The organism is Streptomyces huasconensis (assembly GCF_021028635.1).
Taxonomy (GTDB): domain Bacteria; phylum Actinomycetota; class Actinomycetes; order Streptomycetales; family Streptomycetaceae; genus Streptomyces; species Streptomyces huasconensis.
On record NZ_CP086119.1, the window covers coordinates 6,983,817 to 7,906,562 of the forward strand.

At 72.4% G+C, this 922,746-nt stretch carries 763 protein-coding genes, 3 tRNA genes and 27 pseudogenes (1 of these 793 cut by a window edge); 445 read left to right on the forward strand and 348 right to left on the reverse strand.

Translation table 11 applies throughout. The features are described from left to right. The 3 genes from J2N69_RS31190 to J2N69_RS31200 form a co-directional block, all read left to right on the forward strand. Nucleotides 1-450, forward strand: the 3' portion of a protein-coding gene (locus tag J2N69_RS31190) for an O-acetyl-ADP-ribose deacetylase (RefSeq protein ID WP_230903691.1). It extends 99 nt beyond the left edge of the window; only the last 450 of its 549 coding nucleotides appear in the window; its start codon lies off the left edge, out of view; it ends in the stop codon at nt 448-450. Between the two features lie 78 nt (nt 451-528). After that, nucleotides 529-2,016 (forward strand): AlkA N-terminal domain-containing protein, encoded by a 1,488-nt coding sequence (locus tag J2N69_RS31195; RefSeq protein WP_230904947.1) that lies wholly within the window; start codon nt 529-531, stop codon nt 2,014-2,016. 12 nt (nt 2,017-2,028) lie between these two features. Then, on the forward strand, nt 2,029-2,538 hold the full coding sequence (locus J2N69_RS31200; RefSeq protein ID WP_230903692.1) for a methylated-DNA--[protein]-cysteine S-methyltransferase: 510 nt from the start codon (nt 2,029-2,031) through the stop codon (nt 2,536-2,538). A gap of 46 nt (nt 2,539-2,584) precedes the next feature. On the opposite strand, the gene J2N69_RS31205 is transcribed toward J2N69_RS31200, so the two are convergent. Then, nucleotides 2,585-3,085, reverse strand: a complete 501-nt coding sequence (locus J2N69_RS31205) for an NUDIX domain-containing protein (RefSeq protein WP_230903693.1) — start codon at nt 3,083-3,085, stop codon at nt 2,585-2,587. Nucleotides 3,086-3,364: 279 nt separating this feature from the next. Here J2N69_RS31205 and J2N69_RS31210 point away from each other — a divergent pair, with 279 nt between their 5' ends. After that, nucleotides 3,365-4,486, forward strand: a complete 1,122-nt coding sequence (locus J2N69_RS31210) for a glycerate kinase (RefSeq protein WP_230904948.1) — start codon at nt 3,365-3,367, stop codon at nt 4,484-4,486. A gap of 208 nt (nt 4,487-4,694) precedes the next feature. Here the strand turns inward: J2N69_RS31210 and J2N69_RS31215 are convergent, their stop codons facing one another. Continuing rightward, nucleotides 4,695-5,906 carry an RsbRD N-terminal domain-containing protein gene (locus J2N69_RS31215; RefSeq protein WP_230903694.1) on the reverse strand — a complete coding sequence of 404 codons (1,212 nt, stop codon included), beginning with the start codon at nt 5,904-5,906 and terminating at the stop codon, nt 4,695-4,697. Nucleotides 5,907-6,167: 261 nt separating this feature from the next. Here J2N69_RS31215 and J2N69_RS31220 point away from each other — a divergent pair, with 261 nt between their 5' ends. The 6 genes and pseudogenes from J2N69_RS31220 (at nt 6,168) to J2N69_RS31240 (ending at nt 10,983) form a co-directional block, all read left to right on the forward strand. Continuing rightward, nucleotides 6,168-6,989, forward strand: coding sequence for an ABC transporter ATP-binding protein (locus J2N69_RS31220; protein ID WP_230903695.1), 822 nt, complete (start codon nt 6,168-6,170; stop codon nt 6,987-6,989). A 26-nt stretch (nt 6,990-7,015) separates the two neighbouring features. Further along, nucleotides 7,016-7,480: pseudogene (locus tag J2N69_RS36855) on the forward strand (ABC transporter ATP-binding protein); the annotation flags it as partial. Between the two features lie 165 nt (nt 7,481-7,645). Beyond that, nucleotides 7,646-7,774, forward strand: a complete 129-nt coding sequence (locus J2N69_RS36860; RefSeq protein WP_443049330.1) for an ABC transporter ATP-binding protein C-terminal domain-containing protein — start codon at nt 7,646-7,648, stop codon at nt 7,772-7,774. Beyond that, entirely contained in the window at nt 7,771-8,661 is an 891-nt protein-coding gene (locus J2N69_RS31230) for a branched-chain amino acid ABC transporter permease (protein ID WP_230903697.1), read from the forward strand. The genes J2N69_RS36860 and J2N69_RS31230 overlap by 4 nt, the downstream gene beginning before the upstream one ends. Next, on the forward strand, nt 8,654-9,724 hold the full coding sequence (locus J2N69_RS31235) for a branched-chain amino acid ABC transporter permease (protein WP_230903698.1): 1,071 nt from the start codon (nt 8,654-8,656) through the stop codon (nt 9,722-9,724). The genes J2N69_RS31230 and J2N69_RS31235 overlap by 8 nt, the downstream gene beginning before the upstream one ends. After that, nucleotides 9,721-10,983, forward strand: coding sequence for an ABC transporter substrate-binding protein (locus tag J2N69_RS31240; RefSeq protein WP_230903699.1), 1,263 nt, complete (start codon nt 9,721-9,723; stop codon nt 10,981-10,983). Before J2N69_RS31235 ends, J2N69_RS31240 begins: the two co-directional genes overlap by 4 nt. 58 nt (nt 10,984-11,041) lie before the next feature. On the opposite strand, the gene pssA is transcribed toward J2N69_RS31240, so the two are convergent. The 9 genes from pssA to J2N69_RS31285 all read right to left on the reverse strand — a co-directional run bounded on the left by pssA (nt 11,042) and on the right by J2N69_RS31285 (nt 21,923). After that, a complete protein-coding gene (gene pssA / locus J2N69_RS31245; RefSeq protein ID WP_127911760.1) occupies nt 11,042-11,896 on the reverse strand; it encodes a CDP-diacylglycerol--serine O-phosphatidyltransferase in 855 nt (284 codons plus the stop codon). Next, on the reverse strand, nt 11,883-12,539 hold the full coding sequence (locus tag J2N69_RS31250) for a phosphatidylserine decarboxylase (RefSeq protein ID WP_078593758.1): 657 nt from the start codon (nt 12,537-12,539) through the stop codon (nt 11,883-11,885). The genes pssA and J2N69_RS31250 overlap by 14 nt, the downstream gene beginning before the upstream one ends. 171 nt (nt 12,540-12,710) lie before the next feature. Then, nucleotides 12,711-13,916, reverse strand: a complete 1,206-nt coding sequence (locus J2N69_RS31255; protein ID WP_230903700.1) for an acyl-CoA dehydrogenase family protein — start codon at nt 13,914-13,916, stop codon at nt 12,711-12,713. Between the two features lie 2 nt (nt 13,917-13,918). Further along, nucleotides 13,919-14,452: a MaoC family dehydratase gene (locus tag J2N69_RS31260; RefSeq protein ID WP_125516132.1), complete on the reverse strand. Its 534-nt coding sequence runs from the start codon at nt 14,450-14,452 to the stop codon at nt 13,919-13,921. A gap of 6 nt (nt 14,453-14,458) precedes the next feature. After that, entirely contained in the window at nt 14,459-15,424 is a 966-nt protein-coding gene (locus tag J2N69_RS31265) for an HpcH/HpaI aldolase/citrate lyase family protein (protein ID WP_230903701.1), read from the reverse strand. Then, nucleotides 15,421-17,448 (reverse strand): protein meaA, encoded by a 2,028-nt coding sequence (locus tag J2N69_RS31270; protein WP_230903702.1) that lies wholly within the window; start codon nt 17,446-17,448, stop codon nt 15,421-15,423. The genes J2N69_RS31265 and J2N69_RS31270 overlap by 4 nt, the downstream gene beginning before the upstream one ends. 22 nt (nt 17,449-17,470) lie before the next feature. After that, complete coding sequence (gene ccrA, locus J2N69_RS31275) at nt 17,471-18,808, reverse strand: crotonyl-CoA carboxylase/reductase (protein WP_127911756.1); 1,338 nt, start codon at nt 18,806-18,808, stop codon at nt 17,471-17,473. Between the two features lie 393 nt (nt 18,809-19,201). Further along, entirely contained in the window at nt 19,202-20,014 is an 813-nt protein-coding gene (locus J2N69_RS31280) for a TetR family transcriptional regulator (RefSeq protein ID WP_230903703.1), read from the reverse strand. A 112-nt stretch (nt 20,015-20,126) separates the two neighbouring features. After that, on the reverse strand, nt 20,127-21,923 hold the full coding sequence (locus J2N69_RS31285; RefSeq protein WP_230903704.1) for a 3-hydroxyacyl-CoA dehydrogenase family protein: 1,797 nt from the start codon (nt 21,921-21,923) through the stop codon (nt 20,127-20,129). Between the two features lie 392 nt (nt 21,924-22,315). Between J2N69_RS31285 and J2N69_RS31290 the strand changes: the two genes are divergently transcribed. The 4 genes and pseudogenes from J2N69_RS31290 to J2N69_RS31305 all read left to right on the forward strand — a co-directional run. Continuing rightward, nucleotides 22,316-22,885, forward strand: coding sequence for an adenylosuccinate lyase (locus J2N69_RS31290; protein ID WP_230903705.1), 570 nt, complete (start codon nt 22,316-22,318; stop codon nt 22,883-22,885). A gap of 148 nt (nt 22,886-23,033) precedes the next feature. After that, nucleotides 23,034-23,859 (forward strand): annotated as a pseudogene (locus J2N69_RS31295) (helix-turn-helix domain-containing protein). Between the two features lie 82 nt (nt 23,860-23,941). Further along, nucleotides 23,942-24,412 carry a cupin domain-containing protein gene (locus J2N69_RS31300; protein WP_230903706.1) on the forward strand — a complete coding sequence of 157 codons (471 nt, stop codon included), beginning with the start codon at nt 23,942-23,944 and terminating at the stop codon, nt 24,410-24,412. A 94-nt stretch (nt 24,413-24,506) separates the two neighbouring features. After that, nucleotides 24,507-24,608: pseudogene (locus tag J2N69_RS31305) on the forward strand (SGNH/GDSL hydrolase family protein); the annotation flags it as partial. Between the two features lie 82 nt (nt 24,609-24,690). Here J2N69_RS31305 and J2N69_RS31310 read toward each other — a convergent pair. The 3 genes from J2N69_RS31310 to J2N69_RS31320 form a co-directional block, all read right to left on the reverse strand. Then, a complete protein-coding gene (locus tag J2N69_RS31310) occupies nt 24,691-25,089 on the reverse strand; it encodes a RidA family protein (RefSeq protein ID WP_230903707.1) in 399 nt (132 codons plus the stop codon). Next, complete coding sequence (locus tag J2N69_RS31315; RefSeq protein WP_230903708.1) at nt 25,086-26,678, reverse strand: alpha/beta hydrolase; 1,593 nt, start codon at nt 26,676-26,678, stop codon at nt 25,086-25,088. The genes J2N69_RS31310 and J2N69_RS31315 overlap by 4 nt, the downstream gene beginning before the upstream one ends. Before the next feature lie 143 nt (nt 26,679-26,821). Then, complete coding sequence (locus J2N69_RS31320) at nt 26,822-27,856, reverse strand: Rv2578c family radical SAM protein (protein WP_230903709.1); 1,035 nt, start codon at nt 27,854-27,856, stop codon at nt 26,822-26,824. A gap of 254 nt (nt 27,857-28,110) precedes the next feature. Between J2N69_RS31320 and J2N69_RS31325 the strand changes: the two genes are divergently transcribed. The 5 genes from J2N69_RS31325 (at nt 28,111) to J2N69_RS31345 (ending at nt 34,117) form a co-directional block, all read left to right on the forward strand. Next, nucleotides 28,111-28,641, forward strand: a complete 531-nt coding sequence (locus J2N69_RS31325) for a GNAT family N-acetyltransferase (RefSeq protein WP_230903710.1) — start codon at nt 28,111-28,113, stop codon at nt 28,639-28,641. A gap of 44 nt (nt 28,642-28,685) precedes the next feature. Further along, entirely contained in the window at nt 28,686-29,945 is a 1,260-nt protein-coding gene (locus J2N69_RS31330) for an SLC13 family permease (protein WP_230903711.1), read from the forward strand. A 96-nt stretch (nt 29,946-30,041) separates the two neighbouring features. Next, on the forward strand, nt 30,042-30,485 hold the full coding sequence (locus tag J2N69_RS31335) for an SRPBCC family protein (protein ID WP_230903712.1): 444 nt from the start codon (nt 30,042-30,044) through the stop codon (nt 30,483-30,485). A gap of 245 nt (nt 30,486-30,730) precedes the next feature. Further along, nucleotides 30,731-33,148: an MFS transporter gene (locus tag J2N69_RS31340; protein ID WP_230903713.1), complete on the forward strand. Its 2,418-nt coding sequence runs from the start codon at nt 30,731-30,733 to the stop codon at nt 33,146-33,148. A 243-nt stretch (nt 33,149-33,391) separates the two neighbouring features. Beyond that, complete coding sequence (locus J2N69_RS31345; RefSeq protein ID WP_230903714.1) at nt 33,392-34,117, forward strand: class I SAM-dependent methyltransferase; 726 nt, start codon at nt 33,392-33,394, stop codon at nt 34,115-34,117. Between the two features lie 126 nt (nt 34,118-34,243). On the opposite strand, the gene J2N69_RS31350 is transcribed toward J2N69_RS31345, so the two are convergent. Further along, a complete protein-coding gene (locus J2N69_RS31350; protein WP_230904949.1) occupies nt 34,244-34,540 on the reverse strand; it encodes a winged helix-turn-helix transcriptional regulator in 297 nt (98 codons plus the stop codon). 184 nt (nt 34,541-34,724) lie between these two features. Between J2N69_RS31350 and J2N69_RS31355 the strand changes: the two genes are divergently transcribed. The 14 genes and pseudogenes from J2N69_RS31355 to J2N69_RS31420 all read left to right on the forward strand — a co-directional run bounded on the left by J2N69_RS31355 (nt 34,725) and on the right by J2N69_RS31420 (nt 49,516). Continuing rightward, nucleotides 34,725-35,036, forward strand: a complete 312-nt coding sequence (locus J2N69_RS31355; protein WP_230903715.1) for an EthD family reductase — start codon at nt 34,725-34,727, stop codon at nt 35,034-35,036. Between the two features lie 56 nt (nt 35,037-35,092). Beyond that, the gene (locus J2N69_RS31360) at nt 35,093-36,007 is read left to right on the forward strand and encodes a PhzF family phenazine biosynthesis isomerase (protein ID WP_230903716.1); all 915 of its coding nucleotides are present in this window, start codon (nt 35,093-35,095) and stop codon (nt 36,005-36,007) included. A gap of 109 nt (nt 36,008-36,116) precedes the next feature. Next, on the forward strand, nt 36,117-38,336 hold the full coding sequence (gene helR, locus J2N69_RS31365) for an RNA polymerase recycling motor ATPase HelR (protein ID WP_230904950.1): 2,220 nt from the start codon (nt 36,117-36,119) through the stop codon (nt 38,334-38,336). 69 nt (nt 38,337-38,405) lie between these two features. After that, nucleotides 38,406-38,588 carry a hypothetical protein gene (locus tag J2N69_RS31370; RefSeq protein ID WP_230903717.1) on the forward strand — a complete coding sequence of 61 codons (183 nt, stop codon included), beginning with the start codon at nt 38,406-38,408 and terminating at the stop codon, nt 38,586-38,588. Nucleotides 38,589-38,697: 109 nt separating this feature from the next. Further along, nucleotides 38,698-39,375: a GntR family transcriptional regulator gene (locus J2N69_RS31375; protein WP_230903718.1), complete on the forward strand. Its 678-nt coding sequence runs from the start codon at nt 38,698-38,700 to the stop codon at nt 39,373-39,375. Continuing rightward, nucleotides 39,372-40,274 carry a dihydrodipicolinate synthase family protein gene (locus J2N69_RS31380; protein WP_230903719.1) on the forward strand — a complete coding sequence of 301 codons (903 nt, stop codon included), beginning with the start codon at nt 39,372-39,374 and terminating at the stop codon, nt 40,272-40,274. Before J2N69_RS31375 ends, J2N69_RS31380 begins: the two co-directional genes overlap by 4 nt. A gap of 122 nt (nt 40,275-40,396) precedes the next feature. After that, entirely contained in the window at nt 40,397-42,148 is a 1,752-nt protein-coding gene (araD, locus tag J2N69_RS31385; protein ID WP_230903720.1) for an L-arabinonate dehydratase, read from the forward strand. Nucleotides 42,149-42,257: 109 nt separating this feature from the next. Beyond that, nucleotides 42,258-43,220 carry a carbohydrate ABC transporter permease gene (locus tag J2N69_RS31390; RefSeq protein WP_230903721.1) on the forward strand — a complete coding sequence of 321 codons (963 nt, stop codon included), beginning with the start codon at nt 42,258-42,260 and terminating at the stop codon, nt 43,218-43,220. Continuing rightward, nucleotides 43,217-44,062, forward strand: coding sequence for a carbohydrate ABC transporter permease (locus J2N69_RS31395; RefSeq protein WP_230903722.1), 846 nt, complete (start codon nt 43,217-43,219; stop codon nt 44,060-44,062). Before J2N69_RS31390 ends, J2N69_RS31395 begins: the two co-directional genes overlap by 4 nt. After that, nucleotides 44,059-45,291, forward strand: coding sequence for a Gfo/Idh/MocA family protein (locus J2N69_RS31400; RefSeq protein WP_230903723.1), 1,233 nt, complete (start codon nt 44,059-44,061; stop codon nt 45,289-45,291). The genes J2N69_RS31395 and J2N69_RS31400 overlap by 4 nt, the downstream gene beginning before the upstream one ends. Next, a complete protein-coding gene (locus tag J2N69_RS31405; RefSeq protein WP_230903724.1) occupies nt 45,288-46,157 on the forward strand; it encodes a DUF6807 domain-containing protein in 870 nt (289 codons plus the stop codon). Before J2N69_RS31400 ends, J2N69_RS31405 begins: the two co-directional genes overlap by 4 nt. After that, nucleotides 46,154-47,729 (forward strand): annotated as a pseudogene (locus J2N69_RS31410) (family 43 glycosylhydrolase). Before J2N69_RS31405 ends, J2N69_RS31410 begins: the two are co-directional and overlap by 4 nt. After that, nucleotides 47,726-49,072 (forward strand): ABC transporter substrate-binding protein, encoded by a 1,347-nt coding sequence (locus J2N69_RS31415; protein ID WP_230903725.1) that lies wholly within the window; start codon nt 47,726-47,728, stop codon nt 49,070-49,072. The pseudogene J2N69_RS31410 and the gene J2N69_RS31415 overlap by 4 nt, the downstream one beginning before the upstream one ends. 150 nt (nt 49,073-49,222) lie before the next feature. Further along, nucleotides 49,223-49,516, forward strand: a complete 294-nt coding sequence (locus tag J2N69_RS31420; protein ID WP_230903726.1) for a hypothetical protein — start codon at nt 49,223-49,225, stop codon at nt 49,514-49,516. A gap of 36 nt (nt 49,517-49,552) precedes the next feature. Here the strand turns inward: J2N69_RS31420 and J2N69_RS31425 are convergent, their stop codons facing one another. Then, entirely contained in the window at nt 49,553-50,713 is a 1,161-nt protein-coding gene (locus tag J2N69_RS31425) for a serine hydrolase domain-containing protein (RefSeq protein WP_230903727.1), read from the reverse strand. 146 nt (nt 50,714-50,859) lie between these two features. Continuing rightward, nucleotides 50,860-53,214: a beta propeller repeat protein gene (locus J2N69_RS31430; RefSeq protein ID WP_272595856.1), complete on the reverse strand. Its 2,355-nt coding sequence runs from the start codon at nt 53,212-53,214 to the stop codon at nt 50,860-50,862. A 341-nt stretch (nt 53,215-53,555) separates the two neighbouring features. On the opposite strand from J2N69_RS31430, the gene J2N69_RS31435 reads away from it, so the two are divergent. The 4 genes from J2N69_RS31435 to J2N69_RS31450 all read left to right on the forward strand — a co-directional run bounded on the left by J2N69_RS31435 (nt 53,556) and on the right by J2N69_RS31450 (nt 58,554). Then, the gene (locus J2N69_RS31435) at nt 53,556-54,674 is read left to right on the forward strand and encodes a glycoside hydrolase family 5 protein (RefSeq protein WP_230903728.1); all 1,119 of its coding nucleotides are present in this window, start codon (nt 53,556-53,558) and stop codon (nt 54,672-54,674) included. 17 nt (nt 54,675-54,691) lie between these two features. Then, on the forward strand, nt 54,692-56,074 hold the full coding sequence (locus tag J2N69_RS31440) for a glycoside hydrolase family 6 protein (protein WP_230903729.1): 1,383 nt from the start codon (nt 54,692-54,694) through the stop codon (nt 56,072-56,074). 128 nt (nt 56,075-56,202) lie between these two features. After that, entirely contained in the window at nt 56,203-57,210 is a 1,008-nt protein-coding gene (locus J2N69_RS31445) for a LacI family DNA-binding transcriptional regulator (RefSeq protein WP_230903730.1), read from the forward strand. A 153-nt stretch (nt 57,211-57,363) separates the two neighbouring features. Beyond that, nucleotides 57,364-58,554 carry a S8 family peptidase gene (locus J2N69_RS31450; protein WP_230903731.1) on the forward strand — a complete coding sequence of 397 codons (1,191 nt, stop codon included), beginning with the start codon at nt 57,364-57,366 and terminating at the stop codon, nt 58,552-58,554. Between the two features lie 76 nt (nt 58,555-58,630). On the opposite strand, the gene J2N69_RS31455 is transcribed toward J2N69_RS31450, so the two are convergent. The 3 genes from J2N69_RS31455 to J2N69_RS31465 are packed head-to-tail and all read right to left on the reverse strand — an operon-like array spanning nt 58,631 to nt 62,263. Continuing rightward, complete coding sequence (locus tag J2N69_RS31455) at nt 58,631-59,557, reverse strand: carbohydrate ABC transporter permease (RefSeq protein WP_230903732.1); 927 nt, start codon at nt 59,555-59,557, stop codon at nt 58,631-58,633. Continuing rightward, on the reverse strand, nt 59,554-60,564 hold the full coding sequence (locus J2N69_RS31460) for an ABC transporter permease (protein ID WP_230903733.1): 1,011 nt from the start codon (nt 60,562-60,564) through the stop codon (nt 59,554-59,556). Before J2N69_RS31460 ends, J2N69_RS31455 begins: the two co-directional genes overlap by 4 nt. Before the next feature lies 1 nt (nt 60,565). Continuing rightward, nucleotides 60,566-62,263, reverse strand: a complete 1,698-nt coding sequence (locus J2N69_RS31465; protein WP_230903734.1) for an extracellular solute-binding protein — start codon at nt 62,261-62,263, stop codon at nt 60,566-60,568. A 286-nt stretch (nt 62,264-62,549) separates the two neighbouring features. Here J2N69_RS31465 and J2N69_RS31470 point away from each other — a divergent pair, with 286 nt between their 5' ends. The 8 genes and pseudogenes from J2N69_RS31470 to J2N69_RS31505 all read left to right on the forward strand — a co-directional run bounded on the left by J2N69_RS31470 (nt 62,550) and on the right by J2N69_RS31505 (nt 75,648). Further along, a complete protein-coding gene (locus J2N69_RS31470) occupies nt 62,550-65,498 on the forward strand; it encodes a glycoside hydrolase family 3 C-terminal domain-containing protein (protein ID WP_230903735.1) in 2,949 nt (982 codons plus the stop codon). Next, the gene (yicI, locus tag J2N69_RS31475) at nt 65,495-67,822 is read left to right on the forward strand and encodes an alpha-xylosidase (RefSeq protein ID WP_230903736.1); all 2,328 of its coding nucleotides are present in this window, start codon (nt 65,495-65,497) and stop codon (nt 67,820-67,822) included. Before J2N69_RS31470 ends, yicI begins: the two co-directional genes overlap by 4 nt. A gap of 28 nt (nt 67,823-67,850) precedes the next feature. After that, on the forward strand, nt 67,851-68,402 hold the full coding sequence (locus tag J2N69_RS31480; protein WP_230903737.1) for a SigE family RNA polymerase sigma factor: 552 nt from the start codon (nt 67,851-67,853) through the stop codon (nt 68,400-68,402). Next, nucleotides 68,399-69,235: a hypothetical protein gene (locus J2N69_RS31485; protein ID WP_230903738.1), complete on the forward strand. Its 837-nt coding sequence runs from the start codon at nt 68,399-68,401 to the stop codon at nt 69,233-69,235. Before J2N69_RS31480 ends, J2N69_RS31485 begins: the two co-directional genes overlap by 4 nt. 85 nt (nt 69,236-69,320) lie before the next feature. After that, nucleotides 69,321-70,151, forward strand: coding sequence for a pectate lyase (locus J2N69_RS31490; protein ID WP_230903739.1), 831 nt, complete (start codon nt 69,321-69,323; stop codon nt 70,149-70,151). Nucleotides 70,152-70,432: 281 nt separating this feature from the next. After that, nucleotides 70,433-72,916: an alpha-L-arabinofuranosidase C-terminal domain-containing protein gene (locus J2N69_RS31495; protein ID WP_230903740.1), complete on the forward strand. Its 2,484-nt coding sequence runs from the start codon at nt 70,433-70,435 to the stop codon at nt 72,914-72,916. 43 nt (nt 72,917-72,959) lie between these two features. After that, nucleotides 72,960-74,475 (forward strand): annotated as a pseudogene (gene arfA, locus J2N69_RS31500) (arabinosylfuranosidase ArfA). A 72-nt stretch (nt 74,476-74,547) separates the two neighbouring features. Next, the gene (locus J2N69_RS31505) at nt 74,548-75,648 is read left to right on the forward strand and encodes a glycoside hydrolase family 43 protein (protein WP_230903741.1); all 1,101 of its coding nucleotides are present in this window, start codon (nt 74,548-74,550) and stop codon (nt 75,646-75,648) included. A gap of 13 nt (nt 75,649-75,661) precedes the next feature. On the opposite strand, the gene J2N69_RS31510 is transcribed toward J2N69_RS31505, so the two are convergent. The 7 genes from J2N69_RS31510 to J2N69_RS31540 all read right to left on the reverse strand — a co-directional run bounded on the left by J2N69_RS31510 (nt 75,662) and on the right by J2N69_RS31540 (nt 84,274). After that, a complete protein-coding gene (locus J2N69_RS31510) occupies nt 75,662-76,831 on the reverse strand; it encodes an aldose epimerase family protein (protein WP_230903742.1) in 1,170 nt (389 codons plus the stop codon). 35 nt (nt 76,832-76,866) lie between these two features. Continuing rightward, the gene (mmsB, locus tag J2N69_RS31515; protein WP_272595857.1) at nt 76,867-78,099 is read right to left on the reverse strand and encodes a multiple monosaccharide ABC transporter permease; all 1,233 of its coding nucleotides are present in this window, start codon (nt 78,097-78,099) and stop codon (nt 76,867-76,869) included. Nucleotides 78,100-78,106: 7 nt separating this feature from the next. Next, nucleotides 78,107-79,669, reverse strand: a complete 1,563-nt coding sequence (gene mmsA, locus J2N69_RS31520; protein ID WP_272595890.1) for a multiple monosaccharide ABC transporter ATP-binding protein — start codon at nt 79,667-79,669, stop codon at nt 78,107-78,109. Between the two features lie 17 nt (nt 79,670-79,686). Beyond that, nucleotides 79,687-80,796 carry a multiple monosaccharide ABC transporter substrate-binding protein gene (gene chvE / locus J2N69_RS31525; protein ID WP_230903744.1) on the reverse strand — a complete coding sequence of 370 codons (1,110 nt, stop codon included), beginning with the start codon at nt 80,794-80,796 and terminating at the stop codon, nt 79,687-79,689. Between the two features lie 3 nt (nt 80,797-80,799). Then, nucleotides 80,800-81,768: a hypothetical protein gene (locus J2N69_RS31530; RefSeq protein WP_230903745.1), complete on the reverse strand. Its 969-nt coding sequence runs from the start codon at nt 81,766-81,768 to the stop codon at nt 80,800-80,802. A 116-nt stretch (nt 81,769-81,884) separates the two neighbouring features. Then, a complete protein-coding gene (locus J2N69_RS31535) occupies nt 81,885-83,111 on the reverse strand; it encodes a zinc-dependent alcohol dehydrogenase (protein ID WP_230903746.1) in 1,227 nt (408 codons plus the stop codon). Further along, nucleotides 83,108-84,274: a mandelate racemase/muconate lactonizing enzyme family protein gene (locus J2N69_RS31540; RefSeq protein ID WP_230903747.1), complete on the reverse strand. Its 1,167-nt coding sequence runs from the start codon at nt 84,272-84,274 to the stop codon at nt 83,108-83,110. Before J2N69_RS31540 ends, J2N69_RS31535 begins: the two co-directional genes overlap by 4 nt. Nucleotides 84,275-84,560: 286 nt before the next feature. On the opposite strand from J2N69_RS31540, the gene J2N69_RS31545 reads away from it, so the two are divergent. Together J2N69_RS31545 and J2N69_RS31550 are read left to right on the forward strand one after the other, a co-directional pair. Next, complete coding sequence (locus J2N69_RS31545; RefSeq protein WP_230903748.1) at nt 84,561-85,328, forward strand: IclR family transcriptional regulator; 768 nt, start codon at nt 84,561-84,563, stop codon at nt 85,326-85,328. After that, entirely contained in the window at nt 85,328-86,203 is an 876-nt protein-coding gene (locus J2N69_RS31550) for an SMP-30/gluconolactonase/LRE family protein (RefSeq protein ID WP_230903749.1), read from the forward strand. The genes J2N69_RS31545 and J2N69_RS31550 overlap by 1 nt, the downstream gene beginning before the upstream one ends. A gap of 20 nt (nt 86,204-86,223) precedes the next feature. Here J2N69_RS31550 and J2N69_RS31555 read toward each other — a convergent pair whose 3' ends face one another. The 6 genes from J2N69_RS31555 to J2N69_RS31580 form a co-directional block, all read right to left on the reverse strand. Beyond that, a complete protein-coding gene (locus tag J2N69_RS31555; protein ID WP_230903750.1) occupies nt 86,224-87,219 on the reverse strand; it encodes an ABC transporter substrate-binding protein in 996 nt (331 codons plus the stop codon). A 62-nt stretch (nt 87,220-87,281) separates the two neighbouring features. After that, complete coding sequence (locus tag J2N69_RS31560; protein ID WP_230903751.1) at nt 87,282-88,055, reverse strand: ABC transporter ATP-binding protein; 774 nt, start codon at nt 88,053-88,055, stop codon at nt 87,282-87,284. A 1-nt stretch (nt 88,056) separates the two neighbouring features. Next, complete coding sequence (locus J2N69_RS31565) at nt 88,057-89,154, reverse strand: FecCD family ABC transporter permease (RefSeq protein WP_230903752.1); 1,098 nt, start codon at nt 89,152-89,154, stop codon at nt 88,057-88,059. Continuing rightward, a complete protein-coding gene (locus J2N69_RS31570; protein WP_230903753.1) occupies nt 89,151-90,443 on the reverse strand; it encodes an MFS transporter in 1,293 nt (430 codons plus the stop codon). Before J2N69_RS31570 ends, J2N69_RS31565 begins: the two co-directional genes overlap by 4 nt. Beyond that, complete coding sequence (locus J2N69_RS31575; RefSeq protein ID WP_230903754.1) at nt 90,440-91,285, reverse strand: Rossmann-like domain-containing protein; 846 nt, start codon at nt 91,283-91,285, stop codon at nt 90,440-90,442. The genes J2N69_RS31570 and J2N69_RS31575 overlap by 4 nt, the downstream gene beginning before the upstream one ends. Before the next feature lie 63 nt (nt 91,286-91,348). Then, nucleotides 91,349-92,338: a pyridoxal-phosphate dependent enzyme gene (locus tag J2N69_RS31580; protein ID WP_230903755.1), complete on the reverse strand. Its 990-nt coding sequence runs from the start codon at nt 92,336-92,338 to the stop codon at nt 91,349-91,351. A gap of 185 nt (nt 92,339-92,523) precedes the next feature. On the opposite strand from J2N69_RS31580, the gene J2N69_RS31585 reads away from it, so the two are divergent. Then, the gene (locus tag J2N69_RS31585; RefSeq protein ID WP_230904952.1) at nt 92,524-93,498 is read left to right on the forward strand and encodes a GHMP family kinase ATP-binding protein; all 975 of its coding nucleotides are present in this window, start codon (nt 92,524-92,526) and stop codon (nt 93,496-93,498) included. A 74-nt stretch (nt 93,499-93,572) separates the two neighbouring features. Then, nucleotides 93,573-94,001 carry a Fur family transcriptional regulator gene (locus J2N69_RS31590; RefSeq protein WP_230903756.1) on the forward strand — a complete coding sequence of 143 codons (429 nt, stop codon included), beginning with the start codon at nt 93,573-93,575 and terminating at the stop codon, nt 93,999-94,001. 37 nt (nt 94,002-94,038) lie between these two features. Here the strand turns inward: J2N69_RS31590 and J2N69_RS31595 are convergent, their stop codons facing one another. Next, a complete protein-coding gene (locus tag J2N69_RS31595; protein ID WP_230903757.1) occupies nt 94,039-96,042 on the reverse strand; it encodes a heavy metal translocating P-type ATPase in 2,004 nt (667 codons plus the stop codon). Nucleotides 96,043-96,144: 102 nt separating this feature from the next. On the opposite strand from J2N69_RS31595, the gene J2N69_RS31600 reads away from it, so the two are divergent. Continuing rightward, the gene (locus J2N69_RS31600) at nt 96,145-96,513 is read left to right on the forward strand and encodes an ArsR/SmtB family transcription factor (RefSeq protein WP_230903758.1); all 369 of its coding nucleotides are present in this window, start codon (nt 96,145-96,147) and stop codon (nt 96,511-96,513) included. Between the two features lie 37 nt (nt 96,514-96,550). Here the strand turns inward: J2N69_RS31600 and J2N69_RS31605 are convergent, their stop codons facing one another. Further along, on the reverse strand, nt 96,551-97,312 hold the full coding sequence (locus J2N69_RS31605) for an NAD(P)H-dependent oxidoreductase (protein ID WP_230903759.1): 762 nt from the start codon (nt 97,310-97,312) through the stop codon (nt 96,551-96,553). A 193-nt stretch (nt 97,313-97,505) separates the two neighbouring features. On the opposite strand from J2N69_RS31605, the gene J2N69_RS31610 reads away from it, so the two are divergent. From J2N69_RS31610 to J2N69_RS31635, 6 genes are all read left to right on the forward strand, one after another. Further along, complete coding sequence (locus tag J2N69_RS31610) at nt 97,506-98,339, forward strand: M55 family metallopeptidase (RefSeq protein ID WP_230903760.1); 834 nt, start codon at nt 97,506-97,508, stop codon at nt 98,337-98,339. Continuing rightward, a complete protein-coding gene (locus tag J2N69_RS31615; RefSeq protein ID WP_230903761.1) occupies nt 98,332-99,702 on the forward strand; it encodes a M20/M25/M40 family metallo-hydrolase in 1,371 nt (456 codons plus the stop codon). Before J2N69_RS31610 ends, J2N69_RS31615 begins: the two co-directional genes overlap by 8 nt. A 26-nt stretch (nt 99,703-99,728) precedes the next feature. Further along, nucleotides 99,729-101,714, forward strand: a complete 1,986-nt coding sequence (locus tag J2N69_RS31620; RefSeq protein WP_230904953.1) for a S9 family peptidase — start codon at nt 99,729-99,731, stop codon at nt 101,712-101,714. After that, nucleotides 101,711-102,640, forward strand: coding sequence for a S66 peptidase family protein (locus tag J2N69_RS31625; RefSeq protein ID WP_230903762.1), 930 nt, complete (start codon nt 101,711-101,713; stop codon nt 102,638-102,640). Before J2N69_RS31620 ends, J2N69_RS31625 begins: the two co-directional genes overlap by 4 nt. Before the next feature lie 186 nt (nt 102,641-102,826). Then, entirely contained in the window at nt 102,827-104,608 is a 1,782-nt protein-coding gene (locus J2N69_RS31630) for a CocE/NonD family hydrolase (RefSeq protein ID WP_230903763.1), read from the forward strand. A gap of 24 nt (nt 104,609-104,632) precedes the next feature. Further along, nucleotides 104,633-105,190: a GNAT family N-acetyltransferase gene (locus J2N69_RS31635; RefSeq protein WP_230903764.1), complete on the forward strand. Its 558-nt coding sequence runs from the start codon at nt 104,633-104,635 to the stop codon at nt 105,188-105,190. On the opposite strand, the gene J2N69_RS31640 is transcribed toward J2N69_RS31635, so the two are convergent. Both J2N69_RS31640 and J2N69_RS36760 read right to left on the reverse strand, forming a co-directional pair. Next, a complete protein-coding gene (locus J2N69_RS31640) occupies nt 105,180-105,536 on the reverse strand; it encodes a VOC family protein (protein WP_127910478.1) in 357 nt (118 codons plus the stop codon). The two genes, J2N69_RS31635 and J2N69_RS31640, sit on opposite strands and share 11 nt — an antisense overlap. Before the next feature lie 175 nt (nt 105,537-105,711). Continuing rightward, a complete protein-coding gene (locus J2N69_RS36760; protein WP_372486533.1) occupies nt 105,712-105,789 on the reverse strand; it encodes a 50S ribosomal protein bL37 in 78 nt (25 codons plus the stop codon). A 164-nt stretch (nt 105,790-105,953) separates the two neighbouring features. Between J2N69_RS36760 and J2N69_RS31645 the strand changes: the two genes are divergently transcribed. Beyond that, a complete protein-coding gene (locus J2N69_RS31645) occupies nt 105,954-106,499 on the forward strand; it encodes a phage holin family protein (protein WP_230903765.1) in 546 nt (181 codons plus the stop codon). Between the two features lie 65 nt (nt 106,500-106,564). On the opposite strand, the gene J2N69_RS31650 is transcribed toward J2N69_RS31645, so the two are convergent. Then, nucleotides 106,565-107,098 carry a nucleoside/nucleotide kinase family protein gene (locus J2N69_RS31650; RefSeq protein WP_230903766.1) on the reverse strand — a complete coding sequence of 178 codons (534 nt, stop codon included), beginning with the start codon at nt 107,096-107,098 and terminating at the stop codon, nt 106,565-106,567. Nucleotides 107,099-107,143: 45 nt separating this feature from the next. Next, nucleotides 107,144-108,241: an enolase C-terminal domain-like protein gene (locus tag J2N69_RS31655; protein WP_230903767.1), complete on the reverse strand. Its 1,098-nt coding sequence runs from the start codon at nt 108,239-108,241 to the stop codon at nt 107,144-107,146. Nucleotides 108,242-108,636: 395 nt separating this feature from the next. On the opposite strand from J2N69_RS31655, the gene J2N69_RS31660 reads away from it, so the two are divergent. Further along, nucleotides 108,637-110,583: a transketolase gene (locus J2N69_RS31660; protein ID WP_408056925.1), complete on the forward strand. Its 1,947-nt coding sequence runs from the start codon at nt 108,637-108,639 to the stop codon at nt 110,581-110,583. A gap of 13 nt (nt 110,584-110,596) precedes the next feature. Here J2N69_RS31660 and J2N69_RS31665 read toward each other — a convergent pair whose 3' ends face one another. Then, complete coding sequence (locus J2N69_RS31665; protein WP_230903769.1) at nt 110,597-111,163, reverse strand: hypothetical protein; 567 nt, start codon at nt 111,161-111,163, stop codon at nt 110,597-110,599. 257 nt (nt 111,164-111,420) lie between these two features. Between J2N69_RS31665 and J2N69_RS31670 the strand changes: the two genes are divergently transcribed. From J2N69_RS31670 to J2N69_RS31715, 10 genes are all read left to right on the forward strand, one after another. Beyond that, a complete protein-coding gene (locus tag J2N69_RS31670; RefSeq protein ID WP_127910490.1) occupies nt 111,421-111,762 on the forward strand; it encodes a gas vesicle protein GvpO in 342 nt (113 codons plus the stop codon). 89 nt (nt 111,763-111,851) lie between these two features. Next, nucleotides 111,852-112,283, forward strand: a complete 432-nt coding sequence (locus J2N69_RS31675; protein ID WP_030789826.1) for a gas vesicle structural protein GvpA — start codon at nt 111,852-111,854, stop codon at nt 112,281-112,283. Further along, entirely contained in the window at nt 112,280-113,020 is a 741-nt protein-coding gene (locus tag J2N69_RS31680; protein WP_230903770.1) for a GvpL/GvpF family gas vesicle protein, read from the forward strand. The genes J2N69_RS31675 and J2N69_RS31680 overlap by 4 nt, the downstream gene beginning before the upstream one ends. Nucleotides 113,021-113,033: 13 nt before the next feature. Continuing rightward, nucleotides 113,034-113,279: a gas vesicle protein GvpG gene (locus J2N69_RS31685; RefSeq protein WP_230903771.1), complete on the forward strand. Its 246-nt coding sequence runs from the start codon at nt 113,034-113,036 to the stop codon at nt 113,277-113,279. Beyond that, the gene (locus tag J2N69_RS31690) at nt 113,276-113,983 is read left to right on the forward strand and encodes a DNA primase (RefSeq protein WP_230903772.1); all 708 of its coding nucleotides are present in this window, start codon (nt 113,276-113,278) and stop codon (nt 113,981-113,983) included. The genes J2N69_RS31685 and J2N69_RS31690 overlap by 4 nt, the downstream gene beginning before the upstream one ends. Next, the gene (locus tag J2N69_RS31695) at nt 113,976-115,181 is read left to right on the forward strand and encodes an SRPBCC family protein (RefSeq protein ID WP_230903773.1); all 1,206 of its coding nucleotides are present in this window, start codon (nt 113,976-113,978) and stop codon (nt 115,179-115,181) included. The genes J2N69_RS31690 and J2N69_RS31695 overlap by 8 nt, the downstream gene beginning before the upstream one ends. Next, nucleotides 115,178-115,540: a gas vesicle protein gene (locus J2N69_RS31700; RefSeq protein ID WP_230903774.1), complete on the forward strand. Its 363-nt coding sequence runs from the start codon at nt 115,178-115,180 to the stop codon at nt 115,538-115,540. Before J2N69_RS31695 ends, J2N69_RS31700 begins: the two co-directional genes overlap by 4 nt. Next, the gene (locus J2N69_RS31705) at nt 115,536-116,348 is read left to right on the forward strand and encodes a GvpL/GvpF family gas vesicle protein (protein WP_230904954.1); all 813 of its coding nucleotides are present in this window, start codon (nt 115,536-115,538) and stop codon (nt 116,346-116,348) included. The genes J2N69_RS31700 and J2N69_RS31705 overlap by 5 nt, the downstream gene beginning before the upstream one ends. Beyond that, the gene (locus tag J2N69_RS31710) at nt 116,345-116,533 is read left to right on the forward strand and encodes a gas vesicle protein (RefSeq protein WP_127910491.1); all 189 of its coding nucleotides are present in this window, start codon (nt 116,345-116,347) and stop codon (nt 116,531-116,533) included. The genes J2N69_RS31705 and J2N69_RS31710 overlap by 4 nt, the downstream gene beginning before the upstream one ends. A gap of 78 nt (nt 116,534-116,611) precedes the next feature. Further along, the gene (locus J2N69_RS31715; RefSeq protein WP_230904955.1) at nt 116,612-116,875 is read left to right on the forward strand and encodes a gas vesicle protein K; all 264 of its coding nucleotides are present in this window, start codon (nt 116,612-116,614) and stop codon (nt 116,873-116,875) included. Between the two features lie 19 nt (nt 116,876-116,894). On the opposite strand, the gene J2N69_RS31720 is transcribed toward J2N69_RS31715, so the two are convergent. Further along, nucleotides 116,895-117,704 carry a class I SAM-dependent methyltransferase gene (locus J2N69_RS31720; protein ID WP_230903775.1) on the reverse strand — a complete coding sequence of 270 codons (810 nt, stop codon included), beginning with the start codon at nt 117,702-117,704 and terminating at the stop codon, nt 116,895-116,897. A 94-nt stretch (nt 117,705-117,798) separates the two neighbouring features. Next, a complete protein-coding gene (locus J2N69_RS31725) occupies nt 117,799-119,307 on the reverse strand; it encodes a bifunctional phosphatase PAP2/diacylglycerol kinase family protein (RefSeq protein ID WP_230903776.1) in 1,509 nt (502 codons plus the stop codon). Nucleotides 119,308-119,395: 88 nt separating this feature from the next. Between J2N69_RS31725 and J2N69_RS31730 the strand changes: the two genes are divergently transcribed. From J2N69_RS31730 to J2N69_RS31745, 4 genes are all read left to right on the forward strand, one after another. Beyond that, complete coding sequence (locus J2N69_RS31730) at nt 119,396-121,024, forward strand: ABC-F family ATP-binding cassette domain-containing protein (protein WP_230903777.1); 1,629 nt, start codon at nt 119,396-119,398, stop codon at nt 121,022-121,024. Nucleotides 121,025-121,129: 105 nt separating this feature from the next. Beyond that, nucleotides 121,130-121,366, forward strand: coding sequence for a DUF6158 family protein (locus J2N69_RS31735; RefSeq protein WP_127910486.1), 237 nt, complete (start codon nt 121,130-121,132; stop codon nt 121,364-121,366). Beyond that, nucleotides 121,363-121,944 carry a TIGR03086 family metal-binding protein gene (locus tag J2N69_RS31740; RefSeq protein ID WP_230903778.1) on the forward strand — a complete coding sequence of 194 codons (582 nt, stop codon included), beginning with the start codon at nt 121,363-121,365 and terminating at the stop codon, nt 121,942-121,944. The genes J2N69_RS31735 and J2N69_RS31740 overlap by 4 nt, the downstream gene beginning before the upstream one ends. A gap of 115 nt (nt 121,945-122,059) precedes the next feature. Then, complete coding sequence (locus tag J2N69_RS31745) at nt 122,060-123,070, forward strand: Ppx/GppA family phosphatase (protein ID WP_230903779.1); 1,011 nt, start codon at nt 122,060-122,062, stop codon at nt 123,068-123,070. Nucleotides 123,071-123,128: 58 nt separating this feature from the next. Here J2N69_RS31745 and J2N69_RS31750 read toward each other — a convergent pair whose 3' ends face one another. Both J2N69_RS31750 and J2N69_RS31755 read right to left on the reverse strand, forming a co-directional pair. Then, the gene (locus tag J2N69_RS31750) at nt 123,129-123,569 is read right to left on the reverse strand and encodes a CBS domain-containing protein (RefSeq protein ID WP_127910488.1); all 441 of its coding nucleotides are present in this window, start codon (nt 123,567-123,569) and stop codon (nt 123,129-123,131) included. Between the two features lie 125 nt (nt 123,570-123,694). Continuing rightward, nucleotides 123,695-125,515 carry a thiamine pyrophosphate-requiring protein gene (locus J2N69_RS31755; protein ID WP_230903780.1) on the reverse strand — a complete coding sequence of 607 codons (1,821 nt, stop codon included), beginning with the start codon at nt 125,513-125,515 and terminating at the stop codon, nt 123,695-123,697. A 265-nt stretch (nt 125,516-125,780) separates the two neighbouring features. Between J2N69_RS31755 and J2N69_RS31760 the strand changes: the two genes are divergently transcribed. Continuing rightward, nucleotides 125,781-126,593, forward strand: coding sequence for an RNA polymerase sigma factor SigF (locus J2N69_RS31760; protein WP_230903781.1), 813 nt, complete (start codon nt 125,781-125,783; stop codon nt 126,591-126,593). On the opposite strand, the gene J2N69_RS31765 is transcribed toward J2N69_RS31760, so the two are convergent. After that, complete coding sequence (locus tag J2N69_RS31765) at nt 126,590-127,735, reverse strand: PAS domain-containing protein (RefSeq protein WP_230903782.1); 1,146 nt, start codon at nt 127,733-127,735, stop codon at nt 126,590-126,592. The two genes, J2N69_RS31760 and J2N69_RS31765, sit on opposite strands and share 4 nt — an antisense overlap. Before the next feature lie 73 nt (nt 127,736-127,808). Here J2N69_RS31765 and J2N69_RS31770 point away from each other — a divergent pair, with 73 nt between their 5' ends. The 3 genes from J2N69_RS31770 (at nt 127,809) to J2N69_RS31790 (ending at nt 131,772) form a co-directional block, all read left to right on the forward strand. After that, nucleotides 127,809-128,516: an ANTAR domain-containing response regulator gene (locus J2N69_RS31770; protein ID WP_230903783.1), complete on the forward strand. Its 708-nt coding sequence runs from the start codon at nt 127,809-127,811 to the stop codon at nt 128,514-128,516. Nucleotides 128,517-129,493: 977 nt separating this feature from the next. Then, nucleotides 129,494-130,741, forward strand: a complete 1,248-nt coding sequence (locus J2N69_RS31785) for an aminotransferase class I/II-fold pyridoxal phosphate-dependent enzyme (RefSeq protein ID WP_230903784.1) — start codon at nt 129,494-129,496, stop codon at nt 130,739-130,741. Next, nucleotides 130,738-131,772 (forward strand): MBL fold metallo-hydrolase, encoded by a 1,035-nt coding sequence (locus J2N69_RS31790; RefSeq protein ID WP_408056838.1) that lies wholly within the window; start codon nt 130,738-130,740, stop codon nt 131,770-131,772. The genes J2N69_RS31785 and J2N69_RS31790 overlap by 4 nt, the downstream gene beginning before the upstream one ends. A gap of 41 nt (nt 131,773-131,813) precedes the next feature. On the opposite strand, the gene J2N69_RS31795 is transcribed toward J2N69_RS31790, so the two are convergent. Then, entirely contained in the window at nt 131,814-132,434 is a 621-nt protein-coding gene (locus J2N69_RS31795; protein ID WP_127909282.1) for a DedA family protein, read from the reverse strand. Beyond that, nucleotides 132,431-133,207 (reverse strand): MBL fold metallo-hydrolase, encoded by a 777-nt coding sequence (locus tag J2N69_RS31800; protein ID WP_230903785.1) that lies wholly within the window; start codon nt 133,205-133,207, stop codon nt 132,431-132,433. Before J2N69_RS31800 ends, J2N69_RS31795 begins: the two co-directional genes overlap by 4 nt. Nucleotides 133,208-133,319: 112 nt before the next feature. On the opposite strand from J2N69_RS31800, the gene J2N69_RS31805 reads away from it, so the two are divergent. The 3 genes from J2N69_RS31805 (at nt 133,320) to J2N69_RS31815 (ending at nt 137,506) form a co-directional block, all read left to right on the forward strand. Further along, nucleotides 133,320-133,730, forward strand: a complete 411-nt coding sequence (locus tag J2N69_RS31805) for a hypothetical protein (protein ID WP_127909286.1) — start codon at nt 133,320-133,322, stop codon at nt 133,728-133,730. A 75-nt stretch (nt 133,731-133,805) separates the two neighbouring features. After that, nucleotides 133,806-136,004: a phage holin family protein gene (locus tag J2N69_RS31810; protein ID WP_230903786.1), complete on the forward strand. Its 2,199-nt coding sequence runs from the start codon at nt 133,806-133,808 to the stop codon at nt 136,002-136,004. Between the two features lie 83 nt (nt 136,005-136,087). After that, on the forward strand, nt 136,088-137,506 hold the full coding sequence (locus tag J2N69_RS31815) for an amino acid permease (RefSeq protein ID WP_230903787.1): 1,419 nt from the start codon (nt 136,088-136,090) through the stop codon (nt 137,504-137,506). A 26-nt stretch (nt 137,507-137,532) separates the two neighbouring features. Here the strand turns inward: J2N69_RS31815 and J2N69_RS31820 are convergent, their stop codons facing one another. Continuing rightward, nucleotides 137,533-140,937, reverse strand: coding sequence for an AfsR/SARP family transcriptional regulator (locus tag J2N69_RS31820; RefSeq protein WP_230903788.1), 3,405 nt, complete (start codon nt 140,935-140,937; stop codon nt 137,533-137,535). A gap of 152 nt (nt 140,938-141,089) precedes the next feature. Here J2N69_RS31820 and J2N69_RS31825 point away from each other — a divergent pair, with 152 nt between their 5' ends. Both J2N69_RS31825 and J2N69_RS31830 read left to right on the forward strand, forming a co-directional pair. Continuing rightward, nucleotides 141,090-142,109: an NADP-dependent oxidoreductase gene (locus tag J2N69_RS31825; RefSeq protein WP_230903789.1), complete on the forward strand. Its 1,020-nt coding sequence runs from the start codon at nt 141,090-141,092 to the stop codon at nt 142,107-142,109. Between the two features lie 48 nt (nt 142,110-142,157). Continuing rightward, a pseudogene (locus tag J2N69_RS31830) lies at nt 142,158-142,348 on the forward strand (peroxiredoxin); the annotation flags it as partial. A gap of 116 nt (nt 142,349-142,464) precedes the next feature. Here the strand turns inward: J2N69_RS31830 and J2N69_RS31835 are convergent. Beyond that, complete coding sequence (locus tag J2N69_RS31835; RefSeq protein WP_127909280.1) at nt 142,465-142,743, reverse strand: DUF4190 domain-containing protein; 279 nt, start codon at nt 142,741-142,743, stop codon at nt 142,465-142,467. A gap of 213 nt (nt 142,744-142,956) precedes the next feature. Here J2N69_RS31835 and J2N69_RS31840 point away from each other — a divergent pair, with 213 nt between their 5' ends. After that, nucleotides 142,957-143,382: an OsmC family protein gene (locus J2N69_RS31840; protein ID WP_230903790.1), complete on the forward strand. Its 426-nt coding sequence runs from the start codon at nt 142,957-142,959 to the stop codon at nt 143,380-143,382. Nucleotides 143,383-143,627: 245 nt separating this feature from the next. Further along, nucleotides 143,628-145,496 carry a molecular chaperone DnaK gene (gene dnaK / locus J2N69_RS31845; RefSeq protein WP_230903791.1) on the forward strand — a complete coding sequence of 623 codons (1,869 nt, stop codon included), beginning with the start codon at nt 143,628-143,630 and terminating at the stop codon, nt 145,494-145,496. On the opposite strand, the gene narI is transcribed toward dnaK, so the two are convergent. The 4 genes from narI to J2N69_RS31865 are packed head-to-tail and all read right to left on the reverse strand — an operon-like array spanning nt 145,493 to nt 152,133. Further along, nucleotides 145,493-146,215, reverse strand: coding sequence for a respiratory nitrate reductase subunit gamma (gene narI / locus J2N69_RS31850; RefSeq protein WP_230903792.1), 723 nt, complete (start codon nt 146,213-146,215; stop codon nt 145,493-145,495). The two genes, dnaK and narI, sit on opposite strands and share 4 nt — an antisense overlap. Further along, entirely contained in the window at nt 146,215-146,796 is a 582-nt protein-coding gene (narJ, locus tag J2N69_RS31855; RefSeq protein ID WP_230903793.1) for a nitrate reductase molybdenum cofactor assembly chaperone, read from the reverse strand. The genes narI and narJ overlap by 1 nt, the downstream gene beginning before the upstream one ends. Further along, on the reverse strand, nt 146,789-148,450 hold the full coding sequence (gene narH / locus J2N69_RS31860) for a nitrate reductase subunit beta (RefSeq protein ID WP_230903794.1): 1,662 nt from the start codon (nt 148,448-148,450) through the stop codon (nt 146,789-146,791). The genes narJ and narH overlap by 8 nt, the downstream gene beginning before the upstream one ends. Next, nucleotides 148,450-152,133: a nitrate reductase subunit alpha gene (locus J2N69_RS31865; RefSeq protein ID WP_230903795.1), complete on the reverse strand. Its 3,684-nt coding sequence runs from the start codon at nt 152,131-152,133 to the stop codon at nt 148,450-148,452. Before J2N69_RS31865 ends, narH begins: the two co-directional genes overlap by 1 nt. A gap of 251 nt (nt 152,134-152,384) precedes the next feature. Between J2N69_RS31865 and J2N69_RS31870 the strand changes: the two genes are divergently transcribed. Next, nucleotides 152,385-152,807: a hypothetical protein gene (locus J2N69_RS31870; protein WP_230903796.1), complete on the forward strand. Its 423-nt coding sequence runs from the start codon at nt 152,385-152,387 to the stop codon at nt 152,805-152,807. A gap of 91 nt (nt 152,808-152,898) precedes the next feature. On the opposite strand, the gene J2N69_RS31875 is transcribed toward J2N69_RS31870, so the two are convergent. Then, nucleotides 152,899-153,750, reverse strand: coding sequence for a helix-turn-helix domain-containing protein (locus tag J2N69_RS31875; protein ID WP_230903797.1), 852 nt, complete (start codon nt 153,748-153,750; stop codon nt 152,899-152,901). Nucleotides 153,751-153,831: 81 nt separating this feature from the next. Between J2N69_RS31875 and J2N69_RS31880 the strand changes: the two genes are divergently transcribed. The 3 genes from J2N69_RS31880 (at nt 153,832) to J2N69_RS31890 (ending at nt 156,018) form a co-directional block, all read left to right on the forward strand. Then, complete coding sequence (locus J2N69_RS31880; protein ID WP_230903798.1) at nt 153,832-154,137, forward strand: 4a-hydroxytetrahydrobiopterin dehydratase; 306 nt, start codon at nt 153,832-153,834, stop codon at nt 154,135-154,137. 8 nt (nt 154,138-154,145) lie between these two features. Further along, nucleotides 154,146-154,886 (forward strand): class I SAM-dependent methyltransferase, encoded by a 741-nt coding sequence (locus J2N69_RS31885; RefSeq protein WP_230903799.1) that lies wholly within the window; start codon nt 154,146-154,148, stop codon nt 154,884-154,886. Between the two features lie 142 nt (nt 154,887-155,028). After that, the gene (locus tag J2N69_RS31890; RefSeq protein ID WP_230903800.1) at nt 155,029-156,018 is read left to right on the forward strand and encodes a class I SAM-dependent methyltransferase; all 990 of its coding nucleotides are present in this window, start codon (nt 155,029-155,031) and stop codon (nt 156,016-156,018) included. Nucleotides 156,019-156,087: 69 nt separating this feature from the next. Here the strand turns inward: J2N69_RS31890 and J2N69_RS31895 are convergent, their stop codons facing one another. Next, nucleotides 156,088-157,425: a glycosyltransferase family 39 protein gene (locus J2N69_RS31895; RefSeq protein WP_230903801.1), complete on the reverse strand. Its 1,338-nt coding sequence runs from the start codon at nt 157,423-157,425 to the stop codon at nt 156,088-156,090. Nucleotides 157,426-157,820: 395 nt separating this feature from the next. Here J2N69_RS31895 and J2N69_RS31900 point away from each other — a divergent pair, with 395 nt between their 5' ends. Both J2N69_RS31900 and J2N69_RS31905 read left to right on the forward strand, forming a co-directional pair. Further along, on the forward strand, nt 157,821-161,549 hold the full coding sequence (locus J2N69_RS31900) for a WD40 repeat domain-containing protein (RefSeq protein ID WP_230903802.1): 3,729 nt from the start codon (nt 157,821-157,823) through the stop codon (nt 161,547-161,549). Between the two features lie 49 nt (nt 161,550-161,598). Continuing rightward, complete coding sequence (locus J2N69_RS31905; RefSeq protein WP_230903803.1) at nt 161,599-162,069, forward strand: CU044_2847 family protein; 471 nt, start codon at nt 161,599-161,601, stop codon at nt 162,067-162,069. Between the two features lie 164 nt (nt 162,070-162,233). On the opposite strand, the gene J2N69_RS31910 is transcribed toward J2N69_RS31905, so the two are convergent. Together J2N69_RS31910 and J2N69_RS31915 are read right to left on the reverse strand one after the other, a co-directional pair. After that, complete coding sequence (locus J2N69_RS31910; protein ID WP_230904957.1) at nt 162,234-163,025, reverse strand: aldo/keto reductase; 792 nt, start codon at nt 163,023-163,025, stop codon at nt 162,234-162,236. Nucleotides 163,026-163,266: 241 nt separating this feature from the next. After that, nucleotides 163,267-163,473 carry a hypothetical protein gene (locus J2N69_RS31915; RefSeq protein WP_230903804.1) on the reverse strand — a complete coding sequence of 69 codons (207 nt, stop codon included), beginning with the start codon at nt 163,471-163,473 and terminating at the stop codon, nt 163,267-163,269. A gap of 122 nt (nt 163,474-163,595) precedes the next feature. Between J2N69_RS31915 and pqqB the strand changes: the two genes are divergently transcribed. Genes pqqB through pqqE form a run of 4 tightly spaced genes read left to right on the forward strand, consistent with a single transcriptional unit; the run spans nt 163,596 to nt 166,691 of the window. Beyond that, on the forward strand, nt 163,596-164,558 hold the full coding sequence (gene pqqB / locus J2N69_RS31920) for a pyrroloquinoline quinone biosynthesis protein PqqB (RefSeq protein ID WP_230903805.1): 963 nt from the start codon (nt 163,596-163,598) through the stop codon (nt 164,556-164,558). Then, on the forward strand, nt 164,555-165,298 hold the full coding sequence (gene pqqC, locus J2N69_RS31925) for a pyrroloquinoline-quinone synthase PqqC (protein WP_269075647.1): 744 nt from the start codon (nt 164,555-164,557) through the stop codon (nt 165,296-165,298). Before pqqB ends, pqqC begins: the two co-directional genes overlap by 4 nt. Beyond that, complete coding sequence (gene pqqD, locus J2N69_RS31930; protein WP_230903806.1) at nt 165,295-165,585, forward strand: pyrroloquinoline quinone biosynthesis peptide chaperone PqqD; 291 nt, start codon at nt 165,295-165,297, stop codon at nt 165,583-165,585. Before pqqC ends, pqqD begins: the two co-directional genes overlap by 4 nt. Next, nucleotides 165,582-166,691 carry a pyrroloquinoline quinone biosynthesis protein PqqE gene (gene pqqE / locus J2N69_RS31935; RefSeq protein WP_443049322.1) on the forward strand — a complete coding sequence of 370 codons (1,110 nt, stop codon included), beginning with the start codon at nt 165,582-165,584 and terminating at the stop codon, nt 166,689-166,691. Before pqqD ends, pqqE begins: the two co-directional genes overlap by 4 nt. 174 nt (nt 166,692-166,865) lie before the next feature. On the opposite strand, the gene J2N69_RS31940 is transcribed toward pqqE, so the two are convergent. The 3 genes from J2N69_RS31940 to J2N69_RS31950 all read right to left on the reverse strand — a co-directional run bounded on the left by J2N69_RS31940 (nt 166,866) and on the right by J2N69_RS31950 (nt 171,600). Further along, nucleotides 166,866-167,699 (reverse strand): TrmH family RNA methyltransferase, encoded by an 834-nt coding sequence (locus J2N69_RS31940; protein WP_230903807.1) that lies wholly within the window; start codon nt 167,697-167,699, stop codon nt 166,866-166,868. Nucleotides 167,700-167,913: 214 nt separating this feature from the next. Beyond that, nucleotides 167,914-169,713, reverse strand: a complete 1,800-nt coding sequence (locus J2N69_RS31945; RefSeq protein WP_230904960.1) for an AMP-dependent synthetase/ligase — start codon at nt 169,711-169,713, stop codon at nt 167,914-167,916. 360 nt (nt 169,714-170,073) lie between these two features. Then, a complete protein-coding gene (locus J2N69_RS31950; protein ID WP_230903808.1) occupies nt 170,074-171,600 on the reverse strand; it encodes an MFS transporter in 1,527 nt (508 codons plus the stop codon). Nucleotides 171,601-171,756: 156 nt separating this feature from the next. Here J2N69_RS31950 and J2N69_RS31955 point away from each other — a divergent pair, with 156 nt between their 5' ends. Then, a complete protein-coding gene (locus J2N69_RS31955) occupies nt 171,757-172,740 on the forward strand; it encodes an Lrp/AsnC family transcriptional regulator (RefSeq protein WP_230903809.1) in 984 nt (327 codons plus the stop codon). On the opposite strand, the gene J2N69_RS31960 is transcribed toward J2N69_RS31955, so the two are convergent. Beyond that, entirely contained in the window at nt 172,715-173,611 is an 897-nt protein-coding gene (locus J2N69_RS31960) for a LysR substrate-binding domain-containing protein (RefSeq protein ID WP_230903810.1), read from the reverse strand. The two genes, J2N69_RS31955 and J2N69_RS31960, sit on opposite strands and share 26 nt — an antisense overlap. A gap of 194 nt (nt 173,612-173,805) precedes the next feature. Here J2N69_RS31960 and J2N69_RS31965 point away from each other — a divergent pair, with 194 nt between their 5' ends. Beyond that, complete coding sequence (locus J2N69_RS31965) at nt 173,806-174,834, forward strand: bile acid:sodium symporter family protein (RefSeq protein ID WP_230904961.1); 1,029 nt, start codon at nt 173,806-173,808, stop codon at nt 174,832-174,834. Here the strand turns inward: J2N69_RS31965 and J2N69_RS31970 are convergent. The 3 genes from J2N69_RS31970 to J2N69_RS31980 all read right to left on the reverse strand — a co-directional run bounded on the left by J2N69_RS31970 (nt 174,770) and on the right by J2N69_RS31980 (nt 179,038). Further along, the gene (locus J2N69_RS31970; RefSeq protein ID WP_230903811.1) at nt 174,770-176,029 is read right to left on the reverse strand and encodes a DUF4185 domain-containing protein; all 1,260 of its coding nucleotides are present in this window, start codon (nt 176,027-176,029) and stop codon (nt 174,770-174,772) included. The genes J2N69_RS31965 and J2N69_RS31970 overlap by 65 nt on opposite strands. A 10-nt stretch (nt 176,030-176,039) precedes the next feature. Further along, the gene (locus J2N69_RS31975) at nt 176,040-177,977 is read right to left on the reverse strand and encodes an exo-alpha-sialidase (RefSeq protein WP_230903812.1); all 1,938 of its coding nucleotides are present in this window, start codon (nt 177,975-177,977) and stop codon (nt 176,040-176,042) included. 137 nt (nt 177,978-178,114) lie between these two features. After that, nucleotides 178,115-179,038 carry a quinone oxidoreductase family protein gene (locus J2N69_RS31980; protein WP_230904962.1) on the reverse strand — a complete coding sequence of 308 codons (924 nt, stop codon included), beginning with the start codon at nt 179,036-179,038 and terminating at the stop codon, nt 178,115-178,117. A 97-nt stretch (nt 179,039-179,135) separates the two neighbouring features. Here J2N69_RS31980 and J2N69_RS31985 point away from each other — a divergent pair, with 97 nt between their 5' ends. Then, nucleotides 179,136-179,600 carry a MarR family winged helix-turn-helix transcriptional regulator gene (locus J2N69_RS31985; RefSeq protein WP_230903813.1) on the forward strand — a complete coding sequence of 155 codons (465 nt, stop codon included), beginning with the start codon at nt 179,136-179,138 and terminating at the stop codon, nt 179,598-179,600. Between the two features lie 105 nt (nt 179,601-179,705). Here the strand turns inward: J2N69_RS31985 and fdhD are convergent, their stop codons facing one another. After that, complete coding sequence (gene fdhD, locus J2N69_RS31990; protein WP_230903814.1) at nt 179,706-180,554, reverse strand: formate dehydrogenase accessory sulfurtransferase FdhD; 849 nt, start codon at nt 180,552-180,554, stop codon at nt 179,706-179,708. Between the two features lie 203 nt (nt 180,555-180,757). Here fdhD and J2N69_RS31995 point away from each other — a divergent pair, with 203 nt between their 5' ends. The 3 genes from J2N69_RS31995 to J2N69_RS32000 all read left to right on the forward strand — a co-directional run bounded on the left by J2N69_RS31995 (nt 180,758) and on the right by J2N69_RS32000 (nt 183,277). Then, on the forward strand, nt 180,758-182,092 hold the full coding sequence (locus J2N69_RS31995) for an OFA family MFS transporter (protein ID WP_230903815.1): 1,335 nt from the start codon (nt 180,758-180,760) through the stop codon (nt 182,090-182,092). Further along, nucleotides 182,061-182,195: an MFS transporter small subunit gene (locus tag J2N69_RS36865; protein WP_443049323.1), complete on the forward strand. Its 135-nt coding sequence runs from the start codon at nt 182,061-182,063 to the stop codon at nt 182,193-182,195. The genes J2N69_RS31995 and J2N69_RS36865 overlap by 32 nt, the downstream gene beginning before the upstream one ends. Before the next feature lie 134 nt (nt 182,196-182,329). Then, the gene (locus J2N69_RS32000; protein WP_230903816.1) at nt 182,330-183,277 is read left to right on the forward strand and encodes a beta-ketoacyl-ACP synthase III; all 948 of its coding nucleotides are present in this window, start codon (nt 182,330-182,332) and stop codon (nt 183,275-183,277) included. A 37-nt stretch (nt 183,278-183,314) separates the two neighbouring features. Here the strand turns inward: J2N69_RS32000 and J2N69_RS32005 are convergent, their stop codons facing one another. Further along, nucleotides 183,315-183,740 carry a PaaI family thioesterase gene (locus J2N69_RS32005; RefSeq protein WP_230903817.1) on the reverse strand — a complete coding sequence of 142 codons (426 nt, stop codon included), beginning with the start codon at nt 183,738-183,740 and terminating at the stop codon, nt 183,315-183,317. Between the two features lie 137 nt (nt 183,741-183,877). On the opposite strand from J2N69_RS32005, the gene J2N69_RS32010 reads away from it, so the two are divergent. From J2N69_RS32010 to J2N69_RS32095, 18 genes are all read left to right on the forward strand, one after another. Next, the gene (locus J2N69_RS32010; protein WP_230903818.1) at nt 183,878-184,471 is read left to right on the forward strand and encodes a GNAT family N-acetyltransferase; all 594 of its coding nucleotides are present in this window, start codon (nt 183,878-183,880) and stop codon (nt 184,469-184,471) included. 162 nt (nt 184,472-184,633) lie between these two features. Further along, complete coding sequence (locus J2N69_RS32015) at nt 184,634-185,815, forward strand: ROK family transcriptional regulator (RefSeq protein WP_230903819.1); 1,182 nt, start codon at nt 184,634-184,636, stop codon at nt 185,813-185,815. A 169-nt stretch (nt 185,816-185,984) separates the two neighbouring features. Next, nucleotides 185,985-187,505: a sugar ABC transporter ATP-binding protein gene (locus J2N69_RS32020; protein WP_230903820.1), complete on the forward strand. Its 1,521-nt coding sequence runs from the start codon at nt 185,985-185,987 to the stop codon at nt 187,503-187,505. Next, on the forward strand, nt 187,502-188,524 hold the full coding sequence (locus J2N69_RS32025) for an ABC transporter permease (protein ID WP_330166842.1): 1,023 nt from the start codon (nt 187,502-187,504) through the stop codon (nt 188,522-188,524). Before J2N69_RS32020 ends, J2N69_RS32025 begins: the two co-directional genes overlap by 4 nt. A gap of 16 nt (nt 188,525-188,540) precedes the next feature. Beyond that, on the forward strand, nt 188,541-189,581 hold the full coding sequence (locus tag J2N69_RS32030; RefSeq protein WP_230903821.1) for a substrate-binding domain-containing protein: 1,041 nt from the start codon (nt 188,541-188,543) through the stop codon (nt 189,579-189,581). A 51-nt stretch (nt 189,582-189,632) separates the two neighbouring features. Then, complete coding sequence (locus J2N69_RS32035; protein WP_230903822.1) at nt 189,633-190,853, forward strand: Gfo/Idh/MocA family protein; 1,221 nt, start codon at nt 189,633-189,635, stop codon at nt 190,851-190,853. Nucleotides 190,854-190,915: 62 nt separating this feature from the next. After that, nucleotides 190,916-191,920 carry a sugar phosphate isomerase/epimerase family protein gene (locus tag J2N69_RS32040; RefSeq protein WP_230903823.1) on the forward strand — a complete coding sequence of 335 codons (1,005 nt, stop codon included), beginning with the start codon at nt 190,916-190,918 and terminating at the stop codon, nt 191,918-191,920. A gap of 217 nt (nt 191,921-192,137) precedes the next feature. Continuing rightward, the gene (locus J2N69_RS32045; protein WP_230903824.1) at nt 192,138-194,627 is read left to right on the forward strand and encodes a PQQ-dependent sugar dehydrogenase; all 2,490 of its coding nucleotides are present in this window, start codon (nt 192,138-192,140) and stop codon (nt 194,625-194,627) included. A 14-nt stretch (nt 194,628-194,641) separates the two neighbouring features. Further along, on the forward strand, nt 194,642-196,081 hold the full coding sequence (locus tag J2N69_RS32050; RefSeq protein WP_230904963.1) for a ThuA domain-containing protein: 1,440 nt from the start codon (nt 194,642-194,644) through the stop codon (nt 196,079-196,081). A 189-nt stretch (nt 196,082-196,270) separates the two neighbouring features. Continuing rightward, nucleotides 196,271-197,455 carry an inositol-3-phosphate synthase gene (locus tag J2N69_RS32055; protein WP_230904964.1) on the forward strand — a complete coding sequence of 395 codons (1,185 nt, stop codon included), beginning with the start codon at nt 196,271-196,273 and terminating at the stop codon, nt 197,453-197,455. Further along, a complete protein-coding gene (locus J2N69_RS32060; RefSeq protein ID WP_230903825.1) occupies nt 197,452-198,651 on the forward strand; it encodes an SCO3242 family prenyltransferase in 1,200 nt (399 codons plus the stop codon). Before J2N69_RS32055 ends, J2N69_RS32060 begins: the two co-directional genes overlap by 4 nt. Then, the gene (locus J2N69_RS32065) at nt 198,648-199,724 is read left to right on the forward strand and encodes a sugar phosphate isomerase/epimerase family protein (protein WP_230903826.1); all 1,077 of its coding nucleotides are present in this window, start codon (nt 198,648-198,650) and stop codon (nt 199,722-199,724) included. The genes J2N69_RS32060 and J2N69_RS32065 overlap by 4 nt, the downstream gene beginning before the upstream one ends. After that, a complete protein-coding gene (locus tag J2N69_RS32070) occupies nt 199,721-200,404 on the forward strand; it encodes an EboA domain-containing protein (protein WP_230903827.1) in 684 nt (227 codons plus the stop codon). Before J2N69_RS32065 ends, J2N69_RS32070 begins: the two co-directional genes overlap by 4 nt. 8 nt (nt 200,405-200,412) lie before the next feature. Continuing rightward, the gene (locus tag J2N69_RS32075; protein ID WP_127913152.1) at nt 200,413-201,261 is read left to right on the forward strand and encodes a TatD family hydrolase; all 849 of its coding nucleotides are present in this window, start codon (nt 200,413-200,415) and stop codon (nt 201,259-201,261) included. A gap of 3 nt (nt 201,262-201,264) precedes the next feature. Next, nucleotides 201,265-202,434: a metabolite traffic protein EboE gene (gene eboE / locus J2N69_RS32080; protein WP_230903828.1), complete on the forward strand. Its 1,170-nt coding sequence runs from the start codon at nt 201,265-201,267 to the stop codon at nt 202,432-202,434. Beyond that, nucleotides 202,431-203,840, forward strand: coding sequence for an alkaline phosphatase family protein (locus tag J2N69_RS32085; protein WP_230903829.1), 1,410 nt, complete (start codon nt 202,431-202,433; stop codon nt 203,838-203,840). Before eboE ends, J2N69_RS32085 begins: the two co-directional genes overlap by 4 nt. A gap of 164 nt (nt 203,841-204,004) precedes the next feature. Beyond that, entirely contained in the window at nt 204,005-205,105 is a 1,101-nt protein-coding gene (locus J2N69_RS32090; RefSeq protein ID WP_230903830.1) for a sugar phosphate isomerase/epimerase family protein, read from the forward strand. Nucleotides 205,106-205,326: 221 nt separating this feature from the next. After that, nucleotides 205,327-205,411 (forward strand) — tRNA-Leu (locus tag J2N69_RS32095). Between the two features lie 118 nt (nt 205,412-205,529). Here J2N69_RS32095 and J2N69_RS32100 read toward each other — a convergent pair. The 7 genes from J2N69_RS32100 to J2N69_RS32130 form a co-directional block, all read right to left on the reverse strand. Then, nucleotides 205,530-206,210 carry a GntR family transcriptional regulator gene (locus tag J2N69_RS32100; RefSeq protein WP_230903831.1) on the reverse strand — a complete coding sequence of 227 codons (681 nt, stop codon included), beginning with the start codon at nt 206,208-206,210 and terminating at the stop codon, nt 205,530-205,532. Nucleotides 206,211-206,344: 134 nt separating this feature from the next. Then, nucleotides 206,345-207,349 carry a proline racemase family protein gene (locus J2N69_RS32105; protein WP_230903832.1) on the reverse strand — a complete coding sequence of 335 codons (1,005 nt, stop codon included), beginning with the start codon at nt 207,347-207,349 and terminating at the stop codon, nt 206,345-206,347. A gap of 28 nt (nt 207,350-207,377) precedes the next feature. Then, nucleotides 207,378-208,307 (reverse strand): dihydrodipicolinate synthase family protein, encoded by a 930-nt coding sequence (locus tag J2N69_RS32110; RefSeq protein ID WP_230903833.1) that lies wholly within the window; start codon nt 208,305-208,307, stop codon nt 207,378-207,380. Nucleotides 208,308-208,345: 38 nt separating this feature from the next. Next, the gene (locus J2N69_RS32115) at nt 208,346-210,007 is read right to left on the reverse strand and encodes an NAD(P)/FAD-dependent oxidoreductase (RefSeq protein ID WP_230903834.1); all 1,662 of its coding nucleotides are present in this window, start codon (nt 210,005-210,007) and stop codon (nt 208,346-208,348) included. Then, nucleotides 209,988-210,314 carry a (2Fe-2S)-binding protein gene (locus J2N69_RS32120; protein ID WP_230903835.1) on the reverse strand — a complete coding sequence of 109 codons (327 nt, stop codon included), beginning with the start codon at nt 210,312-210,314 and terminating at the stop codon, nt 209,988-209,990. The genes J2N69_RS32115 and J2N69_RS32120 overlap by 20 nt, the downstream gene beginning before the upstream one ends. Before the next feature lie 98 nt (nt 210,315-210,412). Then, complete coding sequence (locus J2N69_RS32125; protein ID WP_230903836.1) at nt 210,413-211,648, reverse strand: NAD(P)/FAD-dependent oxidoreductase; 1,236 nt, start codon at nt 211,646-211,648, stop codon at nt 210,413-210,415. A gap of 77 nt (nt 211,649-211,725) precedes the next feature. Beyond that, nucleotides 211,726-212,472 (reverse strand): helix-turn-helix transcriptional regulator, encoded by a 747-nt coding sequence (locus tag J2N69_RS32130; protein ID WP_230903837.1) that lies wholly within the window; start codon nt 212,470-212,472, stop codon nt 211,726-211,728. A gap of 177 nt (nt 212,473-212,649) precedes the next feature. On the opposite strand from J2N69_RS32130, the gene J2N69_RS32140 reads away from it, so the two are divergent. After that, nucleotides 212,650-213,789: an MFS transporter gene (locus tag J2N69_RS32140; RefSeq protein ID WP_230904965.1), complete on the forward strand. Its 1,140-nt coding sequence runs from the start codon at nt 212,650-212,652 to the stop codon at nt 213,787-213,789. Nucleotides 213,790-214,008: 219 nt separating this feature from the next. After that, nucleotides 214,009-216,303: a collagenase gene (locus J2N69_RS32145; RefSeq protein WP_230904966.1), complete on the forward strand. Its 2,295-nt coding sequence runs from the start codon at nt 214,009-214,011 to the stop codon at nt 216,301-216,303. A gap of 50 nt (nt 216,304-216,353) precedes the next feature. Here the strand turns inward: J2N69_RS32145 and J2N69_RS32150 are convergent, their stop codons facing one another. Beyond that, nucleotides 216,354-217,991, reverse strand: a complete 1,638-nt coding sequence (locus tag J2N69_RS32150; protein ID WP_230903838.1) for a glycoside hydrolase family 3 protein — start codon at nt 217,989-217,991, stop codon at nt 216,354-216,356. Nucleotides 217,992-218,214: 223 nt separating this feature from the next. On the opposite strand from J2N69_RS32150, the gene J2N69_RS32155 reads away from it, so the two are divergent. Then, nucleotides 218,215-219,216 (forward strand): zinc-dependent alcohol dehydrogenase, encoded by a 1,002-nt coding sequence (locus J2N69_RS32155; RefSeq protein ID WP_230903839.1) that lies wholly within the window; start codon nt 218,215-218,217, stop codon nt 219,214-219,216. A gap of 25 nt (nt 219,217-219,241) precedes the next feature. Continuing rightward, the gene (locus tag J2N69_RS32160) at nt 219,242-220,192 is read left to right on the forward strand and encodes a Gfo/Idh/MocA family protein (RefSeq protein WP_230903840.1); all 951 of its coding nucleotides are present in this window, start codon (nt 219,242-219,244) and stop codon (nt 220,190-220,192) included. 20 nt (nt 220,193-220,212) lie between these two features. On the opposite strand, the gene J2N69_RS32165 is transcribed toward J2N69_RS32160, so the two are convergent. The 6 genes from J2N69_RS32165 to J2N69_RS32190 all read right to left on the reverse strand — a co-directional run bounded on the left by J2N69_RS32165 (nt 220,213) and on the right by J2N69_RS32190 (nt 227,662). Next, nucleotides 220,213-221,073 carry a phytanoyl-CoA dioxygenase family protein gene (locus tag J2N69_RS32165; RefSeq protein ID WP_230903841.1) on the reverse strand — a complete coding sequence of 287 codons (861 nt, stop codon included), beginning with the start codon at nt 221,071-221,073 and terminating at the stop codon, nt 220,213-220,215. 32 nt (nt 221,074-221,105) lie between these two features. Beyond that, nucleotides 221,106-222,230, reverse strand: coding sequence for a phenylacetate--CoA ligase family protein (locus J2N69_RS32170; RefSeq protein ID WP_230903842.1), 1,125 nt, complete (start codon nt 222,228-222,230; stop codon nt 221,106-221,108). Next, a complete protein-coding gene (locus tag J2N69_RS32175) occupies nt 222,227-223,408 on the reverse strand; it encodes a hypothetical protein (RefSeq protein ID WP_230903843.1) in 1,182 nt (393 codons plus the stop codon). The genes J2N69_RS32170 and J2N69_RS32175 overlap by 4 nt, the downstream gene beginning before the upstream one ends. After that, the gene (locus tag J2N69_RS32180) at nt 223,405-225,570 is read right to left on the reverse strand and encodes a DegT/DnrJ/EryC1/StrS family aminotransferase (RefSeq protein WP_230903844.1); all 2,166 of its coding nucleotides are present in this window, start codon (nt 225,568-225,570) and stop codon (nt 223,405-223,407) included. The genes J2N69_RS32175 and J2N69_RS32180 overlap by 4 nt, the downstream gene beginning before the upstream one ends. 7 nt (nt 225,571-225,577) lie before the next feature. Next, the gene (locus tag J2N69_RS32185) at nt 225,578-226,783 is read right to left on the reverse strand and encodes a radical SAM protein (RefSeq protein ID WP_230903845.1); all 1,206 of its coding nucleotides are present in this window, start codon (nt 226,781-226,783) and stop codon (nt 225,578-225,580) included. A 138-nt stretch (nt 226,784-226,921) separates the two neighbouring features. Beyond that, nucleotides 226,922-227,662, reverse strand: coding sequence for a Clp protease N-terminal domain-containing protein (locus J2N69_RS32190; protein WP_230903846.1), 741 nt, complete (start codon nt 227,660-227,662; stop codon nt 226,922-226,924). Nucleotides 227,663-227,796: 134 nt separating this feature from the next. Here J2N69_RS32190 and J2N69_RS32195 point away from each other — a divergent pair, with 134 nt between their 5' ends. Both J2N69_RS32195 and J2N69_RS32200 read left to right on the forward strand, forming a co-directional pair. Beyond that, nucleotides 227,797-228,618, forward strand: coding sequence for a DUF1963 domain-containing protein (locus tag J2N69_RS32195; protein ID WP_230903847.1), 822 nt, complete (start codon nt 227,797-227,799; stop codon nt 228,616-228,618). 342 nt (nt 228,619-228,960) lie between these two features. Then, the gene (locus tag J2N69_RS32200) at nt 228,961-230,799 is read left to right on the forward strand and encodes a helix-turn-helix domain-containing protein (protein WP_230904967.1); all 1,839 of its coding nucleotides are present in this window, start codon (nt 228,961-228,963) and stop codon (nt 230,797-230,799) included. Nucleotides 230,800-230,959: 160 nt separating this feature from the next. On the opposite strand, the gene J2N69_RS32205 is transcribed toward J2N69_RS32200, so the two are convergent. Further along, nucleotides 230,960-231,868 carry a LysR family transcriptional regulator gene (locus J2N69_RS32205; protein ID WP_230903848.1) on the reverse strand — a complete coding sequence of 303 codons (909 nt, stop codon included), beginning with the start codon at nt 231,866-231,868 and terminating at the stop codon, nt 230,960-230,962. A gap of 70 nt (nt 231,869-231,938) precedes the next feature. Here J2N69_RS32205 and J2N69_RS32210 point away from each other — a divergent pair, with 70 nt between their 5' ends. The 3 genes from J2N69_RS32210 to J2N69_RS32220 all read left to right on the forward strand — a co-directional run bounded on the left by J2N69_RS32210 (nt 231,939) and on the right by J2N69_RS32220 (nt 235,275). Next, nucleotides 231,939-232,583: a maleylpyruvate isomerase family mycothiol-dependent enzyme gene (locus J2N69_RS32210; protein WP_230903849.1), complete on the forward strand. Its 645-nt coding sequence runs from the start codon at nt 231,939-231,941 to the stop codon at nt 232,581-232,583. Between the two features lie 155 nt (nt 232,584-232,738). Next, a complete protein-coding gene (gene qcrB, locus J2N69_RS32215; protein WP_127913208.1) occupies nt 232,739-234,394 on the forward strand; it encodes a cytochrome bc1 complex cytochrome b subunit in 1,656 nt (551 codons plus the stop codon). Nucleotides 234,395-234,423: 29 nt separating this feature from the next. Beyond that, a complete protein-coding gene (locus J2N69_RS32220) occupies nt 234,424-235,275 on the forward strand; it encodes a metallophosphoesterase family protein (RefSeq protein WP_230903850.1) in 852 nt (283 codons plus the stop codon). Between the two features lie 18 nt (nt 235,276-235,293). Here J2N69_RS32220 and J2N69_RS32225 read toward each other — a convergent pair whose 3' ends face one another. The 3 genes from J2N69_RS32225 to J2N69_RS32235 form a co-directional block, all read right to left on the reverse strand. Beyond that, nucleotides 235,294-237,159 carry a potassium channel family protein gene (locus tag J2N69_RS32225; RefSeq protein ID WP_230904968.1) on the reverse strand — a complete coding sequence of 622 codons (1,866 nt, stop codon included), beginning with the start codon at nt 237,157-237,159 and terminating at the stop codon, nt 235,294-235,296. A 215-nt stretch (nt 237,160-237,374) separates the two neighbouring features. Next, entirely contained in the window at nt 237,375-238,673 is a 1,299-nt protein-coding gene (locus J2N69_RS32230) for an MFS transporter (protein ID WP_230903851.1), read from the reverse strand. Nucleotides 238,674-238,749: 76 nt separating this feature from the next. Continuing rightward, a complete protein-coding gene (locus tag J2N69_RS32235; protein WP_408056839.1) occupies nt 238,750-239,619 on the reverse strand; it encodes a hypothetical protein in 870 nt (289 codons plus the stop codon). Nucleotides 239,620-239,715: 96 nt separating this feature from the next. Between J2N69_RS32235 and J2N69_RS32240 the strand changes: the two genes are divergently transcribed. Then, entirely contained in the window at nt 239,716-241,062 is a 1,347-nt protein-coding gene (locus tag J2N69_RS32240; RefSeq protein WP_230903852.1) for a 6-phospho-beta-glucosidase, read from the forward strand. An 89-nt stretch (nt 241,063-241,151) separates the two neighbouring features. Then, nucleotides 241,152-241,541, forward strand: a complete 390-nt coding sequence (locus tag J2N69_RS32245) for a (2Fe-2S) ferredoxin domain-containing protein (RefSeq protein ID WP_230903853.1) — start codon at nt 241,152-241,154, stop codon at nt 241,539-241,541. A 29-nt stretch (nt 241,542-241,570) separates the two neighbouring features. On the opposite strand, the gene J2N69_RS32250 is transcribed toward J2N69_RS32245, so the two are convergent. From J2N69_RS32250 to J2N69_RS32260, 3 genes are all read right to left on the reverse strand, one after another. After that, nucleotides 241,571-242,071 carry an FBP domain-containing protein gene (locus tag J2N69_RS32250; protein ID WP_230903854.1) on the reverse strand — a complete coding sequence of 167 codons (501 nt, stop codon included), beginning with the start codon at nt 242,069-242,071 and terminating at the stop codon, nt 241,571-241,573. Between the two features lie 55 nt (nt 242,072-242,126). Then, complete coding sequence (locus tag J2N69_RS32255) at nt 242,127-243,047, reverse strand: NADP-dependent oxidoreductase (protein WP_230903855.1); 921 nt, start codon at nt 243,045-243,047, stop codon at nt 242,127-242,129. 211 nt (nt 243,048-243,258) lie between these two features. Then, complete coding sequence (locus tag J2N69_RS32260) at nt 243,259-244,446, reverse strand: serine hydrolase domain-containing protein (protein WP_230903856.1); 1,188 nt, start codon at nt 244,444-244,446, stop codon at nt 243,259-243,261. Between the two features lie 283 nt (nt 244,447-244,729). Between J2N69_RS32260 and J2N69_RS32265 the strand changes: the two genes are divergently transcribed. Both J2N69_RS32265 and J2N69_RS32270 read left to right on the forward strand, forming a co-directional pair. Further along, nucleotides 244,730-246,787: a phosphocholine-specific phospholipase C gene (locus tag J2N69_RS32265; protein WP_230903857.1), complete on the forward strand. Its 2,058-nt coding sequence runs from the start codon at nt 244,730-244,732 to the stop codon at nt 246,785-246,787. Nucleotides 246,788-246,846: 59 nt separating this feature from the next. Beyond that, nucleotides 246,847-247,758: an LURP-one-related family protein gene (locus tag J2N69_RS32270; protein WP_230903858.1), complete on the forward strand. Its 912-nt coding sequence runs from the start codon at nt 246,847-246,849 to the stop codon at nt 247,756-247,758. Between the two features lie 118 nt (nt 247,759-247,876). Here the strand turns inward: J2N69_RS32270 and J2N69_RS32275 are convergent, their stop codons facing one another. Together J2N69_RS32275 and J2N69_RS32280 are read right to left on the reverse strand one after the other, a co-directional pair. Continuing rightward, a complete protein-coding gene (locus J2N69_RS32275; protein ID WP_230903859.1) occupies nt 247,877-248,788 on the reverse strand; it encodes a DMT family transporter in 912 nt (303 codons plus the stop codon). Next, nucleotides 248,785-249,660 carry a phosphatase PAP2 family protein gene (locus J2N69_RS32280; RefSeq protein ID WP_230903860.1) on the reverse strand — a complete coding sequence of 292 codons (876 nt, stop codon included), beginning with the start codon at nt 249,658-249,660 and terminating at the stop codon, nt 248,785-248,787. The genes J2N69_RS32275 and J2N69_RS32280 overlap by 4 nt, the downstream gene beginning before the upstream one ends. 182 nt (nt 249,661-249,842) lie before the next feature. On the opposite strand from J2N69_RS32280, the gene J2N69_RS32285 reads away from it, so the two are divergent. After that, a complete protein-coding gene (locus J2N69_RS32285; RefSeq protein ID WP_230903861.1) occupies nt 249,843-250,427 on the forward strand; it encodes a TetR/AcrR family transcriptional regulator in 585 nt (194 codons plus the stop codon). Nucleotides 250,428-250,605: 178 nt separating this feature from the next. Here the strand turns inward: J2N69_RS32285 and J2N69_RS32290 are convergent, their stop codons facing one another. The 4 genes from J2N69_RS32290 to J2N69_RS32305 all read right to left on the reverse strand — a co-directional run bounded on the left by J2N69_RS32290 (nt 250,606) and on the right by J2N69_RS32305 (nt 255,636). Beyond that, a complete protein-coding gene (locus J2N69_RS32290; protein WP_230903862.1) occupies nt 250,606-251,574 on the reverse strand; it encodes a DUF2510 domain-containing protein in 969 nt (322 codons plus the stop codon). A gap of 162 nt (nt 251,575-251,736) precedes the next feature. After that, nucleotides 251,737-252,918 carry an anhydro-N-acetylmuramic acid kinase gene (locus J2N69_RS32295; RefSeq protein WP_230903863.1) on the reverse strand — a complete coding sequence of 394 codons (1,182 nt, stop codon included), beginning with the start codon at nt 252,916-252,918 and terminating at the stop codon, nt 251,737-251,739. A 436-nt stretch (nt 252,919-253,354) separates the two neighbouring features. Continuing rightward, the gene (locus J2N69_RS32300; RefSeq protein ID WP_230903864.1) at nt 253,355-254,341 is read right to left on the reverse strand and encodes an acyl-CoA dehydrogenase family protein; all 987 of its coding nucleotides are present in this window, start codon (nt 254,339-254,341) and stop codon (nt 253,355-253,357) included. After that, nucleotides 254,341-255,636, reverse strand: a complete 1,296-nt coding sequence (locus J2N69_RS32305; protein ID WP_230903865.1) for an acyl-CoA dehydrogenase family protein — start codon at nt 255,634-255,636, stop codon at nt 254,341-254,343. Before J2N69_RS32305 ends, J2N69_RS32300 begins: the two co-directional genes overlap by 1 nt. Before the next feature lie 163 nt (nt 255,637-255,799). On the opposite strand from J2N69_RS32305, the gene J2N69_RS32310 reads away from it, so the two are divergent. The 4 genes from J2N69_RS32310 (at nt 255,800) to J2N69_RS32325 (ending at nt 261,345) form a co-directional block, all read left to right on the forward strand. Beyond that, nucleotides 255,800-256,624, forward strand: a complete 825-nt coding sequence (locus J2N69_RS32310; RefSeq protein WP_230903866.1) for an SDR family oxidoreductase — start codon at nt 255,800-255,802, stop codon at nt 256,622-256,624. 126 nt (nt 256,625-256,750) lie between these two features. Further along, complete coding sequence (locus J2N69_RS32315) at nt 256,751-257,338, forward strand: TetR/AcrR family transcriptional regulator (RefSeq protein ID WP_230904970.1); 588 nt, start codon at nt 256,751-256,753, stop codon at nt 257,336-257,338. 46 nt (nt 257,339-257,384) lie between these two features. After that, nucleotides 257,385-258,542, forward strand: a complete 1,158-nt coding sequence (locus tag J2N69_RS32320) for an acetyl-CoA C-acetyltransferase (protein WP_230903867.1) — start codon at nt 257,385-257,387, stop codon at nt 258,540-258,542. A gap of 151 nt (nt 258,543-258,693) precedes the next feature. Then, entirely contained in the window at nt 258,694-261,345 is a 2,652-nt protein-coding gene (locus J2N69_RS32325) for an ATP-binding protein (RefSeq protein ID WP_230903868.1), read from the forward strand. 162 nt (nt 261,346-261,507) lie between these two features. On the opposite strand, the gene J2N69_RS32330 is transcribed toward J2N69_RS32325, so the two are convergent. The 4 genes from J2N69_RS32330 to J2N69_RS32345 are packed head-to-tail and all read right to left on the reverse strand — an operon-like array spanning nt 261,508 to nt 265,014. After that, on the reverse strand, nt 261,508-262,593 hold the full coding sequence (locus J2N69_RS32330) for an NAD(P)H-dependent flavin oxidoreductase (RefSeq protein ID WP_230903869.1): 1,086 nt from the start codon (nt 262,591-262,593) through the stop codon (nt 261,508-261,510). Then, on the reverse strand, nt 262,590-263,366 hold the full coding sequence (locus tag J2N69_RS32335) for a CoA-transferase subunit beta (protein WP_230903870.1): 777 nt from the start codon (nt 263,364-263,366) through the stop codon (nt 262,590-262,592). Before J2N69_RS32335 ends, J2N69_RS32330 begins: the two co-directional genes overlap by 4 nt. Further along, the gene (locus J2N69_RS32340) at nt 263,363-264,253 is read right to left on the reverse strand and encodes a CoA transferase subunit A (RefSeq protein WP_230903871.1); all 891 of its coding nucleotides are present in this window, start codon (nt 264,251-264,253) and stop codon (nt 263,363-263,365) included. Before J2N69_RS32340 ends, J2N69_RS32335 begins: the two co-directional genes overlap by 4 nt. Further along, nucleotides 264,250-265,014 carry an enoyl-CoA hydratase family protein gene (locus J2N69_RS32345; protein ID WP_230903872.1) on the reverse strand — a complete coding sequence of 255 codons (765 nt, stop codon included), beginning with the start codon at nt 265,012-265,014 and terminating at the stop codon, nt 264,250-264,252. The genes J2N69_RS32340 and J2N69_RS32345 overlap by 4 nt, the downstream gene beginning before the upstream one ends. 67 nt (nt 265,015-265,081) lie before the next feature. Here J2N69_RS32345 and J2N69_RS32350 point away from each other — a divergent pair, with 67 nt between their 5' ends. Together J2N69_RS32350 and J2N69_RS32355 are read left to right on the forward strand one after the other, a co-directional pair. Continuing rightward, nucleotides 265,082-265,846: an SDR family oxidoreductase gene (locus J2N69_RS32350; protein ID WP_230903873.1), complete on the forward strand. Its 765-nt coding sequence runs from the start codon at nt 265,082-265,084 to the stop codon at nt 265,844-265,846. Nucleotides 265,847-265,868: 22 nt separating this feature from the next. After that, the gene (locus J2N69_RS32355; RefSeq protein ID WP_230903874.1) at nt 265,869-266,813 is read left to right on the forward strand and encodes an SDR family oxidoreductase; all 945 of its coding nucleotides are present in this window, start codon (nt 265,869-265,871) and stop codon (nt 266,811-266,813) included. Nucleotides 266,814-266,820: 7 nt separating this feature from the next. Here the strand turns inward: J2N69_RS32355 and pcaDC are convergent, their stop codons facing one another. From pcaDC to J2N69_RS32385, 6 genes are read right to left on the reverse strand one after another with little or no spacing between them, the layout of a single operon-like run. Then, nucleotides 266,821-267,996, reverse strand: coding sequence for a bifunctional 3-oxoadipate enol-lactonase/4-carboxymuconolactone decarboxylase PcaDC (pcaDC, locus tag J2N69_RS32360; protein WP_230903875.1), 1,176 nt, complete (start codon nt 267,994-267,996; stop codon nt 266,821-266,823). Beyond that, entirely contained in the window at nt 267,993-269,447 is a 1,455-nt protein-coding gene (gene pcaB / locus J2N69_RS32365) for a 3-carboxy-cis,cis-muconate cycloisomerase (RefSeq protein WP_230903876.1), read from the reverse strand. Before pcaB ends, pcaDC begins: the two co-directional genes overlap by 4 nt. Then, nucleotides 269,444-270,013 (reverse strand): protocatechuate 3,4-dioxygenase subunit alpha, encoded by a 570-nt coding sequence (gene pcaG, locus J2N69_RS32370; RefSeq protein ID WP_230903877.1) that lies wholly within the window; start codon nt 270,011-270,013, stop codon nt 269,444-269,446. Before pcaG ends, pcaB begins: the two co-directional genes overlap by 4 nt. After that, nucleotides 270,013-270,846, reverse strand: a complete 834-nt coding sequence (gene pcaH, locus J2N69_RS32375) for a protocatechuate 3,4-dioxygenase subunit beta (protein ID WP_230903878.1) — start codon at nt 270,844-270,846, stop codon at nt 270,013-270,015. The genes pcaG and pcaH overlap by 1 nt, the downstream gene beginning before the upstream one ends. 41 nt (nt 270,847-270,887) lie before the next feature. Further along, complete coding sequence (locus J2N69_RS32380) at nt 270,888-271,535, reverse strand: CoA transferase subunit B (RefSeq protein WP_230903879.1); 648 nt, start codon at nt 271,533-271,535, stop codon at nt 270,888-270,890. After that, nucleotides 271,535-272,290: a CoA transferase subunit A gene (locus tag J2N69_RS32385; RefSeq protein ID WP_230903880.1), complete on the reverse strand. Its 756-nt coding sequence runs from the start codon at nt 272,288-272,290 to the stop codon at nt 271,535-271,537. The genes J2N69_RS32380 and J2N69_RS32385 overlap by 1 nt, the downstream gene beginning before the upstream one ends. Nucleotides 272,291-272,488: 198 nt before the next feature. Here J2N69_RS32385 and J2N69_RS32390 point away from each other — a divergent pair, with 198 nt between their 5' ends. After that, nucleotides 272,489-272,956 carry a MarR family winged helix-turn-helix transcriptional regulator gene (locus J2N69_RS32390; RefSeq protein ID WP_230903881.1) on the forward strand — a complete coding sequence of 156 codons (468 nt, stop codon included), beginning with the start codon at nt 272,489-272,491 and terminating at the stop codon, nt 272,954-272,956. 7 nt (nt 272,957-272,963) lie between these two features. Here J2N69_RS32390 and J2N69_RS32395 read toward each other — a convergent pair whose 3' ends face one another. The 6 genes from J2N69_RS32395 to J2N69_RS32420 form a co-directional block, all read right to left on the reverse strand. After that, nucleotides 272,964-273,932, reverse strand: a complete 969-nt coding sequence (locus tag J2N69_RS32395; RefSeq protein WP_230903882.1) for a DUF3048 domain-containing protein — start codon at nt 273,930-273,932, stop codon at nt 272,964-272,966. 30 nt (nt 273,933-273,962) lie between these two features. Then, the gene (locus tag J2N69_RS32400; protein WP_230903883.1) at nt 273,963-275,753 is read right to left on the reverse strand and encodes a hydroxysqualene dehydroxylase; all 1,791 of its coding nucleotides are present in this window, start codon (nt 275,751-275,753) and stop codon (nt 273,963-273,965) included. Between the two features lie 148 nt (nt 275,754-275,901). After that, nucleotides 275,902-276,255: a hypothetical protein gene (locus J2N69_RS32405; RefSeq protein ID WP_230903884.1), complete on the reverse strand. Its 354-nt coding sequence runs from the start codon at nt 276,253-276,255 to the stop codon at nt 275,902-275,904. 32 nt (nt 276,256-276,287) lie between these two features. Then, on the reverse strand, nt 276,288-276,518 hold the full coding sequence (locus J2N69_RS32410) for a hypothetical protein (protein WP_230903885.1): 231 nt from the start codon (nt 276,516-276,518) through the stop codon (nt 276,288-276,290). A gap of 66 nt (nt 276,519-276,584) precedes the next feature. Next, nucleotides 276,585-277,526 (reverse strand): TerC family protein, encoded by a 942-nt coding sequence (locus J2N69_RS32415; protein WP_230903886.1) that lies wholly within the window; start codon nt 277,524-277,526, stop codon nt 276,585-276,587. 99 nt (nt 277,527-277,625) lie between these two features. Further along, the gene (locus J2N69_RS32420) at nt 277,626-278,699 is read right to left on the reverse strand and encodes an ATP-dependent DNA ligase (protein ID WP_230903887.1); all 1,074 of its coding nucleotides are present in this window, start codon (nt 278,697-278,699) and stop codon (nt 277,626-277,628) included. A gap of 73 nt (nt 278,700-278,772) precedes the next feature. Between J2N69_RS32420 and ligD the strand changes: the two genes are divergently transcribed. Continuing rightward, the gene (ligD, locus tag J2N69_RS32425; protein ID WP_230903888.1) at nt 278,773-279,804 is read left to right on the forward strand and encodes a non-homologous end-joining DNA ligase; all 1,032 of its coding nucleotides are present in this window, start codon (nt 278,773-278,775) and stop codon (nt 279,802-279,804) included. Between the two features lie 127 nt (nt 279,805-279,931). Here ligD and J2N69_RS32430 read toward each other — a convergent pair whose 3' ends face one another. Beyond that, nucleotides 279,932-282,163: an OmpL47-type beta-barrel domain-containing protein gene (locus J2N69_RS32430; protein ID WP_230903889.1), complete on the reverse strand. Its 2,232-nt coding sequence runs from the start codon at nt 282,161-282,163 to the stop codon at nt 279,932-279,934. Then, nucleotides 282,160-284,685 (reverse strand): ThuA domain-containing protein, encoded by a 2,526-nt coding sequence (locus J2N69_RS32435; RefSeq protein WP_408056840.1) that lies wholly within the window; start codon nt 284,683-284,685, stop codon nt 282,160-282,162. The genes J2N69_RS32430 and J2N69_RS32435 overlap by 4 nt, the downstream gene beginning before the upstream one ends. Nucleotides 284,686-284,882: 197 nt before the next feature. Between J2N69_RS32435 and J2N69_RS32440 the strand changes: the two genes are divergently transcribed. Then, on the forward strand, nt 284,883-285,962 hold the full coding sequence (locus tag J2N69_RS32440; RefSeq protein ID WP_230903891.1) for a multicopper oxidase domain-containing protein: 1,080 nt from the start codon (nt 284,883-284,885) through the stop codon (nt 285,960-285,962). Nucleotides 285,963-286,069: 107 nt separating this feature from the next. On the opposite strand, the gene J2N69_RS32445 is transcribed toward J2N69_RS32440, so the two are convergent. Both J2N69_RS32445 and J2N69_RS32450 read right to left on the reverse strand, forming a co-directional pair. Continuing rightward, on the reverse strand, nt 286,070-286,546 hold the full coding sequence (locus J2N69_RS32445) for an alpha/beta hydrolase (RefSeq protein ID WP_230903892.1): 477 nt from the start codon (nt 286,544-286,546) through the stop codon (nt 286,070-286,072). Between the two features lie 107 nt (nt 286,547-286,653). Then, nucleotides 286,654-286,911: an alpha/beta hydrolase family protein gene (locus J2N69_RS32450; protein ID WP_230903893.1), complete on the reverse strand. Its 258-nt coding sequence runs from the start codon at nt 286,909-286,911 to the stop codon at nt 286,654-286,656. Between the two features lie 141 nt (nt 286,912-287,052). Here J2N69_RS32450 and J2N69_RS32455 point away from each other — a divergent pair, with 141 nt between their 5' ends. Further along, nucleotides 287,053-287,472: a hypothetical protein gene (locus J2N69_RS32455; protein WP_230903894.1), complete on the forward strand. Its 420-nt coding sequence runs from the start codon at nt 287,053-287,055 to the stop codon at nt 287,470-287,472. A 95-nt stretch (nt 287,473-287,567) separates the two neighbouring features. On the opposite strand, the pseudogene J2N69_RS36870 reads toward J2N69_RS32455, so the two are convergent. Next, nucleotides 287,568-287,746, reverse strand: a pseudogene (locus J2N69_RS36870) (IS701 family transposase); the annotation flags it as partial. 162 nt (nt 287,747-287,908) lie between these two features. On the opposite strand from J2N69_RS36870, the pseudogene J2N69_RS36875 reads away from it, so the two are divergent. Then, nucleotides 287,909-288,057: pseudogene (locus tag J2N69_RS36875) on the forward strand (IS701 family transposase); the annotation flags it as partial. Here J2N69_RS36875 and J2N69_RS32460 read toward each other — a convergent pair. After that, nucleotides 288,015-288,992: an acyl-ACP desaturase gene (locus J2N69_RS32460; protein ID WP_230903895.1), complete on the reverse strand. Its 978-nt coding sequence runs from the start codon at nt 288,990-288,992 to the stop codon at nt 288,015-288,017. The pseudogene J2N69_RS36875 and the gene J2N69_RS32460 overlap by 43 nt on opposite strands. A 218-nt stretch (nt 288,993-289,210) precedes the next feature. Here J2N69_RS32460 and J2N69_RS32465 point away from each other — a divergent pair, with 218 nt between their 5' ends. Both J2N69_RS32465 and J2N69_RS32470 read left to right on the forward strand, forming a co-directional pair. Then, on the forward strand, nt 289,211-289,474 hold the full coding sequence (locus J2N69_RS32465) for an acyl carrier protein (protein ID WP_230903896.1): 264 nt from the start codon (nt 289,211-289,213) through the stop codon (nt 289,472-289,474). A 135-nt stretch (nt 289,475-289,609) separates the two neighbouring features. Next, entirely contained in the window at nt 289,610-290,836 is a 1,227-nt protein-coding gene (locus tag J2N69_RS32470) for a beta-ketoacyl-[acyl-carrier-protein] synthase family protein (protein ID WP_230903897.1), read from the forward strand. 158 nt (nt 290,837-290,994) lie between these two features. Here J2N69_RS32470 and J2N69_RS32475 read toward each other — a convergent pair whose 3' ends face one another. The 8 genes from J2N69_RS32475 to J2N69_RS32510 all read right to left on the reverse strand — a co-directional run bounded on the left by J2N69_RS32475 (nt 290,995) and on the right by J2N69_RS32510 (nt 300,128). Further along, a complete protein-coding gene (locus J2N69_RS32475) occupies nt 290,995-292,209 on the reverse strand; it encodes a beta-ketoacyl-[acyl-carrier-protein] synthase family protein (RefSeq protein WP_230903898.1) in 1,215 nt (404 codons plus the stop codon). Beyond that, nucleotides 292,206-292,469, reverse strand: coding sequence for an acyl carrier protein (locus J2N69_RS32480; RefSeq protein WP_230903899.1), 264 nt, complete (start codon nt 292,467-292,469; stop codon nt 292,206-292,208). The genes J2N69_RS32475 and J2N69_RS32480 overlap by 4 nt, the downstream gene beginning before the upstream one ends. Next, nucleotides 292,466-294,085: an MFS transporter gene (locus J2N69_RS32485; protein WP_230903900.1), complete on the reverse strand. Its 1,620-nt coding sequence runs from the start codon at nt 294,083-294,085 to the stop codon at nt 292,466-292,468. Before J2N69_RS32485 ends, J2N69_RS32480 begins: the two co-directional genes overlap by 4 nt. Beyond that, nucleotides 294,082-294,855, reverse strand: a complete 774-nt coding sequence (locus tag J2N69_RS32490) for a thioesterase II family protein (RefSeq protein ID WP_230903901.1) — start codon at nt 294,853-294,855, stop codon at nt 294,082-294,084. The genes J2N69_RS32485 and J2N69_RS32490 overlap by 4 nt, the downstream gene beginning before the upstream one ends. Before the next feature lie 209 nt (nt 294,856-295,064). Next, nucleotides 295,065-296,228 carry a lanthionine synthetase LanC family protein gene (locus J2N69_RS32495; protein ID WP_230903902.1) on the reverse strand — a complete coding sequence of 388 codons (1,164 nt, stop codon included), beginning with the start codon at nt 296,226-296,228 and terminating at the stop codon, nt 295,065-295,067. A gap of 95 nt (nt 296,229-296,323) precedes the next feature. Beyond that, nucleotides 296,324-296,482, reverse strand: a complete 159-nt coding sequence (locus J2N69_RS32500; protein WP_230903903.1) for a hypothetical protein — start codon at nt 296,480-296,482, stop codon at nt 296,324-296,326. A gap of 18 nt (nt 296,483-296,500) precedes the next feature. Further along, nucleotides 296,501-299,113: a lantibiotic dehydratase gene (locus J2N69_RS32505; protein ID WP_230903904.1), complete on the reverse strand. Its 2,613-nt coding sequence runs from the start codon at nt 299,111-299,113 to the stop codon at nt 296,501-296,503. A gap of 1 nt (nt 299,114) precedes the next feature. Then, on the reverse strand, nt 299,115-300,128 hold the full coding sequence (locus tag J2N69_RS32510) for a thiopeptide-type bacteriocin biosynthesis protein (RefSeq protein ID WP_230903905.1): 1,014 nt from the start codon (nt 300,126-300,128) through the stop codon (nt 299,115-299,117). A gap of 156 nt (nt 300,129-300,284) precedes the next feature. On the opposite strand from J2N69_RS32510, the gene J2N69_RS32515 reads away from it, so the two are divergent. Further along, nucleotides 300,285-300,428 (forward strand): hypothetical protein, encoded by a 144-nt coding sequence (locus J2N69_RS32515; RefSeq protein WP_230903906.1) that lies wholly within the window; start codon nt 300,285-300,287, stop codon nt 300,426-300,428. Nucleotides 300,429-300,680: 252 nt separating this feature from the next. On the opposite strand, the pseudogene J2N69_RS32520 reads toward J2N69_RS32515, so the two are convergent. Next, nucleotides 300,681-300,896 (reverse strand): annotated as a pseudogene (locus tag J2N69_RS32520) (histidinol phosphatase); the annotation flags it as partial. Between the two features lie 218 nt (nt 300,897-301,114). Between J2N69_RS32520 and J2N69_RS32525 the strand changes: the two are divergent. Continuing rightward, a complete protein-coding gene (locus J2N69_RS32525; protein WP_230903907.1) occupies nt 301,115-302,146 on the forward strand; it encodes a LacI family DNA-binding transcriptional regulator in 1,032 nt (343 codons plus the stop codon). 28 nt (nt 302,147-302,174) lie between these two features. On the opposite strand, the gene J2N69_RS32530 is transcribed toward J2N69_RS32525, so the two are convergent. Continuing rightward, a complete protein-coding gene (locus tag J2N69_RS32530) occupies nt 302,175-303,413 on the reverse strand; it encodes a glycoside hydrolase family 64 protein (protein ID WP_230903908.1) in 1,239 nt (412 codons plus the stop codon). A 222-nt stretch (nt 303,414-303,635) separates the two neighbouring features. Between J2N69_RS32530 and J2N69_RS32535 the strand changes: the two genes are divergently transcribed. Together J2N69_RS32535 and J2N69_RS32540 are read left to right on the forward strand one after the other, a co-directional pair. After that, nucleotides 303,636-304,439, forward strand: a complete 804-nt coding sequence (locus J2N69_RS32535; protein WP_230903909.1) for a VOC family protein — start codon at nt 303,636-303,638, stop codon at nt 304,437-304,439. Between the two features lie 212 nt (nt 304,440-304,651). Further along, the gene (locus J2N69_RS32540) at nt 304,652-304,900 is read left to right on the forward strand and encodes a WhiB family transcriptional regulator (RefSeq protein ID WP_127909663.1); all 249 of its coding nucleotides are present in this window, start codon (nt 304,652-304,654) and stop codon (nt 304,898-304,900) included. 858 nt (nt 304,901-305,758) lie between these two features. On the opposite strand, the gene J2N69_RS32545 is transcribed toward J2N69_RS32540, so the two are convergent. The 6 genes and pseudogenes from J2N69_RS32545 to J2N69_RS32570 all read right to left on the reverse strand — a co-directional run bounded on the left by J2N69_RS32545 (nt 305,759) and on the right by J2N69_RS32570 (nt 312,767). Next, nucleotides 305,759-306,037, reverse strand: coding sequence for a hypothetical protein (locus tag J2N69_RS32545; protein WP_230903910.1), 279 nt, complete (start codon nt 306,035-306,037; stop codon nt 305,759-305,761). Between the two features lie 30 nt (nt 306,038-306,067). Further along, nucleotides 306,068-307,042 carry an acyl-ACP desaturase gene (locus J2N69_RS32550; protein ID WP_230903911.1) on the reverse strand — a complete coding sequence of 325 codons (975 nt, stop codon included), beginning with the start codon at nt 307,040-307,042 and terminating at the stop codon, nt 306,068-306,070. A gap of 155 nt (nt 307,043-307,197) precedes the next feature. Further along, nucleotides 307,198-307,986, reverse strand: a complete 789-nt coding sequence (gene ddaH / locus J2N69_RS32555; protein ID WP_230903912.1) for a dimethylargininase — start codon at nt 307,984-307,986, stop codon at nt 307,198-307,200. A 36-nt stretch (nt 307,987-308,022) separates the two neighbouring features. Then, nucleotides 308,023-310,374, reverse strand: a pseudogene (locus tag J2N69_RS32560) (ATP-binding cassette domain-containing protein). A 10-nt stretch (nt 310,375-310,384) separates the two neighbouring features. Beyond that, nucleotides 310,385-312,028 (reverse strand): ABC-F family ATP-binding cassette domain-containing protein, encoded by a 1,644-nt coding sequence (locus J2N69_RS32565; RefSeq protein WP_230903913.1) that lies wholly within the window; start codon nt 312,026-312,028, stop codon nt 310,385-310,387. A gap of 268 nt (nt 312,029-312,296) precedes the next feature. Then, nucleotides 312,297-312,767 carry an Lrp/AsnC family transcriptional regulator gene (locus J2N69_RS32570; protein ID WP_230904971.1) on the reverse strand — a complete coding sequence of 157 codons (471 nt, stop codon included), beginning with the start codon at nt 312,765-312,767 and terminating at the stop codon, nt 312,297-312,299. Nucleotides 312,768-312,921: 154 nt separating this feature from the next. Between J2N69_RS32570 and J2N69_RS32575 the strand changes: the two genes are divergently transcribed. Continuing rightward, nucleotides 312,922-313,854 (forward strand): SMP-30/gluconolactonase/LRE family protein, encoded by a 933-nt coding sequence (locus J2N69_RS32575; protein WP_230903914.1) that lies wholly within the window; start codon nt 312,922-312,924, stop codon nt 313,852-313,854. 54 nt (nt 313,855-313,908) lie between these two features. Continuing rightward, entirely contained in the window at nt 313,909-314,739 is an 831-nt protein-coding gene (gene nadE / locus J2N69_RS32580; RefSeq protein WP_127910848.1) for an ammonia-dependent NAD(+) synthetase, read from the forward strand. Nucleotides 314,740-314,787: 48 nt separating this feature from the next. Here nadE and ssgD read toward each other — a convergent pair whose 3' ends face one another. Beyond that, entirely contained in the window at nt 314,788-315,204 is a 417-nt protein-coding gene (gene ssgD, locus J2N69_RS32585) for a spore wall synthesis regulator SsgD (protein WP_127910849.1), read from the reverse strand. 213 nt (nt 315,205-315,417) lie between these two features. Here ssgD and J2N69_RS32590 point away from each other — a divergent pair, with 213 nt between their 5' ends. Further along, nucleotides 315,418-316,536, forward strand: a complete 1,119-nt coding sequence (locus J2N69_RS32590; protein WP_230903915.1) for a WD40/YVTN/BNR-like repeat-containing protein — start codon at nt 315,418-315,420, stop codon at nt 316,534-316,536. Nucleotides 316,537-316,576: 40 nt separating this feature from the next. Here J2N69_RS32590 and J2N69_RS32595 read toward each other — a convergent pair whose 3' ends face one another. From J2N69_RS32595 to J2N69_RS32605, 3 genes are all read right to left on the reverse strand, one after another. After that, nucleotides 316,577-316,876 carry a YciI family protein gene (locus J2N69_RS32595; RefSeq protein ID WP_230903916.1) on the reverse strand — a complete coding sequence of 100 codons (300 nt, stop codon included), beginning with the start codon at nt 316,874-316,876 and terminating at the stop codon, nt 316,577-316,579. Nucleotides 316,877-317,054: 178 nt separating this feature from the next. Further along, entirely contained in the window at nt 317,055-318,491 is a 1,437-nt protein-coding gene (locus J2N69_RS32600) for a flotillin family protein (RefSeq protein ID WP_230903917.1), read from the reverse strand. A gap of 78 nt (nt 318,492-318,569) precedes the next feature. Beyond that, nucleotides 318,570-319,085: a hypothetical protein gene (locus J2N69_RS32605; RefSeq protein WP_230903918.1), complete on the reverse strand. Its 516-nt coding sequence runs from the start codon at nt 319,083-319,085 to the stop codon at nt 318,570-318,572. Nucleotides 319,086-319,440: 355 nt separating this feature from the next. Between J2N69_RS32605 and J2N69_RS32610 the strand changes: the two genes are divergently transcribed. Together J2N69_RS32610 and J2N69_RS32615 are read left to right on the forward strand one after the other, a co-directional pair. Next, nucleotides 319,441-320,130, forward strand: coding sequence for an endonuclease V (locus J2N69_RS32610; RefSeq protein ID WP_230903919.1), 690 nt, complete (start codon nt 319,441-319,443; stop codon nt 320,128-320,130). 73 nt (nt 320,131-320,203) lie between these two features. Beyond that, entirely contained in the window at nt 320,204-321,658 is a 1,455-nt protein-coding gene (locus J2N69_RS32615; RefSeq protein WP_230903920.1) for a glyceraldehyde-3-phosphate dehydrogenase, read from the forward strand. 63 nt (nt 321,659-321,721) lie between these two features. Here J2N69_RS32615 and J2N69_RS32620 read toward each other — a convergent pair whose 3' ends face one another. Continuing rightward, nucleotides 321,722-322,957, reverse strand: a complete 1,236-nt coding sequence (locus tag J2N69_RS32620) for a saccharopine dehydrogenase family protein (RefSeq protein WP_230903921.1) — start codon at nt 322,955-322,957, stop codon at nt 321,722-321,724. A 147-nt stretch (nt 322,958-323,104) separates the two neighbouring features. Here J2N69_RS32620 and J2N69_RS32625 point away from each other — a divergent pair, with 147 nt between their 5' ends. The 4 genes from J2N69_RS32625 to J2N69_RS32640 all read left to right on the forward strand — a co-directional run bounded on the left by J2N69_RS32625 (nt 323,105) and on the right by J2N69_RS32640 (nt 329,118). Beyond that, nucleotides 323,105-324,244 (forward strand): CaiB/BaiF CoA transferase family protein, encoded by a 1,140-nt coding sequence (locus J2N69_RS32625; protein ID WP_230903922.1) that lies wholly within the window; start codon nt 323,105-323,107, stop codon nt 324,242-324,244. A gap of 55 nt (nt 324,245-324,299) precedes the next feature. Next, the gene (locus J2N69_RS32630; protein ID WP_230903923.1) at nt 324,300-325,442 is read left to right on the forward strand and encodes an acyl-CoA dehydrogenase family protein; all 1,143 of its coding nucleotides are present in this window, start codon (nt 324,300-324,302) and stop codon (nt 325,440-325,442) included. Between the two features lie 47 nt (nt 325,443-325,489). Beyond that, on the forward strand, nt 325,490-326,704 hold the full coding sequence (locus tag J2N69_RS32635; RefSeq protein WP_230903924.1) for an acetyl-CoA C-acetyltransferase: 1,215 nt from the start codon (nt 325,490-325,492) through the stop codon (nt 326,702-326,704). Between the two features lie 242 nt (nt 326,705-326,946). Then, nucleotides 326,947-329,118 carry a 3-hydroxyacyl-CoA dehydrogenase NAD-binding domain-containing protein gene (locus J2N69_RS32640; RefSeq protein ID WP_230903925.1) on the forward strand — a complete coding sequence of 724 codons (2,172 nt, stop codon included), beginning with the start codon at nt 326,947-326,949 and terminating at the stop codon, nt 329,116-329,118. Nucleotides 329,119-329,169: 51 nt separating this feature from the next. On the opposite strand, the gene J2N69_RS32645 is transcribed toward J2N69_RS32640, so the two are convergent. Next, nucleotides 329,170-329,940: a MerR family transcriptional regulator gene (locus J2N69_RS32645; protein ID WP_230903926.1), complete on the reverse strand. Its 771-nt coding sequence runs from the start codon at nt 329,938-329,940 to the stop codon at nt 329,170-329,172. A gap of 202 nt (nt 329,941-330,142) precedes the next feature. On the opposite strand from J2N69_RS32645, the gene J2N69_RS32650 reads away from it, so the two are divergent. The 4 genes from J2N69_RS32650 (at nt 330,143) to J2N69_RS32665 (ending at nt 335,832) form a co-directional block, all read left to right on the forward strand. Then, complete coding sequence (locus J2N69_RS32650; RefSeq protein ID WP_230903927.1) at nt 330,143-331,957, forward strand: AMP-dependent synthetase/ligase; 1,815 nt, start codon at nt 330,143-330,145, stop codon at nt 331,955-331,957. Between the two features lie 160 nt (nt 331,958-332,117). Continuing rightward, nucleotides 332,118-333,599 carry an amino acid permease gene (locus J2N69_RS32655; RefSeq protein WP_230903928.1) on the forward strand — a complete coding sequence of 494 codons (1,482 nt, stop codon included), beginning with the start codon at nt 332,118-332,120 and terminating at the stop codon, nt 333,597-333,599. A 295-nt stretch (nt 333,600-333,894) separates the two neighbouring features. Then, nucleotides 333,895-334,692 carry an alpha/beta fold hydrolase gene (locus J2N69_RS32660; RefSeq protein ID WP_230903929.1) on the forward strand — a complete coding sequence of 266 codons (798 nt, stop codon included), beginning with the start codon at nt 333,895-333,897 and terminating at the stop codon, nt 334,690-334,692. Nucleotides 334,693-334,908: 216 nt separating this feature from the next. Next, nucleotides 334,909-335,832 carry an oxygenase MpaB family protein gene (locus J2N69_RS32665; protein ID WP_230903930.1) on the forward strand — a complete coding sequence of 308 codons (924 nt, stop codon included), beginning with the start codon at nt 334,909-334,911 and terminating at the stop codon, nt 335,830-335,832. Nucleotides 335,833-335,911: 79 nt separating this feature from the next. On the opposite strand, the gene J2N69_RS32670 is transcribed toward J2N69_RS32665, so the two are convergent. Beyond that, nucleotides 335,912-337,459 (reverse strand): M1 family metallopeptidase, encoded by a 1,548-nt coding sequence (locus J2N69_RS32670; RefSeq protein WP_230903931.1) that lies wholly within the window; start codon nt 337,457-337,459, stop codon nt 335,912-335,914. A 201-nt stretch (nt 337,460-337,660) separates the two neighbouring features. Between J2N69_RS32670 and J2N69_RS32675 the strand changes: the two genes are divergently transcribed. From J2N69_RS32675 to J2N69_RS32695, 5 genes are all read left to right on the forward strand, one after another. After that, a complete protein-coding gene (locus J2N69_RS32675; protein ID WP_230903932.1) occupies nt 337,661-339,640 on the forward strand; it encodes a Xaa-Pro dipeptidyl-peptidase in 1,980 nt (659 codons plus the stop codon). Continuing rightward, nucleotides 339,637-340,917 (forward strand): M14 family metallopeptidase, encoded by a 1,281-nt coding sequence (locus J2N69_RS32680; protein WP_230903933.1) that lies wholly within the window; start codon nt 339,637-339,639, stop codon nt 340,915-340,917. Before J2N69_RS32675 ends, J2N69_RS32680 begins: the two co-directional genes overlap by 4 nt. 137 nt (nt 340,918-341,054) lie before the next feature. Further along, nucleotides 341,055-342,728, forward strand: a complete 1,674-nt coding sequence (locus J2N69_RS32685) for a BCCT family transporter (protein WP_230903934.1) — start codon at nt 341,055-341,057, stop codon at nt 342,726-342,728. Nucleotides 342,729-342,828: 100 nt separating this feature from the next. Next, a complete protein-coding gene (locus tag J2N69_RS32690; protein ID WP_230903935.1) occupies nt 342,829-343,857 on the forward strand; it encodes an oxidoreductase in 1,029 nt (342 codons plus the stop codon). A 302-nt stretch (nt 343,858-344,159) separates the two neighbouring features. After that, entirely contained in the window at nt 344,160-345,818 is a 1,659-nt protein-coding gene (locus J2N69_RS32695) for an ABC-F family ATP-binding cassette domain-containing protein (RefSeq protein ID WP_230903936.1), read from the forward strand. Nucleotides 345,819-345,838: 20 nt separating this feature from the next. Here J2N69_RS32695 and J2N69_RS32700 read toward each other — a convergent pair whose 3' ends face one another. From J2N69_RS32700 to J2N69_RS32710, 3 genes and pseudogenes are all read right to left on the reverse strand, one after another. Further along, the gene (locus tag J2N69_RS32700; RefSeq protein WP_230903937.1) at nt 345,839-348,307 is read right to left on the reverse strand and encodes a Tex family protein; all 2,469 of its coding nucleotides are present in this window, start codon (nt 348,305-348,307) and stop codon (nt 345,839-345,841) included. A gap of 114 nt (nt 348,308-348,421) precedes the next feature. Further along, nucleotides 348,422-348,550: pseudogene (locus J2N69_RS32705) on the reverse strand (LPFR motif small protein); the annotation flags it as partial. A gap of 104 nt (nt 348,551-348,654) precedes the next feature. After that, complete coding sequence (locus J2N69_RS32710) at nt 348,655-349,545, reverse strand: SCO6745 family protein (RefSeq protein WP_230903938.1); 891 nt, start codon at nt 349,543-349,545, stop codon at nt 348,655-348,657. Nucleotides 349,546-349,656: 111 nt separating this feature from the next. On the opposite strand from J2N69_RS32710, the gene J2N69_RS32715 reads away from it, so the two are divergent. The 3 genes from J2N69_RS32715 to J2N69_RS32725 all read left to right on the forward strand — a co-directional run bounded on the left by J2N69_RS32715 (nt 349,657) and on the right by J2N69_RS32725 (nt 352,837). Further along, the gene (locus J2N69_RS32715) at nt 349,657-350,673 is read left to right on the forward strand and encodes a GlxA family transcriptional regulator (RefSeq protein WP_230903939.1); all 1,017 of its coding nucleotides are present in this window, start codon (nt 349,657-349,659) and stop codon (nt 350,671-350,673) included. Between the two features lie 10 nt (nt 350,674-350,683). Beyond that, on the forward strand, nt 350,684-351,316 hold the full coding sequence (locus J2N69_RS32720) for a DJ-1/PfpI family protein (RefSeq protein WP_230903940.1): 633 nt from the start codon (nt 350,684-350,686) through the stop codon (nt 351,314-351,316). 237 nt (nt 351,317-351,553) lie between these two features. After that, nucleotides 351,554-352,837, forward strand: a complete 1,284-nt coding sequence (locus J2N69_RS32725) for an MFS transporter (RefSeq protein WP_230903941.1) — start codon at nt 351,554-351,556, stop codon at nt 352,835-352,837. Here J2N69_RS32725 and J2N69_RS32730 read toward each other — a convergent pair. Further along, nucleotides 352,825-353,577 carry an enoyl-CoA hydratase/isomerase family protein gene (locus J2N69_RS32730; protein ID WP_230903942.1) on the reverse strand — a complete coding sequence of 251 codons (753 nt, stop codon included), beginning with the start codon at nt 353,575-353,577 and terminating at the stop codon, nt 352,825-352,827. The genes J2N69_RS32725 and J2N69_RS32730 overlap by 13 nt on opposite strands. 124 nt (nt 353,578-353,701) lie before the next feature. Between J2N69_RS32730 and J2N69_RS32735 the strand changes: the two genes are divergently transcribed. Further along, nucleotides 353,702-354,328 carry an HdeD family acid-resistance protein gene (locus J2N69_RS32735; protein ID WP_230904972.1) on the forward strand — a complete coding sequence of 209 codons (627 nt, stop codon included), beginning with the start codon at nt 353,702-353,704 and terminating at the stop codon, nt 354,326-354,328. Between the two features lie 129 nt (nt 354,329-354,457). After that, entirely contained in the window at nt 354,458-354,931 is a 474-nt protein-coding gene (locus J2N69_RS32740; protein WP_127909549.1) for an ATP-binding protein, read from the forward strand. A 9-nt stretch (nt 354,932-354,940) separates the two neighbouring features. Here the strand turns inward: J2N69_RS32740 and idi are convergent, their stop codons facing one another. The 3 genes from idi to J2N69_RS32755 all read right to left on the reverse strand — a co-directional run bounded on the left by idi (nt 354,941) and on the right by J2N69_RS32755 (nt 358,068). After that, nucleotides 354,941-355,534 carry an isopentenyl-diphosphate Delta-isomerase gene (gene idi, locus J2N69_RS32745; RefSeq protein WP_230903943.1) on the reverse strand — a complete coding sequence of 198 codons (594 nt, stop codon included), beginning with the start codon at nt 355,532-355,534 and terminating at the stop codon, nt 354,941-354,943. A 143-nt stretch (nt 355,535-355,677) separates the two neighbouring features. Further along, complete coding sequence (locus J2N69_RS32750; RefSeq protein ID WP_230903944.1) at nt 355,678-356,940, reverse strand: bifunctional class I SAM-dependent methyltransferase/N-acetyltransferase; 1,263 nt, start codon at nt 356,938-356,940, stop codon at nt 355,678-355,680. 189 nt (nt 356,941-357,129) lie between these two features. Then, complete coding sequence (locus J2N69_RS32755; RefSeq protein WP_230903945.1) at nt 357,130-358,068, reverse strand: cation diffusion facilitator family transporter; 939 nt, start codon at nt 358,066-358,068, stop codon at nt 357,130-357,132. A 478-nt stretch (nt 358,069-358,546) separates the two neighbouring features. Here J2N69_RS32755 and J2N69_RS32760 point away from each other — a divergent pair, with 478 nt between their 5' ends. The 18 genes from J2N69_RS32760 (at nt 358,547) to J2N69_RS32845 (ending at nt 378,549) form a co-directional block, all read left to right on the forward strand. Further along, on the forward strand, nt 358,547-360,334 hold the full coding sequence (locus J2N69_RS32760) for a DUF5941 domain-containing protein (RefSeq protein WP_230904973.1): 1,788 nt from the start codon (nt 358,547-358,549) through the stop codon (nt 360,332-360,334). Beyond that, nucleotides 360,331-361,068: a phosphocholine cytidylyltransferase family protein gene (locus J2N69_RS32765; RefSeq protein ID WP_230903946.1), complete on the forward strand. Its 738-nt coding sequence runs from the start codon at nt 360,331-360,333 to the stop codon at nt 361,066-361,068. The genes J2N69_RS32760 and J2N69_RS32765 overlap by 4 nt, the downstream gene beginning before the upstream one ends. Beyond that, entirely contained in the window at nt 361,056-362,120 is a 1,065-nt protein-coding gene (locus J2N69_RS32770) for an iron-containing alcohol dehydrogenase family protein (protein WP_230903947.1), read from the forward strand. The genes J2N69_RS32765 and J2N69_RS32770 overlap by 13 nt, the downstream gene beginning before the upstream one ends. Next, the gene (locus J2N69_RS32775) at nt 362,098-362,877 is read left to right on the forward strand and encodes a CDP-alcohol phosphatidyltransferase family protein (protein ID WP_230903948.1); all 780 of its coding nucleotides are present in this window, start codon (nt 362,098-362,100) and stop codon (nt 362,875-362,877) included. Before J2N69_RS32770 ends, J2N69_RS32775 begins: the two co-directional genes overlap by 23 nt. A gap of 71 nt (nt 362,878-362,948) precedes the next feature. Further along, complete coding sequence (locus tag J2N69_RS32780; protein ID WP_230904974.1) at nt 362,949-363,794, forward strand: glycosyltransferase family 2 protein; 846 nt, start codon at nt 362,949-362,951, stop codon at nt 363,792-363,794. A 95-nt stretch (nt 363,795-363,889) separates the two neighbouring features. After that, nucleotides 363,890-364,834 (forward strand): ABC transporter permease, encoded by a 945-nt coding sequence (locus J2N69_RS32785; RefSeq protein ID WP_230903949.1) that lies wholly within the window; start codon nt 363,890-363,892, stop codon nt 364,832-364,834. Further along, entirely contained in the window at nt 364,827-365,633 is an 807-nt protein-coding gene (locus J2N69_RS32790) for an ABC transporter ATP-binding protein (RefSeq protein ID WP_175613564.1), read from the forward strand. Before J2N69_RS32785 ends, J2N69_RS32790 begins: the two co-directional genes overlap by 8 nt. Before the next feature lie 369 nt (nt 365,634-366,002). Continuing rightward, nucleotides 366,003-366,902, forward strand: a complete 900-nt coding sequence (gene hpnC, locus J2N69_RS32795) for a squalene synthase HpnC (RefSeq protein ID WP_230903950.1) — start codon at nt 366,003-366,005, stop codon at nt 366,900-366,902. Continuing rightward, nucleotides 366,899-367,849, forward strand: a complete 951-nt coding sequence (hpnD, locus tag J2N69_RS32800) for a presqualene diphosphate synthase HpnD (RefSeq protein ID WP_230903951.1) — start codon at nt 366,899-366,901, stop codon at nt 367,847-367,849. Before hpnC ends, hpnD begins: the two co-directional genes overlap by 4 nt. Nucleotides 367,850-367,946: 97 nt before the next feature. After that, a complete protein-coding gene (gene hpnE, locus J2N69_RS32805; protein ID WP_408056841.1) occupies nt 367,947-369,368 on the forward strand; it encodes a hydroxysqualene dehydroxylase HpnE in 1,422 nt (473 codons plus the stop codon). Continuing rightward, the gene (locus tag J2N69_RS32810) at nt 369,365-370,504 is read left to right on the forward strand and encodes a polyprenyl synthetase family protein (RefSeq protein WP_392720411.1); all 1,140 of its coding nucleotides are present in this window, start codon (nt 369,365-369,367) and stop codon (nt 370,502-370,504) included. The genes hpnE and J2N69_RS32810 overlap by 4 nt, the downstream gene beginning before the upstream one ends. Nucleotides 370,505-370,605: 101 nt before the next feature. Continuing rightward, a complete protein-coding gene (shc, locus tag J2N69_RS32815) occupies nt 370,606-372,618 on the forward strand; it encodes a squalene--hopene cyclase (RefSeq protein ID WP_230903952.1) in 2,013 nt (670 codons plus the stop codon). After that, nucleotides 372,618-373,271, forward strand: a complete 654-nt coding sequence (locus tag J2N69_RS32820; protein WP_230903953.1) for a phosphorylase family protein — start codon at nt 372,618-372,620, stop codon at nt 373,269-373,271. The genes shc and J2N69_RS32820 overlap by 1 nt, the downstream gene beginning before the upstream one ends. A 5-nt stretch (nt 373,272-373,276) precedes the next feature. Continuing rightward, nucleotides 373,277-374,299, forward strand: coding sequence for an adenosyl-hopene transferase HpnH (gene hpnH / locus J2N69_RS32825; protein WP_230903954.1), 1,023 nt, complete (start codon nt 373,277-373,279; stop codon nt 374,297-374,299). A 48-nt stretch (nt 374,300-374,347) separates the two neighbouring features. Further along, nucleotides 374,348-376,267, forward strand: coding sequence for a 1-deoxy-D-xylulose-5-phosphate synthase (gene dxs / locus J2N69_RS32830; protein ID WP_230903955.1), 1,920 nt, complete (start codon nt 374,348-374,350; stop codon nt 376,265-376,267). After that, nucleotides 376,264-377,667 carry an aspartate aminotransferase family protein gene (locus tag J2N69_RS32835; protein ID WP_408056842.1) on the forward strand — a complete coding sequence of 468 codons (1,404 nt, stop codon included), beginning with the start codon at nt 376,264-376,266 and terminating at the stop codon, nt 377,665-377,667. Before dxs ends, J2N69_RS32835 begins: the two co-directional genes overlap by 4 nt. An 85-nt stretch (nt 377,668-377,752) precedes the next feature. Continuing rightward, nucleotides 377,753-378,379, forward strand: coding sequence for a helix-turn-helix domain-containing protein (locus J2N69_RS32840; RefSeq protein WP_230903956.1), 627 nt, complete (start codon nt 377,753-377,755; stop codon nt 378,377-378,379). 53 nt (nt 378,380-378,432) lie between these two features. Further along, entirely contained in the window at nt 378,433-378,549 is a 117-nt protein-coding gene (locus J2N69_RS32845; RefSeq protein WP_125518172.1) for a DUF6126 family protein, read from the forward strand. A gap of 36 nt (nt 378,550-378,585) precedes the next feature. Here J2N69_RS32845 and J2N69_RS32850 read toward each other — a convergent pair whose 3' ends face one another. Then, nucleotides 378,586-379,410 carry a tyrosine-protein phosphatase gene (locus J2N69_RS32850; RefSeq protein WP_230903957.1) on the reverse strand — a complete coding sequence of 275 codons (825 nt, stop codon included), beginning with the start codon at nt 379,408-379,410 and terminating at the stop codon, nt 378,586-378,588. A gap of 180 nt (nt 379,411-379,590) precedes the next feature. On the opposite strand from J2N69_RS32850, the gene J2N69_RS32855 reads away from it, so the two are divergent. After that, nucleotides 379,591-381,678, forward strand: a complete 2,088-nt coding sequence (locus J2N69_RS32855; protein ID WP_230903958.1) for an alpha-galactosidase — start codon at nt 379,591-379,593, stop codon at nt 381,676-381,678. Between the two features lie 169 nt (nt 381,679-381,847). Next, nucleotides 381,848-382,654, forward strand: coding sequence for an SGNH/GDSL hydrolase family protein (locus J2N69_RS32860; protein WP_230903959.1), 807 nt, complete (start codon nt 381,848-381,850; stop codon nt 382,652-382,654). A gap of 204 nt (nt 382,655-382,858) precedes the next feature. Here the strand turns inward: J2N69_RS32860 and J2N69_RS32865 are convergent, their stop codons facing one another. Together J2N69_RS32865 and J2N69_RS32870 are read right to left on the reverse strand one after the other, a co-directional pair. Further along, nucleotides 382,859-383,473, reverse strand: a complete 615-nt coding sequence (locus J2N69_RS32865; RefSeq protein WP_272595859.1) for a TetR/AcrR family transcriptional regulator — start codon at nt 383,471-383,473, stop codon at nt 382,859-382,861. Between the two features lie 48 nt (nt 383,474-383,521). Beyond that, nucleotides 383,522-384,100, reverse strand: coding sequence for a carboxymuconolactone decarboxylase family protein (locus J2N69_RS32870; protein ID WP_230903960.1), 579 nt, complete (start codon nt 384,098-384,100; stop codon nt 383,522-383,524). Between the two features lie 195 nt (nt 384,101-384,295). Here J2N69_RS32870 and J2N69_RS32875 point away from each other — a divergent pair, with 195 nt between their 5' ends. The 6 genes from J2N69_RS32875 (at nt 384,296) to J2N69_RS32900 (ending at nt 389,736) form a co-directional block, all read left to right on the forward strand. Then, the gene (locus J2N69_RS32875) at nt 384,296-385,498 is read left to right on the forward strand and encodes an MBL fold metallo-hydrolase (protein ID WP_230903961.1); all 1,203 of its coding nucleotides are present in this window, start codon (nt 384,296-384,298) and stop codon (nt 385,496-385,498) included. A 400-nt stretch (nt 385,499-385,898) separates the two neighbouring features. Then, nucleotides 385,899-387,755 carry an ATP-binding protein gene (locus J2N69_RS32880; protein WP_230903962.1) on the forward strand — a complete coding sequence of 619 codons (1,857 nt, stop codon included), beginning with the start codon at nt 385,899-385,901 and terminating at the stop codon, nt 387,753-387,755. A gap of 83 nt (nt 387,756-387,838) precedes the next feature. After that, complete coding sequence (locus J2N69_RS32885) at nt 387,839-388,273, forward strand: roadblock/LC7 domain-containing protein (protein WP_127909528.1); 435 nt, start codon at nt 387,839-387,841, stop codon at nt 388,271-388,273. Between the two features lie 2 nt (nt 388,274-388,275). Beyond that, nucleotides 388,276-388,647 (forward strand): DUF742 domain-containing protein, encoded by a 372-nt coding sequence (locus tag J2N69_RS32890; protein WP_230904979.1) that lies wholly within the window; start codon nt 388,276-388,278, stop codon nt 388,645-388,647. Beyond that, nucleotides 388,625-389,218, forward strand: a complete 594-nt coding sequence (locus tag J2N69_RS32895; RefSeq protein ID WP_127909527.1) for a GTP-binding protein — start codon at nt 388,625-388,627, stop codon at nt 389,216-389,218. The genes J2N69_RS32890 and J2N69_RS32895 overlap by 23 nt, the downstream gene beginning before the upstream one ends. After that, nucleotides 389,215-389,736, forward strand: coding sequence for a GAF domain-containing protein (locus tag J2N69_RS32900; protein WP_230903963.1), 522 nt, complete (start codon nt 389,215-389,217; stop codon nt 389,734-389,736). Before J2N69_RS32895 ends, J2N69_RS32900 begins: the two co-directional genes overlap by 4 nt. 12 nt (nt 389,737-389,748) lie before the next feature. Here the strand turns inward: J2N69_RS32900 and J2N69_RS32905 are convergent, their stop codons facing one another. After that, nucleotides 389,749-391,632 (reverse strand): DUF2264 domain-containing protein, encoded by a 1,884-nt coding sequence (locus tag J2N69_RS32905; RefSeq protein WP_230903964.1) that lies wholly within the window; start codon nt 391,630-391,632, stop codon nt 389,749-389,751. A 194-nt stretch (nt 391,633-391,826) separates the two neighbouring features. Between J2N69_RS32905 and J2N69_RS32910 the strand changes: the two genes are divergently transcribed. Together J2N69_RS32910 and J2N69_RS32915 are read left to right on the forward strand one after the other, a co-directional pair. Continuing rightward, entirely contained in the window at nt 391,827-392,366 is a 540-nt protein-coding gene (locus J2N69_RS32910) for a winged helix-turn-helix domain-containing protein (protein ID WP_230903965.1), read from the forward strand. After that, the gene (locus tag J2N69_RS32915; RefSeq protein WP_230903966.1) at nt 392,363-393,661 is read left to right on the forward strand and encodes an MFS transporter; all 1,299 of its coding nucleotides are present in this window, start codon (nt 392,363-392,365) and stop codon (nt 393,659-393,661) included. The genes J2N69_RS32910 and J2N69_RS32915 overlap by 4 nt, the downstream gene beginning before the upstream one ends. 60 nt (nt 393,662-393,721) lie before the next feature. Here J2N69_RS32915 and J2N69_RS32920 read toward each other — a convergent pair whose 3' ends face one another. Then, entirely contained in the window at nt 393,722-396,187 is a 2,466-nt protein-coding gene (locus J2N69_RS32920) for a polysaccharide lyase 8 family protein (protein WP_230903967.1), read from the reverse strand. 384 nt (nt 396,188-396,571) lie between these two features. Between J2N69_RS32920 and tdh the strand changes: the two genes are divergently transcribed. Both tdh and J2N69_RS32930 read left to right on the forward strand, forming a co-directional pair. After that, on the forward strand, nt 396,572-397,600 hold the full coding sequence (gene tdh / locus J2N69_RS32925) for an L-threonine 3-dehydrogenase (RefSeq protein WP_230904980.1): 1,029 nt from the start codon (nt 396,572-396,574) through the stop codon (nt 397,598-397,600). A 132-nt stretch (nt 397,601-397,732) separates the two neighbouring features. Further along, on the forward strand, nt 397,733-398,938 hold the full coding sequence (locus tag J2N69_RS32930) for a glycine C-acetyltransferase (RefSeq protein ID WP_230903968.1): 1,206 nt from the start codon (nt 397,733-397,735) through the stop codon (nt 398,936-398,938). A gap of 276 nt (nt 398,939-399,214) precedes the next feature. Here J2N69_RS32930 and J2N69_RS32935 read toward each other — a convergent pair whose 3' ends face one another. Then, nucleotides 399,215-400,147 (reverse strand): aminoglycoside phosphotransferase family protein, encoded by a 933-nt coding sequence (locus J2N69_RS32935; protein ID WP_230903969.1) that lies wholly within the window; start codon nt 400,145-400,147, stop codon nt 399,215-399,217. A 192-nt stretch (nt 400,148-400,339) separates the two neighbouring features. On the opposite strand from J2N69_RS32935, the gene J2N69_RS32940 reads away from it, so the two are divergent. The 5 genes from J2N69_RS32940 to J2N69_RS32960 all read left to right on the forward strand — a co-directional run bounded on the left by J2N69_RS32940 (nt 400,340) and on the right by J2N69_RS32960 (nt 404,150). After that, a complete protein-coding gene (locus J2N69_RS32940) occupies nt 400,340-401,242 on the forward strand; it encodes a LysR family transcriptional regulator (RefSeq protein WP_223778136.1) in 903 nt (300 codons plus the stop codon). Between the two features lie 192 nt (nt 401,243-401,434). Then, complete coding sequence (locus tag J2N69_RS32945) at nt 401,435-401,998, forward strand: helix-turn-helix domain-containing protein (RefSeq protein WP_359640809.1); 564 nt, start codon at nt 401,435-401,437, stop codon at nt 401,996-401,998. A 50-nt stretch (nt 401,999-402,048) separates the two neighbouring features. Beyond that, a complete protein-coding gene (locus J2N69_RS32950) occupies nt 402,049-402,549 on the forward strand; it encodes a GNAT family N-acetyltransferase (RefSeq protein ID WP_408056926.1) in 501 nt (166 codons plus the stop codon). 176 nt (nt 402,550-402,725) lie between these two features. Beyond that, nucleotides 402,726-403,718: an alpha/beta fold hydrolase gene (locus tag J2N69_RS32955; protein WP_230903972.1), complete on the forward strand. Its 993-nt coding sequence runs from the start codon at nt 402,726-402,728 to the stop codon at nt 403,716-403,718. Nucleotides 403,719-403,769: 51 nt separating this feature from the next. Beyond that, nucleotides 403,770-404,150, forward strand: a complete 381-nt coding sequence (locus J2N69_RS32960; protein ID WP_230903973.1) for an MmcQ/YjbR family DNA-binding protein — start codon at nt 403,770-403,772, stop codon at nt 404,148-404,150. Between the two features lie 39 nt (nt 404,151-404,189). Here J2N69_RS32960 and J2N69_RS32965 read toward each other — a convergent pair whose 3' ends face one another. Both J2N69_RS32965 and J2N69_RS32970 read right to left on the reverse strand, forming a co-directional pair. Beyond that, nucleotides 404,190-405,113 (reverse strand): transketolase family protein, encoded by a 924-nt coding sequence (locus J2N69_RS32965; protein WP_230903974.1) that lies wholly within the window; start codon nt 405,111-405,113, stop codon nt 404,190-404,192. A gap of 54 nt (nt 405,114-405,167) precedes the next feature. Next, complete coding sequence (locus J2N69_RS32970) at nt 405,168-405,890, reverse strand: thiamine pyrophosphate-dependent enzyme (RefSeq protein WP_230903975.1); 723 nt, start codon at nt 405,888-405,890, stop codon at nt 405,168-405,170. A 139-nt stretch (nt 405,891-406,029) separates the two neighbouring features. On the opposite strand from J2N69_RS32970, the gene J2N69_RS32975 reads away from it, so the two are divergent. Both J2N69_RS32975 and J2N69_RS32980 read left to right on the forward strand, forming a co-directional pair. Further along, a tRNA-Pro gene (locus J2N69_RS32975) sits at nt 406,030-406,103 on the forward strand. A gap of 1,763 nt (nt 406,104-407,866) precedes the next feature. Next, the gene (locus J2N69_RS32980) at nt 407,867-408,328 is read left to right on the forward strand and encodes a hypothetical protein (protein WP_230903976.1); all 462 of its coding nucleotides are present in this window, start codon (nt 407,867-407,869) and stop codon (nt 408,326-408,328) included. 84 nt (nt 408,329-408,412) lie between these two features. Here the strand turns inward: J2N69_RS32980 and J2N69_RS32985 are convergent, their stop codons facing one another. Continuing rightward, nucleotides 408,413-409,390, reverse strand: a complete 978-nt coding sequence (locus tag J2N69_RS32985) for a hypothetical protein (protein ID WP_230903977.1) — start codon at nt 409,388-409,390, stop codon at nt 408,413-408,415. A gap of 1,119 nt (nt 409,391-410,509) precedes the next feature. Between J2N69_RS32985 and J2N69_RS32990 the strand changes: the two genes are divergently transcribed. The 5 genes from J2N69_RS32990 to J2N69_RS33010 are packed head-to-tail and all read left to right on the forward strand — an operon-like array spanning nt 410,510 to nt 419,042. Continuing rightward, on the forward strand, nt 410,510-412,327 hold the full coding sequence (locus tag J2N69_RS32990; protein ID WP_230903978.1) for a glycoside hydrolase family 15 protein: 1,818 nt from the start codon (nt 410,510-410,512) through the stop codon (nt 412,325-412,327). Continuing rightward, nucleotides 412,324-414,036: a pyranose oxidase gene (locus tag J2N69_RS32995; protein WP_230903979.1), complete on the forward strand. Its 1,713-nt coding sequence runs from the start codon at nt 412,324-412,326 to the stop codon at nt 414,034-414,036. Before J2N69_RS32990 ends, J2N69_RS32995 begins: the two co-directional genes overlap by 4 nt. A 27-nt stretch (nt 414,037-414,063) precedes the next feature. After that, nucleotides 414,064-415,005, forward strand: coding sequence for a myo-inosose-2 dehydratase (gene iolE / locus J2N69_RS33000; protein WP_230903980.1), 942 nt, complete (start codon nt 414,064-414,066; stop codon nt 415,003-415,005). A gap of 33 nt (nt 415,006-415,038) precedes the next feature. Then, entirely contained in the window at nt 415,039-416,295 is a 1,257-nt protein-coding gene (locus tag J2N69_RS33005) for an FG-GAP repeat domain-containing protein (RefSeq protein WP_230903981.1), read from the forward strand. Next, nucleotides 416,292-419,042: an NACHT domain-containing protein gene (locus tag J2N69_RS33010; RefSeq protein WP_230903982.1), complete on the forward strand. Its 2,751-nt coding sequence runs from the start codon at nt 416,292-416,294 to the stop codon at nt 419,040-419,042. Before J2N69_RS33005 ends, J2N69_RS33010 begins: the two co-directional genes overlap by 4 nt. A gap of 69 nt (nt 419,043-419,111) precedes the next feature. Here the strand turns inward: J2N69_RS33010 and J2N69_RS33015 are convergent, their stop codons facing one another. Continuing rightward, nucleotides 419,112-420,974 (reverse strand): SIR2 family protein, encoded by a 1,863-nt coding sequence (locus tag J2N69_RS33015; RefSeq protein ID WP_230903983.1) that lies wholly within the window; start codon nt 420,972-420,974, stop codon nt 419,112-419,114. A gap of 151 nt (nt 420,975-421,125) precedes the next feature. On the opposite strand from J2N69_RS33015, the gene J2N69_RS33020 reads away from it, so the two are divergent. The 3 genes and pseudogenes from J2N69_RS33020 to J2N69_RS33030 all read left to right on the forward strand — a co-directional run. Further along, a complete protein-coding gene (locus J2N69_RS33020; RefSeq protein ID WP_230903984.1) occupies nt 421,126-422,337 on the forward strand; it encodes an MFS transporter in 1,212 nt (403 codons plus the stop codon). A 98-nt stretch (nt 422,338-422,435) separates the two neighbouring features. Beyond that, complete coding sequence (locus tag J2N69_RS33025) at nt 422,436-423,176, forward strand: class I SAM-dependent DNA methyltransferase (RefSeq protein WP_230903985.1); 741 nt, start codon at nt 422,436-422,438, stop codon at nt 423,174-423,176. 135 nt (nt 423,177-423,311) lie between these two features. Further along, nucleotides 423,312-423,404: pseudogene (locus J2N69_RS33030) on the forward strand (NAD-dependent epimerase); the annotation flags it as partial. 1,606 nt (nt 423,405-425,010) lie between these two features. Here the strand turns inward: J2N69_RS33030 and J2N69_RS33035 are convergent. Continuing rightward, entirely contained in the window at nt 425,011-425,187 is a 177-nt protein-coding gene (locus J2N69_RS33035; protein WP_230905035.1) for a hypothetical protein, read from the reverse strand. On the opposite strand from J2N69_RS33035, the gene J2N69_RS33040 reads away from it, so the two are divergent. Next, nucleotides 425,180-425,866, forward strand: coding sequence for a hemerythrin domain-containing protein (locus J2N69_RS33040; RefSeq protein ID WP_230903986.1), 687 nt, complete (start codon nt 425,180-425,182; stop codon nt 425,864-425,866). The genes J2N69_RS33035 and J2N69_RS33040 overlap by 8 nt on opposite strands. A 113-nt stretch (nt 425,867-425,979) precedes the next feature. Further along, nucleotides 425,980-426,429, forward strand: a complete 450-nt coding sequence (locus tag J2N69_RS33045; protein ID WP_230903987.1) for a DUF4383 domain-containing protein — start codon at nt 425,980-425,982, stop codon at nt 426,427-426,429. Nucleotides 426,430-426,558: 129 nt separating this feature from the next. Here the strand turns inward: J2N69_RS33045 and J2N69_RS33050 are convergent, their stop codons facing one another. Next, on the reverse strand, nt 426,559-427,233 hold the full coding sequence (locus J2N69_RS33050) for a methyltransferase (protein ID WP_330166843.1): 675 nt from the start codon (nt 427,231-427,233) through the stop codon (nt 426,559-426,561). A 328-nt stretch (nt 427,234-427,561) separates the two neighbouring features. On the opposite strand from J2N69_RS33050, the gene J2N69_RS33055 reads away from it, so the two are divergent. The 4 genes from J2N69_RS33055 to J2N69_RS33070 all read left to right on the forward strand — a co-directional run bounded on the left by J2N69_RS33055 (nt 427,562) and on the right by J2N69_RS33070 (nt 430,843). Beyond that, on the forward strand, nt 427,562-428,194 hold the full coding sequence (locus J2N69_RS33055; RefSeq protein ID WP_230903988.1) for a RodZ family helix-turn-helix domain-containing protein: 633 nt from the start codon (nt 427,562-427,564) through the stop codon (nt 428,192-428,194). Nucleotides 428,195-428,890: 696 nt separating this feature from the next. Next, complete coding sequence (locus J2N69_RS33060) at nt 428,891-429,322, forward strand: NfeD family protein (protein ID WP_230903989.1); 432 nt, start codon at nt 428,891-428,893, stop codon at nt 429,320-429,322. A 3-nt stretch (nt 429,323-429,325) separates the two neighbouring features. Beyond that, complete coding sequence (locus J2N69_RS33065) at nt 429,326-430,360, forward strand: SPFH domain-containing protein (protein WP_230903990.1); 1,035 nt, start codon at nt 429,326-429,328, stop codon at nt 430,358-430,360. A 108-nt stretch (nt 430,361-430,468) separates the two neighbouring features. Then, the gene (locus tag J2N69_RS33070; protein WP_230904982.1) at nt 430,469-430,843 is read left to right on the forward strand and encodes a VOC family protein; all 375 of its coding nucleotides are present in this window, start codon (nt 430,469-430,471) and stop codon (nt 430,841-430,843) included. A 30-nt stretch (nt 430,844-430,873) separates the two neighbouring features. Here J2N69_RS33070 and J2N69_RS33075 read toward each other — a convergent pair whose 3' ends face one another. Further along, nucleotides 430,874-431,575, reverse strand: coding sequence for a hypothetical protein (locus J2N69_RS33075; protein WP_230903991.1), 702 nt, complete (start codon nt 431,573-431,575; stop codon nt 430,874-430,876). Between the two features lie 193 nt (nt 431,576-431,768). Between J2N69_RS33075 and J2N69_RS33080 the strand changes: the two genes are divergently transcribed. Together J2N69_RS33080 and J2N69_RS33085 are read left to right on the forward strand one after the other, a co-directional pair. Beyond that, entirely contained in the window at nt 431,769-432,077 is a 309-nt protein-coding gene (locus J2N69_RS33080; RefSeq protein ID WP_230903992.1) for a DUF6191 domain-containing protein, read from the forward strand. 128 nt (nt 432,078-432,205) lie between these two features. After that, on the forward strand, nt 432,206-435,565 hold the full coding sequence (locus J2N69_RS33085) for a S8 family peptidase (RefSeq protein WP_230903993.1): 3,360 nt from the start codon (nt 432,206-432,208) through the stop codon (nt 435,563-435,565). A gap of 99 nt (nt 435,566-435,664) precedes the next feature. Here the strand turns inward: J2N69_RS33085 and J2N69_RS33090 are convergent, their stop codons facing one another. The 3 genes from J2N69_RS33090 to J2N69_RS33100 all read right to left on the reverse strand — a co-directional run bounded on the left by J2N69_RS33090 (nt 435,665) and on the right by J2N69_RS33100 (nt 438,647). Then, nucleotides 435,665-436,318 (reverse strand): YceI family protein, encoded by a 654-nt coding sequence (locus J2N69_RS33090; RefSeq protein WP_230903994.1) that lies wholly within the window; start codon nt 436,316-436,318, stop codon nt 435,665-435,667. 199 nt (nt 436,319-436,517) lie between these two features. Beyond that, nucleotides 436,518-437,444: a cation diffusion facilitator family transporter gene (locus J2N69_RS33095; protein WP_230903995.1), complete on the reverse strand. Its 927-nt coding sequence runs from the start codon at nt 437,442-437,444 to the stop codon at nt 436,518-436,520. 111 nt (nt 437,445-437,555) lie between these two features. After that, nucleotides 437,556-438,647: a mechanosensitive ion channel family protein gene (locus J2N69_RS33100; RefSeq protein WP_230903996.1), complete on the reverse strand. Its 1,092-nt coding sequence runs from the start codon at nt 438,645-438,647 to the stop codon at nt 437,556-437,558. Nucleotides 438,648-439,046: 399 nt separating this feature from the next. Here J2N69_RS33100 and J2N69_RS33105 point away from each other — a divergent pair, with 399 nt between their 5' ends. The 9 genes from J2N69_RS33105 to J2N69_RS33145 all read left to right on the forward strand — a co-directional run bounded on the left by J2N69_RS33105 (nt 439,047) and on the right by J2N69_RS33145 (nt 448,472). Next, nucleotides 439,047-440,180, forward strand: coding sequence for an amidinotransferase (locus J2N69_RS33105; RefSeq protein ID WP_230903997.1), 1,134 nt, complete (start codon nt 439,047-439,049; stop codon nt 440,178-440,180). A 202-nt stretch (nt 440,181-440,382) separates the two neighbouring features. Further along, a complete protein-coding gene (locus J2N69_RS33110; RefSeq protein ID WP_230903998.1) occupies nt 440,383-441,189 on the forward strand; it encodes a hypothetical protein in 807 nt (268 codons plus the stop codon). A gap of 73 nt (nt 441,190-441,262) precedes the next feature. Further along, a complete protein-coding gene (locus J2N69_RS33115; protein WP_230903999.1) occupies nt 441,263-442,519 on the forward strand; it encodes an ABC transporter substrate-binding protein in 1,257 nt (418 codons plus the stop codon). Next, nucleotides 442,516-443,454: a carbohydrate ABC transporter permease gene (locus tag J2N69_RS33120; RefSeq protein ID WP_230904000.1), complete on the forward strand. Its 939-nt coding sequence runs from the start codon at nt 442,516-442,518 to the stop codon at nt 443,452-443,454. Before J2N69_RS33115 ends, J2N69_RS33120 begins: the two co-directional genes overlap by 4 nt. Beyond that, nucleotides 443,447-444,286 (forward strand): carbohydrate ABC transporter permease, encoded by an 840-nt coding sequence (locus J2N69_RS33125; RefSeq protein ID WP_230904001.1) that lies wholly within the window; start codon nt 443,447-443,449, stop codon nt 444,284-444,286. Before J2N69_RS33120 ends, J2N69_RS33125 begins: the two co-directional genes overlap by 8 nt. A gap of 140 nt (nt 444,287-444,426) precedes the next feature. Then, nucleotides 444,427-445,476 carry an aldo/keto reductase gene (locus tag J2N69_RS33130; RefSeq protein WP_230904002.1) on the forward strand — a complete coding sequence of 350 codons (1,050 nt, stop codon included), beginning with the start codon at nt 444,427-444,429 and terminating at the stop codon, nt 445,474-445,476. Between the two features lie 159 nt (nt 445,477-445,635). After that, nucleotides 445,636-447,003, forward strand: a complete 1,368-nt coding sequence (locus J2N69_RS33135; RefSeq protein WP_230904003.1) for a radical SAM protein — start codon at nt 445,636-445,638, stop codon at nt 447,001-447,003. 142 nt (nt 447,004-447,145) lie between these two features. Then, entirely contained in the window at nt 447,146-447,880 is a 735-nt protein-coding gene (locus J2N69_RS33140) for an SDR family NAD(P)-dependent oxidoreductase (protein WP_230904004.1), read from the forward strand. Nucleotides 447,881-447,914: 34 nt separating this feature from the next. Continuing rightward, nucleotides 447,915-448,472 (forward strand): GNAT family N-acetyltransferase, encoded by a 558-nt coding sequence (locus J2N69_RS33145; protein ID WP_230904005.1) that lies wholly within the window; start codon nt 447,915-447,917, stop codon nt 448,470-448,472. Nucleotides 448,473-448,488: 16 nt separating this feature from the next. Here the strand turns inward: J2N69_RS33145 and J2N69_RS33150 are convergent, their stop codons facing one another. Beyond that, nucleotides 448,489-450,012, reverse strand: a complete 1,524-nt coding sequence (locus tag J2N69_RS33150; protein ID WP_230904006.1) for an amino acid permease — start codon at nt 450,010-450,012, stop codon at nt 448,489-448,491. A 69-nt stretch (nt 450,013-450,081) separates the two neighbouring features. Further along, nucleotides 450,082-451,074, reverse strand: a complete 993-nt coding sequence (locus J2N69_RS33155) for a hypothetical protein (RefSeq protein WP_230904007.1) — start codon at nt 451,072-451,074, stop codon at nt 450,082-450,084. Nucleotides 451,075-451,329: 255 nt separating this feature from the next. On the opposite strand from J2N69_RS33155, the gene J2N69_RS33160 reads away from it, so the two are divergent. The 4 genes from J2N69_RS33160 to J2N69_RS33175 all read left to right on the forward strand — a co-directional run bounded on the left by J2N69_RS33160 (nt 451,330) and on the right by J2N69_RS33175 (nt 456,076). After that, nucleotides 451,330-452,793 (forward strand): FGGY family carbohydrate kinase, encoded by a 1,464-nt coding sequence (locus J2N69_RS33160; protein WP_230904008.1) that lies wholly within the window; start codon nt 451,330-451,332, stop codon nt 452,791-452,793. Further along, nucleotides 452,790-454,283 (forward strand): FAD-dependent oxidoreductase, encoded by a 1,494-nt coding sequence (locus J2N69_RS33165; RefSeq protein ID WP_230904009.1) that lies wholly within the window; start codon nt 452,790-452,792, stop codon nt 454,281-454,283. Before J2N69_RS33160 ends, J2N69_RS33165 begins: the two co-directional genes overlap by 4 nt. Beyond that, nucleotides 454,280-455,521, forward strand: a complete 1,242-nt coding sequence (locus J2N69_RS33170) for an NAD(P)/FAD-dependent oxidoreductase (RefSeq protein ID WP_230904010.1) — start codon at nt 454,280-454,282, stop codon at nt 455,519-455,521. The genes J2N69_RS33165 and J2N69_RS33170 overlap by 4 nt, the downstream gene beginning before the upstream one ends. Nucleotides 455,522-455,668: 147 nt before the next feature. Then, nucleotides 455,669-456,076, forward strand: a complete 408-nt coding sequence (locus tag J2N69_RS33175) for a peptidase inhibitor family I36 protein (RefSeq protein ID WP_230904011.1) — start codon at nt 455,669-455,671, stop codon at nt 456,074-456,076. Nucleotides 456,077-456,089: 13 nt separating this feature from the next. Here J2N69_RS33175 and J2N69_RS33180 read toward each other — a convergent pair whose 3' ends face one another. Then, complete coding sequence (locus J2N69_RS33180; protein ID WP_230904012.1) at nt 456,090-457,205, reverse strand: hypothetical protein; 1,116 nt, start codon at nt 457,203-457,205, stop codon at nt 456,090-456,092. Nucleotides 457,206-457,238: 33 nt separating this feature from the next. Next, on the reverse strand, nt 457,239-458,309 hold the full coding sequence (locus J2N69_RS33185; RefSeq protein ID WP_230904013.1) for a hypothetical protein: 1,071 nt from the start codon (nt 458,307-458,309) through the stop codon (nt 457,239-457,241). Between the two features lie 144 nt (nt 458,310-458,453). Here J2N69_RS33185 and J2N69_RS33190 point away from each other — a divergent pair, with 144 nt between their 5' ends. The 5 genes from J2N69_RS33190 to J2N69_RS33210 all read left to right on the forward strand — a co-directional run bounded on the left by J2N69_RS33190 (nt 458,454) and on the right by J2N69_RS33210 (nt 463,461). After that, nucleotides 458,454-459,005 (forward strand): MarR family winged helix-turn-helix transcriptional regulator, encoded by a 552-nt coding sequence (locus J2N69_RS33190; RefSeq protein ID WP_230904014.1) that lies wholly within the window; start codon nt 458,454-458,456, stop codon nt 459,003-459,005. Between the two features lie 150 nt (nt 459,006-459,155). Next, on the forward strand, nt 459,156-460,343 hold the full coding sequence (locus tag J2N69_RS33195; protein WP_230904015.1) for a thiolase family protein: 1,188 nt from the start codon (nt 459,156-459,158) through the stop codon (nt 460,341-460,343). A gap of 93 nt (nt 460,344-460,436) precedes the next feature. After that, nucleotides 460,437-461,951 carry a long-chain-fatty-acid--CoA ligase gene (locus J2N69_RS33200; RefSeq protein WP_230904016.1) on the forward strand — a complete coding sequence of 505 codons (1,515 nt, stop codon included), beginning with the start codon at nt 460,437-460,439 and terminating at the stop codon, nt 461,949-461,951. Between the two features lie 12 nt (nt 461,952-461,963). Further along, nucleotides 461,964-462,509, forward strand: coding sequence for a TetR/AcrR family transcriptional regulator (locus tag J2N69_RS33205; protein ID WP_269075684.1), 546 nt, complete (start codon nt 461,964-461,966; stop codon nt 462,507-462,509). Nucleotides 462,510-462,585: 76 nt separating this feature from the next. After that, nucleotides 462,586-463,461 (forward strand): alpha/beta fold hydrolase, encoded by an 876-nt coding sequence (locus J2N69_RS33210; RefSeq protein ID WP_230904018.1) that lies wholly within the window; start codon nt 462,586-462,588, stop codon nt 463,459-463,461. Nucleotides 463,462-463,597: 136 nt separating this feature from the next. Here J2N69_RS33210 and J2N69_RS33215 read toward each other — a convergent pair whose 3' ends face one another. Beyond that, nucleotides 463,598-465,667: an MDR family MFS transporter gene (locus J2N69_RS33215; protein ID WP_230904019.1), complete on the reverse strand. Its 2,070-nt coding sequence runs from the start codon at nt 465,665-465,667 to the stop codon at nt 463,598-463,600. A 703-nt stretch (nt 465,668-466,370) separates the two neighbouring features. Next, entirely contained in the window at nt 466,371-466,904 is a 534-nt protein-coding gene (locus tag J2N69_RS33220) for a DUF309 domain-containing protein (RefSeq protein WP_230904020.1), read from the reverse strand. A 107-nt stretch (nt 466,905-467,011) separates the two neighbouring features. Between J2N69_RS33220 and J2N69_RS33225 the strand changes: the two genes are divergently transcribed. Further along, a tRNA-Pro gene (locus J2N69_RS33225) sits at nt 467,012-467,085 on the forward strand. A 98-nt stretch (nt 467,086-467,183) separates the two neighbouring features. Here the strand turns inward: J2N69_RS33225 and J2N69_RS33230 are convergent. Continuing rightward, the gene (locus J2N69_RS33230) at nt 467,184-469,997 is read right to left on the reverse strand and encodes a hypothetical protein (protein WP_230904021.1); all 2,814 of its coding nucleotides are present in this window, start codon (nt 469,995-469,997) and stop codon (nt 467,184-467,186) included. Between the two features lie 134 nt (nt 469,998-470,131). Here J2N69_RS33230 and J2N69_RS33235 point away from each other — a divergent pair, with 134 nt between their 5' ends. Beyond that, complete coding sequence (locus J2N69_RS33235) at nt 470,132-470,635, forward strand: hypothetical protein (RefSeq protein ID WP_230904022.1); 504 nt, start codon at nt 470,132-470,134, stop codon at nt 470,633-470,635. Between the two features lie 16 nt (nt 470,636-470,651). Here the strand turns inward: J2N69_RS33235 and J2N69_RS33240 are convergent, their stop codons facing one another. From J2N69_RS33240 to J2N69_RS33255, 4 genes are all read right to left on the reverse strand, one after another. Beyond that, nucleotides 470,652-471,530, reverse strand: coding sequence for a DUF2637 domain-containing protein (locus tag J2N69_RS33240; RefSeq protein WP_230904023.1), 879 nt, complete (start codon nt 471,528-471,530; stop codon nt 470,652-470,654). 407 nt (nt 471,531-471,937) lie between these two features. Next, a complete protein-coding gene (locus tag J2N69_RS33245) occupies nt 471,938-473,044 on the reverse strand; it encodes a LacI family DNA-binding transcriptional regulator (protein ID WP_230904024.1) in 1,107 nt (368 codons plus the stop codon). 13 nt (nt 473,045-473,057) lie between these two features. Beyond that, nucleotides 473,058-473,969: a PfkB family carbohydrate kinase gene (locus J2N69_RS33250; RefSeq protein WP_230904025.1), complete on the reverse strand. Its 912-nt coding sequence runs from the start codon at nt 473,967-473,969 to the stop codon at nt 473,058-473,060. A gap of 159 nt (nt 473,970-474,128) precedes the next feature. Further along, the gene (locus tag J2N69_RS33255) at nt 474,129-475,130 is read right to left on the reverse strand and encodes an SIS domain-containing protein (RefSeq protein ID WP_230904026.1); all 1,002 of its coding nucleotides are present in this window, start codon (nt 475,128-475,130) and stop codon (nt 474,129-474,131) included. 358 nt (nt 475,131-475,488) lie between these two features. On the opposite strand from J2N69_RS33255, the gene J2N69_RS33260 reads away from it, so the two are divergent. The 9 genes from J2N69_RS33260 to J2N69_RS33300 all read left to right on the forward strand — a co-directional run bounded on the left by J2N69_RS33260 (nt 475,489) and on the right by J2N69_RS33300 (nt 484,383). Continuing rightward, nucleotides 475,489-476,808 (forward strand): ABC transporter substrate-binding protein, encoded by a 1,320-nt coding sequence (locus J2N69_RS33260; protein ID WP_230904027.1) that lies wholly within the window; start codon nt 475,489-475,491, stop codon nt 476,806-476,808. Then, nucleotides 476,805-477,722, forward strand: coding sequence for a carbohydrate ABC transporter permease (locus J2N69_RS33265; RefSeq protein WP_230904028.1), 918 nt, complete (start codon nt 476,805-476,807; stop codon nt 477,720-477,722). Before J2N69_RS33260 ends, J2N69_RS33265 begins: the two co-directional genes overlap by 4 nt. After that, nucleotides 477,716-478,552 carry a carbohydrate ABC transporter permease gene (locus tag J2N69_RS33270; RefSeq protein WP_230904029.1) on the forward strand — a complete coding sequence of 279 codons (837 nt, stop codon included), beginning with the start codon at nt 477,716-477,718 and terminating at the stop codon, nt 478,550-478,552. Before J2N69_RS33265 ends, J2N69_RS33270 begins: the two co-directional genes overlap by 7 nt. Before the next feature lie 35 nt (nt 478,553-478,587). Next, complete coding sequence (locus J2N69_RS33275; protein WP_230904030.1) at nt 478,588-479,415, forward strand: sugar phosphate isomerase/epimerase family protein; 828 nt, start codon at nt 478,588-478,590, stop codon at nt 479,413-479,415. 364 nt (nt 479,416-479,779) lie between these two features. Further along, on the forward strand, nt 479,780-479,890 hold the full coding sequence (locus J2N69_RS33280; protein ID WP_230904031.1) for a keywimysin-related RiPP: 111 nt from the start codon (nt 479,780-479,782) through the stop codon (nt 479,888-479,890). Nucleotides 479,891-479,916: 26 nt separating this feature from the next. Further along, nucleotides 479,917-481,773, forward strand: coding sequence for a lasso peptide isopeptide bond-forming cyclase (locus J2N69_RS33285; RefSeq protein ID WP_230904032.1), 1,857 nt, complete (start codon nt 479,917-479,919; stop codon nt 481,771-481,773). Nucleotides 481,774-481,853: 80 nt separating this feature from the next. Next, on the forward strand, nt 481,854-482,108 hold the full coding sequence (locus J2N69_RS33290; protein ID WP_127910096.1) for a lasso peptide biosynthesis PqqD family chaperone: 255 nt from the start codon (nt 481,854-481,856) through the stop codon (nt 482,106-482,108). Then, nucleotides 482,105-482,539: a lasso peptide biosynthesis B2 protein gene (locus tag J2N69_RS33295; RefSeq protein WP_230904033.1), complete on the forward strand. Its 435-nt coding sequence runs from the start codon at nt 482,105-482,107 to the stop codon at nt 482,537-482,539. The genes J2N69_RS33290 and J2N69_RS33295 overlap by 4 nt, the downstream gene beginning before the upstream one ends. Further along, the gene (locus J2N69_RS33300; RefSeq protein ID WP_408056843.1) at nt 482,536-484,383 is read left to right on the forward strand and encodes an ABC transporter ATP-binding protein; all 1,848 of its coding nucleotides are present in this window, start codon (nt 482,536-482,538) and stop codon (nt 484,381-484,383) included. The genes J2N69_RS33295 and J2N69_RS33300 overlap by 4 nt, the downstream gene beginning before the upstream one ends. Before the next feature lie 6 nt (nt 484,384-484,389). On the opposite strand, the gene J2N69_RS33305 is transcribed toward J2N69_RS33300, so the two are convergent. After that, nucleotides 484,390-485,778 carry a M1 family metallopeptidase gene (locus J2N69_RS33305; protein ID WP_230904034.1) on the reverse strand — a complete coding sequence of 463 codons (1,389 nt, stop codon included), beginning with the start codon at nt 485,776-485,778 and terminating at the stop codon, nt 484,390-484,392. 224 nt (nt 485,779-486,002) lie between these two features. Continuing rightward, nucleotides 486,003-487,619, reverse strand: coding sequence for an MFS transporter (locus tag J2N69_RS33310; RefSeq protein ID WP_408056927.1), 1,617 nt, complete (start codon nt 487,617-487,619; stop codon nt 486,003-486,005). Nucleotides 487,620-487,742: 123 nt separating this feature from the next. Here J2N69_RS33310 and J2N69_RS33315 point away from each other — a divergent pair, with 123 nt between their 5' ends. Further along, the gene (locus J2N69_RS33315; RefSeq protein WP_230904036.1) at nt 487,743-488,213 is read left to right on the forward strand and encodes a MarR family winged helix-turn-helix transcriptional regulator; all 471 of its coding nucleotides are present in this window, start codon (nt 487,743-487,745) and stop codon (nt 488,211-488,213) included. Between the two features lie 107 nt (nt 488,214-488,320). Next, on the forward strand, nt 488,321-488,728 hold the full coding sequence (locus J2N69_RS33320) for a RidA family protein (RefSeq protein WP_230904037.1): 408 nt from the start codon (nt 488,321-488,323) through the stop codon (nt 488,726-488,728). A 28-nt stretch (nt 488,729-488,756) separates the two neighbouring features. Here J2N69_RS33320 and J2N69_RS33325 read toward each other — a convergent pair whose 3' ends face one another. From J2N69_RS33325 to J2N69_RS33335, 3 genes are all read right to left on the reverse strand, one after another. Next, the gene (locus tag J2N69_RS33325; protein WP_230904038.1) at nt 488,757-489,005 is read right to left on the reverse strand and encodes a helix-turn-helix domain-containing protein; all 249 of its coding nucleotides are present in this window, start codon (nt 489,003-489,005) and stop codon (nt 488,757-488,759) included. Beyond that, the gene (locus tag J2N69_RS33330) at nt 489,005-489,502 is read right to left on the reverse strand and encodes a DUF2975 domain-containing protein (protein WP_230904039.1); all 498 of its coding nucleotides are present in this window, start codon (nt 489,500-489,502) and stop codon (nt 489,005-489,007) included. Before J2N69_RS33330 ends, J2N69_RS33325 begins: the two co-directional genes overlap by 1 nt. 78 nt (nt 489,503-489,580) lie before the next feature. Next, nucleotides 489,581-490,720, reverse strand: a complete 1,140-nt coding sequence (locus J2N69_RS33335) for a glutamate--cysteine ligase 2 (RefSeq protein ID WP_230904040.1) — start codon at nt 490,718-490,720, stop codon at nt 489,581-489,583. A gap of 170 nt (nt 490,721-490,890) precedes the next feature. Between J2N69_RS33335 and J2N69_RS33340 the strand changes: the two genes are divergently transcribed. The 4 genes from J2N69_RS33340 (at nt 490,891) to J2N69_RS33355 (ending at nt 493,759) form a co-directional block, all read left to right on the forward strand. Then, nucleotides 490,891-491,856, forward strand: coding sequence for an LLM class F420-dependent oxidoreductase (locus J2N69_RS33340; RefSeq protein WP_230904041.1), 966 nt, complete (start codon nt 490,891-490,893; stop codon nt 491,854-491,856). A gap of 75 nt (nt 491,857-491,931) precedes the next feature. Further along, the gene (locus J2N69_RS33345; RefSeq protein ID WP_230904042.1) at nt 491,932-492,348 is read left to right on the forward strand and encodes a hypothetical protein; all 417 of its coding nucleotides are present in this window, start codon (nt 491,932-491,934) and stop codon (nt 492,346-492,348) included. A 227-nt stretch (nt 492,349-492,575) separates the two neighbouring features. Then, nucleotides 492,576-492,980: a hypothetical protein gene (locus J2N69_RS33350; protein WP_230904043.1), complete on the forward strand. Its 405-nt coding sequence runs from the start codon at nt 492,576-492,578 to the stop codon at nt 492,978-492,980. A gap of 83 nt (nt 492,981-493,063) precedes the next feature. Beyond that, nucleotides 493,064-493,759 (forward strand): DUF6766 family protein, encoded by a 696-nt coding sequence (locus J2N69_RS33355; RefSeq protein ID WP_230904044.1) that lies wholly within the window; start codon nt 493,064-493,066, stop codon nt 493,757-493,759. Between the two features lie 17 nt (nt 493,760-493,776). On the opposite strand, the gene J2N69_RS33360 is transcribed toward J2N69_RS33355, so the two are convergent. The 4 genes from J2N69_RS33360 to J2N69_RS33375 all read right to left on the reverse strand — a co-directional run bounded on the left by J2N69_RS33360 (nt 493,777) and on the right by J2N69_RS33375 (nt 496,467). Beyond that, complete coding sequence (locus J2N69_RS33360; RefSeq protein WP_230904045.1) at nt 493,777-494,823, reverse strand: iron-containing redox enzyme family protein; 1,047 nt, start codon at nt 494,821-494,823, stop codon at nt 493,777-493,779. Then, nucleotides 494,820-495,071, reverse strand: a complete 252-nt coding sequence (locus J2N69_RS33365; RefSeq protein WP_127910088.1) for a CDGSH iron-sulfur domain-containing protein — start codon at nt 495,069-495,071, stop codon at nt 494,820-494,822. The genes J2N69_RS33360 and J2N69_RS33365 overlap by 4 nt, the downstream gene beginning before the upstream one ends. Next, a complete protein-coding gene (locus tag J2N69_RS33370; protein ID WP_230904046.1) occupies nt 495,055-495,747 on the reverse strand; it encodes a HemK2/MTQ2 family protein methyltransferase in 693 nt (230 codons plus the stop codon). The genes J2N69_RS33365 and J2N69_RS33370 overlap by 17 nt, the downstream gene beginning before the upstream one ends. Before the next feature lie 198 nt (nt 495,748-495,945). Further along, nucleotides 495,946-496,467: a DUF6328 family protein gene (locus J2N69_RS33375; protein ID WP_230904047.1), complete on the reverse strand. Its 522-nt coding sequence runs from the start codon at nt 496,465-496,467 to the stop codon at nt 495,946-495,948. A gap of 131 nt (nt 496,468-496,598) precedes the next feature. On the opposite strand from J2N69_RS33375, the gene J2N69_RS33380 reads away from it, so the two are divergent. Continuing rightward, nucleotides 496,599-496,832, forward strand: a complete 234-nt coding sequence (locus tag J2N69_RS33380; RefSeq protein WP_127910085.1) for a DUF5133 domain-containing protein — start codon at nt 496,599-496,601, stop codon at nt 496,830-496,832. A 50-nt stretch (nt 496,833-496,882) separates the two neighbouring features. Here J2N69_RS33380 and J2N69_RS33385 read toward each other — a convergent pair whose 3' ends face one another. From J2N69_RS33385 to J2N69_RS33395, 3 genes are all read right to left on the reverse strand, one after another. Continuing rightward, entirely contained in the window at nt 496,883-498,280 is a 1,398-nt protein-coding gene (locus J2N69_RS33385) for an NADP-dependent succinic semialdehyde dehydrogenase (protein WP_230904048.1), read from the reverse strand. 175 nt (nt 498,281-498,455) lie between these two features. Further along, entirely contained in the window at nt 498,456-498,872 is a 417-nt protein-coding gene (locus J2N69_RS33390) for a CBS domain-containing protein (protein WP_230904049.1), read from the reverse strand. A gap of 134 nt (nt 498,873-499,006) precedes the next feature. Beyond that, nucleotides 499,007-499,483, reverse strand: a complete 477-nt coding sequence (locus tag J2N69_RS33395; RefSeq protein ID WP_230904050.1) for a nuclear transport factor 2 family protein — start codon at nt 499,481-499,483, stop codon at nt 499,007-499,009. 172 nt (nt 499,484-499,655) lie between these two features. Between J2N69_RS33395 and J2N69_RS33400 the strand changes: the two genes are divergently transcribed. Next, complete coding sequence (locus tag J2N69_RS33400; protein ID WP_230904051.1) at nt 499,656-500,207, forward strand: TetR/AcrR family transcriptional regulator; 552 nt, start codon at nt 499,656-499,658, stop codon at nt 500,205-500,207. 29 nt (nt 500,208-500,236) lie between these two features. After that, entirely contained in the window at nt 500,237-500,674 is a 438-nt protein-coding gene (locus J2N69_RS33405) for a nitroreductase family deazaflavin-dependent oxidoreductase (protein ID WP_127909014.1), read from the forward strand. A gap of 102 nt (nt 500,675-500,776) precedes the next feature. On the opposite strand, the gene J2N69_RS33410 is transcribed toward J2N69_RS33405, so the two are convergent. Continuing rightward, entirely contained in the window at nt 500,777-501,667 is an 891-nt protein-coding gene (locus tag J2N69_RS33410) for a glycoside hydrolase family 19 protein (protein ID WP_230904052.1), read from the reverse strand. Nucleotides 501,668-501,903: 236 nt separating this feature from the next. On the opposite strand from J2N69_RS33410, the gene J2N69_RS33415 reads away from it, so the two are divergent. The 3 genes from J2N69_RS33415 (at nt 501,904) to J2N69_RS33425 (ending at nt 504,161) form a co-directional block, all read left to right on the forward strand. After that, on the forward strand, nt 501,904-502,644 hold the full coding sequence (locus tag J2N69_RS33415) for a FadR/GntR family transcriptional regulator (RefSeq protein WP_230904053.1): 741 nt from the start codon (nt 501,904-501,906) through the stop codon (nt 502,642-502,644). Next, nucleotides 502,637-503,896, forward strand: a complete 1,260-nt coding sequence (locus J2N69_RS33420; protein WP_230904054.1) for a CynX/NimT family MFS transporter — start codon at nt 502,637-502,639, stop codon at nt 503,894-503,896. The genes J2N69_RS33415 and J2N69_RS33420 overlap by 8 nt, the downstream gene beginning before the upstream one ends. A 97-nt stretch (nt 503,897-503,993) precedes the next feature. Then, on the forward strand, nt 503,994-504,161 hold the full coding sequence (locus J2N69_RS33425) for a hypothetical protein (RefSeq protein ID WP_408056844.1): 168 nt from the start codon (nt 503,994-503,996) through the stop codon (nt 504,159-504,161). An 85-nt stretch (nt 504,162-504,246) separates the two neighbouring features. On the opposite strand, the gene J2N69_RS33430 is transcribed toward J2N69_RS33425, so the two are convergent. Next, on the reverse strand, nt 504,247-504,435 hold the full coding sequence (locus J2N69_RS33430; protein ID WP_230904055.1) for an antitoxin: 189 nt from the start codon (nt 504,433-504,435) through the stop codon (nt 504,247-504,249). A gap of 92 nt (nt 504,436-504,527) precedes the next feature. After that, a complete protein-coding gene (bglX, locus tag J2N69_RS33435) occupies nt 504,528-506,879 on the reverse strand; it encodes a beta-glucosidase BglX (RefSeq protein WP_230904056.1) in 2,352 nt (783 codons plus the stop codon). A 184-nt stretch (nt 506,880-507,063) separates the two neighbouring features. Here bglX and J2N69_RS33440 point away from each other — a divergent pair, with 184 nt between their 5' ends. Further along, nucleotides 507,064-508,965 carry an ABC transporter ATP-binding protein gene (locus tag J2N69_RS33440; RefSeq protein ID WP_230904984.1) on the forward strand — a complete coding sequence of 634 codons (1,902 nt, stop codon included), beginning with the start codon at nt 507,064-507,066 and terminating at the stop codon, nt 508,963-508,965. Between the two features lie 81 nt (nt 508,966-509,046). Next, the gene (locus J2N69_RS33445) at nt 509,047-510,243 is read left to right on the forward strand and encodes a metallophosphoesterase (protein ID WP_230904057.1); all 1,197 of its coding nucleotides are present in this window, start codon (nt 509,047-509,049) and stop codon (nt 510,241-510,243) included. Here J2N69_RS33445 and J2N69_RS33450 read toward each other — a convergent pair. Beyond that, entirely contained in the window at nt 510,236-511,285 is a 1,050-nt protein-coding gene (locus J2N69_RS33450; RefSeq protein ID WP_230904058.1) for a glucose 1-dehydrogenase, read from the reverse strand. The genes J2N69_RS33445 and J2N69_RS33450 overlap by 8 nt on opposite strands. A 166-nt stretch (nt 511,286-511,451) precedes the next feature. Between J2N69_RS33450 and J2N69_RS33455 the strand changes: the two genes are divergently transcribed. Then, entirely contained in the window at nt 511,452-512,357 is a 906-nt protein-coding gene (locus J2N69_RS33455) for a hypothetical protein (RefSeq protein ID WP_230904059.1), read from the forward strand. Continuing rightward, nucleotides 512,357-513,313 carry a non-homologous end joining protein Ku gene (ku, locus tag J2N69_RS33460; RefSeq protein WP_230904060.1) on the forward strand — a complete coding sequence of 319 codons (957 nt, stop codon included), beginning with the start codon at nt 512,357-512,359 and terminating at the stop codon, nt 513,311-513,313. Before J2N69_RS33455 ends, ku begins: the two co-directional genes overlap by 1 nt. An 85-nt stretch (nt 513,314-513,398) precedes the next feature. Here the strand turns inward: ku and J2N69_RS33465 are convergent, their stop codons facing one another. The 4 genes from J2N69_RS33465 to J2N69_RS33480 form a co-directional block, all read right to left on the reverse strand. Further along, nucleotides 513,399-513,725: a plasmid stabilization protein gene (locus J2N69_RS33465; RefSeq protein WP_230904061.1), complete on the reverse strand. Its 327-nt coding sequence runs from the start codon at nt 513,723-513,725 to the stop codon at nt 513,399-513,401. Between the two features lie 107 nt (nt 513,726-513,832). Further along, nucleotides 513,833-514,873: an SDR family NAD(P)-dependent oxidoreductase gene (locus J2N69_RS33470; protein ID WP_230904062.1), complete on the reverse strand. Its 1,041-nt coding sequence runs from the start codon at nt 514,871-514,873 to the stop codon at nt 513,833-513,835. 73 nt (nt 514,874-514,946) lie between these two features. Continuing rightward, nucleotides 514,947-516,131: an alcohol dehydrogenase catalytic domain-containing protein gene (locus J2N69_RS33475; RefSeq protein ID WP_230904063.1), complete on the reverse strand. Its 1,185-nt coding sequence runs from the start codon at nt 516,129-516,131 to the stop codon at nt 514,947-514,949. Nucleotides 516,132-516,374: 243 nt separating this feature from the next. Continuing rightward, the gene (locus tag J2N69_RS33480) at nt 516,375-517,055 is read right to left on the reverse strand and encodes a GntR family transcriptional regulator (RefSeq protein WP_408056845.1); all 681 of its coding nucleotides are present in this window, start codon (nt 517,053-517,055) and stop codon (nt 516,375-516,377) included. A 155-nt stretch (nt 517,056-517,210) separates the two neighbouring features. Here J2N69_RS33480 and J2N69_RS33485 point away from each other — a divergent pair, with 155 nt between their 5' ends. The 4 genes from J2N69_RS33485 to J2N69_RS33500 are packed head-to-tail and all read left to right on the forward strand — an operon-like array spanning nt 517,211 to nt 522,261. Further along, nucleotides 517,211-518,464 (forward strand): sarcosine oxidase subunit beta family protein, encoded by a 1,254-nt coding sequence (locus J2N69_RS33485; protein ID WP_230904064.1) that lies wholly within the window; start codon nt 517,211-517,213, stop codon nt 518,462-518,464. A gap of 38 nt (nt 518,465-518,502) precedes the next feature. Next, a complete protein-coding gene (locus J2N69_RS33490) occupies nt 518,503-518,790 on the forward strand; it encodes a sarcosine oxidase subunit delta (protein ID WP_230904065.1) in 288 nt (95 codons plus the stop codon). Next, nucleotides 518,787-521,648, forward strand: coding sequence for a 2Fe-2S iron-sulfur cluster-binding protein (locus J2N69_RS33495; RefSeq protein ID WP_230904066.1), 2,862 nt, complete (start codon nt 518,787-518,789; stop codon nt 521,646-521,648). Before J2N69_RS33490 ends, J2N69_RS33495 begins: the two co-directional genes overlap by 4 nt. After that, entirely contained in the window at nt 521,638-522,261 is a 624-nt protein-coding gene (locus J2N69_RS33500) for a sarcosine oxidase subunit gamma (protein WP_230904067.1), read from the forward strand. Before J2N69_RS33495 ends, J2N69_RS33500 begins: the two co-directional genes overlap by 11 nt. Before the next feature lie 22 nt (nt 522,262-522,283). Here J2N69_RS33500 and J2N69_RS33505 read toward each other — a convergent pair whose 3' ends face one another. Together J2N69_RS33505 and J2N69_RS33510 are read right to left on the reverse strand one after the other, a co-directional pair. Continuing rightward, nucleotides 522,284-523,684 carry an MFS transporter gene (locus tag J2N69_RS33505; protein WP_230904068.1) on the reverse strand — a complete coding sequence of 467 codons (1,401 nt, stop codon included), beginning with the start codon at nt 523,682-523,684 and terminating at the stop codon, nt 522,284-522,286. 95 nt (nt 523,685-523,779) lie between these two features. After that, a complete protein-coding gene (locus J2N69_RS33510; protein WP_408056846.1) occupies nt 523,780-524,592 on the reverse strand; it encodes a 3-hydroxybutyrate dehydrogenase in 813 nt (270 codons plus the stop codon). Between the two features lie 393 nt (nt 524,593-524,985). Here J2N69_RS33510 and J2N69_RS33515 point away from each other — a divergent pair, with 393 nt between their 5' ends. Then, nucleotides 524,986-526,212, forward strand: a complete 1,227-nt coding sequence (locus J2N69_RS33515) for an extracellular catalytic domain type 1 short-chain-length polyhydroxyalkanoate depolymerase (RefSeq protein WP_230904069.1) — start codon at nt 524,986-524,988, stop codon at nt 526,210-526,212. 26 nt (nt 526,213-526,238) lie between these two features. Here the strand turns inward: J2N69_RS33515 and J2N69_RS33520 are convergent, their stop codons facing one another. After that, the gene (locus tag J2N69_RS33520) at nt 526,239-526,937 is read right to left on the reverse strand and encodes a FadR/GntR family transcriptional regulator (protein ID WP_230904070.1); all 699 of its coding nucleotides are present in this window, start codon (nt 526,935-526,937) and stop codon (nt 526,239-526,241) included. Between the two features lie 281 nt (nt 526,938-527,218). On the opposite strand from J2N69_RS33520, the gene J2N69_RS33525 reads away from it, so the two are divergent. Further along, the gene (locus tag J2N69_RS33525) at nt 527,219-528,556 is read left to right on the forward strand and encodes an enolase C-terminal domain-like protein (protein ID WP_230904071.1); all 1,338 of its coding nucleotides are present in this window, start codon (nt 527,219-527,221) and stop codon (nt 528,554-528,556) included. Between the two features lie 240 nt (nt 528,557-528,796). Continuing rightward, on the forward strand, nt 528,797-529,822 hold the full coding sequence (locus J2N69_RS33530; protein WP_230904072.1) for an HAD-IIA family hydrolase: 1,026 nt from the start codon (nt 528,797-528,799) through the stop codon (nt 529,820-529,822). Between the two features lie 27 nt (nt 529,823-529,849). Here J2N69_RS33530 and J2N69_RS33535 read toward each other — a convergent pair whose 3' ends face one another. Further along, nucleotides 529,850-530,794, reverse strand: coding sequence for a polysaccharide deacetylase family protein (locus J2N69_RS33535; protein WP_230904073.1), 945 nt, complete (start codon nt 530,792-530,794; stop codon nt 529,850-529,852). Nucleotides 530,795-531,066: 272 nt separating this feature from the next. On the opposite strand from J2N69_RS33535, the gene J2N69_RS33540 reads away from it, so the two are divergent. Together J2N69_RS33540 and J2N69_RS33545 are read left to right on the forward strand one after the other, a co-directional pair. Next, a complete protein-coding gene (locus J2N69_RS33540; protein WP_230904074.1) occupies nt 531,067-532,272 on the forward strand; it encodes a M20 metallopeptidase family protein in 1,206 nt (401 codons plus the stop codon). After that, nucleotides 532,269-532,790 carry a GNAT family N-acetyltransferase gene (locus J2N69_RS33545; RefSeq protein WP_230904075.1) on the forward strand — a complete coding sequence of 174 codons (522 nt, stop codon included), beginning with the start codon at nt 532,269-532,271 and terminating at the stop codon, nt 532,788-532,790. The genes J2N69_RS33540 and J2N69_RS33545 overlap by 4 nt, the downstream gene beginning before the upstream one ends. 219 nt (nt 532,791-533,009) lie before the next feature. Here J2N69_RS33545 and J2N69_RS33550 read toward each other — a convergent pair whose 3' ends face one another. Continuing rightward, a complete protein-coding gene (locus J2N69_RS33550; RefSeq protein WP_230904076.1) occupies nt 533,010-534,071 on the reverse strand; it encodes an NHL domain-containing protein in 1,062 nt (353 codons plus the stop codon). Between the two features lie 385 nt (nt 534,072-534,456). On the opposite strand from J2N69_RS33550, the gene J2N69_RS33555 reads away from it, so the two are divergent. From J2N69_RS33555 to J2N69_RS33580, 6 genes are all read left to right on the forward strand, one after another. Next, nucleotides 534,457-535,905 carry an MFS transporter gene (locus tag J2N69_RS33555; protein WP_230904077.1) on the forward strand — a complete coding sequence of 483 codons (1,449 nt, stop codon included), beginning with the start codon at nt 534,457-534,459 and terminating at the stop codon, nt 535,903-535,905. Between the two features lie 163 nt (nt 535,906-536,068). After that, on the forward strand, nt 536,069-537,292 hold the full coding sequence (locus J2N69_RS33560) for a pyridoxal-phosphate dependent enzyme (protein ID WP_230904078.1): 1,224 nt from the start codon (nt 536,069-536,071) through the stop codon (nt 537,290-537,292). Beyond that, nucleotides 537,289-538,209 (forward strand): diiron oxygenase, encoded by a 921-nt coding sequence (locus J2N69_RS33565; protein ID WP_230904079.1) that lies wholly within the window; start codon nt 537,289-537,291, stop codon nt 538,207-538,209. Before J2N69_RS33560 ends, J2N69_RS33565 begins: the two co-directional genes overlap by 4 nt. Before the next feature lie 238 nt (nt 538,210-538,447). Then, nucleotides 538,448-539,446 carry an ornithine carbamoyltransferase gene (locus J2N69_RS33570; protein ID WP_230904080.1) on the forward strand — a complete coding sequence of 333 codons (999 nt, stop codon included), beginning with the start codon at nt 538,448-538,450 and terminating at the stop codon, nt 539,444-539,446. Between the two features lie 140 nt (nt 539,447-539,586). Continuing rightward, on the forward strand, nt 539,587-540,510 hold the full coding sequence (locus J2N69_RS33575; RefSeq protein WP_230904081.1) for a methyltransferase domain-containing protein: 924 nt from the start codon (nt 539,587-539,589) through the stop codon (nt 540,508-540,510). A gap of 82 nt (nt 540,511-540,592) precedes the next feature. Continuing rightward, nucleotides 540,593-541,780, forward strand: coding sequence for a hypothetical protein (locus tag J2N69_RS33580; protein WP_230904082.1), 1,188 nt, complete (start codon nt 540,593-540,595; stop codon nt 541,778-541,780). Here the strand turns inward: J2N69_RS33580 and thpD are convergent. The 5 genes from thpD to J2N69_RS33605 all read right to left on the reverse strand — a co-directional run bounded on the left by thpD (nt 541,740) and on the right by J2N69_RS33605 (nt 545,805). After that, the gene (thpD, locus tag J2N69_RS33585) at nt 541,740-542,555 is read right to left on the reverse strand and encodes an ectoine hydroxylase (RefSeq protein ID WP_230904083.1); all 816 of its coding nucleotides are present in this window, start codon (nt 542,553-542,555) and stop codon (nt 541,740-541,742) included. The genes J2N69_RS33580 and thpD overlap by 41 nt on opposite strands. A 149-nt stretch (nt 542,556-542,704) precedes the next feature. Beyond that, on the reverse strand, nt 542,705-543,568 hold the full coding sequence (locus tag J2N69_RS33590) for an amino acid ABC transporter permease (RefSeq protein WP_230904084.1): 864 nt from the start codon (nt 543,566-543,568) through the stop codon (nt 542,705-542,707). A gap of 65 nt (nt 543,569-543,633) precedes the next feature. Next, nucleotides 543,634-544,281, reverse strand: coding sequence for an amino acid ABC transporter permease (locus J2N69_RS33595; RefSeq protein ID WP_230904085.1), 648 nt, complete (start codon nt 544,279-544,281; stop codon nt 543,634-543,636). A gap of 73 nt (nt 544,282-544,354) precedes the next feature. Further along, a complete protein-coding gene (locus tag J2N69_RS33600; RefSeq protein ID WP_230904086.1) occupies nt 544,355-545,248 on the reverse strand; it encodes a glutamate ABC transporter substrate-binding protein in 894 nt (297 codons plus the stop codon). Nucleotides 545,249-545,502: 254 nt separating this feature from the next. Then, on the reverse strand, nt 545,503-545,805 hold the full coding sequence (locus J2N69_RS33605; RefSeq protein ID WP_230904087.1) for a hypothetical protein: 303 nt from the start codon (nt 545,803-545,805) through the stop codon (nt 545,503-545,505). 197 nt (nt 545,806-546,002) lie between these two features. Between J2N69_RS33605 and panD the strand changes: the two genes are divergently transcribed. From panD to J2N69_RS33630, 5 genes are all read left to right on the forward strand, one after another. Beyond that, nucleotides 546,003-546,419, forward strand: a complete 417-nt coding sequence (panD, locus tag J2N69_RS33610; protein WP_230904088.1) for an aspartate 1-decarboxylase — start codon at nt 546,003-546,005, stop codon at nt 546,417-546,419. An 84-nt stretch (nt 546,420-546,503) separates the two neighbouring features. After that, nucleotides 546,504-546,881 carry a GNAT family N-acetyltransferase gene (locus tag J2N69_RS33615; RefSeq protein WP_230904089.1) on the forward strand — a complete coding sequence of 126 codons (378 nt, stop codon included), beginning with the start codon at nt 546,504-546,506 and terminating at the stop codon, nt 546,879-546,881. Beyond that, entirely contained in the window at nt 546,878-547,525 is a 648-nt protein-coding gene (locus J2N69_RS33620; protein ID WP_230904987.1) for an aspartate/glutamate racemase family protein, read from the forward strand. The genes J2N69_RS33615 and J2N69_RS33620 overlap by 4 nt, the downstream gene beginning before the upstream one ends. A gap of 530 nt (nt 547,526-548,055) precedes the next feature. Beyond that, the gene (locus tag J2N69_RS33625; RefSeq protein ID WP_230904090.1) at nt 548,056-549,030 is read left to right on the forward strand and encodes an acetylxylan esterase; all 975 of its coding nucleotides are present in this window, start codon (nt 548,056-548,058) and stop codon (nt 549,028-549,030) included. A 121-nt stretch (nt 549,031-549,151) separates the two neighbouring features. Then, nucleotides 549,152-550,369 carry a transglycosylase family protein gene (locus J2N69_RS33630; protein ID WP_230904091.1) on the forward strand — a complete coding sequence of 406 codons (1,218 nt, stop codon included), beginning with the start codon at nt 549,152-549,154 and terminating at the stop codon, nt 550,367-550,369. A 37-nt stretch (nt 550,370-550,406) separates the two neighbouring features. Here the strand turns inward: J2N69_RS33630 and J2N69_RS33635 are convergent, their stop codons facing one another. After that, a complete protein-coding gene (locus J2N69_RS33635; protein ID WP_230904092.1) occupies nt 550,407-551,477 on the reverse strand; it encodes a DMT family transporter in 1,071 nt (356 codons plus the stop codon). A 258-nt stretch (nt 551,478-551,735) separates the two neighbouring features. Here J2N69_RS33635 and J2N69_RS33640 point away from each other — a divergent pair, with 258 nt between their 5' ends. From J2N69_RS33640 to J2N69_RS33660, 5 genes are all read left to right on the forward strand, one after another. Continuing rightward, nucleotides 551,736-552,464 (forward strand): (2Fe-2S)-binding protein, encoded by a 729-nt coding sequence (locus J2N69_RS33640; RefSeq protein WP_230904093.1) that lies wholly within the window; start codon nt 551,736-551,738, stop codon nt 552,462-552,464. A 47-nt stretch (nt 552,465-552,511) separates the two neighbouring features. Continuing rightward, on the forward strand, nt 552,512-553,678 hold the full coding sequence (glgA, locus tag J2N69_RS33645; RefSeq protein WP_230904094.1) for a glycogen synthase: 1,167 nt from the start codon (nt 552,512-552,514) through the stop codon (nt 553,676-553,678). Nucleotides 553,679-553,706: 28 nt separating this feature from the next. Next, nucleotides 553,707-554,924 carry a glucose-1-phosphate adenylyltransferase gene (gene glgC / locus J2N69_RS33650; RefSeq protein ID WP_230904095.1) on the forward strand — a complete coding sequence of 406 codons (1,218 nt, stop codon included), beginning with the start codon at nt 553,707-553,709 and terminating at the stop codon, nt 554,922-554,924. Nucleotides 554,925-555,098: 174 nt separating this feature from the next. After that, nucleotides 555,099-556,577 (forward strand): SDR family NAD(P)-dependent oxidoreductase, encoded by a 1,479-nt coding sequence (locus J2N69_RS33655; RefSeq protein WP_230904096.1) that lies wholly within the window; start codon nt 555,099-555,101, stop codon nt 556,575-556,577. A 308-nt stretch (nt 556,578-556,885) separates the two neighbouring features. After that, a complete protein-coding gene (locus J2N69_RS33660; RefSeq protein ID WP_167515794.1) occupies nt 556,886-557,059 on the forward strand; it encodes a hypothetical protein in 174 nt (57 codons plus the stop codon). A gap of 168 nt (nt 557,060-557,227) precedes the next feature. On the opposite strand, the gene J2N69_RS33665 is transcribed toward J2N69_RS33660, so the two are convergent. Further along, complete coding sequence (locus J2N69_RS33665) at nt 557,228-557,599, reverse strand: MerR family transcriptional regulator (RefSeq protein ID WP_230904097.1); 372 nt, start codon at nt 557,597-557,599, stop codon at nt 557,228-557,230. Nucleotides 557,600-557,663: 64 nt separating this feature from the next. Between J2N69_RS33665 and J2N69_RS33670 the strand changes: the two genes are divergently transcribed. Next, on the forward strand, nt 557,664-558,050 hold the full coding sequence (locus tag J2N69_RS33670) for a putative quinol monooxygenase (protein WP_230904098.1): 387 nt from the start codon (nt 557,664-557,666) through the stop codon (nt 558,048-558,050). 158 nt (nt 558,051-558,208) lie between these two features. Continuing rightward, nucleotides 558,209-558,736, forward strand: a complete 528-nt coding sequence (locus tag J2N69_RS33675; protein WP_230904099.1) for a DUF1062 domain-containing protein — start codon at nt 558,209-558,211, stop codon at nt 558,734-558,736. Nucleotides 558,737-558,814: 78 nt separating this feature from the next. Here J2N69_RS33675 and J2N69_RS33680 read toward each other — a convergent pair whose 3' ends face one another. After that, nucleotides 558,815-559,636 carry an alpha/beta fold hydrolase gene (locus J2N69_RS33680; RefSeq protein WP_230904100.1) on the reverse strand — a complete coding sequence of 274 codons (822 nt, stop codon included), beginning with the start codon at nt 559,634-559,636 and terminating at the stop codon, nt 558,815-558,817. Nucleotides 559,637-560,061: 425 nt separating this feature from the next. Here J2N69_RS33680 and J2N69_RS33685 point away from each other — a divergent pair, with 425 nt between their 5' ends. Continuing rightward, nucleotides 560,062-560,994, forward strand: a complete 933-nt coding sequence (locus J2N69_RS33685) for a nitroreductase/quinone reductase family protein (RefSeq protein ID WP_230904101.1) — start codon at nt 560,062-560,064, stop codon at nt 560,992-560,994. On the opposite strand, the gene J2N69_RS33690 is transcribed toward J2N69_RS33685, so the two are convergent. Both J2N69_RS33690 and J2N69_RS33695 read right to left on the reverse strand, forming a co-directional pair. Next, nucleotides 560,987-562,150, reverse strand: coding sequence for a carboxylate-amine ligase (locus J2N69_RS33690; protein ID WP_230904102.1), 1,164 nt, complete (start codon nt 562,148-562,150; stop codon nt 560,987-560,989). The two genes, J2N69_RS33685 and J2N69_RS33690, sit on opposite strands and share 8 nt — an antisense overlap. A gap of 150 nt (nt 562,151-562,300) precedes the next feature. Beyond that, complete coding sequence (locus J2N69_RS33695; RefSeq protein WP_230904103.1) at nt 562,301-563,317, reverse strand: LacI family DNA-binding transcriptional regulator; 1,017 nt, start codon at nt 563,315-563,317, stop codon at nt 562,301-562,303. 327 nt (nt 563,318-563,644) lie between these two features. Here J2N69_RS33695 and J2N69_RS33700 point away from each other — a divergent pair, with 327 nt between their 5' ends. The 5 genes from J2N69_RS33700 to J2N69_RS33720 all read left to right on the forward strand — a co-directional run bounded on the left by J2N69_RS33700 (nt 563,645) and on the right by J2N69_RS33720 (nt 571,317). Beyond that, nucleotides 563,645-564,943 (forward strand): extracellular solute-binding protein, encoded by a 1,299-nt coding sequence (locus J2N69_RS33700; RefSeq protein WP_230904104.1) that lies wholly within the window; start codon nt 563,645-563,647, stop codon nt 564,941-564,943. A 67-nt stretch (nt 564,944-565,010) separates the two neighbouring features. Beyond that, a complete protein-coding gene (locus J2N69_RS33705) occupies nt 565,011-565,973 on the forward strand; it encodes a carbohydrate ABC transporter permease (protein WP_230904105.1) in 963 nt (320 codons plus the stop codon). Next, nucleotides 565,970-566,860 carry a carbohydrate ABC transporter permease gene (locus tag J2N69_RS33710; protein WP_127909046.1) on the forward strand — a complete coding sequence of 297 codons (891 nt, stop codon included), beginning with the start codon at nt 565,970-565,972 and terminating at the stop codon, nt 566,858-566,860. The genes J2N69_RS33705 and J2N69_RS33710 overlap by 4 nt, the downstream gene beginning before the upstream one ends. Before the next feature lie 65 nt (nt 566,861-566,925). After that, the gene (locus J2N69_RS33715; RefSeq protein ID WP_230904106.1) at nt 566,926-568,218 is read left to right on the forward strand and encodes a glycoside hydrolase 5 family protein; all 1,293 of its coding nucleotides are present in this window, start codon (nt 566,926-566,928) and stop codon (nt 568,216-568,218) included. Between the two features lie 84 nt (nt 568,219-568,302). Beyond that, nucleotides 568,303-571,317 carry an alpha-mannosidase gene (locus J2N69_RS33720; protein WP_230904107.1) on the forward strand — a complete coding sequence of 1,005 codons (3,015 nt, stop codon included), beginning with the start codon at nt 568,303-568,305 and terminating at the stop codon, nt 571,315-571,317. A 71-nt stretch (nt 571,318-571,388) separates the two neighbouring features. On the opposite strand, the gene J2N69_RS33725 is transcribed toward J2N69_RS33720, so the two are convergent. Beyond that, nucleotides 571,389-572,144 carry an FG-GAP repeat domain-containing protein gene (locus tag J2N69_RS33725; protein WP_230904108.1) on the reverse strand — a complete coding sequence of 252 codons (756 nt, stop codon included), beginning with the start codon at nt 572,142-572,144 and terminating at the stop codon, nt 571,389-571,391. 436 nt (nt 572,145-572,580) lie between these two features. Between J2N69_RS33725 and J2N69_RS33730 the strand changes: the two genes are divergently transcribed. Genes J2N69_RS33730 through J2N69_RS33740 form a run of 3 tightly spaced genes read left to right on the forward strand, consistent with a single transcriptional unit; the run spans nt 572,581 to nt 575,272 of the window. After that, a complete protein-coding gene (locus J2N69_RS33730; protein ID WP_230904109.1) occupies nt 572,581-573,336 on the forward strand; it encodes an SDR family NAD(P)-dependent oxidoreductase in 756 nt (251 codons plus the stop codon). Further along, the gene (locus J2N69_RS33735) at nt 573,333-574,397 is read left to right on the forward strand and encodes an aldo/keto reductase (protein WP_408056847.1); all 1,065 of its coding nucleotides are present in this window, start codon (nt 573,333-573,335) and stop codon (nt 574,395-574,397) included. Before J2N69_RS33730 ends, J2N69_RS33735 begins: the two co-directional genes overlap by 4 nt. Next, nucleotides 574,394-575,272: an amidohydrolase family protein gene (locus tag J2N69_RS33740; protein ID WP_230904111.1), complete on the forward strand. Its 879-nt coding sequence runs from the start codon at nt 574,394-574,396 to the stop codon at nt 575,270-575,272. The genes J2N69_RS33735 and J2N69_RS33740 overlap by 4 nt, the downstream gene beginning before the upstream one ends. Here J2N69_RS33740 and J2N69_RS33745 read toward each other — a convergent pair. Beyond that, nucleotides 575,260-576,687 carry a lipase maturation factor family protein gene (locus tag J2N69_RS33745; RefSeq protein WP_230904112.1) on the reverse strand — a complete coding sequence of 476 codons (1,428 nt, stop codon included), beginning with the start codon at nt 576,685-576,687 and terminating at the stop codon, nt 575,260-575,262. The genes J2N69_RS33740 and J2N69_RS33745 overlap by 13 nt on opposite strands. Before the next feature lie 132 nt (nt 576,688-576,819). On the opposite strand from J2N69_RS33745, the gene J2N69_RS33750 reads away from it, so the two are divergent. The 3 genes from J2N69_RS33750 (at nt 576,820) to J2N69_RS33760 (ending at nt 581,074) form a co-directional block, all read left to right on the forward strand. Then, a complete protein-coding gene (locus J2N69_RS33750) occupies nt 576,820-577,941 on the forward strand; it encodes a DUF6777 domain-containing protein (protein WP_230904113.1) in 1,122 nt (373 codons plus the stop codon). 154 nt (nt 577,942-578,095) lie between these two features. Next, nucleotides 578,096-580,129: a SpoIIE family protein phosphatase gene (locus J2N69_RS33755; protein WP_230904988.1), complete on the forward strand. Its 2,034-nt coding sequence runs from the start codon at nt 578,096-578,098 to the stop codon at nt 580,127-580,129. Nucleotides 580,130-580,213: 84 nt separating this feature from the next. After that, nucleotides 580,214-581,074, forward strand: coding sequence for an Fpg/Nei family DNA glycosylase (locus J2N69_RS33760; RefSeq protein ID WP_230904114.1), 861 nt, complete (start codon nt 580,214-580,216; stop codon nt 581,072-581,074). A 97-nt stretch (nt 581,075-581,171) separates the two neighbouring features. On the opposite strand, the gene J2N69_RS33765 is transcribed toward J2N69_RS33760, so the two are convergent. Further along, nucleotides 581,172-581,684: a hypothetical protein gene (locus J2N69_RS33765; RefSeq protein WP_230904115.1), complete on the reverse strand. Its 513-nt coding sequence runs from the start codon at nt 581,682-581,684 to the stop codon at nt 581,172-581,174. 419 nt (nt 581,685-582,103) lie between these two features. On the opposite strand from J2N69_RS33765, the gene J2N69_RS33770 reads away from it, so the two are divergent. Then, nucleotides 582,104-583,303, forward strand: coding sequence for a CapA family protein (locus J2N69_RS33770; protein WP_230904116.1), 1,200 nt, complete (start codon nt 582,104-582,106; stop codon nt 583,301-583,303). A gap of 9 nt (nt 583,304-583,312) precedes the next feature. Here J2N69_RS33770 and J2N69_RS33775 read toward each other — a convergent pair whose 3' ends face one another. Both J2N69_RS33775 and J2N69_RS33780 read right to left on the reverse strand, forming a co-directional pair. After that, the gene (locus J2N69_RS33775) at nt 583,313-584,737 is read right to left on the reverse strand and encodes an amino acid permease (protein WP_230904117.1); all 1,425 of its coding nucleotides are present in this window, start codon (nt 584,735-584,737) and stop codon (nt 583,313-583,315) included. Between the two features lie 187 nt (nt 584,738-584,924). Beyond that, on the reverse strand, nt 584,925-585,386 hold the full coding sequence (locus J2N69_RS33780; RefSeq protein WP_230904118.1) for a universal stress protein: 462 nt from the start codon (nt 585,384-585,386) through the stop codon (nt 584,925-584,927). Between the two features lie 135 nt (nt 585,387-585,521). Between J2N69_RS33780 and lysX the strand changes: the two genes are divergently transcribed. Together lysX and J2N69_RS33790 are read left to right on the forward strand one after the other, a co-directional pair. Next, nucleotides 585,522-588,818 (forward strand): bifunctional lysylphosphatidylglycerol synthetase/lysine--tRNA ligase LysX, encoded by a 3,297-nt coding sequence (gene lysX / locus J2N69_RS33785; RefSeq protein ID WP_230904119.1) that lies wholly within the window; start codon nt 585,522-585,524, stop codon nt 588,816-588,818. A gap of 109 nt (nt 588,819-588,927) precedes the next feature. Next, nucleotides 588,928-589,773, forward strand: a complete 846-nt coding sequence (locus J2N69_RS33790; RefSeq protein WP_230904120.1) for a polysaccharide deacetylase family protein — start codon at nt 588,928-588,930, stop codon at nt 589,771-589,773. A gap of 18 nt (nt 589,774-589,791) precedes the next feature. Here the strand turns inward: J2N69_RS33790 and J2N69_RS33795 are convergent, their stop codons facing one another. Further along, a complete protein-coding gene (locus J2N69_RS33795; protein WP_127913198.1) occupies nt 589,792-590,472 on the reverse strand; it encodes a class F sortase in 681 nt (226 codons plus the stop codon). Between the two features lie 349 nt (nt 590,473-590,821). Between J2N69_RS33795 and J2N69_RS33800 the strand changes: the two genes are divergently transcribed. Next, nucleotides 590,822-591,313, forward strand: coding sequence for a hypothetical protein (locus tag J2N69_RS33800; protein ID WP_230904989.1), 492 nt, complete (start codon nt 590,822-590,824; stop codon nt 591,311-591,313). A 209-nt stretch (nt 591,314-591,522) separates the two neighbouring features. Here J2N69_RS33800 and J2N69_RS33805 read toward each other — a convergent pair whose 3' ends face one another. The 5 genes from J2N69_RS33805 to J2N69_RS33825 all read right to left on the reverse strand — a co-directional run bounded on the left by J2N69_RS33805 (nt 591,523) and on the right by J2N69_RS33825 (nt 595,134). After that, complete coding sequence (locus J2N69_RS33805) at nt 591,523-592,071, reverse strand: hypothetical protein (protein WP_127913196.1); 549 nt, start codon at nt 592,069-592,071, stop codon at nt 591,523-591,525. A gap of 208 nt (nt 592,072-592,279) precedes the next feature. Continuing rightward, nucleotides 592,280-592,486, reverse strand: coding sequence for a hypothetical protein (locus tag J2N69_RS33810; protein WP_230904121.1), 207 nt, complete (start codon nt 592,484-592,486; stop codon nt 592,280-592,282). 127 nt (nt 592,487-592,613) lie between these two features. Beyond that, entirely contained in the window at nt 592,614-593,570 is a 957-nt protein-coding gene (locus J2N69_RS33815) for a LysR family transcriptional regulator (RefSeq protein ID WP_230904122.1), read from the reverse strand. A 160-nt stretch (nt 593,571-593,730) separates the two neighbouring features. Beyond that, nucleotides 593,731-594,495 (reverse strand): bestrophin-like domain, encoded by a 765-nt coding sequence (locus J2N69_RS33820; protein WP_230904123.1) that lies wholly within the window; start codon nt 594,493-594,495, stop codon nt 593,731-593,733. An 18-nt stretch (nt 594,496-594,513) separates the two neighbouring features. Beyond that, nucleotides 594,514-595,134, reverse strand: coding sequence for a hypothetical protein (locus J2N69_RS33825; RefSeq protein ID WP_230904124.1), 621 nt, complete (start codon nt 595,132-595,134; stop codon nt 594,514-594,516). Nucleotides 595,135-595,364: 230 nt separating this feature from the next. On the opposite strand from J2N69_RS33825, the gene J2N69_RS33830 reads away from it, so the two are divergent. The 3 genes from J2N69_RS33830 (at nt 595,365) to J2N69_RS33840 (ending at nt 599,617) form a co-directional block, all read left to right on the forward strand. Beyond that, nucleotides 595,365-596,390 (forward strand): SCO0930 family lipoprotein, encoded by a 1,026-nt coding sequence (locus J2N69_RS33830; RefSeq protein ID WP_230904125.1) that lies wholly within the window; start codon nt 595,365-595,367, stop codon nt 596,388-596,390. Nucleotides 596,391-596,663: 273 nt separating this feature from the next. Next, nucleotides 596,664-597,476, forward strand: a complete 813-nt coding sequence (locus J2N69_RS33835) for an SAM-dependent methyltransferase (RefSeq protein WP_230904126.1) — start codon at nt 596,664-596,666, stop codon at nt 597,474-597,476. Next, complete coding sequence (locus J2N69_RS33840) at nt 597,473-599,617, forward strand: putative bifunctional diguanylate cyclase/phosphodiesterase (RefSeq protein ID WP_230904127.1); 2,145 nt, start codon at nt 597,473-597,475, stop codon at nt 599,615-599,617. Before J2N69_RS33835 ends, J2N69_RS33840 begins: the two co-directional genes overlap by 4 nt. Before the next feature lie 193 nt (nt 599,618-599,810). Here the strand turns inward: J2N69_RS33840 and J2N69_RS33845 are convergent, their stop codons facing one another. Then, the gene (locus tag J2N69_RS33845) at nt 599,811-600,692 is read right to left on the reverse strand and encodes a LysR family transcriptional regulator (RefSeq protein ID WP_230904128.1); all 882 of its coding nucleotides are present in this window, start codon (nt 600,690-600,692) and stop codon (nt 599,811-599,813) included. A 94-nt stretch (nt 600,693-600,786) separates the two neighbouring features. Here J2N69_RS33845 and J2N69_RS33850 point away from each other — a divergent pair, with 94 nt between their 5' ends. The 3 genes from J2N69_RS33850 to J2N69_RS33860 are packed head-to-tail and all read left to right on the forward strand — an operon-like array spanning nt 600,787 to nt 604,199. Beyond that, a complete protein-coding gene (locus J2N69_RS33850) occupies nt 600,787-601,494 on the forward strand; it encodes a succinate dehydrogenase (protein WP_230904129.1) in 708 nt (235 codons plus the stop codon). Nucleotides 601,495-601,497: 3 nt separating this feature from the next. Continuing rightward, nucleotides 601,498-603,456, forward strand: coding sequence for a fumarate reductase/succinate dehydrogenase flavoprotein subunit (locus J2N69_RS33855; RefSeq protein ID WP_230904130.1), 1,959 nt, complete (start codon nt 601,498-601,500; stop codon nt 603,454-603,456). Next, on the forward strand, nt 603,453-604,199 hold the full coding sequence (locus J2N69_RS33860; protein WP_230904131.1) for a succinate dehydrogenase/fumarate reductase iron-sulfur subunit: 747 nt from the start codon (nt 603,453-603,455) through the stop codon (nt 604,197-604,199). The genes J2N69_RS33855 and J2N69_RS33860 overlap by 4 nt, the downstream gene beginning before the upstream one ends. Here J2N69_RS33860 and J2N69_RS33865 read toward each other — a convergent pair. Continuing rightward, entirely contained in the window at nt 604,189-605,631 is a 1,443-nt protein-coding gene (locus J2N69_RS33865; protein ID WP_230904132.1) for an endo-1,4-beta-xylanase, read from the reverse strand. The genes J2N69_RS33860 and J2N69_RS33865 overlap by 11 nt on opposite strands. Before the next feature lie 499 nt (nt 605,632-606,130). Here J2N69_RS33865 and J2N69_RS33870 point away from each other — a divergent pair, with 499 nt between their 5' ends. Next, nucleotides 606,131-607,096, forward strand: coding sequence for a glycoside hydrolase family 6 protein (locus tag J2N69_RS33870; RefSeq protein ID WP_230904133.1), 966 nt, complete (start codon nt 606,131-606,133; stop codon nt 607,094-607,096). Nucleotides 607,097-607,129: 33 nt separating this feature from the next. On the opposite strand, the gene J2N69_RS33875 is transcribed toward J2N69_RS33870, so the two are convergent. The 7 genes from J2N69_RS33875 to J2N69_RS33900 all read right to left on the reverse strand — a co-directional run bounded on the left by J2N69_RS33875 (nt 607,130) and on the right by J2N69_RS33900 (nt 616,785). Beyond that, entirely contained in the window at nt 607,130-609,439 is a 2,310-nt protein-coding gene (locus J2N69_RS33875) for a beta-glucosidase (protein WP_230904134.1), read from the reverse strand. Between the two features lie 53 nt (nt 609,440-609,492). Continuing rightward, nucleotides 609,493-610,329, reverse strand: coding sequence for a carbohydrate ABC transporter permease (locus tag J2N69_RS33880; protein ID WP_230904135.1), 837 nt, complete (start codon nt 610,327-610,329; stop codon nt 609,493-609,495). Then, nucleotides 610,326-611,315: a carbohydrate ABC transporter permease gene (locus J2N69_RS33885; RefSeq protein ID WP_408056928.1), complete on the reverse strand. Its 990-nt coding sequence runs from the start codon at nt 611,313-611,315 to the stop codon at nt 610,326-610,328. The genes J2N69_RS33880 and J2N69_RS33885 overlap by 4 nt, the downstream gene beginning before the upstream one ends. Nucleotides 611,316-611,321: 6 nt before the next feature. Further along, entirely contained in the window at nt 611,322-612,662 is a 1,341-nt protein-coding gene (locus tag J2N69_RS33890) for an extracellular solute-binding protein (RefSeq protein WP_230904137.1), read from the reverse strand. A 128-nt stretch (nt 612,663-612,790) separates the two neighbouring features. Continuing rightward, nucleotides 612,791-613,879, reverse strand: coding sequence for a LacI family DNA-binding transcriptional regulator (locus tag J2N69_RS33895; RefSeq protein ID WP_230904138.1), 1,089 nt, complete (start codon nt 613,877-613,879; stop codon nt 612,791-612,793). Beyond that, entirely contained in the window at nt 613,816-614,346 is a 531-nt protein-coding gene (locus tag J2N69_RS36765; RefSeq protein ID WP_408056848.1) for a hypothetical protein, read from the reverse strand. The genes J2N69_RS33895 and J2N69_RS36765 overlap by 64 nt, the downstream gene beginning before the upstream one ends. A 78-nt stretch (nt 614,347-614,424) precedes the next feature. Then, complete coding sequence (locus tag J2N69_RS33900; RefSeq protein ID WP_230904139.1) at nt 614,425-616,785, reverse strand: ATP-binding cassette domain-containing protein; 2,361 nt, start codon at nt 616,783-616,785, stop codon at nt 614,425-614,427. Nucleotides 616,786-616,974: 189 nt separating this feature from the next. Between J2N69_RS33900 and J2N69_RS33905 the strand changes: the two genes are divergently transcribed. Beyond that, nucleotides 616,975-617,436, forward strand: a complete 462-nt coding sequence (locus tag J2N69_RS33905) for a cold shock domain-containing protein (protein WP_269075648.1) — start codon at nt 616,975-616,977, stop codon at nt 617,434-617,436. Between the two features lie 30 nt (nt 617,437-617,466). Here J2N69_RS33905 and J2N69_RS33910 read toward each other — a convergent pair whose 3' ends face one another. Further along, the gene (locus tag J2N69_RS33910) at nt 617,467-618,471 is read right to left on the reverse strand and encodes an LLM class flavin-dependent oxidoreductase (RefSeq protein ID WP_230904141.1); all 1,005 of its coding nucleotides are present in this window, start codon (nt 618,469-618,471) and stop codon (nt 617,467-617,469) included. Nucleotides 618,472-618,540: 69 nt separating this feature from the next. Here J2N69_RS33910 and J2N69_RS33915 point away from each other — a divergent pair, with 69 nt between their 5' ends. Further along, on the forward strand, nt 618,541-619,029 hold the full coding sequence (locus tag J2N69_RS33915; protein WP_230904142.1) for a phosphatase domain-containing protein: 489 nt from the start codon (nt 618,541-618,543) through the stop codon (nt 619,027-619,029). 251 nt (nt 619,030-619,280) lie between these two features. Here J2N69_RS33915 and J2N69_RS33920 read toward each other — a convergent pair whose 3' ends face one another. Then, on the reverse strand, nt 619,281-619,505 hold the full coding sequence (locus tag J2N69_RS33920) for a dodecin (RefSeq protein WP_127913032.1): 225 nt from the start codon (nt 619,503-619,505) through the stop codon (nt 619,281-619,283). Between the two features lie 204 nt (nt 619,506-619,709). On the opposite strand from J2N69_RS33920, the gene J2N69_RS33925 reads away from it, so the two are divergent. After that, nucleotides 619,710-621,002, forward strand: coding sequence for an extracellular solute-binding protein (locus J2N69_RS33925; protein ID WP_408056849.1), 1,293 nt, complete (start codon nt 619,710-619,712; stop codon nt 621,000-621,002). A 61-nt stretch (nt 621,003-621,063) separates the two neighbouring features. Here the strand turns inward: J2N69_RS33925 and egtD are convergent, their stop codons facing one another. From egtD to egtA, 4 genes are read right to left on the reverse strand one after another with little or no spacing between them, the layout of a single operon-like run. Further along, nucleotides 621,064-622,026 carry an L-histidine N(alpha)-methyltransferase gene (gene egtD / locus J2N69_RS33930; RefSeq protein ID WP_230904144.1) on the reverse strand — a complete coding sequence of 321 codons (963 nt, stop codon included), beginning with the start codon at nt 622,024-622,026 and terminating at the stop codon, nt 621,064-621,066. After that, a complete protein-coding gene (gene egtC, locus J2N69_RS33935) occupies nt 622,023-622,778 on the reverse strand; it encodes an ergothioneine biosynthesis protein EgtC (RefSeq protein WP_230904145.1) in 756 nt (251 codons plus the stop codon). Before egtC ends, egtD begins: the two co-directional genes overlap by 4 nt. Then, complete coding sequence (egtB, locus tag J2N69_RS33940; RefSeq protein ID WP_230904146.1) at nt 622,778-624,121, reverse strand: ergothioneine biosynthesis protein EgtB; 1,344 nt, start codon at nt 624,119-624,121, stop codon at nt 622,778-622,780. The genes egtC and egtB overlap by 1 nt, the downstream gene beginning before the upstream one ends. Then, nucleotides 624,118-625,458 (reverse strand): ergothioneine biosynthesis glutamate--cysteine ligase EgtA, encoded by a 1,341-nt coding sequence (gene egtA / locus J2N69_RS33945; RefSeq protein ID WP_230904147.1) that lies wholly within the window; start codon nt 625,456-625,458, stop codon nt 624,118-624,120. The genes egtB and egtA overlap by 4 nt, the downstream gene beginning before the upstream one ends. Nucleotides 625,459-625,616: 158 nt before the next feature. On the opposite strand from egtA, the pseudogene J2N69_RS33950 reads away from it, so the two are divergent. Further along, nucleotides 625,617-626,488 (forward strand): annotated as a pseudogene (locus tag J2N69_RS33950) (TIGR02452 family protein). Here the strand turns inward: J2N69_RS33950 and J2N69_RS33955 are convergent. After that, entirely contained in the window at nt 626,463-626,921 is a 459-nt protein-coding gene (locus tag J2N69_RS33955; RefSeq protein ID WP_230904148.1) for a type II toxin-antitoxin system PemK/MazF family toxin, read from the reverse strand. The pseudogene J2N69_RS33950 and the gene J2N69_RS33955 sit on opposite strands and share 26 nt — an antisense overlap. Nucleotides 626,922-626,992: 71 nt before the next feature. Between J2N69_RS33955 and J2N69_RS33960 the strand changes: the two genes are divergently transcribed. Next, entirely contained in the window at nt 626,993-628,069 is a 1,077-nt protein-coding gene (locus J2N69_RS33960; protein WP_230904149.1) for a glycosyl hydrolase family 18 protein, read from the forward strand. 10 nt (nt 628,070-628,079) lie between these two features. Here the strand turns inward: J2N69_RS33960 and J2N69_RS33965 are convergent, their stop codons facing one another. After that, nucleotides 628,080-629,516, reverse strand: coding sequence for an amidase (locus tag J2N69_RS33965; RefSeq protein WP_230904150.1), 1,437 nt, complete (start codon nt 629,514-629,516; stop codon nt 628,080-628,082). Nucleotides 629,517-629,697: 181 nt separating this feature from the next. Here J2N69_RS33965 and J2N69_RS33970 point away from each other — a divergent pair, with 181 nt between their 5' ends. After that, nucleotides 629,698-630,732, forward strand: a complete 1,035-nt coding sequence (locus J2N69_RS33970) for a LacI family DNA-binding transcriptional regulator (protein ID WP_230904151.1) — start codon at nt 629,698-629,700, stop codon at nt 630,730-630,732. Between the two features lie 37 nt (nt 630,733-630,769). Here J2N69_RS33970 and trxA read toward each other — a convergent pair whose 3' ends face one another. After that, nucleotides 630,770-631,159 carry a thioredoxin gene (gene trxA, locus J2N69_RS33975; RefSeq protein ID WP_230904152.1) on the reverse strand — a complete coding sequence of 130 codons (390 nt, stop codon included), beginning with the start codon at nt 631,157-631,159 and terminating at the stop codon, nt 630,770-630,772. A gap of 164 nt (nt 631,160-631,323) precedes the next feature. Here trxA and J2N69_RS33980 point away from each other — a divergent pair, with 164 nt between their 5' ends. Next, nucleotides 631,324-632,757, forward strand: a complete 1,434-nt coding sequence (locus J2N69_RS33980) for a dihydrolipoyl dehydrogenase family protein (protein ID WP_230904153.1) — start codon at nt 631,324-631,326, stop codon at nt 632,755-632,757. A gap of 72 nt (nt 632,758-632,829) precedes the next feature. On the opposite strand, the gene J2N69_RS33985 is transcribed toward J2N69_RS33980, so the two are convergent. After that, on the reverse strand, nt 632,830-633,696 hold the full coding sequence (locus J2N69_RS33985; RefSeq protein WP_408056929.1) for a serine hydrolase: 867 nt from the start codon (nt 633,694-633,696) through the stop codon (nt 632,830-632,832). 44 nt (nt 633,697-633,740) lie between these two features. Continuing rightward, complete coding sequence (locus tag J2N69_RS33990) at nt 633,741-634,613, reverse strand: LysR family transcriptional regulator (protein ID WP_230904155.1); 873 nt, start codon at nt 634,611-634,613, stop codon at nt 633,741-633,743. Nucleotides 634,614-634,879: 266 nt separating this feature from the next. Between J2N69_RS33990 and J2N69_RS33995 the strand changes: the two genes are divergently transcribed. From J2N69_RS33995 to J2N69_RS34020, 6 genes are all read left to right on the forward strand, one after another. Continuing rightward, a complete protein-coding gene (locus tag J2N69_RS33995; RefSeq protein WP_408056930.1) occupies nt 634,880-636,478 on the forward strand; it encodes a penicillin-binding transpeptidase domain-containing protein in 1,599 nt (532 codons plus the stop codon). Nucleotides 636,479-636,600: 122 nt separating this feature from the next. After that, on the forward strand, nt 636,601-637,074 hold the full coding sequence (locus J2N69_RS34000; protein WP_230904157.1) for a carboxymuconolactone decarboxylase family protein: 474 nt from the start codon (nt 636,601-636,603) through the stop codon (nt 637,072-637,074). Between the two features lie 56 nt (nt 637,075-637,130). Continuing rightward, entirely contained in the window at nt 637,131-638,054 is a 924-nt protein-coding gene (locus J2N69_RS34005) for an RNA polymerase sigma-70 factor (RefSeq protein ID WP_230904158.1), read from the forward strand. Nucleotides 638,055-638,255: 201 nt separating this feature from the next. Beyond that, nucleotides 638,256-638,981 carry an alpha/beta fold hydrolase gene (locus J2N69_RS34010; RefSeq protein ID WP_230904159.1) on the forward strand — a complete coding sequence of 242 codons (726 nt, stop codon included), beginning with the start codon at nt 638,256-638,258 and terminating at the stop codon, nt 638,979-638,981. Between the two features lie 43 nt (nt 638,982-639,024). Further along, entirely contained in the window at nt 639,025-639,864 is an 840-nt protein-coding gene (locus J2N69_RS34015; protein ID WP_230904160.1) for an alpha/beta hydrolase, read from the forward strand. A 65-nt stretch (nt 639,865-639,929) separates the two neighbouring features. Continuing rightward, the gene (locus tag J2N69_RS34020) at nt 639,930-640,916 is read left to right on the forward strand and encodes a hypothetical protein (protein WP_230904161.1); all 987 of its coding nucleotides are present in this window, start codon (nt 639,930-639,932) and stop codon (nt 640,914-640,916) included. Here the strand turns inward: J2N69_RS34020 and J2N69_RS34025 are convergent. After that, nucleotides 640,900-644,193, reverse strand: coding sequence for a bifunctional cytochrome P450/NADPH--P450 reductase (locus J2N69_RS34025; RefSeq protein WP_230904162.1), 3,294 nt, complete (start codon nt 644,191-644,193; stop codon nt 640,900-640,902). The genes J2N69_RS34020 and J2N69_RS34025 overlap by 17 nt on opposite strands. A gap of 190 nt (nt 644,194-644,383) precedes the next feature. Here J2N69_RS34025 and J2N69_RS34030 point away from each other — a divergent pair, with 190 nt between their 5' ends. From J2N69_RS34030 to crcB (J2N69_RS34040), 3 genes are all read left to right on the forward strand, one after another. Next, the gene (locus J2N69_RS34030; RefSeq protein ID WP_230904163.1) at nt 644,384-645,175 is read left to right on the forward strand and encodes a PAS domain-containing protein; all 792 of its coding nucleotides are present in this window, start codon (nt 644,384-644,386) and stop codon (nt 645,173-645,175) included. A 384-nt stretch (nt 645,176-645,559) separates the two neighbouring features. Beyond that, nucleotides 645,560-646,051 carry a fluoride efflux transporter CrcB gene (gene crcB, locus J2N69_RS34035; protein ID WP_230904164.1) on the forward strand — a complete coding sequence of 164 codons (492 nt, stop codon included), beginning with the start codon at nt 645,560-645,562 and terminating at the stop codon, nt 646,049-646,051. Nucleotides 646,052-646,126: 75 nt separating this feature from the next. Continuing rightward, nucleotides 646,127-646,501, forward strand: coding sequence for a fluoride efflux transporter CrcB (gene crcB, locus J2N69_RS34040; protein ID WP_230904165.1), 375 nt, complete (start codon nt 646,127-646,129; stop codon nt 646,499-646,501). Nucleotides 646,502-646,552: 51 nt separating this feature from the next. Here crcB (J2N69_RS34040) and J2N69_RS34045 read toward each other — a convergent pair whose 3' ends face one another. The 3 genes from J2N69_RS34045 to J2N69_RS34055 all read right to left on the reverse strand — a co-directional run bounded on the left by J2N69_RS34045 (nt 646,553) and on the right by J2N69_RS34055 (nt 648,715). Then, a complete protein-coding gene (locus J2N69_RS34045; protein WP_230904166.1) occupies nt 646,553-647,488 on the reverse strand; it encodes a glycoside hydrolase family 18 protein in 936 nt (311 codons plus the stop codon). A gap of 135 nt (nt 647,489-647,623) precedes the next feature. Next, nucleotides 647,624-648,205 (reverse strand): dihydrofolate reductase family protein, encoded by a 582-nt coding sequence (locus J2N69_RS34050; RefSeq protein ID WP_230904167.1) that lies wholly within the window; start codon nt 648,203-648,205, stop codon nt 647,624-647,626. Nucleotides 648,206-648,364: 159 nt separating this feature from the next. Then, nucleotides 648,365-648,715 (reverse strand): tetratricopeptide repeat protein, encoded by a 351-nt coding sequence (locus tag J2N69_RS34055; protein WP_230904168.1) that lies wholly within the window; start codon nt 648,713-648,715, stop codon nt 648,365-648,367. A gap of 144 nt (nt 648,716-648,859) precedes the next feature. Here J2N69_RS34055 and J2N69_RS34060 point away from each other — a divergent pair, with 144 nt between their 5' ends. Beyond that, entirely contained in the window at nt 648,860-649,825 is a 966-nt protein-coding gene (locus tag J2N69_RS34060; RefSeq protein WP_230904169.1) for a pirin family protein, read from the forward strand. Between the two features lie 536 nt (nt 649,826-650,361). On the opposite strand, the gene J2N69_RS34065 is transcribed toward J2N69_RS34060, so the two are convergent. Further along, nucleotides 650,362-651,093 carry a S1 family peptidase gene (locus tag J2N69_RS34065; RefSeq protein ID WP_408056850.1) on the reverse strand — a complete coding sequence of 244 codons (732 nt, stop codon included), beginning with the start codon at nt 651,091-651,093 and terminating at the stop codon, nt 650,362-650,364. A gap of 219 nt (nt 651,094-651,312) precedes the next feature. Between J2N69_RS34065 and J2N69_RS34070 the strand changes: the two are divergent. Further along, nucleotides 651,313-651,462: pseudogene (locus J2N69_RS34070) on the forward strand (SAM-dependent methyltransferase); the annotation flags it as partial. A gap of 292 nt (nt 651,463-651,754) precedes the next feature. Here J2N69_RS34070 and J2N69_RS34075 read toward each other — a convergent pair. Then, complete coding sequence (locus J2N69_RS34075; protein ID WP_330166863.1) at nt 651,755-652,939, reverse strand: universal stress protein; 1,185 nt, start codon at nt 652,937-652,939, stop codon at nt 651,755-651,757. Here J2N69_RS34075 and J2N69_RS34080 point away from each other — a divergent pair. After that, nucleotides 652,926-653,797 (forward strand): annotated as a pseudogene (locus J2N69_RS34080) (universal stress protein). The gene J2N69_RS34075 and the pseudogene J2N69_RS34080 overlap by 14 nt on opposite strands. A 545-nt stretch (nt 653,798-654,342) precedes the next feature. On the opposite strand, the pseudogene J2N69_RS34085 reads toward J2N69_RS34080, so the two are convergent. Continuing rightward, nucleotides 654,343-655,069, reverse strand: a pseudogene (locus tag J2N69_RS34085) (response regulator). Between the two features lie 228 nt (nt 655,070-655,297). Between J2N69_RS34085 and J2N69_RS36590 the strand changes: the two are divergent. Together J2N69_RS36590 and J2N69_RS34095 are read left to right on the forward strand one after the other, a co-directional pair. Continuing rightward, nucleotides 655,298-655,720, forward strand: coding sequence for an STAS domain-containing protein (locus J2N69_RS36590; protein ID WP_330166844.1), 423 nt, complete (start codon nt 655,298-655,300; stop codon nt 655,718-655,720). Between the two features lie 221 nt (nt 655,721-655,941). Next, nucleotides 655,942-656,342: pseudogene (locus tag J2N69_RS34095) on the forward strand (pyridoxamine 5'-phosphate oxidase family protein). A gap of 556 nt (nt 656,343-656,898) precedes the next feature. Here the strand turns inward: J2N69_RS34095 and J2N69_RS34100 are convergent. Continuing rightward, nucleotides 656,899-657,480, reverse strand: coding sequence for a snapalysin family zinc-dependent metalloprotease (locus J2N69_RS34100; RefSeq protein ID WP_272595860.1), 582 nt, complete (start codon nt 657,478-657,480; stop codon nt 656,899-656,901). 108 nt (nt 657,481-657,588) lie between these two features. Beyond that, nucleotides 657,589-658,083: a trypsin-like serine protease gene (locus J2N69_RS34105; RefSeq protein ID WP_230904173.1), complete on the reverse strand. Its 495-nt coding sequence runs from the start codon at nt 658,081-658,083 to the stop codon at nt 657,589-657,591. A 161-nt stretch (nt 658,084-658,244) separates the two neighbouring features. Between J2N69_RS34105 and J2N69_RS34110 the strand changes: the two genes are divergently transcribed. Genes J2N69_RS34110 through J2N69_RS34120 form a run of 3 tightly spaced genes read left to right on the forward strand, consistent with a single transcriptional unit; the run spans nt 658,245 to nt 662,499 of the window. Further along, complete coding sequence (locus tag J2N69_RS34110; RefSeq protein ID WP_230904174.1) at nt 658,245-660,611, forward strand: ABC transporter ATP-binding protein/permease; 2,367 nt, start codon at nt 658,245-658,247, stop codon at nt 660,609-660,611. Nucleotides 660,612-660,622: 11 nt separating this feature from the next. After that, nucleotides 660,623-661,483, forward strand: coding sequence for a hypothetical protein (locus J2N69_RS34115; RefSeq protein WP_230904175.1), 861 nt, complete (start codon nt 660,623-660,625; stop codon nt 661,481-661,483). Next, nucleotides 661,483-662,499, forward strand: coding sequence for a serine/threonine-protein kinase (locus tag J2N69_RS34120; protein WP_230904176.1), 1,017 nt, complete (start codon nt 661,483-661,485; stop codon nt 662,497-662,499). Before J2N69_RS34115 ends, J2N69_RS34120 begins: the two co-directional genes overlap by 1 nt. A gap of 63 nt (nt 662,500-662,562) precedes the next feature. On the opposite strand, the gene J2N69_RS34125 is transcribed toward J2N69_RS34120, so the two are convergent. Continuing rightward, nucleotides 662,563-663,861 (reverse strand): streptophobe family protein, encoded by a 1,299-nt coding sequence (locus J2N69_RS34125; protein ID WP_269075649.1) that lies wholly within the window; start codon nt 663,859-663,861, stop codon nt 662,563-662,565. A 507-nt stretch (nt 663,862-664,368) separates the two neighbouring features. Between J2N69_RS34125 and J2N69_RS34130 the strand changes: the two genes are divergently transcribed. Continuing rightward, entirely contained in the window at nt 664,369-665,292 is a 924-nt protein-coding gene (locus J2N69_RS34130; protein ID WP_408056851.1) for a DUF6777 domain-containing protein, read from the forward strand. Between the two features lie 49 nt (nt 665,293-665,341). Further along, entirely contained in the window at nt 665,342-665,521 is a 180-nt protein-coding gene (locus tag J2N69_RS34135) for a hypothetical protein (protein ID WP_408056852.1), read from the forward strand. 166 nt (nt 665,522-665,687) lie between these two features. Here the strand turns inward: J2N69_RS34135 and J2N69_RS34140 are convergent, their stop codons facing one another. Continuing rightward, nucleotides 665,688-666,074 carry an STAS domain-containing protein gene (locus J2N69_RS34140; RefSeq protein ID WP_230904178.1) on the reverse strand — a complete coding sequence of 129 codons (387 nt, stop codon included), beginning with the start codon at nt 666,072-666,074 and terminating at the stop codon, nt 665,688-665,690. Continuing rightward, complete coding sequence (locus J2N69_RS34145; RefSeq protein ID WP_230904179.1) at nt 666,074-667,558, reverse strand: PP2C family protein-serine/threonine phosphatase; 1,485 nt, start codon at nt 667,556-667,558, stop codon at nt 666,074-666,076. Before J2N69_RS34145 ends, J2N69_RS34140 begins: the two co-directional genes overlap by 1 nt. A 153-nt stretch (nt 667,559-667,711) precedes the next feature. Here J2N69_RS34145 and J2N69_RS34150 point away from each other — a divergent pair, with 153 nt between their 5' ends. Together J2N69_RS34150 and J2N69_RS34155 are read left to right on the forward strand one after the other, a co-directional pair. Then, on the forward strand, nt 667,712-668,302 hold the full coding sequence (locus tag J2N69_RS34150) for a 3-dehydroquinate synthase family protein (RefSeq protein WP_230904180.1): 591 nt from the start codon (nt 667,712-667,714) through the stop codon (nt 668,300-668,302). Nucleotides 668,303-668,340: 38 nt separating this feature from the next. Continuing rightward, a complete protein-coding gene (locus J2N69_RS34155; protein WP_230904181.1) occupies nt 668,341-669,198 on the forward strand; it encodes a glycoside hydrolase family 16 protein in 858 nt (285 codons plus the stop codon). Between the two features lie 47 nt (nt 669,199-669,245). On the opposite strand, the gene J2N69_RS34160 is transcribed toward J2N69_RS34155, so the two are convergent. Beyond that, the gene (locus J2N69_RS34160) at nt 669,246-669,941 is read right to left on the reverse strand and encodes a hypothetical protein (protein WP_230904182.1); all 696 of its coding nucleotides are present in this window, start codon (nt 669,939-669,941) and stop codon (nt 669,246-669,248) included. A 415-nt stretch (nt 669,942-670,356) separates the two neighbouring features. Here J2N69_RS34160 and J2N69_RS34165 point away from each other — a divergent pair, with 415 nt between their 5' ends. Next, the gene (locus tag J2N69_RS34165; protein WP_230904183.1) at nt 670,357-670,761 is read left to right on the forward strand and encodes a hypothetical protein; all 405 of its coding nucleotides are present in this window, start codon (nt 670,357-670,359) and stop codon (nt 670,759-670,761) included. A 63-nt stretch (nt 670,762-670,824) separates the two neighbouring features. Here the strand turns inward: J2N69_RS34165 and J2N69_RS34170 are convergent, their stop codons facing one another. Continuing rightward, nucleotides 670,825-670,977 carry a hypothetical protein gene (locus J2N69_RS34170; protein ID WP_230904184.1) on the reverse strand — a complete coding sequence of 51 codons (153 nt, stop codon included), beginning with the start codon at nt 670,975-670,977 and terminating at the stop codon, nt 670,825-670,827. 57 nt (nt 670,978-671,034) lie between these two features. Between J2N69_RS34170 and htpG the strand changes: the two genes are divergently transcribed. The 9 genes from htpG to J2N69_RS34215 all read left to right on the forward strand — a co-directional run bounded on the left by htpG (nt 671,035) and on the right by J2N69_RS34215 (nt 719,362). Then, nucleotides 671,035-672,900 (forward strand): molecular chaperone HtpG, encoded by a 1,866-nt coding sequence (gene htpG / locus J2N69_RS34175; RefSeq protein ID WP_230904185.1) that lies wholly within the window; start codon nt 671,035-671,037, stop codon nt 672,898-672,900. A gap of 1,152 nt (nt 672,901-674,052) precedes the next feature. Further along, the gene (locus J2N69_RS34180; protein ID WP_230904186.1) at nt 674,053-675,261 is read left to right on the forward strand and encodes a cytochrome P450; all 1,209 of its coding nucleotides are present in this window, start codon (nt 674,053-674,055) and stop codon (nt 675,259-675,261) included. 100 nt (nt 675,262-675,361) lie between these two features. Continuing rightward, nucleotides 675,362-676,729, forward strand: coding sequence for a serine hydrolase domain-containing protein (locus tag J2N69_RS34185; protein WP_230904187.1), 1,368 nt, complete (start codon nt 675,362-675,364; stop codon nt 676,727-676,729). A gap of 451 nt (nt 676,730-677,180) precedes the next feature. Beyond that, nucleotides 677,181-696,170 (forward strand): non-ribosomal peptide synthetase, encoded by an 18,990-nt coding sequence (locus tag J2N69_RS34190; RefSeq protein WP_230904188.1) that lies wholly within the window; start codon nt 677,181-677,183, stop codon nt 696,168-696,170. Between the two features lie 13 nt (nt 696,171-696,183). Beyond that, nucleotides 696,184-716,163, forward strand: a complete 19,980-nt coding sequence (locus J2N69_RS34195) for a non-ribosomal peptide synthase/polyketide synthase (RefSeq protein WP_269075650.1) — start codon at nt 696,184-696,186, stop codon at nt 716,161-716,163. Between the two features lie 131 nt (nt 716,164-716,294). Continuing rightward, nucleotides 716,295-716,498, forward strand: coding sequence for an MbtH family protein (locus tag J2N69_RS34200; protein WP_067045059.1), 204 nt, complete (start codon nt 716,295-716,297; stop codon nt 716,496-716,498). A 147-nt stretch (nt 716,499-716,645) separates the two neighbouring features. Next, nucleotides 716,646-717,197 (forward strand): GNAT family N-acetyltransferase, encoded by a 552-nt coding sequence (locus J2N69_RS34205; RefSeq protein ID WP_230904189.1) that lies wholly within the window; start codon nt 716,646-716,648, stop codon nt 717,195-717,197. After that, nucleotides 717,194-718,444, forward strand: a complete 1,251-nt coding sequence (locus tag J2N69_RS34210) for an MFS transporter (RefSeq protein WP_230904190.1) — start codon at nt 717,194-717,196, stop codon at nt 718,442-718,444. The genes J2N69_RS34205 and J2N69_RS34210 overlap by 4 nt, the downstream gene beginning before the upstream one ends. Before the next feature lie 102 nt (nt 718,445-718,546). Further along, nucleotides 718,547-719,362 carry an SAM-dependent methyltransferase gene (locus J2N69_RS34215; protein WP_230904191.1) on the forward strand — a complete coding sequence of 272 codons (816 nt, stop codon included), beginning with the start codon at nt 718,547-718,549 and terminating at the stop codon, nt 719,360-719,362. Between the two features lie 55 nt (nt 719,363-719,417). Here the strand turns inward: J2N69_RS34215 and J2N69_RS34220 are convergent, their stop codons facing one another. Both J2N69_RS34220 and J2N69_RS34225 read right to left on the reverse strand, forming a co-directional pair. Continuing rightward, on the reverse strand, nt 719,418-720,332 hold the full coding sequence (locus J2N69_RS34220; RefSeq protein WP_230904192.1) for a helix-turn-helix domain-containing protein: 915 nt from the start codon (nt 720,330-720,332) through the stop codon (nt 719,418-719,420). Between the two features lie 90 nt (nt 720,333-720,422). After that, complete coding sequence (locus tag J2N69_RS34225) at nt 720,423-720,665, reverse strand: DUF397 domain-containing protein (RefSeq protein WP_230904193.1); 243 nt, start codon at nt 720,663-720,665, stop codon at nt 720,423-720,425. 192 nt (nt 720,666-720,857) lie between these two features. On the opposite strand from J2N69_RS34225, the gene J2N69_RS34230 reads away from it, so the two are divergent. After that, complete coding sequence (locus J2N69_RS34230; protein WP_230904194.1) at nt 720,858-721,277, forward strand: DUF6415 family natural product biosynthesis protein; 420 nt, start codon at nt 720,858-720,860, stop codon at nt 721,275-721,277. A 28-nt stretch (nt 721,278-721,305) separates the two neighbouring features. Here J2N69_RS34230 and J2N69_RS34235 read toward each other — a convergent pair whose 3' ends face one another. Beyond that, nucleotides 721,306-721,755: an SRPBCC family protein gene (locus J2N69_RS34235; RefSeq protein WP_230904195.1), complete on the reverse strand. Its 450-nt coding sequence runs from the start codon at nt 721,753-721,755 to the stop codon at nt 721,306-721,308. Nucleotides 721,756-721,899: 144 nt separating this feature from the next. Then, nucleotides 721,900-722,577, reverse strand: coding sequence for a response regulator (locus tag J2N69_RS34240; protein ID WP_272595861.1), 678 nt, complete (start codon nt 722,575-722,577; stop codon nt 721,900-721,902). A 216-nt stretch (nt 722,578-722,793) separates the two neighbouring features. Between J2N69_RS34240 and J2N69_RS34245 the strand changes: the two genes are divergently transcribed. From J2N69_RS34245 to J2N69_RS34260, 4 genes are all read left to right on the forward strand, one after another. Continuing rightward, nucleotides 722,794-723,798, forward strand: coding sequence for an ATP-binding cassette domain-containing protein (locus J2N69_RS34245; RefSeq protein ID WP_230904196.1), 1,005 nt, complete (start codon nt 722,794-722,796; stop codon nt 723,796-723,798). Further along, the gene (locus J2N69_RS34250; protein WP_230904197.1) at nt 723,795-724,619 is read left to right on the forward strand and encodes an ABC transporter permease; all 825 of its coding nucleotides are present in this window, start codon (nt 723,795-723,797) and stop codon (nt 724,617-724,619) included. The genes J2N69_RS34245 and J2N69_RS34250 overlap by 4 nt, the downstream gene beginning before the upstream one ends. Before the next feature lie 147 nt (nt 724,620-724,766). Then, a complete protein-coding gene (locus J2N69_RS34255; RefSeq protein WP_230904198.1) occupies nt 724,767-726,434 on the forward strand; it encodes a sensor histidine kinase in 1,668 nt (555 codons plus the stop codon). 117 nt (nt 726,435-726,551) lie between these two features. Next, nucleotides 726,552-726,854, forward strand: coding sequence for a hypothetical protein (locus J2N69_RS34260; RefSeq protein WP_230904199.1), 303 nt, complete (start codon nt 726,552-726,554; stop codon nt 726,852-726,854). Nucleotides 726,855-726,930: 76 nt separating this feature from the next. On the opposite strand, the gene J2N69_RS34265 is transcribed toward J2N69_RS34260, so the two are convergent. From J2N69_RS34265 to J2N69_RS34280, 4 genes are all read right to left on the reverse strand, one after another. Beyond that, entirely contained in the window at nt 726,931-727,464 is a 534-nt protein-coding gene (locus J2N69_RS34265; protein WP_230904200.1) for a hypothetical protein, read from the reverse strand. Nucleotides 727,465-727,541: 77 nt separating this feature from the next. Then, on the reverse strand, nt 727,542-729,011 hold the full coding sequence (locus J2N69_RS34270) for an APC family permease (RefSeq protein ID WP_230904201.1): 1,470 nt from the start codon (nt 729,009-729,011) through the stop codon (nt 727,542-727,544). Next, nucleotides 729,008-730,582 (reverse strand): GMC family oxidoreductase, encoded by a 1,575-nt coding sequence (locus J2N69_RS34275; RefSeq protein WP_230904202.1) that lies wholly within the window; start codon nt 730,580-730,582, stop codon nt 729,008-729,010. Before J2N69_RS34275 ends, J2N69_RS34270 begins: the two co-directional genes overlap by 4 nt. A gap of 27 nt (nt 730,583-730,609) precedes the next feature. Then, nucleotides 730,610-732,076: an aldehyde dehydrogenase family protein gene (locus J2N69_RS34280; RefSeq protein ID WP_230904203.1), complete on the reverse strand. Its 1,467-nt coding sequence runs from the start codon at nt 732,074-732,076 to the stop codon at nt 730,610-730,612. A 321-nt stretch (nt 732,077-732,397) separates the two neighbouring features. On the opposite strand from J2N69_RS34280, the gene J2N69_RS34285 reads away from it, so the two are divergent. The 3 genes from J2N69_RS34285 to J2N69_RS34295 all read left to right on the forward strand — a co-directional run bounded on the left by J2N69_RS34285 (nt 732,398) and on the right by J2N69_RS34295 (nt 735,281). Then, nucleotides 732,398-732,634, forward strand: coding sequence for a DUF6480 family protein (locus J2N69_RS34285; RefSeq protein WP_230904204.1), 237 nt, complete (start codon nt 732,398-732,400; stop codon nt 732,632-732,634). A gap of 152 nt (nt 732,635-732,786) precedes the next feature. Next, nucleotides 732,787-734,499: an aa3-type cytochrome oxidase subunit I gene (gene ctaD / locus J2N69_RS34290; protein ID WP_230904205.1), complete on the forward strand. Its 1,713-nt coding sequence runs from the start codon at nt 732,787-732,789 to the stop codon at nt 734,497-734,499. A 77-nt stretch (nt 734,500-734,576) separates the two neighbouring features. After that, the gene (locus J2N69_RS34295) at nt 734,577-735,281 is read left to right on the forward strand and encodes a PepSY domain-containing protein (RefSeq protein WP_230904206.1); all 705 of its coding nucleotides are present in this window, start codon (nt 734,577-734,579) and stop codon (nt 735,279-735,281) included. Nucleotides 735,282-735,414: 133 nt separating this feature from the next. Here J2N69_RS34295 and J2N69_RS34300 read toward each other — a convergent pair whose 3' ends face one another. The 3 genes from J2N69_RS34300 to J2N69_RS34310 are packed head-to-tail and all read right to left on the reverse strand — an operon-like array spanning nt 735,415 to nt 736,857. Next, nucleotides 735,415-736,455 carry a sulfotransferase family protein gene (locus J2N69_RS34300; RefSeq protein WP_230904207.1) on the reverse strand — a complete coding sequence of 347 codons (1,041 nt, stop codon included), beginning with the start codon at nt 736,453-736,455 and terminating at the stop codon, nt 735,415-735,417. Nucleotides 736,456-736,469: 14 nt separating this feature from the next. Beyond that, entirely contained in the window at nt 736,470-736,649 is a 180-nt protein-coding gene (locus J2N69_RS34305) for a hypothetical protein (RefSeq protein WP_230904208.1), read from the reverse strand. A gap of 1 nt (nt 736,650) precedes the next feature. Continuing rightward, nucleotides 736,651-736,857: a hypothetical protein gene (locus tag J2N69_RS34310; protein ID WP_230904209.1), complete on the reverse strand. Its 207-nt coding sequence runs from the start codon at nt 736,855-736,857 to the stop codon at nt 736,651-736,653. Between the two features lie 114 nt (nt 736,858-736,971). On the opposite strand from J2N69_RS34310, the pseudogene J2N69_RS34315 reads away from it, so the two are divergent. Then, nucleotides 736,972-737,592 (forward strand): annotated as a pseudogene (locus J2N69_RS34315) (HEAT repeat domain-containing protein); the annotation flags it as partial. Nucleotides 737,593-737,620: 28 nt separating this feature from the next. On the opposite strand, the gene J2N69_RS34320 reads toward J2N69_RS34315, so the two are convergent. From J2N69_RS34320 to J2N69_RS34330, 3 genes are all read right to left on the reverse strand, one after another. After that, nucleotides 737,621-738,751 carry an FAD-dependent monooxygenase gene (locus J2N69_RS34320; protein ID WP_230904210.1) on the reverse strand — a complete coding sequence of 377 codons (1,131 nt, stop codon included), beginning with the start codon at nt 738,749-738,751 and terminating at the stop codon, nt 737,621-737,623. Between the two features lie 131 nt (nt 738,752-738,882). After that, on the reverse strand, nt 738,883-739,650 hold the full coding sequence (locus J2N69_RS34325; RefSeq protein WP_230904211.1) for an NPP1 family protein: 768 nt from the start codon (nt 739,648-739,650) through the stop codon (nt 738,883-738,885). A 120-nt stretch (nt 739,651-739,770) separates the two neighbouring features. Beyond that, entirely contained in the window at nt 739,771-740,718 is a 948-nt protein-coding gene (locus J2N69_RS34330) for a methionyl-tRNA formyltransferase (RefSeq protein WP_230904212.1), read from the reverse strand. Between the two features lie 248 nt (nt 740,719-740,966). On the opposite strand from J2N69_RS34330, the gene J2N69_RS34335 reads away from it, so the two are divergent. The 4 genes from J2N69_RS34335 (at nt 740,967) to J2N69_RS34350 (ending at nt 758,220) form a co-directional block, all read left to right on the forward strand. Next, a complete protein-coding gene (locus J2N69_RS34335) occupies nt 740,967-742,337 on the forward strand; it encodes a lysine N(6)-hydroxylase/L-ornithine N(5)-oxygenase family protein (protein ID WP_230904213.1) in 1,371 nt (456 codons plus the stop codon). A gap of 140 nt (nt 742,338-742,477) precedes the next feature. Continuing rightward, complete coding sequence (locus J2N69_RS34340; protein ID WP_230904214.1) at nt 742,478-743,521, forward strand: iron-siderophore ABC transporter substrate-binding protein; 1,044 nt, start codon at nt 742,478-742,480, stop codon at nt 743,519-743,521. 183 nt (nt 743,522-743,704) lie between these two features. Then, nucleotides 743,705-758,014, forward strand: a complete 14,310-nt coding sequence (locus J2N69_RS34345; RefSeq protein WP_230904215.1) for a non-ribosomal peptide synthetase — start codon at nt 743,705-743,707, stop codon at nt 758,012-758,014. Beyond that, on the forward strand, nt 758,011-758,220 hold the full coding sequence (locus J2N69_RS34350) for an MbtH family protein (RefSeq protein ID WP_127913135.1): 210 nt from the start codon (nt 758,011-758,013) through the stop codon (nt 758,218-758,220). Before J2N69_RS34345 ends, J2N69_RS34350 begins: the two co-directional genes overlap by 4 nt. Nucleotides 758,221-758,491: 271 nt before the next feature. On the opposite strand, the gene J2N69_RS34355 is transcribed toward J2N69_RS34350, so the two are convergent. Further along, nucleotides 758,492-760,276: an ABC transporter ATP-binding protein gene (locus tag J2N69_RS34355; protein ID WP_230904216.1), complete on the reverse strand. Its 1,785-nt coding sequence runs from the start codon at nt 760,274-760,276 to the stop codon at nt 758,492-758,494. Nucleotides 760,277-760,353: 77 nt separating this feature from the next. Then, nucleotides 760,354-762,057: an ABC transporter ATP-binding protein gene (locus tag J2N69_RS34360; RefSeq protein ID WP_230904217.1), complete on the reverse strand. Its 1,704-nt coding sequence runs from the start codon at nt 762,055-762,057 to the stop codon at nt 760,354-760,356. A gap of 260 nt (nt 762,058-762,317) precedes the next feature. Between J2N69_RS34360 and J2N69_RS34365 the strand changes: the two genes are divergently transcribed. The 5 genes from J2N69_RS34365 (at nt 762,318) to J2N69_RS34385 (ending at nt 767,635) form a co-directional block, all read left to right on the forward strand. After that, nucleotides 762,318-763,385 carry a FecCD family ABC transporter permease gene (locus J2N69_RS34365; RefSeq protein ID WP_230904218.1) on the forward strand — a complete coding sequence of 356 codons (1,068 nt, stop codon included), beginning with the start codon at nt 762,318-762,320 and terminating at the stop codon, nt 763,383-763,385. Beyond that, nucleotides 763,382-764,485: a FecCD family ABC transporter permease gene (locus J2N69_RS34370; RefSeq protein ID WP_230904219.1), complete on the forward strand. Its 1,104-nt coding sequence runs from the start codon at nt 763,382-763,384 to the stop codon at nt 764,483-764,485. Before J2N69_RS34365 ends, J2N69_RS34370 begins: the two co-directional genes overlap by 4 nt. Beyond that, entirely contained in the window at nt 764,482-765,369 is an 888-nt protein-coding gene (locus J2N69_RS34375; RefSeq protein WP_408056853.1) for an ABC transporter ATP-binding protein, read from the forward strand. Before J2N69_RS34370 ends, J2N69_RS34375 begins: the two co-directional genes overlap by 4 nt. A gap of 15 nt (nt 765,370-765,384) precedes the next feature. Next, a complete protein-coding gene (locus J2N69_RS34380; protein ID WP_230904220.1) occupies nt 765,385-766,953 on the forward strand; it encodes an amidohydrolase in 1,569 nt (522 codons plus the stop codon). A gap of 157 nt (nt 766,954-767,110) precedes the next feature. Further along, complete coding sequence (locus J2N69_RS34385) at nt 767,111-767,635, forward strand: GNAT family N-acetyltransferase (RefSeq protein ID WP_408056854.1); 525 nt, start codon at nt 767,111-767,113, stop codon at nt 767,633-767,635. Between the two features lie 105 nt (nt 767,636-767,740). On the opposite strand, the gene argB is transcribed toward J2N69_RS34385, so the two are convergent. Both argB and J2N69_RS34395 read right to left on the reverse strand, forming a co-directional pair. Beyond that, on the reverse strand, nt 767,741-768,604 hold the full coding sequence (gene argB / locus J2N69_RS34390) for an acetylglutamate kinase (RefSeq protein ID WP_230904995.1): 864 nt from the start codon (nt 768,602-768,604) through the stop codon (nt 767,741-767,743). Nucleotides 768,605-768,873: 269 nt separating this feature from the next. Continuing rightward, nucleotides 768,874-770,082, reverse strand: coding sequence for an erythromycin esterase family protein (locus tag J2N69_RS34395; protein ID WP_230904221.1), 1,209 nt, complete (start codon nt 770,080-770,082; stop codon nt 768,874-768,876). A gap of 68 nt (nt 770,083-770,150) precedes the next feature. On the opposite strand from J2N69_RS34395, the gene J2N69_RS34400 reads away from it, so the two are divergent. Beyond that, nucleotides 770,151-770,897, forward strand: coding sequence for a TioE family transcriptional regulator (locus J2N69_RS34400; protein WP_230904222.1), 747 nt, complete (start codon nt 770,151-770,153; stop codon nt 770,895-770,897). A 144-nt stretch (nt 770,898-771,041) separates the two neighbouring features. Here the strand turns inward: J2N69_RS34400 and J2N69_RS34405 are convergent, their stop codons facing one another. Together J2N69_RS34405 and J2N69_RS34410 are read right to left on the reverse strand one after the other, a co-directional pair. After that, nucleotides 771,042-771,725: a class I SAM-dependent methyltransferase gene (locus tag J2N69_RS34405; protein ID WP_230904223.1), complete on the reverse strand. Its 684-nt coding sequence runs from the start codon at nt 771,723-771,725 to the stop codon at nt 771,042-771,044. A gap of 116 nt (nt 771,726-771,841) precedes the next feature. Further along, nucleotides 771,842-773,266 carry a DEAD/DEAH box helicase gene (locus J2N69_RS34410; RefSeq protein WP_230904224.1) on the reverse strand — a complete coding sequence of 475 codons (1,425 nt, stop codon included), beginning with the start codon at nt 773,264-773,266 and terminating at the stop codon, nt 771,842-771,844. A gap of 173 nt (nt 773,267-773,439) precedes the next feature. Between J2N69_RS34410 and J2N69_RS34415 the strand changes: the two genes are divergently transcribed. Next, nucleotides 773,440-774,039 carry a GNAT family N-acetyltransferase gene (locus J2N69_RS34415; protein ID WP_230904225.1) on the forward strand — a complete coding sequence of 200 codons (600 nt, stop codon included), beginning with the start codon at nt 773,440-773,442 and terminating at the stop codon, nt 774,037-774,039. 33 nt (nt 774,040-774,072) lie between these two features. On the opposite strand, the gene J2N69_RS34420 is transcribed toward J2N69_RS34415, so the two are convergent. From J2N69_RS34420 to J2N69_RS34430, 3 genes are all read right to left on the reverse strand, one after another. After that, nucleotides 774,073-774,498 (reverse strand): peptidoglycan-binding domain-containing protein, encoded by a 426-nt coding sequence (locus tag J2N69_RS34420; protein ID WP_230904226.1) that lies wholly within the window; start codon nt 774,496-774,498, stop codon nt 774,073-774,075. Nucleotides 774,499-774,614: 116 nt separating this feature from the next. Continuing rightward, nucleotides 774,615-775,073 carry a hypothetical protein gene (locus J2N69_RS34425; protein WP_230904227.1) on the reverse strand — a complete coding sequence of 153 codons (459 nt, stop codon included), beginning with the start codon at nt 775,071-775,073 and terminating at the stop codon, nt 774,615-774,617. A gap of 93 nt (nt 775,074-775,166) precedes the next feature. Beyond that, a complete protein-coding gene (locus tag J2N69_RS34430) occupies nt 775,167-775,616 on the reverse strand; it encodes a hypothetical protein (protein ID WP_230904228.1) in 450 nt (149 codons plus the stop codon). Nucleotides 775,617-775,839: 223 nt separating this feature from the next. Between J2N69_RS34430 and J2N69_RS34435 the strand changes: the two genes are divergently transcribed. Both J2N69_RS34435 and J2N69_RS34440 read left to right on the forward strand, forming a co-directional pair. Then, nucleotides 775,840-776,835, forward strand: coding sequence for an RICIN domain-containing protein (locus J2N69_RS34435; protein ID WP_230904229.1), 996 nt, complete (start codon nt 775,840-775,842; stop codon nt 776,833-776,835). A gap of 4 nt (nt 776,836-776,839) precedes the next feature. Then, a complete protein-coding gene (locus J2N69_RS34440; protein WP_230904230.1) occupies nt 776,840-777,451 on the forward strand; it encodes a DinB family protein in 612 nt (203 codons plus the stop codon). On the opposite strand, the gene J2N69_RS34445 is transcribed toward J2N69_RS34440, so the two are convergent. Beyond that, on the reverse strand, nt 777,445-777,714 hold the full coding sequence (locus J2N69_RS34445; RefSeq protein ID WP_230904231.1) for a hypothetical protein: 270 nt from the start codon (nt 777,712-777,714) through the stop codon (nt 777,445-777,447). The genes J2N69_RS34440 and J2N69_RS34445 overlap by 7 nt on opposite strands. A gap of 604 nt (nt 777,715-778,318) precedes the next feature. On the opposite strand from J2N69_RS34445, the gene J2N69_RS34450 reads away from it, so the two are divergent. The 5 genes from J2N69_RS34450 (at nt 778,319) to J2N69_RS34470 (ending at nt 782,079) form a co-directional block, all read left to right on the forward strand. Continuing rightward, nucleotides 778,319-778,561 (forward strand): chaplin, encoded by a 243-nt coding sequence (locus tag J2N69_RS34450; RefSeq protein ID WP_127911613.1) that lies wholly within the window; start codon nt 778,319-778,321, stop codon nt 778,559-778,561. A 174-nt stretch (nt 778,562-778,735) separates the two neighbouring features. Then, the gene (locus J2N69_RS34455) at nt 778,736-779,383 is read left to right on the forward strand and encodes an acyl-CoA-like ligand-binding transcription factor (RefSeq protein ID WP_230904232.1); all 648 of its coding nucleotides are present in this window, start codon (nt 778,736-778,738) and stop codon (nt 779,381-779,383) included. Between the two features lie 14 nt (nt 779,384-779,397). Continuing rightward, nucleotides 779,398-780,213, forward strand: a complete 816-nt coding sequence (locus J2N69_RS34460; protein WP_230904233.1) for an SDR family NAD(P)-dependent oxidoreductase — start codon at nt 779,398-779,400, stop codon at nt 780,211-780,213. A 94-nt stretch (nt 780,214-780,307) separates the two neighbouring features. Further along, nucleotides 780,308-781,348, forward strand: coding sequence for an NAD(P)-dependent alcohol dehydrogenase (locus tag J2N69_RS34465; protein WP_230904234.1), 1,041 nt, complete (start codon nt 780,308-780,310; stop codon nt 781,346-781,348). A 122-nt stretch (nt 781,349-781,470) separates the two neighbouring features. Further along, nucleotides 781,471-782,079: a GNAT family N-acetyltransferase gene (locus J2N69_RS34470; protein ID WP_230904235.1), complete on the forward strand. Its 609-nt coding sequence runs from the start codon at nt 781,471-781,473 to the stop codon at nt 782,077-782,079. Nucleotides 782,080-782,094: 15 nt separating this feature from the next. Here J2N69_RS34470 and J2N69_RS34475 read toward each other — a convergent pair whose 3' ends face one another. From J2N69_RS34475 to J2N69_RS34500, 6 genes are read right to left on the reverse strand one after another with little or no spacing between them, the layout of a single operon-like run. Beyond that, entirely contained in the window at nt 782,095-783,459 is a 1,365-nt protein-coding gene (locus J2N69_RS34475; protein ID WP_230904236.1) for an alpha/beta hydrolase family protein, read from the reverse strand. After that, the gene (locus tag J2N69_RS34480) at nt 783,456-784,796 is read right to left on the reverse strand and encodes an MFS transporter (protein WP_230904237.1); all 1,341 of its coding nucleotides are present in this window, start codon (nt 784,794-784,796) and stop codon (nt 783,456-783,458) included. Before J2N69_RS34480 ends, J2N69_RS34475 begins: the two co-directional genes overlap by 4 nt. Before the next feature lie 10 nt (nt 784,797-784,806). Next, nucleotides 784,807-785,262: a MaoC family dehydratase gene (locus J2N69_RS34485; RefSeq protein WP_230904238.1), complete on the reverse strand. Its 456-nt coding sequence runs from the start codon at nt 785,260-785,262 to the stop codon at nt 784,807-784,809. After that, the gene (locus tag J2N69_RS34490; RefSeq protein WP_230904239.1) at nt 785,259-786,794 is read right to left on the reverse strand and encodes an acyl-CoA synthetase; all 1,536 of its coding nucleotides are present in this window, start codon (nt 786,792-786,794) and stop codon (nt 785,259-785,261) included. The genes J2N69_RS34485 and J2N69_RS34490 overlap by 4 nt, the downstream gene beginning before the upstream one ends. A 10-nt stretch (nt 786,795-786,804) precedes the next feature. Then, on the reverse strand, nt 786,805-787,677 hold the full coding sequence (locus tag J2N69_RS34495) for an amidohydrolase family protein (protein WP_230904996.1): 873 nt from the start codon (nt 787,675-787,677) through the stop codon (nt 786,805-786,807). 5 nt (nt 787,678-787,682) lie between these two features. Next, nucleotides 787,683-788,609, reverse strand: coding sequence for an SDR family NAD(P)-dependent oxidoreductase (locus tag J2N69_RS34500; RefSeq protein WP_230904240.1), 927 nt, complete (start codon nt 788,607-788,609; stop codon nt 787,683-787,685). Between the two features lie 195 nt (nt 788,610-788,804). Here J2N69_RS34500 and J2N69_RS34505 point away from each other — a divergent pair, with 195 nt between their 5' ends. After that, nucleotides 788,805-789,296, forward strand: coding sequence for a MarR family winged helix-turn-helix transcriptional regulator (locus J2N69_RS34505; RefSeq protein ID WP_230904241.1), 492 nt, complete (start codon nt 788,805-788,807; stop codon nt 789,294-789,296). Between the two features lie 85 nt (nt 789,297-789,381). Here J2N69_RS34505 and J2N69_RS34510 read toward each other — a convergent pair whose 3' ends face one another. From J2N69_RS34510 to J2N69_RS34550, 9 genes and pseudogenes are all read right to left on the reverse strand, one after another. Further along, the gene (locus tag J2N69_RS34510; RefSeq protein WP_230904242.1) at nt 789,382-790,626 is read right to left on the reverse strand and encodes a GDSL-type esterase/lipase family protein; all 1,245 of its coding nucleotides are present in this window, start codon (nt 790,624-790,626) and stop codon (nt 789,382-789,384) included. Nucleotides 790,627-790,694: 68 nt separating this feature from the next. After that, nucleotides 790,695-791,795: an o-succinylbenzoate synthase gene (gene menC / locus J2N69_RS34515; protein WP_230904243.1), complete on the reverse strand. Its 1,101-nt coding sequence runs from the start codon at nt 791,793-791,795 to the stop codon at nt 790,695-790,697. Between the two features lie 123 nt (nt 791,796-791,918). Next, nucleotides 791,919-792,707 carry a GNAT family N-acetyltransferase gene (locus J2N69_RS34520; protein ID WP_230904244.1) on the reverse strand — a complete coding sequence of 263 codons (789 nt, stop codon included), beginning with the start codon at nt 792,705-792,707 and terminating at the stop codon, nt 791,919-791,921. After that, on the reverse strand, nt 792,704-792,916 hold the full coding sequence (locus J2N69_RS34525; RefSeq protein ID WP_330166845.1) for a hypothetical protein: 213 nt from the start codon (nt 792,914-792,916) through the stop codon (nt 792,704-792,706). Before J2N69_RS34525 ends, J2N69_RS34520 begins: the two co-directional genes overlap by 4 nt. After that, nucleotides 792,913-793,074, reverse strand: a pseudogene (locus J2N69_RS34530) (M20 family peptidase); the annotation flags it as partial. The pseudogene J2N69_RS34530 and the gene J2N69_RS34525, both read right to left, overlap by 4 nt. Before the next feature lie 47 nt (nt 793,075-793,121). Beyond that, complete coding sequence (locus J2N69_RS34535) at nt 793,122-793,343, reverse strand: hypothetical protein (RefSeq protein WP_330166846.1); 222 nt, start codon at nt 793,341-793,343, stop codon at nt 793,122-793,124. Beyond that, nucleotides 793,340-794,431, reverse strand: a complete 1,092-nt coding sequence (locus tag J2N69_RS34540) for a M20 family metallopeptidase (RefSeq protein WP_230904997.1) — start codon at nt 794,429-794,431, stop codon at nt 793,340-793,342. Before J2N69_RS34540 ends, J2N69_RS34535 begins: the two co-directional genes overlap by 4 nt. Before the next feature lie 120 nt (nt 794,432-794,551). Further along, complete coding sequence (locus J2N69_RS34545) at nt 794,552-795,229, reverse strand: HAD family hydrolase (protein ID WP_230904245.1); 678 nt, start codon at nt 795,227-795,229, stop codon at nt 794,552-794,554. Between the two features lie 109 nt (nt 795,230-795,338). Further along, the gene (locus J2N69_RS34550) at nt 795,339-795,875 is read right to left on the reverse strand and encodes a GNAT family N-acetyltransferase (RefSeq protein ID WP_230904246.1); all 537 of its coding nucleotides are present in this window, start codon (nt 795,873-795,875) and stop codon (nt 795,339-795,341) included. 404 nt (nt 795,876-796,279) lie between these two features. Between J2N69_RS34550 and J2N69_RS36445 the strand changes: the two are divergent. The 4 genes and pseudogenes from J2N69_RS36445 to J2N69_RS34570 all read left to right on the forward strand — a co-directional run. Beyond that, nucleotides 796,280-796,399 (forward strand): annotated as a pseudogene (locus tag J2N69_RS36445) (CGNR zinc finger domain-containing protein); the annotation flags it as partial. A 261-nt stretch (nt 796,400-796,660) separates the two neighbouring features. Beyond that, nucleotides 796,661-798,040, forward strand: a pseudogene (locus tag J2N69_RS34560) (alpha-amylase); the annotation flags it as partial. A 79-nt stretch (nt 798,041-798,119) separates the two neighbouring features. Next, entirely contained in the window at nt 798,120-798,995 is an 876-nt protein-coding gene (locus J2N69_RS34565; RefSeq protein ID WP_230904247.1) for an LLM class flavin-dependent oxidoreductase, read from the forward strand. Nucleotides 798,996-799,048: 53 nt separating this feature from the next. Further along, nucleotides 799,049-799,999 carry a LysR family transcriptional regulator gene (locus tag J2N69_RS34570; protein ID WP_230904248.1) on the forward strand — a complete coding sequence of 317 codons (951 nt, stop codon included), beginning with the start codon at nt 799,049-799,051 and terminating at the stop codon, nt 799,997-799,999. On the opposite strand, the gene J2N69_RS34575 is transcribed toward J2N69_RS34570, so the two are convergent. Beyond that, nucleotides 799,996-800,670, reverse strand: coding sequence for a TetR/AcrR family transcriptional regulator (locus J2N69_RS34575; protein WP_230904249.1), 675 nt, complete (start codon nt 800,668-800,670; stop codon nt 799,996-799,998). The genes J2N69_RS34570 and J2N69_RS34575 overlap by 4 nt on opposite strands. A gap of 90 nt (nt 800,671-800,760) precedes the next feature. After that, on the reverse strand, nt 800,761-801,702 hold the full coding sequence (locus tag J2N69_RS34580; protein ID WP_230904250.1) for an alpha/beta fold hydrolase: 942 nt from the start codon (nt 801,700-801,702) through the stop codon (nt 800,761-800,763). A 297-nt stretch (nt 801,703-801,999) separates the two neighbouring features. Between J2N69_RS34580 and J2N69_RS34585 the strand changes: the two genes are divergently transcribed. Together J2N69_RS34585 and J2N69_RS34590 are read left to right on the forward strand one after the other, a co-directional pair. After that, complete coding sequence (locus J2N69_RS34585) at nt 802,000-803,166, forward strand: acyl-CoA dehydrogenase family protein (protein WP_230904998.1); 1,167 nt, start codon at nt 802,000-802,002, stop codon at nt 803,164-803,166. Next, nucleotides 803,163-803,915: an SDR family oxidoreductase gene (locus J2N69_RS34590; RefSeq protein ID WP_230904251.1), complete on the forward strand. Its 753-nt coding sequence runs from the start codon at nt 803,163-803,165 to the stop codon at nt 803,913-803,915. Before J2N69_RS34585 ends, J2N69_RS34590 begins: the two co-directional genes overlap by 4 nt. 22 nt (nt 803,916-803,937) lie before the next feature. Here J2N69_RS34590 and argG read toward each other — a convergent pair whose 3' ends face one another. Both argG and J2N69_RS34600 read right to left on the reverse strand, forming a co-directional pair. Further along, entirely contained in the window at nt 803,938-805,386 is a 1,449-nt protein-coding gene (argG, locus tag J2N69_RS34595; RefSeq protein ID WP_230904252.1) for an argininosuccinate synthase, read from the reverse strand. Nucleotides 805,387-805,625: 239 nt separating this feature from the next. Continuing rightward, nucleotides 805,626-806,612, reverse strand: a complete 987-nt coding sequence (locus J2N69_RS34600; RefSeq protein WP_230904253.1) for an AraC family transcriptional regulator — start codon at nt 806,610-806,612, stop codon at nt 805,626-805,628. A 225-nt stretch (nt 806,613-806,837) separates the two neighbouring features. On the opposite strand from J2N69_RS34600, the gene J2N69_RS34605 reads away from it, so the two are divergent. Then, nucleotides 806,838-807,011, forward strand: coding sequence for a CsbD family protein (locus tag J2N69_RS34605; protein ID WP_230904254.1), 174 nt, complete (start codon nt 806,838-806,840; stop codon nt 807,009-807,011). A gap of 291 nt (nt 807,012-807,302) precedes the next feature. Then, entirely contained in the window at nt 807,303-808,382 is a 1,080-nt protein-coding gene (pstS, locus tag J2N69_RS34610) for a phosphate ABC transporter substrate-binding protein PstS (protein WP_230904255.1), read from the forward strand. A gap of 72 nt (nt 808,383-808,454) precedes the next feature. Here pstS and J2N69_RS34615 read toward each other — a convergent pair whose 3' ends face one another. Both J2N69_RS34615 and J2N69_RS34620 read right to left on the reverse strand, forming a co-directional pair. Beyond that, nucleotides 808,455-808,658 carry a ferredoxin gene (locus tag J2N69_RS34615; RefSeq protein WP_230904256.1) on the reverse strand — a complete coding sequence of 68 codons (204 nt, stop codon included), beginning with the start codon at nt 808,656-808,658 and terminating at the stop codon, nt 808,455-808,457. 5 nt (nt 808,659-808,663) lie between these two features. Continuing rightward, nucleotides 808,664-809,872, reverse strand: a complete 1,209-nt coding sequence (locus tag J2N69_RS34620) for a cytochrome P450 (protein WP_230904257.1) — start codon at nt 809,870-809,872, stop codon at nt 808,664-808,666. A gap of 237 nt (nt 809,873-810,109) precedes the next feature. Here J2N69_RS34620 and J2N69_RS34625 point away from each other — a divergent pair, with 237 nt between their 5' ends. Together J2N69_RS34625 and J2N69_RS34630 are read left to right on the forward strand one after the other, a co-directional pair. After that, nucleotides 810,110-811,606, forward strand: coding sequence for a PepSY-associated TM helix domain-containing protein (locus J2N69_RS34625; RefSeq protein ID WP_230904258.1), 1,497 nt, complete (start codon nt 810,110-810,112; stop codon nt 811,604-811,606). Nucleotides 811,607-812,025: 419 nt separating this feature from the next. After that, nucleotides 812,026-813,213: an acyl-CoA dehydrogenase family protein gene (locus J2N69_RS34630; RefSeq protein WP_230904259.1), complete on the forward strand. Its 1,188-nt coding sequence runs from the start codon at nt 812,026-812,028 to the stop codon at nt 813,211-813,213. A gap of 36 nt (nt 813,214-813,249) precedes the next feature. Here the strand turns inward: J2N69_RS34630 and rph are convergent, their stop codons facing one another. Next, nucleotides 813,250-815,856, reverse strand: a complete 2,607-nt coding sequence (gene rph, locus J2N69_RS34635) for a rifamycin-inactivating phosphotransferase (RefSeq protein WP_230904260.1) — start codon at nt 815,854-815,856, stop codon at nt 813,250-813,252. Between the two features lie 381 nt (nt 815,857-816,237). On the opposite strand from rph, the gene J2N69_RS34640 reads away from it, so the two are divergent. Continuing rightward, complete coding sequence (locus tag J2N69_RS34640) at nt 816,238-817,254, forward strand: metallophosphoesterase family protein (protein ID WP_230904261.1); 1,017 nt, start codon at nt 816,238-816,240, stop codon at nt 817,252-817,254. On the opposite strand, the gene J2N69_RS34645 is transcribed toward J2N69_RS34640, so the two are convergent. Continuing rightward, a complete protein-coding gene (locus tag J2N69_RS34645) occupies nt 817,232-817,657 on the reverse strand; it encodes a CbrC family protein (protein ID WP_330166847.1) in 426 nt (141 codons plus the stop codon). The genes J2N69_RS34640 and J2N69_RS34645 overlap by 23 nt on opposite strands. Here J2N69_RS34645 and J2N69_RS34650 point away from each other — a divergent pair. The 4 genes from J2N69_RS34650 to J2N69_RS34665 all read left to right on the forward strand — a co-directional run bounded on the left by J2N69_RS34650 (nt 817,560) and on the right by J2N69_RS34665 (nt 823,010). After that, nucleotides 817,560-818,498, forward strand: a complete 939-nt coding sequence (locus tag J2N69_RS34650; RefSeq protein WP_230904263.1) for an oxygenase MpaB family protein — start codon at nt 817,560-817,562, stop codon at nt 818,496-818,498. The genes J2N69_RS34645 and J2N69_RS34650 overlap by 98 nt on opposite strands. Continuing rightward, a complete protein-coding gene (locus J2N69_RS34655) occupies nt 818,480-820,717 on the forward strand; it encodes a serine/threonine-protein kinase (RefSeq protein ID WP_230904264.1) in 2,238 nt (745 codons plus the stop codon). The genes J2N69_RS34650 and J2N69_RS34655 overlap by 19 nt, the downstream gene beginning before the upstream one ends. A 64-nt stretch (nt 820,718-820,781) precedes the next feature. Next, nucleotides 820,782-822,335 (forward strand): phytoene desaturase family protein, encoded by a 1,554-nt coding sequence (locus J2N69_RS34660; RefSeq protein WP_230904265.1) that lies wholly within the window; start codon nt 820,782-820,784, stop codon nt 822,333-822,335. Nucleotides 822,336-822,392: 57 nt separating this feature from the next. Continuing rightward, on the forward strand, nt 822,393-823,010 hold the full coding sequence (locus J2N69_RS34665) for a TetR/AcrR family transcriptional regulator (RefSeq protein WP_230904266.1): 618 nt from the start codon (nt 822,393-822,395) through the stop codon (nt 823,008-823,010). A gap of 5 nt (nt 823,011-823,015) precedes the next feature. Here the strand turns inward: J2N69_RS34665 and J2N69_RS34670 are convergent, their stop codons facing one another. Further along, nucleotides 823,016-824,074, reverse strand: coding sequence for an alpha/beta hydrolase family protein (locus tag J2N69_RS34670; protein WP_230904267.1), 1,059 nt, complete (start codon nt 824,072-824,074; stop codon nt 823,016-823,018). 149 nt (nt 824,075-824,223) lie between these two features. Here J2N69_RS34670 and J2N69_RS34675 point away from each other — a divergent pair, with 149 nt between their 5' ends. Beyond that, on the forward strand, nt 824,224-824,886 hold the full coding sequence (locus J2N69_RS34675; RefSeq protein WP_230904268.1) for a GNAT family N-acetyltransferase: 663 nt from the start codon (nt 824,224-824,226) through the stop codon (nt 824,884-824,886). 62 nt (nt 824,887-824,948) lie between these two features. Next, a complete protein-coding gene (locus J2N69_RS34680; RefSeq protein ID WP_230904999.1) occupies nt 824,949-825,797 on the forward strand; it encodes a PaaX family transcriptional regulator C-terminal domain-containing protein in 849 nt (282 codons plus the stop codon). On the opposite strand, the gene J2N69_RS34685 is transcribed toward J2N69_RS34680, so the two are convergent. After that, entirely contained in the window at nt 825,787-827,025 is a 1,239-nt protein-coding gene (locus J2N69_RS34685) for an FAD-dependent oxidoreductase (protein WP_230904269.1), read from the reverse strand. The genes J2N69_RS34680 and J2N69_RS34685 overlap by 11 nt on opposite strands. 150 nt (nt 827,026-827,175) lie before the next feature. Between J2N69_RS34685 and J2N69_RS34690 the strand changes: the two genes are divergently transcribed. Then, a complete protein-coding gene (locus tag J2N69_RS34690; RefSeq protein ID WP_230904270.1) occupies nt 827,176-828,288 on the forward strand; it encodes an NAD(P)H-dependent flavin oxidoreductase in 1,113 nt (370 codons plus the stop codon). Continuing rightward, nucleotides 828,285-829,847: an acyl-CoA synthetase gene (locus J2N69_RS34695; protein ID WP_230904271.1), complete on the forward strand. Its 1,563-nt coding sequence runs from the start codon at nt 828,285-828,287 to the stop codon at nt 829,845-829,847. The genes J2N69_RS34690 and J2N69_RS34695 overlap by 4 nt, the downstream gene beginning before the upstream one ends. 43 nt (nt 829,848-829,890) lie before the next feature. Here J2N69_RS34695 and J2N69_RS34700 read toward each other — a convergent pair whose 3' ends face one another. Next, on the reverse strand, nt 829,891-832,302 hold the full coding sequence (locus J2N69_RS34700; RefSeq protein WP_230904272.1) for a penicillin acylase family protein: 2,412 nt from the start codon (nt 832,300-832,302) through the stop codon (nt 829,891-829,893). 107 nt (nt 832,303-832,409) lie between these two features. Between J2N69_RS34700 and J2N69_RS34705 the strand changes: the two are divergent. Beyond that, nucleotides 832,410-833,911 (forward strand): annotated as a pseudogene (locus J2N69_RS34705) (acyl-CoA synthetase). Nucleotides 833,912-833,926: 15 nt separating this feature from the next. On the opposite strand, the gene paaK reads toward J2N69_RS34705, so the two are convergent. Next, nucleotides 833,927-835,213 carry a phenylacetate--CoA ligase PaaK gene (gene paaK, locus J2N69_RS34710; RefSeq protein WP_230905000.1) on the reverse strand — a complete coding sequence of 429 codons (1,287 nt, stop codon included), beginning with the start codon at nt 835,211-835,213 and terminating at the stop codon, nt 833,927-833,929. Nucleotides 835,214-835,409: 196 nt separating this feature from the next. On the opposite strand from paaK, the gene J2N69_RS34715 reads away from it, so the two are divergent. The 3 genes from J2N69_RS34715 (at nt 835,410) to J2N69_RS34725 (ending at nt 838,258) form a co-directional block, all read left to right on the forward strand. Further along, nucleotides 835,410-836,255: an alpha/beta fold hydrolase gene (locus J2N69_RS34715; protein ID WP_230904273.1), complete on the forward strand. Its 846-nt coding sequence runs from the start codon at nt 835,410-835,412 to the stop codon at nt 836,253-836,255. 176 nt (nt 836,256-836,431) lie between these two features. After that, nucleotides 836,432-837,406: a TIGR01777 family oxidoreductase gene (locus tag J2N69_RS34720; protein WP_230904274.1), complete on the forward strand. Its 975-nt coding sequence runs from the start codon at nt 836,432-836,434 to the stop codon at nt 837,404-837,406. Between the two features lie 66 nt (nt 837,407-837,472). Next, on the forward strand, nt 837,473-838,258 hold the full coding sequence (locus tag J2N69_RS34725) for a phosphotransferase enzyme family protein (RefSeq protein ID WP_230904275.1): 786 nt from the start codon (nt 837,473-837,475) through the stop codon (nt 838,256-838,258). 31 nt (nt 838,259-838,289) lie between these two features. On the opposite strand, the gene J2N69_RS34730 is transcribed toward J2N69_RS34725, so the two are convergent. Further along, the gene (locus J2N69_RS34730; protein WP_230904276.1) at nt 838,290-838,850 is read right to left on the reverse strand and encodes a VOC family protein; all 561 of its coding nucleotides are present in this window, start codon (nt 838,848-838,850) and stop codon (nt 838,290-838,292) included. A 55-nt stretch (nt 838,851-838,905) separates the two neighbouring features. Between J2N69_RS34730 and J2N69_RS34735 the strand changes: the two genes are divergently transcribed. Then, complete coding sequence (locus J2N69_RS34735) at nt 838,906-839,523, forward strand: chorismate mutase (RefSeq protein ID WP_230904277.1); 618 nt, start codon at nt 838,906-838,908, stop codon at nt 839,521-839,523. Here the strand turns inward: J2N69_RS34735 and yczE are convergent. Next, nucleotides 839,497-840,138 (reverse strand): annotated as a pseudogene (gene yczE, locus J2N69_RS36770) (membrane protein YczE); the annotation flags it as partial. The gene J2N69_RS34735 and the pseudogene yczE overlap by 27 nt on opposite strands. A gap of 129 nt (nt 840,139-840,267) precedes the next feature. On the opposite strand from yczE, the gene yczR reads away from it, so the two are divergent. Then, nucleotides 840,268-841,710, forward strand: a complete 1,443-nt coding sequence (gene yczR, locus J2N69_RS34745) for a MocR-like transcription factor YczR (protein ID WP_230904278.1) — start codon at nt 840,268-840,270, stop codon at nt 841,708-841,710. A 34-nt stretch (nt 841,711-841,744) separates the two neighbouring features. On the opposite strand, the gene J2N69_RS34750 is transcribed toward yczR, so the two are convergent. Beyond that, nucleotides 841,745-843,358, reverse strand: coding sequence for an acyl-CoA synthetase (locus J2N69_RS34750; protein WP_230904279.1), 1,614 nt, complete (start codon nt 843,356-843,358; stop codon nt 841,745-841,747). A 220-nt stretch (nt 843,359-843,578) separates the two neighbouring features. Here J2N69_RS34750 and J2N69_RS34755 point away from each other — a divergent pair, with 220 nt between their 5' ends. The 6 genes from J2N69_RS34755 to J2N69_RS34780 all read left to right on the forward strand — a co-directional run bounded on the left by J2N69_RS34755 (nt 843,579) and on the right by J2N69_RS34780 (nt 848,632). Further along, nucleotides 843,579-844,388, forward strand: coding sequence for a crotonase/enoyl-CoA hydratase family protein (locus tag J2N69_RS34755; protein ID WP_230904280.1), 810 nt, complete (start codon nt 843,579-843,581; stop codon nt 844,386-844,388). 177 nt (nt 844,389-844,565) lie between these two features. Further along, nucleotides 844,566-845,540, forward strand: a complete 975-nt coding sequence (locus tag J2N69_RS34760) for a Zn-ribbon domain-containing OB-fold protein (protein ID WP_230904281.1) — start codon at nt 844,566-844,568, stop codon at nt 845,538-845,540. A gap of 84 nt (nt 845,541-845,624) precedes the next feature. Beyond that, nucleotides 845,625-846,680, forward strand: a complete 1,056-nt coding sequence (locus J2N69_RS34765) for a thiolase domain-containing protein (RefSeq protein WP_230905001.1) — start codon at nt 845,625-845,627, stop codon at nt 846,678-846,680. Further along, complete coding sequence (locus J2N69_RS34770; protein ID WP_230904282.1) at nt 846,677-847,867, forward strand: thiolase domain-containing protein; 1,191 nt, start codon at nt 846,677-846,679, stop codon at nt 847,865-847,867. The genes J2N69_RS34765 and J2N69_RS34770 overlap by 4 nt, the downstream gene beginning before the upstream one ends. An 81-nt stretch (nt 847,868-847,948) precedes the next feature. Continuing rightward, entirely contained in the window at nt 847,949-848,191 is a 243-nt protein-coding gene (locus J2N69_RS34775) for a DUF397 domain-containing protein (RefSeq protein WP_127913244.1), read from the forward strand. A gap of 45 nt (nt 848,192-848,236) precedes the next feature. Next, on the forward strand, nt 848,237-848,632 hold the full coding sequence (locus J2N69_RS34780; RefSeq protein WP_230904283.1) for a GNAT family N-acetyltransferase: 396 nt from the start codon (nt 848,237-848,239) through the stop codon (nt 848,630-848,632). A gap of 24 nt (nt 848,633-848,656) precedes the next feature. Here J2N69_RS34780 and J2N69_RS34785 read toward each other — a convergent pair whose 3' ends face one another. Then, nucleotides 848,657-849,334 (reverse strand): leucine-rich repeat domain-containing protein, encoded by a 678-nt coding sequence (locus J2N69_RS34785; protein ID WP_230905002.1) that lies wholly within the window; start codon nt 849,332-849,334, stop codon nt 848,657-848,659. 415 nt (nt 849,335-849,749) lie between these two features. On the opposite strand from J2N69_RS34785, the gene J2N69_RS34790 reads away from it, so the two are divergent. After that, the gene (locus J2N69_RS34790) at nt 849,750-850,250 is read left to right on the forward strand and encodes a hypothetical protein (protein WP_230904284.1); all 501 of its coding nucleotides are present in this window, start codon (nt 849,750-849,752) and stop codon (nt 850,248-850,250) included. Between the two features lie 145 nt (nt 850,251-850,395). Here the strand turns inward: J2N69_RS34790 and J2N69_RS34795 are convergent, their stop codons facing one another. Both J2N69_RS34795 and J2N69_RS34800 read right to left on the reverse strand, forming a co-directional pair. Then, nucleotides 850,396-852,393 carry an N-acetylmuramoyl-L-alanine amidase gene (locus tag J2N69_RS34795; RefSeq protein ID WP_230904285.1) on the reverse strand — a complete coding sequence of 666 codons (1,998 nt, stop codon included), beginning with the start codon at nt 852,391-852,393 and terminating at the stop codon, nt 850,396-850,398. 366 nt (nt 852,394-852,759) lie between these two features. After that, a complete protein-coding gene (locus tag J2N69_RS34800) occupies nt 852,760-853,947 on the reverse strand; it encodes an aminoglycoside phosphotransferase family protein (RefSeq protein ID WP_230904286.1) in 1,188 nt (395 codons plus the stop codon). 234 nt (nt 853,948-854,181) lie between these two features. On the opposite strand from J2N69_RS34800, the gene J2N69_RS34805 reads away from it, so the two are divergent. Next, a complete protein-coding gene (locus J2N69_RS34805) occupies nt 854,182-855,675 on the forward strand; it encodes a DNA-binding protein NsdB (protein ID WP_230904287.1) in 1,494 nt (497 codons plus the stop codon). A 39-nt stretch (nt 855,676-855,714) separates the two neighbouring features. Here the strand turns inward: J2N69_RS34805 and J2N69_RS34810 are convergent, their stop codons facing one another. From J2N69_RS34810 to hemC, 5 genes and pseudogenes are all read right to left on the reverse strand, one after another. After that, nucleotides 855,715-857,199 (reverse strand): SpoIIE family protein phosphatase, encoded by a 1,485-nt coding sequence (locus tag J2N69_RS34810; RefSeq protein WP_230904288.1) that lies wholly within the window; start codon nt 857,197-857,199, stop codon nt 855,715-855,717. Nucleotides 857,200-857,492: 293 nt separating this feature from the next. Continuing rightward, nucleotides 857,493-857,990: pseudogene (locus J2N69_RS34815) on the reverse strand (response regulator transcription factor); the annotation flags it as partial. 59 nt (nt 857,991-858,049) lie between these two features. After that, nucleotides 858,050-858,310 (reverse strand): annotated as a pseudogene (locus tag J2N69_RS34820) (sensor histidine kinase); the annotation flags it as partial. Nucleotides 858,311-858,326: 16 nt separating this feature from the next. Beyond that, a complete protein-coding gene (locus J2N69_RS36450) occupies nt 858,327-858,458 on the reverse strand; it encodes a hypothetical protein (protein ID WP_269075652.1) in 132 nt (43 codons plus the stop codon). Between the two features lie 114 nt (nt 858,459-858,572). Beyond that, nucleotides 858,573-859,508, reverse strand: a complete 936-nt coding sequence (gene hemC, locus J2N69_RS34825; protein ID WP_230904289.1) for a hydroxymethylbilane synthase — start codon at nt 859,506-859,508, stop codon at nt 858,573-858,575. Between the two features lie 280 nt (nt 859,509-859,788). Here hemC and J2N69_RS34830 point away from each other — a divergent pair, with 280 nt between their 5' ends. Both J2N69_RS34830 and J2N69_RS36775 read left to right on the forward strand, forming a co-directional pair. After that, nucleotides 859,789-860,106, forward strand: a complete 318-nt coding sequence (locus J2N69_RS34830) for a hypothetical protein (protein ID WP_230904290.1) — start codon at nt 859,789-859,791, stop codon at nt 860,104-860,106. Further along, the gene (locus J2N69_RS36775; protein WP_408056855.1) at nt 860,046-860,258 is read left to right on the forward strand and encodes a GNAT family N-acetyltransferase; all 213 of its coding nucleotides are present in this window, start codon (nt 860,046-860,048) and stop codon (nt 860,256-860,258) included. The genes J2N69_RS34830 and J2N69_RS36775 overlap by 61 nt, the downstream gene beginning before the upstream one ends. 106 nt (nt 860,259-860,364) lie before the next feature. Here J2N69_RS36775 and J2N69_RS34835 read toward each other — a convergent pair whose 3' ends face one another. Further along, complete coding sequence (locus J2N69_RS34835) at nt 860,365-860,964, reverse strand: sigma-70 family RNA polymerase sigma factor (protein WP_230904291.1); 600 nt, start codon at nt 860,962-860,964, stop codon at nt 860,365-860,367. Nucleotides 860,965-861,048: 84 nt separating this feature from the next. Further along, nucleotides 861,049-861,786, reverse strand: coding sequence for a hypothetical protein (locus J2N69_RS34840; RefSeq protein WP_230904292.1), 738 nt, complete (start codon nt 861,784-861,786; stop codon nt 861,049-861,051). A gap of 290 nt (nt 861,787-862,076) precedes the next feature. On the opposite strand from J2N69_RS34840, the gene J2N69_RS34845 reads away from it, so the two are divergent. Next, nucleotides 862,077-862,931 (forward strand): alpha/beta fold hydrolase, encoded by an 855-nt coding sequence (locus J2N69_RS34845; protein WP_230904293.1) that lies wholly within the window; start codon nt 862,077-862,079, stop codon nt 862,929-862,931. 283 nt (nt 862,932-863,214) lie between these two features. On the opposite strand, the gene J2N69_RS34850 is transcribed toward J2N69_RS34845, so the two are convergent. The 3 genes from J2N69_RS34850 to J2N69_RS34860 all read right to left on the reverse strand — a co-directional run bounded on the left by J2N69_RS34850 (nt 863,215) and on the right by J2N69_RS34860 (nt 866,653). Continuing rightward, a complete protein-coding gene (locus tag J2N69_RS34850; protein ID WP_230904294.1) occupies nt 863,215-864,474 on the reverse strand; it encodes a cation:proton antiporter in 1,260 nt (419 codons plus the stop codon). 4 nt (nt 864,475-864,478) lie between these two features. Continuing rightward, nucleotides 864,479-864,964 carry a cation:proton antiporter regulatory subunit gene (locus J2N69_RS34855; protein ID WP_230904295.1) on the reverse strand — a complete coding sequence of 162 codons (486 nt, stop codon included), beginning with the start codon at nt 864,962-864,964 and terminating at the stop codon, nt 864,479-864,481. 141 nt (nt 864,965-865,105) lie between these two features. Then, nucleotides 865,106-866,653 (reverse strand): ATP-dependent DNA ligase, encoded by a 1,548-nt coding sequence (locus J2N69_RS34860; protein WP_230904296.1) that lies wholly within the window; start codon nt 866,651-866,653, stop codon nt 865,106-865,108. 460 nt (nt 866,654-867,113) lie between these two features. Between J2N69_RS34860 and J2N69_RS34865 the strand changes: the two genes are divergently transcribed. Together J2N69_RS34865 and J2N69_RS34870 are read left to right on the forward strand one after the other, a co-directional pair. Next, complete coding sequence (locus tag J2N69_RS34865) at nt 867,114-867,527, forward strand: SsgA family sporulation/cell division regulator (protein WP_127909177.1); 414 nt, start codon at nt 867,114-867,116, stop codon at nt 867,525-867,527. Nucleotides 867,528-867,620: 93 nt separating this feature from the next. Then, nucleotides 867,621-868,346, forward strand: a complete 726-nt coding sequence (locus J2N69_RS34870) for a siderophore-interacting protein (protein WP_230904297.1) — start codon at nt 867,621-867,623, stop codon at nt 868,344-868,346. 13 nt (nt 868,347-868,359) lie between these two features. Here J2N69_RS34870 and J2N69_RS34875 read toward each other — a convergent pair whose 3' ends face one another. The 4 genes from J2N69_RS34875 to J2N69_RS34890 form a co-directional block, all read right to left on the reverse strand. Beyond that, the gene (locus J2N69_RS34875) at nt 868,360-869,388 is read right to left on the reverse strand and encodes a Gfo/Idh/MocA family oxidoreductase (RefSeq protein WP_230904298.1); all 1,029 of its coding nucleotides are present in this window, start codon (nt 869,386-869,388) and stop codon (nt 868,360-868,362) included. Then, complete coding sequence (locus tag J2N69_RS34880) at nt 869,381-870,634, reverse strand: D-alanyl-D-alanine carboxypeptidase family protein (protein WP_230904299.1); 1,254 nt, start codon at nt 870,632-870,634, stop codon at nt 869,381-869,383. Before J2N69_RS34880 ends, J2N69_RS34875 begins: the two co-directional genes overlap by 8 nt. A 132-nt stretch (nt 870,635-870,766) precedes the next feature. After that, entirely contained in the window at nt 870,767-871,255 is a 489-nt protein-coding gene (locus J2N69_RS34885) for a glutathione peroxidase (RefSeq protein WP_230904300.1), read from the reverse strand. A gap of 10 nt (nt 871,256-871,265) precedes the next feature. Beyond that, entirely contained in the window at nt 871,266-872,075 is an 810-nt protein-coding gene (locus tag J2N69_RS34890; RefSeq protein WP_230904301.1) for an ABC transporter permease, read from the reverse strand. Between the two features lie 125 nt (nt 872,076-872,200). Here J2N69_RS34890 and J2N69_RS34895 point away from each other — a divergent pair, with 125 nt between their 5' ends. From J2N69_RS34895 to J2N69_RS34920, 6 genes are all read left to right on the forward strand, one after another. Beyond that, nucleotides 872,201-873,286, forward strand: a complete 1,086-nt coding sequence (locus tag J2N69_RS34895) for an S-(hydroxymethyl)mycothiol dehydrogenase (protein WP_230904302.1) — start codon at nt 872,201-872,203, stop codon at nt 873,284-873,286. Beyond that, entirely contained in the window at nt 873,286-873,942 is a 657-nt protein-coding gene (locus J2N69_RS34900; protein WP_230904303.1) for an MBL fold metallo-hydrolase, read from the forward strand. Before J2N69_RS34895 ends, J2N69_RS34900 begins: the two co-directional genes overlap by 1 nt. A gap of 155 nt (nt 873,943-874,097) precedes the next feature. Continuing rightward, a complete protein-coding gene (locus J2N69_RS34905) occupies nt 874,098-875,252 on the forward strand; it encodes a N(5)-(carboxyethyl)ornithine synthase (protein ID WP_230904304.1) in 1,155 nt (384 codons plus the stop codon). 143 nt (nt 875,253-875,395) lie between these two features. Next, the gene (locus J2N69_RS36455) at nt 875,396-876,022 is read left to right on the forward strand and encodes a hypothetical protein (RefSeq protein WP_269075653.1); all 627 of its coding nucleotides are present in this window, start codon (nt 875,396-875,398) and stop codon (nt 876,020-876,022) included. Between the two features lie 550 nt (nt 876,023-876,572). After that, nucleotides 876,573-877,619, forward strand: coding sequence for a fatty acid desaturase family protein (locus J2N69_RS34915; protein ID WP_230904305.1), 1,047 nt, complete (start codon nt 876,573-876,575; stop codon nt 877,617-877,619). Nucleotides 877,620-877,727: 108 nt separating this feature from the next. Further along, nucleotides 877,728-878,444 (forward strand): DUF2470 domain-containing protein, encoded by a 717-nt coding sequence (locus J2N69_RS34920; RefSeq protein WP_230904306.1) that lies wholly within the window; start codon nt 877,728-877,730, stop codon nt 878,442-878,444. Here the strand turns inward: J2N69_RS34920 and J2N69_RS34925 are convergent. Then, nucleotides 878,409-878,696: a DUF1232 domain-containing protein gene (locus tag J2N69_RS34925; RefSeq protein WP_127909173.1), complete on the reverse strand. Its 288-nt coding sequence runs from the start codon at nt 878,694-878,696 to the stop codon at nt 878,409-878,411. The two genes, J2N69_RS34920 and J2N69_RS34925, sit on opposite strands and share 36 nt — an antisense overlap. Before the next feature lie 105 nt (nt 878,697-878,801). On the opposite strand from J2N69_RS34925, the gene J2N69_RS34930 reads away from it, so the two are divergent. Beyond that, the gene (locus tag J2N69_RS34930) at nt 878,802-879,425 is read left to right on the forward strand and encodes a cysteine hydrolase family protein (RefSeq protein WP_408056856.1); all 624 of its coding nucleotides are present in this window, start codon (nt 878,802-878,804) and stop codon (nt 879,423-879,425) included. On the opposite strand, the gene J2N69_RS34935 is transcribed toward J2N69_RS34930, so the two are convergent. Then, nucleotides 879,412-880,665 carry a lactonase family protein gene (locus J2N69_RS34935; RefSeq protein WP_230904307.1) on the reverse strand — a complete coding sequence of 418 codons (1,254 nt, stop codon included), beginning with the start codon at nt 880,663-880,665 and terminating at the stop codon, nt 879,412-879,414. The two genes, J2N69_RS34930 and J2N69_RS34935, sit on opposite strands and share 14 nt — an antisense overlap. Nucleotides 880,666-880,921: 256 nt before the next feature. Here J2N69_RS34935 and J2N69_RS34940 point away from each other — a divergent pair, with 256 nt between their 5' ends. Beyond that, on the forward strand, nt 880,922-882,016 hold the full coding sequence (locus tag J2N69_RS34940) for a hypothetical protein (protein WP_230904308.1): 1,095 nt from the start codon (nt 880,922-880,924) through the stop codon (nt 882,014-882,016). 48 nt (nt 882,017-882,064) lie between these two features. Here the strand turns inward: J2N69_RS34940 and J2N69_RS34945 are convergent, their stop codons facing one another. The 3 genes from J2N69_RS34945 to J2N69_RS34955 form a co-directional block, all read right to left on the reverse strand. Further along, a complete protein-coding gene (locus J2N69_RS34945; RefSeq protein ID WP_230904309.1) occupies nt 882,065-883,273 on the reverse strand; it encodes a GTP-binding protein in 1,209 nt (402 codons plus the stop codon). Nucleotides 883,274-883,285: 12 nt separating this feature from the next. After that, nucleotides 883,286-883,456 carry a 50S ribosomal protein L32 gene (gene rpmF, locus J2N69_RS34950; protein ID WP_127909172.1) on the reverse strand — a complete coding sequence of 57 codons (171 nt, stop codon included), beginning with the start codon at nt 883,454-883,456 and terminating at the stop codon, nt 883,286-883,288. 139 nt (nt 883,457-883,595) lie between these two features. Continuing rightward, nucleotides 883,596-884,837 (reverse strand): MFS transporter, encoded by a 1,242-nt coding sequence (locus J2N69_RS34955; RefSeq protein ID WP_230905004.1) that lies wholly within the window; start codon nt 884,835-884,837, stop codon nt 883,596-883,598. Nucleotides 884,838-885,407: 570 nt separating this feature from the next. Here J2N69_RS34955 and J2N69_RS34960 point away from each other — a divergent pair. Next, nucleotides 885,408-885,638, forward strand: coding sequence for a hypothetical protein (locus J2N69_RS34960; protein ID WP_230904310.1), 231 nt, complete (start codon nt 885,408-885,410; stop codon nt 885,636-885,638). A 38-nt stretch (nt 885,639-885,676) separates the two neighbouring features. Here the strand turns inward: J2N69_RS34960 and J2N69_RS34965 are convergent, their stop codons facing one another. The 3 genes from J2N69_RS34965 to J2N69_RS34975 all read right to left on the reverse strand — a co-directional run bounded on the left by J2N69_RS34965 (nt 885,677) and on the right by J2N69_RS34975 (nt 888,599). After that, complete coding sequence (locus tag J2N69_RS34965; RefSeq protein WP_230904311.1) at nt 885,677-886,708, reverse strand: glutathione S-transferase family protein; 1,032 nt, start codon at nt 886,706-886,708, stop codon at nt 885,677-885,679. Next, nucleotides 886,705-887,010 carry a hypothetical protein gene (locus J2N69_RS34970; RefSeq protein ID WP_230904312.1) on the reverse strand — a complete coding sequence of 102 codons (306 nt, stop codon included), beginning with the start codon at nt 887,008-887,010 and terminating at the stop codon, nt 886,705-886,707. The genes J2N69_RS34965 and J2N69_RS34970 overlap by 4 nt, the downstream gene beginning before the upstream one ends. An 89-nt stretch (nt 887,011-887,099) precedes the next feature. After that, complete coding sequence (locus J2N69_RS34975; protein WP_230904313.1) at nt 887,100-888,599, reverse strand: cytochrome P450; 1,500 nt, start codon at nt 888,597-888,599, stop codon at nt 887,100-887,102. 139 nt (nt 888,600-888,738) lie between these two features. On the opposite strand from J2N69_RS34975, the gene J2N69_RS34980 reads away from it, so the two are divergent. Next, nucleotides 888,739-889,347: a TetR/AcrR family transcriptional regulator gene (locus J2N69_RS34980; RefSeq protein ID WP_230904314.1), complete on the forward strand. Its 609-nt coding sequence runs from the start codon at nt 888,739-888,741 to the stop codon at nt 889,345-889,347. On the opposite strand, the gene J2N69_RS36595 is transcribed toward J2N69_RS34980, so the two are convergent. Continuing rightward, nucleotides 889,337-889,873, reverse strand: coding sequence for an HAD-IA family hydrolase (locus tag J2N69_RS36595; RefSeq protein ID WP_330166848.1), 537 nt, complete (start codon nt 889,871-889,873; stop codon nt 889,337-889,339). The genes J2N69_RS34980 and J2N69_RS36595 overlap by 11 nt on opposite strands. Nucleotides 889,874-889,929: 56 nt before the next feature. Then, complete coding sequence (locus J2N69_RS34990) at nt 889,930-892,227, reverse strand: ATP-binding protein (RefSeq protein WP_230904316.1); 2,298 nt, start codon at nt 892,225-892,227, stop codon at nt 889,930-889,932. A 302-nt stretch (nt 892,228-892,529) separates the two neighbouring features. On the opposite strand from J2N69_RS34990, the gene J2N69_RS34995 reads away from it, so the two are divergent. The 4 genes from J2N69_RS34995 to J2N69_RS35010 all read left to right on the forward strand — a co-directional run bounded on the left by J2N69_RS34995 (nt 892,530) and on the right by J2N69_RS35010 (nt 896,870). Beyond that, nucleotides 892,530-894,434 (forward strand): ABC transporter ATP-binding protein, encoded by a 1,905-nt coding sequence (locus J2N69_RS34995; protein ID WP_408056857.1) that lies wholly within the window; start codon nt 892,530-892,532, stop codon nt 894,432-894,434. Continuing rightward, on the forward strand, nt 894,431-895,366 hold the full coding sequence (locus J2N69_RS35000) for a maleylpyruvate isomerase family mycothiol-dependent enzyme (protein WP_230904317.1): 936 nt from the start codon (nt 894,431-894,433) through the stop codon (nt 895,364-895,366). Before J2N69_RS34995 ends, J2N69_RS35000 begins: the two co-directional genes overlap by 4 nt. A 47-nt stretch (nt 895,367-895,413) precedes the next feature. Beyond that, a complete protein-coding gene (locus J2N69_RS35005) occupies nt 895,414-895,767 on the forward strand; it encodes a hypothetical protein (protein ID WP_230904318.1) in 354 nt (117 codons plus the stop codon). A gap of 239 nt (nt 895,768-896,006) precedes the next feature. Next, on the forward strand, nt 896,007-896,870 hold the full coding sequence (locus J2N69_RS35010) for a substrate-binding domain-containing protein (RefSeq protein WP_230904319.1): 864 nt from the start codon (nt 896,007-896,009) through the stop codon (nt 896,868-896,870). Nucleotides 896,871-896,905: 35 nt separating this feature from the next. On the opposite strand, the gene J2N69_RS35015 is transcribed toward J2N69_RS35010, so the two are convergent. Continuing rightward, nucleotides 896,906-897,574, reverse strand: coding sequence for an HD domain-containing protein (locus tag J2N69_RS35015; RefSeq protein ID WP_230904320.1), 669 nt, complete (start codon nt 897,572-897,574; stop codon nt 896,906-896,908). A gap of 127 nt (nt 897,575-897,701) precedes the next feature. On the opposite strand from J2N69_RS35015, the gene J2N69_RS35020 reads away from it, so the two are divergent. Then, nucleotides 897,702-898,739 carry a GlxA family transcriptional regulator gene (locus tag J2N69_RS35020; RefSeq protein ID WP_230904321.1) on the forward strand — a complete coding sequence of 346 codons (1,038 nt, stop codon included), beginning with the start codon at nt 897,702-897,704 and terminating at the stop codon, nt 898,737-898,739. Nucleotides 898,740-898,785: 46 nt separating this feature from the next. After that, nucleotides 898,786-899,072, forward strand: a pseudogene (locus J2N69_RS35025) (M15 family metallopeptidase); the annotation flags it as partial. Here the strand turns inward: J2N69_RS35025 and J2N69_RS35030 are convergent. Together J2N69_RS35030 and J2N69_RS35035 are read right to left on the reverse strand one after the other, a co-directional pair. After that, nucleotides 899,054-899,878, reverse strand: coding sequence for a MerR family transcriptional regulator (locus J2N69_RS35030; protein WP_230904322.1), 825 nt, complete (start codon nt 899,876-899,878; stop codon nt 899,054-899,056). The pseudogene J2N69_RS35025 and the gene J2N69_RS35030 sit on opposite strands and share 19 nt — an antisense overlap. Before the next feature lie 219 nt (nt 899,879-900,097). Continuing rightward, the gene (locus J2N69_RS35035; protein WP_230904323.1) at nt 900,098-900,700 is read right to left on the reverse strand and encodes a CGNR zinc finger domain-containing protein; all 603 of its coding nucleotides are present in this window, start codon (nt 900,698-900,700) and stop codon (nt 900,098-900,100) included. Between the two features lie 53 nt (nt 900,701-900,753). On the opposite strand from J2N69_RS35035, the gene J2N69_RS35040 reads away from it, so the two are divergent. After that, the gene (locus J2N69_RS35040; protein ID WP_230904324.1) at nt 900,754-901,149 is read left to right on the forward strand and encodes a PPOX class F420-dependent oxidoreductase; all 396 of its coding nucleotides are present in this window, start codon (nt 900,754-900,756) and stop codon (nt 901,147-901,149) included. 63 nt (nt 901,150-901,212) lie between these two features. Here the strand turns inward: J2N69_RS35040 and J2N69_RS35045 are convergent, their stop codons facing one another. Next, complete coding sequence (locus tag J2N69_RS35045; RefSeq protein WP_230904325.1) at nt 901,213-902,349, reverse strand: hypothetical protein; 1,137 nt, start codon at nt 902,347-902,349, stop codon at nt 901,213-901,215. Nucleotides 902,350-902,509: 160 nt separating this feature from the next. On the opposite strand from J2N69_RS35045, the gene J2N69_RS35050 reads away from it, so the two are divergent. Continuing rightward, the gene (locus J2N69_RS35050; protein ID WP_230904326.1) at nt 902,510-904,468 is read left to right on the forward strand and encodes a M13 family metallopeptidase; all 1,959 of its coding nucleotides are present in this window, start codon (nt 902,510-902,512) and stop codon (nt 904,466-904,468) included. Nucleotides 904,469-904,932: 464 nt separating this feature from the next. Here the strand turns inward: J2N69_RS35050 and J2N69_RS35060 are convergent, their stop codons facing one another. Then, nucleotides 904,933-907,203 carry an FUSC family protein gene (locus J2N69_RS35060; RefSeq protein ID WP_230904327.1) on the reverse strand — a complete coding sequence of 757 codons (2,271 nt, stop codon included), beginning with the start codon at nt 907,201-907,203 and terminating at the stop codon, nt 904,933-904,935. 250 nt (nt 907,204-907,453) lie between these two features. On the opposite strand from J2N69_RS35060, the gene J2N69_RS35065 reads away from it, so the two are divergent. Next, nucleotides 907,454-907,930 (forward strand): peroxiredoxin, encoded by a 477-nt coding sequence (locus J2N69_RS35065; RefSeq protein WP_272595863.1) that lies wholly within the window; start codon nt 907,454-907,456, stop codon nt 907,928-907,930. A 247-nt stretch (nt 907,931-908,177) separates the two neighbouring features. Here the strand turns inward: J2N69_RS35065 and J2N69_RS35070 are convergent, their stop codons facing one another. The 3 genes from J2N69_RS35070 to J2N69_RS35080 all read right to left on the reverse strand — a co-directional run bounded on the left by J2N69_RS35070 (nt 908,178) and on the right by J2N69_RS35080 (nt 912,111). Next, nucleotides 908,178-909,284, reverse strand: a complete 1,107-nt coding sequence (locus J2N69_RS35070; RefSeq protein ID WP_230904328.1) for an NAD(P)/FAD-dependent oxidoreductase — start codon at nt 909,282-909,284, stop codon at nt 908,178-908,180. Beyond that, complete coding sequence (locus J2N69_RS35075; RefSeq protein ID WP_230904329.1) at nt 909,238-910,479, reverse strand: CPBP family glutamic-type intramembrane protease; 1,242 nt, start codon at nt 910,477-910,479, stop codon at nt 909,238-909,240. The genes J2N69_RS35070 and J2N69_RS35075 overlap by 47 nt, the downstream gene beginning before the upstream one ends. A gap of 204 nt (nt 910,480-910,683) precedes the next feature. Further along, the gene (locus J2N69_RS35080) at nt 910,684-912,111 is read right to left on the reverse strand and encodes a helix-turn-helix domain-containing protein (RefSeq protein ID WP_230904330.1); all 1,428 of its coding nucleotides are present in this window, start codon (nt 912,109-912,111) and stop codon (nt 910,684-910,686) included. 132 nt (nt 912,112-912,243) lie between these two features. Here J2N69_RS35080 and J2N69_RS35085 point away from each other — a divergent pair, with 132 nt between their 5' ends. After that, entirely contained in the window at nt 912,244-913,617 is a 1,374-nt protein-coding gene (locus tag J2N69_RS35085) for a M64 family metallopeptidase (RefSeq protein ID WP_408056858.1), read from the forward strand. A 117-nt stretch (nt 913,618-913,734) separates the two neighbouring features. Here J2N69_RS35085 and J2N69_RS35090 read toward each other — a convergent pair whose 3' ends face one another. Beyond that, nucleotides 913,735-914,784, reverse strand: coding sequence for a LacI family DNA-binding transcriptional regulator (locus tag J2N69_RS35090; protein ID WP_230904332.1), 1,050 nt, complete (start codon nt 914,782-914,784; stop codon nt 913,735-913,737). 300 nt (nt 914,785-915,084) lie between these two features. Here J2N69_RS35090 and uriH point away from each other — a divergent pair, with 300 nt between their 5' ends. Then, nucleotides 915,085-916,047, forward strand: a complete 963-nt coding sequence (gene uriH, locus J2N69_RS35095) for a uridine-preferring nucleoside hydrolase UriH (RefSeq protein ID WP_230904333.1) — start codon at nt 915,085-915,087, stop codon at nt 916,045-916,047. Continuing rightward, entirely contained in the window at nt 916,044-917,498 is a 1,455-nt protein-coding gene (gene uriT / locus J2N69_RS35100) for a uridine transporter UriT (protein WP_230904334.1), read from the forward strand. The genes uriH and uriT overlap by 4 nt, the downstream gene beginning before the upstream one ends. Nucleotides 917,499-917,580: 82 nt before the next feature. Here the strand turns inward: uriT and J2N69_RS35105 are convergent, their stop codons facing one another. The 6 genes and pseudogenes from J2N69_RS35105 to J2N69_RS36780 form a co-directional block, all read right to left on the reverse strand. Beyond that, on the reverse strand, nt 917,581-917,850 hold the full coding sequence (locus J2N69_RS35105; RefSeq protein WP_230904335.1) for a hypothetical protein: 270 nt from the start codon (nt 917,848-917,850) through the stop codon (nt 917,581-917,583). A 79-nt stretch (nt 917,851-917,929) separates the two neighbouring features. Then, nucleotides 917,930-918,847: an MBL fold metallo-hydrolase gene (locus J2N69_RS35110; protein WP_230904336.1), complete on the reverse strand. Its 918-nt coding sequence runs from the start codon at nt 918,845-918,847 to the stop codon at nt 917,930-917,932. 219 nt (nt 918,848-919,066) lie between these two features. Next, on the reverse strand, nt 919,067-920,863 hold the full coding sequence (locus J2N69_RS35115; protein WP_230904337.1) for an eCIS core domain-containing protein: 1,797 nt from the start codon (nt 920,861-920,863) through the stop codon (nt 919,067-919,069). A gap of 152 nt (nt 920,864-921,015) precedes the next feature. Continuing rightward, nucleotides 921,016-921,231 (reverse strand): DUF4236 domain-containing protein, encoded by a 216-nt coding sequence (locus J2N69_RS35120; RefSeq protein WP_230904338.1) that lies wholly within the window; start codon nt 921,229-921,231, stop codon nt 921,016-921,018. 118 nt (nt 921,232-921,349) lie between these two features. After that, nucleotides 921,350-922,498 carry a carboxylesterase/lipase family protein gene (locus tag J2N69_RS36460; protein WP_269075654.1) on the reverse strand — a complete coding sequence of 383 codons (1,149 nt, stop codon included), beginning with the start codon at nt 922,496-922,498 and terminating at the stop codon, nt 921,350-921,352. 44 nt (nt 922,499-922,542) lie between these two features. Beyond that, a pseudogene (locus tag J2N69_RS36780) lies at nt 922,543-922,698 on the reverse strand (hypothetical protein); the annotation flags it as partial. Nucleotides 922,699-922,746 lie beyond the last annotated feature (48 nt).

Consider the following 922,746-nt stretch of genomic DNA (forward strand, 5'->3'; position numbering starts at 1 on the left):
CTCCTCGGCGGTGGCGGGGTCGACGGCGCCATCCACCGGCGCGGCGGCCCCGAGATCCTCGCCGACTGCCGGCGCCTGCGCGCCTCGCACCACGGCAAGGGCCTGCCCACGGGCCAGGCCGTCGCCACCACCGCCGGCCGCCTCCACGCCGCGCACGTCATCCACACCGTGGGCCCCGTGTGGTCCGCCACCGAGGACCGCTCAGAGCTGCTCGCCTCCTGCCACCGCGAGGCCCTGCGCGTCGCGGCCGAGGTGGGCGCGCGCACCGTCGCCTTCCCGGCGATCTCCACCGGGGTCTACGGCTGGCCGCTCGACGACGCGGCCCGCATCGCCGTGCGCACGGTCCGGGAGGCCGCCGACCCCGCGCTCTTCGACGAGGTGCGGTTCGTCCTCTTCGACCAGGCCGCCTACGACGCGTTCGCCGCGGCGGCGGCCGCGCACGGTTGTTAGCGGGACGGCCCCGGCCGCGCGAGGTTGATGTCGGATTCTCGCCAGTGCCGCCCGGGGAGATCCGCGATGCTTGAGCGCATGCACACCGACACCGAGCGCTGTGTACGTGCCGTTCAGTCGAAGGACGCCCGCTTCGACGGCTGGTTCTTCACGGCCGTCGTCACCACCCGCATCTACTGCCGTCCCAGCTGTCCGGTCGTGCCGCCCAAGGCCGAGAACATGACCTTCTACCCGAGCGCCGCCGCCTGCCAGCAGGCCGGCTTCCGGGCCTGCAAGCGGTGCCGCCCGGACAGCACACCGGGCTCGCCCGAGTGGAACCAGCGGGCCGACCTGGTCGCCCGCGCCATGCGTCTCATCGGCGACGGCGTCGTGGACCGCGAAGGCGTCCCCGGCCTCGCCACCCGCCTCGGCTACAGCGCCCGTCAGGTGGAGCGCCAGCTCCTCGCCGAGCTGGGCGCGGGACCACTGGCGCTCGCCCGCGCCCAGCGGGCCCAGACCGCGCGGCTGCTCATCGAGACGACCGCCCTGCCCATGGCGGAGATCGCCTTCGCCGCGGGGTTCTCCTCGATCCGCACCTTCAACGACACCGTCCGTGAGGTCTTCGCGCTCGCCCCCGGGGAGCTGCGCGCCCGCGCACCCAAGCAGGCCGCGGGGGAGCCCACCGCGACGTCCGGGGCCCTCTCCCTGCGGCTGCCGTTCCGCGCCCCGCTCAACCCCGACAACCTCTTCGGCCACCTCATCGCGACCGGCGTCCCGGGTGTCGAGGAGTGGCGCGACGGCGCGTACCGCAGGACCCTGAGCCTGCCCTACGGCCACGGCGTCGTCGCCCTCACCCCGCACCCCACCCACATCGGCTGCCGGCTGAGCCTCACCGACCTGCGCGACCTGACCATCGCCATCAGCCGCTGCCGCCGCATGCTCGACCTGGACGCCGACCCGGCCGCCGTGGACGGGCGGCTGCGTGACGACCCGCTGCTCGCGCCGCTCGTCGACAAGGCCCCGGGGCGGCGGGTGCCCCGTACCGTCGACGAGGCCGAGTTCGCCGTGCGCGCCGTCCTCGGCCAGCAGGTCTCCACGGCCGCCGCCCGCACCCACGCCGCGCGCCTCGTCACCGCGCACGGCACCCCCATCGAGGACCCGGAGCCCGAGGGGGGCCTCACCCACCTCTTCCCGAGCCCGGCGGCCCTCGCCGCGCTCGACCCCGAGGCGCTCGCCCTGCCCCGCAGCCGCCGCACCACCCTGACCACGCTCGTACGCCACCTCGCCGACGGCAGCCTCCGGCTCGGCGCGGAGAGCGGCTGGGACGAGGCCCGCGCCCGGCTCGCCGAACTCCCCGGCTTCGGCCCCTGGACGGTCGAGATCATCGCCATGCGCGCGCTCGGCGACCCCGACGCCTTCCTCCCCTCCGACCTCGGCATCCGGCGCACCGCCCGGCGGCTGGGCCTGCCGCACACCCCCGCCGCGCTCACCGCGCGCGCCGCCGCCTGGCGGCCCTGGCGGGCGTACGCCGTGCAGTACCTGTGGGCCACCGACGACCACCCGATCAACCACCTCCCCGCCGCGTAAAGGGACATCACCATGGAACGACTGCACACCGTCCTCGACAGCCCCTACGGGCCGCTCACGCTCGTCGCCACCGACGGCGTCCTCAGCGGCCTGTACATGTCCGACCAGCGCCACCGGCCGGCGCAGGAGACGTTCGGCGAGCGCGACCCGGCGCCCTTCGGCGAGGCGATCAGCCAGCTCGAAGCCTATTTCGCGGGGGAGTTGAAGGAATTCGACCTGCCGCTGCGCCTGGACGGCACGCCGTTCCAGCGCCTGGTCTGGGACGAGCTGCTGCGCATCCCCTACGGGGAGATCCGTACGTACGGCGAACTCGCCGAACTCCTCGGCAAGCCCGGCGCCTCCCGCGCTGTCGGCCTCGCCAACGGCAAGAACCCGATCAGCGTCATCGTCCCCTGCCACCGCGTCGTCGGCGCCAACGGCAACCTCACCGGATACGGCGGCGGACTCGACCGCAAGAAGCAACTGCTGGCCTTCGAGGGCGGCGGCGTGGGCGTGGGCGGCGGCGCGGACGCCCTCTTCTGAAGCCGGGCTTCTGGGCCGGGGCCGCCGGGCGGCCGGGCGCCGGGCGTCAGCCGACCCGGTGCCCGTCCTCCAGCTCGGCCGGGCCGTCACCGCGCGCCAGCGCGTCGAGCGCGGCCTCGACCCGGCGGGCCGTCGCGCCCAGCAGCAGCCCCGCGACGTCCTCACGGGCCACCAGCCGCCAGGAGAGCAACTCCTCCTCCTGGAGCCTGATCGACTTCAGCTGCTCCGCGTCGAGCACCCCGCCGTCGTACAGGTACGCCACCAGCGGCGGACGCGGATGCAGCGGGCCGGGCGGCACCCAGTCCACGGCGAGCAGCCGCCCGAGCGGCACGTCGAGGCCGATCTCCTCCAGCGTCTCCCTGCGCGCCCCCTGGCGCGGCGTCTCCCCGCTGTCCGACTCGACCGTCCCGCCGGGCAGCGCCCAGCCCTCGCGGTAGTTGGGCTCGACGAGCAGGACCCGGCCCTCCGCGTCCCGGAAGAGCGCGGCGGCCCCGGTCAGGACGCGGGGGAGGCCCGCTATGTACGTGGCGTAGTCCTGAGTGGTCATCGGGGAAGGGTAACGCCGGACCGTTCGCCCGACCGGGACTGATCGATCATTTCTGCGGGTCGGAGACCGGGTAAATGATGAAATAGGGAGGTTTTCCGGCGGGGTGTGGCGTCCCGCTCCGCAGGCGGCCATGGGCAGGGGGCCCCTCCTGCGGTTATGGTCGCAGCGGCGCGACTGCCTTGCCGCGAGCAAGGCCGGAAGCAAGGGGAATGCAAGGTGGCGGACGCTGCAGGGACGGCGGGACGCGGGCAGCAGGTGCGGCGCGAGCAGGCGCGGCACGTGCTCATCGCCGCGGACAAGTTCAAGGGTTCGCTCACGGCCGTGCAGGTCGCTGAGCGGGTGACGGCCGGGCTGCGCGCCGTCGCCCCCGAGGTGCCGGTCGAGGCGCTGCCGGTCGCCGACGGCGGGGACGGCACGGTCGCCGCGGCCGTCGCGGGCGGCTTCGAGCGCCGGGACGTCACCGTCACCGGACCGCTCGGCGACCAGGTGACGGCGGCGTACGCCCTCAAGGACGGCACCGCCGTGGTGGAGATGGCGGAGGCCTCGGGCCTCCAGCTGCTCCCGGAGGGCGTCTTCGCGCCGCTCACCGCCACGACGTACGGCTCCGGCGAGCTGATCCGCGCCGCGCTCGACGCGGGGGCCCGCACCATCGTCTTCGGCGTCGGCGGCAGCGCCACGACCGACGGCGGCGCGGGCATGCTGGCCGCGCTCGGCGCCCGCTTCCTCGACGCGGACGGCGCGCCCGTCGCGCCGGGCGGCGGTCCGCTGAAGGAACTGGCCACCGCCGACCTGTCGGGCCTCGACCCGCGCCTGAAGGACGTCGAGATCGTCCTCGCCAGCGACGTCGACAACCCGCTGACCGGGCCGAAGGGCGCCCCGGCCGTGTACGGGCCGCAGAAGGGCGCGACCCCCGAGGACGTCGCCGCGCTGGACGAGGCGCTCGCCCACTTCGCCGCGGTCCTGGAGAAGTCCATCGGCCCCAAGGCCGCGGAGTACGCGCAGTCGCCGGGCGCGGGCGCCGCGGGCGGCATCGGGTACGGCGCGCTCGTCGGCCTCGGGGCGGGCTTCCGGCCCGGCATCGAGGTCATGCTCGACGTGCTCGGCTTCGCGCCCGCGCTGGAGCGGGCCACCCTCGTGATCACCGGTGAGGGCTCGCTCGACGAACAGACCCTGCACGGCAAGGCGCCCGCCGGGGTGGCCGCGGCGGCCCGCGCCGCGGGCGTCGAGGTCGTCGCGGTCTGCGGGCGCCTCGCGCTGCCGGCTCAGGCCCTCGGCAAGGCGGGGATTCGGCGTGCGTACGCGTTGACCGACATTGAGCCGGATGTGGCGCGGTGCATCGCCGAGGCCGGGCCGATTCTGGAGGAGCTGGCGGCGAGGCTGGGGCGGGACTACTTGGCGTAGGGCCTGGGCGGGTTCCGGGAGGCGTTTGCCGGTCCGGGGGCCGTTGCGGGGTGCGGGTGTGGGGTTGGTTGCTCGCGCAGTTCCTCGCGCCCCTAATGGGGCGTCTGTGTGCGGGGCGTCTGAAGGCCGGGTGCGGGTGTGTTTGGGTTGCTCGCGCAGTTCCCCGCGCCCCTTGCGGGGCGCCCCCGCCAGGTCTCCCGCGCCCCCCTCACCCCGGTGACAGCCTGTGCGCCTCCACCGCCAACGCCACCTCCACCAGGTCCCTCGGTCTCGCCAGCGACCTCGACGTCAGCTGTTCCAGGCGGCGCAGGCGGTTGAAGACCGTGTTGCGGTGGCAGTAGAGGCGGCCGGCCGCCCGTCCCGCCGAGCCCTCGCACGCCAGCCACGCGTCGAGGGTCTCCAGCAGGACCGCGCGGTCCGCCGGCTCCAGCGCGAGGACCTCCCCGAGCACCTCCGTGACCAGCCGCCCGGCCAGCTCCGGCTGGCTCACCACCAGGGCCGTCGGCATCCGCTGGTCCAGGCGTACGATGCCGGTCGCGTCCGGGGGACACGTGCGCAGCGCCAGTTCCGCCAGGCGCCGCGCGTGGCCGAGGTCGGCGAGGCCGTCCACCACGGGGCTGATGCCACCGGGGCCCGGACACCGCCCGTCGAGCAGCCGGGCGAGGCCGTCGAGCCCCTCATCGGCGCCGAGCGCGACCACGCCCACCTCGCAGTCCGTCCGCATCCGCCAGACGAAGCGGAACCCCGGCCGCTGGATCTGCCGGTGGAAGGCCTCACGGCCGTCGCGCCGCTCCGCGCGCAGCACCACCACCGCGTACGGGCCGTGCTCGGGCAGGTCGAGCCCGGCCGCCGCGCGCGCCGCGAGGCCCGGCGCCTGCCGCCCCTCCAGGAGCGCGTCCAGCAGCGCCTGCAACTGCTCGTCGGTGCGCCGCCGCAACTCCAGCTCGGTGGCCCGGTACGCGTCGGACGCGACCGCCGCCTGCGCGTCCACCGCCGACCACACCATCGTCGCCGAACGCATCAGGACCGCCAGCTTCTCCGGGTCCTTGCCCGCCACCCCCTCCAGCAGCGAATCCCACACCAGGTAGCCCGCGTTGCGGTACGAGTGCACCAACAGGTCCAGCGGCAGACCCTGTTGCGCGCGCCGCCGCCCCGACTCCTCCGCGTACTCCAGGTCGAGGCGCGGTGAGGCCCGGGGCGCCGAGATCGCCTCGATGCCGATTCGCATGGCTTCCTCGGCCTCGCGCCAGTGCACGTCGTACGGCAGGACGCGTCCGAACACCGGGGAAAACTCGGACAGTTGCCGCAGGTGCTCGTCGACCAGCTCGGGAACCCGTGGCAGCAGGGCCGTGCACGCCTCCTTGAGGAGCCGCCAGTCGTGGCCGGTGCGCGGCCGTCGGCCGTTCGTGGACCCGCTCACGGAACCCCCATCATCGCGCTCCAGGACGTCGATGGTGCGGAGGATGCCACGGGCCGCCCCCCTCCCGCAGGCCCCTGACACGCGGTCTTGTGCGCGTGCACAACGGCGGACCGCCGCCGCTGGTCCCCCGCAGCGTTTCGCCCGCTGCCCGTGGACGGGCCCGTCCCCGCGGTGCTGGGGTGAGCGCCACGCGACGGCGGACGGGCCGTGCGGGACCTGGAGGGCTGGTACGTGGGTGGTTCCGACATACGAGGTTCCGGAATGCGATATTCCGGCGGCTCCGGACTCGTCGTACGGGAGGTGTCGGTCGGTTACGGCCCCGTACGCGCCCTGCGCCGGGTCTCGCTCGACGTGCCGGACGGCACCGTCGTCGCCGTGCTCGGCGGCAACGGCGCGGGCAAGTCGACGCTGCTGCGCGCCGTCTCCCGCACCCTCGCCTTCCAGGGCGGGGCGCTCACCTCGGGCGGCATCCACTTCGGCGGCACCCGCCTGGACGGCCTCGCGCCGGACCGGGTCGTCGCCGCCGGGGTCTCGCACGTTCCGGAAGGCAGACAGGTGTTCGCCCGCATGACCGTCGCCGACAACCTGCGCGCCGGGGCGCTCGGCTCGACCGGGTCGCGCGCCGCCAAGGCCGACGCCCTGCGCCGCGTCCACGAACTCTTCCCGGTCCTCGCCGAGCGTGGCGCCCAGCGCGCCGGACTGCTCTCCGGCGGTGAACAGCAGATGCTCGCCGTGGGCAGGGCGCTCATGGCCGCCCCGCGCCTGCTGCTCCTCGACGAACCCTCCCTCGGCCTCGCGCCGCTGATGGCCGCCCGCATCGCCGACACCATCCGGGAGATCAACGCCCAGGGCACCTCCGTACTGCTCGTCGAGCAGAACGCCGCGCTCGCCCTGCGGCTCGCCTCCCACGCGTACGTCCTCGACGTCGGCGAGGTCGCCCTGTCCGGCCCCGCCGACGAACTGGCCGCCTCCGACGAGGTACGCCGCCGCTACCTCGGCGTGGTCGACCAGGACGCGGCGGCCGACGCCGGCCAAGGCCTCGGCGCGCTGCCGGCCCTGCCGCGCTGGGAGGCCGGACGGTGACCGCGGAGACCGTACCCCCGCTGGAAGTGCGCGAGCTGACCGTCCGCTTCGCGGGGCTCACCGCTCTGGACGCCGTCAGCTTCACCGTCCGCCCCGGCACCGTGCACGCCGTCATCGGACCCAACGGCGCGGGCAAGTCCACCTGCTTCAACGTCCTGTCCGGCGTCTACCGCGCCTCCAGCGGCAGCGTCCGCTTCGGGGAGCACGAGCTGACCGCCCTGCGCCCGCACGACATCGCCGGACTCGGCGTCGCCCGCATCTTCCAGAACCTCGCCCTGCCGCCGCGCGCCACGGTCGCCGACAGCCTGCTGCTCGGCCGCCACCGCCTGACCCGCACCGGCTTCCTCGCCGCCGGGCTCCGGCTCCCCTCGGCGGCCCGCGAGGAGCGCCTGCACCGTGAACGCGTCCGCGAGATCGCCGCGTTCGTCGGCCTGGAACGCCACCTCGACCAGCCCGCGGGCTCCTTGCCCTACGGACAGCAGAAACTCGCCGAACTGGCCCGCGCCCTGTGCATGGAGCCACGCCTGCTGCTCCTCGACGAACCCGTCGCCGGCATGACCGGCGACGAGCGGCGCCGCACGGCCGCCGTCATCGCGGGCGTCCGCGACAGCCTCGGCATCTCGATCGTCCTGGTCGAACACGACATGGGGGTGGTGATGCGGCTCGCCGACGCCGTGACCGTACTCGACTTCGGGCGCCGCATCGCCGACGGCGCCCCCGCCGACGTACAGAACGACCCGGCCGTCATCCGCGCCTACCTGGGGGAGGGGGACACCCGCCCATGACCACCTTCACCGAGCTTCTCCTCAACGGACTCTCCATGGGCTCCGTCTACGCGCTCATCGCGCTCGGCTTCGTCGTCATCTTCCGCGCCACCGAGGTGGTCAACTTCGCCCACGCCTCGCTGCTCCTCGCGGGCGGCTACATCACCGCCTCCCTCCACGACGACCTCGGCTTCTGGCCGGCGCTGCTCGTCGGCGTCGCGGGCGCGGCCGTCGTCGGGGCCGCCGTGGAGTTCCTCGTCATGCGGCGCTACCGGGGCGCCGACCACAGCGTCCTCGCCATCGTCACCATCGGCGTCGACATCCTGCTCACCACCGAGCTGACCCGGCGCCTCGGCACCGACGTCCTGCCGCTCGGCGACCCCTGGGGCGACGACGTGCTGACCCTCGGCCCGATCTCCCTCGCCCACACCCGCATCGCCGCGTTCGTCGCGGCCGCCCTGCTCATCACCGTCTTCCTGCTGGCCTTCCGCTACACCTCCTGGGGCGTGGCCATGCGCGCCGCCGCCGAGAGCCCGGAGACCGCCGCGCTGATGGGCGTACGGCTCGGCCGCGTCTCCCTGGGCGCCTGGGCGGTGGCCGGGGCGCTCGCCGCCGTCGCCGCGCTGTTCCTGACCGTCTTCCCGACACCGGGCCTGGAGCGCGCCACCTCGCTGGCCGCCCTGAAGGCGTTCCCCGCCGCGATCCTCGGCGGCCTGGACTCCACCACGGGCGCCCTGGTCGGCGGCCTCGTCGTCGGCGTCACCGAGTCCCTCGCCACCGGCTACCAGAGCGAACTGACGTTCCTCGGACGCGGCCTCGGGGACCTCGCGCCCTACCTCGTCATGACCGTGATCCTGCTGATCCGGCCCGCCGGGCTCTTCGGCACGAAGGAGCTCGCCCGTGTCTGACATCCGCCGCACATGCGTCTGGGCGGCCGCGGCCGTGGTGCTGCTCGCCCTCCCCTTCTACCTCGACCGCTTCTGGCTCCAGGCGGGCCTCTTCGCCATGGCCGCCGCGATCGGCGCCATCGGCATCAACCTCCTCACCGGCGCCACCGGCCAGCTCTCCATGGGCCACGCCTTCTTCCTCGCCGTCGGCGCGTACGGCTACTGCGTCCTCGCGGGGGACGGCGGCGACGGCCTGACCGGGCTCGGGCTGCCGACGTGGCTCGCCGCCGCGCTCGCGGTGGCCCTCGCCGGGCTCGCGGGCGGCGTCTTCAGCCCCATCGCCGGACGGCTGCGCGGCGCCTACCTCGGTATCGCCACCCTCGCCCTGATCTTCATCGGACAGCACGTGCTGTTCAACGCCCACGACCTGACCGGCGGCTCCAACGGGCGCGACGTGCCGCCCCTGAGCCTCTTCGGCCTCACCTTCGACGAGCGCGAGGCCGTCGTCGCCGCCGTGCCCTTCGGCTCCGCGGAGAAGCTCTGGTACGCCGGTCTCGTGCTGCTCCTGGCCTGCGGGCTCTTCGCCCGGGGCGTGCTGCGCGGCCGTCCGGGGCGCGCCATGAACGCCATCCGCGACCACCGCGTCGCCGCCGGTGTCATCGGCGTGCCGGTGGCCCGCTACCGCGCCGGGGTCTTCGTCCTGTCGTCGATGTACGCGGGCCTCGCCGGGGTGCTGCTGGCCCTGGTCTTCCAGCGCACGGTGCCGGACTACTTCGGGATGACGCTCTCCCTGGAGTACCTCGCCATGATCGTCATCGGCGGCCTCGGCTCGGTCTCCGGGGCCGTCGCGGGCGCGGCCCTCGTCTCCCTCCTGCCGCAGCTGCTGACCCGCTACAGCGACGCGCTGCCGCTCGTCTCGGCACCGGGCGCGGGCGGGATCTCACCGGGCGAGGCGTCCCGGTACCTGTACGGCGCCGCCGTCGTCGCGGTGGTGCTCTTCCTGCCCGGCGGCCTGGTGAGGATCACCGCCCGGCGCAGCAAACCCACTCCAGGCACCGCACGTACTCCAGGGGAGACAGCATGAACGCAACCACCAGGGCCACGGCGGCCGCCACCGCTCTCGCCGCGCTGCTCGCGCTCACCGCGTGCAGCTCCAAGGCGACCGACGGCGACACGGGCGGCGAGAAGAACGCGGGAGGCGTGAAGACCGGCGAGGGCGTCTCCGGCAAGACCATCGACCTCGGCGTGCTCACCGACATGACCGGCGTCTACGCCACCCTCGGCAAGAGCGTCACCCAGGCCCAGCAGCTCTACGTCGACCAGACCAACGCCGACGGCGGCATCTGCGGCCACCGGCTCAAGCTGACCGTCCGCGACCACGGCTACGACCCGCAGAAGGCCGTCGCCGCCTACACCGAGCTGGAGCCGAAGGTCCTCGGCTTCGCCCAGTTCATCGGCTCGCCCTTCGTGGCCGCCGTCAAGCAGCGCGTCGACGGCGACAAGGGCCTCGTCCTGCCCCAGGCCTGGTCGGCGAACCTGCTCGGCAGCCCGTACGTACGGGTGATCGGCTCGACGTACGACCTGGAGACGATCAACGCGATCGACTTCCTGATGAAGGAGAAGGGCCTCAAGAAGGGGGACAAGCTCGGGCACGTCTACTTCGAGGGCGACTACGGCGAGAGCGCCCTGAAGGGCTCGCGGCACATGGCGGCGAAGGCGGGCCTCACGGTCGTCGAGCAGAAGATCAAGCCGACGGACAACGACATGACCGCGCAGGTCTCCGCCCTGAAGAAGGCCGGGGTCAAGGGCGTCGTGATCAGCGCGGGCCCCCGCCAGGCGGCCTCCCTGGTCGGTGTCGCCGCGGCCGGCCGCTTCGACGTCCCGGTCATCGGCAACAACTCGGCGTTCGCCCCGCAGCTCCTCGCCACCCAGGCGGGCCCGGCCCTGGAGAAGAACTACTACGTGGCCTCACCGACGCTGCCGATCGGCGCGGACACGGCGGCGGCCAAGAAGCTCGTATCCGACTACAAGAAGGCCCACCCGAAGGACTCGCTGGACAACGGCGTGGTGGCGGGCTGGACGGCGGCCTCCGTCTTCGGCGAGGCCCTGAAGAAGGCGTGCGAGGACAAGGACCTCACGCGGGACGGCGTCGGCAAGGCCCTGCTGACCCTCGACGCCTTCGACTCCGGCTTCGGCGTCCGCCAGGACTTCACCGACCCGAAGGCGCCCTCCAGCAGGGAGAGCGTGATCCTCCGGCCGGACAAGGGCGCGACGGGCGGCATGAAGGTGGTCCGGGGGCCGGGCGCGGCCCCGGCGGCGCGCGGCTACACGCCCGGCGGCTGACGGCATGCGAAAGGGGCCCGAACCGAATGGTTCGGGCCCCTGAAGCCGGGTACAGCCGCTACGGCAGCTGCGCGGCGCGGGCCTCGCGGCGGTTGCCCCGGAAGTTGTTCACCCGTCGGGCGGTGGCGAACAGGGGGATCACCGCGCCGAGGACCGCCTGAAGGGCACAGCCGGTCTGGAGGAGCAGCTGGCCGCCCGGCGCGTCGAACGCCCAGGCCGCCAGGAGCCCCATGGCCGCCACGATCCACGCGAGCATGGCCACCGCGAGGGGGCCGCGCGGCTTCGGGTACTCGACGCGGCTGACCATGAGCCAGGCCGTGCCGAGGATCGCCAGGAGCGTCGCCACGAACGGCAGCTCCAGAAGCACGATCGAGACGACCGTGAGCGCCCCGAAGGGCGAGGGCATGCCCTGGAAGGTGCCGTCCTTCACCGTCACGCAACTGAACCGCGCGAGCCGCAGCACCACCGCCAGCAGTACGACGATCGCGCCCAAGGCCGCCACCCGCTGGTGCGCGTCGTCCGCGACCATGCCGTAGACGAGGACGAAGTACGCCGGCGCCAGGCCGAAGCTGATCAGGTCCGAGAGGTTGTCCAGCTCGGCGCCCATCGGCGAGGACCGCAGCTTGCGCGCCACGAGCCCGTCGAAGAGGTCGAAGACGGCCGCGCAGAGCATCAGGATCACGGCGGTCGCCGCGGAGTGCCGCGCCATGCCGCTCTCGGTGCTGCCCTGGAGGTACGGCGTGAGGATGCCGGTGGTGGTGAAGTACACCGCCATGAACCCGCACGTGGCGTTACCGAGAGTGAGGGTGTCCGCTATTGAGAGGCGCAACGAGAGAGGCATCTCCTCGTCGGCCTCGTCCTCCAGGGCTTCCGGCACCCAGCCCGCCTGTGTCTCAGGATCAACCACGGTCAATGCGAGTCACCCCAGCCACGGTCTTCTGACCGACCTCGACGTCCACCTCGACACCCTCGGGGAGGTAGATGTCGACACGGGAACCGAAGCGGATCAGGCCGATCCGCTCGCCCTGCTCCACCTTCGTGCCCTGCGGCACGTACGGCACGATGCGCCGTGCGACCGCGCCCGCGATCTGGATCATCTCGATGTCGCCCAGCTCGGTGTCGAAGTGCCAGACAACGCGTTCGTTGTTCTCGCTCTCCTTGTTGAACGCCGGGACGAACCCGCCGGGGATGTGCTCCACGGACGTCACCGTGCCCGCGAGGGGCGCGCGGTTGACGTGGACATTCAACGGGCTCATGAAGATGGCGACGCGGGTCCGCCCGTCCTTCCACGGCATGATGCTCTGCACCACGCCGTCGGCGGGGGAGATGACCCGGCCCTGAGCGATCTCACGCTCGGGGTCGCGGAAGAACCACAGCATCCCCGCCGCCAGCGCGGTGGCGGGAACGGCGACGGCGGCGGCACCCTTGGAACGGCGCGCGCGGGCGAGGCTGAGTGCCGCGGTGGCGACGGTCGGCAGGAGCCACGGCGATGCTCCGCGAGCAAGGCGTCCCTGGAGAATGCCGTCGCGAGGTGCAGAGGTTTGGCTGTGGGGCATGGATGACCTTCGTAGCGGATGATGCCGCGCGGTGATACGGGGGACGGCGGCTTTCTCCGGATGCTATCGGTTGCGGGCCACAACTGGGCAAGCCAGGAAGCCGAGTCGGCGGCCGAAGAGTGTTGACAGGGTGTGATCTTCTTCGCGAAGAAAACACCCCAAACCGGGCATCTAGCCCTGGAACCGATACTCTTCGAGCAGTCGACGACCAATGATCATTTTCTGGATCTCGGCGGTACCTTCACCGATCAGCAGCATCGGAGCCTCCCTGTAGAGGCGCTCGATCTCGTACTCCTTCGAGAAGCCGTAACCGCCGTGAATCCTGAACGCGTCCTCGACGACTTCCTTGCAGTATTCGGAGGCGAGGTACTTCGCCATCCCTGCTTCGAGGTCGTTTCGCTCCCCGGAGTCCTTTTTGCGTGCTGCGTTGACCATCATCGCATGGGCGGCCTCGACCTTGGTAGCCATCTCGGCCAACTTGAACTGGATCGCCTGGTGCTGGGCGATCGGCTTGCCGAAAGTGTGGCGTTGCTGGGCATACGAGACGCCCAGTTCGAACGCACGCTGCGCGACACCGCAGCCACGCGCCGCGACGTTCACACGGCCCACTTCGACACCGTCCATCATTTGGTAAAACCCTCGGCCGGTGACCCCGCCGAGCACACGATTGGCCGGAATTCGCAGGTCGTCCATGATGAGCTCGGTGGTGTCGACCCCCTTGTAGCCCATCTTGTCGATCTTGCCGGGGATGGTCAGGCCGGGGCGGACCTCGCCGAAGCCCGGCTCCTTCTCCACGAGGAACGTCGTCATCGACTTGTGGGGGGCGGTGCCCTGAGGGTGTCCTTCGTCACTTCGGCACAGAACGGCCACCAAAGTGGACGTACCGCCGTTCGTGAGCCACATCTTCTGGCCGTTCAGGACGTACTCGTCGCCGTCCTTGACACCCTTCGACGTGATCGCCGACACATCGGAGCCGAGCCCCGGCTCCGACATCGAGAACGCGCCGCGCACCTCGCCGGCCGCCATCCGCGGCAGGAAGGTCTCCTTCTGCTCCTGCGTGCCGTGCTGCTTGAGCATGTAGGCGACGATGAAGTGGGTGTTGATGATGCCGGAGACCGACATCCAGCCACGCGCTATCTCCTCGACGCACAGCGCGTACGTGAGCAGCGACTCGCCCAGGCCGCCGTACTCCTCCGGGATCATCAGGCCGAACAGGCCCAACTCCGTGAGACCGTCGACGATCTGCTGCGGGTACTCGTCGCGGTGTTCGAGTCCGGTGGCGACAGGGATGATCTCCTTGTCCACGAAGTCGCGGACGGTGGAGAGGATCTCCTGCTGGACGTCGGTGAGACCGGCGGTCTGCGCGAGTCGGCTCATGGCTACTTCTCCGTGCTCTCGGCGCTCTTGGAAGGGGTGTTCAGCTCCGGGCGGCCGGGCTGCTCGCCGCCGCGCTCCTTGATGTACGTCTCGGTGGGCACCATCACCTTGCGGCGGAACACGCAGACCAGGGTGCCGTCCTGCTTGTAGCCCTTGGTCTCCACGTACACGATCCCGCGGTCCGACTTGGACTTCGACGGCGTCTTGTCGAGGACCGTCGTCTCGCCGTAGATCGTGTCGCCGTGGAAGGTCGGCGCCACGTGCTTGAGCGACTCGACCTCCAGGTTGGCGATCGCCTTGCCGGAGACGTCCGGCACCGACATGCCGAGGAGCAGCGAGTAGATGTAGTTGCCCACGACGACGTTCTTCCCGAAGTCCGTCGTCTTCTCCGCATAGTTGCTGTCCATGTGGAGGGGGTGGTGGTTCATGGTGAGCAGGCAGAAGAGGTGGTCGTCGTACTCGGTGACCGTCTTCCCGGGCCAGTGCTTGTACACGGCGCCGACTTCGAACTCTTCGTAGGTGCGGCCGAACTGCATGGTGTCTTACGCCTCCGGGGCCTCGAACGTGGACGTGCGGGTCATCCCGGCCGCACGGCCCTTCCCGGAGATGACCAGCGCCATCTTCCGGCTCGCCTCGTCGATCATCTCGTCGCCGAGCATCGCCGAGCCCTTCTTGCCGCCCGCCTCGGACGTGTAGTACTCGTACGCGTCCAGGATCAGCTCGGCGTGGTCGAAGTCCTCCTGGGAGGGCGAGAAGACCTCGTTGGCGGCCTCCACCTGGCCGGGGTGCAGGACCCACTTGCCGTCGAAGCCGAGCGCGGCGGCGCGGTTCGCGACCTCGCGGTAGCCGTCGACGTTCTTGATCTGGAGGTAGGGGCCGTCGATCGCCTGGAGGTTGTTGGCGCGGGCCGCCATCAGGATCTTCATCAGGATGAAGTGGTACGCGTCCGCCGGGTAGCCGGGCGGCTGCTCGCCGACGACCAGGGACTTCATGTTGATGGAGGCCATGAAGTCGGCCGGGCCGAAGATGATGGTCTCCACGCGCGGGGAGGCCTCGGCGATGGCGTTGACGTTGTTGAGGCCGCGCGCGTTCTCGATCTGCGCCTCGATGCCGATCTTGCCGACCTCGAAGCCCATGGTCTTCTCGATCTGGGTGAGGAGGAGGTCGAGCGCCACCACCTGATCGGCCGTCTGCACCTTCGGCAGCATGATGCAGTCGAGGTTCTGGCCCGCGCCCTCGACGACGGTCACCACGTCGCGGTACGTCCACTCGGTCGTCCAGTCGTTGACGCGCACGACCCGCGTCTTGCCCGTCCAGTCGCCCTCGTTGAGGAACTTGACGATGGTGTGCCGGGCCTCCGGCTTCGCGAGCGGCGCGCAGGCGTCCTCCAGGTCCAGGAAGACCTGGTCGGCGGGGAGCCCCTGGGCCTTCTCCAGGAAGCGCGGGTTCGAGCCGGGGACCGCCAGACACGAGCGGCGGGGGCGGAGCCGGTTCACGGGCTGGGTCATGCGGGGACCTCCAGAGGGTCGAGCTTGTTCGCTTTCCGGATCTCGTCGACGATACGACCGATGATCTCCGTGATGCCGAAGTCCTTCGGGGTGAAGACGGCGGCCACACCCGCCGCCCGCAGGTCCTCGGCGTCGCTGTTGGGGATGATGCCGCCCGCGATGACGGGAATGTCGTGGGCGCCGGCCCGGCGCAGGCGCTTCAGCACGTCCGGCACCAGCTCGGCGTGCGAGCCGGAGAGGATCGACAGGCCCACCGCGTGCACGTCCTCGGCGAGCGCCGCGTCGACGATCTGTTCGGGCGTGAGCCGAATGCCCTGGTAGACGACCTCCAAGCCGGCGTCACGCGCGCGCACCGCGATCTGCTCGGCGCCGTTGGAGTGGCCGTCGAGGCCGGGCTTGCCGACCAGGAAGCGGAGCTTGCCGGTGCCGAGGTCGGCGGCCGTCTTCGCGACCTTGTCGCGGACCAGGGCGAGCGGCGTGCCCTCCTCCGCGGTGACGGCCACGGGGGCGCTGGAGACGCCCGTGGGCGCCCGGAACTCCCCGAAGACCTCCCGCAGGGCACCCGCCCACTCCCCGGTCGTCACACCGGCGCGTGCGCACTCCAGGGTGGCCTCCATGAGGTTGCCCGTGCCCGCGGCGACTTCCTTGAGCCGCTCCAGGGCCTTGCAGGGGCGGGGGTGGTTGAACGGCGGCTGGTAGCGGTTGTCCCGCCAGTCCTTCAGGGCGTTCACCACGCGCGCCTCGACCGCCGGGTCGACCGTCATGATCGCCGCGTCCAGGTCCGCGGTGAGCGGGCTCGACTCGGTCGACTCGTACGAATTCACGCCGACGATCTTCTCGTCGCCGGACTCGATGCGCGCCCGGCGCTCGGCGTGCGAGGAGACGAGCTGCGACTTCAGATAGCCGGACTCGACGGCGGCCATCGCGCCGCCCATCTGTTCGATCCGGTCCATCTCCGCCAGGGACTCCTCGACCAGGGAGGCGACCTTGGCCTCGATGACGTGCGAGCCGTCGAAGATGTCCTCGTACTCCAGGAGGTCGCTCTCGTGGGCGAGGACCTGCTGGATGCGCAGGGACCACTGCTGGTCCCACGGGCGCGGCAGGCCCAGCGCCTCGTTCCAGGCCGGAAGCTGCACGGCACGCGCGCGTGCGTCCTTGGAGAGCGTGACGGCCAGCATTTCGAGCACGATCCGCTGGACGTTGTTCTCCGGCTGCGCCTCCGTCAGCCCCAGCGAGTTGACCTGCACGCCGTAGCGGAAGCGGCGCTGCTTGGGGTCCTCGATGCCGTACCGCTCGCGCGTGACCTGATCCCAGATCCGCCCGAACGCCCGCATCTTGCACATCTCCTCGATGAAGCGGACACCCGCGTTCACGAAGAAGGAGATGCGGGCCACGACGTCCCCGAACTTCTCCTCGGGGACCTGCCCTGAGTCGCGTACGGCATCGAGGACCGCGATGGCGGTGGACATCGCGTACGCGATCTCCTGGACCGGTGTGGCCCCCGCCTCCTGGAGGTGGTAGCTGCAGATGTTGATGGGGTTCCACTTGGGGATGTGGGCCACCGTGTACGTGATCATGTCCGTGGTCAGCCGCAGGGACGGACCCGGCGGGAACACGTGTGTCCCGCGCGACAGGTACTCCTTGACGATGTCGTTCTGCGTCGTCCCCTGGAGCTTGGTGATGTCCGCGCCCTGCTCCTCCGCGACCACTTGATAGAGCGCCAGAAGCCACATGGCGGTGGCGTTGATCGTCATCGAGGTGTTCATCTGCTCCAGGGGGATGTCCTGGAACAGGCGTCGCATGTCGCCGAGATGCGAGACCGGGACGCCGACCCGGCCGACCTCACCGCGGGCGAGGATGTGGTCGGGGTCGTAGCCGGTCTGCGTGGGCAGGTCGAACGCGACCGAGAGGCCCGTCTGACCCTTGGCGAGGTTGCGCCGGTACAGCTCGTTGGACGCCTCCGCCGTGGAATGACCGGCGTACGTCCGCATGAGCCACGGCCGGTCCTTCTGGCGCTCTGTCATGTCCCGCTGCTCCTTAGGGCGTTCAGACGTTGCGGAAGCGGTTGATGGCGTCGATGTGCTGGGCCCGCTTCTCCGGGTCGCGCACGCCGAGGCCCTCCTGAGGTGCCAGCGCGAGGACGCCGACCTTGCCCTGGTGGAGGTTGCGGTGGACGTCGTAGGCGGCCTGGCCGGTGTCCTCCAGGGCGTACACCTTGGAGAGCGTGGGGTGGATCTTGCCCTTGGCGATCAGGCGGTTGGCCTCCCAGGCCTCGCGGTAGTTGGCGAAGTGGGAGCCGATGATGCGCTTCAGCGACATCCACAGGTAGCGGTTGTCGTACTCGTGCATGTAGCCCGAGGTCGAGGCGCAGGTGGTGATGGTGCCGCCCTTGCGGGTGACGTAGACGCTCGCGCCGAAGGTCTCGCGGCCGGGGTGCTCGAAGACGATGTCGATGTCCTCGCCGCCGGTCAGCTCGCGGATGCGCTTGCCGAAGCGCTTCCACTCCTTGGGGTCCTGCGTGCGCTCGTCCTTCCAGAACTTGTAGCCCTCGGCGTTGCGGTCGATGATCGCCTCGGCGCCCATGGCGCGGCATATCTCGGCCTTCTGGGGGCTGGAGACGACGCAGATGGGGTTGGCGCCGCCGGCGAGCGCGAACTGCGTGGCGTAGCTGCCGAGTCCGCCGCTCGCGCCCCAGATCAGGACGTTGTCGCCCTGCTTCATGGCGGCGCCGTTGCGGGAGACCAGCTGGCGGTACGCGGTGGAGTTCACCAGGCCGGGGGAGGCGGCCTCCTCCCAGCTCAGGTGGTCCGGCTTCGGCATGAGCTGGTTGGACTTGACGAGCGCGATCTCGGCGAGGCCGCCGAAGTTGGTCTCGAAGCCCCAGATGCGCTGCTCGGGGTCGAGCATCGTGTCGTTGTGGCCGTCGGAGGACTCCAGTTCGACGCTCAGGCAGTGCGCGACGACCTCGTCGCCGGGCTTCCAGGAGTTCACGCCGGGCCCGGTGCGCAGCACGACGCCGGCGAGGTCGGAGCCGATGATGTGGTACGGCAGGTCGTGGCGCTTGGTGAGCTCGCTGAGCCGGCCGTAGCGCTCCAGGAAGCTGAAGGTGGAGACCGGCTCGAAGATAGAGGTCCACACGGAGTTGTAGTTCACCGAGGAGGCCATGACGGCCACCAGGGCCTCGCCGGGGCCGAGTTCGGGCACCGGCACGTCGTCGAGGTGGATCGACTTGCGCGGGTCCTTGTCGCGTGTTTCCAGGCCCGCGAACATCTCCGTCTCGTCCTTGTGCACGGTGATCGCGCGGTACGAGTCGGGGAGGGGGAGAGCGGCGAAGTCGGCGGACTGCGCGTCCTGCGACTGAATCGCGTCCAGGATTTCCTTCACGGTGTTGCCTCCGGCTAAGAAGCGGTCTGGGGAGAACGCTGCTCGACGTTTCGTGGGGTGCTGGCGGGGCTTTTGGAGGTGTGCCGTCGGTTCGGCCAAGGGGTGGAGCTCGGCAACGCCTTGGTGGGGCGTGAGAGGTGCCTGTGACGCAGGCGTCCGGACGCGCAAGCCGTGGCTTGAGGGGACAGCCGGCGTGCGGATGATCTCTGCACGCCGGCCGCCCGGACAACATCAACGTATGGCACCGCGTGCCAGTCGGCAAGACACTGGGTGCCAGTATTTTTTGACCGATGATCGATCAGTGCAGGTCAGAGGGGGTGGCGGCACGTTTGAGGGGCCGCTACCGACCAGTAGCGACCCCTCAAAAGCCAAGGACGAAATGGGTGAAACGGGTCAAGAAGCCCGCTCCCTGAGCGCCTTCTCGATGGTCCGCATGACCTCGTCGAGCGGTGCGTCCGTTCGAGCCACCGTGACCAGAACCTCTCCCTGCGCGGACACCGTCGCCGGGGCCGCCGCGGGCAGGGTGTCGCGGCCCGCGCCGATGCCCGTGCCGAACGTGCGCCGCACGATCGCGAAGGCGTGGTCCAGCTGCGTCTCCACGTCGCCCTGGCCGCCGGCCCGCAGCCAGCGCCGCAGCACGTGGTTGTGGGCGGTGACCACGGCGGAGGCGGCGACCTCGGCGAGGAGCGGGTCGTCATTGCCGTCGTGGTGCGCGTGCTCGTCGAAGTGGCCCAGGAGATAGCGGGTGAAGAGCCGCTCGTAACGGGCCACCGAGGCGATCTCGCGCTCCCGGAGCGTCGGCACCTCGCGGGTGAGGCGGTAGCGCTCCACGGAGACCGCGGGGGAGGCCGCGTACATCTTCATGACTTCCTTGATGCCGCGGCACACCGTGTCCAGCGGGTGCTCGTGCGGGGGAGCGGCGTTGAGCACCGCCTCCGCGCGGATCAGGGTGTCGTCGTGGTCCGGGAAGATCGCCTCTTCCTTGGAGCGGAAGTGCCGGAAGAAGGTCCGGCGGGCGACGCCCGCGGCGGCGGCGATCTCGTCGACCGTCGTCGCCTCGTACCCCTTGGTCGCGAAGAGCTCCATGGCCGCCGCCGCCAGCTCCCTGCGCATCTTGAGCCGCTGGGCGGCGGCACGGCTGCCCGCTGCGCTCTCCGGGGCGTCGGGCGTGGCGGGCGTACGTGAGGACTTGGCGGCCTTGGACATGCCATGAACGTACTGCATATGCGCGGCGCGGTGCTGATGAGGGACGGGGCTGCCCGGGGGCCCGAGCAGCCCGCCCCAGTCCGCCGGCGCCCCCCACGGCTCCCGGGCCGGCTCAGCGCCGGGCATGTTCGCGGAAGCCGCGGCCCGTCTTGCGGCCGAGGCAGCCCGCGGCCACCAGATGTTCGAGCAGCGGCGCCGGAGCCAGGCCCGGGTCGCGGAACTCCCGGTGCAGGACCTTCTCGATGGCCAGCGAGACGTCCAGGCCGACGACGTCCAGGAGCTCGAAGGGGCCCATGGGGTAGCCGCCGCCGAGCTTCATCGCGGCGTCGATGTCGTCGAGCGTCGCGTAGTGCTCCTGGACCATCTTGATCGCGTTGTTGAGGTAGGGGAACAGCAGCGCGTTCACGATGAATCCGGCGCGGTCGCCGCAGTCCACCGGGTGCTTGCGGATGGTCGCGCAGACCTCGCGGACCGTGGCGTGCACGTCGTCGGCGGTCAGCACGGTGCGGACCACCTCGACGAGCTTCATCGCCGGGGCCGGGTTGAAGAAGTGCATGCCGATCACCTCGCGCGGGCGCGTGGTGGCACGGGCGCACGCCACCACCGGCAGCGACGAGGTGGTGGTCGCCAGGATCGCGCCCGGCTTGCAGACCTTGTCGAGCGTCGCGAAGAGCTGCTGCTTGATCTCCAGGTCCTCGGCGACGGCCTCCAGGGCGAGATCGACGTCGGCGAACGCCTCGTAGGAACCGGCCGGTGTGATCCGCTCCAGCGCCTGGGCCGCCGTCTCGGCCGTCATCCGGCCCTTGTCGACGGAGCGCGCGAGCGACTTCCCGATCCGGGCCTTGGCGGCCTCGGCCTTCTCCTCGGTGCGGGCGGCGAGGACCACGTCGTAACCGGCCTTGGCGAAGACCTCCGCGATGCCGGACGCCATCGTCCCCGAGCCCGCGACGCCCACGGAGCGGACGGTACGTCCCTGCGCGCGCCGCTCGCCTTCCAGCGGGGTCAGCGCGTCGGGCACCACGTCCGCGCTGCCCGGCGCGGCGTACGTGTAGAAGCCGCGGCCCGACTTGCGGCCGGTCAGGCCCGCCTCGCCGAGCTGCTTGAGGATCGGCGCGGGCGCGTGCAGCCGGTCGTGCGACTCGGCGTACATGGCGTCCAGGACCGTGCGCGCGGTGTCCACGCCGATCAGGTCGAGCAGCGCGAGCGGGCCCATCGGCAGGCCGCAGCCCAGCTTCATCGCGGCGTCGATGTCCTCGCGGGAGGCGTACTTCGCCTCGTACATCGCGGCGGCCTGGTTGAGGTAGCCGAAGAGCAGCCCGTCGGCGACGAAGCCGGGGCGGTCGCCGACCGCGATGGGCTCCTTGCCGAGGGAGTGCGCCAGCTCGGTGACGGTGGCGACGGCGGCGGGCGAGGTCAGCACGGACGAGACGACCTCGACGAGCTTCATGGCGGGCGCCGGGTTGAAGAAGTGCAGGCCCAACACCCGCTCGGGGTGCGCCGATTCGGCGGCGAGACGGGTCACGGACAGCGCGTTGGTGCCGGTCGCGATGATCGCGTCGGGGCGCACGACGCCGTCGAGTTCCCGGATGATCTGCTGCTTGATCTCGTACGACTCCGGGGCGACCTCGATCACCAGGTCGGCGTCGGCGGCGGCCCGCAGGTCGGTGAAGGTGCGGAAGCGGGCGAGGACGTCGCGCCGCTCCCCGTCGGTGAGCCGCTCACGGCTCACCGCGCGGGCGGTGGCGGCCTCCAGGGAGGCGACCGCCTGCGTGGCCGCCGCCTGGCTGATGTCGATGCCGATGACCTCGCGGCCCGCGCGGGCCAGGACCTCGGCGATTCCGGTGCCCATCGTGCCCAGACCGATGACGGCGACCGTGTGCAGGGAGGTGTCGTTCAAGGGAGCGTCCATGCGTGGACTCCAGGAAGAGAGTGACGACTGAGGGGCGCACGCGGACACGTTGACTGTCGCAAGGCGTGCGGGGGTTGAGAGGTCCTGTCCGGGCGGCGCAGAGTCCACGCCCGGTGAGAGGCCGGCCGGCCCTGTCCCGGGGCCGTGCCGCACTGGATACCGGAGGTTCCTCCGGGCACCTGGGGTGCCCGCGAAACCGGCGGCACCTGAGGTACCGAACCGACTGACACCCACGGCGGCTGCGTCACCAGGCCGTCGTGAGGACGTGCTCACGGGGAGTGTGCCCCGCTCAGATGAGATTAACCGCCGGGTAACGAGCGCGCCAGCCCTCTCTCCTTCCGGTTCCCTGTGATCTACGTCGCGACCGCTGGGTAAGGCTTAGGCTCGCGTCCATGGATGAGGAGTTGCGGACGGTGACCGAGCGTTTACGGGCCGAGGCGGGGGCCTCGCGGGAGTACGAGGAGCTGGTCGCCGCCGATGATCTCGATGAGCTGGCCGAGGTGCTCGTCTCTCCGGGCCGCCCGCTGTGGGCCCGGGAGTTGGCGGCGGTCCGGCTCGGTGTCGCCGGCGACCGCAGGGCCTTCGAATCGCTCGTCCTCCTCCTCAACCACCGCGATCCACCGCGGTGCGCGGCGGCGGCGTACGCGCTGGCGCGGCTCGGCGACCCCCGCACGGCCCGCGCGGCGGCGGCCCTCGCGACGAACGAACTCCGCGTCGCCTACGCCCTGCATCCCGTGCGGCTGCTGACGGAACTGCGCGCCCCGGAGTCGGCGCCCGCCCTGATCACCACTCTGCGCCGCAGGCTCGCCCCCCATGACCCCTACGGGAAGATAGCCCTCGCCTGCGTGGAGGGCCTCGGAGCACTGGGCGACGCGCGCGCCCGCCCGGTACTGACCGAGGCGTGCGGCCACCCTCGCCTCGCGGCGGCAGCGGCGGCGGCGTTGGCGCGGCTGCCGGGGTGAGGTGGGGGCCGTGCGGGTTGTGGGTCGGGCTGCGGGTGTGTGGGGGCTGGGCGCGCAGTTCCCCGCGCTCCTGAGGGGGAGGGCGCTGGGGGCCGAAAGTTGCGCCAGAGGGCAGAGGGATGGCTGAGCGGTTCGTACACTGACGAAAATGGGGGATCACACGGCCACCGGGATCGGTGCACGTCCGGCGCCCGTCTTGCGGGAGTACGTCGACTCGTACGTCGGCTTCGACCTCCGCGGGGCACCGACGGGGGTACACCGCGGCCCGCCGGGCCGCGCGCTCACCGCGGTGATCAGCCTGTCAGATCCTCTGGAGGTGGCGGCGGGCGTTGACGACGGATCACCGGTCACCCGGTTCACCGGCGTGGCCGGCGGACTGATGCGCAGGTCCGTCGCGTTTCACCACGACGGACGCCAGCAAGGGGTCAAGGTAGCGCTGACACCGCTCGGGGCCCGGGCCGTGTACGGCATGCCGTCCGCCGAACTCGCCCACCAACTGGTCCCCCTGGACGAGCTTCTCGGAGCGCTGGCCGTCGAGTTGGCCGACCGGCTCCGCTCGGCCACGACATGGGCGGCGCGGTTCACCGCGCTGGACGAACTGCTCCTCCGAGCCGTCGGCCGTGGCGCCTGCGGCGACCGTGCGCGTCAGGTGCGCCCCGAGGTGGTTGAGGCGTGGCGCCGCCTCGTCGCCGCGCGGGGCCGCGTCCAGGTCGGTGCGCTCGCCGCGGAACTCGGCTGGAGCCGTCGGTACCTCACCGAGCGGTTTCGCGGCGAGGTGGGCCTGTCCCCGAAGACCGCCGCCCGAGTCCTGCGCTTCGAGCACGCGCACGAACGGGCGGCGGTGCGGGACCCGCTCCCGTGGGGCGATGTGGCAACGGTCACCGGCTATGCCGACCAGGCGGGACTGGCGCGAGTTCACGGGCCGCACGCCGACGGCCTGGCGTCGCGGCGAAGTCCTCCTAGGAGCCGGGTGACCGCCGACCGCCCGCCCTTCGCGCCGGTTTCTCTTCCCTTTTCTTCAAGACCGCCCGATCGCTGTCGTGGACGATCCTCGGCATGAGACTCCTCAACCACGAACGCGCTGCCATGGGCCTGCGGACCACCCCCGTGCACCTCGGACTGGGATCGCGAGCGAAACCCATCGAGGGATTCACCTGGGACCCGGAGGTGCTCCAGGCCTACAGCGCCGCCGTCGCGGCAGACGGCGCCGAGGGCCGGATAGTGGCGATCTTCGACGGCGACGGGCCCGGCGACCACTGGGAGAGCCACCCTGCGGGCGACGAACTGGTCGTCTGCCTCAGCGGGTCCGTGACGGTCACCCGCGACATCGACGGGGTGCCCGACCACGTTCGGCTCGGGCCGGGCGAGGCCACCATCAACCCGGCCGGGGTATGGCATGCGGTCGACATGGAGGGGCCGGCGTCCATCCTGGCCATCACCGCGTCCCTCGGCACCGACCACCGTCCTCGGACCGACCCCCGCCCGACCGAACGCGTCGGCACGCCCGGCCCGGAGGAAGCGCCGTGAGAACACGCAGCGGGTGCCTCGGCGACAGCCGTCACCCGCGCGTGGTTCGGCGCCCACTACCTGGGCTTCCCGGACGACGCCCGCCACCCTCCCGGTGACACCCGCAGCGGTCGTGGGCGTCCTCGTCCGGCACGCAGTGCTGCGCCGCCGTCTCGACACGGTCTCGCGGCGGCAAGGTCTCGTGCTCACGACCGACCCAGGTGGCACGGCTGCGGGCCCCTTCACCGGCAGCCCGGCACCACCCAGCTGCCGCCCCGCCTCATCGCTCGCCGCACCCCCTACTCACCCACCACCGCGAACGCCTCGATCTCCATGAGGAATTCGGGGCCGACCAGTGAGGCGACCTGTACCGCCGAGGACGCGGGGAGCCGGTCGGGGGCGAGGAAGGCGTCGCGGGCCGCGCGGATGGCCGGCATGTGTGCCATGTCCGTGACGAAGTACGTCAGCTTCACCACGTCGTCGAAGGTGGCGCCCGCCGCCGCGAGGCAGCGCCGCAGGTTCTCGAACACCTGCCGGGCCTGCGCCGCCGCGTCACCCTCGCCGACCAGCTCGCCGTCCTCGTCCAGCGCCAACTGGCCGGAGACCGCTATGAAGCGGCCCGTGCCCATGACGACGTGCGTGTACGCGGTGGCGGGGGCGACGCCCTCGGGGGCGCTGATGCGGATCAGTCGGCTCATGTCCCCATGGTGGACCACGGCACTGACAACGCCCCGCGCGCGGGGGTGCCTTGACGGGCGCGCGACGGCTGCGGGTCGGGCAGCGCCGCGCACTCCGCGTCCACCTCACCACCGCCGCTGCCGGGCACCTCACCGGTCGCGAGGTACGCCGCCAAGTGCCGGTCCAGGCAGGCGTTCCCGCGCAGCGTGACGCCGTGGTTGCCGCCTCCCCGCTCGACCACCAGGCGCGAGTCGCCCAGCTTGCGGTGCAGGGCGACGGCGCCCTCGTACGGAGTGGCCGGGTCGTCGGTCGCCTGGAAGAGCAGGACCGGCCCCAGCGCGGAGGTGGAGACGTCCGGCGGGCTCAGGTGGCGCGTCGGCCAGAACGCGCACGGAGCGTTGTACCAGGTGTTGTTCCAGGTGGAGAACGGTGCCTTCGCGTGCACCCGCGCGCTGTCCTCGCGCCAGGTGCGCCAGTCACGCGGCCACCGCGCGTCCCGGCACTGCACGGCCGTGTACACGCTGTAGCTGTTCTCACCCGCCGGGCCGCTCGCGCCGAAGGTCTCGTACGCCTTCAGGAGCGGGCCGGTGTCCTTGTCGTTCACGTACGCCGCGAAGGCCTCCGCCAGGTGTGGCCAGTAGCGGTTGGTGTAGCCGCCGGGGATGAACGTGTCCTCCAGTTCGGCGGCGCCCACCTTGCCGCCGGCGGGCCGCTCGGCCAGCGCTCGCCGCATCGCGTACCACTGGGCCTCGACCTTCGCCGGGTCCCTGCCCAGCCCGTACGCCGAGTCGTGCCGGGCGATCCAGGCCAGCAGGGTCTGGTGACGGGCGTCGAAGGCGAGGTTCTGCCGGAGGTTGGCGGCGTACCAGACGCCCGTCGGATTGACCACGGAGTCGAGTGCCATGCGGCGCACGCGGTGCGGGTGGAGCTTGGCGTACACGGCGCCCAGGTACGTGCCGTACGAGTAGCCGAGGTAGCTCAGGCGCGGCGCGCCGAGGGCCGCGCGGATGGCGTCCAGGTCCCGGGCCGCGCTCACGGTGTCGATGAACGGCAGGACGGCCGCGTACTTCGAGGCGCACGCCCGGGCGAAGGCCCGCGCCCGGTCGAGGTTGGCCCGCTCCAGGGCGGGTGTGACCGGGACGCTGGCCGGCCGCACCGGGGCGGAGTGCCCTGAACGGCAGTTGAGGGCGGGCTCGCTCTTCCCGACGCCGCGCGGGTCGAAGCCGATGACGTCGTACTGCGCGGCCACCTCCTTGGGGAGGGCCTTCGCCACGGTCCCGGCCATGGTCAGCCCGCTGCCGCCCGGGCCGCCGGGGTTCACCAGCAGCGGCCCCTGGAACGTCTTCGCGGTGTGCGGGACGCGCGACAGGGCGAGGGTGAGCTGTTCGCCCGCGGGCGACCGGTGGTCGAGCGGGACCTTCAACGACGCGCACTGCAGCGCCGGGTGGGCTTTGGTGGCGCACTGCTTCCACGCGAGCGGGGCCGTTGGGGCGGTCTGCGCGGTGCGCGGGGCGGGCACCGCGCTCACCGCGGGCGCGAGCCCGGCGGCCGGTACGGCCGCTCCGGTCAGCACGGCGAGGGAGGAGAGGGCGACGACGCGTTTCTTCATCGGGCTTCCCGGGGCGGAGGGTGCGGAGCCGCGTACGCCACGGCCTCGGGCGCATCGTCCCGGAAACCGCCGCCCCGAAGCGGCTGTTCTGTCGCCGCGTTACCTGAAAGGAGCAGGGCGCGGTCCGCCAAAGGGGGAGGGCCCTACAGGAGCGTGAGCTGGGTGGGGCCGGTGGCCGGCTCCGGTTCCTCGGGGGCCCGGATGCGACGCGCGGCACCCGCGCGCGTGGGGCCGATGCCGAACTCCTCGGCCAGCTCGTGCACGTGCCGGGTGATGCGGCGCTGGTACCACTTCGGGGCGTAGGCCCCTTCCGCGTACAGCCGCTCGTACCGCCGCACCAGATGCGGATGGTGCTGCCCCACCCACGCCATGAACCACTCGCGCGCGCCGGGCCGCAGGTGCAGCACGAGCGGCGTCACGGAGGTCGCGCCGGACGCGGCGATGGCCCGCACCGTCGCCCGCAGCTGGTCGGGGTGGTCGCCGAGGAACGGGATCACGGGCGCCATCAGGACCCCGCAGCCGATGCCGTGCCCGGTCAGGGTGCGGACGACATCGAGGCGCCGCTCGGGGGCGGGGGTGCCCGGTTCGACGGTGCGCCACAGCTCGTGGTCGGTGAAGCCCACGGAGACGGAGATGCCGACGTCGGTCACGGCCGCCGCCTGCCGCAGCAGATCCAGGTCGCGCAGGATCAGCGTGCCCTTGGTGAGGATCGAGAAGGGGTTGCCGCGGTCGCGCAGTGCCTCGATGATGCCCGGCATCAGGCGGTAGCGGCCCTCCGCGCGCTGGTAGCAGTCGACGTTCGTGCCCATGGCGATGTGGTCGCCGTGCCAGCGCGGCGAGGCCAGCTGGCGCCGCAGCAGTTCGGCGGCGTTGACCTTGACGACGATCTGGCTGTCGAACCCGATGCCGGTGTCCAGGTCCAGATAACTGTGGGTCTTGCGCGCGAAACAGTAGACGCACGCGTGCGTGCAGCCCCGGTAGGGGTTGACCGTCCATTCGAACGGCATGCGGGACGCCCCCGGCACGCGGTTCAGGATCGAGCGGGCCCGGATCTCGTGGAAGGTGATCCCCGCGAACTCGGGGGTGTCGAAGGTCCGTGTCGTGACCGCGTCCGCGCCGAACAGCGGGGCATCAGCGGTGCCCTGACGCGGTCCGTCGGAGAGGTTCTCCCAGCGCATGACGCCTCCTCGGTAGCACTGACCTCAGAATAGAACACATGTTCCCTTGATCGTGCGACCCGAAGTCTCCCCGTCGGCGTTTGATAGCGTCCCGTCAAGCGCGGCCCGCGCGCTGGCTCTGCCGGGACAAGGAGGTCGATGAATATGGTCCGCCGGACGCTTCGTCGCCATGCCCTTGTCCGGGCCGCGCGAGCCTGAAGAAGCAGGGCTCCCCACGAGCGGCCCGGTCGTCCCGAAACGACCTGGAGTGTCGCGTGTCTTCCTTTCCCCTCCCCTTCCCGTCGGCAGAACTGACCACCGAGCGCCTGCGGCTGCGGAACTGGTCCCCGGCCGACGTCACGGACGTGCTCGCCGACCGCCGGTCGGCGCGCTGGGCCGAGGACTTCCCCGCCGAGGGCGACCGTGTGATCGCGGGCGTCATCGCCCGGCAGGTCGCCGAGGGCCCGGGTGACCCCGGCGCGCACGGCCACCGGCTGATCGTCGAACAGGAGAGCGATCTGGTGGTCGGCTCCATCAGCCTGCTCTGGCCGCCGAGCGAGGGCTCCGTGGAGTTCGGCTACGGCGTCGTCGCCTCGCGCCGCGGCCGCGGCTACGCCCCGGAGGCCGCCCGCGCCCTCGTGGCGTACGCCCTGACCCTGCCGGAGGTCACCACCGTGTACGCCGACGTCGAGCGCGCCAACCCCGCCTCCCTCCGCGTCCTGGAGAAGGCCGGGCTGCACCGCTGGAGCGACGACGGGACCACGGCCCGGTTCCGCGCCACGGCACAGGAGACGTCCGGCCGCTAGCGGAACCACAGGGTCCGGTGACGGACGGGACACACGCACGTTGCATGATCGGAGGCATGCTCGCCGAGTCCCTGTCCGTCGCCGCCCTGGCCGTGGTGCTGATCTGCGCCGTCGTCCGCCCCTTCGGCCGCCCGGAAGCCGTCTTCGCCGTACCGGCCGCGGGTGTGGTGATCGCGGCCGGGGCGATCCCGCTCGACGACGTGCGGGACGAGGCCGCGCGGCTCGGGCCCGTCATCGGCTTCCTGGCGGCCGTCCTGGTGCTCGCCAAGCTCTGCGCCGACGAAGGGCTCTTCCACGCCTGCGGCACGTGGATGGCACGCAGGGCCGCCGGACGCCCGCGCCGCCTGCTCGCCGCCGTCTTCGGGCTCGCCTCGGTCATCACCGCGGCCCTCAGCCTGGACGCCACCGTGGTCCTGCTCACCCCCGTGGTCTTCGCGACCGCCGCCCGCATGGGCGTCCGGCCCCGGCCGCACGTCTACGCGAGCGCCCACCTCTCGAACACCGCCTCGCTCCTGCTGCCCGTCTCGAACCTCACGAACCTCCTGGCGTTCGCCGCGACCGGCTTGAGCTTCACCCGCTTCGCCCTGCTGATGACGCTGCCGTGGCTGGTCGCCATCGCGGTCGAGTACGCCGTCTTCCGGCGGTTCTTCGCCGCCGACCTCGACGCCCCGGCGGACGGGGGCCACGCCGCGGAGCCACCCCGGATGCCGCTCTTCGCCCTGGTCACCGTGGCGCTCACGCTCGCCGGGTTCGCGGTCGCCTCCACCGTCGGCGTCGACCCGGCCTGGGCCGCGGCGGCCGGGGCGTCCGTGCTCGCCGTGCGCGCCCTTGTGCGCGGGCGCACCACCACGCCGACGCTCGTGCGCGCGGCCTCGCTGCCGTTCCTCGCCTTCGTCCTCGCCCTCGGCGTCGTCGTCCGGGCCGTCGTCGACAACGGCCTCGGCGACGCGCTCGGGCACGTCCTGCCGGACGGCGCGAGCCTGCCCGCCCTGCTCGGCACCGCCGCCGTCGCCGCGCTCCTGGCCAACCTCATCAACAACCTGCCCGCCGTCCTCGCCCTGGTCCCGCTGGCCGCGCCGTCCGGCCCCGGAGCCGTCCTCGCCGCCCTCATCGGCGTGAACGTCGGGCCGAACCTCACCTACGCCGGCTCCCTCGCCACCCTGCTCTGGCGCCGCATCGCCCACCAGCACGAACACCACGTCCGCCTGCGGGAGTTCACCCGCCTCGGCCTGCTCACCACACCCGCGGCCCTCGTCCTCGCGACCGTCGCGCTCTGGGTCTCGCTGCGGCTGCTGCCCGCCTGAGCGGGCCCTTGCGGCGGCCCCGATTTGGGGGGCCGGTGCGCCGGGTGGTTGGCTCTCCCTGCAATCCCCGATAAACCGAGTGCTGGAGGAAGTGCAATGGCGCAGGTCGAGGCGACCACGGAGCGGATCATCGCGGCACAGCCGGACGACGTCTTCGACGCACTGGCCGACTACAGCGGCACGCGCGGAAAGATCCTGCCCGAGCACTTCAGCGAGTACGAGGTACGCGAAGGCGGCGACGGCGAGGGCACCCTCGTCCACTGGAAGCTCCAGGCCACCAGCAAGCGGGTCCGGGACTGCCTCCTGGAGGTCACCGAGCCCACCGACGGCGAACTGGTCGAGAAGGACCGCAACTCCTCCATGGTCACCACCTGGACCGTCACCCCGGCCGGCGAGGGCAGGTCCCGCGTGGTCGTCACCAGCGTGTGGAACGGCGCGGGCGGCATCGGCGGCTTCTTCGAGAAGACCTTCGCGCCCAAGGGCCTCGGGCGGATCTACGACGTCGTCCTCGGCAACCTCGCCACCGAGCTGGAGAAGTAGCCGACGGAGCCGCCGGAGAAGCAGCGGTGGAGTAGCCGGAGAAGTAGCGCTCGCGCAACCCCTCAAGGCTGATCGCACGCTCACCGTTTCGAGTGGTTCTCAGCACGGCTCCGTTGTGCGCCGTAGGCCTTCGACCGGCGCATTCGTCCTTGAGGTCCCACTGAAGAGCGACTCGTCGCGCTTGCCCCCAGTTGTCGCGCAATGCGAGAAAGCTGGCGGCGCAGGCGCGACGAGGGGAGCAGTACGTGGGTGGGACGACGCTGGCGAAGGCCTCCGGGCAGGGCGGCGAGGCGGCCGCACCGCCGGACGGCCGAGGGGCGGGACAGCCCCCGCGGGGCGCCGGCGCGACGGAGGGGGAACTCAGCCCCCGCCGCGTCCGCATGGTCTTCTTCGGGCTGATGCTCGCCCTGCTGCTCGCCGCCCTGGAGCAGATGATCGTCGCCACCGCGCTCCCCAAGATCGTCGGGGAGCTGCACGGCCTGGACAAGATGTCCTGGGCGATCACCGCCTATCTGCTCACCTCCACCATCGGACTGCCCATCTACGGCAAGCTCGGTGACCTCTACGGGCGCAAGGGCGTCTTCCAGTTCGCGATCCTCGTCTTCATCGTCGGCTCCGCCCTCGCCGGCTGGTCGCGCACGATGGATCAGCTCATCGCCTTCCGCGCCCTCCAGGGCGTCGGCGCGGGCGGCCTCCTGATCGGCGTACAGGCGATCATCGCGGACATCGTGCCGCCCCGGCAGCGCGGCCGCTACATGGGGCTGATCGGCGCCTCCTTCGGCCTCGCCTCGGTCGCGGGCCCCCTGCTCGGCGGCTTCTTCACCGACCACGCCTCCTGGCGCTGGTGCTTCTACTTCAACGTACCCTTCGGCCTGGTCACGCTGCTCGTCGTCACCGTCGCCCTCAAGCTGCCGAAACCCACCGCCAAGGCCCGCCTCGACGTGCTCGGCGCGCTGCTGCTCGCCGCCGCCTCCACCTGCCTGGTCCTGGTGACCAGCTGGGGCGGTACCCGCTATGCCTGGGACGACCGGCTGATCCTCGGGCTCGGGGCGGGCGCCGTGGTGGCGAGCCTGCTCTTCCTCCTCGTCGAGAGGTTCGCCGCAGAACCGATCATCCCGCTGCGCCTCTTCCGCGACCCGGTCTTCAACCTCACCTCCCTGGTGGGCATGGTCGTCGGGGTCGCCCTCTTCGGTGCGGCCAGCTATCTGCCGACCTTCCTGCAGATGGTCGACGGCGCGAGCGCCACCGAGTCCGGCCTCCTGATGCTGCCGATGATGGGCGGCATCGTCGGCGCGTCGATCATCTCCGGACAGCTCATCAGCCACACCGGGCGCTACAAGATCTATCCGGTGCTCGGCGGCGCCCTGTCCGTCGTCGGCATGTGGTTCCTCTCGCACCTCGAAGTCGGTACGACCCGCCTTGAGTACAGCGTGTGGATGGCGCTCCTCGGCGCGGGCATCGGCCTGGTCATGCCGGTCCTGATCCTCGCCGTGCAGACCGCCGTACGCCCCGGCGACCTCGGCACGGCCACCAGCGCGCACAACTACTTCCGGCAGATCGGCGGCAGCGTGGGTGCCGCGATCTTCGGCACGCTCTTCGCCGACCGCCTCGCCCGCGCCCTCGTGGACCGGCTCCCCGCCGACTTGGACCAAGGCCTGCCCGACCCCGAGTCCCTCACCCCGCAGCTGGTCCACGCGATGCCCGCGCCGCTGCGCGAGGGCTACGTCCAGGCGTACGCCGACGCGATGCCGCGCATCTTCCTCTACCTGGTGCCGGTGCTCGTCCTCGGCATGCTGCTCGCCTTCTTCCTCAAGGAGACCCCCCTCGTGTCCAGCGCCACCTCCCCCAACGCGCCCGCCGCCGCGCCGGTGACCGTCCCGCACGCCCGTACGACGACGTACGCGGCCGGGGTCCCCGTCTGCGGTACCGTGCAGCACCCCGACGGCACCGTCGTACCCCGTGCGGCCCTCACCCTCATCGATGTGACCGGGCAGCAGATCGGGCGGGGCGCGAGCGGGGAGGACGGGCGGTACGCCCTCTCGACGCCGGGCTCGGGGTCGTTCGTGCTGATCGCGGCCGCCGGCGGGCACCAGCCGCAGGCCGTCACCGTCACCGTCGGCGAGCGGCCCGTCGAGCTGGACGTGGTCCTCGGCGGCGCGGGCCGCCTCGCGGGCTCCGTGACGACCGCCGACGGGACGCCCGTCAGGGACGCCGCCGTCACCCTCACCGACGTCCGCGGCGAGGTCGTCGCCACCACGCGCAGCGGCCGCGAGGGCGGTTACGTCATGACCGAGCTGGTGGCCGGCGAGTACACCCTGGCGGCCAGCGCCCCCGCCTTCCGTCCCGCCGCGCTGCCGGTCACCGTGCAGGCCTCGCGCGAGACCCGCCAGGACGTGGAGCTGGCGGGCGGCGCGGTGCTGCGCGGCACCGTGCGCGCGGGCGGCGGACGGCCCGTCGAGGACGCGCGCGTGACGCTGCTCGACGCCGCGGGCAACGTCGTCGACACCCTGACCACCGGGGCCGACGGCACCTTCCGCTTCGTCGACCTGTCGTCGGGCGAGTACACGGTCATCGCGGCGGGCTACCCGCCGGTCGCCACGGTCCTCCAGGTCGCGGGCGGCGGACGCACCGAGCGGGACCTTCAGCTGGGCCACGAGGACTGAGGTAGGGGACTGATGTAGTGGACTTACGTCGGGGACTGACGTAGGGGGGGCGGGCGTCCGTCGAACTCGGCCTGCCGCGCGCGTAGTTCGCGCCTCGGCCGAAGCCGCGTGCACCGGCCGGGCGGGGTCCTGCCGGACGTCCCGTGCAGGGCCGCGTCGGTGCCTTGCCCGCGGGGGCGGGGGCGCGGTAGACCGATCCCGCCGCCAGCTTCGGCGGCTCTCGTCTCACCCTGGGAGCTGGGCATGAGCGTCACGAGTCGGTACCGGGAGGCCTGGGAGGGCTTCTGGCGGGAGGCCCCGGACGTACCGGGCGCCGTCATCTGGGACGCCGAGCCCGCCCTGACCGCCGCGGTCCATCTCGCCCTGTTCGTACCGCACTTGGTCGCTTCCGACCTGCCCGTGGTCGACCTGGGGTGCGGCAACGGCACCCAGACCCGTTTCCTCGCCGACCGCTTCCCGCGCGTCCTCGGCGTCGATCTGTCCGCCGCGGCCCTCGCCCGCGCCCGGCACGCGGACCCCGCGGACCAGGCGGAATTCCGCCAACTCGACGCCGCCGACAAGGGCGCGGCGGAGCAACTGCACGCGGAACTCGGCGACGTGAACGTCTACATGCGCGGGGTCCTCCACCAGTGCGAGCCCGACGACCGCCAGGCGCTCGTCGACAGCATCGCGACGCTGACCGGCGAGCGCGGCAGGGCGTTCCTCGTCGAACTGTCCGAGGCGGCCAAGCCCCTCCTGATGGACCTCGCGCGGCGCCCGGGAGGCCCGCCACCGAAGCTCGCCCCCGTCTTCGCGCACGGCATCGCCCCCGCCGAGGTGGTCGACGAGGCCGTACCGCGGTACGTGGCCGAGGCCGGGCTCGGTGTCGTCGCGAGCGGCGAACTGCCTCTGGCGACCACGGAGTTCACTGAGGACGGCACGCGCATGGAGCTGCCCTCGACGTGGCTGGTGGTGGGCAGGGCGGGCTGATGCCGAGCGTGCCCGGGCTGCCGTACGTCCTGATCTGCGGCCCGCGGCCCGCCGCGCGGCTCGACGGGACGGGCGCCCCGAGTCGGCGGCTCGCAGATCAACGCTCCACCTGTCCGGGCACGGCCTTCACGTCTCCGTGGGCTGCTGATCGTCGTGTTCTTGCTCCTGCGCCCAGGTGATCGCCCATTCGTCGAGCGGACGGAGGGCGTCCCTGAGTGCTGTCCCGAGGGGGGTGAGTTCGTAGCCATCGGCCGAGGGGGCGACGATCCCGCTCGATGTGAGTTCGCGGAGCCGCTGGTAGAGGACGCTGGACGACAGCCCTTCGCACCGTGCCAGCAGCGCGCGGGCGCCGAGCGGACCCTCGCGCAGTTCCCAGAGAATGCGCAGCGCCCACCGGCGGCCGAACAGGTCCATCGCGGCCATGAGGGGGCGGCCGGTCGTCGAGCCACGAACCGGTGTTCCTGGGCGCGGTGTCGGCATACCGAATCCTCGTCCTTGCGTTTCGTTTTTCGAAACATTAGCATCCACTCGGCGTTTCTGATTCCGAAACGAGCTCGACGGGGGCGCGCCGTCAGCTTCTGATATCTGATATCTGATGGAGGCCGTCATGCATAAGTTGGTCGTCCTGTATCCCGAGCCCGCCGACCCTGACCACTTCCGCGACTATTACGTGACCAACCACCTTCCGCTGGTCGCGAGTTGGCCCGGCCCGCTTGCGTGGCGCTACAGCTTCGACGTGGCGGTGACCGAGGGTGAAGCGCCGTACTTCGCGGTCTTCGAAGCCGACTTCGCCGACGCCGCCGCCATGGAGGAGGCGCGGACGTCACCGCACGGCGAGCGGCTCTCCGCCGACGTCGCCAACTACGCCACCGGCGGCGTGGTCATCCTCCACTACCCGGTGCTGGACGGCACCGGCTGAGGCGGGCCGGTCTGCCTCGGGGCGCGTTCGGCCGGACGGTGGTGGTGGACGCGTGCGTGCGGCGCGACGGCCGGGGCGGCAGTCCCACGGCCGTCACCGACGACGACCCGGCGGCGACGGACGCTGACCGGCGTGCGGTCGCCGCCGCGGCCGGCACCTCGCACGCGGCGTTCCTCGGCCCGGGGCGGACGCCGGACGGTGGCCTGCCGGTGCGGTTCTTCACCGCCACCGCCGAACTGTCCGGCTGCGGCCACGGCACCGTCGCCGCGCAGGCCGTCCGGTTGGCCCGCACCGCGCTGGGCGAGCTGACCGGCCGTCAACACAGCGGCGGGCGCACGTTCGACACCCTCGCGATCCGTCGGCCCGCAGGGATCGAGGTGTGGTTCGACCAGGGCCTCGTCGTGCTGCGTCACCCGGCACCGAGCGAGCGCGCCGCGATCGGCGCCGCGCTCGGGCTCACCGCCGACGACCCGCATCCGGCCGACGCGCCATGCGTCGCCGCGCCCGGCGCACCCCGCATGCTGGTCCCGGTCCGCGACCGGTCGGCGCTGTTCCGCGTCCGCCCGCACTTCGGCAGGCTGACAGCGGCGTGCAGGCGGTACGGGCTTCTCGGCTGCTTCGTGTACGTACCGCCGGTCGGCGACCGACCAGGCGCGGCGCGGATGTTCGCGCCGGCGATCGGTGTCGACGAGGACGTCGCCAACGCCAACAGCACCGGCTGCCTGGCCGCCCACCTGCTCGACACGACAGGGGCGCAGACGATCGCGATCGGCGCAGACGATCGCGATCGAAGTGGAGCAGGGCGACGGCCTCGGCCGACCATCCGGCGTGCTCGCGTCGGCCCGGCGCGGGCCGACGGGCATCGCGACCCGGGTCGGCGGGTTGGCTGTGGTCCGCGACTCTCACGGAGAGCGGGAGGACTGCGTCGGCAACAGGAGGCGTACACACTCCTTGCCACTTTCAACTTATAGCGCACAGGGGGTCTTGCGGCAAGGCCCCCATGATGGGGGAGTATCCCGGTCCTGACCCAAGGACCTGCGGAAACGGGAGAACCACCTAGTGCGCTTGCCGGCCGATGCCATGACCTCCGTGCCCCCTACGACGTCCGGGAACTCTGTGGGTACCAGCGCGTTCGACCTCCCCGACCACCTCGCCCCGAAGACGGAGCCCACGCTGATCGCCGCCGACGAGCGGCACTTCGCCGCCATCGCGGCGAGCCTCAAGGAGACCATCGCCGAACTGTCCGACCGCCTCGAAGCCGCCCGCAGGGCGCCCGGCGGCATCGGCCGCGGGGCCATGGACCGCGACCTGGAGATCCACCGGCTCACCGGCCGCCTGCGCACCCTGCGCCGCTTCGGCCTGGACCTGTGCCTCGGGCGGGTCGTCGGCACCGACGGCGCCGAGCCCGTGTACATCGGACGGCTCGGCCTCACCGACAGCGAAGGCCGGCGCCTGCTGGTCGACTGGCGTTCCCCTGCGGCCGAGCCGTTCTTCGCGGCCACGCACGCCCGCCCGATGGGCCTCGCGAGCCGCCGCCGGTACCGCTGGGCCGACGGCCGGATCAGCGACTACTGGGACGAGGTGTTCACCGCCGACGGGCTCGAAGGGCACGCGGCGCTCGACGACCAGTCCGCGTTCGTCGCGAGCCTCGGCGGCCACCGGTCGGACCGGATGCGGGACGTGCTCTCCACCATCCAGGCCGACCAGGACGCCATCATCCGGGCGGGCTCGCGTGGCGCCCTCGTCGTCGACGGCGGTCCCGGCACCGGCAAGACCGTCGTCGCCCTGCACCGCGCGGCCCACCTCCTCTACTCCGACCCCCGCCTCGGACACCGCCGCGGCGGAGTGCTGTTCGTCGGCCCGAGCCGGCCCTACCTCGCCTACGTCGCCGACGTCCTGCCCAGCCTCGGCGAGGAGGGCGTGCAGACCTGCGTCCTGCGCGACCTGGTCACCGAAGGCGCCACGGCGGCCGCCGGGAGCGACCCGCACGTGGCGCGGCTCAAAGCCTCCGCGGACATGGTGCGGGCGATCGAACCGGCCGTCGCCCTCTACGAGGAGCCGCCCACGCAGGGCATGACGGTGTCCAGCCACTGGTCCGACCTCTGGCTGAGCGCCGACGACTGGGCGGCGGCCTTCGACGCGGTCGAAGCGGGCACCCCGCACAACGAGGCACGCGACCAGATCCGGGAGGAACTGCTCACAATCCTCATGGACAAGGACGACAGCGACGCCCCGCCCCACCTCCTGCGCAGGTCGCTGCTCCAGGACCGCGAACTGATCGGCACCCTCAACCGCGCGTGGCCGATGCTGGAGGCGAGCGATCTCGTCGGCGACCTGTGGTCCGTACCGGCCTACCTGCGCAAGTGCGCCCCCTGGCTCAGCGTCGACGACGTCCGCAGGCTCCAGCGCGCGGACGCCCAGGCCTGGACCGTCTCCGACCTGCCACTCCTGGACGCCGCACGGCAGCGGCTCGGCGACCCGGAGGCGTCCGCGCGCAAGGAGCGGCAGGAGGCCGCCGTCGCCGCGGAGCGGGCGCGCCGGGCCGACGTCATGGACAGCCTGCTCCAGAACGTCGAGATCGACGAGAGCGAAGGCGCGCTCGGCATGCTGCGCGGGCGGGACCTCCAGGACAGCCTGATCGACGAAAGCGCGCTGCCCGCCGCCGAACCGGACCTGCTCGCCGGGCCGTTCGCGCACGTCATCGTGGACGAGGCGCAGGAACTGACCGACGCCGAGTGGCAGATGCTGCTGCAGCGCTGCCCGTCCCGGAGCTTCACCGTGGTCGGCGACCGCGCGCAGGCCAGGCACGGCTTCCCGGAGCCGTGGCGGGAACGGCTGGAGCGGATCGGGCTCGACCAGATCGAGGTGACCTCGCTGAGCATCAACTACCGGACCCCGGCGGAAGTCATGGCCGAGGCCGAGCCGGCGATCCGGGCCGCGCTCCCGGACGCGAACGTGCCGACCTCCGTCCGCAGCGCCGGCGTCCCCGTCGTCCACGGGTCCGCCGCCGACCTGGAGGAGATCCTCGGCGCGTGGCTCGCCGCGCACGACGACGGCGTGGCCTGCGTCATCGGCGCCCCCGCCTTCCGGGCCACGCCCCGCGTGCGGTCCCTGACCCCGGAGCTGTCCAAGGGGCTGGAATTCGACCTGGTCGTCCTCGTCGACCCCGAGGCGTTCGGGGCGGGGATCGAAGGGGCGGTCGACCGCTATGTGGCGATGACCAGGGCGACCCAGCAACTCGTGGTCCTCACGAGCCGCTGCCCCCGCGTCGGCCGCGCTGACGCGACCGTCCGCCCGTGAGCTAAGGTTGCGGTTTCGGGTTTGGCAAAACGAGGTTGCCGTCAGGGGCGCCTGATGCGGGGAGTCGTCATGAAATCTCTTGTGCTGCAGATAGTTGCGATTCTCGCGGTCTTCTGGGGCCTGCTCGTCGCTCTCGGGTCCGGGATGGGGTCGCTTGAACTGGGCATCTGGGCGATCGCTCAGGGCGCTCTGATCGCGTTCGCGATCGTGCGGTACCGACGTGCTTCCGGCGAGACGAATACACGTATCTGACCGAGCGTCTGTCAGAACCATTGACGAAGCCCGGGCACCCTCTTAGCTTCTACGCGTCGTACGTCGTACTTCATATATGAGACGCGATACGCGAGATCTGAGGGTGCCCATGACGTCCGCCCCGACCCCGACCCCGGCCTCGGTGCCGCCCCCGGCCCCGATCCCGTCGCGCACACAGTTCGTGCTCGACTCGATCAAACACCGCATTCTCGGCGGCGAGTTGAGCCCGGGGCAGCCCCTGATCGAGACGGAACTCGCCCGCGCGTACGGAGTCTCCAAGACGCCCGTGCGCGAGGCCCTGAAGACCCTCGCCGGCACCGGACTCGTCGAGATGAGCCAGTACAAGGGCGCCACCGTCCGCACCGTGGACGCCGCCATGGCGCGCGAGGTATACGACGTACGGCTGCTCCTGGAGCCCGAGGCGCTGCGCCGCACCGTGCTGCGCGGCGCACCGCTCGACGCCGCGCGCGAGGCCCTGGTGCGGGCCGAGGCCGCCGAGGACGCCGCCGAACGCTCCCTGGCCAACCGGGAGTTCCACCGTGCCCTGTACGTCGACTGCGGCAACCCGCTCCTCGGGCGGCTGCTGGACGGGGTGCGGGACCAGGCCGCGCTCGTCTCCGCCGTGGCCTGGGCCGCCGACCCCTCGTGGGTGCGGGAGGCCACCGAGCACGAGCACATCCTGCGGCTCGCCCTCGCCGGGGACCAGGACGGGGCGGCGCGCGCCCTGCACGAGCACATCGCGTCGTTCGTGCGCCGGGCCTTTCCCGGGGGAGGGGAACTCCAGTGACGTTCGAGACGCAGCGCACCGCACTCGCCGACGTGGTGGCGATCCCGGTGACACCCTTCACCCGGGAGGGCGCCATCGACCGCGCCGCGCACGCGACGATCCTGCGCCGCCTGCTCGACGGCGGGGTGCGCACCGTGACCCCGAACGGCAACACCGGCGAGTTCTACGCCCTGACTCCCCAAGAGCGGCGCGATGTGGTCGAGTTGACGCTCGCCGAGGCCGCCGGGCAGGCCGTGGTGCTGGCAGGGGTGGGCCATGACGTGCCGACCGCCGTCGCCGCCGCCCGGCACGCCGGGGAGCGTGGCGCGGGCATGGTGATGGTGCATCGGCCGGTGCATCCCTACGTCTCCGACGCGGGCTGGGTCGCCTACCACCGGGCGATCGCCGAGGCCGTGCCGGACCTGGGGGTCGTGCCCTATCTGCGGGACGGCGGCCTGCCGGGCGCCCGCCTCGCCGAACTCGCCGACGCCTGCCCCAATGTGATCGGCGTGAAGTACGCCGTGCCGGACGCGGCGCGGTTCGCGGGGTTCGCGCGCGACGCGGGGCTCGACCGCTTCGTGTGGATCGCGGGGCTTGCCGAGCCGTACGCCCCCTCGTACTTCTCGGCGGGCGCCACCGGCTTCACCTCGGGCCTCGTGAACGTCGCCCCGGGCCTTTCGCTGCGCATGATCGAAGCGCTTCGATCAGGTGATCACGGCGAGGCCATGAAGGTGTGGGAGCGGATCCGCCGCTTCGAGGAACTGCGCGCCGCCGACGGCTCCGCGCACAACGTCACGGTCGTCAAGGAGGCCCTCGCCGTCCTCGGCCTGTGCCGCCGCGACGTGCGCTCCCCGAGCAGCCTCCTGCCGGAGGCCGAGCGCGCCGAGGTGGCCGCGATCGTCGAAGGGTGGTCCCTGTGAGCGACCGTCGAGGGGTGGTCCCTGTGCACAGCGCGTCCGGAGGGCAAGTGGCCTCTGTGTGTGGCGCGCCCGGAGGGGGAGTGGCCTCTGTGAGTGGCGCGCCCGGAGGGGGAGTGGCCTCTGTGAGTGGCGCGCCCGCAGAGCGTGCGTCGCGGCGGGAGCTGCGCAGCCGCCAATGGTACGGCGAGAGCGTCTCCTCCGGCCTGCGCTCCTTCAGCCACCGCGCCCGCACCCGCCAGCTCGGCTACCTCCCCGAGGAGCACCTGGGCAAGCCCGTCATCGCGGTGCTCAACACCTGGTCGGACATCAACCCCTGCCACTCCCACCTGCGCGACCGCGCCCAGGCCGTCAAGCGCGGGGTGTGGCAGGCGGGCGGCTTCCCCCTGGAGTTCCCGGTCGCCACGCTCAGCGAGACCTTCCAGAAGCCGACGCCCATGCTCTACCGCAACCTCCTCGCCATGGAGACCGAAGAGCTGCTGCGCTCCTACCCGGTGGACGGCGCCGTGCTGCTCGGCGGCTGCGACAAGACGACGCCCGCGCTGCTCATGGGCGCCGCCAGCGTCGACCTGCCCGCCGTCTTCGTGCCGGCCGGACCCATGCTGCCGGGCCACTGGCGGGGCGAGACCCTCGGTTCCGGCACCGACATGTGGAAGTACTGGGACGATCACCGCGCCGGGCTCATCGGCGACTGCGAGCTGACCGAACTGGAGAGCGGCCTCGCCCGCTCGCCCGGCCACTGCATGACCATGGGCACCGCTGCCACGCTCACCGCGGCGGCGGAGGCGCTCGGTGTCACCGTGTCCGGCGCCTCGTCCATCCCCGCGGTCGACTCCGGGCACGACCGGATGGCGGCGGCGTCGGGCCTGCGGATCGTCGGCCTCGTACGCGAGGACCGCAGGCTGTCGCGGATTCTCACCCCGGACGCCTTCGCCGACGCCGTCACCACGGTCCTCGGGCTCGGCGGCTCCACCAACGCCGTCATCCACCTCATCGCGATGGCCGGACGCGCCGGGGTGCGGCTCACGCTGGACGACTTCGACCGGATCGCCCGCACCGTGCCGGTGCTCGCCGACGTCCGGCCGGGCGGCGAGCGATACCTGATGGAGGACTTCCACTTCGCCGGCGGCCTTCCGGGCTTCCTGTCGCGGATCACCGACCTGCTGCACCTGGACCGGCCCACGGTCTGCCACGACACCCTGCGCGAACAGCTCGCGGGAGCACGCGTGTACGACGCGGACGTGATCCGCACCCGCGACGACCCGGTCGCCGAGGAGGGCGGCGTCGCCGTCCTGCGCGGCAACCTCTGCCCCGACGGCGCCGTCATCAAGCACATCGCCGCCGAGCCGCACCTGCTGCGGCACACCGGCCCCGCCGTCGTCTTCGACGACTACCGCACCATGCAGCGCACCATCCATGACCCGGCCCTCGGCATCACCCCCGACCACGTCCTGGTCCTGCGCGGATCTGGCCCCAAGGGCGGGCCCGGCATGCCCGAGTACGGGATGCTGCCCCTCCCCGACCACCTGCTGAAACGAGGGGTGCGCGACATGGTGCGGATCTCCGACGCGCGGATGAGCGGTACGTCGTACGGCACCTGTGTGCTGCACGTCGCACCGGAGTCGTACGTCGGCGGGCCCCTCGCACTCGTGCGCACGGGCGATCTGATCACCCTCGATGTCCCGGCGCGCAGTCTGCGTCTCGAGGTGTCCGACGAGGAGCTGGCGCGCCGGCGCGCCGCGTGGACGCCGCCGCCCGCCCGTTACGAGCGGGGGTACGGGGCGCTCTACAGCGAGCAGATCACGCAGGCCGACACGGGCTGCGACTTCGCGTTCCTCGCGCGGCCGGGCACGGTGCCCGATCCGTACGCGGGCTGAGCGCCCCCCTTTTTTCTTGCCCGACATTTCGAACGCCGTGCGGGAAGCGCTTCACCTCGGGCCGCCCCGGACCCCCGCACCCCCGCACCTCCACGATCGGAGAAGTGTCATGGCCCAGGCCGCAGCCGTGGCGAAGCCACCGCCGAGCACCGCGCAGCCGCCGCCCGACCAGGGACAGCGGCGACGGCGGGCCGGGTCGACCCCGCGCCGCCTCCCGTACCTGCTGATCGCCCCCGCCGCCCTGCTGATGCTCGGCTTCATCGCCTATCCGGTCATCAGCGTCTTCTACTACAGCCTGCGCCACTACAACCCCACCAAGCCGTGGCGCGACGGCTTCGCGGGCCTCGACAACTTCGTCATCGCCTTCACCGACGACCCCGAGTTCTGGCACACGCTCGGCTTCAGCCTCCAGTGGGTGGCCGTCGAGGTCGTCCTGCAACTGCTGCTCGGCCTCGCGCTCGCGCTGCTCGTCAACCAGACCTTCGTGGGCCGCGCCCTGGCCCGCGCCCTGGTCTTCTCGCCGTGGGCCGTCTCCGGCGTCCTCACGTCGACCATCTGGCTGCTGATCTTCAACTCCCAGACGGGCATCTCGCGTTACCTCGCCGACGTCGGGATCGGCTCGTACGGCACGTCCTGGCTCTCCGACACCGGCACGGTCTTCCCCGCCGTCGTCGTCGCCGAACTCTGGCGCGGGGTCCCCTTCTTCGCCATCCTCATCCTCGCCGACCTCCAGTCCGTCTCCAAGGACCTCTACGAGGCCGCCGAGGTCGACGGCGCGAGCCGGTGGCGGCAGTTCTTCCACATCACGCTGCCGCACCTAAAGGACGCGATCATTCTCGCCACGCTGCTGCGCGCGGTCTGGGAGTTCAACAACGTCGACCTGCTCTACACCCTCACCGGCGGCGGCCCGGCCGGCGAGACGACGACTCTGCCGCTGCGCATCGCGTCCATCGCCGTGGACTCGCACGACTTCGGCTACGCCTCCGCGCTCACCGCCATCGCCTTCGTGATCCTTCTCTTCTGCTCGCTGCTGTATCTGCGGCTCAGCAAGTTCGGGGGCCAGTCCACATGACCACCACCACGACCCGGGCGGGGGCCACCACCATCGGACGCACACCCCGTCGGCAGATCTACCTCCCCCTCGGCCTGTACCTCCTGTTCACCCTCATCCCCTTCTACTGGATACTGCTCTTCGCCCTGCGCCCCACCGGCTCCACCTCGCTCGTGCCGTGGCCGGTCACCTTCGCGCACTTCGACAAGGTGTGGACCGAGCGCAGCTTCGCGACCTTCTTCCAGAACAGCCTGCTCGTCGGCGCCGTCTCCATGGTGATGACCACCCTCGTCGCCCTCACCGGCGGCTACGCCCTGGCCCGCTTCGACTTCACGGCCAAGCGTGCCTTCATGCTGGCGCTGCTGTGCTCGCAGTTCATCCCGGGCGCGCTGATGCTCGTACCGCTCTTCGAGATCTTCGCCGAACTGCGGATGATCAACTCGCTGGGCAGCGTCATCATCGCCGAGACCGTCTTCCAGCTGCCCCTGTCGATGATCCTCATCAGCGGGTTCATCAAGAACGTGCCCCACGTCCTGGAAGAGGCGGCCTGGGTCGACGGCTGCGGGCGCTTCCGCGCCTTCTGCGCGGTCGTCCTGCCGATGCTGCGGCCCGGGCTCGTCGCGGTCGGTTCCTTCGCCTTCGTGCACAGCTGGAACCACTTCTTGTTCGCCCTGATGTTCCTCAGCGACCAGGGCAAGCAGACCATCCCCGTCGGCCTGGCCACGCTCATGGGTGCCGACAGCGTCGACCTCGGCGCGCTCGCCGCGGGCGGGGTCGTCGCCGCCGTACCCGTCGTGATCGTCTTCGCCTTCATCCAGAAGTGGCTGGTCACCGGGTTCAGTGCCGGGGCGGTGAAGGGATGAGCGCCACGGCACGGGGGCTGCGGCTGCCGCTGCCCGTCGTCCTCGCGGGGGCCCACGGCCACGGCCGCTGGCACCTGGAGAACATCCGCCGCCTCCAACTCGCCGGTCTGGTGCGGCTGGTGGGCGTCTGCGAGCTGAAGCCGCTGGTCGGCGAGGAACTCGTCGGCTTCGGCGCGGTCGAGCAGTCCGACGACTTCGGGGCGCTCCTCGACACGACCGGCGCCGCCGTCGCCGTCGTCAGCACACCCATACCGACCCACACCGAACTGGCGCTCGCCGCCGCGCGACGCGGCGTCCACCTCCTCCTGGAGAAGCCGCCCGCCCCTTCATACGAGGAGTTCCGGCGGATGGCGGACGGCACGGCCGCGGCCGGGACCGCCGTCCAGATCGGCTTCCAGTCGCTCGGCTCGCACGCGGTCCCGGCCATCCGCCGGCTCGTCGCCGACGGGGTGATCGGCGAGGTCACCGGGGTGGGCGGGGCCGGTGCGTGGGTGCGCGACGCGGCGTACTTCCGGCGGGCGCCGTGGGCCGGACGGCGCCGCGTGCACGGCGCGGACGTGGTCGACGGCGTCCTGACGAACCCCCTCGCGCACGCCGTCGCCACCGCCCTCGCGCTGGCGGGCGGCACCGCCGCCGAGGACGTCACGGGCGTGGAGACGGAACTCTTCCGCGCCCACGCCATCGAGTCCGACGACACCTCCTGCGTACGGGTCTCCACGGCGGGCGGCGGCCGGATCACCGTCGCGGCGACGCTCTGCGCGGAGACCTCCGAGGAGCCGTACGTGGTGGTGCACGGCAGCGAGGGGCGCATCACCTTCTGGTACAAGCAGGACCGCGTGCAGGTGCGGCGCGGCGGCACCGAGAGCGCGGGCTCACCCGCCCTGTACGGCAGGACCGACCTGCTGGAGAACCTGGTCGAGCACCTCATGGGGCGCGCCCCGCTGCTGGTGCCGCCCGCCACCACCGGCGCCTTCATGCGGGTCGTCGAGGCGGTCAGGCTCGCGCCCGACCCCGTCGCGCTGCCCGCCGACGCGTGGCGCGCCGTCCTCGGCGAGCGCGCCGAGCGGCGCGTCGTCGAAGGCATCGACGGGCTGGTCGCGGTCGCCGCCGACACGCTCTGCCTCTACTCCGAACTCGGCGTCTCCTGGGCCCGGCCGCCCGGCAGCGACGCCCTCGGCCTGCACGGTGCCTCTCCTGGTGACCTTCACGACGAGGTGAACACGTCATGACCGCTTCCCCGCAGCACCGCCCACCCGGCGGCTCCCTCCTCCTGCGCTGCACCGGGCGGCCGGTGGCGCGCTACGTCATCCGACCCGACCACCTGGACCGCGCCCTGGCGCCCCGCCCCTACCTCCACCCCGTCACCACCCTCACCGGGACGCCCGTCACCGAGCTGGCCCCCGACGACCACCCGCACCACCTCGGGGCCGGGGTCGCCGTGCCCGATGTGGCGGGACGCAACTTCTGGGGCGGGCGGACCTTCGTACGCGACCGGGGGCCGACGGAGCTGGACAACCACGGGGAGCAGCACCACCGGGGGTTCAAGCTGCGTGACCCGGACGGTTTCGTCGAGGACATCGACTGGACGGCGGACGGCGAGGTCCTGTTGCGCGAGCGGCGCACCGTGGCCGCCGCCGAACTCACCAACAACGCCTGGGCGTTGGACTTCACCTTCTCGCTCACCAACGCGACCGGCGGTGAGCTGTCCCTCGGCAGCCCGGCCACCAACGGCCGCCCGGGCGCCGCGTACGGCGGCTTCTTCTGGCGCGCCCCCAAGGCGGACGCGCCCCCGCGGGTCTTCACGCCGGAGGCGGAGGGCGAGGAGGCCGCGCACGCCGCCCCCGCCGACTGGCTGGCGCTGGCCGGGGACGGCTGGACGCTGGTGTTCGCCGGGGCCACCGCGCGGACCCGCCGTGACCCGTGGTTCGTACGCGCCGCCGCGTACCCGGGCATCGGCTCCTCGCTCGCCGCCCGGGACCGCGTCCCGATCGCCCCGCGTGACACGCTCGTACGCCGCGTCGTCACCGTCGTCGCCGACGGCACCCTGGACCGGGCCGAGGCGGCGACCCTGGTCCGCAGGGCGGTGACGGCGTGAGGGCGGACGCGGCGGGTGCTTGTGACCTCGGCGACCTCGGCGGCGGTACCTACCGCAATCCCGTCCTCGCCGCCGACTGGTCGGACCCCGACGTGCTGCGGGTCGGGGACGACTTCTACCTCACCGCGTCCAGCTTCGGCCGGTCGCCCGGGCTGCCGCTGCTGCACTCCCGGGACCTGGTCAACTGGACGCTCACCGGCCACGCCCTGGACCGCCTCGAACCGGCCGAGGCCTTCGCCGTCCCCCGGCACGACCGCGGGGTGTGGGCGCCGTCCCTGCGCCATCACGACGGGCGCTACTGGATCTTCTGGGGCGACCCCGACCACGGTGTGTACCAGATCAACGCCCTACGCATACGCGGGCCTTGGACCCGGCCGCACCTCCTCAAGCCCGGCAAGGGCCTCATCGACCCCTGCCCACTGTGGGACGAGGAGAGCGGCGCGGCCTACCTCGTGCACGCCTGGGCCAAGTCGCGGTCCGGCGTGAAGAACCTGATCACCGGCCACCGCATGACCCCCGACGGGAGTGAACTGCTGGACGAGGGGCGCGTGTTGATCGACGGCGACCGGCTCCCCGGCTGGTTCACCATCGAAGGGCCGAAGCTCCACCGGCACGACGGCTGGTTCTGGATCTTCGCCCCGGCCGGCGGCGTGGTGACCGGCTGGCAGGGCGCCTTCCGGTCCCGCGCCTTCCACGGCCCCTACGAGGAGCGCGTCGTCCTCCAGCAGGGCGGCACCGACATCAACGGACCGCACCAGGGCGGCTGGGTGCGCACCGCGGCCGGTGAGGACTGGTTCCTGCACTTCCAGCAGCGCGGCGCGTACGGCCGTGTCGTCCACCTGCAGCCGATGCGGTGGGGCGCCGACGGCTGGCCGGTGCTCGGGGACGACGGCGCCCCCGTCGACGTACACCGCAAACCGAACCTGCCCCCGCAGCCGCCCTCCGCCCCCGCCACGAACGACGACTTCCCCGGCGGACGGCACGGCCCCCAGTGGCAGTGGGCCGCCAACCCCCGCGCCGACTGGGCCACTTCGCACGCCGGGGACGGCCTGCGCCTGACCTGCGTACGCACCGCGCGCGCCGACGACCTGCGCGCCCTGCCGCACACGCTCACCCAGCGGCTGCCCCTGCGGCCGTGTTCCGCCGACGTCGAGCTGCGTCTGGACGCCGAAGTGCCGCTCGCACGAGCCGGGTTGGCGGTGCTCGGCGACGCGTACGCATGGGTGGGTCTGGAGCGGGACGAGGGCGGGGCGGTCCGCCTGGTGCACCGGTTCGCCGAAGCGGGCGCGGGGGCCGAGAGGGACGCCGCGCCCGGCACCGCACGGCACGGCCCGGCTGCGCGTCGAGATCACCGAGGGCGCCCGCTGCCGCTTCCACGCCGACACGGGCGACGGCTACCGGCCCACCGGAGCACCGGAGTTCACCGCGACCCCCTGGCGCTGGGTCGGCGCTCTGCTCGGCCTGTTCGCGGCGGCTCCCGCAGGCGAGGAACCCACGGGTACGGGCCTGTTCACCCACTTCCGGATCATCCACCGCACGCTCACCACACCCCGAGAAGAGAGCCGACGATGACCACGACCCCGCACACGCGCACCCGGCGCCGCCTCACCGCCACGCTCGCCCTGGCCACCGCCCTCGCGCTGACCGCCACCGCCTGCGGTGACGACGGCAGCGGCGCGGCCGGGGACAAGGGCGGCGAGGGCAGCGGGAAGGGGGAGGTCGTCTTCTGGGACAACAACACGGCCGTCCGCCAGGACATCTGGCAGGAGATCATCAACGACTTCGAGACGGCGAACCCCGGCATCGACGTCAAGTACGTCGGGGTGCCCGCCGAGAACGTCCAGTCCAAGTACGACACCGCCATCCAGGGCGGCGGCCTCCCCGACGTCGGTGGCGTCGGCGCCGCGATGCTCGCCGGGATCGCCGCCCAGGGCGCCCTGGAGCCGCTCGACGACCGCGTCGAGAAGAGCGCGCTGCGCGGCAAGCTGAACCCGGCGATGGTGGACGGCGTCCGCGCGGCCGGCGGCGGCGTCGACCTCTTCACCGTCCCGACGTCCGCGAGCAACGGCGTCCTGTACTACCGCACCGACCTCTTCAAGGCCGAGGGCCTCGCGGCGCCCACCACCTGGCCGAAGTTCTACGAGGCCGCCGAGAAGCTCACCGACCGGGAGAACAACCGCTTCGGGTACACCATCCGCGGCGGCGAGGGCTCCATCGCGCAGGCCCTCGACGCGATGTACGGGCAGTCCGGCATCGGCGACTTCTGGGACGGCGACAAGACGACCATCAACGACCCCAAGAACGTGACCGCGTTGCGGAAGTACGTGGCCCTCTACAAGAAGGCCACGCCCTCCGCCGACCTCAACAACGACTTCACCAAGATGGTCGCCCAGTGGGACAGCGGCCAGATCGGCATGCTCAGCCACAACCTCGGCTCCTACCAGGACCATGTGAAGGCGCTCGGCGAGGACAAGTTCCGCGGTCTGCCCAACCCGACGACCGGCGCGGGCGTACGCGTCCAGGTGTCCAACCCCGTCGACGGGCTCGGCCTGTTCAAGTCGAGCAGGAACAAGAAGGCCGCCTGGAAGTTCATCGAGTTCGCCGCCTCGCACGCGTCCAACAGCAAGTGGAACGAGTCGGCGGGCGCCATCCCCGCCCACACCGACGCCGCCAAGGACCCGTGGGTGAAGAAGTCCGAGCCGACCAGGCTCGCGGCCGAGGCCCTGAACGACGGCTCCCTGAAGATCGTGCAGCTGCCGTACCACCTGCCCGACTGGAACACCATCAGCAAGGCGGAGAACGAGCCCGCGTTCCAGAAGGTGCTCCTCGGCACGATGTCCGCGAAGGACTTCCTGGACTCGCTCGCCGAGCAGCTCAACGAGGCGCAGGCGGAGTGGAAGAAGGAACACCAGTGACCGCCGGCCGCCAACTTCCGCTGATCCGGGCCGCGGAGCCGGGCTGAACCCTGGACTTACCCGTGCGCGCCCTGAGACCGTCGACGTGCCGCGCACTTGCGAGAGGCGCCCACCCGCGAGGGTGGGATACGGGGGAGGACGGTGAGGTCCATGGGGGGAGTCTGGGTCGTGGGGCTCGTGGCGGTGGCGCTTCTGGTGGCCGTGATCGCCGTCGTCGAGAAGGCCGGGAACAGGCCCGCACGACAACCCGGCAAGAGCGCGCCGAGCGCATCACGACGGGGCGAGGACGGGAGCTGGGTCACGGGCGGCGCGGTGGCGGGCTGCGGCGGGGGGACGCTCGGCCCGAGCGCGCCACCGGACAAGGACTCGTCGTGCGACGGCAGCTCGTCCTCGTGCGGTGACGGTGACGGGGGTGGCTGCGGCGGGTGCGGGTGCGGAGGCTGAACCCGGGCACCCCGGGCGTCCCGGGCACGGCTCGGTTCAGCGGCACAGGGCCGTGTCCACGACGCTCTCCAGCCGCTTCCCGGTCGCCTCGGCGGTCGGCTGCATGGTCACCGCGATGTTCGCCGCGCGGCCGTCCTCGGTGACGCCGCCCCGCGTCTCGTACCCGGGGAAGCTGCCGCCGTGGCCCCAGGAACGCCCGCCGCACGACAGGGGCCTGCTGACGATACCCAGACCGTAGCGGGCGCCGTCGCCGAAGTAGGGGGCCCGGACAGTGGTCCGCATCTCGGCGAGCTGGGCCGCCGGGAGGAGGCGGCCGCCGAGGAGTGCGGCGAAGAACCGGTTGAGATCGGAGTTGGTGGAGATCAGCTGACCCGCCGACCAGGCCCAGGAGGGGTCGATCTCCGTGATGTCGGTCGGCGAAGAGCCTGGTGCGTCCTGGTAGTAGCCCTTGGGGTGCGGTTCGCGGATGGTCGCGTCGCGAGGGGCGGGGAAGTAGGTGTGCCGCAGACCGAGGCGTCGGATGACGCGCCGGTCGATCTCCTCAGCGATGGTGCGGCGGGTGACCTTCTCGATGATCAGGCCGGCCAGTACGTAGTTCGTGTTGCTGTACTCCCACTTCTTCCCCGGCGCGAAATGTCCCTTGTGGCGCAGCGTGATGTCGAGAAGTTCGTGAGGGTCGTAGTACCGGGGCTGGATGTCGTACTCGGTGTAGTTGGGCAGCCCGCTGGTCTGCTGGAGGAGATGGCGGACGGTGATGCGCCGGCCGTCGATCCTCTCCCCGCGCACCAGGCCCGGCAGATACGTGTCGACCGGGGCGTCCAGGGCGACCTTCCCCTCGGCGACCAGTTGCAGCATCACCACCGCGGTGAACGTCTTGGTGTTGCTGCCGATCCGGACCTGGCCGTCCCGTGGCACCGGCGCGCCGGTCGCGAGGTCACCGACCCCGGCGGTGTACGTACGGTCGCGCCCCGCGCGGTCCGTGACGCTCGCCAGTGCGCCGGGCATGCCGTCCGCGCGCACCAGCGCGTCCAGGCCCTGCTGGACCGTGTCGGGCCGGGAAGCCGCGGATGCCACGGGCGCCTGAAGCGTCCCCGCCGTCATGACGCCCACGGCCACCGCGACCGCCGCCGCCACACTCCTGCGCCGACCGCTCCGCCGACCGGACGAACGAACCTTCTGCGATGCCTGCTCACGCACGAGCCAACTCCTGTGAATGCCGGGGGCCCGGCGGTGTCTGCCGCCGGGCCCTCAGCATGTTCTGCCGCCCCCGCCCGCGGCGATCCTGCCACCCACCGCTCAGGGAGGGGGTTAACCCCCCAGGGGCGAAGCAGGTCCACCGGCCCTCACGGGTGCCGCGGCTGCTCGGCCGCGCTGTCGCCGTACACGACGCCGCGCCCGTTCGTCGCCACGTACACCCGGCCGAAGATCTTCGGGTCACCGGTGATGGCGGCGCCCGTCCAACCCCACTGATGTCGCGCGTCGTTGATCCGCGCCCAGCTCGCGCCCGCGTCCGTGGAGCGGAAGATGCCGCGCACCCCGCCGATCCTCGCGCTGGTGTAGAGCGTCTGGTACGAGGCGCCGGGCGCCGCCTTGCCGAAGCCGATGGTGTCGGCCTCCTGGACGCCGCCGGTTCTCGTGAAGCTCGCACCGCCGTCCGTGGAGTGCCACAGACCGTACGTGCCACCGGCCTTGCCGCCCGCCAGCCAGATGTCGCCCTTCCTGCCGGGCACGGCCTGGAACTTCACGGGCCCCTCGGCCGGCAGGCTGGCCGCCGCCGTCGCGGTGAAGGTCGCGCCGCCGTCCGAACTCACGTAGAAGCGGCCGGAGACGAAGCCGTAGAACCTCTTCGGGTCGACCCGGTCCGCCTCGACCACCGCGCCCCGCGGGATGCCCCTGGCGGCCGTCCACGAAGCGCCCGGCCCGGTCGCGGTGTGCACCCCCGCGCCCTCCGGGCTCCACACGAAGCGGTTCCCGTCGGCCGCGGCGGCCACCGCCCCGCCGCCCGTGACGCCCGAAGGCTCCTGGCCGCCCGACCACGTGGCGCCGTTGTCCGTGGAGAAGGCCACGCGGGGCGCCGCGTCGGCGTTGCCGGACCGGATCACGACGTCCGGTCTGGCCGCCGCGTAGTCGAGGCTCGTCGTCGAGGTGAAGTTCGGCGAGGTGTACATCAGCGGCGGCACTTTGGTGACGTCCGTGTGCCGGAAGCCGCCGATGTCCCCGAGCGCGCTCAGCAGCGGCGCCCCGGACGGGGGAGCCACGAGGTCGTTGACGGCGGTCTCCTCCAGCCCCCGCACCATGGGCGTGACGGTGAACCGGCCGCCCGGGTCGTCCCAGTCGGTGAGGTCCCGTGTGCCGTACACCGTGGCGCCCGTCCCGTACATCATGCGGTCGGAGTCGAACGGATCGATCTCCAGTGACTCCGTCATCCACCCGAGCTTCGGGGACTGCTCGGGCGGCGCGGGCCGCGCGCCCCAGGAGAGCCAGGGGACGGACGAGATGTCCATGGTGTAGCGGTTCTCCCGCGTCGGGTACGGCGCATAACCCCACGCCGCCGTCCAGTTGGCGCCGCTGTCCGTGGTCCGGAAGATCTGCGTGTCGGGCCACCAGGAGCTGTACCCGGTGGCCATGACCGTGCCCGGGTCCTGCCGGTCGACGCTCAGGCCGCTGAAGCCGTAGTGGGTGTCGGCCTCCGCGACGGGGCTGATGTTCTTCCACTCGCCGGTCCGTGTCGCGTACCGCCAGACCTGGCCCTTGCCGCCGTCGTAGGGCCCGGCCCGGTCGCTGTAGGCGAGGTAGAGGTAGCCGTTCTCCGCGTCGAGGACGCCCTTGTGGGCGAGGAGCCCGGTCGGCTGGCCGCCGACCCGCGACCAACTGCTACCGCCGTCCGTGGACCTGTAGACGGAGTTGGCCTTGTCGGCGACGCCCACGTACACCGTCTGCGTCTTCCGGGGATGCCTGCCGCCCGAGCCCGTCGACTCGTCGAACGTGACCCAGACGATGCCCTGGTTGTCGGAGTTGTAGCCGCTCGTGTCGCCCGGGTCCTGCTGGAAGTTGCCGGGGTTCGGGAAGTTCGTCACCTGTTTCCAGGTGGCGCCCGCGTCCGTGGAGCGCCACAGGCCCTTGCCGCTCGGTGCCCCGAGGTAGAGCACGTCGTTGTCGTGCGGGTCGACGGCCAGCCGCTCGCCCATGCCGCGCCCCGGCATGTTGCCGCCCAGCTTGAACGGCAGATCCGCCTTGCGCCAGGTCTCGCCCCGGTCGGCCGAGCGCAGGACGGCGCCGTTGCCGGGGTCCCAGTCGTTGGTGTACGTGCCGACGGCCGCGTACACCCGGTCGGGGTCGACGGAGTCGGACGCCAGGCTCACCACGCCGGTGTGCCCCCAGTCGTCCCAGCCCACCGAGTCGAGCAGCGGCTTCCAGGACGCGGACGACTCCTGCCAGCGGTAGGCGCCGCCGATGTCGGTGCGGGCGTAGGCCAGGTCGCGCTCGGAGCGGTTGAAGACGATGCCGGGGACGAAGCCGCCCCCGTCGACGCGGACGTTCTGCCAGCGGTACGAGGCGGCGGGGGAAACCGTGGCCGCCCCGGCGGCGGGGCCGTGGTCGTCGGCGGTCGCCACCGGGCCGCCGAGGAGCAGCCCGCCGAGCAGGCCGGTCAGAGCGGGGAGGACGCGCGCTCTGTGCGCGCGGGGCGCAGGGGGCATGGGGGGTCCCTTCGCACATCAGGTGGGGAGTGGGCGCTCAGCACTCCAGGAGTTCCGTGTACGCGGCCGGGTTCGCCGCGGTGTGGAAACTGTTCGTCGGCCGGTCCGCGCGCGTGGGGAGCATGAACGGCCGCGACCCGCGCGCGCTCCGATGAGTGTGGGAGCGCTCCCAAAGTCCTTGTGTCACCTGGGGTTGTCAAGGGTGCTCGCGTGCATTGAGTCGTCGAATCCATTCGACCGCCGAACGCGCCGGAATTTCCCGGGAACCCGGCAACCTTCTCTTCCCCCGGCGGTGACTGCACGTCAGAGGTCCGTGTTTACCGACCGACAAGGAGTCGCCCATGCGGCATCCCCAACGGCTGTTGCGCACCCTCGCCGTGCTGGCCGTCCTTCTCGTCGCAGGTGGTCTCACCGCACCCGCGTCCGCGCGCCCCGCCGCGGCCGGACCGCCACCCGTCCTGCACGCCGAGGGCAACCGCCTCGTCGGCGCGGACGGCACCCCCCACCGCCTCCTCGGCGTCAACCGCTCCGGAGGAGAGTTCGCCTGCGTCCAGGGGTGGGGCATCTTCGACGGCCCCGTCGACGACGCCTCCGTCAAGGCCATCGCGGACTGGCACGCCAACACCGTACGCATCCCCCTCAACGAGGAGTGCTGGCTCGGCACCGCCAACATCGACCCCCGCTACCGGGGCGCCGCCTACCGCTCCGCCGTCGACGGCCTGGTCCAGCGCGTCCAGGCGCACGGCATGACCCCGATCCTCGAACTCCACTGGACCCACGGCCGCTACACCGGCAACTCCGCCGGCTGCCACGACGTCCACGCCAGCTGCCAGAAGCCGATGCCGGGCGCCGCGCACACCCCCGCGTTCTGGACCTCGGTGGCGCACACCTACAAGAACGACCCCGAGGTCGTCTTCGACCTCTTCAACGAGCCCTACCCGGACCGCGCGACCTTCACCACCGCCCAGGCCTGGGCCTGCTGGCGCGACGGCGGCACCTGCCCCGGCATCGACTACGAGGTCGCCGGGATGCAGGACCTGCTGGACGCCGTACGGGGCACGGGCGCCCGCAACCTCGTCCTGGCCGCCGGCATCGCCTACGCCAACGACCTGAGCGGCTGGCTCCGGCACGCGCCCCACGACCCGGCGGGCAATCTCGCCGCGGCCTGGCACGTCTACAACTTCAACGCCTGCGCCGACGAGGACTGCTGGAACCGCACCCTCGCCCCCGTCGCCGCCCGCGTCCCGCTCGTCGCGGGCGAGATCGGCGAGAACACCTGCTCCCACGGCTTCATCGACCGCGTCATGACGTGGTTCGACGACCGCGCGCTCTCCTACCTCGGCTGGACCTGGAACGCCTGGGACTGCTCCTCGGGCCCGGCCCTGATCCGCTCCTACGACGGCACACCCACCCCGTTCGGCATCGGGCTGCGCGACCACCTGCGCGCCCTCGACACCTGAGAGGCACCGGAGACGACATGAGCCGCACACGTATACCCACCCACCGCAGAACCCGCACCCTCCTGCTCGCCCTGTCCACCGTGCTCGCGGTCAGCGGCGGCACCGCCGTCGCCCTCGCCGGCCAGCCCGCTGAGCCCGCCGGGGCCACCGCGGCCGCCGCCCGCGTCGACAACCCGTACGCGGGCGCCAAGGTCTACGTGAACCCCGAGTGGTCGAAGAAGGCCGCCGCCGAGCCGGGCGGCACCGCCGTCTCGAACCAGCCCACCGGCGTCTGGCTCGACCGGATCGCCGCGATCGCGGGCGGCAACGGCAAGATGGGCCTGCGCCAGCACCTCGACGCGGCACTCCAACAGCGTGCGAACGTCGTGCAGTTGGTCATCTACAACCTGCCCGGCCGGGACTGCGCGGCCCTCGCCTCCAACGGCGAACTCGGCCCCACCGAGATCGACCGCTACAAGCGGGACTACATCGACCCGATCGCGAAGGTCCTCGGCGAGGCGAAGTACGCGAACCTGCGCATCGTCACGACCGTCGAGATCGACTCGCTGCCCAACCTCGTCACCAACACCGGCGGCCGGCCCACCGCCACCCCCGCCTGCGATGTGATGAAGGCCAACGGCAACTACGTGAAGGGCGTCGGCTACGCCCTCAAGCAGCTGGGCGCCGTGCCCAACGTCTACAACTACGTGGACGCCGGCCACCACGGCTGGATCGGCTGGGACGACAACTTCGCCGCCTCCGCTCAGGTCTTCCACCAGGCCGCCACCGCCGAGGGCAGCACCGTCGACAACGTCCACGGCTTCATCACCAACACCGCCAACTACAGCGCCCTGAAGGAGGAGAACTTCCGCATCGGCGACACGGTCGGCGGCCGCTCGGTCCGCGAGTCGAAGTGGGTCGACTGGAACCGCTACACCGACGAGCTGTCCTTCGCCCAGGCCTTCCGCGACCAGCTGGTGGCCACCGGCTTCCGGCCCGGCATCGGCATGCTCATCGACACCTCCCGCAACGGCTGGGGCGGCACGGCACGGCCCACCCGCCCCGGCCCGACGACGGACGTCGACTCCTACGTCAACGGCGGCCGCTACGACCGCCGCATCCACGTCGGCAACTGGTGCAACCAGTCGGGCGCGGGCCTCGGCGAACGCCCCACGGCCGCACCCGCGGCCGGCATCGACGCCTACGTCTGGATGAAGCCGCCGGGCGAGTCCGACGGCTCCAGCAAGGAGATCCCGAACGACGAGGGCAAGGGCTTCGACCGGATGTGCGACCCCACCTATGAGGGCAACGCGCGCAACAACTACAACCGGTCCGGCGCCCTGCCGGACGCGCCGGTCTCGGGCCACTGGTTCTCCGCCCAGTTCCAGCAGCTCCTGAAGAACGCCCACCCGGCGCTCTGACGGCACCACGGGGCGCCCCGCCCCCTGTGCCCGCCGTGTCGAAGCGCTTCGACACGGCGTATGGACAGGCCAGGGGCGCCCCCTTAGGGTCGATCGCGTCGCCCCGTCGTCCAGTTCAGGAGAGCCGCATGGTCACCCTCGCCGAGGTCGCCAGGCACGCCGGAGTCTCGGCCAGCACGGTGAGCTACGTCCTCAGCGGCAAGCGGTCGATCTCGACCGGCACCCGGGAACGCGTCGAACGCAGCATCCAGCAGCTCGGCTACCACCCCAACGCGGGCGCCCGAGCCCTCGCCAGCAGCAGGTCCAACGTCATCGCTCTGATGATGCCGCTGCGCACCGACATGTACGTACCGGTGATGATGGAGATCGCCCTCGCCGTCACCACCACGGCCCGAGCCCACGGCTACGACGTCCTGCTCCTCACCGGCGACGAGGGCGCCCGGACCGTGCGCCGCGTCACCGGCAGCGGACTCGCCGACGCCATGATCCTCATGGACGTCGAACTGGAGGACGAGCGGCTCCCGCTGCTGCGCGAGAGCCCGCGGCCCGCCGTCCTCATCGGACTGCCCGCCGACACGGCCGGACTCACCTGCGTCGACCTCGACTTCGTGGCGACGGGCGCGCTGTGCGTGGCGCACCTGGCCGGACTCGGCCACCGCGACATCGCGGTCATCGGCGAGGCCCCCGCCGTCTACGAACGCCACACCGGCTTCGCCGAGCGCACCCTCGACGGGCTGCGCGGCAAGGCGCGCGAGCTGGGCGTACGGCTCCTGCACCGGCCCTGCGAGGCGGGGTACGGCCCGACGGCGGCCACCCTCGCCCGGATCTTCGACGAGCGGCCCGGCACCACGGGCTTCGTGGTGCAGAACGAGTCGGCCGTGGAGCCGCTGCTCGGAATTCTGCGCCAGCAGGGCCGCGCGGTGCCCGAGGACGTGTCGGTGATCGCCGTCTGCCCCGACCAGGTCGCCCTCCAGGCCTCGGTACGGCTCACCTCGGTCTCCATCCCCGCCGAGGAGATGGGGCGCAGGGCCGTGGAGCGCGTCGTCGCCAAACTCGCGGGGCACGGCGAGGACGACGTCACCCTCCTCGCCCCGGAACTGACGGTGCGGGCCAGCACGGGGAGCGCACCGGTCTGACATGGGGGGCGCACGTGCGGCGTTCGCCACGGTGAGCGGTCACGTCACTCCTGAGGGTGATATTCCGGTACGGGGCAGGACTGCTTCTCTACAGGGGTCCCTCTGTTCCCGCACAGGGACCTCTGTGGCAGACACTCCCGAACGGAGTACTGAATGAGGCTGTCCGCCCGCTGCGCCTGCGCGGCGCTGCTCCTGCTGCTCCCTCTCACCGCCCTCCCCGCATCGGCCGCCGAGCCGAGCCCGAAGGAGCCCGCGCGCTCCGCCCCCGCACCGCTGCGCACCACGTCGGCGCCCATCCCGGACCAGTACATCGTCACCCTGAAGCCCGACACCCCCTCGACTGCCGCGCAGATCACCCAGCAGGTCGGCGCCACCGCGCTCCACGAATACCAGCGGGTGCTGCACGGCTTCGCGGCCAAGCTCGACGCCGGCCAGCTCGCGGCCGTGCGCAGGCTTCCGGAGGTGGCGGCCGTCGAGCAGGACGCGACGGTCACCGCCACCCCGCTGCGCGCCCCCCGCGTACCGGCCGCCAGCTGGGGGCTGGACCGCATCGACCAGCCCTACCTCCCGCTCAACGGGCAGTTCAACGTCAACAGCACCGGTGCCGGTGCCTCGGCCTACATCTTGGACACCGGCATCGACTACGGCCACGCGGAGTTCGGCGGCCGTGCGGTGCCCGGCTTCGACGCGATGCGCGACGGCAGGAACGGCCAGGACTGCAACGGCCACGGCACGCACGTCGCCGGCACCGTCGGCGGGGCGAACTACGGCGTCGCCCGGCAGGCGAGGCTGGTCAGCGTCCGCGTCCTCGGCTGCGACGGCAGTGGTTCGTACGCCGGCGTCATCGCCGGCTTCGACTGGGTGGCGGGCAACGCCCGGCAGCCCGCGGTGCTCAACGGCTCCCTCGGCGGCCCGCGGAGCGACGCCGTCAACCGGGCCGCGACGGCTCTGTCGGACCGCGGTGTCCTGCCGGTCGTCGCGGCGGGCAACGACGCGACGGACGCGTGCAATGTCTCGCCGGCGAGCGCCCAGCGGGTCCTCACCGTCGGAGCCACCGACCACCAGGACCAGGAGGCGAGCTTCTCCAACCACGGCCCTTGCCTGGACATGTACGCTCCCGGCACCGCCATCGTCTCGGCCAGGCTCGGCGGCGGAAGCGTCGCGCTCAGTGGTACGTCCATGGCCAGCCCCCACGTCGCCGGTGTCGCCACCCTCCTGAAGGGGCGCGCCCCGTCGGCGACCTCCGCCGAGGTGTACAACTGGATCGTCGACAAGTCGGTGAAGGGCATCCTCACGGTGACCAGGTCCTCCCCCAACCGCCTGGTGCAGACCGACGGCCTGTGAAGCAGTGCGCGAACGCCCCCTCCGGCAGGTGAGCCGGTGGGGGCGCCCTCATCAGGGTCGGCCCTTCATGTCGGGGTCAGCCCTTCACGGCGCCGGTGAGCATGCCCTGCTTGAAATGCCGCTGCACGAACGGGGAGAGGACGGCGACCGGCAGCAGCGCCAGGACCATCACGGCCATCTGGATGGCGAGCGGCGACAGATGACCGGTGTTGATCGCCTGGCCGAGGCCGGTGGGCCGCTGCTGTTTGATGACGAGCTGCTGCATGACGTTCTGGAGCGGCATCATGTCCGGGTCGCTGAGGTAGATCGAGGCGTTGAACCACGCGCTCCAGTACCCCACCGCGTAGAAGAGCGTGATCACCGCGAGCACCGCACGGGACAGCGGCATGACGATCCGCCACAGGATGCGCAGGTCCCCGGCGCCGTCGATGCGGGCGCTCTCGATCAGCTCCTGGGCCGTGCCCATGAAGAACGCCCGCAGCACGAGGATGTTGAAGACGTTCAGCGCGCTCGGCAGGATCAGCGACAGATAGGTGTCCGTGAGCCCGAGGCCCTGCACCACCAGATACGTCGGGATCAGCCCGGCCCCGAAGAACATCGTGGCGACGATGACCAGCAGGATCGGGCGGTGCAGCACGGACCCCGGGCGGGAGAGGCCGTACGCGCACAGGACGGACACCACCATGCTGAAGAGCGTGCCGACGACCGTGACGCCCACACTGACCAGCGTGGCCCGCGAGACCTGGCCGCCGCCGAGCAGCTCCTGGTAGTGGATGAAGGTGACGCCGCGGGGGATCACCACCAGGCCGCCCGTCTCGGTGATCGTCTTCACCGAGGAGAGGCTGGTGACGACCACGACCCAGACCGGGAAGAGGACGGCCAGACAGACCAGGGCCAGCGTCACGCCCTTGGTGGCGAGCCCGGCCCTGGTCGGCGGCTCCTCCCACACCGGGCGCAGCCCGGACCTGCTGCCCGGCTCGATGCCGAAGTTCAGCACGTTCACCGCTTGTACACCCCCTGTTCGCCCATGAGGTGGGCGGCCTTGTTGGCGCCGAGCACCATCAGCAGGCCGAAGACGCCCTTGACGATGCCGATCGCGGCGCCGTAGCCGAAGTTGCCGTTGTCGAGGCCGGTGTTCCACACGTACGTGTCCAGGACCTCCGAGGCCGTCGGCCCCACCGCCGTGCGCTGGAGCAGGATCTGTTCGAAGCCGACCGTGAGGGCGTTGCCGACCTGGAGGACGAGCAGCAGGGCCACCACCGGGCGCAGGGCGGGCAGTTGGATGTGCCAGATGCGCCGCCAGCGGCCCGCGCCGTCCATCGCGGCGGCCTCGTACAGATCGGGGTTCACCGCGGCGAGTGCGGCGAGGAAGACGATGACGCCCCAGCCCGCGTCCTTCCAGATCAGCTCGAAGGTGATCAGGAACTTGAACAGGCCGGGGTCGGTCATCAGGTCGAAGCCCTCGTGGTCGTGGTCGCGCAGCACCTGTGCGACGAGGCCGGCCCCGCCGAACATCTGCTGGAAGACCGTGATGACGAGCACCCAGGAGAAGAAGTGCGGGAGGTAGAGGACCGCCTGGGCGACGGCCCGCACCCGGGGGCGCGCGAAGCTGTGGATGAACAGCGCGAGCAGCACCGGTACGGGGAAGAAGAGCGCCAGCTGGATGGCGAAGATGGCGAGGGTGTTGCGGACCGCCTGCCAGAACAGCCGGTCCTCGGCCATGTGCCGGAAGTGTTCGAAGCCGATCCAGGGGCTCCGCGACATCGCCTGGAACGCGTTGTCCGCGATGTAGGGGTCGTAGTCCTGGAAGGCGACGACGTTGCCGATCAGCGGTACGTAGTGGAAGACGAGCAGGAGCAGCAGCGCCGGCAGCACCATCAGGAGCAGGACGCGGTCGCGGCGCAGCCGGTGGCGGAGCGGGACGCGGGACGAGGCCCTGGGCGGGGCCGCGGCTTCGGCGGGCGCCACGTCCCGGCGGGCGGCGGGCGGGCGAACCGTGCTCTGCGCCATGTCAGGACGCCGAGTCGCCGGTCTCGTCCAGCAGCTTCCGGTACCAGTCGCGCAGCTTGTCGCCACCGCCCGACTTCCAGTCCGAGGCGGCCCGCCGCACGTCGGTGACCTTCCTGCGGCCCCGCACGACGTCCTTCTCCAGGTCCTCGAACTCGGCGTTCAGTTCGGTATACCGCGTCGGCTCGACGATCATCATGCCGTGGAAGAGGGGCTTTCGCGTGTGCGCGCCCTGGCGCTGCTGCCAGCCGACCATGCCCCGCGTGACGTCCGGCAGATCGGCGTAGGCGATGAAGGGCGCGGGCGAGGCCAGGTACTCGTACGTCGAGAAGACCTCGTTGTTGCCCTTGCCGTTCTTGGTGAGGACGCCGTCCTCCAGGGTGTGGTGGACGCCCTCGACGCCGTACATCCGCAGCCTCTGCTCCTTCGAACCGTAGGGCGCGGCCGTGAAGTTGGCGAGGGCGAGGATGTCGCGGACGGTCTTCTCATCGGCCTTCTCGCTGATGAACGTCCAGATGTCGGCGGGCGGGCGCGCGTACAGCGTGGGGGCTCCGCCGTCGGGCGCGAAGTAGTCGAAGGCCTCCATGCGGAACGTCTTGTCGTCCACGCGCTGCACGGCGGCCTTGCCGTACCAGTCGGAGAGGTCGTGGCAGTACATCCAGACCTTGCCCGCCGCGCAGAGGTCGCCGATGTTGCCGGTCTCCGCCTTGGCGTCGGGGTGGACGAAGCCGGCCGAGTAGAGCTTGCGCGACCACTCCAGGGCTTCGAGGTACTCGTCGGTCTCGTAGCGGTTGACCAGCTTGTCGTCGACGAGCTTCCAGTAGTAAGGCTTCTCCGGCAGCACCCCGAAGATGTTCCAGGCGGCCCAGGTCATGTCGCCGCACGCCCACAACTTGCTCCTGGGGGCGTTGAGCTGCTTGCACAGGTCGTGGAACTCCCGTGCGCTGGCGGGCGCCTGGAGGCCTTCCTTCTCGAAGAGGTCCGTGCGGTGGAAGGGCGCGATGTTCGGGGTGGTGGCGGAGGGCATCGGCAGGCCGCGCAGCTTGCCGCCGAAGACCGAGCGCTGCCAGGCCCCGGTCGGGATCGCGGCGAGGTTCGGGTACTTCTTGACCTCGTCGCCGCTCAGGTAGGGCCCGAGGTCGGCGAACTTGTGGGCGATGGCGCTCGGGATCTTGCCGGTCAGCTCCCAGCCGGGCACGACCACCGCGTCCGGCACACCGCTGGAGGCGAGGACCGCGCCGAGTTTCTGGCCGTACGTGTCACCCTGCTGGTTCTGCCAGGTGACGCGGACGCCCGCGGCCTCGTCCATCGCGGTCCAGTAGGGGTTGCCCCGCGGGGGCACGTTCCCCCAGATCGGCGACATGACGGTGAACGCGCCGCCCTTGCCGAGCCGTTCGGGCACCGACGTCTTGAGCCGGGCCGTGGGCAGGGCCTTGGTGAAACCCGCGGCCGAGCCGTTCTCGGCCGGGATGTCCGGGGTGACGAGGTCCGGGGCGACGTACGCCGGGAGCAGGTCCCTGAGCTTCTTCCCCGTCGTGGCGCCCTCGTTCTTCGACCCGCCGCCTCCGCAGGCCGTGAGCAGTGGAGCCCCGCCGATCGCGGCGAGCACCGCGAGCCCGGAGGAGGCGAGGAAGGTTCTCCGGTTCGGCTCGGAGCCGTTGGGGCGCGGACCGGAGCCGGTGGAGGGGGAGTTCGGCGTCATTGCGTCAACCCTTCGTGGCGCGTGCCCGGACACACGGCGGTACCGCCGCCGGTCGGCTTTCGAAGCGCTTCAATTCCGGGGAGGAGATTAAGGGAACGCCGGGACCGTCACAAGGGTCGGGACAGAAGTCACGCGCGGCGGGCGCGAGTTGGCGCAGGCCCCAAGAACAGGCAGAACAGGGACTGTTCTGGATCCCGTATCTTGACATGGACATCGGGTAACGCAGAGCATCGAAGCGCTTCGAGAGGAACACCTCCGATCGACCGTCCGCCGAGGGGACCCGCACGTGACCGAGAGCCCGCCGCCGTTCCGTGATCCGGGACGTGAGCCGGACCAGCGCGTGGACGACCTGCTGTCCCGGCTGACCGCCGACGAACGCCTCGCGCTCCTGCACCAGTTCGCGCCCGCCGTCGACCGGCTCGGCATCGGGGCGTTCCGCACCGGCCAGGAAGCCCTGCACGGCGTCGCCTGGATGGGGCCCGCGACGGTCTTCCCGCAGGCCGTCGGGCTCGGCGCGACCTGGAACGACGACCTGCTGCGCAGGATCGGCGAGGCCGTCTCCGTCGAGGCGCGGGCGATGCGCTCCCGCGACGAGCGCGTCGGCCTCAACGTCTGGGCCCCCACCGTGAACCTCCTGCGCCACCCGCTGTGGGGCAGGAACGAGGAGGGCTACGCGGAGGACCCGCACCTGACCTCCGCCCTCGCCGCCGCCTACACCCGGGGCCTGCGCGGGGACCACCCGACGCACTGGCGCACCGCGCCCGTCCTCAAGCACTGGCTGGCCCACAACAACGAGACCGACCGGGACACCTCCAACGCCTCCGTAAGACCCCGCGTCCTGCACGAGTACGACCTGCGCGCCTTCCGCCACGCCGTCGAGGCGGGCGCGGTCGCCGGTGTGATGCCCGCCTACAACCTCGTCAACGGCCGCCCCAATCACGTATCGCCTTATCTGCGCGAGCAGTTGAGGCGCTGGACCGACGACGAGCTGCTCGTCTGCTCCGACGCGGGCGCGCCCAGCAACCTCGTCGACAGCCAGCACTACTTCGCCACCCACGAGGAAGCCGTCGCCGCCGCCCTCGTCGCGGGTGTGGACAGCTTCACCGACCACGGCACCGACCCGACGGTCGTCCTCGGCCGCCTGCGGCGCGCCCTCGCGGCGGGACTGCTGAGCGGCTCCGACGTCGACGCGGCCGTCCGCAGGCACCTCACCGTCCGTCTGCGGCTCGGCGAGTTCGACCCGGACGGCGGCCCGTACGGGTCGGCGGACGCGAGCGACGTCGACACGGCCGCCCACCGGGAGCTGGCCCGCGAGGCCGCCGAACAGGCCGTCGTCCTGCTCAAGAACGACGGCCTGCTGCCCCTCGCGCCCCCGTCCGGCAACGCCCGTGTCGCGGTCGTCGGCCTCCTCGCGGACGAGTGCAAGACCGACTGGTACAGCGGCACCCTGATCCGCCGCAGCACCGTCCTCGACGGGCTGCGCGAGCGCTTCGGCGCCGAGCGGGTGGTCTGCGCCGAGGGCGTGGACCGGGTGCGCCTGAAGTGCGCGGGCGGCTGGCTGAGGGTCCCGGCGTCCGCCGCCGCCGCGCACGCAAGGGTGGCCGCGGGCACGTTCGACCCGGCGCTCCTCGCGGGCCGCACCGACCTGCCGCCGGTCGGCACCTGCGCGGCCGCGGCGGACGCCACCGAGTTCGCCCTCGTCGACTGGGGCGAGGGGGCCTGGACGCTGCGGGCACCCGACGGGCGCCACCTCTCCGTCGCCGCCGACGGCTTCGTGCGGGCGTCGGCCGACCAGCCGGGCGGCTGGGTCGTACAGGAGACGTTCGCACTGGTCAGCGCGGCGAACGGAGACGGGGACGGAGAGGGAGGCCGGGACGGAGATGGGAGCGGGGACGGGCACGCGGGCGGGCACCTCCTCAGGCACACGGGGACGGGCGGGTACGTCTGTGTCGCCGCCGACGGCGTGAAGGTTGCCGCGGACGGCGAGGTTCTTCCGGCCGAGCGCGCCACGCCGTTCACGGTCGAGGTCCTGGAGCGCGGCGAGGACGCCGTTGCCCGCGCCGCCGCGGCCGCGGACACCGTGATCGTCGTCGCCGGGAACGACCCCCACATCAACGGCCGCGAGACCCAGGACCGCACGACCCTCGCCCTGCCGCCCCACCAGGACCGGCTGTGGCGCGCCGCCCGCGCCGCCAACCCCCGCACCGCGCTCGTCCTCGTCAGCGCCTACCCGTACGCGGTCACGGACGCCGACGCCGAGCTGCCCGCCCTGCTGTGGACCGCGCACGGCGGCCAGGCCGCGGGCACCGCGCTCGCCCGCGTCATCGCCGGCGACGTCTCCCCGGCCGGCCGGCTGCCGCAGACCTGGTACGCCGCCGACACCGATCTGCCGGACCTCCTCGACTACGACATCATCGGCTCCCGGCAGACCTACCAGTACTTCGACGGCACGCCCCTCTACCCCTTCGGCCACGGCCTCGGCTACTCCTCCTTCCGGTACGAGGACCTGACCGCCGAGCGCGACGGCGACGCCCTGCGCGTGGCGGTCACCCTCACCAACACCGGGGCCGTCACCGCGGACGAGGTGGTGCAGCTCTACACCCGCGCGCCCCGCGGGCCCGTCGCCCTGCCGCACCGGCGCCTCGCCGCGCACCGCAGGGTCCGTCTCGCCCACGGGGCGTGGCGCCGCCTCGCGTTCCGGCTGCCCCTGACCGACCTGGGGTTCTGGGACGTGCGCCAGGACCGCTGGGCCCTGCCGCCCGGTACGTACGAACTGCTGGCCGGGGCCTCCAGCCGCGACATCCGGCTGATGACACCGGTCGAGCTGACCGGCGAGCCGCTCGCCGCCAGGCCGGTACTGGGGGCCGGCCTGGCGGCGAACGGCTACGACACGCAGCGCGGCACCGAACTCGTCGACCGGACGAAGACCTCGGGCGACGCCGTGCACGCCAGGGACGACGGCACGGGCGAACTCCTTTACCAGGAGTGCGACTTCGGGGACGGCGTCGCCGCCGTGACGGTCGAGGCCGCGGGCGAGGGCGCCGTCGACCTCATCGCGGGGACCACCGCCGCCACCGTCACCGTCACACCGACCGGCGGCCCGTACCACTACGCGTCGCACACCTCGGGCTTCGCCGTCTCGGGCGTGCGCGATCTGCGCGTACGGCTGCGCGGCCCCGTCCGGCTCGCCCGGATCGCCTTCACCGCCACCGGCCCGCGAAAGGACGCCGCATGAAGTTCACCGACGGCTTCTGGCTGATGCGGGACGGGGTGCGCGCCTCGTACGCCACCGAGGTGCGCGACGTGCGCGAGGGCGAGGACGGCGGAAGCTTCACCGCCTACGCCGCCGTGCGGCGGGTGCGCGAGCGCGGTGACACCCTCAACTCGCCCCTCCTCACCGTCACCTGCTTCTCGCCCGCCGAGGGGGTGATCGGCGTACGGGCCACCCACCACGCGGGAAAGGTCGCGCGCGGACCGGAGTTCACGGTGCACACCACCGGGAACGCGGGACACGTCGTACGCGAAGGCGCCGTCACCGAACTCGTCAGCGGGCCCCTCACCCTGCGCCTGGACGCCGCCAGGCCCTGGGGTCCCGAGTTCCTCGACGAGGAGGGCCGTCGGCTGACCGCCGTGGAGCGCAGGGGCACCGCCTTCGCGACGACACCCGAGGGCACCCACCACATGGTGGCTCAACTGGCGCTCGGGGTAGGCGAGTTAATCTACGGCCTCGGCGAGCGCTTCACCCCGTACGTCAAGAACGGGCAGAGCGTCGACATCTGGCAGGCCGACGGCGGCACCAGCAGCGAGCAGGCCTACAAGAACATCCCCTTCCACCTCTCCTCGCGCGGCTACGGCGTCTTCGTCAACCACCCCGGCAAGGTGTCCTACGAGATCGGCTCCGAGGCCGTCGGCCAGGTCCAGTTCAGCGTCGAGGACCAGAGCCTGGAGTACTACGTCATCGCGGGGCCCACACCCAAGGACGTCCTGCGCCGCTACACCGCGCTCACCGGACGGCCCGCGCTGCCGCCCGCCTGGTCGTTCGGCCTGTGGCTCACCACCTCGTTCTGCACGCCCTACGACGAGGAGACCGTCACCTCGTTCGTGGACGGCATGGTCGAGCGCGACATCCCGCTGTCCGTCTTCCACTTCGACTGCTTCTGGATGCGCGAGCACCAGTGGACGGATTTCCGGTGGGACCCCGACGTCTTCCCCGACCCGGACGGCATGCTGCGCCGCCTGCGCGAGCGCGGGCTCAGGGTCAGCGTGTGGATCAACCCGTACATCGCGCAGAAGTCCGCGCTCTTCGAGGAGGCCCGCGCGGCCGGGTACCTGGTCCGGCGGCCGGGCGGCGACATCTGGCAGTGGGACCTGTGGCAGCCCGGCATGGCCCTCGTGGACTTCACGGACCCGGCCGCCCGCGAGTGGTACGCCGATAAGCTGCGCCCCCTCCTCGACCAGGGCGTCGACTGCTTCAAGACCGACTTCGGCGAACGTGTCCCCACCGACGTCGTCTGGCACGACGGCGCCGACCCCGAGCGCATGCACAACTACTACACGCAGCTCTACAACCGCACCGTCTTCGAGGTTCTGGAGAAGGAGCGCGGAGCGGGCGAGGCCGTGCTGTTCGCGCGCTCCGCCACGGCCGGCGGCCAGCGGTTCCCCGTGCACTGGGGCGGCGACTGCTTCGCCTCGCTCGGTGCCATGGCCGAGTCCCTGCGCGGGGGACTCTCGCTCTCCCTGAGCGGCTTCGGCTTCTGGAGCCACGACATCGGCGGCTTCGAGGGCACCCCCGACCCGGCGGTCTTCAAGCGCTGGCTCGCCTTCGGACTGCTGTCCTCCCACAGCCGCCTGCACGGCAACGTCTCCTACCGCGTGCCGTGGGCGTTCGGCGACGAAGCCGTGGCCGTGGCCCGGAAGTTCACCAAGCTCAAGCACCGCCTCATGCCCTACCTGTACGGCGCGGCCTGCGAGGCCCACCGCACCGGCGTGCCCGTGATGCGGCCGATGATCCTGGAGTTCCCCGAGGACCCGGCCTGCCGCACCCTGGACCGGCAGTACATGCTCGGCCCCGACCTGCTCGTCGCCCCCGTCTTCACCGCGGAGGGCGAGGTGGAGTTCTACCTCCCCGAGGGCACCTGGACGCACCTCCTCACCGGGGAGAGCGCGCGGGGCCCCGGCTGGCGCCGCGAGATCCACGGCTTCGACAGCCTCCCTCTCTACGTCCGGCCCGGCGCGCTGCTGCCCCTCGGCGCCGACGAACGACGCCCGGACGGCGACTGGCTCGACGGCCTGACCCTCCTGGCCGCCCCCGACACCGCATCCGACACGGCGTACGAGACCGCGCACGACACGGCGTACGACACCGAAGTGACCGTCCCCGACCTCGAAGGGCGCCCCGCGGCGGTCTTCCGCGCGATACGGGACGGCGACGGCCTCACGGTCCTCGCCCTCGGCTCCCGCAGGCCCTTCCACGTGCGCACGGTGGACGGGCGCGCGGCCGCCCACGGCGTGAGGGAGGTGACCCTGCCCGATGTCTTCGCGCACCGAACGACCGGCTAGGGTGCCCGCTTCCGGAAAGGAGGCGCCCGTGCCCGTGGCCGCCGACGACGCGGCCGCCGAGTTCCACGCCTTCTTCGAACGGCACTACGCCGAACTCGCCCGCCTGGCCCACCTGTTGACCGGTGAGAGCGATGGCGCGGACGACCTGGCGGCCGACGCGCTGCTCGCGCTCTGGCACCGCTGGGACCGGGTGCGCGCCGCCGACCACCCGGCCGCGTACGCCCGCGGGGTCGTCGCGAACATGGCGCGCAGCCGCATCCGCAGCGCCGTGCGCGAACGCCGCCGCGTCACCCTCTTCTGGTCGGGCCGCGGCGAGGACGTGTCGGACCCCGACGTACCGGCCGTGGTCGACGTGCGCGACGCCTTGCGCGCGCTGCCCTTCCGCAAGCGGGCCTGCGTGGTCCTGCGGCACGCCTTCGACCTGTCGGAGAAGGACACCGCGCAGGCCCTCGGCGTCTCGGTGGGTACGGTGAAGAGCCAGACGTCGAAGGGAATGGCCGAGCTGCAACGACGCCTCGGTCCGCACACCACCTGGGAACGGGTGCGCGCGGTCACGGCGGACACGGGGGGAAGCACATGAGGGACGACGACGAGGAAGTGCGCGGCAGGCTGCGCGGCGCCGCCCGGGCCCACCGCCCGGACCGGGAGCGGATGCTCGCCCGCGTCGAACAGGGCATGGCCCGCCGCGAGCGCCCGCGCGAACACCGCCCGAAGCCGCCCCCGCGGGCGGCCGCGTCCTGGCTGCGCGTGGTGACCGCGACCGCCGCCGTCGCCGGTGTCTGCGCGGTGGCCGGGTACGGCGTGGCCGCCGCGCTGCGCGGTGAGGACCCCGCCCCGCAGTCCGTCGCCACCAGCTCCACCCCGACGCCGGACCCGCCGCCCGCCGCCACGGCACCCGGCCGCACCGCCGCGCCACCACCGCCGAGGCGCCCGAGCGGCACCCCGGCCAAACCCCCCGCCTCCCGGGGGCCGGAGTCCGGCAGGCCGCCGAAGTCCGCCGGGCCGCCGCGCGGCCCGAGGTCCGTGCCCGCGGCCGACCTGCTGTGGGCGGACGGCTCGATCGACCCCGGCTCCAGCACGTACTGGTCCCAGAGCGACATCACCCTCAAGGCGCGCAAGCCGCTGACCTCCCTCACCGTCGAACTGCGCGTGGCTCTCGGCGGCAAGGTCGCCGACACCGGCAACTGGCGCTCGCTGCCCGTGGAGGACTTCGACGTGTCGGTGGGGGAGCGCGACGGGTTCCTCGTCTACCGGTGGACGCTCAAGGCGGGGCGGACCGTGCCGGCCGGCGAGCACGTCTTCGCCGGGCAGTACGACCACGGCGAGGGGAAGCGGGACGCGGGCGGCGACCGGTATGCCATCCGGGCGGCCACCTCGGAGGAACGCACCGCGTGGCGGGGTGATTTCTTCTGAGGAACGGTTGATTCCGAGGGGCAACCTTTCGCCGGGCGGTGGCGACCAGAAGACGCACACTTCTGTCCACCGAAGGAAACCGGACATGACTTCAACCGCTGACGGGCGCGTACGCCACCGTCGCAACCGCACCCGCCGCCGCGCCGTCATCGGCGGCGCCGCCGCGCTCGGCCTGACCGGCGCCGCCCTCGTCACCACCTCCCTCATGTCGTCCGCGGGGGCGGCCACCGCCTGGCCCGAGGCCAAGGGACAGCAGGCGGTGCCCAAGACCATCGAGGTCTCCGGCACCCGTGACGGCGGCCTCAAGCGCTACTACGGCAGCGGCGAACTCGGCGGCGACGGCCAGGACGAGGGCCAGGACCCGATCTTCAAGCTGAAGGACGGGGCCACCCTGAAGAACGTCATCATCGGCTCGCCCGCCGCCGACGGCATCCACTGCATGGGCAGCTGCACGCTGCAGAACGTGTGGTGGGAGGATGTCGGCGAGGACGCGGCCACCTTCAAGGGGACCTCGGCCGGTGCGACGTACGCCGTCCAGGGCGGCGGCGCGCGCAAGGCCGACGACAAGGTCTTCCAGTTCAACGGCGCCGGCAAGTTGGTCGTGAACAAGTTCCAGGTCTCCGACTTCGGCAAGCTGGTGCGCACCTGCGGCAACTGCTCCAAGCAGTACCAGCGCCACGTCACCATCAACGACACCGACATCACCGCCCCCGGCAAGTCGATCGTCGGCATCAACACCAACTACGGCGACACCGCCGCGCTGCGGAACATCCGCATCCATGGTGACGGCAACAAGAAGATCAAGACGTGCGCGCGCTTCACCGGCAACAACACCGGTGCCGAGCCCGTCGAGACCGGCAGCGGCCCCGACGGCACGTACTGCAAGTTCACGGCGTCGGACGTCACCTACCGGTAGGTCCGGCGCGCATGAGGGAGGAGGCCCCCGCCGGCTGGACCGGCGGGGGCGCCCTGCGCGGGAGCCCCGCCATCAGGCACCCCGCCATCAGCTGCGCCCACGGGAGCGTACGAAATAACGGATGCTGCTCGCCACTTCGAACGGACCGTAGAGCCGAACTCCTCGCGCGTCAACGCTTTGCGCAGGGTTGGTCCCAGGCGTTGACGCGAGATCCCTCCGCTTCCTAAGTTTCCGTTCGGAGTGCTGACCAACGTCCGACATTTCGAACACTTGGGGATGACATGGCACGCAGACGAGGGAGCCTCGCGCTCACCGTCACCGCCCTGCTGGCCGGCACGCTCGCCGTCGGCCCGAGCGCCGCGGCCGAGCCAACCGACTACACGATCGACGTCGACACCGCCGCGACCGGCGCGAAGATCGACGACACGATGTACGGCGTCTTCTACGAGGACATCAACCGCGCCGCGGACGGCGGGCTCTACGCCGAGCTGGTCCAGAACAGGTCCTTCGAGTACGAGCCCGCGGACAACCGGAACTACACGCCGCTGACCTCGTGGGACACCAAGGGCACCGCGAAGGTCGTCAACGACGGCGGCCGCCTCGACGAACGCAACCGCAACTACCTCTCCGTCACGGCCGGTTCGTCCGTCACGAACTCCGGTTACAACACGGGCATCGCGGTCGAGAAGGGCAAGCGCTATGACTTCTCCGTCTGGGCCCGCACCGACCACGCCGGCGGAGCACCGCTGACGGCCACCCTGCACGACGCCTCGGGCGAACTGGCCGCCGCCCGCCGCGTCACCGCCCGCGGCGGCTGGGCCCAGTACAAGGCGGCCTTCACCGCCACGCGGACCTCCGCCGCCGGGCGGCTGACGGTCACCTCCGGGGCGGACGCCGCGCTCGACATGATCTCCCTCTTCCCCCGCGACACCTACAAGGGGCGCGCGAACGGCCTGCGCAAGGACCTCGCCGAGAAGATCGCCGCCCTGAAACCCGGCTTCCTGCGCTTCCCCGGCGGCTGCCTGGTCAACACAGGGAGCCACGAGGCGTACGACGAGAAATCCGGCTGGCAGCGCACGCGCTCCTACCAGTGGAAGGACACCATAGGCCCGATCGAGAAGCGCGCCACCAACGCCAACTTCTGGGGCTACAACCAGAGTTACGGTCTCGGCTACTACGAGTACTTCCAGTTCGCCGAGGACACCGGCGCCATGCCGCTGCCCGTCGTCCCCGCCCTGGTGACCGGCTGCGGCCAGAACAAGGCCACCGACGACCCGGCCCTTCTCAAGCGCCACATCCAGGACACCCTCGACCTCATCGAGTTCGCCAACGGCCCGGTGAGCAGCGAATGGGGCAAGAAGCGCGCCCGCATGGGCCACCCCAAGCCCTTCGGCCTCACCCACCTGGAGGTCGGCAACGAGGAGAACCTCCCCGAGGAGTTCTTCGCCCGCTTCAAGGAGTTCCGGGTCGCCATCGAGGCCGAGCACCCGGAGATCACCGTCATCTCCAACTCCGGCCCCGACGACAGCGGTCCGGTCTTCGACAAGGCCTGGCAGCTCAACCGCGACGCACGCGTGGCGATGGTCGACGAGCACTACTACAACAGCCCGCAGTGGTTCCTGGAGAACAACGACCGCTACGACGCCTACGACCGGAGCGGCCCCGAGGTCTTCCTCGGTGAGTACGCCTCGCAGGGCAACACCTTCGGCAACGCCCTCTCCGAAGCCGCGTTCATGACCGGCCTGGAGCGCAACGCGGACGTCGTGAAGCTCGCCTCGTACGCGCCGCTGCTCGCCAACGAGGACTACGTCCAGTGGCAGCCGAACATGATCTGGTACGACAACGACCAGTCGTGGGGCTCGGCCAACTACGAGACGCAGAAGCTCTTCATGCGCAACGTCGGCGACGAGGTCGTGCCGTCGAAGGCCACCGGTACGCCCGCCACGTCGGGCCCGATCACCGGCGCCGTCGGCCTCTCCACCTGGGCCACCAGCGCCGCCTACGACGACGTCTCGGTGACCGGCGCCGACGGCAGGCCCCTGTTCTCCGACGACTTCTCGGCCGGCGACGGCAAGTGGACCAGGGCGGCCGGCAAGGGCGCGTGGGCCGTCAAGGACGGAGCGTACGTCCAGTCCGACGAGAGCGCCGAGAACACGCTGGTCACCGCCGGTGACCCGGGCTGGCAGAACTACGACCTGAAGGTGAGGGCCACCAAGAAGTCCGGCAAGGAGGGCTTCATGGTCGCCTTCGGCGTCAAGGACAGCGGCAACCACTACTGGTGGAACCTCGGCGGCTGGAACAACACCCGGTCCGCCGTCGAGAAGACCGTCGGCGGCGCCAAGCAGACGATGGTCGAGGACGGCACGAAGATCGAGCCGGGCCGCGGCTATGACCTGCGTGTCGAGGTCCGCGGCCGCCAGGTGACGCTCTACCTCGACGGCGAGAAGTGGGGCTCCTTCACCGACGACAAGCCCGCCGAGCCGTTCCGCCAGGTCGTCACGCGCGACAAGGCGACCGGTGACCTCATCGTGAAGGTCGTCAACGCCCAAGCGGTGCCGGCCCGGACGAAGGTCGACCTCGACGGGGGCGCGAAGGTCGCGCCGAAGGCGCGGGTGACCACGCTGGCCGCGGGCCCGGCCGCCGCGAACACGAAGGACAAGACGCCGGTCAAGCCCGTCGACTCGGTCTTCACCGGGGTCGACGACTCCTTCTCGTACACCTTCCCCGCCCACTCCGTGACGTTCATGCGGATCAAGACGGCCTGACGCACTCCGAACCGTCAATCCTGGCCGACCTGTTGAGGAACCCATGACGCGCTCCGCCCGCCCCGCCCGCTTCACCCTCCACCCGGACTTCACCGTCGGCGACGTCGACCCGCGGCTCTTCGGCTCCTTCGTCGAGCACCTCGGCCGCTGCGTCTACACGGGCATCCACGAACCGGGCCACCCCACGGCGGACGGGGCGGGCCTGCGCGGCGACGTCCTCGACCTCATCCGCGAACTGGGCGTCACCGCCATCCGCTACCCCGGCGGCAACTTCGTCTCGGGCCACAAGTGGGAGGACTCCGTCGGCCCCGTCGACGAACGGCCGCGCCGGCTCGACCTCGCCTGGCGCTCCACGGAGACCCACCGCTTCGGCCTCTCCGAGTTCATCCGCTTCGTCCGCGCGGTCGGCCCGCAGGCGGAGCCGATGATGGCCGTCAACCTCGGCACCAGGGGAGTGGCCGAGGCCATCGAACTCCAGGAGTACGCCAACCACCCCTCGGGCACGGGCCTTTCGGACCTGCGCGCCGCCCATGGCGACAAGGACCCCTACGGCATCCGGCTCTGGTGCCTCGGCAACGAGATGGACGGGCCCTGGCAGACCGGGCACAAGACCGCCGAGGAGTACGGCCGCCTCGCCGCCGAGACGGCCCGCGCCATGCGGCACGACCGACCCGGCCCTGGAACTCGTCGCCTGCGGCTCCTCCGGCCGGTCCATGGGGACCTTCGCGGCCTGGGAGGCGACCGTCCTCGCCGAGACGTACGACCTCGTCGACCACATCTCGCTGCACGCCTACTACGAGGAGACCGACGGGGACCGCGACTCCTTCCTCGCCTCGGCCGTCGACATGGAGTCCTTCATCGAGGCCGCCGTCGCGACCTGCGACCACGTCGGCGCGCGCCTCAAGTCCGAGAAGCGGATCAACCTCTCCTTCGACGAGTGGAACGTCTGGTACCAGCGGCGCACCGCGCTCCAACCGGAGGAGGACTGGCAGGAGGCCCCACGCCTCCTGGAGGACAACTACACCGTCACCGACGCCGTCGTCCTCGGCTCGCTGCTGATCGCCCTGCTGCGCCACGCCGACCGGGTGACGATCGCCTGCCTCGCCCAGCTCGTCAACGTCATCGCGCCGATCCTCACCGAACCCGGCGGCCCGGCCTGGCGCCAGACGACGTTCCACCCCTTCGCGCAGGCCTCCCGGCACGGCCGCGGCCGGGTCCTCGACGTGCGCGTGGACGCTCCGACGTACGACACGGCGAAGTTCGGCGCGGTGCCTCTGCTGCACGCCACGGCGGTACGGGCTGACGACGGCACCGTCACCGTCTTCGCCGTCAACCGCGGCCAGACCGAGCCTCTGCCCCTCGAAGTCCACCTGCTGGGTATGGAGTTGACCACGGTCGTCGAGCACACCGCCGTGGCCGACGCGGACCCCGAGGCCCGCAACACCCTGGACGACCCGGAGCGCGTCACCCCGCACGACGTGGCGGGCACGCGGCTCGGCGACGGCGTCCTGACCGCGGCCCTGGAGCCCCTGTCCTGGAACGTGATCAGGCTGGGCTGAGCCGCTGTTCCAACCGACCGGCACCTTCACGTCACCCCCCGATCAGCCCCACCACCCCCGAAAGGCAGTCACATGAGCCACCACGACCACGCACTCCCGCCCCGCAGAACACTGTTGAAAGGCTCCCTGGCGGCGACGGCCGGCGCGGTCGGTGTCCTCGCCACCGCTCAGGGCGCCGCCCGCGCCGCCGTGCCGGAAGCCGTCAAGGCCGCCCGGCCCGTCAACCCCCTCGTCCCGAACCGCGCCGACCCCCACATCCACCGCCACCACGACGGCCGCTACTACTTCACCGCCACCGCCCCCGAGTACGACCGCGTCATCCTGCGCCGCTCCCGCACCCTGCACGGCATCGCCACCGCCGAGGAGGCCGTCATATGGCGGCGCCACACCAGCGGTGACATGGCGGCGCACATCTGGGCGCCGGAGATCCACCACATCGACGGCAAGTGGTACGTCTACTTCGCCGCCGCGCCCGCCCACGACGTGTGGAAGATCCGCATGTGGGTCCTGGAGAACTCCCACCGCGACCCGTTCAAGGGCACCTGGGTGGAGAAGGGGCGGATCGCCACGGCCTGGGACACCTTCTCGCTCGACGCCACCACCTTCACCTACCAAGGATCTCGCTACCTGTCGTGGGCGCAGCACGAGCCCGGCACGGACAGCAACACGGGCGTCTTCCTCTCCCGGATGGCAAACCCCTGGACACTGACGGGCCCTCAAGTGCGGCTCACCACGCCCGAGTACGACTGGGAGTGCGTCGGCTTCAAGGTGAACGAGGGCGCCTCGTTCCTCCAGCGCAACGGCCGCGTCTTCATGACGTACTCGGCGAGTGCCACCGACGCCCACTACTGCATGGGCCTGCTCACCGCCGAGGCCGGCAGCGACCTGATGGACCCGAGGTCCTGGACCAAGTCGCCGCGGCCGGTCTTCACCAGTGACGACAGGACCAAGCAGTACGGCCCCGGCCACAACTCCTTCACCGTCGCCGAGGACGGCCGCACCGACGTCCTCGTCTACCACGCCCGCCCGTACAAGGACATCGTCGGCGACCCGCTGAACGACCCGAACCGGCACACCCGCGTCCAGCGCCTGAACTGGAACGCGGACGGCACCCCCGACTTCGGGGTTCCCGTGCCGGACGGGCCGGTGCCGGACCTGGGGCGGCAGAGGTAGCCGCCCCGCCCGCTCAGCGCGCCGAGAAGCTGTGCACCGTGCTCGACCGGTAGGTGGCGCCGGGGCGCAGCACCGTCGAGGGGAACGACGGCTGGTTCGGGGAGTCCGGGAAGTGCTGGGTCTCCAGGCACAGGCCGTCGCCCTGGCGGTAGGTGCGGCCCGAGGGGCCGGTCAGGGTGCCGTCCAGGAAGTTGCCGGAGTAGAACTGCACACCCGGCTCCGTCGTGGCGATCTTCATCGTGCGGCCCGACTCCGGGTCCCGCAGCGTCGCGAAGTGCTCCGGGCGGTCCGTGATCCCCTTGTCCAGGACCCAGTTGTGGTCGTACCCCTTGGCGGTCACCAGCTGCGGGTGCGCGGCACGGATGTCCTCGCCGACCGTCTTCGCCCGCCGGAAGTCGAACGGCGTGCCCGCCACCTTCGCCAGCTCTCCCGTCGGGATCAGGCCGGAGTCGGTCGGCGTGAACCGGCCCGCCTTGAGCGACAGTTCATGCCCGTAGATGTCACCGCTGCCCTCGCCCGCGAGGTTGTAGTACGTGTGGTTGGTGAGGTTCACTACGGTGGCCTTGTCGGTCCGCGCCGCGTAGTCGATCCGCCAGTCGCCGCGCGCGGTGAGGGTGTACGTCACCTTCACCCGCAGTGTCCCCGGGTAGCCCATCTCGCCGTCGGCGCTCACGTACCGCAGCACCAGGCCGACCCCGGAGGCGTCCGTGAACGGCTCCACCTCCCACACCCGGGTGTCGAACCCCTTGGCGCCGCCGTGCAGGCTGTTCTCCCCGTCGTTCACGGAGAGCTGGTGTGTCCTGCCGTCCAGGGTGAAGCGGCCGCGGGCGATGCGGTTGCCGTAGCGGCCGATCAGCGCGCCGAAGAACGTCGTGCCCGCCGCGTACGCCTCGATCGTGTCGTACCCGAGGGAGACGTTGCGGTAGCGGCCGTGCCGGTCGGGCAGTTCGAGGGACTGCACGATGCCGCCGTAGGAGAGGACCTTCAGCCGCGTGCCGCCGTTCGCCAGCGACCAGCGGTGGACCTTCGTGCCGTCGGCGAGCGTGCCGAACAGCTCCTTGGTGGGCTTCGCGAACCGCGCGGACCCGCCGCCCTCCGACGAGGCGTACGAGGTGCCGGCGACGGCGGCGGTGAGGCCGGCCGCGGCGGCGGTGGCCAGGACGGTGCGTCTGCTCGTATCCATGTACAGCTCCTGTTCCGGAAGGTGGAAAGAGGGGGTTACCGGCCGACCTTGCGCTTGTTCCATACGTCGAAGCCGACTGCGGCGAGCAGCACGAGACCCTTGATGACCTGCTGGTAGTCCGTGCCGATGCCGACCAGCGACATGCCGTTGTTGAGCACGCCGAGCACCAGGCCGCCGATGACCGCGCCCATCACCGTGCCGACGCCGCCGCTCATCGAGGCGCCGCCGATGAACGAGGCCGCGATCGCCTCCAGTTCGAAGTTCAGGCCGGCCTGCGGGGTGCCCGCGTTGAGGCGGGCCGCGTACACACAGCCCGCGAGGGCCGCGAGGACGCCCATGTTGACGAAGACCAGGAAGGTGACGCGCTTGTCCTTGACGCCGGAGAGCTTGGCTGCGGCCTTGTTGCCGCCGAGCGCGTACACGTGCCGGCCCACGACGGCGTTGCGCATCACATGGCCGAGCACGAGGAGCAGCGCGCACATGATGAGCATGACGACCGGCACGCCGTGGAAGCTGGCGAGGGTCAGCGTGAACGCCACGACGGCCGCCGTCATCGCCACGCACTTGGCCGCCCACAGCCCGGTGGGCAGGACGTCCAGCTCGAACGCCAGCTGCCGCTTGCGGTCCCGCCACTCACGCAGGAGCAGGAAGACGATGGTGGCGAGGCCGAGGAGCAGCGTCGGGTTGTGGTACTGCGTGTACGGGCCCATCTCAGGGATGAAGCCCTTGGCGATGTTCTGGAAGCCGTCGGGGAAGGGGGCCAGCGACTGCCCCTCCAGGACGATCTGGGTGAGACCGCGGAAGAGCAGCATGCCGGCCAGCGTCACGATGAACGACGGGATGCCGACGTAGGCGATGAAGAAGCCCTGCCAGGCGCCCGCGACCGCGCCGATCAGCAGCGAGAGGACGAGGGCGAGCACCCACGGCATGTCGTGTTTGACCATCATCACCGCCGACATGGCGCCGACGAAGGCGACCAGCGAGCCGACGGACAGGTCGATGTGGCCCGCGATGATGACGATCATCATGCCGATGGCCAGGATGAGGATGTAGCCGTTCTGCTGGATCAGGTTGGAGACGTTGTTCGGCAGCAGCAGCGTGCCGTCGGTCCAGATCTGGAACAGGACGACGATGAAGGCCAGGGCGATGAGCATGCCGTACTGGCGCATGTTGGAGCGCATGCTGTCCAGCAGCAGCGTGCCGGCCGACCGCACGGCGGGCGGTGGCGCGGAGGACGGGTCCCGCGGCGGAGTGGTCGTGGTGGTCATGGCGGCCTCAGCTCTTGCTTCCGGTGCTTCTGGTCTGGGTCATATGGCGCATCAGGACTTCCTGGGTGGCCTCCGCGCGCGTGACCTCGCCGGTCAGGCGGCCCTCGGCCATCGTGTAGATCCGGTCGCACATGCCGAGCAGCTCCGGCAGCTCCGAGGAGATGAACAGGACCGCCTTGCCCTGCGCCGCGAGCCGGTCGATGACGGTGTAGATCTCGTACTTGGCGCCCACGTCGATGCCGCGCGTCGGCTCGTCGAGGATCAGCACCTCGGGGTCGGCGTGAATCCACTTGCTCAGGACGACCTTCTGCTGATTGCCGCCGGAGAGCCGGCCCACCTGCTCGAAGACGGTGGGGGTCTTGATGTTCATCGACGCGCGGTAGCGTTCGGAGACCTGCCGCTCGTGGTGTTCGTCAACGAAGCCGCCGAGGCCGCCGCGCCGCCGCATCCCCGGCAGTGAGGCCAGCGAGACGTTGCGGTTGATGTTGTCGATGAGGTTCAGGCCGTAGCGCTTGCGGTCCTCGGTGACGTACGCGATGCCGGCGTCGACCGCGGCCGGGACCGTCTTGGTGACCACCGGGCGGCCGTTCACCGCCACGGTCCCGGCGACGTACTGCCCGTAGGAGCGTCCGAAGACGGACATGGCGAGTTCGGTGCGGCCCGCGCCCATCAGGCCCGCGATGCCGACGATCTCACCGCGCCGCACCGTCAGCGACACGTCGTCGACGACCGTGCGCTGGTGGTCGACGGGGTGCCGCACCGTCCAGCCCTCCACGGCCAGGGCGAGTGCGCCCGCGTCCGCGCCCTCGTACGGCGTGCGCGCGGGGAAGCGGTGGTCGAGGTCGCGGCCGACCATGCCCCGGATGATCCGGTCCTCCGACAACTCCGGCTCGTGCGAGGGGGTCTGGCGTACGCTCAGCGACTCGATGGTGCGGCCGTCGCGCAGGATGGTCACGGTGTCGGTGATCTGCCGGATCTCGTTCAGCTTGTGCGAGATGACGATGCTGGAGATGCCCTGCTCGCGCAGTTCCACGATCAGGTCGAGCAGCTTCGCGCTGTCCTCGTCGTTGAGCGCGGCCGTTGGCTCGTCGAGGATGAGCAGCTTCACCTCCTTCGACAGGGCCTTGGCGATCTCCACGAGCTGCTGCTTTCCCACGCCGATGTCGGAGACCGGTGTCTGCGGGTTCTCGCGCAGCCCGACCCGCTGGAGCAGGGCCTTCGCCCGGCGCAGGGTGTCGTTCCAGTCGATGAAGCCGCGCCGGGTCTGTTCGTTGCCGAGGAAGATGTTCTCGGCGATCGACAGGTAGGGGACCAGCGCCAGTTCCTGGTGGATGATCACGACGCCGTGACGCTCGCCGTCCCGGATGTCCTTGAACGCCGCCGGCTCGCCCTCGAAGAGAATCTCGCCGTCGTAACTGCCGTGCGGGTACACGCCGCTGAGGACCTTCATCAGCGTCGACTTGCCGGCGCCGTTCTCGCCGCAGATCGCGTGGATCTCCCCGGCCCGCACCGTCAGGTCCACACCGGAGAGCGCCTTGACGCCGGGGAACGTCTTGGTGATCCCGCGCATCTCCAGGATGGGCGCGCTCACTTCAGCTGTCCTGCCGTGAAGTACCCCTCGTCCACGAGGAGCCGGGTGTTGGACTTGTCGACGCTGACCGGCTCCAGGAGGAAGGCCGGCACGGTCTTCTCGCCGTTGTGGTAGTCCTTGGTGTTGTTGACCTGGACCTTCTTGCCGGTGAGGACCGCGTCGCCCATCTTCACCGTCTGCGCGGCGAGCTTGCGCGTGTCCTTGAACACGGTCTGCGTCTGCTCGCCCCGCATGATCGACTTCACCGACGCCAGCTCGGCGTCCTGCCCGGTGATGACCGGCAGCGGCTCGCTCTTGCTGCCGTACCCCGCGCTCTTGAGCGCCGAGATGATGCCGATGGAGATCCCGTCGTAGGGGGAGAGGACCGCGTCGACGCGCTGGTCGCCGTAGCTCCTGCTGATCAGGTCGTCCATGCGCTTCTGCGCCGTGCCGCCGTCCCACTTCAGCGTCGTGGCCTGGGTCAGCCGCGTCTGCTTGCTGCGCACCACGAGCTGACCGGTCGCGAAGTACGGCTTCAGCACCTTCATGGCGCCGTTCCAGAAGTACTTGGTGTTGTTGTCGTCCGGGTCGCCCGCGAACAGCTCGATGGACCGCGTGTCGTCGGCGTTCTTGTCGGGCTTGCCGAGCTTCAGCTTGTCGACGAGGTACTGGCCCTGGAGCCGCCCCACGCGTTCGTTGTCGAACGACGCGTAGTAGTTCACGTTCTTCGTGCCCAGGATGAGGCGGTCGTACGAGATCACGGGGATGCCCGCGTCGTGCGCCCGCTTCAGTACGTCGGTGAGTGCCGAGCCGTTGATCGCGGCGACCACCAGCAGCCGGTGCCCCTTCGTGATCATGTTTTCGATCTGGGCGACCTGGTTCTCCACCTTGTCGTCGCCGTACTGGAGGTCGGTGTCGTAACCGGCCTTCTTGAACTGCGCCGCCATGTTCTTGCCGTCGGCTATCCACCGCTCGGAGGACTTGGTGGGCATGGCGAGGCCGATGGTGCCGCCCTTGCCGTCGGCCGGCTTGTAGCGGCTGCCGCCCTTGGCCTCCTGGCCGCAGGCCGTCAGCGAGACGGCGAGCAGCGCGGTGGTGACGGCGATGCCGAGTGTGCGGGTGCGCATGGGTCAGTCCCCTTCCGGGACGGGGAAACGGCACAGCTCGCCCGGCAGCCGCGAGCCGAGCGGCGACATGCCGCCGTCCGCGCCGTGCCGGGCCAGCAGATCCAGGGCGAGACGGCCGCGCCTGACCCGCTCCCGGGCCGTGGCGAGGGCGTGCTCGCGCAGGTGGGCGCCGTACGGGTAGATGCCGGTGGCCTTGGCGAGGCCGAACTTCACGTACAGCGGGGCGCCGCGCTGGATCAGCTCGGCGACCTCGTACATCCGGACATAGCCGCCGAGGTCGTCGGGGGCCTCCACGTACATGTCCATCGGCGCCCGGCTGACCCGGCGGATCTCGGTGAGATGGGCGGGGGTCAGATCGGACGGCACGTTCAGGGAGTCGGCGCCGAGCCGCTCGTACACCGCGTACGAGGCGGGGTTGACGGGGCCGGTCAGCGCGGACAGCTTGAACGTGGTGCCGGCGGGGAGCACCCCGGCGGCGCGGAGCCGGTGCAGCGTCCACAGCACGCCCTCGTCGGCGACGAGCAGGCACGTGACGCCCAGTTCGGTGGCGCGCACGGCGTCCTCGACGCAGCCCGCGAGCGCGTCGTGGCCACGGGCGCGCAGGCCTCCGCCGCCGGAGTCGGTGCGGGTCGAGCCGCCGATGTCCCAGGTGCCGCGCGGCCCCGTGAACAGGCACAGCTCGATGTCGCGCTCGGCGCAGGACTCCACCATCTCGGTGATCTCCTCGTCGCGGAGCATCCAGACGCCGCTGCCCTGGCTGATCCGGTGGACGGGCACGTCCAGGCGCGCGCTCTCCTTGAGGACGACGGCGAGCGCCTCGGGCCCCTCGACGGAGGGGATCTCGGTGCGCCACGTGCCGCCGTCGGGAAACGCGTGGGGCGAGGCGTCGGCGGAGTGCGCGGGCGGCACGGGATGGCCGATACGGGCGAGGGCGTCGGCGCCGGGGCGCCGGGGGGCTGACGGGGCGGACACGGGACTCCAATGATCGGTGACCGGAGAGGGATCGGCTGTCGGGGTACGAGGGGGGGCGCCCCCGAAGGGGCGCGGGGAACTGCGCGGCCAGCCACATCCGGCCCCGCAGCCGGGACTCAAGGAATCAGCAGCACCTTCCCGACCTTCGGATCGCCCCCGCCGACCAGCGCGACGGCCTCCCCGAACCGCTCCAGCGGGAACTCGTGCGTGATCAGCGGGGCCGGGTCCAGCAGCCCGAGCCCGAACGCCCGCACCGCCTCCGACCACGCCGACGACGGCGCCCCGAACACGGACCGCACCTCCAGCTGACTCAGCGACAGATGCACCGGGTCGATGCCGACCGCGCCCGGCGTGAACATGCCGGTGAGCACGGTCCGGCCGCCCCGGCGGGCGAGCAGGCAGGACGAGGCGGCGGTGGTCGGCGCGCCCGCCGTCTCCACGACCAGGTCGAAGCGGCCGTGCGCCGACCTGGCCTCGTCGGGGGAGAGGGCCGCGGTGGCCCCGAAGTCCCGCGCCTGCTCGCCGCGGGCCGCCCGCGGGTCCACGACGGCCAGCTCGGCGGGGCTCGACGCGGCGAGCAGCTGTACGGCGAGGAGGCCGAGGGTGCCCGCGCCGACCACCGCGACGCGCTCACCGGGCGTCGGGCGGCCCGCCCGCACCGCGGCGGCGATCACCGCGGACGGCTCCAGGAGGGCCGCCGCGCGCAGGTCGGCGTCGTCGCGCAGCGGGTGCAGGAGCCGGGCGGGCACGGTGAGGTGGTCGGCGAAGGCGCCCGGCTCGGTGAACCCGGTCTCGGCGTAGCCGCCGGTGCACAGGCTGGTCTCCCCGCACCGGCAGCGCTCACAGACACCGCAGGCCCGGAACCCCTCCGCGACGGTCTTGCGCCCGACGAGGCCGGGGTCGACGCCCGCGCCCACCGCCGCCACGGTCCCGGACCACTCGTGGCCCGGCGTCACGGGGTAGCGCACGTACGCGGCGTCGCGACGGCCGTCGTACACCTCGCGGTCGCTCATGCACACCCCGGCGGCGGCCACCCGCACAAGAACCTCACCGGGGCCGGGCTCCGGGACGTCGCCGCTGACCAGCCGGTGCTCGCCCGGCCGGTCGACGACGACGGCGCGGCTGCGAGCGGCTGCGCGCGGCCGATCACTGATGGCTGCGCGGCCGGCCGCTTCCTCGTCCCGCCGGTCGGGGGCGATGGTGGTGCGGTGGCGCATCTCGTCACCGGGCCGGTTGGCGCGGCTCGTGCGGTTGTTCTTTTCCTCTTCGGGCCGGTTGGCACGGGTCGTGCGGCTATTGACTTCCTCGCCCGGCCCGTCGCCGCGGGCCACCCGGATGCTCACTTCCCCGCCCCGCCAGGAGACCGCTTCTCCCAGCCCTCGGCCCACAGGTCGAACCGGGCCTGCTGCTGCGGGAACTCGGCGGCCGCGTCGGTGTCGAGTTCGACGCCGAGGCCGGGGGCGTGGGACAGCTCGAAGCAGCCCGTCTCCGGGTCGACCTGGGGCGCGCCCATGACGACCTTCTTGATGTCGGCGTCCGCGAAGTCGTTGAAGTGCTCCAGGACCTTGAAGTTCGGTGCGGTGAAGCCGACTTGGAGCGAGGCGGCGGTCAGGACGGGCCCGCCCACGTTGTGCGGGGCGACCAGCATGTAGTGCGTCTCGGCGGTGGCCGCCAGCTTGCGGGTCTCCCAGATGCCGCCGATGTGGCCGACGTCCGGCTGGATGATGTCCACGGCCTGGCTCTCGAACAGCTCCCGGAACTCGATCCGGTCGTGGATGCGCTCCCCGGTGGCCACCGGCATGTCCACCTTCGCGGCGACCTTCTCCAGGGCCTTGAGGTTCTCCGGCGGCACCGGCTCCTCCAGCCAGGCCGGGCGGAACGGCGCGAGATCGCGGGCCAGGCGGACCGCCGTGGCGGGCGAGAAGCGGCCGTGCATCTCCAGCATCAGCTCGGCGTCAGGCCCGATCGCGTCCCGCACGGCCTCGATCAACGACACGGCGTACAGGCTCTGTTGGTGGTCCAGTTCGTAGTGGCCGGTGCCGAAGGGGTCGATCTTCAGCGCGCGGTAGCCGCGCTCCATGACTCCCTGGGCCGCCTTGTGGTACGCCTCCGGGGTGCGCTCGGTGGTGTACCAGCCGTTCGCGTACGCCTTGACGCGGTCGGTGACCTTGCCGCCGAGCAGCTGCCAGACGGGGACGCCCAGCGCCTTGCCCTTGATGTCCCAGCAGGCCATCTCGATGACCGCGATGCCCGACATCACGATCTCGCCGGCCCGGCCGTAGTCGCCGTACTTCATCCGGCGCACGAGGTCCTCGACCGCGAACGGGTCCGACCCCTTGATGTGGTTGGCCTCCGCCTCGCGGAGGTAGCCGATGAGCGCGTCGGTGTGGCCGAGCATCCGCGTCTCGCCGACGCCCGTCAGGCCTTCGTCGGTGTGGACCTGGACGTAGGTGAGATTACGCCAGGGCGTTCCGACCACATGCGTGCTGATTCCCGTGATGCGCAAGGCAGTTGTCCCTTGACTTGTTCGGTATTTCGTCACACGTTCGAAATGCTGGCGTGACGTTATTTGTGGTGGCCGGAAGGTGTCAATGGCTCGCGCGGAATGGTCTTGAGGCGGCCCCGGCGGCGACTTGGTGCCACCCGCCCGGCCGCCGAGCCCGACGCCGCCGCTCTGCCGGGCCCCGGCGGCCATTGCGCCGCGAACGGCGCCATGCCTAACCTGTGTTCGTCATACCGATCAGCGGCCGAGGTTTCGGACGCACGGGTTCACGCTCAGGGTGGGAGGCCTCATGGGACGACTGGTTCCCGCGGTGACCAGGTCGCTGGACATACTCGAACTCTTCCTGGAAGGGGACGGGACGCTCTCCGCACCCGAGGTCACCCGCAAGCTGCAGCTGCCGCGCACCACCGTGCACGAACTGCTCACCACCCTGGCGGCCCGCTCCTACCTCACGCAGATCCCCGACCAGCCGGGCCGCTACCGCCTCGGTGTACGCACCTACCAGCTCGGCAGCCGCTACGCCGAACAGCTCGACCTCGCGGCCGAGGGACAGCAGGTGGCCCGCGAGGTCGCCGAGACCTGCGACGAGACCGTCCATGTCGCCATCCTGGAGGACACCGACGTCATCTACATCGCCAAGGTCGACTCCACCCACGCCGTGCGCATGGTCTCCGCGGCGGGCCGCCGCCTCCCGGCGCACTGCACCTCGGTCGGCAAGATGCTGCTCGCCTCGCTGCCGCAACCGGAACTCGAAGCGCGCCTACAGGGGCGGGAGTTCACGGCGATGACCCCCGCCAGCATCACCGACCCCGACGAGCTGGCCGCCGCGCTCGCGGAGATCCGGGAGCGGGGCATCGCGGTCGAGCACCGGGAGTCCAACCCCGACGTCAGCTGCGTGGCCGCGCCGGTGCGCGACAGCGCGGGCCGGGTCGTCGCCGCCCTGTCCATCTCCGTGCCGATGATCCGCTGGAGCGAGGAGCGCGAGCGGGAACTGGCCGACCTCGCCGCCAAGGGAGCCGGAGACCTCTCCGTCCGCCTCGGCCACCGGGGCGCATGATGACGGCCTCGCCCAAGAGGTCCGTGTACGAGGTGGCCGTGCGCGAACACGCCCTGCTCGGCGAGGGTCCCACCTGGGACCCGGCGGGCGAGCGCCTCATCTGGGTCGACATCCTCGGCTCCCGCGTCCATACGTACGCCCCCGGCGACGGCCGCCGCACGGTCATGGCCACCGAACAGCACGTCGGCGCCGCCAAACCCCGCGCGGGCGGTGGCCTGGTGGTCAACCTCCGCGACGGGATCGGCCTGTACGGACCGGGCGGCGCGTCCTTCACCTGGCTGGTGCGCGACCCCGTACCGGGCCGCCGCGGCAATGACGCCGCCGTCTCACCCGACGGCGCGCTCTGGGCGGGCACCATGCGCTATGACGAGGCGCCGGGCGGCGGCGGCCTCACCCGCGTCGCCCCCGACGGCACCGCCACCGAACAGTCCGGACCGCTCGGCGACGTCGCCGTCAGCAACGGCACCGGCTGGAGCCCCGACGGACGGCTCATGTACTACGCCGACAGCCCCACGCGCCGCGTCGACGTCCTCGACTTCGACGGACGGCACGCGCGGAACCGCCGCCCGTTCGCGGTGATCGAGGACGGCACGGGCGACCCCGACGGACTCACCGTCGACGCCGACGGCTGCGTCTGGATCGCCCTGTGGAACGGCGGAGCCGTCCGCCGCTACACCCCCGAGGGACGGCTCGACCGCGTCATCGCCCTCCCGGTGCCCCGGCCCACCGCCTGCGCCTTCGGCGGCCCCGGCCTGCGCGACCTCTACATCACCACGGCCCGCGCCGGCCAGGAGCGCCCACACCCGCTGGCGGGGTCGGTGCTCGTGGTGCCGGACGCGGGCCAGGGACTGCCGGGCACGCCCTTCGCGGGCTGAACCGGCCGACCGCGAGAGGGTCAGCGCTTCAGCTCGCGCAGGTACTTCCCGAACTTCTCCAGGCCGTCGATGTTGCGGGGGCCGCTGATGCCCTCGTTGTAGTCGAGGACGAAGAAGTTGTTCTTCTTGACGGCGGGCAGCTCCTTGGTGTGCGGGGACTTCTTCAGGAACTCGATCTTCTTCTTCGCGGGCTGGTCGCCGTAGTCGAAGATGATGACGACCTCGGGCTCGGCCTCGGTGACGGCCTCCCAGTTGACCTGCGTCCAGCGCTCGTCGAGCCCGTCGAAGATGTTCCGGCCGCCCGCCGTCTTGATGATGTCGTTCGGCGGGACCTGGCTGCCGGCGGTGAAGGGCTGGTCGGTCCCGGAGTCGTAGAGGAAGACCGGCACCCGATCGCCCTTGGGGGCCTTCTTCTTGACGGCGGCCACGCGCTTCTTCAGGTCCCCGACGACCTGATCGGCCTTCTTCTCGACCTTGAAGATCTTCCCGAGCCGCTCCAGGTCGCTGTACAGGGCGTTGAACGGCGTGACCTTCTGCGGATATCCGGGGTAGTTGAAGCAGCTCTCCGTGTGCATGAAGCTCTGGATGCCGAGCTTGTCCAGGATCTTCGGGGTGATGCCGCGCTGGTCGCTGAAGCCGGAGTTCCAGCCCGCGACGACGAAGTCGGACTTGGCCTCGACGACGATCTCCTTGTTCAGCAGGTCGTCGCTGAGCATCTTCACCTTGGCGTACTCCGACGCCCACGGCGACTCGGTCACCGGCGGGTTGGCGGGCGGCATCACGTACCCGTGGACGTGCTTCGTCAGGCCGAGGCTGAACAACTTGTCGGCGCTGCCGCCCTCGTAGGCCACGGCGCGCTCGGGCACCTTGTAGGAGACGGGCTCACCGCATCTCTTGACGGTGGTCTTCTCGGACGCCTTGGCGTCGCCGTCCGCCTCGACCTCGGCGCCGCAGCCGCTCAGCAGCAGCGCGGCCGCGAGCGCGGACCCGAGGGCGATGGACCGGGTGTGTGACATGGGGATGTGGTGCCTTTCAGAGGTGGCCCCGCGGGGTGCGGGGCATGGGGTGCGAGGCCGGGTCAGAGGGAGGGGTGCAGCGCGTACAGCAGTTGCGGATCACCGGTCAGCGGATGCGGCACGACCGTCGCCTTCACGCCGAACACATCGGCGACCAGGCTCTCGGTGAGTACGTCGGCGGGGGGCCCCGAAGCCACCAGGCGCCCCTGGGACAGGACCCCGATCCGGTCGCAGGCGGCGGCCGCGAGGTTGAGGTCGTGCAGCACGACCAGGACGGTCAGCCCGGCGCCGCGCAGATGCGAGAGCATCTCGATCTGGTGGCGCACGTCGAGGTGGTTGGTCGGCTCGTCGAGCACCAGGACGCGGGGCTCCTGGACGAGGGCGCGGGCCAGCAGCACGCGCTGGCGCTCCCCGCCGGAGAGGGTCAGGACGCCCCGCTTGGCCAGGTGGACGATGTCGAGCCGTTCCATCGCCCGCGCGCACAGCTCCCGTTCACGCCCGCTGAGCGCCTGGTTGCCCCGCTGGTGCGGGGCCCGGCCGAGCGCGACGACCTCCTCGACGGTGAAGTCCAGGTCGACGGCGCCGTCCTGCGTCATCGCGGCGACGAGCTGCGCGCTGCGGCGCATCGACAGGCCCGCGATGTCGTCGCCGCCGACCCGCACCGTCCCGGTGGCCGGGCGCAGCGCGCGGTAGACGCAGCGCAGCGCGGTCGACTTGCCGCTGCCGTTCGGGCCGACGAGGCCGACGACCTCGCCGCTGCCCGCGTCGAGCGAGAGGTCCCGCACCAGGCTCTTGCCGTCGATGACGACGCCGAGCCCCTCGATTCGCAACTCCATCTCAACGGCCCCCGAACACATAGCCCTTGCGGCGCATCAGCGCGATGAACACCGGCACTCCGACGAGCGCGGTGATGACGCCCAGCGGCAGTTCGCGCGGCGCGACCACCGTCCGGGACAGCAGGTCGACCCAGACCATGAAGAGGGCGCCGACCAGCGGGGCGACGGCGAGGACCCGGGCGTGTCCGGCGCCGACCACCATGCGCACCAGGTGCGGCATGACGAGCCCCACGAAGCTGATGGCGCCGCTCACCGCCACCATCACGCCGGTGACCAGCGAGACCAGCACCAGCAGCGACCTGCGGTGCCGGTCGGGGCTCAGGCCGAGGCTCGCCGCGGTCTCGTCGCCGAGCGCCAGCACGTCCAGGGCGCGGCCGTGGCGGTACAGCACGGCGAGGCCGAGCAGGACGGCCGCGGCGACGACGGGCAGCGCGGCCCAACTGGCGGCGCCGAAGCTGCCCATGGTCCAGTACAGGACCATGCCGGTCGCCTCGCTGTCCGGCGCGAAGTAGATGATGACGCTCATCACGGCCTGGAAGCCCAGGGACATGGCGACGCCGGTCAGGACGAGCCGCAGCGGCGAGAGGACACCGCCGCTGGACGAGGCGACGTACACGAGGAACGACGCGACGAGCGCCCCGAGGAACGCCCCGGCCGACACGGCGTACACCCCGAGCGCGGCCAGGCCCCCGGTGACCGTCACCGCGACGGCGCCGACCGACGCCCCGGAGGAGACGCCGAGGACGAAGGGGTCGGCGAGGGCGTTGCGCACCATCGCCTGGATGGCGACGCCGACCGCGCTGAGCCCGGCCCCCACCAGCGCGGCGAGCAGCACGCGCGGGGTGCGGATCTGCCAGATGATCTGGTACGTCGTCGTCTCGTCGGCGCCGATGCGCCCGCCCGTGAGCGCCGCCCACAGATAGCGGGCCGTCTCGGCGGGCGTCACGAAGGCGGCGCCCAGACCGATGGCCACGACGACGGACGCGACCAGGACGAGGAAGAGCGCGACGCAGGTCAGGGCCAGGGCCCCCGGCGAGGCGAGCCGGTCGCGGACGGCGGCCCGAGGGCGCGCGGGCACCGCCTCCGTGAGGGTGCTCATGCTGATCCGGCCTCCTTTTCGGCGTCGGCGGCGTCGGCTTCGTCGTCACCGTGGGACGCGCGCCGCACCAGGACCGTCGCGCCGAGCGCGGCGACGACCAGGGTGCCGAAGACGGCGGCGGTGCCGGGGTAGCCGGCGAGGCCGAGGCCCGCGCCGCCGAGCGCCGCGCCGACGAACACGCCGAGGCTCTGGCCCGCCGCGTTGAGACTCAGCGCCGAGCCGCGCAGCGAGGTGCCGCAGCGCCGCACGATGAGGCTGACCACGCACGCGGCGACGACCGCGTGGCTCGCCGCGTGCAGCGCGGTCATGGCGAGGGCGAGCGGCAGCCAGTGCGTGAAGTAGAAGCCGACGACGGAGACGAGGGCGGCGGTCAGACCGATGCCGAGCATGCGTTCGGTGGTGACGCGCGGCGCGGCGGAGTTGGTGACGCGGCCGGTGAGGAGGTTGCTGACGAAGAACGACGCGCCGCTGAGCGTCCACACGAAGGCGAACAGCCCGGCGTCGAGGTCGAACCGCTCCTCGTAGAAGGCCGCGAGGTACGACAGGTAGCCCATGAACACGGCGGTGCGCAGGAAGCCGATGAGCAGCAGCGGCACCACCCCGCGCACGGCGGCCAGCGCCTTGAACGAGGCGAGGTAGCCAAGACGTCGCGCGTCGGGGGCGTCCTGCGGGGAGGTGTCCTTCTTGCGGCGGGCCACGAAGACCGCCGCGAGCAGCAGCGCCACCACCGTGACGGCGAACAGGTCGCCCTGCCAGCCCCAGAACAGCGCGGGCAGCGCGATGACGGGCGCCGCGAGCATGGCGGTCATCGACTGCGTGGCGGTGACGAGGGTCGCGGCGCGCCCGGCGGCCTTGCCGGTGCCGAAGCGGTCGGCGGCGGCGGCCGTCAGCGCCGGGTTCAGGACGGCCGTACTCGCGCCGACGAGCAGGCAGAACACGGCGAGCAGGAGGAAGTCGCCGCTGGCGCCGAGCGCGGCGGAGGCCCCGAGGGCGACGAGCGCGCCCGCCGCCGCCCGCTCCTTCGGCACCCGGTCGATCAGCGGGGCCAGGGCCGTGCCCACCAGCAGCGCGGCGAGACCGCCGAGCCCGCGCAGGCCGCCCATCGCGGCGACGCCGCTCCCCGCCTCGTCGGCGATCGGCACGAGGTAGGTGCTGAAGACGGTGAACGGCAGGAGGCCCACCGCCGAGGCGAGCAGCACCGGCCACAGGGTGCGGGCCATGCGCAGATCACCCGGGACCGGCTCCTCCGCCTTGTCCGTCGCGGGGCCCTTCACGGCGTCGACGCTCACGCACCCGCTCCGTTCGCGAGGGCGGCGCGGTAGCGGTACATCGGCGTGGCGTCGGCGCTGAACTGGGAGAACGTGAACGGCTCGGCGTTGAGTCCGGTGACGCCCGCGCCGAGGAAGGCGCGGGCGACGGCGCTGCCGCTCTGGGCGTAGACGGTCAGCGGGACGCGGTGCTCGACGCAGTGCCGCAGGATCAGGTCGAAGGTGCCGTTGCTGAGCGTCATGCCGGTGGCGACCACCGCGTCGGCCTGCGCGAGGACCTCGGTCATGTCGTCGGTCACGGGGTCGCCCCACGCGGTCGTCCGCAGGTTCAGGTCGCAGGGCAGGCAGACGCCGCCGCGCTCCCGGATCGCCGCGACCAGCGGGTTGACGACGCCGATCAGGGCGACCTTGGCGCCGGGCTCGATGTCGAGCAGCCCCGCCACGGCGGCGTCGCGCGCCTGGGCGCGGACCTCCGGCGTGCCGGTGGGCAGCGTGACGCGCTCGGCGTCGTCGGCGTCGCGGTGCGGGCGCACCCGGGAGAGATAGGCGTCGAGGGCGGCGGTCCGTACCGGCGCGGACTCGTCGCGCAGCAGCTTTTCGAGGGAGTGGCCCGAGGCGTTCTCGCAGAACTCCGGGGCGAGTTCGCCCGCCTCGAAGGAGCACGCGCCGAAGGAGTCGCCGACGCGCAGCAGCAGGTAGTGGTTGTGGTAGGTGACGTCGCCGCCGGCCAGCCGGGTGGTGTGGTAGAGCCAGAACGCGCTGGTGACGGTGAGACCGGCCGGATCGGGGCCGTGCTCGCCCGCGAGGACGGCCTCCGTCAGCTCCGCGACGGTGGTGGGGGGCGGGGGTATGGGACGCGACATGGTGTTCTCTCTTGATCTGCGGGGGTGTTGAGGGGGCCGAAGCGGTCGGCGGTCGAAAAGGGGTCAGGAGGTGACGGGCCAGGCCGTGGTGGACCAGGGGTGGCGCAGCCGGTCGAGCGAGGTGATCTCGTGCGGCTTCAACGTGTCGATGTCCAGGGCCTGTTCGTGCCGGGCGTAGGCGCTGTCGACGTAGCGGTGGCCCGTGTCGGCGGCGATGAAGACGTACGTGCGCGAGCCGTCCCCGCGCCGCTCCCACAGGGCGCTCAGGTACGCGGCGCCCGCGGAGAGTCCGGCGAAGATGCCGCTGGTGCGCAGCAGGGCGACCGCTCCGGAGACGGCGCAGTCGAAGTTGACCCAGTGCACGCGGTCGTACAGGTCGTGCCGGACGTTCTGGAACTCGATGGCGCTGCCGATCCCGGCGATGATCATGTCCGGGTCGGCGACGTGCTCGGAGCCGAAGGTGACGCTGCCGAAGGGCTGTACGCCGACGAGCTTCACGTCCCGCCCGGCCTCGCGCAGATACGTGGCGATGGCCCCCGTGGAGGCGCCCGACCCCACGCCGCCGACGAGCGCGAGGGGGCCCGTCGGAATGCCGGCGTCGATCGACGCGGCGACCTCGCGGTAGCCGTAGTAGTGGATGGCGTCGTGGTACTGCCGCATCCAGTGGTACGAGGGGTTGGCGGCCAGGATCTCGGCGATGCGCCGCACCCTCAACTCCTGGTCCAGGCGGAGGTTCTTGGAGGGCGCGACCTGTTCCAGGGTGGCGCCGAGTATCTCCAGCTGGACGCGGGTCGAGCGGTCCACGGTGGTGGAGCCGACGATGTGGCACTTCATGCCGTAGCGGTGGCAGGCCAGTGCCAGGGCCTGGGCGTAGATGCCGCTGGAGCTGTCGATCAGGGTGTCGCCGGGTTGGACGGCGCCCGTGTCGAGGAGGTGGCGGACGGCTCCGAGAGCCGAGTAGATCTTCATGGTCTCGAACCGGAGGCAGGCCAGGTCGGGTTCGAGGGATATGAGGTCGGGCTTCTTCACCGCTTCGGCGATGTGTGGATGCATGGCGTGGGTCCCCCCGTTGGGACGTCGGAGCGGAAGACGCCGAGAGCATCACACTAGATGAAAATGATTGTCAAGACCGGGTAGAGTCGGCACACTGTCCGGGAGGGGCGGGGCGCCGAGTCGCGGCCCGCCGTGTCGAGAGGAGTCGCGTGAAGCTGTCCCAGGAGGCCGGAGCCAGGGCTCGTCTGCCGCGCCAGGGGCCGCCGAGAGGGGCCGGGCCAGGGGCGGCGACCGGTGTCGGCACCGCCTTCGGCACCTTCGGGGAGCTGCTCCAAGGCGTGCTGCCCGAGGAGGACGGGGACTTCCTCGTGACGCTGCCCGTCGCCCGCTGGAGCATGGCCACCTACCGCCAGGAGTCCGCATCGGGCGAGCTGGAGGTCTGGCCGCCCCGCAAGACGAAGGCGCTGCGGCTGGCCCGCATGATCGCCGACCTGGCGCCGCGCGGCGCGCGGTCCGCGCGCGGCGGGACCCTCACCGTCAGCAGCGTCATCCCCGAGGGCAAGGGGCTCGCCAGCTCCTCCGCCGATCTGGTCGCCACCGCACGGGCCGTCGGCCGGGCCCTCGGCGTCCCCATGCCCCCCGCCCGCATCGAACGGCTCCTGTCCCGCATCGAACCCACCGACGGCGTGCTCTACCCCGCGATCGTCGCCTTCCACCACCGCAGCGTGCGGCTGCGCGCGGTCCTCGGGTCACTGCCCGCCATGGCCGTGGTCGGCGTCGACGAGGGCGGCTCGGTCGACACCGTGGACTTCAACCGCATCCCCAAGCCGTTCACCGCCGCGGACCGCGGGACGTACGCCGCCCTGCTCGCTCGGCTCACCGACGCGGTGCGCGCGCGGGACCTCGCGGAGGTCGGCCGCGTCGCCACCCGCAGCGCCCTGATGAACCAACGCCTGCGCCACAAGAGGCTGTTGGAGCCGATGCGGGCCATCTGCCGCGAGGTCGGCGGCCTCGGCGTGGCGGTCGGGCACAGCGGCACGACTCTCGGCGTCCTGCTCGACGCCACCGACCCCGCGTACACCCGCCGGGTGACGGCGGCCTCGCAGGCGTGCGCAGAGCTGGCGGGCGGCGTCTCGGTCTACCGGACGCTCAGCTTTCGGGGCGCCGGCCCGGGGGGCGCCTCGCGCGCGACGGTGACGGCGGGGGAGGGGGTGCCGTGAGCGCGGGGGCCACCGAGCCGCAGGGAGCGCGAGGAGGCCGCCCCCGGGCGGCAGGCGGGCGAGCGGTGACCGGCGTGCGCAGGACCCCGCAGCGCGCCGCGGTGCTCGAAACGCTGGGCCGGTGCCGGGAGTTCGTCTCCGCCCAGGAACTGCACGCCCTGCTCGCCGGGCTCGGCAGCGGGGTCGGGCTCACCACCGTCTACCGCGCGCTGCGGGAACTCGACCGCGCCGGACTCGTCGACGTCGTACGGGACGAATCCGGCGAGCGGCTCTACCTGCGGCGCCCCACCGACGAGCACCGCCACTACCTCATCTGCCGCCGCTGCGGCCGCAGCCGGCCGGTCGACGCGCACGACGTCGAGGCGTGGGCCGCGCGCCTCGCCGAGAGCACCGGCTACGCGGAACTGGAGCACACCCTCGAACTCAGCGGAGTCTGCGGGCGGTGCCGCCGCCCCGCCGACGCCACGCCGGACGGCGGAGCCCACCCGGAGGGCCGGACGTGACGGGGGGCGGCGCGCCCCGCCCGTCGGCTCCGGGGAGTCAGCCGCGTCGCCCGGCCGCGGCACCACCCTGCCGCCAGGCCGAACCCCGCAGCAGCCGCAAGCCGTTGAGGCCCACCAGCACCGTGGACCCCTCATGCCCCGCCACCCCCAGCGGCAGCGGCAAATGGCCCGCCAGGTCCCAGATCACCAGCGCGCCGATGCACACGGAGGCGATGACGAGGTTCTGCACCACCACGCGCCGGGCGCGCCGGGAGAGTGCCACGACGGCGGGCACCGCCGCGAGTTCGTCCCGCACCACCACCGCGTCGGCGGTCTCCAGAGCCAGGTCGGAGCCCGTCCCGCCCATCGCGACACCGGTGTGCGCGGCGGCGAGCGCGGGCGCGTCGTTCACGCCGTCCCCGACGACCAGGACCCGCTCGCCCCGCTTCTCCCACTCCCGCACGGCCGCCACCTTGTCCTGGGGCAGCAGCCCCGCCCGGACGTCCTCGATGCCCGTCTCCCGCGCGAGGCGCGCCGCGGCGTCGGCGGTGTCGCCGGTCAGCAGCACCGGGGAGGAGCCGGTCAGTTCACGCAGGCCCGCGACCGCCTCGGCGGCCCCCGTGCGCGGCAGGTCGGCGAGGCGCAGCAGGGCCGCGGGGACGCCGTCGACCACCACCAGGACGGCCGTGCGGGCGTCGTGGTCCGCCGCGGCCCGCGTCATCGCCTCCACCGCCATGACCGACGTACGAGAAGCCTCGTCGGCGGCGAGGAGCCGGTCCGGGCTGCCGACCCGGACGGTGCGGCCCGCGACGACCGCGCGGACGCCGTGCCCCGGGGCGGCGGCGAAGTCCCCCGCGTCCGCCAGGGCGAGACCGCGCTCGCGGGCGGCGCCGACCACGGCGCGCGCCAACGGGTGTTCGCTCGGGTGCTCGGCGGCCGCGGCCAGCGCCAGCACCTCGTCCTCGGTGAGGTCCGAACCCGGCAGCGTCCGGATGCCGGTGAGGCGGGGCGCGCCCTCGGTGAGCGTGCCCGTCTTGTCCAGGGCGACCTTGGTCACCGCGCCCAGCCGCTCCATCACCACCGCCGACTTCACGAGCACGCCGTGCCGCCCCGCGTTGGCGATCGCCGAGAGCAGCGGCGGCATCGTCGCGAGCACCACCGCGCACGGCGAGGCCACGATCATGAAGGTCATGGCCCTCAGCAGCGTCTCGGTCAACGCGGCGCCGAAGGCGAGCGGCACCGTGAAGAGCGCGAGGGTGGCCACCACCACGCCCACCGAGTACCGCTGCTCGACCTTCTCGATGAACAGCTGCGTGGGCGCCTTGGTCCCGCTCGCCTCCTCCACCATCGCCACGATGCGGGCGATGACGGAGTCCGCGGGGTCCCGGCCGACGCGTACGCGCAGCGCGCCCGTGCCGTTGAGGGTGCCCGCGAACACCTCGTCGCCCGCCTCCTTCGCCACCGGCAGGGGCTCCCCGGTGATGGTGGCCTGGTCGACCTCGCCGCTGCCGTCGAGCACGGTGCCGTCGGCGGGCAGCCGCTCGCCGGGCCGTACGAGCACGGTGTCGCCGATCCGCAGCGCGGCCGCCGCCACCCGCTCCTCGCCGCCGTCCGCGTCGATCCGCAGCGCCATCGCGGGCGCGAGATCCAGCAGGCCGCGCACGGAGTCCGCCGTGCGCCGCGTCGCGAGCGCCTCCAACGCGCCGGACACCGCGAAGATGACGATGAGCAGGCCGCCGTCGAGGAACTGCCCGATGGCCGCCGCGCCCAGCGCCGCCACCACCATCAGCAGGTCGACGTCAAGGCTCCGCTCCCGCAGCGCCCGCAGCCCCGCCACGCCCGGCTCCCAGCCGCCGGCCGCGTAACACAGGGCGTAGAGGGGGCCCCACGTCCAGGCGGGCGCCCCGGCGAGGTCCAGCGGGAACCCGAGCAGGAAGGCGGCCGTGGCGAGCGCGGCCCAGCGGACCTCGGGCAGGGTGGTCAGCCGCGTGCGGCGCGCCGGTGCGGGAGCGGCGGTTGCGGAGCCCGGGCTCGGCCGGTCGCCCACCAGGGCGGAGGACATGGAGGGCACACCTCGTGTTCGGGGACGCTTCGGGGGACGGTCCGTCCACCATAGCCGAATACATGAAGACCTCTTCAAATATACGACGAGTAGGATTGCCGCATGGGACACGGAGTCGACAGCGAGATCACCCCTGCCGCGCACCTGGACGCGGACTCCGCCGCCACGATCGCCGCCACCCTGCAAGCGCTCGCCACGCCGTCCCGGCTGATGATCCTCACCAAGCTGCGCCAGGGACCGTGCGGCGTCGGCGCCCTCGCCGAGGCCGTCGGCATGGAACAGTCCGCGGTCTCCCACCAGTTGCGCCTGCTGCGCGCCCTCGGCCTCGTCACCGGCTCCCGGCAGGGCCGCCGCATCGTCTACAGCCTCTACGACAACCACGTGGCCCAGCTCCTGGACGAGGCCGTCTACCACATCGAGCACCTGCGCCTCGGCGCGCGGGACCTCCCGCAGCGGGACGCCCTGGAGTAGCCGTCCCGGCGGCACCCGCGGGCCTGCGACGCCGTCCTCAACGGTGGACGCCGACCCCCGACCGCCCCGGCGCGAACCCGGGCCGCAGCACCAGATCCTCGTCGTACGCACCGCCGTGCTCGTGGCGGTAGGGCAGCGGCCGCGCGGTGGGCAGCGTCCGCAGGCGCTCGCGCAGGCCCTCCGTGGCGCGGGCGTGGCCCGCCGCCGTCAGCCGGTCCGCGCCGTAGACCGCGAACGGCGGCAGGGCGGCCATGCCGGTGTACCAGAACGTCCCGTGCAGCAGCGGGAACAGCACCTCCTCCAGGTGCCCGTGGATGCCGCGCGGCCCGAAGCCGGACTCCCGGGCGCCGACCGACGTGACGATCAGCGCGCGCTTCCCGGCCAGGCCGCCGTCGCCGTACCGCGGCGTGCGGCCGTCGGGCCCCGCCAGACCGAAGCCGAAGCCCTGGACCAGGACGCGGTCGAACCAGCCCTTGAGGATCGCCGGCGGGCCGAACCACCAGAGCGGGAAGTGGAAGACGAGCGCGTCCGCCCAGGCGGTCTTCTCCTGCTCCCCGACGATGTCCGCGCGCAACGCCCCCGAGGCGTGGGCGCGTTCCTGTGCCGCCCCCACGAAGAGACGCCCGCGCGAGGAGCCCCCGAAGTCGTCGGCGTCCACGGTGGCCTTCCAGCCCATGGCGTACAGGTCGGAGACGCGGTGCTCGTGCCCGAGCGCGTCCAGGGTGCGCAGGCCCTCGGCCATCAGGGAGCCGTTCAGGGAGCGCTGTTCCGGGTGGGCGAAAATCCAGAGAACCTTCATGCCCCGATCCTGCGGGGCCGCCCCCGGCGGCAACGAGTGGCCGGATGGCCAGGGCCTGAAAGGATCTGGCCACGGAAACGCACGGCCGGCGACTGCCTTCGCGTCTGTGCCGCGGGCCCGCGGGAGGCCCTGGTTAGGGTTGGTGTTCGACCGGCAGCTTCCACCTCCCGGGCCGGGAAGAAGAGAGGGACTGTTGAAGATCCTCATCAGCGCCGACATGGAGGGCGCGACCGGAGTGACCTGGCCGGCCGACGTGCTGCCGGGCACCGCGCAATGGGAGCGGTGCCGGGCGATGTTCACCTCGGACGTGAACGCCGCCGTGCTCGGCTTCTTCGACGGCGGCGCCGACGAGGTGCTCGTCAACGAAGCGCACTGGACCATGCGCAACCTCCTCCTGGAGCAGCTCGACGAGCGGGCCCAGATGCTCACCGGGCGGCACAAGGCGCTCTCCATGGTCGAGGGCGTGCAGCACGGCGACGTGGACGGCGTCGCCTTCCTCGGCTACCACGCGGGCGCCGGCATGGAAGGCGTCCTCGCGCACACCTACCTCGCCAACCAGATCACCGGCGTCTGGCTCGACGGCGTACGCGCCAGCGAAGGCCTGCTCAACGCACACGTCGTCGCCGAGTACGGCGTCCCCGTGGTGCTCGTCACCGGCGACGACCTGGCCTGCGAGGACGCCCTCGGCTACGCCCCCGGCGCCCTGAAGGTCGCCGTCAAGGACCACGTGTCGCGCTACGCCGCCGTCTGCCGCACCCCCGCCCGCACCGCCGCCGACATCCGGGCCGCCGCGAAGGACGCCGCCGCGCTCGCCGTGCGGCACGAACCGGTGACCGGCGGGCCGTTCACCGTGGAGGTCGAGTTCGACGCCGAGCACCTGGCGATGGCCTCGACCGTCGTCCCCGGGGTGCGCCGTACGGGGGAGCGCAAGGTCGCGTACGACAGCGGGACGATGTACCAGGGGATTCGTACCTTCAAGGCGGTTACGACGATCGCCTCCGCCGCCGTGGAGGAGCAGTATGGCTGACCAGCAGCAGGAGCCCGGGGAACCCACCGACCACACCGACCACGACCAGGTGGACGCGCGGGCGCTCGACGAGGTCGTGGCCTTCACCTCCGAGCTGATCCGCATCGACACCACCAACCGCGGCGGCGGCGACTGCCGGGAGCGGCCCGCCGCCGAGTACGCCGCCGAACGCCTCGCCGACGCCGGCCTCACCCCCACCCTCCTGGAACGCGCCCCGGGCCGCACCAACGTCGTCGCCCGCGTCGAGGGCACCGACCCCGGCGCCGACGCGCTGCTGGTCCACGGCCACCTCGACGTCGTGCCCGCCGAGGCGGCCGACTGGAGCGTGGACCCGTTCTCCGGGGAGATCCGCGACGGCGTCGTCTGGGGCCGCGGCGCGATCGACATGAAGAACATGGACGCCATGATCCTGGCGGTCGTCCGCGGGTGGGCGCGGGCCGGGGTGCGGCCCCGGCGGGACATCGTCATCGCCTTCACCGCCGACGAGGAGGCCAGCGCCGCCGACGGCTCCGGGTTCCTCGCCGACCGGCACGCCCCGCTCTTCGAGGGCTGCACGGAAGGCGTCAGCGAGTCGGGCGCCTTCACCTTCCACGACGGGCGCGGCAACCAGCTGTACCCGATCGCGGCGGGCGAGCGCGGCACCGGCTGGCTCAAGCTGACCGCGCGCGGCAAGGCGGGCCACGGCTCCAAGGTGAACCGCGCCAACGCCGTGAGCAGACTGGCCGCCGCCGTCGCCCGCATCGGCGAGCACCGCTGGCCGGTCCGGCTCACCCCCACCGTGCGCGCCTCGCTCGTCGAACTGGCCGCGCTCTACGGCCTGGAGAGCGACCCCGAGGCACCCGGCTTCGACGTCGACGCCTTCCTGGAGAAGCTCGGCGCGACCGCCGCGCTCGTCGAGCCGACCGTCCGCAACAGCGCCAACCCGACGATGCTCCAGTCGGGTTACAAGGTCAATGTGGTCCCCGGGGAAGCCGTGGCCTACGTGGACGGCCGCTTTCTGCCCGGCGGCGAGGAAGAGTTCCGCCACACGCTTGACCTGCTCACCGGCCCTGACGTGGACTGGGAGTTCCACCACCGCGAGGTGGCGCTCCAGGCGCCGGTCGACTCGCCGACGTACGCGAAGATGCGGGCGGCCGTCGAGGAGTTCGCGCCCGAGGGGCACGTCGTGCCCTACTGCATGTCGGGCGGGACGGACGCGAAGCAGTTCTCGCGGCTCGGCATCACCGGCTACGGCTTCTCGCCGCTGAGAACTCCGGAGGGCTTCGACTACCAGGCGCTCTTCCACGGAGTCGACGAACGCGTCCCCGTCGACGCGCTGCACTTCGGCGTCCGTGTCCTCGACCGCTTTCTGCGCACGGCCTGAGAAAAATGGGGGAAGTAAAGGACATGATGCAGACCCGGGCGTACGGATCATGGCCGTCGCCGATCGACGCCGAGCTGGCCGCCGCCCACGACGGCGCGCCGGGGCACGTGGGCTTCGTCGGCGGCGAGGCGTGGTGGACCGAACCGCGCCCCACCGAGGGCGGCCGCCGCGCCCTGGTGCGCCGCCTCCCCGACGGCGAGGAGCGCTCGGTGCTGCCCCCGCCGTGGAACGTGCGCAGCCGCGTCGTCGAGTACGGCGGCCGCCCCTGGGCCGGGGCGGACCGCCCCGAGGGACCGCTGCTCGTCTTCGCGAACTTCGCCGACCAGCGCCTGTACGCGTACGAGCCCGACGCCCCGGACGCCGCCGCGCCCCGCCCGCTGACGCCGGCCGGTGAGATCGGCGGCGGCCTGCGCTGGGCCGAACCGCTGCTCCGCCCCGACCGGGGCGAAGTGTGGTGCGTCCTGGAGGAGTTCACCGGACCCGAGCCCACCGACGTGCGCCGCGTCATCGCCGCGGTGCCGCTCGACGGCTCGGCGGCCGAGGACCGCGGCGCGGTGCGCGAACTGTCCGACGGCGCCCACCGGTTCGTCACCGGACCGCGCCTGTCGCCGGACGGCGCCCGCGCCGCCTGGATCGGCTGGGACCACCCCCGCATGCCGTGGGACGGCACGGACCTGGTCCTCGCCGACGTGCGGGACGACGGCACCTTCGGCGCGGCCCGCGTCTTCGCCGGCGGCCCCGAGGAGTCCATCGCACAGGTCGAGTGGGCGCCGGACGGGCGCCTGCTGTTCTCCAGTGACCGCACCGGCTGGTGGAACCTCTACCGCGCGAGCGCCGACGACCCGTGCGGCGTGCGCGCGCTCTGCCCCCGCGAGGAGGAGTTCGCCGGACCCCTGTGGCAGACCGGCCTCACCTGGTTCGCGCCGCTGGACAGCGGGCTCATCGCCGTCGTGCACGGCACGGGCGCCACCGCGCTCGGCATACTCGACCCCGAGACCGGTGAAGTCGTCGACGCGGCGGGCCCCTGGACGGAGTGGGCCTCCACCGTCGCCGCGCACGGCCCCCGCGTGCTCGGCGTCGCCGCCAGCCCGCGCAGCGCGCCCGAGGTCGTGGAACTGGACACCGGCACCGGCCACGCCCGCGTCGTCGGCGCCGCCCACGGCGACCCGGTGGACCCCACGTACTACCCCGAACCTCAGATCCGCGCCTTCGCCGGCCCCGCGGGACGCACCGTCCACGCCCACATCTACCCGCCGCACCACCCCGGCCACGTCGCACCCGATGACGAACTGCCGCCCTACGTGGTGTGGGCGCACGGCGGCCCCACCGGCCGCGCACCCCTCGTCCTGGACCTGGCCATCGCCTACTTCACCTCGCGCGGCATCGGCGTCGCCGAGGTCAACTACGGCGGCTCCACCGGGTACGGACGCGCCTACCGCGAACGGCTGCGCGAGCAGTGGGGCATCGTGGACGTCGAGGACTGCGCCGCCGTCGCCCTGGCCCTGGCCGACGAGGGCACCGCCGACCGCGACCGCCTCGCGATCCGCGGCGGCAGCGCGGGCGGCTGGACCGCGGCCGTGTCGCTGGCCACCACCGACGTCTACGCCTGCGGGACCCTCATCTATCCGGTGCTCGACCCCACGGCGTTCGCGGGCGAGACCCACGACCTGGAATCGCGGTACCTGGAATCCCTCCTCGGGCCGTGCGACGAGGTGCCGGGGCGGTACGCGGAGCGGTCGCCGCTGCGGCACGCCGAGCGCGTCACCGCGCCCTTCCTGCTCCTCCAGGGGCTCGACGACGTCATCTGTCCGCCCGCCCAGTCCGAACGGTTCCTCGCCGAGATGGCCGGGCGCGGCATCCCGCACGCCTACATCGCCTTCGAGGGGGAGGGGCACGGCTTCCGCCGCGCCGACACGATGGTCCGCGCCCTGGAGGCCGAACTCTCCCTCTACGCGCAGGTGTTCCGCCTCGACCTCGCCGGGCCCCCGCCGACCCTGGAGCTCGGCAAGTGAAACCCCTCGCACGGCCCGCGCGCCTGACCCCCGGCGCGCGCGTCGCCGTCGTCGCGCCGAGCGGTCCCGTCCCGGAGGAACGTCTGGCGGCGGGCCTCGACATCCTGCGCGGCTGGGACCTCGACCCGCTCGTCATGCCCCATGTACGGGACCGCCACCGGGAGTTCGACTACCTCGCGGGAACGGACGCCGACCGCGCCCGCGACCTGGAGCGGGCCTGGTGCGACCCGTCCGTGGCCGCCGTGTTCTGCGCCCGCGGCGGGTACGGCGCCCAGCGCATGGCGGACCTCCTCGACTGGGCGGCCATGCGGGCGGCCGGGCCCAAGGTGTTCCTCGGCTACAGCGACATCACCGCGCTGCACGAGGCGTTCGCCACGCGGCTCGGCCTCGCCACGCTGCACGGCCCCATGACCGCCGCGGCCGACTTCCTCAAGAACGCGGACGCCCAGAACCACCTGCGGGCCACCCTGTTCACCCCGGAGGAGGTACGGGTGATCACCGCGCCCCCGCGCGCCACGCCCCTGGTGGGCGGCCGGGCTCGCGGCGTCACGCTCGGCGGCTGCGTGTCGCTGCTCGCCGCCGGACTCGGCACACCGGAAGCGCGGCCCGGCGCGCGCGGCGGGCTGCTGCTCCTGGAGGACATCGGCGAGGAGGCCTACCGCCTGGACCGCATCCTCACCCAGCTGCTGCGCGTCGGCTGGCTGGACGGGGTCGCGGGGATCGCCCTCGGCTCCTGGGAGCAGTGCACGCCGTACGACATGGTGCGCCGCCTCTTCGCCGACCGGCTCGGCGGCCTCGGGGTGCCCGTGGTCGAGGAGTTCGGGTTCGGGCACTGCGACGGGGCGCTGACGGTGCCGTTCGGCGTGGCGGGCGAACTGGACGCGGACGCGGGGACCTTGACGCTGGACGTCCCGGCGCTGGCCTGACGCGTGTGCTCCGCGGGGACGCTCCGCAAGAAACGTCCGTCACGGTCGTTGACCTCGCTCTGACACGTGTCACAACATGAGCGGGGCCGGTAGTACCGGTCAGTAGACGTCAGGCCGGTACCAGCTGCCCAGGCGCCGCCGGGCTCTGGCCGTCAGCTGCCGGAAGTCCTCAGCGTGGAGGTCCCCTTGTCCCGTCGCCGTGCCCTGACCCTCGCCGCAGCGGCGGCGCTCGCCGCGCCGCTCGCCGTCGCCGCGCCCGCCCCGGCCGGCGCGGCGGGGCAGTACACCGTCACCGAGCTGAAGTTCACCGTCCCGGCGGGCGGCAGGAACTGCACCGTCGACGCCGACCTGTACCGGCCCGCCGGGGTGGACGCCGCGCACCCCGCCCCCGCGGTGCTCTCCACCAACGGCTTCGGCGGCAGCAAGTCCGACGGCTCGACCGCCGCGGTCGGCAAGGCGTTCGCCGAGCGCGGTTACGTCGCTCTGGTCTACTCCGGCCTCGGCTTCGGCAGGTCCGGCTGTCTGATCTCCCTCGACGAGCCGGGCATCGACGGCAAGGCCGCCTCCGGGCTGGTCGACTTCCTCGCCGGTGAGCGCGCCGCCGACGACGGCACCAAGGCGGACTACGTCACCGCCGACGGCGCGGGCGACCCGCGGGTCGGCATGATCGGCGGCTCGTACGGCGGCGCCGTCCAGCTCGCGACCGCCGCCGTGGACCACCGGGTCGACGCCCTCGTCCCGATGATCACCTGGCACGACCTGGCCTACTCCCTCGATCCGAACAACGCCGCCGACCGCTCCGTCCCCGGCGCCGCCAAGTGGCAGTGGATGAACGGCTTCTACCTCATCGGCGAGGGCCAGCCGCTGCTCGTCCCGAACCTCGATCCGTCCCGCGTCAACCGTCTCGGCTGCCTGCACTTCGTCACCAAGGTTTGCGAGACGATCCGCACGCTCAACTCCGGCCGTTACCCGGCGGACAGGACGAAGGCCCTCCAGGAGTACGCGCGCGGCGTCTCCCCGGTCTCGTACCTGCACAAGGTGAAGGCGCCCACGCTCCTCGTGCAGGGCCAGGCCGACACCCTCTTCAACCTCAACGAGGCCGAGGCGACGTACCGCACGCTCACGGCGCAGGGCACCCCGGCGAAGATGATCTGGCAGTCCTGGGGCCACAGCGGCGGCGTGCGGGACGCCGCGTCGGGCGAACTGAACCTGGACGAGGGGAACTTGGAGACCTCCTACGTCGGCAGGCGCATCCTCGCCTGGTTCGACCGCTACCTCCACAAGAAGCAGGGCGTCACCACCGGCCCCGCCTTCGCCTACCACCGCGACTGGATCGGCGACCCGGACCGCACCTACGCCACCGCCTCCCAGGTGCCCCCGCGCAACCGCACCCTGTATCTGTCCGGCGACGGCAAGCTCGTCGACAGCCGCGCCGAGGTGGCGCGCGGCAGCCGCGAGTACCGCAATCGGCTGGTGCCGACGAGCCATTCGGAGTCCTCCCTCGCCGGGCTGATCGGGCTGCCCGACCCCGCCCCGTACGACACCAAGGGCACCTACCTGGACTGGACGACCGAGCCCCTCACCGAGGCGATGGACGTCGTCGGCGCCCCCAGGGCCACGCTGAAGGTGTTCTCACCGCGGACCGAGCGGGTGCAGCACTCGGGTGACGCCGCCGACAAGCTGGTCCTCTTCGCCAAGCTCTACGACGTGGCGCCCGACGGCAAGAAGACCCTCGTCCACCGGCTCGTCTCGCCCGTGCGGGTGCCCGACGTGACGAAGCCGTTCACCGTGTCGCTGCCGGGCATCGTGCACCGCTACGACAAAGGCCACCGGCTGCGGTTCGTGGTGGCGGCGAGCGACGGCGCGTACCTCGGCAACAAGGGCGTCAAGCCGGTCACGGTGACCAGCGCCCCCCAGGACACCGGCGTCCTCGACCTGCCCGTGGTCCGCCACGGACGTCACCGGTGACGACGGTGGCGATAACGTGGCCCGATGCCCGATCCGCACACCTGTGACCACACCCGCCGCCATCTTGCCGAAGGCCCCCGCGTAGGCATACGCCACTTCAGCCTCGCGGACGGGGCCGAGTTCACCGCCCGCGCCCGCGAGAGCCAGGAACTGCACCGCCCCTGGCTCTTCCCGCCGACCACGGACGACGCGTACCGGACCTATGCCGCGTCGCTTCTTGAGGACCCCGCCAAGGCCGGTTTCCTCGTCTGTGAGCGGGACAGCGGTGCCCTCGCGGGATTCATCAACATCAACAACATCGTCCACGGCGCCTTCCGCTGCGGGGCGCTCGGTTACGGGGCCTTCGCCCACGCGGCGGGCCGCGGACTGCTGAGCGAGGGGCTCGGCCTCGTCATGGGGTACGCCTTCGGGGAACTGCGGCTGCACCGCCTGGAGGCGAACATCCAGCCGGGCAACGCCGCCTCCATCGCCCTGGTGCGCCGCCACGGGTTCCGGCTGGAGGGTTTCTCCCCGGACTTCCTCCACATCGACGGTGCCTGGCGCGACCATGAACGCTGGGCGATCACCGCCGTCACTCCGTGACGGCGCGGCGGTCCACGTACTCGAAGACGGAGCCGTCCGGGTGCATCGCGATGAGATTGCGCCCGGCGGGCGTCGGGACGGGGCCCGCGATGACCCGGGCACCGGAGGCGTTGAGCACGGCGTACGCCTCGTCGACGTCCCGCACCGCGATGGTCGCCGTGACCTTGCGGAGCACTTCCAGTTCCTCTTCCGGGCCGCTCATCAGCAGGAAGCAGCCGACCGCGGCCACGGACACGCCACCGCGTTCGAAGCGCATCGCCTTGCCGCCCGCGAGGCGCTCGTAGAACGCGACCGAGGACTCCAGGTCCTCGACGCACACGCGCAGCGTGGTTCCCAGGATCTCCATGATTGGCAACGCCCTCACCTCTGTGACCGGCCAACGGCTCCGCAACGATTTCATGATTGCCCGCCCCCTCGCCACCGCCTCCGACGAGGAGGTCGCCCCAACTCGGCGGTGCGGCAAGCGTGGTGGAGGGCGGCACCGTGCGGTGCCGCCCTCCGGCCGTTCGCGCGCCCGCCGTTCAGGACTGGGGACGGCGGCCGTGGTTCGCGCCGTTCTTGCGGCGGGCCTTCTTCTTGCGGCGTCGCTTCGAGGACATGGATACCTCCGTGTATCTGGTGGTGCTTCCCGGGCGCGAACCCGGGCGATCACGCGCCGCCTACCCAAGTGGCGAACTCGCCAAGGTGTGTGCTGTGTCACAAAGCCCCGCCCTCGCGGCGGCCGGGCCCGTTACCGGCCGGTGCCCTCGGGTACCCGGCCGCCATGACTGGTCCCGAGAAACCTGTGACCGGCCTCGACAAGCAGCCGTTCGACAAGGCCCTGACCGACGAGCTGGTCCGCGCGATCCGTGCCGAACTGCGCGAGGAGTTCCGCGAGCAGACCAAGAAGCAGCGGCGCAAGGCCACGCTCTACGCCGCGTTGGGCGCCACCGCGCTCTACGCGGGCGCCGCCGTCGCGCTGGCCGCCGGACTGGCCCTCGACCTCGTCCTGCCGGACTGGGCGGCGGCCCTGATCGTGGCCGCGCTGCTCGGCACCGCGGCGTTGCTGCTGCGCAACGCGGCCCGTCCGCGGGCGGGGCGTTCCGGCGCCGCCGACCGGTACACGGCCCCTGCGGCCCCTGCGGCCCCTGCGGCCCCTGCGGCCCCTGCGGCCCCTGCGGCCGACGTGCCGCCTGCCCCCGCGGCCCCGCCGATGCCGCCCACGGCGCCTGCCGCGCCCACCGCCCCTGCCGCCCCGCCTGCGGCTGCCCCTCGCGTGCCCGCCCCTCGCGGGGGTGAGGGGGAGCGCGGGGAGCACCGGGAACACTGACGCAGGCGAGGAGGAGCGGGCGCGGCCTGATGGCCCCTCACCTGGTCAGGCGGCCAGTCGGGCAGTTAGTCAGGCAACCAGCCGGTCGTCGCCACCACCTCCGCCGCGATGGCCGCGACGTCCCGGCCGTCGGTGGCGACACGGTGGGTGGCGGGGGCCGCGTGGGTGTCCAGGTGGCGGGCCATGAACGCGCTGCGGCGCAGCTGCCGGGCGAGTTCGGAGCCGCGTTCGCGTCCGCGCAGCCGCTGCTCGGCCGTGGCGTCCGTCGCGGTCAGGAGGACGCGGATGAGGCGCGGCCCGTGCAGCGCGCGCGTGAACAGCGACTCCTCGTCGGCGAGCACGCTCGCGGTGTTCGTGTAGACCAGTCGGCGGCAGCCGAGTTCCGCGTACGTGGTCCAGAGCGCCGCGAGGTTGCGCCGCGTGATCGACGAGCGGTGCGGGTCGTCCGGCGGCGCGGGGTGCACCGCGTCCAGGAGGTCGCCCTCGATCAGGGCGTGGCCGACGTCCGCCGCCCGAAGCCGAGCGGCGACCTCCAGGCCGACCGATGACTTGCCGGCTCCGGACCGGCCCCCGATGAGCAGTGCTTCCACGGTCTCCATGCAGGGAGCCTGCCAGCGCGTACGGCTCCCGCGCGAGGGTAATTCTCACACCACACGGAACTCCTCCACCTCGTCCGTGCGCAGCTCCAGGCCGAGCCCGACACCTCCCTCGGGGCGGACCACACCACCGGTCGGGTCCAGCGCCCCGTCGAAGAACATCGACTCGATCCGCACATGGTCGTGGAACCACTCGATGTGCCGCAGATTGGGCACGCACGCGGCGACCGCGGCGTGCGCGTGCGGCGCGCAGTGCGCCGAGACCTCCAGGCCGTGCGCCTGGGCGAGGGCCGCCGCGCGCAACCACTCCGTGAGGCCGCCGCAGCGCGTCGCGTCGACCTGGAGGCAGTCCACAGAGGGGATCATGCGCGCGAAGTAGGGCAGGTCATAGCCGTACGCGCCCGCCGTCACGTCGCACACCAGCGCGTCCCTGACCTGCGCGAGCCCCCGCAGGTCGTCCGAGGAGACCGGCTCCTGGAACCAGCCCACGCCGTGCTCGGCGAGCACTCTGCCCACCCGGACCGCCTGCTTGCGCGTGTAGCCGCCGTTCGCGTCGACGTACAACTCGGCCTGGGGGCCGATGACTTCGCGTGCGGTACGGACCCGCGACACGTCACGCGCCGCCGCCCGGCCCCACCGCTCCCCGATCTTGATCTTGACGCGCGGAATGCGCTGACCGTGCACCCAGCCGTTGAGCTGTGCCGCCAGATGCGTGTCGTGATACGTCGTGAAGCCGCCGCTGCCGTAGACGGGCACCTCGTCGCGGGCCGCCCCGAGGAGGCGTACGAGAGGGAGTTCGAGGAGGCGGGCCTTCAGATCCCACAGGGCGATGTCGACCGCCGAGATGGCGCAGCCGGCGGCGCCGGAGCGGCCGGTGTTGCGGACCGCCTTCGTCATCGCCTCGTGCGCGGCGGGCACGTCGAGGGCGTCGCGCCCCATGATGACCGGGGTCAGCAACTCGTCGACCAGGGCGGCGACGGAGGCGGGCGCGTAGGTCCAGCCGGTGCCCGTCGCGCCGCCCGCGGTGATCTCGGCGATGACGACCGTCGTCGTGTCCCAGGCGAAGGTGCCGTCCGCCTCGGGGGCGTCCGCGGGCACCGTGTACGCGGAGACGGCGGGGCGTTCGATGGAGACTGCGTCCTTCATCTGGACTTCCTCGGTTCGCGGTTCGCGGTGACGGGTCCACGGTCATCGTTGACGGCGCGCAGGGCGCGGCTGCCGAGGGCACGGGAAGGTGCCTCCGGTGCGACGGGGAGTAGCTGGTCGGATACAGCTTCGGGTAACCCCGAGGGGTGGTGACAAACGGCGTCCGGAGGGTGCCGGGCCTCGGATTTCGGGGCCCCCGCGCGTGGGCCCGTACGCCCGTCACCCCGTGCCCCGGGCGCCCCGCGCCCCCGCGCCCCGGAGTTTGGTGCCCGCCGGGCCGGGCACGCGGGAGGTTCCGGCCTTGGCCACCCCGTCGGCGGAGCCGTCACCCGGCCCGAGGCCACCACCTGGGCGGCACGCCGGGCGAGCGTGTGAGCGCCCCCGCAGACTGGCTCCTGGACGCCGTACCTCCGCGCCCAGGAGGCCGCCGCACACCAAGGAGACCCCCCATGACCAGCAGCGCACCGAACAACAGCGCACAGGGCAGCAGCGCACGGGACAGCCACGAACTCGCCGCCCTCGGCCAACAGCTGCGCGTCGACTCGGTCCGCGCGGCGGCGGCCGTCGGCTCCGGGCACCCCACCTCCTCGATGTCCGCGGCCGACCTGATGGCGGTGCTGCTCGGCGGTCACCTCCGCTACGACTTCGACCGCCCCGACCACCCGGGCAACGACCGCTTCATCCTCTCCAAGGGCCACGCCTCACCGCTGCTCTACGCGGCGTACAAGGCGGCCGGCGCCCTCACCGACGACGAACTGCTGACCTTCCGCAAGGAGGGCAGCCGCCTCCAGGGACACCCGACGCCCCGCGCCCTGCCCTGGGTCGAGGTCGCCACGGGTTCGCTCGGGCAGGGCCTGCCCGTCGCCGTCGGCATGGCCCTCTCCGGCAAACGGCTCGAACAGATCCCCTACCGCGTCTGGGTGATGTGCGGCGACAGCGAGCTGGCCGAGGGCTCCATCTGGGAGGCGGCCGAACACGCCGGGTACGAGCGCCTCGACAACCTGACCGCCGTCGTCGACGTCAACCGCCTCGGCCAGCGCGGCCCGACCCGCCACGGGTGGAACCTCAAGGCCTACGCGGACCGCTTCAAGGCCTTCGACTGGCACGTCATCGAGATCGACGGCCACGACGTCGACGCCATCGACCACGCCTACCAAGAGGCGGCCTCCACCGCCGGGCAGCCGACCGTGATCCTCGCCCGCACCCGCAAGGGCAAGGGTGTGGCCGCCGTCGAGGACCAGGAGGGCAAGCACGGCAAACCGCTGCCGGACGCCGACGAGGCCATCGAGGAGCTGGGCGGCGTACGCGACGTGCGCGTGCAGGTGCGCAAGCCGGCCGCCGCGCGGATCATGCACACGACCCGCAGCGGCCACCTCGAACTGCCCCGTCACGACGTGGGCGAGGAGATCGCCACCCGCGACGCCTACGGTCAGGCCCTCACCGCGCTGGGCAGCGCGCGCGGCGACGTGGTGGCCGTCGACGGCGAGGTCGGCGACTCGACGCGCACGGAGTACTTCGCCGAGGAACACCCCGAGCGGTACTTCGAGTGCTACATCGCCGAACAGCAGCTCGTCGCCACCGCGGTCGGCCTCGCGGCGCGCGGCTGGGTGCCGTACGCGACGACGTTCGCGGCGTTCCTCACCCGCGCCCACGACTTCGTGCGGATGGCGGCGATCAGCGGCTCGGGCATCAATCTCGTCGGCTCGCACGCGGGCGTCGCCATCGGTGAGGACGGCCCCTCCCAGATGGGCCTGGAGGACCTGGCCCTCTTCCGCGCGGTGCACGGCTCCACGGTCCTGTACCCCTGCGACGCCCATCAGACCGGGCGGCTCATCGCCCAGATGGCCGAGCTCGACGGCGTGCGCTACCTGCGTACGACGCGCGGAGCCACGCCCGTCGTCTACGGCCCGGGGGAGGAGTTCCCCATCGGCGGCTCCAAGGTGCTGCGCTCCAGTGACGCGGACCGGCTGACGCTCGTCGCCGCCGGGGTGACCCTCCACGAGGCGCTGTCCGCCGCCGAACTGCTGGAGGGCGAGGGCATCCCGGTGCGCGTCATCGACCTGTACTCGGTCAAGCCCGTCGACCGCCGCACCCTGCGCGAGGCGGCCGAACAGACCGGCTGCCTGGTCACCGTCGAGGACCACCGCGAGGAGGGCGGCCTCGGCGACGCGGTCCTCGACGCGTTCACCGACGGCGCCCCCGTACCGCGCCTGGTGCGGCTCGCGGTACGGACGATGCCGGGCTCGGCGTCGCCCGAGGAGCAGTTGCGCGCGGCGGGCATCGACGCCCAGTCGATCGCCGCGGCGGCGCGGCTCCTGGTCGAGGAGGCGGTGGTGCGCTGACCCGGCGGCGTGGTCAGCGGGTGCGCCGGGCGGCCCTGAACCACGCGTTCGCCGAGGGGCGGAACATCAGGGCCACCGCCGCGAGCACGGCCGCCACGTGCAGGGCCCGGCTCGCGCCGAACATCACGTCCACGGCCCCCAGGCCGCGGAAGGCGGCGCCGAGCGAATGCCCGTCCGCGAGCCACTGGACGGGCTCGATGAGCAGGGACAGCGTGCCGAGGACGCCGAGTACGCCCGCCAGGGCCAGGCGCGCGCCGTTCCCGCCGCGCCGCATCCGCACCGCGACCAGCACCACCGCCGAGTAGACGGCCACGCGCAGCGCGAGGCCGCCCGAGAGGTCACCGAGGGACGCGTCGCCGTCGGCCGCCGCCCCGATGAGCGCGAGCACCGTCTCGAAGACACCGGCGGCGACCGCGGTGAGCCAGAGCGCGAAGGCCGCCCTGACGGACGCGGGGGCCGGCGGCTCGTCGGTCCCCGGGAGCATCGGGGGCAGCGTCCGCGGCTCCTGGGCGCGCGGGCGGGGGCGGGAGGGGCGCGGCAGGTCGGCGTGGCGGGGGCGCGACTCGGAGATGTGTGTCATGGCAGGCCTCACTGCGAGGTCGCTGAGGGGTGCGGCGGTTGCCGGACCGGGACGCGACGACTGTGCTGGGTACACGGGAACGGGAACGGGAACGGACGACTGTCTCTTCGCTCGCCGTCGATCCTTCCGGACCCGCGGGCGCGGGGCACGCCCGCCATCCCCCGGCTTCCGGGTGGTGCCAGCCACCCTCCCGACGCCCCTGAATACCCAACGGGTTTGGCCAAGGGTCGTCGGGACACACGTATCGGGAGGTGGACATGGCCAATACGTCACGTAAGACAACAGACAACGAGAACGACCAGAAAGACCAGCAAGAGAAGGAAGAGCAGGACGAACTGCCGGGCCCCATGGCGGTTCTGCGGGCCGCCCAGACGCAGCTCGCCGAACTCACCGGCATGACAGCCGAATCGGTGTCGTCCTTCGAACGCACCGAAGAAGGCTGGCTGTTGGAGATCGAGGTCCTCGAACTCGCCCGTGTCCCCGACACGATGAGTCTGCTCGCGAGTTACGAGGTGCGGCTCGACCCGCACGGTGAACTCACCGGCTACCGCCGCGTCCGCCGCTACGAGCGCGGACGTTCGGACCCGCACAACAGGTGACCCGAACAACAGGTGACCCGCACAACAAGTAGGGAAAGCAAGCCAGACCAGCCCGAGCAAGCCCAGACAAGCAAGGAGGCACAGTCGGCATGACCGTAGTCCCGGCACAACAGTCCGGCGGCGGAGGCGGCTCCAGTGGCCTGTACGACGTCGTGGAGCTCATCCTCGACCGAGGACTCGTCATCGACGCCTTCGTACGCGTCTCACTCGTCGGCATCGAGATCCTGAAGGTCGACGTCCGTGTCGTCGTCGCGAGCGTCGACACCTACCTGCGCTTCGCCGAGGCGTGCAACCGCCTCGACCTGGAATCCGGGCCGAAGAAGGACCCCGGCCTGCCCGACCTGGTCGGCGAGATCACGGAGTCCGGCGCCAAGGGCAAGTCCAAGGGGGCGCTCTCCGGGGCGGCCGAGACCATATCGGACGCCTTCAAGCAGTCCCGTGAGGAAGGCCAGCGCCAGACCGAGGAGCGCCCGCGTGCCCGGCGTTCCACGACCTCTCGCCGGAAGGAGGAGAAGGAGTGACGACCTACGTCTACGGCATCGCCGCCGGCACCCACCCGGGCCTGCCGGACGGCATGGAAGGCATCGGGAAGCCGGCGTGCACCGTGCGCATCCTGAAGCAGGGTGACCTCGCCGCCATCGTCAGCGACGCCCCCGAGGACCTCAAGCCGAAGCGGCGTGACCTGCTCGCGCACCAGAACGTGCTGTCGGAGGCGGGCGCCGCGGGCTCCGTGCTCCCCATGCGCTTCGGCAGCCTCGCACCGGATGACGAGACCGTCATCAGCGTGCTCGGGGAGCGGGCCGACCACTACACGGAGCGGCTGAGCGCACTCGACGGCAGGGTCGAATACAACGTGAAGGCCTCGCACAACGAACAGGCCGTGCTGCACCAGGTCCTCGCGGAGAACCCGGAGCTGCGCGCCATGGTGGAGGCCAACCAGCGCCAGGGCGGCGGCAGCCACGAGCAGAAGCTGAAGCTCGGCGAGGCGGTCACCTCGGCGGTGCGTGCCCGGGAGACGAGTGACGCCGTCGAGGTGCGGCGCGCGCTGGAACCGGCGGCCGAAGCGGTCGCCGAGGGCCCCGAGGGCACCGGCTGGCTCGCCAACGTCTCGTTCCTGGTGAGCCGCAAGGCGGCCGACGGCTTCGTCGCCGCGGTCGAGGAACTCAAGTCCACGCAGCCGCACTTGGACCTCAAGGTGCACGGACCGCTGCCGCCCTACAGCTTCGTCGACCCGGGGCCCGCCGCCCCCCCGGAGTAACGGGAGTGACGGCATGGGACTGCTCGGAGAACTGCTCATGCTGCCCCTGGCCCCGGCCCGCGGCTCCCTCTGGGTGCTGAGGCAGGTGGTCGACGAGGCGGAGCGGCAGTACTACGACCCCTCGGCCATCCGTCGCGAACTCGCCCGGCTCGAGGAGCGCCTTGAGTCGGGCGAGATCGACGAGGACGAGTTCGAGCGGGCCGAGGACGACCTCCTCGACCGGCTGCAACACAGCACAGGACAGGACTTCAGACAATGAACCGAATGGCAATGGGCCTTGCCGTGGGCGCGGGATATGTCCTCGGCCGCACGAAGAAGGCGAAGTTCGCGTTCGCCGTGGGCACGATGGTCGCCGGCAAGAAGCTGAACCTGAGCCCGAAGGCGCTGGGGTCGCTGGTGACGCAACAGCTGGAGAACAACCCGCAGTTCAAGGAGATCGGCGACCAGCTGCGGCAGGACCTGCGCGGCGTGGGCAAGGCGGCCACCGGCTCGCTCCTCAACCGGCAGCTGGAAGGCCTCGCCGACCGGCTGCACGACCGCACGCTCGACGTCCAGGACCGCATCGCAGGCGTGGTGCCGGACAAGGCCAAGGGCGCGGCCAAGGACGAGGACGAGGACGACGACCCGGACGCCGAGGTGGACGAGGACGACGACCCGGACGCGGAGCTGGACGAGGACGACGACGACCCGGACGCGGAGGCGGAGGCGGACGCGGAGTCCGAGCCGTCCGGCCGGCGCGGGAGGGCCGCGGCCAAGACGGGCACGCGGACCGCCGCGAAGAAGACGGCCGCGAGGAAGACGGCGGCGAAGAAGACCGCCGCCAAGAAGGCCCCCGCGAAGAAGACGGCCCGCAAGACCGCCGAGAAGACGGCTCAGAAGCCCGCACGGAAGGCCGCCCAGAAGAAGACCTCGTCGGCCGCCCGCACGGGCGGCAGGGCGAAGGGAGGCCGCGACCATGGCTGAGTCACCGTTGGGCAACATCACGCACAGCCCCGCCGCCGACCGCCTGAAGGAAGAGGCGCAGGCCTACCTCATGGCCCAGGTCGAGCGCATGCTCGTCGGCGTCGGCCACCGGCTCGGCGACGCCACCGTCAAGCTGAACGACATCGCGGACGGCAAGAGCCCCGGCTTCGCCAAGCTGGCCTCGCAGGCGGGCAAGAAGCTCGCCGAGGGCAAGGGCCCGGTGCGCGGCGCGCTCGAAATGGGCGGCAGCCACCTCAAGGACAAGGTCACCGACGCCGTCAAGGGCCTCGGCGGCGGCAAGCGCAAGAAGGGCGGCGCGGGCCAGAAGCCCACGGTCATCCTGGAACACGTCGACGTGGGCGTCCCGGTCCGCGAGGCGTACGACCAGTGGACCCAGTTCCAGGAGTTCTCCACCTTCGCCAAGGGCGTCAAGAGCGTCACCCTGGCGAACGACACGGAGTCCGACTGGAAGGCCAAGGTCTTCTGGTCCAGCCGCAGCTGGAAGGCGCATATCACCGAGCAGGTGCCGGACCAGCGGATCACCTGGACGTCCGAGGGCGCCAAGGGCACGACCAAGGGCGTCGTGACCTTCCATCCGCTCGGCGAGAACCTCACCCGCGTCCTGCTGGTCATCGAGTACTACCCGAAGGGGCTCTTCGAGAAGACCGGCAACATCTGGCGTGCCCAGGGCCGCAGGGCACGCCTGGACCTCAAGCACTTCGCCCGGCACATCTCGCTGCGCGGCGAGGCGAGCGACGGCTGGCGCGGCGAGATCCGCGACGGCGAGGTCGTCCGCAGCCACGAGGACGCGGAGGCCGAGGAGGAGACCGAGGGCCGGGACGAACACGACTCCGACGCCGAGTACGAGGCGGAGGACGACCGGCCCGAGGACGAGGAGTACGAGGACGAGCCCGAGGGCGAGTACGCGGACGAGGCCGGCGACGAGGCCGAGGACGCGTACGAGGACGACCCCGAGGCCGACGAGGAGGCCGACGAGCCGGACGCCGACGCTGAAACCGACGCGGACGCCGACGCCGAGTACGACGACGAGTACGCGTACGAGGATGAGGACGACGCCGAGGCCGCCGAGGCCCCCGACGCCGAGGCCGATGACGCCGAGGCCGACGACGACAGCGGCGAGGAGACGACCCGCGAGTACGCCGATGCGGCCGGTGCCGCCGGACGGGGGCGTCGATGAGCTCGCCCGCAGGCGGGCTCCCCGGCCCCTACGGCGGCGGTGGCAGCGGGGCCAACCTCGCCGACATCCTCGAACGCGTCCTGGACAAGGGCGTCGTCATCGCCGGCGACATCAAGATCAACCTGCTCGACATAGAACTGCTCACCATCAAGCTGCGCCTCATCGTCGCCTCCGTCGACAAGGCCAAGGAGATGGGCATCGACTGGTGGGAGCAGGACCCGGCGCTCTCCTCCGGGGCGCGCCACAAGGAGCTCTCCCAGGAGAACGCCGAGTTGAGGCGGCGGCTGGAGGAACTGGAGTCCCAGGCGGCCCTGGACCCCGCCACCGCCGAGAAGGAGACACGTGAGCCTCGCAATTGAGGAACTGCGCTACGTCTACGCGGTCTGCCGCCCGCTGGACGCGCCGCTCGCCGCCGATCTCACCGGGATCGGCGGCGAGCCGCCCCGGCAGCTCGCCCACGAGGGCCTCGTCGCCGTCGTGGGCCCGGTGCCGGAGCGGGACTTCGCGGAGGAGCCGCTGCGCAGGCACCTGGAAGACCTGGACTGGCTCTCCGACACGGCCCGCGCCCACCAGCGGGTGATCGCCGCGCTCACCAGCGTCACCTGCCCGCTGCCGCTGCGGCTCGGAACCGTGTTCCGGGACGACAGCGGTGTACGCGCCATGCTCCAGGAGGGCGCGGAGCGTTTCCGGCGGGTGCTGGGGCGCATCGACGGGTGCGTGGAGTGGGGCGTCAAGGTCCATCTGGAGAGCGAGGAGCCGGCGCGGGACCGGTCCACCGGGACGCCGGCGCAGGACAAGCCGCTCTCGGGACGCGACTATCTGCGTCAGCGGCGCAGCCGGCGGACGGCGCAGGAGGAGGGCCGGCAGCGGGCCGAGGCCTTCGCCCAGAGCCTGCACGAGAAGCTGTCCGAGCGCGCCGACGACTCCCGGCTGCACGCCCCGCAGGACTCGGCCCTCTCCAAGGCGCCGGGGGTGAACATCCTGAACGCCGCCTATCTGGTGTCCCGCGCGCACTCCGAGGAGTTCGTCGAACTCGTGGACCACACGAAGGACGAGGAGCACGATTCGCCGGGCCTGCGGGTCGAGCTGACGGGCCCCTGGGCGGCCTACTCCTTCACCGCCGACGACCCCGAGCCGGGCGCCCAGGGAACGGAGCGCTCGCGATGACGGTCGTCGAGCGCCGGGAGATAGCCCTGGTCGACCTGCTCGACCGCCTCCTCTCGGGCGGCGTCGTCATCACGGGCGACATCACGCTGCGGATCGCGGACGTGGACCTCGTACGCATCGATTTGAACGCCCTGATCAGCTCGGTGAACGAGCAAGTGCCCTCACCGTGGCCGGAATTGGAGTGACCCATGGAGTCCACTGAGCCCGAGCCCGGGCCGGAGCCCGGTGCCCTCGCGGACGCGGGCGGCGGCGGCCGCACCCGCATGGACCTCGACCCGGACACCGTGGAGCGGGACCTGGTGAAGCTGGTCCTGACCGTCATCGAGCTGCTGCGGCAGCTCATGGAGCGTCAGGCCGTGCGCCGCTTCGACACCGGCGACCTGACCGAGGACCAGGAGGAGCGGATCGGGCTGACCCTGATGCTCCTGGAGGACCGGATGGCGGAGCTGCGCGACCGGTACGGGCTGCGGGCCGAGGACCTGAACCTGGACCTCGGCCCGCTGGGCCCGCTGCTGCCCAGGGAGTAGCGGCCGGGGCCCCGGCGTGTCATGCCCGGCACAGGATCTCGCCGTGCAGCACGACGAACCACCCGTCCTGCTCGCCGCCCCACGCCCGCCACGCCGCCGCGATGTCCCGCAGCCGCCGCATGTCCGCGTGGCCGCCCGAGACCGCGCGTTCGGCGTACGAGGAGGCGACGGTGCGGTCCGCCCACAGCTCGCTCCACCAGGCGCGCTCCTCGTCGGAGGAGTAGCACCACGTGCCGGCGCTCGCGGTCACGTCCGTCAGACCGGCCTTCAGCGCCCAGGACTTGAGGCGCCGCCCGGCGTCGGGCTCACCGCCGTTGGCGCGGGCCACCCGCAGATAGAGGTCCAGCCAGTCGTCCAGGGCGGGCGGGTTCGGATACCAGGTCAGCGCCGAGTAGTCCGCGTCGCGGACCGCGATGAGGCCGCCCGGCCTGCAGACCCGCCGCATCTCCCTCAGCGCCCGCACCGGGTCGCCGACGTGCTGGAGCACCTGGTGGGCGTGGACGACGCAGAAGGTGTCGTCGGGGAAGTCGAGGTCATGTACGTCGGCGACGGCGAACTCCACGTTGTCCAGGCCGCGTTCGGCGGCCGTCGCGCGCGCCGTGCCGAGGATGCCCGGGGCGTGGTCCACGCCCGTGACATGGCCGTCCGGGACCAGCTCCGCCAGGTCGGCGGTGATGGTGCCGGGGCCGCAGCCGATGTCCAGGACCTTCATGTGCGGCTCCAGCGAACCGATGAGGTACGCGGCCGAGTTGGCGGCGGTGCGCCAGGTGTGGGAACGCAGGACGGACTCGTGGTGCCCGTGCGTGTAGACGGCGGTCTCCTTCGGCATGGCGGAACTCCTCCAGGTGCGCTGTGAGCCTGCTGCGGTACGCCGCACCGTACGCCGCCATGCCGAAGGGTGAGACACGCATATCAGTATGTGGTCAGTCGGTGGCGGGAAGCGGACGGTAGACCGTCAGCGCCTCCGGCAGCTTGTCGAGCACCAGCGCGCCCCCCACCTCGGTGACTTCACCGTCGTACGTCACGACCGTGCCGGGGGCGATGCAGTCCACCCGCAGGCCGCGCAACCGCACCGACGTCTGGGCGGGGGAGTGGACCGCCGGGCCGGTGAGCGCGGCGGTGAGCAGCCGCGCGCGGGGCCGGTGACCGCCGTGCACGAGCCGCAGGTCGAGCAGTCCGTCCGCCAGGTCGAGCCGGCGTCCCGGGCCGAGCCCGTGGCGGCGGTGGGTGCCGTTGCCCGCGACGAGCAGCCACAGCGGCCGCCTGCGCCCCCGGAACTCGGCGCTCATCGGCTCCCGCGCGGACCGCCGTACCCGGAGAGCGGCCAGGACGGCGGCCGGCCGGTCGCCGAGGCGCTGGGCCCAGCGTTCAGGGGTGTGCACGAGTTCCGGGTGGGCGGCGATGCCGAAGGTGTTGAGGAAGATCCCTTCTGCCCCGCCGCCGGTGGCACCCGCGTCGTCCGGCGACGCGAAGCGCCCCACGTCGACCGCCACCGCACCGCCCTCCTCCACGGCGCGGATCAGATCACGCGGCTCCGCCACGCCGATGTCGTACGCGAAGTGGTTCACGTCGCCGCCCGGCAGCACCGCGAGCGGCAGCCCGTGCCGCAGGGCGACCCCGGCCGCGGCGTTGACGCAGCCGTCGCCGCCGCACACCCCGAGCGCCCGCGCGCCGGCCGCCGCCTTCTCCAGTTCGGCGGCCATCGTGTCCCGCTCGCAGGTGATGACCTCCGCCAGCGGCAGAGCCTCGCGCAGGGCCTTCGTACGCTCGTCCGCGCGGTCCCCGGCCTCGGCGACCAGGACCAGGCCCTCGCCGCCCGGCAGCGCGGGGGCGTCGGCGCGCGGCCTGCCCGGTGCGGGCAGCCGGGTGCGGGCCGGGGCGAGGCCGCGCACCGCGAAGGCGGCGCCCACGCCGAGGGCCGCGCCCGCGAGGACGTCGCTCGGGAAGTGCACGCCGGTGTAGACACGGGAGAGCGCCACCGCGCCCGCGACGGGCACGACCCCCGCGCCCCAGCCCCGCGACTCCAGCGCGACCCCGGTCGCGAAGGCGGCGGCGGAGGCGGAGTGCCCCGAGGGGAACGACGTGGTGATGGGCTGCCGCTTCAGCTGCCGCATCAGCGGCACCGAGTCGAGCAGCGGCCGCGCGCGGCGCACCGAGCGCTTGCCGACCGTGTTGATGGTCACGGAGGCCAGCGCGAGCGAGGTGACCCCGCGCACGGCGGCGCGGCGGGCCCGCGGCGAGCCGGTCGCCGCGATCGCCCCGGCCGCGGCGAACCACAGCACCCCGTGGTTGGCGCTGCGGCTGAGCCGGGGCAGGAAGCGGTCCGCGCCCGGCCAGTGCCGGGAGGCGACGGCTTCGAAGGCGCGGCAGTCGAGCGCGAGCAGCCTGGCCCGCAGACTGTCCTGACGTGGGGCAACGACATCAGTGGTCATACGGTGCGGGTACCCCGGGGCGGGCTCCGCCACTACCGCGGGGAAACCGGTTTGCCGTGGCGGGGGCCCGGCACGGACAATCCGGCCCATGGGACATCTGGAAGCCGCGCACCTCGAGTACTACTTGCCGGACGGGCGGGCGCTGCTCGGTGATGTCTCCTTCCGGGTCGGCGAGGGCGCGGTCGTCGCCCTCGTCGGGGCGAACGGCGCGGGCAAGACCACCCTGCTGCGGCTGATCTCCGGCGAACTCCAGCCGCACGGCGGCAGCGTCACCGTGAGCGGCGGACTCGGCGTGATGCCGCAGTTCGTGGGCTCCGTGCGCGACGAGAGCACCGTGCGCGACCTGCTGGTCTCCGTATCCCACCCGCGGATACGCGAGGCGGCGAAGGCGGTGGACGTCGCCGAGCACGCGATCATGACGGTCGACGACGAGGCCGCCCAGATGAGCTACGCCCAGGCCCTGTCCGACTGGGCGGAGGCACAGGGGTACGAGGCGGAGACGTTGTGGGACATCTGCACCACGGCCGCCCTCGGCGTCCCCTACGACAAGGCCCAGTTCCGCGAGGTCCGCACCCTCTCCGGCGGCGAACAGAAACGCCTCGTCCTGGAGGCCCTGCTGCGCGGCTCCGACGAGGTCCTGCTCCTGGACGAGCCGGACAACTACCTCGACGTGCCCGGCAAGCGCTGGCTGGAGGAGCGGCTGCGGGAGACCCGCAAGACCGTGCTCTTCGTCTCCCACGACCGGGAGCTGCTCGCCCGCGCCGCCCAGAAGATCATCAGCGTGGAGCCGAGCCCCGAGGGCGCCGACGCGTGGGTGCACGGCGGCGGCTTCGAGACGTTCCACGAGGCCCGCAAGCAGCGCTTCGCCCGCTTCGAGGAGCTGCGCCGCCGCTGGGACGAGAAGCACGAGCAACTGAAGAAGCTGGTGCGCACGCTGCGCCAGGCCGCCGACGTCAGCCACGAGATGGCCTCCCGCTACCACGCGGCGCAGACCAGGCTCCGCAAGTTCGAGGAGGCCGGACCGCCGCCCGAGCCGCCGCGCGAGCAGGACATCACCATGCGCCTCCAGGGCGGCCGTACCGGCGTACGCGCCGTGACCTGCGAGAACCTTGAGCTGACCGGCCTGATGAAACCCTTCGACCTGGAGGTCTTCTACGGCGAGCGGGTCGCCGTCCTCGGCTCGAACGGCTCGGGCAAGTCGCACTTCCTGCGCCTGCTCGCGGGCGACAGCGAGAACCCCGTGGCGCACACCGGCACCTGGAAGCTGGGCGCGCGGGTCGTGCCGGGCCACTTCGCGCAGACCCACGCCCATCCGGAGCTGGCCGGCCGCACCCTCCTGGACATCCTGTGGCGCGAGCACGCGCAGGCCCGGGGCGCCGCCATGTCCCGGCTGCGGCGCTACGAACTCACCGGTCAGGCCGAGCAGAAGTTCGAGCGGCTCTCCGGGGGCCAGCAGGCCCGCTTCCAGATCCTCCTCCTGGAGCTGGAGGGCTGCACCGCGCTGCTTCTCGACGAGCCGACGGACAACCTCGACCTGGAGTCCGCCGAAGCCCTCCAGGAGGGCCTCGAAGCGTTCCAGGGCACGGTCCTCGCCGTCACCCATGACCGCTGGTTCGCCCGCTCCTTCGACCGCTATCTGGTCTTCGGCAGCGACGGCCGGGTCCGGGAGACGCCCGAGCCGGTCTGGGACGAGCGCCGCGTGGAGCGGGCCCGCTAGGCGCCCGGCGCGCCGCGCGCCCGGGACAGGCGCGGTGCATCCTGGGGTGGGACGCGCCGAGAGGGTACCCGGGGGGCACCGGAGCGACGCGACAAGGAGCGATCCATGAGCAACGGAGTCGACCCGGGTCAGCTGGACGACCAGCAGCTCGCCAAGGAGCTGGAGGCGATCCACCGGACTCGGCACACCACCTTCCTGCACGGCTCGGACGACGCCCTGCAGACCCACGACGAACGGATGGCCGAACTGGAGGCCGAGTACCTGCGCCGCCACCCGCGCAGGTCCATCGCCCCCGGACGGACCCGCTCAGGGGCGCGGGAGAGGGGAGGGACGGAGTCGTGACCGCCGACCGGCCACCCGTACTGGCCCGGCACGGCGAGGCGCTCGACCTCTTCACCCGGCGGGTGCACGCCGTGCGCGCCGACCAGTGGGACGCGCCCACCCCGTGCACCGACTGGACCGTGCGCGACCTGGTCAACCACCTCACGGCCGAGCAGCTGTGGGTGCCGCCGCTGCTCCGCGACGGCGCGACCGTCGACTCGGTCGGCGACGCCTTCGACGGCGACATGCTCGGCCCCGACCCGGTCGCCTCCTGGGACACCGCGGCGGCCGCGTCCCGCGCCGCGTTCCGCGAACCGGGCGCCCTGGACCGCGCCGTCCACCTCTCCTTCGGCGAGACCCCCGCCCCCTTCTACTGCGGCCAGATGACGACGGACCTGGTGGTGCACGCCTGGGACCTGTCCCGGGCGATCGGCGCCGACGAGACGCTGCCCGAGGCCCTGGTCGAGTTCTCCCTGGGCGAGATCTCGCCGTACGCGGAAGAACTGGAGAAGAGCGGCCTCTTCGCCCCGCCGATTCCACCCCCGCCGGGCGCCGACGCCCAGACGGAACTGCTGTGCCTGGTCGGGCGCAGGGTGTGACGCGCCCCGACCCCTCGGCCCGCGACGGCCGCTGCTCACCCTGTTCGAACGGCGCCCCCGGCGCGGCGGACCGGCGGCTGATTCCTTTCGCGCCCAGCCGGGTACCCCACCCTTCATGAGAGTGGGCGTGGTGGACGTGGGGTCGAACACGGTGCGGCTCGTGGTCGCTGATGCCGACGGGCAGGTGCCGCTGCCGGTCCACACGGTGAAGCGGCGGCTGCGGCTCGCCCAGGACGTGGACCGCGACGGGCGGCTCGGGGAGGAGCCGGTCCACCGGCTCACCGAGGCGGTGCGCGACGTACAGGAGGAGGCGCACCGCTGGGGAGTGACGGAGCCGTTCGCCTTCGCCACGTCCATCGTGCGCGACGCGCCGAACCGGGCCGAGGTGCTCGACGCCGTGGAGAGCGGGACGGGGCTGCGGCTGCGCACGCTCTCCGGTGAGGCCGAGGCGGAGCTGACGTTCCTCGCCGCCCGCCGCTGGATGGGGTGGCGGGCGGGGCCGCTGGTGCTCTTCGACATCGGCGGCGGCACCTTCGAGGTGGCCTTCGGCCGCAGCAGGCTGCCCGACTACGCGGCCTCGCTGCCGCTGGGCGCCGGCCGGCTGACCCGGGAGTTCTTCGACGTCCAGGACCCGCCGCGCCCCCGGGACATCAAGGCCGTACGCCGCCAGGTGCGCCATCAGCTGCGGGACGTCGCCGCGCGCATCCGGTGGGAGATGCCGCACACGGCCGTCGCCACCTCGCGTACGTTCCAGCAGCTGGCCCGCCTGTGCGGTGCCGCGCCGGGGCGCCACGGCCCCTTCGTCCAGCGGGAGCTGGGCCGCCGCGAACTGGGCGTCGCGCTCCAGGAACTCGCACGCCTGCCCGCCGAGCACCGGGCGCAGCTGCCGGGGATCTCGGCCGCGCGGGCCGGACAGTGCCTGGCGGGCGCGGTCGTCGCCCATACGGCGATGAAGCTGACCGGCCTCGAAGTGCTGACCGTCTGCCCCTGGGCCCTGCGTGAGGGCATCCTGCTGCGCTACATCGAGGACGGCGACGCCGCCTGGTGGGACCGGGAGGGCGACAGCGGGGCCTTTGCCGGCGGAACACGCGGCGGCACACCCCTGCGCCTGGCCGGCTCGCCCTGACCCGGGACGGACCCGGCCGGGCCCGACCCGTGACGCGCCCGGCCCCTGACGCGGACGGTCAGGCCTGGTGGATGCCCGGCCAGCTGTCCGGGTCGGCCCGGCTGATGTCGGCCAGCGCGGACGACGGGTCCTGGGAGAGCGCCAGGTCGCCCAGGCTGACCATCCCCACTGGGTGACCGTCCTCCACGACGGGCAGCCTGCGCACCGCGTGGTCCCGCATCAGCCCCACCGCCTCCGACACCGGGTCATCGGGGGCGACCACCACCGGATTGGGCGTGCAGACGGCCTCCGCGCTCACCGTCAGCGGATCGGCCCCGTCGGCCACGGCACGCAACGCGATGTCCCGGTCGGTGAGCACGCCGACGACCTGCCCGTCGGCGGCGACCAGCACATCCCCGATGTCCTGGGCGCGCATGAGCTGCGCCGCTTCGACGAGCGAGGCGTCGGGGCGCACCGCCACGACTCCCGGGGTCATGACGTCCCTTACGAAATCGGCCATGGCAGAGCCTTTCCTGGATGGGTGCTGCGTGCGTTCGCCTGAGGTTCGTCCGTCGGTGGAGGTCCGTCGTCCTCCGGGGTGACTGCACCCGCAGTACCCCGGTGGGGCGGGGCCATACCTTGCCGCTAGTCGCCGTCGCGCCTGCGCCGCTCACCCACTCCCGGCAGGAACTCCTGCACCTTCGCCTTCAGCCCCTGCTTCATCACCGAGGCCCGGTCCGCGTCGCCCTTGAGGATCGACTCCGCCGTCGACTCCATCTGCTCCCACGTGGCGTGCGGCGGGATCGGCGGCACCGCCGGGTCGGTGCGGAAGTCCAGGACCGCGGGGCCCTCCGCCGCCAGGGCGGCCCGCCACGCGCCCTCCACGTCCTCGGGCCGTTCCACCCGGATGCCGGTCAGCCCGATGGAGCGCGCGAAGTCGGCGTACGGCACATCGGGCAGCGACTGCGACGGCAGGAAGGACGGGGCGCCGCCCATGGCCCGCAGCTCCCACGTGACCTGGTTCAGGTCCCCGTTGTTCCACACGGCGACGATCAGCCGCGGGTCGTCCCAGCGGTGGCGGTACTTGGCGGCCGTGATCAGCTCCGCCATGCCGTTCATCTGCATCGCGCCGTCCCCGACCAGGGCGATGACGGGCCGGTTGGGGTGCGCGAACTTCGCGCCGATGGCGTACGGCACCCCGCACCCCATGGTGGCCAGCGTCCCCGAGAGCGAGGCGCGCATGTCGCCGCGCATCGTCAGATGACGCGCGAACCAGTTCGCCACCGAGCCGGAGTCGGAGGTGATGAGGGCATTGTCGGGCAGCAGCGGGTCCAGGGCGCGCGCCACGTACTCCGGGTTGACCGGGTCCGCGGACTGCTGGGCCCGGCGCTCCATCACCTCGTGCCAGCGCCTGACGTTGGCGCAGATCTCCGCCTGCCACTCGCGGCTGACCGACCGGCGGTCCTTGTCGATCAGCGGGATCAGCTCGCGCAGCGTCGCCCGCGCGTCGCCGACGAGATTCACCTCGTACGGATAGCGCATGCCGACCATGTGCGGGTCGATGTCGATCTGCACGCCCCGCGCCGAGCCGAACTCCGGCAGGAACTGCGCGTAGGGGAAGCTCGACCCGATCGTCAGGAGGGTGTCGCAGTCGCGCATCAGCTCGTACGAGGGCCGGGTGCCCAGCAGGCCGATGGAGCCGGTGACGTAGGGCAGTTCGTCGCTCAGCGCGTCCTTGCCGAGCAGAGCCTTCGCGACGCCCGCGCCCAGGATCTCCGCGATCTCCTCGACCTCGGCGCGCGCGCCCGCGGCGCCCTGGCCGATCAGGATCGCCGCCTTGTCGCCGGCGTTGAGGACCTCCGCCGCCCTCTCCAGGGCCGTCGGCGAGGGCAGCGCCGTCCAGCCGCTGCGGTCCAGGCTGGAGGGGACCATCTTGAACGCGTGCGGCGGCGGGCTGTACTCCAGCTCCTGCACGTCACCGGGGATGATCACGGCGGTCGGGCAGCGGCGCGCGTACGCCGTGCGGATCGCCCGGTCGAGGACGTTCGGCAGCTGCTCGGGCACCGTCACCGTCTCCACGAAGTCGGACGCCACGTCCTTGAACAGCGTGTGCAGATCTACCTCTTGCTGGTACGAGCCGCCCATCGCGCTGCGGTGCGTCTGCCCGACGATGGCGAGCACCGGCACATGGTCCAGCTTCGCGTCGTACAGGCCGTTGAGCAGATGAACGGCGCCCGGCCCCGACGTCGCCACGCACACCCCGAGACGCTTGCCGAACTTGGCGTACCCCACCGCCTCGAACGCCGACATCTCCTCGTGCCGGGACTGCACGAACCGGGGCTGGTCCTCCGCCCTGCCCCACGCGGCGAGGAGGCCGTTGATGCCGTCCCCCGGATAGCCGAAGACCTGCTCGACGCCCCAGGCGCGCAGCCTCTCCAGGATGTGGTCGGCGACCTTGACGCTCATGACGTGGCCTTCCGGGTGCTCTCGGGTACGACGGGTACTCCCCGGGTGTCCGGCGGGACCCGGGGGAAACCTACGGCGGGACCGGGGGCGTTTGGCCCAGCACACGCGGGGCAGGCGGAGAAACAGTGCTTCGGACCGGAGGCACGTCCGTGGGAGCGGCCGCACCGCTCGCCCCGGGTGTGCTCCGTTGTGCTTCGAACTTCAGTGCGCACTCCCACGGTGACCGTTCATCCCCCGGCACCCCCATAGGGAGTTGCGAGGCACCATGCGATCCCACCCGAACACCGCGGTACCCACCCAGAGCAAACGTCACACACACGACGACGCCCCGGACACCACCGCCGCCTTCGAGCGTCTGGTCGAGCTGGCGGAGGGCCCCGAGCGGGACGCCCTGCGCCAGGAGATCGTCAAGGCCTGGCTGCCCATGGCCCACCGCCTCGCGGGCCGCTTCCGCAATCGGGGCGAGTCCCTCGACGACCTGCGCCAGGTCGCCGCCCTCGGCCTCGTCAAGGCCGTCGACCGCTACGACCCGCGGCGCGGCACCGCCTTCGAGAGCTACGCCGTACCGACCGTCACCGGCGAGATCAAGCGGCACTTCCGCGACCACATGTGGACCCTGCACGTGCCGCGCCGCGTCCAGGACCTGCGCAACCGTGTGCGGTTCGCCCGCCAGGACCTCTCCCAGACGGTCTCCGGGCGCGCCCCCACCACCGCCGAGATCGCCGAGCACGCGCAGATGAGCGAGGAAGAGGCCAAGGCCGGCCTGGAAGCGCTCGACAGCTTCACCGCGCTCTCCCTCGACGCGGAACTCCCGGGCAGCGAGGACGGCTACTCCCTCAGCGACGCCCTCGGCGGCCCCGATCCCGCGCTCGACATCATCGTCGACCGCGAGGCCGTCAAGCCCCGCCTCGCGCAACTGCCCGAGCGCGAACGGACCATCCTCTATATGCGCTTCTTCGGCGACATGACGCAGAGCCGCATCGCCGACGAGATGGGCATCTCCCAGATGCACGTCTCACGGCTCATCAGCCGCTGCTGCGACCGGCTGCGCGACCAGGTGATGCGGGACGCCGCCTAACGCCCGGCGGCCCGGCCGGCGCCGCCCTCGCGCCGCATGGCCAGCGCCATGTGCCGGGAGAGCACGTCGACCGCCCGCGCCTCGGCCAGCGAGAAGGCCAGCCGCGCACCGCACCGGAACAGCGTCAGGACCCCCTCCACGGGAGCGTCCGCCCGGGCGGCCAACGGCACGCACAACAACGATGTGACCTCGGCGCGCACCAGGACGTGCGCGCCGCTCGCGTCCCGCCCGAAGGCGTCCGGGTCCTCCGGACGCACCTGCAGCGACGCGGCCCCGCCGCGTGCCGCCTCAACGACGAGGGGGCACGCGGCGGGGTCCTGCGCGTGGACATCGGCGACCGGCGCGTGCGGCGGCCCCAGCACCGTTCTTCGCCGCGGCCGCGCCGCGCCCTCGTCGACTATCACCCAGTCCGCGAACCGCCCGTGCAGCACCGCCGCCGCCCGCTCCAGCACGGCCGCGCGGTCCCCCGCGGGCGCCGTGAGCAGCGCCGTCGTCATCGCGTCCGCCAGGTCCAGCTGGGCCGCGTGCCGTGTCGCCTCGCCGAGGTCGGGCGCGGGGCGCGGCACCCTCGGCGGCTGCTGCGTGCGGCCCACCGACGGCTGGAGCACGACGAGGACCGCCGTGCGCGGCTCGGCACCGGGCCGCAGCGCCGTGAGCGTCGCGCGGACCGGCGTGCCCGGGCTCTGCTGGAGATGGACCACGAGGCTGCGGTCGCCCTCCCCGCGGGCGACGGCGGCGGTCTGCGAACGGAACGCGACCCGGTCCGCGTGCACCAGGAACCCGGTCAGCGGCCGCCCCGCGGCGAAGCCCGCGCGGACCCCGGTGAGCGCCGTCCCCGCGAAGTTCATCCGCCGCACCACCGTCTCCCGGTCGAGCAGCGCCACCGGCAGCGGCATCCGCTGGAAGATCGCCCGCAGCAACCGCTGCTCGTCCCGGTCGGGAGCGCCGCCGCCCGGCTGCCCGTCGGCGCTCAGCCGCTCGTACGTGGGCCACAACTGCTCGGCCACATGGTCCAGTTCGAAGAGGGCCGCGTCGAGCACCGTGGCGAGGTCGTCCGGCGGTAGGGACCGCGCCGACTTCAACTCCGCGACGCGGCGCACGAAATCCGCGAGGTCTTCACCGAACTCCTCCGTCTGGGACATGCGTCGAACCTAGCCGCTGCGACCGTTTTCCGGAGGACCAGGGGGGAAGCCGGGAAGAGAGGAGGAACCCCCCATGGCGCCCTTGCCGGACCCGGACCTGCTCCGCCCGGAGACCGCACTGCCCGGACGCAGGCTCTCCGAACTCTCCGAACAAGCCGTGCGCTGCACCCCCGGGTGCTGCGGCGCGAGCACCACCGTCACCGACGGCGGCGACGAGCACCCCACCGCCGTCACCCACCCCGACCTGGCCGGGCTCGTCGCCGTGCAGTTGCGCACGGGCGACGGCCCCATCCCCGCCGCCGAGGAGCGGGGCACGCCGGTCGACTCCGGGGACCTGCTGCGCGAGGAGCGGTGGCCCGAGTACCGCGCGCTGGCGCTCGACTCGGGCGTACGCTCCAGCGTCACGCTGCCCTTCCAGCGTGCGGGGCTCACGGTCACCCTGACCCTGTTCGGCTTCCGCCCCGGCACCCTCGACGACGCCCGGCACGGCCCCGCCCAGGCCCTCGGCGACCTCGCCACGGCGAGCCTGGTGCGCGACCGGCACTACCGCGCCGCCCTGACCGAGCTGGACCAGATGGGCACGGCCCTGCGCACCCGGCCCGTCGTGGACCAGGCCTGCGGGATCGTCATGCACGTCCTGTGCTGCGAGGCCGACGCCGCGTTCGCCGTGCTGCGGCGGATCTCCCAGACGACGAACCGGAAACTGGCGGACGTCGCGGCGGCCCTGGTCGAGACGAAGGGCCGCGGCCTGGAACGCGAACTGGCCTCCCTGGCCCGCTGAGACCCGCGGAGAGGGGCCCTGACCGGTAGGCATCGACCGGTCAGGGCCCCTCGCGCACGCCAGGACCGCCCCCGCCGTCGCGCTCACCCGGGCGGGGGCCAGAGCGGGCGCGAGGCGGGGGAGGGCGCTGTGATGGGGACGTCCGGGTAGACCCCGCCCCACGGGGGCAGGAGACCCCCACACGAGTGCATGGAGGTGCGCATGAGGCGGGCGGACGCCGAGGGCTGTGGCCTTGTGCGGTATGGCCTGCCCCTGCCTGAGCAGGGCCTCCCGGTCCTGCCCGGGCTGGCTTCGGCCGCTGCCCGCCCGCATGGCGAACCTTTCGGCGGTGCTCCCGTCGTCCTGGATGCCGCGAGCGCCTGCTGGGGCTGCCGTATGAGTGCACGGAGGTGCGCATGAGGCGGGCGGACGCCGAGGGTCGCGGCCCTGTCCGGTACGGCCCGCCTTCGCCGGAGCAGGGTCTCCCGGTCCTGCCAGGGCTGGCTTCGGCCGCTGCCCGCCCGTACGGCGAGCTTTTCGGCGGTGCTCCCGTCGTCCTGGATGCCGCGAGCGCCTGCTGGGGCTGCCGTATGAGTGCACGGAGGTGCGCATGAGGCGGGCGGACGCCGAGGGTCGCGGCCCTGTCCGGTACGGCCCGCCTTCGCCGGAGCAGGGTCTCCCGGTCCTGCCAGGGCTGGCTTCGGCCGCTGCCCGCCCGTACGGCGAGCTTTTCGGCGTTGGTCCCGTTTTCCTGGACGCGGCGAGCGTCTATTGGGGCTGCTGTACAAGTGCACGGAGGTGCGCATGAGGTGGACGGATGCCGGGGGTCGTGGCCTTGTGCGGTTCGGCGCGCCCCTGCCGGGGCAGGGCCTTCCCGTTCTGCCCGGGCTGGCTTCGGCCGCTGCCCGCCCGCATGGCGAACCTTTCGGCGGTGCTCCCGTCGTCCTGGATGCCGTGAGCGCCTGCTGGGGCTGCCGTATGAGTGCACGGAGGTGCGCATGAGGCGGGCGGACGCCGAGGGTCGCGGCCCTGTCCGGTACGGCCCGCCTTCGCCGGAGCAGGGTCTCCCCGTCCTGCCCGGGCTGGCCTCCGCCGCCACCTCGGCCGCTGCCCGTCCGCACGGTGAGCCTTTCGGCGGCGGGCCCGTCCTGCTGGATGCCGCGAGTGTCTACTGGGGCCGGCGTGGGCTGGCCGTCGAGCGTGACCACGTCGTCGCCGCCCCCGGCGCCCCGCCGCTGCTGCTCGCCCTCACCGCGGCACTCGGCGGTGACGTCCTGCTGCCGCGCCCCTGTCCCGCCTGGTGGGCGCCGCAGGCGCGGCTCCTCGGCCACGGCGTCTACCACGTGCCGACGCCCGCCGAGTGCGGCGGCGTGCCGGACCCGTACGCCCTCCTGGAGACCGTCCGCCGCGTACGCGCCGAAGGGGGCAGGCCCCGGCTGCTCGTCCTCAGCGTCGCCGACGACCCCACCGCCACCGTGCCGCCCCCCGAAGTGCTGCACGAGGCCGTCGAGGCCGCCGCCGGCGAGGGTCTGCACGTCGTCAGCGACGAGACCTGGCGCGACACCCTGCACCGACCCCACGACACCGTCCTGGTCGGCCCCGCCGAGATGGACCACGAGCGCGTCACCGTCGTCTGCGACCTCGCCGGGCCCTTCCTGCCGCCGGCGCTGCCCGCCGCCGTCGCCCGTTTCCCCGACACCCCGCTGGGCGCCGCCCTGCGCGCCCGCACCCTCGACGTGCTCACCGCGCTCGGCGCGAGCCTCGCCGCCCCGGCCGCCGCCGCGGCGGCGTACGCACTCGGCGAACCGGACGAGATCACCGGGCGCCTGACCGCCGCCGTGCGCCTGCACGCGCGCGTGGCCGAGGCCGCGCAGCACGCCGTGGTCGCCGCGGGCGCCCTGGCTCGGCCCCCGCGGGCGGGCCGCCACCTCTACGCCGACCTCGGCCCCCTGCGGCCCGCGCTCGCCGCGCGCGGCGTCGGCGACGCGCAGGACCTGGAGGACTTCCTCGGCGCACGGCTCGGCATGCCCGCACCCGGCGGCCACCGCTTCGGCGACGACATCGCCGCCCTGCGGGTGCGCCTCTCCACGGGTCCGCTCCTCGGCACGACCCCCGAGGAGCGCCTGGCGTCCCTCGAAGCACCCGAGCCCTTGGCATCGCCGTACGTCGTACGGGCGTTGGACCTGCTCGGATCGGTCTTCGCCGATCTGCGCGCGGAAGCACGGCGAATGGAGCCTCCTCGGTGACCCAGCAGGCGGAGCAGCAGACCAAGACGCACGAGTGGGCCCCCTCGGTGCGAGGGGCCGAACCGCGGCGGCCGCACCTCCCTCCCGGTGCCGTGCGCCCGTGGCCGAGGTCGTTCGCCGACCGGCTGACCGCTCCGCTGCCCGGACTGCGCGCCTTCGCCCGGTTCGCCCGCGAGGGCGCCCTGCGGCCGCGCCCCGAAGGCCTCGCCGACATCGGGCGGCTGCCGTACGCACCAGGCACGCTGCCCCTCGTCGACCACCGCACCGTCGCCGTCACCTGGGCGGGACACGCCAGTTGGGTCGTCCGCATCGGCGGCCTCACCGTCCTCACGGACCCCGTCTGGTCCCGCAAGATCCTCGGCACACCGGCGCGCGTCACCCCGGTGGGCGTCGCCTGGAGCGCGCTGCCCCGCGTCGACGCGGTCGTCATCAGCCACAACCACTACGACCACCTGGACGCCCCCACGCTGCGAAGGCTCCCGAGGGACACGCCCGTCCTCGTCCCCGCCGGGCTCGGCCGCTGGTTCACCCGCCGCCGCTTCCGCCGCGTCACCGAGCTGGACTGGTGGGAAGGGGCCGAAGTGGGCGGCGTGCGCTTCGACTTCGTGCCCGCCCACCACTGGTCCAAGCGGAGCCTGTTCGACACCTGCCGCACCCTCTGGGGCGGCTGGGTCATGACCGACGCCGACGGTCAGCGCGTCTACTTCGCGGGCGACACCGGCTACGGCCACTGGTTCGAGCGGATCGGCGACCGCTATCCCGGCATCGACCTCGCCCTGCTGCCGATCGGGGCGTACGACCCGCGCTGGTGGCTCAGCGACGTCCACTGCGACCCCGAGGAGGCCGTCCGGGCGGCCGACGACCTGGGCGCGCGGCGGATGGCCCCCATGCACTGGGGCACGTTCCTGCTCTCCGCGGAGCCGGTCCTCGAACCGCTGGCCCGGGCGCGGGCCGCCTGGGAGAAGGCGGGGCGGCCCCGCGAGGATCTGTGGGACCTGCCGGTGGGGGCCTCGCGGGTACTGGCCCGATAGCCTGCCCGGACAGCCCGACAGCCGCCCGACAGCCGGACAGGTCAGGCCGGGGCGCCCCGCACCTTCCGCCACACCGTCGGCGCCGCGCTGATCAGCACCGTCAGCGCGACGGCCAGCGCGACACCCTCCCACGGCTCCTTGAACAGCGAACCGCCGAGGATGCCGATCAGCTGGTACGTCACCGCCCAGGCGAGGCACGCCGGCACGTCGCCGCGCGCGAACTGCCGCAGCGGCATCTTCGCCATCAGACACGCCAGCATCACCGGGATGCGCCCGGCGGGCACCAGCCGGGAGAGCACCAGGACCATGACCCCGTGGTCGTCCAGCTTGGCCTGGGCCTGCGCGAGCCGCTCCTCGGGTGCCCGGTCACGTATCGCCGCCAGCCAGCGCGAACCGTTCTTCGACCGCATGCCGCGCCGCCCGAGCCAGTACAGGGTGATGTCGCCGAGGAACGCCGCGAGCGCCGCCACGCCGAAGACGACGAGCAGCGAGAGCGACGGCGTCGCCTGGTGCAGGGCCACCACCGCCGCCGAACTGACCAGCGCGCCCGTCGGCACCACCGGCACCAGCGCGCCGATCACCACCAGCAGGAACAGCGAGGGGTAGGCGACCGCCTGCTGCGTGCTGTTCGGCGCCACCTGGACGGCCGCGGCGAGGTTCACCGGATCACCTTCGGCTGCACGCTCTCGCCGTGCAGGAGCCGGTGCACGGCCACCGCGGGCGCGAGGCGGGCCGCATGGCGCACGAACTCCTGACCGGGCGCGTGGAATTCGTGCGGGCGCACCGCGTCCATGCCGATCGGCCAGTACGTGCCGTAGTGCACCGGGATCGCGCTGCGCGGCGCGATGCGCGCGAGTGCTTCGGCCGCCCGGCCCGCGTCCAGATGGCCATGGCCGAGGTACGGACCCCAGCCGCCGACCGGCAGCAGCGCCACGTCCACGTCCCCGACCTCCGCCGCCATCGCGTCGAACAGCCCGGTGTCTCCCGCGAAGTACGTACGCGCCTCGCCGCTCACCACATAGCCGAGGGCGGGGGAGAGCCGCGGGCCCACCGGGAGCCGCCGCCCGTCGTGCAATGCGGGCACCGCGCGCACGACGAGGTCGCCGACCGGTATCTCGTCGCCCGGCGCGACCTCCAAGAAGCGCAGGTGGGGCAGTCTGCGGGCGAGGCCCGGCACCGCGCGCGCCGTGCCGCGCGGGACCAGCGCGCGGGTGCCGGGGGCGAGCCGGGCGAGCGAGGGGACGTGCAGGTGGTCGGCGTGCAGATGCGAGACGAGCACGACGTCGGCGACCGCGGCGCCGGGCGGCGGCAACGCGCCTCTGCGGCGCCGCAGATGCGCCAGGCGGCGGGCGAAGAGCGGGTCGGTCAGCACGCGGACACCCGAGTCCTCGACCGTGCAAGTGGCGTGACCCCACCATGTGACCTCGACGGGCACCCGGTTCCTCCTTATGGCGACTGTCTCCGAGCCTACGGCCAGGAGTAGGGTCGGCGGCCGGGACCGAGGTGAGGGGGACGCCGTGGGAGAGGTCGTGGACATGGACACCGTCATGGACACCGCCGTGGTGCGAGTGGCGTCGATCGCCAGCCTGACACCCCTGGAGGAGCTGGACGCCGACCCCTTCCTGGTCGACTCGCGCAGCCAGCACGCCATGTGCGCGCGGTGGGCGGCCGCGCAAGGGTACGTCGTCACGCGCGAACTCCTCGCCCGGGGACTGCGCGCCGACCACGCGGTGCTGTGGGGCGACGTCGAGGCGGGCCTCGTGGACCTCTTCGTCGTACCGAGCCGCCGCGTCCTGGAGCGGGCGCTGCGGTGCCCGGAGGAGTTCACCGCGGAGTGCGCGCGGCGCGGGGTGCGGGTGGAGACCGCCGGGCTCGCGGAGCCCGCGTACGACTCACGGATGAAGGCGCGGGTGCACCGCCGCCTCTCCATGCCGACCGCGGGCTACGACGGCCGCTGAGGGCGCACAGGCCCGCGACCGGAGGCCTGTGACAGGCTGGTGTCCGGTTCCGGGTGGTAGGTGAAGGGGTGCGGCGTGGGGAGAGGGCGATGGCGCAGGGCGGGCAGCGCTCTGTGGCGGGTGGTCGCCGTATGGGCCGTCAGCACGCTGACGATGCTCGTGCTCGCCGGCATCCTGCCGGACTTCAAACTCCAGTCCGAGGACGGTGACAGCGCCACCCGGATCGCGGTCACCGCCGCCTTCGGCGCGGGCGCCTTCGGTCTGCTCTCCGCGCTGGTGTGGCCCCTGCTCGTCCGCGCACTGCTGCTCGTACCCGCGCTGGTGCTCGGTCTGCTCGCCTTCTTCCTCAACGGTTCGCTGCTGCTGCTCGCCCTGAGCCTCATCCCCGAGAACCGCGGCGAAGCCGGCGCGGAGACCGCCGTGGTCGTCGCCGCGGTCATGTCGGCCGTCGCCTCGGCCGCCGGCGGCGCCCTCGCCGTCCGGGACGACGACGCCTACCGGCGCCGCCTCTACCGCCTCGCCGACCGCCGCAGACGACGCGGCACCCCCGGGCAGCCGGGCCCGATCGCCCCCGGCACGGTCTTCATCCAGCTCGACGGCGTCGGCCACGACATCCTCACCGCCGCCGTCACCAAGGGCCTCATGCCCACCGTCGCCCGCTGGCTCGGGCAGAGCCCCCCGGGCAGCGTCCCCACCCACCGGCTCACCCCGTGGCGCACCGACTGGTCCAGCCAGACCGGCGCCAGCCAGCTCGGCATCCTGCACGGCTCCACCTTCGACGTGCCCGCCTTCCGGTGGTACGAGAAGGACACCGGCGAGGTCATGGTCAGCAACCGCCCCGCCTCCGCCGTCGAGCTCCAGCGCCGGGCCGTGCGGCGCACCGGCGACGGCGGCCTCCTCACCGTCGACGGTGCCAGCCGCGGCAACCTCTTCAGCGGCGGCGCGGAACAGCTCGCCCTCGTCCTCTCCGTGGCCGCCCGGCGGGGCAAGGGGAACCGGTCGCGCGCCGGATACTTCGCCTACTTCTCCGACCCCGCCAACGCCGTGCGCACCGCCCTGTCCTTCGTGGCGGAGGTCTTCCGCGAGATCGGCGAGTCCACCCGCGCCCGCGTCGAGCGGCGCCGCCCGCGCGTCGGCCGCGGCGGGCTCTACCCGTTCATCCGCGCCTTCGCGACCGTCGTCGAGCGGGACGTGGTGGTCGCCGCCGTCATCGGGGACATGCTCGCCGGACGCAGCGCCGTCTACGCCGACCTCGTCGCGTACGACGAAGTGGCACACCACTCGGGCCCGACCGGCCGCGACGTGGAGAAGGTCCTCCGCCGCCTGGACCGCTCGCTCGCCCTGCTCTCCCAGGTCGCCGAGCACGCGCCGCGCGCCTACCGCATCGTGCTCCTCTCCGACCACGGCCAGAGCCCCGGCGAGACCTTCCGCGCCCGCTACGGCCTGACCCTCGCCGACCTCGTCCGGGCCGGCTGCGGGCTGCCCGTGCCGCGCAGGGCGCAGCGCACCCACAGCGGCGCCGAGGCCCGCGCCGCGGTCCGCGCCGCGCTGCGCCGCCCGGTCGAGGAGGGCACCGGCGAGCGCCGCCCGGCCCGGCGCGCGGAGCCGATCGTGCTCGCCTCCGGCAACCTCGGGCTCGTGTCCTTCCCGGACGTGGGGCACCGCATGACCCGCGAGGAGATCGACCGCCGCCACCCGGCGCTGCTGCCGACCCTCGCCAACCACCCGGGCATCGGCTTCCTCCTCGTACGCAGCGCCGGGCGCGGCCCGCTGGTGCTGGGGGCGCGCGGGGCCGAGGTGTACCTGGACGAGGACCCGGTCGATCTCGGGCCGCTCGCCGACTTCGGGCCGGGCGCCCTGGAGGCCGTGCGGCGCACCGACGGCTTCCCGCACGCCGCCGACATCATGGTCAACTCCTGGTACGACCCGCAGGACGGCGAGGTCCTCGCCTTCGAGGAGCAGATCGGCTCGCACGGCGGGCTCGGCGGCGCGCAGTCCCGCCCCTTCCTCCTGTCGCCGCTCGTCCTCTCCGCCCCGGTGGCGGACGGCGAGGAGCTGGTCGGCGCCGAAGCGGTCCACCACGTCCTGCGGCGCTGGCTGGGCGAGGCCGTGGGGCCGCAGGTCCCGGTCACCGACGCTGCCCCCATCCCGGCGGAGGATTCCGTTCCGCTCTCGGCGGAGGCTTCCGTTCCGGTGAATGATTCGCCGTCCGGCGCCCCAACAGGCACAGCTTTTGCGGTCGTCGACCATGCCCCGCAGGACAAAACACGCTGATTTTGAGCGGCGTCCGCCGTGCCCGACCATGGCTTCCGCCCGGCGATCCCGGGCCCCATGGCACGACGAGAGGCGCACGACCCATGCACGACACCGGAACCGCACCGCAGCCGGCTCCGGCCTCCGGGCACGACCGGGCTCCCGCACAGGACCCGGGCTCCGCGCAGGAAGGGCAGGGCAAGCACGCGCGCAGCTTCGGGCTCCCCATCGCCAGCTGCCTCGTTCTGGGCAACATCATCGGCGGCGGCATCTTCCTGCTCCCGGCCTCCGTCGCGCCGTACGGCACGATCAGCCTCGTCGCCTTCGGTGTCCTGACCCTGGGGGCGATAGCCCTGGCGCTCGTCTTCGGGCGCCTCGCCGAGCGCGACCCCCGGACCGGCGGCCCCTACGTCTACGCGCGCGGGGCCTTCGGCGACTTCGCCGGGTTCCTGGCCGCCTGGTCGTACTGGATCACCTCGTGGGTCTCCAACGCGGCCCTCGCCGTCGCCGCCGTGGGCTACCTCGACGTGCTCGTCCCCGTCAACGAACACAAGTGGACCGCCTGCCTGGCCGCGCTCGTCCTGCAACTCCTGCCCGCCCTCGCGAACTTCGCGGGCACGCGGTACGTCGGCGCGGTCCAGCTCGTCGCCACCGTACTGAAGTTCCTGCCGCTGCTGCTCGTCGCGGTCGGCGGGCTCTTCTTCTTCGACAGCGCCAACCTCGGCCCCTTCCAGGCGAGCGACGACAGCCCGGTCGGCGCCGTCTCGGCGTCCGCCGCGATCCTCCTCTTCTCCTACCTCGGCGTGGAGTCCGCCGCCGTCAGCGCCGGTGAGGTGCGCGATCCGCGCCGCAACGTCGGCCGCGCCACCATCCTCGGCACGCTCGGCGCCGCCCTCGTCTACCTGCTCGGCACCCTCGCCGTCTTCGGCACCGTCGCGCACGACAAGCTGGTGGGCTCCACCGCGCCCTTCTCCGACGCCGTCAACGTCATGTTCGGCGGCTCCTGGGGCGGTACCGCGGTCGCGCTCGCCGCGCTGGTCTCGATCCTCGGCGCCCTCAACGGCTGGACGCTGCTGAGCGCCCAGACGCCGTACGCCGCCGCGCAGGACGGCCTGTTTCCGAGCGCGTTCGGCCGCAAGAAGCGGGGCGTGCCGACTGTCGGCGTCCTCGTCACCGTCGTCCTCGCCTCGCTCCTGACCGTCTACAACTACGCGGCGGGCTCCGGCGGCGTCTTCGAGTCCCTGGTCCTTATCACCACGTTCACGGCGACCGTGCCCTACCTCCTGGCCACCGTCGCCCAGATCTACTTCCTGGTGTCCGGGCAGCGCGAGCGCGTCCACCGCGGGCGCCTGGTGCGCGACGCGGTCCTCGCGGGCGCCGCCTTCGGATTCTCCATGTGGCTGGTCGCCGGGTCCGGATACGCGGCGGTCTACCAGGGCGTGCTCTTCCTCTTCGTCGGCGTGCTGGTGTACGCGGTGATGGCGGCCCGCAAGCAGCGGACCGCCACGGTCTCGAACGGCTGAGGTCAACGGGCCACGGGCCCACCGGGCTACCGGGCCGGCCCCGCGCCGGCCGCGTACGACGCGTCGAAGGCGGCGTCGAAGGCCGCGTCGCCGAGGGCGGCGCGGCCGCGGGCCGCGGCGCGGTCGGTGTCGGCGCGTTCGGCCGGGGGCAGCGGGGCGCCCTCGGCGGCGCGGAGGGCGGCGGCGCGGCCGAGGAGTGCGGCGGCCTCGGTGAGGGCGGCGGGGTCGGCCGTGAGGGAGCGGGCACCGGCGAGGCCTTCGAGGGCGAGGGCGACGGCCCGGTTGTCGCCGCCGGCCCGGGCGGCGGCGAGGCTCTCGCGGTGCAGCCGCTCGGCGCGGGCGGCGTCGCCGCGCTGCTCGGCGACGTAACCGAGCTGGGCGAGGACCAGCGCGGTGCCGGAGACGATGCCGAAACGGCGGTTGAAGTCCAGCCAGGGGGTGAGCAGGCGTTCCGCGGCGTCGAGGTCGCCGCGGCGGCGGGCGCCGAGGGCGAGGCCAATCTCGGCGAACTGCTGGGCGGGCCGGTGGGACTGCCGGACGGCGAGGCGGGCGGCGCGTTCGTGGCAGTCGGTGGCACGGGCGTCGTCGCCGGTGAGCAGCGCGAGGCGGCCGAGCCGGGAGAGGCGGAAGGAGACCTCGGTCCACAGTCCCAGCTCTTCGGCGCCGCGCATGCCCTCGTGCTGCAGCCGGGCGGCGGTGTCGTAGTCGGCGGCGATCTCGGCGAGGACGCCGAGCTGCTCGGAGGAGTGCATCTGGCCCCAGCGGTCGCCGAGCCCGGCGAACAGGGCGGCTGCGTGCTCGGCGTCGCGGCGCAGGGCCGCCAGGTCGCCGCGGTACAGGGCGCGGCTGGCGCGGGTGCTGAGCGCGGCGGCCTCGCCCCAGCGGTCTCCCGCGGCCCGGAACTCGGCGAGCAGGCCGTCGACCCGCCGGTCCTCCTCGGGTGAGCGGTCGAAGCCGCAGCGGGCGAAGGAGAGCAGCCAGCGGGCGCGGGCGTCGGCGCCGTCGGGGCTCGGCGCGCAGCCGGCGTCGTAGGCGCAGCTGTCCTCGCCGACGAGCAGTCCGAAGGCGCCGCGGGCGGCGGCAGCGGCGCCGCGCGCCGGGTCATGGGGCGGCGCGTCCAGGCCGAGGGCCAGATCCAGCGAGCGGACGGCTTCGGTGAGGCGGCCGCGCAGGTACCAGTACCAGGTCTGGGCGGTGACCAGGCGCAGGGCGAGGACGCTGTCGGCGTCCGCGACGGCGTGGTCCAGGGCGGTGCGCAGATTCACTGTCTCGGTGTCGAGGCGGCGCAGCCAGAGCCGCTGGTGGGGCCCGTGGAGGGCGGGGGCGGCGCGTTCGGCGAAGTCGGCGTAGTGGCGGGCGTACTGGCGGCGGACCTCGCCCATCTCGCCCGCCTCGGCGAGACGTTCGAGGCCGTACGCGGCGACGGATTCCAGCATGCGGTGGCGGACGAGGCCGTCGCCGTCGCCCGGGGCCGGGCGCGCGGGGGTGAGGAGGGAGCGGTCGAGGAGGCGGGCGACGAGGTCGAGGACGTCTTCGCCGTCATCCCCGGTGTCCTCCCCGACGAGGACGGCTTCTCCCGTGCTCTCCCCGTCGGAGGCGGTTCCCCTCGTGCCAGCTTCCCCGTCCGGCACGTCCCGCACGTCCGGCGTGTGCGTCAGCACGGCTTCCGCGCTCTCCAAGGTGAAGCCGCCGCGGAAGACGGCGAGGCGGCGCAGGGCGCGGCGTTCGGGCGGGGTCAGGAGTTCCCAGCTCCAGTCGATCATCGCGCGCAGGGTGCGCTGGCGGGCCGGGGCGTCGCGGCGTACCTGGGTGAGGAGGCGGAAGCGGTCGTGGAGGCGGTCGGCGAGGGCGTGTACCCCGAGAGCGCGGACGCGGGTGGCGGCGAGTTCGACGGCGAGGGGGATGCCGTCGAGACGGCGGCAGATGAGGGCGGCCGCCTCGCGGTTGTCGTCGGTCAGGGCGAACCCGGGAGCGGCGGCCCGGGCCCGTTCGGCGAACAGGCGTACCGCCTCGTCCTCGCCGAGGGGCGCCACGGCTTCCAGGATCTCGCCGCCGAGGGCGAGAGGTTCCTGGCTGGTGGTCAGGACGCTCAGGCGCGGTGCGCGGCGCAGGAGGTGGGCGGTCAGCTCCGCGGCGGCGTCGAGGACATGCTCGCAGTTGTCGAGGATGAGGAGGAGGGTGCGGGGGGCGAGGGCCCGGGTGAGGGAGCGCACCGCAGTGTCCGCCCCTGCCCGGGGCCGCGGCGATGCCGCCCCCTGGGGTCCGGTGTCGTCGCCCCCGCGCGGCTCGTCCTCGTACGCCGGAGTGGCCGGGTCGTCCTCGCGGACGCCCAGCTCGGCGGCGACCGCCTCGGGCACGCCGTGCGCTGTCGTACCGGCCAGCTCCACCAGCCAGACCCCGTCCGGGAAGTGGTCCGCCAGGCCCGCCGCCGCTTCCAGGGCGAGGCGGGTCTTGCCCACGCCGCCGGGGCCCGTCAGGGTCACCAGGCGTTCGCGCCGCACGAGTTCGCGGACGCGGGCCACGGCGTCGTCGCGGCCGATGAGGCCGGTGGTGGGCGCGGGGAGGTTGGTGCGCGGGGGAGCGGTGTCCTCAGCGGTGTCCTCCGGCGAGAGCGGTGGCGTGCCCGCGGGCACGCCACCGGGCGGGGGCGTCGGCAGGGCTTTCGCAGGGGTCCGCGACAGGGCCTTGGGGCCGGTGAGGGACGCGTCCTGGCGCAGTATCGCCTCGTGGAGGGCGGTGAGTTCGGGGCCGGGGTCGGTGCCGAGTTCGTCGGCCAGCCGGGTACGCAGGGCGTGGTACGAGGCCAGGGCCTCGGCGGGGCGGCCCGCGCCGTAGAGGGCCCGCAGGTGCGCCGCGCGCAGCCGCTCGCGCAGGGGTTCGCGGGCCACGAGAGCGGCCAGTTCGTCCGCGAGCGGGGCGTGTTCGCCGAGGTCGAGGCGGGCTTCGGCCAACGCCTCCTGAGCGGTGAGCCGTTGCTCCTCCAGCTGCGCGGCGGCGGCCCGGGCGAAGCCCGCGTCGCGGACGTCGGCGTAGGCGGGACCGCGCCACAGGGCCAGGGCGTCGGTCAGGAGGGACGCCCGGGTGCGGGGATCGGCCGTGGTCGCGTACGCCGTGGTCGTCAGGGCCGTGAAGCGGGCCGCGTCCGTCGCGTCCTCGGCCAGGCGCAGGCGGTAGCCCGCCGGGCCGTACGTCACCTCGTCCCGCCCGAGGGCGCGGCGCAGCTGGGAGACCTTCGTCTGCAGGGAGTTGGCGGGATCGGCGGGGAGGCGGCCGTCTCCCCAGAGGGCTTCGATCAGGGCGTCGGCGGGGACAGGGGCGCCGGCGCGTATGAGGAGGGCGGCGAGGAGGGTGCGGACCTTCGGCTCGGGGACCGGGGTGGCCGTGCCGTCGGTCGTGCGGACGGTCAGGGGGCCGAGGACCTCGTATCGCATGGGGTCACCGTACGTGGGCCCTCGCGGGGGGCGTCGCGAGGGCGCCCTTCCCCACGTCAGGGATCCGTGCGTGGGGCGTCAGGGGTTCGTGCGCGGCCCCGGGCACGGTGGTCCCGTCACCCCGACAAGCACCACCTCTAGAGGAGACGGCCATGCCCCGGTCCCGTGAAATCCGTCTCGCCGCCCGCCCGGTCGGCGCCCCCGCCCGCACCGACTTCGCCCTCGCCACCACCACCCTCCCCGACACCCCGCCCGCGGGCACGCTGCTCGTCCGCAACCTGTGGATGTCCGTGGATCCGTACATGCGGGGCCGCATGGACGACGCGCCCTCCTACATGCCGCCCTTCGAGCTGGGCGCCCCACTGGAGGGCGGAGCCGTGGGCGAGGTCGTGGCATCCGCCGTGCCCCAGGTGCCGGTCGGGGCGACGGTCGTGCACTTCGCGGGGTGGCGCGAGTACGCCCTGGTCGACGCGGACGCGGCCACGGTCGTGGACACCGCCCTCGCCCCGGCCTCCACCTACCTCGGCCCGCTGGGCACGACGGGCCTCACCGCATACGCGGCGCTGACGCGCACCGCGCCCGTGCGGGAGGGCGACGTGGTGTTCGTGTCGGCCGCCGCGGGGGCGGTCGGCAGCGTCGCGGGGCAGGTGGCCCGTGCGCTGGGCGCATCGAAGGTGATCGGTTCGGCGGGCGGGCCGGAGAAGACGAAGAAGCTGCTGGACACGTTCGGCTTCGACGCGGCTCTCGACTACCGGCAGGGCGGCCTGGCGGAGCAGCTCGCGCAGGCGGCGCCCGACGGCATCGACGTGTACGTCGACAACGTGGGCGGCGACCACCTCCAGGCGGCGATCGGCGCCATCCGCCGCGAGGGCCGTATCGCGCTGGTCGGCGCGATCAGTACGTACAACGACACGACCCCGGCACCCGGCCCCGACAACCTCTTCCAGGCGGCGAAGCAGGAGGCGTCCCTGCGCGGGATGCTGGTGACCAGCCACCTCGACCTGTTCCCGGAGTGGATAGGGAAGGCGGCCGGGATGCTCGCGGACGGTTCGCTGCGCACGGAACGGACCGTCGTCGAGGGCATCGAGCGCGCGCCGGAGGCCTTTCTCGGCGTACTGAGCGGCGCCAACACCGGCAAGATGCTGGTCCGCCTCGCCGAAGGGGCCGAGTGAGGGCCACCGCGCTCCCTTCGTCCCGGCACCGCCTCATCGGTCGGCTGCGGGCCCGGCACCCCGCCGAGCCGCCTCACCACCTCGGCCGACGTGACCTTCCAGCCGGGCACGGGCGTCACCGCCATCCACCTCACGGTCGCGGGCACGGCCCTCGGCATCGACGAGGACGCCAAGGCCGACTCCCGGTGAGCCGGGCGCCGACGGGTACGACCATCACCCTCACGGCCAAGCTGGGCTGACGCGGGACCCGGAGACGGTCGGACGGGAGCGGCGAGGCGCAAGGAGCAAGGGCAGGGTGGAGGACCCGGGTCGGCATCGCCCGAGGCCGCCGGCCGGGACGGCTCCCGGCCGGCGGTCAGCCGCCGACGTACCAGCTGAACTCGCCCGACGCGGCCAGCGCCATCAGGACGACGAACAGGACCACGTCGACGATGCCCAGAATGATGGCCGCCTTCGCCATCCCTCCGCCGCCCGCCCGCTGCCGCAGGGCGAGGGCGCCGAAGACGATCGCGAGCGGTCCCAGGATGACGCTGAGGAAGAACAGCCCGACGATGCCGCAGACGAGCCCGGCCACCGCGAAGCTGTTCGTGCGGGAACCGGGAGATGCCGCTGACCGACTGCCGTAAGCCGACATGGCCACACTCCTTCGAGTCGCGTTCCAGTCTTGCGTGACGTGACGGCGGGTGCCCCAAAACGCGCCGGGTAGTCCGCGCGGCGGCGACCGCGCGCTCCGCCGGAGCCGCCCCGCGGCCCATTCGCGCCCCGAGTGTGATCGGATGGTGGCCACGGATCTCCGATCACGGAACCGCACTCCGATTCACGGAACCGCACTGAAGGGAACTGCATCGTGGCAACCACGCGCTCCGCGCACACGGTCTGGGAAGGCTCTCTGACGGAGGGCTCGGGCACCGTCACCTTCGACTCCTCCGGCATCGGGGAGCAGGCGGTGTCCTGGCCCGCCCGCGCCGAGCAGGCGAACGGCAGGACCAGCCCGGAGGAGCTGATCGCCGCCGCCCACTCCAGCTGCTTCTCCATGGCGCTGTCGCACGGCCTGACCGGCGCCGGCACCCCGCCGAGCCGCCTCACCACCTCGGCCGACGTGACCTTCCAGCCGGGCACGGGCATCACCGGCATCCACCTCACGGTCGAGGGCACCGTCCCCGGCATCGACGAGGACGCCTTCGTCGCCGCGGCCGAGGACGCCAAGGCCAACTGCCCGGTGAGCCAGGCGCTGACGGGTACGACCATCACCCTCACGGCCAAGCTGGGCTGACGCGGGACCCGGAGACGGTCGGACGATGCCGTCCCCCCCTCGCCGGGGGTGGCGGCATCGTCGTACGCGGCCCCCGACCCCTGGCACGTCCCTTGCCCCCGGCCCCCCTTGCCCTCCAGCCCCCTTGCCTCCCGCCCCCTCGCCCCCTGACCCTTGACAATGACTCGCTCAAGTTTTGTGATGGGAGAGGAGTGGAGTAGGCCTGGACACGGGGGACATGAGCTCGCGGCGGAAGGGACTGGACCATGGCACGAGCGGTCGGGATCGATCTCGGGACGACGAACTCGGTGGTGGCCGTACTGGAGGGCGGTGAGCCCACCGTCGTCGCCAACGCGGAGGGCGCGCGCACCACTCCCTCGGTCGTCGCCTTCGCGAAGAACGGCGACGTCCTGGTGGGCGAGGTCGCCAAACGGCAGGCGGTCACGAACGTGGAGCGCACCGCACGCTCCGTCAAACGCCACATGGGCGACGGCGGCTGGCGCTTCCCGGAGAGCGGCTCCGTGGACGGCACCCGCTACACCGCGCAGGAACTCTCCGCGCGCGTCCTGCAGAAGCTCAAGCGGGACGCCGAGTCCTACCTCGGCGAGGACGTCACCGACGCGGTGGTCACCGTCCCCGCCTACTTCGACGACACCCAGCGCCAGGCCACCAAGGAGGCCGGCGAGATCGCGGGCCTCAACGTCCTGCGCATCGTCAACGAACCGACGGCGGCGGCCCTCGCGTACGGCCTGGACAAGGGCGAGGACCAGACCGTCCTCGTCTTCGACCTGGGCGGCGGCACCTTCGACGTCTCGCTCCTGGAGATGGGCGAGGGCGTCATCGAGGTGAAGGCCACCAACGGCGACACCCGGCTCGGCGGCGACGACTGGGACCAGCGGATCGTCGAACACCTGGTACGGCAGTTCAAGAACGCGCACGGCGTGGACCTCGGCAAGGACAAGATGGCGCTCCAGCGGCTGCGCGAGGGCGCCGAGAAGGCGAAGATCGAGCTGTCCTCGTCGACCGAGACGGACATCAACCTCCCCTACATCACCGCTTCCGCCGAAGGCCCCCTGCACCTGGCCGAGAAGCTGACGCGCGCCCAGTTCCAGGAGCTGACGTCCGACCTGCTCGACCGCTGCAAGGAGCCCTTCCACCAGGCCGTGAAGGACGCGGGCGTCAAGCTCTCCGCCATCGACCACGTGATCCTGGTGGGCGGCTCGACCCGGATGCCCGCGGTGACCGAGCTGGTCAGGGAACTCACCGGCAAGGACCCCCACAAGGGCGTCAACCCGGACGAGGTGGTCGCGCTCGGCGCGGCTCTCCAGGCCGGTGTCATCCGCGGCGACGTCAAGGACGTCCTGCTGCTCGACGTGACGCCGCTCTCCCTCGGCATCGAGACCAAGGGCGGCATCATGACCAAGCTCATCGAGCGCAACACCACGATCCCCACCCGGCGTTCGGAGACGTTCTCCACCGCCGAGGACAACCAGCCCTCGGTCGGCATCCAGGTCTTCCAGGGCGAGCGGGAGATTGCCGCGTACAACAAGAAACTCGGTGTCTTCGACCTGACCGGGCTGCCGCCCGCCCCGCGCGGCGTCCCCAAGATCGAGGTCACCTTCGACATCGACGCCAACGGCATCATGCACGTCTCGGCGAAGGACGAGGCGACCGGGCGCGAGCAGCGCATGACGGTCACCGGCGGCTCCGCGCTGCCCAAGGACGACATCGACCGCATGGTCCGCGAGGCCGAGCAGCACGCGGAGGAGGACCGCAGGCGACGCGAGGCGGCCGAGACCCGCAACCAGGCCGAACAGCTCGTGTACCAGACGGAGCGGTTCCTGACGGACGGCGGCGACAAGGTGCCCGGCGACGTCAAGGACGAAGTGGCAGCCGCGGCGGCCGAGTTGAAGGGGCTCCTCAAGGACCGGCCCGACGACACGGCCGCCCTGCGCACCGGCACCGAGAAGCTGGCGGCCGTCAGCCAGAAGATGGGCCAGGCGATGTACGCGGCCTCCGGCGGCGGCGCGGAGGAGCAGCCCACGGCCACGGAGTCACCCGCCGAGGAAGGCGTGGTGGACGCCGAGATCGTGGACGACGACCACGGCAAGGAGGGGCAGGGCAAGGCGCCCTAAGGCCCGGTGCGTTCCCAGCCGCGCCGCTCCGGCCGCGCCCCGATCCGCTCCGGGTCCCGGGAGCGGTAGACCACGTAGGGCCGGAAGAGGTACTGGAGCGGCGCGCTGAACATGTGGATCAGGCGGGTGAACGGCACCAGGGCGAAGAGCACCATGCCGACCACGGCGTGGATCTCGTACATCAGGGGCACGCCCGTCATCGCGTCGATGTCGGGCTGGAGCGTGAAGAGGCTGCGGGCCCACGGGGCAATGGAGGCGCGGTAGTTGTAACCGTCGCCGGAGGTGTGCAGCAGCTTGGCCACCATGCCGAGCACGATCGCCGCGAACAGCACCAGGTACATGAGCTTGTCGTTCGCGGTCGTCGCCCGGAACACCGGCGTGTTGGTGCGCCGCCGGTAGAGCAGCAGCAGGATGCCGAGGACGAGCAGGACACCGGCCGCGGTGCCGCCGTACAGCGAGAACAGGTGATACGTGTGCTCGCTGACGCCCGCCTTGTCCGTCCACGACTCGGGGAGGAACAGACCCACCAGGTGGCCGACGAGCACGAAGAGGATGCCGTAGTGGAACATCGGCGAGGCGATGTTCAGCAGCTTGGACTCGTAGACCTGCGAGGAGCGGGTCGTCCAGCCGAACTTGTCGTAGCGGTAGCGCCAGACGGTGCCCGCGACGAGCAGGACGAAGGCGATGTAGGGAAGGGCGCCCCACAGCAGCGTTTCCATCAGTGCTCCCCGATGAGTGCGAAGGGTGCGAACGGCTGGAGGCCGACCTCCTCGCGCGGCGGGCCCGACCGGGCCAGCGCGAGCGCCTCGGCGCGGTCCTTGGGGCTCGGGCCCGGCAGGCTCGCGCACACCGCCTCCAGCACCCCCGCGTACGGCGTGCCGTGCTCACGCAGCGCGAGCCGCAGCAGCTCCAGCCCACTGCGGTGCTCCAGCAAAAGCTCGGGCCCCGCCAGCGCGGAGAACTCCAGGACCGCGGGGAGGAAGTCCGGCAGCTCCTCGCCGGTGAACTCCAGGCCGTGCGCGCGGTAGACCTCCTTGAAGCGGACCAGGGCCATGCCGCGCCGCCGGGTGTCGCCGTCGCGCCACCAGCTCAGGTACAGGCTGTGCCGGTTCTTGAAGTCGAAGACCTGCACGTAGTGCGCGGCCAGCTCCCGCGGGTCGGTGGTGGTCGCGTACGTGAGGAACTCGCCGAGCTGTGGGGGAGCGGCGGCCCGCAGCAGGGGCAGCCGCTCGTGGAACGCGTCGTCCGGGTAGCCGAGGCAGAGGGCCGCGGCCTGGTGGAGCACGGCGTGTTCAGTCACTGTCGTCCTCCTTGGCCGCGTTGGCCTTCTCGGCCGCGCTCGGCTGCTCGTCGGCGGTCTGGCGGGCCCGCAGCGCGTGGAAGTTCTCCAGCGTGACCAGCGGCAGGTTCCGGCGGCTGCCGGAGTCCTGGCCGAACGGGCCGTCGCCGCCCATTCCCGGACCGCCCTGGTGATCGAGGCTGCACGTGTCGGGGACCGCCGACTCCTCCAGGCGCCGCGCGTCGCCGACCGCGGCGGTCGGAATGACGTACCGGTCCTCGTACTTGGCGATGGCCAGCAGGCGGTACATCTCTTCGATCTGCGGGCCCGTCATGCCCACCGACTCCGCCACCGAACTGTCGGGCGGGTCACCGAGGTTGACGGCCCGCATGTGTGCCCGCATGGCGGCCAGCTTCTCCAGGCTGGAGCGCACCGGGCCCACGTCCCCGGCGGTGAAGATCTCCGCGAGGTATTCGAGGGGGATGCGCAGGGTGTCGATGGCGCCGAAGAGGTTGGCCGCGTCCTCGCCGTCGTGGCCGGTCTCCGTCAGCGCGTCCACCACCGGCGACAACGGCGGGATGTACCAGACCATCGGCATCGTGCGGTACTCCGGGTGCAGCGGGAGCGCCACCTTGTACGTGCTGATCAGGGCGTGCACGGGGGAGCGGCGTGCCGCCTCGATCCAGTCGCGGGAGATCCCGGCCCGCTCGGCCGCGCGGCGCACCTCGGGGTCGGCGGGGTCGAGGAAGACGTCCAACTGCCTCTGATAAAGCCGGTGTTCGTCGGGCTCGGAGGCCGCCGCCGTCACCTTGTCGGCGTCGTACAGGATCACCCCGAGGTAGCGCAGGCGGCCCACGCACGTCTCCGAGCAGACGGTGGGCAGGCCCACCTCGACGCGCGGGTAGCACAGCGTGCACTTCTCGGCCTTGCCGGTGCGGTGGTTGAAGTAGACCTTCTTGTACGGGCAGCCGGTCACGCACTTGCGCCAGCCCCGACAGTGGTCCTGGTCGACGAGGACGATGCCGTCCTCCGTGCGCTTGTACATCGCCCCGGACGGGCAGGACGCCACGCACGACGGGTTCAGGCAGTGCTCGCAGATGCGCGGCAGATAGAACATGAAGGTCTGCTCGAAGGCGAACTTCACCTTGTCGGACGCCTGTTGGCGGGTCTTGGCGACCATCGGGTCCAGGTGGCCGTGCTCGGTGGCGCCGCCGAGGTTGTCGTCCCAGTTCGACGACCACTCGATCTTCATCGGCTTGCCGGAGATCAGGGAGCGGGGTTCGGCGACCGGGTAGTCGTCGCCGAGCGGGGCGTCGGTGAGGTTGCGGTACTCGTACGTCCAGGGCTCGTAGTAGTCCTTGATCTCGGGCAGCTTGGGGTTGGAGAAGATCTCAAGGAGCGACTTGATCCGGCCGCCGTTCTTGAGCTTCAGGGCGCCGCGCCTGTTCAGCTCCCAGCCGCCGCGCCACTTCTCCTGGTCCTCGTAGCGGCGCGGATAGCCCTGGCCGGGGCGGGTCTCGACGTTGTTGAACCAGACGTACTCCATGCCGTCGCGGTTGGTCCACGCCTGCTTGCACGTGACCGAACACGTGTGACAGCCGATGCACTTGTCGAGGTTCATCACCATCGCGATCTGTGCCATACAGCGTCCGATGGTGCCTGCGTCACGGGGCATCAGTACTCCACCTTCTGCGACCTGCGGCGGATGACGGTGACCTCGTCGCGCTGGTTGCCCGTCGGACCCAGGTAGTTGAACGCCCACGACAACTGCGCATAGCCGCCGATGAGATGGGACGGCTTGAGGATGAGGCGGGTCAGGGAGTTGTGGATGCCGCCGCGCCTGCCGGTGGTCTCCGTCTTCGGCACGTTCACCGTGCGTTCCTGCGCGTGGTGCATGTAGACCGTGCCGGCCGGCATGCGGTGCGAGACGATCGCGCGCGCCACCACGACGCCGTTGCGGTTGACCGCCTCGATCCAGTCGTTGTCCCGTACGCCGATCGCGTCCGCGTCCTGCGGCGCCATCCAGATGGACTGCCCGCCGCGCGAGAGCGACAGCATGAACAGGTTGTCCTGGTACTCGGAGTGGATCGACCACTTGTTGTGCGGCGTGAGGTAACGGACCGTCACCTCCCGCTCACCGTCGGGGCCGAGCCGTGGTTCCCCGAAGAGGCGGTGCATGTCCAGGGGCGGCCGGTAGACGGGCAGCGCCTCGCCCAGCTCGTGCATCCAGTCGTGGTCGAGGAAGAAGTGCTGGCGCCCGGTGAGGGTGTGCCACGGCTTCAGGTGCTCCGTGTTGAGCGTGAACGCGGTGTAGCGGCGCCCGCCCGACTCGCTGCCGCTCCACTCCGGTGAGGTGATCACCGGCACGGGCGCGGCCTGTGTGTCGGCATACGTGATGCGCTTGCCCTCGTGCTCGGCGGCCAGGTGCGCCATCTCCTGGCCGGTGCGCTCCTCCAGGGTGTGGAAGCCCTGCGTGGCCAGGCGCCCGTTCGTCGTGCCGGACAGCGCGAGGATGGCGTTGGCCGCCTTCACGGCGGTGTTCAGGGCCGGACGGCCGTCGGCGGGCCCGCCGAGCACCACGCCGTTGCGCTCCCGCAGCTCCTCGACCTCCCGGTCGGGGTGCAGGGCGATGCCCTTGGCGGGCAGCCCCAGCCGCTCCACCAGCGGTCCGAGCGCGGCGAACTTCGCGCCGATCGCCGTGTAGTCGCGCTCCACGACCGCGAGGTTCGGCAGCGTCCGCCCCGGGACCGGTTCGCACTCGCCCGTGCGCCAGTCCAGGACGACCCCGCCGGGCTGCGCCGTCTCGCCCGGCGTGTCGTGCTGGAGCGCGGTGGCGACGAGGTCCCTGCGGACGCCGAGGTGGTCCACGGCCAGCTCACTCAGCCGCTCGGCGATCTCCCGGAACGTGTCGAAGTCGGTCCGCGCCTGCCAGGGCGGGTCGACCGCCGGGGTGAAGGAGTGCACGTAGGGGTGCATGTCGGTGGTGGACAGGTCGTGCTTCTCGTACCACGTTGCGGCGGGCAGCACGACGTCGGAGAGCAGCGTGGAGGACGTCTGCCGGAAGTCGAGCGAGACGAGCAGGTCGAGCTTGCCCTCGGGTGCCTCGTCGCGCCACGTGACCGTGGAGGGGCGCTCGTGCGGTGCCGCTTCCTCGGCGCGCAGCGACGCATGCGTGCCCAGCAGGTGCTTCGTGAAGTACTCGGCGCCCTTGGCGGACGAACCGAGGAGGTTGGCGCGCCACAGTGTCAGCACACGCGGCCAGTTCTCGGGCGCGTCCGGGTCCTCGCAGGCGAACTTGAGGCTGCCCGCCTTGAGTTCCGCGACGGCGTTGGCCACCGGGTCGTCGGTCGTCTCCGCGAGGTCGAGGGGGTTGCGGTCGAACGTGGGGTACGACGGCATCCACCCGGAACGCGCCGACAGCGCCAGGCAGTCGGCGCCCGTCATCCCCGCGAAGCGGCCCTCGCCGAGCGGTGAGGCGAGCACGTCGGCGGCGAACCTGTCGTAACGCCACTGGTCGGTGTTGAGGAACCAGTAGGCGGTGCCGATCATCTGCCGCGGCGGCCTGCTCCAGTCGATGCCGCCCGCCAGCGTCGCCCAGCCGGTCACCGGGCGGCACTTCTCCTGCCCGACGTAGTGCGCCCAGCCGCCGCCGTTGCGCCCCTGGCAGCCCGTCAGCTGGAGCAGGGCGAGGAAGGCCCGGTAGATCGTCTCGGAGTGGAACCAGTGGTTGGTGCCCGCGCCCATCAGGATCATGCAGCGCCCGCGGGACTTCTCCGCCGTCGCGGCGAACTCCCGGGCGATCTTGACGCACTTGGCGGCCGGTACGGAGGTGTGCACCTCCTGCCAGGCGGGCGTACCGGGCGTCTTCGCGTCGTCGTACGACGAGGGCCACGTGCCCGGCAGCCCGTCGCGCCCGACGCCGTACTGCGCGAGGAGCAGGTCGAAGACGGTGGTGACCAGCGGCCCGTCCTGCCCCCCGAGCCGCGTCGCGGGCACCCCGCGCCGCATCACCTCACCGCGCCCCTGACCGTGCGCGCCGCCCTCGGTGTCGAAGCGGGGCAGCAGCACCTCGACGCCCGCCGCGACCGGCGAGCCGTGCAGCGACAGGAGCGGCTTGATGCCGCCGAGGTCGAGGTTCCACTTGCCCTTGCCGGACTCGGTCCAGCGGAAGCCGAGTGAGCCGCCCGGCACGGCGGGCCGCCCGGTGTTCTCGTCGAGCACCACGGTCTTCCAGTCGCCGCCCTCGCCCTCCTCGCCGAGGTCGGTGGCGCGCAGGAACTTCGCGGGCACGAGGGAGCCGTCGCGCTCGGTCAGCGTCACCAGGAAGGGCAGGTCGGTGTAGGTGCGGACGTACTCGGTGAAGAAGTCCGTCGGCCGGTCGACGAAGAACTCCTTCAGGACGACGTGCCCCATGGCGATGGCGAGCGCGCCGTCCGTGCCGGGGTGCGGGTGCAGCCACTCGTCGGCGAACTTGGCGTTGTCGGCGTAGTCGGGCGCGACCACCACGACCTTCTGCCCGCGATAGCGGGCCTCGGCCATCCAGTGCGCGTCGGGCGTCCGCGTCACCGGCACGTTGGAGCCCCACATCATCAGATACGCGGCGTCCCACCAGTCACCCGACTCCGGTACGTCGGTCTGGTCGCCGAACACCTGCGGCGAGGCCACGGGAAGATCCGCGTACCAGTCGTAGAAGGAGAGCATCGGCGCGCCGATCAGCCCCATGAAACGGGCCCCTGCGGCATGCGACACCATCGACATCGCGGGGATGGGCGAGAAGCCGGCGACGCGGTCCGGGCCGTGCGTCTTGATCGTGTGCACATGTGCGGCGGCGATGATCTCGACCGCCTCGTCCCAGCCCGCCCGGACCAACCCGCCTTTGCCGCGCGCCTGTTGGTATTGGCGGCGGCGCTCCGGATCGCCCTGGATGTCCGCCCAGGCCAGCACCGGGTCCTTCAGGCGCGCCTTCGCCTCCCGGTACATCTCCAGCAGGACGCCGCGCAGGTAGGGGTAGCGGACGCGCGTGGGGGAGTACGTGTACCAGGAGAACGCCGCGCCCCGGGGGCAGCCGCGCGGCTCGTACTCGGGGCGGTCGGGGCCGACGCTCGGGTAGTCCGTCGCCTGCGACTCCCACGTGATGATGCCGTCCTTGACATACACCTTCCAGCGGCACGAGCCGGTGCAGTTCACGCCGTGCGTGGAGTTCACGACCTTGTCGTGGCTCCAGCGGTCCCGGTAGAAGGCGTCCGCGTCCCGGCCCCCGGTGAGCGCGACGCTGTGCAGGTCGGGGGCGGTGGTGCCGCGCCGGAAGAACTTCCCCGCCCGCAGCAGGGCGGCGGCGGGCTCGGTCGTCTCTGTCACCGTGGAGCTCCCTAGGTCTGCCTTTGAACGAACCTAGGGGCGAGGGCCACGGGGCACCCTTCGGCCGCCGCCGTATGGGTTGCGGAGCGAAAGACGGGCACCGCCCGGGACCGCGGGCGGCATTACCTGGGACGTAATCGACCGGGGGGGCGCGAGGACGACACAGTGGTGTCAACGGAACGGGCCGCGCACCGCGGCCCCTGATCCGCCCACCGAAGCCCGCCCGTCCCCGCAGCCTGGAGGCAGCCGCCATGTCCGTCTCGACGTACCCCCTCACCACCCTGGCCCGCACCACCGACCCGACCACCATGCTGCGCCGCTTCCTCGGCCTCGACGCCGTCGTGACCGCCGGCAACGGTCTCGCGTACGTCGCCGCCTCAGGGCCCCTCGGGCGTTTCCTCGGCGTCGACTCCGGGCTGCTCCTCGGGCTCGGCGTCTTCCTCACCCTCTACGGCGCGGGCGTCGGTTACCTCGCCTCCCGCAAGAGCCCGCCGACGCTCGGCGTGCGCGCGGTCATCGAGGGCAACGCCGCCTGGGCGGTGCTCAGCGTCGTCGCCCTCGTCGCCTGGCTCTCGCCGAGCACGGCCGGCGCGGTCTGGATCCCGCTCCAGGCCGTCACCGTCGGCGGCTTCGCCGCGCTGCAGTACGGGGCACTGCGAGCGCTGCGGGCGTGAAGCGCGCGGCGGGTGTGAACCGCGCGGCGGCGTGAACCGCCCGGCGGCGTGAACCGCCCGGCGGCCGGGACGCCCGCGAGGCTTCCGGCCGCTAGGTCATGCGGGTCCGGAGGTACTTGGCGGTCGCCGGGTCGGCCGGGAGCAGCGTCTCGATGGCCAGCTCGGCGACCGTCACGTCCATCGGCGTGTTGAACGTCGAGATCGACGAGATGAAGGACAGCACATGCCCGTCGTGCTCGATCCGCAGAGGCAGCGCGAAGTACGGCACCTCCGTCCCGGCGTCGAAGGCGTCCACCCCCGGGTCCGCCACCGGGTACGCGGCCACCTCCTCGTACACCGCCCGCAGACCGTCCGAGCGCTGCAACGCGATCTGCCGCTCCATCTGGTGCAGCAGGTGGCCGCGCCACTCCCGCAGGTTGCGGACCTTCGGGGCGAGGCCCTCGGGGTGAAGGGTGAGCCGCATCGCGTTCAGCGGCGGCGTCAGCACGTGCTCCGGGATGCCTTCGAGGAACATCGCGATGCCGCGGTTGGCCGCGATCACGTCGTACGTCGCGTCGACGACCAGCGCCGGATAGGGCTCGTAACCGGTCAGCAGCTGTTCGAGGTTCGCGCGCAGGGTGCCCATCGAGGGGTCGGCCAGCGGGGTCTCGCGAAAGCGCGGAGCGTAACCAGCCGCCAGGAGAAGGGAGTTGCGGTCCCGCACCGGCACGTCGAGGTGGTCGGCGAGGCGCAGCACGAGTTCCTCGCTCGGGCGCGAGCGGCCCGTCTCGATGAAGCTGATGTGCCGGGCGGAGGAGTCCGCGCGCAGGGCCAGCTCCAGCTGGCTGACCCGGCGCCGCTCGCGCCAGCCGCGCAGCAGCGGGCCCACGCCCGTGGCGTTCCCCTTGGTGGTGTCCCTGGCCTTGCCTGTGGTGCTCCCCTTGGCGGGCGCGGCGGTTGTCATCCCTCGACGGTAGTCATCCTTGGACGGTAATCGAAACAGGTTGTGGCAAGGTGAGGTGATTCCGTGGAAGGAGCCCTGACCATGACCTCCGAACCGCTCTCGCAGAAGGAGATCGAGGACCGCCTCGCCGAACTGCCCGGCTGGTCCCTCGACGGCGGCAAGCTCACCCGGTCGTACCGGCTCGGTTCGCACTTCGCGGCGGCCGGTCTGGTCGTGCACATCGCACGGACGCAGGACGAGCTGGACCACCACTCCGACCTGACGCTCGGCTACCACACCGTGACGCTGGCCGTGCACACGCACAGCGCGGGCGGCGCGCTCACCGAACTCGACTTCGAACTCGCGCGCCGGGTCGAGGAGTTGGCGCCCGCGCACGGCGTCCAGTGAGCACCGGCATGCTGGACTACAGCAAGGAAGCGGACCGTTACGACGCCTCGCGCGGCGGTGAGCCCCGCGCCGCGGCCGCCGCGGCCGCCGTCCTCGGCCTCATCCCCTCCGAGGCCCGCACCCTGCTCGACGTCGCCTGCGGCACCGGGCTCGTCACCCGGCGCCTGGCCGCACGCGAGGGCCTGTGGGTGACGGGCGTGGACGCGACGCCCCGCATGGTCCGGATGGCGGCGGGCCGGGTGCCGGGCGCCGTCGTACTCGGTGACAGCCGACGACTGCCGTTCCCGGACGGGGCGTTCGACGCCGTCAGCTCCGTATGGCTGCTGCATCTGCTGTCCGGCCCCGAGGAGGCGTCGACGGTCGTCGGCGAGTGCGCGCGGGTGCTGCGGCCCGGCGGGGTCTACGTCACCACCGTCGACAAGGCCGCCTCGCACGACGTGGGCAGCGACATCGACGCCGTGCTCGCCCCGCGCCCTGTACGCCCCGCCGTCGACCGCGGCCCGGCCGTCGAGGTGTACGCCGCCGAGCACGGCATGGCGCCCGCGGGCCGCGCCGGGTTCACCGGCCACGGCCAGGGCCGCTCGCCCCGCTCCACGGTCGACGACCTGCACCGCGGCTGGTTCACGCAGATCCCGCCGGACGGCCCTCTGGCGGCACGCCTGGCCGCCGGGCTCGCGGCGCTCCCGGACCAGGACGTGCCGCGCCCGGACCCCCGATTCAGCCTGCGGGCGTTCCGGAAGCGGGGTTGAGGGCGGGGGGGGGCGACGGGCGCCGCAAGCCGCGCCTGCCGGCGGAATTTGCGGGAACGGCAACGCGGCTGGTCGAAAACCGGGAAACGGGAGCAGGCTGGTCCCTGTCACGACGACGGCAGAACCGGAAGGCGGCACAGTGATGGGGCACGACCAGGGGCACCACCAGGGGCAGGACCAGGACCAGGACCAGGGCCAGCGGAAGGACCAAGGGCAGGGACAGAGCGCGAGCCACGGGCACGGGCACAGCACCGGCCACAGCCACAGCCACAGCCACGGTCACGGCGAGGACCGCGACATGGACTGGGCCGCCATGGGCGCCATGCTGGAGCGGTACGCGCGCGTCGCCGCGCCCCTGTACGGCGACGCGGCGGCCTGGCTGCGCCGGTGGGCCCCGGACCCCGGCGTCGTCGTCGACGTCGGCAGCGGCCCCGGGGCCGTCTCCTTCCTGCTGGCCGAGGCCTTCCCCAAGGCACGGATCGTCGCGGCGGACCCCGAGGAGCCCCTCCTGGAACAGGCCCGCGACCGCGCGGCCCGCGAGGGTCTGGGCGACCGCTTCGCCACGGTGCGCGCGGCGCTCCCGGACGCCATCGACGACGTACCGACCGCCGACCTCCTGTGGCTGTGCAAGTCCCTCCACCACGTCGGCGACCAGGGCGCCGCGCTCGCCGCCCTCGCCGACCGCCTCGCACCGGGCGGCGCGCTCGCCCTCCTGGAGGGCGGCCTGAGTGCCCGCTACCTCCCCCGGGACATCGGCTTCGGCCGCCCCGGTCTCCTCGCCCGCCTGGAGGCCTCCGACGAGGAGTGGTTCGCCGGCATGCGCGCCGGCCTGCCCGGCTCGAAGGACGCGGCGGAGGACTGGCCGGCGCTCCTGGCCGACGCGGGCCTGCGCCACACGGCCACGCGCACCTTCCTCCTGGACCTCCCGGCCCCGCTCTCCGAGGACGCCCGCGCCCACATCGTGGAGGAGTTCACGCGTCGCCGGGACACGCGCGAGGACCGCCTCGCCCCCGACGACCTGGCGACCCTCGACCGCCTCCTGGACAAGGACGACCCGCAGAGCCTGCACCACCGCCCGGACCTGTTCCTGCTGACGGCGCAGACGGTGCATGTGGCGGTCAAGGACGCCTAGGACACCGAGGACGCCGGCCGCCGAGGACGCCGAGGACGCCGAGGGCGGGGCCAGGGCATAGGGCCGGGCTCAGCAGTGGCCGGGCAGCGCGTAGACGATGACGCGCGCTCCGCGGCCGCGCCACGCCCGGCACGTCTCGAAGCGGCGCTCGGCGACGAGGGCGCGCTTCACCTTCTCCCGTGCGTCCTCCTCGTCCCTCCCGCCCGACGGGTCCGTGACGAGCACGATCCGCGGCTCGGCGCGCATACGGCGGGCGATGACACCGGCGGGCACCTCCGTGCCGTACAGCGTGGCGGAGGCGACCGGGCTCCGGGCGAGGGCGATGTCGCGCAGCTGGTCGGCGGCGCCGGGCACCGCCAGCGACCACACCCTGCGGCGCAGCGGCAGGTACACCACGGCGTCACCCTCCCGGCCCGCGGCCCGGATGGCGTGCGCGGCGGAGGTGGCGTCGTCGAGGCGGCCGGCCGGGGTGCGCATGTGCAGCGTCATGGGCAGCACGGCGGCCACGGCCGCACCGGCGGCCACCACGGCCACGGAGGCGCGCCTCCGGCCGCCCCGCGGGGCCCGGTCGAGCACGGCACCGAGGAGGAGGGCGAGGCCGGCCATGCCGTACAGGACATAGCGGTCCACGAAGAGCGGCTTGACCGGCGCGCAGAGCAGCAGCAGCGTGGTGGGGACGACCAGGAGGGGCAGCGCGAGCCGCACGAGAACGCCCGCCGGAGCGCCCCCGACGCCCCGTCCCCGAAGTGACGCCGCGCAGCCCGCTCCGAGCAGGCACACCGCGACCGCCCCCGCGTACGTCCAGGGGTTGGCGTAGAGCCAGTCCACCTGGGCCTTCTGCCGTTCGCTCACCACGGCCAACGGGGCGACGACCACGACGACGGCCCCCGACGCCACGGCCCACCGCCGCCGTGCCGCCCGGGGCACCCACACGGCGTGCGCCGCGAGGGCGAGCACGGCGAACTCGTGCAGCAGGCACGCCACCAACGACAGCGCGCCGTACAGCCACCACGCGCGCCGCGCGCGACCCCCCTCGGTGGCGACCGTGCTCGTCAACGCGTACGTGGCCCAGACGACCAGCGCGCACACCATCGCGTACGAACGTCCCTCCTGCGCGAAGCGCTGGACCGGGGGCAGCACGGCGAAGACGAGGCCGGCGAGCGTACCCGCGCGCGGCCCCGCGAGCCGCTCCCCGATGAGCGCCACACCGGCCGCGGCGGCGCCCATCGCGAGCATGGAGGGGACGCGCAGCACCAGGAGCGGGTCGATGTCACCCGACCATCGGAAGAGGCCGTGCATCACCAGGTAGTACAAGCCGTGCACGGCGTCCGCGTCGCCGAGCGTCCGCCAGAGGACGGTGAGGTCCCGGCGCGAGACGTCGTACGTGACCACCTCGTCCCGCCACATGCTGCCCTGGCGGCGTATGCCCCAGAGGCCGAGGGCGAGCGTCAGGAGCAGGGGTGGCAGCGCGGCGGCACGCTTCGACGGACGGGGTGGTCCGGGCGTGGCCGGATCAGGACCTCGCGTACGCGCTCGCGTGAGGGCGGATGACAGGGTTCGGGTGACAGTGGTGATGGCGGGCTCCCCGAGGGTGCGCTGCGACGGCTGTACCGGCCCAAGGGCGGGCCGGGACAGCCGAGTCCAGCCGCGCGAGGATTGATGGGCAGCCCCCTTCCGCCGCGCCGATCAATGGCCGGAGCGGCCCGGGGTGGCCGTGGCGTGACCGGGGCGGGCTCGACGGGGGGCCCGGAGCGCGGCCTGGAGTGGACAGCGGAATTGGGAAGAGGGAGCGGGGAGTCGGAGTGGGGCGTCGCGAGAAACCTGTGGAGCCGACGGCGGGGCCGGTCCCGCGCCTCGCGCACGATCTCCGCAAGCTCCGCGTGAACGCGGGCAGCCCCACGTACCGCACGATGGCGGAGCAGGCCCCGTACTCGGCGCCCACCCTCTCCGCGGCGGCCTCGGGGGAGCGGCTGCCGACGCTGCCCGTGCTGCTCGCCTACGTGGCGGCGTGCGGCGGGGACCCGCGGGAGTGGGAGCGGCGCTGGTACGAGACGGTCGCCGAGGACGCCGGACGTGGCACGGACGAGGGCGACGCGCCCTACCCGGGCCTCGCCCGGTTCGGCACCGACGACCGGGAACGCTTCCACGGCAGGGACGACCTCGTGGACGAACTGGCACGGCTCACGGCACGCCGCCGGGTGACGGCGCTGATCGGGGCGTCGGGCAGCGGAAAGTCGTCCCTGCTCAGAGCCGGCCTGATCCCCTCCCTGCGGGAGCCCGGCGGACCCTGGCGCCCCGCCTCCGTCCGCATCCTCACCCCCGGCGAACGCCCGGCCCGCACCCACCGGCGCCTCTTCATACCCGCCGGCGGTGACGGCGACACACTGCTCGTCGTCGACCAGTTCGAGGAACTCTTCTCCCTCTGCCACGACCCCGCCGAACGGGACGCGTTCCTCACCCTGCTGCTCACCGCCCGCGACGCCGCGTCCCGCCTGCGGGTGCTCCTCGCCGTGCGCGCCGACTTCTACGGCCGCTGCGCCGAGCACGGGCCGCTGGCCGAGGCGCTCGGTGATGCCAACCTGCTCGTCGGGCCCATGCCCCCGGCACGGCTGCGCGAGGCGATCGTGCGGCCGGCCGCCGCCGAACGCCTTGTGGTGGAGCGGTCCTTGACCGCTCGGCTCGTCGCCGATGTCGCGGACGAGCCGGGCGGCCTGCCGCTCATGGCACACGCGTTGCGCGAGGTGTGGCGGCGGCGCAGCGGGAGAACGCTGACCGAAGCGGCGTACGAGGCGATCGGAGGGGTGCGCGGCGCGGTCGCGCACACCGCCGAGGAGGTCTACGGCCGGCTGAGCGAGACGGAGACCGAAACCGCGCGCACGCTGCTGCTGCGGATGGTGGCGCCCGGTGCCGGCACGCAGGACACCCGGCGCCCCGTCGACCGCGCCGAGCTGCCGCCCGGCTGTGCACCCGTCCTGGAACAGCTGGTCGCGGCACGGCTGTTGACGGTCGACGAGGGCGTGGTCGACCTCGCGCACGAGGCGCTGATCACGGCCTGGCCGCGGTTGCGCGGATGGATCGAGGAGGACCGTGAACGGCTGCGGCTGCACCGCGCGCTCACCGAAGCGGCCTACACTTGGGCGGAGTTGGGGCGCGATCCCGGGGCGTTGTACCGAGGGGCACGGCTCACGGCGGCCGCAGAGACGTTCGTAGCGAATCAGCGCAACGGCGAACTCGCTCCTGGCGAGGCAGAGTTCCTCATGGCCGGCATCGACGCCCACGCGCAAGGAGTACGGACGGCAACCCGCGCCGCACGCCGTACCCGCGCCCTCCTCTCGGGACTGGTGGCACTCCTCTGCCTCGCCATGGTGGCGGGAACCGTCGCCTGGCAGCAGAACGAGAACGCCGACCGGCGGAGCACCGAGGCACAGGCCAGGCGGATCGCCGGCGTCGCGCGGACGCTGCGCCTGTCGGACCCGGTCACCGCGACACGGCTGAGCGTGGCCGCCTGGCGGCTCGCGGACCTGCCGGAGACCCGCGAGGCGGTACGAGGGGTTGCCGCGCAGCGCGAGCGGGACATGTTCGCCGGCGGTGACCAGAGTGAGCGGGCGGCGCACTTCCTCAGCGGTGACGGCCGGGTCCTGACCAGCTCCACCGGCCGCCGGGTGACACGGTGGGGGGTGCCGGAGCGGCGGCGGCTCGGTACGTACGACCGGCCCGGCCCGTCCGGCCCGGCCGACTTCGCCATGGATGTCAGCGCCGACGGGCGGTTCGTCGCCCGGGCCACCGAGCGGGGCGTCCAGGTCTGGGACCTGCTGCGCGAGCGTCCGGTGGGGCGGCCCCTACGAGAAGGCCGTTCGGCGGGCATGGACGCCAGGTTCGCGCCCAGTGGGCGGCTGCTCGTCCTGCAGCGGGAGACGCCGGGCGAGGTCCAGGTCTGGGACGTGCGACGGCACCGGCTCGTGACGACGGTCCGGAACGCGGCGACGAGCAGCAGCCCCTACTCCGCCATGAGCCCCGACGACCGTCTCCTCGCGGCCTGTTCCGGGGACGACGGTCCGCTGGTTCTGCGTGACATCTCCACGGGACGCGATCTCCCGAGGCGGTGGCCGCGCGCGCTCGACCAGGCGTTCTGCACGGCGCAGACGGCGACATTCACTCCCGACGGGCGGGCCCTGGCCGTGCCCGTGGAGGGCGGCATCCGGACCTGGGACATGCGGACCGGCGAGGAACGGCCCGAGGTCGACCTCCCCGGAGCCCCTGAACCGAGCCTGGACTTCAGCGACGACGGGACCACGGCGGTCGCGCTCGGCAAGCAGGAAGTGGTCCTGTGGCGCGTCGCCGACCCCGGCACTCCACTGCTGCGCCACCCCATCGGGGAGGGCACGGCACGCGAAGTGCGGCTGGACACGGAGGCGGGGGTGATCCGTGTGCGGACGAGCACCAGGGTGGTACGGACCCTGGGCATCGCCGACGTCCTGTCCGGCCGTCACCGCCAACGCCCGTCGGTCGGCGCACGGTTCAGCCCCGACGGCCGCTCGCTCGCCACCGCCGAACGCCGGGGCGGCACTGCGGTGGTACGGCTCCGTGACGCCCACGACGGGACCCTGCTGCGCTCGCTGCCGGGCCGGTCGTGCGAGGGCTGCCCGGACCCCGCCCTCACGTTCTCCCCGGACGGCAGGACTCTCGCCCACACCACCGGTACGGAGCGGGGAACGACCGTCCGCCAGTGGAGCGTCCGCCACGGCCGGGCGAAGGCCCGCCACACGGTGGCGTCCTGGGTCGAGGACCTCGTCCTGCCCGAGGGCGGCGGGCCGCCCGTCATCGCGGGCATGAAGCCCGGCAAGCAGGAGAACGACAACCGAAAGGTCGAGGTCCGGCGCATCGATGGCCGCACCGACGGCCACCTCGACGGGCGCACTGACGGCCGGACCGACGGCGGCACCGACAAGCGGCTGCTGAGCCGCAGGTCCCTCGGTTCACCGGTCTTGGCGCCCGACGGCCGCGCGCTCTTGACCCTGGACGGCCGGATGACCGACCTCAGGACAGGCCGTTCGACGCCCGCGTTGCGCGGCGAGGACAGCTTGATCACCGGCGCGTTCAGCCCCGACCACCGTTTCCTCGCCGTGTGCGACGACAACGGGCGGCTCACCCTGTGGAACGGCCCGGGAACCCGCCTCCTCGCCGTCCTCTCAGCAGGCGGCCCGGGTGAACACCGGCCGGCCTCGGCGCTGTCCTTCTCCGCCGACGGGCGCCACCTCGCCGCGAGCACCCCCGACGGTTCCGTCCGCGTGTGGGAGACGGGGACCCCCGGCCTCCCCGGCGCCGAGTACCCCGGAGCGGACGGCGCCGTCCTCGCCCTGGGCTTCGCCGGGGACGAACTGCTGATCGCGACCGCGCACGGGGCGGTCCGCGGGGTTCCCTTCTCCGGGGAGCGGGCGGCGGGCATCGCGTGTCGGCGGGCCGGTGGTGGCCTGACGCGTGGACAGTGGCGTACGTATCTGTCGAACGCCCCCTATCGGCCGACCTGTTGACGTTACCTTTTCAGGCAAGGGCTGTCGGGGCGTGGAGCGGAGTCGGTCAGTGAGCGAGCTGGTGCGGTGGGAGTCCGACGCGGGGCCCGTCGTGGTCGAGGTCGACTCCCGGGACCCGGGGTTCAGGTCGGTGTCGCGGCGCGGTGACAGCGAGGAGATCCATGACGTCGAGGGGCGGTTCGAGTCGGCCCTCGGGCACGTGCGCGGCGCCGCGCTCTCCGCGCTGCGGACCTTCCGGGAGCGGGCGCTCGACCCCGACGCGATCGAGCTGGAGTTCGGCGTCAAGCTCACCGCGGCGGCGGGCGCCGTCATCGCCAAGACGTCGGCCGAGGGGCATCTGACAGTCCGTCTCACCTGGTCACGCGAGCGGCAGGAGACGCGGGCCGCCGACCTGCCCACCCAACCCGGCGGCAGCCAGGACGGGCAGCAAGAGGCGGGGCGGGACGTATGGCAGGACCCGGGGCGGGACGTACCACAGGACGCGGGACGAGACGTACGACGGGACGCGCAAGGCAGGTAAGGGCGGGCACGCACTGGCATGCCCGCGACACCCTTGCCGCTCGGCTCGGCTCGGCTGCTCGGTGGCCGGGCGATCGCTGTGCACGGCCTGGAGACGCGGCCGGCCCGCCCGCGCCGACCCCGAGGGGCCGACGCGAGCGGGCCACCGCTTGCACGACCGGGTGCCTACACCACGTCGAACGTCGCCGGGTCCGGGCCGAGGCGGCGGTCCTCGTTCAGGGCGGAGATGGCCGCCATGTCCTCGGGGTCGAGCTCGAAGCCGAAGACGTCGATGTTCTCCTTGATCCGGGACGGGGTCACGGACTTGGGGATCACGACGTTGCCCAGCTGGATGTGCCAGCGCAGGACGATCTGCGCGGGCGTGCGCCCGTGCTTCCGCGCGATCGCGACGATCGCCGGGACCTCCAGGAGCCCCTTGCCCTGGCCGAGCGGCGACCACGCCTCCGTGGCGATCCCCTGCTCCGCGTGGTACTCGCGGGCGGCGCGCTGCTGGAGGTGCGGGTGCAGCTCGATCTGGTTGACGGCGGGGACGACCGACGTCTCGGCGATCAGCCGGTCCAGGTGCTCGGGCAGGAAGTTCGAGACGCCGATGGACTTGGCGCGGCCATCGGCCTGGATCTTCTCGAACGCCTTGTAGGTGTCGACGTAGCTGTCCTTGGAGGGCAGCGGCCAGTGGATGAGGTAGAGATCCACATAGTCGAGGCCGAGCTTCTTCAGCGAGGCGTCGAAGGCGCGGAGCGTCGAGTCATGGCCCTGGTCGGCGTTCCAGAGCTTCGTGGTGACGAACAGCTCCTCGCGGGGCACACCGGAGGCGGCGATGGCCTTGCCCGTGCCCTCTTCGTTGCCGTAGATCGCGGCGGTGTCGATACTGCGGTACCCGGCCTCCAAGGCCGTCGTGACCGCCGTCTGAGCCTCGTCGTCCGGCACCTGCCAGACACCGAAACCGAGCTGGGGCATCTCGACGCCGTTGTTCAGGATGATCGGGGGGACCTTGCTCACGAGCTCTCGATCCTTAAGTCGTCGGGTGGTACTCCCATGGTCAACGATCAGGGTCGCCGCCGCATTCCTGAACCGGGCGACGTGATCCTGACCGCTGATTGGCCGGATCTCGAAGAGACACGGAGGTCAAGTCGGTCCGGACCATTGACGGTGTCCCATCATGCCGAGACGCTATGACGCGACACTGAACGCGGGACACTCATGTGAACGCTACAAGCATGTCCCCGCCCCGCGGCCCGTGGCTCGTCCTGAACCCCCACCTCTTCAGGAAAGGCGGCGTCATGCCGATGTCTATGTCCATGCCTACGCCTACGACGTCCATGCCTACGCCTACGACCTCCATGCCTACGCCTACGAGGTCCATGCCCGCGCCCGAGCAGTCGATGCCTACCTCCGCGACGTCCATGCCTACGCGACCCGTGGCCGCGGTTCCCGCGCCCGGCGACTGGCAGAGCCCCGCGTACGCCGTCGTCGACACCGCGCTCGAAGTCACCGCCTACCGTCTCGCCGACCGGTAGACCCGCCGCCATGCTGCTGCAGGTGCTCGGCACCGCGGCGGGCGGCGGGCTGCCCCAGTGGAACTGCGCGTGTCCCGGCTGTGCCGGGGCCCGAGCCCACCCGGAACGCCGCCGCCGGCACGCCGCGCTCGCCGTCCACGCGGGCGAGAACCACCGGCCGGGCGGGGACCACCGGCCCGGTGATGGCCACCGGCCCGGCGAAGGCCGCTGGTACCTCGTCAACGCCACCCCCGACCTCGCCGACCAGATCGAGGCCACCCCGGCCCTGCACCCCGGCACCGGCTCCGACACGCGGCGCACGCCCGTCGCCGGGGTCGTCCTCACCGACGCCGAACTCGACCACACCCTCGGCCTCGCCCGCCTCCGCGAGGCCCGCGACGGCGTCGACGTCATCGCCACCGCGCCCGTGCGCGAGGCGGTGCGCGACGGGCTGCGGCTCGACGCGCTCCTGACGCCCTACACGTCCGTACGGTGGCGGGAGCTGACCGCAGACCCCGGGCTGCCGCTGGACGACAGCGGCGCGATCCGTGTCGCCGCCGTACCGGTTTCGGCCAAGCGGCCGCGGTACGCCGCCGGAACCGGCCCCGACGCCGACACCTGGTCGGTCGCGCTGCGCCTGACCGAGACCACCACCGGCCGCACCGCCCTCTACGCCCCCGCCCTCGCCGTCTGGAGCGAGGCCTTCGAGAAGGCTGCCCAGGACGCCGACTGCGTCATCGTCGACGGCACCTTCTGGGACGACGACGAACCGGTGCGCGCCGGTTTCACCGACCGGACCGCCACCGCGATGGGACACCTCCCCGTCGCCGGCCCCGGCGGAACGGCACACCGCTTGGCCCGGCTGCCCGGCCGCTGCCTCTACACCCACCTCAACAACACCAACCCCCTCGGCGACCCGGACGCCGAACAGCACGCGATCCTCGCGCACTGGGGGCTGGAAGTCGCCGCCGACGGGATGGTGATCGAGCTGTGACGACCACGGCCCCCCGGACAGCCGCGGACGCGGACACGGCCCCCTGGACCCCGGACGAACTCACCGAGCGGCTGCGCGCCGTCTCCGCCGCGCGCTACCACGACCGGCACCCCTTCAACGTACGCATGCACGAGGGCACCCTCACCCGCGAGGAACTGCGCCGCTGGATCACCAACCGGTTCCACTACCAGCGGCACATTCCCGTCAAGGACGCCCTGATCCTCGCCAAGTTCGACGATCCCGCGCTCCGCCGCGGCTGGCTGCGCAGAATCCAGGACCACGACGGGGAGCGGGACGGCGCGGGCGGCATCGAACGCTGGCTGCGGCTCGGCGAGGCGGCCGGTCTCGACAGACGCCAACTCCTGGACAGTTCACAGGTGTTGCCCGGCGTGCGGCTCGCCGTCGACGGCTACGTCAACTTCTGCCGCCTGCGCCCCGCCCTCGACGCCGTCGCCGCCTCCCTCACCGAACTCTCCGCGCCCGACCTGATGCGGACCAGGATCGCCGCCTTCGAACGGCACTACCCGTGGATCGACGCGGCCGGTCTCGCCTACTTCCGCACACGCGTCGGACAGGGCGGCCGCGACGGGCGGGAGGCGCTCGGCCTCGTCCTGGCGTGGGCGCGCACCCGCGAGGAACAGGAACGGGCCGTCGCCGCCCTCACCTTCAAGTGCGACGTCCTCTGGTCGCTGCTCGACGCCGTCGCTGCCGTCGACAACGGCGCGGGAGGTGCCCGATGAGTGCTTCCGGGGCCGTACGCGAAGGTGTACGCCGGGCGTGGCGCCCCGCGCTGGTCCGCTCCGTCCTGCTCCGGCACGACCGGGTGCGCGGCGTCGACCTCCTGGTGCTGCCCGAACGCGTCGTCGTGCTGCGGGGCGCCGCGGGCGGCATCGTGGCCCTGTGCGACGGCGAGCGCGACGTCGCGGACATCGTCGCGGAGCTGGTGCGCCGCCACCCCGACGCACCCGTGGCAGAGGAAGTCCCGCCGTTCCTCGCCCGGTTGCGGGCCGAAGGCTGGCTGCGGTGAGCGCCCCCGACCCCGATCCGCCGTGGGCCCTCCTCGCCGAGCTCACCCACGGCTGCCCCCTGCGCTGCGCCTACTGCTCCAACCCCACGGAACTCGTCGGTAGATCAGCGGAGTTGACGGCCGTGGAGTGGGCGGACGTGTTCCGTCAGGCGGCCGACCTCGGCGTCGTGCAGAGCCATCTGTCCGGCGGGGAACCGCTCCTGCGGCGCGACCTCGCGGAGATCGTCGCCGCCGCCGACGCCGCGGGCATCCACACGCAGCTCGTCACCAGCGGCGTCGGCCTGCACCGCGAGCGGCTCGGTCACCTCCGTGACGTCGGGCTGCGCAGCGTCCAGCTCTCCGTGCAGCACGCCGACCCGCGGGCCGCGGCGCGCATCGCGGGCGCCCGGGCGTTCACCGCGAAGGAACGCGCGGCGCGCCTGGTGCGGGCCGCCGGGCTGCCGCTCGGCCTCAACGCCGTGCTGCACCGCGCCAACCTCGACGCGCTGGACGCCCTCGTGGAACTCGCCCTGACCTGGGGCGCCGACCGCGTCGAACTGGCCAACACCCAGTTCTACGGCTGGGCCCTGCGCAACCGCGAGGCCCTCCTGCCCTCCCGCGCGCAGGTCGCCCGCGCCCGCGAGCGCGTCGAACGGTGGCGCGAGCGGCTCGCGGGCCGCATGGAACTGGTGTGGGTGGCACCCGACTACGTCGACGGCGTCGCGAAACCCTGCATGGGCGGCTGGGGTGCCGTCTCGCTGACCGTCGCCCCCGACGGCACCGTCCTGCCCTGCCCGGCCGCCGCGGACCTCCTCGGCCGGGACGCGCCGAACGTCCGTGACCACCGGCTCGGCTGGATCTGGCGGGACTCGGACGCCTTCGGCCGCTACCGGGGCCAGGCGTGGATGGGCGATCCCTGCCGCGGCTGCGAGCTGCGCACGGTCGACTTCGGGGGATGCCGCTGCCAGGCGTACGCCCTGACCGGCGACGCCACCCGCACGGACCCCGCCTGCCACCGCTCGCCCGACCACGGCGTGGTCCAGGCCTTGGTGGACGCGGCGACCTCCCGCGCCTCCGCCTCCGATGGCGAACCGCTCAACTACGCCTATCGCACCAACGCGCCGTAGTCGGGGCGGGCCGGGGCCGGGGGTGGAGCCGGGGCGGCCGCCTGCGCTTTGTCACCGCCGTGCCGGGCGCCGACGAACTGTGGCTGTCGACCACGGACGCCGACGCCCACGGCGGGCAGCCCGACAGCTCGGACAAGATCCTCCGCGTGCCGATCGGCCAGCCCTGCCCGGACGTCACACCCGCCGCGCGGCGGCCAGGCGCTGCCGATGGGCCTCGTACAGTACGGCGGTCGCGGCGTTGGCGGCGTTCAGGGAGCTCGCGGACCCGGTCATGGGGATGCTGACCGTGTGGTCGCACAGGTCTCGCCAGGCGTTGCTCAGCCCGGACGTCTCGTTGCCGACCAGCAGCAGCACCGGCTGGGTGAAGTCGAAGTCGAAGACCTCGCACTCGCCCTTCTCGTCGGTGCCGACCAGCACGAGCGGCGTCCCGGCGGCCCGCCGCGCGGCGAGCCAGGCCATCACGGTGGCGGGGGAGGGGACGCGTACCGCAGGCACGGCGAACAGGGAACCCGTGCTGGCCCGCACCGACTTGGGGTCGTAGATGTCCGCGGCGTGTCCCGACACGATGAAGCCGTCCGCCCCGAAGGCGTCCGCGGACCGGATGACGCTGCCGATGTTCCCCGGGCTCGTCGGCCGGTCGAAGCAGACGCCGAGAAAACCGCTCCCGCCCCGCAGCCGGTCCAGGTCGTCGGCGGGCATCTCCACGACGGCGACGATCTCCGGCGCGCCGCCGTCCTTCTCGCCCAGGTCGGACAGCAGGTCGGGTGCCATGGCCACCTGCTCGGCGGGGACCGTGCGCAGCAGCTCCCGGGCCCACTGCGACAGTTCCCTGCTGTCGTCGTACAGCAGTGCCTTGACGGGCCAGCCGTACCGCACCGCGAGCGAGATCGGACGTACCCCCTGGACCAGGAACTCCCGCGACCGGGTGCGCTTGTTCCGGTTGCTCAGCAACGCCTCCCACTGCTGGAATCGGGCGTTGCGTGCGGTGATCCGCGGGCGGGCGGGCATCGGTCCTCCAAGGGGGCCGTCATCGTGACGGAACGGCGTGACGGAACAGGCTCTCATCCGAGGCAGGCGTCCCGCACTCTCGGGTCGGCGCGCCCCTCGGCGGCCGTGCCGACACGCGGCCGGGGCCGAGCACGACGACGCGGGCGCACCGGCGCACCACTCCTGACGGGCCATGGTCCGGGGGGGCGACACGAGCGCCGTGCCACGACCTCCGCTAGCTGCGATACAGCGCCTCGATCTCCGCCGAGTACACCGTCTCGATCGCCTTCCGCTTCAGCTTCAGCGACGGGGTGAGCAGGCCGTGTTCCTCGCTGAACTGATGCGCCAGTATCCGGAACGTACGGATCGACTCGGCCTGCGAGACCAGGGTGTTCGCGGCGACCACGGCCCTGCGCACCTCCGTCTCCAGATCCGGGTCGCGCACCAGCTCACCGGGGGGCAGCAGGGGCTTGCGGCGCATCGTCAGCCAGTGCTCCACGGCCTCCGCGTCCAGCGTGACCAGCGCGGCGATGTAGGGCCGGTCGTTGCCGACGACGATGCACTGCGCGACCAGCGGGTGGTCGCGCACCCGCTCCTCCAGTCGGGCCGGCGAGACGCTCTTGCCGCCGGAGGTCACGAGGATCTCCTTCTTGCGGCCGGTGATCGTCAGGTAGCCGTCCTCGTCGAGCGAGCCCAGGTCGCCGGTGGCCAGCCAGCCGTCGCGCAGCGTCGCCTCGGTGGCCGCCGGGTCGTTGAGATACCCCTGGAAGACGTTGCCGCCGCGCAGCCAGACCTCGCCGTCCTCCGCGATGTGCACGGAGGTGCCGGGGATGGCCTGGCCGACCGTGCCGTAGCGGGTGCGCTCGGGCGGGTTGGCGGTCGCGGCGGCCGTCGACTCCGTCAGCCCGTACCCCTCGTAGACCGTCACGCCCGCGCCCGCGAAGAACAGGCCGAGCCGCCGGTCCATGCCCGAGCCGCCCGACATCGCGTGCCGCACCCGGCCGCCCATCGCCTCGCGCACCTTGGAGTAGACGAGCTTCTCGAAGAGCTGGTGCTGCACGCGCAGCCCCGCCGACGGCCCGGGCCCCGACCCGAGCGCCTTGGCCTCCATCGCGTCCGCGTACCGCACCGCGCACTCGACGGCCTTGTCGAACGCGCCCGCCCGGCCGTCCTTCTCCGCCGTGCGCCGCGCCGCGTTGAAGACCTTCTCGAAGATGTACGGCACGGCCAGGATGAACGAGGGCCGGAACGCGGCCAGGTCGGGCAGCAGCGCCGCCGCGTTGAGGTTCGGCTGGTGGCCCATCTTGACCCGGCCGCGCACCGCCGCGACCTGCACCATGCGGCCGAAGACGTGCGCCAGCGGCAGGAAGAGCAGCGTGGTGGCCTCGTCGCCGCGCTTGGAGCGGAAGACCGGCTCCCAGCGGCCTACCATCACGTCCGCCTCGAACATGAAGTTGGCGTGCGAGATCAGACAGCCCTTGGGGCGGCCCGTGGTCCCCGACGTGTAGATGATCGTGGCGATCGATTCGGGGGTGACCGCGCGGCGGTGGCGGTGCACCACCTCGTCGTCGATGTCCCGGCCCGCGCCGGTCAGCTCACCGACCGCGTCGGCGTCCAGCTGCCACAGCCGGCGCAGCTGCGGCAGCCGGTCGACGACCGAGCCGATCGTCATCGCGTGGTCCTCGTGCTCGACCATCGCGGCGGACACCTGGGCGTCGTGCAGCATCCACAGGACCTGCTCGGCCGAGGAGGTCGGGTACACCGGCACGACCTGGGCGCCGATGCTCCACAGGGCGAAGTCGAAGAGCGTCCACTCGTAACGGGTGCGGGACATGATGGCCACGCGATCGCCGAACCGTACGCCCTGCGCGATGAGCCCCCTCGCCAGCGCCAGCACCTCGTCGCGGAACGCGGCCGCGGTGACGTCGTGCCACTGTCCGTCGATCTTGCGGCCGAGGGCGATACGCGCCGGGTCGTCGAGGGCATGGTCGAAAACAGCGTCGGCAAGGCCTCCCACCGGCGGCCCCGACGCCATCGGGGGGTTCGTGAACTCGCGCAATGATGCTCCTCGTGGCGCTCCGCACAGCGCCGTGACCGTACCCCACGGCGCCGCCCTCCGGGAGAGGGACGAGACGCGGTGGTACGGACCATCGGCACTGGTCAGGCGGTGGAAATGCGGCCACAAAGGGAAGGGCCGGACAGATCAACTTACGCTGGAGTAAGTTTCGGTGGCGTAATCTCCACGGAATCTGTACGCGTCCACGGAATCCGCACGACCTCGAACTCGCCGGCTTCCAGGATCGCCTTGCCGGCGGTCAGGCAGCGGGAGGCGATCACCGGGCCCACCGACCGGCGCCTGTGCATCCGGGAGGTCACCCCGCCCACCGGCTGACGCCTACGGCTGCCGCAGGGCGGCGGGTTCCGGGCTGCCGTCCCGGAGCGCGCCGCCCGGCACTCCTGAGGGCTTCGCGTCGGACGCCGTCTGCGGCCGCCGCCCCGGCGTACGCACCAGGACGAGCACCAGCACCCCGGCGACCAGCCCCGCGACGCCCGCCGCGAGGGACGCCCCGTTGAGGCCGTCCGCGAACGCCGCCCGTATCGCCTGCTCGGAGAGCGTGCCGCGCAGGGCTGGAGCGCCGCCGCCCGCGACGGCGTGCGCCGCGTCGTGGCCGAGCGAGTCCGCCATGCGCGAGGTCAGCACCGTACCGAACAGGGCGACCCCGACCGCGTAGCCGAGTTGGCGGAAGGTGTTGACCGCGCCGCCCGCCATCCCGGCGTTCGCGGGCGGCACCGCGGCGAGCGCCGCCCCGGCGAGACCCGGCGCGAGCAGCCCCGTGCCGATCCCCGCGAGGGTCAGCCCCGGCGCGATGGCCGTCCAGGACGACCCGGCGTCCAGCACCGCCATGCAGAGCCCGCCCGCGCCGATCAGCAGCAGCCCGACACCGATGGTCAGGCGCGGCGCCACGCCGTGCAGGAGCCGTCCGCTGACCAGCGCCACCACGAACGACGTCGCCGCCAACGGCAGCAGCACCAGGCTGCCGCGCACCGGGCTCATGCCGAGCACCGTCTGGAGCCACAGGGAGAGGTACGGGATGACGCCGAACGCCGCCGCGTTGTAGCCGATCGCGCCGATCAGCACCCCGGTGAACGCGGGCTTGCGCAGCAGCCGCAGATCGAGCAGCGGATGGGCGGCGCGCCGCTCGACCAGCACGAAGCAGAGCAGCGCGAGCGCCGAGAGGGCGAAGGCTGTGGCGGTGACCGTCGACGTCCAGCCGTCGGTGCCGCCGCGCAGCACGCCGTACGTCCCCGCGCCCGCGAACGCCGCGAAGGCGGCCGTGCCCGCCCAGTCGACCCGCCGCCCGGCAGCGCCCTTCGACTCCGGCACCACGCGCAGCGTCAGCCAGATCGACACCACGCTCACCGGCAGGTTCACGAAGAAGATCCACCGCCAGCCGGGCCCCTCGGTGAGCACCCCGCCCACGATCGGGCCGAGCGCGGCCGACGCCCCGCTCACCGCGCCCCACACGCCGAGCGCCGCGGACCGGTCGCGGCCCTGGTAGGCGGCGCCGAGCAGCGGCAGCGTCGTCGCGAACATCGCGGCGGCGCCCACCCCTTGCAGCGCGCGGGCCGCCACCAGCAGCGCCGCGTCCGACGCCAGGCCGCAGCCCAGCGAGGCCACGGCGAAGAGCGCCGTCCCCGCCACGTTCAGGCGCCGCCGCCCCAGCACGTCGGCGGCGGCGCCGACCCCGAGCAGCAGCGCGGCCAGCGCCAGCGCGTAACCGTCGATGACCCACTGGAGGTCGGTGAGCGAGGCGTCCAGCGCCCGCGCCATGTCCGGCAGCGCCACCACCACGATCGTCACGTCCAGCAACAGCATGAACGTCCCCAAAGACACCGCCGTGAGCGGCCCCCATCTACGCATCGCCTTGTTCTCCCTGCCTCTTGTCGCTGCCGTACGACGCCTCAGGTCACGCCGCGTACGACGGATGTGCGTGCCCTCGTACGATGGGACGCGGGTGGACGATCCCGGTGCCCGCGAGCGCGCAAGCGCCGGATCTCGACATGAACAGGCAGTCACGTGGCGGAAACCGAAGTCTTCGACGAGCTGGACCTCAAGCTGCTGCACGCCCTGGAGATCGACGGCAGGGCGCCCTTCAGCCGTATCGCCGCCGTCCTCGGTGTCTCCGACCAGACCGTCGCGCGCCGCTTCCGCCGTCTGCGCGCGGAGGCGGGCCTGCGCGTCCTCGGCGTGCGGGACAGCGCGCGGCTCGGCAGGGACCAGTGGATGCTGCGCCTGCGCTGCACGCCCGACGGCGCGGAGGCCATCGCGGCCGCCCTCGCCCGCCGCCCCGACACGGCCTGGGTCCACCTCACGTCGGCCGGCACCGAAGTGGTCTGCATGACGCACCCCCGCAGCCCGGGCGACTACGACGACCTGCTCTTCGGCAAGCTCCTGCGCACCCGCAAACTCATCGAGATCACCGCCCACCAGCTCCTCCACCGCTTCTACGGCGGACGCACCGGCTGGATCGGCAAGCACCGCCCGCTGACCGACGAGCAGGCCGCCGCCCTGCGCGCGGCCGCCCCGCCCGCCGCGCCGCCGGGCCCCACCCGCATCGCCCCCGACGACGAACCGCTGGTCGCCGCCCTGAAAGCCGACGGCCGCGTCACCTACCCCGAACTCCAGCGGCTCACGGGCCGCTCGGAGTCCTCCGTCAAGCGCCGCGTCGCCGCGCTGCTCGGCTCCGGCGCGGTGTACCTCGACACCGAGTACGACACCGCGCGCTTCGGCTTCACCACCGCCGCGATGCTCTGGATCACCGTCGCCCCCGGGGCACTCGACGCGGTGGGGCGGGCGATGGCCGCGCACCCCGAGGTCGCCCACGTCTCCGCGATCACCGGGTCCGCCCACCTGATGGCGAGCGTCCTGACCCGCGACACCGCGGAGCTGTACGGCTACCTGAGCGGCAGCCTCGGCGCGCTCGACGGCGTGCGGCACATCGAGTCGGCGCCGTACCTGCGCCGTCTGAAGGACCTCACCTACCCGAGGCCGCTGCGTTAGCGTCCCGCCGCAGCCGGTCCCCGCCCGCCAGGATCGCCGCAGCCAGCGCGTCCGCGGCGCCCGGCGCGCCCCGCTCGGCGGCGCGCCGCTCGCCGTGCAGCAGCACGAAGTCGACCGGCCCCAGCTCCGGCAGGCCCGCCCGGTCGGGGACGCGGACCAGGCCCGGCGGGATCAGGCCGCGTGAGTGCGCCATCACGCCGAGGCCCGCGCGGGCCGCCGCCACCAGGCCGTTGAGGCTGCCGCTGGTGCACGCCACCCGCCAGGCACGGCCGCGCCGCTCCAGCGCCTCGAAGGCCAGGGCGCGGGTGATGCCCGGCGGCGGGTAGACGATCAGCGGCACGGGGCGTTCGGGGTCCAGGCGCAGCCGCTCGGCACCGATCCACACCAGCTCGTCGTGGTGGACCAGTTCGCCGCGCGGGTCCTCGGGGCGCCGCTTGGCGAGCACCAGGTCGAGCTTGCCCGCGTCCAGCTGTTCGTGGAGCGTGCCGGAGAGTTCGACGGTCAGCTCCAGGTCGACGTCCGGGTGGTCGCGCCGGAAGGACTCCAGGATGTCGGTGAGCCGGGTCAGGACGAAGTCCTCCGACGCCCCGAACCGCAGCCGCCCGCCGAGCCGCGTCCGGGTGAAGAACGCCGCCGCCTGCTCGTGCACCGCGAGGATGCGCCGCGCGAAGCCGAGCATGGCCTCGCCGTCCTCGGTCAGCTCGACGGTGTGCGTGTCGCGGGTGAACAGCGGCCGCCCCGTGGCGTCCTCCAGGCGGCGCACGTGCTGGCTCACCGTCGACTGGCGCAGGCCGAGGCGGCGCGCGGCCCGCGTGAAGCTCAGCGTCTGGGCGACCGCGAGGAAGGTGCGCAGCTGCGAAGGGTCGTACACACCCACCAGCGTAGTACCGCTCATCGTGCACCGTGATGACAGTGAGAGCGGTGTACGGCGTTCCCGATGACGCCGGACAGGAGGATCATGGAGGAGGCACGTTCCGGCCGCGGGCCGGATACCGCCCCCGAGAGCGCCGGATACCGCCCCCGAGAGCATGGAGCACCGTGAAACGCCTGACGTGGCCGTCCTGGATGCCGGTCGACCCCTACATCGTGGCGTTGCTCGCGACCGTGGGGATCGCGGCGCTCATACCCGCCCGCGGCACCGCCGCGGACGTCACCTCAGGGGCCTCCATCGCCGCCGTCTCGTTCCTCTTCTTCCTCTACGGGGCCCGGCTGTCCACCCGGGAAGCGCTCGACGGGCTCAAGCACTGGCGGCTGCACGTCACGGTCCTCGCCTGTACGTTCCTCGTCTTCCCGCTGCTCGGGCTCGCGGCGAAGGGGCTCGTGCCCCACGTCCTGACCCCCGCGCTCTACAGCGGCTTCCTCTTCCTCACGCTGGTGCCCTCCACCATCCAGTCGTCCATCGCCTTCACCTCCATGGCCCGCGGCAACGTCCCCGCCGCCATCTGCGCGGGCTCCTTCTCCTCCCTCGCCGGCATCCTGCTCACCCCGCTGCTCGCCGCCGCCCTGCTCGGCAGCAGGGGCGTCGGCTTCTCGGCGGACTCCGTCGTCGGAATCGTGCTGCAACTGCTCGTGCCGTTCGTCGCCGGGCAGCTGCTGCGCCGCTGGGTCGGCGGCTTCGTCACGCGCCACAAGAAGGTCCTCGGGTACGTGGACCGCGCATCGATCCTGCTCGTCGTCTACACCGCCTTCAGCCAGGGCATGGTGCAGGGCATCTGGAGCCAGGTCACTCCGTGGCGGCTGCTCGCGCTGCTCGGCGTCGAGGCGGTGCTGCTCACCGTGATGCTGACGCTGACCTGGTACGGCGCCAAGCGGCTCGGCTTCGGCCGCGGCGACCGCGTCGCGATCCAGTTCGCCGGGTCGAAGAAGTCCCTGGCCGCCGGGCTGCCCATGGCCAGCGTCCTCTTCGGGGCGCACGCCTCCCTCGCCGTCCTGCCGCTGATGCTCTTCCACCAGATGCAGCTGATGGTCTGCGCGGTCATCGCCAAACGCCGCTCGCGCGATCCGCGCGACTTCGACGGCGAGGAGTCGCTCAGCGCGGCGCACCCAGCCGCAGCGTCACGAACCGCGGCCGGTACAGCGCCACGTTCCGGTTGACGTTCGCCTGCGCGCCCGCGGGCACCGGGTCCAGCCAGTTGACGTCGTAGCTCAGCACCACTCGCCCGTCCCCGCCGAGCGCCGGATGGGCCTGCGGGTTGTAGGCCGCCGTCTCCTGGCGCACCGCCGCGTCCTTCGGCAGCGGCGCCTCGAACGCCTTGGCGGGGCCGTGCCAGGGCCCGGTGGGGGAGCAGGACCAGTACGACGTGACGGTGGTCAGCCCTTCGGCGCCCGCGGCCATGGTGAACAGCACATAGGTGCCCTTGTCCCGAACGACCGTGAACGCGCTGCCCACCCCCTTGCGCTTCCCGTCCCCGAGGACCGGCCGCGAGGTGGCCGCACGCCCCCACTCCTCGCCGTCCCAGTACTCCCACGCGGCGGCCTCGGCGAGCCTGCCGTGCCGGACGCGCGCGACATGGGCGTGCGAGGAGGGACGCGAGGTGGCCTGGGCGTCGGTGCCGCCGAAGACGTACGTCCAGCCGTCGTCGTCGACCGTCGCCGCGCCGTACAGCACCCGCTTCTCCGGGTCCTCGACGCCCTGCTGGTCGGAGACCTTCACGATGCCCTCGACGCGCAGGTCCGGCAGGGAGAGCGTGGCGACCTCCGTGGCGAGGGGAACGCCGTAGATCCAGGGGCCCTGGCTCGCCATGCGGTTCCACAGCAGGACGCGGACGACCTGCTCGTCCGCGCCCGGCGTGCGGGGTTCGACGCGCGCCGCCACCGGCCAGCGCCACTGCTGGGGCGCCGGGTCGGGGAAGAGCGGGGCGGGGAGGGTGCGGCGCAGGGTGCCCGAACGGGACATCACGACGGCCGAGTTGCGCACCATGGGCGCGCTGGTGTCGCGCCAGGTGTGCGGCTGGCCCACCGGGTTGGGCGGGGCGTGGACCTGGCCGAGGAAGGTGTCGGAGAACAGCCACAGGACGCGCCCGTCCGGCAGCCGCACCGAGTGGGTGCCGTCCCCGCCCGTCCAGTCGTCGGTCCGCGTCCCGTCGTCGCCGTAGCGCGCGAACTCTCCCGTCGCCTTGTCGTCGGCGGACCAGGACGCCACGGTGCGGGGGCGGCACGCCGCGTCGGGCGCGCCCTCCCGGTCGTCTTCCGGCAGGGCGATCAGCAGGACGGCCGCGCAGGCGGCGGCGAGCAGCAGGACCAGCCAGATCCTGCCGCCCCCGCCACCGCGACGTTCTCGGTCGGACACGCCGGGGACGTTAGTTGCTGCCGCGCACGCGGTCCATGGGGAGCCGGGCGACGGTGTCCCGTGTCACAGGAGCCTCACCCGTACGCAGGGCTGCCACCTCCGCGTCGCTCAGGGCCCTGTCGTACACCGCCGCGTCGTCGACCGACCCCGTGAAGTGGGCGCGGCTGTCCATGCGCTGCCCGATGTGCACGCCGAAGGCGGAGTTGCGGCTGACCGAGCCCGGCACGTCCGGGGCGGTGACGCGCTCCTCGTCGAGGAAGAGCGTGAGCAGGCCCTCGCTCCGGCGCAGCGCGACGTGGTGCCACTCGCCGTCGTTGTACGCGTCCGTGGTGCGCACGGCGGCGGACCTCGGCGGCGTGCCGCCGTCGCGCGTGGTGATCAGCCCGGTGACGCGGTCGCTCGCGGGCTCGCCGCGCAGCCACACCTGCGGCTGGTTGGTGCCGATGCCCCCCATCCACAGCAGCGGCTGTTCACCGGTGGCCGCTGAGTAGCGGAACCACAACGAGGCCGTGAAGTCCTTTCTCCCGAGCGGCAGTTGGCGGCGGAAGGGCAGGCGTACGGCGTCGTCCGCGCCGTCCAGGGCGAGCGCGCCGCCGAAGCGTCCCGGGGTCTCGCGCGCCCCGCCGAGCACGGCCGCGGCGCGGGCGCCCGGGGCGTGGTCGCGGGTCGTCGGGTCGGGGCCGCGGCGCGGCTTCAGCCACTCCTCGGTGAAGCGGGCGAAGCGGATCTCGTCGCGCGCGTCGACCGCCCCGGCCTCGTACAGCAGCCCGATGTGCGCGCCGTCGGCCCGCACCAGGTCGGAGTAGCCGGACCAGTCCGTGGTGACCGTCGTGCCCCGGTCGACGCTGTCCCAGGTGCGGCCGCCGTCGTAGGAGGAGCGGATCTGCATCGTGCGGCGGCGGTCGGGGTCGCCGGGGCAGGCGAGCAGCATCCGCTTGCCCGACTGGAGGGTGGAGCACTGCACTTGGGGCGCGTAGAGGTCGGGGACCGCCCGGAAGGGGGCGGTGAAGGAGTTGCCGCCGTCCCGGCTGACCGCCTGGGTGCGGTGGCCGAGGTCGGTGCCGTCCTGCTCGCGCCCGCTGACGTGGAGCGCACCGTCGGGCCGCTCGGTGACGGTCATCTCGGACGGCTTCTGGCGGAACGTGCCGTCGGCGGCGACCGGGTAGGAGTCCGTGGCGCCGATCCGCCAGTGGTCGCCGCCGTCGTCGCTGACGGCCAGCGCCGCGTGGTTGGCGCTTATCCGGCTCCCGTCCCACGTCTCGGCGTTGACGGCGAAGACGAGCCGCCCCGTGTGCCGGCCGCGGGTCAGCTGCACGCCGTGCACGGGCCCGGTCGCGTACCAGGAGTTCCAGTGGTCCGGCAGGATCTCCTCGCTCAGGTCGCGCGGCTGCGACCAGGTGCGGCCGTCGTCGTCGCTGTACTGGAGGTGGGGGGTGCGGTCACAGGGGATGTCGCAGTTCTTGCCGTCCGTGCGGCCGGTGTTGAAGGTCTCCGCGAGCAGCACACGGCCGGTCGTCCGGTCCACGACGGGCGCCGGGTTGCCGTGGGTGTCGCCCCCGCCCTCGTTGATGACCTGGAGCGGACCCCAGGTGCGGCCCCCGTCGTGCGACCGCTTGAGCACCAGGTCTATGTCGCCCGCGTCGCCGCAGTTGTCGACCCGGCCCTCGGCGAAGGCGAGCAGGGTCCCCTTGGTGGTCCTCACCACGGCCGGGATGCGGAAGCAGGCGTACCCCGGGTCCTGCGCGGCCTTGAACAGCACCTGCTCCTCGAACGCCGCCGTCCGCTCCGGCGCCGCCTGCGCCCCGGGGGCGAGCAGCAGCGCGCCGACGGCCACGGCGGTCAGGGCGGCGGTGGCGGTGCGCAGCGATCTGAGGCGTACGCGAAGGCCGGATCGCGACGGGCTCGATGGGCGCGGTGGACTCGATGGGCTCGGTGACAGCGACGACATGGTGCGGCCCGCCTTTCATGGCGACGGCGACAGCGACTGGACATCCTGACATCCCACGTCCTACGTGCGAGCCATAGACGGTACTGAGGGCCACCCCGCCTCACAAGAACCGTGCGCCGGCGTCACCGCGCGTCGGGTCACGGCACGAGGACCACCTTCCCGAGGTTGCTCCGCCCCTCGATCGCCGCGTGGGCGAGGGCCGCGTCCTCCAGCGCGAACCGCGCGTGCACGGCGGGCCGCAGCTCACCCGCCTCGTACAGGCGCCACACCTCCCGCCGCCACGCCTCGTACAGCTCGGGCCTGCCGCGCGCGATCAGCCCCATCTGGAAGCCGATGACCGACTTCGCGCCGACGAGCAGGTCGTACGCCGCCACCGTGCCGCCGCCCGAGCTGTAGGCCACCAGCCGGCCGTGCGGGGCGAGAGCCTTGACGGCGGAGGGGAGCAGGTCGCCGCCGACCGCGTCCAGGACGTAGTCGACCGGCTCTCCCCAGTCCTGACGGTCGTACGTGATGACGTCGTCGGCGCCGAGCCCGCGCACGAAGGCGGCCTTGCCGGGGTCGGACACGGCGCCCACGACGCGCCCGGCCCCCCGCGCCTTCGCCAGCTGTACGGCGAGATGGCCGACCCCGCTCGCCGCCGCCGTGACGAGCGCGGCCTCACCGGGCGCGGGACGCGCGGCCTCCAGCGCGCCGAACGCGACGAGCCCGGAGCGGACCAGCGCGACGGTGTCGACCGCGCTCGCCCCGTCAGGAACGGTGGAGGCCATGGCGGTGTGCAGCAGGGCGTAGTCGGCGTACCCGTGCCCAAAGACGAGCCCCGTGACCCGGTCACCCGGCGCGTGGCCGCGGGCGCCCTCGCCGAGCGCGACGACCTCCCCGGCGATCTCGCCGCCGAGCGCGATCGGTTCGCGCTGCTCACGGACCTTGCGGACGACGGGCAGCGTGACACCGGCGGCCTCGACGCGCACGAGCAGCTCGCCCGGTCCCGGCTCGGGGACGGGGGCCTCCTCCAGGAACAGGACCTCGGGGCCGCCGCTGCGTTCATACCGGACGCGACGCATCCGCACCACCTCCAGGTGCATGAGGAAATCATTGGGACGCCCAACGGTAAACCGCTCATCGTTGGGAAGTCCAATGATTCTTCGCTAGGCTCCGCCCATGCCGACGACACCACCCGCCCCCAGCACCATCCGCACCCTCCCCAGCTGGCTGCTCGGCCGCGCGGCCGCCCGGGGCCGGGGCCTGGTCGCCGAAGCGCTAGCGCGGGAGGGCCTGAAGATGTGGCACCACGTGGTGCTCGCGGCCGTCGCGGACCTCGGCCCCCTCGCCCAGGCGGAGCTGGGCCGCAGCGTCCTGCTCGACCCGAAGGACATGGTCGGGGTGGTCAACGACCTCCAGGCCGACGGCTTCGTCGACCGCGCGCCCGACCCCAAGGACCGCCGCAAGAACGCGATCACGATCACCGCCGAGGGAAAGCGGCTCCTGGCCCGCTGCACCCGCGCCGCCGAGCGGGCCAACGGCGAGCTCCTCGCGCCCCTCTCCGCCGACGAGCGGGCACGGTTCGTGGAGATGCTGACCCGGATCTCCGGGGTGACGGAGGAGGGCGCGCCCGGGGGCAGGTGACCCGACCGGCGCCCCCGCAGCGGCTCCGGGACGGCCCGGGTCAGCTCTGGGTCGGCTCAGAGGAAGCCCCGGCCAGCCCTGGGCCGGCTCCGGGACCGCCCCGGGTCAGCCCTGGGCGGCCGCGGCCCGCAGGGCGACGCGGTGCTCGCCCGCGTACACGTTCATGGAGGAGCCGCGCAGGAAGCCGACCAGCGTCAGACCGGTCTCGGCGGCCAGGTCGACCGCCAGCGAGGACGGCGCGGAGACCGCGGCGAGCACCGGGATGCCCGCCATCACCGCCTTCTGGGCGAGCTCGAAGGAGGCACGGCCCGACACGAGCAGGACCGCGCGCGACAGCGGGAGGCGGCCGTCCTGAAGGGCCCGGCCGACGAGCTTGTCGACGGCGTTGTGCCGCCCCACGTCCTCCCGTATGTCGAGCAGTTCGCCCTCCTCGGAGAAGAGCGCCGCGGCGTGCAGCCCACCGGTCCGGTCGAAGACCCGCTGCGCCGCGCGCAGCCGGTCGGGCAGCACCGACAGCAGCTCCACGTCGAGCCGGACCGGGGGAGTGTCGGCGATCGGGAAACGGGCCGTGGTGCGGACCGCGTCCAGGCTCGCCTTGCCGCACAGGCCGCAGGACGAGGTGGTGTAGACGTTGCGCTCCAGCGTGATGTCGGGGATCACGACACCCGGGGCGGTCCTCACGTCGACGACGTTGTACGTGTTGACACCCTCGGCGGTCGCCCCGGCGCAGTACACGATCGACTGGAGGTCGTCCGCCGCGCCGAGCACGCCCTCGCTCACCAGGAACCCCGCCGCGAGCGCGAAGTCGTCACCCGGCGTGCGCATGGTGATGGCGAGCGGCCTGCCGTTCAGCCGGATCTCCAGGGGCTCCTCGGCGACCAGGGTGTCGGGCCGCTCGGAGACGTGCCCCTCCCGGATGCGGATGACCTTGCGTCGCTCCGTGACTCGTCCCATGTCCTGATCAGTCCCGGTTCTGTACGTCTGGCAGCCGAATGGTCCTTGTCATTGTCCTGCACGTGCGGCGTGAGGTCCCGGCCGACTCCGCCCCGACGACAGGAAGGACGTCGGCGCCGATCGCACCGGCATCGCACCGGCGCCGAGGGGTGCGGGTTGCGCCCCCTTCCCAACTCCCCGCCCGATTCCTAGCCTTCGGGATCATGAGGCCCCCCGTCGCACCCCCCGGCTGGAGCCGCTGGCTCGTGCCCCCGGCCGCCCTGTCGGTGCATCTCTCCATAGGCCAGGCCTATGCCTGGAGCGTCTTCAAACCGCCCCTCGAATCCGCGCTGCACCTCAGCGGCACCCAGAGCGCGCTGCCCTTCCAGCTCGGCATCGTCATGCTGGGCCTGTCCGCCGCCTTCGGCGGCACCTTCGTCGAGCGCAACGGCCCACGCTGGGCGATGACCGTGGCCCTCGTCTGCTTCTCCTCGGGCTTTTTGATCGCGGCGCTCGGTGCCGCGACCGGCCAGTACTGGCTGATCGTCCTTGGCTACGGCTTCGTCGGCGGGATCGGCCTCGGCATCGGCTACATCTCACCCGTCTCCACCCTCATCAAGTGGTTCCCCGACCGCCCGGGCATGGCCACCGGCATCGCGATCATGGGCTTCGGCGGCGGCGCGCTCATCGCCTCGCCGTGGTCGGCGCGGATGCTGGACGCCTTCGGCACCGACACGGACGGCATCGCGCTCGCATTCCTCGTGCACGGCCTCGCCTACGCCGTCTTCATGGCGCTCGGGGTCCTCCTGGTGCGCGTACCGCGTACGGAGGGCGCGCGCCGGCCCGGCGTGCCCGGCGCGCTGGACGGACCGCAGGTGTCGGCGCGACAGGCCGTCCGCACCCCGCAGTTCTGGTGCCTGTGGGTCGTGCTGTGCATGAACGTGACCGCGGGCATCGGCATCCTGGAGAAGGCCGCCCCCATGATCACGGACTTCTTCGCGGACACCGCGACCCCCGTCTTGGTCTCCGCCGCGGCCGGCTTCGTCGCCCTGCTCTCCGCCGCCAACATGGCGGGACGCATCGGCTGGTCCTCGGCCTCCGACCTGATCGGCCGCAAGAACGTCTACCGCGTCTACCTCGGCGTCGGCGCGCTCATGTACCTGCTCATCGCACGCTTCGGCGACACCTCGAAACCGCTGTTCATCTGCTGCGCGCTGGTGATCCTCTCCTTCTACGGAGGCGGCTTCGCGACCGTCCCCGCCTATCTGAAGGACCTGTTCGGCACCTACCAGGTCGGCGCCATCCACGGCCGGCTGCTCACCGCCTGGTCCACGGCCGGCGTGCTCGGCCCGCTGATCGTGAACCGGGTGGCCGACCACCAAGAGGCGGCGGGCCGGCACGGCTCGGCGCTCTACGGCCTCTCCTTCGCCATCATGATCGGACTGCTGCTCGTCGGTTTCGTGGCCAACGAACTGGTGCGCCCCGTCCACCCCCGCCACCACATCCCCGCCCCGAGGGAGGCCGACGATGACCAGCCCGCCGAGCACACCGCCCCGTGACCGCCGCCCGCTCACCGTCTTCGCCTGGCTCTGGGTGGGGCTACCGCTCGGCTACGGACTGTATGAACTCGTACACAACGTCACACAACTCTTCAGAGGGTGACCGCAGGGGTGACCGGCTCATGAGAAGCATCCAAAGGGGGCGCCGCTTTCCTGTCGCTTTACCTGCCCGGTTACCGGTGAGTCGCTGAGCACACTGGAGGGTCCCGCATCTCCGGCAACAAGGGGGACCCGTACATGCACGGCTCGCGCATCGCCGCCGTCGGCCACTACCAGCCCGCCCAGATCCTCACCAACGAGGACCTGGCGGGCACGGTGGACACGAGCGACGAGTGGATTCGCTCCCGGGTGGGCATCCGCACCCGGCACATCGCGGGTCCGGAGGAGCCGGTCGACGAGCTGGCCGCCCACGCCGGCGGCAAGGCCCTCGCCGCCGCGGGCCTGACCCCCGACGCGATCGACCTGGTCCTGGTCGCCACCTCCACGGCCATCGACCGCTCGCCGAACATGGCCGCCCGCGTGGCGGCCCGGCTCGGCATCCCCTCGCTGGCCGCGATGGACATCAACGTCGTGTGCGCGGGCTTCACGCACGCCCTCGCCACCGCCGACCACACCCTGCGGGCGGGGGCCGCCACCCGCGCCCTGGTCATCGGCGCGGACAAGATGTCCGAGGTCACCGACTGGACCGACCGCACCACGTGCGTGCTGACCGGTGACGGCGCGGGCGCCGCCGTCGTCGAGGCGTGCGGGCCCGGCCAGGAGCGGGGCATCGCCCCGGTGCTGTGGGGCTCGGTGCCCGAGATGGGCAACGCCGTCCGCATCGAGGGCACCCCGCCGCGTTTCGCCCAAGAGGGGCAGAGCGTCTACCGCTGGGCGACGACCCAGCTGCCGCCGCTGGCCCGCGCGGCCTGCGAACGCGCCGGACTCACCCCGGCCGACCTCGCCGGGGTCGTCCTGCACCAGGCCAACCTGCGCATCATCGAACCGCTCGCGGAGCGCATCGGCGCCGTCAACGCCGTCGTCGCGCGGGACGTCGTCGACTCCGGGAACACCTCGGCGGGCAGCATCCCGATGGCCCTGTCCAAGCTGGTGGAGCGCGGGGAGCTGCGCTCCGGCGACCCGGTCCTGCTGTTCGGCTTCGGCGGGAACCTCTCGTACGCGGGCCAGGTCGTGCGCTGCCCGTGAGCCGCCCGCGGCGGTGACCGGCTGCTTCCGGCGACGCTCACTTGCTCCTGGGCGCCAGCACCGCCTGCGTCTGCGTGGTCTGTCCCGCCAGCCGCCCCTGATCGTCGTACACCTCGGTCTGTACGACGATGAAGGAGCCGCCGACGTGCAGCGGGCGGGCCACGGCGCGGGCCGTCCCGGAGCGCACGGCCCGCAGGAAGTTGGTCTTGGACTCGATCGTCGACGTGGCCTCGCCCTCGGGCAGGTTGAGGTACGCGCACACCGCGCCGACCGTGTCCGCGAGCGCCATCAGCGCCCCGCCGTGCAGGACGCCGCCCGCCGTGCACAGCTCCGGGGACCACGGAAGTGTGCCCTCGACGCGCTCGGGCCCCGCCTCCTGGAAGGCGATGCCGAGATGGGCGGCGAAGGGGACGGCGGAAAGCAGTTGGGCCCGGAGATCGTTCTCGGGCAAGGTGTCCGACATGGGGTGACCTTCCACTGGGGGGCGTGGCGACCACCATCGTGCGGCACGGCCCCCCAAGGCGTCGATTACCCCGGAGGTAAGTCACCGCGGCGCGGCCCCAGCACCGCCGCGGCCCGACAGCGACACCGGGAGAGCACATGAGCACCGAGCACCGCGTACGCCCCGCGACCGAGGAGGACGTGTCGACGGCCGTGGACACCCTGGCCCGCGCCTTCGCCGACTACCCCTTCACGCGGTACGTCGTCGCGGCCGACGGCCACGAGGAGCGGGTGCGCCGCTTCCAGGAACTCTTCCTCACCAAGATCGGCATGGTCCACGGACGTGTGTGGGTCGCCGACGCCGGACGCGCCGTCGCCGTGTGGACCACCCCGGACCAGGACCCCGGCCCCGGCTTCGCCGAGGTCGGTCCGCGGATCGGTGAACTCGCCGGCGACCGCGCTCCCTGGTTCGAGTCGGCGGAGCGCGTACTGGAGCCCCACCGGCCCCGACGCCCGGCGTGGTTCCTCGCCACGGTCGGGGTCGACCCGGCGGCGCAGGGCCAAGGGCTCGGCAGCGCGGTGCTCCGGCCGGGCCTGGAGGCCGCCGAGCGCGCGGGGTGCCCGGCGTTCCTGGAGACGTCGGCCGAGCGCAACGTCGCGTTCTACGAGCGGCTCGGCTTCGCCGTCACGGCGGAGGTCGCACTGCCGGACGACGGCCCGCGGACGTGGTGCATGCTCCGGGAGCCCGCGTAGCGGCGCACGTGCCCGGACTGATGGCGAGCCCCCTTTGTCCTGTCGCAGGAGAAAGTCGGGGGCGTTTTCCGCGCAACTTCTTCCCACCCCCGGCACGCACTGCTACGTTCCCCTCCAAAGCTCGAAGGAGCCCGATGAGGCGGGGAGGGGCGCGTGAGACGTATGACGGCTCGACCCGCCAACGCGCACCAGGCTCGGCTGCTGCGGCTGTTGCGTGACGGCGGACCCAACTCCCGCGCGCAGCTCGGCGACTTGGTCGACCTCTCGCGGTCCAAACTGGCCGTCGAGGTCGACCGGCTCCTGGAGACCGGCCTCGTCGTCGCCGACGGACTCGCCGCCTCGCGCGGCGGGCGCCGCTCCCACAACATCCGGCTGGCCCCGGCACTCCGCTTCCTCGGCGTGGACATCGGCGCGACCTCGGTCGACGTCGCGGTGACCAACGCCGAGCTGGAGGTCCTCGGCCACATCAACCAGCCCATGGACGTCCGCGAGGGCCCGGTCGCGGTCTTCGAGCAAGTCCTCGCCATGGCAGCCAAGTTGAAGGCCTCCGGGCTCGCGGAGGGGTTCGACGGCGCCGGCATCGGCGTCCCCGGCCCTGTCCGCTTCCCCGAAGGCATCCCGGTCGCCCCGCCGATCATGCCGGGGTGGGACGGCTTCCCCGTCCGGGAGGCCCTCAGCCAGGAGCTGGGCTGCCCGGTCATGGTCGACAACGACGTGAACCTCATGGCGATGGGCGAGCAGCACGCGGGCGTCGCACGCTCCGTCGGCGACTTCCTCTGCGTCAAGATCGGCACCGGCATCGGCTGCGGCATCGTCGTCGGCGGCGAGGTCCACCGCGGTACGACGGGCAGCGCCGGCGACATCGGACACATCCAGGCCGAGCCGGACGGGCGGCCCTGCGCCTGCGGCAACAGGGGCTGCCTGGAGGCCTACTTCAGCGGCGCGGCGCTCGCCCGCGACGCCGAGGAGGCGGCCACCCAGGGCCGTTCGGCCGAACTGGCGGCGCGGCTCGACGAGGCGGGGCGGCTCACCGCCGTCGACGTCGCGGCGGCCGCCGCCGCGGGCGACGCCACCGCGCTCGACCTCATCCGCGCGGGCGGCAACCGCACCGGCCAGGTCATCGCCGCCCTCGTCAGCTTCTTCAACCCCGGCCTCGTGGTGATCGGAGGTGGCGTGACCGGGCTCGGCCACACCCTGCTCGCCGCGATCCGCACCCAGGTCTACCGCCAGTCCCTGCCGCTGGCGACCGGCAACCTCCCCATCGTCCTCGGCGAGTTGGGGCCCACCGCCGGTGTCATCGGCGGCGCCCGGCTCATCAGCGACCACCTGTTCTCACCGGCCTGACCGGCACACACGCCCCCCACATACACGCCACGCACACGCACGGCACGCACGTCACGCCCCACCCCGCACACCTCACACTTCACCCCGCACACCTCACCCCGCACAGCGCCCTGCTCTGCCCTGCCCTGCCCTGAGACCGGCACGTACGCATCCGCCTGGGGGAACCGCCATGGCACCAGAACCACCGCTGCTCACCATGTCCGGCATCACCAAGTCGTTCCCCGGCGTCCGTGCCCTCGACGGCGTCGACCTCCAGGTCCAGGCCGGGGAGGTGCACTGCCTCCTTGGCCAGAACGGCGCCGGGAAGTCCACTCTCATCAAGGTCCTCGCGGGCGCCCACCAGCCCGACGGCGGCGAGATCCGCTGGCGCGGCGAGCGCACCGCCCTCCGCTCGCCCATCGCGGCCATGCGGCTCGGCATCGCCACCATCTACCAGGAACTCGACCTGGTGGAGGGGTTGTCCGTCGCCGAGAACGTCCACCTCGGGCACGAGCCGACGGCCGCCGGGTTCGTGGTGCGCGGCCGGGCGGCCAAGGCGTCGACCGCCGCGCTGCTCAAGCGGCTCGGGCACGCCGAGATCGACCCGGGGCGGCCCGTCGGCGACCTCTCCGCCGCGCAGCAGCAGATCGTCTCGATGGCCCGCGCCCTCTCCCACGAGGTGCGCCTCATCGTCATGGACGAGCCCTCGGCGGCCCTCGACCCGGACGAGGTCGACAACCTGTTCCGCATCGTCGGCGATCTCACCGCCGAGGGCGTCGCCGTCGTCTACATCTCCCACCGCCTGGAAGAGATCCGCCGCATCGGCGACCGCGTCACCGTCCTCAAGGACGGGCGCGCCGTCGCGGGCGGCCTGCCCGCGAAGACGACGCCGACCAGGGACATCGTGGCGCTCATGACCGGCCGCAATGTCGAGTACGTCTTCCCGGACCGCCCCACGCGACAACAAGGCCACGCACAGCCGGTGTTGGCCGTACGGGGCCTCACCCGCCACGGCGAGTTCGCACCCCTCGACCTCGACCTGCGCCCCGGAGAGATCGTCGGGCTCGCCGGGCTCGTCGGCTCGGGCCGCTCCGAGATCCTGGAGACGATCTACGGCGCCCGCAGACCGGCCGCCGGGCAAGTGACCGTCCAGGGCAGGGTATTGCGGCCCGGCAGTGTGCGCGCCGCCGTCCGCGCGGGCCTCGGCCTCGCCCCCGAGGAGCGCAAGGCACAGGCCCTGCTCATGCTGGAGTCCGTCACCCGCAACGTCTCGGTCTCCTCCATGTCCCGCTTCTCGCGCGGCGGTTGGCTCGACCGGGGTGCCGAACGGGAGGCCGCCCGCGCCGCCACCCGCGAGCTGTCGCTCCACCCCGACCAGCCGTCCGCCCCCGTGCGCACCCTCTCCGGCGGCAACCAGCAGAAGGCGGTCCTCGCCCGCTGGCTGCTGCGCGGCTGCCGCGTCCTGCTGCTCGACGAGCCGACGCGCGGCGTCGACGTCGGCGCCCGCGCCGAGCTGTACGCGGTGATCCGCCGCCTCGCCGACGAAGGCCTCGCCGTGCTCCTCGTCTCCAGCGAGGTGCCCGAGGTGCTCGGCCTCGCCGACCGTGTCCTCGTGCTCCGCGAAGGCCGTGTCGTGCACACCGCGCCCGCCCGTGACCTCGACGAACACCGCGTACTCGACCTCGTCCTCGAAGGGAGCCCGGCGTCATGACCCAGCCCGCCCCGGCGGCCGGGGCCGCCGCCCGCAAGCCCGTACCCGCCGATGACGGCGGCAGCCCGTGGCGCGCCTCTCTGGCCCGGGCCGACGTGCGCACGCTGTCGCTGCTCGGTGTGCTCGCCGCGCTGATCGTGATCGGCGGCATCACCCAGCCCGACGCGTTCCTGGACACCGACAACGTCCAGCTGATCCTCACCCAGGCCTCCGTCATCGGTGTCGTCACCGTCGGCATGACGTTCGTGATCATCTCCGGCGGCATCGATCTGTCGGTCGGCGCGATCGTCGCGCTGGCCTCGGTGTGGGCGACGACGGTGGCCACCCAGGAGTACGGCTTCGCGGGCATCCTCTTCACCGCCGTCGTCGTCGGCACGGGGTGCGGCCTGGTCAACGGCCTGCTCATCGCGTACGGCGGCCTGGTGCCGTTCATCGCCACCCTCGCCATGCTGGCGGCGGGCCGCGGCCTCGCCCTCCAGATCACCGACGGCAAGACGCAGATGGTCACCGTCGACGGCGTGCTGAGGCTCGGCGAGCGCGACTCCTACGTCCTCGGTCTCCCGCCGCTCGTCCTGGTCTTCGCCGCCGTCACCGTCGTCGGCTGGCTGCTGCTCAACCGCACCACCTTCGGCCGCCGCTCCGTCGCGGTCGGCGGCAACGCGGAAGCGGCGCGCCTCGCCGGCATCGACGTACGCAGGCAGCGGCTGTATCTGTACCTGCTCTCGGGCCTGTGCTGCGGCATCGCGGCGTTCCTGCTGATCATCCTGTCCGGTTCGGGACAGAACACCAACGGCAACCTCTACGAGCTGGACGCGATCGCCGCGGCGATCATCGGCGGCACCCTGCTCAGCGGCGGCCGGGGCACCATCACCGGCTCGGTGCTCGGCGTGCTGATCTTCACCACGATCACCAACATCTTCGCGCTCAACAACCTGGAGACCGCCACCCAGCAGATCGCCAAGGGGGCGATCATCGTCGCCGCGGTCCTCGTGCAACGACGTACGGCCCACACTTCCTGAGCTGAGGGGTTCACCCATGCCATCCCACACGAGCCGCAGAGGCCTCCTGTTCGGAGCCGCCGCGCTCTCCTCCGGGGCCCTGCTGACGGGCTGCACCAGCAACGACCCCGACGAGGGCGACTCCGACGACAAGAGCCGGCAGGTCGCCGACGACAAGCCGGGCAAGAAGGTCACCATCGGCTTCGCCGGCCCGCAGGCCGACCACGGCTGGCTCAACGCCATCAACGACAACGCCAAGGAGCGGGCGGAGAAGTACTCCGACGTCACGCTGGAGGCCACGGAGGGCTCCAACGACACCGCCGCCCAGATCGGCCAGGTCGAGACGCTCATCAACAAGAAGGTCGACGTCCTGGTGATCCTGCCCGCCGACGGCAAGGCGCTCACCCAGGTCGGCCTGAAGGCGATGAAGGCGAACATCCCCGTCGTCAACCTCGACCGGGTCTTCGCCTCGCCGCAGGCCTACCGCTGCTGGATCGGCGGCGACAACTACGGCATGGGCCTGAGCGCCGGTCACTACATCGGCGAGAAGCTCAAGGGCAAGAAGGACGCGCGCGTGGTGGAGCTGGCCGGGCTCGACAACCTCGAACTCACCAAGCAGCGCACGAAGGGCTTCGATGACGCCCTGAAGAACTACCCGAGCATCAAGAAGGTCGCCCGCCAGGCCGCGGAGTTCACGGTCGAGTCGGGGCAGTCGAAGATGTCCCAGCTCCTCCAGGCGCAGAAGAACTTCGACGCGCTGTGGAACCACGACGACGACCAGGGCGTGGGCGCCCTGCGCGCCATCAAGCAGGCGGGCCGCGACGACTTCCTGATGGTCGGCGGCGCGGGCGCGCTCTCCGCCTTCCAGGCCATCGAGGCGGACAACAGCGTCCTGAAGGCCACCGTCCTCTACCCGCCCACCATGGCCGCCTCGGCGATCGACCTGGCGCGCGCCCTCGGGCAGGGCAAGGGCGTCAGCGGCATGGCCGAGTACGAGATCCCGGCCTTCATCACGCTGTACTCGGCGGTGGTCGACAAGGGGAACGTCGGTCAGTACATGTCCACCGGCTTCAAGTGATGCGCGCGCCCGCACCCCCCACCGAGCGTCGACGACGAGGAGGAGTACCGCATGCGTGAGACGGAAGCGTCCGGCCCCGGGGCCGATTCCGAGACGGCGGGGAAGCGGCCGCTGGGCGTGGGCATGGTCGGTTACGCCTTCATGGGCGCCGCCCACTCCCAGGGCTGGCGCACCGTGGGGCGCGTCTTCGACCTGCCGGTCGAGCCGGTGCTCGCGGCCGTCTGCGGCCGTGACGGGGGCGCCGTGCGCGCCGCCGCCGACCGGCTCGGCTGGGCCGCCGCCGAGACCGACTGGCGGGCCCTGATCGCCCGGGACGATGTCGACCTCGTCGACATCTGCACCCCCGGCGACAGCCATGCGGAGATCGCCGTCGCCGCCCTGGAGGCGGGCAAACACGTGCTGTGCGAGAAGCCGCTCGCCAACACCGTGGAGGAGGCGGAGGCCATGGCCGACGCCGCCGAACGGGTCCACGCCCGAGGGCAGGTGGCCATGGTCGGCTTCAACTACCGCAGGGTTCCGGCGCTCACCCTCGCCCGGCGCATGGTGGCGCAGGGACGGCTCGGGGCGCTGCGCCACGTGCGGGTGACGTACCTTCAGGACTGGCTGGTGGACGCCGAGTTCCCGCTCACCTGGCGGCTGATCAAGGAGCATGCCGGCTCCGGTGCGCTCGGGGACCTGGGGGCGCACATCGTCGACCTGGCGCAGTACCTGGTGGGTGAGCAGGTGGCGGGGGTCTCCGCGCTCACCGAGACGTTCGTCAGGGAACGGCCGCTCCTGGAGGGCGCGTCCAGCGGGCTCACCGCGGCGGGCGGCACGCGGCGCGGCGCGGTCACGGTGGACGACGCGGCCGTCTTCACCGGCCGCTTCCCGTCCGGGGCGCTCGCCTCCTTCGAGGCGACGCGCTTCGCGGCGGGCCGCAAGAACGCGCTGCGGCTCGAACTCAACGGCTCAGACGGCTCGTTGTCCTTCGACCTGGAGCGCCTGAACGAACTCTCCTTCCACGACCACACCGAGCCCGCCGCCTCGTCCGGCTTCCGCAGGATTCTCGTGACCGAACCGGAGCACCCGTACCTGGACGCCTGGTGGCCGCCGGGCCACGGGCTCGGCTACGAGCACACCTTCGTACACCAGGCCCGCGACCTGCTGCACGCCATCGCCACCGGGACGCGGCCCGAACCCTCCTTCGCCGACGGGCTCTGCGTGCAGCGGGTGCTCGCGGCGGTGGAGGAGAGCGCGGCGAAGAACTCCGTGTACACGCCCGTCCCCGCGTAGGCACCGCGCCGATCTGCGCCCGCGCACCCACGCCCTCGCCCTCACCCGAGGAGGCCCCGGACATGCCCCGTAGGTTCACGCTCTTCACCGGCCAGTGGGCCGATCTGCCGCTCGAAGAGGTCTGCCGGCTCGCCCGCGACTTCGGCTACGACGGCCTGGAACTCGCCTGCTGGGGCGACCACTTCGAGGTCGACAAGGCGCTCGCCGACCCGGCCTATCTGGACGGGCGGCACGCCCTGCTCGACAAGTACGGCCTGAAGTGCTGGGCCATCTCCAACCACCTGGTCGGCCAGGCCGTCTGCGACGCGATCATCGACGAACGGCACCGCGCGATCCTGCCCCCCCGGATCTGGGGCGACGGCGAGGCGGAGGGCGTGCGGCAGCGGGCCGCCGCCGAGATCAAGGACACCGCGCGGGCCGCCGCCGCCTTCGGCGTCGACACCGTCGTCGGCTTCACCGGCTCGGCGATCTGGCACCTGGTCGCGATGTTCCCGCCGGTCCCCGACTCCATGATCGAGCGCGGGTACGAGGACTTCGCCGAGCGCTGGAACCCGATCCTGGACGTCTTCGACGAGCACGGCGTGCGGTTCGCCCACGAGGTGCACCCGTCCGAGATCGCGTACGACTACTGGACGACCCACAAGGCGTTGGAGGCCGTCGGCCACCGGCCGGCCTTCGGCCTCAACTTCGACCCGTCGCACTTCGTCTGGCAGGACCTCGACCCGGTCGGCTTCCTCTACGACTTCCGGGACCGCGTCTACCACGTCGACTGCAAGGAGGCCCGGCGGCGCCTGGACGGCCGCAACGGCCGCCTGGGGTCCCACCTGCCGTGGGGCGACCCCCGCCGCGGCTGGGACTTCGTGTCGGCGGGCCACGGCGACGTCCCCTGGGAGGACGTCTTCCGCATGCTGCGCTCCATCGCGTACGACGGCCCGATCTCGGTGGAGTGGGAGGACGCCGGCATGGACCGGCTCCAGGGCGCCCCGGAGGCCCTCGCGCGCTTGAAGGCGTACGACTTCGAGGCGCCGACCGCCTCGTTCGATGCCGCGTTCGGCGGCAACGACTGACAAGCGCGGCCCGCTGTTTGTCCAGTGACGGGAAAAAGCTGAACTTCAGTGCCGCGTAAAGGCTATCCGCCCGGGACAAACGTGGTTACCGTCCCTGATGTGCCTGATGTGTACAGGACATGAAGCAGGATCGCTCGACTTGAGGTCCGGGGTGACGGCGCACCCCGGCGCACGGCGCACACACCCGCGTACGACCGTCCCCCTCCGGAGGAACCCCGTGCACAGGAAACGCCCAAGACTTCGCCACCAGGCCCTCGCCCTGCTCACCGGCGCGCTGCTCACCGGTGCCTCGCTGACCCTCGCCGCGCCGACGGCGGGGGCCGCCCCCGCCGACCCGCCCGCGTCGTCGCCCGCGCCCACCGCCGCGGACTTCCAGCAGGTCACCCTCGCCAAGGGCGAGCCGGAGGTCGGCGAGCCCATGACGCTCTCCGTCCTCCCCGACCGCTCGGTCCTGCACACCTCCCGCGACGGCACGCTGCGCCTGACCGACGCGGCGGGCAACACCAAGATCGCGGGGAAGATACCGGTCTACACGCACGACGAGGAAGGCCTCCAAGGCGTCGCCATCGACCCGCGGTTCAGCGAGAACCGCGCGATCTTCCTCTACTACGCGCCCCCGCTCGACACCCCGGCCGGTGACGCCCCGGAGAACGGCACGGCCGAGGACTTCAAGAAGTTCGACGGCGTCAACCGCCTCTCCCGCTTCGTCCTGAAGGCCGACGGCACCCTGGACACCGCCAGCGAGAAGAAGGTCCTCGACGTCCCCGCCACCCGCGGCGTCTGCTGCCACGTCGGCGGCGACATCGACTTCGACAAGGACGGCAACCTCTACCTCTCGACCGGCGACGACTCCAACCCCTTCGCCTCGGACGGCTTCACCCCCATCGACGAGCGCCCGGGCCGCAACCCCGCCTACGACGCCCGGCGCGGCGCCGGCAACACCAACGACCTGCGCGGCAAGATCCTGCGCATCAAGGTCGCCGACGACGGCTCCTACACGGTCCCGGACGGCAACCTCTTCCCCAAGGGCACCGAGAAGACCCGCCCCGAGATCTACGCCATGGGGTTCCGCAACCCCTTCCGGATGAGCGTCGACAAGCCGACCGGCATCGTCTACGTCGGTGACTATGGGCCCGACGCGGGCGCGGCCGACCCCAAACGCGGCCCCGCGGGGCAGGTCGAGTTCGCCCGCGTGACCAAGCCCGGCAACTTCGGCTGGCCGTTCTGCACCGGCAAGAACGACGCCTACGTCGACTACGACTTCGCCACCGGCACCTCGGGCGCGGCCTTCGACTGCGCCAAGCCGAAGAACGACTCGCCGTACAACACCGGCCTCACCGAACTGTCGCCCGCCCAGGAAGCCTGGATTCCCTACGACGGCGGTTCGGTCCCCGAGTTCGGCTCCGGCTCCGAGTCCCCGATGGCCGGGCCCGTCTACCGCTACGACGCGCAGAACTCCTCGCCGGTGAAGTTCCCCGAGGCGTACGACGGCGACTTCTTCGCCGGTGAGTTCGGCAGGCGCTGGATCAAGCGCATCGAACAGGGCACGGACGGCGCCGTCTCGAAGATCAACCCGTTCCCCTGGACGGGCACCCAGGTCATGGACATGGAGTTCGGCCCCGACGGCGCGCTCTACGTCCTGGACTACGGAACCGCCTGGTTCGGCGGCGACGAGAACTCCGGCCTCTTCCGCATCGAGAACGCCACCACAGGGCACTCGCCGGTCGTCGAGGCGAGCGCGTCGGTGACCAGCGGCCAGGCGCCGTTGCGGACCAAGTTCACCGCGAAGGCCACGGACGCCGACGGCGGCACGCTCACCTACGCCTGGGACTTCGGCGACGGCGGCAAGTCCACCCAGCAGAACCCCACGTACACGTACAAGAAGAACGGCGTCTACACCGCCACCGTGACCGTCAAGGACTCCACCGGCCGCACCGGCTCGGCCAGCGCGCACATCACCGTCGGCAACACCGCGCCCAAGGTCACTCTGCAACTCCCCGGCGACGGCCAGCTGTTCACCTTCGGCGACAAGGTGCCCTTCAAGGTGAAGGTGACGGACCCGGAAGACGGGCCCATCGACTGCGCCAAGGTCAAGGTCACCCACATCCTCGGCCACGACAGCCACGGCCACCCGGTCACCTCGGCCAACGGCTGCTCCGGCACCATCCAGACCTCGGCGGACGGCGAGCACGACCCCAACGCCAACATCTTCGGGGTCTTCGACGCCGAGTACACCGACAAGGGCGCGAACGGCCAGCCCGCGCTGACCACCCACGACCAGAACGTCGTCCAGCCCAAGCACCGCCAGGCCGAGCACTACGGCGACGCCAAGGGCGTCTCCGTCGTCAACCACACCCCGGCGCACGGCGGAAAGACCGTCGGAGACATCCACCACGGCGACTGGATCTCCTTCAAGCCGTACATCCTCGGCAACGCGACCAAGCTGACCGCGCGGGTCGCCTCGGCCGGGAGCGGCGGCACCCTGGAGATCCGCAGCGGGTCGGTGCGCGGCAGGCTGCTCGGCAGCGCGAAGGTTGAGCCGACCGGTTCGTGGGAGACGTACAAGGACGTCAGCACGGCCATCACCAAGGCGCCGACGAGGACCACGACGCTCTACCTGGTCTTCAAGGGCACGGGCAGCGGCGCGCTCTACGACGTGGACGACTTCACGTTCACGACCAGGGCGACGACCGGTGGGAAGAGGTGAGCGCGGTGAGCACCATGCGTGCGAGGCACGGACGAGCACGGCTGCTCACCGTGACGGCGGCGGCCGCCCTGCTCATCGGGTCCGTGTCGGGCCCGGCGGCCTCCGAGCCGGGCCCGAGCCCGGGGGCGGGAGCGGCGGGTAAGGGGGGCGAACGCGTCCTGGTGTTCTCCAAGACGGCCGGCTTCCGGCACGATTCGATCCCCGCCGGGGTGGCGGCCGTCAGGGAACTCGGCGCCGAGGGCGGTTTCGCCGTCGACGCCACCGAGGACGCGGCCGCCTTCACGGCCGAGAACCTGCGCCGGTACGACGCCGTCGTCTGGCTCTCGACCACCGGGGACGTCCTCGACACCGCCCAGCAGCGGGCCTTCGAGGGTTACATCCGCGGCGGCGGCGCCTACGTCGGGGTGCACGCCGCCGCCGACACCGAGTACGACTGGCCCTTCTACGCAGGTCTCGCCGGGGCGTACTTCCAGTCGCACCCCGCGATCCAGCGGGCGAAGGTCCACGCGGAGGACCACGCGCACCCGGCCACGTCCCACCTGGGCACCGGGGCCTGGGAGCGCACCGACGAGTGGTACAACTACCGCTCCAACCCGCGTGCGCGGGCGCGGGTCCTCGCCTCGCTCGACGAGTCGTCGTACGCGGGCGGCACGATGTCGGGCGACCATCCCATCGCCTGGTGCCAGAGCGACTACCAGGGCGGCCGCTCCTTCTACACGGGCGGTGGCCACACCAAGGAGTCGTACGCCGAACCGGCCTTCCGCCGGCACCTCCTCGGCGGACTTCGCTGGGCGGTCGGCGCCGTCCAGGCCGACTGCCGCCCGGAGAAGGGCTACACGTCGGTCTTCGACGGCACGGCGGCGTCCCTGTCGGGCTGGAAACAGGCCGGCCCGGGCTCCTTCGCCCTGGACGAGAACCACGGGACGCTCACCACCGTCGGCGGCATGGGCATGCTCTGGTACGAGCGTCGCCAACTCGGCACGTACTCGCTCAAGCTCGACTGGCGGATGCGCGGCGACGACAACTCGGGGATCTTCGTCGGCTTCCCGGCATCCGACGACCCCTGGTCGGCCGTGAACAACGGCTACGAGATCCAGATCGACGCCACGGACGTCCCCGAGAGGACCACGGGTTCTGTCTACGGCTTCAAGTCCGCCGACCTGAAGAAGCGGGACAGGGCGCTGAACCCGCCGGGTTCGCCGGATTCACCGGATTCACCGGGTTCTCCGGGGTCGCCGGGGGAGTGGAACACCTACGAGATTCGCGTCGAGGGTGAGCGTCTGCGCGTCTACCTCAACGGCGTGAAGATCAACGACTTCACCAACACCGATCCGGCGCGGAGCCTGCGCCAAGGGCACATCGGCATCCAGAACCACGGCGACGCCGACGAGGTCTCCTTCCGGAACATCCGGGTGAAGGACCTGCCCGCGGCACGACCGGGCGCCGGTCACTAGACGGCGGCGGGCGGAGGACGCCGGACCTCCGCCCGCCGTCTCGCACCGCACAGCCACGTTTCGTGAGCTCGTGAGCGCGTGAGCTCTTGAGTCTTGCAGGAGGCAGCCGTGTCCGAGTCCCCCGAGTCCGCCGTTCAGCGTGTCGAGCCTGCCGCTCCTCCGTCCGTCGCTGCGTCCGTCGGGGTCTGGCTGATCGGCGCACGGGGGTCGGTCGCGACCACGGCCGTCGCGGGGTGTGCCGCCGTGGCAGCCGGCCTGCACCCGCCGATCGGCATGGTGACCGAGACGCCGCCCTTCACGGACTGCGGCCTGCCCCCGCTGTCGTCGCTCGTCTTCGGCGGCCACGACACCGCGAACTGCCCCCTGCCCAAGCGGGCCGAGGAACTCGCCGCCGGCGGCGTACTGCCGTACGGCCTCCCCTCGGCCGTGCGTACCGAACTCGCCGCCGCAAACGCCGAGATACGTCCCCGTGGCCCCCTGCCGGGCGACTCCCGCACCGATGAGGAACTGATCGACGCCTTCGCCGCCGACCTGCGCGACTTCATACGCCGCCGGGAACTGGCCCGCGCGATCGTCATCAACGTCGCCTCCACGGAACCGGTCGTCGAGGGCGGGGACGGGAGTGGGGGCGGGCACCGGCGCGGGGGCGGGGGTCAAGGCGGCGGTGAGGGGCGGGGAGGTGAGGCTTCGCGTGAGGTGGCTGCCGGGGGCGGGGCGCGGTTGCCCGCCAGCTCGCTCTACGCCGCGGCGGCGCTGCGGGCCGGCTGCCCCTACGTGAACTTCACCCCCTCCACAGGCCTGCACCACCCCCGCCTCGCCGAAGCCGCGCGCGCCTCCGGGCTGCCCTACGCGGGCCGCGACGGCAAGACCGGGCAGACCCTCCTGCGTTCCGTGCTGGGCCCGATGTTCGCGCAGCGGGCGCTTGCCGTCCGCGCCTGGTCCGGCACGAACCTGCTGGGCGGCGGCGACGGCGCGGCCCTCGCCGACCCCGCCGCCGCGGCGGCCAAGAACGCCGGCAAGGAACGCGTCCTCGCCGAAACCCTCGGCACCGTCCCCGAGGGAGAGGTCCACATCGACGACGTCCCTTCCCTCGGCGACTGGAAGACCGCCTGGGACCACATCGCGTTCGACGGTTTCCTCGGCACCCGCATGGTCCTCCAGACCACCTGGCAGGGCTGCGACTCCTCTCTCGCGGCGCCCCTGATCCTCGACCTGGCACGCCTGACCTCCCGGGCCCACGAGCAAGGCCTCGCGGGCCCCCTGCCAGAACTCGCCTTCTATTTCAAGGACCCGGACCCCGGCGCGACCGCCGCGCTCGGCGAGCAGTACGCGGCCCTGCTCGCCCTCACCGACCGCCTGCGGGCCGACCGATGAGCCGGGCCGGGGGGCCGGGGACGAGGGCGGGGGCGAGGACGGAGGCAAGGGTGGAGGCGAGGACGGAGGCAAGAGCGGGGACGAGGGGGGAGGCAAGGACGGAGGCGAGGGCGGAGGCGAGGGCGGGGCACGAGTCGGCCGCGGGGGCGGCTGCGGACGCGGTAGTCGGTTCCGTCGCGCGCTCCACCGCGCGGGACTGGGCGGAACTGCTGCGACTCCCCGCGTTGTTCACCGTCCCCGGCGACGCGCTCGCCGGGGCCGCCGCGGCCGGCGTGCGCCCCAACCGCCGCACTCTCCTCGCTCTCACCTCCTCTCTCTGCCTGTACGAAGCGGGCATGGCCCTCAACGACTGGGCGGACCGAGTCGACGACGCCGTCGAACGCCCCGAGCGGCCCCTGCCGTCAGGCCGCATCCCCCCGCCCGCTGCCCTCGCGGCGGCCGCCGCCCTCACCGCGACGGGCCTGGCCCTCGCCTCCCGCGCCGGTCGCCCCGCCCTGGCGGTGGCGGGCACCCTGGCCGGCACCGTGTGGGCTTACGACCTGGGCCTGAAGCACACCCCCGCGGGACCCGCGGCCATGGCCGCCGCACGAGGTCTCGACCTGCTCCTCGGCGCGACCGCCACGGCGGGCCCGGGCGACAGTGCGCGCGCCCGGCACGCCCTGCCCTCCGCCGGTGCCCTCGCCGCCCACACCCTGGCCGTCACGGTGGTCTCCCGTCGTGAAGCCGAGGGCGGCTCCTCGGCGGCCCCCTTGGCCGCGCTGGCGGTGACGACGGCCCTGGGGCGGATCGTCGGCGGGTGGCCGGGCAGCGGCAGCCGCCCAACCGGTGGGGGCGCCGGGGTCGCCGATGAGGCCCGTGCCGGGACCAGCGCCGGGACCCGTGCCGGGATCAGTGCCGACGCACGGACCAGCATCGATGCCGCCCCCGGAACGCGCACCCCCTCCCACGCCCCCCGCCAAGCCCTGCGAGCCGCCCTCGCTCTCGCCTACGTCGGAACCGCGGCCAAGCCCCTCTTCCACGCCGTCCTCAACCCTTCGCCTCCCCTCACCCAACGAGCCGTCGGCGGCGGAATCCGCGCCATGATCCCGCTCCAGGCCGCTCTCGCCGCCCGGGCGGGCGCCATGGGCACCGCCCTGTTCACCGCCGCCCTCGCCCCGGCCGCCCGGAAGTTCGCACGGAAGGTGAGCGTCACATGAGCGGCACCACCCCCAGGGACCACCCGCACCCGCCCCCGGGCCCACCCGAGGAGAACGCGACCGACAGCCCACCCGGGAGCCCCCCGGCCGACGGCCCACCCGGCCGCCTCCCAGCCGACGACCCGACCGGCCCCCCGGCCGCCCCCCTCCGCTTCGGCTACGGCACCAACGGCCTCACCGACCTCCGTCTCGACGATGCCCTCAATCTCCTCGCCGACCTCGGCTATGCCGGCGTCGGCCTGACCCTCGACCACATGCACCTCGACCCCCTCGCCCCGGATCTCGCCTCCCGCACGCGCCAGGTGGCCCGCACGCTCGACCGCCTCGGCCTGACCGTCACCATCGAGACGGGCGCCCGCTACGTCCTCGACCCGCGCCACAAACATGGCCCCTCCCTCCTCGATCCCGACCCGCGACGCCGGGCCGACCGCGTTCGTCTCCTGGTCCGCGCCGTGCACGTCGCCGCCGACCTGGGCGCCCACGCCGTGCACTGCTTCAGCGGTATCCGCCCGGACGACACCCCTGACGACGTCGCGTGGAAGCGGTTCGCCGACGCGCTCGGCCCTGTTCTCGACACCGCGTCCGACGCCGGTGTCCCGCTCGCCGTCGAACCCGAACCCGGCCACCTCCTCTCCTCGATCACCGACTTCCACCACCTCCGCCAGGAACTGGGCGACCCCGCGCCGGAAGTGCTCGGCCTGACCCTCGACATCGGCCACTGCCAGTGCCTCGAACCGCTCCCGCCCGCCGACTGCGTCCGCGCCGTCGCCCCCTGGCTGCGGCACGTCCAGATCGAGGACATGCGGCGCGGCGTCCATGAACACCTGCCCTTCGGGGACGGGGAGATCGACTTCCCGCCCGTGCTCGCGGCGCTGGGCGCCAGCGGCTACCAGGGGCTCACCGTCGTCGAACTGCCCCGCCACTCCCACGCAGGCCCCCGGCTCGCCGCGGACTCCCTCGACTTCCTTCGCCGAGCTGCCGCGACAGCCGCGAAGCAGGCGGCGGCACCTCCGCCCGCCGCGACCCATCCCCTGCCCCCCACTGCCGTCGCCGCCGAGGGAGGAACCCCGTGACCGACACCGCCGGAATCGCCGCCCTCCGTACCCGTCTCGAAGCCGAGCTCGGCGGAGCCGCCCGCGCCTGGCTCGACCAGGCCACCGCCGAGGCCGCGGCCCACGCCGCGCGGTCCGAGCCGCCGGCACGAGGTCCCCTCCCCACGTGGGAGCTGCGGATCGCCGAGGCGGGGCGGCGCTGCGGGCCCGAGCACGCCGACGCCGCCCGTGTCCTGCTGCTCCACGCGGCGTCCCCGGACCCGGCCACCCTCGCCCGGGTGTACGCCCAGGGCACCGCCCCCGAACGCCGCGCCGTCCTGCACGCCCTGCCGCACCTGGTGCCGGGGCCCGAAGCCCTGCCGCTGGTCCAGGACGCCCTGCGCACCAACGACACCCGGCTCGTCGCCGCGGCCGTCGGGCCGTACGCCGCCGCGCACCTGGCACCGCACGACTGGCGCCACGCCGTCCTCAAGTGCCTGTTCACCGGCGTGCCCGTGGACGCCGTCGCCGACCTCCCGAGGCGTGCCCGAGACGACGGGGAACTCGCCCGCATGCTCGGCGACTTCGCGAGCGAACGCACGGCCGCGGGCCGCCCCGTCCCCGGTGACCTGCACCGCGTCCTGGCCCTGACCGCCCCGGGGGCGGTCTCGCCTCCCACGGCTCCCGCAGGCCCCGTGGCCCCTTCGACCGGCGAGGAGTAGGAGTCCCGATGCGCATCTTCGATCCCCACATCCACATGACCTCCCGCACCACCGACGACTACCAGGCGATGTACGCGGCGGGCGTCCGCGCGGTCGTGGAGCCGGCCTTCTGGCTCGGCCAGCCGCGCACCGCGCCCGCCTCCTTCTACGACTACTTCGACTCCCTCCTCGGGTGGGAACCCTTCCGTGCCGCCCAGTACGGCATCGCCCACCACTGCACGCTCGCCCTCAATCCGAAGGAGGCGAACGACCCCCGCTGCACGCCCGTCCTCGACGAACTGCCCCGCTACCTCGTCAAGGACAACGTCGTCGCCGTCGGCGAGATCGGCTACGACTCCATGACGCCCGCCGAGGACACCGCACTCACCACCCAGCTCCAACTGGCCGCCGACCACGAACTGCCCGCCCTCGTGCACACCCCGCACCGCGACAAACTCGCCGGCCTGCGCCGCACGATCGACGTCGTCCGTGAGTCCGCGCTGCCCCTGGACCGCGTACTGATCGACCACCTCAACGAGACCACCGTCAAGGAAGCCAAGGACAGCGGCTGCTGGCTCGGGTTCTCCGTCTATCCCGACACCAAGATGGACGAGGCGAGGATGGTCGAGATCCTGCGGGAATTCGGCCCCGAACGGGTCCTGGTCAACTCCGCGGCGGACTGGGGCAACAGCGATCCGCTCAAGACCCGCAAGGTCGCCGACGCCATGCTCGCGACCGGGTACGACGAGGACGACGTCGACCTGGTCCTGTGGCGCAACCCGGTCGCCTTCTACGGGCTCAGCGGCCGCCTCGCCCTGGACGTCACCGGCACGGACGCCACCCACGAGGGCAACTCCATCCTGCGCGGCGGGGCGTGAGCCATGCGCTTCAGACACCCCGACGGCTCCACCGTCCACCTCGCCTACTGCACGAACGTCCACCCCGCCGAAACCCTCGAAGGCGTCCTCGCCCAGCTCCGCGACCACTGCGAACCCGTACGCAAAAGGCTCGGCAGGGACCGCATCGGCATCGGCCTCTGGCTCGCCAAGGACGCCGCCCGCGCCCTCGTCACCGACCCGGCGGCCCTGCGCGGCCTGCGCACCGAACTCGACCGGCGCGGCCTCGAAGTCGTCACGCTCAACGGCTTCCCCTATGAGGGCTTCGGCGCCGAAGAGGTCAAGTACCGCGTGTACAAGCCGGACTGGACCGACCCGGAGCGTCTCTCCCACACCACCGACCTCGCCCGGCTGCTCGCCGCCCTGCTCCCCGACGACGTCACCGAAGGCACGATCTCCACCCTGCCCCTGGCCTGGCGCACCCCCTTCGACACCGTCCGCGCCGAGACCGCCCGCACCGCTCTCACCACGCTCGCCCAGCGGCTGGACGCCCTCGACGAGCTGACCGGCCGCTCCATCCGTGTCGGCCTGGAACCGGAACCGGGCTGCACCGTCGAGACCACCGCCGATGCCATCGCCCCTCTCACCGCGGTCGACCACGACCGGATCGGCATCTGCGTCGACACCTGCCATCTCGCCACCTCCTTCGAGGACCCCCAAACCGCCTTCGACGCCCTCACCGAAGCGGGCATCCCCGTCGTCAAATCCCAGCTGTCCGCCGCTCTGCACGCCGAACACCCCCATCTTCCCGATGTACGCGAGGCCCTCGCCGCCTTCGACGAGCCCCGCTTCCTCCACCAGACCCGCGCCCTGACCAGCAGTGGACTGCGCGCCGCCGACGACCTCGGCGAAGCCCTCACCGGCGACGCCCTGCCCGACACGTCCCCCTGGCGCGCCCACTTCCACGTGCCCCTCCACGCGGAGCCCGCCGCGCCGCTCACCTCCACCCTCCCCGTGCTCCAGGACACCCTGACCCGACTCGTCGGCGGCACCACCCCCCTCACCCGTCATCTGGAGGTCGAGACCTACACCTGGCAGGCACTGCCCCCCGCGCTGCGCCCCCGCGGCCGCTCCCAGCTCGCCGAGGGCATCGCCGCGGAACTCGCCCTCGCCCGCGACCTCCTGACGGACCTCGGCCTGAAGGAACTCCCATGAGCCGGACCCGGACCCCGAGCGACCCGCACCACGACCCCACCCCTCTCCTCGTCCTGGACGTCGTCGGACTCACCCCCCGCCTCCTCGACCACATGCCCCGCCTCAAGGCCCTCGGCCAGTCCGGATCCCGGGCCCCGCTCGGCACCGTGCTACCCGCCGTGACCTGCGCCGCCCAGTCCACCTTCTTCACCGGCACCACCCCCGCCGAGCACGGCATCGTCGGCAACGGCTGGTACTTCCGCGAACTCGGCGACGTACTCCTGTGGCGCCAGCACAACGGCCTCGTCGCCGGCGACAAGCTCTGGGACGCCGCCCGCCGCGCGCACCCCGGATACACCGTCGCCAACATCTGCTGGTGGTACGCCATGGGCGCCGACACCGACTACACCGTCACCCCCCGCCCCGTCTACTACTCCGACGGCCGTAAGGAACCGGACTGCTATACCCGCCCCCCGGACCTGCACGACGAACTCACCGAAAGACTCGGCACCTTCCCCCTCTTCCACTTCTGGGGCCCGGGCGCCGACATCCGCTCCAGCCGCTGGATCGTGGACGCCACCCGGCACATCATCGACACCCGCCGTCCCGACCTCGCCCTGTGCTACCTCCCTCACCTCGACTACGACCTCCAGCGCTTCGGCCCCGACGACCCGCGCTCCCACCGCGCCGCCGCCGACCTGGACGCGACCCTCGCCCCGCTCCTCGACGACGCCCGAGCCGAGGGCCGCACCGTCGTCGCGCTCTCCGAGTACGGCATCACCCGCGTGCGCCGGCCCGTCGACATCAACCGCGTGCTGCGCCGCGCGGGCCTGCTCGAAGTGCACACGCAGGACGGCATGGAGTACCTCGACCCGATGGCCTCGCGCGCCTTCGCCGTCGCCGACCACCAGATCGCCCACGTGTACGTGCGCCGACCGGAGGACCTCGACACCACCCAGGCCGCCCTCCAAGACGTCCCCGGCATCGAGCAACTCCTCGACGACGCGGGCAAGAAGGCGCACCAGCTGGATCACCCGCGCTCGGGCGAACTCGTCGCCGTCGCCGCACCGGATGCCTGGTTCACGTACTACTACTGGCTCGACGACGACCGCGCGCCCGACTTCGCGCGGCTCGTCGAGATCCACCGCAAACCCGGCTACGACCCCGTCGAGCTCTTCATGGACCCCGACGACCCCTACGTCCGCGTCAGAGCCGCCGGCGCACTGGCCCGCAAGAAGCTCGGCATGCGCTACCGCATGGCCGTCGTGCCCCTGGACCCCTCACCTATTCGAGGCAGCCACGGCCGCCTCCCCGCGAGCGACGACGAAGGTCCGCTCATCCTGTGCTCCACCCCCCAGGCCCTCACCGACCGCGTCGCGGCCACCGACGTGAAAACGCTCCTGCTGCGCCTCGCGGGCCTGCACTGAACTCGGCCCGCCCCGCCCCGCAACTGCTCGATCTCCCTTGCTCTCTCGATCTCCACTGAACCAGACGGCCCGGCCCCTGCCATCGGGGTCCGACCCCCAGCCAACCCTGAACCGCACGTCGAACCGATCCCTGACACGACCCTGATCCAGCCGAGGAGAACCACATGACCCGCAAGCCGGCCCAGGCCGACCCCGAACTCGCCCAGAGACTCAGCCGACGCGGCATGCTCGGCGTCGCCGCGGGAGCCACCGCCGCGGCTCTCCTCGGCACCGCGCCCCCGGCTGCGGCAGCCGACCACTCCGCGGCCGGAGGGGTCGCAGGAGCCAGAGCAGCCGGTGGGGCCGGTGGGGCCGGTGGGAAGGGCCGAGGCCGCCCCGTCCTGCCCCCCGGGCGCCTCGGCATCCAGCTCTACAGCCTCCGCGACAAGGTCTCCACCCTCGGGTTCGCCGCGGTCTTCGCCGAGCTGGAGAAGTACGGCTACGACGAGATCGAGTTCGCCGGATACAGCCAGGGCTCGGCGGGCGCCATCACCCTCGCCCAGCTGAAGGCACTCGCCCATGACCACGGACTGAACCCCATCGGGTCCCACGTCGGCTATTACGACAACAACAACCCGAACGCGTACACCTTCGCGCAGAACCTCACCAAGGTCCTCGACGACGCCGAGGCCCTCGGCCTCAAGCACATCGGAACCGCCTCGGCACCCTTCCGCCACGGCTCGACCGTCGACGCCTGGAAGCGCGCGGCGGACGACTTCAACACGTACGGTGAGGCGGCCCGCAAACGCGGCATGAAGTTCTACCAGCACAACCACGCGGAGGAGTTCTCCTTCGCCACCGACAAGCCGGGCGTCCGCCTCTACGACGTACTGCTCGCCGAGACCGATCCCGACCACGTGTTCCTGGAAATGGACATCTACTGGGCCTACTGCGCCCAGTTCCGGTTCGGCAAGCGCCCTGACGGCACGCCCGCCCCCTTCGACCCGGTCGACTACGTACTGAAGCAGCCCCATCGCTATCCGCTGTTCCACGTCAAGGACGGCGTGCGGGACGAGACGGCCCGCGACGGCTACCGCATGTCGGACGTCGGGGACGGCGACATCGACTACAAGAAGTTCCTCTCGAAAGTGACCGCGCGCACCCACCAGGGACGGCGCTATCACCACTGGCAGACCGAGCACGACAACCCGGTCGAGTCCTACGCCTTCGCCCGCAAGTCGAGCGAGCACCTGCACTCCCTGCGTACCGGGCGCTGCGGGGACTGACCCCTGTATCGACGCCTGACACGGCATGGGCGCGGCGGGGAGCTGCCGCCGGGAACTTCCGGTGACCGATCCATCACTCCTGGTGAGAGCGGGTGCGAGGCGGGGCGGCTCGCCGCGCATCCGCCGGTCGGCGGGCAGATATGCAGGTGAAAGGCACTCCGAAACCTTGGTATTGTTGTCCATGTCGCCGCGGGGAACACCCCGCACGGCGGCAGCACCTGGTCCGGGTGGCGGAATGGCAGACGCGCTAGCTTGAGGTGCTAGTGCCCTTTATCGGGCGTGGGGGTTCAAGTCCCCCCTCGGACACAAAGTAGTGACGCGCTACGCGTCGTGATCCCCGCGGTCTCTTGGAGGCCGCGGGGATTTTTCGTGTACGCGATGGGCCCGCGCCGCCAGCCCCCCCGCCTCCGGAGCGGGCGCGGGGCTACCGGGACGCCGCCGACGCGCCCTCCGCCCACAGTGACCGCACGTGGCCGAGGTGCCGTGCCATGCACCGTTCCGCCGCCTCCGCGTCGCCCGACAGCATCAGGTCGAGGAGTTCGAGGTGCTCCTCGGCCGACGGGGTCAGCTGGTCGTTCTCGTCCAGGGCCGTCAGGCCGTAGAGGCGGGAGCGTTTGCGCAGGTCGCCGACTGTCTCGACCAGGCGGTCGTTGCCCGACAGGGCGAGCAGCGACAGGTGGAAGCGGCGGTCGGCCTCCAGGTAGGCAATGAGGTCGTGGCCCCGGGCGGCGCGCACGATCTCCTCGGCGATGGGGCGCAGCACCTCCAGGTCCTCGCGGGCGGCGGTACGGGTGATGCGGCCGATCATGGGGACCTCGATCAGGGCACGGATCTCCGTGTACTGGTCGAGGTCGCGCTCATTGACCTCCGTGACGCGAAAGCCCTTGTTGCGGACCGGCTCGACGAGGCCCTCCCGGGCCAGGTCGAGCATCGCCTCGCGCACCGGCGTCGCCGAGATGCCGAAGTCCTCGGCGAGGCCGGGCGCGGAGTAGATCTCGCCGGGCCGCAGCTCGCCGGAGATCAGGGCGGCCCGCAGGGCGTGGGCGACCTGATCGCGCAACCGCTCCGTGGTGGTGATCAGGTTCTTGTGCTTCAGGTGCCCCATGGCGCTCCCCTCCGGTGGTACCCGCGCCCGCGCGGAGCACCAAAGTACAATGTCACGTTGTCAGTTGAGGGGGCGGGCGGGGGGAGTGGGCTACTTGGGGCTCGGGCTTGGGGTTCGGGGCTTGGGGCCTACGGTCAGAGGGTGAAGCCTGCCGGGAACGGGTCGTCGAGGTCCAGGAAGTACTGCGCTGTGCCGGTGATCCAGGCCCGTCCGGTGATCCGGGGGACGACCGCGGGCCGGCCCGCCACCTCTGTCCGCGCGACCAGTCGGCCGGTGAACTCCGTACCGATGAAGGACTCGTTGACGAAGTCGCGGTTCAAGGGGAGTTCGCCGCGGGCGTGCAGCTGCGCCATCCGCGCGGAGGTGCCCGTCCCGCACGGGGAGCGGTCGAACCAGCCGGGGTGGATCGCCATCGCGTGCCGGGAGCGGTACGCGTCCGAGCCCGGTGCCGCGAGGTAGACGTGCTTGACGCCGGCGATGTCCGGCTGCTCGGGGTGGACCGGGCGGCCCGGCGAGGCGTTGATCGCGTCCATGATGGCGAGGGCCGCCGCGAGCAGGTCGTCCTTGCGGGCGCGGTCGAACGGCAGGCCCAGCGCCTCCAGGGGCACGAACGCGTAGAAGTTCCCGCCGAAGGCCAGGTCGTACGTGACCGTGCCGCGCCCCGGTACGTCGACCTCGCGGTCCAAGGCGACGCAGAACGCGGGGACGTTGGTGAGCGTCACCGATGTCGCCGCGCCGTCGCTCACGCGCACGTCCACGGAGACCAGGCCCGCCGGGGTGTCCAGGCGGACCGTCGTGACGGGCTCGGTGACCGGCACCATGCCCGTCTCGACGAGGACGGTGGCGACGCCGATGGTGCCGTGCCCGCACATGGGCAGCACTCCGGAGACCTCGATGTAGAGGACGCCGTAGTCGGCGTCGGGCCTGGTCGGCGGCTGGAGGATCGCGCCGCTCATCGCGGAGTGCCCGCGCGGCTCGTACATCAGGAGCGTACGGAGATGGTCCAGGTGTTCGATGAAGTGGAGTCGGCGCTCGGCCATGGTGGCGCCGGGGATCACCCTTACGCCGCCGGTGATCACACGTGTGGGCATGCCCTCGGTGTGCGAGTCGACGGCGTGGAAGACGTGTCGGGTGCGCATGTGTCTCCTCTGCGGGGTGGGGAGGTCTCTAGCGGTGGCCTGCCGCCAGCGCCTTCTCGGTCGCCGCCCGCACCAGCGCCTCCGTGGCGCCGGTCAGGGCGGCGCGCGGCGGCCGGGTCGGGCCGCCGCGGCGGCCCACGAGGTCCATCGAGAGTTTGATGGACTGCACGAATTCGGTCTTGGAGTCCTGGCGCAGGAGCGGGTGCAGCGAGCGGTAGAGCGGCAGCGCCGTGTCCAGGTCCCGCGCGCAAGCGGCGTGGTACAGCTCCGCGCAGGCGGCGGGGAAGGCGTTCGGGTATCCGGCGATCCAGCCCACCGCGCCCGCGACGGCCAGCTCGACCAGGACGTCGTCCGCGCCGATCAACAGGTCGAGGTCCGGGGCGAGTTCGGCGATCTCGTACGCCCTGCGCACGTCGCCGCTGAACTCCTTCACCGCCACGATGACGGCGTCGCCGTGCAGCCGGGCGAGCAGCTCGGGCGTCAGGTCGACCCGCGTGTCGTGGGGGTTGTTGTACGCGACCACGGGCACGCCGGCCTTGGCGACCTCGGCGTAGTGGGCGCGTACGGACTGTTCGTCGGCGCGGTAGGCGTTCGGCGGCAGGAGCAGTACCGAGCCGCAGCCCGCCTGTGCCGCCTGTTCGGCCCAGCGGCGGGACTCGGCGCTGCCGTACGCGGCGACGCCGGGCATCACGCGGGCTCCGTCGCCCGCGGCTTCGACGGCGGTGCGGACGACGCGGGCGCGTTCGTCGTCGGTGAGGGTCTGGTACTCGCCGAGGGAGCCGTTGGGCACGACGCCGTCGCAGCCGTTCGCGAGGAGGTGGCGGACGTGTGCGGCGTAGGCGTCGTAGTCGATGGAGAGGTCGTCGTGGAGGGGGAGCGCGGTGGCGACCATGATGCCACGCCAGGGGTGCTCGGGGGTCCAGGTCGGGGCAGTCGGGGCGGAGGGGGTGGTGGTCATGACGGCTGTCCTTCCGTCGGGGGGAGAGGGGCCGGGGGTCAGGGCGAGAGTGGGGGCGTGGTGCGGTTGTCTGGGATGCCCGGAGTCGGTGCCGGGTGGGTGGTGTCGGTGGGGTCGACCCGGTGGGTGGCGTGGTCGGGATGTCCGTCGGGTTCCGTCGCGGTGGTCGCGAGACGGGCGAGTGTGCCGAGGGGGACGGGGGTGGCGAGCAGGCGGCGGTCAGGGGGTGCGGGCGCGGGGGCGGTGGTGGCCGACGCGGCGAGGCAGGTCACGGCCGTGCCGCACACGCGGCCCTGGCACCAGCCCATGCCCGCCCGGGTGAGGAGCTTGGCGGTGCGGGCGTCGCGGGCGCCGTAGTCGGCCACGGCCTCGCGGACGCGGCCCGCCGTCACCTCTTCGCAGCGGCATACGTCCGTGTCGTCGGTGAGCCACCGGGTCCAGCCGGGGCCTGGCGCGTGCGCGGCGGCCATCGTCTCGGCGAAGGCACGCATCCGGTCGAGGCGGCGGCGCAGGGCGCGCAGCCGGGGGAGGGGGGCCGGGCGTTCACCGGTCAGGCGGGCGGCGATCGCATACGCCGCCAACTCGCCCTCGGTGCGCGCCAATTGCGCTCCGCCGATGCCTGACGTCTCGCCCGCCGCCCACAAGCCCCGGAGCGATGTCTCCTGGAGCGGGCTCACGGCGAGGGCGTGGGTGCCATCGGCGGTGCGGCGGGTGGCGCAGCCCAGCGTCGTCGCCAGGTCGATCTGTGGGATGAGGCCGTGTCCGACGGCCAGCGCGTCGCAGGTGACGCGGCGGCCCGTGCCCGGTACCGGACGCCAGTTCCTGTCCAGCCGGGAGACCGTCACCGCCTCCACCCGGTCGGCGCCGTGCGCCGCGGTCACCGCGCTGCGGGTGCGCAGGCGTGTTCGGTGGCGCAGCAGGGTTGTGCCGTGGAGTGCCGCTTCCGCGAGTTTGTGCGGGTTGGTGGCGAGCGCGGTCGGGTGGCGGGCGTAGCCGAGGTAGCCCGACGCCTCGACCACCTCCGGGACCGCGGCGCCGGCCGTGGCGAGCGAGGTGGCGACGGCGAGCAGCAGCGGTCCGCTGCCCGCGACGACGACACGCCTGCCGGGCAGGGCGAGGCCGGACTTGAGCGTGGCCTGGGCACCGCCTGCGCTCACGACACCCGGCAGGGTCCAGCCGGGGAAGGGGAGGTGGCGTTCGTACGAGCCGGTCGCGAGGAGGAGCGTGTGGGCCCGGAGGGTCACCGGCCGTTGTGCGGGTCTGGAGTCATGACCATGCTCGTGGTCGTGGTCGTGGTCGTGGTCGTGGCCGTCGCCTTGGCCGTGGTCGTCCCCGTATCTGTTCACTCGCGTGTCGTCTTCTCCGCCCTCCTCGCCGGTGAGCGCGTGGATGGTCCACCCGTCCCCGGTCGCCTCGCGCGTCACCGTCCAGACGTGGTGGCCGAGGCGTTGGGCGACGTCGCTCGCCGCCAGGCGGTCGCGCAGGTCGGTGTAGGCGGCCCAGTCGTGGTGGAGGGCCTCGGGGCGGGTGGCGCCCATGGCGGGGGCGGGGTGCCGGTAGAACTGGCCGCCCGGCCGGTCCGACGCGTCCAACAGTACGACGGAGAGGCCGAGTTCCGCCGCCGTCACGGCACCGGCGAGGCCTGCGGGGCCCGCGCCCAGGACCGCGAGGTCGTACGTCTCAGGTATCGAGCCCGGCATGACCGTGTCCCTCCTGTGTGGTCACCGCGTCACCGGGCCGGGCGGTGACCAGGCATGCCCGCCGGTTCGGGCGGCCGTTGACGGTGGCGAGACAGTCGTAGCACTGGCCGATCCCGCAGAACGCCCCGCGCGGGCGGCCGCCGACGCGGGTGCTCCGCCAGGCGAGTATCCCGGCGGACCAGAGCGCGGCGGCGATGGACTGCCCTGGCAGGACCGGGAGTTCGCGCCCGTCGAAGGTGATCGTGAAGGTGGCGGTTTCGGGGGAGGCGTCTACGACTCCCGCGGGCGTGCGGTCGTCACGTGTCAAGGGGGGCTCCTCTCGGGTGTGGGTACGGATGTGAGGTGCGTCGGCCGGAGCGGGTATGGGATGCGGGGGCGATGTGGAAGCGTGACCGCACGCACGCCTCACCCCGTGGCCGCCCTTTCCGCGAAGCGTTCGGGTGCGAACGGTGCGACGGACACAGGGGGTTGGCCACCCGTCAGCATCGCGGCGATGAGCATGCCCGTGGCCGGGGCGAGGCCGATGCCCGCGCCCTCGTGACCGCACGCGTGCAGCAGGCCGGGGGCGCGCGGGTCGGGGCCGATCGCGGGGAGGTGGTCGGGGAGGTACGGGCGGAACCCCGCGTACGTGCGGATCGCCCGGACTTCGGCAAGGGCGGGGAAGAGCCGTGTGGCCTGTGCCGCGAGGCGCCGGAGGGCCTCCAAGGAGAGGGCGCGGTCGAAGCCCACCCGCTCCCGGCTCGCACCGATGAGCACCGGGCCCGCCGGGGTGCCCTCCACCACGGCGGAGGTCTGGAGCCCGGCAGAGCCGCTGGTGACGTCGGCGACGTAGTCGGCGGAGTACACCTTGTGCCGCACCACCCGTGGCAGCGGTTCGGTCACGAGGACGAAGCCCCGACGGGGGAGTACGGGCAGTTCCACCCCTGCCAGGCGGGCGAGTTGGCCGCCCCACGCGCCCGCGGCGTTCACTACGTGCGGAGCCTTCGCGTCACCCTTCGGGGTCCGAACGCCGCGCACCTCGCCGCCGGGGCCGGTGAGGACCGCGGTGACCTCCTCGCCGAGGCGCAATGTCAGGTGTCCCATGTCGGCAGCCGCCTTGAGCAGGTGGGCGGCCGCCAGAGCGGGCTGCACCTGCGCGTCCTGGGGGTAGTGGAAACCGCCCGCGAGGTCGGGGGCCAGGTGTGGTTCGAGGGTGGCGAGACCGTCGGCGGGGATCTCGATCGCCTCGACGCCCGCCCGTTTCTGGCCCGCCGCGAACTTCCGCAGCGCGGTCATTTCCGCCTCGGTGGAGGCGACCACCAGGCCGCCTTTTCTCTCGTACTCGAAGCGGGACTCGAGGCGTGACTCGAGGCGTGACACGGTGCGTGCCTCGTTGCGCGCGGGAGGACCGGCCGCCAGCTCTCGCCACAACCGGGCCGATAGCAAGGCAAGTTCGAGTTCTGGACCCGGCTCCTTGTCGGATACGAGGAGGTTGCCCTCGCCCGCTCCCGTCGTGCCGCCCGCGACGGGTCCGCGGTCGATGACGGTGACTCGGAGGCCGGAAAGGGAGGCGTAATAGGCGCAGGCCGCGCCGATCACACCTGCTCCCACGACGATCACGTCCGAGTGTTCCGGACGTCCGGAGGGATGTCTCGTGAGCACGTCAGTAATATTTCACATGGCACTGGGGCTGCCAAGGGGGCAGACAGAGGCGGGAGTTGAACCCTGCGGGGGCGAGGTCAGTCGCGGCGGTGGTGGGCTCCCGGCGTGTAGCCGAAGGCGCGGCGGAACACGTCGATGAAGGCGCTGGTGGACGACCACCCGCAGCGGTGCGCGACCGAGGTGACCGGCGTGCCGTCGGCCAGCATGCGCAGCGCGTGGTAGAGGCGCAGCTGGGTGCGCCACTGCGGGAAGGTCATGCCCAGCTCGCGGCGGAAGAGGCGGCTGAGGGTGCGTTCGCCCGCCCCGGCCGTGGCGGCCAGTTCGGCCAGGCCGCGCGCGTCCGCGGGGTCGTCGTGCAGCAGGTCGCAGACCGCGGCGAGGCGTGGGTCCGAGGGGGCGGGCAACTGGACGGGTTGCTGTGGCGACGCGCGCAGTTGGTCGAGGAGCACCGCGCGCAGGCGCCGGCGCTCGGGGGTGTCCTCGTACGGGCTGCGGGTCCAGGCGAGGATCAGTTCGCGCAGCAGTGGGCTGACGGCGAGGACGGTCGGGGCGTCGAGGCCGAGCGGGTTCGTGTCGGCGGGCAGGCCGAGGAGGTGCAGGGCGAGGTGGCCGTGGGCGCGGTGCGCGTGGACGCAGCCGGCGGGGACCCAGATGGCGCGGGTGCCGGGGGCGAACCAGGTGCCGGCGTCGGTGGTGACGGCCACGACGCCGGAACCCGCGTAGATGATCTGGTGGTCGTCGTGGCGGTGCGCGTCGATGCGTTCGCCGGGGGCCAGTTCCTGGATGCGGGTGGGTGCCTCGGGCGTGTGGCGGATCTCCGGCATAGGTTGGCATTTTATCGGAAGCGCGCCATGGCGGAGGGTGGCGACGATGAGGCGGTGCCAGCGAACCAGCCTTTCCTTCCAGCGGGTCAGCCTTGGCGTCCGGTGAGCCCGCCGCCGCCCCCACCAACCCCCCAGGCCCCCGGACGCCCCAGCCACCCCCACCGCCCAAACCGCCCCATCCTCCTCCTCGCCCTTGGCCACGCCTGTGTCGACGTCTATCAAGGGGCCGTCGCCGCGCTCGTCCCCTTCTTTGTCGCCGAACGTGCCTACACCTACGCCGCCGCGTCCGGCATCGTGCTCGCCGCGTCGCTGTTGTCCTCCGTGGTGCAGCCGCTGTTCGGCGCGCTCACCGACAAGTGGGCCATGCCATGGCTGCTGCCGGTCAGCACGCTGGTGGGCGGGACCGGCGTCGCGCTCGCCGGGGTCGGCGGGGACTATGCCCTCACCCTGCTCGCCGTCGCCGTGTCCGGCATCGGCGTCGCCGCCTACCACCCCGAGGCCGCGCGGGTGGCGCGGCGGGCGAGCCGCGGCAGCCATACCGCCATGAGCTGGTTCTCCCTCGGCGGCAACCTCGGCTTCGCGACCGCCCCTCTGCTGACCGCCGCCGTCGTCACCACGGGCGGCCTGGGCGCCTCGCCGCTCCTCGTGGTCCCCGCCCTCGCGGGCGCCGCCCTGTGCGTGGCCGCGTTGCGCGGCATCCGGGTCGCGGAGACCGCCGCACCGCAGAGCGCGGCGCCCGCCCAGCCGCCGCCCGCCGACGACTGGCCCTCCTTCCTCAGGCTGTCCGGTGCCATCGTCTGCCGCTCGATCGTCTTCACCGGCTTGAGTACGTTCGTCTCGCTGTACGCGCGCCAGCGCACCGGCGGCGGTGAAGTCGGCGGAACCGCCGCGCTGTTCGTGCTCTACCTCGGCGGTGCCGTCGGCACGGTCGCGGGCGGGAGGCTCGCCGCCCGCCACGGCCGCCTGCCGGTGGTGCGCTGGTCGTACGCGCTGACGGTCCTCGCGGTGGCGGGGGTCGTGCTGGTGCCGGGGCCCGCGCTCTTCCTCTTCGTGGTCCTCGCCTCGGCCGGCCTCTACGTGCCGTTCTCCCTGCACATCACCCTCGGCCAGGACTACCTGCCCCGGCGGATCGGCACCGCGAGCGGGGTCACGCTCGGCCTGACGGTCAGCATCGGAGGTCTCGCGAGCCCACTCGTCGGCGCGCTCGCCGACGCCACCTCCCTGGGGCTCGCGCTCACCCCGCTGATCGCCCTGCCCGCCGTCGGCTGGCTCCTCCTGCGGGCCCTGCGCGAGCCGGGGGGAGCAGGCCCGGGCTGAACAACCCCTGGTTCCTGGCGGAACAACTCCTCGTTCCTGAGGGGTTGTCAGTGCAATTTCACATTATTACGTTACGCATCACATGGTTCATGGTGGCAGCCGCCAACTGCCGGTGCCACGTCATGAGTTGAGCATCGCCTCAGTCCCCCACCTCCCCGTCAGGAGCCCACGGTGTCCCAGCCACGCCCACGAACCCTGCGCAGATCCGTGCTCGCCGTCATGTCAGCGGCGAGTCTCTGCCTCACGGCCACCCCCCTCGTACAAGCCGCCGAGCCCACCCCCGTCCCCGCTCCCGCGCCCACTGCCGAGCGCCGCACCACCGAGCCGAACCCCTTGGACGTGGTCGACCGCAGGGCGCGCGCTCCCAAGCCGGGCGCCTACGAGATCCCGGCCCCCGGCGGGCTCACCGCGGGCCGCGTCCCGGGCGCTCGTACCCCCAAGCCGAAGCCCGCGGCAAAGGCACGAGAGGCGGCCGGAGCGTCGCGCGCCGTGCCCTGCACCCTCGACGGCGTCACCGGTCTGTCCCCCGAGCGGTTCGCGGACTTCCTCGGGGACCCGGCCGTCACCGCCGACGGCTGCCTGCGCACGCTCGTCTGGACCTGGGACAAGCGGCTCGCCCCCGTGATGTCGGACGCCCACGTCCAGGCCGTCTCCGCGCGCGTCACCCGGCTGGCCGCCGCCCATGACGGCAAGAACGGCAGCAACCTCCTGGAGATGCTCACGTATCTCCACGCCGTCGCCTACCAGGACTTCTCGCACGACGAGATCGACGTCACCGACGGCCCGACCGTCGACGCCATGCGCCGCGCCGTCGACGCCTTCGGCAAGGCGCCACGTACGTTCGACGTGACCCGGACCAACGCCGAGTCCCTGCGCGAGTCGCTGTACGCCGCAGGCGCGCCAGGGCTGCGACAGCACCAACTCCCGCTCGTCAAAAGCGTCCTGGCCACGATGGACGCCGACCACCCCGCGACGGCCAAGGACGCCACCTGGGCCGGCTCCGCGCTCGCCGCCCTCTCCCTCAACTACCTCGGCGTCCACCCGGGCAACAAGGACACCGCCTTCCACGCGGCGGTCAAGGCCGACGCCTCCTACCGCGCCGCCTTCAAGGCCTTCGCCGGGCACACTCACCTGAAGGGCACGGCCAACGCCTGGGTGGTGCGCGACGCGCTGAGCGAGTACGGCAGGTTCGGCCAGATATCCGGGCTCCGCGACGAGATCGTCCCGGGACTCGGCGGCCTCGTGACCGTCACGGCCCGCAACTTCGGTGAGGGCAGCGCTCCTTGGGTCAAGGTCGCCATCTGGCTGAACGAGTACGACGCCTGCGCGCCGTACCAGGTCTGCAAGGCCGACATCGAGCGTCGCCTCTTCCCGAGCACCTACACGTACGACAAGGGCGGGATGAAGGTCCGCACCGCACTCGACCGGAAGACCGTCGACCAGCTCTACTACGCGGGCAAGCAGGTCAAGGCGCAGTTCCACCGTGTCCTCGGCACCCAGGAACCGCTCGCCGGTGACCCCAACACCGGGCTGACAGCGGTGCTTTACTCCTCACGCGCCGACTACGAGAACTACCACCCGCTGCTCACGGGGATGGGCACGGACAACGGCGGCGTCTACATCGAGCGCGGTGCGACCTTCTACACCTACCAGCGACGCGTCCCGCAGGACTCGACGCTGTCGCTGGAGGAACTCTTCCGCCACGAGTACACGCACTACCTCAACGGCCGCTGGGCCGTGCCCGGCTTCTTCGGCGAGGGCCCCTGGTACGAGGGCGACCGCACCACCGCCATGGACGAGGGCACCGCCGAGTTCTTCGACGGCGCCACCCGCGACGACGGCATCAAGGTCCGCAAGTCCCTGGTGCGGGGCGTCATCGACGACACGGCCGACGGCGGCCCGCGGATGAGCGTCGACCAGATCCTGCACGCCACGTACGAAGGGGACGGCTTCCGCTTCTACGACTACGCCGGCACGCTCTTCGAGTTCCTGTGGGCCGAACGCCCGGCGCTCATCCAGGAGATGTACCGTCACCTGCGCGCCGACGACCCCGCCGCCTTCGACGCCTGGCGCGACCGGCTCGGGAAGGACCGCGGGCTGCAGAGCGCGTACGACGCCTTCCTCGACCAGCAGATCGCGCATGTCGACGACCTGTTCGTGCCCGACACCACGTACGTACCGGTCGACCGGCTGCGGGACACCACCGCCACTCAGGTCCGTGACTCCTTCAGGACCACCACCGGCGTCACGCCCCAGTGCCGCTCGAACGGCGCGCCGGAGCGCCCGCGTTACACCTGCACGGGCCGGATCACGGCCCGCTTGAGCGTGGCCGACGACCCCGACGCCGTCTTCCGGGACATGTCGGAGACGGTGGACCACTTCCTGCTGGAGAGGGCCGCGGCGGGGCACAACAACCTGGCCGACATGAACTGCTCGTTCGGTGGGGTGGAGGTCTGGACCGACGGCAGCGCGGGCAGCGCGGACTTCAGCTGCGAGGGCCCGCTCCGGGGCTGAGCGCCGCCCGGTACCGGTACCGGGCGGGGTCCTCGCCCGGCCGGGAGACGTCAGCCGGTGGCGCCCACCAGCAGCTCGGCCGCCGCGATCCCCGACACGCGGGTCGCGCCGTGCGTGATCAGATGCGCGGCGCCGAGCGCGTCGCCCGACGGGACGCCCATCTCGACGACCAGGGCATCGGGGCGGCTGCGCAGGAGGCGCGTCAACGTGTCGGTCATCCAGCGGTGGCGTGCCGCGTCGCGGACCACGACCACCAGGGCGCGGCCCGTCGCCGGGGCCAGCGCCTCGCGCTCCAACAGGCCGGTGGAGTAGGCGAGTTCCGGCTCCGTGAGACGGACGGACGTGGTGCCGGGGCGCAGGTCCCGCAGGGGCTGGGCGACGCCCCAGGGAGTACGGCCGTCGACCGCGAGGTTCATCGTCGGCGACAGTTCCACGACGTGCGGCGACCCGACGAGGGGCAGCGCGGCCGTGCCGACGCCGTGCCGCACGTGGACCGCGCGTCGGGCCGCGACCAGACCGATGTCCGTGACCCGGCTGGTGTCCTTAACCTGGCCGGTGCCGGTGCCGGTGCTGCGGGCGGTGCCCGCCGCCTGTCCGGCACCCATGCTCCGGCTGATGTCCACCCCCGGCTCGGCGCCGAAGTCGCCCCCAGCGGCCGTCACGGCCCGGGACCTCTCGCCCGACCAGGCCGCGAAGTCCCGCACGCGGGCGCTCGCCTCCGCCAGGCGTTCCTCGGGGAGCGTGCCGTCGAGGACGGCCTTCACCAGGGCCGTGGCGAGCAGGTCCACCGTCTCCTCACCGGCGCTCTCGCCGCCCACGCACACCGCGTCGACGCCGCCCGCGACCGCCCTGACGGTCGCACCGTCGATGCCGTACCGGTCGGTGACGGCGCCCATCTCGATGCCGTCCGTGACCAGGAGCCCGTCGAAGCCCAGTTCCCCGCGCAGCAGGTCCACCAGGATGCGGGGGCTGAGGGTCGCGGGCAGGTCGGGGTCGTAGGCGGGGGCCAGCAGATGGGCGGTCATCACCGCGCGGACACCCGCCTCCGTCGCCGCGATGAACGGCGGCAGCGCGGTGAGCGCGATCTCCTCGGCCGAGCCCTGGATCTGCGGCAGGCCGTAGTGCGAGTCGACGACGGTGTCGCCGTGGCCGGGGAAGTGCTTGGCGCAGGCGGCGACACCGGCGCTCTGGAGGCCGCGAATCCAGGCGGCCGTGTGCCGGGAGACGAGGTCGGTGCGGGAGCCGAAGGAGCGTACGCCGATCACCGGGTTGAGCGGGTTGGAGTTCACGTCGGCGCTGGGCGCGAAGTTGAGCGAGACGCCCGCGGCGTGCAGGTCGCGCCCGATGTCGTGCGCCACGCGCTCGGTCAGGTCGATGTCGTCGACCGCGCCGAGGGCGAGGTTGCCGGGCCGGGACGAGCCCGTCCACGCCTCCAGGCGGGTCACGTCGCCCGCCTCCTCGTCGATGGCCACGATCAGGTCGGGGTTCTCCGCCCGCAGGGAGGCGGTGAGCCGCGCGACCTGCTCGATGCTCTCGATGTTCCGTGAGAACAGCACGACGGAGCCCAGGCTCTCGGAGACCCTCCGGCGCACCCAGTCGGGGGCCTTGGTGCCCTCGAAGCCGGGTTGCAGCACGGAGTGGGCCAGGTGCTCCAGAGTCGGGTCACTGCTCGATGCGCTCGGTGCCATGGCGCGACCTCCGAAGTTGCGGCTACGTGGCTCGTGTGACGTGGTGCGAGGCGCGGGGCTCCTGCTGATTGGTCCAGGCCAATCGGATAGTGGATATTGGCTCGTATCGATCGAGGCTGTCAAGGAGTCCGAACCGGCCGGGACCGGCGAATCCGGCGCCCTGAGGACGGAGTTAGGCGATCCTGGTGACTTCCGCTGATCGCACCCGGTGAGGAAGTGGGCCATGCGCAGGTACGAACTTGTCGGCAGGCGCGACATCAGGCTGGTCACCGACGCGGCGGTGCCGGACCCCGGACCGCTGGAAGTCCTCGTCCGCGTCCGCGCCTGCACGGTCTGCAACCGCAGCGACCTCGCCTACTTCCACTACCACGGCCTGCGCGACCACTGCTCCCAGGGCTGTTTCGGTCACGAGATCGCCGGGGTCGTCGAGGCGACCGGCGCGGGCGTGCGCCGGGTCGTGCCCGGTCAGCGGGTCTTCGTGCGGACGCCGCTCACCACCGGGTACGCCGACTTCGCGCTGGCCCGCGAGATCTCCGTGGGCGCGCTGCCCGACCCCGTCCCCTTCGAGCAGGGCGCCCTCCTGCAACTGCTGCCGCTGGCCGTGCACGCCACCCGCGGCATCCGGCTCGGCGACCGCGTCGTGATCGTCGGCCAGGGGCCCGTCGGGCAGATGGCGCTGCGCGTGGCGGTGGCGCGCGGCGCCGCCGAGACGGTCGCCGTCGACCTCGACGACTGGCGCCTGGCGCACTCCACGGCCGCCGGGGCCGACGCGGTACGCCGCGTGGACGGCGGCCGGGAGCAACTGCTCGCCGTCGGCGCGGACTTCGACGTCGCCGTGGACGCCGTCGGCACCCCCACCACCCTCAACGCCTGCGTGGAACTCGTACGACAGAACGGCCTCGTCGTCCTCCTCGGCACCCACCACATCGACACCCACGTCAGCGTCGACCTGGTCACCTGGGAGCGCAAAGGGCTGCGGGTGCACAGCTCCGCCGAACCGCTGGACACCGCCCGAGCCGAGGCCCTCGCCGTCGCCGAGCGACTCGCCCACCGGCGCACCGACGCCCTGCGCCTCGCCGACCTCCACACGCACACCTACCCCCTCGACGAACTCCCGAAGGCCATGGAGCAGCTCTCCGCGAGCCGCGTGCTCCACCCCGACGCCGAGCACGCCCCCTACGACGGGCCGCCGCGCGAGACCCTGAAGGTGGCGATCGTCCCATGAGCCCGGGGCGGCGGCCGGGCCCGGCGTGAGGTGGGGCATCGCCGGCTACGGCGACATCGTGACGCGGCGCGCGCTGCCCGCCCTGCGCGCGCTCGGCGAGGAACCGGCCGTCCTCTGGGGCCGCGACCCGCACCGCGCGTCGCGCGTCGCCGAGCGGTACGCCGTCCCCAGGTCCGGCGCCGACCCGCGGGTCCTCCTCACGGACGTCGACGCCGTGTACGTCGCCACGCCCGTCGCCGCCCATGTGCCGCTCGCCCGCGCCGCGCTGGACGCCGGCCTCCCGGTCCTCGTCGAGAAGCCGCTCGCCGGAGGGCTCGCGACCGGCGCCGCGCTGGACACCGCAGGGCCGTGCGCGGGCGTCGCGTACTACCGCAGACTCGCCCCCGCCGTACGCCGGCTCCGCGCCGAGCTGGCCGACTGGACACCCGAGCGGGTCGAGGTGCGCTTCCGGTGCGCCTTCGCACCGGGCCCCGGCGACCCGATGCGCTGGCGCACCGACCCGGCCGTGTCGGGCGGCGGCGTGCTCGCCGACGCCGGCAGCCACCGGATCGACCTGCTGCTCCACCTCTTCGGCCGCCCGTACGAGATGACGGCCCGGCTCGGCGGCCGCTTCCCCCGGGGCGCGGAGCGGCGGGCCGACCTCACCCTGCGCTGGCCGTTCGGACCGCGGGCCCACTGCCTCGTGGAGTGGAGCGAGGGCCCGCCGATCGACCGCCTCGAACTCACCGGCGCCGGGCGCGCCGTGACCCTCGACCCGCTCGACGCGGGGCGGCTCACGGGCCTGGCCGAGACGCCGCTCCTCCTGCCCCCGGCGGCCAATCCGCACCAGCCGCTGTTCGCCGACTTCGCGCAGGCCGTGGCGAGGGGCGGGGCACCGGTGTGCCCGGTGGCCGAGGCCCGGCTCGTCGACGAGGTGATCGTGGCGGCGGAGCGCTCGGAGGCGGCGGGCGGCTCCCCGGTCCACCTGGGAGCCTGAACACCCCGCATACCGGGATCTCATGCCCCGTCATCCGCCGACCACGGCGTCAGCCAGCGCGGGTCGGGCGTGTCGGCGGCGCGTACGAAACGCACGTCGGCGGAGAGCCGCATCGCGTCCGTGGTGGTGTCCAGGGACGCGTGGATGACGCGCGGCACGTGCACCATCACGTCACCCGCCGCGAAGTCGGCCCACAGCCAGCGGCGGCCGAGCGTGCGGGCCGTCAGCTCCAGGTCGTGGCAGATCTGGCGGCGGTCCGTCGGCCGGTCGGTGATGTCGCGCAGCGGCGCGTACTCCTCGGGCGGCAGCCGGTGCGAGCCCTCCAGGTACACGAGCGCGCCGGTGCGCGGCGGACAGTCGCCCACGGGAACCCACAGGGTGACGACGGCGGGCGAACCCCGGTCCATGTAGTCGAAGTCGACATGGGCGCGCGAGGCCCGGCGCGTGCCCCGGTGGAAGTGGCGCAGGATGCGGCGCGGCAGCATCCGCGCCGCATCGCCGAGGAGGAGGGCGGCGAGCGAGGCGAGGGCCGGGTCGCTCACGAACCGGTCGAAGGCCGCCGAGCGCACGAACGTGTGCGCGGGGTGCCCCGCGACCCCGTACTCCGGCAGTCCGTCGGGCACCCGGCCGGAGAAGATCCCGTCCTCGGGGGTGGTGCCCGCCGCGAGCAGGCCCGGCGGGAAGAGCGAGAAGTACCGGCCGCGCAGCCGCAGGACCTCCGAGCGGTCGAGCAGCCCCGGCAGGTACAGATAGCCGTCGGCGTGCAGGCGCGCGCGGAGCGCGGCCGGGTCTCTCGGCGGCAGCAGGTCCGCGCTGGGGCGCAGCGGGCCGAAGAGTTCCGGCGTGCAGGGTATCGGTACGCCGTTCGACGACAGGTTCACGGTGTGTGTCCCTCGATCCATCGGGCCTTCGGTCAGTAGACGCCTTCCACTGCCTCGGCACTGGCCTCGCCGTCCTCCTGGAAGGGCCGCACGGCCGCGACCCCGTCCCAGGGGAACCACGGGTGCGGCCCGGTCCGGACCGCGCTGTCCCGCTCCAGAAGGTTGGGCAGGAAGAGGTCTTCGAGGAGGGTCGTGGCGCGCACCCGGCCCCGCTCACCGACGGCGACCTCGCGCCACGGGTCCCCGGGGTCGACGACCTTCAACACCGCGAAGGGCGGCGGCAGATGGTAGGAGTGTCCGGCCCCGGCGGGCACGCCGTCCGCCGCGCCGTCGTCCGTCACGTCGGCCTGGAGGGCGTGCCCGACGAGCGTGTTGCCGTAGGTGTCGATCCACTGCACGCCCCGCAGATGCTCCTGGCGCAGGAACGCGGCCTCGGCGGCGGTGCACGACGTACCGCCTGTGCACACGGCCCGGATGCCGTACGAGTGCAGCGGGCGCGGCAGCCGCATCGCCAGCTCCAGGAGCAGCCGCGCGGTGGTGAAGAGCAGCGAGGGGCGCTCGGCGGCCAGCAGGGCCAGGGTCTGGTCGATCAGGTGCGCGGTGTACGCGTCCGCCTCGCCGCCCGCCCGCAGCGCGGCCTTCACCCAGCGCGGGTCGAAGTCGATGGCGTGCACCGCGCCGCGCCAGCTGTCCGCGAGGCCCTCCACGAAGTGCCCGTACGCGTGCGGCCCGCCCGGTGTCATGGCGAGCACGTCGCCGCCGGCCACGCCGCGTGCCTCAAGGACCGTGCGGTAGATCTCCACGTCGTACGCGAGGCGCGTGACGTTGACGATGCGGCAGGGCGCGCCCGTGGTGCCGCCGGTCTCGAAGACGCGGAAGGGGCGGTCGCGGTAGCCGCGGGGGAGGAGGTCGCGGGCGTGCGCGGCGCGCAGCTCGGCCTTGTCGAAGAGGCCGAAGAGCTCCAGCGCGGCGAAGCCGTCGACGTCCTTGAGGGGGTCGAAGCCGAGCGTCGCGCGCCTGGCCGCCCAGAACGGGCTCGCGGTGTCCGGGGCGAAGTGCCAGCGCATCATCCGCCGCGTCCAGGTGTCGAGGTCCACGCCCAGCTCCGGCACGCGGGAGCGCAGGGTGCCGGTCAGCGTGTCGAAGGCGGTCGTCATGCGGGGCCCCACTTCGCTGGGCGGTGCACGAACAGGGACTCGGCGGTGATGGCCCGTACCGTTCCGGGCGCCGCGGCGAGGACGGCGGCGAAGGGGAAGGGGACTTCGTGGCCGACCAGGGGGTGGCCTTCGGGCGCCTGGAGCCGTACGAGGCGGGGCAGCACGCACGGCGCGCCGTCGACCTCCACGATCGGCTCACGGCGGGTGAGCATGCGGTCGCCCGGGCGCATGCGTTCGTGGACGGAGCGCAGCGCACGGTGGGCCTCGGCGGGTTCGCGGAATACGGTGAGCGGCCGGTCACGGGAAGCCGGGTCCGGCGGGATGGTGTCGAGTGCGGCGCCGAGGGAGGACGCCAGGGCGTGGCTCTGGGAGGGGTCGGTGCAGACGACGGTGCGTACGTTGCTGCAGAACCGCCCGGCGTCGGCCGCGACCAGGGGCAGCAGCCAGTCCACGGCCGCCTCGACGGGCATGCCGGGTGGCACCAGGGCGCAGCCCCGGCCGGGACCGTGCAGCGTGAGCGACTCCGCGTCACGGACCGACGCGGCGAGGCCCGCGCCCCCGTAGACGACCCGTCGGTCCGCGAGCTTCAACAGGCCGTGCAGGGTGCGGTGTTCGGCGGGGTAGAGGCCGATGCGGGCGGGGGGCCAGCCGACGGCGAGCAGGGCGGCGACGAGCCGGGCCGCGGAGAGCGGCTCGCGCCGGCTCGGCCGCACCCAGACGGCGCCCGAGCGCTCCGCCTGGTCGAGCACCGAGTCCAGGCACGTGAACGTGTTGCCCGGCAGCGCGACGAGGCTCAGCCGGTCGTCGGGCACCGGCTCACCGCCCCGCTTCAGCAGCGCCTCGCGCAGCATCGCGCACCAGCGGTCCACCAGCGGCCCCGGCAGCCCGGCCGTGCCCCACAGCGCCGCACGGAAGCCGACGGCGTCCTGCGCGCCGACGCCGCCGACCGTGACGGTGCCCCGGCCGAACAACCCCACTGCTTCGAGCAGCAGTTCGCGGCGTCCGGCGAGCGGCGGCAGGGTGGCACGCGTGGTGTCCCACCACCGCCGGTCGGCGTGGGCGACGATCTCCGGGACCAGCGCGAGACCGTACGAGGCGCCTCCCGTGCCCGGCAGCGCGGCGGTGTCCAGCGACGTCCGCCACTCGCCTCTGCGGAAGGTGCGGACCACCGCCGTCACGACAGCTCGCTGCGGAGCGCGGTGACCACCCGGATCTGCTCGGCCTCCGTGAGGGACGGGTACAGCGGCAGGGCGACATGGTGACGGGCGAACCGGCGCGCCCGCTCGAACGGCCCGTCACTGCGCGCGGGTTGGGTGCCGTCGGCGAAGTACGGGTGATCGCAGAGCAGGTGGTCGTAGACCTCGCCGGCCAGGGACACGCCGTGCCGCTCCCGCAGCCGCTTCTTCAACAGCGTGCGGTCGAGCGGCCCGTCAGGATCGAGGTGGGCCAGGTACTTGTAGAAGTTGCTGTCCGATCCGTCGGGCACGGCGTGCGGCCGGAGCCCCGGCACGTCAGCAAGCAACACGTCGTAGCGGGCCGCCAGTTCACGGCGCGCCGCCAAGGTGCGCGCGAAACGCTCCAGGTCGACCGTGCCGACGGCGGCGTGCAGTTCGCTCAGGCGCCAGTTGCCGCCCGGGCGGTCGTGGAGCGTGGAGCCCTGGGCACTCTTGCCGTGGTCGCGCCAGCGCCGTGCCTGTTCCGCGTCGTCCGGCAGCGCGGCGGACAACAGACCGCCCTCGCCGCTCACGGCGACCTTGGTGGGGAAGAACGAGAAGGCGCCGAACCGGCCGAAACTCCCCGCCGGGCGGCCGCCGAGCGTGGCACCGAAGGCGTGCGCGGCGTCCTCCACCACAGGGATGCCGCGCTCCCGGCAGTACGTGAGCACCGCGTCCAACGCGGGCGACACGATGCCGCCGATGTGCACCGGCAGGACGGCGGCCGTGTCGGGAAACCGGTCGACAGCCGCGCGCAGGGCGTCCGGGTCCATGCCGAGGCCGTCCGGCTCGATGTCGACGAAGCGGACGGACGCGCCCGCGCGCACCGCCGACGCGGCCGTGGCGAAGAACGTGTTGACCGGCACGAGGACGGTGCGGCCCGCCACCCCGACGATCCGCAGCGCGATTTCCAGGGCTGCCGAGCCGGACGCCACGGCCACCGTCTCGGCGCCGCCGGTCCAGGCGCGTGACAGCTCCTCGAAGCGCGCGACCTGCGGGCCCTGGGTGAGCACGCCCGAGGCGAGCGCGGCGTCGACGCGGTCGAGCACGGCGCGCCGCTCGGACACCTCGAAGCGGATGCGCTGGGCGGGCACATCAAGGCCTGTGCGCTCGGCGGGCACGGCGTCGCATGCTGTGACGGCGTGCCCGGCGCCACCGGACAGGTAACGCGTGAAGAAGTCCGCCGCGTGGCCGACGTGCGTGCCGTGGCCCATGGGCAGTTCATGGATCTCCGCGGAGGCGCCCGCCACCGCGAACGCGGCCCGGACCCTGTCCGCCGCCGCGCGCGCGTCGGCCGGTTCCAGATAGGTGTCGGCGGTGCCGTACTGGAGCTGGAGGGGCGCCGGGGCGAGCGCGGCGTACAGGTCCGCGAGGTCGGCGTACTCCAGGATTCCGGGGAGCGTCGCGCCTTCGTGGCCGGTCAACAGCCGTGCGTACAGGGCCTGGTAGCTGCCGAGGTGGCTCGCCGCGCAGAGCGGGAGGCCTTGGCGGGGTGCCAGCAGCGCGGTGTGCAGGGCGACCGCCGCGCCGAGGCTGTGGCCGAACAGGCCGAGCCGGTCCGGGTCGGCGCGCGGGTGCGCCGCCAGTACGTCGAGCGCGCCCAGGGCGTCACCGACGAGCGCGCCGAGCAGGGAGCGGCCGGTCAGCGTGAACGCGTGGGCCAGCAGCGTCCCTTCGTCCCGGCCGGCTCTGCGCTCCTCGTCGAGGCCGCCGCCGATGCCGTGGTCGAAGGAGAGCGTGACGAAGCCCGCCCGCGCCAGGTGCTCGGCGACATTGCGGTCGGGGTGGTCCGGCGGCACGTCTCCGGTGAGCTGGTCGAGGCGGGCGTTGCGGCCGCCGAGGACCAGGACGGCCGGGCCGCGCGGGACGCCGTGGGGCGCGAGGAGGGTGCCGTGGAAGGTGCCGCGTACGGGCGAGTCGAGGACCAGTCGCTCACGGCGCAGGCCGTCGCGCACCGAGACGTGGGTGTCGGTGACGGTGAGGGGCGCCCGCTCGACTCGGGCCAACCGCTCGACCAGCGCACGGAGTTGGCGGCAGGCAGCCGTGCGGTCCTCGGTGGCGTCACCGGCGGCCGGGCGCGGCGACGGCACGGCGGCGAGGAGCCTGCGGAGGTGACGGAGCTGCATCCGCGGCTCAGACGAAGTCGCCGTGCAGGGTGCTGGGCACTTCCAGCGCGTACGCGTCCAGCGCCTCGTCCAGTTTGATCTGGCCGCGTTTGAGGAGTTCCAGGAGTTCGTTCTGCGGGCGGTAGAAACACGATTTGCACAGGTCGGTCCTGCGCGGGTTGGAGGCCTCCCATTCGGCGCGCGGACCGCCTTCGAGTACCTCCGCATATCCCTGCTCGATGACATTGCCGATGAGATAACGGCTGTTGAGGTGGACCTGTGGGCACGGATAGAGATTTCCGTCGGCGCCGACCGCCGTGACGAAACGGCTGTAGTGGCAGCGCTCGAAGTCGCCCTCGACCTCCTCGACCTGGTCCATCGGGCCGCGGTCCAGCTTGGGCACCGAGACCTCGAAGGCGTCGGTGGAGAGAGCCGCGGCCGCGGTGAGCGACTCGGCGATCTGCGGCATCACGGATTCGATGGTCTCGTGGCCGAGCGCGCTGTAGAACTCCGGCTCGAAGCGCACGTAATGCGCGCCGGATTCCCGGGCGATATGGGTCGCCGGGAGAATCTCGCGGTAATTCTGGAGCGTGATCACGTAGTTGAAGCCGATGCGAAAGTCCGGGTCGACGGCGCTCTCCCTGAGCCTGCCGACGGCTCCGACGAACCCCGAGAAGGTCTGCTCCCGGTCCCGGGTGATGGCGTCGAAGGTGGCCTCCGTGCCCGCGTTCAGGCCGATGCGGACCCAGGTGTGGGTCTCGGCGACACAGTCGGCGACCTTCGGCCGACCGAGGCGTGAGCCGTTGGTGATCAGCCCGATCCGCAGCCCGGCCGCGTGCCCGGCCCGGCAGATGTCGGTGTAGCCCGGGTGGATGGTGCACTCGCCGCTGCCGCAGAAGGTCACCGCGCGCCCGTCGTTCTCGGCGAACTCCCGCAGCAGCGTGACCGCCTTGTCGGTGGCGATGGAGTCCTTGAACGAGAACAGGTCGTAGAACTGCTCCTCGTTCGGTGAGTGGAAGTTGCAGAAATTGCAGCGCATATTGCAGGCGCCCATGATGCCGATCCGCATATGGACCGGCTTGATCTCCTGGCCCGCGACGAACCGTCGGAGCAATGCGCCGTGGGCCAGGACCTTCTGCGGTGAGTGCGCCTGATCGAGACTGACGAGGGGCAGTCCTTCACGGTTTTGGGGGGCTGCCATGTCGATGTCGCCGGCACCAGGTGTGCTGTTCACGAACCCCCCACGCAAGATGGATGTGCGTTGACGCTGTTCGAGACGGTCCTTGCGACAGTAGGGAGCCCCACCACACCTGTCAACGGGCCCGGAAATACGGCTGGTTGACGGCGATTGGCGATCTGGCGTGACGGGTGGTCAGGCGGTGGCCGGGCCGAGGTCGCGGAGGAAGTCGACGACCGAGGCCGTGATCTCCTCCTTGCCGAGGCCGAGGCCGGTGAGCGGCCCTTCGCCGTCCTCGAATTCGATGAGGGCGAGCAGGATGTGTTCGGTGCCGATGTAGTTGTGGCCGAGGCGCAGCGCTTCCCGGAAGGTCAGTTCGAGCACCTTGCGGGCCCCCGCGTCGTACGGCACGAGTTCGGGCACCTCGACGGCGGTCGCGGGCAGTGCGTCCAGGGCGGCCCGGCGTACGTCGTCCAGGGGGACGCCCTGCGCGGTGATCGCCTTGGCGGCGAGGGCCTCCGGCTCGCTCAGCAGGCCGAGGACCAGGTGCTCGGTGCGGATCTCGTCGTGCTGGGCCGCCTTGGCCTCGTGGTGCGCGGCCATCAGGACGCTCTTGGCCCGGGGTGTGAAGCGGCTGAAGCCCTGGCTGGGGTCGAGGTCGTTCGTCTCGCCCGGCTTCTTGGGCACGAACCGCTTCTGGGCGGCCTGCCGGGTGACGCCCATGCTCTTGCCGATGTCGGTCCAGGACGCGCCGGAGCGGCGCGCCTGGTCCACGAAGTGGCCGATGAGGTGGTCGGCGACGTCGCCGAGGTGGTCGGCGGCGATGACCGCGTCGGAGAGCTGGTCGAGGGCGTCGGTGTGGACCTTCTTGATGGCTTCGATGAGGTCGTCGAGGCGGACCGTGGGCGGCTGAGGAGTGCTGTCGGATCGCGTCATGTGACAACCGTAGGTTGACAGTTCGCGGGCGTCAACCATCAGTTGACGCGAGGTGGGTGCGAGTGCAACTTCCTTTCCGCTGCCATCCGTTGGGCCCTGTCACCGCCCGCTCATGGCCCCGTTAGGGTGGCCCGGTGACCGACGAGATCGTGGACGGACTGCGCGCCTTCCGAGTCGAGGCGATATCCCGAGGCCTGGCGTCGGAGGAGGTGGAGGAGTGGATACGTGGTGTCCTGCCGGCGGTGTACCTGGCCGAGGGCGGTGACGGCCCCCTCGTGGCCCGGATCGGCGGCGACCCCCTGCTGCCGCCCGGCGCGCCGAAGCCATCCGACCCCTTCGTGGCCTCCGTCGACCTCGCGGCCCTCCCGCCGGGGGCGACCCGCCTTCCTCTGCCCGCCGACGGCCGTCTGCTCTTCTTCTCCGGCTCCGATGTGCAGGGTACTGACGGGCAGGTGCCCGATGCGGTGCTGTACGTCCCCGCCGGGACCCCTACCACCCCGACCTCCCTCGCTCACAGCCGGCGCGAGCCGTACCGGCCGCGCGAACTCCGCACCGTATGGCACCAGCCGAGTGCGCAGATGCCGGAGAGCTACGCCCTCGACAGATGGGGCGACTTTCCCGAGGAAGAGCAGTTCGAACTCGCCGACGAACTCAGCGACGCCTGGGCACGCGTGGGTGGCTACCGCCCTCCCTGGGCCCTGCAGATCGGCGGCCATCCGGTCTCGCCCCAGAACGACCCCGTCCACTACGCCCGTACGCCCGAGGAGGCCGGCCCCTGCGAGCCGGGCGGCGCGGCCCACGGAGAGGACGCCGACGACTGGGCTCTCCTGGCCACCTGGAGGTGCGGTGACGACGTCACGGAACTGGACTCCGGCGTGGCCCACTGGGTGATCCGCCACCGGGACCTGATGGCCCGGCGCTTCGACCGGGTCCACCGCTACGTCGAAATGGCCTGACCGCGCGGGGCGGGGACCGCCCGCTCCCTCTCCCGCAGCCGCAGCCGCAGCAAGTAAGGCAGGCCCACGCGCTGCCTCGTCCCCGCGGCGCGTCCTCGGCGGGGGAGTCCACCGGATGGTGAACGGTCCCCACCCGCCGCCGATGTGCCCGGCCCATCGACCGCACCCACCCTGCCGGGAGACGATCGGCCCATGCCTCCCACCACGAAGGGCGCGGGTCACGCCGAACGCCGGGCGGGTCACGCCGAACCCCAGGCAGGCCATGCCGAACCCCCGGCGGGCGATGCCGAACACCGGACAGGCCATGCCGAACCCCAGGCGGGCCTGCGTAGCCTGCTCGACATGCTCGACCGGGGCGCACCCGCCGAGGACTTCGCGCGCCCCGCCGCCCGCGCCCGCGAGGCCGGCGCCGCGGCCGAGGACCTCGCGGCGCTCGACGAGGCCACCGATGTGGCGCTGCGCGTCCACCGCACCCTCGGCGCGCACCGCCGCCGCGAGGCCGAACTCACCGCGCTGTTCGACACCGCGAGCGACCTGGCCGCGCTGCGCGACCCCGACGCGGTGCTACGGGCCATCGTGCGCCGCGCCAAGCTGCTCCTGGGCACGGACGTCACGTACCTCTCGCTCAACGACGAAGCCGCCGGCGACACCTACATGCGGGTGACCGACGGGAGCGTCGCCGCGGCCTTCCAGCAGCTGCGGCTCGGCATGGGCGAGGGCCTCGGCGGCCTCGTCGCCCAGACCGCCCGCCCCTACGTCACCGGCGACTACCAGCACGACCCCCGCTTCCACCACACCGACGCCATCGACAGCGCCGTCCGCCAGGAAGGGCTGCGGGCCATCCTCGGCGTCCCCTTGCGGCTCGGCTCCCGCGTCATCGGCGTGCTGTACGCCGCCGACCGCGCCGCCCGCGAGTTCGCGAGGGAGGAGATCGTGCTGCTCTCCTCCCTCGCCGACCACGCCGCCATCGCCATCGACGGGGCGCGCCTCCTCGAGGAGACCCGGGCCGCGCTCGTCGACCTGAACGCCGCCACGGAGACCATCCGGGCCCACAGCCAGGCCATGCGCCGGGCGGAACAGGCCCACGACCAGCTCACCGACCTCGTCCTGCGCGGCGGCGACACGGGCGACGTGGCCGACGGCATCGCCGCCCTCCTCGACGGCGGCGTCCTCATCCACGACGTGGACGGCGTCGAACTGGCCCGCACCGCCGCCGCGCCGCTGCCCCCGCCCGCCCAGGCCGTCGCCGCGTCACGCGCCAGCGGACGCGCGGTCCCGCAGGACGGCACCTGGGTCTGCGCGGTCCTCGCCGGACCCGAACTCCTCGGCAGCATCGCCCTGACCGGACGCCCCGAACTCGCCGACGCCGACCGACGGCTGTTCGAACGCGCGAGCGTCGTCACCGCCCTGCTCCTGCTGCTGCGCCGGTCCGTCGCCGAGACCGAGGACCGGGTGCGCGGCGAACTCCTGAACGACCTGCTGTCCCCCACCGGCGACCCGGTCAGCCTGACGGGCCGGGCCCGCCGCCTCGGCGTCCGGCTCGACAGCGGGCACGCGGTGTTCGTCACCCACAGCGAGAGCGCCTCCCGGCAGCGGCTGCTCGCCGCCGCCCACCGCGTCGCCCGCGCGCGCAGCGGCCTGGCCGGACTCCACCACGACGGTGTGGTGCTCGTGACCCCCACCGGCGCTCCGGGCGACGACGCCCGTACGCTCGCCGCCGAGCTGGGCCAGGCCGTCGGCGCCGCGGTCACGGTCGGCGCCGCCGGGCCCGCGCAGGATTCCGCCGGGCTGCCAGGTGCCCACGCGGAGGCGTCACGCTGCCTCTCCGCACTGCGGGCGCTCGGCCACGCCGGTCATGGCGCCGCCCTCGCCGACCTCGGCTTCGTCGGGATGCTCATCGGTGAACAGGCCGACCTCGGCGGCTATGTCCGGGCCACGCTCGGTCCTCTCCTCGACTACGACGCCGAGCGCGGCACGGAGCTGGTCCGCACCCTGGAGGCGTATTTCGGGGAGGACCGCAGTCTTACGCGGGCCAAGGCCGCGTTGCATGTGCATGTGAACACGGTGGTGCAGCGGTTGGAGAGGGTGGGGCGGTTGCTGGGGGGTGACTGGAACAGTCCTGCGCGGAGTCTGGAGGTGCAGCTTGCGTTGCGGCTGCACCGGTTGACTCCGTCGGTTTGACGGGGCTGTTGCGTGGGGGGTGGTTGCGTGGGGGTGGTGGCTTTGGTGCGCGGTCGCGGCTGCCGGGGGTGGTTTGTTGGCGGGTGCGGGTTGGGTGTGGTTGGGCGCGCAGTTCCCCGCGCCCCTTTGGGGGCGCAGGCCCCTTGCGGGGCGCCGCCCCTTACCGGGGCGGTAGTTCTGCTCGTAGGCGGGTGAGGAGTGTTTGGGCCGCGGGGGTTGGTGGGCCGTCCGTGCGCCAGGTCAGGGCTATGCGGCCGCGCAGGGGCGGATCGGTGATCGGCAGGGTGTGCAGGCCCAGGACCGCGGTCGCCTCCTCGGGCAGTGCGGGCAGTACCGCCACCCCGAGGCCGCGCGCGGCGAGCCGGATCAGGACGTCGGGGGTGGCCGCCTCGAAGGCGATGCGCGGCCGGAAGCCCGCCTCGGCGCACGCCCCGTCGAGGACCCCGCGCAGGCCGGTGCCGCGCGGCAGGCTGATCAGCGGGCGGTCCGCGAGGTCGGCCAGCAGCACCTCCCCGCGGCCCCCGGCGCGCAGCAGCGGATCGCCCGGAGCCACCACGGCGACCAGCGGCTCGTCGACCACCATGGCCAGCGAGACACCAGGCGGCGGCTCGCCCGCCGCGAGGCCTAGCAGCGCGATGTCCAGCTCACCCTGGCGCAGCGCGGTGAGCATCCGGTCGGAGGAGTCCTCCCTGAGGGAGATCTCGACCTCGGGGTGCGCGTCATGGAAGTCGGCGACCACGGACACCACGTCGAACTCATGGGTGGCGGCGCCCGACACGAGGCCCAGCGTGACCTGGCCGCGCAGCAGCCCCGCGAACTCGTCGGCCGTGGCGCGGGCACCGTCGACGGCGGCGAGCGCGGCCCGCGCGTAGGGCAGCACGGCCCGGCCCACCTCCGTCAGCGTCACCGCCCCACCCGAGCGGTCCAGCAGGCGGTGGCCCAACTCCCGTTCCAGACGGCGGATCTGCGCGCTCACGCCGGGCTGCGCCAGATGCAGCCGGGCCGCTGCACGCGTGAAGTTCGCCTCCTCGACCACGGCGACGAAGTACTGAAGCTGCCGGAGTTCCATAACCGATGATGCTAGCGGCGAGAACAAGTGGCTCTTGGACTTATGGCCGAGCCTTGATCACCCTGGAGACATGGGGAAGACCACAGAGAACGTGCACCACATCCGTGCCGAGATCGCCGCCGAGCGCCAGGAACTCGCCCGTACTTTCGCGGAGTTGCGCCCTGAGCAGTGGAACTCCCCCTCCCTCTGCGCGGGCTGGCGCGTACGCGAGGTCGTCGCCCACATGTCCCTCGGCTTCCGCCACACGCTGCCGAGGACGCTCCTCGAACTCCTCAAGGCGCGCGGCAGCCTGCACCGCGTGACGGACCGCTGCGCCCGGGCGGACGCCGTCCGCTACTCGCCCGCCGAACTCGTCGCGCACATCAGGGAGAACGCCCACCACCCCTGGACACCCCCGGTCGGCGGCTACACCTCCGCGCTGGGCCACGACGTGGTGCACGGCCTCGACGTCACGGTCGCCCTCAACATGTCCCGAGAGGTCCCGTCCGAGCGCGTCCGCGTCCTGCTGGAGACCGTCGACGCCAAGAGCCTCAAGTTTTTCGGCGCCGACCTCACGGGCGTCGAGCTGCGCGCCGACGACCTCGACTGGCGGCACGGCAGCGGCACCCCCGTGCACGGCGCCGCCCAAGACCTCCTGCTCGTCGCGTTCGGCCGCAAGGTGCCGCCGGGCCGGCTCCGCGGCGAGGGGTGCGAGCGTTTCCTCCTGAGTGAATAACACTCCTGCCGTGAATGGCTTCTGCCGTGAGTGACTCCTGAGGCGGATGACTCTCGCGGTGAACCCGAGGTTTCTGGCCGCCAGTTGTCACACACCGGCCTGTTGGATACGTCATACATGCGACCTACTCTGGTAGCCGCCTGAAAGGGAGTCGCATGAGCGGAAGCATCGAGCGCACCGGGGCACGCGGGCGACCGGGCCGGTCCGGGCGGCCGGGCAGGGGTGAGCGCGTCGCGGACTGGGCGGACGGGCGCCTCGGGATCAACACCCTGGCCAAGAGCCAGATGCGCAAGATCTTTCCCGATCACTGGTCGTTCATGTTCGGCGAGATCTGCCTCTACAGCTTCCTGATCCTGATCCTCACCGGCACGTATCTGACCCTCTTCTTCGAGCCGAGCATGGCCGAGGTCACGTATGACGGCCCGTACGTGCCGCTCAAGGGCCTCCAGGTGTCACGGGCGTTCGAGTCCACGCTGGAGATCAGCCTGGAGGTGCGCGGCGGTCTGCTGATCCGGCAGATCCACCACTGGGCGGCGCTCGTCTTCATCGCGGGCATGTTCGTGCACATGATGCGGGTGTTCTTCACCGGCGCCTACCGCAAGCCGCGCGAGCTGAACTGGCTCTTCGGCTGGACCCTGTTGATGCTCGCCATCATCACCGGTCTGACCGGGTACTCGCTCCCGGACGACATGCTCTCCGGCACCGGCGTCCGCTTCGCGCACGGCGCGATCCTCTCGATCCCGGTGGTCGGCACGTACCTCGCCTTCTTCCTGTTCGGCGGCGAGTTCCCGGGCGAGGACATCGTGGCGCGGTTCTACCCGATCCACATCCTGCTGCTGCCGGGCATCATGCTCGGGCTGGTCGTGGCCCATCTGATCCTGGTCTTCTACCACAAGCACACCCAGTTCGCGGGGCCGGGAAAGACCGAGAAGAACGTGGTCGGCGCGCCGTTCCTGCCCGTCTACGTCGCCAAGGCGGGCGGCTTCTTCTTCCTCGTCTTCGGCGTGCTCGCGATCATGGGCGCGGTCGCCTCCATCAACCCGGTCTGGGCGATCGGCCCCTACCGCCCCGACATGGTCTCCACCGGCGCCCAGCCCGACTGGTACCTCGGCTTCTCCGAGGGGCTGATCCGCGTGATGCCCGCCTGGGAGATCAACATCTGGGGGCACACGCTCGTCCTGGGCGTCTTCATCCCCTTCATGCTCTTCCCGCTGATCATGACGGCGATCGCGGTCTATCCGTTCATCGAGGCCTGGATCACGGGCGACAAGCGGGAACACCACATCGCGGACCGGCCCCGCAACGTACCCGTGCGCACCGGGCTCGGCGTCGCCTGGCTGACGCTGTACTTCGTCCTGCTCATCGGCGGCGGCAACGACATCGTCGCCACCCACCTGCACCTGTCCATCAACACCATCACGTGGTTCGTGCGCATCTCCTTCTTCGCGGCGCCCGTCATCGCCTACCTCGTCACGTACCGGATCTGCCTCGGCCTCCAGCACAGGGACCGGGACAAGGCGCTGCACGGCCGGGAGAGCGGCACCATCAAACGCCTGCCGCACGGTGAGTACGTGGAGATCCACGAGCCGCTGCCGCAGGGGGAGCTGTACCGTCTGACCGCCCACGAACAGCCGCAGCCCTACGAGATCGGCCCCCTGGTCGACGCCAACGGCGTGGCCCGCAAGGTGCCCCGCTCCGAACGCCTGCGCTCCCGCCTCTCCCGCGCCATGTACGGGCCCAAGGCGCAGGTGCCCAAGGCGACCCCGGAGGAGTACCTCGCGATCCAGCGGGGCGAAGTCGATCACCACTGACGGAACAACTCGGTTAGCCTCGCACGGTGATGGCATCCGAGAGCACCCCGAAGCTGTTGGCGATCAGCGACCTGCACGTCGCGTACGCGGAGAACAGGCAGTACGTCGAGACCATCCGGCCACAGACGGACGGGGACTGGCTGATCGTGGCCGGCGACGTCGCCGAGCGCATGGCCGACGTCGAGTGGGCGCTGCGCACGCTCGCCGGGCGCTTCGCCAAGGTGGTGTGGTCGCCGGGCAACCACGAGCTGTGGACGCCCAAGGACGATCCGGTCCAGCTGCGCGGCGAGGAGCGCTACCAGCACCTCGTCGCGCTCTGCCGCGAGCTCGGGATCTCCACCCCCGAGGACCCCTACCCGGTCTGGCGCGGCGCGGGCGGCCCCGTCACCGTCGCCCCGCTCTTCCTCCTCTACGACTACAGCTTCCGCCCCGAGGGGACCCACACCAAGGAGGAGGCGCTCGCCGTCGCGCACGAGGCGGGCGTGGTCTGCACCGACGAGTACTTCCTGCACCCCGACCCCTACGCGACCCGCGACGACTGGTGCCGCGCCCGGATCGCGCTGACCGAGGAACGCCTCACCGAGCGGCCCGACGGCCTGCCCACCGTCCTCATCAACCACTGGCCGCTGCTGCGCGAACCCACCCGCATCCTGCGCTACCCCGAGTTCGCCCTGTGGTGCGGCACCGAGCTGAGCGCGGACTGGCACGTGAAGTACAACGCGGCGGCCGTCGTCTACGGCCATCTGCACATCCCGCGCACCACCTGGCACGACGGCGTACGTCACGTGGAGGCGTCGGTCGGCTACCCCCGCGAGTGGCGCAGGGACTTCCACCCCGACCCGCACCTGCGCCAGATCCTGCCGGTGCCGGACGAGGGCTGAGCCCGGACCGAAGCTCTCCTACGGGCGCGCCGGCAGCGGTCTGCGGGCGAGGAGTTCGGCCAGGCCCTGCCGGGTGGCCGCCAGGACGACGCGGTCCTGCGGCCGCAGCACGTACTGCGGGTCCATGTCCCACTCCAGGCCCGACTCCGCGCCGGACGAGCGCTCCAGGGCGACCACGCGCCACGCCCCGGGCCGGAACACCTCGGCCACGGTGCGGCCGGTCAGCTGCGGCTGGAGCGAGACGTCGAGCGCCGCGAAGAGCAGCACGGAGCGCTCGACGGGCAGCGCGCCCAGGATCTGGCGGCCCATCATCGCCCCGGCGAAGGCGGGCGCGGCCAGCGTCGACACGCTGCGGCTGCGCGTGAGGGCGCCGGGGTGCGCGGCCCGCAGGGTGCGGTAGACGGCAGTGGCGAACGCGTCGTCGTACAGCCGCAGCGACACCCGCAGATCGGGCCGCACCGACCGTGCGTACAGGGCCGCTTCGAGGTTGATGGTGTCCGCGCTGGTCACGGCGAGCAGGGCGTGCGCGCGGTGGATCTTGGCGGCCTCCAGGACGCCCTCCTCGGTGACGTCGCCGATCACCGTGGGCACGCGCAGCCGCCGGGCCAGGGAGATGCCGCGCGCCTCCGGGTCCGCCTCCACGCACACCACCGGGATGTCCAGTTCCCGCAGCCGGGCCAGGACCCGGGTGCCGATCTTGCCGAGGCCGAGCAGGACCACGTGCCCGGAGAGGCCGCGTGGCGGACGGCGCAGCGAGGACGCGGTGCGGAAGGTGCCGAGGGCCTCCAGGACGGCCGCGAACAGGATCGGCAGCAGCAGCAACCCGATCAGCCCGGCCAGGAGCTGGAGGATCTGGCGGCTCATCGGCCCCTCGGTCGCGGGGTCATTGATCGAGAAGAGGTCGAGGAGGGTGAGGTACGTGGCGTGCAGCGGGGAGCCGCCCGCCGTCACGATCGAGGCGATCGCGAGCCCCAGGACAGCGGCGGCGAACCCGGCCACCGACCAGCGCAGCCGCCGCGAGAACAGCTGGCGCAGCGGTACCCCGCGCCCCGCCAGGAACCCGGGCGGCGGCGCGGACCCGGAGTACGACACGGCCTCCAGGACCAGCGCGCCCCGGCCCGGCGCGGCGGCCACGGCGTCGTCGTCGGGCAGCAGCCGCGGGCCCGCGCCGCCGCCCGCCTCGTCCGAACCCTCCGCGCCCGCCGGGTCGTTGGCGGTGGCCGAGAGCAGCGCCAGCGTGGCGAGACCGCGCGGCGCCACGTCGCCCGGCTCGGGCGGCGTACGCTCCACGGCGCGCAGCAGCAGCCCGTCCGCGTGGACGACCTTGCTGGTCCCCGCGACGGCGGTGGCGGCGAGCGCCGGGGCGGCGGTGTCGGCGTCGGACAGCACGGTGACGGTGGCGTCGGTGGTGTCCAGGCCGGCCACGGCGGCCGCCTGGTCGAGCAGCTCCTCCAGGTGCTGCCCCAGCTTGCGGTTGTAGAGCCGGATCACCAGCCGCAGCCGGGGGTTGAGGCGCCGGGCGGCCAGAGCGGCGCGGATGTTGGTCTCGTCGTCGTCATGGACGAGAGCGAGGGCGCCGGCCCGCGGAACGCCCGCGTCGATGAGTGCGTCGTCACCGATCTCGGCGGCTTCGACCGTCCGCGGGACCGGCCCCTCGGCCTCGCCGCCTCCGCTGCCACCTCCGTTGCCGTTCCCCGCGGTACGGGAGACCACGGCGGTGATCCGTCCGAGCAGCGCCGTGGTCCGGGCCCGTCCCGTCGGCGACGGGGACCGCTCCCCGCCGCCCGCGGGCGGCACGACGAGGACGACCTGCTCGCCGTAGACGTCACGGAGTTCGGCGGCGAGCCGGTGCGCCAGGGCCTCGCCACCGCCGCAGACGACCATGTGGCCGGTGGCGGGGAACGGCGGGCGCTGCGGGGGAAGCGAAGATGCGTACGACACAGGGAGAAGAGTGCCTCAACGGGGACCATAACGCGGGCCGCGCCACCCCCCCCGGACGAGATCCGCGAGCGCTTGACCGGCCTCACGGAAGCGCCCCCCGAGTGGGCGGGCCGCTCGATCACGGCCGTGCCGAAGGGCGCCCAACGCTCCCGCTTCTCCTAGCGCTCCAACTCCTTGTGCGCCGTCTCCGGAAGACGCAGATACACCACCGACGACGCCAGGCAGATCACGGCCACGTACCAGGGGAAAAGGCCGGGCCTGTCGATCTCCTTGAACAGGGTGCCCATGTACGGGGCCGTGCCGCCGAACAGCGCGACGGTGAGGGAGTACGGGAAACCGATCCCGGCGGCCCGCACCCGCGCGGGGAACACCTCCGCGTTCACGGCCGCCGAGATCGACGTGAAGCCGGTGAGCAGCACCATGCCCGCGCAGCTCACCAGCAGCAGCGAACCGAACGACCCGCTGAGCGACTTGAGCAGCGGCACGCTCAGGACCGCGAAGCCGACACCGAAGAAGAGCAGCAGCGGCCTGCGGCCCACCCGGTCGGAGAGCAGCCCGCCGACCGGCTGGAGCAGCGTGAAGAACGCGAGGGAGAGGGTGCCCGCGAGCAGCGCCTGGCTCTTGTTGATGTCGGTGTTCAGCTCGGCGTACGTCGGCAGGTACGACGTCCACGTGTAGTACGCGATGGTGCCGCCCGCCGTGATGCCGCAGATCAGCAGCGACTGGCGCGGGTGGTGGCGCAGCGCGTCGAACAGGCCGGGCCGGGCGTCCGGTTCGGCGGGCGCGCGGTGCGTCTCGTGGGCGCCCTGCCTGATCCAGAAGCCGACCAGGCTGAGCACCGCGCCGAGGAGGAAGGGCAGCCGCCAGCCCCAGCCGTCCATCTGCCCGTCGGAGAGCGTGGCGACCAGCAGGGCCGCGATGCCGGAGGCGGCCAGCTGGCCCGCGCTCGTGGAGACGTACTGGAAACTGGAGAACAGACCCCGTCGCCGCGGCCCCGCCGACTCCACGAGGAAGGTCGTCGACGCCGCGAACTCGCCGCCCACGGAGAGCCCCTGGAGGAGCCGCGCCGCGACGAGCACCGCCGGAGCGAGCACGCCCACGGACGCGTACGTCGGGGTCAGGCCGACGAGCAGACTGCTGCCGCCCATCAGCAGGATGGTGACGGTCAGCGCGGCCCGCCTGCCACGCCGGTCGGCGACGGCGCCCATGAGCAGCCCGCCCACGGGCCGCATGAAGAAGCCGACGGCGAAGACGGCGAACGTGGAGAGCAGTGGAACCAGGGAGTTGTCGGCGCTCTTGGGGAAGACCTGGTCGGCGATGTAGGTGGCGAGGAAGGTGTACGCGTACCAGTCGTACCACTCCACGGCGTTGCCGACCGACGCGGCGAGCAACTGCCGTATCGGGCGCCGCTCGTGGGCGGGGGAGGCGTCGGTCACCTGCTGGTCGTGCTGTGTCATGATCACGACTTTCCCCTGCGGGGCGGCGCCCCACACGTCCTGTCCGCCAGACGGACACCGGGCCGCCCCGTGAGACTCAGCCCGTCGTCGGCTTGTACGTGTACACCGCCGTCGTCACCAGACAGGGCGCGGGCGGCACCACCTCGACCCGCAGCGTGCGCCGCGCGGAGTCGTAGTCCACGCCCTCCGTCTCGAAGGAACCCGAGCAGACACTGCGCTGCGGCACCGCGAAGAGGGACGAGACACGGCCGGTCACCGGCCGGCCGTCGAGCGCCCGCTCCAAGTCGACCTGGAGGACCGGCCGGTCCTCGGGGAACAGTTCTCTGGACGCGTCGTTGGACGCGCACACCAGCCGGGTCGCGGAGGCGAAGTCGCAGCCCTGGATGTCGCGCACCGGCTTGTTGAGCGTGATCTGCCCGGCCTGGGGCAGCGCGCCGCCGCCCGGCGGAGTCGAGGGGTTGAGCAGCGGGGCGGGGAAGACCTGGAGCCGTCTCTGGTCGCCCCACTCGCCGGAGACCAGCCACCGCGCGTCGGGCGAGACGGCGGCGAAGGAGTTGTTGAGCTTCTCGTCCGCGTCGAGCCGGTGCTCGTAGAGGTGCCGCTTGCCGTCCGGGGCGGTGACCGCGAACATCTTCGACGACGCGCCGTCACCGCCCTGATAGGCGTCGAAGGTGTGGCCGTTCGCGATGTCCGGGTCGCCTATGTGCCCCCAGCCCTTGACCCGCAGCCCCAGCGGTATCGAACCGAGGCCCCGATAGAGGAGGGAGCCGTCCGCGCGGCTCGCCAGACCCTGGCTGCCGGTGAGGGAGTTGACGTACGAGGTGCCGGACGCCTGCCAGCCGCCGGGCGAGGCGGGGGAGCCGGGTGCGGCCGACGCGCCGCCGCCCGTCATCACCGCCAGAGTGACGGCACCGAACAGGGCGGTTGATGCCTTCCAAAGGGTCATCGGGGCGCTACCTCCGTGGGGGGTCGGAACGCTGCCGCGCCATCGTACGTAACGTGAGCCCCGGCGATAACAGTCCGACAGAAGGCGGTTGAAGACGTGAAGCTGGCAATTCTCGGCGGTGGCGGGTTCCGCGTGCCGCTCGTGTACGGGGCCCTCCTCGGCGACCGTGCCGAGGGCCGCGTCACCGACGTCGTCCTGCACGACCTGGACGCGGACCGGCTCGGAGCCATCGCCCGCGTCCTCGCGGAGCAGGCGGCGGGCGTCCCGGACGCACCGACCGTCACGGCCACCACCGACCTCGACGAGGCCCTGCGCGGCGCCGACTTCGTGTTCTCCGCGATCCGCGTCGGCGGCCTGGAGGGACGCGCCGCCGACGAACGCGTCGCCCTCGCGGAAGGCGTCCTCGGGCAGGAGACGGTCGGCGCGGGCGGCATCGCGTACGGGCTGCGGACCGTGCCCGTCGCCGTCGACATCGCGCGCCGCGTCGCCCGGCTCGCCCCCGACGCCTGGGTCATCAACTTCACCAACCCCGCGGGCCTGGTGACCGAGGCCATGTCCCGCCACCTCGGCGACCGCGTCATCGGCATCTGCGACTCACCCGTGGGCCTCGGCCGCAGGGTCGCGCAGGTGCTCGGCGGCGACCCCGACGAGGCGTTCATCGACTACGTCGGGCTCAACCACCTCGGCTGGCTGCGCGGGCTGCACATCAGGGGCCGCGACGAACTGCCGCGGCTGCTCGCCGACCACGGCCTCCTCGCCTCCTTCGAGCAGGGCAGGCTCTTCGGCGCCGACTGGCTCCAGTCGCTCGGCGCCATCCCCAACGAATACCTGCACTACTACTACTTCAACCGCGACACCGTCCGCGCCTACCAGCAGGCCGAGCGGACCCGAGGCGCCTTCCTCCACGACCAGCAGGCCCGCTTCTACGCCGAAATGCGGCACCCCGGCACCCCCGCTCTCCAGGCCTGGCGCGACACCCTCGCCGAGCGCGAGGCGGCGTACATGGCCGAGAACCGGGAAGCGGCCGGCGTGGGGGAGCGGGCCGAGGAGGACCTGGAGTCCGGCGGGTACGAGAAGGTCGCCCTCGCGCTGATGCGAGCCATCGCGCGCGACGAACGGGCGACACTGATCCTCAACGTCCGCAACGGCACCACCCTCGCCGCGCTCGACGCCGACGCCGTCATCGAGGTGCCGTGCTCCGTCGACGCCAACGGCGCCCACCCCCTGTCGGTGGCCCCGCTGCCGGGGCACGCCACCGGGCTGGTGTGCGCGGTCAAGGCCGTGGAACGCGAGGTGCTCGCCGCGGCGGACAGCGGGTCGCTCGCCACCGCCGTCAAGGCGTTCGCGCTGCACCCGCTCGTCGACTCCGTGACGGTGGCCCGGCGCCTGGTGGAGGGGTACCGGGAGGTGCATCCCGGGCTCGCGTACCTCGGCCGCCGGTAGCGGGGCGGCCGCCTCGCGGGGCCGGTAGCCGGGGGGACAACACGGCACCTGCACCGCGGGGCGTCGAGCGGGCCTGAGATGATCACGGGATGAGTCCCGTCGTCTCCATCGGTGCCGCCGCCCGCCGCCCCTGCACGCTCGTCGTGTGCCGGGGCTGCTGCTGCGGCGACGCCCGCAAGAACCCCGGCATCGACCACGCCTGGCAGCTGGAGCGGCTGCGCTCGGCGGCGGCCGCCTCGCGGGGCCGGTTCGCGGTGCGCACGAGCGACTGCCTCGGGCCGTGCGGCCAGGCCAACATCGTCGTCGTCCAGCCCTCGTACGAGGGTCGCAGGCGCGGCGGCCGGGCGGCCTGGGTGGGCTTCGTCACCGACGACGAGTCGCTCGACGGGATACTCGCCTGGGCCGAGGCGGGCGGGCCGGGGCTCGCCGAGCCCTCGGCCACGCTCGCCCTCCAGCTGGTGGACCCGCGCACGGTCTGAACCGCCCGCCGCGCGGCCCCCGCCCCTGGTCAGCCGGCGAGCACCTGGTCCAGGAAGCCGTGGAGGTTCCGCAGCGTCCTGGCGTTCTGCTCCTCGGGCGAGAGGCTCTCCTCCATACGGCGGGCGAGCACCGTCGTCTTCTTCCCGCGGACGTAGAGGGAGCAGGCCAGGTCCGCGCAGATGTAGAGGCCGACCGAGTTGCCCTGGCGGCCCGCCGCCCCGGCCTTCGGGGCCACGAGCAGGGTGATGCCGGAGCCGGCCTGCGGGGTCACGCAGACCGAGCAGATGCTGGACTTGAGCAGGCTCTTGCGCGGCCCGGTCGAGGCGCGCAGCGCGATGCCCACGGCCTCGCCGTCCCGCCACGTCACCACATAGCCGCGCTCGGGGGCCTTGGGGTCACGCCAGCCCAGAAAGTCCAGGTCGTCCCAGGGAGTGTCGGCGAAGCCCGTCGGCAGCGTGAGCCTGTTCGCCTCGCCCTTCGAACAGTTCACGAAGGAGGCGCGGATCTCTTTTTCACTGACGGGTTCCATGATCCGGAACATATCAACGGATAAACGGAACCGTCCTCCTATTTTCCCCGGCGGCTCACCCGACCTCGATCACGATCTTCCCCCGGGCATGGCCGCCCTCCACCGCGCGCAGGGCCTCGCCCGCGCGGGCCAGGGGATAGGTGGCCGTGACGTACGGGCGCAGGACGCCCGCCGCGGCGAGCCGGGCCAGCTCCGCCAGGACCGCGGCGGTCCTGGCCCGCGCCACCGGGGCGCCGCCCAGCTCCCCGACCGTCTCCTTGGCGGCCGCCGTGATCAGCTTCGTACGGTCGCTCAGCAGGCCCGCGACCTCGGGCAGATCCGCGCCGCCGACCAGGTCGAAGACCGCGTCGACGCGACCGCCGGGCGCCGACTCCCGCACCCGCTCGGCCAGCCGGGGACCGCGCGCCACATGGACCGCCCCGAGCGACTCCACGAACTCCTTCTTGGCCGCGCCCGCCGTGCCGACCACGCGCAGCCCGAAGTGGCGGGCGAGCTGCGTCGCCGCGACGCCGACACCGCCCCCGGCACCGGTGATCAGCAGCGTCGCCCCGGCGGTCAGGCCGAGCTGCCGCAGTCCGTCGTACGCGGTGGCGGCCGCGACCGGCAGCACCGCCGCGTCCGTGAAGGAGACGTCCTGCGGCTTGTGCGCGGCGATGCCGGCCGGGACCAGCGTGAACCGCGCGTAGCCGCCGGTGACCGGGTTGCCGAACACCGCGTCCCCGACCGCGAACCCGGACACGCCGGGCCCGACCCGCTCCACGACGCCCGCGACCTCACTGCCCAGCACCTCGGGCCCCACCAACGGCCCCTGCCCGGGGCGGCGCTTGCCCGCGCGCAGTTTCCAGTCGACCGGGTTCACGCCGGCCGCGCGCACCGCGACGAGCAACTGCCCCGGTCCGGGTTCCGGAACGGGCAGGTCGGCAAAGGCCTCCACCTCGGGACCGCCGTGTTCGGTGAATACGTAGGCCGTGGGCATCCGGCTCCCTCGCTCAGTTCGTGCCGCTCGTACCGCGTGCTCAGTTTCCTCAGCGGATGACACCATGATCGCCGAACTCCCGGCCGCGGGGTGGCGTTCGAGGGCGACGTCACAACCGCTGAGTGCCCGTGCGCGTGATCGAGGAGTACGCGCGCCACGGCGGCCGCCGAGCAGCGTGCGCGCACCGCCGGTGGTGGAGGTGCCGTCCCCCCTACGACCCCATCGCCCCCAGCGCCTTGTAGAGCGCCCCGACCAGGTGCACGCTGCGCAGGTCCTCCCCGGAGGTACCGGCCCCCATGCGGTTCATCGTGTACGCGTACGAGACACGGTTCTCCGGGTCGGCGAAGGCGTACGACCCGCCCGCCCCGCCGTGCCCGAACGCGCGCGGGTTGGTCCCCGCCTGCCCGAACTGGTTGGGCATGAAGCCGAGCCCCCACGACCAGGCGTCGGCGAGCGGTGTGGCCGCGCGCAGCACCAGGTCCGGTTCGCCGGGGCCGCCCTGCGGTGTGCGCAGCCGCTCCACCGTGTCGGCCGCGAGCAGCCGCCCGCACGCCAACTCGCGGTACACGGTGGCGAGTCCGCGCGCGGTGGCGTGGCCGTTGGCGGCGGGGATCTCCGCGCTCCGGTACGCCGCGCCGTTCACGTCACCCAGTGGCAGATAGCCGAAGGCCAGCGTGATCGGCGCCATCGGGTGGTCGTCGAGACCGCGCACCGGGGGTTCGGCCAACGGGGCAAGGGTGCTGCTCCCCGAGCCGCCCCGCGCCGACATCATGTCCGCGCACCGCCCGTGCTCGCTCGACGGCGTCCCGACGAAGACGTCGGCGCCCAGCGGCCCGGTCACCTCCGCGCGCAGGAAGGTGCCGAGCGAGACCCCGGTCACGCGCCGCACCACCTCGCCGACCAGAAAGCCGAACGTCACCGCGTGATAGCCCTGCGCGGTGCCCGGCGGCCACCACGGCGCGGTGGCCGCCAGCGCCTCGGTGACCTTCTCCCAGTCGTACACCGCGCCGGGCCCGAGCGGTTCACTCGGTGCGATCAGCCCGCTGCGGTGACTCAGCAGCCACCGCACGGGGATCTCCGCCTTGCCCGCCTGCGCGAACCGCGGCCAGTACCGCGCGACCGGCGCGTCGAGGTCCAACTCGCCCCGGTCCACCAGCAGATGGGCGCAGAGCGCCGTCAGCCCCTTGGTCGTGGAGTAGACGTTCACCAGTGTGTCGCGCTGCCAGGGACGCGTGCCGGCGCGGTCGGCGTCACCGGCCCACAGGTCCACGACGAACGCGCCGTCGACCGTGGCCGCGACCGCCGCCCCCACATCGTCGCGCTCGGTGAAGTTGCGGACGAACTCCTCGCGTACGCAGTCGAATCCGGGCGCACAGGTGCCGTGGACGCGCACAGTCATGGACTCTCCCGGGGCGGTGAGACGGGTCGGGGCCACATCGTCCCGCATGGTTGCCCCTGGCACCTACCCCTGTGACGTGTCCGGTCGGCCGCCGCTTCCGACACGCCCGGGACCACCGCCGCCGCGGAATCGGCCGGGGCCTTGTGCCGAGCCCGCCGAAGGTTGGACTTCTCTTCACCCGCCGGCCACCGCCCCTTCCGTATCGCTTGCTCCCCTTGACACACTGCACCCGCTCGCGTCCCCCACGGACCACCCCCACGAAATCACGAGGTCGGAAAGACACATGCCTGAACTCAATCGGCGCCGCTTCATGCAGCTGGCCGGCGGCACCGCGGCCTACGCCGCGCTCACCCAGAGCATCGCCCGCGCCGCCTCGCTGCCCGCCCGCCGCGCCACCGGCACCATCCAGGACGTCGAGCACGTCGTGGTGCTGATGCAGGAGAACCGTTCCTTCGACCACTATTTCGGGACGATGAGGGGCGTACGGGGCTTCGGCGACCCGCGCCCGGTGACGCTGCCCAACGGCAAGCCGGTCTGGCACCAGCCGAGCGGCGGCAAGGAGGTCCTGCCGTTCCACCCGGACGCCGAGAACCTCGGGATGCAGTTCATCGCGGGCCTCGACCACGACTGGGCCGGCGGCCACAAGGCGTTCAACAACGGCAAGTACGACCAGTGGATTCCCGCGAAGTCCGAGCGCACGATGGCGTACCTCGAACGGAACGACATACCGTTCCACTACGCGCTCGCCGACGCGTTCACGATCTGCGACAGCTACCACTGCTCGTTCATCGGGGCCACCGACCCCAACCGCTACTACATGCTCACCGGCCACGTCGGCAACGACGGCAAGGGCGGCGGCCCGGTCCTCGGCAACCAGGAGCTGGGCTACGACTGGACGACGTACGCCGAGCGCCTGGAGCGGGCGGGCATCTCCTGGAAGGTGTACCAGGACATAGGTGACGGCCTGAACGCCGCGGGCCACTGGGGCTGGATCGACGACGCCTACCGCGGCAACTACGGCGACAACTCGCTCCTCTACTTCAACAAGTACCGCAACGCCAAGCCGGGCGACCCGCTGTACGACAAGGCCCGCACCGGCACCAACGTCAAGGCGGGCGAGGGCTACTTCGACATCCTCAAGGCCGACGTGGCGGCGGACCGCCTCCCGCAGGTCTCCTACATCGCCTGCCCCGAGGCCTTCACCGAGCACCCCAACTGGCCGGTCAACTACGGCGCCTGGTACATCGCGCAGGTCCTGGACGCGCTCACCGCCAACCCCGAGGTGTGGGCGAAGACGGCGCTGTTCCTCACGTACGACGAGAACGACGGCTACTTCGACCACATCGTCCCGCCGTACGTCCCCAAGGACGCCGCCCAGGGCAAGTCCACCGTCGACACGACGCTCGACTACTTCCCCGGCAACGCCTCCTACGCGGCCGGGCACTACGGCCTCGGGCAGCGCGTGCCGATGATCGTCGTCTCGCCGTGGAGCACGGGCGGTTTCGTGGACTCCGAGGTCTTCGACCATACGTCGATCATCCGGTTCATGGAGCGGCGCTTCGGCGTCAAGGAGCCGAACATCTCGCCGTGGCGCCGCGCGGTCTGCGGCGACCTCACCTCCGCCTTCGACTTCAGCGGCAAGGACACCGGCCCGGCGAGGCTCCCGGACACCGCCGCGTACGAACCGCCGGACAACAAGCGCCACCCCGACTACGTGCCCAAGGCGCCCTCCGGGGCGAAGCTGCCCAAGCAGGAGGCCGGCTCCCGGCCCGCCCGCGCCCTGCCGTACGCCCCGCTGGTGGACGGCGGCGCGGACGTGGCCGCCGGGAAGTTCACGCTGACCTTCGGCGGCGGCGACAAGGCGGGCGTCTGCTTCCACGTCCGCTCCGCCAACCGCACCGACGGCCCGTGGACGTACACCACGGAGGCGGGCAAGACCCTCTCCGACACGTGGAACTCCGCCTACTCCGGGGGCACGCACGACCTGTCGGTGTTCGGCCCCAACGGCTTCCTGCGCATCTTCAAGGGCCCCGCGAAGAAGGCCGGCCCGGAGGTCACCGCCCGGCATGACGCGACCACCGGCAACCTCAAGCTGACCCTGCGGAACGCGGGCGGCGCCGACGTGAACCTCACGCTGACCAACGCCTACGGCGGCACGCCCCAGACCTTCAAGGTCAAGGCGGGCGCCACCGTGCAGCACACCGTCGACCTGCGGGCCACCAAGCGCTGGTACGACATCACCGTGAGGTCCGACGCCGACGCGGGCTTCCTGCGGCGGCTCGCGGGCCATGTGGAGACCGGCGCGGCGGGTGTGAGCGACCCGGCGATCATTACCGGCTGAGGTCACGACCCCGCAATGGACTGGCGAACCGCCCGGACCCGGAAGGTAGGGTCACCCGGGTGACAACGCATTCGAACACACCTGCAGGCTGGCACCCGGACCCGCACGGGGCGCCCCAACTCCTCCGCTGGTGGGACGGCTCCCAATGGACGGAGCACACCAGCCCGGCCCCGCAGGGCCAGGCCCAGCCGGCGCAGGGTCAGCCGGCGCACCAGGCCCCGGCCCAGCAGGTCCCGCAGCAGCCGCAGGCGCCCCAGGGGCAGTTCGGTCAGCCGCAGGCCGCGCCGGTCGCGCCGCCCGCCGCCGACCCGGCGAAGGTGCAGCGCCAGGTCCAGCGGCAGGCAGGCGTCACGCCGACGGCGCAGGGCGGCGGCACGCTGTTCACCGAGCCCGTCCTGGTCGTGAACCAGAAGGCGAAGCTCATCGAGCTGACGAACGAGTACAGCGTGATGGACCAGGCGGGCAACACGCTCGGCTCGGTCGTGCAGGTCGGCCAGAGCACGCTGAAGAAGGTCGCGCGCTTCGTCGCCAGCATCGACCAGTTCATGACGCACAAGCTGGAGATCCGCGACGCGTACGGCCAGCCGCAGATGCTGCTGACCCGCCCGCGGAAGTTCATGAAGTCGCGGGTGATCGTCGAGCGCGCCGACGGGCAGCCGGTCGGCGAGATCGTCCAGCAGAACATGATCGGCAAGATCAACTTCGCGATGATGGTGAACGGCCAACAGGTCGGCGCGATCAAGGCGGAGAACTGGCGCGCATGGAACTTCTCGATCGTCGACCACGCGGACAACGAGGTCGCCCGGATCACGAAGACCTGGGAAGGCCTCGCCAAGACCATGTTCACCACCGCGGACAACTACGTCCTGCAGATCCACTACCAGCTGCCCGAGCCGCTCCTGAGCCTCGTCGTGGCGACGGCGCTGACGGTCGACACGGCCCTCAAGCAGGACGCCCGCGGCTTCGGGTGACCGGGCCCCGCCCATAGGCGTACGCACGAGAACGGCGTCGGCCGCTCTTCCCCGCGGGGAAGAGCGGCCGACGCCGTTCCGCATCTCGCGCCTACGTTCAGGTGGGTGTACGCCGTGGTCAGGGCCGTGACAGGCGCAGGGCCGCAGGTTCGGCGGAGGGGCCGGGGATCGACGGCAGGTACTCCCGCGCCGGTTCGGCCGCCGGGGCCCGGGGCGAGCGGGTGAGCACCACGACTCCGTACGCCGCCACCATCGCGCCCGCCACCGCGACGAGGATGCCGCCGGCACCGCCGCGCAGCCGCTCGCCGAGCAGGGCCACGCCGATGACCGAGGCCGCCATCGGGTTGGACAGGGTCACCACGGCGAGCGGTGCGCCGAGGCCGCCGCGGTAGGCGGTCTGCGAGAGCAGCAGGCCACCGGCGGCGAACGCCGCGACGAGCAGCGCCACGGTCACGACCTGCGGACTCAGCAGCGGCCCCGAGCGGTCGGTCACCGCCACCGTTACGGTCTGCGTGAGCGCCGAGGCGACCCCGGAGGCGAAGCCGGACGCCGTCGCGTGCCGCAGCCCCGGCCGCGTACCCGGCCGCGAGAGCGCCCCGATGACCGCCATCGTCGCGGCGGCCACCACCAGCGCCTCGGGCACGGTGAGCGTGTCGTCCGGCGCCGGTCCCGAAGCGGTCAGGAGCAGCGCCCCGAGGCCGATGAGGGTGAGCCCGGTGCCGCGCCACTCCAGCCGGGTGACCCGGCGCCCCGCGAGCCGCGCGCCGAGCGGTACGGCGGCCACGAGCGTGAGCGCCCCCAGCGGCTGCACCAGCGTGAGCGGCCCGTACTTCAGGGCGGCCACGTGCAGCAGCGCGGCGGCGGCGTTGAGCCCGACCGAGGACCACCAGACCCCGCTGGCGAGCATCCGCAGGGCCCCGCTCTCGCCCTCGGTGACCCGCGAGGCGAGCCGCTCCTGGGCGACCGCGGCGGCGGCGTACGCCCCCGCCGAGACGAGGGAGAGCGCGACGGCGAGAAGAGTGGCGTTCACTGTCCGGCCCCCGAGGGGATCAGTCCGGGGGAGGCGGCGGACGGGGTCACGGACAGTGAGGCGGGTGCGGCGGGTGCGGAGCCGCGTACGACCAGCGACGGGGCGGGACGCGGCAGCCGGACGACCGCGAGGGCGACGCCGAGCAGCGCGGTCGCCACGAGCGCGTCGAGCCAGTAGTGGTTCGCGGTGCCGACGATCACCAGCAGCGTCGCCAGCGGGTGCAGCAGCCACAGCCAGCGCCACCGCGTCGAGGTCGCGACGATCATGCCGATGGCCAGCATGAGCGCCCAGCCGAAGTGCAGCGAGGGCATGGCCGCGAACTGGTTGGCCATGGTGTCGGTCGCGGGCTTGGCGGCGTACACCGAGGGCCCGTACACCTGTGCCGTGTCCACGAGGTGGGCGGCGTCCAGCATCCGCGGCGGCGCGAGCGGGAAGCCGAGGTGCAGCACGAGCGCGGCGGCGGTCAGCGCGGCGAGGACCCGCCGCGTCCAGACGTAGTGCCGGGGCCGGCGCAGGTACAGCCAGACCAGGAAGAGCAGCGTCGCCGGGAAGTGCACGCTCGCGTAGTAGGTGTTCGCGAAGTGGATCAGCGTGTCGCTGCTCAGCAGGGCGTGCTGAACGGCGCCCTCGCCGGGCAGGCGCAGCGTCCGCTCGGCGTCCCACACGCGGTGCGCGTTGCGGAACGCCTCGCCGGTGTGGCCGTTGGCGAGCTGCCTGCCGAATTTGTAGACGAGGAAAAGTCCTACGACGAGGAGGAGCTCGCGGACGAGGGGCGGTCGGGCAGATGTGTCCGGCTTCCGGACGGCGGTTGCCTCCGGCTTCCGGACCGTGATGTCCGGCTCCCGTTCGACAGGCTCGGTTCGGGATTCCATCCCCCGGCCCCTTTGCGTGATGACTGGGTAGTGCGGTGCGGAGCGAGGGATCGCCCCACTCATCGATACGCCAGTGTACCGATACGGAGTCGTACCGGTACACTGGCGTATCGATGAGGGTCGGTCGAGCTGTGATCAGCTGGGATCGAGCCGATCCGGCCGCCGTACCGAGGGGAAGAGCCATGACGTCGACGTCGAGCCGCTCGAAGATCACGCCCGAGCGTGAGCAGGAGTTCTACGACGCCGTCCTCGACCAGCTCCGCGAGTGCGGCTATGAGGCGCTGACCATGGAGGGCGTGGCCGCCCGCACCCGGTGCAGCAAGTCCACGCTCTACCGGCAGTGGAAGTCCAAGCCCCAGTTCGTGGCCGCGGCCCTGCGGGCCAACCGCTGCGTACGCTTCCAGGGCATCGACACCGGCAGCCTCGCCGGGGACCTGAGGGCGGCGGCCCGGGCCGCGGGCGAGCAGTCGGGGCGTGACACGATGCTGGTCCAGGCGCTCAGCCACGCGGTCCTGCAGGACGTGGACCTGCAGCGGGTGCTGCGCGAGACCCTGGTCGAGCCGGAGCTCCAGGCCATGGACGCGATCATCCGGCGCGGCGTGGAGCGCGGCGAGATCGCCGAGGGGCATCCGGCGGTGGAGTTCGTCACGGTGCAGCTGTTCGGCGTGCTGCGGGCGCGGCCCGTCATCGAGGGCGCCCACGCCGACGAGGAGTATCTGACCCGTTTCGTCGAGGCCTGCGTGCTGCCCGCGCTCGGCCTCACCTGATCGTGGGCCCGAGTCCATTGGATGGGGGACTCGGGCCTGCCCGCGCCGCACCGTGGGGACGGGGGCGGCGCGCACCCCCGGGCCGGACGGGGTTCCTCCTGAGCGGCGAGGAACCCCGCCCGGCCCTTTGGCCCGCCGGGCCCCCTGATCCGACCGGCCCCTTGGTGCGTGCGGGTTTCTACACGTCCTGCCCGGCTTCGTCGCCCTCTCCGACGGGTCCTGCCGTGATGCCCTTCGCGATCCGGTCCATGGTGGACGGCGAAGGAGCCTTCGGGTGGTCGTCGATGCCCATGCGGACGATGATGATCTTCGACTTCTCGGCGGGGGAGAAGAAGGCGAGCGACTCGACGTAGCCGTCGTCGCTCTTCTCCGTGACCGCCTTCCAGCGGACGTGGTAGCCCTTCTGGCCCGCGACGGTGATCGGCTCGGAGGCCAGCACCTTGTGCGAGGTGATCTTGCCGTAGGTCTTGCCGCCGTAGCCCTCCTTCGCGTTCTTCGCGATGTCGGCCTTGGCGGCCGCCTCGGGCGTCTTCGCGTCGATGCCCAGCTTCTTGGCGGACTGGGAGAACGCGCTGCCCCGGGTGCACCGGTCCTCGGGGTTGCCCGGGCAGGGGATCGGCTCCGTCTGCACCCCGGCCCCCACCTGGGTCGGCCCGCCCAGCCAGCCGTCCGGCACGGGGATCTTGATGCCGTTCACCGGGTCGCTCGCGAAGCCGGACGCCTGGCCCGGCGCCCGGGGCGTGTCCGGGCCGCCCGGCGACCGGGGCGTCTCGGGGGTGCCGGGCTCCCGCGGGGCCCCGGGCTCCCGCGGGGCCCCGGGCTCCCGCGGGGCTCCGGACGACGGCTCCTTGGCCGCGGAGCCCCCCTCGCCGTCGTCGTCGGCGGTCAGCGCATACACCCCGCCGCCGATTCCGGCGAGGACGGCGAGCACCACGCCCGCGGCTATGGCGACGCGCAGGCGCCGCCGTGGTGCGGGGGCCTGCCCCGGGTACGCGGGGAAGGCCGGCTGCGTCGGGTGGGCGTGCGTGCCCTGGGCGGCGCGCACCTGATCCGTCCACACGTTCCCGTTCCACCAGCGCTCGGTGGGGGGACCGCCGGCGGCCTGGCCGGGATCGGGGTACCAGCCTGGAGGAGTCATCTGCGTCATGGGCGCCAGCGTATGAGCCCAGCCGGAAAGTGGCATGAGAGGGGCCTGGAAAGGGGGCTCCCATGCTCCAGGCAGGCTCCCATGCTCTCGGGAGGCTCCCACGCTCCGGGGGAGGCTCCCCATGCTCCCGCTCAGGCTCAGGGGCCTTCGCCGCCCCGCGGACTACCGCGCCCGGCTGCCATGGCCGTTGACGACCAGCCGGGCCGGGGCCTCCTTCTCGGGGAGCGTCTCGGGCCACGGCGTGCCGCGCCGCCCCGGAGTGATCGAACCCAGCACGCTCGCGTGGCGTGCCCCCGTGCTCGTCGGGACCGTCCCCGGCAGCCCGTGCAGGGTCAGGAAACCGAGGACCGCGAAGGCGTACGCCTCCTTCGCCGCGGCCGGCAGCCCCAGCTCGTCGGAGGTGCGCAGGGGCATGCCGCCCAACTCCGCCCGCAGGAAGGCCATCAGCACGGGGTTGCGCGTGCCGCCGCCGGAGACGATGACCTCCGAGGCCTTCACCGAGCGGACCGCGTCGGCGGCCGTGCGGGCGGCGAGCCGGGTGAGCGTGGCGACGACGTCCTCGGTGGGCAGCGCCTCGAACCCCTTCAACGCCGTACGCAGATACGGCAGATGGAAGAGTTCCTTGCCCGTCGTCTTCGGTGCCGGGAGCGCGTAGTACGGCTCGGCGAGGAGGCGGTCGAGGAGGCCTTGGTGGACCGTGCCGCGGGCGGCCAGCTCACCGTCCAGGTCATAGGCGAGACGGCCGCCCGTGGCCTCGCTCACCGCGGCGTCGATCAGGGCGTTGGCGGGGCCCGTGTCGAAGGCCGTGCCGTCGGCGGCGGTGATGTTGGCGATGCCTCCCAGGTTCAGCGCGGCGGGGGCGCCGGGGCGGCCGCGCAGCCACATCCGGTCCACCAGGCTCACCAGGGGCGCGCCTTGGCCGCCCGCCGCGATGTCGCGCGGGCGGAAGTCGGCGACCACCGGCAGCCCCGTCGCCTCGGCGATCCACGCGGGCTGCCCGATCTGGAGGGTGCCGTGCACCTGCCCGTCCGCCACCCAGTGGTAGACCGTCTGACCGTGCGAGGCGACCAACTCGGCCTGCCCGTCGCACAGTTCGCGGTCCGCCTCGACGGCCGCGGCGGCGAAGGCGCGGCCGATCGCGGTGTCCAGACGGCAGACGTCGGCGAGCGTGGTCGTCGCGGGCGGCAGCGCGGCGGCGAGTTCGGCGCGAAGGCGTTTGTCATAGCCGCGGGTGATCAGCCCGAGGGGGGTGAGCGTCAGCCGGTCCCCGTCGAGGGTCAGATCGGCCGCGGCGGCGTCGATCGCGTCGTACGAGGTCCCTGACATGAGCCCGATCACGCGCACGTGGGGCCTCCTTCTCGGTCGGCTCGCAATGCTTTTGATCATCGCATCCCGTCGGCCGGGGGTCGACGCGTCTTCCCGGAACGCGGCACGGGGCGCGGCGGCATCGGTGGCATCCGGCCACGCGGAGACCCGGCGGAGCCCGCGCCACATGGGTCGTGAAGCGCGGCACATGGCCTTGGAGTGTGTTCCAGCGTCGCACGGAACGGGGCCGCGAGGACGGACGAGGCGCGGAGAGAGTCCCCCGCGCGGGGGCCCGGACGAGCGCCGGGCTTCTGCGCCGTCTGTCCGCCGTGCGCTCGGCGCAGGGGCGCGCGGTGGGGTGTATTCGGGCGGGCGTCCGCGCCGGGCGGGGGCGGCGTGCGGCCGACCTGTGGAGCTGTGGAGCCGTGGTTGATGGGACCTCAGTGGTCCTACGCGGGCCGGCGGCGTCCTCGGCTCACGCTTCCTCGGTGAGCACCTTGCCCCGCCACACCCCAGGGTCCCCCCACGCACTCCGTAGCGCCCGCGCCTTCGTCAGCCACAGGGAGAGGTCGAACTCCGCGGTGTACCCGATCGCCCCGTGCAGTTGCAGCGCGGCGCGGGCCGCTCCGTACGCCGCCTCGCCCGCCGTCACCTTGGCGGCGGCGATGTCCCGCGGCGCCATGGTCAGCGCGGCGCCGAGCACCAGCGGCCGGGCGAACTCCAGCCGCACCAGGACATCCGCGAGCCGGTGTTTCACGGCCTGGAACGCCCCGATCCGCGTCCCGAACTGGGTGCGCTGCTTCACGTACGCCACGGTCCTGTCGAGCAGTGCGCACCCGACGCCGAGCGCCTGCGCGGCCGTGGCGAGCGCCGCCCAGTCCGTCGCGTGCCGCGCGGCGGTGGCCACGGCCGGGCCCGCGGCGAGCAGTTCACCGCCGGGCAGCGGGGCGGCGAGGCGGCGCGCGGGGTCGAGGGAGCGACGCACGCGCGCGTGGCCGGGCGCGAGCCGCAGCTCCCCGTCGGCCACGGCGAGGACCAGCTCCGCCGCATCGGCGTCCAGTGCGTACGGCCCCCCGCCCGGCAGCGTCAGCGTCGCGCTCACGGCGCCGGACGCGAGCGCGGGGAGGAACCGCTTGGCCGGGCACGCGTCGCCCAGCTCGGCGAGGCGAGCCAGCAGCGCGGCCGCGGCCACCGTCTCGACGGCCGGGCCGGGCACCGCGTACCGCCCCAACTCCACGAAGGCGACGACCGTTTCGACGGGCAGGGGGCCCACACCGTCGTACTCCTGCGGAACCGGCAGCGCGAAGACCCCCGCCTCCGCGAGCCGCGCCCGGACCGCGCGGCCCGGAGCGTGGTCGCCGGTGCTCCACGCGCGCGTGGCCGTCACCGTGTCGGCGGCCGTCAGCATCGCGCCCAGTGACCGGGCGAACTCCCGCTGCTCGGCGTCGAGGAGGAACCTCATCAGCGGCGTCCCTTCGGCAGACCGAGCAGCCGTTCGGCGATGATGTCGCGCTGGATCTCGTTGGTGCCGGCGTAGATCGGCCCGGCGAGCGAGAAGACGTAACCCTCCATCCAGTCACCGCCGTCCAGCCGGCTGACCTGTCCCGCCTGTGAGGCATCGGCTTCCGCGAGGTCCGCCTCCGTCGCCGCGCCGCCGATCAGTTCACCGTCCGCGCCCAACAAGTCCAGCGCCGTCTCGTGCAGCGCGATGTCGTACTCCGACCAGAAGACCTTGTTCAGGCTGGATTCGGCGCCGATCCGCTCCCCGGCCGCGAACCGCGAGGCGTTGGCCCACGTGAACAACGCGTAGGCGCGCGCCCCGATGACGGCGTCCGCCACGCGGTCGCGCAGCGCGGTGTCCGACGGGTCGCCGTGCGCCCGCCAGCGCCGGGCGAGACGCTCCGCCGAGGCGAGGAAGCGGCCGGGGGAGCGCAGCATCAGACCGCGTTCGTTGCCCGTGGTGGACATGGCGATGCGCCAGCCCTGCCCCGGTTCGCCGATCACGTCCTCGTCGGGCACGAAGACGTCGTCGAGGAACAGCTCGGCGAAGGCGGGCTTGCCGTCCAGACGCCCGACGGGCCGGACCGTCACGCCGTCCGCGTCGAGCGGGAACATCAGATACGTGAGGCCTTGATGCGGCTTGCGCACGGTCCCCGAGCCGCTTCCCGAGCCGCTTCCCGCGCCGGTCCCGGAGTCGGCCTCCGAGCCGGTCCGCAAGCTGGTCTCACGTGGCTCGCTGCGGAAGAGCCCGAACGCCCGATCGGCGAAGGCGGCCCGTGACGACCACGTCTTCTGCCCGCTGAGCAGCCAACCCCCGTCCGTGCGGCGGGCGGTGGACCGCAGTGACGCGAGGTCGGAGCCCGACTCCGGCTCCGACCAGGCCTGCGCCCAGATCACCTCGCCGGTCGCCATGGAGGGCAGTACCCGTGCGCGCTGCTCGGCGGTGCCGAAGTCGAAGAGAGTCGGGGCGAGCAGGCTGATGCCGTTCTGCGAGACCCTGGCCGGAGCCCCCGCCGCGTAGTACTCCTCCTCGAACACCAGCCACTTGACGATGTCCACGCCCTGACCGCCGTACTCCTCGGGCCAGGCGACCACCGACCAGCGGTCGGCGGCGAGCCGGCGCTCCCACTCCCGATGGGCCGCGAAGCCCTCCTCGGTCTCCAGCGAGGGCAGGGGCGTGACCGGCACATGCGCGACGAGCCAGTCGCGCGCCCGCTGCCTGAACTCGTCGTCCTCGGCGGTGAAGTCGAGGTCCATCGGCGCCCCACCTTCCAGTGGCCCGTTCTTTATGTCTTCCCTAACAAGTGTTTGGTAGATTACCGTGAAAGCGGCGAAGGAGTCGAGAGTCAGACACCCACCCCCGCCGCCGCACCCGCAGTGGAAGCCGAAGCCGAAGCCAGAACCGAGCCGGAGGGCCGCCATGGACGCACCTGCTTGCCCCCCGGGGCACGACCTGCTCGCGGGCCGCACCGCCGTGATCACGGCGGCCGCCGGCGCGGGCATCGGCGGCGCCACCGCGCGCCGCTTCCTGGAGGAGGGCGCGCGCCTGGTCATCGGGGACGCCCACGCGCGCCGCACGAAGGAGACGGTCGCGGCGCTCGCCGAGGAGTTCGGCGCCGACCGGATCGACGGCATCCCGTGCGACGTCACCGATGAGGCGCAGGTCCAAAGCCTGTTCGACCTCGCGGAGGGACGGCACGGCAGCCTGGACATCGTGGTGAACAACGCGGGACTGGGCGGCACGGCCGAGCTGACCGAGATGACCGACGAGCAGTGGGACAAGGTCATCGACGTGACGCTGAACGGCACGTTCCGCTGCACCCGCACCGCCCTGCGCCGCATGCGGGCGAGCGGCCGGGCCGACGGCCCGCCCGGCACCCTGCCCGGCGGCGAGCAGAGCCGAGGAGTGATTGTGAACAACGCCTCCGTACTGGGCTGGCGCGCCCAAGCCGGCCAGGCCCACTACGCCGCGGCGAAGGCCGGCGTCATGGCCCTCACCCGCTGCGCCGCGATCGAAGCCGCCCCCCACGGCATCCGGGTCAACGCCGTAGCGCCCAGCCTCGCCCTGCACCCCCACCTCGCGAAGGTCACCTCCCCCGAGCTCCTCGAGGAGCTGACCGCCCGCGAGGCCTTCGGGCGGTTCGCGCAGCCCTGGGAGATAGCCAACGTCATCGTCTTCCTGGCCAGCGGCTACTCCTCGTACATGACGGGCGAGACCGTCTCGGTCAGCAGCCAGCACGCCTAGGCGGAGAATGACCGTGTGTCGAAACCGAACCAGACCATCAAGAACCAGACCAGCAAGAACCCGGCCACCCAGAACCCAGCCGCCAAAAACCAAGCCGCCAAGAACACGAGCAAGAAGAAGCCCCAAGTGAGCCCCTCTCCCGAGCGGCGCCGTGAGCTCCTCGGCATCGCCGCGGAGGTCTTCGCCGAACAGGGGTACAACGCCACCACGGTCCGCAAGATCGCCGACTCCGCGGGCATGCTCGCCGGCAGTCTCTACTACCACTTCGACTCCAAGGAGTCGATGCTCGAAGAGATCCTCCGCACCTTCCTGACCGAGCTGTGGGACGGGTACGACACCGTGCTCCAGGCAGGGCTGGGCCCCCGCGAGACGCTCGAAGCGCTCGTCACCGAGTCCTTCCGGGAGATCGACCGGCACCGCCCCGCCGTCGCGATCTACCAGAAGGAGTCCAAGCACCTGGTCGCACAGGAGCGCTTCCAGTACCTGTCCGACTCGCAGCAGCGCTTCGAGGAGGCGTGGCTGACGACGCTGGAGCGCGGCGTCGCGGACGGCGTCTTCCGCGGCGACCTGGACATCCGGCTCGCCTACCGCTTCGTGCGCGACACCGTCTGGGTCGCCGCGTCCTGGTACCGCCCCGGCGGCGGCCACAGCCCCGAGGAGATCGCCCGGCAGTACCTGTCGATGGTCCTGGACGGCATCTCCGTCCGCACGTAAGGGACGCGCCGACGCACGGCGCGCCACGACCGAGGAGTACGCAGCCATGGCCGAGGCCTACATCGTCGAAGCGGTCCGCACCCCCGTCGGCCGGCGCAAGGGAGGCCTCTGCGGGGTCCACCCGGCCGACCTGGGCGCCCATGTCCTGAAAGCGGTGGTCGAGCGCACCGGCATCGACCCCGCCGCCGTGGAGGACGTCGTCTTCGGCTGCCTGGACACGGTCGGCCCGCAGGCCGGGGACATCGCCCGCACCAGCTGGCTCGCGGCCGGGCTCCCCGAGGACGTACCCGGCGTGACGATCGACCGGCAGTGCGGATCGTCCCAGCAGGCCGTGCACTTCGCGGCGCAAGGCGTCCTGTCCGGCACCCAGGACCTCGTCGTCGCGGGCGGCACACAGAACATGTCGATGATCCCCATCGCCTTCGCGTCCCGGCAGGCCGCCGAACCGCTCGGCCTCACCGAAGGCCCGTACGCGGGCAGCGAAGGCTGGCGCGTCCGCTACGGCGACCAGCCCGTGAACCAGTTCCACGGCGCCGAGTTGATCGCCGCCAAGTGGAACATCTCCCGCCGGGACATGGAGGAGTTCGCGCTCCGCTCCCACCGACGGGCCGCGCGCGCCATCGACGAGGGCCGCTTCGACCGCGAAGTCGTCGCGTACGGCGACGTGACCACCGACGAAGGCCCACGGCGCGACACGACCCTGGAGAAAATGGCGGGCCTGAAGCCCGTCCTGGAGGGCGGCACGATCACCGCCGCCTGCTCCTCCCAGGTGTCGGACGGCGCCGCCGCCCTGCTCATCGCGAGCGAACGGGCCGTGCGAGAACACGGTCTGACCCCTCGCGCACGGGTCCACCACCTCTCCGTGCGCGGCGAGGACCCCATCCGGATGCTCTCCGCACCGATCCCCGCCACCGCGTACGCGCTCAAGAAGACCGGCATGCGGATCGGCGACATCGATCTCGTCGAGGTCAACGAAGCGTTCGCCCCGGTCGTCCTCGCCTGGCTGAAGGAGACCGAAGCGGACCCCGAGAAGGTCAATGTCAACGGCGGCGCCATCGCCCTCGGTCACCCCCTCGGCGCGACCGGCGTGAAACTGATGACGACACTCCTGCACGAACTGGAGCGCACCGGCGGCCGGTTCGGCCTCCAGACGATGTGCGAGGGCGGCGGCCAGGCGAACGTGACGATCATCGAACGCCTCTGAGCCGTCACCCTCTGAAACCCCCTCCGCGTCCACGAAACGGACCCTTCCTCACCCTTGCGGGAGGACCTGCGCCGACAGCGCTCCACAGCGGCGCCGACCCGGCTAGTCTCGACTCCTGTACGTCGATTGAGCGACCCCGGGAGGTAGCGCGATGACGCAGGGACGGCCCGGAGGAGCCGCCTGGGCCCCGCTGTGGGAGCGCGACGCCGAACTCGCCGCGGCGACCCAGGCCGTCGACGCGCTCTGCGCGGACGCCATGAGCGTGGGCGGCCTGCTCGTTTTCAGCGGCGAGGCCGGCATCGGCAAGACCGCGCTCCTCGCCGAAGTGCGCCGCATCGCGGAGGCACGCGGCGCCACGGTCTGGTACGCACGGGGCGGCGAGGCCGTCACCTCCGTCCCCTTCAACGTCGTACGCCAACTCCTGCAGCCCGCACTCATCGCGTTCACCCCCGAGGAGGAACGCGAATACCTCGGCGACTGGTACGACATCGCGGGCCCGGCCCTCGGCATAGTCGCGCCCGGCGGCCGGCAGGCCGACCCGCAGGGCGTCTGCGACGGCCTCGTCGAAGTCGTCTTCCGGCTGGCACAGCTCAAATGGCCGCTCGTCCTGCTCATCGACGACGCGCACTGGGCCGACCAGGAGACGCTGCACTGGCTGGCCGCCTTCGCCCGCCGCCTGGCCGAGCTGTCCGTGCTCGTCGTGATCGCCCACCGGCCGAGCGACGCCGAGGGGGACAGCGCACGTCACCTGGCATCGGTCGCCGCGTCGGCCCGCTCCTTCACCACGCTGCACGCGCTCACCCCGGACGCCGCCGCGGGCCTGACCCGCGCCACACTCGGCGAGCACGCCGACGCTCCGTTCTGCCGCGAGGTGTGGGCGGTCACCGGCGGCAACCCCTACGAAACGGTCGAACTGCTCGCCAAGGTGCAGGACAGCGACCTCGAACCGGTGGAGAGCTCGGCGGACGCCCTGCGCGCCCTCAACCGCACGGCCAAGGGCCGCGGCCTCATCGCCCGTCTCGAAGACCTCGGCACCGACGCCACCCGCTTCGCCTGGGCCGCCGCCATCCTCGGCACCGCCATCTCCCTGGACATGGCCGCCCGGCTCGCCGTGATGCCCCGCGCCGCCGCCGAACGCTGCGCGGAACAGCTCTGCACCGCGCGCATCCTGCTCCGCGGCGAGGACGGCCTGGAGTTCGTCCACCCGCAGATCGAGAGCACGGTCTACCGCTCGATCCCGTCGGCCACCCGCACCGCCATGCACGGCGTGGCCGCCGCGGTCCTCACGCAGGAGGGCCGGAGCGCCGCGGACGCCTCCCGGCACCTCCTGGAGGTGCACCCCGAGGACGACCCCGACATGGTCGAGCAACTGCGCCAGGCCGCGGCCGAACACCTCGCGGTCGGCGCGCCCGACGCGGCCCGCCGCTGTCTGGAGCGGGCCCTGAAGGAGCCGCCGCTGCCCGAGATCCACGCCCGCGTGCTCTACGAACTGGGCTGCGCCACGCTGCTCACCTCGCCCTCCACCACCATCCGTCACCTCCGCGAGGCGCTCTCCATGCGGGGCCTCGACCGGGAGCTGCGCGTCGACGCGGTCTGCCGGCTCTCCCAGGCCCTCGTCCACAACGACCAGCTGGGGGAGGGCCTGCGGGCCATCGCCGAGGAGGCGGCACGGCTCGAGCCGGGACCCGCGCTGCTGCGCCTCCAGGCCGTGCACTACATGTGGGAGGGCATCCACGCGGGCGAGGAGGACTCACCGGCCCGATCACGGCGTCTGGCCGACCTCGCCGGCCCGCTGACCGGCCGGGACAACTCCGAGCGCGCCCTGCTGATCCTGCGCGCCTTCGACGCCATGACCCGCGGTGAGAACGCCGAACTGGTCGTCGAACTCTGCGACCGCGCCCTCGTCAACGGCCGCCTCGCGCCAGGGCTCGGCTGGACCGACACGGAGTGGAGCTTCGAGCTGCGCCTGATGCTCGGCGGTTCCTACGCCTTCTCGGACCGGCTCGACCGCGCGGAGAGCCTGTTCACCGAGGCCGTGCGCGTGTACGAGACGGCGGGCTGGAGCGGCGGTCACCTCGCTCTCGCACACGCCTTCCTCGGTTACGTCTACCGCAGGCGCGGACGGCTGATCGACGCCGAGCACTCCTTGCGCGAGAGCCTGCGCCTGGCCGACCGCGTCGGCAAGGGCCTGCCCATGCACTGGGAGGCGGCCAGCATGCTCATCGACACGCTCCTGGCGCGCGGGCACATCGGCGAGGCGGGCGCCATCGCCGACCGCTACGGCTTCGCACCACCCTCCGCCTCCACGATCTACGTCCCCGACGCCATGTCCGTACGCGGCAGACTGCTGCTCGCGCTCGGCCGCACGGAGGAGGGGCTGAACGAACTGGAGGCGACAGCGAAGGCGTTGACCGCGCGCGGTCAGTACAACACGGTGCTCGCACCGTGGGCGTACGACCTCGCCCGCGCCTTGGCCCACGACAACCCGAAACGGGCCGCTGACCTCGTCGCCGACGCCCGCATGCAGGCCGAGCGGTTCGGCACGGACACGGCGATCGGCGAGGCCCTGCGGTGCGAGGCCGCCCTGGCCACGGGCCCACGCTCCATCGCCCTCTACCGCCAGGCGGCCACGTACCTGGAGGCGTCACCCTGCGCGTACGAACACGCGGTGGCCCGCGTGGAGTACGGCATCGCGGCACATGCCGTACCGGAACTGGAACGCGGCCTGACCCTGGCAAGAACCTGCGGAGCCGACGGCCTCGCGGAACGAGCACTCGCACACCTACCACTGGTACGGGGCTAGCGACGCCCTCTGCTGCGGGGGGCCTGCGGGCGTGACGCCGCCGGGTAGGGGACTGCCTGGGCGGTGACTCTGCTGCGGGGGCTCTGCGGAACCCTCAACGCCGCTGCTGAGCCCCCCGGCTCACCCGCCCCGTTCGCCCGCCCGGGCTGCGCTCCCCCCGGCTCACCCCCTCCGCCCATCACCCCCACCCCCCAACCGCCCCATCACCTCCCCCGCTTCCACCATCACCCGCTCCACCAGCTCCGCGCACGACGGCAAGTCCTCTATCACCCCGGCTATCTGGCCCGATGCCATCACCCCCGCGTCGGGGTGGCCGTCTACCATCGCCGACTTGAGCAGCATCGGGGTGTTCGCCGCGAGCAGGACCTGGCTCCATGTCAGGTCCCTGCCGCGCCTCATCGCCAGGCCGTCACGCGCCAGCCGGCTCCAGCTCAGCCCGGACAGCTCGCGGAACGCCGCCGCGTGCCGGACCGCCCGGGCCAGGGAGGTGAGGCGGCCCGACTTCTCCAGGCCGGCCACCAGCTCCGTGCGCAGCATCCGGTGCGGGAGGCCGTCCACGCGCGTGGTGACCATGACGTCCTTGACGGAGGCCGACAGATAGCGCGCCTTGACCGCGTCCGGCACCGTCGAGTCCGAGGTGAGCAGGAAACGCGTGCCCATGGCCACGCCCGCCGCGCCATAGGCCAGCGCGGCGACCAGACCGCGGCCGTCATAGAACCCGCCCGCCGCGACCACCGGGATGTCCACCGCGTCGACGACCTGCGGCAGCAGGACCGTCGTGGCCACCTCACCCGTGTGACCGCCGCCCTCGCCGCCCTGCACGACGACCGCGTCCGCGCCCCACGCCGCGACCTTCTCGGCATGCCGGCGCGCGCCGATCGAGGGCATCACCACCACCCCCGCGTCCTTGAGTTCGGCGATCAAGTCCCTGGACGGTGCCAGCGCGAAGGACGCCACCCGGACGCCCTCCTCGACGATGACGGCGACCCGCTCCCGCGCATCACCCGCGTCCGCCCGCAGATTGACCCCGAACGGCGCGTCCGTACGGGACTTCACCTCGCGCACCGCCGACCGCAACCGCTCGACCGTCATGGTCGCGGAGGCCAGGATGCCGAGCGCCCCGGCGTTCGCGGTCGCCGAGACCAGACGGGGGCCCGCCACCCAGCCCATGCCGGTCTGCACGATCGGGTGCCGCACCCCGACCAGCTTCGTCAGCGGTGTCTCGAGGACCAGCGGCGCCGCCGTCACGCGCGCACCTCGCGCTCGCGCAGGCCCCGCGGGTCGACCACCTCGCGGATCAGCCGCAATTCCTCGTCCGTGGGCTCGCGGGTGTACGGCAGACCGCCGTCCGGTACGGCGGCGAGCGTGAAACCCGTGGCCTCCCGCACCTGCGCAAGCGTCACCCCCGGATGCAGGGACACCGCCCGCATCGCGTGATCGGGCGTCGCGAAGTCGAAGACGCCGAGGTCGGAGACGACGCGGCGCAGATCGTGGAAGCGGGTCGCGGAGGGCCCCGCGGCGGCCGCGCTGTCGTACCCGACGCCGCTGATCATGTCGACCTTCTCGACGAAGACGCGCGTCGAATGCCTCGGGATCCAGTAACTCACCGGGTTGTTGATGGTGTTGGCCGGGGCGCCGCGCACGCCGAGCAGCTGACGCCGGGGCCGCGCCCAGTCGCCGATGCACGAGATGTTCTGGTTCCCGAACCGGTCGATCTGGCTCGCGCCCATCATCACGTGCCGCCGCCCGCCCAGGACCATCGTCAGATGCTTGCGGTACGGCAGCCAGCCCTCGGTCACGCCCGACGCGGCGCCGAGCGCGGGCACGTCACCGATGAGCAGCGCCTCACCGTCCGTCAGCAGCAGGTCGGGGGAGAAGGTCAGCTTGGCGAGGCGCGCGCCGATGGACGGGATCCTGCCCATGGGGGACGCGAGGATCTCGCCGTTGTCCCGCCACGCCTCGGCGCAGGCGACGACGCAGTACTCGGCGCGGGTGGCGGTCCGCTCGGCGGCCCGGGTCATCGCTGCTCCTTGTGCCAGGCCTGGACGGCCAGGTGGTAGTCCCGCTCGCTGCCGGCGAGGAAGCGGGCGCGGAAGGCGGCCCAGGACTCCGGGTCCGCGGCGGCGTCGGCGTACGCCTTCTGGAAGGGCTCGTCGCGGCCGTAGTCGGGCACGCAGGACGTGAAGTGCGCGCCCTTGGGCGTCTCGGCCACGCCCGTCACCGTGTGCCGGGAGATCAGCAGGGACTGCGGCGCCGCGTGCTCGGCCGGCCGCCCGGCGTCGACGACCTGCTCGCAGGAGACGTACGCCGTGTCGGAGGCCTCGCAGAACAGGTCGTCGAAGTAGGGGTCGGGGCCCAGATAGCGGGCGTTGCCGAACCGGTCGGCGCGGTTCAGGTGCACCAGCGCCGCGTCCATCCGCAGGGCGGGCACCGCGACCAGCTCCTCCCTGTCGTCGTACGGCGAAGTGACCGTACGCAGCAGCGGGTTGACCCGCAGGACGTCGGAGCCCAGGCCCGCGCGGATCGGCAGGAACGGCAGGCGCTGGGCGGCCGCGGTGAGGCCCTGCATGAACATCGCCTCGTCCAGCTCGACGAGCTCGAAGGCGCCCCGCTCGCGCGCCGCGCGGAAGTGCGGCTCCAGCGGAATCGAGTCGAGCGTCGTGAACGCCGTGACCAGCTTGCGGATGCGGCCGGCGGCGGCAAGCAGACCGACGTCCGGGCCGCCGTAGGAGACGACGGTCAGGTCCGTGACGCCGGACCGCAGCAGCGCGCGCACCAGGGCCATCGGCTTGCGGCGCGAGCCCCAGCCGCCGATGCCGAGCGTCATTCCGCTCTCCAGGCGCCCCACGATCTCGTCGGGCGTCATGATCTTTCCGGCCCTGTGGTCCGGACCCCGCCGGTCGCTCATGTCCCGCCTTCCTCTCGCCTCGTCCCGAAGCCTTCACGGATGCGGTCGGCCAGGCCGCTGAGATTCGCCTCGAAGGTGAAGCCCTGCTCGAAGCGGTAGCTGCGGTGCACGTCGACCGGGTCGATGCCGTTGATGGACGCCTTCGCGAAGCGCAGCAGGGTGCCGTCCTTGCGGGCGATCTCCCGCGCCAACTCCAGGGCCGCTTCGCGCAGTTCCGCCCGCGGCACGACCTGCCACACGGAGCCGTGGGCGTGCAGCTCGGCGGCCGTCACCGTGCGCGAGGTGTAGTACAGCGCGCGCATGAGGTGCTGCGGCACCAGGCGGGCCAGGTGGGTGGCGGCCCCCAGCGCGCCCCGGTCCAGCTCGGGCAGGCCGAACGTGGCGTCCTCGCTCGCCACGATCGCGTCCGCGTTCCCCACCAGGCCTATCCCGCCCCCCAGGCAGAAGCCCTGCACGGCGGCGACGACCGGCACCTCGCAGTCGTACACCGCGGAGAACGCCGCATGGCAGCCGCGGTTGGCGCCGATCAGCGCGGTGTGTCCCCTGTCGCGCCGCATCTCCTTGATGTCCACGCCGGCGTTGAACCCCCGGCCCTCGGCGGTCAGCACCACGCAGCGCGTGGCGGGATCGCGTCCGGCGGTGCGCACGGCGTCCGCCAGGTCGTACCACCCGCGCACAGGAAGGGCGTTGACAGGGGGGTAGTCGACGGTGACGACGGCCACGCCCTGCGCGGACTCCGGGACGGAGGTGGAGACAGACATCAGAGGATCGGCTACCTTTCGACCACACGCCCTCAACCAAACATTTGTTAGTTGGAAGGTAGCAGCGATGACTGACACCCGACAGGTGGCCGTCGTCACCGGCGGCACCCGCGGCGTCGGCGCGGGCATCGCCCGCGGGTTCCTCGCGGCAGGGGCCCGCGTCGTCATCTGTGCCCGCAGGCCGCCCGAGGTGCCCATCGAAGCGGCGGGCGCCACGGCGCAGTTCCGGCCGCTCGACCTGCGCGACGCCCAGGCCACGCACGCCTTCTTCCGCCAAGTCGCCGCCGACCACGGCTCGGTGGACGCCCTGGTGAACAACGCGGGCGGCACCCCCTTCGGTCTTCTCGCCGAGACCGCGCCCGCCCGCCAGGCCAAGATCATCGAACTGAACCTCCTCGCTCCCCTCCACGCCTCGCTCGCCGCGTACGACGTGATGCGCGCCCAGCGGTCGGGCGGCAGTATCACGATGATCGGCAGCGTCAGCGGAACCCGGCCCTCACCCGGCAGCGGGGCGTACGGAGCGGCCAAGGCCGGCCTGGAGAACCTCGCGCGGACCATGGCCGTCGAATGGGCGCCGGCCGTCCGCGTCAACACGGTCGTCCTCGGCCTCGCCCGCACCGAGAGCGCCCACCTCCACTACGGCGACGACGAGGGCGTCGCGCGGGTCGCCGCCACCGTGCCGCTCGGCCGCCTCGCCGACCCCGCGGACGTCGGCGACGCCTGCGTCTTCCTCGCCTCCGACCGCGCCCGCTACATCAGCGGCGCCGCCCTCCACCTGCACGGCGGCGGCGAACGCCCCACCTTCCTCGAAGCCGCCCCGGTCAACCACTGAACGACCCACAGGGAGCTGCCGCATGACCTCAGCCGCCGCATCCGGAATCTGCGCGGGCCGCGTCGTGATCGTCACGGGCGCGGGCCGGGGGCTCGGCCGCGCCCACGCGCGCGCGTACGCCGCCGAGGGCGCCTCCGTCGTCGTCAACGACCTCGGCGTGGCACCGGACGGCTCCGACGAGCCAGGGGGACCCGGAGGGGCCGACGGTCCGGCGTGTGCCGTCGTCGAGGAGATCCGCGCGGCAGGCGGTGACGCCGTCGCGCACGGCGGTGACATCGCGACGCCCGAGGGCGCCGCCTCGCTGGTGCGGACCGCCCTCGACACGTACGGACGCCTCGACACCCTCGTCAACAACGCGGGCTTCCTGCGCGACCGCATGCTGGTCAACCTCGACGAGGACGACTGGGACGCGGTGCTGCGGGTCCACCTCAAGGGGCACTTCCTCCCCCTGAAGCACGCGGCGGCGCACTGGCGGGCCGAGGCCAAGGCCGGGCGCGTGCCGCACGCGTGCGTGGTCAACACCAGCTCGGGAGCGGGTCTCCTCGGCAGCGTCGGCCAGGGCAACTACAGCGCCGCCAAAGCCGGCATCCTCGGCCTCACCATGGTCGCCTCCGCCGAACTGGCCGCCTACGGAGTACGTGTGAACGCCATCGCGCCCGCCGCCCGCACCCGCATGACCGAGCAGACGTTCGCCGACACCATGGCCGCCCCGGCGGACGGGGCCTTCGACGCGATGGCCCCGGAGAACGTGTCACCGCTCGTCGTCTGGCTCGGCTCCGCCGCCTCGGCCGGGGTCACCGGCCGCGTCTTCGAGGCGGAGGCCGGCCGCATCACCGTCATGGAGGGCTGGCGCCCGGGACCGACCGCGGACAAGGGGGCCCGCTGGACCCCGGCCGAAGCGGGCGAGACGGCCCGCAAGCTCCTCACCGACGCCCAGCCGCCCGGACCTGTCCACGGGGCACGCTGACCGGGCCTCAGTCCCGTGCTTCGGGTCCCGTCGCCGTCTCCTCCTCCGCCAGCACCCGCTGAGCCACCCCGAACGCCGCGTTGGCCGCCGGTACACCGCAGTAGACCGCCGTCTGGAGCAGGACCGCGCCGATCTCCTCGGGCGTGAGGCCGTTGCGGCGGGCGGCGCGGACATGCGGGGCCAGCTCCGCGAGATGACCGTGGGCCACCAGCGCGGTCAGCGTGATCATGCTGCGTTCGCGGTGCGAGAGCGTGGGGTCGGTCCAGATCTCCCCCCACGCATAGCGGGAGATGAAGTCCTGGAAGCGGGCGGTGAACGGCGTGGTGGCGGCCTGCGCGCGGTCGACGTGCGCGTCACCGAGCACCGCGCGGCGCACGGCCGCCCCACCGCCGTCCACCGGGCCCGGAGACCCGGTCGAGCCGGCGAAGTGGGCGCGCAGCGCGGCGCTCACGGCGGTGGGGCGCTCCGCGGGTGCCAGATGCGAGGCGCCCGCGAGTTCCACCAGGGACGCGCCCGGCACCGCGTCGGCGATCTCCCGCGCGTGGGCGGGCGGCGTCGCCGGGTCCTCGCGCCCGGCGAGCACCAGCGTGGGCGCGGCGACCGACGCCACGCCGTCCCGCAGGTCGTACGCGGCCAGGGCGTCGCAGCACGCCGCGTACGCGCCCGGATCGGCGTACGCGTGGTCGGCCACCAGGGCGGGAACCGTGAACCCGGGCGTGAACCAGCGCCGCGGCGCCGACTCCGCGAGCGCCGCCAGGCCCTCGCGGCGCACGGTCGCGGCCCGCTCGCGCCACTGCTCTTCGCCGCCGAAGTGCAGCGACGTGCAGACGGCGGCGAGGCTCGTCATGCGCTCCGGGTGGTGGGCCGCGAGATGCAGTCCGACGGCACCGCCGAGCGAGACACCCGCGTACGCGAAGCGGTCGATGCCGAGGGTGTCGGCGAGTGCGAGGACGAGTCCGGCGAGATCGGCGACCGTGGCGCCGGGCCCGATCAGCCCTGCGGGGGACCGGCCGTGACCGGGCAGATCCCAGCGCACGACCCGGTGGGCGGTGGCCAGTTCCGGCGCGACGGCGTCCCACAGGGCGGTCGACGTGCCGAGGGACGGGCCGAGGAGGAGCGCAGGAGCGCTGTCCGGCCCCTCGGTGGTGTGGTGCGGCAGCCTGCCGTTCGGGAGGGTCGTCAACGTCGCTCCAGGGCGCGGTCGGTGAGGGTGCCGGCGGAGCCGGTGTAGCGGGTGGGGTCGGTGAGTTCGGAGAGGCGGACGGGATCACGGAGGGCGGCGAGGGCGGCGAGATCGACCCCCTCCGGGGCGGACTCCTCCGGGGCGGACTCCTCCGGGGCAGCCTCCCCCGGGGCGGACTCGTCGGGCAGGCTCTCCCCGAAGTCGGCCAGGATCTCCCCGAGGACCTCCGCGAGCGTGCGCCCCTCGACGCGCGTACGCCGTGCCGCCTCACCCAGCAGCCGCTTCGCGCGGGCCCGGCCGAGCAGCGGGGTGAACACGGCGACGAGCCGTTCGGACACGGTCAACCCGCCCGCCAGGTCGAGGTGTTCGCGCATCACGTCGGGGTGGACGCGCAGCCCTTCGGTCATCTCGGCCGCGTCACGGGCGGCGCCACCGGCCAGGCGGAGCAGGTCGCGCAGCGGTTCCCACTCGGCGTGCCAGGCGCCCGCGGGCCGTTCGTCCTCGGCGGCGAGGGAACCGAGGAGGGTGGCCGCGAGGGCGGGCGCGCGGCGCGCAGCGGCGGTGATGAGCGTGGCGCGCACCGGGTTCGCCTTGTGGGGCATGGCGGACGAACCCCCGCCGGAGCCCTCGGAGAGCTCGCCGATCTCCGTCCGGGAGAGCGTCGTCACGTCCACCGCGGCCTTGCCGAGGGCCCCGGCCGTGAAGGCGAGGGCGGCCGCGAGGTCGGCGACGGGCGTACGCAGGGTGTGCCAGGGCAACAGCGGCTCGACGAGCGCCAGCTCCCGCGCGAAGGCCGCCACGAGCCCTTGCCCGCCTCGCTCGCCGGGCACGCCCGGTTCCCCGCCCCCGTACGCCTGGAATGCCGCCAGTGTCCCGGCCGCCCCGCCCAGTTGCACGGGCAGCGCCGCCCGCGCCCCCGCGACCCGGTCCCGCGCGTCGAGCACCAGCGAGCGCCACCCCGCGGCCTTCAGCCCGAACGTCGTCGGCACCGCGTGCTGTGTCAGCGTGCGGCCCGGCAGCACTGTGTCCCGGTGCTGCGACGCGAGGCGGGCCAGGGTGCGTTCGGTGCGGGACAGGTCCGTGAGGAGCGGGTCCAGCGTGCGCGCGGCGACCAGCATCAGCGCGGTGTCGAGGATGTCCTGGCTCGTCGCACCCCGGTGGACGTAGGGCGCCGCGTCGGCGGGCACCGCCGCCGTGAGGTCGGCCACCAGGGGGATCACCGGGTTGCCGCCCTCCCGCGCGCGGAGGGCGATGCCGCGCGCGTCGAAGCGGGTCGCGTCCGAGGCCGCCCGCGTGACCGCCGCGGCGGCTTCCGAGGGGGCGAGGCCCACGGCGGCCTGGGCGCGGGTCAGCGCCGCCTCGGCGTCCAGCAGGGCCTGGAGGAAGGCGAGGTCACCGGTCGCCTCCTCGGCGGCGGAACCCGCCCATCCGGGAGAGAACAGGCCGCTCACGCGAACTCCAGGAAGACCGTCTCGTCCGCCCCTTGGAGCCGGATGTCGAAGCGGTACGTGCGCGGGGCCTCGCTCCGGGCGATCAGCGTGGCGCGCCGGTCGGTGTCCAGCGAGCCGAGCAGCGCGTCCCCGGGCTCCTCCACCAGGTACGCGCGCGTGTAGAGGTGGTGCAGCAGCCCGCGCGCGAAGACGGCGAGCGAGATGTACGAGACGCCGCCCGGCGGCAGCGTCCGCACCGCCCAGTGGCCGTCCGCGTCGGTCGGGACCCGGCCGAAGCCGGTGAACGCGACACCGTCGCGCCCGACGGTCCGTCCCGTCACGGGGTCGTGCCGCAGCGATCCGGGGGCGCCCGCGCGCGAGCAGTCAGGAGCGGGCTGCCAGGTCTCGACCAGGGCGTCGGGGACGGGCTGCCCCGCGCCGTCGTACACGTATCCGTGCAGCGTGATGGTGTCCGGGTGGCCCACGGGCGCGACCTCACCGCCGCGCGGGAAGGGCAGCGCGTAGCCGTAGAAGGGCCCGACGGTCTGGGAGGGCGTGGGGAGCGGGTTGGCGGCGGACGCGGACATCAGCTGGGGTCGCCTTCTTCGAAGAGGGTCGCGGACGGGCCGTCCAGGACGATGTCCCAGCGGTAGCCGAGCGACCACTCGGGGACGGACAGGGCGTGGTCGTAGGCGCAGACGAGGCGCCGCCGCGCGGACTCGTCGGTCACCGAGCGCAGCACGGGGTCGTACGGGAAGAGGGGGTCCCCGGGGAAGTACATCTGGGTGACCAGGCGCTGGGTGAAGGCCGTGCCGAAGAGCGAGAAGTGGAGGTGCGCCGGACGCCAGGCGTTGACGTGGTTGCGCCACGGATAGGCGCCCGGCTTGATGGTCGTGAAGGAGTACGTTCCCTCGTCGTCGGTCAGGCAGCGGCCGAAGCCCGTGAAGTTCGGGTCCAGGGGTGCCGGGTGCTGGTCCAGCTGATGGGCGTACCGCCCGGATGCGTTGGCCTGCCACAGCTCGACCAGCTGGCCGCGCACGGGCCGCCCCCGGCGGTCCAGGACGCGCCCGGTGACGGTGATGCGCTCGCCGAGCGGCTCGCCCTGGTGCCGGCGCGTCAGATCCCGGTCCAGGGCCGTGACGTCGGTGACGCCGAACACGGGGCCGGTCAGCTCCACCGCCTCGGGGTCGCGCAGCGGGACCAGCGGTTGCTTCGGGTGGCGGAAGTGGCTGCTGCGGTAGGGCGGGTAGTCGCGCGGCGGGTGGTGCCCGCCGCCCGGCGCCGCCGCCTGCGCCTTCGCGATTTCGGCGTCCACCGCGTCCTGGCTGAGGCCGTCGGGCAGCGGCGCGGCGGGCTGCGAGGGGGAGGAGGCGGCCGAGGGGGAGGAGGGCGTGGAAGGGGAGGAGGTGGTCGTGGTCATGGTGTCCTGCGTCTCCGGAGTCGAGGTCGGCGTTCCCGTGGTCATGACGTGAAGCCCGCCGATGGGCGGATCTCGGCGGAGGTCCGCGCGACGACCTCCTCCACCGTGCCCCCCGGCGCCAACTCGGCCAGCTCCAGGCCGCGTTCCGTGACATCGAGGACGCAGAGGTCGGTGATGACCCGGTCGACGCATCCCTTGCCCGTCAGCGGCAGACCGCACTCCTCGACGATCTTCGCGGTGCCGTCCTTGGCGGTGTGCGTCATGACGACGATGACGGTACGGGCGCCGTGCACCAGGTCCATCGCCCCGCCGATGCCGGTGATCATCTTGCCGGGGACCGCCCAGTTGGCGAGGTCCCCGCGCGCGGAGACCTGCATCGCGCCGAGCACGGCCACATCGATGTGGCCGCCGCGGATCATCCCGAAGGAGAGCGCCGAGTCGAAGAAGGAGGCGCCCGGCAGCACGGTCACGGTCTCCTTGCCCGCGTTGATCAGGTCGGGGTCGACCTCGTCCTCCTCGGGGTAGGGGCCCACCCCGAGGATGCCGTTCTCGGACTCCAGGACCACTTCGACGCCGGGCGGGAGGTGGTTCGGGATCAGCGTGGGCAGGCCGATGCCCAGGTTCACGTACTGCCCGTCGCGCAGTTCGCGCGCGGCGCGGGCCGCCATCTGCTCGCGGGTCCAGGGCATCAGCCGCTCACCGTCCGCTTCTCGATCCGCTTGTCCGCCGCCTGGTCCGGGGTGAGCGCGACCACGCGCTGCACGAAGACGCCGGGCAGGTGCACCGCGTCCGGGTCGATCTCGCCGGGTTCCACCAGCTCCTCCACCTCCGCGACGGTGACGCGCCCCGCCATCGCCGCGAGCGGGTTGAAGTTCCGGGAGGACCTGCGGAAGACGAGGTTGCCGTGCCGGTCGCCCCTGGCCGCCCGCACCAGCGCGAAGTCGGTGCGGATGCCGTGCTCCAGGACGTAGGGGATGCCGTCGAACTCGCGCACCTCCTTGGGCGGCGAGGCGAGCGCGACGCCGCCCTCCCCGTCGTAGCGCAACGGCAGCCCGCCCTCGGCGACCTGCGTGCCGACCCCGGCCGGGGTGTAGAAGGCCGGGATGCCGGCCCCGCCCGCCCGCAGCCGCTCGGCCAGCGTGCCCTGCGGGATCATCTCGACCTCCAGCTCGCCGCCCAGGTACTGCCGGGCGAACTCCTTGTTGGCGCCGATGTATGAGCCGGTCACGCGGGCGATGCGCCCGGCCGACAGGAGCACCGCGAGGCCGGAGTCCATCGCGCCGCAGTTGTTGGACACCACGCGCAGGTCCGAGGCCCCGGACGCGTGCAGCGCCCGTATCAGCTCGTTCGGCACGCCGCTCAGGCCGAAGCCGCCGACCGCGAGCGACGCCCCGTCCCGGACGTCGGCCACCGCCTCGGCGGCCGTGGCCACCACCTTGTCCATCCGTCCCCCCTCCCTTGCCGGCCCGGATCAACGCACAGCAGTTAATCAGGGCACTGAGTATTTCTGCGAGGGTAGGGGTCGCCCCAACTGCCTGGCAAGAGCAGGCAGTACAGGGAATCGGGAGCGGGTATCGTTCAGTGCACCGACGAAAAGCGCCGGGAAGTCCGGCGCCGGCGCACCGGAGAAGCGGAGGAACCCATGGCCGCGGTGGACCTCGCCACCCATCCCGGGCACCTGGCCCGGCGGCTCCAGCAGGCGCACCACCTGCTGTGGAACACGATGGTCTCCGAGGAGATCACCTCACCGCAGTTCGCGGTCCTCAACGCCCTCGTCGCCGAGCCCGGCCTCGACCAGCGCACCGTGGGGGAGCGGGTGGGCCTCGACCGGTCCACCGTCGCCGAGGTCATCGGCCGGCTGATCCGCCGCGAGCTGCTCGACAAGGTCCGCGACCCGCAGGACGGCCGCCGCTACCTGCTGCGCCTCACCGACGAGGGCAGGACCACGCACCGCAGGCTGACCGTGCGCACCGCCCGGATGAACCAGGTGTTCCTCGCCCCGCTCACCACCGACGAACAGAGCCTCTTCCTCGACCTGACCCAGCGGGTCGCGGACGCCGCGGAGAGCCTGCGCGACCCCGGTCAGCCGCCGGCGGCGCCCCGGTCCTGAGCGCCCGTCACGGCTGCGCGTACACCACCCACACCTGCCCCTTGGCGAACGGCAGCGGCCTGCCGTCGGGCGTCGTGAAGCGGGTGCCGTCCTCGGCCGACGCGCGCTTCCACCGCGCCTCATAGGCATGCCCGTCCCGCAGGACGCGCGCACCGCCCTCGCCGACGGTCTCGGTGAACGGAGAGACGTTGCCCGAACGGTCGTGGAACTGGGACGGCCGCACCTTCGTGTACTGCACGACGACCGTGGACGCGGCCAGCTCCTTGCCCGCGGAGGTCCGCGCCCGCTCGCCGTCCATGGTGATGCGCCAGCGGCCCTCGTACTCCACCCAGTCGAACGCGAAGCGGGCCGACGGGAAGCGGATCGTCCGGTGCGTCTCCGGTGTGCCGCCGGCCGGCCGCGGGCCGAACCGGAACCCGGTGCTCTCCAGGGCGCTCGCCTGCGGGACCACCTTCAGGGCGCCGGGGCGTACGAAGAGATCGTGCGGCGCCGCCCTGGCGTCGTCCCGGTAGTAGGCGTCCTCAGCCGCCTTCTCCGGCGGCACGGCCCGCAGGGGCGCGCCCGCGATCAGCGGCAGCAGCTTCGACTGCGCCCCGGAGAACGCGAGCACGGGTGTGTCGAACTGGCGCAGGAGTTCGAGATCCGTCTCGCGCGCGCTGCGGACCGGCCCGACCGCGGCCGGCAGCCGGGACGCGTACACGCCCATCAGGCGGCTCAGCCCCGCCTCCACCTGTTCGACGTACACGACGTCGGCGGTGTCCAGGCCCGTCTGCGGACGCGCCTGTGGGACGTTGTCGATCTTCACGGCGAGCGCGACACCGCCCCCGGGACTCCTCCCGGGGCCGCCGCCGGGGGCGCCTGCGGGGCCGCTCGCAGGCGGCTCCTTCTTGTCGGTCTCCACCGTGCAGCCGACCGCCAGGGCGGCCAGCATCACCGCCCCCAGTCCCGCACGCGTCCGCGTCCACCGTCTTCTCATGCATACGTCATACCTCGTACACCCCCGCGATCAGCCCACATCGAGCGCGTTGCGCAGGCCGAGTCGGTAGCGGGTGCGGTCGTGGCGCTTGGCGAGTTCCACGGCCGGGGCGCGGTACAGCGGCCGCACCGTGCACGGCTTCTGGTCCGAACCCACCCGCGCCAGCAGCGCGTTGACCGCCTGGCGGGCCGAGGCGTTGGCGCCCTCCATGGTCGCGAGGTCGATGTCCACGGAGACGTAGTCGCCGGAGAGGAAGAGATTGGGGATCTTCGTCGCGGCCGAGGGGCGGTTGTGGAGTGTGCCGACCGGGTGAATGAGGAGTTCGTCGTCGTTCGTCGGGTTGGGTGTACCGAGGCCGTCGACGCCAGGGTCAAGGAACCACGAGTGCAGTTTGCCGTCCTTCAGCACTGTCTTGCCGGTGTCGTTCAGCGCCGCCTTGAGCTGCGCCCACACCTCCTTGGCGACCTCGTCGCGGGTGCACTGCTTGGCCGTCTTGCCGTACAGGATGCCCGGCTTGTCCCACTCGGAGATGTCCACCGACAGGCACTCGACCGCCACCCCGTCGCCGTAGTCGGCCGGGAAGTCGCGCTCCGGCCAGTGGCCCGCCTGTGCGATGCCGGTCAGCGACCAGGGCGAGTCGATGCAGTTGAAGTGGCCCTTCACGAGGGGCGGACGCTCGGTCAGATAGAACTGGATGCCCGTCATCCAGTCCGTCTGCAGCTTGTCGCAGCGCGCCAGCTGCGGGTCGGCCGCCTTCATCGCGGCGCTCCACGTCCTGCGCGCGTGCTCCACCGGCATGGCCTGCACGTAGTGGTCGGCGGTGATGTCACGCCGTACACCGTCCGGGTCCTCGACGACGGTCTTGGTGACACGCCCGCCGCCGTACGCCAGCTCGCGCACCGTCCAGCCGACGCGGAACTCGACGCCGAGCGACTTCAGATGACTCACCCAGGGATCGATCCACGCCTCGTTCGTGGGGGCGTTCAAAAGCCGGTCCGGCGGGCCGTCCGCGCCCTGGCCGAGCGCGTTGAAGACGAAGGCCTCGCCGAGGGTGCCGACCGTGCGGGTGCTCGCCTCCTCGGCCTTCGTCGCCACGATGTTGCGGGTGACGCCGATCGCGAGGATGCGCTGGTAGTCCTTGGACATCTTCTCGGCGCGCACGAAGTCCCACCACGGCGTCGCCTCCCACTCGTCGTCGCGGCGCTCGTCGCAGCTGGTGAGGAAGACCAGGGCGCGGTTCACGAAGTACGCGACCTCGTGCGCCGGCAGGTTGAAGGCCGTGTCGAGCAGCGCGGTCAGCGCGCGGGCGATGTCGTCGAGGCTCAGCCGCTCCGGCTGATTGCCCGGCCACGGGATCGGCATCCGCAGGTCCTCGCGGCCGGTGCGCGCGAACGACATCTCGCGCGGCGCGACGAGGTTGTCCCACACCCCGTTGGCGTTCCCGGGGAAGGGGATGCGGCGCATGGTGTCCGGGAGGTTGTGGTAGATCCCCGGGATGAAGCGGAAGCCGTGCTCTCCGGGCAGCGGTCTGCGGTTGCCCTTGGCGCTGTCCGGCACGTCCATGCTGCGGGCCTTGCCGCCGAGCGCCCGGCGTTCGTAGACCGTGACGGCGAAGCCGCGCTCGGCCAGTTCATGGGCGGCCGTCAGCCCCGCGACGCCACCGCCGAGCACGGCCACCGACTGTTTCGCCCGCGGTGCTCCCGGTGCGGCGGCGGCGGGCCGCGCGGCCACTCCCACTCCCAGCGCGGCCGCCCCGCCGACCGCGGCGGCCCCCGAGACGAACCCCCGCCGCGTGCTTCCCTCGGCACGACTGTGCCCCATGCCCCTGCCCCCTTACCGTCGGTAACTGACGTGTCAGGCGCAGGAGCATACGGTCACGGGCGGTGGGGCGGAAGGTACGGGGGAGCGGCTTCACACAATGGCGTGATTGCGGTGGCGGGCGGTGTGTCGACTGCTGCTGCCGTGGTGGTCAGCGCCGGAGGGACCTCATCAGCCGCTGGAAGGGGCCGCGGGGCGGGGACGGGGCCCGGCCCGGGGGAGACGTGGGTGCGACGCGGGGCACGAGGGTGCGGCCGTCCTCCGTCTCCAGGTGGCAGACGGGACCGCCGTCGGCCGCGGCGGCCCACTCGACCCGGAGAGTGCACGGTCGTGGCGCGTCGCCCGGCAGCTCGGCCGTCAGCGCCGTGACGCCGCGGCGGCGCTTCTGGCAGGTGGCCACGACCTTGCCGTCGACCAGTACCTCGACCGGGTCCCGTGCGCGACCGACACACACCGTGATCGAATGCCCGTCACGGTCGAGGTGAAAGCGGGAGTCATGCGACACGGGCCACCTCCCCGTCCCTGCCGTCGGCGGCGTCAGTGCCGCACCCGGCCGGACTTCCTCTCCCAGCCGCTGCGGGTCCAGGCGATGTACGCGCCCTCCGGGACGTACTCCGCGCAGTCCGGGTTGCGGCATGGCCCCGCCGTCCAGACGGGGACATAGACACCGAGGCTCTTGTGGCGCTCCACCACGGTGTCGACAGGTCGCTTGCACGCGCCGCAGACATGCCCCGACGCGCTCGTCCGGTGTTTCCGCTCGCCGTTCATAGCACCACTTTACTATTGCTTGGTGTTTTTTAACACTATTTTGCGGTTCATTTCCGGCATATCGCGCTACGGGGGCGGCTGAGGCCGCAGCAGGCTGAGGGCCACGGACACGGCCAGCACGACGCAGATGACGGCCAGGCTGATCAGCGAGGGAATCTCGGGGACGGCGCTGCTGATCGTCTTGTGCGAGGCCTGGAGGACGAGCTTGACGCCGATGAAGGCCAGGATGAGGGCCAGGCCCTTGCTGAGGTAGTGGAAGCGGTCGAGCAGCCCGGCGAGCATGAAGAAGAGGGCCCGCAGGCCGAGGATGGCGAACGCGTTGCTGGTGTAGACGATGAAGGCGTCGCTGCTGACGGCCAGCACCGCGGGCACGCTGTCCACGGCGAAGACGAGGTCGGCGGCCTCGATCGCGGCGACGACGGCCAGGAGCGGGGTGGCGACGCGTTTCCCGGCCTCTTTCACGAAGAAGTGCGTGCCGGCGTATTCGTCGCGGACGGGCACCACTTTGCGCAGCAGGCGTACGGCGATGCTCTTGCCCGGGTCGAAACTGTCCTCCTCCTCTTTGAGGATCTTGTAGGTGCTGTAGAAGAGGATGAGCGCGAAGACGAACAGCACGGCCGTGAAGCGGCTGACCACGGCCACGCCCGCGGCCAGGAAGATGCCGCGGAAGACCAGGGCGCCGAGCACGCCGAAGAACAGCACCCGGTGCTGATAGGCGCGCGGCACCCGGAAGTAGCCGAAGATCAGCGCGAAGACGAAGAGGTTGTCGACCGACAGGCTCTTCTCCAGCAGCCACGCGGTGGTGTACTCCACTCCGGCGGTCGTCCCGACCACGAGGAAGACGAGGGCGCCGAAGGCGATGGCCAGTCCGACCCAGACCGCGCTCCAGGCGGCGGCTTCCCGGAACCCGATGACGTGGGCATGCCGGTGCGCGAGCAGGTCGACCGCCAAGGACACCAGTACGGTGACGACGAAGACCATCCATAGCCAGAGCGGCACACTGTGCACGGCCTCGACCCCCTGGGTGCGGCGAACCGGTCATCACTTCCGAGTGTGCGGCGCGTGGCCGCGGCTGTCCTCCCGGCAGCGCCGCACCGCGAGCGGCGCTCAGCCCGGCGGCGGCCCCAGAACGTCCGAGAGCGAGTACCGCACCGGCTCCTCCAACTGGGCATACGTGCAGCTCCACGGGTCCCGGTCGGGCCGCCACGTGCGGAACCGCGCCGTGTGGCGGAAGCGCCGCCCGTTCTCCATGTGGTCGTACGCCACTTCGCAGACCCACTCCGGGCGCACCGGCACCCACGACAGGTCCTTCTTGCCGGACCAGCGGCTCGGCGCGCCCGGCAGCCGCGCCGTCTCGTGCGCCGCCTCGTCCGCCCAGGCGGCCCACGGATGCCCCTCCGCGGACGCCATCAGCAGCGGCTCCAGCTCCTCGATCAGCTCCGCCCGCCGCTTCATGGAGAAGGCCGCGGCGACGCCGACGTGCTGGAGGGCGCCCCCGGCGTCGTACAGGCCGAGGAGGAGGGAGCCGACGATCGGGCCGCTCTTGTGGAAGCGGTAGCCCGCGACCACGCAGTCCGCGGTGCGCTCGTGCTTGACCTTGAACATGACACGCTCGTCCTGGCGGTAGAGCAGATCCAGCGGCTTCGCGATGACGCCGTCCAGGCCCGCGCCCTCGAACTGCTCGAACCAGCGTCGCGCCACCTCCGTGTCGGTCGTCGCCGGAGCGACATGGACGGGCGGAGTCACCCCGGACAGTGCCGTCACCAGCCGCTCGCGGCGTTCCGTCATGCGCGTCGCGGTGAGCGGCTCGTCCCCGAGGGCGAGCAGGTCGAAGGCGACGAACGAGGCGGGCGTGCGCTCGGCGAGCGTCGCGACGCGCGAGGCCGCCGGATGGATGCGCTCCGTGAGGGCGTCGAAGTCCAGCCGCCCGTCCCTGGCGATCACGATCTCGCCGTCCATCACGCAGCGCGCCGGCAGCCGCTCCCGCAGCGCCGTCGCCAGCTCGGGGAAGTAGCGGGTGAGGGGCTTGCCCGTACGGCTGCCGATCTCGACCTCGTCGCCGTCGCGGAAGACGATCGCACGGAAGCCGTCCCACTTGGCCTCGTACTGCATGCCCGGCGGGATCTTCGCCACGGGCTTGGCGAGCATGGGCTTCACGGGCGGCATCACCGGCAGATCCATACTCCGATTCTGCGGTGATTCACGGCATACCGCCCGGTGTGCGCCGTGTGTCCGGCCCGCTTAGCGTGGCTCCATGGGTGAAACCAAGGGCAAGAGCGCGGCCGTGGAGATCGACACGGGGGAGCGGACGGTCCGCCTGTCCAGCCCCGACCGGGTCGTCTTTCCCGAGCGCGGCTACACCAAGCTGGACCTCGCCCAGTACTTCCTGGCCGTCGGCCCCGGCATCCTGCGCGCGCTCCGGAACCGCCCCACCACCTTGCAGCGGTATCCGGACGGCGCGGCCGGGGAGTTCTTCTACCAGAAGCGGGCGCCGAAGAACCACCCCGACTGGATTCCCACCGCCACCATCACCTTCCCCAGCGGCCGCACCGCCGACGAGATGTGCCCCACGGAGGTGGCCGCCGTCATCTGGGCGGCCCAGTACAACACGCTCACCTTCCACCCCTGGCCGGTACGCCGCGACGACATCGACCACCCCGACGAACTCCGCATCGACCTCGACCCGCAGCCCGGCACGGACTACACGGACGCGGTGCGGGCCGCCCACGAACTCCGGGCCGTGCTCGACGAGTTCGGCGGCCTGGTCGGCTGGCCCAAGACCTCCGGCGGGCGCGGCCTGCACGTCTTCGTGCCCATCGAACCGCGCTGGACCTTCACGCAGGTGCGGCGGGCCGCGATCGCCTGCGGGCGCGAGCTGGAGCGGCGCATGCCGGACCAGGTCACCACGGCGTGGTGGAAGGAGGAGCGCGGCGAACGGATCTTCGTCGACTACAACCAGACCGCCCGCGACCGCACCATCGCCTCCGCCTACTCGGTACGGGCCCGCCCGCACGCACCCGTCTCGGCTCCCCTGCGGTGGGACGAGGTCGAGGACGCCCGCCCCGAGGACTTCGACCTCGCCACCATGCCGGGCCGCTTCGCCGAGGTCGGAGACCTCCACGCGGGCATGGAGGAGCGGGCCCACTCCCTCGAAGCCCTCCTCGAACTCGCCACCAAGGACGAGCACGACCACGGCCTCGGCGACCTGCCCTACCCCCCGGAGTACCCGAAGATGCCGGGCGAGCCGAAACGCGTCCAGCCGAGCCGCGCGAAGCACGAGGAGTGACCCCGCGTGTCGGTGCTGGCGGCCACGGACACCGACGACTAGGCCCCTCACCGGCACCCACCGCGCGCGACGGCGCCCCCGCCCCGTGCGGGGGCGAGGGCGCCGACGCGGAACGGCAAGGGCTCGGCTACAGCTCCTTGATCCGGATGTCGCGGTACGACACCACGTCCGTCACGCCGTGGACCTGGAGCCCGAGGTAGCCGGACGCGTAACGGCGCCCGTCCGTGCCCGGGTCGTCGGCGCGCGGCGGCGTGAACTCCTGGCCGCCGGTGTTGTCGAACTCGTTGATCAGGACGCCGTTGCGGTAGACCGCGTAGTGCTGGTCCACCATGCGGATCTCGTAGTCGTTCCAGGTGCCCTTCGGAGTGACCCCGGCACCGGCCAGGCCCACCCGGTCGAAGCCGTAGATCGACCCCGTCTTGTACATGTCGCCGTCGGGCCGGTCGTGGACCTGCACCTCATGCCCGTACTTGATGGCGACCCACTCCGGACGAGACTCCTCCGGATGGTCGTGGACCTGCGGGAAGCGCACGAAGACACCGGAGTTGGTGTGGCTGTTGCCCGGCGCGTCGTCCCGCCACTGGAGCTTCAGCGAGAAGTCGCCGTACTTCCGCTCCGGGAACCAGAGCATGCCCATGCCCTGGACCGTGGTGGAGCTGGTGAGGGTGCCGTCGGCGTTGAGCCCGAACCTGCCGCCGCCCACCTGCTCCCATCGGGCGAAGGACTCCCTCGTGCCGTCGAAGATCTTCCGGTAGCCGTCCGTCTCGCCCGGCTTGCCGATGCCGGACTGCTTGGCGGCGCGATTGATCTTGTTGTACTCGCGCTGGTCGATCTCGCCCGCCCGCAGGAGCTTGTCCGCCACGCTCTTGACGTGCTTCAGGAAGAGCGCGTGCGAGGTCCACTCCTTCTCGTCCTCGATCAGCTCGCCGATGCGGCAGCGGTTGTTCGTGACACGGTTGGGGACGCCCGTGTCGACCGTGCCCACGATCACCGTCACCCGCTCGTCGAACTCCGGGCAGTTGGGCGCCGGGACACCGCCACCCTCGGAGACGGTGAAGGAGACCGTCTTGGCCTCCGCCGTGTTGCCCGCCTTGTCGCTCGCCCGGTACGTCACGCTGTGCCGCCCCACGCGATCGACGACGACCGGCGCCTCGTACGCCAGATACGGGCCGCCGTCCAAGGAGTACTCGGTCCTCGCCACCCCCGAACCGGCGTCGCTCGCGGTGACCGTCACCTTCGCCCTGCCGAGGTAGGCGCCGTCCGAGTCCTTCTCGCCCTCGACCTTCGCCGACGTCTCCGGAGGCGTCCTGTCCTCGGCCGGAGGCGCGACCACGGTGAACTCCACGGACTTCTCGGCCGCCTGGTTCCCCGCCTTGTCGGCGGCGCGGTAGCGGACCTTGTGGGTGCCCGTCTCGTGGACCATGACCGGGGCGGTGTACGCCTTCCAGGCGCCGCCGTCACCGATCGCGTACTCGATGCTGTTGACGCCGGAGCCGGTGTCGGACGCCGTCACCGTGACCGTGGCCATCGCGACGTACTGCCCCTGGTCGTTCTTCTCGCCGGACACCGTGGCCGACGTCTCCGGAGGCGTCTTGTCGTCGGTGGACGGCGCGACGACCGTGAAGTCGACCGCCTTCTCCGCCGCCACGTTGCCCGCCTTGTCGAAGGCCCGGTAGCGGATCTTGTGGGTGCCGACCTGGTTCACGACCACGGGCGCGGTGTACGGCTGCCAGGCGCCCGACGCACCGACCGCGTACTCGATCCGGTCGACGCCCGAACCCTCGTCGGTCGCGCTCACCGCCACCGAGGCCGAACCGACGTACGCGCCGTCGGCGTTGGTCTGCCCCTCCACCTTCGCCGACGTCTGCGGAGCCGTGGTGTCCTCGCCGCCGCCCTCGGTCACCACCAGGATGCCCTGCATCGCGCCGTGGCCCGGGATCGTGCAGTAGTAGCGGTAGCGGCCGGGGGTGAGCGTGACCTCGGCGGTGTGCCTGCCGCCCTGGTCGTCGTTGGGGTTGGCCAGGATGTTCAACGGGACGTCGTTGTTGTACTCCGGGTCGGAGACGTCGAACGTCAGCGTGTGCGGCATGCCCGTCGTGTTGCCGGTCGCCTCACTGTTCTCGAAGACGATCGTCGTCGGTCCCGCCACCGCCGTGGTCGGCGCCGACCTGTACTTGTTGATGTCGTTGTCGGCCGTCCAGGTCAGGGTCTGGGCCGCCGCGATCCCGGTGTCGTCGCCGCGTGCCGTGGCCGCCGTCGACGTCAGGCCGAGCACCATGAGCAGCGACGCGAGCAGCGCTGTGCACAGTCTTCGCTTCCGTACGGTCCGTCCGGTCCGTGCCGTCGGGGAACGCCTCATCCCGCCCTCCTCGCCAGATCACCGGCGGCCGGGGTCGGCCCGCCGCCCTTGTAGGTCACGCGCCACAGCGCGGACTTGGAGTCCGAGGTGAAGAAGCCGCGGCCGTAGTCCAGGACGTACAGGGAGCCGTCCGGCGCGAACTTCCAGTCCATGAGGTTCCTGATGCCGTCGTTGCCGACCGGGATGATCTTCTTCAGCGATTCGGCGTGCACCGGCAGACCGCCGTCGCCGACCGTCTTCGGGTCGGTGAGCACCGCGTGCCGCGGCTGGTCGCCGTCGTAGAAGTCGCCGACGAACCACTTGCCGTCCCAGTACGAAGGCCACGCGTCGGCGCTCGCGCTCGCCGCGTCATGGCGGTACACCGGACCGTTCATCGTGGCCTGGCCGCCGCCCTTGAGCCAGGGCAGAAGCTGCTTCTGCTCCTCCGTCCGGTAGCTCGGCACGCCGTTCGCGTCGCGCGGGTAGTCGATGCCGCCGCCCTGCGGCGAGTACCAGATGTTGTTCGGCTCGGCCGGGGGGATGTTCACCAGGCCGTCGTTGTTGGGCGACTCGTTCTTCAGGTTGGCGCAGTCGTACCAGCCGAGCGGCTTCGACGGGTCCGGCAGGTTGCGGTCCCGGTAGGGCTGGTTGTTGCCCATGCAGTACGGCCAGCCGCGGTTGGAGGCGTGCGTGATCGCGGCGAACGTGTCGTACTTCGCCGGGCCCCACGTCGTCGACGGCCCGGACGCGTCCGGGCCGACCCATCCCGCGTACAGCGTGTCGGTCTTCTTGTCGATGGAGATGCGCGCCGGGTTCCTGACGCCCATCACATAGATCTCGCCGCGCGTCTTGCCGCCGCCCTCGTCCTGCTCCTTGCCGGTGAAGAGGTTCCCTGCGGGGAGGGTGTACGTCCCGTCGGGTTCCGGGTGGATGCGCAGGATCTTGCCGTTGAGGTTGTTGGTGTTGCCGGCCGTGCGGCGCGCGTCGGCGAAGGAGACGCCCTTGAAGTCCGGCTCGGGGTTGTTGCCCGAGTAACCGTCCGTGAACCGCGAGGAGTTGTTGTCACCGGTCGCGATGTACAGGTTGCCCTTGGAGTCCCAGGCCATCCCGCCGCCCGAGTGGCAGCAGCTGTGGATCTGCACCGGCCACTTGAGCAACACCTTCTCGCTGCCCCTGTCCAGCTTGTTCGTGGCCCGGTCGAGCGTGAAGCGGGAGACGTACCGCTCGGCCATGTGCGTCTCGCGGTTGATCCTCGCGTGGGGTGTGTAGTGCAGGTACACCCACCCGTTCTGCTCGAACTGCGGATCGATCTCGATGCCGAGCAGGCCCTCCTCCACCTTGATCAGCTCGTCGCCGCCGCCCTTGTTGCCGAAGACCGACAGGGCGCCCGCGAGCGTCACCTTCTTGGTCCTCGGGTCGTAGACGTGGATCTCGCCCTTGCCCTTGCCGATGTCCGGGTCGTTCCAGTCGGTGACCACCGGCTGGGAGGAGTCGGCGCCGCCGCGGCCGATGTAGAGGACCCGCCCGTCGGGGGCGGTGACCAGGCCGTGCGGCTCGCCGATCTGGTCGTTGCGGCCCGGCTGGTTGGCCTGCGTGAGGCGCTCCGCCTTGTAGTTGGCGTCGATCGTCGCCTTGCAGTCGGCGCGCGCGATGCGGGTCGTCCACAGCAGGGCGCCGCGCAGATGACCGCGGAAGTCCACTTCGTCGTACGAGGAGACCGTGCCGCCCATGCCGGTGTAGAAGGAGCGTCCGCCGTCGTAGTCGCGGCACCACGACACCGGGTGGTCCCAGCCGTTCTTGCCGGCGCCCGGCTGGTACGTCGACTCCCGCACGCGAGCGACCGTGTGCACGTCGCCCGAGGGGTTCTTCGTCCAGTTCGGCCACCGGTCGGACCGCTTCCACTGGAGCGGCAGACTCTTGGTCGCCGGGTGCCCGCGGTCGCCGACCTCGACGGTCGCCCGCTGGACGTTCGCCGGGCTCGCGTCGGCCGGACGGGCGCCGATCAGGCCGGTGAACCAGGTCGAGTACGGCTCGGCGCGGGCCGCGTCATGGATGCCGAGGAAGCCGCCGCCGGCCTCCATGTACGCCTCCAGGCCCGCTTCCTGCTCGGGGTCGAGGACGTCGCCGCCGCCGGTCAGGAAGGCGACCGCGTTGAACGTGCCGAGCTTGCGCTCGTTCGTGAAGACGGCCGGGTCGTCCGTCGCCACGATCTTGAACCTCTGGGCGGCCGGGCCCGACTGGCCGATCTCCTCGATCGCCTCGATGCCGGCGTTGACCACCGGGGACTCGTCGCCGCCCGCCGCCGAGCCGTGGAAGACGAGGACCTTGACGTTGGCGCCGCCGGGCGGCGAGGGAAGGGACATCGTTGTCAACGGTGGTTCCGGGTACGGCCGCGCGGAGGCGGCCTGGGCCGAGAGCGCCCCGGTGACCAGGGCTCCGGAGAGCAGCGCGGCTGTCCAGGCCCGGCGTGAGCGGTTCGGTCTGCGTCGTGCTCTGCTCAACCCTCGTACGGTCAAGGGCCCTTGATGCGGTGTGCGCCGCATGAGTACACCCACCCCTCGTCGGTCACAGGAACAGCGCCGACGAAGCTAGACCTCTTTCCGCAACTCGCCAATAGGTATCACCGTGATAGCCCGAACTTTGTCCTGCGTGTGGATAAACGCATACCCGGCCGATACCGTGTGGCCGTCCGGGGCATCCCGCGCCCCGTCAGTCTCCGTACGGCAGTGGGGAGTTCGGCATGGACAGACGGAGCTTCAACCGGAGGGTGCTCGCGGGCGGCGCGGCGGCGGCAGCGGGCGTGACATCGTTGTCGGTCACGAACGCGCCGGACGCCGTGCCCGCCGAGGCGCCGCCGAGGACCGCGCCGGCGGGCGGTGAGGTGAAGCGCATCAAGATGTACGCCGAGAAGCTCCCCGACGGGCAGATGGGCTACGGCCTGGAGAAGGGCAAGGCGACCATCCCGGGCCCGCTCATCGAGCTGAACGAAGGCGACACCCTGCACATCGAGTTCGAGAACACCATGGACGTGGCCGCCAGCCTGCACGTCCACGGCATGGACTACGAGATATCCAGCGACGGCACCAAGCACACCAGGAGCGACGTCGAGCCGGGCGGCAGACGCACCTACACCTGGCGCACCCATGCGCCGGGGCGCCGCAAGGACGGCACGTGGCGGCCCGGCACGGCGGGCTACTGGCACTACCACGACCACGTGGTGGGTACGGACCACGGCACGGGTGGTGTGCGGAAGGGGCTCTACGGTCCGCTGATCGTGCGCCGCAAGGGCGATCTGCTGCCGGACAAGACCTTCACGATCGTCTTCAACGACATGACGATCAACAACAGATCCGGCCACGACAGCCCCAACTTCGAGGCCACGGTGGGCGATCGCGTCGAGTTCGTGTCGATCACGCACGGCGAGTACTACCACACGTTCCACGTGCACGGTCACCGCTGGGCGGACAACCGCACGGGCATGCTGACCGGCCCCGACGACCCGAGCCAGATCCTGGACGACAAGATCACGGGCCCGGGAGACTCCTTCGGCTTCCAGGTGGTGGCGGGGGAGGGCGTGGGCGCCGGGGCCTGGATGTACCACTGCCATGTGCAGAGCCATTCGGACATGGGCATGGCGGGGCTGTTCCTGGTGAAGAAGGCGGACGGGACGATTCCGGACTATGAGCCGCATCATCGCGCGGGCGGTGCGGCGAAGTCTTCTGGGGAGCCGTCGAAGGCTGAGGCGCCGGGGAAGCCGGAGGCGGCGACGGAGTCCGGGGCGGCGTCGCGGGATGGCGCCGGGGGGCACGCGCACCACTAGACAGTCACTCCCGGACCGGGCCCCCAAGAGGGGCGGCCGGCGGCAGGAGCGTGGCGAGGTGATCGTCACCGGCACCGGCCGGGGCGGCTACGCCGGAGTCGAGCGGGTCACAGGCTGCAACGGGCGCCGGTGGGCGGGGTTTTGCGGTCGAGGAGGTATGCGTTGACCGCGTCGTCGACGCACTTGCTGCCGCCGAGGAGGTAGGCGCCGTGCTGCCTGCCGTCGACTGAGAGCAGACTTCCGCCGAGAGCTTCCGCCATCGTGATGCCGCCTTTGTGCGGCGTCACAGGATCGCCGGTGACCGATACGACGAGCGTCTCGGGGATGCCTTCGACATCGGAGAGCCAGGGCTCATCGCGTGTCGGCGGCGCCGGCCACGCCTCGCATTCGCTGTGGTGAGTGCCTGTAATGAGCACGCTGATGTCGAACATCGGGGCGGCCTCCCCGATCTTGCGTGCGGGCGCGGTCTGCTGTTCTGGCGTCCGGGGTGAGTCCATGCGGCGCACAGCGATGTTCGTGTCGAAGTCGTGGCCGTAGGCGCCGTCCGCTGTGCGGGCGTAGAAGGCGTCGCGCAGGGCGAGCATCAGGTCGGTGTCGCCCGCTTGGAGCGCGGTCAGGGCGGAGATGACATCGGGCCATTTCGCCTCGGAGTACAGTCCACCGCTGATGCCGAGGTAGACGTCCCAGACGCTCAGGTCCCGGCCGCCGGTGGTCGGTGCCGGCGTCTCGACGAGCGGCTGGACGATCTCGTGCAGGCGGTCGTGCGCAGCCGCGGGGTCGGGCCGAGGACACAGTCGGGCGATTTCGCGCAGAGTGCGGCGAAGTCGCCGAACCGTGCCTGCAGTCCGGTGAAGGAAGAGAGGCGGAACTCGCTCGCCGTCAGATCCGGCGAGACGGCTCCGTCCAGCACGATCGCGCGGACCTTGTCGGGGTGGGCCGCGGCGTACATGGCTCGGAGCCGTAGCTGTAGCCGAGATAGGTCATCGTTGGTCCGGGTGCTCCATCGACTGCTGTGTAGTGGGCCCGAATTGAGCCCTGACTCCCGGTCCGGACGTCGAAGCGGGGTGGCCGCCGACGGGACCATCACGGGGTGATCGAAGCCATCGCCCAAAAGTTCCAGACCGGCACGCAGTGGGTCCGCCCGCCGGAGAGGTACGGCAACTGGCGGGGCGTCTGCACCCGGCTGCGGTGTGGGCTGTCAACGGCGCCGCTGACCACGAAGACCCCCCTCGCGGCCGATGCCCGCTGCCGGCCTCTGGCGTGCATTCTCACCGAGGCCAGGTGGGTGGATGACGCACCCGCCTTCGTCGACGTCATGGCCCGCCTGCGCGCTCCTCGTCGGCGAGACGGCCTCGCGCGCAAGTGCCCGCGGATCGCGCGGGAGGAGCGCGCCTTGTCGGCCAGGACCAGGTCCGGCCTGGTACCTGCTCAGGTACTGGACCGGCGCCTGCACCACCTGCGGCCGCCCCCTCACCAAGAGCAGACCCAGAACCTCACGAAGTACCACTAGTACTCCAGTCCAGAAATCGTTGCCTGAGCTGGTTCTTCTTCGGTAGTGGCAGCGGCGGGCTGTGGCTTGGTGTCGTCTGCGCCAAAGGCACCGTTTCAGGACATGTGCAACAGGTTGGAGGCGGGGTGTCGGGCGGGGCAGCAGAGCGTCCATGAGTCGGCGGACTTCTGCCACGGTGAAGTGGATGATGCTGCTGGAGTCGTTTCTACGGCCCCCCCCTTTCAGTGGTTTGCGCTGCGACAGCGGCCAGGAACGCGTGGGTGAGCATGGCCAGGGGCATACGCGGCGAAGACCCCGATCTGGCAGTTCTCGGTGCGGCCGGCCGTGTCCGAGTGGCTGCAGAGCGCCCCGGACCGCGTCAGCGTCCCAGGAGGCACCGTTCAGCGGATTCCAGTCAGAAATCGTTGCCTGAGCTGGTCGACTCGTTGTTCCAGGCATGGTGGAGGTAGGCGAAGCTGACCTGCGGGCCGGCGAGTTGGAGTCGGTTTTCGCCTGTGTGGCGGGCCGGTTCTCGCGGGTGGATCTCGGTGGCGGATGCGGGACTACACGCGTGGTCCGCTGGCTGGTACTACGCCCATCCGCCGGTCCCTCGCCGCACCCGGTTCCGCGGCTTCCCGATGGGCGAAGCGGTGGGCTCGCCGGGCGGAGTCCCGCATCAGGCCGGAGAGCCGTTCGAGGGCCTGTTCGCCCTCCGTGTTCAGCCCGGTCCGGTCGAACACGCGGAGGCGGCGCAGAAGGGGGCGTAGGACCTCTTGGTGGTGGACGGTCGGTGAGTAGATGCCGGCGCCTGCCATGACGCGGGCCATGCGGGCGTACCCGGGCGCGCTGTGTCCCGGGACCCGGAAGGTTTCGATGACGTGGGCGAGGGCGGCGAGGAAGCGGTCCGGGACGATGTGGGAGGCGGCGTCGAGGACGGTGCGGTAGAAGATCATGTGCCGGTTCTCGTCCTGGGAGATGCGCCGCAGGAGGGCTTCACATCCGGGTTCACCGCACATGACCCGCATGTTGCGGTAGGAGACGCGGGTCGCGAGTTCCTGAAGGGTGACGTAGATGAGGGAGGCGAGGACGTCGTCGCGGTAGTCGATGTCGTACCCGCTCTGGACGTGGGCCGAGCGTGCGTCTTCCAGTGCGACGGGGTCGGTGGCGCGGGTGACGATCAGATAGTCCCGCAGGGCCATGCCGTGTCGGCCTTCTTCGACGGTCCAGCGGTTCACCCAGGTGCCCCAGGCGCCGTCACGGCTGAACAGGTCGGCGATGACGCGGTGGTAGCTGGGGAGGTTGTCCTCGCTGAGCAGGTTGTGGATCAGGCCGGCCTGTACGGCGGGGGCGAGTTGTCGCTGGCCGTCGTGCCACGGCTCACCGGCGTAGACCCCTTCGAAGTTCCGGCCCTGCCCGAAGGGGACGTACTGGTGCGGGTACCAGTCGTCCGCGGCCTCCAGATGCGCGTCGAGCGCTGAGGCGACGGTGGGCTCCAGATCCGAGAGGAGGCGGACGTCCCGGTCGGGGACAGGTGGCTTCATGGATTTCTCCGACGGGGGGGAACAGGCGGCGTAGACCCTTCTAGCGCATGCGGGCCAAGACGCGCGCAAGGGCTGCCGGGCGTGTTCGGCGCGCCGCTGCGGCCTCCGCGAGCGCGGCGCGGCGCCGTCGTCCGTCTGGCCCAGTAACCAGCGGACAGGTGCTGGTGTTGGTCACGGGGACTGCGCGAGATGAGCATGCCGAAGCCCTGGAGACGAGCATGAGCGAGGAAACCGACCGGCTGCATCCGATCGACACGGACGGGCTGGTGGTCCTGTTGCAGGAGTACTTCGCTCTCCCGGCGGGGAAAGCGCAGCCGACGAGCACTCTGGAGACCCTGGGACTGGACTCGCTGGCTCTCATGGAGCTGGCGGTGGTCCTGGAGGAACGCACCGGGGCGGGCCTGGACGACCAGCTGGCCGGGCTCACCCCCGCCCACACCGTGGCCCAGGTCGCCGACGCCCTCCGAAGCGCCCCCGCGTGACGGCTCCCGCCTCGGACCGCCGCGGCAGCGCGTGGGCGCGTGGACCGGCGACCGGAGAGACGGGACCCTCCGACGCGCTGCGCGGCCACGCAGACACAGTGCCGATCGACGACGACACGCACACCGGAGGAACTCATGCCACAGCGCGACGCAGTGGCCGTCACCGGTCTCGGGCTGATCACACCGGCCGGCAACGACCCGGGGACCTTCTGGAAGTCGATTGCCGCCGGGCGGTCCATGGCCCGCACCGACCCGGAACTCGCCGGTCTGCCGGTCGACATGGCCTGCCGCGTCGAGGACTTCGACCCGGTGGTGGAACTGGGGAACCGGCTTGCCCGCCGCCTGGACCGCTTCGCCCACCTCGGCATCGTCGCCGCCCGGCGTGCGGCCGCCGACGCGGGACTGCGCCACGACCGCTGGGACCCGGAGCGTACGGGGGTGGTCCTCGGGGTCGGCTCCAACAGCCTGCGCACCTACACGCAGGAGTTCACCCGGCTCGACCAGGGCCGGCCACGGCGGGTGTCCCCGCTCGCCCTGCCCCGCAGCGTGCCGAGCACGGCGGCCGGAGAAGTCGCTCTCGACCTGGGCGCCCAAGGCCCCAACTTCACCGTCTCCAGCGCCTGCGCCTCGGGCAGCACCGCCCTGGGAACCGCCCGTGACCTGCTCCTCAGCGGCGCCTGCGACGTCGTCCTGGCCGGCGGCTGCGAGGCCGGCTCCGCCATGACCGCCACCTGCTTCGCACAGATGCGCGCCCTGTCCACCCGCGTCGACCGGCCCGCACACGCGTGCCGCCCCTTCGACCGCGACCGGGACGGCTTCGTCCTCGGCGAGGGAGCGGCCGTCCTTGTCCTGGAGCGCGCCGAACACGCACGCGCCCGCGGCGCCTCGCCCCGCGCCTGGCTGCGTGGATACGGGGCTTCGGCCGATGCCCACCATGCCACCGCACCGCATCCCGAGGGGGCCGGCGCGGAGCGGGCCGTCCGCCGGGCTCTGGCCGACGCCGGATGCGCGCCCGGCGACATCGGGCACGTCAACGCCCATGGGACCGCGACACGACTCGGGGACACGGCCGAGGCCCTGATGTTGCTGCGCGTCTTCCGGGGCGCTCCGCCCGCGGTGACGGCGATCAAGAGCATCATCGGTCACGCGCTGGGCGCGGCCGGGGCGATCGAGGCGGTGTGCACGGTCCTGGCCCTGCAACATCAGCGGGTGCCGCCCACCGCCAACCTCACGCTTCAGGACCCGGGCCGGGAACTCGACGTGGTCACCGCGCGGCCGCGCGACGTCGACGCCGCCCCGGCCCTGTCCACCTCGTTCGGCTTCGGCGGACAGAACGCCGCTCTGGTCTTCGCCCCGGCCTGAACCGGCTGTGGCCACGGGGCGATGTGCTCGCCCGGCGGGAGGGCGGCGCGTGTGCCGCACGCGGAGAGCAGACCCGGGAGTAGGCGGCGGGCCCGCCGCGGGAGACCGTACGGTCGAGGAGGTCCGCGCGGCCGCCCGGGCCCGCAGTGGCGTACCGCTCAGCAGCCGGTGAGGACCAGCACCGCGTTCTGCCCGCCGAAGCCGTACGACGCGCTGACCGCTGCCCCGACGGAGACGGCGCGGGGCGTCTTGGCGACGACGTCCAGGTCGATGTCGATGTCGGTGTCCTCGTGGTTTGCGGTGGGCGGGATCAGGCCGCGCTGCACGGTCATGACAGTGATGGCCGCCTCGATGGCACCGGCTCCTCCCATGGCATGGCCGATCGCCCCCTTCAGCGATGTGACCGGCGGCGGCGTACGGAAGACCGTGCGCAGCGCGCGGGCCTCGGCGAGGTCGTTGAGGCGGGTGGCGGTGCCGTGCGCGTTGACGTGCGCGATGTCGCCGGGGGTCAGGCCGGCGTCGGTGATGGCCGCGCCCAGCGCGGCGGCAGCGCCCTTGCCGTGCGGATCCGGGGCGGCGTAGTGCACGGCATCGCATGACGCGGCATAGCCGTCCAGGTAGGCGCGGGGCCGAACCCCCCGCGCTCGGGCGTGTTCGGCGCGTTCGAGCACGAGGACGGCCGCGCCTTCCGACAGGACGAACCCGTCACGGGCGGAGTCGAAGGGGCGGCCGGCGCGAGCAGGGTCATCGGTGCGCCTGGAGAGGGCGCCCATGCGATGAAAGGCGGCAGCGGACGCCGGGAACCGCGCGCTTTCGGCGCCGCCGGTCACGACGATGTCGCACGTCCCGGAGCGCAGCAGGTCCCGCGCTACACCGATCGCCGTGCCACCGGACGCGCATGCTGTGGACACCGAGAAATTGGGTCCGGTGGCACCGACATCGAGGGCGATCTCCGCGGCCGACATGTTCGGCACGCTACGGGGGATGGTCAGCGGGGAGACGTCCAAGGGGCTGGACTCGTAGAGTTTACGGAGCTCGGGCACCACGCGTTCCAGACTGGTGGCCCCCGTGCCGATCACGACGCCCACCCGAGCCGGCTCCCACTCCCGGTGATCCAACGCGGCGTCGGCCAGAGCCTGCCGAGCCGCCACGACCGCCATCGCGGAGAAACGGTCCAACCGCCACCCGGAGGCCCGCACCAGCTTGCGGGGATCGAAGTCGGGCACCTTGCAGGAGATGTCCACCGGCATCCCGGCCAGTTCTTCGTCCCGGGAGGAGGTGGAGACGCCCCGCAGCAGTGTCTGCCAGGTGCTCTCAAGATCAAGACCCGCGGGACTGACGACGCCCAGGCCGGTCACGGCCGTCCGCGTCACGCCTTGTCCGCCGCGGTCAGAACGGCGCCGTTCGCCCGCGCGGCATCCAGCATGGTGACCAACTCGCCCACGGTCCTGGGCATCTCCGTCTCATTGAGGGTGATGCCGGTTTGCTCCTGCAGAACCAGAGCCATCTCCACCAGGGCCAAGGAGTCCATGCCCAGATCCTCGAAGGGCTTCTCCGGAGTGATGTCCGCGGCGTCGATCGGGAAGACCTCGGTCAGGGACTTGGTGATCAGGCCGAGGGTAGTGGTCGTCATGATGTCTCCAGAGTCGATGCGGTTGATGTTCGGACAGGAAGGGCGAGATTCGTCTCCGCCGGCCGGCCCGGGCTGTCCGTCGGTGCCGCCTGGGGCCGGGCTCGCGAGCGGAGCCGGCGTGCCGCCGCCGCGGCGGCCACCAGTACGACCGCGGCCGCGGTCAGCGACGTCACGGTCATGGCCTCGATGAACGCCTGCCGGGCGGCGGACAGCACCGCGAGGCGCTGCTGAAAAGGCAGCCCGGCGGCCTCGCCGGGGACGGCGAGCAGACTGTGACGGGCCGCCTGAGCCGTCCTCGGCCCGGCGGCCTCGACAGCCGGCGCCCGCACGAAGCGCGTGGTGAAGGCGGCGGACAGCAGCGATCCTTGCACCGCGACGCCAAGGGCGGAGCCGACCTGGCGGGTGGCGTCGTTGATCGCCGAGCCAAGTCCGGCCCGGTCGGACGGCACCGAATCCATCACGCATTCCGTGCCCGCCGCGGCCACCAGCCCCACACCCACTCCCGCGAGCAGCTGGAACAGCGCGCAGTGCCCGTAACCGGACTGCTCCGTGGTGGTGGCCCAGAACGCGAAGGCCGTCGCGACGATCAGCAGTCCCGTCACCACCGTGACCCTGATGCCGCACCGACGCTGGAGCACCACCGCCACCCCGGCCCCCGCGGCCAGTCCCGCCGGCAGCGGAAGGGTGCGCACCCCCGCTTCCACCGGGCTGTAGCCGAAGACGCCCTGCAAATACAGCGTGAGCACGAAGAAGCCGCCGAACAGCGCGAACGAGGCGAGCGCCAGCACCGCCGCGGCAACCCCCACGCCGGGCTGTGCCACGAGTCGCAGCGGCAGCATCGGCGTCGGCGTGCGCCGTTCCCACAGAACGAACCCCGCCAGCATCCCCGCCGCGAGCACGAAACCGGCCACTACGGGACCGCTGCCCCAGCCTCGGTGCGGCCCCTCGATGATCGACCACACCAGTGCCAACAGACCCACCGCGGACAGAGCCGCACCCACCGTGTCGAAGACAGACGTCCGCCTCGCACGGGATTCGGGGACCACCACGCACGCCGCGGCGACGATCAGCACCGCCAAGGGCAGATTGATCCAGAACGCCGCCCGCCACGAGGCATGCTCGACCAGCCAGCCCCCGACGACCGGACCGCTCAAACCGCCGAGTCCGCCCACCGCCGTCCAGGCCGCGATGGCCCGGCGCCTCAACTCCCGCTCGGGAAACAGGTGATGCAGCACACCCAGAGTCGCCGGCATCAGCAGCGCCGCTCCCGCGCCCATCCCGCAGCGCGCCACGATCACCTGCCACGCCTGCTCCGCCAGTGCCCCGCCCACCGAGGCGGCCCCGCACAAGGCCACCCCGGCCACAAAAGAACGCCGGCGACCCCACCGGTCGGTGAGAGCGCCCACGGCCAGGACGGTCCCTCCCAGGACCAGGGCGTATCCGTCGACGATCCACTGCACCTGTTCCGTGCTCGTGTCCAGCGCGTCGTGGAGCTGCGGCGCCGCCACGTTCAGCACGGTCAGGTCCATGCCGAGCATGAACAGACCCAGGCACACCACCGCCGCCGCCCAGAACCGTCCCGCCTCGGCCCCGCGTCCGTCGCGGCCCGCGCTCATACAGCGGCCACCACAGCGCCGGCCACCGCTTCGATATCGGTGATCACCTGCCGTGTCAGTGCTCTGGCCTGTCCCCGCGGGTACATGTGATTGCCCGGGAACACCCGGGGCTCCGCAGGCGCGGCGAACAGCTCGTTCCAGGCCCGCAGTTGCTCGACACTGGCGGTCGGGTCGTCCGCGGCGCCGTACAAGGACCATGGAACGTCCAGCACGGCTTCGCTGCGCAAGCGGTGGTGCAACAGCAACAGGCAGTCGGCCAGCAGTGCCGTGTACGCGGCAGCCGCCACGACCGGGTTCCGCACGAACCGCTCGGGCACCGCCCCGCCCACGAGCTGAGCCACACCATCGAAACCGCCGGTCACCAGCGGCAGGAGCCCCTTCGCGTAGGCACTGTCCTGAGGCCCGCGCAAGGAGGAGAGTCCCAGCCACAGGGGGCGGTGACCGCCGGTGGCCCGCAAGTGGCGCACCGCCTCGAAGGCGATCAGCGCGCCCACGCTGTGCCCGAACACCGCGAAGGGCCGCGTGTCCTCACCATCGTCCAGAACACCGGCGACCAACGCGGAGACTTCGGCCGGGTCCGTCAACGACGGCTCCCGCACGCGACGGCCCCTCCCGGGCAGGGAGATCGAACACACCTCCACCCAGGACGGCGCCGCCCCCACCCACGGCAGATAGAAGCCCGATCCGGAACCGGCAGGCGGCACGCAGTACAACCGCACAGCCGCCTCCGGGCGTTCCTTCAACACGACCCGCTCGACCTGGCCTGTCACCAACGCCCACCCATCTCGCTCGCCCGGCCCGGAAGCCGCGGAACTCGGTGTGCCGCGGCCGGACTTCGCAGCCCGCTCGTCATGGTTTCGCGCACCACCGGCCGCGCGGGACCAGCACGCCGCGAGCCGCACAAATTCACCGGAACGAGCAGCTGCCGAGGGCGACCCCCAGACGTCGTCTTCAAATACGGGCTTCGACGTCAGGGTGGTCAGCGCAGGCCGAGGCAGGGCAGCCAGTCCCGGGGGCCGCCCCGGGCCGTGAGCAGGGCGCTCAGCGCGCCCGGGGCGCCGGTCAGCAGTGCGGGGGACCAGGGGGTGGCGAGCGCGTCGGGGAGCCTGGTGCGGAGGTGGGCGGCAAGGCGGGCGCTCAGCGCGGCCGCTACGGGCAGGCGCGCATGCCGGTCGAAGGCGTCGGCCACGGCCAGGACGCCCGCCGCGCCGTGACAGAGCCCGAGGATGTCGGCCGGTCCGTCGCCGAAGAGGTGGAACTGCTCGTCGTACCGCTGGGTGAGCGTCATGAATGCCTCCAGCGCTCGATCGGCGGCCTCGTGGTCGCCGAGCGCGTCGGCCGCGTCCCACAGCGCCCAGGCGATGCCGGGTGTTCCGTAGCACCATGCCTGGCGGGGGTTCGCGCCGCTCGGGGGCGTCCCGTCACCGGCGCCCGGCCAGGTGCGGATACCGCGTTCGTCGACGTATGAGCGGGTGATGAGCCAGCGGACGGCCCGGCGCAGCGCTGCCGCGGTCGCCGGGTCGCCGGTGCGGCGCAGAGCGGCGGTGAGCGCCGTGAGGACTCCGGCGACGCCGTGGCCCATTCCGGTGTTGACACGTCCGTGCGTCCAGGACAGGTGCGGGTGGTCCGCGTACTGGCCGGTGCGCAGCCGGGGCAGGTCGTCGTGGTCGCACAGGGCCTGTAGATGGCTGGTCGCGGTGGCGGGCGTCGGGGAGTCCGTGCCCGCGCACAGGGCGAGCAGGATGCCGGCGGGGCCGGTGATGAGGTCGTAGTCGGAAAAGCCGACGTCCTTCGTCCGCCAGACCGCGGCGACGGAGGCGCCGGTCAGGTGGTCGCGCAGCCGGTCGGCCGCGCCGTACAGCACCGGGTGGAGCCGGGCGCCGAGCCGCAGTCCGACGAGGGTCCCGGCCAGGCCGCTGTCGTACAGGCCGGGGTGGCCGGGACCGCGCCCGGCCGTCCGGGCCCAGACGGCGACGGCGCGGGACGCGGTGGCTTCGGCGTCCGGCCCGCCGGTCGCGGCCACCTGGTGGGCGAGTACGGGGATGCCGGCGTCCGAGGGTTCGGCCGTTCGCGCGGGCTGCGCTGTCCACTTCTCCAGGTAGGTGATGGAGAGAGCGAGGACCGGGTCGTGCGGGTCGTCCATCTGACTCCTCGTCGGACGGGGCCGGGGTGGACGGAGCCGCCCGGACCTGCCGGGCGGCTCCTGGGTGCGGGCACGCGCTGCGGCGCGTCCACGGATCAGGCGCAGATGACGACCGTGTTGCAGACGACGATCGTGCACAGACCGCTGCAGCCTGTGGTGGAAGCCTGCGTCTGGACGAGTTCCGTGTCAGTGATGCGCTCGTCGAGGTCGTCGATGAGGGCGTCGAGGTCGCTGAGTTCGATGGTTTCGGGCATGGTGGGTTCCCTTCTCCGCTAGTGGGTGATGGCCGCCCCGTCGGTCGGTCCGTCTGATGCGGACAGACCGTCGGGGACGTTGTGGGGGGCGTCGTCCAGCAGGGCGTCGGCGGCGGCGCCGGTGTCGCAGGGAAGTCTGAGCAGTACCTGGGCGGCGACGGCGCCGCCACCGTGCAGGGGATCGCGCAGTGGCATGTCACCGGGAGCCGGGAGCATCTCCTCGAAGAGCAGTTCGCTCCCCGGCTGCTGGGCGCACAGCCGGTCGATGACCTGTAGGGCCGTCAGTGCCTCAAGGTCCACGGGTACGGGTTTCGCGCCCGCGGCGGTGCGGAGGAAACCGTGGCGGGGCATTGCGTGCGTGTGCCGCAGGAGCGCGAGGACGCGGGCCTTGCGCAGGGCGTCGTCGCCGGGTCGCCACAGCCGCCTCCGGTCCAGCCGCCAGACGGCCGGGGCGAGGACCAGCTCGCCGGCGGCGGTCAGCCGTGGCAGCCGGGTGCGTCCGGGCAGGGCACTGTCCAGGCCGTCCAGGCGCAGGAGGCGGGATGCGGCCGGGTGACCGGCGGCGAGCAGCACGCGCAGCAGCAGGTGGTAGGGCGGCGCGGGGGTGCGGGTGGCGTGGTGGAGAGGGACGAGACGCCGGCCGTCGGCCTCGGCGACGATCCTTCGGCCGCTGCGACGCACGGTGATCCGGTCCAGGGGGAGGTGGCGGGCGTCGCCACCGCGGGACCCGTAGTACGGCGTCGGGTCGGGGTCACCCGTCCACCAGCCGGTGGTGACCGGGCGGCGCACGGCATTGGCGGCGCGCTCGCCGAGCGGCGGTACGAGCAGCTCCACGAACCGTACGCCGGTGCGGCGTTCGGTTTCCGCGAGGAAGGCGCGGTGGGCGTCGGCGCTGTGGTGGCCGCCGTACAGGGCGTGCAGACCGTCCGTGAACCGGGCGTCGAGCACGCCGGCCGCGGACGCGGTCTCCAGCACGGCCACCGGTCCGTCGCTCCCGGGGGACGTCAGGGGCCGCAGCAGGCAGTCCAGGGGCCAGGGCGGCAGTGCGTCGTCGGCAGGCGGGGCGCCGAGGGTGTCCAGCAGCGCGTCGTCCACGTCGACGGGGTCCGGGCCGGTGTGGGCTCCGAGGTGGGTCAGGAGCCGGGCGTAGCCGGACCCGGTCTCGGTGGGCACGGGCCATCCCTGATACCGGCGCGCAACGGCGGAGGCCGGGCGCGGGTCGCCGTCGTCGAGGGGCAGCAGCGCCGCGAGGATCTCGCTGAGGGGGCGCGGCTGTTCGGTGATCGGGGAGAGTTCCGGTGCCTCTTGCGCGGGGGCGGTGTCCGCGTCGCGCAGGGCGGCGATGCGTGCCGCGACGCGCAGCCCGCGCCGTACCCGCTCGACGGCCGCGGCGGGAACCGGGGCGGTCGGGGCGCGGTAGGAGTCCACGAACCAGCCTCCACCGGTGGGGGCGAGGGGTTGGGGAAGAGTGCCGTGGGCCGTGACGTCCTCGGGCGGGGTCCAGGCACTGTGCCGGACCCGCGGGGCCGCGCAGACCTGGAGGACGCCCGTGAGGTGCAGGTGCTGGAGGAAGCCGCGCACGACAGCCGGGTCCGCGGTCTTGGCGCCGACTGCCCTGGCCAGCAGGATCTCCAGTTCACCCAGCGGGCGCGGTCCGTCAGCGAGCAGGTGCAGCACGGATTCCAGGACGCGGGTGCGGCGCAGGACGACGTGGCGCAGCCGGCCGGGTTCGCGCGGATCGACGACATAGGCCCGTACCGAGCACGGCGGCTCGGTGAAGTGCAGGGGCGCGGGCGCCAGCAGGGTGCCGCCATCAGCGGTGCGCAGGTCGGGCCGACCGGACGGACCGGAGCGGACGAGGTGGACGTTCTCCGTCGCGGTGGTGGCGAGAGCGCCGAGCGCGGTGCCGGGGGCGATCAGCAGATCACCGGGAGCCCGGGTGAGGAGCGGGGTGGTGGCGAGCTGGCCGGCCCAGCCCCTGGGGGTCGTCTTGGCCGCTGCGCGGCCGAGGACCCGCCAGACGCAGGCCGTACGTTTGCGCAGGCTCCTGCCCGTCCAGGACTCGCCGTGCGCCAAGCGCTTTTCGACGTCCGCGAGGAGGCCGGGTGCCGCGCTGTCCACGAGGTTCGTCAGCACGGGGTGGGTGTGGGTCAGCTCCCAGGCCAGCGCCGCCACTCGTCGTTGCCCGTCGGCCACGGCCCGCTCCAGCTGCGACTGTTCGGTGTGGGCCCGCCCGGCCTCGCTCGCCAGTGCCCCGGCCTCGTCCGCCAGCGCGGTCGGGACGGCGTGGCCCGGCAGCCCGGACAGCACTTCCAGGTCATCGGCGCCGGGCGCGTGCCCGGCGTGCAGGCGCCTGCGCAGCGCCAGGACCGCTCGGCGGTCGGTGCCGGCCAGCTTCGGGTGCGGCACGACGTCCGTGCCGAGCCGTGCGGCGAGCTCTCGGGCGCGGTGGGCCCGCTGTTCCTCTGCGCGGGCGTGCCGTGCGATCCGGCCGAAGAGGGCGGGGTCACCGGCGGAGGCCCAGGCTGCGAGCGGCATGCCCGCGATCCGCAGCAGCACTGTCGCACCGTCGCCTCCACCCGGGGCGCTGCCCGTGCCTGCCCCAGGGATGCGGGTCCGCTGCTCATTCATGTCAGCAGGCCTCACGGTCGCGGGCACGGGGCGCGTCCGGTGTGTCGTCGGGGTCCGGGGCGTCGGCGAACAGCGCTTCGACCAGCAGGCTCTGTCGGGCGAGTGAGAACCGGCCCCGGTTCCAGTGGAAGATGGCGTGGTGGGCGGCAGCCCTGCGGGGGCCGACGGTCGCGTCACCAGCCTCGAAGTAGTCGGTGCGCCAGCGCGAGGCGGCTTGCCGCGCGGCGTCCTGGTGGTCGCGCACGATGGTCCGCCAGGTGTCCGGGAGGACACCGAGCTGGTCCTCGCGGGAGAGGTTCCAGTACGCGCGAATCCCCGCGGCGGCCCCTTGCCTGGACGCGTCGCGCAGGCCGCCGACCAGGCGGCGCCCCGTCTCCTCCCGTGCGACCTGCCAGACCCCCCGGTGCTCCCAGCCCACCACGCCCAGGCCGTCCAGGGTCGCGCGCAGCAGTGTGAGGGACACACGCCAGTCCGCGCCGGCCTGCGGCCCTCCTTCGGCCCGGGAGGCGAGGTGGTCCAGCCATGCCAGGGAGTCCGCGGTGAACAGGGCGTGCACCAGGGGCATGGCGCGCGGGCCGCCGAACAGGTAGGTCTCCGGCTCGTACACACCGTCCGTCGGGCTCGTCCGTGCACCGCAGCGGCGGTCGAAGCGGCGGAGGAGTTCAGCGCGCAGAGCGGGGACGTCCGCCGGTCGGCCGGTATGGAAGCGGATACGCAGGCCGGGGGGCTTGTGCATGAAGAAGAAGTCGTTCGCCCAGCCGCTTCCCAGAAGTTCCCGGGCGGCCTCGGCGAGCCGTCGGTAGAGCGCGGGCCAGGCATCCGGCGCCGGTGCCAGGCCGAGCTGCACCCATCCGGTCTCCGGCAGATCGTCACGCAGCGCCCGCAGCCCGGCAGCGAGGAAGGTGCGGCGGGCCTCGGCGTACGCGGCGCCCTCGGGTGCGAGCGGCAGTACGCCGAGAGACGCGGCACGCGCGTCCCGCAGACAGTCGGCCAGCAGCCGCTCCACGTCCACCATGCGGTCCCCTTCAGAGGCGTCATCCTTCCTCTCAGCAGATGTCCGGACCACGTCGTCCGAAAGCACGACAACAGTTAGTCATATGAGCAACTGAGGCACGCCGGAGCGGCGTTGGCCCCGCTGTGCCCACCGGCGCGCACGCCAGCCGGTCACCGCGTGCCCGGCGGGCGCGAAAGCTTCGGGACGCCGTCAGGCGCGGCGTGGTGGAACTTCGTGGGCCGGGCCCAAGAGGACAAGGAACAGGGCCGCGCCGACTGGACGACGGGCACCCGCTTCGGCGAGGTGAAGGGTTACGAGTGACGACGGCCCCGCGCACTTCGCCCCGGAACGGCCGCCGGAGGTGCTGAAGTCCCGATGCGACGGTTTCCCTCGGGTGAGTGCAGACAGTGCGCTCCTGTGCGCGAGGCTCCTGCGAGGCCGTCTCGTGCGGGACTCGGCCGTCGCCTACAGGGGGACGAGTCGCTCCCTCGCCGCCTGGGGCCCGGCACCGGCCGGGGTGACCGCCGGCCACCTGGGTCGGCACGGGTCACGGCGCGTGAGACCTCTTGCCGTTCACCCATGCGCCTCGGCCGGGGCGCATGGATGGGGCTCTTCGGGCAGGAAGGTGACCTGGGGCGCGCCCGTGCGCGGAAGGGTGGTGACCTCGCTCGCCACGCCATAGGCATCGGCCAGCAGTTCGGGTATGAGGACATCGACGGGCGGACCCGAGGCGGTGACCTCGCCATCGCGTAGTACGTAAAGGCGGTCGCAGTAGTACGTGGCCAGATTGGGCCGGCCTACACGGCCACGCGGTGCTGATCGTCTGACGTGCCCTCACGGTAGGCCCCGGGAAGTGCAGATGGCACAGGTGGCCCCCACGTCACGGTGGCCGGTCCTCAGCGCACCCCACCCCATTCCAGCCCACTCCGCCCCACCCCTCGCCGAGCCGGTGGCTGAGCCGATACGGGAGGATGCCCCCTGACACCGTCAGGGAGGAGTGAGCGAAGGTGACCGAGGAACCGCGTCCGACCCTGGAGGCCGTGGCCGCCCGCGCCGGGGTTTCCAGGGCCACCGTCTCCCGTGTCGTCAACGGCGACCCCGGGGTGCGCGAGGTGCTCGCCGCGAGGGTGCGGCACGCGGTCGACGAACTCGGCTACGTCCCCAACCGCGCCGCCCGCAGCCTGGTCACCCGGCGCCACGACGCGGTCGCCGTGGTGATCGCCGAGCCCGAGACCCGGGTCTTCGCCGACCCGTTCTTCGCCCTGCAACTACGCGGAATCAGCGCGGAGTTGACCGCGCGGGACGTGCAGCTCGTGCTGCTGCTCACCGAGGGGCGGGACGACCACGAGCGGGTCGGCCGCTATCTCGCGGGCGGTCACGTGGACGGCGCCCTCGTCTTCTCCCTGCACCTCGACGATCCGCTGCCCGCCATCATCCGGCGCGCCGGGGTGCCGACCGTGTTCGGCGGCCGCCCCGGCTGGTTGGACGCCGCCGCGGGCGAGCGGGGCGCGCCGTACGTCGACTGCGACAACCGCGGTGGCGCGCGCGAGGCGGTGCGTCATCTGGTGGGGCTCGGTCGCGGCCGCGTGGCGCACATCACCGGTCCGCTCGACCAGATCTCCGCGGTCGACCGGCTCGACGGCTACCGTGACGCCCTGGCCGACGTGGACCCTCGGCTGATCGCCGAGGGTGACTTCACGCCTGCGGGCGGGGAGCGTGCGATGCGGGAACTGCTCGACCGAGTACCGGAGTTGGACGCGGTCTTCGCGGCCAACGACCTGTCGGCGTCCGGTGCCCTTCGGGTGCTGCGGGAGCGGGGCAGGAGCGTGCCGGACGACGTGGCCGTGGTCGGCTTCGACGACATGCTGCCGGTCGCCGAGCAGACCGATCCCCCGTTGACGACGGTCCGTCAGGACATCGAGGGAATGGGTCGGTTGATGGCCGACATGCTTCTGCGCGGCAGGGGAGGCGAGGGTCTCGCCTCCGGGCCGGAGAGCGTGGTGCTGCCGACCGCCCTGGTGCGCCGGGCCTCGGCGTGACGCGCCGGACGCCTTGAGAGCTACGGGGTCACGAGCCCACGCTCACCGTGAACCGCCGCGGGTTGCCGTCGTGCGCCGCTCCCGAGACGTCCGGCTGCCCGTCGGGACGGACGTCGTCGTACGGGAACGCGTACCCGATGGGGGAGTTGGCGTGCACGACACGTGACCAGTGGTTGGTCACCTCACCCCGGTAGTAGTCGGCGCTGGTCGCGCCATTGGGCTGTTGCGGGTGCGTGAGCATGAGGCTGCGGTTGAACCCGGCGGCGAGCCGCGCGAGGAGGCCCTTCTTGTCGTCGGGGTCGCCGGGGTTGTTGGCGAAGGGGCCGTGGTTGCAGGTGAAGATGTCCTTCGACGTCGGTTTGGTGAAGGAGTGTCCGCCGTTGAACGTCAGTACGTCGCCGTTGACGCGCCCGGTGAACACGCTCCGGCCACCCTGGAGATCGATCCTGAGGTCGGTGGAGCGGTACTTGTCCCACACCTGGTCGATGTAGCGGTTCCAGACGTCGCGGAAGGGCATCTGGTCGGGCCGGTCGAAGTAGGGCGCCATGAGGTTCTGCGGCGAGATGACGCGCAGTACGCCTCCGCCGTTGCCCTTGATGACCAGGTCGTCCCACGGCTGGCCGTCCCTCGCCGCCTGCGCGACGAGATCGGAGGCGATCCTGTCCACGGCGCCGTCGGGGAGCGGGGCCACGGTGTGCGTGGCATCGCCCTCCAGGGTCAGCCCGATGGGCAGGGCGGTGACGAGGTCGACGTAGCTGATGTTGGCGTAGAGCTGCTGGGGGTTGAAGGTGAACTCGCAGAACGACCAGGTGCGGCCGTAGTTGGGGTCCGCCCGGGTCGCGAAGGCGGGCTCGACCAGCGCGGGGCCGGGATTGAGGAAGAAGTCCAGCTTGTCGTCGCGTACGAAGTAGACCCGGGCGCCGTACATCTGCGGCAGCGTCAGGACTCTGGGGGCCGAGCCCGCCGCGCCGAGCGGTATGGCGCAGTCGACGGGCAGCGGGGTCTGCGGCGCCGAGGGGGAGTCGGGGCGGTAGACGCCGCCGTCGGGCTTGAGCAGCACCCAGCGGCCGGTGCCCTGTTCGTGACCGGTGACATAGGCGTGGACGCGGCCGGGGAGCGACTTGTTCTTCAGGGCGAGTTCACAGGTGGCGGGCGCCGCCTTGCCGCCGGCCCGGGCGCTGGGGCTGAGGGCGCTTCCCCACAGGGGATAGGTGAGGGCGCCCGTGGCACCGGCGGTGGTGGTCAGGAACTTTCGACGCGATATCACGGAAGGTCTCCTGCGCGGTTGTGGGGGTGGTGCACCACTGTCGTGGTGGGTGGTTGCGGCGTCAAGAGATGTGACTGAGAGCGCTCTCAGAATTCTTGTCCGTTCATGAAGTGGCGGCAGGCGGATTGTCAGTGGTGGGTGCCAGACTCGAAGGAGCGGGACGGAGATACGTCGGCGGCGGTGACGTCGGTCGACGGCAGACATGCGACAAAGGAGTCGATCATGCTTAGCACTCGTTTTGCTCTAGGAGCCCCGGTCTGGGCCGACATGTGCGCCCCCGACCTCGACACGGTCAGCGATTTCTACCGCGAGTTGTTCGGCTGGGAGCTGCTGCGGGGCGGCCCCGAGGTGGGCGGCTACAGCCAGTTCCAGCTCTCCGGCCGGACGGCGGCGGGAGCCATGGCCATCGCGGCGGACGAGGCGCCGCCCGCCTGGACGCTCTACTTCCGCGCGGCGGACGTGGACGCCACGGTCAGGTCGGTCGAGCAGGCCGGGGGGCGGGGGATCTTCGAGCCCACGGACGTCCTGGACCTCGGCCACATGGCGGGCTTCGCCGACGTGGCCGGTGTGCCCTTCTCCGTCTGGCAGCAGGGCAGCCTCAAGGGGCTCGATGTCCTGAACGAACCGGGTGGCCTGGTCTGGACCGAGCTGTACACCCCGGACGTCGCCGCGGCCACCGCGTTCTACGGCTCGGTGTTCGGCTGGCAGACCACCGAGATGGCCTTCCCGGGCGGCACGTACACCATGGTGCATCCCGCCGACGGCACCGCGGACGACATGTTCGGCGGCATGGTGCCGCTCGACAGCGACCCCTCCGAGGCCGGGGCCTATTGGCTGCCGTACTTCCAGGTGGAGGACTGCGACGCCACGGTCGCCAAGGCCGAGCGGGCCGGCGGCTCGGTGCGGATGGCGCCGGTGGAGATGGCGGGCGTGGGGCACTTCGCGAAGCTGGCGGACCCGGCGGGGGCGCGGTTCGCGGTGCTTCAGCCGTCGCCCCCCGGTGAGCAGATGGAGTCGCAGTCGTAGTGGTTGCTGCCGGGGGCGGGTGGCCCGGTGGCGTGGGGTGGGGTGAGGGTTTCGGGGTGGTGTCCGACGGGCAGCGCTTGTCGGGGCGCGGCTTGATCGGGGGCGTGCGCCGCGGTGGGGCTCCGCCGGGGCCGGGGTGGAAAACGCCGCCCCGGGTGGTCGTTGATTGTTCGTTGATCGTCTGTTTCGCGCGCCCGGGCAGTATCGACGGCATGCAGATCGACATGACGGCCCAGCCCGAACTCGCCTGGCAGGAGCAGGCGCTGTGCGCACAGACCGGAGCGGACTTCTTCTTCCCCGAGCCCGGTAGCTCGGTGCGCGAGGCGAAGGACATCTGCCGGATGTGCGCGATGCGCCCGGCCTGCCTGGAGTACGCACTCGCCAACGACGAGAGGTTCGGCGTCTGGGGCGGCCTCTCCGAGAAGGAGCGCTACGCCCTCAGACGCGTGCCTCGCGGTTGAGGGGGGTGTGGTGGGGGCGGTCGCGTGTGCCTCGCCCTCATGGGGGTGGGGGCGAGGCGCGTGCCTCGCCTTTGCGGGGGAGTGGTACGGGTGGGCGTGTGCCTCGCGCCGGTAGGGGACCAGTGGGGGCGAGGCGTGTGCTTCGCGCCCGTAGGGGACCACTGGGCGGCGGGGCCGTATGCCTCGCCCTCGTTGGGGGGGCAACTAAGGGCTCGGCGCGTACCTCGCCCGCGACGGGGCAGCTTGGGCTCAGCGGCGCGGGGGCGGACGCCCTGACCCGGGCCTCGGGCTCGACAGTGAGCATGACGCCAGACCGCCCCTCCGCGCCGCCGTTGGCGAGCACCGCCCACCTCGCAACCCGTGACGCGTCGCCGCCGCGGTGACCCGAATACGGCAACCCTTGCAGCCACACCGCACCGCCCCGGTGACGCGAAGCCCTGCACCTTCCGAGCCGCGCCGCGCCCGTGACGCGGCCCCGCGACCTGCGCAGCCGCACCGCACCAGCGACGCGCGGCCCTTCCCCAACTTCGTAGCGGACGCCGCGCCATTGACGCGGCCTTCGCATTCCCAGGCTGCGGCCCCGCACTGATGACGCGCGGCGCCCGCAGCCCGGTCAGCCTCGCCACACCGGTGACGCGCAGTCCCACAACCGCGCCACACCGGTGACGCGCCGCCTCTGCAACCCCCACAGCCCCACCGCACCTGTGAGGCCCCCGCAACGACACAGGCCGCACTGGCTGCGCGAGGCCTCAGCAACCCCGCACCGGCGACACGCCCCCCGCATGCCCCGCTACGGCACCGCCCCGCAGTACCGCGCCGCACGCTCCGCGCCGCCCGCCGGAGGCATACCCCCGCGGCTCAGCCGGCGCGGCCGTGCGGCTGGCCGGTGAGCCAGCCGAACGGCCGACCAGCCAGCCAGCCGGTGAGCCAGCCGACCAGCGCCGGCCGGTGAGCCAGCCAGCCGGTGAGCCAGCCAGCCGGTGAGCCAGCCGAACGGCCGACCAGCCAGCCGGTGAGCCAGCCGACCAGCCAGCCCGCCGACCGGTAAGCCAGCCAGCCAGCCAGCTCGTCGGCCGGTAAGCCCGCCAGCCGGGCGACCAGCCAGCCGCTAAGCCAGCCACCCGGTAAGCCACCCAACCGACCAACCAACCAACCGTTTACGTCCGGTCAGGCCTTCCGCGCCGCCATTCGGGCCTTGCGGGCCGCCAGCCTCTCGTCGAACTTCGATGCCTCCGCGTCCAGGCCGCCCATGTAGAAGCCCAGCTCCTCCTGGGCCTGGAGGCCCTCGGGGCCGAGACCGTCGATCTCCAGGACCTTCAGGAAGCGCAGCACGGGCTGGAGGACGTCGTCGTGGTGGATGCGCAGGTTGTAGACCTCGCCGATGGCCATCTGCGCGGCGGCCCGCTCGAAGCCCGGCATGCCGTGGCCCGGCATGCGGAAGTTGACCACCACGTCCCGCACGGCCTGCATCGTCAGGTCCGGGGCCAGCTCGAAGGCGGCCTTGAGCAGGTTCCGGTAGAAGACCATGTGGAGGTTCTCGTCGGTGGCGATGCGCGCCAGCATGCGGTCGCAGACCGGGTCGCCGGACTGGTGTCCGGTGTTGCGGTGCGAGATGCGGGTCGCCAGCTCCTGGAAGGCCACGTACGCGACCGAGTGCAGCATCGAGTGGCGGTTGTCCGACTCGAAGCCCTCGCTCATGTGGATCATCCGGAAGCGTTCCAGCTCGTCCGGGTCGACGGCGCGCGAGGCGAGGAGGTAGTCGCGCATCACGATGCCGTGGCGCCCCTCCTCGGCGGTCCAGCGGTGCACCCAGGTGCCCCAGGCGCCGTCGCGGCCGAAGAGGGAGGCGATCTCGTGGTGGTAGCTGGGGAGGTTGTCCTCGGTGAGCAGGTTCACCACCAGGGCGATGCGCCCGATGTCGGTGACCGGGGACTGGCCCTTCTCCCACGCCTCGCCGTCCTCGAAGAGGCCGGGGAAGTTGCGCGCGTCCGAGAACGGGACGTACTCGTGGGGCATCCAGTCCTTCGCCACCTTGAGGTGGCGGTTCAGTTCCTGCTCGACCACTTCCTCCAGCGCGTAGAGCAGCCGGGCGTCGGTCCAGCTGTCCGAGCTGCTGCCGAGGTGGGGAGAGGTGATCGTCACGTGGGCTCCATACGGGGACGGGGGTGCTTACGGGCAGCGCGAGCGGTGCGCTACCTACGGTCTCGTAGGTTACGTTGCCGTAGGTTAAACCCTCCGTAAAGGGCCTGTGAGACCGCACCCCGCCGGGTTCCCCGCCACGAAGGCCTCATCACTGGTCAGACGTACAGTTCACGGAGCCGGACTGAGAGGCACGTCACACATCCTTCGAGCTTCTCGAACTCGCTGATGTCCACCCGAACAGGGTCATAACCGAGGTCGGCGAACAGCTCCGCGCTCTTCGGCGCGCTCGCCGCCATCAGCAGCTTCCCGCCGCCGAGCAGGACCACGTGCGCGCCTGGCTCCTCCGGTACGGGCAGAAAGCGCGGGAAGAGAGAGGGGCGCCCCATCGGCGGCTCCCGGCCGATCACGGTCCCGTCGGGCAGCGCCGTCACCGCGGACTTCAGATGCAGGGCCCGGGCGAAGGGTCCGGTGAGAGGTACGGCCACCACCCGTGCCCCGAGCGGTTCGAAGGCGGCCCGCAGCTGCCGCACTCCCTCCGCGTCGGTCCGCCCGCCCCGGCCGACGTAGAGCGTGTCGCCGATTCTGAGGACGTCGCCGCCGTCCAGCGTGCCGGGCTCCCGGACCCGGTTCACCGAGCAGCCGAGCCGGGCCACGGCCTCCTCGACGCCCGCCGTCTCGCCCCGCCGCGGCCCGGCACCCGGCCGGGCGATCAGCGCCACGTTCCGGAAGACGACCACCGCGTCCTCGACGAACACCGAGTCCGGGCAGTCGTCCGCCGGCTCCACCTCCAGGGTCTCCCAGCCGTGGGCGTCGAGCGCGCCCACGTACGCCTCCCACTGGCGCAGCGCGAGCCGCACATCGACCGGGGTACGTTTCAGGTGGGTGACGAGGCCTTCGGCGAGGCGCGGGCCGGGGCGGCGGACCAGGGCCTTCTTGCTGGGCACGGCAGGCTCCTCACGGGGGCGGGGCGGTGCCGCACATCATGCGGCGTGCGCCCGCCCCGTGCCCAGAGCGCCTCGGAGGTGCTCCGCGGTGAACGACCCTTCGGCCTCCACGAGTTGGGCCGGGGTGCCCTCGAAGACGATCCGCCCGCCGTGCTTGCCGCCGTCGGGGCCGAGGTCGATGACTCAGTCCGCGTGCTTGACGACGTCGAGGTTGTGTTCGACGGCGAGCACCGTGTTCCCGGCGTCGACCAGCCGGTCGAGGAGCGCGAGCAGCCCGTCGACGTCCGCCAGGTGCAGGCCGGTGGTCGGTTCGTCCAGGACGTACGTGGTGCCGGTGCGGTGCAACTGCGTGGCCAGCTTGATGCGTTGGCGCTCGCCGCCGGACAGGGTGCTCAGCGGCCGGCCGAGCGTCAGGTAGGTGAGGCCCACATCCCGCAGGGCGCCCAGGCGCCTGCGTACCGCCGTGTCGTCGAAGCGCTCGAAGAAGTCCAGCGCGCGCTCGGCGGTCATCTCCAGCACGTCGACGACGGACCGGCCGTCGACGGTCAGGCGCAGCACCTCGTCCTTGAAGCGCCGCCCCGCGCACGCCTCGCACGTCGTGGTCACCGGGTCCATGAACGCCAGGTCGCTGTAGATGATCCCGCGCCCCTGACAACGCTCGCACGCCCCATGGGTGTTGAAGCTGAACAGGCTCGCCTCGGCACCGGTCTCCCGCGCGAAGAGCTTGCGTACGGTGTCCATGATCCCGAGGTACGTCGCGGGGGTCGAGCGGCCCGAGATGCCGATGGACGACTGGTCGACGACCACGGCGTCCGGGTGCGCCGCGGTGAACGCCTTCGACACCAGCGTGCTCTTGCCCGACCCGGCGACGCCGGTGACCGCGGTGAGCACCCCGGCCGGCACCCGCACGCTGACGTTCTTGAGGTTGTGCAGATCGGCGTCCTTGATCCAGAGTTCGCCGGTCGCCCTGCGCGGGTTCTCCTTGACGCGCCGGACGCGGCGCAGGTGGCGGCCGGTGAGGGTGTCCGCCCGCCGCAGCTCGTCCGGGGTGCCCTCGAAGACGACCAGGCCGCCGCCGGAACCGGCCGCGGGGCCCATGTCGACGACGTGGTCGGCGATCGCGATGACGTCCGGGTCGTGCTCGACGACCAGGACGGTGTTGCCCTTGTCGCGCAGCCGCAGCAGCAGGTCGCCGAGGCGCCCCACGTCGCGCGGGTGCAGGCCGACGCTCGGTTCGTCGAAGATGTACGTCATGCCGGTGAGGCTGGAGCCGAGGTGGCGCACCATCTTCAGCCGCTGCCCCTCGCCGCCGGAGAGCGTGGACGTCTCGCGGTCCAGGCTGAGATAGCCGAGGCCGATCGCCTCGATCCGCTCCAGCGCCGCGACGGCCGCCGCGGCGATCGGGCCCGCCACGGGATCGTCGATGCGCCCCAACTCCTCGATGAGATCGGTGACTTCCATCCTGGTGCAGTCGGCGATCCCCAGGCCGTTGATCCGGGTGGCGAGCGCCGCCGGGTTGAGGCGGGCGCCCCGGCACGCCGGGCACGGGCCCTCGCGGAGGAAGGCTTGGGCGACGTCGCGGGTCTTCTGGGAGAGGGTGGAGAGGTCGCGTTTGAGATAGAGCCGCTCGAAGCGGTCCGCGAGGCCCTCGTAGTCGGTGTCGCGGGCGCCGCCAGTGTTGCGGACGGGCACCTTCTTGCCGCTCGGCTTCCCGCGGGAGTCGCGGCCGCCCCGCATCAGGAACTCCCGCTCGGCGTCGGTGAACCGCCCGACCGGCTTGTGCGGGTCGAGGTCGGGCGTGTTGGTGTAGGTCTGGCCGTGCCAGGTCCCCACGGCGAACGGCGGGAAGAGGATCGCGCCGTCCGCCAGGGACCTGGTGGGGTCGAGGATGCGGTCGTAGTCGGGCCGCACGGTGCGGCCGAGGCCGTCGCACTCGGGACACATGCCCGACGGGTCGTTGAAGGAGTACGCGGTCGCCGGGCCCGCGCTGGGCGTCCCGTGCCGGGAGAAGAGCACCCTGATCACGGAGTAGATGTCCGTCATCGTGCCCACGGTGGAACGGGAGTGGCCGCCGATCGGCTTCTGGTCGACGACGATCGCGGGCGAGAGATCCTCGATGACGTCCGCGTGCGGCCGCTCGTACTTCGGCAGCCGGTTGCGCACGAACCAGGTGAAGGTCTCGTTCAGCTGGCGCTGGGACTCGACCGCGATCGTGTCGAAGACGACCGACGACTTCCCGGAGCCAGAGACCCCGGTGAAGACCGTGAGGAGGCCTTTCGGGATGCGCAGATCCACCTCCCTGAGGTTGTTCTCCCGGGCTCCGGCGATGGTGATGTGCTGATGTGTGTCGTGTCGGATGGCTCGCTGCGTGCGTGTGTCGGGCTCCATACGCGCGAAGCTAGCCGCAATATCCGACAGCTTCTGTCTTCTTTTCCCGGGTGATCTCCTTCAGTTCCCCGTCCAGCAGCAGCCATCGTGTGATGCCGATGGACTCCAGGAACGGCAGGTCGTGGCTGGCCACGATCAGCGCGCCCTCGTACGACTCCAGGGCCGTCGAGAGCTGCTTGACGCTCGCCATGTCGAGGTTGTTCGTCGGCTCGTCGAGCATGAGCAGCTGCGGCGCCGGCTCGGCGAGGAGCAGCGCCGCGAGCGCCGCCCGGAACCGCTCGCCGCCCGACAGCGTCGCCGCCTGCTGATCGGCCTTGGCGCCCTTGAACAGGAAGCGCGCCAGGCGGGCCCGTACGCGGTTGTTGGTCGCGTCCGGGGCGTACGCCGCCACGTTCTCGGCCACCGTACGGTCGTCGTCGAGCACGTCCAGCCGCTGAGGCAGGAAGCGCAGCGGCACGTGGGCCGGCGCCTCGCCCGAGACCGGTTCCAGCTCCCCGGCGATGGTCCGCAGCAGCGTCGTCTTGCCCGAGCCGTTGCGCCCGGTCAGCGCGATCCGCTCGGGGCCGCGCAGCTCGAACCGGCCCCGCACACGGGCTCCGTAGCAGAGTTCGAGACCGTTGAGGGTGAGGACGGTACGGCCCGGGTGCACCAGGGTCTGCGGCAGGTCGACGCGGATCTCGTCGTCGTCCCGCACCGCCTCCACGGCGTCGTCGAGGCGCTCCTTGGCCTCGGCGAGTTTCTCCTCGTGCATGATGCGGTGCTTGCCCGCGGATTCCTGGGCGGCCCGCTTGCGCGCACCCATCACGATCTTCGGTTCGCGCTTCTGGTCCCACATCTTCTGGCCGTACCGCTTGCGGCGGGCCAACTTGACGTGGGCGTCCGCCAGTTCGCGCTTCTGCTTGCGCAGGTCGGACTCCGCGACGCGCACCATGCGCTCCGCGGCCTCCTGCTCGGCGGCGAGGGTCTCTTCGTACGCGCTGAAGTTGCCCCCGTACCACGTGACCTCGCCGTCGCGCAGATCGGCGATCTGGTCGACCAGGTCCAGGAGTTCGCGGTCGTGGCTGACCACGATGAGGACCCCTGGCCAGGCCTCGACGGCCGCGTACAGCCGCCGACGGGCGTACAGGTCAAGGTTGTTGGTGGGTTCGTCGAGCAGCAGGACGTCCGGTCGGCGCAGGAGCAGCGCGGCCAGGCGCAGCAGCACCGACTCGCCGCCCGAGACCTCGCCCGTGGTGCGGTCGAGACCGATGTGGCCGAGCCCGAGCTGGTCGAGGGTGGCGAGGGCGCGCTCCTCGACGTCCCAGTCGTCGCCGACGGCGGTGAAGTGCTCCTCGCGCACGTCGCCCGCCTCGATGGCGTGCAGCGCGGCGCGCGGCGCGGCGATGCCGAGGACCTCGTCGACGCGCAGCCCGGTGTCGAGCGTGACGTTCTGCGGCAGGTAACCGACCTCACCGGCGACCTTGACCGCACCGTCGGTGGGCGTCAGCTCACCGGCGATCAGCTTCAACAGGGTCGACTTTCCTGAGCCGTTGACGCCGATGAGTCCGGTGCGGCCGGGCCCGAAGGACATCTGGAGCCCGTCGAAGACGCCGGTGCCGTCCGGCCAGGCGAAGGTGAGGGAGGTGCAGGTGATGGAGGTGGGGGAGGGAGACATACGGGCCTCGCGTCTGCGTGGTGTGGAGCGCGGTCAGGGGCAACGCGTTCGAGACACCGCGGCGGTGGTGAGGCCTGGAGCGGAGAGCATGAAAAAAGGCCTGTGCCGGGGCGGGACGGCTCGTGAGCCGAGGTCGCACGCGACGTGCACGGCAGCGGAAGCTGCGTGACGCGGTGTCTCATGACCTCAGACGAGCAACGTCCTTCTCCTATCGGCGGCAACAGAACCGAGAACACCGTAGGAAGAGCCGCCCGGCGCTGTCAACGAATTATCCGGGTGCCGCCTTCCGGGCCGCCGTCGGGGAGAGGGGCTGGACCGGTCGTTCGAAGAAGGTCTCCAGGGCCACCGTCGCCTGCGTGCCACTCACGCCCTCGATGGCGTACAGCCTGCGCAGCACGTCCTGGAGCTGTTCCGTCGTCGCGGCCCGCACCTTCACCAGGACCGAGGCGCTGCCCGCGATGACGTGCGCCTCCTGGATCTCCGGGATCGCCGCGAAGGCGTCGGCCGAATCCCCCATCCACGCGGTCGATTCCACCATCACGAAGGCCAGGACGCCCCGGCCGAGCGACGCCGGGTCCACCTCGATGGTGGTGCGCCGGATCACGCCCCGTTCGCGGAGCTTGCGCACCCGTTCATGAGCGGCACCCGCCGAGAGGCCGACCTCCTTGCCGAGCGCCGCGTACGCGGTGGTCGCGTCGCGCTGGAGGGCCGCGATCAGCTTCCGGTCGACCTCGTCCATGCCGTACACCCCGCCCATGCCGCTCACCGCCCCCATGCCGTTGCGTCCCCCCGCTCCCATGTCGTTCACCGTCCCCATGGCAAAACCATATGGCGTTCTGGCATAGTCCACTAGGGCCATACACCGTTCGGTCTCAGCTCGCTTAGGGGTAATCATGCCTGGTTCCGGTGACACGATGCTGTACGAGATCCTGGACGACCGGTTCCGCACCGGACGCTGCGCCAACGGCGACGACCGCCTCGAAAAGCTGTACGGCGACTGCCGCTGGGCCGAAGGCCCCGTCTACCTCCCCGCCTGGCGCCAGCTGATCTGGAGCGACATCCCCAACGACCGGATGCTGCGCTGGGACGAGGAGACCGGGGCCGTCTCGGTCTTCCGCCGCCAGGCCGGACACAGCAACGGCAACACACTGGACCGCGAGGGCCGCCTGATCAGCTGCGAGCAGGGCAACCGCCGGGTCACCCGCACCGAGCCCGACGGCACGGTGACCGTCCTCGCCGACCGCTATGACGGCAAGCGGCTCAACAGCCCGAACGACGCGGTCGTACGCTCCGACGGCTCGGTCTGGTTCTCCGACCCCGACTTCGGCATCACCAGCGACTACGAGGGCTTCCGCGCCGAGCCCGAACTCGACGGCCTGAACGTCTACCGGATCGACCCCGGGACGGGTGAGGTGCGCCTGGTCGCCGACTGCTTCGGCGCGCCGAACGGGCTCGTCTTCTCACCCGACGAGCGGCAGCTGTACGTCTCCGACACCCGCGCCCGGGTCATCCGCGTCTTCGACGTCCGCGACGACGGCACACTCTCCGACGGCGAGGTCTTCGCCCGGGCCGCGGACGGCACCGGCAGCTTCGACAACCTCCGCTTCGACGACGGCGGCCGGCTGTGGGCCGCGGCCATGGAGGGCGGCGTGCACTGCTACGACCCGGACGGGACGCTCATCGGCCGCCTGAACATTCCCGAGCCGGTCTCCAACATCGCCTTCGGCGGCCCCAAGAACAACCGCCTCTTCATCACCGCGACGACCTCGTTGTACTCGGTGGTGATGGGGGTAACCGGACTGCCGAGGGTGGCGCGCCGGGCCTGACCCCACGTCTGCCCCGACCTCCGCCGCATACAACCGTTCGACACAGGAGCAACCATGACCGACCGCACGACGCTCTCTCCCCAGCAGGAGATCGCCCGGACGCTCCGCGTGAGCGCGGACTTCGACGCGACGACGGAGACCGAGCGCCGCGTGGCCTTCCTCGCCGACCAGCTGACCACCACGGGCCTGCACGCGCTGGTGCTCGGCATCAGCGGCGGTGTGGACTCCACGACCGCGGGCCGGCTGTGCCAGCTCGCGGTCGAACGGGTCCGCGCCACCGGGCGGGACGCGACGTTCTACGCGATGCGGCTGCCGTACGGCGTCCAGGCCGACGAGAGCGACGCGCAGGCGGCGCTGGAGTTCATCCGGCCCGACCGGGTCCTGACCGTCGACGTGCGGCCGGCCTGCGACGCGGCCCTGGACGCGCTGCTGGCCGGCGGCGCGATCTTCCGCGACGCCCACCACCAGGACTTCGTCCACGGCAACATCAAGGCACGCCAGCGCATGATCGCCCAGTACGCGGTGGCGGGCGCGCACGACGGCCTGGTGGTCGGCACCGACCACGCCGCGGAGGCGGCCTCCGGCTTCTTCACCAAGTTCGGTGACGGCGGCGCGGACGTCGTACCGCTCGCCGGTCTCACCAAACGGCGGGTGCGGGCCGTGGCACGGGTCCTCGGCGCGCCGTCCGCGCTCGTCGAGAAGGTCCCGACGGCGGACCTGGAGACACTGGACCCGGGCAAGCCGGACGAGGAGGCGCTCGGCGTCTCCTACGACGACATCGACGGCTTCCTGGAGGGCGAGCCGGTGGCGGAGGAGACCGCCGCGGCCATCGTCCACCGGTACCGGATCACCGAGCACAAGCGGCAGCTGCCGATAGCTCCCTGAGGCCGGGGCCCGGCGGGACGGGCGCTCACCGGCATGCGCGTCGGCGCGTCAGCACGCGTCCCGCATCAGCTCGACCAGGTCCTGGTCCAGGTCGACGTGGCGGTGCTCCTGGCCGACCGGCACCAGGGCCGTCGTACGGCGCAGGAAGCGGCGCAGCTCCCCGGTGCGGACATGGACGATCGCGGTGCCCTCGGGGGCGTGGAACTCCACCACCGTGCGGTCGAAACCGTACGGACGCACCCGCACGTCGCCGTCGCCCACCGCGCGCTCCACACCGTCCGTGAGCAGTTCGCGGGCGAACGTCCAGTACACCTCGACGCCTTCCAGCGTGGCCGGGGCGGGAAAGCTCATCCGTACGGCGAAGGGGTCCCGCCGGTCGTAGTGGAGCGTTGCGGGAATGGTCGGCATCCGCGGCGCGGCGGCGACCAGGCGGGCCTCTACGGCTTGCTCGATGACGGTGGACAACGCCTGCTCCCTCACTGACTGCTGGACGACTGGGGTCGGCACTTGGATAGACGACGGAATGACGAGATCCGTGCACACGCGGGGTGGGCGAGACCGAGTGACCTCTGTCACCGCGACACCGTGGGAGCGCCCGCGGTTCCCGGAGCCCGTCGCACAGGGGGCGCCTTCCGGCCATCTGGACGAGGCCCGGCGCGTCGGCTAGCTTCGCCCGCCATGAGGGCCATGGGGAAGTCGAAGTCGGTGGGCCGCGCGGTGCTGGCGGGACTGTGCGGGGCGGCACTCGCGGGAGCCGTCCTCGCGGCGCCCGCGACCGCGAACGGCGCGAGCCCGAAGGGGCACGGGCCCGCCCCGGGCAAGGGTCTGAGCTGGCGGCTCAAGGAGAGCGGCACGGACGCCCGCTTCCGCGGCCTCGCCGCCGTCAGCCGGGACACGGCCTGGGTGGCGGGGACCAAGGGGACGGTGCTGCGCACCTCGGACGGCGGCAGGACCTGGCGCGATGTGTCCCCGCCGGGGGGCGCCGGTCTCGAACTGCGGGACGTGGAGGCCTTCGACGGCCGGCGCGCGGTGGTGCTCGCCATCGGCGAGGGCGAGGCGTCCCGCGTCCTGCGCACCGACGACGGCGGCGCGACCTGGACGGAGTCCTTCCGCAACACCGACGCCAAGGCGTTCTACGACTGCGTGACCTTCTTCGACCGCCGCCACGGCCTCGCCGTGAGCGACCCGGTCGACGGCAAGTACCGCATCCTGTCCACGGCCGACGGCGGCCGCTCCTGGAAGGTGCTGCCGTCCGCCGGCATGCCGGCCGCGCAGGAGGGCGAGGCGGCCTTCGCCGCGAGCGGCCAGTGCCTGGTCGCCTCCGGGCCGCATGACGTGTGGCTGGCCACGGGCGGGGCGGCACGCGCGCGTGTCCTGCACTCGGCCGACCGGGGGCTCACCTGGACGTCCGCCGACGCGCCGATCCCGGCGGGCGACCCGGCCCGCGGCGTCTTCGGCCTCGCCTTCCGCGACCGTACGCACGGCATCGCGGTCGGCGGCGACTACCGGGCGGGCCAGGCCTCGCCCCGGGCGGCCGCGGTCACCGGGGACGGCGGCCGCACCTGGACCCCGGCCGGGCGCCCGCCGCCCGCCTACCGCTCGGGCGTCGCGTGGTTCCCGCACAGCCGGGCCACGGCCCTCGCGGTCGGCCCGACGGGCACCGACGTCACGCGGGACGGCGGGCGGAGCTGGCGGACGGTCGACGCCGGGTCGTTCGACACCGTCGACTGCGCCGCGGACCGGGGCTGCTGGGCGTCCGGCGAGAAGGGGCGGATCGCCCGGCTCGAGCCGCGCTGAGACCCGTCGCGGCGACGGACGGCCCCCAGGCGGCCATCCGCTACGCGGGCAACTGCTCGCGGTAGGAGGCGAGTTCGGGTGCCGTCTTCGTCGCGTAGAACTCGGTGACGCGGTACTCGCACACACCGGCCAGCACGAACGGGTCCGCGGCGGTGATCTCCTCGATCCGCGCGCGGTCCTCCGCCACGGCGATGATCACGCCGCCGTCGCGGGGGTTCTTGCGACCGGAGGCGATGAAGACCCCCGCCGCGTACTGCTCGTCGAGCCAGGCCACGTGGGCCGCCAGCTGCTCGTCGACGGCCGTGACGGGCGCGGTGTAGGTCAATTCGAGAATGAACATGATCGCGAGGCTACCGGGCTCCCCGGCAGCGGCCGAGGGGCACCTGGCGGCTGCCGGGCACTCCAAGGTGCTGCCGGGCACCCGTGGCCTTCGGGCGCTCCATGGCCGTCGGGCAACCCCGTGACCGTCGGGCACCCGCTCGGGGCGCTCGTACAGCCGTCGCGCCCTCTGTGTACGCCTAGTCGGTGACCTCGATCCGGCCGTTGACCGTGGCGGGAGCGGCCGCGGCCGGCGCGGGCGCCGGTGTCCTGCCGCCCGTGAGACCCTTCAGCAGCTCGGCGAGGTCGACTCCCGTGGTGGAGCCGAGGAGTTCGATGCCCTGGGCGACGTTGTCGGCGACCGTGCGCGACAGCTGGCTCGCCCCGTCCGTGGAGATCACCGTCATCTTGTCCACCGCGCTGAGCGGCTCGGACGCCTTCGCGACCACGCTCGGCAGGACCTCGACGACCATCTGCAGGACGGCGGCGTCACCGTACCGCGCGAACGCGTCGGCCTTCTTGCGCATCGCCTCCGCCTCCGCGGCGCCCTTCGCGCCGATCGCGGCGGCCTCGGCCTCGCCCTCCAGACGGACGGCGTCGGCGAGCGCCGCACGGTGCGCCTTCTCGCCCTCACCGGTCAGGCGGGCCCGCTGCGCGTCGGCCTCGGCCTGCTTGACCAGGGCGATCCTGCGGGCCTCCGCCTCCTGTTCGGCCTGGTAGCGCGCGGCGTCGGCGGGCTTGCGGACCTTGGTGTCCAACTCACTGTCCGTCAGGGCGGCCTGGCGCTGGGCGACCTTCTCCTGCTCGGTCAGGACGTCTTGCTGCCGCGCGGCCTCGGCGAGCGGCCCCGCGGCGGCGGCACGCGCCGCCGCCTCGTCCGTCTCGGCCTTGATCTCGGCCTGCTTGAGCGCGAACGTCCGCTGGGCGACCGCTATCTCCTCCTCGGCCTTCAGCCGCGCCTGCTCGGCGGCGCGGCGCGCCACGGCCTCGGCGATGTCCGCCTCCTGCTTGGCGCGGGCGGCCTCGGGACGCCCGAGGTCCTCCAGGTAGGAGCCCTCGGTGGTGATGTCCTGGATCTGGAAGGCGTCAAGGACCAGGCCCTGCCCGGAGAGGCTGGCCTCGGCCTCCTCGGCGACCTGCCCGGCGAACGCGGCGCGGTCCCGGATGATGTCCTCCACCGACATGCGCCCCACGATGGAGCGCAGCGCTCCGGAGAGCACCTCCTGGGTGAAGCCGACGATGCCGTCCTGCTGGACGAGGAAGCGCTGGGCGGCGGCGCGGATGGAGTCCTCGGTGCCGCCGACCTTCACGATGGCGACGCCTTCCAGGTTGGCTTTCACGCCGCGCAGGGTGACGGCGCCGCGCACCGCGATCGGGATGTGCCGCGAGGACAGGTCGAGGGTGAACTTCTGCTGGACGAACGGCACGACGAAGACGCCGCCGCCGACCACGACCTTCTGGCCGCTGTTGTCGGTCATGACACGGCCGGTGTCCGGATCGGTGGACCGCTTGCCGCGCCGCCCGGTCACGATGAAGGCCTCGCTGGGCCCCGCCACCTTGTAGCGGGTGATGACGACGAGCGCCAACAGGACGAGGAGTACGACGACGCCGACGACGGCGGTCAGGACTGGACTCATGGTGCATTCCCCCCTGCCACCCGGGGACGGCAGATCGGTTACGTGATGGTGGTCGGTCGGTACGTGCCCGGGGCGGGGTCAGCGCTCCACGGGCCGCACGGTCACCGAGGTCGGCGAGAGCGAGGCGTCGACCCAGATCTCGGTGCCCCGCGCCACGGCTGCGGAGCTGCGCGCCGCGATCTTCACGGGCTGGCCGCCGAGGCGCAGCAGCACCTCGCCGTAGCCGTCGGCCGGGATCGCGGTGACGACGGAACCCGCCGTACCGACGAGATCGGCGCCGCGCGGCGTGGCGGCGGTCTGGTCGCGCATCAGGGCGCGGGTCAGCTTCAGCGTGAGCCAGCCGGCCCCGGCCCCGGCGCAGCTCCCCGCCACCGTGGCGGGGACCGCGCCGAGACCGGTGGTGCCGAGCACGATGGCTCCCCCGAAGCCGAGCATCGACACGAACCCGGCGACGACCGGCAGGGAAAGGAGCCCGTCGAAGAGCCCGTCCAGCACGCCCGCTCCGCCGAAGAGCCCTTCGAGCACTCCGTCGAGGATGAGCGAGAGCACCAGCAGCACGAGGCCCGCGATGCCGAGAACCAGAAAGACCGTCATCGGACCATTTCCCCTGTCGTGCCGTTCACCTCGGTACGGACAGATCCTGGCATGCCGGTCTGACAACCGACATTGCCTGGTTCCGGCAGTCTTTACGCGTCCTTGATGCCGGTCGGCGGCGAGGGGCACCCCACTAGGGCCTGTCTGACAATTCCCGTCTGCCTCGCGACGCCATGCACGCTCCCCCGAGCTCTTCGAGCAGGGGGTGCCCCCACTCGCCGCACCGGGCGCAGAGCCAAGTGCATCCAGTACGAGGCACTACGCCCGGCACGCCGAGAGCACGCACCTGACGCCGCGAGGCCGCCCTCCGGGCGACGACGGGAATTGTCAGACAGGCCCTAGGCTGGCCCGCACCATGATCAGCTACACACTTCCCGCCGACTGGCCCACCGACGAGAAGGCGGCACGCGCCGTCCAGGACGAACTGCGGACCCGTGTCGTGCTCGACGAGCCGGGCCCGCCGGCCGGCACCGGACACGTGACGGGTGTCGACGTCGCGTACGACGACGAGCGCGACATCGTCGCCGCGGCCGTCGTCGTGCTCGACGCGGCCACGCTCGACGTGGTGGAGGAGGCGACGGCGGTCGGCACGGTGGCGTTGCCCTACGTCCCCGGGCTGCTGGCCTTCCGGGAGGTCCCCGCCGTGCTCACCGCGCTCAGCAGGCTCACGGTCCACCCGGGACTCGTCGTCTGCGACGGCTACGGCGTGGCGCACCCGCGCCGCTTCGGCCTCGCGAGCCACCTGGGCGTCCTGACCGGCCTCGCCACGATGGGCGTCGCCAAGAACCCCTTCACCTTCACGTACGAGGCTCCCGCCGCGCCCCGGGGCAGCGCCTCGCCCCTGCTGGACGGCGCGGAGGAGGTGGGCCGCGCGCTGCGCACCCGTGAGGGCGTGAAGCCGGTCTTCGTGTCGGCGGGCCACCGGGTGACCCTGGACAACGCGTGCGCCCACGCCCTGCGCCTCACTCCCCGCTACCGCCTGCCGGAATCCACCCGCCGCGCGGACGCCCTGTGCCGGTCCGCGCTGCGGGAGGCGACCGGGTGAAGGCGACCGGGTGAACGATCAAAAAGAAGAGCGGGTTAGCATATGAGCGCCGCCTAGCTCGAAAGAGAAACCTGTGACTGTCAACGACGACTCGTTCACCAACTGGAAGCACCGCGAGGAGATCGCGGAGTCGATGATCCCGCTCATCGGGAAGCTGCACCGCGAGCGGGACGTGACGGTCCTGCTGCACAGCCGCTCCCTGGTGAACAAGTCGGTGGTCAGCATCCTCAAGACCCACCGCTTCGCCCGGCAGATCGCCGGCGCGGAACTCTCGGTCACCGAGACGCTGCCCTTCCTGCAGGCTCTCACCGCGCTCGACCTCGGCCCGTCCCAGATCGACATCGGCATGCTCGCCGCGACGTACAAGACGGACGACCGCGGCCTGTCGGTGGCGGAGTTCACCGCCGAGGCCGTCGCCGGCGCCACGGGCGAGAACAAGATCGAGTGCCGCGAGGGCCGCGACGTCGTCCTCTACGGCTTCGGCCGCATCGGCCGCCTCGTCGCCCGCCTCCTCATCGAGAAGGCCGGCTCCGGCAACGGCCTGCGGCTGCGCGCCATCGTCGTACGCGGGGGAGGGGAGCGGGCCGCCGAGGACATCGTCAAGCGCGCCTCGCTGCTGCGCCGCGACTCCATCCACGGCCAGTTCCAGGGCACGATCACCGTGGACGAGGCGAACAGCACGATCATCGCCAACGGCAACGAGATCAAGGTGATCTACGCCAACGACCCCTCCGAGGTCGACTACACGGCGTACGGCATCAAGGACGCCATCCTCATCGACAACACGGGCAAGTGGCGCGACCGCGCGGGTCTCTCGAAGCACCTGCGCCCCGGTGTCGACAAGGTCGTCCTGACCGCCCCGGGCAAGGGCGACGTGCCCAACATCGTGCACGGCGTCAACCACGACACGATCAAGCCCGACGAGCGGGTCCTGTCCTGCGCCTCCTGCACCACCAACGCGATCGTCCCGCCGCTGAAGGCGATGGCGGACGAGTACGGCGTGCTGCGCGGCCACGTGGAGACCATCCACTCGTTCACCAACGACCAGAACCTCCTGGACAACTACCACAAGGCCGACCGCCGCGGCCGCTCGGCGCCGCTCAACATGGTGATCACCGAGACCGGCGCGGCCTCCGCCGTCGCCAAGGCGCTGCCGGACCTCAAGGCGCCCATCACCGGCAGCTCGATCCGCGTCCCGGTGCCGGACGTCTCGATCGCCATCCTGAGCCTGACGCTCGGCCGCGAGGCCACCCGCGAGGAGGTCCTCGACTACCTCCGCGAGGTGTCGCTGACCTCGCCGCTCAAGCGCCAGATCGACTTCACCAGCGCCCCCGACGCGGTCTCCAACGACTTCATCGGCTCGCGCCACGCCTCGATCGTCGACGCGGGCGCGACCAAGGTCGACGGCGACAACGCGATCCTCTACCTCTGGTACGACAACGAGTTCGGCTACTCGTGCCAGGTCATCCGCGTCGTCCAGCACGTCTCCGGGGTGGAGTACCCGACGTACCCGGTGCCGGTCGCCTGATCCGCACCTGATCCTCACGGGTGCCCCGCCCCGCCCTGCGTGGGGCGGGGCACCCGGTTCCGGCTAGCGCACCGACGCGACCCGGAAGGTCAGCCCCGCCGCGTCCAGGCGCGCGATGAGCGCGTCGCCCATCGCCTCGGCCGTGGTGACCTGCCCCGCGGACGGCGGCAGGTCGTCCAGCGCGAGGCACAGCGCCGACTCGGCCAGCATCTTCGCCGTCTCGTCGTACCCCGGGTCGCCGCCCGCGACCTCGGTGAAGACCCGCTTGCCGCCGCCCTCGCCGACGAACCGCACCGAGAACCACGTCCGGTCCCTGACCTCCTTGCCCGGCCCGTCGCCGGGCTTGAGGCGGCCGGACAACCACCGCCGCACGGGCGGCAGTTGCGCGGCCGCCAGCAGACCGCCGAGGGCGAGCGGGCCGCCCAGGGCCATCGGCAGCGTCTTCACGGCCGCGTAGTGGCGGTAGCGGAAGTCCGGCCCGTACCGCTCCAGGGCGCGCGCGGAGCGCTGCACGACCTGCGGGTCGATCGTCGGCAGCGGCAGCGCCCAGGCGCCGACCTCGGCCGCGTACCGCGGTGGCCCCGGCGGCGCGTACGCCGTGCGGCCGGCCGGGCGGGGCTCGAGGCGGCGCCGGTCCTTCGCGGCGGCCAGCATCTGCCGTCCCCGCCCGAACTGGTTGAGCGCGGAGGCGAACGTCCCGCCGGAGAAGCGCCCGTTGGTCCGCACGAACCCGTCCACCCGCAACGGCACACCCTCGGGCAACTGCCGCACTGTGAAGTACGCGCCCAGGTCGTGCGGGACCGAGTCGAAGCCGCACGCGTGCACGAGCCGGGCCCCGGTCTCCCGCGCGCGGGCGTCGTGCCGCACGTACATGAGGTCGACGAACTCCGGCTCACCCGTCAGGTCCACGTAGTCCGTGCCCGCCTCCCCGCACGCGCCCACCAGTTCCTGGCCGTACGTCAGGTAGGGGCCGACGGTCGTGGCCACCACGCGCGCGTGGGACGCCATGTCCCGCAGGGAGGCGGGGTCCGCCACATCGGCCCGCACCAGCGGCAGTCCGGCACACGCGGGGTCGAGGGCGGCCAGCCGCTCCCGCAGCTTCTCCAGCTTCGCGGTGTCACGCCCCGCGAGCGCCCAGCGCAGCCCCTCGGGCGCGTGCGCGGCCAGGTACTCCGCCGTGAGCACCCCCACGAAACCGGTCGCTCCGAAGAGCACGATGTCGTACGCGCGATCCCTCTTCGCACCGCTCGCCGTGGTCCCGCTGCCCTCACTGCTCTCGCCGTGCTGCTGACTGGTCATGGCACCTCTCCGTCGTACGCCGGGGCGGTTGTGGGTGCCGAGGCTAGCAATTCGCTAAGCGCTTGCTCCTCAGGGGCTTGTGCGCGGTGGAACACGTTCTTAGCATCACTGGTGTTACATCAGTTGTGTCATAGCGCTGGGGGCTCAATGGCAGTACCGGGCAAGGGCGTTAACGGTCCGCTCGCCGGGGTGCGCGTGGTGGAGCTGGCGGGCATCGGGCCCGGCCCGTTCGCGGCCATGCTCCTGGCCGATCTCGGCGCCGACGTCGTACGGGTGGACCGGCCGGGCGGCGCCGGCCTCGCCATCGACCCGGCGTACGACGTCACCAACCGCAACAAGCGATCCGTGGTGATCGACCTGAAGGCACCCGGCGGCGCCGCACAGGTCCTCGACCTGGTCGAGCGCGCCGACGTCCTCATCGAGGGCTACCGCCCCGGCGTGGCCGAGCGCCTCGGCGTCGGCCCCGAGGAGTGCCACGCCCGCAACCCCCGGCTCGTCTACGGCCGGATGACCGGCTGGGGCCAGGAGGGGCCGCTCGCACCCCGCGCCGGGCACGACATCGCGTACATCGCCATCACCGGCACCCTCGGCATGATCGGCGACGACGGGAAGCCGCCCGCGATCCCCGCGAACCTCCTGGGCGACTACGCGGGCGGCTCGCTCTACCTCGTCGTCGGCGTCCTCGCCGCGCTCACCCACGCGCGCGCGGGTGGCGAGGGGCAGGTCGTGGACGCCGCGATCGTGGACGGGGCGTCCCACCTCTCCGCCATGATCCACGGCATGCTCGCCGCCGGTGGCTGGCAGGACCGCCGCGGCGCCAACCTCCTCGACGGCGGCTGCCCCTTCTACGGCACGTACGAGACCTCCGACGGCGGCCACATGGCCGTGGGCGCCCTGGAGCAGCAGTTCTACGACGAGTTCATCGCGTTGCTGGACCTGACCGAGGCGGCGCCCGCCCGCAAGGACCTGGCGCGCTGGGGCGACCTGCGCGAGGCCGTCGCCGCCCGCTTCAAGGAACGTACGCGCGAGGAGTGGACGGCCGTCTTCGAGGGCTCCGACGCCTGCGTGGCACCGGTGCTGTCCCTGCGCGAGGCGCCCGCGCACCCCCATCTCGCCGCCCGCGGCACCTTCACCGACCACGGCGGCATCACCCAGCCCGCCCCCGCGCCCCGCTTCTCCGCCACCCCCACGCGCGTGCGCACCGGTCCCGCGCGGCCCGGGGCCGACACCGCCGACGTGGCCCGCGACTGGGACGTACCGGCCCTCACGCGCCCGACGACGCCATGATGACCGCCAACCGCCAAGGGCAGGCCCGCACCGGGCCCCAGGAGGCCACGTACCGATGAAACGGCAGATCTTCTCCGCCGAGCACGACGCGTTCCGCGAGACCGTGCGCACCTTCCTCGCCAAGGAGGTGCTCCCGCACTACGAGCAGTGGGAGAAGGACGGCATCGTCTCCCGCGAGGCGTGGCTCGCGGCCGGACGGCAGGGGCTGCTCGGGCTCGCCGTCCCGGAGGAGTACGGCGGGGGCGGGAACGCCGACTTCCGCTACTCCGCGGTCCTCGCCGAGGAGTTCACCCGCGCGGGCGCCGCCGGGCTCGCGATCGGCCTGCACAACGACATCATCGGCCCCTACCTCACCTCGCTCGCCACCGAGGAGCAGAAGCGCCGCTGGCTGCCCGGCTTCTGCACCGGGGAGACCATCACCGCCATCGCGATGACCGAGCCCGGCGCGGGCTCCGACCTCCAGGGCATCCGCACCAGCGCCGAGGACCGGGGCGACCACTGGGTGCTGAACGGCTCCAAGACGTTCATCTCGAACGGCATCCTCGCCGACCTCGTCATCGTCGTCGCCAAGACGTCCCCCGAAGGCGGCGCCCACGGCCTGTCCCTGCTCGTCGTCGAGCGCGGCATGGCGGGCTTCGAGCGGGGCCGCAACCTCGACAAGATCGGCCAGAAGGCCCAGGACACCGCCGAGCTGTTCTTCCACGACGTACGCGTCCCCAAGGAGAACCTCCTCGGCGAGCTGAACGGCGCCTTCGTCCACCTGATGACCAACCTCGCGCAGGAGCGCATGGGCATCGCCGTCGCGGGGATCGCCGCCGCCGAGCACCTCCTGGAGATCACCACGGCGTACGTCAAGGAGCGCGAGGCCTTCGGGCGGCCGCTGGCCAAGCTCCAGCACATCCGCTTCGAGATCGCGGAGATGGCCACCGAGTGCGCCGTCACCCGTACGTTCCTCGACCGGTGCATCGTCGACCACTCGAACGGGGAGCTGGACGCGGTCCACGCGTCGATGGCGAAGTGGTGGGCCACCGAGCTGCAGAAGCGCGTCGCCGACCGCTGCCTGCAACTGCACGGCGGCTACGGCTACATGACGGAGTACCGCGTCGCGAAAGCCTTCACCGACGGACGCATCCAGACCATCTACGGCGGCACGACCGAGATCATGAAGGAGATCATCGGCCGTTCCCTCCTCGACTGAGCCCCCAGAGCCTCTCACCCCTCCCGGACACCCTGAAAGGCACACGCGTGACCACCGAAGCGTACGTATACGACGCGATCCGCACCCCGCGCGGACGCGGCAAGGCCAGTGGCGCCCTGCACGGCACCAAGCCGATCGACCTCGTCGTCGGCCTGATCCACGAGCTGCGGGACCGGTTCCCCGGGCTCGACCCGGCCGCCATCGACGACATCGTCCTCGGTGTGGTCGGGCCCGTCGGTGACCAGGGCTCCGACATCGCGCGGATCGCGGCCATCGCGGCCGGTCTGCCCGACACGGTCGCGGGCGTGCAGGAGAACCGCTTCTGTGCCTCGGGCCTGGAGGCGGTCAACCTCGCCGCCATGAAGGTCCGTTCGGGCTGGGAGGACCTGGTCCTCGCGGGCGGCGTCGAATCGATGTCGCGGGTGCCGATGGCCTCCGACGGCGGCGCCTGGTTCAACGACCCGATGACGAACTTCGACACGAACTTCGCGCCGCAGGGCATCGGCGCCGACCTCATCGCCACCATCGAGGGCTTCTCGCGGCGGGACGTCGACGAGTACGCGGCCCTCTCCCAGGAGCGCGCCGCCGCGGCCTGGAAGGACGGCCGCTTCGCCAGGTCCGTCGTCCCCGTCAAGGACCGCAACGGCCTCGTCGTCCTCGACCACGACGAGCACATGCGCCCCGGCACCACGGCCGACTCCCTCGCCGGGCTGAAGCCGTCCTTCAAGGACATCGGCGACATGGGCGGCTTCGACGCGGTCGCGCTGCAGAAGTACCACTGGATCGAGGAGATCGACCACGTCCACCACGCGGGCAACTCCTCCGGCATCGTCGACGGCGCCTCGCTGGTCGCCGTCGGCACCAAGGCGGTCGGCGAGCGGTACGGCCTCACCCCGCGCGCGCGGATCGTCTCCGCGGCCGTCTCCGGCTCCGAGCCGCTGATCATGCTGACCGGGCCCGCGCCCGCGACGCGCAAGGCGCTGGCCAAGGCCGGGCTCACCATCGACGACATCGACCTCGTCGAGATCAACGAGGCGTTCGCGGCGGTCGTGCTGCGCTTCGTGAAGGACATGGGGCTGTCCCTGGACAAGGTGAACGTAAACGGTGGCGCGATCGCACTCGGGCATCCGCTGGGGGCGACCGGGGCGATGATCCTCGGCACGCTGGTCGATGAGCTGGAGCGGCGGGACCTTCGGTACGGGTTGGCCACGTTGTGCGTGGGGGGTGGCATGGGCATCGCCACGATCGTGGAACGGCTGTAGGGCTACGCGCCGTTAGGAGCTGGGGTGCGTCGCCGACCGCGGGTGCGTCGTGGTCGCTCGCGCAGTTCCCCGCGCCCCTGAGGCAGCGGCTTCGCCGCGCCTCATGAAGGCGCACGCAGTGCGTCCTTCAGGGGCGCGGGGAACTGCGCGACCAGCCCCCACCGGCGGTCCGTCGGCCACGATCCCCAGCCGCCCTCCCCAGACTCCGCCCCCCCCGACACAGACCTCCCGGAGACACAGACATGACCGAAAGCACGACCATCCGCTGGGAACAGGACGACACCGGTGTCGTCACCCTCGTCCTGGACGACCCCAACCAGTCCGCCAACACCATGAACCAGGCGTTCAAGGACTCCATCGCGGCGATCGCCGACCGCGCCGAGGTCGAGAAGGAGTCGATCCGCGGCATCATCTACACCTCCGCCAAGAAGACCTTCTTCGCGGGCGGCGACCTCAAGGAAATGATCAAGGTCGGGCCCGAGAACGCCCAGCAGGCGTTCGAGACGGGCAACGCCATCAAGAACTCGCTGCGCCGCATCGAGACCCTCGGCAAGCCCGTCGTCGCCGCCATCAACGGCGCGGCGCTCGGCGGCGGTTACGAGATCGCCCTCGCCGCCCACCACCGCGTCGCCCTGGACGCGCCCGGCTCCAAGATCGGCCTGCCCGAGGTCACCCTCGGCCTGCTGCCGGCCGGTGGCGGCGTCACCCGCACCGTACGCCTCATGGGCATCACGGACGCGCTCCTGAAGGTGCTCCTCCAGGGCACCCAGTACAACCCGAAGCGCGCCCTGGAGAACGGCCTCGTCCACGAACTGGCCGCCACTCCCGAGGAGATGCTCGACAAGGCCCGCGCCTTCATCGACGCCAACCCCGAGTCGCAGCAGCCCTGGGACAAGCCCGGCCACCGCATCCCGGGCGGCACCCCGGCCCACCCCAAGTTCGCGGCGAACCTGCCCGCGTTCCCCGCCAATCTCAAGAAGCAGCTCGCGGGCGCCCCCTACCCGGCCCCGCGCAACATCCTGGCCGCGGCCGTCGAGGGCTCCCAGGTCGACTTCGAGACGGCGCTGACCATCGAGGCCCGGTACTTCACCGAGTTGGTCACCGGCCAGACCGCCAAGAACATGATCCAGGCGTTCTTCTTCGACCTCCAGGCCGTCAACTCCGGCGCCAACCGACCCAAGGACATCGAGCCGCGCCAGGTCCGCAAGGTCGCCGTCCTCGGCGCCGGGATGATGGGCGCGGGCATCGCGTACTCCTGCGCCCGCGCGGGCATCGAGGTGGTCCTCAAGGACGTCTCCGAAGAGGCGGCGGCCAAGGGCAAGGGCTACTCCGAGAAGCTCTGCGCCAAGGCCGTCCAGCGCGGACGGACGACGCAGGAGAAGGCGGACGCGCTGCTCGCCCGCATCACCCCTACCGCCGACCCGCAGGCGCTCGCCGGCTGCGACGCCGTGATCGAGGCGGTGTTCGAGGACACCTCGCTCAAGCACAAGGTGTTCCAGGAGATCCAGGAGATCGTCGAGCCGGACGCGCTGCTCTGCTCCAACACCTCCACCCTGCCGATCACCACGCTCGCCGAGGGCGTCACGCGCCCCGCCGACTTCATCGGGCTGCACTTCTTCTCGCCCGTCGACAAGATGCCGCTCGTGGAGATCATCAAGGGCGAGCGGACCGGCGACGCGGCACTCGCCCGCGCGTTCGACCTCGTACGCCAGATCAACAAGACGCCGATCGTCGTCAACGACTCGCGCGGCTTCTTCACCTCGCGCGTCATCGGGCAGTTCATCAACGAAGGCGTCGCGATGGTCGGCGAGGGCATCGAGCCCGCCTCCGTCGAGCAGGCCGCCGCGCAGGCGGGCTACCCGGCGAAGGTGCTGTCCCTGATGGACGAGCTGACCCTCACCCTGCCCCGCAAGATCCGCAACGAGACGAAGAAGGCCGTCGAGGCGGCGGGCGGCACCTGGGCGGGCCACCCCTCGGACAGCGTCATCGACCGCATGGTGGACGAGTTCGAGCGGCCCGGCCGCAGCGGGGGAGCGGGCTTCTACGACTACGAGGACGGCAGGCGCGGCAAGCTCTGGCCGGGCCTGCGCGAGCACTTCACCAAGCCGGGGCACGAGATCCCGTTCCAGGACATGCAGGAGCGCATGCTCTTCTCCGAGGCGCTCGACACGGTGCGTCTCCTGGAGGAGGGCGTCCTGACGTCGGTGGCCGACGCCAACATCGGCTCCATCCTCGGCATCGGCTTCCCCGGCTGGACGGGCGGCGTGCTCCAGTACATCAACGGCTACGAAGGCGGCCTCCCCGGCTTCGTGGCACGCGCGCGTGAGCTGGCCGAGCGCTACGGAGAGCGGTTCATGCCGCCCGCGCTGCTGGTCGAGAAGGCGGAGAAGGGCGAGAAGTTCAGCGACGACTGACCTCGCGCCGACGGTGTGCGGGGGTGGCCGGGCTCGCCGAGAGCTGTCCCTTCAGCTCTCCTTGAGCCACTCCCGCAGCTCCTCCTTGAGCGACCGCTGGAACGCCGTCACCAGCGCCTGCACCACCATCGGCTGCATATGGGCCGACAGCGACCGCATCGCCGCCACGTGCTCCGGGTCCGACTCGCGCTCGCGGTAGGGGCCCCACACCTCGTCACGGAAGAGGCGGGACAGCTCGTGCGCGGCCGAACGCGTGTGCTCCAGCAACACCGTGCGCGCCGCCAGGATCGTCTCGTGCGCGATCGGTACGTCCAGCAGCTGCACCCCGAGGCGCAGCAGCCCCAGATCCACGCGGTACGTCCCCGGGACCTCCGTCCGGGCGAGCACGCTCATCGCCGCGAGCCGGTCCAGGTCCTCCTCGCCCAGCGTGCGCCCCGCCCTGCGCTCCAACTCGGCGCGCGGCACGTCCTCGGCGGAGTCGGGCGCCCAGGAAGCCACCAGCGCACGGTGGATGGCCAGGTCGTGCGCGCTCAGGTCGGGCGGCAGCTGCTCCAGATACCGCTCTATCGCGGCGAGCGTCATGCCCTGCTGCTGCAACTCCTCGATCAGCGCGAGCCGGGACAGGTGGTCCTGGCCGTAGTGCCCGACGCGGCGCGGCCCGATCACCGGCGGAGGCAGCAGCCCCCTGGTGCCGTAGAAGCGGATCGTGCGGACCGTCACGCCCGCGCGCGCGGCCAGCTCGTCGACCGTGAACGTCGGTTCCTCGGCGCCGCGCCGCGCCGCCCCCGCGTCCGTCGACACGCTTTCGGTGTCCGTCGCCATCGCAGCGCCCTCCCTCCCCGGCCGGCTCCGGCGGACCTCTCGCCGGTCCCGCGGCAATCCGGTCCAACAGTATTGCTGGCACACCAGTGTTGTGAAACCCTCCGGGCCAGTCACGTGCTCCGTCCACATGCTCCGTCGCGCGCCCCGCGAAGCCACAGTCACGCGTCCGCTCACGCCCAGCCGATGGCACCAGGAGGCGGTCATGACCACGCCCTTGCGACTTCCCGCAGACCCCGCCGGCATCACGCTCCCCGCCCTGCTGCTCCGCAACGCCGAGGACCACGGTGACCTCCCGGCGCTGTCGTGGCGCTCGGGCGAGGGGTGGTCGACGCTCACCTGGCGCGAGGCGCGGCGCGAGGTCGCCGTTCTCGCCGCCGGGTACGCCGCACTCGGCGTCAAACCCGGCGAGCACGTCCTGATGATGCTGGGCAACCGCCCCGAGCACTGGCTGAGCGACCTCGCCCTGACCCACCTCGGCGCCGTCCCCGTCACCGTGTACGGCACCTCCGCCCCCGAACAGGTCGCGCACATCGTCCGGCACAGCGGGGCCCGCCTCGCGATCGTCGAGGGCGCCGGGGAGCTGCCGCGCTGGGAGCCGCTGCTCGCGGACGCCACGGCCCCGCTGGAACGGCTCGTCGTCGTCGAGGCCGCCGAGGCGGAGGAGCACCGTACGTACGGCTCGCTGCACGCCACGGGCGCCCGACTCCTCGACCCCGAGGCCTTCGAGAAGGCGTGGCGCGGAATCCGGCCGAGCGACGCGCTCACCGTCGTCTACACCTCCGGCACCACCGGCGACCCCAAGGGCGTACGCCTCACCCACCGCAACGTCCTGGTGGGCGGCGTCGCCCTGGACGCCGTCGTCGACTTCCCCGAGCACGTCGGCCACATCTGCTACCTGCCGTTCGCGCACATCGCGGAGCGGCTGCTCGGCATCTACCTGCCGGTGCTGCGCGCCGGACACGTCTACCTGTGCGCCGACCCGGCCCAGGTCGCCGCCACCGCACGTGAGCTGCACCCCTTCCAGTTCTTCGGCGTCCCGCGCGTGTGGGAGAAGCTCGCCGCGTCCGTACGGGGGGCGCTCGCCGGACTGCCGGCGGAGTGGCGGCGCGCGGTCGAGGCGGCGAACGAGACGGCCCGCGCGCACGTCGCCTGCCGGGAGCGCGGCGAGCAGCCGTCCGCCGAGCTGGAGGCCGCGTACCGGCGGGCCAAGGAAGAGGTGCTCGATCCGCTGCTCGCGCTCGCCGGCTTCGACCGCCTGGTGTGGACCGCGAGCGCCTCGGCGCCGATGCCGCTGGACGTCGCCCGCTTCTGGGCCGGCTTCGGCCTGGTGATCATGGACGCGTGGGGGCTCACCGAGACCTCCGGAGTGGTCACGGCCAACGTCCCCGACGCGTTCCGCCTCGGCTCGGTGGGCCGCCCGCTCGACGGCATGGAGATCCGCACCGCCGGCGACGGCGAGATCCTGGTCCGCGGCGCCACCGTCTGCGACGGCTACCTGCGGCCCGACGGCGGTGTCGACAGCGCCTGTGACGCCGACGGCTGGTTCGCCACCGGCGACATCGGACGGATCGACGAGGACGGCTTCCTCTGGCTCACCGACCGCAAGAAGGACATGATCGTCACCTCGACCGGCAAGAACGTCTCGCCCGCCCTCGTGGAGAACGCGCTCAAGGAGCACCCGCTGATCGGCCAGGCCTTCGTGCACGGCGACGGCCGCTCCTACCTGGTGGCGCTCCTCGTCCTGGACCCGGAGCTGGCTCCCGCCTGGGCCGCGGCGCGTGGCATCGAGGGCGACCTCGCCACCCTCGTCTCCCACCCGGCCGTACGGGAGGAGACCGACCGTGCCGTGGCCGCCGCCAACGCACGCCTCAACCGCACCGAGCAGATCAAGCGCCACCGCCTCCTCGCCGAGGAGTGGAGCCCCGGGACGGGCGAGCTGACGCCGTCCCTGAAGCTGCGCCGCCGGGCCGTCCTTGCCAAGTACCAGCAGGTCATCGACGCTCTGTACACCCCCTGACCAGCATGTGAGAAGTCCCGCTATGTGACGTGCGCCACCGCGTGGACGGGGGCCTCTGAGGGAAGGTGTCCCGTCGGTCCGCGCGCGTCAGGGGTGTCGTGGGCCGGAGCACCATCCGGACCCCGGAGCTCTTCCGGGCACCAGAGAGTAGATCCCCCACGTGAGCAAGGAAGCCGTAGATTCGGCCGCCCTGGACGCATCCCGCACAGATGCGTCCCAGGCCCCCGCGGACGCGGGCGACGCCGGTTACAGCAAGGACCTCAAGGCCCGTCACGTCAACATGATCGCCATCGGTGGCGCGATCGGCACTGGGCTCTTTCTCGGGGCGGGCGGCCGCCTCCACTCGGCGGGCCCCGCGCTCGCCCTCGCGTACCTCGTGTGCGGCATCTTCGCGTTCTTCGTCGTCCGCGCCCTCGGCGAGATGGTGCTCTACCGTCCGTCGTCCGGCTCCTTCGTGAGCTACGCGCGTGAGTTCCTCGGTGAGAAGGGCGCTTACTTCGCCGGTTGGATGTACTTCCTCAACTGGTCGACCACGTGCATCGCCGACATCACGGCGATCGCCCTGTACACGCACTACTGGAGCTTCTTCACCGACATCCCCCAGTGGGTGCTCGCGCTGATCGCCCTCGCGGTGGTGCTCTCCGTGAACCTCATCTCGGTGAAGTACTTCGGCGAGATGGAGTTCTGGTTCGCGATCATCAAGGTCGCCGCGCTGACCGCCTTCATGATCATCGGCGTCTTCCTGCTGGCCAGCCAGCACGAGGTGGGCGGCGGCAAGCCCGGCCTGAGCATGATCACCGACCACGGCGGCTTCCTGCCCAACGGCATGATGCCGGTCGTGATCGTGATGCAGGGCGTCGTCTTCGCGTACGCCTCGCTGGAGCTGGTCGGCGTCGCGGCGGGCGAGACCAAGGACCCGCAGAAGATCGTCCCGCGCGCGGTGAACTCGATCATGTGGCGCGTGGGCCTCTTCTACGTCGGCTCCGTCGTCCTCCTCGCGCTGCTGCTGCCGGGCTCCGTGTACTCGGCGGACCAGAGCCCGTTCGTGACGGTGCTGTCCAAGATCGGCGTCCCGGCCGCCGGTGACGTGATGAACTTCGTGGTCCTCACCGCGGCCATGTCCTCGCTGAACTCCGGCCTGTACTCCACCGGCCGCATCCTGCGCTCGATGGCGATGGCGGGCTCCGCCCCCAAGTTCACCGCGAGGATGAACCGCAACCAGGTGCCCTACGGCGGCATCCTGCTCACCGCCTCCATCGGCGTGCTCGGCGTCGGCCTGAACCGCATCGTCCCGGACCAGGCCTTCGAGATCGTCCTCAACGTCGCCTCGCTCGGCATCATCGGCACCTGGGTCATGATCATGGTGTGTCACCTGGCCTTCGTGCGCCGCGCGAAGGAAGGCCTGATCACCCGGCCGAAGTTCCGCCTGCCCGGCAGCGGGATCACCGAGTACGTGACGATCGCGTTCCTGCTGGCCGTCCTCTGCCTGATGTGGCAGGACGCCGAGGTGGGCCGCAAGACGCTGTTCCTGATCCCGATCGTGGGCGTGGCCCTGGTCATCGGCTGGCTCGGTGTCAGGAAGCGGGTGGACCGTGAGGCGCGGGGCCTCACGGAGCCGCCGCAGGAGAAGCAGGACCGGTAGAAGCCGGTAGAAAACGGTGGCGGCGGCCGTGTGACGGCCGTTGTCAGTGGCAGCCCTTACGGTGGCGTCATGTCGGAGATCACGTGTCTCCGGGGTGATGCCACCGCGCTGTTGTACGAGGGCGTCCCTGGCCAGGCGCCCGGGTTTGCAGATGGGCCTGATCCGATAGGCGTGATCCGTTAGGCGTGATCCGTTAGGCGTGATCCGACGGGTTCCGGTCGCGGGGTGTACGCATTCGGGTCCTCGTGGGGCCCGAACCCTGGCGGCCTCGCCCTCATCGCCACAGACTCGGCACATGGACGCGATGGTGTCGGTCAAGGACGGCGAGGTCTGGGCGCACGACTCGGGCGCACCCGACGGCAAGGCCGCCGGTGGCCCGCTGCCCCTGGTCCTCCTGCACCCGGGGGTCGGCGACTCCCGCATCTGGGACCCGGTCCTGCCCCGCCTCACGGAGCGGCACCGCGTGATCCGTTACGACGCCCGGGGGTACGGCAGGTCGCCGGCGCCGACAGCGCCGTACTCCCTGGTCAAGGATCTGATCGCCGTCCTCGACCACTTCGGTGTCGCCCGGGCGGTCCTCGCGGGGTCGAGCATGGGCGGCGCGACGGCCATCAGCCTCGCCCTCCGCGACCCCGCGCGGGTGGCGGCCCTCGCGCTGGTGGTCCCGGGCGTCACGGGTGCCGAGGAACTCGTCTCGCGCGCGTTCACGGCCGAGGTCGGGAGGCTCGCCGAGGCGGGCGACATCGAGGGCATCGTGGCGCTGACGCTGCGCACCTCGGCCGCCGGGGGCTCCGGGGACGACCCTGAGGCCGAGGCGCACATCAGGTCGGTGATCCCGGCGTGGTTCGCCAACCACCCGCACCACGTGCCGGACCCGCCCGCCTTCGACCGGCTCGGCGAACTCGACGTGCCGTGTGTCCTCGTCCTCGGGGAACGCGACCGGCCCGAGGTGGTCCGGACGAACGAGATCATGGCCGACCGCATCCCCGGCTGCCGCGTCGTCCGCCTCGCGCACAGCGACCACTTCCCGACCCTGCGCGAACCGGAAGCGGTCACGGAGGCGATCCTGGAGGCGTACGCGGCCGTGACCTGACCTCGTGGCTGACCTGACGCGTCTGGTGGCGCGGTCTTCGTTCGCCCCTGTTGCCCCCGTACGCAGGCCTGCGCGGCCATCCGCCCCGCGCGCCCCCCCGCGGACAGCCGATGCCCCGCCCGTCGCATACTGGAACACGCACCACCCGGGCACGGCCCCGCAGGCGAGACGCCTCACCCGCCGCGCCCGACCCCGCACGGCCGAGGAGCACGTCGCATGAAGCCCCACGACGACCGCGGCGGCCGCGACGACCGTGAGCATCGCGACGACATCGCCCGCCGCGATCACCGCAACGCAGACCCCGCCCCACCCCCACCCGGCGGCATCCTCTGGAGCATCGCGGGGGACCTCCGCGCGCTCCTGATGCTGCCCTCCGCGCTCGCCATGCAGGTCGCGCACCCCGCGGTCGGCGCGGGCGTCGACGCGTACTCGGTGTTCCGGACCGACCCGTGGGGCCGGGGCGAGCGCTCGCTGCGGTCGGCCCTGCTGTGGGTGTACGGCGGCGACGAGGCGGCCGCGGAGGGCCGCAGGCTCCGTACGCTGCACCGTTCCATCCAGGGCACGGACACCCGCGGCCGCCGCTACCACGCGCTCATGCCCGCCCCGTACGCCTGGGTCCACGCCACCGGATTCCCCGTCTACCGGCACGCGCAGCGCTACCTCGGCCGCCCCTTCACCGAGGCGCAGGAGCGGCAGCTCTACGCGGAGTGGCTCCAGGTCGGGCGGATACTCGGCATCCGCGACCGGGACATGCCCCAGACGCCGGAGGAGTTCTGGCCGTACTACCGCAAGGTCCTGGCCGACGAACTCGAACTGACGGCCGTCGTCCGGGAGCTGACCGGCACCGACGCCCCCGTCCCGCCGCCGGACCGGGGCCCGCGCCCCGTACGCCCCCTGCTCAGGGCCCTGTGGCCGCTCGTGCTGCCCCCGCTGACCCGCTTCCGCCGCTTCCTCACGATCGGCCTCATGCCTCCGGACGCGCGGCAGGCGCTCGGCCTGCCCTGGACGCCCCGCCAGGAGCGCGCCCTGCGCCGCTTCGGCCTGGTGGTCCGGACCCTGGTGCCGCTGCTGCCCGAACGGCTGCGCTACCTGCCGCTCGCGCGGCGGGCCCGAGCACGGCACCGCGCCGCCCGGCGGTGAGCCCGGACGGCGCGGCACCTCAAACGTCAGCGCATCCACACACGTCGCTACGACAGCAGTACGTCAGGACGTCGAACCGTCAGTGCTTGTGCCCACGGCCCTGCTTCGCACCATGCTTGTCACCACGCCCGTCACCGTGATCGTGCACACCGTTCGTCGCGGCGATCTGCTTCCACGACTTCGGCTTCGTCGGCGCCGCCGACGACCGGGTGAGCCCGGCGTCCCGAGCGGTCGGCGCGTCCGGCCGCGCCGGCTCGTACAGCCAGGTGTCGAAGAGCGCGGCGAGCGGCTTGCCCGAGATCTTCTCGGCGTACTTCACGAAGTCGCCCACCTTGGCGTTGCCGTACGCGAACTGCTGCGGCCAGCCCTTGAGGATGGCGAAGAAGTCCTCGTCGCCGATCTCGTTGCGCAGCGCCTGGAGGGCGAGCGCGCCCCGGTCGTACACCGCGACGTGGAACTGCTTGTCCGGGCCCGGGTCACCCGGCTTGACCGTCCAGAACGGGTCGTCGGCGCCCCGCTGCGCGTACACGTAGTCCGCCAGCTCCTGCGCCGTCCCCTCGCCCTCCTTCTCGGACCACAGCCACTGGCTGTAGCGGGCGAAGCCCTCGTTGACCCAGATGTCCTTCCAGTGGTGCACGGAGACGCTGTCGCCGTACCACTGGTGAGCCAGTTCGTGCACGACGATGGAGGCGTTGGAGCCGTTCGCGAACGCGGCCGGGCTGTAGAAGGGCCGCGTCTGGGTCTCCAGGGCGTAGCTGCTCTTCACGTTCGGGACGTACCCGCCGAGCGCGTTGAAGGGGTACTTGCCGAAGATTGTCTCCAGCCACTCCGCGACCTCGGTGGTCCGCTCGATGCTGGCCCGCGCGGCGCCCGCGTTGTCGCCGAGGTCCTTGCTGTAGGCGTTGAGGACCGGCAGGCCGCTCTCCGTCTTGTCGGTCGTGATGTCGAACTTCCCGACCGCGAGCGTGGCGAGGTAGCTCGCCTGCGGCTTGTTGGAGCGCCAGTTGAAGCGGGTCCAGCCGAGCCGCGAACTCTGGGACTGCAGAACGCCGTTGGAGATCGCCTGGGTGCCGTCGGGCACCGAGACCGACACGTCGTACGTCGCCTTGTCCAGCGGGTGGTCGTTGGAGGGGAACCACCACGCGGCGGCCTCCGGCTCCTGCGCCGCGACGCCGCCGTCCGGCGTGCGGTGCCAGGCCGTGTAACCGCCGATCTTCAGCTCGGACGGCTTGCCCGCGTACCGCACCACGACGGTGACGGGCGTGCCCTTGGGGAGGCCCGCGGCCGGGGTGATCTCCAGCTCCTGGTCGCCGGTCTTCGCGAACTTCGCCTTCTTGCCGTTGACCCGCACCTCGGAGACCTTCAGGCCGAGGTCGAGGTTGAAGCGCGAGAGGTTCTGCGTGGTGCGGGCGTTGATCGTGGCCGTGCCTTCGAGCAGGTCGGTCACGGGCTGGTACTTCAGCCTCAGGTCATAGTGTGAGACGTCGTAGCCGCCGTTGCCGCTGGCCGGGTAATAGGGATCGCCGATGCCCGGGGCCCCGGGGGAGAAGTCCGCGGCCGATGCCGGGATCGCCAGCAGCGCGAGAGAGGCCGCGAGCGCGCCCGGGGCGATGAATCTGCGGTGCACGTCAAGCTCCAAGTCGTAGGGGCACAAGATCGGTTCTTCTGTTCGACGAGCCTATTCAGCCCTTGCCGCGGTCGTCATGTCCATGGCCTCGTCTGTCACACGATCGCCATTCGGTCGACATGTGCCGTGATGCCCCATGCGCCCGTCACGGTCCGTGCGGCCCTCTGTCGCCCGGCAGTTCACCCGTGTACCTTCCGCGCCATGCCGATACGTGCGCGACACACCCGCCGCCTCCGAGGGCCGCTGCTGACGGCGGTCCTGGCCGCCCTTCTCGCCACCCTCATCTCCCCGGGCGCCGTCCAGGCCTCGGCGTCGCCGGGCCAGGCGCCCCGCCCCGCGGGCGAGAGCAGGCCCGTGTACTCGTACGAGGACGCCATCCGCGAGTCCGTCTGGGTCGACACCCGGATCGACGGGGATGCGGACGGCAGGACCGACCGCGTCGCCGTCGACATCATCCGGCCCCGGGAGACGGACCGTACGGGCCGCCGCATTCCGGTCATCATGGACGCCAGCCCCTACTACGCGTGCTGCGGGCGCGGCAACGAGAGCCAGAAGAAGACGTACGACGAGAACGGCGACCCCGTCCAGTTCCCGCTCTACTACGACAACTACTTCGTCCCGCGCGGCTACGGCTACGTCGCCGTCGACCTCGCCGGAACCAACCGCTCCGACGGCTGCGTCGACGTCGGCGGCCGCTCCGACGTCCAGTCGGCCAAGGCCGTGGTCGACTGGCTGAACGGCCGCGCCCGCGGCTACACCAGCCGCACCGGTCACGAACCCGCGCAGGCCTCCTGGACCAACGGACGCACCGGGATGATCGGCAAGAGCTACGACGGCACCGTCGCCAACGGCGTGGCCGCCACCGGCGTCAAGGGCCTGAAGACCATCGTGCCGATCGGTGCCATCTCCTCCTGGTACGACTACTACTTCGCCAAGGGAGCCCCGCTCTTCGGCAGCGGCCCCGACGGCCTCGCACGGGCCGTGGAGAGCCCCGAGGCCCGCGCCCGCTGCGGCGCCGTCAAGCAGCGCCTGGTCGACGGCGCGCCCCGCAGCGGCGACTGGACCCGCCTGTGGAGCGAGCGCGACCACGTCCCGGACGCAGGCAAGGTGCGGGCCAGCGTCTTCGCCGTCCACGGCATGCAGGACCTGAACGTCCGCACCAAGCACTTCGGCCAGTGGTGGGACGCCCTCGCCGCGCACGGCGTCGACCGCAAGCTCTGGCTCAGCCAGGCCGGCCACGTCGACCCCTTCGACTTCCGCCGCGCGGAGTGGGTGCGCACCCTGCACCGCTGGTTCGACCACGAACTCCTCGGCATCGACAACGGCATCGACCGCGCACCGATGGCCGACATCGAGCGCGCCCCCGACCGCTGGACCACCGACCGCGTCTGGCCCCCGCGCGGCACGGACACCGTCAGGCTCCGCCCCGCCAAGGGCACCGCACCGGGCGTCGGCACCCTCGGCCCGCGCCCCGGCAAGGGCACCGAGACCTTCACCGACGACCCGAGGCTGAACGAGACCGACTGGGCCGAGCGCGTCCACACCACCACGCCCGCCAAGGCCGGGTTCATCAGCAGGCCGCTCGCCCGCGACATGCGCCTGTCCGGCTCCTCCCAGGTCACGGTCACGGTAACCCCCACCACCCGCACCGCCCACCTCTCCGCGGTCCTCGTCGACCTCGGACCCGCCACCATCCGCGACTACGCCGACGACGACGAGGGCATCACCACGCTCCCTGAGCGCAGCTGCTGGGGCGCGAGCACCGCCGGCGACAGCGCCTGCTTCAAGAAGACGGCGGCGAAGACCGCCGCCGTCCAGCACACGATCTTCAGCCGTGGCTGGGCCGACCTCGGCAACTGGGCCGACGCGGACCGCGGCCGGCCGCTCACCCCCGGCAAGCCGCACACCATCACCCTCGACCTCGCCGCGAGCGACCACGTCGTGCCCAAGGGCCACCGCCTCGCGCTGATCGTCGCGGGCACCGACAAGAACCTCATCGAACCGCCCGCCGACAGGCCGACACTCACCGTCGACCTGGCCCGTACGTGGGCGAAGGTGCCCCTGGTCGGCGGCGCGAAGGCGTTCACCACCTCCGCATCCGTCACCCCCCGCGCACCCCGTCTCGACGGCGTGGCCCCGCCGCGTCCGCTCAACCCCGTACCCGGAGGCAGCACTTCATGACACCGCGCATCCGCACCCTGGCGCTGGCCTGCGCCACCGTCGCGCTCGCCGCGCCGCTCCTGACGGTGCCCGCCCGGGCGACACCGACCCCGCCCCGTACGGGCTTCGAGGAGAGCGACGGCGCCCGCTGGACCAGCCTGCCGGAGGAACAGCGGTTCCTGGCCACCGTCGACAAGGCGAGCGACCGGGTCTCCGTCTCCCGCATCGGCACCACCGAGCAGAACCGCCCCCTGCAACTGGTCCGCATAGCCGAACGCCCCACCCGCAGCACCGTGTTGCTGATATGCAGCCAGCACGGCGACGAACCCTCCGGCCGCGAGGCCTGCCTGTCGACGATCCGCGACCTGGCGTACGCGCAGGACAGGAAGACCCGGCGCTTCCTGGAGCGCACCACGCTCCTCGTCGTCCCCACCGCCAACCCGGACGGCCGCGCCGCCGACACGCGCGGCAACTCCGACGGCGTCGACATCAACCGCGACCACATCGCCCTGAAGACCGCGGAGGGCCGCGCCCTGGCCGCCGTGATCCGCGACCACAAGCCCGACGTCATCTACGACCTGCACGAGTACGGCTCCACCCCCAAGTACTACGACAAGGACCTCTTCGACCTCTGGCCCCGCAACCTCAACACCGACGAGGCGGTGCACCAGGAGGCCCGGACCCTGTCGAAGGCGTACGTACGGCCGGCCGCGGCGGCCGACGGGTACACGACGGGCACCTACGGCATCTGGACCGACCCGGTCACGGGCGAGCCCGTCAAGCAGACCGCGGGCGACGGCCAGGAGCGCATCCTGCGCAACGTCTCCGGCATCAAGCACGCGGCGGGCCTGCTCATCGAGAGCCGCGTCGACCCGGTCACCGAGGCCGAGAAGAAGGACGAGGCGCTCAACAACCGCCGCCGCGTGGCGTCCCAGGCCTCCGCGCTGAGCGGCCTCTTCACCTACTCGGACCAGCGGCGCACCCGCCTGGAGCGCGCCACCGACGCGGCCCGCGCCGAGGGCCACCGCGACCGCGGCCCGGTCTACCTCGGCGGCGCCGACAACGACCCCGCCGAACCGTCCGAGGTCATCCAGGACCCGCCCTGCGGCTACCGCCTGGACGCCGCCCAGTACGCCGACATCAAGGACGAACTGGCCCTGCACGGCGTCACGGTGAAGCGCCGGAAGGCGGGCGCCTACGTCCCGCTGCGGCAGTCCGCGCGGGCCCTCGTACCGCTCCTGCTCGACGAACGTGCGCCATATCACATGGTCACAGCTCGGCCCGACATGAGCTGTTGAACGGCAGAGATGTGCGTCACATGTGGTAGGGGGTAACGGGAACAAAGTCTCGACGCAATCGATCGACCCCTTGAAAGGTGTCACCTGTGACGCAGGATCAGCGACAAGCGGACGACGGGGGAGGGCCCCAGGAAATCATGGCGCCCGCCCCCGGCGGACGGTCCCCGGGCACGGACCGGGTGGTGTTCGGCGTCACCGCCGTGCTCACCCTGGCGTTCGTGGTCTGGGGCGCGGTGGCGACGGACTCGCTGGAGAACGTCACCACCGACATGCTCAACGGCCTGATGCACAACGGCGGTTGGTTCTTCATGCTGACCGCCACGGGCTTCGTCGTCTTCGCGCTCTGGCTGGCCGTCAGCCGGTACGGGAAGATCACCCTCGGAAAGGAGGGGGAGGAACCGGAGTTCCGCACCGTCTCCTGGGTCGCCATGATGTTCAGCGCCGGTATGGGCATCGGCCTGATGTTCTACGGAGTGAGCGAGCCCCTGGCCCACTTCACCGCGCCACCGCCGGGCACCGACCCGGCAGACTCGGCCGCCGCGATGGAGACGTCGCTGGCCACCACCCTCTTCCACTGGACGCTCCACCCGTGGGCGATCTACGCGGTCGTGGGGCTCGCCATCGCGTACAGCACCTTCCGGCGCAACCGGCGCCAGACCATCAGCGCCGTCTTCGAACCGCTCATCGGCAAGAAGCACGCCCACGGCGCCTGGGGCCGGGTCATCGACATCCTGGCCATCTTCGCCACGCTCTTCGGCTCGGCCGCCTCGCTCGGCCTCGGCGCCCTGCAGATCGGCAGCGGCATCGAGGTGCTCGACTGGATGGACGACGCCGGCACCGGCCTGCTCGTCGTGATCATCGCCGTGCTGACCCTGGCCTTCGTGGCGTCCGCCGTCTCCGGGGTGGAGAAGGGCGTCCAGTGGCTGTCCAACATCAACATGGTGCTCGCGCTGCTGCTCGTCGTCTTCGTGTTCATCGCGGGCCCGACCGTCATCATGCTCGACATGCTGCCGACCTCGCTCGGCGCCTACCTCGACCAACTGCCCCAGCTGATCGGCCGCACCGAGGCCTCCAGCGGCAAGGGAGTCGCGGACTGGCTGAGCAGCTGGACGGTCTTCTACTGGGCGTGGTGGATCTCCTGGACGCCCTTCGTCGGCATGTTCATCGCGCGGATCAGCCGCGGCCGGACGATCCGCCAGTTCGTCGGCGGCGTCATCCTGGTGCCCAGCACGGTCAGCCTCATCTGGTTCGCGGTCTTCGGCGGCAGCGCCATGACGGTCGCGGACCGCGGCGGCCTCAAGGACCAGGCGACCCCGGAGGCGCAGCTCTTCGGCCTGCTCCACGAGTACCCGATCGCCACCGTCACCAGCCTCCTGGTGATGATCCTCGTCGGCATCTTCTTCGTGTCCGGCGCGGACGCCGCGTCGATCGTGATGGGCACGCTCTCCCAGAAGGGCGCGCTCGAACCGGGCCGGTTCATGGTGGTCTTCTGGGGCATGGTGACCGGCGCCGTCGCGGCGATCATGCTGCTGATCGGTGACGGCTCGGACGACGCGCTGACAGGCCTGCGCAACCTCACCATCCTGGTCGCGGCACCCTTCACCATCGTCATGATCGGGATGTGCGTGTCCCTGATGCGGGACCTGCGCCACGACCCGCTGATCGTACGCGGCGAGCACGGCACGGAAGCCGTCGAGAAGGCCGTGATCGCGGGCCACGCGCAGTATGACGGCGACTTCGAGATCCGCATCGGCCCCGCCCAGGACGAGGACGGTCCGGAGCCGGACAACGCCCCGGTCAAGACCGGCTGACCGCCCCGGGAGGCGGCACGCACCACGCGTGCCGCCTCCCGCTCGAGCCCAATGTGTCCTGCCGTGCTCACATCATGCTCCGGGTGGGGATACTCACCACATGTCTGCCGAGTACGCGACCTTCGGTCTGGCGCCGGCCATACGAGCCGGTGGAGTTCTCGCCAACGGTGACGTCCAAGTGCACCGGGACTTCGTCGACTTCATCGTGAACGGGCGTCCTCTGCTGTTCCAGCTCTCCGACCTCGACGCGGTGTCGCCCCTGGCCGCCGACATCCCGCCCGCCATCTTCACGGCACACGTACGCCGACTCCTCCTCGAAGCCCGGGCACCACTGCGCGAGGGCCGTTACGTCATCTACGGCTGCCCCGAATGCGAGGACCTGGCGTGCGGCGCGGTCACCGCGGTCATCGAAAAGGCCCCGGACAGCGACGACTTCATCTGGCGCGACTTCGCCTGGCAGACCGCGGAACCCGCCGACCTGGAACGCAACGGCTACCACGGCATCGGGCCCTTCCGCTTCCGCGGCGCCCAATACCGCGAAGCCCTCGGCCAGTTGCTCGCCGACGAGCCGCGCCCCCGCCGCCGGGTCCTGCTGATCGGCGCCCGCGTCGCGCTCCTCGCCAAGCTGGCGGCGGCCCTGCGCACGATCGGCATCGGCGCGGAGATCGCGGCGGACGCGGCGGACGTCCCACCTGACGAACTGCGCACCTACGGCGCCGTCGCCTTCGGCCGCAAGGTCACCGACGAGACCCGGCAGGCGGTGCGCGCGGCGTTCGACCGAGCGCGGGCGGAGGTGGCGTACGTCGACGGCCTCGCCCCGATCGTGCCGCTCCTGGTCGCCCAGATCGAACACGCCCTGGACCGCAGCCCCCAGGAACAGCGCCGCCTCACCGCCCTGGCGGCGTGCCGTGAGGCGGCCCGGCTGGAAGTCACCTCGACGTGCCGGGTCCAGCTGACCGCGTACCGCATGGACCGCTTGTCCCGCACCCACGTACACGAAGTCTTCGACGAGATCCTGGAGCCCGGAGAACACAGGGTCCCCCTGACCCCGAAGGCAACAAAGGGCAACTCCTACGTAGTGGCCCGCACCTCCACCAGCGTCTTGGTATCCCCCACAGCCACCCCATAGCCACGACCACCCCGCAGAGGACGCGCACTGACGACGTCCCGCAGCCGCGACCGAGGCGGAGAGGGCTGCACTGACGACGTCCCGCAGCCGCGAGCGCGCCGGAGGGGACGTGGGGGTAGGTGCGCGCGGAGCACAGTGGTGGTCACCAGGGCGCCGAAGCGGCAAAGGCCCCGCGCCAAGATGGCGAGCACGGACCTACCCCCGCGGCCCCGCCCCACCCGACACCCTCAGGCGCCCGAACCACGGACGCCCCTGAGGCACAGAAAGACCGAGCACCCCCCACCCGTAGAATCACCCCCCTGATGACCGCAACCCTCGTCGCCAAAGACCTCACCGCCGCCCACGGCGACCGCACCCTCTTCTCCGGCCTGGACCTGGTCGTCGCCCCCGGCGACGTCATCGGCCTGGTCGGCGCCAACGGCGCCGGCAAGTCCACCCTCCTGAGGCTGCTCGCCGGCCTCGACACCCCGGAAGCGGGAGAGCTGAGGCTGTCGCCCTCGTCCGCCGCCGTGGGCCACCTCCCCCAGGAGCCGGACCGCCGCCCAGGCGAGCCGATCCGCGCGTTCCTCGCCCGCCGCACCGGCGTCGCCGAGGCTCAGCGGATCATGGACGAGGCCACCCAGGCCCTGGTCGACGGCGCCCCGGGCGCGGACGACGCCTATGCGGACAGCCTGGAGCGCTGGCTGGCCCTCGGCGGCGCGGACCTCGACGAGCGCGCCGAGGAGGTCACCGCGTCGCTGGGCCTGACCGTCGGCCTGGACCAGGAGATGACGTCCCTGTCCGGCGGCCAGGCGGCCCGCGCCGGCCTCGCCTCCCTCCTCCTCTCCCGCTACGACGTGTTCCTCCTCGACGAGCCGACCAACGACCTCGACCTCGCGGGCCTCGACCGCCTGGAGGGCTTCGTCCGGGGCCTGCGCGCCGGCACGGTCGTCGTCAGCCACGACCGCGAGTTCCTCAGCCGCACCGTCACCAAGGTCCTCGAACTCGACCTGGCCCAGCAGCAGATCAACCTCTACGGCGGCGGCTACGACGCGTACCTGGAGGAGCGGGACGTGGCCCGCCGCCACGCCCGCGAGGAGTACGAGGAGTACGCCGACAAGAAGTCGGCGCTCCAGAGCCGCGCCCAGATGCAGCGCTCCTGGGCGGACAAGGGCGTCAAGAACGCCCGCCGCAAGGCGGCGAAGGCGGGTGGCGGCGACAACGACAAGATCGGCCGGAACTTCCGCGCCGACGCCAGCGAGAAGCAGGCCGCCAAGGCCCGCCAGACGCAGCGCATGATCGAACGCCTGGACGTCGTCGAGGAGCCCCGCAAGGAGTGGGATCTCCGCATGGAGATCGCGTCGGCGCCCCGCTCGGGCGCGGTCGTCGCGAGCCTGCGCGACGCGGAGGTGCGCCGGGGGACCTTCACCCTGGGCCCGGTCACCCTCCAGATCGACTGGGCGGACCGCGTGGCGATCACCGGAGCCAACGGCTCGGGCAAGTCGACGCTGCTCGGCGCCCTCCTGGGCCGGATCCCGCTGGACGCGGGCCACGCCGCTCTCGGCTCCGGCGTCCTCGTCGGCGAAGTGGACCAGGCCCGGGCGCTGTTCCACGGCGAAGAGGCCCTGCTCGACGCGTTCTGCGCGGCCGTACCGGAGACGGAACCGGCGGAAGTCCGCACCCTGCTGGCGAAGTTCGGCCTGAAGGCGGACCACGTGCTGCGCTCGGCGGCCACGCTGTCGCCCGGCGAACGCACCCGCGCGGCCCTCGCCCTGCTCCAGGGCAAGGGCGTCAACCTCCTGGTCCTGGACGAGCCGACCAACCACCTCGACCTGCCCGCGATCGAGCAGCTGGAGTCGGCCCTGGAGGCCTACGAGGGCACCTTGCTGCTGGTCACGCACGACCGCAGGATGCTGGACGCGGTCAGCGTGACGCGCCGCCTGGAGGTGACGGAGGGCAGAGTGACGGAACTGTCACTCTGACCCCCGCCGCCGCACGAGACTCAGCGTCCCTTCGGGTCCACCAGCCCCGCCCGCCGCAACGCCTCGGCCATCGCGTCGTTGGCGGGCGGCGGCCCCTGCCGCTGCGGCTTCTGCCCCCGCTGACCCTGACCGCCACGCTGACCCTGACCGCCACGCTGGCCTTGGCCACCGCGCTGCCCCTGACCGCCTTGACCCTGCCCCTGACCCTGCCGCCGCTGCTGAGGCGGACGCCCGCCCCGCTTCGGCTGCTCCCCGCCGGCGTCGCCCGAGGGGCCCGTCTCGTCGTCGAGCCGCAGCGTCAGCGAGATCCGCTTGCGCGGGATGTCGACGTCCATGACCTTGACCTTGACGATGTCGCCGGGCTTGACCACATCGCGCGGGTCCTTGACGAAGTTCTTGGACATGGCGGAGACGTGCACCAGACCGTCCTGGTGGACGCCGACATCCACGAACGCCCCGAACGCGGCGACGTTCGTGACGACGCCTTCGAGTACCATCCCGGCGGCCAGGTCGGAGATCTTCTCGACGCCGTCCTTGAAGGTGGCCGTCTTGAACGCGGGACGCGGGTCGCGCCCGGGCTTCTCCAGCTCCTTCAGGATGTCCGTGACCGTGGGCAGCCCGAAGACGTCGTCCACGAACTCATCGGGCCGCAGCGAACGCAACGCGGCCGTGTTCCCGATCAGCGAAGAGACCGCGCCGCCCGCCGACTTCACCATCTTGCGCACCACCGGATAGGCCTCCGGGTGCACGCTGGAGGCGTCCAGCGGATCGTCGCCGCCGCGGATGCGCAGGAAGCCGGCGCACTGCTCGTACGCCTTGGGGCCGAGCCGGGGCACGTCCTTGAGGCCCTTGCGGCTCTTGAACGGGCCGTTGGCGTCCCGGTGCGCCACGATGTTCTCCGCGAGGCCGGAGCCGATGCCGGACACACGGGCGAGCAGGGGAGCGGAGGCCGTGTTCACGTCCACCCCCACGCCGTTCACACAGTCCTCGACGACGGCGTCGAGCGAACGCGACAGCTTCACCTCCGACAGGTCGTGCTGGTACTGGCCGACGCCGATGGACTTCGGGTCGATCTTCACCAGCTCGGCGAGCGGGTCCTGGAGCCGCCGCGCGATGGAGACCGCGCCGCGGATGGAGACGTCGAGGTCCGGCAGCTCCTGCGAGGCGAAGGCCGAGGCGGAGTACACGGAGGCGCCCGCCTCCGAGACCATCACCTTGGTGAGGTTCAGCTCCGGGTGCTTCGCGATGAGGTCGGCGGCCAGCTTGTCGGTCTCACGCGACGCCGTGCCGTTCCCGATCGCGATCAGCTCGACCGCGTGCTCCTCGGCGAGCCGCGCGAGCGTGGCCAGGGACTGGTCCCACTTGTTGGCCGGGACGTGCGGGTGGATCGTGTCGGTGGCGACGACCTTGCCGGTGGCGTCGACGACGGCGACCTTCACGCCCGTACGGAAGCCGGGGTCGAGGCCCAGCGTCGCGCGCGTGCCCGCGGGCGCCGCGAGCAGCAGGTCCCGCAGGTTCGATGCGAAGACCCGCACCGCCTCGTCCTCGGCGGCCGTACGCAGCCGCAGCCGCAGGTCGATGCCGAGGTGCACCAGCATGCGGGTCCGCCAGGACCAGCGCACGGTGTCCTGGAGCCACTTGTCCCCGGGACGCCCCCGGTCGGCGATGCCGAAGCGCCGGGCCACGATCCCCTCGTACGACGAAGGTCCTTCGGTGGGCTCTTCCGGCTCCAGGACGAGGTCGAGGACCTCTTCCTTCTCACCGCGCAGCATGGCGAGTACGCGGTGGGAGGGCAGCTCTGTGAAGGGCTCGGCGAAGTCGAAGTAGTCGGCGAACTTGGCGCCCGCCTCCTCCTTGCCCTCGCGGACCTTCGCGACGAGGCGCCCGCGGACCCACATGCGCTCGCGCAGCTCGCCGATGAGGTCGGCGTCCTCGGAGAAGCGCTCGGCGAGGATCGCGCGCGCCCCGTCCAGGGCGGCCTGCGGGTCCGCGACCCCCTTGTCGGCGTCCACGAACGCCGCGGCGGCGGCCTGCGGCTCCATGCCCGGGTCGGCGAGCAGACCGTCGGCCAGCGGTTCGAGCCCCGCCTCGCGGGCGATCTGCGCCTTGGTGCGCCGCTTCGGCTTGAAGGGCAGGTAGATGTCCTCCAGGCGCGCCTTGGTGTCCGCCTCGCGGATGCGCGCCTCCAGCTCGTCGGTGAGCTTGCCCTGCTCACGGACCGAGTCGAGGATCGCGGCGCGCCGGTCCTCCAGCTCACGCAGATAGCGCAGGCGCTCTTCGAGCGTGCGCAGCTGCGCGTCGTCGAGCATCTCGGTCGCTTCCTTGCGGTAGCGCGCGATGAAGGGCACCGTCGAACCGCCGTCGAGCAGGTCGACGGCGGCCTTCACCTGCCGCTCCCGCACGCCGAGCTCCTCGGCGATCCTGCCTTCGATGGACGAGGGATGGGACGAGGGGATGGACGAGGGGGTGGACGTCGTCAAAGCTGCCACGTTCCGGTACCGCCTTCTCACTGAGGTTGCCGGGCAATTGTGGCAGGTGGCACCGACAGCGGGTGATCAGACCCGGCGGGCCCGGCCCGTGCGGCCGGAACGCCCGCCGGCGCCCCGCCCGCCCCGCCCCGCGGAGCCGGCGGCTCCGCCGAACAGCCGGGCCAGCGCCCGGAAGGGCAGCGTGACGACCGTGGCGATGGCGCCGGCGATCTGACGCAGTATGTCGGCGATGGCACGGAACATGGGGATTCCCCTTTCGTCTCCCGGCGCGGCCGGAGCGGCGGCCAGGAGACGTACGGGTACCGCGGAGCCGGCGCGCCATGCCGCCGCGCCCTGCCGAGTGTTCCTCAGCCCTTGCCGACCAGGTCCGCGGGGAACGCCCCCGCCCGCAGCGCCGTGCCGATGAACGCGGTGCCCAGCTCCGTCAGCCGTTCGACGCCCGCCGCGCCCAGGTGCGCGTAGGGCGCCCGGTCCAGCCGGTCCGTCTCCTCCTCGATCTCGCGGCGCAGCGCCACACCGGCCTCCGTCAACTCGCCCTCGGCGTCGAGCAGTCCCCGGCCGCGCAGCCGCTCCTCGGCGACGTCCCACTCCTCCTGGTTCCAGCCCCGGGTGGAGAAGAGCCACTTCGGGGCGATGCCCTTGCCGGTGGCGGTGTGGCTCACGAGGGCTTCGAGGCCGTCGAGTTCGGCGCCGAGCAGGACGGTCAGGTGCCCGTCCCCGCGGTGCTCGCGCAGCAGCGTCGCCGCGTGCCAGTACGCGAGGTGCGGCTCCTCGGGGACGGGCAGATCGGCGTGCGCGGAGTACAGCGGACGCGCGGCGCGGGTGCAGGCCTCGGCGGCGCGCAGCGCGAGCCCGGCGGCCTCCGCCATCTCGGGGGAGGCGACGGCGTCCTCGCCGAGGAGCCTGCGCAGCGTCGCGTCGACGGCGCGCAGGCGCGCGGCGAGGACGTCCTTCGGCGCGGCGGCGCTCCACACCGCGGGCACGTGCGCCGCGACGAGTTCGTGCTTGTAGTTGTAGAAGGCGGCGGTCACGGTCCCCGCGCCGACGGGGCCCAGGGCCGCCGCGCGCACGGCGAAGTTGACGGCGCTGGGGTGCGTTATCCCGAGCCCGGCCAGCTCCCGCGTCACATCCGGCGAGAAGTAGTGCGTCGAGTGCAGCGAGTTGAGGATGTTGTGGCAGCGGCGTCCCGCGCGCGGGTGGGCCGAGGCGGCCGAGGACGAGGTCGTCGAAGAGGTCATGAGGGCACGGTACCTACTGGTTGGTATGGCGCTGTGGGGCGGCTGCCCGATGGCAGGAAAGGTGGAGTACTCGTCATTGCGGCCGCCACCGGGGCGGCGAAGAATCGGGACATGGAACCGCGCACCGTCCTGGTCGTCCTCTTCGACGGAGTCCAGAGCCTCGACGTCACGGGCCCCGTGGAGGTCTTCACGGGCGCGACGCACTGCCTCGACGACGCCGACGGGGCCCACCGCGGATACGCCGTCCGCACCGCCTCCCTGGACGGCGCCCCCGTGCGGACATCCAGCGGTCTCACCCTCGTCCCGGACTCCGCGCTGGCCGACGCCCCCGCCCCGGACACGCTGCTCGTGCCGGGCGGCACGGCGACGCGTTCCCCGGACCCGGAGCTGACCGCCTGGCTGCGCGTCCACGGCCCCCGCGCCCGCCGTCTGGTGTCGGTCTGCACCGGTGCCATCCGGCTCGCGGAGGCGGGCCTCCTGGAGGGCCGCAGGGCGACGACGCACTGGGCGTACTGCGACAAGCTCGCCAAGGACCACCCCGGCGTCGAGGTCGACCCGGAACCGATCTACGTGCGCGACGGCCACGTCGCGACGTCCGCCGGGGTCACCGCCGGCATCGACCTCGCCCTGGCGCTCGTGGAGGAGGACCTGGGCCGCGCGGTGGCGCTGACCGTCGCCCGGCACCTGGTCGTCTTCCTGCGCCGCCCGGGAAACCAGGCGCAGTTCAGCGTCCAGCTCTCCGCCCAGACGGCGCGGCGCGAACCGCTGCGCGAGGTCCAGCAGTGGATCACCGAGCATCCGGCGGACGACCTGTCGGTGGGCGCGCTCGCCGCCCGCGCCCGCCTCTCGCCCCGCCACTTCGCCCGCGCCTTCCAGGCCGAGACCGGCCTGACACCGGGCACGTACGTCGAGCGCGTCCGCGTCGAACATGCCCGCAGGCTCCTGGAGGACACCTCCGACGGGGTGGCGGAGGCGTCACGCGCGTGCGGCTACGGCACACCGGAGGCCATGCGCCGCGCCTTCCTCAAGGCGCTCGGCACGGCGCCCGCGGAGTACCGCCGCCGCTTCCACCCCGTCCCGGCGCCCGCCCCCGCGACCGGCACGTCCACCACTCACCCGCACCGATGAGGAGAGACACATGCAGATAGCGATCGCCCTCTACGAACGCTTCACCTCCCTCGACGCGATCGGCCCGTACCAGACGCTGAAGAGCCTCCCCGGCGCCGAGACCGTCTTCGTCGCCGAACAGGCGGGCCCCGTGCGCGACGAGAGCGGCACCCTCGCGCTCGTCGCCGACAAGTCCTTCGCCGAGGTCCGGCGTCCCGACATCGTCGTCGTCCCCGGCGGCCCCGGGCAGAGCGACCAGATGGAGAACGAACCGCTCCTCGACTGGCTCCGGGCCGTCGACGCCACCACGACCTGGACGACCTCCGTGTGCACCGGCTCCCTGGCGCTCGCCGCCGCCGGCCTCCTCAAGGGCCGCCGCGCCACCTCGCACTGGCTCGCCCTGCCGGAGCTGGACCGGCTGGGCGCGCGGTCGACGGGGGAGCGGGTCGTCTTCGACGGGAAGTACGTCACCGGGGCCGGTGTCTCGGCGGGCATCGACATGGGCCTCACGCTGGCCGGCAAGATCGCGGGCGACGACCACGCGCGGGTCGTCCAGCTCATGACCGAGTACGACCCGCAGCCGCCCTACGACGCCGGTTCCCCGGAGAAGGCCCCCGCGCACCTCGTGGCGGTCTGCCGCGACCGGAGCCGCGCCGAACAGTGACAACCGCCTTTCGCGGCGGGCTCTTCGCGGCCTAGGGTGCGTGGAGACCAAGTGACGTACGAGGAGCCAGACATGCCCGGTCGCCCGAGCGCGCGTTGACGTCGTAGGCCCTGACCGGCCTGTCATCGCGTGCTGCCCCGAGACGCGGCACAGCGAGCCTTTCCCCGCCCGCACCGCCCGCGCGCCTCGTGCGCGCGGGCGTGGCGGGTCCCGTCGCCTGTGTTCCCAGGGGTCCGTGTGCCGCCCACCTCCTCCGACGTACCTGCCGCATCCAACGCGCCCCAGCTGTGGCGCCACCCTGATTTCCGCCGCCTCTGGCTGGGCCAGACCGCCTCCCAGCTGGGCGAACACGCCACCCTCGTGGTGCTGCCGCTCTTCGCCGTCCTGACCCTCGACGTCGGCGCCGATCAGCTGGGCGTCCTGCGCGCCGTGGGCCAGGCGCCGGTCCTGCTGCTCTCGCTCCTCGTGGGCGCGTGGGTGGACAGGTGGCGCACGCGCACCGTGATGGTGTGGGCGGACGCGGGCCGGGCCCTGGTCCTGGGCGCCGCCACCGTGCTCGCCCTCTGCGGAGGGCTCGGGCTGCCCGCGCTCCTCGTGGCGGCCTTCGCCGTCGGCGCCCTGTCCGTGTTCTTCGACGTGGCCTACCAGTCCTCGCTCGTACGCCTGGTGAGGCGCGATCAGCTGGTACGGGGCAACAGCGCCCTGGAGGGGAGCCGGTCCGCCGCGCAGATCGGCGGCCCCGCCCTCGGTGGGGCGCTGGTGTCACAGCTGTCGGTGCCGGTCGCCGCCGTTTCCAGCGCGCTGTTCTTCGTCCTGTCGTTCCTGTCGATCCGGTGCATCCGCCGCGGCGAACCGGTCCAGGAGCGCTCGGCCCGCCCCGCCCGGACGGGGTGGCGGATCGTGGAGGGCCTCCGCTTCGTCGCCGCGGGCCCGCTGCGGGCCGTCTGTCTGGCCTCGGCCGCCTTCCAGTTCTTCTTCGCGGCCATGATGACCGTCTACCTGCTCTTCCTCCCCAGGGAACTGCACGTGACAGGGGCCGTCGTCGGGCTCGTGCTGGCGGCGACGGGGCCGGGCGCGCTCCTCGGCTCGGTGCTGGCCGCCCGCCTGCCGGGCCGGTTCGGCCACGGGCCGGTACTGGTGACCGCGGCGGCGCTCGGCGACGGTGTGCTGCTGTGTGTGCCCGCGCTGCACGGCTCCTCGGCGCTGACCCTGGCCGCGCTCCTCGCGGTCAACCTCGTGTTCGGGACCTTCGGTCAACTGGTGAACGTCACGGTGACGGCGGTGCGCCAGGCCCTCACTCCGGCCGGGACGCAGGGGCGCGCCGCCGCGACGATCACCTTCGTCGGCATGGGGATGGCCCCCCTCGGCTCCCTGCTCGGCGGGTTCCTCGCGCAGGAGTGGGGCCTGCGCACCGCCCTCCTGGTGACGGCCGCGGGCATGCTGCTCTCCCCCGTACTGATGGCCGCGTCCCCGCTCGCCCGCCTGGGCCCGGTGCTCGAAAGCCCCGCTCAGTCGGCCTGAACGCTCCACGTGAACCGGGGCTGTCTGCGCTCCAGGAAGGCGGCGACCCCCTCGACGGTGTCGCCGCTGCCGCGTGCCTGGTCCCTCCAGTACGCCTCCCGGCCGGTGTGCCCCGCGGCGAACTCCTTGGCCGCCGCCTGCGTCAGCTGGGAGCGCGAGGCGAGCGTCCGGGCGAACTCCGAGACGCGCTTGCCCAGCTCGCCCGCGGGCAGCACCTCGTCCACCAGGCCGGTGCGCAGCGCCCGCTCGGCACCGATCAACTCGCCCGAGAAGAGGAGGTACTTGGCGGTGGCGGGCCCCACCAGCGAGACGAGGCGCCGGGTGGACGACGCCGAGTAGACGATCCCGAGCTTGGCCGGAGTGATCCCGAAAGAGGCGCCCTTGTCCGCGAAGCGCAGGTCGCAGGCCCCGGCCAGCTGGCAGCCGCCGCCCACGCAGTACCCCCGCACCGCGGCGAGCGTCGGCTTGGGGAAGGCCGCGAGCGCCTCCTCGGCCCGTACCGCCAGGTCCTGTGCCGTCTGCGCCGACTCCCGCAGCGAGGAGATGTCCGCGCCCGCGCAGAAGGTGCCGCCCTCGCCGGTGAGCACGACGACGTGTACGGCCGGGTCGGCGGCCAGCCCCGCGAACAGGGGCGGCACCTGGCGCCACATGGCCTCGGTCATGGCGTTGCGCTTGGCCGGATGATCGATGACGACGGTGGCGACGCCGTCCGCGACGGTGTGCCTCAGCTGGGGCTCCATGCGCCGGATGCTATCCGCACTCCTCGAACGTACGATCAAGAAGGGGAGGTCGGCCAGGCCCACCATGGCCCGGGCGGCTCTGCCGAGCGATACGGAGACGCTGATGGCCAGACGCAAGGACCCCATGTCCCCGAGGCGGGGGAGTGTGACGACGCAGACGCAGGGCAAGCGGCTGAGCCGCAGCTTCGGCTGGCTCGCCGTGCTGGGCGTGGTCCTGGCGGTCGCCGGGATCATCGGCCTCGTCTACACCGGCCTCGCCACGCTGACCTCGATGCTGCTGTTCGGCTGGCTCCTGCTGGTCGGCGGCCTGGTCGGCCTGCTGCACGCCGTCCAGTCGCGCGGCAGCAGCTTCTTCTGGCTGGGCGTGGTGGTCGCGGCGCTGAACCTCGCGGCGGGCGTCGTGATCATCCGCAGGCCGGAAGTGGCGGCGGAGGCGCTGACCATGTTCGCGGCGCTGCTCTTCCTCACGGGCGGGGTGTTCCGCCTGGTCGGCAGCCTGGTGGTGCGCGGCCCGCAGTTCGGCTGGACGCTGGTGCAGGGTGCCTTCGGGCTCCTGCTCGGCATCCTCGTCCTCGCGGAATGGCCCAGCAGCAGCCAGTACGTCATCGGCTGCTTCTTCTCCCTGGCCCTGCTCTTCGACGGTCTGGGGCTGATCGCCACCGGCGTCGGAGGCCGCGGGATCGTCAACCTCGTACAACCTGAAGAAACCGGGAAGAGTGAACAAAGGGGACAGGATCAGTCGTACAACTGACGCTGTCATACTCCGCCGATCAAATCCCGTCGATAATCGCTGACTTCTAGTCAGTGGCGCGGTCCGAACCAGTGCGTTACCAACACTCGATGTGTGGTGACAATCGAGCGTGAGGGCGGCGACCGGACGATGGAGAACCACGGGAGGGGGCCAGGCCCGCTTCCCCGGGGCGAGGCACAGGTGCCGTACGAAGGGGTGTGGCGCTTCACCGCCCCCTCTGTCGACGCCTCCGTCCCCCAGGCGCGGCACGCGGTGCGCGACCTGCTGGCCCGGCAGGGCGTACCGGCGTCGGACGAGCTGATCCAGGGGCTGTTGCTCATCGTCTCGGAGCTGGTCACCAATGTGGTGCGGCACGCCGCGCTGCTCTCGCCGATGCTCGCGGTGGAGGTCGCGGTCGGCGCCGAGTGGGTGCGGGTCTCCGTCGAGGACAACCACCCCTACCGCCCGACGGCCCTGGTGGCGGACCACGGGCAGACCGGCGGCCGCGGCCTCCTCCTCGTCCGCGAGATCACGCAGGAGGCGGGCGGCGCCTGCGAGGTCGAGCACACCGCGAGCGGGGGCAAGGTCATCTGGGCGGCCCTGCCCCTCAAGCCCGGCGGCTAGCCGCCGGCGCTACCAGCCGGCTGAGGGGCCCGTCAGCTCCTTGATGGCGGGCCGCGCCGCGTCGAGCACCGTCATGAACCACGCGGAGAACGGCTCCTTCTCGTGCCGGGCCGCCAGCTCCTCGGCCGTCACGAACGCGGTCCCACCGACCTCGGAGGGGTCCGGGCGCAGCGGCGACTGGACCATCCCCACGAAGAGGTGGTTGAACTCCTGCTCGACCAGACCCGAGTCCGGGTCCGGGTGGTTGTAGCGCACGGTGCCCGCCTCGGCGAGCAGCGACGGCGACACCCCCAGCTCCTCGTGCGTACGCCGGGCGGCCGCGGCGAACGGCGCCTCGCCCGGGTAGGGGTGGCCGCAGCAGGTGTTCGACCAGACGCCGGGGGAGTGGTACTTGCCGGCGGCGCGCTGCTGGAGCAGCAGCCGCCCCTGCTCGTCGAAGAGGAAAACGGAGAACGCCCGGTGCAACTGCCCGGGCGCCTGGTGAGCGGAGAGTTTCTCCGCTGTGCCGATCGTCCTGCCGTCCTCGTCGACGAGTTCGAGCAAGATCGCTTCTCCGGTGCCGTTCGACGAGCTGTTCGCCGCGGTGGCAGGTGTGATCGGCATACCCATCCTTCGCTTCGGTCTTCAGGCCTCAAGTCTGCCGTACGTTCCGGACACTCCAGGCACACCGGGGGCCGCATGTCCCGGCGCCGGGAAGCACGCCGGGACATGCGGGACCGGACGCCACCCGGGCGCCCGGAGGGGTCTCAGACCCCGAAAGCGGCCGGATACCTGATCGTGCCCCGCGGCAGCGGCTCGGAATCACCGGTCCCGTTCAGGACAAGGGCCATCATGGCCTCGTCGGGAACCTCGAACCCTGGCCTGATCCCGTACCCCGAAGCGGGCTCGAAACCGAACCTCGGGTAGTACGCGGGATGCCCCAGCACGAGGACCAGCCGCTCCCCACGCGCGCGTGCCGCGTCCAGCACCGCGCGGACGACGGCCGATCCCGCCCCCGTCCGCTGGTGTTCCGGCAGTACGGCGACGGGCGCGAGGGCCAGCGCGGGCGCCCCGCCCACCCGGCAGCGGGTGAGCAGCGCGTACGCCGCGACGGAGCCGTCCGGTGCCTCCGCGACGTACGACAGGCCGGGCAGCCAGGCCTCCGGGTCCGCGCGCAGCGCGTCCACGAGGTCGGCCTCCGCCCCGGTCTCGAACGCCGCGCGGTTCACGGCGTGCACCGCGGCCGCGTCGGCGCCGGTCTCCGGGCGCGTCGGCCAGGAGCCGGGGCCGACGGGGCGCAGGACGTAGCCGGTGTAGCCGTACTCCGCCCCGTGCTCGCGCCGCATCGCGATCTCCTCGCGCGTGGCGGCGAGCGCCTCGGCCATCCCGGGCGAGGCGGGGTCGGCGGCGTCCGCGCGGGCGGCCAGCGGCCCGTAGTACTCCTCCCAGTCGGACTCGGGCTGCCGGTGCACGCCGAGCACGGAGTACCCGGCGGCGGTGGCGGCCCGGGCGTTCTCCTCGCCGGTACGCAGCGTGTAGTGCCGCGCCCAGAAGGCGCGCGCGGCGGCGGACGGCTCGGCGGTCGTCCACTCGCACTCGGTGACGACGAGCGTCCCGCCGGGCGCGAGCAGCCGGCGCCAGGCACGCAGGGCCTTGTCGAAGCCGACGGCGTAGGCCGAACTCTCGGCCCATACGAGGTCGAACGACCCGTCCGCGTAGGGGAGTTGGGCCATGTCGGCCTTGACGGGGGTGATCGAACCGGCGAGCCCGCGCGCCTTCGCGGACGCGCGGAGTTCGTCGAGGAACGGCTCGTGCAGATCGACGGCGGCCACCTCGGCCCCCGCCTCGGCGGCGAGCAGGAGCGCGGCCCGGCCGGGCCCGCACCCCAGGTCCAGCACCTGGGGGTGCTCGGGCAGCGCCCCCGCCAGGGAGAGCAGCCGCCGGGTGGTGTCGTCGGAGCCGGGGCCCTGCCGGGGAAGGCCGTGGTGCAGGGCGAAGAAGGCGTCGGTGATCGAAGCGTTGTCGGTCAACGTGGGAAACCCTTGAGTGAGGGGCCCGCGGACATACGTACGTACGAAAGGGTCCGGAGACGGACGACGAACGTCAGGCGCGAGCCCGGGAAGTGGGGATGCACGTGGCGCCGCGCGGAGCAGCGTCGGCCGCGACAGTCATCAACCCACCTCCTGGAGGAACTCAGAGTCAGGGCCACCGTAACACCGTCAGTGGCAGAGCTTCGCCTCGTGTTCCGCGTGACCGCTCGGCTCCAGCTGGAACGTGCAGTGCTCCACGTCGAAGTGGTCGCCCAGGCAGCCCTGGAGTTCGTGGAGCATCTTCTCGTGGCCGATGGAGTCGAGGTGGTCGGTGCTGACGACGACGTGCGCGGAGAGCACCGGCAGGCCCGAGGTGATCGTCCAGGCGTGCAGGTCGTGGACGTCCTCGACGCCCGGCAGATCGAGTATGTGGGCCCGCACCTCGGCCATGTCGACGCCCTTGGGGGCCGACTCCAGCAGGACGTTCAGGGTCTCCTTCAGGAGCTTGACCGTGCGCGGCACGATCATGACGCCGATGACCAGCGAGGCGATCGGGTCCGCGGCCTGCCAGCCGGTGAGCATGATGACGGTCGCCGAGACGATCACCGTCACGGAGCCGAGGGTGTCCGCCACGACCTCCAGGAAGGCGCCGCGCACGTTGAGGCTCTCCTTCTGGCCGCGCATCAGCAGCGACAGGGAGATCATGTTCGCCACCAGGCCGAAGGCGCCGAAGAAGACGGCGATGCCACCCTGGGTCTCGGCGGGCGTGACGAACCGCTCGACGGCCTCGTACAGGACGTAGCCGCCCACGCCGAGCAGCAGCAGACAGTTGGCGAGCGCGGCGAGTATCTCGGCGCGGGCGTAGCCGAAGGTGCGGTTCTCGGTGGGCGGCCTGTTCGCGAAGTGGATGGCGAGCAGGGCCATGCCCAGCCCCAGCGCGTCCGTCGCCATGTGCGCCGCGTCCGCGATGAGCGCGAGCGAATCCGCCAGGAGGCCACCCGCGATCTGCGCGAACATCACGGTGATCGTGATGGCCAGGGCCATCCGCAGCCGCCCCTTGTGGGCCTGGGCCGCCGTGCCCGTCGCCGCTGCCCCGTGTGTGTGTCCGTGATCGTGCCCAGCCCCCATGGAGCCCGCCTCCCGCGTCGGTGATCGGTCTGCTGTTCGGTCGTCGCGCGCCCACAGTGAACTACGGGTGGGGGGTATCTGGCAACGCGGCACTGAACACCGTTGTCATCTGCTCTGACCTGCGAAAATGGCAACGATTGCCGTCAAGGGAAGGGTGCAGGTCAGCCATGTCCGCCGCGTCGGAGGCGACCCTGAACGCCCCCGAGTCATGGGCGCTCACCCCAAGTCGAACGCTATGGGGGCAAGCCGGGCGTGAGCCGGGTGCGGTTTGGAGGGGCGGGCCCCCATCCACCATGATGATCGCGAAGGCCGAGGCCCTCGCAGGCCGCCCTTATCGGGGCGTGAACGGGTGGTGAACGCCCGCTTCTCATCATCCGATAGCCTCTGCCGACGTGCCGCCCGGCCGCCATGGCCAGGGGCGCCCCCCTTACGCACGTGCCCGGCGCGAGCCGCGCCGGGAATCAAGGAGTGAGTTCGTCTGTCGACCGCCATCGTCACCGGTCAGCCGGTCCCCGGGTCGCCGCTCGAAGGCGATCTGCGGTCCCTCGGCTTCGACGTGCGGGTCGCCTCCGACGCGGCGGACGTGGCGACGCTGCTCGCCGCCGTGCCGGGTGACCAGCGGATCGCCGTCGTCGACGCCCGCTTCGTCGGTCACCTCCACGCGCTGCGCCTGGCGCTCACCGACCCCCGCTTCGCCGCCTCCGCGGTACCCGGCGCCGTCACGGCCAAGCCGGAGGCCCGCAAGGCCCTCACCCACGCGCTGCCGTCGAACACCGGGGACACGGACCCGCTCCCCGACGCCATCGCGACGGCCATGGAGTCCGGGGCCACGGACGTCCACCGCCCCGAACTCGGCACTCTCGTCGCCACCGTCCCCACCGACCCCCAGACCCGCAACGAAGCGCGCCAGGCCGTCGCCGCCGTCGACGACGAAGCCGTCCGCCTGCGCACCGCGGTCAAGTCGCGGGACGGCTTCTTCACGACGTACTGCATCTCGCCGTATTCGCGCTACATCGCCCGCTGGTGCGCCCGCCGGGGGCTGACCCCGAACCAGGTCACCACCGCCTCGCTGCTCACCGCCCTGATCGCGGCGGGCTGCGCGGCGACCGGGACGCGCGGCGGCTTCGTCGCCGCCGGTCTGCTGCTGATCCTCTCCTTCGTCCTGGACTGCACCGACGGACAGCTCGCCCGCTACTCCCTCCAGTACTCGACGCTCGGCGCCTGGCTCGACGCGACGTTCGACCGCGCCAAGGAGTACGCCTACTACGCGGGGCTCGCGCTCGGCGCGGCCCGCGGCGGGGACGACGTATGGGCGCTCGCGCTCGGCGCGATGGTGCTCCAGACCTGCCGGCACGTCGTCGACTTCTCCTTCAACGAGGCGAACCACGACGCCACCGCCAACACCAGCCCCACCGCCGCCCTCTCCGACAAGCTCGACAGCGTCGGATGGACGGTGTGGGTGCGCCGGATGATCGTGCTACCCATCGGCGAGCGCTGGGCGCTGATCGCCGTGCTCACCGCGGTCACCACCCCCCGCATCACGCTCGTCGTCCTGCTCATCGGCTGCGCGCTCGCCGCCTGCTACACCACGGCGGGCCGCGTCCTGCGCTCGCTGACCCGCAAGGCCACCCGCACCGACCGCGCCGCGACGGCACTGGCCGACCTCGCGGACAACGGCCCCCTGGCCTCGGCGTTCTCCGCCCTCAGGCCGCGGGTGACCTGGCTGCGGCCCGCCCCGGTGCTGGCCTTCGTCGGCGGCGCCGGGCTCATCGGCACGGCGTTGAGCAACTCCTACGGCGGCCCCGCGGTCGTGGCCGCCGCCGCGCTGTACATCGCCCTGTCGGGCCTCGCCCTGGTCATGCCCCTCAAGGCCCCCCTGGACTGGCTGGTCCCGCCGTTCTTCCGCGCCGCCGAGTACGGCACGATCCTGGTCCTGGCGGCCAAAGCGGACGTGAACGGGGCGCTTCCGGCGGCTTTCGGACTGGTGGCCGCGGTCGCCTACCATCACTACGACACGGTGTACCGCATCAAGGGCGGTACCGGCGCGCCGCCGGCCTGGCTGGTGCGCGCGATCGGCGGCCAGGAGGGCAGGGCCCTCGTGGTCGCGGTGGCAGCGGCCCTGCTGCCCGCCACAGATTTCACCGTCGCGCTCACGGCACTCGCCGTGGCCGTGGCACTCGTGGTGCTCGTCGAGAGCATCCACTTCTGGGTGACCGCTCACAAGCGCGGCGCACCCGCCGTACACGATGAAGGAGAACCCGCATGATCGGCCTCGTGCTGGCGGCCGGCGCCGGACGGCGTCTTCGCCCTTACACGGACACCCTGCCCAAGGCCCTGGTGCCCGTCGACGGCGACACGACCATCCTCGACCTGACGCTCGGCAACTTCGCGGAGATCGGTCTGACCGAGGTCGCGATCATCGTCGGCTACAAGAAGGAGGCCGTGTACGAGCGCAAGGCGGCCCTGGAGGCGAAGTACGGCCTCAAGCTGACGCTGATCGACAACGACAAGGCCGAGGAGTGGAACAACGCCTACTCCCTGTGGTGCGGCCGTGACGCCATCAAGCACGACGTGATCCTCGCCAACGGCGACACCGTGCACCCGGTCTCCGTCGAGAAGACGCTGCTCGCCGCCCGCGGCAACGGCCAGAAGATCATCCTCGCCCTCGACACGGTGAAGCAGCTCGCCGACGAGGAGATGAAGGTCATCGTCGACGACGCCAAGGGCGTCCAGCGCATCACCAAGCTGATGGACCCCGCCGAGGCCACCGGCGAGTACATCGGCGTCACCCTCATCGAGGGCTCCGCCGCCGACGAGCTGGCCGACGCCCTGAAGACGACCTTCGAGCGCGACCCCGACCTCTACTACGAGGACGGCTACCAGGAGCTGGTCAACCGCGGCTTCAAGGTCGACGTGGCCCCGATCGGTGACGTCAAGTGGGTCGAGATCGACAACCACGACGACCTCGCCAAGGGCCGGGAGATCGCGTGCCAGTACTGACGAGGCTCATCCCCTCGCCGGTCGTCGTCGACATCCGGCCGGGGGCGCTCAACGACCTGGCCGGCGTCCTCGCCGACCAGCGGATCTGCTCGTCGACCGGCAAGCTCGCCATCGCCATCAGCGGTGGCTCCGGTGCGGTCCTGCGCGACCGCCTCATGCCGTCGCTGCCCGGCGCCGAGTGGTTCGAGGTCGGCGGTGGCACCCTCGATGACGCCATCAAGCTCGCCGACGCCATGAAGAAGGGCCGCTACGACGCGGTCGTCGGCCTCGGCGGCGGCAAGATCATCGACTGCGCCAAGTTCGCCGCGGCGCGCGTGGGCCTGCCGCTGGTCGCCGTCGCGACGAACCTGTCGCACGACGGCCTCTGCTCGCCCGTCGCGACCCTCGACAACGACGCGGGCCGCGGCTCGTACGGCGTCCCGAACCCCATCGCGGTCGTCATCGACCTCGACGTGATCCGTGAGGCGCCCGTCCGGTTCGTCCGCTCCGGCATCGGCGACGCCCTCTCCAACATCTCGGCGATCCGGGACTGGGAGCTGGCCGCCCGGGAGCGCGGCGAGGACATAGACGGCCTGGCGGCCGCCATGGCCCGCCAGGCAGGCGAGGCCGTCCTGCGCCACCCCGGCGGGGTCGGCGACGACGGCTTCCTCCAGGTCCTTGCCGAAGGCCTGGTCCTCACCGGCATCGCGATGTCCGTGTCGGGCGACTCCCGCCCGGCGTCCGGCGCCTGCCACGAGATCAACCACGCCTTCGACCTCCTCTACCCCAAGCGTGCCGCCAGCCACGGCGAGCAGTGCGGCCTCGGCGCGGCCTTCGCGATGCACCTGCGCGGTGCCCGCGAGGAGTCCGCGTACATGGCCCAGGTGCTGCGCCGCCACGGCCTGCCCGTGCTGCCGGAGGAGATCGGCTTCACCGTGGAGGAGTTCGTGAAGGTCGTGGAGTTCGCTCCGCAGACCCGCCCGGGCCGCTACACGATCCTGGAACACCTCGACCTGTCCACCGACCAGATCAGGGACGCATACGCCGACTATGCAAAAGCCATCGGTAGCTGAGCTGCGCCCGGTCGTTCACCCCCCGGGGGTGAAGGACCGGCGCAGCGGCGAACACTGGGCCGGCCGGCTCTACATGCGCGAGGTCTCCCTGCGCATCGACCGGCACCTGGTGAACACGCGGGTCACGCCCAACCAGCTGACCTACGTGATGACCGTCGCCGGCGCCCTCGCCGCCCCGGCCCTGCTGGTGCCGGGGATCACGGGCGCCGTGCTCGGCGTGCTCGCGGTCCAGCTCTACCTGCTGCTCGACTGCGTCGACGGCGAGATCGCCCGCTGGAAGAAGCAGTACTCGATGGCGGGCGTCTACCTCGACCGCGTCGCCGCCTACCTGTGCGACGCCGCGGTCCTGGTCGGCTTCGGCCTGCGCGCCGCCGACCTGTGGGGCAGCGGACGCATCGACTGGCTGTGGGCCTTCCTCGGCACCCTGGCCGCCCTCGGCGCGATCCTGATCAAGGCCGAGACCGACCTCGTCGGCGTCGCCCGCCACCAGACGGGCAAGGAGCCGGTCAAGGAGTCGGCGTCCGAACCGCGCTCCTCCGGGATGGCGCTGGCCCGCAAGGCGGCCGCCGCGCTGAAGTTCCACCGGCTGATCCTCGGCGTCGAGGCGTCCCTGCTCATCCTCGTCCTCGCGGTCGTGGACCAGGCCCGGGGCGACCTGTTCTTCTCGCGCGTGGGCGTCGCGGTCCTCGCGGGCATCGCGATGCTCCAGACCCTGCTCCACCTCGTGTCCATCCTCGTATCGAGCAGGTTGAAGTGAGCACCCCGAGCATCCCGAGCACGTCCGGCACCGCGGCACAGAAGCTGAAGGTCGGCGCCGTCGTCATCACGATGGGCAACCGGCCGCAGGAGCTGCGCGCCCTCCTCGACTCGGTCGCCAAGCAGGACGGCGACCCGGTCGAGGTGGTCGTGATCGGCAACGGCGCCCCGGTGCCGGACGTCCCGGACGGCGTCCGCACGGTCGAACTGCCCGAGAACCTCGGCATCCCCGGCGGCCGCAACGTCGGCATCGAGGCCTTCGGCCCCGGCGGCACCGACGTCGACATCCTGCTCTTCCTGGACGACGACGGCCTGCTGGCGAACACGGACACGGCCCAGCTGTGCCGCGAGGCCTTCGCCGCCGACCCGGAGCTCGGCATCATCAGCTTCCGCATCGCCGATCCGGACACGGGCGTCACCCAGCGGCGCCACGTGCCGCGGCTGCGGGCCTCCGACCCGATGCGCTCCTCGCGTGTGACGACGTTCCTCGGCGGCGCCAACGCCGTGCGGACGAAGGTCATCGCCGAGGTCGGCCCGCTGCCCGGCGAGTTCTTCTACGCCCACGAGGAGACCGACCTCGCCTGGCGCGCCCTGAACGCGGGCTGGATGATCGACTACCGGTCCGACATGGTGCTCCTGCACCCCACGACCGCCCCCTCCCGCCACGCGGTCTACCACCGCATGGTGGCCCGCAACCGCGTCTGGCTGGCCCGCCGCAACCTCCCCGCGCCGCTCGTCCCGGTCTACCTGGGCGTCTGGCTGCTCCTCACCCTCGCCCGCCGCCCCTCGGGACCTGCGCTGAAGGCGTGGTTCGGCGGCTTCAAGGAGGGCTGGACGACGCCGTGCGGCCCGCGTACGCCGATGAAGTGGCGTACGGTGTGGCGGCTGACGCGACTGGGCCGCCCTCCTGTCATCTGACAAGCTCGGATCTGAGAGCATCTGGGCCATACCCCGGTCCCTGGCCCACGCCTACGCCCGACCGGCTGCGCTTCTGAAGACGAAAGTTTCCACTCGTGAGTGAGACAACGCATGACGGTGGAGTCGCGGTGACAGCATCCCCGTCGACACCGCCGCCCGATGACGGGCTCTCCCGCGCCGAACTCGCCGCCAAGTACGGTCTGACCGTCAGCGGCGCACGGCCCGGACTTTTCGAGTACGTCCGCCAGCTCTGGGGACGGCGCCACTTCATCATCGCCTTCTCCCAGGCGAAGCTGACCGCGCAGTACAGCCAGGCGAAGCTCGGCCAGCTGTGGCAGGTCGCGACACCGCTCCTGAACGCGCTGGTCTACTTCCTGATCTTCGGCCTGATCCTGGAGGCCGACCGGGGCTTCGAGCGCGAGGTCTACATCCCGTTCCTGGTCACGGGCGTCTTCGTCTTCACCTTCACGCAGAGTTCGGTGATGGCGGGCGTCCGGTCGATCTCGGGCAACCTCGGCCTGGTGCGCGCGCTGCACTTCCCGCGCGCCTCGCTGCCGGTCTCGTTCTCGCTCCAGCAGCTCCAGCAGCTGCTCTTCTCGATGATCGTGCTGTTCGTCATCACGATCGGCTTCGGCAGCTACCCGAAGCTGTCGTGGCTCCTGATCGTCCCGGTCCTGGTGCTGCAGTTCCTCTTCAACACCGGCCTCGCGATGATCATGGCAAGGCTGGGCAGCAAGACCCCCGACCTCGCGCAGCTGATGCCGTTCGTGATGCGCACGTGGATGTACGCGTCCGGCGTGATGTTCTCCATCCCCGTCATGCTCCAGGACAAGCCGGCCTGGATCGCGGACGTGCTCCAGTGGAACCCGGCCGCCATCTACATGGACCTGATGCGGTTCGCGCTGATCGACGGCTACGGCGAGAAGTACCTGCCGATGGGACAGTGGGCCTGGGCCATCGCGGCGGGCTGGGCCGTGCTGCTCGCCGTCGGCGGCTTCGTGTACTTCTGGAAGGCTGAGGAGCGGTACGGCCGTGGCTGACGACAAAACGACCCTCGACAAGGCTCCCGAAGCCTCCCAGGGGCACATCCCCACCGTCATCGCCGACGAGCTGCACATCGTGTACCGCGTCAACGGCGCGAAGACGGGCAAGGGCAGCGCCACCTCCGCGCTGAGCCGCATCCTCAGGCGCGGCGAGGAGCGCGGCGTGCGCAAGGTGCACGCCGTGCGCGGCGTCAGCTTCACCGCCTACCGCGGCGAGGCGATCGGTCTGATCGGCTCGAACGGTTCGGGCAAGTCCACCCTGCTGCGCGCCATCGCGGGACTGCTACCCGCCGAGAAGGGCAAGGTCTACACCGACGGCCAGCCCTCGCTGCTCGGCGTGAACGCGGCCCTGATGAACGACCTGACGGGCGAGCGCAACGTCATCCTCGGCGGACTCGCGATGGGCATGTCCCGCGAGCAGATCAAGGAGCGCTACGAGGAGATCGTCGACTTCTCCGGGATCAACGAGAAGGGCGACTTCATCACCCTGCCGATGCGGACGTACTCCTCCGGCATGGCGGCCCGCCTGCGGTTCTCCATCGCCGCGGCCAAGGACCACGACGTCCTCATGATCGACGAGGCCCTGGCCACCGGCGACCGCAAGTTCCAGAAGCGCTCCGAGGCCCGCATCCGGGAGCTGCGCAAGGAGGCCGGCACGGTCTTCCTCGTCAGCCACAACAACAAGTCCATCCGCGACACCTGCGACCGCGTGCTCTGGCTGGAACGCGGCGAACTGCGTATGGACGGGCCCACCGACGAGGTCATCAAGGAGTACGAGAAGTTCACGGGCAAGTAGCCCGGTCGCGCACGGGCGAGTAGCCCGTTTGCGCCATCGCCGACGTACTCGTTCGGCGGCAGGGCCCCGCGGGGATCTTTCCCGCGGGGCCCTGCCGTGTCTCCGGTCCCGCCGCGCCCCACCGGAATCTCAACTCGGCGGCGTGCGGGGAAGGTTGACGCCGATCGGTGCGTTGTTGTGATGTGCCGAACACCCCGACGATGCGTGCGGGGTTGTACAACGTAAGCTGTACCGGTGCTGATTCGCGGCAAGTGGGGCGAAATGGCACGGCGCCCCGGCCGGGCCACGGCCCGTCTCGGCCAGGGCTGGGCGGCGTGTCCGAAATAGGATGTATTGGGTCGGCAGTGTAGAACGGGAGATGTGACGGCAATGGCTACGGATGATCTCCAGTTCCGCGATGCGTCCGCCGTCCTCGACAAGGCCGCGCACGAGAACTTCCCCGTGGCCCCTTTCTTCCTGCCCCGGTCCTGGCGCGAGGAGCTGATGGCCGTCTACGGCGTCGTGCGGCTCATCGACGACATCGGCGACAGCGACCTCGCCCCCGGAGCCGGGCACGCCCACTGGCTGGGCGTGGACCCGGCCGACGCCCGCGACCCGCTGCGGCTGCTCGACGCCGTCGAGGCCGACCTGGGCACGCTCTTCGCGGGTGGCGCGGCCGGCCACCCGCTGATCCGGGCGCTGGCGCCGGCGGCCGAACGCGGTGTCCTCACCCCCGAGCCCTTCCTCGCCCTGATCGCCGCCAACCGCCAGGACCAGCACGTCTCCCGCTACGAGACCTACGACGACCTCGTCGCGTACTGCGCGCTCTCGGCGAACCCCATCGGCCGCCTCGTCCTCGCCATCACCGGCACCGCGACCCCCGAACGGCTCCGCCGCTCGGACGCCGTCTGCACCGCCCTTCAGATCGTCGAGCACATCCAGGACGTCGCCGAGGATCTGCGGCGCGACCGCATCTACCTGCCCACCGAGGACATGTCGCTCTTCCACGTCAGCGAGGCCGACCTGGCCGCGCCCACAGCAGGCGCATCGGCGCGCGCACTGATCGCATACGAAACGGAACGCGCCCGTTGCCTCCTGAATGAAGGCACCCCCCTGGTGGGTAGCGTCCACGGCAGGCTGAAGCTGCTGCTGGCCGGTTTCGTGGCAGGGGGAAGGGCCGCGGTCCAGGCGATCGTCGCCGCCGGACACGACGTGCTTCCCGGTCCGCCCAAGCCCACCAAGCTCCGCCTGGTGCGCGAGGCGGGGGCGGTTCTGCGAGGAGAGGGGTGAGCCGGGCCGTGGAGTCGGATCAGCACGTGCCGGCGCCGGTACTCGCCGCGTACAGCTACTGCGAGACCGTCACCGGGCAGCAGGCGCGGAACTTCGCGTACGGCATCAGGCTGCTGCCCGCGCCCAAGCGACGCGCCATGTCCGCGCTGTACGCCCTCTCCCGTCGCGTCGACGACATCGGCGACGGCGCGCTCGCGCCGCAGGTCAAGGCCGAGCGGCTCGACGACACCCGCAAGCTCCTCGCCCGCATCCGCGAGGGCGGCGTGGCCGAGGACGACACCGACCCGGTGGCGGTCGCCCTGTCGCACGCCGCCACGCACTTCCCCATCCCGATGGGCGGCCTCGACGAACTCATCGACGGCGTCCTGATGGACGTACGCGGCGAGACCTACGAGACCTGGGACGACCTGAAGGAGTACTGCCGCTGCGTCGCCGGAGCGATCGGGCGGCTCTCCCTCGGCGTGTTCGGCACGGAGCGGGGGGCGCACCACGCCGAGCGCGCGCCGGAGTACGCCGACACGCTGGGCCTCGCACTCCAACTCACCAACATTCTCCGGGACGTTCGCGAGGACGCCGAAGGCGGGCGGACCTACCTGCCCGCCGAGGACCTCGCGAAATTCGGCTGCGCCGCCGGGTTCTCCGGCGCCGAGCCGCCCGCCGGCTCCGACTTCGCGGGCCTCGTCCACTTCGAGGTCCGCCGCGCCCGCGCCCTGTTCGCCGAGGGCTACCGGCTGCTTCCCCTGCTGGACCGGCGCAGCGGCGCCTGCGTCGCCGCCATGGCCGGCATCTACCGCCGCCTCCTCGACCGCATCGAGCGGGAACCGGAGGCCGTCCTGCGCGGCCGCGTCTCCCTGCCGGGCCACGAGAAGGCGTACGTCGCCGTGCGCGGCCTGTCCGGCCTCGACGCGCGGAACGTCTCACGGCAGACCGTCAGGAGGCGCGTGTGATGCGCGACCGGTGTCTCCCGACGACCCCCGCGGACGGGCGGGCAACCCTCCGCGCCGAGGCCGCGTCCCAGACTGCGACGGCCGAGAAGGAGGGCGCGTGAAGAGCGACGACGTGCGGCCCGAAAGGACCGCGGACGCCGAAGGCCGCCCTGGTGGGGCGGCCGCCGTGGTGATCGGCGGCGGACTCGCCGGCATCACCGCCGCCCTCTCCCTGGCCGACGCCGGGCTGCGCGTGACGCTGCTCGAAGGGCGGCCGCGCCTCGGCGGCCTCGCGTTCTCCTTCCGCCGCGGCGAGCTGACCGTCGACAACGGCCAGCACGTCTACCTGCGCTGCTGCACGGCCTACCGATGGTTCCTCGACCGGGTCGGGGGCGCCCATCTCGCCCCCCTGCAGGACCGCCTCGACGTGCCCGTGCTCGACGCCGACCGGGGCCGGCTCGGACGGCTGCGGCGCACCGCGCTGCCCGTGCCGCTGCACCTGGCGGCGAGCCTCGCCACGTACCCGCATCTGTCGGTCGCCGAGCGCGCCCAGGTCGGGCGCGCCGCGCTCGCGCTCAAGGGGCTCGATCCGGCCGACCCGGTGCTCGACGGCCAGGACTTCGGCAGCTGGCTCGCCGGGCACGGCCAGTCGGCGCGCGCCATCGAGGCGCTGTGGGACCTCGTGGGCGTCGCCACGCTCAACGCCGTCGCGGGCGACGCCTCGCTCGGGCTCGCCGCGATGGTGTTCAAGACCGGGCTGCTCTCCGACCCGGGCGCCGCCGACATCGGCTGGTCCCGGGTGCCGCTGGGCGAGCTGCACGACACGCTGGCCCGCAAGGCGCTCGACTCGGCGGGCGTGCGCACCGAACTGCGGGCCCGGGTCACCTCCGTCTCCCGTACGGGGAACGGCGGTTGGCGCGCGGAGACGCCCGGCGAGGCCATCGACGCCGACACCGTCGTCCTCGCCGTGCCGCAGCACGAGGCGCACGACCTGCTCCCGGACGGCGCGCTCGACCAGCCCGACCGGCTCCTCGACATCGACAACGCCCCGATCCTCAACGTCCACGTCGTCTACGACAGAAAGGTGCTGAAGCGGCCGTTCTTCGCCGCCCTCGGCACACCCGTCCAGTGGGTCTTCGACCGGACCGAGGCCTCCGGCCTCACCGACGGGCAGTACCTCGCGCTCTCGCAGTCCGCCGCGCACGACGAGATCGACGCGCCCGTCGCCGCCCTGCGCGAGCGCTACCTGCCCGAGCTGGAGCGGCTGCTGCCCGCCGCGCACGGCGCGCGGGTGCGGGACTTCTTCGTGACCCGCGAGCGCACGGCCACCTTCGCCCCCACCCCCGGGGTCGGCCGGCTGCGGCCCGGGGCCCGCACCAAGGCACCCGGCCTCTACCTCGCGGGCGCGTGGACCGCCACCGGCTGGCCCGCGACCATGGAAAGCGCCGTACGCAGCGGCATCAGCGCGGCCGAAGCCGCCCTCTGTGCCCTCGACCGCCCCCGCGGCCACCTCTTCGCATTCGAGGAGGCGGCGGCGTGAAGCTCGACTTCCTGGGGTCAGGTCCCCAGCGAATCCGCACCGGAACAACCGGAACCAGAGGAGAAACTGTGCCAACTGTGCCCACGGCCGAAACGGCTGCCGACACGGTGGACGTGACCTCACTGCTCGAACGCGGAAGGACCCTGGCCACCCCGGTGCTGCGGGCCGCCGTGGACCGCCTCGCGCCCCCCATGGACACCGTCGCCGCCTACCACTTCGGCTGGATCGACGCCGCGGGCAACCCGTCCGACGGCGACGGCGGCAAGGCCGTGCGTCCCGCGCTCGCCCTGCTCTCCGCCGAGGCCGCGGGCGCGGCCCCCGAGGTCGGCGTCCCCGGAGCGGTCGCCGTCGAACTCGTGCACAACTTCTCGCTGCTGCACGACGACCTGATGGACGGCGACGAGCAGCGCCGCCACCGCGACACCGTGTGGAAGGTGCACGGTCCCGCACAGGCCATCCTCGTCGGCGACGCCCTCTTCGCCCTCGCCAACGAGATCCTCCTGGAGATCGGCACCGTCGAGGCGGGCCGCGCCACGCGCCGCCTCACCACCGCCAGCCGCGCCCTGATCGACGGCCAGGCGCAGGACATCTCCTACGAGCACCGCGAGCGGGTCACCGTCGAGGAGTGCCTGGAGATGGAGGGCAACAAGACCGGCGCCCTGCTCGCCTGCGCCGTCTCCATCGGCGCCGTCCTCGGCGGCGCGGACGACCGCACCGCCGACACCCTGGAGAAGTACGGCTACCACCTCGGCCTCGCCTTCCAGGCCGTCGACGACCTGCTCGGCATCTGGGGCGACCCGGACGCCACCGGCAAGCAGACGTGGAGCGATCTGCGTCAGCGCAAGAAGTCCCTGCCCGTCGTCGCCGCGCTCGCCGCGGGCGGCCCCGCCTCCGAGCGCCTCGGCGAACTGCTCGCCGCCGACGCCAAGAGCAGTGACTTCGACAGCTTCTCCGAGGAGGAGTTCGCCGCGCGCGCCGCCCTGATCGAAGAGGCCGGGGGACGCGCGTGGACCGCCGAGGAGGCCCGGCGCCAGCACACCATCGCCATCGAGGCGCTGGACACCGTCCAGATGCCGGACCGGGTGCGGGCGCAGCTCGTCGCGCTCGCCGACTTCGTCGTCGTACGAAAGAGATGATCACTATCACCCGTATATGACTCGCAGTCGCCGGCCGGCGCCCAGCGCGTCGGCCGACGGCGGACCCAGAGCAGAGGAACCGACTGCACGAAGGGGAAGCCATGACAGCGACGACCGACGGAAGCACCGGAGCGGTGACGCCCCGCGCGGCCTCGGCCAGCCAGCCCAGCACCACGACCGCCACCACCGGTACGACCGCGGATACGCGTGACCTCGCCGCGCGCGCCATACACCGCTCCACCGACTTCCTGCTCTCCCGGCAGGACGCCGAGGGGTGGTGGAAGGGCGACCTCGAGACGAACGTGACGATGGACGCCGAGGACCTCCTCCTGCGGCAGTTCCTCGGCATCAGGGACGAGAAGACCACCCACGCCGCGGCGCTCTTCATCCGCGGCGAACAGCGCGAGGACGGCACCTGGGCCACCTTCTTCGGCGGCCCCGGCGAACTCTCCACCACCATCGAGGCGTACGTCGCGCTGCGCCTGGCCGGGGACCGGCCCGACGAGCCGCACATGGCGAAGGCCTCCGCCTGGGTCCGGGAGCAGGGCGGCATCGCCGCGAGCCGGGTCTTCACCCGCATCTGGCTCGCTCTGTTCGGCTGGTGGAAGTGGGACGACCTGCCCGAACTCCCGCCGGAAATGATCTACTTCCCCACGTGGGTGCCGCTCAACATCTACGACTTCGGCTGCTGGGCCCGGCAGACCATAGTGCCTCTCACCATCGTCTCCGCGAAGCGGCCCGTACGCCCCGCGCCCTTCGCGCTGGACGAGCTGCACCGGGACGCCGCCGATCCGAACCCGGTCAAACCAAAGGCCCCGGCGACCAGTTGGGACGGAGTCTTCCAGCGGCTCGACAAGGCCCTGCACGTCTACCACAAGGTCGCGCCCCGTCGGCTGCGCAAGGCCGCGATGAACAGCGCCGCCCGCTGGATCATCGAGCGGCAGGAGAACGACGGCTGCTGGGGCGGCATCCAGCCGCCCGCCGTCTACTCCATCATCGCCCTGCACCTGCTCGGCTACGACCTCGGCCATCCGATCCTGAAGGCCGGGCTCGACTCCCTCGACCGGTTCGCCGTGTGGCGCGAGGACGGCGCCCGGATGATCGAGGCCTGTCAGTCACCCGTGTGGGACACCTGCCTGGCCACCATCGCCCTCGCGGACGCCGGAGTGCCCGCAGACCACCCGCAGTTGGTCAAGGCCGCCGACTGGATGCTGGGCGAGCAGGTCGTGCGGCCCGGCGACTGGTCGGTGCGCAGGCCCGAACTGACCCCGGGCGGCTGGGCGTTCGAGTTCCACAACGACAACTACCCCGACATCGACGACACCGCCGAGGTCGCCCTCGCGCTGCGCCGGGTCGCGCACCCGGACCAGGAGCGCGTGGAGAAGGCGATCGAGCGCGGGGTGCGCTGGAGCCTCGGCATGCAGTCGAGGAACGGAGCCTGGGGAGCCTTCGACGTCGACAACACCAGTCCGTTCCCCAACCGGCTGCCGTTCTGCGACTTCGGCGAGGTCATCGACCCGCCGTCCGCCGACGTCACCGGGCACGTCGTGGAGATGCTCGCCGTCGAGGGCAGGTCCCACGACCCGCGCACCCGGCGCGGCATCGCGTGGCTGCTCGCCGAACAGGAGCCCAGCGGCGCCTGGTTCGGGCGCTGGGGCGTCAACTACCTGTACGGCACCGGCTCGGTGGTGCCCGCGCTGATCACGGCCGGGCTGCCCGCCGCCCACCCCGCGATCCGCCGCGCCGTGCGCTGGCTGGAGTCCGTGCAGAACGACGACGGCGGCTGGGGCGAGGACCTGCGCTCCTACCGCGACCGCGGCTGGGTCGGGCACGGCACCTCGACGGCGTCGCAGACCGCGTGGGCGCTGCTCGCCCTCCTCTCGGCGGGGGAGCGCGAGGCCGCGTCGGTGGAGCGGGGCGTGGAGTGGCTCGCCCGGACGCAGGCCGAGGACGGCTCCTGGGACGAGCCGTACTTCACCGGCACCGGCTTCCCCTGGGACTTCTCCATCAACTACCACCTCTACCGGCAGGTGTTCCCGCTCACCGCGCTCGGCAGATACGTCAATGGAGAACCGTTCGCGGGCGGCTCCGGTCACTTCGCCAAGGGGAGCTGATGGGCCCGGCCCCGGCTCGCCGGCCGGGCCCCGCACCGCTGCTGATCGCCTGCGCGCTCGGCATCGAGCGGCTCGCCCTGCGCACCGGCGACCGCAGCGGGGCCCCGGGAGTCATGACGGTGCTGCGCACCGGGATGGGCCCCCAGAACGCCGAGCGCGCCGTCAGCGGGGCGCTCGGCACCGAGCCGCTGCGGGACGCGGCCGTCCTCGCCACCGGGTTCTGCGCCGGGCTGGCGCCCGGCATGCACCCCGGCGACCTCGTCGTCGCCGAGGAGACCCGGGACGGGCGCGGCAGCACTCCCTGCACGGGAACCGCACTGCTGATCGAGGAGCTGGTGCGGGCGCTGCCCGGACGCACCGTGCACACCGGCCCGCTCACCGGCTCCGACCACGTCGTCCGTGGCCCCGAGCGCGGCGCGCTGCTGGCCACCGGGGCCATCGCCGTGGACATGGAGTCCGCCGCGACGCTGCACAGCGCGGCGCGCGCCGGGCACCGGCCCGTTGCCGCCGTCCGGGTGGTCGTGGACGCCCCGCAGCACGAACTGGTCCGCATCGGCACGGTGCGCGGTGGAATATCAGCGTTCCGCGTTCTCCGTGCCGTGCTTCCCGCGTTTTTCGAATGGCACCGTTCTTCTTTGCTCCCCCGGAGGTGAGCCAGATGGCCATGCCGCTGCGCCAGACCGTCAAGGTCGCTACGTATCTCTTGGAACAGAAGCTCCGCAAGCGCGACAAGTTCCCGCTGATCGTCGAGTTGGAACCGCTGTACGCGTGCAATCTCAAATGCGAGGGCTGCGGAAAGATCCAGCATCCGGCCGGGGTGCTCAAGCAGCGCATGCCGGTGGCCCAGGCCGTGGGCGCCGTCCTGGAATCCGGTGCGCCGATGGTGTCCATCGCCGGCGGTGAGCCGTTGATGCACCCTCAGATCGACGAGATCGTGCGGCAGTTGGTGGCGAAGAAGAAGTACGTTTTCCTGTGCACCAATGCCATGCTGCTGCGCAAGAAGATGGACAAGTTCAGCCCTTCGCCGTACTTCGCGTTCGCCGTGCACATCGACGGCATGCGGGAGCGGCACGACGAGTCCGTCGCCAAGGAGGGGGTGTTCGACGAGGCGGTGGCGGCCATCAAGGAGGCCAAGAAGCGCGGCTTCCGCGTCACCACCAACTCGACGTTCTTCAACACCGATACCCCGCAGACCATCATCGAGGTCCTGAACTTCCTCAACGACGAGCTGCAGGTCGACGAGATGATGCTCTCGCCCGCCTATGCCTACGAGAAGGCACCCGACCAGGAGCACTTCCTGGGCGTCGAGCAGACCCGCGAGCTGTTCAGGAAGGCCTTCGCTGGCGGCAACCGGCGCCGCTGGCGGCTCAACCACTCGCCCCTCTTCCTGGACTTCCTGGAGGGCAAGGCGGACTTCCCGTGCACCGCGTGGGCGATCCCGAACTACTCGCTCTTCGGCTGGCAGCGCCCCTGCTATCTGATGAGCGACGGCTACGTCCCGACGTACCGGGAGCTCATCGAGGACACCGACTGGAACAAGTACGGCCGCGGCAAGGACCCGCGGTGCGCGAACTGCATGGCGCACTGCGGTTACGAACCGACCGCCGTCCTCGCCACGATGGGGTCCCTCAAGGAGTCCCTCCGCGCCGCCCGCGAGACGGTCTCCGGACACCACGGGTGACGCCCGACGCCGCCGTGAGCTGAGAAGAACCAGAGAGGGGGCCCGAGCATGACCATTCTCGACACCATCCGGGGGCCGCGCGACCTGAAGGCACTCACCGAGGCCGAACTCGGCGAACTGGCCGCGGAGATCCGGGAGTTCCTCGTGCACGCGGTTGCCAGGACGGGCGGTCATCTCGGGCCCAACCTGGGGGTGGTGGAACTCTCCATCGCCCTCCACCGGGTCTTCGACTCACCCGTCGACCGCCTCGTGTGGGACACCGGCCACCAGACGTACGTACACAAGTTGCTGACCGGACGTCAGGACTTCTCCAAGCTGCGCGGAAAGGGCGGCCTCTCCGGCTACCCCTCGCGGGAGGAGTCCGAGCACGACATCGTCGAGAACAGCCACGCGTCCACCGCGCTCGGCTGGGCGGACGGCCTCGCCAAGGCGCGCCAGGTGCGCGGCCAGCGGGGCCACGTGGTGGCCGTCATCGGGGACGGCGCGCTCACCGGCGGCATGGCGTGGGAGGCGCTGAACAACATCGCCGCCGCCAAGGACCGCCCGCTGATCATCGTCGTGAACGACAACGAACGCTCCTACGCCCCGACCATCGGCGGCCTCGCCGACCACCTCGCGGCGCTGCGCACCACCGACGGCTACGAACGGGTCCTGGCCTGGGGCAAGGACGTGCTCCAGCGCACCCCCGTCGTCGGACAGCCGCTCTACGAGTCCCTGCACGGCGCGAAGAAGGGGTTCAAGGACGCCTTCGCCCCACAGGGCATGTTCGAGGACCTCGGGCTCAAGTACGTGGGGCCCATCGACGGGCACGACATGGGCGCCGTCGAGTCGGCGCTGCGACGGGCGAAACGCTTCCACGGGCCCGTCCTCGTCCACTGCCTCACCGAGAAGGGACGCGGTTACGAACCCGCGCTCGCCGACGACGCCGACCGCTTCCACACCGTCGGCGTCATGGACCCGCTCACCTGCGAACCCCTCGCCCCCGCCGTCGCGCCCTCCTGGACCTCGGTGTTCGGCGACGAGATCGTCCGCATCGGCGCCGAGCGCGCGGACGTCGTCGCCCTCACCGCCGCCATGCTGGAGCCGGTCGGTCTGAAGAAGTTCGCCGAGGCCTACCCCGACCGGGTGTGGGACGTCGGCATCGCCGAGCAGCACGCCGCGGTGTCGGCGGCGGGGCTCGCCACCGGCGGCCTCCACCCGGTCGTGGCCGTGTACGCCACCTTCCTCAACCGCGCCTTCGACCAGCTCCTGATGGACGTCGCGCTGCACCGCAGCGGGGTCACCTTCGTCCTCGACCGGGCGGGCGTCACCGGAGTGGACGGGGCCTCGCACAACGGCATGTGGGACCTGTCGATCCTCCAGGTCGTGCCCGGCCTGCGGATCGCGGCGCCCCGCGACGCCGAGCAGCTGCGGGCGCAGCTGCGGGAGGCCGTCGCGGAGGACGACGCGCCGACGCTGCTCCGGTTCCCCAAGGAGTCCGTGGGTCCCGCGATCCCCGCGCTCGGCCGGCTCGGCGGCATGGACGTGCTGCTGCGGGACGCCGACGCCTCCGCCACCGACGTACTGCTCGTCGCGGTCGGGGTGATGGCGCCGGTCTGCCTCCAGGCCGCCGAGCTGCTCCGGGCACGCGGCCTGCGCTGCACCGTCGTCGACCCGCGCTGGGTCAAGCCGGTCGACGCGGAGCTGCCCGGCCTCGCCGCGCGGCACCGCGTCGTGGCGGTCGTCGAGGACAACAGCCGGGCCGCCGGGGTGGGCGCCGCCGTCGAGCTGGCCCTGGGGGACGCCGAAGTGGACGTACCCGTACGGCGGTTCGGCATCCCCGAGCAGTTCCTCGCGCACGCCAAGCGGGGTGAGGTCCTCGCGGATCTCGGGCTCACGCCGGTCGAGATCGCGGGGCGGATCAGCGCCACACTGGCGGTCAAGGAGAGCGCGGGGGAGCAGCGCCCAGGCAAGGAGCACAGCGCATGACCGGAGCACAGCGCATGACCAAGGAGTTCGACCTCGGCCGCCTTCTCGCCGAACGAGGTGCCGAGCGGTACGAGCTGCACGCCCGGCACCTCAACCACCAGCTGCCCCGCATGCTGCACACCATCGGCTTCGACAAGGTCTACGAGCGGGCCGAGGGCGCGTACTTCTGGGACGCGGAGGGCAACGACTACCTCGACATGCTCGCGGGCTTCGGCGTGATGGGCCTCGGCCGGCACCACCCCGTCGTCCGCAAGGCGCTGCACGACGTCCTGGACGCCTCCCTCGCCGACCTCACCCGCTTCGACTGCCAGCCGCTGCCCGGCCTGCTCGCCGAACAACTGCTGCGGCACAGCCCGCACTTGGACCGGGTGTTCTTCGGCAACAGCGGCACGGAGGCCGTCGAGACCGCGCTGAAGTTCGCCCGGTACGCGACGGGCCGCCCCAGGGTGCTGTACTGCGCGCACGCCTTCCACGGCCTGACCACCGGGTCGCTCTCCGTCAACGGCGAGAGCGGCTTCCGGGACGGCTTCGCGCCGCTGCTGCCCGACACGGCGGTGCCGCTCGGCGATCTCGACGCACTGCGCGCGGAGTTGGCGCGGGGCGACGTCGCCGGGCTGATCATCGAACCCATCCAGGGCAAGGGCGTCCACGAGCCGCCGCCCGGATACCTGCGCGCCGCCCAGGAGTTGCTGCACCGGCACAAGGCGCTGCTGATCGCCGACGAGGTCCAGACGGGCCTCGGCAGGACCGGCGCCTTCTACGCCTACCAGCACGAGGACGGCGTCGAGCCGGACCTCGTCTGCGTCGCGAAGGCGCTGTCGGGCGGCTATGTGCCGGTCGGCGCCACGCTCGGCAAGGACTGGATCTTCAAGAAGGTCTACTCGTCGATGGACCGCGTGCTCGTCCACTCGGCGAGCTTCGGCTCCAACGCGCAGGCCATGGCGGCCGGCCTCGCGGTCCTCGCCGTCATGGAGGACGAGAAGACCGTCGAGAACGCCCGGACGACGGGAGAGCTGCTGAAGTCCCGGCTCGCCGCGCTGGTCGACCGCTATGAGCTGCTGAGCGAGGTGCGCGGCCGCGGCCTGATGATCGGCATCGAGTTCGGTCGGCCCAAGTCCCTCAAGCTGCGCGGGCGTTGGACGATGCTGCAGGCCGCCCGCAAGGGGCTCTTCGCGCAGATGGTCGTCGTACCGCTGCTCCAGAAGCACCGCATCCTCACCCAGGTCTCCGGGGACCACCTGGAGGTCATCAAGCTGATCCCGCCGCTGATCGTGGGGGAGCGCGAGGTGGACCGCTTCGTCGAGGCGTTCACCGCCGTCATGGACGAGGCGCACAGCGGCGGCGGGCTGATGTGGGAGTTCGGCAGGACGCTGGTGAAACAGGCGGTCGCCAATCGCTGAGGCCGGTTTCCGGAGCCTTTGCCTGAGCTTTTGCCTCTTAGGCAAGAAAATTGCCCGATAGGCAAGGCTCTGGCTCAATCGGTGTATGAGCCCTGCCGAGCCCGCCGAGCCGCCGGAGGCGGCCGAAGCGCTGCCCGCCGTCGCGCCCCAGCTGCGTGAGCTGCGCCGTCGCGCCTCCCTCACGCTGGAGGCCGCCGCGCGCACCGCGGGACTCTCGCCCGCCCACCTGTCCCGCCTGGAGACCGGGCAACGCCAGCCGTCGCTGCCGATGCTGCTCGCCCTCGCACGGGTCTACGGTACGACGGTCTCGGAACTGCTCGGGGAGACGGTCGCCGACCGGGACGCGGTCGTCCGCGCCGCGGACATGGAGCCGACCCGCGCGGGCGGCTGGACGTACTGGCAGGCGGGCGCCCCGGGCCGCGGCATGCAGGCGCTGCGCGTGCACGTCCCCTACGGGGCGCAGGGCGACATCGTGCGCGTCCACCCCGGCGAGGAGTGGCTGTACGTCATCGAAGGACGGCTGCGGCTCTCCCTCGGGGACACCGCGCACACCCTCGCGCCGGGGGACAGCGCGCACTTCGACTCGCTGACCCCGCACCGGATCGCCGCCACCGACCGGGGCGGCGCCGACCTCCTCTTCGTCCATACGTTGCTGCAGAGCCCCGCCACCGCGCTGTGCCTCGGCGGCCCCAGCCAGGGAGAACCGACATGACCGCATCCGAGCCGCAGGGACCCGCCCGACCGGAGCGGCCCGCCAAGAACACGATGGAGGAGAAGTTCCCGCGGGCGCTCTGGGTCCGGCTGATCATCTACGTGGCGGTCGGCCACATCTTCGCGGCCTTCGTCTACCTGCTGTTCGAACTGGGCGCACAGAACAAGTGACGGACCGCCTCGGTCGCGTCCGTCGCGTTAGGCGGCTCAGCTGACGAGGCGCTCGCGCAGCCGCTCACGCGTCCGCGGAGACACCTTGAGACCCTCCGCGAGATACGTGTCCGTGTCGCCCCAGGTCTGCTCGATCGTCTCGAAGGCCGCCGCCAGATACTCGGCGCGGGCGTCGAAGAGCGGGTTGAGCAGCTCCATGACCTCGGGGGACATCGCGTTCGGGGAGTCGCTCGTGCGGTGCACCTTGTAGCGGCGGTGCGTCGCGTTCGACTCCAGGTAGTCCGCCTCGATGGCGTCGCGCTCGACGCCCACGGCGAGCAGCGTGACCGCTATCGACAGGCCCGCGCGGTCCTTGCCCGCCGCGCAGTGCATCAGCGCCGGCACGCTGTCCTCGGCGAGCGCGTGCAGCACCTGGCTGTGCTCGGCCGTGCGCTCCTTGATGATCGTGCGGTACGAGGCCGCCATCCGCTCGGCGGCCCTGCCGTCGGAGAGGATCGCGCGCAGCTGGTCGAGATCGCCGTCGCGGACCATCTTCCAGAACTCGGCGCCGTCGGCCGGGTCGGTCAGCGGCAGGTTCACGTTGCGCACGCCGGGCAGCGCGACGTCAGGGCCTTCGAGGCGCTGGTCGGCGGCGTTGCGGAAGTCGAAGATCGTGTGCAGGCCCAGCGACGTCAGGAACGCCGTGTCGTCGGCGGTGGCGTGCGCCAGGTGGCCGCTGCGGAAGAGCCGCCCCGGGCGGACGCGGCGGCCGTCCACGGTCGGCAGTCCGCCCACGTCACGGAAGTTGCGCACGCCGGTCAGCCGGGGCTCTGACGGTTCCGACAGCTCTGCCGTCTCTGTCGGCGGGACCTGCTGGGTCACGGGCTCTCCTTCGCCTCTGCTGCCGGCGCGGCTCGCCGGAGGATGCGCCTTCGACGATACGACACGGCTGCCTGGGGCAATCACCCCTGCGCGGACGTTGCCCGACCTACGGGCGCCCGCGAAGATGTGCGTACACGCGCGGGCTTGTGCGTGTCCCGGGACCGGTTCTGTGGGGGTCTGATGATCGAGGTCGGCGCCGACGGTCGTACGTGGCTGTTGTCGGGCCCCACCAGCAGTTACGCCCTCCGGCTCACGGACCGGGACGAGCTGCTCCACCTGTACTGGGGCGCGCGGATCGCCCTGGCCGACGCCGAGGCCCTGGCGGCCGAGCCGCCACCCCCGGATCAGCCCTTCGAGGCACCGCTCGACGGGTGTGAGGAGTACCCCGTGGACGGCGGCCCCCGCTTCGTGCGGCCCGCGCTCTCCGTCCGTGACGACACGGTCCGGGGCACCGAGTGGCAGCACGCCGGATCGGCGGTGGACGGCGACGCGCTCCAGGTCCACTTCCGTGACCCGCTGCACCATCTGCGGATCACCCTCGCCTACCGGCTGCGCGGCGACGTCGTCGAACGGTCCGTACACCTCGCACATGAGGGCGGCCGCGGGGCGCGGCCGCTGGAGGTGCTGCGCGCCGACTCCGCGACCTGGACGCTGCCGTGGCGCGAGCGGTGGCGCCTGTCGCAGCTGCACGGCCGCTGGGCGGCGGAATCACGGCTGGTGCGCTCCGCCGTCACGTACGGCGAGAAGGTCATCGGCAGCAGGCGCGGGCACACCGGGCACCAACATCTGCCCTGGGTCGCGCTCGACGCCGAGGGGGCCACGGAGGAGCACGGGGAGGTGTACGGCTGCGCGCTCGCGTGGTCGGGGTCCTGGCGCATCGCCGTGCACCAACTGCCCGACGGCACCGTACAGATCAGCGGTGGGATGGGGCACGACGACTGCGGCGTCACCGTCCTGGAGCCCGGCGCGTCGATCGCCACGCCCGTCTTCGCCGGGCTGTGGAGCGGGGACGGCTTCGGCGGCGCCAGCCGGGCCTGGCACGCCTACCAGCGCGAGCACGTCATCCCGGACGCGGACACCGTACGGCCGGTCCTCTACAACTCCTGGGAGGCCACCGGCTTCGACGTCACCGAGGAGCAGCAGCGGGCGCTGGCCCGCAAGGCCGCGGCGCTCGGCGTCGAGCTGTTCGTCGTCGACGACGCGTGGTTCGGCGGCCGGGTGAGCGACCGGTCGGGGCTCGGCGACTGGACGCCCAACCCCGACCGCTTCCCCGACGGTCTCAAACCGCTCGCCGACGAGGTGCACGGGCTCGGCATGCGGTTCGGCATCTGGGTCGAGCCCGAGATGGTCAACCCCGACAGCGACCTCTACCGCGCCCACCCCGACTGGGTGCAGCACCAACCGGGCCGCCGCCGGGCCGAGTTCCGCAACCAACTGGTGCTCGACCTCTCGCGCGAGGACGTGCGCGCATACCTGTGGGACCGGCTCGACGCGCTCCTGACCGGCGCGCCCATCGACTTCGTCAAGTGGGACTTCAACCGCAGCTTCACCGACGCGGGCCGGCCGGGTGCGGCGGGGCCCGAGCCGTGGTGGGCCCATGGGCGGCATCTGTACGACCTGCTGGACCGGCTGCGCGCGGCGCACCCCGCCGTGGCCTTCGAGTCCTGCTCGGGTGGCGGCGGCCGGGTCGACCTCGGCATCCTCTCTCGCGTCGATCAGGTGTGGACCTCGGACAACACCGACCCGCTGGACCGGCTCGCCATCCAGCACGGTTTCAGCCAGCTGCACCCGGCGCGTGTGATGGCCGCCTGGGTCACCGACAGCCCCCACACACCGTTCAACGGCCGTGCCGGCTCGCTGCGGTTCCGGTTCGTGAGCGCCATGGCCGGGGTGCTCGGCATCGGCGCGGACCTGGCCCGGTGGAGCGAGAGCGAACTTGCCGAGGCGCGTGAGTGGGTGGATCTCTACAAGGAGATCCGGCCCCTCGTGCAACTCGGCGACCTCTACCGGCTCCGGCCGCCGGAGGGCGGTCTCAGCGCCGTCCAGTACGTTCGCGGCGACGAAGCGGTGGTCCTCGCCTGGCTCGGGGCGCAGGCCTACGGGGAGGAGCAGGCGCCGGTACGGCTGCGCGGGCTCGATCCGGCGGCGTCGTACGCGTGCCGGGACACGGGGGAGACGTACCGGGGCGCGGTGCTCATGCGGCGCGGGCTGCGAACCGGGCTCAAGGGGGATCTGGACGCGGGGGTGTTCCGGCTGCGGCGGGTGTGACGGGGGTGAGGGGTGTGACGGGTCTGAGGGGTGTGAAGGTCAGGAACGCCGGTGCGGGGCGGTGCTTATTCCGCCTTTGAATGAATCTTGACCGGTGGCTTATCTCACGCCCCGTCAACCCCTCCCTACGGTGGCGTAGGTCACTTAGGGAGGTGAAAGATGTGTCGTCGTGAGCGCAGAGTCGACAACCTTCATCAGTCCCCCCATCAGCAACGGCGTATTCAGCTCCTACGCAGCGGTCGGCGACAGCTTCACCGAAGGCGTGGGTGACCCCGGCCCCGACGGCACGTTCGTCGGGTGGGCCGACCGCCTCGCCGTCCTGCTGGCCGACCGGGTGCCCGAGCACTCGTTCCGGTACGCCAACCTCGCCGTGCGCGGCAAGCTTCTCGACCAGATCGTCGCGGACCAGGTGCCGCGCGCCAAGGAGCTGGCCCCCGACCTCGTGACCTTCTGCGCGGGCGGCAACGACATCATCCGTCCCGGCACCGATCCCGACGAGGTGGCCGAGCGCTTCGAGCGGGCCGTCGCCGATCTCTCGTCGGCGGTCGGCACGGTCATGGTGACCACCGGGTTCGACACGCGGGGCGTCGCCGTGCTCAAGCATCTGCGCGGCAAGATCGCCACGTACAACATGCATGTGCGGGCGGTCGCCGATCGCTACGGCTGCCCCGTCCTCGACCTGTGGTCCCTGAAGACCGTGCAGGACCGCCGGGCCTGGGACGGCGACCGGCTCCACCTGTCCGCCGAGGGGCATACGCGCGTGGCGCTGCGTGCCGCGCAGGTGCTCGGCCTGGAGGTGCCGGCCGACCCCGACCAGGCGTGGCCGCCGCTGCCGCCCCGCGGTGCGCTGGACTTGCGGCGGGACGACATCCACTGGGCGCGGGAGTATCTGGTGCCGTGGATCGGGCGGCGTATCCGGGGGGAGAGCTCGGGGGACCATGTGGCGGCGAAGCGGCCGGATCTCTTGCCGCTTTAGCGCTCCGCTGGGTGGGCGGGGCTGGGGGTGGGGGCAGGGCTTGGGGGTCGGGTGCGGGCTGGGGGTGGTTGCTCGCGCAGTTCCCCGCGCCCCTTGAGGGGCGGTGGGTGGTCTCGGTTTGTCGGGTGCGGGCTGGGGGTGGTTGCTCGCGCAGTTCCTCGCGCCCCTTAAGGGGCGGGGCAGGGGCGGGGCAGGGGCGGGGGGTTATGCCGTTGTCAGTTGGGTGGGGTGGAGGCCCAGTTCGCGGGCCAGGGCCTCGTCCGTCCAGGTGCGGGCCAGGGCGCGGGGGAGTGCGCCCTCGTACGCCGTCATCTGGACGGCCAGGCCGTCCAGGAGTGCCGTGAGGCGCAGGGCCGCCCCCATGGGGTCCGGGCAGTGGAACTCGCCCGCGGCCGAGCCCTCCGCGATGACCTCCGCCAGCGCCGCCTTCCACTGGCGGTCGAGGTCACGGGTCACCGCGCGTAGCGTCGGCTCCCGCAGGGCCGCGGACCAGCCCTCTATCCACAGCCGCCAGCCCTTGGCCTGCGCCGTCGGCGCGTACCACCGCACGGCCGCGCGCAGCCGCCGCAGCGCCGAGGTGCGGCGGCCCAGCAGTTTGCGCAGCCGGGTCAGATCGCGCCGCGCGGCGTGCTCGAAGGCCGCGGCGACCAGCTTCTCCTTGGACGAGAAGTGGTACAGCACCAGCGCGTTGCTCACCCCGAGGGCGGCCGCGACGTCCGCTATCCGTACGGCCGCGACGCCCCGCAGCTCGATCTGTTCGACGGTCGCGACGAGCATCTCCGCCCGCCGCTCCGCCACGCTCAACCGCACCCCAGTCACGCGGTGCACCCTACCCAGACCCGCCGACCATGCCCGGACCGCACGGACTCACCGGGCATCGGCACGCGGCAGATCGCCCAGGTCGCGCAGGTCGCAGGAGTCCTTGAAGCCCTGGCTGGTCAGGCCCAGCGCCGAGTTGAAGCGGGAGCGGTAGTTCTCCACGGCGACCATCGCGGTCAGTTCGACGAAGGCGGGCTCACCGAGGCGTTCGCGCAGCCGGCCGGCGAGGGCGTCGTCGACGGTGGGCGGGTTCGCGGTCACCGCCTCCGCGTACTCCATCACGTCACGCTCCAGCGGGGTGTAGGCGTCACTGTCCCGCCAGACGGGCACGTCCCGCAGCTTCCGGGCGTCCATGCCGCGCCTGTGCGACTCCCAGAACCCGAAGTCCATGCACCACGAGCAGCCGATCGAGGCGGCCGACGCCATCACGGCGAGTTCCTTGAGGTCGGCGTCCAGCTTGTTCCACTTGGCCACGCCCTGCTCGAAGCGGAGGTACGTCCACAGCGCCCGCGGGTTGTGGGCCATGGCCTTGCCGGGGTCGAGGACCTTGCCGTAGGTCCGCTTCGAGTACCACTCCATGAGGCGGTAGAAGAGCGTGCGGCGAGGGGCGAGCGAGACGCGGGCCATGAGGGCACCTCCGGTGTCATGATCCGGCGACGGTCACCGGATCACTCATGCGACGGATCGAGCTCCGGGGAATGTGACATCCGGCCCGCGCCGCGGCGGGCCGGGCGCGGAACCGGTCGAATCGGGACTCCGGAAATGTGGCCCCGCGTGGCATGGACATAATGGGTAGGCCCCATCACCCCCTCAGGAGGTCCCGTGTCCCGGTCCCTGATTCCCGGGCTCCGCTCGCTGCGGACCCCCGCCTTCGGAGCGGACCCGGCCGGTGCGCGGCTGGCCCGGATTCGCAGCTCGCCGAACTTCTCCGTGGCCGAGGGCTCCTTCCAGAACCCCGTGGGGGCGCGGATCAGACCCTCGGGGTCCACCATGGAGTTCGCCAAGATCTACTTCCGCAAGGAGGAGCGCGTACGCCGTGGCCCCGCCGGCACGGTCCCCGTGCACCCCACCACCCTCGCCGACCTCGCCAAGCCGCCGACGGACGGCCTGCGCATCACCTGGATGGGGCACTCCAGCGTCCTCGCCGAGATCGACGGCCGGCGCGTGCTCTTCGACCCGGTGTGGGGCGAGCGGTGCTCGCCGTTCTCCTTCGCTGGGCCCAAGCGGCTGCACCCCGTGCCGGTGCCCCTGGCCGCCCTCGGCCCGGTCGACGCCGTGGTCGTCTCGCACGACCACTACGACCACCTGGACATGCCGACGATCAAGGCGCTGGCGGGTGCGGACACGGTGTTCGCCGTGCCGCTCGGCGTCGGCGCCCACCTGGAGCGCTGGGGCGTGCCCGCCGACCGGCTCCGCGAGCTGGACTGGCATGAGTCGGCGGAAGTGGCGGGGCTGACGCTCACGGCGACGCCCGCGCGGCACTTCTGCGGCCGCGGCCTGCGCAACCAGCAGCACACGCTCTGGGCGTCCTGGGTGGTCGCCGGGCCCGAGCACCGCGTCTACCACAGCGGGGACACGGGGTACTTCCCCGGCTTCCGCGAGATCGGCGCGGAGCACGGACCGTTCGACGTGACGATGGTCCAGATCGGTGCCTACAGCGAGTTCTGGCCCGACATCCACATGACACCCGAGGAAGGCATGCGGGCCCACCTCGACCTCCAGGGCGACGACCCGGCCCGCGGGCTGATGCTGCCGATCCACTGGGGCACGTTCAACCTCGCCCCGCACCCGTGGTCGGAGCCGGGGGAGGGCACCCTCGCCGCGGCGCGCCGCGCGGGCGCGAGGGTCGCGCTGCCCTGCCCCGGTGAGCCCTTCGAGCCCACGGCCCGGACCGTGCCCACCGCGCCGTGGTGGCGCGGCGTGGCGGTCGTCCCGGACGGCGGCTGGCCCGAGCTGCCGACGCCGGGCGGGTCCCGGGCCACGCCGACGGACAGCGGCGACCAGGAAGCGGCGCCCGTGGCTTAGCCCGCCGCCATACCCCCGCGCGCAGAAGAACAGCAGTGCCCCGGCCGATCCGGCCGGGGCACTGCTGTTCGTGCGGGGTGCCCTGCGGCCCCCTCCGGCCCGCTACTCGTATCTGCGTACGAGCCGAATCGGACTGGCGTGCGGCGCGTCATACCAGAGCGGGGCCCGGGCCCGCTGACTTTGTCAACTGCCCACCACACATGATGGGTTGCCGACTACCGTGAGTGGTCGTCGGGCAACGCAGCGATCACGGCGCAGGCATGCCCTCGTGACCTGTCGGCCGGCACGGCGATGCCCTACACCCTGCCGAGACCCATACCGAAGAGCCCGCCGAGATCCATGCCAGAAAAGGGAGTCGGGACGCCCGCTGGAGCCCCGTCACCCCGTACCTAGGACGCAGATGTCTCACCTACGCGCACCGGCCGCCCGCGCAGACCGCCGTGAGGGCGGCCGGCACGGCAGGCCAGGGGGCCGCACCGCCACCGCCCTGCCCGAGACCCACATACGGCCGCACCTCCTGCGCATCGCGGTGCTGCCCGCCGTCGCCGTCGGTCTGAGCGCCTGCGCGGCCGTGCTCTTCACCCTGCGGACGACCGGAGCGCGGCCCGGCCCCGCCCTGCTCGCCGTCCTCACCGCCGCGGCGCTCGTCGCCCTCACCGGCATCGGGGTCGCCGCCGTGGCGGCCGACCGCGCCGCCAGGTCCGTACGGGACCGGGTGGGCACCCTGCGCCGGGCAGCCGTGCAGGGCCAGTCCGAGCTGCGCGGTGTCGTGGAGCGCCTGCGCCGCGGCGACGAGCCGCCCGTGCGCGGGACACCGCCGCGGGACCGGCCGGACGGCGACGAGTTCGACCAGCTCGCGGTCGAGCTGACGCGCGCCCAGGACGTCGCCGTCGACGCCGTCGTGCAGGCCGCGCAGCTCTCCAGCCAGGCGGGCAGCGAACAGAAGGTCGAGGTCTTCGTCAACCTCGCCCGGCGCCTCCAGTCGCTGGTGCACCGGGAGATCTGCCTGCTCGACGAGTTGGAGAACGACGTCGAGGACCCCGAGCTGCTCAAGGGTCTCTTCCACGTCGACCATCTCGCCACCCGCATCCGCAGGCACGCCGAGAACCTCGCCGTGCTCGGCGGCGCCGTCTCGCGCCGCCAGTGGACCAGCCCCGTCCCGATGACCGAGGTGATGCGCTCCGCCACCGCCGAGGTCGAGCAGTACTCCCGCGTCAAGCTGGTGCCGCCCATCGCCGGCACCCTGAGCGGGCACGCCGTGGCCGACGTCATCCACCTGCTCGCCGAACTCATCGAGAACGCCACGGTGTTCTCGGCGCCGCACACCCAGGTCCTGCTGCGCGCCAACCTCGTGACCGCCGGCCTCGCCGTCGAGGTGGAGGACCGAGGCCTCGGCATGCCCCTCGCCGAGCAGAACAGGATGAACCGGCTGCTCGCCGACCCCGACCAGGTCAACGTCGCGAGTCTGCTGCAGGACGGGCGGATCGGCCTCTTCGTGGTCGCCGCGCTCGCCCGTCGGCACGGTGTCGCGGTCCGCCTCCAGGGCAACATCTACGGCGGGGTGCAGGCCGTACTGATCCTGCCCCAGGAACTGCTGGGCGCCGAGCCGCGGGACGAGCCCGCCGCGAGCGACGTACAGCAGCATGCACAGGGCGCGGTGCGGCACGGTCAGGACGTCGTACCGCATGCTCCGGACGTACGCGGTACCGGCGGTGCACTGCCTCAGGCGCACCCCGGGCCGGAGCCGCGCCAGGAGCCCGTCCCCGTGCCGGTCCAGCCGCAGCGCGACACCGCTCCCGACCGCGCCGGGGGGCAGCCCCGCCCCCTGCCCGTGCGCGGCGCCCGCCAGGACCGGCCGACGCCCGCCGACGCCGTGCCCGGCATCCGCCCCGAGGACCGGCAGGCCGCGGCCGAGCACGCCGCCGCGCCGCTGACGCCCCTCGGCGGAGCCGTGGGAGGGCGGGCCGACAGGCCCCAGCTCCCCAAGCGGCGCGCGCAGGAACACATCGTGCCCCAGCTGCGGGACTCCCCGGGACCGCGGCCCGACGGCGACCAACTCGTCGGCCACGATCCGGGGCTGATGGCCGCGTTCCAGCGCGGCATCGGCCTGGCCCAGGCGCAGGAAGCGCGCGACCCCACCCCACGGGAGTACGGCACCGGCGGCCTCCCGGACAGCGGCCTCCAAGCCAGCAGCCTCCAGGACGGCGGCTTCCAAAACTACGGCTTCCCCCGTGACGGCAGCGGACAAGGCGGCTGAGCAGCACGATGACGCCCGATCACCCCCCACCACCTCTGCGCAGGCAGACCCTCGTACGTCGTATCTCAAGGAGTCGATCCACCATGGCGAGCGATGCGCCGACCGGCCATGTATCCGATCTCGACTGGCTGATGAGCGGACTCGTGCAGCGCGTGCCGCACACCCGTAGCGCCGTCCTGCTCTCCTCCGACGGGCTCGTGAAGTCGGTGCACGGCCTCGACCCGGACAGCGCCGACCACATGGCGGCCCTCGCCTCGGGCCTGTACTCGCTCGGGCGCAGCGCCGGTGTCCGCTTCGGGGACGGCGGGGACGTCCGGCAGGTCGTCGTGGAGCTGGACTCCACACTGCTGTTCGTCTCCACGGCGGGCTCCGGCACCTGCCTCGCCGTGCTCGCGGGCCGCGACGCCGACGCGGCCGTCCTCGGCTACGAGATGGCGATGCTCGTCAAGAGCGTGCGCCCGTACCTGATCACCGCGCCTCGGCAGCCGGCCGGGGAACCCGCGTCGATGAGGCGATGAGCGTGGCGGCCCCGCACGACGGGCCCTGGCTCGACGACGCCGCGGGACGGCTCGTCCGCCCCTACACCGTCAGCGACGGACGGACCAGACCGACCAGCCAACTCGACCTGCTCTCCCAGGTGATGACCACGGGGGTGACCCCGCTCGGCTACCTCGGACCCGAGCACTCCGCGGCCCTCGGCCTCTGCGGAGCCCCGACCTCCGTCGCCGAGATCGCGGCCCAGCTGAAGCTGCCCGCGGTCGTTACCAAAGTGATCCTCTGCGATCTCCTCGACTCCGGGGCGCTCACCATGAAGGCCCCGGACTTCTACCACAACCCCACTGACCGGTCCCTGTTGGAGGCAGTGCTCGATGGATTACGACGACAGCTCTGACCCCTTCCCCACCGCATTGAAAATCCTGGTCGCCGGTGGTTTCGGGGTCGGCAAGACGACCTTTGTGGGCGCCGTCAGCGAGATCGCGCCGCTGAGCACCGAGGAACTGCTCACCACGGTCAGCGAGGCCACCGACGACCTGTCGGGCGTGGAGAACAAGACCACGACGACCGTCGCCATGGACTTCGGACGCATCACGCTCGACCCCGAACACGTGCTGTACCTCTTCGGCACGCCCGGCCAGGAGCGGTTCTGGTTCATGTGGGACGAACTCTCCGAAGGCGCGCTCGGCGCGGTCGTGCTCGCCGACACCCGCCGCCTGGAGGACTGCTTCGCCGCCGTGGACTTCTTCGAACAGCGCGGCATGGGCTTCATCGTCGCGATCAACGAGTTCGACGGCGCCTACCGCTATGAACCGGAGGAGGTACGGGCCGCGATCGACCTCGACCCGCAGGTCCCCGTCGTACGCTGCGACGCCCGGATCTCCAGCTCCGGCATCCAGACGCTCCTCATCCTCGTCAAGCACCTCCTCAACCACGCCCCGGCCCCCAGCTACGGAGCCCACACATGACGCCGGACCGGCACCTGCTGCTCACCCCTGTCGACAAGGAGGCGCCCGCGCGCGTGCGGCGGCTGCGCGGGCTGGGCATCGGCGACCGGCCCGACTCGGCCCTCGACCTCTTCGCGGACCGGCTCGCCGAGCTGACGGGCGCGCCGTACGCGATGGTCAACTTCATCGACGAGCACCGGCAGTTCTTCGCCGGGCTGCACAGCCCGGACAACGTCATGAGCCGCTACCTCGCGCGCGACCACGGGTACTGCCCGCATGTGGTGGTGCGCCGCAAGGCGCTCGTCCTGGAGGACGTCTGCGACTATCCGCGGTTCGCCGGCAACCCCGTCGTGGACGAGATCGGCATCCGCTCCTACCTGGGCGCGCCCCTCATCGACCGTACGGAGATCGTGCTCGGCACGGTCTGCGTCGTCGACGTCGAGCCGCGCCGCTGGGGCAGGGCGGGGCTCGACACGATCAAGACGCTGGCCGCGGAGCTGGTCGAGCAGATCCACCGGCGGGAGGACGGCGGCATCTGACCCCGGCCACAGCTACAGCTCCAGCTCGGTTCCGTCGGGGAAGCGGACGCGCACGCCCTCGTCGTCCACGGCGCAGGTGAGGGACTCGCGCAGTGCCCGCGGGTCGACGGTCTCCCGCGTGAGGGCGACCAGCGTGACGTGCACGCTGGGCCCGCCCGGGTGCTGCGGGCGGGTCAGGAAGGGCGTCGCGGAGTGCGGTCCGTACGCGTTGGCCGCGGTCTCGCGGGCGATGCCCGACTCCCCGTCCCAGCCGTGCAGGGCGACCACGGCGCTGGTGAGCCCCGCCGCCGTACGGGTGAGCGCCCAGCCGGGGCCGTGTGCGGCGTACGGGGGTGTCCGGTCGGCCACCGCGTAGCCGCCCTCGCGGACGGTCGTGCCCGCCGGGGCCCGCAGCCGGTGCGCGCGGATCTCCCACGGGCCGTGCAGCGCGCTCGTCGACACGACGGGGAACGCGCTGTCGTGGCCCGGGAGTTCGGCGTCGTACCGGGACGAGGCGACGCGCCCCGCGCAGCGCAGGGGGTGGATGCGCAGGCGGCGCGAGGGCGTGCCGTCGGCGGTGACCAGGGCGAGGTGGCCGTCGACGGTGCGTTCCCAGGCGCGCGGGGCGGTCTCGGGGGCCGTCGCCGTCGAGTAGGCGAACTTGGAGTAGTGCGGGTCGTCCTGGGCCGGGCCTTGGAGGGGGTTGTGGTCGCTGCCGTGGTTGACGAGCCGCACGATGCCGTCGAGCCGCGTGCCGTGCAGGAGCCAGCCGGGCACGGGGAGCGCGGTGTACTGGTCGGACTCCTCGACGGGCAGCGGGAGTTCGCGCTCCGTCCACACCGGGTGGTCGGCGGACAGCAGCAGGCCGAGGAAGCCCTTGCTCGCCCAGTACGGTGACGCGGGGCCCGAGTAGGCCTGGGTGGTGGGCAGGAACGTCCCGTACCAGCCGAGCGGCAGCAGCCCCCGTGTGTCGGGCGCGCCGCGCTCCACGAAGTGCCGGGCCGTGCCGGAGGCGAGCCGCCGGGTCAGGCCGGGGGCCAGCGGCGTGCAGTGCGCGAGGGCGCCCATCCACACGGGCGCGGCGGCGGCGAAGCGGTAGGTGAGCGAACGCCCCTGGTGGACGGGGGCGCCGTCGCCGCCGAAGAAGTGCGGGTAGGTCGCGAGGAACCGGGCGAGGCGCTCGCGGTACACCGCGGCGCGTCCGCCGTCGCCGCCCGGTCCCGCCATGCGCGCCCACAGCAGCGGGTACAGGTGCATGGCCCAGCCGTTGTAGTAGTCGTAGTTGCGCCCGTCGCCGTCGCTGTACCAGCCGTCGCCGTGGTACCAGTCCTCGATGCGGTCCAGGCCGCCCTCGATGTCCGCCTTGCTGTACGGGGCGCCGACCGAGGCGAGGAACTGTTCGGACACCACCTGGAAGAGGCGCCAGTTGTTGTCCCACGTCTTCGCGCCGAGGAACCCGGAGAACCAGTCGACCACCCGCTCCTGGACCCCGGTGTCGAGCGCGTCCCAGATCCACGGGCGGGTCTCGTGGAGCCCGATCGCGATGGAGGCGGCCTCGACCATCTGCTGGGAACGGTCGGTGAGCGGGGGCCACGCCTCGCCGCTGCCGGGGTCGGTGCCGGCCGCCAGCCCCAGCGTGTAGCGCTCCACGAGGCGGGGGTCCACCTCGCCGCCCGCCCCCGCGATCCGGAACGCGGCCAGCAGGAAGGAGCGGGCGTAGCCCTCCAGCCCGTCCGACACCACCCCGGACCAACTCGCCCGCCCCGGCAGCCGGTACTGCGCGAACCCCGGCGTGGCGAACGGCACCAGAGCCTGCAACTGCCGGTCGGCAAGCGCCTCCCAGTGCGCGCGGGTCCAGCCGGTGAGGGGGGAGAGGGCGTGGTCGGTGGGCGGCAGGGAGAGGCGGGGTCCGGGCATGGTGATCTCTCAACTCCTGGTCCGGGGGCGGTGGATGATGCACACCCGGGCCGGGGCACCGGGTGGTCGTCACGGCCAGGGAGCATGTCAGACGGGCGCCTTGGCGGCAGCTCTCAGGTGCCGGGCGGCGGGTTCTGAAGATCCGTGCGGAAATCCCCTTGCTCAATGGTCAAGAAACGTTGACCATTGGGCGCATGCCTACCGATGATCTCCCCGAGACGTTTCACGTCACCACGGACGAACAGCTGCGCGCCGTCTCCAACCTCACGCGCCACCGGATCATGGCCGCGCTCCGCTTCGAGCCGGCGACGATCACACAGATCGCCGAGCGGGTCGGCCTGGCGAAAGGGAGTTCCAGCTATCACGTGCGGCTGCTGGAGCGGGCCGGCCTGGTGAAGGTGGTCCGCACGCGCAAGGTGCGGGGCGTCACCGAGCGGTACTACGCGATGGCCGCGCGGTCGGTCGTGCTGCCCGATCCGGGCGAGGGAGGGCCGGACGTGCTGATGCGGCACGCGGTGGCGGACCTGGAGGCGTCGTCGGCGGATGGCGAGCGGCACGTGCGGATGGCGCATCTGCGGCTCACCGATGAGCAGTTCGCGGAGCTGGGGGCGCGGCTGGAGGCGCTGGCGGACGAGTACCGCAAGCTGTCCGACCCGTCACTGCCGGACGCGTCCCTCGTCTTCGCGCTGTTCCACCCGGCGCCGCGCGACCAGGCCTCGGGCGGTGCCAAGTGACGTCAGCCAAACAGAAGTTGCCGGCCGGGTTCGGACGGCTGTGGACCGCGCAGACGGTCTCCTCCCTCGGTGACGGGGTCTCGCATGCCGCGCTGCCGCTGCTCGCGCTGGCGTTGACGCGGGACCCGATGGCGCTTGCCGTCGTCACGGCCGCCGGGACGCTGCCGTGGCTGCTCTTCGGGGTGCTCGGCGGTGCGCTGGTGGACCGCTGGGACCGCCGCCGCACCATGTGGGTGGTGGACGCGGCGCGTGCGGTGCTGCTCGTGATACCGGCGGCAGCGGCCTTACTGGATGTCCTGAGCATTCCGCTGCTCGCGGCCGTCGCCTTCCTGCTCGGTCTCGGCGGACTCTTCTTCGACACGGCCGCCACGGCCTATCTGCCGGATCTCCTCGGCCGCGACCCCGCACTCCTGGAGCGCGCCAACTCCCGCCTGCGCGGCGCCCAGACCGCTATGTCCGGGTTCGCGGGGCCGCCCGCGGGCAGTGCGCTGCTCGCGCTCGGGCGGGCGGTGCCGCTGCTCGCCGACGCGGTGTCGTTCCTGCTCTCCGCACTGCTCGTACGGACGCTGCCCGCCATCCCCCCGCCCGTGCCGGAGGCCCGCGAGTCGCTGCTCCGGCAGGCGCGGGCCGGGGCGTCGTACGTCTTCCGGGACCGGTTGCTGCTCGGGCTCGCACTCCGCCCGGCGGTCGGGAACATCGCCTTCCTCGCCGTGGAGACCGTCCTCGCCCTCTTCGCGCACGAGCGCCTGGGCATCGACACCTACGGCTTCGGCCTGCTCCTCACGGCGGAGGCCACCGGCGGCCTGCTCGGCGCGGCCATCGCCTCCGGCCTCGGCCGGCGGCTCGGCACCGGCACCGCGCTGACCTGCACGGCCGCCGTCGAAGGGCTCGCCATCCTGGGCCTTGCCGCTGCCCCGAACCCGTATGTGGCCGGGCTGGCGCTCGCCGTCTGCGGGGCCGGCATGGGCGCCACGATGGTGCTCGGCCCCTCCCTCCGGCAGGCGATCGTCCCGGCCCGCCTCATGGGCCGGGTCGCCTCCACCTCCCGCATGCTGGCCATGTGCGCCGCCCCCTTCGGGGCCTTCGTCGGCGGCTGGCTGGCCACCGCCTACGACATCCGCACCCCGCTCTACGCCGCCGCCGGCCTCCTCCTGGCGATGACGGCCGTCACGGCGTCCATGACCAGCAACCGCCGCGTCGAAGCGGCGCTGCGTGCCGCCGCCCGGGCCGACGATCCGGACCAGCACCCGGCACCCGAGGAACCCGCCCAGGAGAGCGCGCCGGGCATGCGGTGAGGCCGATGCCTCGATGCCGTGGCCCTGGGCAGGGAGCCCCGGGCCGCGGCGGCGCGATACTCACACGACCTCCACCGTGTGCGTCCGCCCCCGAGACCCACCGACCCGGACGCTCACCACGCCACGCCGCCCCACCGCGACGGTCACCGTGTCATCCGCCCGCCGAACACCCCGTACCCGGAGGGGCAGTTCGACGCTGACCGTCACCCCCGTGCGGCTCGGGTCGGCCACGGCCACCGCCGTACCCCCCTGCCCCCGCCGCACCAGGACGGTGCACGGCCCCGAGGCCGTCAGCCCCGCCACGGTGCCGGACCGCCAGAAGTGTGCGGCGAGCAGCCCGGACCGGGGCTCCTCGACGGCCTGGACGGTGGTGTCGTTGGCCGCGATCCGCACGGGCCGGGCCCGCGCCCACGCCGCGGTCGCGGACGCGCCGGCGCCGGGCAGCAGGACATAGGCGTACGAGGCCGCGTCCGGCGAGACGCCGTGGTCCAGCCACAGCGTCACATAGCGGCGGCTGACCGGCGTGACGCTGCCACCCGTGTCCGCCCCGGTGTTGATGTCCCGCCAGCGGCCGGTGCGCTCCTCGCGCAGGGCGCGCAGACCGAGGCCGCCCGCCCGGCCGGGGTGGTCGGGGAAGACGTAGCCGCCGGTACCGTGCAGGTGCGCCCACCGTGCCGCGTCGAGCCGCGCCGACCACCCGTCGTGCCCCGGCTGCCCGCGCCCGTCCACGGTCAGTGTCCGCGCGGGCTCGCCGACGTGCAGATTCCGGTTCTCGACGACCGTCTCGACGGTCCGGCCGTCGTGCGCGCTGATGCCCGCGCCGAGCGCGACGACCACGTTGTCCACGCAGAACCACGCTTTCCGGGCGCGCAGGGAACTGCCGTCGGCGAGGAGTTCCATGGCGGCCGCGCCGTGGCGGCCGTCCAGGACCGCGCCGCCCGCCACCGCGTTCTTCGGTCGGTACGTCCCCGTGCCGGCGCCGGAGCCGATGTCGGCGCGCGCACGGGTGTCCACGGTCGTGCCCGGCAGGCGGTACGGGTCCACGGTGGCCCAGAAGCCGTCGCCGTACTGCCCGAGGTCGTCGCCGTCGTACAGGTACGTCATGCCGTCACCGGTGTACCAGCCGTGCAGGTTCTCGCCGTTGCCCGCCTCGTACGCGGCGATCCGCTGCGAGGAGAGCGACAGCGTCAGCGCCCAGCCCGGCCGCCGGTGCACCACGCGGTCCATGCCGGCGAACACGAAGTGCCCGGTGAGCCGCTCCGCCACCGGGACCGAAGTGTCGTCGAGGACGGCCTTGGCGCGCGCCAGCGCCGGGATGCCGACGAGGCCCGGGTACGGCGTGACCGTGTTGCGGCGTATCCACCCCTTGGCGAGCGCACGCCAGCGGCGCGCGTACGCCTGCGGGGCGCCGGAGGCGAGGTGGAGGATGTGGGAGAGCGTGGCCGCGCCGTCGTGGTGGTCCCGCGCCCGCTCCCGGGATATCGCCCGGCCGCGCACGGCGTCCATCATCAGCCCGTCGAAGACCACCGGCGCGAAGGTCCGGTCCACCGCGTCGTACAGCACGGAGGTCTTCGGGTCCGTGACCGCCCAGGGCGAGCCCGCGAGCAGCGCGATCAGCTGGGCCGTGCTGCCGAGCAGGACACTGCCGTACGTACCCGTGTACGCGACGGAGCCGTGCTGGACGAACGACCCGTCCTCGTAGAAGCCGTCGCCCGAAGTGACGTACCGGAAGAGGCTGTTCGTGCCGCCGTCCCGCACGTCGGACAGACCGTCGCGGGCGAGCGCCACCGTCGCCGCGTCCCGGGTGAGCAGGCCGCGCAGGGCCACGATCACGGCCTTGTCGGCGCGGTTGGCCCCGGTCTCCGAGAGCGAGGGGGCGTTGGTGCGGCGGTCCGGGTCCGGGCAGAACTTCGCGACCGTCGCCGTGTACGCGGCCAGGTCCTCGGCGGGCATCCGCGCCCGGAGCAGGACGCAGGTGTCCATCAGCGCGCGGGGCGCCCCGATCTCCCAGAACCACCAGTTTCCGGACTCCGGGCGGCCCGGGTGGTAACCGGAGGTGTGCAGCAGGCGCAGCGCTTCGAGCAGGGCGCCGGCGATCTCCGCGCGGCCGGTGAGCGAGGTGCCGGGGGTGGCCCAGGCCGTCGCGAGGGTGCGCAGACGGGTGTAGCTCTGGCCGAAGTTGCCGGGGTCCGAGGCGGGGGAGAGGTCGGGCCAGAGCGCGGTTCTGCCCGCCGAGCGGTCCAACCGCCGCCACCAGGTGGCCGCTTGGGTGTCGAGCGTCTTGAGCGCCGCGGCGAAGTCGGGGTCCGCGGGGTCGAACGCGCCGCCGGTCAGCTGCGCCGCCGCGCGGGATAGGAGCGTGTCGTAGGCGTCGTCCTTGACGGACGCGGCCTCGGTGCCGTCCGTGTCCTCGCGGTCGGCGGCCCGCGCCGCGCCGCCCGTCGCCGACACGGCGGCGGAGGCCGCGCCGGCCGTGAGCAGTGCGCGACGGCTTGGCCCGGTGGAGCCGGAAAGAGGCGTGGGCATGCGAACTCCCAGGGGTGTCGGAGGGGGTGACACAGATGGGCACAGGTGGCCGGGGTCGGGCGCCGCGCGATCGCTTCGCGTCAGCATGTAAGCGGTTGCTGTACTGCGCAAGGGGGTCGGCGGTCTTTCTGTGTTTTCTCGGCAGCACAGCTGCCGTAAGCGATTACCGCGTCGCCGCCTGCGTCTCCGCCTCGCCGTTCTCGGCCCGGGCCCCGAACTGATCGCCTGTTTCGAACGCGGTCAGACCCGCTGACCTACAGGTCTGAAGGAAACCTGCGGCGGCGCTTAAGAAATCCTCGATGGACCGGGGCGCCCCGGTAGGGGAGATTCCTGTGTCGTCGAAGCAAGCAGCGACATACGAGACGTACGACAGGAGCCGTGGCCTTGAAGGCGCTGGTCAAGGAGAAGGCAGAGCCGGGACTCCGGCTGATGGACGTGCCCGAGCCGGTCATCGGCCAGGGAGACGTCCTGATCAAGGTGCTCCGCACCGGGATCTGCGGGACGGATCTGCACATCCGGGACTGGGACGGCTGGGCGCAGCAGGCGGTCGCCGCGCCGCTGGTGGTCGGGCACGAGTTCGTCGGCGAGGTCGTGGAGACCGGCCGGGACGTCGTGGACATCACGGTCGGCGACCAGGTCAGCGGCGAAGGCCACCTGGTCTGCGGCAAGTGCCGCAACTGCCTGGCAGGGCGCCGCCACCTGTGCCGCGCCACGGTGGGCCTCGGCGTCGGGCGGGACGGGGCCTTCGCGGAGTACGTCGCGCTGCCCGCGAGCAACGTATGGGTGCACCGCGTGCCCGTCGACCTCGACGTGGCCGCGATCTTCGATCCGTTCGGCAACGCCGTGCACACCGCGCTGTCCTTCCCGCTGGTCGGCGAGGACGTGCTGATCACCGGCGCCGGACCGATCGGCCTCATGGCGGCGGCCGTGGCCCGGCACGCCGGGGCCCGCAACGTCGTGATCACCGACGTCAGCGAGGAGCGTCTGGAGCTGGCCCGCAAGGTGGGCGTCAGCCTCGCCCTGAACGTGGCGGACTCGACGATCGCCGACGGCCAGCGGGAGCTGGGGCTGCGCGAGGGCTTCGACGTCGGCCTGGAGATGTCCGGCAACCCGCGCGCGATGCGCGACATGGTCGCCAACATGACCCACGGCGGCAGGATCGCCATGCTCGGCCTGCCGGCCGAGGAGTTCCCCGTCGACTGGTCGCGGATCGTCACCTCGATGATCACGATCAAGGGCATCTACGGCCGCGAGATGTTCGAGACCTGGTACGCGATGTCCGTCCTGCTCGAAGGCGGCCTCGACCTGGCCCCCGTCATCACGGGCCGCTACGGCCACCGCGACTTCGAGGCGGCCTTCGACGACGCGGCGAGCGGCCGCGGCGGCAAGGTCATCCTCGACTGGACCTCCTGACCCTCCTCGGCACACCGACGCCGGCCCACCAACGCCGGCGCACCTACGCCGACCGGCCAGCGACCGGCCCGACTCGACCGGGCATCGGTCCACCGCCGGCCCACCAACGGCTCACCACCGAAGGAACCCCGCATGTTCGACTCCGTACGCCAAGACCTCCAGGCCACGCTCGACGAGATCGCCGCCGCCGGGCTGCACAAGCCCGAGCGCGTCATCGGCACCCCGCAGTCCGCCACGGTCGCCGTCACCTCCGGGGGCCGTCCCGGCGAGGTCCTCAACTTCTGCGCCAACAACTACCTCGGCCTCGCCGACCACCCCGAGGTCGTCGCCGCCGCCCACGAGGCCCTGGACCGCTGGGGCTACGGCATGGCCTCCGTCCGCTTCATCTGCGGTACGCAGGAGGTGCACAAGGAGCTGGAGGCGCGGCTCTCCGCCTTCCTCGGCCAGGAGGACACGATCCTCTACTCCTCCTGCTTCGACGCCAACGGCGGTGTCTTCGAGACCCTCCTCGGCCCCGAGGACGCGGTGATCTCCGACGCCCTCAACCACGCCTCGATCATCGACGGCATCCGCCTGTCCAAGGCCCGCCGCTTCCGCTACGCCAACCGTGATCTCGCGGACCTGGAGCAGCGGTTGAAGGAGGCGTCCGACGCGCGGCGGCGACTGATCGTCACCGACGGCGTCTTCTCCATGGACGGGTACGTCGCCCCGCTCGCGGAGATCTGCGACCTCGCCGACCGGTACGACGCCATGGTCATGGTCGACGACTCGCACGCCGTCGGCTTCGTCGGCCCCGGCGGCCGCGGCACCCCCGAACTGCACGGCGTCATGGACCGCGTCGACATCATCACGGGCACGCTGGGCAAGGCCCTCGGCGGCGCCTCCGGCGGCTACGTCGCGGCCCGCGCGGAGATCGTCGCCCTGCTGCGCCAGCGCTCGCGCCCGTACCTTTTCTCGAACACGCTCGCCCCGGTGATCGCGGCGGCCTCCCTGAAGGTCCTCGACCTCCTGGAGTCCGCGGGCGACTTGCGTGAGCGGCTCGCCGCGAACACGGCGCTCTTCCGCTCGCGGATGACCGAGGAGGGCTTCGACGTCCTGCCCGGCGACCACGCCATCGCCCCGGTCATGATCGGCGACGCGGCCGTCGCGGGCCGCATGGCAGAGCTGCTGCTTGAGCGGGGCGTGTACGTGATCGGCTTCTCGTACCCGGTGGTGCCGCAGGGCGCGGCCCGCATCCGCGTGCAGCTGTCCGCGGCGCACTCCACGGAGGACGTGAACCGTGCGGTGGACGCCTTTGTGGCGGCGCGCGCGGAGCTGGGGGAGGCGGGCGCGGCCTGATGGTCTGACGGCCTGACGGCCTGGTGTGCGCAGGGGGTTGAAGGGTTCGGGGGGCGTCGGCGTCCGGGCTGCGGTACGCGTGTCCGGGGCGCCGGCGCCTTTCGCGCGCCGGGTGCGGGGTGCGGGGTGCCTCAGCGTTCGCCGGGGTTCTTCCTCGGGGACGCCACGCCCCTCGCGCCCGGCGCGGTGCGCACGCCGTGGCGGTCGTCGCGGCCTCCTGCCGCCACGCCGCGGGTAGCGCGCACTGCACCCCAGGTCCAGCGCCCGTACCGTGGCTCAGCCGGTCAGCGCCTCGGTGATCTGGCGGGTCGTCTGCGCGGCGACCCGGGGGTCGGTGGCGGCGTACGAGGTGTAGGCGTTGAGACCGGTGGCCAGCGCCCAGCCGCGACCCCGCAGCCAAGTGGCGTCGTCGACGCCGAGCGCGGCGCGGAACACGGCCCGGCTCGCGGCCGACATCAGGGTGAAGGCGATGGTCAGATCGCAGGCCGGGTCGCCGACACCCAGTTCGCCGAAGTCGATGACCGCGCTGAGGCGCCCGTCGACGGTCAGCAGATTGCCGGTGTGGAAGTCACCGTGGAACCACACCGGTGGACGGTCCCGCGCGGGGGCGGCGAGGGCCGCGTCCCACAGCTCGGTCATCGCCGGGCCGTCGAACACGCCGTCGGTCGCGGCGATGGCGGCCCGTGTGTCGTGGTCGCGGTCGGGGAGGCGGTTGACGGTGAGCGACTCGTGGGCGCCTCCGCTGTCCCCGCCACCGGTCGCACACCCTTGAAGAGCGGTGAGGAACTCCGCCAGTCGCACGGCCGCGCTCGGCGAGTCGCCCAGCGCCCGCGTGCTCGCCACCTCTCCGTCCAGCCAGCGGGTCACCGCCCACGGCCAGGGGTAGCCGAAGCCGGGCGCGCCCACCCGCACCGGCCGGGGGACGGCCAGCGGCAGCTGCGGGGCGAGCCGGGGAAGCCACGCGAACTCCTTCTCGGCCTGCCTGATGGCCCCGGAGTGCCGGGGCAGCCGGACGGACAGCTCGTCGCCGAGGCGGTAGATCACGTGGTCCGAGCCGGCCGGGTCGACCGGTTCGAGCGGCAGCCCGGCCCACTCCGGGAACTGCGCGTCGACCAGTCGCCTGGCCAGCGGCGCGTCGATCACCGGACGGAGTTCGGCACCGCACGCGGTTTCCCCGACACCCCGGGGCCGGGTTCCTTCGGTCGTCAACCCGGCTCCTCATGGTGGTCACCCGCCCGTATGGGGGCGGCGCGCGCCAGACGTACGGGCGGCGCGCGCAGACGGTCGGAACCATCACAGCGTGCGGCCCGGCCGCCTGTCGACCGGATTACCTCGGCGGCGCCGGAAGCCCGGCGGGACCGGTGGCGCGGCGCAGGCCCACGGTTTGGGAGAATCGGCAGCATGATCGAAGCGCGGCGGCTGCACATCCTCCGTGCGGTGGCCGACCACCGCACGGTCACGGCCGCTGCGGCCGCGCTGTACCTCACCCCGTCCGCGGTGTCCCAGCAGCTCACCGCCCTGGAGCAGGAGACGGGCCACCGCCTGGTCGACCGCTCGGCGCGCGGCGTACGCCTGACGGCGGCCGGAGAGATCCTGCTCACGCACACCAACGCGGTCCTCGCCCAGCTGGAGCGGGCCGAGGCCGAGCTGGCCGCGTACAGCTCCGGTGAGGCGGGGACGGTCACCGTCGCCTCCTTCGCCACCGGCATCGGCCTGGTCGTCGGCCCGGCCCTGGCCCGCCTCGCCGACACCGCGCCCGGCATCAGGGTGCGCGTACAGGACGCGGAGGGCGACGCCAGCCTCCCGATGGTGCTGGACCGGCAGGTCGATGTCGCGGTCGCCGTGGAGTACCGCGGGGCGCCGGGCGCGGACGACCCCCGGCTGACCCGCGTCCCCCTCTACGCGGAGCCCTTCGACGCGGTTCTCCCGCTCGGCCACCGGCTCGCCGAGGCCGACCGGGTCCCGCTGGCCGAGCTGGCCAAGGACGCCTGGATCGGCCCCTTCGCCGGCAACCCGTGCCACGACGTGGTCGTCCTCGCTTGCGAGCAGGCGGGGTTCCAGCCCGTCCTCGAACACTGGTCGGACGACTTCCGTGCCGTGGTGGCGCTCGCCTCGGCCGGCGCGGGCGTCGCCCTCGTGCCGCGCTCGGCGCTGCGCGGCATGGACGTGTCGGGCGCGGTGGTGCGGCCGGTGGAGGGCGCGGCCCCGACGCGCCGGGTGTTCGCGGCGGTGCGCTGCGGGGCGGAAGGCCACCCCCTGATCCGCCCGGTCCTGGCGGCGCTCGGGGAGGCCGCGGCGGGCTGAGGGCTCATGGCTGAACGTGGAGCTGAACCGCACCCGTGGCGGTAGCCGGGTCTGACGGGGGCCGGGGTCCGAGGGCCGAGGTGTGCGGGCCAGAGCCCGAGAGCCACGTCCGCGGGCCGGGGCCCGAGGGCCGCAGTCCGCGGGCCGGATCACGCTTGCCCGCCATCCCGCATGCGGGCTAACGTGCCAAATATGGAACACGAAGGAGTCGACGCGCGCCTGGCCGCCCGGCTGGCCGAGCTGCGTGCCGAACGCGGCTGGTCCCTGGGCGAGTTGGCGGAACTGAGCGGGATCAGCCGCTCCACCCTGTCCCGGGCCGAGCGCGCGGAGATCAGCCCCACCGCCGCCCTCCTGAACCGCCTCTGCGCCGTGTATGAACGGACCATGTCGCAGCTCCTGAGCGAGGTGGAGGCCGAGCCCGCGCAGCTGGTGCGCGCCGTCGACCAGACGGTCTGGGCGGACGACGAGGCGGGGTTCATGCGCTGGGCGGTCTCTCCGCCGCACATCGGGATGCGCGCCGAACTCGTCGAGGGGCGACTGCAACCGGGCGCCGACATCACGTACGACCGGCCGCCCGTGCCCGGCCTTGAACAGCACATCTGGGTCCTTGAAGGCGCCCTGGAGGTCACGGTGCAGGGGGACGCGCACACCCTGCGCACCGGTGACTGCCTGCGCTTCCGGCTGTGGGGCGCGTCGCGCTTCCGCTGCGTGGGGGAGGAAGCCGTGCGGTACGCGCTCGTGGTGGTGAAGCCGTGAGCGCGGCCGCCCAGGGCCCCGTCTGCCTCGGTCGGGACGCCGTCACCCGCATCGACGCCGCCCGGTTCCTGGACCACGCGGCCGGCCTGGCCGAGTTGCTCGTCGACACGGTGCGGGGCGGCGCCTCGCTCGGCTTCCTCGCCGGGCTGGAGCGCGCCGAGGCGGCCGCCTGGTGGCGCGGACTCGCCCCGGCGGTCGGGAGCGGCGGCCTCGCCGTCTGGACCGCCCATGACGGGACGAGAGTCACCGGAACCATCGGCGTCGCCTTCGTCGACAGACCGAACGGCCGCCACCGCGCCGAGATCACCAAGCTGATGGTCCACCCCTCCGCGCGCGGACGGGGCCTCGCCCGCCGGCTCCTGGCCGCCGCCGAAGAGGCGGCGGCGGACGCGGGCGTGACCCTCCTCGTCCTCGACACGGAGACCGGCAGCCCCGCCGAGACCCTGTACGAGAAGGCCGGTTGGACCCGGGCCGGAACCATCCCCGACTACGCGAGGGACCCGGCCGGGACTCTCCACCCGACGACGCTCTTCTACAAACGGCTCCCCTGAACGTAAAGCCGCCATCGCGTCGACCACCACGGCGCGGGTTCCGGTTCGGCGAGTGGTCCGCATGAGGCGCCGCGCGTGGGGGAGGCTGAGCCGCAGGACCGCCACCCGACGAACCCGAGGCGAGCCGACCAGCAGGAAACCACCCCAGCAGCGAACCACCCCAGGGAGCCCGCGCGATGCCCGACCGGACCGACCACTTCGACGACACCCACACCACCCCGAGCGCCGCCTACACGGCAGGATTGCTCAACGCGGCGGACGGCGTGCCCGTCGCCACGTACACCTGGCTGCCCGCCGACGGCAGGCCGCGCGCCTACGTCCAGATCGCGCACGGCGCCGCCGAACACGCCCTGCGCTACGACCGGTTCGCCCGCCACCTGACCGCCCACGGCTACGGCGTGGTGGCCTCCGACCACCGTGGCCACGGCGCGACCGCCCAGGCCACCGGCGGCTACGGCGTCACCTCCGGACCGGACGGCGCCTCGGACGCCGACAGCTGGCGGGCGATCGTCGACGACCTCAAGGCCATCGGCGACCAGGTCCGCACCCTGCACCCCGGCGTGCCGTTCTTCCTCCTGGGGCACAGCCTCGGCTCGATGCTCGCGCGGGACTACGCCCAGGAATACGCGGACGGCCTCGCGGGCGTGATCCTCTCGGGCACGTTCCGCTCACTGCCCGGCGCCGACCCGGCCGGGGCGATCGCCCGCCTGGAGCGCGAGGTCGCCGAGCGGGGCCGTGCCGCGACCTCCTCGTACATCCCCGCCCTCTTCGCCTCGTTCAACGACCCTTTCCCGCGCCGCACCGGCTTCGAGTGGCTCTCCAGGGACGAGGCCGAGGTCGACGCGTACGCCGCCGACGAGCGCTGCGGGTTCGCCTTCTCCGCGGGGCTCTGCCTGGACTGGATGCGCGCCGTACGCAAGATCAACGACCCGCGCAACCTCGCCCGCGTCCCCGCCGACCTGCCGATCCACGTCGCCGTCGGCGAGCAGGACCCCTGCAACCAGCGGATGACGCTGGTCCACGAACTCCTGGAGGACTTCCGCTACGTGGGCGTGGAGGACCTGACGTGGAAGGGCTACCCCGACGCGCGCCACGAGATCCTCAACGAGACCAACCGGGACGAGGTCCAGGAGGACCTCACGGCGTGGCTGGACGAGCGGGTGCTGTGAGCCGGGCCGGCGAGTCCGCGCCTGTCAGTGGCGTTGGCTACGGTTCGTGCCATGTCGAAGTCCAGATCCCGGGCCCGCGTCACCTCCGATGACGTGCGCCGCATCGCCCTCGCCCTGCCGGACACGGTGGAGAAGATCGCGTGGAGCATGCCCACGTTCCGTGTCGCCGGAAAGATGTTCGTGACAGTGCCGGACGACGAGACGTCGATCGCGGTGCGCTGCCCGAAGGTCGAGCGGGACGAACTGGTCCTCGCCGAGCCGGACAAGTTCTGGGTCGCCGCGCACGAGGCGAGTTCCGCGTGGGTGCGGGTGCGCCTCGCGGCGCTGGACAAGGAGGAGCTGACCGACATCCTGGCCGACTCCTGGCGCCAGGCCGCGCCGCCCCGACTCCTGGAAGAACACCCGGAGTTGGGAGTCCCGCCCCTGGAGTGAAGCGGCGCCGGCCCGCCACGGCGCACGTAGGGATGCCCGCTATGACGTACGTAGGGAAGTCCGCGCACTCAGGAAGCCGCTGATCCGCCCGCGCAGCGACCCCGCGTCGAGGCCGTGGGCGGTCAGATGTTCCTCGACCTGACCGTAGCGGCGCAGCTCACGGCGGCCCACGCCCAGGCCGAGCACGCGGTGCGGCAGGTCGGCGAGCGCGTCGTTCACCGCGGCGGTCGACGTCCCGGCGAGGTACGGCTCGACGACCACCACATCGGCGGAGTCGGCGGCTCCGGCGGCCCGGCGCAGCGCCCGCTCGTCGAAGGGGCGCACGGTGGTGGCGTAGAGCACGCTCACATCGAGCCCCTCCGTCGCGGTGAGGACCTGGTCAAGGAGCGGCCCGACGGCGACCACCACACCCCCGCGCCCTTCGCGCACTGTGAGGAACCGCTCACCGTCCACGGGCAGTGCCCGCGCGTTGGCCTGCACCGACAGGCGTACGTACACCTTGTCGTCGCCCGCCGCGACGGCGTGCCGCAGGAGTGTTTCCGCCTCGTCGGGGTGGCCCGGCACGTGCACGGTCCAGCCGTCGAGGGTGTCGAGCAGCGCGACGTCACCGGGCGCCATGTGCGTGAAGCCCCCCGCCGGCCAGTCGAAGGACGCCGCGGCGCTGACGAGGACGCCGCCGAGACCCTGGTGCCCGAAGTCGAGCTTGATCTGTTCGAAGGGCCGCTCCACCAGGAAGCTCGCGAAGGTGTGCACCACGGGCCGCAGCCCGGCGAGCGCGAGCCCCGCGCCCGCCCCGACGAGCAGCTGTTCCCTGATCCCGACGTTGATCACCCGGTCCGGGTGCTTGCGCATCGCCGCTTCGAAGGCGTCCTTGCCGATCTCGGCGAGGACGACGGCGACGCGCGGGTCCTCGTCCAGCAGCCGCGAGACGACGGGGGCGAAGCGGTCACGCATGGTGTCCATGACGGAAAGGTCCTTCCAGAGGTGGGGAGGGGGAGGTGGCGGCGCCGGTCCGGCTCACGCGTTCTTGGGCTCGCCCGAGAACTCCTTGGGCTCGACGCGGGCGACCACCACGTGCGGCCGTCCGGGGTGCGGCGCGGTGAAGGCCGCGTACAGCGCGTCGTGGTCCCGCCCGTCGACGGTCGCGGTGGACCACCCGGCGGCCTCGAAACGGGCGGCGATCCCGCCGGGCCTGGCGTAGCTGGCCGAGGCGTTGTCGATCACCAGGGCATGCAGCTGTTCGAGGCCGGCCGGTCCCGCGTAGGCGACGGACTCGTGATTGCTGCCCTCGTCCATCTCCGCGTCCCCGACGAGCACCCAGACCCGCGGGTCGGTGAGGCCCCGCGCCTTCAGCCCGAGCGCCGTCCCCACGGCGATCGGCAGTCCGTGACCGAGGGACCCGCTGCCGATCTCGGCGCCCGGCACCAGCAACCGGTCGGGGTGGTGCCCGAGCGGGGAGTCGTACGCCCCGAACCCCTCCAGCCACGCGACGGGCAGGAAGCCCTTGGCGGCGAGTACGGCGTAGTAGGCCATCGGCCCGTGCCCCTTGGACAGCAGGAACCGGTCCCGCTCGGGGTCGTCGGCACGCTCCGGTGTGACGCGCAGCACCCGGTCGTAGAGCACCCACAGGGCGTCCAGCGTCGAGGTCGCGGCGGGCCCGTGCTTCTCGTCCCCGGTCATCAGCTCCATGAGCCGGGGCAGGTCCGTGTATTCGTACGCGCGTTCCGTGGTCGTCGTCATGCGAAGAAGCGTGCGACCTCAACCGCACTTGAGGTCAAGTGGCGGCCGACGGACGAAAGGGGTGAGCGATCACCAGTCAGAGTGCGGTATTGTTTCCGTGCGCGTTCGGCCAGGGGGAAACCCCAGGTCACACGGGCAACGGGACGTGGCGCAGCTTGGTAGCGCACTTGACTGGGGGTCAAGGGGTCGCAGGTTCAAATCCTGTCGTCCCGACTGGAGACAGTCGCAGGTCAGGGGCCGTTTCAGAGAAATCTGAAACGGCCCCTTGATCGTTTCTGGGGACCAGTTGGGGACCAGGCCCTCTTGGCCGTGTCAGCGGGTGACCACGATCGGGCTCGGCAGCGAGCGTGGGACGCGCAGCGCTGTGAGGTGGGCCGAGAGGGCGGCGCCCGCAGCGGTGATCTTGTGCACGTCGGGGTGCAGCACCTCTGGGTGGTGGTCAGCGAGCCGTGTCCGGCGATCGTGCGTCGACGAGCTGGAGGCGCTGGAGACAGCGTTCGCCCGCCCCGGCGAGGTCGTCGTGCGCGCGGTGCATGGGCTGGGCGGGGTCGGCAAGTCGGCGCTTGCCGCGCACTGGGCGGCCCGGGAAGGTCCGGTGGTGGATCACCGTCGACGACGCGGGCGGGGACGCGGTAGCCGTCGACCAGGCCCGTGACCCCACCCTTGCTCTCGCCCGCAGCGCTGCGTACCGAATGGGACAGGGTGCACTCGCTCCCGCCAGCCATGCCTTCCAAGGCGCACTCATCACCCTCGAGCGGCTGCTGGGCGCGGAGCAGCCTGACGCGCTGTCCTCCGCAACAACCTCGCGTACGCATACGAGTCGGCGGGGGATCTGGGGAGGGCAATCCCCCTGTACGAACGCACCTGGCGCACTACGAGCGAGTGCTGAGCCGGAGCCATCCAATGATCGCGGTGGTGCGGGCGAACCTGGAACGGACGCGGTCCTCATAGCGGTTTTGGCGTCCTCCGTTAGCCGAGCCAAGCTGTTGGCGTGGGTGGACCGGGCGATGGCGCAACAACCGGAGGCGGGTGGCCGCCGGATCGAGTGCACGGCGTTGGATCAGTGGTTGGCCACGTCCGTCTTGGCTACGCCCGCGCCCCGACCGCCCGCCAGTTCCTCGACGCACAGCTCGATTCGCTCGCCGAGGTCGGGGCGAAGCGGGTCTTCTCAGAAGAGATCACCACCCGTGGCACCAGGCATCGTAAAGCTCGCCGGTGAGATTCGCTCGTCCAGCACTGCCATGACTTCGTCGTCCTCGAGCAAGCGGTTCGGCCGCCGCGTCGAACTGGGCATGCTCGCGTAAGAGTTGAAGGCCAGTGACGTCGGTGCGTCCATCTCGCCAACACCGACCCCCGCCTCAAGGAAGCCCTCAACTCGCTCTGGGTCGCCGGCCCCGGATCAGCGGAGCCGGGGTTGATGCTCTCCGACAGCGAGCCGATGTCACGGCAGGAAGCCGAAGCCCCGGCCATCGACCTCACCCACCGCAGCACACCGGCCGAAGGTGGCTTCTGCACCTTCCAACCCAAAACGGGTGCAATGGCGGATGCTCGCCGAACGCGCACCTGACAGCACCACCGCTGGCCATCTGTACGAGGTCTTCGAACCGGCCATCCGCGCGATCGACGGCCTGAACACCTACGGAGGTTCTCGTCCGGGGCGCCGAATGCACGCTCGTCAACGAGCTCAACCAGCGGGACGGCGACGGCTGGATCAAAGGCCACCTGTGGAAAGACAACGTGGGCGGCCACGGGGTCTCGATCAACCTGACGCCCATGACGACCAGCACGAACCAGAACTTCAACCGCAGGTTCGAGGAGCCTCTGGAAGCGATGCTGCTCGCTTGCACACGCCACGCGCAGAACAACGCGGGAGCACCCTTCTGGTACGGCGTGGGGTCCGGCGGCCGAATGGGGCAGATGAGCGCCAAGCGCATACGTGGTTGTTTCGAACAACGAGACGAGGTCAGACGGAGGGTATGAGTGAATCGGCGAAGAACGGAAGCAGCCCTGCAGGTGACGCCACGACGGAAGGCAAGGCCGACCGGTCCAAGGCGGAGAGCGCCAAGGCCACGACGGCCAAGGCCACGGGAAGCGCGGCCCGTTCCGCTTCCAAGGCCACCTCCGGAGCGGCCGCCAAGACCGGCTCCGCGGCCCGTGGCGTCAAGTCATCGGCCGCCGAGGCCGGAGAAGGCGCGGCGGCGCTGAGCGCCACGCTCGGTGCGAAGGCGAAGGCGGGGGGCGAACTGCTGTCCGCCGTACCGGGGAAGACGCTGCAAGCGGCGACGACGACGTGGACGGTGCTCAAGAACCGCAAGGCGATCGCGATGGGCGTCGGCAGCGGCGCCGTCGCCATGCTGGCCGGTGCCTACGCACTGGGAGGCGCCAACGTGAGGCGTGGTCAGGGCCCCCTGACCCGCGCCACGCGCGGAGTCCTCTGAACGGCCACCGTCACGACTGAGCCCCTGGTACCGCCCGCCGGCGGTACCAGGGGCTCAGCGGGGTCTGGCTTGCTCAGCGCTTCCTCACGGCTGGAGCCCCGAGCGGACAAGCAGATCGCGCGCACCGTCGACCACGGCCCGGAGATCGCGGTCGGCCAGGATCAACGCCCGCTCGCGCACGCAGTCCGCGTGCACCACCACCTCCGTCGGCTCCAGGTGGTCGATGGCCGTCTCGATCGCCTCCAGCGCACCCGCGTGGTCTCCCGCCATCCGCAGGGCGCCGGCCTTGCGGAACGCCGCCTCGGGATCGGTGCCGTCGGCGAACACGGGGGCGGCCAGCAGGTCGAGCATCAGCCGCGCCTGATCGTCCAGCCGCTCACCGAGCCACAGGCCGTGCAAGAGCGTGTGCAGCACCTTGCCGTCGTCGCCGGCCCGCCGCAGAACCTCCTCCATCAGAGGCAGCCCGGCCTTGTCGGAACGCCCCAGCAGAGCGAAGGCGCGCAGGGCGGCGATGTACGGATCCACGGCCGAAGCGACAGACGCCGGGACGCGCGCGAAGAACCGGCTGATGGCCGAGCAACGGAAGTCGTAGCGCAGCGTGGTGAGGAACAAGTGCCACAGCGCGCGCCCCCGGGCCGTGTCCACGGCCGTGGCCGCCACTTGGTCGGAGGAGAGGAACACCAGTGCGCTGCGGTGCGCCGAGCGGGCGCGCCACGCCACATCCGCGCAGAGGCGGGCCGATTCGGACCACTCGGCACGGCCGCGGTCCAGCCAGTGCGCCGCTTCCTGGGTCCAGTCCCGGTCGCTCTCCATCTCCTGCACGACACGTGCGTACACGAGGAGCCAGCCCCGCTCACGCACGGCCGCATCCTGCGAGGCGAGCGCTTCACTGACGGCCTGGGCGGCGCCCGGCAGCCGCCACACGCCTCCGGCGGCGCGCTCCACGACCCGGGAAGGCCCCGTCGGCATCGCGCACATCGCGGCGAAGGCCTCTGTCACACCGGGCGCCGGTCCGCCGACGACGCCGGGCGCGCCCGCTGCGGGCCCCTCATCTGTGCCCATACGGATGTCCTTCCGATCATGATCAGACTCTCGGGCCCAACGAATCGGGGACACAGGGTGTTACGGGCGCGGGCGCGACCTGACGCAGGAGGGGGGAGACGAGCTTCTGGGAGACCGTCACGGGCAGCGCCCTCTTCACCGGCCGCAACCTGACGCCGATGGAGTCCATCGACAGGAAATCCGGTACGGCTGGGACGTATCTGACCTGGCATTCGGCCCGTGCCCTGGCACGGACGACGCCACCAACGACGGGCCCCGCGTGACCATCCGTGCCAGGGCAACGCGTCCGTCAGCGTGACGTTCTGCGACCGGTTCACCTTAGACGCGGACTCCGTGCACTACGCCGTCGAGCTGCGGGCCCCGGGGCTGACGGCTCGTACTGCGTTGGTGCGGCCTGCGTACGCGCAGCCAGACCGACAGGCTCAACCGCCCTTCGCGCCCGAGTCGAGTGTGTGGGCCACGAGCCGGACGCAGGCCCGCTCCCGCCACTCCCGCATTGGCGTGAAAGCAGCACGTCGGGGTAGTGGATGAAAGGTTGATCAGGAGAGGGCCGCGGAAACCTGGGGAGGTCCAAGCGGCCCTTTCCGACACCGCGTCGAACGTGGCGCCTCCTCCCGCTGCTCACTTATACGGTCGACGCCCTCGGGGAACGATCAGTAAGCGCGTGTGGCTCCCCGAGAGCGGACAGCCTCTCTCGTCGCCGCCGAGGAACAACACCGGGGGCGTTGCGGATCCTGCACATGTCGCCGACACATGACAAATCGCGCTTGCCTCCGCTTTGTGCCACCCTGGATGAGGTGCCGACAGTCGGGGCGTGGCGCCGACAGCCGGGGCACTGGGTGATTATCCACCCGCCTGCGCCCGGCGCCCCCGTGCGCGCCCGGCCCGGCTCCTGGGCCATCAAGATCAGCAATCAGCATGCCTTCGCGTGTCGCGTGCTGTTGACGGCAGGGCCGCGTAGCCCTGCCGAAGGCCGCCACCCGATGGGTTCCATTCGGGTCCGCCGCTGTGCCGACGCGTCTTTTCCGTAGTACGGCCGCGTGCGTAGTACGGCCACATGAGCGCAGGTATGCGACCCGCGGTCCGCGCGAGGAAAGCCGGTGTGAGGGAAGTGTCCTAATGGTCAGTGCCATCGAGGATTACGCCTTCATCGGCGACCTGAACTCGGGCGCCCTGGTAGGGCGTGACGGGTCGGTCGACTGGTTGTGCCTGCCCCGGTTCGACTCGCCGGCGTGCTTCGCCGCGCTGCTGCACGACGACAGCGCCGGCCGGTGGCTGCTGGCCCCGGCCGCGGGCGGCGCCGCGACACAACGCCGGTACCGGGACGACACCTTGGTCCTGGAGAGCGAGTGGCACACCGCCGACGGCGGCGTCCGCGTCGTCGACTGCATGCCGCTGCGCGGCGAAGCCGCCGACGTGGTGCGCGTGGTCGAGGGCCTCAGCGGACGCGTGCCGATGCGGATGGACCTGCGGCTGCGTCCCGACTACGGCCGGATCGTCCCGTGGGTGCACCGTGCGGGGGCGGGCCTGCGAGCCGTGGCCGGGCCGGACGCGTTCTGGCTGCACACCCCGGTGGAGGTGTACGGCGAGAACCTGACCACCCGGGCCGAGTTCACCGTCGAAGCGGGCCAGCAGGTGCCCTTCGTACTGACGTACAAGCCGTCCCATCTGGTCAGCCGCCCCAGGCCGGTCGAGGCGCTGACGGCCATCGAGGCCACCGAGCGGTTCTGGCGGGCCTGGATGAGCCGGTGCCGTTACCGCGGGCCGTGGGACGACGCGGTACGGCGCTCCGTGCTCACCCTGAAGGCCCTGACGTACCGGCCCACCGGGGGCATCCTCGCCGCGGCCACCACCTCGCTGCCCGAGCAGCTCGGTGGCCCGCGCAACTGGGACTACCGCTACTGCTGGCTGCGCGACGCCACGTTCACGCTCCAGGCGCTCATCGGCACCGGGTACCTGGAGGAGGCGACGCAGTGGCGGGACTGGCTGCTGAGAGCGGTCGCCGGTGACCCCGCCGACCTGCAAATCATGTACGGCCTCGACGGTGCCTGGCGGCTGCCCGAGTACGAGCTGGAATGGCTCTCCGGATACGAGAACTCGTCCCCGGTCAGGGTCGGCAACGCCGCCACCCGCCAGTTCCAGCTCGACGTATGGGGCGAGGTCCTCGAATGCCTCTACGTGGGCCGCGAGGCGGGGATGGCCGCCAGTGAGACGGCGTGGAACATGCAGCGAGCGCTCCTGGACTTCCTGGAGGGCAACTGGCGGGAACCGGACCTGAGTCTGTGGGAGGTGCGCGGCGAGCCGCGCCACTTCGTCCACTCGAAGGTGATGGCGTGGGCCGGCCTGGACCGGGCGGTGCGCTCGGTGCGGCGTCATGGCTGCCCCGGACCGGTGGACCGCTGGGAGAAACTGCGCGACCGCATTCACGAGGAGGTCTGCGCGCGGGGCTTCGACGCCGAACGGAACACCTTCACCCAGTTCTACGGGTCGAAGGGTGTGGACGCGGCACTCCTCCTGCTGCCGCGGGTCGGGTTCCTCCCGTGGCAGGACCCGCGGGTCCGGGGCACCGTCGACACGGTGCGCCGGGAGTTGAGCGAGGACGGTTTCCTGCGGCGCTACCGCCCGGAGGCGGACGGCGGCGTGGACGGTCTGCCGGGCACCGAGGCCACCTTCCTGGTCTGCACGTTCTGGCTCGCCGACGCGCTGCACGGCACGGGACGCCGCCGGGAAGCGCTGGAGCTCTTCGAGCGGCTGCTGGACCTGCGCAACGACGTGGGACTGCTCGCCGAGGAGTACGACCCGGCCACCGGCCGCCACCTCGGCAACACGCCGCAGGCGTTCAGCATGGTCGGGCTCGTCAACAGTGCCCTGTGGCTCAGCGGTACGACGGACATCACCAGCGTCGACGACGAGAACATGTCGAAAGGACGTCCATGAACGACACCGATGTGCCCATCGCCACCGAGGCTGACGTACTGATCATCGGCAGCGGACCCGTCGGGTGCACTTTCGCCCGCAAACTGGTGGAGGAGGGCAAGCACGTCCTGATGATCGACGCCGGGGCCCAGCTGTCCCGCCGCTACGGCGAACACCTCAAGAACAGCTACCTGTTCCAGAAGAACATCGACCTGTTCGTGTCCGTCATCAAGGGCAACCTCCTCCCTCTGTCGACCGCCACCAACAGGGAGCCGGTGCTCACGCTCGACCCCTCGGCGTTCTCGTACGACCCGGACAAGTACGCCGGCTTCTCGCTGCGCAACCAGAACCCGGAGCAGCGCAAGCACCTCAACCTGCCCGCCGCGGCCGCCACGTACGCGGTGGGCGGCATGGCCACCCACTGGACCTGCGCCGTGCCCCGCTTCCACCCCGAGGTGGAACGGCGGTACGGCGGCCAGGACTACCCCATCGACGACAAGGAGATGGACGAGCTCTACGACGAGGCCGAGTCCCTGCTCGCCCGGAACACCTCCGTCTTCGCCTCCTCCGCCCGGCACCTGCTGGTCAAGCGGGTGCTCCAGCGGGCCGGGGCGGAGTTCACCGACGTGAGCGAACTGCCCCTCGCGGTCAGCGACCGCGCCGACTCCGCCCAGACGTCGGCGGTGACGTGGTCGGCCGCCGACACCGTCCTCGGTGACCTCGCCGACCCCTCCCACACGCCGCCGCGCGGCTCGTTCACCCTGCTGCCCGAGCACCAGTGCGTCCGCCTGGAGATCACCGGGTCCGGCAAGCACCAGAAGGTCCAGTACGCCGTGGTGCGCAACCTGCGCGACGTACGCGACGAAGTGCGGTTGCGGGCCGGGACATACGTGGTGGCGTGCGGCGTCATCCCGACGCCGCAGCTCCTGTTCAGCTCCGGCGTCACCCTGCCCGCACTCGGCCGCTACCTCACCGAACAGCCCATGTCCTTCTGCCAGGTGGTGCTCCAGCAGGAACACATGGACCACATCGAGGACATCCTGCGCACCACCTCCGGCCACGGCGACGAACCCGCCGAGGCAGCCGCCGACCGGGTCGCCCGCTACCGCGCCGCCCAGCTGAAGCGGCTGCGCTCCGGCGACAAGTGCGCCGACCCGGTGCCCTTCCCGCCCGACGAGCGGGACCCGAACCTGGCCCTGCTGGTCACCGGCCAACGCCCCTGGCACTGCCAGATCCACCGGGACGCCTTCACCTACGGCGCCGTACCGCCCAACGTCGACCCCCGACTCATCGTCGACCTGCGCTGGTTCGGCATCTCCCGGCCCCGGCCCGAGAACAAGGTCACCTTCTCCCGCAGCCTGCGCGACACCTTCGACATGCCCCAGCCCACCTTCCGCTTCTGCCTCGACGAGGCCGAACGCAAGGAGACGGACCGCATGAACGAACACATGCTGCGCACCGCTTCCGCACTCGGCGGCTTCATGCCCGGCTCCGAACCCGTCTTCCTCACCCCCGGCCTGCCGCTGCACATCGCGGGCACCACCCGCATGGGCACCAATCCGCTGGACAGCGTCGTCGACGAGTACTCCAAGGTGTGGAACATCGACAACCTCTACCTCGGCGGCAACGGCCTGCACCCCTTCGGCAACGCCTCCAACCCGACGCTCACCAGCGTCGCCACGGCCGTGCACGCGGCCGACACCATCGTCAAGGGCCACCCCGGACACTGACCGACTCCCCGACCCCTGGACCCCACCATGCCGGCACACATATCCCCGCCCCCGGACGGCATTCACCTCGGCATCACCCCCACCTGCTGGAGCAGCGACGACTTCCCGCTCATCGGCAACGACATCCCGATGGAACAGTGCCTCAGCGAGATCGCGCTCGCCGGGTTCGAAGGGTGCAGCATCGGACACACCTTCACCACCGACGTCCACGCGCTGACCGCCGCGATGCACCTGCGCGGCCTGAGCGTGAGCGAACCATGGGTGAGCACGTACTTCACCGTGCCCGACGGTCCCGAGCGCTGCGCCCGCGACCTGCTGAAGGTCCTGGAGTTCCTCAAGCGGTTCAACGCGGGCGGCCCTCCGGTGAAGACCCGTGTCATCGGCGCCGCGGAGTTCGGCAGGTCCGTCCACCTCCAGGCACTCAGCCTGCGCAGCAACAAGCCGGAGTTCACCGACGAGCAGTGGACCGACCTGTGCGACGGACTGAACAGGATCGGCGAGATCACCGCCCGTCAGGGCTTCACCCTGGCATACCACCCCCACATGGGCACCGGCGTCCAGACCGAGCAGGACGTGGACCGGCTCATGCGGCACACCGACCCGCGACACGTCGGCCTCCTCCTGGACACCGGCCACCTCACCTGGGCGGGGGCCGACCTGACGGGCATCGTCGAACGGCACCGCGACCGCATCACCCACGTCCACCTGAAGAACGTCCGCGGCGGCGTCCACGCCGACCGCACCCTGGCCGCCGGCAGCTTCCGCGAATACGTCGAGGCGGGCGTCTTCACGGTGCCCGGCGACAGCGACGGCCACATCGACTTCGACACCTTCCTCAAGGTCCTGCGCCCGGGCGATGCCTACCGCGGCTGGCTGGTCGTGGAGGCCGAGCAGGACCCGCGCGGCGGCCACCCGCCGCTCCACTACGCCCAGACCGCCCGCGCCTACCTGGCCGAGGCCCTGAACTGACCCACCCCCACACACGTATCGGAAGGCACCCCCATGGGCGTCGCAAGCACACCCCTCGACATCCGCGTCCCCCGCTTCACCCGGGAGGTCCTGCACGACAACCTCAACGAGGGCTACTGGCTGGAGGCCCCCGACGTCGACGGCGACACCCGGCCCGACCTGGTCGGCCACGGCCTCTACCTCGGCGAGATCTACTGGTACCGAAACCCCGGCTGGCAGCGGCAGTTGGTGGCCGACGGCTTCCACATGCCGATCGGCGCCCACTACGGGGACATCACCGGCAACGGCTACCCGGACCTCGTGGTCTGCTACGAGCTGTACGGCGCCGGCGGACGGATCGACGACCCCGACCTCCAGGGCGGGAAGATCGACTGGATCGAGAACACCGGGAAGTTCGACTCCGAGACCCGCTGGAAGCGGCATTACATCGGGCGTGAGACGGGCATGCACCGGCTGCGCCTCGGCCACTTCACCCAGACCCGCAAGCTGGAGCTGATGGCCCTGCCCACCGTGAGCGGTCGCCACGTCCACGCCCTCATCCCCGTCGTGCTGTTCAGCCCCGACGACGACGTGCGCAGACCCTGGAACAAGCACATCATCGACGACAGTCACTTCCGCATGATCCACGGAGCGGAGATCCAGCAGAACCCACTGCCCGGCAGCGAGCACCTCGACTCCGTCCTGCTCGCCTCCGAGGAGGGCGTGACCTGGCTCCACTACGACGCGCGCGAGCAGCGCTTCACCACCACGCACATCGGCTCCGGCGAGCAGGAGCGGTTCGAGCGGACCGGGTTCAAGGGCAGCAGCGACGTGGGCGCCGGAAAGATCGGCGCCGACCCGCACGCGTACGTCGTGGCCACCGAGCCCTTCCACGGCAACACCGTGGCGGCGTACATCAAGGAACGCCCCGGCACCCCCGTGACCGAGGCGACCTGGCGCCGGATCGTGCTCGACGTCTTCGGCGACCCCAACGAGCTCGGCGAGGGAACGAGCCACCAGATCATCTGCGCGGACTTCGACGACGACGGCGACGACGAGTTCCTGGTGGCCCTGCGGGGCCCGTACCCCTGGCAGGGCGTCTTCTACTACAAGGCGCTGGACATCGCCGCCGGCGTGTTCACCAAGTGGCGGGTGTCCTCGGACAGCGCCGGGCGGATCGCCCTCGGCGACTTCAACGGCGACGGCCGGCTCGACTTCGCCACCATCGCCTACAAGGTGGACAAGTACTTCCACGCCAAGGACGCCAAGCTCTGCCTGTTCCGCAACGACATCGAAGCCACCACCACATGAGGAACGACAGATCCTGGTGGCCCTGGGTCATCGGAGCGGCCGGCATCGCGGCGCTCGCCACGGTGGTGGCCCTCGTGGTCGGCGCGGGCGCACAGGCCGCCGCGACCTCGCTCAGCGTCCTGATCTCCGCCACCGCCGGCCTGCTCAGCTGGTCATGGCACCGGACGCGCCCCGCCGCGCCCGCCACCAAGGCGGAGCTGGACCAGGCCGCGGAGGCGCTCGCCGCCATGGTGCGCCGCCAGTGGACGGAGGAAGCCGCCGCACAGGGGCTGCTGGACCCCCACCCGCTGGCCGTGCGCTGGCACAGCGGGCAGACGGAGGCCGGCGACCACGCGCGGATGGTCGGCCGCACCCTGTCCGGCCGCAGCGACGACATCCGCGCCTTCGCCGAGGCCTTCCGCGCCCTGCCCCGCCGAAGACTGGTCATCCTCGGTGATCCCGGTGCCGGCAAGACGGCCCTCGCGATTCTGCTCGTACGAGAACTCCTGCGCGCCCCCGAGCCCGGCGAACCCGTCCCGGTCCTGCTCGATCTGGCCCCGTGGAACCCACGCAAGGAGACGCTCCTCGACTGGCTGGCGCGCCGCATCCACGAGGACTACCCGGCGCTGCGCAACCACGAGACGTACGGCCGTGACCCCACACGCAAACTGGTCGCCGAGGGACGCATCCTGCCCGTCCTGGACGGCGCCGACGAACTCCCCGCCGAACTGCGGCCCAAGGCGCTGGCCGCCGTCAACCACGCCGTCGCCGTACACAGCCCCCTGATCCTCACCTCACGCACGGCCGAGTATCACCGCGTGGTCGCCGAGACGGACGTGATCACCGCGGCGGCCGTGGTCGTCGCCGAACCGGTGGAACCGGCGGACGTGGCGGACTACTTGCGCAGCGCCGTCCCGCCCCGGCGCACCGCCGCATGGCAGCCGGTGATCGACGAACTCACCGAGCGGCCCCACAGCGCCGTGTCCCGAGCCCTGTCGGTGCCGCTGAACGTCTGGCTCGCCCGCACCGTCCACACCTCACCGGCCGGCGACCCCGCCGACCTCACCCGCTGCACCGACGCGGCCGGCCTCCAGCGTGAACTCCTCGACGCGCTGGTCCCCGCGGTCTTCTCCGCACAGCCCACCGCGTCGGCGCCCTCGGTCCCCGACGTACGCCGCACGGCCACCGCCCGTTGGCGGCCCGAGGACGCCCGCAGAACGCTCACCTTCCTCGCCGCGCACGTCAAGCACCAGGGCACCGACGACATCGCCTGGTGGGAACTGCACCGGACGCTGCGACCCGACCCGGCGGGACCGCTGTCCGCGCCGATCGCCGGCGCGATGGCCGGACTCGGGGCCGGGGGCGTCGCCGGGGAGTACTTCCACTGGGCGCTCTCCCCGTTCCCGCGGCTGGTCTGCTTCCTGACCATCACGCTCGCCACGGCCGTCGCGGTCACGGCGGTGATCCGGCTCGCCTGGGTCGGGGGCGGCGGCGGGGCCGGGCCGGGCGACGGGAACGGGTCCGGGCCGGCAGGAACGCGGGCCGGGCTTCCGCGGCGCGTCCGGCGACGGCTGCCCACCGTCACGAAGATCGCGCGCCGCTCGGGAGTCGGCTGCGCCGTGGTCCTCCCACTCTCCCTGGCGGTGGGGGCGGTGATCGAGAGCTGGGCGCGGACGGTCGACCCCGCCGAAGCGGGCCTGGCGTCGGGGGTCGCACCGTACACCTGGCTACGGGCGGCTTGCGTCTGGACCCTGTTCATGGCGCTGCTGGCCCTCGCCGTGCTGGGCGCCTCACTGCTCCGGCGGCGGGTCGGGTGGCACCCGGACAGCACGAGCCGTCGAGTCGCCAGGCTGCGCAAGGCCCTCGTGTTCGTCCTGCTCTACTGGCTGGGGACCGAACTGGCCGGCGCCCTGTCGTATCTGTCGATCCGGCAGCGGCCCGGCACGTCCGCCACCGAGGTCTCCTTCATCGACCTCCCCGGGGACCTGGCACTCGTCAGCCAGGACGCGACGTACCACTCCTGCATCTTCCTGCTGATCGTCGGCATCATGGCGGGACTCGACCCGACCAGGGGCTCCTCCCGCCCGACCCGGCTGGAGTTCCGCGCCCCGAGGCGTCTGCTGTGGGCCATGCTCCCCGCGTCGATGGGCCGGGGGATGCTGGTGGGCATCGGCCTGGGCGCCGCGCTCTCCGTCGTGGAACCCTGGAGCGCCCACCTGCCCTGGTGGGAGAGGTTCACCACGACAGCCATGCTCGGGGCCTTCTTCGGCGTCCTGTTCGGGGCGGGGCTGGCGATCCTGCGCTGGGCCCATGTGCCGGCCGACCTGGAACAGGAGACCCCGCAGTCCACACTGCGCGGCGACCGCGCCGTCGCCGTCGCGCTCATGATCTTCGCGGTGGTGCCGCTGCTCGCCAAATGGATCATCACCGTCCTGGCGGGCCTGGCGGAGAGCGACGACACGGGCGTGCAGGTCCTCGCCTACTCGCTGTGGACCCCCGAGGCGAACCTGTCCGTCGGACTCGCCGCCGGACTCCTCGCCATGTCGAGCACCGCCTACTTCGCGTACCGGGAGACCGGCCTGCGGCTCGCCGCGACGCACGGGCTGCCGCGTCACCCCGTGGCGTTCATGGAGGACGCCCGACTGCTCAACGTCCTCAGACGTGTCGGGCCCGTGTACCAGTTCTGCCACGCGGAGTTCAGGGACCGCCTCGTCAACGGCGGCGCCACGGCGGGGGATGCCGCCTCCGCACGCCCCGCCGGGGTGTGACGGCCCGCCCGCGTCTCGCGCCGGCGCTCCCCGTTCACTTCACTGTCACTGTCACTGTCACTGTCACTGTCACCGGAACGGCTGACGCCCCACCGTCTCCACGTAGCGCTCGGCACACAGCACGTCGACGACGGCCGCGGCCGTGTGGGCCCGCTGGACCTCGCCGTGGAACGCGCCGCTGCCGAGCATGGGCCAGGCGCCGGAGAAGCGGGCCTGCACCCGGGCGGCCACCCGCAGCCGCCCCTCGCCGTCCCACCGGTCGGGAAGAGTGAATTCCCCGACGGTCTCGGGCATCTCCGCCAGGTCGGCCTGGAGCAGCGCGGTGACGTACTCGTAGGTGTCGAAAGCGTCGGAGATCGCGCGGTCGCCGTCGGCGCCCGGTTCGGCGAGCACCTCCCGCAGCCGCCGGCGCAGCCACGTGCTGGGCGCCGCCTGGACGAGCGACGGGGGATGCGGCACGTCCAGCAAGGCGTTGACGCGCTCACCGGAGCCGAGGATGTCCGCCGGGCGCAGGGCCAGCACGGCGGGCTTCGGCTCTGCGGCGGCCCGGCCGGAGCCCGGCCGTGACGGGCGGGGATGTGCCTGGACCGGTTCGAGCAGCAGGCGGCCGAGCAGGTCGTCGCGGTCGGCCAGTACGGCGGCGCTGCCGGCGGCGGCCAGGGCCAGCAGGGCCGGGTAGTGACGCAGCCCGGAACCCCGCTGGTCACGGCCGTCCCCGGGGACGGCCAACAGCCGTTGCAGCACCCGCACCCATACCCGCGCGTGGACCCCGGCCTCGTCGTGGAACACACCCACGGCCAGCAGGTGCAGCAGCGTCTCGCAGTCGCTCCGGTACCGCTCCAGCCTCTCCCGGTACGCGTCCGGGTCCGGCGTGTGCTCGCCGGGCGGGTACCGGCCCCTGTCCGTGAGGCGTTCCACGACCCGCGTCGCCTCGGCGTCCAGCAGCTCGTGCAGGTCGATGCGGCGCACGGGGTCGGGCAGGGCGCGCTTGAGGCGGGCCACGGACAGCTCACGGGTCGGCGGCGGCGCCGACAGCTGGTCCAGGGCCTCCAGCCGCGCCAGGAGGCCGGGGAAGAACTCCGCCGCCGTCGGGCCCTGGACCACCACGGCGCCATGCCGGGCGACGAGTTCCGCGGCCTTGCCCCGCGGGCGGTGCGGAGAGGCCCAGAACACGGGGTAGCGGCGCGCGGCACGGCGATCGAAACAGTTGACCAGCGCGTGGTCCCACTGGGCCGACCAACCGCACACGATCAGTCCGTACTCGTCGAGGACCTGGTCCACGAGACCTGCCCAGGCCGCCGGGTACTGCTCCAGCTCACGCTCGGTGTTGCGGGCCTCCAGGTCGGTCAGGTCGCCGTGCAGTTTGACGACCGTGGCCCGGGCGTGTGCCAGCGGCGTCATCCCGCGGAGACCGGCGGGACTGTGGATGACCTGCGGCTGCACCCCCGCTGCTGCCAGCGCCTGCTCGGTGAGCCGGTCGAAATTCGTGGTCAGCACCACGCGCACCGAGCCACGCGCCACGAGCCGGGCCGCCGCGTGATGCGCCGCCCCGGGCCGCTTGCGCCCGGCCTCACGGTCCTCGGCATCCGGCTCGAAGTAGCCGTGCAGCAGCTTGTGCCGGGCGGCGGGGGTGCCGCCCAGCGTCTCCAGCAGGGCGGAGTAGCCGAGCGGCCCCCCGTCCCCGTACCGGGCCCACCATGACTCCGGATCGGCGACGGCGAGCTCCTCGTCCGCGCCCCGCGCCACGGCGGCCCGGCGCACCAGATCCGAGACGATCTCCCACCCGGTGGGCACACCGGCGTCCCGCGACACGCCCGCACCCAGCAGCAGTGCGTAGACACCGGGCCCGGCCTGCACACACATGGCGAGCGAGACCATGGGATCGAGACCGCGCAGCGCCGCCGCCGCAGCCGGCCTGTCGTCGTCCGTCATGCCTTCCACTGTGCGTCGCGGGCCGCGGAAATGCCTCTCGGCCTCCGTCCGGGCACGGCCGGGGCGACGCCGGAAGCGACCCACGGAAGGCCACCACGGACGGCCGCGCACCGTGCCGCGAGCAACGGAGCGTGCGGTTACCGTCGGCGGTATGGACGGTGATCTGCGAGGCAGGCGCCAGAGCCTGCTCAGCGGGGCGGTGTTCGCCGTATGCATGGCAGGTACGACGCTGCCGACCCCCCTCTACGGCCTCTACCAGCAGAAGTTCGACTTCTCCGAACTCACGGTCACCGTCGTGTACGCCGTCTACGCGGTCGGGGTCATCGGCGTACTGCTGCTGGCGGGCAACGCCTCGGACGCCGTGGGCAGACGGCCCGTCCTCCTGTGGGGCCTGGCATGCGCGGCGTCGAGCGCCGTCTGCTTCCTGTCCGCCACCTCGCTGGGCTGGCTGTACGCGGGGCGGCTGCTGTCGGGGCTGTCCGCGGGCCTGTTCACCGGGGCCGCCACGGCATACGTGATGGAGCTGGCGCCGCACGGCGGCGGCTCACGCGCCACGTTCCTGGCGACCGCCGCGAACATGGGCGGGCTCGGCTGCGGCCCGCTGCTCGCCGGGGTGCTCGCCCAGTACGCGGACTGGCCGCTGTACCTGCCGTTCGCCGTCCATCTCGCCCTGGTGGCCTGCTCGGCCGCCGTCCTGCTGCGGCTTCCGGAGACCGTGGGGGAGCGGCGGCCGCTGGGCACCGTACGGCCGCAGCGGCCCGGCCTGCCGCCGCGGGTCCGGGCGGTCTTCGGACCGGCGGCGGCCGCCACCTTCGTGGGGTTCGCCCTGTTCGGCGTGTTCACATCGGTCAGCCCCTCCTTCCTCGCCCAGACCCTGCACGTGCACGACCGCGCGCTGAGCGGGGCGGTCGTCGCGCTGGCCTTCTTCGCCTCGACCGCCGGCCAACTGGTCGTCGGGCGGGTCGGGTTGACCCGCTCCCTGCCGCTGGGCTGCGCCGCGCTCCTCGCCGGGCTGGCACTGCTGGCAGGCGCGTTGTGGTGGGAGCTGCTGCCGCTGGTCGTGCTGAGCGCGCTCGTCGGCGGCATCGGGCACGGGCTGGCGTTCCGCGGATCGCTGGCCGCGGTGGCCCAGGCGTCCGAGGCGAACCGGCGGGCGGCTGTGATCTCGACCCTGTTCGTGGCGGCCTACGCGGGCATCTCGCTGCCGGTCATCGGCGTCGGGCTGCTGGCGGGCCCGATGGGTCTGGAGGGCGCCGGGCTGGTGTTCATCGCCTGCATGACGCTGCTGGTGTCGGTCGCGGGCCTCTACTTGCTGCGGCGGCCGGTACCTGCGACGGAGGCCGACGAAGCGCGCCGGACCTGACCCCGCCGCCATGGGCTTTCCCACGGCCGTACGCGCCGCGCCGCCGAGAACGCAAATGCGTCGACAGCGCCCCTCCACACCCGGCAAAGTGTCCGTCCGTGACGAGCAGCGAACTGTGGACCCGTGAGACCGCCGACCGCTACGACGCCGAGGAGACCGAAGCCTCCTCGGCCGCCGTCCTCGGGCCGACTCTCGCCTTCCTCACCGAACTCGCCGGAGAGGGCCGGGCATTGGAGTTCGCCATCGGAACCGGACGCGTGGGAGTCCCGCTCCGCGAACGCGGCGTGCCGGTAGTGGGCATCGAACTGTCCGAGCACATGGCGGCGGTGCTGCGGCGAAAGATCGACGAGGACACGCTCCCGGTGGTCATCGGGGACATGGCCACCACCGTCGTTCCCGGCGAGTTCACCCTCGTCTATCTCGTCTACAACACCATTACGAACCTGCTCACTCAGGACGAGCAGGTCGAGTGCTTCCGCAACGCCGCACGGCATCTGAGGCCCGGCGGCCGATTCGTCATCGAGCTGGGGGTGCCGCCGCTGCGGCTCCTGCCGCCCGGCCAGATCGCGGTGCCGTTCGACGTCTCCGAGCAACACCTCGGCTTCGACACCTTCGACCTGGTCCGGCAGATGCTCGTCTCGCACCACTTCACCCGCGACGGCGAGGACGGCCGCTACCGCCGCGCCACCTCCCGGCATCGGTACGCCTGGCCGGCAGAGCTCGACCTGATGGCACGGATCGCCGGGCTCGAGCTGGAACGTCGCGTCGCGGACTGGAACGAGGCCCCGTTCACCCAGGACTCCGCGAAGCACATCTCCGTGTGGCGCAAGCCGACCTGAGGCCGGCCTGACGGACCACGGACGGGACGAGCTGACGTACGAACGGGGCACGGGTCACGGTCGGTGGTAAGCGGCAAGCGGCAAGTGGCAAGTGGTAAGCGGCATGGGTGCGCGGGTCCGGGCCGTCACAGGTAGCAGTGGACCGAGCTGCCGCTCTGGCGTACGAGCGCGGGCGTGTGGAACGTCGACTCCTCCCGGGCGCAGGCTGCCGGGCTGCGGTGTCGGCCTCCGAGACGATTAGTTCGCCTTCGCCGAGGCGTAGTCGCCCGAGTAACGCGCCATCCCGTGTGCCGAACGAACCCAGCGCCACAACTCCCACTCGTCGAATATCTCTCAACCACAGCATGTTGAACGGGACGTCGCGCACCGCCCGTCCACGTACCGATTCGACGGACGCCGTATGGCCGGTGTGCTTGCTCCGGCCCCTCCAGAGACTGCCGAACGCCGTCGCCAACGACGTGCGGAAGTACGTCGAGATCGACCCCGCCGAGGCCGTCGAGGACGCTTGCGCCCGCTCGACGACTGTTCGTTGAGGGCAAGGAGGGCCTGGAGCCTGCCGCACTGTGGTTGACCGAGTGGGGGCGCTGTGTGGCGGCCAGTTCGGGGAAGGCGTGTGCCGGACGGCGAACTCATCAAGTGGAGGCGCAAAGGACGTGCAAGATAACTATTTCGGGAGAAAAAGGGCGACCTCCCAGCTCTTCACGCTCGCCACGGTACTCCTGGTATGTGTCGCGGGCATCGGCCTCGCCTTGACCGTGGCGGGGAAACCCGCAGGTTTGGGTCTGGTGGCACTCTGCGCGGCTATCTGGGGAGTGAGCTATCTGGCCCGGCGAAGAGTGACGCGCGACGAACTCTGAGATCCGCCCGGCAGCAACGCGGCCCCGGCCACAACAATGACCGCGGTCGACCAGGAGGGACGGGGCCGTCCCTAGCGGCATGCCCCAACCGTCCGCGTGTAGGAACCGGACGCCGGGTACCTCACCGAAGTGCGCTGTGACGTAGCGGTGTTGGGGGGCGACAGTTCGACGGCCTCGACAAGTGCGCCGTGGGCTTGGGCGCGGTGGACGGCGTAGTGGCCGGGCGCCAGGGGCCGAGCACCTCGCCCCCGGGGCCGACACCGTCCCAGCAGCCCCATCGCAGCTGTGCAGGTACGGCTGCATAGCGTGCGGGTTTGAGGTGGGTCACGCTGAGTTGGTCGGTGGTCAGTGGGTCTTGGCGACCTTGTTCAGCGGCTAAGTGGAGTCACCCGGCGTGCGGACGGGGCGTCAGGGGCCGCTTCGACGTGTGGCGACGCGGTCGGGGGTTTCGATGACGCGTCCGGCGAACGGGGCCAGAGCGTCCGGCGTGGGCGCGCCGGGGGCACCTCGGAGCAGCACATGGCCCGCGCGCTCCACCGCGACCACACGGGGGTGCGCGGGGCTTTCTCTGAGCTAAGCCGTCAAGCATCCGACCAACACGCGCACACATCACGCGGCGCGCCGATCGAATGTGTGGCAATTGCTGATTGACCGGATGAGCGAGAACTGCACCGATGAGTTCCGGCCGTAATCGATCACTGATCGAGCCGCCGACGGTTTGTCGGTCCTCCGCAGAGGGCGTGAGGGCCGTGCCGCACACGCTCGTGCGCCTCAGCCGTGCTCCGGTCGCCGCTTGGCCGGATCGGTGGTGTGATGCTGTAAGAGGTTCAGCCGCGCGTTACGCGGGGGCTGGTCGTGTCAGCGATGAGCGTCCTCATGGTTATGGCGCTCCTTCTGGGTGGTCTGCCCGCGTTGGGGTACCTGAGCGCCCACGGACGCACCCGGCATGGAGGTCGGAAGTGAGTGAGCAGACGCCATCACAGGCTGAGGGTGAACGAGAGCAGGACGGTTCGGCAGCGGACGAGCAGTCGAGGGCCGAAGCCGCCGAGGCACCCCGCACCACCCCCTCTCAGGCAGAAGGCGAAGACACCGAAGATCGACGTCGCGAGGCCACGGGAGACAGCTGAGGGCAGGAGCGGAAACAGCATGTCCACGCGTGCGAGCATCAAGCATCGGAGTGTCGAAGAGCTGGGCGGCGAGGCCAGTGTGCTGGCGCGGCAACGACGCGATCATGCCGAGATGAGCCAGCTCATGGCACGCCACCAGGCCCTGCCCGACGGCACTGGCCGGGAGGAGATCCTCCAACAGCTGATCCAGCTGGTGTTCAGCCATGCGTTCGCGGAGGAGACCGTGCTGTGGCCCGCCGTGCGGCGCCGTGTCGCCGACGGGGAAGCGCTGACCGCCCAGGTCGAGGAAGAACACCAGCAGATCAACGACCTCACCACCGATATCGAACGGCTCCCCCCGGGCGACCTGGAGCGCGAGGACAAAATCCGGCGGGTCTTCTCCTTGATCCGGCAGGACATCAGGGACGAGGAAGACGAACTGCTGCCCCGCCTCCGCGATGTCGTAGACGCGGAGCAGCTGCGTCGGCTCGGCACCGCCTGGGATGCCGTACGAAAGAGCGCCCCCACGCATCCGCACCCCGCCGTCCCTCGGCGACCGCCCGGCAACGCGCTGCTCGGCGTGCCGTTGAGCGCGTACGACCGTCTCCGTGACGCGTTCGGTCTGAGTACTTACGCGGCTGCCGGCAGAACGAAGGCCGTCACGCTGACCGGTGCGCTCATCTTTGCCGGCGCAGGGATCGTGGCGGCGCGACGCAAACGGAGGTGACCGGCAGCCGGTCAATTCCTCCGGCCGACCTGTTACGCGCTGGACAGTACAGACCAGAGAACCAGCATGTCTTGGCGCTTGCCGAGGCACTGCCGACAAGGAAGGCCATCGTGATGACTGCACGCACGCGCCCCACAGGGGGCGCCCGTACCCCGGTCCAGCAGGCGGCCCTGCTCGTCGGGGCGGTGTTCCTGCTGGTGGGAGTGCTGGGTTTCATTCCGGGGATCACCGCGGACTACGACACCATGAAGTTCGCGTCCCACGACTCCCGCGCGGAACTGCTGGGCATTTTCCAGGTCTCCATCCTGCACAACCTGGTGCACCTGGCCTTCGGCGTCGCGGGTCTGGCCATGGCCCGAGCCGCCTCCACAGCCCGGACCTTCCTGCTGGCCGGAGGCGCCGTCTATCTGGTGCTGTGGCTCTACGGCCTGATCATCGACCACCACAGCAGCGCCAACTTCGTGCCGCTCAACAACGCCGACGACTGGCTGCACTTCGTCCTCGGCATCGGGATGATCGCTCTGGGCGCGCTGCTCACGCGTCGCACCGCCGCGGCCAGGTAGGAATTGGGCCGCCTTCACCTCGGAAGTTCCAGGTGACATACGGCGACGGACCGCCGTCCACGGGCAGTTCTACGCCGGTGGTGAAGGTGGCCTCGGCGGCCAGGTGCAGTGCGGCGGCGGCGACCTCCTCTACGGTGCCTGAACACGATGGAGCCTTCCCCGGACATCAGAGGGGGCCAGGCGCTGGATGGTGAAGAAGGCCCCCTTGGTGTTCACATCCAGGCTGCGGTCCCGAGGCGTCGGGTTGGCTCTGTCCCGGCCGTCGCAGGTCAGGGCCGGGGTTCCAGGGGAACAGGCCGGGGGCGAAAGCGGTCTCCACCTGATCGACGGCGAAACCGGCCGCGTCGAGGAGTGTCTCGAACTCCGTGCGGACGCGCAGCCGCCCGCCCCAGGCGTCCATGCCGAGAAACTCACGGTTGCCTCGTAGCCCTCGACGACCCGGCCGGCGTCCGCCGCGTCCCGGCCGAACCAGTCCACGATCAGGAGGCGGCTGCCGGGTCCCATCGCGCGGTGCAGATTGGCCAGCAGGCGGGCGACCTGCGCGTCGGGCCAGTCGACCATGATGCTCTTCAGCATGTAGAGGTCGGCGCCGGACGGGACGGACTCCAGGAAGCTGCCGCCGGTGGACTCGATCCGCTCCACCACGTCCGCGGCCGCCTCGGAGCGCAGCGACGACTTGGCCATCTCGATCACATGGGGCATGTCGAACAGGATGCCCTGGGCCTTGGGCGCCGCCGCCAGGACGCGGCTCAGCAGGGTGCCCCTGCCGCCGCCGACGTCCATGATGCGCGCAGCGGAGCCCATCGACCCGCCGCCGTGGGCGCGTCGACCCTCGGCGCCACCCCTGACTTCCCCCTGACTTCACCCTGCCGAGCGAGAAGGCCGAGCGAGCCGAGCCGGGGCAGCACCCCCGTACCACCGTCGGCTCCGACCGACAGGCAGCCGGAAGCGGTCGACACCGCCTGCGACCGGCCGGGGCAGATGGTGGCAGTGGAGTCCGGGGCCGATCAGGTGAGGGCGCCGTGTGGCGACCGGCCGCCGTGGTGGCCCGGCCCGCACCCCGTGCAAGGCTCGCGGAAGCGTGCGCGTGGGCGACGGAGGAGCGGATATGCCTGGTGGACCGGGAGTCGGAATGTCCTTGCTGCGGACGGCCGTGGCGCTCGCACTGCTGACCGCGGCGGTCGGCTGCGGGAAAGGTGACGACACGTCGTCCGAGAGCGACGTCTCACTGGCAGCGGCCGGGGCCGCCACGCTCTTCCCGGGGAGCGGGGACGAGCGGGGGCCGGACATCGACTTCCCGCGCGTGGCCGTCGGCGAGTCCGCCGCGGTCGACGTCAAGGTCCGCAACACCTCGGACGCGCCGCTGACCGTGAAGAAGGTGGCGGCGGAGAACGCCGAGGTGTCCAAGGACGACTGCACCGGCAGGAGGGTGCGGTCCGGCGATGAGTGCGATTTCCAGATGCTCTTGCCGCCGAAGAGCGAGGCGAAGAGCGTCGCGGGCAGCGTGACGGTCGAGACCGACAGAGGAACGACCTCTTCGAGCGTATCGGCCCAAGTGGTCGAGAAGAACGAGCATGAAGGCCACGCCCCCGCGGACCCGCCGACGCCCGAGGTGGCGACCGACCCTCCCTCGGTCGAGCCGTCGGACGCCACGGGCGGCCCGGTGGATACCCCGCCGGGCACGACGGTCGGCCCGAAGCAGGGAGCCACGCCGAGCGCCACGGCCGGGCCCGAGGAGTTCCCGGCCGCATCCGGGGCGTGGTAACCGGACGTCCGACGCGGGCCGCCGGTCGGCCTGCGCCACGCGCAGCATCTCCACGCGGACGTTGTCGTCGTCCCGCAGGACGAGCGTGATGTCACCTCGCCGGACCGCTTGTGCGGCATTAGGAAGGACCACGTGCTCGACTCGGCGAGAATCTGGAAGCCCACGCACCGGAACCGGAACGGCGTATGCGCCCGCCCGCGGTCCTCACAGGCGACGAAGGGCGCCGAGGCGTGGATCGGAGCGCGTGCGTGGATCAGCACGGGAGTGGCCCCCCGGTAGTCCAGTTCCGCGTCGTGCTGGGCCCGGGACACTCCCGCGACGTGCGCGTAGCGCGCCATGGTGAAGAACACGATCATCACCACCGCGGCCAGCAGCAGCCCTTCCGCGATACTCCAGAACCGCTCCCTCCGGCGCTCCGGCCCGCGCCTGCTGTCCTCTCTGCCGCCCGGCCGTGTAGAAAGCTGACGGCGCCTCCTGCGACGGACGTCCCGACACGCGGCGGCGCGGCTCCGGCTGCCCCGGATCAGCCGTGCCGCGCCCGACCAGCACCTGCGGCGGCCACCCGGCGGTCCCCTCGCCCGAGCGGGTAAAATAGTCGCAAACTGAGCAAACTGCGCAAAAGGTGCTTTGTGCCTGATCCCGCCCCCACACTCACGCACTCACGTCGGCGTCCGTGTCCAGGGGAGGAGGTACGCGATGGACCCGTGGCTCATCTGGCTGATCGCCGCGGCCGTCCTGGCCGTGGCGGAGATCTTCACCCTCACCGCGGCGCTCGGCATGCTGAGTGCCGCCGCGCTGGTCACCGCGGTGTGCGCCGCGACCGGACTTCCGCTTCCCTTCCAGTTCCTGGTGTTCGCCGTCGTCGCGGCCATCACCCTGCTGTTCGTGCGCCCCCTCGCGGTGCGGCACGTGCTCCGGCCGCAAACGGTGCGCTTCGGCATAGACGCCCTGGTCGGCAGGGCAGCGTATGTCGTGTCGGAGGTGTCGGGCCTGGACGGCAGGGTGCGGATCGACGGTGAGGAGTGGACCGCCCGCGCCTACGACGAGATGCTGGTGATCCCTCCGGGAAAGACCGTGGACGTCATAGAGATCAGCGGCACCACCGCGTTCGTCTACCCCCGGGACTGAATCATGGAAGTCTCCGCGTTTCTTGTCGCAGCCCTGATCATCGCGCTGATCGCGCTCTTCACCGTGGTGCGGGCGGTGCGCATCGTCCCCCAGGCGCGCGCCCGCAACGTCGAGCGCCTCGGCCGCTACCACCGCACCCTGAACCCCGGCCTCAACCTCGTCATCCCCTACATCGACCGCGTGCACCCGGTGATCGACCTGCGGGAACAGGTCGTCTCCTTCAAGCCGCAGCCGGTCATCACCGAGGACAACCTGGTCGTCGAGATCGACACGGTCCTGTACTTCCAGGTCACCGACCCGCGGGCGGCCTTCTACGAGATCGCGAACTTCCTCCAGGCCGTCGAACAGCTGACCGTCACCACCTTGCGCAACGTCGTGGGCTCCATGGACCTGGAGAAGACGCTCACCTCGCGGGACACCATCAACAGCCAGCTCCGCGGCGTGCTGGACGAAGCCACCGGCAAGTGGGGGCTGCGGGTCAACCGGGTGGAGATCAAGGCCATCGACCCGCCGCAGACCATCAAGGACGCGATGCAGAAGCAGATGCGGGCCGAACGGGACAAGCGGGCCGCGATCCTCGGGGCCGAGGGGCAGCGCCAGTCGCAGATCCTCACCGCCGAGGGCGACAAGCAGGCCGCTGTCCTGCGCGCCGAGGGCAACCGCACCGCCGCCATCCTCCAGGCCGAGGGCCAGTCGCGGGCCATCGACGAGGTGTTCCAGGCGGTGCACCGCAACGACCCCGACCCGAAACTGCTCGCCTACCAGTACCTTCAGGCCCTGCCCGAGCTGGCGAAGGGTTCCGGGAACAACTTCTGGGTGATCCCCAGCGAGATCACCACGGCCCTCCAGGGGGTGGGCCGCGCCTTCGCCGAGGACCTGCCCCGGTCACCGGCCACCCGCGAGAAGCCCGCCGACGACGACATGGCCGCCCGGGCCGCCGACGACACGGCGCAGGCCGCGGAGGCGGCCGCCGAAGCCGTCGCCGACGCCGCGAAGGCCGATGGTACGGCCACGGGCACGCTTCCGCCCTCGTCATGAGGCGCGCCTCGTCGATTGAGCCGGCATGCCCGCCGCGGGGTTGGGTACGTCCCCTCCGTTACCGATACGGGAGTCGCGCAAGCGACCGAAGAGTGAGGGGTGACGGAAGTGATCCGGAAACTGCAGGCGGTCGCGCTGGACTGCGCCGACCCGGTACGGCTCGCCGAGTTCTACGCGGAGCTGCTCGGCGGCCGGGTGGTCGCCGACCCCGGGGACGACGACTGGGTCGAGGTGCACGGCTTCGAGGGGACACCGCTGGCCTGCCAGCGAGTGGACGGCTACCGGCCGCCCGAGTGGCCCGGCCAGGGCCACCCGCAACAACTCCACCTGGACTTCGACGTGGACGACCTCGACGGCGAGGAGAAGCGGGCGCTTGCCCTCGGCGCGACCGTGCTGGAGCGGACGGACCAGATCCGCCCGGGGGCCAACTGGCGGGTCTACGCGGACCCGGCCGGCCACCCGTTCTGCCTCTGCTTCCACTGAGCCGGGGCCGGCGGCGACGGAGGGGAGCTGCTACGAGCCGGGCGGCAGCAGTTCGCGGGTGAGGGTGAAGGCGGCGGTGGCCGTGGCCAGAAGGGTGTTGATCCTGCCGAGCACGCGGGCCGTCCTGTCGGCGTCCTGCGCGTCGACGGCCGAGGCCAGGTCGTCGGCGTACTCCCGCGCGCGTACCGCCTCTTCGGGGCGCGCGGAGTCCGCGTCCGCGCGGAGGGCCGCGGTCAGCCGCTGGTGAGGGATGTCGGCCGCGTCGGGCCGGTTGCCGTAGCCGCCATGGGCCATCGCGTGCGGGCTGTTGACGTTCGCCACGACGAAACCGCCCGATGTGGAGGAGATGTGCACCCCTTCGCCTCCCGTCCAGATGAATTTGCTCTCGTAGTCGGCCCATCCCTTGCGCGTCACGCAGTACCCGCCGAACCGCAAGCCCTTGACCCTGATCAGCTTGTGCTTGAGCGGCTCCGCCAGGATGCGCATGACGTCGGCGCGGTTCCATCCCTGCGCGGTGAAGTAGTCCGTCATCTCCACGCGAATTCCCGGGTTCGCGGCCCGGCGGCAGATCTCGCGGAAAGCCTGCCCCTGGCACGCCTCCAGTTGGGCCGGCGCGAGTGACGGTGGCGGCAGGCCCCGCCGATGCGCGGCGTCCCGCGTCCAGACGAACAGCGCGTGGACCAACCAGCAGAGCAAGGCGATCAGGACCACATGCGCGAGTGTCGGCTCCACGGCCCCCGCCCTTCTCCGACGGCCCTTCCCGGCCGCCAAGTCCACATATGTTAGGGGGAGTTGGCCGCCGGGCGCGAGATGCGGGGGTGGTCCGCGTGGTGGAGTCGCGTGCGGCGCGCCTCCGCCGTACGGGGGAAGCGGGTCGTACGTGAGTCTGATCCCCGCGCGCCGCGGACCCGGAACAGTGGTCACCATGACGGTCTGGCTCATGTCCTTCCCCGCCTTCGCCTGTGCGCTGGCCTTGTTCGCCGTCGTGGAGAGCGTGTGGCGATGGTTCACGGGGCTGGGCCTGCTCCCGTGGCTGCGCAGGCGCACGGGGCGGTCGTTGTCGAACATCGCCTTCGACGAGTTCACGGCGGTCGTGAACGGAAACAAGACGGTGGAGCTGGAGCAGCGGCGCGTCGAACTGCTGCGGCGGGACGACGAGAGCGACGGCGCGCCGCCCCGCTCCCGCGTCGACCTGGCCGAGGGCACGGCGTTCATCGTGGTGCCGCGGCGGTAGCCGACGGCCGGTCCCGCGCCGGGTACGCCGGTACCGGGAACTTCTTCCGGCCCCCGAGAACCGAACACCCCCAAGATCGCGTGTTACGGGCGACCACAGCAAGTACGCTCAAAGGACAGGCATATCGGGTGGCAGGCATATCAAGGGTGGGGGCGGCGGCGATAGCCGCCGTGGTGTCCGGCGCGCTGGTCGCGGGGGTGGCCTCGGCCGACTCCGGGACACGGCCGGACCGCACCGCGGACACGCGGACCGGCGGCGGGACCAAGGCCGGTCAGGGGGCGCGGGGCGGGAAGACGGCGACCGTCACGCTGGTCACCGGCGACCGTGTGGTCGTCCGGGCGGGCGGCAAACAGGTCGTCCGGCTGATCCGCGGCGAGGGCCGCGAGGACGTCGCGATCGCGGTGCGGCGCGAGGCGGGGCACACGTACGTCATCCCGCAGGACGCCCAGCCGTTGATCGGCGCGGGCACGCTGGACCGGCGCCTCTTCGACGTCACGCGGCTCGTCAGGGACAAGTACGACGACGCCCACCGCACCTCGCTGCCGCTGATCGTCGAGTACCGGCAGGGCATCCGCACCGACGGCCGTGCCGGTGACACGTTCAAGGGCCTCGCCCGCGACCGCCGCGCGCTGCCCGCGATCGGCGGTGAGGCGTTCGCCGCGCCCAAGTCCGGCGCGGAGGGCCTCTGGTCGAAGATCACCGGTGGGACGGGCGGCCGTACGAACGCGCGCACCACCGCGGCTCCCGCCCTCGCGCACGTGTGGCTGGACGCCAAGGTGCGCCCCGCCCTCGACAAGAGCGTGCCGCAGATCGGCGCCCCCACCATGTGGAAGGCCGGCTACACCGGCAAGGGCGTCAAGGTCGCCGTCCTGGACACCGGAGTCGACCAGACGCACCCCGACCTCAAGAACGTCGAGGTCGCCGAGAAGAACTTCACCGAGTCCGCGCCCGACGCCAAGGACCGCATGGGCCACGGCACGCACGTCGCCTCGACCCTCGCGGGCTCCGGGGCCAAGTCGGGCGGCAAGTACAAGGGCGTGGCGCCCGACGTACAGCTCCTGGACGGCAAGGTCATCTCCGAAGTGGAGGGGACCGGTACCGAGTCCAGCATCACCGCCGGCATGCAGTGGGCGGTCGACAACGGCGCGAAGGTCGTCAACCTCAGCCTCGGCAGCCTCGACTCACCGGGCACCGACGCGATGGAGGCGGCCGTCGCGCGCCTCTCCGGCAAGGCCCTCTTCGTCATCGCCGCGGGCAACGACGGCCCCGCGTACGGCACGCTGAACTCACCCGGCAGCGCCCCCGCCGCCCTGACCGTCGGCTCCGTCGACAAGCAGGACGGCATCGCGGAGACCTCCAGCCGCGGCCCGCAGGCCGACGGGGTCACCAAGCCGGACCTCACCGCGCCCGGCGACGACATCACGGCCGCGCGCTCCACGCTGACGTCCGACGACCCGGGCGACCCCGGCAGCGACGGCTATGTCGCCATGTCGGGCACCTCGATGGCGACCCCGCACGTGGCCGGTTCCGCCGCCCTGCTCCTCCAGCAGCGCCCCAAGTGGACCGGCCCGCGGCTCAAGGCGGCGCTGACCGGCTCCACCACGCCGAACCCGGCGCTCAACCCGCAGCAGCAGGGCGCGGGCCGCGTCGACCTGACGCGCGCCGTCACCGCGTCCGTCGTCCCCGAGCCCGGCACGGTCGCCTTCGGCACGCAGGCCTGGCCGCACACCGACGACAAGCCGGTCGCCAAGACCGTCACCTACCGCAACCTCGGCACCAAGCCCGTCACCCTCACGCTCTCCACCGACTCCGTGGACCCGAAGGGCCGCCCGGGCCCGGCGGGCATGTTCACCGTCAAGGACAGCCGGCTCACCGTCCCCGCGGGCGGCACCGCCAAGACGACCGTCACCGCCGACACCAAGACCGGTACGGCCGATGGCGTCTACGGCGGAACCCTCCTGGCCGCGGGAGACGGCCAGGAGGTGCGCACCGGCCTCGTCGTCGACCGGGAGGTGGAGTCGTACGACCTGACGCTGAAGCACCTCGACATCAACGGCAAGGCCTCGTCCAACTACACCACCATGCTCACCGACGGCGCGCAGCGGAAGATCGAGGTCCCCTTCCGCGAGGGCCCGGTCACCGTGCGGGTGCCGAAGGGCACGTACGCCGTGGAGAGCGCCGTGTACGGTCCGACCAAGAGTTTCGCGGTCTTCGTCCAGCCGAAGCTGAAGGTCGGCGCCAAGGCGACGGTCACGCTGGACTCCCGCAAGGCCAAGCCGGTCGCCGTCACGCCCCCGGACGCCGGCGCGCGGCACACGGAGTCGAACATCAGCTACGACGACACGACCCTCGGTATCGCCAGCAGCTGGAGCCTCAGCGACGGCACCGCCCTTCGCACCCTCGGCATCGGCCCGGACTCGCCCACCCTGAACGCGCAGTACAACGGCCACTGGAAGGCCTCGGGCACGGCGGCGAAGAAGGTCGACTACCGGCTGGCCTTCAGCCGCACCGGCAACTGGTTCTCGGGCCTGAAGCACGCCGCCACCAAGGCCGAGCTGGCCGAGGTCAAGTACGGCGTCGGAGCCTCCGTCGCGCAGCGCAAGGGCACGCTCTCCGCCACGCCCGTCGGCAAGAACGGCTACAACCCGCCCCTGGTGCCGGTGACCGGGCTGAAGCTGCCGGCCTCCGGCACGAGCTACGTCAACACCAAGGACCTGCGCTGGAGCTGGTCCATGGAGCAGCTCGACGACGCGGGGGTGGCGGCCGTCAACTACTACTCCGGTGACGTGGCGTACAAGGCGGGCAAGCGCTACACGCTGAACTTCAACACCGGCGTCGTCGGCCCTGACCTCAAGGCCGACGACCGGCAGGGCGCGCGCCGCGCGGGCAACGCCATGGACGCCTACATCGAGCTGTTCAGCGACGGTGCGGGGCACGCGGGCGGCTCGGCGACGACCGGCGGCTTCACCCGGCTGGAGTCGGGCGGCCGTACCCTCGCCGAGGGCGGCCCGGGCGCGGTGAACGCCGAACTCCCGGCCGCCTCGGCCCCGTACCGGCTGACCATGGAGGCCACCCGCGCGGCGAAGGTCGCCACGACCAGCACGAAGGTGGCCGCGGCCTGGACGTTCACGTCCGGGAAGACCCCCGAGGAGGAGCCCACCGAGCTGCCGCTGTCCACCGTCCGGCTCGCGCCGAAGCTCGCGCTGAACGGCACGGCCCCGGCGGGCAGCACGCTGACGGTGCCGCTGAAGGTGGCGGGCGCGGCGGCCGGCCCCGGCAAGATCGCCGAGCTGACCGTCAAGGTCTCCTACGACGGCGGCAGCACCTGGAAGCCGGCCCCCGTCACGACCGACACCAAGGGGGCGCGCACGGCGACCGTCCGGCACCCGGCGACGGCCAAGGCCGTGGCGTACCGCGTGTACCTGAAGGACACGTCCGGCAACACCATGACCGAGACGATCACCAACGCGTACCGGCTCGCCCCGTGACGCGCGCCCTCCATCCCTGACGGCCCCCAGGGTGTCGTCATGAGGCCGGGCCACGGGGACACGTCCCGTGGCCCGGCCTTTTGTGCGTACGGGGACGGGTTACGCCAGCGGCGCCGTCCGGATCGCCGAGATGTCGAACTGCAACCGGACCTTCTCGCTCACCATCGTGCCGCCCGCCTCCAGACGCTGGTTGTAGACCAGGCCCCACGCCGTGCGGTCGATGGTGGTGGTGCCGTCGAAGCCGGCCCGTTCATATCCGAACGGGTCCACGACCGACCCCAGGTAGTCGAGTTGCAGTTCGACGGGACGGGTGATGTCCCGGATGGTGAGGTCCCCCGCCATGCGGAAGGTCTCCCCGCCCTCATGGGCCGTGGAGGTGCTGCGGAACACCATCTCCGGGTAGCGGCTCGCGTCGAAGAAGTCGCGGCCCAAGAGGTGCGCGTCCCGCTGCTCCACGCCCGTGTCGACGCCGGCGACCCGGATGGTGATCTCGGCCCGCGAGGCCTCGGGCCGGGCGCCGTCGAAGTACAGCGCGCTGTCGTAGTCGCTGAAGGCACCCCGCACGGTCGTGACCATCGCGTGCCGCACGGAGAACCCGATGCGGCTGTGCGGGCGGTCGATGGTCCACTGCCCGGTCAGCGCGCGCAGCGCCGGGTCGAGCCCGGCATCACCGGCCGCCGCAAAGGGCGTACCGCGGCCCCCGGCCCGCGCCGGGTCGAGCGTGGCGGTCTGGCGACGGCTGAAGATGCCCATGGTGTCGTCGTCTCCTTCGGATCTGATCACCCTGTGCTATCACGCCGTCGTCGGACGCTCCCCGGTGAGATGGGAGGTCTCGTCCGGCTTCCATGGCGCTGCCCGCAAAGATGCACAGGATCGCCACGGAGTGGATGCACCCTGGGCCGACCCGACGTGACGCACGGTCATGGCGGGACGCCGCCCGCGCGTCGTCGCGTCACACGTGCAGCGCCCCGCCGACCTCGCCGTGCGCCCGTGGCTCCAGTTGCAGCGTCGAGTGCGCCACGTCGAAGTGGCCGGCGACGCACTGCTGAAGCCGGGTGAGCAGAGCGCCGTATCCGGCCGCGAGGGCCTCGTCCGTGACCACCACGTGCGCGGTGAGCACCGGCATGCCCGACGTCACGGTCCAGCCGTGCAGGTCGTGCACGGCGACGACGCCCGGTTGTGCCAGGAGATGACGCCGGACCTCGCCGAGGTCGACGTCCTGCGGGGTGGCCTCCAGCAGGACGTGGACGGAGTCCCGCAGGAGCCCGTACGCGCGCGGCACGATCAGCACGCCGATGACGAGGGAGGCGATCGGGTCGGCGGCCTGCCACCCCGTCAGCAGGATGATCAGGCCGCCCACGATCACGGCGACCGAGCCGAGCGCGTCCCCAAGAACCTCCAGGTAGGCGCCGCGCAGGTTGAGGCTCTTGTCCTTTGCGTCCCGCAGCAGCCACAGCCCCACGAGGTTGGCGATCAGCCCGCCGACCGCGACCGCGAACATCAGGCCGCCCTGGACCTCCACCGGCTCGCTGAGGCGGCCGATCGCCGACCACAGGACCCAGACGAAGATGGCGACGAGGAGCAGCGCGTTCAGGACCGCCGAGAAGATCTCCACCCGGTAGAAGCCGAACGTGCGCCGCGGCGTCGGCGCCCGCTGGGCGAGGGTGATGGCCCCGAGGGCGAGAAAGACGCCGACCGCGTCGGTCAGGCTGTGCGCGGCGTCGGCGAGGAGCGCGAGGCTGCCGGACAGCAGCGCGCCGACCACCTGGATGACGGTGATGGAGCCGCTGATGCAGATGGTCCACAGCAGCCGCTTCCGGTAGGTCCCGCTGAGCGTGCCGCCCGTCGCCGCGGAGGACGGGCCGTGGTCGTGCCCCATGCCCGCGAGTGGATCATGGCCTTCCGCCGGCCGCCACTCGGAGCAGTCGTCGGAGCGGCGGTCTTCGGAGCGGTGGTCTTCGGAGCGGTCGGCGGAGCATGTGTACGGCGCTCAGTGGACCCGCGGCGGCATGGAGATGTCGCGCTGATGCGGGATGCCGAGCGGCGGCGGCAGTTCGCCCTGCTGGACGGTGACCGTGCGGGCCGGGGCGGGGACCCGGATGCCCTCGGCGCGGTAGCGCTGGTGCAGGCGCTTGATGAACTCGTGCTTGATGCGGTACTGGTCGCTGAACTCGCCGACGCCGAGGATCACCGTGAAGCTGATCCGCGAGTCCCCGAACGTGTGGAAGCGGATCGCCGCCTCGTGATCGGGGACCGCGCCGGTGATCTCCTTCATCACCTCGTCCACGACCTCGGCCGTGACCCGCTCGACCTGCTCCAGGTCGCTGTCGTAGCTCACCCCGACCTGCACCGTGATCGACAGCTCCTGCTCGGGGCGGCTGAAGTTGGTCATGTTGGTGCTCGCCAGCTGGGCGTTCGGGATGATCACGAGGTTGTTGGAGAGCGAGCGGACGACGGTGTTGCGCCAGTTGATGTCGACCACATACCCCTCCTCGCCGCTGCTCAGCTGGATGTAGTCGCCGGGCTGCACGGTCTTCGCCGCGAGGATGTGGACGCCCGCGAAGAGGTTGGCGAGGGTGTCCTGGAGCGCGAGGGCGACCGCGAGACCGCCGACGCCGAGCGCGGTCAGCAGCGGGGCGATGGAGATGCCGAGGGTCTGCAGGACGACGAGGAACCCCATGGCGAGCACGACGACCCGCGTGATGTTCACGAAGATGGTGGCCGAGCCCGCCACCCCGGAGCGCGACTGCGCCACGGAGCGGACGAGGCCGGTGACGACCCGCGCCGCCGTCAGCGTCGCCGCGAGGATCAACAGGGCCGTCAGCGTCATCGTGACGTTGCGGCCGGTGCGCGGGGTCAGCGGCAGTGCGCCCGCCGCGGCGGCGAGGCCCGCGGTGATGGCCGCGCAGGGGACCAGCGTGCGCAGCGCGTCGACGATGACGTCGTCGCCGCTCCACCGGGTCCGGCTCGCCCGCTCGCCCAGCCAGCGCAGCAGGGCGCGCAGCAGCAGCCCGGCCGCGATGCCGGCGACCACCGCGATCCCGGCCACCATCCAGTCGTGCAGTGTGAGCGCACTGGTCATCGGTTCACCCCTGTCGTACGGAGTGAGGGCGCCTGCACGCGGCGTATGTGATGTGTCGTCACCTTGTGATACCTGCTTGGTTCCGGGAGTTCGGTCGCGCCCGGTGCGGGGCTCCGGCCGGGCGCGGACGTCATCCTGCCGCATCTGTGCGGGACGGGTGCGCATACCCCCACCTGGATCTTCACGAACCGGCCACGCGTGGCGGCCGCCACGGCGGTGGCATGAATGTCGCGGAAGCCGGTACTCGACGCGGCGCGGGAACTCCTCCCGCGCCGATGCCCGAAGGCCGATGCCCGAAGCGTGTGTCCGTGCGCACGGGGTACGACGACGGGCGCGCCACCTGTGGTAAAGCGTTGAGTTCGGTGAGACGTTTGTTTTCTGCGAGCGGAAGCGGTGAACATGGGCGTAGCGCAAAAGCCTGGAATTCCGGCAGGGGTGACCGTCGGGGAAACTCTCGTGTCACCGGTCAATTCGCACAATGAGTGGGACCCGCTGGAGGAAGTGATCGTCGGGCGCCTCGACGGCGCGACGATTCCCTCCAGTCATTCCGTGGTGGCCTGCAACATCCCGCCGTGGGCGGCCCGGCTCCAGGGACTCGCCGCCGGCTTCGAATATCCGCGCCGGCTGATCGAGCCCGCGCAGGAGGAACTGGACGGGTTCGTCGCCCTCCTGGAGTCTCTCGACGTCACGGTCACCCGGCCGGACGCGGTGGACTACAAGCAGCGGTTCGCCACCCCCGACTGGTCCTCCCGCGGGTTCTGCAATTCCTGTCCGCGCGACGGCATGCTCGTCATCGGCGACGAGATCATCGAGACGCCCATGGCGTGGCCGTGCCGGTATTTCGAGACCCACTCCTATCGCACGCTCCTCAAGGACTATTTCCGGCGCGGCGCCCGCTGGACGGCGGCGCCGAAGCCCCAGCTCACCGACGCGCTGTACGAGAAGGACTTCAGGCCGCCCAAGGACGGCGAGCCGATGCGCTACATCCTCACGGAGTTCGAGCCGGTATTCGACGCGGCGGATTTCGTGCGGGCGGGCCGCGATCTGTTCGTGACGCGGAGCAACGTCACCAACGGGATGGGCATCGAATGGCTGCGCCGCCATCTCGGGCCCGGCTATCGCATCCACGAGATCGAGAGCCGCTGCCGCACACCCATGCACATCGACACGACGTTCGTCCTGCTCGCTCCCGGCAAGGTCCTGGTCAACCCCGAGTACATCGACGTGGACCGGCTGCCCGACGTGCTGCGTTCGTGGGACGTCCTGGTCGCCCCGGAACCCGATCCGATCGACGAGCGCCTGCTCAAGATGACGTCGATGTGCGGCAAATGGCTCAGCATGAACGTGCTGATGCTCGACGAGAAGCGGGTGATCGCCGAGCGGCACCACACCGGCATGCTGCGGGCCCTGGAATCCTGGGGCTTCGAGCCGATCCCGTGCGACCTGCTGCACTACGCGCCGTTCGGCGGCTCGTTCCACTGCGCGACGCTCGACGTGCGGCGCCGCGGCACGCTGGAGTCGTACGTCGACTAGCGCCGCCTCTCGCGGCGGTGACGGAGCCCGGTGGCCGTGACGCGCCACCGGGCTCAACGTCGTACCCCTGCCGCCGAGAGGCGCCGTCGAAGGGGTTCCCGGGCCGGGGCGGATATGGAAGTGTCCTACCGAATTCAGCGGGCCGGCAGGACACCGGGCCGCGGACTGGGCCGGCCCGGCGCGGGACCGAGGTGAAGCACTGGTGCGGAATGCGGCGCGGGGGCACGGTCTGGTCGCGCTGCGGCGGCTCGACACCACCGCCGCCCTGCGCGCCCCGCACCGCCGCAGCCATCAGAGCCTCGCGGGACGCGCCGTGGGCACCGGCCTCTCCGGGCCCATTGTCGAAGCCGCCGTGGACGAACCGACCGAGCGGGGCCTCGGCGTCGGCATCGGTCTGCACAAGAGGGGGCTACTCCTCGGCGCCGCTGTGCCGCGATGGGGCGCCGTCACCTCCGTCGTGGTGCCCGAGTGGTCCGGCGTCGACCTGGGGCGGCTGCTCTCCGACGGCACGCGGGGACACGACGTGCACCTCGCGGTCCTTGCCGAGCACCGGCAGGGTGCCGCCACCCCCACGGGAGAACTCGGCATGCTGCCGCTGCTCGGCATCAGCACCGCGCACACGGCCCTGCGCGGGCCGGGCGCCCGGCGTGCCGGGGAGTCCGAGGTGACCGCGCCTACCCGCGCCGCGGACGCCGCCGACCCGGACGCGCTGGCCGCCATCGCCGCCGTCACCGCCAGCGCCGGTCGGCCCGCCCCGGGCGTCGTGGCCCGCCCCCTCGCCGTCGGCCCGGAACCGACCGTGCTCACCGACGAGGCCACCCCCGCCGGCCGGCATCTGGCGCCGCTGCTCGAAGAACGGCTGCGCCCTGTGACCCCACACGCCCCGAACGTCCCGAACGCCCCGCGCCCCGCGCTGAGCCGGCTCGGCGAGCGGGGCGTCGCCCTCGGCACCGTACGCAAGGCGCTCGATCAGGTGGAGGAGGAACTGCTCGCGGACACGGCGCCGTAGCGGCACCGCGGGGCGCCTGTTCGCGCGCCCGCGGCGGCCCGGCCGGCGCCCGACGGCTTCCTGGGAGGCACGTATGCGCAGAAGGACTCTGCTCGGCGGGGCGCTCACCGCCCCGATGGTCGCCGCCTGCTCCGGCGGGGGCGGCGGCGCGGACGGCGGGGGCGGGACCACGCTCTCGTACGGGATGTGGGACCCGGCGCAGGTACCGGGCATGGAGAAGATCATCGCGGCGTTCGAGAAGGAGCACCCGAAAATCTCCGTGCGGATCGAACTCACGCCCTGGGCGAGTTACTGGACCACCCTCAAGACGTCGATGCGCGGCGGCACCGCCCCCGACGTCTTCTGGATGAACGCCGTCAACTTCCAGCTGTACGCGGCGAACGGCGTCCTGGAACCGCTCTCCGGGCACATCAAGGCCGACGCCACACCCGTCGACCGCCACCCGGACGCCCTGGTGAAGCTGTACGCCTATCGCGGCACGCAGTACGGCCTGCCGAAGGACTTCGACACCATCGGGCTCTGGTACAACAAGGCGCTCTTCGACAAGGCCGGCATCCCCTACCCGGACCAGACGTGGACGTGGGACGACGTACGGCACGCGGCGGCCGAACTCACCGACCCGCGCCAGCGCGTGCACGGCTTCGCCGCCGAGATGCACCGGCAGTTCAAGATCTACCCGGCCATCTGCGGCGCGGGCGGCCACGTCCTGGAGGACGGCCGCTCCGGCTTCGGGGACGAGCGGTCCATCGACGGCCTGCGCTTCCTCACCGACATGGTCGACCGGGGCTGGTCGCCGCCGCAGAGCGCGATGGTCGAGTCCATCGGGCGCGTGCGCTACTGGTCGGAGAAGGTCGCCATGAACTACGACGTCTCCGCGGTGTCCGGGCAGATGTACGCCGTGCCCGCGATCAAGGACCACGGCGGCATCGCGGTCCTGCCCCGCGGGCGCCGCAGGGCCACCATCATCCACGGCCTGGCGAACGTCATCTCCGCCAAGAGCCGCAGAAAGGAAGCGGCCTGGAAATTCGTGCACTTCATGGCGGGACGCGAGGCCGCCGAGATCCAGGCGAAGGCGGGCGCCACCATCTCCAGTTACCAGGGGACGCAGGACGCCTGGCTCACGTCGATGCCCGAATTCGACCTGAAGCACTTCATCGAGATGCAGGAGTACGCCGTCCCGTACCCGAGTTCCGAGAACACCCCCGTCTGGGAGAACCTCCAATACCCGCTGCTCGGCGCCGCGTTCAGCGGAAAGGGCGGCATCGAGAGCGCCGCCCGGACGCTGGGCGAGCAGATGGACCGGGCCCTGAAGGAGGAACGCGCCTCATGAGTGTCTTTCCCGCCACGGCGGCCGCGAAGGCGAGAGAGCGGCGCGGCGCCGCCGCGCCCGCCACGTCCCGCGGTCAGCGCGCCGCCTACCTCTTCATCGCGCCGCTCGGCCTCGGTTTCGCCGTCTTCTACTTCTGGCCGCTGCTCCAGACCTTCTACTTCAGCTTCACCGAGTTCGGCGCCTTCGGCGGCCACACGTTCATCGGCACCGACAACTACGTCCGGGTCGTGCGGGACGTCACCGTGTGGCAGGCGCTCGGCAACACGCTGATCTACAGCCTCATCGGGCTCACCGCGCTGCCGGTCGCGATCGTCGTCGCGGCCCTGTTGAACCGGCGCGGCCTGCGGGGCGTCGCGGTCTACCGCGCCCTGTACTTCGTGCCGTTCGTGACGCTGCCCGTCGCCGTCGGACTGGTCTGGAACTGGCTCTACAACGGCGACTTCGGGCTCCTGAACGAAGTGCTGAGCCGGTTCGGCGCCGAGCGGCACTACTGGGTCTCCGACCCGTCCACGGCCGTCTTCGCCATCGGCACGGTGATGGTCTGGTCGACCACCGGCTACTACTTGGTCATCTTCATGGCGGGCATCAAGGGAATTCCGCGGGACTACTACGAAGCCGCGGAACTCGACGGCGCCGGAGCGCTGCGCAGGTTCTTCACCATCACCCTCCCGCTCCTCAGCCCGACCATCTTCTTCGCCTCCGTGATCTGCATGATCAATTCCTTGCAGACCTTCGACCTGATCTACATCATGATGGGCGAGACGAATCCCGCGATCGGCGATACGCAGTCCGTCGTCGGCCTCTTCTACAAATGGGCCTTCGTCGAGAACGCGCAGGGCGCCGCGGCCGCACTCGCCTTTCTGCTCATGCTCCTCATCGCCGCGCTGACCTACCTGCAATTCCGGCTCCAGAAGAGGTGGGTGCACTATGCCTGACACCCGGACACGCCGCGGACGCGCCGGTTCCCTCGTCACCCACGCCGTGCTCTCGCTGGGCGCGCTCGTGATGGTCTTCCCGTTCCTGTGGCAGCTGCTGACCGCCCTCAAGACACTCGCCGAGACCTCGCGCGTGCCGCCGACCTTCCTGCCCGACGACTGGAACCCGGCGAGCTTCGAGAAGGTCTTCACCGCGCTGCCGTTCCGCGAGATGCTGACCAACAGCCTGCTCAACACCGTCGGCCGCACCCTGGGCCAACTGGTGTTCTGCTCCCTCGCCGCCTACGCCTTCGCCCGCATGCGCTTCCGGGGCCGCAATGTACTGTTCGCGCTCTTCCTGTCCGTCCTGATGGTGCCGAGCTCCCTGCTCGTGCTGCCGCAGTACGACATCATCCAGGCGCTCGGCCTGCTGAACTCCGCCCCGGCGCTGTTCCTGCCCGGCATGTTCAGCGCGTTCGGCACCTTCATGCTGCGCCAGTTCTTCCTCACGCTCCCCAAGGAGCTGGAGGAGGCCGCCCGCATCGACGGCGCGGGCTCCTTCCGGATCTTCTGGTCCATCATGCTGCCGCTGATCAGGCCCGCCCTCGCCGCCCTCGCCGTCATCACCGCCATGTGGTCCTGGAACGACCTGCTGTGGCCCCTGGTCGTCAACACCGACCCGGCGACGATGCCGATCAGCGCCGGACTGACCTCCCTGAAGGGGCAGTTCGAGACCAACTACCCGATCATGATGGCCGGTTCGCTCATCGCGAGCCTGCCCATGCTGCTGGTCTACGTCTTCCTCCAGCGGCACTTCGTCCAGAGCGTCGCCCTCTCCGGTTCCAAGAGCTGACCCTCGCCCGTGCCCCCCATCGCGCCGCCCGGCACCACCTGGCCCCGGGCGCCGGTCGCGCTTGCCCTGGAGCGCACTCCAGCTCGTAAGGTCACGGCAGCCGAGTGGGCCCGAAGGGGGACACGGCCAAGGAGAGTCGCATGCGCCACCGCGTTCTGGGCGGGACCGGTATGGAGGTCAGCCCCTACTGCCTGGGCACCATGATGTTCGGCCACGTCGGCAACGCCGACCACGACGACTGCGCCCGAATCGTCCACGCCGCGCTGGACGAGGGCATCAACTTCGTCGACACCGCGGACATGTACTCCGCGGGCGAGTCGGAGACCGTCGTCGGCAAGGCGCTCAAGGGCCGCCGTGACGACGTCGTGCTCGCGACCAAGTTCCACTTCCCGATGGGTGAGGGCCCCAACCGGGGCGGAAACTCCCGGCGTTGGATCGTCCGGGCCGTGGAGGACAGCCTGCGGCGGCTGGGGACGGAGTGGATCGACCTGTACCAGGTGCACCGGCCCGACCACACGACCGACATCGAGGAGACGCTCTCCGCCCTCACCGACCTGGTGCGTCAGGGCAAGATCAGGGCCTTCGGCTGCTCCACGTTCCCCGCGGACGAGATCGTCGAGGCCCACCACGTCGCCGACCGGCGCGGACTCCACCGGTTCCGCACCGAGCAGCCGCCCTACTCCCTGCTGGCCAGAGGCGTGGAGAAACATGTGCTGCCCGTCACACAGCGTCTGGGCATGGGAACGCTGACCTGGAGCCCGCTGGCCTCGGGGTTCCTCACCGGCCGCTACCGCAAGGGCCGGGCCATGGATCTCAGCAGCGGGCGCCCCACCCTGCACCCGGGCCGCTTCGACCCCGCGGCGCCGCTCACCGCCGCGAAGCTGGAGGCCGTCGAGCAGCTCGTCGCCGTGGCCGAGGACCTGGGCTGCACCCTGCCCGAGCTGGCGACCGCCTTCCCGCTCGCACACCCCGCCGTCACGTCCGTGATCATCGGCCCGCGCACGATGGAGCAACTGCGGGCCACCCTCAAGGGCGCGTCCGTGGCGCTGGACGACGCGGCGCTCGACCGGATCGACGCCATCGTGCCGCCCGGTACCGACGTCTACCCGCCGGACGGGGTGTGGACCCCGCCGGCCCTGACCACACCGGCCCTGCGGCGCCGCTCGGCCGGGGAGCGGTCCGCCGCCTGACCGCTCGCCGGGAGATCCGCGGGGCCCGCGAGGGCGCACCACCTGAAGCCGGGACCCGCGGCGGGCGCGTCCCGAGACCGGAGCCGGATTCGGAACGGATCGGGAGCGTATTAGCGTGGACGGGACAGATCGACCAACAGGAGCCGAGGTGCCCGGTCCATGCCAAGCCGTAGCGAGAACCGTACCGAACTCGTCGAATCGCTCATGGAGCGGTTTCCGCACGTGCCACGGGAAGCGGTGATCAAGGAGGACCTGCTGCGCGGCGGCATCGCCTTCGACGAGTCGGCACTCAGCGATACCGCCAACGAGGCTTCCGGCGAGGTCAAGCCGAAGTCGTACTTCATCTTCTCCTTCGACCACGGCACGCTCCCCGAGCTGGGCGCCGCCGCCCTGCGCCGCCCCCCGGAGGAGATCGTCCTCACCGGCGGCCCCTACGAGCTGCGCCGCACCGTCGTCTCGGTCCGCGTGAACCCGTCCTCGCCCTACCGGGTCGCCGCCGACGACCACGGCGTGCTCGGCCTCTACCTCGACGGCGTGCGGATCTCCGACGTCGGCCTGCCGCCGATGCCGGACTACTACCGGCACACGCTGGAGAACGGCAAGTCCGTCATGGAGGTGGCGCCCACCATCCAATGGGGCTACCTCATCTACCTCACGGTCTTCCGGGTCTGCCAGTACTTCGGCGCCAAGGAGGAGTGCCAGTACTGCGACATCAACCACAACTGGCGCCAGCACAAGGCGGCGGGCCGCCCCTACACGGGCGTGAAGCCGGTGGAGGAGGTCCTGGAGGCCCTCGCCATCATCGACAAGTACGACACGAACAAGTCCTCCACCGCCTACACGCTCACCGGCGGCGCCATCACCTCGCAGATCGGCGGCAAGGACGAGGCCGACTTCTACGGGCAGTACGCGAAGGCCATCGAGGAGCGCTTCCCCGGCCGCTGGATCGGCAAGGTCGTCGCCCAGGCCCTGCCCAAGGCGGACGTCCAGCGCTTCCACGACTACGGCGTACGGATCTACCACCCCAATTACGAGGTGTGGGACCCGTACCTCTTCGAGCGGTACTGCCCCGGCAAGGAGCGCTACGTCGGCCGCGACGAGTGGCACCGCCGCATCCTGGACTCCGCCGAGGTGTTCGGGCCGCGCAACGTGATCCCGAACTTCGTGGCGGGCGTGGAGATGGCGGAGCCGTTCGGCTTCAAGACGGTCGACGAGGCCATCGACTCGACCGTGGAGGGGCTGCAGTACTTCATGTCGCGCGGCATCACGCCGCGCTTCACGACGTGGTGCCCGGAGCCCACGACGCCGCTGGGCAAGGCGAACCCGCAGGGCGCTCCGCTGGAGTACCACGTGCGGCTCCTGGAGGCCTACCGGGCGACGATGGAGGCCAACGGGCTGACCTCGCCGCCCGGTTACGGCCCTGCGGGCCCCGGCAACGCGGTCTTCTCCGTCAGCTCCTTCATGGACAGCCTGCCCGCGGAGGCGGCCGCCGAGGAGGACGCCGTCGCTCCTGTGGCGGGGCGGTAGGCCGGGCGGGGCCGGGACCCGAGAGGGCCTGCCGCGGGGTGCCGCCGCAAGGCCGCAAGCCGGCCACAAGGCCGCAAGCCGGCCACAAGACCGCACGTCAGCCATCAGATCAGCCAGCAGAACTGAACCGGAGGACCACCCCATGCAGCACCGCCCCGTCACCGTCGTCACCGGCGGCAGCCGCGGCATCGGTGCCGCCGTCGGCGCGCGTCTCGCCGAGGACGGTCACGACGTCGCGATCGGCTACCGCTCGGACGAGGCCGCCGCCGAGAAGGCCGCGGCGGCGGTCCGCGCCGCCGGGCGGCGCTGCGTCACCGTGCGGGTCGACACCGCCGACGAGACGGACGTCGACCGCCTTTTCGACACGGCCGCGGCGGAACTGGGCGCGGTCACCGGACTGGTCAACAACGCCGGGGTGAGCGGCCCCGTGGGACCCCTTGCCGAGGCCGACGCCGAGGGGATGCGCCGGGCGTTGGAGGTGAACGTCCTCGGATATCTGCTCTGCGCCCGGCGCGCCGTGCGGGACCTGAAGGCGAACGGCGGCGGGGCCGTCGTGAACATCTCGTCCGCCGCCGCGACCCTCGGCGCGCCCGGCGAGTACGTCCACTACGCGGCGGCCAAGGGCGCCGTCGACACCCTGACCGTCGGCCTGGCCAAGGAGGTCGCCGCGGACGGCATCCGCGTCAACGCCGTGGCCCCCGGCGTCATCTGGACCGAGTTCCACGCCGACCCCGAGCGTCCCGCGAAGCTCGCCCCCGGCATCCCGATGGGACGCTCGGGCCGGCCCGAGGAGATCGCCGCGGCCGTCTCGTGGCTGCTCTCGGACGACGCCTCGTACACCACGGGCACGGTTCTGCGGGTGGCGGGCGGCCGCTGACCGGCCACCACCGGTCTCTCGTACGCTGGTTCGCATGATCGGTGGACAGACAGCACTCACGGCGGACGTCTCGATGAGGCCCGTCACGCTCGACGACGCGGCGGCGCTCGCCCGCGCCTACCGGCGCAACCGCGCCCATCTCGCCCCCTGGGACCCCGACCGGCCCGAGGCCTTCTACACCACCGAAGGCCAGGAGGACCGGGTCCGGGGGCAGCTGGACGAGAGGGTGGCGGGCCGGAGCGCGCACTGGGTGCTCGTCGAGGGCGACGAGGTCGTCGGCCACGCCGCCCTGGTGAACATCGCGCTCGGCCCCGCCCGCAGCGCGATCCTCGGGTACTGGATCGACGCGGGGCAGGTCGGCAGGGGCCTCGCCTCCGCCGCCACCCGGCACGTCTGCGAGGTCGCCGACACCCGGCTCGGCCTGCACCGCGTCGAGGCCGGCACCCTGCTCCACAACACCGCCTCGCAGCGCGTGCTCGTCAAATGCGGCTTCCACGAGTACGGGATCGCGCCGAAGTCCCTCTACATCAACGGCGCCTGGCGCGACCACCGGCTCTTCCAGCGCATCCTCAACGACCGTCCCGCGTTCTGAACGACCGTCCCGTGTGCTAGACGATGCCCTCCGCGACCTCGGCCTGTTCGCGGTCCGAGCCGTACGCCTGCGGGGTGCTGTACGAGCGGCGCGCCACGAACCACCACACCGTGGCCAGGACCAGCACCACGGCCAGTGCGATCGACGCGTAGTTCATCGAGCTGACCGTCACCGGCGAGGCCTGCGGCAGGCAGAACAGGACCGTCACGAACGCCACCCACACCACCGCGATCCAGCCGATGGGCCTGCTCCAGCGCCCCAGGTTCCACGGGCCCGGCCGGAAGCGGTCGCCCGCGCGCAGGCGCAGGAAGATCGGGATGGCGTAGGCGGGCGTGATGCCGATGACGTTGATGGCGGTCACGGCGGTGTACGCGGTCGCCGAGTACAGCGAGGGCAGGGCGATCGCGGCGGCGAGGCCCACCGACAGCCACACCGCGGGCACCGGGACCTGGGTGCGGGAGCTGACCTTGCGCCACAGCGCGGAGCCGGGCAGCGCGTTGTCGCGGGAGAACGCGAACACCATCCGGCTCGCGGCGGCCGTCTCGGCGTTGCCGCAGAACAGCTGGGCCACGATCACGATGAGCAGCAGCGCCGTCGCCCCCGACTCGCCGAGCGCGTCGATCATGATCTGGGCGGGCGGCACCCCGGTCTCCGTGCCGAGCGTGCCCGCGTAGTCCTGGATCGCGAAGGTGAGACCGGCGAGCAGCACGAAACCGGCGATCCACGACGCCCAGATGGCGCGCACGATGCCGCGCGCCGCGGTCACCGAGGCGTTGGAGGTCTCCTCGGAGAGGTGGGCGGACGCGTCGTACCCGGAGAACGTGTACTGCGCGAGGAGCAGGCCGATCGCCGTGACGTAGAGCGGGTTGTCCCAGCCGGTGCCGTTCTCGTATCTGCTGAGGACGTCCCCGATCGACTGGTGGTGGTCCGGCACGATCGCCAGCGCCCCGACGATGACGACCACCCCGGCCAGGTGCCACCACACGCTGATGGAGTTGAGCAGACTCACCAGGCGGACGTTGAACAGGTTCAGCAGGGCGTGCACGAGCAGGATGCACAGGAAGATCAGGAAGGTCTTCTCCGGGGTCGGCTCGAAGCCGAACCGGAGGTTCAGGAACGCCCCGGTGAACAGCGCCGCGCCGTAGTCGATGCCCGCGATCGCGCCGAGCAGCCCGAGCAGGTTCAGCCACCCGGTGTACCAGCCCCAGCGGCGTCCGCCGAGCCGGTCGGCCATGTAGTAGAGCGCCCCGGACGTGGGGTAGGCGCTCGTGACCTCGGCGAGCGCGAGGCCCACGCAGAGCACGAAGAGCCCGACTCCGGCCCAGCCCCAGAGCATGACGGCGGGGCCGCCGGTGTTCATGCCGAAGCCGTACAGCGTCATGCAGCCGGAGAGGATCGAGATCACGGAGAAGCTGATGGCGAAGTTGCCGAACCCGCCCATGCGGCGGGCCAGGACGGGCTGGTAGCCGAGTTCTCTGAGCTTCTGTTCCTCGTCCTGGCGTGGTGCCGGGGTGCTCGACGACCAGGTGGTGCGGGACACGGGGGGTACCTCCGGGGGCGGGGTGGGCGGGAGCGGAGAGCGGGGGAGCGGGAAGGGGCCCCGCCGCGCCTAGCGCGTGTCGCGGGAGGCGGCGAAGCAGCGGGAGCGGGCCTGGGCGAAGAGTTCGGCCGCCGCGTCCGCGTCACCGGGGGAGTGGGTGCGGTACGTCCACGGCACGACCGTGTAGAAGGGGTCGAGGACCTCGAACACCCGTGACGCGTCGTGGAATTGGTGCGCGCCCCACAGGGCGTGCGCCAAGTGGTTGAGGTCCAGGAGCGAGGTCGCCGTGGGCAGGGCGTGGTCGAACCACAGCTGGAGGGCGCGCAGCGCACCCCGCGTCGCGTCCTCCGAGATCCAGTGCAGGTCCAGCGCGCGTTCGTTGCCCGCTTCCCTGCGGTAACGCTCGACGTGCACGTACAACGGCAGCAGGTGCAGCGCCGAACCGGCGGGCGCGGAGGTCACCGCCCACTGCACGAAGTTATACGCCTCGGTGAGCGGCCCGCCGGAGCGGCGCCCGTACACGAACTGGAGCATCCGGTGGTACGCCTCGCGGTTGCCCGGGTCCCGCTTGTCGGCCTCGGCCAGCAGCTGCCAGGGGCCGGGGAAGAGCATCGGCTCGGGAGGCGCCACCCGGTGCTCGTCCCACCGCTGGCCCTCGTCCAGCTGGGCCAGGGCGAGCAGGCAGATCCACGGCACCGGGTCCTCCGGCGACAGGGACGACGCGGCGGCGCACGCGGCGACGGCGTCGCGCCACAGGTCGTTGGTCCGCCGGTGCCCCGCCCGGTGCGCGCGCAGGGCCCGTTCCACGAGGACCCGGGTGTGCAGGACGGCCGCGGAGGTGCTGTACGGCTCCTCGGCGCGCCAGGTGTGCACCACGTCGGAGCCGGCGACGGCCGCCGCCAGGATCTGCGTACGTTGCGTCCACAGTCCCCAGTCGGGCGTCTCGGTCAGCAGATTCCGCGTGGAGACCCAGCGACCCGCCTTGAGGTCCTGGAGCACCGCGCGCAGCGGTTCGTCGTGGCCCGCCGGGTGGTACACGGGGCGGCCTGACGGCTTGGGCATGGGTCCTCTGTCGGGAGGGAAGGAAGGCGGCTGGGCGGGCAACTGGCGGCTTGGCAAAGGGCGTTGTGGACGTCGTTCGGCGGTCAGTGTAGATCCGGGGCTTCCGGTTCCAGGGCACTTCTTGGATCTTTTGTGACCGGCTTTTGTCAACACGGCGCGCAGAGCGTCCACTTGGTGGCCCATTGCAGTCCAGTCGCCGACCGTTGCCGTCCCCTTCCCTTGACGCCCTCCGTCCCCCTGTAGCAGTCTTCCGCGGTGATCAGCTATGAGCGGCCCACGGCGCGGCACCCCGTGCTCGCCGTCGACCAGGGCACCTCCGGGACGAAGGCCCTCGTGGTCTGCCCGGAGCGCGGCGTGATCGGCTCGGGCGCGGCAGCCGTGCGACCCCGCTACCTTCCCGGTGGCCTGGTGGAGGCCGACCCCGCCGAGCTGCTCTCCTCCGTCCTCGACGCGGGCCGGCAGGCGCTGGCCGACGCGGGGGAGCCGGTGGCCGCCGTCGGCCTCGCCAACCAGGGCGAGACGGTCCTGGCCTGGGACCCGCACTCGGGGGAACCGCTCACCCGGGCCCTCGTCTGGCAGGACCGCCGAGCCACCACGGTCTGTGACGAACTGGCGCCGCACGCACAGGAGTTGAAGCAGCTCACCGGCCTTCCGCTCGACCCGTACTTCGCCGCTCCCAAGATGGCGTGGATACGCCGCCACCTCACCCGGCAGGGCGTGGTCACGACCAGCGACGCCTGGCTCGTCCACCGCCTCACCGGCGCCTTCGTCACCGACGCCGCGACGGCGGGCCGCACCCAGCTCCTCGACCTCGACGACGTCACGTGGTCACGGCGCGCCCTGGACCTCTACGGACTCGCCGAGGAGCGCCTGCCCGCCGTCGTCGACGCCGCGGGCCCCGTCGGCACCACCACCGCGTTCGGCTCCGAGATCCCGCTCACCGGGCTCCTCGTCGACCAGCAGGCCGCGCTGCTCGCCCAGGACGTCACGGAGCCCGGCAGCGCCAAGTGCACCTACGGAACCGGGGCGTTCCTGCTCGCCCAGACCGGCGCCCGGCCCCGCCGCGGCGACTCGGGGCTGGTCAGTTGCGTCGCCTGGCGACTCGACGGGAAGAGCAGCTACTGCCTCGACGGGCAGGTCTACACCGTCGCCTCCGCCGTCCGCTGGCTCACCGACCTCGGCGTGATCGGCGGCGCCGAGGACATCGACCCCGTCGGCTCCGCCGTCCCGGACGCGGGCGGTGTCACCTTCGTCCCCGCGCTGGCCGGACTCGCGGCGCCCTGGTGGCGCGGCGACCTGCGCGGCTCGCTGACCGGGCTCGGCCTCGACACCACCGCCGGGCACCTGGTCCGCGCCCTGTGCGAGGGCATCGCCGCGCAGGTCACCTCCCTCGCCGACGCGGTCGCGGCCGACCTGGGCGAGCCCCTGACGAGCTTGCGCGTCGACGGTGGCCTGACGCGTTCGGCGCTGCTCATGCAGACCCAGGCCGACCTGCTCCAACTGCCGGTCGAGGTCTCCGCGTTGCCGGACGCCACCGCGCTCGGCGCCGCGGCCGTCGCCCGCGTCGGCCTCGATCCCGGCCTCGCGCTCACCGACGCGATCCCCGCGTGGCGGCCCGCCGCCGTCTACGAACCGCGGATCGGCGCGGACGAGGCGGCCGAGCGCCTCGCCGGCTTCCGGTCGGCCGTGACGGCTCTCCTGGAACGTACGCCTTCATGAGCGCCCACATGGACGTCGTCGAGAGCGCCGCCGAGAGGGCCGGGCGGGTCACGAGGCGCGGGGCGACGCCGGACACGACGTACGACGTCACCGTGGTCGGCGCCGGAGTCGTGGGCACGGCCATCGCGCGCGAGCTGGCCCGCAGACCGGGCTTGCGCGTCGCCGTGGTGGAGGCCTCGAACGACGTCGGAGAGGGCACGTCCAAGGCCAACACGGCGATCCTGCACACCGGTTTCGACGCCGTGCCCGGCTCCTTGGAGTCCCGCCTCGTCCGCGAGGGCCGACAGCTCCTCACCGCGTACGCCGCCGAGTCCGGCATCCCCGTGGAACCGGTCGGCGCGCTCCTCATCGCCTGGGACGAGGAGCAACTAGCCGCACTTCCGGCCCTGTTGGCCAAGGCCGCCGCCAACGGCTACGACCAGGCGCGGATCATCGGCCCCGAAGAGGTCAGGTCCCGCGAGCCGCACCTCGGCCCCGGCGCACGCGGCGCCCTCGACGTGCCGGGGGAGAGCATCGTCTGCCCCTGGACGACGACCCTCGCGTACGCCACACAGACGGTCCGCGCGGGCGTCGACCTGCACCTCAACTGCCGGGTGCGACAGGTCGAACAGACCGAGGGGCGGCATGAGCTGACGACGGACCGGGGCGTCGTGCGCACCCGGTACCTCGTCAACGCGGCGGGCCTGCACGCCGACACCGTCGACTGCCTGCTCGGCCACGACGACTTCACCGTCACCCCGCGCCGCGGCCAGCTCATCGTCTTCGACAAGTTCGCCCGCGGCCTGCTCACCCACATCCTGCTGCCCGTGCCCACCGCACTCGGCAAGGGAGTCCTGGTCGCCCCCACCGTGTACGGCAACATCCTCCTCGGCCCCACCGCCGAGGAGACGCACGACAAGACGGCCACCGCTTCGAGCGCCGAGGGCATCGCCGTGCTGCGCGAGAAGGGCCGGCGCATCCTGCCCGAACTGCTCGACGAGGAGGTCACCGCGGTCTACGCCGGACTGCGCGCCGCCACCGAGCACGACGACTACCGCGTCCGCGCCCACAAGGAACAGCGGTACGTCACGGTCGGCGGCATCCGCTCGACCGGGCTCACCGCGTCCCTGGCCATCGCCGCCCACGTCACCGAACTCCTCGGCACCACGGGCCTCGACCTCGCCGAACCCGGTGCGCTGCCGCCCGTGCGCATGCCCAACCTCGGTGAGGCCTTCCCGAGGCCGTACCAGCGCGCGGACCTCATCGCCGCCGACCCCGCGTACGGCACCGTGGTCTGCCACTGCGAGCGGGTGACGCGCGGCGAGATCCGCGACGCGCTCGCGGGAACCGTCCCGCCCGGCTCACCGGACGGGCTGCGGCGCCGCACCCGGGCGGGCGGCGGACGCTGCCAGGGCTTCCACTGCGGGCCCGCAATACGGGAGCTCTTCGCACAAAGCGCGGTCGACCACGGTGAGCGGTCCGAACAGAGCGGGGAGTCGGTGTCCGGATGAGACGTGAGCGCATGGTCGACGTACTGGTCGTGGGCGCGGGACCGGCGGGCCTCGCCGCCGCCGCGGGGCTGGCGGCGGGGGGCGCGGGCGAGGTCGAGGTGGTCGACCGGGACCAGCAGGCGGGCGGCGCCGCACGGCACTGCGCGCACGGCGGCTTCGGCCGCCTCGGGCTGACCGGGCCGCAGTACGCGGAGCGCTGCGTGGCGGCGGCCGTCGGCGCCGGGGCCGTGCTGCGGACCGGCGTCACCGTCACCGGCTGGTCGGGCGCGCTCACCCTGGACACCACGAGCCCGCGCGGCCTGGAGCGGGTCACCGCCCGCGCCGTCGTCCTCGCCACGGGTGCCCGCGAACGACCGCGCGCCGCACGCCTGGTGCCCGGCACGCGGCCCGCGGGCGTCTTCACCACGGGCGAGGTGCAGCGGGCGGTGCACGGCCACCGGCAGCGGATCGGCACCCGGGCCGTCGTCGTCGGCGCGGAGTCGGTGAGCTTCACCGCCCTGGAGACGCTGCGGCGCGCCGGGGTCGAGGTCGCGGCGCTGGTCACGGAGTACCCCCACCACCAGGCACCGCGGGGCCGCGCGGCCGGGGCCCGGCTGCTGCGCGGTGTCCCCCTGCTCACGGACGCCACCGTCACCGAACTCCTCGGGCACGGCCGGCTGTCGGGCGTCCGGCTGCGGCACCGTGACGGCAGGGCGGCGCACATCGCCTGCGACACGGTGGTCTTCACCGGCGACTTCGTGCCCGACCACGAACTGGCCCGGCACGGCGGCCTGCCGCTCGACCCGGGAACCCGCGGCCCGGCCGTCGACAGCGCCTTCCGCACCGCCGAGCGCGGCGTCTTCGCGGTCGGCAACGTCCTGCACGCCGCGGAACCGGCACGTGTGGTGGCCTGGGAGGGCGCGGCCGCCTCCGCGGCGGTGCGGCGCTACCTCTCCGACGGCGACTGGCCCTCGGCGTCGGTCCCGCTGCGGGTCACCGCGCCGCTGGCCTGGATCGCCCCCAACCGGCTGACCCCGGACGAACCGGGTGACGGGGCCGACGGGTTCACGCTGCGCACGACGGAGTTTCTCGCGCGTCCGACGCTGGTGGTCACCCAGGACGGCAGGACCCTGTACCGGGCGCGGCACCGACGGCAGGCGATCCCGAACCGGCCGCTGCGCGTTCCCGGGGACTGGGCCTGCCGGGTCGACGCGCGCGGCGGTGCCGTGCGCGTCGCTCTCGGCACCGCGAGCGGGTAGCGCGCCCGTCCCGCGCCCTCCGCGCGCCCCGCTCACTGCCGCACGCTCCCTCCTTCGAGGGATCGCGGCACGACGAGCGGCTCGGCAGGCTGTGCCGGGAATCCGCAGATGTTCACGGCATGTCAGCCGAGGAGCGAAGGAGCGTCAATGAGGCAGAAGTTCTCCGCACTGCTCGTGGCGGTGACCGCCGTGGCCGCCGCCGCGCTGCCGGTCTCCACGGCACGCGCGGCCGACGGGTACGACCGATGCCCCCAGGGCTACTACTGCATGTTCTCGGGCCTGGACGGAACCGGCGACATGATCGAACTCAGGGGGAACACCCCGGATCTCGCGGCGCTCGGCATGGACGACCGGGCCAAGTCGGACTGGAACCGCACGGCCTCCACCATCTACCTCTGGTCCGACGCCCACTACTCCGGCTGTACGGCCGTGACCTCCTCCGGCCCGACGGGCAAGGGCAACTTCTTCCCCACGTACCAGGACTTCTTCAGCTCCGTGCAGTTCGACGGGCCGGGTGGCCCGAGCTGCGGGACACCGCCCGGCGAGGGGAGCTGAGGCGGGGGCCGTCTCAGCCGAACCGCAGGATGCGCGGCGCGAAAGTGCCCTCGGGGCCTTCCGCGCGGCCGACCGACCACACCGTCCCCGTGCCCGGCACCGGCGCCAGCCGCAGCGCCGAGGACTCGCCCTCACCGGCCACCGCGGGTTCGCTGTGGCCGGTGAAGGAACTCCCGTCCCAGGAAAGGAAGTCCGGCCCGGGCGCGATCGGCGGATAACTGCCCGGTACGTCGCGTTTCTGTGAGCGGGACACCGCGACCCAGGCCAGCTCGCCGGACGCGCGGGGCGTCAGGGAGGTGATCCCGCCGAAGTCGGTGGGCACCGTCACGCGGCTCCAGGTCTGCCCGTCCCAGCGGACCAGCAGGGGTGGAATCGGTTTGCCCACCGGGCCGCCGACAAAGCCGGCCGTGCCACCCGCCCACACCTCCGTCTTCGACACCGCGAGCACACTGCCCACCGCCGACCGGGGGAACCCGGACACGATCGTCTGCTCCCACGTCTGCCCGTCCCAATGCGACACGGCCGCGCCCGAGTGGGTCTCGCCCGCGGCCCAGACGTCGTCGGCCGCCTTGATGTGCAGGCCGTACACCGCGCCCGGCGGCGCCGGCATGTCCCGCCAGCCCCGCTCGTCCCGGCGCAGCAGCACCTGCGCGCCGTCCCGCGAGCCGATCAACCAGGTCTCGCCGCCCCCGGTGACGACCTTGGTCAGCGCGACCCCGCCCGGCGGCCGTGCCTCGTGCCAGGCGTCGCCGTCGAGGCGGAGCAGGCGCGCGCCGCCCGTGGAGTCGCGGCCGACCGCCCAGGCCGCGCTCGGTGAGGTCGCGGCGACGGAGAGCAGCTCTCCCTGCCGGCCGGCGCCGGGCAGGCCCTGGCGCTGCCACGCGGTTCCGTCCCAGCGCAGCATCAGCGGGAAGCCCGGCGCCTCGCGTCCGACGGCGTCGGTGCCCACGGCCCACGCCCGGTCCGGCCCGAACGCCACGGCGTCGTTCAGCCCCGCCTGGGGGCGCACCTGCGCCGGAACCGGAACGTGCTGCCAGGACGCGGACCCGGCCTCCGCCGCGGCCGACGTCATGGCGGTGAGGAGGGTCAGGGCGACGGCGAGGGCCGCGGCGACGAGTCTGCGTGCCATGGGTCTCTGTGCCATGGGGCTGCGTGCCATGGGTCAGCCTCCCAGTCGTCGTTCGCTCATCAGGTTCGGTTTCGAGCCGTAGATCTCGACGGTGCCGAAGGACAGCAGTGCGGACCCGGCCCTCGCCAGCGCACGCGGTCTCACGTCGATCGCGCCCGGGCGCTCCGGCCCGTACGAGAACGTGGTGCGGGCACCGTTCACCCGGGCGTACTTCGACTGGAACGCGCGGTCACTGCGCACCGGCAGCCACAGCGCGCCGTCCGGGCCGCGCACCATGGCCTCGGTGGAGGCGTCACCCAGCGGCGGGTAAGTGGTGCGCCAGGTACGTCCGTTCCACGTCATCAGGTAGGCGCGGGTCATGCCCTCGGTGTACTGGCTGCCGCCGATCGTGACCCGGCCCGACGGTTCGGCAAGCAGCGTCTGGACGTTGCTGTTCGACGGCAGCGGCACCTTCGCGTCCCGCCAGGCGGTGCCGTCCCACCGCAGGACGGCGGTCCCGGTACTGGTGTCTCCCCAGGCCCAGGCTTCGGTGGCGGTACGCGCGGTGATCCCCATCAGGAAGTGCACGCCCTCCGGGGCGGACTGCGTGGTCCAGCGGGAGCCGTCGTAGTGCAGCACCTTCAGCCCGCTGTCGTCCTCCCCGACCACCCAGGCGGCGCCCGGCACCGCGGTGAAGTCCTGGTACGTCCACAGGGTCTGCGGCAACGGGACGGAACTCCACTGGCCCCCCGACCGGCGCAGGATCTCCCCGGCCCCCGCACGGTGGCGGAAGATCCACACCTCCTCGCCGACGAACCGCACCTCGCCCAGCCAGCCCGGCTCCTGGGCGCCGGGGAAGGACGTGTCCCGGCTCCACGCCCCGCCGTCCCAGCGGTACAGCATCGGCCGCAGGCCATCGGCGGCGTGCTCGTACCCCGTCGCCCACGCCTCACCCGGTCCGCGCGCGGCCACGTCGGACACGGTGACCGGAGGGGCCGCGGCCGGAACGGGCAGCGTCGACCAGCCCGGCGTCACGGCCGCGGCGGGCGGCACCATCGCGGTCGGCGACAGCACCGCCGCGCACGCGACCACAAGGCAGATGATGACCGTACGGAGACCGCTCACGGGACCCTCCATGACGCGAAGGCCGCTCAGCTTAAGGGCCCTCACCCACCGTGAACAGATGTCGCACGCCACAGGCCGCCCTCGCCCCCCGGGGCAACATAAGAAGCTTAAATAAGCGGGCAACGCATCCTTGGAGTGGACCACATGTCGAACGACGAACTGCACACCGCCCTGCGAGGCGCCGCCAGCGACCTCAGCGATCCCGGCGACCCCAGCGGCGCGAAGGCCCACGGCCCGGCCCCCGCCGATCCGCACGGTGACCTCGGCGCCGTTCTCGATGTCGAGGCCTTCACCGCGGCGATCGAGAACTTCAACCGCTTCTACATCCGCCTCCCCGTCCTCGAGAAGCTGCCGTTCACCACCCTCTCGGTGCTCGACACCCTCGCGTTCGGCGGCAGTCCGCGGCGGCTGACCGAGCTGACGAAGACCGAGCAGGTCAGTCAGCCCGGCATCACCCAGCTGGTGACGCGTCTGGAGCGCGACGGCCTGCTGGAGCGGCGTCCCGACCCGACCGACGGCCGCGCCGTCCTGGTCCACATCACCGACGCGGGCCGTGAGATCATCCGCTCCCGCCGCGCCGACCGCTCACGCCACCTGCGTCCGCTCGTCGAGCAGCTGACCCCGCAGGAGCGTCGTGCCCTGTCGGACGCGCTGCCCGCCCTCGCCCGCCTCGCGGAACTGGGGCGCGGCCAGTAGGAGGAGGCGGGGGCGCGGGGCCCCGGCGGCGGAGCCCCTTCCCACAGCCCCCACCTCCCGCATAGACTCCAAAACTAGCAGCGCTAATTTACCTGCAGGCGTCACCGCGACCCACGCAGCGAGACCCGCACAACGATCCGGAGCCGTATCGTGCGCACCGTCCACTTCGCCGCCGCCCGCCGCACCCCCATCGGCAAGCTCCGCGGCGCCCTCTCCACCGTCCGCCCCGACGACCTCGCCGCGGGTGTCGTACGCGGACTCCTCGCCGACCTCCCGCAACTGGACCCCGCGCGGATCGACGACATCTACTGGGGTGCCGCCAACCAGGCGGGCGAGGACAACCGCAACGTCGCCCGCATGGCCGCCCTCCTCGCGGGCCTCCCGGAGACGGTGCCCGGCGCGACCGTCAACCGGCTCTGCGCCTCGGGACTCGAAGCCGTCACCACCGCCGCGCGCACCATCGCCGCGGGGGAGGCCGACATCGTCCTCGCGGGTGGTTCCGAGTCGATGAGCCGCGCGCCCTTCGTCCTGCCCCGCCCGGACGAGGCGCTGCCGCACCGCATGGAGACCGCCGACACCCGCCTCGGCTGGCGGCTGACCAACCCGCGGATGAAGGACCTGCATGGCGTCCTCGCGATGGGCGAGACCGCCGAGGAGGTCGCCGAACGCCACGGCGTCTCGCGCGAGCGCCAGGACACCTTCGCGCTCCGCAGCCACCAGCGCGCCGCGGCCGCCCGCAAGAACGGCCACTTCGACGACGAACTGCTCCCCGTCACCCGCCCCGACGGCGTGCTCGTCGACACGGACGAATGCGTGCGCGAGGACACCTCGTACGAGAAGCTCAGCGGCCTGAAGCCGGTCTTCCGCAAGGGTGGTTCCGTCACCGCGGGCAACGCGTCGCCGATGAACGACGGCGCCGCCGGGCTGCTGCTCGTCAGCGAAGAGGCCCTCGACGACCTGGGCCTGGAGTCCCTCGGACGGTACGCCGCCGGTGCCTCGGCGGGTGTGCACCCGGACGTCATGGGCCTCGGGCCCGTCCCCGCCACCCGCAAGGCGCTCGACCGCCTCGGCTGGAGCGTCGCCGACGTCCAGGAGGCGGAGTTCAACGAGGCGTTCGCCGCCCAGGCCCTCGCCTGCGTCGACGCCCTCGGCTTCGACCCGGAGCTGGTCAACCCCTCCGGCGGCGCCATCGCGCTCGGCCACCCCCTCGGCTGCTCGGGCGCCCGCATCCTCACCACGCTGCTGCACCGCATGCGCCGCACCGGCGCCACACGCGGCCTCGCCACGATGTGCGTGGGCGTGGGCCAGGGCAGCGCGCTCCTCGTCGAGCGCGACTGACTCTGCCGTCGGGGCGCACCGCCGCCCGGTGCGCCCCCGCCGAGCAGCATTCCGAACCACCGCAACGCCGCACGGAACGGAGCACCACCCCCCATGGCAACGCTGTCCCTCGCCGCGATCCTCGCCGAACCCGCCCGCCGCCACCCGGACCGCACCGCCCTCGTCGAAGGTGAACTGCGGCTCAGCTTCGCGGAGTTGTGGCACCGGGCGCGCGCCCAAGGCGCCGCCCTCGCCCGGCTCGGCGTGCGGCCGGGGGACCGCGTCGCCCTGATGGCACCGAACACCACGGAGTTCCCGACGGCCTACTACGCGATCCTGGCCGCCGGAGGCGTGGTCGTCCCCGTCCATCTCCTGCTCTCCGCCGAAGAGGTCGAGCACGTCCTGCGGGACAGCGGCGCGAGCCTGCTCCTGTGTCACCCCGCGCAGGCCCCGACGGGCCGGGCCGCCACCGAGGCCACCGGCGTACGCATGCTGGAACTGGGCTCCGAGGGGGAGCTGGCGGCCCTGGCCCGCGACAGCGAGCCCCTCGTCTCGTACGTCACCCGCGACGCCGACGACCCGGCCGTCGTCTTCTACACCAGCGGCACCACCGGCGTCCCCAAGGGCGCCGTGCTCAGCCACTTCAACCTGGTGATGAACGCGACCGTCAACGCCTTCGACGCCAACGACGTCCGCCCCGACGACGTCGTGCTCGGCGCGCTGCCCCTCTTCCACGCCTTCGGCCAGACCGTCTCCATGAACTCCACCTGGCGGGCGGGCGCCACCCTCGTCCTGCTGCCCCGCTTCGACGCCGCGCGGGCCATCGAGCTGATGGTGGCGGAGGGCGCGAACACCTTCCACGGGGTGCCCACCATGTTCGTCGGCCTGGTGGCCGCCGCCGCGTCCGCCCCCGAGCTGCCGAAGCTGCGGCTGTGCGTCTCGGGCGGCGCCTCGCTGCCCGTCGCCGTGCTCGAACGTTTCGAGGAGGCCTTCGGGACGCCCGTGTACGAGGGGTACGGCCTCTCCGAGACGTCCCCGGCGGCCTCCGTCAACCAGCCCGACTTCGGCACCAGGGCGGGCACCATCGGCCACCCCCTGTGGGGCGTCGACGTCGAGATCGCCCGCGCCGACATCGACGACCGCGTCGAACTCCTGCCCACGGGCGAGCTGGGCGAGGTGGTGATCCGCGGCCACAACGTCTTCTCCGGCTACCTCGGCCGCCCCGAGGCCACCGCCGAGGCGCTGGTCGACGGCTGGTTCCGCAGCGGTGACCTGGGCACCAAGGACGCCGACGGCTTCCTGACCATCGTCGACCGCAAGAAGGACGTCATCATCCGCGGCGGCTTCAACGTCTACCCGCGCGAGGTCGAGGAGGTCCTGATGCGCCACCCCGACGTCGCCCAGGTCGCCGTGATCGGCCTGGCCCACCCCGTCCACGGCGAGGAGGTCTGCGCCGTCGTCGTCCCGGCACCCGACGCGGCCAAGGACCCCGAAGCGGTCATCACGTGGGCGAAGCAGCACCTCGGCCGCCACAAGTACCCGCGCCGCGTGGAGTTCACCGACGCGCTCCCGCTCGGCCCGAGCATGAAGGTCCTCAAGCGGGAACTGCGCGCCCAGTACACCGCGTAGCGCGCCAGGCCCCTGCTTGCCGACGCCATGGACCTGTTCTGGGCGCGTGGCTACGAGGCGACCTCGGTGCGCGACCTGACCCACCACCTGGGGATCGGGCAAGGCAGCCTGTACGCCGCGTTCGGCGGCAAGGACGGCCTGTACCGGGCCGCGCTGGAGCACTACCGCACCACCCCCGCGGCAGCCTCCCTGCGCGGTCTGGAGGAGGAGGCGGACGCCCGCGCGGCGATCCGCACGCTGCTGACGGAGCGCATCCGCGTCGCCGTCGGTGAGGGCGGCCGGGGCTGCCTGGCCGTCAACGCGGTCTGCGAGCGGCTGCCTTCGGACGCGGCGACCCGGCGCACCGTGCGCGACATGCAGGAGGCCGGCCGGGAGGCCCTGGCCGAGGTGCTGCGCGCCGCGCGGGAGCGGGGCGAGATCGCGGAGCGGTGCGATCCGCACGCGGTCGCCGCCTTCCTCGTCACCTTCCTCAACGGCCTGCTGGTCTCCTCGAAGATCACCCCGGACGCACGGTCTCTCGAACCCCTCATCGATGTCGCGCTGACCACCCTGGACTGACATCCTCGCGACCGCCGCCGGGCGGGCGGTTCCCCTGCGGTCATTCTGTAACGTACGCCCAAGAAAGCGGATGCCCATGATGTACGACCATCACGGAGCGCCCCTGCGCACCGGCCGTGCCGCCGTCAACGGAACGAGCCTGCACTACCGGGCCGCCGGCTCCGGCCCCGCGGTCGTGTTGCCGCACGGCGTGCCGAAGACCGGCTACCACTGGCGCCACCTGGTGCCGAAGCTGGCGCCCCACCACACCGTCGTCATACCCGACCTGCGCGGTCTCGGCGACTCCGCCCGGCCCGCGGCCGGCTACGACTCCGCGACGATGGGCGACGACATCGCCGAGCTGATGGCCCGCCTCGGACACGACACCTACGCCGTGATCGGCGAGGACTGGGGCGCGGTGATCGGCTACCAGCTCGCCGCCCGCCATCGCGACCACGTCACCTCCCTCGTCTTCGCCGAGGCCCTCCTCCCCGGCTTCGGCTTCGAGGACCACACCGCCCTCACCCCCGAGAACGTCTCCGGCATGCACCTGTGGCACCTGGGCTTCTACTTCCAGCCCGACATACCCGAGACGCTGATCTGCGGGCACGAGCGCGAACTGATCACCTACATGATCAAGAACGAGCGCAGCCACCCCGACACCGCCGCCCCCGACGCCATCGAGGAGTACGTGCGCTGCTACTCCCTGCCCGGCGGCATCCGCGCCATGCTCGCCGTCTACCGGGCGATGCTCACCGACGCCGAGCAGAACCGGCAGGCCGCCCAGGAGAAGCTCGACATCCCCGTCCTGGCGCTCGGCGGCTCCGCCTTCATCGGCGAACGCAACGCTGAGCAGGCCCGGTTCATGGCCCACGACGTCACCGGACACGTCTTCGAAGCGGGCCACGACCTCGCGGAGGAAGTGCCCGACGAGATGACCGCCGTCGTCCTGCCGTTCCTGGCCGCGCACTGAACATGTGCACAGCGCTTCAGGCACCCCGTCGGGTGACCGCGTCCGCCGAAGCACCCGAAACCGCCGCTCTGCGAACAGCTGGTGATCGACGCGACCGGGCCGCGCGGACTCCAACTCCCGCCGCGCCAGGCACACTTCACCGCGAGGCCGCCGACGCGCCCGCCGTCTCGGAGGTGAGCCCCTGCTCCAAATCCTCCGCCAGAAGCCGCTTGGCGATCGTGTCCACCGCCGCCGTCAGCTCCTCGTCCGCGGGCCGCCCGAGGTCCTTCTCGATCTGCCCGCCCAGCCAGGCCGACCACGCCGCACCGATCACCTCCGCCTCGCGCTCCCCGGCGGGCGTCAGCGAGAAGTACGTGCCCGTACGCGTCACATACCCCTCGTCCACCATCCGGTCGAAGACCGGCACGAGCACCTCGGGCGGGATTCTGCGCCGCGCGGCGATGAGGCCGAGACTGGCGTACCCCACCATCCGGGTGAACAGCGAGACCTGCATGACCGCCCAGGCGCCCGCGATGTCCAAGCGGGTGTCGGAGTCCCGGATGATGCCGCGCGCGGTGTTCATACCGACGTTGCGGACGATCCCGGCGACGCTGCGCTCCAGCACGTGCCCCGAGTCCGCGGGCGCCGGCTGCGCGAAGCCCTCGCCCATGTCGGGCGCGCCCATCCGCGCGCTGTCCCGCAACTCCACCTGCTTGAGGAAGAGCGCCACCAGGAACCCGAGGAGCGCCACGGGCACCGTCCACAGGAAGACGGTGTGCAGGGTGTCCGCGTACGCCTCGACGACCGGCGCCGCCGCCCGGGCAGGCAGCGCGTGCACGCCCTGCGGACTCTGCGCCGCCTCCGCGATCGCCGCCGGGTCCGCGGCGCCGGTGCGCGCGGCCGCCGCGACCCCGTCCTTCAGGTTCGGCGCCAGGGTGTTGGCGTAGATGGTGCCGAACACCGCCGTGCCGAACGAACTGCCCAGCGTACGGAAGAAGGTCACGCCCGACGTGGCGGTGCCCAGATCCGCGTACGCCACAGTGTTCTGCACGGCGATCGTCAGGACCTGCATGCACAGGCCGATGCCGGCGCCGAGCACGAACATGTACACGGACTCCAGCCACGCGCTCGTGGCGCTCCCCATGAGGGAGAGCAGATAGAGCCCGAGCGCCATCACCAGCGCGCCGACGATCGGGAAGATGCGGTACGTCCCTGTCTTGCTGACGACGTTGCCGCTGAAGACGGACGCGATGAGCAGCCCGATCACCATGGGCAGCGTCCGCACGCCCGAAACGGTGGCCGAGTCCCCGTCGACGTACTGGAGGTAGGTCGGCAGGAACGTCAGCGCGCCGAGCATGGCGAAGCCCACGATGAAACTGAGGATCGAACAGACCGTGAAGACCGGGTCGGCGAAGAGCCGCATCGGCAGCATCGGTTCGGCGGCGCGCGTCTCGACGACGCAGAACAGCGCCAGCGCGACCAGCCCGCCGACGAAGAGACCGATGATGGTGGGCGACCCCCACGCGTACTGGTTGCCGCCCCAGCTCGTCGCCAGGATCAGCGCGCTCGCCCCGATCGCGACGAGCGCGATGCCCAGATAGTCGATGACCGGCCGCGCGGCCGACTTCACGACGGGAATGGTCCGGGCGGCGGCGATCACCACGACGATCGCGATCGGCACGTTCACGTAGAACGCCCAGCGCCAGCTGAGATGGTCCGTGAAGAGCCCGCCGAGCAGCGGCCCGATCACGGTGGACACCCCGAACACGGCGCCGATGGCCCCCTGGTACTTGCCGCGCTCGCGGAGCGGGATGACATCGGCGATCAGCGCCATGGACGTCACCATCAGCCCGCCGGCGCCGATGCCCTGCATCGCCCGCCACGCGATGAGCAGCGTCATGTTCGTCGACAGGCCGCACAGGAACGACCCGGTGATGAAGATGACCGCCGAGACCTGGAAGACGACCTTCCGCCCGAACAGGTCGCCGAACTTCCCGACGAGCACGGTGGCGACGGTCTCCGCGAGGAGGTACGACGTCACCACCCACGACATGTGCTCCGCCCCGCCCAGGTCCGACACGATCGTCGGCAGCGCGGTGCCGACGATGGTCTGGTCGAGGGCGGCCAGCAGCATGCCCAGCATGATCGTCACGAAGACGACGTTGCGGCGCCGCCGGTCGAGCACGGGCGGCGCCTGCGCCGCGGCGGCGCCCGGCTGATCGCTCATCGTCACACGCCCCACCCTCACACCGGGGCCGGGGGGCTGCATGCGGGGTGGGGCCGGTCCGGTGATGGTGGGCGTCCCGGCTATCCGGTGGCGGCTGACCTCGCGGCCGGGGGGGCCGGGGGCCGGGTGTCGGGTGTCGGGTGAGCCGGTTCGGTGATGGTGGGCGGGGTGTGTCCCGGCTATCCGGTGGCGGCTTATCTTGCGGCCGGGGGCCGGGTGTGGGGCGAGCCGGTTCGGTGATGGTGGGCGGGGTGTGTCCCGGCTATCCGGTGGCGGCTCACTTCGCGGCCGGAGGGCGCGTGCGGGGTGAGGCCGGTCCGGTGGTGGTGGGCGGAGTGTCCCGGCTATTCGGTGCCGGCTCACTCCACGGTCGGGGGCTGTGTGCGGGGCGAGCCCGTCCGGTGATGGTGGACAGGGTGTGTCCGGCTACGCGACGGCGCCTCACTCTGCTGCCGGGGGCCGCGTGCGGGGTGAGGCCGGTCCGGTGGTGGTGGGCGGGCTGTGTCCGGCTACGCGGTGGTGGCTCGCTCCGCTGCCGGGGGCCGCATGCGGGGCGAGCCGGTCGCGTGATGGTGGGCGGGGTGTTTCCCGCTATCCGGTGGTGGCTCACTGCGCCGTCGGGGGCCGCGTGCAGGGTGAGGCCGGGCCCGGTGACGGTGGGCGTCCGGCCCGGCTGCGGCTGCACGGGGCCGCACCGCCCCGGCTACCCGGCCGCGGTCCCGCGCAGCCGTGGCGCGTGGGCCGCCGCGTCCACCGCCGTGCTCTCGCGTTCCAGCAGGTCCGCCAGCGCCTCGGCCCAGCGGACCAGCTCCGTGAGGTCGAGCCCGTACGGCTGCTCCTGGCCGCTCGGCCCCGCCCGCCAGCCGGTGACGGCCCCCGCCCCCCGGAGCAGCAGCCGCGCCCCGCCCTTGGTGTTGCCGCGGGCCGCGTGGGTCAGTCCGACGGCCAGCTGGGCCAGCCCCTTCCACAGGTCACGCTCCGTCGGCGGGCCCGACTTCCACGCGTCCTCGAAGACCTCGTGCGCGTGGAAGGGCCGCCCCGCGTCCAGCAGGGCCTGCGCCTCGGCGACGGACTCCTCGGGGGTGCGCACGACGCCCTCGGGCTGCCGGGCCACGCCGTCCGTGCCGTAGGGCAACGGTCGGCCGAGCCCGTCGCGCGGCCGCTGGTTGCGGGCCCGCCCCGCCTCGTCACGGTCGCGCTCACGGCCACTGTCGTATGGTCCAGGTGCAGTGCTCATACGTGGATTGTCGCGCGTACCTGACGGTGGTCACCGGGGAACGGAGCACCCTCGCAGGTGGGGTAGAGTTCTACCTGTGATCACGCGGGACACCGCACCGAACACACCGGGACGTGGCGCAGCTTGGTAGCGCACTTGACTGGGGGTCAAGGGGTCGCAGGTTCAAATCCTGTCGTCCCGACTCGAAAGAGTCGCAGATCGAGGGGCCGTTTCAGAGCAATCTGAAACGGCCCCTCGATCGTTTCCGGGCCCGTGGGCCGACCCGCCGGGGGCAACCCGTCAGCGTCGGCCGCCACCCCCGCCTCCACCCGTGCCCGAACCGCCGTTCGGGGAGCCGGCGCAGCCCGCGCAGGGGCCTGTTCCCTGTTGCAGGTACCGGCGCTGGTTCGCCAGGTCGATCACCGGCGCCAGCGACGTGTCGTCGGCGGGGACGCCGACGCCGAACCGCCCGTAGAAGGTGAGCAGGTCCGCGTCAGCGCGCCGCACTGCCGCCTGGGTGCGCTCGTACGCCACCGACGTCAGACGGCGGACGTCGATGCGCAGGAGGCGGCCGCCGTCGGGCGGGGGCGTGCCGATGCCTTCGCCCCACCGGTGGAAGATCCTCTTCATCGGGCCGTCTTCCACCAGCCCGCCGAGATACTCCTTGACGAGCTGGACGACCTGACTGTCCCCTAGGTCCACGGCGTCGAAGGTGCGGGTGATCGCGAGGGAGGCGAGCTCCGCGAACCGGTCGGTCTGTTCCTCCCGCTCCGCGGTGCGTCGCTGGTTCTCGTCGAGTTCGTCGAGCCGGCCGCCGAGGTCCTCGGCCTCCGGGGCCGGGGCCGGCTGTGGCGCCGGCTCGTCGACCGCGAGGGTGGCCGCCTGGAAGCGGCCGACATGCCGGGCGATGCCCAGCGCCGTCCCGTTCACGGGCTCGCCCGGCGTCGAAGGGGCAGCCCGGTCCACGGCGAGGATCACGGCCCTCAGGCGGGCGGCGGCCCGGGGGTTCACCGAGACCTGCTGGTGGATCTCCTTGTACGCGGCAGCGGCCCCCTCGGCGTACTCCCGGCGCTGCACCTCGAGCGCGTACCTCTCGGCCACCGGCCGTTTCCACGCGCCCTCGGACACCGGGGCCGCCACGACGACGAACAGCAGGGCGACCATGAGGCCGACGTTGACCCCTGACAGCGACCGCCGTACGAAGTTGGCGGTGGCGCCCGCAGGCAGCCGGGACTCGCTGAAGCGTGCCGGACGCAACCGCTGTCTGACCCGCGCGACGCGGTCCGGCCAGCGCAGTACGGCGTAACTGCCGACAGCCAACAGCGTGTAGGCCGCCAGCCAGTACAGCCAGTGCACCTCGGTGAGTCCTTGGACCTTCTCCACCACGGAGCGCACGGCCGTGACCTGGGGCGGGGTGAACGACAGGACGTTGGCCAGCCACACCATGAGCACGGTCAACACCAGTCCGAGTTGTACGGACAGGACGATGTCCGCGGCCGCCCGCACCGTCGGCCGCACCGACTCGCTCAGTTTCCGCCAGCCGCGCAGCGCGAGCCAGAAGGCGAGCGGGAAGAACAGTCCGGCGGCCGGCGTGAGGGTCAGTACGTCGCCGGAGACGAGCTGCTCGGCGGCGAGAACGACCAGGAACACGCCGGGCAGGTCCGGAAGGTGGCGCACGACCAGGCGGTCGGAGGTGCCGCACCGCCGCACCGCGAGCAGCAGCGTCCAGCCACCGAAGAAGAGCAGCACCACCAGCGGGACCAGACGCGAGGGGAACGCGCGGAACAGAACGAGGAGCAGGGCCGCCGAGGGGACGACCGTGCACAGCGCGAGGACGGCCGCGGCGACGTATCGGCGATGCCGGAACCAGCGGATCAGAGCTTCCAGGATCACCTCACCCACCACCTTCGGCACCGCCATGACGGCTGCCGCCAGGCCAACGCCGAGGGCGGCCCCGACGAGTCCCCCGAGGGCGGCCCTGGCGGTGGCGAGGAGCGCGGAACCCATTCCGTCGATCTCGTCTCGGGTGCCGAGGCGCCAGGCCGCGTACGCGGCCACTCCGAAGACGACGTAGAGGCTCAGGAGTTCCGGTACCGGGATCAGCGGCTCCGCGTCATCGTCATCGCGGGTGTCCGCGGCAGACCCGGGCGGTGTCCCAGCCGGAGCCGCAGCTGAAGCAGAAGCAGAAGCCGAAGTAGAAGCCGAAGTAGGAGTAGGAGTCGGATCGGTTGGTGCTCGTGTGGCCCGCGGTCTGTCTGCGCGCAGCCGATCGGCGACATCGAGGAAGATCTCCAGGTTGGCCACCTGGTACCCGGGCCGTATGAAATGTGTCGGGAAGTCACTGCCGCGCGAGGTGATATAGAGGTCGCCTTCGGCCGTGAGGGAGAGCGAGTCGACGTCCTCCCAGGCGGTGAAGTCGTCCTGGCCGCGCCTGCGACGTATGGTCAGGCCGTCCCGGCTCAACACCAGGTCCGCGAAGGGGACTTCGCCACCGGCCAGAGCTGTCTCGGTGGCCGGGACCAGCCGCGCGTCACGAACACCCTGCCGGATCGCCGGGCCCCATTCCTCCTGTTGGGGGAGACGGGCGCCCCGGATCACCGTACGAGTGCGCAGGCCCCGGATTCTCTCGCCGCCCAGTACCAGGCCACGGTGCGCCGCCCCGAGTGTGACCACCGTCCCCTCGGGGTTGGACAGCTTGTAGTGATGCGAGCCGCTGGTGAAGACAGCGGTGGTCCGCCAGAGGAAGACCGCTTCCGTACCGTCGGCCGCGATCGCGACGAGCCCCTTCTCGTAAAGGCGGAACTCCACTCGTGTGTGCCGCCGCAACCACACGACCCGAACCGTGAACGGACCCAGCAGCGCCAGCCCGGCGGGGACCCCGGTGGCAAGGGAGACCTCCCACCCGAAGAGCGCGCAGAGGAGAAGCGTCAGGAGGTAGACGAGGGCCGAGAAAGGGGTCAGGGCCAGCAGGAACAGCGCGAATGCGGCGGGTCTCCCGGGCTCCGGGCGATACGTGTGACGATGGGACCCCAGCTCTGGGCGCTCCGCACCGTCCCCCGGACCGTCCAGGGCGCCCTCGTCCGCACTGTTCCGCGCACCGTCTTCCGCACCCATGAGTTCTCATCCATCCACGAGGCTTCCCACCCAACCCCGTACGACAGGTGGTCGGTTGATGTCGCGCGGCAGGGTAGCAGCCGACCTGGAAAACGGGCGGGCCCGGAACCCGGGAGTGCGGCACACTGGAGAGCGTGACCATGGACCATGCGTACGCCGACCGGAGGGCCACCGTGGGCAGTAACTCCCCGCGCAGGAGTGACAAGAAGTGTTTCACCGCCATGGCGACAGCGGCGCTGCTCCTCCTGGCGGGCTGTGGCACCACGTCGGACGACGGGGCCGAGTCCGGCAAGCCTCCAGCAGGGGCCCCCGACGCCGTCAGGGAGTACGTGAAAGCGCTCAACGCCCGTGACCGCGAGGCGCTCCTGGCCGTAGGCGCGGCCCCGGACGAGCCATGGTCACGGGCGCAAGCGAAGCGGATCATGCGCGACAAAGGCGGCCGGGGGCTCACCATCACCGGGATGCCCGTTCGGTATGAGCAAATGGGCACCTACTTGGGGAAGGCGGACCTGACGACCGCCTCCACGAAAGGGCGGCCGCTGCGGGAGACAGTGGAACTGACGCACGAGCGGGGTCGCTGGCGCGTCGCGCTGTTCGAGTGGCCGTCCAGCGAAGAGAAGCCCACGTCGAAACCGTAGGCTCCCTTTCCGGGTGTTACTGCTGTTCCCCGAGCCCTGCCGAGCGCGGGCGCGGTACTTCCGCTTTCAGTGGGGCAGCGGTGGCCGCCGTCTCATGGGCCGGTTCCTCGGCGGGCAGCGGCACGCGGGCCTGCGGAAGGCGGTGGCGAGGTGCGGCGCGCTTGGGCGGCCGGGTGAGAGTGACCTGTCGGACCAGCTGCTGGAAACAGGCCAGGGAGGCGAGGCTGGGCAGGGCGGCGACGGTGATGTCGATGACGTCCCTGGGCGCACGGGCGATGCACAGGAGCATCGTGATGCCGGAGAAGATGACGACCACGCACCACGAGTGGACGGCGCGGCGTTGGTGCAACGCGGCTCGCAGCACGGACAGGGACGCCACCAGCCAGGGGCCGAAGATGAGGACGGGCCACCAGGTGACCGAGCTGTTCTCCGTGTGGCTGATCGCGATGAGCCGCAGTGGGTCATAGGCGACCGCCGTGCTGAAGAGGCTCACCGCCGAGGCCGTGATGGCCACCAGCGTCGTGATGGCGCAACTCGCGGTGCGGACAAGGTGCGTGCGCCGCTGTTCGCGTGTCTTGCGGTGGCTCTGCGGGTTCTTTCTCAGCGGCGGCAGTTCGGTCGTGATGTCCTGCAGAGCGCGGAGCGGGGAGCCGACGGCGGTCTGCGTGCCCGGGACCTCATCAGCCGGCGGAACGGGCGGAGGCGGCTGTTCCGCGATCGCGTCCTGAAGCAGGTACGCCAGTTCCTCGGCCGGGTCCCACCCCGGATCAGGCGGCTCCGACAGGGGTGGATAACGGCCTTCGGGGTGGCCGTACTGCCCGCGGTGTTCATTGAAGTACCCGGACGCATGATCGCCTGAGTATCCCGGATGATAGTAGACAGGCTCATTCTGCATGGTCTTATCGGATCATTCCGACATGGCCACATCGGGCCTGTCGGAAGAATCGCTCCATCGCTGCGCGAGGCCCGATTCCAGTGCGTTCATATGGTCCAAGAAGTCCAACAGGAGGGATTCGGTGGAAGGTCCGCCAAGGGCCCGGTGGTGTGTTTCGCCGACAGTCGCCGGTGTCCCCAAGGCGGAGTCCCGCAGGTGGGGGGTAGGCTTGACTTTCCTGCGCACGGGCAGAGGGGCCTTGTCGAGGCGCGCGTGGGGGGTCTGCTCCGGAAGTTCCTGGGTCATATTCGAGATAACGCGCACTCATTCCCGCGGATACGTGGCATTCGAGTGATGCAATTCCCCAAACGGGGGACCCTTTGGCTGATAAGTGTTTGTGGGAAATAAGTGCCGGTGCGAGGAAAGGTTCAGGGCGCGGGCGGCGGCCCGACCGAGGAGCGCACGACCAGGCGGGCGTGGAGCGTGTGGGTCTCGCGGCGCGGTTCCGCTCCTTCGAGCGAGTCGAGCAGTGCTTCCGCCGCCTTCGCGCCGAGTTGGCGCACCGGCTGTTCGATCATCGTCAGGGGCGGGTCCATGACCGCTGCCCAGGCGCTGTCGTCGAAGCCGATCAGCGACAGGTCGCCCGGGTACGACAACTCGCGTGCACGCATGGCCCGCAGCGCGCCCGTCATCGCGTCGGTCTCCGTGCAGAACAGCGCGGTGGCGCGGTCGGGCAGGGCGAGCATGCGGCCGACCTCCTCCGTCGCGTGTTCCTCGGTCTTCGGCCCGACCATCACCAGCTCCGGGTCGAAGGGGATGCCCGCGTCGTCCAGCGCGTCGAGGTAGCCGCGCAGCCGTTCCCCATCCGTCCACACGTTGCGGGCCGCCGCGGCGAGCAGCGCCCGGCGGGTCGCCGGCGCCTGCGGCACCGGTGGCCCCCAGACGAAACCGATGCGGCGGTGCCCGGCCGCGATGAGCGTCTCGACGGCCTCACGCGCCACATCCCTGTTGTCGATGACGACGGTGTCGAGATCGAGGGAGCCGATCGCCCGGTCCACCAGCACGACGGGAACACCCTGCTTCAAGGCCGTGCGGATGTGCGTGACCTCGCCGCGGCCGACGGCGGCCGAGGCGATGATGACGCCGTCCACGCGCTTGTCGATCAGTACGTTGGTCGCCGCGATCTCCTCGTCGAGGTCCTCATAGGTGCTCAGCACGATGGTGTCGAAGCCCCGTGCGCGCGAGGCGTCGGAGATCCCGCGCACCATGCCCGCGAAGAAGGGGTTGCCGATGTCCGCGACGACGACTCCCAGGGTGTGGCTCACCCCGGTCGACATGCTCCGCGCGAGCGCGTTCGCGCGGTACCCGAGCTTCTCGGCCGCCGCGAGCACGCGCTCCTTCAACTCGGGGCTGACGTACCCGTACCCGCCGAGGGTGCGCGCCGCGGTCGCGCGGCCGACGCCGGCCTCGGCGGCCACCTCCGAGATCGTCGGTGTCCTCGGCGTTCGCGGCGGGTCGCCCCGGTCTGCTGGCATCGGCTTCCGTACCTCACTTGTCCTGGTCGACGGCTCGCCACATGCTAGACACAGCCGACTGCCCGGCGGGCCGGCCGTGGCCGAAGGCTCCCTCCACGAAGCACTGCTCGTACGCGGCGTCGGCGCCCTCGCGCAGCGCCTGTTCGATCGTCGTCCGGTGGAGCGGGGTGTCCGCGGACCACCCCTCGCGTACGAGGGAGATCGCGAAGCCGGTGAGGAACGCGTCGCCGCACCCCATGGTGTCGACGATCGGCTCCGCGTCCCCCGCCTGCCGCGCGGGTGCCGCGACGCTGCACCGGTCCGTCCGGGCGATGGCTCCGTCGACGCCACGGGTGGCGAGCGCCATTCCCGCGCCCCGGTCCACGGCGTCCGCCAGGAGCGTGTGCGTCGCGGCCTCGTCGAGGTGTGAGCAGGACAGCAGGACCAGGTCCGCGTACGGGCAGACGCGGTCGAGGTAGGAGGGAGAGCGGTATTCGTCCTCGCTCGACAGGTCGAACATCACGAGGGGGGCGGACGCGGCGAGCCGGGGCAGTTCGCTCTCGCCGCGCGCGTACACGCTGGAGTGCACGAGGTCGAACGACGCGACGTACGAGGCCAGTTCGGGGTCGAGCCGGAGCGGTTCCCGTACCGTGACGCCGCCGCCGTTCCAGCCGAGGAACACGCGCTCCCCGTCGTCGACGCGCAGGGTGGACAGGCCGGACTCGCCCGCGCGTACGACGCAGTGATCCATGGCCACCTCCTGGGCGCCGATGGACTCCCGCAGGAAGCGCCCGAGGCCGTCGTCGCCGAAGACGCCGAGGTAGGCGGCCTCGACGCCCAGCCGTCGGGCGTACACGGCCACATTGACGCTGTTGCCCCCCGGGTAGTCGATGCCGCGGTCGACGAACCGGTCGACGATGTTGTCGCCGAAGCCGAGGACTTTCATATGGGTTCTCCTGTGCGAGGGGCGGTACGGGGCGGCCGGCTTCGGCGGCGGGCGGACGGGCGGGCGTCGGGCGGGTGGGCCACCACGCCGGGCAGCAGGCCGGCCCACCTCAGGGCTCGGCCCACCCCAGTGCCCGGCCCACCCCAGTTGTCGGCCCGGTCAGTAGTCCATGACGCGGTAGTAGCGCCGCAGGTCCAGCGAGTGGTCGCGCACCCGCTCCAGGTGCTTGCTCACCCTGCCCATGACGGTGTCGAGCACGAGCGGCGCGAGGAGGCCGCGGAACTCGGGGCTGATGCCCTCCAGCGCGTAGTCACGCGTGTCGAAGACCGTCACGTCGCGCGAGATGCGCCGGGCGAAGGCCTCGACGCGGTCGGTCAGCGCCCGCGTCTCGTCCTCCCCCTGGAAGATGACCACGCTCGTGTCCTCTTCGAGCAGTTCGAGGGAGCCGTGGAAGAACTCTGCGCTGTGCACGCGGGTGGTGCGCAGCCACTGCATCTCTTCGAGGATGCACATGGAGTAGAGGTACGTGAATCCCCACAGGTTCCCGCCGCCCACGAGGAAGTGGTAGTCGGTGTCCTTGTGGGCCTCGGCGAAGGCGCTCGCCGACGGATCGGCCTGCTTCGCCACGTCGACCATGAGGCGCGGGATGGCGGCCAGCTCCTCGGCGAGCTTCTCGTAGCCCGCGAACTCGCCGCGGCGTGAGAGCAGGCGGCCCATGAAGAGCAGCATCTGGGGGTCGAACGGCCACGCCTTCGGCTCCGACACCAGGGCGACGTCGACGGCCCGGGCGATGGGGGAGTCGGCGTAACCCGTGAAGCCGATCGTGTGGACGCCCTTGGACCGGCAGAACTCGATGGCGCCGAGACTGTCCTCCGTCGTGCCCGACACGGACGTGAAGACGGCCACCGAACGCTCGCCGAGCGCGGCATCGCCGGAGGCGACCAGCTCCGCGGCGATCACGGCACGCACGGGGAGCGTCGAACTGCGCCGGGCGAGGTGCTCGTACGGCCACATCTGGGCGTAGGTGCCGCCGGCGCCGACGAGGAAGAGATGGTCGAACCCCTCGTCCACGAGGCGGTCGGCGAGCTCTTCGATGCGGGGGCGCAGGGCCACCGTGCTCGCCAGCTGGGAGAGAACTTCCGGCTCGTTGAATCCGAGCATCTTCGGGTCCTTTCGGGGAGGGTGCGGCCGGCGGCGCCGAGCGACCTGATACCGGTATCACGCGGGCCTCACGCTGGCACACGTGATCGGGGCCGTCAATACCGTGCCGTCCCAACAGCTCCCGTACAGCCCGCAACGCGCTGTCCTGACCTGCCGGTTAATGCGTACTCATGGGCCGGAGGTCGGTGGCGTCGTGGCGGCTCGGAGCGGGCTCGGGAAAGTTCTCTGCCTCGACTCTGGTACCGGTATCAGAACCTCTGTACAGTCGCCGCACACAAGCGGTCCACGTCACGGATTCCGCGGCGGAACCGAGGTGCCCGGCGGCACCGGCGGTCCCCTCCCGAGCGAAAGGAAGCCCATGCGCGCTCGTGCAACGACGAGATACGCGGCACTCTTTGGGGCCTCGGTGCTCGCCCTCACCGGCTGCTTCACCGGACCGACGCGAGCACCGGCGGCCGACGTCGGCGCCGAGCCGGAGTTCTCCGGCACCCTGAGCGTCCTGACCAAGTTCGCGGGGGACCCGCTCAGCCCCTACTTCGAGGACCTCGCCGCCGCCTACGAGCGGAAGCACCCCGGGGTGAAGGTGGAGCTGATCCAGGAGACCGACCAGAGCATCAAGGACAAGACCAAGACGCTCACCGCCTCCGACGCCCTCCCCGACATCTACTTCACCTGGCCGGGGAAGTGGGCCGACAACTTCGTCCGCGGCGGCCGGGCGGCGGACCTCACCGAGGTCATCGGGCCCGGCACCCCGTGGGGGAAGACCTTCGGCAAGTCGTCCCTGTCCGCCTTCGCCCACGACGGCAAGTACTACGGCATACCGCTCTACAACAACGGCAAGTTCCTGGGCTACAACAGGGCGGCGTTCGCCGAGGCCGGCGTCGAGGTGCCGGCCACCTTCGACGAGTTGATCGACAGCTGCCCCGATTTGCGCGAGGCCGGGTACGAACCCATCGCCTTCGGCAACAAGGACGGCTGGCCCGCGCTCCACTACCTCCAGCAGCTCTTCGCGTACAACGTGCCCGCCACCGTCCGCGAGGCGGACAACCATCCCGAGACGGCGACCTTCGACGACCCGGGATACCTCACGGCCCTGCGGCAGTTCAAGACACTCGTCGACGCGTGCACCGACACCCGGGGCGGCACCAACGGCGTCCTGTACACCTCGGCGCAGGAGGCGTTCGCCCGCGGCAAGGCGGCGATGTACTACCAGGAGATCCTGGAGTTCGACAGCACGACATCGGGCGGGTCCCTCAAGCCGAAGAACCTCGGGATCGTGCCCCTGCCCGCCCCGCGCGGCGCGAAGGGGGACCCGAAGGTGATCGAGGGGGCGCCGGAGGGCTACTTCGTCGACGCGCGGTCGCCGCGCGCGGCCCTCGCCGTCGACTTCATGAAGTTCGTGACCGCCCCGAAGAACGCCGCGACCCTCTCCTCCCCGCCGTACGGCCAGCCCAGCACGGTGGTCGGGGCCGTCACCCCGAAGACGTCCAGCGAAGCCGTCTTCGAAGGCATCCGGAAGGTCAACAAGGCGCCGGCCCTGGTCGGTTGGCTCGACATGGTCACCGCCCCGGAGGTCGCCGACGCCTGGCTGGCCGGCGGTGAGGCGCTGATCAGCGGCGGCATGTCTCCCGAAAAGGTGATCGAGAGCGTGCGCCGGGCCTCCGAGTCGGCCACATGACCCGCGCGGCCGAAGGGAACACGCCGGTGCGCACCATGTGCCGACGGGCACTCGGGCTGGCCTGGGTCCTACCGGCCCTCGTCGTGCTCGGAGGCTTCGTCTACCTCCCACTCGTGCAGAACTTCGGGTTCTCCACGCTCACCTGGGACATCTACAGCGGTGAACAGGAGTACGTCGGCCTGGAGAACTACCGCCGGCTCTTCGACGACCCGGTCTTCTGGTCCTCGTTCGCCAACAACCTCTGGTACGCGGTCATCTCCATCGTGTTCCAGGTCTTCGGCGCCCTGCTGCTCGCCGCGCTCGTCGAGAGCGTGCGCCGCGAGCGGTGGCAACGCGCGCTCCGCGCCGTCTACTTCATCCCCTCGGCGATCTCCCTGACCGTCGCGGGCCTGCTCTTCTACTTCGTCTACGAACCCAACATCGGCCTGCTCAACCACGTGCTCGACGCGGTGGGGCTGCGGGAGTTCGCCCAGCCGTGGCTGGGGCAGGAGAGCACGGCGATGTTCGCGGTCATCGCCATGAGCCAGTGGCAGGGCTTCGGGTACTGCACCCTGCTCTTCGCCGTCGCCATCCAGCGCATCCCCAACGAGCTGTACGAGGCGGCCGCCCTCGACGGCGTCGGCGCCGTCCGCCGCTTCTTCCAGGTGACGCTGCCCCTGGTGCGCGAGATGACCGGCCTCATGACGATGGTGACCGTCTCCGGCGCCTTCCAGGTGTTCAACGAGGTCATGGTGATGACCAGCGGAGGCCCGAACAACTCGACCCAGGTCCTCGGCACCTGGCTGTACCGCAGTGGCTTCGTACGCAATGACTTCGGCTCGGCGGCGGCGATAGGCACCGTACTCTTCGTGATCACGCTCACCATCGCCATGGCGCAGCTGTGGATCACCCGTAGGAAAAGGGTGGAATGGTGACTCGTCTCGGCTTCCTCGGCGTCATCGCGCGCCTGTTCCTGTGGGCCTTCCTGCTCGGCCTCGCGGTGGTCGTGCTCTATCCGCTGCTGTGGATGGTCCTCAACGGCTTCAAGACCAACGCCGAACTCTTCGACAACCCCTTCGCGCTCCCGGACTCCTGGAGCCTCGAGAACTACCGGAAGGCGTGGAACCGCGGCGTCAGCGACTACCTCATGGCCAGTGTGCTCGTCACGGTGACCTCGACGATCGCGACCGTCTTCATCAGCGCCTGGGCGGCATACGGCCTCACCCGGGTGAACATCCCGCTCAACAAGGTGCTCACGGCCGTCATCCTCGGCGGGCTCATGCTCACCCCCACCGTGGCACTGGTACCGCTCGTGCAGATGTTCGAGGGGCTGGGGCTGTACAACAGCTTCTGGGCGCTGCTCATCCTCTACACGGCCTTCCGGGTGCCGTTCACCACCTTCCTCATCCGCGCCTACATGATCGACCTCCCGCGCGAGGTCGACGAGGCGGCCCAGATCGACGGCGCGGGGCGCTGGACCGCCTTCTGGCGGATCATCCTGCCGATGTGCAAGCCGATCATCACCTCCACGGTCCTGCTGCACGTCCTGTTCGCCTGGAACGAATACCTCTTCGCGATGGTGTTCACCAACGGCAGCGACGTCCAGACCCTTCCGGTCGGACTCACCAGCCTCATGAGCAAGCACGGCACGGACTTCCCCGTCGTCTTCGCCGGGATGGCGATCGCCGCGGTCCCGGTGGTGCTGCTCTTCTTCTTCGGCCAGCGCTACATCGTCAAGGGCCTCGCCGACGGCATCGGCAAGTGACCGCACGCCCGCCACGACAGGAGCCCCGTACCCCCATGGCCCTCTCCTCCCGGCAGCTCACCGGGTCCAACTTCGCCTACCAGCACCTGCCGTTCACCACCTTCCTCGACGACGCGGCGGACCTCGGGCGCGAGAAGCTCGAACTGTGGGGCATCGCCCCGCACCTGCACGTCCCGCGGCTCAGCGACGCCGACGCCCGCGGCATCCGCCGCTCCGTCGAGGCGCGCGGGCTCACCGCGTACTGCCTCACGCCCGAGCAGGTGATGTACCCGGTCAACGTGGCCTCCCCGGTCGGCTGGCTGCGCACCGAGAGCATCGCCCTGTTCCGCCGAGCGGCCGAACTGTGCGTCGAACTCGGGGCGGAACTGCTTCTCCTGACCCCCGGGCGCGGATACGAGAACGAGGCCCCGGCAGCCGCGTGGCGCCGCTCCGTCGACGCCATCGGTGAGATCGCCGCGTACGCGGGCTCCCTCGGCGTGGAGTGTGTGCTCGAACCGCTCCAGCGCGTGGAGTCGAACCTGGTCAACGACTCCCGCACCCTCGCGGCCATGCTCGACGAGATCGGCGCGGACCACCTCGGAGCCGTCCTCGACACGGTGACGATGGCCGTCGCCGGGGAGAGCGTCGACGACGCCTTCGACGCGCTCGGCGACCGCGTCCGGCACGTCCACCTCATCGACGGCCGGCCCGCCGGACACCTCGCCTGGGGCGACGGCGAACTGCCCCTGCAGGACTACCTGGCGGCCCTCGACCGGCGCGGCTACGACCGCTGGATGACGTTCGAGCTGTTCGGCGACGGCCGCTATGCGCTCGATCCGCGGACGGCCGTCGAGCAGTGCCACGCGCGGGTCGGCCTCACCTAGCCGCGCCTCAGGGGCGCCTTGTACGCGCCGTGCCCAGCATTGTGGTTGCGTTTTCGGCGGGGAGTGCGCCGGGCGGCGCCCCCGCCCTCCTCGTGCGCGGTCCGGCCGCCGCCCCGGACGGTGCGTCGGCGGCACTGCGCAGGTCGGGCGCGTCCGCCGCCCCGAACGCCTCCCCACGCCACCCCCTTCCGATTCCGGCGGGGGTGCTCGGCAGGCCGGACAGCGCCCAGGTCAGGCCCCTTGCGGTCTGTTCATATGACTTATGTCCCGCACCTTGCTCGTGCCGCGTACCGCCCCGCTAGCTGGTGACAACGCCGCCGGCCACACGGAAGGCCGATGGCACCGCTCACATCGAGGTGATGACATGAAGAAGGCGTACGAGGCTCCGACGCTCGTCCGACTGGGCACGTTCCGTGAGAAGACCGGCCTGCTGCAGCGCAGCGGCAACGACCGTCTCATCCTCAGCAAGAACTGACGGCGGCCGACACGTAACGCGACTCCATGTCAGATATGCATGAGAGCGCGGAACCGGGCCGCGGCGACGCCTGCTTCGCAGTCTTCACCGACTGCGAGGAGGCGGCCGTCGCGGCCCGCTTCTTCCGCCACCCCGGTACCCGCGTCCTGACGCATGCCTCGGGCCGCCCCTGGCTGATCGGCCGGTGGTCCGGCGCGGAGATCACCGTGGCCAGGGCCGGCAGCACGGCACTGGCCGCCGTCGGATGGTGCCCGGCTGACCGGCAGCAACTGGAACGCCAGGCCGCCCGCATGCGCGACATCACCGAACTCGACGCCCTGGCCCGGACCCTGCCGGGCAGCTTCCACCTGGTGGCCGCCCACGACGGGCAGCTCCGGGTGCAGGGCAGCGCCTCCGGGCTGCGGCTGGTCTTCCACGCGCGGATCGGCGGCGTCCACGTGGCCGCGACCAGCGCGGACCTGCTCGCCACCACCCTCGGCAGCAGGCCGCACACCGGCCGAATCGCCACCCGCCTCCTGTGGCCCGTACCCCATCCGCTGTACGAGACCTCGGTCTGGGAGGGAGTCGAGGCGGTGTCCCCGGAGGACGCCCTGATCGTCTCCGCCGACGGACACCGCGTCCGCACCTCCCGCTGGTGGCGGCCCCCCGAGCCGACCCGCTCCCTCGCGCGGGGCGCCCCGGCCGTCCGCGAGGCGCTGGCCGAAGCCGTGGACATCCGGACCCGGTCGGGCGGCGTGGTCAGCTGCGACCTGTCCGGCGGCCTGGACTCCACCTCCGTCTGCTTCCTGGCCGCCCGCTCCACCGCCTCCGTGGTGGCGGCGACCTGGCCCGGACGGGACCCCGCCGACACCGACCTCGCCTGGGCCCGGCAGGCGGCGGAGCACCTGCCCAAGGTGGACCACGTCGTCTGGGACGCGGACGCGTCGGCCCTGGTCTACTCGGACCTGCTCGGCATCGACGACCTGCTCGACGAGCCGACGATCGGGGTGATGGACCGCTCACGCGTCCTGCAACACCTGCCGTGGCTGGCCGAACGCGGCAGCCGGGTGCACCTCACCGGCATCGGCGGCGACCACGTCGCCTGGTGCTCGGAGGCGTACTACCACCGACTGCTGCGCACCCGGCCGCTGTTCGCACTGCGCCAACTGCGGGGCTTTCGCGCCCTGTGGACCTGGCCGCTCGGCGCGACGGCGCGTGCCCTCGCCGACGCCCGTACATACCCGGCCTGGCTGGCCGACTCCGTACGCCACCTGCGCGCACCGATGCCGGCGTCCTCGGTCACCGGCAGCCTCGGCTGGGGGATGTCGCCCCGCCTGTTCCCCTGGATGACCGCCGAGACGGAGCGGCTCGCGCGCCGCGCCCTGCTGGACTCGGCGGCGCGGGCCGAACCGCTGCACTCGGACCGCGGCCTGCACACCGACCTGGAGTTGATCCGCACCTGCACGCGCATCATCCGCCAGTGGGAGCGGATGGCGACCCGGGCGGGACTTCCGATGGCGTCGCCCTATCTGGACGACCGCGTGATCGAGGCGTGCCTCGCGGTGCGGCCCGAGGACCGCGTCACGCCGTGGCAGTACAAACCGCTGCTCACCGAGGCGATGCGCGGGGTCGTCCCGGAGGAGTGCCTGCGGCGCGCCAACAAGGCCGAGGCGTCGATGGACGCGTCGGACGGACTGCGCCGCCACCGGGACGACCTGATGACCCTGTGGACCGACTCCCGGCTGGAGAGCCTGGGCCTGGTGGACGGCGGCGAACTGCGTCGGCTCGCGCAGCGGCCCTCCGCGCCGGGCCTGCGCGACGCGATCCTCTACTCGACCATCGCGTGCGAGGTGTGGCTGCGCGCCCAGGACCGCGCACCCCACCCCGGGCCCACCGTCAGATGACGGCGGACAGCCGCGGCGGCGGACAGCCGTGACGGGAAACAGCACAGCCGTGACCGCACACAGCAGAGAGGCCCGACCCCATGACGCTCCGATTCGGGACCGACGTCTCCACCGCCGAGACGCAGTACGGAACGGTGCTCCTCGACCAACGCACCGGCGACTACTGGGAGTTGAACCCCACGGGCGCCCTGGTGGTGAGAACACTCATGGACGACGGCGACGAGGCGGCCGCCGTCACGGCGCTCGTCGCACAGTTCGCCATCGACCGCGACCGCGCGGAGCGGGACGTGACGGCGCTCGTGAGCGACCTCCGGAACGCGGGACTGCTCTCATGACCACACCCAGCGCCCTGGACCGGCCCACCGGAGTCCCCCTCGCCCGGCGCCTGGCCGCCCGCCTCGTTCTCGTCCCCGCGCTGGCCCTGTCGTTCCTGCCGCCGCGCCACATCCGCGCGTTGCTGGAACGCGTGCGCCGGGGCGCGCGGCCCGCCACCCCCGCGCAGGCCGCCGCGGCCCGGGAGGCGCTGTGCGCGGTCAGCCTGCGCTGCGCGGGGCCGCGCGGCTGCCTCCCGAGGTCGCTCGGGGCGGCCCTGCTGTGCCGGTTGCACGGCACCTGGCCCACCTGGTGCACCGGGGTGCGCAAGGTGCCGCCGTTCTCCGCCCACGCCTGGATCGAGGCCGACGGCCGTCCCGTCGGGGAAGGCGTACCGGACGACTACTTCGCGCGGCTGGTGACGGTGGCCCCGGCGCGGCGGGCGGAACCGTGAGCGGCACCGCCGTCGCGGACGACGCCCCGGCGGGCACCGGCCCGGACGACCGCGGCACCGGACGGCCGGGGCCACCCGCGGACCGTACGACGGGGGGCTCCGTCGCCTCCCTGTTCCGTCTCACGGCCGGGCACCGGCCCAGCATCGCCCTGGCGACCGGGCTGACCCTGGCCGCGTCGGCCCTCGGGCTCGCCCAGCCGCTCATCGCCAAGCACGTCGTGGACTCCAGCGCCCGCGGCGAGGTGCTCTGGCCGTTCCTGCTCCTCCTGTCCGGGCTCTTCGCCGCCGAGGCCGCCGCCGGAGCGATCGGCCGCTTCCTGCTGGACCGCATGGGCGAGGGCGTGGTCCGCATGGTGCGCCACGGGCTCGTCTCGCGGTTGCTGCGGCTGGAGATGCGGGAGATGGACCGGCACCGCCGAGGCGACCTGGTCTCCCGGGTCACCGCCGACACCACCCTGCTGCGGGACGTCGTCTCCCAGGCACTGGTCGACCTGCTCACCGGCTGCCTCGTCTCCGCCGGGGCCCTGCTGCTGATGCTGTGGCTCGACCCGCTGCTGCTGCTCCTGGTCGTGGCGACGGTGGCCCTCGCCGCGGCCGTCGTCGCCACGCTCCTCAAGGGCATGCGGGTGGCGTCGGAGCAGATGCAGACCTCCGTGGGCGCCGTCGCCGCCGAACTGGAACGCGCCCTCGGCGCCCTGCCGGTGGTCCGCGTCTACCGCGCCGAGGAACGCGAGGCGCACCGCATCGGCGAGCGGGTGGACTCGGCGTACCGGTCGGGCGTACGGACGGCGAAGCTCGCCGCGGTCATGAGCAGCGCCGTCGAACTGGCGGTCCAGGGGTCCTTCCTGCTGGTCCTGGTCGTCGGCGGCATGCGGGTCGGCAGCGGGGGAGCGGACTCGCTCGGAGACCTGGTCGCCTTCCTGCTGTACGCCTCGTACCTGGTCATGCCTCTGTCGTCGGTGTTCCGCGCCATCGGTCTGATCCAGCGCGGCACGGGCGCCTACCTGCGGATCGACGAAGTCCTCGCCCTCCCCGAGGAGCCCGCGGAGCAGCCCGGCGACAGGGCCCCCGGCACACGCCGCCCCCCGGCTCCCGCGCTCGAAGTGTCCGACCTCCACTTCGCCTACGTACCGGGACGGCCGGTCCTGCGCGGGGCCGCCTTCACCGTGCCGCACCACGGCCTCGTCGCTCTCGTCGGCCGCTCGGGCGCCGGCAAGAGCACACTCTTCGCCCTGATCGCGCGCCTCTACGAGCCCGACGCCGGGACCATCCGGTTCGACGGCCGCCCCGCGACGCCCCTGAACCGCCGGCAGTGCCGCGCGGGCATCGCCCTCGTCGACCAGAACACCCACGTCCTGGAGGGCACCCTCCGCGAGAACATCACGTACGCGGCCCTCGACGCGACGGACGACGACATCCTCCGCGTCGTACGGCTGACCCGGCTCGACCACGTGGTGCGGCGGCTGCCCGGCGGCCTGGACGGCAGACTCGGCGACCACGGCGGCACCCTCTCGGCGGGAGAACGCCAGCGCGTCGCCCTGGCCCGCGCGCTGCTCGCCCGCCCTCGGCTGCTCCTCCTCGACGAACACACCTCGCACCTCGACGCCGTCAACGAGGCGGCGCTCACCCGGGCGTTGAGCGACGTCAGCCGGGAGTGCGCGGTGCTCGTCATCGCGCACCGCCTCTCCACCGTGCGCCACGCCGACCGCATCGTCGTCCTTGAGGACGGCCGCACGGTGGCGTGCGGCCGCCACGACGAACTCCTCGCCAAAAGCCCGGCCTACCGCGAACTGGCCACCACCCACGTCCTGCACAGCGGCGGACCCGAGAACGGCGAGCGGTGAGTCCCGTCAGGGGTCGGACGGCTTCTCGTTGTCGAAGAGCCAGGTCTTGAACACGTCGGAAAGATCGGCCCCCGACATGTGCTCGCACAGGGAGATGAAGTCCTGGGTGTCGGCGTTCTTGTGCCGGTACTTCTTGGTCCACTTCCGGAGGATGTCGAAGAAGACCTCGTCGCCGACCTCCTCGCGCACCTTGTGCAGTGTCATGGCGCCTCGGCCGTACACCGGCGGGTCCGACACCTGGCGGCTCCTGGGCGGGTCGCCCGGAGGGAAGTCCCAGATGTGCTTGCTCTCGCGGTGCCGGCCTTCGTAGAAGGAGTCGAAGGTCTCCTGCGCGGTCGGGCCGCCGTGATCCTCCTGCCAGAGCCACTCCGCGTAGGTGGCGAAACCTTCGTTCAGCCACATGTCCTTCCACTGGCGCGGCGTGACCGAGTTGCCGAACCACTGGTGCGCCAGCTCGTGCACCAGCAGTGTGTCCTCGGGCGCCGCGTCGAAGTACGGCTTGGTCTGGGTCTCCAAGGCGTATTCGAGGTCGGGGAGGTGGTCCACGACGGCGCCCACGGAAGAGAAGGGGTACGGGCCGAAGCGCTCGCTCGCCCAGTCGGTGATCTCCGGCACCAGGTCCTGGACGTCGTCGGAGCCCGCGGGCTCGTCCTCGTCCGGGTCGACGGCGACGTAGACGGGCAGGTCGTCGGAGGTCCAGCCCTTGTGGATGTCGAAGTAGCCGACCACCACGCTCGCGAGGTAGCTCGCCATCGGTTCCTTGCCGCGCCAGTGCCTGACGACGCGGTTCCCGGTGTCCTCCTCCTTCTTCAACTCGCCGTTGGCCACCACGTCGTAGGGGTCGCCGTCCTCGTCCTTGGGCACGGAGACCGTGATGTCGTAGGCGGCCTTGTCGGAAGGATGGTGGTTGCCCGGGAACCAGGCCATGGAACCGGTGGGTTCACCGAGGGCGGTCGAGCCGTCGTCCGTCTCGATCCAGCCCTCGACCGCACCATCGGCGTCCTCGATCATCCGAGGGGTGCCGTCGTACTCGACGGTCGCCTTGAACGTCCGGCCCTTCCGCAGCGGCCGGACGGGCGTCACCGTCAACTCGTCCTTCTTCCGCGCGAATCGGGCCGCCGCGCCGTCCACCGCGGTGCCGCGCACCTTCAGGCCGGTGAAGTCGAGGTTGAAGCGGGTCAGATCCTGGGTGGCGCGGGCGGTGATGACCGCGGTCCCCTTGAGGTGGTTGGTCTCCGGGGTGTAGGCGAGGGTCAAGTCGTAGTGCGCGACGTCGTAGCCGCCGTTCCCCAGCGAGGGGAACAGCGTGTCGCCGACGCCGGGCGCGCCCGCCCGGCCCGGTTCCGCCCGGCCCGCTGAGGAGCCGCCGTCGCTCGTGCAGCCGGCTCCCGCCATGAGCACCATGCTCAGGAGCACTGCGTACGCGCGCGCCGGCCGGGCCGACCCTGTCGTGCCCCCTGCTCCACCTGTCGTGGCGTGGATCATGCTGTCTTCCCCCTGTCTGTCCCCGGTCATCTGATCATGTCGTATCCGGGGTGGGGGGGGCGACGAGCTGCTGCGGGCGCCTCCGCCCCGGCCGCGGGCCGGGGTGGAGGCGCCGAGAGCACCATGAGGTCGCGTCAGGCGGTGACGCCCGCCTTCGCGGGCTCGGCGCTCACCGTGTCGGTCACCGCGCTGCCCGCCTTCTTCGACGTACGCGACGGGGTTCCGCCCCGATTGAGGCCCAGCAGTGCCACCGCCACGATCAGGACGAACGCGACCCCGGCGAGGGCGAAGCTCAGCGTGAACTGGCTCTCGGCGGGCAGCGCGGGCGCACCGGCCGGCAGGTGCTCCAGCGTCTTGGACGCCAGCAGGGAGGTGATGATCGCGCTGGCGATCGCGCTGCCGACGGACCGGGAGATGGAGTTGAGGCCGTTGGCGATGCCCGTCTGGTGGTGCGGGACACCGGCCACGATGAGCGCGGGCATCGCGGCGTAACCGAAGCTGATGGCCACGCCGATCAGCATCCCGGCGAGGATGACCGACGCCGACGAGTCATGCGCGGCGGTCAGCCAGGCGAAGCCGGCGACGCCGAACACGGCGCCCGTGGCGAGGGTGAACCGCGGCCCGATCCGGCCGACCAGCACACCGCCGAACTGCGCGGCGATCAGCGAGATCACCGTGGCGGGCAACAGGTACTCGACGGAGGAGCGCAGGACCGAGGCCCCGAAGCCGTAGCCCGTGAGTTCCTTCGGCATCTGTACCAGGTAGGCGACGCCGATGAACTGCGAGAACATCGCGAAGCCGAGGAAGAGCCCGGCGAGGTTGGTGAAGAGCACCGGCCGGTGGGCGAACATCCGCATGTCCACCATGGGTTCGCGGACCGTGCGCTCCACCAGCGTCCAGACGGCCGCCATCACCACGGCGCCGCCGAACAGGCCGAGGGTGCGTCCGGAGGTCCAGCCCCACGCGTGTCCCTGCGAGATCGGCAGCAGGAGCAGGACGAGGAGCACCGCCAACGTCGCCGCCCCGAGCCAGTCGGTCCGGCCGCCCGTCGTGGACCGCGAGGCGGGAACGCGCAGCAGGACACCCGCGAGGGCCACCACGGCGAGACCGGCCGCGAGCCAGAACACCCGGTGGTAGTCGGGGTCGGAACCCTGGGTGAGCAGGCCCGCCGCGACGAGCGCGAGGCCGCTGCCGACCGCGAGCGTGCCGCTGACCATCGCCATCGCGCCGTGCAGCTTCGCCGGGGGCATCTGCTCCCGCAGCACGGACAGGGCCAGCGGGAAGATCGCGGTGGCCGCGCCCTGGAGCACGCGGCCGACGATGAGCCACAGGAGCGAACTGGTCGTGGCGGCCAGGACCGATCCGGCGATCATCAGCAGCAGGACGCCGACCAGGGTGGGCTTCTTGCCGTGCATGTCGCCGAAGCGGCCGAGGAGCGGGGTGAAGACCGCGGCGGACAGCAGGGTCGCCGTGGTGACCCAGCTGACGTTCGCGGTGGAGGTGCCGAGGTCGCCCTGGATGATGCTCATGATCGGCACGACGAGGGTCTGCATCATCGAGACGATCATGGCGGCGAGGCCGAGGACCAGGACGAGCGAGGTGTCTCCTGCGGGGCGTCTGTGCGCCGCGTGAGCTGTGGATGTCACGGGATTACTTCCATGGGGTCGAGCGCGGGGGAGGGCGGCCTCGTCGGGACGAGGCGAGAGGGTGAGGCCCGGAGGTGAGGAACCTGGCAGGTGGAGGAGGACCAGGAGACCTGGAGGGGCTCCAGAGACCTGGAAGGTGAAGAACCTTGAAGGTTGACTACCTCAAGCAACTCATTAGAGGTAAACATCGAAAGTTGAAGTCGTCAAGTTCCGAGTTACGCTGGTGCCATGCCCGAAACACCCGACGTGCGCCCCGACGCGTCCCATGCCCCGCTGCTCGACGCCCTGTGGACCTCCATGGCGGGCCTGTACGGAGACCTGACCGCGGCCGCCGCTGCGCAGGGCCTCACCTACAGCCAGGCCAAGGCGCTGAACGTGCTGCGGCAGAGTGGTCCGGCCCCGATGCGGGTGCTGGCCGCCTCGTTCCGCTGCGACGCCTCGAACATGACCGGGATCATCGACCGCCTGGAGAGCCGCGGCCTGGTCCGCCGCGAGCCGAGCGCGACAGACCGGCGGGTGAAGAACGTCGTCCTCTCCGAGGAGGGGGTGGCGGCGATCGAGCGCATCCGCGCCGGCATGCACCTCACCCACCGGGCGCTCGACGCGCTCAGCGAGGAGGAGCGGGCCACCCTCCAGGGCCTGCTCTCCCGCCTCTCGCCGGACGCGGACACCGCCCCCGGGGCGTCAAAGGCACCGTGAGGTTCCCCAGGCACCAAAAAGTGCGTTCTTCCACGTCAGCGCCGACTCTCCTACGGTTTCCCGGTAACCACAGGAGAGCGCGAACGCAGCACGAGGAAGCGGGAACCATGGCCATCACCCTGGTGGACCCCAGCGGATTGCCGAAGATCGACGCCTATCGGCAGGTGTCGGTCGCGACCGGGTCGAGGCTGGTCTTCATCGCCGGGCAGGTCGCCTGGGACGCCGAGGGGGTCACGGTCGGCGAAGGCGACCTCGCGGCCCAGGTCGAACAGTGCTACCTCAACATCGGCACCGCCCTGGCGGAGATCGGTGCCTCCTTCGACGACGTGGCGAAACTGACCGTCTACGTCGTCGACTGGACCCCCGACAAGATGCCGCTGTTCCTGGCGGGGGTCGCGCGGGCGGCCGAGAAGCTGGGGGTCACGCCGGTGCCGCCGGGCACGCTGCTGGGCGTCGCGGCGCTGGCCGCCCCCGGACTGCTGGTCGAGATCGAGGCCGCCGCGGTCCTCGACTGAGCGGCGCCGGCGGTCGTCGCGGCCGGAGTCATCCGCCCGCGACGCCCTTGGCCTCCGCGTTCTCCGTGTTCTCCGTGGCCTCCCACCGGAGCAAGTCCCCCGGCTGGCAGTCCAGCACCTCGCAGAGCGCGGCGAGCGTCGTGAAGCGCACCGCCTTGGCGCGGCCGTTCTTCAGCACCGCCAGGTTGGCCGGTGTGATCCCGACGCGCTCCGCGAGTTCGCCCACGGACATCTTCCGCCGGGCCAGCATCACGTCGATGTCGACCGCGATCGGCATCAGATCACCTCGTCGAGCTCGGCCCGCATGCGGTGCGCCTCGACGTCCCGCGCGACGGCCTGGGCGAGCAGCATCCGCAGCACGAGCACGATGAGCGCGACCCCCAGGACCGCCACGCCGACCCCGCCGACCAGCAGGACCACACCCGGCGCGACGGCCTCGCCGGGCGCCAGGACCGCCCCGAGCGCGAACACCAGCAGGGCGGCCGCCACGAAGGCCCCGGTGACGACATCCACGTACCGGAACGAGGCGTGGGAGAACACCGTGCCGCGCCGCATCATCGTCACGAGCCGCCATACGCAGACCATGACGACCTCGGCCGCGACGAAGCCGAGCAGCACGATGACGACGACCGGGACGCCTCGGGACGCCAGGTCACCGTCCGACCCCCGCAGGTCGGCGGCGAGGAGCGGCACCAGCACCGCCTGGACGAACACCGAACCGGCCAGCAGTGCCACCAGCACGACGCGCAACGCACCCACCGTCAGCTTTCCCATCACCGCTCCTTCGATCGATACGCGATGGGAATGTATCGAAATTCGATAGGTGCGGCAAGGGTCGCGACGGTGGCCGCGTCACGGTGCCTGGGTCCGGCGGGCGCACTCCGCGACCATGGCGCCCAGGCTGCCCGTGCGTTCCAGGAGCTCCCGCTGGACGCGGGCCCCGGTGCCGTGCTCCAGCAGGTTCATCGCCGTCTTGCGGGCCATGTCGAGGTCGCCCGATTCCTCGAGGGCGTCCCGCACGTGGTCCAGGAGCGCGGTCACCGCCTCCTCGCAGGGGACGGGACGCATGGTCACCGGGTGCAGCAGGTCGTCGTCCAGGCCGGACCGCGCCGCCCGCCACCCGGCCAGCCGCAGCAGGCTCACGCCGTGCCCCAGCGGCTGGCGCCCCGCCTTCCACTCCCGTGCGGCCGTTTCGACGAGGGCCCGCGCGAGAGTCGCCACCAGGACGGTCGTGGACGCGTCCAGGCACACATCGGCGACGCGGATCTCGACGGTGGGGTAGCGGTGGGACAGCCGGGCGTCGAAGTAGACCATCCCCCGGTCGCCCAGGACACCGGTGGCGACCATGGCGCTCACCCGCTCCTCGTACCGCTCGGCGGAACCGAAGAGGTCGGTGGGCCCCGACATCGGCCAGCGCCCCCACACCCGGCTGCGGTAGCTGCTGTACAGGGTGTCGTTCCCGTGCCAGAACGGCGAGTTGGAGCTCAGCGCCACCAGGACCGGCAGCCACGGGCCGATCCGGTCGATCGCGGCCACGCCTTCCTCGTCCGACTCGACCGAGACGTGGACGTGGCAGCCGCAGGTCAGCTGCTCCTGCGTGGTGAGGCCGAACTGTTCCTCCATCCACTGGTAGCGCTTGCCGACGTTGATCGAGGGGCTGACCGGCAGGGGAGAGGTGGCGAGGGCGGCGACCCCCGCCCCCAGGTCACCCGCGTGCCGCGCCGCCTCCGAGCGCCACCGGACGATCTCCTGCATGAGGTCGTCCATGCTGGTCCGCGGCTGGGTCGCGAATTCCAGCTGCTGGCCGGTCAGCTCCTTCTCGAACGTCTCTTCCTCGGGGTCGCGGTAGTCGTTCGCCTGCCGCTCGGCGCCCGCGGACGTCTCGGCGATGTCCTTGGCCGCTCGTGCCAGAACCGCCGAGGACAGGGCCCGGGGCTCGCCACTCTCACGATCGACGAGGAGGAGCTCCTCCTCCACTCCTACGGTGCGCAAGCGACGCCGCCTCTCACTCATGGCTTCTTCCGGCTTCTTCCGTGGCTTTTCTCGGACGGCGGATGCCGCCGTGGTCATCCCTGTACCCGCATGTGGCGTTCGCAGCGCCTTCCGTGGCTGCGAAAACCGTGGGAGGTTTCAGCGGAGCCATTTCGGCAAACCGATGCACTATGGTGCAAATCGGCTACACAATGATGACTGAGCAAGCCGGGCCCCGCGCCCTGGTCGACGATGTGGTCGCCGCCGAGCAGGCGGGATTCGACTTCTCCGTCACCTCGGACCACTACTTCCCGTGGCTGGAGTCCCAGGGGCACTCACCGTACGCCTGGAGCGTGCTCGGTGCCGCGGCGCAGGCCACCTCGCGGATTCCGCTCATGACGTACGTCACCTGCCCGACGGTCCGCTACCACCCGGCCGTGGTGGCGCAGAAGGCCGCGACGATGCAGCTGCTCTCCGAAGGCCGCTTCCGGCTCGGCCTCGGCTCGGGCGAGAACCTCAACGAGCACGTCGTCGGCGCCGGTTGGCCCTCCCCGCAGACCCGCCTGGAGATGCTGGAGGAGGCGATCGAGATCATCCGCGCCCTCTTCTCCGGCAACAACGTCAACCACCAGGGCACCCACTTCGACGTGGCGAACGCCCGCCTGTGGGACCTGCCGGACGAGCTGCCGCCCATCGGCGTCGCCGTCTCCGGGAAGCGCTCCTGCGCCCTGGCCGGACGCCTCGCCGACCTGGTCATCGCCACCGAGCCCAAGGCCGAGCTGCTCGACTCCTTCGACCGGCACGGCGGCAGCGGCAAGCCGCGCGTGGGCCAGCTCCCCGTCTGCTACGACCCCGACAAGGACGCCGCGGTGGCCCGCGCCCACGACCAGTTCCGCTGGTCCATGGGCGGCTGGCCGGTCAACTCCGAACTGCCCGGGCCCTCGGGCTTCGCGGGCGCCACGCAGTTCGTCACCGAGCAGGACATCGCGGAACAGATCCCCTGCGGCGACAACGTCGACGACTTCGTCGAGGCCGTACGCCCTTACGCCGAGGCCGGCTTCACGGAGATCGCCCTCGTCCAGGTGGGCGGCGACCATCAGCGTCCCTTCATCGAGTGGGCCGAGAAGAACCTCCTGCCCGCCCTGCGCGAACTGTGACCCGCCGGGTACCCGCCGCCGCACCGGGTACCCGCGCCCCGTCAGCCATCAGCGACACCACCGGAGAGAGTCAGCGTGAACGACACACCGAACCCCGCTTCCCCCACCCAGCACCCCGACTCCGACCTGGTACAAGTCGCGCTCGACGACTGCTCACCGGCCGACGCGGACACCGTCTTCACCGTGCTGAACGAACACTTCCCGTCCGACCGCGGCTACGACGCGCCCCACCAGACGGCCGAGACCCGGCCCGCCGTCTGGACCGGCGTCTTCTGCGCCTCGCACACCCCGGAATCCATCCCCGGTGTCCTCCTCGCGGGCTCCGTCACCGCCGACCTGCAGGGCGGCCCCGTCGCGGTGAACAGGGTGCGCGCCGCGCTCGAATCAGCCTTCGAAGCGAAGGTCACCGGGACCGTCTCCGGTGACCAGGAGGTACAGACGCAGATGCGTCTGCGGGGCGCGGAGCGCGGGGAGCCCCGCGAGAAGGCGTGAGCGGGCCGCGCCCCCGCGGCGCCCAGGAAGCGCCTGGAACTGGTTGATCCAGAGGGGTCCCGGCCTGCCGGGGCCCCTCGATCGGGCGGACCCCCCGCGTGTCGGACGGACACGTTCCGCCGCGCCCGGAGGTGTGCGGGCATCGTGGCGGGAGGCTTTCGCAGCCGCGCGGATCATCGCCGGTGGCGGCAGCCGGTCGACCAGTCGCCGTGAAGGGGGCACAGCTCGTGCGTGCGCTGAGGTCGGGACTGCTCGCGGTGGCGTTGCTCGGCGCGGCGGCGGGCTGCGGAAACACTGACGGCCGTGAGGACGCCGCCGTGCAGGCGGCGTCCCGTTTCGCGGCGAGTCTGCGCGTGAAGGACGCGGTACGCGGCTGCGCGGCGCTCGCCCCGGGGACCCGCGACGAACTGGAGCACTCCTCCGAGCTGCCCTGCGCGCGGGCCCTGCCCGAGGCCGGTCTGCCCCTCGCGCGCCAACTCCGCGGCGTCGACGTGTACGGACGGCAGGCGCGTGTGGTGACCGACCGCGACACGCTCTTCCTGTCGTCCTTCCCCGGCGGCTGGAAGGTCACCGCGGCCGGGTGCACGCCGCGCCCCGAGAAGCCGTATCAGTGTCGGATCAAGGGCGGTTGACGGATGCGGACCTTGTTCACCGCGTATCTGCTCATGGTGTTCGGCGGGCTCGTCTACTGCGTGGCGCTGGGAGTGATGCAGCGATGACCCGCGACCGGAGCCCTGCCCGGAACTTCCTGCGGGACAACGGACTGACCCTGGCGTTCGGCGCCGGCTTCCTGCTGAGCCTGGCCGGACAGGCGATCGCCGGGCACGCCGACTTCAACAACCGGCTGATTGCCGAGGAACTGCACCCGCTGAGCTTCGGCGGCTATCTCATGACCTCCGACTTCGCCGTCGACGTGACGGAGAACTGGCAGTCCGAGTACCTCCAGTTCTTCCTCTACATCTTCGGCACCGTCTGGCTGCTCCAGCGCGGCTCGCCCGAGTCCAAGGAGCTGCACAAGGCGGGTCCCGAGTCGGACGCGGAGCAGAAGGCGGGAGAGCACGCGGAGCCCACGTCGCCGCGCTGGGCCTCGGCGGGCGGGGCGCGTCAGGCCTGGTACTCCCGTTCCCTCGGCACCCTCATGTGCGCGCTGTTCCTGCTCTCGTGGTTCGCCCAGTCCGTCACGGGCATGGCCGCCTACAACGAAGAGCATCTACGCCAACTCCAGGCGCCCATCGGCTGGTTCGACTACCTGGGCGCCGCCGACTTCTGGTCCCGCACGCTGCAGAACTGGCAGTCCGAGCTGCTCGCCGTGGGGTCGATGGCCATCTTCTCCGTCTACCTGCGCCAACGCGGCTCCCCGGAGTCGAAGCCGGTGGGCTCAGCCCACGGCGCGACCGGCGTCGAGGGCTGAGCGGACGGACGAACGGCTCACGCCGCCGGGGCGTCCGGACCGAGCGCTCCCGGCAGCGGCGCACGCAGCGCGCTGCGCCCCCGCCGCCAGTCGTCCAGGAGACGCGCGCCGAGGCGGTCCTCCAGGAAGCCGGTGGCCCGGACACCGAAGGCCACATCGGCGTCGAGCGCCGGCTCCGCGCTCAGGAGCCCGCCGACCACATCACGGCGCACCACCTGCTCGTGCACGGCGTCCGCCTCCACGTGCTCGTCGTAGAACCGCTGGGCGGCAGGCCCCGCACCGGCCCGGCGCAACGCGTTGGCCAGCCGCCGCGAACCGGGCGAGGAGGTCACCTCGACGGACGCGAAGTGCCCGACCAGCGCGCCGCGCAGGGCGCGGTGCAGACCGAAGAGCGACATGAGGTTGACCGAGGCGAGGGCCTCGGCGGGGGCCGCGTCGACGTAGTGGCCGTACGCCGTCTCCAGGCCGAGATCGGCCATGAGGTCGGCGAAGAGCCGGGCGTGGATCTCCTCCGGCCGCCCCGCGCCGAACTCGTCGTACTCGATCGCCACCATGGCCGCCTTGGCCCGGCCGTGCAGCCGGGGGATGACCCAGGCGTGCGGGTCGGCCTCCTTCAGGTGGTAGAGGGAGCGCAGCGCGGCGTACTCCCTGAGCTGCCACAGCTCTCCGTCGCGCTGAAGGTGGTGGCTGACGCTCGACTCGTCGTGCCCGACCGGCTCCACCAGCAGCGCCGCCAGGGCCTCTTCGGCGCTCTGGTCCGACGGCACGTCGGCGCGCAGGGCCTGAAGGAACCGCTGCTCCAGAGTGTGCCGCAGGGTCAGCAGCCGAGGGTCCCACTCGCGCTCGTCGGGCACACCCTGAAAGCCCTGGTAGTGGAGTTCGTACAGGATGTAGAGGGCGAGCTGGAGGTCGTCCCCGTACGGGTCGGCGCGCTCGGCCTGCTGCTCTCGCGGCGGCGCGACGGGCCCGTCGTACAGCAGCGCGGCGGCGACGGCGTCGGACAGATCGCCGCGCGGAGCCGGGAGTTCGGGGCTGTGGAGGCGGGACTCGACGAAGACCGTCATGACGAGGCCTCCGTTTCCTGCTGGCCGGCCGTACGTGCCCGGCCGCCGTCCGGCTTCACCCGGCGGCGGTGGCTGGTGTCGCACCAGGGGTACGTACGGCTGCGGCGGCAGGTGCAGATCGCCACGGCGAAGCGTCGTGAGGCATGGACGGTGCCGTCGTCACCGACGACCTCGACCGGGCCCTCCACCAGGAGCGGCCCCTCGGGGTCGATCGTGACGCGGCGCGGCTGTTCAGCGGAGTTCGGCACGGACGACCACCAGCTCCTCCCGGTTCTCGTCGTCCCGCAGGAGACCGCGTCGGCGCAGCCAGGCGCGGCGGGAGCGCAGCACGGGCCCGAACGGGATGAACTCCCGTTCCGTGACCTCGGCTTGCATGCCCAGCCCCGCGAGCCGCTCGAGCGTCGCGTCCGCGTCGCACAGCGCGGAGTGCACCATCAGCAGGACGCCACCGGGACGCAGGGCGCGGGGCGCGGCGTCGCAGACGTGGTCCACGAGGGTGCGCCCGGCGGGGCCGCCGTCCCATGCCCGCGCCGCGCCGCGCCGGGGGAGCGGTGAGGGGGAGGGCACGTAGGGCGGGTTGCTGACGAGAAGGTCGTAGGGGCCCTTGGGCAGCGCGGTCCGCAGATCGCCGTGGCGCACGGTCACCGACTGCCCGGCTAGGCGTGCGTTGAGCCGCGCGGTCAGCACCGCCCGCCAGGAGATGTCGACGGCGGTGACGCGTGCGCCGCGCCGGGCCGCCGCGACGGCGAGCGCCCCGGTGCCGGTGCCCAGGTCCAGGACGGAAGTGCTCTCGTCGATGCCTTCGCGGTGCAGGGCGCGGGTCAGGAGTTCGGTGTCGTACTGCGGTGCGTACACACCGGGCGGGGCGAGCAGATGGGCCGGACGGACCGGCGGCGGCATCGACGTCCGCGTCTGCGTGGTCATGCGGCATCTCCCGTCTGTGGGAACTCCACGAGGGGCGTTCCTCCCTCCACACTCCGCCGGTTCGTCGTCGGTCACCACTTGAGACCTCACAGGTAGTGACGTGTCACGAACAGTGCGGATGGCTTCCTGCGTCTGTCCTGCCCCAGGGTGCCCGCCCGGCCGTGATCCACACCTGGCCGGTGGCCGCGTGTGCGCCGGTCAGCCCGCCGACGTGTGCCGGTGCCGCGCCCAGGCGGGCAGCACGAACCAGCACAGCAGGTACCAGGCGACGACTCCGGCCACCAGCCACGGCACGAGGGTGTTGTCGGTGGCGATGCGCAGCACCAGCAGCAGCGCCGCCGTCGATGTGCCGAGCAGCAGGATCAGGCCGGCGAAAGTCAGCCGGGACGCCCACACCACCGCCTGCGGCTTGATCCGGCGGCCCGAGACGATGCGGTGGAAGGAGACGGGGGCGATGAGCGCTCCGGTCGCGGTCGAACCGAGGAGCACGGTCACCACGTAGATCTTCTGGTCGGTGTCGCCCAGCTCCGCGTAGCGCGGTGTGAAGACCACGGTGAGGAGGAAGCCGAACAGGATCTGCACCCCGGTCTGGGCCACCCGAACTTCCTGGATCAGCTCGGTCCAGCGGCGGTCGGCGCGCTCGCTCTCCGTCTCGCGGCGGTCGTCGTCCGTGTGTCCCGTTCCCGCCCCGTCCGGGGGCTTCCCGTGCGACGTGTTCACGCCGCCGAGTCTGCCGACGAACCACGGAAACAACAATTCGGGGCGATGACCGGCCCCCGGCTGATTCGACTGGGCGAGGCGGGGCAGGCGGGGCGTGAGCGACCATGGAACGTGAACCTCAGGAGGCCCTCGTGCTGCTGGCACACCCCGCCGTGCTGGAAGACCTCGTGGAGCGCTACAAGGCCTTGGCGGTGCTGCGCGCCGACCAGGGGAGCGAGGCGGCGCGCCAGGAGTTCGAGGACGTGGCGTACAGCCTGTGCCTGGCCACCGGCACCAGCGACGTCGACGCGGCGCTCGTGGCCGCCAGCCACCGGCTGCCGGGAGCCAGGACGACGGACGATTCGCTGCTGTCCGCCTCGTCCTGAGCGCGACCCGGCTCGTCCCGGCCTTTCCTGGCTCGTCCCGGCCGCGTGCTCTACTCGGCCGGGCCGTGCCAGACCGTCGTGGCGTTGCAGAACTCGCGGATGCCGTGGCCCGAGAGCTCCCGGCCGTAGCCGGAGCGCTTGACGCCGCCGAACGGCAGGCCGGGGTGGGAGGCGGTCATGCCGTTGAAGAAGACGCCGCCCGCCTGGAGGTCCCGTACGCAGCGCGCGATGTCCGCGTCGTCACGGGTCCATACGTTTGAACTCAGCCCGAACGGCGTGTCGTTGGCCAGCGCCACCGCCTCGTCGAGGTCCGCCACGCGGTAGAGCGTGGCCACCGGGCCGAACGTCTCCTCGCGGTGGATGCGCATCCGCGCAGTGATGTCCGCGAGGACGGTGGGGGCGTAATACCAGCCCCGCTCCTGCTCCTTGGGGCGCTGTCCGCCGCAGAGCGCGGTCGCGCCGTGGCCGAGCGCGTCGTCGACGAGTTCCTCCAGGTCGGCGCGGCCCCGCTCGCTGGCGAGCGGACCGACGTCGGTCTCCTCGTCCAGCGGGTCGCCGACCGTCAACTCCCGCATCCCGGCGACGAACCGGTCCCGGAAGGCGTCGTAGACGTCGGCGTGCACGATGAAGCGCTTGGCGGCGATGCAGGACTGGCCGTTGTTCTGCACCCGGGCGGTCACCGCGGTCCGCGCGGCGCGCTCGACGTCGGCGCTCGGCAGCACCAGGTAGGGGTCGCTGCCGCCCAGTTCCAGGACGGTCTTCTTGATCTCGTCGCCCGCCACGGACGCCACCGCGCGGCCCGCGGGCTCGCTGCCGGTCAGCGTCGCGGCGGCCACCCGGTCGTCCCGCAGGATGTCCTCGATGGCGTCCGAGCCGACGAGCAGGGTCTGGAAGCAGCCCTCCGGGTAACCGGCGCGGCGGAAGAGGTCCTCCAGGTAGAGGGCCGTTTGCGGCACGTTCGAGGCGTGCTTGAGCAGGCCGACGTTGCCCGCCATGAGCGCGGGCGCCGCGAAGCGCACGACCTGCCAGAGCGGGAAGTTCCACGGCATCACGGCGAGTACGACCCCGAGCGGGCGGTAGTGGACGACCGCCCGGGACGCCCCGGAGTCCGTCACGTCGGCCTGCGCCGGGTGCTCGTCCGCGAGGAGGCCCTCGGCGTGGTCGGCGTACCAGCGCATGGCCTTGACGCACTTCGCCGCCTCGGCCCGGGCGGCTGTGATCGGCTTGCCCATCTCCGTGGTCATGGTGCGGGCGATGCTGTCGGTGTCCTCCTCCAGCAGGTCGGCGGCCCGGTGGAGCAGACGTGAGCGTTCCTCGAAGCCGGTGCTGCGGTGGTGGCCGTACGCGGCGTGGGCCGCCGCCAGCCGGCGTTCGATCTCCGCGGGCGCGATCGGCTCGAAGGTTTCGAGGGTCTCGCCGGTGGCGGGGTTGACCGTGGCGATGGGCATGCCGTTCCTCCTCGGCCCGGGGCGCCTGGCGCGGCCCGGCTGGTGCGGTGGGGCGGGCGGGGGCGGCGGCCTGCCGCCGTTCCACCCTAGGTCGGCGCATGCCCGCGGGCATGCGGAGAGGCGGAGCGCGCCGCCCGGGCGGGGCCGCGCGCTCCGCCCCGGGCGGCGCGTGCCGTCAGTCGGTGGAGAGGGCCTCCAGGAGCTGTCCGGCCTTGGGGTCGGACAGGGCGCGGGCCGCGTCGGCGAGTGCCACCATGCCCACGAGCCGGTGTCCGTCGATCACGGGCAGTCGGCGGACCTTGTGGCTGGTCATGGTCGCGAAGACCTCGTCGACGCTGTCGTCCGCGCCGATCGTCACGGCCTCGCTCTGCGCGAGTTCCTTCACGAGGACCTTGGCGGGGTCCTTCCCCTTGCCGAGCACCTTGACCACGATGTCCCGGTCGGTGATGACGCCCTTGAGGCGGTCGTCGGTGCCGCAGATGGGCAGGGCGCCGACGCCGAGTTCGGTGAGCTTCGTGGCCGCCTGGGTGACGGTCTCCTCGGCTCCGGCGCATTCGGCGCCCGGCGTCATGATGTCGCGTGCGGTGGTCACGTGGACCTCCTTGGCGGTCGTTGGACGGTCAGGCCCGGTGACCCGGGCCGTTGTCGCCGACCGGGTGCCCCGCGCGGCCGGGACTGACACACGGCTGCCGGGTCCGTTTTCGCCCGATCGGGCCCGGCACCGGTTCACAGGCCCAGCTCGGTGAGGCCGGGGTGGTCGTCGGGGCGGCGGCCGAGCGGCCAGTGGTACAGCCGGTCGGACTCCCGGATGAGCAGGTCGTTGATGCAGGCGTGGCGGGCGCGCATCAGGCCGTCCGCGGCGAACTCCCAGTTCTCGTTGCCGTACGAGCGGTACCACTGGCCGGAGTCGTCGTGCCATTCGTACGCGAAGCGCACCGCGATGCGGTCCTCGGAGTGGGCCCACAGCTCTTTGACGAGGCGGTAGTCGAGTTCGCGGGCCCACTTGCGGGTCAGGAAGGCGACGATGGCGTCGCGCCCGGTGACGAACTCGGCGCGGTTGCGCCAGCGGGAGTCCGCGCTGTAGGCGAGGGCCACCTTCTCGGGGTCGCGGCTGTTCCAGCCGTCCTCCGCGAGACGGACCTTCTCGGCGGCCGACCGCTGGGTGAAGGGCGGGACGGGGGGACGGGCGGTGGTGCTGGTCATGGCTTCCTCCAGGGGGTGCGGGCAGGGGTGAGCGCTTGACCACGAGAGGGAGAACGGTCGTTCTCTCGCGGGGCGCCACCGTAGCGAGAACGACCGTTCTCGCGCAACGCCGCGCAGATGGGACGTAGTAGGGTGGGAGAACGTACGTTCTCGAAGGTCCTTCGGAGGCGCCATGGATCACGCGGAAGCCGAGGCCAGGCTTCTCGACGCCGCGGAGGAGCTGTTCTACGCACGCGGTGTCCAGGCGGTCGGCATGGATCAGGTCCGCGCGGCCTCCGGCGTCTCGCTCAAGCGGCTCTACCAGGTCTTCCCCTCCAAGTCGGAGCTGGTCCGCGCCTGCCTCGACCGCCGTGACCGCCGCTGGCGGGCCAGGCTCGCGGCCCATGTCGAGGCATGCCCCGTGGGCCGGGAGCGGGTGCTCGCCGTCTACGACTGGCTGTACGAGTGGTTCACCGAACCGGACTTCCGGGGGTGTGCCTTCATCAACGCCTACGGAGAGCTGGGCGCCGTCGATCCGGCCGTCGCCGCCGCCGTCAGGGCGCACAAGAGCGCGTTCCACGACTATCTCGCCGGTCTCGTGGCGGCGGCGGGCGGGCCCGAGCGCGTCGTCGCCCCGCTCGTCCTCCTCGCGGAAGGGGCCATGACGGCCGCCGCGATCTCCGGCTCGCCCGAACCGGCACGCCAAGCCCGCCTCGGTGCCGACCAGTTGCTGGCCGCGTCGTAAGCTCCGTGCTTTCGGCCTACGGAGGGGTGATGGCGAAGACGTATCGCATGAACGCCGGCACACGTGTGATCAACCGGGTGTTCCACACGATGACCCGGCTCGGCCTCGGCAAGGGCTACCGCCACAACCTGACGGTGCGTGGCAGGAAGAGCGGCCGTTCCTACTCCACGCCGGTCGACGTGATGGCGCACGGCGACGAGCGCTGGCTCGTCGCCGCCTACGGGGTGAGCCAGTGGGTGCGCAACGCCCGCGCGGCCGGTCAGGTGGGGCTCAGCCGGGGCGGCAGGTCGCGGATGCTCAAGGTGGTCGAGCTGGGGCCCGAGGAGAGCGTGCCGGTGCTGCGGCAGTACTGGCGCGAAGTGCCGGTCACCAGGGCCTACTTCGACGTGACCGACGAGTCGTCGGACGAGGAGTTCGCCGCCGAGGCGGCGCGCCACCCGGTCTTCCGGCTGGAGCCACTGGCGTAAGGCTGTCGTCGGTGGTGTGAGGCTGCCTCCGGCGGCGTGAGGCCGCCTCCGGCGGCGTGACGTACCGGGCGGGCCCGACCCGCGGGCCCGCCCGGACGCGTGTCAGCAGCTCAGGTTCGAGCCGGGCGTGGTGCCCAGGATCTGCGTGAACGCCTTGTACTTGTCGACGCGGCTCTGGACCTGCGCGGGGTTGCCGCCGTTGCACTCCAGGGTGCCGTTGATCGCGCGGATGGTCTCACCGAAGCCGGCGCCGTTGACCATGGCGTTGTGCGGGGTCATGGTGCCGGGGCCGCTCTGGGTGTTCCAGTACCAAAGGCCCGTCTGCCAGGCGATGGCGGGGTTCCGCTCCACCAGCCAGGGGTTGTTGAGCAGGTCGATGCCGAGCGCGTCGCCCGCCGCCTTGTAGTTGAAGTTCCAGCTGAGCTGGATCGGTCCACGGCCGTAGTAGGCGGCTTGTCCGGCGGGGCAGCCGTAGGGCTGGGTCTTGTCGCAGTAGTGGGGGTAGTTGTTCTGGTTCTGCTCGACGACGTGGACCAGGCCGCCCGTCTCGTGGCTGACGTTGGCGAGGAACGCCGCGGCCTCCTGGCGCTTGACGGTGTCGCTGCCGGTGTTGGCGAAGCCGGGGTAGGCCTTGAGCGCGTCGGTCAGGCCCTTGTACGTGTAGAACGAATTCCGGTTCGGGAACATCCGGTTGAACTGGGCCTCGCTGACCACGAAGCCGGACGGATCGGGGTTGCCCGGACCCGTGCCGCCACCACAGGTGCCCTGGTCCGCCCAGACGTCGGAGCGGCCCGGTGTCTCGTTCTGGGTCCACCACTTGGCGGTCCAGTTGTGTCCGTTGTACGAGGCGGACTTGCCGCCGGTGTAGACGGTCGAGGAGCTCCAGGGTGAGGCGCACTCGGCGGCGGACGCCGTGGTGGCGGCCGGGCCCAGGACGATCAGCGCGCCGGTCGCGGCCAGGGCGGCCGCGAGGCTGATGAGGCGTTTGATCATGCGACATCTCCTAACGGGCGGCGCGGGGGCTGGGGCCCGCGCCGCCATGGGGGTGTCGGTGACTCAAGCGAAAATGGTCTGAACCTGTCAAGGTCTAGACCAGCCCTCGAAGGTAAAACCTCGAACGAAATCCGTGCGGCAGGTGCGTCATGCGTCTGCGGCGGCGCTTTTGACAGGCGAAACATGGGATGTTCCCATGTCTAGGGTCCCCTGAGTGAAAGAGAAGGTGCCGACCCATGCCCTTGCGCAGTGCCGCCAGGATCAACCTCGTCGACCTGGTCATCGCCCAGATGGAGAGCCTCATCTCCGACGGCGAGTGGAAGGTCGGGGAGAAGATCCCGGCCGAGCCGCTCCTCGTCGAGCAGCTCGCCGTGGGCCGCAACACCGTGCGGGAGGCGGTCCGGGCGCTCGTGCACACCGGCATGCTCGAACCCCGCCAGGGCGACGGCACGTACGTGCGCGCCAACAGCGACTTCGGGGCGGCCGTGCAGCGCAGACTGCGCAGAGCCGGGGTGCTCGAAGCGTACGAAGTGCGCGCCTGCCTGGAGCGCGACGCCGCCCGTCACGCCGCGGAGCGCCGTACGGAAAAAGACCTCGTGGCGCTGCGGGCCGCTCTCGCCGAGCGCGGGCGGGCGTGGGAGAGCGGCGACACGGCGGCGTTCATCGACGCGGACATGGCCTTCCACCGCACGGTCGCCGAGGCCTCGCACAACGGCGTCCTCGCCGAGCTGTACGGACACCTCAGTGACGTCCTGCGCGAGACGCTCCAGTCGGTCGTCGCCGCCCCCGTGCCCGACGCGGTCCGTCACCAGTTCGACGCCCACCAGGCGATCGTCGACGCCATCGAGGCGCGCGACCCCCAGGGCGCCGAGGCCGCCGTACTCACCCATCTCGCCGAGGGCATGGCCGCACTGCGCGACCAGCCGCTGGACGGCCCGGACTCCGAGCAGAACGACGCGGGAGCAGCACATGAATGACACGGCAGCAGCCGCCCGGGACGCGCAGGGCGGGGGCCCCGCCACCTCCGCGGCGGACCAGGGGCCGACCCGCTCCCGCCGCGCGTTCCTGCTCGCCCTCGGTGTCGTGCTCCTCGCGCTGAACCTCCGCCCCGCCCTCGTCGCCGTCTCCCCGCTCGCCGACACCATCCGCGACGACAGCGGCATGTCGGCCGCCGCCACCAGCCTGCTCACCGCCCTCCCGCTGCTCTGCTTCGGGCTGCTCGCGCCCGTCGCGCCCCGGCTCGGCCGCCGCTTCGGCATGGAGCGCTCGCTGCTCGCCACCATGGCGCTGATCTGCGCGGGCACGGCCCTGCGTCTGCTCGACTCCGTCGCGGCCCTCTTCGCGGGCACCGTCGTCATCGGCGCGGGCATCGCCGTCGCCAACGTCCTGCTGCCCGGCCTGATCAAGCGGGACTTCCCCGCGAAGGCCGGACTGATGACCGGCCTCTACTCGATGTCGCTGTTCGGCGGCGCCGCGCTCGCGGCCGGCGTCACCTTGCCCGTGCAGCAGTCCAGCGGCATGAACTGGCGCACCACGCTGGCTTGTTGGGGCGCCCTCGCGGTCGTCGCGCTGCTCGTGTGGCTGCCGCAGATCCGTTCGCGTACGAGGGTGGGCGCGGCCGCGGCCCGGCAGGCGGCGCATCCCGTACGCGGTCTGTGGCGCTCCCCGCTGGCCTGGCAGGTCACCGCGTACATGGGCCTGCAGTCCCTCAACTACTACGCGGCGGCCGCGTGGTTGCCGACCGTCTTCCAGGACGCCGGCATGGCACCGGGCGACGCCGGCTGGATGCTCTCCTTCTCCTCGCTGCTCGGCATCGCGGGTTCGTTCCTCGCCCCGGTGATCGTCGGCCGGCGGCTGCGCTCGGGCACGCTCTCCGCGCTCGCCGCCGTGCTCTGCGCGCTCGGCTTCGCGGGGCTGCTCGCCGCGCCGGTCGGCGGCGCCTATCTGTGGATGACCCTGCTCGGCCTCGGCCAGGGCGCGGCCATCAGCCTGGCGCTGCTGTTCATCGTGCAGCGGGCGCCCGACGCCCGGCACGCCTCCCAACTCTCCAGCATGGCCCAGTGCTTCGGCTACATCCTCGCCGCCACCGGGCCGACCGTCCTCGGGGTCGTGCACGACGCGTCGCACAGCTGGACGGTGCCGCTCGTCCTGCTGCTGGTCCTGCTCGTGCCGCAGGTCGTCGCCGGACTCGGCGCCGCCAGGGACCGGCACGTGGCGGGCGACGGCTGAGACGGGCGTCGGCCGGCAGGAGCGTTGGCCGCGACGGGCGTCGGCCGACAAGAGCATTGGCCGAGACGGGCGTCGGGGACGCCTCGACGACGAGCCCGTGTCCGCGGTCTCCGTCGTCACCTACGGGCAGGACCACGCCTTCCCCGGCTTCCACCTCGTCCGCCCCGACCGGCGCGGCCGCGGCTTCGGCCTCGCCACGTGGCGGACGGGCCTGAAGCATGCCGCGGGCCGCACGGTTGGCCTGGACGGCGTCCCCGCCCAGTAGGGCAAACTGGGCTGGCGCTCAGGAACGACGCCGCGGGGCCAGGGATGGGCATCCCCTGGCCCGCGGCGCTCCGGCGTTCGCGTCACTACCGGGGAGGCTCCTGGCCCTGATCGCCGCCGAACCGATTCTTCAGGTGGTCCTGCGCGGTGTCGACCTGACCGCTGTACTTGCCCTGGGTCTTGCCGTCGACGAAGTCGCCGGCCTTGTCGATGCCCTGGCCGGCCTTGTCCTCGTGGCCCTTGAGCATCTGCTTGAGCTTGTCCATCACAGACATCGTCGGCCTCCTAGGTGTGAGCCGTCCTTCCCAGCATGCGGGCTCATCCGGCTCACCGCATCTCGTCCCTCGCCGGGCGGCCGCCTCCTCCGTCAGGTGATCGTCAGCCTCCGCCTGGCCGTGGCCCGCGAGCTGCCGCCCACGTAGAGGTCCACCGCGCCCTCCTCGACGCGGAACTCCCCGTCCGGCGCGTTGGTCCAGAAGCCGAGGTCGTCGGCGCCGATCCGGAAGCGGACCGTGCGGGACGCGCCGGGCTCCAGCGTGACCCGGCGGAAGCCCCGCAGCTTGCGTACCGGTTGCGTGATGCTCGCGGTGAGGTCATGGACGTACAGCTGGACGACCTCGTCGCCCGCCCGGTCCCCGGTGTTCGTGACGCTCACCGAGACCTCCAGGGTGTCGCCCTCGCGCAAGGCACGCGCCGCGATCCGCTCGCGGCTCAGCCTCGGCTCGCCGACGGCGAACGTCGTGTAGCTCAGGCCGTGGCCGAACGGGAACTGCGGGTCGGGGGGCAGGTCCAGGTACTTCGAGGAGTACTTGTTGCCGGCGTCGTAGGGGCGGCCCGTCGACTCGTGGTTGTAGTGGACTGGGATCTGGCCGACCGCGCGCGGGAACGACACGGGCAGCTTGCCCCCGGGGACGACCTCGCCGAACAGCACGTCGGTGATGGCGTTACCCGCCTCCAGACCCGGATGCCAGGCCTCCAGGACGGCGGGGGCCGCGTCCAGCCAGCCGCTCATGGTCAGCGGACGGCCGTTGACGAGGACGACCACGAACGGCTTCCCGGTCGCGGCGACGGCGGCCACCAGCTTCTCCTGCCCGCCGGGCAGGCCGATGTCGCTGCGCGACGCCGCCTCACCGCTCAGCGCGGGCGGCTCCCCGACCACCACCACGGTCACGTCGGCCGCCTTCGCCGCGGCCACCGCCTCCGGAATGCCGCCCATGTCCGCGCCCTCGGCGTCCACACCACGCGCGTACGTCACCTTCGCGCCCGGAGCCGCGCGCCGGACGGCGTCCAGGACCGTCACCGAGGGGTACTTCTTCACGGCTTCCGGGAACGACCAGGTGCCGAGGAGGTCGTCGGAGTCACCGAACGGGCCGACGACCGCGAGGGACCGGACGGACGGCTTCAGCGGAAGCACCTTGCCCTTGCCTCCCGGGTGACCCCTGCCCGCCGGGTGATCGTCGTTCTTCAGGAGGACCATCGAGCGCGCGGCCGTCTTGCGGGCCGCCTCGCGCGTGGCGGCGGTCGGCCCGTGGATGGCGTCGCCCTCATCGACGTACGGATCGTCGAAGAGCCCGAGGTCGAACTTGAGGCGCAGGACGCGGGCGACCGCGTCGTCGAGCCGGCGGCCGTCGATCTTCCCCTCGCGCAGCAGCTTCTTGCCGTACGTGACCAGGTGCGTGCTGGTCATCTCCATGTCGACGCCCGCGTCGAGGGCGAGGCGGGCCGCCGCGGCGCCGTCCTCGGCGAACCCGTGCGGGATCAGCTCCTGGACGCCGCTCCAGTCGCTGACGACGACCCCGTCGAAGCCCCACTCCTTCTTCAGGATGTCGGTCAGCGTGTGGGAGTTGCCGTGCGCGGGGACGCCGCTGATGGTGTTGAAGGAGGCCATCACCGTGGCCGCGCCGGCTTCCAGCGCCGCCTTGAACGGCGGCAGGTAAAGATTGCGCAGGCGCGACTCCGAGACGTCCACGGTGTTGTAGTCGCGGCCGCCCTCGGCACCGCCGTAGGCGACGAAGTGCTTGGCGCAGGCGGCGACGCGGTTCCGCGCGCCATAGGCCGCGGAGCCACCCTCGCCAGGATCGCCCTGGTAACCCCGCACCTTCGCCGTGGCGAAGGCCGCCGTCAGGTAGGGGTCCTCGCCGTTGCTCTCGGCGACGCGGCCCCAGCGCGGCTCGTGCGTCACGTCCATCATCGGCGAGAACGTCCAGTGCACGCCGTTCGAACGCGCCTCCGCGGCCGAGACCTCGCCGTCCGTCCGCGCCACGTCCGGGTCGAAGCTCGCGGCCTGCGCCAGCGGGACCGGGAACGTCGTCCAGCAGCCGTGGATGACGTCGAGCCCGAAGACCAGCGGAATCCCGAGCCGGGACTCCTCGACGGCGACGCGCTGGAGGGCGTTGGTTGTCCTCGCGCCGAAGATGCTCAGGACGGAGCCGAGCCGGCCCGCGCGAGCCTCCTCCTCGGCCTTCGCGGCGGCTTCGGACGCGCCGCCACCGGGACCCGTGTCCCAGCCCCACGGCAACTGCTGGAGCTGCCCCAGCTTCTCTTCGACAGTCATACGGTCCAGCAGCTGCCGGACGCGGTGGTCGTGGGGTCCGGGGGCCGGTCCCGGGCGGCCGGGCGCGGCGTGCGCGGGGCCCGTCCCCGCTGCCCCGGCGGCGCCCACCGCGGCCGTCGTGGCGCCGATCGCGGACAGCAGAGTACGCCTTCGTACATCACGCATGCGTTCGCCTTCTCACCTCGGGGCGGGGCCAACTTCTGGAGCGGCCGCAAGAGTTGAAGCGAAAGTACGTTCCTGGTACACCCGGGTCAACAGACGCGGCAGGGGGCGGAGCGACGAGAGTCGCGCGTGCGGGTGAACCCTTGACCTCAAGTTTGGTCGAGGTCTTAACGTTCCCCTCATGAGCATGGAAGTCACCGCCTGGAGTCAGCTGCACAGCGTCATGAACGCGCAGCAGGACCGTCGTCCCTTCGCCCGCGCCACCCTGCGCCGCATCGGCGCCTTCGCGCGGCCCCACCGCCGCCGCATCTGGTACTTCGTGCTCCTGAGCGTCGTCACCGCGCTGCTGGCCGTCGCCACACCCGTCCTGGCCGGCGGAGTCGTCAACGCCATCGTCTCCGGCGCCGACTCCTCGACCGTCGTGCGCTACGCCCTGCTGATCGCCGCCATCGCGCTCGCCGAGGCCGGACTCGGCCTGCTCAGCCGCTGGCTGTCGGCGAACCTCGGCGAGGGCCTCATCCTCGACCTGCGCACCGCCGTCTTCGACCACGTCCAGCGCATGCCCGTCGCCTTCTTCACCCGCACCCGCACAGGCGCCCTGGTCAGCCGCCTGAACAACGACGTGATCGGCGCCCAGCGCGCCTTCAGCAACACGCTCTCCGGCGTCGTCGGCAACATCGTCACCCTGCTGCTCACCCTCGCCGTCATGCTCACGCTCTCGTGGCAGATCACCCTGCTCGCGCTCGTCCTGCTGCCCGTCTTCATCGTGCCCGCCCGCCGCATGGGCGCCCGCATGGCCAAGCTCCAGCGGGAGGCCGCGCACCACAACGCCGCCATGGGCACGCGCATGACCGAGCGCTTCTCCGCGCCCGGCGCCACCCTGATCAAGCTCTTCGGCCGGCCCGGCGACGAGTCCGCCGAGTTCGCCGCGCGAGCCCGCCGGGTGCGGGACATCGGCGTACGCACCGCCATGGCGCAGTCCGCGTTCATCACCGCGCTCACGCTGGTCTCGGCGCTCGCCCTCGCCCTCGTCTACGGCCTCGGCGGTTACTTCGCGCTGGAGGGCACGCTGGAGGCCGGCGCCATCGTCTCGCTCGCCCTGCTGCTGACCCGGCTGTACGCGCCGCTGACGTCCCTGGCGGGGGCGCGCGTCGAGGTGATGAGCGCCCTCGTCAGCTTCGAGCGGGTCTTCGAGGTCCTCGACCTGAAGCCGCTCATCGAGGAGAAGCCGGACGCCGTACCGGTCCCCGACGGGCCCGTGGCCGTCGAGTTCGACGACGTCCGCTTCGCCTACCCGGCGGCGGACAAGGTCTCCCTCGCCTCCCTCGAAGAGGTCGCCGCCCTCGACACCCGGGGAGGCGAAGAGGTCCTGCACGGCGTGTCGTTCCGCGCCGAACCCGGCCAGACCGTCGCCCTCGTCGGTTCCTCCGGAGCGGGCAAGTCGACCATCGCCCAACTGCTGCCGCGGCTGTACGACGCCGACGAGGGAACCGTGCGGATCGGCGGCATCGACGTACGGGACCTGTCCGCCGCCTCCATGCGGGCCACCCTCGGCATGGTCACCCAGGACGGCCACCTCTTCCACGAGTCCATCCGCGACAACCTGCTCCTCGCCCGGCCCGGCGCGAGCGAGGACGAACTGTGGGACGTGCTGCGCCGCGCCCGGCTCGACGACCTCGTGCGCTCCCTGCCCGACGGCCTGGACACCGTGGTCGGCGAGCGCGGCTACCGGCTCTCCGGCGGCGAGCGGCAGCGGATGACCATCGCGCGGCTGCTCCTCGCCCGCCAGCGAGTCGTCATCCTGGACGAGGCGACGGCCCACCTCGACAACACCTCCGAGGCCGCCGTCCAAGAGGCCCTCGGTGAGGCCCTCGCCGGCCGCACCGCCGTGGTCATCGCCCACCGGCTGTCGACCGTGCGCTCCGCCGACCTCATCCTCGTCGTCGAGGCCGGACGGATCGTGGAGCGCGGCACGCACGAGGAACTCCTCGCGCTGGACGGGCGGTACGCCGAGCTGTACCGGACGCAGTTCGCCAAAGGGACGGACGGGACGGCCGGGGCGCAGATCGCGGACACCGCGGCGGTCTGAGGCGCCGCCCGTGGCCGGACGTCCACCAGGAGTTCATCGGACCCCCACCAACCTCACGCCCCGCCGTGAGAGAAACCCCCCATGTGCGACGACGAGTTGATACCGCCGAGCGCGGACATGACGGAGGAACAGTGGCTGCGGGCGGACCCGGCCCTCGCCGAAGGACCGGTGGGGGAGCGGGTCCGCGCCATGCGGGCGCCCCGGCGGCGGGCCGTGCTCGGCGGCGTGGTCGCGGGGGCCGCGGCGCTGACGGTCCTGCCGGGCGGCGGGACGCGGGCCGCCGCGGCCGCACGCGACGGGAAGTTCCCGCTGCCGGCCGCGCCGAACCGGTCCGGGGAGTACGCGGTGCTCCTCACCGGTGACGCCGGTACGGGCGAGGAAGCGCAGCACGCGGTGGCCGCCGCGGCGCGTGAGGTCTGCCGCGCCGAGAAGGTCTCCCTGGCGGTCGGCCTCGGCGACAACATCTACGAGAACGGCCCCGAGTCCGACCACGACTCGGAGTTCCGCACCAAGTTCGAGGACCCCAACTCCGGTCTGGACATGCCGTGGTTGATGGTCCTCGGCAACCACGACTGCTCCGGCCTGATCCCGGGCAGCGGCGGCGACCCCTCGCGCGGCGACCGCGAGGTCTCGTACGCCAAGGGCTCCCCCCGCTGGTACATGCCGAGCCGCTACTACAACGTCGCGCTGCCCGCGGCCGACGGGGGCGGCCCGCTGGTGGAGTTCTTCGCCCTCGACACCAACCCCGTCTCCTCGTACGTCGCCCAACTCGACCCGCACTACCGGTGGGACGGCCCCTACATGCGCGAGCAGCGCAGGTGGCTGGAGGGCGCGCTCACGGCGTCGCGGGCGCGCTGGAAGATCGTCCTCGGGCACCACCCCTACCTCAACAACGGCAAGCACGGCAGCGCCGGTTCGTACGACGGCTTCGTGATCGGCCACTACACCAGCGGCATCCACCTCAAGGAGCTGTACGAGGAAGTGGTGTGCGGGCGCGCCGACCTGATCCTGTCCGGGCACGACCACACGCTGCAGATCCTGGAGCCGACCACCCGCACCGGCGGCACGCGGCAGATCGTGTGCGGGGCCGCCGCCAAGGCCGGTGACGGCAGAGCCCACTTCGGCCACCCGGCCGCCTGGCAGAACTTCTCCGACCACGGCTTCATGGTCCTGAAGGTGTCCGGACGGGCGATGGCCGTCGACGCGTACACGGTCGACGTCGCCACCCGCACGGCTCGCCTCGCCCACAGCGTCCGCACGGCGGCCGTCCTCAGGTGAGGGTGATGGCGACCTTGATGTCGTCGTCCTGCGGGGTGAAGGCCTCGGCGGCGCGCTCCAGCGGCACGCGCCTGGTGATCATCCGCTCCAGCCAGGCGCGGTCCGCCTTGGCCAGGGCCTCGGCGCCCTGGTGGTAGTGGCGGAGGTTCGCGTTGACGGAGCCCACGACCACGTCGTTCTCCAGGACCAGGTCCCGGTTGATCGAGCCGGCGTCCACCGACAGCTTCCGCCCCGCGGGCGAGACGCCGGTCAGGCACACGACCCCGTACGTCGCGGTGCCCGCCATCGACGCGAAGACCAGGGAGCCCGCTCCGGTGGCCTCGATCACCACGTCGGGGCGGAGCGCCGAGGTCACCTCGCCGATGTCCTCGCTGTGGTACGTCGCGCCGAGCCCCGCGACCAGGTCCGGCTTCGGACCCCGGCTCACCTGGTCGAGTACGTGGACGTCCAGGCCGCGCTGCACGCCCAGCAGCGCCGCGAGCAGGCCGATCGGGCCCGCCCCGGTCACCAGCGCCCGGCGCGGCTCGAACCACGCCCGGCCGCCGACCCGCTCCACCTGCTCCCAGGCCTTGGCCACCACCGTGGCCGGCTCCAGCAGCATCCCGACCGACTCCAGGCCGGGGTCGAGGCGTACGGCGTACTCGCTCTCCACGGTCCATGCCTGGCTGGCGTAGCCGTGGCGCTCCTTGATGCCGCGCTCGGTGTAGCGGCCGTTGCGGCACATGTCGAACTCGCCGTGCGCGCAGGCCCCGCACGGCTCCGGGTCCGGACGCCGCACCACTCCGACCACCAGGTCACCGGCGGCGAACCCGCTGCCCTGCGGCGCCTCGCGCACCCGGCCCAGTGACTCATGGCCGAGGATCAGCCGGTCCTCGCCGGGCGGGGCCCATCCGTAGTCGCCCGCGACGATCTCCTTGTCGGTGCCGCACACCCCGACCGCCACCCCGTCCACCAGTAGTTCACCGGCGCCGGGGACGGGATCGGGGACGTCGCGCACGGCGAGGGAGCCGGCGGACGACGGACGGACGGTGACGGCGCGCATAGGCATCTCCCGGTTGTGCTGTGTCCCCCTGTGCTGTCGTTTCTCGCTTTTCACCGGATCAGCGGTCGAAACCGGACGAGGCGGGTTTTGGGTCCACCGGCATCCCGGAACAATCACCACATAACTGGCCCAGCATGACAAAGCGACGGGGAGGAAGGGGGCGGCCGTGGACCTGGAGACCGTCGCCGACGAGCTGTACGGGCTGCGGCCGGACGAGTTCACCGCCGCCCGGGACCGGCACGCGGCACAGGCCCGCGAGGACGGCGACCGTGCCCTGGCCGAGCAGATCAAGGGCCTGCGCCGCCCCAGCCTCGCCGCCTGGGCCAGCAACCTCCTCGTACGCGAGCAGCCCGGCGAAGTGGAACCGCTCGTCCAATTGGGTGACGGACTGCGCCAGGCGCACCGCGGCCTGGACGGGGAGCGGCTGCGCGAACTGTCCCGGCAGCAGCACGCCCTGATCCACGCGCTGGCGAGCCAGGCCGCGGGGCTCGCCGAGGAGGCCGGCCACCCACTCGGCGAAGGCGCCAGGCGCGAGATCGAAGAGACCCTGCACACGGTCCTCGCCGACGAGCGGGCCGCCCGGGCCTGGGCCTCGGGGCGCCTCACCAAGGCGCTCAGCGGGGCCACCGGGTTCGACGTCGTCGCGGCCGCCGACGATGCCGCCCCACCGCGCCGGGCCCCGGCCAAGCCCTCACCCGGTGGGCGGGACGAGCGGGCCGAGGAGCGGCGGCGGCAGAAGCTCGCCGAGGCCCGCCGGGACGCGGCGGAGGCAGAGCGGCGGCTCCGGGACCGCGAGAAGGAGGCCGCGGCGGCCGACCGCGCCGCGGAGCAGGCCGGAAAGCGGACGGAAGAGCTGGAGCGGCGCCTCCAAGAACTCGCCCGGGAGCGCGAGCGGACCGAGGAGCGGCACCGCGGCGCCCGCGCCGAGGAGCGCGCGGCGCGGGACCGGGCGCGGGCGGCCGAGCGCGCGGTGCGCGAGGCCGTCGGCCGCGCCGGGACCGCCGCCGCGCTCGTCGAGCGGCTGACCGGCGAGAGACGTGACCACCGGGGGGCCGAAGGAGGCGATGGGTGATGGCGAGATCGATCTGGAGCGGCGTGCTGACCTTCGGGCTGGTCACGGTCCCCGTCGGCCTGTTCACGGCCACGGAGGACCACACCGTCCACTTCCACCAGCTCGAACGCGGCACCGGCGACCGCATCCGCTATAAGCGGATCAACGAACGCACCGGCGAAGAGGTCGACAGCCGCGACATCGTCAAGGGATACGACCTCGGGGACGGCGAGTACGTCGTCATCGAACCGGAGGAGCTGGACGACATCGCCCCGGGCAAGTCGAAGGTGGTCGACATGACCGGCTTCGTCGACCTCGACCAGATCGAACCCGTCTACTTCGACCGGACCTATTACGTCGCGCCGCGCGGCAAGGAGTACCTCAAGGTCTACGAACTGCTGCGCGCCGCCCTCGCAGAGGCGAACAAGGCGGGGATCGCCACCTTCACGATGCGCGGCAAGCAGTACCTGACCGCGCTGCGCGCCCAGGAGAACGTCCTGGTCATGCACACCATGCGCTGGGCCGACGAGGTGCGGGACCCGCGCGAGGAGGTCGCGGCCCTGCCCGACCGGCGCCAGAAGGTCACGTCCCGCGAACTGAAGACCGCGCGGCAGCTGATCGACGCGCTCACCGTCGACTGGCACCCCGAGGACTACCACGACACGTTCGAGGAGCGCGTCAAGGAACTCGTCGAGGCCAAGCGCGAGGGCAAGGAGATCGTCGGCGAGGCGGGCCCGCCGGAGGCCACCAACGTCATCGACCTGATGTCGGCCCTGCAGCAGAGCGTCGAACGCAACCGGGCGAAGAGCGGCACCGCGCGGCCCCGGGAACGGGAACGGGAGCGGCAGGAGGACGTCTCCGGGCTCACCAAGAGCGAGCTGTACCGGCGCGCGACCGACGCGAAGATCCCGGGCCGCTCGAAGATGACCCGCGAGCAGCTGATCGAGGCGCTCGGCAAGGGGCGGGCCGCGGCCTGAACGCGGCGGCGGGTGTTCACGGCGGCGGACACCCGCCGTGAACACCCGTACACCCGTGAACGCTACGGCCGTGGACGGCCTTCGCTCAGCGCCCGAGCGCCTTCTTCAGCTGCTGCTTGTTCATCGAGGAACGGCCGTCGATGTTCTTCTTCTTGGCCTCCTCGTAGAGCTGGTCCTTGGTGGGCCCCTGCGAGCCGCTGTGCGAGCGCTCCCCGCCCCGCTGCGACGCGGACTTCGGGTCCTTCAGCGAGGTCTTGCTCGCCGTCTTGGACTCTCCGGAGCGGGCCCGCTCCTTGTTGACCGTACGGGCCGCCATCTCCTTGGCCCGGCCCTTGGAGGCGCCGCGTTCCTCGGCGCTCTCCTTGATGTGCTCGTACTGGCGTTCACGCTTGTTGCTGGCTCCAGCAGGCATGGTGACCTCGCTCTCTCATGGCCACGGGGGTCACTCGCGGACTCCGCGCGGCCTCCTTTCGGGCATGTCGCCCAGCTTTTCCGGTCCCCCTGCGACGAGTGCCGGGTTCACCCTCCTCGGGTGTCCCGGTCCCGTTCGTTGTACGCGTCGGCGGCTCGTTCGTTCAGCGCGCTCCCGGCCCGCTGGACGGTCCGCGCCACCGGCCCCCGCGGCGGGTCGATGTCCTCGCCCGCGCGCATGCCGTGGGGGTGCGCGGGCGCGCGCGGCAGCAGGCGTGCCGCGAGCCCGCTCAGCCGGGTGGTGGTCGCCGGGGCGATCCCGTGCGCCAGGTCGGCGGCGCGCGCCGCGGGCGTGAGGACCAGGCGGGCCCGGCGCCGGACGGTGGCACGCACGATCCGCTCCGCCGCCTGCCGCGCGCTCATCGACACCAGCGGGGTGCTCGCCACCGTGGAGAACCACCCGTACTCCTGCCGCTGCGCGCCGCCGAACATGGCGTGCAGATGGGACCCCGTACGCATCAGACCGGGGTACACGGCCGTCACGCTCACCTCGGTCCCCGACATCTCGGCCCGCAGCCCCTCGGCCAGCGTGCCGACCGCGGACTTGGCGCACGCGTACGGCACCAGATGCGGGACACCCAGCAGCCCGCCCACGGAGGAGATGAGCGCGAGGCGCCCGCCGCTCGCGCTCTCCTTGAGGTGGGGGAGGGCTTCGAGGGAGGTGTGCAGGGCCGCGTGGAAGATCGACCGCATCGCGTCGTCGAAGTCCGCCGCGTCCAGGGACTCCACCGGGGCGACCTGGATGATGCCGGCGTTCGCGATGACGAGGTCGACGCCGCCGCAGGCGTCCCGGGTGGCGGTGAAGAGATCCCGTACGTCGGCCTGTTCACGCAGGTCGCAGACCGCCGTACGGACGGTCGCCCCGGGCTGCCTTTGGAGGAGCTTGGCGCGCGCCCGGTCGAGTTCGGCGCCGTCGCGCGCGGCGAGCGTGACGGCGCAGCCCCGGGCGGCCAGCCGGTCCGCCAGGAGGAGCCCGAGCCCCCGGGAGCCGCCGGCCACGACGGCCGACTGCCCGTGCAGGCTGTCGGTGCCCCGGCCGCCGACGCCCCGGCCGGGGAAAGGTGATGCCTGGCCCACTGCGGCCTCCATGGATCGCTCGGTTCGTGCAAGCCGGTCAGATGAACGGCCCGTCAGACGTGCGGCCGGTCAGACGTGCGGCCGGTCACGGCCGGAGGAGTGTCTTGATCATGTCGTCCTCCTTCGCCTGGAACGTCGCGTACGCCTTCGGACCCTCCTCCAAGGAGAGGTGGTGGGTGGCGAAACCGTCGACGCCGAGCGGGTCGTCGTCGGTCAGCAGCGGCAGGATGTCGTCGACCCAGCGCTTGACGTTGGCCTGGCCCATGCGCAGCTGGAGCTGCTTGTCGAACATGGTCAGGAGCGGCATCGGGTCGGCTGCGCCGCCGTACACCCCGGAGAGGGAGATCGTGCCGCCCCGGCGCACGAGGTCGATCGCCGCGTACAGGGCGCCCAGCCGGTCGACGCCCACCTTCTCCATGACCTTGGCGCCGACGGCGTCCGGCAGCATGCCCACGCCCCACTGCGCGGCCTTGACCAGCGGCGCGCCGTGCGCCTCCATGCCGACGGCGTCGATGACGGCGTCCGTGCCACGCCCCTTCGTCAGGTCGCGCACCGCGTCACCGAGGTCCTTGCCGTGGCGGCGCAGATCCAGGGCCTTGACGCCGTCCCGCGCCGCCCTGCTCAGCCGCTCGGGGACCAGGTCGACGCCCACCACCAGGCTCGCCCCGCGGTGCAGGGCGATACGGGCGGCCATCGCGCCGATCGGCCCGAGGCCCAGCACCGTCACGGTGCCGCCGGGCGGGATGGCGGCGTACTCCACGGCCTGCCAGGCGGTGGGCAGGACGTCGGAGAGGTACACGAACCGGTCGTCGGGCGGGCCCTGGGGGACCTTGATCGGCAGGGTGTTGCCGAACGGCACCCGCAGCAGCTCCGCCTGACCGCCGGGCACCTGCCCGTACAGCTTCGTGTAGCCGAAGAGCGAGGCGCCCGTGCCCTGGTCGCGGTTCTGCGTCGTCTCGCACTGGGAGTGCAGACCGGCGTCGCACATGAAGCAGTCGCCGCACGACACGTTGAACGGCACCACGACCCGGTCGCCCACGGCCAGCTCCGTCACCCCGGGACCGATCTCCTCGACGATGCCCATGGGCTCGTGGCCGAGGATGTCACCGGCGTCCAGATACGGGCCCATCACCTCGTACAGGTGCAGGTCCGATCCGCAGATGCCGGTGGAGGTGACGCGGACGATGATGTCGGTCGGCTCCTTCAGCACCGGGTCCGGTACGGTCTCGACCCGCACGTCGCGCCTGCCGTGCCACGTCAGTGCCCGCATGACTCTCTCCTTGTGGCAACTGGTGATGAATGGATGGGGACCAAGAGGTTCCGGTGCGCGGGTTCCCCGGGCCGGAGGCGTCATGCGAGAACGGCCGGTGGCGTCGTACGAGAACGACGAGCACGGACCGCGGCGACGCGACGCGCGTACTTCGTCGTCCAGCAAACCCGCAGCCGCGCCGCCCTGCCAACAGCAGAGGGGCGTTCGGGTGCCAGGCGCTCCTCCGCGGCCGTGAGACGGCGGTCAGATGACGCCGCGGATCGCCGCCTCGAACCCTTCCACGTGGTTCGCCGCGAGAGCCCTGGCCTTCTCCGCGTCGCGGTCGATGACGGCGCGCAGCAGCGGCCCGTGCTCGTGGACGTGGCCCGCCAGCCCCGGCAGGCGGTCGAGGAACAGGCACCAGATCCGTGTGGCCAGGTTGTCGTACCTGATCAAGGTGTCTTCGAGGTAGGGGTTGCGGGTCGCGGCGTAGATCGCCCGGTGCAGGGTCATGTCCAGCCGGATCAGGTCGCTCTCGCCGCCGGACGCCTCGGCGAGCCGTTCCAGCAACCGGCTGAGTCCGGCGCGGTCGTCCTCGCCGGCCCGCTCGGCGGCCAGGGCCGCGGCTAGAGGCTCCAGTTGCAGACGTACCTCCGACAGGTGGCGGAGATCGGCGATCTGCACCTCGGCGGCGAACGTGCCGCGCCGGGGGTAGGAGACGATGAGGCGTTCGTGCTCCAGCCTCTTGAGCGCCTCGCGGACCGGGGTGCGCCCGAAGCCGAGTTCGGCGGCGATCCGCTCGTCGTTGAGGGGCTCGCCGGGGCGGATGCGGAGGGTCACGAGGCGGTCCGCGAGGGAGCGGTAGGCCTTGTCGGCCAGCGTGCCCCGGCCCTGACCGGCAGAGCTTTGACGGGCAGAGCCCTGACCGGCAGTGGAAGAGGTCACCGCGCATCCCTCCCTTGACGCCGCCCGATCCGCCCTCCTAGCGTAGCGCAACAGCAGGTTGATATATCAGTCGTCCATCAGGCTTGTGGTTCATCAAGGCCTGGTGGTTCATCAGGCTCAGCCGTCCCTCAGACCCCGGTCCGGAGGTCGCCGGTATGCACCCGCACGACAACGCTGCCGCCACGCCCGGCGACGTCCTGCCAGGCCCGCCCGACTTCCTGTGGCGCAACCCCGACCCCAAGCCGTCCTACGACGTCGTCATCATCGGCGGCGGCGGGCACGGCCTGGCCACCGCCTACTACCTGGCCAGGAACCACGGCATCACCGGCATCGCGGTCCTGGAGAAGGGCTGGCTCGCGGGCGGCAACATGGCCCGCAACACCGCCATCATCCGCTCCAACTACCTCTGGGACGAGAGCTGCGGCATCTACGAGCACGCGCTGAAGCTGTGGGAGACCCTCGAAGAGGACCTTGGCCACCCCGTCCTCTTCAGCCGACGCGGGGTCCTCAACCTCGCCCACACCCCGCAGGACATCCGCGACAGCAAGCGCCGCGTCCACGCCAACCGGCTCAACGGCATCGACGCCGAGTGGCTGGAACCGGCCGAGGTCGCCGAGATCTGCCCGATCGTCAACACCTCGCCCGACGCGCGCCATCCGGTGCTCGGCGCCACCTACCAGCCCCGCGCGGGCATCGCCAAGCACGACTACGTCGCCTGGGGGTTCGCGCGCAGGGCCGACGCGTACGGCATCGACCTGATCCAGGACTGCGAGGTCACCGGGGTCGACATCCAGGGCGGGCGCGTGACCGGCGTGCGCACCACTCGCGGCCGCATCGCCACCGGGAAGGTCGCCCTCGCCGCCGCGGGGCACTCCTCGGTACTCGCCTCCATGGCCGGCCTGCGCCTGCCCCTGCCCCTCCAGAGCCACCCGCTGCAGGCGCTGGTCTCCGAACTCCTCGAACCGGTGCACCCCACCGTGGTGATGTCGAACGCCGTGCACGTGTACGTCTCCCAGGCCCACAAGGGAGAGCTGGTCATGGGCGCCGGCATCGACAGCTACAACGGATACGGGCAGCGCGGCGCCTTCCACATCCTCGAACGCCAGATGGCCGCCGCGCTGGAGTTGTTCCCCGTCTTCGCCCGCGCCCACCTGCTGCGCACCTGGGCCGGCACCGTCGACGTCACCCCGGACGCCTCGCCCATCGTCGGACTCACACCCGTCGAGAACCTCTACCTCAACTGCGGCTGGGGAACGGGCGGTTTCAAGGCCACACCGGGCGTCGGCTGGTGCTACGCGCACACCATCGCCACCGGCGCACCCCACCCCTGCAACGCGCCCTTCACCCTCGACCGCTTCACCACCGGCGCCCTGGTCGACGAGCACGGCGCCGCCGCCGTGGCCCACTGAAAGCCCACCGAACGCCTGCTCCGGCCAAGGAGGTTCCCGTGCAGCTCATCACCTGCCCCTGGTGCGGTGAGCGCGAGGAGATCGAGTTCCGCTACGGAGGGCAGGCACACGTGGCCTACCCCGAGGACCCGTACGCGCTCGACGACGAGCAGTGGGCCCAGTACGTCTTCTTCCGCGACAACCCCAAGGGCCCGTTCGCCGAGCGCTGGGTGCACACGGCCGGCTGCCGGCGCTGGTTCAACGCCGTACGCGACACCGCCACCCACGAGTTCCTCGCCGTGTACGACGTCCGCGACCGGCGACCGCACACGGAGACCAGCCGATGAGCACCCCGTTCCGCGCCCACGGCCTCGGTCACATCGACCGCACCACCACGCTCTCCTTCGTCTTCGACGACACCGCCTGCGCCGGTCACCCTGGCGACACCCTCGCCTCCGCCCTGCTCGCCAACGGCGTCCACCACGTGGCCGACAGCATCACGTACGGACGTCCGCGCGGCGTCCTGGCCGCCGGAGCCGAGGAGCCCAACGCGCTCGTGCAGATCGAGGCCCCCTTCCCCGAGCCCATGCTCACGGCCACCACCGTGGAGCTGTACGACGGCCTGGTCGCCCGGGGCCTGTCCGGCCGGGGCCGCCTCAGCGGCACCCACGACCCGGCCCGCCACGACACCCTGCACGCCCACTGCGACGTCCTGGTCGTCGGCGCGGGTCCGGCCGGGCTCACCGCCACGCTGACCGCCGCCCGGTCCGGTGCCCGCGTCATCCTCGTCGACGAACTCCCGCAACCCGGCGGGTCATTGCTCGGCACCCAGGAACTGCTGGACGGCAAGGCCGCGACCGAGTGGGTCAGCGAGGTCGTCACCGAACTCGGCGCCTGCGCCGACGTACAGGTCCTCCCGCGCACCACGGCCTTCGGCCACTACGACGACGGACTCGTCCTCGCCCTGGAGAAGCGCACCGACCACCTCGGCGCGGCGGCGCCCGCCCACGTCTCGCGGCAGCGGATCTGGCGCATCCGCGCCCGCCAGGTCGTATACGCCACCGGTGCCTACGAGCGTCCGGTCGCCTTCGACGACAACGACCGCCCCGGCATCATGCTGGCCGGCGCGGCGCGCACCTACCTCAACCGCTTCGGCGTGCTGCCCGGATCGCGGGCCGTCGTCTTCACCACGAACGACAGCGCCTACCCGGCGGCGCTCGAACTGGCCGCCGCGGGCATACGGATCGCCGCGGTGGCCGACGCCCGCGAGGACGTGCCGACGCACTGGCGCGCCGCGTGCGACGAGCGGGGCGTCGAGCTGCGCGCGGGGCACGTCGTCACCAAAACCAGCGGCATCACACGTATCTCCCGCGCCCACCTCGCGCCCTTCGGCCAGGGGCGCCCAGGCCGACGCCAGGGCGTGGACTGCGACCTGCTGCTGGTCTCCGGGGGCTGGAACCCGGCGGTGTCCCTGTTCAGCCAGGCGGGCGGCGCACTGCGCCACGACTCCGGAACCGGTGCCTTCGTGCCCGCGCGGGCGCTGGAGACGGTCCGTACGGCGGGATCGGCCGCCGGGACGGCCACACTGGCGGGCTGCCTCGCCGACGGCACCGAAGCCGCCCGGCAGGCCCTGGCGGCCCTCGGCAGGACGGGCCGGGCGGTCGCCCTGCCGAGCACCGGCCCGCTGCCGGAAGGAGCGCCGGGCCGGGTGCTGTGGCGTGTCCCGAGCCCGCGGGACGGGCGGGACGGCTCGCACCAGTTCGTCGACCTGCAACGCGACGCCCTCGTCTCCGACGTCCTGCGGGCGGTCGGGGCGGGCCTGCGCTCGATGGAACACGTCAAGCGGTACACCACGATCGGCACCGCACACGACCAGGGACGCACGTCGGGTGTGATGGCGTCGGGCATCGTCGCCGAGGCACTCGGGGTGGACATCGCCGACCTCGGCACGACGCGCCCGCGTCCGCCCGCCGTGCCGGTGGCCTTCGCCGCCCTCGCGGGCCGCAACCGGGGGGAACTGTTCGACCCGGTACGGGTGACCGCGCTGCACCCCTGGCATGTCGAGCACGGCGCCCGGTTCGAGAACGTCGGCCAGTGGAAGCGCCCCTGGTACTACCCGCGGGCGGACGAGACGATGGAGGACGCGGTGGTGCGCGAGTGCCGGGCCGCCCGCACGGGCGTCGCCATGATGGACGGCTCCACGCTCGGCAAGATCAACGTCCAGGGCCCGGACGCGGGCGTCCTCCTCGACCGCCTCTACACGAACATGATGAGCACGCTCACGGTCGGCCGCGTCCGGTACGGCGTGATGTGCGGCGTCGACGGCATGGTCCTGGACGACGGCACCGTGCTCCGGGCCGCCGAACGGGAGTTCCTGCTGATCACGACCACCGGCAACGCCGCCAAGGTCCTGGAGTGGATGGAGGAGTGGCTCCAGACGGAGTGGCCCGAGCTGCGCGTCCACCTCACCTCCGTCACCGAGCACTGGGCGACCATCCCCCTGGTCGGCCCGCGCTCCCGCGACGTACTGGCCCTGGTCGCTCCCGGCCTGGACACCGGCAAGGACGCCTTCCCCTTCATGTCCTGGCGCGACACCGCCGTCGTCGGCGTCCCGGCGCGCGTGTGCCGCATCAGCTTCTCCGGCGAACTCGCCTACGAGATCAACGTCCCCGCCTGGTACGGCATCACCGTATGGCAGGCCCTGTACGAGGCGGGCGCCCCCTACGGCATCACCCCGTACGGCACCGAGGCCATGCACGTGCTGCGCGCGGAGAAGGGATACCCCGTCATCGGGCAGGACACCGACGGCACCGTCACCCCGCAGGACCTGGGGATGTCGTGGGCCGTGTCCAAGAAGAAGGCCGACTTCATCGGCAAGCGGTCCTTCCGCCGCGCGGAGAACCGGCGCGGCGACCGCAAGCAACTGGTGGGCCTGCTCCCGGCCGACGAGCGGGTCCTGCTGCCGGAAGGCGCCCAAATCATCGCCACCAGCGGCATCCCGGAGCCGCCGGTCCCCATGCTCGGCCACGTCACCTCCAGCTATCGCAGCGATGCCTTGGGGCGGACGTTCGCGCTGGCCCTGGTGCGCGCCGGAACCGAACGCATCGGTGAGACGCTCTACGTGCCGCTGGACGGCCGCACCGTCCCGGTGACCGTCACCGACCCCGTGCTCTTCGACAAGGAGGGGACTCGCCGTGACGGTTGAGACGCCCACCCCCGAGCCCACGCCCGCGCGCCGCAGTCCGCTCGCCGCCTGGCAGGACAGCCTGGCGCGGCTGCCCGGAGGCCTGCGGGTGACGGAACTGCCCTTCCTGACCCAGCTCACCCTGCGGGCACAGCCGGGCGGCCCGGCGGCGAAGGCCGTCGAGGGCGTCCTGGGCATCACGCTGCCGGGCCCGGTGAGCGCCCATTTGTCCGGCGATGCCGGTGTCGAGGCGCTGTGGATGGGCCCGGACGAATGGCTGCTGGTCGCTACCGACGGCCCGCGGCACGACCTCCTCACCCGGCTGCGGTCGGCGGTCGGCGAGGAGTTCGCCACCGTCACCGACGTCTCGGCGCAGCGCACCACGCTGGCGCTGTCCGGGCGGCTGGTGCGCACGGTGCTGGCCCACGGCTGCGCCGTCGATCTCGACCCGCGGGTCACACCCGTCGGCTCGTGCCTGAACACCCTGCTGGCCCAGGCCCCGGTCACCCTGGTGGTGCGGGACGACACCGCCACCGCCGTCCGGCTGCTGGCCCGCTCCTCCTTCGCCTCCTACCTCGCCGCCTGGCTCGTCGACGCCTGCACGGAGTACGGGGCGGGCGGCGGATGCGGCTGACGGCTCACCGAGGCAGCGGATCTCAGACGGTGTCCGTGCCGACGGCCTCCGGCTCGGGCCGCCGCGTGCGGCCGGGGGAGGCGGCGGCCGTCGTGGTGGTGAGGTCCCGGCCGCGGGTCTCCCTGGCGAGGGCGACGGTGACGGTGGTGACGACCGCGGCCAGGCTGAGATACAGGGCGACGGGGGTGGCGGAGTCGTACTCCTTGAGGAGTTCGACCGCGATGATCGGTGCCAGCGCGCCCGCGACGATCGAGGCGAGCTGGGAGCCCATCGACGCGCCGGAGTAGCGGACCTTGGTGTCGAACAGTTCCGAGATGAAGGCGGCCTGCGGGCCGTACATCGCGCCGTGCAGCAGCAACCCGACCGTCACCGCGAGGGTGATTACGGCGAACGACTTCGAGTCGAGCAGGGCGAAGAAGGCGAAGGCCCACAGCGCCATGCCGACCGAGCCGATCAGGGTGACCGGCCTGCGGCCGACGCGGTCGGAGAGCGCGCCCCACAGGGGGATGGTGACGAAGTGGACCGCCGAGGCGATCAGTACGGCGTTCAGCGCGGTGCTCTTGGGGAGTTCGAGGTGGTTGGTGACATAGACGAGGAGGAAGGCGGTGAGGACGTAGTAGGAGATGTTCTCGCCGAACCGGGTGCCGATGGCGGTGAGGACCTCCCGCCAGCTGCGCCGGAACACCTCGATCACCGGGGCCTCCTCCTTGACGCCACGGGCGGCGTCGGCCCGCGCCTTGGCCTGGGCGGCGAGGAAGACGGGCGACTCGGAGACGGAGACGCGGATGTACAGGCCGAGCAGCACCAGGACACCGGAGAGCAGGAACGGCACGCGCCAGCCCCACGCCAGGAACGCCTCCTCCGACTGCACGGCGGCGAGCAGCGCGAGGACACCGGTGGCCAGGAGGTTGCCGCCCGGGGCCCCGGCCTGCGGCCACGACGCCCAGAAGCCACGCCGCTCGTCGCCGCCGTGCTCGGAGACGATGAGCACCGCGCCGCCCCACTCGCCGCCCAGCGCGAAGCCCTGGACGAGGCGCAGCACGGTGAGCAGGATCGGCGCGCCCACGCCGAGCGTCTCGTACGTGGGCAGCAGACCCATGGCGAAGGTGGCGCCCCCCATCATGAGCAGGCTGATGACGAGCAGCTTCTTACGGCCGATCTTGTCGCCGAAGTGCCCGAAGACCACACCGCCCAGCGGCCGGGCGGCGAATCCGATCGCGTACGTGATGAAGGCGATCAGGGTGCCCACGAGCGGGTCGGCGGTGGGGAAGAAGAGGGTGTTGAACACCAGGGCGGCGGCGGAGCCGTAGAGGAAGAAGTCGTACCACTCGATGGTGGTGCCGATGAGGCTCGCGCTGACGATGCGGGCGATCCCGGTGGAGCGGCCGGGGGCGGCGGGACCGGTGGCCGGTGCGTCGGACATGTGTCACCAGTTTCGGGTGCGGGGAGGGGCGGGGAGGGAGACGGACGGGGAGGGGCGGGGATGTGTGCGGCGGGTGAAAGGCGGGGCCGGGGGGCTCAGTTGGCTCCCCAGCCGCCGTCCAGGGGCAGGGACGTGCCGGTGATGTAGCTGGTGTGCGGCCCGCAGAGCCACAGGACGGCGGCCGCGACCTCTTCGGTTTCCAGGAGCCGCTTGACCGGGGCGCGGGAGAGCAGGACGTCGGAGAGGACGTCGTCGGCGCTGATGCCGTGGACCGCCGCCTGATCGTGGATCTGGCTCTCGACCAGAGGGGTGCGGACGTAGCCGGGGCTCACGCAGTTGCTGGTCACGCCGTGCGGGGCGCCCTCGACAGCGGTGACCTTGCTCAGGCCCTCCAAGGCGTGCTTGGCCGTGACGTAGGCGGATTTGTACGCACTGGCGCGCAGGCCGTGGACGCTGGAGATGTTGACCACGCGGCCCCAGCCACCGGCGTACATGTGCGGCAGCACGCGGCGGATCAGCAGGAACGGGGCGGTGACCATCACCTGCTGCATGAGGACGAAGCGCTCCGGCGGGAACTCCGGGAGCGGGGCGACGTGCTGGAGCCCGGCGTTGTTGACGAGGATGTCGATGTCCTCGGGCAGCGCGTCGATCACGGCGGGGTCGGCCAGGTCGGCGACATGTGGCGTCCCTCCGACGGTGTCGGCGACCGCCGTGGCCTTCCCGGCATCCAGGTCGACCACGTGGACCTCGGCGCCGGCCGCGGCGAGGGCGGCGGCGCACGCCAGGCCGATGCCGCTGCCGCCGCCGGTCACCAGTGCGGCACGGCCCGACAGGTCCACGCCGTGCGCGGCCGAGAGGGGCGAGGCGGCCGGCCTGGGCGTGTGCGGGGAGGTGAGTTCGCTGGTCATGGCCGGAAACAGTAGGGTCGCCGCGCCGGCTCTCCTATGGGGGCGACCACCACAATGCCCCGCTCGCGAGTGGCGGAACTGCCCATGCCTGCCGGGCCCGAAGCGTCCGCGGACAGGTGGACAGGTGCGTCGCCGCGTCGGCGCCGGGCGGCCACAGCGGCCCGACCCACCGTCAGCCCCGCCGCCCCCGCCCCGGTCCGGCTCGCCGATAGCACCCGCCCACCAGTGCCACAACCCCTCCCGCGGCCACCCGGAGCCGACCCGACTGTGGTGATCCCTGCCATGTCGCTCACACCCGGCCGCCACCTACGGTTCCGGACACCCGACCGCTTTCGGCCCCCACACACCGGCAGTGGTCCGGGCCCCCACAGTCGAGTCACCCGAGGAGCCGCCATGCCGTCCCATGTCATCGAACCCGCAGCAGGGCCCGGCCGCCGACCGGCCGCGGCACTCACCGCGGCAGTGGCCGCGGGCGTGGCGGTACTGCTGCTGGCCGCGCTGTCCGTCGTGGCCATGTCCAGCCCGGCCCGGGCGGAAACAACTCCCGGAGAGGTGACGGGCTTTGGCTCCAACCCGGGCAACCTGCGCATGTTCCGCTACGCGCCCCCGGGGCTGACCGACGGACGCCCCGTCGTCGTGGCCCTGCACGGCTGCACCCAGAACGCCTCCGGTTACGCGGCCGCCACCGGCTGGATGCGGCTGGCCGACACGTACAAGTTCACCGTGGTCTTCCCGCAACAGCAGACGGCGAACAACATGAACGCGTGCTTCAACTGGTTCGAATCCGGCGACACCCGGCGGGACTCCGGGGAAGCGCTGTCGATCAAGCAGATGGTCGAGCGTACGAAGCGGGACCACGGCTCGACGAGCGCCTACGTCAGCGGACTCTCGGCCGGGGGAGGGATGACCTCCGCCATGCTGGCGGCCTACCCCGACGTCTTCTCGGGCGGGGGAGTGATCGCAGGGCTGCCCCACGGCTGCGCCAACTCGGTTGCCGCCGCCCTCAGTTGCATGAGCCCCGGCGTCAACAAGAGTCCCAAGGAGTGGGGAGACAAGGTCAGGGCGGCCTTCCCGGCGTACGCGGGGCCGCGCCCGAAGGTGTCGATCTGGCACGGCACCACGGACTCGACCGTGCGGCCCATGAACGCCACCGAACTCATGGAGCAGTTCACCGATGCCAACGGCACCGACCAGACGCCGGACACCACGGACACGGTCGGCGGCTACCCCCACCGGGTCTACGGCAGCACCGTCGAGACCTATCAGATCACCGGCATGGGGCACGGCCAGCCCGTCGACCCCGGCACAGGGCCGGCCCAGTGCGGCACCGCGGCCGCGTACGTCCTGGACGTGAACATCTGCTCCGCGTACCACCTCGTCCGCTTCTGGGGCATCGACGACAGCGCCTCACCCACGCCGACCCCGACCCCGAGCCCGACGCCGACGGCCCCGCCCTACTCCGACACCGCCATCGGCACCGCGACCGACCACTACGTGGCGCAGCGCGTCACCGTGACCGAGTACAACCGGCTGGGCGCCGCCCACGGGTACACCACCCCGTTCACCCTGTACCGGTGTGAGACGGGATGGACGGACAAGGCCGACTACTCGCCGATCTGACCCGCCAGGGCGGGAGGCCGCGGGCGTCAGTCGAGCTGCGAGCGCAACCACTCCTCCACCACGCGCACATGCGCCCCCGCGGCCGACCGTGCCGCCTCCGGGTCCCTCGCCTGAAGTGCGCGGTAGATCCGTCCGTGGTCCTCGCGGGCCTGCGCGAAGGCGTCGGCGTCCTCGTGGCCGCGCTGCATCCGGGCGCGGAAGGTCCGTGAGGAGAGCCGCTCGATGATGGCGGCGAGCACGTCGTTCCCCGCGGCCCGGGTGATGGCCCCGTGGAAGGCCATGTCGGCGGTGATGAAGTCCTCCGCGTCGGAGGTCTCGTGCATCGCGGTCAGATGACCGGCCACCGTGGCCAGCTGTTCCTCGTCGATCCGGGCGGCGGCCTGAGCGGTCGCCGCGGACTCCAGAATCCGGCGCACTTCGAGCAGTTCGACCAGCGCCGCCTTGGGCGAGATCTCCGCGACCAGGCCGAACGTCTCCAGGAGATCACTGGCCTCCAGCCGCGTCACGTAGATCCCGGAACCGTGCCGCGCCTCCAGTACGCCGAGCACGGTCAGCGCGCGGATGGCCTCCCGCATCGAGCTGCGGGACAGGCCGAGGCGGGCCGCGAGGTCGCGCTCGGTGGGCAGCCGCTGCCCCGGCTCCAGCGTCCCGTCGGCGATCATCTGCTTGATCTGCCCGATGGCCCGCTGTGTGACGGTCCCCTTGACGGGGGTCGCGACCTCCATGGTGCCCCTCTCCGATGACCGGTGTCGCGGCAGTCTACTCAGTAAAGTAGTCCGACCAATGTGCGTGTTCCGGCCGGGAATTGTGGGTCTGAGGGTGTTGCGCGCGTCAAGTGGTCTGATAAATATGCGTCACGGCGGAGGGCCGGGTCCTCGCCGTCCACCCCGTCTCCGCGGACTGAGCGGCCCGAACGGCCCGAACGGCCCGAATGGCTTCATGACCGCAGGGCGGCGGGCTCGGCAGCCGGCGCGCACACCTTCGTATCCGCCCGAAAGGCACACCTGTGAGCGTAACTCCCCACCAGCTGTCCGCCGGTTCGCGGATCACCGCCGTCGACACGTATGACATCCGCTTCCCCACCTCGCGGGAACTGGACGGCTCCGACGCCATGAACCCCGACCCCGACTACTCCGCCGCCTATGCGGTGCTCCGCACCGACGCGGGTGACGGGCTCGAAGGGCACGGCTTCACCTTCACCATCGGCCGAGGCAACGAGATCCAGGTCGCCGCCCTGGACGCGCTCCGGCCCCACCTGATCGGCCGCCGCGTCGACGACATGTGTGCCGATCCCGGCTCGGTCAGCCGCGACCTGGTGGGGGACAGCCAACTGCGCTGGCTCGGGCCGGAGAAGGGCGTGATGCACATGGCCATCGGGGCCGTCGTCAACGCCACCTGGGACCTGGCGGCCAAGCGCGACGGCAAGCCGCTGTGGCGGTTCCTCGCCGACGCCGGGCCCGAGTGGCTGGCGAGCCAGGTCGACTTCCGCTACATCGAGGACGCCCTCACCCCCGACCAGGCCCTCGCGCTCCTGCGCCGCGGCCGGAACGGCGCCGCACGGCGCGAGGCCGCCTTGCGGAAGCACGGCTATCCCGGCTACACCACCTCGCCCGGCTGGCTCGGCTACTCCGATGCCAAGCTGACCCGGCTCGCCAAGGAAGCCGTCGCCGACGGCTTCACCCAGATCAAGCTGAAGGTCGGCGCCGACCTCCACGACGACATCCGACGCATGCGGACGGCGCGGGAGGCGGTGGGCCCCGACATCCGGATCGCCGTCGACGCCAACCAGCGGTGGGGCGTGCGCGAGGCCGTGGCGTGGACGAGCGCTCTGGCCCCGTTCGACCCGTACTGGATCGAGGAGCCCACCAGCCCCGACGACGTCCTCGGCCACGCCGCGATCCGCCGGGCGGTGCACCCGGTGAAGGTCGCCACCGGTGAACACGTACAGAACCGCATCGTCTTCAAACAGCTGCTCCAGACGGGCGCGGTGGACGTACTGCAGATGGACGCGGCCCGGGTCGGCGGCGTCAACGAGAACCTGGCCATCCTGCTGCTCGCGGCCCGGTACGGCGTGCCGGTGTGTCCGCACGCGGGCGGAGTGGGCCTGTGCGAGCTGGTCCAGCACCTGTCGATGTTCGACTACGTGGCACTGTCCGGCACCACCGAGCACCGGGTGATCGAGTACGTCGACCATCTCCACGAGCACTTCGAGGACCCGGTGCGCATGGTGGGCGGACACTACGCCGCCCCTCACGCCCCCGGCTTCTCGGCGACGATGCGACCGGAGTCGATCGCGACCTACCGGTACCCCGACGGCACGTTCTGGGCGGCGGACGCCCCTTGAGTACCGCCCTGCACACCAGGGTCCGTGAGGACCGCGTCGAGCAGTACCAACGTGCCCACCACGAAGTGCCCGCCGAACTCGACGGACCGCCCCCGCTCGCAGGGCCGGTGATCGTGGGCCATTGTGCCGGTTGTCCGCTCTTGTCATGATGGTGCGGTACGCCCGTACGCGTCCGGCGGTCTTCCTTCCGCCTGGGCGCTGCCTCCGCCGAGCGGTCTCCGACTGATCCAGGACGGTGCGATGACCCGGCACTCCGCCGTGGACGGCGAACCACTACCCCTCCCGCTGGCGCGGGCCTACGACACCGCGCTGCTGGACCTCGACGGCGTCGTCTACGTGGGTCCGTACGCGGTCGAGCACGCCGCCCCTTCGCTCGCCCGCGCCGAGGCCCTCGGAATGCGTCTGGCCTACGTCACGAACAACGCCTACCGAACGCCCCGGGCGGTCGGCGAACACCTGCGGCGGCTCGGGCTGCCGGTGGCGGAGGACGACGTCGTGACCTCGGCGCAGGCCGCTGCCCGCCTGGCCGCGGAGCTGCGCCCGCCCGTGGTCCGGGTCCTGGCCATCGGGGGCGAGGGGCTGCTGGCCGCGTTACGTGCCCACGGGCTGGAGCCCGTCCGTTCCGCCGATGACGAGCCGGACTGCGTCGTCCAGGGCTTCGCGCCGACCGTCAGCTGGCGCGAACTCGCCGAGGCGGCGTACGCGGTGGGACGCGGGGTGCCCTGGATCGTCACCAACGCCGACCCGAACGCGCCCACGCACCGGGGCACGGCGCCGGGCAACGGCGCTCTCGCCGGCGTGGTGCGGGCCGCCACCGGAGCCGTCCCCCTGGTGGCGGGCAAACCGGCCGCCGCGCTGCTGCGGGAGGGCGCGGCCCGGACCGGTGCCCGGCGGCCCCTCATGGTCGGCGACCGGCTGGACACCGATGTGGAGGGCGCGCGGACGGCCGGGTTCGACAGCCTCGTCGTACTGACCGGTGCCACCACACCGTACGAACTGCTCACCGCCCCGGAGCACCAGCGCCCCACCCACCTGGCGGCGGACCTGCGCGGGCTGCTGGCCCCCGCCCGCCGCGTGGAGGAGCACGCCGGAGGCTTTCGGTGCGGCGGCTGGCGGGGCCATGTGTGCGACGGCGAACTGGTGCTCAAGGGGCGGGGGGATCGCGAGGACGCACTGTGGGTGGCCTGCCGGGCGGCATGGTCGGCGCCCGAACCACCCTGTACGGCAACCGCGTTGGCGGCACTGGCCCGCTGCGCGCTGGGGTGACCCGTACGGGCCGGGGGCGTGGGCCGCTCACGCGGCGGGAAGGCCGTCGCCGAGCGCCGCCTCCCGCCGCACATGGTCGGCGACCTGCGCATGCGTCGCGTACCAGACGTCCTGCCGCCCGCAGACGTGCTCCAGCAACCGCTCCAGGACGACGGCCCGTGACCGGTGGCCGATGACATGCGGGTGCAGGGTGATCTCGAACAGTCCGCCCTCCGCGTAGGCGGCGTCGAACTCGTCCTGCCACAGGCCCAGTACGTGGCGCGGCATCGTGTACGGGCGCACGGCGCTGTAGCGGTCCATGTTGAAGTAGACGGCGTCGTCCCGAATCCACTCGGGCGGTATCTCCACCAGTCCCGTCGGCCGGCCGTAGGAGAGGACCTCGTACGGGTCGTCGTCGGCCATCAGGGAGGAGTCGTACGACAGGCCGAGTTCGAGGGTGATGTCCAGCGTGTGTTCGCTGAAGTCCCAGGACGGCGTGCGGATGCCCACCGGCCGCTGTCCGGTGATCCGTTCGAGTACCTCCGCGCAGCGGAAGGCGAGGTCCCGCTCGTCCCGCCGGCCCAGCTCCATGTTGCGCTCGTGAATCCAGCCGTGAAGGGCGACCTCGTGACCGCGTTCCACATAGCCCCGCGCCTCCTCGGGGCGCAGGAGCGCGGACACCGCCGGCATGAAGAACGTCGCGGGCAGGGCGTGCCGTTCGAGCAGACGGAGAATGCGCGGTACGCCTACGCGGGCCCCGTACTCGCCCTGCGAGAGCTTTCCCGGCATCACCTCCGCGTCGCGCAGCGGAATCGTCTCGTGGTCGGGGTCGAAGGAGAACGCCACGGCGGCCTTGGCGCCGTGCGGCCACCGGGCCGGTTTGAGACTGCGCCCGGCGCGCACCCGCTCGACATGGCGGCGCCATTCCTCCTCCCGCCACTGCCAGGGGGCCCGGGGCGGCTGCCCGGTGGTGTCGTCAGCCGGTTCGGTCATGACGGTCCCTCGCTCCTTCCGTAACCCAGGAGGTGTGAACTCCCCGGGCCTCACCTGGATGAGCCAGGAAGAGCATGCCAGTGCCCCGGACCACGGACAGGAGCGCGAACAGGACAACGCCCTATGGCGCCGCGCTGGCCGAAACGCGGGCCTCGGCGGAGAGGCCAACTGCCCGGCACCGGGCGGTCTGCCTACTGTGGTGGGGCCGGCCCTCGGGCTGTCGACCCCACAAGGCTCCGGCGGGCCTCGGCCTGCGGGGAGGAGAGCCCACCATGATCCTGGACGAGACCCGGCGGCTCCTGCCCGACGCCGTGGCACTGCGCCGCGCCCTGCACGCCCGCCCGGAGACCGGACTGCACCTGCCGCAGACGCAGCGTCAGGTCCTGGAGGCGCTGGACGGCCTGGGCCTGGACATCCGTACCGGCCGGCGGCTGTCGTCGGTGACCGCGACCCTCGACGGGCCACGGGACGGCCCGGTGGTCCTGCTGCGCGCCGACATGGACGCCCTGCCCGTCGCCGAGGCCACCGGCCTGGAGTTCGCCTCACGCAACCCCGGCGTCATGCACGCCTGCGGTCACGACGCCCACACGGCCATGCTGGTCGCCGCCGCCCGGCTGCTCGCCGCGCGCCGCGACGGCCTCGCCGGGCGCGTGGTGTTCATGTTCCAGCCGGGCGAGGAGGGCCACCACGGCGCCCGCCACATGATCGACGAGGGGCTGCTGGCCGGACACGGCCGCGAGGTGGCCGCCGCGTTCGCCCTGCACGTCACGCCGGGACTGCCAAGTGGCGGCCTGTGGCTGCGCCCCGGCCCGCAGATGGCCGCCTCCGACAAGCTGCACATCGTCGTACGAGGCCGGGGCGGGCACGCGTCGTCACCACACACGGCGTGCGATCCCGTGCCCGTGGCCTGCGAGGTCGTCCTCGCCCTGCAGACGGCGGTGACCAGGACGGTCAGCGTCACCGATCCTGCCGTCGTCACGGTCAGCTCCCTCAACGCGGGCTCGATGCCGGGCGTCATCCCGGAGACGGTGGCCCTCGCCGGGACCCTGCGCACCTTGTCGCACGAGACACGCGCACACGTGCACGAAGTGGTCACCCGGGTGGCCCAGGGCGTCGCCGCGGCCCACGGGGCGACGGCGGAGGTGTCGATCGTGACGGGGTATCCGGTGACCCGCAACGACCCGGCGTTCACCGACTTCGTGCTCCGCACGGCGGCGGACGTGCTCGGTGCCGAGCACGTCCACGTACAGCCCGCCCCGGCGATGACGGCGGAGGACTTCTCCTACGTCCTCGACGCGGTCCCGGGAGCCCTCGCCTTTCTGGGCGCGTGCCCGCCCGGCCTCGAACCCGGGCGCGCTCCTGCCCTGCACTCCGACCGGGCGGACATCGACGAGGACGCCCTCGCGGCCGGGATCGCCTGTTACGCGGCCGTGGCCCTGCGCCGGCTGGGTGCCGACATCGGTGCGGATGCGTCATGAGTGAGCTGCGGATTCGCCCCGCGGGCTCCGGTGAACTGGACCGCGTGGAGGGGCTGTGGCTGGAGGCCAGCCGCTGGCTCGCCTCCAAGGGGATCGACCAGTGGCAGTACCCGCCCCGGCGCCGGCGCATGGCAGAGGCCGTCCGCGCCGGCGACTGCCACCTCGCCTTCCGGGACGGCCGACTGGTGGGAACGGTGACCGTCCAGCGGCAGGCCGATCTCGAATGGTGGGCGGACGACGACCCGGAGTCGGCTCTGTACGTCCACGACCTGGCCGTGAGCAGAGCGGCCGCCGGCCAGTCGGTGGGCGCGCAACTGCTGAACTGGGCGGGCCGGTTGGCGGCGCGGAGCGAGAAGCCCTGGCTCAGGCTGGAGGCGTGGAAGACCAACTCCGTGCTGCACCGCTACTACCTGAACCAGGGGTTCGAGCTGCTGCGGATCGTCGACCTGCCGCACCGCAACTCCGGTGCCCTGTTCCAACGGCCCACAGGTGTCACCGTGACCGGACGCCACAGCTGACGGCAGGCTCTTCGTACTGTCCCACTTGTTAACTCGTACTGATTCAACCGCGCGTTGCCCGAGGAACGAGGGAGAGACTGGAGGCAGCAAGGCTTGTTCGCGGTCGCAATTTGCCGTCGGGTGCCCGGAGGGTCGGCCTCCGCCCGGCAGGCCCCTGCGTCCCACCAGGAGGAGCCGCCCCATGAAGCAGCCCTGTGTCACCCGCCGCCGACCACGGCGTCAGCCGGACGTGGTGACCTTACGAACCCGATGGCGATCGGTCTCGGCGATGACGAGGTCACCACCCGGCGTGCTGCGCACCGCCCGTGGATAGCGCAGCAGCACACCGGCGGCCGGACCGTCCTCCCGGTCCTCGCCGGGCGGCCCGCCGGCCACCGTCGCGATGCCGCCGTCCGGCAGGACGACGCGGACGCACTGGTTGAGGGAATCGGCGATGTAGAGGTTGCCCTCGCCGTCCAGGTCGACGCCGCGTGGCTGGTGGAGCGGCGTGTCGGTGGCCGGGGCGCCGCCGGCGTCGTCGTATCCGGGCTTCCCGGTTCCCGCCACCGTCGTGATCAGCCCGTCGGGCGACACCACGCGTATCCGGTGGGAGAAGCAGTCGGCGATGTACAAGCGGCCCTCGGCGTCCGTCACGAGGTCGATGGGATGGTGCAGTTCGTCGGCGACGGCCGGTACGCCGTCCGGACCGGAGCCGGGCTCGCCGGTCCCCGCGACGGTGGTGATGGAGCCGTCGGCGCGGATGGCACGGACCCGGTGCCCTTTCCACTCGGCGACATAGAGCGTCCCCGCGCCGTCCAGGGCCAGCCCCCTGGGTTCGTTGAGTGTCGCCCGGGTGGCCGGGCCGCCGTCTCCGCCGGAGCCGGGCTCGCCGGTCCCCGCGACGGTGGTGATGCAGCCGTCGGGTGCGATCCGCCGTACCCGGTGGTTCCAGTAGTCGGCGACGTACAGATGGCCCGCGGCGTCGCGGACCAGCCCTCCGGGTTCGTTGAGTGCCGCCCGGGTGGCCGGGCCGCCGTCTCCGCCGTAGCCGGGCTCGCCGGTCCCCGCGACGGTGGTGATGGAACCGTCCGGCGCGATCCGCCGGACCCGGTGGCCCTTCCACTCGGCGACGTACAGGGCACCCGACGCGTCGACCGCCAGGGCCCGGGGCTGATGCAGAGCCGCCCGGCCGGCCGGCCCGCCGTCTCCGCGTGAGTCCGCCTCGCCGGTGCCGGCGATGGTGACGATGACATGGCCCGCCATGTGCGCGGACCCGCTGCCCGTACGTGTGCTGCCCGTCATGCCCGCCTCCTGGCCAAGGGTGGGAATCCCATTCCGCCGCGCGTGTCGAATGGCGCCGCGGATCGTCGACTCACCGTAGAGACCATTCGAGGACACCGGTAGAGAGCCCCCGCGGAGGGCCGGGTGCTTTCCGGCCATCCGCCGCGAGGCTGCCGGGAAGCGCGAATCGCGCGGAGACCGGTTCAATCGTACAGAAACCGGTTTGGGGACCGTTGATGATGCTCCAGAAGTTATGACCGACCGCTCTCCCTCATCGACGGAGGCGGTCAGCGGTATGACACCGAAGCGGCATTGATCGACTCTTTCTCCTGCCGCTCATGCCGGATCGCCCACACCCACTCGGCCCGGAATGCCACTCGTGCGCGGGCCACCCACGGGAACCGGCATGAAAACTCTTCGCGCATACCGCAGCTTTCCGCTCGTGGTACGGCTGCTGCTCATCAATCAGTTCGGGGTGGACATCGGGTTCTACCTCCTCATCCCCTTTCTGGTGACCTATCTCGGCCACGATCTGGGGCTTTCGGCGGCCTTGGTCGGCCTGATCCTCGGCGTGCGGAACCTCAGCCAGCAGGGCCTGTTCGTGCTCGGCGGTTCCGCGGCCGACCGGCTCGGCCCCCGCGGCGTCATCATCGTCGGCTGCATGCTGCGCACCGTGGGGTTCGCGCTGTTCGCGGTCGGTTCCACCCTGCCGATCCTGCTCGCCGCCTCGGCGCTGAGCGGCCTGGCCGGGGCGCTGTTCTACCCGGCGGTGCGCACCTACGTGGCCCAGGAGGCCGGGCCCCGCAGGGCCGAGGCCTTCGCCCTGCTCACCGTCTTCGCCACCGGCGGCTCACTGCTGGGCCTGGCCCTGGGCGGGGTGCTGCTCCTGGTCGACTTCCGCGTCTGCGCCCTCGTCGCCGCCGGCGTCTTCGCCGTCCTGTGCCTGGCCCAGCTGTACGCGCTGCCCGCGCGCAAGGCCCCCCGGCGCGACACCACGGTCCGCACGGACTGGCTGGAGGTGCTGGGCAACCGGCCGTTCCTCGCGTTCGCCGTCGCCATGGCGGGCATGAGCACCTTGGAGAACCAGGTGTATCTACTGGTGCCCGAGGGTGCACGCCAGGCGACGGGACGTCAGGAGGCGGCCGTCGCGGTGCTGATGATCGGGGCGCTGGCCAACCTGGTCTGGCAGCTGCGCGTCACCCGGGCGCTCGCGCGGCGCGGCGGCGGCCCGGCGTGGATCGCCCGCGGCATCGTCCTGACGGCCTTCGGGTTCGTGCCGCCTCTGCTGGTGTGCGGGGCGGGGGCATCGGACGGCTGGGGCGCGGCGGTCCGCAACGCCTGCCCGGTGATCGCCGGAGCACTGCTGGTCCACGTCGGCATCATGATCGTGCACCCCCTGGTGATGGAGATGGTCCCCCGGTTCGGCCCGGCCCGGTTGACCGGCACCCACTTCGGCATCTTCTACGTCTTCTCCGGGCTCGCCGCCGCCGGGGGCAACGCGCTCGTGGGCTGGACCCTCGACGTCGGCAGACGCACCGGCCTGACGGTGCTGCCCTGGCTGTGCTGTCTGGTGCTGGGGCTGATCTCGGCCACGGCTGTGACCTGGCTGCACCGCACGAAAGGGCTCCCTGCTGCGGGCAGTTCGGCGCCCGCGCGACGGCGTCCGGCCGGGCGCGGCAGCTCCGCCCCTCGCCGGCGTGTGTCGGTGGGGCGCCTGCATCGGTCGCCCTCGTGCGGCCGGACCATGACTGTGCCGTTCTTGCCGCGCCACTGCGGGGTGGTTCGCCGGGCCGTCCGGTGCCGGGGGTGCTGCCGCGGGTGCTGTCACAAACAGGCGCGGACCGGCGAGGCGTAACAGCACGCCTCTCGCGCCGAATGCCGGGTTGAGTCCAGCAAGGGCTCAGGAATAACAGCCGCCCCAATGACGTCCATGGGATGACAAATGACGTCCCCGGGCATATGCCCCCAATAATCGCGGGTGGCATCGGGACGTGGCGTGTTCCCTTCCTTGTGCTGTCATGAACAGCGCCATAGCCTGGGAAGTGGAAGCGTCACAGCGGTTCCGCGCACCATTTACGGTCCTGACGAGACCACGCCGCGGAGGCGTCTTGGAAATATTTCCGGATCGGTTTCCCGGCAACTCGGGCCCTGCGGACAGTTCCTGGTCTCCCAGCCCGGTGGTGCCGCTGGGCATCATATGTGATGGCGCGCCCAGAACGCTCTGGCTGAAACTCGAAGCGCACAATCCCTATGGCTCCATCAAAGGGCGCACCGCATTCGCTCTCTGGCAGAGCGTGAAAGACCGTATCGATGCACGCATAGGTCTGATCGAGTCGACGTCGGGCAATCTCGGCCTGGCACTGGCCGGGCTGGCCGCGTCCCTCCACGTGCCCTTCACCGCCGTCGTGGACCCCCGGGTCAGCCCCTCGGTGCAGAACGCCCTGCGGGTCATGGGGGCCAAGGTCGTCGTGGTCGACCGACCTGACGGAGCGGGCGGGTTCCTGCTCAACCGCCTCGCCCATGTCGCGCAGCGGGTGAGCCGTGAACCGGGACTCGTCTGGCCGAACCAGTACACCAACCCCGCCAACCCCGCCGTCCACGCCCAGTGGACGGCACCGGAGCTGCGTACGCAGCTGCCCGCGAAGCCGATGAGCGTCCTGGTCGCGGTGTCCACCGGCGGCACGCTGGCAGGATTCCGCGACTACGTCTCCGCCCACTCGCCGGACTGGGAACTGATCGGGGTGGATGTCGTCGGCTCGGTGGCCTTGGGCGACGTACACGGCGAACGTGTGCTTTCGGGAATCGGGGCGAGCCGCAGGTCGACCTTTCTGCCGCACGGCTACCGGCCCGCCGTGCACATCGATCCACCGGAAGCGGTCAGCGCGTGCCTGTGGCTGAAGGAGACGACCGGCATCGCCGTGGGCTCCAGTTCGGGCGCGCTCGTCGCGACGGCTCTGCGGCTGTTCCACGAGGACCCCGCACGCACCGACATCGTCTGCCTGTGTCCGGACGGCGGGGACCGCTACCTCGACACCGTCTACTCCCCACTGTGGCGTTCTGAGCACGACTTGGCCGCTGTCGACATAGCCGCCGGGATCACGGGTGGGAGTGTCCTGGACGCGTCGAGCGGTGCCGCGCCGGGCTTCGACCGGCCCGGCACGGAGGACTCCGTCCAAGAGGGCCCCGCCCAAGGGGACCCCGCTCAAGAGGTCCCTGCCCATGGTGAGGTGACGCTGAGTTGAGTACGCAGGAACGGGACTGGTACCAGCGTGCCGGTGTCCGCAGTGGCCCCCGGCGGCATCTGACGGACGAACTGGAGACCGGGCGCGTCTTCTTCCCCCCGGCCCTGGTGCCCTACCTGGACCATCCGCTGGTGACGGAACTCGGTGAGGCGGGCCGGAGGGAACTCCTCGCCCGGCATCTCTTCCAGTACCTGGACTTCACGGCCCAATTCGAGACGCGTGTCGTGAACCGTGCCACGGACCGCATCGCCGGCAACCGGTGCGGCACCGACACGGACGTCGCCGTCCGGCTGGACGCGTACCGCATCTACTGCGACGAGGGGTACCACTCCCTCTACAGCCTGGACGTCGTCCAGCAGGTCTCCCGCGCGTCGGGGGTGCCGCAACTGCCGTACGACTTCGGCCCGTTCCTGCGGCGGCTCGACGCGGTCGGGACGGAGGCCCTGCCGTACGAGCCCGCCCTGGCCCAGTTGCTGCAAGTCGTGGTCTTCGAGACGCTGATCACCGCGGTGCTCAACGACATACCCAAGGACCCGGATGTGCTGACCGTCGTCCGGGACATCGTCAGGGACCACGCCAAGGACGAGGGCTGGCACCACGCGTTCTTCTCCCGCTTCTTCCGTGAGCTGTGGACGCGGGAGCCGGCGGGGTCGCGCGGCCGCATCGCGCGGTGCCTGCCCGAGCTGATCCGGTGCAGCCTGCTCCCCGACCTGCGGCCTGTACGCGCGTCATTGACCGCCGCGGGACTCGCGCCGTCCGCCGTCGAGGACGTCGTGCACGACTCCTACCCGCCGGCTTCGGTCGACCAGGGCATCCGCAGGGCGTCCCGGCACGCCGTGCGGCTCTTCGAGGAAGTCGGGGCCATGGCCGTGCCGGGCGGCGCCACGGCGTTCGAGGCGGCCGGTCTGCTGCCGTGAACCGCGCGGGCCGACGGTGACGCAGACCGAGAGGTGACGATGTCTGAGCGACACCCTTCTTCTGGGCAGTTCCCCGTTCGGCATGGCCGTCCTGGACGTCGGGCTGCTCGGCGCGGTGTACGGCGCCGCCGTCCGCCTGGGGCTCGGCCGGACCCTGACCCTCTACTGAACCGGCCCCTGACTCCACCCCTCCGCCCCTCCACCGCCTCTCACGCCCGCTTCTACCGAAAGGGACAGCATGGACAACGAGTTCGCCTGGTCCGGTCCCGCTCCCGCCCGCGGCCTGTTCTCCCTCGCCGAGCTGGAGCCGGCCGTGATCAGGGAGCTGGCCGCGCGATCGGTGGAACTGTTCCGGGACGGGCACGCACACGACCGGCCGCTGTCGGGCCGCGTCGCGGGTGTGCTGTTCACCAAGACCTCCACCCGCACACGTACGGCCTTCACGGTCGGCGCCATCCGGCTGGGCGCCGTTCCCGTCACCTACGGCCCGCAGGACCTGCAGTTGAACACCGGCGAGTCGGTGGCCGACACCGGGCGCGTCCTGGGGAGCATGCTCGATCTGCTGGTCGCGCGCACCTCGGGCCCCTTGGCGGAACTGCGGCAGCTGTCCCGCCAGGGCGGCCTGCCGGTGATCAACGCGATGGCGGCCGAAGAACACCCCACGCAGGGAGTCACCGACCTCGCCACCCTGCACCTGGCGCTCGGCGACCCGGCCGGCGTGAGCGTCCTGTACATGGGCGAGGGCAACAACACGGCCGTCGCCCTGGCCCATGCGCTGGCGGCCGTGCCGGGGGCGCGGGTCACCTTCTGCACCCCGCCCGGATACGAGCTGCCCGTAGGGGAGTTGGCGCGGGCGTCGCGCAGAGCTGCGGCGGTGGGCGCCACGCTGGAAGAGGTGCACGACCCGGCACACCTGTCCGACCGTGTGGACGCCGTGTACACCACCCGTTGGCAGACGACCGGCACGTCGAAACCCGACGCCGGCTGGCGGGAGACGTTCCGCCCCTTCCATGTGGACGCCTCCCTGATGGGCCGCTGGCCCGACGCCCTGTTCCTGCACGACCTGCCCGCCCACCGCGGCGACGAGGTCGCCGGTGACGTCCTGGACGGGCCCCGCTCCCTGGCCTGGACGCAGGCGGCCATGAAACTCGCCGGAGCCATGGCCGTCCTGGAGTGGGTGAGCGGCCGGGGCGGCGACGCCGATACGAAGAACGGCCAGGACGCCGGCATGCGGTGACGCGCCGTACACCGCGTACACGCGTACACCGCGTACACCGCGCGCACGCGGTCGCGGGCGTTCACCGCGCCACGGCCCCTCCCCGCCGCCCATCCGCCACCCCGCCCACTCGCCTTCACACGGATCGAGGCCCTCACACCATGAAACCGGCCCGTGTCACCACCTACCGGCATCTGACGCCGCACGACCTGACCCCGCCCTCGTCCTCGCACGTCTTCTTCGAACCGGCCGACACCGAGATCGGCGTGTGGGTCGCGCGGGACCTCATCAGTGACGGCTGCGCCGTCCTGGACCTCGGCTCCGGCAGCGGCGCCGCCGCGGCGGCCATGGCCCGCGCGGGAGCGGCCCGCGTCCACGGCATCGACTCGGGAGAGGAGACCGTGGCGTGGGCCCGCAAGCACTACGCCTCGTCCGACGGCGCCGGTCCCGTCACCTTCGCCCGCGGTGACTTCACCAAGCTGTCCCCCGTCGAGCTGCTGGCCACGGCCCCCGCCCCGCTCCGCCGCCCCCTGGTCGTCACCAGCAATCCGCCCTACGTCCCCCTCACCCCCCGGGCGGACGCCCTGCGCCGGTCCGTCGGCGGAGGGACGGACGGCCTGAAACTCATCCCCGCCGTCATCACGCACGGCCGGGCACTGGGGGACGGCCTGGGCCTCACCATCGGCAGCTACTCCAGCCCTCGGAAGGCGATCGGCATGGTGGAGTCGGCCGGCTTCACGGTGCGCGCGGTCACCTTGTGCCCGCTGCCCTTCGGGGACTTCACCCGGGACCACCCCGATCAGGTGTTCCTGCTGGAGGAGCAGGGCGAGGCGGTGGTCTGGCGCTCGGGCCCGTACCCACTGGCCTACTTCATCGTCGGCCTGGCCTGTCATCGGACCGCTCCGGAGGGCGCGGCGGCGGAGAAGGACCGGCTCACCGGCGACGGGCTGATGGAGCTGCTGCGTACGGCCGCCCGCTCCCGCACCACGCGGCTGGAGGCCCTGGACGGGGCGGCCTCGCCCCCTTGGGCCGGTCCTCTGCGTGTCGTGGACCTGCCGCAGCCCGCCGTGCGCCACCACTGGTGACCGCACGCCCCGCACCCACGAGGCATCCCGTTCCGTCGTGCCGTCCAGAGGGCATCCGTTCCGTCAAGAAGAGAGGCCGTTCATGAACACCGCTCGGACCGTGCCCGTATCGCCCGTCTCGCCGGTCAGCGTCACCACCGGCGCGGTCGAACACAGCGTCGACTTCCTCCGTCCGCGGCTGCTGGCTACGGGGCACGACCGTGTGTCCCTGTATGCCGGTGTCCAGATCAACGGTGCTCCGCACCTGGGCACCAGCGTCATGCAGACCTCCGCGTTCCTGCTCGCGCGGACGGCCCGTGACAGGTTCGGCGTCGACGTGACACTTCGGTTCGGCGCCCTGGACAACTCCGGCTGCGAGACACGGCGGTGCGCGCGGACGGGAACTCTCTACGAGCGCTCCTTCCACCATGCCTTGGGCAGCGAGCGCATAGAGGAACTGATCCGGACGTACTACGGAGGCTTTTTCGACGCCCTGTCCGCGGCCACGGGTGTCGCCTACGAGATCGAGACCTACACCCGGCAGCAGAGCCGGCCGGAGTTCCGGCAGGAGTTCCTGGACTCGCTGAACCGGATGGACGCCCTGCGGTGGGTGCTCGCACCGACACACGGTCAGGTGCCCCTGAGCCCTCCGTGCCCGCAGTGCGGCTGGGCGCAGAAGCACGGCGAGCACACCGAGGTCCGCGCGGTGGGGCCGGACCGGGCCGAACTGGCGGCGGTCTGCCTGGACCACGGCGACTACGTGGTACGGGTGCGGGCCGACGAGAGCGCCGGCACGGACGGGGTGGTTGAGCCAGGCGGGGTAGGCGGGGTGAGCGAGGGAGACAGGGCTGAGGGGGCGTACCTCAGCTCGGGCACGCTCCACCGCAACCTCCTCAAGGAGCGTGTGGCCGCGCGGGAGGACGCGCTCGCCGTGGTGGTCAAGGGAGCCGACTGGGCCGCGGGGTGCCGCCTGCTCGACGAGGCGTTCCTCTGCTATCCGGGGGCGGCGCTCCCGGCACGGCTGTTCACCCCCGTAGTGCTCGCGCCCTCCGGTGCCAAGCTCTCCAAATCGCTCATCCGTGCGGGGCGGGCGGAGGCGACGGCGGGCAGCGAGCCCTGGATGCTCGACGCGGGCGCCTGGCCCGGCACGGTCGAGGAGTACGCGCGCCTGCTCCTGGGCCTGGTCTCCCTGATGCTGTCCGAGCCGTGCCACTTCGAGCGCGGCTACACCACGCCCGAAGTGGCCCGGCTCATCGACTCGGCCGGTCTTCGGCTCGGGGCACGGGTGTGAAGGTCCGGTCGGCGAGATATCCCGGGCGGGCTTCCGGGGCCGCGTACGGCCTGGTCAGCCGGTTGTCGACGCTGTTGTAGACGACGAAGAGGTTTGTCCGGGGAAACGGTGAAACGTTTCCCCCCGAGGCGTGCAGGCAGTTGCAGTCGAACATGACGGCGGAGCCCGCCGCTCCGGTGAACTGCCGGATGCCGTGCCGTTCGGCCAGTGCCGCCACGGCGGTACGGTCGGCCGGTCCGGCCGGGAGGTTCTTCCCCAGCAGCGACAGCTTGTGATAGCCGGGGGGAGTCCGGCCGACCGAGGGCACGAAGGTCCGCTGCGACCCGGGAATGATCATCAGCGGGCCGTTGAACGGGAGGTTGTCGGTGAGGGCGACGGAGAAGCTTAGCGCGCGGGGCGCGGGCATGCCGTCCTCGGAGTGCCAGGTCTCGAAGTCCGAGTGCCAGCCGAACTTCGAACCGTCGAAGGCGGCCTTGTAGTTGATCCTGCTCTGGTGGAGATAGACGTCCGAACCGAGGACCTGCCGGGCCCGGTCCGCGAGCCGACCGGAGTGGACCACGCGCTCGAAGACCGCACTGTGCCGGTGCACCTCGAAGACGGAACGGATCTCGTCGGAGTCCGGTTCCGCGACGATCCGCCCGGAGGAACGCAGAGCGGTGTTGGCGGCCATACGTCGCATTTCCTGACGGCACTCGTCCACTTCGGCCGGGTCGAGGAGCGCGTCGAAGGCGAGGAAACCGTCCCGGTCGTACGCGGCCACCTCATCGGCGGACAACGGGCCTCGCGCTGCGTCACCTCCGTCGCTCCACACCACTGGGTGGTGCCGCCGGAAAGGCACCGACGCGGTCACGGAACGAGTGGGATAGAGGTCGTCCGCACATTCGACAGATTCACTCACGCCGATGCCCTCCCGCATATTGGTGTTCATCTGCTTCCCGTCGGCATCTTCGAGGAAACCCTCGGCAGACCGCGCCCGTCGAGTCCGCGCCATTCCAGTGCCGTAAGACGGCGGGCCGCGTAGGAAAGCAGGAGGCAGGTGATGATGTACAGCGAACCGACCACGCAGAGAACGGGGAGGTAGGGATAGCCGTGCGGAGTCGCCGTGTTCTGCGCCAGGAGCTTTCCCGCATAGAGGAGTTCCTCGTACATGATGAAGAAACCGAGCGACGTATCCTTCAGCGTCACCACCATTTGGCTGATTATGCTCGGTAACATGGTCCGTACCGCCTGCGGCATGACCACCGCTGTCATCACCTGCGTCTTGCGCATCCCCAGCGCGTATCCCGCCTCGAACTGCCCCTTGGGAACGGCGCCGACCCCCGCCCGCAGGATCTCCGCCTGCGCCGCGCCGTTGTACAGGGCGATTCCGACGACCAGGGCCCACAGGGTGGGGCTCGCGAAATTCGCCGCCGCCCATTCACCCGGGCTTCCGAGGTTTTCCCGTAGAAAGTCGGCGGCTGCCGCGACAGCGGTGCGCAGCAGGTCGGTGGCGTACAGGGCGAAGACCGTGATGATCACCGGTACCGCGCGGAAGAACTCCACCAGCGCCCCGGCCGGCCAGCGCAGGAGGCCGTGCGTCGAGAGGCGTCCCGCCGCGAACAGGAGACCCAGCAGCAAGGAGAGCACCACTGCCAGGACGAACGCCTTGACGGTGTCGACCATGCCGGTGAGGATGCGCAGTTGCACGCCGCGGTATGCGAACGCCTCCCACATCCGCGCGTCGAACTGCCCGGCGTCCTTGAACCGGAGGAGGGCCCAGCAGAGCGCGCCACCGGTCACCGCCGCCACCAGGACCGTGTACCAGGCGTGGCGGCGACGGGCGCGAGGGCCCGGGGCCTCGAACAGGGCGGACCTCATCGCGGCACCGCCAGCCGACGCTCCAGCAAGCGGAATCCGGCACTGATCACCGCGATCAGCAGCACGTAGGCGGCGGCCACCCACAGGAAGACGACCGCCACCGCGTAACCGCGCTCCACCAGGGTCTTCTCGGTGCTGAACAGCTCATAGACGCTGAAGCCGCCGGCGAGCGCGGAGTTCTTGACCAGAGTGATCACGGCGTTGCCCAGTGGGGGGACCGCCGCCCGCCCCGCCTGGGGGAAGACGATCAGGGCCGCCGTCTGCGCGGTGGACATGCCGAGGCTGCGGGCGGCTTCCGCCTGCCCCGTCTCCACGGTGTTGACGCCGGAGCGCAGTGCCTCACAGACGAACGCCGACGCGTAACCCCCCATCACCAGGACGGCCAGCGTGAAGTAACCGGCACCGGTGAGGCCCAGCATGGGCAGCCCGAGCGTCACGCCGAAGAAGAGGACGGTGAGCGGGGTGTTGCAGAGCACCGTCACCACCGTTGCCCCCAGGCCCCGGCACAGCGGCACCGGGCTGATCCGGAGGGAGACGAGCAGCATCCCCAGGGCGAAGGCGAGCAGCGTGCTCAGGCACATGAGTCGGACGGTGCCCACGAAACCCTGCCAGAAGAGACCGGCGTTGTCGGTCAACACCTCCATGGGCGCCTCCAGGCTGACGGGGCCGCGACGGTGTGCGGCCCGAAGGATGCCGCGGACGGACGAACCTCGCTGATCAGTAACGCCGCACCGCTGGCGGCGCCGGGGCCGGAGCGCCGGAACGGCCGAGTGTGGCGTGGTAGGCCCGGAGCCAGTTGCCGTTGCGGACGTGGTGTTCGAGCGCGTCATTGACGGCGTCGCGCAGGACCGCGTCCCGCCGGGCCAGTCCCACCCCGTAGGGCTCCGCCGAGAACGGGCGGCCGAGCACCCGCAGACGTCCCTCGTTCTGCGCCGCGTACCCCTTCAGGATCGTGTCGTCGGCGGTGACGGCGTCCACCACGTTCATGACGAGATCCTGCACGCAGTGCGCGTAACTGTCGTGGGACACGACGGTCGCCCCGAACTCCGGTCGGCTTATCCGCTGGAACGGGGTGGACCCGGTCACGGTGCAGACTTTCTTGCCGTGCAGGTCTCGTGGGCCGCGGATACCGCGGTTCTCCTTGTCGACCAGGAGATCCTGTCCGCCCACATAATAAGGACCCGCGAAAGAGACCTGCTTCTTGCGTTCATCGTTGATCGTATAGGCGCCGACAAACAGGTCGACGTCCCCCTTGGCTATCGATATCTCACGTACCTGCGGAGCCACCGTCTTCCACTCGATGTCGCTCGGGCCGAATCCCAGATACGCCGCGATCATTTTCGCGATCTCGACATCGAATCCCGAACGTTGTCCCGTCACCGGGTCCTCGAACCCCATGAACGGGTGGTCGGACTTCACACCGATGGTTATGGTGTCTTTCGTGAGGGCGCGGGAGTAGCCTTTTGAGCCGATGGCGGGGGCGTCTTTTCGGACGGGGTACTCGAGGCCGGGCGTGGCGGCCGTCAGCGCTCCGACGCTCCCGGGAACACTTCCTTCTCTGCCGCACCCGCTCAGAACGCCCGCGCCCAGCACAAGAGATGACAGCAGCACCAGAGAACTCAGGCGACGAAACCGTGGGCGCACCTTCCCTCCTCGGGAAAGGGGTGTCCCGCACAGTTTAGCGAGACGTCTGCGCCGCGCTACCCGGGCAGCGTTCCGTAATCGCCGCGGAACCAGCGGGCGGCCGGAGAAAGACCAATTCCGGCCGCCCGTGTGGTCCGCCTCACCTACCGGCAGCGGTGAGGTCAGTGGGTGGCGCCCGTGGGGACAGCGATCAGGTGTTGTGGCGGAGGTTCTGTCCGGAGCTAGTCGACGGAGACGGAGGAGCCGTACATGACGGCCCGGCCGCCGGGCGCCAACCAGCCCTCGGACTGACCGGAGCAGGCGCTGTTCGGGTAGATGCGCACCGTCCGGTCCGTGTTGTTGACGATGGAGACGAAGGAGCCGTTCGACGGGTAGCAGCCGCGCGGGTTGGTGTGGGAAACACCATTGACGATCAGGGTGCCCGTGGCCGCGCCGTTGCGGTCGGTGGCCGCTGCGGGAACAGCGCCGGGGCCGAGGGTGGCGACGGTCAGTGTGACGCCGAGGGCGGCGAGGAAGGTACGCACAGAGTGATCCTCTCGGTTCGTGCTTCTGTGCGACTGATCCCCGCTTGTCCGATTCCCTTTGCTTGCCCCAGCGCGTCTTCACCCGAGTGGATCTCCGGAGCGGAACGCCGCCCGACACGCGACGCGCTGTAGAATGAGGAAACAGCACTTGACCTGCAAAAACGCAGGCAGGGAGCCTATGTTTGGGGAGTATCTCGATGATGCGCACCATGTTCAAGTCCAAGATTCACCGCGCCACCGTGACGCAGGCCGACCTCCACTACGTGGGGTCCGTCACCATCGACGCGGACCTTCTCGACGCCGCCGACCTCCTGCCCGGTGAGCTTGTCCACATCGTCGACGTCACCAATGGCGCCCGCCTGGAGACCTACACCATCGAGGGGCGGCGCGGGAGCGGGGTCATCGGGATCAACGGCGCGGCCGCGCACCTCGTCCACCCCGGCGATAAAGTGATCATCATCAGTTACGCCCAGGTCGAGGACGCCGAGGCGCGGGCGCTGCGGCCGCGGGTCGTGCACGTCGACGAGGCCAATCGGGTGGTGGCCCTCGGTGACGATCCGGCCGAGGCCGTGCCGGGAGACCCGGAGACGGCGCGGAGCCCGCTGAGCGTCTGAGTTCGGACCGTTCCGACTGGTTGAGGAACTGAGCGGGGCGGCCGTTCCCGCGTCCCCGGCCGGCGTCCAGTGCGAGGAGAGTCGATGAGCGTGGAGATCCGTGACGATCGGGCCCGGGGAGTGCTCGAAGCGGTCGACGGGGGGGAGGTCGTCGGGCACATCACGTACTTCACCCTCGACGTGCCCGGCACCGAGTCCGACGACGTGCCCGGTGGCGCGGCCGAGACCGCGCTCGTGCCGGTGCACACGGAAGTGACGTCCGCCCATGAGGGGCAGGGCATCGCGGGGCGGCTCACCGCGGAGCTGTACGCCGTCGCCGGACGGGAAGGCGCCGCGGTCGCGCCGCTGTGCTCGTACGTCGTGAAGTGGGCGGAGCGTCACCCCGAGCAGGCCCCCGCCGCCTCGGACGCGTTGATGCGGGCCGCCCTGGACAAGGTCCGGACGGACCCGACGGCGTGGTGACCCTGGGGCTGCTGCACACGTCGCCCGTGCATGTGCCCGTCTTCGACGGCCTGCGGGACGCCCATCACCCGGGGCTCGCGCTGCGGCACCATGTCGCCGAGTCCCTGTTGGAGCGGGCCGGGCGGGAGGGGCCGGAGGCGGTCGCTCCCGCGGTGCGGGATGCCCTGGTGAAGGCTGTGGGGGAGGGGGCGGAAGCCGTTCTGTGCACCTGCTCCAGCATCGGCGCGGTCGCCGAGGCCCTCGGCCCACAGGTGGGCGTACCCGTCCTGCGGGTCGACCGGCCCATGGCGGCGGCGGCCGTCGCCGCCGGGCCGCGCGTCGTCGTACTGGCCACCGTCGAGTCGACCCTGGCGCCGACCGTGGCGCTGGTCGAGGAGGAGGCGCGCACGGCGGGGCGTGACGTCGTCGTGCGGGCCGTCGTGGTCGACGGGGCGTGGGCACGTTTCCAGGCGGGGGATGCGCGGGGGTACACGGAGGCCGTCGCGGAGGCGATCTCCGAGGTGCGGGACGCCGACGCGATCGTGCTGGCACAGGCCTCCATGGCGCCGGCGTCGAAGCTGGTCCCGGACGTGTCGGTGCCGGTGTTCGCCAGCCCCCGGTTGGGGCTCGCGGCGGTCGCCGCCTCGGTGCCAAGGCCTCGGTGACAGGGCCGGTCACTGCGGCGGCCCCCACCCCCCTGCCCCAAGCGAAGCCCGGCAGCCCTCGCCCGCCTGCGCCTTCGGCCGGGCGAGGGGTGGTCAATGGTGTCAGGCTTGGGGCCGGGGGTGTCGGGTAGGCGGGGGAGAAGCCGACGAACCACTGGCTGGAGGATCGCAATGACCCATCCGTTCCCTGGCCCCGTACCGCCGGGGCCGCCCTCTCCCGGGCCGGACAGGCCCTTCCCCGACCCGGAGCCCGTGCCCCGGCCGGAGCCCCGGCCCGCACCGGAGCCGTCGCCGTCCCCGATCCCCACGCCGCCGGGACCCGAACCGACGCCTCCCGCGCCCCAGCCGGGGCCCCTGTCCTGACACGTACGCTTCCTCCGCAGGACACGTACACCGCCACAGGAGGCGCACGCCACCACAGGGGCGGGACCGACCGGTCCCGCCCCTGTGGCATGCGGGCGGCCCTGCCGGACGGGACGAGACTGGCATAGCGTGATGCTCCGACGCCCTGCACGAAGGAGGAGCCGCCTGTGCCCCAGTTCGACCTCCCCCTGGAGGAACTGCGCCGCTACCGGCCCGAGTTGCCCGAACCCGAGGACTTCGACGCCTTCTGGCAGAAGACGCTGCTGGAGGCCCGGCAGCACGACCTGGACGCGCGGTTCGAGGCGGTGGAGTCGCCGTTGGAGGGCGTGCGGGTCTTCGACGTCACGTACGCGGGGTTCGGCGGGCACCCGGTGAAGGGGTGGCTGGTCCTGCCCGTCGGCGCGCGGGAGCCGCTGCCCGCCGTCGTCGAGTACATCGGGTACGGCGGCGGCCGCGGCCTGCCGCACATGCATCTGCTGTGGGCCACCGCCGGATACGCGCACTTCGTCATGGACAGCCGCGGCCAGGGCGGCGGAGGGTGGGCGCAGGGCGACACCCCGGATCCGGTGGGCAGCGGGCCCGCGTACCCCGGGTACATGACGCGCGGCATCGAGGACCCGTACGCGTACTACTACCGGCGGCTGTACGTCGACGCGGTCCGCGCCGTCGAGGCCGTCCGCGCCCACCCGCTGGTGAACGCCTCGCGGGTCGCCGCGCTCGGCGTCAGCCAGGGCGGTGGCCTCGCCCTCGCCGTCGGCGGACTCGTGCCGGACCTGGCCGCCATCGCGCCCGACGTGCCGTTCCTGTGCGACTTCCCGCGCGCCACGACCCTCACCGACCGGCAGCCGTACAAGGAGATCGGGCTGTATCTCAAGGCCCGGCGGGGCGGGCAGGAGCGTGTCTTCCGGACTCTCTCCTACTTCGACTGCGTGCACTTCGCCGCCCGGGGGCGGGCGCCCGCCCTCTTCTCCGCTGCCCTGGAGGACCAGACGTGCCCGCCCTCCACGGTGTTCGCCGCCTTCAACGCGTACGCGGGAAGCGAGCGTTCGATGGAGGTGTACTCCTTCAACGATCACGAGGGCGGTGGCCCCTACCAGCAAGGTGTCCAACTGCGGTGGCTCAAGGGGTACTTGAAGGGATGATCCATCAATGCCTCCTCGGCGTCCGGCCCTTGTCACGGGTTGCTCCGACCCGCTAGCTTGCGGGCTTGTCGCGTGTCCGATGTGCACAATCCGTGATGACGTGTGTCCGAGGGAGCTCGCCATGGCCGTACGGGGTCGGCACCGCCGGTACCAGCCGAACCGCATCAACCGTGCGTCGCTCACCGTCACCGCGGGGGGCGCGGGCATGGCGCTCCCGCTCACCATGGCGGGCGACGCCGGTGCCGCCGACGTCGGCACCTGGAACAAGGTGGCGGCCTGCGAGTCCGGCAAGAACTGGAGCGTCAACACCGGCAACGGCTACTACGGCGGCCTCCAGTTCAAGCAGTCCACCTGGGAGGCGTATGGCGGCACGGCCTACGCGTCGCGCGCCGACCGCGCCACCAGGGACCAGCAGATCGCCGTGGCCGAGAAGGTCCTCGATGCCCAGGGGCCCGGCGCCTGGCCGGTGTGCTCCGCGAAGGCGGGCCTCACCAGAGGCGGTGGCTCGCCCGACCTCACCCCGGCCCGCGCCCCGAGCAAGCCGACGCCGCCCAGGCGCGAGGTCAAGGACGTCAAGCCGGAGGTGACCCCGCAGTCCACCGCGGGCACCGCCGAGATGTACACGGTGGTACACGGCGACACGCTCTCCGGGATCGCCGACGAGCGACGCGTCCGGGGCGGCTGGCAGCAGTTGTACGAGGCCAACCGGCGCGTCATCGGCGGCGACCCCGACCTGATCACGCCGGGCCAGCGGCTCTCCGTACACGGTCAGGGCCGGCGCGTGTCCCAGGGCGCGGGCAAGCCCGGTCAGCGTGCTGAGGACCGAACGCGACAGGAGGCGGCCGAGCGGAAGGCCGCCGAGCGGAAGCGGGAGAAGCCACGCTCCTCAGAGGCCGCCGCCTCGCCCACCAAGCAGGCCAGGCCCACCACCTCCTCGGCCGCCTCCGCCCCGATCGCCGCGTCGCCCAGCACGCCCTACCGCGCGGCGGGCAGCTCGTGGTCGAAGGGGTATCACACCGGCGTCGACTTCGCCGTGCCCACCGGGACGTCCGTGAAGGCCGTCGCCGCCGGGCAGGTCGTCTCCGCGGGATGGGCCGGCAGCTACGGCTACCAGGTGGTCATACGGCACACCGACGGGAAGTACAGCCAGTACGGGCACCTGTCGGCGCTCTCGGTGAGGGCGGGGCAGAAGGTCGGCGCGGGTCAGCGCATCGCCCGCTCGGGGTCCACCGGCAACAGCACGGGCCCGCACCTGCACTTCGAGGTGCGGACGGGCCTCGGCTTCGGTTCCGACATCGATCCGCTCGCCTACCTGCGGGCCCGAGGTGTACGCATCTGAGGCACCCGGCGCCGGCACCCGGCCACAGGGACGCCGTTCATGACCCGATGCGTTCCCTGCGCCGCGAGTGCCGGTGGGCCACCCGGCGGTGCGCCGACGCCGCCGTCACGGGCTGCGAGGGCACGGCGGGAAGAACCTCGGCCCTGAACCACGGCTCGACCGGGCCCGGGGCCGCGGGTGCCGGAACCGGCCCCGGCGACACCACAGCTGCCGACGCCTCCTCCTCCGGCTCCGAAGCCGACGTCGGCTGCCCGCCCTCAGAGCCGGTCGACGTCTCCCGGGCGATCCGCTCCGACGTCAGCAGGATCAGGCCGCCCGTGGCGACCACGCCGCACCCGAGTGCCAGCACGGTGCCCATGGTGCCGTAGCGGAAGGTTTCACCGAAGAGGGTCAGGCCGACCGCCGCCGCGACCACCGGGTTCACGACGGTCACGGTCGAGAGCGGCGCCGCGAGACCCGCGCCCCGGTAGGAGGCCTGCGAGATCAGCACCCCGGCCGCCGCCAGCCCGGCGATGACGCCGAGGCTCGGCAGGTGCCGTGCGAACGCCGTGCCCTCCTCCCAGTCCACCGCCACCGTCTTCGTGAAGACCGAGGCGATGCCGAAGGCGGCACCGGCCGCGCAGGCGAGCATCACGCTGCGCACCACGGGATGCCGGTGCACCGCGTGCGCCGCCACCGTCAGGGCGAGGACGCCGCCGCCCGTGGCCAGCGCCAGTACGAGACGCTCGGCGCCGTCCAGGGACTGCGCGCCGGACGCCGAGGTGAGCGAGAGGAGCCCGGCGAGCCCCACCGTCGCCATGATCGCGCCGCGCCAGGCGGTGGCCCCGGCCCGGCGGCGTACGAACAGCGCGGCCATCGGCAGGGCGAAGACGATGGTCAGCGCGCCCAGCGGCTGGACCAGGCTGAGCGGGCCGTACGCGAGGGCCGCGACGTGCAGGAGCGCGCCCAGGCCGTTGAGCGCGATCGCGGCCCACCAGGCGCCGCGGCGCAGCGGGACGTACCGCTGCTCCGGCGTGGTCGCCGCCACGCGCTCCTGCAGGATGGCCCCGCCGGCGTACGCCACGGCGGAGACGAGCGAGAGCAGCACGGACAGCGCGAGGGCACTCATGAGGTGCTCCGCGGCGTGCGGTGCGTCCGGTGGTCCCGGCGAGGCGAACGGTCGGCTTCCATGGCTACCACGATGCCGCGTGGATCGCTTCACGTCGTCGTACCTGAGCAGGCATTCGGTCCTACTGCCGATGGAGTACGGTCCCGCCCGGGTCCTCCCCAGGGCGTGCCGCCCCTAGGGGCGGAGGAGGAGACCACGGGTGCGGAGAGGGGCGACCCCGCGGGGCGCGGGCGGTCCGCGGCTTGCTGTACTGCTCTCGTGAACACCCCCATCGACCTGGCAGAACTCGCATCCGTCGGCGGCTTCTTCGCCCTGCGCCCGGCGCCCGCGCCCGGCGGCGCCGTTCCCCTCGTCAAGGTGTACGACCCACCGACCGGCGCCGACCCGCTGGCCTTCCGCGTCGGCAAGGTGGCGCGGCGGCTCGGCGCCCCCGAGGAGCGGATCGCGGTGTCCGTGGCGCAACTGGGCCTCGCCGCCCGGCTCTGGTCCCTCGCGCTCGGCTCCGCGGCGCTGTACGGCGCGGTGCCCGACCTGGACCCCGCCCTGCTGTCCTGGGACGCCGACGGCACCTCGCCCGACGACCTGTGGCTCGACGGCACCCGCACCCTGCCCGGCGACGCGGAGACCGTACGGAATGTCGTACAGCACGGTCATCTCGCGCCGCTCGCCGACGCGTTGCGCTCCCGGTACCGGATCTCGGCCGGGCTGCTGTGGGGCAACGCGGGCTCCGCGCTCGCGGGAGCCGCGCGGGAACTGCACGGCTGGGCGGTGCGGCAGGGCCGCGAGGAGGCGGGGGAGCGGGCGCTCGCCCTGGCCTCGGCACTCTTCGACCACCCTGACCTGCGCGGCAGCGGCACCCTGCACGGCACCGCGTTCCGGCGCCGCAGCTGCTGCCTGTACTACCGGTGCCCCGGCGGCGGCGTGTGCGGCGACTGCTGCTTCGAACGGCCCCCGCGGCGCTCTTCCCCCGGGGCCGCGTCTGGGTGACCATGAGGGGGCGCGGCCGACACCAGGCGGACGACGGAGGGTTCTGCGTGCGAGTGGGACTGCTCACCCGGGAGTACCCGCCCGATGTGTACGGCGGGGCGGGCGTCCATGTCGAGTTCCTCGCCCGGGAGTTACGGTCCCTCGTCGACCTCGACGTGCACTGCTGGGGCGACGGCGCGGCCGACGGCCTGGTGCGCCACCGGGCCTGGCCCGCGCTCGACGGCGCCAACGACGCGCTGCGCACCCTCTCCGTGGACCTCGCGATGGCCGCCGCGCTCACCGGGCGCGAACTCGTCCACTCCCACACCTGGTACGCCAACCTCGCGGGCCACCTCGGCAAGCTCCTGCACGGCATCCCGCACGTGATGACCGCGCACTCACTGGAACCCCTGCGCCCCTGGAAGGCCGAGCAACTGGGCGGCGGCTACGCCCTGTCGAGCTGGGCCGAGCGCACCGCCGCCGAATCGGCCGACGCGCTGATCGCGGTGTCCGGCGCCATGCGCGAGGACATCCTCGCCTGCTATCCGGCCGTCGACCCGGCGAGGGTCCACGTCGTGCACAACGGCATCGACACCCACCTGTACCGCCCCGACCCCGCCACGGACGTCCTGGAGCGTCTCGGCCTCGACCCCGGGCGCCCGTACGTCCTGTTCGTCGGGCGCATCACCCGGCAGAAGGGCGTCCCCCATCTGCTGCGCGCCGCACGGCAGTTGGACCCCGGCGTCCAGCTGGTCCTGTGTGCCGGGGCCCCCGACACCCCGGAGATCGACGCCGAGTTCCGGGTGCTCTTCGAGGAGCTGAGCCGCGGGCGTGCGGGCGTCCAGTGGCTCCCCGACATGCTGCCGCGCCCCGAGATCGTCCAACTCCTCACGCACGCCGCCCTGTTCGTCTGCCCTTCGGTGTACGAGCCGCTGGGCATCGTCAACCTGGAGGCGATGGCCTGCGGCACGGCGGTCGTCGCCTCGCGCGTCGGCGGCATCCCGGAGGTCGTGAAGGACGGCGTGACGGGACTGCTCGTCCCGTACGAGCCGAAGGACCCCGAAGGTTTCGAGCGTGACCTCGGCCTGGTCCTGAACGAACTGGCCACCGACCCCGGGCGGGCCGCGGCGATGGGCGCGGCCGGGCGGCGGCGCGCCGTCGAGGCCTTCGGCTGGGACGCGGTCGCCCGGCGCACGGTCGAGGTGTACGAGGAGACCTTGCCCGCCGGCAGATAGCCGGATGGCCGACAGGTAGGAGGCTGGGATGCGCGGTGGACCTTCGGTGCTCGGGATCGTGCTGGCCGGCGGGGAAGGCAAGCGGCTGATGCCGCTCACCGCCGACCGGGCCAAACCAGCGGTCACGTTCGGCGGGACGTACCGCCTCGTGGACTTCGTCCTCTCCAACCTCGTCAACGGCGACATCCTGCGCATCTGCGTCCTGACGCAGTACAAGTCGCACTCCCTGGACCGGCACGTGACGACGACCTGGCGGATGTCGAGCCTGCTCGGCAACTACGTCACACCCGTGCCCGCCCAGCAGCGCCTCGGGCCGCGCTGGTACTCGGGCAGCGCCGACGCGATCCTCCAGTCGCTCAACCTCGTCCACGACGAACAGCCCGACTACATCGCGGTGTTCGGCGCCGACCACGTCTACCGCATGGACCCGCGGCAGATGCTCCAGCAGCACATCGACAACGGCGCCGCCCTGACCGTCGCCGGGATCAGGGTGCCGCGCGCCGAGGCGCCGTCGTTCGGCGTCATCACGCCCGCGCGGGACGGGACGCGGGTCGAGAGCTTCCTGGAGAAGCCCGCCGACCCTCCCGGCCTGCCGGGCGCCCCGGACCAGGTCTTCGCCTCGATGGGCAACTACCTCTTCACCACCAAGACCCTCGTCGACGCCCTTCAGCAGGACGCCGAGGACGAGGACTCGGCGCACGACATGGGCGGTTCGATCCTGCCCATGCTCACCGAGCGCGGCCTCGCGCAGGTGTATGACTTCGACGGCAATCACGTGCCCGGCGAGACCCCGCGCGACCACGGCTACTGGCGTGACGTCGGCACCCTGGACTCGTACTACGAGGCCCACATGGACTTGATCTCCGACCACCCGGTCTTCAATCTGGACAACCGGCGCTGGCCGATCTACACGCACTCCGGCGGCCTGCCGCCCGCGAAGTTCTGCGCGGGTGGCATGGCGGGCGAGTCGATCGTCAGCCCCGGCTGCGTCATTCGCGGCCAGGTCACCCGCTCCGTCCTGTCACCCGGGGTGATCATCGAGGAGGGCGCGGTCGTCCAGGGCTCGGTGCTGCACGACAACGTACGGGTGGGGCGGGGCGCGGTGGTGCGCGGCGCCGTCCTGGACAAGAACGTCGACGTCCCGCCCGGCGCGACGGTCGGGGTCAATCCGGAGCGGGACGAGGAGCTGTACACGGTCTCGAAGGGCGGGGTGATCGCGCTGGGGAAGGGGCAGCGGGTCGAGTGAGCGCGTCATGATCGTGGACGGTCGCGCGGAACGCGCGATCAAGGCCTCGGGGCGGTGTGGGCAAGGTCACGGGTTTGGTGACGGGGCCCGGAGCTACGTAAAGTTCGGCTTTTGAGAGCTTCCGCGGACGACCGGACGGGCCGCGGCACGAAATGACACGAGGACACAGCGGCGATGACGGTGACAGACGAAAGCCACGAGGGGACCGTCGCGTACGGCCCCGGCATCGACCCGGACCGTCTCGCCGTCTGCCTCAGCGTGCTCGACGAGCTGGACAAGCTGGACGTGGACCACCCCGACGCGATCGCGGTGCGCCGCGCCACGGCCGGGATCTACCGCACGGTGAAGCAGCGCCGCCGCCAGGAGCGCCGCGCCGCCAAGACCGCCCACGACCGCGCGGTCACCGAGGCCACGGCCACCGGCTCCGCCGACCGCATCGACGACGAGACGGCGGGCGTGCTGCCCTCCTCCTCGGTGAAGGGCGAGATCGCGGGGATACTCCAGCGCCCGCGCTCCTGCTACACCTGCAAGACGCGGTACGTCGAGGTCGACGCGTTCTACCACCAGCTCTGCCCGGCCTGCGCCGCCGAGAACCGCGCCCGCCGCGACGCCCGCACCGACCTGACCGGCAAGCGCGCCCTGCTGACCGGCGGCCGCGCCAAGATCGGCATGTACATCGCGCTGCGGCTGCTGCGCGACGGCGCGCACACCACGATCACCACGCGCTTCCCCAACGACGCGATCCGCCGCTTCAAGGCCATGCCCGACAGCGACGAGTGGATTCACCGGCTGAAGATCGTCGGCATCGACCTGCGCGACCCGGCCCAGGTCGTCGCCCTCGCCGAGTCGGTCGCCGCCGAGGGCCCCCTCGACGTACTGATCAACAACGCCGCGCAGACCGTACGCCGCTCCCCGCAGGCCTACAGCGAGCTGGTCGCCGCCGAGTCGGCCCCGCTGCCCGCCGGTGAGCTGCCCGCCTCCGAGGTGATCGGCACCTTCGGTTCCGGTGCCGTGGCCGCGCTGCCGGTCGCCGGGGGCGGCGCGCTGACCGCGGACGACGTCACGGGTCTCGCGCTGGTCACGGGGTCGGCGTCCCTGGAGCGCATCGCGGCCGGCACGGCGATCGACGCGGGCGGCCTGGTGCCCGACCTGCACGACAGCAACAGCTGGGTGCAGACCGTCGAGGAGGTCGGCCCGATCGAGCTGCTCGAAGTCCAGCTCTGCAACTCGACGGCGCCGTTCATCCTCATCAGCCACCTGCGCTCCGCGATGGCGGCCGCCGCCGCGGCGCACGAGGACGGCCGCGCGTACGTCGTGAACGTCTCCGCCATGGAGGGCGTCTTCGGCCGCGGCTACAAGGGCGCCGGCCACCCGCACACCAACATGGCCAAGGCCGCCCTGAACATGCTGACCCGCACCAGCGCGCAGGAGATGTTCGAGAAGGACCGCATCCTGATGACCGCGGTCGACACGGGCTGGATCACCGACGAGCGCCCGCACCCCGACAAGATGCGCCTGGCCGAGGAGGGCTTCCACGCCCCCCTGGACCTCATCGACGGCGCGGCGCGCGTCTACGACCCGATCGTGCGCGGCCAGGCCGGCGAAGATCTGTTCGGCGTCTTCCTGAAGGACTACGCGCCCGGCAAGTGGTAGTCCGCACCCCTCTGTGACGCCCTGGACACGGGGGTGCGGGCCTGGCCCGCACCCCCCTCCTCGCCTGTGCCCGCCTCGACACCGTTGCCCGGAATTTACCCAGGGTTGTCATTCCATCGAGCGCGGGCGCGCTCATTTGGTTAACCTGGGGTGAGCGGACGGCCACGAGAGATCCACGTAGATCCACGAACGTCTTTCGGCCGCCCCGGGGACAGGCCGGCAACCACGGCCGCGGTCCCGCCAGATACCGGCGCCACCGCGACCGAACTGCCCTTGTCCTTCCGTTACGCGACACAGAGGAGTGCGCGGTGACACCAGAATTGACGAAGCACGAGAAGCGACCGGCGGAACGCGGCGGCGAGCGGGCCGGCAGACCCCCCAAGCTCCGCAACCTGGAGGCGTGGGCCAAGGCGGCCCCCATCCGCCTGGCGGGCTACGAGGACGACCTCGCCGAGCCGCACATCCTCCCCGGCATCGACTGAGCACCGACTGAGATCGATCGCCGGCGGTCGTTCGTCCGCTTCGCACCTGCGCCCCCGTCCCCGCGGCGGGGGCGCAGGTGTGTCCGCCGCGGCGCGGACGACCGTCCCCTCCACGGCCGTCCGCTCCCCGCCGCTTCTCACGCCAGTACCCCTGTGGAGGCGGGAGATTCACCCGGGCGACACCTCGGCACGGGAAGCGCGTGACGACGCGTCGAGGAGGTCGCCGAGGGACGTACGGGCCTGCTGCAGGTCGGCGATGCGTGTGTCCAGTTCGCGCAGGTGTGTCTGAAGGGGTTCCAGGACGCAGGTGTCGAGCTCCGGCCCTTCGCCGAGGAAGCACGGCATGAGGTCGCGGATGACACGGGTGGGGAGCCCGGCGGCCAGCAGCGTCCGTATCCGCGTGACCGTCGTCAACGCGCCCTCGCCGTAGTGGCGGTGGCCGCCGTCCGTCCGGGACGAGACGAGCAGGCCCTGTTCCTCGTAATAGCGCAGCAGGCGCACGCTCACGCCCGTCGCGCGGGCCAGGTCCCCGATCCTCATGTGGCACACCTCACGCGTCGTCGACTTGAACCTCACATGGATGTGAGATCGTAGCGTCGCCCTCATGACGACGACACAAGCACCCATCTCCCTCTACGGTTTCCTCCGCCCCCGGCCCGAACGGGCCGACGAGGTCAGGCAGTTCCTCGCCTCCCTCGTGGAGCCCACCCGACGCGAGGAGGGCAACCTGGAATACCACCTGCACGCGCAGGACGACGGCCGGCTCTTCCTGTACGAGGTCTGGCGCTCCCAGGAGGACCTGGACCGGCACAACGCGACACCGCCCCTGCGCGACTTCCTGGCACAGCTGCCGGCCTTCCTGGAAGAAGCCCCCGACGGCTACTTCGACACCATGATCAGCCCGTATCCGGGCGAGGCGTCCGGTGGCTCGAAAACCGGTGGAGCGGCGCCGCCGCATGCCAGTACCGTGCTGCCGGAGCCAGTCGCCTGAGCCGCCCGAGTCGCCTGAGCAAGGACGTGCCGTTGTACACCGTGTGAGACCCCCCGAGAGCTGATCTGTCGCGCCGCGCGCCTGTGCGCGCCGCGCTGCCTTTTGCTGCGACTTCTCACTGAAACCGGTGTACTTCTGTGCTCGAAGAATGGGTGGTCATGCCCACCTGCCTGCCTCTCGTCGTCCGGCGCTGCCACACGTGCGCGTCGGATCGCTTCCGTCCGAACGGCAAGTTCCGCGTCAACGCGAACCACAAGCTGATCGACGCCTGGCTCCTGGTGCTCTGCACCGCCTGCGGGGCCACGGCGAAACTCACCGTCCTGGAGCGGATGAACGTGCGCTCCGTACGGCCTGAGCTGCTGGACCGCATGCACGACAACGACCCCGCCCTGGCGGGCGAGTTGCTCCAGGACCCGGTCGTACGGCGCCGTAACCGCACCGCTCTCGACTGGAGCGACGCCTGGCGCCTCGACACCGGGGGACCGGTCCTCCGGGACCGCGAGGTGATCGACACAGCGGTCCGTTTCGTGGCGCGCATACCTGTGCGGCCCGTGCGGCTGATCGCTGAAGGGTGCGGACTTTCGCGGGCCGAGGTCGAGCGGCTCGTGGAGGACGGGAAACTCGTCTCGGCGGTCCGGCTGAGCGGCAAGGTGACCGGCGACTTCACCTTCATGCTCAAACGCTGAGCGCTTCGGCCCCGGGGCCCGCCCGGCCGGCACAGTGCCGGCCGGGCGGGCCCCGGGCCTTGCGCGGTCACCGCGGGCTCAGGCGGCGGCCTTCTGCTGCTGGTCCACGAACTCCGTGACGGTACGGGCGAACAGCTCGGGCTGCTCGAAGGGCAGCGCATGGCCGCACTCCAGCTCCAGGAACTGCGCCCCGGCGACGGCGGCCGCCAACCTCCGCTGGTGGTGCGGCGGGACGATCAGATCCTGGGACCCGGACACGACCAGGGTGGGGGCGGTGATCCTGCCCAGTGTCTCGGTGATGTCCACCCGGACGTTCAGTTCGGACTGCCGGGCCATGCCGTCCGCGTCGAACAGCGCGTTGCACGCGGCCACGTTCTCCTCGAAGTCCTCGATCCGGCGCCCGGCCAGCGTCCTGGCCCCGAACGCCGTGACCTGGAGTGCCCGTGAGAACAGGTCCTTGTCGACGCGCAACAGCCGCTGCCACAGGTCGAACTGGAACTCCTGCCACGGGTCGGTCACCGCCCAGCCCGCGTGCAGGAAGAGGGAACGTATCCGCTCCGGTCGGGACGCGGCGGTGGCGGCCGCGACCGTCGCGCCCAGGGAGTGCCCCGCCAGGTGGAAGGTGTCCACGCCCGCTGCGTCCACGGCGCCGAGTACTTGCGCGACCAGGTCGTCGACCGTCAACGGGCCCCCGGCGTCGGTGGTGGAGCCCGAGCCGGACAGAGTCGGGGCGACGATGGTGTACCGGTCCTTGAGGGTGTCGATGACCGGACCCCAGTTGCCCTCGGGGGTGGCGCCGGTGCCGTGCACCAGCACCAGAGCCGGCCCCGAGCCGGTGACCAGGCAGTCGACTGCGCTGTCACCACCGGAGATCGGGACGTGGACGGTCGTGTGTGTCATGGGAGTTGTGGCCTTTCGGAGGGCGGACGGGGGCGGATCGGGCGATGTCGGCGGCGGCCGGGGCGCGGAGGGCGCGAGGCCTGTGCCGACCTGATGCATACGCCACCGACGGGCACGCCCAAACGTCGGACGCGGGGGCCGCGTTGACAGGTGGGGGAGCGGGCGACTGTAATGGCGCTCGTGCCGCGTGGCGCCGACCAAAGAGCAGTGGGCAGGTCGGTGACCGGGCGAGCACCTTCACTCAAGGACGTCGCCGATGGACACGTCGTGAGTTCACACCGTCCGCGCCCGCAGGCTCGCGCCTGACCGCGCGCCTCCGCGCCGCGCCCCGGCCACGCCTCTCGCGCGTGGACCCCTCACCTTCCTCTCCCCCTCACCGCGTACGACGCGGTACCGCACACCTCGTACGGAGACCCGAGACCGTCATGCCCACACCCACCCCATCCTTCAACCAGGCCGTCATCGAGGAGTTCCGCGCCAACGGCGGCAAGGTCGGCGGCCCCTTCGCGGGCGGCGGGCTCCTCCTGCTCACCACCACCGGAGCGAAGTCCGGCAAGGAACACACCACCCCGCTCGGCTTCGTCCGCGACGGCGGCCTGCTCCTGCTGGTCGGGTCGAACCTCGGTGGGCCACGCCACCCCGACTGGTACCACAACGTCCTCGCCCACCCCACCGTCGGCGTGGAGCTGGGCACCGAGGAGTTCCAGGCGATCGCCGTTCCCGCCGAGGGGGAGCGACGCGACCGGCTCTTCGGGCGGATCACGGCGCTCGAGCCCGGATACGGCGACTACCAGGCGCGGACCAGCCGCACCCTGCCCGTCGTCGTCCTGGAGCGGCCCGCGCACGAGGCCGATATCCCCGCGCAGGCGGGCAACTTCGCCGAGAAGATGCGGCAGGTGCATCTGTGGCTGCGCGGCCAGTTGCGGCACGTACGGGACGAGACCGACGCGTACTTCGCCGCGCTCGCCGCCCACCAGGGACCCGGAGCGGTCCCGGAGCCGGGGCTCGGCCTCCAGATCCGGCAGCACTGCCTGGCGTTCTGCGACGCCCTGGAGTTCCACCACACCAGCGAGGACGCGCACCTCTTCCCGACGATGGCCGGTTACCACCCCGAGCTGCGCGAGACCTTCGACCGGCTCGCGGCGGAACACCGGACGGTCGCCCGCATCCAGGGTGAACTGGCCGCACTCCTCGCGGACGTCGGCGGCGCCGACCCGGAGCGATTCCGTACGCAACTGGCGCGAATGTCAGAAGAGTTGATCCGCCACCTCGATTACGAGGAGGAGGCGCTCCTGCCGATCCTGGCCGAGCTGCCGTGGCCGCCCGGTCCGCCCGGTCCGCCCGCGGGTGTCAGGTAGCCGCGGTCCGTTCGGTTCCGGGCAGCCGTGGCCCCCGTGCGGGGTCCGGTGTCAGGCCGGCGGCGGTGCGGGTGGCCAGGTCGTCGACGACGTCGAGCAGGCTGCCCGCACGGGCGTGGACGGAGCGCTGACGTTCGGCGCCGCCGCCGTGCGTGACCAGATGCCGCAAGGCCGCGGTCACCCGGGGGAGTTCACCGTGCTCCGCCAGCGCGGGCCGGGCGTGCTCCAGCAGGCGGCGGACCTGGAGTGTGGTCGGCACCAGTCGGCTGGTCCGCGGGTCGAGACTCTGCCCGGTCAGCCCGTCGCGGGCACACCGCCAGTACGCCGCGCGCAGCAGCGCTTCGTCCATGGCCGGCCCGGGGTCGCCGCGCCGCACCCGTTCCAGCGCCCGGACGACCAGCGCCCGCACCAGGACGGCGAAGACCGCCGCTTCCTCGACGCTCGTGGGGACGTCCATCGCCCTGATCTCGACGGTGGGCAGGTGCGCGCACGGACGTACGTCCCAGTACAGCGAGCGTTCGCCCCGGGTCGCGCCGATCTCCTGGAGGGAGGCCGCGAGCGCGTCGTAGTGCGCGGCCGAGGAGAAGTACGGGGGCGGGCCCGCCACCGGCCACCGCGCGGCTCCCAGGGTCCGCCAGCTGCAGTAACCGCTGTCCCGCTCCTCCCAGAAGGGGGAATTGGCCGCCAGCGCCACCAGGACGGGCAGCCACGGCCGCAGATGGTTGCCGACCAGGACGGCATGCTCCCGGTCCGGGACCTGGACGTGTACGTGGAGCCCGCAGAAGACGAAGGTGTCGTAAAGGGACCGGAACATCTCGAACTGGGGGAGGTAGTGGGGGTCGCCGCTGAGCGGTATCGGCGTCCGCACGCCCAGCAGCGGCGTCCCGGAGGCCAGGGGGCGCAGGCCCTCCTGTGCCGCGGCGGTGACGACGGCCGAGCGCACCCGCCGCAGTTCGTGCCGCAGCTCGCCCAGCGTCCCGCAGGGCGGTGTCTTGCCCTCCACCTGGTACCGGGACGCCTCACCGGTCACCAGGTCCCCGAGCACCGGCTTGGCGCGGGCCAGGAGGCGGGGCGCCGCCGCGGCCACCGTGCGCTGCGAGGCGTCGACGAGGAAGTACTCCTCCTCGACACCGACGGTGGGGAAGTGGTCCGCCATGCGTCGTGTCCTTCCGCCGACGTGAGCGAGGCATGCCTGGCCCCCCTGCCACCTTCCTCGCCCGATGGACCGGCAGCGAGCCCGGCGCGTCCGGGAGCATGACGCGCCCCGGCCGCGGGGGCACTCCAGGATGCCAGCGCCGGGCCGGGTTCACACGTCTCGTACCGGCCCCGTGCTCTCCCGCTCGATGAGCCGCGGCAGCGGCACCTGGACCGTCGCCGCGGGCCCGTCGTCCAGGAGGGCGAGCAGCTCCCGGGCGGCCGTGCGGCCGAACGCGACGGTGTCCCGGGACAGGGCCGTCAGCCACGGGTGCACCATGCGGCAGAGCGCCGAGTCCTCCCAGGCCACGACCGACACGTCGGCCGGCACGCCGAAGCCGAGGGAGGACGCGGCGGCGACCCCGGCCACGGCCATCACGTCGTTGTCGTACACCAAGGCCGTCGGCGGTTCGGCGGAGCGCAGGACGCGGCGGGTCACGGCGGCGCCCTCCGCGTCGGAGTAGTCGGTCGTCACCGAGCGCACGCCGGACAGGCCGCGGCTCGCCGCCTCGGCACGCAGGGTGCGCACGCGGCGCTCGGTGTGCGCGAGCCCCTCCATGCCCGCGATGTGCACGATGCGGCGGTGGCCGAGCGCGTGCAGGTGGCCGACGACCGACGCCATCGCCCCCGCGTCGTCCACCCACACCGTCGACAGACCCGGCGGGCCCGCCTGCGGGTCCGGTACGCCGCCCGTCACCACGGCGGGCAGCCCCAGCTCGTCCAGGAGCGCCGGCCGGGGGTCGTCCGTACGCGGGTCGACCACCAGGACGCCGTCGACCCGGTGCTCGGCCCACCAGCGGCGGTAGACCGCGCACTCGGCGGCCACGTCCTCCACCACCTGGAAGAGCAGCCCCAAGTGCCGCTCGGCGAGCACCTCCTGGACGCCGGAGATGAGCTGCAGGAAGAACGAGTCGACGCCGAGCGTCGCCGCCGGCCGCGCCACGACCAGGCCGACCGTGGCCGAGCCCTCGCCCGACAGGGCGCGCGCCGCCGTACTGGGCCGCCAGCCGAGCTGCTCCGCGACCCTGCGCACCCGGTCACGGGTGATCTCGGAGACACCGGGCCGGCCGTTGAGCGCGAAGGAGACGGCGCTCTCGGAGACCCCGGCGCGGCGCGCGATGTCCTTCATGGTCGGCCGGCGTGCCGGTGACCGCTTGCCTTGCACCCGTACCCCCTTTCCTGAGAGCCCTTCCCGAGCCCCTTTCCCGGCGCCGCACCTAAAGCGCTTGAGCGGACAGACCCTAAAGCGCATTAGTCGTTCACCGCAAGAGCTGTAAGGCCCCCTTCTGACCTGCGTGTTGGTGGGCGTGACGGGAGAAGTTCGCACCCGATTCCCCGAATCCATTGACTTTCCGCCACGGTTGGATGCAGGGTCGGCCTCGGCGTGGACTGCCCGGCTCGGACGGCCGCAGTCACCGCCGTCTCACGCTGGGCCGAGCAAAGGAGCCGTTTCACCGTGCGTATCTCCCGTATCCCCCGCAGAGCGGTCGCCGCGGGCGCCGCCCTCGCTGTCCTGCTGCCGCTGAGCGCCTGTGGCGACGGAGGTGACGGCGGCGGCTCCACGGACGCGTCGGGCAAGATCGAAGGCGAGATCACCTTCCAGACCTGGAACCTGAAGGCGAACTTCAAGCCCTACTTCGAAGGCGTGGTCGCCGAGTTCGAGAAGAAGTACCCCGGCACCGACGTCAAATGGGTCGACCAGCCCGGCGAGGGCTACGCCGACAAGATCAGCGCGGACGCCGCCGCGGGCACGCTGCCCGACGTCGTGAACGTCTCGCCCGACCTGGTCGCCCCGCTCGCCAAGGCCGGCCTCGCGCTCGACCTCGACAAGGCCGCGGGCAAGTACGAGAAGGAGTACCTCCCCGGGGCCTGGAAGAGCCACCAGATACCGGGCACCGAAGGGACGTACGCCTTCCCCTGGTACCTGAACACCGGGCCGCTCTTCTACAACAAGCGCCTCTTCAAGGACGCGGGCCTCGACGAGAACAAGCCCCCGAAGACGTACGACCAGCTCTTCGACCAGGCCCTGCGGCTGGCGGAGAAGAGCGACGGGAAGATCGCCACGCTCGCCAACGTCCCCACCATCGAGGACTTCGGACGTTACGGCGTCCCGCTGATGAACAAGGAAGGCACCGGATTCACCTTCAACGACGCCAAGGGTGTCGAACTCCTCACCAAGTACAAGGAGTTGTACGACGCGAAGGCGCTGGACGGGCAGGCGCTGACCGCGACACCGGAGTCGACCGGGAAGAAGTTCCTCACCGAGGCCGTCGCCATGAACCCCGGCAGCGCGCTGGACCTGGAGAAGTTCAAGAAGGACGCGCCGAAGCTCTACAAGAACATCGGCATCACCCCGCAGATCAGCAACACGGGCAAGGACAACATGTACGTGATGGGCGTGATGGTGAACGCCCGCACCAAGCAGACGCCGGCCGCCGTCGCCTTCGCGCACTTCGTCACCGACGCCAAGCACCAGATGGAGTTCGCCAAGCAGGTCGCGATCTTCCCGAGCACCCAGGGCTCCCTCGACGACCCGTACTTCACCAAGCAGGACGGCAAGGAGGAGACGCGGGTCCGCGTCGCCGCCGCCAAGTCCATCAAGACGGCGGTGAACTACACGCCCGTGCTCTTCAGCGAGCAGATGAAGGTCGAGCTGCGCAACTCCGTCGCCAAGGCGCTGCAAGGCAAGGAGAGCCCCGAGGAAGCGCTTGACAACGCTGTCAAGAACTGCGACCGGCTGCTGAAGCAGAGCTGAGCGCCCGCGCCGTGCCGCCGAGCCGCGCCGTGCCGAGCCGTGAAGCCATGACCAGGGAACGCCAGCCATGAAGACCAGCACCGCCACCAGAACCCCGGGCGCGGGCCGCGCCGCCGCCTCCCCGGGCGGCGGCCGGACCGCCGCCCGGAGACCCGCCAAGATCAGGCGACAACTGCCCACCAGTCCCTGGCTGTTCGCCGCCCCAGGGCTCGCGATCGTCGCCGTCTTCATCCTCTATCCGTTCGTCAGCACGCTCAACAACGCCTTCACCGACAAAAGGACGTTGATCCCCGGCGAGTACGTGGGACTGGCCAACTTCCGCGAGCTGCTGCACGACGACATGTTCTGGATCGGCCTGCGCAACAGCACGCTGTACGTCCTCGTGGTCGTCCCCGCGCTCGTCCTGCTGCCGCTGCTCCTCGCGATGCTCGTCCAGAAGCACATCCCCGGCATCACCTTCTTCCGGTCCGCCTTCTACACCCCGGTGGTCGCCTCCATCGTCGTGGTCGGCCTGATCTGGGTGTGGATGCTCGACGAACGCGGCCTGGTCAACGCGGTCCTTGAGGCGGTGGGCGTCGGCAAGGTCGGCTTCCTCAGCGACCAGTGGCTGCTGCTGTTCAGCGCCATGGCCGTCACGGTCTGGAAGGGCCTCGGCTACTACATGATCATCTACCTCGCGGCCCTCGCCAACGTGCCGCGCGAACTGCACGAGGCCGCGGCGGTCGACGGCGCGGGGGCGGTGCGCCGCTTCTTCAGCGTCACCGTGCCCGCCGTGCGCTCCACCATGGTGCTCGTCGGCGCGCTCTCCTCGGTCGCCGCCTTCAAGGTGTTCTCCGAGGTCTACCTGATGGCGGGGCCCACCGGCGGCCCCGCGGGCGAGGACACCACGCTGGTGATGCTGGTGCAGCGCACGGGCACCGGCCTCACCGGACGCGTCGGCTACGCCTCGGCCATCTCCGTCGTCGTCTTCGTCGTCACCGTCGCGCTCATGCTGCTCGTGCTGCGGGCGGACCGGAAGGAGGACGCGTGAGCACCGCGAAGAGCAGTGTGCGTGAGCGCCGTCGGCCACGGATCACCGACGAGAACGGCCGCCGGATGCCGCTGTGGGAGATCGTCCTGCGCTACGGACTCCTGCTCGCCGTACTGGCGTTGATGATCGGCCCGTTCCTCTGGCAGCTGTCCACGTCCCTCAAGGGGCCGCACGAGGACATCTTCAGCTCCCCGCCGAAGTTCCTGCCCTCCGACCCGACCCTGCACAACTACGAGCGGGTCGCCGACACCATCCCCGTCTGGGACTACGCCCTCAACTCCTTGAAGGTGGCCGCCGCCAACGTCGTCACCAACTGCGTGGGCGCCGCCCTCGCCGGCTACGCGCTGGCCCGCCTGCGCTACCGGGGCCGCAAGGCGGCCACCCTCGTCTTCATCCTGGCCATGCTGGTGCCCGTCGAAGGCATCATCATCGCCCAGTTCACGACCATGCGGGAGCTGGGCCTGAACAACACCCTCATCGGTGTGCTGCTGCCCGGCTGTGTCTCCGCGCTCAACGTCCTGCTGATGCGCAACGCCTTCCTCAACGTGCCCTACGAGATCGAGGAGGCCGCGTTCGTGGACGGCGCGAACGTCTGGCAGCGGTTCGTCCGGATCGCGCTGCCCGCCGTCAAGGGCACCCTCGCGGTCGTCGCGATCTTCGCCTTCATGGGTGCCTGGGACGACTTCCTGTGGCCGCTGATCGTCCTCAGCGACCCCGAGCGCTTCACCCTCACCATCGGCCTGAACTACCTGCACGGCACCTTCGCCAACGACGAACGCCTCGTCGCCGCGGGCACGGTCATCGCCGTGCTCCCGCTGATCGTCCTCTTCGCCTGCCTCCAGCGGTACTTCTTCCGCGGCGTCGGCGAAGGAGCGGTCAAGGGCTGATGCCACGCGGCGCCCGCCGTGTCGGTGCGGTGCCCACCCCGAACTTCCGAGAACCAGGATTCGCATTGCCTCTCGCATCGCCTTCCGCATCGCCCTCGGCGCCGCCTTCGGGCGCGCGACCTCCGGGCGCGCCGCGCTTCGGCGCCAACTACACGCCCGCCCAGGGATGGTTCCACCACTGGCTCGACTTCGACCTCGACGCCGTGCGCGCCGACCTCGACGCCGTCGCCGCACTCGGTCTCGACCATGTGCGGGTCTTCCCCATCTGGCCTTACTTCCAGCCCAACCGCGCCCTCATCCGTCCGCGCGCCGTCGAGCAGCTCGTCCAGCTCGCCGACGCCGCGGCCGAGCGCGGCCTCGACGTCAACGTCGACGGGCTCCAGGGCCACCTGTCCAGCTTCGACTTCCTGCCCGCCTGGACGCAGACCTGGCACCGGCGGAACCTCTTCACCGACCCGGACGTCGTCGCCGGGCAGGCCGCCTACCTGCGGACGCTCGCCGCGGCCCTCGCCGACCGGCCGAACTTCATCGGCATGACCATCGGCAACGAGATCAACCAGTTCTCGGCCGGGCCGCACCCCGACCCCGACCGCATCACCGAGGAGCAGGCCGAAACCTGGCTGCGCACCGTACTGGCCGCCTGCGAGGACGGCGCCCCCGGCAGGCTCCACCTGCACGCCGAGTACGACGCCGCCTGGTACCAGAACGACCAGCCCTTCACCCCCGGGCAGGCCGCCCGGCTCGGCGCCATGACCGCCGTGCACTCCTGGGTCTTCAACGGCACCGCCCAGCGCCACGGACGCACCGGCACCGCCACGCGCGCCCACGCCGCGTACCTCATCGAGCTGTCCAAGGCCTGGGCGCTCGACCCGCACCGCCCCGTCTGGCTCCAGGAGGTCGGCGCACCCGCGCCGCTGATCCCCGCCGAGCACGCCGCCGCCTTCACCGAGGAGACGGTCGAGGCCGCGCTCGACTGCCAGGACGTGTGGGGCGTGACGTGGTGGTGCTCCCACGACGTCTCGCGCGACCTCGCGGACTTCCCCGAACTGGAGTACAGCCTCGGCCTGTTGACCAACGACGGGCAGGTCAAGCCCGCGGGCGCGGCGCTGGCCCGCGTCGCGAAGGAGTGGCGTGGCCGCACGTACGCGCCGGCGCCCCGGACCACGGCGGTGGTCGTGGACGACGCCATGGAGCGGCGCGCGGAGTGCGCGCCCGGGGGAGCCGTCTTCGAGGCGTTCGCCCGCCTCACGCGGGACGGTGTCCGGCCGGCAGCCGTCCTGGCGAGCCGGACCGCGGACGCGGAGCATCTCGCCGCGCGGGGCATCACGGACGTGGTGACGCCGGAGGAGGTCCGCTAGGCCGGCACGACGTCCGTAGACCGCGCTGCGCGCTCGTCCCGATCGCCGGACGGGCTCACAATTACCACCCCCCGGGAGAATCTCATGCATGACGACCGCACCCTGGTCGAAGCCCGCCTCAAGCGCGTTCTGGACGAGCGCATCAGGCCCGCCGTGTACCCGGCCTCCGTACCGCTCGACGTCGCGGTGTGGCACGCGCCCGGCGAACCCGTGCCCGTCGCCGAAGGGCTCGCCGCCGAGCCGTCGCCCACCGCCGTCGGCGAGCGGTGGGGCGCGCCCTGGGGGACCAGCTGGTTCCGGGTGACCGGGACGGTGCCGAAGGAGTGGGCGGGCCGGACCGTCGAGGCCGTCCTCGACCTCGGCTTCGACGAGAACATGCCGGGCTTCCAGTGCGAGGGCCTCGTCTACCGCCCCGACGGCACCCCGGTGAAGGGCCTCAACCCCCGCAACCAGTGGGTGCGGATCGCCGCGTCCGCCGAGGGCGGCGAAGAGGTGCGCCTGCACATCGAGGCGGCCTCCAACCCCGTCATCCTCGACTACCACCCCTTCCTGCCGACGCGGTTGGGCGACAAGGAGACGGCGGGCAGCGAACCCCAGTACACGCTGGCGCGCATGGACCTCGCCGTCTTCGACGAGACGGTGTGGCAGCTCGTCATCGACCTCGAAGTCCTCGGCGAGCTGATGCGGGAGCTGCCCGAGGACTCCGGGCGGCGCTACGACATCGTGCGCGCCCTCGGCCGCGCCCTCGACGCCGTCGATCTCCAGGACGTCAACGGCTCGGCCGCCGCGGCCCGCGCCCGGCTCGAAAAGGTCCTGTCCACCCCCGCCGAGCCCTCCGCGCACCGCATCAGCGCCGTCGGCCACGCCCACATCGACTCCGCGTGGCTGTGGCCGCTGCGCGAGACGGTGCGCAAGGTGGCGCGTACGACGTCGAACATGACGGCGCTCATCGAGGACGAGCCCGACTTCGTCTTCGCCATGTCGCAGGCGCAGCAGTGGGCCTGGATCAAGGAGCACCGCCCCGAGGTGTGGGCGAAGGTCAAGCAGGCGGTCGCCGACGGGCGGTTCGTGCCCGCGGGCGGCATGTGGGTCGAGTCCGACACCAACATGCCGGGCTCGGAGGCGATGGCCCGTCAGTTCGTGCACGGCAAGCGGTTCTTCCTCGACGAGTTCGGCGTCGAGAACGACGAGGCGTGGCTGCCCGACACCTTCGGCTTCGCCGCCGGACTGCCGCAGATCATCAAGGCGGCCGGCTCGAAATGGCTGCTCACGCAGAAGATCTCGTGGTCGCAGACCAACCGCTTCCCGCACCACACCTTCAACTGGGAGGGCATCGACGGCACACGTATCTTCACGCACTTCCCGCCCGTCGACACCTACAACTGCTCGATGAAGGGCAGCGAGATCGCCCACGCGGCGAAGAACTTCAAGGACAAGGGGGTCGCCCGGCACTCCCTCGCGCCCACCGGCTGGGGCGACGGAGGCGGCGGCACCACCCGCGAGATGATCGCGAAGGCCGCGCGCCTGCGGGACCTCGAAGGGTCGGCGACCGTCCGGTGGGAGACGCCGGAGCAGTTCTTCGAGAAGGCCGAGGCGGAGTACCCGAACGCCCCCGTCTGGGTCGGCGAGCTGTACCTGGAGCTGCACCGCGCGACGCTCACCAGCCAGGCCGGCACCAAGCAGGGCAACCGGCGAAGCGAGCACCTGCTGAGGGAAGCGGAGCTGTGGGCCGCGACGGCCGCCGTGCGGTGCGACGAATTCTCGTACCCCTACGAGGAGTTGGACCGCGTCTGGAAGACGGTGCTGCTCCACCAGTTCCACGACATCCTGCCCGGCTCGTCCATCGCCTGGGTGCACCGCGAGGCCCGCGCGACCTACGCGGCGCTCGCCGAGGAGCTGACCGGCATCATCGAGGCGGCACAGCGCGCGCTCGCCGGGGAGGGCGGCGAAGACCTGGTCTTCAACTCCACGCCGCACACGTGTCACGGCGTGCCTGCCGGCGGCGCGCGGCCCGCGGTGATCGACGGGCAGGCAGCGATCGCCCCGCGCGCCGACGGCGGCTTCGTCCTCGACAACGGCCTGCTGCGGGTCGAGATCGACGGGCGGGGCCTGGTCGTGTCGGCGTACGACATGGAGGCCGACCGCGAGACCGTCGCGCCGGGCACGGCCGCCAACCTGCCGCAGCTCCACGCCGACTTCCCGAACATGTGGGACGCGTGGGACGTGGACGAGTTCTACCGCAACACCGTCACCGACCTCACGGACGCCGACGAGGTCGTGGCGGGGGAGGGCGCCTCGGTGCGGATCGTGCGCACCTTCGGTGCCTCGCGCATGACGCAGATCCTCTCGCTGGCGCCCGGCTCGCGGCGGCTCGACATCGAGACCGAGGTCGACTGGCACGAGACGGAGAAGTTCCTCAAGCTGGCCTTCCCGCTGGACATCCACGCGGAGCGGTACGCGTCGGAGACCCAGTTCGGCCACTTCTACCGGCCCACGCACACCAACACGAGCTGGGAGGCCGCCAAGTTCGAGGCGTGCAACCACCGCTTCGTGCACGTGGAGGAGCCGGGCTGGGGCGTCGCGCTGGTCAACGACTCGACGTACGGCCATGACGTGACCCGCGCGGTCCGCGCCGACGCGGGCACGACCACGACCGTACGGGTCTCGCTGCTGCGCGCCCCGCGCTTCCCCGACCCCGAGACGGACCAGGGCGTGCACCGCTTCCGGCACGCGCTGGTGCCGGGCGCGGCGATCGGCGACGCGGTGCGCGAGGGCTACCGCGTCAACCTGCCCGAGCGGCGGGTGCGCGGCGGCTCGGAGGTGGCCCCGCTGATCGCGGTGGACAACGACGCGGTCGTCGTCACGGCGGTCAAGCTGGCCGACGACGGCAGCGGCGACGTGGTCGTCCGCTTCCACGAGGCGCACGGCGGCCGGGCGCGGGCCACGCTGACGGCGGGCTTCGAGGTCGGCTCGGTCACGGTGACCGACCTGCTGGAGCGGCCGCTGGCCGACGCGGCCACCCCAGAGCGGACGGGCGGCGTGATCGCGGTGAAGCTGCGGCCGTTCGAACTGGTGACGCTGCGGCTGACGAGGGGCTGAGCACCGGCCGTCCCCCGCGGGCGCTGCCGGGTGCCGCCACCCTCCAGGAGGGCGGCGGCCCCCGGCAGGTGTCAGGAGGAGCAGGGCTTGTAGAAGGGCTTCCAGCCGTCGCCGGGCATGGTGGGCGGTTCGGCGGGCGTCCCGGTCTCGCCGTACTTCAGCTGGAGTTCGTAGTCGTAGGTCCCCGGGCCGCTGCCCGGCTTCGACAGGCGCACCTCCCGGGTCAGCACTCCGTCGCCCTCGTTGTTGAGCACCGCGAGGTCCGGGTAGGCGTCGCCGCCGTAGTCGGCGATCCGCAGTTCCCTTGCCTCGCCGCGGTCGCCGATGTCGGAGTGCCGGGCGGTGGCGGAGCCGAGGTTCGAGCGCTTGAGCGGGCCGGGGCGGTACTCCGCGATGCGGGCCGTGGCGGGGTCGTCCACGCCGGACGGCTTGACGACGTTGACGACGATGTCCAGCGTGCCGTCGCGCCGGAAGTCGGCGACCGCGGCGGTCGTGATCTCCCCCGGCTTGGCGCGGAGCAGGTCGCTGACGGCGTACTTCTGGCCGAACGAGCCGCCCGCGGTTCCCCACTGGACCGTCATCTTGATGCCCGTGTGGCCGGGGTTGTCGATCTTGTCGGGGTGGCCGTCACCGTCGAGGTCGCCGACGAGCACCGTGGCCCCGGCCAGGCACGGCCCCGCCGCCGCGGCGGCCCTGCCGGACTGCCCCGGTCCGCCCGAGGGGGACGGCCCGGCCGCGTGGGCCTGGAAGCCGGTGGCGGTCAGGGTCAGAGCGACGGCCGCGACCGGCACCGCGATCAGGCGTGAGCGCTTGCGAAGCATCTGCATCTGCGAACTCCCATGTCGTTGCTGCTGAGCCGGGTTCGGGTCAGCACGGTTCGGTACGGATCAGTACGGCTTGAGCTTGCGCGGCATTCTGTCCCGGCTGCCACGGTCGCCCGGAAGTTGGGGACGCTGGAACGCGAGGACAGGCGCTGACCAGGGAGAACGCGAGCCGCTTGGAACGCGGGAGTGGGACGGGCGGGGGCGCTGCACGACGCGCTCTCCTTGGGCGCGTTTCTCGCGCTCGCCGCGGCGGGCTTCGTGTTCGCACCGTCCGGCTCACCCGGGTGGGCTTCCATGCCCTTGGTGTCTGACGCGATGTGGTCCGACCACCCGGGGCTGAATTCGCCGGGAGTTACGGACCAGGGGTGTTGTGGGCGTCAAGTGGTCTGATAAATATGCGCTTCAGCAGGCCCCGACCGCACGGACAAGGGAGAGCCGCATGACCGACTTCGAGGGGCTCAAGGCGTTGGTCACGGGTGGCGCGTCCGGCATCGGCCGCGCCACCGCCGACCTGCTCGCCGCGCGCGGCGCCGAGGTCGCCGTCCTCGACCTCGATCCCGGCGGCGTGGAGAAACCGCAGCGCGCGTACGCCGCCGATGTCCGCGACGACGCCTCGGTAAGGGAGGCGGTCGCCTCGGCCGCAGCCGACCTCGGGGGCCTCGACGTCCTCGTCAACAACGCGGGCATCGGCGCCCAGGGCACCGTCGAGGACAACGACGACGCCCAGTGGCACACCGTCCTGGACGTCAACGTCCTCGGCGTCGTCCGCACCACCCGCGCCGCCCTGCCCCACCTGCGCGGCTCCGCCCACGCGGCGATCGTCAACACCTGCTCCATCGCCGCGACCGCGGGCCTCCCGCAGCGCGCCCTGTACTCGGCGTCCAAGGGCGCGGTGCTCTCCCTGACCCTCGCGATGGCCGCCGACCACGTCCGCGAAGGCATACGCGTCAACTGCGTCAACCCCGGCACCGTCGACACCCCGTGGGTCTCCCGTCTCCTGGACGCCGCACCCGACCCGGCGGCCGAGCGGGCCGCGCTCCGGGCCCGCCAGCCCACCGGCCGCCTCGTCACCGCGGACGAGGTCGCCGCCGCCATCGCCTACCTCGCGAGCCCCCTGTCCGGCGCCACCACCGGCACGGCGCTCGCCGTCGACGGCGGCATGCAGGGCCTGCGACTGCGGCCGGTGACCCCGTGAACGCCCTGGCCCGACGCCCCCTGGGGCGCGGCGGTGTCGCGGTGACCGCACTGTCCTTCGGCGCCGCAGGCCTCGGCAACCTCTACGCGCCGATCACCGACGCCCAGGCGGCCGCCGCCGTCGACCACGCCTGGCGCGCGGGCATCCGCTACTTCGACACCGCCCCGCACTACGGCCTCGGCCTCTCCGAACGCCGCCTCGGTGAGGCTCTGCGCGGCCGGGACCGCTCCTCGTACGTGATCTCCACGAAAGTCGGGCGGCTCCTCGAACCGGTCGACGACGTGCGCGGCGACGACCTCGCCGAGGGCGGGTTCGCGGCGCCTGCGACGCACCGCCGGATCTGGGACTTCAGCGCGGACGGCGTGCGCCGCTCGATCGAGTCCAGCCTCGGCCGCCTGGGCACGGACCACGTCGACGTCGTCTTCCTGCACGACCCCGACCACCACGGCGAACAGGCCTTCCGCGAGGGTTACCCGGCCCTGGAGAAGCTGCGTTCCGAAGGCGTCGTCGGGGCGATCGGCGCCGGGATGAACCAGGCGGAGATGCTCACCCGCTTCGTCCGCGACACGGACGTCGACGCGGTGCTGTGCGCGGGCCGCTACACCCTTCTCGACCACACGGCCCTCGCCGAGCTGCTGCCCGCGGCCACGGAACGGGGCGCCTCGATCGTCATCGGCGGTGTCTTCAATTCCGGGCTGCTCGCCGACCCGAAGCCGGGCGCGCGGTTCGACTACACCGAGGCGCCGACCCCACTCCTGGAGCGCGCCCGCGCCCTGCGGGCCCTCGCCGAACGGCACGGCACGACGCTGCGGGCAGCCGCACTCGCCTTTCCCTTCGGGCACCCGGCCGTCGCCGCTGTCCTGGTCGGCATCCACACCCCGGAGCAAGTGGACGACGCCGCCGCGCAGTTCGCGTCCGAGGTGCCGGCCGACTTCTGGCGGGAGGCCCGGGAGGGGGGACTGCTGCCCCCCGAGGTACCGGTGCCCGCGCCCGTGCCGGTGCCGTCCTATGTGCGAGGAGCGGGTGGCGTACGAGGCGAGGGCCGCCCGTGCCGCCCATGAGAAGCGCCCCGCCCGCCAAGCCCTCCGCCGGGCGCGTCCTGGTCGACGCCCATCATCACGTATGGGACCTCTCCGTCCGGGACCAGGCGTGGATCACCGGCCACGCGCTGGCCCCGCTGCGCCGGGACTTCTCCCTGGCCGACCTCGCGCCGGCGGCCCGCGCGGCGGGGGTCGGGGCCACCGTCCTCGTCCAGACGGTGACCGTGGCGCAGGAGACCCCGGAGTTCCTCGCCCTCGCGGCGGACAGCGACCTCGTCGCGGGCGTCGTCGGCTGGACGGATCTGACCCGCCCCGGCGTGGCCGACACGCTGGCCCGGCTCCGTGACCTCCCGGGCGGGCGGCACCTGGTGGGCATCCGCCACCAGGTGCAGAGCGAACCGGACCCCGCCTGGCTCCTGCGCCCCGATGTCCGCCGGGGCCTGGCCGCCCTCGCCGACGCGGGACTCGCCTACGACCTCGTCGTGCGGCCCCACCAGCTCCCCGCCTGCACCGAGGCGGCAGCGGGCCTGCCCGAACTCATGTTCGTACTCGATCACTTGGGCAAGCCGCCGATCGCCTCGGGAGCCCTCGAACCCTGGGCCTCGGCGGTCCGCGCGTTCGCCGCCCGCCCCAACACCATGTGCAAGCTGTCCGGCATGGTCACCGAGGCCGACCACGCGACATGGACCGTGGACGACCTGCGGCCCTACGCCGACACCGTCCTGGACGCCTTTGGCCCCGAGCGCCTGATGTTCGGCTCCGACTGGCCCGTCAGCACGCTCGCGGCGCACTACACCGAAGTGCTCGACGCTGCACGGCTGTTGACGTGGGGCCTCGCCCCCCATGAGCGCGAGGAGGTGTTCGGCGGGACGGCGCGCCGCGTCTACGGCCTCTGAGCGGGCCCGGCCAGCTTCGTCGGAGGCAGGAACTCGCGGACGTACGTACGGTCCCAGCAGGCGCCCGTCTCGCGCAGCTCACGCCAGGTGGTGTACCGGTAGCGGTACAGCCGCGCCCGGATGTGCGTCGGCGGGGAGCCGGGCGGGAACGGCGAGTGGCGCAGCAGCCGCAGCGTGTCGCGGTCGTCGTCAAGGAGGCGCTCCACCAGCGGGCCGAACCATGTGCGGGCGTACGCGGGGGAGAGCGCGGCGAACCACATCAGCCAGTCCAGCCGCAGGTGATAGGGCGCGAACTGGCGGGGCCAGCGCCGCACATCGCCGGGCTTGCCCTTGAACTCGTAGGCGAGCCACTCGGAATCCGCACGCGGCCGCGCGTCCGCCGTGCCCTCGATGACGATCTCCTGGCGGACCCGGCTGACGCTGCCGAACGCACCGTACGCGTTGACGAGGTGCAGCGGGTCGAAGGAGCGGTTCATGACCTGCCGTCGCGACAGCAGGTTCCGCACGGGGCGGTAACTGAGCGCGAGGAGGCCCGCGGAGACGGCGATGACCAGCACCTCGTACCAGAGCGGGGCCGGGGCGTACCGCGTCGGGGTGTGCCAGGCGGAGAAGTCGACGGCCGACACCGCGAGCACGATGGTGATCCAGTTGAGCCAGGCGAAGTTGCCGGACAGGACCAGCCACAGCTGGGTCACGATCATCAGGCAGGCCGCGCCCGTCGCCACCGGCTGCGGGGTGAACAGCAGGAAGGGCACGGCCAGTTGGGTGACGTGGTTGGCCGCGACCTCCACCCGGTGCAACGGCTTCGGCAGATGGTGGAAGAACCAGCTCAGCGGGCCGGGCATCGGCTGCGTCTCGTGGTGGAAGTACAGGCAGGTCAGCTCGCGCCAGCACGCGTCGCCGCGCATCTTGATCAGCCCGGCGCCGAACTCCACGCGGAAGAGCACCCAGCGGAGCAGGAAGAGCACGAGGACCGGCGGCGCGACGTCGTCGTTGCCGAGGAAGACCGCGAGGAAGCCCACTTCCAGGAGCAGGGACTCCCAGCCGAAGCCGTACCAAGTCTGCCCCACGTTCACGATGGAGAGATAGAGCGCCCACGGCACCAGCCACAGCGCCATCGCGCCCCACAGCGGGAGCAGACCGTCGGCACCAGCGAGCAGCGCCACCGCGACCGCGCAGCCCGTCCACGCGCAGCACGCGAAGAACCGGTCCGAGTAGTGGAGCTGGAACACGCTCGGGGCCCGCCGGAACGGCACCCGTTCCACGTACCTCGGCACGGGCAGCATCCCGCGCTCGCCGATCAGCGCGCGGAACTGCAGGGCGGCGCCCAGGAAGGCCACGAAGTAGAGCGCGGCGAGGCCCCGCTGGAAGACCAGCCGGCTCACGCCGTACGCGTCCGAGGTGAACCAATCCACGCCTCCATTGTGCCGCCGGGGGATCTTCTCGGCTTGCGAGGCGCCGCGCGCCCCCGCGGACAATGACGCAAGCCCCCGCCCCATACAGCAGGAAGAAGCGGGGCACAGGGACCGGCAACGGCGGGAGTGCCCGTGCGCGCATCGACCAGGACCTACGTGGTGACCTTCGCGATATCCGCGGCCCTCGCGGCGGCGGGCTGCTCCGGCGACGGCGGCAGGGACGCCACGGACGGCGGGCGGGAACTGTTCATGCAGCCCGTCGCCGCGCAGGGCCCCGACCCGTTCACCGACTCCACCGCGAGGAGCGCCCCGACTCCGCCGCCCGTCACCCGTTCGCCGCAACCCGCGCCCAGCGGTTCCGCCACCCCGCAGGGCACCCGCTCCGTCCCGGGCGGCACACCCGGGCTGTACGGCGGCACACGCGCCGTCGGCAGCTGCGACGTCGAGCGGCAGGTGCGCTTCCTCACCGCCGACCGGGGCAAGGCCCGGGCCTTCGCACAGGTGTCCGGCATCGCACAGGCGGCGATCCCTGACTACCTGCGGGGCCTGACCCCTGTCGTCCTGCGGGCCGACACCCGCGTGACCAACCACGGCTTCCGCGATGGCTCCGCGACGAGCTTCCAGTCCGTCCTCCAGGCCGGCACGGCCGTCCTGGTCGACGCGCGCGGGCTGCCGCGGGTCCGCTGCGCGTGCGGGAACCCGCTCAAGCCGCCCCTCGCCCTCAAGGGCACGCCGCGTCACCACGGCCGCCCCTGGAGCGGCTACGAACCCACGCGCGTGATCGTGGTGACGCCGGCGCCGCGGCCCGTCATCAGCATCGTCATCGTGAACATCTTCGACAACACCTGGATCGAGCGGAAGACCGGCGACGAGCACGGCGACCGGGACCGCGTGACGAAGCCGCCGGTGCCGCCCACGCCGACCCCGACCCGGACGCTGCCGTCTCCGGTTCCGTCCGACGCCGACGAGACGCCCTCCGACGAGACGCCCTCCGACGAGACGCCCTCGGACGAGCCGTCCGAACCCACGGAACCCGACCAGGACCGCGACCGCAGCCAGGCCCCCGATGAGGACCGGCCGGACGAGGGCATCGTGCCCACCGACCCGGATACGGCCTCGACCGACTGCCCGAGTCCGCCCGCGCCCTCGGACACCCCGCAGGAAGCCCCCTCGCCTCTGCCGCCCGGCTGCCCCTCGCCCCCGTCACCTGCGACGCCGCCTGACGGGCCTTCGGCGCACACCTTCGACAGCTGAGCCGAGCCCAGCCGAGCGCCGCGCACCGCTTCCCCCACGTGCGCGCACCCAGGGCTCCGCCTAGCGTGGCCCCATGGACGCGGGTACCGGTGGGCACGACCCGGCGGGGCACTGCCGCTGCGCACAGCAGGCCACGGAGCCGACCGGCTGCTTCATGCGGCTGTACGGCGCCGCGCTGCGCATGGGCTGCTTCGACTGGGACCTCGACACCGGCGTCATGTGCATGGACGCCACCGCCCACGAGGTCTTCGACGTACGCCCCGACGAATACGACGGCAGGCCCGAGACCCTCGCCGCCCGCGTCCCGCCCGTGGAGGCGCACCGCCTGGACCGGATCGTCGCGCACGCCCTGAAGGACGGCAGCGAGACCTACGGCGCCTACTTCCGGGTGCGCTGCCGAGGCGGCACGCTGCGCTGGACCCACACCCACGGCTGCATCCGGCGCGACGACACCGGCCGCCCCCGCCGCATCGTGGGCATCGTCAGGGACGCCACCCGCGAGCTGGGCGACACGCCGCCCGCGGCGCGGGAACCGGTCGACGAGGACGCCGAACGGCGCCGCACGACCAGCATCGTCCAGGGCACCACGGCGGCGCTGGCCCACGCCCGCACGGTGCGCGACGTCATCGACGTGCTCAAGGACACCCACGGCCTCGCCCATCTCGGGGCGTCGAACCTCGTCATGGGGCTGGTGGAGGCAGGGCGTATCCGGCTGGTAGCCGAGGGCCCCGCGGGCAGCTTCGTGCCGGGCACCCGGGTGACCCGCATCGACGAGCCGTACCCCATGAGCGAGGTCGTGCGCACCCTCGCGCCGCGCTACATCGAGAGCGCCGAGGACTTCGCCCGGTCCTATCCGCTGCTGTGGCCGCACATCGCCGGCCTCGGCATCACCTCGGCCGCCTACCTGCCGCTGATCGCGCAGGCCCGGCCCATCGGCGCGCTCGGCCTGCTCTACGAGGCCAAGACCGGCTTCACCGTGGAGGAGCGCAACGTCCTGGTCGCGCTCGGCAGCAGCATCGCGCAGAGCCTCCAGCGCGCCATGTTCTACGAACAGGAGAAGGACCTCGCCCAGGGCCTCCAGCAGGCGATGCTGCCGCGCACCATCCCCGGGGTGCCGGGCGCGGAGATCGCCGTGCGGTACCGCTCGGCGGCGCTCGGCCGGGACATCGGCGGCGACTGGTACGACGTGATCCCGCTGTCCGGCAGCCGGGTCGGGGCCGTCATCGGCGACGTACAGGGCCACGACACCCACGCGGCGGCCGTCATGGGCCAGCTCCGCATCGTGCTGCGCGCCTACGCCGCCGAAGGGCACATGCCCGCGACCGTCATGGCCCGCGCCTCCGGTTTCCTGCACGAACTGGACACCGACCGCTTCGCGACCTGCCTGTACGCGGAGGTGGACCTGATGACCGGCGTGGTGCAGTTCGTGCGGGCCGGCCATCTCGATCCGGTCCTCCAGCTGAGCGACGGCTCCTGCCGCAGGGTGCCGGTCGACGGAGGCCTGCCGCTCGGGCTGTCCGCCGAGTTCGGGCGGCTCGACTACCCCGTCACCACCCTCGAACTCGATCCGGGCCAGACCCTGTTGCTCTGTACGGACGGCCTCGTCGAAGTGCCGGGCGCTGACCTCGACGACGGCATGCGGGCCCTCACCGAGCTGGCCGCCACCGGCCCCCGCGACCTGTCCGAACTCGCCGACCGGCTCTGCGAGATCGTCGACGGCAGGGGCGGGGACGACGACGCGGCACTGCTCCTGCTGCGGCGCCGCGAGATCGACGCGCCCCGCTCGGGCGGCCGCCTCCAGCAGCACGTGGCGCCGAGCGACCCGGAGGCGCTCGCCGAGGCCCGGCACATGATCAGGGCGGCGGTGCGCGCCTGGGGCGCGGGCGAACGGGCCGACGAGATCGAGCTGGTCGCCGACGAGCTGATCACCAACGCGCTGATGCACACCGACGGCGCGGCGGTCGTCACCCTGCGCGTCCTGAGCGGCGCCGACCGGCGGCTGCGCGTCGACGTGGAGGACTCCTCCAGCGCCCTGCCGCGCCGCCGCGAGGCGGGCGAGGAAGGGGTGTCCGGCCGGGGTCTGCTCCTGGTGGACCTGCTCGCGGACGTGTGGGGCGTGGACGCGCGCGGCGGCGGCAAGTGCGTGTGGTGCGAGTTCGTCGTCCCCGCGAGGAACGAACGCGTGTGAGAAGAACAGGTGTGAGTAGAGCACGTGTGAGATTCGCTGGTGCGAGAAGAGCGCATGTGAGAAGAGCGGGTGCAAGGGAGAGCCATGCCGGAACTGCCCGAAGTCGAGGCCCTGAAGGACTTCCTGACGGACCATCTGGTCGGTCGCGGGATCGTCCGCGTACTGCCCGTCGCGATCAGCGTCCTCAAGACGTACGACCCTCCGCTCACCGCCCTCGAAGGCCGCGACGTCACGGCCGTGGAACGGCACGGCAAGTTCCTGGACATCGACGCCGGCGGTCTGCACCTCGTCACGCACTTCGCCCGCGCCGGCTGGCTCCAGTGGAAGGACCGGCTCCCCGACAGCCCCCCGCGCCCCGGCAAGGGCCCGCTCGCGCTGCGCGTCGCCCTGGACACGGGGGAGGGCTTCGACCTCACGGAGGCTGGCACCCAAAAGCGCCTCGCGGTGTACGTGACCGAGGCGCCGCACGACATCCCGGGCATCGCCCGCCTGGGGCCCGATCCGCTCGCCCCCGACTTCGACGAGGAGCGGTTCGCGCGGCTCCTGGCGGGCGAACGGCGGCAGATCAAGGGCGCGTTGCGCGACCAGAGCCTGATCGCCGGCGTCGGCAACGCGTACAGCGACGAGATCCTGCACGCGGCCCGCATGTCCCCGTTCAAATTGACGTCGAGCCTCACCGAGCAGGAGATGCGGGGCCTGCACCGGGCACTGCGGACCACGCTGACCGAGGCGGTGGAGCGCTCGCGCGGTGTGGCGGCGGGCCGACTCAAGGCCGAGAAGAAGAGCGGGCTGCGCGTGCACGGCCGCACCGGTGAACCCTGTCCCGTCTGCGGCGACACGATCAGGGAGGTGTCCTTCGCCGACTCCTCCCTGCAGTACTGCGCCACGTGCCAGACGGGCGGGAAACCGCTGGCGGACCGGAGGCTGTCGCGGTTGCTGAAGTGACCGCGCTGCCGTCGTCGAACACGCCAAGCGCTTGGGCGCGCCACCGGACGGCGTGACGGTGCCGCTCCAGGGACCTCGTGGCGCCCGGCCCGCGAGGTCAGAAAAGGTGGATCGCGAGGTGCCCGAGCGGCAGTCCGAGCCGCCAGGCTGGTGTCCACACCTTCGGCCCGTCCTCCTCGCCGCCCGGCAGGGCCCCGCCGCCGGGCACCGCGTCCAGGTCCGGCGCGAGCAACTCGGTCTCCTCCAGCCACCGCCAGGCCAGCTCGGCCAGCTCCAGGTCGGGCCCGGCCTGCCCCGCCGCCTCCTCCAGGAGCAGAGCCATCCGCTCCCGCACCCACTCCTGCCAGGCCTGGTCGTACTCCGTCAGGGAGAGCCAGGTCTCCAGCTGGGTGATCACCCGGATGCCGGACAGCTCGCCCCGGCTGTCCGACAGGAAGATCGTCAGCGCGAGCGCGTCACGCCCCGCGCGGTACTCGAACGACGTGGGCGGCATCAGATCGCCCGTGCGCAACAGCTCGTCGGCGATGTACTCGGCGTACAACCACGCCATGGGCACCGTCAGTTCGCCGCCCCGGTGGCCTTCCGTGTTGCCTCTGCTCTCGTGCAGCATCCCGCTCCGCCTTCCTCCGGTCCGTGCGCGTCACCGGCCTCTGGCCCCCCACCTCCGGAACACGGATGAGGACAGCCGATTACCCAACAGGGGTGCCGAGCAAGGCGCTTTACCGAGCCTTGACCCGGCCGACGGTTTCCCCGCAGGTGGGCGGCCTTGTGTTGTTCGCGTCACAGGGCCTAACGGTTTGACCCCTTTTGGGGACTGCGGCGCCATTGCTGCATGATTCACCCTTAGCTCCGCACATTTATTCATATGATCTGACATCAACCCTTTCGCGGAGTCCGCCGATGACGCAGCACCCAAGGAACGCACAGCTCACAGGGGTCGCAGGCACCCCAGGGCCCCCAGTCCGCCCCGGGTCGCGAACAGCCCTCCAACCGCGCCCGGGCCCCCGGCCCGTACGGCGACGGCGGCCGGTGACCCTCGCGGTGACGGGCGCGGCGGCGGCCTTCCTCGTCGCGGGCGTCTCGTCCTGCGGGGCGGAGCAGGAACGCCGGGCCGCAGCCCCGCAGGACGGGTCCCACCGCGCCGCCCCCTCCGAGCCCGCCCCGGCCCACTCCCCGGCGAGCGGCGGCGCGGCCGATCGGCGCGGCTTCACCCTCGTCGCCTCGGGGGACGTCCTCCCGCACACCTCGGTCATCCGGCAGGCCGCCGCCGACGCGCAGGGCGGGGGCCACGACTTCGTACCGATGTTCAAGGGCGCCGAGCGGATCGTCTCCGGGGCCGACCTGGCGATCTGCCACATGGAGACGGTGTACGGCGCGCCGGGCGACTACAGCGGCTACCCCAGCTTCAGGTCCCCGCCGCAGATCGCCCGCGCCCTCAAGGCCACCGGGTACGACGCGTGCTCCACCGCCTCCAACCACGCCCTGGACGACGGCGCGGCGGGCGTGCGCCGCACCCTGGACGCGCTCGACAAGGCGGGCGTCAAACACGCCGGAACGGCCCGCTCCGCCGCCGAGGACAAGAAACCGGCATGGCTGCGGGCGGGCGGCGCCAAGGTCGCGCAGCTCGCGTACACGTACGGCACCAACGGCTATCCGATGCCCGATGGCAAGCCCTGGTCGGTCGACCTGATCGACCGCGGCAAGATCGTCGCGGACGCCCGGGCGGCGCGCGGGGCGGGCGCGGACGTGGTCGTCGTCAGCCTGCACTGGGGCACGGAGTGGCAGCCCGCTCCCGACGGCAGACAGCTGCGCCTCGGCGAACAGCTCACGAAGTCCCGCACGCGAGGCCGCCCGGACATCGACCTGATCATCGGCACGCACGCCCACGTGCCCCAGGCGTACGAGAAGGTGAACGGCACCTGGATCATCTACGGCATGGGCGACCAGATCGCCGGCAGCATGACCAACCACGAGGGCGCCCATGACCCGCGCGGCAACGAGAACTCCATCGGCCGCTTCACCTTCGCCCGGCCGGCCGAGCCGGGCGGCCGGTGGAAGGTGCGCAAGGCCGAGTTCCTCCCCATGTGGTTCGACACGGCCGCGGGCCGCGTCGTCGACCTCAACGCCGCGCTCGACCGGGGGGCGGACGTCCGCGACGTACGCGACCGCATCCGGCGCGTGGTGCTCGGCAGGGGAGCGGACAAGGACGGCCTGGTGATGGGCGAGTGACCGCGAGCGCTACTCGACGGCGTCCCGCTCCGCCTTGGCCAGCTCCGACCTGCGGTAGGAGTAGCCGAAGTACACGACGAGTCCGAGGCCGAACCACACGGCGAACCGCGCCCACGTCTGCCACTGGAGGAACGTGATCAGCCAGAGGGAGAAGACGACACCGACGGCGGGTACGAACGGCATGCCCGGGCAGCGGAAGGTGCGCGGCAGGTCGGGGCGCTTGTAGCGCAGCACGATCACCGCGACGCACACCACGACGAACGCCAGCAGGATGCCGATGTTGGTGAGTTCGGCCGCCTCACCGATCGGCAGGAACCCGGCGATGGCGGCCGACGCGATGCCGACGATCCACGTCACACGTGTCGGCACGTGCCGGGTCTCGTGCGTCTTCGCGAACCACTTGGGAAGGAGGCCGTCCCGGCTCATCGAGAACCACACGCGCGTGCAGCCGAGCATGAACGTGAACATCACCGTGAGGATGCCGATGATCGCGCCGACGGCGATGATGTCCGCGAGCCCGCCGAGCCCGACCGACTTGAACGCCGTGGAGAACCCGCTCTCCGGGTCGACCTCCGTGTAGCTCTGCATCCCGGTCAGGACCAGGCAGGCGAGCACGTACAGCACCATGGAGATGGCCAGGGAGTAGAGGATCGCCTTGGGCATGTGGCGCTGCGCGTCCTTGGACTCCTCCGCGGCCGTGCTCATGGCGTCGTACCCGAAGACGGCGAAGAACACCGTCGCGGCCCCGGTGAACGCGCCGCCGACCCCGTAGGGGAAGAAGGGGTTGTAGTTGCCGGTGTCGATGTGGAAGAAGCCGACCGCGATCACCAGCAGCACCACGAGCACCTTCAGCACGACCACGACCATCTCGAAGCGCGCGGCGTTCTTGATGCCGAGGGTGAGGAGATACGCGATGAGCAGGCACAGCACGGCGGCGAAGAGGTCGACCTTGTGGCCGCCGCCGGTGCCGGGCGCCCCCATCATCCACGCCGGCAGCTCGGCGCCCATCTCCTCGACGAGGAAGCCGAAGTAACCGGAGATGCCGATCGCGACGACCGCGACGATCGCCGTGTACTCCAGGAGCAGGTCCCAGCCGATGAACCAGCCGGTCAGCTCGCCGAGCACCACATAGCCGTAGGTGTACGCGGACCCGGCCTTCGGGATCATGCCGGCGAACTCGGCGTACGAGAACGCGGCGGCCGCGCTCGCGACCCCCGCGATCAGGAAGGAGATCAGCACGGCCGGCCCCGCCGTGCCGTTGGCCACGGCTCCCGCGAGGCTGAAGATGCCGGCGCCGATGATGCCGCCGACGCCGATGGCGGTGAGCTGCCAGAGGCCGAGGGAGCGCGACAGGCCCCCGCCCGCCTCCGTCTCCTCGATGTGCTCGATGGGCTTGCGGCGCAGCACGCCCCGCCCCATACGGAGTCCCGCCATGAGCTCCACCTCTTCGCAGACGCCGATCGGCTGATGGCGGATCATGATGGCCCAGTGGGCGCCGCGACGGAAGACGCCACACCTCTTGCACCCGGGGCGTTCATCCGGAGCGGTCGGGCCACCGGGGGAGACGGCTCAAGACATCATTCGCAGGGGTACCCGGAGGCCGCCTGGGCCGGGGTACCGGTCACGGCACCACCGTGACCGGCCAGCGGCCCGCCTTCACGAGGCGGACGGCGACCGAGCCGACGATGCGGTGGCCCGCCTGCTCGGAGGCGCCCACGACCACGGCGTCGGCCTTCAGCTCGTCGGCGGCGGAGACGAGACCGCTGTAGGGGTCGCCGTGGAAGGTGTGGAACTCCCACCTGACGTCGAATATGTCCTTCGCCCGCTCGGCCGCGGCCCTGATCTCCGCGATGAGCCCCTCGGCGATCTCGTCCGTGGTCTCGGCCACCGGCACACCGAGGGCCGCGCCCGCCGCGAGCACCGGCTGGATGTAGACCACGGCGAGCAGGGCCCGCTGCCGACGGGCGAGGCCCGCGGCGTAGGACGCGGCCCGCAGCGACGAAGCGGAGCCGTCGACCCCGACGACGATCACCTTGGGCCCGTCGGTGCCCCGTTCGAACTGGTGGAACTGGTCTTCGCTCACGCCGAGAGGTTAACGGAGGCCCGCCGACCGGTTGTGGGCAGGCATGGCGCGCGGCGCCCCCGCCGGTCACACCGCGTCGCGGGCCCCGTGCTTCCTCGACGCGCGCCCCGCCGCAGGACTTCCTAGAGTCGTGCCATGAGTGCCAGCGAGGAGAACCCCGGACCGACGGGGCCCGCGGGGCCGACACGAGCCTGGGACGGCGTCCTCGGCCGCGTACCGGAGGGCTTCGCCGCCTTCTTCGGCGTCCTCGGCGTGTTCTGCGCGGTCCTCGCGGTCGTCCCCCCGCTGCGCCGGCTGCTCATGCCGGTCGTCCGGGTCCTGGACCTCGTCACGGTCCCGGTCAGCGTGAACCTCGCGTACGCCGTCTTCCTCTTCCTCCTCGCCGCCGCCACCGGCGCCCGCAAGAAGATCGCGTGGTGGTTCGTCGTCGTCTATCTCGGGCTGCTGCTCGCCTTCGACGTCCTCGGCGCGGCGCTCGGCTTCTGGGTGGAGTCGCTGCCGTCGTTCCTCGTCTGCGGCGCCGCCTTCGTCCTGCTGCTCCTGGCCCGCGGCGAGTTCTCCGCGGACTCGCGCCGCGGCGCCGTCCGGCGGGCCGTCGCCGTGCTCGTCGCGGGCCTCGGCGCCGCCGTCCTGGCCGGCTGGGGCCTCGTCGCACTCTTCCCCGGCACGCTGCCCCGCCACGAACGGCTGCTGTGGGCGGCCAACCGCGTCCTCGGCGGCCTCATCCACGGCCACGACTACTTCCAGGGCGCCCCGCCGCGCCCCCTGTTCTTCTGGCTCGGCCTGTTCGGCGCCCTCGCCCTGCTGAGCGCCGCCGCCACGCTCTTCCGCTCCCAGCGCATGGAAGCGGCCCTGCACGGCGACGAGGAACCCCGCATCCGCGCGCTCCTCGGGGCATACGGCGACCAGGACTCGCTCGGCTACTTCGCCACCCGGCGCGACAAGGCCGTCGTCTTCTCGCCCAGCGGCAAGGCCGCCGTCACCTACCGCGTCGAGGCGGGCGTCTGCCTGGCCAGCGGCGACCCGGTCGGCGACCGCGAGGCCTGGCCGCACGCCATCGCCGCCTGGCTCGACGTCGCCCGGCGGTACGCCTGGGCGCCCGCCGTGATGGGCGCCTCCGAGGACGGCGCCACCGCGTACGCCCGGCACGGCCTCGGCGCGCTGCAACTGGGCGACGAGGCGATCCTGCACGTCGCCGACTTCGACCTGCACGGCCGGGACATGCGCGTGACCCGGCAGGCCGTGAACCGCGTGCGCCGCGGCGGCGCCACCACCCGCATCCGCCGCCACTCCACCCTCACCGACGAGGAGATGGAGGAGATCATCGACAAGGCCGACGCCTGGCGGGACACCGAGACGGAGCGCGGCTTCTCCATGGCCCTGGACCGCCTCGGCGACCCCGAGGACGGCCACTGCCTCCTCGTCGAGGCCCTCGACGCCGAGGGCAGGCTCCTCGCCCTGCTCTCCCTCGTCCCCTGGGGCGGTGACGGCATCTCCCTGGACCTGATGCGCCGCGACCGCGCCGCGCCGAACGGCGTCATGGAGTTCATGGTCGCCGAACTGTGCGCGGCGGCACCCAAGTTCGGCGTACGCCGGATCTCCCTCAACTTCGCCGTCTTCCGCTCCGTCTTCGAGGAGGGCGCCCGGATCGGCGCGGGGCCCGTCCTGCGGCTCTGGCGCAAGCTGCTGCTGTTCCTCTCCAAGTGGTGGCAGCTCGAAGCGCTCTACCGCTCCAACGCCAAGTACCACCCCGAGTGGTACCCGCGCTTCATCTGCTACGGCGACAGCGGCGCCCTCGCCCGCATCAGCCTGGCGTCCGGCATCGCCGAGGGCTTCGTCTCCGTGCCGTCGCTGCGCAAGCTGTGGGGCAAGGGGCACGCGAAACCGCGGGGCGTCGCCCGGCCCGCGACCACCGAAGGCCTGCCTTCCCTCGCCGCCCTCGGTCTCGCGGAGCGGAGCGGCGCCACCGCGCCCGGCCAGGCCGCGAAGCCGCCGGAACAGATCCGCGTCCGGCATCGCACACTCGACCGGCTGCGGGCCGAGGGCACCGACCCCTACCCGGTGGGCCTTCCCCCGCGTACACATGAACTGGCCGCCATCAGTCAGGACATGACGGGGACTCAGGTAAGCGTCGCGGGTCGCGTCATGCTCGTACGCGACTTCGGCGGCATCGTCTTCGTCGTCCTGCGCGACTGGTCGGGGGACCGGCAGCTCGCCCTCAGCCGCGACGTGTCGGGCACGGACCCGCTCGACCGCTTCACCGCCGACGTCGACATCGGCGACCACATCACGGCCACCGGCACGGTCGGCACCAGCGACCAGGGTGAACTCACCGTCTTCGTCACCGCCTGGCGGCTCGCCGGCAAGTGCCTGCGGCCGCTGCCCGACAAGCGGCGCGGGCTGACCGACCCCGAGGCCAAGGTCCGTCGCCGCTACCTGGACCTGGTCGCGAGCCCCGCCGCCCGCGACGTGGTCCGGGCCCGCTCCACCGCCGTACAGGCCCTGCGTCAGGGCCTCCTGGACCGCGGCTATCTGGAGGTCGAGACGCCGATGCTCCAGCAGATCCACGGCGGCGCCAACGCCCGCCCCTTCACCACGCACATCAACGCCTACGACCTCGACCTCCACCTGCGCATCGCCCCCGAGCTGTACCTCAAACGGCTCTGCGTCGGCGGCATGGAGAAGGTCTTCGAGATGGGCCGCACCTTCCGCAACGAAGGCGTCTCGTACAAGCACAACCCCGAGTTCACGATGCTGGAGGCCTACCAGGCCCACGCCGACTACGACGTGATGCTCGACCTCACCCGCGAACTCATCCAGGGCGCGGCGACCGCCGCCTTCGGCAGCCCGGTGGCCCACAAAGACGGCGCCCGGCACGACATCTCCGGGCCGTGGCCCGTCAAAACCGTGTACGGCGCGCTCTCCGAGGCGCTCGGCGAGGAGGTCGACGCGGACACCCCGCTGCGGGAGCTGCACCGGCACTGCGACCGGACCGCAGTCCCGTACACGGCCGGCCACGGCCGCGGCGACGTCGTCCTGGAGATGTACGAGCGCCTGGTCGAGGAGAGGACACAGCTGCCCACCTTCTACAAGGACTTCCCGACCGACGTCTCCCCGCTCACCCGGCAGCACCGGCGCGACGCGCGCCTCGCCGAACGCTGGGACCTCGTCGCCTTCGGCACCGAACTCGGCACCGCCTACTCGGAGTTGACCGACCCCGTCGAGCAGCGCCGCCGGCTCACCGCGCAGTCGCTGCGCGCCGCCGGAGGAGACCCCGAGGCCATGGAGCTGGACGAGGACTTCCTCGACGCGCTGGAGTACGCGATGCCGCCCACCGGCGGACTCGGCATCGGCGTGGACCGGCTCGTCATGTTCCTCACCGGCCTGACCATCCGCGAGACCCTGCCCTTCCCTCTGGTCCGCCGCGCCTGATCCGGAGTCTCCGCGTCCGATCCGGCGCCCCGCGTCTGTTCGGGTGCTTTCGGGGGCCGCCCCGGTGTTGTTGTCCCGCCTGGACCTTCGGCCGTGCGACGGATTAGTCATGAAAGACGATCAGCTGACTCCAGGGCGCCGGAAGGTGCTCCGCGCCGCCGCGGCTCTCGGCCTCGCCGCCACCGCCGGCTGCGCGGGCGCGGACCCCTCCGCCGCCCCCGGGCCCACCGCGCCGAGCGGCGCCGCCGCCGCGGGCCCACCGGCCGCCCGCGCCCTCAAGCCCTCCGCGTACCGTCTCCAGCCCATGGCCGGTCATGGCCCGCCCCGCGCCCCGCGCGCCCTGCCGCGCGTCCGCAAGGCCCCGATCCTGCGCCTGGACCGGCGCGACCGCTCGATGGTGCTGACCTTCGACGACGGCCCCGACCCCCGCTACACCCCGGCCATCCTGCGAACCCTGCGCGAGCACGACGTGCGCGCCATGTTCTTCGTCTGCGGGGAGATGGCCGCCGACAGCCCGGACCTGCTCCGCGAGATGGCCGACGACGGGCACCTGATCGGCAACCACACCTGGAACCACCCGCTGCTGCCCAAGCTCAGCCGGGCGGCGACGCGCCGGCAGATCGAGAGCACCTGCGACGTCATCGAGCACCTGACCGGCGAACCTCCCGCGTGGTTCCGGGCCCCCTACGGCGCGTGGAACCGCAACGCCTTCCAGCTGGGCGCCGAGTACGGCATGGAACCGCTCGCCTGGACCGTCGACACCCTCGACTGGACCGAGCCGGGCGCGAAGGCCATCGTGCGGCGCGTGTACGCGGGCGCGGCGCCGGGTGTCGTGGTGCTCTCGCACGACGCGGGCGGCGACCGCTCGGGCACCGTCGACGCCCTGCGCACCTACCTCCCCGACCTGCTGGCGTCGGGCTACCGCATCACCGTGCCGAACCGCTACGCGACCTGAGACCGTTCGCCCGCCCGGTCAGCGCACCGCGGTCAGGCGGGCGAAGGCGACGACGTTCCCGTCGTATCCGGACTGCTCGGTGAAACCACCGCCGCAGGTGATGACCCGCAGCTCGGGGGTTCCGCTGTTGCCGTAGACCCGCTTTCCCGGGAAGTTCTCCTTGTCGAAGACCTCGATGCCGTAGATCTCGAAGATCGCGGTCTTCTTGTCCTTGCGCCTGACCTCGACGTGGTTGCCCTTCTCCAGGGAGCCGAGGCCGTAGAAGACGGCCGGGCCCTGCTGGTTGTCCACATGTCCGACGATGACCGCCGTGCCCTTCTCGCCCGGCGAGACGGCCCCCGTGAACCATCCGGCGAGATTCGGGTCCTCGGGCGGCGGCGCGTCCACCCAGCCCTCCGGGTCCAGGCCCACCGGGATGACCGGGGCGTCCACCTGGATGCCCTTGATGCGGATGCGCTCGGCCGGCGAGAAGATCAGCGGCGCCGGGGCGTCGGCACTCGCCTCGGGCGTATGATCCGCCGCCGCGGCCGAAGCGGGCTGCGGCGGACCCACGTCGAATTCCCCCGACCCGTTGCGGATCAGCGCCAGACCGGTCAGCAGGACAAGCGCCATCACACCCCAGGGGGCGCGCTTCTTCTGCTTTTCGTCCTCCTGGGCATCCTGGAATCGGAACTCGTCGGCCGGATGGGACGAAGGCATTCTCTATCCCCTCTCAACGCGGCGGGCGCGCCGCGTCCGTAGCGCGTACGAGAACGCTAAGCGCGGGGCGCGCGGCGTGCGAAAGGGCGGGAGCGAACGGGTGGCGGCGCCCGGCGGGTGCGCCATCCGGGTCGGCCGTCGGCAGGAAATTTCTGACGGTCCGTGACCTGCGGTGATGCCCACTGGCGCGGACGCCGCCCGGCGTGTCGTCTCACCAGGACGGCCGATCCCCGAAATGCGGCCCCGCGTGCCGCATCTGAGGGTCTGTCTGGGAGGCGCTCTCACCGATCGACCGGGGACGGTACCCCCGGGGCGTCTTTCGCGGAGGAATGCCATGCGTACATCTCGTATGCGTACCACCCGTGTCCTCGCGGTCGCCGCCGCGGCGGGCGCGGTCGTCGGGCTCGGCGCCCCGGCCGCGTCCGCGTGGGCCGACCCGACCAACATCGTGGCGATGCCGAGCGTCATCCCGAGGGGCGGGCACCTGACGGTCACGGTCGACGGCTCGTCCTGCCAGCACGGCGGCAAGGTCACCTCGCCCGCCTTCTCGGACGCGCGTCTGCACTCCATCCCCGGCGGCACCACGTCGAGCGCCACCGCCGTCATCCACCACCACACCGCGCCGGGCGCGTACGACATCACGGCTCACTGCGGCGGCAAGACGCTGATGCGTCCGTCCGCGTTCACCGTCATCCACGGTGGTGTGCGCGGCGGCTTCGGCGGCAGCTCGCAGTCGGGGGCGAGCGGCACCGACATCGCGATCGGCGGTGCGCTGGTGACCGCGGCGGTCGTCGGGGGCGGGGTGTTCTGGATGCGCCGCCGGTCCGAGAACCGGGCCTGAGCCGATGGGCGGACCCGGCGCGCCCCCCTTCCGCGCCGCCGCCTGACCGCACACGACACCGCTCCGCCGTACGTGACACCGCTCTGCCGCACGCGACACCGCTGCACCGCACGCGACACCGCTTCGCCCCCGGGACTTGGAGACGTCCCGGGGGCGAAGCGGTGTCGGCGGCGAAACGGGTCAGTCGTGACCCTCGCCGGTGCGGCGGGTCAGGAGTTGTTCTCGCCGGTGCGGCGGCGGGACTTGTAGTACGCGGTGCCGACGGCGCCGAGGATCAGCGCGCTGCCGAGGGCGATCTCGTGCAGGTCGAGCCCGCCGAGGCTGCCGCCGACGCCGGCCTTGACGCCCTTCTGGGCGGGGGGCTGGTGTCCCTGGTCCCGGCGGCCGTCGTCGTCGGGCCGGCCGGTGGCGATGGTGAGGTCCGTCTTGCCGATCTCGCCCTTGCAGTCGAACGTCACCTCGTACATCGCCCCCGGCTTCGCGTCCCAGAACACCTGGGCCGTGGTGGTGGTCTGCCCCTTGGGGATGTGGGCGTCGTCGAAAATCCCGGAGGTGACCTTGGTGTCGCCCTCGCAGCCGTCGACGCTGAGGGTGACCTGTCCGCCCGCGGCGATCGTCGAGGGGGTCACGCGGAAGCCGAACGAGGTGACGTTGTTGTTGTTCTCGTCGCCCGTGACGGTCGCCGAAGCGGGCGGGATGGTGAGGGTCAGCACGGTGGCGGTGAGCAGAGCGGCCGAAGCCACGCGTATCGCGTGCATGGGTGGTTCCTCCGGGTCCCCGAGGAGCAGCCGCGGACCTTCTTCCGCTGACGCCTGGAATGCACCTCGATGCCGGAAACGCTAGGTATGCCCCCGCATGGCCGCGATCGGTGTCGTACGAACGGGGCAATCCGGTACGCCGGTCGGGCGAACGGACCGGCGCGGGGCACGGGCGGTGTGCCCCCGCGGGGAACCGGCGGGGCCGAGGTCAGGGCCACTCGTGGGGTTCGCCGCGCCACTCGACGAGACACGGGTCGTCGAGCGCAATGTCGGCCTCGCCGAGCCCCGCGCGCCGCAGGAACTCCTCCAGGTCGCGGTCGCCGTGCGCGACGCCCACGTCCTGCCCGCGTACGGTGACCCGCCGCCCGCCGTCGGCGGCGGGCGGATGGACGATGATCGGTGTCTGCCAGGCCATGGCACCAGGATGCGCCGGACCGGGGTGCGGCGCAGCACGGTTCACGGCCATCGGAGGCCGGGCCCGGCCGGCGTACCGCCCGCCTGCACGGCCGTGGCGCAGGCCGCGGTGCCTCAACTCGGCGTGGTCACCCGGCGGTTGGGGCAGGCGGGGCGGGCCGGGCCCAGTGCGGCGTCCAGATCCCGTCGTCGGGGCGGCCGGGGTACGCGGCGGCGAGGTGCTCACGCAGCGCGGTGAGCGCGGGGTGCGGGTTGTCGGTGCGCCAGATCAGCGAGTGCGGGTAGACCGGGGTCGGGTCGCGCAGCGGGATGCGCCGCAGGTCGTGGCCGGCGGGCCAGACCAGGGGGGTCTGCTCGCTGACGAAGGTCGCCAGCGTCGAGGAGGCGGCGATCGTGTCGAGGAGCGCCTCGAAGCCGAAGTCGGGGCCGACCGCGTCGACGGTGAGGTCGAACGTGGCGGCCAGTTCGTCGTAGTAGGCGGCCCACTCGGTGCCCGGCAGGTTGGCGGGCATCCAGATCCGGCGTCCGGCGAGCTGGGCGGGCGCGATCGAGGCGGCCGCGGCGAGGTCGTGCGCCGGTCCGGTGAACAGGTGCAGCGGTTCGTCGAAGACCGGGGCGGCCTCCACGCCGTCGGGCAGCGGCCTGCCCGGCATGGTCACGGCGCGGAAGGTCGCGTCGATCGTCCCGGACCGGACGGCGGCGATGGCCGTGGCGGAGTCGAACAGGGTCACGACGTCGAGCTCGGTCTCGGGGTGCGCGCGGTGGAAGTCGCGCAGCAGACCCGCCACCGAGGCCCGGCGGCCGATCACGTCGACGCGCAGGGCCCGGCGCCCCGGCCGTACGGACGCCGCCGCCCGGTCCTCCGCCTGGAGGAGGGCCCGGGCGTACGGCAGGAACGCCTGCCCGTCGATGGTGAGCCGCGCTCCCCGGGCCGTACGGCTGAACAGGCGCACGCCGAGGTCCTTCTCCAGCGCGGCGATGCGCTTGGAGACGGCCTGCGGGGTGATCGACAACTCGGCGGCGGCCTCTTGGAACTGCCCCGCGTCCGCGGCGGTGACGAAGGTGCGTACGGCGATGAGATCCACGCCGCTGATCCTAGCCGGAGGCCGAGATGGCAGGACAACTTCTGGTTGAGTCGGTCAGACCTGTCCGTGGTTTCAGGCCCCGTATTCAGGCTCCTAGTGATGGCTACAGTTCAACGGATGGTTGATGAGGTACCACTCGCGTCCCGGGATCGGTGGGGCGTCAGCCGTCGAGGTGTGGGAAGAGCGCCCGGAACGGTTCCGCCGTCGCCGCGATGCCCCGGCTGTACGGGGCGTCGAAGTCCCAGATCAGGAAGAGCAGGAAGGCGAACAGGGCGGAGAAGAGACCGGCGAGGAGCAGTTCGCGCGGTGTGCGGCGGATCTGGAGCGTGAAGATCATGCCGATCGTGACCAGACCCCCGATGATCAGGCCGAACCACACCACGCCCGGCATGGTCGCTCCCACGCTGTCCGCCCGTCGGCTGCGCGCGTCGTCGGCGGCGGCCACCTGGTCCACCAGTGGCTGGTACGCCTGTGCCTCGAAGTCCGACTTCGGCTCGTAGTCGGTCACGTCGTGCCGGATGCGGGCGAGGAGATCGGCGCCGCGGTCGGTGAGTTCGCCCTGGGCCGCCATGGCGTCCCACTCCTTGGTGACGACATGGCTGACATATGTGTGGACATCGGCGCGAATACGCTCCCGGATGTCCTCCGGGTAGACCCGGGCCCGCTCCGAGATCTCGTGCAGGGCCTGGGCCTCGACGCGGACGTGTTCCTGGGCCGCGCCGCGTGCCTCCCAGACGCCCGCGATGGCCAGACCGAGGACAATGGCGTAGACGACACCGATCATCATGGTCATGTACTCGATCACGTCCGGGGTCTCCGACGCGTCGTAGTCAGCCCCCGTTCTGCGGTGCCGCAGCAGGGTCACGATGAGCACGACACCGCAAGCGGCCGCCATCGCGAGGGTGAGAACAAGCCATTCCGACAAGGAAACCTCCGGCGGGGGTCAGCGCGGGCGGAGCGCGGCGACCGCGAGCACCGCGGGCGCCGTGATGAGCAGGGTGAGCGAGACGAGGGAGGGGCCGCTGCGGTGCGGCTGGTGACGGGTCGGGGCGTGGTACGCCGGATAGGTCACGGGCGGCGCCGGCTTGGACGTCTTGGTGCGGACGGGGGGCTTCGGCTTGGGCTTCGGCTTCGGCTCCGGCGGTTGTGGGGGCGGGGTGAGGGACGGCACGGGGGCGGGCGTGGGCTTCGGTGCGACGGGCGGTGGCGCCGCGACGGGCGGTGGCTTCGCGGCCGGCGGCGGCTCAGCGGGCGGCGGAGGAGGGGGCGGAGGAGGAGGCGGCGGAGGCGGGGGAGGCGGTGGTGGAGGCGGAGGAGGTGGTGGTGGTGGCTTCGGGCGCTGCGTGGGCCCCGCCCAGCAGTCGGCGCCGTTGCCCGAGACGGCCACCGGGCCGCTGCCCGAGGAGGAACCGCCCTTGCCGATCGACGCGTACGCACAGTCGCCGGCCACGGCCGCACCGGTGGTGGCGGAGGCGCCGAGCAGCAACGCCAGTGCCAGGAGCGTCAGTAGGCGCGAGACGACGGACGACAGGGTCCGCGAGGTTCCATGCACGACGGAGATCATGGGCGGCGTCCACCTCATGCATGCCGGAAGGCGACCGGATGCCCCGAAAGGAGGGGGTGCGCCGCCCCTGGCTTGACGCTCGTCCCGTACATCCGTTCGATCCGCGTCCGCGGACCGCGCGAATAATTTTTCCGGGCCGATTGAACGCGACGGCCGCCCCCGCCCGTACCTAGGGCCATGTGTGACGCAAAACGGCGCCACAACACCCAAGCGGACAGCGGGAGTCACAGATGCGGCATCCAAGTGGGCGAGCCCCTCGGGCCTGGCGGAGCGCCTCGCTCGTAACGACGGCTGCGGCCCTGCTGGCACTGACGACGGCATGCGGCCAGGAGAAGGGGGACCAGTCCCCGAACGGCCAGAACGTGGGCAACCAAGCGCCCGCCAAGGCCGACGGCTACGGCGCGGGCGACGGATACGGAGCCGACGCCGGCGCCGCCGACGAGGGCGCCGGCGCCAAGGGGAAGCCGGCCGGTCAACTCGCCGTGTGGGACAGCAAGAAGCTCGGGAAGGTCGTCACCGACAGCGCGGGCTTCACGCTCTACCGCTTCGACAAGGACACCGCCCAGCCGCCCAAGTCCAACTGCGACGCCGCCTGTCTGAAGCTCTGGCCGGCCGCGCCCGCCGACGGGGCGAAGGCCGCGCCGGGCGTCGACGGCTCCCTGCTCGGCGAGGTCACGGGCGTCGACGGCACCAAGCAGCTCACCATCGACGGCTGGCCGATGTACCGGTACGCGAAGGACACCAAGCCCGGCGACGCCAAGGGGCAGGGCGTGGGCGGCGTCTGGTACGCCGCGGCCCCGGACGGCAAGAAGGCCTCACCCCCGGCGGCCGGAACCGACCCTTCCGAGACCGCGCCCGACAAGACCGCCCCGCCCGAGGCCGCCCCCGCCGACCCCGCGGGCCTGTCCACCCGCAAGGACCCGAAGCTCGGCGAGATCGTCGTCGACAGGAACGGCATGACCGTCTACCGCTTCACCAAGGACTCCGCCTGGCCGATCAAGTCCAACTGCGTGGGTGCCTGCGCCGAGAAGTGGCCCGCCGTGGCCCCCGTCGACAAGGCCGACACCAAGGGCATCGCCAAGAAGGGCTACATGACCTACGACCGCCCGGACGGCGGGAAGCAGCAGACGATCGACTGCTGGCCGCTGTACACCTTCGCCGGGGACAAGAAGCCCGGTGACACCAACGGGCAGGGTGTGGGCGGCACTTGGTACGCCGTGAGCCCCGACGGCAAGGCGGTGGGCGCCCCCCGGTAACCCCGCCGGTAGCCCCCGGAGCAACCCCTGGTAACCCCCCACACGGACCCCCACGAACCCCCCACGGGCGCGGTCGGCCGGTCCGTTCCCCCTCCCCCTGAAAAAGGGAAGGGGAACGGACCGGCCTTCTGTGTGGTGTACGGCACTTGCCGCAGGCAGTGACCGAGAACGGACGGCCAATTTCCGTTTTGACTCGCTCCCTTGGCGGACGATCAGTAGCCTCACCCTCGAACACCGGATCGCCCGCCGCACCCCCTATGCCTTGGAGTCCTGATGGAGCGTCCCGCCTGGGCCCCGCTCGGCATCGACATCTCGATGCCCAGCGTGTCCCGCATCTACGACTATTACCTGGGCGGTTCGCACAACTTCGAGGTGGACCGGGAGGCCGGCCGCAGGGCCATGGAGTTCATGCCGGGCCTGCCGAAGGTCATGCAGGCCAACCGGGCCTTCATGCGGCGAGCGGTGCGGTACGCCGTCGACCAGGGCGTCACCCAGTTCCTCGACATCGGCTCCGGCATCCCCACCTTCGGCAACGTCCACGAGGTGGCGCAGCAGGCCAGCGACGAGGCACGTGTGGTGTACGTCGACCACGACCCGGTCGCCGTCGCGCACAGCGAGGCGGTCCTCGACGGCGACGAGCGGACCGCGGTGGTCGCCGCGGACCTGCGCAAGCCCCGGGACATTCTGGGCAGTTCGGAGGTGGAAGAGCTCCTCGACCTGGAGCGCCCGGTGGCCCTGCTGCTCGTGGCCGTGCTGCACTTCGTCGAGGACGCGTACGATCCTCGCGCGGCGGTCGCCGAACTGCGGGACGCCCTCGCGCCCGGCAGCCTGATCGTCGTCACCCATGCCTCGTACGAAGGGATTCCGGTTCCCCCCGAGCAGGCCGACGGCACGGTCGGTGTATACAAGGACATCCGCAATCCACTGATCATGCGCTCGCGCGACGAGATCGCGCGGTTCTTCGAGGGATACGACATGGTGGAACCCGGCCTGGTGCCGATGCCGCACTGGCGGCCCGACACGGCGCCCGACGAGGAGGACCCCTACTCCTTCTCGGGGTTCGCGGGCGTGGGACGAAAGCGTTGAGCGCCGAGCCGGACGGGCCGGAGGGAAGACTCCGCAGGTTCGCCACGATCTGGAGCCGCGCCATCTTCCCGGTGACGGCGACCTCACTGACCCGTCCCGAGTTCGAGGAACAACTCGTGCCGCTGGCCGGGATGTTGCGCGACGCGCTTCAGGAGCGGTTCTTCGACGCGGCGCGGGGCCGCGCGGTCGGCGCCGCCCTCGTCGACACGCACTGCACCGACCCGGAGGCGCTGAGCCGTACCCTCGACTGCGTCGACGCCTACCTGGTCCTGTACTGCGGCGGCGACGGCTCCCAGGAGGAGCTGCGGGCCCGCAGCTCGCGGATTCAGCACGCGGTCGCGGCCGGCTTCGCGCAGGCGCTGCGCGAGCGCACCCTCACCGAGCAGGAGGCGATCTCCCGCGCCGCGCTGAGCGCCCGCAGCGCCGTCGCCGAAGCCCTGCACGCGAGCGAGGCACGCTTCAGGGCCGTCTTCCACGGGGCGGCGATCGGCATCGGCATCGCGGCCCTCGACGGCACGATCCTTGAGGTCAACGACGCGCTGGTGCGCATGTTCGGCGGCCTGGAGAGCAACCTGCGCGGGCGCAACGCGGCCGAGTGGACCCACCCCGACGACTCGCCCCACGTATGGAAGCTGTACGAGGAGCTGGTGCGCGGCGAGCGCGAGCACTACCGCGTGGAGAAGGCCTTCTACCGCCCCGACGGCACGGTCCTGTGGACGAACCTGACGGTGTCCCTGCTGCGGGACGCGGACGGACTGCCGCAGTACCAGCTGGCCTTGATGGAGGACACCACCGAGCGGCGGCTGCTCAACCTCCGCCTGCGGTACGAGGCCACCCACGACGCGCTCACCGGGCTGCCCAACCGCACCCTGTTCTTCGAGCGCCTGGAGAAGGCCCTCGCGGCGGGCGGGAACGCCCGGTTCGGCCTCTGCTATCTCGACCTCGACGGCTTCAAGACCGTCAACGACAGCCTCGGCCACGCGGCCGGCGACCGGCTGCTCGTCGAGGTCGCCGACCGGCTCCAGTCCTGCGCGACCGCGCCCGGCGAGATGGTGGCCCGGCTCGGCGGCGACGAGTTCGTGGCGCTCACCACCGGCCCCGACACCGAGACCGAGGTCGACGAGCTGGCCGGGCGCATCATGAACGCCCTGGCCGCCCCGATCCGGGTCGACGGCCGCGAGCTGACCGTGCGCGGCAGCATCGGCATCGTGGAGGGCCCGGCGGGGGAGCGCGGCGCGGCGGAGGTGCTGCGCAGCGCCGACATCACGATGTACCGCGCGAAGTCCGCGGGCGGCAACCGCTACGAAGTCGCCGACCCGGAGGCCGACGCCCGCGCCATCACCCGGCACGGCCTGACCACCGCGCTGCCCGCCGCCCTGGAGCGCGGCGAGTTCTTCATCGAGTACCAGCCGCTGGTGCACCTCGGCGACGGCAGTGTGCGCGGCGCCGAGGCGCTGGTGCGGTGGCTGCACCCGCAGCACGGGATCATCGGCCCCGACCGGTTCATCCCGCTCGCCGAGCACACCGGCCTGATCGTGCCGCTCGGCCGCTGGGTCTTGGAGGAGTCCGTACGCCAGGCCCGCCTCTGGGAGGCGCGTACGCAGGGCGGGGCGGACGCGGCGCCGCTGCGGGTCAACGTCAACCTCTCGCCCATGCAGCTCACCCATCCGGGCCTTGTCTCCGACACGGTCGACATCCTGGAGCGCGAGGGTCTCGCGCCGGGTGCGCTCTGCCTGGAGGTCACCGAGTCCGCGTTGATAGGAGCCGACGACGATCTCCTCAAGCCGTTGCGCAGGCTCGCGGAGATGGGCGTCGACATCGCGCTCGACGACTTCGGCACGGGTTACTCCAACCTCGCCAACCTGCGCAGGCTGCCGGTGAGCGTGCTCAAGCTGGACCGCTCCTTCACCCAGGGCATGCAGCACTTCCCGGCCGACCCCGTCGACCTGAAGATCGTCGAGGGCATCGTCGCGCTCGCCCACAGCCTGGACCTCGCGGTCACGGTCGAGGGCGTCGAGACGGGCCACCAGGCGGACCAGCTGCGGCAGCTGGGCTGCGACACGGCTCAGGGCTGGTACTACGCGCGGCCGGGGCCGCCGGACCAGTTGCACGAGCTGGCGCTGGCAGACGCGGTGGGCTGACCGCCGGGGAGCGGGGGCGGGCCAGGGCTCGGGGGTGCGCCTGATCCGCCGTCCGCGGGTTTCATGTGGTTGCGCGCGCAGTTCCCCGCGCCCCTTGAGGGGCGCGCATCCGTGCCCCGTCAGGGGCGCGGGGAACTGCGCGACCAGCCCCCCACGCACCCGCACCCGCAACAAGACACGCACCCCCGAGCCCTCACCGCCCAGCCAGCAGCATGCGCTGAAGCTCCCGCGCGGCCCGCGGCGGAGCCACATCACTGCGGTGCGCCAGCGCGATCGTCCGATGCAGACTCGGCTGCGAAAGCCGCGTCACCCGCAGATCCGACCCCGACCGCTCCGCCACCATGCGCGGCACGACCGCCACCCCGAGCCCCGCCCGTACGAACCCCAGCACCGCATCCATCTCGCCGCCCTCCACCGCGAACTCCGGTTCGAACCCCGCGGCGCGGCACGCGGCGACGGTGAGTTCCCGCAGGTCGTATCCGTGCCGGAACATCACCAGGCGTTCGCCCTGGAGGTCGGCGATCCGCACCGGGTCACCGAGCGGGCGCCGCGCCCTCGGGGACGACACCACGACCAGGTCCTCCCGCAGCAGCTCCACCGTGGTCAGCGCGGGCGACGGACTCGGCAGCGGCAGCACCACCAGCGCCAGGTCCAGCGCCCCGCGCGCCAGTTCGCGCACGAGGTCGTGGGAGCCGCTCTCCTCGATCAGCAGCTGGATGCCCGGATGCCGGTCGTGGAAGGCGCGCAGGACCTCGGGGAGCAGCCCCGTGCACACGCTCGGCGTCGCGCCCAGCCGGATGCGGCCCCGGCGCAGCTGCGCCAGCTCCTGGACCTCGATCCGCGCGGTGTCCGCGTCCGCGAGGATGCGGCGGGCCAGCGGCAGCAGGGCCTCGCCCGCGTCGGTCAGTGTGATGTTGCCGCGGGCCCGGCTGAACAGCTCGGCGCCCAGCTCCTTCTCCAGGGCCCGGACCTGCTGGGACAGGGACGGCTGGGAGACGTGGACCGACTCCGCCGCCCGCGTGAAGTGCCGGGTCTCGGCGACCGCGACGAAGTAGAGGAGCTGCTGGAACTGCATGCAGGCACCCTACGCCGCACGATAGGCCCAGGCTATCGAGATGAGCCGAACCATCTCTTGGACCGATCGGGCCTTCGGCCGTAGCGTCGCTGACATGGCTCTGGCAACGCGGACGGACAAACGGCCGTCCATGACCCGCACGCTCTGGGACTCGACCATCGGCAAGAAGATCGTGATGGCGGTCAGCGGTCTGATCATGCTGCTCTACCTGTTCGCGCACATGTTCGCGAACCTCAAGATCTTCTTCGGCCCGGCCGAGATCAACGCGTACGCCCGCTGGCTCCGCACCCTCGGTGAGCCCTTCATGCACTACGAGTGGACGCTCTGGCTGGTGCGCGTGGTGCTGGTCGCCGCGGTCGTCGCGCACGCCACCGCCGCCTACCAGCTGAGCCGCCGCGACCTCAGGGCGCGCCCCACCAAGTACGTGCACAAGAGGGCACAGGCGAGCTTCGCCACCCGCACCATGCGCTGGGGCGGCGTCATCCTCGCGCTGTTCATCGTCTGGCACGTCCTCGACCTGACGACCGGCACCGTGCACCCCGGCGGCTACGAGCACCTGCGTCCGTACCAGAACGTCATCGACACCTTCTCGACCTGGTACGGCAACGTCATCTACATCGTCGCCGTGGTCGCCGTCGGCTTCCACGTGCGGCACGGCCTGTGGAGCGCCGCGCAGACACTGGGCGTCGGCACCGCCGCCCGCGACCGCGTCCTCAAGCCCCTCGCCAACGGCCTCGCCCTGGTGCTGACCGTCGGCTTCGTCTCCGTACCCGTGGCCGTCATGACCGGACTGGTGAGCTGAACCATGAATCACTCCAGTGAGTACGCCGCCTACGCGACCGGCGAGCCGCTCGTCGACACCAAGGCCCCTAGCGGCCCCATCGCCGACCGCTGGGACACCCGCCGCTTCCAGGCCAAGCTGGTCAACCCCGCCAACCGCCGCAAGCACACCGTGATCGTCGTCGGCACCGGCCTGGCCGGCGGCTCCGCCGGGGCCACCCTCGCCGAACAGGGCTACCACGTCGTCCAGTTCTGCTACCAGGACTCGCCGCGCCGCGCCCACTCCATCGCCGCGCAGGGCGGCATCAACGCCGCGAAGAACTACCGCAACGACGGCGACTCGGTCCACCGCCTCTTCTACGACACCGTCAAGGGCGGCGACTTCCGCGCCCGCGAGTCCAACGTGCGCCGCCTCGCGCAGATCTCCGTGGAGATCATCGACCAGTGCGTGGCGCAGGGCGTGCCGTTCGCCCGCGAGTACGGCGGGCTCCTGGACACCCGCTCCTTCGGCGGCGTCCAGGTCTCCCGGACGTTCTACGCGCGCGGCCAGACCGGCCAGCAACTGCTCCTCGGCGCCTACCAGGCGCTGAGCAGGCAGATCGCCGCCGGGAACGTGGAGATGCACCCGCGCACCGAGATGCTGGACGTCATCGTCGTCGACGGACGGGCCCGCGGCATCGTCGCCCGCGACCTGATCACCGGCAGGATCGACACCTACTTCGCGGACGCCGTGGTCCTCGCCTCCGGCGGCTACGGCAACGTCTTCTACCTGTCGACGAACGCCATGAACTCCAACGCCACGGCCGTCTGGCGGGCCCACCGGCGCGGCGCCTACTTCGCCAACCCCTGCTTCACGCAGATCCACCCCACCTGCATCCCGCGCACCGGCGACCACCAGTCCAAGCTCACCCTGATGAGCGAGTCGCTGCGCAACGACGGCCGCATCTGGGTGCCCAAGGCCAAGGGCGACACCCGCCCGGCCAACGAGATCCCCGAGGACGAGCGCGACTACTACCTGGAGCGCATCTACCCCTCCTTCGGCAACCTCGTGCCCCGTGACATCGCCTCCCGCGCCGCCAAGAACGTGTGCGACGAGGGCAGGGGGGTCGGCCCCGGCGGCCAGGGCGTCTACCTCGACTTCGCCGACGCCATCCGGCGCATGGGCAGGAAGAAGGTCGAGGAGAAGTACGGCAACCTCTTCGACATGTACGAGCGGATCACCGCCGAGAACCCGTACGAGGTGCCGATGCGGATCTACCCCGCCGTGCACTACACGATGGGCGGCCTCTGGGTCGACTACGACCTCCAGACCACCGTCCCCGGCCTCTTCGCGATCGGCGAGGCCAACTTCTCCGACCACGGCGCCAATCGGCTCGGCGCGAGCGCGCTCATGCAGGGCCTCGCCGACGGCTACTTCGTCCTGCCCGCCACCATCAACGACTACCTCGCGCGCAACCCGCACAAGGACGAGATCGACGCCGAACACCCCGTCGTCCAGGAGGCGTTGGCGGAGACCGAGGACCGGCTGAACCTCCTGCTCGCCGTCGACGGCGACCGCACCCCCGACTCCTTCCACCGCGAACTCGGCGAACTGATGTGGGAGTTCTGCGGCATGGCGCGTACGGAGAGCGGTCTGCGCAAGGCTTTGGAGCGCATTCCGCAGATCCGCGAGGAGTTCTGGCGCCGCATCAAGGTCCCCGGTACCGGCGAGGAGTTCAACCAGTCCCTGGAGAAGGCCAACCGCATCGTCGACTACCTGGAGCTGGCCGAGCTGATGTGCCTCGACGCCCTCCACCGCGCCGAGTCCTGCGGCGGCCACTTCCGCGAGGAGTCCCAGACCCCGGACGGCGAGGCCGCCCGCCGCGACGAGGCGTTCTCCTACGCCGCCGCCTGGGAGTTCACCGCCACCGGCGAAGCCCCCGTCCTGCACAAGGAAGACCTCGTCTTCGAGTACGTCCACCCCACCCAGCGGAGCTACGCATGAAGCTCACCCTGCGCGTCTGGCGCCAGAAGAACGCCGACGCCGACGGCACGATGTCCACGTACGAGGTGGACAACATCTCCCCGGACATGTCCTTCCTGGAGATGCTCGACACCCTCAACGAAGAACTCATCGTCAAGGGCGAGGACCCCGTCGCCTTCGACCACGACTGCCGCGAAGGCATCTGCGGCGCCTGCTCGCTCGTCATCAACGGCGACGCGCACGGCCCCGAGCGCACCACCACCTGCCAGCTCCACATGCGGTCCTTCGAGGACGGCGACACCATCGACATCGAGCCGTGGCGCGCCGCCGCCTTCCCGGTCGTCAAGGACCTCGTGGTGGACCGCTCGGCCTTCGACCGGATCATCCAGTCCGGCGGTTACATCAGCGCCCCCACGGGCTCCGCGCCCGACGCGCACGCCACTCCCGTCCCCAAGCCGGCCGCCGACTCCGCCTTCGAACACGCCGAGTGCATCGGCTGCGGGGCCTGCGTGGCCGCCTGCCCCAACGGCTCGGCGATGCTGTTCACCTCGGCCAAGGTCAACCACCTGAACGTCCTGCCGCAGGGCGCGCCCGAGCGCGAGACCCGCGTCCTGGACATGGTGGCGCAGATGGACGAGGAGGGCTTCGGCGGCTGCACGCTGACCGGCGAGTGCGCGACCGCCTGCCCGAAGGGCATCCCGCTGCCGTCCATCGCGGCGATGAACAAGGAGTGGCTGCGGGCCACCCGAAAGGTCAGCCGGTAGTTACGGCGTGGGTCCAGCGTTGATTGCCGCCGTTCGAGCAGGTGTAGAGCTGGATAAGGGTGCCGTTGGCGGTACCGCCTGCGACGGCATCGAGGCAGAGACCGGACTGGACGCCGACGATGGACCCGTCGGAGGTGAGGCGCCACTTCTGGTTGTCGCCACCCCAGCAGCTGTAGATCTGGACCCTGGCGCCGTTGCCGGTGCCGGCGGCGTCCAGGCACTTGCCGCCGTGCACCCTCAGCTCGCCCGCGGCGGTGCGCTCCCACTGCTGGTTGGGGCTGTTGTGGCAGTCCCACAGCTGGAGCTGGGTGCCGTCAGCGGTGCTGGAGCCGGGCACATCCAGGCAGCGGCCCGAAGCGACGCCCTTGACCTGGCCGGATGCCGAGGGGGGAGTGGGGGTGCCGCCGTTGAGCGCGTTGAGGACGGCGGTGTAGGCGGGCTTCTTGCTGCCGTCACCGTTGAACAGCAGCGGTGTGTGCTCGGGACGCCAGGAGTCGGTGTCGCGGACACCCCAGACGGTGATGCCGAGGCAGCGTGAGACGGCCAGGCAGTCGTTGGTCACGTTGGCGTAGGCCGTGGCCGGGGCGCCCTGGACGTCGAGTTCGGTGATGGCCACGTCGACGCCGAGAGCGGCGAAGCTCCGCAAAGTGGTGCGGAAGTTGCTGTTGTAGGGACTGTCGTTGTTGAAGTGCGCCTGGAAACCGACGCAGTCGATCGGCACGCCGCGCTGCTTGAAGTCGCGCACCATGGCATACATGGCCTGGGTCTTGGCCCAGGTCCAGTTCTCGACGTTGTAGTCGTTGTAGCAGAGCTTGGCGGCCGGGTCGGCGGCGCGTGCGGTGCGGAAGGCGACTTCGATCCAGTCGTTGCCGGTGCGCTGCAGGTTGGAGTCGCGCCGGGCTCCCGAACTGCCGTCGGCGAAGGCTTCGTTCACGACGTCCCACTGGGCGATCTTGCCCTTGTAGTGGGTCATCACGCCCTTGATGTGGTCGATCATCGCCTGGCGCAGTGGGCCGCCGCTGAGGCTCTGCATCCAGCCGGGCTGCTGGGAGTGCCAGGCCAGGGTGTGGCCGCGCACCTGCTTGCCGTTCCGCACCGCCCAGTTGTAGACGCGGTCACCGGCGGTGAAGTCGAACTGGCCCCGCCGGGGTTCGGTGGCGTCGATCTTCATCTCGTTCTCGGCCGTCACCGAGTTGAACTCGCGGTTCGCGATCGCCGAGTACGTCGAGTCACCCAGCCTGCCCGAGGCGATGGCGGTGCCGAAATAACGACCGCTCTGCGCCGCCGCGGCTGCGAGCGTGCTCTCAGCCGCGTGGGCGGGCGGCGGCGCGACCAGTGTGGCGGCCGCGCCGAGGACGCCGACGATCAGCGTCAGCAACAGTCCGCGAATCTTCCGACGGATATCGGGTCCGGGAAGTGCGTACCAGCTCATGACATGCCTCCAAGGCAGACATCACGCGCACAGATGGTTCAGGGCTGACATGGTTCGAAATACCGAACCTTGGCCGATCCTCAGGTCGGGATGATTGAGGTATCGACGGTGCCCGTCAATACCTTCACCGAAGAAGCTTCCGTTTCTCGCCCGAAACTTGCCGGAAATCCGGTGATCAGAGGCCGAATCCAGGGTGCGGCGTCGTCAACTGCCGTCGAGCGGGGTCGGGGTAGCCCTGAAGGGCGCGTTGTTGCGGGCGGATGGAGCGAAGGGCTTGACCGGAAGGTCCCACCTTCCTAGCTTGGGGACTCGCAGCATCCGGAATGCTTCTGAAAAGTTTCGGACTCGTATCCCATCCCCGGCCGGCCCCGAACCACGCGCAAGGCGTTGACGGGGCGTCAAGGCACTGCCTGGCTCGTCGAACGGACCCCGTGCGGGCACTCCCCGGACTCGCTGCCCGCACTCCCACACATTCCTGTCAGGAAACCGAGGTACCGTCATGCGCCGCAGATTCCGCACCCTGGTGGCAGCGCTCGCCGCGCTGCCCCTGGCGTTGACCGTCGCACCGTCCGCCCACGCGGCCGACCCGACGACCATGACCAACGGGTTCTACACGGACCCCGACTCCAGCGCCAGGAGATGGGCCGCCGCCCATCCCGGCGACGGCAGGGCGCCCGCCATCGACACCGCCATCGCCCATACCCCGATGGCCCGCTGGTTCGGCGCCTGGAGCGGCACGATCGGCACCGCCACAGGTGCCTACGCAGGGGCGGCGGACCGCTCGGACAAGCTGCCGATCCTCGTCGCGTACAACATCTACAACCGCGATTACTGCGGTGGGCACTCCTCGGGCGGCGCCGCTTCGCCGAGCGCCTACGCGAGCTGGATCGCGCAGTTCGCAGGCGGGATCGCCGACCGTCCCGCCGTCGTCATCCTCGAACCGGACTCCCTCGGGGACTACGGCTGCATGACCCAGGCCCAGATCGACGAACGCGAGGGCATGATCACCGGCGCCCTCACCGAGTTCAGCCGCCGGGCCCCCCACACCTGGGTCTACCTCGACGCGGGCAACCCGGGCTGGGAGACCCCGGCCACCATGGCCCGGCGCCTCCACGAAGCCGGCCTCCGACAGGCCCACGGCTTCTCCCTCAACATCTCGAACTACTTCACCACGGCCGAGAACACCGCTTACGGCAACGCCCTCAACAGGGAACTGAGCGCCCGCTACGGCTACACCAAGCCGTTCGTCGTGGACACCAGTCGCAACGGCAACGGTTCCAACGGCCAGTGGTGCAACCCCGCGGGCCGCCGGATCGGCACCCCCACCCGGATGGGCGGAGGCGCCGAGATGCTCCTGTGGATCAAGACCCCGGGCGAGTCCGACGGCAACTGCGGTGTGGGATGGGGTTCCTCGGCCGGACAGTTCCTCCCCGAGGTCGCCTACAAGATGATCTACGGCTACTGATCTAGGGCCGGCTACGACGCGGCCACCGCTCGGCTACGGCGCGGGGAGGACGTGCGATGTGCCTTGCGCCTGGCCGACCGGCCGGCCCAGTGGTGCGCCCGTCACGCCGTCGTGCTCCACACGTATCTCGCACCGCATCCGCCGCTCATGCCCCGCCTCCCGCGCCGTCCCCGTCAGGGTGAGCGGCACCGTGTGGTGGACGCATGCGCTGGAGGCGGCGACGCGTAGTTCGAGGGCTCCGGGTTCGACGACTCGACGGCCGTCCGCACCCGTGTACGCGGCGAGGTCGGCGGGGAACGTCGCGTGCACCTCGGCCGAGGCGCCGGCCTCCAGCGGGACGCGGGCGTAGCCGACGAGCCTGACCTCGGGAAGGGCGACGGTGCCGACCGGGTGGTGGAGGTAGAGCTGGACGACCTCGGTGCCCGGCCGCTCGCCGGTGTTGCGTACGGTCATACGGAACGATGTCTCGCCCTCGGTGGTGAACTCCGTTGCGGCACAGTCCGGTTGGCCCCACTCGAACGAGGTGTAGGAAAGGCCGTGCCCGAACGGATACAGAGGCGTCGGGTCCACGGTGCTGGGGAAGCCGTGCCGACCGAGCGGCGGGGCCAGGTACGGGGCGGGCTGACCGCCGGGGCTGCGCGGCACGGCGACGGGGAGCCGCCCGGACGGCTCGACCCGGCCGGACAGGACACCCGCGACCGCGCCGCCGCCCCCCTGGCCGGGGAAGAACGCCTCGACGACGGCAGCGGCCCGGCCGGCCCAGCGGCCGAGCGCGTAGGGGCGGCCACCCAGAACGACGATGACGACCGGCGCGCCGCAGGCCATCGCCTCGTCGAGGACATCGGCCTGGCCGTACGGCAGCCGGAGGTCTTCCGCGTCGCAGCCCTCGCCCGACGAACCCCGACCGAACAGCCCCGAGCGGTCCCCGACCACGGCCAGGCATACATCGGCTCCCGCCGGGTCCTCGACGAACACGGCACCCGGAAACTCGGCGTGCAGTGCCTGCGCGAGCGTCGGCACGTCGACCCCGATCGGCAGGTCGGGATGGTGGACGCCGACGTGCCGGGGAAACGTGTAGCAGCCGAGCATGGCGGCCTGCTCGTGGGCGAGTGGACCGAGGAGCGCGATGCGCAGCCCGTCGTCGAGGGGCAGCACCCCGGAGTCGTTGGCGAGCAGTACGACCGACTCCTCGGCCACCACACGTGCCAGTTCCCGCATGTGCGGAGGGTTCAGCTGGACGTGAGTGCCGCTGGTGGCGGGTACCCAGTCCGGATCGAGCAGCCCCAGTTCGCACTTCTGGGCCAGGACGCGCAGCGCGGCCCGGTCGAGCAGCTCCTCGGGGAGCGGGTCCGCGGGGCTGAAGCAGCGCGCCGCCGGCAGTTCCACGTCGACGCCGGCGGCGAGGGCGAGCCGCGCCGCGTCGCCCTCTCCTTGGACGACCCGGTGTGCTTCCTCCAGTAGTGAGACGCCGTAGTAGTCGGAGACCACGGTCCCGCTGAACTGCCATTGGTCGCGCAGGAGTTCGGTGAGCAGTCGCGCATGAGCGTGGGCGGGCAGGCCGTCGATGTCGTTGTAGGCGGGCATCACCGAGCGGGCGCCGCCGTCGCGCACCGCCATCTCGAACGGCGGCAGGAGCACGTCGGCCAGCTCGCGCGGGCCGAGGGAGGCCGGAGCGTGGTTGCGGGCGGCTCGCGAGGCCGAGTAGCCGGCGAAGTGTTTGAGGGTGGCGACGATCCCGGCCGCCTGGAGACCTCGTACGTACGCGGTGCCGATCGTCCCGACCAAGTACGGGTCCTCTCCGATGGCCTCCTCCGTACGGCCCCAACGCGGGTCCCGTACGACGTCCAGAACGGGGGCGAGTCCCTGGTGGACGCCGACCGCGCGCATCGACGTACCGATGGCCTGTGCCATCTCCGTGATCAGCGCGGGGTCGAAGGTGGCGCCCCAGGCGAGCGGCGTGGGAAAGATGGTGGCCTGCCAGGCGGTGAAGCCGGTCAGGCACTCCTCGTGGACGAGGGCCGGCAGGGCGAAACGGTTACCGGTGCGGATGGTGCGCTGCAGGTCGGCGAGGCGGGCGGCGCCCTCGGCGGGCTCGACCGGGACGGTGCCGAAGGGGCGGGTGAGATGTCCGAGGCCGTAGGGCAACAAGGCGTCGAGGGCGGCACTGCGCGCCGCGTAGGCGTGCTGCCCGGGTGCTACGTCGGCGGCGCCGTCGGCGTCGGTCTCGGTGCCGATCCATACGCTGGACAGCTGGGCGGTCTTCTCCTCGGTGGTCATGCGGGCGAGCAGGTCCGCCGCCCGGACGTGGGCGGGCAGGGTGGTGTCCTGCCATGGCTCGGCCATGGAACTCCTCACAGGGGATGCGGTACGAGTCGGGGAGGTTGGCCCGCGGGGGCTCAGCCCTTGGTGGCGCCCATCGTGATGCCGCCGATCAACTGCCGTTCGGCGACGGCGTAGAAGGCGAGGGCGGGCACCATGGCGAGGACCAGGTAGGCGAAGACGCGGGCGATGTCGGTGGCGTACTGGCCCTGGAACTGCTGGACGCCTACCGGGATGGTCCACCAGGTCGGCTCGCTGAAGACGAGCAGCGGCAGCAGGAAGTTGTTCCAACTCGCCACGACGGCAAGGACGGAGACCGTGCCGAGGGCGGGCCGGGCCATCGGCAGCAGGATTCGCCAGAAGAAGCCGAACGGGGAGCAGCCGTCGAGGGTGGCGGCCTCTTCCAGCTCGCCGGGGATCTCCCGGAAGAAGCCGCGCAGGATGACGATGGTCATCGGCAGCCCGAAGGCGGCCTGCGGCAGGATCACCCCCCACGGGTCGTCGAGCAGTCCGAAGGTGCGCAGCAGGATGAACAGCGGGAGGATCGCCACCGCGAACGGGAACATCAGGCCGATGGTGAAGAGCGTGAACAGCACCTCTCGCCCTCGGAAGGCGAACCGGGCGAGCGCGAACGCCGCGAGCGCCGCCGAGCCGACCGTCAGCAAAGTCGTACCCACCGCGATCAGGGTGGAGGAGCCGAGCATCCGCCAGAAGGCGCCGGAGCCCAGGATGTCCGTGTAGTTGGACGTGACCCACGGCGAGGGCAGACCGAAGGGGTTCCGGGAGAGCTGATCGGTGGACTTGAAGCCGGAGACGAAGGCGTACAGCAGCGGCGTGATCATGACCACGCCGACTCCCCATGCGGTGACGTGGACGGGCAGGGAGCGCATCCTGCGCCGGAGTGTCGGGATCATCGGTTGCCTCGCATCGAGGTGAGGGCTCCTTCGGTGTCGCGGCGCAACACGAACCGCTGGTAGGCGAGGGCGAAGACCAGACTGATGAGGAACATCGCGATGCTGATCGCGCTGGCGTAGCCGATCTGATAGCGCTTGAACCCGAACTGGAAGAGGGTGACGGCCATCGTCTCGGAGTGGTGGTCGGGGCCGCCCTGGGTCATCACCCAGACCAGGTCGAAGAGCTGGATCGCGCCGATCACGGACAGGAAGACGCTGATGCGGATCGTCGGCCCGAGCAGCGGCAGGGTGATGTGACGAAAGCGCTGCCATGGCCCCGCGCCGTCGATGCGGGCCGCCTCGTGCAGTTCGGCGGGGACACCCTGCAACCCGGCCAGGTACAGCATCATGTGGAAGCCGAAGTACTTCCACATCATGACGAGGAACACCGTGGCCAGGACGTTGTCCTGGTCCGCGAACCACAGCCCGCCCAGGCCGTCGAGCCCGATCGCGCCGAGCGTCCGGTCGGCGAGCCCCTCGTCCGGCGCGAAGATCATGGAGAACAGGACGCCGGTGATGACCTCGGAGAGCACGTACGGGGCGAAGAACAGCATCCGGTAGAAGGCCCGGCCACGCAGCTTCTGGTTGAGGAGCACAGCCATGGCGAGCGCGAACGGCAGCTGTATCCCGACGGAGAGCAGGATGAGCAGCAGGCCACGCCACAGGTCACCGAGGAAGACCGGGTCGTCGAGGAGGCGGGTGTAGTTGCCGGCACCCGCGAAGTCCGAAGGCGCTCCGAATCCGCCCCAGTTGAAGAAGCTGACGTACAGCGCGTACAGGATCGGCGCGAACACGAGCAGGCCGAACAGGACGAGGGCGGGGACCGTGAAGGCGAAGGCGGTCAGCCAGTCCCGCGCCCTGCGGGCGAGCGGACGCCGGTTGGGCCCGCCCGTGCCCGGCTTCTCGGCAAGGACGGGCCGCTCGTGGCGTGTACCGGTGGAAGTCATCGTCATTCACTGGCTCTTGGCGACCTGGGTGATGGAACGGGCCACCTGCTCCGCCGACTTCGCTCCGGCGATGAGACCGGCGACCGAGTCGTTGACCTCCTGGCCGACGGCCGGCGGGTACGCCTGGTCGGGGTAGAGCTGGAAGCCGGTTGCCTTGCCCAAGGTGGCCGAGACGTCCTTGAGGTTGGGGTCGGCCAGCGCGCTCGTGGCGTCCTTGACGACCGGCATCATGGCCGCCTTGGACACGAGGACGCGGTCGGACTCCGCCGTCACGAGGAACTTCAGGAAGTCGACGGCCGCCTGTGGTGCCCCCTTGCGCACGGCGTAACCGCCGCCTCCGCCGAGCACGTCCGTGAGCGCGCCGCTGCCGCCCGCGACCGTGGGGAACGGAAAGAAGCCGAGGTCCTCGCCGATGCCCTTGCCCGCGTCGGCCTGGACCACGGGTGCCCACTGGCCCATCAGCTCCATCGCGGCCTTGCCGTTGCCCATGACCGCTGCCTCGCCGTTGGGTGTGGAGTACCCGGCACCGAGGTGGCCCTTCTGGAACGGCTCCAACTCCACGAGTTCCCGGAGGTGCCGGCCTGCCTTGACGAAGTCGTCGCCGGTGAAGTCCTTGGCGTCCGCGGCCTCCTGCATGCCGTCGACTCCGGCGATCCGCAGGGCCAGGTAGGCCCAGTAGTACATGCCGGGCCACTTCTCCTTGCCCGCGAGCGCGACAGGCGTGATCCCGGCCCGCTTCAGCCTTCTGACCACGTCGAGGTAATCGGCCCAGGTCGCGGGCGGCGTGTCGATACCCGCGTCGGCGAACAGCGCCTTGTTGTACCAGAAGCCGACGGCACCGATGTCGAAGGGCACGGCGTACGTCTTGTCGTCGAACTGGTATGCCTTGACCGACACCGGCACGAGGGTGCCGGTCAAGGAACTGACGGAGGACGTGATGTCCTCCACCAGCCCCGCGTCGATCTGCTGCTCGAGAACTCCGCCACCCCAGGTGTGGTAGATGTCCGGGAGCTTTCCGGAACTTGTCAGGGCCGTCATCTTCGATTTGTACGCGTCGTTCTCCAGCGTGACGAGCTTGATGCGTACGTCGGGGTTCTTGGCCTCGAATGCCTTGGCCCGCTCCGGCCAGACGGACTTCGACGGCTCGGTGGTCTGGATGTTCCACCACTCCACGACGGTGCGGCCCTCGCTGTCGGTGGTCGCGGACCCGGAGTCCGAGCAGGCGGACAGACCGGCCGTGGCGAGTCCCGCCGCCGACGCGGCCCCCAGAAACCGGCGCCGGGACAAGGACATGGATACGGCGCCGGTCACGGAGGCCCGCACGGCGGCTCTGACGAAGGCTGGCATGACATACCTTCCGGAAGCGGTCCGAGAATTATCGGGAGACGGCCACGGAAGTTACGGGCATGCGCAAAGGGTGTCAACGGCCTTGCCAAAACTGGCCGTTGGCACTGCCCGCGGACCCTGCCACTCCCTTACGTGCGCCGTGGCCCTGTCGTGCTCGGCCGTGCGGTGCTCGGCTGTGCCGTGCTCGCCCGGATCACCAGCTCCGTCGCCAGCTCCACCCGCGGCGAGGCCGGCGCCACGGACCGGGCCAGGTCGAGGACCGCGCGGGCCGCCAACTTGCCCATGTCGGACAGGGGTTGACGTACGGTCGTCAGGGGCGGGGACGACCAGCGCACCTCCGGAAGGTCGTCGAAGCCGACGACACTCATGTCCTCCGGCACGCGCAGGCCGCGTTGGCGCAGCGCCTCGATCGCGCCGAGCGCCATCTGGTCACTGGCCGCGAAGACCGCGGTGGGCGGTTCGGCCAGCTCAAGCAGTCGGTTCATGGCCGTGAACCCGGACTCGTGGTAGAAGTCGCCCGGCACGACCAGTTCGTCGTCGACCTCCACCCCGGCCCCGTCGAGAGCCGCACGGTAGCCGTCGAGGCGGGCCCGCGAGCAGAGCAGCCGGCGCGGCCCCTCGATGAACCCGATCCTGCGGTGGCCGAGCCCGATCAGGTGCTCCGTGGCCGCCATGCCGCCCGCCCAATTGGTGGCGCCGACGGTGGGTGCCTGGGTGGCGGGCGAGCCGGCCGGGTCGATCACCACCAACGGCACGCCCAGGCGCCGCAGTTCGTCGTGGAGCCCGGGTTCGAGCACCGAGGTCACCAGGATCACGCCGTCCGAGGCGCGGGCCCGCAGATTGGTCATCCACCGCCGCGCCGCGCCCGCCCGGTCGTGGATGGCGGACACCACGGTGCCCACGCCCTGCTCGTGCGCGACCTCCTCGACACCTCTGATGATCTCCACCGCCCAGGGGCTGTCGAGGTCGTTGAAGACCAGGTCGAGAAGGGCCGCCCGGGTCGCGGGCGTCCCCGGACGGCGGCGGTAGCCATGCCGGTGGAGCAGGTCCTCGACGCGGGCCCGGGTGGCAGGCGAGACATCGGAGCGCCCGTTGACGACCCGCGAGACGGTCGGCACGGACACCCCGGCCTCCCGCGCGATCTCGCTGATCGTCACCTTGCCCGCCCCGTCGGGACTCCGCGATCCTGTCGTGTGCTGGGCGCGTTCCCCGGCCACAGTCCCCACCTCCGTAGCTGTACGCCCGGAACTGCTCCGGGAGTCTTCCGGAAACCGTAGGGCATGTGGTCCTGACGGTGGTCGCAGACGAGGGCCCGCTGGTGGACTGTCCCGCCATGCGCGAGCGGATCGGCGGTGCCGAGTCCGCTGAGCAGGACGAGCCCGCCGAGCAGGACGGGTCCGGCGAAGCCGACGCGGAGATGAGCGCGTTCCCCGTACGCGCCCCACTCGCCCGCGACCGCCGCGACCGCCCGACATCGCGACGAGGTCGGCGAGCAACCAGGTCCCGGGGAGGATGCGTTGACGGTGGAGACGGCCAGGGCGCTGATGCCGCAGGCCGCGAGGAGACGCGCGTAAGCGCCCCCCCCGGGGACGGCTCGCCACGGGCGGGCTCTGCCGTACCGCCAGAACAGAGCCCCCTGCGCAGCCGCGCACGCACCCGCGCCGGTCGCTCGTCGCCGGAACATGCCGCGTGTGCTGATCACCTCGTCGGCGGCCCCGGCCGTCGCCGCGTTTCCCCTCGTCGCACCCGCTGCCGGGGGCCGTCAGGCGGTGGGCCGGAGTCCGCTGCCGAGCGCACGGGCCAAGTAGGGTGCCGTGCGGCTGCCCTCCGACCGGGCCACGTCCTTCGGAGGGCCCGCCGCCACGATCCGGCCGCCCCGGTCACCGCCGCCGGGACCGAGGTCGATCACCCAGTCGGCGCCCGCGACGACCGCCATGTCGTGCTCGACGACGATCACCGAGTTCCCCGCGTCGACCAGTTGGTGCAGGCGGTGCGTGAGCACCTCCACGTCGGCGGGGTGCAGCCCCGTGGTCGGCTCGTCGAGGAGGTAGAGCGTGTGGCCGCGCCGGGCCCGCTGCAACTCGCTCGCCAGCTTGATCCGCTGGGCCTCCCCGCCCGACAGCTCCGTGGCCGGCTGCCCCAGCCGCAGATAGCCGAGGCCGACGTCGAGGAGCGTGCGCAGGCTGCGGACGACGGACGGCGTGTCCGCGAAGAACTCCGCGGCCGCCTCCACCGTCAGGTCGAGCACCTGGGCGATGTTCTTCCCGTGGTACGCCACGTCGAGCGTCGCCGGGTTGTAGCGCGCCCCCGCGCAGTCCGGGCAGGGCGTGTACGTGCTCGGCAGGAAGAGCAGTTCGACGCTGACGAAACCCTCGCCCTGGCAGGTCTCGCACCGTCCGCCCGCCACGTTGAAGGAGAACCGGCCGACGCCGTAGCCCCGCTCCTTCGCCGCCTCCGTGGATGCGAAGACCTTGCGTACGACGTCGAAGAGGCCCGTGTAGGTGGCGAGGTTGGAGCGCGGCGTGCGGCCGATCGGCTTCTGGTCGACGCGGACCAGCCGGCCGACGCCCGGCAGTTCCTCGGTGATCTCGCCGACGAGCGTGGACTTGCCCGAGCCGGAGACGCCCGTGACCGCCGTGAAAGCGCCGAGCGGGACCTCCGCCGTCACCTCGCGCAGGTTGTGCCGCGTGACCGGACCGACCTTCAACCAGCCCCGAGGGGCGCGTACTTCACGGTCCTGGACTGACGCGCGGCCGAAGAGGAAGCGGGCGGTCGCGGACTCCTTGACGCCTTCGAGCGCGGCGACCGGACCGCTGTGCAGCACCCGGCCGCCGTGCTCGCCCGCGTGCGGGCCGACGTCGACGAGCCAGTCCGCGTGGCGCACGACGTCGAGATGGTGTTCCACGACGAAGACGGAGTTGCCGGCGGCCTTGAGACGGTCGAGCACCGTCAACAACGCCTCGGTGTCCGCCGGATGCAGCCCCGCCGACGGCTCGTCCAACACGTACACCACCCCGAAGAGGCCCGAACGGAGCTGCGTCGCGAGCCGCAGGCGCTGCAGCTCACCCGCCGACAAGGTGGGCGTGGCACGGTCCGGGCTGAGATAGCCGAGACCCAGCTCGGTGACGGTCGCGATGCGGGCCCGCAGATCCTCGGTCAGCACGCGCGCCGTCTCGGACGTGTCCGCGGCGCCCGCGAGGACCTCCGCGAGTTCGGACAGGGGCAGCGCGGCCAGCTCGGCGATCGTCCGGCCCGCGAACGTCACCGCCAACGCCTCGGGCCGCAGCCTGCTGCCGCCGCACACCGGACAGGGGGCGCTCGCCAGGAACCGCTCCGCCTTGGCGCGCAAGGTCGGGCTCTTGGAGTCCGAGAACGTCTTCATGACATAGCGCCGGGCGCTCATGTACGTGCCCTGGTACGGGCGTTGGATGCGCCCCGCCTCGCGCACAGGGTGCACGGTCACCACCGGCTGCTCGTCCGTGAAGAGAATCCACTCCCGGTCGGCGGCGGCCAGCTCCCGCCACGGACGGTCCACGTCGTAGCCGAGGGTGTCCAGGACGTCCCGGAGGTTCTTGCCCTGCCAGGCACCGGGCCAGGCGGCGATCGCGCCTTCACGGATGGACAGCGACGGGTCGGGGACCAGCAGCTCCTCCGTGGTCCGGTGGACCAGGCCGAGGCCATGGCACGCCGGGCACGCGCCGGCCGCGGTGTTCGGCGAGAAGGCGTCGGAGTCGAGCCGCTCGGCGCCCTCGGGGTAGGTGCCGGCGCGGGAGAAGAGCATCCGCAGCGAGTTGGACAAGGTGGTCACCGTGCCGACGGAGGAGCGCGAGGTCGGCGAGGAGCGGCGCTGCTGGAGCGAGACGGCGGGCGGCAGCCCCGTGATCTCACCGACCTTCGGGGCGCCCACCTGGTGGATGAGCCGCCGGGCGTACGGGGCGACCGACTCGAAGTAGCGCCGCTGCGCCTCGGCGTAGATCGTGCCGAAGGCGAGCGAGGACTTCCCGGAGCCGGAGACCCCGGTGAAGACGGCGAGGACGTCGCGTGGGACGTCCACGTCGACGCCGCGCAGGTTGTGCTCCCGGGCACCCCGGACGCGTACGAACGGATCGTGAGGGCTGTGCATGGGCGGGCTCCGTACGCGGCTCGGGGACAAACCCCACGATTCTAGGTCCCGGACCACAGCGCGAGCGGGGCGGGTGCGTGGGGCAGGCGTGCGGGGAGGGCGGACGGGCCGATGGTTCAGGGCTACCTGGTGACAAGCGGCCTTGTTAGGGTGTGATCTCTCTTGTCATGGGCGTCGGGCGGTGGGGAAATGACATCGGGTTCGGGTACGGGTACGGGCACGCTTCTGAAGTTCGACGGAATGCGCGGCTTCGGCTTCATCGCGGCGGATGACGGCGGCGAGGACGTTTTTCTGCACACATCGGTCTTCTCGGGCGATCCCGGGACCCTCGTCCCCGGAGCGCGCGTCGAATTCCAGATCATCGCGAACGATCGCGGCCGAAAGGCGTTCGCGGCGCACCTCATGGACGGCTCGCCCGCGCCCGCTTCCGCTTCCCCGGTGAACGGGCACGCCGCGCCGTCGGGGGGCGGCGCGACCCAGGGGGCCGCCGGCGACGAGGGCGTGTGCGACGTCCTGTCGCGCGACGAGTTCGCCCACGAGATCACCGAGGTCCTGCTGAGCTCCGTACCGGAGCTGACCGGTGCTCAGATCGTGCGGGTGCGCGCCAGTGTGCTGGAGTTCGCCGAGAAGCGGGGATGGGTCGACCTCTGAGACCGCGGTGCCGCTGCCGGGGCCGCGTGGTCATCGCGTCAGCCCCGCCACCACTGCCAGGCGCCGGAAGGAATCGAGGAGGCCCGCGCGGTCGTACGTGCTGGTCGTCACCAGCACCTCCTGCGCGCCGCTGTCCTTGATCACCCGCTCCAGCGCGTCGGCGACCTGCTCCTGCGTGCCGTGCAGCTGGCCGCTCAGCCCTGACTCGTAGAAGCCGCGCTCCTTCTCCGTCATCGTCAGCGTCTCCACGCGCTCGGCCGGCGGCAGCGGCGGGAACGTGCCGTGCGTGCGCGAGTAGGCCATCGACCAGGCCTCCGGTATCAGCAGCCGGCGGGCCTCCTCCTCGCTTCCGGCGACGGCGACCGTGCCCGCGATCATCACGTACGGCTCGGCCAGCCAGGGCGAGGGCCGGAACGCGCCGCGGTAGGTGTCGATGCCGCGCAGCATCTTCCCGCGGTCCTTGAGGTCCCCGATGACCAGCGGAAGCCCCGCCCGGGCCGCGATCGTCGCACCCTCACCGACCGCGAGGACGTACGGCGGGACGGTGAGCCCCTCCGCCGGACGCGCGCGCACGCCCGTGTCCGACGTGCCGCGGAACCAGCCCAGCAGCTCCGTCAGCTGCGCGGCGAAGTCCTCCGCGTCGTGCTTGTCGCGCCCCAGCGCCTTGCGCACCCCGTCCGTGAACCCGACGGAACGGCCGAGCCCCATGTCGATCCGGCCCGGAAAGAGCGACTCCAGCACGCCGAACTGCTCCGCCACCACCAGCGACTGGTGGTTCGGCAGCATCACGCCGCCTGTGCCGACCCGGATGGTGCGGGTGGCCGCCGCGACGGCCGCGGCGAGGACGGTGGGCGCCGAGCCCGCGACGCCCGGCACCCCGTGGTGTTCGGAGACCCAGAACCGGTGGTAGCCGAGAGCCTCCACCTCCTGGGCCAGGCGCACGGTGTCGCGCAGGGCGGCCGGACCGTCGTGCCCCTCACGGGTGCGCGAGCGGTCGAGGACGGAGAACCGGGTTGCCGCGATCACTGAGCTCACGCAGGTTTCAACACCGCCGAGCCGCCAGGATTCCCGCCTGCTGTCAGCCGTCCTGATTACGCTGATTCCGTGACCCACGACAGCAGACCTCTTGCCGTGTTCGACCTGGACGGCACCCTCGCGGACACCGCGCACCGGCAGCGGTACCTGGAGCGCAGGCCCCGCGACTGGGACGCGTTCTTCGCCGCGGCGCCCGATGATCCGCCGCTGGCGCAGGGCGTCGACCTGGCCCGGCGGAGCGCGGAGGAGTGCGAGGTCGTCTACCTCACCGGACGCCCCGAGCGCTGCCGGGCGGACACCGAGGCCTGGCTCGCCCGCCAGGGCCTGCCCGCCGGCCGGATCCGGATGCGCCGCAACGACGACCGCCGCCCCGCGCGCCGCACGAAGCTGGAGATCCTGCGGAACATGGCCCGCAAGCGGGAGATCCGCATGCTCGTGGACGACGACGAACTGGTCTGCGACGAGGCGGTGCGCGCAGGCTTCACGGTGGTCCGGGCCGACTGGTCCCACACCTCCGAGACCCTGAAATCGGCCCAGGAAAAAGAGGGCCGAACCTAACAGCCCGAGGATGCTGCGCAGGGCGGCGGGGAACTGCGCAAAACGACCTCAGCCCCTACCGCCCGGCAGCCGAGATCGCACGCCTGTCAGGGGCGCGGGGAACTGCGCAAAAGATGCCCAGCCCCCACCACCTGGCAGCCGAGATCGCACGCCTGTCAGGGGCGCGGGGAACTGCGCAAAAGAAGCCCAGCCCCCACCGCCCCGCAGCCGAGAACGCACGCGTTTCAGGGGCGCGGGGAACTGCGCAGAACTCACACCCCGCCGTCCCCGTCCTCCAGCCGGAACCCCACCTTCAGCCCCACCTGATAGTGCTGGATCTGCCCGTCCTCGATGTGTCCGCGCACCTGGGTCACCTCGAACCAGTCCAGCGAGCGCAGCGTCTGTGAGGCCCGCGCGATGCCGTTGCGGATCGCCTGGTCGACGCCCTCGTGCGAGGTGCCGACGATCTCGGTCACGCGGTAGGTGTGGTCCGACATGAGGGGGTTCCTCCCGGCCGTGGTGTGGCGCATGAAGTAGGTGACTCCACCGTGCACCAGGCCGTGCCGACGCGCGAGACGGCGTATCGGATCTCGTACCCCCTTGACCGGTTCTTTGGTACATACCAAAATCATCGCGCACCCGTTCGAGCCAGCTGCTCACCCCCCGCGTCGGGCTGACCTTCCCCTGTCCGCAGGCAGAAAGTGACCCACGTGAGACCGCACCGCCCCCGCGCCGCCACGCCCCTGGCCCTCGCCCTCTCCTCCGCCGTCCTGCTCGCCGGCTGCGGCGTGCTGCCCGGCGGGGACGAGCGCAGAACCGTGACCGTCTGGCTGATGCGGGGCAGCGCCTCGGCCGAGTTCGTCGAGCGCTTCACCGAGGACTTCGAGAAGGAGCACGAGGACATCGAGCTGGACGTCCGCGTCCAGGAGTGGACGGGCATCGGCGCCAAGGTCAAGAAGGTGCTCAAGGAGAGGGACGGTGACGGGCCTGACGTCATCGAGGTCGGCAACACCCAGGTCGCCCAGTACGTCGACGAGGGCGGCCTGTACGACCTGACCCTGGAGTCGGCGCGCGACCTCGGCATGGACGACTGGCTGCCGGGCCTCGCGGAGCCGGGCCGCTACAACGGCGCCCAGTACGGCATCCCCTGGTACGCCGCCAACCGCGTGGTCATCTACAACAAGGACCTCTTCGCGAAGGCCGGCATCACCCGGCCGCCGCGCACCCGCGAGGAGTGGATCGCGGACACGCAGAAGCTCAACACCGGGGAAAACCAGGGCATCTACCTCGCGGGCCAGGACTGGTACACGCTGTCCGGGTTCATCTGGGACGAGGGCGGCGACCTCGCCAAGGAGACCAAGGAGTCCTCCGGCGACTGGCGCGGCACCCTGCACACCCCCGAGGCCCTGCGCGGCATGGCGTTCTACCAGCGCCTCCAGGCGCTGGGCCGGGGCCCGCGCGACGCCGACGAGGAACACCCGGCCCAGAGCGGGGTGTTCGCGCGCGGCGACGTCGCGCAGATCATCGCGGTGCCGGGCGCGGCGCGGGCCATCGAGGAGAAGAACCCCGAACTGAAGGGAAAGCTCGGCTACTTCCCGATCCCCGGCAAGAAGGCGGGCAAGCCAGGCGCGGTCTTCACGGGTGGCTCCGACCTCGTCGTCCCCGAACGCAGCGACGACCACGAGGGCGCCGTCGACGTCATCGCGGCGCTGGCGGGCAAGAAGTGGCAGACCGACCTGGCCCGCACCATGAACTACGTGCCCAACAAGGCGAAGCTGGCCCCTGCCGTCGCGGGCGAGGCGGGTGTCGCGGCGATGGCCGTCGGCGCGGCCAACGGCAGGGCGACCCCCAACTCCCCGCGCTGGGCCGCCGTCGAGGCCGACAACCCCATCAAGGGCTACATGACCGCCGTCCTGACGGGCGGCGACCCGGCGACCCACGCCCGCGAGGCCTCACGCGAGATCACCCGGGCACTGAACCTCGGCGGCCTCTGACAGGCGGGCACCCCGGTGCCGTACGCGCCACGCCTACGGCACCGGGGGACCGCACCGCCCCCTACACCGGCGTGCTCAACGACAGCGCGAAGCGGCCGCGCTCGTCCGTCCACCAGTGCGTCAGGTCCAGGCCCTGAGCCGCGAGTTCAGCCTTCACGCCCTCCTTCCTGAACTTCGCCGAGACCTCCGTACGCATCTCCTCACCGGCCGCGAAGTCGACGGCCAGGCCGAGCGCGGGGATCTTCACCGTCTGCGCGGCCGTGGAGCGCAACCGCATCTCGATCCACTCGTGGTCACGGTCCCAGACGGCGACGTGGTCGAAGGTGTCCGGATCGAAGTCCGCCTCCAGCTCGCGGTTCATCACCGACAGGACGTTCTTGTTGAACGAGGCGGTGACGCCCGTGGCGTCGTCGTACGCCGAAACCAGCACCGACTCGTCCTTCACCAGGTCCGTGCCCAGAAGCAGCGCGTCACCGGGGGAGAGCAGCCCGCGCACCGACGAGAGGAACGCCGCGCGCTCGGCGGGCAGGAGGTTGCCGAGCGTGCCGCCGAGGAACGCGACCAGGCGCGGCCCCGGCGTGCCCGGCAGCGCGAGGCCCCGGGTGAAGTCGGCGATCAGGGCGTGCACGTCGAGCCCGGGCCGGTGCGCGAGCAGTGTGTTCGCCGCGCCGGTCAGCGCGCTCTCGCTGACGTCCACGGGGACATACGTGCGCAGCGACGCCATGGCGTCGATCAGATGGCGGGTCTTCTCCGAGGAACCCGAACCCAGCTCGATCAGTGTGTGCGCGCCCGTGATCCCCGCGATCTCGGCGGCGCGGGCGACCAGGATCTCGCGCTCCGCGCGGGTCGGGTAGTACTCGGGCAGGGTGGTGATCTCCTCGAAGAGGGCGCTGCCGCGCGCGTCGTAGAACCACTTGGGCGGCAGCGCCTTGGGGGTGCGGGTCAGGCCGTGCAGGACATCGGCCCGCAGCGCGGCTCCGGTGGCGTCCTCGGGCAGGGTGCGGGTCAGCAGGAACGGGCTCACGCGGGTGGCTCCTTGAGCGGGGTCAGCAGTACGTCGGTGCGGCTTGCGGCGAGCAGGGTGCGGTCGGGCACCTCGCGCCAGAGGGGGTCGTCGTCATAGGGCTCGGAGGCGACCACGGTGCGGCGGCCGGGCTCCGCGAGGTACCAGAGGGTGTCGCCCCAGGCGGTCGCGGTGATCGTGACGCCGTCGGTCATGAGGAGGTTGAGGCGCGACGCGGGAGCCGCTCCCGCGACGTCCAGGACGGTGTCGGCCAGGGCCTGCCCCGCCTCGTCGCCGCGCCGCAGCCGGTGCAGGACGAGCGCCCACACCAGCGCGGAGTCGCAGTGCGCCTCCATCGACAGCAGCTCGTCGGGCGGCAGGCCCTCCGCGAGGGAGGCGAGCGAGCCGGGCCAGCCGCCCACCGCGCCGTTGTGGCTGAACAGCCACGGCCCGTACGCGAACGGAGCGGCCGCCGCCTCCCCGTCCGCGCCCGCCAGTGTGGCGTCGCGCACGGCCGCGAGCAGCGCCCCGGAGCGCACCACCCGGGCCAGGTCGGCGAAGGACTGGTCGGCCCAGATCGGCCCGGTGCGCCGGTAGCGGCCGGGCACCGGGTCGCCGTCCGCGTACCAGCCCACGCCGAAGCCGTCGGCGTTGACCGTGCCGTACCGCTGCCGGCGCGGCGCCCACGACTGGCGGTACAGGCCGTGCGCGGGCTCGACGAGGAGGCTTCCCAGCGGCACCTGCGGGCCGAGAAAAGCGATATGACGGCACATCAGGACACCTCGGGTTCGGGGGCGTCGGCCGGCCCCGCGTCCCGCGCCGTGCGGAACCCGGAGAAGATCTGCCGCCGCACCGGATGGTCCCAGTTGCGGAACGTGCCCCTGCAGGCCACCGCGTCCACGGAGAACGCCCCGCCGCGCAGCACCTTGTAGTCACCGCCGAAGAACACGTCCGAGTACTCGCGGTAGGGGAAGGCGGCGAAGCCGGGGTAGGGCAGGAAGTCGCTGGACGTCCACTCCCAGACGTCACCGATCAACTGCCGTACGCCGAGCGGGGACTCGCCCATCGGATAGCTGCCCGCCGGGGCCGGGCGCAGGTGCCGCTGGCCGAGGTTCGCGTGCTCGGGCGTCGGGTCGGCATCACCCCACGGGTAGCGCCGGGAGCGGTCGGTGACCGGGTCGTGCCGGGCGGCCTTCTCCCACTCCTCCTCGCTGGGCAGACGCCGGCCCGCCCAGCGCGCGTACGCGTCCGCCTCGTACCAGCTCACGTGCAGCACCGGTTCGTCGGCGGGCACCGGCTCCACCGTCCCGAAGCGGCGCCGCAGCCACTGCCCTCCCTCGCGGCGCCAGAACAGCGGCGCGCGCAACTGATTCTGCCGGACCATCGCCCAGCCCGCCGGGGACCACCAGCGGATCTCCTCGTACCCGCCGTCGTCGATGAAGCGCTGGTAGGCGGCGTTCGTCACCGGCGTGGTGTCGATGAAGAACGGCGGGACCAGGCGGCGGTGCGCCGGGCGTTCGTTGTCCAGGGCCCACGGCTCGGTGGAGGTGCCCATCGTGAACGGGCCGCCGGGGACGAGGACTTCGTCCGGGCCGGTGAAGGGCGGGCCGGGTTCCGGGTCCGGCGCGGTGAGCGCGGTGGGGCCCGAGCGCAGCTGGTGCGTGATGAGCATCGTCTCGTCGTGCTGCTGCTCGTGCTGCGCGATCATCCCGAACGCGAAGCCCGCGTCGGTGAGCGGAGTGCCGTGCAGCGGCGTCTTCTCCAGCACGTCGAGGGCCCGGCCGCGGACCTGTGCCGCGTACCCCCTGGCCTCGGCGGGCGCGAGCAGCGGCAGGCTCGGCCGCTCGGCGCGGGGGTGCTCGAAGGCGTCGTAGAGCGGGTCGATCTCGGGCCGCATGGCGTCGCGGCCCGCGACCGCGCGCAGCAGCCACTGCTCCTCCTGGTTGCCTATGTGCGCGAGGTCCCAGACCAACGGCGACATCAACGGCGAGTGCTGCGCGGTCAGTTCACTGTCCTCGACGCACGAGGTGAGGAGGGTGGTGCGGTCCCGGGCGGCCAGGAGCGCGGCGCGCGCACGCTCACGCAGGGCTTGCGGGTCCACGGTGGGGCCGTTCATCGTCGGGTGTCCTTCCCCGAGGCGTCATGGTGTCGATGGGCGTCGCCGAGCGCGTCCAGCAGGTCGTCGGCGGGGCAGCGGCCCCGCGCGACGTACCGGTCGGCGTACGCGGCGACGGCGTCCCGCGTCGAGGCGTCCGCGCCCATCCGGGGCAGCGCGTCGACCGCGGCGGCGAAGCAGACGGCGGCGGCCTCGCGCAGCTCCGCGTCGGCGAGGCCCCCGCGCGCCGCGTCCAGCCACAGTGGACTGCGCGGCGCGGCGGGCGAACCCGGCGGCCCGTCCCGCTCGGCCAGCGGCTTGACGGCGCGGTAGGCGGTCTCGGCCGCCTCGGGGTCGTCGAACAGCGCGCTGGTCACGGCGAGCGGCACGATCCAGCCGTCCTCGCCCGGCTGGGCGTCCACCATGCGCAGCTCCAGGTGGCCGCGCGGACGTACCGGCGGGAACAGCGTGGTCAGGTGGTAGTCGACGTCGTCACGCGTGGGCCGCCGCGGCACACCCGAGCGGGTCCAGGCACGGAAGGTGAGCCCCTCCGGGACGTGCCAGGGACCGGCGCCAGACGCTTCCTTGACGCACATGACCGGCGCGTCCAGGGCGTGCCGGGTCCAGTCCTCGCGCGGCTCCCCGTCCAGCGGCGGGGCGCCGGATCTGCCGGGTTCGATGCCCGCCCACACGGCCTGCCGGGTGGAGAGCCAGCCGGTGGCGCGGCCGTCCTGGAGCGGTGAGTTGGCGAACGCGGCGACCAGCACGGGACCGAGCAGATGCGCGAGGCGCCAGCGGCGCGCGTAGCCGAGCGGGCCCGGCTCCTCGTACCCGGCGTCCAGGCAGATCTGCACGGACGCCGTCGAGCACATCATGCGGCGCCCGGCGGGGCCGCCGCGGTCGAGGCTGGACTCCAGGGCGTCGTAGCGGGGCTCGCGCAGGAACCGTGACGGGGGCCGCCACGGGTCGGCGCCGATCCCGCTGAGGGTGAGGTGGTGGGAGCGTAACGCGTCCCGGACGAGGCCGAGATCGGCCCGCATGGCCGCGACGCACTCCGTCAGGGACGCGGCGGGCAGCGAGCTGAGCTCCAGCTGGCCGCCGGGTTCGACGGTGAGGGACGCGTGCAGGGGCAGGGCCCGCAGCGCGGCGTAGGCCGCTTCGAGGCGGGCAGGGGGGACGGGCACATGGGCCAGTCCGGGTTCGTGGACGAGCCATTCCAGTTCGACCCCGGTGGTGCGAGGCGGCCCCGTCTTGAAGCAGATGCCGCGGACCAGGGCCTCCACTTCCGCCTCGGTCACCGGGTCCGGCGCCTTCGTGCGCGGCGGTGGGCGGTGCGTCGTACAGTCTCCCTCGGGCACGGGGGACTCCTTCCGGTCGAGAGTGCTCGTCACACCCAAAACCTTTGAGGCCGATCGCACAAGGGGGCCCCGACGCCGGGCCCGTACCGGGAAACTCTGTTGCGCCGCCCGACGTGCCCGGCTCACCATGCGTTCATGAACGACACGGGGGAGCGGGCGTGAGCGCCCGGCTGCGCGCGGTGGCGCAGGAGACGGAGCAGATCGTCGCGGCGGGCGCGTACACCACGCCGGGTGGCCGGCGGGCGGACATCGCCGCGCTGGTGGCGGCGGCCCGCGCCGGCACCCGGATGTACGGACCGGAGCCGGTGGACGCCGACGTGCCCCGGCGCACGCCCGTCCCGACCGTCTTCGAGGTCACCGGCGAGAGCAGCCTGGAAGCGGCGCGCAGACTCACCGGGAACACAGCCGCCGCCGCACCGGAGGGCTCAGGCGTCGCGGTCCTCAACTTCTCGTCCGCGCGCAACCCCGGCGGCGGCTATCTCAACGGCGCGCAGGCACAGGAGGAGGCGCTGTGCCGCGCCTCCGCGCTCTACACCTGCCTGCTGGAGGCGCGCGCGTTCTACGAACACCACCGCGCCCACCGCGACCCCTTCTACACCGACCGCGTCATCCACTCGCCGCGCGTCCCCGTCTTCCGCGACGACCGCGGGCGGCTGCTGGAGTCGCCGTACCTCGTCGGCTTCCTCACCTCCGCGGCGCCGAACGCCGGGGTCATCCGCCGCGGCGCCCCCGAGCGCGCCGCCGACATCCCGCACGCCGTGGAGCGGCGCGCCACCCGCGTCCTGGAGACGGCGCTCGCGTGCGGCTACCGCCCCTGGTCCTCGGCGCGTGGGGCTGCGGCGTCTTCATGAACGACCCGGCGCACGTCGCCGGTGCCTTCCGGGCGCTGCTCGGGGCGGGCGGCCGGTTCGCCGGGCACTTCGACCACGTCGTGTTCGGGGTCCTCGACCGCACCAAGGGCGCCGTGACGCGCGGGGCGTTCGAGCGGGCGTTCGCCGGGGAGGTCAGCGCCAGCCGTAGCGCTGCCTGAGACGGAGTACGACGAGGTCGAACCGCACGCGGTCGAGCGCGCACGCCTCGCGCCGCATGCCGCGCTCGTGCACCCGCAGCACCCGGTCGATGTCCACCCAGGACTCCCGCCCCTCGCGGTCCCACGGGCCGCTGCCGATCGGCACCCACTCCCTGTCACGATCGTGCCGCTTGCTGGACAGCCGCACGGCCAGCAGGGTGCCCGCCGCCTCGCGGGCGACGACCAGGACGGGCCGGTCCTTGCCGCGTCCGTCGTTCTCCTCGTAGGGCACCCACGTCCAGACGATCTCCCCCGGGTCGGGGTCGCCGTCGCGGTCCGGCGCGTACGCGGTGCGGACCCGCCCCACCTCACGGGGCGTCACCTCCGTGGTGGCGGTGGGTCGGTGGCGCCCGGGGGAGGCGGAGCGGTGCGGGTCGTCGATGAAGGCAGTCACAAGGGTCACCGTAGAACCTGTCCGGCCCAGTCCGCGGGGCGGGCTTCCCGCAGGGCCCGCGGGCTCGGTGCATGGTGCTTCGACTCCCGCGCAGGGCCCGCGCCCTCACCGTCCTCGCCTCCCTCGCCGTCGCGGCCGCGGCGCTCGCCCCGCTCCCGGCCGCCTCCGACCCCGCGCCGCCGCCCGCCGCCGCCCCACCGCCCCGCACCGTCTCCGCCTGGCTCCCGTACTGGGACCAGGACAACGCCTACGAGACCGCGCTGCGCCACGCCGGCCAACTGCACACCGTCAGCCCCTTCTGGTACGAGGCGAAGCCCGATGGACGGGTCGCCAAGCACTTCAGCGCCGAGGAGCAGCGCGTCATCGACGGACTGCACGGAGCGGGCATCCAGGTCGTGCCCACCGTCATGGAGAAGATGCCGCGCGGCGCCCTGGCCGCCCTGGTGACCGACCCCGCCCGCCGGGCCGCCCACGTCAAGAACCTGCTCGCCGTCGTCGAGAGCCGGGCCTACGACGGCCTCGACCTCGACTACGAGACCATCGCGCCGACCGGCGACGCCGACTACCAGAAGGTCCGCGACGGCTACGCCACCATGGTCACCGACCTCTGCCGCGCACTGCGCGCCCTGCGCAAGCAGTGCGTCATCACCGTCTCACCGAAGACGGCGGGCACCGGCCGCGTCTGGGACTACGCGCGTCTCGGCGCGGACGCCGACCGGCTGCGCGTCATGGCCTACAACCTGCACTGGGCCGAGGGCCGGCCAGGACCGCTCTCCACCCCCGCCTGGTACGACGACATCCTGACCCGCGCCACCGCAGAAGTGCCGCGCGAGAAACTGGAGATGGGGCTGCCCGCCTACGGCTGGGACTGGGCCGTCGGCTCGCCCGGCCGCGCCCGGCACGTGACGTCCCGGAGCGCGGAGGTGCTGCGCCGCGAGGTGGGCGCGCCCTACCACCTCGACCCCGCCTCCAGCACACCCCACTTCACGTACAAGGAGGGCGGCACGACCCGCGAGGTCTGGTACCAGGACGCGCGCGGCACCGCGGCCCACCTGCCCGTGCTGCGGCGCCACGGCGTGGACCGGACCGTGCTGTGGGCGCTCGGCTTCGAGGACCCCGAGCTGTGGCGCACGCTGGCGACGCCGTGACGCGACAGCATCACGCCGCCGACGCCGCGCCCGGGACCGGCGCGGGCCACCGCTCGTACCACCGCTGGTCCGCCTCCAGCTGTGCGGCCAGGGAGATCAGGAGCGGCTCGCTGCCCGCGGGGCCGAGCAGTTGGGCGCCGACGGGGAGGCCGTCCGCCACGTGCCCGGCGGGGACGTTGACGCCCGGCCAGCCGAGGACGTTCCACGGCCAGGCGTAGGGGCAGGCGGCGATCATCGCCCGGTCGGTGCGCCACCCGCTCAGGGCGGCCAGCGCGCCGATCCTCGGCGGGGGAGTGGCGGTCGTCGGCGCGAGCACCACGTCGTACGCCGCGAAGACCGCACCCACCCGGCGGTGCAGCAAGGCCTCCGCACGCCGCGCCAGCCGCAGCGGCGGCCCGCCCAACAGCCGCCCCATACGGGCCGCTTCGCGCGTACGCCGGTCCAGGAGCATCACGTCCGGGACGTGCCGCGTCCACTCGGCGATGCCCGCCGTGGCGCGCGGCACGAACGCCAGGCCTATCTGCCCGTAGCGCGGGTCCGCCTCCGCCACGTCGTGCCCGAGCGCGGCGAGCCGGTCCGCCAGCGCGACGACCCGCTGCCGCACCGCCGGGTCCAGTTGCTTGGGCGTCGCCGTGAACGGCATCCGCAGGGACAGCGCGATCCGCAGCCGCCCCGGCTCGCGCGTCGCCGCCTCGGCGGCACGTACCGCGGGCGGCCGGTGCGGGTCGTCCGGGTGGTTGCCGCTCACCGCGTCGAGGAGCAGCGCGGCGTCTCCGACGGTCCTGGCGAGCGGGCCGTTGACCGTGATGCCGTGGAACGCCTCGGGCCACGGCCACGTCGAGATCCGCCCGCGCTGCGGCTTGATGCCGACCAGATGCGTCCAGGCGGCCGGTATGCGCACCGACCCCGCGCCGTCCGAGCCCAGCGCGGCCGGGACCAGACCCGCGGCGACCGCGGCCGCCGAGCCGCCCGACGAACCACCCGGCGTGTGGCCCGTGTGCCACGGGTTGCGCGTGTCGCCAAAGCCGGGGCCCTCCGTGAAGGGCCACTGCCCCAGCTCACACGTGTTGGTCTTGCCGACGATCACGGCGCCGGCCGCCCGCAGCCGCCGCACCGCCTCGCAGTCCTCGGACTTCGGCGGGAAGTCACCCCTGCACCCGAACGACGTCGGCTCGCCCGCCACGTCCATGTCGTCCTTGACCGCGAGCGGCACACCCAGCAGCGGCCGGCCCGGGAACGGCCCGCCCGCCGCCAACTCCCGGTCGGCGGCGTCCGCCTCGGCGAGCGCGGCCTCGGCCCGCACCCGCTTGAAGGCGTTCAGCGAGGGCTGCGCCGCCTCGATCCTGGCCAGCGTCCGCTCGGTCAGCGCACGCGAGGACACCTCTCCCTCGGCCAGCGCGCGAGCGGTGCGCGCCAGCCCATCGGCACGGTCACGGTCGGCAGTCATGTGGGGGCACCTTCGGTCGACGACGTCGGGACCGCACGTTAACCGGCGAGTAGCCCAACAGGGAACGCCACCAAGGGACTTCGCGCCGATCATCCGCACGGCACACGGCGTGCGCGGCGCCCGCGCCCGGGCGGCGCCCGCCCGCGGCCGCCCCACCGCGGTCTGCGAGGATGCCGATGTCATGGTGCAGATACCGAACCAGCAGCCCGCCCAGCGCTCCGTGCCGACGAGCGCCGACGTCGCCCGCCTGGCGGGAGTCTCCCGCGCGACCGTCAGCTACGTCCTCAACAACACCAGCGCCGTGCGCATCAGCGAGCCCACGCGCCGCCGCGTGCACGACGCCGCCCGGGAACTCGGGTACGTCCCGCACGCCGCCGCCCGCAGCCTGCGCGCCGGACACAGCCGCATGGTCCTCATGCCCACCTCGGAGATCCCGATGGGCCCCCTGTTCGGCAAGTTCTTCAACGAACTCCAGTGGGCGCTCAGCCGCCTCGACTACACCGTCGTGCAGTACGCGAGCCTCGGCATGACCGGCGAGGACGCCGCCCGCGCCTGGGCGGAGCTGCGCCCGGTGGCCGTCCTCGCGCCCGACGCCTCCGCGCTCGGGCCGCGCGGCGTGACGGTCCTGAAGCGGTCAGGTGCCAAGGCGGTCTTCACGCTGGGACCGCAGCGCGTCGAGGGGGCGCACGCGCTCCTCATGGACGGGCGGCGGGTGGGGGAGGCCGCGGCCCTGCACCTGCTGGCCCGCGGGCGGCGCCGGATCGGCGCGATCGTGCCCACGGAACCCGGCCTGGAGATCTTCTCGCGCCCCCGCGTCGAAGGGCTCCACGGGGCGGTCAGGGCGGCGCGTGTCACCGGCGCCTCGGTCACGGAGCTGCCCCTCGCCCACACGGAGGAGTCCGCCGCCGCGCTCGCGGCGCGCTGGCGCTCCCTGGGCCTGGAGGCCGTCTTCGCGTACAACGACGAGTACGCGATGCTGCTCATGCGGGCCCTTCAGGACGAAGGGATCGCCGTCCCCGAGGAGGCGGCCGTCATCGGCTCCGACGACCTGATGCTCGGCAGACTCCTCAGACCCCGGCTCAGCACCGTCCGCATCGAACTGCCCTCGGGCCGCGGCCTCGCGGAACTCGTCGACCGTGTGGTGCGCGACCCGGGCGCCGAACCCGAGGTGCACGACGTGCTCGGGGCGGACGTCGTGCACCGCGAGTCCAGCTGACCGGCCGCGCACCCGTGACCTACTGCGGCCGACGCTGCTAGCCCTCCTGGCCCTGCTGCTTCGCCTGCTCCTCGGCGACCTGCCGGCGGACCTCGTCCATGTCCAGGTTCCTGGCCTGGCCGATGACGTCCGTGAGCGCCGCCTCGGGCAGCGCGCCCGGCTGGGCGAAGACCGCCACCTGATCGCGGACGATCATCAGGGTCGGGATCGACTGGATGTTGAAGGCGGCGGCCAGCTCCGGCTGCGCCTCCGTGTCGACCTTGGCGAAGACCAGGTCGGGGTTGGCCTCGGCGGCCTTCTCGTAGACCGGGGCGAACTGCTTGCAAGGACCACACCACGAAGCCCAGAAGTCGATCAGAACGAACGCGTTGTCCGTGACCGTCTGGTCGAAGTTCTCCTTGGTGAGCTCCAGTGTCGCGTTGCTCATGGTGTCCCTGCTTCCTGATGTGGGGCATGGCCGCTGTCGACAACGGCCGATGGTACGAACGTATTCCGCCCGTCGCGCGCACGCAGCTGTTCCCCGCGTGCACAGGCGTGCCCGGCGCGCTTACCCATGTGGCCGCGGCGCACACCTGACGACAGACTGTCCCCATGACGGATATGACGGATGCCAGGACGTACGACGTAGTAGTCATCGGAGCCGGTCCCGTGGGGGAGAACGTGGCGGACCGGGCCCGGGCGGCGGGGCTCAGCGCCGCGATCGTGGAGAGCGAACTCGTCGGAGGCGAATGCTCCTACTGGGCGTGCATGCCCAGCAAGGCGCTGCTCCGTCCCGTCATCGCCCGCGCGGACGCCCGCCGCGTCCCCGGGCTGCGGCACTCCGTCGAGGGGCCGCTGGACGCCGCCGCGGTCCTCGCGCACCGCGACGAGTACACCTCGCACTGGAAGGACGACGGCCAGGTCGGCTGGCTGGAGGGCATCGGCGTCGACCTGTACCGCGGCCACGGCCGCCTCGCGGGCCCCCGCCAGGTCACGGTCACCGCGACGGACGGCACCGAACACCGGCTCCGGGCCCGCCACGCGGTGGCCGTCTGCACCGGCACCCGCGCCGCCCTGCCCGACCTGCCGGGCCTCGCCGACGTCAATCCGTGGACCAGCCGCGAGGCGACCGCCGCGGACCACGTGCCGGGCCGCCTGCTGGTCGTCGGCGGCGGTGTCGTCGCCGTGGAGATGGCCACGGCCTGGCAGGCGCTCGGCTCACACGTGACGGTGCTTGTGCGCGGCGGCGGACTGCTGCCCCGTATGGAGCCCTTCGCGGGCGAGCTGGTCCAGGAGGCCCTCACCGAGGCGGGCGCCGAGGTCCGCTGCGGCGTCTCGGTCACCGCCGTCGAGCGCGAGAACGGCACCGTCACGGCGACCCTGGACGACGGCTCCGCCCTCCAGGCCGACGAGATCCTCTTCGCCACGGGCCGCGCCCCGCGCACCGACGACATCGGCCTGGAGACGGTCGGCCTGGAGCCCGGCTCGTGGCTGCCGGTCGACGAGAGCCTGCGCGTGGACGGCAGCGAGTGGCTGTACGCGGTGGGCGACGCGAACCACCGCGCGCTCCTCACCCACCAGGGCAAGTACCAGGCCCGCGTCGCGGGCGCCGCCATCGCCGCGCGCGCCCAGGGCGTCCCGCTCCTGGAGACCGACCGCTGGGGCGCCCACTCCGCCACCGCCGACCACGCCGCCGTCCCGCAGGTGGTCTTCACCGACCCCGAGGCGGCCTCCGCGGGCCTGACCCTCGCGGAGGCCGAGGCCGCCGGTCACCGGGTCCGCGCCGTCGACTACGACATGTCGGGCGTCGCGGGAGCGGGGCTGTACGCCGACGGCTACCGCGGCAAGGCCCGCATGGTCGTCGACCTGGACCGCGAGATCCTCCTCGGCGTCACCTTCGTCGGCCCCGGCGTCGGCGAGCTCATCCACTCGGCGACCGTGGCGGTTGCGGGCGAGGTCCCCCTGGAACGCCTGTGGCACGCGGTCCCCGCCTACCCGACGATCAGCGAGGTGTGGCTGCGGCTCCTGGAGACGTATCGCGGCTGAGCGCCGGGCGGAGGAATACTTGCCGGGCGACGCGCGGGCATCGCCTGACGGAGAACCCCTTACGGCGGCCGCTCAGACGTCCTGACGCCCCCGCAGCTCCTCCACGGCGACCCGGGCCGCCGCGCCGATCACCGCGTCGGCGCGCGGCAGCTTGGTGTCGGACCGGGCGGCCTGGGTGAAGACCACGGCGGTGTAGGCGCTGCCGTCGGCGAGTTCGACGACGCCCGCCTCGTGGCGCAGGGAGCCGAAGGTGCCGGTCTTGCCGTAGACCGTGACGTCGTCGTAGGGGAACCCGGAGGCGAGCCGGTGCGCCCACGCCTGCTTGCCCATCACCTCCCGCATGAACGCGCAGCGTTCGTCGGAGGCGGCCTCTCCGGTCCAGATGGCCCGCAGGAGCCGTGCCATGTCCGCCGCCGTGCTGGACGCCTTGAGCGCCGGGTCGTACACGCCCGGGGGCACGACGGTGTCGTTGTCCGCCACGCGGGCCAGCGCCGCGTCCAGCGAGCGGGTGCCCGTCTCGGCGACCAGGCGGCTGAAGTTGCTGACCACGCCCGCGTGGATGTGCGTGTCGGGCATGTCCAGGTCGCGGCAGAGGGCGTCGACCGCGTCCGGGCCGACGGCCCTGAGCACGGCGTCGGCCGACGCGTTGTCGGAGATGGTCATCATCAGCACCACCAGGTCGCGCAGCGACATGGTGACGGGGTCGCTCAGGATGGAGACGCCGGTCGGGCCCGGCACCCGCTCGCCGGGCTCCAGCGTCACCCTGCGGCACGGATCGATCAGCCCCGCGTCCGCGAGCCGGCAGAAGGCGGCCATCAGGGGCACTTTGTAGACCGACCCGATGGGCAGCCGTCCGGTGGGGTCGATCGTCACCCGCGCCGTTGGGCGGTGCAGTTCCGCCACGTGCAGCCAGCCGCGGACGCCCGCGTCGTCGAACATGCCGCGGATCTCGCGCTCCACGCCGCTGTCCTGCCTCCGCCCGCTCACGGTGCCACCTTCCGGGTCAGGGTGTCCTCCAGGAGCCGTGCCGTCTCCGCCGTCCGGTCCGCGTCCGGCCGCCGGGGGTCCCAGGCCACCCGCAGCCGCAGCGGAAGCGGTGGGTCCGTCGTCTGCCGCCGCTCGATCCCGGGGGCCGTCAGCGTCTCGTCGGCCGTGACCAGCACGGCCTGCCCGGCGGCGACCAGGGCCAGGCCCGCGCGCTCGTCGGACACCACCACGGTCTCCACCCGGCGGCCGCGGCTCGCCAGGGTGTCGACGAACAGGTCGTGGGCCGCCGGGGCCTCCCCACGCGGACGTACGGCGACGGGCAGCCGCGGCGTCGGCGTGCCACCGGCACCCGCACGGCCGGCCGGGGCGAGGAGCCAGGTCGGCAGCAGGATCACCCGCCCGGCGGCGAGACCGTGCAGCACGGAGGGGTGCCGGACCACGGCGATGTCCAGGCGCCCGGCGGCCACATCACCGAGCAGCGCGGCGGTGGGGGCCGTCACCATACCGATCCTGGCCCGCTCACCCGCCCGGACCGGCGCCGCCGCCACGCCCGCCGCGAGCGACGCCGGTACTTCGGGGGCGAGCCCGAGGCGCAGACGCCGCCCACCGGCGTGTTCGCGAGCGCCGGTCTCGCGGAGTTCCCTGAGCGCGGTCAGCGCTCTGCGCGCGTGCGGGAGCAGCAGCGTGCCCTCGTCGGTGAGGGAGACACCTCGCTCGCGGTCGAAGAGGCGGACGCCGAGCAGGGCCTCCAGGCGGCGCAGGCCCTGCGACAGGGGCGGCTGGGTGATGCCCACCCGCTGCGCGGCCGTTCCGAAGTGCTCCTCCTCGGCGAGCGCCACGAAGATTTCCAGATGCCGTTCCGTCAGCACTCCGCCCCTCCTGACGTGCAGCGATACGGGCTGCGAATCGCGGTGATGCCGAGATCGTATTCGACATGCGGGAGCGCCGCGGGCTTGACTCCCGAACGGGGCCGGCGAGCGGCACCACGGCGGCCGCGGGGACGGCCGGCCCCGGCAAGGACCGTGCTGGTCAGGCCCGATGTGAAACGGAGAGAACCTTGACGCCCACCCACATCCCGGACCGCTCCGCCCCGTACGGGCGGCCGCGGCGTGAGCGACGGCTGCTCGGCATCTTCGTGAGCCTTCTCCTGCTCGCGGGAGGCGGCTACGGCGTCTACTCCCTCGTGGGCGACGACGTACCGGACGAGGACCCGCAAGTGGCCTCCGCCCGCGAGCCCTTGACCGCGTTCCTCGACGCGTGGGCGGCGAAGGAGGCGCGGAAGGCGGCGCGTTACACCGACACCCCCGACGGCGCGGCCTCCCTGCTCACGTCGGTGCTGACCAATCTCAAGCCCACCAAGACCACGATCGTCGGCGGGCGAGGCAGGCTGGAGACTGAGGGGGAGGCGGAGTTCCCCTTCACGGTAACCATGGCGGTTCCCGGCGCGGGCAAGGTCTCCTGGGAGTCGCGGGCGCGCGTGAAGCAGACCTCGGGGGAGACCGCGGGCGAGGCATCAGGGGAGTGGAAGGTCGTGTTCACCTCGCCGATGATCCATCCGGAGTTGCAGCCGGGCCAGACGCTCGCCCTCAAGGGCGGCGGCTCCCGGGCGAAGGTGCTCGACAGCAACGGCGACCCGCTGCTGGCCAGCAGCCTCGTCGGCACCGTCGACCCGGTCAGCGGCAAGGGCACCTCCGGCCTGGAGGCCCGCTACGACGACGTCCTGTCCGGCGGCAAGAAGGCGCGCAGATCCCTGGTGGTCGCCGACCGCCGAAGCGGGCGCGCCATCAAGGAACTGACCGGCGCGGAGAAGGCCGAGGGCCGCCCGGTGCGCACCACCATCGACCCGCGCGTCCAGGAGGCGGCGGCCAAGGCCCTCGACGGCGTCGACGACAAGGCGGCCATCGTCGCCATCGACCCGTCCAACGGCCACATACGGGCCGCAGTGAACCGCCCCGGCGGCCTCAACCGCGCCCTCGAAGGCCGCTATCCGCCCGGCTCCGTCTTCAAGGTCGTCACCGCGGCGGCCCTCCTCAAGGGCGGCCTGCGCCCCGAGGACCGCGCGGCCTGCCCGAAGTTCGCACGCGTCGACGGGCAGCGCTTCGAGAACCAGGACCAGTTCGAACTCCCGGCCGATTCCACCTTCGCGGACGTCTTCGCCCACTCCTGCAACACGTACTTCGTCAACGCCCGCGGCCGCCTCTCCGACACCGACCTGCGCGACGCGTCCCGCGCGTTCGGCATCGGCGGCCGGTGGGACGTGGGCACCACGACGTACGACGGCAGCGTCCCCGTCAACAACAGCGACAACGACAAGGCCGCCGCGACCATCGGCCAGGCACGCGTCCAGGCCTCGCCCCTGGTGATGGCGTCCGTGGCGGCCACCGTCAAGAACGGCGGCTTCCACCAGCCGGTGCTGGTGCCGGACGCCGTGAAGAAGAAGTACGAGGCCCCGGTCGCCCTGGACACCGACGTCAACGCCCATCTGCGCGAGCTGATGCGCGCCACCGTGACCTCCGGCTCCGCCCGCGCCCTGAAGGACCTGCCCGGCCGGCCCCACGCCAAGACGGGGACCGCCGAGTTCGGCACCGCGAAGCCGCCCCGCACCCACGCCTGGATGATCGGCTACCAGGGCGACTCCGACCTGGCCTGGGCGGTCCTCCTGGAGGACGGCGGGTCCGGTGGCGCCGACGCGGGGCCCGTCGCCGCGCGGTTCCTGCGCAATCTGGGCGGCTGAGCGGGCGGTGGCGGCCGGGCGGGGTCCGGGGTGAGACAGGTCACATCCCCCCATGTCACAGGGGATCGGGCCACCTCGTCCCAGGGGGTGTACGCCACTGACGAGCACCGAGGGAGCACACCATGGACGCGCGACTGAACCTCTTCGCCGACGCCACCGCGAGCAAGGTCTTCAAGCACCTCATGACGGCGGGCAAGGCCCTGAAGGACTCGTCGCTGCCCGCCGCCACGCAGGAGCTGGTCTCGCTGCGCGTCAGCCAGATCAACGGTTGCGCCGCCTGCGTCGACATGCACACCAAGGAGGCCGCCGCGGCCGGCGAGACCCCGGTACGGCTGAACCTGGTCGCCGTCTGGCGGGAGGCCACGGTCTTCACCGAGGCCGAGCGGGCCGCGCTCGAACTGGCGGAGGCGGGCACCCGCGTCGCGGACGCGGCCGGCGGGGTCGGCGACGCGGTGTGGGCGATCGCCGCCCAGCACTATGACGACGAACAGCTCACGGCCCTGGTGCTCCTGGTGTCGTTCATGAACCTCGCCAACCGGATCAACGTCATCACGAGGCAGCCCTCCGGCGACTACCAGGCCGGGCAGGCCCACTGAACGGCCGGGCGACCGGCGCGTACAGGCGGGGGAGCACAGGCGAGAGGGGACACGGAGTGGACAAAGCCGAGGAGTTCGAGGAGCTGCGGCCCCTGTTGTTCTCGCTCGCGTACCGGATTCTCGGCAGTGTGGGTGACGCCGAGGACGCCGTGCAGGAGACCTGGCTGCGCTTCGACGGCTCGACGACCCTGCCCCGGTCGACCAAGGCCTTTCTGTCGACCACGGTGACGCGGATCGCCATCGACGTGCTGCGCTCCGCGCGGGTGCGCCGGGAGGAGTACGTCGGCCCGTGGTTCCCCGAGCCCCTGCTGAACGACCCGTACGACGATCCCGCCCGCGCGGTGGAGCTGGCCGACTCGCTGTCGATGGCGGCGCTGCTGCTGTTGGAGCGGCTCAGTCCGCTGGAGCGGGCGGTGTTCGTGCTGCGGGACGTGTTCGGCTTCGGCTTCGACGAGGTCGCCCCCGCGGTGGGGCGTTCGGAGGCCGCGTGCCGACAGCTGCTGGTGCGGGCGCGGCGGCACATGGCGGGGGGTCGGCCGCGGTTCGCGGCCGACCGGCAGGAGCGCCAGGAACTGGCGGCGCGCTTCTTCGACGCCCTGAAGGACGGCGACGTGCACGGGCTCCAGGACCTGCTGGCCGCCGATGTGCGGCTGGTCGGCGACGGCGGCGGCAAGACCCCGCAGCTGGCCAGGACCGTCACGGGCGCGGAGAAGGTGGCCCGGCTGCTGGGAACGGCCTTCCCCCGGCTGTTCCGGATCGACGTGTCGTGCGAGCCGCGCGACGTCAACGGCCAGCCCGGCGCGGTCTTCCGCGACCGGGACGGCAAGGTCCTCCACATCATGGTCCTCGACGTGCTCGACGGGCGCGTCCAGACCGTCCGCGCGGTGACCAACCCCGACAAGATCGACCACATCGGGCCCGTCGCCGACGCCTGGGCCATCGACCGCGAGGTGAAGCGGGCGCGCAAGCGGGCGAACTGACGCCGAGCGGGGACCTCCGCCGCACTGGGGCACCCCCGGCACCCCGCCGGGCACGCACAGGCACCCCGCAGGGCACGCACAGGCCAGGACCGGGGCGCGGACAGGCAAAGCGCCCCGGGCCTCGCCCTCAATACTCCCTATGTCCCTGGGGTGCGCTCATCAGGCGCACCCCAACACCCGTTCCTGGCAAGGGAGTCCCTCATGTCCGAAGCCGAGAAGCCCACCGTCGTCCTGGTCCACGGCGCCTTCGCCGACGCGTCCAGCTACGCCCGGATCATCCCCGCCCTGCTCTCCCGCGGCCTGGACGTCGTGGCGCCCGCCGTGCCCAACCGCAGCCTCATCGGGGACGCCGCGTACGTCGCGTCACTCGTCCGGCAGATCCCCGGCCCCGTCATCCTCGTGGGGCACTCCTACGGCGGCGCCGTCATCACCGTCGCGGGCGCGGAGGACAACGTACGGGCCCTCGTCTACCTGGCCGGCTACGCCCTGGAGAAGGGCGAGAGCCTCGGTGAACTCCAGGGCCGCTTCCCGGACTCCGACCTCGCCGCCGCGCTCGTCCAGACGCCCTTCCCCGGCGAGGGGCCGAACGCGCCGGGCGTCGACGTGTCGGTGCGGGCCGACAAGTTCCCGGCCGTCTTCGCCGCGGACGTCGACCCCGGCCTCGCCTCCGTCCTCGCCGTCTCCCAACGCCCGCTGGCGGCCCAGGCGTTCGGCGAGGCGGCACCGGTCGCGGCCTGGCGGACGAAGCCCTCCTGGGGCCTGGTCGCCTCGTCCGACCGCACCATCAACCCCGACGTGGAGCGCTACGGCTACCGGCGAGCCGGCATGACCACCGTCGAGGTCGACTCCTCGCACCTGGTGATGCTGTCCCACCCCCGGCGCGTCGTCGAGCTGATCGAGCAGGCCGTCGAGGCCACCTCCCGCTGACCCGGCAGGCCCCCGCCCACCTCCACTCCGCAGAAAGCGAACGATGAACGCACCCCTCTCCCGCCGCACGGTGACCGCCTCCCTCCTCGCCGGTGCCGCCGCCCTCGGCACCACCGGTGTCGCCGCCGCGGCCGCCCGTCCCGTCGAGCCGCGGTGGCGGCCGGTCAGACCCACCGTCGTCCTGATCCACGGCGCGTTCGCCGACGCCTCCAGCTGGAGCGGCGTCGTGCGGCGCCTCCAGCGCGACGGCCACCGCGTCCTCGCCCCGGCGCTCCCGCTGCGCGGGCTGACCAGCGACGCCGCCTACATCCGCAGCGTCATCGACAGCGTGTCCGGGCCGGTCGTCCTCGTCGGACACTCCTACGGCGGCGCCGTCATCAGCCAGGCCGCCGCCGACGCCCCGCACGTCAAGGCGCTCGTCTACATCGCCGCCTTCGTCCCCGACGTAGGCGAGAGCGCGCTCGGCCTCACCGACAAGTACCCCGGAAGCACACTCGGGCAGGCCACCGCCCCCCAGTCCTACCCGCTGCCCTCGGGCGGTCAGGGCACGGAGCTGGTCATCAAGAAGGAACTGTTCCGCGAGCAGTTCGCGGCCGGGGTGCCCACCAAGACCGCGCAGGTCATGGCCGCGGGACAGCGCCCGATCACCCTCGCCGCGCTCCAGGAACCGGCCACCGCCGCGGCGTGGAAGAAGATCCCGAGCTGGTACCTCGTGGCCACCGAGGACCGCAACATCCCGCCGGCCGCCGAGCGGTGGATGGCCCGCCGCGCCCGCGCCCGCACCGTGGCGGTCCGCGCGCCCCACGCCGTGTCCGTGAGCGACCCCGGCCCCGTCACCGACCTCATCCTGCGCGCCTCCCGCGCGGTCCGCCCCGGTCGGTGAGCGCGGCCCTCCCCGTCACCGGACGGGCGAGCAGCCCCGGCCGGCCACAGAGAAGAGCACAGAGCATGCCGAGTCCCACCCCGCTGCCACGGCGGCGCCACCTCCTCACCACGGCGGTCGTCACCGCCGTCGCCCTGACCGCGGTCGTCGGCCACGCCCACGCGGCGCATCCCCCGAGGCCGCCGGTGTCCCACGTGCGCGTCGTGGCGCACCTGGACAAGGCCGACGGACAGCGCCCGGAGAACATCACCCTCGGGCCGGGCGGCACCGCCTACGTCACGTTCGCCTTCAGCCGCCAGGTCGCCCGCATCGGCCCCGACGGCCGGGCGCGCGTCCTCGCCACCCTGCCGAAACCCCAGGACGGCAGCAGCACCCCCGTCCTGACCTCGCCGTTCCTCGGCGGGATCGTCCGCGCGGACGACGGAACGCTGTACGTCCTCTACGCCACCGGCAGCCGCGACCTGACCGGCGTGTGGCGCCTGCGCCCGGGCGGCACCCCGCAGCGCATCGCCGCGCTGCCGCCCGAGGGCCTGCCCAACGGCCTGGCCCTCGACGCGCGCGACGGACAGCTGTACGCCACCGACTCCGTGCTGGGCACGGTCTGGCGCGTGCCCACCCGCGGCGGCACTCCCACCCGGTGGGCCACCGCCCCCGAGCTGGCGCGCACCGGCTTCCTGGGAGCCAACGGCGTGAAGATCCATCACGGCGCGGCCTGGGTCACCAATCTGGACAAGGGCACCGTCCTGCGCATCCCGATCGCGCGCCACGGCGCCGCGGGCCCGGTGGAGGTCCGGGCCACCGGGCTCGTCGACATCGACGACTTCGCGTTCACCGGCCGCGGCGACACCCTGCTTGCCGCGATCAACGCGGACAACGAAGTCGCCCTGGTCCGGCCGGACGGCCGGCACACCACCGTGCTCACCGCCGCCGACGGCCTCCAGAACCCGACGTCCCTCGCCGTACGCGGCTCCAAGGCGTACGTCACCAGCGGCGCCTACTTCACCGACGAGGACCCGAACCTCCTGACCGCCCGGATCACCTCGCGGAAGTGACGGGAGTGCTCGCGTAGACGTCCTCGACGTAGCGGCCCGCGGCGACCAGACCCTGCCACCAGGCCTCGGCCGCCGCGGCGTCGCCTCCCTCGCACTTCGTACGGATGCGCTGGAACGCCTGGCGCACGCCGGGGGCCATCCGGGAGCCGTCACCGCAGACACGCACCGTCGCCCCGGCCTCCAGCAGGCGCCAGACCTCCTCGGCCTCGGCCGCGATCCGGTGCTGTACGTAGCGCAGGTCGCCCTCGGGGGTCTTGGAGAACGCGGGCCGCATGGACACCGCGCCCGCGCGCTCCGCCTCCTCCAGCTCCGCGCGGTGCAGATAGTCGGCGTCAGGATGGTCACAGCCGAAGTAGCAGAGAGCGGGAGGCAGTTGAGCGCCGCCACGCAGCCGGTGCAGGCGGTCGGCGATCGCCCCGCGGAACGGCGCGAGGCCCGTGCCCGCGCCGACCATGATGACCGGCGTCCGCCCGTCGCCGGGCAGGCGGAAGGCGTCCCGACAGGGCTGCACGCGCGCGTGCAGGGTGTCACCGGGCCGCAGACCGTACAGGTACGAGGAGCCCGTGCCGCGGAAGGTGCCGCGACCGGAGCGGTCCGGGGCCGACAGGAGGGAGACCATCAGGTCGGCGTGGCCCGGTGACATGGCGGGCGACGACGAGATCGAGTAGTGGCGGGTCCTGATGGGCGGCAGCAGTTCGAGCAGCACGGGCCACGGCAGCATCCCGCGCAGCGCCGGGTGGTCCTCGATCAGATCGAGCAGACCACCCTGCCGGGCCGCCAACGCCATGGGGTCGGCGGCCAGTTGCTCCAGGGAGATCCGTTCGGGCGGGCACGGGTTGTGCTCGGCGAGCAGCGCGACCTGCGCCTGGGTCGGTGCGTCGCCCAACTCCACGTAGCGGGCGAGGAGTTCACGTACGGGGATCGGACGGTCGAGCGGCAGGGTGGCCCGGCTTGGCCGGTGCGCCCGGACATTCAGGACCGCGTCCAGGTCGACCCCCAGCACGGCCGCCGCGCGCTCGACCGCCTCCGGACGGTTGGCGGGGAGCACGGTCAGATGGTCCCCGGTGCGGTAGGTCACGCCGTCGGGGAGCGCGACGCGCAGGAACCGCTTCGGGCGGGCGAGCGGGTGCGTCCCGTCGACGAGGTCGGTGCTCTCCACGACCGTCATCGCCGCTGTGCCGTGCCGGGCGGCCAGCGCGTCCAGCGGCCCACCGGTGACCTCCACGACGTCGTACGCGCAGGCCGGGGCGGTGGCCGCGGCGTCCGCTGCTCCGACGCTCTCCGGGTCGCCGTACCGCCGCAGCAGCGTGTCCCGCAGCTCCGTGGCGAAGTGCCGTACCGCACCGGTCAGGTCACCGGAGGCGTCGGCCTCCGCGCGCTTTAGGAGCCGGGTCGCCCCCGACGCGGCCAGCGCGTCGTCGATGAGGGTGGGCACCCGCTGATAGGTCGCCGCCCAATTGCGGTCCCCGACACCCAGAACCGCGTACCGCACGCCGACGGCCGCGTCCGGTGCCGCGTCCGTCAGCCAGGACACGAACGCGTGGGCGTCGTCGGTCGGTTGGCCGTTGTAGGAGGCGGCGACGATCACCACCGGCGTGTCGGTGGGCAGGGCGCCGACGGCTTCGTCCAAAGGCGCGACGCGCACGTCGAAGCCGAGGTCGGCGGCGTGCTCGCCGAGCTGCTCCGCGTACGCGCGACAGGTCCCGAAGTTGGAACCGTGCAGCACGGTCAGCGCGGTGCCCGCCGTGACCCGGGCCGGCAGCCCGTCGGCGGGACGGTCCGCCGCACCCGCCGAACCATCCGTGCCGGTGAGGGAGACCAGCTCGCGCAGGGCGGACCGGCTCCGCGCGCGGTCCTCGGGGGTGCGTGCGGCGAGGGCCATCGTGAAGCCGTCGGGCTTGAGGGTGAGGGTCTCCTTGACCTTCAGCTCGTAGCCGCAGTGGTCGATGAACCGGTAACGGTGGATGAGCATGCCGAGCAGCATCGTGGCCTCGTGCAGCGCGAACTGCCGCCCGATGCAGGCGCGTTCACCGGTTCCGAACGGCTTGTACGCGTGCGGGGAGCGCGCCGCCTCGGCCTCGGGGGCGAAGCGTTCGGGGTCGAACTCCTCGACGTTGTCGCCCCACACCGGGTCGCGGTGCAGCATCGGCGTGAGCACCACCGCGAACTCGCCGGCCTTCATCGGATGGCGCCCGCCGAGCACCGTGTCGGCGAGCGCGCGGCGCTGGAACGCGGGCGCGGTCGGCCAGAGCCGCAGCGTCTCGTTGAGCACCTGACGGACGTACCGCAGGCGGCCCACGTCTTCGTACGACGGCTCGGGATCGGGGGTGTCGCCCCACAAGGCGTCCACCTCGGCCTGCGCGCGGTGCAGGGCCGCCGGGTTCTTCAGGAGGTGGTAAAGGGCGAAGGAGAGCGTGCCCGAGGTGGTCTCGTGCCCGGCGATCAGGAAGGTGATGACCTGGTTGCGGATGTTGGCCTCGTCCAGCACCTCTCCGCTGCCCGGGTGCGGGGAGTTCAGCATCAGACCGAGCAGGTCGTCGGTGGCGGTGTCGCCCGCCGCCTTGCGGCTCTCGATGACCTCGTCGACCACCTCGGCCAGGAAGGCGGCGTCGGCGGCGAACTCCGCGTCCTCGGCGGCGTAGTCGCCGCCGGGCGTCCGGGCCAGCTTCGCCTGACTGTGCCCGAGCGAGCGTACGAGCGCCTCGACGAAGGGATGCGGATCGGTACGGGCGAAGGAGTCGAAGTCGTAGCCGAAGCCGGACAGGCCGATGGTGTCCAGGGTCATCCTCGTCATGTCCTCCGACACCTCCACCGGAGCGGACCGCGCCGCGCCCGGCGCGAACCGGCCGTCCCAGGAGGCGATGAGGCGCCGGGCGACCCGCAGCATGTGCGGGTGGTACGTACGCATCGAGTTCATGGCGAAGGCGGGCAGCAGGATGTCGTGCGCCTTCGCCCAGTTGGGCTCGTCGTCGTACGCCGTGAACAGGCCGTCGCCCGCGATGCCGCGGACGTTCTCCAGCGCCGGACCGACCCCCTTGGCGAAGCGCGTCTCGTCGGAGAGTTCCTCGACCAGCTCCAGGGAGGAGGCCCAGAGGCTGTCCCGGCCGTGGTAGCGGCGGACGTAGAGCGGGCCGTACCGGCGCGCCAGCTCCACGGCCTGCTGAACGGGGGTGCTGCTCAGTCCCGTTGCCGTGATGTCGACGGTGGGCGGTGCGGGGTACGCGGGGTCCGGGGCGTTCCGGGGGCCGTGGACCTCGACAGTGGGGGATTCGCTCATGGCCAGTGCCTCTTCCCAAGGACGTGGGGGAGTCGCGCCCGACGTGCTGGACGCGCACTCCACCGTGCCGCGCCCCCGACGTCCGCCCGCCGCGAGAACTACATAATCTTGTAGGGGGCTTTTCCGCGCCGCCGCTTGCGCGGACCGGGGTGACATGTGTGAGGGGGAAAGGACGGAGAGGAGACGGGGCGTGACCCGAACAGCCGGTGGGCCGGGCGCGGATGGGCCGGGCGGCGGTGACGCGGTGGACCCGGACAGGCCGAAGGTGGCGGACGCGGCGGTGTGGCGGGGCAGGTTCCTGAGCCTGCTCGACCGCTCCCCGGCGCCGACCGCCATCAGCAGCGGCGAAGGACTGGTCTCGGTCGCCAACCCGCCCTTCGCCGCGGCGCTCGGCCTCCGGCCGGGCCGGGTCGCCAACCGCATGCTGCTCGACCTGCTCACGCCCACCAACAGGAAACAGCTCCGCAAACTCGACGAGGCCATGCGCTCCGGCCGCAGGTCCCGCTACCCGGTGGAGGTGAGCTGGACCGCCGGGGACGAGGTCCGCCACGGCCAGGTGACCGTGGAACCGGTCACCGACCCGCTGGAGCAGACACCGCCCCTGTTGGTGACGTTGCGCGTGGCGCAGGAGCGGGCCCCGCGGCCGTCCGGGCCGGGCGGCGCGACGCGTCCCGGCGAGGCGGACTCCGCGCATCCGGCGCTCAGCGCGCAAGAGGCCCGCATCCTGCGGCTCGTCGCGGGCGGCTCCACGACGGCGGTCGTGGCGCGCGCCGTCGGGATCGGCGTCGACGGCGTCAACTACCACCTGACCCGGTTGTGCCGCCGGCTGCGGGTCCAGAACCGGACGGCGCTGGTGGCCCGGGCCTACGTACTCGGTCTCCTGGACGCGACGGCGTGGCCGCCTGAGGTGTCACCACCCACCGCCCGGCAGCCCCCGCGCCCCGGCGATCGCGGCGGGGGCCGCGTGGGGGGCGGGAGTTGACGAGCTGCTCTGCACACACTTATGCGCGGGCGGACCGGGCCAGGACGTGTAGGGGGCGGTCGCGCGGATGATGACCTTCAGTCGCGACCGAGTCGGGGCGGGTGTGCCCCTGGTCCGGGCGGATGTCTCCTACGGGGGCGCGGTTGTCGTCGTGGCTGTCCTGCCCCGGCAGAGGACCGCGCGCCCGGCGACGCGGCGTCCCGCCCGGGCGGTTAACCTGGTGTGAGCGGTGATCTTCCCGGGGCATAGGCCCGCCCGGCCTCCTGGGCGCCGCGCGGCGGTGGGGCCCGCCGTACCCGAACCGCGGCGAAGGATGCCGCCGACGGTCCCTACTTGCGAGCGAGTGCGTCCGGCGACGGGCGACGCGAGTAGGAGGCGATGCCCATGGAAGCCCAGCGGTCCGGAGCGGTCGACGAACCCGCGGATGCCGACCCCGACCTCTCCACCCCCGCACGGCGGCCTCGGTACGCGCCGACGCGGGAGCAGGGCCCGGTCATCGCCGCGGTGGCGGTGGGCGGCGCGCTCGGGGCATCGGCGCGTTACGGCGCGTCTCTCCTGTGGCCCGTGGCCGCCGACGGCTTCCCCTGGTCGACGTTCGCGGTCAACGCGGTGGGATGCGCGGTGATCGGCGTCTTCATGGTGCTGATCACCGAGGTGTGGGCGGCACACCGCCTGGTGCGGCCGTTCTTCGGCACGGGCGTGCTCGGCGGCTTCACCACCTTCTCGACGTACGCGGTGGACATCCAGCGACTCGTGAGCGGCGGCCACGCCCGTACGGGGCTGGCCTATCTGGCCCTGACGCTGCTCGCGGCGCTGGCGGCGGTGTGGGGCGCGGCGTGGACCACGCGCCGCCTGGTGGGGTGGAGGCGGTCATGACGAGGCCACACGCACCGGCCGCTCTCCAGGGGGAGGCCCGGTGAACTGGCTGGCCATGGGACGGGGGGAGGCCCGGTGAACTGGCTGTTCGTGATCGCCGGGGCGATGATCGGCGCCCCGCTGCGCTACCTGACCGACCGCGCCGTGCAGAGCCGCACCGGCACCCTCTTCCCGTGGGGCACCTTCACCGTCAACGTCGTGGGCAGCCTGGTCCTCGGCGTACTCGCAGGGGCCACCGCGGCGGGCGCCGCCGCCACCTCCACGCAACTGTTCCTCGGCACCGGCCTGTGCGGGGCCCTCACCACGTACTCGACCTTCTCGTACGAGACGCTGCGGCTCGCCGAGGGCGGGGCACGGTTCTCCGCGGCGGCGAACGCGCTCGGCAGCGTCGCCGCGGGCCTCGGCGCGGCCTTCTTGGGGGTGGCCGTCGCCGAGGCCCTGTGGCTGTGACGCGCGCTTCGACTGCCGGGGGGGGGAGGGCAGTCCACGCGACGCAGCCTGTCAGGGGCGGATCTTCAGCGCCGAGGAGACCTCCGCCGCCCACTTCCAGGGCGCGGCCGTGCCGCCGGGTCGGGAGTTGAAGTACTCCCAGCCGGCCACCCCGCCGAAGCCCGGGTACTTCGAGGCGAGGGCGCCGATCGTGGACTTCAGCGTCGTCATGCCGACATAGCCGCTGCCGCCGTTGTCCGGTGACGTGAGCGTTCCGGCGACCACCTTCGAGGCGGGAATCAGGCCGCGGGCGATGATGGCGTCGTAATCGGCCGTGGAGTGCACGCGGCCCCAGCCGTTGTAGAACTGCGCGTTGAACCACGCGATGTCACCGCCCCGGCTGCGGTAAAGGGCGTCGTAGTCGAAGCCGGAGAGATTTCCGCCGCCGCTGAGCGCACTGGCCACCGGCGCGAGCGTGATGATGAAACCGGCGCCGAAGTCTGCGCGCAGCGCACTGATGACCCGCTCGATACCAACCAGCGACATCTGCTCTTCCACGTCGAGGTCGACGCCGTCGAGTTCGTACCGCCGAATGAAGTCCCGCAGCAGCGGGTAATACGTGTCGAATTCCTCGTCGAGCCGGGTGAAGCTGCCGGGCGCCGCGCCACCGACCATCGCCAGCACGTGCACGCCCTGGCCGCGCAGGGTCTTCAGGTCCCGCCACATCCAGTCGTACTTGGCGGCGCTCGGCGGGTCGTCGTTCAAGTGCACCGGCGCGTATGGGCCGTTGAGGTCGTTGAGGTGCACCGCGGCTACCAGCACGTCCGTGACGCCGGTGCGGCGCTCGGTGAGCGCGAGCGGTGACACGTACGTGCCGTTCGTGTACTGCGTCTGGTAATAGACGACCACGCGTCTGCCCGCCGCGGACGGTTTCCCCGCCGCCATCGCCGTACCGCCCGACGCGGCCGTGAGAGCCAGTGCCGCGAGCAGGACGCTGCGCCTCTTCATGCTCATCTCTCCCCTGATCGAAGTCGCCGCAATTCTTACGGGGGCCTGCGGCGAATGGCTAGGCCGAGACAGAGCTAATGCGCATTAGTTTCAGTGGCCGCCCTCACGCCCAAAAGACCTCACGACCGCACGACCTCACGACCGCACGACCTCATGACCCATGACCTCATGACGGAGCTGCACGACTCCATTGCCGAAGGTGTGGGTCCCGGCGAGCCGGAGGCCGGCACGCACGTCCGGTGCCCGGAACATGGGCTTGCCGCGGCCGATCACGACGGGGTGGACGTAGGTGTGGATCTCGCCGATCAGGCCCAGCCGCAGGAAGGACGCGGCCAGGTCGGCGCCGCTGATGACGAGGTCCCCGTCAGCCTGCTCCTTGAGGGCCCGGATCTCCTCGGGCACCACCTCGCGCAGGATCGTGGTGTTCCAGCCGGCCTCGCGCAGGGTGCGGGAGAACACGTACTTGGGCATGTCGCGCCAGATCCCGGCGTAGTCCACCTCGATGTCGCCGCTCGCCGGGTCCTGGTCGGCGGTGGGCCAGTACTCGGCCATGAGTTCCCAGGTGACGCGGCCGTGCAGGATGCCGCCCATCACGCGGACCTTGTCATTGAAGTGGCGATGCACCTCGTCGTCCACGAGGTGCCAGTCGAGTTCGTGGTTCGGCCCTTCCATGAAGCCGTCCAGGGAGACCGACATCATCCAGATGATCTTCCGCATCACGGTCGTACTCCTCGCGGTCGTCGCCGCCGCGGTCGTGGCGGCCGTGGCGCCTGCCGTGACGACGACGATACGCGGGGGGTGGGGGGCCTTGCCGGGCGGAGTACTGGTGGGAAGGGGTGCTGCCAGGAACGGCGTGCCGCAAGGGCGAGGCTGCTGTCAGGAACGGCGGCCGAAGTCTCCGCCCAGCGCCGCGGCCATCCGCAGGTGCGGGGCCGCGTCGGCCGCCCGGCCCTGCCGCTCCAGCGTGCGCCCCAGCATCAGCCGGGCGTAGCTCTCGACCGGGTCGAGTTCGAGCACCCTCCGCAACTCGGCTTCCGCACGCAGCAGTTGCGCCGAGTGGTAGTAGGCGCGGGCGAGCAGCAGACGCGGGGCGACCTGCTCGGGCACCTCGTCGGCCAGGGCGGCGAGGATGCCCGCGGCCGTCGTGTACTCCTTGGCCTCGAAGAACTGCCCCGCACGCTCCCAGCGCTCCGCCGCGGTCCCGTGGTCGTAGTAGGTCATCTCCATTGTCTGCCTCCTTCGGACGCTGCAACGAAGCCGTATGGTTGAGTATTCCACTAACGGCCCGGGTGACGGGCGGATGGCTCCTGACGGATGGTGGCTCCTGACGGATGACTGACGTGCGGCGGCCACAGGGCTAGGTTGGGCGGCATGAGCAATCTTGATCGCGAGGCGGTGCCGAGCAGGTGCGGCGGCCGGGGTTTTGTCGTCGCGGAACCGGTACGGGAACTCCTCAGCCCCCGTCGGGTCAAGCTCGGCGAGTCCACCGAGGTCCGCCGCCTGCTGCCCAACCTGGGGCGCCGCATGGTCGGCGCGTGGTGCTTCGTCGATCACTACGGCCCCGACGACATCGCGGACGAGCCCGGCATGCAGGTGCCGCCCCATCCGCACATGGGCCTGCAGACGGTCAGCTGGCTGCACGAGGGCGAGGTCCTGCACCGCGACTCCACCGGCAGCCTCCAGACCATCCGCCCGCGCGAGCTGGGCCTGATGACCTCGGGCCGCGCCATCTCGCACTCCGAGGAGAGCCCGCGGGCCCACGCCCGCTTCCTGCACGGCGCACAGCTGTGGGTCGCGCTCCCCGACACCGACCGCCACACGGCCCCCCACTTCGAGCACCACGCGGAGCTGCCGCGGATCACGGCCCCCGGCCTGACCGCGACCCTGATCCTCGGAAGCCTCGACGGGGCCGCCTCGCCCGGCACGACGTACACCCCGATCACCGGCGCGGACCTGACGCTGGCCCGTGGCGCGGACGTACGCCTCCCCCTGGAGCCGGACTTCGAGTACGCGGTCCTTTCCATGTCCGGCGAGTGCCACGTCGACGGCGTCCCGGTGCTCCCCGGCTCCATGCTCTACCTGGGCTGCGGCCGCACCGAACTCCCGCTGCGCGCCGAGTCGGAATCATCCCTGATGCTCCTGGGCGGCGAGCCGTTCGAGGAGGAGCTGGTGATGTGGTGGAACTTCGTCGGCCGCACGCAGGCAGACATCGAGCAGGCGCGCAAGGACTGGATGACGGGCTCCCGCTTCGGTGAGGTGAAGGGGTACGACGGCCCCGCGCTGCCCGCACCGGAACTGCCGCCGGTAGCCCTGAAACCGCGGGGACGGGTGCGCTGACCTAGGGCGATGGGTGACGCCCGCCGACTCGTGGACGATGGCGTGGCTGTTCGCTGACCAGTGCCTGCCGGGGCTCCGTCGCGCGGTCAAAGTGGAGATGGGGCTGGGGCTACGTGTGCCCTTGTCAAGGAATAGAGCGTCGAAAAGCGGAACTCGGCTCTGGCGGCACAGCATCGTAGGTCAGCGGGTTCTTCGTCTGCTAGGTATACAGCAGTTGCACCCTGGCTGACCTGGTAAAACGATGCTCCTTGAACCTCCCACACGGAGGCTGGTCCGGAGCTGGTCCGGATCTTGGTAGCCGCTGCATAGGCGACAGGGGCCGTAACAGTGGGAACTGGTGGAATGGACCGGGAGCAGGGACGGGACCCCCGATGGCTGTCGGCGAGTGCCGAGCCTGGGCGGTTCAGTGCGGCGGCGTCCTGGGGGGCCAGGGAGTCACAGCCGGGCGGCACCAGCTGAGCAGGACGGGAGATGCTCAAGCACGTCACGAGGTAACCGCGACCCGCCCAGCCGTGACAGCTCAGCTGCGCCGGCTGCTACCGCCGAATGACGGAGCGAATCCAGCGCAGCTGCTGGGAGACCTCTCCGGCCTCGGCGCTCTTCTCCCGGTCGGAGCCGTTGAAGACGCCGATGAGGGTTTCGGTGCCGCGCGGGCCGACGGTCATCACCGGACCGCCGGAGTCGCCCCCAGCGGGAATGCCCTTCACCTTCTTCATGCAGAAGTCGGGGCCGCCCGGTGCGGTGTGACCCGCGCACAGGGGGTCGTTCGGCCGTACGACCTTCAGGTCCGACTGCTTGAGGACGGGAGACTGGCAGGCGCTCTCGTCCGTCGTGCAGGTGGCGCCCCACCCGTACTGCCGCACGGCCTGGCCGCGATGGACGCCGACCGAGGACAGGCGTGCCGTGGGGATATTCATCGGAGGGACCTTGACGAGCATCATGTCGGCGTGTGCGCTGCCCACGCGCTTGCCGGGTATGGGGCGGACCTTGGTGCCCCTGCGCATGTCGAGGTTGCCCACCCGGAAGGAGATCCGCTTGTCGGCGACCGGCAGCGCCTGCTCGTAGAAGCAGTGGGAGGCGGTGAGAATCCACTGGCGGGCGACGGCTGTCCCCGTACACGCCGGTTTGCCGTCAACGAGCATGCGCACCGCCCATGGGCCGTAGGTGCTCTTCGACCCGCCGATGACGGCCGAGGCCGGAGCGGACGACATCACCGAGCCCATGACCAGCGCCAAGGCGGTCAGCAGCAGTACACGAACGCGACGCATCAACTGGGACAACTCCTCTCAGGGGTACAGCTGTACGGCTGTACAGGTAGTGAGAGGCCCCGCTGAGCAAAAGCGTTCCGCACGAGCCCTACGACATCGGAAGAGATGGATGGCAGGCTCTGCGGACCCCGGCCCGCGGCGGCACAAGACCCCGCGGAACAACCGATTCCGTCGGATGGGGAGTGAGGCGTTGAATACCGGGTCGCGCACAACGCACGGGTGTGGGACTACCGGATTGGCGGGAAAGACCACTACGAAGTCGACCAGCAGGTCGGTGACGAGGTCTGCACGATGTTCCCGGTGATCCGAGAAGTGGCCCGCGCGGACCGCGACTTCCTCGGCCGCGCGGTCCGTTTCCTGACCGCCGGCTGAGGAGTGCGGCAGTTTGGACATCGGCACCGGATTGCCGACCCTGACAGCCACGAGAGCGCCCCACGTCTTGGTGCGCCGGAACGTGATGCCGCGGCGGGCAGTCCGCTGCAGCTCCTTCCCCTCCTGCTCGGTCAGCCCTCGTACCCGAACTGCTGCGCCACCCTGCCTCCCCGCCCCGATCGGACATGCCGTCACACCCAACCGGAACGACACCTCCAGTGGCGTGCTCGGTTCTGGGCGGCCGGGCCTGCGTCAGCGCCCCTTGCGCCTGCTCGGCCGTCGGGCGGGGTCAGTCGTGCGGCACGACCGCGACCGGGGCCGTTGAGTGATGCAGAACTGCATGGGTGACGGCCCCGATGTGGGTGCCGAACCGTCCATGGCGCACCTTGCGGCCGACGACGACGAGCCGGGCGTCGTGCGACAACTCCGTCAGGTGCTCCGCCGGACGGCCCTGACGGCAGTCGCGCACCACGGGTACGCCAGGGAACTTCAGGGGCCAGGCAGCCAGCGTCTCGTCGAGCGACCTGCGTGCGTCTTCGGCGACCTCCGTCATGAGCATGGGCAGTGCACCGCCCATGTCCGGCCCGTATACCGCCGGCAGGGCCCAGCTGTGCACCACGCGCAGATCGCATTCGTACCGGTCGGCGGCGGCGAAGCCGAAGGCGAGCAACTCGTCGCTGGGGGCCAACACGTCAAGTCCGAGCACGATCTGTCCGCCTGACCGGTCCTCCTCGAGCTCTGAGGGACTGGATGGGCGGACAAGAACGACGGGCCGCTGGGTGCGGGCGAGCACGGCCAGCGAGACGGACCCGGCGAGGAAGCCGGCCACCCCGCCCAGCCCGCGGGAGCCGAGCACCAGCAGGTCCGCTTCGCCGACAGCAGCGCACAACACCTCGACCGGGTCTCCGCTCACCCATGCCGTCTCGACGTTCAGGCCGGGATGGCGCCGCCGCAGCCGTCTTTCGGCGGTGGCCAGAGTGCGCTCACCCCACCCACGAGCCGTTGCGGGATCGACGAGACGTGTGCGCGGGTCATCGACACTCCATACCTGCAGCAGGCGCAGAGGCACCGCGCGGCGCAGGGCCTCTTGGGCGGCCCACTCCGTGGCGGCAACGCTTTCCCGGGATCGGTCGTGGCCGACGGTGACGGTGCGGGAACATCGGGGACTCCGTAGGGTGGGCGGCCCTGGGGGGCCGGGTGTGGCTTGTTTCGGGGGTGCCTTCAACGACTTCAGTGGTCGGTTGGGGTGTGATCCCCACAGGGGGCCGGAGGTCCCGCTCACGGGCCAAGGGGCCTCACGGCCGCTCATGATCGCCGGGTTTACGGCCGCTTGGGGGCCGGGTGGCCGGGACTCAGGGCCGACCGGCCCTCGGCGGATGGCCGCCTCCTCCCGGATGCTTGACGAGAGAAGAGGGACGGCCGCCGCGGCCGTGCCCGTCGAGCCGTATGGAGGCATCCCCATGACCAGCGCCATCACTGTAGGAGTGGACGGCTCCGCGGAGAGCTTGGCGGCGGCCGACTGGGCGGCGGACGAGGGGTCGCGCTGCGCGGGATGCCGCTGCGCATCGTGCACGCCTGGCTGTGGCAGCCGCTTGACGTCCCCGTCGTCCAGGACCGGGACGCCCAGGCCGAGTCCGCCCGCACCGTGCTCCGTGAAGCGGAGACACGCGTCGCCGGCCGTTACCCGGCCCTCAAGGTCACCTCGGAAGTGGTCCACGACACCGCGGTCGCCACGCTGCTGAGGGAGGCCGAGGCCTCCGAGATGCTGGTGCTGGGTTCGCGGGGGCACGGGGCGCTCGTCGGCTTCCTCCTCGGCTCCTACGGACAGCAGGTGATCGCCGCCGCCGAGCGGCCCGTCGTCTCGGTGCGCTCCCAGGACGGACGAACCCCGGCGCAGGACGGCGAGATCCTCGTGGGCCAGCAGGGCACACCGGAGGAGAGCGGCTCGGTGCTCGGCTTCGCCTTCGAGGAAGCGGCCGCACGCGGCGCGGCTCTGCGTGCGGTACGGGCCTGGAGCCTGCCGTCGCTCTACGCATACAGTCCCGGTTCGATGCGCTTGGCGGACGAGGCGGGAGGACTGGAGTCCTTCGAGAAAAAGGCTCTGGCGGAAGCACTCGCCCCATGGCGGGCGAGGTACCCCGCCGTCCCGGTGACCGAGCACGTCGAGATCGGCAGCGCCGGCCAAGTATTGCTCTCGGTCGTGGCGAACGCGCAGATGCTCGTGGTCGGCCGACGGACGCGCCGCGCGCCCGTCGGTACCCGCATCGGGTCGGTCGCCCACGCGGCACTGCACCACGGTCCCTGCCCCGTCGCGGTCATACCCCACGGCTGAGGACTTTCGTAGCGGGGGCGCACCACGCGGTCGGTCCCCGCCACGAGGGCGGCACCGGCAGCCCGGCAGCGGCAACCGGGCCCCCTTGCCCGCCGCACCCGTCGGCAATGACCACCAGATCAGCGCCGTCGGGTGTCTCCGTCACGGTGTGCCCGAGCTGAACCAGCACTCCTGCTACCGCAGCCTGCACGACCGCCTTCATGCTGTCGCTGCTCACCGCGCAGCCGGCCTGCTCACGGGCCGGCGAGGTGAACCCGGCGGAGGCCGTCCAAGTGGCCAGAGCGCCCACGGCCGCCTTGGCCACCGCAACCCCAAGGCACCCGCGTCGGGGGTCCTTGGCGGCGGCAAGAGCCTTCCGGTACGTCGAAACCTGCCTGGATGAGGGTGAAGCTCACCTGCGAGACGAGCTCAGCAGGTGCGCATGCCCACGGCGGGTCGCCTGCCCGCAGAAGGCGGATCGTTCCGCCTGGTTCTTCATGGCGCCGACGACCGGCGCGGTGGCCCGGGCTAGAAAGCCTCCGAGCGGCGATACAGACCATCAACCTCTACCGGGACCGCGGGCGCCCGCCGCCTCCCGCCGGGTCCCCCTGATCGGCCTGGGCGGCCAGCGCCTGGGTGGCGATGACGGCGGCCTGCACCCGGCGTTCCACACCCAGCTTGGCGAGCAGCCGGGAGATGTTGTTCTTGACCGTCTTCTCGGCCAGGTACAACCGTGTGCCGATCTCCCGGTTCGTCAGACCCTCTCCGACGAGGGCGAGGATCTCCCGCTCCCGATCGGTCAGTCCGGGCAAGCCCTGAGGCCGTTCCTCCTGCGAGGACCCGCCACGAAGCCGGGCCATCACCCGTGCCGTGGCGCCGGGGTCCAGCATGGACTGGCCGGAGGCGACGGGGCGCACGGCATTGACCAGGTCGGTGCCGGTGATCTGCTTGAGGACATAGCCGGACGCACCGGCCATGATCGCGTCGAGCAAGGCCTCCTCGTCGTCGAACGACGTCAGCATCAGGCAGGCCAGGGTCGGGCATGCGGGAGCGCAGCTCGCGGCACACGCTCACGCCGTCCCCGTCCAGCAGGCGCACGTCGAGGACGGCGACCTGCGGCCGCAGTGCGGGGACGCGCACCAGCGCCTGTTCGGCCGTACCCGCTTCCCCGACGACGGTCAGGTCGGGCTCGGCGTCCAGCAGGTCGTGGACGCCGCGACGCACCACCTCATGGTCGTCGAGGAGGAAGACCCTGACCGGCTCCTTCTCGGTGAGGCCGCTGCTGTCCGTCATCACACTCTCCGTGTTCGCCGAAACGTCCGCCCCGAAGGCGGATGCGTCAGCGTCGTGCCGCTTCACCGGGCCCTTCGGCCAGGGCCGGATGGCCCTCACCTCTTCCGGGCAGGCCCCGTCCACGTCGGTAGCCCGCTGCTGTGGAGCCCCACGCACCGCTCCCTGGGGCCACCCCGAGCGGGGTAGCACGGCGTATGTGAAGCGCCCGCATGTCGCATGTATCCGGCCATGGGTACCGCGGCGACGGAACAGCGCAGACACAGGGACCTTCGGCCCTGCGGGAGGGGCCCGGCGGACCTGCCGCCCACAAGGGCGTTCTGGTGGGCTTGCTCCGCCGGCACAGCCGGGGCAATAGCACCACTGGACCACAGCACGACGGCCGTCGCCATGGCCGGGGAACTCGACCTGTACGCCGTCGCCCACATCGAGTCGGCGTTGGCTCACGTCACGCGGGACGCGGAGCGCGAACTGGTTCTCGACCTGGCGGCTGTCACTTTCTGTGACAGTTCTGGCGTCGCGCTCCTCCTCCGCACGCACCGTCGCTGTGCGGCGGCTGGTGTCCGCCTGAGTCTGTGCCGCATCCAGCGGTTTCCCGCCCGTGTCAGCCGCGCTCTGGGGGTGGATCGCACCGTGCCCTGCTCCTTCGCCTGATCAGGCCGGAGAGACGCGGGGCTGTCGACTGCGGCGGGCAACCGGCCTGCTGGAGAGGCCCGTTCGGCCCTATCGCGGCAGCGAGTACCGGAACACGCTGGCGGAAGACAGCGAAGTGGCTCTGAACCGGGACTGGCACAGAAGGCGGGCACCATGAAGGACGAAGCCATACGAGGAGCGGTGGCCGGCCACCGTGAGGCGATGGCTCGGCACCCCGACGGATCGGGCAGCTCGACAGGACCGAGGCTCTGCGCCGGCTCGGCAGTGTCTCGCTCGGGCGCATCGTCTTCACGCACCAGGCCCTCCCGGCCATCGTCCGGTCAACCACCTCATGGACGGTGAGGACATCATCGTCCGGATGCCCGACGGCGCCACGCTCGCCTCCATCGTGACGGCCACCCATGCAACCGATGTCGTGGTGGCCTACGAGGCGGACGTCATCGACCCCGACACCCACATCGGCTGGAGCGTCGTGGTCACCGGATACGCCCACCGGATCACCGACGACCGCGAACTCGCGCGCTTCGCCGCCCGTCTGCGCCCCTGGGCGGAACGCCCAGTCAAGGATGCGGCGTTGCGCATAAAGCCGAACCTGGTCACGGGCTTGCGGCTCACCGGCTAGGGCCCGCGAACGGCGCACGGCCAGCCCCCACGGGCTCGGGCAGGCCCTGACAGCGCAGCCGACGGTTATCCGGTGAGGTCAGCGGAGAGCGGCGCTCGCCAGACCACCCGACTGCCGCCCCCGTCCGGGCTGTCGATCCGCAGGGTGCCGCCCACGCCGCGGGCCCGCTCCTCCAGGTTGCTCAGGCCGCTGCGCCTGCCGTCGGCGGGTATCCCGCGGCATCAGCCTCTTCTGTGGGTGAGCTGCCTTCTCATTTCGGTCGAGCGGACCTACGACTGGCTGATGTTGCACCCACCGCCGCCTGGCCCGCGACCGCGGAACGCTCTCGCGATGGCCACTTTCATGGCCCGCCGCCTCGCCGACGAGACCACCGTCTCCTGGCGCGACCGGGGCGAATGTGCATCACGGGATGGCACAACGAGAGGAAAGGACCCTTCCCGACACTCCAAGCTGTCGACAGAAACCTGCTCACTCACCGCCGCACACGCGCAGGTGACGGTCCCTGCCCGCGCCATGGCTGGGGTCAGGCACCGTCACCTCGGGATGGCCCTTGCGACTAGGGCGCGTCCACCAGCACGCGGCCGTCGGTCCGGGCGGGTGCCGCGGCGCCGTTCGCGTACGCGTTCTCGACGCGTGAGCGTTCGGCCGCGTCGGGCACCGCGTTACGGCAGCCCGTACCGGCGCTGGAGCCCGACATCAGCTGCGAGCAGGGGCCGGGCTTGGTGTCCGGCAGGCCCAGGTTGTGGCCGAGTTCATGGGCGACGATGCGGGTCTTGTCGTAGCCCTGGGAGACCGCCTGACTTCCCAGTTCGACCCGGCCCCGGCCGCCCGGGCGGACCGGTCCGAGCGTGGCCTGCGGCCAGCCGGTGGTGGCCACGATCTGGATCTCAGCTCGGCTGCCAGGGGCGGCTTTGACCAGCTTGACGTTGCCGACGTTGCCGTTCCACGAGGCGACCCCGGCGGAGATCGCCTGCTCCCAGCCTGCCGCTCGGCTGGCGTCGTAGCGGAGCGTGACCTGCGCGGCCACGCTCTTGGGCGTGGTGGGCTCGGCCGCGGACACGGCGTGCGCCGCCGGGACCGCGGTCAGGAGCATCCCTGCCGAGGCACCGGCTATACCCAACCGTAGAAAGTGCACCATCACTGTCCTCTCACACGTGGGGGCTCTCGGACCCTGCGGGGGAACGAGAGAGGGGACCAAGTCGAGTGTCGCGGACATGCCAACCGTGTCAACTGGTGGGGCGATAGCTCATGACGACGACGCCGTGCCGGGCCAAGGCGGCGACGCCTGCTTACCTGCCGTTCGCGGTACCGCCGTAGGCGGGTCTGGCTTGCAGGTGGCGCCCCACCCGTAGACGTTGGAGCCCCTCTGGGGGTAGGTGCTGGCGATCTTGGCGGGTGTATTGGTGACGTCCCGGTCCAGCTTCACCACGGCGAGGTCGGCCGAGGCGTGCAAGGTGACGCGTGCGGCGGTGGCCGTGGTGCCGCCGCTGTACGCGTGGGTGCTGCCGATACGGAAGGTGTACTGCGCGGATGTGTTCACGCAGTGCCTGGCGGTCAGGATGTGACGGGCTGACAGCATGGTGGCGGTGCAGTGATCCTGGCGGTTCTTGAACAGGCGGGCGTCGTAGGGCTGCGCCTTTGTCTCCTGGCCGCCGATGATGGGCTGTGTGCCGGTCATCTCCGGGAGTACGTCCTCGTAGGACGGCCGCGTCGCGCGGTCGAGGTCTGGCGCGGCAGCCACCTCAAGCATTCGCCTTTTGCCTGGGCAGATCTTGCCTGGGCAGCCCCGATCCACTGCCGAACTCATCGACCACGTGCTGCTCGCCCTCGTGCTCCCCGGCCGGTGGAGGCCGGTGGCGGTGACCTCAGGCGGAGATTCCGGCGAATGGGTAGAATTCTGGCATGGGGAAGCGGCCTGTGGCGCCGACTGCGCCCGAACTCGTGCTGGAGACCGACACCGGCTCCACGGTGCTGAGTCCGAGCCGGGACTACCACGTGGGCCGCGACCCGCTGAGCGACATCGTCATCGACGACATCCGCGTCTCGTGGCATCACGCCGTCCTCCACGCCGAGCTCGATCACTGGACCATCGAGGACGAGCACAGCACCAACGGAACGTACGCCGACGGGCGGCGCGTCGAGGAAGGGGAAATCGGGCCGGGCAGCGTCATCCGCTTCGGCAGCGTCACCGACGGCCCGCGCGCGGTGGTCGTCGGCCGCGCTCCGCCCGAACCCCGCGCCCCCGAACGCCCCTCCTCCGTCAGCACGCCCTCGGCCACCGGCACCTTCCGGCAGCCGACGACCGTGCGCCCGCTGCCCACCCGCACCGTCCGCATCGGCCGCGCCGACGACAACGACGTGGTCATCGACGACCTGGTCGTCTCCCGTCGGCATGCCGAACTGAGGGTCCTCCCGGACGGTACGTACGAGATCGTCGACCTCGGCAGCCACAACGGCACCTACCTCAACGGCCAGCCGGTGGACCGCGCCCCTCTGGCACCGGGGGACATCGTCGGCGTCGGCCACCGCGCGTACTGCCTCGTCGGTGACCAACTGCAGGAGTACGTCGACACGGGCGAGGTGTCTCTCGACGTCCAGGGCCTGACGGTCACCGTCGACCGCGGCCGCAAGACACTCCTCGACCAGGTCTCGTTCCCCGTCGGCGAGAAGTGCCTGCTGGCCGTTGTCGGACCCAGCGGCGCGGGGAAGTCCACCCTGCTCAACGCCCTCACCGGGCTGCGCCCCGCGGACGGCGGCACCGTCCTCTACGACGGCCGCGACCTCTACCGCGACTACGCGGAGCTGCGCCAGCGCATCGGCCTCGTACCGCAGGACGACATCCTGCACGCCCAGCTGACCGTGCGCCGCGCCCTCGGCTACGCCGCCGAACTCCGCTTCCCCCAGGACACCGAGCGGGCGGAACGCCGGGCCAGAGTCGACGAGGTCATCCGCGAACTCGGCCTGGAACAACGCGCCGACCAGCCCATCCACAGCCTCTCCGGCGGCCAGCGCAAACGCGTGAGCGTCGCACTCGAACTGCTCACCAAGCCCTCGCTGCTCTTCCTCGACGAGCCCACGTCCGGGCTCGACCCCGGCATGGACCGCTCGGTGATGCACATGCTGCGCGGCCTCGCCGACGACGGCCGCACGGTCATCGTCGTCACGCACAGCGTGCTCAGCCTCGACGTGTGCGACCGGCTCCTCGTCCTCGCCACAGGCGGGAAGATCGCCTATTACGGGCCGCCGCGGGACGCGCTGCCGTTCTTCGGCTTCCCGCAGTGGCCGGAGGCGTTCGAGGCCTTCGAAGGCGACCGCGACCGGGACTGGGCACGGGACTACCACCTCTCTCCGCTGTACCAGCGCTACATCGTCAACTCCTCCGCGCAGCCGTACCTGACGTCCCTTCCGCAGGACGGCGCGGCCACGCCCGGCTCCTTCGCGCCGCCGCCGAAGCCGCAGAGCTGGGGTTCCCAACTGCGCACGCTGGTGCGGCGGTACGCGGCCGCGCTCGGCGCGGACCGCACGTTCCTCGCCATCATGATCGCCCTGCCGTTCGTGATGGGCGCCATGGCCCGCGCGCTGGCCGGAAGCCGGCTCACGCAGGAGACGGCGATGAACGCGCTGCTCATCCTCTGCGTCGGCGGAGTCCTGACCGGTGCCGCCAACGCGGTGCGCGAACTGGTCAAGGAACGCGTCATCTATCGGCGGGAGCGGGCGGTGGGGCTCTCCAGATCGGCGTATCTGATGTCCAAGGTCGTCGTCCTCGGCACGGTCACTGTGCTCCAGGCCGTCGTGCTGACCCTCGTCGCTCTCCTCGGCGTCGACCTCAACGCGCCTGGCGGCGAAGGGGTGTTGCTGCCACCGCTGGTGGAAGTCACTCTCGCGGTGGCCCTGCTGGCGTTCACCGCCATGATGCTGGGCCTGCTCGTATCGGCGCTGGTGCGCAAGGAAGAGGTGACGATGCCGCTGCTCGTGTTCCTCGCCATCGTCCAGGTGGTCTTCTGCGGCGCGCTCCTCAAGCTGGACGGCGTGCCCGGCGTCGAACAACTGGCGTGGCTGGTGCCCTCGCGCTGGGCGCTGGGCGCCATGGCGGGCACCATCGGCCTCGGCAGGATCGTCCCGGGCGAACTGACCACCGACCCGCTGTTCCGGCACTCCGCGGGTGTCTGGCTGCTCGACATGGGGATGCTGGTGGTCCTGTCGGCCGTCTTCGGATACGTGGTCGCCAGGCTGCTGCGCCGCCACGAACCCGCCGTGATGCGGAAGTAGGAGCACCGGCGATGACCCCCGCGGACTTCCGCCCCACCCATGTGGTTCCCCAGGACGGACTGCCCGCCTGGGAGGCACCCGACGTGGAGCGTCCGACGACCCCCCTCGACGCGCTGCTGCCCGTGCAACTGGTCGACCGGCTCGGCGACTGGGGCCGGATCGTGTGCGCCAACGGCTGGTCGGCATGGGTCGACGGTCGGCTCCTGGTCGCCGTCCCACGCGATCCGCCGGGCGCGAGCGGCCCCCTGGCCCGCACGGCGGACCCGCGTCCGCTCTTGACCAGGACCGAGGAGGCCCTCGGCCGCTACCGGCGTGCGGCGGAGAAACTGGCGGGCGGCGGCGACGGGGAGTCCTTCCGGCGCGGGACGCACGGGCTGCGGGTGGGCGTGGTCGTGGAGGGCGAATCGTTGTGGCTCTACGACGCCGACCACGAGCGGTGGGTGTACTGCGACGGAACGCGGCTCAGTACGTACGCGGCGACGGAAGGGCCCGCCACCGAGGGACACGGCGATGACCACGAGGCCGCCGAACCCCCACGGGCAGCCGCCGCCGCCCCCGGCGCTTCCCCTCCGCCTGACGAGGAGCTGACCCGCCTCGTCCCCGCCGCGCAGGAACCGACCGACGGAACCGACGGTTCGACCGCCGGGATGGGGCCGGGGGAGACGCAGGTGGTACATGAGGTGGCAGGGCCTGAGCCGACGCGGGTGGTGGGCGAGGCGGTAGGGCCGGGGGAGACTCAGGTGGTCGATGAACCGCACACCCCTGAACCGCACACCCCAGAACCGCACACCCCGCACGGCGGACACCCCGCCCCGTTTCTCCCGCCCGAGGGAGACGAATTCGATCAGCCGCTCCGGCCCGGTGACGCCTGATGGCGGCCGCGCCGGGCGAGGGCGGCCCGAGCCCGCACTCCGGGCGGCCCTCCGAGCTGGTCGGACAGCGGATCGCGGACTACCAAGTCGAGGGCGAGATCGGCCGCGGCGGCATGGCCGTGGTCTACCGCGCCAGGGACCTGCGCCTCGACCGGACCGTCGCCCTCAAGCTGCTCGCCCCCGAACTCGCCCGCAACGACACCTTCCGGCGGCGCTTCACGCACGAGTCACGCGTCGCCGCCGCGATCGAACACCCGCACATCGTGCCCGTCTTCGAGGCCGGGGAGACGGACGGGGTGCTCTACATCGCCATGCGGTACGTCCCCGGGAGCGATCTGCGCCACCTGCTCGACCGCGGCGGCCCGCTCTCCGTCACGGCCGCGCTCCGCATCGCCACCCAGATCGCGTCCGCGCTCGACGCGGCGCACGACCACGGCCTGGTCCACCGGGACGTCAAGCCCGGCAACATTCTCATCGCCAAGGGCACGGACAGCGACCACCCCGAGCACGCCTACCTCACGGACTTCGGCCTGACGAAGAAGTCCTTGTCGCTGACCGGATTCACGACCGTGGGCCAGTTCGTAGGGACCCTCGACTACGTGGCGCCGGAGCAGATATCGGGCCGCCCGGTGGACGGCCGATGCGATGTCTACAGCCTCGCCTGCGTCGTATACGAGACCATGGCGGGCGGGCCGCCGTTCCAGCGCGACGACGACATCGCCCTCCTCTGGGCCCATCAGTACGACCAGCCGCCCCGCCTGGCGGAGAAGCGGCCGGGTGTTCCCCCCGGCCTCGACGGGGTCCTCGCGAAGGCGCTGGCCAAGAGCCCGGAGGACCGGTACGGGTCGTGCCTGGAATTCGCCGCCACGCTGCGGGCCGCGGCCATGGGCAGCTGTACGGACGGCCACCCCCGTACGCGGGTGGACCGCCGCGTCGAGCAGGCCCCGGCCCACCCGGGCGCGCCCCCCGACCCACCCCGCTGGGCCCAGCCGGTCTTCCGGCGGCTGACCGAATAGAGCGGCCGGGCTCCTGACGGCCGACCGCACAGCCCGCTCCAGGCCAGGACAGCCCGCGCCAGGTCAGGCCCCGGGCCGCACCTCGCCCCGCCGATGGACCCGCCGCGCCAGCACCCCGCCGAGGAACCCCGAGACCAGACCCCAGGCAACGGCCAGGAGCAGCGCCTTCCAGAGGTGCGGCCGCAGCTCCACGAGGCCGGACAGGCCCCCGCCGAGATCCCCGATGCCGAGGAGCGAGAGCCCGTAGTGGGCCGACACGCCCGCCAGGAGACAGACGGCGAGCACGGTGAGGGCCAGCGCCACCGCCATGTGCACGGCGTGCTGCCAGGCCCGCATCCGTGCCGGGGAGCGGGCCGCCATCAGGAACGCCGCTGTTGGCACCAGGACCGCCGCGACGACCAGCAGCCACCACACCCGCCCGTCGTGCTCGGCGAGAGTCCGCAAGCTGAGCGTGGAATCGGCCGGCGTACGCAGCACCTCGTCGAGGACCCGCGGCATGGGCAGCCCGAACGGCCCGTCGACCCGGCCCTCCCAGGACGCGCCGAGCCCCAGGGTGAAGGCGAGCCAGACGAGGTTGGGCAACCCGAGCAGCAGCACCGCGAACGTCTCGGCGGCATGGCCGCGGGTCGCCGCCACGACGAGGCCGGCGGCGAGCCCCAGGGCGGCGTACGACAGCAGCAGGAACACCATGGCGTACGCCGCGGGGCGCACCGATTCCTGGAAGCGCAGCAGGCGGGCGGGGAGCGGGGCGCCGCGCGAGACGGACAGTGCCACGACGAGGACGCCCGCGAGCCACAGCAGTCCGAAGACGAGGGTCAGCGGCACGTCCGTCCTGAATCCGACCTCGGGCGAAGAGTCCAGCAGATCGCCGATCTCCCCGCCGGGCCCGTCGCCGAGCGCGATCGCGAAGCGGTGCCGGGCCAGCAGGCCGAGGCCGGTGAGCAGCAGAACCCACAGCACCGCGACCCGGGCGGCCCAGCCGACGAGTTCCCGCACGTCGGCCACGGCCCGGTGCCGCAGCGGCCGGAGGAACCCGGCGGCGACCACCAGAGCGCCGACGAGGCTGGCGGAGAGCGGGAGCACGGAGAGCCCCGCGTCCGTCTCGGCGATCATCCCGGCGTCGCCGGAGAGCCCGACGGAGCCGCCGACCGCCATCACGACGACGGCCGCGACGACACTCGGGAACGCCCCGCCGGGCAGGTCGGCGGCTCCCGCGGCCCACAGGCCGAGCCCGGCGACGACGGCCATGGCCGCCAAGGAGGCGAGCACGGCCGCAAGGGCATGGGGCCAGCCATGAGGGGCGCGTCGGCCCTGCTCCGCGCGTTGCGCCCCGGCCGGCCGCGGCGGTGTCTGCTCGCTCACGGTGCCACGCTAAGCAGCGCGGGACCGGTCCGCCTTTCGAGAGGGCCTTGGGGAGGGCCTTCGGGAGGGCTTTCGGGAGGGCTTTCGGGAAGGCCGACCTGCGTCGGCTTGCGAGCCCCCGGATGCCGGAGCACACAATAGGCGCGTACCGGGATATAAGGTACGTCGCCGATCCCCCTACGCAGGGAAGTGTTCGTGAGCGTCGAACCGCCGTCGTCAGGACGCCCCACAGGGCCCCCTTCGGGTCCGCTCTCGGGTCCTTCGCGGCCAGGCCCCTCGGGGCCGGGCGAGACCCAGGCGGGCGCGAGCCCCACCGGCTCGACGCCGCCTCCGGGTGGTGCGCGGCCCTCGGGCCCGTCGAGCGGCGGCCCGCCGAGCGGTCCGGCCGGTGGCGGGGGCCGCGGCGGCGGGTCCGACGGCTCGGGCGGGGGCGGTCGCGGAGGAGGTCGCCCGTGGTGGAAGTCGGCGCCCCGCGTCGCGGCGATCTCCGCCGCGGTGGTGGCCGCGGTGATCCTGGCCGTCGTCCTCACCCGCCCCGAGGGCTCGTCGGAGTCGGGCGGCGAGGTCCTCCTCCAGCCCGCGGGCAAGTCGGGGCCCGACCCCTTCACCGAGTCGACGGCCCGCGAGGGCTCCACGCCACCCTCCCCGAGCGAGCTGCCCAGCTCGTCCGCCTCGGCCAACGTGACGCGCGGCGTCGACGGCGGGGCGCCCGGTCTCTACGGCGGGACGCGGAAGGTCGGCAGCTGCGACGTGGAGAAGCAGGTCGGCGCGCTCCAGAAGGACCCGGCGAAGAACAAGGCGTTCGCCTCCGTCCTCGACATCGAGCCGTCTGGCGTCCCCCGCTACCTGCGCTCGCTCACGCCCGTGCACCTGCGGCTGGACACCCGCGTGACCAACCACGGCTACCGCGACGGCCGTGCCACCGGCTACCAGGCCGTGCTGCAGTCCGGCAGCGCGGTACTGGTCGACGACCACGGCGTGCCGCGGGTGCGCTGCGCCTGCGGCAACCCGCTGCTGCCGCCCGTCGCACAGAAGAGCACACCGCGGCAGACGGGCGACGCGTGGCCCGGGTACCGGCCCTCGAACGTGGTGGTCGTGGCGCCCGCCACCCAGGTCGTGCACCGGTTCGTCGTGTACGACCCGGACAGCGGAGACTGGTTCACCCGGGACAAGGGCGACACGGGCACCGGCGACAAGAAGACGAAGCCTCCGGCGACCAGGCCTCCCTCACTCCAGCCGGACACCCCGTCCCCCGACGAGTCGACCTCGACGGCCAGTACGCCGCCGTGCGACGCGCGGTCCCCCGGGGCGCCCCCGGCAAACTCGTGCCCGCCCTCGTCGGTCCTGCCGCCCTCCTCGGTCGAGGAAGAATCGCCCGCGTCCGAGCCCGCACCGCCGCCGTCGTCCCCCGAGGTGGACGGGAGCCCGTGAGCGAGCGGATGCCGCCGGGCCGACGACGGCGGGACAGTACTCTCCTGGCATGACTGACAATGCGCTGCGTTCCGTCACCATCGAGCGGGCAGGCCCCGGCCGGTTCACCGCGACCAACGCCCGGGGGACCACGCTGACTTTCGGCACCGGCGGGGGTGCCGACTTCACGCCGGTCGAGTTGTTCCTCGCGGCGATCGGCGGTTGCGGCGCGGCCGACGTCTGGGCCTGAAGGCGACACCAGCGTCAGCTCCTGAGGGATACGGCGCCGGAAGCAACACCGCAGCTATACGTAGGCGCGATCTGTGCGCACGCACTCCGTGCACGTTTCCCTCCGGGAACGGCGAAGTGATGAACACGATGACGCGCAGTGCCGTCGGCGGCCGCATCGGCCGTATCTAGCTCTTGAGGGGGGCGGGCCGGCTGGCCGGGATGGCGGTGACCGCGTCGGCAGCCGTCGTGTGGACGGTCAGGAATGAGTCGATGCCGGTGACGGCGAGCATGCGCATCAGGCGGTCGGGTACGTCGGCGAGGCCGAGTGAGCCGCCCGCGGCCTGGGCTGCGTGCCAGGTTCCGATGAGCGCGCTGAGACCGGAGGAGTCACAGAAGCCGACCTGCGCCAGGTCCAGGACCACGTGACAGGGCTCTTGCCGCATGATCTCCGCGGTACGGGCGCGCAGCGCGGGGGCGGTCTGTAGGTCGATGTTCCCGACGACCGTCACGACGATGAGGTGCTCATGGGGGTATCGGGCGGTCAGGTGGAGGGTGTGGGGCACGTCGGTCATCACTCCTGGCCGAAGTGTTCGGGCGTGGCGGTGGTGTGGGCGGTGGTCGCGACACCGCTCTCGGGTGCGGTCGCGGGGTCGGGTACGGACAGGGTCAGCAGGGCCACGTCGTCACCGACTCCCTCGGGCAGCGCGTTCAGGAGTGTGACGGTGTCCTCGACCAGGGCGGTGGCGGTCAGCGGGCGGGTGCGCTGGTGGAGGAAGCCGGTCAGACCGTCTTCACCGAGCATGGTTCCCTGGGCGGTACGGGCTTCGGTGAGCCCGTCGGTGTAGAGGAACAGGCCCTCTCCGGGGGACAGCGGGAAGGTGCTCTGGGCGAAGTGGGCCTCGGGGAAGGCGCCGATGAGCATGCCGCCCTTGGGGCGTACCGTCTTGACCCATACGGAGCCGCTGTCGTCGGGGCGCACGTGGTAGGCCGGTGGGTGGCCGCCGGTGGCGACGGTCACGGTGAAGCCGCCGTCCTGCTGGGGTGTGAGGAGTCCGAAGAGGGCGGTGCAAAAGCGGCTCCCGGCGGCGACATCGCTGAGCAGGACGGTGTTGAGCGTGCTCAGGACTGAGACCGGGTCCGGGTCGATCTGGGCCGCCGCGCGCAGGGTGTGGCGGGCCAGTGCGGTGACGGTCGCCGCTTCGGGTCCCTTGCCGCACACGTCGCCCAGGAAGAACGCCCACCGGCCCTGGTCGATGGGGAAGACGTCGTAGAAGTCACCGCCGACGTCGTGAACGGAGGCGGTGCGGTAGTGGCAGCCCAGCTCCAGTCCGGGGACCACGGGAAGCGCCGGAGGCAGCAGCGTGCGCTGGAGCGTGGAGGCGAACGCCGCGATGGCGGCCTTGTCCTTCTCCGCCTGCTCCCGCGCCGCACGTTCCGCCTCGGCGCGCGCTCGCTCGATTTCGGCGTGCCAGCTCTCCTGGGCCCGCCGCTCCTGCTCGTCGCGCAGGGCCCGCAGTGCCGACAGCCGCAGTTCCATCTCGTCCATGACGATCGCGGCCAGGTCGTACAGGGTGGCGATGTCGTCCTGGGTGATGGAGCGTGGCCGGGTGTCGAGGACGTTGACGGTGCCCAGTCGGTGGCCGTCGGGGGTGGTGATGGGTGCGGCCGCGTAGAAGCGCACCCCCATTTCCCCGGTGACCAGCGGGTTGTCCGCGGCGACCGGGTCGCGCAGGGTGTCGGGTATCACCAGTGCGTCGTCGCGCAAGATCGCCGAGCCGCACAGTCCTGGGTCGCGGCCGATTTCCTTGACGCCGTCGAGACCGTGGGCCGCCTTGAACCAGATGCGGTGGCTGTCGACGATGGTGACGGTGGCCACCGGGGCGCCGAAGAGACGGGCGGCCAGCGCCGCGACCCGGTCGAAGGCGCCGTCGGGCGGTGTGTCGAGGATGTCGTAGCGGCGTACCGCCGTGAGACGGGCCGTCTCCACATCCGGGTCGATGGCCAGCTCGGGGCTCCGCCCGGGTGCCGGTTCGGCCGCCGAAGCCTGTGCGGTCATCGGCTTTCCTCTCCGTCGAACGGGCTGCCTCGAGCAGCAGGACCGACGCACCGTAGGCAGAACATCTGTCCGAACGCCAATTGCCGGCACGAGCCGGACGGGGTGGCAGGGGACATCTGCGCTCCGGAGTGACGGCAGTCACCTTCCTCCGGCATGGTGGGCGTCGGCCGTCCCGGCAGCGGTCCACGTCGGCACCTCAACTACGGCCACGCCGCCGGCCGGGCCATCGAGACCACGAGCGGCTTCACCCTGCGCCACGGCGAGGCCGTCGCCCTGGGCATGGTCTACGCGGCCCGCGTCTGGGAGCTGCTCACCGGCGCCGCGGCACCGCCACGCTCACCACCATGCCGGAACGCATCGCTCAGGCGGCCTTTGACGACGTCCTGCGCCCCGGTCCGAGGCGCGTACGGCCGCCTCCGGCTGGACGCGCCCCGCCGCCGCCAGCACCGTGGTGCCGACCGGGACACACGCGCGGTGTCGACTGTGCGCCCGGCACCCTGCGCGTGGGCCCGAGGAGTTCTCACCGACCGGACGTGCGACCACGGGAGTTGGAAGGATTGCGCGCCCGATAGCGACCTTCTCTGCGAGTGGATGAACTCGCCGGGCCGGCTCCCCTGCCAGAACCCGTCACGCACGACTCATATGACGTCCCGTGCGTGTCTCACCCGTTCGTACGCAGAGGCGTTACACGGGGTCCGGGCCGCCGCACTGGCGGGCCGCTGCCCTCGCACCGCCGTTTCGTAAGGTTCATGCCGTACGCACGATCTTTCAGGAGCAGCGCGATGAACCGACGTACCCGTATGGCCCTCCTGTTGGCGCTGGGCGGGCTGCTGTCCGGTTGCGGCTCCGCCCCGGTCGACGGGGACGCCCCCTCGACCGGGCACAAGCCGTTCTGGCGGGCCGAGTTCGACGGGGCCGCGGCTGTCCGGCCCTCGGAGAAGTTCTGGAACACCGAGATCGGGAACCGGGACGCCGAGGGGTGGGGCAACAACGAGTTGCAGTACTACACCGATGACGCGGCCAACTCCGCTCTCGACGGCTCGGGGCACCTCGTGATCTCGGCGCGGCCGTCCCCTGCCGGGTCGAAGCTGCCGTGTCACACACGGAAGCACTGTCCATGGACCTCGGCCCGTCTGACGACGGAGGGCAAGGTCGCGCTCACCCGCGGACGCGTGGAGGTCCGCGCCAAGATACCCACAGGGACAGGCCTGCTGCCGGCGATCTGGATGCTGGGGGACAACGGAGTCGAGTGGCCCGGACAGGGCGAGATCGACATCTGCGAGGTGGTCGGCGGTGAACCGCGGACGGTGTACGGCACCGCGCACGGCCCGACCTACTACAACGAGAAGGGGAGGGGCGGCTCCGCCACGCTTCCGGCAGACGCCTCACGGGCGTTCCACACCTACGCCGTCGACAAGCGGCCGCACCGCATCACCTGGTCCGTGGACGGCGAGCCGTACTTCACCCTGACTCCGTCGCAACTGCCCGCGAAGCGCGACTGGGTCTTCGAGCAGGACATGCACCTCCTGCTCAACGTCGCCGTCGGAGGCGACTGGCCAGGCCCTCCCGACGCCTCCACACCGGCGCCCGCGAGGATGACGGTCGACTACGTACGCTTCTACGGTGAGGGCAAGGCATAGGCGACGCCGGGAGGACGTGACGGACGATCGCCCCCTGCTCACGGTGTTCAGTCACGAGCCTCGGACGGCTTCAGTACTCCGGCCAACTCCTGTTCGTACTGGCGTCCAAGTTGATACGCCCGCCCCGAACCCTTGACGCTGATTCGGTGGCCGCGGTCGAGACTGAGGTCGACGAAAAGCTCCTCCGGGCACTGCCAGGGCCCCCTTTCCTTGTTCGCGGTGACGTTTTCTTCTTCTTTCGCGGACTCCGGAAAAAGCACGTCTGCCTTGAGTGCCCACGCGCACTTTGATCCGTAGGTCAACGTGCCGTCGAGTTCGCCGCTCGACGTGGTGTCGAGTTCCAGGGTCGCTTCGATGCTCTTGTCGTGTCCTGTCTGGCGCATTTTTCCGGACCACTCTCCGTTGAGCGGCGGCGTGTCCTTGGCGAAGACTGCCCGTGCCCAGTCGGGTGCGTAGTGGACGCACGCCCAGAAGGCTCCCGCGATAACGGAAAGCGCGATGATGACCCCGAGGGTGTCGGACAGCCTGCGCCTGATCACACTCAGGTTCTCGGGAGAGTCGTTACCTCCCAACAGGAGGACAGAGAGCGTTGCGATGACGGTGATGGAGAGCAGGATTCCCAACGTGATGTATCCGCCGGGAACGTAAGGCGCGATGCGGTCCGACAGCAGACTGCCGCTGATGGCGGCTACGACCGTCGCGATGACGACCACAATGATCGTCGCAGGCTTCGGTGACCCCATGCTCCCCCCCGGGTAGCAGAAACGCGGCATTCTGCAGTGCGAAAGGTGTGCCGCGTCGGTTGTGCCGATCACTTAACACCCCCGGGCGGAAAGCGTAAAGCCGACAGGTGTTCGGTATTCGAGTGCTCGAATGTGCTGCGGTGCGTCCGGTGGTCAAAGGCCGGTGAACGACTTCCACGCCGAAACGTGTGCCGAATCCGAGGAGGCTCGTCGGGGAACTCGAGGCATGGTGTGGCGATCCGCCCGCCGGGGCGGGCAACCGAGGGCCGGTCTGCGACCTCTGCGATCGGGTGGCTCGTCTCACCCGGGTGCAGCAGGACCACGTCAGCCGTCTTCAGTGGGTGTCCCGGGCCGCCGATGAGTGAGGGAAGCCCGTGACGGTTCCGGGTCGAACCCCGATCAGCAAAGAGGAACAATGACTGCCGACGTACGCCGCACCCTCAGCATCGCGGCCCCCATGGTCTTGGCTCTGGCCGCCCTCACCGCACCGGCGCAAGCCGCTGCCGACCCGGGCCACGGCGGTCCGCACTGCCACGCCATCGACTCCTTCGCCCCCAACAAGAACGAGGAGCACACCGTCGCACTCTCCGACGGCCACGCCTACGCCGGCGCCTGGGACAAGAAGGCGAAGACCATCAGGTGGCAGGAGCTGTCCGACAACAAGGGCTACCCCGCGGGCGCCTGCGACATCACCCTCAGCGAGCAGGGAAACAGCGTCTGGGTGAAGGCCATCACCACTGATGGCAAGGTGTACGAGACCTCTTGCGTCAGCCCGGGCAACAAGCTGATCTGCAACAAGCCCTGGACCCGCCTCCACTGAGCAGCCAGCAGCTCACACCCGCCGGTGGCGCCGCCGGTCAGCCCCAGCTGGCCGGCGGCCCAGTCACACGAAGAGGTCCAGGTCGGGGATCTGGAACGCCTTCGCGGGCTCTCGCTCGCGGCGTATGAGCTCGATCTCCTCCTTGCCCATGACGATCCTCGCAGGCGTCCGGTCGGTGGTCCCACCCCCTGCGGCGTACGCCCCTCCCGGAGCCATGAAAATGGTGACGGAAAATGTTGGCGTCGCACAGACCAACCGACCAGAAGGGAAGTCATGAGTACCGAGACGCTGGAGTTTCAGGCCGAGGCGCGGCAGCTGCTGGAGCTGATGGTCCATTCGATCTATTCGAACAAGGACATCTTCCTGCGCGAACTCATCTCCAACGCCTCTGATGCCCTGGACAAGCGGCGCCTGGCCGGCCTGAAGGACGACAGCCTCAAGACGGACGACCCGCACATCGAGATCGAGGCCGACAAGGAGGCCCGCACGCTGACCGTGCGGGACAACGGCATCGGCATGACGCGTGACGAGGTCGTGGGGCTGATCGGCACCATCGCCAGGTCCGGCACGGCCGAGACACTGCGCCGGCTCAAGGAGAACAGGGGGAACAAGGAGACCAAGGACAACAAGGAGAACGGGGAATCGGCCGAGCTGATCGGGCAGTTCGGCGTCGGCTTCTACTCCGTGTTCATGGTCGCCGACAAGGTCACCCTGCTCACCCGCAAGGCCGGTGAGCCGACGGGCGTGCGCTGGGAGTCGGACGGCGACGGCACGTACACGATCGAGACCGTCGAGGACGCGCCCGAGGGCACGTCGGTCCGCGTGCACCTGCGGCCCGCCGACGAGGAGGACGCGCTCTACGACTACACCGACGAAGGCAAGATCCGGGAGATCGTCAAGCGGTACTCGGACTTCATCTCGTTCCCCGTCCGGATGGGGGAGACCACCCTCAACTCGATGAAGGCGCTCTGGGCCCGCCCGCGCTCCGAGGTGAGCGAGGAGGAGTACCACGAGTTCTACCGGCACATCAGCCATGACTGGACGGACCCGCTCGACATCATCCAGATGCGGGCCGAGGGCACTTTCGAGTACGAGGCCCTGCTGTTCCTGCCGTCGCGGGCCCCGCGCGACCTCTACCAGCGGGACGCCCGCCACGGTCTCCAGCTGTACGTCAAGCGGGTGTTCATCCTGGACGACAGCCGCGAACTCCTGCCCGACCACCTGCGCTTCGTCAAGGGCGTGGTGGACGCCGCCGACCTGTCGCTGAACATCTCCCGCGAGATCCTCCAGCAGGACCGGCACATCCAGCTCATCCGCCGCCGCCTGGCGAAGAAGATCCTCGCGTCCATCAAGGAGCTGATGAGCAAGGACGCCGAGAAGTACCGCACCTTCTGGCGCGAGTTCGGGCCCGCCGTCAAGGAGGGACTCCTCGACCGGGCGGAGGACCACAAGGCGATTCTCGACATCGCCTCCTTCGCCTCCACCGCCGGCGAGGAGCCCACCACTCTGGCCGATTACGTCGCCCGGATGCCGGAGGGCCAGGACAAGATCTACTTCATGACCGGCGAGAGCCGCGCCCAGGTCGAGAACTCCCCGCACATGGAGGCGTTCCGGGCCAAGGGGTACGAGGTTCTGCTGCTCACCGATGCGGTGGACGAGATCTGGGTCGAGGCCGTCCGTGACTACGACGGCACGGAGTTCCAGTCCATCACCCGCGGTGAGGTGGACCTGTCCTCCGAGGAGGAGCCGTCGGCGGAGGAGGCGGGGGAGTACGAAGCGGTGCTGGCCTGGCTCAACGAGACGCTCGACGACGTCAAGGAGGTGCGCCTGACGACCCGGCTCACCAGCTCACCGGCGTGCCTGGTCAGCGACACCGATGGTCTGACGCCGGCCCTGGAGAAGATGTACAAGGCGATGGGCCAGGACCTGCCGTCGGTCAAGCGCATCCTTGAACTGAACCCGAAGCACCCGCTGGTCAGCGCGGTCAAGGCAGCGCATGACAAGCGGCCCGACGACCCGGGGCTGAGCGAGACGGCCGAACTGCTGTACGGCACCGCGCTGCTCGCCGAAGGCGGCGATCTGGCCGACCCGGCACGCTTCGCCGCCCTGCTGGCCGACCGCCTCAGCAAAACGGTCTGAGCCGGGCATGAGCTGTGGGCCGTGAGCTGCGCGGCCCTCGGTTCGACGTCTGATGCAGTGTGACGATGATTGCCGCGGATACGGAGGTGTCCGCGGCAATCGTGTGAGGGCACGCGTGACGCGTGGGCTCATCGGCTTGTTGGCCTATTACGCGGGCGTACGCCAATTGGCTGAAACTGTGCGTTGCGAAGGCGGCGGTCCTCCGTTCGATTATCAAACGGGTGAGTGGTACGGCGGTGACGCGTGGCCGACCGGAGCGCGGCGGCCGTGGGGAGGATCTCTCCACCGCGTGGCGAGCCGCCGTTCTCCGCGCGGGCCCGCACGCGGCCGCTGGCTGAATCATTACCCCAGCTCAGGGCAGATCTCGGCCGATGTGCCGACGGCGCGGTGGCGCGTACAGGTGGTGTGGTGTGGCGGCTTTCGGCGTGGCGGTTTGCCCTTCGGTCGCGTTCCTTTCCGCACAGTTCGGTTTGCCGAAGCGATGGCTGGGCACACGACGCGGTGCCACATCGGGCGGTCGATTTGACCGCGTGGTCGGCTGAACGAAGTGGCTGAGTGGTGACGTAAAAGCACCGAAGAGGCACTCTCCGTTCAACCTCAGGGGGTTGCTTGCACGTGACTCGCCGTGAAGACTGTGGCCGAGTTCCATCGAAACGAAGGTGTTCCGGGGGGCGCATCATGCCATTCGTGGCACGGGACGCGCTGCGATTGCGTACTCTCAAACCCGTTTCGAACGGCCGGGACCGGTGGTCCGCTGTCTGTCCGGCCAGGAGCTGGGAGGGGTCCGCGCACCCGGTGCGCGGGGAGTATCGCCGAGGGGGATGGGTTATGTCGGGTTGGCGCGCCGCACGACTGGGCCGACTGCGGGGCCGTGGCCGGCCCTGCAGCCGCCTCGGCAATCAGCACCGCATGTGTTGACGGCCGGGAGCCCGCCCCGGTGCCGGGCTGACGCCGATTGACCGTCCCGCCCTACGACGATTCCGCGGGGCACCTGCTGTTCTTGTTCACGTCCAGGTGCGAGTCCAGGCCCAGGTTCAGGTGAACAGTGGCACGGCCGCGCCCGGGGCCGTCCTGGCCGGCCCGGTCCACCACACCCCTGTGCGCGTGACCCCACCGTGCCCGCACGCGCCAGCCGCTAGCAAGGGAGACAAGGTGATCAGCAAGCAACCGACGGGCGAGCGACCCCTCTTGGAGGAGTTACCCGACCGCTGGCGGCGCTTACGCGAGAACGGGCCGGTGCGGTACGACGAGACCCAGCGCGTCTGGCAGGTGCTTGATCACGAGACCGTCTCCGCCGTGCTCGCCGACCCGGCGACGTACTCCTCGGAGCTCTCCACCCTGGCGCCCACCCAGTCCGACTTCGAGACCTTCACCCAGGGCAACTTCGTCGGCATGGACCCGCCGGAACACCGGAAGCTCCGCACTCTGGTGAGCCAGGCGTTCACGCCACGCGTCGTACAAGGCCTTGAGCCCCGCATCGAGGCCGTCTGCGCCCGGCTCCTCGACGCCGTGGCCGACCGCGACCGGTTCGACCTGGTCGACGCGCTGGCCTATCCGTTGCCGATCATCGTGATCGCCGAACTGCTCGGCATCCCCGCGGAAGAGCACCGGCTCTTCCAGGAGTGGGCGAGCGTCCTGTTCGGCGGCGACCAGCTCGGCGACGCGCCCGACATGGCCGACCTGGAGCGGGCGCTGGAAGCCATCGCCCCCACCGTGCGCCAGATGAACGGCTACATGCTGGAGCACATCCGCGCCCGCCGCGCCGACCCCGGTGACGATCTCACCAGCAGACTCATCGCCGCCGAAGTGGACGGGGTGCGCCTGCGGGACCAGGAGATGGTCGGCTTCGTGGCCCTGCTGCTTGTGGCCGGGCACATCACCACGACCGCGCTGCTGGGGAACGCGATCGTCACGTTCGACGCGCACCCCGGCACGGATGCCGCGCTGCGCTCCGATCCCGCGCGCATCCCGGCCGCCGTCGAGGAGGTGCTGCGCTGGCTGCCGCCCTTCCCCGAACTGGGCCGCAGGGTCACCCGGCCCGTGGTCCTCGGCGGGCACGAGATCCCCGCCGACACCATGCTGATGGCCCATCTCGGCGCCGCCAACCGGGACCCCGCCCGGTTCACCGCGCCCGACGTCTTCGATGTGACCCGGAGCCCCAATCCCCACCTGACCTTCGGGCACGGCATCCACTTCTGTTTCGGCGCGCCGCTGGCCCGGCTGGAAGCGCGGATCGCTCTTCACATGTTGCATGAACGATTCCGCATGCTGGTGATCCCCTCCCGCGAAGACATCGTCCACCAGAACCCGGCCGTCCTCATCGGCGTACGACATCTGCCGGTAGAGGTCGGCAGACCATAACCCCCGGCGCACGACGCGCCGCCGGCCGGCCCGCACCGCTCGTCCCCGGGGCCGACCGGTACCCCGCACATGAGACCCATCCAACGGGAGTTCCCTTCTCATGCCCTACACCGTCCCCGCCGCTCCGGTCGCCTTCAGGGCACCGTCCTTATCTCCCCGCGAGCTGCAAGACCGTCTCGATGACCTGGCCCGGACCCACCGGGTGCCCGGCGCCCAACTGGCCCTGTACACCGGCAGCGAAGTCGTCGCCGTGCACACCGGGACAGCCGATGTCACCACCGGCCGTCCTTTCGCCGCGGACACCGCGGTTCCGCTGGGGTCGCTGACCAAGCCCTTCACCGCCGCGCTCGTCATGCTCCTGGCCGACGACGGCGACCTCGACCTCGACGAGCCGGTGGCCGAGTATCTGGCCGAACTGGCCGACACGCCGCAGGTGACGGTCCGTCAACTGCTCAGCCACACCGGGGGACTGCCCACGGGTCCCGACTCCGACACCGCCGCCGCGACCACCCCCGCGCGCTATCTGACGGCCGTCTGCACCGCCCGCGACCTGCTGTTCACGCCCGGGGCCGACTTCTCCTACTCCAACGCCGGTTACATCGCCGCCGGACGGCTGGTGGAGACGGTCACCGGCATGCCGTGGCCGGAAGCCGTGCGGACGCTGCTCCTCGAACCCCTCGGTGTGCTGCCCGCGTTCGTCGCCGATGCCGCGCCCGTGCGTCCGGTGGCCGCAGGGCACGCCGTCAACACGGCCACCGGGCAGGCCGTCGCCGCCCGGCAGAACCTGGCACCGCTGGAGGCACCGGCCGGCGCGCTGCTCGCGAGCGCCCTGGACCTGGTCGCGTTCGGCAACGCGCTGACCGGCCGCTCGGACCTGCTGCCGCCCGCCGTCGCCAAGGAGATGCGCCGGGCCGAGACCGCCGCCGACCCGGGGACGCTCGCCGACGGCTGGGGCGCCGGACTCGCCCTGTACCAGCGGGACGGCCGGGTGTGGTGCGGCCACGACGGCAACGCCCAGGGCACCTCCTGCCACCTGCGGGCCGACCCGGAGAGCGGAGTCGTGGTGGCCTTCACGGGCAACGCCGGAGGCGCCACCGCTCTCTGGCGCGACCTCGCCGAGGACCTGGCCCCGCTCACCGGCGTCCGAATACCGGCCGACGCGCTCGCCGCCGACGTGCTCACCGCGGACCGGGGCCTCCCCATCGGCCTGCCCGACTGCGCGGGCACCTACCGCAACGGCGCCACGACCTACCGCGTCGCACCCGGACCGGACGGTACGCCTGCCCTGTCCGTCGACGGGGACCTGCCCCTGCCGCTGGTCTGCTACGCCGACCTCTCCTGCGATCTGCGCGATCCGGCCACCGGGCGTGTCGAACCCGGTGGCCGCTTCCACCGCGATCCGGCCACCGGCACGATCGACCGGGTACAGATATCCGGGCGCACCGCGCGCCGCGCCGACGACGGCTAAGCCTCGGCCACCGAGCACTTCTGGTCCCGGTTCCGGTCCCCTCGGGGGCGGTGCGCGTAGTCGCCTTGCCGTGTGGCACCGGCACACCGGCCCGCCGAGCAGCGGTCGGCTCCGGTGGTTCCGCTCGCCGGGTGGTCGGCCGGCCGTGCCGTGCCCGACTTCGTGGCGTGCCGGTCCGCGAGCCGTGCCGGTTCCGGGCCCGCCCGACGGGGTGGTCCACCGCCGAGGTCGGCGCGTCGTTCGTCGGCGCCGCGGTTCCGTCACCGGCCGCACCCGTCGGCCACCGCGCCACCCCCCCGTATCCCGTCCGCTCGCTCCCGCGAGGTCACCGCCCCGTACCACCGCGCACACCCGGTGTGTCACGTCAGATCCTGCGCCGCCCACGAGGCGAGGTCGGGGTCACCCGCGTGGCCCGCGCCGCATCGCCCCGCTCTCCAGAAGGACTTCACCCATGACGGACCTGCACGACAAGCCCGCACCGGCGTCCTCCCTGCCGCAGGGCGGCCCCACCGCCGACGCGCCGAAGGGCCAGGGGGCTCCGGCGCATCCGACGCTCGGCGAGCTGTTCACCGCCTGGGTGACACGGACCCCGGACGCACCGGCCCTCACCGACGGCCGGCGGACCTGGACCTACCGTCAACTGGCCGACCGTACCGACCGGTTGGCCGCGCACCTGATAGGCAGGGGAGCGGGGCCGGACCGGGTGGTGGCCCTCGTCCTGCCGCGCTCCATGGAGCTGATCGCGGCGGAGCTGGCCGTCGCCCGGGCGGGCGCCGCCTTCCTGCCCGTGGACCCCGCCTACCCCGCCGAGCGCCGAGCGCTGATGCTCGCCGACGCCGCGCCCGCGCTCACCCTGGACGATCCGCGCCGGGTGGGCGAACTGCTGGAGACCGACGGCCCGGCAGGGCCCGTGGACGGCCCGGGCGTCGACCTCGACGCCGACCACGCCGCCTACGTCATCTACACCTCCGGTTCCACCGGCACCCCCAAGGGCGTGACGGTGACCCACCGCGGCATCGGCGGCTTCACTGCGGCCGCCGCCGAACGGTACGCGGTGGGCCCCGGCGACCGGGTGCTCCAGTTCTCGTCGCCGAGCTTCGACGCCTCCGTCCTGGAGCTGTTCATCTCCGTCCTGTCGGGTGCCACGCTCGTCGTGCCGCCGCACGGGCCCTGGCTGGGCGACGAACTCGCGGCCGTACTGGACGAGCACCGCATCACCCACGCCCTCATCCCGCCCGCCGCGTTGACCTCTCTGCCGGACCCCGCGCAGGGCACCGCCCGCGGGCTGCGCACGCTGATCGTGGGCGCCGAGGCCTGCCCGGCCGGGCTCGTGGACCGCTGGGCACCCGGCCGCCGGATGATCAACTCCTACGGTCCGACCGAGACCACCATCGTCGCCACGTGGACCGGGCCGCTCACCGCGGGCAGCGGCACGCCGACCATCGGCGGTGCGCTGCCGCACACCCGGGTGTACGTCCTGGACGCGGCGATGCGACCCGCACCGCCCGGCACCGACGGCGAGTTGTACGTGGGCGGGGACGCGGTGGCCCGCGGCTACCTCGGCCGCCCCGGCCTGACGGCGGCGCGCTTCGTCGCCGACCCCTTCGGGGCGCCGGGAGCACGTCTGTACCGCACCGGCGACCGGGCGCGGTGGACCGCCGAAGGAGAGCTGGAGTTCCTGGGGCGGCTGGACCGGCAGGTGAAGGTCCGCGGCTTCCGGATCGAGCCGGGCGAGATCGAGGCGGCGTTGCGCCGGGCGGGCGCCGGTACCGTCGGCGAGGCCGTGGTCGTGGTGCGCGAGGATGTGCCGGGCCACCGACGCCTCATCGCCTACGTCACCGAAGCCACCCGGACAGCACCCACCGGCCACGCCGACACGACCGATCCCACCGACCCCGCTGTCGCGGCGGCCGTCTCCGCCCCGCGCGCTCTCGACCCCGCCGCCCTGCGCGCCGCCATCGCGGCCGTGCTGCCCGGACACATGGTGCCGTCCGCCATCGTGGTCCTCGACCGGATGCCGCTCACCCCGCAGCACAAGATCGACCGGCGGGCCCTGCCCGCGCCGGAACGGTCGGCTGCGGCCGGCCATGTGGCGCCGCGCTCGCCCCAGGAGCGGGCCCTCGCCGGGATCTGGGCGGATGTGCTGGGCGTCGACGCGGTCGGCATCACCGACGACTTCTTCGACCTGGGCGGCGAGTCGATCCTCGCCGCCCGTGTGCTCGCCCGCGTCCGGGACGACCTGGGCGTCCGGCTGAGCGTGCGGGACGTGTTCGGCGCGCGGACCGTCGCCGCGCTCGCGCCCCTGCTCGCCGACCCGTCGGCCGCCGCGCCGTCGGAGCCGATCCCCCCGGCCCCCCGCGACGGCGCACTGCCGCTGTCCAGCGCGCAGCGGCGGCTGTGGTACCTGGACGACCTCACCGAAGGCGGCACCGAGTACAACACCGGTGTCTCCCTCAGGCTGCGCGGCGCCCTGGACGCGGACGCGCTGCACCGCTCCCTGCTGCGTCTCGCGGTCCGGCACGACTCCCTGCGGACCACGTTCCCCACGGTCGACGGGCAGGGCGTCCAGCGGGTCGTGCCGGAGCCGGACGTACCGCTGCGGGCGGCCGATCTCACCGGCGTGCCCGAACCGCGCCGCGCCGAGGCCGCCGAGGAGCTGCTCGCCGAGGAACTGGGGCGGCCCTTCGACCTGGCGGCCGGACCGCTCACCCGGGCGCTGCTCGTCCGGCTCGCCGCCGACGACCACCTGCTGCTCCTGGCCCAGCACCACATCGTCACCGACGGCTGGTCGGTCGGCATCCTCACCCGTGAACTCGCCGCCCTCTACCACGCGGAGACCACCGGTGAGCCGGACGGACTGAACCCACCCGCCGTGCAGTACCCGGACTTCGCGGTCTGGGAGCGCCGGCAGCGGGCCGGTGACGCGGACGCCGCCGATCTGGCCTACTGGAGACGGCACTTGGCGGGCCTGCCGCACCTGGAGCTGCCCACGGACCGCCCGCGTCCCGCCGTCCGCACCACCGGCGGCGCCGCCCACCGGCACGTACTGCCCGCGGAGTTGACGTCCCGGCTGCGGCAACTGGCCGCGGGGCGCGGCACCACGGTGTTCACCCTGTTCGCGGGCGCCGCCGCGCTGCTGTTCTCCCGCTACTCGGGTCAGCGCGACGTCGTGTTCGGCACCGTCACCAACGGGCGCGGGCGCCGGGACCTGGAGGACGTGCCGGGGTTCTTCGCCAACACCGTGGTGCTCCGCGGCGAAGTGGACGAACGGGCGACAGTGGACCGGTTCGTGGAGACGATGCGGACGACGGTGCTGGACGCCTTCGCCCACGACGGGGTCCCGTTCGACCGGGTGGTGGAGGAGCTGGCCCCGCCCCGCGACCCGAGCCGCACCCCGCTCGCGCAGGTGCTCGTCGTGCAGCAGACCGCCCCGGACGCCCCACCGCTCGCCGGTGGGCTGCGCGTCACCGACCATCCGCTGCCCCGCCCCGCCGCCCGCTTCGACCTGGTCCTGGAGTTCACGCCGGACGCGGACGGCGGCTGCGTGCTGACCGCGGAGTTCAACAAGGACCTGTTCGACGCGGCGACCGTCGCCCGGATGACCGCGCACCTGCACCGGCTCCTCGAAGGCATGGCGGACGGCCCCGGCCGCAGGCTGGCCGAACTGCCCATGCTCGCGGCCGAGGAGCAGCGCACGCTGGTGGACCGCTGGAACCCGCCCGCCCGCGCGACCCGGGAGAACGCGTACGGCACGCTGCCCGCGCTGCTCCACGCCCAGGCGGCCAGGACCCCGGACCGTACCGCCGTCGTCTGCGGCCCGGACCACCTGGACTACGCCGAAGTCGCCCGGTGCGCGTCCCGGCTGGCCCGGCTGCTCGTCGAGCGCGGTGCCGGACCCGAGACGCTGGTCGCGCTCTGCCTGCCGCGCACCGCCGACCTGGTGCCCGTGCTGTGGGCGGTGCTCGCCTCGGGGGCGGGCTACCTCCCGGTCGACCCGGCCTATCCCGCCGAGCGCGTCCGCTTCATGCTCGACGACGCCCGGCCCGCCCTCGTCCTCGCCACCCGGGAGACCGCCGCCGCGCTGCCCCCGGAGTGCGTACCGCTGCTCCTGGAGGAGTGCACGGCGTCGGACGCCGGGCTGGGTGACTCCGCGCTGACCGACGCCGACCGGCTCCGGCCGCTGCTGCCGGACCATCCCGCGTACGTCATCTACACCTCGGGTTCCACGGGCCGCCCCAAGGGCGTGGTGGTCAGCCACCGCAGTGCCGCCGCGCTCGCCGCGTGGGCGGGGGAGCGGTTCGGGCCCACGGGGCTCGCACATGTGATCGCCTCCACCTCCCTCAACTTCGACGTCTCGGTGTTCGAACTGATCTGCCCGCTGGTGGCCGGCGGCACCGTCGAGGTGGTCGCCGACCTGCCGGCCCTCGCCGACGGCTCCGGGCCCCGGCGCGCCACCCTGCTCAGCGGCGTGCCGTCCGTCGTCTCCCGGCTCGTCGCGGGCGGCACGGCACCCCTGACCGCCGACACCGTCGTCCTGGCCGGCGAGGCCCTGCCCGCGCAGACCGCGCACGACCTGCGGGCCGCCATGCCCGGCTGCCGGATCGCCAACATCTACGGCCCCACCGAGGCCACGGTGTACGCCACCGCCTGGTTCGCCGGCGACCGCCTGCCGGATCAGGCCCCGCCCATCGGCGACCCGGTGGCGCTCACCCGGACCTACGTACTGGACACCTCCCTGCGGCCGCAGCCCGTCGGCGTCCCCGGTGAGCTGTACCTCGGGGGCGGCGGCCTGGCCCGCGGCTACCTGAACCGGCCCGGGCTGACCGCCGCCCGGTTCCTCGCCGACCCGTTCGGCGCGCCGGGAGAGCGCATGTACCGCACCGGCGACCTGGTGCGCCGACGGCCCGACGGCGGACTCGAATACGTGGGCCGCACGGACCAGCAGGTCAAGGTGCGCGGCTTCCGCATCGAACTCGGCGAGGTGGAGGAGGCGCTGCGCGGCTGCGCGGGCGTGGCCGAGGCGGCGGCCGTCGCCGCCACCGACGGCGACGGCAACCGGCGCCTGGTCGGCTACGTCGTCCCGGCCGCCGGTCAGCACACCGAAGCCGAGGCGGTGCGCCGGGACCTCGGCCGTACGCTGCCGGACTACATGGTCCCGGCGACCGTCGTGGTCCTGGACGCCCTGCCGCTCAACCCCAACGGCAAGCTCGACCGGGCCGGGCTCCCCGACCCGGGCCCCGCCGTGCGCGCGGTACGCCACGTCGCGCCCCGCACGCCCACCGAGCGCGCCCTCGCCCGGATCTGGGCGGAGGTGCTGCGGGAGCAGCGCGTCGGCGTCGACGACAACTTCTTCGAACTCGGCGGCGACTCGATCCTCAGCATCCAGGTGGTGGCCCGCGCCCGGCAGGAGGGCCTGCCGCTCACCTCACGGGACCTCTACCAGCACCAGACCGTGGCCGCCCTCGCGCACTGCGTGGACGCGGCGGCCGGGCCGCGCGAAGCCGCGCCCGCACCGGAGGCGCCCACCGGCACGGCCCCCCTGACCCCCATCCAGCACTGGCTGTTCGACGCCGTCGGCGCACGCGCCGGCCGCTTCTCCCAGGCGCTGTCCCTGCGCATGCCCGCCGACCTGGACCCGGCGGCGCTGGAGGACGCGCTGAACGACCTCGTCGCCCACCACGACGCCCTGCGCTCCCGCTTCACAGGCGGCGACTCGGGGGGCTGGCACATCGACGAACGGGCACCCCGTCTCCGACTGGCCCGCCATACCGGCCCGGAGACGGACACCCCGCACTTCGGCCCGTTCGACCTCGCCGGGGGACCGGTGCTGCGGGCCGTGCTGCACGACACCGGTACCGAGGCGCCTGCCGTCCTGCACCTCGCCGTGCACCACCTGGTGGTCGACGGAGTCTCCTGGCGGCTGCTGCTCGAAGACCTGGACCGCGCGTACCGGGCCCGGCGCGCGGGCGAGGACGGCGCGGCCGCACTGCCCGCCAAGTCCTCGCCGCTACGGCAGTGGGCCCGCAGGCTGAGCGCCCACGCGGCGGACGGCGGCTTCGACGACGAGCGCGCGTACTGGGCCGAGGCGGTCCCCGCCGACGCGCCCGCCCTGCCCGCCGAACTGACGGGCGGCGGCCCCGGCACCTACGCCGAACAGAGGTCGCTCACCGTACGCCTCGGCGCCGAGGCGACCGCCGCCCTGCTGCGCACCCTGCCCGACACCTACCGCACCCAGGCCAACGACGTCCTGCTCGGCGCGCTCGGCCGGGCCCTGTGCGGCTGGAGCGGCCGGGAGCGGGTGGTGGTCGACGTCGAGGGACACGGCCGCGAGGAACTCTTCGGCGACCTGGACATCAGCCGCACGGTCGGCTGGTTCACGACTCGGTACCCCGTCGCGCTCGCCGTCCCCGAGGGCGCCGGCTGGGACACCGTACTGAAGCAGGTCAAGGAGCAGCTGCGCGCCGTGCCCCGCAACGGCCTCAGCCATGACGCGCTGCTCCGGCTGGCCGGTCCCGGGGCGGCCCCGCGCACCGCGGCCGCGCAGATCAGCTTCAACTACCTGGGCCGCATGGACACCGCGGAGGACTCCGACGGCCTCTACCGGGGCACCGTACGCCCGCTGGAACTGGACGCCGACCCGGCGGCCGAGCGCCCGCACGTCCTGGAGGTCGTCAGCCAACTCGTGGGCGACGAGCTGGAGTTCACCTGGTTCTACGCCGATCTGCCCGGCCGTGAGGACGCGGTCGCGGATCTCGCCGGGCGCTACGGCGACGCGCTCACCGACCTGGCCCGGCACGCCGCCCGGCCCGGCGCCGCGGGCCGCACCCCGTCCGACTTCCCGCTGGCCCGGCTCGACCAGGCCGCCGTGGACCGGATCACCGGCACCGACCCGGCCGCCGTGGCCGACGTCCTGCCGCTCACGCCCACCCAGGCGGGCATGCTCTTCCACGGCCTGTCCCAGGACGACAGCGGCGTCTACGTCCAGCAGCTGACGTTCGTCCTGGACGGCGTGCCCGACCCGGCGGCCCTCGCCGCGGCCTGGCAGCACGTCACCGACCGCACCGAGGTGCTGCGCGGCCGGGTCCTCTGGCAGGACGTCCCCGAACCGCTCCTCGTGGTGGAGCGCCACGCGGCCGTGCCCGTCACCCGCCTCGACTGGCGCGACCTGACGGAGGACGAGCGCCGTGCCCGCCTCGACGACCTGCTGGTCCGGGACCGCGCCGACGGCATCGACCTCGGGCGGGCCCCGCTCCAACGCCTCCTGCTCGCCCGCGTCTCCGACACCGCCGTACGCGTGGTGTGGTCCTTCCACCACCTGCTCCTCGACGGCTGGAGCATGTTCCAGGTCCTCTCGGACGTCTTCGCCCACCATGCCGGACCCGACGCCGCCGCCCTCCCGCACCGCCCGTCCTACCGGAAATACGTGTCCTGGCTGCGGGGGCGGGACCAGGACGCGGCCGAACGGCACTGGCGGCGCCAGCTGTCCGGCCTGGCCGAGGCCACGCCGCTGCCGTACGACCGCGAGCCGCGCGAGGCCCACCGCGCCGAGTCCACACACGCCGTCCACGGCACCGTGCCCGCGCCTGCCACCCGGGAGCTGGAGGAGCTGGCCCGCACCTCGGGCCTCACCCTGAACACCCTGGTCCAGGGCGCCTGGGCGCTGCTGCTCGCCCGGCAGGCGGGCCGCGACGAGGTGGTGTTCGGCACCACCGTCTCCGGCCGTCCGGCCGAGATGCCCGGCGCCGAGGCCATGACCGGCCTGTTCATCACCACCCTGCCCACCCGGGTCACCGTCCCCGGCGACGGCACCCTGCTCGACTGGCTGCGCGCGCTCCAGCACGACCAGAGCGAGGACCGGCGCTTCGACCACCTGCCGCTCACCCGGCTGAAGACGTTCACCGAACTCCCCGAGCGCGTCGGTCTCTTCGACAGCATCGTCGTCTTCGAGAACTACCCGGTGGACGACGACCTCGCCGCCGCCCACGGCCTGCGCCTGAGCGGCCTGGAAGGCGTCGAGACCACCAACTACCCGCTGAGCCTGACCGCTTACCCGGGCACGGAACTGGGCCTGCGCCTCGGCTACGACCCCGAGCTGTTCGACGCCGACACCGCGGGGCGCATGGCCGAGTACCTCACCGTCCTGCTCACCGGCATGCCCGCCGGCTCACCGCGCCCGCCCGCCCGGCTGCCGCTGCTCGGCCCGGACCGCCGTCAGCAGGTCCTGGAGACCTGGAACGACACCGCCACCGACCTGCCCGACAGCACGGTCGCCGACCTCTTCGCCGCCCAGGTGCGCCGTACGCCCGACGCCGTGGCCCTGGAAGCGGGGGAGGAGTGCCTCACCTACCGTGAACTCGACGACCGCGCGGCCGCGTTGGCGGCACGCCTGGCGGGGGCCGGGGTAGGCCCGGAACTCCCGGTCGGCGTCCTCATGGACCGCTCCGTCGACCTCATCGTCACCCAGCTGGCGCTCGTGCGCACCGGTGGCGTGTTCGTGCCGCTGGACGGCAGGGCACCGGCCGAACGGCTGCGCCGGACGCTTGCCGAGGCCGGGGCCGACCTGCTGCTCACCGACGCCGCGTGGGAGACGACGGCCCGCGAGGTGCTGCCGGGCGACGGCGTCCTGCGCGCCGACGGCGCCTTCGAGCCGCCCACCGGGCCGTTGCCCCACCATGCCGTACACCCCGACAACATCCAGTACCTCATGTTCACCTCGGGCTCCACCGGCACGCCCAAGGGTGTCGCCGTGCGCCAGCGGGACGTCGCCGCACTCGCCCTCGACCGGGCCTTCGCCGGGCACGACCGCGTCCTCGTGCACTCGCCGCACGCCTTCGACGCCTCTACGTACGAGGTGTGGGTGCCGCTGCTGCGCGGCGGTACGGCCGTCCTCGCCCCGCCCGCCGACCTGGACGCCGCCCAGGTCCGGCACGCCGTCACCGAGCGGCGGGTGAGCTGCCTGTGGCTGACCGCGGGCCTGTTCCGCCTGCTCGCCCAGGAGGACCCCGGCTGCCTGCGCGGTGCCCGCGAGGTGTGGACGGGCGGCGAGGCCGTGCCCGGCGCGGTGGTGCGCCGCGTCCTCGACGCCTGCCCCGGCCTGACCGTCGTCGACGGCTACGGCCCCACCGAGACCACCACCTTCGCCACCCGCCGCGTCTTCCGCTCCGGCGACCCGCTGCCCGCGGTACTGCCCATCGGACGCCCGCTCGACAACACCCGCGTATACGTCCTGGACGGCGCCCTTGAGCCGCAGCCGCCGGGCATCCCCGGCGAGCTGTACATCGCCGGCGCCGGCCTGGCCCGGGGCTACGCGGGTCGGCCCGGCGCGACCGCCGCCCGCTACCTCGCCGACCCCTACGGGCCGCCCGGCACCCGCATGTACCGCACCGGCGACATCGTGCGCTGGAGCGCCGACGGCGAGCTGCACTTCGTCGGCCGCGCGGACGACCAGATCAAGATCCGCGGCTTCCGCGTCGAACCCGCCGAGATCGAGGCGCGGCTCACCGCGCACCCGGCCGTCGCCGAGGCCGTCGTATCCCTGTACGAGGACGGCGGGCGCAAGCGGCTCGCCGCCCACCTCGTGCCGGCCGGCGCCGCCGAGGTGCCCGTCGCCACCGCGCTGCGCGCCCACCTGGCGGCGGGACTGCCCGACTACATGCTGCCCGCCGCGTTCGTCACCGTGCCCGAACTGCCCCTGACGGCCAACGGAAAGGTCGACCGGCGGCGGCTGCCCGCACCCGACTGGGCGGCGGGCGGTGCACAGACGCACCGCGCCCCGCGCACCGAGGCGGAGCGCGTCCTCACCGGGATCTGGACCGAGCTGCTCGGTGTGGCACGGGTCGGCGTGGACGACAACTTCTTCATGCTGGGCGGCGACTCCATCCTCAGCATCCAGGTGGTCTCCCGGGCCCGCGCCGCGGGACTCGCCCTCAGCCCCCGCGACCTCTTCCGGCATCCCACCGTGGCCGAACTGGCCGCCGCCACCGAGGGCGTCGCGCCCGCCGTCGCGGGCACCGGACCCGTCACCGGAGCGGTGGACCTCCTGCCGATCCAGCACTGGTTCCTCGACCCGCGGCCCGCGCGCCCCGACTTCTTCAACCAGTCCGTCGTCATCGAGACGGCAGGCGCCGTCGACCAGGACGCCCTGCGCGCCGCCCTCACCGCCCTGTGGACACACCACGACGCCCTGCGCGCCCGATTCCGCCTCGACGGCGAGGGCGCCTGGCGGCAGGACATCGCCGCTGCCGACGGACCGATACCCGAGCTTCTCCACGTGCACGACCCGGCGGACGAGGAACGCGTCACCGCGGAAGCGCACAGCGGACTCGGCCTCGACACCGGTCCGTTGTTCACCGCCCGGCTGTTCGCCGCCGACAGCGCCCGGCTGCTCCTGGTCGCCCACCACCTGATCGTCGACGGCGTCTCCTGGCGCATCCTGCTGGAGGACCTGGAGACCGCCTACCGGCAGGCCGCGTCCGGCGCACCCGTACGGCTGCCCGGCCGCACCACCTCCGTACGGGAGTGGGGCGACCGGCTGCGCCAAGACGACCGCTTCGCCGCGCAACTCGGCCACTGGGAGCGCACCGCCCGGGCCTGCGCCGACCCGCTGCCCGTGGACCTCGACGGCGGCAACACCACCGCCGACGTCCGCGAGGTCACCGTCCGCCTCGACCCCGAACGGACCGACGGCCTGTTGCGCCGCGTCCCCGGTGTCTACCGCACCCGCGTCGACGACGTGCTGCTCACCGCGCTGGGCCGGGTCCTCGGCGACTGGACCGGCCGCGGCACCGTCGCCGTCGGCCTGGAGGGGCACGGCCGCGAGGACCAGCTGTTCGAGGACATCGACCTGTCCCGCACGGTCGGCTGGTTCACCTCCCTCCACCCCCTCGCGCTGTCCGTCCCTTCGGGCTCCTGGGGCACCGCGCTGAAGTCCGTGAAGGAGCAGCTGCGGGCCGTGCCCGACCGCGGACTCGGCTACGGCGTGCTGCGCCACCTCGCCCGCGAGGAACGGCTCACCGGCACACCCGAACCCGGCATCAGCTTCAACTACCTGGGCCGCTTCGACTGGTCCGCCGACGCGGGCACCCTGGTCGCCGGGGTGCCCGGCGGCCTGGGCGGAGCCGAGGCACCGGAGACCGAACGGCCGCACCTGATGGACGTCGTGGCCCGGGTCGAGGACGACCGGCTGGAGATCACCTGGTACTACAGCGCCGGACGGCACCGCGAGGAGACCGTCACCGCGCTGGCGGAAGGCATGCTGCGGGCGCTCGGCGACATCGTCGCGCACTGCGCCCTGCCGGACGCCGGCGGCCGTACCCCCTCGGACTTCCCGCTGGCCCGCCTCGACCAGGCCGCCGTGGACCGGATCGCCGGGAACGGCCGGGACGTCGCGGACATCTATCCGCTGACACCGATGCAATCCGGGATGCTCTTCCACAGCCTGCTCGACGCCGACAGCCGAACGTACGTCAACCAGGTGCAGTTCGTGCTGTCCGGCGTCACCGATCCGCAGGCGCTCGGGGAGGCGTGGCAGCACACCGCCGACGCCAATCCGGTGCTGCGCACCCACCTGGTGTGGCAGGAGACCGCGGAGCCCCTCCAGGTCGTACGGGACCGGGCCACCGTGCCCGTCACCCACCACGACTGGACCGGCTGGTCCGCCGAGCGCGGCGCACGCGAGCTGGACCGCCTGCTCGCCGAGGACCGCGAGACGGGCATCGATCTGGGTGCCGCGCCCCTGATGCGGCTCATTGTGATCCGGCTGTCGGCGGACCGGGTCCGGCTGGTGTGGACCTTCCACCACGTCCTGCTCGACGGCTGGAGCGCCGCCCAGGTCTTCGAAGAGGTGTGCGAGCGGTACGCCGCCCTGACCGCGGGACACCTCCCGCGACTGCCGGACCGGCGGCCCTTCGGCGACTATCTGCGCTGGCTGTCCGGGCAGGACACCGACCGCGCCGAACAGTACTGGCGCACCACCCTCGCGGGCTTCCAGGCCCCCACCGAACTGCCCCGCGACCGGCGGCCCGCCGAAGCCCACCGCGCCTCCTCCTCCGGGACCGTACGGATGGCCCTCGGCGCCGATGTCTCGGCACGGCTCCGCGAGACCGCCCAGCAAGCCGGACTGACCCTCAACACGGTCGTCCAGGGCGCGTGGGCGCTGCTGCTGTCCCGCTACGGCGGCGGCGATGACGTGGTGTTCGGCACGACCGTCTCCGGCCGGCCCGCCGACATGCCCGGCGTCACCTCGATGGTCGGCCTGTTCATCAACACCCTGCCCACCCGGGCCCGTGTCGACGGGCGGTGCGCCCTGCTGGACTGGCTGCGCGCACTGCAGGACGCCCAGGCCGAGGCCAGGCGCCATGACTTCGTCTCGCTGGCGCAGGTGCAGTCGTGGAGCGATGTGCCCGGCGGCACCAGCTTGTTCGACTCCATCGTGGTCTTCGAGAACTACCCCTTCGACGAAGGAGCCATGGCCCGGCACGGCCTGGCGATGGAGGCCGAGCGGGACCTCGAACCGACGAACTACCCGCTCAGCGTGGTCGTCGCGCCCGGCGAGACCCTGGCCGTGAACCTGGACTACGACCCGGCCGCCTTCGACACCGGCACGGTGGAGGCGCTCGGCGAGAGCCTGCGCGCCCTGCTGACCGGTATGGCCGACGCGCCGGACCGCCGCCTGGCCGACCTGGCGCTGCTCGACCCGGCCGAGGGACGCGAGCTGGTCGCCCGGTTCGGTGGACGGGTGGCCGAGGCCCCGTACGACACCCTGCCCGAGGCGTTCCGACGGCAGGCCGAGCGCACCCCCGACGCCCCGGCCGTCCGCCACGCCGGCGCCTGCCTCAGCTACCGCGAACTCGACGCCCGCTCCAGCAGGCTGGCCCGGCTGCTCATCGCCGCCGGCGCCGGACCCGAGCGGTTCGTCGCCCTCTGCCTGCCGCGCACCGCCGACCTGGTCGTGGCGCTCCTGGCGGTGCTGAAGAGCGGCGCCGGGTACCTGCCGGTCGACCCGCAGTACCCCGCCGAGCGCGTCGCGTTCCTCTTCGAGGACGTACGCCCGGACGCCGTGATCACGGCCGCCGAGACCGCCGGCCGGCTGCCCGAGGGCACGTACACCCGGATCTTCCTCGACGAGGAACCCGGCACCGACCTGCCGGACACCCCCGTCGGCGACACCGAACGCCACGCGACCCTGCTGCCCGCCCACCCGGCCTACGTCATCCACACCTCCGGTTCGACGGGCCGCCCCAAGGGAGTGGTCGTCAGCCACGCGTCGGTGCGCGCCCTGACCGACTGGGCGGCGGCCGAGTTCACCGGGCACGGCCTCGAGCACGTGGTGGCGTCCACCTCGCTCAACTTCGACGTGTCGGTGTTCGAGATCTTCTCGCCGCTGCTGTCCGGCGGCTGCGTGGAGATCGTCCGCGACCTGCTGGCCCTCGCCGAACGCCCGGGCCCCTGGCGGGCCGGACTGCTCAGCGCGGTGCCCTCGGCCCTGGACCGGCTGCTCGCCGAGGACGCCGTCCGGCTCACCGCGGACACCGTCGTCCTCGCGGGGGAGAGGCTGCCCGCCCGGACCGTTGGCCGGGTCCGCGCGACCGTGGCCGGCAGCCAGGTGCGCAACATCTACGGGCCCACCGAGGCCACCGTCTACGCCACCGCCTTCACCTGCGACCCCGCCGACCCCGACCGCGAGCCGCCGATCGGCCGGCCGGTCGGCGGGTCCCGCGCCTACGTCCTGGACGAGCGGATGCGGCCGGTGCCGGTCGGCGCGCCCGGCGAGCTGTTCCTCGCCGGAACCGGTGTGGCCCGCGGCTATCTGCGCCGCCCCGGCCTGACCGCCGCCCGGTTCCTGCCCGACCCGTTCGGCCCGCCCGGCAGCCGTATGTACCGCACAGGCGACCTGGTCCGCTGGACGGCCGAGGGCGACCTCGTCTACCTCGGCCGCGGCGACGACCAGGTCAAGGTGCGGGGCTTCCGCATCGAACTGGGCGAGGTGGAAGCGGCCCTGGCCCGCCACCCGGCGGTGGCGGAGGCGGCGGCCCGCGTCGTCGAACAAGGCGATCACCGCCGCCTGATCGGGTACGTGGTGCCCCACGCGCAGGCTGTGTCTGTGCCTGCGGGTGTGGCGGGGGCCGGTGGTGAAGGGACGGTGCCGGCCGGGACCGCCGACGTGGCGGGGCCCATCGGCGAAGTGGGGGCTGCTGACGGCACAGTGGCGCCGAGCGTGTCTGCCGATACGGCGGGGGCTGCTAGTGGTGCGGCGGCTCTGTCTGTATCCGCCGCCGAAGCGGGAGCCGCCGACCCGCGCCCGCACCCGGCGAACCGGCCGGACCCCGCCGGTCACCCCGGATACCCGGCCGCCCTGCCCGGCACGGGTGAGCTGCGGGCCTTCCTCGCGCGCAGTCTTCCGGACCACCTGGTGCCCGCCCTCGTCATCCCGCTGGAGCGGCTGCCGCTCGGTGCCACCGGCAAGCTCGACCGCCGGGCGCTGCCCGTGCCCGAGTGGACGGCGCCGACCGCGGGCGCGGGTGGCCGGCCGCCGCGTACCAGCGCCGAGCAGACCCTCGCGGCCATCTGGTGCGAGGTGCTCGGCGTACCCGAAGTCGGCGCGGACGACAACTACTTCACGCTCGGCGGCGACTCCGTCCTCGGCATCCAGATCGTCTCCGCCGCACGCCGGGCCGGGCTCGCCCTCACCCCCCGCCACCTGTTCACCCACCAGACGCTCGCCGAACTCGCCGCCGTGGCCGAGCCGTTGACCGACACCACCGGAGCCGCCGCCGAGCAGGGGCCGGTGACCGGTGACGCCCCGCTCACTCCCGTACAGCACTGGCTCCTGGACACCCTCACGGGCGACCCGGCCCACTTCAGCCAGACGGTCTCCTTCGAGCTGGCCGCGGAGCCCGACGAGGCGCTGCTGCGCGCCGCCCTGTCCGCCGTACTGGAGCACCACGACGCGCTGCGGATGCGTTTTGTGCGGCTCGGCGACGGAGGGTGGCGGCAGTACGGCACCCCGCCCGGCGACCATGACGTCCATCTGGAGGTGCACGATCGGACGGCCCCGGAGGAGGTGGCAGGGGCCCTCGGCGCCGGCTTGGACCTGGCCGGCGGACCGCTGCTGCGGGCCGCGCTGTGCCGGTCGGGTGACGGCGGCAGGCGGCCGGTGCTGCTGCTCGCCGCCCACCATCTCGTCGTGGACGCCGTGTCCTGGCGGCTGGTCCTGGAGGACCTGGACGCCGCCTACGACGCCCTGCGGGACGGCGGGCGGCCCGCTCTCGCCCCGAAGAGCACGTCGTTCCGGACGTGGGCGCGACGGCTCGCCGAGCACACCGAGGCGGGCGGGTTCGACCGCGAACTCCCTTACTGGCGCGGCCTCGACGATGCCGCCGCCGCGCTGCCCGTCGACCGCCCCGGCGGCGCGAACACCGTCGCCGACGAGGAGAGCCTGACCGTCGGCCTCGACGCCGAGGAGACCCGCCGGCTGCTCCAAGAGGTGCCGGACGCGTACCGCACCCGCGTCAACGACGTCCTGCTGTGCGCGCTCGGCCGGGTCCTGGCCCGCTGGACCGGGCAGGACCGGGTGGCGGTGACCCTGGAGGGACACGGGCGCGAGGAACTCTTCGAGGACACCGACCTCGCGCGGACCGCCGGCTGGTTCACCGCCATGTACCCCGTCGCCCTGGACGTGCCCAGGGCCGCCGACACCGGCACCGTGCTGAAGGCCGTCAAGGAGAACCTGCGGGCCGTGCCGCACGGCGGCCTCGGCTACGGCGCGCTGCGCTTCCTGCACCCCACCGCCGGACCCGAGCTGCCCGACCTGCCGCCGGTCTGCTTCAACTACCTGGGCCAACAGGACCGCACCAACACGCCGGGCGGATTGCTGCACACGCCCTACGGCGGATTGTCCGGTGGCATGGACCGCACGGCGCAGCGGCCGTACACCCTCGATGTTCTCGGCCAAGTCACGGACGAGCGGCTGGAGTTCACCTGGTCGTACTCCCGCGAGGTGCACCACCGGGAGACCGTCACCCGGCTGGCGGACGAGCTGACCGGCGAGCTGCGCGCCATCGTCCGGCACTGCGCCGAGCCCGGTGCCGGTGGCCGCACCCCCGCCGACTTCCCGCTCGCCCCGCTGGACCAGGCGGGCGTCGACCGGCTCGTGGGCGGCGGACCGGGCGTGGCGGATGTGCTGGACATCTACCCGCTCACGCCGACCCAGACCGGCATGGTCATGCACGGCCTGGACGAGGCGGAACACGGCCTGTACGTCGAACAGATCACGTTCGTGGCGGACGGCGCCCACGACGTGCGGGCCCTGGCCGCCGCCTGGCAGCACGTCGTCGACCGTACCCCCGTCCTGCGTACCTCCGTCGCGCTCACCGGCGTACCCGTGCCGCTCCAGGTGGTCCACCGGGACGTCACGCTGCCGGTCACCGAGCACGACTGGAGCGCGCTCCCGGCGGACCGGCACGACGCGGAACTGGAGCGGCTGCTCGCCGACGAGCGGGCCCGGGGCCTCGCCCTGGACCGCGCGCCGCTGCTGCGGCTCGCTCTGGTCAGGATCGGCCCGGACGCGGTCCGCGTGGTGTGGACCTTCCACCACGTCCTGCTGGACGGCTGGAGCGTCTTCCACGTCCTGTCCGACGTCACCGCCGCGCACGCCGCCCTCACCCGCGGCGAGCGGCCGCACCTGCCCGAACGTAGGCCGTTCGCGGATTACGCCGCCTGGCTCGCCGCCCGCGAGACCCGCCAGGCGGAGGAGCACTGGCGCGCCGCCCTTGCCGGCCTGCGCGGCCCGACCCCGCTGCCGTACGACAGGCGGCCCGCCCCGGACGCCACCGCGCGCTCCGGCACCTGGCTGTCCCAGCGGCTCGACACCCAACGGACCGGGCAGCTTCAGGAGTTCGCCCGCAGGCACCGCCTCACCCTCAACACCCTGGTGCAGGGCGCCTGGGCGCTGCTGCTCGCCCGGTGGAGCGGGGAACGGGAGGTCTGCTTCGGCACCACCGTCTCCGGACGGCCCGCCGATCTGCCCGGCGCCGACACCATCACCGGCCTGTTCATCACCACCCTGCCCGCCCGCACCGAGGTCGACGGCGGCGCCGAAAGCGGCGCCTGGCTGCGCGCCTTCCAGGAGGCCCGCGCCGAGGACCGCCGCCACGACCACCTGCCCCTCACCGCGCTACAGGCCCTCGGCGAACTACCGCCGGGCACCGCGCTCTTCGACAGCCTGGTGGTCTTCGAGAACTACCCCGTCGGTGACGCGACCGCGGGCGCGCAAGGGCTCGCGCTGCGGGACCTTGACGCCCGGGAGGCCACCAACTACCCGCTCACCGTGGTCGTCTCGCCCGGCGACCGGCTGACCGTCGAACTCGGCTACGACCCGCGGTACTTCGACGCGTCCCGCGCCGCATCGCTGGCCGGACAGCTGCTGCACACCCTGGACGTGCTGGCCGCCTCGGACGGCACCGCCCGCCTGGACGACCTCGACGTCCTGCCGCCCGCGCAACGCGACCGGCTGCTGCGCGGCCCGGCCCGCCCCGCGACCGGCCCGGTGCCCGCCACCACCCTGCCCGCGCTCATCGAGGCCGCCGTCGACCGGTGGCCGGCCGCCCCCGCGATCGAAGTACTCGACGCGCTCGCCCCCGGCGCCGCGCCGCTCACCTTCACGGAGGCCGAGGACCGCGCCAACCGGCTGGCGCACCGGCTCATCGCACGGGGCACCGGGCCCGGCGACCTCGTCGCGCTGCTGCTGCCCCGCTCGGCGGACATGGTCCTCGCCCAACTGGCGGTGACGAAGGCGGGCGCCGCGTTCCTGCCCGTCGACCCGGCCTACCCGAAGGAGCGGATCGCCCTGATGCTGGGCGACGCCGCCCCCGCCCTCACCCTCGACGCCCAGGAGGTCGCCGACCTGCTCGCCGCCGCGCCGGACGGCGTCCCCGGACACCGGCCCACCGACGCCGACCGGACCCGCCCGCTCGACCCGGACGACCCGGCGTACGTCATCTACACCTCCGGCTCCACCGGTACGCCCAAGGGTGTCGTCGTCACCCACCGCGGGCTCGCTGCGTTCAGCTCCGCCGAGGCCGCCCACTACCAAGTCGGCGCGGGCGACCGGGTGCTGGCCTTCGCCACGCCCAGCTTCGACGCCTGCGTACTGGAGCTGTGCGCGTCCCTGCCGCACGGCGCCCGGCTCGTCGTACCCCGGCCCGGACCGCTGCTCGGCGCCGAACTCGCCGACGTACTGCGCGCCGGGCGCATCACGCACACCCTGCTTCCGCCCGCCGCGCTCGCCACGCTGCCGTCCGACACGCCCGGCACCCTGCCGGACCTGAAGACCCTGATCGTCGGCGCCGACGCGTGCGGACCCGAACTCGTCGCCCGCTGGGCGCCGCACCACCGCATGGTCAACTCCTACGGCCCCACCGAGGCCACCGTCGTCGCCACCTGGTCGGCGCCCCTGACGGCGGACGGCACGGCGCCGCCCATCGGCCGCCCGCTGCCCGCCACCGGCGCCTACGTCCTCGACGCCCGCCTGCGGCCGGTTCCCGACGGCGTCACCGGCGAACTGTGGCTGAGCGGACCGGCGTTGGCGCGTGGCTACCTCGGCCGGCCCGGCCTGACCGCGGCCCGCTTCACCGCCGACCCGTTCGGGCCGCCCGGCACCCGCATGTACCGCACCGGCGACCTGGTGCGCCGCGACAGCGCGGGCGAACTGCACTACCAGGGGCGTACGGACCACCAGCTCAAGCTGCGCGGCCACCGCATCGAGGCGGGCGAGGTCGAGGCGGCCCTGGTCCGTCATCCGGGCGTGCTGGACGCCGTGGTGACCGTGCGCGAGGACGAACCGGGCCTGCCCCGCCTGGTCGCGCACCTGCTCACGGCCCCCGACGCGGAGCCGCCGGTCCCGGCGGAACTGCGGGAACTGGCCGCGCGTTCACTGCCCGGGTACATGGTGCCGTCCGCGTTCGTGATCCTCGACCGCTTCCCGCTCACCGAGAACGGCAAGACCGACCGTGCCGCCCTGCCCGCCCCGGCACCGGCCGAGGAGCAGGACCGGGAGAGGGCACGGGAACGAGCCGCGTACGTGGCGCCCCGCACCCCCACCGAGGAAGCGGTCGCCGCCATCTGGGAGGAGGCCCTCCGGACGACTGTCGGCGCCGAGGACGACTACTTCCTGCTCGGCGGCGACTCCCTGCGCGCCCTGCTCATCGCCTCCCGCGCCAACGACGCGTTCGCCGTCACCCTCACCCCCCGCGACGTGCTGGTCTCCCGCACCGTCGCTGCCCTGGCGGAGCTGGTGGAGGAGCAGGTGCTGAGCGAACTCGAACAGAGCGCGTACGACGAAGACGCCGCGTACGGCGACCACGACAGCGAAGACGCCGCGTCCGGCGACCACGACAGCGAAGACGCCGCGTCCGGCGGCCACGACCACAACCACGAACGGTGAGGACCCGACGACCATGACGTCTTCGACCCCTTCGAACAACTCCGCCGCCAACTCCGCCTCGGGCCCCGCCGACTCCGCACGTCCGGCCCGTCCCTCCCGGCAGGCCCGTGCCGAAGCCCTGCCCGAGGACATGCGGGAAGCGCTGCGGCGACGGCTCGCGGGCCGGGCGGCCGGCGCCGCCCCGGCCGCCCGGCAGGGCATCCCGCGCGCCGACCGGGACCGCCCCCTGCCGCTGTCCTTCGCGCAGCAGCGGCTGTGGTTCCTGGACCAGCTGCGCCCCGGCGACGCCCGCTACAACAGCGCGGTCGCGCTCCGCCTCACCGGCACACCGGACCAGGAGGCGCTCGCCGCGGCCCTGACCGCCGTCGTGGCCCGGCACGAGGCGTTGCGCACCACCTTCGAGGAGACCGACGGCCGCCCGGCGCAGCGCGTGCACCCGGCGGGCCCGGTGCCGCTGCCGGTCCGGGACGCCGGTGACCTGGACAAGGACCTCCTGGCCGAGTACGCCCGGCCCTTCGACCTGCGGGGCGGCCCGCTGCTGCGCGCCCTGCTGCTGCGCGAGTCCGCGACCTCACACGTTCTGCTGCTGACGGCCCATCACATCGTGACGGACGGCTGGTCGATGGGCGTCGTCCTCGACGAGCTGTGCACCGCCTACGACGCCCTCGCGCAGGGCGCCGCGCCCGACCTGCCGCCGGTGGCCACGCAGTACCCGGACTTCGCGGTGTGGCAGCGTGCCCGCCTCTCGGGCGCGCGACTGGACGGTGAACTCGCCCACTGGCGCGAGCGGTTGGCCGGGGCGGGCGCGCCCGAGCTGCCCCTGGACCGGCCCCGGCGCGGCGAGGAGGCGGGCGAGGGTGCCGTGAGCGCCTTCACCGTCCCGGCCCGCCTGGCCGCGCGCCTGCGCGACCTCGCGAGAGAGCAGCACACCACCCTGCACACCGCCCTCGTCGCCGCCGCCCAGGCACTGCTGGCCCGCTGGTCCGGCCAGGACGACATCACCGTCGGCTCCCTCACGCCCGGCCGCTCCCGCACCGACCTGGAACGCACCGTCGGGTTCTTCGTGAACACCGTCGTCCTGCGCACCCCGGTGGACGCGTCCGGCACCTTCCGCGACCTGCTCGCCCGCGCGGCCGAGACCGTGGGCGACGCCTTCGCCCACGGCGACACGCCGTTCGAACGCATCGTGGAGGCGGTGGGCGCGCCCCGCGAGGCAGGCCGCAACCCGCTGTTCGACGTGATGGTCCTGCTGCACCCCGACCCGCCCGCCGCCACCGCCCCCCGCGGCCTCACCACCACGCCGGTCACCGTTCCCCGGCAGGCGGCCACCTTCGACCTGAGCATCGAGTTCGTGCCGGACGGCGACGGCCTGACCGGCCTCCTCGAGTACCGCACCGACCTGTTCGACCCGGCCACGGCCGAGCGGATGGCCGGACAGCTCATACGCCTCCTCGACGGCGCCTGCGCCGAGCCGGACCGCCCGCTGGGCAGCCTGCCCCTGCTGTCCGAGGAGGAGACCCGCCGCCTCGTCCACGACTGGAACCCCGCCCCGCTCCCCGCCACGGACACCTCCTACCCCGAGCTGTTCGAACGCCGGGCGGCCCGCACCCCTGACGCCCTCGCGCTCGTCGCGGGCGGCGAACGGCTGGACTACGCCACGCTCAACACCCGCGCCAACCGGCTCGCCCACCACCTCATCGCCCACGGCGCCGGGCCCGAACAGCTCGTCGCCCTGCGGCTGCCGCGCACCGCCGACATGATCGTCGCGATCCTCGCCGTCTGGAAGTCCGGCGCCGGCTACCTCCCCCTCGACCCGGCCCTCCCGGAGGAACGGGTCCGGTTCCTGCTGGACGACGCCCGCCCGGCCCTGGTCCTCGACGAACCGGCCCTGCGCGCCGTACCCGCCGAGACCCCCGGCACCGACCCCACCGACGCCGACCGGCGCGCCCCGCTGCTGGCGGACCACACCGCGTACGTCATCTACACCTCCGGTTCCACCGGCCGCCCCAAGGGTGTCGCCGTCACCCACCGCGCGGCGGCGCACCTGCTCGCCGCCCACCGGGCCGGGTTCGTCGCCGAGGCGGGTGGCGGCCCGCTGCGGGTCGCGCTCACCGCGTCGTTCTCCTTCGACACCTCCCTCGAAGGCGTGCTCCTGATGGCCGACGGCCACCCGCTGCACCTCGTCGACGAGACCACCCGCATGGACCCGGCCGCCCTCGTCGAGTACGTCGTCGAACACCGTGTCGACTTCCTCGACGTCACCCCGTCCTACCTGCGGCAACTGCTGCCCGCAGGACTGCTCACCGACCCCCGGCACCACCCCCGTGTCCTCATGCTCGGCGGCGAGGCGGTCGGCCCCGCGCTCTGGCGCGAGCTGGCCGCCCACCCGGACGTGGCCGCCCACAACTTCTACGGCCCCACCGAGTGCACGGTCGACGCGCTGTCCTGCCGCATCGACGGCGGCGACCGCCCGCTGGTGGGCCGCCCCCTGCCCGGAGTACGGGCCTACGTACTGGACGACCGGCTCCGCCCGGTGCCGCCCGGTGTCGGCGGCGAGCTGTACCTCGCGGGCGGCCAGCTCGCCCGGGGCTACGCCGGGCGGCCGGGGCTGACCGCCGCCCGCTTCCTGCCCGACCCGTTCGGCGGCCCCGGGGAGCGGATGTACCGCACCGGCGACCTGGCCCGCTGGACCGCCGACGGCCGCCTGGACTACCTCGGGCGCGCCGACGACCAGGTGAAGGTGCGCGGCCACCGCATCGAGCCCGGCGAGATCGAGGCCGCCCTGCTGGCGCTGCCCGCCGTGGCCGCCGCCGCGGTCGTCGCCCTGCCCGACGCGCACGGCCACACCCGCCTCGCCGCCTACGTCGTCCCCGCGCCGGGCGCTTCCCGGCCCGCCCCCGCCGACCTGCGGGCAGCCTTGCGCGAGACGCTGCCCGACGCGCTGGTGCCGTCCTCCTTCACCTCGCTGGACGCGCTGCCGCTGACCACCAGCGGCAAGCTGGACCGCCGCGCCCTGCCGACGCCCGAGAACACCGCGGAGGAGCGGGAGTTCGTCGCCCCGCGCACCCCCGGCGAGGAGACCCTGGCCGGCATCTGGGCCGAGGTGCTCGGGGTGGCCCAGGTCGGCGTCACGGACAACTTCTTCGAGCTGGGCGGCGACTCGATCCTGAGCATCCAGGCCGTCTCCCGCGCCCGCGCGGCGGGCCTGCACATCGGCTCGCAGGACGTCTTCCGCCACCAGACGGTCGCCGACCTCGCCGTCGCCGCGTCCCGCCGCACCGCCGCCGTGCCCGCGCCCCGCCGCCCGCACACGGACGGGCCCGCTCCGCTCACCCCCGTACAGGAGTGGTTCTTCGCCACGCACGGGCCGCTGCGGCACTTCGCCATGTCGATGCTGCTCGACCTCCCGTACGACCTCGACGAGCAGGCCCTGGACCGGGCGCTGCACGCCGTGGTGGCCCGCCACCCGGCCCTGCGCACCCGCTTCACCCGCACCGACGGCACCTGGCGGCAGCACCCCGGCACCGGCCCGGCGACCGGCCTGCTCACCCGCCACCACCCCGAGACGACGCCCGCCGAAGCCGCCGAAGCGGCCCGCGCCGCCCTGGACCCGGCGACCGGAACCCTGCTGCGCGCGGCCCTGCTGCCCGGCGGGGAACGCCCGCAACTCTTCCTCACCGCGCACCACTTGGCTGTGGACAGTGTCTCCTGGCGCGTGCTGCTCGCCGACCTGGAGCACGCCTACCGCCAGGCGGCCGCCGGAGAGGAACCGCAGCCGGAGGCCGAGCACACGCCGTTCGCCGACTGGGCGCGCACCCTCACCGAACGGGTCCGGGCCGGCGACCTCGACGACGACCTGCCCCACTGGACGCGGGAGACGGCGGAGCCACGCACCCCGCTCCCCGTCGACCTGCCCGGCACCCCGCTCGCCGGGTCCGTGCGCACCGTCCGTACGCGCGTGGACCGCGACACCACCGAGGCACTCCTGCGGCGAGTGCCGGGCGCGTACCGCACGCAGGTCAACGACGTGCTGCTGAGCGCGCTGGGCCGCGTACTGGCCGACTGGACGGGCGCCGACCGGGTGACCGTCGCCCTGGAGGGCCACGGCCGGGAAGAGGAACTCGACGAGGGCGCCGACCTGTCACGTACGGTCGGCTGGTTCACCACCCAGTACCCGGTCACCCTGACCCCGGCCGGACCGGACGACTGGGGGACCACCCTCAAGTCCGTCAAGGAGCGGCTGCGCGCCGTACCCCGCCGCGGCCTGGGCTACCAGGCGCTCGGTCACCTCGGCTCACCCGCGCCCGAGGCCCGTGCGCTCGGCCAACTGCCGCTGCCCGACGTGTGCTTCACCTACCACGGGCAGTGGGAGGCGTCCGCCGGAGGTGACTTCGCGCCCGTCGCCGACGTACCCGGCCGGGACATGGACCCCGAGGCGCCGCTGGACCACCTCCTCGACGTGTCCGCCCTGGTGACCGACGGCCAACTGGAGATCACCTGGCACTACAGCGATCAGGTCCACCGCGAGGACACCGTCCGGGACCTGGCCGCGGGCATGGTGGGGGCGCTCACCGCCATCGCCGAGCACTGCGCCCGCCCCGGCACGGGCGGACGTACACCCTCCGACTTCCCGCTGGCCCGCCTCGACCAGGCCGGTGTGGACCGGCTCGTCGGTGACGGCCGGGACGTCGAGGACCTGCTGCCGCTCACCCCGCTCCAGGAAGGCATGCTCTTCCACCGCCTTGTCGGTGGCGAGGACGACGTGTACGTGGACCAGGCCGCACTGCTCCTTGAAGGTGTGAGCGACCCCGACGCCCTCGCCCTGGCCTGGCAGCGCGTGACCGACCGCACGCCCGCCCTGCGCACATCCGTGGTGTGGGAGGGCGTCCCGGTGCCGCTCCAGGTCGTGCACCGCCGTGTCGAGGTGCCCGTCGTCCAGCTGGACTGGCGTGACCTGGACGCGGCGGAGCGGACCGAGCACTTGGAGCGGCTGCGCGCCGACGACCTTGCCCGCGGCCTCGACCTCGGCACCGCGCCCCTGATGCGGCTCACCCTCGTCCGCCTCCCCGACGCCCGGCTGCACCTCCTGTGGACCTCCCACCACCTGATCCTGGACGGCTGGAGCCTCGCCCAGGTGCTCACCGAGGTGTCCGAGGAGTACGCGGCACTCACCACCGGCAGCGAACCACGGCCCCCGGCGCGCCGGCCGTTCGGCGACTACGTGCGCTGGCTGGCCGGCCGGGACACCGAGGCCGCCCACGCCCACTGGCGGACCGTCCTCGACGGATTCGCCACCCCCACCCCGCTCCCCGTCGACCGCGCCCGCCGCCCCGGCCACGAGACCCGGTCGGCCGACGTGCACACGTGTGCGCTGTCCGACGACGTCTCCACCCGCCTGGCCCACACCGCGCGGACGGCCGGACTCACCCTCGGCACCGTGGTGCAGGGCGCCTGGGCGCTGCTCCTGTCCCGCTACAGCGCCGAACGGGACGTGCTGTTCGGCACCACCGTCTCCGGACGGCCCGACGACCTGCCCGGCGCCGAGTCGATGGTCGGCATGTTCATCAACACCCTGCCCACCCGCGTCCGCGTGGACGGCGGCCGCACCGCCGCCGCCTGGCTCAGGGACCTCCAGGAGGAACAGGCGCAGGCACGGCGGTTCGCGGAGGTGTCCCTCGCCGAGCTGACCTCGCTGAGCGACGTACCGGCCGGCAGCCCCCTCTTCGACAGCATGGTGGCCTTCGAGAACTACCCCTTCGACGAGGCGCGTTCGGCCACGACCGGGATACGCCTGGCCGACGTCTCCTCCCGGGACGCCACCAACTTCCCGCTGGTGCTGCGGGCCTACCAGGGCGAGCGGTTCGGGTTCGACCTCGCCTACGACCCCCAGCTGTTCGACGCCACGACCGTCCGCACCCTCGCCGACCGGCTCTGCCTGCTGCTCACGGAACTGTCCGACGGCCCCGACCGGCCCGTGCGCTCCCTCGCCTGGACCACCGCCGAGGAGCGGCGGCGGATGCTCACCGAGTGGAACGGCACCGAGGAGGGCAGGCCCGCCGACACGCTGGACGCGCTGTTCGCCGCCCAGGCCGCCCGCACCCCCGACGCCGAGGCGCTCACCTGCGGCGACGAACGGCTCGACTACGCCACCCTGGACGCGCGGGCGAGCCGCCTCGCCCACCGGCTCGCCGAACTCGGCGCCGGACCCGAGACGTTCGTCGCCCTCGCGCTGCCCCGCTCCACCGACCTCGTCGTAGCCGTCCTCGCCGTCCTCAAGACCGGCGCCGCCTACCTGCCCGTCGACCCCCGGCTGCCCGAGGAGCGCGTCCGGCACCTGCTCACGGATGCCGCACCGGTCGCGCTGGTCACCACGCGGCAGACCACGGCGGCCGACCCGGACGTGCCCCGGCTGCTCCTCGACGACCCCGAGGTCCGCGCCGACCTGGCCCGCCGCCCGGCCGCGGGCCCGGCCCGGCGCGCACTGCCCGAAAGCCCCGCCTACGCCATCTACACCTCCGGCTCCACCGGCCGCCCCAAGGGTGTGGTCGTCCCGCACGCCAACGTGGTCCGGCTGTTCACCCGCACCCGGCAGTGGTTCGGCTTCGGTGCCGACGACGTGTGGACGCTCTTCCACTCATACGCCTTCGACTTCTCGGTGTGGGAGCTGTGGGGGCCGCTGCTGCACGGCGGCCGGCTCGTGATCGTCCCCGAGGACACCGCCCGCTCCCCGGAGGACTTCCTGCGCCTGCTCGCCGACGAGCGGGTCACCGTCCTCAACCAGACGCCGTCCGCGTTCTACCCGCTGATCCGCGCGGACGCCGAACTCCCCGCCGTCGGCGACCGGTTGGCACTGCGCACGGTCATCTTCGGCGGCGAGGCGCTCGACGTGGGCAGGCTCACCGACTGGTACGCCCGCCACCCGGACACCGCGCCGCGCCTGGTGAACATGTACGGCATCACCGAGACCACCGTCCACGTCACCTACGCGGGCCTGGACAGCGGCCTGGCCGCCCGCCCCGGCGCCGCCGCGAGCCCCATCGGCACCGGGATACCCGACCTGCGCCTCTACGTCCTCGACGACGCGCTCCAGCCGGTGCCGCCGGGCGCCGTGGGCGAACTGTTCGTGGCCGGTGAGGGCCTCGCGCGCGGCTACCTGAAGCGGCCCGGACTGACCGCGACCCGCTTCCTCGCCGACCCCTTCGGCCGGCCGGGCACCCGCATGTACCGCACCGGAGACCGGGCCCGCTGGCGGGCCGACGGCACCCTGGAGTACCTGGGCCGCGCCGACCAGCAGGTCAAGATCCGCGGCTACCGCATCGAACCCGGCGAGATCGAGGCCGCCCTGCACGCCCACCCGGGCGTCGGTGCGGCCGTCGTGGGCGTGTACGAGGATGCCGCGGGGACGCGGCGGCTTGTCGCCCACGTCGTCGGAACCGGAACCGGCGCCGGGGAGCGCGGGGACGGTGCCGCACCGCCGCCCGCCGCCGAACTCCGCGCCCACCTCGAAGGGCTGCTGCCCGCGCACATGGTGCCCGCCGCCTACGTGCCGATGGCCGCGCTGCCGCTCACCGCCAACGGCAAGCTCGACCGGCGCGCCCTGCCCGCGCCGGGACCCGACGGCTTCGCCGCCGACGGCCCGCGGACCGCGCCGCGCACCCCTGCCGAGCGGCTCGTCGCCGCCGCCTGGACGGACGTCCTGGACACCGACGAGGTCGGTGCCGACGACGACTTCTTCGCCCTCGGCGGTGACTCCATCCTCGCCGTCCGCGTCACCTCCCGGCTGCGCGCCGCCTTCGGCGCGGACGTCTCGCCCCGGCTGCTGTTCACCCACTCCACGCTCCGCGACCTCGCCGCCGCCCTGGGCGAGCCGGGCGGCGCGGAGGACGCCGACGTCATCCCGGCCGCCGACCCGGACACCCCGGCGCCCCTGTCGTACGCCCAGCAACGCCTGTGGTTCCTCGACCGGTTCGAGCCGGGCGGCACGGAGTTCACCACCCTGTCCGTGCTGCGCCTGCGCGGCCCGCTGGACACCGCCGCCCTGCGCGCCGCCCTGGACGGCCTGGTCGCCCGGCACGAGGCGCTGCGCACCACCTTCGCCGAGCACGACGGCCGGGCCCGGCAGATCGTCCACCCGGCCCGGCCCGTCGACCTGCCGCTGCTCGACCTCCCGGACGGCGACACCGCCCTGGACGGCCTCGTGGAGCAGGTCGCCGCCACCCCGTTCGACCTGGCCGCGGGCCCTCTGCTGCGGGCCCGCCTGGCCCGGCTCTCCGCCGAGGACCACGTCCTCGTCCTGGCCGTGCACCACATCGTCACCGACGGCTGGTCCGTCGGCGTACTGGCCCGGGACCTGGGGGAGCTGTACGCGGCCGCCCTCGAGGACCGCCGCCCGCAGCTGCCCACGCTGCCCGTCCGCTACGCCGACTACGCGGCCTGGCAGCGTTCCCGCGCCGACCGCGCCGAGGCCGAACTCGCCTACTGGTGCCAGGCCTTGGACGGCATAACCCCGTTGGAGCTGCCCACCGACCGGCCGCGCCCGGCCGTCCGTACCCGCGACGGGGCCCTGCTGACCTTCACGCTGCCCGCCGCGCTCGCCGAGCGGCTGCGCGATCGGGCCCGGGAGGCCGACGCCACCCTCTACATGACGCTCGTGACGGCCTGTCAGGCGCTGCTCGCCCGGTGGGCGGGCCAGGAGGACGTCACCGTCGGCACCGTCACCGCAGGACGCGAACGGGCCGAACTGCACGACCTGGTCGGCATGTTCGTCAACACGCTGGTGCTGCGTTCCCGCGTCCGCCCCGGCGTGCCCTTCCGGGAGCTGCTGACCGAGGTGCGCGACACCGTCCTGGACGCGTTCGCCCACCAAGAGGTCCCCTTCGAGCGCGTGGTGGACGCCCTCCAGCCCGAACGGGACACCAGCCGCACCCCGCTCTTCCAGGTCATGGTCGCCCTGCACAACCTCGGCGCCGAACCGCCCCGGCTGCCCGGCCTGACGGCGGAGCCGGTGACCCCGCCCGTGCGCACCGCCACGTACGACCTCGCGTTCGACTTCGTGGAGGGCGACGACGGACTCACCGGCCACCTGGAGTACAACACCGGGCTGTTCGACGCCGGCACCGCCGAACGCCTGGCCGCCCGGCTGCGCGTCCTGCTGGAGGCCATCGCCGCGGACCCGGGGCGGAGCGTGGACCGGCTGCCGCTGATGAGCGACGACGAGCGGCACCGCGTACTGCGCCAGGGCGAGGGCATCCGCCTGCCCGAGCCGGACACCACCTTCCCCGCCCTGTTCGAGGCACAGGCCGCCCGCACCCCGGAGCACACCGCCCTGGCCGCCCGCGACACCACGCTCGGCTTCGCCGCCCTGAACCGGCGCGCCAACCGGCTCGCCCACCACCTCATCGCCCAGGGCGCGGGCACCGAGGACGTGGTCGCCGTCCGGCTGCCGCGCACCAGCGACCTGATGGTGACGGTGCTCGCCGTCCTCAAGGCGGGCGCCACCCTGCTCTGCCTGGACCCCGAACTCCCCGCCGAACGGCAGGAGTTCCTTCTCGCCGACGCCCGCCCGCACACCCTGCTGACCGGCCTGGACGCGGTGCCCTGGGACCGGCTCCCCGCCCACGACCCGACCGACGCCGACCGCGTCCGGCCCCTGCTGCCCGAGAACACCGCGTACATCATCTACACCTCGGGCTCCACCGGCCGCCCCAAGGGCGTCGCCGTCGAACACCGCAACCTGGTCAACCTCTGCCACGACCACCGCGCGGGCCTGCTCGCCCCGCACACCGCCGACGGACGGCGGCTGCGGGCCGCGCTCAGCGCCTCCTTCTCCTTCGACACCTCCTGGGAAGGACCGCTGCTCCTCGCCCTCGGCCACGAGGTCCACCTGATCGACGAGGACGTACGCCTGGACCCGCGGGCGTTCTGCGCCCAGGTCACCGAAGACCGCCTCGACCTGGTCAACGTCACCCCCTCCTACCTGCGCGAACTCACCTCCGCCGGACTGCTCGCCGCCGACCGCCACCACCCCCGCCTGCTGCTCGTCGGCGGTGAGGCCGTCACCCCCGCCGGGTGGCGCGACCTCGTCCGCGCCGAACAGGACCTCGGCGTGGCGGTGTACAACATGTACGGCCCCACCGAGACCACCGTCGACGCCGTCTACGGCCGCTGCGCCGACCAGCCGCACCGCCCGGTCATCGGCCGTCCCGGCGGCAACCTGCGCGCGTACGTCCTCGACGCCGCCCTGCGCCCGGTGCCGCCCGGCACGCCCGGCGAGCTGTACCTGGCCGGGGCGCAGGTGGCCCGCGGCTATCTGAACCGGCCCGGACTCACCGCCGCCCGCTTCCTCGCCGACCCGTTCGGCGCGCCCGGCGAGCGCATGTACCGCACCGGAGACCGGGCCCGCTGGGACCGCGACGGACTCCTGGAATTCCTCGGCCGGGCCGACGAGCAGGTCAAGATCCGCGGGTTCCGCGTCGAGCCCGGCGAGGTGGAGGCCGCCCTCCTGGACCACCCGGACGTCGCCGACGCCGCGGTCGCCGCCCGCGAGAACGCCGGCCGCCTCATGCTCGTCGGCTACATCGTGCCCGCCACCGACCGCGTCCCCTCCGCCGACGCCCTGCGCCTCACGCTGCGCCGCACCCTGCCCGACCACATGGTGCCCGCCGCGTTCGTCCCGCTGACCCGCATCCCGCGCACCACCAGCGGCAAGACCGACCGGCGCGCCCTGCCCGCCCCGCCCGCACAGCCCGACAGCGGCACGCCGTACGTCGCTCCCCGGGCGGGCACGGAGGAGCGCCTGGCCGCGATCTGGGCCGAGGTGCTCGGCGTCGAACGCGTCGGCGCCCGCGACAACTTCTTCGCGCTCGGCGGCGACTCCATCCTGAGCATCCAGATCGTCTCCCGCGCCCGGCAGGCCGGTCTCGCCCTCGCCACCAAGGACGTCTTCCGCCATCAGACGGTCGCCGAACTCGCCCTGTGCGTACGGGAGTCCGCACCCGCGCAGGACACCGTCGAGGAGCCGGCCGAGGCACCGCTCACCCCGATCCAGCGCTGGTACCTGGACGGCCGCGAACCCGGCCAGCCGCTCCGCTTCACTATGACCCAGCGCCTCGAACTCGCCCCGGGCGCCACAGGGCCGTCGCTGCGGGCCGCCACCGACGCACTCGTACGCCACCACGCCGCCCTGCGCACGCGCTTCCGCCGCACCGCCGACGGCTGGCGCCAGGACGTCTTGCCCGAGGCACCGGACGGCGTCTTCACCCGGCACGACGTGGCGGACCTGGACGACATGGCCCTGGAGGCCGAGGTCCAGCGGCTCACGGACGAGGCGCAAGCCGCCCTCGACCCCACCGCCGGACGGGTCGTCCGCGTCCTGTTCTTCGACGGCGGCCCGGACCGACGTGGGCAACTGGTCGTCACCGTTCACCACTTGGTCATCGACGGCGTCTCCTGGCGCATCCTGCTCGCGGATCTGGAGACCGCCCAGCGGGCGGCGGCAGACGGCCTGCCATTGGAACTGCCCCCCACCGGCACGTCCTACGGCCGCTGGGCCGCCCGGCTCGACCGGCACACCCGCTCCGGCGCACTCGAAGCCGACCTGCCGTATTGGACCCGCACCGGCACGGCACCGGCCGAACTGCCCGCAGGACAGCCCGGCCCCAATACCCACGGCACCGCCACCACCCTCACCGTCACTCTGGACGAGCGGACCACCGACGCCCTGCTGCGCGAGGTCCCCCCGACCTACCGCACCCAGGTCAACGACGTCCTGCTCAGCGCTCTCGGCCGCACCCTGGCCCGCTGGTGCGGACGCGACACCGTCCTGCTCGGTGTCGAGGGCCACGGCCGGGAGGAGCTGTTCGCGGACGTGGATCTGTCGCGGACCGTCGGCTGGTTCACCGCCGAGTTCCCGCTCGCCCTGCGCGTCACCCCGGACGCCGGCTGGCACGAGACCCTCCGCTCGGTGAAGGAACAGCTGCGCGCCGTGCCGCTGCACGGCCTGAGCCACGGCGCCCTGCGCCACCTCGTGCCCGACAGCCCGCTCGCCACGGCCCCCGCCCCGCAGGTCGGCTTCAACTACCACGGCCAATGGGACGCGGACACCGCCGACGGCTTGTTCCGCGGCGCCCTGCCCCCGGCCGGCCGGGACACCGACCCCGACGAACCCCGCCCCTACCTCCTGGACATCACCGGAGTGGTCCAAGAGGGACGGCTCGAACTCGGCTGGACCTACCCGGCCGCCGTCTACGACCAGGCCACCGTCGAGCGGCTCGCCGAGGACATGCTCGCGGCCCTGCGCGAGATCGTGGCGCACTGCGCCCGCCCCGAGGCGGGCGGCCGCACCCCCTCCGACTTCCCCCTCGCCGACCTCGGCCAGGACCAGCTCGACCGGCTCGTGGGTGCGGGGCGGCACGTCGAGGACGTCCTGCCGCTCACCCCACTCCAGTCCGGCATGCTCTTCCACGGCCTCGTGGACACCGAGCACGCCTACTTCGACCGTACGGCCGTACGACTCTCCGGCGTCGCCGATCCGCAGGCCTTCGCCGCCGCCTGGCAGCAGGTGGCCGACCGCACCCCGGCACTGCGCACCAGCGTCCACTGGCACGGCCTGCCCCACCCGGTCCAGGTCGTCCACCGCCACGCGGAACTGCCCGTCCGCCACCTCGACTGGCGCGCGCTCACCCCTGCCGAGCGCGCCGACGCCACCGAGCGGCTGCTCGCCGAGGACCGCGCGGCCGGCATGGACCTCGGCACGGCGCCGCTCACCCGGCTCGCCCTCGCCGCCCTGCCCGGCGACGAGGTGCTCCTCGTGTGGTCCACCCACCACATCGTCCTCGACGGCTGGAGCACAGGGCAGCTGCTCACCGAGGTGTGCGAACGCTACGCCTCGCTCACGGGCGGCCCCGACCAGGCGCCGCCCGTGCGGCGGCCCTTCGCGGACTTCCTGCACTGGCTGCGGGAACAGGACGAGACGGCTGCGGAACGGCACTGGGCCGACGCCCTCGCCGGGTTCACCACCAGGACGCCGCTGCCGTACGACCGCACGCCCGCCGAGGCCCACCGCGCCCGTTCCGCCGCGGCCGTCCACCACGAACTGGACGCCGACAGCTCACGGCGGCTGCGGGAGAGTGCCGCCCGCGCGGGAGTGACCGTGAACACGGTGGTGGAGGGAGCCTGGGCGCTGCTCCTCGCCCGCTCAGGCGGACGCGACGACGTCGTCTTCGGCACCACCGTCTCCGGTCGCCCGGCCGAACTCCCCGGCGTCGAAGGCATGATCGGCATGTTCATCAACACGGTGCCGAGCCGGGTCCGCATACCCGCCGGGCCGGTGCTGCCGTGGCTGCGCGACCTCCAGGAACGGCAGAGCGACGCCCGCCGCTTCGACTTCCTCGCCCTGCCCCGCATCCAGGCGGTGAGCGACATCCCGTCCGGCGAGGCGCTGTTCGACAGCATGGTGGTGTTCGAGAACTACCCCGTGGACGAGTCGGCGACGGCCCGCACCGGGGTCCGCGTCGAGGAGGTCCGCGCCGACGACGCCACCACCTTCCCCTGGTGCCTCCGCGCCCACCTCGCCGAACACCTCGGCTTCGACCTGGCCTACGACCCCGCACTCTTCGACCTCGCCACCGCCGAGCGCGCGGCGGCCCGCCTGGCCGGGCTGCTCACCGCCCTCGCCGACGGGTTCGACACCGACCTGACCGGCCTGGACGTGCTCGCCCCGGCCGACCGCGAGCTGCTGGCCGCCTGGAACACCACCGCCCGCCCGACCGCGCCGCGCAGCCCCGTCGACCTGTTCGCGCAGCAGGCCCGACGCACCCCGGACGCACCCGCGGTCCACGACGGCGACCGCCAGCTGACCTACCGCCAACTCCATGACTGGGCACACGCGCTGGCCGCCAGGCTGCGGACGGACGGGCTGTCCCCCGAGGACCGGGTAGCGCTGCTCCTCGACCGCTCCGCCGAACTGGTCGTGGCCCAGCTCGCCGTCCTCCTGGCCGGCGGGGCCTACGTCCCCGTCGACACCCGAGCCCCCGAGGAACGCCGCCGCACCCTGCTCGCCCAGGCGGGCGCCACCCGCCGGCTCACCGCCGTGGAGGTAGCGGCGGCCCGGCCCGGGACCCCGCAGCGAGACGGTCGGCCCGCGGCGACCATTGACCCCGACCGCCTCGCCTACGTGATGTTCACCTCCGGTTCCACCGGCCTGCCCAAGGCGGTCGCGGTGCGGCACCGCGACGTGGCGGCGCTGGCCACCGACGGCCGGTTCACCGACGGGGTGTGCGACCGCGTGCTGCTGCACTCGCCGGTGGCGTTCGACGCCGCCACCTTCGAGGTGTGGGCGCCGCTCCTCAACGGCGGCTGCGTGGTCGTCGCCCCGGACGGCACCGTCGACGCCGCCTCGCTGCGCCGACTCGTCGCCGCCGGCGGGCTGACCGCGCTGTGGCTGACCGCCGGACTGTTCCGGCTGCTCGCCCAGGACGCGCCCGACTGCTTCCGCGGCCTCACGCAGCTGTGGACCGGCGGTGACGTCGTACCGGCACCGGCCGTGCGCCGCGTCCTCGACGCCTGCCCCGGCCTGACCGTCGTGGACGGCTACGGCCCCACCGAGACCACCACCTTCGCGACCTCCTTCGCCCTCACCGACCCGGCAGCGGTGCCCGGCACCATCCCCATCGGACGGCCGCTGGACGACATGCGGGCGCTCGTCCTCGACAGCCGGCTGCGGCCCGTACCACCGGGCTGCCCGGGCGAGCTGTACCTCGCGGGCGAAGGCCTCGCCCGAGGCTACCTGGGCCGCCCGGGCGACACCGCCGCCCGCTTCCTCGCCGACCCGCTCGGCCCTCCCGGCACCCGCATGTACCGCACGGGCGACCTGGCCCGGCGGCGCCCCGACGGCACCGTCGAGTTCCTCGGCCGCGCCGACGACCAGGTGAAGATCCGCGGCTTCCGGGTGGAGCCCGGCGAGGTCGAGGCCGCGCTCGCCGCCCACCCGGACGTCATCGACGTGGCCGTCCTGGCCCGCGAGGACCGCCCCGGCGCCAAGCGGCTCGTCGCCTACGTCGTCGGACCGGCCGGCCAGGACGGCGAGGAACTGCGGGCGTTCGCCGCCCGCACCCTGCCCGACTACCTCGTGCCCACCACCGTCGTCCCGCTCACCGCGCTGCCGCTCAGCCGCAACGGCAAGGTCGACCGGGCCGCCCTGCCCGCGCCGGACGCGGTACCGGGCCGCGAGCGGATCGCGCCCCGCACCGAGGCCGAGCGCCGCACGGCGGACGTCTTCGGCGAGGTCCTCGGCAGCGAACCGCCCGGCGTGGAGGACGACTTCTTCCAGCTCGGCGGCGACTCGATCCTCAGCATCCGGCTCGCCTCCCGCCTCGCCGAGGCCTTCGACACCGACCTCTCGCCGCGCGCGGTCTTCACCCACCCGACCCCGGCCGCCCTGGCCCGGCTGCTCGGCGGCCGGCGGGGCTCCGGCCGCCCGGCGCTCGTCCCGGTCGCCCGCGACGCGATCGCCCCCATGTCCCACGCCCAGCAACGCCTGTGGTTCCTCCACGAGTTCGAACCGGACGGAGCCGAGTACGTCACCGCGCTCGCCCTGCGGCTGCGCGGCACCCTGGACACCGACGCGCTGCGCGCCGCCCTCGGCTCCGTGGTGGCCCGGCACGAGTCGCTGCGCACCACCTTCGACAGCGTCGACGGCCATGGCATCCAGTGCGTCCACCCGCCCCAGGACGTACCCCTGCCCGTCCACGACCTGTCCCGACACGACGCGGGGGAGCGGGAACAGGCCGCGCGCCGCCTGCTCGCCCAGGAACGCCTCCGCCCCTTCGACCTGCGCGAGGGCCCACTCCTGCGCGCCGGCCTGCTCCGGTTCGCCGAGCACGATCACGTACTGACCCTCGCCCTGCACCACATCGTCACCGACGGCTGGTCCACCTCCGTCCTGCTCAGTGACCTCACGCACTTCTACCGCGCCGAACTCGGCGCCACGGAAGGAGAGTTGGCCCCGCTGCCGGTGCAGTACGCCGACTACGCCCACTGGCAGCGCACCACCGGCGACACCGACGCCGACGAGCACCTCGCCTACTGGAAGGAGCACCTGGCCGACACCACACCGCTGGAGCTGCCCACCGACCGGCCCCGGCCCGCGGTGCGCACCAGCGCCGGCGCGACCACCCGGCTGGTCGTGCCTGCCCCCACCGCCCGGCGGCTCACCCGGCTCGCCCGCGACCACGGCACCACCCTGTTCACCACGCTCGTGGCCGCCGCCCAGAGCTACCTCGCCCGGCTCTCCGGCAGCGAGGACATAACCGTCGGCACCGTCAATGCCGGCCGCGACCGGCCCGAGACACAAGGCCTCGTCGGCTTCTTCGTCAACACCCTGGTGCTGCGCTCCCGGGCGGAGGCCGACCGGCCGTTCAGCGCGTTCCTCGGCGACGTACGGCAGACCGTCATGGACGCCTTCGCCCACCAGGACGTGCCGTTCGAACGAGTCGTGGACGAGGTGCAGCCCGTCCGCGACACCAGCCGCAGCCCGCTCTTCCAGGTCATGGTCGTCCTCCAGAACACCCCGGCCGTCACCCTCGACCTGCCCGGCCTGGACGTCACCGACATCGAACCGGAGTCGGAGCAGGCCGCGTTCGACCTCACCGTGGAGTTCGCCGAGACCGACTCCGGCGAGCTGCACGCCCTGCTCACCTACAACACCGACCTGTTCGACGCGGCCACGGCCGAACGGATGGCGGGGCAGCTCGGCACCCTGCTGCACGCCGTCGCCGAGGACCCCCACCGCCCGCTCGGCGCACTGCCGCTGTCCTCCGACAGCGAGGCGCAGAACCTGTTGGCACAGGGCCGCGGCACCTTCCGCCCGGTGCCCGAAGCCACCCTGCCCGCCCTCTTCGAACGGCAGGCGGCCCGCACCCCGGACGCCGTGGCGCTGATCGACGGCGAGCGGGAGCTGACGTACGCCGACGTGGACCGGGCCGCCAACCGGCTCGCCCACCGGCTCGTCCGGGACGGCGTCGGACCCGAGCGCGTGGTGGCCCTCGCGCTGTCGCGCTCGGCGGCGGCCGTGGTGGCGCAGCTCGCCGTCACCAAGGCCGGCGGGGCCTTCCTGCCCGTGGACCCCGACTATCCGCCGCAGCGGCGGGAGTTCATGATCCGGGACGCGTGCGCCCACCTGGTCCTCGACGACCCGGCAGCGGTGTGGTCCACCGAGGGACCGGACACGGCACTCACGGACGCCGACCGCGCCACCGCGCTCACCCCCGCCCACCCCGCGTACGTCATCTACACCTCCGGCTCCACCGGCACACCCAAGGGCGTCGTGATCACCCACCGGGGCCTCGCCTCCTTCGCCGCGGCGGCCGCGGAGCAGTACGCGGCGGGCCCCGGCGACCGGGTACTCCAGTTCGCCTCCCCGAGCTTCGACGCGTCCATCCTCGAACTGTGCGTCTCGCTGCTCAGCGGGGCCGCGCTCGTGACCGGCGAGGAAGGGCCCCTGGTCGGGGAGCGGCTGGCGGAAGTCCTCACCGAACGGCGCGTCAGCCATACGCTGATCCCGCCGGCGGCACTGGCCACCTTGCCGCCGGAGACCGCCGCCGCCCTGCCCCACCTGCGTACGCTCATCGTCGGCGCCGAGGCCTGCCCGGCCGACCTGGTCGACACCTGGGCCCCCGGCCGCCGCATGGTCAACTCCTACGGCCCCACCGAGGCCACCGTCGTCGCCACCTGGACCGGCCCGCTGACCCCCGGCACGGGCACGCCGACCATCGGCGGCCCGTCCGGCGCCACCCGCGTGTACGTACTGGACGCCGCCCTGCGCCCCGTACCGCCCGGCGTCACCGGCGAGCTGTACATCGCCGGACCCGGCCTCGCCCGCGGCTACCTGGGCCGGCCGTGGCTCACCGCCCAACGCTTCCTGCCGGACCCGTTCGGCGCGCCGGGGGAGCGGATGTACCGCACCGGGGACCTGGTCCGCTGGACCGCCGACGGCCGACTGCGGTTCGCCGGCCGCGCCGACGACCAGGTCAAACTGCGCGGCTTCCGGATCGAGCCGGGCGAGATAGAGAGCGCCCTGCGGCGCAGCCCCCTGGTGCGGGACGCGGCCGTGGCCGTCCGCGCGGGGGAGGGGGCAGGAGCACCGGCCCGACTCGTCGCGTACGTCGTACCGGCACAGCCGTCCGGAACCGGCACCCAGGGCACGGAGGCGTCCGGAACCGCCCTGCCCATCGCCGACCTGCGGCTGCACCTGGCCGGGTCGCTGCCACCGCACATGGTGCCGTCGGTCTTCGTGCGCCTCGACCGGCTGCCGCTCACCCCGAACGGCAAGACCGACCGGCGGGCGCTGCCCGCGCCCGGACCCGCCGTCCAGGCCGCGGACGGCCCGCGGACCGCGCCGCGCACCGACACCGAGCGCCGCGTCGCCCGTATCTGGGCCGACGTGCTCGGCATCGAGGAGGTCGGAGCCGACGACAACTTCTTCGCGCTCGGCGGCGACTCCATCCTGAGCATGCAGGTCGTCTCCCGGCTGCGCCGCGACGGACTGCACGTCGCGACCCGGGACCTGTTCACCCACCAGACCGTCGCCGAACTCGCCACCGTGGTCCGCACCGCGCCCCGGCGCACCGACGACGGCCCGGTGACCGGCGAGGTACCGCTCACCCCGATCCAGGAGTGGTTCCTCACCACACCCCGCGCCGCCCACCACCACTTCAACCAGTCCGCGCTGCTCGAACTCGACGGCCGCCCCGACCCGCGGGCCCTGGGCGCCGCACTCGACGCCCTGCTGGAGCACCACGACGCCCTGCGCATGCGCTTCACCCGGGACGAGCACGGCTGGCGGCAGTTCAACCCGCCGCCCGCCGCGGGCGACGACATCCTCGTACGCCATGACCTGACCGGTCTGTCCGCCGAGGACGCCGACGCGGCGATGGCGAAGGCCGCCGACGAACTCCACGCCGGATTCGACCTGGCCCACGGCCCGCACCTGCGGGCGGCCCTGTTCACCGGGGACCCGGACCGGCCCGCGTACCTCCTCCTCGTCGCCCACCACCTGGTGGTGGACGCCGTCTCCTGGCGCGTCCTGCGCGACGACCTGGAGAGCGCCTACCGCCAGGCACTCCAGGGCGAGCCGGTCGCCCTGGGCGAGCGCGGCACCAGCTTCCGCGAATGGTCCCGGCGCCTGGCCGCGCACGTCGCCGAAGGCGGACTCGACCACGAACTGCCGCACTGGGAGCAGACGGTGGGCGCCGAACCCGCCCCGGCCGACCCGGCTGAGGCGACGGGTGACGGCGGCCCGGCGGCCGCCACGGTGAGCGTCGGACTCGACGAGGACGACACCACCGCCCTGCTGCGCGCCGCGCCCACCGCCTACCGCACCCGGGTCAACGACGTCCTGCTCGCCGCGCTCGCCCTCGCCCTGGCCCGCTGGACCGGCCACGACCGGGTCCGCCTGGACCTGGAGGGCCACGGCCGGGAGGACCTGCTCGACGGCGTCGACCTCTCACGCACCGTCGGCTGGTTCACCACCGTCTACCCGGTCGCCGTCCAGGTGCCCGACCCCGCCGGCCTCGGCCCGGACCGCGACTGGCGGGCCCTGGTGAAGTCGGTGCGCCGCCAGCTGCGCGGCGTGCCCGGCAACGGCATCGGCTACGGCGCCCTGCGCACCTTCGGCCCGCCCGAGGTCCGTGAACGCCTCGGCGCCCAGGCCCACAGCCAGGTGGTGTTCAATTACCTCGGCCAGTGGGACGCGCGCCCCGAGACAGCGGACGGCGGCCTGGTCCGTGCCGAACACGGCTCCTTCGGACAGGACCACGACCCGCGCGATCCCGGCTCGCACCCGGTGGAGGTGGTCGGCGCGGTGCAGCACGGCCGACTCGCCTTCACCTGGCACCACCGGCCGGACCTGCACGACACGGCGGCCGTGCGCCGGGCGGCCGAGGAGTTCGCCGAGGCCCTGCGCCACCTCGCCCGGCACGCCCGAGGAGGCCGGTGACACCACTCCGCCCCCACGAGGCACCGCCCCGGCAGACCGCACGGCACGGTCCTCGCGCACCCCGATCACCCCCTGAACCCACCCGAACCGAACGCCGAACCGAACGACGCACGACGACGAAAGAAGGCGACATGGACGAGAACACCCGCTACCAGGTGCTGCGCAACGACGAGGAGCAGTACTCGCTCTGGCCCGCCGACATCGAGGTGCCCGCGGGCTGGCAGCCCGTCGGGAAGGAGGGCACCGAGGCCGAGTGCTCCGCCTACGTCGACGAGGTCTGGACCGACATGCGGCCCAAGAGCCTGCGCGAGCGCATGGAGAACGCCGGCGCCTGACCGGCCCACCCGCATCCGCACGCCGGGCCGGCCGCGACCGCGCCGGCCCGGCGCGCCCTCCCCCCCCCACACACACACCCACAGCCGTTCCGGCGCCCCACCGTCCTCGGCCCACCACCGCACGGCATCACTCCCGAGGAGCTCGCCATGACGCCCGCCCTGCACACCGAACGCCTGGACTTCCTCCCCTACCGACCCGAACACGAGGACCACTTCGTCGCGTTGCTGCGCGATGAAGAGGTGTGCCGCTGGATGGGTCAGGACATGGTGCCCGAACCGCAGTTGCGGGAGGTGTTCCGCGCCATCCTCACCGATGTCTACCCCCAGAGCCGGTTCGACGTATGGGGCCTGTGGCTGGCGGACGCCTACGTCGGACATGCCGAGGTGAAACCCACCGGGAACGTCGACGGCCATGAACTCGTCACCGCGCTCGCCCCCGCGTACTGGGGGCACGGGCTGGGCGGCGAAGCCGTACGCGGCCTCCTCCGGCACGCCGCCGACACCCTCGGGCTCACCGAGGCGTACGGCATGGTCGGCGCCGAGAACACCGCGAGCCTCGCCCTGTGCCGCCGCCTGGGGTTCCGCCACGTCCGGGACGTCGTCGCCGACGACGGGTCCGTCACGAAGATGCTGGTCATCCCGGTCACGGAAGGCCGGGCCGGAGCAGCCGGGGCCGCGCCGACCGGGGACCCGGTGTGAGCCGGCCGTCCGTCGGCGAAGGCACCCCCGGGACGGCGGACGGCGACCGCTCGCCGGGGCTGTGGCGCAACCGTGACTTCAACCTGCTGTGGAGCGGGCAGTGCCTGTCCGACCTCGGCGGCGCGATGGTGGAACTGGCGCTGCCCCTGCTGGTGCTCCAGCAGACCGGTTCCCCGGCACAGGCCGGGCTCGTCGGCACCGTGGGACTCCTCACCACCCTGGTGTGCCGGTTGCCGGCCGGTGTCCTCGCCGACCGCTTCGACCGGCGCCGTCTGATGATCACCTGCGACGTGCTGCGGCTCGCCGGGTACGCGCTGCTCGGCTGGGCGGTGGCCACGGGCGCCGCGAGCCTGCCCGTGATCGTCGCGGTGGTGATCGCCGGTGCCGCCGCCACGGCCGTCTTCAGCACCGCCGAGCACGCCTCGGTGCGCAACCTGGTCCGCCCCGACCAGCTCACCGCGGCCGTCGCCCGCAACGAGGCGCGCGCGTACGCCGTCTCGCTGTCCGGTCCGCCACTCGGCGGCCTGCTGTTCGGGCTCGGCCGCGCCCTGCCCTTCCTCGGCAACGCGCTGAGCCACCTGCTGTCCCTCGTCGCCGTCTCCCTCATCCGGCGGCCCCTTCAGGAGGTACGCCAGGAAGCGCCCCTGCCGGTCGCCGTCTCCGCGATCCAGGGACTGCGCTTCCTCCTCGGCCACCCGTTCCTGCGCGCCCTGCTGATGATCGCCGCGCCGTTGAACATGGCCTTCACCGGCATGATCTTCGCGATGACGCTCGCCCTGCTCGACGCGGGAGTCGCCCCGGCCCTGGTCGGTCTCGCCGGCACGGTCTTCGCACTGGGCGGCTTCCTCGGCGCCCTCGTGGCCCCCGCGCTGCAACGCCGGCTGCCACTGCCCCTCTTGATGAAGCTGCTGTGCTGGACGACCGCCGCGCTGATGGCGGTGAGCACACTGCTGGCGGGCACGGTGCCGGCCGCCATCCCGCTGGCCGCCGCCGTGTTCCTCGGGCCCACGGCGAACGCGGCGCTCTTCGCCCACCAGGCCGCCGTCACACCGGACCACCTGCAGGGCCGCGTGGTCAGCGGCGTGCTGCTCGCCGCGGGGTCCGCCGCCGCGCTCGCCCCCGCCCTCGCCGGTGCCCTCCTGGCCCGTTTCAGCCCGGCACCGGCCATGCTGGTCTTCCCCGTCCTGGTGGCCCTCGCCGGGTGCGCCGCTCTGCGGATGAAGGGCTGCAACTGGCGGGAAGCGTAGGTATGTTGGTGGCCGCCCGGTGCGGCCACAGTCTGTGGACGACCGGTCGTAGCGCCCCGCCACGCTGTGGGTGCGGGGGGCCGAGTGACGGGAGAGCGGGAAATGAGCCAGGACGCGCGAGCGCAGTCCAGCACTGTCGACGTCAGCATTCCGAGCGTAGCGCGTATGTACGACTACTACCTCGGCGGCAAGGACAACTACGCCGTGGACCGTGCGGCGTGCGAGGAACTGAACAAGGTCGTGCCGAGCACACAGGTCCTGGCCATCAACAATCGCCGCTTCCTTCAGCGGGTGGTCCGTTGGCTGGCGCAGGAACAGGGCATACGGCAGTTCATCGACCACGGGTCCGGTCTGCCCACCCAGGACAACGTCCACCAGGTCGCCCAGCGTGTCGACCCTGACTCACGAGTGGTCTACGTCGACAACGACCCCATCGTGCTGGCGCACGGCCGCGCGTTGCTGGAGGAGAACGAGAACACCGCGGTCATCCAGGCCGACATGCGCGACACCGACGGCATCATGAGCCACCCCGAGGTGGAGCGGCTGATCGACTTCAGTCAGCCGGTGGCCGCGCTCTTCGTCTCCGTACTCCACTGCATCCCGGACGAGGACGACCCCGCCGGCCTGATCGGACGGGTGGCGGACCGCCTGGCCCCCGGCAGCTTCCTGGTCGTGTGCCAGCTGGTCAGCGAGGACCAGAAGACCCGTGACTTCGTGACCGAGTTCATGCGGGTCAGTACACAGGGGCAGTGGGGCCGGGTGCGCACGGCCGCCGAACTCGCCGCGATCCTGGAGGGCCTGGAGATTCTCGAACCGGGCCTGGTCGAGGTGTCGACCTGGAAGCCCGACGGAGACCTCGGGCCCAAGCAGCGCACCACGGAGTGGATCGAATACGGAGGGGTCGCCCGCAAGCGGTAACCCACAAGCGGGGCCCCGCGAGCGGCGGTTCGCACGCGGGAGCCCCCGATCCCTCCTACCTCTCCTCCAACGACCTGATCAGCTTCTCCACCATCGCCCGGGAGTCGCGAGGCGACGAGGCCTGCGCGCTGAGCTGGTCGGTGACGGCGAGGTAGTGGTCGACGTCGTCGCGCTTGTCCAGGTAGAGCGCGCTGGTCAGCTGTTCCAGGTAGACGATGTCGGGCAGGTCCGGTTCCAGGAACCGCAGGATCGTTATCGGCCCGCCCGCCGCCGCGTGCCCGCCGAGGTCGAACGGGGCGATCTGCACGGTGACGTTGGGCAGCCGCGTCATCTCCAGCAGATGGCGCAACTGGGCCACCATGACGCCGGGCCCGCCGAGTGGACGCCGCAGGCACGCCTCGTCGAGCACGGCCCACAGCCGGGGCGGGTTCGGGGCGGTGAGCAGCGCCTGCCGCCGCAGCCGCAGTTCCACCCGGCGTTCGACCTCCGGCGCGGCCGCGTGCGGGTCGCCGAGCCGGCAGACGGCACGCGCGTACTCCGCCGTCTGCAACAGCCCCGGGATGAACTGCACTTCGTAGGTACGGATGACGGAGGCGGCCTCTTCCAGCCCGATGAGCGTCTCGAACCAGCCGGGCAGCACGTCGTTGTACCGGTGCCACCAGCCGGGCGTGCTGGTCCCGCGGGCCAAGGCGAGGAACGCGGCGCGTCGCTCCTCGTCCGTGACCCGATAGAGCGTCAGCAGATCGGCCACGTCGCGTTCCTTGCAGCCGACGCGGCCGAGTTCCAGACGGCAGATCTTCGCGTGGGAGCCGCGAATGGCGTCCGCGGCCTCCTCCCGGGTGACGCCGACGGACTCCCGCAGGCGGCGCAGCTGCGTACCGAGAATGATCCGCAGAACTGTCGGGCCGCCCCGGGGGTGCTCGATGTGACGGCGCAGGGGCGGGACGCGCCCCGGCTGCGCGGCTGCCATGCTGGCTCCCGTGTCGGTCGGATGGGCACTCAGTTTCCCACCGCGGCCACCGTCCGTACAGCGGCGGTGACTATCCGGCCGACATATGCGTCAGGCGAGCCCGGCCAGGTCGTCGAAGTCGCCGTCCTTCGCTCCTTGGACGAAGGCCGCGATCTCCGCGCGGGTGTAGATCAGCGCGGGCCCGTCCGGGTGCCGGGAGTTGCGTACGGCCACCTCGCCCTCGGCGAGAACGGCCAGCTCAACGCAGTTTCCGTTGGGGTTGCTCCGGCGGCTCTTGCGCCATGCCGCGCCTTCGATGGCGTCGGCGCGCGTGCCGTTGGTCGGTGAGTTCATCTGCTTTTCCCCTCGGTCGGCGGTCGGTTGCGGCCCGGTGGGGCCGTGCGCCGCGGTGGCGTGAATCGGCCTCCGGGCGGCCGTTCTTGCCGCTGCAATTGCAGATGTACTTGCAGCGGATGTCAGCCGACGGGGATATTAGCTCCTCGGAACTGCGCGGCCCAGACCCCGAATGCCTGCGGGAAGATTGTGATGACCACACACTTGGCACCTACCGTGCCCGACGTCTTCCATGAAGCATCACCGCTCGAACGAGAGCCGTACATGTCGCTCGTCCAGGCCGTGCTGGCGTGGTCGGTACCGGAAACGGCGCCTCGGCCCCGTGACTGCGAACAGATCGCGCTGCTGTTGGCGGCCCATGCCCGCGCCCTCGCCGACGACCTGCGGCACCGCTGCACGCGACTGCCGAAGAGCGGCTCCCTGCGGACCCTGCCCGAGATCGTGCTCGGCGAAGCCGAACGGCGCCTGTCGACGGGGCACCGGGCCACGGTGGCCGGGGTGCAGAATCTCGCCCGGCTCGTACGTGCCCTCTACGAGCGCCTCGACCACCTGCATGCCCCGGCATCCCCCGGCCTTGACCGGCCGTGGTCAGGCACGGGAGGCGCGGCGTAGGAGGACGTGACAGCGGCGGGCCCTCTCCTCAGCGGGCCCGCTCGGCTTCCTCGGCGTAGCGGGCCAGCCCTTCCGCCATGCCCTGCATGAACTTCTGGAGGTAGCGCGGCATGAACCAGCGCAGCAACAGGCTCGTCTCGTACTCGCCGGACCAGCGGATGGCCGTACCGGAGCCGTCGGTCGGCTCCAGTTCGATGCGCGCGCGGTAGTTGCGCATCGTGGCATTGAACGCGTCCTCGTAGGCCAGGAGACGGCACTCGACCTTCTCGGTGAGCCGCTCCCCGGTCACGTTGCGTCCCGTCCGGAAGGCCCGCACGGCCCCGACGCCGTCGTCGCCGCCGGGGTCCAGCCCCACCGACCGCGCCGTGTCCAGACTGTCGACCTTCGACCACACCGGCCAACTCGCCGCGTCGACCAGCAACTTCCAGACGGTTTCCGGAGAGGCGCCGGTGGTCACGGTGACGTAGTACTTGTGCATGATGGAGGGCTCCCATGGGGGCTCGCTGGTGCCTCACCATCTTGCTACCGGCCTCGTGACGTGGCACGGCTTCTTGCCGTTATGGCAACCGTCACTCCGTTCGTCCGGCGCCGTTCGTCCACATGTCTCCCAAGAAGCCGGACGCTACCCACCGCGAGCGACAAGTCCCGCTTCGTGCGCCGTGATGGCGGCCTCCACGCGGTTGCGTGCGCCGAGCTTCGCGAGAACGGCGCTGACGTGGGCCTTCACGGTCCCTTCGACGAGGTGCAGTTCCGCCGCGATCTCCGCGTTGGACAGGCCCGCGCCGAGGCGGGCCAGCACGTCGCGTTCCCGGTCCGTCAGGTGCTGGAGGGGGCGCCGGGGCCGGGCGGCCCGGTGTGCGCGCAGACCGGCGACGACACGGGCGGCGACCCTCGGCGACAGGTAGGCCCCGCCGGAGGCCACCGCCTGCACCCCGTGCAGCAACTCCCGGGGATCGTCCGCCTTCAGCAGGAAGCCACTGGCGCCTTCCTCCAGGGCCCGCTGGATGAAGTGGTCCTCCCCGAACGTCGTCAGCATCACCACGCCGGTCGTCGGCACGGCCCGGTGGATGCGGGCCGCCGCCGTGATCCCGTCGAGGCCCGGCATCTGAATGTCCATCAGGACCACGTCGGGCCGGTGGCGGCCCGCCAGGGAGACCGCCTCCGCCCCGTCGGCCGCCTCGGCGACCACGTCCGTGCGCGGGTCCCTGGCCAGGATGGCCCGAATGCCGGCCCGCACCATCGTCTCGTCGTCGGCGATGAGGACACGGACCGGCCGTTGACCTGGTGTCGTCTCTTCCACACAGCGAGCGTACGACCCAGGTGCGGTACGCGTGGCCGGGCGCCCTCCGGATACGGCCGAAGGCGCGGGACACCCCTGACGAAGGGAAGGGAGGACCTGACGATCGGCCCATGTGCCGCCAGGGGACCGCCCTCTTAGCGTCGTTGTCGCCGCACTGACAGGCGTGCGGCACACGCAGAAGAACCCGAAGGACGCGAAGGGATCAAAGGAACGGTTGTGATCACGCTCAGAGGGCTCAGCAAACGCTACGGCGAGACCGTCGCCGTGAAAGACCTGACACTGGACGTCGACGAAGGAAAGGTGACCGGCTTCCTGGGGCCCAATGGGGCCGGGAAGTCCACCACGATGAGGATGATCCTCGGCCTGGACCACCCCTCGCGGGGCAGGGCCCTCATCAACGGCAGGCCCTACGCCGCGCTGCGCCACCCGGTCCGCGAGGTGGGCGCGCTGCTGGACGCCAAGGCGCTGCACCCGGCGCGGTCGGCCCGCGACCACCTGCTCGCCCAGGCCCGCAGCAACGGCATCCCGGCGCGCCGCGTGGACGAGGTGCTGGAGACCGTGGGCCTGGCCAAGGCGGCCCGGCGCCGCGCCGGCACGTACTCACTGGGCATGTCCCAGCGGCTGGGCGTGGCCGGGGCGCTCCTCGGCGACCCGGCCACCCTGATCTTCGACGAGCCCGTCAACGGCCTCGACCCCGACGGCGTGCGCTGGATGCGCGACCTCGTCCGGGCCCAGGCCGCGCAGGGCCGCACGGTGTTCCTCTCCAGCCATCTGATGAGCGAGATGCAGCTGACCGCCGACCATCTCGTGATCATCGGCAGGGGAGAGCTGCTCGCCGACACCTCCATGGGGGACTTCCTCGCGAGTAGTTCGCGTGCGACGGTGCGGGTGCGCGTGCCGGACCCGCAGGAACGGGCCGTCCTGGTACGCCGCCTCGCGGCGGACCACCCCGGGGCGGCCGGCGCGGCGGCCGCCACCGTGACCGTCGACGCGGCGGACCGGGACGGCATCGTCGTCACGGGGCGGACCGCCCGGCAGATCGGCGACCTCGCCCACCGGTGCGGCGTACGACTGCATCAGCTCAGCGACGTCCACGTGTCCCTGGAACAGGCCTACATGGACCTCACGGCGCACAGCGTCGAGTACGCGACGGGCGTACGGCACGAAGCAGGCCCCGCACCGCACGGCGCCCACCCCCACCGACGCGAGGAGACGCGATGACGGCGCACGAGACGACCGGCGCGGCAGCGCACGGGACCGTGGTCACACCCGGCCCGCATACCCCCGCCCCACCCTCCGGCCATCCGTTCGGCGGTGCGGCAGCGGCGGAGTGGACCAAACTCCGGTCGGTGCGCTTCCCGTACATATGTCTCGCGGCCGGCCTCATCGCGACGGGTGTGTTCACCTTCTACTACGGGTCGATCGCGCGGATCAACGACCATCCCGTCCAACCGGTCGGCCATGCGGCGATCTCGTCCACGGTGCTCGTCCAGTTCGCCGTGGTCGTCCTGGCCATGCTCACGGTCACCGGCGAGTACACGACCGCCAGTATCCGTTCGTCCCTGCTGTGGGTGCCGGTGCGCCACCGCGTCCAGTCGGCCAAGGCGCTGGTCACCGCGCTGGTCTCCTTCACCGCGGGCACCGTGTCCGCCGCGACGGGAACAGCTGTCGCGTGGGGCTCGTTCTCCGGTCACGCCTCCTTCGACGCGGGCGAGACGGTGGGCCAGGCGCTGGCCGTCGGCGTCTACTACGCCCTCATCGCCGTCATGACCGTAGGCGTCTCCTTCGCCACACGCCACGCGGCCGGGGCGCTGACGGTGCTCCTCACACTGCTGTGGGCCTTGCCGAGCATGCTCGTCGGGCTCGGCGGCCCGGCCCTGCTCACGATCAACGACTGGCTGCCGCACAGCGCCGGTGACAGCTTCATGCGCGGCGGCGCCGGCACTCCCTACGGCGCCACCACCGCGGTCTTCGTCCTCCTCGCGTGGGTGCTCGCCGCCCATGTGACCGGCCTGCTCCTGCTGCGCCGCCGAGACGCCTGACCCGGCGACACCCGGACCGGGACCCCTTCCTCGCAGCCCGCCAACGGCCCCTGCGATCGACGTCATACGTGTGACATAACGCCCGCCCGGTGACAGCATGCACCGCACACCCCCGGAGCACCCTCAGGAGAGGAACCCCAAGCGACCATGCGGCGTCATCTCACCCCGCCGAAACCGGTGGCCGCCGACATCGCCCTGTGGGCGGTCTTCGCCACCGCGGGCGCCCTGTGGTTCGGCGACGCCCGAAAGGCTTCGGTCGCCTGGGACCTCGTCCTTCCCCTGACCGCGCTGGGCGTGGCCGTGGCTCTGTCCCGGTGGCGCCGGCCCGGGGCGGCCGTCCTGCTGGCCAACTGCCCGTGCGCCGTGGGCCTCGCCGGTTCCGAGAGCCCGGCGAACGTCTACGCGTTGACGCTGGCCTGCATGAGCTTCCTCCTGGGCGCCCGCACGGCCACAGCGCGTGTCCCACTGCTGGTGCTCGCCGGTTGCCTCACCGCCGACCTGGCCGTACTCGCCGTCCTGCGGGCGCCCGCGGTGTGGTGGTTCTACGCGATGACCATGCTGCCCGCGGCACTCCTGCTGCCATGGCTCGCCGGCCGCTACTGGCGTACGCGCCGTGAACTCGTCGAAGGCGGCTGGCAGTTGGCCCGCGGCCTTGAGGAACGGCAGCACTTGGCCGCGGAGCGGGCACGCCTGGCCGAACGCGCGGCCATCGCCGCCGACATGCACGACTCGCTGGGACATGTGCTGAGCCTGGTCGCCCTGCGAGCCGGCGCCCTGGAGCTGTCACCGACCCTGACCACGCAGGACCGCGACGACGTCGCCGAACTCCGGCGGTCCGTCTCCGACGCCGTCGACCACCTCCGGGAGACCGTCACCGTGCTGCGCGCCGACCCGCGCCCGGGAGCCGACTCCGCGACAACCGACACCGTGGAGGAACTCCTCGGCCGTGCGATCGCCTCCGGTGTACCAGTGCGCTGGGAGCGCGGCGGGTCGCCGCCGACACGATCGCCCCTGGTCGAACGGGCCGTGTACCGGGTGATCCAGGAGGCCCTCACCAATGCCGCCAAGCACGCGCCGGGCAGCACCGTCCACGTCACGATCACGCATGCCGCCGACGCCACACGGGTGCGGGTCGTCAACACCCCACCCGAGCCGGTCCGTTCGCCCGGACCACCGCTTCTCACGTCGAGCGGGAACCACGGGCTGGCAGGGCTGCGCGAGCGGGTGACGGTCCTGGGCGGCACCTTGCGAGCCGGCCCGTACGAGGACGGCTTCGAGGTCGCCGCGGTGCTTCCGCACCACGCCCCGGCCCAGGCGCCGCCACCCGACACGGCCGACCTCACCGGCCTGCCGACCCCAGCGGACCGCGCGGCGCCCGCTGCGGAAATGCCTCTGTCGGTGCCCGAATCGGTGCCCGAATCGGTGCGGCGACAGGCCCGCATCCGCCGCAGCGCTCGGTGGCGCTTCGCGGCGGCCCTCGCGGCCCCCGCCGCCGTGGCAGTCGTCTTCCTGCCGAGCGCCGCCTACCTGGCCCACCAACTCACCGGCAGCGTCCTTTCACCGTCCCGCTACGAGGAGATGCGCGTCGGCACGCCACGCGCGGAACTGGTGCGCATCCTGCCGAGACGGCCGTTCCCGTACGCCCCCGACTCCCTGCGAGCCGCACCCCGCCCGCCCGGCACCACGTGCGACTTCTACCGTTCGAACGGCAACGTGCTGGACGACGTGGATCTTTACCGCCTGTGCTACTCCGGCGGGAGACTGGTCGCCAAGGACACCCTGAACGCGGGCGACGACACGGCCTTCCCGTCGTGACGGCGACCGGGTGAAAGCCGACCGCCTCGCGCAACCTTTGCCGCGATGGGCCGGTTGGGTCCGGCGTCGGCACCCGTACGGGGTGCCGTGTCTTACCGGACAGGAGCCCTGGGCGAAATGAACCCCACCCAAAGGAACACGAACAAGAAGGTGCTGGCCGGGTCGGTGCTGACCTTGATGGCGACCGGTATGGCAGTGACGCCGGCCATGGCCGACGAAGAGGTCCACGGCCACAAGTCGCAGAACATCGAAGTCATCCGTGACGTGTGTCCGACCGTGCAGGACATCGACGCCGTCATCACCATCGAGGTGCTGGACCAGGCCCGCGCCTTCCAGTGCAACGAGATCCGCCAGAAGTCCCGCGTCCGGGACGATTCCGCCGCCACCGCGCTGCCGATCCTGGGCAGGGTCATCAACTGACGCGGTCCTCCCCGATACGCCTGCTCAGCCCCTGCACGGGGCGGGCAGGCGATGCCGGGCCGCTCCGGCGACGGCATCAGCCGGTCGCGTCGAGGGCGTGTTCTTTGAGGAAAGCGCCCGCATGGGCTGCTGCTTCCTCCGCAGTCGCACAGCGCGTCCCATCGGTGCCCGCGGCGGATACTCCGTCAGCGCCCACGCCTGTCCAACTCCAGTCACCGCAAGGCGCCTGCACCAGTTCGGCGGTCCCCCCGAAGAGCGCGAGCGTGCTCCTGCCCGCTGTCGCGGGCACTGAGCGGCGGACGGCGTCGGGCCATTTCTTGCGGGCACCCTGCCGGGTGATGCCCCAGACGGCCCCCATCTGCTCGTAACTGGCGCCGTAGGAGCCAGCGGTCGCTGCCGCGTGCGCGGTCAGCCGCCTGACCTCGGCATCCACTGCCTTCCAGGCGGCCAGGACGGACAGCGCCACTTCGACGGGTTCCGCTTCCCACATACGGTCCGCGGAAAGCCCCGTCTGCCGGGAGCGAATGGCCGAGGCCAGCGGATTCAAGGCGTCGTACAGGGCCTTGTCGAGTTCTGCCTGTTCTTCCGGGGTGAGCTCAGAGACCGTCATGCGGCAACTATAGTTCCCGTAACGGCGAATGGAAACAAAAGTTTACGTACGGGTGGAGCCATGCGGCAGTGTGCGGGCTAGTCCGGGATCGCGTTCGCCGAAGGGGCGTCGCTGCGGCCGTGATGGTGCGTGGTGAACATGTACAGGAGGCCGACGACCACCACGACGCCGCCGCCGAGCAGCACGATCCAGTTGTCGTACCAGGCGGCCTCCGGCGTCCGGGGCCACGCGATGGTGACGATGGCGAAGATCCCGTAGGCCAGCGCCCCGATGTTGACGAGCAGGCCCCACCGGCCCAGCCGGTACTCGCCGCTCGGCTTCCAGCCCTTGACGCGGGCCCGCAGCGCGGCCAGGACCACCATCTGGAAAGAGGCGTAGATGCCGAGGATCGCGAAGGACACGATCTTGGTCAGGGCGTCCGTCGAGATGAGGGAGCCGACGGCGATCAGCGCCGGGATCACCGCGGCGACCAGCAACGCGTACTCGGGCACCGCGCGGGTCGGCGAGAACTTCCGCAGGAACCGGTGGCCGATGATCATCTCGTCCCGGGCGTACGAGTAGATCAACCGGCCGGCCGCGGCCTGGAGGCTGATCGTGCAGGACAGGAACGAGATGAGGACGACAGCCATCACGATCCGCGCGCCGGCCTCACCGAGGGCGTCGAAAAGGATTCTGACCGCGGGGTCGGGGTCCTTCCCCGAGATCACCGCCTGGTAGTCGACGACGGCGAGCAGCAGCGTCAGACAGGTGAAGGTCGCCGCCGCCCCGCCCACATAGATCGTGCGGCGCATCGCCTTGGGGATCACGCTGCCGGGGTTCTTCACCTCCTCGGCGACATCGCCGCAGGCCTCGAAACCGTAGTACTGGTAGAAGCCGATGATCGCCGCCCCGAGGAAGACGGGCAGGTAGGAACCGTCCCCGGCGGCGCCGTAGTCGTCGAAGAGCACGCCGAGACCGTGGAAGCGGTGCGTGACCAGGAGGATGACGCCGACCACGAGGGCGCCGATCAGCTCCGCGCCGAAGCCGATCAGCGCCGCCCAGGAAAGCGACTTCGTACCGGCGTAGTTGATGAGCACGGCGACGACGATCAAGCCGATCGTGCACAGCACGGTGGTGTGCACGGTGGCGTCGAAGCCGAGCAGGATGGCGATGTACGGTCCGGCGCCGTACGCGACACTGGTGATCGTGATGAGCAGCGCCCACATGTAGACCCACCCGGTCATCCACGCCCAGCGCTTGCCCCACAGCCGCCGCGCCCACGGGTAGACGCCGCCCGCGACCGGATACTGCGCGACGACCTCGCCGAAGACCAGCGCGACGAGGAACTGCCCGCAGCCCGCCATGACGAACGCCCAGATCATCGGCGGACCGCCGTCGGCGAGAGCCGTGCCGAAGAGCGTGTACGTACTGACCACGGGGGAGAGGTAGGTGAACCCGAGGGCGAAATTCGCCCACGGTCCCATGTCCTTGCGGAACTCCGACTTCTCTTCCCCGTGCTCCGCGCCCGCGGCGCCCGGGGCGCCCTCCGGCGTCGTGGGAACAGTCATCGGCCGTCCCCCGCCGTCTCCGTGCCCATCGGCTGCGGGGCGGGATTGCCAGTGATGAGGTCCGCCGCGCGCTCGGCGGCGAGCAGCACGGTGACCATGGGGTTGATGGTCGGCATGGTGGGGAAGATGGACGCGTCCACGACGCGCAGCCCGTCGTGGCCGCGCAGCCGCAGCTGCGGATCGAGCACCGCCATCGGGTCGTCCTCGGCGCCCATCCGGCAGGTCCCCGCCGGGTGGTAGACGGTGTGGGCGGCGCGCCGACCGTACTCGGAGAGGTCCGCGTCCGACTGGATGTCCGGGCCGGGCGCCACCTCGCGCAGCAGCCAGTCGCTGAGCGGCTGAGCGGCGGCCACCTCACGGGCGATCCGCAGGCCGTCGACGATCGTCCGCTCGTCGTGACCGTCCGGATCGGTGAAGTAGCGGAAGTCCAGGGCCGGATGGACCGTCGGGTCCGCACTGTGCAGCCACATGCGGCCGACCGAATGGGCTCGCGGCACGTTCGGCGTCATGCACACGCCGTGCTCGGGTACGGGATAGCCGAGCCGCTCCGTGTTGACCGTGAACGGCACCTGGTAGAAGTGGAACATCAGGTCGGGGCGCGGGCCGCCCGAGGAGTCGCGCCGCAGGAAGAGCCCGGCGTCGGAGTCCATGGCCGAGTTGGGCGGCAGCGGACCACGGGTCTCCCACACCATCACCGACTCGGGGTGGTCCAGGAGGTTCTCGCCGACCCCGGGCAGGTCCGCGAGGACCTCGATGCCCAGGTCGCGGAGGTGGTCGGCCGGTCCGATGCCGGAGAGCATGAGCAGCCGCGGCGTGTCGATCGCCCCGGCGCACAACAGCACCTCCGCCTCGGCCTCCAGCGTCGACACGGAACCGTCGGGGTTGCGTACCTGGACGCGGGTGAAACGTCCTTCGTCATCGCGCAGGAGCCGGTACGCCCAGGTCTCCAGACGCAGCGTCAGGTTGGGGCGGTCCATCACCGGGTGCAGGTAGGCGACCGACGCGGACGAACGCGTGTTGGTCCTCGGGTCGTAGGCGAGGGAGAAGAAACCGGTGCCGTCGGTGAAGGGACGGGCGTTGAAGTCGTCGATGACCGGGACGCCGAGGCGGGTGGACGCCGCCGTGACGAAGTCCTCGGCGATCGCGTTGCGGTCGGCGGCAGCGACGGGCACGATCGTGTTCCGCAGCCTGGACCGGTACGGCAGGATCGTCTCCGGCCCCCAGCCGTCGCAGCCGCGCTCCACCCACTCGTCGAGGTCCTGCGGGAACGGCAGGAAGCTGATCAGGGTGTTGTGCGAGGAACAGCCGCCCAGGACGCGAGCCCGGGAGTGCAGGATGTGCGAGTTGCCGCGCGGCTGCTCCTCGGTGGTGTAGCCGTAGTCGAACTCGGAGCCGAGCAGGTTGATCCAGTTGCGCAGCTTCAGGATGCGCTCGTCGCCGACGTCGCTGGGGCCGCCCTCCACCACGCACACCCGGCAGGCCGGGTCCTCGCTCAGCCGGGCGGCCAGTACGGAGCCGGCCGTGCCGCCGCCGATGATGAGGTAGTCGTAGGTCGTCGTCTCGTCGTCCATGCCGTCGCCTTCCCTCGCCCTGCCCGCTCAGCCCTTGAACCAGCCGGAGGGACCCGGCCGCAGGTTCTGGTAGATGTGCTTGGCCTCCTGGTACTCGCGCAGGCCGGTCGGCCCCAGCTCCCTGCCGAAGCCGGAGCGGCCGAAGCCGCCCCACTCGGCCTGGGGCACGTACGGGTGGAAGTCGTTGATCCAGACCGTGCCGTGCCGCAGCAGGCCCGCGACCCGCTGGGCGCGGCTCGCGTCATTCGTCCAGACGCCGCCGGCGAGTCCGTAACGCGTGTCGTTGGCCAGCTCCACGGCCTCCTCCTCGGTCCGGAAACGCTCCACGGTGACGACCGGGCCGAAGACCTCCTCCTGGACGATCCGCATGGCACGGTCGCAGTCCGCGTAGATGGTGGGCAGCAGGAAGAAGCCGCGGGACAGCTCGTCGTCGTCCGGGCGGCGGCCGCCGCAGACCAGCCGGGCGCCCTCGGAGCGGGCGATGTCGAGATAGCCCTCGACCTTCTCGCGGTGCTGCGCCGAGCTGAGCGGCCCGCTCTCGGTCGCCGGATCGAGACCGCTGCCGAGCCGGATGGCCTGGGCCCGCTCGGCCAGCCGCTCCACGAACCGGTCGTGCAGACCGTCCTCCACCAGCAGCCGGGAACCGGCCGAGCACACCTGCCCCGAGTGCAGGAACGACGCCTCCAGCGCGTGGTCGACCGCGGCCTCGAAGTCGCAGTCCGCGAAGACCACGTTGGGGTTCTTGCCGCCCAGCTCAAGGGCGAGGTTCTTCACCCCGGGGGCGCACGCCTCCATGATGTGCCGTCCGGTGGCCAGGCCGCCGGTGAAGGAGACCAGGTCCACGTCGGGGTGGGCGGACATGGCCGCGCCGACGGTGGCGCCGGGGCCGAGCACGAGATTCGCGACCCCGGCCGGGGCCCCCGCCTCGGCGATCAGCCGCATCATGTGGATCGTGGAGAGCGGCGTCGTCTCACTGGGCTTCAGCACGAAGGTGTTGCCCGCGGCGAGGGCCGGGGCCACCTTCCACGAGGCCTGCAGCAGCGGGTAGTTCCACGGGGCGATGAGAGCGCACACCCCGATCGGGTGGTAGGTGACCCGGCTGAGCACGTCGGGGCCGACGTCCACGACCCGCCCGCCGTCCTTGTCGGCGATCTCCGCGAAGTAGCGGAACGCGTTCGAGACGTCCTCCACGTCGATCCGCGCCTCGGCGAGCGTCTTGCCGGTGTCCAGGGTCTCCACGTGGGCGATTTCCTCCTGGTCGCGCAGGAGGTACCGCGCCACCCTGAGCAGTACGTCGGCCCGCTCCCGGGTGGGCGCCGACGACCAGTCACCGCGGTCGAAGGCACGCCGGGCGGCCCGTACGGCGAGGTCGACGTCGGTCTCGTCCGCGTCGTCGACGTCCTGGATGACGGACGCGTCGAACGGGTTGATCACGTCCCGCCGCGCGCCCCCGGCGGCACCGGTCCACTCCCCGTCGATGAACAGTTCCGGCATCGCGGCCTCCCTCGCACTCGTATCCGTCCGGCGCCGAACGCGACCACCGCACGGCACACCGGGGACCAACATCGTCCGCTCGCCCCGCACGGGCCACGCGGACGCACCGGGCGGGGGCGGGTTGGGCGGAGATGTGACCTGGTTGGGCTAGGTCGCGCCGAGGGTCCCCGCAGCGGGGGCGCGGGCCCGTGGACCTGGACGGAGACCGGGGTGGCGTCGAGACGGCGGCGGCTGGCCCGTCCGGGGTGTCCCTGCGCGCTCCGTGTGCGCCGTCCGGGCGTCGCTCCAGCTCACGGCGCGCGACATGGGAACGTGCATCACATGACTTCTTCCCCCCACCCGGACCCCGATCCGGAGCCGCGCGACACCTCAGGACTTGAGCCCGGCGGCGGTGTGCCACCGGGTGAGACCCCGCCCTCGGAGGGCGGCATGTCGGGAACCGGGCCCGCCCACAACCCGCCGAAGGGGTGGTCCAAGGGCCCCCTGGCCCTGATCCTCGGCCTCGCGGCGCTGATCGCCGCGTTCTTCCTCGTCTACGCGCTCGTCCTGCTGCTCTGACGCGGGCGCGCACCGGCGGAGCCGGCACGATCCGTGTGGGGGCCGCCGGGGTCAGAGCCGCGGTGCCCCGCAGCGCGTCACCGTGCCAACGGCCCCCACATGCGGGAGCTTGATACCGGATCGCGGCGTTTGCTACCGATGTGAGGAAACTGATGACTGCTCAAGCGGACCCGGTCACGCTGGTACCGACCGAAGGACGTCGCAGCAAGGGGCGGGTGATCGTCTCCTGGCTCACCACGACCGACCACAAGAAGATCGGTCACCTGTACCTGATCACGTCGTTCGCGTTCTTCCTGATCGGCGGGGCGCTGGCCATGGCCATCCGCGTCGAACTGGCCCGCCCCGGCATGCAGTTGCTCTCCGCCGAGCAGTACAACCAGTCGTTCACCATGCACGGCACGATCATGCTGCTGCTCTTCGCCACCCCGACGTTCGCCGGCTTCGCCAACGCGATCATGCCGCTGCAGATCGGCTCCCCGGACGTCGCCTTCCCCCGCCTGAACATGCTCTCGTACTGGCTGTTCCTCTTCGGCGGGCTGATCGTGCTCGGCAGCTTCCTCACCCCTCAGGGCGCCGCCGACTTCGGCTGGACCGCCTACACGCCCCTCAGCGGCGGCGAACGCACCCCGTACGTCGGCGGCGACCTGTGGATCATGGGCCTTGCGCTCTCCGGCTTCGGGACCATCCTCGGCGCGGTCAACTTCACCACCACCATCATCTGCATGCGCGCCCCCGGCATGACCATGTTCCGCATGCCGATCTTCACCTGGAACGTGCTGCTCACCTCGGTCCTGGTGCTGTTCGCCTTCCCCGTCCTCGCGGCGGCGCTGCTCGTCCTGGAGGCCGACCGGCGCTTCGGCGCCCAGGTCTTCAACCCCGAGAACGGCGGCGCCCTCCTGTGGCAGCACCTGTTCTGGTTCTTCGGCCACCCCGAGGTCTACATCCTGGCGCTGCCGTTCTTCGGCGTGATCACCGAGATCCTGCCGGTCTTCTCCCGCAAGCCGATCTTCGGCTACATCGGGCTGGTCGGCGCCACCATCGCGATCACCGGTCTCTCGGTCACCGTGTGGGCGCACCACATGTTCGCCACGGGCGGGGTGCTGCTGCCCTTCTTCTCCTTCCTCACGTATCTGATCGCGGTCCCCACCGGTGTGAAGTTCTTCAACTGGATCGGCACCCTGTGGAAGGGGTCTCTCTCCTTCGAGCCGCCGATGCTGTGGGCGGTCGGCTTCCTGGTCACGTTCCTCTTCGGCGGCCTGACCGGGGTCATCCTCGGGTCGCCGCCGCTGGACTGGCACGTCACCGACACCTACTTCGTCGTCGCGCACTTCCACTACGTCCTCTTCGGCACCATCGTGTTCGCGATGTTCGGCGGCTTCAGCTTCTGGTGGCCGAAGATGACGGGGACCATGCTCGACATGCGCCTGGAGAAGATCCACTTCTGGACGCTGTTCGTCGGCTTCCACACCACCTTCCTCGTCCAGCACTGGCTCGGGGCCGAGGGCATGCCGCGCCGCTACGCCGACTACCTCGACGCCGACGGCTTCACCGCCCTCAACACCGTCTCCTCCCTCGGGGCCTTCCTGCTCGGCCTGTCGACGCTGCCGTTCCTCTACAACGTCTGGAAGACCGCCAAGTACGGCGAGCGCGTCAAGGTCGACGACCCCTGGGGGTTCGGGCGCTCCCTGGAGTGGGCCACCTCCTGCCCGCCGCCCCGGCACAACTTCGTCACCCTCCCCAAGGTCCGCTCCGAGTCCCCGGCCTTCGACCTGCACCACCCGGACGTCGTCCAGCTCGACCAGAAGGAGAACACCGGCCGGCGGGACGTCTTCGACGCCAGTGGCCACGAAGGCGACCGGTCCTGACCGCTGCCCGCCATGCCGGTCCCTCCTGTGGCGCACCGTTCCGGGCAACAGCCGGGCATATCCCTTAAAGTCACTTTATGATCACAAAAAGGAATGGCTCCGCCTCCCGGCAGGGGCGTCCGCCGGTCTCGCGAGGCACCGGCCTGCTCTGTGCCGCGGTCGCGGCGGGAGCCCTGCTCACGGGCTGTGGCGACGACAACGGCAACGGCAACGACGGCGCCGCGAAGACGGGGACGGCCGAGGCGGCCCCCGTACCCACCGCGACGCCCACCACTTCGCCGGGCGGCCTCACCGACGACCAGGCGGAACGCAAGGCCCTCGTCCCGAAGGCCAAGGTCGGCTACGAGGACGCGCTGCGCACCGCGGTCGCGGCGGTGCCGAAGTCGAAGCCCGTCTCCATCGAACTCAAGGGGCCCGCCGACAAGCCCACTTGGGAGACCGAGGTGGCGACGACCGACGGCGCTGCCCACACGGTGCGCGTCGACGCGGTCTCCGGCAAGGCCGGTGGTGCGCAGGCCAAGAAGGACCAGGACGCGGACGACAAGCGCGAGCTGGCGGACCGGCTCGGCAAGGCCACCGTGACCGCGCAGCAGGCCGCCGAGACCGCCACGGGCAAGACCAAGGGGACCGTCACCTCCGTCGAACTGGAGGACTCCGACTCCAACGGCGGCGCGCCGAAGTGGTCCGTCGACGTCGTGACGACCGACAACTGGAACAAGACGACCTTCGACGTCGACGCGACCAACCGCAAGATCGTCCGCGAGCACGTCGACAAGGACTGACAGCGCTATAGCGGTATGGCGGCATGGCGGTACCCGGCACCTGCCGTCTCCATCGCTGACACCGGCCCCCGCACCGGCCGGTGTCAGCGCGTCATCCGCCGTCGTGCCCCCAGGGCCGGACCGCGTACCCACGTCAGCGCCGCCTCTCCTCCAGTGCCTGGGCGCCCGGAGCGCAGCTCCGTCGCAGGTCGTCGAGTTCGGCGGGCGTCAGGTGTCTGCGGGCGGAGCCGCGGCGGCTGCCGTCCAGCAGGGCGCACGCGCCGTCCAGCCACGGCGGGCACGGCTCGACGCCGACGAACGCGGCGAGGCGGGTGAGTTCCTCCCGGGGGGCGTCGAGGAGATCCTCGTAAGCCAGTGTCATGCCCTGGGCGGCAGGCAGGTCGTCGACGAAGTGCGTGCCCTGTGCGACGAGTTCGGACCACAGGGCGCCGAACCGCCGCAACGGGAAGACCCGGTCGCGTACGAGGGCGGGGTCGAAGCGGTCTTCGAGCAGCGGGGCCAGGTCCGGTGGCAGGGAGCGCACGTGATCGGCCGTCAGCTCGCCGAAGCCCTCGACGCCCGTCCGCTCCTTGATCTCGCGCATCAAGGTGATCGTGCGGTACCCAAGATGGCGGCTCATGGACAGGGCGCAGTCCGGCCCGTCCCGGAAGAGGTGCACGAACTTGGCGTACGGGAAGGCGGCCCGCAGCCCCGGCGCCCACCCCGTCGAATACCCGGAGCGCTCCACGACGGCGGTCCGTCCGAACCGCGCGCAGAGCAGATCGAAGAGGGCTTCGTGGTGTGCGGGGGCGGCCCGGTCGGGCCAGTCGACGACCGCCGCGCGGATCTCATCGAGGAGGCCGTCGGGGTCGTCGGTGAGGTGGGGCAGCACCATGAGGGAGAGCGCGGGGATGCCGGTGGTCTCCGCCGTGTACCGCCCCGGGCGGCGCGTGTAGAGGAACTCGGGCATCGGCACCCCGCTGCGGAGCATGCTCGCGAAGTACGGGGTGGGCCGGAACAGGGCTTCCCAGAACTCCGCGCCCGACAACCGGCCCTCGGGGAAGGCCGCGTCACCGACCGATGCCATGTACTCGTTGAGGCTGAGGACTTCGGGGTGGGTGTGGAGGACGCGGGACAGCGCGGTGGAGCCGCTGCGGCCCGTGCCGATGACGAAGGTCAAGCTGCGCAAGGTCACTCTCCGGTTTCGGCTCAACGCACCTGGGGGCACGTACGCCCGAACGCCGCGCACTTGGCTTCGAAGCCCGGGGGCAGCCAGCTTCCGCCCGCGAGCCGGGGGTGGGCGGGGAAGGCGGCGTGGGCGGCCAGGACGAACATCAGCGACGCCCACAAGCTGTGCAGCCGGACCAGCTGCGGCGAACCGTTGTACATGTCACCGCTGCCGGGCGTCCGCCGCGGCCTGGCGCCGGCGGGCGGCGTTGCCGAGGGCCGAGCCGACCGGGCTCCCGATCACGAAGGCGGGCTGCCCGACGGCCAGTACCGAGCTGTGCCGGTAGGAGCCGTCGCCGACCGCCCGCCAGGTGGAGCGCGAGGCGGGCCCCACCGCCACGGACAGTTCACCGGGCGCCAGGCGGGCCATCGAGGGCACCGGCGGCCGGTGGGCGAGCCGTCCTCGCGTGAGGTCGTCGACGACATGGCAGGTGTACAGGAGGTGAAATCGTCCAGCGGCGTCCAGGGAGGCGGCTGTCCGATGCGCCAGCGCGCGGCCCTCTCATCGGTCGAAGAAGTGCCGGTGCCGGTGGAAGCACTGGTCGAGGCGGCGCTGAGCGAGACGGACCCGAACGTCGCGGGGGCCCTTCGATGGGCCCTGGCACGTTCGGGTGGTGACGGATGGCCCCTGCTGGCCAAGGGCCTCGGGTCACCCGCGGCCGACGTGCGCGAACGTGCCGTCCAGGCCCTCGCCGAGATCCCGGGCGACGGGGCGACCGCACTGCTGCGGGACACCCTCGCCCACCCCGACATCGTGGTCCGCAGGCACGCGGCTCTGGCGCTCGGGGCCCGGGGCGTGGCCGAGGCGGTCCCCACCCTCGTCGACATGGTCGTGGCGGAGGCGAACGACGTCGACGCCGCCGATGCGTTGAGCGCGCTGGCGGGCACCGGTCCCGCGCTCGCCGACGACATCGCGGGCAGGCTCGTCGACCGCCTCGCCGACCACTCCCGTGACGCGTCCGCCCGCCGCCGACGGCTGACGGAGGCGCTCGCCGAGATCCCCGGGGTCACGGCGTCGCGTGCCCTCGCGGAGCTGACCCGTGACGACGACCGTGCCGTCGCCGTGACGGCGGCGTACGTCCTCGGGATACGTGACCCCCGGTGACGCGGGGCGAGGCGACAGCCGGGCGCGGTCAGGGCCGTTCGGTGAGCATCGCCATGGTGCGGCCCATCAGGCCGGGTACGTCGGCGTCGCGTACACCGTCGAGCTGCCACCGGCCGATCCGCACCGACGCCTCCACCACGGCCCGCACGCGGGGGACGCGGCGCTCGTAGTACTCCTGGAACAGCGCGTCGTCCCAGTCCCGGTCGTCCGTGAGGAGTTCGGCGAGGACGAGGGCGTCCTCCAGGGACAGGGCGGCGCCCTGCGCGAGGGTGGGCGGGCAGCCGTGCGCGGCGTCACCGGCCAGGACCACGCGGCCGCGGTGCCACGAACCTTCCACCAGCATCTGGTGGAAGCGGGCGTAGTTGACCCGCGACGGGTCGGTGAGGTGCGCGGTGATCGTCGGCCAGTGGCCGCCGTACCCCTTGGTAAGGCGTCGCATCTCGTCGGCGTACGACTCGGGCGGGATGGACGCGCGGTCGCGGTCGGCCTCGACCACGAACGCGTAGAGCGTGGCGTCGCCGGTGGGGCAGTAACCCGCTATGTAGGCGGCCCCGCCGTAGGTGACGTTGCTGTGGGTGACGTCGGCCGGGCGCGGGGCGGCGACGCGCCAGATGGCCATGCCGGTCGGCTTCGGCTCGGCGGTGACGCCGATCGCGGCGCGCGTGGCGGAGCCGAGGCCGTCGGCGGCGATCACCAGGTCGTGGCGGGCCTCGGTGCCGTCGCTGAACCGCACGGTGACACCGTCCGCGTCCTGGTCCAGGCGCACGGCCCGGATGCCCAGGCGCACCGTGGCGCCGCTCGCGCGCACGGCATCGGCGAGGATTCCCTGGAGCCGGGAGCGCTGTATGCCGACGGTGGACGGCAGGTCGTCGCCGCCGCTGCGGGTGTCGCGCGCCACGTGCAGGACCGTTCCGTCGGGTGCGGTGATGCCAAGGGCGTCGAAGGCGAAGCCGGACGCCCGCACCCGTTCCCACACGCCGAGTTCGCGCAGGACGCGCAGGGCGTTTCCCTGGAGGGTGATGCCCGAGCCGGCGGTGGCGTTCCAGTCGGCCCTGGCCTCGACGAGGTCGACGCGGACACCGGCCCGGCGCAGCAGGATCGCCACGGCGCTGCCGGCGGCCCCGCCGCCGATCACGAGAACCCCGCGGGGTCGATGCATCGACAACTCCCTTGTTCCGTACGCCTCCGGGCATGTGCTGCGCGGAGGCGGGCGCGGTGTCCTCCATCTGACGCCATCCGGCCGGATTTCGGAAATCGATTCCGCGGATGCCGTCTGTCGGCCCGGGCGGGTCAGGCGTCGACGTCGAAGGGCACACCGGCGGGCAGCGCCGCGGCCAGGTGGCCGGGGAAGCTCGTGTCCTTCAGGCCGAAGGTGGCGCTGCCGAAGTCGTGGGCGCTCAGCTTCTCCCGCACGCCCGCCGGATACCCGTGCCAGCCGACGAGGGACGGCAACTGCCAGGCGCCGCGGTGGTTCTCGGGCGGCTCGTCGGCCGCGTTCGCGGGGCGGAAGCAGTGCGTGCCGATGCCGTCCTTGTGGTAGACGATCTTCGGGTGGGTGCCGTCCCAGCGGATCTGGTCGCGGCGGTGGATGTCGAAGCGGCCGTGGGCGGACGTGGCGACGTACTCGGCGCGGCCGTCCTTGACCCACACCACCACGTGCTCCCAGTCGTGCCGGTGGCCGCCGAGTCCGCTGCCGGGCACGGCCTGGTCCTTCTCGAAGTAGAGGCCGTAGAGGATGGCGCACCAGCCGTTGTCGCACTTGGCGCGGGCGTAGCCGTTGGTGTTCGCCAGGTCGCTCGCGTCGCGGCACTGGCCGTTGAGCGCGCCGCCCGGTTTGAGACCGCCGTTCACGGTGCCGTCGGGGGAGATGGCGGGGGCCGGGTAGCAGCCGTCGCCGTCGTAGTCGTACGCGGGCTGGAACGTCTGCTCGATGGCGTCGGCGTTCGCGGGCAGGGGCGGTGGCGGGGCGGCGACGGCCGTGCCCGCGAGGGCGATCACCAGGGCGAGTGCGCCGGTGGCGGACACGGACGTACTGCGGATGACTCTGCTCGGCTTCACTGCGGTCTCCTGCGTCACGGTGGGGGCACGACAGAGTTGTCATGCCCCCACCATCAGCAGGTGACGCGTACGTGCGACACCGGTGAACGGAGCGGGAATTGAGCGGTGGCGAGCCCGCCGTCAGGGGCGGCTGGTGAGGTAGCCGCCCATGGACCTGAAGTACTCCGTCGCGGGCAGCTCGCGGCCGTCCTCGGTGCGGACCCGGGTGATGGCGAGGCCGTGGTTGCGGCCGGTGCGGGCGTCGGCGCCGGCGACGATCACCACGCCGTCCCCCTCGCGGTAGAAGATGCGGCCCGGGGTGCCGCCGTAGCGGTTCTCGGAGACGACCGCGGAGACGACTTCGAGCCGCTTGCCCTTGTGGAAGGTGAAGGCGCTCGGGTAGGGGGCGGACTGGGCGCGGACGAGGCGTTCGAGGTCCTCGGCGGGCCAGTCCCAGTTGATGCGGATGTCTTCCTCGGCCCGCTTGTGGAAGAAGCTCGCCTGCGACCGGTCCTGCTTGGTGAACTCGGTCTGCCCCGAGGCGATCAGGTCCAGGGCGCCGATCGTCACCGGGGCGATGAGGTCGACCGTCTTGTGGAACAGGTCGGTGGCGGTGTCCGTCGGCTCGACCTTCACCGCGCGCTGCATCACGATGTCGCCGGCGTCGAGCTCCTCGTCCATCATGTGGCCGGTGACGCCCACCTCGCTCTCGCCGTTGATGAGGGCCCAGATCAGCGGGGAGAAGCCCGCGTACTTCGGCAGCAGCGAGTCGTGGATGTTCAGCGTGCCGTGCCGCGGCAGCGTGTAGATGCGCGGCGGTATCCACGTACGCCAGTTGTTGGCGACGATGATGTCCGGGTCGGCCTCCTTGAGGCGGTCGAACAGCTCCTCGTCGTCGGGGCGGTTGCGGATGACCACCGGGACGCCGTGCTCCTCGGCGAGGTCGGCGACCGAATCGCTCCAGATCTTCTCGTACGCGTGCTCGCTCTTGGGGTGGGTCACCACCATCACGACGTCGTGCTCGGAGTCCAGGAGAGCTTGCAGGGTCCGGTGGCCCCAGGTCTGGTAACCGAACATGACGACCCGCATGTGTTTCCTCCTCGGAGAGCAAAATGAACCGCGCTTAGTAAAGCAAGCCTTACCTAACGGTGCAACAACTGCCCTTCTGTGGTGAGTTCGGCGGCCCTCGCCGCCCCCTGTCCGATTTGTCGGGTCGACAGGTTGGCCGGATCAGGTTAGCTTTACCTAAGTTCCGCTGGTCGCCGCCTTCGGTGTGCCCGGTTCCTCTTGTTTTCATCCACGCCTGACAGGCGGCTGTCCCGCACGATGGGAGTGACATGTCTCAGGTTCTTCCTGGCGACGCACCTCTGATTCACGACCTCATTGGCATCGGCTTCGGGCCGTCCAATGTGGCCATGGCGCTTGCGCTCAGCGAGCACAACGCACGGGTCGGCAGGCAGGAGACCGTCACCGCTCACTTCTTCGAGCGTCAGCCGAACTTCGGCTGGCACCGCGGCATGCTCATCGACGACGCGACGATGCAGGTCTCCTTCCTCAAGGACCTGGTGACGCTCCGCAACCCGTCGAGCGAGTACACCTTCCTGCGCTACCTGCAGAGCAAGGGCCGCCTGGTCGACTTCGTCAACCACAAGAACCTCTTCCCGCTGCGCGTGGAGTTCCACGACTACCTCGAGTGGGCCGCGGCGAAGGTCGACGACATGGTCTCCTACGGCCACGAGGTCATATCCGTCGAGCCCGTGGTGCGCGACGGAGTGGTGGAGTACGTCGACGTGACGGCCCGCTCCGGAGCGGAGACGGTGGTCCACCGCGCCCGGAACCTCGTCATCGGCACGGGACTTCGCCCCGTCGTCCCGGAGGGCGTCGAGCGCACCGACCGCGTCTGGCACAACTCCGACCTGCTGGCCAAGGTGGACGGCCTGGAGGGCACCGACCCCACCCGCTTCATCGTGGTCGGCGCCGGCCAGAGCGCCGCCGAGAACGTGGCGTACCTGCACCGCCGCTTCCCGAAGGCGGAGATCTGCGCCGTCTTCTCCCGGTACGGCTACAGCCCCGCCGACGACAGCAGCTTCGCCAACCGCATCTTCGACCCCCAGGCGGTCGACGAGTACTTCACCGCCCCGGACGACATCAAGCGGCAGCTGATGGACTACCACGGCAACACCAACTACTCCGTGGTGGACATCGACCTCATCGACGACCTGTACCGCCAGGCGTACCAGGAGAAGGTCCTCGGCAACGAACGGCTGCGGTTCATCAACGTCTCGCGGCTGACCGGCGTCAAGGAGGGCGACGGCAAGGTCCGCGCCACCGTCAAGTCGCTCGTCACCGGCGAGGAGAGCGACCTCGACGCCGACGTCGTCGTGCTCGCCACGGGCTACAGCCCCGCCGAGCCGCTCGGCGTCCTCGGCGAGGTCGGGAACCACTGCCACCGCGACGAGCGGGGCCGGGTGCGCGTCGAGCGCGACTACCGCCTCACCACCGACCCCGAACTGCGCTGCGGCATCTACCTCCAGGGCGGTACCGAGCACACCCACGGCATCACCTCGTCGCTGCTCTCCAACACCGCGATCCGGGTCGGGGAGATCCTCGACTCGATCGTCGGTCGGGGCCTTAAGTCCGCTTTGAGTGAAGAGTCCGCTCTGGACGAGACCCGGCCGGTCGCCGACGGCGTCGGTTCCGGGCGCTAGACCTCCGCTCGCCCCGATTCCCCCGGGGCTCCGCGCCCGGACCATCCCCCACACGCCTTGCCCGCCGCAGCGACGTCGTACGCCGTCACGTCGCGGGTGTCGGCACGCACATCGTGAAAAACCCCGTGAAAGGAACAACCGTGTCCACTGGAACACGCCCCGCGCTGACGCGGCTCGTCAGAAACGTCCCCCGCGTGGCCGTCGCAGCGGTCGCCGCACTCACCCTGGCCGCCTGTGGGGGCGGCGACGGGAACTCCGAGACGAAGTCCTCGGGCGAGAGCGGCACCAAGTCCGGTGCCTTCCCCGTCAAGGTCGAGCACAAGTACGGCACCACGACGATCGAGTCGGAGCCGAAGAAGGTCGTCACCCTCGGCCTGTCGGACCAGGACGCGGTGCTCGCGCTCGGCGTGAAGCCGGTCGGCGCGGTCGACTGGTTCAAGGAGAAGCCGTACGGCAAGTGGCCGTGGGCCAAGGACAAGTGGGGCTCGACCAAGCCCACGATCGTCGGTGAGCGCGACGAGTACAACATGGAGAAGATCGCCGCGCTGAAGCCGGACCTCGTCATCGCCCAGTACTCGGGGATGAAGAAGGAGCAGTACGACACGCTCTCCAAGTTCACCAAGGTCGTCGCCCAGCCCAAGGGCTCGCCCGACTACGGCGCGTCCTGGCAGGTCATGACCCGCCAGATCGGCAAGGCGCTCGGCAAGGAGGCCGAGACCAAGAAGCTGATCTCCGGCATCGACGCCCGCTTCAAGGCCGTCCGCGACAAGCACCCCGAGTTCGCGAAGAAGACGCTCTCCGTGGCCGACAGCTTCGAGGCCGGCAAGTACTCGGCGTTCACCAAGACGGACCCCAAGTCGATCTTCTTCTCCGAGCTGGGCTTCAAGCTCAAGCCCGAGATCGACAAGCTGGCCAAGCCGGGCGCGAACGTCGCCGACCTCAGCGCCGAGAAGCTCAACGTCCTGGACGTCGACCGGCTGGTGTGGGTGACCTCCAGCACGGAGGCGAACGACCGCATCAAGGCCGAGCCGCTCTACAAGAAGCTGAAGGTCCACAAGGACAAGCGCGACCTCTTCGTCCCGTACCAGGACCCGGATGTCGGTGCCGCGTTCTCCTTCAACACGGTCCTCTCCATCCCGTACGCGATCGACGAGATCGAACCGATGCTGGCGGACATCAAGTAACACCCCCACCGCCGAGGCGGGGCCGGCTGACGAGGGGCCAGGAGAGACGACCACTCGACGGCGCGCCGGACGGCGCGCCGTCGACGACGCGGCTCCTGGCCCCTTCTCGCTCCGCGCGCGGGCTCGCCACGGGCGCGGGACCACCTTCACCGACGTACCACCAGGGAAAGGCCACTTCGTACGATGTTTGATGTCGAGTCGGACCGGACATCCGCTTCCGGGATACCCGTGACCGGCGGGCAATCCGGCATCTGGCTTGCCCAGCAGATCGAGCCGGACAGCTCCGCCTACAACATCGTCTTCGCCCTGGACCTGCACGGCGACATCGACCTCGACCGTCTCGGCGGCGCCGTCCGGCAGGCCGTCGAGGAGGCCGGGTGCCTCCATGTGAGCGTCGTCGGCGAGCACGGCCGGGCCCGCCAGATCCCCCGGGCCGCCTCCGTGGACGTGCCCGTCGTCGATCTGCGCGACGCGGCCGCCCCCGAGGACGCCGCCGCCGCGTGGATCGCCGCCGACCGCGACCGGCCCGCCGACCTCGCCCACGGGCCGCTCTTCGCCCAGGCGCTGCTGCGCCTCGCGGACGACCGCGTCTGGTGGTACCAGCGCTACCACCACATCCTCATCGACGGCATGGGCGTCGCCCTCGTCACCCGCCGCGCCGGTGAGCTGTACACCCTGGGCGAGCAGGCCCCGGCGCCCAAGGACTGGGCCCCGGCCCGTCTCGTCGCCGCCGACGAGGCCTACCGCGCCTCCGAGCAGCACGCCGAGGACCGCGCCTGGTGGCGCGCGCGGATGGCCGACCGGCCCGAGCCCGTACGTCTCGTCGAGCGCGCCCCCTCGCTCATGGCGCGCCGCCTGCGGCGCACCGTCGAACTGCCCGCGGCGGACGTCGCGTCGCTGCACACCGCCGCCCGCGACGCGGGCGTGCGCACGTCCCGCCTCCTCATCGCGTCCGTCGCCGCCTACCTGCACCGCGTCACCGGCGAGCAGGACCTCGTCATCGGCCTGCCGATCGCCGCCCGCGGCGACGCCGTCTCGGCGGACGTCCCCGGCATGGTCTCCAACATCGTCCCGCTGCGCGTCGCCGTCCGCCCCGGCACGACGGGCACCGCCCTCGTGGCCGAGGTGCGCCAGGCCGTCGCCGACGCCCTCGCGCACGGGCGCTACCGCGCCGAGGACCTGGCCAGGGACCTCGGCCTCGTCGACGGCGTGACCGAACTCGTCGGCCCCACCGTCAACATCCTGCCCCGCGGCGACGACCTGCGCTTCGCCGACCACGCGGCCGAACTCCTGCCGGTATGGCTCGGCCCGGTCAGCGACCTCGGCATCAGCTTCGGCGAGGCGGGCGACGGCAGCGGCATCCACCTCCACCTGGACGCGGACGCCGACGTCTGCGACGAGGAGACGCTCCGCTCCCACGAGCACCGGTTCCTCGCCCTGCTCCGCGCCTTCGCCGACAACCTCGACCGCCCCCTCGGCCACCTCGAACTCACCACGAGCGACGAACGCGCCCGCCTGCTCGAAGAGTTCGGCGTCGCCCCGCGCGAGGTCACCGACCTGTCCTGGCCCGCCGCCTTCGAGGCACAGGTGCGCCGCGCACCCGACGCCGTGGCGCTCGTCTGCGAGGACGAGGAGCTGACGTACGCCGAACTCGACGCCGAGGCCAACCGGCTCGCCCGCCTCCTGGTGACCCGAGGCGTCGGCTCCGAGGACGTCGTCGCCGTCGCCCTGCCGCGCTCCCCGCAGCTCGTGGTGGCCCTGCTCGCGGTGATGAAGGCCGGCGCGGCCTATCTGCCGCTGGACGCGGACCACCCCCAGGACCGCATCGCCTACATGCTCTCCGACGCCGGGGCGCGCACCGTGCTCACCGTGCGGGAACTCGCGGGCCAGCTCCCGCAGTCGCCGGACGTCACCCCCGTCCTGCTCGACGACCCCGCCACCGCCGAGGCCCGCGCCGCCCTGCCCGGCACCGCGCTCGGGGTGCCGGTCGCGCTCGACCAGGCCGCGTACGTCATCTACACCTCCGGCTCCACCGGCCGCCCCAAGGGCGTCGTCGTCCCCCACGACGGCGTCGGCAGCCTCATCGCCACGGCCACCGACCGCATCGGCATCGACGCGACGAGCCGTGTCGTGCAGTTCGCCTCCGTCGGCTTCGACGTGACGGTGTGGGACCTCATCATGTCGCTGTGCGTGGGCGGCCGCGTCATCCTCGTCCCCGCCGAGCGCCGCGTCGCGGGCCCCGCCCTGACCGACTACATCGCCCGGCACCGCGCCACCCACATGATCCTGCCGCCGTCGCTGGTCTCCGCGCTGCCGCAGGAGTGCGAACTGCCCGAGGGCGCCGTCCTGGTGGTCGGCACCGAAGCGGTGCCGAGCGAACTCATCGCCCGCTGGTCCGGGCGCGTCCAGGTCGTCGTCGCCTACGGCCTCACCGAGGCGAGCGTCAACTCCACCCTGTGGCGCGCCGAGCCCGACCGCCCCGGCGCGACCCCCATCGGCGAACCCGACCCCAACACCCGCGCCTACGTCCTCGACGCGGCGCTGCGCCCCGTCCCCGTGGGCGTCGAGGGCGAGCTGTACGTCGCCGGCCGCGGCCTCGCCCGCGGCTACCTGGGACGCCCCGCGCTCACGTCGGAACGTTTCGTCGCCGACCCGTACGGCGAGCCCGGCACCCGCATGTACCGCACCGGCGACCGGGTCCGCTGGGCCGCCGACGGCAACCTCGAATTCCTCGGCCGCTCCGACGGCCAGGTCAAGATCCGCGGCCACCGCATCGAACCGGGCGAGACCGAGAGCGCGTTCATGGCCTGCCCCGGCATCGCGCAGGCGGCCGTCCTCGTCCGCGACGACCACCGGGGCGTCAAGCGGCTCGTCGCCTACCTCGTCGGTGACGGCCGCACGGCCGACGAGACCGAGGCCGCCGTGACCGCCGCCCGCGCCCGGGTCGCCGAGGCCCTGCCGGACTACATGGTGCCGTCCGCCGTCGTCGTCCTCGACGGCCCGCTGCCGCTGACGCCCAACGGCAAGCTCGACCGACGTGCCCTGCCCGAGCCCCACTGGACGGCCGTGAGCGGCGCCGACGCGCCCGCCACCGAGGCCGAGACGACACTCGCCGCGCTCTTCGCGGACGTGCTCGGGCTGCCGTCGGTCGGCGTCCACGACAGCTTCTTCGAACTGGGCGGCGACAGCATCGTCGCCGTCCAGCTGGTCAACCGGGCCCGCGAGGCCGGTCTGCGGATCAGCCCGCGGGACGTGTTCCGGCTGCGTACGGTGGCGGCGCTCGCCCGCGCCGGAGAAGCGGTGTCTGCTGCGCCGGCTGTGTCGGCCGTGTCGGTGCCGGAGGTCGAGCTGGACGCCGACGCCCTGCCCGTCTCCCCGCTCCAGGAAGGCTTCTTCTTCCACGCCGAGTTCGACGCCGGGGCCCAGGACCTCTACGTCGTCCAGAAACTCCTCGACCTGGCCGGACCCGTCGACCCGGACCGGCTGCGCCAGGCGCTGCAACTGCTCGTCGACCGGCACCCGCTGCTGCGCGCCGCGTTCCGGCAGCTGCCCGGCGGCCAGGTCGTCCAGCGCCTCGCCGACGACGTCACGCTGCCGTGGCGGGAGGCCGACCTCGCCGGTACCGGCCTCGACGACCTGCTCGAAGCCGACCGGGCCGAGGGCTTCGACCTCGCTCGGCCGCCGCTGCTGCGCGCCACCCTGATCCGGGACGGCGCACGCCACCGGCTCCTGCTCACCCTGCACCACATCGTCGCCGACGGCTGGTCCGTCTCCGTCCTGCTGCGCGAACTGACCGCCGCCTACCGTGGCGAGGAGCTGCCCGAGCCGGTCGCCCCGCACGCGTACCTTGCGTGGCTGGCGGCCCGGGACCAGGACGCGGCGCGCGACGCCTGGCGCCAGGCCCTGGCGGGCCTCGACGAGCCGACCCGCCTGCCGGACCTCGTGACCTCCGACGGCCTTGCGGCCGACGACGCGACCGGGCGGGCCAGGACCGCGCACGTCGACACCCGCCTCCCCGCGGACCTCACCGCTGAACTGACGGCCTACGCCCGCGCGCACGGCCTCACCCTCAGCACCGTCGTCCACGGCGCCTGGGGCCTGCTCCTCGGCGCTCTCACCGGCAAGCGGGACGTCGTCTTCGGCACCACCGTGTCCGGCCGCACCACCGAGGTCACGGGCCTGGACTCCGCCGTCGGCCTGTTCATCAACACCGTGCCCGCCCGCGTGGAGCTGCGCCCCGACGAGTCCCTCACCGACCTGCTGCGGCGCGTCCAGGACGAGCACTCGGCGCTCCTGGACCACCAGCACCTCGGCCTCGCCGACATCCAGAAGACCGCGGGCGGCGGCGAACTCTTCGACACGCTCGTGGTCTTCGAGAACTACCCGACCGGTGACGTGTCCGCCGCCGGCGAGCCGGACGCCCCGCGCATCACGGCCGCCGAGGTGTACGACGCCGTGCACTACCCCCTCGCGCTCGTCGTCGAGCCGGGGGAGAGCCTGCTGCTGCGGTTCAAGCACGACGCGGGCCGCCTCGACCGGGCCACCGTGGACGTGCTCGCGGGCCGGTTCGCGGCGCTGCTGCGCACCCTGGTCGCCGAGCCCGGCCGCACGGTCGCCCGCACCGGCCTGCTCTCCGGCCCGGAGCACGAGCGGCTCGCCAAGCTGAACGCCACCGCGCGGCCGGTCCCGGACGCCACGCTCGCCTCGCTCTTCGCCGCGCAGGTCGCCCGCACCCCGCAGGCCCCGGCCGTCGTCTTCGAGGACACCACCCTCACGTACGAGCAGCTGGACGGGCGCGCCGAAGCCCTCGCCCGGCGGCTGCGGGCACGCGGCGCCGGTCCCGAGCGGTACGTCGCGGTCGCCGTGCCCCGCTCGGCGGAGCTGATGGTCGCCCTCCTCGGCGTCCTCAAGGCGGGCGCCGCCTACCTGCCCGTCGACCTGGACTACCCCGCGGACCGCGTGGCGTTCATGCTCGGCGACTCGGGCGCGCGCACCGTCGTCACCACGGCGGAGGCGGCCGGCCGGCTGCCCGCCGTACCGGGTCTGGAACCCCTGGTCGTCGACGAGGCGGAGCAGAGCGCTGGTGGCGCAGAAGCGCCGCGGGCCCAGCAGGCGGAGCCCGACCACCCCGCCTACCTCATCTACACCTCCGGTTCCACCGGCCGCCCCAAGGGCGTCGCCGTCACCCACCGCGCCATCGTCAACCGGCTCGCCTGGATGCAGGGGGAGTACGGTCTCACCGCCGACGACCGGGTGCTCCAGAAGACCCCCGCCAGCTTCGACGTGTCGGTGTGGGAGTTCTTCTGGGCCCTGATCGAGGGCGCCACCGTCGTCCTCGCCCGCCCCGAGGGCCACCGCGACCCCGCCTACCTCGCCGACCTGATACGGGCCCGGCGGATCACGACCCTGCACTTCGTGCCGTCGATGCTGGCCGCGTTCACGCAGGTCATGGAGGCCACCGCCGACCGGCGTGACTGGGCGGCCAGCCTGCGGCGCGTCTTCTGCAGCGGCGAGGCGCTCACCGGCGCCGACGCCCGCCGCTGGAGCGAGCTGACGTCCCGCTCCGGCCAGGCACCCGTGCCGCTGCACAACCTCTACGGGCCCACCGAGGCCGCCGTCGACGTGACGTACTTCCCCTACGAGGGCGCCGCCGAACTCGCCGTGCCCATCGGCCGTCCCGTCTGGAACACCCGGCTGCACGTCCTCGACCCCTTCCTGCGGCCGGTGCCGGACGGCGTGCCCGGCGAGCTGTACCTCGCCGGGGTGCAGCTGGCGCGCGGCTACCACGACCGGCCAGGACTGACCGCCGAGCGGTTCGTCGCCGATCCGTTCGGCGAGCCCGGTGAGCGCATGTACCGCACCGGTGACCTGGTGCGCCGCCGCGCCGACGGCGCCGTGGAGTACCTCGGCCGCACCGACCGCCAGGTCAAGATCCGCGGCAACCGCATCGAACTCGGCGAGATCGAGGCGGCCCTGGCGGGTCTGCCGGGCGTCGCCCGCGCCGCCGTGGTCGTCCGCGACGGCGCCCTCGTCGGCTACGTGGTCCCGGCCCCCGGCACCACCGCCCCCGACACCGACGCCCTGCACGCCGCGCTCGCCGACGCGCTGCCCGCGACCATGGTGCCGAGCGCCGTGCTGGCCCTGGCCGAGCTGCCGTTGACGCCCAGCGGCAAGCTCGACCAGAGCGCCCTGCCCGCACCCGACGTGACGGCGCGGGCCGGTGGCCGCGCGCCCCGCGACGAGCGCGAGCGCGCCCTGTGCGACATCTTCACCGCCGTACTCGGCCTGGAGGGCATCGGCGCCGACGACGACTTCTTCGTCCTCGGCGGCGACAGCCTCACCTCCATCGCCGTCGCCACCCGCGCCCGTGAGCAGGGGCTGACGCTCAGCCCCCGCGACGTCTTCGAGCACCGCACTCCCGCCGCGCTCGCCACCGCCGCCGCCGAAGCGGCCCCGGCCCCCACCCCCGAGGCACCCGTGCCCAGCGACAACGTCACCGTCTCCGCCACCGACGCCGGACAGGCCGCCGCCGCGCTCCAGGCCATGCTGGCCCAGCAGGCCCAGTCCGGCGCGGCCGTCGACCCCGCCCTGCGGGCGCTCCTCGACCAGCTGACCTCCGCCGCCGGCACCCCCCAGCAGGCCCCGGCCCCAACGCCGGGCCCGCTGGGCGGACTTGAGCTCTCCCCCGAGGAGAAGGCCCGCGTCGAAGCCGTCGCCGGGCATCCGGTCACGGACATCTGGCCGCTCTCCCCGCTTCAGGAAGGCATGTACTTCCATGCCACCTACGACGCGGGCGACGCGCTCGACGTCTACCTCTCGCAGGAGACCCTCGACCTCGACCGGCGCGTCGACGCCGACCGGCTGCGCGCCGCCTGCCGCACGCTCCTGGAGCGCAACGTCAGCCTGCGCGCCGGGTTCACCAGCGACGGCCTGCCGAGTCCCGTCCAGTTCATCGTGGACGGCGCCGAGATCCCGCTCACCGAGGTGGACCTCTCCGCACTGCCCGCCGACGAACAGCGCACCCGTACCGAGGAGTTGCTCGCGGCCGACCGCCGTCAGCGCTTCGACCTGTCCGCGGCCCCGCTGTGCCGCCTGCTCCTGATCCGCCTCGGCGACGGCCGGGACCGGCTCGTCGTCACGCACCACCTCATCGTCTGGGACGGCTGGTCGGCGTGGCTGTTCCTGGAGGAACTCTTCACGCTGTACGAGCGCTCCGGCGACGCCACCGGCCTGCCCGCCCCCGGCTCGTACCGCGACTACCTGGCCTGGCTGGACGAGCAGGACACCACGGCCGCCCTCGACGCCTGGCGCACGGCCCTGAGCGGGTTCGACGAGCCGACCCTGCTGGCGCCCTCGGGCCGCGACGCCGGACCGGTCATCCCGGCGGACTTCGACGCCCTGCTGACCCCGGAGACGAGCGAGAAGCTGCGCGCCCTCGCCCGCCGCCACGGGCTCACCCTCAACACCGTGCTCAACGCCGCCTGGGGCCTGGTGCTCTCCGCGATGACCGGCCGCGCCGACGTCACCTTCGGCACCGCCGTCTCCGGACGGCCCGCCGACGTGCCGAACGTCGCCGGCATCATCGGCATGTTCCTCAACACCGTCCCCGCCCGCGTCGCCTTCTCCCCGGACGAGCCCCTGCTCGACCTGCTGCGCCGCATGCAGTCCGAGCGCGCCGCCGTCATGCCGTACGAGTACGTGGGCCTCGGCACCCTCCAGCAGGAGACCGGCCACCGGAAGCTCTTCGACACCCTGTTCGTGCTGCGCTCGGCCGACGGCGAGGACCGCGCGGCGGCCCTGCGGCAACGGCACGGCATCACCGGCGTCACCAACGTGGACGGCACGCACTTCCCGCTCACGCTGATCGTCACGCCCGGCGCCCGGACCCGGGTCACCCTGGCGGCCCGGCCCGACCTGTTCGACGCGGCCCAGGCGCAGACGATCCTCACCCGCTTCACCGCCGTGCTCGACCGGCTGGCGGCAGCCCTCGAAAACGGCACCCCCGGCTCCGCCCGGACCGTCGGCGTCGACCTGCTGCTGCCCGCCGAGCGGACCTCGCTGGCCCGCGACTGGGCGGACAGCCGCGAGCCGGTGCCCGACGAGACCGTCGCCGACATGCTCGCCGCCCAGGTCGCCCGCACCCCCGACGCGGTCGCCCTCGTCTTCGGCGAGCGCTCCCTCACGTACGCCGAACTCGACGCGCACATCAACCGGCTCGCCCGGCTGCTGCTCGCCCGCGGCGCCGGACCGGAGAAGGTCGTCGCGCTCGCGCTGCCGCGCTCCATCGAGATGGTCGCCGCGCTCTTCGCCGTCCTGCGCACCGGAGCCGCGTACCTGCCGCTCGACCTCGACCACCCCGCCGACCGGCTGCGCCTGATGGTCGAGGACACCGGGCCCCTGTGCCTGCTCTCCACGGCCGCCGTCGCCCCGACCCTGCGCGGCACCGAGGGCCCCGTCGCCCCCGAACTGCTCCTGGACGACGAGACCGTGGCCGCCGAGCTGGCCGCCCTGCCCGGCGATGAGATCACCGACGCCGAGCGGCCCGCCTTCGCGCACGGCGTGCCGGGCCGCCTGGAGCACCCCGCGTACGTCATCTACACGTCCGGCTCCACGGGCCGCCCCAAGGGCGTCGTCACCCCCTACCGCGGGCTGACGAACATGCAGCTCAACCACCAGAAGGAGATCTTCGACCCGGCCATCGCCTCGGCGGGCGGACGGCGGCTGCGCATCGCGCACACCGTCTCCTTCGCCTTCGACATGTCCTGGGAAGAGCTGCTCTGGCTCGTCGAGGGCCACGAGGTGCACGTCTGCGACGAGGAGCTGCGCCGTGATGCCGAGGCGCTCGTCGCCTACTGTGACGCGCACCGCGTCGACGTCGTCAACGTGACGCCCACCTACGCCCAGCTCCTCATCGAAGAGGGCCTCCTCGACCAGGACGAGACGGCCGGCAAGCACCGGCCCGCGCTGGTCCTGCTCGGCGGCGAGGCCGTCCCCGACACGGTGTGGACGAAGCTGCGCCGCACCGAGGGCACCTACGGCTACAACCTGTACGGCCCCACCGAGTACACGATCAACACGCTCGGCGGCTCCACCACCGACAGCGCGACCTCCACCGTCGGCGTGCCGATCCGCAACACCCGCGCCTACGTCCTCGACACGATGCTGCGCCCCGTCCCGCCGGGCTGCCCCGGCGAGCTGTACATCGCCGGCACCGGCCTGGCCCGCGGCTACCACGACCGGGCCGGCCTGACGTCGGAGCGGTTCGTCGCCGACCCGTTCGGCGCGCCCGGCGAGCGCATGTACCGCACCGGCGACCTCGTACGGCAGCGCCCCGACGGGCTGCTCGACTTCCTCGGCCGCACCGACGACCAGGTCAAGATCCGCGGCTACCGCGTCGAACTGGGCGAGATCTCCACCGCCCTGTCCGCGCACCCGGACATCGCGCACGCCGCGGTCGTCGTGACCGAGACCGCCGGGACCAAGCGCCTCGTCGGCTACGTCGTGCCCGAGGAAGGCGCGGACCGGGGCGAGGAGCTGACCCAGCGGCTGCGCGACCACCTGAAGACCGGCCTGCCGGACTACATGGTGCCCTCCGCGCTCGTCGCCGTGGACACCCTGCCGTTGACCGTCAACGGCAAGCTCGACGTCAAGGCCCTGCCCGCCCCCGACCTCGGCGCCACCGGCCCGAGCCGCGCGCCCCGCACACCGCGGGAGGAGACGCTCTGCGCGCTCTTCGCCGAGGTGCTCGGGCTGCCCGAGGGGAGCGTCGGCATCGACAGCGACTTCTTCGAACTCGGCGGCCACTCGCTGCTCGCCACCCGTCTCGTCAGCCGGGCCCGCACCGCGCTCGACACGGAGCTGGCGATCCGCGACCTGTTCGAGGCGCCCACCGTCGCCGAACTGGGGGAGCGCGTCCAGCACGCCGACGGCCCCGCACGCCCGGCGCTCACCGCGGGCGAGCGGCCCGACGAACTGCCGCTCTCCCACGCCCAGCAGCGCCTGTGGGTCATCCAGCAGATCGAGTGCACCTCGGCCGCGTACAACTTCCCGCTCGTCATGCGGCTGCGCGGCGCCCTCGACACCGAGGCGTGGCGTACCGCGCTCGCCGACGTGACGGCGCGGCACGAGGCGCTGCGCACGGTCTTCGTCACCGCCGCCGACGGCCGTACGTTCCAGCGCGTGCTCCCCGCCGCGCAGGCGCGCCCCGTGGTGGAGTGCCTGCGTGCCGGTGAGGACGAGGTGCCCGGCATCATCGACGCGGCCGTCAACCGGCCGTTCGACCTCGCCGCCGAACTGCCGCTGCGCGCCACCATCGTGGAGCTGGCGCCCGAGGACCACGTCGTCGTGCTCCTGCTGCACCACATCACCACCGACGAGTGGTCGGACCGCCCGTTCCTGCGCGACCTGGCCACCGCCTACGCCGCCCGCCTCGCCGGCACGGCCCCCGACTGGGAGCCGCTGCCCGTCCAGTACGCCGACTACGCGCTGTGGCAGCAGCGGCTGCTCGGCGACCCGGAGGACGAAGGCAGCCTGGCCGCGCGGCAGTTGGAGTACTGGCGCACGACGCTCGCCGGGGCCCCGGAGGAACTGGAGCTGCCCACCGACCGGCCGCGTCCCGCGCGCCCCGCGTTCTCCGGTGCCGAGCTGGACATCGCCTTCGACGCCGAGCTGCACGAGGGGCTGCGGCGGCTCGCCCGCGAGACCGGCGCCAGCATGTTCATGGTGGTGCACGCCGCCGTGGCCGCCCTGCTCCACCGCATGGGCGCCGGGACGGACATCCCCCTCGGCTCGCCCATCGCCGGACGCGGCGACGAGGCGCTCGACGAACTCGTCGGCTTCTTCGTCAACACACTGGTGCTGCGCACCGACGTGAGCGGCGACCCCAGCTTCACCGAACTCCTGGCCCGGGTCCGGGAGACCGACCTGGCCGCGTTCTCCCACGCCGACGTGCCCTTCGAGGCGGTCGTCGAGAAGCTCAACCCGACGCGCTCGCTCTCCCGCAACCCGCTCTTCCAGGTGATGGTCGGCTACCACGCCCGCACCGGCGACGCGCTGGAACTGCCGGGCGTGCGCCCGGAGTACGTGCCGTTCCGCACCCGCTCGGCCAAGTTCGACCTGGTCTTCAGCTTCACCGAGCACACCTCGACGGACGGTGGCGCCGACGCGCTGAACTGCCGCCTGGAGTTCGCCACCGAACTGTTCGACCAGGGGACCGCCGAGCGGATCGGCGACCGCCTGCGCAGGCTCGTCTCCGCGCTGGTCTCCGCCCCCGAGCGGCCCCTGTCGCAGGCGGAGATCCTCGCCGCCGACGAACGGCAGCTGGTCCTCGAAGGGTTCAACGGCGCGCCCCGCGCGGTCGACGAGGAGACCTTCCCCGCGCTGTTCGCGCGGCGGCTCGCCGAGCGGCCCGACGCGCTCGCCGTCGTGGACCGCTCCCGGTCGGTCAGCTACGCCCAGCTCGACGCCCGCGCCAACCGCGTCGCCCGGCTCCTCGCCGCACGCGGGGTGGGCGCCGAGAGCGTGGTCGGCGTGGCCGTGCCCCGCTCGGTGGACATGGTCGCCACCGTGCTCGCCGCGCTGAAGCTCGGCGCCGCGTTCCTGCCGCTCGACCTGGTCCACCCCGGCGACCGCCTCACGTACATGATCGAGGACTCGGGGGCGGCCCTGGTGGTCGGCACCGAACCGGTCGCGGGGAAGATCCCCGGCGTGCCCGGCGTCCCCGTGGTGCTGCTCGACGAGCCGGACACGGCCGCCGAACTGGCGGACCTCTCCGACGCACCCCTCGACGGCGGACCGACCGGCCTGGACCAGGCCGCGTACGTGATCTACACGTCCGGCTCGACCGGCCGCCCCAAGGGCGTCGTCGTCCCGCACGAGGGCATCTCCAGCCTCGTCGCCACCGCCGTCGACCGGATGGGGCTGCGGCACGACAGCCGGGTGCTCCAGTTCGCGTCGATCGGCTTCGACGTCTTCGTCTTCGAACTGGCCATGGCCCTGTGCCACGGCGGGCGGCTCGTCCTCATCACCGACGAGGCGCGCGTCGCGGGCCCCGCGCTCACCGACTTCCTGGCCGACCAGCGGATCACCCACATGATCCTGCCGCCGTCCCTGGTCTCCGCGCTGCCGCCCGGCTGCCAACTGCCCGAAGGGTCGACCGTCCTGGTCGGCACGGAGACGGTGCCGCCGGACCTCTTCGAGCGGTTCGGCACGACGGCCCACCTGATCTGCGCGTACGGACTCACCGAGGCGACGGTCAACTCCACCCTGTGGCCCGCCCGCGAGCACAACGGCCCGACCGGCGGCCGGGTACCGATCGGCCGCCCCGACCCCAACACGCGCTGCTACGTCCTCGACGAGCACCTGCGGCCGGTCCCGCCGGGCGTGGTGGGCGAGCTGTACGTCTCCGGGCGCGGCCTCGCCCGCGGCTACCTCGGCAAGGCCGCCCTGACGTCGGAGCGGTTCGTCGCCGACCCGTTCGGCGCGCCCGGCAGCCGCATGTACCGCACGGGTGACCGCGCCCGCTGGTGGGCGGACGGCAACCTCGACTTCCTCGGCCGGGTCGACACCCAGGTCAAGGTGCGGGGCTTCCGCATCGAGCTGGGCGAGATCGAGGCCGCCCTCGCCGGGCACCCCGCGGTCGCCCAGGCCGCCGTGGTCCCCGACCGGGACGGCGACATCGTCCGCATCATCGGTTACGTCGTACCGGAGCGGGAGGATGCCGCCGTACCGGAGCGTGGACTTGACGCTCAGGAGGTCCGCGCCCATGTCGCCGGGCTGCTGCCCGAGTACATGGTCCCCGCGATCGTCGTGCCGCTGGACGGGCCGCTGCCGTTGACGCCCAACGGCAAGCTGGACCGCAAGGCGCTGCCCGCGCCGGACTGGTCCGCGATGACCGGCGAGGCCCGACCTGCCACCGAGACGCAGGCGCGGCTCGCGGAACTGTTCTGCGAGATCCTGAAGCTGGAAAGCGTCGGCGTGCACGACAACTTCTTCGCGCTCGGCGGCCACTCCATGGCCTCGATGCGGCTCCTGAGCCGCATCCGCGCCGAGTTCGGCGCCGAGCTGAGCATCAGGGACGTCTTCGACGCGCTGACCGTCGCCGGGATCGCCGGCAAGCTCGACGGCGCCGCGGCCGCCCGCCCGGCCCTGCGCCGCGCCGACAGCGGCGCCGACGGCCACGACGGGCCGCGGGAGGCCGCGCCCGTGCAGCGACCCCAGTGGGAGGCGTACCGCCGGGGCTCCGGCTTCGACCACGCGCTCGTCCTCCGTTCCCCGGGCGGCCTCGACACGGACGCCCTGCGCGCGGCGCTCGCCGATGTGGTGAGCCGCCACGAGCCGCTGCGCACGGCGTTCGTCGAGCGCGACGGCACGCTGCTCCAGCGGCCTGCCGAGGCGCCCGCCCTGACCGTGGAGCGGTGCGCGGACCTGGACGGCCGCCTGGCCGAACTCGCCGCGGGGCAGCCCGACCTGAAGGCGGAGGCCCCGCTTCGGGCCTACCTCCTCACCGGTCCTGACGGCCGCCAGGCCGTGCTGCTGACCATGCACTACCTCGCGGTGGACGAATGGTCGGTGGTGCCGCTCTTCCGCGACCTCACCTCGGCCTACGCGGCCCGTACGCAGGGCGGGGCGCCCGCGTGGGAGCCGCTGCCGGTCGCGTACGGCGACTACGCCGACTGGGCCCGCGAGGTCCTCGGCGACCTCACGGACCCCGGCAGCAGGGGCGGGCAGCAGCTCGCGTACTGGCGCCAGGCGCTCGGTGACGTACCGAAGGAGCTGGCGCTCCCGGCGGACGGCCCGCGCGCGTCCCTCGCGGACGGCACCGGCCGGCCCGGCGGCCACGTCGGTTTCGTCCTCGACGAGGAGCTGCACGCGGCCGTGGACCGGCTCGCCCGCGCCACCGGCACCAGCATGTTCATGGTGCTGCACTCGGCGCTGGCGGCCCTGCTCACCGCCCATGGCGCGGGCACCGACCTGCCCATCGGCACGATGGTCGCGGGCCGCACCGACGACCAACTCGCCGACTTGGTGGGCTGCTTCCTCAACACGGTCGTCCTGCGCACCGACACGGCGGGCGACCCGACCTTCGCGGAGCTGCTGACCCGGGTGCGCGAGACCACGCTGAGCGCCCTGGACCGCCAGGAAGTACCGTTCGACGAGGTCGTCCGCGCGACCGGGCTGCCTCCGGAGGGGCCGCAGGTCATGGTGATCCACCATGAGCAGGCCGACCTGGAGCAACTGGAGGGCGGCATCGGCTCCCTGGAGGCCGTGCCGACCGGCACGGCGCGGGCCGACCTGACCCTCAGCTTCTACGAACCCCGCGGCGACGGCCCCGTGCACTGCGGGCTGATCCACGCGACCGACCGGCTCGGCACCGCCAAGGCGCGGCAGCTGGCCGACGAACTCCAGACGCTGCTGCGTACCGTGGCAGCCGAGCCCGAACAGCCGCTCTCCGAGCTGTTCACCGTACCGTCCATGAGGAGTGACAACGCATGAGCACCAACCCGTTCGAGGACCCGCAGGGCACCTTCCTGGTCCTGGTCAACGACGAGAACCAGCACTCGCTGTGGCCGTCCTTCGCGGAGGTGCCCGCCGGCTGGCGGGTCGTCTTCGGCGAGGACACCCGTGAGGCCTGCCTGGCCCATGTGGAGGCCCACTGGACCGACATGCGCCCCGCGAGCCTGGCCGCCGCGCAGGGCTGACCGCCGACCGGCCGACTGACCGCCGCCCCCGGAGAGTTCCTCCTCTCCTGGGGCGGCGGTCTTTTCGTACGTGCCGGAGCGGGGTGGCGCGGTGGCGGCGCGCCGCTCAGGTCCCTCGGGGCGCGTGGCGGGTGTCGGCTTCGGGGTCCGGTCCGCGTACACGTCCTCGTCGTCCACGTCCTCGTCGTCCGGTCCGCGTGCGGCACGAACGAAGACGGGGCCCGAACCGCAAGCGGTTCGAGCCCCTGTCCTGTCGGCGGAAGCCGTGTGCTCAGGCCCCTTCGGGAACCTCTCGGCGGCTGTCGGACCAGGCGGCCCACAGCGCGGCGTAACGGCCGCCGGCCGCCACGAGTTCGTCGTGCGTGCCGGTCTCCACGACGCGGCCCTGGTCGAGGACGACGACGCGGTCCGCGGTCGCGGCCTGGGGGAGGCGGTGCGCCACCATCAGGCCGGTGCGGCCTTCCAGCGCCCGTACGGCCGCCGTCTCCAGGACGCGGGCGCCCGCGCTGCCCGCGTCGGCCGTCGCCTCGTCGAGGATGGCGATGGGCGGGTCCGCGAGCACCAGGCGGGCCAGGGCGAGGTGCTGCGCCTGGGTCACCGTGAGCCGGTGCCCGCCTTCGCCGACGACCGTGGCGAGCCCTTCCGGCAGGGCCTCGGCCCACTCCAGGGCGCCCACATGGGTCAGGGCCGCGCGCAGTTCGTCGTCGGTGGCCTCGGGCCGGGCCAGGCGCAGGTCCTCCGCGAGCGGCCCGGCGAACACGTGGACCTCCTGGCTGATGAGCGTCACCGCGCGGCGCACCCCGGCCGGTCCCAGCTCCCGGGTGTCGACGCCGCCCAGGGCGATGGCACCCTTCGACGGCTCGTGGACCCCGGCGATGAGCTTGGCGAGCGTGGTCTTCCCGGCCCCGCTCGCACCCACCAGTGCCACGCGCTCGCCGCTGCGGATCTCCAGGTCGACGTCGGCGAGCACGGGCTGACCCGAGGCGTACGCGTGGCCGAGCGCGGTCACCTTGACCGAGCCGTCCACCGGAGCGTCGCCGCCCTGCGGAGCGCGCTCGGCGGGGAGGTTCGACACCCCGATCAGGCGGGCGAAGCTCGCGCCTGCGGACTGCGCGTCGTCGAGGAGGAACAGCGCGGCGTTGACCGGGTTGAAGAGGCTGTGGAAGTACAGCGCGGCCGCGGTGGCCGTACCGATGCTCACCGAGCCGTTGTCGACCAGCGCGAAGCCGGTGCCGAGCACGGCGGCGAGACCGACGTACTCGGCGAGGTTCAGCCGGGAGAAGAACCCGGTGACGATGTGGATGCCGCGCAGCGCCAGGTCACGCGCCGACGCCGACCGCTGCTCCAGGAGGCCGGCGTGCGTGCCGTTGAGCCGGAAGGCGCGCACGGTCCGCACCCCGCCGATGCTGTCGAGCAGCTGGTGCTGCAAGGCCCCGGTGGCGACGCGGTGTTCGGCGTACACGGGGGAGGAGCGGCGCAGGTACCAGCGTACGGAGAGCACCTGGACGGGCATGGCGACCAGCGCCGCGAGCAGGAACCGCCAGTCGAGGACGGCGAGTCCGCCGAGGGTCAGCACGATGGTGAGCGCGGAGCGGGTGAACTCCGGCATCGCCTGCCGCACCGACTTCGCGATCATGGAGACGTCGCTGGTGACCCGGGAGACCAGGTCGCCCGAGCCGGCGGCCTCGACACGCTCCAGCGGCAGCCGCAGCGCCCGCTCGATGAACTGCTCGCGCACGGCCGCCAGTACCGTCTCGCCGAGCCGGGCGACCAGCGCGCTGCCGACGGCGGTCGCGGCGCCGCGCACCAGCGCCACCGCGACCAGCAGCACGAGCGGCACGGTCAGCGCGTCGGAGCCGCGCTTGTCCACCACCAGGTCGACGATGTGCCCGAGCAGGGGAGCGGTCAGCAGGCCGATCCCGGTGCCCGCGGCCAGGACGACGAAGGCGCCCGCGGCCAGGAGCCGGTGGCCGCGCAGCATGGTGCGCAGCGCGGCCAGGCTCTCGGCGGCGGAGGCGGTCGGCAGGAGCACGCGGTCCGTGCTGGTAGGGCTCATGGTGTCGGGTGTCTCTTCTGTCTCTCCCGGCTTCGCGTTCTGCGCCGGCTTCTGTGTCTCGCTCGCGTACGCGGATGTCATGCGAGCACCGCCGCTCGGTACGCCTCGTCGGCGGCGACGAGTTCGGCGTGCCGGCCCTCGGCCGAGACGGTGCCCTCGTCGAGGACGATGACCCGGTCGGTGACCGCGAGGAGGGCCGGGCTCGTGGTGATGAGGACGGTGGTGCGGCCCTGGCGGGCGTCGCGCAGCCGGGCCGCGATCCGCGACTCGGTGACGGTGTCCACGGCGGTGGTCGGGTCGTGCAGGACCAGGACGGGCCGGTCGGCGGCGAGGGCGCGGGCGAGTGCCACGCGCTGGCGCTGGCCGCCGGACAGGGACCGGCCGCGTTCGGCGAGCACCGTGTCCGCGCCGTCGGGCAGCAGCCGGGCGACCTCGTCCGCCGCGGAGGCGGTGAGGGCGGTGTCGACGGCCGCGGCTCCGGCCTCGGCGTCCGCGCCCGCCCGGACGTTGTCCAGCAGGCTGCTCTCGAACAGGTCGGCGTCGTGGTGGGCGACCAGCACGGCGCGGCGCAGCCCGTCCGGGTCGAGTGAGGTCAGGGGTACGCCGTCGAGTTCGACGGTGCCGTCGGCCGGGTCGGTCTCCCTGGCCAGGCAGTGCAGCAGGTCGTTGGCGACCGCAGGGTCCTTGGTGACGACCCCGGTCAGGCTGCCCGCCTCGATGTCGAGGTCCACCGCGCGCAGCGTGCCGAGCGACACCCCGCGCAGCCGGATGTGCCCCGCGGCCCGGTCGGACGGCGTGTCGTCGCCGCCTTCCACGGCGGCGGGCGCGGCCAGCACCTCGGCGATCCGCCGTGCGGACGCACGGCCCTGGGCGAACTCGGCGTTGACGTAGGTGAGCAGCTGGAACGGGCCGAGCAGGAACTGGGCGAGGCCGACCGCCGCAACGAGTTCGCCGACGCTGATGCTGCCGCGCATGGCGAGGTAGGCGCCCACGACGCCGATGACCGCGATGAAGACTCCGGTCAGGGCGAGGACGGCGCCCTCGTGGCCGGACCGGCTGCGGGCGGCCCTGAGCGCGGCCGCCAGGGAGTCCTGGCTCGTCGTGCGGTAGCGGGCCACGGCGGCCGACTCGGCGCCCATGCCCTTGAGGACCCGCAGCCCCGAGACCAGGTCGGCGGCGACGCCGGAGGCGTGCGCGGCCTGCTCCTGCTCGGTCTCGCTTCGGCGCTCCAGCGGCCGGCTGATGCGGTGCCCGAGCCACAGCAGCGGCGGGATGCCGAGCAGGACGAGGAGTCCGAGCGGGACGGAGATCCTGAGCAGCGCCACCGCGCTGATGATCAGGGCGGCGACCGCGGCGATGCCGTAGGTGAGGACCGTCGCCACGGAGCCCACGCGGCGGGCGTCGTTGGTGGCGATGCTGGTGAGCGCGCCGGGCAGCCGGTTCGCGTCGGAGCCGCCGCGCGGGTCCAGGACGCGGGCGCCGAGTTCGAGCCGCAGCTCGTGGGCGGCCTGCTCGCCCGCGCCCTCCGTGATCCGCGCGCTGTTGCGGTAGCAGGTGGACAGCACGAAGAAGAGGACCGCGAGCACCAGGAGCCAGCGCCACAGGGCACCGGAGTCACCGGTCGCGACGGCCGTGTCGATGGCGACGCCGATGACCACCGGGACCAGGGCCTCACAGCCTTGGTGGGTCATGCCGAGCAGGGAAGCGGCGACGATACGGCGTCGTTGCCCCCTGATCGCCCTGCGGAGGACGTGCCCCCCGGTTGGTGCTCCAGCTGGCATGCGGCCCTCCGCGACGATGTTCAAATGGTTAGGTAAGGCTACCTTAAACAGGTACTGCGCCTCTGTCGCCACTACGGGCGACCTCTGCGCACTCGGTTCCCTATCGTGACCGCACGTCCATCTCGAGGTCACCACCCGCGCGTTGACCGGGCCGGATGCGTTCGGTTAGCCTCACCTAAGTCTCAACTTGCCGTTCGCGCCGTGTCCTTTGTGTTGTCCACGCGGCACGACGCCTGAACCGCCGCCAGGGGGAGTTGTCGTTGTCGGTCGAAACCCGGGCGGTGTCCGAAGGGCCGGCCGCCGTCGCGGCCCCGCCCGGAGCGGGCCGGACCGTGAACGCCCTGCGGGGCATGGGCCTGCTGGTGGCGCTGGGTGCCCTGATCCTTGTCGCGTTGCTCAGCATTTGGGTCGGTACGCGGGGGATTCCCTTCACCGCGACCTGGAGCGCGCTGTGGCACCCCGACGGGTCCGAGACGTCGATCATCATCCACGACTACCGCATCCCCAGAACCCTCCTCGGCCTCCTCGTCGGCATGGCGCTCGGCCTGTCCGGCGCGCTGATGCAGGCGCTGACCCGCAACCCGCTCGCCGACCCGGGCCTGCTCGGGATCAGCCTGGGCAGCGCCGCGGGCGTCGTGGTGGCCATCGCCTTCCTCGGCGTGGGCTCCGTGCTCGGCTACGTGTGGTTCGCGTTCATCGGCGCCGCCGTCGCCTCGGTCGTCGTCTATCTGCTGGGCACCTCGGGACGCAAGGTGGCCACCCCTGACCGCCTGGTCGTCGCGGGAGCGGCCGTCACCGCCGTCCTGTACGCCTTCAACTCCGCGGTCCTGCTGCTCGACCCCGAGGCCTTCGACCAGTTCCGCTTCTGGAACGTGGGCTCGCTCTCCGGCCGGTACTTCGAAGTCGTCCACGCCATCCTCCCGTTCGTCGCCGTCGGCCTGCTGATCGCGCTCTGCCTCGCCCCGTCCCTCAACGCCCTCGCGATGGGCGACCAGCTCGGCCGGGCCCTCGGGCTGAACGTCGGCCGGACCCGGCTGCTCGGTGCCCTCGCGGTCATGCTGCTGTGCGGCGCCGCCACCGCTGCGGCGGGACCGGTCGGATTCGTCGGCCTCGCCGTGCCCCATGTCGCCCGGTTCATCGTCGGCCCCGACCAGCGGTGGGTCCTCGCGTACTCGATGCTGCTCGCGCCGATCCTGCTCATCGGGTCGGACGTGCTCGGCCGGGTGCTCGGCTCGCCGGGCGAGGTCCAGGTGGGCATCATCACCGCGTTCATCGGCGCACCCCTGTTCATCGCGCTGTGCCGTCGTCGAAAGCTGGCCATGCTGTGAGTGCTGTACGCGAGGCGGGCGCTCCCGCCGAGGAGAAGCCCCCGGGCACGGGCGGCCCCGTCATCAGCGGAACCGTGCTGCGCGCCGGACGGCGGGGCCCCTCCGTACGCGTCCAGGGGCGGGTCCTCGCCGTGACGTCCGCGATGCTCGTGGCGCTGATCGCCGTCATGCTCGTCACCCTCACCACCGGTGACTTCGAACTCTCCGTCGGGGAAGTCCTCAAGGCCGTGACGGGCAACGGCTCGCCCGGCGCCGACTTCATCGTCAACACCCTGCGCATGCCGCGCCTGCTGACCGCGATCTGTGTCGGCGCGGCCCTCGCGGTCAGCGGCGCCATCCTGCAGAGCCTGACGGGCAACTCGCTGGGCAGCCCGGACATCATCGGCTTCACCAACGGCTCGGCCGTCGGCGCGCTCGTCGTCATCACCGTGCTGCACGGCAGCATGGCGCAGATCGCGTTCGGCGCGCTGATCGGCGGGTTCCTCACCGCGGCCGCCGTCTATCTGCTGCTGCTCGGCCGCGGGCTCCAGGGCTTCCGGCTGGTCGTCGTCGGCATCGGCGTCAGCTCCCTGCTGCTCTCCGTCAACTCCTACCTCATCACCCGGGCGACCTGGCAGGAGGCGCTGGAGGCGCAGGCCTGGCTGATCGGCAGCCTCAACAGCCGTGGCTGGCAGCACGCGAACGCCATCGGTCTCGCGGTGCTCGTCCTGCTCCCGCTCGCCTTCCTGCTCTCCCGCCGCCTGTCCATGGTGGAGATGGGCGACGTCACCGCCATGGCCCTCGGGGTCAACGTCCAGCGCACCCGTACGGCACTGCTCGTCATCAGCGTCGCGCTCGCCGCCTTCGCCACGGCGGTCACCGGCCCCATCTGGTTCATCGCCCTGGCGGCGCCGCAACTGGCCCGCCGGCTGACCCGGTCCTCGGGACCCTCGCTGATGTCCGCCGCCCTCATGGGCGCGCTGCTGCTGGCCGGCAGCGACCTCTTCGCCCAGCGTGTCTTCGCCCCCACGCTGCTGCCGGTGGGCACCGCGACCGGCACCATCGGCGGGCTCTACCTCATCTGGCTGCTGATCACCGAGTCGCGAAAGAGCCGCGCATGACTGCCATGACCGCCCCGACCGCAACGACCGCGCCCACGCCTCGCCTGCGGGCCGAGGACCTCACGCTCTCCTACGACCAGCGGACCGTGGCCACCTCGCTGGGCGTCGACATACCCGACCACTCCTTCACCGTGATCATCGGGCCGAACGCCTGCGGCAAGTCCACGCTCCTCAAGGCCCTCGCGCGGATGCTCAAGCCCCGCTCCGGTCAGGTCTACCTCGACGGCGCGGCCATCGCGTCGTACCGCTCGCGCGAGGTCGCCCGCCGCCTCGGACTGCTCCCGCAGTCCTCGACCGCGCCCGGCGGCATCACCGTCGGCGACCTCGTCGCCCGCGGCCGCTACCCCCACCAGCGCCTCCTCAAGCAGTGGTCGGCCGAGGACGAGGCGGCCGTCACCGAGGCGCTGCGCCAGACCGGCGTACTCGAACTCGCCGACCGCCCCGTCGACGACCTCTCCGGCGGGCAGCGCCAGCGCGTGTGGCTCTCCATGGTCCTCGCCCAGCAGACCTCCATCCTGCTCCTCGACGAACCCACCACCTACCTCGACATCGCCCACCAGGTCGAGGTCCTCGACCTCTGCGCCGAACTGCACGCGCGCAAGAAGAACACGGTCGTCGCCGTCCTGCACGACCTCAACCAGGCCTGCCGCTACGCCACTCACCTCATCGTCATGCGGGCCGGCGGCACGGTCGCCGCCGAGGGCGACCCGGCCACCGTCGTCACCGCCGACCTCATCGAGGACGTCTTCGGACTGCCCTGCCGGATCATCGACGACCCCGAGACCGGCACCCCCCTGGTGGTGCCCGCGGCGCCCCGCCGCCACCTGCCCGACGCCCCGCGGGACGACGTGCCCACCGCTGCCGCGATGGCCGAGACCAGCTAGGACGGACCGCCCCCGATGCTCTCCACGCGACTGACGAACGCCCGCTTCCTCACCATGGACCCGGCCCACCCCGTCGCCCGTGACGTGGGGATCTGGCGGGGGAGGATCGTGGGCCTGGACGACGCCGTCACCTCGCTGCCCGCCCGCGAGGTCGTCGACCTGCAAGGCGCCACCGTGCTGCCCGGGTTCATCGACAGCCACGTCCATCTCGCGTGGACGGGACTGAAGGCGCGTACGCCGAGTGTGGCGCCCTGCGAACGGGTCGAGGACGTGCTCGCGGTCGTGGCGGACGCCGTCGCACGGCAGCCCTCGCCGGACGCCTGGGTGGCCCTCGCCGGGTACGACCAGCGGGCTCTCGGGCGCCATCTGACAGCCGCCGAGCTGGACCGGGTCAGCCAGGGCCGCAAGGTGTTCATGCTGCACGACTCCGGCCACGGCTGCGTGGTCAACAGCGCCGTCCTGGACCTGCTCCCCGCCGACGTGCCCCATGAGAACGGCTTCCTCGCCGAGGGCGCCATGGGCGCCGCACGCGCGCTCCGCCCGCCGCACACACAGCAGGAACTCGCGGACGCCATCGCGCACGCCGCCCGGACCTGCCGCGCGGAAGGCGTCACGGCCTGCGCCGAGGCGGGCATCGGCGGCTCCCTGTTCGGCCACAGCCCGGCCGAGCTGGCCGCCTACCAACTGGCAAGGGAACAGGGCCAACTGCCCCTGCGCGTCCAGCTCATGGTGGCCGCGGACGCCCTGCACCCCGTCGCCCTCCCGGATGGCGACCACACCCCCCGCGCCCTCGACCTCGGTCTGCGCACCGGGTTCGGCGACGACTGGCTCTCCATCGGCGCGCTGAAGGTCTACACCGACGGCGGCATGATGGCGCGTACGGCCGCGCTCACCGCCCCGTACCACGGCATGGACCACACCGGGCAGTTGCAGGACGACCCGGAGGCGCTCACCGACACCATTGTGGCCGGCCACCTCGCCGGGTGGCAGCTGGCCGTCCACGCGATCGGCGACCGCGCCGCCGACGTCGCCCTCGACGCCCTGGAACGGGCCCAGCGGGCGCACCCGCGCCCCGCCGCGCGCCACCGGATCGAACACGCCGGGCTGATCCGCCCGGACCAGCTCGCCCGCTTCGCCCGGCTCGGCGTCAGCGCCGTGGTGCAGCCGAACTTCCTGCGGTACTTCGGCGACGACTACGCGGCGATCATGGGCGAGGAGCGGGCCCCGTGGCTCTACCGGGGCCGGGGCTTCCTGGACCACGGCGTCACCTTGGTGGGCAGCTCGGACCGGCCAGTCACGGACGGGGCGCCGCTGCGGGCCATCCAGTTCATGGTCGAGCGCGCCTCGGAGTCGGGCCAGGTGATCGGCCCCGACGAGGGCATCACCGTCGACGAGGCCCTGCGTGCCTACACCGTCGGCGGCGCCTTCGCCTGCCACTGGGACGACAGTGCCGGCACGCTCACCCCGGGCAAGCGGGCCGACCTCGTCGTGCTCGGCGACGACCCACGCGGCGTCAGCACGTCGCACATCGGTGACATCGAAATCGTGACGACGTACGTCGACGGCCGCGCGGCGACCGCCTGAGGTCTGCTGGCCTCTTCTGGCCGCTGCTGGCGTCTTCTGATGTCGTCTCATGTCGTCTGACGTCTTCTGGCGTGACGGTGGCTCAGGTGCCCCGACTGGCTTTTGCAGCTCTACTTAGGGCAGGCTAACCTTAGTTGACCTGGAGGAAGGGAACCTGTTGTCCACGGCCGTCCCCCGCCTCGGCGCCCCGTCGCCGTGCGCCGCCCCGCCCGCCCTGCTCGCCGTGCGTTCCGCGCGCCCGGCGGACGCCACCGCCCTTGAGGCGCTGTCCCGGCCATTCGCCCGCTCCGGAGCGCTGCGCGAGCGCCCCCTGTCGCTCTACGCCGCCGACGCGGCCGACTTCCTGGTCGTGGAGGCCGACGACGGCACCCTGGACGGCTGTCTGGGCGTGAGCCTCCACCCCGCCGACCCGGACGCGGACCGCGGACCGGCCGGCGTCCTGTACAACTTCTGTGTCGCGCCGCGCAGTCAGGGGCGCGGAGTGGGGGACGCCCTGCTGCGCGCGGCACTGACCGAGGCCGACGCCCGGTCCCTGCACGCCCTGTTCACCGCGACGACCGGCGGGGGCGAACTCTTCCTCCGGCACGGCTTCGCGCCCGCCGCGGCGGAACTGGCGCCGCGCGCCTGGGCGCAGTCGCTGGACCCCGCCCGCAATTCGCGGGTCCTCGCCCGCACGCTCTGACCGCGCCGGCCGCTTGGCGTTGGCGGCGGCGTTGAGGCGCATCTACAGCTGAACCCCGGCCCAGGGCCGGGGTTCAGCTGTAGGTACAGCCGTACAAGGCGTCTCTCAGCGCTCCCTGTCGCCGCTCGGTTCCGGCTCGGGAACCACGACTGTGCCGTGGTGGACGTCGGAGAAGACCCTCCGCAACACGGCGTGGGGGACCCGGCCGTCGAGTACGTGGGCCATGCGCACGCCTGCCTGCGCGGCTCGCAGGCACGCCTCCATCTTGGGGAGCATGCCGCTCGTCAGCTCGGGCAGGAGCTTCTCCAGCTCGTCCGCCGTGAGGTGCTCGATCACCTCGGTGCTGTGCGGCCAGTTCGCGTACAGGCCCTCGACGTCGGTGAGCATCACCAGCTTCTCCGCGTCGAGCGCCACCGCGAGCGCGGCAGCCGCGAGGTCGGCGTTGATGTTGTAGACCTGCCCGTCCGTCCCCCGGGCTATGGGGGAGACGACCGGGACGCGGCCCTCGTCCAGCAGGGCCTTCAGGGTCTCGGTGTTCACGTCGACGATGTCGCCGACGAGCCCGATGTCCACCGGCTCGCCGTCCACCCAGGCGGGACGGCGCACGGCGGTCATGGTGTGCGCGTCCTCGCCGGTCATCCCCACGGCGAACGGTCCGTGACGGTTGATGAGCCCGACCAGCTCCCGCTGGACGCGGCCGGTGAGCACCATCCGGGCCACGTCCATGACTTCCGGCGTGGTCACCCGCAGACCCGCTTCGAAGCGGACCTCCAGGTCGAGCCGGTCGAGCAGGGCGCTGATCTGCGGCCCGCCGCCGTGCACCACGACCGGACGCAGGCCCGCGCGCCGCAGCTCCACCACGTCCCGGGCGAAGGTCCGCTTGAGGTCGTCGTCCACCATGGCGTTGCCGCCGAACTTGATGACCACCGTGTGGCCCCGGAACTCCTTGAGCCGGGGCGTCTCCAGCACCTCCCCGCTGTCAGTGAGAGGGGTGAAGGGCGCGAGGGGGTCGGTGGCACCAGGGCGAGGTGTGCGAAGGGCATCGGTCACTTAGCTGAGCCTAACCTAAGTGGCCATCGCGTGGGAAGGCACCCCCCAGAGGTCTCACCAGCCCCGGCGCCTCCACGTCACGGCGTGCCCGGGACCGTCAACGCGGGCGCAAGGCCAAAGTGTTGGAGGCGCTACTGGCGAGGCGGCAGGATCGGCGACCAACGGTGCTGCTACTGCTCCTCCTCCTACTACTGCGGTCGGTGCCGGTCGGCATCCTTGACGAACACGATCCCGTCACTGTCCGCCAAGTGCGACGGATCGAGCGCGGAGTAGCCGAACCACGGCGACACGCGGGGCATCAGCGGCGTGTCGCCGAGGGCCGCGGCCAGCCGCGGGGCGTCGGCCACGCAGCGGTCCTCCGGCAGCGCGTACAGGAGGCCTTCGACAGTGTCCGGTGGCGGTACGTCCACCCCCTGGTGCCGGAGCGTCCCCAGTGCCATGGTCACGAAGGCGTACTCCGCGCCGAGCCGGGCGCTTGTCAGCGCGCCGGCGCTCCACCACTCCACCGATCCCTCCCACATGCGCATCGTGCTCTTCTCGCGCTGGAGATGGGAGTTGTGGGCGTGGACGAGGGCCGGGCCGCGGTCGGCGACGGCCAGGAGGTTGTGCGCCATCATCTGGTCCCGCGTGCTCACCAGCCGGGCCATGCGGGCCGGCGAGGTGTCGGCCATCCAGTGGTGGTAGCGCAGCAGGCCGCTCGCGGTGCGCCCGTGCAGCCCGGCCCGGTCCCAGTCGTCCCGCGAGGCCGCCGCGAGCAGGCCCGGCGCCTGGACGTCGAGCAGTGCGGTCAAGTCATCCGCCAGCAGCCGCAGTTGGCGTACCTCGGCGGACTGCCCCACGGAGCGGTCCGGTTCCAGCATCGCCGCCGGATCGGTCCACCGGTCGTCGTCGCCGAGCAGATCGTCGAGCGTTTGCGCGGTGCAGGGGAGCAGGTCCGCGCGCACGTGGGCGGAGAGGTAGCCGTGCAGCGCCATGAGGGACCGGCGGGGACTCTCGGCAGCGGCGACCTCCACCGGGCCGTCGAAACCGGCGAAGTGGAGCCGGTCGGCCGCAGGCCGGCCGTCGTTGAAGTCGCGCATCCACCGCACGAGTTCACGGTTGCCCGCGAACTCGCCCCAGCCGTGGCTGAATCCGCGCTCCATCACCTCGTCGAGGCTGCCCGCGCCCGAGGTGACGTACTCGTCCACGACCAGGCCCCGCAGGCAGTCGACCTCCATCGCGATCGTCCGGTAGCCCTCCTCCTCGACGAGCTGCCGGAAGAGTTCATTGCGTACGTCGAGCAGAACGTCCTGCCCGTGAGTGGGCTCGCCCAGGGCGAGCAGCCGCGGCCGGGCAGGGAGAAGTCCCATGACGGCGGCGGCGTCGAGGGCATGGACGGTGTCCTTGATGTCAACCATGACCTCAACGGTATCTTTGAACCCTCGGTTGAAACTTTCCCGCGCTACTGGACGACAACGGCAGGATCATGGGGCGAAACCTTCAAAACGGTGAGCGGCTCAGGCCGATCGACGTGGCACGCGGGCACGGTCTGTCCACGCAGGCGGTCAGGAACTACGAAGAGGCGGGCATCCTCCCGCCCGCCAAGCGCACGCCCCACGGCTACCGCACCTACACACCGCTGCACGCGGGAGCCCTGCGCGCGTTCCTCGCCCTGGTGCCCGGCCACGGGCACCGGACGGCCACCGCGATCATGCGGATGGTGAACGAAGGATCGCCCGACGAGGCGTTCCGCCTCATCGACGAGAGCCACACCCAACTCCTCGACGATCGCCGGACCCTCCAGGCCGTGGAGAGCGCCCTGAGCGACCTGGACCCCGCCACCGTCTCCGAACCGGTGGTGCCCGTGCCCGGCGGCACGTTCATCGGGCCACTGGCGGGCGAACTCGGCATCCGGCCCGCGACGCTGCGCAAGTGGGAACGCGCCGGGCTGGTGCGCCCCAGCCGTGACCCGCGGACCGGCTACCGCGTCTACGACGAAGCCGACGTACGGGATGCCCGGCTCGCCCACCAGCTGAGGCGCGGCGGCCATCTGCTGGAGCAGATCGCCCCGCTGATCGCGCAAGTACGGGCGGCCAAAGGCCTGGAGCCCCTGGAGGCGGCCCTGCGTGACTGGCACGGCCGGCTCGCCGCCCGCGGGCGGGCGATGCTGAGCGGGGCCGCGGAGCTGGAGGCGTACCTCCGTGAACGCGAGCGTGAACGCGAATACGGCTGAGCCCCGAACGGCACCGCGCGGTGGCCTTCCAGTCGCGTAGCCGAGTTCTGGCCTGCCGCCTCCCGGGGCTCGTCCCGGGAGGCGGCAGCGGACGCCGGAGGACAGGTGCGTGTGCGCGCACAGCGCGGGGAGTCGGGGGAAGGCCTACGCCCGGCGCCGCGCCGCGATGACGTTGTCGTCCACGGTCGCGGTCTCCCCGTCGGGTCCGGTCGCCTCCCGGTGGCGGGTCTCCGCGAGCTCGACCGTCCAGTCTTCTTCCGCCAGGGCGAGCCCGGCCAGCGTCTCGGCGGCGGTCGGCAGCTCCAGGTCCGGATGGGCCGCGCGGCCCCATGGCGGAACCGAGGCGTGCTCGACGATCAGCAGCAGGCCACCGGGGGCGACCGCCTCGGCGGCCCGCCGCAGCACACGTCGCCGGGGGAAGGCGAGAGGCGTCTGGAGGAACTGGGCCGAGACCAGATCGAACCGGCCCTCCGGAAACGACACGCTCAGATCGTGGTGCTTGGTGCGGACCCGGCCCCCCAGCCCGGCGGCGTCCGCGTCGGCCCGCACGCCCGCCAGCGCGGTGGGCGAGATGTCGACGGCGGTCACGGTCCAGCCACGCCCCGCCAGCCAGAGGGTGTCACCGCCGGGGCCGCAGCCCAGGTCGAGGGCGGCACCGGCCGGCAGACCGGCGACGAGGCCGGCGAACACGGCGTTGGGGCGGCCGCGGCCGGGCTGCGTACCGCCCCGGTACCGCTTCTCCCAGAACTGCTGTGCGTCTTCGGGTGCTCCGGTGCTCGTTCCCGCCGCGGACGCGGACGCGGGGGCGGAGCTGCGTGAGGTCGTCATGCGCCCACTGTGCGGAGGCCCTCGGCGTACGGAAAGATTTCTTGCCGAAAGAGCAAGCCGTACGTGCGGGACGGCAAGCCGTACGCGGGGGGCAAGCCGTACGCGCGTCCGAGACCTCAGCGGCCCCGGCGGACCATGGCCGCCTTGCGGGCCTCGGCCAGTTTGCGGGCCTCGCCCGCCTTGCGGGACTTGCCGCCGGTGCCGCGCGAGGCGTCCTTGCTGGTGCCGAGGCCGCGGAAGGGGGCGTTGACGTTCTTGGGGCGGGGCGCGGCGGGTCCACCGTCGAGCGGGGTGCCGGAAGGGGCCTTGGCCCCGGTGATCCGGCTCAGCTCCGCCTCGCCCGAGCGCACCTTCGTGACCGTCGGCTCGACGCCGGCCTCGGACATCAGCCGGCTCATGTCGCGGCGCTGCCCGGACAGGACGAGCGTGACGACGCTGCCGGACTCACCGGCCCGGGCCGTGCGGCCCGCGCGGTGCAGATAGTCCTTGGGGTCGGTGGGGGGATCGACGTTCACCACGAGGTCGAGGTCGTCGATGTGCAGGCCGCGGGCCGCGACGTTGGTCGCCACGAGGACGGTGATCTGGCCGTTCTTGAACTGCGCGAGGGTCCGGGTGCGCTGCGGCTGGGACTTGCCGCTGTGCAGTGCCGCCGCGTGCACCCCGCTGGCCCGCAGGTGCCGGGTGAGCAGGTCGACGGCGTGCTTGGTGTCCAGGAACAGCAGGACGCGGCCCTCACGGGCGGCGATCTCCGTGGTCACGGCGTACCGGTCGGGGCCGTGGACGACCAGGACGTGGTGGTCCATCGTCGTGACCGCGCCCGCCGAGGGGTCGACGGAGTGGACGACCGGATCATGGAGGTAGCTCTGGACCAGCTGGTCGACGTCACGGTCCAGGGTGGCCGAGAACAGCATCCGCTGACCGTCGGAGTGGACTTGGTCGAGCACCTCGGTGACCTGCGGCAGGAAGCCCATGTCGCACATCTGGTCGGCTTCGTCGAGGACCGTGATCCGGACCCGGCCCAGACGGCAGGCCTTGCGCTCGATGAGGTCGTGGAGGCGGCCGGGGGTGGCGACGACGACCTCGGCGCCCTCGCGCAGCGCGGCGATCTGCCGGCCGACCGACATGCCGCCGACGACCGCGGCCATGCGCAGCCGGAGCGCGTCGGCGTACGGCGTGAGCGCCTCGGTGACCTGCTGGGCCAGCTCACGGGTCGGCACCAGGATCAGGGCGAGCGGCTGCTTCGGCTCCGCGCGGCGCCCGGCGGTGCGGGTGAGCAGCGGCAGCCCGAAGGCGAGCGTCTTGCCGGAACCGGTGCGGCCGCGCCCCAGGACGTCGCGTCCCGCGAGGCCGCTGGGCAGCGTGGCCGCCTGGATCGGGAAGGGCTCGCGTACGCCCTGCTCGGTGAGGGTGCGCAGGACCGCGGCCGGCAGTTCCAGATCGGCGAAGGAGGTGATCGCGGGCGCGGCCGGGGCGAGGCCGCCGAGGTCGTCGCCGGTGGTGCCGAGGCTGCCGGTGGTGCCGGGGTGGTCCGTACGCTTCATGAAGAGCCTTCCGCAGGGGAACATACCGAGGAAGGCCCGGCAGGATGGTGGTGGCTGGTGGCTGCGCCCGGAGCGGTGGAGGCAGCGGCCGCCACGCGCGCGCAAACGTCTAATGGTAACACAAAGTGACATCCCGGTGCCCGCGACCAGGATGGCCATGCCATCGTGGTGTCATGAGCATCGAAGTCCGTCCGGCTTCCCGCTTCGCGGACGTCCGCGCCGTGCTCGGCCCGAAGTCGCCGGGCGCCAACGTGTGCTGGTGCCTCAGTTACCGGATTCCCTCCCGGCTCAACAACGAGCTGCGCGGCCCGGCCCGGGGCAGGTACGTCGCCGAACTGTGCCGTACGGAGCCCCCGCCGGGGGTGTTGGCCTACGACGGCGACGAACCCGTCGGCTGGGCGGCCGTGGCGCCGCGCGCCGACACCTCTTTCGCACGCAGCCGCACCATCCCGCACGTCGACGACCTGCCGGTCTGGTCGCTGTGGTGCGTCCGCGTACGTCCGGGCCACCGCAAGCAGGGCATCTCACACGCGTTGATCGCCGGGGCGGTCGAGTTCGCGCGCACCCATGGCGCACCGGCGATCGAGGCGTACCCCATCGACAACGGCGCCCGTACGGGGACCCGAGGCGACGGTGGCGCCAAGGTGGACCTCACGATGGCGTACGCCGGAATCCGGAAGAACTTCGAGAGGGCCGGGTTCACGCACGCCGCCGACACCGGCTCGGTCCTGGCCGGTCACCCCCGTGTCGTGATGCGGCTCGACCTGCGCTGACCGCGCCCTCCCACCGTGCGCTGCGGGGGCTGCTCAGGGGTGCAGGGCGCTCCAGGTGGCGGCGTCGACGACACCCGTGACGGGCAGGGCGAACTGCCGCTGCAGGTGTTCGACCGACGCCTTGGTGACCTCTTCGAAGACACCGGTCATGGGGACGTTCACGTAGCGGTAGACCTCGTTGAGGATGCATTGCAGGTGCCGCACGGTCTCTCCCGTGCTCCCCATCTGGAGGGTGGTGTGGCCGCCCAGGTACATGCACAGGCGCCATTCGCTGCCGGCCGCGCTCACGGCGCTCTCGGGGCGCGCCCCGTCGTGGGGTCCCGGGCCGCCGAGAACGGCGGCCTGCGGCGGCGCGCCCTCCGCCGTGCGGGCGGTGGCCGGGCCACCGGCGGACATCGCCAACGCCGCGGCGGCCACGGCCACCGCGGCGGCCGTACGGATCGTGCGTCCGGTCTTCATCGGGTCTCCTCCTCGCGCCTGGGGGCGCCTGCTGGGACCGGCCCGGGCGGGCCGGTCCGGGCGGTGCGATGGTGCGGCGGTGCGGTGGTGCGTGACGGGTCGGGGGCGGGCGGCTGTCAGTACCAGGGGCAGCGCGGCAGCCCGGCGACGGGGTGCGACATGGTGGAGGGGATCTTGACGACCTCTGCGGGGACGTTGCCCCAGCCCTTGATGCGGGGGAGTTCGCCCACCTGGTCGCCTTGGGTGTAGTACCAGACGTTGTTGCCCTGGGTGTCCCTCGGCCCGATGGTGTAGCAGGTGAACCAGGACGGCGTCAGACGCAGCCACCCGGTGATCGGGGCGTCGAAGGAGGGTCTGCCGTACACGTCCGACGGAAGGTTGTCGCAGTACAGCGCCTTGGTGAACGCGTTGCCGATGGTGTCGCGCAGGTCGAGGCCCTCCTGAAGGGAACAGGTGGCCCGCTCACCGGCGCTCGCGGGAGCGGCCGTCAGCGGCAGACACAGCAGCGCGCCGACGGCCGCGGCGACGGCGGCGGCGCGGGGCGAGACGCGGGGGAGGAACGGTTTCCTGTTCACGACGTACTCCTGATGGCTCGTCATGTGCCGGAAGGGGCAAGGAAGGAAGAACGGGGATGGCGCGCAGGGGGAGCGGTGGTGGCACGGCGGCCGTCACGACCAGGGGCACTGGGTGAGGCCCGGGAACGGGTGCTGAGGGGCCTTGACCGCGACCGCGGGCATGTAACCCCACGCCTTGACGGTGGGGGAGGACACCACCTGGTCGCCCTGGGTGTAGTACCAGATGTTGTTGCCCATGTAGTCGGAGCCCTCCTTCCAGCACACGAACCAGCGTGGGCTGAAGAGCATCTTGCCCACCACCGGGCTGGTCGAGCGCGACTGGATGCGCACCGAGCCGGGGGTGAGATCGCACCACATGTCCCCGGCGAAGTTCATGCCGGTCCAGTCCCGGTGCGGCTCGCCGGGGCGCAGCCAGCACGCCGGCTCCGCGGTGGACGCCGCGGAGGCGGGCACGGTGAGCGCCCCGCACACCAGTACGGCGGCGGCCAGTGGGCCCACTGCCTCGCGGAGCCGACGCAGCCGGCCCCTGGGTCTTCCACTCATGGCGCGTACACCCCTCGTCTCGGTCGACCGATCCGTCCGTCTCGGGTTTCGTCCGTCTCCGGTTCCGTCCGGCTCCGGTGGTACGGGGCCGATGGTGACCGCGCCGGCTGACGTACCGCTGACGAACGGGCTCCCGCGCACGGGTGAGCTAATGTCAGGCTCACGTCAGGCCGCTGTGCGAGGCTCCGCTCCCGCTCCGCCCGCATCCGACCAAGGGGGACACATGCGAAGACCAGGCCGCCCCGGACGTCCACGCTCCGCCGCACTGCTCACCGCCGTCACCCTCCTCCTCGCCCTGGTGGGCGCGCAGGGAACGGCGCGCGCGGCCTCGACCGCGGAGCAGAACATCAACATCGTCTCCACCCACAGCGGCATGTGCCTCGAAGTGGCCACGGCCGCCGAGGGCGAGGTGGTCGCACAGCGCCGCTGCGCGGGGCGCAAGAACGCGCTGTGGACCCTGAAGTCATCGCCCCTGGGCGGCGGTTCGTACCAGATCGTCAACGTCTACAGCGGCAAGTGCATGGCGGTGGAGAACTCCAGCCCCTCCGCCGGCGCCCTCGTACGGCAGCAGACCTGCGGCAACCAGCCCGGCGCGAGCCTCACCTTCACCGAGACCGACGGCGGTGTCTGGCTCCAGCCCAAGACCGTCACCACGACCCCGCAGTGCCTGGAGGTCACCGAGTCCTCCACCGCCGACGGGGCGCGGCTGCGGCAGTGGGGCTGTGACCGCCAGCCCGGTTCCGTCTTCACCCAGGAGCGCTTCCAGGGCCCACCGCTCGGCTGGGCCAAGATCCGCCCGGCGAGCGCGCCCTCGCTGTGCGTCACCGAGGGCCGCGACCGCAAGGGCCTCTACGCCAGTGCCGTCGCCGTGCAGCGCGCGTGCGCCCAGGCCGTCCCGCCGCGCACCTACCTCGAAGAGGCCGGCACCGGCCGCTACCGCATCCAGTGGCACCACCCCGAGTTCGGCATCGGCTGCCTGACCGTCATGAACGGGGGACCGGTCCCCGGCATGCTCGAACCGTGGGACGCCTGCGCCTCCGCGAGCGTGTTCCTGGTCGAGCCGGCCGAGACCCCGGCGCCGGGCGGCTTCCGCATCCGGGAGGCGGCGACGGGCCAGTGCCTGGGCATGGTGGGCGGCGCCACCGCGGAGGGCGTCGAGGTCATGCGTGAGCCGTGTACGTCAACCCTGGCCCAGGAGTTCTTCATCGACCCACAATGACCGCATGATCGATGACTTCGCGAAAGAGCACCTGCACGGCGACCTGCGCGTGATGCGCGAGGCGCTGCTGTGGAAGCTCGACGGGCTCGGTGAGTACGACGTGCGCCGCCCCCTGACCGTGACCGGCACCAACCTCCTCGGCCTCGTCAAACATCTGTCGACCTGGGAGGCCAGATACCTGGGCGAGGTCTTCGGCCGGCCGTTCCCCGAACCGCTGCCCCGCTGGGACGACCTCGCGGAACGCGGCGCCGACCTGTGGGTGACCGAGCGGGAGACGAGGGAGGAGATCGTCGGCCGCTGCCGTCGCGTCTGGGAGCACTCGGACGCGACGATCGCGGCACTCACCCTCGACTCTCCCGGCCACGTGCCCTGGTGGCCGCGGCCGGACGTGAAACTCTTCACCATCCTCATCCACCTGCTGACCGAGACCAGCCGGCACCTCGGGCACGCCGACATCCTGCGCGAACAACTCGACGGCTCGACAGGGACGAGCGCCGAATACGCCACCCCGCAGCACGACGCGGCCTTCCGGGAAGCCCACCACGCGAGGATCGAGCGAGCGGCCACAGCGGCGGCCGCCGCGTTCGGCCGAGGGGACGCGGGGCGGACTCAGTAGGCTCCCGGTGGCGGATCACCGGGGCCTCGGCGCCGGTGGCCCACCACCGTGGCGAGCCGGCGGGTCAGCGCGCCGCCCATGCCCGCGCCGGGGGAGAGGGGCAGGGCGCGGAAACGCTGGACGGTGCGGGTCGGTAACGGCAGCGCGGCGCGGGGGAGTTGGAGCAGCTCGAAGGAGTGGACTCCGGCCGCATCGTCGAACCGCCCGTGGTAGGGGCGCGAAGCGTCCCAGGGGCAGCAACCGCCCGGCTCCGACGTGCACATGGCGCCGCCCGGCGTCGAAGGAGACCTGGCCCCTCCGCATGTGCAGTACGTGGAAGGCCAGCGGGTCACGCCGCCGGATGAGCGGCGTGGTGCGGCCGAAGCGGGTCGGGAGGCACGTCAACGCCGCGACCCACGCGCCGCCGAGGTGCAGGACCCGCAGGCCCGCGCGGGGGTACGGCGGCCCGGCGCGGTGCAGGGCCGGCAGGTGCCAGAGCCCGGTGATCTCGTCCAGCACCGTGCGGTGGGGCCGTGTCCGGTCGCCGTCCGGGCCTGACGGGCGCCGTTCGGAGTGAGGGCATCGTTCGGGCAGGACCATGCTCCGCCTACCTCCTGGGCCGGGATGGTCGTGTCGTGCACGCCCCTCGGGGAGGGGGCCGGTGGGGTCCAGGCTGCTGCTCAGGGAGGCTCCGGGGCAGGCGGACCCCTGTCCAGGACAGCCCCGGACAGGGAGCAGTGCCGCTATGTCTTGCTCTGGATGGATATGCGCGCTGACACGCCCCGGCGGGGCCAGAGGTCACCCGAATGGCGGTGAGCGGTCGCGGGAACCGGCCGTGGGCTATCTGCTGGAGAGTGATCGCTTTTCCTACACCGAGGAGATCACCCCATGCGTGTCCGTACCCTCAGCGTCGCCGTCCTGATAGCCGCCAGTGCCGTGGTCGGCGGTGCGGGCCAGGCCCTCGCCGACGACGGCCCGTCCGCCACGGGTCATGTCCACGACAGCCCGGGCATCGTGTCCGGCAACGCCGTTCAGGTGCCGGTCGAAGCCGATCTCAACGTCTGCGGCAACACCATCGACATCATCGGGCTCCTCAACCCGGCCAGCGACAACAAGTGCAAGACGAACTGAACAAGTGGCGGCGCGGCCCCGGGGTATTCCTCGGGGCCGCGCCGCTGTTTTGGGCCGGCTGAGCGAGGTTCGGTGCCGACGCTGCCGCGGGCGTCTGTCCCCGGCGCGGTCGCCCAGGCTGTCCCCATGGGCCATGTGTCCCGCTGAGACACTTCGTGGAGTACAGTCGGAGACATGAGCGACAAAGAGGGCGGGCGGGCCCAAGGTCGACGGGCCCGCAAGGTCCAGGAGAGCCGGGCCGTCATGGCCAACGCCGCCGTGGACCTCGTGCTCGACCGCGGACTCGACCAGGTGACCGTCGAGGCGATCAGCGAACGCGCCGACGTCTCCCGCCGCACCTTCTCCCGGTACTTCTCCGGCAAGGAGGACGCCGTCGTCGACACCCTGCGCGCCGACTACGCGCGGATCAACACCGCGCTGGCCGCCCGCCCCCCGCAGGAGACCCCCCTCACGGCCTACTACCGGGCCCTGCGCGGCTGGCTGGACGACGAGCCGACCGCCTGGCACCGCCGCCTGCCGCGCTCGCGCGACCTGCTGCGGCTGCTCCACGAGGAGCCCGCGCTGCTCCCCGCGTACCTGCGCGTGCAGGACGAGGCGCAGAACGAGTCCGTGGCGATCGTCGCCCGGCGGCTCGGTCTGGACGCCGAACGCGATCTGCGGCCCGCGCTGGCCGTCTCGCTCGCCGTGGGGGCGTTCGGCACGGCCGTACGGTTCTGGACCGCGCCCGGCGAGCCGGCCCCCCTCCCGCAGCTCATCGACGCGGCGTTCGCGGCCCTGGCCGACGAGCCCGCGCCCAGCGCACCCGGCACCGCCACCAAGTGAAACCAGGCACCACCATGACCACCAGCAACAGCACCAGCACACAGGTCGACACCGCCCCTGACCACGGCACGGGTCACCTCGCCCCGCAGGAGTTCGCGGGCAGGACCGCCCTCGTCACCGGCGCCGCCTCCGGCATCGGCCTCCAGGTCGCCCGCCGCCTCGCGCAGGCCGGGGCCGCCGTCGTCGTCGCGGACCACAACGAGCAGGGGGCGAACGACGTCGCCCGGAAGCTCACCGACGCCGGCGGCCGGGCCGCCGCCGTACGCGTCGACGTCACCGACCCCGAGTCCGTGCGTCGCGCCGTCGACTTCGGCGTCGAGACCTTCGGCGCGCTGCACCTGGCCGTCAACAACGCCGGGATCGCCGGGGCCTCCGCCCCGACCGGCGAGTACGCGGTCGAGGAGTGGCAGCGGGTGATCGACACCAACCTCAACGGCGTCTTCTACTCCCTGCGGTACGAACTGCCGCGAATCCTCGCCGCGGGCGGCGGCGCCGTCGTCAACATGTCCTCGATCCTCGGCACCAACGGCTTCGCGGGCTCGCCCGCCTACGCCGCCGCCAAGCACGCGGTCGTCGGTCTGACCAAGACCGCCGCCGTCGAGTACGCGGCGCGGGGCGTACGGATCAACGCCGTGGCCCCCGGCTTCATCGACACCCCGCTGCTCCAGGGCGACGCCGCCCAGCGCGAGCAACTGGTCGCGCTCCACCCGCAGGGTCGCCTGGGCACCGCCGAAGAGGTCGCGGAACTGACGCTCTTCCTGCTCTCCGACCGCGCCTCGTTCATCAACGGCAGCTACCACCTGGTCGACGGCGGATACGCCGCCCGCTGAAGCCCCCTGCCGAAGAAACCCGCCAGACAAACTTGTCGAAGAACGGAGGCACACACGTGTCAGGGCAACGACAACTCCCCTCCTCCCCGCCGAGATGAGGGCCCTCCAGTACGCCGGTGCCGGCACCGCACCCGAGGTCGTCACCCTGCCGCGCCCCGCGCCGGGCCCGGGACAGGTCCTCCTCAAGGTCACGGCGGCGGGCGTCTGCCACTCCGACTTCGCGGTGATGAGCCGGCCGGACGAGGCGCTGGGATTCCCGCTGCCGCTCACCCTCGGCCACGAGGGCGCGGGGACCGTCGCCGCGCTCGGCGAGGGCGTCACCGGCCTCGCGCTCGGTGACCCCGTCGCCGTGTACGGCCCGTGGGGCTGCGGCACCTGCCCGATGTGCGCGCAGGGCAAGGAGAACTACTGCACGCGCGCCGCGGAGCTGGGCATCCGCCCGCCCGGCCTCGGGGCGCCCGGCGCCATCGCCGAGTACATGGTCGTGGACGACCCCCGGCACCTGGTCCCGCTCGGCGCGCTCGACCCGGTCACCGCGGTGCCGCTCACCGACGCGGGCCTCACGCCGTACCACGCCGTCAAGATCTCGCTGCCCAAGCTCACCCCCGGCAGCACCGCCGTGGTCATCGGCACGGGTGGCCTCGGCCATGTCGCCATCCAGCTGCTGCGGGCGCTCACCCCGGCGCGGGTCATCGCCCTGGACGTCACCGACGAGAAGCTGCGGCTGGCTCGCGAGGTCGGCGCCCACGACGCCGTACCGTCGGACCAGCACGCGGCGGCCGCGGTGCGTGAGCTGACCGGCGGTCTCGGCGCGCAGGCGGTGTTCGACTTCGTCGGCGCACCGCCCACCGTCTCGACGGCGACGGCCTGCGCCGCGGTGGAGGCGGACGTCACGATCGTCGGCATCGGCGGCGGCGCCGCGTCCGTGGGCTTCGGCACCACCGCGTACAACGTGGCGGTCCGCTCCCCGTACTGGGGCAGCCGGGCGGAGCTGACCGAGGTGCTGGACCTCGCCCGGGCCGGCGCGATCGACGTACACGTCCAGACGTACGCGATGGACGAGGCCCCCACGGCGTACGAGGACCTGCGCGGAGGCCGGGTCCACGGCCGCGCGGTCATCCTCCCCAACGGCTGACGGGCCATCCGGCCAGGACGTACGAGCCCCCGAACTTCCCCTTCGGGCCGTTCCGTTGCCGAGTCCGCGGGAGGGGGACCCCGCCCCGGGCGGCGAAGATCATCGGGTGCAGAATGACCCGTATGCCTATATCGCACACGCCGAAGACGGCGACGCCCGACGATGCCTCCGCGGTCGGCACCACCCTGGCCCGCGCTTTCGGCGACGACCCGATGATGCGCTGGTTCTTCCCCGACGAGGCCACCCGGGAAGCGTCGCTGGGCCGCTACTTCGCCACCATCTTCACCCGCCAGTACGTGCTGCACGGCGTGTGCGAACGCACCGACGCCGCCGCCGCGTTCTGGGTGCCCGCTCAGGCGCAGGAGAAGGCCGTCCCCGACCAGGAGACCATCCAGGAGCTGACCAACCTCCTCGGCGACCGGGCGGAGCTGTTCGGGGGCGCCGTCGAGATGGCCGTCCAGCACGCGCCCCAGGAGCCGCACTGGTCGCTGGCGCTCATCGGCGCCGACCCGGCCGCGCAGGGCCAGGGGCAGGGTGCCGCCCTGCTGCGTTCGGGCCTCGCCCAGGCCGACGCGGACGGCATGCCCGTCCACCTGGAGTCCTCCAAGCCGGAGAACCTCCCCGTCTACGAGCACTTCGGCTTCGCCGTGCGCGACGAACTGCGGCTGCCGGGCGGCGGGCCGCGGCTGTGGACGATGTGGCGCGAGCCGCGCCGCCCGGCCGACGCGTAGCCGTGGCGCTGGGCGTCAACTGAAGGGACGCGGATACGGGCCGGGCCGGTACGACGTGTAACGGGCCGGGGTGGCCGGATCGGCGTCCCGCGCACGGGAGTTGAGGGCGGCCGGTGACGTGTCGCCCCAGCTTCCCGTGGCGACCCGGTGCTCGACCGTGTGCAGTGCGCCGAGCTGCTCCGCCGGGCTGAACGTGCAGTGACCGGCGTTGTCGGTGTACGCCTGGCGCAGCAGAGGCGCGCGGCCCGCCCGGTTCACCGCGCGGCGGTAGGCGCTCTCGACCTCGGCCGGCACGAGCGCGTCACCGGTCGTGTGCACGTCGAGCTGCGGCTTGCGGAGGAGACCGGAGGGCGCGGCGTGGTCCACCATGTAGCGCACCGCGCCCGGGTCGGCGCCGACCCGGGGTTCCCCGGCCAGTACACGCAGGTCGGCACCGAGGGACAGGCCCGCCGTCTTGTAGAGGGACTTCACCTGCCGGTAGGCGGCGGAACGGGCCAGCATCGCCGTGTAGTCGACACCCGTGTTCCAGGACATGGTGCCGCCCGCGCGGCGCTCGGCCTCCGCCCGCCAGACGAAGCCGGGCCGCGCCACCAGACCGCGCAGCGCCGCGTACTGGTTCGCCTGCCGGGACGCGTGGTCGTCCGGGGCGGGCCGGGGGGTGGCCGGGTCGTTCCAGCCGGGGATGGCATGCAGCGCGGCGGCGAGCGCGATGCGGGCCCGGCCGGGAGCCGTGCGCTGCGCCGCCTCCACCGCCGCGCCGAGCCGGTTGCCGGAGGCCGTGGCGTCGGCGGTGTCCTGGAAGCCGGTCAGCCGGATGCCGGAGCCGGGCGCGAGCAGCGTACGGAGCGCGAACGTGGCGTCCAGCGTGGAGTTCCAGTTGGCGACACCGCCGTGCACGAGGCCGCACAGGGAGAGCGAGCCGTTGATACGCCGGGGGTGGCGCTCGGCGATCGTCGTGGTGACGAGCCCGCCCAGCGACTGCCCCCAGGCGAGGGTCCGCCGCGCCGCGCCGGCCTTCCCGGTGAACGTGTCGAGGGCGGCCAGCTGGTCGGGCACCGCCTGCTCCACCGCCCAGCCGTTCTTCGCGTAGGAGGAGCCGACGAGCGCGTACCCCTCCTTCAGGAGCAGCTTCCTCGTGGGCTCGTCGGGGGCGTTGACGGCCGGGTTCGGGGTGCCCTCGGGGCGGTAGCCGTGGCTGAAGAGCAGCACGGTGCCGTTCCAACGGGCCGGGGTGTCGATCACGTACGTGGCGCCGGACGGCAGGGTGCCTTCCAGGTGCCGGGGAGTGGGCTGCGCGGCGGAGGCCGGGGCAGGGGCCGCGGCCAGGAGGAGGAGCAGGGCGGCGAGTGCGGTCACGGGGCGGCCGGTGGCGCGGGTCATGCGGAGACTCCTTGGGCGGGGAGGTTGCGGTCGTTGGTCTCCTTGACCCGCCAGACGGCGAGCGCGGTGACCGCGCTCCCGGCCGTGAGCAGCAGGGCGACGGAGTCACTGGAGTGGTCGGCGGCCAGCAGCGCGCCGGCGATCGGCGGAGAGAGACCGGCGCCGAGCAGCGTCGCGGTCTGGTAGCCGAGCGAGGCGCCGGTGTAGCGCACCCGGGTGGGGAACATCTCGCTGAACAGGGCGCCGAGCGGCCCGTACATCACGGACTGGGCGACGCCGTGCCCGATCACGCAGGCGAGGATCAGCAGCCCGGGCCGGTGGCTGTCCACGAGCGCGAAGACCGGGAAGGCGGTGGCCGCCGAGAGCAGCGCCCCGGCCAGGACGACGGGCCGGCGCCCGAACCGGTCCGAGAGATGGTTCGCGCACGGCAGCACCACGAGGGCCACGCAGGAGGCGACGGTGACGCCGATGAGCACCTGCTGGCGGCCGTACCCCTCGTCGACGCCGTACGAGATCATGAAGCTGGTCATCAGCGCCTGCGCGGTGAACGGACCGATGCCGACCGCCGAGGCGAGCAGCACCGGCCGCGGCGCGCGCAGCACGTCGAGCAGCGGCGTGCGCGCCCGCTCCCGCCGCTCCGAGAGCGAGGCGAAGAGCGGACTCTCGGCGACCTTCAGGCGTACGTAGAGACCGGCGCCGAGCAGCACGAGCGAGAGCAGGAACGGCACCCGCCAGCCCCAGGCGCGGAAGTCATCGTCCGGCAGCATGCCGACCAGCGTGACGACCCCGGTGGAGAGCACCGTGCCCAGCGGGGCGCCGAGCTGGGTGAAGCTGGTCCACAGGCCGCGCGGGCGGTCACCGGCGTGCTCGGCGACCATGAGCGTCGCGCCGCCCCATTCGCCGCCGATCGCGACGCCCTGCACGACGCGGAGCAGGACGAGCAGGACGGGGGCCCAGACGCCGATCGTGTCGTACGTGGGCAGCAGGCCGATGAGGAAGCTGCCGGCGCCCATCAGGACCATCGTCAGGAGCATCATCGACTTGCGGCCGAGCCGGTCGCCGAAGTGGCCGAAGACGATGCCGCCGAGAGGACGGGCGAGATACCCCGCGGCGAACGTGCCGAAGGCGGCCACGGTGCCCACCGCCGGGTCGGCCCCGGGGAAGAAGAGGTCGCCGAAGACGAGCGCGGCGACGGTTCCGTAGACGAGGAAGTCGTAGAACTCCACGGCTGTGCCGAGCAGCCCGGACAGCGCGACGCGGCGCAACTGCCCGGGCGCGGACCCGGCTTCCCCGGCTCTGGTCCCGGGGAGCGCCGCCTTGCCAGGTGGGTGTGACATGGCGGGCTCCTTACGCGTAGAAGCGGGACAGGCTCCGCAGGACGCACGCGGGCTTGTCGCCGCCCTCGATCTCGACCGTGCCGTCCACGGCGATCTGCACCCCGCCCCGCACCGCGTCGACGGAGGCGAGCGTGGCGCGCAGCCGTATCCGGGAGCCGGCCTTCACGGGGGCGGGGAAACGCACCCGGTCCAGGCCGTAGTTGACCTTCGTGGTGACGCCCCGGACGTCGAGGAGGTCGGTGAAGAGCGGGATGAAGAGGGAGAGGGTGAGGTGGCCGTGGGCGATCGGCGCCCCGAACGGTCCCCGCGCGGCCCGCTCGGGGTCGGTGTGTATCCACTGGTGGTCGTCGGTCGCGTCGGCGAAGGTGTCGATGCGGCCCTGTCCGACCTCCAGCCAGTCGGTGACGCCGAGTTCGCTTCCGGCGAGGGCGGTCAGCTCGTCAAGTCCCTGGACGACACGGCTCATCGGGATACTCCTTCGTCGGTGGGCGCGCCGCCGTGCTCGCGGCGCAGGCTGGGTTTGTGGAGCTTCCCCGAGGCGGTGCGCGGCAGTTCGCGCACGAACACCAGCGACGCGGGGATCTTGTACTTGGCGAGGCGGCCGGCGAGGAAGCCGAGCACCTCGTCGGCGGTGACCGTCGCGCCCTCGCGGAGCACGGCGACGGCGCGCGGCACCTCGCCCCACCGCGCGTCGGGCACACCGATGACGGCGCACTCCAGCACGTCGGGGTGGCCGAGCAGGGCGCTCTCGACCTCGGCGGGATACACGTTCTCGCCACCGGAGATGATCATGTCCTTGAGACGGTCGGCGATGGTGACGAAACCGTCGGCGTCCACCCGCGCCGCGTCACCCGTGCGGAACCAGCCGTCGGCGAACGCGGCGGCCGTCTCCTTTGGCAACTGCCAGTACCCGGCCATCACATGCGGCCCGCGCACCAGCACCTCACCGGTCTCCCCGACCGCCGCCGGGGTGAGGTCGGGGCGTACGACGCGTACGTCGGTGAAGAAGTGCGGCACCCCGGCCGTGCCCGCCTTGCGCGCCGCGTGCTCGGCGTCGAGATAGAGGGCGCCGGGGGAGGCCTCCGTCATGCCGTAGCCCTGCTGGAAGGCGAGGCCGCGCCGCGCGTACGCCTCGATGAGGGGCGTGGGCACGGGCGCGCCGCCGCACATGAGGATGCGCAGCGAGGACAGGTCGGCCGCCTCCCAGCGCGGCTCCCGGGCGAAGCGGTCGTACATCGTGGGCACCCCGAACATGACGCTCACGCCGTGCCGCTCCACCAGGTCCAGGGCCCGGGCGGGGTCGAACGACTCGACGAGGACGCAGGTGCCGCCCTTGAGGAGGACGGGCAGGGCGAGCATGCCGAGCGCCGCCGCGTGGAAGAGCGGGGCGCAGACCAGCGCGACCGTGTCCGCGGCGAGGTCGGCGTCGACCAGCACGTTGACGGCGTTCCAGGTGAGGTTGGCGTGGGTGAGCATGGCGCCCTTGGGGCGGCCCGTCGTGCCGGAGGTGTACATCAGCAGGCACACGTCGTCCGGGGCGACCGCCTCGTCCAGCGGCTCCTCGACGGAGCCGTCGATCAACTCCTCGTACTCCGGGCCCACTTCGACGACACATCCCAGGGAAGGGGTCTGCCCCGCCTGCCGCAGTCCGGTGACGAGGGCGGTGTGCGCGGAGGAGTGGATCAGGGTGCCCGCGCCCGCGTCGGCCAGCTGGTACGCGATCTCGGGGCCGCTCAGCCGGGCGTTGAGCGGGACGAAGACCGCGCCGAGCGCGCCCGCGGCGAAGAAGGTCTCCAGGAAGGCCGGGTGGTTCGGCCCGAGGTGGGCGACCCGGTCACCGCGCCGGACACCGCGGGCGCGCAGCGCGTGCGCGAGGCGCAGCACCCGGGAGTGCAGACCGGCGTAGGTGAGGGTGCGGCCCTCGTGGATCAGGGCGGTGCGGTGCGGGGTCTTGCGGGCCCGGCGCGCGGGCCAGGAACCGAGTCCTTCGTCGCGCATGGCGCCCCCTCTATCCGAGCCCGAGCAGGCGGGCGGCGTTCTCCTTGAGGATCTTGGGGCGGACCTCGTCCTTGATCGCGAGCCGCTCGAAGTCGGCGAGCCAGCGGTCGGGTGTCAGGACGGGGAAGTCGGAGCCGAAGAGCACCTTGTCCTTCAGCAACGTGTTGGCGTAGTGCACGAGTTGGGGCGGAAAGTACTTCGGCGACCACCCGGAGAGATCGATGTGCACGCCCGGTTTGTGGGTGGCCACGGCGAGCGCCTCGTCCTGCCAGGGAAACGACGGATGCGCGAGGATGATCTTCAGATGCGGGAAGTCGGCGGCCACGTCGTCGACGTGCATGGGGTTCGAGTACTTCAGCCGGATTCCGCCGCCGCCGGGCACGCCCGCGCCGATGCCGGTCTGCCCGGTGTGGAAGAGGGCGACGCAGCCGGTCTCCTCGATCACCTCGTACAACCCGTAGACGAGCGCGCGGTCGTCGGGGAAGAAGCCCTGGACGCTCGGGTGGAACTTGAAGCCCTTGACGCCGTACTCCTCGACGAGCCTGCGGGCCTGGCGCACCCCCGCCCTGCCGCGGAACGGGTCGACGGAGGCGAACGGGATGAACACGTCCGGGTGCGCGGCGGCGGCCTCGGCCACCTCCTCGTTCGGTACGGGCGGCGTGCCGGTGGCGGACTCGGCGTCCACGGTGAAGACGACGGCGGCCATCTTGCGCTCGCGGTAGTAGGCGGCCATCTCCGGAAGGGTCGGTTTGTGCGTGCGCCCCTCGACCTTGAAGTACGCGCCGGCGGCCGCGTCGAGATCGGGGGCGAGCGAGGCGTGGCCCCGCGAGGAGACCTCCGCGTGGGTGTGGACGTCGATCGCGGTCAGCTCGGAGAGGTCCACCGCGCTCACTCCCCGGGGGTCTTGGGCGCGGGGATGCCGACCGTCTCCGGGACGCTGCCCACGGAGGTGTGCCAGACGGCGGCGATCGACTCCGGGGTCCAGCCGCCGTCGGCGTACGCGACGGAGACCTCGCGGGGGTGCGACCACAGGGTGAGGCGGTCGCCGCCGATGCCCACGCACTGCCCGGTCACGTCGGCCGCCGCGTCGGAGGCGAGGAAGGGGACGAGCGCGGCGCAGTCCTCCGCCGTGCCGAACCCCTCGCCCTTGCGGAGGAAGTCCGGCAGCGGCCGCCCTTCCCGCATCGCCTCGACGTAGGGCGCGAAGGCCGGGATCGTCTCGGTCATCGCGGTGGCGGCGACCGGCACGATCGCGTTGACGGTGATGCCGGCGCGGGCCAGCTCCATGGACCAGGTGCGGGCCATGGCCGCGATGCCGGCCTTGGCGGCGGCGTAGTTGGTCTGCCCGAAGTTGCCGCGCTGCCCGGCGGGCGAGCCGACCAGGATCAGCCGGCCGCCCTCGCCCTGCTCCCGCATCCGCACGGCCGCGGCGCGGGCGCAGGTGAACGTGGCGCGCAGATGTGTCGTGACGACCGCGTCGAAGTCGTCGTCGGACATCTTCCACAGCACCCGGTCGCGGAGGATGCCGGCGTTGGTCACCAGCACGTCAAGGCGGCCGAACTCCTCGACGGCGCGGCCGACCAGCCGGTCGGCGGCCTCACCCGTCCCGACGGCGACGCACTCCGCGACGGCGCGGCCCCCGGACTCGGTGATGCTCTCGACGGCGCGGTCGGCGGCCGCCTCGTCGATGTCGTTGACGACGACGGCGGCTCCGGCACGGGCGAGGGCGCAGGCGTAGGCGAGGCCCAGGCCCCGCCCCGAACCGGTGACGACGGCGACCTTGCCGCTGAGGTCCACGGCGGAGGTTTCGGGCATGGCGGTATCCCTTCGACGGGCGGGAGAGGCGGGGACATGGTGCGGACGAGGCCGGACGGCGCCCGGAAAGGAAGCTAGGACAAACCATTGTTGTCGTCAATGGTTGTTGTCGACACCGGAGTTCGGGCATGCTGGACCGGCGGGCCACCATCGCCGCACGTACCCGCGAAGCACCGAAGAGGGAGAGCGCCGCTCATGACCAGCCGCAAGACGACCGCCGGACCCGTGGCGGAAGGCTCCGTCGACGAGGGCGCCCCCTGGATGCGAGGACTGCACGCCGACGCGGGCTATCTGCTGTACCGGCTCGGCCTGCGCTCGGGACAGCTCTTCAACGCGGCGCTCGAAAGGTCCGGCCTGCGCCTGCGCCACTACGCGCTGCTGCGCTACCTGGCCACCGTGGAGGGCGCCGCCCAGCGCGAGTTGAGCCGGCGGCTCGGCTACGACCCGAGCGCGATCGTGGGCCTCGTCGACGACCTGGAACGCCTCGGCTTCGTCGAGCGCCGCCCCGCTCCCGGCGACCGCCGCCGCCGCATCGTCGCCCTCGCCCCGGCGGGCAGCGACTTCCTGCGCGACTCCGACGAGGTGGCCAGAGGCGTGACCGCGGAGCTTCTCGCCCCGCTCGGCCCCGAGGAGCGGCACACCCTGCACACGCTGCTGAGCCGGATGGCCCACCCGGACGGGGAGTGAGACGGGCCGGGGCCGCCGGCCGGAACCGGGCGCGGCGGGGCCGAAGGGTCGCCCGCCCGGCCCGGTGTCAGCTGGGGGCCCGGTGTCAGCCGCGGTTCTCCGAGGCGAACGGCCCGCCGCAGCCGAAGGCCAGCGCGGCGAAGCGCTCGCCCATGAGGCGGTGGGTCGCGGCGTCGGGGTGCAGCTCGTCGGGGAGCGGCAGCTCGGCGTGGTCCGCCTGGCCGTAGAGGTCGCGGCCGTCGAGATAGTGGATGTGCGCGTCGTCGGCGGCGCGCTGCTTGACGATGCGGGACAGCTCGTCCCGGATCACGCCGAGCGTCAGCTTCCCGGCGGCTCGCTCGGCGGGGTCACCCATGGCCGCGAACCGGAGCCGTCCCTCACTGATGTCGCTGAAGTCCGGGGCCGCGGGGCCGGGAGTGTCCTCGTGGATGGGGCACAGGATGGGTGAGACGACCAGCAGCGGGGTGGCCGGGTGCCCCTCGCGGATCGTGTCGAGGAAGCCGTGCACCGCGGGGCCGAAGGCGCGCAGGCGCATCAGGTCCGTGTTGACGATGTTGATGCCGATCTTGACGCTGATCATGTCGGCCGGGGTGTCGCGCAGGGCACGCGCGGTGAACGGGTCGAGCAGGGCGCTGCCGCTCAGGCCGAGGTTGATCAGCTCCACGCCGCCGAGGGACGCGGCGAGCGCGGGCCAGATGGCCGTGGGGCTCACCGCGTCGGAGCCGTGGCTGATGGAGCTGCCGTGGTGCAGCCACACCTTGCGGCCCCGGTCGGGGACCGGCTCCACGGGCGCGTCGGTGCGCAGGGCGACCAGCTCGGTGATCTCGTTGTGCGGCAGCCAGATCTCGACGTCCTTCACGCGGCCGGGCAGACCGGCGAAGCGGACGGTGCCGACCGGCCCGGGCACGGTCTCCGTCGTACCGGTGGTCATGTCCATCATCAGGACGTTGCCGCCGTGCACACCGGCCTGCCGGGTGAGGGCGCCGTCGACGAGCAGGTCGTACACGCCGTCGGGGCGCGGTGGCGCGCCGTGATAGCCCATCTTCGTACGGAGCGCGTCCAGTTCGATGGTGGTGGCCCGCGTCCGGAGGACCAGCCGTACGCCGGAGGGCTGGGCCTCGGCCCGGGCCAGCTGCTCGTCGGCGCACTGGGCGCGGGCCCGCGCGGGCAGCCGGTGCGGCAGCACGCCGTGCTCGGTGCGTTCCACTTCGAGCGCGCCGCGCAGCAGCTCCGCGGCGCGCTCGGGGGTGAGCGGCGTGGTGATCCAGTCCGCTCCCCGGGAAGCGACAGAGGAGTCGGGGGCGGGGGCGGGGTCGTGCGGAGAGTTCATGGCCCCAGCCTGTCAAGCGGAATGCTGACCCGCACATGCTTTTGTCGCGCGACCGGAGGCCGGGCTTCCTACAGCCGTATCCACTCCCGGGCCGTGGTCACCGTCTCCAGCACCTCGGCGAGCGGGTCGACGCCGAGCCCCGCTCCGGTGGGCACGTCGAGGTGGCCGTCGGCGAGTTCGAACGGCTCGGTGATGTCCGTGGCGAAGTAGCGGCCGGACGCGGAAGTGTCGCCGGGCAGGGAGAAGCCGGGCAGCGCGGCCAGCGCGACGCTGGCGGCGCGGCCGAGCCCGGTCTCCAGCATGCCCCCGCACCACACCGGGACGCCGTGGGCCACGCACAGGTCGTGGATGGCCTTGGCTTCGAGGTAGCCGCCGACCCGGCCCGGCTTGATGTTGATGACGGAGGCGGCACCGAGGGTGATGGCCGCGGCGGCGTCCTGCGCCGACTCGATCGACTCGTCCAGACACACCGGCGTCCGCAGCAGTTTCGCGAGGGCCGCGTGCTGTACGAGGTCGTCGTCGGCCAGCGGCTGCTCGACGAGCAGGAGGTCGAACGCGTCGAGCTTGGCCAGCTGCCGGGCGTCGGCCAGGGTGTAGGCGGCGTTGGCGTCCACCTGGAGCAGCAGGTCGTCGCCGAACCGCTCCCGCACCGCGCGGACGGGGGCGAGGTCCCAGCCGGGCTCGATCTTGAGCTTGACGCGCAGGTACCCCTCATCGACGAAGCCGCCCACGGCGTCGAGGAGTTCGGGCACGGAGTCCATGATCCCGACCGACACCCCGCACGGCACCCGGTCACGCGCGGCCCCGAGATACCCGCCGAAGGACTGGCCCGACGCCCGCAGCTGAGCGTCGAGCACGGCGGTCTCCAGCGCCGCCTTGGCCATCTTGTGGCCCTTGAAGGGCTTCATCGCGCGCTTCACCGCGTGGGCGTCCGCCACGGCGGGCAGGGCCGGGACGAGGAAGCGGCGCAGCACGTCGGCCGCCCCGTCGACGTACTCGGAGCAGTAGCGGGGTTCGGACATCGCGACGCACTCGCCCCAGCCCTCGCCGTCGGGGGTGACGACCCGTACGAGCAGGACGTCACGGGCGGTCTCGACGCCGAAGGAGGTGCGGAACGGGGACCGCAGGGGCATCGCGATCCGGCGCAGTTCGATACCGGTGATCCTCATGTGGTCGGCTCCTGGGGTGGGCGTGCGGCAGGCGACGACGGCGGGTGTCGGGGCGGCGGGCGTGTGCGTCGAGCGCCGGGTCGGCGTGGCGGGCGCCAGGCGTCGGGCGTCGGGTGCCCGGCGTCAGGTGTCAGGCATCAGGTCGTCTGTCTCGCGGGTCACGACGTAGGAAGTCCGGTCGTGGAAGCCCGTGACGCGGGCTCCCTCGGCGAGCAGGCCGCCCAGCACTTCGCGCATCGCGAGCCGCCACGCCTTGGCCGCGCCGGGGTCGGTGCGGCGCAACGCCTCGATGTCGGGCGGCACGTCGACCAGCAGGGCGGGGGAGTCGAGCCGGCCCGCGACCGGCAGGCCGTCCTGTACCGACAAGGCGGTCACGGCGTCGGCGGGCACGCGGGCCGGCGGCGGGGCCGCCGTCGGCCCGGGGCCGTGCAGCTCCCAGGTGACGAGGGCGCGGTCGGTGTCGTCACCGCCGTTGATGGCGTCGTCGAGCCGGCCGTAGAAGCGAGTGAGGTACTCCACCGGCCGCGCGCCGAGCTTGGCCAGGTTGAAGTGGGCGTTGCGCCGCACCAGCGGGTCGTAGGTCCAGGTGATCCGGGAGAGCCCCCGGGCCAGGGCCCAGTCGCGCTGGTGCCGCTTCAGGGCGAGGCCCGCCGCGTATCCGGGCAGGGCGCCCGTGACGTGGGAGTGCAGCGTCTGTCCGACGGGGGCCGCGAAGAAGGCGACGGACGCGCCGACCAGACGGCCGTCGGCGAAGGCGGCCGCGACGTAGTTCCCGGCGTGCGACAGCGCCCGCATCTGCTCGGCCCCCATGGGCGAGGCACCGGGTGCGGTGCCCCAAATCCGCTCGAACAGGGCATCGACCGCGGCCAGTTCGGCCAGCTCGCACACCTCGCGCACCTCCAGCGCGCTCACCGGACGTGTTCCTCGACGAGGGCGGCGAGCAGCCGGGTCCGTGGGGCCATCTCGGCGACGATGACGTGCTCGTCGTCGGCGTGGGCTCGGCCGCTGGCGGCGCCGAGTCCATGCAGGGTCGGGCAGTCGATGCCGCTGGTGTGGTTCCCGTGGGATGCTCCGCCGATTGCGGCCAGTTCGGGCATGTCGCGCACCTCGGGCGTGCTCACCGGACGTGCTCCTTGACGAGGGCGGCGAGCAGTCGGGCCCGTCGGGCCATCTCGATGACGATGACGTGCTCGTGGTCGGCGTGCGCTCCGCCGCCGACGGCGCCGAGCCCGTCCGGGGTCGGGCAGCCGGCGCCGCCGGTGTGGTTCCCGTCGTAACGTCGGCCGGCCGTGGCCAGTTCGGGCGGCTCGTGCACCTCCAGCGCGCTCACCGGACGTGTTCCTCGACGAGGGCGGCGAGCAGCCGGATGCGGGGGACCATCTCGGCGACGATCACGTGCTCATGGTCGGCGTGTGCTCCGCCGCCGACGGTGCCGAGTCCGTGCAGGGCCGGACAGCCGGTGCCGCTGGTGTGGTTCCCGTCGTACGGTCGGCCAACCGCGGCCAGTTCGGGCGGCTCGTGCACCTCGGGGACCTCGGGCGTGCTCACCGGACGTGCTCCTTGACGAGGGCGGCGAGCAGTCGGGCCCGTGGGGCCATCTCGGCGACGATCACGTGCTCGTGGTCGGCGTGTGCTCCGCCGCCGACGGCGCCGAGTCCGTCCAGGGTCGGGCAGCCGACGCCCCCGGTGAAATTCCCGTCGGACGCTCCTCCGACCGCTGCCGACAGCAGCGGCCCCCAGCCCTGACGCCCGGCGATCTCGCGGGCCCGCGCGAACAACGCGGCGGACGAAGCCTCCTCCAGAGGCGGCCTGGTGGGACCGCCGCGTACCTCCAGGCGCGCCCCCGGAACTGTCACCTTCAGCGCCCGGATCGCGGCATCCACCCGCTCCTGCGCGGTGAGCGTCGGGACGCGCACATCGACGCAGACCGTCGCCTCGGCGGGCACCGTGTTGGTCGTCGAACCCGCCCACGTCATCGTCGGCGTCACCGTGGTCCGCCAGCCCTCCGGGGCATCGGCGTCGACCGTCGCCGCCAGCCCCTCCAGGGCGAGGACGAGGTGCGCGGCCTCGATCGCCGCGTTGACGCCCTTCTCCGGCTCCAGGCCGGAGTGGGCCGCCTTGCCGTGCACCACCAACTCGTAGGAGGACGTGCCCTTGCGCGCCGTCTTCACCGCGCCGCCGTCCGCCGAGGCCTCCAAAACGAAGGCCGCCGCACACTGCCGCGCCGTATCCTCGATCAGCTCCCGCGAGGTGCCCGAGCCGACCTCCTCGTCCCCGGTGATCAGGACGCACGCGCCCTCCAGGGACGGCAGCGAGGCCAGGGCGTGGAAGATCTGTACGAGCCCCGCCTTCATGTCGAAGACGCCGGGCCCGCGTGCCACGCCGTCCTTGAGCGACCACGGGTGCGTGGCCAGTGAACCCATCGGCCACACGGTGTCGTGATGGCCGAGGAGCAGCACCCGGGGCGTGCCGAACGCCCAGCGCAGATGCGTCACCCCGTCGACGACGAGGCGCTCGGGCGGGACGCCGAGAAGGCGGGTCCCCTGTGCGGCCACGACGTCCGCGCTGCGCGCCACCGCCTCCAGGTCCGAGGAGAACGACTCGCACTCCACCAGTTCCTTCAGGTCCGCGACCATCGCGGCGAGCCGGTCCGCCGTCTCCTCCGCCGCCTCGTCCGGCTCCGCCCCCGCATCGAACGTGCCACTGAGCAGATCTTCGGTCACCGTCGACTCCTTCTCGAAAGCGTTCCCGCGATACTAGGCCGGGCGGCCGATGCCGGCCGGTGGGTTCGAGGGCGCCCAGGCCAGGATGTGCGGGACCGCCTCGCGCAGATCGGTGAAGTGGCGGTGCGCGCCCTCCGCCGCGGTGGCGCCGTTCACGCCCCACACCGTCATCCCGGCGCTCAGCCCGGACCGCACTCCGGACGGCGCGTCCTCGATGACCAGGCAGTCCTCGGGCACGGCGCCCAGCGCCGCGGCGGCCCGAGCATACGGCTCGGGGGAGGGCTTGCCCTCGTCCACCGCCGCCGCGTCGACGATCAGCTCCGGCACGGACAGGCCCGTCCGCAGGAAGCGGCCGCGGACCCGGTGCTCGTAGTTGGAGGTCACCAGCGCCCAGCTCCCCGGCGGCAGACCGTGCAGCAGCTCCGACGCGCCGTCGAAGGCCGCGTAGACACCGGACCGGACGTCCTCGTCCTCCAGCGCGTGCAGTACGGCCAGGCACTCGCGCGGGTCACGGTCCGGGGCGACCTGGGCGAACGTCTCCACCGGCCGCGTCCGCAGGGCCACCCGGTACACCTCGTCCGCGTCCAGCCCGTACCGCTCCGCCCATGTCGCCCACACCCGGCGCTGGTTGCTCACCGCGTCGATCAACGTCCCGTCGACGTCGAACAAGACGTACCTCTTGCGGCCCGCCCACTCAGGTTCACTGGTCACGCGCCGATCATGCCAGCTGACGGCGGCGACCGGCAGTGACCGGCAGTGATCCTCACCGATCCTCACCACCCTCACCGATCCGCAGCGCGGCCCGGCGCGGCCGGCGTGTTCAGGGCCGCCAGTAGAGCGCCGGGTCCGGGTGGTCGACGAAGCCCAGGTCGCGGTAGAGCGGTTCGCCCTCCGGTGACGCGTACAGGTCCACACGCGACACCTCCCGCTCGCGGAACCAGTCGAGCAGGGCCAGCATGATCGCGCGACTGTACCCGCGCCGCCGGTAGGGCACATCGGTGACCACGCCGATCACGTGACCGACCCGGCCGGTGGGGTTGTGCGGCCCGGGGAACCACTGGTCGACGGTGCCGATCCCGCACGCGGCCAGGCCGGAATCGCCGTCCACGACAAGGATGCGCGCCGCGTCCGAGGCCAGCTGCTCCGTCATGACCGCGACGAGGCGGTGACGCCAGTCGCCGTCCGCGGAAGGCGGGTTGAAGTAGTCGCCGCCGAGATCCTCGAACAACGACGCGCGCAGACGGACGAGTTCGTGGAGATCGTCCGCCACGGCCCGTCGCACGGCCGGGCGGCGGTGCGTCGTGGTGTGCGCGGTCTGGTCCATGGCGGGCTGTCCGGCTGCGTCGGCGGGTCTCATGCCGATCACCTTGCTGTCATGCCCTCATGCATCTCAACCCTTACGGCGAGGACGCCGTGAACCTGGCTGCGGACCTGGGCAACCGGCGCCCGACCACCGCGGAAGAGCTGGCGGACCGCTGCCGCGGGGCCGGGCTGACCCTGGAACGCCCCGTCGAACAGGCGGGCTTGACCCACGCGCCGGCCGCCCTGGACGTGTGGGAGAAGGTCGTCGACGCCACCGACGAGCGGGAGCGCGCCGAGCAGGCCAACCGGATGCCGACCGCGTCCACCGCCCACCCGCGGCTCACCGACCACGCGGGCGACGGCCGGCACCTGCACTACCGCGACGACCGACTGCCGCTCGGCGCGCTGCTCTTCTCGTTGATCTCGGTCGGCACCGCGCTGCATCTAACGGGCCGCGGCATGCACCGGCTGCGGCGGTGCGAGGTCACCGAGTGCGCCACCCTCTTCGCCAACACCTCCCGCACCGGCCGCAGGCGCTACTGCTCCCACCGGTGCGCCAACCGCGACGCGGTACGCCGGCACCGCGCACGCAGCGCGACACGATGGCAGTTCGGGCGTGCGCGAAGGGTTGACCTGGCGTTTGAAGCCGCTTACGGTCCCGATCGCAAGTTCTTGCAGATTCAACCTGCAAGATTTCTGCAAGCAACCATCGAGCCCGCTTCACCGCGACCGGGGCCCCACGCCCCCGGCACCCCGGGCCCGGCACACCCGCGTCCCACCCACATCCCGTCCGCACCCCGACCCCGCCCCCCTGGAGGTCCCGTGAAAGGCCCAACGCGCATAGCGCGCAGATCCCTTGCCGGCACGCTCGCCCTGACGGCCGGTGTGCTCGGAAGTCTCTTCGCGACGACACCCGAGGCCGCGGCCTCCCCGCCCGGCGGCAAGGACGTCACCGCCGTCCTCTTCGAGTGGCGCTTCGACTCGGTCGCCAAGGCGTGCAAGAACCAACTCGGCCCCGCCGGTTACGGGTTCGTCCAGGTCTCACCGCCCCAGGAGCACATCCAGGGCGGCCAGTGGTGGACCTCGTACCAGCCCGTCAGCTATAAGATCGCCGGGCGCCTCGGTGACCGGGCGGCCTTCAAGAGCATGGTCGCCACCTGTCACGCCGCGGGCGTCAAAGTGGTCGCGGACGCCGTGATCAACCACATGTCGGCGGGCTCCGGCACCGGCACCGGCGGGTCGGCCTACACGAAGTACGACTACCCGGGCACCTACTCGGGCGCCGACATGGACGACTGCCGGTCGGAGATCAACGACTACGGCAACCGGGGCAACGTACAGAACTGCGAACTCGTCGGCCTCGCCGATCTGGACACCGGCGAGGCGTACGTGCGCGGCCGCATCGCCGCCTACCTCGACGACCTCCGCTCGCTCGGCGTCGACGGCTTCCGCATCGACGCCGCCAAGCACATGCCGGCGGCCGACCTCGCCGCCATCAAGGCACGGCTCAAGGACCCGGGCGTCCACTGGAAGCAGGAAGCCATCCACGGCGGGGGCGAGGCGGTCTCCCCGAGCGAGTACCTCGGCACCGGAGACGTCCAGGAGTTCCGGTACGCCCGCGACCTCAAGCGCGTCTTCACCGCCGAGAAGCTCGCCTACCTCAAGAACTACGGCGAGGGCTGGGGGTACCTGCCCTCCGGGAAGTCCGCCGTCTTCGTCGACAACCACGACACCGAGCGCGGCGGCGACACGCTCAGCTACAAGGACGGCGCCAACTACACCCTGGCCAACGTCTTCATGCTTGCCTGGCCCTACGGCGCGCCCGACGTCCACTCCGGCTACGAGTTCTCCGACCGCGACGCGGGGCCGCCCAACGGCGGCACGGTGAAGGCCTGTTACTCCGACGGCTGGAAGTGCCAGCACGCCTGGCGCGAGATCTCGGGCATGGTCGCCTTCCGCAACACCGCGCGCGGCCAGGCCGTCACGCACTGGTGGGACAACGGCGGCAACCAGATCGCCTTCGGCCGCGGCGACAAGGCGTATGTGGCCATCAACCACGAGGGCTCCGCGCTGACCCGCACCTTCCAGACCTCGCTGCCCGCGGGCGACTACTGCGACGTCCAGTCCGGCAGGCGCGTCAGCGTCGACTCCTCCGGGCGGTTCACCGCCACGCTCGGCCACAACACCGCCGTCGCGCTGCACGTGGGAGCGAGGAGCTGCAAGGCCTGACCGGCCGCCCTCGCGCCGCCGCGCGAAAAAGTGGTTGATCGTTTCGCGAGGAACGGGGTAGGAAGGCGCCATGACTGCTCTCGGCCTGGTGTTCCGCCCCCAGCTTCCGCCCGAGCGACTGCGCGGCATGGTGCGCGCGGCCGACGACGCCGGTCTCCAGGAGCTGTGGCTCTGGGAGGACTGCTTCCTGGAGAGCGGCATCGCCACCGCCGCCGCGGCCCTCGCCTGGTCCGAGCGGCTGCGCGTGGGCGTGGGACTGCTGCCCGTGCCCCTGCGCAACGCCGCCCTCACCACCATGGAGGCGGCCACGCTGCACCGGCTCTTCCCCGGCCGGGTCATGCTCGGCGTCGGCCACGGCGTGCAGGACTGGATGGGCCAGGTGGGCGCCCGCGTCGCCTCACCCCTGACGCTCCTGCGCGAACACCTCGACGCCATGCGGGCGCTGCTGGCGGGGGAGCGGGTGACGACCGAGGGGCGGTACGTCCGCCTCGACGGCGTCGCGCTCGACTGGCCGCCCGCCTCGGCACCCGCGGTCTACGCGGGCGCGCGCGGACCCCGTTCGGTGCGGCTGACCGGAGAGGCGGCGGACGGCACCGTCCTGGACGCGAGCACCACACCGGACGGCGTACGCCGCGCGCGGCGGCTCGTCGACGAGGGCAGGAAGGCGGCGGGCCGCCCCGAGCGGCCGCACCCCGTCGTCGTCTACCTCCACGCGGCTACCGGCCCCGGCGCCGAGACCCGCCTCCGCGCCGAACTGCGGCGCGACGGCCTGGAGGAGACGGCGGACCTCGGCGTCGCCGGGAGCGCCGAAGCGGTGGCGGCGGCCGTGCGCCGCCTGGCCGAAGCGGGCGCCGACACCGTCGTCCTCCAGCCCACCGCCGACGAGCCGGACCCGGAGGGCTTCATCCGCTTCGTCACGGGCGAGGTCGCCCCACTCGTCGGCTAGCGCCGCCGACCCGGCGCGAGCCCGCGCCCGCCGGGCGCCTTAGGCTCATCCGTATGGGAACGTCACAGGCCGGCGGGGGAGAGGCGGCCGCACCGCAGTCGGGAGCCGGGGCGCTAGACCTCAACCAGCTGCGCACCTTCCTCGCCGTCTACCGCTCGGGGTCCTTCACGGCCGCCGCCCGCATCCTCGGCCTGTCGCAGCCCACGGTCACCGCGCAGATCCGCTCCCTGGAGCGGCAGCTGGACCGGGAGCTGTTCGAGCGGCTGCCGCGCGGCGCCGCCCCCGCGCCCTTCGCGGACGAACTGGCGTCCCGGATCATCGAGCCCCTGGACGCGCTGGCCGAGGTCGCGGGCCACGGCAGCGACGGCACGGCGGATCCCGTCCATTTGGCGGGTCCGGCGGAGTTCCTCTCCCACTGCGTGCTGCCCGGCCTCGCGCCGCTCGTGGAGCGGGGCGTGCGGCTGCGGATCACCACGGGCCTGACCGACGACCTCCTGGACGAGCTGCGCACCGGCCGCCACGACCTGGTGGTCGCCACCACCCGCCCCCGCGGCCGGACACTGACCTGGGTGCCTCTCGCCGACGAGGAGTTCGTGCTGGTCGCGGCGGCTTCCTGGGCGGAGCGCGTCGGCGGGGCGGAGCGGCTCGCCGAACTCGGGCCCGCCGCGCTGCGGGGCGTGCCCCTGGTGGCGTACGCCGAGGACGTGCCGATCGTCCGCCGCTACTGGCGCCATGTCTTCGGCAAGCGTCTGGTGTGCGAGCCCGCCGTCACCATGCCCGACCTGCGCGCGGTCAAGGCGGCGGTGGCGGGCGGCGCCGGCTTCAGCGTGCTGCCCCGGTACCTGTGCCTCGACGAGCTGGCCTCGGGGGACCTGGTCCTGCTGAACGACCCCGAGGACCCGCCCATCAACACCGGTTACCTCGTGCAGCGGCCCGGCTCCTCGGACAACCCGCACGTCGCCGTCGTCCGCGACCACCTGCTGGCGTCCTCGCGGGACTGCTAGGCCCCGTCGGTCACACCCTCGGGGCGCTCGGGGTCCGTGAGCCGCAGGCCGTTCTCCCAGATCTTGTTGAGCGTCGTGACCAGCCGCTCGTACGGGATGCGCTGGCCCAGCACGAACACCATGTAGGCCATGCGGCTCACCATCACGGACAGGGCGTGCGCCGTCACCAGCGGATCGAGGCTCGTGTCGGCCTCGCCGTTCTCCTGGAGGGCGCGGATCAGCTTGGCGTTGCGCCGCGCGAAGGCGTTGCCGCGCTCGACGCGCAGCGCCATGAACTGCTCGTCGATCTGGGCGACCTGCTCGAACAGCGCCATCAGGCGGGCGTTCTTCTTGTACGCCCGCAGGTACTCGCGGTTGGAGGCGTCGATGAGCCGGCGGGTGTCGGTGATGCCGGTGCGCTCGCGCAGATGCGGGTGGAGCATCTCCTCCTGCACCTGCTCGACGAGCGCCCGGAAGATCTCTTCCTTGCTGTTGAAGTACGTGTAGAACGACCCGGAGGCGACCTGTGCCGCCTTGGAGATGTCGGTGATCCGGGCGTCCAGGTACCCGTCGCGTTCGAAGACCTCACGGGCGGCGGCGATCAGCGCGTTGCGGGTGCGGACACCGCGCGCGCTGCGTGGCGTGATCGGTTGCTTCTGGCCGCCGTCCGCGGCCGGGGCCTGGGCAGCCACTGCGATCCATTCACTGTCGTTCGAACGTGTCATAGGCGGTGTCATGGGCCGTGTCGTGACCCGGGTCATGACCGGTGGCAGCGGATGCTATCAGCCGACCGCGGCGAGGAAGCCGAGGAGCGCGGCGTTGACCTCCTCGGCCCGCTCCTGCTGAATCCAGTGCCCCGCGCCGTCGAGGACGACGTGCCCGCGCTGGTCGGAGAGCATCCGGCCGAGCCCGTCCGCCGGCATGAACCGCGCGACGGGGTCCTTCGAGCCGGTGACGAAGAGCGAGGGCTGCGCGATGACGCGGCCCTCCAGGTGCTCGGTGAGCGCCCAGTTGCGGTCCAGGTTGCGGTAGTAGTTGAGACCGCCGGTGAACCCGGTCGCCTCGAACGCGTCGACGTAGTACGCGAGTTCCTGCTCGCTCAGCCACGGCGGGGGAGGCAACTGCTCGTCGGGACGGGCGGCCCACTCGGCGGAGTAGATCTCCCGGGTGACCAGCGTCCTGCGCACATTGCGGCTCAGCGCCCGGTCCGCGACGCCCGGCTCCTGGAACCACACCATGTAGAAGTCGTCCCCCAGGCGTGAGCGCAGGATCGGCAGGGGCGGCGCGGGGGCCCGCGGCGTCACGGGCACACTCATCCCCGCCACCGCCCGCACCCGCTCGGGGTGCTCCAGAGCCATGTGCCACACCACGTTCGCACCCCAGTCGTGCCCCACGAAGACGGCGTCGTCCGCGCCGACGTCGTCGAGCACCCCGGCCAGGTCCGCGCAGAGCGTCAGGATGTCGTACGCCGCGATGTCGGCGGGGCGTGAACTCCCGCCGTAGCCCCGCATGTCAGGCACCAGGACCCGGTGGCCGGCGTCCGCCAGCGCGAAGACCTGATGCCGCCAGGAGAACGCCAGCTCCGGAAAGCCGTGGCAGAGCACGACCGGGGGCCTGCCCGGGCGCTCGTCGCCGTGGTCGAAGACCCGCAGCGTGACACCGCCCGTCGAGACGCGGCGCGCCTCGACGCGCTCCCATTCGCTGACCGGCACATGTGTCGTCATGGGCAGAACTCCTGAGGTCCGCGGGCACCCCCGCGAGGAACCCGCGCGGGCGGAGGACGTGTCGAAGGTATTGAACTTGACGTTGGATTCAACTGTACAGGGCGGCTCCGACCCGCGGAGCGCGAAGTGCGCGAGGTCTTGAACCTGAATCCGGATTCAAATACGGTGACGACGCAGAGTCGGCGAGCAGTACACCCTCAGAGCACGACCTCAGAGCACGACCGAGACCGTGGGAGAACATCCGTGTTCGACGTGACCGACAGGGCCAAGGAGTACCAGGAGAGACTGCTCGCCTTCATGGACGAGCACATCTACCCCGCCGAGGCTGTGTACGAGAGGCAGATGACGGAGTCGGGCGACCCGCACTTCCATCCGCCGGTCCTCGAGGAACTCAAGGCCGAGGCGAGGGAGCGGGGCCTGTGGAACCTCTTCCATCCGCACCCGGACTGGGGCCCGGGTCTGACCAACCTGGAGTACGCGCCGCTCGCCGAGATCATGGGCCGCAGCGCGCACCTCGCCCCCGAGGCCACCAACTGCAACGCCCCGGACACCGGCAACATGGAGGTCCTCACCCTCTTCGGCACCGAGGAGCACAAGGAGAAGTGGCTCAAGCCGCTGCTCGCCGGTGAGATCGCCTCCGCGTTCGCGATGACCGAACCCGCCGTCGCCAGCTCCGACGCCCGCAACATCGAGATGCGGATGGTGCGCGACGGCGACGACTACGTCCTCAACGGCCGCAAGTGGTGGACCTCCAACGCCCTGCACAAGAACTGCCGGGTGCTCATCGTGATGGGCAAGACCGATCCGGACGGGCCGAGCCACCGGCAGCAGAGCATGATGGTCGTCCCGCTCGACACCCCGGGCGTCACCGTCCTGCGCGGCCTGCCCGTCTTCGGCTACCAGGACCGCGAGGGCCACGCGGAGGTGCTCTTCGAGGACGTACGCGTCCCGCGCACCGCCCTGCTCGCGGGCGAGGGCGACGGCTTCATGATCAGCCAGGCCCGCCTCGGCCCCGGCCGCATCCACCACTGCATGCGGTCGATCGGCATGGCGGAGCGCGCCCTCGACCTGCTGATCGACCGCGCGCAGTCCCGCACGACGTTCGGCGCGCCCCTGTCCGACCGGGCCAACATCCAGGACTGGATCGCCGAGGCCCGCATCGAGATCGACATGGCGAGGCTCCTGACCCTCAAGGCCGCCCACCTCATGGACACCGTCGGCAACAAGCAGGCCCGCACGGAGATCGCCGCCATCAAGGTCGCCGCGCCCGAGGTGGCCCTCAAGGTCATCGACCGGGCCATCCAGGTCCACGGCGGCGCCGGCGTCAGCGACGACTTCCCGCTCGCGAGCATGTACGCCCACCTGCGCACCCTGCGCCTCGCGGACGGCCCCGACGAGGTGCACAAGCGCACCATCGCGCTGCGGGAGCTGCGCCGCCGCGAGACCGAGCGGAACGCGCGGTGAGCGGCCCGCTCGACGGCAGGGTCGCCGTCGTCACGGGCGCCTCGCGCGGCATCGGCCTCGCGGCCGCGGCCGCACTGCGCGACCACGGCGCACGCGTTGTGATCACCTCGCGCAGCCAGGAGCGTGCGGAGGAGGCGGCGACTGAACTGGGCGACGGAGTAGTCGGGTTCGGCGCCCACGCCACGGACGAGGACGCCGCGCGCGCCTGCGTGGAGTTCACCCTGGCCACGTACGGCCGGTTCGACGTCCTGGTCAACAACGCCGGCACCAACCCCGCGTACGGCCCCGTCATCGACCAGGACCACGCCCGGTTCGCCAAGACCATGGACGTCAACCTGTGGGCGCCGATCCTGTGGACCTCTCTCGCGGTGAAGGCGTGGATGGGGGAGCACGGCGGGTCGGTCGTCAACACCGCCTCCATCGGCGGGTTCACGGTCGCCCAGGACGTCGGCGTCTACCACGTCTCCAAGGCCGCGCTCATCCACCTCACCAAGCAACTCGCCCTGGAACTGGCGCCGAAGGTCCGCGTCAACGCCATCGCCCCCGGCGTCGTACGGACCCGGCTGGCCGAGGCGCTCTGGCAGGAGAACGAGGCGCGGGTCGCCGCGGCCACCCCGCTGGGCCGCATCGGGGAGCCCGAGGACCTGGGGGAGGCCGTGGCGTTCCTCGCCGGGGACGGCGCGCGCTGGATCACCGGGGAGACCCTCGTCGTCGACGGAGGCCAACTCCTCGGCTCCGGCCCGCTGTGACCCGCACCCGGCGCCGGGCGTGTCAGTCCGTGCCGGACTCCATCGCGGCGCGGTCCAGCATCGCCTCTTCGTCCGCGGTCTCGCCGCGCGAGGCGATCGCCTGGGCGCCGCCCGCGTCCATGGCGCCGATCAGCCCCGTCGAGGCCGCCTGCGCGGCGCCGATGGGCGTCGGGTGGGCGGTGCCGACCAGGCCGAGGCCCACGTACTGCTCAAGGCGGGCGCGCGAGTCCGCGATGTCGAGGTTGCGCATGGTGAGCTGACCGATCCGGTCCACCGGGCCGAACGCCGAGTCCTCGGTCCGCTCCATGGAGAGCTTGTCCGGGTGGTAGCTGAGCGCGGGCCCCTGCGTGTCGAGGATCGAGTAGTCCTCGCCGCGCCGCAGCCGCAGCGTCACCTCGCCGGTGACCGCCGCGCCGACCCAGCGCTGGAGCGACTCCCGCACCATCAGCGCCTGCGGGTCCAGCCAGCGGCCCTCGTAGAGGAGGCGGCCGAGGCGCCGGCCCTCGTTGTAGTACGCGGCGATGGTGTCCTCGTTGTGGATCGCGTTGACGAGCCGCTCGTAGACGATGTGGAGGAGCGCCATGCCGGGCGCCTCGTAGATGCCCCGGCTCTTGGCCTCGATGATCCGGTTCTCGATCTGGTCCGACATGCCGAGCCCGTGGCGGCCGCCGATCGCGTTGGCCTCCATGACCAGGTCGACCGGGGTGGCGAACTCCTTGCCGTTGATGGAGACCGGGCGGCCCTGGTCGAAGGCGACGGTGACGTCCTCGGTGTCGATCTCCACCGCCGGGTCCCAGAACCGCACGCCCATGATCGGGTCGACGGTCTCGACGCCGGTGTCGAGGTGCTCCAGGGTCTTCGCCTCGTGCGTGGCGCCCCAGATGTTGGCGTCCGTGGAGTACGCCTTCTCCGTCGAGTCCCGGTAGGGCAGCCCGTGCGCGAGCAGCCACTCGGACATCTCCTTGCGGCCGCCGAGTTCCGTCACGAAGTCCGCGTCCAGCCAGGGCTTGTAGATCCGCAGGTGCGGGTTGGCGAGGAGGCCGTAGCGGTAGAACCGCTCGATGTCGTTGCCCTTGAACGTGGAGCCGTCGCCCCAGATCTGCACGCCGTCCTCGAGCATCGCGCGCACCAGGAGGGTGCCGGTCACGGCCCGCCCCAGCGGCGTGGTGTTGAAGTACGGACGGCCGCCCGACTTGATGTGGAACGCGCCGCAGGCCAGGGCCGCGAGCCCTTCCTCGACCAGCGCCGCACGGCAGTCGACGAGACGGGTGATCTCGGCGCCGTACGCGGAGGCACGGCCGGGCACGGACGCGATGTCGGGCTCGTCGTACTGGCCGATGTCGGCGGTGTACGTGCACGGGACGGCGCCCTTGTCGCGCATCCAGGCGACGGCGACGGAGGTGTCGAGACCGCCGGAGAAGGCGATGCCGACGCGCTCGCCGGTGGGGAGGGAGGTGAGGACCTTGGACATAGGAAGAGTATGCATGATGATGCATGACCATGCAAGCCGGTGTCGCCCGCCCGGAACCGCCGCCGAGGGAGCCGATTCCGGGAGATGAACGGCGCCGACGCAGCTCATCTCCCGTGCACCCACCCCCTCGGCCGCGGCCGAAGCGAAGGTACGCCGCCGCCGCGCGCCGGGGCGCTCCGCACAACGCGGCGCTGTCCACAAAACGCGGGAACCTGCCCGGCCCCGGGTGGCCGCCGCGCTCACCCGGCCCGCAGGGTCTGCGACGGGGACTCGCCGAACCGGGCCCGATAGCGCCGCGCGAACCGGCCCAGGTGCGCGAACCCCCACTGGTAGGCCACCTCCGTGACGGTGACCGTGCCGTAATCCGCGACGCGCAGCTGCTGCCGCACCCGTTGCAGCCTGACCTCCTGGACGTACGCCATGGGGGACATGCCGAGATTCCTGCGGAACGCCTCCTGGAGAGTGCGCAGGCCCACATGGGCGATCTCGGCGAGCCGGGCCGCGTCGTAGGGCTCGGCCGGCCGCTCCTGCACGGCATCCATGACCCGCTTCACCGCGGCGGGCCGCGTCATGGGCGCGGGCTCCTCCAGCAGGGCCCGGTAGGGGTGGTCGGCGGCGAGCAACAGCCCTTCGAGCAGCGTCTGTTCGAACCGCCGCGCGAAGATCGGCTGCCGCAGCAGCCCGTGCGACACGTCCTTCTCCTGCAGAATCCACCGGGCGAGCCCCGCCCAGCTGCGGCCGGGACCGCGCGAGACGTCGAGCGTGGGCGCCAGGCACAGTCGTCCGTGCACGGGCCGGCCGAGCAGGGTCTCCAACTGGCGGTGGAGAGCCACCACGTCGATGTTCACGGAGAAGATGCGGCACTCGGCCGACCGGGTGTCGACGAAGTTGTCCGCCGTGGGGTCGTACACGGCGGCCCGGTCGGGAGTGACAAGCGTCCTCACCGACCGGCCCTGGCGCAGGTCGAAGCTGCCGGCGCGGGTCCAGGCGACGAGGTACGAACCCAGCTCGGCCGCGTGGAACTCGACGGCGGTGCCGAGCCCCGTCTCCCCGACGGCCAGCGCTCCGAACTCGACCATGTTCATGCTCGTACGAAAGTCCCGTGGCGGCCCCGTCGCACTCAGGCGCAGATCGCAGAACGCCTGCGAGAGCACGGTGCGCGCCTCGTCCAGATCCCGTGTGACGAAGCGACTGAACTCCGCCCGCCCGCCCCGTTCCGCAGCCACGATCCCGCTCCCTCTCGTGCCGCCCCGGCGGCCACCGATGGAAGCCGCCATTCATGATGGCACCGGCACCCGGCCCGGCTGCGCCGCTCGCGCGAGGCAGGAGCCGGACCGGCCCCCGCCACGGCTCGCCCCACATGCCCGCCGGCAAGACGTTTGAGCCGCGGATGAGCGGTCACACGAAGATCAGAACAAGATGCAGTCGATGCCAAGGGAGCGTGAGCGGACATGAGCGCCGACGAGAAGGCCAAGGCGAAGACCGAGCAGGCCAAGGGCGCCGCCAAGGAAGCGGCGGGCCGCGCCACGGGCAACGACCGCCTGGCCGCCGAAGGCCGCACCGACCGGATGAAGGGCGACGCGCGCCAGGCCAAGGAGAAGGCCAAGGACATCGGCAAGCACTGACGCGCATCGCCGCGTACACGGGCCCCGGGGACGTCTGCACGTCGTCCCCGGGGCCTTGCCCGTGCGCGGCCCGCCCGGCTCCGGTCACCGAGTGCCGCCGCGCGGCTACCTCTTGATCCCCGTACGGCAGTACGTCGTCCGATGTTCGCCCTCGCGTCACCCCCCGTCACCGTTGATCGACGACCATCTGAGGTCCGATCGCGGTATCCCGAGGGGACAACGTTGCAACGCCCACGTCCAGGACGTACGTACCAAGGCAGTAGAACGCTCGCGGCAGGCTCACTCGCGGCCGTGCTGGCGCTGGCCCTGGCGGGCTGCGGGGTCGCGGGCCTCGGGGAAGGGGACGGGGAGGAGCGCGCCTCCGCCGCGCCCGCCGCCCTCGCCGGGCTCGACTGCGCGCGCGGCGGCAAGGTCCCCGGCACGGGGTCGAGCGCCCAGTACAACGCGATGAAGTACTGGATCAAGCAGTACCAACGCGCCTGCCCGGGCGTGCGGATCGCGTACAACCCGATCGGTTCCGGGGCCGGGGGCGCACAGTTCCTGCGGGGCGCCACCGCGTTCGGCGGCTCCGACAGCGCGCTGAAGCCCGAGGAGGTCGCCCTCTCCGAGGACGTCTGCCGGGGCGGCCGCGCCATCGACCTGCCCATGGTCGGCGGGCCCATCGCGATCGGGTACGACCTGCCTGGCGTCGACGGCCTGGTCCTCGACGCCCCGACCCTCGCCAAGATCTTCGACCGGCGGATCACCTCCTGGGACGCCCCGGAGATCCAGCGGCTCAACCCCGGCGCCGAACTGCCCTCCATGCCGGTCCGCCCCATCCACCGCTCCGACGACTCCGGCACCACACAGAACTTCCAGGCGTACCTCGCGGGCGCGGCCCCCGAGGTCTGGCGGTACCCGGTGGGCAAGGCGTGGCACGGCAGGGGCGGCGCGTCCGCGAGCGGCTCCAGCGGGGTCGCCTCGGAGGTCACCTCCGGCTTCGGCGCGATCGGCTACTTCGAGCTGTCGTTCGCGCGGGCCCGGCACATCAAGACCGTCAGCATCGACACGGGCGCGTCGGCCCCGGTCGAGGCGACGCCCAGGTCGGCGTCGGCCGCCATCGCGGCGGCGCGGGTCGTGGGCCGCGACAAGGACATGACCCTGAAGTTCCGCTACGGCGCCCCGACGCCGGGCGCGTACCCGATCGTCCAGGTCACCTACGAGATCGTGTGCGACAAGGGGAACCAGAAGGCGACCCTGCCCGCCCTCAAGTCGTTCCTGACCTACACCGCGAGCAAGGCGGGGCAGAAGCCGCTGTCCCGCCTGAACTACGCGCCGCTGCCGGAGTCCGTCGCCGGTCAGGTGCGCGAGGTGATCCGCACGCTGTCCTGACCGGCGACGGACTCCGCCCCGTCCCGCCGTCCGCCGCCGTCCCCTGCGCGGCGGCGGACGAGGGCACGCCTCTCAGGGGCCTTCGACCACCGTGACCGCTCCGGACGGGCACACCTCGGCGGCCTCTCTGGCGGCTGCCCGCCGCGGGCCCGGTTCCGGTGCGGCGTCGAGGAGCAGCACCCTGCCGTCCTCGGCGTCCTGGTCGAACACGTCGGGGGCGGTCAGCGCGCACATGCCGGCGCTCAGGCAGCGCTCACGGTCGACTCGCAGCTCCACCGGGCCTACTCCTCGCCCCAGGTGACGGGCAGGGCCTGCACCCCGAAGATGCTCATGCCGGTCCGCAGCGGGATGTCCTCGGGCGCGGCGGCGAGCCGCAGCGTCGGGAACCGGGTGAACAGCGCGGGCAGGGCGACCTGCAGTTCGACGCGGGCCAGCTGCTGGCCCAGGCACTGGTGGATGCCGTGGCCGAACCCGACGTGGCCGGTGGCCTTGCGGCGCAGGTCGAGGCGGTCGGGGTCGGGGAAGCGCGCCGGGTCGCGGTTGGCGGCCTCCATGGAGACCACGACCGTCTCGCCGGCCTTGACCGACTGCCCCGCCAGCTCGACGTCCTCCAGCGCGGTCCGCGCCCCCGTCTGCGCGATGGTCAGATAGCGCATCAGCTCCTCGACGGCTGACTCGGCGAGGCCGGGATCGTCCCGCAGGGCGGCGAGCTGGTCCGGGTGGCTCAGCAGCGCGAAGGCGCCGTACGCGATCATGTTGGCGGTGGTGTCCAGGCCCGCGCCCAACAGGAAGTTGCCGATCCCGGCCAGCTCTTCGTCGCTGAGGTCGGTCCCGGTCAGGTCGCTCAGCAGGTCGTCGGTGGGCTCGGCGCGCTTGGCGAGCACCAGCTTGTGCACATACTCCTGGCCGGCCGTCATGGCGGCCGCCAGCTCCGCCTCGCCGATGCCCTGCGTCATCAGCGTCTCGGTCTGCTGCCGGAAGAAGTCCCGGTCGGCGTACGGCACTCCGAGCAGCTCGCAGATCATCAGGGTCGGGATGGGCTGCGCGTACGCCTTCACCAGGTCGAGCGCCGGTCCTTGGCGCTCCATGGCGTCGAGGTGGTCGGCGGTGATCCGCTCGACGCGTTCGGTGAGCAGCCGCATGCGGCGCACGGTGAACTTGCCGGTGAGCAGCCGTCGGTAGCGGGTGTGCTCGGGGGCGTCGAGCCCGGTGAGGTCGCCGACCGGCGCGGGCCCGAGCGGCCCCGAGAACTCGGATTCGTAGGGCAGGTGCAGGAGTTCGTAGCGCGAGCTGAAGCGGGGGTCGCCCAGGACCGCGCGGACCACGGAGTGGCCGGTGGCCAGCCATCCGAGGTGCCCGTCGGGAAAACGCAGTCGGGCGAGCGGCCGTTCCTCGCACAGCCGCGTCAACTCCTCGGGCGGGTCGAAGGGGCAGCCTTCGCGGCGGGCGGTGGGCAGGCGTAACAAGTCGTTCGACGCATCGTGCGACATGGCGTCTCCTCCGGTGCGGGAAGCGTTGTGATGCCAGCATGGCACATGTTTGGCGCCATGGCGAGCCACTATGGCTCCGTGTGGCGTCTTGGGGCTTTGCGGTTGCCCCGCCGACGGTGCCGTGCCGCCGTGGCGCAGGTCACAGAGGGCGGCGGGAACTCGGCGGGTGCGCGGGCCGACTCCTGGACCGGCCCGGTCGCAGCCGGGCCACGGTCCACCGATCCTGGAGTACGCCTCATGCCCGCCGAACCCACCACCCTCGCCGAAGGCGACGGACGGCAGCCCCCCGAACCCGCGCGGCCGCCCCTCGCCTCGCGGGCCCGGCCCGTCGGCAAGCGGTCCGGCTGGGCGTCGCTGCGTCCGCTGGTGCTGCGGCTGCACTTCTACGCCGGGCTGTTGATAGCGCCGTTCCTCCTGGTCGCCGCCACGACGGGCCTTCTGTACGCGTGCTCGTACCAGGTCGAGAAGTACGTGTACGCCGACGAACTGCGCGTGCCCGTGGCGGAAGACCGCCGCGAACTGCCCCTGGAGCGGCAGGTCGCCGCGGCCCGCGAGGCACACCCGGAGGGGGAGATCAGCGCGGTCCGGCCCGCCCCGGAGGAGGGCGCCACCACGCGCGTCCTGCTGTCCGGCGTGCCGGGCGTCGACCCCGACCGCACGCTCGCCGTCTTCGTGAACCCGTACACGGCCGAAGTGCGCGGCGCCCTGGAGCAGTACGGCTCGTCCGGCGCGCTGCCGCTGCGCACCTGGATCGACGAACTCCACCGCGACCTGCACCTCGGCGAGCCGGGCCGCCTCTACAGCGAACTCGCCGCCAGCTGGCTGTGGGTGATCGCCGGCGGCGGCCTCGTCCTGTGGTACGGGCGCCGCAGGGCGCAGCGCAAGGTGCGGAACACCACGGGCCGCCGCCGCACACTGTCCCTGCACGGCACGGTGGGCGTCTGGACGGCACTCGGGCTGTTCATCCTGTCCGCGACGGGGTTGACCTGGTCGACGTACGCGGGCCAGAGCGTCGCCGACCTCCGAGAGGCCCTCGGTCAGACCACGCCCGCGGTGACGGCGAGCGTCACACCGGGAGCGGAGCCGGGGCCGGAGGGCGCGGGGGAGCACGCCGGGCACGGCGGGGCGAGCGGTGCGGGCACCTCGGCGCCCCCGGGCTCCGATGGCGGCAAGCGCCCGGCCGACGTGGGTCTCGACGCGGTCCTGAAGTCCGCCCGTGCCCAAGGGCTTTCGGACCCGGTGGAGATCGTCCCGCCCGTCGAACCGTCCGGGGCGTCGGCGTATGTCGTCAAGCGGATCCAGCGCACCTGGCCCGTGCAGCAGGACTCGGTCGCGGTGGACCCGGCGAACGGCAAGGTGACCGATGTCCTGCGGTTCGACGACTATCCCGTGCTGGCGAAGCTGACGCGCTGGGGCATCGACGCGCACGCGGGTTCGCTCTTCGGCGTCGTCAACCAGCTCGCACTCGCCGCGCTCGCGCTCGGCCTGATCCTGCTGATCGTGTGGGGCTACCGCATGTGGTGGCAGCGCGGCCGCGGCTCCTCCTTCGGCCGCCCCATGGCACGTGGCGCCTGGCAGGACGTACCGGCGTACATCCTGGTCCCGCTGATGGCCGCGATCGCGGTCCTCGGCTACTTCGTGCCACTGCTCGGCATCCCGCTGGCGGCGTTCCTCGTCGTGGACGTGGTGCTGGGCGAGGTCGCCCATCGGCGGGGGAGGCGGACGTACGCCTGAGGTTCACGTAACCCCGACGAGCCGGACGATGAGGCGCCCCGCCGGCCCGCGCCCCGCTGAGCTGGGGAGAAGCCTCCCTGGGCGGCGCGTGCGCGGCGGGGCCGCCGCAACTGGTCGCAAGGAGGTGCCGCTCCATGCGTGTGACCGGCTTCGGAGCGGGCACTCGAAAGGTGGGCCCCGCCGCGTCTCCCCCGTCGCGGCGGGGCTCCCTTGTGCCGCCGCCTGCTCGCTGGGCGTGCTGTCCGGCCCTCGTGACGGTCACGACACCCTCACTCGCAACCGGGAGCAGAGCGCAGCCGTGTGCACCGCTCGCGTCACCGGCATTCCCTATTTCTGCAACGCGTTCTACTGTGTGCGCCGTCCAGCCGTCGAGCCGTCAAGTCCGGGGCCGAGCGAGCCAGTCAGAGCCTGGAGGGGCCGTGCACCTCGAATACACGCCCGAGCAGCAGCAGCTGCGCACCGAGCTGCGCGCGTACTTCGCCGAACTGGTGCCGGACGACGTGCACGCGCGCCACGCCGACCCCGCCGCCCGGAAGCGGTTCTACCGCGAGACCATCCGCCGCCTGGGCACGGACGGCTGGCTCGGCGTGGGCTGGCCCGAGGAGTACGGCGGGCGGGGCCTCACGCCCATGGAGCAGTTCATCTTCTTCGACGAGGCCGCGCAGGCCGGCGTCCCGCTGCCCCTCATGGCCCTCAACACCGTCGGCCCCACGATCATGCGGTTCGGCACGGCGGAGCAGAAGGGCTACTTCCTGCCGAAGATCCTCTCCGGGGAACTCGACTTCGCCATCGGCTACAGCGAACCCGACGCCGGCACCGACCTCGCCGCGCTCAAGACCAAGGCGGTCAGGGAGGGCGACGAGTACGTCGTGAACGGACAGAAGATCTGGACCACCAACGGCGACACCGCCGACTGGGTCTGGCTCGCCGTCCGCACCGCCGCCCCCGAGGACGGCGTCCCGCTCCACAAGGGCATCACGATGCTCCTCGTCCCCACCAGCGACCCCGGCTACTCCTGCACCCTCATCAACACCCTCGCCTCGCACGACACCACCGCCAGCTACTACGAGAACATCCGCGTCCCGGTCTCCCGCCGCGTCGGCGAGGAGAACAAGGGCTGGCGGCTGATCACCAACCAGCTCAACCACGAACGCGTCACCCTCGCCGCCCACGGCACCACGGCCATCCGCGCCCTGCACGACGTACAGCGCTGGGCCATGGACACCAAGCTCACCGACGGCCGCCGCGTCATCGACCTCGCCTGGGTCCGCCGGAGCCTGGCGAGGACGCACGCCCGGCTCGACGCGATGAAGCTCCTCAACTGGCAGATGGTGAACGCCGTCCAGGAAGGCACCCTCACCCCCCAGGACGCCTCCGCCGTCAAGGTCTACGGCTCCGAGGCGCGCAGGGACGCGTACGCCTGGCTCATGGAGGTCGTCGGCGCGGCGGGCGCCCTGAAGGAGGGCTCGGCGGGCGCGGTCCTCCGCGGCGACCTGGAGCGCGGCTACCGCTCCGCCGTGATCTTCACCTTCGGCGGCGGCAACAACGAGATCCAGCGCGAGATCATCTCCTGGATCGGCCTGGGCATGCCTCGCGTCCGCCGCTGACCCGTGGTGACCGCCGCCCGCGCCCCCCAGGGCCGGTCAGGACAGGATCTCGACGTACCCGTCGGTTCCGTGCACGCGGATTCGCTGCCCGTCGCGGATCAGCCGCGTCGCCTGCTCCACCCCGACGACGGCCGGCAACCCGTACTCACGGGCGATCACCGCGCCGTGCGTCATCACGCCGCCCACCTCCGTCACCAGGCCCTTGATCGCGACGAACAGGGGTGACCAACTGGGGTCGGTGAAGGCCGTGACCAGGATGTCGTCCGGCTCCAGATCGGCGTCCGCCATGTCGAGGACCACGCGGGCCCTGCCCTCGACGGTCCCGACGGAGACCGGCAGGCCGACCAGGGCACCGTCCGGCACGTCGTCCCGCCGGTACGACCCGGAGAGGGCCTCGCCGTCCGACGTGAGCACGCGGGGCGGGGTGAGCGTCTGATACGTGCGGAACGCGTCCTTGCGCTCCTGGATGACCCGCTCGTCCACCCGCCCGGAGCGCACGACGTCGTGCAACTCCTGGAACGTGAGGTAGAAGGAGTCCTCCTTCTCGGCGAGCACGCCGGCCCGCACGAGGCGCTCGGCCTCCGCCAGCAGGGCCCGCTTGTAGACGAAGGAGCGGCAGACGATGTCGTACTTGGGGTACTCCCGGTACCCGATGAAGGTCCGCACCCGGTCGATCATCCGTTTCGTCTCGTCGGCCTTCCGCTCCCCGTCCGGCAGGGCCCGCAGGCGCGTCAGGACGTCTTCCTCCTTCCGCAGGGCCTCCTGGCGGCCTTGCTCGAAGCGCCGCTCGGCCGCGCCCGGACCGAAGTTCCGTACGTTGTCGAGGATCACGGGCACGAGCGCCGTGGGGTGCTCGCGCCACCGCGGCCTGGTGATGTCGATCTCGCCGACGCAGCGCATGCCGTACCGGTCGAGGTAGGCCTCGATGGCGTCGCGTGCCTCGCTCCCGCCCGGGAGCTTCGCGAGGCCGTCCAGGAAGCCGTCGTCCTCGACGCCCTCGAGGTACGCCACCACTTCCGGATGCGGGCGGACCGCGTCCGCGACATCGAGCAGCGCGAGCCCCATCTCCGACGTGACGTTGCCCGGGGCGGACAGCGTGAGCGTGTCGGCCGCGTTCTTCTCGCCCAGCCACTCCAGCAGCTTGTCGTTGAGCCACCACGTGGCGTCCATGCCCGCCATGATCGCCCGCATGTTCAGCGGGTCGCCGAGGACGCGACGGTGCTCTTCGAAGGCCTCCAGCAGGAAGTCGAAGAGCGCCGGCCCGGTCAGGCCCCGGATGCCGCGCTCCAGGGCGGCGAGGGAGGCACGACTGCGCTCGATCAGTTCGGTGACGACGGCCGGATCGGTGGCGACAGGGGCGGGGGCGCCGCCGGCGGGCGGACCGGCGGGCCCGTCGTCCGGGAGGGACGGGACGAAGTCCTCGCGGTCGAGGACGGTCTCCAGCGCGTCCCTGGTCAGCGGATCGGCTCTCCCCACCACGTCCAGCAGGGCGGGGCGACTCGCGGGCGAGGCCAGGCGCCGGGTGACGTCGACGAACAGCCGGCCGCCTGCGGCCCGCATCGGGACCATGGCCGTCAGCTGCCACATGGAGAGCCCCAGCGGCTTCATCGGGTCGGTCATCATCTGCTGGTGACCGACAGAGACGTAGACGTGGTTCTCCTCGTCGTCGGCCTCCGGAACGGGGAACAGCGTGGTGATCGGCCGGCTCTGGACGATGTGGAAGCCGTCATCGGCCAGACACCACTCGATGTCCTGCGGCCGCCCGAAGTCTGCTTCGATCCGCCGCCCGAGCCGTACGAGCTCCACGACCTGGGCATCCGTCAGCGCCGGCTCCTCCTGCCGCCGCGCGTCGACGGCCACGTCCCGCGTACCACCGCCCGGCAGCGCCTGTACGGCACGCTGCTTGGCGGCGATCTTCCTGTCGACGACCTCGCCGCGCCGCACCTTGTAGACATCCGGGTTCACCAGACCGGAGACCAGGGCCTCGCCCAGGCCGAAGCCGGCGTCCACGGTGGCCACCTCGCGCTCACCCGTGACCGGGTCGGCCGTGAACAGGACGCCGGCCGCCCGCGGGAGGACCATCCGCTGCACGACCACGGCCATGTGGACCACCCGGTGGTCGATGCCGTTGCGCCGGCGGTACGTCACCGCCCGCTCGGTGAACAGCGAGGCCCAGCACCGGCTGATGTGCCGCAGGATCGCCGCCGCCCCCACGACGTTCAGGTAGGTGTCCTGCTGACCCGCGAAGGAGGCCGTCGGCAGATCCTCCGCCGTCGCGCTGGACCGTACGGCGTAGGCCTCTTGTCCGCCGAACCGGGCCAGGGCGCGGGTGACGGCCGCCGCGAGAGCGTCCGGGACGGGCGCCTCTTCGATGATCCGGCGGACCTCCGCGCTCAGCGTGCGGAGCCCCTCCTGGTCGTCCGGGTCCAGGCGCGACAACCAGTCGAGCCGGTCGTCGAGCGACGGTACGTCCGCCATGGCCCGCCGGAAGGCGTCCGTCGTCACGCAGAAGCCGTCCGGCACGCGGATGCCCTCGATCCGTGACAGCCCGCCCAGGTGTGCGGCCTTGCCGCCGACCACCGCGATCCGCGTCTCTTCGATGTCCCGGAGGTCCACCACGTACCGCTCGTGGAGATCCGCCACGTCCTGCCCGCTCCTCGCGGCACCTCCCGGGCCGGCTGCCGTGTTCTGTCGTGCTGGCACTGCACTGGGCACGTCGTGTCCTCATCTCCGCAGGTGGGGGCTTCGGCCGATGATTCTGCGGCACCACCGGGGCCTTGCCGCAAGCCCCCCGGTGCGCTATAAGTTGAGAGTGGCAAGGAGACAACTCTCCTTGCCTTTGTCATTTCCTTGCCTCTGTCAGCAGCGGCAGCGGTTCGGGCGGGCGGCGACGGGAACCGGGCAGCGCGCGTCAGGTGTTCACGCTCTCTCCACGCGTACGCCGCTCGTACGTGACGGGGAAGGCACCCCCTCCCGTGAGGTTCGCGGCGGAACACCCCCGCACCTCACCACTGGAGCCCAGGCATGGACCGCAGAACCCTTCTCGCGACGAGCGGCGGCGCGTTGGCGACCGCCGCCGTCGCCCCGCAGGCCCACGCCCTCCCCGGCACGCGTGCCGAGGAAAGCGGCGGCCGGGACGTCGTGCGGTTCAACGTCATCAGCGACATCCAGGGCGACCTGCGGGACTTCGGCCGGGCCCTGGACGACATCGCGGCGATCAACCCGCGCAGCGCCGGCCTCGCCGTCGCGGGCGACATCACGCCGCGCGGCTACGACTTCGAGTACGCGCAGGTACGCGCCGAACTCGGGCGGCACCCGCACCCCCGCGACACGGCCTGGGCGATCGGCAACCACGAGTTCTACGTGCCGAAATGGCGCGACCCCGACACCCTGGCGCAGGACACCTGGCCCAACGGGACCACCGAGGACTCGCTCTTCCGCAGCTTCCACCGGTTCGCGGAGCGCGGCACGGTGCACGCGGAGACCTCCTTCGGCTCCGTCCCGGTCCTCACCCTCGGCACCGAGCGCTACGCCCACTACCACGACGCGAAACTCTGGGACGAGGTCTGGCTCAGCGACGCGCAGTTCGCGTGGCTCGAGGACCGCCTGCGGTACTGGTCGCGCCGCCGCAGGCCGGTCATGGTCGTCACCCACCATCCGCTGCCCAACACCGTCTCCGGCACCCGCAACAAGCTCTACGCGAGCGACTACCTCCAGGCCGACCGCCTCCTGAACCTGCTCGGCCGCCACCCCGACGTCTTCCTCTTCTCCGGCCACACCCACTGGGACCTCGATCTGTCCGACTGGGTGGTACGCCGCGTCGTGCCCGGCACGGCCAACCTCAGCGGGTTCACGGTGGTCAACACCGGCGCCATCCAGACCGGTTACCGCGATGACGGCAAGGGCGGCGAGGTCGCCGTCGAGGGCTCCTTCAACCAGGGCCTCCAGGTCGAGGTGCACAGGGACTCCGTCGTCATCAAGGCCCGTGACTTCGGCCGCCGCGCGTGGCTGAAGCAGATCACGGTGCCGTTGGCCCGCTGAGGCGGTGAACTCGCCTTCGAAGCGTGCGGCGGCAGCCGTCGGCGACGCACCAGGGGCAGAAGCGTCCGTCGGTCTCTTGGGCGGTGTAGAAGGTCGCGGTGCAGATGTACCCGGTGCCGCGGTGGCAGCAGGCGCACTTCTCGGCGCTCTCCCGGATGGAGCCGCTGCGGTCTTTCCTCAAGGGCGACAGGTGGGCAAGGGCGACAGGTGATCGAGCCGGAAGATCGTACTTCCGGCTCGTCGTGGGAACTCCGCGCGCGCCATGCGCGTTGGTGTACGAGACACCCGTCAAGAGGGGACGCGCCATGCCCGAGTCCGCGCAGGAGCCCGACCCCGGTCTCTTCGGGCCGGCGTCCGTGACCTGGCAGGTGCACTCCGACCCCATGATGTGGGTCGCCGGCATCCGCGCCCTCTACCTCCAGGCCCTGCACCCCCGAGCCGTCCGCGGCGTGATGCAAAATTCCGACTTCCGCGAGGACGCCTGGGGGCGTCTGATGCGCACCGCCCGCTTCGTCGGCACCACCACCTACGGCACCACCGAGGCCGCCGAGAGGGCGGGCGCCCGCGTCCGCAAGATCCACGCGATGCTCGGGGCCACCGACCCGGACACGGGGGAGCGGTACGGCGTCGACGAACCGCCGCTGCTGCTCTGGGTGCACTGCGCCGAGATCGACTCCTACCTCCATGTCGTACGCCGCTCGGGCATCCGGATGCCGGACGGGCTCGCCGACCGGTACGTCGACGAACACCGCCGCAGCGCCCGGCTGGTCGGCCTCGACCCCGGTCAGGTCCCCGGCTCGACGGCCGAACTCGCCGCGTACTTCGCGCGGGTCCGCCCCGAACTCGCCGCCGGGCCCGACGCCCGCGCCGTCGACGACTTCCTCCGCAGGCCGCCCACACACCCGCTGCTCACCCCGGCGCGCGCCCTGCTGTGGCGGCGCGTGGCCGATCTGGCGTATGCCTCCCTGCCGCCGTACGCCCACCGGCTGTACGGCAGAACCGCCCCACCGGCCGCCGTGGTGACCCGTCGCCTGGTCCGCACCGGCACCATCCTGCGCACCGTCCCCGCGCGTGTGCGCTGGCAACTTCCGCCGAAGCACATCCTCGGCGCCATGGCCCGCCTCGGTCCCGGCAGCCGCCCGGCCCCGTACAAACTCGACAGGGGGGACGCCATACTGGACGGGCCGGGGAGGGCGCAGCGAGGCGACGGGGGCGACAGCGCGACATGGCGGACACCAGGCTGATCCAGAGCCGCTACCGGCTCCTGGATCTGATCGGGCGCGGCGGCATGGGCGAGGTGTGGCGGGCACGTGACGAGTCGCTCGGGCGGCACGTGGCGGTCAAGTGCCTCAAGCCGATGGGGCCCCAGCACGACCAGTCGTTCACGCGCGTGCTGCGCGAGCGCTTCCGGCGCGAGGCGCGCGTCGCGGCGGCGCTCCAGCACCGCGGCGTCACCGTCGTCCACGACTTCGGCGAGCACGACGGCGTGCTGTACCTGGTGATGGAGCTTCTGGAGGGCCGCAACCTCAGCCAGCTTCTGGAGGACAACAAACAGCACCCGCTGCCCGTCGCCGACGTCGTCGAGATCGCCGACCAGGTCGCCGCCGCCCTCGCGTACACCCACGACCAGGGCATCGTGCACCGGGACCTGAAGCCCGCCAACATCATGCTGCTCTCCGACGGCACCGTGAAGATATGCGACTTCGGCATAGCCCGGCTCGGCGCCGACATCGGCTTCACCTCCCGCCTCACCGGCACCGGCATCGCCATGGGCACCCCGCACTACATGTCGCCCGAGCAGATCGGCGGCGAACCCGTCGACCAGCGCAGCGACCTGTACTCCTTCGGCTGCGTGCTCTACGAGATCGCCACCGGGGCCCCGCCCTTCGACCTGGAGGACGCCTGGGCCGTCCTCGTCGGCCACCGGGACACCGCGCCCGCGCCACCGCGCAGCCACCGCGCCGAACTGCCCGCCTACTTCGAGGACGTCGTCCTCGACCTGCTCGCCAAGGAGCCGGCCGACCGGCCGCCGGACGCGCGGGAGGTGCGCCGCCGCATCGCCGGGGGCCGCGCCACACCCTCGTACGTCCCGAGCGTCGCCACCCCTCCGCTGCGCCGCCCCGAACAGCCGTTCGCCGGTGAGCCGCGCCTGCCCTCCTGGACCCGCGGCATGACCACCGGCCACAAGGCGACCGGCGCCTCCGCGCTGCGGGTCACGCCGCCCGACGCGGCGGCCGGCCTCACCGGTGAGTGGGTCCCGCGCACCGACGCGCGCCGGGCGGCGGTGCCCCGCAGGCCCGAGCGGCCCACACCGCCGCCGGAGCTGGTCGCCACCCTCGCCGGCCGCCACAACGCGGGCCTCAGCCTCGGCCGGCTCGGGCGCTGGGAGGAGGCGGGCGAGGTGCACCGCGCGGTCGCCGCCGAGCGCGAGCACGCCCTCGGCCCCGACCACCCCGACACGCTCGCCAGCCGGTACGAGGTCGCGTTCACCCTCAGCCGCACCGGCCGCGCCGCCGACGCGCTGCGCGAGTACGGCCGGGTCGCCCAGGGCCGGGAGCGCTCCCTCGGCGCCGAGCACCCGGAGACGCTCGCCGCCCGCCAGGAGATGGCGTACGTACTGGGCCAGCTCGGGCGGCACTTCGAGGCCCACCAGATGTACACCTCGGTGCTCGCCGTCCGGGAACGCACGGCGGGCCCCGACCACCCGGACACCCTGCGCTGCCGCCACAACCTCGCGTACAACCTCAGCCGCCTCGGCCGCCTGGAGGACTCCTACCGGCTGGCGGAACAGGTGGCGGCGGCCCGGGCGCGGGTGCTCGGCCCAGCCCACCCCGACACCCTCGTCACGCGGTACGAAGTGGCGTACGCGCTCGGCCAGTTGGGCCGCTGGCCGGAGGCGCTGCAGACGTACCGGGAAGTCGCCGACGCCCGGGTGCGGGCGCTCGGCCCCGACCACCCCGACACGCTCGCCGCCCGCTACGAGGTCGGCATAAGTCTCGGCAGGCTCGGCCGCAGCGCCGAGGCCCTGGAGCTGTACCGCGACCTGATCGACGACCGTACGCGCGTCAACGGCCCCGCCGACCCCGAGACGCTGCGGGCCCGGCACGGCCTCGGGGTGAACCTCGGCCGCCAGGGCCGCTGGGAGGAGGCCCTGGCGGAGGCGCGGGACGTGTGCGCCCTGCGGGAACGGGCCCTCGGCCCCGACCACCCCGACACTTTGGTGAGCCGCCGCGAGGTCGCCGTCGGCCTCGGCTGGCTCGGCCGCTGGTCCGACGCCCTCACCGAGTACCGCGGGGTGGCGGCCGCCAGGGAGCAGGTCCTCGGCCCCGACCACCCCGACACCCTCGCCAGCCGCAACGACGAAGCGCACTGCCTGCAACAACTGGGCCGCGGCACGGAGGCGGTCGAGCTGTACCGCCGGGTGGCGGCACTGCGACAGCAGCGGGCCTCCGGGGGGCTGTGAAACGGCCGGGGGCGGCCCCGGCACGCAAGGGTTCCCCCTCAGCACAACCGTGCTAGGAAGAGTCATGCCTGATCGCGATGCGTACGACGCCGTCATCGTCGGTGGTGGCCACAACGGTCTCGTCGCCGCCGCCTACCTCGCCCGCGCCGGGCGGTCCGTGCTGGTTCTGGAGCGGCTGGGCGGGACCGGGGGCGCCGCTGTGTCCAGCCGGCCCTTCGCCGGGGTCGACGCGCGGCTGTCCCGGTACTCGTACCTCGTCAGCCTGCTGCCGAAGAAGATCGTCCGGGATCTCGACCTGGACTTCAGGGTGCGGACGCGCACCATCTCCTCGTACACCCCGACCGAACGCGCGGGCCGCCCCACCGGTCTGCTCGTCGGCGGCGGCGAGGCCCGCACCCGGCAGGCCTTCGCGCGGCTCACCGGGGGCAGCCGGGAGTACGACAGCTGGCGCGCCTTCTACGCCATGACCGGCGAGGTCGCCCGGCGCGTCTTCCCCACGCTCACCGAACCTTTGCCAAGCCGCGACGAACTGCGCGCCCGCGTCGATGACGCCACCGCCTGGCGCACCCTCTTCGAGGAGCCCATCGGCGCGGCGATCGAGGAGCGCTTCGCCGACGACCTCGTGCGCGGAGTCGTCCTCACCGACGCCCTCATCGGCACCTTCGCCGACGCCCACGACCCGGCCCTGCGGCAGAACCGCTGCTTCCTCTACCACGTCATCGGCGGCGGCACCGGCGACTGGAACGTGCCGGTCGGCGGGATGGGCGCCCTCACCGACGCCATCGCCGACGCGGCGCGCGCCGCGGGCGCACGGCTGCGGACGGGCTGCGAGGTGACGCGGATCGACACCGACGGGCGGCGCGGCGAGGTCACGTACCGCGAAGGCGACCGCGGTGAGCGGACCGTCGCCGCCCGGCACGTCCTGGTCAACGCCTCCCCGCAGGCCCTCGCCGCCCTCCTCGGCGAGGAGCCGCCCGCGCCCGCCGAAGGCGCCCAGTTCAAGGTCAACATGGTGCTCAAGCGGCTGCCGAGGCTGCGCGACAGGTCCGTCGAGCCGCACGAGGCGTTCGCCGGGACCTTTCACATCGCCGAGGGGTACGAGGAGCTGGCGGCGGCCTACGCCCAGGCCGCCGACGGCACCGTGCCCACCGCGCCGCCCTCCGAGATCTACTGCCACTCGCTCACCGACCCGACGGTCCTCGCCCCCGACCTCGTCGAGCGCGGCCACCAGACCCTCACCCTCTTCGGCCTGCACACACCCGCCCGGCTCTTCGCCCGGGACAACGAGGCCGTGCGCGCCGACCTCCTGACGGCGACACTCGCCCGGCTCGACGCCCACCTCGCCGAACCGCTCGCCGACTGCCTCGCGCTCGACGCGGAGGGCCGCCCCTGCGTCGAGGCGAAGACGCCGCTCGACCTGGAACGGGACCTGCGGCTGCCCGGCGGCCACATCTTCCACGGCGACCTCGCCTTCCCCTACGCCGAGGAGGGCAGCGGGCGGTGGGGCGTGGCGACCCGGCACCCGAACGTCCTGCTGTGCGGGGCGGGCGCCGTGCGCGGCGGCGGGGTCAGCGGCATCCCGGGGCACAACGCCGCCATGGCCGCGCTGGGGCAGTAGCCACTGGTGTACGGTCGGACGTCGATCACCGGCGCGAGCGAGGAGAGGGGCGCCACGATGGCTTCCCGCCGCGGGGACGGCACCCCGACCTTCATCGAACAGGCCCGCCGCGGTCAGCTCATCGAGTGCACGATCGACCTGATCTCCGCCAAGGGGTATCCGGCGACGTCACTCGCGGCGATCGCCGAGCGCGCGGGCCTCTCCAAGGCCGCGGTGCTCTACCACTTCACGTCCAAGGACAATCTCGCCCGGGCCACCCTCACGTACGTCGTCGAACGGTTCACCGCGTACGTGAACGAGAAGGTGGCCGCGGCGCCGGACCCGCGCGCGGCCCTCGTCGCCTACGTCCGGGCGATGATCGGCTATCAGCGGGACAACCGCCGCCACGTGCGTGTCATCACCGAGATGCTCCTCGACGACGCCGAGGGCACCCGGCTCAAGAACCCCGGCGGCCATGACACGGCGGGCCGCTGGAACGCCCTCGCCGATCTCCTGGCCGCCGGTCAACAGGCGGACGTCTTCAGGGAGTTCGACCCGCCGACCATCGCCCTCGCCATCGGCGGCGCGATCGACGGGGTGATCGGGCAGTGGCTCGCCCACCCGGAACTCGACCTCGACGCCGCCGCGGACGAACTGGTCACGTTCACGCTGTACGCCGTCGAGCGCCGCGGCTGAACCGCTCAGGGCCGCTCGGGGCCGCTGAGGCCGTGCAGGAACAGCCGCTGGTCGTCCAGGAACCCGTCGGCGAAGAGCGCGCGAGGGGCGAAGAGCGCGGTGAGCGTGGTCCTCGGGCCGGACCGCTCGACGGACCGCTTGACCAGGGAGTGGGCCGCGTCCGGATAGTGCTCGACGGTGAGGGCGCCGCCGCCCGCGAGCACCTTGCGGTAGACGCGTTCCGTGTCGGCCGTGTCCACGTTGAGGTCGTGCCCCGCGAGGACCAGCAGCACCGGTACACCCCGCAGGGACCGCAGGTCGCCTGTCGCGTCCGCGCGGTAATTGCGGGAGATGAAGCCCCAGCGCGCGGCCGTCATGCCGTCGGCGTCACCGCCTCGCGCCCGCACGTACTCCTCGAAGGTCGCGCGGCGCTCCAACAGCCGCCGGGTGGCGTCGCTCTCCGCCACTTCGGCGGCCACGCGACCGCGGGACGCGCCGTCGGCCCGCAACTGCGCGAGGAGGTGGTAGCGGCCCTGGCGGAGCCAGTTGACCGCGGGTGAGACGGCGACGACGAAGCTCACCGGCGTCTTCGCCGCGACCTTCGGCAGGACCCAGCCCGCCTGGCTCGCGCCCCACAGCCCGATCCGCCGGCCGTCGATGTCCGGTCTGGCGCGGGCCCAGGCGATGGCGGCGGCCACCTCGTCGGCCCGGTCCGCCATGGACTGCCCGAGCCAGTCGCCGGGGGCGCCCGCGACGCCGGGCTTGTCCCAGGAGAGGGAGGCGTAACCGGCGCGGGCGTTCGCCTCCCACATGGGTTTGTAGCCGTCCTCGTGGGTGGCGTCGACCGGCCCGTCGCCGTGGACGTACACGACCAGGCCGTGGCGCGCGCGGCCGTCTCTCGGAGTGGTGAGCACGCCGTGCAGGGTGTGGCCCCCGTGACGGATCGTCACCCGTCGCTCGTCCATGGCGTACGAGTGCTGCCACAGCACCACGCCACCGAGCCCCGCGGCGAGGATCAGAGCGGCGACGAGTGACCACAGGACGATACGGAGTGCTCGCCGACGGAACGCGATCGGTGGGCGCACGGATGGGCCTCCCCTGGGAGTGTCTACGGCTACGGGGCACGGAAACTATCACTCTTTCCACGGCCGTAAGTGAAGTGATAGTTTCGAGTCTGCCGACGGAGTCCGGTGGCGACGTGCGTCGCCGGTGACACGGGGAGAGAGGCGGCGTCATGGAAGCCGACGAGAGGGACAGGAGCGGGTACGCGGGTGCGGGCGGAAGCGGGGGCGGCGGCGGATCGGTCACGGTCCGGCGAGGCGTCCCGGCGGGCGCCGAGCCCCGCGCGGCCGCGCTGTACTGGGAGGCCTTCGGCCGTAAACTTGGCCCCGCCCTGAACCCCCCGGACAAGGCGGTGCCCTTCATCGCGGCCCACCTCGATCCCGAGCGCGCGGTGTGCGCCCTGCTCGACGGAGAACTCGTCGGCCTGGCCGGCTACCAGCTCGACGGGCGCTCCCTCACCGGGGGATCGGCCGCCGCCGTGCTGCGGGCGTACGGTCGGATACGGGGCCTGCCCCGGCTCCTGCTCCTCGCCCTCTTCGAGCGCAGTCCGGCCCCCGGGCAACTCGTGATGGACGGCATCGCCGTGGACGCGCGCATGCGGGGCCGCGGGGTCGGCAGCCTCCTGCTCCGGGAAGTGGCCGCCCTGGCGACGGAGGCGGGCTGCCGGGAGATCAGACTGGACGTGATCGACACCAACCCGCGCGCCAGAGCCCTGTACGAGCGTCGCGGCTTCACGGCGGTACGGACGGAACGCACGCCCTACCTGCGGAGGCTGCTCGGCTTCGGCGCGGTGACCACCATGCGCCGCACCCTGGACCCGGGAGAGGCGGCGTGAGTGACGAAAGGAACCGTGGAGCGGTGAGCGCAGAGGCGGACCAGGTCGAGGTGCCCACGCGCATGCTCGTGCACGCGCTGATCCGCGAGGACGGCACCGTCGCCGCCGATGAGCTGTACACCGTGGCCAACACCCTCGGCATGAGCGACCAACAGGTCAGGCTCTGCGTCAAACGTCTGGTCGCCGAGGGCCGGTTCACGCACGAGGGCCGCGGCCGCAAGGCCGAGCTGCGCGCCACCGAGGACACCGTGCGCGCCCTCGCCCCGAACGCGGACTTCCTGCGGCACGCGTTTCGGCAGGACGCCGGTGAGGCGCCGTGGGACGGCGTCTGGCACCTGGCCGCCTTCGCGGTCCCCGAATCCGCGCGCACCGCACGGGACTCCTTGCGCGAGACGCTCCTCCACCTCGGCGGCTCCCCGCTCCAAGGCGGCCTGTACGTCTGCGCCAACGCCTGGGAGCCGTACGTCGAGGACGCGGCCCGCCGCATGGCCGTGCACGACGCGCTCACCCTCCTCACCACGACGGACCTGCGCAGGGGCGCGACGCGTGATCCCGTCGAACTGGCCCGCGCCCTCTGGCCCCTGCCCGAGATCGCCGACCGCTACCACCGCCTCGCCCGGATCGCCCGCCCGCGCCTGAAGCGGCTCACGGGTTCCGCCGCGCTCGCCCCGGCCGAACTCCTCACCCTCGCCATCGAACTGGCGGCCGAGCTGAGCCGTGCCATGGAACCCGACCCGCTCCTGCCCCCCGAACTGCTGCCCCGCCCCTGGCCCGGCGCGCAGGCCCGGGAGCTGGTCGCCCGCTGCTGGGCCGCCCTGCGCGCCCGGGAGGAGGACGGCGGCTCCCGGCCTGCCGTCTTCCGCCTCTACGCCGACCTCACGCGGGAGGAGGCGGACCGGGTCACCGGCTGAGGCCGCGCCGGGCGAACCGCGGCGCGTGCTCGGGCCGCACGCCCACGCCGCCGAGATAGCCCGCCACCGTCCGCAGCGGGGGTACCCGGCGCAGCATCCGCAGCGGCACGGGGAGCCGGTCGCCGCGCAGTGTTCCCGCCAGGGCGGGCCTCAGCAGCATCTCGTGCTCGGCGAGCTGCTGCTTCTGCGTCACCACGGTCGGCAGCAGGCGCCGCTTCTGGACCCGCGCCAGGTCGCGTACGTCCACGTCGCCCCGCCGCAGCGGCCCGGCCAGGACGCGGGCCGCCGCGACGGCGTCCTGCACGGCGAGGTTGACGCCGACGCCACCGACCGGCGACATGGTGTGCGCGGCGTCGCCGATGCAGAGCAGCCCCCGCGTGTACCAGCGGGGCAGGCGGTCCATGGTGACCTCCAGGAGTTTCACGTCGTCCCAGGAGCCGATCTCCGCGGTCGTCGCGCGGTCCCAGCCGAGCAGCGCGCCGAGGCGGTCGCGGAACCAGTCGATGCCGTGGGCCCGCAGTTCGGCGTCGGCGCCCTTCTCGATGAGGTAGGAGGTCTGGTAGTACTCCCCGCGGTCCATGGTGGCGGCGATCTGGCCGTCGCGTAGGGAGAGGAAGACGCGGCCGCTCTTCGAGGCGTCCGGCGGCGCGGGCACCCTGACCTGCCAGACGTCGATCGGCACGTCGTACGCGGTCGGGGTGAGTCCCGCGGCGGCGCGGACCAGGGAGCGGCGGCCGTCGCACGCCACGGTCAGATCCGCGGTCAGCTCGCCGGACGTGCCGTCGTCGGTCAGGTACCGCACACCCGTGACCCTGCCCGAGGCGTCGGTGAGCAGGCCGGTCGCCGCCGTCCGCATCCGCAGCGTGAAGGACGGCTCGGTGGCGGCCTCGCGCGCCAGCAGATCCAGGAAGTCCCACTGCGGGACCATCGCGATGTACTTGTGCCGGCCGGGGATGTGCCGCAGGTCCCCGGCGACGACGGTGGTGTCGTCGATGCGCATCCGCATCTCCCGCAGCTTCTGCGCGGGGAGGCGGGCGAAGCGCTCGCCGAGGCCGAGTTCGTCGAGCAGGCGCAGAGTCGACGGATGCACGGTGTCGCCGCGGAAGTCGCGCAGGAAGTCGCCGTGCTTCTCCAGGACCGTCACTTCGACGCCGGCCCGGGCCAGCAGCAGTCCGAGCATCAGGCCGGCCGGGCCGCCGCCCACCACACAGCATGTCGTGCGTTCCATGTCGCAGTCCTCCCTCAGTAGACGAGCAGCCCCCACACTAACCGCTCGGTGGGAAGTCTGACCGATCGGTCAGAGATGCGCAGGGCAATTTATCTGACGAGGCATCAGAAATCTCTTCCCTCGTCCGGACCGCTGCGGCATCCTGCGCCCATGCAGACGGAGTTGAGCAGGAGACTGGGAGTCGAGCACGCCATCTTCGGTTTCACGCCCTTTCCCGCGGTGGCCGCCGCCATCAGCAGGGCGGGCGGGTTCGGGGTGCTCGGCGCGGTCCGCTACACGGCGCCGGACGAACTGGCCAGGGACCTCGACTGGATGCAGGAGCACGTCGACGACCGGCCCTACGGCCTCGACGTCGTCATGCCCGCCAAGAAGGTCGAGGGCGTCACGGAGGCCGACGTCGAGGCGATGATCCCCGAAGGGCACCGGCGGTTCGTCGAGGAGACCCTCGCCGAGCACGGCGTGCCCGAACTCGCCGAGGGCGAGGCGTCCGGCTGGCGCATCACCGGCTGGATGGAGGAGGTCGCCCGCAACCAGCTCGACGTCGCCTTCGACTACCCGATCAGCCTCCTCGCCAACGCGCTCGGCTCACCCCCGCCCGACGTGATCGAGCGCGCCCACACCCAGGGCGTCCTCGTCGCCGCCCTGGCAGGCAGCGCCCGCCACGCCCGCAAACACGCGGACGCCGGCATCGACGTCGTCGTCGCGCAGGGGTACGAGGCGGGCGGCCACACCGGCGAGATCGCCACCATGGTGCTGACCCCCGAGGCCGTCGAGGCGGTCGCGCCGCTGCCGGTCCTCGCCGCCGGGGGCATCGGCAGCGGCGAGCAGATCGCGGCCGCGCTGGCGCTCGGCGCGCAGGGCGTCTGGCTCGGCTCCCTGTGGCTCACCACCACCGAGGCCGACCTGCACTCGCCCGCCCTCACCCGGAAACTGCTGGCCGCGGGCTCCGGGGACACGGTCCGCTCCCGCGCCCTGACCGGCAAACCGGCACGGCAGCTGCGGACGCGGTGGACCGACGCGTGGGACGACCCGCGGGGCCCGGGACCGCTGCCGATGCCGCTCCAGGGGCTCCTGGTCGCCGAGGCGGTGTCCCGTATCCAGAAGTACGAGGTGGGGGAGCTGCTCGGCACCCCGGTCGGACAGATCGTCGGCCGGATGAACAGCGAACGCGGCGTCCAGGCCGTCTTCGACGATCTGACGCGCGGCTTCGAGCGGGCCGTCGACCGAGTCAACCGCATCGCGGGAAGGGGCAGTCAGTCGTGAGCGCATCCGCCGGTACACCTCCCAACGGCTTCTGGGCACAGGCCACCGCCGACCCCGGCCGGACCGTCCTCGTCGCCCCCGACGGCACCGAGTGGACGGCCGGCCGACTGCACGGCGCCGTCAACCAGTTGGTGCACGGACTGCGGGCGGCGGGCCTGGAGCGCGGTGACGCGTTCGCCGTCGTCCTGCCCAACGGCGTGGAGTTCCTCACCGCCTACCTGGCCGCCGCCCAGGCCGGGCTCTACCTCGTCCCCGTCAACCACCACCTGGTCGGCCCCGAGATCGCCTGGATCGTCGCCGACTCCGGAGCCAAGGTGCTCATCGCACACGAGAGGTTCGCCGCCGCGGCCATCACCGCGGCCGACGAGGCGGGCCTGCCGGCGACCCACCGCTACGCCGTCGGCCCCGTGCCCGGCTTCCGCCCCTACCCCCAACTCCTCTACCGGCAACCGGAGTCCGCCCCCGCCGACCGCACCCTCGGCTGGGTCATGAACTACACCTCCGGCACCACGGGCCGACCGCGCGGCATCCGCCGCCCCCTGTCCGGCAAGCTCCCCGAGGAGTCCTACCTCGGCGGCTTCCTCGGCATCTTCGGCATCAAGCCCTTCGACGGCAACGTCCACCTGGTCTGCTCACCGCTCTACCACACCGCCGTGCTCCAGTTCGCGGGCGCCGCCCTGCACATCGGCCACCCGCTGGTCATGATGGACAAGTGGACACCCGAGGAGATGCTCCGCCTCATCGACGCGCACCGGTGCACCCACACCCACATGGTGCCGACCCAGTTCCACCGCCTGCTCGCCCTGCCCGACGCGACGAAGGCCGCGTACGACGTGTCGTCCATGCGGCACGCCATCCACGGCGCCGCGCCCTGCCCCGACCACGTGAAGCGGGCGATGATCGAGTGGTGGGGCGAGTGCGTCGAGGAGTACTACGCGGCCAGTGAGGGCGGCGGCGCCTTCGCCACCGCGCAGGACTGGCTGAAGAAGCCCGGCACGGTCGGAAAGGCCTGGCCCATCAGCGAGTTGGCGGTCTTCGACGACGACGGGAACCGGCTGCCGCCCGGCGAGCTGGGCACCGTCTACATGAAGATGTCCACCGGCGGCTTCTCGTACCACAAGGACGAGACGAAGACGAGGAAGAACCGCATCGGCGACTTCTTCACCGTCGGCGACCTCGGCCTCCTCGACGAGGACGGCTACCTCTTCCTGCGCGACCGCAAGATCGACATGATCATCTCGGGCGGGGTGAACATCTACCCCGCGGAGATCGAATCGGCGCTGCTCACCCACCCGGCGGTCGCCGACGCCGCCGCCTTCGGCATCCCGCACGACGACTGGGGCGAAGAGGTCAAGGCGGTCGTCGAGGCCGCCGAGGGATGGACCGCCGACGACGCGCTCGCCGCCGAGATCCTCACCCACTGCGAGCGGCGGCTCGCCGGATACAAACGGCCCAAGAGCGTCGACTTCATCGCGACGATGCCCCGCGACCCCAACGGCAAGCTCTACAAACGCCGGTTGCGCGACCCCTACTGGAAGGGTCGCGAACGCGCCGTGTGAGCGGGGAGCGGGCCGGGCACCGCGACGTGCCCGGCCCGCGACCTCAGCCGCGCTCGCGCACCCGCACCACCTTCAGCGCGGGATCGCCCTGGATGTCCTTCTCGCAGAAGCGTGACGTCACCCAGCGCTCCTTCGCGTACAGCCGCGTCTGATCGCTGTAATGGGGCGAGTTCGGGTTGGAGGACTGGGAGTACGTCAGCAGCGTCCGCGCCTTCGGGCAGCGGTCCTCGCCCCAGCCGACCGCCTGGATGTGGCTCGAACCGTGTGCGACCTCGGTGTAGCCGGCCTTCGCGTCCCAGGTCGCCTCGATCTTGTTCCAGACGCCGAGGGCTTCCGTGCCGCCGTGGACGGGCAGGCGCTTGCCGTTCCGTACGACGTACTGGTTCTCGCCCAGCGGTGCGTCCAGGGCGATCCCCGCCGCCCTCAGCTCGGCCACCGCGTCGGCCAGCGTGGTCGCGAAGCCCGGCGCCGACGTGTCCAGGGTGTTCGGGGTGCGCACCGGGTCGGCCGCCGAGAACGGCACCTTCCACAGCCGCTCGCTCGGCACGGCCGCCGTCAGCCTGCGCCAGAACCGGTCGAAGAGGAGCGCGCCCCGGCTGCCGGTGTCCATCCGGTGGTCCCAGCGCGCCAGCACCTCGCAGGCCTCGCGCACGTCGACGGCCTTGCCGTCACTGCCGGTCGCGGTGGCGCCGGGCAGTGCCGCGCAGGCCTTCGCCGTGTCGTCCGCCGCGAGATCCGCCGCCGGGACGCGGTTGGCGAACTGCTGACGCTGTAGATCGGCGACCGTCAGACGGCCCTTCTCCGCCATCGCCGCCACATCCTCGACGGCGCCGCGCGTGCGCAGGGAACGCCGCGTGCCGATCGTGCCGAAGATCCGCTCGTAGCCGGTGATCGGCCGGTCGGCGTTGGTCAGCCAGGCGCTGTCGTTGGAGTTCTCCACGTATGGCGCGTCCTTCAGCGTCGGCATCCTCGACGGCCCGAAGATGCCGGGCTGCACCGCGTCCTTGTCGGAGCCGAGCGCGCACGCGCTCCGCGAGCCGTCCAGCACGGCCACGCCCGACGCCGGGTAGGTGACCTTGCCGAGGGCCGTGCCGCACCGCTCGGCGAGGTCGTCCGTGATACGGGGGAGCACCTGTGACTGGGTGAGCAGCGAGTGCCCGTGCCGGTCCGCCGCGACGGTGTTGACCCAGGGCAGCCCCTGCGTGTCGCGCAGCGCCTTGACGATGCCGGCCGTGGAACGGGCCTTGCCGAAGCCGAGGTTGGTGTCGCTGCCGCGCAGGTTCATGGCGTTGGGGTCGTTCAGCGCGTACGCCGTCGTGGCGGACCAGGGCAGGGGCAGCTGCGGGCCGAGGCCGGTGACGACCGGGCCGTAGCGGGTCCACCACTGGGTGCGGGTGACCGGGGCGCCGTCCTTCACCGGCACCGTGACGGTCCGCTTCACCATCTTGTGCGGCTTGCCGTCCACCAGGTAGGTGGTCGGATCGGCCGGGTCCAGCGTGAGCTGGTGCAGGTTCAGGGTGACGCCCGTGGCGACGGTGTGGCTCCACGCGACGTCGCCGTTGAAGCCGATGTTGACCACGCTGGTGCCGAGCAACGAGGCGCCGGAGACGTTCAGTTCACCGGGGATGGTCTGCTGCGACTGCCAGAAGCGGCGTCCGCCCTGCCAGGGGTAGTGCGGGTTGCCGAGCAGCAGCCCCTTGCCGTTCGCGGTGGTCCGGCCGTGGAACGCGACGGCGTTGGACCCCATGTCGGCGTCCTGCGCCGAGAACAGCTCCCGGGCGGCCCGGGCCGCCCGGTGCGGATCGGCCGTACGGCCGCGCTCCTTGCCCGTGGCGCCCGGTGGCCGGGCCCCCGTGATGCCGTCGATGGCGCGTCCCTGCCCGCCGAGCACCTGCACGGCGAAGCCCTGCCGGGCCACGTCCAGGGCGGTGATCGGGCGGACCCAGGCGGCCTTGGCGCAGGCCGGGTCGGTGACGCGGTTCTGCTTCAGCCAGGCGTTGTAACCCGCCGCGAAGCCGCGCATCAGCTCCTTCACCTGGCGGCCGGGTCCTGCCGGGGCGGGCTGCCGCAACAGCTTCTCCACCGTCCCCGCCTCCCGTACACCGCGGAAGTACAGGTCGCTGCCGAGGTTCGTGGACGCCGACGACAGGGCGGAGCCGGGCGCGGCGTCGGGCCCGAAGTACCGCGAGCGTTCACCGCGCACGGTCACATAGCCGTCGGCGAGCGTGCACACCTGGTCGGCGGCCTGCGCCCAACCGGTGCCGAAGCCGAGGTTCGTGTAGTCCTTCGCGAGGATGTGCGGGATGCCGTACTGCGTGTAGCGGACGGTGGCGTGCAGACCGCCGCCCGAGGGGCCGGTGTCGCGCGGCGCGGCCACCGCGCCGGCCGGCAGCAGGGCCGCGGCGGTCAGCAAGGTGACCCCGGCGGCGGCCAGTCGTCTCGTACGGATACGCAAGGTATGCCTCCCAACAGCGTTGAGGGAAGGGGCGGTTGAGCGTACCAAGCGGTATGTGATCTGTGTCGCGTCTTGACCGGGCCGCCCCGGGGACTGAGGATCACGCCATGACGGGTGTACGCGACAGCACGGTCGACGGAGTCCTCAGCCGCAGCGCGCGCCGCACGCCACGGAGCACGGCGCTCCGCTACGGCGAGCGGTCGTGGACGTACGGGAACTCGACGACGCCGTCTCACGCGCGGCCCGGGTGCTGCGCGACCAGGGACTCGCCCCCGGCGACCGGGTCGGCGCCTACGCCCACAACTCCGACGCCTACCTCATCGGCTTCCTCGCCTGCGCCCGGGCGGGCCTGGTCCATGTGCCGGTCAACCAGAACCTGACCGGCGAGGACCTCGCGTACATCCTGCGCCAGTCGGGCAGCTCACTCGTCCTCACCGACCCCGACCTCGCCGCACGCCTGCCCACCGGGGTGGCGGCCCTGCCCCTGCGCGACACGCGCGACGCGCTCCTGGCCCGGCTCGCCACATCAGCGGCGTACGAGGGCGAAGGCCCCCGCGGCGACGGCCTGGCGCAGCTGCTCTACACCTCGGGCACGACCGCGGAGCCCAAGGGCGCGATGATGTCGCATCGGGCCCTCGTCCACGCCTACGCGAGCGCGATCACCGCCCTGGACCTCAAGGAGAGCGACAAGCCCCTGCACTCGCTGCCGCTCTACCACTCGGCGCAGATGCACGTCTTCCTCCTGCCCTACCTGGCGGTCGGCGCCGAGAACACCATCCTCGACGCGCCCGACGCCGAGCGGATCTTCGACCTCGTCGAGGCGGGCCGCGCCGACAGCCTCTTCGCGCCGCCCACCGTCTGGATCGGCCTCTCGCACCACCCCGGCTTCACCACCCGCGACCTGGGCGCGCTCCGCAAGGCGTACTACGGCGCGTCGATCATGCCCGTGCCGGTCCTGGAGCGGTTGCGGTCCCGGCTGCCCGGGCTCGGCTTCTACAACTGCTTCGGGCAGAGCGAGATCGGGCCGCTCGCCACCGTCCTCGGCCCCGACGAGCACGAAGGGCGCCTGGATTCCTGCGGGCGGCCCGTCCTGTTCGTCGAGGCGCGCGTCGTCGACGAACACGGGCGCGAGGTGCCGGACGGCGCCCGCGGCGAAGTCGTGTACCGCTCACCGCAGTTGTGCGACGGCTACTGGGACAAGCCCGAGGAGACCGCGGCGGCCTTCCGTGACGGCTGGTTCCACTCCGGAGACCTCGCCGTGCGCGACGCCGACGGCTACTTCACCGTCGTCGACCGGGTCAAGGACGTCATCAACTCCGGTGGCGTCCTGGTCGCCTCGCGCCAGGTCGAGGACGTGCTGTACGCGCACGAGGGCGTCGCGGAGGCCGCGGTGATCGGACTGCCGGACGACCGGTGGATCGAGGCGGTCACCGCCGTCGTCGTCCGCACGGACGAACAGCTCACCGAGGCCCGGCTCATCGCCCACGCACGCGAGCACCTCGCCCCCTTCAAGGCCCCGAAAAGGGTCCTGTTCGTGGACGAGCTGCCGCGCAACGCGAGCGGCAAGATCCTCAAGAGGGAGCTGCGGGACCGCTTCGGCGAGCCCTGACCACCCGCTCCCTGTTCACGCCGTCCGCAGGTCCACGATCCGCTTGAACTTGCCCACCGAGCGCTCGATCGTCTCCGGGTCCACGATGTCCACGCCCACCGAGACGCCGATGCCGTCCTTCACCGCCGCCGCGATCTCCCGGGCCGCTGCCGCGCGCCGCTCGGGCGGGGTGTCGGCGCGCGCCTCCGCCCGGACGGTGAGGGCGTCCATGCGGCCCTCGCGCGTCAGGCGCAGCTGGAAGTGCGGGGCGAGGCCCGCCGTGCGCAGCACGATCTCCTCGATCTGCGTCGGGAAGAGGTTGACGCCCCGCAGGATCACCATGTCGTCGCTGCGGCCGGTCACCTTCTCCATGCGCCGGAAGGTGCGCGCCGTGCCGGGCAGCAGACGCGTCAAGTCCCGTGTGCGGTAGCGGATCACGGGCATCGCCTCCTTGGTGAGCGAGGTGAACACCAGCTCCCCGCGCTCGCCGTCCGGCAGCACCTCGCCCGTGAGCGGGTCCACGACCTCCGGATAGAAGTGGTCCTCCCAGATGTGCAGCCCGTCCTTGGTCTCCACGCACTCCTGGGCGACACCCGGACCGATCACCTCCGAGAGCCCGTATATGTCCACCGCGTCGATCGCGAAGCGCTCCTCGATCTCGCGCCGCATCTCCTCCGTCCACGGCTCCGCGCCGAAGATGCCGACTCGCAGGGACGTCGTACGCGGATCAACGCCCTGCCGTTCGAACTCCTCCAGGAGCGTGAGCATGTACGACGGGGTCACCATGATGATCTCGGGGCGGAAGTCCTGGATCAGCCGTACCTGCCGCGCCGTCATCCCGCCCGACGCGGGGATCACCGTGCAGCCGAGCCGCTCGGCACCGTAGTGCGCGCCGAGACCACCGGTGAACAGGCCGTATCCGTACGCCACATGGACCTTGTCGCCCGGCCTGCCGCCCGCCGCGCGGATCGAACGCGCCACCACGTCCGCCCACATGGACAGGTCGCGCTCGGTGTAACCGACGACCGTGGGCAGGCCGGTCGTGCCGCTGGAGGCGTGCAGCCGGCGCACCTCGGACTGCTCCACCGCGAACATGCCGAACGGGTAGTTGGCCCGCAGATCGTCCTTGGTGGTGAAGGGGAACCGCGCCAGGTCGGCGAGTGAACGGCAGTCGTCGGGGCGCAGGCCCGCCTTGCCGAACGCCGCCCGGTAGAACGGGACGTTCTCGTACGCGTGCAGCAGGGTGTCCTGGAGGCGTTCCAGCTGGAGCGCCCCGAGTTCGCGGGGGCCGAGCCGTTCCCCCGCGTCCAGCTGTGGCGGCATACGTGTCATGAGGAGTTCTCCCGTCCCGAACGGGCGACCGATCATTCGGTCGTCGATCTTCCGTCGAGGTCAGTAATCCAGCCCCGACGGTGGGCGTCAAGGGACCGCGCGCACCCGCTTCGAGCTGGGCGGGGCCACCCGCGCCGACTCCGTGGCACATTGCCCGGGCCCGACCCGGGATGTGATGATCACGCCCATGCCGGCATTCAGCGCGTACGACGGGACGAAGCTCGCCTACCACGAGAAGGGGGAGGGCGAGCCGCTGCTCTGCGTGCCCGGCGGCCCCATGCGTGCCTCCGCCTACCTCGGTGACCTCGGCGGCCTCACCGCGCACCGCCGCCTGATCCTGCTCGACCTGCGCGGCACCGGCGACTCCGCGGTGCCGGACGACGTGGCGGGCTACCGCTGCGACCGGCTCGTCGACGACATCGAGGCGTTGCGCGAGCACCTGGGGCTCGACCAGGTCGACCTGCTCGGGCACTCGGCGTCCGGCAACCTCGCCACGCTGTACGCGGCCCGCCACCCGAAGCGCGTCCGGACGCTCGTCCTCATCGCCCCGGCCACCCACTCCGTCGGCCTGACCGTGACCGGCGAGGACCACCGCGAGGCGGCGGCGTTGCGGCGGGGCGAGGCCTGGTACCCGGCCGCCGAGGCCGCGCTCAAGGCGATCGAGGCGGGCCGCGACCCCGCGGAGGTGGGCGACGCCCTCGCACCCCTCGCCTACGGACGCTGGGACGCCGGGGCACGGGCGCACCGCGCGGCGAGCGCCACGGAGAAGAACACGCGGGCGGCGGCCGCCTTCTACGCCGAGGGCGCCTTCGACCCGCCCGCGACGCGAGCGGCCCTGGCCGCCGTGGCGGCGCCGGTGCTGGTCCTCGCGGGGGAGTGGGACGGCGGCCCGAACCCCGCGCACGCCGAACAGTTCGCGGGGCTCTTCCCGCGTGGCGTGTGCCAGGTGCAGCCGCGCGGCGGGCACTTCCCGTGGCTGGACGACCCGGAGTGGTTCAGGCGACGGGTGGCGGGGTTCCTGGCGCAGGATTAGGGGCGGCGGCCCCGCCACCGTGATCGCGACGGGCGCGGGCGCGCACACCGCGTCCCGCCGTCCTCGTACGCGCGCGGGTCCTGGCTGCCGGCCGGGCCGGGCTCCGCGTCCGTACGGGCAGGTCGTACGCTCGCCGTACGACGCCGGACTCAGGCGTCGCGGGGAGGGGCTGACCAGTGAAGATCGTGCTGCCGGGAGGGACCGGCCAGGTGGGCGGCGTGCTGCGCCGCGCGCTGACCGCCGCGGGCCATGAGGTCGTGGTGCTGAGCAGACGCCCGGGGCGGGTCGGCGAGGTCCTGTGGGACGGCCGGACGCTCGGCCCTTGGACGGAGGCGATCGACGGCAGCGATGTCGTGATCAATCTCGCGGGACGCAGCGTCAGTTGCCGCTACACCGACGAGAACCTCCGCGCCATGATGGACTCGCGCGTGGACTCCGCCCGCGTCGTGGGCGAGGCGATCGCCGCCGCCCGCAAGCCACCCCGGGTCTGGCTCCAGATGAGCACCGCCACCATCTACGCCCACCGTTACGACGCGCCGAACGACGAGGCCACCGGCGTGATCGGCGGGGACGAGCCCGGCGTCCCCGGCTACTGGGCCTACAGCGTCGAGATCGCGCGGAACTGGGAGCGGGAGCAGGAGCGGGCCGCGACGCCGCGGACGCGCAAGGTGGCCCTGCGCGCCGCGATGGTGATGAGCCCTGACCGCGGCGGCGTCTTCGACTACCTGCGGTGGCTGGCGCGGCTCGGTCTCGGCGGGCCGGTCGCGGGCGGCGCCCAGTACATGTCCTGGATCTCCGACCATGACTTCGTCCGCGCCGTGGAGTTCCTGATCGACAGGGACGACATCAGCGGGCCGGTCAATCTCGCGGCTCCCGGTCCGCTGCCGCAACGGGAGTTCATGCGCGTGCTGCGCCAAGCCTCCGGAATGCCGGTCGGCCTGCCCGCGACGCGGTGGATGGCCGCAGTCGGCGCCTTCGTTCTCCGCTCCGACACCGAACTCCTCCTCAAGAGCCGTCGGGTGGTGCCCGGGCAGCTGCTGGACGCCGGGTTCACCTTCGACCACCGTGCCTGGCCGCAGGCGGCGGCCGACCTCGTACGGCGGAGGCGAAGTGAGCGGTCCCGCTTCCGGCAGGCGGCAGTACATCCCTGACCGCCCCATGAGCGTGCGTATCAGCCGAATCGGGTGCCGCCTGGGCCGCTTCGGCACACTGGCCTGATGCAGCACGACGAGGAACAGCCGTTGGCCGGTGGCAATGTCAACGAGGGCGTCGTCCGGGTGGGCGACACCGTCCGCCGCCCCGCCGGGCCGTGGACCCCTGCGGTCCATGCCCTGCTCACGCACCTGCACGAGGTGGGGTTCCACGCGGCGCCCCGCCCCCTGGGCATCGACGACAAGGGGCGCGAGGTCCTGACCTTCATGCCAGGACACGCGGTCTGGCCCGACCGGTTCTCGCTGCTGGAACCCGCCGGACAACTCGCCCGCGTGGCCCGGCTGATCCGCGACTTCCACGACGCCGTCCAGAACTTCACACCGCCGCCCGACGCGCGCTGGCAGGGGCTCATCCCCGCCGAGGGCGGTGACATCATCGCCCACCATGACCTGGCTCCCTGGAACCTCGTGGCCGGGGCCGAGGATGATCAGTGGGGCTTCATCGACTGGGACGGCGCAGGCCCTGGCTCCCGTCTGTGGGACGTCGCGTACGCGGTGCACGGGTTCGTTCCGCTGTCCGCCGATCCCGCGTGGCAGCGCCCCGACGCGGCCACCCGGCTGCGCGGATTCGTCGATGCGTACGGTCTCGACGAAGCCGGACGCCGTCGGCTCGTCCCGATGCTGGGGCGCCGCACCCGTTCCATGCACGACTTTCTGCGCGACCAGGCCGCCCGTGGCGCACAGCCCTGGGCCAGGCTGTGGGCCGAAGGTCACGGCGAGGTCTGGCGCAGCGATACGGAGTACATCGAGCAACGCGAAGACCAGTGGCTGCGCGCGCTGCTCACGGCCTGAGCCGTGCTCACGCGGTCGCGGGACGGCGCCTTCACGGCTGTCCCGAGGCCAGCAGCTCCGTCAGCCGTTCAAGGTCGCCGCGCACCGAACCCCTCTGCTCTTCCGTGAGCTGGACCGCGGCGGCCGTGTTCAGCATGTGCTCCGCCGTGGCGTCGTCGCCCAGCTGGTGCGCTGCTTCGGCGCGCAGCAGCAGGAGCCGGGCTTCCTGGAACGGTGTCGGGCGTTCGTCCTCCAGGCCGAGTACCCGGTCGATGATCCGCGCGGCACCGCCCGGGTCCTCGCGCGGGTGGGTGAAGATGGCGGCGTAGTGCAAGGCCCGCGCGAACGTCTCCTTCGGGGCGGGCCGGTGGTGCTGGTTCTCGCTGATCTTCTCGGCGACCCGGACGCAGTTGCCGCCCGGATCGCTCATCAGGAACTGCCGCGCGCCGTACGACGTGTCCTTGATGGGCCCGATCCGCGGCAGGCCCCGGCTCGGGATCTTGCCGTAGGCGGCCTTGAGTCCGGTGCGGAACGCGGCGTGCAGGGTGTCCACGTCGTCCGTGGCGACGCAGCAACCCCATAACCAGAAGCAGAGTTCGGCCAGCGACCGCATTGATCAACGGAAACGGTCAGTAATGATCAGTAGTGATCGGCAAGGGGAACGTCTCGTGCAACTCACCTCGGCCGGAGGCCGTGTTCTGACCGCCGTCGTCACGGCCGCCGCCCTGTTCGCCGGGAACGCCGCAGCAGTCGCCGCGCCCGTACGGACGAACGCCGAGACGCCCGCCGCCTCCCACGGGCCGTACGCCCGGCTGCACCCGCTCGCCCACCTGTCCGCGCGGCGCCTGGCCACGGCCGACCTCGTGGCCGCCGCCAAGTACGGCACGGGCGGCCCCATCGACGACCCGGCCCGCGAGAAGCAGGTCCTGGACACGGTGGCCCGGGCGGCGCGGGAGGCCGGCGCCGACCCGCAGGCCGCGGTGCGCATCTTCCGGGACCAGATCGAGGCCAGCAAGGCCGTGCAGCGGGAATTGTTCCGGCGGTGGGACGCCGACCCGTCCTCGGCGCCACGGGAGCGGCCCGACCTCGCCGAGGTGCGCGAGGAGATCAACCGGATCAACGGGGAACTGGTACGGGGCATCGCCGCCTCAGCGGCCGCGCGGACGGCGCCGTACTGCGGGGGAGTCCTGACCGCCGCCACCGCGCATGTCCGGCACACCGACCGCCTCGACGCCCTGCACGCGCGGACCTTGGCGCGGGCGTTGCGGTCCGTCTGCGCCGCCTGAGCCCCGCACGTAGGCGAACCGCGGCATGAAGAACTGCGTGAGGGGGCCCACCGCGAGCGCGTAGAGGACCGTGCCGACGCCGACGGTCCCGCCCAACAGCGACCCCACGACCAGCACCGCGACCTCGATGAGCGTACGGACCCGGCGCAGGGAGAGCCCCGTGGCGGCGGACAGGCCCGTCATCAGGCCGTCCCTGGGGCCGGGGCCGAGGCGCGCGCCGACGTAGACGGCGACGGCCAGCCCGTTCAGGAGCACCCCGACCAGTAGCAGGGCGATCCGGGCGGGCAGACCGAGGCGCTCGGGGAGGAGCGCGAGACCCAGGTCGGCGGAGACGGCCAGCACGGCGATGTTGGCGACGGTGCCGAAGGTCGGCCGTTGCGCCAGCGGAATCCACGCCAGCAGGACGAGCACTCCCACGACAGCGCTGACCGTGCCGAAACTGAGCGACGTGCACCGGCCGAGACCCTCGTACAGGACGCTCCAGGGGTTGACGCCCAGCGCCGCCCGGACCAGGACGGACAGGCTGAAGCCGTAGAGGGCGAGGCCGAGGAAGAGTTGGGGCAGGCGTCTCGTCGGACGCTCGCGCAGGGGGACGTACGTGATGTCCTGCGGCATGGCTGGGTGCCTCCGGGGCCGGGGTGAGGTGAGGGCGGGGCGTGGCAGGCCACATGTGTGTCAGGGCCACCGGCGGCCACTCTGTGGTCTGATTGGCCCGGAAAACACGGCCAATCAGAGGAGAATGGTGTGGTCGACGCTCTGGGTGGCCGGCAACTCGCGGCCCTGCTGCCCGACCCGGCCGGTGCCCGCCCCGCCTACCGCCACCTCGCCCAGGCGATCAGCGCCCTCATCCTGGACGGCCGGATCTCCCTGCACACCAGGCTGCCCGCCGAGCGCGACCTGGCCGCCGCCCTGCGGACCAGCAGGACCACTGTCACAGCCGTCTACGACCTGCTGCGCGAGGGCGGTTACGCGCGCAGCCGCCAGGGAGCCGGGACCTGGACCGCCCTGCCCGAGGGTCGCGCCCCGAACGGAGTGCGGCGCCTGCTCACCGCGGCCGAGGACACCGCGATCGACCTCGCGAGGGCCGCGCCCACGCTCCCGCCGGGCACGCTCGCCGACGTCCTCGCGCGGGTCACCCCGCGGCTCGCCGACCATGAGGGCACCCCGGGCTACCACCCGTACGGCCTGCCCGACCTGCGCGCGGCCATCGCCGAACGCTTCACGCGGCGGGGTCTGCCCACCGTGCCGGAACAGATCCTGGTGACCTCCGGCGCCCAGCACGCCCTCACCCTCGTCGTCGCGCTCCTCTGCCGCCCCGGGGACCGCGTCCTGACCGAGAACCCCTCGTACCCGAACGCCCTGGAAGCCCTGCGGCGCGCCCGGCTGCGTACGGTGGCGGTGCCGGTGTCCGACGACGGCTGGGACGTCGAGGTCGTCGAGTCGGCCTTCCGGCAGCTGCCCCGACTGGCTTACCTGGTGCCCGACTTCCACAATCCGACCGGTCACCTCCTGCCCGAGGGCGAGCGGGCTCGCGTCCTGCGGGCGGCCCGGCGCTCCGGTGCCTGGCTCGTCGTCGACGAGACGCTCGCCGAACTCCCCCTCGATGTCCCCGCGCCCGCGCCGTTCGCCTCCCATGCGGCTCCCGGCGAAGCGGGCCAGGTCGTCACCGTCGGCTCGATGAGCAAGACGCACTGGGCCGGTCTGCGGGTCGGCTGGCTGCGCGCGCCCGCGCGGCTCGTCACCGAACTGGCCGGGCAGCGCGTCGCCACCGACATGGGCGGCTCCGTCCTCGACCAGCTCCTCGCCCTCGACCTCCTCGACCGGGCCGACGAGCTGACGGCGGACCGGCTGGAGAGGCTGCGCGGTCAGCGGGACGCACTGGCCGCCGCCCTGGCCGCGAAGCTGCCGCGCTGGACCTGGCAACTCCCGCCCGGCGGGCTGTCGTTCTGGGTCGACCTCGGGGAGCCGGTCGCCGCCGCGCTGGCGGAACGGGCGCTCCACCACGGGGTGCGGATCGAGGGCGGGGGCCACTTCGCCACCGAACCGGGCCTCTTCGAGCAGCGGCTCCGCATCCCGTACACCCTGCCCGGCGACACCCTGCGCGAGGCCGTGAGCCGGCTGGCGGCCACGCTCGCCGCAGGGCTCCCGACGGTGGCCGCGGCCCGGCGGCCGCACTGGGTGGCCTGAACGCCGCGCCCTGCCCTCTGGCTTCCGGCCGCTGCTACCCGTCGGCCGCGACCGCCTTCGCCCACCGGTAGTCCGCCTTGCCGCTCGGCGAGCGCTGGATGTGGTCGGTGAAGACCACCGCGCGCGGGATCTTGTAACCTGCGAGCAGCGCACGGCAGTGGGACTGGACGCTCTCCAGATCCAACGGGGGTGCGTCGGCGCGGAGTTGGACGACCGCCGTGACCCGTGAGCCCCACCGGTCGTCGGGCACCCCGGCGACCAGCGCGTCGTACACGTCCGGATGGGACTTGAGGGCCTGCTCGACCTCCTCCGGATACACCTTCTCGCCACCGGTGTTGATGCACTGCGAGCCGCGGCCGAGGACGGTGACGACGCCCTCCTCGTCGACGGTCGCCATGTCACCGAGCAGCACCCAGCGTTCGCCGCCCTTCTGGAAGAAGGTCTCGGCGGTTTTCGCGGGGTCGTTGTAGTAGCCGAGGGGCACGTGGCCGCGCTGGGCGAGGCGGCCCGGCTCGCCCACCGGGACCGGTTCGTGGGTGGCCGGGTCCACCACCCGCGTACGCGCGTTGACCTCCAGGCGGAAGCCCTTCTCCGGGCCCGAGTCGTCCGTGGCCCTGCCGTTGGAGCCGGACTCGGAGGAACCGAAGTTGTTGAGGAGCAGTGCGTTCGGCACCAGTTCCCGGAACTGGGCACGCACCGTCTCCGACATGATCGCGCCGGATGAGGAGACGCTGAACAGGGAGGACAGATCGGTCCCCCGGAGCGGTCCGCGCAGCGCGTCGATGAGCGGCCTGAGCATCGCGTCGCCCACCAGCGACACGCTCGACACCCTCTCCCGCTCGATGGTGCGGAGCACCTCCTCGGGCACGTACTTGCGGTGCAGGGCCACGCGCTGGCCGTAGTTGAAGGCGATGAACGACGTCAGCGTCGACGTGCCGTGCATCAACGGCGGAGCCGGGAAGAAGGTGAGGCCGGGGGCGCCCGCCGCCACGCGCTCTGCCAGCTCCTCGGGGCGCTTCACCGGCTCGCCCGCCGGTTCGCCGCCGAAGAGCCCCGCGAAGAACAGGTCCTCCTGGCGCCACATCACGCCCTTCGGCATGCCCGTCGTGCCGCCGGTGTAGATGATGAACAGGTCGTCGGCCGAGCGCGGCCCGAAGCCGCGCTCCGGGGAGCCCGCTGCCTCCGCCTCCTCGAAGGGCACGGCGTCGAGCTCCGGGGCGCCCGTCGGCGGCGCCCCCACCCGGATCAGGTGCCGCAGCCGTTCCGCACGGGGCAGCGCCGCCGCGACGCGCTCGGTGAACTCGGCGTCGAAGACCAGCGCCGCGAGATCCGCGTCGCGGTAGAGGTAGGCCAACTCCTCCTCGACGTAACGGTAGTTGACGTTGACCGGGACCAGGCGCGCCTTGAGGCAGGCGAGGACCGTCTGGAGGTACTCGACGCCGTTGTACAGGTGCAGGCCCAGGTGCTCGCCGGGTCGGAGGCCGCCGCCGATCAGGTGGTGCGCGATGCGGTTGGCGGACGCGTCCAGCTCGGCGTAGGTCAGCCGGCGCACCGCGCCCGTGCCGGGGTGGTCGATGTAGACGAGCGCCTCGCGGCCCGGGACCACGTCGACGACCGACTCGAAAAGGTCGGCAAGGTTGTACTCCACCGCACTCCTCCTGCCCCCGGGGTCCCCGGCGACGTCGCGCACGACGTCCGGCTTGGCGGTCATCAGAGCAGAGGCACTGGCAAGTGGGAAGGGTCGCCGCAAAGGAAACTGACTGAGTGTCAGAAAACTATTGAACTGGCTCCCCGCCTACTGCAACCTGTTCCAGGTCCGGAGCGACAGGCCGGCCGTTCGGCGGCCGTCGAGGGAGGGAGCACGACACATGGACGTCGCGGACGGGACGGAACACCTCTCCGTGCGGCGCGCGGGCGCCACACTGGTCCTCACGCTCAACAGGCCCGAAGCGAAGAACGCCCTCTCGCTGCCCATGCTCGTCGGCCTCCACGACGGGTGGCTGGCCGCCGACGAGGACGACGGCATCCGTTCGATCGTGCTGACGGGCGCGGGCGGCGAGTTCTGCGCGGGCATGGACCTCAAGGCCCTCGCGGGCGAGGGGATGGCGGGCGAGCGGTACCGGGACCGGCTGCGGTCCGACCCCGACCTGCACTGGAAGGCGATGCTGCGCCACCACCGCCCCCGCAAACCGGTCATCGCCGCCGTCGAGGGGTACTGCGTGGCCGGCGGCACGGAGATCCTTCAGGGCACCGACATCCGGGTCGCGGGCGAGTCGGCGACGTTCGGCCTCTTCGAGGTCCGGCGAGGACTGTTTCCCATCGGCGGGTCGACCGTGCGGCTGCCGCGGCAGATCCCTCGTACGCACGCCCTCGAAATGCTGCTCACCGGACGCCCCTACACAGCCGCCGAGGCCGCGGCGATCGGTCTCATCGGCCATGTCGTGCCGGACGGCACCGCCCTGGAGAAGGCCCTCGCCATCGCGGAACAGATCAACGCGTGCGGGCCGCTGGCGGTGGAGGCGGTCAAGGCGTCCGTGTACGAGACCGCCGAGATGACCGAGGCGGACGGGCTGGCGGCCGAGTTGAAGCGGGGGTGGCCGGTCTTCGACACGGCCGACGCGAAGGAGGGGGCCAGGGCGTTCGCGGAGAAGCGGGAGGCGGTGTTCCGGCGGGCCTAGGGGCGGGCCTAGGGGTGGGCCTAGGGGTGGGTCGTTGCTTCTTGTGGGTGCGGGTCGGCTGTGGCTGGTCGCGCGGTTCCCCGCGCCCCTGAGGCGGGGGTGGCTGGTCGCGCGGTTCCCCACGCCCCGGGGGAAGCCTTGCGTTCTTTCGGTTCTGGATGAGAAGGAGTTCTGTCGATGGCATCCGTTCCCGCCCCGGAGGTGCTGCGCGCGCCTCTGGTCGTCGAGTTTCCCTTCACCCGTTCCCTCGGGCCCGTGCAGAGCGCCTTCCTCACCGGACTGCGTGAACGCACCGTCCTCGGCGTGCGGACCGGCGACGGCCGGACGCTCGTGCCGCCCGTCGAGTACGACCCCGTGACCGCCGAGGAGCTGCGTGACCTCGTCGAGGTCGCCGCCACCGGAACCGTCACCACCTGGGCCTGGAACCACGAGCCGCGCCGCGGCCAGCCCCTCGGCACCCCCTTCGCCTGGGTCCTGGTCACGCTGGACGGCGCCGACACCGCGCTGCTCCACGCCCTCGACGTACCCGGCCCCGAGTCCGTGCGCACCGGCATGCGCGTCCGGGTCCGCTGGGCCGCCGAGCGCGTCGGCGCCATCACGGACATCGCCTGCTTCGAGCCGTACGACGGGACGCGCGTCGCGCACGGCGGGCCCCAGGCGCACGCGGGCGACTTCGACGAGCCCGTCACCGGCATCGTCGCGGCCGCGCGGCTCGACTACACCTACTCGCCCGGCCGCGCCCAGTCCGCCTACCTCCACGCCCTCACCGACCGGAAGACCGTCGGCGAACGCTGCCCGGCCTGCCGCAAGGTGTACGTCCCGCCCCGGGGCGCCTGCCCCACCTGCGGTGTCGCCACGCAGGAGCGGGTGGAGGTCGGACCGCGCGGCACCGTCACGACGTACTGCATCGTCAACATCAAGGCCAAGAACGCAATGAATGACGCCATCGAAGTCCCGTACGTCTACGCGCACATCGCCCTCGACGGCGCCGACCTCGCGCTGCACGCGCGCATCGCCGGGATTCCCTACGACGAGGTGCGGATGGGCCTGCGCGTCGAACCCGTCTGGACCGAAGGCGGGCGCTACCCCGACCACTACCGGCCCACGGGCGAGCCCGACGCCGACTACGACACGTACAAGGAGCTGGTCTAGATGGCGCCCCGCAAGCCGTCCGCGCAGCCGTCCGCACGGACGCCCGTCCAGTCGTCCGCGCGGCCGTCCGCGCGACTGCCCGTGATGCGGCCCGTCCGTGACGTCGCCGTCGTGGCCTTCGGGCAGACCGACCACCTGCGCTCCACCGACGAGATCTCCGAAGTGGAGATGCTCATGCCCGTCCTGCACGAAGTCCTCGCCGCCACCGGCCTGAAGACCAGCGACATCGGCTTCACCTGCTCCGGCTCCTCGGACTACCTCGCGGGCCGCGCCTTCTCCTTCACCATGGCGCTCGACGGGGTGGGCGCCTGGCCGCCGATCTCCGAGTCGCACGTCGAGATGGACGGCGCCTGGGCGCTCTACGAGGCGTGGACCAAGCTCCAGACCGGCGAGGCCGACACCGCGCTCGTCTACTCCTACGGCAAGACCTCACCCGGCTCCGTGCGCGACGTCCTGACCCGCCAGCTCGACCCGTACTACGTCGCCCCCCTGTGGCCCGACTCCGTGGCGCTCGCCGCGCTCCAGGCGCAGGCGCTCATCGACGCGGGAGCGGCCGACGAGCCCGCGCTGGCCGGGATAGCCCACCGCAGCCGCACCGACGCCACCGCCAACCCCCATGCCCAGCTGCGTGGTTCGCTCCCGCAGGGCGAGTACGTCGTACGTCCGCTGCGCACCGGCGACTGCCCGCCGGTCGGTGACGGGGCCGCCGCCGTGATCCTCGCCGCCGGGGAACGCGCCCGTGCCCTGTGCGAGCGGCCCGCGTGGCTCCGCGGCATCGACCACCGCATCGAGGCGCACAGCCTCGGCGTACGCGACCTCACCGACTCGCCGTCCACCCGCCTGGCAGCCGAGCGCGCGGGAGTCTTCGAACGCCCGGTGTACACCGCGGAGTTGCACGCCCCCTTCACCTCCCAGGAAATCATCCTGCGCAAAGCCCTGAGCCTCGGCGACGACGTCGCGGTCAACCCCTCCGGGGGCGCGCTCGCCGCCAACCCGGTGATGGCCGCCGGGCTCATCCGGATCGGCGAGGCCGCCGCCCGCATCCACCGGGGCGCCTCCGACCGCGCCGTCGCCCACGCCACTTCGGGCCCCTGCCTCCAGCAGAACCTGGTCGCCGTTTTGGAAGGAGACGCCCGATGAGCAACACGCGGAGCGACGCGGCGGGCAAAGAGCCCGTGGCCGTGATCGGGATCGGACAGACCAAGCACGTGGCCGCCCGGCGCGACGTGTCGATCGCGGGACTGGTACGGGAAGCAGCTCAACGGGCGCTCGGTGATGCGGAGTTGAACTGGGCCGACATCGACGCCGTCGTCATCGGCAAGGCTCCCGACTTCTTCGAGGGCGTCATGATGCCCGAGCTGTACCTCGCCGACGCCCTCGGCGCCGTCGGCAAACCCATGCTCCGCGTCCACACGGCGGGCTCCGTCGGCGGCTCCACGGCCCTCGTCGCCGCGAACCTCGTCGCGGGCCGCGTCCACGGCACCGTCCTCACCCTCGCCTTCGAAAAACAGTCGGAATCCAACGCGATGTGGGGCCTGTCGCTGCCCATCCCCTTCCAGCAACCGCTGCTCGCCGGGGCGGGCGGCTTCTTCGCCCCGCACGTACGGGCGTACATGCGACGCACCGGCGCCCCCGACACGGTCGGCTCCCTCGTCGCGTACAAGGACCGCCGCAACGCCCTGAAGAACCCCTACGCGCACCTCCACGAGCACGACATCACCCTGGAGAAGGTCCAGGCCTCACCGATGCTCTGGGACCCCATCCGCTACTCGGAGACCTGCCCGTCCTCCGACGGCGCCTGCGCGATGGTCCTCACCGACCGCGCGGGCGCCGCCCGTTCGCCCCGGCCGCCCGCCTGGCTGCACGGCGGCGCGATGCGCAGCGAGCCGACGCTCTTCGCGGGCAAGGACTTCGTCTCCCCGCAGGCCGGCAAGGACTGCGCGGCCGACGTGTACCGACAGGCGGGCATCGCCGAGCCGCGCCGCGAGATCGACGCCGTCGAGATGTACGTGCCGTTCTCCTGGTACGAGCCGATGTGGCTGGAGAACCTCGGCTTCGCGGCGGAGGGCGAGGGCTGGAAGCTCACCGAGTCCGGCGTGACGGAACTCGACGGCGACCTCCCGGTGAACATGTCCGGCGGCGTCCTGTCGACCAACCCCATTGGCGCCTCCGGCATGATCCGCTTCGCCGAGGCGGCACTCCAGGTGCGCGGACAGGCGGGGGAGCACCAGGTAGAGGGGGCGCGCAAGGCGCTGGGGCACGCCTACGGAGGCGGCGCGCAGTTCTTCGCCATGTGGCTCGTCGGAGCCGAACCGCCCACCGCCTGACCGTACTTCCGTCGCGGCCTGTCCGGCGCCGGGGGCGAAAGCTAGGCTGGCGCCGGACGACGCATCGGGAGGAGCACGGACGTGGCCGACAGCACCATTCAGCAGCATCCACTCGCGGGCTGGAACAAGCCGGAGCTCGACCTCAGCACGGCCGACTGGCGATCGAGCAGCGAAGGGCGAGGAGACGTGCAGATCGCCTTCGTCGAAGGCTTCGTCGCGATGCGCAACGCGGGCCGTCCCGAGAGCCCGTCCCTGATCTTCACCCCCGCGGAGTGGGGAGCCTTCGTCCACGGCGCCCGCGAAGGCGAGTTCGACCTGACCTGACCCTCATCCCCTGATCTTTTGACCCCCGGCCCCTACGATGCCGTCGTGACGATCACGTATGAGTGGCGGGGCGACTTCGATGACGGGGCGGTCAATGCTCTCCACGCCGAGAGCTTCGACCACCCACCCCTTCTGATCGACTGGCGTGCGCAGACCCGCCGGCACAGTCTGGGCTGGGTCTGCGCTCGGCAGGACCGCAGGCTCGTCGGCTTCGTGAACGTCGCCTGGGACGGTGGCGTCCACGCCTTCATTCTGGACACCATGGTGACCGGAGGCCTCCGCAGGGCCGGGGTGGGGACCGAACTCGTGGCCACGGCCGCCCGAGGTGCCCGCGCTGCGGGATGTGAATGGCTGCACGTCGATTTCGATGATCACCTGCAGGCGTTCTACTTCGAAGCCTGCGGATTCAAGCGGACCGACGCGGGACTTCTCGCCCTCTGACCGTGGCCGGCAGCCCCGGGCGCGCTAGCGGAGGACGACACAGCCCTGGTTTTCCAGGGCCCGCAGGAGATCGTCGGGGACGTGCGTATAGTTCCAGCGCAGGTCCAGTTTCTCCAGCGCGGGCAACTCGGCCAGCCACGCGGGGAGTTGACGTACCCGGTTGCCGCGCAGGTCGACGCGGCGCAGGGACGGCAGGCCGCGCAGGGCCTCGGGGACGGCCGTGAAGGCGTTCTCCCTGAGCTCGATCTCGCGCAGGGCGGTCAGCGCCGCCACGCCCGCGGGCAGCTCGCTGAGGCGGTTGCCGCGCAGCCACAGTTCGCGGAGCGCGGCGAGGGAGCCGATCGTCTCGGGCAGCCGGGTGAGCCGGTTGTGCTGGGCACGCAGTTCGACGAGGCCGGACATCGCGCCGAGGGTGCCGGGCAGCGCCGTCAGACGGTTCTCGCCGACGTTGAGGTAGCCGAGCCGGGTGAGGCGGCCGAGGGAGGCGGGCAGCTCGGTGAGTGCGTTGTCGTGGAGGTAGAGGAAGCGGCTCAGCGCCGTGAGGTCGCCCAGTTCCTCGGGGACCGCGCGCAGCCGGTTGTGACCGAGGTCGAGGGTGTGCAGGGCCGTGAGGGTGCCGATGCGGGCGGGGAGGTGCGTGAGCGCGTTGTCGGGCAGGAGCAGCACCTCGAGGCGCGGCTGCCGCCAGACCTCGTCCGGCACCTGGCTGAGACCGCCGTGCCAGTAGTTGAGGACGGTGGTGCGGTGATCGGGGGCGGTGGTGTCGCCGTGTGCCCCACCTGTGTCGCCGCTGTCCGTCGCGGTGTGGTCACCGGACGCGGAGGCCTCACCCGCACTGCCCCCCGTACTGCCTCCTGTGCCGCCGCCCGCTCCGGCTCCCGCGCCCTCACCCCTCGTACCGCCACTCTCCCCGCCCACCGCCACGTCCTCGCCCGCCACGCCCGGCCCCTTTCCGCCGGCGCCCCGGCTCCTGATCGGCGACCGCGACCCTACCCGGCCGCCGATGACAGGCCCCCGCCACCGAGCACCGCGCCACCCCCGCCGACCAGCCGCCCCCCGCCTCCGACCAGCCGCGCCCCCGCGCCGGCACGCACCGGCGGCCACGTACCATGGGCGCATGTCCTTCCTCCGCCGCCGCAGCTCCGCCACCCCCGCGGGCCCGGACTTCGACGTCCTGGCCATGGACCCCGGTGACTGGCCCGGCAATCTCGGCGCGGGCCTGCTGCCCGCCCCCGACGGCAGCTGCCAGGGCGTCTTCCTGCGCTACGACCTGTTCGGCGGCCGTGGCCCCGCGATGATCATCGGTAACCTCCCCGAGGGTTCGCCCGCGCGCGAGACCGCCGAGGACGAGGTCCCCTTCGAGGTGGCCCAGCTGCTGCTCGCCCTGGAGAACGACGAGGACATCACGGTCGTCTCCACGGAGGACGTGCCGGTCATGCAGGGCGACAACCTCCTCATCGTGCGCCGCCTGAAGCTGTCGGAGAGCCGCATCTCGTGCGTGCAGTTCGACCGCAGCGACAACGTCCTGGTGACCATCGCCGCCTGGGACCGGCCGATCACCGACGATCTGTACGCGCTCCTCAAGCCGCTGCCCGCGGAACTCTTCCAGCAGGGCTGACCAGCCCCGGAAGCCCCGACCGCGCCGCACCCCGCCCTTCCGTCCAAGCGCCGCCCCGCTCCGTACAAGGAGCGGGGCGGTTCTCTGTCTTGTCGGGCCACTCGCCCCCGCGTGGCCCCGGGCCCGACCCCCGCTCACGGCGGCGTCACGACGTCGAGCGCACCACCTGCACGTCCGCCGCCCGCACATACCCGATGCGGTGCCCGTACTGGATGACGTAGTACATGTCCTTGCCGCGCACCACCTTGTGCCCCGCGGTGTCGAACGTCGAGGCGTAGTAGTACTCGCCCGGCACCTTGTCGCCGATCACGTACCTCTGGCCCGCCCCGATCTTGTACGGCAGCGGGGAGACCGCCTGGACGGGCACACCCGCCGGGTAGGCCTCCTTCTCCGGGTAGGCCCGCCCGTACACCGGGACCTCCGTGGCGCCCTCCTTCGGCGTCACCACCCACCCCTTCGCGTCGAGGGCGGTGGGCTGCTTCCGCGGGTTCTTGAACCAGGCCTTCTGGCCGAGGTACCAGACGGCGGTCCAGTCGCCCTGGCGGTCGGCGACCGCGTACCGCTGGCCGGTGGAGAGCCGCGCCCCGACGTCGTTCACATCGATCGTGGAGTCCTGCCCGCCCGGCCGCTTGCCGATGTCCTTGATCAGCGGCGCGTCGTCACGCGGCTCCGTGTGGACGCGCACCGCCGCCGAACCGTGCGGCACACACGTGTCGGCGGGCTTGCCGCAGCCCGTGTACACCGGCCGGTTCTTCGCGTACTCGGGCGCCACGGTCACCAGCCCGCCGTTCGGCCCCGCCGTGCGGTGGAACGGCTTGCCGAGCAGCGTGAAGTAGTGCTGCCAGTCCCAGTACGGGCCCGGGTCCGTGTGCATCCCCCGGATCGTGGACGAGACCGTGCCCTGGACGTTGTCGTGGCCGAGGATGTGCTGACGGTCCAGCGGGATGTCGTACCTCTTGGCGAGGTACTTCACCAGCCGCGCCGAGGAGCGATACATCGCCTCCGTGTACCAGGTGTCGGGAGCGGTGAGGAAACCTTCATGCTCCAGGCCGATCGACTTGGCGTTGACGTACCAGTTGCCCGCGTGCCAGGCGACGTCCTTGGCCTTCACGTGCTGGGCGATGTGGCCGTCGGTGGAGCGCAGGCTGTATTGCCACGACACGTAGGTCGGGTCCTGCACCATCTTCAGGACGCCCTCCCACCGGCCCTCGGTGTCATGGACGATGATCGAGTCGATGCTCTGGCTCCTGGGCCGGTCCGCCAGGTCGTGGTTGCCGTAGTCCGGGTTGCCGTTGGGGTCCTTGAACTCCTCGTACGGCGCCGGAATCCACTCGCAGGACACCGTCTTCGGGCACTCCGTCTCACCGGGCGCCGCCTTGCGCAGGCCCATGCTCCTCAGCTGCGCCGTGTCGGGCCGCAGACCGGGCTCCGGCGCCAGCTCCACCCGCTGACCCGCGTCCGTCGTCCGCCGCTCACCGTCGCGGATCACCGCGAACACATCGTTGGCGTACGTCGCCGCCGTCGCCTCGTCGTCCGCCCCGGAGAAGCGGGCGATCGCGCCGTACCAGTCGGCGGGGTCCTCGCTCAGCGGCTTGCCGAGCTTCTTCTGGGCCGCGGCGAGCAGGGCGGCACCGCCCTCCACGTTCGCGGCGGCATCCGTGCGCAGCTCCGCGGCGGGCAGGCCGGTCAGCTCGGCCGCGCGCGGCAGCGTCTTGAGCCGCGCCGGAAGCTCGGCCTCCGAGGGCACGGACGGCACCTCCGCCCTGGGTGGCGGCATCGGGCGCGAGGTGTCACCGCGCGGGTCCTCCTCGCCCTCGCTGTGATGCGGGGCCGAGGCCAGGGCGGTGCGCGCGTCGGTCAGGTGCATGGGGCCGTAGCCGCCGGTGACGCTGGCCGCACCACCGTGCGCGTCCCAGCGGGACTGGAGGTACGAGACGCCGAGCAGCACGCTCTGCGGTACGCGGTACTCCTCGGAGGCGGACACGAAGGCGCCCTGCAACTGGGTGTCGGACGCCTGTCGCGCGGCGCCGGACGACGGGGCGGCGCCGAGCAGCGGCACCAGCAGACCGGCCGACGCGAGGGCGCCCGCCGTTCTGATGGTGCGTCTGCGCGCCGACGAGGTACGGGCGGTGGTTCCTCGCAATGCAGCCTCCTGGGACTCCTTGGCCGATGAAGCGTGGCGGGGCGTGCGGGGCCGGGCGTGCGTCAGTGGTACCGGCTCCCCGACGATCCGTCAATCATGCCCAGGAGAAGGGATTTCGCATGTCAGTGACGGTCCCGGCGGGTCACACCCGGCCTTTCGCCCGGACACGCCCCACCGCCTGCGACGCGTCAGTGGCGTGGACCAATGGGAGTGCGCGGGATACACCTGTTCGGAGGAGCGGAGGTGCCGCCAGCGGAAGAGGCACACAGGCATAGGCCGGTGTGCCTTTCCCGACGACATAGACCAGAGGCATACGAAGGTCCGCGGTGCGCCCCTGGTCTCGGCGCACCGCGGACCTGTTTCCCCTCAGCGAGTACCGACCGCCGCTCGCACGGCCCGGCGGGCCAGCTGGCAGTCGTCGTGCAGCCGCCTCAGCAGCAGCCGCTGTTCCTCGCCGGTCGGCGCGGCACCGGAAGGGGCGGGGGCCGGCGCCGCCGGGGCCGATTCGTGCATCGAACGCTGCACGGCCGTCTCGTACTGACGGATCTCACGGGTCAGCACCAGCATGAGATTGACCAGGAACGCGTCGCGCGCCGCGGGACCCGCGAGCTGGGCCTGCTGGCTGATCTCGCGCCGCGCCACGGGGTTGTCACCGAGGACCGTCCAGAGCGTCGCCAGGTCGTACCCCGGCAGATACCATCCCGCGTGCTCCCAGTCGACCAGGACGGGTCCGGCCGGCGAGAGCAGGATGTTCGACAGCAGGGCGTCGCCGTGGCAGAACTGCCACATCGCCTCGGGGCCCTCGCCCTGGTGGACCGCCGAGTGCGCGATGCCGTGCAGGAGCTTCTGCAGGTCGCCCATGTCACGGTCGGTCAGCAGACCGAGTTCGTGGAAGCGGGTGATCCGCCTGCCGTACTCCAGCGGCCTGCCGAACATCTCCGCGGGCGGCCGCCACTGGTTCAGGCGCAGGACGGAGCCGAGCGCCGCCCGGATGTCGGCCCGCGGCGGGGCCTCGACGGGATGCCTCTGCAGTGCCGCCACCCGTCCGGGCATCCGCTCGATCACCAGTGTGCAGGCCTCGGGATCGGCGGCGATCAGCCGAGGCGCCCGCACCGGCGGCCGGTGCCGGACGAACGAGCGGTATGCCGCTATTTCGTGCCGGAGCCGATCCGCCCACAGAGGGGAGTGGTCCAATAAGCACTTGGCGACGGCCGCGCCGCGTCCCGCCGTACCGACCAGCAGGACCGTACGGCCGCTTCGGCGGAGCACCTGCACGGGGTTGAACTCGGGGCAGATGCGATGCACCGAGGCGATCGCGGCGCGCAGTTGCGTCCCCTGAGGGCCGGACAAGTCGAGTCTCCCGCTGAGCGGTTGCGAGCCGGGCCCCGGCGCGCGACGCGTCCGGCTGGCGCCGAGCTGCGCGGCAGCGGACCGCGCCGGCTCCAGATAGGGGCCGCTCCCCGCGGAGGGGGGCACCTCGCGGCCCCGGGGTACGGGGGGGCGCGGGCGGAGCGGCCGGGGCGGGGCGGACACGGAGGACGATGCTGCGTACATGGGCGAACAGATCCCTTCGTGTGCCTGTGGATTGCGTGCGCCCTCCCGCCCCGATCGCGTCGGGATCACCCTGGGGAGTGCCGTGCGGCGACCGGGTCGGGGTGGCGCACTTCTACCTGACACCTGGTGCCCCCTGGCACACCATGTGGCGCACCCTGGCGAACCCTGGCGAATAGTCGCTCAGCAACTGACAGGCGGTTACTGTCAACTCAGCCGAGAACCTGGGGGCTTGACGTGAGCGGACAACCCAATACCCGCCTTTCGGATCTGTTCGGCCTCGCCGGCTGGTCCAAGGGCGAACTCGCGAGAATGGTGAACCGGCAGGCGGCGGCCATGGGCCACCTCCAGCTGGCCACCGACACCTCGCGGGTGCGGCGGTGGATCGACATGGGGGAGATCCCCCGCGATCCGGTGCCGCAGGTGCTGGCCGTCCTGTTCACCGAGCGTCTCGGCCGTGTCGTGACCACTGAGGATCTCGGTCTGGTCCGGCACGGACGTCCAGGCAAGCGGCGTGGCGACGGGAGTGCGGAGCACCCCGACGGCGTGCCGTGGGCGCCCGAGCGGACAGCCGCGGTCCTCACCGAATTCACGGGAATGGACCTCATGCTCAACCGACGCGGCTTGGTGGGCGCGGGCGCCGCGCTCGCCGCAGGCTCCGCACTCAGCAGCGCCATGCACGACTGGCTGCACACCGATCCGGCCCTCGCGGCCGACGCCCCCCGTATCCACGACCCGCTGCACGCCGACCCCGCCGGGTTCGACCGCTATGAGGCCGCCCCGATCGGGTCCCAGGAGATCGAGGAACTGGAGCGCTCCGTCGAAGTGTTCCGCGCCTGGGACGCGGCCCGCGGCGGCGGACTGCAGCGCAAGGCCGTGGTGGGCCAGCTCAACGAAGTGGGCGGCATGCTCGCCTACCGCCACCCCGACCACCTCCAGCGGCGCCTGTGGGGCGTCGCCGCCAACCTCGCCGTCCTCGCGGGCTGGATGTCGCACGACGTCGGCCTGGAGCCCACGGCCCAGAAGTACTTCGTCATCGCCGCCCACGCGGCCCGCGAGGGCGGCGACCGTCCCCGTGCGGGCGAGGCCCTGTCCCGGGCCGCCCGCCAGATGGTTCACCTGGGCAAGCCGGACGACGCCCTGGACCTGATGAAGCTCGCCAAGTCGGGAGCGGGCGACGAGGCCCTGCCCCGCACCAAGGCGATGCTGTACACCATCGAGGCCTGGGCGCAGGCGTCGATGGGCCGCGGCCAGGCCATGCGGCGCACGCTCGGCCGCGCCGAGGACCTCTTCGTCTCGGACAAGGGCGACGTGCCGCCGCCGAGCTGGATGCAGATGTTCGACGAGGCGGACCTGCACGGCATGCAGGCCCTGGCCTACCGCACGCTCGCCGACCACGAACCGGCCGCGGCGCCCATCGCGCAGCGGCACGCCAAGGAGGCCATCGAACTGCGCGCGAAGGGCCACGACCGGTCGCAGATCTTCGACTACCTCTCGCTGGCGTCGGCGTGTTTCATCGCCGACGACCCCGAACAGGCCGACCGCTACGCGCGCCTGGCGCTGGTGTCGATGGGGGCCAACTCCTCGCACCGCACCTGGGACCGGCTGCGCGAGATGTACCGGCTGACGGCGCAGTACGCCGGCTATCCGAAGATCCAGGACCTGCGCGAGGAGATCAAGCTCGCGCTGCCGAAGGGGACCAGGGGGGCGGGCAGAACGGCCAGGGCGTGACACTCCCCGGCAGGTTCAACGGCAAATGCAACGGCAGGTTCAACACCGGGCGATCAGCAGACAGGCGTCGTCCTCGCGCGGGCTCCCGTCGAACTCCTCGACGACCGTCCGCACACAGTCCTCCGCCGTGCGCGCCGCGGTGAGGCGGGGGGCGAGGGAGAGCAGCCGGACCGCTGCCGCGTCCCGGCCGTGGCGGGGCACCAGACCATCGGTGTGCAGTAACAACAGGTCCCCGGGGCGCAATTGCTCCTCGGCCTGCTCGTACGCCGCTTCGGGCGCGGCTCCGAGGAGCGCGCCGGCCGGTGGCGTCAGCGTGCGCCCCGTCCCGTCGCGGAACAGCAGCGGGGCGGGATGTCCGGCCTGCGCCCAGGTGAGCAGTCGGGTGCCGGGGTCGTAGCGGCAGCAGATCGCGCTGCCGCGGGCGGGCCGGACCGTGGTGTCGAGGAGGCCGTTGAGCCAGCCCATGAGCCGGCCGGGCATGGCGCCCGCGACCGCCATCCCGCGCACCGCGCCGAGCAGCATCGCCATGCCGGAGGTGGCGGCGACGCCGTGCCCGGTGAGGTCGCCCACGCTCAGCAGGGCGTGGCCGTCGGGCAGTTCCATCGCGTCGTACCAGTCGCCGCCGGCGAGCGCGCCGGTCGAGGAAGGGAGGCGAGAGGGAGGCAGGGAGGAGGGAGGGAGGTAGCGGGCGGCGAGGTCGAGCCGGGCGAGGCCGCCGTGCGGGAAGCGCAGGGAGCCGCGCCAGGGCGGCGGGGCCTCGGCCTGGCGTTCGACGACGAACCGTTGCCCGGTCTGCCCGGGCTGCTGAGCCTGCTCGATCTGCTGGGTCTGCTCGCTCTCGTGGCGCCGGCGCAGCGACTCCTGAGTATCGCGCAGCATGCGTCGGCTGCGGCGCAGTGCGCTGACGTCCCGCAGGACCGCCCACATGGAGGCGGTGGAGCCGTCGGCGGCGAGCACGGGCTCGCCCATCATGTGCACGTGGCCCACCTCCCCGCCCGGGCGCACGATGCGGAACTCGCCGTCGATGGGCTTCCCGTCGACCAGGCAGTCCGTGACCATCGCGGTCAGCAGGGGCTGGTCGTCGGTGTGGACGAGGGAGGGGAGTTCGTCGAGGGAGAGCGGGGGAGCGGCGGGGTCGCGGCCGAGGATCTGGTAGAGCTCGCAGGACCAGGTGGCCTCGTCGGTGAGGAGGTTCCACTCGGCGCTGCCCACCCGGCTCAGGAGTGCGCCCCGGCGCGGGTCGGTGGCCGCGGGCGCGGCCGGCGCCACGGGCTCGCCGCCCATCCCGGGAGGGCCCTCCCGCAACTGGGCCAAGTGCTCGTCGAGGTCGTCGAGCTGGTGCACGGCCAGCTCGCACAGGGCTCGCTGCCAGCGCCCCGCCGGGTCTCCCCGGTCGGTCACGGCTTCGCGCCGTACGGCGTCCACCTCGCCGCGGAGACGGCGCGTCTGCGAGATCAGCGCGTCGACCGTGCCGCGCTCGGGCGGCCGGCCGGCGGCGTGGTCCGCGAAGACATGGGAGGGCATGGGTTGCTCCGGTGAGGGTGCGGTGCGACCAGTTTGACGGGTGGTGGACCGCTACCGACTTTCGCACAGCAGGAGGGGGCCCGTAAGGGATTTGGCGACACCTGATGCGGTGGTGCTCATGGCATATGCCTTTGTCCTGCGGGGATGCGGGGCCGACGGCGCGAGTCCAGGGGTGAACGGTGCACGATGCGTAGACGAAGAGGGCGGAACATGGTGCTCCTGTGGGGGAGTTGAGGCGGTGAGGTGTCCGGTCCGGCTACGCCGACTGAACGGCCCGGGCCCGGTCCGCCGCCTCAGGAACACAGATATCTGATCACCGCGAGTACCCGCCGATTGTGGTCCTGCGACACGGGCAGCCCGAGTTTCTCGAAGACCGCCGCCACGTGTTTCTCCACCGTGCCCGCCGACACGAACAGGGCCTGGGCGATCGCCGCGTTGGAGCGGCCTTCCGCCATCAACGAGAGCACCTCGCGCTCCCGGCCGGTGAGCGGCGCGAGGCCGGCCGCGCGGTGGCCCGCGCCGGCCAGCTGGGTGACGACCTCGGGGTCGAGCGCGGTGCCGCCCGCCGCGATCCGCTCCAGGGCGTCCGTGAACTCCGCGACGTTCGCCACCCGGTCCTTGAGCAGATAGCCGACGCCCGCCGAGCCCGCCGCGAGCAGGCGCGTGGCGTACTTCGTCTCGACGTACTGCGAGAACAGCAGCACCCCCGTGCCGGGGTATGCGGCGCGGATGTCGATCGCCGCCCGCAGTCCCTCGTCCGTGTGGGTCGGCGGCATCCGGATGTCGACCACCGCAGCCGCGCGTCGAGCCGCCCCACGAGACCCTCGCCCGGAAACAGCGGCGGGGGAGCGTCCGTCCGCTCACCGAGCAGCCGCTCCGCGAGCCCCCGGTGGACACCGCCGAGCGAGCGGGCGAGCCGCAGCCCCGCGAGGAGCAGCAGCACGCCCACCACCGCGAGGACCAGGGAGAGCGTCAGCCCGGCGCCGAGGGCGAGCAGCACGGTGAGGGCCACCCCGCCCGTGAGGGCCGGCACCAGACCGGCCAGGCAGTACGCCGCCTCGGCCCACGCCCTGCGGGTGAAGGGAGTGCGGAAGATGTCCTGTGCGTGCATGGGCCCCAGTTTCCCGTCACGCGTCCCGGCGGACCGCCGACCGCCCGACCGCGAGGCGCCGGGCGGGCATGCTCGCGAGGGCGGTGTTCGTCGGGTCGACGGCGACGGTGGGCCCGTATCGCTTGCTGAGCCCCTCGGCCTCGCTCATCACCACTCCTGCCACGGACCTGACGTGCTCCCTGCTCCCATGCCAGGTCGGCGCCGGCCGCGCGCGGGACGGGGCTGGCCTCCGTCTGGGCTGGGGGTTTTCCCAGGGCGGGGGTCAGTGCGCGATGCCGTCGATCAGTTCCCGGGCGCCCTGGCGCAGCAGCGCGACGGCCACGGATGTGCCGAGGGTCGCCGGGTCGAGCGGGCCCGCCCACTCGTGCGCGTTCAGCACCGTCTTGCCGTCGGGTGTGAACACGCAGGCGCGCAGCGACAGGTCACCGCCGCGCTCCGAGCGCGCGTACCCGGCGATCGGCGAGTTGCAGTGCCCCTGGAGCACGTGCAGGAACATGCGCTCGGCGGTCGCCTCCCGCCAGGCGTCCTTGTCGCCGAGGCCCGTCACCGCGTCGATCGTCGTGGTGTCGTCCTCGCGGCACTGGAGGGCCAGGATGCCGGCGCCGATCGGCGGGCACATCGTCTCCACCGACAGGACCTCGCTGGCCAGGTCGGGGCGGCCGATGCGCTCCAGCCCGGACTGGGCGAGCAGCAGGGCGTCGGCGTCACCCGCGGCGAGCTTCTCCAGGCGGCGGCCCGCGTTGCCGCGCATCGGCACGCACTCCAACTCGGGGTGCGAGGCGGCCAGTTGGGCGCGGCGGCGCACTGAGGAGGTGCCGATGCGGGTCCCCGCGGGCAGCTCGTCGAGGGTGAGTCCGCCCGGGTGGATGAGCGCGTCCCTGATGTCGTCCCGCTTCAGGAACGCGGCGAACGTCGTCCCGGCGGGCAGCGGCCGGTCCGCCGGTACGTCCTTGACGCAGTGCACCGCGAGGTCCGCCTCTCCCGCGAGCAGCGCGGCGTCCACCTCCTTGGTGAAGGCGCCCTTGCCGCCGAGGCGGGCCAGGTCGCCCATCCAGCGGTCGCCGGAGGTCGTGACCGGCACGACCTCGGTACGGATGCCGGGGTGCAGCGCAGCGAGTTCGGCGCGGACGCGCTCCACCTGGGCCAGGGCCATGGGGGAGGAGCGGGAGACGATGCGGATCAGCTCAGGAACGGGCATGCGGACCACGATAAGGGCTCGACGGTGACGCCTTGGACGGACGTCCAACTGATCAAAGTACTGTCCGCACGGGTGAGTTGACCGGCCGCCCCTCCAGCCAACCACCCCTCTGTCCGGCCGCCCCTCCGACCGGCTGGTCGGCGGCCGCCTGTGCTGCGTCGCCACGCGCCCGGGGCCGTGCCGAGGGCGTCGCCCCGCTCCGCATGCGTGACCCCGGCCCGCCTCCTAGCGGGAAGTGGACGAAGCCGCGGCCGACCGCCGCCCGCCCCAGGGAGGCCCCATGCCCATCCCCGCCGCGCCGGAGCACCGGGCGATCGCTCTCGCGCCGATGACGGCCACCCTTGTGGCCGATGTCCTCGCCCTCGGCCACAAGGTCTACGACACGTCCGCGAAGCCCTACACGCCCTGGTCGCTCTCGGCGATCGCGAGACATCTGGACAGTGAGGCGTCCGCCTGCTGGGTGGCGCTCGACGGGGAGCGGCTCGCCGGCTTCGTGCTCGGCTCCATGGGCTTCGACCAGTCGCCGACTGGGGCAACATGGAGTGGATCGCGAGCGCCCCCGAGTACCAGGGGCAGGGCGTCGCGAGCCGTCTGGTGAAGGCCTGCTGCGTGACGCTCGCGGAAGCGGGCGCGAGTGTTGTGGTGGCCGAGGTCGAGTCCCGTAACACTGTTTCGGCCGCGCTGATGCGGAGCAACGGCTTCGGGGCGGGCGTGGTGGTGACCTTTTTCGTACGTGAGACGCCCCGGTAGCTGTAAGCGTCGCGGCAGGAGGGGCAGGGGGCGTGGGCGGAGGGTCGCCCTCGCCGACGCCTCGCGTGCAGTGCGCCGGGCGACGACGAGGGCGGGTGCAGGGTGGTCAGGCCGCGTGGTCCGCCGCGGCGAGCAGCGCGCTCACCCGTTCCCGTGCGCGCGCCACCCGCGAGCGCACGGTGCCGATCGGGCAGTCGACGGCAGCCGCCGCGTCCGCGTAGGGGAGCCCCGCGAGCTGGGTGAGCACGAACGCCTCACGGCGCGGCGCGTCGAGCGTCGCCAGGAGGTCGAGCAGGGCCACGCCCTCCTCGAAGCCGGGCAGGCCGCGCGGCTGCGCGCGTTCCGCGGCCGCCTGCCAGTCGGAGATGTCGGCGATCCGCGGCCGGGCCGCCGCCGAGCGGAAGCGGTCGGCGACGACGCGGCGCGCGATGGCGAGCAGCCAACTACGGGCACAGGAACGGGCGGCGTATCCGCGCAGCCCGGTTAGGGCGCGCAGATACGTTTCCTGGGTCAGGTCGTCGGCGCCGTGCAGATCACCGCTGAGGTGGGCCACGAAGCGCCAGACGTCGCGCCGGGTGGCCCGCACGAACCGTTCGAACGCCGCGGCGTCGCCGTCCCGGGCCGCCAGTGCCCACTCGGTGATCAGGTCGTCGCGGTCCGGCTCGGCGGCACGGCCGGGTCCAGGACGCAAAAGGGCAGGAGTCATCGCTGAAGGTCCTCCGGTGAAGAGAGTTCGAGAAGCGGCGCGAACGCCGAAGAGCCGCCCGGCACCTTGAGGTGCGGGCGGGTGTCAGGAACTGACCGGAAGAACGGGTGGACCTCTGCGCGAGACGGCGTACTGAAGCAGGACCCCGCGCAGCCGTGGCACGGGCACCAGCGCGCCGACGTGCGGCGGTGCCGGGGGGAGGGCGGCGACGAGGAGCCGCAGGACGAGCCGCAGCGGGACGAACAAGGCCGCGGCGAGCGCGCGTCCGGTGCGGAACGCGGCGGCCTCGCCGCGCCACAGCCACAGGGCGCAGATCAGCGCGGCGGCCAGGTGCGCGAGGAACATGCCGAAGCCGCTGTGCCCGAAGACGGACATCACCCAACGGGACAGGGCCTCGTCGGCCAGCGCCTCGTCCGACAGGGCGGTGAGAGCGGCGTCGGAGGACGGCATCGGCGCCGACATCGGCATCGGCATCGGCATCGCGTGGTGCATGTGGTTCATGCCGTCGCCCCCACCGGACGGCATCCGGAGCGGGCCCGGGGCCTCGCGCCCGCTCGGGCCCGCGCCCAGCCGCTGCGCGAGCCCGAACAGTTCGTGCAGGGCCAGCTGCGCCGCGACCGTCGCGCCGGTGACCGCCGAAGCGCCGCGCTCGCGCTCGGTCAGCCACCACGCGGCGGCCGTCGTGGCGGCGAAGGCGTAACCCACCGCCCACCACGGCAGCGCGGCACCGGACATGAGGACGTGACCGAAGGCCGTGGTCACCACGCACAGAGCCGCGAACACGGCGGCTCGTGCGAGGCGGAACGCGGGCCCGGAGGTCATGAGGAGCATCGTGCCAGGCGCGGCGGCACCGCCGGGCGGCGAGTCCCGCACTTGGCCACGTGCCCTCCTGCGCACCGGATGCGCAAGCCCTGAAGGGTGTGACGAATACACACCGTCGACCTCTTGACGCGCTACGTGTCCACGGAAAACGATCTCTTCCAGCGGTCGGCATTGTCGAACCGTGTTCGTACGTCGAGCCGTGCTTCGGGCGCCGCACCGGGCTTCGTATGCCGACCCCTGTGTCATGCACCACCGAACGAGTCATGCACCACCGAAAGATGGGAACCGCCATGCATCTGCGTCACGCCGTCCGGTCCTTGATGACCGCCGCGGCCACCCTCGCCCTCGGCGTCGCGTGCTTCGCCGCCCCGGCGTCCGCTGCCACCCCGTCCGCCCCGTCCGCCCCACGGGCCTCGCTCCTGGACATACCGCCCCGCGGCGCGAACGACTGGTCCTGCAAGCCGGACCCGGCCCACCCGCAGCCGGTCGTGCTGGTCAACGGCACGTTCAAGCTGATGGCGGAGAACTGGGCCGTCCTCTCGCCGAAGCTCAAGCGAGCGGGCTACTGCGTCTTCGCGTTCAACTACGGGCACATGGCGACCGACCCGGTGGCCGACTCAGCCGCCGAGCTGAAGGACTTCGTCGAGGCCGTGCGCGGTGCGACGGGCGCCGCGAAGGTCGACCTCGTCGGCCACAGCCAGGGCGGCATGATGCCGCGCTACTACGTGAAGTTCCTCGGCGGCGCGGACAAGGTCGACGACCTGATCGGCATCGTGCCGTCCAACCACGGCACGACCAACCCGCTGGCCAAGCCCCTCGGCGACACGGTCTGCCCGGCCTGCACCGACCAGATCACGGGCTCCGACCTCCTGACGAGACTCAACGCGGGAACGCAGACCCCGCCCGGCCCGGACTACACCGTCGTCACCACGCGCTACGACGAGGTCGTGGTCCCGTACACGAACGCCCTGTTGAGCGGCCCCAAGGAGTACGTCACCAACGTCGTCCTGCAGGACCGCTGCCCGCTCGACCCGTTCATGCACGACCAGGCGCCCAAGGACCCGGTCGTCGCCCAGTGGGTCCTCGACGCGCTCGGCCGCAAGGGCCCGGCCGACGCGGACTTCCAGCCCAGGTGTGCGGGCTAGGGCCTGTCTGACAAATCCCGTCTGCCTCGCGACGCCATGCACGCTCCCCCGAGCTCTTCGAGCAGGGGGTGCCCCCACTCGCCGCACCGGGCGCAGAGCCAAGTACATCCAGTACGAGGCCCTACGCCCGGCACGCCGAGAGCACGCACCTGACGCCGCGAGGCCGCCCTCCGGGCGACGACGGGAATTGTCAGACAGGCCCTAGCGGAGCCCTCCGCGCCGGCCGGCCGGGACCTCGCGCCGTCCGGCAGGGCCTCCTTGGCCTCACACAGGCCGCCACCCTTCAGGACCGGTCGCCCGCGTCCTGTCCGTCCAGGGACTCGACCGTCTCCCGGGGCCCGGGCACCCGCGCGGGCTCCGGCGACGCGGCGTTCTTCCCGCGCCGTGCGAGGACACCGCCCACGAAGCCCGCCATGGGCTGCGTGTAACGGGCGGTCAGCGGCCCGACGATCACCAGGATCAGGACATACGCCGTGGCCAGCGGGCCGAGCGACGGCTCGATGCCGGCGGCGACCGCGAGCCCCGCGATGACGATGGAGAACTCGCCTCGCGCCACCAGCGCACCACCGGCCCGCCAGCGGCCCTTGACGGAGATGCCCGCGCGGCGGGCCGCCCAGTAACCGGTCGCGATCTTCGTCAGGGCGGTGACGACGGCCAGCGCGAGGGCCGGAAGCAGCACGGGCGGGATGCTCGCCGGATCGGTGTGCAGCCCGAAGAAGACGAAGAAGACGGCCGCGAACAGGTCCCGCAGCGGCGCGAGCAGCGCGTGCGCGCCCTCGGCGACCTCACCCGAGAGCGCGATGCCGACGAGGAACGCGCCGACGGCGGCGGACACCTGGAGCTGCTGCGCGATCCCCGCGACGAGGATGGTGAGGCCGAGCACCACGAGGAGCAGCTTCTCGGGGTCGTCGCTGGAGACGAAGCGGGAGATCACCCGCCCGAAGCGGACCGCGAGGAAGAGCACGAGCCCGGCCGCGCCGAGCGCGATGGCGAGGGTGAGGCTGCCCGCGGCCCACCCGACACCCGCCAGCAGGGCGGTGATGATCGGCAGATAGACGGCCATCGCCAGGTCCTCTAGGACGAGGATGCTCAAGATGACCGGGGTCTCGCGGTTGCCGAGCCGCCCGAGGTCGCCGAGGACCTTGGCGATGACGCCGGACGACGAGATCCACGTGACACCCGCGAGTACGACGGCGGCGACCGGACCCCAGCCCATGAGCAGCGCGGCTATCGCGCCCGGCAGGGCGTTCAGCGTGCAGTCGACCAGACCGGCCGGATACTGCGTCTTGAGATTGCTGACGAGGTCGCTGGCCGTGTATTCGAGCCCCAGCATCAACAGCAGCAGAATGACGCCGATCTCGGCGCCGATGGCGACGAACTCCTCGCTCGCGCCGAGCGGCAGCAGCCCGCCCTCGCCGAACGCGAGGCCCGCCAGGAGGTAGAGCGGTATCGGCGAGAACTGGAAACGTCCCGCGAACCGGCCGAGCAGTCCGAGGGCGAGGATGATCGCGCCGAACTCGATGAGAAAGACAGCGGAGTGCACGCGATCACTCCCGACCGAGTATCGCCGCGGCCGTCTCCACGCCTTCGCGCGTGCCGATCACGATGAGGGTGTCACCACCCGCCAGCCGGAAATCGGGGGCGGGCGACGGGATGGCGTCGGCCGTCCGCAGCACCGCCACGATCGACACGCCCGTCTCGGTCCGCATCCGGGTCTCCCCGAGGAGCCGCCCGTTCCAGTACGAGGTGGCCGACAGGAGCACCCGCTCCGCGACCAGCCCCAGATCGGTGGTGTGCAGCAGGTTGGGGCTGTGGTGCGACGGCATCAACGCGTCGATCAGCGCTTCCGCCTCACCCGAACTCAGCCGCAGGGAGAGGGCGCACTCGTCCGGATCGTCGGAACGGTAGGCGCTCAGCGTCCGCGCACCGTCCCGGTGCGCGACCACCGACAGGCGCCGCTGTTCTCGGGTCGTCAGGTCGTACCGGATGCCGATGCCTGGAAGCGGCGTGCGGCTGAGACGTGATGCGGGCACAGCTTTCCCCTTGTGCGGTAGGTGATCATCCCGGGATGTCACCCTATCGGGGCCAAGGATTGGCAAAATCCCATAGAGGGGGCGAGGCCGTTCGGGTGGCTCGCGTGGATCTGTCCCCAGCCTCGTTCCCCGCCGCGCAGGTCACCCGTGGGCGGGCGGGAAGCGGGACAGCACCGTTTCGACCGTGTCCGCCTGTGCGGGCGGCTTGTCCTCGCGGTAGCGCACGACGCGGGCGAAGCGGAGCGTGACGCCGGCCGGGTAGCGGGTGGACCGTTGCAGGCCGTCGTAGGCGATCTCGACGACGAGTTCGGGACGCACCTCCACCACGTGGCCGTTGTCGTTGACCGCCAGAGCCCGGAGCCGCTCGGTCTGCCAGGCCAGCATCGCGTCCGTCATGCCCTTGAACGTCTTCCCCAGCATCGCGTACGTCCCGTCCGGCCGTCGCGCGCCCAGGTGGAGGTTGGAGAGCTTGCCGGTGCGGCGGCCATGACCCCACTCGGCGGCGAGTACCACCAGGTCCAGGGTGTGCACCGGTTTGACCTTCAGCCAGGAGGCGCCCCGACGACCAGCGTTGTACGGGGCGTCGAGCGACTTCAGCACGACCCCCTCGTGGCCGCGCGCGAGCGTCGCGTCGAAGAACTCCTGGGCCTCGCCGCGTGCCTTCTCGTCCTCGGGGTCGTCCACCAGCGTGCGCCGTACCCGCATCGGCTCGGGCACCAGGGCGGCCAGCTCCGCGTGCCGCTCGGTGAACGGCAGGTCGAGCAGATCCCGTCCCGCCACGGACAGGGCGTCGAAGAAGACGGGCGACAGGGGCAGCCCGGCCGCCGCCGCCTCGACGTCGAGGCGCGACCCGACACGCCCCGCGATGTCCTGGAACGGCCGGGGTCGCCCGGTGCCGTCGAGGGCGATGACCTCCCCGTCCAGGATGAAGTGCTCCCCGTCCAGCCCGCGTGCGGCGGCCGTCAGCTCGGGCAGCCGGTCGGTGATGTCGTCCAGGGTCCGGGTGTAGACGCGTACGTCGTTCCCGCTGCGGTGCACCTGCACTCGGATGCCGTCCAGCTTCTCCTCGACCGCGCACGCGCCCAGCTTGTCGATGCCCTCGGCGACCGACGAGGCGCCGTGCGCGAGCATCGGCAGCAGGGGCCGGCCCACGGTCAGCCGGAACTCGTCCAGCGCCTGCGGGCCACGCTCCAGCAGCGCTTCGGCGACCGGGCTGATGGCACCGGCGAGCATCACCGAGCGCCGCACGGCGTCCGCGGGGATCTCCGTGGCCACCGCGAGGCCCTCCACGGCGACCGCGTCCAGTGCCCCCTGCCGGACCTCACCGGTGAGCAGCCCGAACAGGAACCGCTGCTCGTCCTCGGTGGCGGCCCCCATCAACTCGCCGATCAGTCGTCTGCGTTCGGCCTGGGAGCCGGTGCCGGACACCGCGCCGATCGCCGAGAGCGCCGCGTCCACGCCCCGTACCGTCAGCGACGGTTCCGCGGCGGGCGGTCCCGCTTCCCTGAGGGTGCTCCAGCCGATGCCGAGCCGCCCCTGGGGCAGCCGCCCCGCCAGATAGGGGATGACGATCGGTACGTCCTCCGGCTCCGCCGCCCGGAACAATTCGGCGAGCAGGGCGATCTTCCGTGACCGCGCGGAGGCGGCGGCCACTTCCTTGGACACGTGTGCGAGCCGAGCCAGCAGCATGGGCCCATCCTGCAACGCCGCGGGACGGGGCGCACGGTCGGAGGGGCGGGACCGGGGCTCCGGCCCGGCGGTCACGAGCGGCTCCCGCACCGAACGGCGAGCCACCGGAGCGGGTCGTCACCCACGCGGCCCAACCCCCCTGCGCCGCCCACGCGGGCTGCGGATCGTGTGACTGCTGTTCCTCGAAGACACGTGTGCACTCCGCTGTGACGGGCACACGGACGGGCACATGGATGGGCACATCGACGGACACCGCGACGGACACCTCGACAAGCGCGACAGGCGCGAAGCGCGGCCGACCCCCGGGGGGCCGGGGCGCCAGCAGGGCGAGTGGTGCAGGTCACACAGATCTGTTGGCGCGATGCCGTAATGACACCCCACGTCACGGGGTCGTAAGGGCACAGGGGTCCCCATGAGCGGAACCCCGAGTACTGGAAGAACGCAGAAGTGGAGCTCGATCATGGCCGTCACCCTCCAGCAGCCCACCCGCGCCCGCCTCATCACCCCGGAGGGCCAGGAGCGCAACCTCCCCGTGGTGCTGCGCTACTCGGCCGAGGACCCGCTGGCGGTCCAGATCACGTTCCCCTCCTCCGCCTCGCTCGACGGGGCGGAGGTCACCTGGATCTTCGCCCGCCAACTCCTGGAGGACGGTCTCAGCGCCCCCGCGGGCAGCGGCGACGTGCACATCTGGCCGTGCGGGCGGGCGCGGACGGTGCTGGAGTTCCACTCGTACCAGGGCATGGCCCTCGTGCAGTTCGACAAGATCGCCCTGCGCCGCTTCCTGACGCGGTCCTACGCCGCGGTGCCCGCGGGCGGCGAGGAGACCGGCCTCGACCTCGACCAAGGGCTCTCGCGGTTGCTCGGCGGTGTCTGACGACCCGGACGCCTGGGTTAGGCAACCTAAGTTGCGTGATCAAGAGGGTCACGCGCGATGCCGAGGGCATCGTCCAGGGGGAGGGGAGCCGCCGTGGGTCACGGCTGGGAGGGTGTCGTCCTCAAGCTGCTGCGGGGCAAGGACTTCGAGTTCACCGTGACGGGGACCGAGGACGTCACCGAGCACTATCGGCGCGTCCACGTCACGGACGGCGGCATGCTGGCCCGGACCGGCGTGCACCCCACGATGTGGGTCAGGCTGTGGTTCGAGAGCGCGGGCCGACCGCACCAGCGCGCGTACACCCTGGTCGACCCCGACCCGGCGGCGGGCACGTTCACCCTCGAGTTCGCGCTGCACGACGGTCCCGCGAGCGACTGGGCGCGCGCGGCGGCGCCCGGCGACAGAATCGCGGCGACCGTCCAGGGCACCGGTTTCGAGGCCCCGGACCCCGCGCCCGCACGGCTGTTCGTCATCGGCGACACGGCGGCGCTCCCGGCCGTCTCGTCCCTGCTGTCGGCGCTGCCGGGGACTCCCGCCACGATCTGGTTCGAGACCCGGCACGGCCCCGACGCCGACCTCGCCGCCTCGCGCGTCGACCCCGGCCTGCACGACGTGCGCCCCGTCGAACGCCGTCTCTCCGGAGGCCACCTCGTCCAGGAGGTGAAGTCCGCCCTGCCCGGCCTGCTCGGCGATCCCGCGGACGCCTACGTATGGATCACCTGCGACACGACGACGACCCGGGCCCTGGCCGCGTACGTACGCAAGGACCTGTCCGTCCCCAAGCACCGCGTGCACGCGCTCGGCTACTGGCGGCCGTGACCGCCCGCAGTCCTCAGCCGCCGCTGTCCCCGCCGTACAGCGCCGGGCGCTCCGCCATGTCGACGGTGACGCGTCCCCCGTCCCGCAGTGACGCCACGCCCGCCTCGGCGACGGCCGTCGCCGCGTAACCGTCCCACGCGCTCGGTCCCACGGCCCGGCCCTCGCGGGCGGCGGTCACCCACGCCCGTATCTCACGGTCGTACGCGTCGGCGAACCGCACCACGTAGTCCTGGGGCACGTCCGTGCACGCCCGGCCCGCCGCGTGGACGGTCATCGTGCCCGCCTCGCCGATCCGCGCGCTGCCGTGCTCGCAGACCGCCTCGCAGCGCACCTCGTACCCGAAGCCGCAGTTGACGAAGACCTCCACGTCGACGACGGCGCCGCCCGCCGTCTCGAACAGCACCAGCTGCGGGTCGAGCAGGCCCGCGGGCGCGTTCCCCGAGGGCGTCGGCCGGACCACCGTCACCGCGGTGATCTCCTGGCCGAGCAGCCAGCGGGCCGCGTCGATCTCGTGGGACACCGAGCTGCTGATCAGCATCGAGGAGGTGAAGCGCGGCGGGGACGACACGTTCCGGTGGACGCAGTGCAGCAGGAGGGGGCGGCCGAGGTCGCCGGAGTCGAGCAGGGTCTTCAGGGCCGCGTACTCGGCGTCGTACCGGCGCATGAACCCCACCTGGATCAGCCTGCGCCCCAGGCGGGCCTCGGCCTCGACGACGCGCAGGGCTGCCGCCGAGTCGGGCGTGAGGGGCTTCTCGCAGAAGACGGGAAGGCCCCGCGCGCACGCGGCGAGCAGCGCCTCCTCGTGCGCCGCCTCCGGTGAGGCCACCAGCACCGCGTCCACCCCGGGAGCGTCCAGCGCGGCGAGCGCCTCACCGTGCACGGTCACCCGCTCCCGCCCCGCCACCGCCGCCTCGGCCCGCGCCGTGTCGGGGTCCGCGACCGCCACCACGCGGGCCCCGCCCACCGTCTCGCCCAGCCGCCGCACATGGTCGGCCCCCATGTGACCGGCGCCCAGCACGGCCACCCCCAGCGGTTCACTCACCCGATGGCCCCCTCGCCCGTTCTCGCTCGACGTACTCTCCGTACTCTCCCCTGAAGTGCGCGCGCCGCGCCACGGTGGCGGCCGCGCGCCGCCGGACCGCCATGACGACACCCGCGAGGACGGCGGCCAGCCCCGCGATCACCAGCAGCACCGCGGGCCAGTCGGAGCGCTGCGGCTCCGCCCGCACGGCCTTGTCCTCGGTGGTGGCGGCGTGCACGGGACCCTGCGCGGTGCGGTTCGCCGTGGTCTGCGGCAGCAGCGAGCCCACGGGCCGTACCTTCCCGGCCGCCGCGAAGCCCCAGTCCAGCAGGGACCGCGCCTCCTCGTACACCGCCCGCGCGCCGCTCACCTGCGGATTCAGCACCGTCACGACCAGGGTGCGCCCGCCGCGCTGGGCCGCGCTGATCAAGGTGGAGCCCGCGTGGCTGGTGTAGCCGTTCTTGACGCCGAGCAGCCCCGGGTAGGGCGCCACTCCGTCGGCGCCGGTCAGCAGGCGGTTGGTGTTCCGGATGGGGTACGACCAGCCGCCGGCGGGGAACTCGGCGACCGGGGTCGAGCAGTAGCGGGTGAACGCCGGGTCGGCGAGCCCCGCCTTGCCGAAGACCGCCAGGTCGTACGCCGAGGAGACCTGCCCGGCGGCGTCGTAGCCGTCGGGCGACACCACGTGCGTGTCCCGGGCGCCCAGCTCACGGGCCTTCGCGCGCATCTGCTCCACGGTCCTGCGCATCCCGCCGTTGAGCCGCGCGAGGACGTGCACCGCGTCGTTGCCGGAGCTGAGGAAGACCCCGCGCCACAGGTCGGCGACGCGATAGGCGCGGCCCGGCGCCACGCCGACCAGGCTGCTGCCGTCGCCGACGCGGTCCAGCTCGTCCTGCGTGACGACGTGCCGCTGGTGCGGGTCGAGGCGGGGGAGCGCCGCGAGGGCGAAGAGGGACTTGAGCGTGGAGGCGGGCGGCAGCGGGCGGTGCGCGTCCTTGGCGGCGAGCACCTCACCCGTGTTGGCGTCCGCCACCAGCCAGGCGAGGGCGGTGACGTCACGGGGCAGCCCGGGCGCGGCGGGCCCGGGCCGGACCTGGACGCCCGGCCGGTCCAGGAGGGTGGAGGAGTACGCGGGAACAGGCCGGGGCGGCGCGGGCTCGGCGGGCAGGCCGGCCGCCGTGGCGGGTGTGGACAGGAGGACCAGAGGCCCGAGCGCGAGGGTCGCGATCCGTACGGAGGAGGAGCGCGAAAGGTACCTGATGACCATTCAGTCACCGTAGGATCGCGCCCGCGGGTCCGCAGATCGGCTTCGTCCGCCTGGACGTATCGCCTCGCCTCCCCCTCGTCCGAGTGCCTCCGGCCGAGGCCCGACCGGGCGCCGGCCGGGCCAAGGCGAGGATCAGGCCGGGAGGTGCTCCTCGATCGCGGCGACGACCTCCGGGGCGTCCGGCTCGACGCGCGGGCCGAAGCGGGCGACGACCTTGCCGGAGCCGTCCACCAGGAACTTCTCGAAGTTCCAGCGGATGTCCCCGGTGTGCCCCTCGGCGTCCGCCGTGTCGACGAGGCGCGCGTACAGCGGGTGCCGGCCCTCGCCGTTCACGTCGACCTTCTCCGTCATCGGGAAGGTCACGCCGTACGTCGCCGAGCAGAACTCGGCGATCTCCTCGGAGGTGCCGGGCTCCTGGCCCATGAACTGGTTGCAGGGCACGCCGAGCACGCTGAAGCCGCGCGCCGCGTACTGCTCGTGGAGCCGTTCCAGGCCCGCGTACTGCGGGGTGAGGCCGCACTTGGAGGCGACGTTGACGACGAGGACGGTCTTGCCCTCGAACTGGCGCAGGTCGGCGGAGCCGCCCCGCAGGGCGCCGATTTCTTCTTCGTAGACAGACATGGGGCCGAGCCTACGCCCGCCCCTGAGCCTGCCCGGAAGGGCTCGGCTCCTCGCGGTGCAGCCGGCCCCGGGAGACCAGTTCGACGGTGAGGGCCACCGCCACCGCCTGGACCGCCATCAGGGCGATCAGCACGAACAGCTGCACGGCGCCCGCGAGCACCGGGGACGCGCCGCCCAGGAGCATGCCGACGAAGGCGCCGGGGAGGGTGACGAGGCCGACCGTGCGGGTCTGGTCGAGGCCCGGCAGCAGGGCGTCCGAGGCGGCCGGGCGGGCCAGCTCCAGGCGGGCGTCGCGGTCGGGAAGGCCGAGGGCCAGGCCCGCCTCGAACTCGCCGTGGCGGGTGCGCAGTTCATCCAGGGAGCGGCGGCCGGCGAGCACCGTCGCGGTCAGCGCGCCGCCGATGAGGATGCCCGTGACGGGGATCATCGCGATGCCCCGCACGGGGAGCAGCCCGGCCAGGGTCAGGCCGGTCACCACCGGGACGACCGGGCCCGCGATCGGCAGCGCCGCCCACCACCACGTGCCGTTGGGCGTGATGCGCCGCCCCGCGGTGCGCGTGGCCACGGCGAACATGAGCAGCAGGAAGGCGAAGAGCGCCGCCGTGTGGTGCACCACCCAGCCGATGGCCAGGGAGACCACGGCCAGTTGGGCGGTGGCGCGGGCCCCGGCGACCAGGATCTCGCGCGCCCTGCCGCGCGAGCCGTCCGGGGAGAGCCGGCAGACCGCCGCCATCGCCGCGGCGGCGAGCAGCAGCACGAGCAGGACCACGGCGAGCGCGGTGTTGACCGGCAGAAGGGCTTGGGCGGCGAGATCGGACACGTGATCACCCTAGGCCGCGCGGCGCCGTGCCGTGCTCCTGCCCGTTCGGGTGCCGCCGGGGACACGAGGTGATCGACCTGTAACGATGGTCGGGAAAGACCTGGACGGAGAGAAGGGCTGAAGTCATGGCGCAGCAGGTGCGAGGCGTGATCGCCCGCGCGAAGGGCGAGCCGGTACGGATCGAGACGATCACCGTCCCGGACCCGGGGCCGGGAGAGGCCGTGGTGAAGGTCCAGGCGTGCGGGGTCTGCCACACCGACCTGCACTACCGCGAGGGCGGCATCAACGACGACTTCCCATTCCTGCTCGGGCACGAGGCGGCGGGCGTCGTCGAGTCGGTCGGCGCGGGCGTCACCGAGGTCGCGCCCGGCGACTTCGTGATCCTCAACTGGCGTGCCGTGTGCGGCCAGTGCCGCGCCTGTCTGCGCGGCCGCCCCCAGTACTGCTTCGACACGCACAACGCGAAGCAGAAGATGACCCTGGCCGACGGCACCGAGCTGTCACCCGCTCTCGGCATCGGCGCCTTCGCGGAGAAGACCCTCGTCGCCGCCGGGCAGTGCACCAAGGTCGACCCCGAGGCGTCCCCGGCCGCGGCGGGCCTCCTCGGCTGCGGTGTAATGGCCGGCATCGGCGCCGCGATCAACACCGGGGGCGTCGGCCGCGGCGACTCGGTCGCCGTCATCGGCTGCGGCGGCGTCGGCAACGCCGCCGTCGTGGGCGCCCGCCTCGCGGGCGCCGCGAAGATCATCGCCGTCGACATCGACGACAAGAAGCTGCGGACCGCGAAGGAGCTGGGCGCCACCCACACCGTCAACTCCCGCACCACCGAGCCGGTCGCTGCCATCCGTGAGCTGACCGGGGGCAACGGCGCCGACGTCGTCATCGAGGCGGTCGGCCGCCCGGAGACGTACGAACAGGCCTTCTACGCCCGGGACCTCGCGGGCACGGTCGTCCTCGTCGGCGTGCCGACCCCGGAGATGAAGATCGAACTGCCGCTCCTCGACATCTTCGGGCGCGGCGGCGCGCTCAAGTCGAGCTGGTACGGGGACTGTCTGCCCTCGCGCGACTTCCCGATGCTCATCGACCTCTACCGGCAGGGCCGCCTGGACCTGGACGCGTTCGTCACGGAGACCATCGCTCTGGAGGACGTGGAGAAGGCGTTCGAGCGGATGCACCACGGCGACGTCCTGCGTTCGGTGGTGACGTTCTGATGGCGGCCGAGTCGAGGGGCGGCGCGTCCGGCGCCCGCGTCGACCATCTCGTGACGTCCGGGACGTTCTCCTTGGACGGCGGGACCTGGGAGGTCGACAACAACGTATGGATCGTGGGCGACGACAGCGAGTGCGTCGTCATCGACGCCGCGCACGACGCGGACGCCATCGCGGACGCGGTGGGGGAGCGGCGGCTCGTGGCGATCGTCTGCACCCACGCGCACGACGACCACATCGACGCGGCCCCGGCGCTCGCCGCCCGAACCGGCGCGCCGATCCTGCTGCACCCGGCCGACACGGAGCTGTGGAAGCTCACCCACCCCGACCGGGCCCCCGACGGCGAACTGGCCGACGGGCAGGAACTGGCCGTCGCGGGCACGGCCTTGCGGGTGCTGCACACGCCGGGCCACTGCCACGGCGCGGTCAGCCTGTACGCCGCGAACCTCGGCACGGTCTTCACCGGGGACACGCTCTTCGCCGGCGGGCCGGGCGCCACGGGCCGCTCGTTCAGTGACTTCCCGACGATCGTGGAGTCCATCAGGGAGCGGCTCCTGACGCTGCCGCCCGAGACGGTGGTGCGCACCGGCCACGGGGAGAGCACGACGGTCGGCGCCGAGGCGCCGCACCTTCAGGAGTGGATCAGCCGGGGACACTGACACCTCAGAAACGGTACGTCCCCGCGAACGGCCGGATGGGTCGATCGAGGAAGCCCGGGCCGGGCGCTCATCAGAGCGCCCGGCCCGAAGCAGCACTGCCGAGCAAGCCCGCGCGCCCGAAGGTGTGTTAAACAGGCAGTAACCAAAGGGGTGCTTTGCCGCTACTCAAGCTCGGAATCATGTCGCAGACCCGCAAAGAGAACGAGCGTCGTCTGCCGATCCACCCGGCGCACTTCGAACGCCTCGACGCCGCTCTTCGGCCTCACATCTATCTGCAGACCGGTTACGGAGCGCACTTCGGCGTCTCGCACGGCCAACTCTCACCATGGGTCGCGGGATTCCGCTCACGCGAGGAACTGATCGCGGAGTGTGACGTCATCCTGCTGGCCAAACCGTTGCACGAGGATCTGGCGGAGCTGCGGGAGGGGCAGGTGCTGTGGGGGTGGCCACACTGCGTGCAGGACCAGAAGGTCACGCAGGCCGCCATCGCCCGCAGACTCACGGTCATCGCCTTCGAGGCGATGAACCACTGGACCCGGGAGGGCGGGTTCAGCCTGCACGTGTTCCACAAGAACAACGAGCTGGCCGGCTACTCGTCGGTGCTGCACGCCATGCAGCTGACCGGATCGACCGGTGACTACGGGCGTCGGCGGCGCGCGGTGGTGATCGGCTTCGGCGCCACCGCCCGTGGCGCGGTGACCGCGCTCAGCGCGCTGGGCGTCCACGACGTGGACGTGCTGACTGCCCGCGGGGTCGCCGCCGTCAGCTCCCCGATCCACTCGGCACGCATCGTTCACTTCGACCACGACGTGGCCGACGACAGCAGCGACCCGCGGCGCAGCGTCGCACTCACCGACAACGGCCCGCAGGCGCTGGCCGAGTTCCTGGCCGGGCACGACATCATCGTCAACTGTGTGCTCCAGGACACCGCGGCGCCGCTGATGTTCCTGCTGGACGAGGATGTGCCGAAGCTCGCGCCCGGCACCCTGGTCATCGACGTCTCCTGCGACGAGGGCATGGGCTTCGCCTGGTCTCGCCCCACCACCTTCGACGAGCCGATGTTCACCGTCGGCGACCAGGTCCACTACTACGCCGTGGACCACAGCCCCTCCTACCTGTGGGACGCGGCCACCTGGGAGAACAGCGAGGCGCTGATCCCGTTTCTGCGGCCGGTCCTGCAAGGACCGACCGGCTGGGACGGGGACCGTACGATTCGCCGCGCGATCGAGATCCGCGGCGGAACCGTCCAGAACCCCGCGATCCTGGCCTTCCAGGGCCGCGCCGAAAAGTACCCGCACGCGTTGCTGTGAACCGAACCTGAGCCAACAATCGAGCAATCAGGCCATATAAGTCATTCGATCATTCAGCGTGACGAATCGGGCGTTCTTTCGGGCTAGGTTATGAGTGTCAGCCGGAGAATTTCTCCGACTGGGCGAAAGGGAAGGCGTACCTCATGCGCTCCACGCGCACCACCCTCATTCCCCGTACAGCCTTGATCGCCGCGATCGCCGTGGCCGGCCTGGCCTTCACCCCCACCCTTGCCTCTGCGACGGCCCGGGCCGAGACGAGCAGCTCCCGTACGGCCACCGGCTTCGGCATCCTCGGGCTGCCCGGCGCCAACGGCGCCAACGGCGTGGGCACCAACGGCGGTATCGGCGGCCTGGGCGGCACTGGGGGCGCGGCCGGCGCCAACGGCAACGGCGGAACCGGAGGCGCCGGCGGCAACGCCGACGGCACCATGAGCACCGGCGGCGCAGGTGGTACCGGCGGTGCCGGTGGCGCCAACGGCAACGGCGGCAACGGCGGCTTCGGCGGTGCGGCCAAGCTCGGCGGTACCGGCGGCAAGGGTGGAGTCGGCGGCGTAGGCGATGCCGGTGCCGGTATCGCCGGCGGCAAGGGCGGCAACGGCGGTGCGTCCATCGTCGGTGGCGGATTCACCGGCGGCAGGGGCGGCGCCGGCGGCGCGGCCAGCCCGGTCTGCCCCGGCAAGCCCGGTGGCAACGGCACCGCGGCCACCCTCACGGCCAACGGCACCACCGGCGCCACGGGCGCGGCCGGCAAGACCACTCTCCCCTGCTGAACGGACCGACGGGCAGACAGCAAGCCTGTGGTCCAGCCTCAGGAGCCACGAATGGAAAGCGGATGACTGAGGTGTGAGGAAGGGTTCGGGCAAGCGCCCGGCTGGGACATCCCAGCCGGGCGCTTGTGCCGTCCACGGGCGCGCGGCCCAAAGTGAACTCCTGTGCCGTACACGGCCTTTACGCGCTGTAAACAGGGCGCTGCTGTACTGTGCAGAACAGGATGCCCCAGCCCCTGGCTGCTCTTCTGTGAACTCCGGGAAGACGTACCGGCGTCCGTACGAGGTCATGGACGCGGGCCGGAATCTAGCGACGCGTCAGGCCCTGCGGGCCCGATCCGCACGACGCGTCGTCATGGCGGCGTGACACATCCCGTCAATACCGCCCTCCCCGATACCGCTGTGACGGTCTGTTCCGACGTCCGAGCGACCGGGCGCGTGGCGGAAGAAGAGGCATCATGCCCACCACCCTCCGCACTCCCCTTCCTGCCCGTACCTGCCCGGTCGGGCCACAGGAACGTCAATGCCGTCCCTCTCGACGACAGGGCCGGCGATGAGCACGCAGGCGCCGGAACAGGCGAAGGTGGCTGTCGCCCCACAGGTGCGCCGGACGGGCAGTGACTTCGCCCGCCTGTCGAAGGAGATCAAAGACGCCGGACTGATGCGGCGCAGGCCCTTCTACTACGGCGTGCGCATGGCGATGGTCTTCGCCGCCTACGCGGGAGGCTGGTTCGCCCTCGTGGCTGTCGGTGACAGCTGGTGGACGCTCGCGGTCGGCGCGTTCCTCGCCCTGGTCTTCGGGCAGGTCGCCCTGGTCGCCCACGATGTCGGTCACCGCCAGGTGTTCCGCAGGACCCGTTCGAGCGCGCTGATCGGGCGTCTCGCCGGCAACCTGGGAATCGGCATGGGCTACGGCTGGTGGCAGGACAAGCACTCACGCCACCACGCCAACCCCAACCACGAGGAACTCGACCCCGACGTGGCCCCCGACATCCTGGTCTGGAGCCAGGCCCAGGCCAGGGCGGCCAGTGGCCTGCCCCGCCTTATCGGCCGTGTCCAGGCGTTCTTGTTCTTCCCCCTGCTGGCGCTCGAAGGCTTCAACCTCCACGCCGCAGGAGTACGGGGCCTGACCGACCGGTCGCTCAAGCAGCGCCGGCTCGAAGGGACGTTGCTGTTCGGGCACTTCGCGCTGTACCTCGCGACGTTGTTCCTCGTCCTGCCCCCGGGCAAGGCGGTGGCCTTCCTCCTCGTGCACCAGTGCCTGTTCGGGTTCTACCTCGGCTCGATCTTCGCCCCTAACCACAAGGGCATGCCCACGATCACCGGCCCTGACCGCCCTGACTTCCTGCGTCGTCAGGTCCTCACCTCCCGCAACGTACGCGGTGGTTTCCTGACCGACGTGGCGCTGGGCGGCTTGAACTACCAGATCGAGCATCACCTCTTCCCCAGCATGCCTTCCCCGAACCTGCGCAAGGCCCAGCTCCTGGTCCGCCGTTACTGCGACGAACTGGGGGTGAGCTACCTCCAGACCTCCCTGATCGCTTCGTACGGCCAAGCGCTCAAGAGCCTGCACCAGGCAGGGCGGCCCCTGCGCGGCTAGCGGGCGGTGACCTCTGGAAGAGGCCCGCCGGGACGAACGGCTTCGTGTACTGGCCCCGCTCCCCGATCTCCGATAAGTTAGGCAAGGCTTACCTAATGGAGGTTGAGGATGGGTGTCCGTCACAGCAGCGCGATCGTGCCCACAGCGGCGGCACGCGCTCGTTCCGTGCTCGCCACCGCGTGGTCCTGCGCGGTGACCACGGAGATCGGCAGGGACGAACTCGTCGGCGCGCACAGCTTCACCGAGGACGGAAGGCTGCGGCTGCGCCCGCCCGAGGACAGTGCCCTCGCCGCCGCCGTCATCTGCGCGCCGCGCGGCGAGCCGTCCACGCTGGTGGAGTTCGTCGACGTCGCGCCCGTACCGCTCAGGGACCGAATTCGCGCCCGCCTGTATCTCTCCGGCTCGCTGGCGTACGACGGGGAGGAACTGTTCCTCGAGCCGACCTGCGCGGTGCTGCACGAGTCGAACGGCGAACGCCAGGGCATCGAACTGGACGAACTCGCCCTGACCGTCCCCGACCCGCTCGCCGAGGCCGAGTCGCGGCTGCTCACCCACCTCGCGGACGCCCACCCGGACGCCGTCGAACAACTCACCCGCCTGGTCAGCCCCGACAGCCTGCAGGGCGTGGTGCGGGTCCGGCCGCTCGCCATCGACCGGCACGGCATCTCCCTGCGCCTCGAACGCGCCCGCAGCCAGGCCGACGTACGCCTGCCCTTCCACGAGACCGTCGCGGACGTCTCCCAGGTGACGGAGTGCATGCACGCCCTGCTGACGAAGGCCGCCCGGCTCTCAGCGACCCGGCGCGGGCGGCCCGTCGGCGGCTGACCGCATCGACCGCAGCGCGAGGAGCAGCACCCCGATGTCGTCCAGGTAGACGGGGTCGGGGAGCAGGTCCGCGGGCAGCAGGAGATAGGCGACCGCACCCCAGAACACCCACTGCCGCTCGACGGGAAGCCCGGCTCTGCGCAGGGCGCGGCGGGTGCGGACGAGGCGTATGAGCAGCACGACCGCGACGCCGAGCGTCACGGCGGCCAGGACGGCTGCGACGACGAGGAAGACGGTCAGTTCCGTGCTCATACGCGGGTACGTTACCCAGGGCGGCCCCCGGCGTCGCGGTCCGGGGCGCGGGGTTCGGCGGGAAATGTTCCGCGGTACATGATCGGCGGCGGGCATGATGGGCGCGTGAACACGCAGCCGAAGCCCGCCGGGCGACCGATACCCGCGGGGCCTGTCACGCCGGAGGCGGCCCCCGCACCCGTTCAGGCCCTGATCCTCGTCGACATGCAGTCCGCCTTCGTCACCGGCGACGGCGCCGTACCCGACGCCCGGCGCCTGCTCGACCGGGTCCGGGACCTCCTGGCCCGGGCGCGCGAGAGCGGCGCGCTCGTCGTCCAGCTCCAGAACGACGGGGAACCCGGCGCCCCCGACGCACCCGGAACGCCCGGCTGGCGGCTCCACCTGCCCGTCGAGGCCGAGCACGGCGAGACCGTCGTACGCAAGGCCGTCGACGACGGCTTCGAGGAGACCGGCCTGGAGGAGCTGTTGCGGGACGCCGGAGTCACGGACCTCGCCGTCTGCGGCGTCATGTCCGAGATGTGCGTGAGCGCCACCGCGCGCACCACCCTGGAACTCGGCTTCCGTGTCGTACTGCCGCATGACGCCCACGCGACGTACGACATCCCTGCGGCGGAAGGCATCAGCGACCTGGTGCCCGCCGCGGTGGTTTCGCGCGTCGCCGAGTGGGCCCTCGGCGACGAGGTCGAGATCGTCGCCCGGGCCCGCGACGTCCGCTTCACGAAGCCGTAGCGGGCAGCGCGCACACCGCGACTGGCGCCCGGAACGGCTTGTCGGCGAGGCGCAGTTCACCGCCGCGCCGGTCCACGTGGAACACGCTCACCGAATCCGACTTCTGGTTCGCGGTGAACAGCAGCCGCTCGGAGGGTGAGAGCGCGAGGTGCCGGGGGAACTCCCCGCGCACCGGCACCGTGCCCAGGAGCCGCAGCCGGGCGCCGCCGCCCTCGACCGCGTACCGGGCGAGGCTGTCGTGCCCCCGGTTGGCGAGGAAGGCGAAGCGCCCTTCGCGCGTCACGGCGATCTGCGCCGGGTAGTTGTCGCCCCCGCCCGAGCCCGTCGCCTGCGGCTCGCCCGGCTTGAGGCGTCCGGTGGCGCGGTCGTACGCGCAGACCACGACGGTGTCGTCCAGCTCGTTGGCGAGATAGGCGAAGCGCCCCGAGGGATGGAAGGTGAGGTGGCGCGGCCCCGCGCCGGGGCGCAACGTCGCGTGGGAGACCTGCCGGAGCGTGCCCGCGTCACCGTCGAGCCGGTAGGTGTGGACCGTGTCGTTGCCCAGGTCGACGGCGAGGACATGCCGCCCGTCGGGGGAGGTGATGACCTGGTGGGCGTGCGGACCCTCCTGGCCCGGGCCCGGCGGCGGGGCGGAGTGCGCGACGACGTCCGTCCGCTCGCCGAGGGCGCCCGAGTCGTCGATGGGGTGGACGGCCACGCTGCCCGAGCCGTAATTCGCGCTGAGCAGCCAACGCCCGCTCGGATGCACGGAGAGGTGGCAGGGCCCCGCCCCGCCCGTCCCTCGCGTCCCCAGGACCTCATGCTTGCCGTCGGACGAGAGCGCGACGGCGGTCACACCGCCCTTCTCCCGCTCGTTGACGCAGTAGAGCGTGCGACCCGAAGGGTGCAGCGCCAGATAGGAGGGGTCGGGCACACCGGTGAGCGTGCCGGTGCCGGTGACGCGGCCCGTGATCTCGTCGTACGTCGCCAGCCCGATGCCCGAGCCGCCGCCGTCCTGGGAGGTGTACGTCCCGAGGAACAACCGCCCCTCGCGGACGGGGCGGTGTGCGGCGGACGGGTCGGGGGCCTCGCCCCGGCGTGTCCCGCCGGGGGTTTTACGGCCAGGGCTCTCGCGGGCCGACGGGTCCGGGGAACCGCATGCCGCGGCCGAGGACAGCGCCCCGGCCGCAAGCGCCGCCATGAACCGCCGCCGCCCCGGACGGCTCCCGGCAGCCCCGGCCGGTCCTGCTCCGCTGTCCATTCCTGCACCTCGCGCGTCGGTGGTGACGGATGTACCGGCCACCCTGCCCCGTACATGATCGAGCCGACAAGAGGCGCACCGTGCGCCTGACACCGCCCGGATGACCGTCGCAGGGTGATCGGCGGGCGCGGGGCTCCGCCGCCCGGGGGAGGAGACCGGGCCCGGAGGGCGACGTGGCGGCCGCGCGAGCGCGAAAGGCTCGGAGGGATCGGCGTTCTCGCCCCTTACCTCTAGACCCCTTACCCCAGGAGAAACAGTGACGGTCTCCGCGAGCAGCTCTGGGACCACGCGCGCACGGCGGAGAACCGCCGCCCGCCGCCCGCCCGACCGGGCACCGTTCGCCGCTCAGGTCTGGGGCGGGCTCTACGCCCTGCTCCTCGTGGGCTGGGCCGCGACCGGCACCGCCGTGCCGCTCACGGCGCACACGCACCAGCCGGCGGCCCTTCACCTCGCCCAGGCCGCCCTTGCCGTCCTGGCCGCCGTCGCCTGCCGGGCCGCTGCTTCCGCGCACCGCGCCCCAACCGGCCGCGACGTGGTCGGGGTTTCGCTCGCCCTGCTGATCCCCGCTTTCGCGTGGGGCGCGATCGGGCTGCCGATGCACTTCGTGACGCTGGTGTCGGGTGCTGGTGTGGAGAGCGCCACCGGGCTCGCCCACGCGCTCCTCCACACCTGCGGCGCCGGGCTCCTCCTCAGGGTCGCCGTCGCGCGCCGCCGCAGGCTGCGCGGCCGGTGCGCCCGCTGCGGCGGCGCGCATCAAGGGCGGGGCGGCGGCACGTGGGTCCACCCCCCGGCCTCCACCGCGTCGGCGCGGACCCGTGCGACGGCGTACGTCCTCATGTGCGGGCTGCTGCCCTGGGCCGTGGTCAAGACCGTCTGGCTCCTCGGCGGCGACGCGCTCGGCGTGAGCGGTGAGGCCTGGCAGCACGACGTGGAGGCGCAGGCGTCGGGCGCCGCGCGCGTCCTCGCCTCGCTGGGCATCGACGTGACCGTGCTGGCGGCGCTGCTCGGGGTGTTCCTGCTGACCGGCCTGATGTACCGCTGGGGGCAGGTGTTCCCGCGCTGGACGTGGCCGCTCGCCGGGCGGCGCGTCCCGCGGCTGCTGCCGCTGATCCCCGCCTGGCTGACCGGCGGCGCCTTGACGGCGTACGGCACGGGCCTCCTCGTATACGCCCTGCTCAGCGCGGTGGGCGTGGTGCCCGCGGTCGAACCCGTGGGGGTCTTCACCACCGTCGCGGGGATGACCTGGATGGTGGCCTTCGGCGGGCTGTGCTTCGCGGGCCTGGGCGGCGGGCTGCTCGTGGCGGCCCGTTCGTACGCGGCACGCACCCGCCCGGTGTGCGGCGGTGTGTGAGCGGCGACCGTCCGCACCGCACACCGCCGCACCCCGGGGTACCGCGTGCTACGCGGACCGGCCCGAGGCCGCCACCGCGGGCGCGACCGGCCGTTCCTCCGCCTCGCAGGCGTCGACGCCGTGTGTCTCCCACGCCGGGAAGGGGTCGTCGAACGGCGCCTTCTCGCCCTCGGTGAGCAGGCAGCGGTCGAGCGCGGCCCGCAGCGGCCCGGCACGCAACTCCGTGCCGATGAAAACCAGTTCCTGGCCCTGCGCGTCGTCCGCCGTGCGCGCCCCCGAGGGCTCGAAGCGCGCCACCGAACCGGCCTGCGACCACAACCCCGTGACCCGGGGGCGGCTCGCCAGCCAGAAGAAGCCCTTGGAGCGCAGGATGCGGCCGAAGGCCCCGCTGTCCATCTCCTCCGTGACGAAGGACCACAACCGCTCCGGATGGAAAGGCCGTCCGGCACGGAACACCGTGCTCGAAATGCCGTACTCCTCGGTCTCGGGGACGTGGTCGCCGTTCAGCTCCCGCACCCACCCCGGGGCCTGCTGGGCGCGCTCCAGGTCGAAGAGGCCGGTGTCGAGGACCTGGGCCAGGTCCACCCGGCCCCGGGTGGCGGGCACCAGCCGGGCCAGGGGGTTGAGGCGCGCGAGGGTGGCCGCGAGCCGCTCGGCGGTGTCCGCGTCGACGAGGTCGAGCTTGTTGAGCACGATGACGTCGGCGAACTCCACCTGATCCATCAGGAGGTCGCTGACGGTGCGCTCGTCGTCCTCGTACTGGTCGAGTCCGCGCTCCACGAGGCCGTCCCCGCCGGTCAGTTCCGGCAGGAAGTTGGCGGCATCCACGACCGTGACCATCGTGTCGAGGCGGGCGAGATCGTCGAGCGTCGCGCCGTCGTCACGGGGGAAGGCGAACGTCGCGGCCACCGGCATCGGTTCGGAGATGCCGCTGGACTCGATGAGCAGATGGTCGAAGCGGCCCTCGCGGGCCAGCCGGTCGACCTCTTCCAGCAGGTCGTCGCGGAGGGTGCAGCAGATGCAGCCGTTGGTCATCTCGACCAGGCGTTCCTCGGTGCGCGACAGGGCGGCCTCGCCGCCGCGCACCAGGGCCGCGTCGATGTTGACCTCGCTCATGTCGTTGACGATCACCGCTACGCGCAGGCCCTCGCGGTTGCCGAGGACGTGGTTGAGCAGCGTGGTCTTGCCCGCGCCGAGGAAGCCGGACAGGACGGTCACGGGCAGTCGGCCGGGAGGGGCGGTCGATGTGTGCGTCATGCGGTTCGGCGCTCAGCTCTCCGGGCGCAGCAGGCCGCGCTCGTACGCCTTGAGCAGCCGTTGCGGGACCATGTGCCGCGTGCCGTCGACGGTGACGGGCACCAGCTGCGGCGTGCTGGCCTTCCACTGGGCGCGACGGTGGCGGGTGTTGCTGCGCGACATCTTCCGCTTGGGTACGGCCATGACGTCCTCCTGGGGTGTGGGGCGGGGTGACGCCCCGACGCTATATGAAAATGAATCCCATTAACAAGTGAGGCTGTCCGGTCGTGCGGAGGGAGGCGAAAACAGGAGCCGTGGGGCAGCCGTGGTCTCATCCTCAGCTTCAGGGTGAGACTCCGGTCGGCGGCCGGCGGGAGGTGTGGTCCTTGCGGGGCAGCAGCAGCGGGGTGGCCAGCAGGAGCAGCCCGGCCCCCGCGATCGCGGCGCGGGGCCCGGTGGCGGCGGCCAGCAGTCCCCACAGGGCGGTCATCGCCGCGATCGAGGCCTTGCTCGTGACCGACCAGGCGGTCAGGACGCGGGCGACGCGGTCGGCCGGGGTCTGTTCGAGACGGTAGGTGGCGATCACCGGGTTGTACATCGCCGAGCAGGTGATCAGCCCCAGCTCGACGGCCATGACGAGGACGAGACCGGCGACGCCGGGGCGGACGAAGGCCAGGCCGAGCGGCCAGCACGCGCGCAGCGCGCCGACGGTGAACAGGACCGTGCGCTGTCCGTACCGCGCCACGAGCCGCCGGGACAACCGCGAGCCGATCAGTCCGCCGACGCACGGCACCGCGAAGGCGAGACCGTACTGCCAGGGCGTGAAGCCGAGGCTCCCGAGCATCAGGACGGCCAGCAGCGGCGAGGCCGCCATGATCAAGCCGTTGACCAGCACCGAGTTGAAGAACAGCGGGCGCAGAACGGGGTCGGCGAGGAGGTGCCGCCACCCGTCGAGGAGGTCGCCCGCCCGCGGCCGGTGCGCGGCGAAAGCGCGCACCGGCCGCTGCTCTTCGCCGCCGACCGCCCGGAGGCCCAGCGCCGAGAGCAGATAGCTGGCCGCGTCGGCGGCCACGGTCGCCAGGGGGCCGAACAGGCCGACCACCGCCCCGCCCAGCGGCGGCCCGAGCATGGTGGCCGTCCAGGTCGTCGACTCGAACCGCCCGTTCGCGACGAGGAGGTCCCGGGGCGGTACGAGTGCCTTGAGGAAGGCACCGCTCGCCGCGCTGAACATGATGTCGGCCGCGGCGACGACGACCGACACGACGAGTAGCTGCGCGAAGCCGAGCACCCCGAGCGCGAACGCCACGGGCACGCTCAGCAGTGCCACGCACCGCACCAGGTCCATCGCGACCATCACCGGCCGCTTGCGGCGGAACTCCACCCATGGCCCGAGCGGCACCGCCACGGCCGCGCCCACCGCGAGGCCGGAAGCGGCGAGCACGGCCACCTCCGTGGCACCGGAGTGCAGCACCAGGATCGCGACGAGCGGGAACGCGTCGAACGCGAGCCGCGTACCGAACGTGCTGACCGTGTACGCCGCCCACAGCCACCCGAACCGCCGCCCGAGCGACCGCCTCCCCGCCACCGCGCGCACCTCCCACCGATCACCGGACAACCGCGTACCGACCGCCGTCATCCAAGCGAGCAGGCCCCGCAGCGATCAAACAACCACCGCCCGCACCACCCCCAACCAACCGTTGTCTTGCCTGGTCACGAGCGGATGACGGTGCGTCTCCGGTGGTCTCAGCCCTCTCGGTCCGGCCGGCTTGCCCACGGTCAGCGAGCCACGGAAGAGGGCGGCCACGATCCGCGAACGCAGCACCCCTCGGCGCGGGAACGCTCGAACAGTGCGAGGTCATCGAGGGAGCCCTGTGATCGACGACCGTGGTGATGCCGTGGCCGATCGCGTCGTCCAGGCTCTTGGCGAGCCGCCCGTACTGCGGGTCGGGCGACGCCCACGGCACGCCGAGCACGCGCAGCGCGCCCGGTGACCGTCCCGGCTCAGCCCCTTGACGGCGAAGTCCTTGACGAACCCGGTGGGTTCGCCGGTCTCCGGGACGGTCTCGGCGCGGTCGAACGGCAGGCGGGCGGAGGAGTAGCCCGAGCGGCCGACTGGCGAGGCGGTCCGTCGGGGCCTCGTGGAAGAGTTCCCGGCATGAGCGACTACCCGTACACGGCGCGTCCCCGGATCACGGTCCTCGGGGTCCAGCCCGGCAGCCCGCCGTTCCGCATCGTGGAGATCGACGGTGAGGTGGTCGGCACGGCGAAGACCGTCACGGACGTCCTGGACGCGGCCTCCATGGCCGGCATCACCGTGCACGACCTCGACGACCCGGACACCGTGCGCTGGGTCGGCGGCGACAAGTTCACCTGGCGGCCGCACTGACCGCCGCCCGGCCAGGCGCGCCGCGGAGGCCGTGCCGGTCAGGGCCGCCCGGTGGCGGGCACCTCCTCCCCGGCGGGCACCGGGCCCGGCGGTGTGCCGTCGCCGAACGGCCGTCCGCCCAGCTCCGCACGGTGGTGCGGCGTCAGCCACCCGGCGAGGTCGGGGCCGAGCGGCACGATCCCGGTGGGGTTGATGCCCGCGTGCACCTGGTAGTAGTGCCGCTTGATGTGGTCGAAGTCGATGGTGTCCCCGAACCCCGGCGTCTGGAACAGATCCCTGGCATACGCCCACAGCACCCGGTCCTCGGACAGCTTCCAGCGGTTGCACTTGAAGTGGCCGTGGTACACCGCGTCGAACCGCACCAGCGTGCTGAACAGCCGGATGTCCGCCTCCGTGATGGTCTCCCCGACGAGGTAACGCCGCCTCGCCAGCCGCTCCGAGGTCAGCTCCAGGCGGCGGAACACATCGCGGCACGCCGCCTCGTACGCACTCTGCTCCGAGGCGAAACCCGCGCGGTACACGCCGTTGTTGACGTCACGGTAGATGCCCTCCATCACCGTGTCGATCTCGTCGCGCAGCGGTTCGGGATAGAGGTCCGGCGCCCCTTCGCGGTGCAGCGACGTCCACTCGGTCGTGAAGTCCAGGGTGATCTGCTGGTAGTCGTTCGTGACCAGCTTGCCGCTCGGTACGTCCACGAGGGCGGGCACGCTGACGCCGCCCGGATAGCCGCTCTCCCGCGCGTCGTACGCCTCGCTCAGGAAGCGGATGCCGAGGACCGGGTCGCGGCCGCTGGGGTCCAGCGTGAACCGCCAGCTCCGGTCGTCCTGGATCGGGTCGGTGACCGCGAGGGACAGGGCGCCTTCCAGGCCGAGCAGCCGCCGGGCCACCAGCGCACGCCCCGCCCACGGACAGGCGCGGCTCACCACCAGGCGGTACCGCCCCGCCTCCACCGGCCAGCCGTCTCGGCCATCGGCGGTGACACGGTCCGCGAAGTGGCTCTTGGACCGCTTGAACTCCTTGTGGCCGTACGAGGCGTTGCCCTCGGCCGGGCTGCCCGCCGAGGCGCTCATGACCGGCCGCCCTTCCGTGCGCAGGAGCGGGCGACAGGGGCGGGCGCGGTGGCCGGCGGTTCCGGCGAGCGCGGGGGCGCGGGTGGCGTCAGGTCATAGATGCGGTCGATGAGCACCGCTTCGTTCCCCGCGAGGCCGGCGCGGCGCAGCGCGTCGTCCGCTTCCGCGATGGGGCCCGCCAGCAGCGTCGCCGCGGCGGCCGGTGGGACCGCCGCGGGGTCGGAGAGCGCGGCGCGCGCGGTGTGCAGCAGACGCAAGCAGGCCTGGGCGGCGAGCAGTTCCTCGGACGTCGTGCCGGTCATGTCGAGCGACTCCTCTGCGCTGGATGGCGTGGGCGGCATCGCGGCGATGCCCACCCCCACTCTCGCGCACGGGTCTGACAACGGCGCTCCTACACGGCCGGTGAGCGCCTGGTGAGCCGCAAAGTGAGGCCGTCCGGCATGAGGGTCAGGCGCTCGGCGACGCGCAGCCGGTAGCCGGGATCGGCGTGCAGGTCGTAGCGGCGCAGCAGCAGGCCGAGCACCAACGTCGCCTCGTGCAGCGCGAACTGACGTCCGATGCAGGCCCGCGCACCGGTGCCGAACGGCTTGAAGACATGGGCGGGCCGCGCGCGTACCGCTGAAGGGGCGAACCGGTCGGGGTCGAACTCCTCCGGACGCTCGCCCCACGCGGCCGGATCGCGGTGCAGCATCGTGGCGAGGACCAGCGCCCACGCGCCCCGGCGCATAGGGTGCTCACCCCCGAGCGTGGTGTCCTCGCGCGCCTCGCGGGCGAACGCGGGAGCGGTCGGCCACAGCCGCAGCGACTCGTCGAGCACCCGGCGTACGTACCGCAACTTGGCCACTTGCTCGTACGCGGGTTCCCCCTCGGCGCCCCACACCTCGTCGACCTCCGCCCGCGCGCGGGCGAGCACCTTTGGGGAACGCGACAAGTAGTGCAGCGCGAACGACAGCGCTCCGGAGGTCGTCTCGTGCCCCGCGACAAGGAAGGTGATGACTTGGCGGCGGATGTTCTCCACAGACAGCCGCTCCCCGGTCTCCGGGTGGGCCACCTCCAGCATGCGGTCGAGCAGATCACCGTGGCCGCCCGGCCCGGACGCGGCACGGCGGGCGGCGATCACCGCGTCCACGGTGCGGTTGAGGTACGCCATGTCGGCGTCGTTGCGCCGGCCGGCGCCGCGCAGCACCAGCGGGGCCAGCAGCGGAGGGACGACGTTGCGGCGCTGGGCGAAGGACAGCGTGCCGACCATGGCCCGCACGAAGGGGTGCGGCGCCGACCGCTCGAACGAGCCGAAGTCGTGCCCGAAGCCGGTGCGGGCGATCGTCTCCAGCGTCAGCTTCGTCATGTCGCCCGGCACGTCCACCGGGCGGCCCGCCGACTCCCGCTCGTCCCAGCGCGCCGTCAGCTGCCGGGCGACGTCCAGCATGAGCGGGTGGTACCCCGCCATCGCCTCACGGCTGAAGCCCGGGGCGAGGATGTCGTGCGCCAGCTGCCAGTTGGGTTCGTGGTTGTACGCCGTGAACAGCCCGTCACCCGCGACCGGACGGAGGTTCGCCACCCCGAGGCCCACGTGCTTGGCGAAGCGCGACTCGTCGGCCAGGTCGGCGACGAGGCCGGCGCCCCACACGAAGACGAATTCCTTGCCGAACGCCTTGCGCCGGAATATGGGCCCAAGACGCTGCCCCATCCGCATCGAATCCTGCAACGGCGTCCGCGCGTCGGCCCCCAGGACGTCGCCGAGGAAGGGCAGGCGGCGCGGCGGGTGCGGTATGCGGCGCAGCTCCGGCCAGCCCAGCTCCGCGCTGCGAAAGCCCTTGGGCGGGGGCGGCGGGGACGGCGGGGGAGCCGCCGACGCCGGCTGCTCCGCCGCGGACCGCGTCGTCTGCGCCATGAGCCATCTCCCTTGTCCAGCCGTCCGGTTGGCGCCGCGGGCCGACCCCGCGGCGACCTGTTGTACGTGGATTCAACAAGCGCCCTCAGTCTGATCCCGCTATTGAATTCGCGTCAAGTAAGTCGAGTAAAGTGCCCGCATGGCCGCGAACCCACAAGAGCGCACGCGCCGCAGGATGAGCACGCAGGAGCGGCGTGAGCAGCTGCTTTCCGTCGGGGCGCGCCTCTTCGCGCTGAAGCCCTACGACGATGTGTGGATCGAGCGGGTCGCGGAGATCGCGGGCGTCTCGCGTGGACTCCTGTATCACTACTTCCCGACCAAACGGGACTTCTTCGCTGCCGTCGTGCAGCGCGAGAGCGAGCGCATGCTGCGCCTGACGGCGGCGGTGCCGGGCCTGCCTGTGCGGGAGCAGATCACCGCCGGACTCGACGCCTTCCTCGGCTATGTGGAGAGCCACGCGCAGGGCTTCCGCGCCTTCCACCGGGCCGAGGCGGCGGGCGACCCGCTGGTCCGCGAGGTCTATGGCGAGGGCCTCGCGGCCCAGGAGCGGCAGATCCTCGCGGCCCTCGCCGCGGACCCGCGGGCCACGGACATCATCCAAGATCCGCCCGCGCTGCGCCTCGCGGTGCGGGGCTGGCTCGCCTTCCTGGTGGCCGTCTGCCTGGAGTGGCTCACGGAACCGGAGCTGACGCGCGAACAGGTGCGGGACCTGTGCGCCAAGGCGCTGCTGGGTGCGATCACGCGCTGAGGCGCGGCTCCTTCCGCAGCGCCTCCCGCAGGTCGGCCGGGATGGTGAAGAGGTGGCCGCGCAGGCCGCCGGCCTCGGCGGCCCGGACGTTCTCCTCGCGGTCGTCGACGAACAGCACCCGGCCCGCCTCGGTGCCCAGGGCGTCCAGACACCAGCGGTACGCGCCCGGTTCGGGCTTGGCGTGGCCGATGCGGCAGGAGAACGCGCGCACCTGGAAGGGCTTGAGCCAGGCGTGCCGCTCTTCGTAGTGCACGGCCAGCCTTTCGGGGATGTTGGACAGCAGCGCGATCCGCCTGCCTGCCGCCGCGAGTCTCCGATCAGCGTGACCGAGGGCTCCGGTGCCAAATCCGAGGCGTACCGCGCCGCGGTCGCATACTCGTCGCCCCGCCGCAGACGTCGCGCTACCGGCCAGAGCCCGGCCGCGCGGTAAGGGACGGCTTCGGCGGACGGCCCCCCGCGATGTCCGCGATCCGCCTGCCTGCCGCCGCGAGTCTCCGATCAGCGTGACCGAGGGCTCCGGTGCCAAATCCGAGGCGTACCGCGCCGCGGTCGCATACTCGTCGCCCCGCCGCAGACGTCGCGCTACCGGCCAGAGCCCGGCCGCGCGGTAAGGGACGGCTTCGGCGGACGGCCCCCCGCGATGTCCGCGATCAGCTGGTGGACGAGCGCGGCGCCGGGCGGCCCGGCCACCGTGGTGACCGCCGGGAGCGCCACACCGTCGGCCGCGCCAGTCGCCTCTCCGGTCAGGAGGGCCGCGCCGCCCCCGTCCGCCCGGCGCGCCACGGGGGCTCTCGTGGCGCCCGCCATCCGGATGGCTCCCGCGAGCGCCTTGTGGGCCCGGCGCCACGCACGGCTGCGGCGCCCGCGCAGATGATCGACGAGTGCCTGCGCGTACTGCGTCATGCAGCGCGTCCAGAGGTCGTGCCGCGGCTGGGAACCGGCCAGGGCCCGACGGACGCTGCGCCTCGCGTCGCGGGGCCGCCCGGCCTGGGCCTGTGCCACGGCCAGCAGCGCCCAGCTGACGGCCGTCGGCGGGCCGTGCTCCGCGTGCGCGGGAAGCGTGTCCGCGGCCTCCCGCAGATGCGCGATGGCCCGCTCCGTCCTGCCCTCGTCCAGGGCGAGCGCACCCAATACGTGGCAGACCCTCCCCACAGTGGCGTCGTCGCCCGCGAGCAGGGCCACGCGCCAGGCCTGGCCGAGGAGGTCGGTGGCGTCGGGGGAGCCGGTGCACACGGCCAGCCAGCCGGCCAGCCACAGCGCCTGCCCGCAGACCGGCGTATCGGTCCGGCCCAGGGGCAGCAGACGCAACAGGTGCTCGCGGCCCTCCCGGGCGTTGCCGCACAGAGCCCACCAGAACCACAGGTCCACGGCCAGGGCGAGCGCCATCGACGCCTGGTCCGCGCCGCTCGGCGGCCGGGTGAGCGCGGCGCACAGGTCGGCCTCACCGTCGCGGACGAGCGCGGTGGCCCGTTCGTGCAGGCCGGAGGTCCACAAGTGGTGGGCGATGGAGGCGACATGGCCGTACCAGTACAGATGGCGGCTGATGGCGGCGGCCGCCTCTTCTGCGGACCGCAAGCGCTCGGCGCCGAACTCGCGGACCGCCGCGGACATGCGGAAGCGGGGCGTCAGGACGCCGCCCGGGTCGTGGGCCGGCTCCACGACGGAGGCGAGGACAAGCCGGGCCAGCGCGGCCGGCACGTCCTGCGCGCCGAGCCCGCCGCCTGCGCACACGAACACCGCCGCGTCCTCGTCGAAGTCTCCCGCGAACACGCTGAGCCGGGCCCAGACAGTGCGTTCCGCCGCCCCGCACAGCGCGTACCCCGCGCCGACGGCGGCCCGCAGCGACCGGTGCCTGCGCAGGGGGGCATCCCGCGTCGCCAGCCAGCCCTGCCCGGACTCCAGCATCCGCGCGAGCCGGCCCAAGGAACGGTCCGCCGCCTGCGCCGCCGCCAACTCGATGGCCAGCGGTACGCCTTCGAGCCGCCGGCAGATCTCGCGGGCGGCGCGCAGGTCGGACGGATCACCGTCACGGCGGGGCCCGGCGTCGGGACGAGAGGCGGGGCCGGTTCGGGCGTACGACGACGGATCGTCGTCGGCACTCGCCGGTTCCGGCTCAAGGCCGGCGCGCGTGCTTCCCCGCCGGACGGCCCGCACCCGCTCCAGGAACAGGGCCACGGCAGGGCCCGCCTCCGAGCGCCCAGCAATATCGGCACCAGCATCGGCGTCGGAGGGGCTTCTGACGCCCTGCCCCGCGTCCCCCGCGACGGCGAGCGGCCCCAGGCGCAGCACCGTTTCGTCACCGAGCCCCAGCGGGTGACGTCCGGCAGCCAGCACCCGTACCTCGGGAGCCTCTTCGAGCAGTGCCCGCACCAGACGTACGCACTCGACCCGGACGGGATCGAAGTCGTCGAGCACCAGCAGCATGCGCCGGGACCGCAGGCGCGCCGCGATCTGCGCCACCCCCACGGCCGCCCCGCCGCCCGGAGGACCCACGGAGTCCGACGGGGCCGCCGAGTCCTCGCCCGGCCCCACCTCCCCGTCCAGTGCCACGGCCACCGTCTGCGCGACCGTTCGCCTACGTGTGCGACCCGGCCCCCCATCCCACCACCGCACCCGCACGACGCCGTCCGGCAGCGAACCCCCCACCGCGGCGGCCACATGCTCGGCGAGCAGGCTCTTGCCCATGCCCGCGCCGCCCACCACCGTGACGAGCCTGCCCTGGGCGAGGAGCCGCCGCAGCGCCGCCAGCTCCTCGGCCCTGCCCACCAGCCCACCCCTGGCGGGCCCGGCCGCCGCCGCGCCGCCCGCATCCGGACCACCGGCCCGCCCGCCGGACCGCTCCGGCCGGGCCGCGTCCTCCCCGTCACCCCGTGTTCGCACGCCTCGCCATTCCTGTCGCGTCCCTCGCCCACGCGAGCCTCGCTGCCCGCCCCGCGTCGCCACCCCTGCGCGGAACGAGTGCGCAGAATCGTCACTGCACCGATGTCGACAGATCGCTTAACTTCCCGGCCGCGCCCGAGGTAGTGAAGAGTCGAGCCGAATCATGCGGGGCGGCGAACTGTCGTATCCGTGAACGGGTACGGATGCAGGTACGGGGACGAGCACACGATCTGTGCGCGCCGCGACGCAGGGGAAGTCAAGCGTGAGTCAGGTGGATCACCCCCCGCTGCGTCCTGCCATACGTGACCGAAGCAGCCCCCGTCCCCGCCTCAGCCTCCGCCTCCGCCTCCGCCGAGAAGACCCCCGAGACCGACGCCGCCCCCGAGCGGCTCTCGACCGGGGAGACCTGGCGTGCCCTGTACCGCCACTTCCGCCCGCACCGCGCCGCCGTGGCCTTCGGCGCGCTCCTCACGCTGATCGGCGCGGCATCCGGCCTCGCGCAGCCGCTCGCGGCCAAGGCGCTGGTGGACCGGCTCGGCGCCGACGGTTCGATCACCGGCATCCTGGTGCTCCTCACCGCACTCGTGGTGCTCGGCACGGTGATCGAGTCGTTCGGCGCGTACGTCCTGGAGCGCACCGCCGAGTCCGTGGTGCTCGCCGCCCGGCGCACGCTGATCGGGCGGCTGCTGCGGCTGCGCCTCCCGGAGGTGGAGCGGACCCAGCCCGGCGACCTGATGTCCCGGGTCACCTCGGACACCACGCTGCTGCGGGCCGTGACGACGCAGTCCGTGGTGTCCGCCGCGTCCGGCGGGCTGACCTTCCTCGCGACGATCGTGCTGATGGCGCTGATGGACCCGGTGCTGCTGGGTGTCACCCTCGGTGTGATCGTGCTGATCGGGGGCGCGGTCTCCCTCGTCATGCCGAAGATCGCGCAGGCGACGCGGCGCGCCCAGGAGGCGGTCGGCACGATCTCGACCGCGCTCGAACGCGCCTTCGGGGCCTTCCGTACGCTCAAGGCCTCCGGTGCCGAGCGGCGGGAGGCGGAGGCGGTGCGGGCGGCCGCGCAGGACGCGTGGCGGCACGGTGTGCGGGCGGCGAAGTGGCAGTCGGTGGCCTGGAGTTCGGTCGGGCTCTCCGTGCAGGTGTCGTTCCTCGCGGTGCTCGGGATCGGCGGCGCGCGGGTCGCGTCCGGGGCGATTTCCATCTCGACGCTGGTGGCCTTCCTGCTCTTCCTCTTCTACTTGATCGACCCGGTGTCGCGGCTGGTCGAGGCGGCCTCGCAGTACCAGGTGGGCTCGGCGGCGATCGCACGAATCGTGCAGGCCGAGCGGCTCGAAACGGAGGAGACGGAGCCTGCGGCGGAGCGGGCGGTGGGGCACGGCGGCGGCGGTCCGGCTTCCGTGGCCTTCGAGGACGTGACCTTCCGCTACCGCGACGACCTCCCTCTCGTCCACCACGGCGTGAGCTTCGACGTGCCGGGACCCGGCATGACGGCCTTCGTGGGCCCGTCCGGCGCGGGCAAGACGACGGTGTTCGGTCTGATCGAACGGTTCTACGAGGCGACGGGCGGGCGCATCCTGGTCGACGGCAAGGACGTACGGGAGTGGCCGCTGCCCGAACTCCGTGCCGCCATCGGCTACGTGGAACAGGACGCGCCCGTCCTCGCGGGCACCCTCCGCGAGAACCTCCTCTTCGCCGCGCCCGACGCCACCGACGCCGAGGTCCGCGAGGTCCTCGTACGCGCCCGTCTCGACGGCGTCGTCGAACGGCTGCCGGAGGGCCTGGAGACGGTGGTCGGCCACCGGGGCTCCAAGCTGTCCGGCGGGGAGCGGCAGCGGGTGGCGATCGCCAGGGCGCTGCTCAGGAAGCCCCGCCTGCTCCTGCTCGACGAGGCGACCTCCCAACTGGACGCGGTCAACGAACTCGCGCTGCGGGACGTCGTGACGGAGGTGTCCCGCGAGGTGACGGTCCTGGTGGTCGCCCACCGCCTGTCCACGGTGATGCTGGCGGACCGGATCGTGGTGATGGACGCGGGCAGGGTCCGGGCGACGGGGACACACGCCGAACTGGTGGCGGCGGACCCGCTGTACGGGGAACTGGCGGCGACCCAGTTCCTGGCGGCGTCGACCCCGACGCCCGCGTCACCACCGGCAGCCAAGTCCCTCTCGGGCCCGGCTCCGACACCGCCGAACCCGGGGTCGGCGTGAGCGGCCGCGGCGAGGTCCCGGACGGCATGTTTCCCGGCGACCCGAGCGCCCCACCGGCCGTCCTGGTCACGCCCTGGTTCGTGCCCACCACGGTGCGGTCCGTCGTCTACCGTGGCGGCATGACGCGTCCGAACCCCCGTGCGGTGTACGACCGCTATGTCACTCGGATCTCCGACCAGTCCGCCCAGTTGGTCGCGGCCCTCGACGGCGCCGACGCCGCCGCGCCCGTGCCGGGCTGCCCCGGGTGGACCCTCGCCCACCTGCTCCGTCATGTCGCCGGCACGCACAGCTGGGCCGAGACCATCGTGCGGACACGGGCCGCCGAGCCCGTCCCCGACCATGAGGTGAACGACGTCACGCCCGGCGCGGACGACGACATCACCACGCTCACCGCCCGGCTCACGCGGAGCACCGCGCGGCTCGTCGAGACGCTGCGCGAGGCGGGCCCGGACGCCGCGGTGTGGACGCCGGCCCCCGGCGGCACGCCCCTGTTCTGGGCGCGGCGCATGACGTACGAGACCGTCGTGCACCGCTTCGACGCGACCGCCGCGGTCGGCGGGACCTACACCCTGGACCCGGGCGTCGCGCTCGACGGGCTCGACGAGTGGCTGGAGTTCAGCACACTGCCGCAGGCCTACGAGTCGCAGGCCGCGCACCGCGCGCTGCTCGGCCCCGGCCGCGGTGTCCACTTCCACGCCACCGACGCGCCGGAGGGCACGGGGGAGTGGTTCATCGATCTGTCCAGCGCGCCCATCACGGTGAGCCACGCGCACAAGAAGGCGGGCACGGCCGTGCGCGGCCCGCTCACCGACCTGCTGCTCCTCCTCTACGAGCGCCGCTCCCCGACGGCGGCCGACGGCATCGAAGTCTCGGGCGACGGAGCCCTGTTCGCCGCCTGGCTGCGGGGTGCGGGTCACTGGCTGCGGAGGTGAGGGAGGCGGCGGGGGCGCTGCTCGGCGGGGTTGGTACCGTCGCCCGCATGCCCTCCGTACTTGTCATCGGCTATGACCCTCAGGCCCTGCCCGGCACCGACGCCGAAGCCGTCCGCGCCGCGCTCGACAAGGAGCTGGCCGTGCTCGCGGAGCGTGGCGTCGAAGCCGCGGTCTCGACGGTCGTGTTCGACGAGACCGCGGAATCCACCCTCGTCGCCTCGCTGACCGAGCGCCCCTGGGACGTGGTGATCGTCGGAGCCGGCATCCGCAAGGTGGAGCCCCTCTTCCCGCTCTTCGAACGCATCGTGAACCTGATCCACCGCCACGCCCCGCAAGCGGCCATCGCGTTCAACAAGGGCCTCGACGACACGGTGGAGGCAGCGGAGCGCTGGCTCTGCTGACCGGGCCGCGTTCCATCGCTTCGCCGCGGAGGAGGAGGGGGCGGCGCCTTCCGCGGGGCGCGCGGCGCGGGGGCCGGCGCGCGCATCGGTTCCGGGTGGGCTCGCGCGCCCCGAACCGTGTACGCCGGTGCGCGCCCGGGCAAGAAGCACCGGACAGCCACGGCGGAACAGGCAGGCGGCGGAACAGGCCATGGCGGGGAGGGCCGCGCCGCGGCACCGGAGCAGGAGGAGCGGACGACATGGCACACCACACGTCCCAGGACTGGGAGTTCACCGACGACCGTGACCACCTGGTGAGGGCCCCACACCGCCCGGCCCGGCTGGTCGCGTACCTCCCGACGGCCGCCGCGCTGCACGACCACGGCATACGCCCCGTCGGCGCCTTCGGCTCCGCGCACGACGACCCCGCCGCACCAGATCCGGCCAAGTCCGGCAGCCTCCCGCCGGACGGCGTCGCCTACTTCGGGGCGGGCTCCGCGCTCGACCTGGAGGCGCTGCTCGCCGCGGGGCCCGACCTGGTCGTCGCGCTCACCTACGGCGGCGGTCAGGTCTACGGCATCGACCCGGAGGCCGCCAAGCACCTGGAGGAGCGGGTGCCGCTCGCCGTGCTCGACGTCGGCCGCGGCCGCGGCCTCGCCGGGATCAGGGACCGCCTGACGGCCCTCGCGCGCAGCCTCGGAGCGCCCGAGCAGCCCGAGGCGCGGGCCGGACTCGAAGCCGCCGAGCGCCGGTTGCGCGAGGTGGCGGCCGGTGCCGTACGGCCGCGTGTGCTCGCCCTCTCTCCGGCGGGGCCCGACGCCGTCCACCTGGCGAGGCCCTACGCCTGGCCCGACCTCGCCGCGCTCGCCGGGCTCGGCGTCGGCCTGGTGGACCCCGCGGCCGGGCAAGGCGCCAACTGGTCCACGACAGGCTGGGCCGAAGCGGCAGCGCTGGAGCCCGACCTCGTACTCACCGACGTACGCTGCAACGCGGCCCGGCTCGGCGATGCCCTGGGGCCCGGCGTCCGCACCCTGCCCTGGAACCCCGAACTCCCGCCCAGCGCCCAGGAACACGCCCGTTTCTACACCGCCCTCGCCGACGCGCTGGAGGACGTGCGGCCCTGAGGGGGAGCGGCGGAACGCGAGTCGGGCGCCGGCGCTCACTCCTCCCACGGCGAGTCCTGGATCACCTGGACGAAGTCGCCACGGCTGAAGCCCGGCACGAAGTGCTCCAGGACGTCGGCCTTCACATTGCCGAAGGTGGTCTCCGGCTTCGGCGCGATGCCGTCGGTGAACGCCTTGAGGATGCGCCGCTTGAAGTCGGGGCGCGGGTGCAGGGCCGTGATCTCCGCGCGGTCGCTCGCGCTGACGCTGTCGTAGCCGACGCCGAGCACGTCGTACTCCACCCCGGCGGTCACGAGCGCCACCTCCGGTTCCATGAACTCGGGGATGCCGGGCGTCGTGTGCAGGGCGATGGCGGTCCACACGCGCCGCACGGCGTCTTCGGGCACGCCCCGGCCGCGGAGGAAGCGGCTCGCCTCGTCGGCGCCGTCGACCTCGAAGCGGCGCCCGCTGCCGTGGAAGCGGGCGCCGAGCCCCAGGTCGTGGAACATGGCGCCGATGTACAGCAGTTCGGCGTCGAAGGTGAGCCCGCGGGCCCGGCCCTGGAGGCTTCCGAACCAGTAGACGCGGCGGGAGTGGTGGTAGATCAGGTCGTCGGTCATGTCACGGACGAGCGCGGTGGCCTCGGCGGCGAGCTTGGAGTCCGGCACGGAGACCCCCGCGGCGGAGGACGGGGATGAGGAGGAGGACGAGGACGAGGTGGTCATGGGAAGGCTGGCTCCTGTGTCGGTCGGCTCTGTAGGTCCAAGACTGCGCCTCATGCCCCGATGCGGCCATGTCCTCATGGACACAGGCCCCACAGATCCGGACACCGCCACCGACTACGTTGGAGCCATGCGCACCGCACCCACCGCCGCCCGCCCGCGCGCCGCCACCCGCGTCGACAGCGCCACCCACGCCGATCGCGCCGCCCGTGACGGCCACGATGTCCTCGTTCTCGCCTTCGACGGCGCGCGGCTCCTGGATGTGGCCGCCCCGTTGGAGGTCTTCCACACCGCGGCCGGCCGCTCCGGGGCCTACCGGGTACGGGTCTGCACCCCCGACGGCCGGGACGTCACGACCTCCACCGGGCTGCGCATCGCCGCCGACGCGGCCACGGCCGACGTCACCCGGACCGACACCCTCGTCGTCCCCGGCCCGGCCGACCTGCGTGTCCTCGGCCAGCGCCCGGAACTGGTCGCGGACGTGGCCCGGCTGGCCGCCCGCGCGGGGCGCGTGGCCGCGGTGTGCACCGGCGCGTTCGCGCTCGCGGCGGCCGGTCTGCTCGGCGGCCGCAGAGCGACGACGCACTGGGAGTACGCCGACGACCTGGCCCGCGCCCACCCCGACGTCACCGTCACGCCGGACGCCATCTACGTGCGGGACGGCCCGATCCTGACCTCCGCGGGCGTCACCGCGGGCATCGACGTCTGCCTGGCCCTCGTCGAAGAGGACCACGGCCCCGAAGAAGCCCGCCGGGTCGCCCGCGACCTGGTCGTCTTCCTCCAGCGCCCCGGCGGCCAGTCCCAGTTCTCCGCCGCCTCCCGCACCACGACGACGCGCCACCCGGTGCTGCGCCCGCTCCTGGACGCCATCGCCGCCGACCCGGCAGCCGACCACAGCCTGCGGTCCCTGGCCCAGCGGGCGAACATCAGTGCCCGGCACGTCTCGCGGCTCTTCGCGCAGCACATTGGCAGCACACCGGCCGCCCACGTGGAGACCATGCGGGTGGAAGCCGCCCGCATCCTCCTGGAGCACGGCGCGAACGTCACCGAGGCCGCACGGCGCAGCGGACTCGGCAGCGACGAGACGCTCCGCAGGACCTTCGCCCGCCACCTCGGCACGACGCCTTCCGCGTACGCCGCGCGCTTCCGCACGACGCGGGTGAGCTGAACGCCGTCCGCCCGCCGACGGCGGCTGCGGCTGCTCTCCGGGGGGGGGCTACCGTCGCCCGGTGCTCCAGCGGCGCTATTTCGAGGAGTACGCCGGGCAGGTGAGGAACCTGTGGCCGAGCCGCACGGCCGCGGAGATCCACGCGGCGCGGCTGGACGCCGACCCGGAGGAGAGCGAGGGCGCCTGTCACACCGAGGCCGGCACCATCGGTGCCGAGGCGCGCGCCCACCGCGAGATCCTCGGCGCGGTGCCCTGACCGGCGCGGGTCTGGTCAACTACCGCACAGAGCGGTGGCATTGGTCGTACGGCGACCGCTACGTGGTGTCGAGGTAGGCGTGCAGACGGCCCGCGCCCTCCAGCATCGCCCGCGTCCGCCCGTTCAGCACGGTCTCCCGCTGGGCCAGGGCCGTCCGGAGCGCCTCGACGCCGCCGCTGCGGCGCAGGTCGTCGAGGACCGGCCGGATCTGCGCGAAGAGGTAGTGGCTCTGCCGCAGCAGGTGGACGACGCGGGCGTCGCGCACGTCGGCGGGGAGGTACACGCGGTAGCCCGTGCCCGGCTCGCGCGCGGGCGTGAGCAGCCCGGCCGACTCCCACACCCGCAGAGCGGAGGTGCGCACGCCCAGATGGGCGGCCACCTCGCCGACGCGCAGCCGCGAGCGCGGCAGGGCCGGGGCGCCGGGCCCGCCCTCGGCGACGGCTTCGAGGGCCTGACCCGTCGCGCGCAGGGAGAGCCGCTGCTCGTGCAGGGCGGCGTGCCCCGCGTCGATGAGGGCGAACGCCCGCGGTACGTCCCCTTCGTGCACCGCCCGCATGACGGCCCGGGCCGTGCCGGGACCGTGCCCGCGGACCAGAGCCCGGTAGGTGAGCAGGGCCTGCCGGTGGCGGTCGTCGAACCTGCGGTACCCGGCGGGGGAGCGCGGCGCGGGCGGCAGGACGCCGGCGTCCGCGTAGTTCCGGATCTGCTGCGTGGAGACGCCCGCCGCCCGCGCGAGGTCGACCGGGCGAAGCCGCTCGGCTCCCGCCTGCCGCGCGAGACCACCTTCCCCGCGCGCCACGCCCTCGGCCCGGGACGCGGCGCCGGCCGCCGCCCCCGCCGCAGCGCCGGCCGCACCGGCCCGGCCCGCTTCCCGACGACTCATCAAGACCTCTCCGGTGATACGTCCCCCCTTGATGCGCAGGCTACCGGGGGAGCCGTGGTCCCACGGGCAGCGAGCCGCGGCGGGGGAGAACACTCGAACAGCTGGAGACGGTGCCCGGACAGAGCGTCCGCCCGGTGGCGAGGGCGACCGTGCGGCCCAGCGCGCTGCTGATGACGGCGGGCCACAGGCGGGCCTGACGCGCCCCCGCAGGGCAGGGCTTCACGCGTCGGCGGCCCGGCGTGCGCGCAGCGTCCGTACTTTGTGGAGGTTGCCGCAGTGCTCCATCGCGCACCAGCGGCGGCGGCCGGGCCGGGAGGTGTCGACGTAGATCAGGCGGCACTCGTCCGACGCGCAGGCGCGGACGCGGTGCCCGAACGGCCCCGTCAGCAGCTCGACGGCGTCCCGTGCCACGGTGGAGAGCAGCCCGGCCCCGTCCGAGCCCGGCGCCCAGCGGCGCCCGCCGTCCGGTCCGACGGAGGGGACCAGCGGCGGGTGGGCGGCCGCCGCGTTGAGGACGCCGAGGTCGGCCGGGTCGGCGCCCGCGCCCGCGGCCCGGGCGGACGACACCCGGAACAGCGCGTCCCGCAGCCGCCGCGCGTGCGCCACGTCGAGTGCGGACACGTCGAGGGCGGGCGTCGGCGTGAGCCGTGAACGCCCGGCCCAGGCGACCAGGTCCTCGGGGGCGCGCAACGTCTCGTGGCGGCGGAACTCCCCGGGGCCGCCGGTGGTCAGCAGCTCCAGGCAGAGCGCGCCCGGGTCGAAGCGGTAGGTGGCGCCGCTGCGGGCGCGCATCAGGATGCCGGGTGGCGCGGACGGTGCCATGTAACCACCATAAGCGGTTACGGTGGCCGCCCCCGGCGCTTAGACTCCCCGGCATGGACGACACCCCGCGGACACAGCTCGGCGCCGGAAAGTACCTGCTGGTCAGCAGTTACCGAAAGGACGGCACCCTCGTGCCGAGCCCGGTGTGGGTCGTTCCGGACGGCGACGCCCTCGGGATCTGGACCGCCGCCGACTCCTGGAAGGTGAAGCGCATCCGCCGACGGGCGGACGTCATGGTCGGGCCGTGCGATCTGCGGGGCAACCCGACGGGCAAGCAGCTCCCCGCGACCGCTGAGATCTGCCCGCCCGAGGTCACCGCGCGCTACCGCCGCCTCATCGCACGCAAGTACGGCGTCATCGGCTTCCTCACCCTGCTCGGCAGCAGGCTGCGGCGCGGCCTCGACGGCACGGTCGGCATCCGCATCACGCTCGCGCCCCCGGGCTGGTGAGCCGCCGAGCCGGTCGGGCCGGCGAGCCGGTGAGCTGAGCCGGGGCGGACCCGCCGCGCCGCCTCAGGAAGCGCCCGGCTCCTGCGGGGCCGTCGCCGTCTGCTGGGCCGTCGCCGCCTGGAGGGCCGAGATGCACGCGCCGATGGCCTGCTGGAGGTCTTCGAGGCGGCGCACCATGTCGTCCTCGTAGACGTCCTGGAAGTCCTCGGCGTTCTGGATGTCGTCGAACGTCAGCTCCTCGAAGACCTTCGTCGCCTTCTGCAGACTGCTGTAGAACTTCGCGCGCCGCTCCTGCACGCGCAGCTCCGGGTCGCTCTGCACCGTCTGCGCCACCAGGTCGCGCACCGTGTCGTACGCCTCGCGCGCCCACTCGCCGGACTCCTCGCCGTCGTCCAGCTCGTCGATGAGGGACAGGTGCCGCTCGGCCTCCTCGCGCAGCTCGGCCGGGGCCTCGATCAGCTGGCCCGCGGGGGTCTTGACCTGGCCCTTCTCCACGATCTGGCGGACGTACTCGACGCGGTCGCCCGCCTTGGCCTCGGCGGCCACGGCCTTCTTCAGGTCGTCGGCGCGCACGATGTCGCGGACCAGTTCGGTACGGAGCGCCGGGTCCTCGCCGAGGCGGTCCATCAGCGCCTTCCGCGCGGCCTCGGCGGTGCCGGGGTCGGCGAGGATCGCGGCGCGCAGCGCGGTCGGGTTCTCCGCGACCTCCAGGGCCTTGGTCGGGCGGATGCCCTCGGCCTCGGCGGCCTCCGTGATCGCGGTGCCGCGCGTGGTCAGCGCGCTGGAGCGGGAGGTGTAGTACGACAGCCACACGTCGGCGTCGGGCAGCTCCACGTCCATGCCGGGGGCGAGCGCCTCGAAGTGCGGCACCATCCCGTCGTCCGCGGCCTTGTCCCAGGCCTTGTAGTACCGCATGACCCGCTCCGCCGAGCAGCCCGCGAGCTCCGCGAACTCCTTGGCGGAGATCTTCGGCGTCTCGCCCGCGCCCTGCCCGCCCGGTCGCACGCTGCGGGCGACCTTCAGGCCGAAGGCCCAGCCGCCGGTGCGCGCGTACGCCCCGAAGGCGCGGGCGTCCTCGGCCACCAGGAGCGCCGCGTCGGCGGCCGGGGCCGCGGCGAGGGCAGTGGCCTCGGTCGCGGGCGCCTCGGGAGCGGCGGTCTCGGACGGGGCGGTCTCGGACGGGGCGATGGCTGAGGTCACGGAAGCTCTCCAGGTGGGACGGACGCGCGGAGGTGGACGGGACACTTTATCGCTCCTATTGGGACGGTTTGCACGTGAGTTGGCCGCGCGCTCCCCTGCACCCGGCATCCGTTGGCGCCATGCCTTCTGCCCGGGGCGACGGCTCGCATAGGGTGCGTGGATGAGCATTCTGGATGACGCCCGCCCGGGCATGAACCCCGAGATCCGCCCGCAGGACGACCTGTTCGGACACGTGAACGGCCACTGGCTGGACACCGAGAAGATCCCCGAGGACCGCTCCAGCTGGGGCCCCTTCGTACAGCTGGCCGACACGGCCGAGCAGCAGGTGAAGGAGATCATCCAGGAACTGGCGGCGGAGGCCTCGGGCGCCCCGTCCGAGGACGCCCGCAAGATCGCCGCGCTGTACGCCTCCTTCATGGACGAGGAGACCATCGCCGCGCGCGGGCTCGCCCCCGCGCAGCCCCTGATCGACGAGGTCGCCGGGGTACGGGACGTGCGCGAGCTGGCCGCGTTCCTCGGCCGCTTCGAGCGCATCGGCGGCTCGGGGCTCTTCGGCTCGTACATCGACTCCGACGACCGCGACTCCGACCGCTACCTCTTCAACATCCTCCAGGGCGGCCTCGGCCTGCCCGACGAGTCGTACTACCGCGACGAGAAGTTCGCCGAGATCCGCGAGAAGTACGTCGCCCACCTCACCCGGCTCCTCGCACTCGGCGGACACGCCACCCCCGAGGCCGCCGCGAAGAGCGTGCTGGCGCTGGAGACGAGGCTCGCCGCCGGGCACTGGGAGCGGGCCGAGACCCGTGACGTACTGAAGACCTACAACCTCACCACCCTGGACGAACTCCTCGCGCTGGCACCGGAGTTCGACTGGCGCGGCTATGTCGAGGGGCTCGGCGGTTCGGACGCCGTCATCGCCGAGACGTGCGTGCGCCAGCCGTCCTACCTCGCGCACCTCTCCGCGGTCCTCGCCGAGGTGCCGATCGAGCAGTGGCGGGACTGGGCGCTGACGCGGGTCCTGCGGGCCTGCTCGCCCTACCTCACCGACGACTTCGTACAGAACAACTTCGAGTTCTACGGCCGCACCCTCAACGGCACCCCCGAGCTGCGCGCCCGCTGGAAGCGTGCCGTGGCCTTCGTCGAGGACGCCATCGGCGAGGCCGTCGGCAAGGAGTACGTCGCGCGGCACTTCCCGCCGTCGTCCAAGGCGAAGATGGACGACCTCGTCGCCAACCTCCTGGAGGCCTACCGCCAGTCGATCGCCCGCCTGGACTGGATGACCGACGAGACGAAGGAACGGGCGTACGAGAAGCTCGCCACGTTCCGTCCCAAGATCGGCTACCCGGAGACCTTCCGCGACTACTCGGCGCTCCAGGTCAGCGCCGACGACCTGCTCGGCAACGCGCAGGCGGCGGCCGCGTTCGAGTCGGACCGGCAGCTCGCCAAGATCGGTTCGCCGGTCGACCGCGACGAGTGGTTCATGCTGCCGCAGACGGTCAACGCGTACTACAACCCGGGCACCAACGAGATCTGCTTCCCCGCGGGCATCCTGCAGAAGCCGTTCTTCTCGCCCGACGCCGACCCGGCGGAGAACTACGGCGGCATCGGCGCCGTCATCGGCCACGAGATCGGCCACGGCTTCGACGACCAGGGCGCGCAGTACGACGGCGCGGGCAACCTCAACGACTGGTGGACCGCCGCCGACAAGGCCGCGTTCGAGGCCAAGTCGAAGGCGCTGATCAAGCAGTACGACGGCTTCTCGCCCCGCAACCTCCCCGGCGAGTTCGTCAACGGCTCGCTGACGGTCGGCGAGAACATCGGCGACCTCGGCGGCCTCACCATCGGGCACACCGCCTACCTCATCTCGCTCGACGGGGCGCCGATGCCCGAGAGCGAGGGCCTGACCGGTTCGCAGCGGCTCTTCAAGAACTGGGCGTACTGCTGGCGCACCAAGCGCCGCAAGGAGCAGGAGCAGCAGTACCTCACGATCGACCCGCACTCGCCCCCGGAGTTCCGCGCCAACATCGTCCGCAACCTCGACGAGTTCCACGAGGCGTTCGGCACGGTGGAGGGCGACGGCCTGTGGCTGGACCCGGCGGAGCGCGTACGGATCTGGTGAGCCGGGCGAGCCCCTGGCGGCGTCCCGCCAGGGGCTCGGCTTGGACAGTCGGTTCGGTCTGTTCCCCGGCCGCCGGGGCCATGTGGTGGCGGATGTACCACTCGGTGGAGAGCAGCCGTGCCCGCTTCTCCGGGGGGAGAGCGGCGATCAGGGCGGGCACGGCGCCCCATTGCACCTCGCTGCGGTGGGCGAGCACGGTGGCAACCTTCCGGTCCAGCCAGGGGCCGACGTCCACGGTCGTGGACGTGGTCCGGGCGCCCCGACAGCCCGCCGTAGGCGTCATGGGTGAGCACGAGGTCCGGACGGACGTCCCGGATGTGCGTCACCAGCCGCCGCACCGCCTCGCCCAGCGGCGCGTCGAGGAACCGCGGCTCTCCCGGGGCGGAATCCGGCGTGCGCCTCGCCGGAGCCGGGCGGGCGGGGTTCCCCGGCGGCACCCCGGCCCACCTGCCCAGCGGCCCGGGCTACCCCACGCTCCGCGTCCCCGCCGCCTTCTCCTCCCGCGCCGCGAGCGGCACCCCCAACGGGCGCGCGAGGCCCACGATGCCCTCGTCGAGGCGCTGGAGGTGGCGCAGCACCCGGAAGGCGACCGAACCGGTGCGCAGCACCTCGTGACGGCCGCTGTCCAGCATCGAGGCGATGCTCGCCCCCGACTCGATCTCCCCCTCGGGCTCCTCGTCCCGTACGTGCGCGGCGATCAGATCGATGTTGTGCGTGATGCGCCGCCCCGCCAGGGCCAGCCGCGCGTCGGCCGCCACGCTCTTGCTGGACGGCACCAGCTCGGCCGTCGCCGCCAGCGAACGCGCGTGGTAGGCACAGGTCTCCAGGAGCGCCACCACATAGCGGGCGTTCTGCCGCCGGGCCCGCAGCGGGGCGATCGGATGCGTCAACGGCTTCGTGGAGCTGCGCAGATCGTCCAGCGCGGTGTCCAGGTCCCGCGCCAGGTCCACGAGGTCGACGGCGGGCCCGCCGCTGAGCTGCGCCACCGCCGCCGAGACGACGTCCCGCAGGCGTGCGAGGACGGTGCCGAGTTCCTCGTCGGTACGGTGCGACGTACGCACCGGCAGGACGAGGACCGCCGCGATGATCCCGCAGGCCGCGCCGAGCGCCGTCTCCTCGACGCGCAGCACCAGGACGTCGAGGCTGTAGGTGTTGAGCAGCGTGTAGAGGAGCCCCAGCATCGCCGTGACGAAGAAGGACATCAGCGCGTACGACAGCGGCGCGGTGAAGAACATCCCGAAGACGCAGAGGAGGACCAGGGCGAACGCGATCCACGTGTGGTTCCCGACGGCACCGGCCAGCGCCACCCCCGCCACCACACCGAGCACCGTTCCCACCAGCCGGCGGTACCCCTTGACCAGGATCTCCCCGGTGGAGGCGGTGTTGAGGAAGACGACCCAGCAGGTCAGCACGGCCCAGTACCAGCGCTGCGTGGACAGGAACTCGCCCCCGACGATGGCCAGCGCCGACCCCACGGACACCTGCACGGCCGCCCTGGTGGTGGGGCGCCGCAGCCCGGTCGGCTCCTCCTCGGCGGCCGCCGCGGCCTCACCGGAGATCGATATCTCCTCCGCCTCGAACTCCTCCCGGGAGCGCGCCGCTTCCGGAGTGTCGTACTCCTCGTCCTGCGAGGCGTCCACCGCGAGCCGCAGACCCAGGATGGCGCGCGCCGCCTCACCGACCGCGCGGAAACAGTCCTGCACGGCGGGCGAACCCTGCGGAAGTCCCTGCTCCTCGCGGTAGCCGAGCAGCCGGTTGCGCACGTAGGGGAGCGCCGTGCCGCGGTCGTCGGGGACCAGGCGCACCACGAGCAGGAGCAGGGCCCGCAGGTCCCGGCGCAGCGCCGAGCCCGCGTCCTGCGCGATCCGGGCGCGCGCCGGCATGGCCGCCGACGCGTTCGGCAGGTGCAGCGTCAGCGTCTCCACGCGCTCGGCGCTGCGGGCGTTGAGGAGCAGGACGCCGAGGCGCTCGGCGGCGATCTCCGCGTCGGCGACCCGCCGCTGGAGCAGCGCCGCCGCGGACGCGTCGCGGGTGCCCTCCGCCAGGCGGCCCTGGATCATCAGGGCGGCCTCGTGCAGGCGGGCGGTGCTGCGCCGCAGGTCGACCAGGACCGCGTCGACGTCCCCGGCGTCGGCGTCGAGGAGTTCGATCTGGTGGGCCACGAGCTGCGCGAGCCGGGCCCGGAACGCCTCGCGCAGCCGTGCCAGGGTGCGTTCGGGCGTCTCCGGCACCAGCGCGAACCGCGCCACCGCGCTGCACGCGAAGGCGATGGTGAGGGTCAGGAACAGTTCGGGCAGGGCCGGCACGGACGCGCTCACGAAGAGCGAGACGAAGTAGACCTGGAAGCCGATCAGACCGAGCGCGGTGCCCCGGTCGCCGAACCGGCGCGAGTACACCGCACCGAAGATCAGCATCACGAAGAAGATGTCCCCCGCGAGCACCCGGGAGTTGAGCAGCGCGCCCAGGGATATCGCCGCGAGCGCCACCGGCAGGCCGAGCGCCAGCGTGATCGCCTGGCCCCGCACCTCCTTCTCCTGGATGGCGAAGGTGGCGACCATCGCCGTCATCGCGCCCGCCACGAGGTGCGTCACGGAGGTGCCGACGAGGGCGAGCACGGCGAGCGCGAGGAGGATCGCCCCGACCGTGCGCAACCCCGCCATCAGCCGCAGGAGTCCTGGGTCCGACGCCGAGAAACGGTCCCAGACGCTCTTCGCTGTCCTTCGTGCCACTGCCATCGCGATGTCGTGCTCCCCGCTGTTCTCTCGGTCCCTCTCGGCTCGTGTCCAGCATCGCACGAGCACATTCGCGACGATCAAGGCTGGTGGGAGGCCTGTTCACCGGGGCCGCGCGACGCCTCCCGGCAGCCCCGCCCCTCCCTCATCGAGTAGGCTCTGGCCCCCTTGAGACTGCCGCTGGTCAGTAGTCGCCCGTCACTTGAGGAGGCAGCGTGTCGCCGATGGACCGTACGTCGCAGAGGAACCGGGCGTGACGGCGCGCGTGGCGGTCGGGGACACCGTCGAGGACTTCACGCTGCCGGACGAGACGGGCACCCCGCGTACACTCTCCGAACTCCTCACGGACGGCCCCGTGGTGCTGTTCTTCTATCCGGCGGCCCTCACCCCCGGCTGCACGGCCGAGGCCTGCCACTTCCGCGACCTGGCGGCGGAGTTCGCCGCGGCCGGCGCGCGCCCGGTGGGCATCAGCGCCGACGCGGTCGAGCGACAGCGGGAGTTCAACGAACGGCACGCCCTCGGCCTCCCCCTCCTCTCGGACACCGAGGGCCGGGTGCGCGACCGGTTCGGCGTGACCCGCGGCTTCTCCCTGGCACCCACCAAGCGCGTCACGTTCGTCATCGGCGAGGACCGGACCGTCGCCGAAGTCGTCCGCAGCGAACTGCGCATGAGCACCCACGCCGACCGCGCCCTGGCGGCCGTACGACGCCTCAAGGAGCGCCGGGCCTGAGACGGCCGCCCGGTCCGGGGCCCGGCTGGCGAGGGGCAGCGGGGCTACTGAGGCAGGGCGTCGAGTCGCAGGGCGGGGGGATCCCTGAGCGGCACGGGTCCAGGGACAGTGCCCAAGAGGCCGCCGCGTACGACGCCGGGCGGTTCTCCGCCGCCATGGACCGGGAGGTGCCCGACCCCTTCGCGCTGTACGAGCGGCAGCGTGAACGCTCCTTTCGGTGGGGGCGCGTCCCGGCCCGCGCGGACTGTCACACCACGTGGGCTTCCGGCCGGGTCGTGTACCCGGTGCGGAAGCGGTCCGCGTCGAGCGGGGCGACGTCCACGCACGGGCGCCGCCCGAGGTGCAGATCGCGGACGATCTCCCCCACGGCGGGCGCCTGGAGGAAGCCGTGCCCGGAGAAACCGGTGGCGTACAGGAAGTTGGGCACGGCGGTGGAGCGGCCGAGCAGCGCGTTGTGGTCCGGCGTGACCTCGTACAGTCCCGCCCAGCCTCGGCACGTCTCCATGCGGGCGACGGCGGGCGCCCGCAGCCGCAGGGCCGCGCGGAACAGGTCGAGCCACTGCGGCGTCCAGGTCGTGTCGAAGCCCTCCGGCTGCCGGGGGTCGGCGAGGCCGAGGAGCAGCCCGTCGTCGCTGTTGTGGAAGTACGCCGAGGAGGCGAAGTCGATCGTGACCGGGATGCGGGGCGCGGCGGGCCTGAGCGGGACGGTGAAGGCGAGTTGCCGCTTCAGCGGGCGCACGGGCAGCTCGACGCCCGCCATGGCCCCGACCCGGGCCGACCAGGCGCCCGCCGCGCACACGACCGCGCCGCACGAGACCGGTCCCTGGTCGGTGTGCACGACGGTGACGCGGTCACCGGCCACATCGATGCCGGTGACCGTGGTGTGCGGGGCGAAAACGGCTCCGGCGAGGGCGGCGGCGCGCGCGTACCCCTGGACGACGAGGGCGGGCCGGGCGTGGCCGTCGGCGGGGGAGTGGGCGGCGGCGAGGAGGCCGTCGGTGCGGACGTAGGGGCAGAGGGCCCGGGCCTCTTCGGGACCGATCATGCGGCTGGGGACGCCGAGCTTGTGCTGGCTGCGCACGCCGTCCTCGAACTCCGTCACCTGCCGCGGGTCGGTCAGCAGGAAGAGATAGCCGACGGTGTCGAGGCCGATGCGGGCGCCGGGGCGGCGCGGGAACTCCGCGAAGGCGCGCAGACTCCGCTGCCCCAGCTCGATGTTGAGGGGATCGGAGAACTGCGCCCGCACCCCGCCGATCGGCTTGCCCGAACTGCCGCCGCCGAGCGCGCCGCGCTCGACGACGACGATGTCACGTACGCCGGCCTCGGCGAGATGGAAGGCGATGCTCGTCCCCATCACCCCGCCGCCGATGATCACGACCTCGGCGGTGGACGGGAGGGTCCGGTAGGCGGTCGAGGGCCGCGGCGGAGGTTTCGACGGGGGGTCCGGCGGGGGCTCCCCCGGGGGTTTCGGCGGAGGCGCTGAGGGGGTCAAGGGGCCGCTCCCTTCCAGGCGTCGGCCTGAACCGACGTGGCCTGCCGGGCGACGCCGAGCCGCTCTGCCCGCCATGGTGCGCCACCGCGGGCCCCGCCGTCCATGAGCCGCCCCGGCTGCCTGCCTCCACGTCGCCACATTGGCCGAAGCTCTCCCCTGACGGGCCGCCGTGCCGCCGCGCCACGAGCCGCCACACCGCGAAGCCCACGGTGGCCACCAGCAGGTAGGCCGGTACGAGGAGTTCGACGTCCGGCGACGACACGTCCGCGTGCCAGCCGGCGCCGCGCCGATCTCCCTCGTACACGACGCGGTTGACGGTCAGGAACGCCAGATGGGCGCCGATGGAGACGCACAACGGGGCACGCCGGACGGCCGTGCGGGCCATCACCAGCATGAATCCGAACACTGTCAGCAGCACCAGATAGCCGACCGGCTCCTGCCCGCCGGGCGCCGCTCCGACGGGCCCCGCCTCCCGGCCGAGGAGGCGCGCGGTCGCCGCCCCCGCCAGCGTCGAGACACCCGGCACGACCAGGAACACGGCCGTGGTGCCGAGCGCGGACGCCGCGCCGCCGAACCGTTCGCGCAGCGCCGTCCAGACGTAGCCGCGCAGGGTCGTCTCCTCGGGGAGAGCCTCCAGGAGGAGTGCGACCACGCCGTTCGCCACCACGTACCCGGCGAGCGTCCCGAGGTCGGGGCGGGACCAGTGGAGCAGCCCGGCGGCGGTCCCCGCACCCAGCACGAGCGCCGCCGCCGCGCCGGTCACTCCCACGCCGATGAGCAGCGCCCGCAGGTTCGCGCCGGTTCCGCCGAACCCGAGGTCCCGGAGCGAGCCGCCGCGGCGGCGCAGCGCGAGGACGACGAGCGGGACGGCCAGCGCGCTGACCGCCGCGGCGGGTATCAGCCGTGCCACGAACCCGCTCGCCCCGACGGCGTCGGCGATGACCGGCCCCGACTCGGTGCCCACGCCCAGCGCCACCCCCATGAGGAGCCCGCCGCCCAGGGCGCGCCGCAGCGTCCCGGGAAGCGGGGCCGAGGGTCCGGGGCGAAGGCCGGTCACGGGACGCATCTCTGTCTCACCTCTGGCTCACTTCCGACTTCCTCGCGTGCCACCCGCCACGTCGTCGCAGGTCGCACCGGGTGGTGTACTCACCATGGTCGGCGCCGCGGCGATCACGGGGGTCGTAGCCGCGGATGAAATGCGGGTACATCCTTCGATGCAGGAGCGTGCGAAAGGGCAGGGTCAGGGCGGTCGGGCGCGGCCTCACATCGGGGGCGTGGCGGGCGCCGGGCCCAGGGTCGTCGTGCCCGGCGCGGCCCGGTGCCCGAGACCCGTGCGGTACGCGTCCATCGCCGCCTCCACCCGCCCGGTACGGCGCAGCAGATCCCCCAGCAGGCGGCACAGATCAGCCAAGTCGCCCGCCGCGCTGGACCGTTCGAGCAGGGACAGCGCCGCGCAATAGTGCTCCTCGGCGGCCTCGGTGTCGCCCCGCTCCTCGGCGATCAGCCCGAGCAGGCGGTGCGCCCCGCCCGCGTGCACCGCGCCTCGCCCGGCTCCTAGCGCCCCCGTTCCCGCGCCCTCGCCGGCGCCGTCCCGTACCGCCCCGGAGGCCAGCAGCGGACGGAGCAGCGCCTCGGCCTCCGCGGCCTTGCCGCGCCGCCGCAGCACATCCGCCAGCTCCACCTCGACCTGCTCGGTGAAGAGCGCGGCCCGCTTCGAGGCGAGGATGGAGCGGGCCGTGCGCAGCTCGCTCTCGGCCTGCTCCAAGTCGCCGTCCTGGGCGTGCACATAGCCCCGCATCCAGTGGCAGTGCGCCAGTTCGGTGCGGATGTGCAGCTGGCGGTAGAGCTCCTGGGCCTTGGCGAGCGACGCGTCGGCCTCGGCGATGCGGCCCTCGGCGATGAGCGTGCGGGCCACCCCGCGGTGCATGCCGGCGACCAGCGCGGGATCGCTGACGCGCGGGGCGAGCGCGAGGGCCAGCTCGGCGGCGTGCGCGGCCCGCGCGTGCGCGCCCATGTCCATGTAGGGCGCGATCGACGCCGTGTAGAGGAGCAGCAGCGCGTCCGGGTCGTGCAGCCCTGCGGCGTTCAGTTCGTCGAGGGTGCTCTCCAGGAGGTAACAGGCGTACCGCAGTTCGCCGGTGAGCAGATGGGCGGTGGCGCGGCCCCGGATGGCCGGGACCCGGCGGGGCAGCGGCTCGTCGGCGAGCAGCCGCTCGACGGCGGCGAAACAGTCCCGGGCGCCGGTCAGTTCACCCGATTCCAGCAGGCAGTCGCCGAGGCCGAGCAGCGCGGCCGTCCGCTCCTCGGGGAGCGCGTACGCGACGGCTTCCTCGTGCAGGGCGCGGAAGAGTGTGGCCGCGTCCTCGGGAGCCCCGGTGGCGAGGGCGCGCCGGGCGTCGGTGAGCCGCAGGCGCAATCCGGCGGCGAGTTCGGCGGGGCGGCCGGTGGCCAGCTCCTCGTAACTCACACCGAGACGCTGCGCGAGATGCCGCAGCGCGGCCTCCGAGGGGCGCACCTTGCCCGATTCGAGCGTGGAGACGTACGCGGGTGTGTAGGCGGGCTCGGCCAACTGGCGCTGAGTCAAGCCACGTTCGGCGCGCAGCCGCTGCACGCGCCGCCCGATCTCGGTTGGGTCGTCGTGCCGTACGCCCGCGGAACTGTCCTGTGCCACCGTGGCCTCCCCCTGCATCACTGTTCCGGTCGCTCCGCGCCCGGCGACTTGCGGCATACCCATTGCCTGGATGCCCAGGAGCCTCTACGTTGAGCCGCGCTTAACCGCGTTTAACTCGCCATTTATATCCCGGACTTCGGAAGGATGCCGATGCCCCCCACGCACCGAATACCCGGCCGGAGCAGACGCGTACCGCTGCGCGCCGCTCTCGCCACCGGAATCGCCCTCACGGCGGTATGCGCCGCCACGGCACCGGCCGCTACGGCACCAGTCGGCACGGCAGCATCCGTTACGGGCGTGGCCGCCCCGCCCGACCCCGAGCAGCGGCAGTCGCCGCAGGCTCAGCGCGTCGAGTACTTCACCGGCCCCGGCGCCCATCCCCGGCACGCCGAGGTCCCCGCCGCCGAGCCGCTCTCCGCGAAGGAGCGCGCCACGATCAAGGCGGACGGAGACGTCGTCCCGATCGTGCAGACCGGACCGACCGGCACCAAACTCGACGTCGTCTTCATCGGCGACGGCTACACCGCCTCCCAGCAGGAGGACTTCCACGCCGACGTGCGCGCCAAGTGGGCGAAGGTCTCCGCCGTCGAGCCGTACGCCTCGTACAAGAGCCTCTTCAACGTCTGGGCCGTGGACGCGGTCTCGCGGCAGTCCGGCGTCTCCGGCGACCCGGCGAACGGGACCGTGAAGGACACCGCCCTCGGCTCGGCCTTCTACTGCGACGGCATCGAGCGGCTGCTGTGCGTCGACACCAACAAGGTCGAGTCGTACGCGAAGAAGGCCGCGGACCCCGACCTCGTGATCGTCCTCGCCAACTCCGCCAAGTACGGCGGCGCGGGCTACAACGACATCACCTCCCCGTCCGGCTACGACGGCATCGCCACCGCCTCCTCCGACCATGCCCACTCCGACCAGGTGCTCGTCCACGAGACCGGCCACTCGCTGGGCAAGCTGGCCGACGAGTACTGGTACGACGAGTACGGCACCTACACCGGCGCCGAGCCGTGGGAGTCGAACAGCAGCAAGCTCACGGCCGACCGGCTCACCGCGCTGAAGAAGAAGTGGTACCGGTGGATCGGCCGGACCTCGCCGGACGGCGGCACGGTCGGCGCGTACGAGGGCGGCGGCTACCACCCGCGCGGCCTTTACCGGCCCACCACGAACTCGATCATGCGCACGCTCGGCCGCGAGTTCAACCTGCCCGGCCGCGAGGCCATGATCGCCGGCTTCCACCGGCACGCGTCCGTCGTCACCCCCCTCACCTCCACGGACCGCGTGGTGCGCCGCGACGCGAAGGTCACCGTGGAGGCGGCGGACGGCATCCGACTGCGCTGGTCCGTCGACGGCCGCGAGGCCAAGCAGGCCAGGGACGACACGACGGTCAGCCCCCGCGCGCTCGGCGTCCCGGCCGACGGCCGCACGCACACGCTCTCCGTCCACGCCACGGACGGGACGGCCGCGGTCCGCGACCCGGAACTGAAACCGCTGCTCAGCGACACCCTCACGTGGCGGGTTTCGCGCTGACGAGGGTGCGGGCGGGGTGACCGGCCGTCGTACCCGCTGTCCCCGCCGTACGTACGTGCTCCCTGCCCGGGGTGTGACGGAGCCGCCGCTTCATCGGCCACCGGGCGGTGAGCGCCCCTACGTGACCCGTGTCCCTTCCCGCTCGGCCCCGCGAGGCCCCGCCAGGCGGCTCCGTGGGCTGGAGTCGCGTACGACCAAGGTGGGGGCCAGCCGTATCGACCGCTGGGGGCCGCCCGTCTCGCCGGACAGGCGCAGGGTCAGGAGGTGTGCCGCCTCGGCGGCCAGTTCGGCCACCGGCTGGCGGACCGTCGTGACGCCCGGCGCGGAGAGCGCCGCCATCGGGATGTCGTCGAAGCCGGTGACGGCGACCTCGCCGGGCACCGCCACGCCGAGCTGCTGGAGCCGCTGGAGCGCCCCGATCGCGATGAGGTCGTTGGCGCAGACGAGGGCGTCGGGGCGGGCGGGCCACACCTCGTCGACGGCGGCCCGGCCCCACTCCACGGAGAAGTCGCCGAGAGCCACCCGCTCCGGAGCGCCGGGATCGAGCGTGCCCGCCCCGGCCGCGTAGGCGCCGCGCCGCTCGGCGGCGGCCGACGCCGTCCCCGCCGCCCCGAGGAAGCAGACGCGGCGGCGCCCCGCGGCGGCCAGATGACCGAGGACGAGGGCCATGCCCGCGGTGTTGTCGACCGCGACGGAGTCCGCGACGCCGGGGCCGCAGCCGCGGTCCATCAGGACCAGCGGCACCCGCGCGGCCGCCGCGGCCACCGCCTCCCGGCTGCGGTCCTCGTCCGCCGGGATCACCAGCAGCGCGTCGACCCGCCGGCTCAGCAGGTCCGCCACGTACTCCGCCTCGGCCACCGGGTCGTCGTCGCAGTCGGCGAGCAGCACGGCCCGGCCGTCGGCGTGCAGGGCGTGCGTCAACTCGCGCACCAGTGCGGGATAGAAGGGGTTCGTGATCTGCGGCAGGACCAGGCCGACCGTGCCTGAGCGGCGGCCGCGCAGCGCCCGGGCCGCGTGGTTGGGGCGGTAGCCGAGCGCGTCGGCGGCCTCGCGGACCCTGCGGGCGGTCTCCGCGCCGACGGGCCGCGTACCGGCGAGGACCCGGGAGACGGTGGCGACGGAGCAGCCGGAGGCCCGGGCCACGTCCCTCAGCGTTACGTCGGCCACGCCGTGCCCGTCCCTTCGACCAGCCGCCAGATTTCGGCAAACGTTATCAGCGGGTGTTCGTCACAACCAGACCCTCGGTTCGTGACGACCAGACCGTGACCAGGCCCGTTTTTCGCAACGATTTCCGCCAGTTGACACCGGTACGGAGTCTGTCGGTCCCTGTCCGTTCCGGGCGCGTTTGCCACGGTGTGGTTTCGGCCATTGACATAATCCGGCCCTGTGCACACAGTCTTCGGAGAACGTTTTCCCGAGTCGGCGCCCCGCAGAGGCGGCGGCTCAGCCGAACAAAGAGGTTCCGCGATGCCCCGAAAGATCATCCTGGACTGCGACCCGGGACATGACGACGCGATCGCCATGCTCCTGGCGCACGGCAATCCGGATGTGGAGCTGGTCGCCGTCACCACCGTGGTGGGCAACCAGACCCTGGAGAAGGTCACCCGCAACGCCCTCTCGGTGGCCCGCATCGCGAACATCACCGGTGTCCCCTTCGCGGCCGGCTGCTCCCGCCCCCTGGTGCGCACCATCGAGACGGCGCCCGAGATCCACGGCGAGAGCGGCATCGACGGCCCCGTCATGCCCGAGCCCACTCTCGCCCTGGACGAGCGCCACGCCGTCGACCTGATCATCGACACGGTCATGGCCCACGACCCCGGTGAGATCACCCTCGTCCCCACCGCCGGTCTGACCAACATCGCCATGGCCGCCCGCAAGGAGCCCCGCATTGTCGAGCGCGTCCGCGAGGTCGTCCTGATGGGCGGCGGCTACCACACGGGCAACTGGAGCCCCGTCGCCGAGTTCAACATCAAGACCGACCCCGAGGCCGCGCACATCGTCTTCAACGAGCCGTGGCCCGTCACCATGGTCGGCCTCGACCTGACCCACCAGGCGCTCGCCACCCCCGACGTCCTCGAGCGGATCGCGAAGGTGGGCACCGGACCCGCCGTCTTCGTGAGCGAACTCCTCGACTTCTTCGGCGCCATGTATCTGGAGGCCCAGGGTTTCGCGGCCCCGCCGGTCCACGACCCGTGCGCGGTCGCGTACGTCATCGACCCCGACGTCATGACGGTCCGCAAGGCCCCGGTCGACATCGAGCTGACCGGCACCCTCACCCTCGGCATGACCGTCACGGACCTCCGCGCCCCCGCCCCCGAGGACTGCCACACCCAGGTCGCCGTCGACCTCGACCACCAGCGCTTCTGGGACCTCGTCGTGGACGCGCTCCAGCGGATCGGTGACGTCCGGATCGGTGACGTCCCCGCATGAACGCCTCCTTCACCGAACCGTCCGCCGCGGCCCCCGGCGGCGCCCGCGGGTCCCGCCCCGTGCGCATCGGCGTCCTGGTCACCGCGCTCCTCGCCGCGTGCTTCGCCTTCCAGCTCAACGCGAGCATGCTCAGCCCCGCCCTGAAGAACATCGAGGACTCCCTCGGGGCGACCTCCGCGGAGGTCGGCCTGACCCAGACGGCCTTCTTCACCTCCGCCGCGCTCTTCTCGCTCTTCCTGCCGCGCCTCGGCGACCTCGTCGGACGCCGCAAGGTGCTCGCCGGGATGCTCGCGCTCATGGTCGTCGGCTGTGTCGTCGCCGCTCTCGCCGAGAGCGTCCCCATGCTCTTCGCGGGCCGCGTCATCCAGGGCGTCTCCGGCCCGACCGTGCCGCTCTGCCTGATCATGCTGCGCCACGAGGTGCACGAGCCGAAGAAGTACGGCACCCTCCTCGGCGTCATCACCGCCGTCAACGGCGGCATCGCGGGCGTCGACTCCCTGGCCGGCGGCTACCTCGCCGACCACCACGGCTTCCAGTCGGTGTTCTGGTCGATGGCCGGCGTGGCCGCCGTCGCCGCGGTCCTGGTCGCCACCCTCACCCCCGAGTCCAAGGCCGCCGACACCGCCGACACCCGTATGGACTGGCCCGGCGTCGCCCTCCTGGTCGTCTCGGTCGGCGCGGCCCTCATCGCCCTCAACGAAGCGGGCAAGCTGGGCGCCGCGAACTGGCCGCTGGTCGCGGGCCTGTTCGTCGTCTCGGCCCTCGCCTTCGCCCTGTTCTGGCGCACCGAGGACCGCAGCAGCCACCCGCTGGTCGCCACCCGCCACCTGCGCCAGCGCTCCACGTGGGCGCTGCTGCTCACCACCGTCCTCACTATGACGGGCGTCTTCGCCGTGATGAACGGCATGATCCCCGCCTTCGCGCAGGACGCCCAGGCCGGCTTCGGCATGAGCGCCGAGCAGTCCGCCTGGTGGACCCTGACGCCGTACGCCCTCGCGGGTCTCGCCATGGGCCCGATCGCCGGGCGCCTGGCCGCCACGTACGGATACGGGCGCATCCTGCGGCTCGGTCTCATCGGCTCGGCCGTGACGGTCGCCCTGATGCTGTTCACGCTGCACGCCGACTCGCGGCTGCTGCTCCTGGCCGCGTCGATCCTCATCGGCGTCACCTACGCGGGCGTCGGCAACATCGTCCTCAACGGCCTCGGCATCGTGCTCTCCCCGAAGGAGAACCCGGGCTTCCTGCCCGGTCTGAACGCGGGCGCCTTCAACCTCGGCGCCGGCCTCAGCTTCGCCGTCCTGTACGCGGTGCAGACCGCCGCCGAACCCGCCGACAAGACCTCGCCCGCCGGGTACACGGCAGGCATGATCGCCGGGGTCGCGCTCATCGCGGCGGCCTTCGCGACGTCCTTCCTCATCCCCAAGCCGGTGGAGGCGGAAGCCACCGAGTGACCGGAGCCGGTACGCGCGGGCCCGTGCCACGGCTGAGCCGTGGTACGGGCCCGCGCGTGTCACCTGTCCCGCTCCGGCCGGCTCAGCCGTCCTCGGCCGCCGCGACCCGTGCCGAGAGCCCGTAGTCCAGCTCGGCCCCGTCGACGAGCAGGGCCTCCACGGAGCGCGTCACGGGGTCGATGTCGGCCTCCATGCCGTCCCCCACGTACCGGGGGTAGCCGGAGGCCCCGGTCTCGCCGGTGGCCACCACGATGGCCGAGCGCAGGGCTCCACGGGTGTCGCCGGTGGCCCTGCCGTCCCCGCCGAACTCGGGAACCAGCAGAATCTCGTAGCGCTGCGGATGTGTCTTCATGCGACGACGCTAGACAGGAGTGACGCCCGCCGCATGTTCACGCCGCCCGGGCGCGGCCCATCGTGTCCGCGCCCGAAGGTCACCAGCGGATGGCCGTGAAGTCCACCGGCCGGGGCCGCAGCGTCGCCGTCCGAGCGGTCAACGCGCGCATGCGGTCCGCCATTTCGGTGGCGGGCAGGTGCTTGCGGTCGCCGTGTCCGGGCAGCAGCCACTCGAAGCGGAGCCGTTCGGCCGTGCGGGCCAACGAGGCGGCCAGCACCTCGATGGAGTACCAGGTGACGCTCTCTGCCACCTCGATGTCGCCCGTCGCGCGCGACCAGTAGAAGCTGTCGCCGCTGAAGCAGTACCGCTCGTCGGCGACGTACAGGACGCTGCCCGCCGTGTGGCCGGGCAGCGGATGGGCCAGGACCCCGTCGCCGACCTCGACGCTGTCGGTGGCGCGCAGGACACGGTCGGCGTCGGGCGCGGCGTCCAGGTCTCCCTCGTGAATCCACAGCCGCGCCGCGAAGCGGTCGGCGTAGCGGCGGCCGTGGGCGGCGTGGTCGCGGTGGGTGAGCAGTACGTCGGTGACGGTGCCGATCCGCTCGTACCGGGCGGCCAGCGTCTCGCTCCAGCGGGGGGTGTCGACCATCAACAGGTTCCCCGAAGGGCGGCGCAGGAGATAGGAGTTGGCGCCCGCGGTACGGGTGGAGTTGTGCCCGCAGAACAGAACGGCCGCGCCGGCCTCGTCGGTGCCGTCGACAGGCAGGGGGTAGGGGTCCCACTGGTCGTCCAGCCGGCCGGTGGCGGGCCGGATGGAGCGGGTGTGGCAGGCGAACGCGGCGGCCCGCACCCGGCGTTCCTCCGCCGCGTCGCGCGGTTGGCGGAGCAGTTCGGATCGGCCGTCGACCTCGTGGATCAGGTCGGGCGCGAGCTGCCTGGCGACGTCGCAGTTCGTGCAGCGTTCGTCCACGTACCAACCGGAGGCTGAGGGCTGGGCGGCGAGGGTGTCGTTCATGGTGTGCCTCGTTTCCTGCGGGGGGCGGGCCGGCTTCCTCCCACCAGAGGTATCCCGGCGCGGGACGGAAGTGGAAGGGGGTCGCGCCCTTGTTTCCCCGGGCGGGAGCGACTCTCACCGACCACGAACGAGCGGCACGTTGTGTGACGTGTGCATGCCATTACTCGGCTTCGTCCGGCGGAGGAAGCACACGCCGAAGCCCCGGCGTACCCGCCCCGGTCAGGACATGATGATCTCCAGCCAGGGGCTCATCATCGTTCCGGTTGCGCCGCGCGGCTGCTGCTGGAGCTGTGCCTGGGCGGCTTCCAGGTCCTGGCCCGGGCCCTGCCAGAACGTGTACGGCCCGTTCCCGCGCTCGGGCGGGATCAGCGCCCAGTACTGGTAGTGCGTCAGGGTGAGGTAGACGCGCTTGTTGATGTAGTCCAGCACCACCTTGACGTTGTGCTCCCAGTCGCTTCCCGTCCCGGTGTACTCGGCGAAGCCGCGAGGGGCCGTGGCCGCGTTCTGGACGGAGGAACCCGCGCCGGACTGCGAGTGGGCGGTGTAGTGGGCGTGCAGCGGCTGGGCGTGCGCGGGGACGGCCGCGGGGTCGAACTGGTTGTCGGGAAGCCTGCCGTAGTCGTCCTGGTGCCAACTGCGCAGCGTGCCGGGCTGGTTGGGGCTCTTGTCGCGGGCCGCCTTCTGCGTCCCGGTCCGCTCGTCGATCACCGGCTGCTGTTGGCCCGCGTCCGGTGCCTCCAACTGGTAGCGCACGTCGAAGATGAGGTTGAGCAGCGGGCGCGGCAGCATGTCGACGGCCTGCCTCAGCGTGAGCCGCGTCAGGGGGAGGTTCGCCCCGCCCCGGGGGTGGCTCTGCAGCCTCGGCTGCTCCTGCGGCGCTCCCCCCACGAGCGGACCCAGCGACTGGCCGGTCTTCTCCCGCATCGTGTCGTCGTCTCCCCAGTACGGCTCCGTCTTGCCGGAGAGGGACGTGTGGTAGTAACCCGTGCCCTCGGTGTCCGGCTCCGTCGCGTACCGGGTGTCCGCGTTCGGCACCGGGACCAAGGCGCCGGGCCCGTCCGGGTGGCCCGGCGGGTTGTAGTCGGAGACGTAAGTCTGCTGATTCTCCAGCAAGGTGTTCACCTCGCCGACGAGCGCGGTGGTCAGCCGCAGGGCCTCCCGCACATCAGGCGTGGCGGACCTCAGCCCCCGCATGATCGCCTTGAACCGCGCCTGGAACGTGCCCTGGGGACTGAGGTTCTGGGCGCGGTTCACCTCGTCCTGCACGGCCATCGCCAGATACCGCATGAGCTGAGGGGCGGCGAGTGTCTCTTCGGTGGCGTCCACTCCCCGCATATACATGCCGGGGGTGACCTTGACGATCCGCTGCACGGCGGCGGGTTCACCGGCCACCGCCCGTGCGCCCGGGCCCGGCCCCGCGTCGTACGCCCCGGCCGCGGGCCCCGCCATCACGCGCCGCGCGGTTGCCTCGGCCTCCCGTTCGAACCGGTCGGCGGGATCGGAGACCTTCAGACCGCTCCCGTTGTCGGTCCCGGCGACGGGACCCTGGCGCTGCTGGATCACATGGACGAGTTCATGGGCGAGGGTGTGCCGGTCCGAGCCGCCCTCTCCCATCACGACGTGGCTGCCCGAGGTGTACGCCCGTGCCCCCACCTCGGCCGCGGAGGACCGGGCGGCCGGACCGCTGTGGACCCGTACGTCGGAGAAGTCGGCGCCGAGCCGGGCCTCCATGTCGCTACGGGTGGCTTCGTCCAAGGGACGTCCAGGGGCACGCAGCACGTCATGGACGGCGGAACGCTGCACCGCGGGCTGCTCGTGCCCGCAGCCGGCACCGTGCTGGTGCTCCTCCGGGGGCAGGTGCCCGGACTGGCGCAGCATCTGCACCACGGCCTCGTTCCCGGCGGCCGCCTGCAGCGCCGCGAGGCCTTCCGGAGCGGCCCGTGGTGCGGCGGGCTGCCGGGCCGGCGCCCGGCTCGTATCGGCGCCGGTCGTCCTCGCCCTGTCGCGGTCGTGCATGTGTGCCCCATCTGACGGCGTATTCCGGTTTTCCTTCTGAATACAGGGCGCGCGGTACCCGCACCAGGAGCGTCAGGGCAGCCCCAGGGGCCGAAAGACTGCCCCGGCGTGCCCTCGGGCCCGCACCCGACGGGGTGAAAGCGGGAAAGGTGTCAGAGGCGGGTGCTTCGGGTACGTCCGCCCCGCCGCGTCGTACGGCGCCAGCCGAAGGGGCCGGGCAGGTCCATCGAGGTCGTGCGGCGCCCCGTGCTGCTGTGGGTCCGCCGGGGCCCGTGGCGGCCGCCCGTGGTGAGGGACCAGGAGCGCTTGTTGATGTTCAGGCGCACCCCGGGAAGTATCCGGAAACTCTTGCGGAACGTGAGTGGCATGGACTCCTCCTGATGTCCCGTCACGGGTACCCGGCCGGGGCCGGACCTCACGCGCGCGTGCGGAGCCTTCGTGTGCGGAGCCTTCAGGGCGCCCCCTGCTTTCCGGGCAGGGGACGGCTCACTTCCCGGACAGGGGGCGGCGCAGGGTCTCCCAGAGCCGGCGCGTGTCGGCCGCGGGGTCCTCCTGTACGACGGGCGCGCCATCGCCCAGCCGCATGACGGACCGCCGCTCGCCGTACGCCGGCCACGGCGGCAGGACACCGCCCGGGGTGCCGGGCCGCCCGGTCCGGGCGAACGAGATCCACGCCTCGCGCATGCGCAGGGAGAGGTCGCGCGGGGCGTCGGCGCCGAGGAGCGGGTCGGAGAGGTTGCCGAAGACGAAACCGACGTCCGCCAGGTGACAGGCGCCCAGCGCGCCGTCCAGGACGGGCGAACGCCACGCGATGCCCCCGGGTGCGCGGCCCAAGTAGGCGGCGCGGGCCTCGGCGGGGTCGAGCCCGAACCCGGCGAGGAAGCCGTCCAGCACCCCGTCCGTGATGTGCGGCGCGATGCCCAACGGGACGAGGAAGAGACGGAACTCCTCGGTGGTCGTGCCCGTGAGGAGGTCGATGTCCCGGCCGGCCCCGCCGGCGAGGGCGTCGATCGGCCGCTCGGGCAAGGTGGCGCCGTCGACCACGGGCAGCACGGTGGTGCCGCCGCCCGCCGACTCGCCCCACAGAGCGGGGTCCTCGGCCCGCGCGATCTCCTGGCCGAGCGCGCTGTCGGCGGCGACGAGCCGCTCGGGCGGTACGGCCGCCAGTCCCTCGCGCGTCGGCTCGACCCCGGCGAGGGCGGCCAGCCGCTCGGTGACGCGACGCGCGACGCTCTCCGGGTGGCTGTGGTGCCCGGCACCGCTCTGCGTGATCGCGCGGCGGAACAGCCCGCGCGCCCGCGGCATGGTCATGAGCGCCGTGACGCTGATGGCGCCCGCGGACCGCCCGAAGACGGTGACGTTGTCCGGGTCGCCGCCGAACCCGGCGATGTTGTCCCGCACCCACTCCAGCGCCGCGATCTGGTCCAGGAGACCGAGGTTGGCGGTGCCGTCGGGCAGCAGCAGGAAGCCTTCGGCGCCCAGGCGGTAGTTGAGAGTGACGCACACGACGCCGTCGGCGGCCAGCCGCGTGCCGTCGTACGTGGGCAGGGAACCGGCTCCGTTGCGGAACGCGCCGCCGTGGACCCAGACCATGACGGGCAGCCGCCCCCGGTCCGGCCCGGCTCGGGCGTCCACACGTTGACGGTCAGGCAGTCCTCGCCCGGCTCTCCCGCGTCCGCGAGCAGCCCGGCCATCGCGGGGTGATAGCCCGGCTGGGGCGCGGGCGGACCGGGGCTGAACGTGTCCCTGACCGCCGACCAGGGCTCCGGGGCTTGCCGGAACCGGACGCCCTGGAGCGGGCCCGCGAGCGGGCATCCCCTACGCCGCCCCGCCATTCGGTCCGCGCCGACTGCGACCGCCAGACAACTCCTTTTCGTCGTCGT

Coding starts and splice junctions, on each gene's coding strand:
- J2N69_RS31835 (WP_127909280.1), bottom strand. CDS start 142,743: ATGTCGGCTTACGGCAGTCGGTCAGCGGCATCTCCCGGTTCCCGCACG.
- J2N69_RS34860 (WP_230904296.1), bottom strand. CDS start 866,653: ATGCTGCTGGCTCGGCTCGCACACGTGTCCAAGGAAGTGGCCGCCGCC.
- J2N69_RS33670 (WP_230904098.1), top strand. CDS start 557,664: ATGACGACGACACAAGCACCCATCTCCCTCTACGGTTTCCTCCGCCCC.
- J2N69_RS33200 (WP_230904016.1), top strand. CDS start 460,437: ATGGCAACGCTGTCCCTCGCCGCGATCCTCGCCGAACCCGCCCGCCGC.
- J2N69_RS34440 (WP_230904230.1), top strand. CDS start 776,840: ATGATCGATGACTTCGCGAAAGAGCACCTGCACGGCGACCTGCGCGTG.
- J2N69_RS31750 (WP_127910488.1), bottom strand. CDS start 123,569: ATGGCCGATTTCGTAAGGGACGTCATGACCCCGGGAGTCGTGGCGGTG.
- J2N69_RS34490 (WP_230904239.1), bottom strand. CDS start 786,794: ATGCGCGACGAAGGACTCGGTTCCTGGCCCGCGCGCCGGGCCCGCAAG.
- J2N69_RS33045 (WP_230903987.1), top strand. CDS start 425,980: ATGACTGCACGCACGCGCCCCACAGGGGGCGCCCGTACCCCGGTCCAG.
- J2N69_RS32665 (WP_230903930.1), top strand. CDS start 334,909: ATGAAGCCCCACGACGACCGCGGCGGCCGCGACGACCGTGAGCATCGC.
- J2N69_RS34765 (WP_230905001.1), top strand. CDS start 845,625: ATGCGGCCCGTCCGTGACGTCGCCGTCGTGGCCTTCGGGCAGACCGAC.
- egtC (WP_230904145.1), bottom strand. CDS start 622,778: ATGTGCCGTCATATCGCTTTTCTCGGCCCGCAGGTGCCGCTGGGAAGC.
- J2N69_RS33695 (WP_230904103.1), bottom strand. CDS start 563,317: ATGAAGGACATCGCGCGCCGCGCCGGGGTCTCCGAGAGCGCCGTCTCC.
- J2N69_RS32965 (WP_230903974.1), bottom strand. CDS start 405,113: ATGGACACCATGCGTGACCGCTTCGCCCCCGTCGTCTCGCGGCTGCTG.
- J2N69_RS33905 (WP_269075648.1), top strand. CDS start 616,975: ATGACATCGGGTTCGGGTACGGGTACGGGCACGCTTCTGAAGTTCGAC.
- J2N69_RS31650 (WP_230903766.1), bottom strand. CDS start 107,098: ATGGAGACCGTGGAAGCACTGCTCATCGGGGGCCGGTCCGGAGCCGGC.
- J2N69_RS33360 (WP_230904045.1), bottom strand. CDS start 494,823: ATGACGGTCTTCGTCGAGTCCCGCCTCCACAGCCCCGAACTCCCGGCT.
- J2N69_RS31615 (WP_230903761.1), top strand. CDS start 98,332: ATGGCTGACCAGCAGCAGGAGCCCGGGGAACCCACCGACCACACCGAC.
- J2N69_RS33175 (WP_230904011.1), top strand. CDS start 455,669: ATGAGGCAGAAGTTCTCCGCACTGCTCGTGGCGGTGACCGCCGTGGCC.
- J2N69_RS32255 (WP_230903855.1), bottom strand. CDS start 243,047: ATGCCCACGGCCTACGTATTCACCGAACACGGCGGTCCCGAGGTGGAG.
- egtB (WP_230904146.1), bottom strand. CDS start 624,121: ATGAACGGCCCCACCGTGGACCCGCAAGCCCTGCGTGAGCGTGCGCGC.
- J2N69_RS33415 (WP_230904053.1), top strand. CDS start 501,904: ATGCCCTTGCGCAGTGCCGCCAGGATCAACCTCGTCGACCTGGTCATC.
- J2N69_RS33870 (WP_230904133.1), top strand. CDS start 606,131: ATGCGCCGCAGATTCCGCACCCTGGTGGCAGCGCTCGCCGCGCTGCCC.
- J2N69_RS34160 (WP_230904182.1), bottom strand. CDS start 669,941: ATGGGGTCACCGAAGCCTGCGACGATCATTGTGGTCGTCATCGCGACG.
- J2N69_RS32015 (WP_230903819.1), top strand. CDS start 184,634: ATGACGGCTCGACCCGCCAACGCGCACCAGGCTCGGCTGCTGCGGCTG.
- J2N69_RS32450 (WP_230903893.1), bottom strand. CDS start 286,911: ATGTACGCCGCGGCCCACCCCGACAAGGTCCGCGCGATCGTGCTGGAC.
- dnaK (WP_230903791.1), top strand. CDS start 143,628: ATGGCACGAGCGGTCGGGATCGATCTCGGGACGACGAACTCGGTGGTG.
- J2N69_RS34880 (WP_230904299.1), bottom strand. CDS start 870,634: ATGGTCATCAGGTACCTTTCGCGCTCCTCCTCCGTACGGATCGCGACC.
- J2N69_RS33845 (WP_230904128.1), bottom strand. CDS start 600,692: ATGCAGTTCCAGCAGCTCCTCTACTTCGTCGCGGTCGCCGAGACCCGG.
- chvE (WP_230903744.1), bottom strand. CDS start 80,796: ATGCGCACCCGCACACTCGGCATCGCCGTCACCACCGCGCTGCTCGCC.
- J2N69_RS34405 (WP_230904223.1), bottom strand. CDS start 771,725: ATGACGACCTCACGCAGCTCCGCCCCCGCGTCCGCGTCCGCGGCGGGA.
- J2N69_RS34355 (WP_230904216.1), bottom strand. CDS start 760,276: ATGAGCCCTACCAGCACGGACCGCGTGCTCCTGCCGACCGCCTCCGCC.
- J2N69_RS31720 (WP_230903775.1), bottom strand. CDS start 117,704: ATGCCGAAGGAGACCGCCGTCTACACGCACGGGCACCACGAGTCCGTC.
- iolE (WP_230903980.1), top strand. CDS start 414,064: ATGCCGGCACACATATCCCCGCCCCCGGACGGCATTCACCTCGGCATC.
- J2N69_RS33385 (WP_230904048.1), bottom strand. CDS start 498,280: ATGCCCATCGCCACGGTCAACCCCGCCACCGGCGAGACCCTCGAAACC.
- J2N69_RS33020 (WP_230903984.1), top strand. CDS start 421,126: ATGGACGGTGATCTGCGAGGCAGGCGCCAGAGCCTGCTCAGCGGGGCG.
- J2N69_RS34920 (WP_230904306.1), top strand. CDS start 877,728: ATGGGTGTCCGTCACAGCAGCGCGATCGTGCCCACAGCGGCGGCACGC.
- J2N69_RS35080 (WP_230904330.1), bottom strand. CDS start 912,111: ATGCAGGGGGAGGCCACGGTGGCACAGGACAGTTCCGCGGGCGTACGG.
- J2N69_RS32430 (WP_230903889.1), bottom strand. CDS start 282,163: ATGAGGCGTTCCCCGACGGCACGGACCGGACGGACCGTACGGAAGCGA.
- J2N69_RS31965 (WP_230904961.1), top strand. CDS start 173,806: ATGCCGGTCGACCCCTACATCGTGGCGTTGCTCGCGACCGTGGGGATC.
- idi (WP_230903943.1), bottom strand. CDS start 355,534: ATGCCGATCACACCTGCCACCGCGGCGAACAGCTCGTCGAACGGCACC.
- J2N69_RS34045 (WP_230904166.1), bottom strand. CDS start 647,488: ATGAAGAGGCGCAGCGTCCTGCTCGCGGCACTGGCTCTCACGGCCGCG.
- J2N69_RS32130 (WP_230903837.1), bottom strand. CDS start 212,472: ATGCCGGAGATCCGCCACACGCCCGAGGCACCCACCCGCATCCAGGAA.
- J2N69_RS32100 (WP_230903831.1), bottom strand. CDS start 206,210: ATGGGGCACCTGAAGCACAAGAACCTGATCACCACCACGGAGCGGTTG.
- J2N69_RS34965 (WP_230904311.1), bottom strand. CDS start 886,708: ATGAGCGCCTCGGCGGGCAGCCCGGCCGAGGGCAACGCCTCGTACGGC.
- J2N69_RS33105 (WP_230903997.1), top strand. CDS start 439,047: ATGGGCGTAGCGCAAAAGCCTGGAATTCCGGCAGGGGTGACCGTCGGG.
- J2N69_RS31595 (WP_230903757.1), bottom strand. CDS start 96,042: ATGTCCTCCGCCCTGGTGGGCGACCGGCCGAGCCCGGGCTCCGCAACC.
- J2N69_RS32820 (WP_230903953.1), top strand. CDS start 372,618: ATGGGCCCGGCCCCGGCTCGCCGGCCGGGCCCCGCACCGCTGCTGATC.
- J2N69_RS33260 (WP_230904027.1), top strand. CDS start 475,489: ATGCGCGCTCGTGCAACGACGAGATACGCGGCACTCTTTGGGGCCTCG.
- J2N69_RS31825 (WP_230903789.1), top strand. CDS start 141,090: ATGCCCCGGTCCCGTGAAATCCGTCTCGCCGCCCGCCCGGTCGGCGCC.
- J2N69_RS33835 (WP_230904126.1), top strand. CDS start 596,664: ATGGAGCGTCCCGCCTGGGCCCCGCTCGGCATCGACATCTCGATGCCC.
- J2N69_RS32335 (WP_230903870.1), bottom strand. CDS start 263,366: ATGACCCGGGCCGCCGAGCGGACCGCCACCCGCGCCGAGTACTGCGTC.
- J2N69_RS32510 (WP_230903905.1), bottom strand. CDS start 300,128: ATGGTGGACGTGGAGCGGCTGCTGGCCGACTGTCTGCGGGACGCGCGT.
- J2N69_RS34430 (WP_230904228.1), bottom strand. CDS start 775,616: ATGAGTGGAAGACCCAGGGGCCGGCTGCGTCGGCTCCGCGAGGCAGTG.
- J2N69_RS32290 (WP_230903862.1), bottom strand. CDS start 251,574: ATGACGCAGATGACTCCTCCAGGCTGGTACCCCGATCCCGGCCAGGCC.
- ligD (WP_230903888.1), top strand. CDS start 278,773: ATGGGTGAAACCAAGGGCAAGAGCGCGGCCGTGGAGATCGACACGGGG.
- J2N69_RS31580 (WP_230903755.1), bottom strand. CDS start 92,338: ATGCATCCACACATCGCCGAAGCGGTGAAGAAGCCCGACCTCATATCC.
- J2N69_RS34645 (WP_330166847.1), bottom strand. CDS start 817,657: ATGCCGGCGACCCACATCATGGGGTCGGAGTGCACCTGCCAGGTCACG.
- J2N69_RS31460 (WP_230903733.1), bottom strand. CDS start 60,564: ATGGCGCAGAGCACGGTTCGCCCGCCCGCCGCCCGCCGGGACGTGGCG.
- J2N69_RS33960 (WP_230904149.1), top strand. CDS start 626,993: ATGGTGCTTCGACTCCCGCGCAGGGCCCGCGCCCTCACCGTCCTCGCC.
- J2N69_RS32340 (WP_230903871.1), bottom strand. CDS start 264,253: ATGAGCGACCGGCGGGGTCCGGACCACAGGGCCGGAAAGATCATGACG.
- J2N69_RS32280 (WP_230903860.1), bottom strand. CDS start 249,660: ATGGAATCCCGAACCGAGCCTGTCGAACGGGAGCCGGACATCACGGTC.
- J2N69_RS34800 (WP_230904286.1), bottom strand. CDS start 853,947: ATGTACGCAGCATCGTCCTCCGTGTCCGCCCCGCCCCGGCCGCTCCGC.
- J2N69_RS32710 (WP_230903938.1), bottom strand. CDS start 349,545: ATGACCTCTTCGACGACCTCGTCCTCGGCCGCCTCGGCCCACCCGCGC.
- J2N69_RS32040 (WP_230903823.1), top strand. CDS start 190,916: ATGCCCCGTAGGTTCACGCTCTTCACCGGCCAGTGGGCCGATCTGCCG.
- J2N69_RS33450 (WP_230904058.1), bottom strand. CDS start 511,285: ATGCGCGCCGTCACCGTCCGTCCGTCGTCCGCCGGCTCCCTCGCCGTG.
- J2N69_RS34020 (WP_230904161.1), top strand. CDS start 639,930: ATGCCGAGTCCCACCCCGCTGCCACGGCGGCGCCACCTCCTCACCACG.
- J2N69_RS32435 (WP_408056840.1), bottom strand. CDS start 284,685: ATGCGGCGCACACCGCATCAAGGGCCCTTGACCGTACGAGGGTTGAGC.
- J2N69_RS33705 (WP_230904105.1), top strand. CDS start 565,011: ATGAAGACCAGCACCGCCACCAGAACCCCGGGCGCGGGCCGCGCCGCC.
- J2N69_RS31880 (WP_230903798.1), top strand. CDS start 153,832: ATGACCTCCGAACCGCTCTCGCAGAAGGAGATCGAGGACCGCCTCGCC.
- J2N69_RS32575 (WP_230903914.1), top strand. CDS start 312,922: ATGCCTGGTTCCGGTGACACGATGCTGTACGAGATCCTGGACGACCGG.
- J2N69_RS34415 (WP_230904225.1), top strand. CDS start 773,440: ATGAGCATCGAAGTCCGTCCGGCTTCCCGCTTCGCGGACGTCCGCGCC.
- J2N69_RS32565 (WP_230903913.1), bottom strand. CDS start 312,028: ATGTCTCCCTCCCCCACCTCCATCACCTGCACCTCCCTCACCTTCGCC.
- J2N69_RS34395 (WP_230904221.1), bottom strand. CDS start 770,082: ATGGTTGACATCAAGGACACCGTCCATGCCCTCGACGCCGCCGCCGTC.
- J2N69_RS34220 (WP_230904192.1), bottom strand. CDS start 720,332: ATGGCAGCCGCGCAGCCGGGGCGCGTCCCGCCCCTGCGCCGTCACATC.
- J2N69_RS35010 (WP_230904319.1), top strand. CDS start 896,007: ATGGCACACCACACGTCCCAGGACTGGGAGTTCACCGACGACCGTGAC.
- J2N69_RS32220 (WP_230903850.1), top strand. CDS start 234,424: ATGGCATCCGAGAGCACCCCGAAGCTGTTGGCGATCAGCGACCTGCAC.
- nadE (WP_127910848.1), top strand. CDS start 313,909: ATGACCGACCGCACGACGCTCTCTCCCCAGCAGGAGATCGCCCGGACG.
- J2N69_RS33125 (WP_230904001.1), top strand. CDS start 443,447: ATGCCTGACACCCGGACACGCCGCGGACGCGCCGGTTCCCTCGTCACC.
- J2N69_RS33295 (WP_230904033.1), top strand. CDS start 482,105: ATGACCACACCCAGCGCCCTGGACCGGCCCACCGGAGTCCCCCTCGCC.
- J2N69_RS31690 (WP_230903772.1), top strand. CDS start 113,276: ATGAACCGAATGGCAATGGGCCTTGCCGTGGGCGCGGGATATGTCCTC.
- J2N69_RS31710 (WP_127910491.1), top strand. CDS start 116,345: ATGACGGTCGTCGAGCGCCGGGAGATAGCCCTGGTCGACCTGCTCGAC.
- J2N69_RS35020 (WP_230904321.1), top strand. CDS start 897,702: ATGCGCACCGCACCCACCGCCGCCCGCCCGCGCGCCGCCACCCGCGTC.
- J2N69_RS32465 (WP_230903896.1), top strand. CDS start 289,211: ATGAGCGAGGAAACCGACCGGCTGCATCCGATCGACACGGACGGGCTG.
- pqqD (WP_230903806.1), top strand. CDS start 165,295: ATGAGTGCTTCCGGGGCCGTACGCGAAGGTGTACGCCGGGCGTGGCGC.
- J2N69_RS31345 (WP_230903714.1), top strand. CDS start 33,392: ATGAGCGTCACGAGTCGGTACCGGGAGGCCTGGGAGGGCTTCTGGCGG.
- J2N69_RS31555 (WP_230903750.1), bottom strand. CDS start 87,219: ATGTCACACACCCGGTCCATCGCCCTCGGGTCCGCGCTCGCGGCCGCG.
- J2N69_RS33575 (WP_230904081.1), top strand. CDS start 539,587: ATGAAACCGGCCCGTGTCACCACCTACCGGCATCTGACGCCGCACGAC.
- J2N69_RS34655 (WP_230904264.1), top strand. CDS start 818,480: ATGGCGGACACCAGGCTGATCCAGAGCCGCTACCGGCTCCTGGATCTG.
- J2N69_RS35030 (WP_230904322.1), bottom strand. CDS start 899,878: ATGAGTCGTCGGGAAGCGGGCCGGGCCGGTGCGGCCGGCGCTGCGGCG.
- J2N69_RS34480 (WP_230904237.1), bottom strand. CDS start 784,796: ATGTCACACCCACCTGGCAAGGCGGCGCTCCCCGGGACCAGAGCCGGG.
- J2N69_RS33245 (WP_230904024.1), bottom strand. CDS start 473,044: ATGCCAGCAGACCGGGGCGACCCGCCGCGAACGCCGAGGACACCGACG.
- J2N69_RS33275 (WP_230904030.1), top strand. CDS start 478,588: ATGGCCCTCTCCTCCCGGCAGCTCACCGGGTCCAACTTCGCCTACCAG.
- J2N69_RS33965 (WP_230904150.1), bottom strand. CDS start 629,516: ATGACTGCCGACCGTGACCGTGCCGATGGGCTGGCGCGCACCGCTCGC.
- J2N69_RS31645 (WP_230903765.1), top strand. CDS start 105,954: ATGACTGGTCCCGAGAAACCTGTGACCGGCCTCGACAAGCAGCCGTTC.
- J2N69_RS33515 (WP_230904069.1), top strand. CDS start 524,986: ATGCCGTCCCATGTCATCGAACCCGCAGCAGGGCCCGGCCGCCGACCG.
- J2N69_RS31620 (WP_230904953.1), top strand. CDS start 99,729: ATGCAGACCCGGGCGTACGGATCATGGCCGTCGCCGATCGACGCCGAG.
- J2N69_RS33505 (WP_230904068.1), bottom strand. CDS start 523,684: ATGTCCGACGCACCGGCCACCGGTCCCGCCGCCCCCGGCCGCTCCACC.
- J2N69_RS33775 (WP_230904117.1), bottom strand. CDS start 584,737: ATGGCGGGACTCCGTATGGGGCGGGGCGTGCTGCGCCGCAAGCCCATC.
- J2N69_RS32090 (WP_230903830.1), top strand. CDS start 204,005: ATGACCCGCAAGCCGGCCCAGGCCGACCCCGAACTCGCCCAGAGACTC.
- J2N69_RS33475 (WP_230904063.1), bottom strand. CDS start 516,131: ATGCGGGCACTGACGTGGCACGGCAGGCGCGACGTGCGGGTCGAGACC.
- J2N69_RS33405 (WP_127909014.1), top strand. CDS start 500,237: ATGGCGAAGACGTATCGCATGAACGCCGGCACACGTGTGATCAACCGG.
- J2N69_RS32105 (WP_230903832.1), bottom strand. CDS start 207,349: ATGCGCACCCGACACGTCTTCCACGCCGTCGACTCGCACACCGAGGGC.
- J2N69_RS32380 (WP_230903879.1), bottom strand. CDS start 271,535: ATGCCCTGGACCCGCGAGCAGATGGCGGCCCGCGCCGCGCGCGAACTG.
- ctaD (WP_230904205.1), top strand. CDS start 732,787: ATGACTGCTCAAGCGGACCCGGTCACGCTGGTACCGACCGAAGGACGT.
- J2N69_RS35085 (WP_408056858.1), top strand. CDS start 912,244: ATGCCCCCCACGCACCGAATACCCGGCCGGAGCAGACGCGTACCGCTG.
- J2N69_RS32420 (WP_230903887.1), bottom strand. CDS start 278,699: ATGGATCTGCCGGTGATGCCGCCCGTGAAGCCCATGCTCGCCAAGCCC.
- J2N69_RS33580 (WP_230904082.1), top strand. CDS start 540,593: ATGAACACCGCTCGGACCGTGCCCGTATCGCCCGTCTCGCCGGTCAGC.
- J2N69_RS31575 (WP_230903754.1), bottom strand. CDS start 91,285: ATGTCGCGTCCCATACCCCCGCCCCCCACCACCGTCGCGGAGCTGACG.
- J2N69_RS34200 (WP_067045059.1), top strand. CDS start 716,295: ATGGACGAGAACACCCGCTACCAGGTGCTGCGCAACGACGAGGAGCAG.
- J2N69_RS33830 (WP_230904125.1), top strand. CDS start 595,365: ATGCGGCATCCAAGTGGGCGAGCCCCTCGGGCCTGGCGGAGCGCCTCG.
- J2N69_RS32440 (WP_230903891.1), top strand. CDS start 284,883: ATGGACAGACGGAGCTTCAACCGGAGGGTGCTCGCGGGCGGCGCGGCG.
- J2N69_RS32990 (WP_230903978.1), top strand. CDS start 410,510: ATGGTCAGTGCCATCGAGGATTACGCCTTCATCGGCGACCTGAACTCG.
- J2N69_RS31995 (WP_230903815.1), top strand. CDS start 180,758: ATGAGGCCCCCCGTCGCACCCCCCGGCTGGAGCCGCTGGCTCGTGCCC.
- J2N69_RS33400 (WP_230904051.1), top strand. CDS start 499,656: ATGGATCACGCGGAAGCCGAGGCCAGGCTTCTCGACGCCGCGGAGGAG.
- J2N69_RS32650 (WP_230903927.1), top strand. CDS start 330,143: ATGACCACGCCCTTGCGACTTCCCGCAGACCCCGCCGGCATCACGCTC.
- J2N69_RS31255 (WP_230903700.1), bottom strand. CDS start 13,916: ATGAGCCGACTCGCGCAGACCGCCGGTCTCACCGACGTCCAGCAGGAG.
- J2N69_RS34570 (WP_230904248.1), top strand. CDS start 799,049: ATGGGAACGTCACAGGCCGGCGGGGGAGAGGCGGCCGCACCGCAGTCG.
- J2N69_RS33690 (WP_230904102.1), bottom strand. CDS start 562,150: ATGGCGGACCACTTCCCCACCGTCGGTGTCGAGGAGGAGTACTTCCTC.
- J2N69_RS33290 (WP_127910096.1), top strand. CDS start 481,854: ATGACGCTCCGATTCGGGACCGACGTCTCCACCGCCGAGACGCAGTAC.
- J2N69_RS34250 (WP_230904197.1), top strand. CDS start 723,795: ATGACGGCGCACGAGACGACCGGCGCGGCAGCGCACGGGACCGTGGTC.
- J2N69_RS34885 (WP_230904300.1), bottom strand. CDS start 871,255: ATGTCTGTCTACGAAGAAGAAATCGGCGCCCTGCGGGGCGGCTCCGCC.
- J2N69_RS34770 (WP_230904282.1), top strand. CDS start 846,677: ATGAGCAACACGCGGAGCGACGCGGCGGGCAAAGAGCCCGTGGCCGTG.
- J2N69_RS35060 (WP_230904327.1), bottom strand. CDS start 907,203: ATGGCAGTGGCACGAAGGACAGCGAAGAGCGTCTGGGACCGTTTCTCG.
- J2N69_RS34145 (WP_230904179.1), bottom strand. CDS start 667,558: ATGACCGCACAGGCTTCGGCGGCCGAACCGGCACCCGGGCGGAGCCCC.
- J2N69_RS34650 (WP_230904263.1), top strand. CDS start 817,560: ATGCCCGAGTCCGCGCAGGAGCCCGACCCCGGTCTCTTCGGGCCGGCG.
- J2N69_RS33340 (WP_230904041.1), top strand. CDS start 490,891: ATGGTGCAAATCGGCTACACAATGATGACTGAGCAAGCCGGGCCCCGC.
- J2N69_RS31300 (WP_230903706.1), top strand. CDS start 23,942: ATGAGACTCCTCAACCACGAACGCGCTGCCATGGGCCTGCGGACCACC.
- J2N69_RS32740 (WP_127909549.1), top strand. CDS start 354,458: ATGGAGAACCACGGGAGGGGGCCAGGCCCGCTTCCCCGGGGCGAGGCA.
- J2N69_RS32395 (WP_230903882.1), bottom strand. CDS start 273,932: ATGAGAAGACGGTGGACGCGGACGCGTGCGGGACTGGGGGCGGTGATG.
- J2N69_RS32625 (WP_230903922.1), top strand. CDS start 323,105: ATGGCAGTACCGGGCAAGGGCGTTAACGGTCCGCTCGCCGGGGTGCGC.
- J2N69_RS34140 (WP_230904178.1), bottom strand. CDS start 666,074: ATGACCGACGTGCCCCACACCCTCCACCTGACCGCCCGATACCCCCAT.
- J2N69_RS32235 (WP_408056839.1), bottom strand. CDS start 239,619: ATGACCCTTTGGAAGGCATCAACCGCCCTGTTCGGTGCCGTCACTCTG.
- J2N69_RS33320 (WP_230904037.1), top strand. CDS start 488,321: ATGGCCATCACCCTGGTGGACCCCAGCGGATTGCCGAAGATCGACGCC.
- J2N69_RS32855 (WP_230903958.1), top strand. CDS start 379,591: ATGATCGAGGTCGGCGCCGACGGTCGTACGTGGCTGTTGTCGGGCCCC.
- J2N69_RS34840 (WP_230904292.1), bottom strand. CDS start 861,786: ATGACCTCCGGGCCCGCGTTCCGCCTCGCACGAGCCGCCGTGTTCGCG.
- J2N69_RS32610 (WP_230903919.1), top strand. CDS start 319,441: ATGATCAGCTACACACTTCCCGCCGACTGGCCCACCGACGAGAAGGCG.
- J2N69_RS32025 (WP_330166842.1), top strand. CDS start 187,502: ATGACCCAGCCCGCCCCGGCGGCCGGGGCCGCCGCCCGCAAGCCCGTA.
- J2N69_RS31230 (WP_230903697.1), top strand. CDS start 7,771: ATGACCACCTTCACCGAGCTTCTCCTCAACGGACTCTCCATGGGCTCC.
- J2N69_RS33755 (WP_230904988.1), top strand. CDS start 578,096: ATGCGGCTGTACGGCGCCGCGCTGCGCATGGGCTGCTTCGACTGGGAC.
- J2N69_RS32345 (WP_230903872.1), bottom strand. CDS start 265,014: ATGTCTGTCTCCACCTCCGTCCCGGAGTCCGCGCAGGGCGTGGCCGTC.
- J2N69_RS32720 (WP_230903940.1), top strand. CDS start 350,684: ATGCAGATAGCGATCGCCCTCTACGAACGCTTCACCTCCCTCGACGCG.
- J2N69_RS32170 (WP_230903842.1), bottom strand. CDS start 222,230: ATGACGACCGCCTTCGACACGCTGACCGGCACCCTGCGCTCCCGCGTG.
- J2N69_RS34265 (WP_230904200.1), bottom strand. CDS start 727,464: ATGACGGTCTCTGAGCTCACCCCGGAAGAACAGGCAGAACTCGACAAG.
- J2N69_RS32870 (WP_230903960.1), bottom strand. CDS start 384,100: ATGGCCCGCGTCTCGCTCGCCCCTCGCCGCACGCTCTTCTACCGCCTC.
- J2N69_RS35050 (WP_230904326.1), top strand. CDS start 902,510: ATGAGCATTCTGGATGACGCCCGCCCGGGCATGAACCCCGAGATCCGC.
- J2N69_RS34835 (WP_230904291.1), bottom strand. CDS start 860,964: ATGACTCCTGCCCTTTTGCGTCCTGGACCCGGCCGTGCCGCCGAGCCG.
- J2N69_RS32145 (WP_230904966.1), top strand. CDS start 214,009: ATGTCAGCGGCGAGTCTCTGCCTCACGGCCACCCCCCTCGTACAAGCC.
- J2N69_RS34350 (WP_127913135.1), top strand. CDS start 758,011: ATGAGCACCAACCCGTTCGAGGACCCGCAGGGCACCTTCCTGGTCCTG.
- J2N69_RS33265 (WP_230904028.1), top strand. CDS start 476,805: ATGACCCGCGCGGCCGAAGGGAACACGCCGGTGCGCACCATGTGCCGA.
- pcaG (WP_230903877.1), bottom strand. CDS start 270,013: ATGTCCGCGTCCGCCGCCAACCCGCTCCCCACGCCCTCCCAGACCGTC.
- J2N69_RS33535 (WP_230904073.1), bottom strand. CDS start 530,794: ATGACCGAACCGGCTGACGACACCACCGGGCAGCCGCCCCGGGCCCCC.
- J2N69_RS31745 (WP_230903779.1), top strand. CDS start 122,060: ATGAGAGTGGGCGTGGTGGACGTGGGGTCGAACACGGTGCGGCTCGTG.
- J2N69_RS33635 (WP_230904092.1), bottom strand. CDS start 551,477: ATGAGTGCCCTCGCGCTGTCCGTGCTGCTCTCGCTCGTCTCCGCCGTG.
- J2N69_RS31450 (WP_230903731.1), top strand. CDS start 57,364: ATGAGGCTGTCCGCCCGCTGCGCCTGCGCGGCGCTGCTCCTGCTGCTC.
- J2N69_RS33655 (WP_230904096.1), top strand. CDS start 555,099: ATGACGGTGACAGACGAAAGCCACGAGGGGACCGTCGCGTACGGCCCC.
- J2N69_RS32050 (WP_230904963.1), top strand. CDS start 194,642: ATGCGTGCGAGGCACGGACGAGCACGGCTGCTCACCGTGACGGCGGCG.
- J2N69_RS31635 (WP_230903764.1), top strand. CDS start 104,633: ATGCCCGATCCGCACACCTGTGACCACACCCGCCGCCATCTTGCCGAA.
- qcrB (WP_127913208.1), top strand. CDS start 232,739: ATGAGCGGAAGCATCGAGCGCACCGGGGCACGCGGGCGACCGGGCCGG.
- J2N69_RS34360 (WP_230904217.1), bottom strand. CDS start 762,057: ATGCCAGCTGGAGCACCAACCGGGGGGCACGTCCTCCGCAGGGCGATC.
- J2N69_RS34115 (WP_230904175.1), top strand. CDS start 660,623: ATGACCCCCGCGGACTTCCGCCCCACCCATGTGGTTCCCCAGGACGGA.
- J2N69_RS36590 (WP_330166844.1), top strand. CDS start 655,298: ATGGGTACCGCGGCGACGGAACAGCGCAGACACAGGGACCTTCGGCCC.
- J2N69_RS33980 (WP_230904153.1), top strand. CDS start 631,324: ATGACGGATATGACGGATGCCAGGACGTACGACGTAGTAGTCATCGGA.
- J2N69_RS32350 (WP_230903873.1), top strand. CDS start 265,082: ATGACTGACACCCGACAGGTGGCCGTCGTCACCGGCGGCACCCGCGGC.
- J2N69_RS36865 (WP_443049323.1), top strand. CDS start 182,061: ATGACCAGCCCGCCGAGCACACCGCCCCGTGACCGCCGCCCGCTCACC.
- J2N69_RS34010 (WP_230904159.1), top strand. CDS start 638,256: ATGTCCGAAGCCGAGAAGCCCACCGTCGTCCTGGTCCACGGCGCCTTC.
- J2N69_RS34690 (WP_230904270.1), top strand. CDS start 827,176: ATGCAGACGGAGTTGAGCAGGAGACTGGGAGTCGAGCACGCCATCTTC.
- J2N69_RS33790 (WP_230904120.1), top strand. CDS start 588,928: ATGAAAGACGATCAGCTGACTCCAGGGCGCCGGAAGGTGCTCCGCGCC.
- J2N69_RS32535 (WP_230903909.1), top strand. CDS start 303,636: ATGCTTAGCACTCGTTTTGCTCTAGGAGCCCCGGTCTGGGCCGACATG.
- J2N69_RS31655 (WP_230903767.1), bottom strand. CDS start 108,241: ATGAAGGACGCAGTCTCCATCGAACGCCCCGCCGTCTCCGCGTACACG.
- J2N69_RS33880 (WP_230904135.1), bottom strand. CDS start 610,329: ATGATCCCGACACTCCGGCGCAGGATGCGCTCCCTGCCCGTCCACGTC.
- J2N69_RS32210 (WP_230903849.1), top strand. CDS start 231,939: ATGGGGAAGACCACAGAGAACGTGCACCACATCCGTGCCGAGATCGCC.
- J2N69_RS35035 (WP_230904323.1), bottom strand. CDS start 900,700: ATGGCACCGTCCGCGCCACCCGGCATCCTGATGCGCGCCCGCAGCGGC.
- J2N69_RS31435 (WP_230903728.1), top strand. CDS start 53,556: ATGCGGCATCCCCAACGGCTGTTGCGCACCCTCGCCGTGCTGGCCGTC.
- J2N69_RS33330 (WP_230904039.1), bottom strand. CDS start 489,502: ATGGGAAAGCTGACGGTGGGTGCGTTGCGCGTCGTGCTGGTGGCACTG.
- J2N69_RS34485 (WP_230904238.1), bottom strand. CDS start 785,262: ATGAGCCGTGTCGTCCAGGGACTTGACGAGCTGACCGCCCTCGCCGGA.
- J2N69_RS33040 (WP_230903986.1), top strand. CDS start 425,180: ATGTCCACGCGTGCGAGCATCAAGCATCGGAGTGTCGAAGAGCTGGGC.
- J2N69_RS32885 (WP_127909528.1), top strand. CDS start 387,839: ATGGCGAGCGATGCGCCGACCGGCCATGTATCCGATCTCGACTGGCTG.
- J2N69_RS33795 (WP_127913198.1), bottom strand. CDS start 590,472: ATGCCTTCGTCCCATCCGGCCGACGAGTTCCGATTCCAGGATGCCCAG.
- J2N69_RS31240 (WP_230903699.1), top strand. CDS start 9,721: ATGAACGCAACCACCAGGGCCACGGCGGCCGCCACCGCTCTCGCCGCG.
- J2N69_RS32500 (WP_230903903.1), bottom strand. CDS start 296,482: ATGCCCGAAACCATCGAACTCAGCGACCTCGACGCCCTCATCGACGAC.
- J2N69_RS32920 (WP_230903967.1), bottom strand. CDS start 396,187: ATGCCCACGCCTCTTTCCGGCTCCACCGGGCCAAGCCGTCGCGCACTG.
- J2N69_RS31330 (WP_230903711.1), top strand. CDS start 28,686: ATGATCGGAGGCATGCTCGCCGAGTCCCTGTCCGTCGCCGCCCTGGCC.
- J2N69_RS32300 (WP_230903864.1), bottom strand. CDS start 254,341: ATGAGGTTCCTCCTCGACGCCGAGCAGCGGGAGTTCGCCCGGTCACTG.
- J2N69_RS33850 (WP_230904129.1), top strand. CDS start 600,787: ATGGCTCTGGCAACGCGGACGGACAAACGGCCGTCCATGACCCGCACG.
- J2N69_RS31205 (WP_230903693.1), bottom strand. CDS start 3,085: ATGACCACTCAGGACTACGCCACGTACATAGCGGGCCTCCCCCGCGTC.
- J2N69_RS34680 (WP_230904999.1), top strand. CDS start 824,949: ATGCTCGTGCACGCGCTGATCCGCGAGGACGGCACCGTCGCCGCCGAT.
- J2N69_RS31915 (WP_230903804.1), bottom strand. CDS start 163,473: ATGGACGTCGCGGAGGTAGGCATCGACTGCTCGGGCGCGGGCATGGAC.
- J2N69_RS33555 (WP_230904077.1), top strand. CDS start 534,457: ATGAAAACTCTTCGCGCATACCGCAGCTTTCCGCTCGTGGTACGGCTG.
- J2N69_RS34055 (WP_230904168.1), bottom strand. CDS start 648,715: ATGGAGATGACCTACTACGACCACGGGACCGCGGCGGAGCGCTGGGAG.
- J2N69_RS31440 (WP_230903729.1), top strand. CDS start 54,692: ATGAGCCGCACACGTATACCCACCCACCGCAGAACCCGCACCCTCCTG.
- J2N69_RS34280 (WP_230904203.1), bottom strand. CDS start 732,076: ATGCCGGAACTGTTCATCGACGGGGAGTGGACCGGTGCCGCCGGGGGC.
- J2N69_RS33595 (WP_230904085.1), bottom strand. CDS start 544,281: ATGGAGGTGTTGACCGACAACGCCGGTCTCTTCTGGCAGGGTTTCGTG.
- J2N69_RS31730 (WP_230903777.1), top strand. CDS start 119,396: ATGGGACATCTGGAAGCCGCGCACCTCGAGTACTACTTGCCGGACGGG.
- J2N69_RS32115 (WP_230903834.1), bottom strand. CDS start 210,007: ATGCCGGGCTCGATACCTGAGACGTACGACCTCGCGGTCCTGGGCGCG.
- J2N69_RS33495 (WP_230904066.1), top strand. CDS start 518,787: ATGAGCACCCCGTTCCGCGCCCACGGCCTCGGTCACATCGACCGCACC.
- J2N69_RS33530 (WP_230904072.1), top strand. CDS start 528,797: ATGACCCGGCACTCCGCCGTGGACGGCGAACCACTACCCCTCCCGCTG.
- J2N69_RS34225 (WP_230904193.1), bottom strand. CDS start 720,665: ATGAACTCACCGACCAACGGCACGCGCGCCGACGCCATCGAAGGCGCG.
- J2N69_RS34540 (WP_230904997.1), bottom strand. CDS start 794,431: ATGGTCGCGGACCTGAAGGAACTGGTGGAGTGCGAGTCGTTCTCCTCG.
- J2N69_RS33410 (WP_230904052.1), bottom strand. CDS start 501,667: ATGATCAAACGCCTCATCAGCCTCGCGGCCGCCCTGGCCGCGACCGGC.
- J2N69_RS33355 (WP_230904044.1), top strand. CDS start 493,064: ATGACCCGCGACCGGAGCCCTGCCCGGAACTTCCTGCGGGACAACGGA.
- J2N69_RS33760 (WP_230904114.1), top strand. CDS start 580,214: ATGCCGGAACTGCCCGAAGTCGAGGCCCTGAAGGACTTCCTGACGGAC.
- J2N69_RS33395 (WP_230904050.1), bottom strand. CDS start 499,483: ATGACCAGCACCACCGCCCGTCCCCCCGTCCCGCCCTTCACCCAGCGG.
- narI (WP_230903792.1), bottom strand. CDS start 146,215: ATGGAAACGCTGCTGTGGGGCGCCCTTCCCTACATCGCCTTCGTCCTG.
- glgC (WP_230904095.1), top strand. CDS start 553,707: ATGCGCGGTGGACCTTCGGTGCTCGGGATCGTGCTGGCCGGCGGGGAA.
- J2N69_RS33285 (WP_230904032.1), top strand. CDS start 479,917: ATGTCAGATATGCATGAGAGCGCGGAACCGGGCCGCGGCGACGCCTGC.
- panD (WP_230904088.1), top strand. CDS start 546,003: ATGATGCGCACCATGTTCAAGTCCAAGATTCACCGCGCCACCGTGACG.
- J2N69_RS35040 (WP_230904324.1), top strand. CDS start 900,754: ATGGACGACACCCCGCGGACACAGCTCGGCGCCGGAAAGTACCTGCTG.
- J2N69_RS32940 (WP_223778136.1), top strand. CDS start 400,340: ATGATCGAAGCGCGGCGGCTGCACATCCTCCGTGCGGTGGCCGACCAC.
- J2N69_RS32845 (WP_125518172.1), top strand. CDS start 378,433: ATGGAGGAGAAGTTCCCGCGGGCGCTCTGGGTCCGGCTGATCATCTAC.
- J2N69_RS32325 (WP_230903868.1), top strand. CDS start 258,694: ATGACGCAGGGACGGCCCGGAGGAGCCGCCTGGGCCCCGCTGTGGGAG.
- J2N69_RS32955 (WP_230903972.1), top strand. CDS start 402,726: ATGCCCGACCGGACCGACCACTTCGACGACACCCACACCACCCCGAGC.
- J2N69_RS32020 (WP_230903820.1), top strand. CDS start 185,985: ATGGCACCAGAACCACCGCTGCTCACCATGTCCGGCATCACCAAGTCG.
- J2N69_RS31465 (WP_230903734.1), bottom strand. CDS start 62,263: ATGACGCCGAACTCCCCCTCCACCGGCTCCGGTCCGCGCCCCAACGGC.
- J2N69_RS34935 (WP_230904307.1), bottom strand. CDS start 880,665: ATGGACAGCGGAGCAGGACCGGCCGGGGCTGCCGGGAGCCGTCCGGGG.
- J2N69_RS32775 (WP_230903948.1), top strand. CDS start 362,098: ATGCAAAAGCCATCGGTAGCTGAGCTGCGCCCGGTCGTTCACCCCCCG.
- J2N69_RS34605 (WP_230904254.1), top strand. CDS start 806,838: ATGAGCGCCGACGAGAAGGCCAAGGCGAAGACCGAGCAGGCCAAGGGC.
- J2N69_RS34260 (WP_230904199.1), top strand. CDS start 726,552: ATGAACCCCACCCAAAGGAACACGAACAAGAAGGTGCTGGCCGGGTCG.
- J2N69_RS34640 (WP_230904261.1), top strand. CDS start 816,238: ATGGACCGCAGAACCCTTCTCGCGACGAGCGGCGGCGCGTTGGCGACC.
- J2N69_RS31335 (WP_230903712.1), top strand. CDS start 30,042: ATGGCGCAGGTCGAGGCGACCACGGAGCGGATCATCGCGGCACAGCCG.
- J2N69_RS34165 (WP_230904183.1), top strand. CDS start 670,357: ATGACTGCCGACGTACGCCGCACCCTCAGCATCGCGGCCCCCATGGTC.
- J2N69_RS33190 (WP_230904014.1), top strand. CDS start 458,454: ATGTCGAACGACGAACTGCACACCGCCCTGCGAGGCGCCGCCAGCGAC.
- J2N69_RS34970 (WP_230904312.1), bottom strand. CDS start 887,010: ATGACCGGCACGACGTCCGAGGAACTGCTCGCCGCCCAGGCCTGCTTG.
- J2N69_RS32695 (WP_230903936.1), top strand. CDS start 344,160: ATGACCGCAACCCTCGTCGCCAAAGACCTCACCGCCGCCCACGGCGAC.
- J2N69_RS31285 (WP_230903704.1), bottom strand. CDS start 21,923: ATGGACGCTCCCTTGAACGACACCTCCCTGCACACGGTCGCCGTCATC.
- J2N69_RS33180 (WP_230904012.1), bottom strand. CDS start 457,205: ATGGCACGCAGACTCGTCGCCGCGGCCCTCGCCGTCGCCCTGACCCTC.
- J2N69_RS34790 (WP_230904284.1), top strand. CDS start 849,750: ATGTCCTTCCTCCGCCGCCGCAGCTCCGCCACCCCCGCGGGCCCGGAC.
- mmsA (WP_272595890.1), bottom strand. CDS start 79,669: ATGCGCGGGATCACCAAGACGTTCCCCGGCGTCAAGGCGCTCTCCGGT.
- J2N69_RS32410 (WP_230903885.1), bottom strand. CDS start 276,518: ATGAACGGCGAGCGGAAACACCGGACGAGCGCGTCGGGGCATGTCTGC.
- J2N69_RS33865 (WP_230904132.1), bottom strand. CDS start 605,631: ATGAGCTGGTACGCACTTCCCGGACCCGATATCCGTCGGAAGATTCGC.
- J2N69_RS32245 (WP_230903853.1), top strand. CDS start 241,152: ATGAGTCCCGTCGTCTCCATCGGTGCCGCCGCCCGCCGCCCCTGCACG.
- J2N69_RS33540 (WP_230904074.1), top strand. CDS start 531,067: ATGATCCTGGACGAGACCCGGCGGCTCCTGCCCGACGCCGTGGCACTG.
- J2N69_RS31445 (WP_230903730.1), top strand. CDS start 56,203: ATGGTCACCCTCGCCGAGGTCGCCAGGCACGCCGGAGTCTCGGCCAGC.
- J2N69_RS31945 (WP_230904960.1), bottom strand. CDS start 169,713: ATGGCGTCGGGGCCGCCGGTGGGAGGCCTTGCCGACGCTGTTTTCGAC.
- J2N69_RS32945 (WP_359640809.1), top strand. CDS start 401,435: ATGGAACACGAAGGAGTCGACGCGCGCCTGGCCGCCCGGCTGGCCGAG.
- J2N69_RS33885 (WP_408056928.1), bottom strand. CDS start 611,315: ATGACTTCCACCGGTACACGCCACGAGCGGCCCGTCCTTGCCGAGAAG.
- J2N69_RS34000 (WP_230904157.1), top strand. CDS start 636,601: ATGGACGCGCGACTGAACCTCTTCGCCGACGCCACCGCGAGCAAGGTC.
- J2N69_RS32460 (WP_230903895.1), bottom strand. CDS start 288,992: ATGAAGCCACCTGTCCCCGACCGGGACGTCCGCCTCCTCTCGGATCTG.
- rpmF (WP_127909172.1), bottom strand. CDS start 883,456: ATGGCCGTACCCAAGCGGAAGATGTCGCGCAGCAACACCCGCCACCGT.
- J2N69_RS34100 (WP_272595860.1), bottom strand. CDS start 657,480: ATGGTGCACTTTCTACGGTTGGGTATAGCCGGTGCCTCGGCAGGGATG.
- J2N69_RS33445 (WP_230904057.1), top strand. CDS start 509,047: ATGTGCGACGACGAGTTGATACCGCCGAGCGCGGACATGACGGAGGAA.
- J2N69_RS34310 (WP_230904209.1), bottom strand. CDS start 736,857: ATGGCCCGCCTGGCGCCCGGTGAACTGTCCGTGGCGGTGGGGCCCGCC.
- J2N69_RS33665 (WP_230904097.1), bottom strand. CDS start 557,599: ATGAGGATCGGGGACCTGGCCCGCGCGACGGGCGTGAGCGTGCGCCTG.
- argG (WP_230904252.1), bottom strand. CDS start 805,386: ATGTCCAAGGTCCTCACCTCCCTCCCCACCGGCGAGCGCGTCGGCATC.
- J2N69_RS34915 (WP_230904305.1), top strand. CDS start 876,573: ATGAGCACGCAGGCGCCGGAACAGGCGAAGGTGGCTGTCGCCCCACAG.
- J2N69_RS32495 (WP_230903902.1), bottom strand. CDS start 296,228: ATGGACGACCCGCACGACCCGGTCCTCGCTCTCTCCATCACCTACCTG.
- pqqB (WP_230903805.1), top strand. CDS start 163,596: ATGCTGCTGCAGGTGCTCGGCACCGCGGCGGGCGGCGGGCTGCCCCAG.
- eboE (WP_230903828.1), top strand. CDS start 201,265: ATGCGCTTCAGACACCCCGACGGCTCCACCGTCCACCTCGCCTACTGC.
- J2N69_RS33120 (WP_230904000.1), top strand. CDS start 442,516: ATGAGTGTCTTTCCCGCCACGGCGGCCGCGAAGGCGAGAGAGCGGCGC.
- hpnC (WP_230903950.1), top strand. CDS start 366,003: ATGGCTACGGATGATCTCCAGTTCCGCGATGCGTCCGCCGTCCTCGAC.
- J2N69_RS34475 (WP_230904236.1), bottom strand. CDS start 783,459: ATGACCCGCGCCACCGGCCGCCCCGTGACCGCACTCGCCGCCCTGCTC.
- J2N69_RS33065 (WP_230903990.1), top strand. CDS start 429,326: ATGGAAGTCTCCGCGTTTCTTGTCGCAGCCCTGATCATCGCGCTGATC.
- J2N69_RS34205 (WP_230904189.1), top strand. CDS start 716,646: ATGACGCCCGCCCTGCACACCGAACGCCTGGACTTCCTCCCCTACCGA.
- J2N69_RS34410 (WP_230904224.1), bottom strand. CDS start 773,266: ATGAAGCGTACGGACCACCCCGGCACCACCGGCAGCCTCGGCACCACC.
- J2N69_RS34235 (WP_230904195.1), bottom strand. CDS start 721,755: ATGCACAAGTACTACGTCACCGTGACCACCGGCGCCTCTCCGGAAACC.
- J2N69_RS33805 (WP_127913196.1), bottom strand. CDS start 592,071: ATGCACGCGATACGCGTGGCTTCGGCCGCTCTGCTCACCGCCACCGTG.
- J2N69_RS32630 (WP_230903923.1), top strand. CDS start 324,300: ATGAAACGGCAGATCTTCTCCGCCGAGCACGACGCGTTCCGCGAGACC.
- J2N69_RS34685 (WP_230904269.1), bottom strand. CDS start 827,025: ATGGAACGCACGACATGCTGTGTGGTGGGCGGCGGCCCGGCCGGCCTG.
- J2N69_RS34830 (WP_230904290.1), top strand. CDS start 859,789: ATGCCCATCCCCGCCGCGCCGGAGCACCGGGCGATCGCTCTCGCGCCG.
- J2N69_RS34120 (WP_230904176.1), top strand. CDS start 661,483: ATGGCGGCCGCGCCGGGCGAGGGCGGCCCGAGCCCGCACTCCGGGCGG.
- J2N69_RS33315 (WP_230904036.1), top strand. CDS start 487,743: ATGCCCGAAACACCCGACGTGCGCCCCGACGCGTCCCATGCCCCGCTG.
- J2N69_RS31550 (WP_230903749.1), top strand. CDS start 85,328: ATGACGGCCTCGCCCAAGAGGTCCGTGTACGAGGTGGCCGTGCGCGAA.
- J2N69_RS32605 (WP_230903918.1), bottom strand. CDS start 319,085: ATGACGGTCTTTCTGGTTCTCGGCATCGCGGGCCTCGTGCTGCTGGTG.
- J2N69_RS32035 (WP_230903822.1), top strand. CDS start 189,633: ATGCGTGAGACGGAAGCGTCCGGCCCCGGGGCCGATTCCGAGACGGCG.
- J2N69_RS33250 (WP_230904025.1), bottom strand. CDS start 473,969: ATGAAAGTCCTCGGCTTCGGCGACAACATCGTCGACCGGTTCGTCGAC.
- J2N69_RS31640 (WP_127910478.1), bottom strand. CDS start 105,536: ATGGAGATCCTGGGAACCACGCTGCGCGTGTGCGTCGAGGACCTGGAG.
- J2N69_RS34675 (WP_230904268.1), top strand. CDS start 824,224: ATGGAAGCCGACGAGAGGGACAGGAGCGGGTACGCGGGTGCGGGCGGA.
- J2N69_RS32485 (WP_230903900.1), bottom strand. CDS start 294,085: ATGAGCGCGGGCCGCGACGGACGCGGGGCCGAGGCGGGACGGTTCTGG.
- J2N69_RS34460 (WP_230904233.1), top strand. CDS start 779,398: ATGACCACCAGCAACAGCACCAGCACACAGGTCGACACCGCCCCTGAC.
- J2N69_RS31315 (WP_230903708.1), bottom strand. CDS start 26,678: ATGAAGAAACGCGTCGTCGCCCTCTCCTCCCTCGCCGTGCTGACCGGA.
- J2N69_RS31870 (WP_230903796.1), top strand. CDS start 152,385: ATGTCCGTCTCGACGTACCCCCTCACCACCCTGGCCCGCACCACCGAC.
- J2N69_RS32895 (WP_127909527.1), top strand. CDS start 388,625: ATGGATTACGACGACAGCTCTGACCCCTTCCCCACCGCATTGAAAATC.
- J2N69_RS32730 (WP_230903942.1), bottom strand. CDS start 353,577: ATGGAGCCCCAGCTGAGGCACACCGTCGCGGACGGCGTCGCCACCGTC.
- J2N69_RS32265 (WP_230903857.1), top strand. CDS start 244,730: ATGCCTGAACTCAATCGGCGCCGCTTCATGCAGCTGGCCGGCGGCACC.
- J2N69_RS34760 (WP_230904281.1), top strand. CDS start 844,566: ATGGCATCCGTTCCCGCCCCGGAGGTGCTGCGCGCGCCTCTGGTCGTC.
- J2N69_RS33510 (WP_408056846.1), bottom strand. CDS start 524,592: ATGACCAGCGAACTCACCTCCCCGCACACGCCCAGGCCGGCCGCCTCG.
- J2N69_RS35110 (WP_230904336.1), bottom strand. CDS start 918,847: ATGAACGACACCCTCGCCGCCCAGCCCTCAGCCTCCGGTTGGTACGTG.
- J2N69_RS33060 (WP_230903989.1), top strand. CDS start 428,891: ATGGACCCGTGGCTCATCTGGCTGATCGCCGCGGCCGTCCTGGCCGTG.
- J2N69_RS31260 (WP_125516132.1), bottom strand. CDS start 14,452: ATGCAGTTCGGCCGCACCTACGAAGAGTTCGAAGTCGGCGCCGTGTAC.
- J2N69_RS33370 (WP_230904046.1), bottom strand. CDS start 495,747: ATGACCACGCAGACGCGGACGTCGATGCCGCCGCCGGTCCGTCCGGCC.
- trxA (WP_230904152.1), bottom strand. CDS start 631,159: ATGAGCAACGCGACACTGGAGCTCACCAAGGAGAACTTCGACCAGACG.
- J2N69_RS32250 (WP_230903854.1), bottom strand. CDS start 242,071: ATGGAACCCGTCAGTGAAAAAGAGATCCGCGCCTCCTTCGTGAACTGT.
- J2N69_RS33920 (WP_127913032.1), bottom strand. CDS start 619,505: ATGTCGGACCACACCTACCGCGTGACCGAGATCGTCGGCACCTCGCAC.
- J2N69_RS33080 (WP_230903992.1), top strand. CDS start 431,769: ATGACGGTCTGGCTCATGTCCTTCCCCGCCTTCGCCTGTGCGCTGGCC.
- J2N69_RS33615 (WP_230904089.1), top strand. CDS start 546,504: ATGAGCGTGGAGATCCGTGACGATCGGGCCCGGGGAGTGCTCGAAGCG.
- J2N69_RS31695 (WP_230903773.1), top strand. CDS start 113,976: ATGGCTGAGTCACCGTTGGGCAACATCACGCACAGCCCCGCCGCCGAC.
- J2N69_RS31320 (WP_230903709.1), bottom strand. CDS start 27,856: ATGCGCTGGGAGAACCTCTCCGACGGACCGCGTCAGGGCACCGCTGAT.
- J2N69_RS33325 (WP_230904038.1), bottom strand. CDS start 489,005: ATGCCGATCGCGGTCGACATCGACGTGATGCTGGCCCGGCGGAAGATG.
- J2N69_RS34565 (WP_230904247.1), top strand. CDS start 798,120: ATGACTGCTCTCGGCCTGGTGTTCCGCCCCCAGCTTCCGCCCGAGCGA.
- J2N69_RS32970 (WP_230903975.1), bottom strand. CDS start 405,890: ATGACGACGACCACGGAACGCGCGTACGAATACACGGACCTGCCCCGG.
- J2N69_RS33165 (WP_230904009.1), top strand. CDS start 452,790: ATGAGCGCCCACATGGACGTCGTCGAGAGCGCCGCCGAGAGGGCCGGG.
- J2N69_RS32900 (WP_230903963.1), top strand. CDS start 389,215: ATGACGCCGGACCGGCACCTGCTGCTCACCCCTGTCGACAAGGAGGCG.
- J2N69_RS33855 (WP_230904130.1), top strand. CDS start 601,498: ATGAATCACTCCAGTGAGTACGCCGCCTACGCGACCGGCGAGCCGCTC.
- J2N69_RS34625 (WP_230904258.1), top strand. CDS start 810,110: ATGCCCGCCGAACCCACCACCCTCGCCGAAGGCGACGGACGGCAGCCC.
- J2N69_RS34015 (WP_230904160.1), top strand. CDS start 639,025: ATGAACGCACCCCTCTCCCGCCGCACGGTGACCGCCTCCCTCCTCGCC.
- J2N69_RS33430 (WP_230904055.1), bottom strand. CDS start 504,435: ATGTCTGTGATGGACAAGCTCAAGCAGATGCTCAAGGGCCACGAGGAC.
- J2N69_RS32685 (WP_230903934.1), top strand. CDS start 341,055: ATGGCGCCCGCCCCCGGCGGACGGTCCCCGGGCACGGACCGGGTGGTG.
- J2N69_RS34150 (WP_230904180.1), top strand. CDS start 667,712: ATGGTGGGCGTCGGCCGTCCCGGCAGCGGTCCACGTCGGCACCTCAAC.
- J2N69_RS31420 (WP_230903726.1), top strand. CDS start 49,223: ATGGGGGGAGTCTGGGTCGTGGGGCTCGTGGCGGTGGCGCTTCTGGTG.
- J2N69_RS31875 (WP_230903797.1), bottom strand. CDS start 153,750: ATGACAACCGCCGCGCCCGCCAAGGGGAGCACCACAGGCAAGGCCAGG.
- J2N69_RS31495 (WP_230903740.1), top strand. CDS start 70,433: ATGGCACGCAGACGAGGGAGCCTCGCGCTCACCGTCACCGCCCTGCTG.
- J2N69_RS31565 (WP_230903752.1), bottom strand. CDS start 89,154: ATGAGCACCCTCACGGAGGCGGTGCCCGCGCGCCCTCGGGCCGCCGTC.
- J2N69_RS34155 (WP_230904181.1), top strand. CDS start 668,341: ATGAACCGACGTACCCGTATGGCCCTCCTGTTGGCGCTGGGCGGGCTG.
- J2N69_RS32690 (WP_230903935.1), top strand. CDS start 342,829: ATGTCTGCCGAGTACGCGACCTTCGGTCTGGCGCCGGCCATACGAGCC.
- J2N69_RS36860 (WP_443049330.1), top strand. CDS start 7,646: ATGCGGCTCGCCGACGCCGTGACCGTACTCGACTTCGGGCGCCGCATC.
- J2N69_RS32570 (WP_230904971.1), bottom strand. CDS start 312,767: ATGGACGAGGTCGACCGGAAGCTGATCGCGGCCCTCCAGCGCGACGCG.
- J2N69_RS34660 (WP_230904265.1), top strand. CDS start 820,782: ATGCCTGATCGCGATGCGTACGACGCCGTCATCGTCGGTGGTGGCCAC.
- J2N69_RS33240 (WP_230904023.1), bottom strand. CDS start 471,530: ATGCAGAATGAGCCTGTCTACTATCATCCGGGATACTCAGGCGATCAT.
- J2N69_RS31200 (WP_230903692.1), top strand. CDS start 2,029: ATGGAACGACTGCACACCGTCCTCGACAGCCCCTACGGGCCGCTCACG.
- J2N69_RS32260 (WP_230903856.1), bottom strand. CDS start 244,446: ATGACTGTGCGCGTCCACGGCACCTGTGCGCCCGGATTCGACTGCGTA.
- J2N69_RS34295 (WP_230904206.1), top strand. CDS start 734,577: ATGATCACAAAAAGGAATGGCTCCGCCTCCCGGCAGGGGCGTCCGCCG.
- J2N69_RS33545 (WP_230904075.1), top strand. CDS start 532,269: ATGAGTGAGCTGCGGATTCGCCCCGCGGGCTCCGGTGAACTGGACCGC.
- J2N69_RS31505 (WP_230903741.1), top strand. CDS start 74,548: ATGAGCCACCACGACCACGCACTCCCGCCCCGCAGAACACTGTTGAAA.
- J2N69_RS32620 (WP_230903921.1), bottom strand. CDS start 322,957: ATGACCAGTCAGCAGCACGGCGAGAGCAGTGAGGGCAGCGGGACCACG.
- J2N69_RS31950 (WP_230903808.1), bottom strand. CDS start 171,600: ATGCGTAGATGGGGGCCGCTCACGGCGGTGTCTTTGGGGACGTTCATG.
- J2N69_RS32985 (WP_230903977.1), bottom strand. CDS start 409,390: ATGGGCACAGATGAGGGGCCCGCAGCGGGCGCGCCCGGCGTCGTCGGC.
- J2N69_RS32030 (WP_230903821.1), top strand. CDS start 188,541: ATGCCATCCCACACGAGCCGCAGAGGCCTCCTGTTCGGAGCCGCCGCG.
- J2N69_RS31890 (WP_230903800.1), top strand. CDS start 155,029: ATGGGGCACGACCAGGGGCACCACCAGGGGCAGGACCAGGACCAGGAC.
- J2N69_RS34900 (WP_230904303.1), top strand. CDS start 873,286: ATGGCGGCCGAGTCGAGGGGCGGCGCGTCCGGCGCCCGCGTCGACCAT.
- J2N69_RS31940 (WP_230903807.1), bottom strand. CDS start 167,699: ATGCCCGCCCGCCCGCGGATCACCGCACGCAACGCCCGATTCCAGCAG.
- J2N69_RS32355 (WP_230903874.1), top strand. CDS start 265,869: ATGACCTCAGCCGCCGCATCCGGAATCTGCGCGGGCCGCGTCGTGATC.
- J2N69_RS32980 (WP_230903976.1), top strand. CDS start 407,867: ATGAGTGAATCGGCGAAGAACGGAAGCAGCCCTGCAGGTGACGCCACG.
- J2N69_RS34025 (WP_230904162.1), bottom strand. CDS start 644,193: ATGAGCGAATCCCCCACTGTCGAGGTCCACGGCCCCCGGAACGCCCCG.
- J2N69_RS34170 (WP_230904184.1), bottom strand. CDS start 670,977: ATGGCTCCGGGAGGGGCGTACGCCGCAGGGGGTGGGACCACCGACCGG.
- J2N69_RS34450 (WP_127911613.1), top strand. CDS start 778,319: ATGCGTGTCCGTACCCTCAGCGTCGCCGTCCTGATAGCCGCCAGTGCC.
- J2N69_RS35115 (WP_230904337.1), bottom strand. CDS start 920,863: ATGCACGACCGCGACAGGGCGAGGACGACCGGCGCCGATACGAGCCGG.
- J2N69_RS33220 (WP_230904020.1), bottom strand. CDS start 466,904: ATGAGCACTGCACCTGGACCATACGACAGTGGCCGTGAGCGCGACCGT.
- J2N69_RS32735 (WP_230904972.1), top strand. CDS start 353,702: ATGTCCCCGAGGCGGGGGAGTGTGACGACGCAGACGCAGGGCAAGCGG.
- J2N69_RS34110 (WP_230904174.1), top strand. CDS start 658,245: ATGGGGAAGCGGCCTGTGGCGCCGACTGCGCCCGAACTCGTGCTGGAG.
- J2N69_RS33055 (WP_230903988.1), top strand. CDS start 427,562: ATGTCCTTGCTGCGGACGGCCGTGGCGCTCGCACTGCTGACCGCGGCG.
- J2N69_RS32230 (WP_230903851.1), bottom strand. CDS start 238,673: ATGACACAGCACGACCAGCAGGTGACCGACGCCTCCCCCGCCCACGAG.
- J2N69_RS33050 (WP_330166843.1), bottom strand. CDS start 427,233: ATGGGCTCCGCTGCGCGCATCATGGACGTCGGCGGCGGCAGGGGCACC.
- J2N69_RS34380 (WP_230904220.1), top strand. CDS start 765,385: ATGCTCTCCACGCGACTGACGAACGCCCGCTTCCTCACCATGGACCCG.
- shc (WP_230903952.1), top strand. CDS start 370,606: ATGACAGCGACGACCGACGGAAGCACCGGAGCGGTGACGCCCCGCGCG.
- J2N69_RS31405 (WP_230903724.1), top strand. CDS start 45,288: ATGACCGCTTCCCCGCAGCACCGCCCACCCGGCGGCTCCCTCCTCCTG.
- J2N69_RS34195 (WP_269075650.1), top strand. CDS start 696,184: ATGACGTCTTCGACCCCTTCGAACAACTCCGCCGCCAACTCCGCCTCG.
- J2N69_RS32590 (WP_230903915.1), top strand. CDS start 315,418: ATGAGGGCCATGGGGAAGTCGAAGTCGGTGGGCCGCGCGGTGCTGGCG.
- J2N69_RS31375 (WP_230903718.1), top strand. CDS start 38,698: ATGACGTCCGCCCCGACCCCGACCCCGGCCTCGGTGCCGCCCCCGGCC.
- J2N69_RS35015 (WP_230904320.1), bottom strand. CDS start 897,574: ATGACCACCTCGTCCTCGTCCTCCTCCTCATCCCCGTCCTCCGCCGCG.
- J2N69_RS32065 (WP_230903826.1), top strand. CDS start 198,648: ATGAGCGGCACCACCCCCAGGGACCACCCGCACCCGCCCCCGGGCCCA.
- J2N69_RS34375 (WP_408056853.1), top strand. CDS start 764,482: ATGACTGCCATGACCGCCCCGACCGCAACGACCGCGCCCACGCCTCGC.
- J2N69_RS32305 (WP_230903865.1), bottom strand. CDS start 255,636: ATGGACCTCGACTTCACCGCCGAGGACGACGAGTTCAGGCAGCGGGCG.
- J2N69_RS32715 (WP_230903939.1), top strand. CDS start 349,657: ATGGAACCGCGCACCGTCCTGGTCGTCCTCTTCGACGGAGTCCAGAGC.
- J2N69_RS36775 (WP_408056855.1), top strand. CDS start 860,046: ATGGAGTGGATCGCGAGCGCCCCCGAGTACCAGGGGCAGGGCGTCGCG.
- J2N69_RS36455 (WP_269075653.1), top strand. CDS start 875,396: ATGCGCTCCACGCGCACCACCCTCATTCCCCGTACAGCCTTGATCGCC.
- J2N69_RS31910 (WP_230904957.1), bottom strand. CDS start 163,025: ATGCCCCAGCTCGGTTTCGGTGTCTGGCAGGTGCCGGACGACGAGGCT.
- J2N69_RS33270 (WP_230904029.1), top strand. CDS start 477,716: ATGGTGACTCGTCTCGGCTTCCTCGGCGTCATCGCGCGCCTGTTCCTG.
- J2N69_RS32390 (WP_230903881.1), top strand. CDS start 272,489: ATGGCCGCGGTGGACCTCGCCACCCATCCCGGGCACCTGGCCCGGCGG.
- J2N69_RS31670 (WP_127910490.1), top strand. CDS start 111,421: ATGGCCAATACGTCACGTAAGACAACAGACAACGAGAACGACCAGAAA.
- J2N69_RS34470 (WP_230904235.1), top strand. CDS start 781,471: ATGCCTATATCGCACACGCCGAAGACGGCGACGCCCGACGATGCCTCC.
- J2N69_RS31545 (WP_230903748.1), top strand. CDS start 84,561: ATGGGACGACTGGTTCCCGCGGTGACCAGGTCGCTGGACATACTCGAA.
- J2N69_RS32205 (WP_230903848.1), bottom strand. CDS start 231,868: ATGGAACTCCGGCAGCTTCAGTACTTCGTCGCCGTGGTCGAGGAGGCG.
- J2N69_RS32835 (WP_408056842.1), top strand. CDS start 376,264: ATGACCGGAGCACAGCGCATGACCAAGGAGTTCGACCTCGGCCGCCTT.
- J2N69_RS34135 (WP_408056852.1), top strand. CDS start 665,342: ATGACTGACAATGCGCTGCGTTCCGTCACCATCGAGCGGGCAGGCCCC.
- J2N69_RS33155 (WP_230904007.1), bottom strand. CDS start 451,074: ATGCCCAAGCCGTCAGGCCGCCCCGTGTACCACCCGGCGGGCCACGAC.
- helR (WP_230904950.1), top strand. CDS start 36,117: ATGACCTCCGTGCCCCCTACGACGTCCGGGAACTCTGTGGGTACCAGC.
- J2N69_RS31885 (WP_230903799.1), top strand. CDS start 154,146: ATGCTGGACTACAGCAAGGAAGCGGACCGTTACGACGCCTCGCGCGGC.
- J2N69_RS32930 (WP_230903968.1), top strand. CDS start 397,733: ATGTTCGACTCCGTACGCCAAGACCTCCAGGCCACGCTCGACGAGATC.
- J2N69_RS33145 (WP_230904005.1), top strand. CDS start 447,915: ATGATCGGTGGACAGACAGCACTCACGGCGGACGTCTCGATGAGGCCC.
- J2N69_RS31755 (WP_230903780.1), bottom strand. CDS start 125,515: ATGAGCGTCAAGGTCGCCGACCACATCCTGGAGAGGCTGCGCGCCTGG.
- J2N69_RS33130 (WP_230904002.1), top strand. CDS start 444,427: ATGCGCCACCGCGTTCTGGGCGGGACCGGTATGGAGGTCAGCCCCTAC.
- J2N69_RS31370 (WP_230903717.1), top strand. CDS start 38,406: ATGAAATCTCTTGTGCTGCAGATAGTTGCGATTCTCGCGGTCTTCTGG.
- J2N69_RS32880 (WP_230903962.1), top strand. CDS start 385,899: ATGTCTCACCTACGCGCACCGGCCGCCCGCGCAGACCGCCGTGAGGGC.
- J2N69_RS31290 (WP_230903705.1), top strand. CDS start 22,316: ATGGATGAGGAGTTGCGGACGGTGACCGAGCGTTTACGGGCCGAGGCG.
- J2N69_RS33470 (WP_230904062.1), bottom strand. CDS start 514,873: ATGGAGGCCGCAGTGGGCCAGGCATCACCTTTCCCCGGCCGGGGCGTC.
- J2N69_RS33860 (WP_230904131.1), top strand. CDS start 603,453: ATGAAGCTCACCCTGCGCGTCTGGCGCCAGAAGAACGCCGACGCCGAC.
- uriT (WP_230904334.1), top strand. CDS start 916,044: ATGAACGCCTCCTTCACCGAACCGTCCGCCGCGGCCCCCGGCGGCGCC.
- J2N69_RS31985 (WP_230903813.1), top strand. CDS start 179,136: ATGCCGACGACACCACCCGCCCCCAGCACCATCCGCACCCTCCCCAGC.
- J2N69_RS33825 (WP_230904124.1), bottom strand. CDS start 595,134: ATGATCTCCGTCGTGCATGGAACCTCGCGGACCCTGTCGTCCGTCGTC.
- J2N69_RS33170 (WP_230904010.1), top strand. CDS start 454,280: ATGAGACGTGAGCGCATGGTCGACGTACTGGTCGTGGGCGCGGGACCG.
- J2N69_RS31725 (WP_230903776.1), bottom strand. CDS start 119,307: ATGACCACTGATGTCGTTGCCCCACGTCAGGACAGTCTGCGGGCCAGG.
- J2N69_RS32780 (WP_230904974.1), top strand. CDS start 362,949: ATGGGCAACCGGCCGCAGGAGCTGCGCGCCCTCCTCGACTCGGTCGCC.
- J2N69_RS31220 (WP_230903695.1), top strand. CDS start 6,168: ATGCGATATTCCGGCGGCTCCGGACTCGTCGTACGGGAGGTGTCGGTC.
- J2N69_RS31815 (WP_230903787.1), top strand. CDS start 136,088: ATGCACGACACCGGAACCGCACCGCAGCCGGCTCCGGCCTCCGGGCAC.
- J2N69_RS32005 (WP_230903817.1), bottom strand. CDS start 183,740: ATGTCGGACACCTTGCCCGAGAACGATCTCCGGGCCCAACTGCTTTCC.
- dxs (WP_230903955.1), top strand. CDS start 374,348: ATGACCATTCTCGACACCATCCGGGGGCCGCGCGACCTGAAGGCACTC.
- J2N69_RS34305 (WP_230904208.1), bottom strand. CDS start 736,649: ATGTACAACGGTTCGCCGCAGCTGGTCCGGCTGCACAGCTTGTGGGCG.
- J2N69_RS33090 (WP_230903994.1), bottom strand. CDS start 436,318: ATGGGCATCTTCAGCCGTCGCCAGACCGCCACGCTCGACCCGGCGCGG.
- J2N69_RS33140 (WP_230904004.1), top strand. CDS start 447,146: ATGCAGCACCGCCCCGTCACCGTCGTCACCGGCGGCAGCCGCGGCATC.
- J2N69_RS31760 (WP_230903781.1), top strand. CDS start 125,781: ATGCGATCCCACCCGAACACCGCGGTACCCACCCAGAGCAAACGTCAC.
- J2N69_RS31560 (WP_230903751.1), bottom strand. CDS start 88,055: ATGGAGTTGCGAATCGAGGGGCTCGGCGTCGTCATCGACGGCAAGAGC.
- J2N69_RS32000 (WP_230903816.1), top strand. CDS start 182,330: ATGCACGGCTCGCGCATCGCCGCCGTCGGCCACTACCAGCCCGCCCAG.
- mmsB (WP_272595857.1), bottom strand. CDS start 78,099: ATGACCACCACGACCACTCCGCCGCGGGACCCGTCCTCCGCGCCACCG.
- J2N69_RS34755 (WP_230904280.1), top strand. CDS start 843,579: ATGGACGTCGCGGACGGGACGGAACACCTCTCCGTGCGGCGCGCGGGC.
- J2N69_RS32840 (WP_230903956.1), top strand. CDS start 377,753: ATGAGCCCTGCCGAGCCCGCCGAGCCGCCGGAGGCGGCCGAAGCGCTG.
- J2N69_RS33420 (WP_230904054.1), top strand. CDS start 502,637: ATGAATGACACGGCAGCAGCCGCCCGGGACGCGCAGGGCGGGGGCCCC.
- J2N69_RS34895 (WP_230904302.1), top strand. CDS start 872,201: ATGGCGCAGCAGGTGCGAGGCGTGATCGCCCGCGCGAAGGGCGAGCCG.
- J2N69_RS32060 (WP_230903825.1), top strand. CDS start 197,452: ATGAGCCGGGCCGGGGGGCCGGGGACGAGGGCGGGGGCGAGGACGGAG.
- bglX (WP_230904056.1), bottom strand. CDS start 506,879: ATGCGTGATGTACGAAGGCGTACTCTGCTGTCCGCGATCGGCGCCACG.
- J2N69_RS31195 (WP_230904947.1), top strand. CDS start 529: ATGCACACCGACACCGAGCGCTGTGTACGTGCCGTTCAGTCGAAGGAC.
- J2N69_RS33135 (WP_230904003.1), top strand. CDS start 445,636: ATGCCAAGCCGTAGCGAGAACCGTACCGAACTCGTCGAATCGCTCATG.
- J2N69_RS34330 (WP_230904212.1), bottom strand. CDS start 740,718: ATGCGGGTCGTCATGTTCGGTTACCAGACCTGGGGCCACCGGACCCTG.
- J2N69_RS31350 (WP_230904949.1), bottom strand. CDS start 34,540: ATGGCCGCGATGGACCTGTTCGGCCGCCGGTGGGCGCTGCGCATTCTC.
- J2N69_RS35070 (WP_230904328.1), bottom strand. CDS start 909,284: ATGGGGACGAGCATCGCCTTCCATCTCGCCGAGGCCGGCGTACGTGAC.
- J2N69_RS32765 (WP_230903946.1), top strand. CDS start 360,331: ATGATCGGCCTCGTGCTGGCGGCCGGCGCCGGACGGCGTCTTCGCCCT.
- J2N69_RS34550 (WP_230904246.1), bottom strand. CDS start 795,875: ATGAGACCCGCCGACGCAGCCGGACAGCCCGCCATGGACCAGACCGCG.
- crcB (WP_230904164.1), top strand. CDS start 645,560: ATGGAAGCCCAGCGGTCCGGAGCGGTCGACGAACCCGCGGATGCCGAC.
- J2N69_RS34275 (WP_230904202.1), bottom strand. CDS start 730,582: ATGGACGACGAGACGACGACCTACGACTACCTCATCATCGGCGGCGGC.
- J2N69_RS34925 (WP_127909173.1), bottom strand. CDS start 878,696: ATGAGCACGGAACTGACCGTCTTCCTCGTCGTCGCAGCCGTCCTGGCC.
- J2N69_RS33115 (WP_230903999.1), top strand. CDS start 441,263: ATGCGCAGAAGGACTCTGCTCGGCGGGGCGCTCACCGCCCCGATGGTC.
- J2N69_RS31975 (WP_230903812.1), bottom strand. CDS start 177,977: ATGTCGTCGCTGTCACCGAGCCCATCGAGTCCACCGCGCCCATCGAGC.
- J2N69_RS34725 (WP_230904275.1), top strand. CDS start 837,473: ATGCAGCACGACGAGGAACAGCCGTTGGCCGGTGGCAATGTCAACGAG.
- J2N69_RS31400 (WP_230903723.1), top strand. CDS start 44,059: ATGAGCGCCACGGCACGGGGGCTGCGGCTGCCGCTGCCCGTCGTCCTC.
- J2N69_RS34730 (WP_230904276.1), bottom strand. CDS start 838,850: ATGCGGTCGCTGGCCGAACTCTGCTTCTGGTTATGGGGTTGCTGCGTC.
- J2N69_RS34465 (WP_230904234.1), top strand. CDS start 780,308: ATGAGGGCCCTCCAGTACGCCGGTGCCGGCACCGCACCCGAGGTCGTC.
- J2N69_RS33100 (WP_230903996.1), bottom strand. CDS start 438,647: ATGACCAGTGCGCTCACACTGCACGACTGGATGGTGGCCGGGATCGCG.
- J2N69_RS34075 (WP_330166863.1), bottom strand. CDS start 652,939: ATGGCGCTGGTCATGGGGATGCCTCCATACGGCTCGACGGGCACGGCC.
- J2N69_RS32470 (WP_230903897.1), top strand. CDS start 289,610: ATGCCACAGCGCGACGCAGTGGCCGTCACCGGTCTCGGGCTGATCACA.
- J2N69_RS33465 (WP_230904061.1), bottom strand. CDS start 513,725: ATGCCTGCTGGAGCCAGCAACAAGCGTGAACGCCAGTACGAGCACATC.
- J2N69_RS33900 (WP_230904139.1), bottom strand. CDS start 616,785: ATGCACAGCCCTCACGATCCGTTCGTACGCGTCCGGGGTGCCCGGGAG.
- J2N69_RS34500 (WP_230904240.1), bottom strand. CDS start 788,609: ATGCCCGAAACCTCCGCCGTGGACCTCAGCGGCAAGGTCGCCGTCGTC.
- J2N69_RS34665 (WP_230904266.1), top strand. CDS start 822,393: ATGGCTTCCCGCCGCGGGGACGGCACCCCGACCTTCATCGAACAGGCC.
- J2N69_RS32905 (WP_230903964.1), bottom strand. CDS start 391,632: ATGCCCGGACCCCGCCTCTCCCTGCCGCCCACCGACCACGCCCTCTCC.
- J2N69_RS33010 (WP_230903982.1), top strand. CDS start 416,292: ATGAGGAACGACAGATCCTGGTGGCCCTGGGTCATCGGAGCGGCCGGC.
- J2N69_RS33730 (WP_230904109.1), top strand. CDS start 572,581: ATGACCGACTTCGAGGGGCTCAAGGCGTTGGTCACGGGTGGCGCGTCC.
- J2N69_RS32640 (WP_230903925.1), top strand. CDS start 326,947: ATGACCGAAAGCACGACCATCCGCTGGGAACAGGACGACACCGGTGTC.
- J2N69_RS33875 (WP_230904134.1), bottom strand. CDS start 609,439: ATGGCCGAGCCATGGCAGGACACCACCCTGCCCGCCCACGTCCGGGCG.
- J2N69_RS31415 (WP_230903725.1), top strand. CDS start 47,726: ATGACCACGACCCCGCACACGCGCACCCGGCGCCGCCTCACCGCCACG.
- J2N69_RS32180 (WP_230903844.1), bottom strand. CDS start 225,570: ATGCAGCTCCGTCACCTCCGCAGGCTCCTCGCCGCCGTGCCGTCGCCG.
- J2N69_RS34620 (WP_230904257.1), bottom strand. CDS start 809,872: ATGTCGCACGATGCGTCGAACGACTTGTTACGCCTGCCCACCGCCCGC.
- J2N69_RS33675 (WP_230904099.1), top strand. CDS start 558,209: ATGCCCACCTGCCTGCCTCTCGTCGTCCGGCGCTGCCACACGTGCGCG.
- J2N69_RS32540 (WP_127909663.1), top strand. CDS start 304,652: ATGCAGATCGACATGACGGCCCAGCCCGAACTCGCCTGGCAGGAGCAG.
- J2N69_RS32155 (WP_230903839.1), top strand. CDS start 218,215: ATGCGCAGGTACGAACTTGTCGGCAGGCGCGACATCAGGCTGGTCACC.
- J2N69_RS34960 (WP_230904310.1), top strand. CDS start 885,408: ATGAGCGACTACCCGTACACGGCGCGTCCCCGGATCACGGTCCTCGGG.
- J2N69_RS32755 (WP_230903945.1), bottom strand. CDS start 358,068: ATGGGGGCTGGGCACGATCACGGACACACACACGGGGCAGCGGCGACG.
- J2N69_RS32445 (WP_230903892.1), bottom strand. CDS start 286,546: ATGCTCGCCCTGCGCGACGCCTTCTACGCCCGCACAGCGGACGGCGCC.
- J2N69_RS34455 (WP_230904232.1), top strand. CDS start 778,736: ATGAGCGACAAAGAGGGCGGGCGGGCCCAAGGTCGACGGGCCCGCAAG.
- J2N69_RS31700 (WP_230903774.1), top strand. CDS start 115,178: ATGAGCTCGCCCGCAGGCGGGCTCCCCGGCCCCTACGGCGGCGGTGGC.
- J2N69_RS33810 (WP_230904121.1), bottom strand. CDS start 592,486: ATGGCCTGGCAGACACCGATCATCGTCCATCCGCCCGCCGCCGACGGC.
- J2N69_RS31510 (WP_230903742.1), bottom strand. CDS start 76,831: ATGGATACGAGCAGACGCACCGTCCTGGCCACCGCCGCCGCGGCCGGC.
- J2N69_RS33630 (WP_230904091.1), top strand. CDS start 549,152: ATGGCCGTACGGGGTCGGCACCGCCGGTACCAGCCGAACCGCATCAAC.
- J2N69_RS32010 (WP_230903818.1), top strand. CDS start 183,878: ATGAGCACCGAGCACCGCGTACGCCCCGCGACCGAGGAGGACGTGTCG.
- yicI (WP_230903736.1), top strand. CDS start 65,495: ATGAAGTTCACCGACGGCTTCTGGCTGATGCGGGACGGGGTGCGCGCC.
- J2N69_RS33765 (WP_230904115.1), bottom strand. CDS start 581,684: ATGCTGCACGAGAGCAGAGGCAACACGGAAGGCCACCGGGGCGGCGAA.
- J2N69_RS31675 (WP_030789826.1), top strand. CDS start 111,852: ATGACCGTAGTCCCGGCACAACAGTCCGGCGGCGGAGGCGGCTCCAGT.
- hpnH (WP_230903954.1), top strand. CDS start 373,277: ATGGCCATGCCGCTGCGCCAGACCGTCAAGGTCGCTACGTATCTCTTG.
- J2N69_RS34945 (WP_230904309.1), bottom strand. CDS start 883,273: ATGACGCACACATCGACCGCCCCTCCCGGCCGACTGCCCGTGACCGTC.
- J2N69_RS33015 (WP_230903983.1), bottom strand. CDS start 420,974: ATGACGGACGACGACAGGCCGGCTGCGGCGGCGGCGCTGCGCGGTCTC.
- J2N69_RS34585 (WP_230904998.1), top strand. CDS start 802,000: ATGGACGAGCACATCTACCCCGCCGAGGCTGTGTACGAGAGGCAGATG.
- J2N69_RS32190 (WP_230903846.1), bottom strand. CDS start 227,662: ATGACGCGATCCGACAGCACTCCTCAGCCGCCCACGGTCCGCCTCGAC.
- J2N69_RS31735 (WP_127910486.1), top strand. CDS start 121,130: ATGAGCAACGGAGTCGACCCGGGTCAGCTGGACGACCAGCAGCTCGCC.
- ku (WP_230904060.1), top strand. CDS start 512,357: ATGGCGAGATCGATCTGGAGCGGCGTGCTGACCTTCGGGCTGGTCACG.
- J2N69_RS31785 (WP_230903784.1), top strand. CDS start 129,494: ATGAGGCGGGCGGACGCCGAGGGTCGCGGCCCTGTCCGGTACGGCCCG.
- J2N69_RS33550 (WP_230904076.1), bottom strand. CDS start 534,071: ATGACGGGCAGCACACGTACGGGCAGCGGGTCCGCGCACATGGCGGGC.
- J2N69_RS33685 (WP_230904101.1), top strand. CDS start 560,062: ATGCCCACACCCACCCCATCCTTCAACCAGGCCGTCATCGAGGAGTTC.
- J2N69_RS32085 (WP_230903829.1), top strand. CDS start 202,431: ATGAGCCGGACCCGGACCCCGAGCGACCCGCACCACGACCCCACCCCT.
- J2N69_RS31355 (WP_230903715.1), top strand. CDS start 34,725: ATGCATAAGTTGGTCGTCCTGTATCCCGAGCCCGCCGACCCTGACCAC.
- J2N69_RS35105 (WP_230904335.1), bottom strand. CDS start 917,850: ATGAAGACACATCCGCAGCGCTACGAGATTCTGCTGGTTCCCGAGTTC.
- J2N69_RS34435 (WP_230904229.1), top strand. CDS start 775,840: ATGCGAAGACCAGGCCGCCCCGGACGTCCACGCTCCGCCGCACTGCTC.
- J2N69_RS34065 (WP_408056850.1), bottom strand. CDS start 651,093: ATGCGTCGCGTTCGTGTACTGCTGCTGACCGCCTTGGCGCTGGTCATG.
- J2N69_RS33680 (WP_230904100.1), bottom strand. CDS start 559,636: ATGACACACACGACCGTCCACGTCCCGATCTCCGGTGGTGACAGCGCA.
- J2N69_RS36450 (WP_269075652.1), bottom strand. CDS start 858,458: ATGAGCGAGGCCGAGGGGCTCAGCAAGCGATACGGGCCCACCGTCGCC.
- J2N69_RS34060 (WP_230904169.1), top strand. CDS start 648,860: ATGAGCAATCTTGATCGCGAGGCGGTGCCGAGCAGGTGCGGCGGCCGG.
- J2N69_RS36765 (WP_408056848.1), bottom strand. CDS start 614,346: ATGTTCCGGCGACGAGCGACCGGCGCGGGTGCGTGCGCGGCTGCGCAG.
- J2N69_RS31605 (WP_230903759.1), bottom strand. CDS start 97,312: ATGAAGGTTCTCTGGATTTTCGCCCACCCGGAACAGCGCTCCCTGAAC.
- J2N69_RS32310 (WP_230903866.1), top strand. CDS start 255,800: ATGGACGCACCTGCTTGCCCCCCGGGGCACGACCTGCTCGCGGGCCGC.
- J2N69_RS32660 (WP_230903929.1), top strand. CDS start 333,895: ATGGACGCGATGGTGTCGGTCAAGGACGGCGAGGTCTGGGCGCACGAC.
- J2N69_RS31265 (WP_230903701.1), bottom strand. CDS start 15,424: ATGACCCAGCCCGTGAACCGGCTCCGCCCCCGCCGCTCGTGTCTGGCG.
- J2N69_RS32595 (WP_230903916.1), bottom strand. CDS start 316,876: ATGTTCATTCTCGAATTGACCTACACCGCGCCCGTCACGGCCGTCGAC.
- J2N69_RS34865 (WP_127909177.1), top strand. CDS start 867,114: ATGGCCGTCACCCTCCAGCAGCCCACCCGCGCCCGCCTCATCACCCCG.
- J2N69_RS33985 (WP_408056929.1), bottom strand. CDS start 633,696: ATGTTCGACGACGCGGGCGTCCGCGGCTGGCTGCACGTGGCGGAACTG.
- J2N69_RS33800 (WP_230904989.1), top strand. CDS start 590,822: ATGCGTACCACCCGTGTCCTCGCGGTCGCCGCCGCGGCGGGCGCGGTC.
- J2N69_RS34580 (WP_230904250.1), bottom strand. CDS start 801,702: ATGACGACACATGTGCCGGTCAGCGAATGGGAGCGCGTCGAGGCGCGC.
- J2N69_RS31395 (WP_230903722.1), top strand. CDS start 43,217: ATGACCACCACCACGACCCGGGCGGGGGCCACCACCATCGGACGCACA.
- J2N69_RS31485 (WP_230903738.1), top strand. CDS start 68,399: ATGAGGGACGACGACGAGGAAGTGCGCGGCAGGCTGCGCGGCGCCGCC.
- J2N69_RS33280 (WP_230904031.1), top strand. CDS start 479,780: ATGAAGAAGGCGTACGAGGCTCCGACGCTCGTCCGACTGGGCACGTTC.
- J2N69_RS32675 (WP_230903932.1), top strand. CDS start 337,661: ATGCCGATACGTGCGCGACACACCCGCCGCCTCCGAGGGCCGCTGCTG.
- J2N69_RS32285 (WP_230903861.1), top strand. CDS start 249,843: ATGACGTCGACGTCGAGCCGCTCGAAGATCACGCCCGAGCGTGAGCAG.
- J2N69_RS34810 (WP_230904288.1), bottom strand. CDS start 857,199: ATGCCCTCCCATGTCTTCGCGGACCACGCCGCCGGCCGGCCGCCCGAG.
- J2N69_RS31770 (WP_230903783.1), top strand. CDS start 127,809: ATGGCGCCCTTGCCGGACCCGGACCTGCTCCGCCCGGAGACCGCACTG.
- J2N69_RS34270 (WP_230904201.1), bottom strand. CDS start 729,011: ATGACTGTTCCCACGACGCCGGAGGGCGCCCCGGGCGCCGCGGGCGCG.
- J2N69_RS34050 (WP_230904167.1), bottom strand. CDS start 648,205: ATGCGGAAGATCATCTGGATGATGTCGGTCTCCCTGGACGGCTTCATG.
- pcaH (WP_230903878.1), bottom strand. CDS start 270,846: ATGACCACGACCACCTCCTCCCCTTCCACGCCCTCCTCCCCCTCGGCC.
- fdhD (WP_230903814.1), bottom strand. CDS start 180,554: ATGGGACGAGTCACGGAGCGACGCAAGGTCATCCGCATCCGGGAGGGG.
- J2N69_RS33970 (WP_230904151.1), top strand. CDS start 629,698: ATGGTGCAGATACCGAACCAGCAGCCCGCCCAGCGCTCCGTGCCGACG.
- J2N69_RS31715 (WP_230904955.1), top strand. CDS start 116,612: ATGGACCTCGACCCGGACACCGTGGAGCGGGACCTGGTGAAGCTGGTC.
- J2N69_RS34190 (WP_230904188.1), top strand. CDS start 677,181: ATGACGGACCTGCACGACAAGCCCGCACCGGCGTCCTCCCTGCCGCAG.
- J2N69_RS34845 (WP_230904293.1), top strand. CDS start 862,077: ATGCATCTGCGTCACGCCGTCCGGTCCTTGATGACCGCCGCGGCCACC.
- J2N69_RS33890 (WP_230904137.1), bottom strand. CDS start 612,662: ATGCCAGCCTTCGTCAGAGCCGCCGTGCGGGCCTCCGTGACCGGCGCC.
- J2N69_RS33440 (WP_230904984.1), top strand. CDS start 507,064: ATGGAAGTCACCGCCTGGAGTCAGCTGCACAGCGTCATGAACGCGCAG.
- J2N69_RS34320 (WP_230904210.1), bottom strand. CDS start 738,751: ATGCATCGACCCCGCGGGGTTCTCGTGATCGGCGGCGGGGCCGCCGGC.
- J2N69_RS32680 (WP_230903933.1), top strand. CDS start 339,637: ATGACACCGCGCATCCGCACCCTGGCGCTGGCCTGCGCCACCGTCGCG.
- J2N69_RS33005 (WP_230903981.1), top strand. CDS start 415,039: ATGGGCGTCGCAAGCACACCCCTCGACATCCGCGTCCCCCGCTTCACC.
- J2N69_RS33725 (WP_230904108.1), bottom strand. CDS start 572,144: ATGCAGATGCTTCGCAAGCGCTCACGCCTGATCGCGGTGCCGGTCGCG.
- J2N69_RS34715 (WP_230904273.1), top strand. CDS start 835,410: ATGCCGGCATTCAGCGCGTACGACGGGACGAAGCTCGCCTACCACGAG.
- J2N69_RS34285 (WP_230904204.1), top strand. CDS start 732,398: ATGACTTCTTCCCCCCACCCGGACCCCGATCCGGAGCCGCGCGACACC.
- J2N69_RS32225 (WP_230904968.1), bottom strand. CDS start 237,159: ATGGTCGTCTGCGGCGGTGGCGAGGCCCTGGCGCACCGGCTCGCCGCC.
- J2N69_RS35120 (WP_230904338.1), bottom strand. CDS start 921,231: ATGCCACTCACGTTCCGCAAGAGTTTCCGGATACTTCCCGGGGTGCGC.
- J2N69_RS31665 (WP_230903769.1), bottom strand. CDS start 111,163: ATGACACACATCTCCGAGTCGCGCCCCCGCCACGCCGACCTGCCGCGC.
- lysX (WP_230904119.1), top strand. CDS start 585,522: ATGAGTGCCAGCGAGGAGAACCCCGGACCGACGGGGCCCGCGGGGCCG.
- J2N69_RS33305 (WP_230904034.1), bottom strand. CDS start 485,778: ATGGCGGGAGCCGGCTGCACGAGCGACGGCGGCTCCTCAGCGGGCCGG.
- J2N69_RS34345 (WP_230904215.1), top strand. CDS start 743,705: ATGTTTGATGTCGAGTCGGACCGGACATCCGCTTCCGGGATACCCGTG.
- J2N69_RS32480 (WP_230903899.1), bottom strand. CDS start 292,469: ATGACGACCACTACCCTCGGCCTGATCACCAAGTCCCTGACCGAGGTC.
- J2N69_RS33720 (WP_230904107.1), top strand. CDS start 568,303: ATGCATGACGACCGCACCCTGGTCGAAGCCCGCCTCAAGCGCGTTCTG.
- J2N69_RS34510 (WP_230904242.1), bottom strand. CDS start 790,626: ATGAACTCTCCGCACGACCCCGCCCCCGCCCCCGACTCCTCTGTCGCT.
- J2N69_RS34980 (WP_230904314.1), top strand. CDS start 888,739: ATGGCCGCGAACCCACAAGAGCGCACGCGCCGCAGGATGAGCACGCAG.
- J2N69_RS31310 (WP_230903707.1), bottom strand. CDS start 25,089: ATGAGCCGACTGATCCGCATCAGCGCCCCCGAGGGCGTCGCCCCCGCC.
- uriH (WP_230904333.1), top strand. CDS start 915,085: ATGCCCCGAAAGATCATCCTGGACTGCGACCCGGGACATGACGACGCG.
- J2N69_RS31980 (WP_230904962.1), bottom strand. CDS start 179,038: ATGCGTCGCGTCCGGTATGAACGCAGCGGCGGCCCCGAGGTCCTGTTC.
- J2N69_RS36760 (WP_372486533.1), bottom strand. CDS start 105,789: ATGTCCTCGAAGCGACGCCGCAAGAAGAAGGCCCGCCGCAAGAACGGC.
- J2N69_RS33095 (WP_230903995.1), bottom strand. CDS start 437,444: ATGGGGCACGACCACGGCCCGTCCTCCGCGGCGACGGGCGGCACGCTC.
- paaK (WP_230905000.1), bottom strand. CDS start 835,213: ATGCCGCCACAGCTGGACGCGGGGGAACGGCTCGGCCCCCGCGAACTC.
- J2N69_RS31250 (WP_078593758.1), bottom strand. CDS start 12,539: ATGCCCCACAGCCAAACCTCTGCACCTCGCGACGGCATTCTCCAGGGA.
- J2N69_RS31430 (WP_272595856.1), bottom strand. CDS start 53,214: ATGCCCCCTGCGCCCCGCGCGCACAGAGCGCGCGTCCTCCCCGCTCTG.
- J2N69_RS32505 (WP_230903904.1), bottom strand. CDS start 299,113: ATGAATGAGCAGCGGACCCGCATCCCTGGGGCAGGCACGGGCAGCGCC.
- J2N69_RS32645 (WP_230903926.1), bottom strand. CDS start 329,940: ATGGCGACGGACACCGAAAGCGTGTCGACGGACGCGGGGGCGGCGCGG.
- J2N69_RS31895 (WP_230903801.1), bottom strand. CDS start 157,425: ATGTGGCGGGACGAGGTGGTCACGTACGACGTCTCGCGCCGGGACCTC.
- J2N69_RS31765 (WP_230903782.1), bottom strand. CDS start 127,735: ATGTCCCAGACGGAGGAGTTCGGTGAAGACCTCGCGGATTTCGTGCGC.
- J2N69_RS32075 (WP_127913152.1), top strand. CDS start 200,413: ATGCGCATCTTCGATCCCCACATCCACATGACCTCCCGCACCACCGAC.
- J2N69_RS32910 (WP_230903965.1), top strand. CDS start 391,827: ATGCCTACCGATGATCTCCCCGAGACGTTTCACGTCACCACGGACGAA.
- J2N69_RS33230 (WP_230904021.1), bottom strand. CDS start 469,997: ATGGGTGCGGAAGACGGTGCGCGGAACAGTGCGGACGAGGGCGCCCTG.
- J2N69_RS33215 (WP_230904019.1), bottom strand. CDS start 465,667: ATGAGCGATCAGCCGGGCGCCGCCGCGGCGCAGGCGCCGCCCGTGCTC.
- J2N69_RS31390 (WP_230903721.1), top strand. CDS start 42,258: ATGGCCCAGGCCGCAGCCGTGGCGAAGCCACCGCCGAGCACCGCGCAG.
- J2N69_RS32600 (WP_230903917.1), bottom strand. CDS start 318,491: ATGAGTCCAGTCCTGACCGCCGTCGTCGGCGTCGTCGTACTCCTCGTC.
- J2N69_RS31685 (WP_230903771.1), top strand. CDS start 113,034: ATGGGACTGCTCGGAGAACTGCTCATGCTGCCCCTGGCCCCGGCCCGC.
- J2N69_RS31270 (WP_230903702.1), bottom strand. CDS start 17,448: ATGACAGAGCGCCAGAAGGACCGGCCGTGGCTCATGCGGACGTACGCC.
- J2N69_RS32320 (WP_230903867.1), top strand. CDS start 257,385: ATGGCCGAGGCCTACATCGTCGAAGCGGTCCGCACCCCCGTCGGCCGG.
- J2N69_RS34400 (WP_230904222.1), top strand. CDS start 770,151: ATGGGGCGAAACCTTCAAAACGGTGAGCGGCTCAGGCCGATCGACGTG.
- htpG (WP_230904185.1), top strand. CDS start 671,035: ATGAGTACCGAGACGCTGGAGTTTCAGGCCGAGGCGCGGCAGCTGCTG.
- J2N69_RS34215 (WP_230904191.1), top strand. CDS start 718,547: ATGAGCCAGGACGCGCGAGCGCAGTCCAGCACTGTCGACGTCAGCATT.
- J2N69_RS32200 (WP_230904967.1), top strand. CDS start 228,961: ATGCTCGACCGGGGCGCACCCGCCGAGGACTTCGCGCGCCCCGCCGCC.
- J2N69_RS33485 (WP_230904064.1), top strand. CDS start 517,211: ATGCACCCGCACGACAACGCTGCCGCCACGCCCGGCGACGTCCTGCCA.
- J2N69_RS33560 (WP_230904078.1), top strand. CDS start 536,069: ATGAACAGCGCCATAGCCTGGGAAGTGGAAGCGTCACAGCGGTTCCGC.
- J2N69_RS33570 (WP_230904080.1), top strand. CDS start 538,448: ATGGACAACGAGTTCGCCTGGTCCGGTCCCGCTCCCGCCCGCGGCCTG.
- narH (WP_230903794.1), bottom strand. CDS start 148,450: ATGCCCCGTGACGCAGGCACCATCGGACGCTGTATGGCACAGATCGCG.
- J2N69_RS34975 (WP_230904313.1), bottom strand. CDS start 888,599: ATGGCGCAGACGACGCGGTCCGCGGCGGAGCAGCCGGCGTCGGCGGCT.
- J2N69_RS31490 (WP_230903739.1), top strand. CDS start 69,321: ATGACTTCAACCGCTGACGGGCGCGTACGCCACCGTCGCAACCGCACC.
- J2N69_RS32960 (WP_230903973.1), top strand. CDS start 403,770: ATGTCGAAGTCCAGATCCCGGGCCCGCGTCACCTCCGATGACGTGCGC.
- J2N69_RS33520 (WP_230904070.1), bottom strand. CDS start 526,937: ATGGAGGTCGCGACCCCCGTCAAGGGGACCGTCACACAGCGGGCCATC.
- hemC (WP_230904289.1), bottom strand. CDS start 859,508: ATGCCCGTTCCTGAGCTGATCCGCATCGTCTCCCGCTCCTCCCCCATG.
- J2N69_RS32110 (WP_230903833.1), bottom strand. CDS start 208,307: ATGACCACCACCCCCTCCGCCCCGACTGCCCCGACCTGGACCCCCGAG.
- J2N69_RS35005 (WP_230904318.1), top strand. CDS start 895,414: ATGCCCTCCGTACTTGTCATCGGCTATGACCCTCAGGCCCTGCCCGGC.
- J2N69_RS31600 (WP_230903758.1), top strand. CDS start 96,145: ATGGGACACGGAGTCGACAGCGAGATCACCCCTGCCGCGCACCTGGAC.
- J2N69_RS34255 (WP_230904198.1), top strand. CDS start 724,767: ATGCGGCGTCATCTCACCCCGCCGAAACCGGTGGCCGCCGACATCGCC.
- J2N69_RS31820 (WP_230903788.1), bottom strand. CDS start 140,937: ATGCGATACGAGGTCCTCGGCCCCCTGACCGTCCGCACGACCGACGGC.
- J2N69_RS34185 (WP_230904187.1), top strand. CDS start 675,362: ATGCCCTACACCGTCCCCGCCGCTCCGGTCGCCTTCAGGGCACCGTCC.
- J2N69_RS32995 (WP_230903979.1), top strand. CDS start 412,324: ATGAACGACACCGATGTGCCCATCGCCACCGAGGCTGACGTACTGATC.
- J2N69_RS33210 (WP_230904018.1), top strand. CDS start 462,586: ATGATGTACGACCATCACGGAGCGCCCCTGCGCACCGGCCGTGCCGCC.
- menC (WP_230904243.1), bottom strand. CDS start 791,795: ATGAGGATCACCGGTATCGAACTGCGCCGGATCGCGATGCCCCTGCGG.
- J2N69_RS32150 (WP_230903838.1), bottom strand. CDS start 217,991: ATGGCACCGAGCGCATCGAGCAGTGACCCGACTCTGGAGCACCTGGCC.
- J2N69_RS33740 (WP_230904111.1), top strand. CDS start 574,394: ATGAGAAGCGCCCCGCCCGCCAAGCCCTCCGCCGGGCGCGTCCTGGTC.
- J2N69_RS34505 (WP_230904241.1), top strand. CDS start 788,805: ATGACCAGCCGCAAGACGACCGCCGGACCCGTGGCGGAAGGCTCCGTC.
- J2N69_RS34335 (WP_230904213.1), top strand. CDS start 740,967: ATGTCTCAGGTTCTTCCTGGCGACGCACCTCTGATTCACGACCTCATT.
- J2N69_RS32385 (WP_230903880.1), bottom strand. CDS start 272,290: ATGGACAAGGTGGTGGCCACGGCCGCCGAGGCGGTGGCCGACGTCCGG.
- J2N69_RS33255 (WP_230904026.1), bottom strand. CDS start 475,130: ATGCTCGGATTCAACGAGCCGGAAGTTCTCTCCCAGCTGGCGAGCACG.
- J2N69_RS34445 (WP_230904231.1), bottom strand. CDS start 777,714: ATGTGCACGTCGGAGCCGGGCGGTTGCTGCCCCTGGGACGCTTCGCGC.
- J2N69_RS32400 (WP_230903883.1), bottom strand. CDS start 275,753: ATGGGGCACAGTCGTGCCGAGGGAAGCACGCGGCGGGGGTTCGTCTCG.
- J2N69_RS31805 (WP_127909286.1), top strand. CDS start 133,320: ATGGACACCGCCGTGGTGCGAGTGGCGTCGATCGCCAGCCTGACACCC.
- J2N69_RS31280 (WP_230903703.1), bottom strand. CDS start 20,014: ATGTCCAAGGCCGCCAAGTCCTCACGTACGCCCGCCACGCCCGACGCC.
- J2N69_RS34230 (WP_230904194.1), top strand. CDS start 720,858: ATGACCACACACTTGGCACCTACCGTGCCCGACGTCTTCCATGAAGCA.
- J2N69_RS34420 (WP_230904226.1), bottom strand. CDS start 774,498: ATGAAGACCGGACGCACGATCCGTACGGCCGCCGCGGTGGCCGTGGCC.